A 922,746-nucleotide genomic window follows, 5' to 3' on the forward strand; every position below is an offset into this window, starting at 1 on the left:
GACATCATGACAGAATACGGCGGTCTTCTGCCTGAAAGCCAAAAGGGAAGCATCATCGACTTTATTAACGGTGAAAAAACGTTCTCACCGGAGGCATGGCTGAAGGCTTTATTTTCATACTTGTTTCATGAAGTGCTCGCAAACGGAAAGCTTCTGGGAACTTTGATTCTTCTCACCATTTTTTGTGTCATTCTGCAGCTCCTGCAAAATGCGTTCCAGCAGAGCACCGTCAGCAAAGTGGCTTATGCAATCGTCTACATGGTGCTGATTATTCTCGCTTTAAACAGCTTTCATGTTGCCGTCAATTATGCCAGTGAAGCGATCCAGACGATGACAAGCTTCATTCTCGCGCTCATCCCGCTTTTACTCGCGCTTTTGGCGTCTTCCGGGGGAGCCGTCTCCGCAGCTTTTTTTCACCCCGTTATTTTATTTCTGATGAATACGAGCGGCCTTCTCATTCAAAACATCGTCATGCCGCTTATCTTCCTGTCAGCGATTTTAAGCATCGTCAGCACGATGACGGATCAATATAAAGTCACGCAGCTTGCCAATCTGCTCAGAAATATCGCAATCGGCGCGCTTGCCGTATTTCTCACCGTGTTTCTCGGCGTCATCTCCGTACAGGGGGCTTCGGCTGCCGTGACGGACGGGATTACGCTCAGGACTGCAAAATTTATAACAGGCAATTTTATTCCCGTGCTCGGCCGGATGTTTACGGACGCGACGGATACGGTCATCAGCGCCTCACTCCTATTAAAAAACACCGTGGGAATCCTCGGAGTCGGAATTTTGATCTGCATCTCCGCGTTTCCGGCGATCAAAGTGCTCTCGCTCGCTTTTATTTATAAGCTCGCGGCCGCTATTCTGCAGCCGCTCGGAGGCGGGCCCGTCATTACGTGCCTCGGCGTCATCAGCAGAAGTGTACTGTATATTTTCGCGGCGCTCGCCATCGTCTCTCTCATGTTTTTCCTCAGCATCACAGTCATTATTACAGCAGGCAACCTCACCATGATGATGAAATAAAGGAGGCCCATTGGATATGAGCTTTTTAACAGAATGGCTGACAAGCATTATTTTATTTATCTTATTCGCCATCGTCATCGACATGCTGCTGCCCAGCTCCAGTATGCAAAAATACGCAAAGATGGTTGTCAGCCTGCTGTTAATCATTGTCATGCTCAACCCGATATTCAAACTTTTCAAAACAGACCCGGAAATCATCTTCGATTATTTGACAAAACAAGAGCAATCTCAATCCGCTGATATAAAAAATCAAATCAAATCAGAAAAAAAAGAAATACAAGCATCAAACCGCGCATATGTTTTAGAAGAAATGGCTGTCCAACTAAAAAAGAAAGCGGAGGAGATGTTCAGTCATGACGAATACAAAATAGACGACATCCGCCTTACAGCGGAAGAACAGGTTCATTCAGAAGAAGATGTAAAAACGATCAGCGTGTATTTGGCCCCATCTTCTGAAAAAACCGTGCAAACCGTCGCACCGATCGACATCCGCACAGACCGCAAATACGAACCGGAAGGCGCAGCCGACAAAAAAGAGGCCGCAGACATCAAAGAAAAACTTGCGGATATATGGGAAATCGGCAGTGAGAAAATTACGGTTTATATGGAAGGCGGGGAGAAAAACGGCCATGAATAAAAACGGACTATGGACCATACTCAAAAAACAGCTGATGATCGGACAGGCGAAAGACGGAGAAAAACCAAAACTGACAAAATATCATTACTTTCTGTTCGTGTTTGTGCTCGGGGTATCTTTTATGCTGGTCAGCCAGCTGTTCTCTTCACCGGAGAAAACCGGGAAGGACCAAACGGCGCAGACCGTCATGTCCGGCCGAACGGAAGACAAAAACGTGCAAAAAAGCGCACCTGTTTTTAAGGCATCGAAAGACAGCAGCGCCAAAACCACGATCGATGATTACGAAAGAGACTATGAAAACCAGCTGAAAGAAATCCTTGAAACGATTATCGGCGTGGAGGATGTCTCAATTGTCGTAAACGTAGACGCGACATCTTTGAAAGTGTTTGAGAAAAACAAAACGAAAAAAGACACCACCACTGAAGAAACCGATAAAGAAGGCGGCAAAAGAAGCGTAACCGATCAAACCTCTGAAGAACAAATTGTCATGATTCGAAACGGGGACCAGGAAACCCCGGTCGTCGTCCAGACGAAAAAGCCTGATATCCGCGGTGTACTCGTTGTCGCTCAGGGAGTGGACAACGTTCAAATAAAAAAAACCATCATTGATGCCGTCACAAGGGTGCTTGATGTTCCGAGCTACCGTGTAGCGGTTGCCCCTAAAAAAATCAAGGAGGATTCATAAATCATGCTGAAAAAACAAACGGTTTGGCTTTTAACAATGCTCAGTCTCGTCGTGGTATTAAGTGTTTATTATATTATGTCGCCGGAAAGCAAAAATGCCGTGCAGATGAAAAGCGAAAAAAGCAGCGGAGAAGTCGCCACTGAAAAAACGCCGGCTCCTGAAACGAAAGATAAGAGCGGAAGCGGTACGGAAAAAGAAGACGGCACAAAAGGAACGAAAGATTCTAAAGGCACAAAAGAGGATAAAGAAACATCAGCCGAAGCATCGGACAAAGACGGATCGGTCGCCACAGAAACAGCTGATGAAAACTTATTTACCGCATACCGTATGGAACTTGAAGACGCGAGAAGCAAAGAGAGGGAACAGTTAAACAGCATTGTTTCAAGCGATGATGCGACCGCAAAGGAAAAAAGCGAAGCCTACGATAAAATGACGGCGCTGAGCAATGCTGAGGGGACGGAAAAACAGCTGGAAACGCTGATTAAAACACAAGGCTACAAAGATGCGCTCGTGGATGCTGAAGGAGACAAAATCAACATTACCGTCATGTCTGACAAACATTCAAACGCAAAAGCTTCCGCTATCATTGACCTGGTGGAAAAAGAAATCAAGACGATGAAAGACGTCGCCGTCACGTTTGAACCGACAAAGTAAGAGACCTGAAAAGCCCGCACCCGCTGCGGGCTTTTCTGATGTCATTTTAGATCAGTGTTGAATTTACACAAGCGCTCCTGTAAGATAAACATAGTATGTACTTTTAGTAGCAACCCATAAATTTCTATTTTTTATACATAGGAGTGGAAACTGATGTTAAAAATCAACGAAATTCATGAACTGATAAAAAGAATCGATGAATCTTCCATCGACGAATTTGTTTACGAAATTGAAGGCGTAAGCCTCAAACTGAAAAAAAATGAAGCGCCGGCAGTGAATGTAACGGGACAAGCCCAAGCCGTTCCCGCCGCTTACGCACCTGCTCCGCAGGCTGCAAAACCGGAAGCGCGTGAAGCCGCTCCTGCTCAGGAAGCGCCGAAACAAGACGAAAACCTGCACAAAATTACGTCTCCGATGGTCGGAACGTTTTATGCTTCTTCATCGCCGGAAGCCGGCCCTTACGTAAACCAAGGTTCAAAAGTGAGCGAAAATACAGTTGTTTGTATCGTAGAAGCAATGAAACTCTTTAACGAGATTGAAGCCGAAGTAAAAGGAGAAATCGTTGAAGTGTTAGTTGAAAACGGCCAGCTGGTCGAATACGGACAACCTCTATTTCTTGTAAAAGCTGAGTAAGGAGACCTGCTATTATGATTAAAAAGCTATTGATCGCCAACCGAGGAGAAATCGCCGTCAGAATCATCCGGGCCTGCAAAGAGCTGGGCATTGAAACTGTAGCCGTTTATTCTGAGGCAGATAAAGACGCCCTGCATGTCCAAATGGCCGATGAGGCTTTTTGTATCGGGCCGAAAACATCAAAAGAAAGCTATTTAAATGTAACGAACATCGTCAGCGTCGCAAAGCTGACCGGCACGGATGCGATTCATCCGGGATACGGGTTTTTAGCTGAAAACGCCGACTTTGCCGAGCTGTGCGAGGAATTAAACGTAACGTTTGTAGGCCCTACGGCTGACGCCATTTCAAAAATGGGAACAAAAGATATCGCGCGCGACACGATGCAGCTGGCGGGCGTGCCGATTGTGCCCGGTTCAAAAGGAATCATAAAAAATACGGAAGAAGCGGTTTCGCTTGCAGGTGAAATTGGGTATCCTGTCATTATAAAAGCCACTGCGGGCGGAGGCGGAAAAGGCATCCGGGTCGCACGCACAGAAGAAGAACTGATCAAAGGCATTGAGATTACCCAGCAGGAAGCCGCTACGGCATTCGGAAATCCGGGTGTGTACATCGAGAAGTACATAGAAGATTTCCGCCATGTTGAAATTCAGGTGCTTGCGGATAATTACGGAAACACGATCCATCTCGGAGAGCGTGACTGTTCTATCCAAAGACGTCTGCAAAAACTTCTTGAAGAGTCACCGTCACCTGCGCTTGATTCTGAAATCAGGGAGCAGATGGGCGAAGCAGCGGTAAAAGCAGCGAAGGCCGTCGGTTACACGGGAGCCGGCACAGTAGAATTCATTTATGACTACAGAGAACAGCGCTACTACTTCATGGAGATGAACACGCGTATTCAAGTAGAGCACCCTGTCACAGAAATGGTGACGGGAACGGATCTGATCAAAGAACAGATCAAAGTGGCATCCGGACAGGAGCTCTCGCTCAGACAGGAAGACGTTGAATTTAACGGCTGGGCGATTGAATGCCGCATCAACGCTGAAAATCCTGCGAAAAACTTCATGCCTTCACCCGGTAAAATTAACATGTACCTGCCGCCGGGCGGACTCGGTGTACGCGTGGATTCAGCCGCATATCCCGGCTACTCGATCCCGCCGTACTATGACAGTATGATTGCCAAAGTGATCACATACGGAACAACGCGTGATGAGGCAGTCGCACGGATGAAACGCGCGCTGAGCGAATTCGTGATTGAAGGTATTGAAACGACGATTCCGTTCCATTTGAAACTGCTTGAACACGAAACATTTGTCAGCGGAGAGTTTAATACAAAGTTTTTAGAAACATATGATGTAATGGGCTCATAATTTTTGCGGGAGGTGAATTGAATGGAAGACAACAGTGTGCTTAAAATGGATCATGATGAGGCTCATTTAGGCAAGGTTGAAATTGCTCCTGAGGTCATTGAAGTCATTGCCGGCATCGCCGCTTCCGAAGTTGAAGGAGTTGCTGAAATGCGCGGCAATTTCGCCACGGGCGTCGTAGAACGCTTCGGCAAAATCAATCACGGCAAAGGCGTAAAGGTCGATTTAGCCGATGACGGGATTACCATCGACGTCTATTGCGTCGTTCAATTCGGGATCTCGATCCCGAAAGTGGCGGCAAGCGTTCAGGAGAATATCCGCCAAACCTTATTAAACATGACGTCTCTGACCATTAATGAAATCAATATTCATATCGTCGGCATTCAATTTGACACGAAAGCCCAAGAAGTCGAAATCGACGAAGAAATGTAATGAGCGTATAAAAACCAAGGGGATGGGCAGCCCTTTGGTTTTTTATACGTTTCCCGTCATTTCAGGCATGAAGAAAGCCGGCTTACAAACGGCAGCCGAGTTTCTTCATGCTGTGAAATCCGAATGAAATTAATACGGTTTGTGAAAATATTCGGTATTAGGGTGAAAAAACCTAAATTTCGACATGCGATTGAGAAAAAAATATGTTATGATCTCTTTAAGCTTAACGACAAGCGGATAAAGCGGATCTGAAGGAGAAAGAAAATGAAAAGAAGAACAGCTAGAGAAAAAGCTTTGCAGGCACTTTTTCAGATTGATGTCAGCGATATTGCACCGAACGATGCCATTGAGCACGCGCTTGATGGTGAAAAAACAGATGCTTTCTTTGAACAGCTGGTGTACGGAGTGATCGAACATCAGGTTCAGCTTGATGAAATGATTTCCGGCCATCTCGTCAATTGGAAGCTTGACCGGATTGCAAACGTAGACCGCGCGATCCTGCGTCTGGCGGTGTATGAAATGGTTTATTCTGACGACATTCCTGCTAACGTGTCATTAAACGAAGCGATCGAGCTGGCAAAACGGTTCGGGGATGATAAAGCTGCAAAATTCGTAAACGGGGTTCTTTCTAACATTAAAACTGATATCGAATCATAGGAGGAAAGAAAATGACTGCAACAATCATCGACGGAAAAGAAACGGCTAAAGAAAAACGCGAACAATTGGCAAAAGAAGTAGAAGAGCTGAAAGCACAAGGCGTAGTGCCTGGCTTGGCGGTCATTTTAATCGGAGACGATCCCGCTTCTGTTTCATATGTGACAGGCAAGAAAAAAGCCGCTGAAACAATGGGAATGAAATTTAAGCTTGACCGCTTTGACTCAAGCTTAACCGAGGCGGAGCTTTTAACAGTGATTGATCAGTATAATCAAAATCCGGAATTCCACGGCATTCTCGTCCAGCTGCCGCTCCCGGATCATATTTCTGAAAAAGCCGTAATCGAGCGGATCTCCCCTGATAAGGATGTTGACGGTTTCCACCCTCTCAACGTCGGGAAAATGCTGCTTGGCGAAGATACATTTCTTCCATGCACGCCGCACGGAATTGTCGAGTTATTAAAAAAGACGAACGTAGATCTTTCCGGCAAAGAAGTTGTTGTAGTCGGACGAAGCAATATTGTCGGTAAACCGGTCGGCCAGCTGCTGCTGAACGAAAACGCGACCGTCACATATTGCCATTCCCGCACGAAAAATATGTCTGAGCATACGAAAAAAGCAGATATTCTTGTGGTAGCGGTCGGTAAAGCGAACTTCATCAAAGCCGATCAAATCAAAGAGGGCGCCATTGTCATTGATGTCGGTGTCAACCGTCTCGAAAGCGGAAAACTCTGCGGAGACGTTCAGTTTGATGAAGCGAAAGAAAAAGCATCTTTCATTACGCCGGTGCCGGGCGGAGTAGGTCCGATGACCATCACAATGCTTGCGCATAATACTGTTAAATCTGCCAGACGTACGTTATCATAGATAACCGGAGACAGTCACAAAAAGTGTGACAATGAGCACGATACCCGCTTCTTAAGGCTCCTTTCAGCCAGAGCGGGTTTTCTTAGTTTAGGGCAAAAAGCCTTTATGAAAGGAGTGCAGGATGTGAGTGAAGCGGCATATGTCACGGTTTCCGCGCTGACCAAATACATTAAACGAAAATTCGATGTGGACCCTCATCTTGAAGACATTTGGATTAAGGGTGAGCTCTCCAATGTTAAAATTCATACGAGAGGCCACATTTATTTTACATTAAAAGATGAGCATGCCCGCATGCAGGCCGTCATGTTTCAGAGGCAAAGTTCGAGGCTTGCGTTTAAGCCCGAGGACGGAATGAAGGTCATCGTAAGAGGCGGCATCTCCGTCTATGAACCGAGCGGAAGCTATCAGCTGTACGCGAAAGAAATGCAGCCGGACGGTGTGGGGGCGCTCTACTTAGCATATGAAGAATTAAAGAAAAAACTTGCCGGCGAAGGGTTGTTCGATGACCGGCATAAGCAGGCCATCCCCGCTTTTCCGGCCACGATCGGGGTCGTCACGTCACCGACGGGAGCAGCCGTCAGAGACGTCATTACCACACTCAAAAGAAGATACCCCCTTGTGAAAGTCATTGTGCTTCCCGCGCTCGTTCAAGGTGAAAATGCCAGCAGATCGATTGTGAAGCGCATTGAAGAAGCCAATGCACAAAAAATGTGTGACGTCCTGATCGTCGGAAGGGGAGGGGGCTCGATCGAAGAATTGTGGGCATTTAACGAAGAAATCGTGGCCCGGGCGATTTTTGCTTCCGCCATTCCGATTATATCAGCCGTCGGACATGAAACAGATTTTACAATCAGTGATTTCGTCGCGGATATCCGGGCGGCAACGCCGACAGGAGCGGCAGAAATCGCCGTCCCCCACACGACGGACTTAATGGAACGGACAAAAACGGCGGAAGTCCGCCTGACAAGAGCGATACAGCAGCATATCAGCAAGAAAAAAGAACGGGTTCAATCGCTCCAGTCATCCTACGCGTTCCGTTTTCCGAAACGATTGTACACCCAAAAGGAACAGCAGTTTGACCTTTTGTATCAGCAGTTCCAATCACAGCTCACAGGGCTTACGGACATGAAACAAAGGCAGCTGGAGCGGAATACGTACAGATTAACGGCGCTCCACCCTGAAACCCAGCTGAAACAGGCGAAAAAACGGTACGAGGAGCGCTCAAATCAGCTCGCCCGAAGCATGAATGTCCAGCTGAAGCAGCTTCATTCGCAGTTTCAGACGGTTCTTGGTAAACTGAATGCATTAAGTCCCCTTCAGGTGATGGAGAGAGGATACAGTCTGGCCTATAAAGACAAAGAGCTGATCAAAAGCGTTGATCAAGTGGAACAAAATGATACGCTAGAAGTAAAGATGACAGACGGCGTTCTGACGTGTGAAGTATTGCAAAAGAGAGGCGAACGAAAATGACAGAAACCAAAAAAAGTGAAGAGCTGACATTTGAAGAGGCGATGAAAGGCCTTGAAGGCATTGTGGCAAAGCTTGAAGAAGGAGACGTGCCGCTGGAGCAGGCGATTAATTATTTTCAGGAAGGGATGGCCCTTTCAAAAATGTGCCATGAAAAGCTTCAGCATGTCGAAAAGCAAATGGACTTTATTTTAAAAGATAACGGAGAACTTGCACCTTTCAGCGTTCAGGAGGAAGACGAAGGTGACAAATAAACTGGACGCATTTTTAGCATCGCGCAAACAACTGATTGAACAACAGCTTTCTTTGTATACAGAACGGCTTGCGATGCCTGAAACCCTCAAAAAATCTATGCTGTATTCTTTGGAAGCGGGCGGAAAGAGGCTGCGCCCCCTCGTCGTCTTAGCCGTTCTGAATGCTTACGGAAAAGATGAAAAAGACGGGATTCCGGTCGGATGCGCTGTCGAAATGATTCATACGTATTCTTTAATACATGATGATCTGCCTTGCATGGACGATGATGATCTGCGCCGGGGAAAGCCCACAAACCATAAAGTCTTCGGAGAAGCGGCAGCCGTATTGGCCGGAGACGGGCTTCTGACAGAAAGCTTTAAATTGATCACATCTCATGTGTCTGAGGCGGTTTCAGCAGAAAAACGGCTCCGTCTCGTCGATGAGCTGATCAGCGCGGCGGGAACGGAAGGAATGGTCGGCGGACAGGCTGCCGACATGGAAGCGGAACAAAAGCGGATAACGCTTGAGGAGTTGGAATCCATCCACGAGCGGAAAACGGCCAAGCTCCTCGGTTTTTCCGTGACGGCGGGCGCCATTTTGGCAGATGCGCCGGAGGATGAAGTCGAAAAGCTCCGTTTGTTCAGCAGCCATATCGGCATCGGATTTCAAATCAGAGACGACATCCTTGATATTGAAGGGCATGAGGAGAGGATCGGCAAACCGGTCGGCTCAGACACGTCGAACGAAAAATCAACGTATCCGTCGCTTTTAACGCTTGAAGGCGCGAAAGAAAAGCTTGCGTATCATATCAGTGAGGCGAAACAGATCATCAGCGGCCTTTCTCTTCAGAAAGAATTGCTGCATGACCTCTGTGATTTAATCGCGGCGAGAGATCATTAAAAACGGTCCTGATTTGAAGGGGCTGCCGCTCCTATGGTAAAATGTAAGCAGTTTCGATGAAAATACAAAGGGAGTCTTTTTCTCTTTTCAAAAAGACACTGTTTAATTTGCAGAAATTCATGCTGAAAGTGAGTTGATCCGCTTTGGATCTTTTATCAATACAGGACCCGTCATTTCTTAAAAAGATGTCAATTGAACAGCTGGAAGAGCTGAGTGAGGAGATCCGCAATTTCCTCATCACATCGTTGTCTGCCTCTGGCGGCCATATCGGGCCGAACCTCGGGGTTGTCGAGCTGACAATTGCGCTTCACAAAGAATTTGACAGTCCGAAAGATAAATTTTTATGGGATGTCGGACATCAGTCCTATGTTCATAAACTGTTAACCGGACGCGGCAAGGAGTTTGAGACCTTGCGCCAATATAAAGGGCTTTGCGGTTTCCCGAAACGCAGCGAAAGCGAACATGACGTATGGGAAACAGGCCACAGCTCAACCTCGCTCTCAGGCGCGATGGGAATGGCTGCCGCCCGTGATATTAAAGGATCGAAAGAATATATCATCCCGATTATCGGAGACGGCGCTTTAACCGGAGGAATGGCGCTTGAAGCGCTGAACCATATCGGTGATGAGAAAAAAGACATGATCGTCATCCTGAATGATAATGAGATGAGCATTGCGCCAAATGTCGGGGCGATTCATTCTATGCTGGGACGGCTTCGCACGGCCGGCAAATATCAATGGGTAAAAGACGAGCTTGAATATTTATTTAAGCGCATCCCGGCCGTCGGCGGAAAATTGGCCGCCACAGCTGAACGGATAAAAGACAGCTTAAAATATATGCTTGTGTCAGGCATGTTTTTTGAAGAGCTGGGCTTTACGTATTTAGGCCCGGTTGACGGTCATTCCTACCACGAACTGTTTGAAAACCTGCAATACGCCAAAAAAACGAAAGGCCCTGTCCTTTTACACGTCATTACGAAAAAGGGCAAAGGCTATAAACCGGCTGAGACTGACACAATCGGCACATGGCACGGAACGGGGCCGTATAAAATCAATACGGGTGATTTCGTCAAGCCGAAAGCCGCGGCGCCTTCATGGAGCGGACTTGTCAGCGGCACCGTGCAGGAGCTGGCGCGTGAGGATGACAGAATTGTCGCCATTACACCGGCCATGCCGGTCGGCTCCAAACTGGAAGGGTTTGCGAAAGAATTCCCTGAACGCATGTTTGACGTCGGAATCGCAGAACAGCATGCGGCGACGATGGCGGCTGGAATGGCGCTCCAAGGCATGAAGCCGTTTCTTGCGATTTATTCGACCTTTTTGCAGCGGGCGTACGATCAGGTCGTCCATGACATCTGCCGTCAAAACGCGAATGTATTTATCGGCATTGACCGCGCCGGTTTGGTCGGCGCTGACGGGGAGACGCATCAAGGCGTTTTTGACATCGCCTTTTTGCGGCATATACCGAACCTCGTTTTAATGATGCCGAAGGATGAAAATGAAGGCCGCCATATGGTCAATACAGCCCTTTCCTACGAGGAAGGTCCGATTGCGATGCGCTTCCCGCGCGGAAACGGACTCGGCGTAAAGATGGATAAAGAGCTGAAAACCATTCCGATCGGAACATGGGAAGTGCTCCGTCCCGGAAAAGACGCGGTCATTTTAACATTCGGTACGACCATTGAAATGGCGCTGGAAGCGGCTGAAGAACTGCAAAAAGAAGGCCTGTCCGTGCGTGTCGTGAATGCGCGGTTCATAAAACCGATTGATCAACAAATGATGAAGGCCATTCTTAATGAAGGTCTGCCGATTTTAACGATAGAAGAAGCCGTGCTTGAAGGCGGATTCGGCAGCACGATTCTCGAATTCGCTCATGACCTCGGCATGTATCATACACCGATTGACAGAATGGGCATCCCAGACCGGTTTATTGAACACGGCAGCGTAACCGCCCTGCTTGAAGAAATCGGTCTCACGAAGGCTGAGGTTATGAACCGAATAAAACTGCTGATGCCGCCGAAGACACATAAAGGAATTGGATCATGACAGCAAAAAAAGAACGATTAGATGTACTTCTTGTAGAAAAAGGCCTTGCGGAAACGCGGGAAAAAGCGAAACGCGCCATTATGGCGGGCATCGTATACTCAAATGAAAACCGATTGGACAAACCGGGTGAAAAAATCGCCCGGGATCTTCCGTTAACGGTAAAAGGAAACCCTCTTAAATACGTCAGCAGAGGCGGATTAAAGCTTGAAAAAGCCTTGGAAGTGTTTCCTGTCTCGGTAAAAGGCAAAACGATGATTGACATCGGCTCGTCTACAGGGGGATTCACGGATTGCGCCCTCCAAAACGGAGCCGAGCGGTCCTACGCAGTGGATGTCGGCTATAATCAGCTTGCTTGGAAGCTCAGACAGGACGAGAGGGTCGTCGTCATGGAACGGACGAATTTCCGCTATTCCGAGCCTTCCGATTTCACAGAGGGTTTGCCGGAATTTGCGACAATCGATGTTTCTTTCATCTCACTCCGCCTCATTCTGCCGGTTTTAAAAACGCTGCTTGTACCGGGGAGCGATTGTATCGCACTGGTAAAGCCGCAATTTGAAGCCGGACGGGAATCCGTCGGAAAAAAAGGCATTGTCAGAGATCCCGGCGTTCATACTGACGTTCTCCGCCGCATGAATCAATTTGCCGCTTCTGAAGGATATACAGTAAAAGGACTGTCCTTCTCACCGATTACAGGGGGAGACGGCAATATTGAGTTTCTGCTTCATTTGGAATGGGGCGGAGAAGACGGAAACGGCGCTGAACTGCCGGAAGAAGACATTCTCCGTACCGTCCGCGAAGCACATGAAACATTAAAAGCCAAAAAGACAGATGTACCGGAATAATAGGGGGCTATTATTCCTTTTTTCTGCCATCATGTACTTTTTATCAAGAAGCGGTTAACATAATGACAAGAACAGCTTGAAAACAGAGGTGCTTACATGACAAAAGGCCAAAGGCATATAAAAATCAGAGAGCTTATTACAAGCCATGAGATTGAAACGCAGGATGACTTAGTTGACATGCTGAGAGAAGAAGGATATAAGGTAACCCAGGCGACTGTCTCCAGAGACATTAAAGAGCTGCATCTCGTAAAGGTGCCGACGAACAACGGCTCCTACAAATACAGCCTGCCGGCGGATCAGCGGTTCAATCCGCTGTCAAAACTGAAGCGTTCATTAATGGATGCGTTCGTAAAAATTGACTCAGCAAGCCATATGATCGTATTAAAAACGATGCCGGGGAATGCTCAGGCAATCGGCGCTCTGATGGATAATCTCGAATGGGAAGAAATCATGGGCACGATCTGCGGGGATGACACGATCTTAATCATCTGCAGGACGCCTGAAGATACGGAAGGCGTACAAAGCCGTCTTTTGGAGCTGCTGTAGCGTAATTATCAGATAAAAGGTGGAATGCTGTTTGTTAGCTGAACTATCAATAAAAAACTTTGCCATTATAGAGGAACTGACGATTTCGTTTGAACGGGGGCTCACCGTCCTGACGGGAGAAACAGGGGCCGGCAAGTCAATTATTATAGACGCCGTTTCCCTATTAGTCGGCGGCCGCGGCTCGTCTGAATTTGTCCGTTACGGTGAAACAAAGGCCGAGCTTGAAGGACTGTTTCTTTTGGACAGCGGTCATCCCGTTTTTGAAGTATGCCGTGAGCAGGGAATAGACGCATCTGACGACATGATTGTCATGAGAAGGGACATCAATGCCGGAGGAAAAAGCGTCTGCCGTGTCAACGGAAAATTAGTGACGATTGCGGCTTTAAGGGAAATCGGCAGACTTTTATTAGATATTCACGGACAGCATGATAACCAGCTGTTAATGGAAGATGACAAACACTTGGAGCTTTTGGACAGGTTTGCGGGCGCTGAGGCCGAATCCGCGCTTCAGGCTTACCATGAAGGCTATGAGCGTTATATGAAGCTGCTCAAAAAAGTGAAGAAGCTGTCAGAAAGCGAGCAGGAAATGGCGCATCGGTTAGACCTGATTCAATTTCAGCTTGAAGAAATCGAGTCGGCGAAGCTTGAATTGAATGAAGACGAACTTCTTCAGGAAGAGCGGAAGCAGATATCCAACTTTGAAAAAATTTATGAATCATTGCAAAACGCCTATAATGCGCTCCGCAGCGAGCAGGGGGGGCTTGACTGGGTCGGAATGGCCTCTGCCCAGCTTGAAGATATTTCGGATATCAATGAACCGCTGCAAAAGCTGTCTGAAAGTGTGTCAAGTTCCTATTATCTGCTGGAGGATGCAACCTTTCAGATGCGCAATCTGTTAGATGATCTGGAATATGACCCGGAACGGCTGAATTTTATTGAAACCCGTTTAAATGAGATCAAACAGCTGAAGCGCAAATACGGAGCGACGGTAGAAGACATTTTGGAATACGGCTCCAAAATAGAAGAGGAAATCGATCAGATCGAGAACCGCGACAGCCACCTTGAAGCGCTGAAGAAGGAATTGGAGTCGGTCGGCAAAGATGTGGCCGTAGAAGCCGCCAATTTATCAAAAATCAGAAAAGCTTGGGCTAAGAAACTGGCGGAAGCGATTCATCAGGAATTAAAAAGTCTGTATATGGGCAAATCAACGTTTGATACGGAATTTCTCGTGAAAACCGATCCGTCAGCCAGTGAAGCACCGGTTGTCAACGGGCAGCCCGTGCAGCTTACCCAAAAGGGGATTGACCTTGTGAAGTTTTTAATTTCAACAAACACCGGTGAGCCTTTAAAACCGCTGTCAAAGGTCGCTTCCGGAGGCGAGCTTTCACGGGTGATGCTGGCGATGAAGAGTATTTTTTCTTCCCAGCAGGATGTCACCTCCATCATCTTTGACGAAGTGGACACCGGTGTAAGCGGGCGGGTTGCCCAAGCCATCGCGGAAAAAATCCATAAAGTATCGACCGGTTCACAGGTGCTCTGCATTACACACCTGCCGCAGGTTGCCGCCATGGCGGATACGCACCTTCTGATCGCAAAAGAATTCAAAGACGGCCGGACGACAACGCATGTCACGCCGCTTTCCAAACAGGACAAGGTAGCGGAAATCGGCCGCATGATTGCGGGCGTTGAAGTGACCGATCTGACAAAACGGCATGCACAAGAGCTTCTAAAACAGGCTGGACAGGTAAAAACGACAGGATAAGCTGCTGACAGGCAGCTTATTTTTTTGTTCCATTTCTCTAACAGTGTATCCAATGTTTTTCTTCGTATGCCGGTTATAAATCAAGCGCAGGAAGGCAAAAGTATAGATGTAGCAGAAAAAGAAAGTGGTGTGGGATAGGAGCGAGGAGAGTGAAGGAATGAATGCACGATAACATGAGGAAAGCAATAGGTGTAATTCTCCTTGTTTCTTTACTAAGTGTAGGCTTTTTTAAGCCATTTAAAGAATATTTACTGATACCGTCAGAAATGAGCGTCTTTGAAAACCAGACACAGGCCGTTCCGGTCAATGCATCAATAAGCGCTGAAAAGGGCGAATTATCAGAAGCCTTTACGCTGAAAGAAGAGCACGGCCATGCAAACATAACAGGGCAAACACAAGGCCGGTCAGAAGTAGTATATGATCTTGCCGGGTTTCCCATTAAAAAAACAAAAGTGCGTGTCCTTCCAGAATTGAAGGTCATTCCGGGCGGACAGTCCATCGGTGTAAAACTCCATTCAGTCGGTGTTTTGGTCGTCGGTTTTCACCAGGTGATGACAAAGGATGGGAAAAAGTCTCCGGGAGAACAAGCGGGAATTGAATCTGGCGACATCATTATTAAAATGAACGGACATAAAATTGAAAAAATGAGCGACATCGCCCCGTTTATTCAAAAAGCGGGCAAAACTGGTGAATCTTTGGATTTATTGGTGAAACGCGATAAGCAAAAAATCAAAACAAAGCTGATTCCGACAAAGGACGAAGCCGAGGGGAAATATCGAATCGGCCTTTATATCCGCGATTCGGCAGCCGGCATCGGCACCATGACTTTTTTTGAACCGAAAACAAAAAAATACGGCGCATTGGGCCACGTCATCTCTGATATGGATACAAAAAAACCGATTGTTGTAGAAGACGGAGAAATCGTCCGTTCAACTGTAACATCGATTGAAAAAGGAAAAGGCGGCAATCCAGGCGAAAAACTGGCAAGGTTTTCGTCAGAACGGAAAACGATCGGCGATATTAACCGCAACAGCCCGTTCGGCATTTTCGGGACACTGCATCAGCCGATTAAAAACAACATTTCCGACAAAGCGCTTCCGATTGCTTTGTCAAATGAAGTAAAAAAAGGGCCTGCGCAAATGCTGACGGTTATCGAAAACGATAAAGTAGAGAAATTTGATATTGAAATCGTCAGCACCACGCCGCAAAAATTCCCGGCGACAAAGGGAATGGTGTTGAAAGTGACAGATCCGAAACTGCTGAAAAGAACCGGCGGAATCGTTCAGGGGATGAGCGGAAGCCCGATCATCCAGAACGGAAAGGTCGTCGGAGCCGTAACCCACGTATTTGTCAATGATCCGACAAGCGGCTACGGCGTTCATATCGAATGGATGCTGTCTGAAGCGGGTGTTGATGTTTACGGAAAAGACAAAGCAAGCTGACTGCCGGATGATCCGGCAGTTTTTTTATGTGATGCGTTCTTCACTTCTTTCCGGGATTCATGTAAAATAAGACATGAAGATTTTTCGACAAATTCACGTTTCCTGATTTGTCAAACTTAATTTTTAGTCGAAAAACCTAGAAAATGCTAGAAAAACAAAGATATACCACTATTATTGGTAAATATGGATTTTTTAAAAGGGGAAGTAGTGGTTTTGTCGAATGTAACATATAGCAGTCAAATGGGTTGCGTCCTGTTAATACATTGGGGGAGGAAGAAACGTGGAGAAAATTAAAGTTTGTGTTGCTGATGATAATCGAGAGCTTGTAAGCCTGTTGAGTGAATATATAGAGGGACAGGATGATATGGAAGTGATCGGCGTTGCTTATAACGGACAGGAATGTCTTTCTTTGTTTAAAGATAAGAATCCCGATGTGCTCGTTTTAGACATTATCATGCCGCATCTGGACGGACTTGCGGTTTTGGAGCGTCTGCGGGAATCAGAGCTCGAGAAGCAGCCGAACGTCATCATGCTGACGGCATTCGGTCAGGAAGACGTTACGAAAAAAGCCGTCGATTTAGGCGCGTCCTATTTCATCCTGAAGCCATTTGATATGGAAAACCTTGTCGGCCATATCCGCCAGGTAAGCGGAAATGTCAGCAGTGTCACACACCGTGCGCCGTCCGCGCAAAGCAGCATTATCCGCAGCCAGCCGGAGCCAAAGCGGAAAAATCTCGATGCCAGCATTACAAGCATTATCCATGAGATCGGTGTGCCTGCCCATATCAAAGGCTATCTTTATTTGCGTGAAGCCATTTCCATGGTGTATAACGATATTGAACTCCTCGGCAGCATCACAAAAGTCCTTTATCCCGACATCGCCAAAAAATTCAACACGACCGCAAGCCGTGTAGAACGGGCCATCCGCCACGCCATTGAAGTCGCATGGAGCAGGGGAAATATTGATTCCATTTCTTCACTGTTCGGATATACGGTAAGCATGACAAAAGCAAAACCAACCAATTCGGAATTCATCGCGATGGTTGCTGACAAGCTGAGATTGGAGCATAAAGCTTCGTAACGCAAGCTTTTGGCTAGATGTCTTTTTCGCGCCTTCTATTCCGTGCATGAACGCGGAAGAGAAGGCGTTTTGAAATTTTGCTGACGAAAACAATGGAAATCACTCACGCCGGTACTTGTTCTATACATAAATGCGGGATCTATGCCGTCTACACGTATAATACCGGAGCTGATATTTTAATGATTTTGCCGTCTCTGAAATAAAAGCGGGGGACGCGGCGGCTTAACACAGATAAGACTTCGTAGCTGATCGTACCGAGCATTTCCGCAATTTCATCAACGGAAATCTCGGCTCCTTGTTGTTTACCGTAGATGACGACTTCTTCTCCTTGTTTGCCCTCATTCTCACCTAAACTGACCATGATCATATCCATTGTCACTCTCCCCGCCACCGGCATCCGTCTGCCGCGGTGCAGAATAAACCCGCGGTTGGACAGGGCGCGGGAGTAACCGTCAGCATAGCCGATCGGAATCGTCGCGATGATTTCACCCGGTTCGGCGATATATGTGGCACCATAACTGACGGTCCGGGGATCTGTCACCATAGCTTTCACATAAGCGATACGCGCCTTTAAACTTAGTGCGGGTGTGAGATCCACGAGGTTCAGTTCCTTTATCGAGGCGGACGGATATAAACCATATAACCCAATGCCTAAACGGATCATGTCGGCGCTGAATTCCGGGAATGCGATAGCGGCGGCTGTATTGCACATATGCACGGTAGGCAGCGTAATGTCTTGATTTTTTAAAAAGCGGAGAAAGCTGATAAACTTTTCGTGCTGCAGCATCGTCAGCTCAGTGTCCGGTTCATCCGCTGTTGAAAAATGTGTAAAGATGCCATCCCATGACAGATATGTACTCGACTTGAGCGCTTTCACCACTGCTAAAAGATCTTCTTCCGTACGCACACCCAGCCGGCCCATTCCGGTATCCACATTGATATGAATGGACAGCCGTTTCGAATCTGCTTCTTTTTCTAATATCCGATTCGCTTTTTTGATCCAGCTGACCTGAAACGCTGATAATGTTATGTTCCAAACGGCAGATTTTTTCACACAGCTGAGAGCTGTGAAGCCGAGCACAAGAATAGGTGCCGTAATTCCCGCTCTCCGTAACACAATTCCCTCTTCGACACTTGCGACAGCGAGCTCGCTCGCCCCGCTTTCCAGTGCCTGCCGCGCTACTTCCACAGAGCCGTGGCCATAAGCGTTCGCTTTTACGACGGCCATAATTTTAGACGTATTCGGAATATGGCGGCGGATCGCCCGTACGTTCTTTTTTATCGCATCAAGGTCAACTTCAATCCAAACTTCCCGGCAAAGTTTTTTCATCACGATTCCTTCTTTCCTTAATGAGTTTCAGTACTCATGCTTTCAATCTGCATTCTATTCACCTTGAACTGAAATCATTCAAAACAAGGGAAGGTGATCGCTGATGTTTAAAGATCAAGGTTTCAGGAAATCAGTGCGCCTGCTTTATTTATGCTGAAAGGGCTGCATGGCAGCCCTTAAATTGACTTTACAATATTCTGATCTGAAAATTGATGTTCAAACATTTTGGCGTGGCTCACAGCATTGTTTTGAATGACAATGCCGATATTTCCCCCTCCGGCACCGAAAACGGTTTTTGATGCAGTCAGCGGACTGATGGATATGGCGCCGCCAACATTGACAACTCCGTTTCCTGATACGTTGTTTATCGTAATCGGGCAACCGCTCATTCTATTTTTTCTCCTTTCTCTCACAGTCTACTAACTATATGTACGCTGTAATATGGAATAAGATTAAACAAAACGGCAAAAAGAATCCGGCTACTGCCAGCCGGAAAGGGAGGGAAATACGGATGTCATAATGTTTTCGTTACATTTTGATCAGAGTATTGAGAGCTTGAAGATTGAGAGGTACTGGATTGATTCATTTGCAGGACCATCCCTGTATTTCCCCCACCTGAGCCGTAGACGGTTTTTGATACGGTTAAAGGACTTATCGAAAACGCACCGCCGACATTGACAACCCCGTTTCCGGAAAGACTGTTAATCGTAATAGGAAAACCAGCCATCATATACGGTCTCCTTTCTATTAATCTATTTACTATATGTACGCTGTGTGTTAGAAATAGGAGTAAACAAAGCGGTAAAAACTTGTGAATCAAAAAAACTGCCGGACATCCGGCAGTTTTTTTAGTCTACTTTTCAAACGGCACCCAGCCGCCTGTATTCTGAATCATTTCCCATAACGGTTCAGGAAGTCGGTATTTCTCAATTTCAGATGCTTGAATGGCTTTTTCGATTTCCTGTTCGCGGCCTTCTTTGACCAGCACCGCCCATTCGGGGTTAATCAAAATGACACGTCCCAGAGCCACCAGCGGAATTCCGCTTTCTAATACAGCAAGCGCTTCGTCCGCGGTATAGATGGAACCGACGGCCATCAGCGGCACTTTATGGCCGACGCGTTCGTTTAATAAATCCATCCGGGTCCGTGAAGTATCCGCTCCGCGGCGGGCTTTGGAATTGACATCCATCAGTGAAATATGCAGATAATCCAAGTTCTCTTCTGCAAGCGCGTCGGCGAGCATGAATGTTTCTTTCATTGTAAGCCCCGGTGTTTCCGGCTCTTCCGGTGACAGGCGGTAGCCGAGAACGAATGGATTTTCAGCGTGTGTATCAATTGCCCGTTTGACAGCGTCAACGACTGCAAGCGGGAACGCAAGGCGCTTTTCATCGCTTCCGCCCCAGCGGTCTGTGCGCCGGTTTGTTTTCGGTGAATAAAATTGGTGAATCAGGTACCCGTTTGCCCCGTGAATTTCAACACCGTCAAAGCCGGCTTCAATCGCTCTGCGTGTCGCTTCGCCGAATGCTTTCACGATGTGCTCAATTTCTTGTTCGGTGAGAGCCCGGGACGTTTGTCTCCTGTCTTCTTCTGAGCCGCTCGGACTGACGACGTCGTTGTTTGGCACGAGTTCAGGAGGGCATTCCAATCCTCCGTGGTGAATCTGCACAACGGCTTTCGCTCCTTGAGACTGGATCGCCTGAGCGAGTTTTTTCAAGCCGGGAATGTGAGAATCATCATAGATGCCGGGCTGGCCTGGAAACGCTTTGCCGTCCGGCGTTACGTTTGCACATGCCGTAATGACCATGCCCATTTCTTTTGAACGGGGAGTAATGTAGCTTAATTCACGGTCGGAAATCGTTCCGTCATCATTTGATGAATAGTGTGTCATCGGTGCGACTGAAATACGGTTTGGTATGGTGACGCCGCTTTCGAACGTAAAAGGTTCAAACAGCGGTTTATAAGTTTGCTTCATCATTTCGCCTTCTTCCTTAGGAGTTTAACTCGTCCGTATTCTAGCTTATGTTTTAATTGTGTGCAATTATTTTGCTTGTTCTTCTTCCTGAGGTTATGACCGGCTGAACCATTTAAACGAATGAAACGGTTTTCTCCGTTCCTTTTCAGGATCTTTATATCCTCCTGAAATTTGATGGCCGATCGAGCTGAATATGACAGCGGCGGCGAAGAGGAGAATGATTTTTTTCATATGCATATCTTCTTTCTTATCTTTCACAAGGTTATTTATAAGCATACGCTTGTGCGAAAAAACCGTCAATTTGTTTTTATTTATTCTTTTTTCCACTTTCCTGCGGCGAATATCGTTCCGATCTGAATCACAACACTTAACAGAGCGCACACTGCCACAACTGTGTTGCTGTCCATAGAAGACACCCTCCTTTTTGTTAGGTTGATGTATCATATGACAGCTGTCTCTGTTTTGACAAAACCGTAATGCGGTGTTTCATATTTTTCAACACAAAAAGGGCGCTTTTTTAAGCGCCTTTACTTTTTTTTCAGCCGGTTCAAAGCGATTTGAACGGCGATGGCGTCATCCAGGTAGCCGATCGGAAACATGTAATCCGGAATGACGTCGGTCGCTAAAATATAATACAGCAGCGCGCTCCCGAGAATCGCGCGGTCTTCAGCCGGTGTTGATTCATCCATATACTGATGATGCATGTTTTTCAAATGATCAATAAAAGGGCCGACGCTTTCTTCATTGTCCATTTTCTTTTGAAACTCATCGCAAATCAGGCGATGGCCCTGCTGGGTTTTGGCATATTGTTCATATCTGGTCAGTTCGCGCTCAATTTGCTCCCGGGAAAAAGGCTGATCAAACATCTCGGCCATATTCAGCATATCCTGAATCGCGTGCATCGGGTCTTGCGGCGCAGCTTCTTTTTCATGGCCGATGTCTATGCCTGACGCCTCAAGCAATTCCTCCAGCGGGGTGCGGAGATGTTTTGAAAATTCCTGAAGATGCTTTAAATTGGCCTTCTGTTTGCCGTTTATAATCCGGGAGATGGTGGCCGTATCAATGTTTGTTAAGGCGCCGAGTTTTCTCATGGAGAGCGAGTGCTTATCAAGCAGTGATTTTAAAAGGGGCCCCAGTGTTTTATTTTTATTTTCTGTCAAGGGTGTCACCTCGTTTCCGCCGGAATGATGATCATTAATCAATAATTTTTGCAGAAAAGGTACCTTTTCTGTGCTGCTGAATAGGATAGTGTAGATTCAACGGCACAACATGTTGAAAAGACATCAAAGAATGGAGAGAAACGAACATGGCTTGGTTATTGATTTTAGGTTTGGCAGTGTCCTCGAGCATTGATAATTTAGGAGTGGGGATGTCATACGGCATCAGAAAAATCAAAATATCGCATGCGTCGAATATGATGATCGCTTTTATCTGTTTTGTATTCAGTTATATCGGAATTTATTTCGGCAAATGGATTTCAGCCGTTTTACCGGGCTTTCTTCCTGTATTGCTGGCGGCGTTTATTTTATCTGTCATCGGTATCCGCATCATTCTGCTGGCTGTGCCGAGCAAAACAGCGCGTGTTGGCGCGTCAGGAAAAAAAGGCCGTTTTGCCGGTCTGCTGCAAAATCCGGAGGCAGCGGATGCCGACGGTTCGGGAGAAATCGGGATATTGGAATCCATGGTTCTCGGGGTGGCCGTATCCGCAAATGCGCTGACCAACGGATTAAGCGCGGGGTTGATCGGGCTTTCTCCCGCTGCCATTTCCATTACTGCGGCGGTCGGAAGCTTTTTGACCATATGGATCGGCTGCTCGCTTGGAAAAAAAGCCGCATCATTGCGCATCGGTTCTTTTCACGTCGGACAGTTCAGCACGGTGCTGAGCGGAGTGATTATTCTCATCATCGCCGCCAATACGCTGCTCTTTTAAGTTGTCCCGTTCATTTTATGAAAAGCTCAAAATAAATATGAATGTTTCTATTCGGGAGAGCGCATGACGCGGCTCTCTTTTTTTGCCGATCTGATATTTTTTCAAAATGAACAGAAAGTCGTCCGTTTCCGTTAAATTCTGCATATTCGGCCTTCAGACAGAACCTTTTTCATAGACTGATCAGCTTGTTTTCTTTCTAAGTTCAGGTAAACAGCAGGTCAGATAGCCTTCATTCCAAATATGGAAAAGCGCTGGAGGAATGAAGGCTCCCTTTACAAATCGGCCATTCTGTTCAAAGATAAAGCCGAATGAGAAAACGTGAGGTGATCTGTGTGAAGTCTGTCATACTTCTGATCTTCACCGCATGGCTGTTATCAGGCTGCGAGTATACCGCGGAGGCTGATGCGGCGCCGTCATTTACACAGGAAGGAACATTTATAAAAGCGGCCGGAAACGATACGATCGCGGTCGAAATTGACGGAGAAAGGCAAGAGGTGAAGGTGCCGTTCGCTAAGCGGTTTGAATGTCAGTCTCTGCCTGAACATACGGCGGTGCAAATCACCTATAAAAAAGAGAGCAACGGACAATTACGGCTTGAGGAACTGAAAAAAGAAACAGATATGTGAAAACGGGGAGGAAAAAACGTGGGTTTACTGACAAAAAGCGCTGCTGCCTTCGGTGCCGCTCTGCTTCTGCTTGCGCCGTCTGCTTATGCAGCTGAACCTTTGCAAGGGAAAACCATTTATATCGATGCCGGACATGGCGGAGAAGACAGCGGGGCCGGGGGAAATGGACTGCTTGAGAAAAACATCAATTTAGCGGTGTCAAACAAGGTGATTGCTAAATTGGAGACAGAAGGCGCAAAACTTGTAGCTTCAAGAACTGACGATACTTTTTTACGTTTGGACGAGCGGGTGGCGAAAGCAAGCGCCAGCCAATCTGATTTATTCGTCAGCCTCCATACGAATTCAGCCGTCTCAACGGCATCGGGCACGGAAACGTATTTTAATTCGACATATGAAGGAGCAGACAGCGAAAGGCTTGCTTCCGACATCCAGCAGCAGCTTGTCACGTCTTTAGGGATGAGGGACAGAGGCGTAAAAGAAGCTCCTTTTTATGTCATTACATATTCAAAGATGCCGAGTGTGCTTGCTGAATTAGGTTTTATCACAAATCCTCAAGATGCGGACAAGCTGAAAAGCGATAACGGCCAAGAGCACGCCGCAGACGCCGTTGTAAACGGAATCGAAACCTATTACAGCGGCCGGTAATGATAAAATATGTGTAAATAGCGCCCTCCTTATGTGCATAACGATTATAATAGAGAAAACCGATGACAAACACCTGAGGTGACACATATGACGAATATTTTTGCCCACCGGGGGGCGTCGGGCGACTGCCCTGAAAATACGATGCCCGCATTCAAAAAAGCGATTGAGGACGGGGCTGACGGAATCGAACTTGATGTACAGATGACAAAAGACGGCCGGATCGTGGTCATTCACGATGAAACCCTCGACCGCACGACGTCTTTGAAAGGATTTGTGAAAGATACGGCGTATGACAAAATCAGAACCGCCGATGCCGCCGGAAAATGGAAAGATTCTTTTAAAGGAGTCAGAATTCCGCTTTTGTCAGATGTGCTGCGTTTTGCGGAACGTGCTGATTTTCTGATAAACATTGAGCTGAAAAACAGTGTATTCCGTTACGAAGGAATGGAAGAAGAAGTGATTAAAAAAGTCAGATATTACGGACTGGAAAAGCGCGTTATTTTTTCTTCATTTAATCATGAGAGTCTCGCGGTTTGCCACGCCCTGGCACCTGAAATTGAACGGGCGGTGCTGACAATGGATGTACTGTACCGGCCTGAACGGTATCTTGCAGCCATTCCCGCTTCGGGTTATCATCCGAAGCTCGGTACGCCGGCGGTGAGCGCTGAAGTGATCAAACATCTTGCAAAACACCAAGCGGCGCTCCGTCCGTTCACCGTCAATCGTCCTGAGGATATGAAGCAGCTGATGAAAGCGGGAGCAGACGCAATTTTTACCGATTATCCAAAGCTGGCTGTTTCTATAAAAGAAGAATGCCGCAGCTGAGAAGACTGTTCAGACAGTCTTCTTTTTTTATGGGCGGGAAAAAGGCGGCGCACTCATAACTCGGTCAGCCGGTTCATATATTGTAACAGGGCGTTTTGTGTAAGCGTTATCTTTTATCTTATTGAAAGTGAGGCAAAATTGTGGGAAAAACGGTTATCGTCAGTGCGGCAAGAACGCCGTTCGGAAAATTTGGCGGCGCATTAAAAGAGGTAAAGGCAGCCGAGCTTGGCGGCATTGCCATAAAAGAAGCAATCAAGCGCGCCGCTATCAGTGAAAGCGAAGCGGAAGGAGCGGTGATGGGAATGGTCGTCCAGGCGGGTGCCGGGCAGATTCCGGCACGGCAGGCTGCAAGATATGCCGGGCTTCCGTGGTCCGTTCCGGCTGAAACCATTAATAAGGTCTGTGCATCAGGGCTCAGGGCCGTTACCATCTGTGATCAAATGATTCGGGCGAAAGATGCGGACGTGCTGATTGCAGGCGGAATGGAAAGCATGAGCAACATTCCGTACGCCATTCCGGCCGGTCGCTGGGGTGTGAGGATGGGGGACGGGGTTTTTCAGGATTTAATGGTTCATGACGGGCTGACCTGTGCGTTCGACCAGGTGCATATGGCTGTCCACGGAAGCACTGCGGCCAAAAAGTACGGCATTTCCCGGGATGAACAGGATCATTACGCTCTTTTGAGCCAGAAACGTGCGGCAGAGGCGGCTGAAGCGGGCAAATTGCGTGAAGAAATCGTTCCCGTCACCTGGACCGGCAAAAAAGGCAAACAGCATACTGTTGAAGCGGATGAGGGGCTGCGTCCTGATACGAGCCTTGAGCAGCTTGCAGCGCTCAAGCCAATTTTTACAGCCGACGGAACGGTTACAGCCGGAAACGCTCCCGGTGTAAATGACGGGGCCGGAGCATTTGTGCTGATGTCAGAGGAAAAAGCCGCAAAGCAGCATGTCAGGCCGCTCGCAGCGATACTTGGCTTTGCGTCCGTCGGACTGGAAGCGTCCGAGCTGGCAAGCGCGCCGGGAGAGACCATCAGCCGGCTTTTGACAAAAACCGGACTGTCCGTTGACGATATTGATTTGTTTGAAGTAAATGAAGCATTTGCGTCCGTCGTGCTGGTGAGTGAAAAAATAGCCGGGTTCAGCCGGGAAAAAGTGAATGTAAACGGAGGGGCAATCGCGTTCGGCCACCCGATCGGCGCAAGCGGAGCAAGAATCATCATGAGTTTAATATACGAATTAAAGCGTCGCGGAGGGGGGGTAGGCGTAGCTGCTATATGCAGCGGAGCGGCTCAAGGAGATGCCGTCCTGCTTGAGGTGTACTGATCAAAGGAGGGAGCGCCGGATGAAGATGAAAACAATCATGGTCGCAGGTGCGGGTCAGATGGGAGCAGGCATCGCGCAGACGGCTGCAGAAGCCGGGTTTGCCGTCAAGTTATACGATTGGGAGCCGGAAACGGTAACAAAAGGTCTTCACCGCATAAAGACAAACCTGGAGAAAGAGCAGGCAAAAGGACGGAAGTCACAGCAGGAGACAGATGCCGTTTTCAGCCGTATTTCCCCGGCAGAACTCACAGAAGCGGAAGATGCTGATTTTATAATTGAAGCCATTGCAGAAAACAAAAAAGCAAAAGCAGAATTGTTTGACACACTAGATAAAATCTGTCCCCCTCATGCCGTATTGGCAAGCAATACGTCTTCTCTTCCCATTACGGAGCTTGCCGCGGCCACAAAAAGGCCTGAAAAAGTAATCGGCATGCATTTTATGAATCCGGTTCCTGTCATGGAGCTTGTCGAAGTCATCAGAGGACTCGCCACATCGGAAGAAACGGCGGAAACAGTAAAGAAGCTTGCCGTCCGGATGAATAAAACCCCTGTCGAAGTCAATGACTTCCCGGGCTTTATATCCAATCGCATATTAATGCCGATGATTAACGAAGCCGTTTATTGCCTTTACGAAGGAGCAGCTTCAAAGGAAGCGATTGATGCGGTGATGAAGCTCGGCATGCGGCATCCGATGGGTCCTTTAACTTTAGCTGACTTCATCGGGCTGGATACGTGCCTTTCCATTATGGAGGTTCTCTATGCGGGGCTCGGAGATCCGAAATACCGCCCATGCCCTCTGCTCAGAAAATATGTCAGCGCCGGCTGGCTCGGCAAAAAAAGCGGGCGCGGTTTTTATGAGTACGGCAGATGACGTAAAGATCATGAGGGGAGACGGCAGCCATGCATTTTACAGAAGAGCACATCATGATGAGAAAAATGGTGCGTGATTTTGCCCGCAAGGAAATCGCGCCGGTGGTTGAGCTCATGGAATCAACAGATGAATTTCCGGAGCGGCTGATTAAAAAAATGGGCGAAGCGGGATTGATGGGTATTCCCGTCCCGGAAACTTACGGCGGGGCGGGTGCTGATACAACATCTTACATTTTAGCGATTCATGAAATATCAAAAGTCAGCGCGGCCGTCGGCGTCATTTTGTCCGTCCACACATCAGTAGGGACAATCCCGATTTTGCATTTCGGGACAGAAGCCCAAAAACAAACGTATATTCCGAAGCTGGCAGCGGGCGAATATATTGGGGCTTTTGCGCTTACTGAGCCTCAATCCGGATCTGATGCGGGAAGCCTGAAAACAAGAGCCGTGCGAAAAGGCGGTTCATATATTCTGAACGGTTCAAAAATCTTTATTACAAACGGCGGAGCGGCAGATCTGTATCTGACATTCGCCATAACCGATCCGGGTAAGGGGAGAAAGGGAATTTCAGCGTTTATCGTTGAAAAAAACACACCCGGTTTTTCTGTCGGAAAAAAAGAAAAAAAGCTCGGATTGTTAGGTTCCAATACTGTCGAATTGCAGTTTGACCAAGCGGAAATTCCGATTGAAAACCGGCTCGGCGAAGAGGGCGAAGGCTTTTCAATCGCCATGAAAAACCTTGAAGTCGGACGGATCGGCATAGCGGCTCAGGCGCTCGGGATTATCGAAGCGGCGCTCGGCTGCTCGGTGGAGTACGCCAAAACCCGCAGCCAGTTCGGCAGACCCATCGCTTCGAATCAGGCCGTTTCATTTAAATTATCTGACATGGCGACGAATGCGGAAGCTGCCAAATTATTGGTCTATCATGCTGCTGATCTGTATCAGCGAGGGCTTCCGTGCGGAAAAGAAGCATCTATGGCGAAGCAATTCGCGTCCGATGCGGCGATGAAAGCGGCGGTGGAGGCTGTGCAGATTCACGGCGGCTACGGCTATATGAAAGAGTATCCCGCGGAGCGTTTATTTCGGGATGCGAAAGTCACGCAAATCTATGAAGGAACCAATGAGATTCAAAGGCTGATTATTTCTAAGTATCTTCTTCAATAAAAAGTGCGCAAAGGAGCGAAACCATGGAATCTTATTCTCCCGGTTTAGATGGCGTCATTGCGGTGGAAACGGGGATTTCTTTCCTGGATACACAGCAGGGCAGTATTTTAATCAAAGGCCACGATCTGATTGAGCTTTCTAAAACGGCCGGCTATATGGACATTGTTCATCTCTTATTGGAAGACAGACTTCCTGATGCGAAAGAGAAGGCGGCGCTTGAAGAAGACGTTCGGCGCGGCGGACACCTTCCCGAGGAAATCTTGCACATATGCCGTCTGCTGCCCGAACATACTCACCCGATGGACGGACTGAGGACGGGTTTGTCCGCGCTTGGAGGCTTTGACAAGGACATCGATGACCGTTCATCTTCCGTAAATCAGCACCGCGTACGCGGACTGATAGGCAAAATGCCGAATCTGACGGTCAACAGCTATCGAGTCATCAACGGGCTGGAGCCTTTGGCGCCGGTCGGAACCTTATCATACAGCGCAAACTTTTTATATATGATTACCGGAAAAACGCCGTCATCTTTGGAAGAAGAAATCTTCGACCGGTCGCTTCTTTTATACAGTGAGCATGAATTGCCGAACTCAACGTTTACGGCCCGTGTCATCGCTTCGACGCAATCGGATATTTACGGCGCTCTGACCGGAGCCGTCGCCTCGCTTAAGGGAAATCTTCACGGCGGCGCGAACGAAGCGGTTATGTACATGCTTGAGGAAGCGAAGGATACAGACGGGTTTACACAATTATTAACTCAAAAACTCGCAAACAAAGAAAAAATCATGGGTTTCGGCCACCGTGTCTACATGAAAAAAATGGACCCGAGGGCGCTTATGATGAAAGAAGCGTTAAAAAAGCTGTCTGATCTTTCAGGTGATTTCCGTCTTTATCATATGTGTGAAGCCGGCGAAACCGTCATGAGGGAGAAAAAAGGCCTTTATCCGAACTTAGATTACTACGCAGCGCCGGTCTATTACATGCTCGGCATCCCGATACCGCTGTATACGCCTATATTCTTCAGCGCACGCACGGTCGGCCTGTGTGCCCACGTCATTGAACAGCACAGCCGAAACCGGCTTTTCCGCCCGCGTGTCCGCTATACCGGAGCGCGCCTGTAAACAGATGAGAAAGGAAGATGAAAACATGACAGAACCCCGCCGAATGGACGCTGTAATCGAAGAGATTTCTGACTACGTGCTCCATCAGGAGATTGACAGTTCAGAAGCTTTCGCTACGGCAGGACATGTGCTTCTTGATACGATAGGCTGCGGAATTTTGGCGCTCAGCTATCCCGAATGTACAAAGCTGCTCGGCCCGATTGTCCCGGGAACCTCCGTGCCAAACGGCAGCAGAGTCCCGGGCACGCCTTTTGTTTTAGATCCGGTCACGGCTGCTTTTAATATCGGCTGTATCAACAGGTGGCTCGATTATAATGATACGTGGCTTGCTGCGGAATGGGGTCATCCGTCTGACAATCTCGGAGGCATATTGGCTTGTGCGGATTATATATCAAGAGTGCGGATTTCAGAAGGGAAAGAACCGCTTATCGTGCGCGATGTGCTTTGCGCAATGATCAAAGCGCACGAAATTCAAGGAATTCTCGCTTTGGAAAACAGCTTAAACAGAGTGGGGCTTGACCATGTGCTGTTTGTGAAAGTGGCGACTGCGGCTGTTTGCGCGCAAATGCTGGGCGGCTCAAAAGAGGAAATCAATAACGCCGTATCTCATGCCTGGATTGATAATTCAAGCCTCAGAACGTACCGTCATGCGCCGAATACCGGATCACGCAAATCATGGGCGGCCGGCGACGCGACGAGCAGAGGGGTATATTTGGCCCTTATGGCGCACAAAGGTGAAATGGGGTACCCGACGGCTCTGACCGCATCTGGGTGGGGATTTCAAGACGTATTATTTAACCGGCAGGAAATAAAGCTTGCCCGCCCGCTTGGGTCCTATGTGATGGAGAATGTTTTGTTTAAAGTATCCTACCCGGCTGAATTTCACGCCCAGACAGCGGCGGAATGCGCGGTCCGGCTTCATCCGGAGGTGAAAGACCGCATCGAAGACATTGATAGGATCACGATTATGACCCATGAGTCGGCAATCCGGATTATCGATAAAAAAGGGCCGCTTCACAATCCGGCTGACCGGGATCACTGCCTCCAGTACATTACGGCAATCGGGCTGCTTTTCGGAGATATCACGGCCGATCATTATGAAGAGGAAACGGCGTCTGACCCGCGAATTGATACATTGCGGAGCAAAATGGAGGTGACGGAACACAAAGCGTACTCAAAAGATTACTTAGACCCGCATAAGCGATCCATATCAAATGCCGTACAGGTGCATTTTACAGACGGCACGGCTACGGGACGGATTGAATGTGAATACCCGCTCGGGCACCGGTTCCGCAGAAAAGAAGCCGTTCCGAAGATTCTTGCCAAGTTTTCAGCAAACATCAGCACTCATTTTTCATTGAAGCAGCAGCGAAAAATCGAAGAGGCCTGCGAACATAGCGGCCGAATGCAGAAGCTCAGCGTTAGTGAATTTATGGACTTATTTCTCGTATAAAATAGGAGGGTGACAAACATGACGTGGATCGTCAGCGAGCAGTCGTCTCAAGAGGAGCTTGCAGAGCGGTTCCGTGCGCTGATGGCAGCGCCGGATCTATTGCAGATCCCCGGCGCTCACGATGCGATGGCCGCTCTTATCGCCAAAAAAACGGGGTTTTCGGCGCTATATTTATCAGGCGCGGCTTACACGGCGAGCAGAGGGCTGCCCGATTTAGGCATCATCACGTCGTCGGAAATGGCTGAACGGGTTAAAGATCTGGTCCGCTCGTCTGATCTGCCCGTCCTTGTCGATATTGACACGGGTTTCGGAGGCGTGCTGAATGCCGCACGGACGGCGAAAGAAATGTATGAAGCGCGCGCGGCCGCCGTCCAAATGGAGGATCAGCGCCTGCCGAAAAAATGCGGACATCTGAATGGGAAGCAGCTTGTGCCGATTGAAGAAATGGCGCAAAAAATCCAAGCGGTCAAGCGGGCCGCGCCGACTCTTCTCGTTGTTGCGAGAACAGACGCCAGACAGCAGGAAGGGCTGGAGGGAGCATTAAAAAGGGTGTCCGCTTATATAAAAGCCGGTGCTGACGCTGTTTTTCCGGAAGCGCTCCAATCCGAAAGTGAATTCAGAGCGTTTTCCAAACAAACCAGTGTGCCGATTCTCGCAAATATGACTGAATTCGGAAAAACGCCGTATTACAGTGCTGATGAATTTTCCGATATGGGCTGTCAGATGGTCATTTACCCGGTCACGTCACTCAGAACGGCGGCCAAGGCTTTTGAACGTATTTTCCGCCTTCTGAAAGAAGAAGGCTCTCAAAAAGAGGGGCTTTCGGATATGCAGACGAGAAAAGAATTATATGAAACGATCGCTTACGATGACTATGAAGAACTGGATCAATCCATTGCCAAAACGATACTGCCGGACGACTGAAAAAGCCCTTTTTTTGCAAGGGCTTTTTTTACAGCTTTTTTTTCCTGAACCGCGGGCTGACTTGATTGCGTTTCCGATCTCTGTACAGAATAAACCCGGCCAAAACATAAAGGCCGAACAAAAAAAACGCCAATCCGGCCGCTCCCTGAAGAAAAAGGGACGGAAACGGGGAAAACGCATGCCCGAATAATGCATCTCTCATCAGCTTAATGCCGAGCGCCGCGACAGCGCCGGGGAGGACCAGAATCAAAAGCGCAACAAGCCGGCTCATATTCAGAAAACCCCTTTACGATATATTTTCCTTTATTGTCCAATCGAAAAAATATTTTGTCAAGAGATCAAAACGTGGTAACATAGGGGTTGTGCAAATTATTGCAACGGGAAATACAGGTGTGCAAATTTTTTCATATAAAGGGGTATCGGGATGCAGAAGGTGCTGATTATAGGTGCTGGTAAAGGAGGCACGGCGCTCCTACAGATTTTGATGAAAACAAAGCTGATCCGGATTATTGCGGTGGTTGATCAAGATCCGGAGGCGCAAGGGCTGCAAGAAGCCCGGAGATATGGAATTGCAACCTCATCAGATTGGAAACCCTACATAACTGAAGATATAGATATTATCATCCATACTACAGGCGATAAAGCGGTCATGGATGAGCTGCTCCATGAGAAAAAAGAACAAACCATCGTCATGCCGGGAAAATTGGCATACATGGTGTTTCAGCTGATGGAGGAAAAACAGCAGCTTATCCAAATGCTGAAGTCGCAGACGTATAAGCATGACCGGATTTTTAATTCAACGCACGACGGCATGATTTTTATAGACGTCAACGAAACGATCATTTTATTTAATCAGATGGCAGAAAAAATGGTCGGCCAAAAACGAGAGAATGTCATCGGCCGCCAAATTAAAGATGTAGTGCCGAACACAAAGCTGCCGCGGATTCTGGAAACGAGAGAGCCGGAATATAACCAGAAGCAGCTTCTCGGAAAGCACCTGCAGATTGTCACGACAAGACTGCCGATCATTGATGAAGGCGGAAAACTTCTCGGCGCGTTATGCGTGTTTAAAGACATCACCGACGCAGTTGAACTGGCGGAAGAGGTCACGAACTTAAAACAAATCCGCACCATGCTTGAAGCGATTATACAATCATCAGACGAGGCCATTTCTGTCGTTGATGAAAACGGCATCGGAATGTTAATCAACAAAGCGTATACAAAAATGACCGGGCTGTCAGAAAGCGAAGTCATCGGAAAACCCGCTTCCACCGATATCTCAGAAGGGGAAAGCATGCACCTGAAAGTATTGGGGACAAGGCGGCCCGTGCGGGGTGTGAGAATGAAGGTCGGTCCCAATAAAAAGGATGTTATCGTAAATGTTGCCCCCGTTATTGTGGACGGTATTTTAAAAGGCAGCGTCGGCGTCATTCACGATGTGTCAGAAATTAAAACGCTGACTGCTGAGCTGAATCGGGCGCGCCAGATCATCCGCACGCTTGAAGCGAAATACACGTTTGACGACATTATCGGCACGAGTGAACAAATGCTGGTCGCCCTTGAACAGGCGAAGCTCGGGGCGAAAACGCCGGCGACGATTCTGCTGCGGGGAGAATCCGGCACAGGAAAAGAACTTTTCGCCCACGCCATCCATAATGAAAGCGACCGAAAATACAATAAGTTCATTCGGGTCAATTGTGCGGCCCTGTCTGAATCCCTGCTAGAATCCGAGCTTTTCGGCTATGAGGAAGGCGCGTTTACGGGCGCGAGGCGCGGGGGCAAAAAAGGACTTTTTGAAGAAGCGAATAACGGCAGCATTTTCTTAGATGAAATCGGAGAGCTGACCCAAAGCACCCAGGCAAAGCTGCTCAGAGTTCTGCAAGAAAAAGAAATTATCAGAGTCGGCGGCGCTAAAGCGATTTCTGTCAATGTCAGAATTATCGCAGCGACAAACGTCAACATCGAAAAGGCCATGGCGGAAGGCGCGTTCCGTGAAGACCTGTATTACCGGATTAACCGCTATCCGATCTCAATCCCGCCGCTTCGGCAGCGCAAAGAAGATATTGAAGCGCTGAGCATTCGGCTCATTGAAAAAATCAATCAGGATTACGGCCGCAATGTAAAGGGGCTCACGCCGAACGCGCTGCGAGCTTTATCAGCCTACAGCTGGCCGGGAAACGTCCGGGAGCTTGAAAATGTTCTCGGACGGGCAATGATATTTTTAGAGCCGCACATGGAACGGATCGAACAGCAGCATCTGCCTGTTTTTGAATCAGAGCTGAATGAAAAAAACGGCACCCAAAGTGATTTTCCTGATGTGGAAGGGGAAAAGCTGTCTCAGGCTGTTGAAAAATTTGAAGCGCACGTCATTCAAAAAACGCTTGAAAAGCATAAATTCAACCGAACCAAAACGGCAAAAGCGCTTGGTGTCAGCATTCGGAATCTGTACTACAAAATGGACAAGTACGGCCTTGCAAATGACGGCATGCAATAAATTGCAGAGAAAGCGCAAACAGCTGCATGTTTTCTTGAAAAAAGCCGGAATAAACCCTCCCGCATATTTGGCACGGAACTTGCATTGTTAAAAGCGGATTCGCACAAGGAAGGTGGTACAAAATGAAGCTGAGAGACCTAGTTGAAAAAGCCGCGGCAAAAAACGCAAAAACCATTGCAGTGGCCCACGCAGCAGATAAAGAAGTGATCCAGGCCGTCAAAATGGCGGCAGAACACTTGTCGGCCCGAGTTTTACTGACGGGTGACAGCGGAAAGCTGAAAGAGCTACTGGCAAATGAGCCGAAGTTCAATGCTGAAATCATCCACGCCGATTCACCCGAAGAATCTGCGGCAAAAGCAGTGCGCGCAGTGCGTGAACAAGAGGCGGACGTTTTGATGAAAGGGAATCTCCCGAGCTCAACTCTTCTGAAATCGGTTTTAAACCGCCATGAAGGGCTTCGTTCAAAAAGGGTGTTGTCACATGTAGCCGTTTTTGAGGTGCCGGACTATGACCGGCTGATGTATGTGACTGATTCAGCGCTGAACATTGCCCCGTCTCTTGAAGAGCTCGGGCATATTCTGCAAAATGCGGTTCATGTCGCACATTCAGTAGGAAACCCTATGCCGAAAGCCGCAGTCCTTGCCGCTATTGAAACGGTTAATCCGAAAATGGAGGCGACCCTGAACGCGGCTGCGATCGTCCAGATGTGCAACAGAGGACAGATTACCGGCTGCATTGCGGACGGACCGCTTGCTTTGGATAATGCCGTATCCCAAGCGGCTGCGCTGCAAAAAGGGATTTCCGGAAGCGTAGCGGGCCAGGCGGATATTCTCTTGGTTCCTTCAATCGAGGCCGGAAATATGCTTTATAAGTCAATGATTTATTTTGCGAAAGCAAATGTTGCTGCCGTCATCGCCGGTGCAAAAGCGCCGATCACATTAACGAGCAGAGCGGATACCGCAGAAAATAAACTGTATTCAATTGCGCTTGCGATTTGCGCATCACAAGAACAGTAGGAGGAACGAACCTATGGAAATTTTTAAATATATGGAGACTTATGATTACGAACAATTGGTATTCTGCCAAGATGAACAATCCGGATTAAAAGCGATCATCGCGATTCATGATACGACGCTCGGCCCAGCACTCGGCGGAACAAGAATGTGGACATATGACAGTGAAGAAGCGGCGATTGAAGATGCACTAAGACTCGCAAAAGGCATGACTTATAAAAATGCGGCTGCCGGTTTAAACTTAGGCGGCGGGAAAACCGTTATTATCGGAGACCCGCGCAAAGATAAAAATGAAGAAATGTTCCGCGCGTTCGGGCGCTACATCCAAGGCTTAAACGGAAGGTATATTACGGCGGAAGACGTCGGCACAACCGTTGAAGATATGGACATCATTCATGATGAAACAGACTATGTAACCGGAATTTCTCCGGCATTCGGTTCATCAGGAAATCCGTCCCCGGTTACGGCATACGGCGTCTACAAAGGGATGAAAGCCGCAGCGAAAGCGGCGTTTGGCACTGATTCACTGGAAGGTAAAACAATTGCCGTGCAAGGCGTGGGAAATGTGGCTTACAATCTATGCCGCCACCTTCACGAAGAAGGCGCTTCTTTAATCGTAACGGATATCAATAAAGAATCTGTTAAACGTGCCGTTGAGGACTTCGGCGCCCGCGCAGTTGATCCCGGCGACATTTACTCACAGGCGTGCGATATTTATGCCCCATGTGCTCTCGGCGCCGTCATTAACGATGACACGATTAAACAGCTGAAGGCGAAAGTCATTGCGGGAGCGGCCAATAACCAGCTGAAAGAAACACGTCACGGCGATACCATTCATGAAATGGGAATCGTGTACGCTCCGGATTATGTCATCAATGCAGGCGGCGTCATCAATGTGGCCGATGAGCTTTACGGCTACAATGCTGAGCGGGCTTTGAAAAAGGTTGAAGGCATCTATGCAAACATTGAGCGGGTGCTCGATATTTCCGCGCGTGACGGCATTCCGACATACTTAGCGGCTGACCGTCTGGCCGAGGAACGAATTGAGCGCATGCGCCGTTCAAGAAGCCAGTTTCTGCAAAACGGCCAAAGTATATTAAGCAGACGATAGGAATTTGATCTGGAGGTATGAAAATGTTCGAAAAGGAAAAACGCATTCTCATTCTGAATCCAGGCTCAACATCAACGAAAATCGGTGTCTTTCACAATGAACGCTGTATCTTTGAAAAGACGCTGCGGCATCCCGAAGAAGAGCTGAAAACATTTAACACCATCATCGACCAATACGAATTTCGAAAAATAAGCATTCTTGAGTCTTTGCACGAACAGGGCATCAACATTTCAAAGTTCGATGCCGTTTGTGCCAGGGGCGGCCTGCTCAGACCGATTGAGGGCGGCACATATGAAGTGAATGACGCCATGATCATTGATTTGAAAAACGGCTACAACGGCCAGCATGCTTCTAATCTGGGCGGAATTATTGCCAGGGAAATAGCTGACGGATTAAATATCCCCGCGTATATCGTCGATCCAGTCGTGGTGGATGAGATGACTCCGCTCGCCAAAGTATCAGGAATGCCTGAAATCAAGCGGAAAAGCATTTTCCATGCTTTGAACCAAAAAGCTGTTGCCCGTCAGGCTGCGGCGTCCCTCGGCAAACGGTATGAACAGATGAAGATGATCGTCACTCATATGGGCGGCGGCACCACAGTCGGTGTCCATGATTGCGGACGGGTGACGGATGTCAACAACGGGCTTCACGGAGAAGGACCCTTCAGCCCGGAGCGCGCGGGAACCGTTCCGGCGGGTGATTTGGTGGAGATGTGTTTTTCCGGCAAATATTCAAAAGCCGATATGATGAAAAAACTTGTCGGCACGGGCGGACTCTCCGGCTACCTGGGGACAACGGACGCGGTGAAGGTGGAAAAACGCATTCAGGCCGGAGATGAAAACGCGCGTCTCATTTATGACGCCATGGCTTATCAAGTAGCAAAAGAAATCGGGGCGGCAAGCGCCGTTTTAAAAGGAAAAGTAGACATTATCGTCCTGACGGGCGGATTGGCGTACGGGAAAAGTTTCGTATCCGCCATCAGATCGTACATAGATTGGATTTCGGATGTACTGGTGTACCCGGGAGAAAATGAACTGCAATCTCTCGCGCAAGGCGCGCTTCGGGTTTTAGCCGGTGAGGAGCAGTCAAAGCAATATCAGATCGGCGAAGGAGTGAAAACAAATGGCGACTGAGTATGATGTGGTCATTCTGGGCGGCGGCACGGGCGGTTATGTAGCCGCCATCAGAGCGGCCCAGCTCGGCTTAAAAACGGCCGTTGTAGAAAAAGAAAAGCTCGGCGGAACATGCCTGCATAAAGGATGTATCCCGAGTAAAGCGCTGTTAAGAAGCGCGGAAGTGTACCGAACCGCAAAGGAAGCGGCAGCATTCGGCATTGAAACGGAAGGTGTCTCCCTCCGCTTTGACAGCGTGCAAAAACGAAAGCAGGGAATCGTTGACCGGCTGGCCGGCGGTGTCGCCCACTTGATGAAAAAGGGGAAGATTGATGTATTCAACGGGTACGGACGTATGCTCGGCCCTTCCATCTTCTCACCTCTTCCCGGTACGGTTTCCGTCGAATACGCAAATGGTGAAGAAAACGACATGCTGATACCGAAACAATTGATTATCGCAACCGGTTCAAGGCCGAAAATGCTGCCGGGTTTAGAAGCAGACGGTACATATATTCTGACATCAGATGAAGCGTTAGAGCTTGAACGTCTGCCCCAATCCATGATGATCGTCGGCGGCGGTGTCATCGGAATTGAATGGGCATCCATGCTGAACGATTTCGGCGTCAATATCACTGTGATTGAATATGCGGACCGCATTTTGCCGACGGAAGACCGTGATATTTCAAGCGAGATGGAAAAACTGTTAACGAAAAAAGGAATTAAGGTCGTGACGGGTGCGAAAGTGCTTCCGGATACATTGGAAAAAGCGGACGGCGTTTCAATTGCCGCTGAAAAGAATGGAAAAAAAGAAACGTATCACGCGGAACAAATGCTTGTTTCCATCGGCCGCCAGCCGAACATTGAAGGGATCGGGCTTGAAAACACGGATATTGAAGCGGAAAACGGTTCTATCACCGTGAACGAAGCCGGGCAGACGAAGGAATCGCACATTTATGCGATCGGTGATGTTGTCGGCGGGCTGCAGCTTGCGCATGTGGCCTCCCGTGAGGGCATCATTGCCGTTGAGCATATGGCGGGTCTTAATCCGGCTCCGCTTGATGCCGCTCTTGTGCCGAAATGTATTTATTCAAATCCGGAAGCGGCGAGCGTCGGTCTGACAGAAGAGGAAGCTCTTCGAAAAGGGCATGACCTGAAGATCGGGAAGTTTCCGTTCATGGCGATCGGAAAGGCTCTTGTATACGGAGAAAGCGACGGCTTTGTCAAAATCGTCGCCGATCGGAATACAGATGATATTCTCGGTGTTCATATGATCGGCCCGCACGTCACCGATATGATCTCTGAAGCGGGGCTTGCCAAGGTGCTCGACGCGACGCCTTGGGAAATCGGCCAGTCCATACATCCGCATCCGTCCCTTTCAGAGGCGATTGGAGAAGCTGCGTTAGCCGCAGACGGAAACGCGATTCATTTTTAAAAGGAAAGAAGGAGGGGTTTGAATGACTACAAACCGCCATCAAGCATTAGGGCTCTCTGACGAAGAAGCCGTTGAAATGTATAGAACCATGCTGTTAGCCAGAAAAATCGACGAAAGAATGTGGCTCTTAAACCGCTCGGGCAAAATTCCGTTCGTTGTTTCATGTCAAGGACAGGAAGCGGCGCAAGTAGGCGCGGCCTATGCCTTAAACCGTGATACCGACTATGTGCTTCCGTACTACAGAGATATAGGGGTTGTGCTTGCATTCGGTATGACTGCAAAGGATTTGATGATGTCGGGTTTTGCGAAAGCAGCTGACCCGAACTCAGGCGGAAGGCAGATGCCGGGCCACTTCGGGCAAAAGGAAAACAGAATCGTAACGGGCTCATCCCCTGTTACGACGCAGGTTCCTCACGCAGTCGGAATCGCGCTTGCGGGACGCATGGATAAAAAGGATATCGTCTCTTTCGTTACCTTTGGAGAAGGATCTTCCAACCAGGGGGATTTTCACGAAGGGGCAAACTTTGCCGCCGTGTATAAACTGCCTGTCATTTTCATGTGTGAAAACAATAAGTATGCCATTTCTGTCCCGTATGACAGACAGGTGGCGTGCGAGAAAATATCCGACCGGGCGGCAGGCTACGGCATGCCGGGAGTCACTGTTGACGGAAACGACCTGCTGGAAGTTTACCGGGCCGTAAAAGAAGCGCGCGAACGGGCATCTAAAGGCGAAGGCCCTACATTAATAGAAACGGTTTCCTACCGTTTGACGCCGCATTCCAGTGATGACGACGACAGCAGCTACAGAGAACGCGAAGAAGTAGAAGAAGCGAAGAAACAAGATCCGCTTCTTTTATACAAAGCATACTTGCAAGAAGCCGGGCTTCTAGGTGAAGAAGAAGAAAAGACCATGCTGGATGACATCATGGCTATCGTAAACGAAGCGACAGACGAAGCGGAGAAAGCGCCATACGCATCTCCTGAATCAACGCTTGATCACGTTTATGCGAAGTAGGGAGGAATACTTATGTCTGTAATGTCTTATATTGACAGTATTAATGCAGCAATGAAAGAAGAAATGGAAAGAGATCCGCGCGTGTTTGTTCTTGGGGAAGACGTCGGGAGAAAAGGCGGCGTGTTTAAAGCCACGGCGGGTCTCTATGAACAGTTCGGAGAAGAGCGGGTGATGGATACGCCGCTTGCTGAATCAGCGATTGCCGGTGTCGGGATCGGCGCCGCGATGTACGGCATGCGTCCGATTGCCGAGATGCAGTTTGCCGATTTCATTCTGCCTGCGGTCAACCAAATCATTTCAGAAGCGGCAAAAATACGCTACCGTTCAAACAATGATTGGAGCTGTCCGATGGTCATCAGAGCGCCTTACGGCGGCGGCGTGCACGGCGCGTTGTATCATTCCCAATCTGTGGAGGCCATTTTTGCCAACCAGCCGGGCCTTAAAATTGTCATGCCTTCAACTCCTTATGACGCAAAAGGGCTGTTGAAAGCTGCAGTCCGTGACGAAGATCCGGTGCTGTTTTTCGAACATAAGAGGGCGTACCGTCTGATTAAAGGCGAAGTCCCTGCGGATGATTACGTCCTTCCGATCGGAAAGGCGGATGTAAAACGCGAAGGCAGCGACATTACTGTTATTACGTACGGATTATGCGTCCATTTTGCTCTGCAGGCTGCCGAGCGTCTTGAAAAAGACGGAATTTCCGCGCACGTATTAGACTTGCGTACGGTTTATCCGTTAGATAAAGAAGCCATCATTGAAGCCGCGTCTAAAACGGGAAAAGTATTGCTGATCACAGAAGATACGAAAGAAGGCGGCATTATGAGCGAGGTCGCCGCCATTATTTCTGAAAACTGCTTATTTGATTTAGACGCGCCGATCAAGCGGCTTGCAGGTCCTGATGTTCCGGCAATGCCTTATGCACCGGCAATGGAAAAATACTTCATGATGAATCCTGACAAAGCAGAAGCCGCGATGAGAGAATTAGCGGAGTTTTAAAGACGTAAGGAGGTTTTTGACATGGCGATTGAACAAATGGCTATGCCTCAGCTCGGAGAGAGCGTGACGGAAGGGACGATCAGCAAGTGGCTGGTATCCCCCGGTGATCAAGTGAATAAATATGACCCCATCGCGGAGGTCATGACGGATAAAGTGAATGCGGAGGTGCCGTCTTCTTTTACCGGTACGATTACAGAACTTGTAGGAGAAGAAGGCCAGACTCTTGCAGTCGGCGAGATCATCTGCAAAATTGAAACAGAAGAAACGGAAACCGAAGCGGCGCTGAAGCGGGAAGAAGAGCAGAATACCCCTTCAGACACCGGTGCAAACCGTCAAGGTAAAGACCAGTCAAATAAAGCGCGTTATTCGCCGGCCGTGCTCAGATTAGCGGGAGAAAACGGCATTCAGCTTGAAGAACTTGAAGGAACGGGTGCAGGCGGAAGAATTACGCGAAAAGACATTCAAAAAATCATTGATTCGGGAATGCAGCAGAAGTCGGAAGCACCGGCGCCGGCTGCCGTTCAAACAACGCAACAAGCGCCGAAACAACAGCAAAAACAAGCGCCGGCACCAGCTCTGTCAGCCGGTGATATTGAAATTCCGGTTACAGGCGTCAGAAAAGCCATCGCCGCCAATATGCATAAAAGCAAAACAGAAATTCCGCATGCCTGGACGATGATGGAAGTCGACGTCACGAACATGACGGCGTACAGAAACAGCATTAAAGACTCATTTAAACAGAAAGAAGGCTTTAATTTAACATTTTTCGCTTTCTTTGTAAAAGCCGCGGCGCAGGCTCTCAAGGAGTTCCCGCAGATGAACAGCATGTGGGCGGGAGACAAAATCGTCCAAAAGAAAGACATCAACATCTCCATTGCCGTTGCCACGGAAGATTCGCTGTTTGTTCCGGTTATTAAGCATGCTGATGAAAAAACGATTAAAGGCATAGCCAGAGAAATAACGGATCTTGCGAAAAAAGTGAGAAACGGAAAACTTACTGCGGAAGATATGCAGGGCGGCACATTTACCGTCAATAACACGGGATCTTTCGGCTCAGTTCAATCTATGGGCATTATCAACCATCCGCAGGCAGCGATTCTTCAGGTAGAATCTATCGTCAAACGTCCGGTTGTCATGAATAACGGGATGATCGCCGTTCGTGATATGGTTAATCTTTGCCTGTCTTTAGATCACAGGGTGCTCGACGGGCTCGTGTGCGGCCGATTCCTCGGACGCGTCAAAGAGATCTTAGAAAACATTGATGAACATACTTCCGTCTATTAAAAAAAACTCCTTTTGTCCGGGCGGCAAAAGGAGCTTTTTTTATTTTTATTGTGAATCCTCGGGAACAAGCATAGTGAGATGATGTTTTTTCACTTCGATCGTACAAGGTGTTGTTCCGTATACCTCGCCATCTGTATCCGCGTCCATTTCACGTCCGGTTTCGATTTCAATTCTGGAGGCCTGAATATAGGACAGCTCCCCTTTGAAATCATCAAATGAACCCTGCTCCATCGTCATCAGCTCCCGCAGCGCGGCAAGGCTTGTGTTGCGGCAGATTAACACATCGGCTAAGCCGTCCTGGAGGCTGGCATCAGGCAGGGGAACTCTGTTTGTCCCGATATAATGCCCGTTCATGACAAGCACCATTACGGCTTCGTCTTCTTTCACCTCGCCGTCAATCGTCAATTTGACAGGAAACGGGTTCGCGCTTGTCATCGTCCGCAAGGCGCTCGTGAAGTAGCTGATTTTACCAAGCCATGCTTTTTCAGTTTCATTGATATGGCTTGATGCTTCGGTGATCAGTCCGATGCCCCAGAAGTTCAGAAAATAGCCGTCATCCGTTTTACAGACGTCAATCATCCGTTTATGTCCGGCCGCGAGCGCTTCAGCGGCCTTTTGGAGGTTTTGCGGGATGCCGAGCGCCCGGGAGAAATCGTTGCACGTTCCTCCCGGCAAAATGCCGACAGCGGGTCTGTGATCACGCTTGCTGATGCTGTTGATGCATTGATGCACAGTGCCGTCTCCGCCTAAAATATATAAATGGTCAACTGAACTGTCGAGATTTTCACAATACTGACGGGCGTCATCCTGATGTTTGGTCGGTTTAATCAGAAGTTCGTCAGCTGACTGGGCCAAAATGGGGATGACCGTGCCGAGCGTTTTATCAATCTGCTTTTGACCGGCGTTTCCGTTATAAATTAAAACTGCTTTCCGTTGGCTCATATGACTGCTCCTTTATTTCAGACAATCTCCTTACCAAGTTTCCCGTTTTTAAAGGGTCATAAACTTACATCGGGAACATAAAAGGGACAAAAAACAATTGGATATGAGCGGTGTCATTTGCCGATAGGGAGGTTCCTTGCTATCATAAGAAGAGATGATCAAAAAGGAGAGGTCCCAGTTGAATATGGATTTTAATTTATTTATGAATGATGTCGTGCGTCAAGCCCGCCAGGAAATCACGGCCGCCGGGTATACAGAGCTGAAAACCGCTGAGGAAGTGGACGAAGCGCTTTCGAAAAAAGGAACGACACTCGTCATGGTCAACTCTGTGTGCGGATGCGCAGGCGGTATTGCACGGCCTGCCGCGTACCATTCCGTACATTACGATAAACGCCCGGATCAGCTTGTGACGGTATTTGCCGGACAGGATAAAGAAGCGACAGCCAAAGCGAGAGAATACTTTGAAGGCTATCCGCCGTCCTCTCCGTCATTTGCCATTTTAAAAGACGGGAAAATCATGAAAATGGTGGAACGCCATGAAATTGAAGGCCATGAGCCGATGGCCGTCGTCACAAAACTGCAGGAAGCATTTGAAGAATATTGTGAAGAAGTATAAGTGAAAGAAAAACCCCGGAGCAAGTGCTTGCTCCGGGGTTTTTTATATGGAATCTGTATAAATATAAATATTTATACATCGGCGTTCAGCTGTCACTAATCTGAAAAACAATGACTATAATAAACACAGAAAGGAAAATATATTTTTCAAAAATAGTATTGCATCACACTTAAAAAGTGTTTAAAATACAAGTTAACGAATAAATATTCAATTTTAAGAGATCAGTAGATATGGGGGAAATGAATCATGAAGAAATGGCTGTTGGTATTAGCTGCCGCATGTATCACCTTTGCGCTGTCCGCCTGCGGATCAGGCAATTCAGGCTCAGAGGGCGGAAAGAACAAGCTGATTATGGGTACATCGGCTGACTATAAACCATTTGAATATAAAGACGGCGATCAGATCACCGGGTTTGACGTTGATCTGGCAAAAGCTCTGGGCAAAAAGACCGGCTATGATGTTGAGGTGCAGGACATGGACTTCAACAGCCTGATTACAGCCTTGAAGTCCAAGCAGGTAGATATGATTTTATCTGGAATGACACCTACGCCGGAACGGAAAAAGCAAGTTGATTTTTCTGATATTTATTATACTGCTAACAATATGATTGTTACGAAAAAGGGAAGCAGCATTAAATCCCTGAATGATCTGAAAGGCAAAACCGTCGGTGTTCAGCTCGGCTCCATTCAAGAGGAAAAAGGCAAGAAGCTCGCTTCGAAATACGGTTTTCAGCTCGAAGACCGCAACCGGATCTCAGACTTAACCGAAGAGATCAAATCCGGGCGTTTTGATGCCGCGATTATCGAAGACATCGTAGCACAAGGCTATTTCAGTTCAAATCAAGATCTGCAGGGCTTTGCGTCAGCAGATGCGAAATCAGACGAATCGGGCTCCGCGATTGCGTTCCGCAAAGACAGTGATCTGACAGCGAAGTTCAACAAAGCGCTGAAAGAAATGGAGAAAAACGGAGAAATCGAAAAACTGAAGAAAAAATGGTTCACCAACGAGAAATAAAAGAAAGCTCAACTTTTCGTTGAGCTTTTTATCTTGAATAAAGACAAAGGAGATCACACGTATGAATTTGGATTTCTCAGCGACAATCCCCCAAATTCCTTTTATATTGGAAGGCCTTGCGGTCACATTAAAAATTGTGCTCGTTTCAGCGGCCATCGGTCTTGTATTAGGCATCGTGCTCAGCTTATTTAAAATCAGCACGATCAGTCCGCTGAAATGGATTGCGGATTTTTATACTTCGATATTCCGCGGCACGCCGCTCGTGCTGCAGCTGATGATCATCTATTTCGGCATGCCGCAGCTCCTCGGCTTTCAGATCGATCAATTTTGGGCGGCGGTCACCGCATTATCGCTCAATTCAGCCGCTTACGTCTCTGAAATTATCAGAGCGGGAATCAACGCAATTGACAAAGGACAAAAAGAGGCTGCCGTCGCTCTCGGCGTGCCATACGGAAAAATGATGAAAGATCTGCTGCTGCCGCAGGCGTTTAAAAACATTTCTCCGGCTATTATTAACGAATTAATCACCTTAACGAAAGAATCGGCGATCGTCACAGTTATCGGTCTTGGCGACATTATGAGACGGGCCTACCAGTCCGGCGCCGCAACATACAACTATTTAGAACCTCTTATTGTGGCGGGCTTAATCTATTACGTGCTCGTTTTGATCTTAGCATTCATCGGAAAAGGCGTAGAAAGGAAGCTGAAAGCCAATGATTAAGGTCGACAACCTGTCAAAATCATTCGGGAAACACGAAGTACTGAAAAACATTTCAACACAGATCGAAGAAGGGGAAGTCGTCGCTGTCATCGGCCCTTCCGGTTCCGGCAAATCAACGTTTCTGCGCTGCTTAAATCTGCTGGAAACCCCGAGCGGCGGAACGATTGCCATTAAAGAAAACGAAATTACCGCAGCTAAAACGAATAAACTGAAAGTGCGGGAAAATATCGGCATGGTATTTCAGCATTTTCATTTGTTTCCTCATAAAACGGTGCTTGAAAATATCACATACGCGCCGGTCAGCGTGAAGAAAGAGTCTAAAAAGGAGGCGGAGGAAAAGGCGTGCGCTCTCCTTGAGAAAGTCGGACTGCTTGACAAACGGAACGACTATCCGAATCGTTTGTCAGGCGGACAGAAGCAGCGGGTCGCCATCGCGCGGGCGCTTGCCATGAATCCTGACATCATGCTGTTTGATGAACCGACCTCGGCTCTTGACCCGGAAATGGTCAAAGAAGTTCTTGAGGTAATGAAAGAGCTCGCGCAGACGGGCATGACGATGGTGATCGTAACGCACGAAATGGGATTTGCCAAAGAAGTCGCAGACCGCGTATTATTTATGGATGAAGGGACGATCGTGGAAGACGGGCAGCCGGAAGAATTTTTTCTTTCTCCGAAGTCAAAAAGAGCACAGGACTTTTTAGAAAAAATATTATAAAATATAACTGGAAGAAAAGAAGAAGAATGCTCTTCTTCTTTTTTTTGAGAAAGAAACAAACAGAATGGAGCAAGCAATGTTTAAAATCGGTTACCGCACACTAAAGACCGCACTTGGAACGGCGCTGGCCATTTATTTAGCCCAGCTGTTGCATCTGCAAAACTTCGCATCCGCAGGAATCATCACCATATTGTGCATCCAGATTACGCAAAAGCGGTCGCTTCAGGCCTCGTGGGCCCGATTTGCCGCCTGTTTATTGGCGATCGTCTTCTCATATGTCTTTTTCGGGCTGATTGGCTATTATCCGTTTGCGATCGGAATATTGCTGGTGCTGTTCATTCCGACTACAGTCGTTTTAAAAATAAACGAAGGGATTGTCACCAGCTCAGTAATCATTCTTCATTTATATATGTCCGGCGGCATTACGATGGCGTTTATCTGGAATGAGTTCCAGCTGATCACTGTAGGTATAGGCGTCGCGCTGTTAATGAATCTGTATATGCCGAGCCTCGACAGAAAACTCGCGGCGTACCGGAAAAAAATTGAGGACAACTTTTCCGTCATCTTCGCCGAAATCGAACGGTATTTGTTAACTGGGGAGCAAGATTGGTCGGGGAAGGAAATACCGGAGACGCATCAGATGATTCAAGAGGCGAAAAACCTCGCCTATCGGGACGTGCAGAATCATATTTTGCGCCATGAAAATCTTTACTATCATTATTTTAAGATGAGACAGAAACAATTTGAAATCATTGAACGGCTGCTGCCGAAGATTACCTCTATTTCAATAACGGTGGAGCAGGGCAAAATAATCGCCCATTTCATCCATGAATTAAGGGAAGCCATTCATCCCGGCAATACCGCTCATAAATTTTTAAAAAGACTTGCAGAAATGAGAACGGAATTTGAAGAAATGCCGCTCCCGGCAACGCGCGAGGAGTTTGAAGCGCGGGCGGCTTTGTTCCACCTCCTCGGTGAGATGGAACAATATCTCGTGATTAAAAGTTATTTCAAAGGCATCAAGCTGTAAAAAACATATGGATCAATCGCATGAGTCCTCCTTTCATTGGTCATTCTAATGAAAAAAGGAGGGGAGCCCATGCGATTTTTTTTATTGTCAGCCGCCCTGCTGCTGTCTCCGCTTTGGCCGCTTGGCGCGAACCCTTTGCCGGGTGACCCTTATATTATCGTCAATAAAGCCACAAATGCGCTTGCTGTTGTGAAGGATAACCGAATAGAAGGCATTTATCAGGTGGCGACGGGAAAAACGGATGATTTGACGCCTGAAGGAGAATTTACGGTAACGGTCAAAGCCGTCAATCCGTATTACCGAAAGAAAAATGTAGAGGGAGGCGCGCCGGAAAACCCGCTCGGCGTCCGCTGGATCGGCTTTGACGCGAAAGGAACCGACGGCAGGATATACGGCATTCACGGAACAAACAGAGAAGAGCTGATCGGGGGGTTTGTGTCAAACGGCTGCATCCGTATGAAAAACCGGGATGTCATCCGTATTTTCCGGATTATCCCTCCCGGAACGAAAGTATTGATTACAAAAGAAAACCGCTCATTCGAGGACATTGCAATAGAGCGGAAAGCCCTCATAAAAAAGCAGGAAACCCCCTTGCAATGAGGCGCCTGCTTTTTTACCGCAAATACATCATAATGCCTGAGAGGAGGGTTGAAAGTATAAATACGCCCAAAATGACGATGACGGCGCTTTTCATAAATTTTTGAGACATTGTTTCACTCCTTAAGATTACTGTCTATCATTTTAACGTGTTTCGCTTGTATGAACAAGCCATATCCTATGATGGAAAGCAGGTGGCCGCGCTATGAAAAAACTTGATCATGTCGGCATTGCCGTCAGCTCTATTGAAGCTGCGAGAGGATTTTACGAACGGATGCTCGGGCTTACGTATATGGGAGACGAGCTGGTAAGCGGGCAAAATGTGAGAGTTGCTTTTTTAGAGGCGGGAGGCACAAAGCTTGAGCTGATTGAGCCGCTGTCGGACGCGTCTCCCGTCAGCTCTTTTTTACAGAAAAGAGGCGAAGGGCTGCATCATTTGGCATTCCGCTGCGCCGATATGAAGGAAACGATCAAGGAGCTTGAAGCATGCCGCATGACTTTGATCCATCATGAACCGCAAAACGGAGCGGGCGGGAAGAAGATCGCATTTCTCTCTCCAAAAGAGGCGAACGGGGTCCTGATTGAGCTTTGTGAAACAATTGAAAAAGGAGAAACTCAAGATGAGCATGAGTGATCATATCAGACACTTAAACGAAAGACGTTCCTTTTTAACAAACGGCGGCGGAGCGGAAAAAAATGAAAAACAGCACAAAAAAGGCAAGCTGACGGCAAGAGAAAGAATTGATTATTTATTGGACGAAGACAGTTTTTCAGAGCTGCAGCCGTTTGCCAAAAGCCGCATGCCCGGGTGCCGGAATGCTCCGGGAGACGGCGTCGTTACCGGATACGGCACAATTGACGGACGGCCCGTGTATTTGTTTGCCCATGACTTTACCGTACTCGGCGGGACGCTCGGCGAGACACATGCGGAAAAAATCGCGGCGGTAATGGATCTGGCGGCGAAAAATAAAACTCCGATCATCGGGCTGAACGACTCAGGTGGTGCGAGAATTCAAGAGGGTGTGGTATCATTAAATGGATACGGTCATATCTTTAGGCGCAACGTCCTTTACTCGGGAGTGATTCCGCAAATTTCTGTCATCCTTGGACCGTGTGCCGGCGGTGCTGTTTATTCACCCGCATTGACGGATTTTGTGATTATGGCGGAACATACGTCGCACATGTTTATTACAGGCCCGAAAGTCATTGAACAGGTTACGGGTGAACAGATTGACGCGGAAAGTTTAGGCGGTGCGGGAATACATAATGTGATAAGCGGAAATGCCCACTATTCCGCACGAACGGAAAAAGAGGCTCTTTCCGCTGTGAAAACCCTGCTTTCTTATCTCCCGCACGGCGGACAGACGGCATTGCCTGTTAAAAAGGAAGACGCCAGACCGTTATTAAACACCCTCGTTCCCGCGGACAGTTCGAAACCTTACGATGTGTTACAGGTAATAAAAGAGCTGGCGGATGACGGAACGTTTTTTGACATTCAGCCGTATTTTTCCAAAAACATTGCTGTCGGTTTTCTGAAACTCGGACGGCGTACAGTCGGTGTTGTCGCAAACCAGCCGAAACACTTGGCGGGGAGCCTCACGATTGATGCCGCTGACAAAGCGTCGAGATTCATCCGTTTTTGCGACGCGTTTCATATTCCGCTATTGACGATCGCTGATGTTCCGGGATTTCTCCCGGGCCTTCAGCAGGAACATGCGGGAATCATCCGTCACGGAGCAAAATTGCTGTATGCTTTTGCCGAAGCGACGGTGCCGAAAGTGACGCTCATCATCAGAAAAGCTTACGGAGGCGCCTATGTCGCCATGAATTCGAAAGGGCTCGGGGCAGATCTTGTATTCGCCTGGCCCAATGCGGAAATCGCTGTGATGGGAGCGGAAGGCGCGGCGTCGATTTTATACAGCAGAGACATACAGGCTTCTGACGACCCGGAGAAAACGAAGCGCGAAAAAAAAGCCATTTACGAAAAGGAAAACGCCGGTCCGTATAAAGCGGCGGCCTGCGGAATGGTGGATGATATCATCCGGCCGGAAGACTCGAGGAAAAAATTGATTCAGGCATTTGACATGCTTGCGCATAAGGAAGAGGAAAGACCGAAAAAAAAGCACGGTAATATACCGATTTAAACGGAGGGAACTGAAAATGGTAAACGAAAAACGTCTGCTTGAAGAATTTCTTGAACTCGTTCAAATTGATTCAGAGACAAAACATGAAGCGGAAATCAGCAAGGTGCTCAAACAAAAATTCACTGATTTAGGATTGAGCGTAAAAGAAGATAGTACAAAAGAAGTGACGGGGCATGGAGCCGGCAACTTAATCTGTACGTTAAAGGGCACAAAAGATGCGGATACGATTTATTTCACATCGCACATGGACACGGTTGTCCCGGGCAAAGGCGTTAAGCCGATTGTGGAAGACGGCTATGTAAAATCCGACGGCACGACGATTCTCGGCGCTGATGATAAGACGGGTCTTGCCGCAATGTTTGAAGCCATTAAAGTGCTGAAAGAACAAAACATCGAGCACGGCACCATTGAATTCATTATCACGGCCGGAGAAGAATCGGGATTAGTCGGGGCAAAAGCAATGGATCGTTCAGACATTACCGCGAAATACGGTTTTGCGCTTGATTCAGACGGAAAAGTCGGCAACATTATTGTAGCCGCGCCGACACAAGCGAAAGTGAGAGCAACCATTTTCGGGAAAACGGCTCATGCGGGGGTAGAACCGGAAAAAGGCATCTCCGCGATTACAATCGCGTCAAAAGCGATCTCTAAAATGCCGCTCGGCCGTATTGATAAAGAAACAACGGCTAATATCGGACGTTTCGAAGGCGGCACGCAAACCAATATCGTCTGCGACCAGGTTGATATTCTGGCTGAAGCGCGTTCATTAGTGCCTGAAAAAATGGAAGCGCAAGTGCAGAAAATGAAAGAAGCTTTCGAATCTGCTGCAGCTGAGATGGGAGGCCGCGCGGAAGTGGACATCGCGGTCATGTATCCGGGTTTCAAATATCAGGACGGCGATCAGGTTGTGGAAGTCGCGAAAAAAGCGGCGGCAAAAATCGGCCGGCCGAGCGAACTTCAGACAAGCGGCGGCGGAAGTGACGCAAACGTCATTGCCGGCCACGGCATTCCGACAGTCAACCTGTCAGTAGGCTATGAACAAATCCATACGAAAAATGAAAAAATGCCGATTGAAGAGCTCGTCAAAACGGCGGAAATGGTCGTTGCCATTATCGAAACAGCGGCCAACTAAAAACGAAGCACCCAATTTGGGTGCTTTTTTCATTCTTCATGATAATTGGCTTAAAGCCTTGCAGATACAAGAAAAAAACCCTGCCGGATAGGTTTCGGGCAGGGTTTCAGTATTATGATTTGGCGGGCTCCGCCTGAGCCGCAGCTTGTTTCTTTTTATGATGCGTCTGCTGTAAAAGTACATTCTGCACTGTCAAAAACAGTCCGCTTGTAAACCAGTAAAGCGGCAGCGCAGCCGGTACGTTAAGTGAAAAAATGGTCATCATGACAGGGAAAATAAAGACCATGATTTTTGCTGACTGCATCGCGGCCGGATTTTGAGCAGCCGGTGAATATTTCTCGTTTAATTTTTGGGAAATATAAGCCTGTAAGAAATACATGGCCCCCGCGCACAGTGATACAAGAATATCAGAATGCCCTAAGCTGAACCACAGAAATGAGTGTGAAGCGATTTCCGGCGTTGAGCGGATGGCGTAATAAAAACCGATCAAAATCGGGAATTGCACCAGCATCGGAAGACATCCCATTGCCATCGGATTCAGATTGTGCTCACGGTAAAGCTTCATCATTTCCATTTGCAGTTCTTTTTGTTTTTCCGCATCTTTCGTTTGTTTTATTTTAGCCTGAATGCTGTCGACCTGCGGTTTGATCACAGCCATTTTTTCCTGAAACACCCGCTGTTTCTTAAATTGGTTCACAAACAAAGGCAATACAACGATCCGGACGATAATCGTCACCAGAATAATCGACAGTCCGTACTCACCGTGGAACAGGCCCGCCACACCTTTTAAAAGTGCCGAAAACGGCTCGATCAGGTAATCGTGGAAAAAACCGATATTCCCGAGGCCTCCCGTCTGAGTCTGAGATGTCGCCGCAAAAGCCGAGCGGCCTGTGCACAGTACGATAAAAAACAATCCGAATGCGATCCATTTTTGATATGTTTTAGACAATTATGTCTCCTCCTTTTTATCTTCACTTGCCGTTATAAAAGGAGGAAGCTGACATCTTCATCATCATTCGCCGGTGAATTCATGCGGATGACTTTACGTATCCAAGTTGTAATGCGATGATATATAATAATAAGAAAGTCTGTTCGGTTCAGCTGAACGACTGCTTGATGTTCATCTATTCGTTTCGTTCTCCAATGCTCGCCTGCGCGGCGCTCACGCAAAAGAAAAGCGATGCCGATCGCGGTCAGAGCGGGAAGAATAATTGTGAAAAAATCGACTAAAAATAAAAAGTCATTCATTGACTCAAGAATCATTTTATCACATCCATTCAGCTCTTATTTTACTACATATATATAAGGTTGTCTATGAAAGGAAAGGAGGCGCCGGGAGTGGCCGGAAAAGGGAGAATTATATTTCATATCGATATGAACAGTTTTTATGCCTCCGTAGAAATGGCGTATGATCCGTCTTTAAGAGGAAAACCTATCGCCGTTGCCGGAAACGTGAAGGAACGGAAAGGAATCATCGTCACCTGCAGCTACGAAGCGAGAGCGCGGGGCGTAAAGACCACCATGCCGGTGTGGCGGGCAAAACGCCTCTGTCCGGAACTCATCGTCGTGCCTCCGAATTTTGACCGCTACCGGAGTTCATCAAAAGAAATGTTCAGCATTCTGAGGGAGTATACGGATTTAGTCGAGCCTGTTTCTATTGATGAAGGATACATGGATATTACGGACACACCGCACAGACACAGGGCGTATGAGACAGCCGAAGACATTCAGGCGAGACTGCAAAAAGAGCTTTTGCTTCCGTCAAGCATCGGCATCGCCCCGAATAAATTTCTCGCCAAAATGGCGTCTGACATGAAAAAACCGCTCGGCATCACCATTTTAAGAAAAAGAGAGCTGCCGGACCTCTTATGGCCTCTACCGATTGAAGAGATGCACGGTATAGGAACGAAAACTGCGGAAAAAATAAAAACGCTCGGCATCAAAACGATCGGTGATTTGGCAAAAGGAGATGAACATGCGCTGAAAACGCTTCTCGGCATAAACGGCCCGAGGCTGAAGGATAAAGCGAACGGCATCCATCCTGCAGAAGTCAATCCCGAGCGGATTTATGAATTTAAAAGCGTCGGCAACTCATCCACCCTGTCGCATGATTCGGCTGACTGGGATGAATTAACGGGCGTGTTTGACCGGCTCGCGCTGTCTGTGAGCGAACGGCTCCAGCGTAAGGAGGTCATGGCCTGCCGGCTGTTCATCATGATTCGGTATGCGGATTGGAAAACAGTCACAAGAAGCATGACCCTCAGCAATCCAGCTGATCAGAAAAAAGACATCATGGAAGCGGCGATGGAACTGTTTGACAAGCACTGGAACCAAAACCCGGTAAGGCTTCTCGGCATCACCGGAACGGAACTGGTTGAAAAACAGCAGGCGTATAAACAGCTTGATCTGTTTTCATTCAAGGAGGACGCAAAGGATGAGCCGATTTTTCAGATGATGAACGAGCTGAATGAAAAGTACGGCCAAAACCTGATCAGAAAAGGCGCCGTTATAAAAAAAGAAGAAAGCAAAACAAGGGGAACGAGCTTTAACAGAGACTTTTTCCAGGATGAAAAGAAAAGGTGAATAACTTGAAAAAAGGGGTTATGTATGATAATTTCTTTAGTATAAATATCATTTTATTTTAATTTAAATTTTAAAATGGTTAAACGTTTGAAGAAGGGACGTTAGAATATGTCAAAACAACAAATCGGAGTTATCGGTCTTGCGGTAATGGGTAAAAATCTGGCTCTTAACATCGAAAGCCGGGGATTTTCTGTGTCTGTATACAACAGATCAAGCAGCAAAACGGAAGAGTTTTTAGAAGAGGCAAAAGGCAAAAATGTTGTCGGTACATACAGCATTGAGGAGTTTGTCCAGTCTCTTGAAACACCCCGTAAAATTTTATTAATGGTTAAAGCGGGAACTGCAACGGATGCGACGATTCAATCTCTTCTTCCTCATCTGGAAAAAGACGATATTTTGATTGACGGCGGAAATACATACTATAAAGATACGCAGCGCCGGAACAAAGAGCTTGCCGAAAGCGGCATTCACTTTATCGGAACGGGTGTATCAGGCGGTGAAGAGGGAGCGCTGAAAGGGCCTTCTATTATGCCGGGCGGCCAAAAGGAAGCGCACGAACTCGTGAAACCGATTCTAGAAGCCATTTCTGCTAAAGTGGATGGAGAAGCTTGTACGACATACATCGGCCCGGACGGAGCGGGGCACTATGTAAAAATGGTGCACAATGGTATCGAATACGGTGACATGCAGCTGATCTCTGAGTCATATTTCATTTTGAAACAGGTGCTCGGATTGTCTGCCGAAGAGCTTCACGAAGTATTCGCTGAGTGGAACAAAGGAGAGCTTGACAGCTATCTGATTGAAATCACGGCTGACATTTTCACTAAAAAAGATGAAGAAACGGGCAAACCGCTTGTTGACGTCATCCTTGATAAAGCAGGCCAAAAAGGAACGGGTAAATGGACAAGCCAAAGCGCTCTTGACTTAGGCGTGCCGCTTCCGATTATCACTGAATCTGTTTTTGCGCGTTTCATTTCCGCAATGAAAGAAGAGCGTGTGAAAGCAAGCAGCCTTCTGTCCGGGCCAGACGTTAAGCCGGTCACTGAAAATAAAGAAGAGCTGATTGAAGCGGTCAGAAAAGCGCTCTTCATGAGTAAAATCTGTTCTTACGCACAAGGCTTCGCCCAAATGAAAGCCGCGTCTGAAGAATATAACTGGGATCTGAAATACGGTGAAATCGCGATGATCTTCCGCGGCGGCTGTATCATCCGCGCGGCGTTCCTGCAAAAGATCAAAGACGCGTATGACCGTGAACCGGAGCTTGACAACCTGCTGTTAGACAGCTACTTCAAAAACATTGCAGAAAGCTACCAAGGCGCCCTTCGCCAAGTGATTTCACTTGCCGTAGCCCAAGGCGTGCCGGTACCTTCGTTCTCAAGCGCACTTGCGTATTACGACAGCTACCGTACGGCAGTGCTTCCTGCAAACTTGATTCAAGCGCAGCGTGATTACTTCGGCGCGCATACGTATGAACGCACAGATAAAGAAGGCATTTTCCATACTGAATGGATGAAGTAATGAAGAAGCCCCCGCATTGATTGCGGGGGCTTTTCTGATATTAAAAACCGCAGGCCGTCATGAACGGCGCCGCGGTTTTTAATGTTTTCTTATATATTCCACCAGTGGAGAGCGTCTTTTTCAAGAAGATCGTCCGAAGCTTTCGGTCCCATTGACCCGGCTTCATAATTCGGAGAAAGGGTTTTGTCGGCTGCCCACGTTTCGGAAATCGCATCGACGAAATTCCATGAAAGCGCTACTTCGTCCCAATGGGCAAAGTTTGTCGCATCACCGAGCAGACAGTCATGGATTAATTTTTCATAGGCTTCCGGTGTGTTCATTTCATCACTGCAGTTGCTGCAGTAATCCAGCTTAATCGGCTGAGCATGAGCGGCTCCGCCTAATTTTTTAGCGTTCAGATATAAAGTGATGCCTTCATCCGGCTGAATATGGATGACAAGCAGGTTCGGATTTACATTCGTTTCATTGCCGTAATAAAGGTTCATCGGAATGTCTTTAAATTGAACGACGATTTTCGTTGATTTTTCTTTCATCCGTTTCCCTGTGCGGATATAAAACGGAACGCCGGCCCAGCGGAAGTTATCGATTAACAGCTTTCCGGACACGAATGTTTCCGTATTGGAATCCGGTGCTACATTTTGCTCATCTGTATAGCTCGGTACAGCGTTTCCGTCAATCGTTCCCGCTTGGTATTGTCCGCGGACGAAGAAGTCACTTACTTCGTTTGGAGCGACAGGGCGGAGGGCTCTCAGCACCTTTACTTTTTCGCTGCGGATTTCTTCCGTGTTCAGTTTAATCGGCGGTTCCATCGCCAAGAGAGCGACCATTTGTAAAATATGGTTTTGAACCATGTCACGGAGTGCGCCTGATTTCTCGTAATATCTCGCGCGATCCTCAACGCCGAGATCCTCACTTGACGTAATCTGGATGTTTGAGATGTAGCGGTTATTCCACAGCGGCTCAAACAGCGCATTCGCAAACCGGATGACTTCGATATTTTGAACCATTTGTTTGCCTAAGTAATGGTCGATCCGGTAAATTTGATCTTCCGTGAAAGCTTCGCGTATTTCTTTGTTAAGCTCTTTCGCACTCGGCAGGTCATGGCCGAACGGTTTTTCAATGACGAGACGGGACCAGCCATTTGTCGCTGTGACACCTTCGTTTTTAAGTGATTTTGCGATAGTGCCGAAAAACTCAGGAGCCATCGCCAAGTAAAACATTCTGTTGTTCGGGATTTCATATGTATGTTCAAGCTGATCAAGCAGGACATTCAGCTCCTGATAGGAACCCGGATTCGTTACATCAAACGGATGGTAATAAAAATGAGATGTGAAGTCGTCTATGTCTTTTTGCCCGGCAGAAGAAACAGACGTTTTAACGGTTTCCCGGAGGTCCTCGTTTGACCAAGGTCTTCTTCCAACACCTACAACTGCAAACTCTTCACCAATTTGACCATTTTTATATAAACGGTGAATGGATGGGTAAAGTTTTCGTTTTGCCAAATCCCCTGTGGCACCAAATATTACAATTACTGCTTTTGGTTTGTCGTTTGTTTTCACTTAGAGTACCTCACTTTATCTGAAGCATGGTTTAAAACCCCGCATATTTCCTTCATTTTAAATCTAAAATTCGTTGAAAGCAAACATTTCAGCCTGTTTTTTGCGGTTTGCGGAAAAAAATTAATCAGGCCGGAGAAGGCCCGGGTGAATTCACATTTTCAGCCTGATCCTGTATCCTTAGTAGTACAAAGATCTAGGAGGAAGCATTGTGGAATTATTATTTTTAGGGACGGGGGCCGGCATGCCGGCAAAGACGAGAAACGTAACGTCCGTCGCGCTGAAGCTTCTTGAAGAAAGGCGTTCCGTATGGCTGTTTGATTGCGGAGAAGCCACTCAGCATCAGATATTACATACAACAATCAAACCGAGGAAAATTGAGAAGATTTTCATCACCCACCTTCACGGCGACCATGTTTACGGTCTTCCGGGTCTGTTGGGGAGCCGTTCATTTCAGGGCGGTGAAGAAGAGCTGACGATTTACGGGCCAAAAGGCATTAAAGCCTTTATTGAAACAAGCCTGAACGTGACGGCGACTCATCTGACGTATCCTCTTACCGTACATGAAATCGAAGAGGGGACGGTTTTTGAAGATGAGCAATTCATTGTTACCGCAGTATCCGTCATTCACGGCGTGGAAGCGTTCGGCTACCGGGTTCAGGAAAAGGATATTCCCGGCGCATTGCAGGCCGGCAGATTAAAAGAAAGGAATATCCCGCCCGGACCCGTCTATCAGAAAATCAAAAAAGGCGAAACGGTCACACTTGATGATGGCAGAATCATTAACGGTCGGGATTTTTTGGAACCCCCGAAAAAAGGGAGAGTCGTCGCTTTTTCCGGGGATACGAGGGCATCAGAGCGGGTAACGGAGCTGGCGCGCAATGCGGATGTGCTTGTTCATGAAGCGACGTTTGCCAAGGAAGATGCAAAGCTCGCACATAATTATTATCACGCGACGACAGAACAGGCTGCGCAAACGGCAAAAAAAGCAGGCGCCAAACAGCTGATCTTAACTCATATCAGCGCAAGGTATCAGGGGGAATCGCCGATAGAGCGTCTCGAACATGAGGCGAAAGCGGTATTTGAAAACAGTAAGATCGCATTTGACTTCATGGAGGTCACTGTGGAGCGGTCTTAAAAAATGGACGCTTGACATTTTTTTTGGTGAGATATAATAAAACGTAATAATTACGATTTATATAAGGGGTGAAAATGATGCGTGTAAATGTTACATTGGCCTGTACAGAGACAGGGGACAGAAATTATATTACGACGAAGAACAAACGGACGAATCCTGACCGGTTAGAAATGAAAAAGTATTCCCCCCGGTTGAAAAAGTATACGTTGCATCGTGAGACAAAATAGATCACGATAACAAAAGCCATTGTGCCGTTGCACAATGGCTTTTGTTTTATCAGTTTACCGCCTGATAGGCAGGAGCATTCATTTGCTGGCGCACCGCGCACCAAACATCATAAATGGCAAGGTGGACGATGTGCGGTTCATCGTGGTGAATGGCATGAGAACTGTTTTTGGCCTGAATCCATCCGCTTTGATAAGAGACATCAAGCATGCTTCTGTGCAGTTTCACCCATTGTTCATGAGCGTGCTTTAAGCGCTCATCCCGCTCTCCCGATGATAAAATCAACAGCGGCATATCGCCGAAATGAATCTGCTGATGCTTGATCTGACGAAGGCTCGTCAAAAATTCCGCGTGTGATCCTTCCAATATGAACTGTTTCAAATAGGCGGCTTTCATTTCTTCGGGAAGAAGCGGAAGCACTTTCGTCTCCTGATCCTCAGAAACCGGATCAAGCATCACCATCCCGAGAATATCCCGGCGGTTCCGGCTCGCCCAAAGTCTGCTGATAATCGCGCCGTATGAATGCGAGACGACAAGATAAGGAGGCTTGACGCCGGCCTTCAGAAGAAGAGTGTTTAATTCCTGTACCATGTGGTCCGCCGTTCTCTTGTTTCGGCTTTGTCCGCTTTTGCCGATTCCGGCTCTGTCATATGTGAAAACCCCAAATTCTTCATCTATGTCAGCGAGTAATGATGTCCATGTTTCAGAAGAAGTGCCGTAGCCGGCTTCAAAGACGATCGTCACTTCGCCGGCGCCTTTACGGTGTTTCGTATAAAACGGACACCCGTCAATCAGATATGTCCTTTCCATCCATGCTGCTTTCATTGGAGTCATCCCCTCTAATTGGTTCTATAGGGAAGACGGAGAAGCTTCGGCAATCGTTTCTCAAAAAATAAAAAAAGAGACAGCCGGATCGAAAAACTCCGGCTGTCACTTCATCACCATGCTCTGTCGTATTGAACCGGTGACGGTATTTCAGTATTCAGCTGCTTCGCTGCACTCCTTGCAAAGTGCGGATCGCGCAGAAGTTCTCTCGCGACAAAAATAAGGTCAGCGCGGTTGTTTTGCAGAATTTCTTCCGCCATTGTTCCCGTCGTTATCAAACCGACGGCGCCTGTTGCGATTTCGGCCTGTTCACGGATTTTCTCCGCGAAGCTCACTTGGTAGCCTGGGAAGACGTTAATATCAGCTTGAACGAGTGCGCCTGAGCTGCAATCAATGAGGTCGACTCCCTGTTCTTTCATCCACTTCGCAAAACCGATATGATCCGCAATGTCCAGCCCTTTGTCTGTATAATCCGATGCAGAAATACGGACAAATAACGGGCCGTCCCAGACTTCCTTGACGGCTTCAATGGTCTCGCCTAAGAAGCGGTAGCGATTTTCATGTGAGCCTCCGTATTCGTCTGTACGGTGATTGGACAGAGGGGACAAAAATTCGTGCATTAAGTAGCCGTGTGCCGCATGAAGTTCAATAATGTCAAAGCCGGCTTCTTTCGCGCGCGCCGCTGCCTGTTTGAATTCCTGAATGGTTTCTTTAATTTGTTCTGTCGTCATTTCAGCCGGTGTTTTGGACTGCTCATCGAACGGAATGGCTGACGGAGCGTAAATGTCTCCCTCAAGCTCAGCTTTACGTCCGGCGTGCGCAAGCTGAATGCCGATTTTAGATCCTTGCGCTTTCACTTGTTCCGTCAGTTTGGCAAAACCTTCGATATGATCATCGCTCCAAATGCCTAAATCCTGATCGGAAATGCGCCCCTGCGGATTAACGGCTGTCGCTTCAACGATAATCAGGCCGACCTGGCCGATTGCACGCGATATATAGTGCGCCATATGAAAAGGCTGCAGTTTTCCGTCCTTCTCATGTGAGGAATACATGCACATCGGTGCCATAACAATACGGTTTTTGATCGTTACATCTTTAACGGTCCATGGTGTGAATAATTTTCTGGCCATTTATTTCGCCTCCCGGAATGTTTTAGACATTGATTATAACAATTCATGATCATTCAGTCATATAAACTGCTCACGACTGAGCGCATTGTTATTATTGTTCTGGAAGGGCATTTTTTTATACACAGCGTGGCCGTATCTTCATAACAGGCATTTACAGCCGATCATATAGCAAATATAGATGAGAAACGCACCGATGACTGCGTGGCCTCCTTTGAACCAGTTTGTCAGGATGAAAATACTGCTGATGAAGATCACTGCGCCGAAGGCACCGAATATTCCGTTTTTTTGAGCGGCTCTGAAATCGTCGGGGCTCATATTTTTCAGCTGCAAGTGAATATTCAGTAACGTCATGATCGGCAGCAATGTGATAACGCCTGATAAAAATAAGTATTTCGATTTGCTTAAATACGAGGCGGTCACCATAACGGTGCCGCCGATAAAAAATTGAATGAGAAAACTCATGCTGAAACGCTCACCTTCTGTTTGTTATCAAGTATAATGATGGAGACATTGCCATTTTATTTTTGATTGATGTATAAGTAAACTAAATATAACTAATGCATTGGATAATAAAGAATGATATCTGGGAGATGAAGCCGGTTGGATTTAAAGAAGCATTTAGCCTTTATTAAAACGGTTGAAAGCGGCAGCCTGACCCAAGCCGCTGCCATATTGAATTACACACAGCCGAACATCAGCCAAATGATCAGTAAATTAGAGGAAGAGTACGGTTTTCCGCTTTTGATCAGACAGCGGCATGGAGTGCGGCCCACCGCAAATGGCTTGAAAGTGTTACATATTATGAAGGAAATTCAAAAAAACTATGAAAAACTGTCTGAAACCGTTGATAATATTAATGGGTTAGAAAGAGGGGAAGTCCGGCTCGGAACTGTTACGAGCGTGGCCGTAAAATGGCTGCCGAAAATTTTGAGGGAATTTAATGAGCTGTATCCTTCCATGAAGGTGCATTTGTTTGAAGGAAATTCTACTGAACTGGAAGAATGGCTGAAAGATGACCGGATTGATGCGGCGATCGGGACATCCCACAGCGAGAAGTGGTATTTTTACCCGTTGGCCGAAGACCCGATTGTAGCGGTGATGAGCCCGCAGCATGAATTGGCGCAATGTGAAACGGTTCCGTTACATGTCATGGAGTCCGTCAAATGTATCGTGCCTTATCCGGAGACACATTTTGATGTGCTGAAAGTGCTGAAGGAAGAAAAGATCACGCCGCGGGTCGCTTATCAAATCAGAGGGGATGAAGCGATTATTGCAATGGTGCGGAACAATCTGGGGATCAGCATCTTGCCGCAGCTTTTGGTGAATGATTGTGATGTGCTCATCAAACGGTTCGACCGGTATGTCTCCAGGCAGCTCGGCATTTTGACAGCTCATGCAAAGGAGACGCAGACACCTTCTGTCCAGAAACTGATTCAATGCATACAAGAATGGGTTGCGGTCCATCAGGCTTCTGTCTGAAGAAGCCTGATGTGCGTTTAAGCCGGTTCAGGATAATAGACCAGCATAAAATATGTCACCGATTCATCCGAGGAATTAAAATAACTGTGCGGCATCGCCCGAAGTCAGTACATGCTTTTCGTCATAAAGCTCAACCGTCAATTCACAGCTCTTGACTAAAATGTATTCTTTCCCTAAATGTGATTTTGCCTCATGGGCGCAGCCCGGCTTCAGGTCAACTATGCCTTGAAAACAAAAAGTCTGACCGTGACGGTGGTGAGCGGGGTTATTTTGGTGTCGGGCTTTCGTCTGTTTATATAAAAAGGGCATCAACGGCACATGCTGTTGATGCTTTTTTTGAAATGCTAGGATTTGGAGAGCACTTCAATTCCGACGTTGACCATTTTGTCCAGTCCCATAAAAGACAGGCAGATTTTGGCGCGTCTTTTTCTTTTATCGATCTTTTTAATAATGCCTTCCATTCCTTTAAGAGGCCCTGAGGCAACGGTTACTTTTGAATTTTCAATATAGACTTTTGAATAATCTACAGTGTCTCCTTCTCCGATCAGCCTGATAATAGGGAGGATTTCTTCATCCTTAATTGTCGTGAAATAGGTTTTACGCTCTTTGGAATAATATGCGCCGTTATTCACGATTCTGCATGAAATGGGGAGTTCTTTGATTTTATGAAATGTCCGCTCTGTCATCTTCGTTTTAAACAGAACATATCCCGGAAACATCTTTTTGAGTGCCTCGTATTTGATTCCGGCTTTTCGTTCTGTGACTTTTTTCTTGGGTATGATTGAGTAGAGAGCCTGCTCATCAAACTGCAGACGCAGAAATTTTTGCACTGCTTCTTCTTTTCCGGACTCTACAAAAAGTGCGTACCATTTCATGACTGGATCCTCCTTAGAATAATAAGAAATTATTATACAAAGAAAGTATTTAATGGATAGTATTTAAAGTGATTAAAAATTTTTCTAATTCGTCTTTTTTTTACATAATATATGAAAATGAAAAATAAGTATAGACCCAATTGACAGAGAAGCGATGAAATTTTCTTTGACATGAAAAGGGTTCAGGGAATTATCTGACATTTATCCCGAAACAATTATGCCGACTGTCCACCGAATATAAAACTGTGGAATAAATGTCAGAAAATAACGAAATAAAGCCTTGACATTATTATCTATAAATTGATATTATTCTCTTTAAATAGCAACTATTTGTTAAATTTATTAAATTGATGTAAAGCACCTATTAAATTTCAATCGCTGTTTCGGCACGTTGAAGAGGAAATAGGGATTATAAAAATGATTGCAGTGTATATATCTACATATACATGATAAGGGAGAAGTGTGCCGTCATGGCTGTTTTCGGGCATATTGGCACTGCAGCTTGTCATGCGAAACATTCAGTAAACAAGCAAGATGTCTTTATATAAATTATGTTAGAAAAGGAAAACACAATGCGTTTGCGATTTTTAAACCTGTGCTGAATCGCAAACGCGTTTGTGTTTTTATTTTTATGCCGGTGTTTACACCAGTCAATATATGAATATAAGAGACGTTTTTGTATGGAGAAACACATGTGATGTACAAAATTGGCGATGCGGAAAGGATGAGGATAAGATGCTTACGTTTGTGTTCCCGGGGCAGGGTTCTCAATTTAAAGGAATGGGAGCCGGACTGTTTGATGAATTTCAAGATCTGACACGTCAGGCTGATGACATATTAGGCTACTCTATAGAAGAATTGTGTCTGGAGGATCCGAATCACCAGCTGGGGAAAACGCAATTTACCCAGCCGGCGTTATATACGGTGAGTGCACTCAGTTATTTAAAGAAAATGAAAGAGTCCGGCAGAGAGCCTGATTACGCCGCAGGGCACAGTTTAGGAGAATATAATGCGTTATTTGCGGCCGGCTGCTTTGATTTTGAGACCGGTTTGCAGCTTGTAAAAAAAAGAGGGGAGCTCATGAGCAAGGCAGCTCCCGGAGGCATGGCGGCGGTTTTGGGGTTTACCGCTGAACAAGTAAAAGAGGTTCTATCCGATTATCATCTGACCGGCATTGATATCGCTAACCACAATTCACCTTCGCAAATTGTGATCGCCGGAACGAAACAAGACATTGAAAAAGCGGGCCCCGTCTTTGAAAAAGCCGGCGTGAGAATGTACCTTCCTTTAAATGTGAGCGGCGCCTTCCATTCCCGCTATATGAAAGATGCTGAAAAAGAGTTCGCGGATTATTTAGAAGAAACGGCGTTTTTGCCTCTTCGTTTTCCGGTGATCTCAAATCTTCATGCCGCACCTTATAAGAATGATGAAATCAAAACAAATCTGACTTTGCAAATGACCAATCAGGTAAAGTGGACGGACACGATACGCCGTCTGATGGGACTTGAAAATAATGAAATTGCAGAAGTCGGGCCCGGGGAAGTGCTGACAAAACTGACGCGTCAGATTAAAAAAGATGCCGTCCCATTACCTATGCCGAAAGAAGAGTCTGATACTGCTGATGTTAAAGCATCGGCAGCTGATCTGCAAAAAACGGCGGGAATGAGATTAGGGAACGAAGATTTTAAAAAAGATTATAACATCCAATATGCTTACATGACGGGCTCCATGTACAGGGGAATTGCTTCGGAACAGATGGTCATTAAAGCGGCAAAAGCGGGAATGCTGGGCTTTTTCGGAACGGGCGGATTGAGTATCGAACGGATCGGACAGGCCATCGGAACCATCCGGTCTGCACTGCGGCAAGGGGAAACATTCGGAATGAATCTTCTTCATCATATGATGTCACCTGACAAGGAAGTCAGAATGATAGATTTATATTTGAAAAACGGCATTCATCTAATTGAAGCATCGGCATTTATGGGCATAACCCCCGCTCTCGTTATATACAGGGCAAAGGGATTAAGCAGGAATCATGACGGATCGGTGTCAGTTCAAAACAGAATCATCGCGAAAGTATCCCGGCCTGAAGTCGCTGAGGCCTTTCTGAATCCGGCTCCGGCTCATGTGCTGGAAAGACTTGTGTCTGACAATCGGCTGACAGCCGGGGAAGCGGCGCTTGCAAAAGAAATTCCGATGGCTGATGACATTTGCGTTGAAGCGGATTCAGGAGGGCATACCGACCAAGGGATTCCGTATACATTAATGCCTGCCATGATCAGACTCAGAGACCGCATGATGGAGAAGCACGGTTATGCGAAAAAAGTAAGAATCGGCGCAGCGGGCGGCATCGGCACTCCGGAAGCGGCTGCTGCGGCGTTTCTGCTCGGCGCCGAATTTATCGGAACCGGTTCTATTAATCAATGCACGGTCGAAGCCGGGACAAGTGATTCAGTGAAAGATCTGCTTCAGGAAGCGAACGTGCAGGATACGTCATACGCTCCCGCGGGGGATATGTTTGAAGCGGGAGCAAGGGTGCAGGTGCTGAAAAAAGGACTGTTTTTCCCGGCAAGAGCCAATAAACTCTTTGACTTGTACAGACAATACAATTCTTTAGATGAAATAGATGAAAAAACGAAAACATTAATTGAAGAAAAGTATTTCCAGCGCGGTTTTGAAGAAGTGTATGAGCAGCTGAAACGTGATAAATCTCCTGAACAGATCGCCAAAGCCGAACAGAATCCGAAACACAAAATGGCGATGGTATTTAAATGGTATTTTTCTCATACGACAAGGCTCGCTCTGGAAGGGAAAAGCGAAAGTAAAATAGATTACCAAATCCATTGCGGCCCTGCGCTCGGCGCGTTTAATCAGTGGGTGAAAGGAACCCCGCTTGAAAATTGGAGAAACAGGCATGTCGATCTGATCGGCAAACAGCTCATGGAAGAAACAGCCGGCCTTCTTGCGCAAAGGCTGGTATCGATTACAGGCTGAGTATGACCAGCCATTACATTTTTTCTGCGGAGGACAGACCATGCTGATTGAAAATCATGAATTAACGATGAGCCATGTCGGGTTAGGGAATTTGAATGAGTACGCGCTGCTGCTGTTATTCGGCAACGCACACAGTCACCATTTAACGGACGGAACGGGATTCCGGCCTGATCAGATGGCCGATCACCAAGGGCTGATTTTGTATCCGGCTTATTTTATGACACATCTTAAAGTTCCTTCAGATCAGCCTCTTGATCAGTACCGATTATGGGACGAGGTTTCCGTCGGAGTCGATATCTCCCGGTTTGGAGAAACCATATTAGAATCTGATTATTTGTTCGGGCCGAAAGGAGCGGTCAGCTCTGATAAAAGCGAGTGGGACCGGGGACGGTTTCCTTCTATGAAAGCCAATAGTTTAATTGTCGTCGACGTCACACAAACAGAAGGTTCGACCCGCAAAGTCTCAGCGCCTAAGGCTGAGTGCATTACGGAACTTTCTAAGCTAGCCAAGCCGCCTTACGCGCTGATGCGGTCAAAGAAAATCAGAACGGACGCCTTCGGTATGAAGCCGGGCAACCTCAAAACAGCAGACCCCGTTTCATATCGGGTTCCTGTTGATCAGGATGCTGCGCCGGGGCATGCCATGGTGTTTGCGAAATTCAGCAAGATAATGGATGCGGCGGAATTTGAATGGATGACGCGCCGGTCGAAGCCGGGTTTTCCGGTTTCAATCGCGCGGCATTTATTTTTGCTCGAAAGAGAGACGTATTATTACGGAAATTGTTTTGCAGATGAAGAGCTTGATATTTATATGACGGGACACATTGAAGAATGCGATCCCGACTTTCACGGTGAGTCCCTCGGTATGATCTCAGTGGCGAAAATCAGCTATCAGATTGAAGTCTATATGAAAAGAAATCATACATTGCTGGCCATTTCCAAGGTGGATAAGCTGCTGGCGGTGCCGACCTCTTCACAAGATCATATTCCGGATTATAAACGGGTCATCAGAAGTTTATAAAATGAAGAATGGAGCTGAAAGCAAATGGAACAAACCAAGGAAATGAAGCAGATCATCGCTCAAATCATTCAGGACATTCAAGAACAGCAGTCATATCGGGCCGTCGAAGCGGGAGATGATGTGAGAGTCATAGAGGATCTGGGCTTCTCATCACTGGATATCGCTCAATTAGTCGCACAGATGGAGATGGAAACCGGAGTAGATCCTTTTTCCCAAGGAGAAACGATTTCCAGCATTACAACCGTCGGCAGCATTTGTGATATTTATCAAAAATATATGGACAGTGCTCAATCATGAAAACAGAAAGCAGGGGAGATATCAGCTGGGTGACTGATAAGCTTAGGGAAACGCAAGACAGTGAGTTTCTCATCTTTAAAGGGCAGACTTTTACGTATGATGATTTGCTGACACGAATCAGCTTTTTTCAGAAAGAACTTAAACAAAACGGAATACGTGAAGGAGAATGTGTGGCGCTTATCGGGGATTATTCCCCGAACGCCATTTTTTTGCTGATGGCGCTTTTGTTAAACCGAAATATCGTTGTCCCTCTCAGCAATGAATCAAGGGAAAAGCATCTCGATATGTTTGAAGACGCGAAAGTGAATCAAATCATTGAAATAAATGAAAATGACAGCTGGACGCTTCGTGAAGGTTCTGAAAGCGCCTCTCACCCTCTGCTTGATGACCTGCGTGAGAGAGGGGAATCAGGCATTATTATTTTCACATCGGGAACCTCCGGCAAAAGCAAAGCATCCGTGTTAAGCGCCGGCCGGCTGCTTGAAAAATATAAAACGGCGAAGAGAAAACCGCTGCGTACGCTCATTTTTCTGAAATTAGATCATATCGGCGGCATTAATACGCTGTTTGCGATTCTGTTTAACGGGGGAACGATCGTGACATCAGACAGCAGAACGCCGGAGTCCGTTTATCAGGCGGTCGACAAACATGCTGTCCAAGTGCTCCCCGCCACCCCGACCTTTTTAAACATGCTGCTGATGTCCAAGGCGGATGCCGGCTATAACCTCTCTTCACTCCGGCTGATCACTTACGGCACAGAGCCGATGCCGCAATCAACGCTGCGCGGCATCCACCGGATGTTTCCGGATGTACGGCTGAAACAAACATACGGATTAACTGAACTGGGGATTTTCTCAACGAAATCAAAAGACAGCCAATCCACTTGGATGAAAGTGGGCGGCGCCGGAACTGAGACCAAAATTACCGGAGGCACGCTTTGGATCCGTTCTGAGTCGGCGATGCTCGGCTATTTAAACGCACCGTCACCTTTCGATGAAGACGGCTGGTATGACACCGGTGACCAGGTGGAAACAGACGGCGAATATATAAGAATTCTCGGAAGAAAGAGTGAAATCATTAATGTGGGCGGAGAGAAAGTGTTTCCGGCAGAGGTGGAAAGCGTCTTTCTGGAGATACCGAATGTCCGGGATGTTCTCATAACAGGCAGAAAAAATCCGATTACAGGCGAGATTGTTGCGGCAGAGGCCGTGCTTGAAAAAGAGGAAGATATCAAATCTTTCAGAAAGCGGGCCGTAGCTCATTGCAAACAGAAGCTGCAGCCATATCAGATACCGCAGATCATCTCTGTTACAGATCGAAAACTGTCTAATGATCGATTTAAAAAAATAAGAAACGTGTAAAACAGGAGGCAAATATGAATAACGGAAAAGTAGCGGTCGTCAGCGGAGGAAGCCGGGGGCTGGGAAAAGCGATTGTACAGACGCTTTTGGATGAGGATTACAAAGTAGCCGCTTTCAGCCGCAGTGAATCTGATTTTATTAACACATTGAGAGAGAGTGAAAAGTACCGCGGCCGCTTTTATTGGGAAGCGGCGGATGCGGCGGATGATGCCGCCATGAAACAGTTTGTTCTTCAAGTATACCGCAAGTTTTCCAGAATAGACGGCTTGGTCAATAACGCCGGTTTGAACCTTGATCAGCTGCTGCCCCTGACCAATGATGAAGACATTGACCGCATCCTCAATCTGAATATCGGTTCAGTCATCAAGCTGACCCGAAACGTTTCCCGTGTCATGCTGAAACAAAATTCCGGATCAATCGTTAACATAAGCTCCATTATCGGCTCAAGAGGATTTAAAGGCACTTCAGTCTACAGCGCATCCAAAGCGGCTCTTGACGGCTTGACGCGAAGCCTGGCCAGGGAGCTCGGGTCTAAAGGAATCCGTGTCAATTCACTTGCGCCCGGTTTTGTGGACACCGATATGACGAAAAATATGCCGGAAAAACAAAAATCGCAGATTATCAGAAGGACGCCGATGGGACGTTTAGGCGAAACAGACGATATGACCGGACTCGTTCGTTTCCTGCTTTCTCCTGAATCGTCCTTTATGACCGGACAGACAATGGCCATAGACGGCGGATTAACTTGTTAAAGCACAGAAAAATTCTTTTGTACAAGGGATGGTATCCTCATGAAATGTATTAACGAATTTTTAAGAACGGTAATAGCGCAAAAGCTGGGTGCCGAGGTGACCGAAGCGGAAGATAAAACCGCTTTTTTTACTCTTGGCGTGACGTCTCTCATCAGTGAAGAAATCATGACCATATTGCATAAAGAATTTACCGGTCTTTCTGAAACGCTGCTTTTTGAATATCCGAACATTGAGAAATTGAGTGAGTTTTTAAGTGCGCAGAAACGAAATCCCGAAAGCGTTCTTGAATTCACAGAAACGGAGCCTGATACGGGAAGCCGGCAGGAAGAAGAATTGCTTCCTGTACAGGCGGCTGAAAAGGTGCCTGAACCGGCAACGGATGAGAGCTCTGATATTGCGATTATCGGAATGAGCGGGATGTTTCCGAAAGCGGAAAACCAGCATGATTTTTGGAACAATTTAATAGAAAATAAAGATTGTGTCTCCGAAATCCCAGAGGATAGATGGGACAGCTCTTATTACTCGGAAGAGAAAACGGCAGAATACGCGTCATACAGTAAATGGGGAGGTTTTATTGATCATCCGGATCAATTTGACCCGCTGTTTTTTTCTGTTTCCCCGTGGGAAGCTGATTTAATGGACCCTCAGCAAAAATTGTATGTCACGTGCTGCTGGGAAGCGATGGAGGATGCCGGTTACGGGAACCCGGCGGCGAGGCCGACGGATCAAATTGGTGTATTCGCCGGAGTGACCTGGAATGAATATTCATTAATTGCACACGAAGAAGGTTTCCTCAAAGATCAGTACAAAGGCCCCGGCTCCTTATATTGGGGCATTCCGAACCGGGTTTCTTATTTCCTTGATCTCCATGGCCCGAGCATTGCTGTTGATACGGCGTGTTCTTCATCGCTTGTCGCCGTCCATCAGGCTTGTCAGGCCATTATGTCGGGCGACTGTGAAATGGCGCTTGCCGGAGGCGTCAACCTCAGCTTACATCCGCAAAAATACATGTTTTTAAGCCAATCGCATTTTCTGTCTTCTGAAGGAAAATGCCGCAGTTTCGGTGAAGGCGGAGACGGTTACGTGCCCGGCGAAGGCGCGGGAGCCGTTTTGTTAAAACCATTGAAAAAAGCGATTGCGGACAAAGACCACATCTACGGTGTCATTAAGGGGTCCGCCACTAATCACGGCGGCAAAACGACCGGGTATACGGTGCCGAATCCGGAAGCGCACCGGGACCTGATTTTATCCGCTCTAAACAGAGCCGCGGTAAGTCCGGCGGATATCAGCTACATTGAAGCTCACGGAACCGGCACGGCGCTCGGCGATCCGATTGAGATACGCGGCCTTTCTATGGCATTTGATAAACAGACCGATGAGAAAAATGACTGCGGAATCGGCTCGGTGAAATCCAATATCGGACATTTGGAAGCGGCTGCAGGGATCGCCGGTTTAATCAAGGTGCTTTTAAGCATGAAACATGAAACGCTTCCCGCCAGTCTGCACTCCGAGGAACTGAACCGCAAGATTTCTTTTTCTGATTCGCCATTTTATGTCGTCCGAAACAATCGGCCGTGGCCGGCTGAAGGAGATAAACCGAGAATCGCCGCAATCAGTTCATTCGGCGCAGGAGGCTCTAATGCCCATCTGATCGTAGGTGCTTATCAGCCAAAACGGCAAGCGGACGGGAATACTGAGCAAAAACCTCATGCCGTCGTATTAAGCGCACATTCCGAACAGCAGCTGAGAGAATATGCCGGGAAATTGAGCTTCTTTCTTGCCCGATTGGAAAACTCGCCTTCTGCCGGCGGATACAGTCTGGAAAATATCGCTGCCACCTTATTGTCAGGCAGAGAGCCCTTCTCCTTCCGGCTTGCTGTCATTGCATCATCCCTTTCTGAGCTGAAACAGCGATTGGACGGATTTGTAAGCGGTCACAGCGACGGCAGGCATATGTACTTCGGAAAAGCGTCACCCGGGCGGCCGGACGTTTCAGGCCAGTCCGTATCAGATCCTGAGAAATTTGCCGCGCTGTGGGTGAAAGGCCTTCAAGGTTGCAAAAAGCCGAAAACGCCGTATCAGAAAGTTCCGCTTCCTACGTATCCGTTTTTAAAGGAAACGTCCTGGCTGACTGATCAAAAAAAGCGGTATACAAAAAAGCCCCAAAATACCAAAAGGCGTGAAGCGCTGCATCCTCTGCTTGATGAGAATGTTTCATCCGCCCGGAAAGGGACGTTTCAAAAGATATTTTCCAAGGATGAATATTTCTTTAAAGATCATTTAGTGAACGAAAAATATGTGCTTCCCGGAGTCTGTCATCTGGAAATGGCGGCATACGGCGCGGCATTGTGGGGAGAACGCCCGGTCGTCTCTCTTCAAAGTGTGTGGTACATGGAGCCGATTGTGACAGGGACAGACCCAAGATCCGTCATGATAGAGTTTGAAGCAGAAAAAGAGCGTATAAGCTATGTCATTAAAGAAAAAGGAGCGGACGGCACCCTCTTTTCGCAAGGAGAAGTGATTTGTAAAGAAAAAGGAGCGTCTTTTGAGGCCCCGGCCTTTCAGCTCCCGGCGCCATTTGCGCAGAGAACGGAGCCGAAAGACATCTATCACTCGTTCTCTGAGGCGGGAATCGTGCAAAAGCACAGTTTTCAGGTCATCCGCGAATTCTCTTATACAGAAAGGAAAGCACTGGCCAAATTAACGCTCCCGTCACACTTGGAAGCCGATTTTAAACAGTACATCCTACATCCGTCCTTAATGGATGGCGCTGTTCAAACCGCAATGGCGCATGTGCTGCAATTTCAAAAAGAGCCTGCGCTTATCGTACCGTTTTCCTTCGGAGAAATACAGCTGCTTGAACCGTTAGCGAAAACCGTATTTGTGCATGCGGAGGTAAAAGCGGCCTCCGTTCACCAATTTGATCTGCATATTTGTGATGAGCGCGGCGTGCTGTTGGCGGCAGTGAAAGATTTTATCATAAAAGAGGTGCAGGAAAGCGCCTGGTTTAACCAAAAAGCCGGCGTCACGCCGAAGAAAAGCCGTGAAACGGAATTGCTTATGACACCGGTTTGGAACACCGTCACCATTCCGGAAACCGGCATGTCTTTCATGCGTGAAGAAAAAATAATCGTCATCGGAGCCGGGCCGGATTTTCAGCAGGCTTTGAAAGAGATGTATTCCGATGTCCGTTTTCCGGACATCACTTCTTTGGACAGCGCGGAACAAATGGCTGAAACACTGAAAGCGCAAGGTTCTTTTCAACACATGATATGGGCGGCGCCGGATCATCCCGTTCCATCCGTTTATGATGCGGATACGGCAGACGGACAGGAGCACGGGGTCATGCAGCTTTTCCGGCTGATAAAAGCGCTTCTGCTTCTGAATTTTGACACGGAACAACTATCATTGACAATCTGCACGTTTCAAGCACAGCCGATTCATGAACATGATGAGGTCAATCCGAGTCATGCAAGCATACACGGATTAGCGGGGTCGCTCGCAAAAGAATACAGCAATTGGAGCATCCGGCTTCTTGATTTGGAATCTCAAAGGGGAGACCGGCATCTTCCCGATGTCTTCTCTTTACCGGCGGACCCCGAGGGAAACCCGTGGGTCTTTCGTGCAGGTCAGTGGCACCGCCAGCAATTGGCCGTCTGCCAGCCTCATACAGATGAGCCTTCATTATACCGGCACGGCGGGGTTTATGTGATTATCGGCGGGGCAGGCGGAATAGGAGAAGTATGGACTGAATATATGATTCAGACCTATCGGGCAAAAATTGTCTGGATCGGGAGAAGGAAAAAAGATACACAGATTGAAAGAAAGCTGAAAAGACTTGCGGCTTTAGGTCCCGCACCGCAATATTTCAGCGCGGATGCTGCGGATTATGACTCTCTCAAACGGGCGTATGACACCATTGTGAAGGAAAATGGAAAGGTCCGCGGAATCATTCATTCCGCCATCGTGTTATCAGACCGAAGTTTTGCCAATATGGAAGAGGATCAATTCCGCGCTTCACTTTCTGCAAAAACTGATGTCAGCTTGCAGATTGCCCGGGTAGCTGAAGGGGAACCCCTGGATTTCTTGCTGTTTTTCTCTTCGATGATGTCGTTTCAAAAAGCGCCGGGACAGAGCAATTATGCCGCCGGGTGCACGTTTAAAGACGCTTTTGCTAAGCGGATCTCACAGAAAGCGCCGTATGCTGTAAAAGTTGTCAATTGGGGCTTTTGGGGAAGTGTCGGCGTCGTGGCCTCAGAACAATACCGGAAACGGATGGAGCGGGACGGAATCGCTTCTATTGAGGCGCCCGAAGCGATGAAAACGCTGGAAACCCTGCTTTCCGGACCTCATGACCAGCTGGCGCTGATTAAAACGACAGATCCGGTTTTTATGAAAGACGATCTGAAAGAACAAGTAACGGTTTATCCGGAAAAGATTCCTTCCGCACTCGGACAATTAGCGGTTAACATCACGCACAATGACGAAGCTGAGCGGTTAAAAGCATCAAGTGTCATGAGCTGCATGAGAGAGATGGAATCCCTTATTGAAAAAATGCTTGTATCAACCCTTTATGAGATGGGAGCCGGGCTTGATCAGGCTTTGCCGTTATTTCAATCGGCTGCCGGCATAACGGAACAATACAGCAGATGGCTGAAAGAGAGCTTTGTCCTTCTGAATACATTAGCGCTTGCTCCGGAAAAAACGGATCTAGGGCAGGTGTGGGAGGAATGGGAGCGGAAAAAAGAGACTTGGCTGCGCCAGAAAGACATGAGGGCGCATGTCAGATTGGCAGAAGAGACATTGCGTGTGCTTCCAGACATTTTAACCGGTAAGCTTCCGGCAACGGAAGTGATGTTCCCTGACTCCTCCTTCCGTCTTGTGGAAGGCATTTACCGCAATAATATCATTTCTGATTTTTTCAATGACAAGCTTGCTGACACATTGATTGAAGTTTTGAAGGAACGTCTGGAAAAAGACCCGCAGGCGAAAATCCGCATTTTAGAAATCGGAGCCGGAACGGGCGGGACGAGCGCCGCGGTCATGAGAAAATTGAAACCGTATGAAGCGCATATTGCCGAATATTGTTTCACGGATATTTCTAAAGCATTTCTTTTACATGCAGAAGACATATTCGGTCCGGAATATCCTTATGTCACTTATAAAATATTCAACGCTGAGCAGCCGGTATCAACAGAAGCGCAGGACATCGGCACGTATGACGCAGTGATCGCGACCAATGTGCTTCATGCGACAAAAAATATCCGCTCTGCGCTGCGCCATGCGAAAGCAATGCTGCAAAAAAACGGCCAGCTGTTTATAAATGAGATCAATAGCCGCACCATATTCAACCATGTGACGTTCGGCCTTCTTGAAGGCTGGTGGCTGTATGAGGATCATGATTTACGGATTCCGGGCTGTCCGGGGGTTGAGCCGTCCGGCTGGGCGGAAGCGCTTTCGCTTGAAGGATTCGTCCATCCTCTGTTTCCGGCTGAAGCCGCACACGACTTAGGCCAGCAGATTATAGCGGCTGAAAGTGACGGAACGGTCAGGCTTGCCCTCCCGCAGGCGTCAGAAGAAAAGCTGGAGTGCCGTCCGTATGACGCAGATGGTCTTTCGGATGATACCTTGCATTTCAGCCTGAGAGAAAAAAGCGTTGAACTGATGAAGAAGGTAATCGGTGAAGCGCTTAAAGTGCCGGCGCATCGTCTTTTATCCCATGAACCTTTAACCGCATACGGATTGGATTCCATACTGGTCGTCAGACTGACCAACGCGTTAAAAGACGTCTTCGGTTCTGTCAGCAGCACTTTGTTTTTTGAATATCAAACCATTGATGAGCTTGCTGATTACTTTCTGTCTTCCCGTAAAGAAGCGCTCGAGCGGCAATTCGGGAATGGACGGGCTCATCCCGAAAACGCCGGACGGGTGCAGGCTCCCGCAGAAAGCGCCGCGCCGATTCCAAACGTAAGAGAACGGGGCATCACATATCTGACGGAATTAATAGGAAAAACGCTGAAGATTCCGAGCGGGAGAATGGATCCGTCGGTTTCCTTAACCGCATACGGTTTGGATTCTATTCTGGTCGTCAGGCTCACAAATGCTTTTCGTAACGTGTTTGACCAAATGACCAGCACCCTCTTTTTTGAATATCAGACGATAGAAGAAATCGCGGATTACCTGCTTCTTTCTCAGCGGGGAGCATTTATGAAAGCGATGGGTGTGCGTGAGGAGCAGCTGTCTGATCACACAGATAACCTGAATGTAAAACAAAACAAAATTCCTCAAAACGAGGAAGGCAGCAGGACGAACGGAGATCCCTCTATCCAGGATATCGCTGTCATCGGTCTGTCAGGCCGGTATCCGGGCGCCGATCACGTTGATGAGCTGTGGGAAAATGTAAAAGCCGGCAGGCATTCTATTACTGAAGTGCCGAAAGATCGCTGGGACTGGAAAACGTTTTATAACGAGGAACGCGGAAAATGGGGGTCCATTTATTCAAAATGGGGCGGTTTTCTCGATGACATTGATAAATTTGATCCGCTGTTTTTCCGTATATCTCCCGCGGAAGCTGAAAGGATGGATCCGCAGGAAAGAGTGTTTCTGCAGACTGCTTATTCAAGCATTGAAGATGCGGGGTACACCCCGGCCACGCTTTGTGACAGCCGGAAAATCGGAGTCTTTGTCGGTGTGATGAACAGCAATTACCCGACGGTTCCCAGCGACTGGTCTATTGCAAACAGAGTATCGTTTTTGTTCAATTTCCAAGGGCCGAGTATGGCTGTGGATACAGCATGCTCTTCTTCTTTAACAGCTGTCCATCTCGCCGCAGAAAGCCTGCGGAGCGGAATGAGTGAAACAGCGATTGCCGGCGGAGTCAATCTTATCGTTGATCCGGCCCACTATGAGCGGCTGTCCGCTTTTTCAATGCTGTCTCCCGGTGATAAATGCAAATCTTTCGGAGACAGTGCGGACGGTTTTGTTGACGGTGAAGGAGTAGGGGCGATTGTGTTAAAGCCGCTTGCTCAAGCGGAGAAAGACGGCGATCATATTTACGGCGTTATTAAAGGAAGCATGCTGAACGCAGCAGGCAGGACAAACGCTTATATGGTGCCGAATCCGAAAGCGCAGTTTGATCTGATCGCAGAGACGTTGAAACGGACAGACATTCACCCGAGAACTGTCAGTTACTTGGAAGCCCACGGAACGGGCACTGCGCTCGGAGATCCGATTGAAATCGACGGGTTAACGAAAGCTTTTCGCCTGACAACAGAAGACCGGCAGTTTTGTTCCATCGGTTCCATTAAATCAAATATCGGACATTTAGAAAGCGCTGCGGGAATTGCGGGGATCACCAAACTGCTTCTGCAATTGAAACATAAGAGGATTGCCCCTTCATTGCATGCGGCGGAATTGAATCCGAATATTGAGTTTGAGCACACTCCGTTTTTCGTACAGCAAAAAGAAACGGAATGGAAACGACCTGTCTTGAATATCACGGGTGAAATGAAGGAATATCCGAGAATTGCCGGCATTTCCTCGTTTGGAGCAGGAGGTTCAAACGCACATGTCATCATTCAGGAATATGTGCCGTCTGACAGCCTGAAACCAATGGAAAACGCGTCTGTTTCTCCGCAAAAACCGGCTGTTATCATTTTATCAGCGCGAAATGAGCAGCAATTGACAGAGCGCGCCCGCCAGCTTCTGGATGATGTCATAAGAAAAAAACGTTCTGACGGGGATTTGGCCAAGATCGCCTACACGCTTCAGACGGGAAGAGAACCGATGGCTGAGCGGCTTGCATTTACGGCCGAGTCGATAGAAGAACTGAAAATGAAGCTTATGAGTTTCTCAAACGATCATAATATCGACCATGCTCATATCTGGCGGGGCAGGACAGCCAAACATCATTCATTGGCGGCTTCGCTCACTTCTGATGAAGATATGGCGCTTACTATAAATGCCTGGCTGAAAAAAGGGAAATACGGAAAGCTGCTTGACCTTTGGGTTAAAGGACTTGACGTCGATTGGTCAGCTCTTTATCAGCGCAACCCGGGCCGCATCAGTCTCCCGGCCTACCCTTTTGCCAAAGACCGATATTGGGTCACAAAAGCTGATGTGTCACTTGACAAAACAGGCTCAGCGGAAAGTGAGAAAGCAGCCAGACTTCACCCGCTGCTCCACGCGAATACATCGACTTTTACCGCCCAGCGCTTTACTTCTGTTTTTTCAGGGCATGAACCGTTTTTTGCGGATCATATCGTCAATGGAAAACCGGTGCTTCCGGGCGCGGCTGCTTTAGAAATGGCCCGGGCCGCCGTTACACTTGCCGCTGAAGACTTGCCGGGCGGGAAAGCGGGTCTCCGGCTCAAACAGATCGTTTGGCTCCGGCCGGTGACGGCGCTTTCTGAAGGAGTGACGCTTCATGTAAAGCTTCAGCCGGAAGAAAACGGAGACATCGCTTTTGAAGCGTATGCCGAAGGAGAAGAGCCGCTTGTCTTTTTCCAGGGAAAGGCCGTGCTCGAAGAGACGGAGCGTGCTCCTGTACTCGATGTGGAAGCGGTTCAGGCGCGCTGCGGCGGTCGTCACTTGTCAAAGGCTGAGTGCTATGAAGCATTCGACAGCCTCGGCATCACCTACGGACCGTCTCATCAGGCGCTTGACACCGTCTATGCCGGAAGCGGAGAAGTGCTCGCAAAGCTCACTCTTCCGCCGTCCGCCCGCGAGGAAAAGGAGCCGTTCATCCTGCATCCAAGCATGCTGGACGCCGCTCTTCAGGCTTCTATCGGCCTCGTGCTCTCAGACGGTTCCGCGTCCGGACGGCCGTTTCTGCCGTTTGCCCTCCAGGATATGCAGGTGTTTTCTGCGTGCCGGGAGACGATGTGGGCGGTGCTTTCCTCAGCGGACGGCGCCTATCATATTGAGCTGTGTGATGAAAACGGTGCGGTATGTGTCCGATTGACGGGGCTCACCGCCCGTTTTCTGGAAGAGGAAACGGAGGAAAAACCGCTCTTGCTTCAGCCAAAGTGGCAGGAATCACCGCCGGGTGAAGGCGGCGGACAAGAAGAGTCTTTCAGATACGTGACGCTGTATGGCGGAATGAACGCTGAGGACATAAGCGGCGCCGTATGTGCGGCTGACGGCGAAGGACCGATTGAAGACCGTTATGACGCCTGCGCGGCGGAGCTGTCAGCGATCGTCAAGCGTCTTATCAAAGAAAAACAGAAGAAAAAAACGCTGATCCAGCTTCTTGTCCCCGACAGGGGGGAAGACAATGTATTGGCGGGGCTGGCCGCTTTTCTGAAAACGGCTCACCTTGAACATCCGAAGCTGTACGGCCAAGTCATCCAAGCCGATCCGGACGAGTCAGCATCATCGCTTCTTGCCAAGCTGAAAGAAAACCGGGCGCATCCTGAACAAGCGGAAATCCGTTATGAAGACGGCAAACGTCTCGTCAGAAACTGGCGTCATCTGCCGGCCTCTCAAAGCGGCGCCGTTCCGTGGAAAGACGAAGGGGTCTACCTCCTCACCGGGGGAGCGGGCGGCATCGGCCTGATTTTCGCTGAAGAAATAGCCTCCCGCGTCAAAAACGCCGTCCTCGTATTAACGGGAAGGGCAGAAGTGCTTGATGAAGAGCGCTCCGCCCGCTTACGGCGCTTGGAAGCGTCGGGTGCTCGAATATTGTATCAACCGGTTGACGTGACAGACAGGGCGGCGGTCAACGCCCTCGTCCGCGGCATACAGGAGGAGCACGGAACACTCGACGGGATCATTCACGGTGCCGGCGTAATTGCTGACAATTACATTCTGAACCAGACAGAAAACGAACGGAAGACCGTCATGGCGCCGAAAGTGAAAGGGCTTATCAATCTTGATGAAGCAGCGAAAGATGTGCGGCTGGACTTTTTTATTCTGTTTTCTTCCTTGGCGGGAGGCATGGGAAATCCGGGGCAGGCCGGTTATGCGGCAGCCAACGCATTTATGGACGTATATGCAGCCCGCCGGAACCGTCTCGTGCGGGACACCAAGCGGAGCGGGCAGACCCTGTCTGTCAACTGGCCGCTTTGGGAAGAAGGAGGTATGCGCGTGGACAAAGAGACCGAACGGCTGATGTACGAACAGACCGGAATGAAAGCCATGCGATCGGCGTCAGGCATCCAAGCGCTTTACGCCGCTTTTGCCTCCGGAGAACACCAGGTCATGGTGGCAGAGGGCGACGAAAAACGGATTCGAAAAAACCTGATGCCTGAAACGCCGGAACCGTCCAATAGCATTCATGTGTCAAGGAAGACGCCCGTCCATATGCCGAATAAAGTACAAGCGGAACTCAAACATATGATATCAGGCCTTCTGAAGGTGAAAGAAGACGAGATAGATGCTGAATCAGAGATGAGAGATTATGGCTTTGATTCGGTTTCATTCACGCAGTTTGCAAATGAACTAAATAAAACGTATGGGCTTGAACTGACACCGGCCGTATTTTTTGAATACCCGACAGTCTTTAGTTTTGCCCAATACTTGCTGACGGAACATCCGGATACATTCGGCTCACAGACAGAAACAGAAACGGAGAAACCGGTTGTGCGTAAAAAAATGAAGACGGAGCCATTCTCGATTCAGTCCCGCCTTCCTAAAACAAAAACCGCAGCTGTACCTGAGCCTGTGGCGATAATCGGAATCAGCTGTGCATTTCCAATGGCTGAAAATCCGGAAATGTTTTGGGAGAATTTAGCCGGAGAAAAGGACTGCATTTCTGAAATACCGCCGGAGCGCTGGGACTGGAGACAGTATTACGGAGATCCGCAGAAAGATAAAAATGCGAGCAATGTAAAGTGGGGCGGCTTCATTGATGAAACCGCTCAATTTGATCCTTTATTTTTCGGTATTTCTCCGCATGAAGCCGAAATGATGGATCCTCAGCAAAGGCTTTTAATGATGCATGTATGGAAAGCGATTGAAGATGCCGGCTGCTCTGCCAAAAGCCTGTCAGGTACAAATACAGGCATTTTTGCAGGCACGACAAACAGCGGTTACGCCCAGGAAGCTTCAAAGTTCCATATAGAGATTGAGGGTTCTTCCGCCGCCGGAACGGTTCCGTCAATCGGTCCGAACCGCATGAGCTATTTTCTGAATATACATGGGCCGAGCGAACCGATCGAAACCGCCTGTTCAAGCTCATTGGTCGCTGTTCACCGTGCGGTCAGGGCAATTCAGGCCGGAGACTGCGGCATCGCGATTGCAGGAGGCGTCAATGCTATTGTGTCGCCGGATATGCATATCAGCTTTAATAAAGCGGGAATGCTCAGTGAAGACGGGCGCTGCAAAACATTTTCCGATCAAGCGGACGGGTATGTCAGAGCTGAAGGTGCCGGCATGATTGTTTTGAAAACATTATCCGCTGCGGAACGTGATGGCGACCGTATTTATGCCGTTATTCGCGGAACGGCGGAAAATCATGGCGGAAGGGCGGCTTCCCTTACATCGCCGAATCCGAAAGCACAGACAGAAGTCATGATAAAAGCGTATCAGCAAGCGAACATCGACCCCCGTACAGTGAGTTATATTGAAGCCCACGGCACGGGAACGGCGCTCGGAGATCCGATAGAAATCAACGGACTCAAAGCCGCTTTTGCAGCGCTTTATCAGAAAGCCGGAGTAACGGCACCCGATCAGCCTCATTGCGGCCTCGGTTCCGTCAAAACGAATATCGGCCACACAGAGCTTGCCGCCGGCATGGCCGGGCTTTTAAAAATTATTTTGCAGATGCAGCACAAAACGCTCGTTAAAAGTCTGCATTGTGAAACCGTTAATCCGTATATCAGCCTCGACGGCAGCCCGTTTTATTTCGTCCGCGACACTCAGCCGTGGAAAGCGGCGACTGATGATAGCGGAAATGAACTGCCGCGGAGAGCGGGTGTCAGCTCGTTCGGATTTGGCGGTGTCAACGCTCATGTCGTGCTCGAAGAATATGTTTCTCCTGTTGAAGAGAAACAATGGACGGCCGGTGAACTTCAGCCGTCCTTATTCATTCTCTCGGCAAAGACGGCGGAACAGCTGAAGGAACGTGCGGAACAGCTGAGCAGATATTTGGAAAAGACACATTCAGCTGACGGAACTTTTGAGGGTATCGCTTATACGCTTCAGCTTGGCCGGGATGAAATGGAAGAGCGCCTTGCCGTCATTGCTGAAACAAAAGAAGAGCTTACGAACGCGCTGAATGATTTCCTCAGCGGCAAGGAGGCGGGGCAGAATTTCTTTACAGGCCGGAACAAAGCGATGAAACAGCTGTTTACAGAGATGACGGACAACGCAGAAATGAGCGGGACCGTAGATCAATGGATTGAAGCAGGAAAGTATGCGATGCTTGCAAAATTATGGGTGCAAGGCTTGCATGTCGACTGGAAAAAATTATATCCGGACGAAAGGCCAAAAAAAGTCAGCCTGCCCGTCTATCCTTTTGCGAAAACACATTGCTGGATACCGCACAGAGCGCAGCATATAAGGCACCGGGAGACTTATGAGACTGATATGTCCCCGCTTGAGACTTATGAAGACCTGCTTGATGAATTGGAGAGAAACGAAATAAGCATAGAAGCCGCTGTAAAAAGAACGATCGGTTTTTACAGGGATTAGCGTAATGGAGGAAACCATATGAAAGAGTTTCTGCACCGGGTTTTTTCTGACGTCAAAAATAAAAAAATGACAAAACAGGATGCGATTGGCATTTTGCGCGATTATGATATGCGGATGGGACTTCGCCAAGCGGTTTCCCTTCATCCGCTTGCTCAGCAGCATATTTCCGATGAAACGGGACTGGGATTCTCGGCAGCTTTCAGCGGCCGGGAATTTTTTCTCGCTGATGTTTCTTTACAGCGTAAAAAGCTTATGCCCGGAGAACTTCTTTTGGAAATGGCGAGAGCTGCGGCTGCTTTGACAGTAAAGGAGACTGAGGCTGTCCGGCTGACGCATATCGTGTGGTCAAAGCCCATTCTGACTGAGGCTGAACCGTTCCATATCGAAATCAGGCTGATGCCCGCAGAGGGTGAAGCCAAAAGGTTTGAGATTTATAATCCATTTTCTGCCGATTTCAGTCATCATGATGTGTACAGCCAAGGGACGATTCAGCCAGTTGATGCTGCGCCTGGCATGCTGGATATCAGCCGCTTGAAGGAAAACAGCGGTTCCCCGATGGATCAGCAGCAAATTGAAGCCATCACTCAGAACGATACCGTTCAATACAGTGAGCACATGAAAGGAATTGAGCGTATTTATGCCTCAGCAGGACGGATGCTGGCAGACATATCAATTCCATTGACAAACCAAAAAGAATCCGCCCGATTCGGCCTCCCTCCCTGTGTGATGCAAAGTGTGACAGAGGCATGCGCGCTGCTTGGCGGCAAAGAATATAAAACGCTCGCCCCGGTTTCATTGGACGAGCTTTTATTTTATGAACCTTGTCCTGACAAGGTATGGGCCGAGATACAAGAGAAGGCGGGGAGCTTTTATATTGATTTATGTGACGGAGAAGGAAAAATATGGGCTTCCCTGTCGGGGTTGAAGCTGCAGCCTGTCATCAAGACGGGCGCTCCCGGAAAAACCAAAGCCGAACACCGCAGTGAACGTTTGTATGAACAAACGCTTCTTCAGCTCAAAACGCTTTTTGGCCTGACTACAAAAATTGCTGTTTCCAACATAGACACTGAAGAGCCGCTGGAAACCTACGGAATCGACTCAGTCACTGTGACGAAATTGAACCGCGAATTGTCTCTGCTTTTCGGTGACCTTTCCAAAACGGTTTTTTACGAATATAAGACACTGGGCTCCCTGGCAGCTCACTTTGTCACGGATTATCCAAAAGAATGCCGAAAGTGGACAAATGATGATGAGCACCGTTCAGGCATATCAGAACAGGTTTTGGCAAATGAAGATTTTCCGGTGCTTCCGTCGTTTATCAAGCGAAAGAAACGGCCTTCTTTATCCAATGAGAACCAGACAAAAGAAGGGATTGCGATTATCGGAGTCAGCGGACGTTATCCGCAAGCTGAAACACTTGAAGCGTACTGGGATAACTTAGCTGCCGGAAAAGACTGTGTCACGGAAATTCCCGAAGAGCGCTGGGAAAAGGACAAGTACTACAACCCTGATCCCGAAACGGCCGTGAAAGAAGGGAAAAGTTACAGTAAGCGGGGCGGGTTTCTGAAAGATGCCTCTTTCTTTGATCCGCTGTTTTTTCAAATTTCACCCCGTGATGCTTTGAATATGGACCCGCAGGAGCGTCTCTTTATTGAAATGTGCTGGCAGGTGCTGGAGGATGCCGGTTATACGAAGGAACAGCTTGAGAATCTGTATAACGGCCGGGTCGGCGTTTTTGCGGGCATTACGAAAAACGGGTACGGAATGTACTGGAAAAACGGCGGCACCCTGCAGCCGAAAACGTCGTTCAGTTCAGCGGCGAACAGAGTTTCCTATTTTCTTAATCTGAAAGGGCCGAGCATGCCGGTCGACACGATGTGCTCATCTTCGCTGACTGCAATCCATGAAGCGTGTGAAAACATCCTTCGCGGCGAATGCGACATGGCGATTGCCGGCGGTGTGAATGTGTATACGCATCCTTCGGCTTATGCGGAGCTCAGCGCCTATCGAATGCTTTCAAAAGACGGAACATGCAAAAGTTTCGGTGAAGGCGGGGACGGATTTGTTCCCGGTGAAGGCGTCGGGGCCGTGCTGTTAAAGCCGCTGTCAAAAGCGATGGCTGATAAGGACCATATTTACGGTGTGATTCGCGGCACTCATATTAATCACGGAGGCAGAACAAACGGGTATACAGTGCCGAGTCCGAGCGCCCAGGCTGACGTGATTTCCGGCGCGCTTGATAAATCAGGAATACATCCGCGGATGATCAGCTGTATCGAAGCCCACGGCACGGGCACTGAACTCGGAGATCCGATCGAGATTGACGGTTTGACCCGCGCATTTCAAACGAAAACGTCAGATAAAGGTTTTTGCGCCATCAGCTCAGTTAAATCCAATATCGGGCATTTGGAAGCCGCGGCAGGCATTGCCGGTGTAACGAAACTGCTGCTCCAGTTTCAAAAACGCAAGCTGGCCCCCTCTTTACATTGCCGGAAATTGAATCCGAATATTGTATTCGACCGGACGCCGTTTGTGGTGCAGCGTGAATTGGCAGACTGGAAACGGCCGGTCATTGAGGAAAACGGAGCGCAGAAAGAGATTCCGAGAATCGCGGGCATCTCTTCTTTTGGTGCGGGCGGGGCAAATGCCCACATATTGATAGAAGAATATATTGAACCTGATAGGGAGATTTCTGAGCCATTCACAGATGAAGATCCCGCAGTCATTTTATTATCCGCCAAACAGGAGGCCAGCCTGAAGCAGCGGGCGCAGCAGCTTCTTCAAGCGATCAGAAAAAATGACGTCACAGACAGCAGTCTCCGGGATGCGGCTTACACCCTTCAAACCGGAAGAGAAGCGATGGAAGAACGTGTGGCGTTTATCGTGACGTCGACAGAGCAGTTAGCGGAAAAACTGCAGCGTTTTATTGATGGCGGGACAGACGGCTGTTTTATCGGAAAAAGCAAACAGTATAAAGACATTCTAGCCGTTTTTAAGGATGAAGATATGCAGGACGCCGTCCGTAAATGGATGAAACGAAAAAAATTCGCGAAGCTTCTGGAACTTTGGGTAAAAGGGCTGAAGATTGATTGGTCAGAACTTTATAACGACAGCCTGCCGCACCGCATCAGCCTTCCCGGTTATCCATTTATAAAGGACCGGTATTGGCCGGTCGATGCAGCGCCGGACAATGTTCGTGATGCTGAAACACATTCTGAAACATTGCGTGAAACCCGCTTTTTACAGAAAAGCTGGGCAGAAAGCAGCCGTGTTCCGGCTAAGGTAGTGCGGGGCGTCATCGGAATAGCCGCCGATCACCAGACAGGAAATTTGGCCGTTGAGCTGTCCCGTTATTTCCCCGTGTCTGAAATCATTGACGCTGCATCACCGGAAATATCCGGGGACGCGGCCCGGTTTGGCGGTCTGATTGATGTGACGGGATGCGGGACGGAAATCAATCATGATGACGGCTGGATTCATCGTCTGCAGTCTCTCATTGACAACAGAAACCGCGGTCGAAAGCTTCAGCTGCTTTGTGTGACAAAAGGGCTTGAACCTTTTGCAAATGAAACGATAAATCTCTCAGGTGCAAAAAAGGCCGGATTGTACCGGATGCTCCAAAGTGAGTATAAGGATATCCGCTCGCGGCATATGGATGCAGAACGGACTGCCGAAGATCCTGAGCTGGCAAACCAGATCGCAGAGGAGTTTTTTCGCGATTCTGAAGACATCGAAGTGTGTTACAGAAACGGTGTGCGCTATCACGCGCGGTTAAAGGAAACAAACAGCTTAGCTGAAAAAGAATTTTCATTTCCGAAAGACCATGTGCTCTGGATCACCGGAGGGACCCGGGGACTCGGATATTTATTCGCCCGGCATTTTGCCGAACGTTACGGAGTCACGAAACTCGTGCTTACCGGAAAAGAAACAATGCCGCCGAAAGCGGAGTGGGATGATCATGTCAAACGGAATTCCCCGTTTTCCGAAAAAGTGAGAAGAATCAGAGAGCTCGAGCAAAAAGGTGTCCGAACGGAAGTGCTGTCTGTATCTTCCGGCCCTGAATATGAGCAGGCCGTCAGCCGGGTGAAAGATAAAATGGGACCGATAGGAGGCGTGTTACACGCAGCGGGAGCCGTAGATCTCGATCATCCGGCCTTTATCCGCAAAACAAGAGAACAGATGATGCCCGTGGTTGAGCCTAAAACAGACGGACTGGACCTGTTGTATCAAGCGCTGCACAAGGAGCCTCTCCGGTTTTTTGCGCTGTTTTCTTCAGTGTCCGGCGTGATGCCGGAATTAGGAGCGGGACAAAGCGATTATGCCATGGCTAACGCCTATATGGATTATTTTGCGGCCGCAAAAGGTTTTCCGGTGCTGAGCATTCAATGGCCGAGCTGGAAAGAAACGGGTATGGGCGAATCAAAAAGCCGGGTCTATCTGAAAAGCGGTTTAAAGAGCATCACTGACAGAGAAGGGCTGAGCCTGTTTGATGCCATCATGGCAGGCGATTGCGGATCTGTTATTATGCCGGCCGTCATTCACCCGGAAAAATGGGAGCCTGACCGTCTGCTGCTTTCATCCGGCCTTACTGAAACAAAGCAGCAGGAACAGGCCGATACAGAAAGCGTTGAGGAGTGGCTGACGGGCATTTGCTGCCGGGAATTAAGACTGGAGCCGTCAAGATTTGAATCTGATACACCGTTTCAAGATTACGGAGCCGATTCCATCATGCTTGCCCAAGTGTCCAGAGCGATCGGAAAGAGGATCAAAGCTGACCTTGACCCGGCGGTGCTGTATGAATACCCTACGGTTGCTGCGCTGGCCGGATGGCTTGAAACAGCATATCCGGAAATCAAAGCTGCCGTTTCAAAACCGGTTCAGCCTGTAATCCCAGACGTTCCGAAACAAACAGCAGCCGCTGTTATTCAGCCTTCTCGTGCTAGAGCGGCGCAAGACATCGCTGTTGTCGGAATGTCCTGCCGTTTTCCGGGAGCTGAATCAATTGAAGCTTATTGGAAGCTGCTGTCTGAAGGAACGTCAGCCATTCAAAGGGTGCCGAAAGAGCGCTGGAAAACGGAGAAGGCGGATTATGCGGGCCTTTTAAAAAATGTAACGCATTTTGACCCGGAGTTTTTCCTTATTCCCGAAGAAGACATCAAGGCAATGGATATCCAGTCCTTTCTTATATTAGAAGAGGCGCTTCATCTGTTCAGAGACAGCGGTTACTCTTTACAAGAAATGAAAGGCAGGTCAGCCGGTGTCTATTTAGGAGGACGCGGCGGCAGTATGCCTGACGAAAACCGTCTGAAGCATGCAAAAAATCCGATAGTCGCCGCCGGTCCGAATTACTTAGCGGCCAATCTTTCTCAGTTCTTTGATTTGAAGGGGCCGAGTCTTGTTTTGGATACGGCCTGTTCTTCAGCGCTTGTCGGTATGAATATGGCGATACAGGCGCTTGCTTGCGGTGAAATCGACTCAGCGGTGGTCGGGGGAGTCAGTCTGCTGGAATCCGGTCAAACCCACCGGATGTTCGAACTTCGCAATCTGTTAAGCGAAGAGCCTGCGTTTCATATTTTTGACCGCCGCGCCGGCGGCATCGTATTGGGAGAAGGCGTCGGAATGGTGTATTTAAAAACAGCGGCCCAGGCTGTAAAAGACGGGGACCGGATTCATGCGGTCATTAAAGGCATTTCCGTAAACAATGACGGCAGAACCGCGGGGCCTGCCACACCGAATATACAGGCGCAGAAAGAAGTGATGGCCAAGGCGCTTGCCAAAAGCGGCAGAAAAGCGGAGGATATCAGCTACATTGAAGCAAACGGTTCAGGCTCTGAAGTAACAGACCTTTTGGAACTGAGGGCGATTGAAGCGGTGTACCGTATGCAAAACAGCGCGCCTTGCGAATTGGGGTCGATGAAGCCGAATATCGGACACCCGTTATGCGCTGAAGGGATTGCCGGATTTATTAAAACAGTGCTTATGCTCTCGCGCCGAATGCGTGTGCCTTTCCTTTCGGGCAAAGAGCCGATGACGCATTACAATCTGTCCGCCTCGCCGTTTTATTTTTCGCACGCGCTGCGTGAATGGACGGATTCACAGCGGATTGCCGCCGTCAGCAGTTTCGCTGACGGCGGGACGAATGCCCATGTCATAGTGGAAGCCTGGGAGCAAGAGGCGTATACCCCGGTTAGAAAGCCTTTGCCGAGACAGGAATTAAAGCGCCGGCCTATTCGTTCGGACAAAGCCGAAAGCCTGCATGAAAACGCACATAAGTCCCGCCCGAATACGTTTTGGAAACAAATGAAGACTTACTGATTGCGCTGAAAATTGAACGTCGATATGGAGGAAGTTCATATGCAAGAGCAGCTTCTTATTAACAATCAGCATCCCGTTCTGAAACATCATAAAGCCTATGGAAAGGAACTGCTGCCGGGTCTGGCTTATATTGACCTGATCTATCAGACTTTCAGAGAAAACGGTTTTTTTTATGCCGGCCTTGAACTCAGGCACTTATCGATTTTTCACCCTTTAGCTCCTGAACAGGGAGAATCAATCCTGCTTTCCGTTGATTGTACAGAGAACGGCGAAGGGCAGTGGAAGGTGGAGGTGAAAGGGCAAAAACAAGGTGACGAAGCAGCAGAGACAAAGGTATATGCCGCGGCGCAAATGCATTCCGTCAAGCCCGTCGGCTTCCAAGAGAGCGTCCGGATGAATGCGGTAAAACAAACGGCGGCAGAAATACCGCTTGAGGACATTTACGCGGAATGCAGGGATCAAGAACTGGTTCATTCAGGAATGATGAAAGGCTGCGGAAGCGTCTACCAAACTGAAAAAGAGATTTATATTGATCTGTCGGTGCAAAAGGATCAGCTGGAACATGCAGAAGAGACGATGTTTCATCCCGCATTGATAGATGCGAGCAGCATCGGCTCCAATGTATATCTCGCTCCTTTGACGAGGAAGGAGGGGCAATTATTTCTGCCGCTGTTTTATGAATCGTTTTATTGCGCCGAATTGCTGCAGACGACATGTATCACCAAGATAAAAAAAGAATCCGTAACCCGAAAGAAAGATCTCGTTTACGTGACAATGGAGTTTTTCAATGAGGAAGGCAGAAAAGTCGGCGAACTGAAAAACTTCACTAATAAACTGGTGAGGGACCCGGAACTGATCAATCAGAAACGGCAAAAGAAAGAACCTGACGGGCGGAATGCCGTCCCGGCTCCGCAAGCGGAACCGGCGCCTTCTGAGCCCCGCCATGCGGAGGCTTCCGCCGGCCTTATTGAACAGTGCATCCTTTATTTAAAAGAATTGCTTGCCGCCCGATTGAACAAACCTGTGAAAGAGATTGACCCGGATATCGGCTACTATGAAATGGGGCTGGATTCTCCGGGGCTGTTGGCCATGGTAAAGGAAATTGAACAAAAAATTGGAACGCAGCTTCTGCCGACACTGTTATTTGAATACACGACAATCGCGGAATTGGCGGGATATTTGTGCGAACATTACGGAGCCGGTTTCGGCCATGCTCAAAGCGGGCATTCAAGTGCTGAGCCTTTGCCCCGGGAAAAAAAGAGGACGACCCAAATCCGCGTGAAAAAATCGGCGTCAGCCGGAACGCAGAATGGAGATATTGCGATTGTCGGGATGGCGGGACGGTACCCCGGCGCCAAAAATCTTCGTGAATTTTGGACAAATTTAAAAAATGGAGAAAACAGCGTAACGGAAGTGCCTCGTTCCCGCTGGGATACGAGGAAGTATGAGCATTTGCGATCGCCGTCCGGCAAGCCGATTTCCAAATGGGGCGGTTTTATAGACGATCCGAATTGTTTTGACGCGAAATTTTTCCGGATTTCTCCGCGGGAGGCAGAAGCTAAAGATCCGCAAGAACGATTGTTTTTAGAAACATGTTGGGAAACGATTGAGGATGCGGGCTACACCCCGGAAACAATCGTTCAGCCGAAAGGGCCGAATAAGAGAATGAACGTCGGTGTGTTTGCCGGGGTGATGCATATGGATTATTCTCTCGCCGGCGCTGAAGCTGCGGCCAAAGGGCTGGTCTTTCCTTATCCCTTGAACTATGCGCCGATCGCAAACCGGGTTTCATATTTTTGCAATTTTCACGGGCCGAGCATGGCGGTTGACACGGTGTGTTCGTCATCTCTGACGGCCGTCCATATGGCGGCGGAAAGTCTGAGACGCGGTGAATGTGAAGCAGCTCTTGCCGGAGGCGTCAATTTATCATTGCACCCGACAAAATATATCACATACGGCTTAATGGATATGCATTCGAGTGACGGGCTGTGCCGCACGTTCGGCGAAGGCGGCACAGGCTATGTCTCAGCTGACGGCATCGGAGCCGTGCTGCTGAAGCCGCTCTACAAGGCTGAAGAAGATAAGGATCATATTTATGCGGTGATAAAAGGCAGCGCCGTCAATCACGTGGGGACCGTCAGCGGGATTACCGTGCCGAGCCCCGTGGCGCAGGGGGATATGATAGCTGAATGTCTTGAAAAGACGGGGATCGATCCCCGGACGATTTCTTATGTGGAAGCGCACGGAACCGGAACTTCTTTAGGAGATCCGATTGAAATACAAGGTCTTGTTAAAGCTTACCGCACGTTTACAGAGGATCGGCAATTTTGTGCGATCGGTTCCGTTAAATCGAATATCGGACATGCGGAATCAGCCGCCGGGATCAGCGGGCTTCATAAAACGGTTTTGCAGCTGTTTCACAAAACGCTTGTCCCTTCTTTGCACTCAGAGACGATTAATCCGTATCTCCGTTTAGAGGACTCGCCATTTTACGTGCAGCAAAAAACCGAGCCATGGAAAAGGCCGGCGTATACAGAGAACGGCCGTGAACATGCCTGTCCGAGACGCGCGGGCATCAGTTCATTTGGGGCGACGGGTTCAAACGTTCATCTCATTTTAGAAGAGTACAGGCCCAAAAACCCCGGCATTACGGAGAATCAAGAGAGACCGTATATCGTGCCTCTATCAGCGAAAAATCCGGAGCGGCTGAAGGAATACGCTGCCCGCCTGCTGATGTTTCTCAAAGATAAAGCGCTTGAAGGAAGCGGGCCGCTCCATGACAAAAGAGATACAATGCAAAATCAGCTGGAAAATGCGCTGCGCGGTGTTCTGGCGGAAGTTCTGCATGTAGAGGCCGGCTCGGTAGATGGTGAACAGGATTGGAAGGAATTCGGCTTGGATGTCATGCAGCTGACACAGTTTTCTGAGCTGATGACGGATCAATACGGGCTGGCAATAGACATGACTGATCTCATACAGCATACTTCCGTCCGGACTTTAGCAGAATGTCTGACAAACGATGAGAAACATAAGAATATTCTTTCCGGTCTTTTCGGTCAGTCCGGCTTAGATAAGCAGCCTGATGAACCTTTTTCCCTGCGGTCACTGGCGTATACGCTGCAAACGGGACGGCTGGCAATGGAAGAACGGCTTGTTTTTTTAGTGAACGATCAAGCAGACCTGATCAGGAAATTAACTGAATTTACAGAACGAAAACGGCAGATTGACGGCTGCTTTCAAGGGCGGTCTGATAGCGGAACGGAAATCAGGGGTTTCCTGAATGATGATCAGGATACGGAGGAGCTGATCCGAAAATGGATGGACAGCGGCACTTACAAAAAACTTGCGGAGCTGTGGTCAAAAGGATTTGAGATAGACTGGACGCGGCTGTATCAGGAGGAGAAACCGCGCAGGATGAGTCTGCCGACGTACCCGTTTGCAAAGGAACGATATTGGATACCGGAGCCCGATCATCCCGTCACTTCCGTAAATACAGAAAGCAGGCTTCACCCGCTGCTTCACCGCAATACATCAGATTTGCTAGAACAAAAATTCAGTACGATACTGAACGGAGATGAATTCTTCTTAGCCGATCATATCGTCCGAAACAAGCGTGTTCTCCCCGGGGCGGCTTATCTTGAAATGGCGAGAGCTGCGGCTGAACTGGCTGCCGCGCCGTTAGCCGCTGGATACACGGCTAAAACCGGCATTTCGCTGCGGTATATCAGCTGGATACGCCAGGCCGTTCATAAAAAAGAGCCGCTGCGTATGACGACAGGGCTTTCCTTGGAGGATAACGGCAATGTGTCATTTCAAGTGTACAGCAATGAAAACGATTCAGACATTTATTGTGAAGGCAGTGCTGTGATTGAGCCGCTGTCTGAGGCGCCGGTTTTGCATATTGAACAGCTGAAAGCGCGATGCCGCAAAAAAGTGCTGTCAAAAGAAGACTGCTATGCGGCGTTTGCAAAGGCGGAAATTGTATACGGACCTTCACATCAAGGAATTGATCACATTTATTGCGGGGAAAAAGAAGCCTTGGCTAAATTGGTGCTCCCTGCTTCCGTTTCTGATGAAGCCGAACAGTTTGTGCTCCATCCGAGTCTGATAGATTCCGCTTTTCAGGCGGCCATCGGCGTTATGAATGAAGATAAAGCGGGTTATCCGGAGCAGCCGTTAATGCCTTTTGAATTGCATGAACTGACCGTTTTTCATCCGTGCAGTCCAAACATGTGGGCGGCCGTGTTTGTGACGTATGAAACACCGGCCGTGCGAAGAATGGACATTGATATATGTGATGAACGCGGCAATGTGTGTGTAAGGATAAAAGGATTTTCTGCCCGGATGGCCGAAAGTGCGCCGGCCGTAACCGATAATAAGCAATACGATCTGATGGGTAACCTTACCGGAGCCGTCAAACTGATGCAGGTATGGGACGCGGAACCGATAGACAACCAAACCGGCTTCCCCATTTCTGAAGCAAAAGCTGTCATCATGGGCGGTACAGACGGGCAGGCGGACGCGGTTTTACGATTGTTTCCTAAAGCTGTGCGATTTGATAGCAGCCAAAGTGCTTCCGTTGAAGTGATATCTGATCGGCTCCGCCGTCTCGGTGAGATTCAGCATATGATCTGGTTTGCCCCTCAGCCGGCTGATTCTGACAGCCATGATCAAAAAAGCGGGGTGCTGCAAATTTTCAGAGCGGCCAAAGCTCTTATCGGTCTCGGGTATGGAAAAGAGCAGCTCGGGATGACGGTGATTACGCACCAAGCACAGCCTATCACCCAATATGATGAGGTGCGTCCCGCTCATTCCGGTGTGCACGGTTTCGTCGGGTCTCTCGCTAAAGAACATCCGAGCTGGCACATCCGTCTGGCCGATCTTGAAGACGGGGGGGATTTCCCCGCAGAAGACATATTCAGCCTGCCCCGCGACCGTACGGGTAAAGCATGGGTGCGCAGACATCAGGAATGGTACCGGCCTCAATTGCTTCCGGTCCAAAGCGGGCCGTCTGAAAGTGTTCCTTACCGCTATGGAGGCGTATATGTCATCATCGGCGGTGCGGGAGGCATCGGCGAGGTTTGGACAGATTATATGGTGACGACGTATAAAGCCCGAGTCGTCTGGATCGGGAGGCGGCCGCTGGACAGCCGGATACGCCACAAAATAGACCGGTACCGGTCATCAGGCCCGGCTCCCGAATATATAGCCGCAGATGCTTCTGATCTTTCATCGCTTCAGCGCGCCTATGAACAGATTAAAAACACATACGGCACCATCAGCGGCGTCGTTCATTCAGCGATGGTATTTGCGAATGAAAGCGTAAAAGATATGGAAGAATCACAGTTTCACGCCGGCCTTGCGGCGAAAGTGGATATTTCCGTCAACATTGCCGAAGTATTTGCGAAAGAGTCTTTGGACTTTATTCTCTTTTTCTCTTCGGTTATTTCATATATTAAGAATCCGAATCAAAGTCATTATGCGGCGGGGTGCGCATTTAAAGACGCATTTGCCCATGAGCTTTCCGGACGGCTGTCATGCCGGGTCAAAGTGATGAACTGGGGTTATTGGGAGCGGGCTGACAATCACATTTCTGAAGAGTTTGACAGACTGAGTGCAATCGGTCTCGGGCTGATCAGCCGGGCGGAAGGGATGCAGGCGCTGGAAACTCTGCTGACGCAGCCGATCTCCCGTATGGGACTGATGAAGCTGACCAAGCCGATTCCGATCGAGGGAATGAACCCTCATGAATTTGTGACTATCTGATTGCCTGTCAAAATGACGGAGCAAATTTAATTTTCTTAGGAGGATAAGGTTTTGGGTAAGGGAGACAAACAAAAAGACCGTACACAGTTATCCTTAAGAACAGAAATAAGCAATCAAATGAAAGAATTGAATCGGCTTTTGCTGCAAGTGCTGCGGGTGACGCTGCGTTCAATGGGTCTGACCGGCGAAGCGCCGGCGGCTTCCTGTCTGCCTTTATATGAGCGCTGGCTGGAAGAAAGCATCCGTCTTTTAGACAGCGATTTTAAAAGCGGTGAAACGGCCGCGGTTTGGGAAGAGTGGCATAAGAAGAAAAACGAATGGCTGAAAGATCCGGATATGAAAGCGCAGGCTCTGCTGGCGGATACCGTCATTCAAGCTTTGCCTGACATTTTAACAGGCAAAATAAAAGCCACTGACGTGATGTTTCCCGATTCTTCAATGGAGCTTGTTGAAGGAATCTATAAGCATAACATTCTCGCTGATTATTACAACGATGTGCTGGCAAATGAAGCGTGTATTTATGTGGAAAATGTAATTAAAAACAATCCTGAGGCAAACATCCGTCTGCTGGAGATCGGAGCGGGCACCGGCGGAACGAGCAGCACACTGTTCAAAAAGCTCCGCCCCTATCAAAACCATATTCAGGAATACTGTTATACCGACTTGTCAAAAGCTTTTTTAATGCATGCCGAAAAGGAATACGGCGCGGACAATCCGTATTTGACGTATCAGCTGTTTAATGTGGAGAAGCCTGCGGCGGGCCAGGGATTACATCTAAGAACCTACGATATCGCTATTGCCGCAAACGTGCTGCATGCCACCAAAAATATCCGGAAAACCTTACGGACGGCAAAAGCCGTATTGAAAAAGGACGGTTTGCTGCTCGTTAATGAACTGGGCGGGCATACGCCGTTTACACATGTTACATTCGGCTTATTAGAGGGCTGGTGGCTGTACGAAGACGAGGCGCTGCGGATTCCGGGGTGCCCCGGTCTTTATCCGGAAACATGGAAATCCGTTTTAATGGCTGAAGGTTTTCATTCCATTCAATTTCCGGCTGAAAACGAACGTTTGCACACCCAGCAGATTATCACGGCGAAAAGCAACGGAGTCATCAGGCAGAGCAGGGAAGCTTACACCGCGCAAAAGCGCCAATCAAACGTACCGCAAACATCCTCTGATCGTCAGCTCCCCATCAAACAAGCGGGAGAGGGGCTTTCGGAAAAGACAGCGGCTTTTCTGATAAGGGCTGCGGCAAAAGTATTAAAAATGCCGGCAGAAGAGATAAATCCGCTGGCTCCTCTGGATGAATACGGCATTGACTCTATTCTGATCGTTCAGCTGACGAATGAGCTGCGGGATCTCGTCCCTGATATCAGCAGCACGCTGTTTTTTGAATACCGGACGATAGAAGAGCTTGCCGCATTCTTGGCTGAAACGAAGGAGCGCGAACTGCATGCGCGATTTTCTGAAGAAGTCCGTCATACTGAAGCGGCATCATCCGGCTCTTTGCTTGAAAAAAGCACAGAGTACCTGAAACAGATCGTCAGCGCCATCTTAAAGATGCCGATTGAGGACGTTCAAGCCCATACGCCCCTTGAAGAATACGGAATCGATTCCATCTTAATCGTACAGCTGACCAACCGCGTGCGGGAAGACGTCCCTGATATCAGCAGCACATTGTTCTTCGAGTATCCGACAATCGGCGGATTAGCGGAATATCTCGTCAGCTCAAGACAGGATGATATGGCTGGGATTTTCAAGACAAATAAAGAAGCCGAAAAGGGGCCGCACATATTACAGAAAAAGCAAAGCCGCAAAAAAAGCGCCGGATTCACGAAGCGCCAAGCGGCATCTTTTTCTGAAACAGCGCCGCCCGCTTCTGAACCGCCGTCAAAACACTTTGAAGTGGCAATTGTCGGTCTTGCCGGACGGTACCCCGGAGCTGAAAATGTTAATGAGTTCTGGGAACGGTTAAAGACCGGTGAACACGGAATCACTGAAATTCCGAAAGACCGCTGGGATTGGCGGGACTACTATGATGAGACAAAAGGTAAGGAAGGCCGGATGTATACGAAGTGGGGCGGCTTTTTAACAGATATTGATAAATTTGATCCGCTGTTTTTTAAAATCTCCCCGAAAGAAGCGGAGCGCATGGACCCGCAGGAGAGACTGTTTCTGGAAACCGCTTATGCGGCCCTTGAGGATGCCGGATATACCCCTGATTCACTATGCGCCCGTAAAAAGGTTGGTGTCTTTGCGGGTGTCATGAACGGCAACTATCCGACAGGGGCCCACTACCACTTTATCCCGAACCGCGTATCCTATGTGTTTGATTTTCACGGTCCGAGCATCGCGGTCGATACCGCATGCTCCTCATCCTTAACCGCCATTCATCTCGCCGCAGAAAGCATCAGAACAGGTGCATCTGAATGCGCGATTGCCGGCGGCGTAAACCTGATTACAGATCCGGTTCATTATATCGGACTTTCTTCTATGAGAATGCTGTCACCGTCAAATGCGTGCAAAGCGTTCGGTGATAAGGCTGACGGGTTTGTTGACGGAGAGGGCGTCGGCTGTATCGTGTTAAAGCCGTTGAAGAAGGCTGTTGAAGATCATGATCATATATACGGTGTCATTAAAGGAAGCGCTCTGAATGCCGGCGGCAAAACGAACGGGTTCACCGTTCCGAATCCGAATGCACAAGGAGAAGTGATTGCAGAGGCGATGGAGCGGGCAGGGATTGATCCGAGAGCAATCAGCTATCTGGAAGCCCACGGCACCGGCACTTCCTTGGGAGATCCGATTGAAATCGCAGGGTTAACCAAGGCTTTCCGACGCTATACGGATGCAAAACAATTTTGTTCCATCGGTTCTGTTAAATCCAATATCGGACACCTGGAAAGTGCGGCGGGCATTGCTGCGGTCACCAAAATTCTTCTTCAGATGAAACACGGATATCTGGTGCCGTCGCTGCATTCAAAGCAGCTGAACCCGGAAATTAATTTTGAAACTTCTCCTTTTATCGTGCAGCAGGACACAGCGGAATGGAGACGGCCGGTCATAGAATCTGAAGGAGTAACACGGGAATATCCGAGAATCGCGGGTACATCTTCTTTCGGAGCGGGCGGTGCAAATGCCCACCTCTTGATAGAAGAGTATGAACCGGCTAAAATGACTTCGGCAGACTCCGGCCGTCCGGCGCTTTTTGTTTTATCGGCAAAAGATAAAGACCGCTTGCGCGAGCGGGCTCTGTTGCTGTCGGATGCCGCCGGAAACGGAACAATTACAGATGCGAATCTGCTTGACGCGGCATTTACCCTTCAAGTCGGCAGGATCCCGATGGAAGAACGGCTGGCGATGGCAGCGGACTCTGTTTCTGAATTGGAACAGAAGCTGACTGCTTTTCTGAATAATGCTGGTTCCGTAAGCGGGGTGTTTACAGGCCGGAGTGATAGTGCTGTCACGGAGACGGAAGGCACAGTCAGTGATTGGATGGAAAAACGTCAATTTGACAGTCTTTTGAATGCCTGGGTTCACGGGACGCCCGTCGATTGGGCATCTTTATATAAAGGCGCGCTGCCGCATCGTATCAGTCTGCCGTCTTATCCATTTGCAAAAGAAAGCTACTGGATGAAGCGGGAAGAACCAAAAACAGGAACAACTGAATATGTGCATCCTTTCCTGCATGAAAATACGTCAACCTTGGCGGAGCAAAGCTATCATACATCTTTTACAGGCCGGGAACACGTTTTCCAGAATGTGAGAGGGGAGCGGGTTCTGTCGGCAGCCGTTTATTTAGAAATGGCGCTTGCGGCTTATCATCATGCGGCAGACAGCTCTGAAGAAAAAGAGATATGGATCCGAACGGCGGCATGGACTGACCCGATTACCGGCGGACATCACGGTGCGGGCGTCAATCTCTCCCTTCTGTCTGAAGACGAGGAAGGCATCCATTATGAAATATACAGTGACGAAGAGAAGCTGCATCATTATGGAATCATCGGACAAGGGAACATACAGCCATCCCGCGTGCTGGATATTGCCTCCATACAAAAAGACTGCCGCCCGCTGTCATTCGATTATGAAACACCAGGCACGTCAGGTGTAACGATCAGTAAGGAGTTCCGCACCGTTGAAAAGCTTTATGCGGGAGAAAATGCGGTTTGGGCGAAGCTTGCTCTTATAGATGAAAGCGGCTGTAATCCGGGATATCATATACCGCCGGAATTTCTGGACGCAGCTTTTCATGTCCTGGCAAAAACGGAGCCGTCAGTCCATATCGTGCCTGAAGCGGTTGAAGAACTGCGCGTCATGCGTCCGTGCTCATCCGGCATGTGGATGTATATTAATAAAAAGAATCAAACCGGCTGTGACATTCAATTTTGTGACGAAACCGGCACTGTCTGCGCAGAAATCAAAGGGATAAGAATGAGACAGCGGTCTCAGCAGGATCACGGGCAAGAGGAACAATCCGAGATGATGATATTTGAAGAAATGTGGACGCAGCAGCCTCTGAAGAAATCCATTCATGAAGAGCTGAAAACGATCATCTGTTTTCTTACGGGAGAAGCTGCCAGAAAGCATGCTTATCAGTCTTTACAATCCCTTTATCCGGGAGCCGGTGTGTTTTTTATTTCACAGGGTGAGGAAACTCAAAAGCTTTCAAACACGCATTATCAAATTAAAATTACTGACGGACAAGCATATCAAGAAACGTTTCGGCATATTGAAACGGCTGCAGGCAAAGCGGATGCCATTTTGTATGGGTGGCCGCTTGAAGATGAAAAGGCCGTGAAAGACTATTCCATTCTGTATCATGTGATCCGCGCAGCTGCTTCTTTGCGTTTTAAACCGAGGCGAATCCTTCTTTCCGCTCAGTGCGGGATTGATACCGATATCAGTTACGCCGAGTCATGGATCGGGCTGGAACGGTCGCTGAAACTGATTTTGCCGGAGACGGATACGGCCGCGGTTTATTTTGGACAAAAAGGACCGTTAGAAAAACTGATCCATAACGTATGTGAAGAACTTCACAGCGAGTCGTTCCGCAGTGTCATGTACAGTGGGGAAATTCGTCACGTCATGGAAATGAAGCAGACGGATATTGCCCCTGTTGAGAAGCGTGTGATAAAAAGCGGGAAAACGTACTTGATTACCGGCGGATGCGGGGGATTAGGCTTTTTATTTGCCGGATATTTCGCTGGAAAAGGACCGGTGACGTTCATTTTGACGGGGAGATCAGCGGCAGGCGGCCCGGTGCTGAACAAGATGAAGAGATTGGAAGAATCAGGCGCCAAGGTGTTTTACGTGCAGGCGGATGCCGCAGATCAGGCTCAGATGGAGAAAGGTTTGCAAGAAGCGAAAGAGAAAGGATGCGGGCCGATTCACGGTGTCATTCACGCTGCAGGTCTTCAAGGCACTGAAAGCATTCTGGAGAAAGATCTGCAAACCTTTCAGCAAGTCTTATCGCCAAAAGCGGACGGCACCGCGGTGTTAGATCAGGTTCTGTCACGGGAGCCGCTTGACTTCTTCTGTTGTTTCTCTTCTTCTTCAGCGATTTTAGGAGACTTCGGTTCTTGTGACTACGCGATGGGGAACCGCTTCCAAATGGCTTTTGTCCGTCATCGGGAAAAACTTGTGAGCCTCGGACTCAGAAGCGGCAAGTCACTTGCAATCAATTGGCCTCTTTGGAAAGAAGGGGGGATGCATGTCGGCACGGCGAAAAGCACCGATATGTATTTAAAATCAAGCGGACAGCGTTATTTATACACAGAGGAAGGACTCGAAGCTTTTGAGACATTGTTAGTCCAGCCGTCCAGCCAGTATCTCGTCCTGGCCGGTTTTCCGTCGAGGGCCAAACGCTTCCTGCAGATAGACCAAGGCGAACGGCCGATTTCGGATTCTGTAAACAGGAACGTCCCGTTTTCAGGAAGGCGGAGTGAAATGAAAGGCTTTACACTGGAAGAATGCGTAAGCTGGGATGTGAAAGAACTGGCGGCGGGGCTTTTGAAAATAGACAAGAACAGACTGACGGACGCTGACAATCTGGCTGATTTCGGCTTTGATTCTATCAGTTTGGCGGAATTCGCCTCTTCTTTGTCCGCTCATTACGGAATTGAAGTGACACCGGCCCTGTTTTTCGGACATTCCACACTGGAGAAGGTCGTCCGCTATTTTCTGACGGAACACAAGTCCGTCATGGAGCATGCCTATGAAGAAAAGAAACCTGAATCCGCAGATCAATCTGTCTTTGAAAAGGCAGGAACGGAAAAGCGAAAGAAGCAGAGGGGAAGAAATAAGCTGAACGCCGGAGCCGAGGGCAGTCAGGCAGCTGATTCCATTGCCATTATCGGCATGAGCGGCCGATTTCCTCAGGCGCGCACAGCAGACGAGCTGTGGGACATTCTGTTTCAGGAAAAGGATGTTGTCGCACCGGTCGCAAAAAAAGGCTTCACAAGTTCAAAATGGAAACTCGGCGCTGTACCGGGGGCGGACGAATTCGACCCTTTATTTTTTGAAATATCGCCGAGGGAAGCTGAAACGATGGATCCGAAACAGCGGCTTCTTCTTCAGGAGGCGTGGAGGGCCCTTGAGGACGCCGGCTACGGCGCCAGTCACATCAAGCAGCAGACGATCGGTATGTTTGTGGGGGCGGAAGAAGGAGATTATCACCTTTTAACACGGGACAAAGGCAATGTCACGTCTCATCATAACGGTATTTTGGCGGCGCGGCTGGCTTATCACTTGAATTTATCCGGTCCTGTGATGGCGATAAATACAGCATGTTCTTCGGGACTCGTTTCTGTCCATCAGGCGGTATTAAGCCTGCAGAATAAAGAGTGCACAACAGCTGTTGCGGCCGGGGTGAATATCATGAATACCCCGGACTTTTTTGAAACGATAGATAAAGCCGGAATGCTGTCGGAAAACGGGAAATGCTTCGCGTTTGATAAAAGGGCTGACGGCATGGTTCCGGGGGAAGCGGCCGCGGCGGTTGTTCTGAAGCCGCTGAGAGAGGCGGAAGCGGATGGTGATCCGATTTATGGGGTGATTCGGGCGAGCGGCATCAATTATGATGGGAAAACAAACGGAATTACCGCTCCGAGCGGCGTCGCGCAGACCCGGCTGCTTACTTCCGTTTATGACCGGGGGCGTATCAACCCTGAAGATATCGAATATATCGTCACACACGGCACAGGTACAAAACTCGGTGATCCGGTGGAAATTAACGCGCTTTATGACGCATTTTCTGCCTATACAAACGAAGAAGCTTTTTGCGCGCTCACATCAATTAAAACCAATATCGGCCACACGTTTGCCGCATCAGGCATTGTCAGTTTGATCAGTCTTTTACAGGCGTTTTCCCGTGAAATGATTCCCGCCAGTCTGCATTGCAGCGGGGAAAACCGCTATATCAACTGGGAGAAGAGTCCTTTTTATGTGAATAAAACGGGTAAACCGTGGCCTTCTCTGCCGGGTAAAAACCGAATGGGGGCAGTCAGCGCATTCGGGATGAGCGGAACAAACGCCCATGTCGTTATGGAAAGCTATAAGCGCAATGCTTCACCTCATCGTGATGCCCCTGCATATTTACTTACTTTGTCTGCAAAAACAGAGGAGGCCCTTCAGGAAAAAATCGAAGATATGATCACTTGGGCGGAAAATGGCGGACTGAAAGAAAATGATCTGGCCCAGCTCAGCTATACGTTGTTAAAAGGACGGCATCACTTTAACCATCGCGCCGCCATCGTAGTGCAAGATGCTGATGACGCAGTGTATGTATGGAAGCAGGCAAAGCTTAATGAACATCATCCTTATGTGTTTTCGGGAAAAGTACCGCAGCACTTTGCAGGCCGTCAGCATATTCAGGAGCACATAATAGAAGTGCTCGGCAAGTGCAGCGCCTCATATTCTGACCATAGAAAGTATCAGGAGCTGTTATGCGTGCTGGCAGATTTTTATTGTCAAGGTTATGAAATCGAAGGGGACTTGCTTTATGGCGGACCTTTGCCGCGAATCGGCAATCTGCCGGGCTACCCGTTTGCCAGACAGACGTATTGGGCGTCCGATCGTCTTCAGAGAGAGCTTGAAAGCCGGAATTCAGCTGAACGTGAAAAGCTCCACCCGCTGCTCCATGCGAATACATCGACCTTTACCGCCCAGCGCTTTACTTCTGTTTTTTCAGGGCATGAACCGTTTTTTGCCGATCATATCGTCAATGGAAAACCGGTGCTTCCGGGCGCGGCTGCTTTAGAAATGGCCCGGGCCGCCGTTACACTTGCCGCTGAAGACTTGCCCGGCGGGAAAACGGGTGTCCGGCTCAAACAGATTGTTTGGCTCCGGCCGGTGACGGCGCTTTCTGAAGGAGTGACGCTTCATGTAAAGCTTCAGCCGGAAGAAAACGGAGACATCGCTTTTGAAGCGTATGCCGAAGGGGAAGAGCCGCTTGTCTTTTTCCAGGGAAAGGCCGTGCTCGAAGAGACGGAGCGTGCTCCGGTACTCGATGTGGAAGCGGTTCAGGCGCGCTGCGGCGGCCGGCGCATGTCAAAGGCTGAGTGTTATGAAGCATTCGACAGCCTCGGCCTCACCTACGGACCGTCTCATCAGGCGCTTGACGCCGTCTATGCCGGAAACGGAGAAGTGCTCGCGAAGCTCACTCTTCCGCCGTCCGCCCGCGAAGAAAAGGAGCCGTTCATCCTGCATCCGAGCATGCTGGACGCCGCCCTTCAGGCTTCTATCGGTCTCGTGCTCTCAGACGGTTCCGCGTCCGGACGGCCGTTTCTGCCGTTTGCCCTGCAGGATATGCAGGTGTTTTCTGCGTGCCGGGAGACGATGTGGGCGGTGCTTTCCTCAGCGGCCGGCGCCTATCATATTGAGCTGTGTGATGAAAACGGCGCGGTATGTGTCCGATTGACGGGGCTCACCGCCCGTTTTCTGGAAGAGGACACGGAGGAAAAACCGCTCTTGCTTCAGCCGGAGTGGCAGGAATCACCGCCGAGTGAAGGCGGCGGACAAGAAGAGTCTTTCAGATACGTGACGCTGTATGGCGGAATGAACGCTGAGGACATAAGCGGCGCCGTATGTGCGGCTGACGGCGAAGGACCGATTGAAGACCGTTATGACGCCTGCGCGGCGGAGCTGTCAGCGATCGTCAAGCGTCTTATCAAAGAAAAACAGAAGAAAAAAACGCTGATCCAGCTTCTTGTCCCCGACAGGGGGGAAGACAATGTATTGGCGGGGCTGGCCGCTTTTCTGAAAACGGCTCACCTTGAACATCCGAAGCTGTACGGCCAAGTCATCCAAGCCGATCCGGACGAGTCAGCATCATCGCTTCTTGCCAAGCTGAAAGAAAACCGGGCCCATCCTGAACAAGCGGAAATCCGTTATGAAGACGGCAAACGCCTCGTCAGAAACTGGCGTCATCTGCCGGCCCCTCAAAGCGGCGCCGTTCCGTGGAAAGACGAAGGGGTTTACCTCCTCACGGGGGGAGCGGGCGGCATCGGACTGATTTTCGCTGAAGAAATAGCCTCCCGCGTCAAAAACGCCGTCCTCGTATTAACGGGGAGGGCGGAAGCGCTTGATGAAGACCGCTCCGCCCGCTTACGGCGCTTGGAAGCGTCGGGTGCCCGCGTATTGTATAAACCGGTTGACGTGACAGACAGGGCGGCGGTCACCGCCCTCGTCCGCGGCATACAGGAGGAGCACGGAACACTCGACGGGATTATTCACGGCGCAGGCGTGATCGCTGACAACTACATTCTGAACCAGACAGAAAACGAACGGAAGACCGTCATGGCGCCGAAAGTGAAAGGGCTTATCAATCTTGATGAAGCAGCGAAGGATGTGCGGCTGGACTTTTTCATCCTGTTTTCTTCCTTGGCGGGAGGCATGGGAAATCCGGGGCAGGCCGGTTATGCGGCAGCCAACGCATTTATGGATGTTTATGCAGCCCGCCGGAACCGTCTCGTGCGGGACAACAAGCGGAGCGGGCAGACCCTGTCCGTCAACTGGCCGCTTTGGGAAGAGGGCGGTATGCGCGTGGACAAAGAGACCGAACGGCTGATGTATGAACAGACCGGAATGAGAGCCATGCGATCGGCCTCAGGCATCCAAGCGCTTTACGCCGCTTTTGCCTCCGGAGAACACCAGGTCATGGTGGCAGAAGGCGACGAAAAACGGATTCGCAGCCATATTTTCGATCTGGGCGCAGAACAAAGCGCCGCCGGAAAAGCTCCGGCAGTGGCAGATGCAAGAGATCTGAAAGATCAGGTTCAAGAGAAACTAAAGCGGCATGTATCAGATCTTTTAAAGGTAAGCATGAAAGATATTGAGGCTGACAGCGAACTGACGGAATACGGATTTGATTCGATCATTTTCACTGAATTTACAAATCTATTAAATCGGTCTTATCAGCTTGAGCTCAGCCCGACTATCTTCTTTGAATTTCCGACATTGCGTAAACTGAGCGGCCATTTGATATCTGAATGGAAAGAAGCATTCAGCGGCTTAGAAAGAGAGAGTTTAAAAACTGCTCCAAAAGCCGGGATAAGAAAAGCTGAAGCTCCGGCGGCCGTTCATGTCAAGCGGGAAACGCCCGTATCCGTAAAAGGAAAATCAGAAGAAAAAACCGAACCGATAGCCATTATCGGAATCAGCGGTATTTTTCCGCAGGCGAAAGACATAGATGAATTCTGGACACGTTTACAAAAAGGGGAGCATTGCATCACAGAAATTCCCCGAGATCGCTGGGATTGGCGCGAATATTACGGCGATCCGGCAGCGGATGCAAATAAAACGTCAATTAAATGGGGCGGTTTTATAGATGGAATCGCCGGGTTTGACCCGCTGTTTTTCGGGATATCTCCGAAAGAAGCTGAAATGATGGATCCTCAGCAGCGTCTATTAATGATGTATGTGTGGAAAGCCATTGAAGACGCGGGGTACTCGGCAAAACGGATTGCCGGAACAAAAACCGGTATTTTCACCGGCACATTGGGAAGCGGATATCAAACCTTAATCAATAAGGCGGGTCTTCCTGTCGAGGGGTACACGATGACCGGAATCGTGCCGTCCGTCGGGCCGAACCGGATGAGTTATTTTCTTGATATTCACGGGCCGAGCGAGCCGGTAGAAACCGCTTGTTCAAGCTCTTTAGTCGCCATTCACCGCGCGGTAAAAGCCATTGAAACGGGAGATTGTGATATGGCGGTCGCAGGGGGCGTCAACACGATCGTCACGCCTGAAGGGCATATCGGTTTTCAAAAAGCAGGCATGCTCAGTGAAGACGGGCGCTGCAAAACATTTTCCGATCAGGCTGACGGTTATGTCAGAGGAGAGGGTGCCGGCATGATTGTCTTGAAAAAGCTTTCAGAGGCTGAGCATGACAGGGATCACATTTACGGCCTCATCCGCGGTACAGCGGAAAATCATGGCGGACGCTCAGCGTCACTTACCGCGCCGAATCCGCAGGCTCAGACGGATGTGCTGAAAAGCGCTTATCAAAAAGCCGGTATTCACCCGTCAACGATCACTTATATAGAAGCGCACGGAACAGGGACGGCACTCGGAGATCCGATTGAGATCAATGCATTGAAAAAAGCTTTCCAAACAGACGGGGCTCCGGGCGGATATTGCGGGATAGGCTCAGTGAAGACAAATATCGGACATTTGGAGCTCGCAGCAGGTATTGCGGGCGTTATCAAAGTATTGATGCAGCTGAAACATCGGACGCTCGCCAAAAGTCTGCATTGCGAGAACATCAATCCCCATATCAAATTGAAGGACAGCCCGTTTTACATTGTGACAGAAACAAAGGAGTGGGAAGCGCTGCGTGATGAAAACGGCCGGGTCCTGCCCCGCCGGGCGGGTGTAAGCTCATTCGGTTTCGGAGGTGTCAATGCGCATATCGTTATTGAAGAATACATGGGCAAAAGTGAGACGGAACAGCAGGAAGCCCGTGAGAAAGCGTCATCTCTTTTTGTTTTGTCGGCTAAAAATGAAGAGCGGCTGAAAGAAAGAGCGCGTCTCCTTCGCGATTTTATCCAAAACGGATCATCCCGCCATATCGATCTTGCAGATGCCGCATACACACTGCAGACCGGACGGGATGCGATGGAAGCGAGGCTGGGAATCATTGCAGGCTCCGCAGAGGAACTGACTGAAAAATTGAACGCGTTTCTGATGGGAAAAAACAGCGAAGATATCATCAGCGGCCGTAAAAAACGCGAGAATAACACGATCTCCATGTTCTCAGACGATGAAGACGCTGCTGACCTTGTCGGCGCCTGGCTTGAGAAAAAGAAATACAGGAAAGTGCTGCGGCTCTGGGCAAACGGATTTGACACGGATTGGGAGCAGCTGTATACGGACAGTAAGCCGCGCCGCATCAGCCTGCCCTCCTATCCGTTCAGAGCCGACCGCTATTGGGTGCCGAAACGGGAGCAGCTGCCGCTTTCGAATCAAAAAACAGTAGTATTGCAAAAAACATGGGAACCGTGCGAGGCAGTGTCTTCATCCGAGTCGTTCAACAGCAAAATAGCGCTCATCGTCTCCGAGGATACAAAAGACCTTGCCGCCGAGGTGAAAAAACAGCTGAATGATGCTGACATTGTGCAGGAAAATCAGCTCATCTCTTTCTTACAGGGTCCGAATGCGGCCATCTATTCGGGGTTTATTGACTTCACCGGCTGCGGCCCCCGACAAAAGCGGCAGGACATCAGCTGGGTGGCATCGCTGCAGCAGCTGATTGAATACGGCCGCGGACAAGAAAACATAAAAATGCTTTATCTTACAAAAGGGCTTGAATCCTTCAAAAATAAGGCGGCCGCTATGCATGGTATTGAAAAAGCGGGGCTTTATCGCATGCTGCGGCATGAATACAGCCATATTCTCACCTGTCACGCCGATATTGATCCTGAAGAGCCGCTGGAGCAGACAGCTGCTTTTATTAAACAAGAAATTGAATCAGACTTAACGGAATCTGCTGTTTGCTGCAGGGACGGCATGCGCTTCAGCTATGTTCTTCGGCAGACTGATCAGATTGAACCAGAAGCCGTGCAAACAGACCGGACTGCGTTTCCAAAAGACGCCGTCCTGATGATAACCGGAGGAACGCACGGACTCGGCGCTTTATGCGCCAAGCATTTCGTTTCCGCATACGGTGTGAAGAAACTGCTTCTGACAGGCAGAAAGGAGCTGCCGCCGAAAACCGAGTGGGATCTTGAGCAGACAGACCCTGTCATTTCGGAAAAAATACAGCTTATCCGGCAGCTGGAATCACAAGGCGTAAAAGTGTGCGTCTCAGCAGTTGATCTGACGGATAAGCAGGCAGTCGGACGGCTTATAAAAGAGGTAACCTCAACACTCGGACCTGTCGGAGGCATTCTGCATTGCGCGGGAATTGCGGACCGTGAAAATCCTGCTTTTCTCCGCAAAACCAAAGACAGTATCGCGCGGGTGCTCGCGCCGAAAGCAGACGGCCTTCACAGTCTGTATGAAAGTGTAAAGGATGATGCGCCGGCATTTTTCGTCCTGTTTTCATCTGTCTCGGCAGCCGTCCCGATTCTTGCGGCGGGACAGAGCGATTATGCGATGGCTAATTCTTATATGGACTATTTTGCAGAAAACAATGAGAGCGGCATCATCAGCATACAATGGCCGGCATGGGATGAGACGGGCATGAGCAGGGATATAAAAAGCGGGATTTATGAGCAAACGGGATTGCTGCGGCACTCTGACGCGGAAGGTCTCAAGATGCTTGATTACATTTTAAGAGAAAGACCCGGAGCTGTCGTGCTGCCGGCACAAGTGAAACATGATTGGGACATCAAAGCGCTGGAAAACGCCAAGCCAGCCGCCCATAAAGAAATGAGAACAGCTTCCAAACCTCCTGAAACAAAAAAACGGGAACATAACCGGATTGATATTCAATCTTGGCTGAGGTCGCTTTTGGCAAAAGAGCTGAGTATCGATGAAACGCATATGGATATCGATGTGCCTTTTCAGGAATACGGAATGGATTCAATCTTTCTGGCGCAAGTACTGACAAAGATTGATCAAAAACTGCCGTCCGTTTCAATTGATCCGACTGTCCTTCTGGAACACCCTACCATAGTACAGCTCGCGGATTATTTAGCCGCACATTGTCCGGAAGCTTTTTCGGCAGATGCAGCAGTTCCCGCAGAGAAGTTCCCTTTGCAGAAGATGCCGAAACGGAGCAAAAAAACGGCAGATAAGCCCGGGAAACGGGGAAAGGTTGCGATCATCGGCATGGCCTGTCATTTTCCGAAAGCGGGGGATATAAAAGAATTTTGGAAGAATCTCCGCAGCGGAACGGATGCCGTCACTGAAGTTCCGCCGGACAGATGGGACACCGGGGAACACTATCAGCCGGGTGAATATCAAGAAGGAAAAAGCATCAGTAAATGGGGCGGTTTTATTCACGATATTGATCAATTTGACCCGGAGTATTTTAATATTTCAGAAACGCTGGCACCGATGATAGACCCGCTGCAAAGGCAGTGGCTCGAAGTGAGCGCGGAAGCTTTGGCCGATGCCGGTTATCAAAAAGAGGATCTCTGGGGCCGCCGTATCGGCGTTTTTGCCGGTGCAAGGGCAGGTGCGTTTCATCAGAAATTTCAATATTTGCAAAAAGACGCGATTATTGGCGCGGGGCAAAATTTTATTACCGCACATATGGCGCACATTTATAACTTTACAGGGCCCAACCTGGTCGTAGATACGGCCTGCTCCAGTTCGCTAACGGCAATTCATTTGGCCGTGCAGGCTATTCAAAATGGAGAAGCGGAAGCGGCCTTTGCGGGCGGGGTTGACATTTTGCTTGATGAAAAACCTTTTCTCACAATGAGCGCGGCGAGAATCTTATCGCCAAACGGCCGTTCAAAATCTTTCGATGCCGATGCGGACGGAACAGGAATCGGAGAGGGCTGCGGTGTGCTGATGCTGAAGCCGCTCGAAAAAGCGATAGAAGACGAAGATAAAATATACGGCGTTATTGACGGCTCTGCGATAAATAATGACGGCAGCACAATGGGCGTGACGACGCCGAATCCCCGAGCGCAGCAGGACTTGATTGAGCAGGCGGTTCAATCAGCGGAAATCGAGCCGGACACCATGACATACGTAGAGACGCACGGAACCGGTACATTGATCGGCGACCCGATTGAATTAAAGGGATTAACCAATGTCTTGTCTGCTTATTCCGATGAAAAACAATTTTGCGGTGTAGGAAGCGTCAAAAGCAATATCGGCCACTTGCTGAGTGCGGCGGGCGCGGCGGGAATCATCAAAGTTTTGCTGGCGATTGCCAATGAAGAACTGCCGCCGACTTTGCATTGCCATAAACCGAACCCCCGCTTTCAATTTAATGATTCGCCGCTTTATCCTGTGCTTGAGCTGAAGCGGTGGGACGGAAAAAAAGAGATACTCAGGGCCGGGGTCAGCGCGTTCGGTTTGGGCGGGAATAACGCCCATATCATTGTCAGCAACGAAGGAATTCCGAAAGAGCGAAAAGCGGCCATGGAACCGAAAGGCGGCCAGACAGTATACCGAAAACAGCGGTATTGGCCTGAAAAAGCACAGTTGCCCGAAGCGGAAGAAAATGAGGCGGGCACAGAAGCAATGTTTGAAATAAGCGAGGTGTGATAGATTGGCAGTTGCCACCGATCAAGTCAAAACGTTCCTGCAGAAAATCAGCCATACGAATTATATCGTCCGGGATCATCGCGTTCATCAAATCCGCGTCCTCCCGGGCGTGACTTTAATAGATATGCTGTATCGGCTCGCCGCCGGGTATCTCGGTGAAAGGCCTATAGAATTAAGACAGATTATTTTTAAGCAGCCTGTTGTAACATCTGAAGAGTTTGATAAACACCTGTATGTGACTTTTACGCCGGCGCGTGACAGCTGGAAAGTTGAGATTACTAGCGAAAAAGCAAAAAACGGCACACCGCTTGGCGGAAACCGGGATGAGAATATGGAATGCCAGCTTTATTTGCAAGAAGACACGCCGCGGGCAAAAGAACTGAATATTGAAGCATTCATGAAAAACGCAAGCCGAAAATGGGACATGCATGACATTTACGGAATTGCAAGAAGAAGCCATATTGAGCATGGCGAGTTTATGAAAAATGAAGGGGCCGTTTATCAGCTTCAGGATAAAGAAGAATTAATGGAGCTTACTCTGAGTGATTTGGCTGAAGGATTCCGGGAGAAATTTAAGGCGCATCCGGCTTTTTTAGATGCGTCCACCCTTGCCGGCTCTTCCTTTGCATTGTCGGCCCAAAAGCAAAATGACACACCTTATATTCCTTTTATGATCAATCGTTTTTGCATGTATCAGCCGTTTCCGAAAACGATTTACACTTATTCTGCGAAAAACAGCCGCACTGAAAGCGGCGCATCAGACAGCGAACCTGATGTTTATTCGGCCGACTTCACGATTTACGACAGGGCAGGGAACGTATTGGCCGAATGTGAGAAACTGACAGTAAAAAGGGTCAGACAAGCGAATATGATTACCCATCTGATAGACAAAGAGAAGCCGCCTCAGCAGAACAGAAGCGGCCGTGGAGAGCCCGAAAGTCCTGTGGCCGCAGAAGACGTGTCTGAACAGCAAACGCCGGAACAAAACATGGCGACTTACATAAAGACGGAAATCGCCAGGCTGATCAATCGTCCGGCACAGGATATTGATGTGCGGAAAGGCTTTTATGATATGGGGCTTGACTCGGCGCATTTGCTGAAGCTTGTAAAGATATTAGAGCAGACTTTTCAGCAGCAGTTTTATCCGACACTGCTTTTTGAATATTCATCTGTCCGCCGCCTTGCGGATTACCTTATCAATGAAGCGGGCTGTGTGCTGAAAGATTCGGCCGAAGAACGGCATACATCAGATGCTGACATCGCTGATGAGGTTCTGTTTTTTGAACCCGCCTGGAAAGATCATCCGCTGGAAACGGCGGTGCAGAACGGGCAAAAACACACCCGTCATCTCATTATCGCTGCCGATGCAGGACCCCGTCTCACCGGTGAACTCGGCGCACATTGCCCGGAAGCGGAAGTGATAGAACTGAAAAGGGAGCATGAGGTTGCAGATGAGCAGTTTGGAGCAGATGCCGAGCGCATATTTCGTATGCTCAAACGGGAACTGACAGACCATCCGAAAGAACATACATTGATTCAGCTTGTATGCGCCGTCGAGAATGGAGCGGCATTGTCTTCCGCTCTCGGGGCTATGCTGAAAACGGCACATCTGGAAAATCCGGCTCTTCGCACTCAGGTGATCACCTTCTGTGACAAGAATGAGAGATTGCCAAGTGAGACGGCCGCAATCATTAGAACAGAAGCATACTGCTCTTATGCAGGCTGCACAGACATTCGGTATAAAGACAATATGCGGCAGATCAGATTGTTCGAACGTATTGAGAAACTGGACGGGCAGACACAGTCTCCTTGGAAACAAAACGGCGTATATGTCATTACAGGAGGTCTCGGCGGTCTTGGATTTCTGCTTGCCCGTCACCTTGCAGAAAAAGAAAAGGTGAAGCTCGCACTCATCGGCCGTTCGGCGGAACAGTCTGAGAAGATCAGCAGACTGAAAGCATTGGGCGCAGAAGTTCTTTACGTTCAAGCGGACATCGGCAATAAAACCGAAACAGAGCGGGCATTTGCTCAGATTACAGAAACCTTCGGCCGGCTGACGGGTATTTTTCATTGCGCCGGTGTTTTAAAAGATCAATTTATCATCCAAAAAGACAGTTCTGACTTGAAGCAGGTGTTTCTGCCGAAAATCAGCGGCCTGATTCATACGGACGAAGCTTCACGGCATGAACCGCTTGAATTTTTCGCCGTATTTTCCTCATTCTCGGCGTTGGCCGGAAATGCGGGCCAGACAGATTATGCCGCAGCGAACGCTTTTATGGATGAATATATGAAATATCGCGATTGCAAAGCGGAAAAAGGCGAACGGACCGGGGCTTCTATGACGATCAACTGGCCGCTTTGGGAAGATGGCGGCATGCAGGTTGACAGCTTGATGAAAGAGATCATGAATGATGCAACTGGCACCAGCCCGCTTCCGGCCGGGGAAGGGATGGCTTCACTTGAATATATGCTGCGTCTCGGCAAGCTGCAATCCGTTATTTTATACGGGAAGGAGCCCGCTGTAACTGAAAGCATGGGCCGATTGGGTCCAAAGGGAGACAAGAACGGATCTTCATTATCCAACGCAGCTGTCAAGAGAAGGAGCCGAAAACAAGAGAGACATACAGAAGAGCACGATATTGCGGTAATCGGATTGGCGGGAAGATATCCCCAGGCGGGAAGCATCGATGAATTTTACCAAAATCTGCGCTCAGGTAAAGACTGCATCACAACAATGCCGAAAGACAGATGGAAAGGTTATCCTTTCTCATATGAAGCAGATCAGTTCTACCGTTACGGAGGATTTTTAGATCGCATAGACAGCTTTGATCCGCTGTTTTTCAATCTGACTCCGCGCCAGGCTGAAATGATGGACCCGCAGGCGCGGCTGTTTTTAGAGACGGCTTGGGAAGCTTGTGAAGATGCCGGTTTTTATCAGGACAGAACGGCGCGCGGGCCATCTTCACAAAAGAGAAAACGCGTCGGGGTATTCGCAGGTGTGTTTTGGAGCCATTATGAGCTGTTCGGCGCTGAAATCACACAGCGGGGCACACCGCTGTCTATGGGCGTGACGCCTGCCTCTGTTCCGAATATCGTGTCTCACTGCCTGAACTTTACAGGGCCGTCAATGGCTGTTGATACGATGTGCTCTTCTTCGCTCACATCCATACATTTGGCATGTGAAAGCATTAAAAGGGGGGAGTGCGAATTCGCCATTGCCGGCGGTGTGAATGCGGTCACACATCCGCATAAATATGCGTTTTTGGCGAATGCCGGATTTCTGTCTTCAGAAGGCGTCTGCAAAAGCTTCGCCGACGGCGGTGACGGCTATGTGCCGGGAGAAGGCGTCGGCGCGGTGTTACTGACAACCGTTCAAGAAGCGGAAAGAATGGGCTGTCCGATATATGGCGTCATAAAAGGCTCCGCTTTAAACCATGTCGGAAAAACATCCGGTTTGACCGTGCCTGATCCGGCATCACAGGCGGAAGTCATTACAGATTCCTTTCAGAGTGCCGGTATTGATCCGGAGACTTTGAGCTATATTGAAGCCCACGGAACAGGCACGTCTCTGGGTGATCCGATTGAAATTGAAGGGCTGAGCCGCGCATTCCGCAAATGGACAAACAAGAAGCGGTTTTGCGCCATCGGCTCTGCCAAATCAAATATCGGCCATTTAGAAGGAGCCGCCGGGATCGCCGGATTAACAAAGGTGCTTTTGCAGCTGAAGCATGGAGAAATCTTTCCGTCATTGCACACGGACACGCTGAATCCCCATATTCCGTTTCCGGACACGCCGTTCTATGTGGCGGACCGGCTGGTAGAATGGGAACGGCCGTCACATTCTGACCAGCCGAGAAGAGCGGGTTTAAGTTCTTTTGGCGCCAGCGGGAGCAATGCCCATTTTGTCATAGAAGAATATCTGCCGCTGCAGGCTGAAAAGAAATCGGTGAATATACGGGAAGACGAGCCGGTTCTGTTTCTGCTTTCGGCAAAAAATGAAGAACGCCTATTAGAATATGTCAAACGGTATGACCGCTTTTTACGGGAAAAAGAAGTCAACCTTAAAGACCTGGCCTACACGCTTCAAGCTGGCAGAGAAGCGATGCCTGAACGGCTGGCATTGATCGTTACATCCGTTTGCGGCCTGCAAGCGAAACTGAAGGATGTGCTTGAACGGAAAACAGAAATTGAAGGATGTTTCCGGGGACGTGCTCAAGATGATATATCATCAGCAGGAATGGCCGGGCTGCTGAAAAACAAGCAATATTCCAGATTGCTCACTGAGTGGGCAAAAGGAGCCGCCGTTGACTGGAGCCTGTTATACGAAGGAGAGAAGCCGAAACGGGTCAGCCTTCCTGTATATCCGTTCGCGAAGGAGCGGTATTGGGTGCCTGTGCCCGCGGATATCCGGAAACAGACAGACGAACCGGCGGAAAACCAAAAGATCATTCTTCAAAAAGACTGGAAGCAGCAAGATCCGGCGGAATCTGAAGCATTATCAGGAACAGTAATGATACTTGCAACTGATAAGACAAGCCGATTGGCCGATGCTCTTTTTAAAGGAAACGGCCATATTGAAACGATCTGCTTCATCCATCAGGCAAAAGACGGCGCCGATTATTACGCCGCCGCATCGGGGCGAAACCTTTACGGCAGAGTGCGGGAGTCTCTTCAAAACAAACACATACTCGGGGTCGTCGACATAACCGCATATGACGCGGAATATGAACGGCAGGAAGAGATAGAACACGGAAAGCTTGCCTTTTTACAGCAGGCTCTTGAATCATTCCGTCATAGCGTCGCTGTGTTCAGCCAAGTGACACACCGCCTCCAGCCTTTCAAGGAAAGTAAACCTCTGATGCAAGGGGCGAAAACGGCGGGGCTGTACCGGATGCTGGGCGCTGAGTATGCCAACATTCATTCTTTTACGATAGATAGCGATTGTGAGATTGAGCATACAGAAGAATTAAGCAGACAGATTGAGACTGAATTTTTACAGCCGCGGGCCAAAAGCGTCAGTGAATGCTGCTACAGGCTGAATCGCCGTTATGTGCCGTTTCTGAAGCAGGGTATGAATGTTTCGGCGGCGCCTGAGCTTTCCTATTCGTCTGATGATGTGCTGTTAATAACGGGCGGATCGCGCGGGATCGGCGCAATTGCGGCGGAGCATGCCGTTTCACGCGGATGCAGGAAACTGGTCATCATGGGGCGGGAGCCGCTTCCCGATTCCTCAAAGTGGGCAGACATGAAAAAAGACGGCATTCTCCCGGAAAAAGCCGAGCGGATGCAGAGGTTAGCCGAGCGGGGCGCGGAGATCCGCTATTACAGCGTTTCTCTTACGGATCAAAAGGGGCTCCGGAAAATGACGGACAGCATCCGCGGCACAATGGGATCGATTACCGGCGTTTTTCATTGCGCGGGTGCAATGGGAGAACACCCCGCTTTTTATAACAAAACCGAAACTGAAATCGAAAGCGTTTGCACGCCGAAAGTAACAGGGCTTCGCGGTCTCTATGAAGCTGTTCAGAATGAGCCGCTGTCGTTTTTTATTTTGTTCTCATCCGTTTCGGGCCTGATCCCTTCGCTTGCTGCGGGGCAAAGTGACTACGCGATGGCTAATTCGTTTATGGACTCTTTTGCAAATCATCAAGCAGGTAAAGGGAACGTGTTTGTTAAAGCCGTTCAATGGCCCGTCTGGAAAGAAACCGGCATGGCTGAAGGCCTGCCGGAAACACCTGCTTATCAAAAATCAGGACTTTCCAGGCTGTCTGCCAAAGACGGACTGAAGTTTTTAGATTACATCATTTTAAACGGACAAAGCTGCGGAATTCCTTGTGTTCCAGAAGACAGTGAGACTGATTTTGGTGATCTTCTGAAGGTGAAGAAATCTGAAGCTCCCGTGAAAAAAAGCACTGCCGGTGACCAAAAGGTGAAGGATACGATTCGTAAATGGGTGCGCACCGTCTTCAGCGAAGAACTGAAAATGACGGATGAGCAGATAAAAGATGATATGCCGTTTGATGAATACGGGATTGACTCAATACTCTTTGCGGAATTGGTTCAATCACTGCAAAAACGGATCAGCATAAAGTTAACACCGTCCTTAATGCTTCAATATCAAACGATTACAGAAATGGTTGACTATTTCGCAGCGCATCATGAAGCCGATTTTGTGACAAAAGAAAATGGTTTCGTTCAAGACAGGGACGTCCAGCCTGATTTAACCGCCGCCGCTGAAGAGAGAACATCCATGAAGCCGAAAGCGGATACCGAAGACGATATTGCCGTCGTCGGTATGTCCTGCCGTTTTCCGGGGGCGGGCGGAACGGATGCTTTTTGGGAGCTGCTGATGAAAGGAAACACCGCCATTCGGCCTGTCCCCGCATCGCGCTGGCATGCAACAGCAAATGCAAAAGATTATGCGGGGTGGATTGATGATATCGACATGTTTGATGCGGGCTTTTTCGGCATCTCTGAAAAAGACGCGGCAATTATGGACCCTCAGGCGCGGATCATATTAGAAGAAGCGGTTCATTCCGTTTATGATGCCGGGTACGGCCAAAAGGATTTATCGGGCCGGAAAGTCGGCGTGTACATCGGCGGCAGGGCGCAGCCTTCAGTCGGTATGGAACATATCCTGCAGGCGCCTAACCCGATTTTGGGGGCGGGGCAAAACTATTTGGCGGCCAACATTTCACGATTTTTGAATGTCACAGGGCCGAGCCTTGTCGTGGATACAGCCTGTTCCTCAGGGCTGATCGGGCTGTCCTTTGCAAAAGACGCCCTTTTGGCCAAAAGAATTGACGCGGCCTTAGTCGGTTCGGTGAGTCTGCTCTTATCTCCGTCCGCGCACCGGTTATTCGGAGCGCGCCATATTTTAAATGAGAACGGCGTGTTTCATATATTCGACCGTGAATCAGCGGGAGAAGTGCTCGGAGAAGGAGCGGGGGCGGTTTTTATCAAACGATTGAGCGATGCGGTGCGGGACGGAGACCGTATTTACGGCGTCATAAAAGCCGTCTCGGTAAACAATGACGGCCGGACGCTCGGTCCCGGTTCACCGAATATAAGAGCGCAGAGAGATGCGATTCAAACTGCGCTTGACATGGCGGAAAAGTCGCCCGAAGACATTGGATATATAGAAGTGAACGGAGGCGGTTCCCCAATCGTTGATTCGGTGGAAATCAAGGCGCTCTCAGATGTCTATCAGCTGAACCGGAAAACGCTTCTGCCCTGCCGGATCGGATCGGTGAAACCGAATGTAGGGCATTTGCTTCTGTCTTCAGGTCTTGCGGGCTTCATCCGATGTGTGCTGAGCGTCTATCATAGGCGGATTCCGCCTTTCTTATCAGCGCGTGAGCCATTTGAACATTATGACTTTGAAGCGTCGCGTATTCATTTTAATCGTGAACCCGTTGATTGGCATTCAGAGAAGAAACCCCGCGTCGCAGCTCAGAGTTCATTTCCTGACGGCGGGACAAATGCTCATATCCTCGTTGAGGAATACAGAGGTGAAAGGCAGCGGGAACATCACCGGGCGCCTCAGCCGCCGGAATTCAGAAAAAAACACTACCCGCTTTTGGGCGGCTGGAACAGCACGGAGAATGAAGCGGAAAAAACAAGTAATGAAAAAACAGACATTGCGGATCTTTTAAAGAAATATGAGAAAAAAGCAGAGACAAGCACTGCACCTGCAGACTCGTTTTGGCAGGTGACAATGTGACGTTTTTAAAAGGGGACTAACCATGAAAAAAACAGTGAATCTGCGCCTGACGGCAGAACATCCCATTATGAAAAACCATCTTGTTCACGGAGAATCTGTCATGCCCGGTCTGGCCTATATTGATATGCTGTATCAGCTGGCAAAGCAAAGCCTTGATCTTTCATTCCGTTCCATCTGTCTGAAACGGGTGACCATTTATCATCCTTTATCAGTGAAGCGGTCAGAGCGGCTTGATGTGAGTGTCATATTCAGTAAAGAAAAGGAGTTCTGGACTGCCTCGATTTGCGGGGCGGATTCCGGGACGGTTTTCTTATCAGCGGAGTTGCATGAAGGAGTCTTCTCATCAGATAGGCGCCTTGACGCAGGGGAGAAAAAACAACAAGCCGCACTTCCATCAGTCTCTTTGCATACGGTTTACGAAGACGCGAGAAGCCGCGGACTGTCGCATGACGGGCTGATGAAGCCGGAGGGAGAGATCTATGCAAATGAAGAGGAATGTTTCCTTGATATTCGGCAGTATGATTCATGCAAGGAAAATCTCCCCGGCGCTCTCTTTCACCCCGCGCTGATGGACGGTGCCGCCATGGCCTCCGGCGTATTGCAGACAGCTGCAGGCGCCGGTTTGTTTTTACCGATTTATTATGATTCGTTTATTGCCGCTGAGACGGTTACGGAGCGCTGTTACGCGGTGATTTCGAAAAAGTCCGGCACGCCGTCTGAAATGGTGAAAATGGATATTGACTTTTACAACATCAGCGGTGCACATATTGCTTCACTGCTCGGCCTGACAGCCAAAAAGGTGCGGACAGATCGGCAGCTGATACCAGGCGTTCAGCAGATGGAGGAAACCTTATACCGCATTTTCTCAACATACGTAGGCCGTCCTGTCACAAGAAATGATGCGCACACCGTGTTTTTTGAATTAGGTCTTGAATCGTCACAGCTTCTGGCCATTATTAAAGACATCGAAGAGGCGTTTGATATGCGGCTGAATCCGACTCTTTTATTTGAGTGCAGCAGTATATCCGAGCTGCTTGAAGACATAAAAACAAAAGGAACAGATGAATCTTCCGGCCTTGTCGCGAATGCAGCACCGGTCTCTGAAACGCAATCAGGCAGTCAGACATTTACTTTCTATGAACATGAAGCATTCCTTCAGGATCATCTGGTTTTCGGCAAACCGGCACTGATGGGTGTAGTGTATCCGTGTCTGGTGCTAGAAGCATCCGGAGCGTCTCATTCCGGCACGTATCCCGCCGAGCTGAAAGATATCCGTTTTACGGGCGGGCCCGTCACGCTGGAGCCGGGAGAGGCCGCACATGTTGACATTTCATTTGCGGCAGAAAAGAGTGCCGAACGCTTTACCGCAAGCTGCTCTGTCTCCGGTAAAGAAAGCCGGAAGACGTGTGCCGAAGGAGAAATAATCAGATATACAGAGGCACCCGTAAAAAAATCATATGACGTTGAACAAATGAAGTCGCATGCACAAAAGGTGGCGCCGGATGTCATTTCCCGTCTGTACGATTCGGTTGCCGGCTTCACGATAGGCCCGATGCTGAAAACGGTAACGGCGGGATACAAAATGAGTGAGAGCTCCTTTTTATTACAGCTGGACTTATCAGGAAAAAAAGAAAAAGGCGATCTGCGTCACTTTGCATTTGACCCGCTTATATTGAATTCTTGTTATATGTCACTCGGTGAAGAAGAGTTGCAGCTGAAAAAGCGGATTCACGTCCCGCTCATGATTGAGAGGCTGACGCTTTACGGACCAGTCATGTCTGATACCGTCTATGTGGTGAATACAATCAAACATAAAAAAGACGGATTTCTCTCATTTGATGCCGCAGTCCTCAGTCATACCGGGGAACAGCTGGCGGAATTGAAAAACGCGTCTGTGAAAGAAGTGCTTCAGCCAAATCGGCTTGAAAATGCGTCTTTTGCCCCGTCCGGGAATCAAAGCCGTCAGAAAATGAAAGGAAAACCGCTGGATATTGCCATTGTCGGAATTTCCGGCAAGTATCCGCAGGCCGATGATATCAATGCGTTTTGGGAAAATCTCAAACAAGGAAAGGATTGCATTACCGAAATTCCGAAAGACCGCTGGAAATGGGAACATTACTTTTCCGAGGACCGGACGGCGCCGGGAGCGATCTACAGCAAATGGGGCGGATTCATTGACGGGATCGCCGATTTTGATCCTGAGTTCTTTAAGATTTCCCCCCGTGAAGCGGAACACCTTGATCCTCAGGAACGGCTGTTTTTAATGCATGCGTGGATGGCGATGGAGGATGCGGGATATACGAGGACATCACCTGAACTGGGCCGTCAGGTAGGTGTGTATGCCGGTGTCATGTATCAGGAATACCCGCTATTCGCGGCTGAAGCGGGAGTGAAAGGACGGCATATCGGGCTCCCCGGCGGGATTTCATCAATTGCTAACCGTGTCTCCTATTTTTGTGATTTTCAAGGGCCGAGCATTTCGGTCGATACGATGTGTTCGGGTTCTCTGACTTCATTGTACATGGCGTGCCGGGATCTGCGGGATCATCGGATTCGCGCGGCGCTTGCCGGCGGAGTGAATCTCACCGTTCATCCTAACAAGTACTTCATGCTGAGCCAGGGGCAGTTCATCTCATCTAAAGGACACTGCGGGAGTTTCGGCGCCGGGGGTGACGGCTATATTCCGGCAGAAGGAGTCGGGGTGCTGCTTCTTAAACGTTTAGAAGACGCCGTACAAGACGGAGATCGGATTTACGGCGTCATTAAAGGAGCTGCCATTAATCACGGCGGAAGAGCGAGCGGTTACACCGTACCGAACCCCAAGGCGCAGAGCGAAGTCATTTCTCAAGCTTTACAGGAAGCGGGGGTATCTCCGGGCCAGATCAGCTATGTGGAAGCGCACGGGACAGGGACGAAATTAGGCGATCCGATTGAAATCCGGGCTTTAACCGATGCATTCGGTGATGTTCCTGAAACATGTCTCATCGGGTCTGTCAAATCAAATATCGGACATGGGGAATCGGCAGCAGGCATCGCCGCTGTCACAAAAGTGCTGCTGCAGATGAAGCACAAACAAATCGCCCCATCTTTGCATGCGGATGTTTTAAATCCGAATATCCAATTTGGTGAAGGACCGTTTTCCGTCTGCCGGGAATTAACAGATTGGAAACGGATTGCCGCAGACGGAGAAGAACAGCCGCTCAGAGCGGGGATCAGCAGCTTTGGTGCGGGCGGTTCTAACGCGCATATCATTATTGAAGAATATGAGGCTCCTGTCAAACAAGCAATCAGCAGCCAAGAGCCGGCTGTCATTCTGCTGTCTGCGAAAAATGGGGAGCGTCTGACAGAATATGCGGAGCGCCTTCTTGCTTTTCTTCAAAAGAAGCATACGGATAAGCCGGACTTATTTGATGTCGCGTACACTTTACAAGCGGGGCGGGAAGCGATGGATGAGCGGCTGGCTTTCATTGCGGACTCCCTTAAGGAGCTGGAGGACAAGCTCAGATCGTACTTGGAAAATGAAAACGCACCGCATCTTTACAGGGGGCGGGCGAAGCGAAATCATGAGACAGTGGCTGTGTTTGAATCTGATGAAGATTTGCAGGAAGCCATGGTCAAATGGCTGAAAAAGAGAAAGTACGGTCATTTGCTGAACATGTGGGTGCAGGGAGTCGATGTGGACTGGAACTTGTTATATTCGGGACAAAAACCCCGGAGAATCAGCCTTCCCGCCTATCCGTTTGCAAAGGTCAGATGCTGGATTCAAGATGAAGCCGAGGCGGTTTCAAAAAGGGATGACGGCAAAACGGTGATCCATCCTCTGCTTCATGAAAACACATCCGATCTGTGGGAGCTGAAATTCACATCCGTTTTTACCGGACGGGAATTCTTTTTCACTGATCACACAGTCAATGGAGAGAAAGTGCTCCCGGGAGCCGCCGTGATCGAAATGGCCAGGGCGGCCGTTGAGCGGGCGGCATACGCTTTGCCGGACGGACGTAAAGGACTGTATTTGAGAGATCTCATATGGATGAGGCCTGTCGTTCATGAGGGGACGGATGTAGAAGTCCATATCAGCCTTATCCTTAAGGAAAATGAAGACATTGAATTTACGATTTACAGCCTATCGGAAGAACCCGGGGGAGAACGGATTTTATACAGTAAAGGAACCGCGGTATCAGGAGAGATAGCAGCGGTTCCGTCTGTTCACTTAGAGGGCTGGCTGTCCGGCTGCAGCCAATCGGTTATGACGTCTGATGAGGTTTATCAGGCTTTCCGGCATGCGGGTATGATATACGGGCCGAGCCATCAAGGAATTGATCAGCTGATGATCGGAGAGAGGGGCGCTGCAGCCCGGCTGTCGCTGCCGGAATCGGCAGACAGTACCGCCGATCAGTTTGTCATCCACCCGAGTCTTCTAGATGCCGCGTTTCAGGCGTCACTGGGTGCCGGTTCAGATACTGCTGGAGACACTCAGATGCTGCCGTTTTCCCTGAGGCAGGCAGAAATATTTCAGCCGACTCAGAAAACGATGTGGGCGCTTGTCCGCAAACAGAGCGATCGGTCAGATAACGGAGCGCTGACGCTGGATATTGATTTATGTGATGAAAACGGCGCTGTTTGTATGAGATTGACAGGCTTCTCCTGCCGGGCGGTCCGGCAGACAAACCAAACCGAAAGCAAGCGGCAGGAAGTTCAGACAGCGATGCTTGCCCCTGTTTGGGACAAAACTTTCTTTTCCATAGAAGAAAATCAAGCGGTTGATCAGGAACAATTGCTGATCATCGGAAAGCCGGGAAATACCATAAAAGCCGCGGCAAAAATGTGGCCCCGCGCCCATCTGGCGGAGACGCCGGATCATTCAAGCGAGCAAACATTACGTGAATTGACAGCCGGGTATCAGGATATCCGCCATTTCTTATGGATTGCGCCGGATCGTTTCGCACCCGCATCCGTCAGTCAGGAAATGCTTGATGAGCAGGAGAATGGGGTGATTCAATGTTTCCGTTTCATCAAAGCGCTGCTGTCACTCGGGTATGGAAATCGAAACATCAGCTTTACGGCGGTCACCCGGCAGACACAGTCCGTGTATCCGGGTGATCTGCCGCAGCCTGAGCATGCAGGCGTGCACGGTTTGATCGGTTCATTGGCAAAAGAATATCCGAACTGGGACATCAGGCTGATTGATGCAGAAGAAGACAGTGATTCGTCTGAAATGAAAGACATCTGGCGCCTTCCTCCAGATCCGGACGGAAATGCTGCCGCGTACCGTAACGGAGCTTGGCACAAGCAAAAAACAGTCCGGGTGCTGACAAGTTCCGCTCCGCGTATGTCGTACAGAGAAGGCGGCGTTTATGCTGTCATCGGCGGAGCGGGCGGCATCGGAGAAGCATGGAGCAAATACATGATCACCCGTTACAAGGCACGGATGATATGGATCGGCAGGCGGCCGAAGGATCAGGAGATTCAGAGCAAAATAGACAGGCTGGCGCTATCAGGCCCCGCGCCGCATTATATACAGGCTGATGCTCAAGATGCCGCAGCGCTTAAAGCGGCCGTCCGTTCCGTAAGAGAGCAATACGGCAATATAACGGGAGTCATTCATTCCGCGATAACGCTTGCCGACAAAAGTATGGCGAATATGGATGAAGCTTCTTTCAGAAACGCTTATTCAGCTAAGGTGAATACGAGCGTCCGAATGATCGAAGCTTTTAAGGGAGAACCGCTTGATTTTGTGCTGTTTTTCTCATCCGTTAATTCTTTCACAAAAAATGCCGGGCAAAGCAACTATGCGGCAGGGTGTACATTTCAAGACGCCTTTGCCCGCCATATCGCTTCCTTGCTTGATTGTGAAGTGAAAGTCATGAATTGGGGATATTGGGGCAGTCTGGGCGTTGTATCAGACCCGTCTTACAGAAAACGGATGGAGGCGTCAGGGATCGGTTCTATTGAACCCGATGAAGCAATGGAGGCGCTGGAATTCTTACTATCAGAACCGTTCAGCCAAGCGGCATTCATCAAAGCTGCTCCGCACGGCTTAGCCGCACTGACGGATCAAGATGCAATATCGGTTGTATCCGGCCCGAAGCCTTCATTTATGGAAAGCGTCAAGCGGCAAAATCCGGATCGGAATGAACGGCTTGAGACTTTAAAACGAGAAATGGAGTTGCGCATATGAACAGCCTTCTTTGCAAACTGCTCTTTTACCAATTACAGTCAATCGGTTTTTTCAGCGAGCCTGTCACTACACCTGCAGCATCCATGCGGAGCGCCGGCGTGATCGGCACATACGGCAGATGGCTGGAAGAAAGCCTGAATCTATTAAAAGAAAACGGATATATCGCGTATGACGGATACACGATCACCCTCCTCACGGATCAGCGTCCGGACAGCCGCACAGTCTGGAATGAGTGGAATGCCCATAAACGCCTGCTTCCCAATGGGGAGCTTGCGCAAGCTGAATTGGCTGAGGCGACGATAAAAGCGATGCCTTCCATTTTAAAAGGGGAACGTCCGGCTACGGATATCGTATTTCCCGATTCATCAATGCGGCTCGTTGAAGGTGTTTATAAGCATAATCCTGTCGCGGATTATTTTAATGAAGTGTTAGCAGATTCCGCGGCCGCTTACCTGAAAGCCTATCTTACAGAACACCCCGATGCCCGTATCAGGCTGATAGAAGTAGGGGCCGGGACGGGCGGAACGAGCGCCATGCTGTTTACAAAACTGAAACCATTTGCAAAACAGATTGCGGAATATTGTTATACGGACGTTTCTAAAGCTTTTTTAATGCATGCCGAACAGGAATACGGACCTGATGTGCCGTATTTGACAACAGCCTTGTTTAATGCGGAGGAGCCTTGCGAATCACAAAATATCAAAACGGGTGTTTACGATATTGTCATCGCCGCCAATGTGCTTCACGCCACAAAAAATATCGGTTTGACACTGCGCCGTCTGAAAGCGCTCCTGAAATACAACGGGATGGTTTTGATAAACGAAATCAGCGATCGTTCTGTTTTTACCCATTTAACCTTCGGGCTGCTTGACGGCTGGTGGTCCTATGAGGATGCTGAGCTTCGGATTCCGGGAAGTCCCGGCTTATATCCAAAATCGTGGGAGCGTGTGCTGCATTCGGAAGGATACAGAGCGGTTTGTTTCCCTGCTGAAACGGCTCATGATTTAGGCCAGCAGATTATCGCAGCTGAGAGTGACGGACTCGTCCGGATGCAAGGGATCAGAGACGGCAGAAAGCCATACGCCGCCCCGGCCGAAGTTTTCCGAAAGCCCGCGCAGCCTGTTTCCCGCAGCCGCGCGCCAGAGGAGCATCAAGCTGTTAAGGCTGATGGGGAATCGGTCTCTTCCCATGTCCGCTCTGTCATCAAAACAAGTATTGCCGATGTATTAAAAATGAAAGAAGAGGATATTCAGGAAGAACTGAATTTCTCTGAATACGGCATTGATTCCATTCTGGCCGTCAATGTGATTAACCAGATTAATAAGCGATTGAATCTTACACTGCAGACAACGATTTTATTTGATTACTATCATGTGAAACTCCTGACCGGTTATATCTCGGAAGAATCCTCGTCTCTGAAGACCGATAGAGCGAAAATCCGCCCGGCGCTTCAGGAAGAACGGCCTGCTGAAAAACCTCTGCAGACGGAAAGAAAGGAAAACGGTTATCAGAAACCGAAACAAGAACGTATGCCGCCTTCTTTCGCAAAGTCCGATGACTCGGGAATGTTCCGGGTTGTGATTGACCGTCCGGGCGGCATTGAAGATCTGACGATTGCCCGCAGTGAGGTGCCCGAGACAAAAGATGACGAAGTTCAAATAGCCGTCCGCGCCTTTTCTTTAAACTTCGGAGACTTGCTTTGTGTCAGAGGGCTGTACCCGACGATGCCGCCTTATCCGTTCACTCCGGGATTTGAAGCAAGCGGCGTCGTGATCAAGACAGGGAGGCATGTAACATCCATCATTCCAGGTGATGAAGTGATTGTCGGCATGGGAGAGGAATTTGGATCTCAGGCGAATCTCATCACATGTAAAGAACATCAAGTCTATCATAAACCGGCCCGGCTGACCTTTGAAGAAGCATGCGCTCTTCCCACCGTGGCGGTGACCATGATAGACGCCTTCCGGAAAGCCGGACTTAAAAAAGGCGAAAAAATATTAATTCAGACCGCGACGGGAGGAACGGGGCTGATCGCGGTGCAAATGGCCCGGCATAGCGGCGCGGAAATATATGCCACGGCCGGATCACAGAAAAAAATTGAGTATTTGCATTCGCTCGGGGTCCGCAATACCATCTGCTATTTAGAAGAAGATTTTGAAACGGAAATCATGCGAATGACCGGCGGCCGTGGGGTGGATGTTGTCATTAATACCCTGGCCGGTGATGCCTTGCAAAAAGGAATGAATTGCCTGGCGCCGGGCGGAAGATATATCGAAATTGCCATGACTGCGCTGAAATCCGCTAAATCAGTCGACTTGTCCGTCCTTCATAACAATCAATCGTTTCACAGCGTGGATTTGCGGAAGCTGTCCCTTCAAAATCCGGACCAGGTCAAGGACTATCAATTGGAATTGCAGCGGCTGGCTGAAGAGGGAGTCATTCAGCCTGTCATCTCAAAAATCTTTTCCTTTGAAGACATAAAAGAAGCGTATCACTGTCTGGATGACCGCGGAAATATCGGGAAAATCGTCATCAGCGTTTCTGAGCCGTATCAAATGACGTACCGCCCCGAACAAAAGGATCCGGCCGATACAGTAAACTCAGCAGCTGTGTTACCTGAAAAAGAACCGATCGCGATTATCGGGATGAGCGGGCGGTTTGCTGAATCGGAGAATGTCCATGAGTTTTGGGAACACTTAGCCGCCGGACGGGATCTGATTAAAAAAGCAGACAGATGGGATGTCTCTGACAGCCAATGCCAGTATGGCAGTTTTATAGAGGACATTGAATGTTTTGACCCCGTTTTCTTTCATATATCGGGACGTGAAGCGACCTATATGGACCCTCAGCAGAGGCTGTTTTTGGAAGAATCATGGAAAGCGCTTGAAGATGCGGGATATGCGGGAGACTCGGTAAGAGGCCGGGAATGCGGCGTGTATGCCGGCTCCTGCGGCGGAGATTACCAGGCCATTTTTAAACAGCAGGGGCCCGCGCAGGCTTTTTGGGGCAATCATAATTCCGTCACTCCGGCAAGGATCGCCTATCACCTTAATTTACAAGGTCCGGCGATCACTGTTGATACGGCATGTTCCAGTTCGCTGACAGCCATTCATTTGGCATGTCAGGGGCTTTGGACGAAAGAAACGGAAATGGCGGTGGCGGGCGGGGTTTTCATTCAATCCACTCCCGCTTTTTATCAGTCGTCAAATAAGGCGAATATGCTGTCACCGACCGGACGCTGCCATACGTTTGATCAAAGCGCGGACGGGTTCGTTCCGGGGGAAGGCGTGGGAGCGGTGGTGCTGAAACGTCTTAGCGACGCCGTTAGTGACGGAGATCATGTGTACGGCGTCTTAAAAGGCTCTGCCATGAATCAGGACGGCGCTACAAACGGAATAACCGCCCCAAGCGCGCTTTCTCAAGAACGATTGGAACGGCATGTCTATGACACTTTTCACATTGATCCGGAAACCATTCAAATGGTGGAAGCTCACGGAACGGGCACTGCACTGGGCGACCCGATCGAATTCGGCGCATTAACGCGCGCTTTCCGCCGCTATACGGATAAAAAAGGATATTGCGCCATCGGCTCTGTGAAAACCAATCTCGGACATGCCGCTGCGGCCGCGGGGATGGCCGGACTGTTTAAAATCCTGCTGTCGCTGAAGCACCGGCAGATTCCGGCTTCCCTGCATTTCCACCAAGCCAATCAGCATATTCAATTTGCGGACAGCCCGTTTTTTGTGAATGAAAAGCTGATACCATGGGAACGGAATCCGGATGCACCGCGCAGAGCCGCCATCAGTTCATTCGGATTCAGCGGAACAAATGCCCATCTTGTGATTGAAGAGGCGCCGCAAACCGTGCGCCGGTCACCGGCAAAACCGGCCTGCCTCATTCCTTTATCTGCGCGGACGGAGCGTCAGCTGGAAATTCAGGCAGAACGCCTGCTGGATTCACTCAGCAAGAACAAAGACAGCGATCTGGGAAATATAAGTTATACGCTCCTGCTCGGCAGAAAGCATCTACATCACCGGTTTGCCTGTATCGTAAGCAGTGCGGACGAACTGAAGCGGGTATTATCGGAGTGGCTTGTAAAAAGAGAGCTTCCGGGTGTGTTTGTGTCCAATTTGAAGGATCAGAAGCCGGCAGAAGAAGCCGGAATGAAAACATTCGGAATGGAATGCATTGAACAGTGCCGCTCGGTGGCTTCGCCCGCACAGTACAGAGAAAGCCTGGCACATATCGCTGACCTTTTTTGCAGAGGGTATGATCTTCCTTTTACACGGCTTTTTGACGGAGGGCAATATTATAAAACGCCGCTTCCTGCCTACCCGTTTTTAAAAGAAAGGTATTGGGCGGCTGATGTAAACAGTTCTTTACCAGGTCAAGCCATGAAAAAGTCTGAAACGCAAACCGTTCTCCCGTCTTCGCCGCAGCCTGAACATGAAGGGCTGCTTTCTCTGACTCCTTTAACTGAGATCGAAATGAGAGCGTTTGAACCGGAGATATTGCAAAAACCGATCGTGTTACAGCCTTTGGATGGTACTGTTTCTGTCCAGCAGCCAGAAAAAGCCGTTTTCGAAGACAATAGAACATTGCTTGAAGAATTGAGGATAAGCCTGGCAGATATTTTATTTTTGTCACCGGAAGATATTGATGCTGATGAGCCTTTCATCGACATGGGGCTTGACTCCATTATCGGGGTTGAATGGATACAAACAGTAAATAAAACGCACCACACTGAGATTACTGCCAATAAGGTGTATGAACACCCGACGCTTAAGGAGCTTGCGGAATATATAGCGGGGCAAATAAAGAAACCTGAGTATGCTGAAGCGGAGGAAACAGCGGTACGTCCGCAAATCCCGGAAGCAGAAACTCCCCTTGCCGGCATCTCTGACGGCACTTTGCGCAAAGAGCTCAAAGAAAGCCTTGCGGACATCCTGTTTCTGAAGCCGGAAGATATTGATGAGCATGAGGCATTCATTGATATGGGGCTGGATTCTATTATCGGTGTGGAATGGGTTCAGTCCATTAATAAAGCCTATCAAGCGTCTATTACGGCAAATCTGGTCTATGAATATCCGACAATCGCAACATTAGCCGGGTATCTGACCGGTTCTGTCCAAAAAGACACTGAGGAAGTACATCGGGAACATACGAAACAAAACGATATATCAGAAGAGACAGATGATGAAGAACCGCCCGAGCTGATCTGTCTTAACCCGGGTGGAAAGGGAAGACCGATTTTCTGGTTTCATTCCGCGCTGGGGGCAGTGGAGCTGTACCAGCCTGTTGCCGAACGGACCGGGCGTCCTTTTTACGGAATTCAGGCAAGAGGGTGGATGACAGACCGGGAACCGATCCGCGGCATTAAAAACATGGCGGAATATTACGTTAAGCTCATACGTACCGTGCAACCCCGGGGTCCTTACGATGTAGGCGGCTATTCATTAGGGGGCATGCTCGCTTATGAAGTCACCCGGCAATTGCAGCTTGCTGGAGAAACCGTTGAGTCAATCGTCATGCTCGACTCCTTTGACTCGGCGGGTGCGCGGGAAATAAACATTCCTGATGAATTATTTGATAAAAATATGATGCTGCAGACGGTGAACATGGCTTTATTTGCACCGATCTATCAACATCCGGAACGCATTTCTGAAACGTTGATTCATCGTGATGAACTGAATGCCGATCTTCATGAAGACATATTTTTAGAGCAATTAATCGCAAAAGCCAAACAGCGGGGGTTAACGAAGACGGACGCGTTGGTGAAAAATCTGATCAGGCAGAATATAAATGTTCAGGACGCTTACGAAATCACTGATTACGAACTCCTGCCGCTTCCGGATCCGAACGGGGTGACATGCTATTATTTCCGAAATAAAAACGGTATTTTCTTGGGTGAGCTTGATCCGTATTTTACAATCAGGGCTGATATTTTATCCGCTGATTTTGTCAACTATTGGAGCCAGTGGGGAGAGCATATGACAAACATCGCCATCATGGATGTGGCAGTATCCAACCATATGACGTTATTGGCTGAAGACAGCGCAGCCGAAACGATTTCTGAATTTTGCGGCGTTTTATATTCGGCAGACGGAATGACAGAACACAGCTTCCTGCAGCTGCAGGAAAAGATACTGAATGTGCATGGTGAGATGCTGAAGCAGCCCGCCAAAACAAGACCGTAAATTCACATATCCGCCCGCCGGGTTTACTCGTAAGCTTCGGCGGGTCATTTCAAATCTTGATCACATCTTGGAGGAATGAAAATGACCAGTTTAACAAAAATCAGACAGCAGCAGCCGTACAAGTGGTACCAAACGATGAGAGAAACCTCTCCCGTTCATTACAATGAAAAGGAAGATTGCTGGGAAATCTTCACCTATGATGAAGTGAAGCGGGTGATTTCTGACTACAGTCATTTTTCTTCCGATCATAAATACTTAAGCGCGGACAAACAGGAAAAAATGATTCGGCATATTAACAAAGACAGCCTTTTGAAAATGGACCCGCCTGAACACACCGTCTTCAGAAAATTGGTCAATCAGCCGTTCATGCCGAAATCGGTTGAGTCTCTTGCACCGCGTATAGCCGCTATCGCTGATGACCTGCTTCAGGCCGTCCGTTCAAAAGGCAGGATGGACATTATTGAAGATTACGCATTTCCGCTTCCGATTATCGTGATCGCAGAGCTTTTAGGATTCCCTCCGAAAGACAGAGATATCTTTAAAAGCTGGGTCGACCAAAGCCAGAATGTCAAAGATGAAAAGAAAATGAATGAAGTGCAAAAGCAGATGATCGGATACTTCATGCAGTTTATTTTACAGCGGAGAAAACAGCCGCAAAATGATTTAATCAGCCATTTAATTTCAGCTGATTTAGACGGAGAGCCGCTGTCAGACAAGCAATTAATCGGTTTTTGCGGCTTGTTGATTGTCGCGGGGCACGTAACGACGGAAAATGTGATCGGAAATTCATTTCTCAGTCTCAAGGAGTTCCCGCACATTCTGCCCCGGCTGCTTGAAAATAAGGCGCTCCTTCCTGACTTTATTGAGGAAGTCATCCGCCTCAGACCTTCCATTCAGCGGGTAACCCGCTACACCGCGGTTGAGAGCGAGATTGGCGGAAAAACGATTCCGGCCGGAGAAAAAGTGTATGCGTGGATTGGATCGGCGAACAGAGATGAAAAGAAGTTTGAAAATGCCGATCAGATTGACTTGGGACGAAAGCCGAATCAGCATCTGTCATTCGGTCAGGGCAGCCATTATTGTTTAGGAGCGCCGCTGGCCCGGCTTGAAGCGAAAATCGCGCTTTCCCACTTTTTTGAACAGATGCCCGCATGGCGTTTTACTGAGGATCAAGAGCCGAATCTGGTTCCGAGCCCTGTATTTCACGGCGTTGACAGGCTGCTTGTTGAGTTTTGAACGGAAAAATAAAAGAGGCTTCCGCAGGAAGCCTCTTTACTCTGGGGGCTTGGAGAAATGAATGTAGGAATCGAAGCAATGAACGTGTTTGGCGGAACCGCGTATGTAGACGTCATGGAGCTTGCGGAACATCGGAACTTGGATAAAAAAAGGTTTGAGAACCTGCTGATGAAAGAAAAAGTGGTGGCGCTTCCGTTTGAAGATCCGATTACGTTCGCCGTAAATGCAGCAAAACCGATTATCGACTCTCTGTCAGAAGAGGAACGGAATCAGATTGAAATGGTCATCACCTGTACGGAATCCGGGATTGATTTTGGCAAATCCATCAGTACATACGTCCATGATTATTTGCAGCTGAAGCGGAATTGCCGATTATTTGAGGTGAAACAGGCTTGCTATTCTTTAACGGCCGGGTTTCAAATGGGCGTGAATTTCATCTTATCGCAAACATCGCCGGGAGCGAAAGCGCTCATCATCGGAACGGATATTTCCCGCTTTTTAGTGGCTGAAGGCGGTGACGCGTTGACGGAGGAATGGTCCTATGCCGAACCGAGTGCGGGGGCGGGAGCTGTGGCGCTTTTAGTCAGCAGCACCCCTCATGTCTTTTTGCTTGATCAAGGCGCAAGCGGGTATTACGGGTATGAAGTCATGGATACCTGCCGCCCGATTCCGGATAGTGAAGCGGGGGATGCTGATCTGTCGCTCATGTCTTATTTGGACTGTTGTGAAAAATCATTTCAGGAATACGGAAAGCGTGTGAGCGGGGCGGATTATAAGAATACATTTCAATACCTTTCTTTTCATACTCCGTTTGGCGGAATGGTAAAAGGAGCGCATCGGACGATGATGAGAAAATTGGCAAAGGCTAAGCCGCAAGACATTGAAGCGGATTTTCAGCAACGCGTGCTGCCTGGGATTCAATACTGTCAGCGCGTCGGCAACATCATGGGGGCCACCGTATTTTTATCTCTTGCCAGCACGATTGATAACGGCTCTTTTGAAACGCCGAAACGCGTCGGCTGTTTTTCATACGGTTCGGGCTGCTGCTCTGAATTTTACAGCGGTGTCGTTATGCCGCAAAGCCGTACGCGGCAGAATCAATTTCAGATCAGCCGGCATTTGGATGAACGCGTCCGTTTATCGATGGCTGATTATGACCGGCTGCTCCAAGACAGCGGCATCGTAAAATTCGGCACAAGAAATGCCGCGCCCGCAGCAGACATCCCGAATGCGCATCAAGGAAAAACACGATTGGTGCTGACTGAAATAAAAGAGTTTCACAGAAAGTATGAATGGACGACTTAATATCAGAAACACTCAGAGCCGGAAAGGCTTGAGTATTTTTAAAGAAACGGAGAATAAACATGAATCCAATGATTGATGTACAGGAAACAGAACCGGGCATTGTGCAGGTCACAATGCAGGATACGGCCGGGAAAAACGGGCTGTCAGAAGAGTTTGTCAGAGAGCTGCACCGGGTATTCCAAGACATCAATGCCCATCCGTCCTATAAAACCGTCCTTCTGACGGGTTACGGAAATTATTTCTGCACGGGAGGAACGCAGGAGGGGCTTTTGACCATTCAGAGCGGAAAGCTCCAATTTACAGATTTAAAGCTTCACAGTCTTTTATTGGATTGCAGGATTCCCGTGATTTCCGTCATGCAGGGGCATGCGATCGGAGCCGGCTTTACGATCGGTCTGAGCTCGGATTTCGTGATTTTAAGCAGAGAGAGTTTTTATTCTTGTAATTATATGAAGTACGGATTTACACCGGGAATGGGCGCGACGTATATTGTGCCTGAAAAACTGGGAATTGTCCTCGGGGAAGAAATGCTGTTTACGGCCGCGAATTTCAGCGGCGCCGCTCTGGAAAAACGGGGAGTTCCGTTTGAAGTGCTGCCGAAAAAAGACGCCCTTCAAAGAGGCCGCGAATTAGCCCGGCTGCTGGCGGATAAACCGAGAGCCTCACTGGTTGCGCTGAAAACCAATGTGACCGCGCGAATCAAAAGAGAGCTGACAAAAGCGGTTGAGGAAGAGGTGAACATGCACGAAGCCACATTCCATCTTCCTGAAGTAAAAGAGAGAATCAGCCGCTTATACGGCAGTTAAACAGAATGAAAAAAGCATGGGAAGCCCCATGCTTTATCACTGGTCCGTCTTTTGCAGAACGGAGCTTGCGAATTGTTCTTTAATTTCGGCGCTCCGGGCTGCGGTTTCTGCGATGCAGTGCATGATGGCTTCTTCAAAGCGGCGCTCTTCTAATGCGCGAAGGCCTGCTTCAGTCGTGCCGCCCGGGCTTGTGATTTCCTTGCGCAGGCGTTCAGGCCGTTTGCTGCTTGTTCTGAGCATTTCTGTCGCCCCGGCCATGGTTTGTAAAATCAGCTCTTTTGCCGTTTCTTCCGGCAGGCCGGCTTGAAGGGCTGCCTTTTCCATTGCTTCGACATACCGGTACACATAGGCGGGACCGCTTCCGGCAATGGCTGTGACGGCATCAAGGTGTTTTTCTTCAAAGCGCGTCGCTTCTCCGATTGTTTCCAGAAGCTCTTTTGCCGTCCGGATTTCAGCTTCACTCGCCTCGGAGCTTGCGGAAAAACCGGTCGCCGATTGCTGAATGGCCGCGGATGTATTCGGCATCGCCCGGATGATGGTGAGCTTTCTGCCGAAATATTGCTGAATCGTGTGAATCGTCAGCCCTGCGATGACAGAAATCACAAGCTGATCTTTCACGTATTCGCGAATATTCTCAATGCTTTCTGCCGCATCTTTCGGTTTAAAGGCGAGAACGATAATGTCGGTATTGCTGAAAAATTCTTCTTTATCCCGGCACGGTTTCACTCCGTACGTTTTTTGGAGCTCTTCAAGCCGGCTGTCATTTGACCGGTTTGTCATATATATATGTCCGGGGGCTGTCATTCCGCTTTGCAGCAGTCCGTTCACCATTGCTTCCGCCATTGATCCGGCCCCGATAAAACCGATTTTCTTCATATAAATCCTCCTTCTTCTAAAAACACAAAAAAACCTTCCCGTCAAAAAGGACGAAAAGGTTTCGCGGTACCACCTTACATTAGCACGAATCAGCCGTGCTCAGCTCAAATCCCGTAACGAGGGGATACGTTTAGGTTTTCCTAACCGCTCTGAGGGCAGGTTCTGTAAACAAGAGGGCCGCAATGTCTTTCAGCCGGGGACATTGCTCTCTGCTGCCGTTGTTTATATACTAGTTCCTCGTCATCGCGTTCCGTGTTTTCTAGTTTGTTGTTCATTATGCTATGCGCAAGAGCGGGATGTCAATCTTTTTTTCCGATATGCGGCAATAATGACACAGTGAAAAGAAAACGCTAAAATATGATTATTCAGGAATGAAAAGAACGAAGGAGCGTAAACATGGCAGCGAGAAAGATCATTCCGATACGTGTGCCGACTCCGTTTGCAGTCGGCGACGTTATCGTTTATTTAGTAAAAGATGAAGCCTTAACCCTTATTGATTGCGGCCCGAATACAAAGGAAGCGGCTGAATCGCTCTCATTGCAGCTTAAGGAACACGGGGTTTCTGCGGCGGATATAGAACAGGTGGTGCTCACTCATCATCACGCAGATCATTCAGGTCTGCTGCACCTTTTTTCTGAGGATACGGAAGTGATCGGGCATCCGCTGAATGACAGGTACATTACTCAGGATCAGTCGTATATCGCCCGGCAGGAGGACTTTTTTCTGTCGCTTATGACTGAAATGGACGTTCCCCTGACGCCTGAAGACATACATAAAACAGTTCAGCTGTCATACTTATTTTCTGCAAACCGTCCGTTAACGAAAACAGTGAGGGAAGGCGGAAAAATTGACGGGCTTAACGGCTGGACGGTGCTCGAAATCCCGGGTCATGCCGCTTCTCACATTGCGCTCTACCATGAAAAAAGCGGTGAAATGTTCAGCGGTGATCTGCTTTTGTCCAACAGCTCCACCAATCCGATTCTGGAAGCTCCGGAAAAGGGGGGCGTGCGCGCTGCCCCGATGCTCGACTACTTGAACTCAATGAAGCGGCTGTATGACGTAAACCCGTCCTTTTTATATCCGGGACACGGCGATCTGCTGACAGACGTAAAGCCTGCTTTTGACAGGCGGCTTGAAAAACAGAGAAACCGGTCGGAATATGTGCTGCGCCTGTTGTCAGAGGAAACGCTGACGGCTTTCCAGGTATGCCGGCGGCTGTTTCCGGCTGTTTATGAAAATGAATTGTTTTTAACGATGTCAGAAACGATCGGCCATCTTGACGTGCTGGCCGCCGAAGGGAAGGCTGTATCCTTTCAGTCGGGGAACACTCTGAAGTTTAAAGCTGTGAAGGGGTGAAGGAAATGGGCAGATTAACGGATAAGCGGATTTGGATCACCGGAGCATCCGGCGGACTCGGAGAACGGCTTGCATATTCCTGCGCGGCAGAAGGGGCTCATGTTTTTTTATCCGCCAGGCGGGAGGACCGCTTGCAGGAAGTGAAAAAGACGATTACCGCGCGCGGCGGACAGTGTGATGTCATCCCGTTTGACGTCCGGCATGCAGAAGAGGCTGAAAACGTAAGGCGTTTGATCGGTCATGTTGACGTATTAATCAACAACGCTGGCTTCGGCATTTTTGAAACGGCCGCTGATTCATCTTTGGATGATATGAAGGCAATGTTTGAAGTCAACGTCTTCGGATTAATCGCCTGTACGAAGGCCTGTCTTCCTGTGATGCTTCATGCGAAAAGCGGCCATATTATCAATATCGCCTCACAGGCCGGCAAATTGGCGACGCCGAAATCAAGCCTTTATTCCGCAACGAAACACGCCGTGTTAGGGTATTCCAACGCGCTGCGGCTTGAGCTGGCCGGTACGGGTGTAGCCGTGACAACGGTTAATCCCGGTCCGATCAAAACAGACTTCTTTACAATTGCAGATAAAGAGGGCGGTTATGTGAAAAGCGTCGGCAGATGGATGCTTGATGCCGACCATGTGGCAGAGCGCATTACATCCGTGATTCTGACGGATAAACGGGAAATGAATCTTCCGCGATGGATGAGCCTCGGGACGAAGCTGTATCAGCTTTTCCCATCGTTTACAGAAAAACTGGCCGGCCGCGCATTAAAGAAAAAGTAACAAGGGGGAAAAAGGAATGTCCGACCGGGATATACACAAAGTATTGAATGCAGAGCCTTTAGTCAGGCAAATGGCGGAGGCGCGTGAAGTATTTTGGATCAATCCGCATAAAACCGATGATCCAGTAAAGCATGGCGCTGAATGGAAAAAGGAGATTGCCGAAGCAGAAGAAAGGCTGCGCCGGTTTGCGCCTTATATCGCGTCGGCTTTTCCGGAGACGGGAGCGGAGGGGGGCCTCATTGAATCTCCGCTTGTCTTGATTAATGAAATGAAGAAGCATCTGGAACACAGCGCCGCTCAGGCTTTCCCCGGGCGTCTGCTTTTGAAATGCGACGACGAACTTCCGATTTCCGGTTCCATTAAAGCGCGCGGCGGAATTTACGAAGTGCTGAAGCATGCCGAAGATCTCGCGGTAAAAGCGGGTATGCTCTCAGCAGACGACGATTACAGCATATTGACTGAAGAACGGTTTACCGCTTTTTTCTCAAAATACTCTATAGCCGTCGGCTCTACGGGCAATTTAGGTCTGAGTATCGGCATAATCGGCGCGAAGCTCGGCTTTTGTGTGACCGTTCATATGTCCAGTGACGCAAAGCAGTGGAAAAAGGAGCTGCTCCGGGAAAAGGGGGTTCGCGTCATCGAATATGAAGCAGACTACAGTCTGGCTGTCAAAGAGGGGCGCATGCAGGCGAAGCAGGACCCTTATTGTTATTTTATTGATGATGAGCATTCCCGGGATCTGTTTTTGGGGTATGCCGTTGCGGGAAGCCGTGTGAAAAAGCAGCTCGATCAAATGAACATAAAGCCTGATGCAGATGAACCGCTTTTCGTTTATTTGCCGTGCGGGGTCGGAGGAGGCCCGGGCGGCGTCGCGCTTGCGCTAAAGCTGATCTATGGCGAGCATGTCCATATTTTTTTCGGTGAGCCGACGCATTCACCGTGTATGCTGTTAGGACTGTTTTCCGGCTTGCATGACGGAATCAGCGTGCAGGATATCGGTCTTGATAATCAAACGGCCGCCGACGGACTCGCGGTGGGAAGGCCGTCCGGACTGGCCGGCCCTCTGATGGAACCTATACTCAGCGGCTGTTATACCGCCGATGACGGCACGCTTTTTTCGCTGCTTTATCAATTAAGGGCGGCCGAGAATAAGAGCCTTGAACCCTCTGCACTCGCCGGACTGGCCGGAGCCGTCAAGGTCGTTCAGACCGAAGCCGGAAACCGTTATATAAAAGAGCGGGGGCTTGAGATGGAAAATGCCGTGCACCTTGTGTGGAGCACCGGCGGAAGCATGGTTCCGGAGGAGGAAATGGAAGAGTACAGCCGGATCGGTTCCTCATTTTTGAAAAAAATGGGCAGACAGTGAAGCGGTTTTCCGTTACAATCTTTGTAAGCGTTTGTTTTTTTATCGGAAAGCCATACAGAGAGATTGGTGTGAATTGTGAAAAGTAAAGAATTGAACTTACATACATTGTATACGCAGCACAGCCGCGAGTCGTGGGCCGGATTCGGCGGCCATCTTTCCATTGCCGTTTCAGAGGAAGAAGCCAAGGCCGTAGAAGGGCTGAATGACTACCTGTCGGTGGAAGAAGTAGAAACGATTTACATTCCGCTTGTGCGCCTGCTCCATCTTCATGTCACGTCTGCCGCAAGACGGAATCAGCATGTCAATGTGTTTCTGAAGCATCCGCATTCAGCGAAAATCCCGTTTATCATCGGAATCGCGGGCAGCGTCGCCGTCGGCAAAAGCACGACGGCGAGAATTTTGCAAAAGCTGCTTTCCCGTCTGCCGGACAGGCCGAAGGTGAGCCTGGTGACAACCGACGGTTTTTTGTATCCGACGGCGGAATTAAAAAGGAAAAACCTTCTGTCCAGAAAGGGATTCCCGGAAAGCTACGACGTGAAAGCGCTGCTTGAATTTCTGAACGATATAAAGTCAGGGAAAGAGAGAGTGGAGGCGCCCGTATACTCCCATCTTACCTATGACAGGGAAGAGGGCGCCGTCGAGGTTGTCGAAGGTGCGGATATCGTTATTATCGAAGGAATCAATGTCCTGCAGTCGCCGACCTTAGAGGACGACAGGGAAGATCCGCGGATTTTTGTATCCGATTTCTTTGATTTTTCGATCTATGTGGATGCCGAAGAAAGCCGGATTTTCACGTGGTATTTGGAGCGTTTCCGCCTCTTAAGAGAAACCGCCTTTCAGGATCCGGCTTCTTATTTTCATAAATTTAAGGATTTGTCTGATGCAGAAGCGGATACCATGGCCGCCTCCATTTGGGAGAGCGTCAACCGGCCGAATCTGTATGAAAATATCCTGCCGACAAAATTCAGATCGGATTTGATTTTGAGAAAAGGTGACGGTCATAAAGTTGAAGAGGTGCTGGTAAGGCGGGTGTGATGTGAGGAGGAAGCGAATATTATGATACATCATATTGAGTTGTATGTATCTGACTTGAAAGCCTCCGCCCGGTTTTGGGGATGGTTTTTAGGTGAGCTCGGTTATAGGGAATTTCAAAATTGGGACTCCGGCATCAGCTGGAAAAACGCAGGATTTTATGTTGTGCTTGTACAGACAGAGGAGCGTTTTTTAACACCGGAGTACCACAGATGCCGGGTCGGGCTGAACCATCTGGCTTTTCATGCTGTATCAAGAGAGCAGGTTGACGAGATGACAGAAAAGCTGCTTGCCAGAGGATGCCCCGTGCTTTACAGGGACCGCCATCCATATGCAGGCGGAAGCACGCATTACGCCGTATACACGGAGGACCCGGACCGGATAAAAGTGGAGCTCGTTGCTCCTGCTTCTGAATGAACTATTCGTTTTTTTCTTCGCGCAGCGCGTCGAGTTTCTTTTCGATTCTGTCCAATTGTATGCGGCGCTGTTTCAAGCTTCTGAATACGTATATCACGGCAAATAGGGAAAATGCGGCTGCAATAAATGAAATCAATTGAAAAATGACATCACCGATGTTCATCTTTTTTACCTCCGTGTGCGGCGGGCTTCTTCAGCCCGCCGTTTTTTCATTTTGACCGATGTGAAGACATGGAGGATGAATCATTTCTCATTTCTCATTTCTCTCTTAGCTTTGTTTTTTTCTGAGAAAGAATAGTTTCTGCATGTGGCTTATGACCACTTTTGCGGCCGCATATCCCGGAATGGCCAGCAGCATCCCGGCAATTCCTGAGAATTTGCCGGCGGCAAGCAGAAGAAAAATAATGGTCAGCGGGTGAATGTCCAGCTTCCGTCCCATAATTTGCGGGGAAATCAGCTGGCTTTCAAGCTGCTGGACAATGACGACGACCGTAATCACCAGCACCGCCTCGGTCGGTGAATCGAACAATCCGACAATGACTCCGGGAAATGTGCCGATCCAAGGCCCGATAAACGGAATCAGGTTTGTCACCATGGCAAACGCGCCCAGAACGAGCGGATAATCGAGCCCGATTATAAAATAGCCGATTGTGACGAGTACGCCGACACAAAAACTGACGAGCAGCTGTCCTTGTATGTATGAACTGAGAGCTTCATCCATGTCCTGAAGGATTTGTTTTCCTTCTTTTTGATGTTTTTCCGGAAGAAGCCGCAGCAGTCGCCGGGGGGCTTTGTTTCCTTCTTTTAACATGTAATACAGCGCAAACGGAATAATGGCGGCGGTGATGGCGGCATTGGCAGCCGTACCGGCCAGGCTGCTGAGAGAATCAGCGATTGAACCGGAATAATTTGCGGCTTTGTCCGCTAATTTTTTAAAGGAATCCCCATGCTGAAGCCGGGAAAACCATTTGCTGTCCTGAAGATGCCCGATCCAATTTTCAGCTTTTGCGGAAAGCTCCGGAATATGATCTGTGAAGGCTGTAAACTGTTTTTGAACGGCAGGGCCCGCCGTATAAAGGAAGAGGACAAAAAGGCCGGCTGTTCCCGCATAAATCGTTAAAATCGCGATTCCTTCGGGCAGCTTTAATTTCGCATGCAGCAGTCTGACGAGCGGGCGGCACAAATAGTAGAGGACGCCCGATAATACAATAGGCGGAAACAAGGTTTTAACCGTAATCACAACAGGCTGGAACAAAAAGTCTATTAATGTTCCGAGATAAATGATGAGAAATAACAGAAGAACGGCATAGCCGATCCTGAAATAAGGCCCGATAGGCATATCCTGCACCACGCAATCTTTAAGGGTTTACTCTCGGACGTTTCCCTTATCGCCCGGTGCATAAACGTCCGTGTCAGGAAAACTGCCCCTGATTGGTGACGTAATCGTAGATAATATCTTCTACATGGGCATGGAGATCCTCATCGGGTTCTTCATTCCTTCTTTCTTCTAAAGCTTTTTTTAAACTCTGTTTTTCATAGGGGCTCAGCGGATCTGTCGACACATTCCGTCCATACTGGCGGAGGGCTTGTCCCAGCATTTTTTCTATAAATTGATCCATCATATATTCTCCTATTCTTGTCATTCATCTTTATTCTACTAAATATCATGTGATCCTCCCACTCTTCTATCATATTTTCTGTCAGGCCGGGGTAGGATTTTTATTCCGATTCAGCTGAGAGAATACGATGAAACGGCAGCGTTAACACATCTTCATCGTTTATGATTTTTAAACGTTTTTCGTCATGCCTCACTTGTTTTACCCATCCCCAAAAGCGGCGGGGGCCGTGTGCTGAAGCATAGGTGACCGAGATGGCCCTGTCTTCTTCAATCGACGCCGCAATGATGCGGTTCATGTCGTTCAGTTGCTCTTCGCTCAGTTCCGGAGGCCGGAATTCCCGTTCTTTTCGTTTTTTTGCAAGCAGCTGCTCCCGATGTTCGGGCAGCATCATCCGGCTTGATTCCCACATGACATTATACCCGGGTGTTAATTTGTTCGGATTCATGTATATCACCTCAAATTATTTGTAGTGCCCGCCGATTTTTTCAGCCCGGTGAAAGGCTTGGCCGGCCTCTGTCAGTGAAGCGGCATGGAGGAGCGACGCAGGGCCGTACCGCTCATGAATATCATCCAATACTTTGCCGAGACTGATCTTTTTTTCCTGAGCATCGAACAGGCTCAGCTGAACATAATCACAGGGCTCCAGCTGGGAAAGGGAGACGCCGGCGCTGCGGACGGGCTCACCGTTCCAATGCTCTTTGAAGAGCTTGACCGCCGCTTTAAAAATATCCATTCCGAAATTAGTCGGAGAGATCAGCTTTCTCTGTCTGTGAAAACCTGAAGGGAATTCAAAATCAGCGCCTCTGATGCTGACCGAAACCGTATGGCCGATGTATTGTTTGAAACGGGCGCGGCGGGCCACTTCTTCGCTTAACTCCAGCAGCACGACTTTGATATCCTCAAAGCGGCTGTAGTCTCTCGGGAGGGTCATGTTATGGCCGATCGCTTTTTGCCGGCTGTGCGTGTTGACGGTGACCGGAGAGGGATCGATGCCGCGGGCTGTCCGCTGAAGCAATTCGCCGTTAATGCCCCAGCGTTTTTTCAGCAGTTCGGCTGGGTGCCCCGCAAGCCCGCCGATTGTGCTGATGCCCATCCGTCTTAAATGATGCTCCATCCGTTTTCCGATGCCGAATAATTTTCCGACCGGCAGCGGCCATAGATCCTGCCTGATATTTGACATATCCAATCTGTGGATGCCGGATGCGTTTTTTTTGGCAAAATGGTCGCAAGCCATTTTCGCGAGCGCCTTATTCGGCCCGATGCCGACACGGGCATAAATTCCGAATTCACGCATAATCGCTTGCTGAATGCTTTTGGCAATTGTAAAAGGATCACCGAACAGCCGCCTGCTTCCGGTCACGTCGAGAAACTGCTCATCGATGGAGTAGGGTTCTACAAGATCGGTATACCGTTCAAACAGTTCGGTAATCATGACGGATACATCAATATACCGCTGCATCTGCGGACGGACAATAACGGCATCGGGACATTTGGCCTGCGCTTCCCACAGCCGTTCGGCATTTTTTACGCCGTATCGTTTGGCGAGCGGACAAGCCGCAAGCACGACGCCGCTGCGTCTTTCGGGATCTCCCGAGACAATCACGGGCCGGCTTTTGAGATGAGGCGCTTCCGCTTTTTCCACAGACGCATAAAACGATTGCATATCAACAAGAAGAATATAAGCCATAAAAAAACCTCCGGGAACGTTTGTTCTGTTTTTCATTGTACCCGAACAATGATCACGTTTATACTGGTAAATCATTCCCCGGCTGGAAGACGTGCTGATTCGTTTGCTTGAAAAGAAATCATTTACAATTGCAAACAACCCACATATAATTTTTTATATTCCAATGAGAAGAGCTGACATTCATTTTGCCGGACGAAAAGGAGAGTCAATCGATAATGGATATTCGAACAATTACCTCTGAAGACTATGAAATGGTTACGTCTGTTTTGAATGAATGGTGGGGCGGCAGGCAGATGAAAGACAAACTGCCGCGCTTGTTTTTTGAACATTTTCAGGACACAAGCTTTATCACGTACGGGCCGGAGGGAATGACCGGTTTTTTAATCGGTTTTCAGTCACAATCAGACCCTGAGACAGCCTACATTCATTTTTCGGGTGTGCATCCGGATTTCAGAAAAATGCAAATTGGAAAACAGCTCTACGACCGATTTATGGAGACGGTGAAGAAAAGGGGCTGCACAAAAGTCAATTGCGTGACGGCGCCTGTCAATAAAGTATCAATCGCTTATCATACAAAATTAGGCTTTGAAGTTGAAAAAGGAACCAAAACCGTAAACGGAATCCCTGTTTTTGCGAATTATGACGGTCCGGGAGAAGACCGGATTCTGTTTGTGAAATACATATGAGGGGGATGAATATATGGGTTTTTTAGCTGACACGCCCAAACCGCCCTATTATGCGGTCATTTTTTCATCAATAAAGGGCAAATATGATGAGGAATATGAACATACGGCAGAGCGCATGATGAATTTGGCAGGCGGACAGCCGGGCTTTTTAGGCGCGGAAAGCGTTCGGGAGGAAAACGGCTGCGGCATCACGGTTTCCTACTGGGACAGCCTGGAGGCGATTAAAAGGTGGAAAGATCATACTGACCACCAGGCGGCAAAACAAAAAGGAAAAAGCGCCTGGTATGAAGCGTACGCGGTCCGCATTACGAAGACGGAGTCACAGCGGATGTTTGCGTCAAAAGGGGCGGAAGATTGATTACATTTTTACAGCATACACAAGAACAGACCGCGCGGGAAATTGCGGCGGTTCAGCGCTGCTCTTATCAAAAAGAAGCCGAGCTGATCGGCTTTTTCGGCATTCCCGCCCTGCATGAAACACCCGATGATATACAGCGGTCGCGGGAGACGTTTGCCGGTTTCAAGGAAAAAGATCAGCTTGCAGGCGTCATTTCGTATGAAAAAAAGGGATATGACCTTGTCATATGCAGGCTGACGGTGCATCCTTCAGGCTTTCGGAAAGGAATCGGACGGGCGCTTATTCAATTTGTGATAGACGAGAACCGGGACGCCCAAAAAATAGAGGCGGCTACCGCCAGCCAAAACGTTCCGGCAGTCTCTCTCTATTTAAAAACCGGGTTCACAGAAGCCGGACAGATAGAGACGCCGGAAGGGCTGACCCTCTCGTTTTTTCATCTTTATCCGAAGAGGAAAGCGGAAGTTGTTCCGTACAAGCCGGAATGGAAAGAAATGTTTGAAAGAGAGAAGACGGACTTGATCCGAATCTTCGGCCCAGCACTTCATTCTGTCAGCCACATCGGCAGCACCTCCATCCCGCAGATGGCCGGCAAACCCGTCATCGATATACTGGCGGAGGTCAAAGATATTTCGGACGCTGACCGATTCAGTCCGCAGCTGGAAGCACTCGGCTATGAGGCGAAAGGGGAAAACGGGATAGAGGGCCGGCGTTTCTTTCAAAAAGGCGGCAACAAGCGCACACACCACGTCCACATATACAAAACAGGCCATCCGGACGTGAAGCGTCATCTGCTGTTCCGGGATTACCTCACCGCAAAGCCTGAAAAAGCGGCTCGATACATGGAACTGAAACGGCACCTCGCTGAGACATACCCATACGATATGGCAAAGTATAGTGAAGGGAAAAATGACTGGATCAAGGCGGCTGAACAAGAGGCAAAGGACTGGGAGAGCGGGCTGCTGTAAAGAAAGCAGAAACAATGCATACAGCGGCTCGGTATGCTACAATGGCGAAAATGAAAAACGGAGGATCATCTATGCAAATACATGTGACGGATGCGGCGAAACAAACATTTCAGCAGGCGATGGACGCCAACCCGGGGAAAAAAGCGCAGCTCCGCTATGACGCAGAAGGCTGCGGGTGCGCGGTGAGCGGTGTGCCGGCCATCTGGCTGGCGGACGAATTAACGGGACAATGCGAAGCCATTGAAACCAACGGACTTCCGCTTTACATCCAGACCTCACAAAAAGTGTTTTTTGACGAGGAAATGACAATCGATTACAATGAAAAGGCAAAAACGCTCGTCTTAAAAAGCCCGGCAGAGATGCTGAGCCCGAGAATGAGCATATTAGTAAAGCAGGGAGAAACGGAAAGTGAATCAAAAGCTGAAAGCCATTAAACAGACGGCACAGCATAAAACGTGGGTATCCTTTCTGAACAACAACCACCCGTACAGTCTGCTGCACTGGTCTATCGGAGGCGCTGAATCCGTTCAGAAGGATGTCTGGCTGCTTCAGGATGAGATGACCTTCAAAGCGCAGGAGTTTACGACAATCGACCTCGCCATTGACTGGATCGGAGAAAATATGGACGGGATTACCGACGTTTTATGACGGGAAAGCGAAAGAACCAGCATACGTTCTTTCGCTTTTTTACGTTTGCGTCATGGTATCTAAAAAGGTTTGAACGGCTTTACGGTAGCTCTCCGGATTTTTGGTGTACGACATGGCATGCCCGCCCGATTCGGCCAGATAGAGCATCTTAGGGCCGCGTTTTCTGCGGTGCAGCAATTCGGAAGAAGCGGAAGGTATATAATCATCTTCCTTACTGTGAATAAACAGCACGGGCTGCCGGATGCGGCTGATAACCGATAGAGGCGATACATCACGGATACGGTATCCTTCTCTCATCCGCAAAAAGAAATCAGCCAAAGGCAGAAGCGGCCACGGAGGCAGCCGGAACTCCCGCTTCAGTCTGTAGGCGAGCTGATCGCGAAAGCTTGCGAACGGACAGTCCGCAATATAAAAATCAGCGCCGTTTTCATCCTGATGCCCGCCCGCGTATAATAAGGCCGTCACCGCTCCCATCGACTCCCCGTGTATGCCGATTTGACCGCCGTCTCCGGTTTTGTGTCTCACCCAATTCACGGCTTCTTCCAAATCATCTTTTTCAAAATAGCCGTAGCTCGTCGTTCTGCCGCCGCTTTTTCCGTGCCCGCGGTGGTCATATACGAGCACATTCCAGCCTAAATCTAAAAATAAATCCATGTATTTCAATGAATTGAACGAATTTACGGTAACGCCGTGACAAATAATCATGGTGTTTGCCGTATGATGCGGGGCGATGTAAAAGCCTTTGATCTCATACCCGTGGCGCGACAGGATGACGGCATCTTCTTTTTCCATGGCCTGAAAGGAATCAAATCTATCATGCCCGTCCGCCGTTTCTTTTTTCATGATTTCTTCATCCGTCTTTTTCTTCATAAACATAATCAGATTCGTAAAAGCGAATCCGGCAGCCAAAAAGACTGCGCAAGCCGAACCGAACACCGCCAGCCATTTTTTCACACAGGTGCCCTCCTTTAATATGAAAAATCCTTCCTCCGGCTTTTCAGACCGTGAACGTTGCCGGCCTCCGGCGCTCCGTGGTACACTTGCCTCACCATATTCAGATACGGGGGGCGTAATGATGAAAAAGCAGCTGCCTAAAGAAAAACACAGCTTAAAAGACGATCTGGAGGAAGATCTGAAGGCCAGGCTTTTGCAAATGAAAAGTGAGCTGAAGGAAGAAGACGAGAAAAAACAGGCGCAGCAAAAGGCGGAACAAATCAGAAAACGAAAAGAAAAAGAAAAACATAAAAGCTTTGAAGAGCTGCTGAATGAAAGCAGTCTCGATTGGCATAAATATAAATAAACCGGCATCTGAAAAGGTGCCGGTTTTATTGTTTAAGAACGATGGGCTTCGTATATGTCCCGTTTTGTATGGTATTGCAGGGCTTTGATTTCCTGGCTGCTTAAACGACGGGCCTCTGCAGCCGAACAGTTTTCTCTCAGCTGCTCAAGTGAGCTGGCTCCGGTGATGACAGAAGCGACGGCCGGCTGTGACAGCAAGTATTGAAGAGAAAGCTCCGTCATGCTCAAGTCAGGTGCGGCAGCGCTGATCGCTTTTTTGGTTTCTGCCAGTTCTGCAAAAGAATATGTTAAATAGCCGTTCTCTTTTACGTTTGCGGCCGCCTGATCAAGCGGTTTTTCCGTAAGAAGCCCTTTAGCGACAGGCCCTCTTGCGACTACGCTGATTCCGTTCTCTTCTAAAAGGGGAAGCCACTCCTCGGGACGCCGGTCCAGCAGGCTGTATTGCATCATCACGCTGGTGATATTTGATTTTTTTACATATTCTTTAATAACATTCGGACGAATCGAGGAAATGCCGTAATACCGGATGACACCTTCCTGTTTTAAGTCCTCAAATGCTTCGATCGTTTCGTCAATATGATCTTCCATCGTGCCGCCATGCAGCTGATAAAGATCGATATAGTCCGTTTTCAGCCGGCGCAGGCTGTTTTTGACCGCTTCTTTTATGTATCCTTTGGAAGCGTCCCAATGCCAGCCGTCTTTATCATCATTCCAGCGGTTTCCGGCTTTCGTGGCTAAAATGATGTCGTGCCTGCGGTTTTTGACGGCCTCCCCGACAATTTCCTCATTTCTGCCGAAATCATAAAGGTCAGCGGTATCTAAATAATTGATTCCAAGCTCGATCGCTTCATCCAAAACAGACAGCGCTTTAGCTTTATCCGTGCCCAGCGACATACAGCCGAGCCCGATTTCGCTTATTTCTAAATCAGAATGTCCCAGTGTGCGTTTTCTCATCGTTTCGCTCCTTTTTATAGTCTTTTATTGACCGTAATATAAAGGCGCGAAGTTTTCAACTGTTAAGGCCCGGTGATCCAATCTCCGACATAGCGGAATGTCCGTCCGTATTCTTTCAGTTTAGCCCGCACTTCCCACGCCTTTCCGACCAATACGATACTCTTATCCTTCCGGTACACCTTCAATCGAAAAGCACCTCCCTCTCATGCATGTATGATAAAATATATGAGGCATAATAGAGAGACAGAACGGGAGATGACATGATGAAACATTTAGAAGAAAAAACACTTGCGAAAAAAAAGCTGTATGACGGGAAAGTCATAGATCTTTACTTAGAGGATGTAGAGCTCCCGAACGGAAAAACAAGCAAGCGGGAAATCGTCAAACATCCGGGAGCGGTGGCCGTACTTGCGGTGACTGAGGAAGGAAAAATCATTTTGGTGAACCAGTTCAGAAAGCCGCTGGAACGGACAATCGTTGAAATTCCGGCCGGGAAGCTTGAAAAGGGGGAAGAGCCGGAACATACGGCGTTAAGAGAGCTCGAGGAAGAAACGGGATATACGGCGGAAACCTTGACGAAAATCACCGCTTTTTATACATCACCCGGGTTTGCTGATGAAATCGTGCATCTCTTTCTTGCGGAAGGGCTTTCGCCGCTGGAAGAAAAACGAGAGCTGGATGAGGATGAATTTGTCGAAGTCATGCAGGTCACGCTTGAAGAGGCCGTGAAGCTGATTGAATCCCGCAGGGTGTATGACGCAAAAACGGCGTACGCGATTCAGTATCTCCAGCTGAAAGAAGCGCTGAAGGAAAAATGATGAAAACCATCTATGCGGACCTGCATATTCATATCGGCCGCACCTATACGGGAAAACCGGTCAAAATCACCGGGGCCAAAACGTTGACGCTGCACCGGATTTTAGAAGAAGCCAGTGAGGGGAAGGGAATTGAACTATTGGGCATCATCGACTGCCATTCCCCGGAAGTCATAGAAGAAATCGAGCGCGGAATTGATGAAGGCAGATACCGTGAGCTGAAAGAAGGCGGCATCCGGTATCGGAATACGACGCTTCTGTTGGGCAGTGAGCTTGAAATCTATGATCACACATGCCGCGGGCCGATTCACGTTCTCGTCTTTATGCCGGATCTTGCCGAAATGAAGATGTTTTCTGAGTGGCTCGCAAAAAGGCTTAAAAATATCCATCTCAGTTCCCAGCGCATTTATGAAACCGGTTTGAATCTTCAAAGGAAAACAAAGGAATTGGGCGGGCTGTTTATTCCCGCCCATATGTTCACCCCGCATAAAAGCCTGTACGGAAAAGGGGTCAGATCTTCTTTGACAGAAGTTTTCGACCCGGCGCTCATTGATGCGGCGGAACTCGGGTTAAGCTGCGACACCGACATGGCTTCGCGGGTAACAGAACTTGATCCGTATACATTTTTAACAAATTCTGATGCGCATTCCTTAGGAAAAATCGGCAGAGAATATAATGAAATGCTTCTTAAAGAAGCGAATTTCACGGAATTTTCGCTGGCTTTAAAAGGGAAGGGCGGAAGAAAAATCACGGCGAATTACGGGCTGAACCCGAAGCTCGGGAAGTATTACCGGACGGCTTGCGACCGTTGCGGCAGCCCGGTTGAAAAAGGAGCTTCCGCCTGTCCGGAGTGCGGGGGGAAAACAATGACAAAAGGGGTCAGTGAACGGCTGGAGGAACTGAGCGGACCGAAAAAAAGCCGCATGCCGCGGCCGCCGTATATTCATCAAATCCCGCTGCAGTTCATTCCCGGGGTCGGGCCGAAAACGTTAGAAAAACTGAAGCGGGTTTTCGGAACGGAGATGGCGATTCTTCATCAGGCGCAAGAAGAGGAATTGGCGCGTGTCGTCCAGCCTAAAATAGCGGCTGTCATTCATAAAGCGCGCACCGGGCAGCTTGTCCTTGAGGCCGGGGGCGGAGGGACGTACGGCAGAATCAAGCCGTAAAAGCCGGTTTTAGCGGAGCTCCTCCTGCACCTTCTTTTTCGTGCGGACAAACGCAATCAATTCGATAATTTCATCCTGGTTAAGCGGCTGTCCGTCAACGGTCAGTGTGCCGAGGCCTTGTGCGGCGTTTGTTAATTCGATGGTCTGTGCAAACGGCTCCGCCTTTTTTTCAGTGCGCCCGAGTAAATCGTCGCACGTCGTGTCAAACAGATCGGCAAGCGTGCCCAGCGCCTCGAATGACGGACGCCGGTATCCAGATTCATACCCGGCGTACGTGCTTTTGGCGATGCCGAGACGGTCAGCCGTATATTGAAGAGACCAATTTTTCTTTTTTCTCAGTTCAGTTAAACGATCTAAATTCATATTCAAAACCGCTCCTTTTCACTTGAGCAAATTATATCATATCGATATGCAAAAGTGTACGCGAATTGAATAATAATCACTTGATTAATTTCATTCGTCTGTCTATAATTTGATTAAAAGTATGCGAAAAGCGAATGCTTAACACATCTTGAGAAATGGATGAAGAGGTGCAGGGTATGAAAAAATTATTGCTGTTAACAACCGGAGGAACAATCGCCTCAGTCGAAGGAGAAAACGGGCTTGCACCCGGGGTGAAAGCAGACGAATTGTTAACCTACGTATCAAAACTTGATAACGATTACACGATGGAAACCCATTCGTTAATGAACATCGACAGCACAAATATGCAGCCTGAATACTGGGCCGAAATCGCAAATGCTGTCAAAGAAAAATATGACGCATATGACGGGTTCGTCATTACGCACGGGACAGACACAATGGCTTATACATCAGCGGCACTGTCTTATATGCTTCAGCATGCTGATAAACCGATCGTCATTACGGGTTCGCAAATCCCGATTACATTTCAAAAAACCGATGCCAAAAAAAATATCACGGACGCGATCCGCTTCGCATGTGAAGGGGTGGGCGGCGTATACGTCGTATTTGACGGCAGAGTCATTCAAGGCACACGCGCCATTAAATTGAGAACGAAAAGCTATGATGCATTTGAGAGCATTAACTATCCGTATATCGCGTTTATTACCGAAAACGGAATTGAATACAACAAACAAGTGCACATGCCAAAAGACGATGCTTTTACGGTCAATACTTCACTTTGCACGGACGTGTGCCTTCTCAAGCTCCACCCGGGGCTGAAACCGGAAATGTTTGACGCATTAAAGGGCATGTACAAAGGAATCGTCATTGAAAGCTACGGCAGCGGCGGCGTGCCGTTTGAAGGAAGAGACATTCTCGCCAAAGTCAATGAAATGATTGAAAGCGGCATTGTCGTCGTCATTACGACACAATGTCTTGAAGAAGGAGAGGACATGAGCGTCTATGAAGTCGGCCGAAGAGTCAATCAAGATCTCATTATCCGCTCCAGAAATATGAACACGGAAGCCATCGTGCCGAAATTAATGTGGGCGCTCGGCCAGTCTCACAACTTGGCTGAAGTCAAAAACATTATGGAGACACCGATCGCAGACGACGTTGTACTGTAAAAACATGACTACCACAAAGAGAAAGTAGGGTTTTAGCATGACAAACGCGCAAAAAGAATATCGTCAGGAAAAAGATTTCCTCGGAGAAAAACAAATTGAAGCTGATGTGTATTACGGAATACAAACGCTGCGCGCGAAAGAAAACTTTCCGATTACCGGCTACCGCATCCACGAAGAAATGATTAATGCGCTCGCCATCGTCAAAAAAGCGGCGGCGCTTGCCAACATGGATGTAAAACGGCTGTATGAAGGAATCGGAAATGCGATTGTACAGGCCGCAGATGAAATTCTTGAGGGAAAATGGCATGACCAATTTATCGTCGATCCGATCCAAGGGGGAGCCGGAACGTCCATGAACATGAATGCCAACGAAGTAATCGGCAACAGGGCTCTTGAAATCATGGGCCATAAAAAAGGTGAATACATTCACCTCAGCCCGAACACACACGTCAACATGTCACAATCGACGAACGACGTGTTCCCGACGGCAATCCATATTTCAACCTTGAAACTTCTGGATAAGCTCCTTGATACGATGGCGCATATGCTCAGTGTCTTTAAAGATAAAGCGAAACAATTTGATTCTGTCATTAAAATGGGGCGCACACACCTTCAGGACGCTGTGCCGATCCGTCTCGGACAGGAATTTGAAGCATACAGCCGCGTGCTTGAGCGTGACATAAAGCGAATTAAACAATCCCGCCAGCATCTGTATGAAGTAAACATGGGGGCAACGGCCGTAGGTACGGGACTTAACGCCGATCCGCGCTACATAGAACAGGTTGTGAAGCACCTGGCTGACATCAGCGGACTGCCGCTTGTCGGCGCCGGCCATTTGGTTGACGCCACACAAAACACTGATGCGTATACGGAAGTTTCAGCCGCGTTGAAAGTATGCATGATGAACATGTCTAAAATCGCCAACGATCTGCGCTTAATGGCTTCAGGTCCGCGCGCGGGACTTGCGGAAATTTCACTGCCCGCCCGTCAGCCGGGATCATCCATTATGCCTGGGAAAGTCAACCCTGTAATGGCAGAGCTGATCAACCAAATCGCCTTCCAGGTCATCGGGAATGACAATACGATCTGCCTCGCTTCAGAAGCGGGCCAGCTGGAGCTTAACGTAATGGAGCCGGTACTCGTATTTAACCTGCTTCAATCCATCAGCATCATGAATAACGGGTTCCGTTCATTTACCGATCATTGTCTGGCGGGAATTGAAGCCAACGAAAAACGTCTGAAGCAATACGTGGAAAAAAGCGTCGGCGTCATTACAGCGGTCAATCCGCACCTCGGGTATGAAGCGGCTGCGCGAATTGCCCGTGAAGCAATCATGACGGGGCAATCTGTAAGAGATCTTTGCCTTCAAAATGATGTACTGACAGAAGAAGAATTGGATATCATTTTGAATCCGTATGAAATGACAAAACCGGGGATTGCCGGAAAAGATCTATTAGAAAAATAAATTTTAAAGCAACAACAGCCGCCTTTTCACGTTTTTTAGTGAATAGGCGGTTGCCATACAAAGGGATGAGGCAGTATAGTATAATTTGTTATATCATTTGATGAAAGCGTTTTAGCTTTTTTCTTCTAGGGGGATTTTCTTATGAAAGAGGTCAGATTGCCGAATTTATTGGAAATTATTATCTTATTATTCGGGTTTTTAGCGCTTGTCTTATCATTTACAGTATTTTTAGACCTGCCGATCCAGCTTGCTCTATTTATATCCTGGTTTATCGCTATTATTCTCGGAGTCAGACTGGGATATTCCTATAAAGACTTGCAGGCTTCGATTGTCACCGGGATATCAAACGGTCTTGAAGCGGTGTTGATTCTTGTTTCGGTCGGTGCGCTCGTCGGGACATGGATTGCCGGCGGTGTTGTGCCGACGTTAATTTATTATGGTTTAGAGTTTATTAATCCTCATGTTTTCCTGCTTGCTACACTGATTATTTGTTCCGTTATGTCCATTGCGACCGGAACGTCCTGGGGAACAGTGGGTACAGCGGGGATCGCCATGATTGCCATCGGAGAGGGAATGGGTATACCGCTCCCGATCGTAGCGGGAGCCGTTTTGTCCGGCGCTTACTTCGGAGACAAGCTTTCACCGCTGTCTGACAGTACGGTGCTTGCCTCCACGCTTTCTAAGGTGGACGTGCTGTCACACGTCAGAGCGATGATGTATCTGTCAATTCCGTCCTATATTATTACGGCCATTCTATTTACCGTAACGGGATTTATATACGGCGGAAAAAATATTGATCTCGACAAAGTGGAATTTTTAAAATCTTCATTACAGAAAACGTTTGACATTCATATATGGATGCTCATTCCGGCTGTTGTCGTCGTGGTCCTTCTGATTTTGAAAAAGCCGTCTATGCCCGTTATCGTCATCGGTGCTTTGCTTGGGGCAATCTGGGCTTCCGTCTTTCAGGGAATGAATTTTGCCAGTGCCATCGCGACTGCTTATAATGGTTTTTCCATAAAAACGGACGTCGAATTTTTAAATGGCCTGTTAAACCGCGGAGGCATTACCGGTATGCTGGATACGTTAGTCGTTATCCTGTTCGGTCTTGGTTTTGGAGGAATTCTTGAGAAGCTCGGTGTATTAAAAGTGATTGTCTCAACTTTTGAGAAAAAGCTGACCACACCGGGAAATGTAACGCTTTCGACATTGGTCGTCGCCCTTTTAGGGAACATTTTCGGCTGTGCGATGTACGTGTCATTGATTCTGACGCCGAAAATCATGGAGAACAGTTATGATAAACTGAAACTTGACAGAAGAGTTTTATCCCGGAACGCAGAGGTGGGCGGAACGCTTACTTCAGGGATGGTGCCGTGGTCTGATAACGGCATCTATATGGCCGGCATTCTCGGCGTATCCACATTTTCTTATCTGCCGTTCATGTGGCTCAGTTTTGTATCTATCGGACTGGCAATATTGTACGGATACACGGGGAAATTCATTTGGTACACGAAAGAAAAATCCTTACAATCTCAAAAATTGGGTTAGGAGGTTCATTTCATGATTACAAAGCATATGATTCGGACGTTAATGATTGAAACGCCGACTGTTCCCGGAAATCTCGGAAAAGTGGCAACCGCCATCGGAGTGATGGGCGGAGATATCGGGGAAGTTGAAACCGTTAAAGTCGGCCCGAACTACACAATGCGCAACATTACGGTGCAGGCTGAAAATGAAGAGCAGCTGCAGGAAATCATTCAAGCCATTGAAGCTCTCGGTGAAGGCATCCGTCTTCATACAGTCTCAGATGAAGTGCTCTCTGCTCATGAAGGCGGCAAAATTCAGATGAAAAGCAAAATGCCGATCCGGACATTGGCTGAGCTTGGCCGTGTTTATACGCCGGGTGTCGCCGATGTGTGCAGACTGATTGAAAACGAGCCTGAAAAAGCGTCCATCTATACGACAATCAGCAATTCTGTCGCCATTGTCACCGACGGCACGGCGATTCTCGGCCTCGGCAATATCGGCTCTGTCGCCGGAATGCCCGTAATGGAAGGGAAAGCCGCGCTTTTTGACCAGCTGGCGGGTATCAGCGGAATTCCGATTTTGCTCGATACCTCTGATCCGGAAGAAATCATTCGCACGGTAAAACATATTTCTCCGGGGTTCAGCGGAATTCTGCTTGAAGATATCGGTTCGCCTCACTGCTTTGACATTGAAGACCGCCTTAAAGAAGAACTGGACATTCCGGTTATGCACGATGACCAGCACGGCACGGCGGTCGTCACGCTCGCCGCCGCCATTTCCGCTTGTAAAAGCGCCGGTCTTGATTTAAAAGAAGCGAAGGTCGGTCAGATCGGTCTCGGCGCGGCAGGCGTCGCCATCTGCCGCATGTTTATGGCATACGGAGTCAAAGCGGTCTGCGGAACGGACAAGTCAGAAGACGCAATGAACCGCCTCGCTCAGTACGGAGGTCAGCCGCTTGGAAGCATCAAAGAATTAATGGACACGTGTGACATTGTGATCAGCACCACAGGAGTTCCGGGCCTCATTAAAAAAGAGGATGTCAGAAAAGGACACGTCATTCTGGCCTTATCTAATCCGAAGCCGGAGATTGAACCGGAAGAGGCATTACAAGCCGGAGCCGCTTATGCAGCTGACGGCCGTTCGGTCAATAATGTTCTCGGCTTCCCGGGGATTTTCCGCGGCGCGCTGAACGCCAAAAGCAAGAAAATCGACCATGAAATGCTTGTGGCGGCCGCAGAAGCCATCGCCTCTTGCACAAAACACGGCGATCTCGTGCCTCAGCCTTTGGATGCGGACGTGCATCAGGCCGTATCAGCAGCCGTAGAACGGGCCGCGGCAGGAAAATAAACAACTCTTACAGTACCGGACATGTGCCGGTGCTGTTTTTTTATCATGAATAGGAAGCGGAATTCTTAGGCAGGCTAACGATAGCAAAAGACGGAATAAAGAGGTGTCGATGTGGATTATTTTCCGCTGATCCATACAAATATTTGGGATGCTGTGATCGGCGTGCCGGTCGTCTTATGCGTCACACAGCTGATCAAAGTGTTCTGCCGGGTTCCGGGCATATTCGTTCCCACGATTGCCCTTGCTGCCGGAAATGTTGTGTCTATCGTTTTCGGTCACCATGAACACGTGTATGCGGGGATTTTTATGGGATTTTTTTACGGATACGCCGCAATGGGGAGCTATTCATCTGCGAAAACGTCTCTGCGCGCTTACCGGTCGAAACATGAGCCGTATTCATGAACACATCTGGATTTTTTTGTTATGATAAAGAAAAGGGAAAAGGAGCGATTGGCACATGGCGAAGAGCAAAACGAAAAAAATGCGGGAGCATCTCAAAAGAAACGGGATGCGTGACGCAGTCCTGTCAAGGGGGACGGCGCCGTCTTTCAGCACCCATGAAAGAGTGACGAAAACCAAAAAAGACAGGCTTGAAAGAATAAAGCATAAAAAAAGGAACCCCTATGATCACCGGAGTGAGGACGGGGGTTCTTTTTTTATGCCCGAATCTCGCGCCTTTCTATGATTTCTCTGTCATGTTTTCTCTTTTCTTTCATACAATCTACTAAATCAAGTCAATAGATTAGCGGGAGGAAAGCGGTATGAGAAAACAATCGTACAAAGAACTGTTTTTTCGCCATGTAAAGGATCATCTGTCACTTTATATATTTGTGTTCGTCTTGTTTTTGATGGGGGTCATTTTCGGGGCGATCATCGTCAACAGCATGACCATCACGCAGAAAGAAGATTTGTATTACTATTTAAGCAAGTTTTTCGGACAGCTGTCAGACGGAAAACATGCCGGCGCTTCAGAAATGTTTTGGCAGGCCGTCTTTCATGATGTGAAATATTTGGGGCTGATGTGGATTCTCGGTATTTCCGTGATCGGTCTTCCGGTTATTTTCATTATGGTGTTTTTGAAAGGAATCGTCGTCGGCTTCACGGTCGGTTTTTTAGTGAATCAAATGGGGATGAACGGGTTTTTCCTGTCATTTATTTCGGTTCTGCCGCAAAACATCGTTCTCATTCCGGCATATCTTATCATGGGGACATGCTCCATCGCTTTTTCACTGAAACTGATCCGGCAGCTGTTTGTCAAACGCAGCCTTCATGACGCGCCGATCCAATGGTTCGGACGCTACGCCTTCGTGCTGATTCTCATCGTTTTCTTCTCGGTCATCGCTTCGCTGCTCGAGGCGTACGTGTCTCCGCTGTTTATGGAAAAGCTGTCATCACGCATATTTTAGAATGATTATCACAAAATAATACTTTTATTTATCAGTTTATAATAATTATAGTTGGAACTCTGCGCGTATTTTGTTATAATGAGTCATGGAATGCGGCGTAGGAGGGAAAGACATGGAAAACCGTATTGATCGAATTAAAAAGCAGCTGCACTCGTCAAGCTACAAGCTTACGCCACAGCGGGAAGCAACGGTAAGAGTGCTGCTTGAAAACGAAGAAGACCATTTAAGCGCAGAAGATGTATACCTCCTCGTAAAAGAGAAATCTCCTGAAATTGGTCTCGCTACAGTATACCGTACATTAGAATTATTAACAGAATTAAAAGTCGTTGATAAAATTAACTTCGGGGACGGCGTATCCCGCTACGACCTTCGCAAAGAAGGCGCGGCTCACTTTCATCACCATTTGGTGTGCATGGAGTGCGGAGCCGTCGATGAAATTGAAGAAGATCTGCTTGAAGACGTTGAAGAAGTGATTGAACGTGATTGGAAATTTAAAATTAAAGATCATAGATTGACTTTTCACGGAATCTGCCACCGCTGCCGCGGGGATGAAACAGAGTAAAAGCCTACGAACCTTTTCTGCCAGGAAAGGGTTTTTTGCTGTTTTTATGTATAAAAGCCTTTGAAATTGGCATAAGGTGTACTAACAGCCGCCAAAAGAAAGGGTCGATCGAAAGATGGGCAGATTCCTAAAAACAGCCGCGGATACGATCAAAGTGTTTATTCTGTTCACAGGTTTTACCGCGCTGTTCTATTATGCTATGATATGGGTGAATTCAGAGTATGAAAACTATCATCGGTACGATAAACCGGAAGGCTCCGCCGTCAAAGTGGCCAAAACGGAACATGAGGAGAAAGACGGCTGGTTCGGCCGATTGATCTTTTTTTACCAAAACGGGGAGTAGATCAAGAGTGAAGGATCAAATTAAGGATTTCATCCATTATGTGAGGGTTGAAAGAGGGCTGTCCCAAAATACGATGATGTCCTATGAGCGTGATCTGAAAAGTTATTCTCTCTTCTTAACTGAAAGCCTTCAGATCACTTCATGGAATGATGTGACCCGTCTTCATATTATTCAATATTTAAAGCATATAAAGGACTCCGGGAAATCCGGCAAGACGTCTGCGAGGCATTTGGCGTCAATCCGGTCTTTTCATCAATTTCTGTTAAGGGAAAAAGCCGCGGATAAAGATCCTTCGGTACATATTGAAACACAAAAAACAGAGCGGACGCTTCCGAAAGTATTGGCGCTTCACGAAGTTGAGCGATTATTGGACACGCCTAAGCTTGACAGCCCGTTCGGTCTCAGGGATAAAGCCATGCTTGAACTGCTGTACGCGACCGGCATCAGGGTCAGCGAGATGATCGAGCTGAAATTAACCGACGTCCATTTGACGATGGGATTTGTCCGCTGCTTCGGAAAAGGGCGGAAAGAGCGGATTGTGCCGATTGGTGAAGCCGCTTCTCATGCGATAGAAGCATACATTGAAAAAGCCAGAGGGAAATTATTAAAGAAAAACGTAACCGAAGCGCTTTTTCTGAATCATCACGGCAGGCAGATCAGCCGTCAAGGTTTTTGGAAAAACCTGAAAAAAATCGCACTTGAAGCGGGGATTAAAAAAGAGCTGACACCGCACACGCTTCGGCACTCTTTTGCAACGCACCTGCTCGAAAACGGGGCGGATCTGCGCGCCGTGCAGGAGATGCTCGGACATGCCGATATTTCCACGACGCAAATTTATACGCATGTGACGAAAACAAGGCTGAAGGACGTGTACAAACAGTATCATCCGCGCGCTTAGGAGCCGCTGCCAGAGGGGCCGCGGCTTTTTTTGCCGGATTGGCGGAATACAGAGAAGGTTCTAATTATTTGAATCGGCATTGTCAACAAGAATGTAAACGGTTTATACTTGAGTTGTCTGACCTCTGTAAGCTACAATGGACAGATGGAAGAAAAGGAGGTTTTTATGATGTCTGAATACAAATATAACCGGGTATTTTTGATCGTAATGGATTCTGTCGGAATCGGTGAAGCGCCGGACGCCGCCGATTTTAATGATATAGGCGCAAATACGCTCGGACACATCGCAGAGCACATGAACGGCTTACATATGCCCCATATGGCGCAGCTCGGTCTCGGACTGATCGGAGACATTAAGGGCGTGGAAAAAACGGAGCACCCTCTTGCGTACTACGGAAAAATGCAGGAGGCGTCAAACGGGAAAGATACGATGACGGGACACTGGGAGATTATGGGCCTCTACATTGAAAAACCGTTTAAAGTGTTCCCGGAAGGATTTCCGGATGAACTTCTTCAGGAACTTGAGCGGCGTTCAGGGCGGAAAATCATCGGAAATAAGCCGGCTTCAGGCACGGCAATTCTGGACGAGCTCGGAAAAGAACATATGGAAACGGGTGCGCTGATCGTTTATACATCAGCAGATTCCGTCCTGCAGATTGCGGCTCACGAAGATGTCGTTCCGCTTGACGAACTGTACAGCATCTGTGAAACGGCCAGAGAACTGACGCTTGATCCGAAGTACATGGTCGGCCGGATTATCGCAAGACCGTTCGTCGGAGAACCGGGCAGCTTCAAACGCACGCCGAACCGTCATGATTATGCGCTCAAACCGTTCGGCCGCACGGTAATGAACGGAATGAAAGACAGCGGATTAGACGTCATTTCCATCGGCAAAATTTCTGATATTTATGACGGAGAAGGCATTACATCTTCCCGCCGCACGGTATCTAATATGGATGGCATGGACAAAGTGATTGAAACGCTCGGTGAAGAGTTCACGGGCCTGAGCTTTGCCAATCTCGTTGATTTTGACGCGCTGTACGGACACCGCCGCGATCCGGAAGGGTACGGAAAAGCGCTCGAGGAATTCGATGCGAGGCTTCCGGAAGTGTTTGAGAAAATGAAAGAAGACGATCTGCTTATCATCACTGCGGATCACGGCAATGATCCTGTCCATCACGGCACGGATCACACGAGGGAGTATGTGCCGCTTCTTGTGTACAGCAAAAAGCACAAACACACTGAACAGCTGCCGCTTGCGGATACATTTGCCGATATCGGGGCAACCATTGCGGATAATTTCAAAACGGAAAAGCCGGAATACGGAAAAAGCTTTTTATCAAGATTACAGTAGGGGGACTTTTTTTGAAACAAAAAATCGAACGTGCTGCTGCATTTATTAAAGAACACGTGAAAGAAACACCAAAGATCGGTCTGATTTTAGGGTCAGGGCTCGGCGTATTGGCCGATGAAATTGAAGGGGCTGTCAAGCTTACATATGAAACGATCCCTGATTTTCCGGTCTCAACGGTAGAAGGCCATGCCGGCCAGCTTGTGATGGGAACGCTTGAAGGTGTGCAGGTCATCGCGATGCAGGGCCGCTTTCATTACTATGAAGGCTACTCAATGGATCAGGTCACATTTCCCGTCCGCGTGATGAAGGCGCTCGGCGTTGAATCCCTTGTCGTGACGAACGCAGCCGGCGGTATCAACACTGAATTCCGCGCCGGCGATCTGATGATTATTACAGACCACATCAACTTTACGGGCACCAACCCGTTAATCGGGCCGAACGAAGCTGAATTCGGACCGAGATTCCCGGACATGTCAGAAGCCTATGACAAAGAGCTGTCAGGCTTGGCTGAAAAAACGGCCGATGAGCTGGGCATTCCTGTTCAAAAAGGGGTGTATACAGCTGTTACGGGGCCGTCTTACGAAACGCCTGCAGAAGTTCGGTTTTTAAGAACGATGGGTTCTGACGCTGTCGGCATGTCGACCGTGCCGGAAGTCATCGTCGCCAACCACGCGGGGATGCGCGTGCTCGGCATCTCATGCATTTCCAACGCGGCGGCAGGTATTCTTGACCAGCCGTTATCACATGAAGAAGTAATGGAAATGACGGAAAAAGTAAAAGGCGGCTTTTTGAAGCTTGTAAAAGCCGTAGTCGCACGTTCTCAAAAATAAGTCAGCATCAGTCAGCTGTTTCTTCGGAAGCAGCTGTTTTTTTGTGCCCTCAACACGAAACATTTTCCAGATGAGGCGTATAAAACCACCGGATTTGGAAAAAATAAAAAGGATTATGAAATGGAGGGCTTTGGAGATGAAACGTCTTATATCCACTTTGTTGATTGGCATTTTATTAACGGCATCAGCACCGTCCGCTTTTGCAAAGCCGGACGGAAAACATACATCGGAGCTCGCTCATGAAGCCAAAAGCGCCGTGCTGATTGAACGCGATACGGGAAGCATTCTTTATAACAAGAACAGCCGGGAGCGTCTGGCGCCGGCAAGCATGACAAAAATCATGACCATGCTTTTAATCATGGAAGCGCTTGACAAAGGGAAAATAAAGATGAGCGATAAAGTCAGGACGAGTGAACATGCCGCGTCCATGGGCGGATCACAGATTTTCCTTGAACCCGGAGAAGAAATGACGGTAAAAGAAATGCTCAAAGGAATTGCGATAGCTTCCGGAAATGACGCATCTGTCGCAATGGCGGAGTATATCGCCGGTTCAGAAGAGGATTTCGTTAGCCGGATGAACAAAAAAGCAAAAGAATTGGGATTGAAAGATACCTCCTTCAAAAACCCGACGGGACTGCCCGAAAAAGACCATTACAGCTCTGCTTATGACATGGCGAAAATGGCGAAGGAATTATTAAAGTATGATAAAATCACTCAATTTACGGGAACGTATGAGGATTATTTAAGAGAAAATACAGACAAAAAGTTCTGGCTCGTCAATACAAACCGGCTGATCAAATTTTATCCCGGTGTAGACGGCGTGAAGACGGGCTTTACAGGCGAAGCAAAGTATTGTTTAACCGCCACCGCTAAAAAAGGAAATATGAGGGTCATTGCTGTCGTTTTCGGAGCCAGCACTCCGAAAGAAAGAAATGCCCAAGTGACCAAAATGCTTGATTACGCCTTCAGCCAGTTCAAAACACACCCGCTGTACAAACGGGATCAAATCGTCGGAACGGTAAAAGTGAAAAAAGGAAAAAAGAAACTGATCAAGCTGACCACATCTGAGCCGATTTCTCTTCTGGCCAAAAAGGGAGAGAACATGGACAAAGTAAAAAAAGAAGTGAAAATCAAAGGCAATGTAACGGCTCCGGTTAAAAAAGGAGAGGTGCTCGGCAGCCTCGTTCTGAAAAAAGACGGAAAGGTGCTCGTTAAAAGCCCGGTCACGGCAAAAGACGACATGGAAAAAGCGGGTTTTCTCACTTTTCTGAAGCGGACGATGGGAGATTGGACAAAATTTAAATAATCGTGGCGAACGGGCACTAGTTTTGTCATAGTGAAGGAATTGCTTTCCCGAAAATCGAAACACTCATTATCCGATCATATCAAGGAGGAATGAGCATGAGCCTTGGAATTGACTTTCATGTCAAAGAATCCGTGCTTTGTATTCGATTAACAGGTGAACTCGACCATCATACGGCAGAATCATTAAAACAAAAGGTTACTGAATCGCTGGAGGCTGACGGCATCCGTCACATCGTGCTGAACCTTGAAGATCTTACCTTCATGGACAGCTCCGGCCTCGGCGTGATTTTAGGGCGTTATAAACAAATTAAACAGCTCGGCGGAGAAATGGTCGTGTGCGCGATTTCGCCCGCGGTGAGACGTCTGTTTGACATGTCCGGCCTGTTTAAAATCATCAGGTTCGAACAATCAGAACAAAAAGCGCTTTTAACGTTGGGGGTGGCATCATGAAAAACGAGATGCATCTTGAATTTTCAGCCCTCAGTCAGAACGAATCGTTTGCGCGCGTAACAGTTGCTTCTTTTATCGCACAGCTCGACCCGACGATGGATGAGCTGACGGAGATCAAGACCGTCGTATCAGAAGCGGTAACAAACGCAATCATCCACGGCTATGAAGAAAACTGCGACGGAAAGGTGTACATCTCCGTTACGCTGGAGGATCATGTCGTCTATCTGACCATACGTGATGAAGGCCTCGGGATCACGGATCTTGAGGAAGCGCGCCAGCCGCTCTTTACGACAAAACCCGAGCTTGAGCGCTCCGGAATGGGCTTTACCATTATGGAAAACTTCATGGATGATGTCACGATTGATTCCTCGCCGGAGATGGGAACGACGATACGCTTAACAAAACACCTATCAAAAAGCAAAGCGCTTTGTAATTAAGGAGATTTGTTATGGATGTGGAGGTTAAGAAAAACAGCAAAAACGCGCAGCTCAAGGACCATGAAGTCAAAGAATTAATCAAAAAGAGCCAAGAGGGCGACCAGCAGGCAAGAGACCTCCTCATAGAAAAAAACATGCGTCTTGTGTGGTCCGTCGTTCAAAGGTTCTTAAACAGAGGCTATGAGCCGGACGATCTGTTTCAGATCGGCTGTATCGGATTGTTAAAATCCGTTGATAAATTCGATTTGTCCTATGATGTCCGTTTTTCAACTTATGCCGTGCCGATGATTATCGGAGAAATCCAGCGCTTCATCCGCGATGACGGAACCGTCAAAGTATCAAGATCTTTAAAAGAGCTCGGCAATAAAATACGCCGGGCGAAAGATGAACTGTCAAAAACATACGGAAGAGTGCCGACCGTCCAGGAAATCGCGGACCATTTAGAAATTGATGCGGAGGATGTGGTGCTTGCGCAGGAAGCGGTGCGGGCGCCTTCATCCATTCATGAGACCGTGTATGAAAATGACGGAGACCCGATCACCCTGCTTGATCAGATCGCCGATCATTCAGAAGAGAAGTGGTTTGACAAAATCGCCCTCAAGGAAGCGATCAGTGATTTGGAAGAACGGGAAAAACTCATTGTCTATCTGAGATATTATAAAGATCAGACACAGTCGGAAGTAGCCGAACGGCTCGGGATTTCCCAAGTCCAGGTATCGAGGCTGGAGAAAAAAATATTAAAGCAGATTAAAGTGCAGATGGATCATACGGAAAGCTGACCTTTTACGGGCCGGCTTTTTTTATTTGTGTATCGGTGGTAATTTATGGTCTTTTGCCGCTGATGAATGAGAACAAAAGTGAACCACATACTACATATATAACCACCCGAAAGATGGTGATGCAAGATGGAAAGACGAATATTTCTCAGACTTCGCCACCGCGTGAAGGCTCATACCGGAGATATCATCACAATCGGCGACGCCGCGCAGATCGCGGGACAGCAAAAGCTGAAAAAAAAACTGTCGGCACTGCCGCTGTATAAGGTCACGAAAAAAGACAAAAATATCGTCGTGCTGGACATCATAAAAGTGCTGAAAACCATTCATACCGCTTTTCCCGCTCTTGATGTACAGACCGTCGGCGGCGCTGAAACGATAGTGGAAATCCATTACCAAAAAAAGCAGCTGTCAGCCGTTTTATTCGTCGGTGTCTGGCTCCTGCTTTTTATCGGTTCATGTCTTGCCATTATGAATTTTCATGAAGATGTCAGTATGAGAGAAGTTCATATCGCCTTATATGAAATCATAACGGGCGAACGGAATGAATATCCGTATCTGCTTCAGATTCCATACAGCATCGGCCTCGGTCTCGGTATGATCGTCTTTTTTAATCACATCTTCAAAAAACGCCTGAATGAAGAGCCAAGCCCGCTGGAAGTCGAGATGTTTAATTATCAGCTTGATCTCGATCACTATGTCGCAATGCACGAAAATGAAGAGACGATGAAAGATCTGCATGATCGTTAGCATTCTTTTCGTTATATTTGTCGGGCTTGGCGGAGGGCTGACCGTGGGTGCGGGCTTTGTGGCTTTTTTAACCGTTATGGGAATCGTCCCCCGCCTTATGCAGCTGACAAAAACAATGCGCTTTGTACAGGCCTACGAAGGAGCTGTTATTTCAGGAGCTGTGTTCGGCGGCTGGGAAACCTTAAATATGAATCATTTTTTTTTATCTGAATGGCTGGCCGTTCCGGTCGGGCTTTTGGCCGGCATGTTTGTCGGCATGCTGGCCGCCGCGCTTACAGAAGTGCTGAATGTGCTTCCCATTCTTGCCAAACGGATCGGCTTCGGCAGCAAAATCATCATATTGCTGATGGCCATTGTGTTCGGCAAAATAGCCGGCTCTTTATTTCATTGGCTGTATTTTATCCATCATTCATAAGGAGGAAACGACGTGACAAACTTAAAAGAAAATTACAAAACAAAAGTGAAAGACTATCAGCCGAAACCGCCATATGTTTGGAATTGCGTCAAAGCCTTTCTGATCGGCGGTTTGATCTGTCTGATCGGGCAGGCTCTTCAAGACTTTTACATCCACTTTTTTAATTTCAATGAAAAAACAGCGGGCAATCCGACGTCCGCCACTCTTATTTTAATTTCCGCCCTTTTGACCGGATTCGGTATTTATGACAGACTCGGGCAGTTTGCCGGAGCGGGTTCAGCCGTGCCGGTGACGGGTTTTGCAAACAGTATGACAAGCGCCGCTCTGGAACACAGAAGTGAAGGACTCGTGCTCGGGGTAGCGACAAACATGTTTAAATTGGCGGGAAACGTCATTGTATTCGGCGTCGTGGCAGCCTATATCGTAGGTCTGATACGGTTTGCTTGTGAAAAACTGTTTTCGTAGGAGGAGAAAAAATGAAATTGACCGGAAAGCAAACCTGGGTATTTGAAAACCCGTTATTTGTAAATTCGGCGGGGACGGCCGCCGGACCGAAAGAAAAAGACGGCCCGCTCGGTTCGCTGTTTGATAAGACATACGATGAAATGCACTGCAATCAGAAAAACTGGGAAATGGCGGAACGTCAGTTAATGGAAGATGCCATCAACTCCGCTTTGCAAAAACAGAATTTGAAAAAGAGCGATATTGATTTGTTACTCGCGGGGGACCTTTTAAATCAAAATGTGACCGCCAACTACGTCGCCAGACATCTGAAAATTCCGTTCCTCTGTCTGTTCGGCGCCTGTTCGACTTCAATGGAAACGATTGCCGTCGCATCCGCGCTCATTGACGGCGGTTTTGCGAACCGAGCGATCGCAGCCACGAGCAGCCATAACGCGACGGCAGAACGGCAATTCCGCAATCCGACGGAGTATGGCGGGCAAAAACCGGATACCGCCACTTCAACGGTCACGGGGGGCGGGGCGGTCATCATCAGCCAAAACCCTTCTGATATCAAGATTACAAGCGCAACAGTGGGAAAAGTAAGCGACCTCGGAATAACAGATCCGTTCGATATGGGATCCGCCATGGCGCCCGCTGCCGCCGACACAATCAAACAGCACCTGCAGGACTTAAACCGCACGGCGGATGATTATGATCTGATTTTAACGGGTGACCTTTCAGGTGTCGGCTCGCCGATCGTGAAAGATTTGCTCAAAGAAGAAGGCTATCCTGTGGGAACGAAACACGATGACTGCGGTCTTCTCATCTATACGCCGGACCAGCAGGTGTTTGCGGGCGGAAGCGGCTGCGCCTGCTCTGCGCTTGTTACGTACACACATATTTTTAATCAATTAAAAGCAGGGACCCTAAACAGGGTACTCGTTGTCGCGACAGGAGCGCTTTTAAGTCCGACAATGATCCAGCAGAAGGAAACCATTCCGACCATCGCGCACGGTGTGGTATTTGAGCGGGCGGGAGGTGCATCATAAATGGAATATCTGTTGGCTTTTGTTTGCGGGGGAATCATATGCATTATCGGTCAGCTGCTGCTTGACATTTTTAAACTGACACCCGCCCATGTGATGACAACTTTTGTCGTCATCGGCGCCTTGTTAGATGGGTTCGGAATATATGACAAATTTATCGAATTCGCGGGTGCGGGCGCGACGGTTCCCATCGTCAGCTTCGGTCACAGCTTATTGCACGGCGCCATGCATCAAGCTCACGAGCATGGATTTATCGGGATCGCCATGGGGATTTTTGAACTTACTTCCGCCGGTATATCTTCAGCGATTTTATTCGCATTTCTTGTAGCCGTTATTTTTAAACCGAAAGGATAATGCCTGATGACGAAACGGAAGGTCATTCTTGTGACAGACGGGGACGTATACGCCGCCAAAACAATTGAATATGCCGCGGAAAAAGCAGGCGGACGGTGTATTTCCCAATCAAAGGGCAATCCGTCAACGAGAAGCGGGCCCGAACTTGTTCAGCTGATTAAAGCCGCGCCGAATGACCCGGTGTTTGTCATGTTTGACGATTCAGGCCTGCAAGGGGAAGGGCCGGGCGAAACGGCGCTGAAATATGTTGCCTCACATCAGGACGTTGAAGTGATGGGGGTGATTGCGGTCGCTTCTAAGACCCATCAGGCTGAATGGACGAAAGTCGATGTCTCCATTGACCGTGATGGAGAAGTGACGGAGTTTGGCGTCGATAAAACCGGAATGAGAGAAATGGACGAGCACAGAATGAACGGAGATACGGTGTATTGTCTGGATAAATTGGACGTTCCCCTCATTGTGGGCATCGGCGACATAGGAAAGATGGGGAGAAAAGATGACATATCTAAAGGCTCGCCGATCACGATGAAGGCGGTCGAATTCATTTTAGAAAGGAGCGAAAGCCATGCCGGAAAAACCGGAAAACATGATCAAGGTGTACCGGGATCCTAGAAAAAATGAACAATTTTTTAAAGACCGCGTCGGTATGGGAACGAGCTATGATGTCGGCGTCCGCAAAGTTCGAGTATTAGACCGGGAAGTCCAGATTTACTTTGTCAACGGATTAACCGATACTTTGTTTATCATTCATTTAATGGAACAGCTCGTCGACATCAATAATTATGACGAGAATGCGGATGAAGCGATTGATGTTGTTGAAAACAGGCTTGTCAATCAGCAGGTCCAAAAAGTCAAAACGCTCGACGAAGTAACGGATCAGGTGCTTTCCGGACTTGTCGCCGTTATCGTTGAAGACGCAGGCTTCGCCTTTATCGTTGACGTCAGAAGTTACCCCGGACGCACACCAGAAGAACCGGATACGGAAAAGGTCGTCCGCGGAGCAAGAGACGGTTTTATCGAAAATATCGTCATTAATACAGCATTGATCAGAAGACGAATCAGGGACGAAAGGCTCCGCGTCAAAATTACGAAAGTCGGCGAGCGCTCTAAGACCGATCTTGCGATTGTGTATATAGAGGACATCGCGGACCCGGACCTTGTCAGCATCGTCGAAAACGAAGTGAATGCGATTGACATTGACGGATTGACGATGGCTGATAAAACGGTGGAAGAATTCATCGTCAAACAGGGCTACAACCCGTTTCCGATGGTCAGATACACGGAGCGGCCGGATGTGGCCGCCAATCACATTTTGGAAGGGCACGTCATCATCGTCGTTGATACGTCACCGAGCGTGATCATAACGCCGACAACGATTTTTCACCATGTTCAGCATGCGGAAGAATACAGGCAGGCGCCTTCAGTGGGAACATTTTTAAGATGGATCAGGTTCTTCGGTATTATCGCTTCAACGGTCCTGCTTCCGATCTGGTTCCTCTTTGTTCTTGAACCGTCTCTTCTGCCTGAAAGATTGGATTTTATCGGTTTAAATAAAAATACGCATATCCCGATCATTCTGCAAATCTTTTTGGCTGATTTGGGGATTGAGTTTCTCAGGATGGCCGCGATCCATACGCCGACCGCTTTATCCACCGCCATGGGTCTGATTGCGGCGGTGCTGATCGGTCAAATCGCCATAGCGGTGGGGCTGTTTTCAGCAGAAGTGATTCTGTACGTATCAATCGCTGCCATCGGATCATTTACCACGCCGAGCTATGAGCTCAGCCTCGCCAATAAAATGATACGCCTCATCTTAATGGTGCTCGTGGCCATTTTCCAAGTGAAAGGCTTTGTGATAGGCTTTACATTGCTGCTGATCATAATGGCGAATATCCGCTCGTTTCACACGCCGTATTTATGGCCGTTTTTACCGTTTAACGGCAAGGCGCTGTGGCAGGTGCTCGTCCGGACGACAGTGCCGGGAGCGAAAGTCAGACCGAGCATTGTTCACCCGAAAGACCGTCAAAGACAGCCAAGCGGTTCATAATCGCATTGAAACCGACAGAAGATTATGATATTGTATGTCTTAACTTATACGGGACTTGTATAAGGACAGCTCAAAAGAAGCTGTCCTTTTCACCCATATGCGGATCAGAAAGAGGGAATGAGCATTGTTCTTACATGGCACAAGCAGACAAAACAAACTAGGTCATTTGGAAATCGGAGGTGTGGACGCGCTGTATTTAGCGGAGCATTACGGCACGCCTCTTTATGTTTACGATGTGGCTTTAATACGTGAGCGCGCTAAAAGCTTTAAACGGGCATTCATTGACGCGGATTTAAAGGCGCAGGTCGCGTACGCGAGCAAGGCGTTTTCTTCTGTTGCGATGATACAGCTCGCTGAGCAGGAGGGGCTCTCATTGGACGTTGTATCCGGCGGAGAGCTGTTTACGGCGGTTGCGGCTGGTTTTCCGGCTGACAGGATTCATTTTCACGGCAATAACAAAAGCGAAGAAGAGTTGAAAATGGCACTCGATCATCAAATCGGCTGCATTGTCGTTGATAATTTTCATGAAATATCCTTACTCGCGGAACTGTGCCGCAAATCAGGGCGCACAATGGATGTGCTTCTGCGCATCACTCCGGGGGTAGAGGCGCATACGCATGATTATATTACGACGGGACAGGAAGATTCCAAATTCGGTTTTGATCTGCATAACGGGCAAATAGAAAAGGCGATTGAACAAGTATTACAGTCAGACCATATCCGCCTTCTCGGCGTTCACTGCCACATCGGATCACAAATTTTTGATACGGCGGGCTTTGTGCTGGCCGCAGAAAAAATCTTCGCAAAACTGAATGAATGGAGAGAATCATTCGGCTTTGTCTCTGAAGTGCTGAATTTAGGGGGCGGCTTCGGCATCCGCTACACGGAGGAAGATGAACCCCTTCATCCCGCCGTTTATGTGGAAAAAATTATCGAAGCGGTAAAAGAAAACGCAGCGCTGCACGCTTTTGACATTCCGGAGATCTGGATTGAACCGGGACGCTCGCTCGTCGGAGACGCCGGAACGACGCTTTATACCATCGGTTCGCAAAAAGAAGTGCCCGGCACCCGTAAATATGCAGCGGTTGACGGGGGCATGAGCGATAATATCCGTCCTGCGCTGTATCAGGCGAAATATGAAGCCGTATCGGCAAACAGAATCGGAGAACACCACGACAAAACGGTATCCATCGCGGGTAAGTGCTGTGAAAGCGGTGATATGCTCATTTGGGATATAGATCTTCCGGAAGTGAAAGAAGGCGATCTTCTCGCCGTTTTCTGCACGGGAGCGTACGGATACAGCATGGCTAACAACTACAACCGCATTCCGCGTCCCGCCGTCGTTTTTGTGGAAGACGGCGAAGCGCATCTTGTCATAAGAAGGGAGACTTATGAAGACATTGTAAAACTGGATCTGCCGTTTAAGGCGGGGGTCAAACAATAAATAAAAAAGAGACCGGAACAATGGCGTCCGGTCTCTTTTTGCATTCAGCTGTTAGAACTTGATCCGCTGTCTCCTGTAAATACAGACACGATCGCATTCCAAATCGAAGCGAAGAAATCAATGACTTTTTGAACAAAGCTTTTGCCTTCATCGGATTGAATGAACTTCGTGATTTTGTCTTTTGCCTTATCGAGCTGGCTGCCGACTTGGCCCCAATCAATCTTGGCATTTTTCATTTTATTAAACAATGAAACGAGCTGGTCTTTTTGAGCGTCAGTCAGTGTAATGTTAAGGTTTGAAGCCGCATCATCAACCTTTTTCTCGATTCCTTCTTTTGTATCGGGCACACCGTTTTTCGCGAAATCATCTTTAATGTTTGCGATGAGCGCGGAGGCGTTTTTATCCCCGATTTTATCCCCGAGATCTGATGTCGTAACAAGCTCTTGGTTGGCGACCTGTTTTACATCTTCTGAAATCGCTTTGTCTGATGAGACTTCATATGCCTTGATGATTCCCGTTAATGCTGCGGTGCCTGATACCTCAAACGGCGCCGTCACGTATACTTTCGCATCTTTCACTCCTGCTGTCATCAGGGCGTTTAAGTACATTTCATCCGTGATGGAATCGATATTATGGGTCTTAACGTCAAGACCGGACCCTTTCTTTGCCACCGTGATGGATGATGAAGAGATGGCTCTTGTGCCGATTTGGGCATTCGATATATATTTTCCCAGATATTCATGTTCTTCTTTATTCGTGACCGTCACTTTTGTCGCGTTATCAGGGACATTTAATTCGTCAAGCACTTTCTGACGGTTTTCGTTTGACAGATCCGCCCCCAGTGTGACGATGACATCTCCGACTGCGGCATCGGCCAGGCTGATTTTCGGTATTGTGCACAATACAACGGCCGCCGCCAGCAATCCAATCCACATTTTTTTCAAAGCGGTTAACCTCCTTCTTTTCACAAATGCCGTTTTGAAGCGGTTTGTGAGGGCCTGCGTGAAGCAGTTCCGATACATAGACGGCTGTGAAGCTGTTCTGGTTTCATTTTCTTTCTGCGGAAGCGGGGAGATTCGTTTTCCGGCTGAAGGTGTGGTATAATAGCCGCGAAAAGAAGAGCAGAGGCCTCTTCCTTCAAAAGAATATCAAAAAGAAAGCCGGCTTACAATTGAAATTCATATTGAAGAAGGCTTTGACAAAAAACAATACGGAAGTAGGAATGAGAATGAAAACTGGTTACATCGAAATGGAAAACGGCAGCAGAATCGAATTTGAACTTTATCCGAATGAAGCGCCTAATACAGTCGCTAACTTTGAAAACCTGGCGAATACGGGCTTTTATGACGGCGTTATTTTCCACCGCGTGATTCCGGGCTTTGTCAGCCAAGGCGGAGATCCGACTGGGACAGGCATGGGCGGAAGCGGAAAAACGATCAAATGTGAAACAGAAGGCAATCCGCATAAGCACGAAGCCGGTTCTTTATCAATGGCGCATGCCGGTAAAGACACGGGTTCAAGCCAATTCTTCATCGTACATGAGCCGCAGCCGCATTTAAACGGCGTTCATACTGTATTCGGAAAAGTGACAAGCGGTTTAGAGCATGCGAAAAACATGTCTAACGGAGACAAAATGAAGGAAATCCGTGTAGAAGGATAATGACGGAAAACCCGCCTTTTTCAGGCGGGTTTTTTTATGTATATGAAAATTCTCATGTGTAAATCATGAAAAATTACATATATGAACGATAGCAGTTCCTCTGGTATAGTGATAAAGACCGATTACAACAATGAAAAGAGGTAGAAACGTTGGTTCAATTGGCAACCGTTTTATTTGTCATTATTATTCTCGCACTTATTATTTGGTTCAGGGTGAAAAAGGGGAACAGGCCGATTAAAGGCGGCGGCTTCGGCATCATTCTCCCGCTTTTAATTATCGCCGTCATTTTTACATTCAGCATCAGCCAGCTCATGAATATCCCGGGAAAGCCGTTTCATTTTCCCGCTCTTTGGGAGCTCGCCATCGCCGGACTGTTAGGCGCGGTATTCGGCGTCATCATGCTGTCGCAAACCGCCTATGAAATCCGGGAAGACGGCTTTGTCTACTCCAAGCGGAATAAAAACTTTAAATATGTCATTATCGCGATTATTGCGATCCGTATCGTGCTCAGCCAATATTTCAAAAACATTGACGCTGCGGAATTCGCCGTTTTAACGATGGAACTTGCTTTTGTGTATTTGTGCATTTGGCGGATCGGAAGCTTTGTGAAATACCGTAAAATCAGCAGATCCGGCTTATAAAATGAAAAAAATGGGATGAGGTGCGGGGCTTATTTGCCCTCTGTGCAGGGATTCATGGTAAAATAAAAACGACCATGGCTAATGGGAGGAAATCACTTGAAATCAGAAAAAGAAAAAACTTCTAAAAAAAGCGCCGTACTTGATTGGGCGAAAGCCATTATCATCGCTGTCGTTCTGGCACTGCTCATCCGAAACTTTTTATTTGCCCCTTATCTCGTTGATGGAAGATCAATGGATCCGACGCTGCATGACCGCGAGAGAATCTTTGTCAATATGACGGTCAAATACATAAGCGACTTCAAACGCGGCCAGATCGTCGTTCTGAACGGAGAAAACGAGCACTATGTCAAACGGATTATCGGACTCCCAGGCGACACGGTGCAAATGAAAAACGATCAGCTGTACATCAACGGCAAAAAAGTGTCCGAACCGTATTTAGCGGCAAACAAGCACAAGGCGAAGCAAGACGGCTATGACCGTCTGACAGAAGACTTCGGCCCGGTGAAGGTGCCGGACGACAAATATTTCGTCATGGGTGATAACCGCAGAGAATCTATGGACAGCCGCAACGGCCTCGGTCTTTTTACGAAAAAACAAATAGCGGGTACTTCAAAATTCGTCTTCTTCCCGTTTAACGAAATTCGCAAGACGAAATAAACCGTACAGGCAGTTTTCTTATAAGAAAACTGCTTTTTTATATAAATTTATCTTTCCACCCTCAAAAACAGAACATAAATTCGTATATCTATTTAATAGATAGAAAGTTTTACAGATACATGAAACATCTTCCCTTTATGAAACGTTATATGAATAACTCACGCAGGGAAGAACGGTTTTCTATTCATGAAAAAAAGGAATATGACATAGTAATGAATAGATTGATACGGGCTGGAGGTAGAAAAAATGGGAAGAATTAAAACAAAAGCAGCCATTTTACTTGTACTGCTGCTGTTATTGGCGGGCGGTTATATGGTCATAAATGATATTGAACTGAAAGACGTGCCGACTGCAATCGGACAAACCCTGTCCCAGGAAAAAGAAGAATATACAGTCAAAACATATAAAATTACGAAAATCGAAGGAACTGAGTACCACGGTACGGCAGATAACGGCACAAAAATTATTTTTAACGGCGATAAGCTGAAGCAGGATCTCTCCGATGTGAAAAAGGGAGATAAGATTAAAGCGTATTTCAGCAAATCAAACCGGATTGACGGCTTATTGAAGGTCGTCAAAGTGAACGAATAAATAAAGGCGCCCTTTTATGAGAAAAGGGCGCTTTTTATTTTTCTGAATAATTAGGTGCAAATTCATTGCGCCTGCCGCAAAGGATGTTATAATAGCGGATAAGGACAAAAAAATATTGATTGTATCCTTCGGGGCTGGGTGAAAATCCCGACCGGCGGTAATAAGGCGTTTTGCGCTTTACAGCCCGTGACCCGTATGCATCTGTATACGGTGGATTCAGTGAAAAGCTGAAGCCGACAGTGAAAGTCTGGATGGGAGAAGGATGAGAGAAGCTATGCAAAAAATAAACTTACTGTATAGTCTTATTTCCTATGGATTAAAACTGGCAAAGCCCCGAATTGTGTAAACATTCGGGGCTTTTTTGACGCCAAATTGCGTGGAAGAAGGGAGGGATAACGATGGAAGAATATTATATGAATACGGCAATAGAACTTGCCAGACGCGGTGAAGGACAGACACAGTCCAATCCTCTTGTCGGCGCTGTCGTCGTCAAAAACGGACAGATCGTCGGAATGGGCGCCCATTTGCAATACGGAGAAGCGCATGCCGAGGTTCACGCGATTAATATGGCCGGCAGACACGCAAAAGGCGCCGATTTGTATGTGACGCTGGAGCCTTGCAGCCATTACGGAAAAACACCGCCATGCGCCGAACTGATAATAAAGTCGGGGATAAAAAGGGTGTTCATCGCGGTGAAAGATCCGAATCCGCTTGTAGCCGGAAAAGGCATCGGAATGCTGGAAGCAGCGGGCATCGAAGTGAAAACCGGACTTCTCAGGCAGCAGGCAGAAGAGCTGAATAAAATGTTTCTTCACTTCATGCGGACCGGACTTCCGTATGTCACCTTGAAAGCGGCCGCGAGCCTTGACGGGAAAACAGCGACTGAAACCGGTGACAGCAAATGGATTACATCAGAGGCGGCAAGGCTTGATGCCCAGCAATACAGGAAATCGCATCAAAGCATTCTTGTCGGAGCAGGCACAGTCAAAGCCGATAATCCGAGCCTGACCTGCAGGCTTCCTGATGCGGTGAAGCAGCCGGTCAGAGTGATTCTCGATACAAAGCTGACCATTCCTGAAACGGCAAATGTGCTCACTGACGGCGCTGCGCCGACATGGATATTTACGGCCAAAGGTGCAGACGTGCAAAAGAAAGACCGGCTGACCGCACTCGGAATAAAAGTTATTCCGCTGGAAACAGACCGCATTCACGTCCCTGAGGTGCTCAGTATTCTTGCTGAAAACGGCATAATGTCCGTTTATGTGGAAGGCGGAGCATCCGTACACGGAAGTTTTGTCAAGGAAGGCTGTTTCCAAGAGCTTCATTTCTATTTCGCCCCTAAATTAATCGGAGGAACGCTTGCTCCCAGCTTGATCTCCGGTGAAGGTTTTCAATCAGTGAAAGATGTCCCCCATTTACAATTCACACAAATCACCCAAATCGGGCCGGATATAAAACTGACGGCCATACCTAAAGATGGAAAGGATGGTGACGATGTTTACAGGAATCGTTGAAGAAACAGGCACGATCCAAGCAATCAAAAAGACAGGCCTTTCCATGGCATTAACCATCGCCGCTTCAAAAGTGACAAGTGATGTGAAACTTGGCGACAGCATTGCGGTAAACGGCATCTGCCTGACCGTAACCGGATTTTCTGACAATCAATTTACGGTTGATGTCATGCCGGAAACAGTGAAAGCCACTTCGCTGAACGGCTTGTCAAAAGGCAGTAAAGTAAACCTGGAAAGAGCGATGTCCGCCAACGGACGGTTCGGCGGCCACTTTGTATCAGGGCATGTGGACGGAACGGCGGAAATTACGCGGATCGAGAAAAAAAGCAACGCGGTCTATTACGATTTAAAACTTTCGCCGGAATTGACAAAAACGCTCGTATTGAAAGGTTCAATTACGGTAGACGGAGTGAGCCTGACGATTTTCGGTTTATCAGACGAAAGCGTAACGGTATCCATCATTCCGCATACCATCTCAGAAACGATTTTTCAGACGAAAACAGTCGGATCGACCGTAAATATTGAGTGTGACATGATCGGCAAATACTTATACCGCTTTTTTCACAAAACAGAACAAACGAAAAGCAATCAAACTATCACGGAAGCCTTTTTAAGCGAGAACGGCTTTTAGAAAGGAAGATCGATATGTTTCATCCGATAGAAGAGGCGTTAGAGGCGCTGAAAAAAGGTGAAGTCATCATTGTTGTCGATGATGAAGACAGAGAAAACGAAGGAGATTTCGTAGCGCTGGCTGAGCATGCCACGCCGGAAGTGGTTAATTTTATGGCGACCCATGGGAGAGGCCTGATCTGCACGCCGCTGTCTGAAGACATCGCCGGCCGGCTGGATCTTCACCCGATGGTCGATCATAATACGGACTCACATGAGACCGCGTTTACGGTCAGTATTGACCACAGGCTGACAAAAACGGGCATCAGCGCGCAGGAACGATCCTTTACCATTCAGGCGCTGTTGAACGAAGAATCTGTGTCTGACGATTTTCAGCGTCCGGGCCACATTTTCCCCTTAATCGCAAAAAAAGGAGGCGTCCTGAAGCGGGCCGGCCATACGGAAGCAGCCGTTGATCTTGCAAAAGCCTGCGGATTTCAGGGGGCGGGCGTCATTTGTGAAATTATGAATGAAGACGGCACAATGGCCAGAGTGCCGGAGTTAGCCGAAATCGCCGAACGCCACCAGCTGAAAATGATTACGATAAAAGACTTAATAGAGTACCGTTACAACATTACGACACTTGTGAACAGAGAAGTTGATATTACGCTGCCGACTGACTTCGGCACGTTTAGGGTTTACGGATATACAAACGAGGTTGACGGAAAAGAACATCTCGCCTTTGTCATGGGGGATGTCCCGTTTAACAGCGAACCCGTTCTTGTCAGAGTGCACTCAGAATGCCTGACGGGCGATGTGTTTGCATCCCTTCGCTGTGATTGCGGACCTCAGCTTCATGCCGCGCTTGCGCAAATTGCTGAAGAAGGCCGCGGCGTTCTATTGTATTTGCGCCAGGAAGGCAGAGGAATCGGTTTAATCAATAAGCTGAAGGCGTACCGATTGCAGGAACAAGGGTATGACACGGTTGAAGCGAACGAAGCGCTCGGCTTTCTGCCTGATCTGCGCAACTACGGCATCGGCGCCCAGATTCTCCGCGACTTAGGGGTTCAGCATATGAAACTTTTAACCAATAACCCCCGGAAAATCGCCGGCCTCGAAGGATACGGTCTCAGCATTTCAGAACGGGTGCCGCTTCAAATGGACGCGAGTGAGCATAACAAGCAATATTTACAGACCAAAATGAAAAAACTTGGACATCTGCTTCATTTCTAAAAACAAATCTCACAAAAAAGGATGGATAACATATGAATATCATACAAGGAAACCTAGTAGGAACAGGACTTAAAATCGGAATCGTCGTCGGCAGATTTAATGAATTTATAACGAGCAAGCTGTTAAGCGGAGCGGAAGACACGTTGCTTCGCCACGGTGTAGAATCAAACGACATTGACGTCGCTTGGGTGCCGGGAGCGTTTGAAATCCCGTTTGCGGCAAAGAAAATGGCGGAAACGAAAAAATACGATGCCGTCATTACGCTCGGCACGGTTATCAGAGGAGCGACAACGCATTATGACTATGTCTGCAATGAAGCGGCAAAAGGCATTGCCCAGGCGGGAACGGCGACAGGCGTCCCGGTTATCTTCGGCATCGTGACGACTGAAACCATTGAGCAGGCCATCGAACGAGCCGGAACAAAAGCCGGAAATAAGGGAGCGGATTGCGCAGTATCTGCCATTGAAATGGCAAACTTAAACCGTTCATTTGAATAATTTGTTGAAAAGCGTTTAAAACAGCGGCGAAAATGATATAATGTGAGGAAACGGATCGCCTTTATGTATCCGTTTGATAGGACATGAATGGACATTTTGGATATAGAGGGGTTTTTATGTTAATTCGTTATAAAAAATCGTTTGAAAAGATTGCGATGGGTCTTCTGTCATTTATGCCGAATGAAAAAGATCTCAAGCAGCTTCAGCAGACAATAAAGGACTATGAAACGGATACTGGCCGCCAGCTCTTTCTTTGGAAAGAGGATGAAGATATCGTCGGAGCGATCGGAGTCGAAAAAAAGGACTCAGAAGTTGAAATCCGGCATATCAGCGTGAATCCTTCTCACCGCCATCAAGGAATCGGAAAGCAAATGATGGACGCCTTAAAACGTCTGTTCAAAACGGAGGCACTCGTTCCGAATGAATTAACGCAAAGCTTTTTTGAACGCTGTCAACATCAAAAAGATCAGGATATCTCATATAATAACTGACAAATGCTCCCGGAATCTTCACGGTTTCGGGAGCTGTTTTGATATAGAAAAAGCAGGGCTGACCGTCAGCCTCTGCTTTTTTTTCTTCTCTCAATTTCCCGTTCGCGTTCCTTAATGACATCCGTCCTGTCCCGCAGGCGGTGTTTATGAATAAGAAAGGTATCTGATACGCCGTCTTGCCCCCATGTATAGCCCTTTCGGCGGCATTCGGCAAGACATGCTTCTTTCAGGGCTTCATCTGTAATCGGCAGCATAACACTTTTATAAGGCAGGCCCGCTTCTATATCGTCTGCCAGCGTTTCTATCAGCTCAATCAGCTTCGGATGGCTGAGACCGAGAGAACAGACCGCCTGCTTTTCAGACCGGAGAATACGTAAGCTGTTGGCAATCAGCCGTTTCGCCCCGGCTTCATTTCCCCTGCGCTGGTGATACAGAGCGACGGCAAGCTGAATCAGGCCGACCCAATGAATGCTCCGCTTTTCAGCCGTGCTTTCTTTCCAATATTCCTCTAACAGTTCATGACACTCAAAATAATCTCTTGATGCGTGAAATTCGGCCAAAAAGCCGATATAAGCTTTAGGATACAAGCCGCTTCCTCCTTTTATGCTAAAACCAGTGTACCACAGCGCTATGAAAAGGAAAAAAGAGCGGCTTGGTGCCTGAAGCCTGAGGAACTAGCAGATGTAAGATGCTCCTACGACAACGAGCAAAATAAACAGAACAACAATTAATGCAAAACCTCCGCCGAAACAAGCTCCGCTCATGTGAAATCAGCCTCCCTTTGTTTCAAGTTTACACGGCTATCATATGTGCATCCGCCTTTAAAGGTATAGGCGTATATCTTCTTTTTCAGTATTTTCTAAATAACGGAGGACGTGTATAAAAGTATTGGACGAGAGCATTTCGGTGGATTATACTAAAGGGTAGCCAGTTTTTCCGGCAATGAGAGTGATATTGAAAATGGTGAGATAATGGTAGAATATCAAGTGAAAATTGATACGTTTGAAGGCCCATTGGACCTGCTGCTTCATCTGATTAACCGTCTTGAAATCGACATATACGACATACCCGTGGCAACCATTACTGAACAATATTTATTATATGTACATACAATGCAAGAGCTTGAACTTGATGTCGCCAGTGAATATCTGGTCATGGCGGCGACGCTTCTCAGCATTAAAAGCAGAATGCTGCTTCCGAAACAAGAGGAAGAGCTGTTTGAAGACGAAATGCTTGAAGAAGAAGACCCTCGGGACGAGCTGATTGAAAAGCTGATTGAGTATAGAAAGTATAAAACCGCTGCGAAGGATTTAAAAGAGCGGGAAGAAGAAAGACAAAAGTCATTTACAAAGCCGCCGAGTGATTTAAGTGAGTATGCAAAAGAAATCAAACAGACCGAGCAGAAACTGTCGGTGACCGTTTATGACATGATCGGCGCGTTTCAAAAGGTGCTTCAGCGTAAAAAAATCACGCGGCCGAAAGAAACGACCATTACAAGACAGGAAATACCGATTGAAGACAGAATGAACGAAATCGTAAAAAGCTTAAAAACGGCGGGGAGAAGAATAAACTTCACAGAGCTTTTTCCTTCTCGGCAAAAGGACCATCTCGTCGTGACGTTTTTAGCAGTCCTGGAACTGATGAAAAATCAGCAGATTATCATTGAACAGGAAGAAAACTTTTCAGATATATACATTACGGGGAGTGAATCCATTCATGGCGCTTGATATCGTGAATTGGAAAGCGATTGTGGAAGCCTTGCTGTATGCGGCGGGTGATGAAGGGCTGACCAAAAAGCAATTGGTGACGGTGCTTGAAATAGAAGAAGCGGAACTGGCCGGAATCATGGAAGAAGTGGCCGCTCAGTACAAGGAAGACGACAGAGGCATCGAGCTTACCGAATATGCGGATACGTATATGCTTGGAACGAAAAAAGAATTCGTGCCTTATTTGAAAAAACTAATCGAAGTGCCGTCAAAAGGGCTGTCACAGGCTTCTTTGGAAGTGCTGGCGATCGTTTCGTACAAGCAGCCGATCACACGGGCGGAAATTGAAGATATCCGGGGCGTGAAGTCTGAACGGATTCTGCACAGCCTCGTGTCAAAAGCGCTGCTGTGTGAGGTGGGCCGCGCCGACGGTCCCGGCCGGGCGATTTTATACGGCACGACACCGGTATTTCTTGAACAATTCGGCTTAAAAACATTGGAGGAGCTCCCGCCGCTTCCTGAAAATGCGGAGGAAGACGTTCTCCAGGAGGAAGCCGATTTATTCTTTGAAAACTTCAACCAAACTTTTGAGGATATTAAATAATAATCGTTTTTCATCATACGATAGTAGGGAAAGGCCATTGATGAATGACGCAAATGACGACGTACAAGAGAGGAAGGAAACGGACGGAAATGGGAAATTCGATTGTGAGGGCCCATACTGAAGAAACTGGTGAATTTTTAGCCGAGGTTGTCACGATGGTCAGCAGCTATTTAAATCATATAACATTGCCGGAGATGCGGGCTCAAGGAGAGGCGGATGAGGCATACTGCCGCGACGTGCTCAGTGTGCTGAGGAGGATGACCGTCTTTTGCGAAGGCGCCCAGGAAGCCTGCAGGCGGCTTTTAATGCAGGAGCCGTTTCATGAGGTGAGAGCGGAAAAAACGCTGTATAAAGTGTATCATCAGTGCGTGGAAGAGTTTTTCATGCCGAAAAAGGATACATGGTACGAAAACAGCCGCGCCGCTTATACAGGCCAAAGCGCGATTGAATTCTACCAGCAAGTGCCGGACTCGCTGCGGAGCCTTCTGCTTTCGCTCAGCAGTGAATTTCTGCGCATGCGGGAAGAATTAGCGCAATATGAAGCATCAGGCTCAAATATGGCATCAGTCAGATAAAAACTCTTCCTTTTGGGAGAGTTTTTTTATGTGAAAGTGACGCAATTGGTATTCATAAGTCATGGACATGCGCATAAACTTGTACAAACCCACAACAAGGACGTGAGCATTCATGCGCTTTTTCAAAAAAGCTGCCGTATTTCTTTTGACTTTTGTTATTCTTTTTTCCATTACAGACGGCAATACGGCACATGCCCAAATACATGTCAGCGCAAAAAGCGCGATTATAATCGACGGAGCATCTGGCAGGGTGTTATTCGCCAAGGATGAACATCATAAGCGGCGGATTGCAAGCATTACGAAAATCATGACGGCGGTGCTGGCGATTGAATCAGGGAAGATGGAAGAGACCGTGACGGTTTCCCCGAATGCCGTAAAAACGGAAGGCTCAGCCATTTATCTTCAGCCGGGACAAAAAGTGAAGCTGAAAGATCTCGTATACGGGCTTATGCTGAGATCAGGAAATGACGCCGCTGCAGCAATAGCGGAATATGTCGGCGGAAGCCTTGACGGTTTTGTATTTATGATGAACAAAAAAGCCGAGCAAATCGGGATGGAAAATACAAAATTTCAAAATCCGCACGGACTGGACGACCATGAAAATTTATATTCAACGGCGTATGACATGGCGCTTTTGACTAAATACGCGATGAAAATCAAGGAATACCGGACCGTTTCAGGCACAAAAGTGTATAAGGCGGAAACGATGGACCGGGTATGGAAAAATAAAAACAAGCTTCTCACAGGGCTCTACCGTTACAGCACAGGCGGAAAAACGGGTTACACAAAAATCGCGAAACGGACGCTCGTCTCGACGGCCTCAAAAGACGGTACGGATCTCATCGCGGTCACCATAAATGATCCGGATGACTGGGATGACCATATGAATATGTTTAATTATGTCTTTGATCACTATAAAACCTATGTCGTCGCTAAAAAAGGCGGCATTCCGAAGCTGAAAAAGACGTTTTACGGAAAGCGCGTTTTTATTGCCCGGGATGTCAAATATTTGTTAAAAGAGGATGAAATCGACGATGTAAAAATCAGCACAACCTTAATAAAACCGAAAAAAGCCTGGAAAAAGGACGCCTCTCTCATTCCTGATGTCGTCGGCCGGATGACTGTTATGCATGATGGGAAAGTGATCGCCAAGATCCCCGTCTATTATGAAAATGAGCGCCATAAAAAACCGAAAAAGCATTTCATTGAGACGTTTACGAGCCTGTTTATGAGCGCGGCGGGCGGTTCGTCATGGTCAATTTAATCTGGGTATGTCTGACGGTAATCGGACTTGTCTTTGCGATGTTTAACGGTACCTTGCAGGATGTGAATGAAGCCGTTTTTAAAGGAGCGAAAGAAGCGGTTACGATCTCGTTCGGATTAATGAGCGTTCTCGTGTTCTGGCTCGGCCTGATGAAAATAGCCGAGCAGTCCGGCCTTTTGGATATATTCAGCAGAATGTGCCGCCCGTTTATTTCTAAGCTGTTTCCCGATATTCCCCCTGATCATCCGGCGATGGGATACATCTTATCAAATCTCATGGCAAACTTTTTCGGACTGGGAAATGCGGCGACACCGCTCGGCATTAAAGCCATGGAGCAGATGAAAAAGCTGAATGGAGGTAAGTCTGAGGCCAGCCGTTCCATGATTACCTTTTTGGCGGTAAATACTTCGAGTATTACATTGATACCGACAACCGTCATTGCCGTGCGCATGGCTTACTCGGCGAAATCACCGACCGATATCGTCGGGCCGACCATCTTAGCGACTTTAATTTCGGGAATCGGCGCGATTTTCATTGACCGCTACTTCTGGTACCGCCGCAAAAGAAAAGGGAGGTAAGCGAATGGAAATGGTGAATTGGCTGTCTTTAGCCATGATTCCGATTATTATCGCCGGTATATTGATATACGGCACGATCAAAAAAGTGCCGACGTATGAATCATTCGTTGAAGGCGGAAAAGAAGGAATTGAGATTGCGTTTTCCATCATTCCGTATTTGGTCGGGATGCTGGTGGCGATTACCGTATTCCGGGCCTCGGGCGCGCTGGATTTTGTCATGGGGCTGTGCAAGCCTTTCTTTACAGCGATCGGCATTCCCGCAGAAGTCGTGCCGCTTGCTCTGATCCGCCCGATTTCGGGGACGGCGGCGCTCGGCATGACGACAGATCTGATCGCCGTGTACGGGCCTGATTCATTTATCGGCAGGCTGGCTTCGGTCATGCAGGGATCGACTGACACGACGCTGTATGTCCTGACGGTGTATTTCGGGGCGGTCGGCATCAAAAAAATGGGGGATGCTTTAAAGGTTGGTCTTCTTGCTGATTTGATCGGGGTGGTTGCATCAATCATCATAGTTACGTTATTATTTGGAAGCGCCTGAAATCAGGCGCTTTTTATATATCAGAATAACTCTCCCTGAAAAAGCTTGTTTGTTCAAGGGGAAAAAAGTAAGATTATACTTGAGGTGAACGACATGGAAAGACTGCAAAAAGTTATTGCTCATGCCGGCGTGGCATCACGCAGAAAGGCGGAAGAGCTGATAAAAGAAGGAAAAGTAAAGGTGAATGGAAAAGTAATAACAGAGCTCGGCGTAAAAGTGACCGGTTCTGATCAGATTGAAGTAAACGGATTAAAGGTGGAGCGGGAAGAACCCGTATACTTTCTGCTTTATAAACCGAGAGGAGTGATCTCAGCAGCTGATGACGACAAAGGGCGGAAAGTGGTGACCGACTTTTTCAAAGAAGTGCCGCAGCGCATTTATCCGATCGGCAGGCTTGATTATGATACGAGCGGACTTTTATTGCTGACAAATGACGGCGAGTTTGCCAACAAACTCATGCATCCGAAATACGAAATTGATAAGACATACGTCGCCAAAGTGAAGGGGATTCCTTCCAAGGAACTTCTGAGAAAGCTTGAGCGCGGCATTCAGCTTGAAGAAGGCAAGACGGCGCCGGCCAGAGCGAAAATGCTTTCCCTGGACAAAAGAAAGCAGACGAGCATCATTCAGCTGACGATTCATGAAGGCCGGAACAGACAGGTCCGCCGCATGTTCGAGGCGATCGGTCATGACGTGCTGAAACTAAAACGTGAAGAATACGCATTTTTAGATTTAAGAGGCCTGCGCACAGGAGACGCAAGAGAATTGTCGCCGCATGAGGTGAAAAGGCTGCGGGCTTTAGCTGAACACGGTAAAAACGCTTTCTAATTTTCACATAACCTTCAAAAATTACAAAACGTGTTGATGATATAATTGAATGGATTTGCAGGCAGGGGAGGGGAGCAGTGTACAATGAACAAAAAACGGCGGCGTTTATTCATTCGGACCGGCATCCTTCTCATCTTACTCTGCGCGCTCGGATATACCATCTATAATGCCGTATACACAAACGGAGAGCGTATATCTGAGGGGTCCAAAGCCCCGAATTTCGCGCTGAAAGATACAGAGGGCAGACTCATAGAACTGAGTCAGTTAAAAGGAAAAGGTGTTTTTCTGAATTTCTGGGGAACGTGGTGCGAGCCGTGCAAGCAGGAATTTCCCTACATGGAGAATCAATACAAGCATTTTAAAGACCTCGGTGTCGAGGTGGTTGCGGTAAATGTCGGCGAATCAAAAATTGCAGTACATAATTTTATGAAAACATACGGCGTCAATTTCCCGGTTGCGCTCGATACTGACCGGCAAGTGCTGGACGCGTACGGCGTATCACCTATTCCGACGACATTTTTGATCAATCCCGACGGAAACGTCGTGAAAGTGGTGACCGGCACGATGACAGAACGCATGGTTCATGACTATATGAATTTAATTAAGCCGGAGGCGTCTTCATGAAAAAGGTCAAATGTGAATGCGGGCACGTGAATCCAGCCGGGACGGTTTTGTGCGAGTCGTGCGGGAAGCCGCTTGATGATCAAAAATCGCCGCTTGCCGATATGCGGTACGACGGCAGCGCAAGACGTTCGCAAACATATAACAAAACAATCGTAGATAAGGTATGGAACTTCTTTTCTTCCGTAAAAGTCGGAATATGGCTGATCGTCATTACTCTGGCGGCGTCTGCTTTCGGCACGGTTTTTCCGCAGGAAGCTTATCTGCCGCCGGGCGCCCAGCCGGATACATATTATGAACAGCAGTACGGCATAATCGGTCAACTGTATTATCTGCTGGGATTTCATCACCTGTACGGCTCATGGTGGTATATGCTCCTGATCGCATCCATTGGCATATCACTGGTCATCTGCAGCCTGGATCGGGTGATTCCTTTGTACAGGGCACTGAAAAATCAAGGAGTTCGGCGGAATCCGGTCTTTTTGAAGAGGCAGCGTCTATACAGCCGGACAGAAACCGAGCTGAGCGGGGATGCGGCTGATAGCCTCAGAACACGATTGAAAAAAAAGCATTATAGAGTGCGAGAACAAGAGGGAAGCATTCTGGCGGAAAAAGGCCGTTTTTCAAGGTGGGGGCCCTACGTCAATCATATCGGCCTGATCATTTTTCTGATCGGAGCCATGCTGAGATTTGTACCCGGTATGTATGTCGATGAAACGCTCTGGGTCCGTGAAGGCGAAACCGCCCAGATCCCCGGCACTGACGGCAAGTATTACTTAAAAAACAACCGGTTCACGATGCAGACATATAACAAAGACACTGAGAAAAAAGTATTCGCCGACGCCATTGACAGAGCCGGAAACGGCAAAGTCGCCAAATCCTTCACAACGGACGCGGTTTTGTACAAGAGGGAAGGCGACATTGTATTCGGTGAAAAGCCGAAGCTTAAAAGAGTCAAAGAAAACAATATCCGCGTCAATGAACCGCTGCGCTTTGACTCCTATTCTGTGTATCAGGTGGACTATAAAGAAAACCAGCTCGATCAGATGGTATTTCAGCTGATCGACCAAAAAACAAAACAGTCATTCGGCAAACTGAAGATCAATCTTCTTGATCCCGACACGGACTATGATCTTGGTAACGGTTACAAAGTGCAGATCGCCAGTTATCTTCCTGATTTTTATTTTAACAAGGACGGAGAACCGAGCACGAAAACGAAGGTTCCTAACAATCCGGCTTTTGTCTTTAAAATCACGGCTCCTGACAAGCCGAAAGGGGAGAAAAGTTTTGTTGCGATTCAGCAGACTGTTGAAGGTTCCGAAAGTAACAAGTACAAATTAAAATTCGACCATGTGGAAACGAAAAACATTACAGGACTCACCGTCAGAAAAGACTTAACCTTATGGGTGCTTGCCGTCGGCGGCGCGATCTTTATGATCGGCGTCATTCAAGGAATGTACTGGCAGCACAGAAGGATCTGGATCAAAACAGGTGATCATGAAGTGCTTGTGGCGGGACATACGAACAAAAACTGGTTCGGTCTGAAAAAAGATATCGAATTTGTTCTTAGCGGGACCGGGATTCAAGAGCCGGCCGATCAAAAAGAATTGGCCAAAAATCAGGCCTAGTGAAAAAGGAGTGGTGTCATGGCGGAGCTGAGCGCAAATTTTCTTTATGCTGCCTTTTTGATTTATTTAATTGCCGTCCCGGTTTTCGGCGGCGCCATCCGGGGAACAAAAGGTGCTAAGGACGGTAAGGGCCGCTGGTCGGCTATCGGAATCACGTTAACCATTTTCGGATTTCTTTGTCATCTCGGCTACTTCATTGCGAGATGGTCGGCAAGCGGACATGCGCCTGTCAGCAATATGTTTGAATTTACGACGTCATTCGGCATGATGCTTGTTCTCGCTTTTATTATTATTTACTTTATTTACAGACTGCCTTCATTAGGCATGTTCACATTGTCTATCGCGCTTTTGCTTATCGCATATGCAAGCATGTTTCCGACAGACATCACGCCGCTTATTCCGTCACTGCAGAGCAATTGGCTGTACATTCACGTCACGACGGCGGCGCTCGGGCAGGCGATTCTTGCGATCAGTTTTGTAGCCGGCGTCATTTTCCTGTTAAAGCATGTCGACCAATCCAGACCGGGCAAAAAAACGTTCTGGCTTGAAGTCATCATGTTTATACTCGTGACGACCGTGGCATTTATCGCCGTCACGTCGGCATTCCGGCTGGCGGACTACAAAGCTGAATTTAATTGGGTGGATAAAAAAGAAGCCAAAAGCGTCATGATATATGATATGCCTGCGCTTGTCGGCCCGCATGAGGGAGAACTGCTTACGGAAGGCGCAATGAAGCCGCTTATTGAGCTTCCGGCCATTTTTTCAGGCAGAAAGGTCAATACGGTGATCTGGTCGTTTGGCGCAGGTCTCGTTTTATACGGTGCGCTCAGGCTGATATTCAGAAAGAGAATCAGCGCTCTTATCAGCCCGCTCGTCAAAAATGTGAATCTGGACTTGGTCGATGAAGTCGGCTACCGCGCTGTTTCCATCGGTTTTCCGGTATTCACACTCGGCGCGCTTGTGTTTGCGATGATTTGGGCGCAGCTTGCATGGACGCGTTTTTGGGGCTGGGACCCGAAGGAAGTATGGGCGCTGATCACCTTTTTATTTTACGCAGCGTATTTGCACTTGCGGCTGTCAAGAGGCTGGCATGGCGAAAAGTCCGCGTGGCTTGCCGTCATCGGCTTCGCCATTATTATGTTTAACTTAATTTTTGTGAATCTCGTGCTTGCCGGACTTCATTCGTACGCATAGATGCAAAAAGCCGATACAGTTCTCAAGCTGCCGCACAGTTTGTTAAAATGAAAGTAACAGAAGGAAAGCAGGGGGAAAACGATGGATCAAACAAATGAAACTAAAATATTAGTAGTAGATGATGAAGCCAGAATTCGACGCCTTTTAAGAATGTACCTTGAACGGGAAAGCTATGTGATTGAAGAAGCGGAAAACGGCGACGAGGCCATTAAAATGGGGCTGGCATCAGATTATGATCTGGTGCTCTTGGATTTAATGATGCCGGGAACGGACGGAATCGAAGTATGCCGGCAGCTCAGAGAAAAAAAAGCGACGCCGATTATCATGCTGACGGCAAAAGGGGAAGAAGCCAACCGCGTCCAGGGGTTTGAAGCGGGTACGGACGATTATATCGTCAAGCCTTTCAGCCCGAGAGAAGTGGTGCTTCGGGTAAAGGCGCTTTTAAGAAGGGCTTCCCAAACATCTTATCTGACAGCCAATACCCCGACAAAAAATGTGCTCGTCTTTTCGCATCTATCCATTGATCACGATGCTCACAGGGTGACTGCGGACGGCACGGAGGTGAGCCTGACGCCGAAGGAATATGAACTGCTGTACTTCCTGGCGAAAACACCGGACAAAGTGTACGACAGGGAAAAGCTTTTAAAAGAAGTGTGGCAGTATGAATTTTTCGGAGACCTCAGAACGGTGGACACCCATGTCAAACGGCTCCGTGAAAAATTAAATAAAGTATCCCCGGGAGCGGCGAAAAAAATCGTCACCGTATGGGGAGTCGGATACAAATTTGAGGTAGGCGCTGAATGAAGTTTTGGAAAAGCGTAGTAGGAAAGCTTTGGTTTACCATTCTTTCACTCGTGTTAATTGTTCTATTTATTTTAACGGTGCTGCTTCTGGAATTTATAGAAAATTACCACGTTGAAGAAGCGGAAAAAGATTTAACGCAGCTTGCCGATAAAATTGCGGTCATAATAGAAAATCATGAAGACCAGCCGCTTGCCAGATCCATCACGTGGGAACTGGCGGACAATTTAACGAGCATCGCGATCATTCAGGATGATAAGCATGTCTGGTATTCGCCCAATGACGATAATCATTTATCCTCTATTACATTAGAGCAGATCAAACATGACCGGGATCTGCACAAGGCGCTGACAGACCGCAAAAAAGTAAGCAAACGTGCGGTCCCCAACAATGCCGGTTCGGATAACGAACGGCTGATCGTCGGAGTGCCGTATGAAAAAGACGGCAAAAAAGGCATGGTCTTTTTATCCCAATCGCTGCTTGCCGTCAAAGATACGACGAAACATACGACACGCTATATTTTTCTTGCGGCGGGCATTGCCATCGTCTTGACAACGTTTTTCGCGTTCTTTTTATCCAGCAGGGTGACATATCCCCTTCGGAAAATGCGGGAAGGCGCCCAAGACTTGGCGAAAGGAAAGTTTGATACAAAAATTCCGATTCTGACCCAAGATGAAATCGGGGAACTGGCCATTGCCTTTAATCAGATGGGACGGCAGCTCAATTTTCATATTAACGCGCTGAATCAGGAAAAAGAACAGCTGTCCAATATTTTAAGCAGTATGGCAGACGGAGTCATCACCATAAATATTGACGGCACCATTTTGGTGACCAACCCGCCGGCCGAACGTTTTCTGCAGGCATGGTATTATGAGCAGAACATGAACATTAAAGAAGGAGACAACCTTCCCCCTGAAGCAAAAGAGCTATTTCAAAATGCAGTGAACACAGAAAAAGAGCAAATGATTGAAATGACGCTTCAAGGAAGGTCATGGGTTTTATTGATGTCGCCTCTTTATGCGGAATCACACGTCCGCGGTGCCGTGGCCGTGCTCCGTGATATGACCGAAGAGCGCAGGCTCGATAAATTGCGTGAAGACTTCATTGCCAATGTCAGTCATGAGCTCAGAACTCCGATTTCTATGCTACAGGGATACAGTGAAGCAATAGTGGACGACATTGCAAGCACCGAAGAGGAGAAAAAAGAAATCGCGCAGATCATTTATGATGAATCTCTTCGCATGGGCCGGCTCGTCAATGATTTGCTGGATTTGGCCAGAATGGAATCCGGACATACGGGCCTGCACTATGAAACGGTAAACCTGCATGAATTTCTGGAGAAGATCTCCCGCAAATTTTCCGGGGTAGCGAAGGAAAAAGGCGTTTCGCTCACAGAAGACATCTCGGTGTCTCAGCCGGAGTGTGTCTTTGACGAAGATAAAATGGAACAGGTGTTTACCAACCTTATAGATAATGCGCTGCGCCACACGGAGTCAGGCGGAAGCGTTCATATCGCGGCTCAGACCGTAAAAGACGGACTGAAAATCGATATCAAAGATTCCGGCTCTGGAATACCGGAAGAAGACCTGCCTTTTATTTTTGAACGTTTTTATAAAGCGGACAAAGCAAGAACAAGAGGCAGGGCGGGGACCGGACTCGGACTCGCCATCGTAAAAAATATCGTGGAAGCCCACGGCGGCTCAATTGCGGTTCACAGCAGCATCGACAAAGGGACGACGTTTACATTTTATATTCCGACAAAAGTGCAGGATGACGTCTGAAATTGACGAACAATCTTGTTCCATACGAAACACCCGCATGTTCTGCGGGTGTTTTTTATTTGTTTCTCCTTTAAAAATTTAAGAATATGTTAATATAAATTCCCTTCCAAATTCCAGTTTCTCGTAATATAGTTGTAATGTAACTTTTCAACGCATTTTTACGACAAAAAAGTGAACGGAGGGGTTTCCCATGGAAGAAACCTTTCAGATATTATATGATGCATACCATCAAGATTTATATCAATTTTTATTTTATATGGTAAAAGATAAGTCGCAGGCTGAAGATTTGACGCAGGAAGTGTATATCCGCGTCTTGAATTCCTATCATACATTTGAAGGAAGAAGCAGTGAAAAAACATGGCTGTTATCCATCGCACGCCATGTGGCGATTGACTGGTTCCGCAAGCAGCAGACGATCAGACAGCGTATTATGGGTACGTTTGATTGGGATACACAAGATGTCAGAGATCAGCATTTGCTTCCGGACGAACTCGCCGTACAGCATGAAAACGTCCGGGAAATTTATACCGCGCTTGATCATTGCACCATTGATCAAAGAGCTGTTATTATCTTGAGATTTATTCAGGGATATTCCATTCAGGAAACAGCCGCCGCTCTCCGCTTCTCGGAAAGCAAAGTCAAAACGACCCAACACAGAGGGCTCAAAATACTTCGGAAACAGATGGAGCTTTTGAGGGAGGAGCTAATGGATGATGAAGTCATATTGGAACGAAGAAAGAGTAGAGGAGTTGTTAAGACAACTTCCGGCGGTTAGAGATCATCGTTCACCCGAGGCCATTTACCGGAATATTGAAACAGGTAAACCGTACAGGAAAAAACCGGCCCGAAGCTGGATCGGCCCCGCCGCAGCCGGCGTCTGCGCATTGTGCATCGCTCTGATTATATCTCCTCACCTGATGACAAACAAATCTTCCGGTGATCTTACCGCTGACAGCCGCCAGACTGAAAAAGCCAGTCAGTCAGCTTCTGTCAAGCCGCCGGATCAGAAGACGTTCGTCGTCTCAAACCAAAACAAAAACAATTACATTACTTTGGCATTTGCCGATTCAGAAACATCTGCCGTCATTCCGGTCAGTTTTGAAAAAAAGAAGCCGGATGAATCGGTTTCAGAGGCTTTATCCGAAGCGGAAAACCTAGAAGTGCCCGAATCCTTCCTGTCTGTGCCGAACCTTTTGGACGGTGTGCAGGTAACGGCGGATAAGAAGGACTTGCTTGTGCAGGTAAACGGACGGTTCTCTATCGAATCAGTTGCCGATGCTGACTTATTGAAAAAGATGCTGAAAGAGACTTTGACATGGAGTCCTTACGAGCGGATTAAATTGAAAAAGGTTCAAAACGGAGCCGGACAGGATTTTTATAAATCTTACGGCATTTCCGCTGAGATGTCCGTACATAAACAGACAAACCGGGCGTATTTTTCTTACAGCGACAGTCTGGGACAAGAGTATCTCATCCCGTCTGAACAAACCTATTATTCAGTATATCAGGCTATTGACGGGATGAAGACAACAGACGGAGGCTCACAGACCGCGAGCATTATAGAAGCAGATGCGATTGCATCGGTATCGGAAAGGGAAGACGGTGAGCAGCTGCGGATTCAATTGTCCGAAAAACATACGGTTGAAGATTCGCTGGAAGGGATTTTAATGATCGAAGGGCTTCTGTTAACTGCGAAGGAATTCGGTTATTCTGAGGTGCTGTTCACACATGCGCATACAAAGAAAATCGGTAATTATGATGTGACAAAACCTATCGCTGTGCCTGCCGCGCCTAATCCGCTTCCAAGCCATTAAACGTAAAAAACCCAAAACATATGAATGTTTTGGGTTTTTTGTTGGTTACGGAAGGTCAATCAGTTTAACGGAAACAATATCCTGAATTGAAGTCAGCTCATTGACGACTTTATCATCTAAATGTTTATCAAAAGAAAGCATCATAATGGCTTCTCCGCCTTTTTCTTTACGGCCTACCTGCATGGTAGCGATATTGATATCGTTATCGCCGAGGATGCGTCCTACGCGTCCGATTACACCAGTCGTATCCTGGTGCTGGATATAAACGAGGTGGCCGGCAGGATTTAAGTCAATATTAAAGCCGTTCAGTTCAACGATTCGTTCACCGAAGTGAGGGATATACGTAGCCGTTAACGTAAATGTGCTCCGGTCTCCGGTTACTTTTACGCTGATGCAGTTATCATATCCTGATTCATTGGAGGAAATCTTCTCGCTGAAGCTGATTCCGCGTTCTTTTGCTACACCGCCGGCGTTCACTTCATTGACCGTTGAGTCTACACGCGGTTTTAAGAAACCGGACAGCAGGCTTTTTGTAATAAATGATGTTTCAAGTTTGGCGATGGTGCCTTCATATTGAATCGCAACATCTTTGACGGGTTCCTTCATACATTGTGATACGAGACTTCCGATTTTATCAGCAATTTGGTGATAAGGCTGGATTTTTTTGAATTCATCTTTCGTCATCGCAGGCAGGTTGATCGCTGACATGACAGGCAGACCTTTTGCAAACTGCAGCACTTCTTCAGAAACCTGTGCCGCGACATTCAGCTGTGCTTCTTTCGTTGAAGCGCCTAAGTGAGGTGTGGCGATCACCAGCGGATGGTCGGGAAGCTTTGATTCAACTGGCGGTTCCACTTCAAACACGTCAAGGGCAGCGCCTGCGACATGGCCGCTTTCCAGCGCTTCCAAAAGCGCCGCTTCATCAATAATACCGCCTCTTGCGCAGTTGATAAGACGGACGCCTTTTTTCGTTTTGGCAATGGTTTCTCTGTTAAGCAGTCCTTTTGTTTCCTTTGTTAAAGGCGTGTGGACGGTAATGATATCCGCGCTTTCAAGCACTTCTTCGAATGTCCGGCTGTTTACGCCGATTTTGCCGGCTCTCTCTTCGGTTAAGAAAGGATCGAATACATGAACCGTCATACCGAACGCTCTGGCGCGCTGGGCAATCTCGCTTCCGATCCGGCCCAGACCGACAATGCCTAAAGTCTTTCCGTAGAGCTCCGCCCCGACAAAAGCCGTCCGGTTCCATTCTCTAGATTTTACTGAGATATTGGCTTGCGGAATGTGTCTCATTAATGAAGAAATCATCGCGAATGTATGCTCTGCCGTTGAAATGGTGTTTCCATTCGGCGCGTTTATCACGATAACCCCATGTTTTGTGGCCTCATCAATGTCGATGTTGTCTACGCCGACACCGGCTCTGCCGACGATTTTTAAAGAGGTCATTTTTTTAAACAATTCTTCGGTTACTTTCGTGGCACTGCGGACTAACAGGGCATCAAAGGTATGTAATTCATCTTCTGCATCCGCGACGTTTTTTTGAACAATTTCTATAAAGTCTGATTCCATCAGCGGCTTTAAGCCGTCATTGCTCATCTTATCTGAGACCAAAACTCGAAACATTGTTAGATTTCCTCCTAGTTTAGCTGACTAAATATCTGATAATTTATCATATTCTCAATAGAGTGTCAATGTGTATTGACGCAGTAAAGGAGAAAAGGAAACCGCTGAATCAGCTTAAATTGGGCTTCCAATATTTTATTTAAATTTGAGCAGTTCTCTATACAATTGCAATTTGATCATATATAATGTGAATAAATTCATAAGATCAATCTTCGGGGCAGGGTGAAATTCCCTACCGGCGGTGATGAGCATCATGCTCTAAGCCCGCGAGCTGCTTCGGCGGCAGGATCCGGTGAGATTCCGGAGCCGACAGTACAGTCTGGATGGGAGAAGATGGAGGTTCAGCAGACGTTTTGATGCTTATATCAAACGTTTCTTTGCCAAGCCTTAGTAAGCTCCCGCTTTTTAACAAAAGCGGTTTTTTTATTGGGGCGCAAAAGAACCTTTCCTCTTTTCGAGAGATTTGATCGAAAAGGAGAGAGCATTGTGAAAGTAAAAAAATTAGTTGTCATCAGTATGCTTAGCAGTATTGCTTTTGTGCTTATGCTGTTAAATTTCCCGTTTCCGGGTCTGCCGGATTATTTGAAAATTGATTTCAGTGACGTTCCTGCAATTATCGCCATTTTGGTTTACGGGCCTGCGGCGGGAATTGCGGTTGAAGCGATTAAAAATATTCTGCAGTATATCATTCAAGGAAGCATGGCCGGCGTGCCTGTCGGGCAGGCAGCCAATTTTATCGCGGGAACGCTGTTTATTCTGCCGACGGCGTTTATGTTTAAAAAGCTCAATTCTGCAAAAGGTCTTGCGGTGAGCCTGCTGGCCGGAACCGCGGCGATGACCGTGCTGATGAGTATTTTGAACTATATTCTTATCCTGCCCGCGTATACTTGGTTTTTACATTCACCGGCACTGTCAAACAGCCAGTTGAAAACGGCGGTTGTGGCAGGAATTCTGCCGTTTAACATTGTAAAAGGCATTATCATCACCATCGTCTTTACGTTCATCTTTACGAAGCTGAAACCTTGGATTGAACAAAAACGCAGCATCCAAACACAATAAGGATTGAAAGCGTCCGCTCTGTGAAAACAGCCGGACGCTTTTTTGTTTGTGCTGATCGGCAAAAAATAAGACTCCGGCCGATAACAGCCGGAGTCTTATTCAGGACGAAAAAGCTCCTCTCACGGGGAGGGCTTTTTTATTCGTATTTCAGCGGGTCGCCTTCGAACGGTTCATCCGCAACTTTGATTGAATCAGTAGGGCATCCTTCAAATGCGTCAATCATATCTTCTTCCAGAACTTCCGGAACTTCGACGACGCCTTTATTTTCGTCAAGCGTAACGAACGCAATGCCTTCATCATCATAATCATAAATGTCTGGTGCCGCAGCTCCGCAGGCGCCGCATGCAATACACGTATCTTTATCTACAATTGTGTACTTTGCCATGAATAAAACCTCCCAGATTGTTCGTGTTGGAACAAATGGTTTACCTTATATATTTTTAAATATAACACCTATTCCTCTTACTTATTGTAATGATGTTAGTGTCAAATTTCAACAGAAAAATGATTGAGAATGCTTATCACATAAGGGATTCTCTTTAGCACTTCCCCCTAAAAGATGACTTTAAACGTCAAATTTATATGAAAATCTGTTAAAATAAAAAGAACCAAAAAACGAAACTTGTCACAGAAGAAATGTAGGTGTGTTTAGATTGGCGATAAACTACTTTGATACCGTGGTTCTCGACTGTCTGGACAAAATAGACGGCGAACGGACTCCGAGTGCTGTGTTTCATTTATTAAAAGGAAAAAAGTCGTCTCAAACCATTCAGGATGCCGGCTTATTTCAGATCGCTAAATATTTCGGCATGGCTTCACAGTGTGAACGCGGTGATATTGCGGCTTCTTTGCATAAACTCACCGAGAACTCATACATCACAGCCGGAAAAGAAGAGGGAACGTGGAAAGTGACTGCGCGCGGCGTTCAAAGGCTTGAACGGGCGTTTGCCGAGCGGCCTTGGCCGAAGCACTGCCACGGCGCGAATTATCAAACGCCTGCCGTCACCCTGTGGAGGCGGCTTTCCCTGCTCATTCAAGTCCTGTCAAACAAAGAGCATCAATGCAGTCAATATATCCCGGTTACCAACGATGTACAGACGCTGAGATGGGTCAAACGGTTCATGCGGAAAAACAGAGATGCTAAAGAGCTATCCGTCCAAATGCATGACGCGCTGTTTCAGCTTCTGCAAGGCGTAAGTGAACGGCAGGCGCTTATTTTTGTCTATTCTTTAACTTCATTCAACAGAATCGGCAAAACGAATAAGCAGCTTGCTCTCCAGCTGAACGAAGATGAATGGTATGTGTCCGTCCAGTTTTGGGGAGCGGTACATTATGTTATTCAATCGCTTCCGCAATGTGCATATCCCGCTCTGCGCGAGCTGTTGTCCGATCTGCAGGCGGAAAGCGCGCTGACACAGTCTGCCAGAAAAACCTTTGAGCTGTTGGAAAAAGGGTTTCCGATTGAACGGATCGCCGCGGTCAGAAATTTAAAAACCGCCACAATCGAAGATCATATCGTAGAAATATCATTGCATCAGCCTGCATTTTTTATAGAACAGTATCTTTCTGAAGAGGAACAGCGTATGATAACGGCATTTGCAAAACAGCATCAAACGAATAAAATTAAACGGATTCGCGAAGGAATGCAGATGCGCTTCAGCTATTTTCAGATCAGGCTGGCGCTGGCAAAGACGGTGAATCAGCATGACTGAGCTGCATAAAGCTTTATCCAAGTATTTTGGTTTGCATTCCTTTAAAAAAGGGCAGGAAGAGATTATGACTAGCGTGCTCCAAAAAAAGGATACGATCGCCATGCTTCCGACCGGCGGGGGAAAATCATTATGCTATCAGCTCCCGGGTTACATGATGGACGGGCTGGTGCTGATTATTTCGCCGCTTCTATCATTAATGGAAGATCAGGTGCAGCAGCTGAAAGCGAAAGGAGAAAAGCGGGTTGCTGCATTAAACAGCATGCTGAATTCCGCAGAGCGGCATTTTATTCTCAGCAACATCAGCAGGTATAAATTTCTCTATATGTCTCCTGAAGCCCTTTCTTCACCTTATGTACTGAACCGTTTGAAAAACGTTCCGGTCAGTTTATTTGTTATTGATGAGGCTCATTGCATATCAGAATGGGGACATGATTTCAGGCCTGATTACTCGAAGCTCGGGCCTTTCAGGCAGGCACTCGGAAAGCCGCCTGTATTGGCGCTGACCGCAACAGCGACAAAAGAAACACTCAGAGACGTGACGGATGTGCTCGGACTTGAGCATGCGGTGCGTCATCTTTATTCAGTCAACCGGCCGAATATTCTCCTGGCGGCAGAACATTTGGCGGATAATGCCGAGAAAATAAGCAGGCTCACGGAGCTTGCCGAAAAGCTTGAAGGCCCGGGTATCATATATTGTCCGACCAGGAAATGGGCGGAAGAGCTTGCGGCTGAGCTGAATGAAAAAACGGGAAAGCGGACGGATTATTATCACGGCGGAATGGATACAGGGGACAGAATCTTGATCCAGCAGCAATTTATCCATAACCAGCTTGATTGCATCTGCTGTACCAATGCGTTCGGCATGGGTGTGGATAAGTCAGATATCCGCTTTGTCATTCACTTTTATCCTCCCCAAACGGCTGAGGCCTTTATGCAGGAAATCGGCAGAGCGGGACGCGACGGCAGCCCGAGTGTCAGTATTTTGCTGAGGACGCCCGGCGATACCGAGCTTCAGCAGCAGATTATTCAGACAGAAAGCCTGTCTGATTATGACCTGGAAGGCATTCTGGCCGTCATACGGGATGCCGGTACGGGTGATGAGCGAAAGCTTCGGGACGTTCTGATCAACAAGGGCGTCCAGGAAACACAGGCGAGAACGGCCGTCCATCTGTATCTGCAAGGAAAAACAACAAAAGAGCAGCTGCAGGAAGAACTGACATACCGCGTGGAAAAGAAGCTGCGTAAAATGAATCGTTTTTCGGCGTTATTAGAGCGGAAAGAATGTATAAGAGAAGCGCTGCTGTCTTATTTTGATGAATCGTATGAGCCTGAAGGTCAAACCGGACAATGCTGCAGCAGCTGCGGACTTGATCTGGCTCCGTACGAGCAAAAAGGAGAACGTAAAAACATGGAACGGTTTGAAGATTGGAAGCTGGAATTAGGCCGGATTTTCGGTTCAGAGTCTGCGGGTGAGTTCAGCTGAGACGGCAAAGCGAATTGATCCGGCAGCTCTCAGACCGGGAGATTGTGATGCAGCTGTATGCCACCCAATTGCTCATATTGGCGGTTTCAGCTGTTATCGGCTTTTTCTTTTTTACCGACATTCACGATTTTTTAAAGCTGTGGCATATACGTGACGATAATATCATATGGTACGGTGTAACTCTTGCTGTCCTTGTCATTATTGCCGATCTTGCGGTGATGAAATGGTGTCCTTCGCATTTATATGATGACGGCGGCATTAATGTATTGCTTTTTAAGAACAGGCCGGTTTTGCACATTTTGTTTTTGACGCTTCTCATTTCGTTCAGCGAAGAGATTTTGTTCAGAGGCGTTCTGCAGACACATATCGGCTTATGGGCCGCCAGCTTCATTTTTACCGTGCTTCATTTCAGATACTTGGCGAAGTGGCTTCTGTTTATGATGGTTGCGGGCATCAGTCTTTTGCTGGGGCTTATCTATGAATGGACCGGCAATTTATTCGTTCCGGTTACAGCGCATTTTATTATTGATGCGGTATTTGCCTGTCAGATCCGTTTTCAATATGTTAGGAGGGGTTTGCATGACGGAAATGTCAAGAGTTGAAAGAAGAAAAGCTCAGCTGCGTGCCGAGCAGCAGGTTGCCGCGGCCGCGGATGAACAAATTGAATATCTTGAAGACAGCCTCCCGACAAGACAATCTGTAAAAGAGGAGCGTAAAAAAAAGGAAGAGCAGGTGAAGGAAAAAACCAAAACAAAAACGCCGCTGTTCACTTTTCTGACCGTCCTGTTCATTATCGTAACAATCGGTGTCTTTTTCGGTCTTCTTTATATGACGAACAGCAGCAGATTTGACCCGAAGGACTATGAAGATGTCTTCATAGACCACAGTGAAAGCGCGCCTGCCGTTATTCCGAAAGGCGCTCAGAAAGAAACGTCAGAAACCGCTCTTTTAGAACAACCGAAAAAAAAGTCTGACGACAAAGATAAGAAAGAAGCGGCTGCACCTGAAAAAACGAAAGAAAAACCAAGTGAAAAAACACCTGAAAAAACGGAAACGCCCTCAGAAAAACAAGTAAAGCCGACAGACACCGAATACGCGGAGACAAAACAGCAGTCTCCGCCGGCTGTCCGTGAAAAAGCGGCTCCGGCTGCCGCGAGTGATCAAGCCGGGACTGTCCCGAAAAATGTGCGGACCGTACAGCATACTGTACAGCCGAAAGAAACACTTTACCGCATTTCAATGAAATATTATAAAAGCCGGGCGGGCGAAGAAAAAATCCGCAGCTACAACGGATTAAACGGAAACGACGTGTACACCGGCCAGGTTCTGAACATTCCGCTGTCTGATTAAAATAAATGCATGTTTTCACCGCGTTTTTCATATAGTGTACCAATGAAAACGGACAAGGTGTGAAGCGCATGGATTCTTTATGGAAGCAATTAGACCGATTTGCTGACGGACCGACGAAACAAATGCTTCAGGCGCTGGTGAAACGGAAATTAAAATACGAAAATTATGCCGCACAATGCCGAAGATGGCAGTGGGCGTCCCTCGTTTGTTTTTCCCTGATGTGCATACTGCTGATGTTTAAAAGCTTTAATGCCCCCCAAGCCTCTCCGCAGCTGATTCTGCAGGAAATATTAGGCCATACGGTTTACTTGTGCTGGATTATGGCTTCCGCTTTTGCGTATTGCACTTCTTATTATTTTAAAAAAAAGGAAGAAAAAGCTGAGGGTGAATTTCATAAACTGAGATGTGAAATTATCCAAAAAAGCACGGATTTATGGCCCCAGCCTGAAAAATGGAGGGCGAGAGAATCTGTTTTTCACTTGATGAAACATCGGTATGATATCAATCTTTATTTTGAAAGCAAATAAAATGAGGCGTTTTCCGGAAAGGATAGAAACGTCTTTTTTTGTTTGTCCGTCTAATGTAAGACAATGACAGAATGGAGAGTGCGTTTATGAAGCTTACAGCGGGAATTCTCGGTTCATTGGCGGGAGCGGCTGCGGTTATGGCGGCCGTTATGTACAAAACGGCAAACGGCAGCCATCTGAAAACACATACATTTACGCTTGATAAAATGAAGGGGATGAAGCCGCTCACCATCTTCTTTATATCTGACGTGCACCGCCGTTTAATTGATGAAAAGCTTCTCCGCGAAGCGGCAGGTTATAAGCCGGATGCCGTTTTGCTCGGCGGTGATTTGGCGGAGGGCGGAGTTCCTTACGCCAGAATTGAAGAAAACATCAAACGTCTGACGGCTCTCGCGCCTGTCATGTATGTGTGGGGGAATAACGATTACGAGGTCAGCCAGCAAAAACTGCTCTCTCTTTTACGGGCATATAAAGTGATCCCGCTGAGAAATGAATCGGTTCAGTTTGCTTATAAAGGGGAAACCGTTACGATCTGCGGCGTGGATGATATCAGGATGATGATGGATGATTACGATTCTGCAATCAGATATACGGATGCTGACAAAGTAAACCTCCTGCTTTGCCATAACCCCGACATCCATGAGCAGATGAGGGAGTCAGACGGGATTGACGCTGTGTTCAGCGGCCATACGCATGGCGGCCAAATCCGTTTCGGCCGGTTCGGGCCGTACGAATTGGGCGGGACGGGAACGGTAAAAAAAGCGCATTACCTGATCAGCAACGGCTACGGGACGACAAAAGTTCCGCTGAGGCTCGGGGCGAAACCGGAGACGCATATGATTACGCTGTGCGGACCGGATGAGCCGTCTTCCTGAAACAAACCCGGCCGCGGTGATAAAAAACGGCATTCTGCTTGTCTTCCCGCTGTACACGGTGTAAACTGATAACAAATTAAGAACCTATGACTCATTTATTCATATACTGTGTTATATGATTTGTGTGCAAGAAGAGGCAGGAGGGAACATTATGCGGCTTGAGCGTCTGAACTATAATAAGATTAAAATCTTTTTAACCCTCGACGATCTGACTGATCGGGGACTGACAAAAGAAGACCTCTGGAAGGACTCGTTTAAAGTCCACCAGTTATTTAAAGATATGATGAATGAAGCAAATACAGAGCTCGGCTTTGAAGCGAATGGTCCGATCGCGGTGGAAGTATATTCTCTTCAGGCACAAGGCATGGTTGTGATTGTAACGAAAAATCATGACGCGGACGCAGAAGATGACGAATATGACGATGATTATATCGAGATGCAGGTCAAACTTGACGAAAGCCCGGATATTATTTATCAGTTTCATTCGTTTGAAGATATCATTCAGCTTGCCGGAAGCCTTCACCGAATCGGGATTACCGGCGGCACCGTCTACCACTATGAGAACCAATACTATGTAAGCCTTGAAGACCTCGGCTCCCGTTCCGCCGAAGGCGTCATCGCGGTGCTGGCTGAATACGGACACCCGGCGACGATTACGATTTACAGGCTCCATGAGTACGGAAAACTCATCATGGACGGCAATGCTGTGGAGACCATCCAGAAACATTTTTCATAAAAAAGATTTGAAACGGCAGCTGTTTTCAGCGGCCGTCTTTTTTTAAGCGAAATAATGGAAAAATCATTGTCTTTCTTCTATGCACGGAGATATTGAAGGTGTATACTAGTCACTGAAAGGGAGCATGAGAGAAACAGAAGATTTTAGGAGGTTAACTCAAATGGCAGCCGATCGATTCACCGGTCATAATGAAGAAGACAAACATGATGTATTAAAATCAACCCAAACCGTAATACATAAAGCTCTGGAAAAATTGGGGTATCCAGAAGAAGTGTATGAACTGCTGAAAGAGCCGCTCAGATTATTAACGGTTAAAATTCCTGTTCGGATGGATGACGGGTCTGTGAAAATATTTACAGGCTATCGTGCGCAGCACAATGATTCCGTAGGTCCGACAAAAGGCGGTATTCGTTTTCACCCGAATGTAACTGAAAAAGAGGTGAAAGCACTTTCCATCTGGATGAGTTTAAAATGCGGAATTATTGATCTTCCTTATGGCGGTGGTAAAGGCGGAATTGTTTGTGATCCGAGAAATATGTCATTCAGAGAGCTTGAAAGGCTGAGCAGGGGATATGTCAGAGCAATCAGTCAGATTGTCGGACCGACTAAAGACGTCCCGGCACCTGACGTATTTACAAACTCACAGATTATGGCTTGGATGATGGATGAATATTCAAGAATTGATGAATTTAACTCACCCGGCTTTATTACGGGAAAACCGCTTGTACTCGGCGGGTCCCACGGCAGGGAATCAGCGACGGCAAAAGGCGTCACCATCTGCATAAAAGAAGCGGCCAAGAAAAAAGGTCTCGATATTCAGAACGCGCGCGTCGTCGTACAAGGTTTCGGAAATGCGGGCAGCTATCTGGCCAAGTTTATGCATGACGCCGGCGCGAAAGTTGTCGGAATTTCTGACGCGTACGGAGGCCTTTACGATCCGGACGGTCTTGATATTGATTATCTGCTTGACCGCAGAGACAGCTTTGGAACGGTGACGAAACTTTTCAATGACACCATTACGAATCAGGAGCTGCTTGAGCTGGACTGTGATATACTTGTCCCGGCGGCGATCGAAAACCAAATTACAGAAGAAAACGCTGACCGCATCAAAGCGAAAATCGTTGTAGAAGCGGCAAACGGACCGACGACACTGGAAGGAACGAAAATCCTGACAGACAAAGGAACGCTGCTGGTTCCCGATGTTCTGGCGAGCGCCGGCGGTGTAACGGTTTCTTATTTCGAATGGGTTCAAAACAACCAGGGCTTCTACTGGAGTGAAGAAGAAGTCGAGGAAAAACTGGAAAATATGATGATAAAATCGTTTAATAATATTTATGAAATGTCCCAAAACCGCCGGATTGACATGAGGCTTGCGGCTTACATGGTCGGCGTGCGGAAAATGGCTGAGGCTTCGCGTTTCAGAGGCTGGATATAAACCAATCGTTTGCATAAACAAAAAAAATCTCCTATGATAATATAGGAGATTTTTTATATGAGTGGAAACTTATGATGGAAATGCCAATCGCAGGAGTTGAAGGACATGACAGAAGAAAAAGCAATTATAATAGGCGGAGGTCCTTGCGGATTATCGGCGGCTATACATCTGAAGCAAATTGGCGTGAACGCGCTTGTGATCGAAAAAGGGAATGTCGTAAACAGCATTTATAACTATCCGACCCATCAAACTTTTTTCAGTTCAAGTGAAAAATTGGAGATCGGCGATGTCGCCTTTATTACGGAAAACAGAAAACCGGTCCGAATACAGGCTCTCTCTTACTACAGAGAGGTTGTCAGAAGAAAAGAGCTGCGCGTAAACGCCTTTGAAACAGTGGAGCGCGTAACGAAACAGGAAGACGGCCGTTTTCTTGTAGAAACATCAAAAGACCGCTACCTCACTCCGTTTTGTATCATTGCGACAGGATATTATGATCATCCGAATTATATGAACATACCGGGTGAAGGGCTTCCTAAGGTATTTCATTACTTTAAAGAAGGCCATCCTTATTTTGATAAAGATGTTGCTGTGATCGGCGGGAAAAACTCAAGTGTGGACGCGGCTTTGGAACTCGTGAAGTCCGGGGCGCGCGTCACGGTGCTCTACAGAGGACATGAGTACTCCCCGAGCATCAAGCCGTGGATTCTGCCTGAGTTTGAGGCCCTCGTCAGAAACGGCACAATCCGGATGGAATTCGGCGCTTGTCTTGAAGAAGTGACGGAAGATGAAATCATTTTCCGCTCCGGCCGAAATGAGACGGTCCGGCTGAAAAACGATTTCGTATTTGCCATGACGGGATACCATCCCGATCACGGTTTCCTCGAAAAAATCGGTGTGCGGATTGATGCGGAATCAGGCCGGCCGTTTTTCCGGGAAGAAACGATGGAAACAAATGTTGACGGTGTTTTTATCGCCGGAGTCATTGCGGCTGGAAATAACGCCAACGAAATTTTTATCGAGAACGGCCGTTTTCACGGCGGCTTGATTGCAAACGAAATATCAAAACGGCTGGGTAGAGAGAGCATATGATCATTCATATGCTCTTTTTTTAAAAAATTGAAAGATGTAAAAATATGAACAACATGGTACGATAGATATAGGAATATAAAGGAAAGAGGTTGCCTGATGTTTGCAATCATCTCTGCAGGAATTGCTCCCGGCATTGCGCTGTTAAGCTATTTTTATTTAAAAGATCAGTATGACAATGAACCCGTACATATGGTGCTGAGGTCTTTTTTTCTCGGGGTTGTCCTTGTGTTTCCGACCATGTTTATCCAATATGTTCTTGAAAAAGAGCATGTGGGGGGAGGAAGCTTTTTCGTTTCGTTTTTGTCTTCGGGATTTTTGGAAGAATCGGTGAAATGGTTCGTTCTGATGATCAGTGTGTATCCGCATGCTCATTTTGATGAGCATTATGATGGAATCGTTTACGGGGCCAGTGTGTCTTTAGGATTTGCCACGCTTGAAAATATTCTGTATCTATTCGGTCACGGCGTTGAGCATGCTTTCATAAGGGCGCTTCTGCCGGTCTCCTGCCACGCGCTGATCGGAGTGATTATGGGATTTTATCTCGGAAAAGCCCGCTTTTCGCAGAAAAAAGCCCGTGTCAAATGGCTTGTGATTTCGCTGGCTGTGCCTTCATGTCTGCACGGTTCTTACGATTTTATTCTTACCGCCCTCAATCATTGGGTATATTATATGCTGCCGTTTATGCTGTTTTTATGGTGGTTCGGGCTGCGAAAGGCAAAAAAAGCACGCTCCGTCAATATGATCCAAGTGTGAAGAAACCGCGCGTTGCGTGCGGTTTCTTTTTTATGCCTTGACAGGGGATAAGAAGGAAACGTGCATAAAAATAACCTCGTGACAGACAATACGGGTACACTTTAAATTTTGCAGTAGGAGGCTTGAAGAGATGAAGTGCAAAGGAGCCTTTATGGCATGTCTCATTCTATTTTCTTTCGCCGCCGCTTTATTCGATCATCATGAAACGGTTCATGCGTTTTCAAATCAAGTGATTCAAAGAGGCGCGACGGGTGATGATGTTATAGAATTGCAGGCCCGTCTTCAATATAACGGATTTTATAACGGGAAAATCGATGGTGTTTACGGCTGGACCACATACTGGGCCGTGAGGAATTTTCAGGAGAAATTCGGCATGAAGCCGGTTGACGGCCTCGTCGGCGCGAAAACCAAACAGGTGCTGATTTCTAAATCAAAATATTATCGTGAATATGTAATGGAGCAGATCCAAAAAGGGAATACGTTCACTCATTATGGCAACGTCCCATTGGAAAACCAAACAAAACCGAGAGCCGGAAAGCAGAAACCGGCGGGAACGAATAAGCCTGCTCAAAAGCCGCAAAACAATACAGGCGGTCAGTCAAATCAAAAGCAAAATACGACAGCGGCCAATATGCCTGGCGGTTTCTCAAACAACGACATCAATCTTTTGGCGCAGGCTGTGTACGGGGAAGCACGCGGTGAGCCGTTTGAAGGACAGGTTGCCATCGCCGCGGTTATTTTAAACCGTATTAAAAGCCCGTTATTTCCGAATACGGTGGCCGGCGTCATTTTCGAACCGCTCGCGTTTACCGCTGTTGCCGACGGCCAAATATACATGCAGCCGAATGAAAGAGCAAAAGAAGCGGTTCTTGATGCGATCAACGGCTGGGATCCTTCTGAAAACGCGATTTATTATTTCAACCCTGATACTGCGACAAGCAAATGGATTTGGGGACGTCCGCAGATAAAAAGAATCGGAAAACACATTTTCTGTGAGTAAAAGTACGCAAAATGAGGTGTTAACATGATTAGAGGAATCATTATCGCTGTTCTCGGTGTCGCGATCGCCGCAACCGGATACTGGGGATATAAAGAGCATCAGGAAAAAGATGCGGTCCTTCTGCACGCGGAAAATAATTATCAGAGGGCTTTTCATGAATTGACGTACCATGTAGATCAGCTTCACGACAAAATCGGGACGACGCTTGCGATGAACAGTAAAAAATCTCTGTCTCCGGCGCTCATTGATGTATGGAGAATAACATCTGAAGCTCATAACAATGTGAGCCAGCTGCCCCTGACTCTCATGCCTTTTAATAAGACGGAGGAGTTTTTATCCAACATAGGAGATTTCAGCTATAAAACATCCGTCCGGGATTTAGACCAAAAACCGCTTGATAAGAAAGAATATACAACACTGAACAGCCTGTACAAACAGGCGGAGAACATTCAAAACCAGCTCCGCAGCGTTCAGCATCTCGTCATGAGCAAAAATTTACGGTGGATGGATGTTGAGATGGCGCTCGCCTCTGACAAAAAACAAAGCGATAATACGATCGTCGACAGCTTTAAAACAGTCGAAAAAAATGTAGGCGCTTTTTCTGAAGACAGTACCAGCCCTACGTTTACAAGCGCAAATACAGAACGAAAAGGTTTTACGCATCTGAAAGGAAAACAAATTACGGAAAAAGAAGCGGTCAAAATCGCGCAACGGTTTGCGCCTGATCATAATTATTCAATTAAAGTGGTCAAAAGCGGCAGGAAGACGAATCGGGACGTATACAGCATCCGCATGAAAGACGCCGACAACAAGTCTTTTATCTATATGGATATTACCCAAAAAGGCGGACATCCGGTTTATTTGATTCAAAAACGGGCCGTGAAGAAACAAAAGATCAGCCTCAATGAAGCATCTAACCGGGCCGTCGCGTTTTTAAAGAAAAATGGATATGAAACAAAAGGCCTCGAAATTGATGAAAGCGCGCAATATAATAACATCGGCGTCTTTTCTTTTATCCCCGTGGAGAAAAATGTCCGCATTTATCCGGAAGCCATCCGAATGAAAGTGGCGCTGGATGATGGTGAAGTCGTCGGTTTTTCCGCGCGTGATTACCTGGCGGCGCACCGCACGAGAACGATTCCGGCTCCCGCTTTGTCAGCTGATGAAGCGAAAGCGAAGCTGAATAAAAATGTTGAAGTGCGGGAGACGCGGCAGGCGCTGATCACGAATGAGCTCGGTCAGGAAGTGCTTTGCTACGAAATGCTCGGGACGATCGGGAAAGACACGTATCAAATGTTCATTAATGCGGACGACGGAAAAGAGGAAAAAATAGAAAAGTTAAAAAGTGCAGAACCTATATATAAAGACCTATAAAAATAAAGGAGGAAAGGACTAAAAGTCTTTTCCTTTTTTTCGTTACATGCTTTAATAAAAGCATAAATAATGAAAGAGTGAAGGCCCATGATAGCTGTCGGAGATTATATTTGGATTGAATACATAGAGAACAATGAACCCAAAAAAGCGAGGAGCAAAGCAGTAAGCGTTGAAAACGGCGAACTGCACATCTCATATCCCGTCGATCTGGATTCGGGACGGACGGTCTTTTTGCATAAAGGATTGGAAATAACAGCGGAATTTATGGGGAATGGCCAAGTGCCGTATCAATTTAAAAGCATAATCAAAGGAAAGAAAAAAGACCCCATCCCGATGATCGGATTGGACATCCCCCCTCAGGAAGAAATGAAGCGGATTCAAAGACGCCGATACGTCCGTGCAGACGCAGTATTGGGTGTATCCGTCAAAATGGAAGCGAAAAAAACCGCTTTCCAAACGGTTTCCTCTAATATCAGCGCCGGCGGAATCGCTGTTGTGATGCCTGAGCATATTTCCGCGGAACCAGGTGAAAAGCTGTATGTCTCATTTTCTCTTCCCGGCAAGGAAAATACGGCGGATATTACTGCTGAGGCTCTTACCCAGCGGATTTTTTATGATGAAAAGGCGGATAAACAAAAAATGACGCTTGAATTTACAGAAATCGGCCCCGCAGCGCAGCAGCTTTTACTCCAATATTGCATGCGCGCGCAGCTGCAGCAGAGAAGAAACAGTCTGTCGGAATAAACAGCAGCGCACTTTTCCATACTAATCCTAATGGAGGTGCGCGTGTATGAAAACGTTTGAACGTCTGCTGGTCAAATTGGTCTGCATTCAGCTTATCATTTTGGGCGCGGTGCAATTTTTGCTTCATTATCAGCCTATTGAACCTTATATTTCGAAAGCTGTGAAATATGAGGGAGTTGATAAAATGGAGAAAAAAGAATGGATTGAAACGGTAAAGCGGTAAATCAGCTCAATTTTTTCGCCCCTTTTCCGGCAGTTCATGATACAATCCATAGAGGAGTAAAGAGCAAGGAGAGAGATTATGGACAAGAAATTATCAATTGCGATCGACGGGCCGGCCGCTGCCGGAAAAAGCACCGTTGCTAAAATAGTGGCTGAGAGAAAATCATATGTGTACATTGATACAGGAGCGATGTATCGTGCCATTACATATACGGCGCTCAAGCAGAATGCCGATTTAACTGATGAAGCCGCGCTTACAGAGCTGCTGAAGCGTACGGAAATTGAGCTTGTATCCGCTCCGGAAGGACAAATCGTTCTGGTAAACGGAGAAGATGTGACAGAAGAAATCCGAAAAGACGAAGTCAGCAACCAAGTATCAATCGCCGCCAAGCATAAAGGCGTCAGAGAAGAAATGGTCAAAAGACAGCAGCAGCTCGGACAAAAAGGCGGTGTCGTCATGGACGGCCGTGATATCGGTACTCACGTGCTGCCTGATGCCGAAGTGAAAATTTTTCTGCTCGCGTCCGTAGAGGAAAGAGCGAAGCGCCGATATGAAGAGAATAAGAAAAAAGGCTATGACGTGAATTACGAGACGCTCATTGAAGAAATTGCCAGACGCGACAAACTCGATTCAGAGAGGGAAGTTTCCCCGCTGCGCAAAGCGGAAGACGCGATTGAAATCGATACGACGTCACTCAGCATTGCCGAAGTCGCAGGAAAAATTCTGGAGATCGTCGAACAGAAATCACGTTAACTTCGGGCGGAGCGCTTTATAATTTTTTTCGAAAGACAAGATGTTATTGCTTGACAAACCAGTCCATTTATTAGAAGTTAATACTAATAAAACTTTTTATTGATCATTCAAAATCTTTTTTGGATGATTCTTTAATACATATTCGGCTGAAAAGCGGACATTCACATGTTCAGCTTTCAAACCGTATTAATTAAGCTGTGTAGGTTTGGACCAAGGAGGTTATTCAAATGACAGAGGAAATGAATCAAATTGATGTTCAAGTGCCAGAGGTTGGAGATGTAGTAAAAGGGATTGTGACAAAGGTAGAGGACAAGCATGTAGATGTCGAAATTGTCAATGTCAAACAGTCCGGAATCATTCCAATCAGTGAATTATCAAGTCTTCATGTAGAGAAAGCATCGGATGTCGTAAAAGTTGACGACGAGCTTGACCTGAAAGTAACAAAAGTGGAAGACGATGCTTTGATTTTATCTAAACGTGCCGTTGATGCTGACCGCGCTTGGGAAGACCTTGAAAAAAAATTCGACACAAAAGATGTGTTTGAAGCTGAAGTGAAAGATGTGGTGAAAGGCGGTCTCGTCGTTGATATCGGCGTTCGCGGCTTCATTCCCGCATCACTTGTCGAAGCTCATTTCGTCGAGGATTTCACTGACTATAAAGGGAAAAACCTCTCTCTTATCGTCGTTGAACTCGACCGTGATAAAAACCGGGTGATTCTGTCACACCGGGCTGTAGTGGAAAAAGAACAGACAGCCAAAAAGCATGATTTTCTCCAAACGCTTGAGGTTGGAAGCGTGCTTGAAGGAAAAGTGCAGCGTCTGACTGATTTCGGCGCATTTGTCGACATCGGCGGAATTGACGGGCTTGTTCATATTTCTCAGCTGTCTCATTCACACGTCGAAAAACCGTCTGACGTGGTGGAAGAAGGTCAGGACGTAAAAGTGAAAGTACTGTCCGTAGACCGCGATAACGAGCGTATTTCTTTATCTATTAAAGAAACGCTGCCGGGACCTTGGAGCCAGGTCGGCGAAAAGGTAAAGCAGGGAGATGTGCTTGAAGGAAAAGTGCAGCGCCTTGTAAGCTTCGGCGCCTTCGTTGAAATTCTTCCGGGCGTGGAAGGACTTGTGCACATTTCGCAAATTTCCAATAAACATATCGGAACGCCGCATGAAGTGCTTGAAGAAGGACAGACTGTTAAAGTGAAAGTGCTTGACGTGAACGAAAGCGAAGAGCGCATTTCCTTAAGCATGCGTGAGCTTGAAGAAGCGCCGAAAGCCGATCAGGAGGACTTCCGCCAATACCAGGCGAAAGAAGAGCCGAGCACTGGCTTCCAGCTTGGCGATTTAATCGGAGACAAGCTTAATAAATTAAAATAAATTGGTGATAAAACGTGACACGAGCAGAACGAAAAAGAGAACATATAAATCATGCGCTGTCTACCGGCCAAAACCGGGAAACGGGGCTTGATGATATTACGTTTGTTCATGTCAGCCTACCGAACCTAGCATTGGAAAAAGTGGATATATCAACGAAAATCGGCGGACTCACAAGCAGTTCGCCGATTTTTATCAATGCGATGACAGGCGGCGGCGGACAGCTTACATACGAAATTAACAGATCGCTGGCAAGAGCCGCGCGCAAAGCCGGCATGCCGCTGGCTGTCGGTTCGCAAATGTCAGCTTTAAAAGATCCCTCCGAACGGTGTTCTTACGAGATCGTCAGAAAAGAGAATCCGGACGGGCTGATATTTGCCAATTTAGGCAGCGAGGCGGATGCCGAGCAGGCGAAAAGGGCAGTTGATATGATTCAAGCAGATGCCCTCCAGATTCATTTAAATGTGATTCAGGAGATCGTCATGCCAGAGGGTGACAGAAGCTTTACTGGCGCTCTCGGCCGTATTGAGCGGATTGCGGCGGAAGCGGGAGTGCCCGTTTTTGTCAAAGAAGTCGGCTTCGGAATGAGCAGGGAATCGGCACGGCAGTTATTTGATGCTGGCGCAGCAGCAGTTGATGCCGGCGGATACGGCGGTACAAATTTCTCTAAGATCGAAAATATGCGCAGAGAGAAGGCGCTTCAATTTTTTAATACGTGGGGAATTTCCACTGCCGCAAGCTTAGCGGAAATCCACTCGCTCTCCGCTGATCAATCAATTATCGCATCCGGCGGGCTGCAAAGTGCCCTGGATGTCGCCAAATCGATTGCCCTCGGTGCTTCCAGCGCGGGAATGGCGGGCACTTTCCTGAAAGCTCTCACCTCTAAAGGAGAAGAGGGCCTGTTTGACGAGATGACGGCGCTTTTACAAGAGCTGAAAATGATTATGACCGCCCTCGGATGCCAATCGGTTGCCCAACTGCAAAAGGCGCCTTTGGTCATAAAAGGTGACACACATCACTGGCTTTCTGAACGGGGAATTGACACATCCCGTTTCAGCAGACGTTAAAAGGCATGCGGACCCGCATGCCTTTTTCTGTTTTTTACGATTTTCTTTTTCGGAATTCCCCGTTTTGCTCAAGGCTTGTCGCTCCTTTATGGTGAATCGAATCATCGCGATCAGATTCCACCCGGCGGGAGGCTTTCAGTTTTTTCTCCTGTCTGTCTTTTCCCATCCTTATCCGCTCCTTTCCAGGTATATTGGTTTAAAAAATGCGTTCCCGCTCCATACTGATCAGAGGAGGAGCGATTATGGAACCGTTTTATTATTACTGGTCAATGTGGTTTTTATGGATACTTGCGACTTTTATTTTTGCCAAAACAAAAAGCCGTTTTTACGTATCAGTCTTTATTTTGACTAATATGATGGCAAGCATACATGAGATTACGGCTTATTTTACGCTGAACGCGGCATATGTCATGTTTTTTGCTGCGGCATTTGTTTATGCGGGAAGCCTCGGCATGCATAAACGGCTCCGTAATATTGTGATTCATCTGACGGCGGCTGCGGCGTACGGCTTTATTTTTCTTTTTGCATTATATGATCCTGTTTGGTTTATCATAAAACCTGAATGGGCGGCGGTTATACTGCTTACCGTTATTACGCTTTCTGTTGAGGGGCGGTTCCCTGAGAGGCTTTGTCTTTTTGTTCTCGGCATGTGCCAGGGGGAGCTATTGTATGCTGCGGTCATCCGCAATATTGCGGGTGCGGCAGCCGTCGGGGATTATAAATGGCTTTCAGGCTGTTCGGCGGGAGTGATTCTTCTCGTCGGGCTGACTACATATGAACAGCTTGCGGCGCGCATCAGCCAAAAAAGCAAAAAGCAGGGCAAAGGAGCGACGAAAATGTCTTGAAAACAGACGGAGACTGTTACATGAATGCGAAACATTTTGAAGAATACATTGTGATCTCAGTGAAAACTGATATAATAAATGAGTTAAGCCCTTCTGTTTGAAGGGTTCTTTTCATAGCGAAGATGATTTTTAATAACCGGTTGAACAATTTTTTGTGAAAATGTAAGCGGCTGGATTGAAAGGAAGGGTACTATGGGTAAACCTGTCGTAGCCATTGTCGGAAGACCGAATGTGGGAAAATCCACAATCTTTAACCGGATTGCGGGTGAAAGAATTTCAATAGTAGAAGATACCCCCGGAGTGACGCGGGACCGGATATACAGTTCGGCGGAATGGCTGAATTATGATTTTAACCTGATTGATACGGGCGGAATTGATATCGGAGATGAACCGTTTCTGACACAGATCCGCCAGCAGGCTGAAATCGCCATGGACGAGGCTGATGTGATCATCTTTATGGTGAACGGCCGCGAAGGTGTGACGTCTGCGGATGAAGAAGTGGCAAAAATACTGTACCGGACGAAAAAACCGGTCGTATTAGCCGTTAATAAATTAGATAATACCGAAATGAGAGCGAACATCTATGACTTTTATGCGCTCGGCTTTGGAGAACCGTATCCGATTTCGGGCACACACGGTTTAGGATTGGGAGATTTGCTCGATGCTTGTGCCGAGCATTTTAAAAACATTCCGGAGACGAAGTACAGTGATGATGTCGTTCAATTCTGCCTGATCGGCCGCCCGAATGTCGGAAAATCATCCCTTGTCAATGCGATGCTCGGCGAAGAGCGGGTTATCGTGAGCAACGTAGCCGGAACGACTAGAGACGCAGTGGATACGGCGTTCACCTACAATCAGCAGGAATTTGTAATCGTTGACACGGCGGGGATGAGAAAAAAGGGTAAAGTATATGAAACAACAGAAAAATACAGTGTGCTTCGGGCGTTAAAAGCCATTGACCGCTCAGACGTCGTCGGCGTTGTGCTGAATGCAGAAGAAGGCATCCTTGAGCAGGACAAGCGGATCGCCGGATACGCCCATGAAGCCGGGAAAGCCGTCGTCATTATCGTAAACAAATGGGATGCCGTTGATAAAGACGAGCGCACGATGAAAGAATTTGAACAGAATATTCGGGAGCATTTCCAATTTCTCGATTACGCGCCGGTGCTGTTTATGTCGGCACTGACGACAAAGCGGATTCATACACTCATGCCTGCGATTATTAAAGCGAGTGAAAACCACTCTCTCCGCGTGCAGACAAATGTCTTAAATGATGTCATCATGGATGCGGTCGCCATGAATCCGACTCCGACGCACAACGGCTCCCGTCTGAAAATTTACTATGCGACTCAAGTCGCTGTTAAGCCGCCGAGCTTCGTTGTTTTTGTCAACGATCCGGAATTGATGCATTTTTCTTATGAACGCTTTTTAGAAAACCGAATCCGGGACGCTTTCGGATTTGAAGGTACGCCAATTAAAATATTTGCAAGAGCAAGAAAATAAAAAGGTGTGATACAGAGATGAAAAAAGTGGCAATGCTTGGAGCGGGAAGCTGGGGCACTGCACTTTCTTTAGTGCTGGCTGATAACGGACATCAAGTCATGATGTGGGGACACCGTGCCGAATTGATCGATCAAATCAACGAACTGCATGAAAACAAAGATTACCTGCCGGGGGTGGAGCTATCAAGTTCTATCATCGGTACAGCTGATTTAAGCGAGGCTTTAAAAGGAGCTGACTTCATCATTGTGGCAGTTCCGACAAAAGCCATTCGGGAAGTGCTGAAAAAGGCTCTGCCGTACATCCCGAAACAACCGATTTTTGTTCATGTCAGCAAGGGAATTGAGCCGGATTCGCTTCTCCGCATTTCAGAATTAATGGAAGAGGAGCTGCCTGAGGAGTACAGAAAAGACATCGTCGTGCTTTCAGGGCCGAGCCACGCTGAGGAAGTCGGATTAAGACACCCGACGACTGTTACATCATCTTCAAAAAATATCAAGGCTGCAGAAGCGGTTCAGGATTTATTCATGAACCAGCATTTCCGCGTCTATACCAATCCGGATATGATCGGTGTTGAAATAGGGGGAGCGTTAAAGAATATCATCGCTCTTGCAGCGGGGATTACAGACGGATTGGGATACGGAGATAACGCAAAAGCGGCCTTAATCACCCGAGGTCTTGCTGAAATCGCCAGACTCGGCACAAAGATGGGCGGAAATCCGCTCACCTTTTCCGGCCTGACCGGCGTAGGCGATTTAATCGTGACGTGTACAAGCGTTCATTCCCGAAACTGGCGCGCCGGCAACCTGCTCGGCAAAGGATATAAGCTGGAAGCTGTCCTGGATAAGATGGGGATGGTTGTTGAAGGCGTGCGGACGACGAAAGCTGCGTATCAGCTGTCTCAAAAATACCAAGTGAAAATGCCGATCACAGAGGCGCTTCACCAAGTATTATTTAACGGGCAGAAGGTAGAAACAGCCGTAGAATCCTTAATGGCCAGAGTGAAAACCCATGAGATGGAAGACTTGGTCAACACATTCGAAAACCGGGTGAAGTGACAATACCATGCCGTCAGCATATTCTGAAGTGACGAAAGTCCAAAACGCAGAACTCTCCGGCTGAAATCGCTTAAAACATTTGCTGATTTAGGCAGAAGAGGATGCAGACGTACGCATCTACGCATACTATAGCATCGAAGTCCAAGAGAGTGTATCTCAGACGTACAGGTGAATATAGTCAACTTGACTGAAGCAAAGTCCCCCTCTTTGCTTCAGTTTTTTGTTTTTTCAATAGATGGAAAACCTGTTGATCTTTTCAACATTTGTATATTAAAATGAAATATAACGCTTACAATGATGGGACGGGGGGCACGAACGTGAGTGTGGCATTGATGAAAATGTGGTTTGCGCTTGGTGCTATGGGATTAATGTTTGTTGCGGTGGCCTCTATTTATGTCAGCAGGTACAAAGTGAAAAACAAACTGATAAAAGCAGCGGTTTCTTCACTCGCTTATGCCTGCATGGTCATCTCGGGATTGATCGTGTTAATGGTCGTTTTCAGCGGGCCTGTCAATGAATAAAGCCGAAAGGGGGCGCGGAATGCATAAGTTAAAAATGGCCGTCATAACGGCAATGGCGGTGCTTCTGCTGTCCGGCTGTCTGTACCCTGAAGCAAAAAAAACTGAAAATAAAGTATCTTACAAACATCAGCTTCAGCAGGTGCAAGCGGCAGTGGATGAATTTAAAAAGGCGAACGGCGGACTTCTGCCGATTCAGACAAAAGATATGAAAACACCGCTCTATCAAAAATATCCGATAGATTTTAAGCGGCTCGCGCCCAGATACATAGAGGAGCCGCCGGCCTCAGCTTATGAAAGCGGGGGAATGTACCAATACGTGCTTGTCGATGTGGAACATAAGCCGACCGTCAAGCTGGTCGATCTCCAAATGGCGGAAGCAATCCGCGACATGAAGCTGCGTGTCAAAATGTATCAGGAAAAGCATACATATCCTCCCTATGAGGACGCCGTTTCAAAAGGGCTGTTCACTTTAAATAAAAAAAAGCTCGGCATGAAAGACTCTCCTTCAGTCAAAAGTCCGGTTTCAGGCACGTCTCTGCCGCTTTTAATCGGCGCTGACGGAGAAATCTATGCCGACTATCGCGTCGATCTCGCCCGCTGCCTGAAGGAAAACAAAAAGAAAATCAAACCGGGCGCGGAAATTCAGGATATTTTATGGAAAGAGACTCCTTTCGTCCCGGCCTTTTCAGTCACATACACCGTAAATGAAAAACAGGAACCTGTTTTTTTAGAAAGTCAAACGAAACAGGAATGAACCTTTTTCCCGCGCATACAAATAGGGAGAAAGGTTTTTTTGATTTTGATAGAAAAGACTGCCTGAAAATTTTCTAAAGATGTCATATTGAAATAGGACAACGTCATACACATATAGTGTCCTGTATTTGATTGGAGAATGGTGAATGAAAAATGATAAGGATAGGAAGTCCGGGAGGGGATCACTTGGAAAAGGTCGATATTTTCAAGGATATCGCTGAACGAACAGGGGGCGATATATACTTAGGAGTCGTTGGCGCTGTCCGTACAGGGAAATCTACATTCATTAAAAAATTTATGGAGCTCGTGGTGCTCCCGAATATCAGCAATGAGGCCGATCGAGCGCGGGCGCAGGATGAGCTTCCGCAAAGCGCAGCAGGAAAAACGATAATGACCACAGAACCAAAATTTGTCCCGAATCAAGCCATGTCCGTTCATGTCGCGGAAGGACTTGATGTCAACATCCGTCTTGTGGATTGTGTGGGATATACGGTTCCCGGGGCGAAGGGATATGAGGATGAAAACGGCCCGAGAATGATCAATACACCTTGGTACGAAGAACCGATTCCCTTTCATGAGGCAGCGGAAATCGGTACGAGAAAAGTCATCCAGGAACACTCCACAATCGGGGTCGTCATTACGACAGACGGCTCAATCGGCGATATTGCGCGGGGCGATTACGTGGAAGCGGAAGAAAGAGTCATCGACGAGCTGAAGGAAGTCGGCAAACCGTTTATTATGGTCATCAACTCGGTAAAACCGTACCACCCGGAAACAGAAGCGCTCAGAGCTGAATTAAGCGCGAAATATGATATTCCCGTCCTCGCCATGAGTGTTGAAAGCATGCGGGAAACAGATGTGTTAAGCGTCCTCAGAGAAGCGCTTTACGAGTTCCCTGTGCTGGAAGTCAATGTCAACCTTCCGAGCTGGGTCATGGTGCTGAAAGAAAATCACTGGCTCAGAGAGAGCTACCAGGAATCAGTGAAAGAAACCGTAAAAGATATTAAACGCCTGCGCGATGTCGACCGGGTTGTCGGCCACTTCAGTGAATTTGAGTTTATTGAAAGCGCCGGTCTGGCCGGAATCGAACTTGGCCAGGGTGTCGCAGAAATTGATTTGTATGCGCCGGATCATTTATATGACCAGATTTTAAAAGAAGTAGTCGGTGTTGAAATCCGCGGGAAAGACCACCTGCTTGAATTAATGCAGGACTTCGCCCACGCGAAAAAAGAATATGATCAGGTATCAGATGCGCTGAAAATGGTGAAACAGACCGGCTACGGCATTGCCGCCCCGGCCTTAGCCGATATGAGCCTTGATGAACCGGAAATCATCAGACAGGGATCAAGGTTCGGAGTAAGGCTCAAAGCGGTCGCTCCGTCCATTCATATGATCAAAGTGGATGTGGAAAGTGAATTCGCGCCGATCATCGGGACGGAAAAACAAAGTGAAGAGCTTGTCCGCTACTTAATGCAGGATTTTGAAGATGATCCGCTTTCTATCTGGAACTCCGATATTTTCGGCAGATCATTGAGCTCTATCGTAAGAGAAGGAATCTCCGCAAAACTGTCACTCATGCCGGAAAATGCGAGATATAAACTGAAAGAAACGCTGGAGAGAATTATTAACGAAGGCTCAGGCGGCCTGATCGCCATTATTTTGTAAGCTGAAGGACCTCTTCCTGAAACGGGGGGTCTTTTTTTATTCTTTTTAGATACTGGAAATCAATCAAGGATTAGGAGGAAAAAAGCAAAAAAAGGAATATTTGTTCGGTAAAACACGTGAAAACCTTGACGAGCAAGGGATTGAGGCTTTAAAATGCTTGATATGGCTTTTTATATGTGTTACTCTACATACAGAAAATCTTCACTTTGTTGGACAAACATTCCTCAAAGTGTCTGTTTTCTTTTGAAAAGCCGTTTACTTGTCTGTTCTTCCCTGCTTTGATTTTTTATCAGACAGGTTTAGAATCAGGCTGAACTGTGAAGAAATGATAATAAACTGCTGATTTGATACCCTTTTGGGAGGAGGTGAAAGGCATGAACAAGACAGAACTAATCAATGCGGTTGCTGAAGCAAGCGAATTGTCTAAAAAAGACGCTACAAAAGCAGTTGATTCTGTTTTTGATACGATTTTAGATGCACTTAAAAACGGTGATAAAATCCAACTGATCGGTTTCGGTAACTTTGAGGTGCGCGAGCGCTCTGCACGTAAAGGACGTAACCCGCAAACAGGTGAAGAAATCGAAATCCCTGCAAGCAAGGTACCTGCTTTCAAACCAGGTAAAGCTCTTAAAGACGCTGTTGCAGGAAAATAATTGTGAATATAGATCGTGTATGCATCTGATACATACACTTTGTTTCTTCACAGAAAAGCCCCTTGATAAAGGGGCTTTTCATATTTAAGCAGCCTCGGTCACCGGGCAGGACTTTCGTTTTGCTTTTGGCGCGGCAAATGTGCTAGAATCGAAATTAAATGTATTCAATGGTGGAGGACACAGACAATGAAAGAAGTTAATAAAGAACAGATTGAACAGGCGGTTCGCCAGATTTTAGAGGCGATTGGAGAAGACCCGGACCGGGAAGGGCTTTTAGATACGCCGAAACGCGTGGCAAAAATGTACGCGGAAGTATTCTCGGGATTAAATGAAGACCCGAAAGAACACTTTAAAACCGTTTTCGGAGAAGACCATGAGGAGCTTGTTCTTGTAAAAGATATCGCGTTTCATTCCATGTGTGAACATCACCTTGTTCCTTTTTACGGAAAAGCGCATATTGCCTACATTCCGCGCGGCGGCAAAGTGACGGGCCTGAGTAAATTGGCGCGGGCGGTGGAAGCCGTCTCAAAACGCCCGCAGCTGCAGGAGCGCATCACTTCAACGATTGCAGAAAGCATCGTAGAGACCTTAGATCCCCACGGCGTCATGGTTGTTGTCGAAGCTGAGCATATGTGCATGACGATGAGGGGCGTAAGAAAGCCGGGCGCAAAAACAGTGACTTCCGCTGTAAGAGGTATTTTTAAAGATGACGCAGCGGCGCGTTCCGAAGTGTTAGAACATATTAAACGTGCGGATTAATAATGATAGAGGGTGCAGATATGAATTCAAAGCATTCAAGTGATTTTGTCGTCATTAAAGCGGTCGAGGACGGCGTGAACGTCATCGGTTTAACGAGAGGAACGGATACGAAATTTCACCATTCCGAAAAACTGGACAAAGGCGAAGTGATTATCGCTCAGTTTACTGAGCATACCTCTGCCATCAAAGTGAGAGGCAACGCCCTCATCCAGACCGCTTACGGAGAAATGAACAGCGAAAAAAAATAAGCCGGCTGTTTCCCGCTTTTGCCAAATGCCCGCAAACGGCGGGAGAATACAGCCAATTTCTTTTTTTTATGCTATAATGATACCTGCGTATAATAATGACGAGTAAATCTCATACATATTAGAATAAATGTGAATTTGGGGACAAGGGTGATATTTTTGCAAGACATCTACGGAACTTTAGCGAATCTAAATACGAAATTAAAACAAAAGCTGTCTCATCCTTATTTAGCGAAACATATTTCTGCGCCTAAAATCGATGAGGATAAGCTTCTTCTTTTTCACGCTTTGTTTGAAGAGGCGGACATTAAGAACAACGACAGAGAAAATTACATAGTAACTGCGATGCTTGTCCAAAGCGCCCTTGATACCCACGATGAAGTGACAACAGCCAGAGCGTTAAAGCGAGACGAAAATAAAAACCGGCAGCTCACCGTGCTTGCCGGCGACTATTTCAGCGGACTGTATTATTCGCTTTTGTCTGAAATGAAGGATATCTATATGATTCGGACGCTCGCTACGGCAATTAAAGAAATCAATGAGCATAAAATCCGTCTGTACGATCGGTCTGTCAATGACTTGAATCAATTGATCGAAAGCATGGCGATTGTGGAAGCGGCCCTGTTTCACAGAGTGTCAGACCACTTTAATCTTCCGCGCTGGAAAGAGCTGGCGAGTGATTTTTTTGTATATAAGCGGCTGATGAACGGCAATGCTATATTTCTCGATGTCATCGGCAATATTGTAAAGTCAGGGAAATCAAAGGCTGACATAATGGAAGATAGCTTCCGAAAGGCAAAGCAAAGCATTGAAACGCTGCTGCCGCTCAATTCACCAATCCAAAACCTCATGCTGAACCGGCTTAAAGCGATCAGCCAGGACAAAACATATCATCAGAAAGTGGAAGAAGGGTAATCAACATGCAGGAGTCAAAAGAACAGCGCGTACACGGCGTGTTTGAAAAAATCTATAAAAATTATGACCAAATGAACTCTGTTATCAGTTTTCAGCAGCATAAAAAGTGGCGCGATAAAACGATGCAGATCATGAATGTAAAAGAAGGCACAAAAGCGCTTGATGTCTGCTGCGGAACGGCTGACTGGACGATTGCCCTCGCAGAAGCGGCCGGAAAAAGCGGCGAAATCAAAGGACTGGATTTCAGCAAAAATATGCTGAGCATCGGTGAGAAAAAAGTGAAAGAGGGCGGTTACAGCCAAATTGAGCTTTTGCACGGAAATGCGATGGAGCTTCCTTTCGCTGATGATTCTTTTGATTTTGTCACCATCGGCTTCGGGCTGCGAAACGTTCCCGACTATCTGACCGTGCTGAAAGAAATGCGGCGGGTCGTCAAACCGGGCGGGCAGGTCGTATGTCTGGAAACATCCCAGCCGGAAATGTTCGGATTCAGACAGGCATATTTTCTTTATTTTAAATACATCATGCCTTTCTTCGGAAAAATGTTTGCGAAGAGCTATAAAGAATATTCTTGGCTTCAAGAATCGGCAAGAGAATTTCCCGGTATGAAAGAACTTGCGCGTCTGTTTGAAGAAGCGGGCCTGACGAATGTCAAATACCATTCGTTTACCGGCGGAGTGGCCGCTACGCATATCGGTTGGAAATGATGAATATACAGATGTTTGGGTGAATGATATGAAATTTAAAATGGCCTATTCTTTTTTAAATGACGATATTGATGTGATCGAAAGGGAGCTTGAGCAAACGGTGCGGTCAGACTATCCCTTGCTGAGTGAAGCCGGGCTCCATCTGCTCCAGGCGGGCGGCAAGCGGATCCGCCCTGTTTTCGTATTGCTTTCCGGCATGTTCGGCGACTATGACATTAATAAAATAAAATATGTTGCGGTGACGCTGGAAATGATTCATATGGCGTCCCTCGTGCATGACGACGTCATTGATGACGCCGAGCTGCGGAGGGGAAAACCGACCATCAAAGCCAAGTGGGACAACCGCATCGCCATGTATACCGGTGATTATATGCTTGCGGGCTCACTTGAGATGATGACGAGATTGGATGAGCCGAAAGCCCACCGGATCCTGTCCAAAACCATCGTAGAAGTATGCCTCGGAGAAATTGAACAGATCAGAGATAAATACAATATGGAGCAAAACCTCAGAACCTATTTGCGCCGCATCAAACGGAAAACGGCTCTTCTCATTGCCGTCAGCTGCCAGCTCGGCGCCATCGCTTCGGGAGCTGATGAGAAGATTCACAAAGCATTATATTGGTTCGGTTATTACGTGGGCATGTCCTATCAGATTATTGACGACATTCTTGATTTCACTTCAACGGAAGAGGAACTGGGAAAACCGGTCGGAGGGGATCTGCTGCAAGGAAATGTCACTCTGCCCGTTTTGTATGCACTCCGTCAGCCTGAATTGAAAAATCAGCTGAAATTAATTAACAGTGAAACAACACAGGAGCAGCTCGCCCCCATTATTGAAAATATTAAACGCACAGACGCGATTGAAAAATCAATGGCCGTCAGTGACAGGTACTTAAAAAAAGCGTTTGAAAAACTGAATACACTGCCGAGAGGACGTGCGCGCTCATCATTGGCCGCCATCGCCAAATATATCGGCAAACGGAAATTTTAAATTCCTTTTACGAACAAGATGTGAACATTCTCCGCCCTGGATTGATTAATTGTCAGAAAGATGTTACGATTTCGGTGTGCAACTTGAAAGCCTATACATAATGATGGGGTGGAGAATCTTATGGAAAAAACTTTTATCATGGTAAAACCGGACGGCGTACAGCGCCAGCTGATCGGAGAGATTTTATCCAGATTTGAGCGTAAGGGCTTACAATTGGCAGGAGCCAAGCTAATGCAAGTTTCAGAACAGATGGCTGAAAACCATTATGCTGAACATAAAGGGAAGCCGTTTTTCGGCGAGCTTGTGGAATTCATTACATCAGGACCCGTTTTTGCAATGGTATGGGAAGGGGAAAATGTAGTAGAGATCACAAGACAGCTGATCGGAAAAACGAACCCGAAAGATGCACTGCCGGGCACAATCCGCGGTGACTACGGCATGTTTGTCGGCAAAAATATCATTCACGGTTCAGACTCCTTAGAAAGCGCTGAGAGGGAAATTCACATTTTCTTTAAACAGGAAGAGCTTGTACCGTATCAAAAATTAATGGCCGACTGGGTGTACTAAACCGTCAGCCTTTCTTTTTCTCGTATTATGAAAAGGTTTACATCATTTAAAAAAGACAGAGGCTGCGTTGCCCTGTCTTTTCGTTTCTCACAAATCAGCCCGCGGGCTGATTTTTTTATTGAAATCGTACAATTTCGACAGAAAACAGGCTATACTAGGACAAAAGACAGCGAGATTGGGAGAGAAGCAATGGAGCCTTACGAAATTTTTATCACCAAGTGGAAACAAATAACCGGCGTTGATTTATCTTTATACAAAGAAGCACAGATGAAAAGGCGGCTGACGTCCCTTTATGAAAAGAAGGGGTTCAGAGATTTTCAGGAATTTGCCGCCGCTTTGGAAAAGGACAAGCTTTTATTAAACGAAACATTGGACAGAATGACGATCAATGTTTCTGAATTTTACCGAAATTATAAACGGTGGGAAGTTCTTGAAACCTCAATTCTTCCGTTAATAAAGCATAACAAACCGTTAAAAATATGGAGTGCGGCCTGTTCAACGGGAGAGGAGCCCTATACTTTGGCTATGATTCTCAATCAGCAGACGGGACTGGCCGGATTTGATATATTGGCGACAGATATTGATGAAAAGGCGCTAAGCAAAGCCAAGCGGGGCATCTATCAGGAACGCTCGCTGCAAGAGGTGCCGGCTTCCGTGAAAAGCCGTTATTTCACCAAGCAGGCTGACAACAGTTATCAAGTAAAACAAGAGATTCAGAACAACATCCGGTTTAAGCGGCACAACCTGCTTGCCGACAGCTATGAACAGGATTTTGATCTGATCGTCTGCCGCAACGTCTTTATTTATTTTACTGAAAAAGCAAAAGAAGAGCTGTATGTGAAAATGGCGGGCAGTCTGAAAAAGAACGGAATTCTGTTTGTCGGCAGTACAGAACAAATTTTCAGCCCGGAAAAATTCGGCCTTGAGAGCACTGATACATTTTTTTATCAAAAAAGATAGAAGACATTTAATGAAAACTTGTGGTATAGTTTTACTTAAAAGCGTTAATGCGATGAAGGGAGAAGAAAGAAATGAGATACTTAACAGCCGGAGAATCACACGGTCCGCAGCTGACGACAATTATAGAAGGTGTGCCTGCGGGGCTTTATATAACTGAAGAAGACATTAATTTTGAGCTTGCCAGACGTCAAAAAGGGCACGGCCGCGGACGCCGCATGCAGATTGAAACGGACAGAGCGAAGATCACAAGCGGCGTGCGGCATGCCCGGACACTCGGTTCGCCCATCGCGCTCGTTGTAGAAAATAAAGATTGGACTCACTGGACAAAAATCATGGGCGCCGCACCGATTACAGAAGAAGAAGAAAGTGAAATGAAACGCCAGATTTCAAGACCGAGACCCGGACACGCAGATTTGAACGGTGCTATTAAGTATAATCACCGTGATATGAGAAATGTGTTAGAACGATCTTCCGCGCGTGAGACAACGGTTCGCGTGGCTGCCGGAGCCGTCGCTAAAAAGATTTTAGCGGAGCTTGGCATTAAAGTCGCCGGGCATGTCCTGCAAATCGGCAGCGTAAAAGCAGAGAAAACCGATTACACATCCATTGAGGATCTCAAACGGGTAACGGAAGAATCACCGGTCAGATGCTACGATGAAGAAGCAGGCCGTCAAATGATGGCAGCCATTGATGAAGCGAAGGCAAACGGCGACTCGATCGGCGGAATCGTTGAAGTGATCGTCGAAGGTATGCCGGTCGGTGTCGGAAGCTATGTCCACTATGACCGTAAGCTGGACAGCAAGCTCGCTGCTGCCGTTCTGTCGATTAACGCGTTTAAAGGCGTAGAGTTCGGCATCGGTTTTGAAGCGGCCGGCAAAAACGGCAGTGAAGTTCATGATGAAATCGTATGGGATGAAGAGAAAGGCTATACACGCGCCACAAACAGGCTCGGAGGATTAGAAGGCGGTATGACGACGGGAATGCCGATTGTCGTCCGCGGCGTTATGAAACCGATCCCTACTTTGTACAAGCCGCTGAAAAGCGTCGACATTGAAACGAAAGAACCGTTTACAGCGAGCATTGAACGTTCAGACAGCTGCGCGGTTCCGGCAGCAAGCGTAGTGGCTGAAGCAGCAGTGGCCTGGGAAATCGCAAATGCAGTCGTCGAACAATTCGGGCTTGACCAGATCGACCGCATTAAAGAAAATGTTGAAAACATGAAAAAATTATCGAGGGAATTCTGATGAAAGAGCTTGAGGTTCGGACAGCTTCCTCCGCATATCCCGTGTATATCGGTGAAGGCATAAGGAAACAGGCCGCTGCCCTTTTGTCTTCACTGAACAGGCCGCTGACAAAGATCCTTCTCATCATCGATGCTGAAGTTGACCGGCTTTACGGTGATGAGATGTTCCGACTTTTAAACGAAACATGGCCCGTGAAAAAAGTGATCGTTCCAAGCGGAGAAGAAGCGAAGTCTCTAAAAGAGTATGAACGGATTCAAACGGAAGCGATCGCTTTCCATATGGACCGCTCCTCATGTATGATCGCCTTCGGAGGCGGCGTGACGGGTGATTTGGCCGGCTTTTGCGCAGCAACTTTTATGCGCGGAATTGATTTCATTCAAATGCCGACGACACTGCTTGCCCATGACAGCGCGGTCGGCGGCAAGGTGGCCGTCAACCATAAACTCGGAAAGAACTTAATCGGCGCGTTTTATCAGCCGAAAGCGGTGATTTACGATACGGAGCTTCTGAAAACCCTGCCGGAACAAGAGCTGAGATCGGGCATGGCTGAAGTGATCAAACACGCGTTTATCGCCGATCATGCTTTTTTAGAAAAACTTCTCACGTTTGACACGTTGCAAGGACTGACAAGCGCTGAGCTGAATGAAATGATTTATAAAGGAATTTCAATCAAATCGGCCGTCGTGCGTGAGGACGAAAAGGAAGAGGGGATAAGAGCTTTTCTGAATTTCGGCCATACGCTCGGCCATGCCGTTGAGGCGGAATATGGCTACGGCCGGATTACACATGGAGATGCGGTCGCCCTCGGCATGCAGTTTGCCCTTTACGTGAGTGAACAGGTTGCGGGTTGCATGATGAACAGGAAAGAACTCACACAATGGCTGATTGGGCTCGGCTACCCGGGAAGCATCAGACAAGATATTGAAACGCCGGTTCTCTCCGCTCGGATGATGAATGATAAAAAAACGCGCGGAGGCATGACACAGTTCATCGTGTTAAAGGAATTAGGCGAAGCGCGGGACTGCATGCTTTCAAAAGATGAGCTCGAAAATTTGCTGAACAAATGGCGAATGGAGGAAACAGCATGATGATACGCGGCATTCGCGGAGCAACAACGGTGGAACAAGACACCGAACAAGAAATTTTAGAAAAAACACAGCAGCTGCTTGAAAAAATCATTGAACAAAATGGATGCAAGCCGGAAGACGTTGTACAGATCCTGTTATCCGCCACGCCTGATATCCATTCCGTATTTCCGGCAAAAGCGGTCCGCCGCCTTTCCGGGTGGCAGTACGTCCCGGTGACGTGCATGCAGGAAATGGATGTCACCGGCGCTCTGCAAAAGTGTATCCGTGTCCTGATGACGGTTCAGACGGATACGCCTCAGGATGAAATCAAGCATGTCTATTTAGAAAAAGCCGTTGTGTTAAGGCCGGATTTATCATTGACAAAAAATACTGACATGTAATACGATAAACAAAGCTTAGAAATACACAAGAGTGTGTATAGAGCTGGTAAGTAAGATATTGAACAGTTGAGTTTAGAATAGGGTAGCAGAGAATGAGTTTAGCTGAGCTGAGATAAACACGTTTTTATTCTGCCCAAAAGAAGCCTTTCTTTTGGGTTTATTTCTTATACGCAAGACTCCTCTCACTCTTCATCTCATTCTCCTTACCGTAAGGAGGAGAATCATGAATTTACAATCGGATGTTTCTTTATTTTTAAAGGACAGTCTGACACACCGCACCATTCCAATCGCAGAGACTTTTACGGTCGACACGATCACACCCATTCAGATGGTTGAAAAACTGGACAGAAACATTACGTATCTTTTAGAAAGCAAGGATGAGTCGTCAAGCTGGTCGAGATACTCTTTTATCGGCCTCGATCCTTTTATCACGATTAAAGAGAGTCATAACACATTCACTGCCGCTGATCCAAACGGGCATACGCTGTTTGAAGCCGGAGAATTAAAAGCCGTGCTTGACTGGATGAATGAGAGCTTCCGCATTAAAACACCAGAGCTTGATATCCCATTTGCGGGAGGAGCGGTCGGTTATCTGAGCTATGACATGATTCCTTTGATTGAGCCTTCCGTGCCAAGCCACGCGAAAGTAACAGATTTCGAAAAATGCATGCTGTTTGTCTGCCGGAAAATCATCGCGTACGACCACGAAACGAAACAAGTGCATTTCATTCAATATGCGGAGCTTAACGGCCGGGAGACGGAGGAAGAAAAGCGGGCCGTTTTCAAAGAGAATTGCGCGGAGCTTCGTAAGCTTATCGGTATTTTGACAGAATCGAAAGATATGAAAGAGCCGTTTTTTTCCAAAGAAACGTTTGACACGCCAAGTTTTGCCGATGTGACATCCAATTATACGAAAGAAGAGTTTATGGCCGGTGTTAATAAACTGAAAGAATATATAAAAGCGGGAGACATTTTTCAAGGGGTGCTTTCGCAAAAGTTTGACATTCCGGTATCCAGACATTCATTTGAGCTGTACAGGGTGCTCCGCATCGTCAATCCTTCACCCTATATGTACTATATCAAACTGCCTGACAGAGACATTGTCGGGAGTTCGCCTGAACGTCTGATCCGCGTGCATGACAGGCACCTGGAAATTCATCCGATTGCCGGAACGAGAAGAAGGGGCGCCGGAAAAGAAGAGGACGAACGCCTGAAAAAAGAGCTGATGAATGACGAAAAAGAAAAAGCTGAACATTACATGCTCGTCGATCTTGCGCGCAATGACATCGGCAGAGTTGCGGAGTACGGTTCCGTAGCCGTTCCGGAATTCACAAAGGTCGTTTCTTTTTCACATGTGATGCACATCATCTCTGTTGTAACCGGCCGTTTAAAGCAGGGCATCCATCCCGTTGATGCGCTGATGTCGGCATTCCCGGCAGGAACACTCACGGGCGCTCCGAAAATCCGCGCGATGCAGCTTTTAAATGAATTAGAACCGACTTCCAGAGAAACCTACGGCGGATGTATCGCTTATATCGGATTTGACGGGTCAATTGATTCGTGTATTACCATCCGCACCATGAGTGTCAAAAACGGTACGGCGTCGGTGCAGGCGGGCGCGGGAATAGTCGCCGATTCCGTCCCGGAAGCCGAATATGAAGAGAGCTGTAACAAAGCGGGGGCGCTTTTAAAAACGATTCAAATCGCAGAAGACATCTTTTCTGGCGGGGAGGAGAAGACGGATGAACAAATTTCTGCAATCGTGCGTTAATGGCCGTACGCTGAAAACCGGAGAAGCCGAAAAGCTGATGGAAATGATGATGAACGGGGACATGTCGCAGTCTGAGATCGGCGGGATTTTATCGGTATTAGCCCACCGAGGTGAAACGGCGGAGGAGCTTGCCGGATTTGTAAAAGTGATGCGGGCGCGGGCACAGACATCAGGTGGCTTGACGGATGTCGTTGATACGTGCGGAACAGGCGGAGACGGGATTTCTACGTTTAACATATCCACGGCAGCGGCAATTACAGCTTCTGCCGCCGGAGCTAAAGTTGCCAAGCACGGAAATCGCTCCGTTTCGTCTAAAAGCGGCAGTGCGGATGTGCTGGAAAAGCTGGGGGTTTCCATTCAAGCCACTCCAGACAGCGTCAAACGCAGCATTGAAATGAAACAAATGGGGTTTTTGTTTGCGCCGCTGTTTCATTCGTCAATGAAGCACGTCGCCGCCGCAAGAAAAGAGCTTGGCTTCCGAACCGTATTTAATCTGCTGGGCCCGCTCAGCAACCCGCTGCAGGTGAAGCGGCAGGTGATCGGCGTCTATTCATTTGATAAAGCGCGCCTGATGGCAAGCGCTCTGGAACAATTTGATGTCAGACACGTCATGCTTGTGTCGGCCCGTGACGGATTAGATGAACTGTCCATCTCAGCACCGACCGATATCGTTGAACTGAAAAACGGTGAACGTCTGGAATATTCCGTTTCACCTGAACAATTCGGTTTTACAGAAGGTTCACTAAAGGATATTCAAGTGAGTTCATCGGAAGAAAGCGCGCTCCTCATTCAGAATATTTTTGCAAATAGAGCTCCGTCATCCGCTCTGCATATTACCGCCTTAAATGCGGGCGCGGCCATTTATACGGCAGGCCTTGCAAGCGATCTGAAAGAAGGAACGAAAACCGCCTTAGAAGCGATTCAAAACGGAGATGCCAAAAGGCAGCTCGAACGTCTGAAACAGAAAGAGGAAGAAATGTATGCTTGATCAAATCATTCAGCAGAAAAAAGAAGAAATCAAATCCATCGTGCTGCCGGAAACCTGTCAAATTGAACGGAGATCTTTTAAAAAAGCGCTCCTGGACCCGAACCGTTTTATCGGGCTGATTGCCGAAGTGAAAAAAGCTTCGCCGTCTAAAGGATTGATTAAAGAGCATTTTGTTCCGGAAACGATTGCGGCGGATTATGAAGCGGCTAAAGCCGACGCCCTTTCGGTTCTCACGGATACCCGTTTTTTTCAGGGGAGAAATCAATTTCTGACAGATGTTAAACAAACCGTGTCTCTTCCCGTGCTGAGAAAAGATTTTATTATTGATTCCCTTCAGGTGGAGGAATCGTTCAGGATCGGCGCCGATGCCATTTTGCTGATCGGGGAAGCGCTGGAACCTTCAGAGCTTCATGAGCTTTATCTGGAAGCCCGCGAGAAGGGCATGGACGTTCTCGTTGAAATCCATGATAAAAATGTGCTTGAACGGATTTTACAAGTGTTTCAGCCGGACATTCTCGGCATAAACAACCGGGACTTAAAAACGTTCCGTACTTCTGTTTCGCAAACGGAAAAAATAGCGCAGCTTGTGCCGGACGGCTGCCTGCTGGTCAGTGAAAGCGGCATCGGTTCTTTGGCTGACCTGCAATTCGTCAACAAGCACGGGGCGCAGGCTGTATTGGTCGGAGAATCCTTAATGAGAGAGGATTCGCAGCAAAAGGCGATCTGCGGACTGTTCGGGGAGTGACGATATGGAAAAACCTGAGTTAAAGTACTGCGGAATACGATCGAAGCGTGATTATGAACTTGCGGCAGCTTCAGAAGCGAATTATCTGGGATTTATTTTTGCCGCAAGCAAACGGAGAGTAACGCCGGATGAGGTTCGGAAATGGAAAGAGCAGGTTCAGACAGACAAGAAACATGTCGGAGTATTTGTAAATGAAACGATAGAAAACATCGCGCAAATCGCCTCTGATCTGGCACTTGACGTCATCCAGCTTCACGGTGATGAATCGCCTGAGCATGCCCGCCGTCTCCGTCCGCTTGTGCGCTCGGAGATATGGAAAGCGCTCCATCACGGGGAAGGGACGCTTCGTCAGATGACTCAATTTGCACCTGCTGTCGACGGCTATGTCATTGATTCTTCAGTAAAAGGAATGAGAGGCGGCACGGGAATCGCGTTTTCATGGGCCCGTGTCCCCTTGTACCGAAAGCAGGCTAAAAATGCAAACAAGCGCTGTTTTATCGCGGGCGGCGTTAATCCTGGAACGATTACAGGCTTACTGAGATCGCGACCGTGCGGTATAGATCTTGCCAGCGGAATTGAAAAAAACGGACAAAAGGATCAAACACTGATCCGGCTTTTAGAAGAAAGGATGAACCACTATGTATCCATATCCAAATGAAATCGGAAGATACGGCGAATTCGGCGGCAAATTTGTCCCTGAAACATTGATGCGGCCCCTTGAGGAAATCGAAACGGCTTTCACAGAACTAAAGAATGATCCCGTTTTTCATGCCGAATATAAAAAACTATTGTTTGATTACTCCGGAAGACCGACCGCATTAACGTTCGCAGACAGGGTGTCAGAGTATTTGGGAGGGGCGAAAATCTATCTGAAAAGAGAAGATTTAAACCATACCGGCTCTCATAAAATTAACAACGCGTTAGGCCAGATTCTGCTTGCCAAAAAGATGGGCAAAACGAAAATCATCGCCGAAACCGGTGCGGGACAGCACGGTGTGGCTGCCGCGACAGCCGCCGCAAAATTCGGCTTTAAGTGTACGGTTTTTATGGGTGAAGAAGACGTTGCGCGCCAGTCGCTGAACGTATTCCGGATGAAACTGCTCGGCGCGGAAGTGGTGCCGGTCACAAGCGGAAACGGCACGCTGAAAGATGCGACGAATGAGGCAATCAGGTATTGGGTCCAGCATTGTGAAGATCATTTCTATCTTATCGGTTCTGTAGTGGGGCCGCACCCATATCCGTATATCGTTCGCGAATTTCAGAAAATCATCGGCGAGGAAGCGAAAGAACAGCTTCGCCGGGTTGAAGGAACGCTCCCGGATAAGGTTGTTGCATGTGTCGGCGGCGGAAGCAATGCGATGGGCATTTTTCAGGCCTTTTTAGACGAAGATACTGAGCTGATCGGCGCCGAGGCTGCCGGAAAAGGAATTGATACACCGCTGCATGCGGCAACGATCGCAAAAGGGACGCTCGGGGTGATTCACGGTTCAATGACCTATTTAATACAAGATGAATACGGGCAGATTATCGAACCGTATTCCATTTCAGCAGGCCTTGATTACCCGGGGATCGGCCCTGAGCACGCCTATCTGCATAAAAGCGGCCGTGTAACGTACGAAAGCGTGACAGACGATGAAGCGATTGCCGCGTTACGTCTGCTTTCTGAAACAGAAGGTATTCTTCCGGCTATTGAATCTGCCCACGCTCTGGCAAAAGCGTTTGAAATGGCAAAAGACATGGATAAAGACAAAATCATTCTCGTCAGTTTGTCGGGAAGAGGAGATAAAGATGTTCATACGCTGATGAATGTTTTGGAAAACGGGGTGGAGACACATGTTTAATCTGCGAGATTCTGAAAAATTATTTATCCCTTTTATTACAGCTGGCGATCCGCTTCCTGACATTTCTGTTGAGCTGGCAATATCATTGCAGAATGCAGGCGCTTCTGCCCTTGAAATCGGCGTTCCTTACACAGATCCGCTTGCGGACGGACCCGTCATACAACGGGCTTCAAAACGGGCTCTGGAAAACGGAATGAATATCGTAAAAGCAATTGAACTTGGCGGCAAAATGAAAAAAAACGGCGTTCATATTCCAATTATCCTCTTTACGTATTATAATCCTGTGTTACAATTAGAAAAAGAATACTTTTTCGCTTTACTGCGGGAAAACGACATAGACGGTCTGCTTGTACCCGACCTTCCATTAGAGGAAAGCGCCCTTTTGCAAATGACATGCAAAAAGGAGAACATCGCTTATATCTCACTGGTTGCGCCGACAAGTGAAGACCGTTTGAAAATAATTACTGAACAGGCCTGCGGCTTTGTGTATTGTGTATCCTCTTTAGGAGTGACGGGCGTACGCAGCGAATTCGATCCGTCTGTATACTCTTTCATACGTAAGGTGAAAGAATTCAGCTCTGTTCCGGTGGCGGTCGGTTTTGGCATTTCAAACCGCAAACAGGTTGACGGGATGAATGAAATATCTGACGGTGTCGTTGTCGGCAGCGCGCTTGTCAAAAAAGTTGAAGAGCTTAAAACAAAGCTTGTGAATCCCGGAACAAGAGCTGATGCGCTTCTTGAATTTGAAGAATACGCAAAGACGTTCGGACGACTGTACAGTGTAAAATGAGGTGACTGGATTTGCAGATTAATGAACAGCTGCGGCAGCTGAAACCGTATCAGCCGGGCAAACCAATAGAAGAAGTGAAAATGGAATACGGGCTTGAGAAAGTAGTAAAACTCGCTTCTAACGAAAATCCGTTCGGCTGTTCACAGGCCGCTAAAGATGCGCTGCATCAGGAGATTGAGCAGCTTGCGCTGTATCCCGACGGTTACAGTGCCGCTTTGAGAACGCGGCTCAGCGAGCATCTGCAGGTCAGTGAATCTTCTATCATTTTCGGCAACGGCTCTGATGAGCTTGTGCAGATTATCTGCCGTTCTTTATTAAATGATCAGGCAAACACGATTACCGCCGCCCCGACTTTCCCGCAATACAGACACAATGCGGTGATTGAAGGCGCTGAGGTGCGCGAGGTGCCGCTCCGCAGTGACGGCGCTCATGATTTGGACCGGATGCTGGAAGCAATTGACGGCAAGACGAAAGTCATATGGGTATGCAACCCCAATAATCCGACGGGAACATATACTTCTGAGCAAGAGCTAATCGCCTTTTTAAACAGAGTTCCCGAGCATATACTCGTTGTACTTGATGAAGCGTACTACGAGTATGTCACGGCGGAAGATTACCCAGAAAGCATTCCGCTTTTAAAGCAATATGCGAATGTCATGATCCTCCGCACCTTCTCTAAAGCGTACGGACTTGCCGCGCTGCGCGTCGGATACGGCATTGCGGACGAAGCGCTGATCCGCCAGATTGAACCGGCGAGAGAGCCGTTCAATACGAGCAGAATCGGTCAGGCTTCGGCACTGGCAGCGCTTGATGACCAGACATTTATTCAGGAATGTGTCGAGAAAAATCAAGCAGGCCTTAAGCAGTATTATGATTTTGCAGAAACTCACGGATTAACTTGTTATCCTTCACAAACCAACTTTGTGCTCATTGATTTTAACCGCCCGGCGGATGAACTGTTCCAAGCCCTGTTGGAAAAAGGATATATCGTCCGCTCAGGACAGGCGCTCGGATTTCCGACAGCGTTAAGGATTACGGTCGGTACGAAAGAGCAGAATGAGGAAATTCTCACAATTTTAGCTGAAATATTATAAGAGGTGATCAAGCATCACCTCTTTGCTTTATTAAAATAGTTGAAAAAGGAAATGAGTGAAATGAAGGATACTATATTGCTTGCGGGGATCGGGCTGATCGGCGGATCGATCGCATTGGCCATCAAAAAGGAGCATCCGCATAAACGGATTATCGGTGTGGATATTTCGGAAGAACAGCTCACTGCCGCGCTGAAGCTCGGAATTATTGACGAGCGGGCCGGTTCATTTACGGAAGGGGCGCAGCAAGCGTCTGTTGTCATTATCGCCACGCCTGTCGCCCAAACGCTGAAAATGCTCGATGTGCTGGCCGCATCAGACATCACCCATGAACTCCTGATTACGGATGTGGGCAGCACGAAACAGAAAGTCGTCAGCTACGCCGACAAAGTGCTTCCGGCTCACTATCAATTTGTCGGCGGCCATCCGATGGCGGGATCTCATAAATCCGGGGCCGCTGCCGCGAAAGAATTTTTATTCGAAAATGCGTTTTACATTTTAACACCCGGAAAATCAACTTCTAAAGAGTCAGTAATGCATCTGAAGGAACTCTTGAAAGCGGCAAACGCCCACTTTGTGGAGATGACCCCCGAGGAGCATGACGGCGTAACGAGCGTCATCAGCCATTTCCCTCATATCGTTGCTGCAAGCCTCGTACATCAGGCTCATCATGCTGAAGAAGATTATCCGTATTTGAAACGTTTCGCAGCCGGCGGTTTTCGGGACATCACCAGGATCGCCTCAAGCAGTCCGGCGATGTGGAGGGACATACTTCTTCATAACAAAGATAAACTGCTTGACCGCTTCAAAGAATGGAAACGGGAGATTGACACGATCGAATCTTATGTAGAAAATGAAGATGCGGACAGCCTGTTCGGATATTTTAAAAAAGCGAAAGATTATCGCGACGGTCTGCCGCTCCGTCAAAAAGGAGCGATCCCGTCCTTTTATGACCTTTATGTCGATGTTCCCGATCATCCGGGGGTCATTTCGGAAATTACGGCGATATTGGCAGAAGAAAAAATCAGTATCACCAACATCCGCATTATCGAAACAAGAGAAGATATTAACGGAATTCTCAGAATCAGTTTCCAGACTGATGATGACCGGAAGCGCGCGGAAACCTGCATTCAATCCCGCGCCAAATATGACACATTTTACGCTGACTGAGGTGGAAAACATTGAAAAGAGAAAAAGTGACGTCTTTAAACGGTGAAATTCATATTCCGGGGGATAAATCCATCTCCCACCGTTCTGTTATGTTCGGAGCGCTTGCGGAAGGAACGACAACGGTAAAAAACTTTTTGCCCGGAGCCGATTGTCTGAGCACCATTGCCTGCTTCAGAAAAATGGGTGTCTCCATTGAACAAAACGGAAGTGATGTAACGATATACGGGAAGGGCATTGACGCACTTTGTGAGCCTGACAGCCTTCTTGATGTCGGAAATTCCGGCACGACCATCCGCCTGATGCTCGGCATTTTAGCCGGACGCCCATTTCACAGTACGGTAGCGGGCGACGAAAGTATTGCAAAGCGCCCGATGAAGAGGGTGACGGAGCCTTTAAAACAGATGGGAGCCGTGATTGACGGAAGAGCGGACGGAGGATTTACGCCTTTATCCGTAAGAGGCGGACAATTGAAAGGCATTGATTACGTCTCCCCTGTTGCAAGCGCGCAGATCAAATCCGCCGTGCTGCTTGCCGGATTTCAGGCTGAAGGGACGACGACCGTCACTGAGCCTCATAAGTCAAGAGACCATACGGAACGGATGCTGAACGCTTTTGGCGCCGAGCTTGCGGAAACGGAGACGAGCGCTTCCGTAACGGGCGGTCAGAAGCTCCGGGGAGCTGATATTTTCGTGCCCGGCGATATTTCTTCAGCGGCCTTTTTCCTCGCGGCAGGCGCTGTCGTTCCCGAAAGCCGGATTGTGCTGAAAAATGTCGGCCTGAACCCGACACGCACGGGAATGATTGATGTCTTAAAGCAAATGGGGGCTTCACTTGAAGTGATTCCTTCAGAAGCGGACAGCGCGGAGTCTTACGGAGACCTGGTTATTGAAACTTCAGATCTGAAAGCGGCAGAAATCGGCGGAGAAATCATTCCCCGTTTAATTGACGAGATCCCGATTATCGCCCTTTTGGCAACGCAGGCTGAAGGCACAACTGTCATTAAAGACGCTGCGGAGCTGAAGGTGAAGGAAACGAACCGGATCGACACCGTCGTATCAGAGCTCCGGAAAATCGGCGCAGACATTGAACCGACTGAAGACGGCATGAAAATACACGGCAAAAAAACGCTTGCGGGCGGAGCCGATGTGTCAAGCCACGGCGACCACCGCATCGGCATGATGCTCGGTATCGCTTCATGCCTGACAGAAGAGCCGATTGACATCCGTGATACTGAGGCGATCCATGTCTCATATCCGTCATTTTTTGAGCATTTAGATCAATTAGCCAAAAAAGCCTGAAGACGATTCTTCGGGCTTTTTTCTTCATGTGTCATAAAATCTTGGGCTTTGACATAGCTTGTCTTAAACAGAAAAATAAAAGAAAGGGGGAATGCGTTTTCGTTACAGATACAGCCGGAACAAATTGTGCTGTCTGCGTATAAAGATGCCGTCCCCTTTTTTGCCGTTTTCCTCTTAACTATTTTCTGATAAACTATAATGCCGGGTGAAGCATCTTATTTGCGGGCAGGCTCTGTCTGAATTATGATAAGAATAACCTGAAAAAAACCCTTTTCATTGGTTGATGAGGTATAGGAAAAGAAAGGACCGGTCTGATTTGAATACATTGATTCAAGAAGCCATAAAATTAGTTGAAGCAGGTGAAACCGAAAAGGGACTCAAAGCGCTTTCAAAAGCTGAAACAGAGCTTCAAGACGAAGACAAAGCCATTGCAGCCCAGCTCTACTATGAATGGGGAAACGCCGAAAAAGCGTTAGCGCTGATCAGTGATCTGCATGACCTTTATCCGGATGAGTCTGAGCTGACGAATTTTTACGCCGAATTGTTAATAGATATTGATGAAGAAGAAAAAGCTCTTGAGGTGCTGGAGACGATTTCTCCGGAAGACCCGTCTTACGCGGAAAGCCTTCTTTTAATGGCTGATCTGTATCAGATGCAGGGCTTATTTGAAGTAAGTGAGCAAAAGCTGTTACAGGCGAAAGCGATGTTACAAGATGAACCTGTTATTGATTTCGCTCTGGGGGAATTATACTTCACTCAGGGGTCATACGCAAAAGCCGTTCCTTACTATGAAGAGACGGCAAAAGAACGGCACGAAATCGGCGGCGTAAATGTTCATCAGAGGCTGGCTGAGTCATTGAGCGCGGCGGGTGAATTTGAGGAAGCGATTTCATGGTATGAAAAAGCGGCGGCAGAACATACAGAACCGAATACGATTTTCGGGTACGGGTTCACAGCCTATCAGGCGGGAATGGTCAAAACAGCCATCAAGCAGCTGTCTGATTTAAAAGGGCTTGATCCTTCCTATTCATCGCTTTATATGCCGCTTGCAAAAAGCTACGAGGCAGAAGGCATGTATGAAGATGCATTAAAAACCGCTAAAGAAGGCATTACTTACGATGAATACAATAAAGAGCTCTTTCTCTATGCGGCGAAAATGGCGTTAAAGCTCGGCAACGCAGAAGAAGGCAAAAAGCTTCTTCAGGAAGCGCTGGCGCTCGATCCGGGTTACGTGGAAGCGCTCCATACGCTTTTAGCCGTCTATCATAAAGAAGAAAGCTTTGAAGAGATTATTGATCTGATTCAGGAAGTCCGCGGCTACGGAGAAGAAGATTCGAAATACAATTGGTATTTGGCGGGTGCCTATACAGGCCTTGAGCAATACGCTGAAGCGAAAAAAAGCTTCGAAGCTGCGTATCTCCATTATCAGGATGATCGGGATTTCTTATATGAATACGCTCACTTCTTATTGGAAGAGGGTCTCCAGAAAGAAGCGCTGCCGCTTTTAAAACAAGTGCTTTCAATGGATGGAACAAACGAAGAGCTTGAAGAAACAATCTTACGGATAGAGGATGAATTTTTAAGATAAGCAGGATTTTGGACCATGCTTGCTGAATGTATAAGTGATGTCAGATTATACGATCGATAGAGGAGGGAATTACATGCAGACCCCTGTTTCTGTCAATGAAAAAAAGGATTTTATCCGTTGGTTTTTAAATCATTATCAGCTTAAACGCCGGGAGTGCGTCTGGATTTTAAATTATTTAATGAGTCATGATTCATTAATGGAAAAAGTCCATTTTGTAGAACAAGCCGAATTTTGCCCGCGAGGCATTATCATGTCTACTCATTGCGTTGATGAGGTGCCGTTTAGGTTTTACAAAGAAAATGTCATGACTACGGACGCGGAAAAATCTTTTCACGACATCCGGTTAAATAAACAGCAGGATTTATTTATCCAGCTGAATTTCCGTTCGGCCTACAGCTCACCGGAATATGCCGCTGTTCTTGAATCAAATCCGCATCTGCCGAAAGACCTGTTTGAAAATAAACAGGATCAGGGGATGGCCGAAAAAATATTAGAACATGCCATTTCCACTTTCCAGCGGGAAAAGCTGCTTAAAGATATCGACGAGGCGCTGGACCGCCACGACAAAGAAACATTTGAAAAGCTTTCCCGCCAATTGAATCAGCTCACATAAATGACAGCCTTGCAGAATATGCAAGGCTTGTTGCGTAAAGAGGAGGAACGAGACATGAGATGGAGGGCCGCTGATGCCGATGCCTATTTACAATCTGCGGATTACATTGATACCGCTGTCATTCCGTTAATTTCCATAACATCTTCAGGAGGCTTAAAAGAGGCCGTTGAACAGGGGGAAAGCACCCAATTGCTTTCTGAAGAGCTTGAGCGCCAATTGAAGGGACGGGTATATTTATTCCCCTCTTATACATATGTTGATATAGATCAATCACAAATCGCCCTGCTTCAAAAACTCAAAGAAGAGGTGATGACCAACTTCCGGCACGCCTTGTTCCTGACGGCAGACGAAAAATGGAAGGATTCTGAAATAGGGTCTGATGTCATATACATTCCTGCCGTTCCGTTTGAACATATGAAAGACTCTTTAAAGAGAAAAATAGCGGATGACAAGTGCGGAGAAATTTTGAACGTTTTGTTACAGAAGTGGAACAATTCTTAAAAACTCCATACATCCCGCAAAACACCCGTTTTGCCTCTGTTGACCTTGCTGAAAGATTCATATATTATGAGGGTGTCAAATCTCTGAATTATTTTCTATTTTAGTTAATTTTTGGTCAATCTTTAGGGGGGGGAAGAGATGGGCGGAAAACAAGATATATCAAGAAGACAATTTTTAAACTATGCGCTCACCGGCGTGGGGGGATTTATGGCCGCCAGTGCGCTTATGCCCATGGTCCGTTTTGCGCTGGACCCGGTATTAAAACCGACGGGAGATCAAAAAATGGTGCAGGTTGTCAGTGTGGATGAGCTAACGAAGGAGCCGAAGCGGTTTGACTTTAAAATTCATCAAGTCGACGCCTGGTACGAATCGGAAGAATCCAGGTCAGCCTGGGTTTACAAGCATGGGGATGAAATTATAGCGCTTTCTCCGATCTGTAAACATTTGGGCTGCACCGTAAACTGGAACAATGATCCTAAAAATCCGAACAAATTCTTTTGTCCCTGCCATTACGGGCTGTATGAAAAAGACGGCACGAACGTTCCGGGCACGCCGCCGCTCGCGCCTCTTGACCGTTATGAGCAAAAAGTAAAGGACGGCTTTTTGTATCTTGGAAAAGCAAAGCCTAGGGGGGAAGGGTGACATGCTGAATAAAATTTATGACTGGGTGGATGAACGTCTCGATATTACGCCGATGTGGCGGGATATCGCCGACCATGAAGTGCCGGAACATGTAAATCCCGCTCACCATTTCTCGGCTTTTGTCTATTGTTTCGGCGGTTTGACGTTTTTTGTAACCGTTATCCAAGTACTGTCCGGGATGTTTTTAACGATGTATTATGTGCCGGATATAAAAAACGCGTGGGAATCTGTGTATTATTTGCAGAATGAAGTCGCTTTCGGGCAGATTGTAAGGGGTATGCACCATTGGGGCGCAAGTTTAGTCATTGTGATGATGTTTTTACATACGCTGCGGGTTTTCTTTCAGGGAGCTTATAAAAAGCCTCGGGAATTGAACTGGATCGTCGGTGTTCTGATCTTTTTTGTGATGCTCGGTCTCGGTTTTACAGGGTATCTGCTTCCATGGGATATGAAGGCGCTGTTTGCGACAAAGGTAGGTCTTCAGATTGCGGAGGCGACGCCATTGATCGGAGCGCAGGTGAAAACTCTTCTTGCCGGCCACCACGATATTGTCGGCGCCCAAACGCTGACGAGATTTTTTGCGATTCACGTATTTTTTCTCCCTGCCGCTTTGTTTGCGCTCATGGGCGCCCACTTTGTCATGATCCGCAAGCAGGGAATTTCAGGACCGCTTTAATACAAATCTGATATAAAAGGGAGGGGATGACATGCACCGGGGGAAAGGAATGAAGTTTGTAGGAGATTCAAGGATACCGGCTGAAAAAAAACCGAATATACCGAAAGACTATTCAGAGTATCCTGGAAAGACAGAGGCGTTTTGGCCGAACTTCCTGCTGAAAGAATGGATGGTCGGGGCCGTTTTCCTCGTCGGATTTCTCGTTTTAACGATTGTGCACGAGCCGCCTTTGGAACGGGTGGCGGACCCGACGGATACAGGGTATATTCCGCTGCCGGATTGGTATTTTCTATTTTTATACCAGCTATTAAAATATGAATATGCCGCAGGGAGCTACACCGTTATCGGCGCGATGATTATACCGGGTCTTGCCTTCGGGTCGCTGCTTTTGGCTCCGTTTCTCGACAGGGGGTCTGAAAGAAGGCCGTGGAAGCGTCCGGTCGCGGTCGGGATGATGCTTTTGGCGCTTTGCGCTACGGTCTTTTTAACGTGGCAGTCAGTCGCGACGCATGACTGGGCGAAGGCGGAGGAGCAAGGGAAAATCAAAAAAGAAGCCGCCATTGATACTGAATCAGACGGTTATAAGGTATTTAAAGAACAAGGCTGTATTTCCTGTCACGGGGATAATCTTCAAGGCGGAAGCGCCGGACCGTCCCTGGTCGATAACGGGCTGAGCCCGGAAGAAATTAAAAAAATTGCCGTCAAAGGGAAAGGGCAGATGCCAGCCGGTATTTTTAAAGGGAATGACAAACAGCTTGATCAGCTGGCGAAGTTCATTTCTGAAACGACAGCGAAATAACGTATTGTGAAGTAGACAATAGCAGGATATACTTTTATGAAAAGAGCTGACCGGATGTCAGCTTTTTTTTCATGATACATACTTTTTACGGACTGAGAGTTGATGGTATGAGGTGGATTTCTTATCTTTTGGGGTTGCGCGGCATGCTTCTGCTTGTTCTTGCCGTTAATTTTATCGGTACGGTGTACGGCTATTATTGGTATGTGCCGCAGCTTGCGGACACGCCGTTCCGATTTCTGATATTTGTGCCTGACAGCCCGACGGCGACGTTTTTTTTCCTGTTCGTGCTTCTGGCATTTCTCATGGGAAGAAACGCGCCGCTGTTTGAAGCGCTGGCTCTTGTAACCCTTGTAAAATACGGGCTGTGGGCGGTCGGAATGAATGTCTTTGTGCTGGTCAAAATGGGGCAGATGCCTTGGGAAGGGTACATGCTGATTGCTTCACATTTTGCCATGGCCGTTCAAGGCGTTTTATACAGCCCGTATTTTCGGTTCCGGTTATGGCATCTTGCCGTTGCCGCTGTTTGGACGCTTCATAATGATGTCATTGATTATCTTTTCGGCATGATGCCCCGCTACTCAATGCTCAATGACTATATGCAAGTAATCGGCTATGCTACATTCTGGCTGAGCATATTTTCACTCGGCCTTGCATACTATTTGGTGATTTCCAAAAGACGGATAAAGCTTGACTTACACTGATAGAATCTTGGTCTAACCTTGTCCCGCTCCTCATATTCTGTAAAGAGAAGGAGTGGGAGGGACCTCTATGAAACGAAAGCTGACGATCTGTCTTTTACTTGCTCTTATGTGTTTCATCACAACTGCCAAAGCTGAAGATGAGGGCGGTCTCAAGGAACTGAACGACCTTTCGGATACCGTTTTCCAAATGACGCGGCATTCGCAGTATGATGAGGCTCTGCAAGTGCTTGGCTACTTTAAGAAAAAAATGACACACGTAAACTCACTGAGCGGCGCCGAAGTCAGGCAGGTGACTCTGGGTTTCAATGATTTAGTGCGCGTTCTGAAACAGGCAGACGCCTCAGATACCGAAAAAATCCGGGCAGCCGCCCAGTTCAGGTTGGTAATGGATGCGATGGAAGACCACTCCGATCCGCTGTGGGGTTCGCTTGAAAGACCGATTATGGCGACATTCAGCGCCTTAAAAGAAGATGTCAGCGGAAACGGAAGTGAAAATTTCAATGAAAAGTGGAATGAATTTATATCATTATATGATTTAATTTATCCCAGCCTGACAATGGATGTGTCGGCCGGCCAGCTTGATACGGTGGCGAAACATATCGAGGTGATTGAGCAGGACGGGTTTCAGCAGATGACAAAAGGAACAAAGCTTGAGCGTCTGACGCTCCTGCAGCAGGATTTAAAGCGGGTTTTTGACAAGGTGGAGCGGGATGACGCTGACCCTTCGCTGCTCTGGGTCATTCTGACAACAGGCGGTATCATTATTACTGCGCTGACATATGTCGGCTACCGAAAATACAGAGCGGAAAAAAAGAAAGAGAAAAAGCGTGAGTATCCTAAGTCTAAATAAACACAAATTGCTGTAAAGGAGCTAAGTCAGTGAAAAAACTCATCCAGCAATTGGCTTCAAAACACCTCCCGCAGCCGATCAGAGGCAGAAAAGGGGCGACTGACGAAGGACCGCGAAACCTCGCGCGTGACTTCCAGAATCCTGACATGCTCGTTCCGCCCTCAACGGATGCAGGAACGGTTCAAAACTTGAAATTCTCATTTTCTGATACGCATATGAGGCTTGAAGACGGCGGATGGTCCAGAGAGGTGACGGTCAGGGAACTGCCGGTATCAAAAAACATCGCGGCGGTAAACATGAGACTGAAACCGGGAGCTGTGCGGGAGCTTCATTGGCATAAAGAAGCCGAATGGGGATATGTGATTAACGGAGAAGTCCGTTTAACTGCGGTTGATCAAAATGGGCGGAATTTTATTGATAACGTAAGTGAAGGGGATCTGTGGTATTTTCCTTCCGGCATTCCTCATTCCATTCAAGGGATGGAACGGGGCAGTGAGTTTTTGCTTGTCTTTGATGACGGCTCTTTTTCAGAAAACAGCACCTTTTCAGTAACGGACTGGTTTGCCCACACCCCGCGCAGCGTGCTGGAGGCGAACTTCGGTGTTCCCGGATATGACTTGGCCTACATTCACAAGAAAGAGCGTTACATGTTCCAACTGGAACCGCCTCCCCCGATTGAGCAGGCAGCAGTTTCTTCCCCGGAAGGCACCGTTTTGGAGCCGTTCAGCTACAAGCTTTCCCGGCAGGAGCCTCTTGTTACCAGCGGGGGAAGAGTAAAGATTGTCGATTCAAAAACGTTTAAGGCGTCAAAAACGATTGCCGCAGCTCTTGTGGAAGTCGAACCCGGAGGCATGAGAGAATTGCATTGGCATCCGAATACGGATGAGTGGCAGTATTATCTTTCAGGAGAAGCGAAAATGACGGTGTTTGCGGCGGAGGGAAGAGCGCGGACATTTAACTATCAAGCGGGTGACGTAGGATATGTTCCTTTTGCAATGGGACATTATGTTCAGAATACCGGTGACACCGTGCTTCGCTTTCTGGAAATCTTCAAAAGCGACCGTTTCGAAGACGTCTCTTTAAACCAATGGCTGGCACTGACGCCGCAGCGCTTCGTCGAGCAGACGCTCAATGTCAGTCCGGCATTCGTCCGCCGATTGAAAAAGAAAAAATCACCGGTTGTCAAATGGAAACACGAACAGTAAAGGCGGCAAAAGCCGCCTTTTTATTATCGTCTGATCGGATTTTTATTTTCATCAAGCGTAAATCCTTCGCCGAGCACATCATGGACGTCGCTTACTGCAACAAAGGCGTGCGGGTCAACGGAAGTGATGACGCTTTTCAAAAGCACAATTTCGTTTTTCGGAACGACGCAGTAAAGAACGTCCCTGTCTTCTTTTGTATATGATCCCTGTCCTTTTAAAACGGTGACACCGCGCTCCATCTCTTCAATGATTTTTTGCTGGATCAAATCGTTTTTCGAAGAAATAATCGTTGCCCCTTTTGCGGCATAGCCGCCTTCCTGTATAAAATCAATCAATCTCGCAGCGACAAAAACGGCTACAAGCGTGTACATCGCTTCCTTGTAAGAAAGATACGTAAACAAAGAAAGAAGAATGACACAGGCGTCAAAGGCAAACATCGTCCGGCCCATCGGGATTCCGAAAAATTTGTTGATCAGCCTGGCGATGATATCGACCCCGCCCGTCGTGCCGCCGTATTTAAAAATAATGCCGAGACCCGCGCCGATAAATACACCGGCGAATAAGGCGGCCAGCGCTAAATCATGGGACAGCGGCATATGAATTTCGTAGCGCTGAAAAACACTCAGAAAAACAGAAAGAGAAACGGTGCCGATCAGGGTATAGACAAACATCGTCCGGCCGAGCATGCGCCAGCCGATGAAAAAGATAGGAATGTTCAATACCAGGTTGGAAATAGAAGGGCTGATGTGGAATAACGCATATAAAAGCAGCGTAATGCCGGTAAATCCGCCTTCCGCCAAATTGTTCTGCATATTAAAGTGAACCAGTCCGAATGAAAAAACAGCGGCGCCGATTAAAATAAAGCAAATGTTTTTGATTCTGATTTCTCCAAGCATTGCATCAAACCCCTTTTCCTTCCATAAGATTGCGTAAATATTATAGTGGATACAAAAGAAAACAGCAAACTGCCGTTTTTAACATTTGTCAAATGTACTTGAATTAGCTAACATGGAAGAGATGACAGGAGGTATTCGCACAGTGAGTGACAAAACGATGAAAGACTTACAAGCTGAGGTCGATGAATATATCGGCCAATTCAAAGAAGGCTATTTCAGCCCGCTTGCCATGATGGCCCGTCTCACGGAAGAACTGGGCGAACTTGCAAGAGAAGTCAACCATTATTATGGGGAAAAGCCGAAGAAAACGACGGAAAATGAGAAAAGCATGGAAGAGGAAATGGGCGATGTGCTGTTCGTCCTGATCTGCCTCGCCAACTCCCTTGATATTTCATTGGAGGAAGCTCATAACCGCGTCATGCATAAATTTAATACACGTGATAAAGACCGCTGGACTAGAAAAGAAGAAGGAAAGTAGGAGAAACCATGTCAAATGAAACCATTAAAGTCGTCATTGCCGGACCGAGAGGCAGAATGGGCCAGGAGGCCGTAAAACTTGCCGTCCGCACGCCTCATTTTGAGCTTGTCGGCGCCATTGACCATACATACGATCAGCAAACATTGCGGGAAGTGATGTCAGCTGATTCAGACGCTCTTATTTATACGGATATCCGCGCATGTTTCCAACAAACAAAACCGGATGTGCTGATCGATTTGACAACGCCTGAAATCGGCAAAAAACATACGAAAGCCGCTCTTGAACACGGCGTCCGCCCCGTTGTGGGTACGACCGGATTTTCTGAAGCCGATTTAGAGGAACTTCAAGGCTTGACTGAAGAGAAAGGAATCGGCGCCATCATCGCTCCGAACTTTGCATTGGGCGCGGTGCTGATGATGAAGTTCTCACAAATGGCCGCCAACTATTTTGAAGATGTAGAAATCATTGAGCTTCATCATGATCAAAAGCTGGATGCCCCGAGCGGAACGGCGCTGAAAACAGCGGAAATGATCTCAAGCGTCCGTACAGAAAAGCAGCAGGGCCATCCTGATGAAAAAGAAATTCTGCCGGGCGCCCGCGGTGCTGAATTAAACGGCATCCGCCTTCACAGCGTGCGTCTGCCGGGCCTTATCGCCCACCAGGAAGTCATGTTCGGCATGGACGGCCAGACGCTGAAACTGCGCCATGACTCCTATAACCGGGCTTCCTTTATGTCAGGAGTGAAGCTGTCAGTGGAGCAAGTGATGAAAATCGACCAGCTTGTATACGGACTCGAAAATATTATCGACTGAATCGGCAAGGGGGAGAACATCAAATGAAAATCGCTTTGATTGCTCACGATAAAAAAAAGCAGGATATGGTTCAGTTTACGACCGCATATAAAGATATACTGAGCCATCATGAGTTATACGCGACAGGTACGACAGGCCTGAAAATCCAGGAAGCGACCGGATTGTCCGTTGAACGTTTTCAATCCGGCCCGCTCGGCGGAGATCAGCAAATCGGCGCATTGATTGCAGCAAATGCCCTGGATCTCGTCATTTTTCTGCGCGATCCATTAACTGCGCAGCCTCACGAACCGGATGTCTCGGCGCTGATCCGGCTGTGTGACGTATACGCGATCCCGCTTGCCACAAATATGGGAACAGCGGAAATCCTCGTCCGGACACTGGACGGCGGGGCATTTGATTTCCGCAATCTTGTGCGCGGAGGAGAGCCGAATGTCTGAACACGTTGATATTCTGGCGTTCGGCGCCCATAGTGATGATGTCGAGATCGGTATGGGCGGCACGATCGCAAAATTTACGGCTCAAGGAAAAACCGCGGTGATATGCGATTTGACCGAGGCCGAACTATCATCCAACGGAACGGTAGGGATAAGAAAAGAAGAAGCGGCAGAGGCGGCACGAATTCTCGGCGTAAAAGAGAGAATCCAGCTTACGCTTCCCGACCGCGGGCTTTTGAAAAGTGAGGACGGCATCCGCCGGATTGTCAGTGTCATCAGAGCCTGCCGGCCGAAAACCGTTTTCATGCCTTATCCGAAAGACCGCCATCCTGACCACGGCAATGCGGCGGCTTTGGTCGAAGAGGCGGTGTTCTCGGCGGGAATTCATAAATACAGAGATCATCAGGAACTGCCGGCTCATAAGGCTCAGCGCGTATACTATTATATGATCAACGGGTTTCACCGTCCGGACTTTGTAATCGACATAACGGAAACCATCGATCTGAAAAAAGAAAGCCTGCACGCCTATCAAAGCCAGTTTATTCCTACGGCGCAGTCAGTGAACACACCGCTGACCAACGGTTATATTGAAATGGTGGAAGCGCGGGAAAGACTGTATGGCAAAGAAGCCGGGACGGGGTATGCCGAGGGTTTCTTTTCAAAACAGCTTCCCGTTTTGAATGATGATGTTTTTGGGGGCGGACAATGAGACCATTAAAAATAGGGATTACATGCTACCCGAGTGTCGGAGGCTCGGGTATTATTGCGACGGAACTCGGCAAGCTGCTTGCAGAAAAAGGGCACCAGGTTCATTTCATCACATCAAGCATCCCGTTCAGATTAAATACATATCATCCGAATATTCATTTTCATGAGGTGGAAGTCAACCAATACGCGGTATTTAAATATCCGCCTTATGACCTTACGCTGGCGAGCAAAATCGCCGAGGTTGCCGCAAGGGAAAATCTTGATATCATCCACGCGCATTATGCGCTGCCGCATGCGGTATGCGCTTATCTTGCCAAGCAGATGCTCAAGCGCGACATCGGCATCGTGACGACGCTTCACGGTACGGACATCACCGTTTTAGGATATGATCCGTCATTAAAAGATTTAATCCGTTTTGCCATCGAAGCGTCCGACAGAGTGACGGCGGTATCAACCGCGCTTGCCGGAGAAACATATGACTTAATCAAGCCGGATAAAAAAATTGAGACCATCTACAACTTTATTGATGAACGTGTTTATCTTAAGAAAAATACAGAGAGTATAAAAGAGAAACATGGCATTTTGCCGGATGAAAAAGTCGTCATCCATGTTTCGAACTTCAGAAAAGTAAAACGTGTTAAAGATGTCATCCGCGTTTTCCGTAATATCGCAGCCAAAACAAAGGCGAAGCTCCTGCTTGTCGGCGACGGGCCGGAAAAGTGCGTCGCTTGGCAGCTTGTCGAAAAATACGGACTGCAGGATCAAGTGCTGCTCCTCGGAAATCAGGACAGGGTGGAAGAGCTGTATTCCATCAGCGACCTTAAGCTTCTTCTGTCTGAAAAAGAAAGTTTCGGACTCGTCCTCCTTGAGGCGATGGCCTGCGGCGTGCCGTGCATCGGAACAAATATCGGCGGAATCCCGGAAGTGATTAAAGATCAAGTAAGCGGTTTTCTGGTGGAAGTCGGCGATATTCAGGCGGCATCTGAAAAAGCGCTTGCCGTTTTAGAAGATAAACAGCTCAGCAAACGATTGACTGATCATGCGCTGAAAATGGCGGAGACCGCCTTTTCTTCGCAAAGAATCGTCAGTCAGTATGAACGGATTTATGACGAATTGGCAGGACCGGAGTGATCTTATGGAACAGGAATTTGTCAAAGCCCTCCCCATCCTTCATCATCTGATGAAGGCGGGCCATCAGGCGTACTTTGTCGGGGGAGCCGTCAGAGACAGCTATATGAAACGAAAAATAGGTGATGTGGACATCGCAACCAGCGCTTCGCCGAATGAGGTGGAGCGTCTCTTTAAGCGGACTGTCGATGTAGGAAAAGAGCACGGCACCGTCATCGTCCTGTGGGAAGATGAAACCTATGAAGTCACCACTTTTCGTGCCGAATCAGAATATAAGGATTACCGGCGCCCTGAAGCTGTGCGGTTCATTACTTCTTTATCAGAAGACTTAAAGCGGAGAGACTTAACGATTAATGCGATGGCGATGTCTGCCGAAGGAGAGCTGCTTGATTATTTCGGAGGCGCACATGATATCGGACAAAAGCTGATCCGTACGGTGGGTAACCCTGAAGACCGCTTTCGGGAAGACGCTCTGCGGATGATGAGAGCCGTCCGCTTTATGAGTCAGCTCGGCTTTCTGTTAGAAAAAGAAACAAGAGAGGCCATCATGAAAGACAGGGAGCTTTTGGCACATGTATCAGTAGAACGAAAGACCGTCGAGTTTGAAAAGCTGCTGCAGGGCGTTTCCTCACAAGAAGCGATTCAAACGATGGTGCAAACAGGTCTGATACAAGAGCTGCCCGGTCTTTCCGGTTATGAGCAGCAAATGCTTGAAGCAAGCGGATTTCCGTTTTCTTCTTTAGATGCACGCGAAGAACGCTGGGCAGCGCTGTTATTGCTTCTCGGTCTTTGCCCGAAAAGCGCCGAGGCGTTTTTAAAACAATGGAAACTGCCGGGAAAAGTCATAAAAAAAGCGGTGCAAATCATAAGCGTTTATCCGGTGCAGCTGGAAGCGGAAGCGATGTACCGGGCGGGAGAGGCGCTGTTTTCAGCCGTTAAAATCGGGATGCTGAAAAAGCATAAGACGATTGATGAACAAAAGCTGAAAGAGGTTCAGAGCCTGTATGAGCAGCTGCCGATCAAAAGCCTTCGAGACCTCGACATTTCAGGCGCTGATCTGATGGAGCTCAGAAACCGCCGCGCGGGTAAATGGGTGGCCGAAGAACTTCGCCGGATCGAAGAAGCGGTATTGGCAGGGAAGCTTCCTAACCGAAAACATGACATAAAGGAGTGGCTCGCATCATGGGATCAACATTAAGAACCCGATTAATTGATTTATTTTCTGAGGCGGGTGACGGCTTTATCTCCGGGCAGAAAATAAGTGACGCGCTCGGCTGCTCGAGAACCGCCGTTTGGAAACATATAGAGGAGCTCCGCAAAGAGGGCTATGAGGTTGAGGCGGTCAGAAGAAAAGGGTACAGGCTCATTAAAAAACCGGGGAAACTCAGTGAATCCGAAATCCGTTTCGGGCTGAAAACAGAGGTTTTGGGCAAACAGCTTCATTACCGGGACGTCCTGCCGTCCACCCAAAAAACCGCTCATGAACTTGCCAATGACGGCGCGCCGGAAGGAACGCTCGTAGTCGCCGATAAACAAACGGCTGGCAGAGGAAGAATGGCCAGAGTATGGCATTCACAGGAGGGAAACGGGATTTGGATGAGCCTCATTCTGAGACCCGACGTTCCTTTGCAAAAAACGCCGCAGCTCACCCTGTTATCCGCCGTTGCGGTCGTACAGGCCATCGAGGCTTTTACAGGCGTACAGCCCGCCATTAAATGGCCGAATGATTTAATGATTCACGGCAAAAAAGCCGTCGGGATTTTAACTGAGCTGCAGGCGGAAGAAGACCGTGTCCGTTCGGTTATTCTCGGGATCGGCATCAACGTGAACCAGCAGGAAACCGATTTTCCCGGCGAGCTTCAGGACATTGCGACGAGCCTGAGCATGGAAGCCGGCGAAAAAATTGACAGAGCGGGTCTGATACAAGAGATTCTGCTGACTTTTGAAAAACGCTATCAGGATTACTTGAACCACGGCTTTACACCGATCAAGCTGCTATGGGAAAGCTATGCGGTCGGACTGGGGAATGAGCTCAGAGCGAGAACGCTGCAAGGGACGTTTTACGGGAAATCGCTCGGCATTGATGATGAGGGAGTTCTTCTCTTGGAAACGAAAGACGGCATAAAGAAGATATATTCTGCCGATATTGAGCTCAATTAATCTTAGTTGGTACAAGCCTCGTGAATTTGGTATACTTCCTATGGGCAGTATCATAATGAACTGCACCTGATCAGCAGAACAGAGATTACGAAAAGTCTGCCTTGATCCAAAAAAGGACTGGGACAGAGGGATGACATTCGCCGAACGTTAAACAAGTGGGATCCTTCTTATTTTACAGAAGGCTTTTTTGCTTGCGAAGAATTGGCGGCTCATCTCCTCACCGTTTAGAGGAGGAGAAACAGAATGAAAACAAAACTGGATTTCATGAAAATGAAGGAAAACGGAGAGCCGATCGTGATGCTGACCGCTTACGATTATCCGCAGGCAAAGCTTGCGGAACAGGCGGGAGTCGACATGATTTTAGTCGGGGATTCGCTCGGAATGGTCGTGCTCGGACTCGATTCAACAGTCGGCGTAACGGTCAGTGACATGATTCACCATACAAAAGCGGTAAAACGCGGTGCGAAAAATACGTTTATCGTAACTGACATGCCGTTTATGTCTTACCACCTTTCAAAAGAAGATACAATGAAAAACGCCGCGGCCATTATTCAGGAAAGCGGCGCGGACGCGTTAAAGCTGGAAGGCGGAGACGGCGTTTTCGAATCCATCCGCGCGCTGACTCTCGGCGGAATTCCCGTCGTCAGCCATTTAGGCCTCACACCGCAGTCTGTCGGCGTATTAGGCGGATATAAAGTGCAGGGAAAAGATGAGCAAAGCGCGAAAAAGCTCATTGAAGACAGCATCAAATGCGAGCAGGCGGGAGCGATGATGCTCGTGCTTGAATGCGTGCCTGCTGAACTGACTGCTAAAATAAAAGAAGAAGTATCCATTCCTGTCATCGGAATCGGAGCCGGTTCAAAAGCGGACGGCCAAGTCCTTGTCTATCATGACGTCGTCGGCCACGGCGTGGACAGAACACCGAAGTTCGTGAAGCAATACGCCAAAATCGACGGCACGATTGAGTCGGCCCTCAGCGATTACGTCCGTGATGTGAAAGAACGGGTTTTCCCGGAAGAAAAGCATTCCTTTCAGATAAACCAAACTGTGCTGCAAGGCTTGTACGGAGGAAAGTAAGCGATGAAACAACTGACAGAAACTCAACAGCTGAAAGAATTGATTGCACAATACCGCTCAGAAGGCCGGACGATCGGATTCGTCCCGACAATGGGTTTTCTTCATGAAGGACATCTGACGCTGGTTGAAAAAGCAAGCAAAGAAAACGATATTGTCGTGATGAGCATCTTTGTCAATCCGACTCAATTCGGACCGGGCGAGGATTACGAGGCATATCCGCGGGATTTAAAGCGCGATGCCCGGCTTGCAGAACAGGCGGGGGCAGATGTTTTGTTTACGCCGTCTCCAAGTGATATGTATAAAGGCGAGCAAAATGTTGCCGTGCAAGTGAAAAGGAGAACTGACGTGTTGTGCGGCGCCTCCCGCGTCGGCCATTTTGACGGAGTGGCCACTGTGCTGACGAAGTTTTTCAATCTCGTTAAACCGACCCGCGCCTACTTCGGCCTGAAAGATGCCCAGCAGGCAGCGGTTGTGGACGGATTGATTGAGGATTTCTTTATGGATATCGAATTGGTTGCAGTGGACACGGTCAGAGAAGAAGACGGACTTGCCAAAAGCTCTCGCAACGTCTATCTGACAGAGCAGGAACGCAAAGAAGCGCCGATGATCTATAAAGCATTGCAGCAAGGTGCCGAACTGATCAGAGACGGTGAAAGAAATCCGGAAACCGTTATAAAAACCGTCACCGATATCATCGAAAACACAAGCGGCGTCATTGATTATGCCGAACTGTACGCTTATCCGGAGCTGACTCCGCTTAAAACATTAAACGGCAAGGTCATTCTGGCCTGCGCCGTCCAATTTTCTAAAGCCAGACTGATTGATAATATCATTATTGATATTGATGAATGGGAGAGATCATAATATGTACCGCACTATGATGGCCGGAAAACTGCACCGCGCTACCGTGACGGAAGCCAATTTAAACTATGTCGGCAGCATTACGATTGATGAAGATCTTTTAGATGCCGTCGGAATGCTCGCTAATGAAAAAGTTCAGATTGTGAATAATAACAACGGAGCGAGACTTGAAACGTATATTATTCCCGGTAAGCGGGGGAGCGGCGTCATCTGTTTAAACGGAGCAGCCGCCCGTCTCGTCCAAGAAGGAGATAAAGTCATTATTATTTCTTATCAAATGATGTCTGATCAGGAAGCAAAAAGCCATCAGCCGAAGGTGGCTGTTCTGGATGATCAGAATAAAATCGAGCAGATGCTGGGCCAGGAGCCGGCACACACGATTTTGTAAAAGAGCCCCCTTCATGGGGGTTTTCTTTTAAGATTTAGGGGCAAAAGCTGTTTTTTGGCTCCATTTCTCAACAAAACGTGTTACACTTTTCTCGTATGCAAGAATTGAGGTGTCCATTTTAATGAACAAACAACGGTTCGTTGTCATAGATGTCGAAACAACAGGAAATTCGCCGAAAAAGGGCGATAAAATCATTCAAATCGCAGCGGTTGTCATTGAAAATGGACAAATAACTGAGCGGTTTTCAAAATATATCAATCCGAATCAAGTCATTCCGCCGTTTATTGAACAGCTGACCGGAATTTCGTCCGGAATGGTTGAAAATGAACTGCCGTTTGAAGCGGTCGCAGAAGAGATTTTTCATCTGCTTGACGGCGCGTATTTTGTTGCCCACAATATTCATTTCGACCTCGGATTTGTCCGGCATGAACTGAGCGAAGCGGGCTATGAGCTGCCGGATTGTGAAGTGCTTGATACGGTTGAGCTTTCGCGTATTGTTTTCCCGGGGTTTGAAGGATATAAGCTCGGTGAGTTGTGCGCGGAGCTGAATATTGTTCATGACCGCCCTCACCGCGCAGACAGCGATGCGGAGGTTACGGGACTGGTCTTTTTAGACATTTTACATAAACTGAAACATTTGCCTTTACCGACATTAAAGCAGCTTAGAAGGCTTTCACAGCATTTTATCAGCGATTTGACGCTGCTTTTGGATTCTTTTATACATGAAAGCAGGCCGGCGGAAGAAAAGAGCTGCATTCCATACGCCTCTTTTTCAATTAAAGAGCCCGATCATATTCCGGTTTCCCGTCCGGTGAATGCGGCCATTGACCTTGAAAAGTGGAACGAAGAAAAAGAACAGATCTTATCCGATATCATCCCCCGCTATGAAAAGCGGAAAGGGCAGCTTTCGATGATGGATGAAGTGCTTGGCGCCTTCCGCAATCGGGAGCATGCGCTGATTGAAGCGGCGCCCGGCATCGGAAAAACGATCGGTTATCTCGTTCCGGCTGTTTTATTTGCCAAAGCGGAGCAGACTCCCGTGATTATCAGCACGTACTCTACTCTTTTGCAGCAGCAGATCATGTCTAAAGATCTCCCGCTTTTGGAGCGTATGTTTCCTTGGCCGGTCAAAGCTGCTATTTTAAAAGGGAAATCACATTATCTGTGCCTGCCTAAGTTTGAACATATTCTGCATGAGGAAGATGACAACTATGATGCGGTTTTGACGAAAGCGCAGCTTCTCGTCTGGCTGACGGAGACTGAAACGGGCGACGCCGCTGAGCTGAATCTTCCATCAGGCGGCAGATTGCTGTGGGAGCGCATGGCTTACGATGAGAATTCTTTTTTTAAAAAAGGGAAGGACTCGGCTGCCGGGTTTTATGAACGGGCTAAAGAAAAAGCGCAGGCCGCAGATCTGATTATCACAAACCATGCTTTGCTGTTTTCAGATCAAAGCAGTGAAACGAAAAAACTGCCTGCAAGCGGAACAATCATCATTGATGAAGCGCATCATTTCGAACGCGCTGCCAGCGAGCACCTGGGGAAGAGAGCTTCATACATCGGACTGCACACAAAGCTCAGCCGAATCGGCACCTTAAAGGAACACGGACTGTTAAAGCGGATGAGAAAACTGTTTTATACGTATGAACTGCCGGCGGAAAGTTTTTTTGACGCCGATGAGTGGATGAAGCATATTCAATCGGAAAGCGACGCATTTTTCAGTTCAGTGCATTCTTTTGTCAAACGAAGAAAACCTAAAGACGATCTGAACCGTCTCGTCTATAGTCTCAATCATAAAAGCCAGGATAAAGGGTTTCACATGATAACGGACGGAGCGGAGCGGCTTTGCGCGATGCTGGATCAGCTGCTTGACATGTTTTCAGTACAGGAGAAACTGTTACATCAAAAGCTTGAACAGATGAAAAGCGGAGCGGCTTTTTTAGCGGCCGAATATGTAAAGTGTATCAGGGGGCTGAAAGAATATCGTGATACGTTCAGCAGGCTGCTGTTTGAAAATGATGAGAAAGAAGCCGTTTGGGTTGAAATTGATGCGAAGGGCGCAAAAAATGCCGTCAGCATCTATGCGCAGCCTTTGGAGCCCGGTGAAATGCTGGCAGACCAGTTTTTCGCCCGCAAAAAAAGCGTTGTGCTCACATCAGCGACCTTAATGGTGGAGCAGTCTTTTCAATTTATGATTGAAAGGCTCGGACTTGCGGATTTTTATCCGCGCACCAAAAGCATCCCGTCTCCTTTTTCTTACGATGATCAGATGAACGTCATCATTCCGAAAGAGATGAAATCCGTTAAATATGACGGAGAGCGGGAAGTCATTGAGCATATTGCCAAGTATGCAGAAATCATGTCAAAGGGAAAACAGCCGAAGATCCTTGTCCTGTTTACGTCTCATGATATGCTGAAAAAAGTGTATCAGGAACTGAAACTCAGTATGGAGATATCAGGCATTCAGCTTCTCGCCCAAGGTATTTCGGGCGGGAGTCCCGGTAAATTAATGAAAACCTTTAAAACGGCAAGCCGGGCGATTTTGCTTGGGACGAATCATTTCTGGGAAGGCGTTGATTTTCCGGGGGATGAATTGTCAACCGTCATGATCGCAAGACTTCCTTTCAGGGCGCCTGACAATCCGCTTCATGCCGCAAAATGCGAATTTGCCAAGAAACAGGGGAAAAATCCGTTTCAGACGATTTCCCTGCCTGAGGCCGTGTTAACGTTCAGACAGGGGATCGGGCGCCTGCTCCGTACGGCGGGAGACAAGGGAACAATCGTTCTTTTAGATCAGCGTGTAAAAACGGCGGGATACGGACAGCTGTTTCTTGAAGCGCTCCCGACTTCATCTCTTTTGGAACTGACGGATGCCGAAATGGCGGCTTATGTCAGCCAAACGGAATAAAAGCCGCATAAACGCGGCTTTCGTGGTGTGGGATGAGGAATTGTTTTTATAGTAAAAGCGGGTTCATGCCGCCTTGTGATTTTATTATGCCGCGGGCGCATCCCGTTATGACTAACAAAATTTGTTCGACCGATGGAGGGTATAAAAATGGAAAGCAAAATTGAAATTCTGTCAACGATTAATGTGGAGCATTCAGATGATTTATATAAAATCGTCGATACATTAAACCGGACTTTGAAACGGGACAATCTGATGTTCGGCCTTGCGCTAGACGAAGAAAATCAAAATGAAGCGGTCTTCACCATTTATCGCACATAGGTGAAAAAGATGAGAAAAAAAGCATTAATATTTACAGCCGTATTTGGTATTATTTTTTTAGCAGTTCTTTTATTTTCGGCCAGCATTTTTAAATCTGCAATGGCTCAAAAAGAAGAAGGCCACGAAACAGCTGCCGCAGCCGCTAAAGAAAAAACGCAGCTGACAGATGCTGAGAAAGTGGAGACCTTTGTCGGCAAACAGAAATATTATGTTGTTACCGGAACGGATAAACATGGAAAAGATATGTATGTATGGGTTCCGGCCGACAAAAAAGCAAAAATTCTCTCAAAAAAAGCCAGTGACGGCATTTCAAGCGGCAAGGCTGCCAAGATCGTTCGGGACGAAGGGCTTGTTTCCAAGCTGAATGGCGTTCACCCGGCGAGAGAAAACAATGTTCCGTTATGGGAAGTGACCTATATCAACAAAAGCGGGCAATATAGCTTCAGCTATGTGGACTTTACAAGCGGCAAGATTCTCAAAAACATCACACCGTGAGACGTATTAGGGGGAGTTCAAGTTGAAATTGGCAAAAAGAGTATCCGCATTAACACCGTCTGCAACACTAGCAATTACTGCAAAAGCGAAAGAGCTGAAAGCAGAAGGCCATGATGTCATCGGCCTCGGAGCAGGAGAACCGGATTTTAATACGCCTCAGCACATTATAGATGCCGCGGTGCGTTCCATGAATGAAGGCCATACGAAATATACGCCTTCAGGCGGTCTGCCGGCGCTGAAAGACAGTATCGCAAAAAAATTCAAAAACGACCAGGGGATTGAATATAAGCCGTCAGAAATCATTGTCTGCACCGGAGCGAAACACGCTCTGTATACATTATTTCAGGTCATTCTCGATGAAGGGGACGAAGTGATTATACCGACTCCTTACTGGGTCAGCTACCCTGAGCAGGTGAAACTGGCAGGGGGGTGTCCCGTCTATGCAGAAGGGCTGGAATCCAATCAGTTTAAAATTTCACCGGAGCAGCTGAAGCAGGCTATCACCGAGAAAACAAAAGCGCTCATTATCAATTCACCGAGCAACCCGACAGGTGTTATGTATACGAAAGAAGAGCTTGCGGAACTCGGAAAAGTGTGTCTGGAGCACGGCATTCTGATCGTTTCTGACGAGATTTATGAGAAGCTTACATACGGAGGAAAAAAACACGTCTCAATCGCACAGCTTTCAGATGAATTGAAAGAGCAGACGATCATCATTAACGGCGTGTCGAAATCTCACAGCATGACGGGCTGGAGGATCGGCTATGCGGCGGGTTCGGAGACGATTATTAAAGCGATGACGAGCCTTGCGAGCCACAGCACATCAAATCCGACGTCTATCGCTCAATACGGCGCCATTGCGGCCTATAACGGTCCGGCTGAGCCGCTGGAAGAGATGAGACAGGCATTTGAGCACAGACTGAACACCATTTACGCTCAGCTCAGTGAGATTCCCGGATTCACCTGTGTCAAGCCTGAAGGGGCGTTTTACTTGTTCCCTAACGCCAAAGCGGCCGCAGAAAACTGCGGATTCAAAGATGTCGATGAATACGTCAAGGCGCTTCTGGAAGAAGAAAAAGTCGCCATCGTGCCGGGCTCGGGTTTCGGTTCACCGGACAACGTCCGCTTATCTTACGCAACGTCACTCGATCTTTTAGAAGAAGCGGTCGAAAGAATCCGCCGCTTCACGGAAAAACACAGCTGATTCTGAAAAAGCGGCTTTTAAAGCCGCTTTTCACTTGCATTGACCCCGTTAGAGTAGAACGGGTATAATAAAGTGATGAAAAAAGAGATTCAGGCAGATTCCTGAATGTCTTTCTTGTTCTGGAGGGAAAGAGTTTGAAAACAACAATCAACCAAGTGTATAAACACACAGGCGAGGTAGTAACGATTGGAGCTTGGGTCGCTAATAAACGCTCAAGCGGTAAAATCGCATTTTTACAGCTGAGAGACGGTACAGGCTTCATTCAGGGAGTTGTCGTTAAAGCTGAAGTAGAAGAAGACATCTTCCAAATCGCGAAATCAGTGACGCAGGAAACGTCACTTTATGTAAAAGGAATTGTGAAAGAGGACGAGCGTTCACCGCTCGGCTATGAGCTTGCTGTTACATCCATTGAAGTCATTCATGAAGCGACTGATTATCCGATTACGCCTAAAGAGCACGGTACGGAATTCTTAATGGATCACAGACATTTATGGCTCCGTTCGAAACGCCAGCACGCAATTATGAAAATCCGCAACGAAATCATTCGTGCGACTTATGAATTTTTCAACAAAGAAGGCTTCGTGAAAGTTGATCCGCCGATTTTGACGGGAAGCGCTCCCGAAGGCACGACTGAGCTGTTCGCGACGAAATATTTTGATGAAGACGCCTTCTTGTCTCAAAGCGGCCAGCTGTATATGGAAGCAGCTGCAATGGCGCTCGGAAAAGTATTCTCTTTCGGACCGACGTTCAGAGCGGAAAAATCGAAAACGAAACGCCATCTCATCGAATTCTGGATGATTGAGCCTGAAATGGCATTTGTTGAATTTGAAGAAAACCTTGAAGTTCAGGAGAATTATGTTGCATACATCGTACAAAGTGTGCTGGAACATTGTAAGATCGAGCTGAACACATTAGGAAGAGACACATCGAAGCTTGAACAAATCAAAGCGCCATTCCCGCGCATTACGTACGATAAAGCGATTGAATTCCTGAAAGAAAAAGGCTTTGACGATATTGAGTGGGGAGATGACTTCGGTGCGCCGCATGAAACAGCGATCGCAGAAAGCTATGACAAACCGGTGTTTATCACTCATTACCCGACGTCATTAAAACCGTTTTATATGCAGCCTGCCAAAGATCGTGACGATGTCGTGTTATGTGCCGACTTAATTGCTCCGGAAGGCTACGGGGAAATCATCGGCGGTTCAGAACGCGTTCATGATATGGATTTATTGGAAGAAAGATTAAAAGAACACGGTCTGGATTCAGATGCTTACAAATGGTATGCTGAACTCAGACAATACGGTTCTGTTCCGCACTCCGGCTTCGGCCTTGGACTTGAGCGGACAGTGGCTTGGATCAGCGGAGCGCCTCACGTGCGTGAAACGATTCCGTTCCCGAGACTTCTGAACCGTCTGTATCCGTAATAGTTTTAAAAAACGAAGTCTCCTGCAAGGGAGACTTTTTCTAAGTAAAGGGGAAAGCTCCCGGAGATAACCTTTTACAGTAAGAGGTGTAAGGATGAAAAAACAGCAATTTATAGATATGCAGGAACTCGGCATTTCAAGCATTCCCAACCTGCTGCTGACACATTACCGGCAGCTCGGGCTGAATGAAACCGAATTGATTCTGCTTTTGAAGATTAAAATGCATTTGGAAAAGGGCTCTTATTTTCCGACGCCGTTTGAACTTCAATCAGGCATGTCCATCTCTGCTGAAGAATGTACAAGCTGTCTGAGAATGTTTATTCAAAAAGGTTTTCTGTTTATTGAAGAATGTGAAGACCATAACGGCATAAAGTTTGAAAAATATTCTCTGCAGCCGTTATGGGCGAAGCTGTATGATTACATGCAGCATTCTCAAAATGAAACGCAGGAAAGAACGTCAGAAAGAGAACAAAAAAGCCTGTATACCATCTTTGAAGAAGAGTTCGGAAGACCGCTGTCGCCCCTTGAATGCGAGACGCTGGCCATATGGCAGGATCAGGATCAGCATGATGCGATTCTGATTAAACACGCCTTAAAAGAAGCTGTTTTATCGGGGAAACTCAGTTTTCGCTATATTGACCGGATTTTATTTGAATGGAAAAAGAACGGCTTCAAAACGGTTGAGCAGGCGAAGGCGCACAGCCAAAAATTCCGGCGTGTTCAAACGAAACAAAATGATCCGCAAAAAGAGTATACGAGGCAGGTGCCTTTTTACAATTGGCTGGAACAATAACATGAGAAGGGGAGAAACGTGTTAAATTTAAAGCAGATTGAATATTGTCTTGAAAAAATCGGCGATATGTTTCCGCACGCAGAATGTGAACTTGTCCATTCAAATCCTTTCGAATTGGTTGTGGCAGTCGCATTATCCGCGCAATGTACGGATGCTCTCGTCAACAGAGTGACAAAAACGCTATTTCAAAAATATAAACGGCCCGAAGATTATCTTGCCGTATCGCTGGAAGAACTCCAGCAGGATATTAAATCAATCGGCCTGTACCGTAATAAAGCCAAAAATATTCAAAAGCTGAGCAAAATGATCATCGAAGAGTACGGCGGAGAAGTGCCGAAAGACCGGGATGAGCTTGTGAATCTGCCGGGTGTCGGACGGAAAACGGCAAATGTAGTCGTGTCTGTTGCTTTCGGCGTACCTGCGATTGCAGTAGACACTCATGTGGAGCGGGTCTCTAAACGGCTCGGTATCTGCCGCTGGAAGGACTCTGTTTTGGAGGTAGAGAAAACATTAATGAAAAAAGTGCCGAAAGAGGATTGGTCTGTTACGCATCACAGATTAATATTTTTCGGCAGGTATCATTGTAAAGCGCAATCTCCCCGCTGTGCGGAATGTCCTTTGCTTCCGCTATGCAGAGAAGGGCAGAAGCGTGACAAAAAAGGGCTGGTGAAACGGTGACGGCGATTGACATTCTGGCAGGCTATGAAACATACCTGCGCAGCCTTACGGATTTGGAAAGCCTTGAGATCAAAACGGCGCTGCGCCGCCATCCGCTGTATATGGATTTCAGCGGTCAGCCAACCGTGCAGCCCTGGAGGGAAAGGGGCGAATATGTCCCGTTTCTATTTCAGATTTGGAACGAAACGAAAGAAACGCTGCTTCCCGTTTTTCAAACAAGAAAATCGAGATGTGATCAAAATGACATGCTGAAGGGAATTACCTGTCTGATTGCCGCTTTTCACTGGACGGCAGGGGAGCGGGTCACATCACTCGATTGGTCTGTGCTTGAAACAAAGCATTTTCCCGCCGAACCGATCAATTGGGCGGAGCGAATGGCGTTTATTTTAACAAAACCAACTCAATATCACTCGTTTATTCAGCTTGATGGATTGATGACGGAGATGAAGAAACAATATCATAAATATGAAGCCATGAACAAATGTTAAAAACCTCCTTTTCTCATAAGGAGGTTTTTTTGTATGAAAAAAATCCTTCACCTGTTTGAGGTGAAGGATTTCTTCCGCTAATGAGCGGGGTTTGACTGGATGGTTGACGAATTGGACTGCCCATTGATATTTGAAGATGAGTCTTTGTTTTTGTCCGTTTGACCGCTGTCAGGTTTATTTGAGCCTTCTGAACCGGAATCGGAATCATTATCAGAGCCGTTATCTTGCTGTCCGTTGTTATCCGTCCCGTTACCGGGCTGATTCTGATTGTTGTTATCTGTTTGATCCTTATCGGATTGATCCTGATTTTTATCCGGGTCATCAGTTGGTGTTTGATCCGATCCGTCAGGCGTATCTGTCTGATTGTCATCTGTGTTTGAATCATCAGTTTGCGTCTTGTCTTTGTCTTTATCTTCATCAGACTTCTGTTCATCGTCAGTCGCTTTATCTTTATCTGCATCGTCTTCTTCATCTTTCGGGACTTTGAAAGAAGCTGATGCCGTATCGCTTTTTCCGTCATCGTTTTCCGCTGTCACCTGGAAGCTGTATGTGGAGCCTGGTGTGACATCTGAGACGACGGCTTCTTTTGCCGAACTGTTTTGAATGTCACTGTAGCTTCCGCCGTCAACGGATTGTTTGACATTGAATGTTGCATCACCGTCATAATTCCAGCTTAAAGTTAATGATTTTTTATCTTTGTCGTATTTCATTTGCAATCCTGTCGGTTTATCGGCTTTTTCTTTCGTGTACGTTTTAGAAACGGCAGTTGGCTGCGTTCCTTTCACGAAGTACTCCGTCACTTTTTTATCATCCGGTGTATTTGGTCCAGCTAAAGCGGCAGGATTCGAGCCTTTCTCAACTGTTTCTTTTACGACGCTGTCAGGCTGCTTAAAGCTTCCTTTACCGTCATCAACGTATGAGATCAGCTTTTGAAAAATCCGTTTTGCGACTTGCTGGTCAGCAGAAGACAGTGATTTCTTACCTGCTTTGTTGCCAGACTCAACTCCGGTCCAAACCGCCGCTGTATATTGAGGGGTATAGCCGACAAACCATGAGTCTGGGACTCCGCCTTGAGCAATATTATATTTTTGAATATCCTCTTTAGTAAAGTTGGTCGTACCCGTTTTACCGGCCACTTCCACGTTCGGTACTTGGGCCAGTTTACCTGTTCCAGATTCGACAGCTGATTTGAGCATATCTGTAACCATGAACGCCGTGTAGTCGCTCATAGCACTTTTCGGTTTCGGTGTTAAATCAAGCTTAGTACCGTCATTAAATTCAATCGATGTGACCGCGTGCGGTTCGTTGTACGTTCCATTATTTCCGAAAGCACTGTAGGCGCCTGCCATGGTCATAGTAGATACACCGCGGTTACCCTCACCAAATCCCCCGATAGAATAGGGTTCATATACTTGATCTTTGTTTAATCCCAATCCTAAGTCGTTTGCGAAGTCGACGGCATTATCTTTTCCTGCTGCTTGGTATGCTTTTAAAGCAGGAATATTACGTGAGTCTGCGAGGGCCTCTCGCATAGATATCTGACCTCTGTATTTATTGTCCCAATCATGAATCGGTGTGCCGTCAGAGTACGTATAAGCCGAATCGTCAATCTGCTCGTAAGTCGACCATTTTTTATTTTCAATGACTGGCCCGTAATCAAGAATCGGTTTTATCGTTGAACCGGGCTGGGTTTTACCTTGCGTTGCATAATTGAATCCCCCGACAGTTCTGTTGCGTCCCGGTCCGATGGCGCGGATTTCCCCGTTTGTCGTATCAAGGAGGGTGACGCCGCCCTGCATGCCTTCCGAAAAGCCGACCGTGTCTCCGTTCATCAATTGATCAAGATAATCTTGTGCTTTCGTATCAAGAGTCGTATAAATTTTTAGACCGTCAGTTGAAATATCGACGTCTTTCTTTTCTTTTGTCTCGATTTCTTTCATAACTTCTTCGACAAAAGCGCTGTATTTATTTGTGTCCTTTTTATCGTATTCTTTTTGGCTGACGACGCCTTCATCTTTCATGGACACTTTCTTCGCTTTTTGGTATTCAGAATTTGAAATGAATCCTTGTTTTTCCATTAAGCTGAGAACAATGTTCCGGCGTTTTTCTGAAGCCTTCGGGTTTTTAACCGGGTTATATCCGGTCGGGCTTTGCGGCATTCCGGCAAGCGTCGCCGCCTGTTCAACCGTAAGCTTGCTCAAGTCTTTTACACCGAAGAATTCTTCAGCCGCTTTACCGACGCCATAGGCGCGCGGTGAGAAATAAATTCTGTTTAAATACATTTCTAAGATTTCATCTTTAGAATAATGGCGCTCCAGCTGCAGTGAAAGCCACACTTCCTGTGCTTTCCGTTTAATCGTTTTCTGATGGGTCAAAAGCGAGTTTTTCACAACCTGCTGGGTGATTGTGCTTCCTCCCTCTGAACCGAATCCATCCGTAAAGTTGGCGACCAAGGCGCCTCCGATCCGGATCGGGTCTATACCGTGGTGCTTATAAAAACGGGCGTCTTCAGTTGCGATAAATGCTTCTTTCACAACATCGGGTATATCCTTAATCGGGACGTAGGTTCGTTTTTCACCGCCCACTTCCGCGATTTCTTTGCCGTTTTTATCGTAAATCGTTGAAGAGTAAGGCGTTTTCAGCTTGGCTTCGTCCAAAGACGGCGCGCCGGAAACCAAAACGGCAAATGCCGCCGCTCCGCCGACTATGCCAAGGACAAACAGAATAACCAAGGACAGCACAATCTTTTTGAATAAACCGCCTTTACGCTGTTTCTTGCCTTTTTTCGGTGAAGAGGGCTTAGTGCTTTTCGTCTGCCTTGCCTTACGGCGTTCTTCACGACTCGTAAATTGATCTGACATAACATCTCAACCTTTCGTTTATCAACCTTTCGCTCAGTCTACTGTTCCTGCGAAAAATAAAGCTGTTCAATAATACTAATATAATCAATTCTCGGTGAGTATCCAAGGGAAATCGGAAAGGAAGCATCTTCTAATTCGTCTTTGCGAATTGATTTTCTGCCATTGTTCTCCTTTCTGTCCCAAAAGACAAACAGCTTGTCGGCTTCGAGGAAATAAACCTTTCCGAAAGCGGATATAATAACAAAACAAATGCCGTCTTGCCTGACCACCTGCTTCATATGCTCAATCTGATGATCATGAAAATTCTGCAGGGGAAATGCCGTTTTGTTTTTTGTTTCTTTTGCCTCAAAATCAATGTAGCGTCCTTTATAAATGCCGTTGTAGTCGGTTGTGGAAGACTGTTTAAAATAAGCTTCCTTAATGACTGCGGCGCTTCTTTTCGGATAGTGGACGTTTACAATCTGGACGGGTGTCGGCTTTTTGTGAATGACAGCAATTTGGTTAGCCAGATAATACTTATTCGTTTCATTCAGGTCGTCTTCGAGGGTCATGCCGCGATTACTGTATGAATGAGACCGTTTCTGGCTGTTTTGGGATGAAACCGTTTTGTTCGGCTGAAAAGTTTTTCCATTCGGGTACCGAATCACTTTTTCCATCCTCCTTATCAAACTAATAGTGACGGAAGTGAATGAACGTGCATAAACGACAGACCGTAACCGCCATTCTTCGCCTGATCGAAAAAGAGACGAAAATAAAAAATGCCGATAATATTTCCCGGACGAATGCCTATAAAGCATATTATGACCGCCATCCTGAGATCAAGTGGCCGCTTTTGGCATCCTTTGTGTCCCGTAATGCGGGCTGGTCGATGACTGATTTAAGAGGCGTCCTTTATCAGGAGGGCCTTGACAGCAGTCAGAAAAACTGGTTTTTCCTTTCGTATGAAAGGGCAAATTGGCTGATTTTTTCTGATGCCTATCCTCAGCTTCTGGTCTACCAGTGGTCAAAACAAATCGGCGAACCTCTATTCCGTCATCTTCCTTATTTCCGCGTCTCGGCTTTTATGCAGGAAGAATGGTTCCGCTTTTGGCGTGACGGAGATACGGAACGGCTCATGTATGCTCTTATTATAAATGAACAAAACACTATCCAAGCACCTATTATACAAAATCCTTCGTTTAAAAAGAATGTTTTTGGCACGATTCCTTTTTATTTAAGTGATTGGTTTCACTTTAATACGGTGATATTCCCTTCATTTGACGGACATTTATACGGAATTTCCGTCAAACGGTTTTCGAAAACCGAAGAGAGAATTACGCTCGGAAAACAGCTGGCCCGCCTTCTGTTCAGCCCTGACCTTCACGCTTCTTTTTACCGTTTTCTTGATACCGTTCCTCATACCGGTTCGCGCTTTGATATGGAGAAAATGATCGGCATCAAAAAAAGAACATCACCGATGCTGAGGACAACCTATCCCATTGTTGCCCACCCATTAGACGGCGAAAGGGAGGATTGGTTTCAAAAAAGGTTAAGAAAAGGGGCTTTCTTACAGGAGAAAATGCCGAAACAGCTTGAACTGACGGACTGGTACTTCCAGAAAAGACGGGAACTCCATGCGCTCTTCGCAGTTAAAGAGTGGCTGAAGAAATGAAAAAGCCCGAAACCGTTCGCTGGGGTTTCGGGCTGCTGATGTGTTACGTGGAAGGGCGGTTTGGGCCGCCTAATTTTTTATCAAGCGTATCAGTCGTTTTTGCTTCGTTTTTTTGCTGTTTACCTGCATTTTTCGGTCTCGTTTTCATACGGCACCTCCTCAACTGTATCGTTTGCATTAACGTGCCGGTTCATACAAAGTTTGCGGCACTTTTTTGTCGAAAGGCACGCCTTTTAGGATAATCTCTGTTTGTTTGCCGAACTGCTTCTAGTTTTGTCATGTGCAGAGGAGAGCGGTATGAAAACGAGAATTATATTCTAAAGAGACGCAAGTGATAAAAGGGAGGAACATGAATGTCTGTTTACACGAGCAAGGCTGATATTCTCCGTCTGCTTTCTGATATCGAAATCCGGATTTCTGCTGCTGAAAAAACGCTTACCCAAGCAGTCAGATCCTGTCAGGCGGAAGCTGAAGAAATCAGGCAGGAGAAACTTTCCCGCCTTGAGGAAGAGGCGCGGGAGCTTCATGTTTGTATTGATGACCTGTTTTTGGCTGACCGGCGTAAAAAGGATTTGCCGAGAGCCTGCCGGATCAGCTGATTTTATGCAAAAACTTTGGTACCATATGTACTGAGGTGAGTCCGTTTGCAGACACAGTCGTTATTGGAGCTGACAGAACAAATGATAGATGCGGTTCTGGAAGCCGAAAAAAGGTATCAGGATGGAAAAGAGTCAGGCCGTTCATATGATTTTTTTGAGATTATTAAACCCGATGTTGAAAAAAGAGACCGGCTTTGCGCGCTTTGGACAGAAGCAGCGCTTGCGTTTATTCAGGAAAACCGTCCGAAATACGTTCATCACGCACAAATTCAGGCCGTTACAGAAAATTTCGGAGAACTGATGCTCCAATCATATGTTCATCATATTCATAAAAAAAGATACAGGGATTTAACTGAATCTGTTTTATATACGCTTCGTATATTAAGGGATGAAATTGAAAAAGAAGGCAGCTGAAAACGGCTGCCTTCTTTTATATAAAGGGGTCGGGTATGTTATTCATACGCCGGGTTTTCTGCTCCACTTGCTTCGAGAACCTTCATACTGTTTCGAAATTCGGTTGCGGTGAGATGGCCTTGAATATAGAGGAATTTTGCAAAGTCCATCAGTTTATCTGCACAATCTGTTTCATATTTTTTCACTTCAGCAAAACGCTTTCTTAAGTATGATACGTTCATAATGGTGCATCCCCTCTCATGTATGTTGAGATTATGGTAACATAACGATTCGACTTTTTTCTGTTTTTAAAAAATTAAGACTTTCGACAGCATTTGACAAAGATCAGAATCTCCGAAAGCACATAACCAAGGCGGAATTCATACATATATAGCAGAAACTTAGTGAGAGACAAGGGGGAATGTCATATGCAATGGAGAGCGCAGCCATATCAAAATATGTACCAGCAGCCGGCGGGATATTTCTACCCGCAGCAGATACAGCCATTACAGCAGCCGAGTCCGCAGCAGATACAGCCATTACAGCAGCCGAGTCCGCAGCAGATACAGTCATTACAGCCGCCGCCATATCAACAGCAAGGGCAGTACCCGCAGCAATTTTATCCGAATCAGGAATACGGTCATATGCAGCAGCCGTTTGCTCCCCCTCCTCCTCAGGCAGGCATGCCCGGGGGACAGCCGGGGTTTGTGAATCCTTACCCCGTTCCCAGACCGAATCAGCAGCAGTCTTCCCAATTCTCAGGCATACTCTCCCAGTTTAAAAAAACGAACGGACAGTTTGACTTTAATAAAATGATGGATACAACGGGGCAGATGGTAAGCGCCGTAAATCAGGTCGGATCGCTGGTGAAAGGCCTCACCAGTATCTTCAAATAAAAAGCATGAATGATATCCATCATTCATGCTTATTTTTTAGGGAAAAAGAGGGTAAGCGTTTGTTCATTCCAGGATGTTTCCATATCTTCTTCACTCACCTTATACGGGAGGACAACGGTTCTTGTCATGCTTGAAGACACATGGGATGAATGAGCCTGTTTATGATCGTAGCGGATTGTAACGTGAAGGTAGCACCCTTTCGTTTCCACCAGCATATCCCCGTCACGGAACGTCTCGGGAACGCCGATATCAACCGCGAGGCCCGTCGGCTCTTCTCTGACGTCAATCGTCACTTGCGCTTCAGTAAAAGCCGAATTGACAAGGTGCTGAAAACCCTGCATCAATTCTGCGAAGGGACCTGAGTGAAAAAATTGGTCCATCGCATGGCTGATGATGTCCTCATTTCTTTGCGGATCAAGTTTATCGTTTTGTGATTGATCCATATGACCACCGCCTTTTTACAAACAGACTATGCGATGTTATGCCGTATGGTTAAGAATTGAAGGAAAAAAGAAAGTATGGTTAAATAGTGGAGAATAAACTGGTAACGGATTCACATTTAGGAAGGGGAGCACAACACATTGCTGAAAAAATTATTCGGATTGGGAGACAGCCGGAAAAAGCCGGCCGAGGAAGTGATTTTTTCTCCGGCTGACGGAGCGGTGATGGATTTGGCTTCAGTGCCGGATCCCGTATTTTCACAAAAAATGATGGGGGACGGGATCGCCGTCGAGCCTGCAAACGGAGACATTGTTTCACCGGTTGAGGGAGAAGTGATTCAGCTGTTCCATACAAAACATGCTGTCGGCATCCGCACCCTTTCCGGAGCGGAACTTTTGATACATGTCGGTTTGGATACCGTCAATATGAACGGTGAAGGCTTTGAAGCGCATGTAAAAGAAGGAGACAAAGTGAAAACAGGCGATCTGCTTTTAACGTGCCGGCTGGATTTAATAAAAGAAAAAGCAAGCAGCACCGTCATCCCTATGGTGATTATGAATGGCGATGCCGCAGAACCTTTGCAATTTGCAGGCGCAATTGAAGCGAAAAAAGGACAAACAGAGCTTTTTACGATAAAAATGAAGTAGGCAGGGGCTGATTCCCTGCTTTTTTTCTTGTGCAGGATTTTCATCTAGCCAGGCAAACAAATATTCGGTAAACTGTACCTCATAAAGAGGTGTGAACGATGAAGAAAAAATCACTGAGCGAACTGATTCAGGAATTAAAAAATCATGAAAATATTGTGCATTGGCATGAAGAGGAACCGCGGGAGGCGAAAACCATGCCGATGCCGGAGCAAGTAGATCCGAACATTCGGACGGCTCTCGAAAAAAGGGGGATCGAGCGGCTCTTTACACATCAATACTCCGCTTTTCAGACGGTTCAAAACGGAGAAAGCATTGTGGCCGTCACACCGACGGCCTCCGGAAAAACACTGTGCTATAATCTTCCGGTTCTTCAGTCTATCGCGGAAGATGCCTCAAGCCGCGCGCTTTATTTATTTCCGACAAAGGCGCTCGCGCAGGATCAAAAAAGCGAGCTGAACGAAATCATAGACGAGACGGGCATGGACATTAAAAGCTTCACCTATGACGGAGATACGTCTCCGGCCATCAGGCAGAAAGTCAGAAAGGCCGGGCATATTGTGATCACAAACCCTGATATGCTTCATTCAGCCATTCTTCCCCACCATACAAAATGGGTGAGTCTGTTTGAAAACCTGAAATATATCGTCATTGATGAATTACATACGTACCGGGGCGTATTCGGCAGCCATGTGGCGAACGTCATCCGCCGTTTAATGAGAATCTGCGCTTTTTACGGAAGCACGCCGTCATTTATCTGCACATCCGCCACAATCGCCAATCCGAGGGAGTTGGCGGAGCAGCTGACGGGAAAATCTGTGCGCCTGATTGACGACAACGGCGCCCCGGCCGGAAGAAAGCACTTTGCTTTTTACAATCCTCCGATTGTAAATAAACCGCTGCATATTCGAAAAAGCGCCACCGTGGAAGTGAACGAACTTGCCAAAACTTTTTTAAAAAATAAGATCCAGACGATTGTTTTTGCCAGAAGCCGTGTCCGGGTTGAAATTATTTTAAGCCACATTCAGGAGATCGTAAAAAAAGAAATCGGCTCGAAGTCTGTCAGAGGCTATCGCGGCGGATATCTTCCGAAAGAAAGAAGAGAAATAGAGCGGGGGTTAAGAGATGGCAGCATTCTCGGGGTTGTCAGCACAAACGCGCTGGAGCTCGGCGTTGATATCGGCCAGCTTCAGGTCTGCGTGATGACGGGGTACCCGGGCAGTGTCGCGAGCGCATGGCAGCAGGCGGGCCGGGCCGGACGGCGGCAGGGAGAGGCGCTTATCGTGATGGTGGCGAACTCTGATCCGATTGACCAATATATTGTGCGCCATCCTGATTATTTCTTTCAACGCTCGCCTGAATCTGCAAGGATTAATCCCGATAATCTCATTATACTGGTCGATCACCTGAAATGCGCCGCGTATGAGCTGCCTTTCAGAGCCGATGAAACATTCGGAGAAAATGATGCAAGAGACATTCTTGAGTATTTAGAGGAAGAAGGGGTGCTTCACGAAAACCGCGAACGCTACCACTGGGCGAGCGAATCTTTTCCCGCCTCCAACATCAGTCTCCGTTCGGCGTCACAGGAAAACGTGGTCATCGTTGACCGGTCAGAGACGGCTGATGTAAAAATCATCGGAGAAATGGACCGCTTCAGCGCGATGACGCTTCTTCATGATGAAGCGATTTATCTTCATGAAGGGGTGCAGTACCAGGTTGAAAAGCTTGATTGGGATCATAAAAAAGCGTACGTGCGAAAGGTCGATGTCGAATATTATACAGATGCCAATTTAGCGGTGCAGCTGAAAGTGCTGGACATTGACAGAACGGACAGCAGAAAGAAAACGGCCTTACATTTCGGCGATGTAACCGTGAACGCACTTCCGACAATATTTAAAAAAATTAAAATGACGACATTTGAAAATATAGGATCAGGGCCGATTCATCTTCCAGAAGAAGAACTGCATACCAGTGCTGCGTGGCTTGAATTGAAAGAGACGGATTCGGAGATCGGCGAAAAAACGCTTGAACAGCTGCTTTTAGGCATTGCCCACGTCCTGCAGCATATCGTGCCTGTATACGTCATGTGCGACCGAAATGACGTGCATGTCGTGCCGCAAATCAAAGCCGCACATACCGGACTTCCGACAATCTTTCTGTATGATCATTATCCGGGCGGAATCGGACTTGCTGATGAAGTATATAAGCGATTTGATGAAATCAATGAAGGGGCTGAGCGCCTGATCAGACAATGTCCATGTCAAGACGGATGTCCTTCCTGCATCGGTTCCGAAATAGAAGGAATAGATGCAAAGAAAGCGATACTCCGGCTCTTGAATTACGTGTAAAAGAAAAGGGGGACGAAAGATGTCCTTGAAAAATAAATTAAAGCGGATGAAAAACCACCTGAATGTGCCGGAAGCTGAAAAAAAGCCGGCAGCTTCACAACTTTCGGTCCCGGATATTCAAGTCCCATTTAGAGAAGAATGGGAGGCATTCGGAGTGAAGCCTTTCTTTTTTGAGGATGAATACTGTCTTATCCGCGAAACCGTCTATCCGCTTTCGCACCGTCACGGACGGTACAGCTTCAGTGAACTTGATGACGTCATGGCATTATGGAATAAAGGCGGTTTGACACATACTTTATCAGCAGAAGGATACGAAAAAAGCCAGCTGTTCTTCTTTGATACTGAAACGACCGGCCTCGGCGGCGGGGCCGGCAATATGATCTTTTTGCTCGGTCATGCAAGAGTGTATGAAGACCGTGTCGCGGTTAAACAGCATCTGCTTCCTAAACCGGGAAACGAGACGGCTCTTTACAAAAGCTTTTTAAGTGAGGTTGACATTACGTCGCTTGTTACGTATAACGGAAAAGCCTTTGACTGGCCGCAGGTAAAAACTAGGCATACATTGCTGCGGGACAGGCTTCCGAAACTTCCTGACTTCGGTCACTTTGATCTTCTGCATGGGGCGAGACGGCTTTGGAAACATAAATTAGAGCGTGTATCGCTTTCGGCGGTTGAAAATGAAGAGCTTGCTTTTAAAAGGGACGAAGACACCCCTGGTTATTTGGCGCCGATGCTGTATTTTCAATTTTTAAAGGCGGAGGACCCGGCTCTTTTAAAGGGAGTGCTCTCACATAATGAACAAGATGTGCTTTCCCTCATCGCTCTTTACATCCATATGTCAAAAAAGATTTTTGCATCTTCTGATCAAACGTCAGAACGTCAGGAAGCATACGCCATGGCGAAATGGTTTATCGCTCATAAAGAAACCGATCGGGCTGTTTCACAGCTGGAAGCGCTGCAAGGCAAAGCCTTTGAAGATTCGGATCGGGCCCTTTTTGACTTAGCAATGCTTTATAAAAAACAAAACCGCAGGCAAGACGCCGTGCCCCTTTGGGAGAAACTGACGGGCTCTGCTCTTCACATATGCAGACACCAATCAGCGGTAGAGCTGGCGATCTATTTTGAGCATCACGCAAAAGATTACAAAAAAGCTCTGCAGGTCGCGCAGCAGGCGGCAGAAGACGGGGAAATATCGGAAAAAGAAGCCGAGAAGCTCCATGTGAGAATTGCCCGGCTCAAGAGGAAATATTCCTCTTGAAATATTGCCCGGGAAAGCGCAAAAGCCGAGCTGTTTCGCCAAAAATATTTTTTTCTGAATCCGCATCGATTTTGTTGTAGAATGGTGCCGCATCTTGTAAAATAGCGTTAGTTATTTATAGGGGAGAGTTGGTATGTATAAAGGTGTTTTTTACTTGTTCTTTGTCGTGGTTTTTTTGATTGCGTTTGTATTTTCGAATTTTAAAGACAGTTTGCTGACGCACTTTTAAATTGGGTGATTGAATTAGAACATGTACCCTCTTTTCTTCATAACCTAACAGTGTAATAAAAGTTAATGGAGAGGGGATTTAGCATGTTTCATCATCATTGTTGCAGACCAAACGTGATGCCGCCGATTGTCCATCCGACTCATTGCTGTGAACACCATTGCTTTTCTAACACGGTTGTGCCGCATATTCATCCGCAACATACAACTAACGTAAATCACCACAACTTTGAGCACGTTCATTACTATCCGCACACTTTTTCAAATGTTGACCCGACAACTCACCAGCATTTTCAGTGCGGAAGCCCTTGCTGCGATCATTAGTATTGAACGCTTAAGCAAGATCGGTTAGGATATCAGCAAATCAAAATGGGGCCCGATGGGGAGCCCCATTTTTTAAGCAGGTGATCAATTGAAAGTATTAGCCGTAACAGGATACAAGCCGTTTGAACTTGGGATTTTTAAACAGGATGACCGGGCGCTTGTTTATATAAAAAAGGCGATAGAAACGAGACTCAGAAGCTTTATTGACGAAGGCTTGGAATGGATTCTCATATCCGGACAGCTGGGGACTGAGCTTTGGGCGGCAGAAACGGCGTACGATCTCAGAGAAGAGTATCCGGAATTAAAGGTTGCCGTTATCACGCCTTTCTACGGCCAGGAGGAAAAGTGGAAGGATCCGAATAAAGAAATGTATGAAGCGGTGCTTGCTCAGGCAGATTATGAGGAGAGCCTGACGCATCGGCCGTACGAAAGTCCGCTCCAATTCCGGCAGAAAAACGCGTTCTTTATTGAAAAGTCAGATGCGCTTTTGCTTTTATATGATCCTGAAATGGAAGGATCGCCGAAATATATGCTGCAGCAGGCAGAAAAACGCCGTGAAACAGACGGATATCCGATTTATTCGATTACGATGGATGATCTCCGTGCCGCCGTTGAAGAAGAAGATTTCTTTGCATAACACGTCAGAGAATATTTGACAACGGGACGTGTTTCTGAATAAAATATAACATGATGATTCACGATATGAGGTGAAAAAGATGCTTGCTGATAAAGTAAAGCTTTCTGCGAAAGACATTTTGGAAAAAGAATTTAAAACAGGCGTTAGAGGTTACAGACAAGAAGACGTTGACAAATTTTTAGATATGATTATTAAGGATTATGAAACCTTTCATCAAGAAATTGAAGAACTGCAGCAAGAAAATCTGCAACTGAAAAAACAGCTTGAAGAAGCAAGCAAAAAACAGCCGGTGCAGTCCAATACAACCAACTTTGACATTCTGAAAAGGCTGTCCAACCTTGAGAAACATGTATTCGGCAGCAAACTTTATGACGAATAAGGCAGAAGCACTTGTCAAATGAGACAAGTTGCTTTATAATGAACAAGTGTTCTTAACGTTCGGGTAATCGCTGCAGATCTTTGAATCTGTAGAGGAAAGTCCATGCTCGCACGGTGCTGAGATGCCCGTAGTGTTCGTGCCTAGCGAAGAAATAAGCTAGGGCAGCCTTGATAGGCTGACGGCAGGAAAAAAGCCTACGTCTCCGGATATGGCTGAGTATCCTTGAAAGTGCCACAGTGACGAAGTCTCATCAGAAATGGTGAGAGTGGAACGCGGTAAACCCCTCGAGCGAGAAACCCAAATTTTGGTAGGGGAACCTTCTTGAAGGAATTGAACAGATAGAAGGACAGAATGCTTTCTGTAGATAGATGATTGCCGCCTGAGTACGAGGTGATGAGCCGATTGCAGTACGACGGAACAAAACATGGCTTACAGAACGTTAAACTTTATTGATATGACAAATTAGAGCTCTCCTTTAAAGGGGAGCTTTTATCTTGGATGAAACGAAAGCTTAAAAAGAGACAGGGTGATACGATGAAGAAGTACACACTAATAGCGACGGCGCCGATGGGAATCGAAGCGATCGTCGCCAAAGAAGTGCGTGATTTAGGTTATGAATGCAAAGTAGACAACGGAAAAGTCATTTTTGAAGGAGATGCGCTTGCGATCTGCCGGGCTAACTTATGGCTGCGGACGGCTGACCGCATTAAAGTACAGGTCGCCGAGTTTCAGGCGAAAACGTTTGATGAGCTGTTTGAAAAAACAAAAGCGATTGACTGGGGCGCGTACATTCCGGAAAACGCAAAGTTCCCCGTTATCGGAAAGTCCGTGAAATCAGTGCTTGCCAGTGTGCCTGACTGCCAGCGGATCGTCAAAAAGGCGATAGCGGAAAAGCTGAAACTGCAATCAGGAAAACAAAATGAATGGATTGAAGAAACGGGCCCCGAGTATAAGGTGGAGATTTCCCTTTTAAAAGATAAAGCCGTGCTTACACTGGATTCATCAGGAACAGGCCTTCACAAACGGGGATACAGGGTTGATCAGGGAGGAGCTCCGATTAAAGAGACGCTCGCTGCTGCGTTAATTCAGTTAACCAACTGGACGCCCGACCGTCCGTTCGTCGATCCGTTCTGCGGTTCCGGCACGATCGCCATTGAAGCCGCTTTAATCGGGCAAAACATTGCTCCCGGTTTTAACCGTGATTTTGTTTCAGAAGACTGGGAATGGATCGGAAAAGAACTGTGGGACAAGGCGCGTCTTGAAGTGGAAGAAAAGGCGAACTATGATCAGCCGCTGCAGATCTTTGCCAGTGACGTGGATCACCGGATGGTAAACATCGCCAAAGAAAACGCAGAAGAAGCGGGACTTGGTGACCTGATCGAATGCAAACAAATGCGGGTGCAGGATTTTACGACGAAACTCGAATACGGCGTAATCGTCGGAAACCCTCCGTACGGCGAACGGCTCGGCGAAAAAAGGGAAGTCGAGCAGATGTATAAAGAAATGGGCCGGGCATTTGAATCTCTTGATACATGGTCTGTCTACATGTTAACGTCAAATGAACAATTTGAAGAGGTCTACGGAAGAAAAGCAACCAAAAAACGGAAGCTCTTTAACGGTTTTATCAAAACGGATTATTATCAGTACTGGGCTAAAGTGCGGCCGCAGGGGAAAAAGCCGCAACAAAGAGAAGACGCCTGAAACAGCGTCTTCTCCGGCATCTTTACGTTTTATTCTGCCATTACCAGCGGTGCGCTTTTGCGTTGCTCCGTAAAATAATGTTGGTCTGGGACATTTCGGTGTGGCCGTTCACTTGCGATTTAGAGCGTTTCGGCCGCGTCCAATTGTGATGAAACAATTCAGAATGCTGATCTAATCGATCTTTATAACTCATGTAACCATCACTCCCGGATAGAATAATTTTGTGAAGATGGATATTCGATCGAATATCTGTTGTAGTTTGTGCAGGTCAGGTGCGGATCATTCAGAATGGCATGTATAGAAAGTGAAGCATCGGCATAGAATGATGATTATTTCTATTTGAGAGGTGATCTATTTTATGCTGAACAGCGAGCACTTCAGTAAAATACAAAAGGCGTTAGACGCAACTGCTTTCCGGCTGGAGGAAGCCGGAGCGGAGTTCGGTCCTTCCGCCATGACACACGCACAGGAAGAACTTGAAAATGCGGTAAAACATACACATTCAACAGACCATCCGTTCCTATGTACACATATCATTAACCGGAAATGATAATGGCAAAAACTTGGCGAGGCCAAGTTTTTTTGTTGTATTGAAAAGGGTTAAATGATATTATAGATGGTCTGAATGCCGAATAGTTAGGGGTTGGAGTTGGGTGACAACATCACGTTTGCCGTTTGCTTTAACAAAAGAAAAGAATTTTTACGAAGAATTGAACAATTGGATTGGTGACGTGTTTTACGATATCCTTCCCGAGAAAGGCTTTGACCTTCGGGATGAGCAGGTATTTATGGCGTTTCAGCTTGAACGGGCATTTAAAGAAAAAAAGGTCATGTTCGCTGAGGCAGGAGTCGGTACGGGGAAAACGCTGGTGTATCTGCTGTTTGCCATCAGCTATGCCAGATATACGGGTAAACCGGCCATTATCGCATGCGCCGATGAAACGTTAATTGAACAGCTTGTCAAAAAAGAAGGCGACATTTCCAAGCTGACAGAACATTTGGATCTGCAGATTGATACACGGCTGTCCAAATCCCATGAGCAGTATCTGTGTCTGAAAAAGCTTGAGAAAACGATGCAGCGTTCTGATGATGAGAAGTGGCTGGATCTTTATGAGTCGCTGCCTTCATTCGTACACGAATCACAAGCGATGCAGCGCTTTTATCCGTACGGCGACCGCAAACAGTACGCTGATTTGACAAATGAAGAGTGGGCAGGCGTCAGCTATGATTCCTTCCAAGATTGTTTAACATGTGATATGAGACATAGATGCGGTTTAACACTTTCAAGAGATCATTACAGAAAATCAACGGATCTGATTGTTTGCTCCCATGATTTCTACATGGAACATGTATGGACGGAAGAATCACGCAAAAGGGAAGGACAGCTGCCGCTTTTGCCGGATCACAGCGCTGTCGTGTTTGATGAGGGACACCTGCTGGAATTCGCCGCGCAAAAAGCGTTAACCTATCGCGTGAAGCAGTCGACGCTTGAGCTGTTTTTAGAGCGTCTGCTTCAAAATGACATCAGAGAGGAATTCGCCGAACTGATTGAAGATGCCCTTGCCGCAAACGATGAGTTTTTCTATGTGCTGTCAGAGGAATCGAAGGAAATCGCCGGCTCTCACCGATTGGACATCCAAAACGATCAGCGTGTTAAGCTTGCGGCTGACGAATTGTGCCGTCTGCTCGATAAAATCGGCGAGGCGCTCGTATTTGAATCGGAAATGTATACGATCGATAAGTACGAGCTGTCAGTCGTAGAAGAATACGTCGAACAAATGGCATATTCGCTGTCGCTGTATCAAAAGGATGCCATCAGCTGGCTTGAAACGCGGGATACAGACTCAACGTTTGTCGTTATGCCGAGAACAGTAGCCGAAGTGCTGGGAGAAAAGGTCTTTTCTAAAAGGATCCCTTATATTTTCTCATCGGCCACTCTTTCTGAGGGCGGTTCATTTGATTATATCGCTGACAGCCTCGGAATCCGTGATCCTTTATCATTCACCGTTGAATCTCCGTACGATTACGAGGAGCAAATGTCTGTTGCGCTTCACGGTGACATGACGTCTGAGCAGAAAACAGCCGAAACGATTGAAACCATTAAGAAGAATGAAGGACGCACCCTCGTTCTTTTCCCTTCCTTTGAAGACATGAAGGAATTTAAAGAACAGGCTGCCGCGTGGGAGCTGCCGTATCCGATATACTACGAAGGTGATGAAGAGATCAGCAGTCTGGTCGAAAAATTCCAGCGGGATGAAGAATCCGTGCTTTGTTCCGTCCACTTATGGGAAGGTCTTGACATTCCCGGTGACTCACTCCGGAATGTGACCATTTGGGCGTTGCCGTATCCGCCTCATGATCCCGTGTTTACCGCAAAGCGGAACGGATCGAAAAAAGATCCGTTTGAGGAAGTTGATCTGCCGTACATGCTCTTGAGAGTCCGGCAGGGAATCGGCCGCCTCATCCGTTCTAATCAGGACAGCGGAACCATATCCATTTATGCGGGCGGAGAAAGTGAACGGGTATTGGCCGAAGTCAAAAAGATATTGCCTGTTACACCGAAAATCGTATAAAAACAAAAGCTGCAGGATTCTCTCCTGCGGCTTTTTTAAATCCGGGAAGTTGACTTTGTCACGGCGTTCCATTAGCCTGTAATTGATAGTGAAAAGGGAGGGGAATGGATATGGATTTACATACATATGAAAAAGAGTTTTTTGATCTGTTAAAAAGAGTGTCCCACTATGAAGAAGCCATTGCGCTTATGCACTGGGACTTAAGAACGGGAGCCCCGAAAAAAGGCTCTGATGACCGGGCGGAAAGCATCGGACAGCTGTCGGCTGACGTTTTTCAAATCCAGACATCCGACCGGATGAAAGAACTGATCGACATCCTTCTCGCGCATGCAGAAGAGCTCTCTGAAGATACAGTGAAAGCGGCGGAACTTGCGAAAAAAGATTATGATCATAATAAAAAAATTCCTGAAGATGAGTATAAAGAATATGTCATTTTAACATCGAAAGCGGAAACGGCTTGGGAGGATGCAAAGGCGGCCTCTGATTTCTCTATGTTTGCTCCGTACCTTGAGAAGCTGATTAATTTTAATAAGCGGTTTATTTCGTATTGGGGCTATGAAGATCATCCATACAATGCATTGCTCGATATTTTCGAACCGGGTGTTACGGTAAAGGTACTGGATCAGCTGTTTTCTGAATTGAAGGAAGCGATCATTCCGCTTATCAAAAAAGTGACGGCATCCGGCAATAAACCGGACACTTCCTTTATAACGAAAACGTTTCCGAAAGAACAGCAAAGAGACCTCTCCTTGTATTTCTTAAAAGAGTTCGGGTATGATTTTGACGGCGGCCGCCTGGACGAGACGGTGCATCCGTTTGCGACGACAATCAACCGGGGCGATGTACGGGTGACGACCAGATATGACGAAAACGATTTCCGCACGGCGATTTTCGGAACGATTCATGAATGCGGGCATGCGATCTACGAGCAGAATATTGACGAAGCGCTGAGCGGAACGAACTTATCTGACGGTGCATCCATGGGAATTCATGAATCCCAATCGTTATTTTATGAGAACTTTATCGCCAGAAATCAACATTTCTGGACCGCCTATTATGAAAAAATGGTTGAGGCTTCGCCTGATCAATTTCAAGATGTGAAAAGAGAAGATTTTGTACGCGCTGTCAACGAGGCGAAACCGACCTTTATCCGAATTGAAGCCGATGAGCTGACGTATCCGCTTCACATTATTATCCGTTATGAAATTGAAAAAGCGATTTTCAGCAATGAAGTGACAGTGGAAGAACTGCCTGCATTGTGGAATCAAAAATATCATGATTATTTAGGCATTACGCCGCCATCTGACGCAAAAGGCATTTTGCAGGACGTACATTGGGCGGGCGGCGATTTCGGCTATTTCCCTTCCTATGCGCTCGGATATATGTATGCGGCACAGCTGAAGCATACCATGCTTGACGATCTGCCTGAATTTGACCAATTAATAGAACGGGGCGATTTTGAGCCGATTAAACAATGGCTGACAGAAAAGGTTCATCAGCACGGAAGACGCAAAATGCCGCTTGACATCATAAAAGATGCAACGGGAGAAGAGCTGAACGTTCAATATCTCATTGAGTATCTCGTCGGCAAATATTCAAATTTATATTTATAAACGAAACGCCCGGCATACACCGGGCGTTTTTCTAAAAATTCCAAAAACACGAATAATCGAAACCGATTCTTTGTAAAAGTTCGGAAATATTCAAATTTCACTATGCAAAAGAAGTGTATCTTGTTATAATTTGATTAATATCATACGAACACTCATATAATCGCGTGGATATGGCACGCAAGTTTCTACCGGTCACCGTAAATGTCCGACTATGAGTGAGCAATGGAACGGCTTTATTCGGCCGTTACGTGTAGATCATTCGGCATTGCTTGCTCTTTTTTTGGAGAGCGGGCAATGCTTTTTTTTTATTTTTTATAAGCGGGGGTAATCATTGTGGAAGCATTAAAACGAAAAATAGCAGAAGACGGAATCGTTCTTTCTTATCAAGTGCTGAAAGTGGATTCTTTTTTAAACCATCAAATTGATCCGGTTCTCATGCAGCAGATCGGCCGGGAATTTGCGCGCCGTTTTGAAAAAGACGAGATAACCAAAATCGTCACAATTGAATCTTCGGGTATCGCCCCTGCGGTGATGGCTGGCCTTGAACTCGGCGTTCCCGTCATCTTTGCGAGAAAAAGGAAGTCTCTCACATTAACGGATGATCTGCTGACGGCATCCGTCTATTCTTTCACGAAAAAAACAGAAAGTCAGATTGCCGTCTCCGGAAATCATCTGTCGAAAGATGACCGCGTGTTAATCATTGACGACTTTTTAGCGAACGGACAGGCGGCAGAAGGACTTTTATCCATCGTAAAACAAGCAGGCGCAGCGGTTTGCGGGATCGGAATCGTCATTGAAAAGTCATTTCAGCCGGGAAGAGATGAGCTGGTGAAAAAAGGATGCCGGGTCGAATCACTGGCGAGAATTCAATCGCTTGAAGATGGAAAAGTGACATTTGTACAGGAGGTCCGTTCATGAAAAACGGCTATGCCAAAACACTTTCCCTCGGTATCCAGCACGTGCTTGCCATGTATGCCGGCGCCGTCGTTGTTCCTTTAATTGTAGGAGCGGCATTGGGACTGAACGCAGAACAGCTGACATATCTCGTATCAATTGATATTTTTATGTGCGGGGCGGCTACGCTGCTTCAAGTATGGAGGAATAAATTTTTCGGCATCGGCTTGCCCGTTGTGCTCGGCTGTACGTTCACCGCGGTAGCGCCGATTATTTCGATCGGTAAGGAGTATGGGATTTCAGCCATTTACGGAAGCATTTTGGCATCGGGTCTGCTTGTCATTCTGCTGTCGTTTTTCTTTGGTAAGCTCGTATCCTTTTTCCCGCCTGTCGTAACCGGATCTGTCGTGACGATTATCGGGATGACCTTAATGCCGGTCGCGATGAATCATATTGCCGGCGGGGAAGGCAGCGAGGATTTCGGTGATCCGGCTAACCTTGCCCTCGGATTTACGGTGCTCGTCATCATCGTGCTGCTTTATCGGTTTACAAAAGGATTTTTGAAATCCATTTCGATTTTAATCGGCATTGTCATCGGGACGGCCATCGCATATTTTATGGGAAAAGTGCAATTTGACAATGTGGCGAATGCTGATGCCATTCAAATGATTAAACCGTTTTACTTCGGGACGCCGACATTTCATGCGGCACCGATTATTACGATGTCCATCGTTGCCATTGTCAGCCTTGTTGAGTCAACCGGCGTCTATTTCGCTCTCGGTGACCTGACAAACCGGCGCCTGTCTGAACGTGATTTAGCAAAAGGCTACCGTGCGGAGGGCCTGGCGGTATTCATCAGCGGCATTTTCAATGCTTTTCCGTATACGGCCTATTCCCAAAACGTCGGCCTCGTGCAGCTGACAGGAATTAAGAAAAACGCGGTTATCGGTGTCACGGGCGCACTTTTAATGCTCTTCGGCCTTTTTCCGAAAATCGCAGCCTTCACGACCATCATCCCGTCTTCGGTACTGGGAGGCGCGATGGTGGCCATGTTCGGCATGGTCATTTCCTACGGCATTAAAATGCTCAGTCAAATTGACTTTAAAAAGCAGGAAAACCTTCTGATCGTCGCGTGTTCGGTCGGATTGGGACTCGGTGTAACCGTCGTTCCCGATATGTTTAAGCACCTGCCGTCTTACTTAAATCTGCTGACCACAAACGGAATCGTCGCCGGAAGCTTTACCGCCGTCCTTTTGAATATTATTTATAATATGATTCCTAAAACGAAAAAAACCCTTGATGTGACAAGGGTTCAACAGGGTTAGATATCTGTTTTCTTTAAAATAACATCTTATTTTATCCAGATCGAGGATGCTTCCGAAAGTTTGCTGAACTTTTTGCGAGGCATCTTCTTTTTTTATTAGTTTCATTGTTTGAAAAGAAACAAATTGAGTGATGCGGCATCCGTCTTATTTCGCCGAAAAACCGTCCCGAACTATATGTACGTGAACGAGTATCTTGTGCACGAATTCTTACAAAAGAGAGTAAAAGAAGGGAAAGCCCCTTCTTTTAATTAATCCATCCTTCAAAAGTTGCGCGATAGAACCCTTCGATTATCTCTACTTTCTTAAGGTAATATGTAACACCATTCTTAACAGTTGTATTTGGAATATCCCATCTATGAAGGTAATCCATTGTAAAAGAATCTTTGGTCGCTTGTGTCGAAATTTTTGTTTGAGTTGAGTCGATATTTGTATTACCAGGGCTAGATGCAAAAGCAGGGGCAGCGGAAACGAGTAAAGTGAGAGACAAGGCAGAACCAGTTAAAACTTTTTTTAATTTCATTTTTAACACCCCTTTATTTTTTTGATACAATTGTATTTTTACATAAAATACAAAAATAACCAAGGGTTTTTTTGTTAATATTTTGTGAGCGTGAATTTAGTTAGGGGCAATCCTTTCATTCACTGTTGCGGCTTATGTCAGGATATTGATAAGTATATAGAGAAAAAGAGTTGAATATTGCTGGCCTCTGGTGAACTTTAGATATTTCAATGCTTTTCCAACGGGAAAGATGTGATAGTAACTTAATCAATTGTACAAAAGTAAAAACTTTATTTAAAATGTTATAAATACGAATTTTCAATATAGGAGGTTATCTGATGGCAGAAAAGAAAAAAGCTTTAATCATTGTGGATGTACAAAAAGCCTTTGATGATAAAAAGTGGGGAGAACGAAATAACGTAAAGGCGGAAGAAAATATCAGCAAAATACTGAAATTATGGAGAGAAAAAGGATGGACAGTCATATACATACAACATACTTCTGATAAACCTGGTTCTTTATTTTATCCGAAAAATGAGGGGGTTGCTATAAAGGAAATCGTTAAACCTATGGATAAAGAAGTCATTATAACCAAGAAAGTAAACAGCAGCTTTATTGGGACTAATCTAGAAGAGCTTTTAAAAGCAAATGATATAACAACTGTCGTAATCACTGGCTTGACTACGCCGCACTGTGTTTCAACAACCACAAGGATGAGCGGTAATTTAGGATTTGATACATACCTGATTTCAGATGCAACAGCAGCCTTCGGAATGAGAGACCAAAATGATACATATTATGATGCAGAGACTATTCACACTATATCTCTGGCAACATTGCATGATGAATTTGCCACAATATTAACGACTGATCAATTAATCAATGATTTTATAAAAACAAACTGACTAACATTATGGCTAAGGGCGGCGGTGGATATAGGCGGCTGAAAAGCATATTTAGGCGCATACAAGGACCTCTCGAAAAATACGGGGATTACCGACTCTTTTCATCGTCGCAATATCGATTGAAAAAGGCATCTGCTTCAGATGCTTTTTTTGTTTCTTGTAAACCGGTTTCGGTAAAAAATGATCGACGGTTAACGGTCTGATTCGGCTTCGGTTTTGAATAACAAAAGGCTTTACTAATCAGCGAATTATTCAAGATTTTTTGGCTTGTGCTGAGTCTGGTGTTTTTTGATTTCCTCGAATATATTGGCTTGATCATCTTTTTGAGGCTGAGGCTCTTTGTTAAGACATTTTGGATCGATCACATTTTTAAGATCTTTGATGGTTAAAGGCTTACAATCATCTTTTAATTCGTAGCCTAATTGTCCATTAGCTTCTAAAGTGGCATATTTAATTGTGTTTATATTTGAAATGCCAAGAAGTCTTAAACGCATTTCGAGTTGATCTGCTGTCAGTCTCAGCTTCTTTAAGTTTCTATATTGAGTTGGCCGTCTTCTATAACGAATTTAGATTTTCCGGGTAAAAAAGATTCAATCCAGTTTACTTTTACTTGAAACCACTCCATCAAAATCAAAGCGCTAAAAAGGATAGACGCAGCGATTAATGTTTTCAATAAACTGGTTTCTAAAATGGGGTGAACGATAATCGTACCGATTGAAATCATCACCATTGTCTGTGCGATGGTCATTTGTGCAATGGATTTTCTCCCTGAAATTCTCAGTAAAATCATTCCGAATGCAATTATAATTAATTCTTCCCAAGCAAATCTCATGTTATCACCCTGGATTGTGTTTTATCAAAAATAAAAGAGCAAGTAAGAGGTTTTATGGGGTACTTGCTCACGAAGAATTATTGCCCTTACATTTAATTTTATTCATTTTAGGTGTTTTCCTAACTGGAGAAACTATTCTGCGAGAGTGAATTCATTTCGGAATCTCCAATACAAGAGGCGGCGGTGAATATTGGTGGCTGAAAAGCACACCAAGGAGTATAAGGAGTGCGTAAGGCATGAAATAGAAGAACCTTGCCCAGAAATACGAGTGAGTTGTCAATTAATACAATTAAGTCATAGGAAAAGCGGCATGGTTGGGAACAAAAAAGGATGCATACTGAGACACCCTGCTAAAATGCATTGAGGAACAACGGTCTGCTGCTGAGACAGAGCTTGAAATACGGTTGCTTGGGATCGCCGCACAACGCTCTTCGTTGATCATGGTTTTTAGGAGGTTAGTAGGGAAAACAACTATGAAAAAAGGGATGAGAGAAAAATCTCTTATCCCTTAGATAATCTTAAAACCAACCTTGGTATTCACCAGTCCATGTGCCATCACTGTTCTGCTTGGCATCTTTTAAATAGTATTTAACTCCAGCAAATACTGTTACATTAAGAAGTTCTCCACGTGTATTAGCATTGATGTATATAGTTTTTAACACTGCCTGAGGAGCTGCAGTTTTATGACTCCCGCCATCTGCAGTCGGGCTTGCTGCAAAAGCAGGAGCAGCAGAAACAAGTAAAGCAAGTGATAGAGCTGAACCGGTTAAAACTTTTTTAAATTTCATTTAAAACACTCCCTTTTTTTATTTGATACAACTGTATTATATAACTGTATGTAAAATTTGTCCATATAAACTTATGTTAACTTTTTGTGAATATAAGAAAGTATTTTCCCCCATGAGTTTTATTAACTCGTACCATCTTATTTTAAGCCTCCAGAGTAAGGCATCATCATATGACCTCAAAACTGTTGTATGATACTAGGGAAATCATTTTTAGTCGAAATGAGGAGTTGCATGACATTTACGGAACGGGCGGTAGCCATTATCAAACAGATTCCTGAAGGAAAAGTGATGACGTATGGTCAAATTGCCGATCTTGCGGGAAGTCCGCGGGGAGCGAGGCAGGTTGTGAGGATTCTTCACTCCATGAGTAAAAAGCATCGTCTTCCTTGGCACAGGGTCATCAATGCAAAGGGTGAAATCGGATTGAGAGATGAAGAGATGTTTTCTGTACAGAAGCTGTCTCTTGAAGCTGAGGGGGTAGCGGTCACGTCAGACGGACGGATCGATCTCAATTTATACGTCCATGATCCGAATATGTGAAAAAACCTGCCGTATATCGGCAGGTTTTTCAGTTATATGCTGCGAGCCGGCCAGAAAGGTTTTGCCGGATATAAGGCCATTCCTCCCGAAGGATGGAGTAGTAGGCGGTATCTCTGAGGCCGCCGTCGACAGCCGGAATGTGTGCGCGGCGGATTCCTTCAAATTGGGCTCCGATCCGCAAAATCGCAGTCCGTGAGCGCTGGTTGCGAACGTCGGTTTTCAGCGTCACTCTGACAGTTTGCCACACGTCAAACGCATGAGTCAGCATCAGAAGTTTACATTCCGTATTGACACCGGTCCGCTGCACGGCAGAGGCATACCATGTGCTGCCGATCTCACACACTTCCGGAGCTGCGTCTGTCGGCCGCGTAAACACTTCCGCCTCCATAAACCGCGTGCTTCCGACGATTCGGTCTGTTTCAAGACTCCGTACTGCAAATGGCAATGCAAGTCCTTTTTCATAATCGGAAAGCGCGCGCTCAATATAACGCTTTGTTTCTTCGATTCCGTCAGGAACATGGGTGTAAGCGTAAGTCGTCCTATTTTCTGAAGCAGCTTCACAAAGTGCCTGAGTGTGATCAATCGTCATCGGCTCTAACTGAACGAGTGACCCTTTAAGAAGGACGGGCTTCAGCATTCTTATCACAACCTTTTTTTATGAATGGATCAAGTATAGTCGAACGGTTTCTTATTCAAAAGAGCCAATTTCCTATTAAAATGGCATGTCAGTGAAATCCTCGATTCACACTTATGCATACATTCAGGAAAAAGCGGAAACCTTTATGTGAAGAGGTGATGGGCATGGCATATGTGTTATCGGTCGGAACCAGCATTCCGGAATATCATGTCTCGCAAGAAACGGCGGCAGATTTTGCGAGAGGGATGTTTGCCGATTCATTTAAGGATATTGACCGGCTGTTAAAAGCCTTTCAAAACGGCGAAATTGAATCAAGGCAGTTTGTCCGGCCGATTGAATGGTATAAAACGGCACGGGGTTTTTCAGAAAAAAACCGGCTGTATACGGAAGAAACCGTAAAGCATAGCGCGCATGCGGCACTTGATTGTTTAACAAACCCGGATTGTTTAACAAATCCCTTTCCATATGAAAAAGTGGATGCGATCTTTTTTATTTCCAGCACCGGGCTTTCGACACCCAGCATTGAAGCGAAAGTGATGAATCAGCTTCCGTTTTCTGCGAAAACAAAACGGATACCGATCTGGGGCTTAGGATGCGCGGGCGGAGCGGCCGGCCTGTCCAGGGCGTACGAATACTGCCGCGCGTATCCTGAAGCATACGTGCTTGTCATCGCGGCTGAACTCTGCAGTTTAACGTTTCAGCCGAACGACAAGTCAAAAAGCAACTTAATCGGAACTTCCCTGTTTGCGGACGGAATTGCCGCAGTACTAATCGGAGGAGAAAAGGCGAACCGAAACGACGTCAAACAGCCGCTTCTGCCGCGGATATTCGCCACTCAATCGGTGATGATGCCGGATGCGGAAGATGTGATGGGCTGGGAATTCACCGACAGCGGTTTTCAAGTCATTTTTTCAAGAGACATTCCCACCCTGGTTTCACAGTGGCTGAAGGACAATGTTGATGAATTTTTATTTGAATATGGCGTCAGTCCTCACGACATTAAAACCTTTCTTGCCCATCCCGGCGGGAAAAAGGTCATTGACGCCTATTTAACGAGTCTTTCAATGGGCACCGGGCAGCTTGCGGCATCTCGGAAGGTGCTGCAAAAACACGGGAACATGTCTTCCGCAACTATTTTTCATGTGATAAAAGAACAGTTGCTCCACGGACGGCAGAAAGAAAACGAAAAAGGACTGATCGGCGCTCTCGGGCCGGGATTTTCGTCTGAGCTTTTGCTGTTCAGCTGGGAAAAGGGGGCTTCTTAATGTTTTGGCTGTTTATCATGCTGCTTGCGGCCCAGCGGATTGCGGAGATGATTGTGGCCCGGCGCAATGAGCAAAAGGTGAAAAAGCAAGGCGCAGTCGAATACGGAGAAGGACATTATCCCTTTCTCGTCCTGATGCACGTGCTCTTTTTTGTCTCTCTTACAGCTGAGGTGGCGGCGTTTCAAAAAACGCCTTCTCCAAGGTGGGCCGCCATTATATGTATTATTTTATTTGTACAGGGGATCAGGTATTGGGCGCTATTATCATTAGGGCGGTATTGGAATACGAAAATCCTTGTCGTGCCTGATGCGGAGCTTGTCAGAAAGGGGCCGTACAAGTGGATGAAGCACCCGAACTACGCGGTCGTCATCTTAGAATTTATTTTTCTGCCGCTGGTATACGGAGCGTATTGGACACTGTTTCTCTTTTCGATTCTCAATGCCTGCATGCTCACTGTGAGGATTCGTGCCGAAGAGAAAGCGCTAGAAGAAAACACCGCAAAATAGAGATTGAAAATCATTCTCACTCATGATAAGATGTAAATATGAAAATGATTCTCATTCAAGGTGGTGCCGAAAATGACAATGTTATTTTTATTTGCAGCCGTTTGTACATACAGTGTTTTAATTGGTTTCGTATTGAAAAAAGTTTCGAATAAATCGATGTCTTCTTAAACATCTGCGGTTTTTCCTGCCGCGGGTGTTTTTTCTTTATCAGCTGCCGATATCGGCGGCTTTTTTGCGTTTCCTGAAGAAAAGTGAGCCATTCTTGTGTAAAATGGGGGAGAGGTTTTTTTCAGAGCTTTCTAAAAATGAAAAACGTCATTTGATGCGACAGACACAAAGGGGTAAAGACACATGACAGAAGAAGAACGCCATAACAGGGAGATTTTCAGCAGAACGGGTGCCTTATACGCACAATTTTTGGATCATCAGGATAAAAAACGGGCCGATCAGCTCGCGGCCATTATGAAAAAAGCGGCTGATGAAGAGGTTTATATCGCGTTTACCGGGCATTATTCGGCCGGAAAGTCCTCTTTATTAAACACATTGCTCGGTGAAGACATACTGCCGACAAGCCCGATTCCTACAAGCGCCAACCTCGTTGTCATCCGGCACGGTGAAGATAAAGTCGTGCTTCATACGACGGACGGGGCTTATGCAGAAATTAAAGGAAGTTACGATAAAGAACAAGTGCAGCAATTCTGTAAAGATGGTGAGCAAATTGAGACGGTGGAAGTCTATGCCGGCTTTAAGGAGTCAGAGCCTTATGCGGCCTACATCGACACACCGGGAATTGATTCGACGGACGAAGCGCATTTTTTATCTGCGGCTTCGGTTCTCCATCAGGCTGACGCTTTATTTTACGTCGTTCATTATAATCACGTTCATTCAGAAGAAAATATGCTGTTTCTCAGCTCCATCAAAGACCGTATTCCGAATTTGTTTCTGATCGTCAACCAAATTGACAGACATGATGAAACTGAAACGAAGTTTGAAGAGTACCGCAGGCAGGTGGAAGATATGCTTGAAGGCGCGGGAATACCGAAAGAATCGCTTTTCTTTACGTCTGTCACTGAGCCTGACCATCCTTTAAACGGCTTGGAACAGCTGAAAAAACATCTGCAGAAGCTGAAACAGCAGGCAAAAACAAATTTATGGTCCTTAACGGAGAGAAAAGTTGCACACTTAGTCAAAGAGCATACAGAGATGCTCGTAAAAGATGATAAAAACGGCAGCGGAGAGCAGTTTGACAAACAAGAAGCACTTGTCCGTTCTGTTGAAGATGAGCTTAAAAAAGCCGTTCAACAGGCTGAAACAGCAGAGAAAGACATCAGAAAAGACGTGCAGAACATATTGCAAAACGCTAATCTGACACCCTTTGAGATGAGGGAGCTTGCATCTGCTTATATTGAATCACAGCAGCCCTCATTTAAAACCGGATTATTCTTTTCAAAAGCGAAAACGGCTCAGGAGAAAGAAAGAAGGCATGCTGAATTTTTTGCCGATATTAAAAAAAGAACGGAAGGGGAAGCGGATTGGCATATTATCGACACATTTACGAAAGCGGCCAAGCGGTATGAAGCGGATTCGGACGAACTGATCAGGAAAATCCAGGCGTACCGCACACCGCTTTCTGATGATATCACCGCTCAGGCCCTTAAGCAGGGAGCGGCCTTTTCATCTGAATACGTATTAACTTATACGAAAGACCTCGCTGAAATGATCAGAAGGGAAGCCAAAAGACAGACAGCGGAACTCATTGAGGAGCTGACCGCTTATGTTCAGACAAAAAACGGACCGCTCATTGAGAACTTGAAAAACCGGCTCGAAAAAGAAAAGAAAATAAGGGATGAGCTCGCGCAATCGGCAAAAGAAGAACGCAATGCCTTGGAAAAAGCAGCCCGAGTCCGCGCTTTGTGGGAAGAAGAATTGACCTGTGATACGGGAAGCGGCGACTGGTATACGCGAAAAAAACGCCTTGCAAAAGCGCCCGTCCAAAAGAAACCAAAAGAGGCTGTACAGCATGAAGTAAGCAAGTCCGAAAAAAATGCGATGAAGGAACTTCCTATAAAAGAGCAGACTGATCGGTTCTATGAGCTTGCCGGGATTCTTGAATCCTCGAGCATATTAGGAAAACAGGCAGAAGCCTTTCGAAGCAGGATTGAGCGGCTTGAAAACCGCCAGTTTACCTTGGCGTTATTCGGCGGATTCAGTTCCGGTAAATCATCATTTGCAAATGCGCTTGTCGGTGAATACGTGCTTCCGTCATCGCCGACGCCCACAACGGCTACGATCAACAAAATAACGAAACCGCAAGACGGCAAACCGCATAAATCTGCGGAGATCGTTTTTAAAACGGAGGAGGAGCTGGACGCTGAAATGCTTCAGCTGACTGAGCTGAAAGATGCTGATGTAAAAGGGCGTTCACTGAAAGAGAGATGGAATTATGCCATTAAAAAGGGAAAAGTTCCGGATGAACTTATCCCGGTGATTCAAACGATGCTGCAGGCGTTTGATACGTACGAAGAACAGATCCGTCAAAGGCTGACACTGACGGTGCCGGTTGAAGATTTAAAACCGTACGCAGCCGAAGAAAAAACGGCCTGCTGCGTAAAAGAAGTCACCGTGTATTATGATTCGCCTCTCACGCAAAAAGGCATCACCATTGTTGATACGCCGGGAGCAAGCAGTATAAACAAGCGCCATACGGAGCTTGCCTTTCAATATATAAAAGATGCTGACGCGTTCTTTTATATGACGTACTATCAGTATTCTTTTTCAAAAGGAGACAGGTCTTTTCTGAAGAAACTCGGCCTCGTCAAAGAATCATTCGGCATGGATAAAATGTTTTTTGTCATTAACGCCGCCGATCTGGCCAAAACCGAAAGCGAGCTGGAAACCGTCAAAGACTATGTCCGCTCAGAACTCTCAAAAGAGGGAATTAACCAGCCGAAATTATATCATGTCTCAAGTAAAGAAGAGCTTGCGGGTAAAAAAGAAGCTTTTTATAACAGGTTCTCTGATGTAAGAACCGGGCTTGAGCACTTTATTGAGGAAGATGTAATGAGGGCCAGCTGCGCCCAGCTGAAAACAGAGGCGGACAAATTGTGCGATATGGTGGAACAGCTTCACGTATCTCTTCACCAGTCGGCAGAAGAAAAAGAGAAAAAGAAACAGCGTCTGGAGTCTTCCTATGAAAAAGCTCTCGCTGACATTTCAAAGCGCCGTACGTCTGAGGTCATCATTCGAAAAGTGATGAAAGATACGGAAGAACAGCTCTATCACATTAAACATCGCCTGACGTTTTATGCGAATGATATGCTGAAAACCGCCTTCCATCCAGGCCTTCAAAACGGCGATTGGAAACAAAATATATCAGCGGCGCTGAATGAAGCGCTCAAGGAATTCCGTTTTGAATATATTCAAGAGCTGAAAACGCTCGATATCCGGATGACCGGTTTTATTGAGCACCATATGACTGAGGAATGGATGGAAAACTGTCAGAAGAAGCTTATGGAAGACGGAGATTTCTCCATTTATGTCAGCGGTGAAAACGAATTTGCCGTTCAGCTGAAAGAGGTCGCTCCGGTCATTGACGTCTCGGCATTCTCACATCACGTAAAGGAAATTAAATCACCGAAGCAGTTTTTTGAACAGAACGGAAAAGCAGCGTTTGTAGAAGGGCTCAGGCTCAGCCTGCAAAAAGTGACAGAAAAGTGGCTTGAACAGGAGAAAGAAAGCCTTTCAGAGCGATATGCTGAGCAGGTGCGCCGTCTGCAAGAAGACATGGCGGATAAAAGCCTGTCCCAGATCCGCGAGCAGCGGGACACTTATTTACAAGGTCTTGCGGAAAATACGAGTGCAAGGGAAATTGAACACCTTTACGAAGCCGAAAAAGCATGGAAAAAGAAAGATGAAATGCTGAAAATTTAAAAATCCGGTTGGCGGGCAGATAACAGTCGTGGTAGACTAAAATGAAAAAAAGCGAGATGAAACCTTTTATGTCAGAAGTCCATAAAGCAATTTCAGCACATTCCGCAAAACAGCATCAGCATGTCAAAACATTTGTACAGCTTGATTATGAGCGTGAACAGGCCATTGAAGAAGCCATTGTAAAATGCAGACAGAATCAACCGTTCACGACAGATGCCATCAATGGCATCACCGCAAAAATGAACCAGCTGGCGAAAAAGGGCATCGTGCCGCAAAGACGATTCGTAAGTGAAGAGATGGTGAAAGAATTCGTCAGCAGACAGTAATGGATGAACCTGCCGCGTGTGTCATCAGCGCTTGCTGTACATACTATCCGTATCTTCTCTAAAGGGGGATATGACCATGGGCAGAACAAAACTGGGAAACAGAAATGCTCAGCAGAATAACAATGCCAAAAAGAAAAACGGCTTCGGACAGAAATTTGATTCTTATGCCGGCCGTGAAGCTGAAAAGCTGATGGCAAGCAATAAAAGACACGGTGAGTAAACGTGACGGCAGCATCTTCCAAATGGGGGGATGCTGTTTTTTTACCGCCTTCTTTGGTAAAATAGGAACATTGAATAAAAAGGAGTATCGATATATGAATAATAAATTACTGCTCGTTGACGGTATGGCGCTTTTGTTCCGCTCATTTTTCGCGACGGCCGTTCATCGCAATTTTATGATAAATGAAAACGGAATTCCCACAAACGGAGTCAACGGTTTTTTAAAGCATCTTATTACAGCGGTTGATACGTTTCAGCCCACACATGTCGTCTGCTGCTGGGATATGGGAAGCAAAACGTACCGTAATGATTTGTTTCAAGATTATAAAGCCAACAGAAGCGAACCGCCGCTAGAGCTGATTCCGCAATTTGATCTAGCGAAAGAAGCAGCGCGAGAGCTCGGTTTTTTAAACATCGGCATAAAAGGCTATGAGGCGGATGACTGTATCGGTACGCTTTCTGCTCTATTTTCCGGGGAAGCGGAAATTACGATTGTAACGGGTGATAAAGATCTGCTTCAATTGCTGAATCATCAAGTTCAAGTAGCGCTGCTGCAAAAGGGTATCGGCAATTATAAGGTATATACAGATGAGATATTCAGAGAAGAAACGGGAGTTCCGCCAAAAGCGCTGATTGACATTAAGGCGCTGATGGGAGACACGAGCGATAACTATCCCGGCGTTAAAGGGATCGGGGAAAAAACGGCGTACAAGCTGATCCGTGAATATCAAAACATAGACCGCTTATTAGAAAGCCTTGCTCTCTTGCCGAAGGGCCAGCAAACGAAAATTCAGCAAAGCTTGAAAGAATTGGAGCTGTCAAGGCAGCTTGCTGAAATACATTGCGAGGTGCCGTTAGTCTGTACGCTTGAAGAAGCGCTTTTTTCATTGAAGATGGAAGAGGCGGCATTCATGCTCAGACGTCATCAGATAAAAGGAATTGAAAGGATGCTCGAAAAGCTGAACGCCAGAGAGATCAGCTGATCCCTCTAGCGTTTTGTATTGCTTTTTTTTGCGTTGTTTTCAAGGGCTGATTTCGGGTCTTTATGCGCATTTCCTTCCATATTTCCCTGAGGATTCACGCCCCCGGTCAGCCTGCCTTTATTTTCTTTTCTCATAGCTGTTCACCTCATTTGTAGGATGAACAGAGAGACGCAATTTCATTCCGGTTATTTATTCAGCCGAATCGCTTTTTTTGCGAGCTGATCGGCTGTTTGGTTTTGTCTGCCGGGAATCCACTTAATGAAAAACAATGGAAACCCGGCCTTTAAGCGGGTGATTTCGTCAACAAACGGCTGGAAAGCCTTGTTTTTAACCGCTTCAAGATCTGCGGCCCGCTCCACGATATCCGAATCCGTCCGGAATGACACGGACTCAAATCCGCGGGCGGCACACAGCTTCATTCCTTCAATTAAAGCGAGAAATTCAGCTTCCTGATTTGAATGGTCGCCGATCGGAATTGAGAAAGATTCTGTTTTCCCGTCATGTTTAATAAAAATACCGATACCGGACGGGCCCGGGTTTCCGGCGCTTGCACCGTCTACATAAATTTCAGCGGGCATCATCCGTCACTCTCCATTCGGTGTCATTCGTTTTGCCGCATACGCATAAGGGACAGAAATGAGTGATACCGCAAATTTAATCAGGTAAGTTGAAATGAAGATGCTGAACCATACGCCCGCGGAATAAACGCCGATAAAGGCCACGGCAGTGAAGATAAATGTATCCAGCAGCTGGCTGAGCGCCGTGCTTCCGCTGTTTCTGAGCCAGAGAAGCCTGTCTGAAGGAAAGATTCTCCGAATGGCTGAATATACATAAACATCTATCGTTTGGCTGAAAATAAAAGCCAAGAGGCTTCCGAGCGCAACACGCGGCAGAAAACCGAAAATCGTCTCAAGGGCCGGCTGTGCGATATCTGACGCAGCCGGTTTATATAAAAGAGCCCCCTGCATGGCGCATGTCAAAGCGAGCAGAGTGGAAAACCCGAGCCAGACGGCTTTGCGCGCTTCCCTGGGACCGTATTTTTCATTCAGCACATCCGTTGCGAAGAAAACGGTGCCGTACATGATATTTCCCAGTGTCGCCGTAAGCCCGAACAGCTCGACTGTTTTGACAACCTGCAAGTTGGCGCACACCGTGGCGAAACCGATCCATACGAATAGGCCCGTTTTGCCAAATCCTTTATAAAACAGAAGAACAATGATAAAATGAATGACCGCAAATAAGATCCATAACACATCGTTAAACAAAACCTGCTGACTTCCTTTCAATTTGAGAATGGTTTGATTATAGCACACGCCCGTCAACTAATGAATGGTAAGGTGATTTCAATGAATCTTAAGCCGTATATCGAAATAGAAGCAAAAGGAACAGGCCCTGTCGCGTTTTTTTCCGAAGATTGGCTGACCGTTCCGAAAGCGCGCATGCTTGCAAGAGAAGTCAGCCGCTTTCCTTATATAAAAGACATTTATTTTGAGGATGAAAAAGGCGCGAGCTGGACGCTTAAAGAATTAGAAAAGCTTACTGAAGAGCTTGCGCACGAACCTGACGACATTACAGTGTATTTCGACGGCGGCTTTGACAAAACAAGCGGACGCGCCGGACTGGGAATTGTCGTGTATTATTCTCTCGGCGGCAAGCGGCACCGCATACGGAAAAACAAAAGCTTAACGCTTCAGACGAACAATGAGGCGGAATATGCCGCTTTGTACGAAGCCCTTAAGGAAGTGCAGGAACTTGGCGCAAGCAGAAATTCAATCACGATAAGAGGGGATTCCCTCGTCGTTTTGCATCAGCTTGACGGCAGCTGGCCGTGTTATGATGAAACGCAAAACGAATGGCTGGATAAAATTGAAGCGCTGCTCGAATCCTTAAAGCTGACACCGACATATGAAGCCGTAAACCGAAAGGAAAATCAAGAAGCGGATGACCTTGCCAGAAAAATTCTCTCGGACCGGCAGATTGAAAGCCGCATAACATTAGAAGGTAACGGAGATGACTGATATTGGATAAAAAAAGCATTTATAAAGAATTGACTGAGCTTCAGGATGAATATTGCAAAGACTGTTTCGTAAAAAAGCATTTCCGCAAAGAGTTTGGAAAAACGCACGCTCATTCTTTCTGCATCAACCAATGCACGGTGGGGGAGAAGCTGAAAGCCTACGGCAAGGTGCTGACAAATCAATAAAAAATAAAACCGCAGTTTCTGCGGTTTTATTTTTCGAATTCATCGAGCTGATGCTGGCAATCGTCGAGAAGCATTCGCTGCTTTTGCAGAAAATCCTGGTCGAGAGCTTGCAGTTCACTGGATTGTGACATCGTTCTGGCATCCTGAATCGCCTGGTAAGCAGATTCCACCAAAGTTGAATTTTGGCCCCGGGTAGCCGCTCCCGTTGTTTTCTGGGCCGTTTCTACCGCTAATTCAAGCTGGCGTTTATCCGTCAGTCCGTTTGGAAAAAATTCAGAGTCCATTAAAAAACACCTCCGCAAATAGTTTGGAGATTTTTTTTTAGAAATATGTACGGAAAATAGAAAAAATATATAAAATGAGCCGATATAACTATTGAACCTGATTAATTAGGGCTTAATTACTATTATTCAGGGTATCTTGGGAGAGAAGGGAAAAACCAGCCGTGAATGATAATGATTTAAAAACAATCCTTCAGCAGACATTTAAAGAAATATACGGTGATTTGGGAAGTTTAGCGGAAATGGCGAAAAAAGGAATGCCGTCAATGGAGAAACAAATTGAAGAAATCGAGCAGCGCTGCAAGCAGAATCTTGTCGCAATTGAGATTCAGACGGCAATCAAATAGGAGAGGCATACGCCTCTCCTCTATTTGTGTCATCTGATCAACATGTATTGAGTTTAGAGTTTTACAACATTAGAAGCTTGAGGTCCACGATTACCTTCGACAATTTCAAAAGAAACTTCTTGTCCTTCTTCTAATGATTTGTATCCGTCTCCTTCGATAGCAGTGAAGTGAACAAATACGTCGTCTCCGCCTTCAACTTCGATGAAGCCGAATCCTTTTTCGTTATTGAACCATTTTACTTTACCGTTTTGCATATTGCTTAATTCCTCCTAGTACTGTAGCACCTTCGTGCTAAAAAAAATTTTGTCATCATTCAACCGTACGTATGTTTACGTTGTTAAATGATGGTTCAACTATACACCATATGGGAGCGGGCGTCAAGCGGCCGCTCTCTATTTTTCATCTTTATTTTTCCAGTGACAAAGCTTATCCGGAAAAAAACAAAAAGCACACGAATCGTCCGTGTGCTTTTCTCTTACGATAATGCCATATCCGCCTTTTCGGCCATCAGTTCAGATTCTTTTATAATGTCCTGCAAAATGACTTCAGAGGAGTTAGGGAGGTGAAGGCTTTTAATATTGTCCTTCATCCGGTTCAGCTTCTCCTCATCCGCAAGAAGGGAGGTGACAGACTCTAAAATTTCTTCGTGGCGGTTGACCACGACAGCCGCACCGCGATCTTCAAAGAAAATGGCGTTTTCCTTTTCCTGTCCGGGAACCGGTTTGTACAAAATAACGGGTACTCCGATCGCCGTCGCTTCCGTCAGTGTGATGCCGCCCGGTTTCGTAATCATGCAGTCCGTAATACGGAACAGCTCGTCAATTCTTTCTACATAGCCCAGCACTTTCAGCCGGTCGGCATTGTCACCTTCCAAGCTGCTGAGGGATTCTTTCAGCGAGCTGTTTTTGCCGCATACCACCACAACCTGCACCTGATCGTCATGAACGAGATTTTCGCACAGTTCTTTTACGTTTTTCAGCACACCATGCGCTCCCGCCATAATAAGAAGAACTTTTTTGTCGGGAGAGAGATTGTATTTTTTATAAATCGGCTCTTTCGGCATCGATTCCTCGAATTGAGGCCTGATGGGAATGCCCGTGATCTTTACGTTGTTCGGGTGAGTGCCGATTTCAATCAGTTTTTCCTTCACGTAATCTGTGGCGACATAATATTTATCAACATTTTCATGAACCCAGATTTTGTGAAGGCAGAAATCGGTCATAACGTTGAACGTCGGGATCACTTTTCCGGTTCTCCGTCTGTATTCCGGTACGACAATCATCGGAAATGTATTGATAATAATGTCCGGCTTATGCTCTTCGACGAGCTGGCCTAAACGTTTATTTCCCATTTTAAAATAAATATTGAATTTGCGTTTATTATAGATTTTGTCAACTCCGTAATAAAACAAACGATAAAACTGTTTCCCGATTGAGAAGCTTTTTAAATAAAGGTATTGAGTAACCTCTGAAACAATCGGATTTGACTCTTGATACAAATTGGAAACCGTCACATCTAAGCCGAGACGCAGACACTGTTCGTAGAGCGTTTTGGCCACTTGAACATGCCCGTTTCCGTAATTTGCAGTCAAAATTAATACTTTTTTATTGGTATTCAAGTAAATTCACCTCAATGTAATCAACAACAAGCAAGCTTCATGCATCGTAAGGAGTTATTGTCTATAGATAAACATAACACAAGTGCATCATTTTATAATAAGCGCGGCAACATATTTAAACTAAATTTAATTGATATGTTCCATTATTTTAAAGTTTTGTTATACGCATACTGAATCAAGAGTATTTTATCATATTTTTGTCACCGTATCACTCAAAACAAAAATTAATCCCATTCATACGGGGTTTCCTGATATACGTAATAATTCAGCCAATTCATAAACAATAACGTTGCATGAGCTTTCCAGCGGTTAACAGGTTCTTTCCCGCCGGGTGCAAAATAGTGCCTAGGAGCTTCTACGTTTGAAAGATTTCTCTCTATGTCTCTCTCATACTCCTGAAGTAGCGTATCGGTATCATATTCCGGATGACCCGTTAAGAAAATCTGTTTTTCGTCTTTTGAAACGATTAAACAGACCCCCGCTTCCTCTGAAACGCTGAGCACATCCAGATCCGAAGCCGATTGCAGCTGCTCCGTATTAATATCTGTATGCCGTGAGTGGGGCACATAGTATAGCTCGTCAAATCCTCTTACCAATCTCTCATGTTTTTTAAGAACGGTATGCTCAAACACACCGAAGATTTTTTTCGGCAGCTCCACTTTCTCAATGCCGTAATGATAGTATAAACCGGCTTGAGCGCCCCAGCAGATATGGAGGGTTGAAGTGACATTCGTTTTGCTCCATTCCATGATTTCCTTCAATTCTTCCCAGTAAGAAACATCTTCAAACGGCAGGTGCTCAATCGGAGCTCCGGTAATAATCATTCCGTCAAACCGTTTGTGGCGGATGCTGGAAAAATCCGTATAAAATTCATCCAGATGCTGCCTTGCCGTATTTTTTGGAGTATGTGTGCTCGGAATTAAGAACGTAAAGTGAACTTGTAAAGGTGAATTCCCAAGCATCCTGAGGAGCTGGGTTTCCGTTTGGATTTTTTTCGGCATCAGATTTAAAATCACGATCTTCTGCGGCCGGATATCCTGATGAAAAGCCCGGCTTTCATCCATTACAAAGATGTGTTCACTTTCAAGCACCTGCTTAGCAGGCAGGTGATTTGGTATATTAATAGGCAACATGCCACCTCCGTTATTCCCCGTTAATTTTCTTCATTATAGAAATTTTTAAGCCATTTTTCAATCCATCCCGGCGTAATAAACCGCATTTAACGCATAATGACAGGGATAAAAGCGGCAAATGGGCATAAATTCGGAGCGGCTCTTTATTATGACGGGTAAAGAGCCGTTTGGTTCCTCGTAAAAAACGTTTTCCGTTAAATGGAAGGAAAAAGCGGTTTCCGTTTGTTTTGCAGTGTAAAACAGGTAAAATAAATGAAGAATGTAAAAAGGAGGGCCGCAGATGACAATTTACGATATAAACGTACGGACCATAACAGGCGAAGACATGACACTATCGGCTTACAGAGGTAAGGTGATGATCATTGTGAATACAGCAAGCAAATGCGGGTTCACATCCCAGCTCAAGCAGCTTCAGGAGCTCTATGATACATATCGGGAGGAAGGTCTTGAAATATTGGGATTTCCCTGCAACCAATTCATGAACCAAGAACCTGGAAACGAAGCGGAAATTCAAGAGTTCTGTGTGAAAAACTACGGAGTCACATTCCCGATGTTTGCGAAAGTTGATGTCAATGGAGCAGACGCTCATCCTCTCTTCACATATCTGACGGAAAAGGCGAAGGGGATGCTCGGCACAAAAGCGGTCAAATGGAATTTCACTAAGTTTATCGTGGACCGAAACGGTGAAGTCACCGGGCGTTTTTCACCGAACGTCAACCCAAAAGAGCTTGAAGATACGGTGCAGAGGCTTTTGGCCCAATAAGAGGTGATACGGTGAACGAAAAAGAGCAGCTGGAAAGCGTCAGGAATTGGGTCAGAGAAAAGCTTATCAATGAACGTACGGGCCATGACTGGCTTCATATTTCCCGGGTCGCAACACTTTCTGTTTATATGGCAAAAGAAGAAGGAGCCGACTTATTTATCACTGAGACGGCCGCGCTGGTTCATGATCTGATTGACGCCAAGCTCGAAAAAAGCGAAAGGCTGACGGCAGGCGAAGTGACAGAACGGTTGGCTGCTTTCAACATCGCGGATGGCTCCATTCAGGAGATCGCGGATATTATCACGAGAATGTCATTCAGACACAGGGAACTGCTGAAAAAGCGGCCGCTTTCATTGGAGGGGAAAGTTGTTCAGGATGCAGACATGCTTGATGCGATCGGCGCAGCGGGCATCGGCAGGGCTTTTATGTTTGCCGGCGCGAAGGGTCATCCGATGTACGGAACTCAAACAAGTGTGCTGGCCCATATAGAGGATAAATTAATCAAGCTTAAAGGCTTAATGAATACAAAAGCGGGGGCCGGTTTAGCAGAGGAGCGGCATCAATTTCTTTTGCAGTTCGCCGCCCGTATCCAAAAAGAGGCCGGCATTTGCAAAAGCTGAGCGGCGCAATAGAACGCTTGTGCCGACTATGTTAGAATAAGTGTCAGATTGCGCATAGGAGGACCAATATGAAGATTAAATCAATAGAACCGACGCCGAGTCCGAACACGATGAAAGTGATTTTGACTGAAGAGCTTCCGGCAGGGAAAAGCAACAATTACAAGCCCGATCAGGCAGATGATGCTCCGGCTGTCGTACGTGATATTTTAAACATTGAAGGAGTAAAGGGCGTTTATCACGTTGCCGATTTCCTGGCTGTGGAGAGAAACGCCCGTTTTGACTGGAAGGAAATTCTGCCTCAGGTCCGTTCCGCCTTCGGAATGGAACATACGGAGCAGTCTGAGAGCCGTTCTGAACAGGAATCGTTCGGTGAAGTGAAGGTTTTCGTACAAATGTTCAGCGGAATCCCGATGCAGGTCAAATTGACGGACGGCGAACGTGAAGAGCGCTTCGGCCTTCCGGAACGTTTCCAAGAAGCCATTTTAAAGCTGCGTTCCGAAGCTTCAAATGTTGTATTTGAGCGGGCTTGGAAAGAACAAGGCGTGCGCTTCGGGGATTTTACCGAAATCGGACACGATGTCACAGAAGAGCTTCAGGCCGCCTACAGTGATGAGCGGCTCAAACGTCTGACAGAAGCAGCCGCACAGCAAAAGGGTGAGGCCAAACCGGCAGTGCAGCGGAAAGCTTATAAAGTGACATTGGAGATGCTTGATGATGAAGACTGGAAACAGCGCTATGCCCATCTTGAGCAAATGGATCCGGATGAAGACGATTTACCAGTATTGGAAAAGGCGCTGCATGATCCGAAGACTTCGATCAGAAGACAAGCCGTCGTTTATTTGGGAATGATCGAAAAACCGTCTGTGCTTCCGCTGTTATACAAAGCGCTTGAAGACAAAACGGTGACGGTCAGAAGGACGGCGGGTGACTGTCTGTCGGATCTCGGCGATGCGAGCGCCATCCCGGCCATGATGAAATCGCTCAGTGACTCAAGTAAGCTTGTGCGCTGGCGCGCGGCCATGTTTTTATATGAAGTCGGCGATGAAAGCGCGCTGGAAGCATTAAAAGCGGCGGAAGACGATCCTGAATTCGAAGTAAGCCTGCAAGTCAAAATGGCGATTGAACGGATTGAGCACGGAGAAGAGGCGAAAGGTTCAGTCTGGAAACAGATGACTGAAAGCAGAAAAAAAGAACAGTTATAACAAAAAGGTGCGCCATGCACCTTTTTTATTTGAATTCACTTTTTATAAAAATTATTTAGAATATTGTTGAAAAATGATTCAAAACTCTATATAGTAAGTACAATATTAATTGTTGGAGGGTTTTTATCGAAATACAGAAAGAATAGAAAAGCGAGACAGGGCAAAGACACTGTAAAATTTGCAGAACACGCCCTAGAATAAACTGAAAATTTTAAAAATAATGTACAGTCTAAAAACAGTAGGGGGATCACCATGGCAGAATTACGCAGCAACATGATCACACAGGGAATTGACAGAGCGCCGCACCGCAGCCTTCTTCGCGCTGCCGGCGTAAAAGAAGAAGACTTCGGCAAACCGTTTATCGCGGTCTGTAATTCATACATCGATATCGTTCCCGGGCATGTTCACCTGCAGGAATTTGGAAAAATCGTAAAAGAAGCAATCAGGGAAGCGGGCGGTGTGCCTTTTGAATTTAACACGATCGGAGTAGATGACGGAATCGCGATGGGGCATATCGGCATGAGATATTCGCTGCCGAGCCGCGAAATCATTGCCGATTCAGTTGAAACGGTTGTCTCGGCTCACTGGTTTGACGGAATGGTCTGCATTCCGAACTGCGACAAAATTACGCCGGGAATGCTGATGGCGGCTATGCGGATTAATATTCCGACCATTTTTGTCAGCGGGGGGCCGATGGCAGCCGGCCGCACAAGCGACGGCCGCAAAATTTCGCTTTCTTCAGTATTTGAAGGCGTCGGCGCATATCAAGCCGGGAAAATCGGTGAAAGCGACCTGCAGGAGCTGGAACAGTTCGGCTGCCCGACGTGCGGATCTTGTTCGGGCATGTTTACGGCAAACTCCATGAACTGTCTGTCTGAAGCGCTCGGTCTGGCACTTCCGGGCAACGGAACAATTCTAGCAACTTCACCGGAGAGAAGAGAGTTTGTGAGAAAATCAGCGGCCCAATTGATGGAGACCATCAAAAAAGACATTAAGCCGCGCGATATTGTCACCGAAAAAGCGATTGACAACGCATTTGCGTTAGACATGGCTCTCGGCGGCTCAACCAACACAGTGCTTCATACGCTTGCGCTTGCCAATGAAGCTGAGGTTGAGTACTCTTTAGAACGCATTAACGAAGTGGCTGAACGAGTGCCTCACATATCGAAATTGGCGCCGGCCTCGGACGTCTTCATTGAGGATCTGCACGAAGCGGGCGGAGTCTCGGCGGCCCTTAATGAATTGGCGAAAAAAGAAGGAGCGCTTCATCTTGACGCGCTGACTGTAACAGGCCGCACACTCGGAGAAACAATTGCGGGTCATGAAGTAAAGGATTATGACGTGATTCATCCGATTGACAATCCGTTTACCGAAAAAGGCGGTTTGGCCGTCCTATTTGGGAATCTGGCTCCGGACGGCGCCATTATCAAAACAGGCGGCGTACAGGACGGGATTACAAGACATGAAGGGCCCGCTGTCGTCTTTGATTCCCAGGAAGCCGCGCTTGAAGGCATTATAAACCGCAAAGTAAAAGAAGGAGATGTTGTCATTATCCGTTATGAAGGGCCAAAGGGCGGCCCGGGCATGCCGGAGATGCTTGCTCCGACGTCTCAGATTGTCGGAATGGGGCTTGGACCGAAAGTGGCGCTTATTACAGACGGGCGTTTTTCAGGAGCGTCCCGGGGCCTTTCAATCGGGCACGTATCGCCTGAAGCGGCTGAAGGCGGCCCGCTCGCATTCGTAGAAAACGGCGACCATGTCATCGTTGACATAGAAAAACGGATTTTGGACATACAAGTGGCTGAAGAAGAATGGGAAAAACGCAAGGCCGAATGGAAAGGCTTCGAGCCGAAAGTAAAAACAGGATATCTAGCCCGGTATTCCAAACTCGTAACAAGCGCCAATACAGGCGGAATCATGAAAATATAAAACAGAGGCCTGAACAATTGAATTCCGGCCCCCTCTATAGTATCCTTGACTTCATATAAGGATTTTAGAGGGGGCTTTTTTATGTCAATGGCTTATGAAGAATATATGCGCCAGCTGGTCGTGCCGATGCGCCGTGAGCTGACGGGTGCGGGTTTTCAGGAATTAACGACTGCTGAAGAAGTAGAAAGCTTTATGGAACAGGCAGAGGGCACGACATTGGTCGTTGTCAACTCCGTGTGCGGCTGTGCAGCCGGTCTTGCCCGTCCGGCTGCGACTCAGGCTGTTTTACAGCATGAAAAAGCGCCTGATCATACGGTTACCGTATTTGCCGGTCAAGATAAAGACGCAACTGCAAAAATGCGTGAATATTTTACGGGGCAGGAACCTTCCTCGCCTTCAATGGCGCTGTTAAAAGGGAAAGAGGTCGTTCATTTTATTCCCCGCCACGAAATCGAAGGGCATGACATGGAGGAAATTATGAAAAATCTGACGGATGCCTTCGATGCGCACTGCTGAAATGCCCGAATTCCGGGCATTTTCTTTTTGGAGAAAAGATGATCACAACGAGTTACAGACCAAGCGAATATACGATACACACAGCGCAGTCGCTCAGTGTCAAGCTGGGTGACACTTACTGCAGCCGCAATAAACAGCCCATTGAAAAAATGCTGGAACGAGCGGCTGGCGATCTTTTAGTCATCGGAAAGGAACGGTTCGAACTTTACACGAAGCAAGGGGAGAAGTTCTTTTTTCACCCGAATACAGCGATGTTCCGCGCAAAGCGGTTTTTGAGAGGTGAAGCCGAGCCGTTGTTAAAAGCAGCCGGATTACGCGAAGGGGATTCCTTTTTAGATTGTACGCTCGGCCTGGCATCCGATGCGATTTTGGCAAGCCTGGCAGTCGGAAAAAGCGGACAAGTCATCGGCCTGGAGAAAAACAAGCTTGTCTCATTGCTTGTAGAAACAGGGCTTCAAACGTGGGAAACCGGAATGGAGCAGCTCCAAACCGCCATGAAACGCATTCAGGTCAAACATGCCGACTGCGCCGATTATTTGCGGGAGCTTCCTGATTCATCGGTAGATGTCATTTATTTTGACCCGATGTTTCACGAACCTGTTGAAACGTCAGACGGCATTGCACCGCTCCGCGCGTTGGCAGAAGAGGGTTTTAACGAAGAGTGCATCACGCAAGCCGTCCGGGCGGCGAAAAAATGCGTAGTGCTTAAAGACCATTGGAAAAGCCCGCGGTTTGAACGATACGGCTTCAAGGTGCTGAAAAGAAAGACGGCGCTTTTCCACTTTGGTGTCATCCATGTGAGCTCATGATATCATGGGCTTCTTTTTCGTTAATCAGTGATTTCCATAACGACAAAATAAAGCAGCGTGAGAAGTGATACAGTCGCAAATAAAGCGTTAATCATCTCATCCCCTCCTTTTTCTCCTTCTTATTGTAAGCGGTTTATCCGCTCGGTCACAGTTACCAATTTCCCATATTGCATGATAATACGCTGCCGGACATGACGCCGCGCTTTCATCTATGCTAAAATAAAGGAAAAGAGGACAATAAAACAGAGGGGAACAATCTGTCATGAAATTGTGGATGAAAAAGACCCTTGTGGTTCTGTTTACCATTGTAACGTTCGGACTCGTGTCTCCTCCGGCTGCTTTGATGACAGACAAGCCTTCAGGACAGTCGAGCAGTCTTGAGCAGAATGATTACACCGCTTTTTATGATGAACACGCCCTGCCGGGAGAAGAGAAGGCAGGGCGGGAGCCTGAATTACTGTTTCAATCGTATCAGCAGCAGCTTCTCGGTGATGCTGAAAATCAATCATTTTTAAAATTCGGCAGCAAAATCTCTCCGGTCATTGAAGATGATTACAGAAGTGAAATTCTGCCGAAAATCGAAGATGTGATCACAGGACATTTGGCCAAGTTTCAAGATGATGAAGCGTATCAGGATGTGGTTATTTCCAGCAAACCGTCGGCCGGAAAAACTGAAAAAATTTTTCATGTGTATAACAGGCTGACGGGTGAAGATCTTTTAAGGTTCCACGTCCGCCGGGATCATCCTCCGCAAGACGGCTACTGGTTTAATTTTCATTACCATACCGCTGAAGACGGATTTCAATCACATCATGAGCTCGGCAGCATTTACTGGGACCGCAATATGCCGCCTGACTGGATGAGCGTGTAATAGCGAGAAGAAATAAAAAAATCATTTCTGAGAAATTTTGCAGAAATGATTTTTTATTGTGTTACACTACTAAAAGACTACTTTAAAAGGATGAAAAAAATGAAACAATATAAAGATTTGTGCCGTCATGTGTTAGAAAACGGAGAAAAAAAAGGAGACCGTACGGGAACGGGTACGATCAGCACGTTCGGCTACCAAATGCGGTTTAACCTTCAGGAAGGTTTCCCGATGCTTACGACGAAAAAGCTCCATTTTAAGTCCATCGCGCATGAGCTGCTTTGGTTTTTAAAAGGAGATACGAATGTCCGCTACCTTCAGGAAAACGGAGTCCGCATCTGGAACGAATGGGCGGATGAAAACGGAGAACTCGGACCGGTTTACGGTTCTCAATGGCGTTCATGGCGCGGAGCGGACGGCGAGACCATTGATCAAATCTCCCGGCTGATTCACGACATCAAGACAAACCCGAATTCCAGACGTTTAATCGTCAGCGCCTGGAATGTCGGCGAAATTGATCATATGGCGCTTCCGCCTTGCCACTGCCTGTTTCAGTTTTATGTCGCGGACGGAAAACTGTCGTGCCAGCTTTATCAGCGCTCAGCGGATGTCTTTCTCGGCGTGCCGTTTAATATTGCGTCTTATGCGCTTTTAACAATGATGATCGCGCATGTGACGGGGCTTGAACCGGGTGAGTTTGTTCATACATTCGGAGACGTCCACATTTACCAAAACCATGTGGAGCAGGTGAATTTGCAGCTGACAAGGGATGTCCGTCCGCTGCCGAAACTGCGGTTTGCGCGAAATGTTGATTCTATTTTTGATTTTACGTTTGAAGACTTTATCATTGAGGATTATGACCCGCATCCGCACATAAAAGGAGCTGTCAGCGTATGATTTCGTTTATTTTTGCGATGGATGAAAACCGGCTGATCGGAAAAGATAACGATCTGCCTTGGCACCTTCCCGATGATCTCGCATATTTTAAAAAAGTGACGACGGGTCACACCATTGTAATGGGGCGGAAAACGTTTGAATCAATCGGACGCCCGCTTCCGAACCGGCGTAACATCGTTGTAACCTCACGGGACGAATCTTTATTCCCGGGCTGTATTACCGCCGACTCGGCTGAGGAAGTGCTCAAGCTGATCCCGGCGGATGAAGAATGCTTTGTGATCGGCGGCGCCCAGCTGTACAGTGCGCTCTTTCCTTATGCGGACAGACTCTACATGACAAAAATTCACCATGTCTTTGAAGGAGACCGTTTTTTTCCGGAATTTAATGAAGCTGAATGGGAATTGACATCCCGCAAACAGGGAGTAAAAGATGAAAAAAACCCTTACGATTATGAGTACCTTGTATACGAGAAAAAGAATTGATTTAAGCAGGGGGACAAGAATTGATTCGTTACGGCTGCCTTGTGATGTACGTTGTATTTATGTTCATGAAAAATATTCAGGAATATATCAATCAAAAAGAGCTTGACCCGCGGCTTTCTTTTCAAAAACAGATGAGGCTGGTATATGAGAGGCCGAAAGCCTTTATGAGAGGCTGCATTGACGTATCGGGATCAGCAATCGGCATTCATCATGATCAGCCGATCCCGGACGGCCCCGTATTGTATGTGCATCCCAGATTGCGCCCGGCTGATCTTCTGCTGCTTGCGGGACATCTTGAAGAGCCGGCTGGTTTTATCGCTGGCGAGAAAGCTTTCCGGATGCCGTTTCTCGGAAATTGGCTGAGGCTGATGGGTGTCATTTGTGACGGAGACAGCCGGGACGCCGTGTTTCAGGAGGCGGAAGTCCGTCTGCAAAAAGGACAAAGTCTGATTCTGTCTGAAGACGGCAAAATCAATCCGGAGGAACTGGCTCTTCGTTTCGATCTCCCGATTGTGCCCGTCAGCACTTCGGGAACAGACCGGCTGCTGCGGGGCAGATTACTGAAACGGCTGAAGCCGGCTGACATTGAATTACATATAAAGCCCGCTTATTATCCGGCCGGTCAGAAACGGCTCCGTGCATAAAAAAAGCACAGTCTCTATAGAGAGGCTGTGCTTTTTTATTTCAGATAAAGGGAACTTTGACGCAATAAAACAAAATACAGAAAAACATCGAGGCGCTGCCGCCTAAAACAAAACTGTGCCAAATGGCGTGATGATACGGAACCTTTCTCCAAATATAAAATATTGTGCCGGCGGAATACAATAAGCCGCCGAAAAGAAGAAGGCCGAAACCGGGGCCTGACAGCGAAGCGTACAGCGGTTTAATGGCGACGATGATCAGCCAGCCCATCAATAAATAGACAAGCGTTGAAAAAATGATAAACCGCTTCACGAAAAAGATTTTAAACACGATGCCTCCGATGGCAAGCGACCAAACAATAATTAAAAGGGTCAGACCGAGCGCCCCTTTAAGGGGTCCTAATAAAAATGGCGTATATGTTCCGGCTATTAATACGTATATCGCGGAATGATCCACAATTTCAAGAATGTCTTTCGTTTTTTTATGCTGAATGCTGTGCAAAAGAGTCGAGCTGAGATACAGCAGCAGCATTGAAGCGCCGAAGATTGAAAAGCTGACGATGTCTGTCGGCGAGCCGTATTTCACCGCGAAGATAATGAGAAAAATAAGCGCCGGAATCGACAGCAATACACCGATTCCGTGTGTGACGGCATTTGCGATTTCTTCTTTTATTGTGAACAATCAAATGTCCTCCTTTTTAAAGGATTTGTTTTTGCAGTGACTGCAAAAAGCTCAACCCTTCTAATGTAATTTTTGTTCCTGCGCGTCCTCGGCCTTTTGTCACATAGTTCATCTTTTCTAAGTAATCAAGCCTGTTTCTGACCTGCTGGGGCGATAATGTCATTGTGCTGTTTTCGCTTAATTCGGATATGCTCCGTCTGCTGGCGGGTTCGCCCTTTGTATTTAAGTCTTTAATTGATTCCAAAATAAACAAAAACTCTTCTTTCTCCATCAATGTCAGCCGTTTTTCTTTTTTCTTAGCTGTTTTCGCTTTCTGGCTGTTTTTGATATACAGCGGGACATCATCGGGATAAATCGTGCTGCCGGATGCTGCCGCGGCCATATAGTACGCCGCATTTTGAAGTTCTCTGATGTTGCCGTTAAAGGTGTGCCGCTCAAACAGCGGATAAACGGACGGATCGATATGAACATGCTGTCCCGTGGCTGTCAGCATATGCTGCAAAAGAAGCGGTATATCGCTTTTTCGTTCAGATAAAGCAGGGAGCGGAAGGCATAACACGTGAAGCCTGTAAAATAAATCTTGGCTGAACGTATTTTCTGCGCCGGTATCGCCAAGATCCGCCGTGCTGCTTGCAATGATGCGGGCGGAAATTCCGGCGTCCAGCTCGGAAAGAAGGCGGGTCTGTACCGAGAGCGGCATGTCTCCGATTTCATATAAGAATAATGTTCCGCGGCGGGCCCTGTTTAATGCACCTTCAGCGCTGAACAGTTCATATTCGAGCCGCTCTTCGTTTTGGCTGCAGTGAACGGTAATAAATAGTTCGCTGTTTCTGCAGGATTTATGATGGATCGCTCTGGCCATTTGTTTTTTTCCGGTTCCGACTTCACCTGTTATGAAGACCGGCAAATCAGATAAGGCAAATTGCGAGGCCAACCGTTTCGCTTCTAAAAAGGTTTGATGTTCGCCGGCCAGCTGATAAAAAGGATCAGTTTGTTCAATTACACTCATAAATTGGCTCCTTTTGGTTCTAATTGGTTTAAGTATAACACGTTTGTGCGATCGAAAATATCTTTTTCTCTTGTATCGGTTCATTTATTTTTATTTACAAAATTAAAATAATTATCTTATTATTTGAATATTCATGTTATAATGGCATATTAAATAGGGATTTAAATAAGAAAGGACTCTGTAAATGAAACCGTTGCTTAAAGAAGACTCTCTCATCCAGGTAAAAGACATTTTAAAAGCGCACCAAAATGTAAAGGACGTTGTGATACATACGCCTTTGCAGAGGAATGACAGACTTTCTGAGAGGTATGGCTGCAATATCTATTTGAAAAGGGAAGACCTGCAGGTGGTCAGATCATTTAAGCTCAGAGGGGCTTATAATAAAATGAGGCAGCTCTCAAAAGAGCAGACTGAAAACGGAATTGTATGCGCAAGTGCGGGAAACCATGCGCAGGGGGTTGCGTTTTCATGCAAACACCTCGGCATTCACGGCAAGATTTTTATGCCGTCAACCACACCGAGACAGAAAGTATCCCAAGTGGAACTGTTCGGAAAAGAATTTGTTGAAATCATATTGACGGGTGACACTTTCGATGATGCGTATAAGAGTTCTGCGGAATGCTGTGAAAAAGAAAACCGCACGTTTATTCATCCGTTTGACGATCCCGATGTCATGGCCGGACAGGGAACGGCTGCCATCGAAATTTTAAATGACATTGACGTTGAACCGCATTTTCTTTTTGCAAGCGTAGGGGGAGGAGGACTCCTGTCCGGGCTCGGCATGTACATGAAAAACATCTCGCCGGATACAAAAATCATAGCGGTAGAGCCGAAGGGCGCAGCCTCCTATTTTGAATCGAAAAAAGCCGGACAAGTGGTTGAACTTGAGAAAATTGATAAATTTGTCGATGGGGCTGCCGTAAAAAAAATCGGCGCCGAAACCTTTCAAACGCTCGAAACCGTCGTCGATGACGTTGTGCTTGTCCCGGAAGGAAAAGTGTGCAGCACGATTCTCGAATTATATAATCAATGCGCCATCGTAGCGGAGCCGGCGGGTGCATTGTCCGTGTCAGCACTTGATCTGTACAAGGAAGAGATTAAAGGGAAAAACGTCATCTGCATGGTCAGCGGAGGGAATAATGACATCGGCAGAATGCAGGAGATGAAGGAACGCTCCATGATTTACGAGGGGCTGCAGCATTATTTTATCGTTAATTTCCCGCAAAGGGCGGGAGCGCTTCGCGAATACCTTGATGAAGTGCTCGGGCCTGATGATGACATCACCCGGTTTGAATACACGAAAAAAAATAACAAAAGCAGCGGCCCCGCATTGGTCGGCATTGAGCTCAAGCATCGGGAAGATTACGGCGCACTCATTGCCCGGATGAATCAAAAAGGATTTCATTACGTAGAGGTGAATAAAGATCAGGATCTGTTCCACCTGTTAATCTGACTTTTTTTAGAACGGCCGCGCAAAATGACAGACACGCTTTCTCAGATTGTATATAATAAAAAGAAAACAATCGAAAAAGAAGGATTGATATCTTGTTACTCAAAAGCCTAGAGTTCAAACGACAGGACGGGATTCAGGTAAAAGTGACAGAAATACCGGTTGTCACGGAAGGTGAACATTATTTTTTTCAAATTCATCAGCACCTTGAGCTTTATTTGAGAGAGGTTTTTGCTTCACAAAGTGTGAGAACAGTGTATTCATTCCGACAATATGTCAAGCGCCGTATGAAGTGGAAAGATTACGAGGCCGTTTTCAACCAAGAGATTTTAAAACATAACGCATAACGGTGCATATTCCTTAGCGCCTTCCTTTTGATAAGGGAGGGTGCGGGAATTTTTTTATGATGAATGCTGTAAGCGTTTTATCCATGGGGGGAATGGAAATGAAAAAAATGAAAATCTTCGCTGCCGTCTTTTGTTTGCTGCTCTTGTGCGCCTGCGGGGGGAAAACGATAAAAGACCCGCTGAACTATCAGATTGAACCGTTTTCATATCAAAACCAAGACGGAAAAACAGTGTCACTGAAAAGCCTGAAGGGGCATGTCTGGATTGCCGACTTTATGTTTACAAATTGTAATACGGTCTGTCCGCCGATGACGGCTCACATGACCGAACTGCAAAAAAAACTGAAGGCTGAGAACCTGGACGTGCGGATTGTGTCGTTCAGTGTAGATCCTGAAAATGATAAGCCGAAACAGCTGAAAGCATTTGCTTCCAAATATCCGCTTTCGCTTCGCAACTGGGATTTTCTGACCGGTTACAGCCAAAAGGACATTGAAGATTTTGCGCTGAACAGCTTTAAAGCAATCGTCAAAAAGCCGGAGGGAGAGGACCAGGTCATACATCAAACTTCTTTTTATTTAGTCGGACCTGACGGCAAGGTGCTTAAAGATTATGACGGTGTGCAGAAGGTTCCGTATGATGATATCTTCTCAGATGTCAAAGCGGCTGAGGAGCTCAAGTAAACTGGCAGATTAGACATTTTCAAAACTGAAAAAACATGTTACACTTTCCACTAGTAGACGGGGAAGGAGCAACCAGATTGAAGCTGCGAATGTTCTCATTGATCGCCGGACTGGCTTTGCTTTTATCAGCATGTTCTGTCCAGCGCACCGGTTCTGACGCTGAAGAACCGAAAACGAAAGATCATATTGTCATAGCTGCGGTCGGTGATTCATTGACTGAAGGAGTAGGAGATCCTGACGGTTCAGGATACGTCGGCAGGGCAGCGGAGTCTCTTAAGAAAAAGGGACATGTGAAAACGGTAGATATTAAAAATTATGCGGTGCAGGGCGACAAAACGTCGGACCTGCTGGAAAAGCTTGATAATAAAAAAGTGCAGAAATCATTAAAGAGCGCCGACTATATCTTTTTTACCATCGGCGGCAATGACTTAATGAAGGTGCTCCGCCAGAATATGATGCAGCTGACGGTTCAGCCGTTCCAAAAGGAAGAGAAACCTTTTGAAAAACGATTCAAGGCGATCGTTTCAAAAATCCGCAAATATAATGAAAACGCAGAGCTGGTGTATGTCAGCATGTATAATCCATTCACGTTTACGCTGCCTGAATTAAAAGAAATTAATGGGGTTGTGACGGATTGGAACAAGATCGCCGCAAAAGAGCTGAAAAAAGATCCCCACGCCGCTGCGGTGAATGTTGAAGACTTGTTCAGTCAAAAAAGCGGCAGCAGACGGATTTCTAAGGATGATGATTTTCATCCGAACGCAAAAGGGTATGCACTCATCGCCGATCGATTATACGGCATCATTGAAAAACAAGGGTTACCAGCAGAATAGGGTGAAATGATGAAAAAGTGGAAATCGCTGTTTTTTGTTCTTCTCGCACTCAATGTGATTGCCGCCGCGGTAATTGTGACATTATTGGTTATGCCGGGAGAGCAGGCGAAAATACAAGATCAGACAAAAAGTGAGTACGGCTTTCATATCACAAGCTCTAAAGAATCTCTTGCCAGGTTTGTGAATGCGTACTTAAAAGAGAAGGCATCGAATCAGCTTGACTACAAAGTGGACATCAATAACGATGTGCACGTGGCAGGTAAAATCAAAGCATTCTCAACCTCCATTAACGCGGTCGTCACATTTGAACCGTCCGTACAGGAGAACGGAGATGTGATTTTGAAAGTGACGAAGTTTTCATTAGGCGAATTAAGCCTGCCGATCAGCTTTGTGCTGAATTATATGGACAGCTTTTATGAACTCCCGTCATTTGTGCACGTTCATTCCGGGGATAAAAGCATCGAGATTCGTCTGTCAGAAATGCCTTTAGACAACGGCATGTATGTAAAAGCGGATAAAATCAATCTTGACACGGATGAAATTGAATTTTCCTATTATCATCCGAAACAATAAGTTTTCATAAAAAAAAACACAGATCCTTTCAGGGATTTGTGTTTTTTCGCGTCAGCGTTTTTTGTCTAGCTTGCTGAACAGTTTGATTAACGTTGCAAGCTCTTCATCAGAGTAGCAGTCAAACCGTTTAAAAAAGTATTCTGTTTTTTTTTGGTTGAAATGATCGACAATTTTCTCCCCGGCTTCCGTAATATGGATTCTGATAATTCGCCTGTCCTCTTTAGAACGGATGCGGGTGATCCATTCCTTTTCTACTAAAGCGTCGGTCACTGCGGTAATGTGGCTTGCGGAGACCTCAAGAATAGGGGCGAATTCCGTTACTTTTTTAGGCCCTTGTTCACTGAGAATCCGCAAAATGGTGAATTCGTTCCTGGACAGCTCTTTATCTAGAATTTCATTAACTTCATTTCTGATTTGTTTAAACACTTTTCGAAGCAAAGCTTCCATATCATACATCATTTGTGTCCTTACTTTCAAATCATGAACCTCCAATATGTAGTCAGCGTGGCATTCGTTTAGCTTCCCCTGAAAGCAGAATTATTTTTATTCTGTTTATACATGCTATAATATAATAATACCACGTATGAACAAAGGAGGGCACCCGTATGTCAGAAAAAAAAGAAATCGCCACATTTGCAGGCGGCTGTTTTTGGTGCATGGTGAAGCCGTTTGACGAACAGCCCGGAATTGAAAAGGTGGTGTCCGGCTATACAGGAGGCCATACTGAGAATCCGACTTACGAAGAAGTGTGCAGTGAAACGACCGGACACAGAGAAGCCGTTCAAATCACATTTCAACCTGACATTTATCCGTATGAAAAGCTTGTCGAGGTGTTTTGGCAGCAGATCGACCCGACTGATGCAGGCGGCCAGTTTGCAGACCGCGGAAGTTCATATCGGGCGGCGATATATTACCATAATGATGAACAAAAACATATCGCTGAAGCCTCAAAAAAACAGCTTGAAGAAAGCGGCATATTTAAAAAGCCGATCGAGACAGACATTTTAAAGGCTGAGCCTTTTTATGAAGCGGAAGGCTATCATCAGCACTTTTATAAGAAAAATCCTGATCACTACGGGCGCTACCGTGTAGGTTCCGGACGTCAAGGCTTTCTGGATGAGCATTGGAGGGACAGATAAGATGGCTTTTAATAAAGAAGAAAAAATCAAATCATTAAACCGCATGCAATATGAAGTCACACAAAATAACGGAACGGAGCCGCCGTTTCAAAATGAATTCTGGGATCACAAAGAAGAGGGGCTGTATGTTGATATCGTATCGGGAAAGCCCTTGTTTACTTCTCTGGATAAATTCGATTCTCATTGCGGCTGGCCCAGTTTTACAAAACCGATTGAGGAAGAAGAGGTTGACGAAAAACTGGACACAAGCCACGGGATGATCCGGACGGAAGTGAGAAGCAAAACAGCGGATTCCCACTTAGGCCACGTATTTAATGACGGCCCGGGGCCAAGCGGTCTCCGTTATTGCATTAACTCTGCGGCACTCCGGTTTATTCCGAAAGACAAGCTGAAGGAAGAGGGCTATGAAGCCTGCCTGCATTTATTTGAAAAATAGAGCTCAGCAATGAGGCCTGCCTATCAGACAGGCCTTTTTTCTATGTTTTTTTTTCTTCATGTAATCGTTCAATAATCTTTACGATTGTGTCTTTTGTGATGAGCGGCGCCTGATCGGATTGATATCTGGGGAGATTGACCTTCCGAAATTCCGGATGTTTGGCGGGGTCGGGCAATATCGCGTAAAGATTGCCCCATTCATATAAAGATTCCGTCTCATGAGGAGAGGTCAGTTCTTCATGAAGCTTCTCACCGGGACGTTTTCCCACTTCAACAGCGGCTGGCCGTGGCAGTCCATGCCGGAACGCATATTCCTCAAACCCGTGAAGCAGTTCTTCAAGCCTTAGGGACTCCATTTTAAAAATAAACGTTTCTCCGCCCTTTGTAATCGCCGCAGATTGCAGGGTGAGCGTTGCGGCATCATCAATCGACATAAAAAACCTTGTCATGTTTTTATCCGTAATGGTGAGCGGACCGCCTGCCATCAATTGCTCAAATAAAATAGGAATAACGGAACCGCGTGAACCTAGCACATTGCCGAAGCGGACCGAACAAAATACCGTACCGCGGTTTTGAACATGATGATTCGCCTGATGAAACAGCTTCTCGGACAACAGCTTCGTAGCTCCCATTGTGTTTACCGGGGAAACGGCTTTATCGGTTTTTTAAGATATTTACTGCATTTTGAGGGACTATCAGTGACGGTGAGGTCGAAAACGAAAAATTAAACCTCAGGATAGGGGTGATTTCAAACTGAGCCGGAATTGGCCCTTTTCTTTTTTGTGTCATCGTAACGATAACTTCTTTGAAGACCATTCTTAATAGCGCGTTCTTTTTCTCTGTGCTTGTTTCAATGTGATATTGATCAATTATCTTATTTATGTTGTTTATGACTGTATTACTGTCTATTTCTGATTGCGCTTCTTGGGTTCCATTGAGCTCATGCTTGGCAATTTGGAGTTCTTTAAATGCTTCATCTAAAACAGCTTTTCTTTTCAAAAAAAGTTCATCAGTGTAAATGCCGCTCTCATATTTCTCAAAGATAAAATTCTCTTTGTTTTTTAACTCTTGTTCTTTTTGTGAAAGATGTTCAGACATTTGCTTTTTTGTTTTCACATTACTATTTACGTCTTCGTATTTAGAAATCATTGAAATGATATGTTTTGTTAAAGTCTTATTATCTAAGTTGCTTAAAGAAGAGAGGTAATCCAGAATGGCATTTTCAACATCGTTATATCTCACATAAGTGCATTTATTCTTTTTGCAAGTGAGTGATTTAACGTGATACACACTTTTCGTGCCGTTTTTGTTTTCTCGCGTTCGCCTAGTTTCGTATTTAGATAATGGTTCACCGCACTTAGAACAAGTGCATACGCCTGCCAATTCACTTAATTCCAATGCATTTTTATTAGGCAGCAGGGGGACTTTGTTTGCAATTTTCTCTTGTGATTGTTGAAATTGTTCTTGATCTATTATAGGGGCATGTGCATCCGATACTACAATTTGTTCCTTTTCAGGTCTAATTGTTCGTTTACCGTCTTTTGTTTTTTCTCTAACCTTATATTTAACAGTTCCGATATACGCTTCGTTTTGCAGAATTGCTTTAATTGTGTATTGATTCCAGCGCTTTTTTCCTGATGGAGTCGGTATTTGTAATTTTGTTAAGTGAGAAGCAATCGCTGTATAACTATAATCTTTTCCATTCAACCCATTTAAAAAGATGTTAAAGATGAATTGAACGACTTTTGCTTTTTCTTCGACTGGGACTAGTTTGGATGTTTTTTTGTTTAACCGGTATCCATAAGGCGCTAGCCCGGAAATCCATTTCCCTTGTGCCGCATATGTGTATTTAGCGCCTGTCATACGCTCTCTGGTCATTTCAAATTCTTCTCTGGCCATAAACAATTCAAAACGAATCTGACGCATGTCTGCAGGATTTCGAGGGTCATAAACTTTATATGGTGTAATGATAATCAATCGCTTGCTTTGAAGAAGTGTAACAATTTGTCCCGCATCACTGTAGCTCCCGCGGCTGAGTCTTGTTATTTCTTTAACAGCAATTGCCTGGTACTTGCCTTTCTCGAGGTCTTTAAGACATTCTTTAAAAACAGGGCGACCCTCAATGCTTTCTCCTGACCCGATTTCCATTTTTAATTCATAGGGGATTTCAATCGACTTCAGTATTTTATTCATGAGTTCATTTTGTTCTGTTAGCGTATCTTCGCCTGTTCTTTTTTCCCGCTCCATATCCTGACGAGAGCGTCTAAGATAACCCAAAATATTTGTAATGTTGTAAGAATGAACGATGTTTTTTAACTCCAAAAAATCAGCACCTCCTCTTTATTGTATTTACTGTAAAAAGAGAAGTATTCGTACAATATTCTGTCTGACATTGAATACGAAAACAACCTAATATATTGTAAGGATTGTATTGTTTGAATATTGATCTATTCTAATCGGATTCATTTTTTAATTAAACGCCGACTGTAATTAACAGGGTTTTTATTTTGTTCATTTAATCCTCATATGGCAGCGCTTATGAGCAACTATAACTTGAACACTAAATAAAATAATGGTTTTATCCATAAACAAAGAACTTAAAACGGTGGGGGAAATACCAAAGGAACTTAATATCCCAGACTGGGGTATTCTGAATCTATTTAAGGCAAAAAAAGTGGACAAGCTTTCTTACTCTGAATTGTCAAAGAGGAGGAGAGCAAAAGACTTTGATCTGCTATACGATCTGCATTTCAACAAAATAATGAGCCTAAAAGAAATTGGCCGGAAATATAATTATTCGCCTCCCTACATCCGTCAAGTTTTTAAGGATCAAGGAATTGAGCACTTGGCGTTTAAAAATCAGAATAAGAATTAAAGAAATTAACGGATACGTTAATTCTAAAAACATCTAAGACTGTTTTTGAGAACAGTCTTTTTTATGTAGTAAAAATATCTTAAATTGTGAATGAATATTTGATCACCGTAGCGATTTCTGAACAGTTTCAAATGTAGGACTGCCTTACCTTTTTTAAACTAATTTAATGAAAACAGGAAAAATATTAGTATTTTATGGTATTTTGGTCAATGTGTTGAACAATAAAATTAGGGATAAAGGAGAGTTCAAATTGAAAAGTCTATCTGCTAAAATTCTTTTGATGTTGCTTGCAGCCGTTATAGCCATCCCTACTGTTGGAGCTTCGGCCTCAGAAGTGCAAAAAGCAAGTGTTTCTAAACAGGACGTGCAATTTACTTATAATCCTACCGAGCTTCAAAAACTAGCTAAAGAATACTCAGTCCCACCAGTTAAAGAAAAAGGCATTTTAAATGCTGCTGAAGAATTAAAAGGTCTCGAAAATGGTAACTCACAAGATCAAATGAGTACTATGGGAGCTAAAAGCGCCGCAGCTAAAGAAGCGATTAAGGTTATTAGAGGACTAGCGAATAATGCTTGGGCAAAAGACATTTTAGGTACAATGTTTGGAAAGTCCACGGTAAACAAGATTATTAAAAACACAAACAAAATTTGTAAGGTTCTCGAAGATATAACCGGGGCTCCTAAAGAGGTTGCTGCTATGGCAAGAAAACAAATTCCACCAGCTATTAAAGGTGCAGTTGGCGCAGGAGTTGCTGAAACAATTGGCATGGCAGTAGAATATATCATCCTTGCTGCAGATTATCTTGTTCTTTAAATACTAAAATTAAAGGTGATAACATGACTGGAAATCGTTTTGTAGACTGGTGTAACGAAAATAACCTAAATTCTGAAGACGAAACTTTTCTCGTCCAGTTGTCAGGTGCATTTTGTAATTATGAAAATGATAAAGCGAAAGAAATGAATAAACAACTATTCATTAACCGATACGGTGAAGAGCTTGGAATTAGCTCCATTAAAGGAGATAATCGATCAGAATATGAAGAAATTATTCGTACTTATGAAAAGAATAATTACAAGCAGAACGAAATTAATATAGATGAACTGCTGCAGGCATTATTTGAGACAGAGATGATGTTATCTTTAAAAGAAAAGTTTTGATAAAATCCTAATTGATGTATCATAGGGGTTTAATCAGCCACTATAGGCCACAGAGTCCCTCACACGCTCTGTGGTTTTTTTGTTTAGATTGAATGTATCCAAATAAAAAAAGAAGCCCCAGAGGACTTCAAAATAATTAATTCTTCTCACATGCAAAGTTGTCATTATCCCGATCCATTTTAGATGTATAAGCAGGGTGAGTGCTTGGTACACCATGCGGATATTTCTTTCTCAGCTCTGTGCAGTTTGCAAAGTGTTCTGTTTCTCCAGCAGAAGGGGAGGCTTGTGCAGAGTTAGAAGAGCTGCTTGATGCTGAACTGCTTGAGTTCGATTTATGTGTCTCGGATTGGTGTGTTGTAACTGACTTTTGAGCCGGCTTAGATACACTTACTGATTTCTTCGGTTTCGTTACGCAGCCATTAAATCCTTTATCAGTCGCATATCCATTCTTACTCCAAATCTTCAAGTCTTTATCTTTCGCAGCTTGCTCATCTTTCTTATACGTGTCTAAATACTTCGTGTTTGGCTCATATACATAAGCTACTCGTGCTAATCCTTCTTTAAGCAGTGTTTCTTGTACTGATTTGCCATCTGCATAAACGTAAGCCAGCATTCTGCCATACTTGTCTGTACGATCTCCTTTATCAAACTCCAGTTGAAGTTTTCCCTTGTTAACCAGCTGTTTGTTTCTTGCTGAAGCATCCTCACCATATGGTTGTACGCAAGAGTTTGGGCTCTTAGTTTTAGGCGTGTCAACAAGTAAATAACGAACAGTTTTGACTTCGCCTTTATAGTTAACTTTAATCGTATTCCCATCAACTGTTCTGTTAAGTGTTACATCGACCAGCTTTTTCTTTTTGTCAGAAGCCTTTTTATCCGACGAATCCTTCTTTGAAGCATTTTCGGCTTTTTCATTTTTGTCATTTGATTGAGTGTCTGCCTTTGTCTCTTTTGCATCCTTTTCTTCTTGCTGCGTTGTTTTAGCTTTATCTGAATCTGTTTTATCTGTAGAAGCAGAATCAGATCCACACGCAGCCAAAGAAAAGCTTAGAGATAATGCGCCAATACCTAACAGCCATTTCTTCAATGTAATTCCCCCAATTTGTTTGTTCTGTCTCTATATCGGACAAACCTTCCTAATTATAAATATAAAACCAAAGATTGTAAATTCTGTTTTGGCATTTTAGGACACTCAAATATAGTTATGTGGTAAAATTTAGTGACCTAAACACCTTAGAGGAGGGAAATTTAAATGGAAGAAGGAAAGTTAATTCGCATGACTCTTGACGGGATAAAGGAAGCTGTTTCTAAATACGGAACTTTTCCTATGCTCCAACATGGAGGGCATGTCATGGAAGATGCTGCTTTTCAATTCAGAGACCCAGCAAGTCCTCAAGAAGTTAGCAGTTTAGAAAAAAAGCTTGGGATAACTTTGCCTAATGATTATAAAGAGTTCCTATTCAATCACAATGGTTTGGAAATGTTTAATGGTATTGAGCTTCTTAGTATAGAAGGGATAATTGAATTTAATGAAGTTCAAGACTTCCCTAAGGGATATGTCCTAATTGGGTACCATTATGATGGCAGGTATGTTATTGATGTAAACAAATCAAATAAAGGGTTGGGATATATGTTGCATCTGGATTCAATTGATAATATTGAAGATGCGGTATATTTAGACTCTAACTTTGAGATATGGTTTGACATGTTGGTGTCATCAAACGGAACTAAATACTGGGAAGTAAAGCCTAAAATTAAAGAATATTATAAATATGTTTCAGAATAAAAAGTTTAGATAAGATCAAGTGGAAAGGAGACGTAAATGAAAGTATTTGAAGCAGCCTCGTTCATTTCAGCCGCAGAAAAGCGGGCAAAACAATACGATCAGATTAGAGAACAATTTATCAATCTCAGAAAAGCGTTTCAGGGAATGGCTGACTTAGACGACAGTGAGTTTTCAGGCAAAGGCGCCGACAATATCAAAGCCTTTTTTCAAGACCACGCAGGCGTTACAGACAGCTGGCTTAATCTGATCGATATGAAGATTGCTTTTCTTAACAGTATTTCAGGAAAAGTAGCTGATGCCGGATTGGCCGATTCGTTTGTGGAAGAGTCATTTTTAGAACATGAGCTGATTCATGCGAATAATAAATCAAAAGCCATCATGCAGGAGCAACAGAATGAAATGAGGGATATTCTTAATGAGATAAGCGATATCATTCATCTTGATGTTTTCTCTACAGAGGATGTCGATCAAAAGCTGAATTCAGCAGACAAAAAACGGGATAAGACCATACATAAACTCGGAAAGCTTGATCACGATCTAACGAAAGAATACGCAGAAACCGAGACAAATGAACATTTCATTCAGGCAGATTTTCAACAGCTCCAAAACGCTACGGGCAAAGGAAAAAACGCCACTCCGCTTTACTATAACGCCAAGGCGTACAGAGAAAGTGACATACATAAGAAAAAAGGGGAGATTACAAGACACTCAGATGCTTATTTGACGATTAAGAAGGAAGAAGCGAAAGAGCGGGAAATCAAGGATCTGAAGAAAAAGCTCGCCGATGGAGGAGTAACTGATCCGGATGAATACTTAGAGATTGCGAAGAAGATCGGTTACGAGAACCTTGAACCTTCCCAGCAGCAATTTGTCATTCAGCTTGAACAAGCAAAACAGATGGAAGAAGCCGGAGAAGTGACTTGGGATATTTTAAAAGGAGCCGGCGTTGGTCTCTATGATGTCGGGAAAGACACGGTAACCGGTTTATGGGACTTCATAACCGATCCGGGAGAAACGCTGTCAGCGCTGGGTAACGCAGTACTTCATCCAGTTAAAACATATGATGCTGTTTCAGCAGCTATTGAGGAATCGTATCAAAAAGATATGGTGAACGGAGATGCTTACTCCAGATCAAGATGGGTGACATATGTGGTCGGTTCAGCAGCTGTGGCTGTCGTCGGAACGAAAGGTGCAGGAGCCGTTAACAAAGCTGATGCGGCGGGGAAGGTCATAAACAAGGCAGGACAGGCAGGTAAGAAAATGAAGGATGTTAAACTTCCAGATCTGCTTCCTTATAACTCTAAGTATGATCTTGCTCTGACAGGTGACGTGCCATACAATGTAGTAAATGGTGAAAACCTTAAGAAAGAACTTTTGACTAATGCAAAGAAATTGGATGAAAGCAGAAAGTCATTTACTGGTCAGAAAGTAAATGTCCCTTGGTTAAATAAAGAGAAGTATGAGGCCTATGAAATAGACGGCAAGGTAAAAGTTAAAGGAGAGCCTAGAGATGTAAGCCGTAGAGTATACACAATGAAAGATATTGACCTTAAACAAAAAAATCGTAAAGGCTTTACGAATCTTCAACTGATGAAAAATGGTAATGCTCCGTTTGCTAAAGATGGCACGCAAATAAATTTACATCACTTAATTCAAGAAGAACCTGGTAGTATGCTGGAGATACCTGAAAGCTGGCATAATAAGTACAGTGATGTTTTGCATGGATTAAAAGGGAATGGACAGAGTTTTAGAAATGACCCAGTACTTGATAAACAATATAAAAGTTTCAGAAGAAGGTATTGGAGATGGAGAGCTCAGCAATTTGAGAACCAAGAATAAGAGGTGAAAGTTCAATGGATTATTTGAAAATAAAAACTTTCTTTGATGAAAATAAAGAAAATTCTATTCTCACGGGAGGAGTCACTGAGGAGCGGATTAGAGAAATAGAAGAGGATCTCAATGTAACCCTTCCAGACAGCTATAAGTGGTTTTTAACTGAGTATGGTTCAGGGGGAGCATACGGGACTATGATACTCGGTTATGACTCTCACGGTGCTGAAGTTGTCGAACAGACCAATGAATATAAAAAGTATTATAACCTTTCTGATGGTCTCGTAGTTATCGAATATGTAGATGAATTTTCTTATTGTCTTGATACTAACAAGATGAAAAATGGTGAATGCCCCGTCATTCTTTGGGATAACCAAGAGGGATATGGTAAACAAGTTAGTAGCACATTTCTAGAGTTTTTAATAGAGGAACTAGAAGAAGCGAAAGACGACTGGATTGAGGATGAAGACTGGGACGCTTAAGCAAAAGTATTACACTTGTGTGATCTATAAAAAATGGTTTTATCCAATAAATAAATTTTTGTAAATAATTCAATGGTTTCATTTAATCTGTTATAATCAAACTGTAAAATATAAACTGGTTATAGTGTATTTCTTTAATAAGAAATGCATAAAATAAAAAGAGTATGGTGTTGATCACACCCCGTCAAAAGGCTTACTCGATGCGTTTTCTTAGTAGACCTATCCCTTCAGGTTTTGAGGCTTAAGGGAGGTCTATTTTTTATTTATATATGTCAACAGGGCGATTATAAACGACCCGAATGCAAGCATTAACATTAATGCCTGAAATGGTGACATAAGCATCACCCCCCTTTCTATAGGGAGTGAGCAAGACTCCCTTAAGTGAGCATACTTAATGTACAGGAATCATTTATATGTGGTTAAAAACCCATTCAGTTACTAAAATGAAAAGAACCATGTTAGAATCAGGTTCTTTTTTTGTATTTAAGTTAAATACCTCGCTGGAATTACCGATAAATAACATGTGAAATAATACCAAACAGAAGAAATTTGTTATACAAAGGTGAAGCAAACATATACAAATATGATGCTATACTTGGGCAAAACAGGATAGTGATAGGATGGGACAAATATATTGAAATTCCACTGAATGAACTTCCTTCAAATGAGATTCAAGTTGAAGGACTTGGGAAAAACATGAAAATCATTTACAGCAACGTTGTAAAATTTGAGAGAGGGTGAATGTTATGGAAGGCCTTAATAACTCTTACAACATTACGAAAGACCCTAAGTTTTTAGCATTTTGCAGTTTAGCGACAGAAGGCGCAGCAAGTAATTCGAATCAGCAATGTTCAATTAATTTTGATGAATTTAAAGATGCGCTCGAGAACGGAAAAGTGGTTGATAATCAAAACCTTAAAAGCACTTCAGAATTAAATCACCAGTTCGATTACTGGAAATCCAGAATAACGGGTGGACGAGCTGTAACTGAAACAGATAATCAAGTGCTGGATATCATCAAACAAGCATACAATCTTGGAATGGTGACGAAAGATAATATGCTTTTGAGAAATCAAGCCATTAACGCGTATAAAACATCTATTTAATTTAAAATTAAAGCCCCTTATTCAGGAAGGGGCTTTTGCTTTGCAACTTATTCTTTATGTTTAATCTAAAACCATAAAGTCCTGCACTTTTGTTTCTTCTTCAGGCAAATCAAATTCATTAAGTTTCTTTTTAGTACGGATATCAAAAATCCCCATATAGCCACCAATGCCTTTTTTGTTTTCCTCTTGTGAAATCACATAAAGTTTTTGATCTTTAAACTTTGCATTCATATACGGAAATTTTAAATCGAATTTTTCAAAAGAAAAATCTTTATCGTACTCAAGTAAGCAGGCGTATCCGGATTTATTAATATATGTAACGTAAAATTTACCGCTTTTTTTGTCGTAATACACAGCGTCCGCTTGTTCGAGATCATCAGGATATTTTATGAATTTTGATTTCCATGATCCTTTTTCGATTACAGTTAGTTCATGTTCTGAGCTAGCCACAACATATTTTTCAGAGTGATCAAATACATCTCCATAGGAAGCTAATCCAATCGTTTTAATAATCTCTTCTGTTTTTCTATCAATGACGTACAAAGACATTCCTTGAATGACTTAAATATACTTATCATCGCTTTCTCCCATGGTACTAGGGAGGGCAAAGTCAGGCTATATTTTTTATTGAACTTTTTATCATTTACTTTCAGTTCATTTCCATTGGTGTCGACATTATAGGCTTTTACAGAAATATCTTCTCCTTGATACCAAAAAGCAAATGGATTGGATAATTTATGTTCTTTAATGGTGTTGTTTTTTAATGTGTAATAATATGGTTCATGTTCAGCTAACAAGACGATATCGTCTGAAGAGGGGGTTTTTTTCTGGATATATGGTATATCCGGTACCTTAAAGTATCGTTTATTGAATTTTTCTCCTTGTGATGTGGATATGAGTACGCTTTTCTTGATGAGTGGATTTGAATAGATAAAAAAGATTTTATCCTCGGTTGGATTAATTTTAGAAGTACTTACAGAGTGTTCACCTTTATTTATAAAGAATGCATTGATCTACAATATAACTATTGCACCAATTAGAACTCCTGAAATCCCATATAAAACATAAGACTTTTTCATATAACGCTCCTTATCTTTTACATAAAATAAAAAGACACTTGCAGAATAAATCTGCAAAGCAAATGATTAGTAGCAGACAGTTTTTAATGAGCGGTCAATATCTGCAGGTGTGACCCATTACTGTCTAGGTCGGTTCCTATTGTATTTTTGTATGATTGCCACACAAGTTTAGAGCAATAATATTTTTTTGTATTTTTTTGGTTGCAGCTACTGAATAAGGCTTACCTGTTTTACTACTAGCATATCTCTGAGCCTTTACCTTATCATAGATATCTGCGCCCTTAACATACTGTTTCTTTTTGCTTTTGAATCGCTTACTCCAGTTGTTCTGATAATTCCTTACCCCTTTTCCGGCCCATGCTTCCAAAATTTTGTTATGGACGGGATAAGAAATAAATACGGCGGATCTAAAGCGATCTTACGAGCTGTTTCTTATACATCTGAGAGGCACAGCATTACATAGAGCAGGTTTGACGGGTGGTCACAAATCATAAAATAAAAAGCCCACTCATATGAGTAAGGCTAAATTAATTAATTTTTTAACCTCCGACTGGCCTTTCAGCTATCTGGATGTTAGATGGTGAATCTGTACTCAATTGCGTTAAAGCTACCCCACTTAAAATTACAGTTAAAATAGATACGCAAAGCACAATTTTTTTCATAAGATTCCCTCCACCTGATTCATTTTCTGTTCAGCCCAAATTTTTTCATTGAAAAAGCTTGTTGCTTCTTCAAAAGCACCTATTGATTCAAACCTTTTTGCAGCTATGTAGGACAATTCATCTACACTTTCAAGGTCATTTTGTTGTTTTAAAAACTCAATGTAACGGATGCAATTATTGAAGTTGTTTTTTAATTCACCACAATATAGGTTGTATAGGATGCTAATTTTGGCTTCGTATACCTTATTCTCCATTAATATGAGTCTTTCCTGTGCTTTATTGTAAAAATTAATGGCTTTCATTTTTTCGTCAATTTTAAATAGCTCCTTAATCATCATGAATAAAGAATTTATATAATAATTTGAATTCATCCAAGATTCATTTCCAATAGCTTTTTCGAGAGATTTAATGCACTTATCAGGTTTGTCCCAATCAGAATACACGATACTAAGGTTGTGATATAACTGAGCTTCCAAATATTCATCCTTTGTTTCTTGCGCAATGTCTATTGCTTCTAAATAATATGTTTCTGACTCTTCAAACCGTTTCATATCGGAATAGTTTGCAGCCGCAATCATTGTTGAAGTTGCCAGTTTGCATTTATAGTCAGGGTGTCGCTTATATATTGCAATTGCATTCTTGATATAGTGTTGTGCCACAATGCTTTGTTTAACAAGAGTGTATAAGTAGGAGACCTTGGAGTAGAATTCAGCTGCTTCAATTTCATCCGGAATTTCTGCAAGCTTTTTCTCAGCTAATCCATATAAGTTAATTGCTCGATCATAATTTTTGTTGTATGCCTCGTACATTGCTTCGAATAAATAAAAGTTATATTCCAATTTATCGTTCGTTCTTTTTATGAAATTTTCATTCTCTTCAGTGAAATAAGTGTGCTTTTGTAAAGGCTCTCCGCGTGAAGAGTGCAACAACATTTTGTGTCTTTCTTCTAATAAACTGTAATATGCAAGAACTTCTTGATCCTCTTCCATATCATCGAACAGGCTTTTAATCTCTGAGTAATATTTTATTGACTCATGTACCTTTTGTTTCTTTATAGCAATGTACCAATCATTCAGTGTAGTAGCAACAACTTCTGAAGCGATCTTGCTCATCCAAACCCCTCTTTCTGAAAATTTCAAAAATCCTTTGGGGATAATCATAACATAGTCATTGAAAAAATTGTAAAAGGATGTAGAGATTTTGGGATTTTCTAATTTGAAAAAACGAAAAAAATACCCTCCTCGTTAGAGAAGGATACGTGTTCAGTTTGCTGTTGCTTTTAGTAAGGCAAGCCATTCAAAAGTGATGAATATTCAAGGCGGGAGTAAGGGAAATTAACAAAAAAATGTGAGGGAATGTAGATGAAACGATTTATCTTGGTTATACCTTTATTGGCTGCTGTTATTGTCTCTCCAACTCAAATGAAAGCAAGTCCAATGCCTTGTAGTGCAGTACTCGAACCGGTAAATCAAAAACTGAAAAATGCGAAGGGTGCGGCACTAATCTATAAAGTGCAGTTATACCCGCCAAGTGCTGCGAGAACGAATATGAGTATTCTTGCTGTCCACCTTCCTCAACCATCTTCTTATGGAAGCTACGACGGTTATGAAGGATTTGCCTCCAAAACAGGGAAGATCAGTTGGCGATTTAAACTATATCCGACTCCCGAGGGAGAGAGTCCTAATTGGGCTGGAAGGATTGATTCTATATCAGCTGAAATGACAAATGTTAAAGTGCAAGTACGCCTTTCAAATTCTAAGACACAAAAGTTGGGGCCGAGTGTATTAACAAACAATATCCAATCTTGCTATTAGAAATGTAGAGCTCTTATCAAAGAGAGCAATGCGACTGGATCTTTTGTAAATTGTCAAAAAGGTAATTGATCGAGAAATTCTGGTAAAAAATGATGAAGAGTCCATTAAGGTGGAATGTCTTAAGTCAATTCATCATTTGACAGAAGAGAGCCGGGTAGCTAAAAAAAGGCAAAGAGTCAACGCTCTTTACCATCAGGTGTTTTCCTTAAGCGGTCTGCAATATGCTTAATTAAATTCAGCGCAGCAGTCACTAATCCAATAACTAAAACAATTTCAAGTAAGAGGATAAATCCAAAATTTAAACCGCGGCTTTCAAAGTAATCATCGGTAAAAAAGAGCAATTGATAAATCCCAAGCATTAGCACAATAAAGGAAGCGCCTATAATCGCCAGAGACTTTTTAGAGAACTCCTTAGTATGGTTAAAATTATAAACCAATAAGAACAAAAATAGACAAGCCATGGCGATCTTATGAGTCAATGAATCACTTGCTGAGAACCCTTGCACAAGTAAGGAGATAATTAATCCGGTCATTCCGATTATTTTATTCATGATTTCACCTTCATTAGATAAGTATGATCTGGTGTCAGCTTACCAATTAAAGGTGATATTCTCAACATAATGCAGTTTAAAGTTAACTTAAAATCGTAATTTTAAGAACAAATTTAGAGTGGATCATGACATGCTGTTTATTATGCTGTAAACAAACGCAACAATAAATAATGGATAAGAGATAACAGCAATTAGTTTTGAAGATTTGCTCTTTTTTTCAAATGTGTATATTAGTGCAAATCCTAAAAAGAATATTGTGACAAACCAAGAAGAATAGGATGGGTACAATGCAATAAGTAAGACAATAAGAGTGGATAACGCAAAAGAAGAGTCAAGTGTTATTTTCTGATCGTTTTTCAAATAAACCGCCTTCTTACACATATTCCCCCATATAAAAACACTTAAACATTATATTAAGTCAGCATGATTAAATGATAAACATTTTAAGTAAAGAACAAGATAAAGCAATCCGGCATTTCAAGGACAAGCTGAACATATCCTTAGTTAATTTAAACTGCTTAGAGATAAGCAAAATGATTAAGCGGAAAGGCTGTATAGACTTATAGAACCTTATATAAACATTAGATCGCTTAAAGAAGGTGATGTGGTTGATCAGCCAATTGAATATTTCATGATGCAATTATGCGGTTCTATAGTGGTGAAGACCTCGCCGTGTTCCATTTGTCTAGGGGGAATTTGTTTAAATTCATAAACATGAGGCGTTTTAGTCTGTCATTTCCTAAAATAGTGTTTTATTCTTGTTACAAATATGCAAGAAGGGCGGTTTGAACTTGTATAGAGTGTTTATAATGCTATTAATTTTGTTATGTATAACATTAGGGTGTCAAAACCAACATAGCAAACATTTTATGGAGGCTGAGCAAACTATGGTCGGCTATGTCATTTTAAAAAGAGAGAATCAAGCAATTCTCATACCTAATGAAAAAGCTGATGTTAAAGACTATGAAAATCTTAGTGAAAAAGAGATTATTGAAAAGTATAGATCGGATATAGTTTTACTGGGGCTTAGTCAACTTAACAATAAAGATGACTTGAGCAAAGGACAAAAAATTCGTATTTGGTATAAAAAATTAAATGAATCTTCACCTCCAAAAACAAACATCTCAAAGTTTGAAAGTATTTAGTACATCTCTTTAATTCCTAGGAATACCGCTGCAAATCTGAAGCGGCATATTAAACAGAAATAATGTCTTCAAACCTCATCTCATTCTTTATTCGCGGTGGCTTATTCCTGCCCCGAGATTTATTTGACGATTGTTGACTCAGGTGCAGAGAAGGCATATGTCAAGAACACATTTTGAATTACTGGGCACCTTGAATAAAGCCAGCATTCCCATATTTATATGCGAAGAGATCGGTACTGAATGCTGGACAAAGAAAAAAGTTAACCATACATATTATTTGAACAAGCTTTCCGAGGCTTTGATAAAGAAAGAACAGTCAAGAGACGAACCATTACATACATATAATACTCCTGTGAAAGCGGGGGTGTAGTTTTGGAACCTTACCAACGTTATGAGGAATTAAAGAAGAAAACAATAAAGGTTGTCCATAAAGATAATTACAGTATCCGCTATATAGATCAGGATGAAGCGAGTAATGACTTAGATGAATTTTATAAACAATTTGCTCAGCATTTATTGGATGCTGCTTTGGAAAGGAGTGCAGAGTAAGCTTCTTTTTTTGATTTATTTGTAGTAAGTATCTTAATAAACGGCTTTATCGGTACTGATATTAATCACATGTGTCACTTCTTGCAGCAAAGCGGCTTCTGCGACATTTTGTCCGCCGATAAGGTTGGTTTGAATGGCTTCAAAGGGATTATCCTCACATGTCGGAACCTGCTTCAGCGCAGCTGTGTGAAAGACAATATCAACACCTTTCATCACTTGGTTGACTCTTCTGTAGTCACGAACATCGCCGAGCACAAACGACAGTCTTTGTTCATCCGCGTATTTTTGTTTCATCACATATTGTTTGCTGTCATCTTTGCTGAACACAATAACTTCTTTAGGGGTTAAGAGCAAAAGGCGTTTTACTATTTGGCTTCCGATTGATCCTGTTCCGCCTGTGACGAGAACAGTTTTATCGTGAAAAAACGGTTGTAGCTCTACTGCTTGCTGTTTAGGCATGGCTTATCCTCCAACTCTCGTTTTTCTACCATGCATCATATGTTGAACAATTTCAGCGAGTTAATGAAAGAAACCAATAAATCAAAAATTAGAGAAAAACATTAATCTGATGCGCTTTCATATCGCTTTACCCGATTAATAGAATAGAAATCACAAATAAAACATTGTACTAAATATTCATCGAGAATATTTGTCCACGTCAATTTTTTCTCTCCATAAATCCTCACATACGGACAATCTTCACAAAAACTTAACACTGAACTTCCTGTATGTATTTTACAATTAGAGTGCACGTTCATAAAAGGAGGATGGAAAATGAATCATTCAAAAACACTTTTGTTAACCGCGGCAGCCGGATTGATGCTCACATGCGGTGCGGTTTCTTCCCAGGCCAAGCATAAGCTGTCTGATCCTTATCATTTTACAGTGAATGCGGCGGCGGAAACAGAGCCGGTTGATACAGCCGGTGATGCAGCTGATGATCCTGCGATTTGGCTGGACTCCAAGAATCCTCAGAACAGCAAATTGATCACAACCAATAAAAAATCAGGCTTAGTCGTGTACAGCCTAGAGGGAAAGATGCTTCATTCCTATCATACCGGGAAGCTGAACAATGTTGATATCCGCTATGATTTTCCGTTGAACGGAAAAAAAGTCGATATTGCGGCGGCATCCAATCGGTCTGAAGGAAAGAATACCATTGAGATTTACGCCATTGACGGGAAAAACGGCACATTACAAAGCATTACGGACCCAGACCGCCCGATTGCGTCAGCAATTGATGAAGTATACGGTTTCAGTTTGTACCACAGTCAAAAAACAGGAAAATATTACGCGATGGTGACAGGGAAAGAAGGCGAATTTGAACAATACGAATTAAATGCGGATAAAAATGGATACATATCCGGCAAAAAGGTAAGGGCGTTTAAAATGAATTCTCAGACAGAAGGGATGGCAGCAGACGATGAATACGGCAGTCTTTTTATCGCAGAAGAAGATGAGGCCATCTGGAAGTTCAGCGCTGAGCCGGACGGCGGCAGTAACGGAACGGTGATCGATCGTGCAGACGGCAGGCATTTAACCCCTGATATTGAAGGACTGACGATTTACTACGCTGCTGACGGGAAAGGTTATCTGCTTGCATCAAGCCAGGGTAACAGCAGCTACGCGATTTATGAAAGACAGGGACAGAACAAATATGTTGCGGACTTTCAGATAACAGACGGGCCTGAAACAGACGGCACAAGCGATACAGACGGAATTGACGTTCTGGGTTTCGGGCTGGGGTCTGAATATCCGTTCGGCCTTTTTGTCGCACAGGACGGAGAAAATATAGATCACGGCCAAAAGGCCAATCAAAATTTTAAAATGGTGCCATGGGAAAGAATCGCTGATAAAATCGGCTTTCACCCGCAGGTCAATAAACAGGTTGACCCGAGAAAACTGACTGACAGAAGCAGAAAATAAACATAAAAAAAGCAGCTTATCCAAGCTGCTTTTTGATGTGAAGAGCGTTTCATGAGAAAGTCTTGGAACGGATAGCCGTAAGCACAGCCGGCAGCCGGTCATACGTGTACGCCGGTACTGTCTCTTGATAATTAAGCGCCGCGATTTGTTTACGTTCACCCGGGTTTGTCATATAAAAATGGATCTTATCCGCAAAATCCGCAAGCCCGCTGTAAGAAACAAAGGATGAAAACGGGGGCGCGGGAGAAAGGTCTGTCAGCTGAAAGGCCTGACAAGCCGCAATGTCTAAGCTTCTCGTATTTAAACTGATATTTTCGATGCCGCGTCCGTTCTGATTGAGCGCAAACCGATAAGAACGGTGAGGGTTTAAGACCACGTCTGCGCTGTTGTAATATAATGCGGCACGTTCGGGTGCAATCCATTCATCCATTACGAGCACATTTTGCTGCCTGGCGATTTTTTTAGGCAGATGTCTGCGCCATCCCTTCCCGATAATACGAAGCGTATACGGAAGCTTCGCCGCTGCTTTCACCAGTTCAACGCGATTCGGATACGGGTATCCGATCAGAAGGAGATTTGTGTGAAGAGAAGCTTCAGCAGGTTGTTTCTTAAAAAGCCGCTGATTAACGGGGATCGGGACATAATATACGTGCTGTAAGCTCATTTGCCGGTAAGCATCAAGCGCGTTTTGTTCTATCGTCAAAACGGCATCGGCGAAAGGGGCGATTGTCATGCTCACATCGAAATAAAAAGGATCCTCCGTCATCCATAGATAAACGGGAATCTGTTCTGTCTTCAGCCATTGAAGCCATTCAGACGGAATTCGGTCTCCCGTCATCATCAGACTGATGTCTGGTTTGAATGCCCGTATACTGCGGATGGTATCTTCCTCAAACTCAGAAACAGAAAAAAAGCGGACGGAAGACTGTAAAAAGCCTTCCTCGATCCAGCGGTCAAAATACGTGTATATGCCTTTATATTCTGAACGGATATATAAAACGTTCATATGCTGTTACGAAGTGAACGTGACACTTTCAACTTTGTCGACGTCAAGCAATGTTGTAGCAGAGCCTGCCGGTGTAACGGAATTTTCCTGTGTAACAAAAACGATTCCGTGAATTTCGTCAAAGGCAACAAATTGAACCGGGCCGATCATGTCTCCTGAATCCATCACAATGCTGATGACAGTGCCGGGCTGGATTCTTGCAAAAATCCATCTCGCCGCTAATGAAATACCGCTCCCCAATACAGATTGTGCGCTGAGACTGTCTTTCGCCGCTGCTTCATCTACTTTTGCATCAATTGCCGATTCCAATAATTCTTTTACGCTGTTTTTCACGTTATCTCCTCCATCTGTACCGCCAGATAAAGCGCTGTTGTCAAATACAGGGGCTAAAAGAGTCTTCAATAAGTTCTTTTTAAGCTCCAAACGATCCTCGCTCATGCGGACATACACCTCCTTTAACAATTTCAACCTCACGTTTATTCATATTCCTGATTGAAGAGATTGGTATAAGTCGAATGCCGTTTTGCTTGTGTTTTTTTCAATATTTAATCAAACAGCTGAATTTTCGAATCAGGCTTTGTTTGCCTATGCGGATTGTAAGAGTATGACATACGTTGTATAGATTAAAAAATGAAGGAGAGGAATATTTTGGATTTAGGAGAAGCTGTAAAACATGGGGGTTTTGAGGAGGAATTTCAGCTCGTACTGCTTCTTCTTCTTTTGTTATCCCGTCAGCCGTCCGGAGATCATTCAGATTTGCGGCGTCAGCTTGTAATGGCAAAAGAGCTTGGGGTTCCTGTATCACGCGTCAATCTGATTAACGGCAGCACACTGCAAAACGTAATAGTCAAAGAAGTGCTGTCAGATTTGGCCGTTTTTCAAAATCCGCTCAATAATACGAGATCAAACGTCGCGATTTCAAGCATCGTCAGCTGGGGTGCTTTTTAATAACGGATATCAGGATCTGTCTCTTTCGGAGCCGTTTTTTACGTTTTACAGAAGGGGTGATGGGATGGAAAAGAAGATCTCAATTATCTTAACGAGTTACAACAAACCGGATCTTGTGAAACAGGCGATTGAAAGTGTTTTGCATCAGACCTACAGCAATTGGGAGCTGTTTGTGATGGATGATCATTCAAATGAAGAAACCTCGGCTGCCATCAGTACGTATATAAAAGATCCTCGCATATATTATGACAACAGTTTTATCAATCCTGCCGAACGGCTGAAGTCGACCCGGTATGCCGTTTTGATTAATGATGCGCTTTCACGGGCTAAAGGCGAATACATCACTTATTTGACAGACGACACCGTATTTCATCCTGATAGGCTCAGCCGCATGGCGGAAGCGCTTAATCAATGCAGCGAGTTTGATGCCGTCTATTCCAGCCAGAAGGTGATACATGTAAACGGGCGTGGAACAGAACAATTCCACTTCTATCGTTTTGCTGAAGAGGTGCTTGATCAGGCCGCTTTTCTCGTTGATCACTGTTCAGTGATGCACCGGAGATCATTGCTTGAGCGTGTGAAAGAGAAGTTCGGCAGCTTTTGGGACGAAGATGTTATGCATTGGAATCACGGAGACTCTGTTTTTTGGAGCAGGCTCAACACATTTACATCATTTCTGCCGATAAAAGAAGTGTTGGATACGACCTATAAAACACCTCACTCATTTCAGAACACGTATCAATCGCTTCCGTCTGTCCTGATCGATGGGTCTTTTGTAAAAGGGACGGACCAGAAAGTATATCAGCTTGACCGAAATAAAAGGAAGCCTGTAAACGAGCGCTGGCATACGTTATATGAAGGCCGAACCGTCGTCATTCCGGATCCGTTTTTATTTCAATATGAGGAAGAGAACTCCGGCAGTATTCCGAATTTTCAGCTCGTCAGGGATCAGTTTCATGTTTATTTTATAGAAGACGGGGAGAAAAGGCTGGTTGATCATAGCGCATTTCGCTTTTACCGATTTAAACGGCATGACATCCCGGCTTTAGAACGGGACGAAATACAAGCGCTTCCGGACGGTCCGCCGATCAGCCGGGGGACATCGGGCTGTATTCAACATCTGCCCGGGAGAATGCTGTTTCGCATTGAACGGGACTTTTATGTTTATTTGAGAGGGGTTCTCCATCCGATCAGTCATGACGTAGCGAAACGCTTTTTTGCGAATCAGAAGGCGATGCCCATTTCCTTTCAGCAAATTAAACAATTACCAATTGGAATGCCGTTCTATCCGGTGTACGATGAAATTATGAGAAATCTCAATATAACAAAAGGTTGAGAGATGCAGTTGGATGTGTAAGGAAAAGGAGAGCTTTTATGACCGATCAATTTGATAAAACCGAGAAGCAGTATATAGAGCTTACTTCCGGCATTCAGAGGTTCGAGCATTTCAGTGTATATACGGACCCTTTTTTGCCGCAGATTTTTTCGCATAACTTTGTTCAGCTGCACCGTACATTTCCGTTAGACAAACTGCTGCCGTTTTTTTCGTCCGTTCCGGGCATGCTTCAAGCCAATTATATTCATGTGAAAGCGGCTCCGGAGCACGCGTTTCCGCTTCTTCTGAAACAAACTCTGGTAAAGCAGGGCTGCGTAGTGGAAGATGAGCTGTTTTTTGCAAGGAAACTGGAAAATGGGGACCTGCAGCCCGGACACCCGCTCACTGCTTGGGGAACGGAAAAAAGCCTCGCCGACGGGTCGTCTATTATGAACATCTATGATGCCCTTTACATTGGCGAGGCGGCGGCCGAACAAAAGCTTGAGCGGAAATATCCTTTGTATAAGGACGGAACGGTTATGCTTGTCGTGTGCTACAGCGACGCCTCGCAAACGATTCCGATCGGCTGCGGAGAGCTTTTCATCAACAAAGCAGATAAAACCGCAAAAATAGAAGAAGTCGCAATTCTGGATCAATTCCAACGAAAAGGCTACGGATCGATATTGATGAATGAGCTGATGGCGGCGGCAAAGCTGAACGGCATGGAAACCGTATACCTTGTGACGTCCGGGATGGACGGTGTAAACCGCTTTTATGAAAAACTCGGCTTCAAAAGATTTCGGCGCGTGCATACAATTTTTCATTATTTTCTTACATAGTTGGGCATTCGCATAAACCAATTGGGAGTTGGCCCGCATACAATGCCGTATATCGTAAGAAGAAAGGATGATTTGCGTATGTACGGATACGGATATGGCTACGGTTGCGGAAGTTTTGGCTATGGTTACGGGCACGGCGGCTGCGGAGGCGGAACCAGCACTTTTGTGCTGATCGTGGTATTGTTTATTTTATTAATCATCGTCGGTGCGGCTTTTATTTGTTAGACTGAAAAAAATCCTATAATGAAAATCAGTCTGCAGAGAACATCACTTTCTGCAGGCTTTTTGTTATTTCCATGCTGAAAAATCAGCTTGAAAAACATTTTAATACATATTACCTTTCTGGAGAAGGGGGCGAAAATGTGAACATAACGATTGAAGAATTACCTGAATCAAGAATTGCTTATTTCCGAAACATCGGAGAGTATGGCGGAAAGCAAAACAAAGAACTGATGGAGTCATTTAAAAACTGGGCGCAATTGAATGGTCTGCTTGATCATTCTGTCATTTTAGGAATTCCGCAAGACCATCCGAATCGTACTCCTAAAGAGAAATGCCGTTATGATGTTTGTCTTGTTATCAATCAAGACCAAGTGCCTGAACCAGCCCGGATCGGTACATTTTCCGGAGGGAAGTACGCTGTCTTCTTGCTTGATCATACAAAAGAGGCAGTCAGTGGATTTTGGAATACTGTTTTTTCTGAGATCGAAAAAAATAATTTATCAATCAGAGAACAGCCCATTATCGAAAGGTATACTTTACAAAAGGTGAATCATCATTTGTGTGAAATATTGATTCCCATACAGTAAAGAAGACGGGAATTTTCCGCCTTCTGCTTATACTGATTCAGATCAAAAATGATGTGATGATGAACTGAGCAAAGAATAAAATCAACAATAGAAATAGAATTTCCAGAACGCTCTTCAGGCTGTCGGAACATTTCCGGCAGCCTGTTTCACAGAAAGGTATTTTCTGCAAAAAACTTTCTGAAGGATAAGAATGCGGTTATTCATCTGTTCATACAATGAAGCAAATGGGTTTTCGAGGTGGAAAGATATGGGGAGCTATTTAATCAAACCGGAGCTTGACGCAAATTATCCGTCAGTCAGTCATGGAAATGGATCATATGTGTATGATCAGGAGGGGAACAAGTATCTTGACGGAGCATCGGGGGCGGTCACTTGCAATATCGGCCACGGCACGGAGGATATTATACAAGCTTTAAAAGAGCAGCTTGACTCCGTTTCGTTTGTGTACCGCTCGCAATTCACCAGTACTCCGGCAGAAGAACTGGCTTTATTTCTGGCCGATCATCTGCCGGGCGGGCTGAATTGGTCATTTTTTGTAAACAGCGGCTCAGAGGCAGTCGAAACAGCGATGAAAATGGCCGTTCAATATTGGCAGGAAAAAGGGCAATACCAAAAATCCGTCTTCCTATCAAGATGGGGCAGTTACCACGGCATTACTTTGGGAGCGCTTTCATTATCGGGGTTCTACGAACGGAGATATCGCTTCACCCAGCTGCTCGAACGGTTTCCGGCCGTTTCAGCACCTAATATGTATCGTTCTGAGCTGCAGGGAGAGGAATTTGTGAAAGCTGCGGCGGCTGAACTGGAAACGGCTGTTCAGCGGATCGGTTCCTCATTTATCGCGGGATTTGTCGCAGAACCGATTGTCGGAGCAGCCGGAGCAGCCATCACTCCGCCGGCAGGTTATTATGAAGCGCTTGAGGAGGTCTGCCGCCGGCACGGTATTTTGTTTATCGCGGATGAAGTCATGACGGGGCTCGGGAGAACAGGGCGGATGCTTGCTTCTGAGCATTGGGGGATCGCACCTGATATCGCGGTGCTCGGAAAAGGGTTAGGCGCCGGTTACGCTCCGATAGCGGCAGCCGTTGCGTCTGATGACATCATTGAAACGATCAAGCGGGGCTCCGGGGTCATTATGAGCGGGCATACGTACAGTGCCAACCCATACTGTGCAAGAGCGGCGCTTGAAGTGCTTCGCTATGTTAAGAAACACGAGCTGCTTCGGCAGTCAGAGGAAAAAGGCGTAATGCTGAAGCGGAAATTAGAAGAAATCAAAGAGCGCAGCGGGGTGATCGGGGATGTCCGCGGTAAAGGCCTCCTGATCGGGGTTGAATTCGTTAAGGATAAAACGACGAAGGACGTTTTTTCGAAAAAACAGGCCTTCACCGAAAAAATCATTAAAGCGGCAAAAAAACGAGGCCTGCTTATCTATCCTGCAAAGCCCGGCATTGACAGCGGAGAAGGAGACGCCGTCATCATCGCCCCGCCGTTCACGATTTCATATGCCGAGCTGGATGAGCTGTCAGATCTATTTTCCCAGGCCGCAGAAGAAGTTGAAAAAATGATGAAGAAGGACTGAGCTGATATGTCTATTTTTCATAAAAAAATCGATATTCATGAAGCAATTGCCGGTGTCAAGGACGAATCTGTCATTATGTTCGGCGGTTTTGGGGGAGTGGGTTCACCTCCGTCATTAATCGAAGCGATTTTGGAGAGCGGCGTTAAAGAGCTGACCGTCATCTGCAATGATGCCGGATTTCCGGAAATCGGCATCGGCCCGCTTATCGTTCATAAGCGGGTAAAAAGGCTGATTGCTTCCCATATCGGCTCAAATCCTGTCGCGGGCAGACAAATGACTGACGGAGCGCTTGAGGTGGAATTTTCGCCGCAAGGGACGCTTGCTGAACGGATTCGCGCAGGCGGAGCGGGGCTAGGCGGTATTTTAACTGATATCGGCATTGATAACGCAACCGTTTGTGAAAACAAAGAAACCGTAACGATTGACAGGAAGTCCTATTTAGTTGAAAAAGCGCTGACGGCTGATTTCGCTTTTGTGTCCGCACATACTGCTGATGAATTCGGGAATCTGACGTTTGACAAAACGGCGCGCAACATGAACCCTCTGATGGCTGCGGCGGCCGAAAGAACATTTGCTGAGGCGGCAGAGATTGTGCCTGCCGGCGAACTTGACAGCGAGCATATTGTAACGCCGGGCGTTTTCGTGGAGGGTGTCGTGCAAAGTGAAGGAGTGAAGTGGAGATGGGCTTGGGAATAGCGGAAAGAGAGAGTATCGCGAGGCGGGCCGCCAGTGAAATTACCTCAGGTATGATTGTCAACCTGGGGATCGGCATTCCTTCTTTAGTGCCGAACTTTTTGCCGGCCGGCATGGAGGTAATGCTGCAGGCGGAAAACGGCGTCCTTGGGATCGGCGGCAGTCCGGAGCGCGGAGAGGAGGATGAGCTTTTATGCAATGCGGCCGGGTTTCCTGTCAGTACAGTTAAGGGTGCTTCCTATTTTGATTCAGCTCTGTCTTTTGCCATGATCAGAAAAGGGCTGATAGATATTACCATTTTAGGCGCGCTCCAAGTCAGCAGGACAGGTGATCTCGCCAATTGGCTCGTGCCGGGGAAAAAAGTGCCAGGAATGGGCGGGGCGATGGAGCTTGCCCAAGGCGCGAAAAAAGTGGTTGTCGTCATGAGCCACACCGATCAGAAAGGCCGGCCGAAGCTGGTCGAAAGCTGTTCATTGCCGCTTACAGCAGCGGGCTGTGCAGATCTCATCATTACAGAGAAAGCCGTCATTAGCATAGATGATGGGGCTTTTGTTCTTGAGGAACTGCTGAATGGCACGACCATAGACGATGTCATTCAAACAACGGATGCCGAAATCAGATTGGGAGAATGTTTTCTTAAAAGGGGGTCTGTCCATGGATCAATTAGAAAAGAAAGTCACTGAGTGGGCGGAAGAAAACACAGCAAAAGCGGTAAGCCTGCTGAAACGGCTGATCGGGGAAAAAAGCACATTCGGCCATGAATTTAACGCACAGGCAGTCGTTTTAGAAAAACTGAGACAGTTCGACATGGATATTGATGTATGGGAGCCGAGTGTCAAACATTTGAAAGAGCATGCTTATTTTGTATCGGAACGCGAAGACTTCCATGAAAGCCCGAATATCACAGCCGTAAAGAAAGGGGCCGGGGGCGGAAGATCACTGATACTGAACGGACATATTGATGTTGTCCCGGAAGGAAATCCCGCCGCATGGACGTATGAACCGTTTAACGCTGTTGAAAAGGACGGCAAAGTTTACGGCCGCGGTTCAACGGATATGAAAGGCGGCAATACAGCCCTCTTGTTTGCGTTAGAAGCGCTTGAAGCCTGCGGGATTACATTAAAAGGAGATGTTCTGTTTCAAAGTGTCGTAGATGAAGAGTGCGGCGGCGCGGGAACACTGGCGGCTGTTATGAGGGGCTACAAGGCTGACGGGGCGCTTATTCCCGAACCGACTAATTTAAAGCTGTTTGTTAAGCAGCAAGGGTCTATGTGGTTCCGCATTACGGTAAGGGGATTGTCCGCACACGGCGGCACCCGCTATGAAGGGGTGAGCGCCATTGAAAAAAGCCTGCATGTCATCACAGCCATTAAAGAGCTTGAACACGTCCGCAACGCCCGTATCACAGACCCGCTTTATCGGGACGTTCCGATTCCGGTTCCCATTAATATCGGCATCGTCCAAGGGGGAACGTGGCCATCATCGGTAGCTGACCGTGTGGTGATAGAAGGCAGGTGCGGAATAGCTCCGGATGAAACGCCCGAAGCAGTAAAAGAAGAGCTGGCAAGCTGGCTGAAAGATTTGGAGTACCGGGATGAATGGTTTAAACACCACCCGGCGGAAATAGAATGGTTTGGGGCTCAGTGGCTTCCGAATGATCTCCCGGATGAGCATCCGCTGATTTCCGCTCTGGAATCTTCTTTTGAGAAAATGAAAGGGGCAAAACCGGTTCGAGAAGCGTCCCCGTGGGGAACGGACGGAGGGCTTTTGCAGCACGCGGGACAGACGCCGGTCATCGTCTTCGGTCCTGGAGAAGTCAAGGCGGCGCATCAGGCGAATGAATACATTGAAATCCGGGCGTTAATCGATGCCGTCAAAATCATTTCTCTTTTTATCATGGAATGGTGCGGGGTGGCAGATGGGGGTGACGGAGCTGATAAAGGAACTGAGGGCTGAAAAGGGAGCGGCCGAGATTGATGCAGACCGTTTCAATGAGCGGCTCAGAGTCATTCGTTATGACGGGCAGATTACGGCGCTTATTCCGGCCGTTTTGGCAGAAGCAAAGCAAGAAGGAGCCCAAAAGGTAATTTTCTTTGCCAAGCGCGGCGATGAGCCGGAATTTGTCAAGCATCTTTTTATTGTTGAGGGTGTCATAGACGGGTATTACAACGGGCATGAGGCTGTTGTGATGGTGCGCTATTTAGCAGAGGAACGGAGACGGTCAGATTCATATGTATCAGAAGATTCGACTGTTGACCGTTTATATGAGACACCGCGGCGGGGACTGACTCAGACAGAGAGCACGCTGATGTTCAGAAAAGCGGACGAAGATGATGCAGACCGTTTAACGCACTTATATAAACATGTTTTTCTTACCTATCCGACTCCTGTCTTTAATACCCTTTATATTAAAAAAACAATGAGAGAAAACACCATCTATTATGCCGCATTCGATCAGGATCGTCTCATTGGGGCGGCAAGCGCAGATATCAATCCGGTATTGGGGCACGCTGAAATGACCGATTGCGCGGTTCTGTCAGATTACAGGGGGAACTCCGTAACGGCAAACCTGTTTAAAGCGTTGGAGCAGGAACTCGCGGGCCGGGGAATCATCCATCTTTTTTCCTTGGCCCGTGCAGCGTCTTACGGGATGAATGCCGTTTTGTACCATGCGGGATACGGCTACAGAGGCAGGCTTGTGAACAACTGCCGCATTTCAGAAGGGCTCGAAAATATGAATATATGGTGCAAGACTTTACGTTTGGCCATTCATAAGGAGGAATTCGTTTGACAAACAAATGGTTTCAGCCGAAGCGTCATTGGAAGGAGATTGAATTGTGGAAAGATGTGCCGGAAGAAAAGTGGAATGATTGGCTGTGGCAGCTCACCCATACTGTAAGAACCGTCGATGACCTGAAAAAAGTCATTCATTTGACCGAAGAGGAAGAAGAGGGCGTCAGGATGTCTGTAAAGACCATTCCCCTGAACATTACGCCTTATTATGCTTCTTTAATGGATCCCGATAACCCGAGATGCCCGATCCGCATGCAGTCCGTTCCGCTGTCAGAAGAAATGCACAAAACGAAATATGACCTTGAAGATCCGCTGTTTGAAGATGAAGATTCACCGGTTCCCGGTCTTACGCACCGCTATCCCGACCGCGTTCTTTTTCTGGTGACAAATCAATGCTCGATGTATTGCCGATATTGCACCAGAAGGCGTTTTTCCGGACAGATCGGAATGGGGGTGCCGAAAAAACAGCTTGATGCGGCCATCGCTTATATCCGGGAGACGCCGGAAATCCGTGACTGCCTGATTTCCGGCGGAGACGGGCTTTTAATCAACGATCAGATACTGGAATATATTTTGAAAAACCTGCGCGACATTCCCCACCTTGAAATTATCCGGATCGGAACGAGAGCGCCCGTCGTATTTCCGCAGCGGATAACGGATAACCTTTGTCATATTTTGGAAAAATATCATCCGGTCTGGCTGAACACTCATTTTAATACGAGCATCGAACTGACGGAAGAATCGGTTGCGGCGTGTGAAAAGCTCGTTAACGCAGGTGTTCCGGTCGGAAACCAAGCCGTTATTTTAGCAGGGATTAACGATTCGGTGCCGATTATGAAAAAACTCATGCATGATTTAGTGAAAATCCGCGTGCGTCCGTATTATATTTATCAATGTGATTTGTCAGAGGGAATCGGCCATTTCAGAGCGCCTGTGTCAAAAGGGCTGGAAATCATTGAAGGACTGAGGGGCCACACAACGGGCTTTGCCGTGCCGACCTTTGTCGTCGACGCCCCGGGCGGAGGCGGTAAAATCGCCCTGCAGCCGAACTACTTGCTCTCCCAAAGTCCGGAGAAAGTTGTGATCAGAAACTTCGAAGGGGTGATTACATCTTATCCCGAGCCGGAAAACTATATCCCGAATCAAGCCGACGACTATTTTGAATCTGTTTTTCCGGGAACGATGGCCAAACACGAGCCGGTCGGACTGAGCGCCATTTTCGCGGACAAAGAGGTTTCGTTCACACCGGAAAATGTATCGAGGATCGACAGGAGGAAAACGTTTACATCAAACCCTGATCATGAAACGCTGAAAGACCGCAGGGAAAAGAGAGATGAATTGAAAGAAAAGAAATTTATTGCACAGCAAAAGAAAGAGCAAAAAGCAGGATCGGAAGTCGGAGGTGAGTCGCCGTGAAGCCATGCGAGTGGTGCGGCAATCAGAAGGCGTCAGCTTGTCAGGCGGCTGTGTACTGGGAGCTTCCTGACGGTACGAGGGCCATAGAAATTACAGAAACACCTACATTCGCCTGTTCCTCCTGCGGCATGACTTATCAGGAGGAAGCGGTCATAGCGGAAATCGAAAATCAGCTTTTTTTAGTCGACGCAAAAAAATTACCGGAAACACTCACATATCAAGAGCTGATGGAGACAGAACGGATCTTGAAACGGAATTATTTTGACTTCTCCTAGTCTTCTTTTGTTGTAATTTCACACTTGAATTGTATAATAGTACAACAAAAGACAGTCATCAGGAGGGGAAACCCATGAAATCCTTTTATCACTATTTGATGAAATACAGGCATCCCAAGCCGCAGGACGCAATCAGCCGGTTTGCGAATCAGGCATACGAAGATCACGGCTTTCCGAAAACGTCAAGCGATTATCACGAGCTCAGTTCTTATTTAGAACTGAGCGCCGACTATTTAGAAACGATGGCGACATTTGATGAAGCTTGGGAAAAATATGAGACCGAGGTGCATCACGCCTGAAGAAAAACCGCACATTGTGTGGTTTTTTTCTGTTGAAATCACTCGCTTATGAGGTGCCGTATGATCAAATCCCGCAACGCGTCCGTTTTGATCAGCACGTAAACAAATCTTCCTGACGGCACGTATCATAAGGCAGTAGAATGTATAGCTGCAGAGTTCACCGGATCAGCCTGCTGCCGGCGGGTCCCGTGTAAGGAGCCTCTTTTCACGGAGAAATAATCAAACATTTAAATGAAGTGAGGGGAATCAAATGATCCATTAGGTAAGACTGATGAGGCACTGACGTTTGGACGGAAAAGGGGATTTTATGTGACAAGGTTGAAGCGGATTGAAGTTGTGGCTTCATTGAAAGCCGAGTGCCTTCGGGCCGGGTATTTACCTTTGCGTCATACAAAAACTCATAAAAAATAGAAGCTTTTTGTTTCAGCATTGTTACTGCTCAGTCGATCGAGAGCGGAATGTCATCAGACGCTTCTGTTACGGTAAGTGAAAAAACGCACAAGCATATTGCGGTTTTTGACATTTTGAACAGGTGCAGAAATAGATATTTCCTGTGGTTTTCATGCCCATGCGAAATTATGGCGGCCGGCATACGATAGCGTATGACAGTCCGCGGCAAGGGGGAGACAGCATGAAGCCAGATAAACCGAAATTTCAAGTGGGAGACATCGTGGTCGTCGTGATGTACGGAACCGTCGGCACCATTACGAAGGTTCATCAAATTGATAAACATTATCTTTACGAAGTCAATCATAATGAAGTGCTTTATTTTGAATCGTCCATCCAGCTTTATAAAGATTATGAGGGCGTGATCGTCGATATGGAGAAATTGGATATTGAATATGAATTTCTGATCGGCGACGTCGTATATGTAAAGGACTACGGAAAGGAATTATTCCGTGTCATCGGCCACAGAACTGAAATATGGAGATATTTAGAGGATGGCTGGGAGGATATTATTTATGAGCTGACTCGGCTGAAAGACGGAGAGTGGCTTGAAACGGAGGAAGAGGATCTCACGCTGGTTCTGAGAAAATATGAAATGGATCAGTTTGTGCATCAGCTGCTGTTTGTCCACTATGTTGGGGAAGCATCTCATGAGATCGGCGAGGATACCGTCGCGTCTGCTCTTCTTCAGTTTGAAGGCGATGCTGATGATCCCGATGCCCTGCATGTGCTGGCGGTATCGATTGTAGATGAGCTGCTTGATATTTATAACGATTATAAGATTCTTTATCATTTGTTCGGTGACGAAGAATATAAAGATATGATGAATTTTGTGCTGGAAAGCCTGCGGGAGCATTTCAGCTAGCCGGCAAAAAAACGGACGGTGACATATAAAAACCAGGGCAGACAGCCGGCAAAGATTACAAACGACATTCCTTTCAGCACTTTTTCCAATACGATATCAAATCCATCTCCGTCCAATAAAGCCATCATTTTCGTCATCATCTTTTCTCCCTCCGGGGCTTGTTTTTTAAAAGTATATGAGCGGACAAAACGTTTAGAACTTTCGGGTATAATTTGAACGGTTTTTTCATAAAACATAAAAAAGGAGGCGGTGTTTGCATGAAAGAAATAGATCTTGTGATTGACACAGAAGAAATAGCTGATTATTTTTACAGTCAGCTTGCTATGCGCGGGTACATACCGAGTGAAGAGGAAATCTTCGAAATAGCCGACATCACCTTTGATTATTTATTAGAAAAATGTATGATAGACGAAGAGCTTGATGAAGACTGAAACTGCGGAACCGAAGTGAAAAAGCTTCGGTTTTTTCAATCAGCTCGGGAGAATGAAACATGGGGGGAAAACGTTGTACAAGCCAGCAAGTCTTTTCGCATTGTTTATTCTGCTCGCAGCAGCGATCCGGATAGAAGCCGTCCGGGTTTTTGATGAGCGTGTGATAGAAGCGGCTGTCAGGATCAGGGCTGCCTGGCTGAATGAATTGATGTTATGGATAACGGAGCTCGGCACGACCGCGGTGCTTTTGCCGCTTCTTCTTTTGACAGGCGCGGCTCTGTATATGTACAAAAAAACGCCGGATGTTGTTTTTTTGCCGCTTCTCTTTCTCATTGAACGGATTGTAAACATAAAAATAAAAGAATTGATTGAAAGAGCCAGACCCGCTTTTGAACCGCTCGTCCATGAAACCTCATACAGTTTTCCGAGCGGCCACTCCATGAATTCGGCAGTGGTGTATCCCGTCATCGCTTACTTTTTGATCAAGCATGTTCCGTTTTTTACGAAAAGAAAGCGGGCTGTCACCGTCTTTACCGGAGTTCTCGTCATTCTGATCGGACTCAGCAGAATTTATTTGGGCGCGCATTTTCCGACGGATGTCCTTGCCGGATTCAGTCTCGGACTTTGCCTCGTTTCGATTTTTGCGCTCTTTGACGAAAAGTATCATCCGTTTCGACAAAAATAGAGACAGGAGAAATGAGAAAAAACGCTAATACTATTAAGAAATAAGAGGGAGGGATCTTGATGCTGTTATCGCTGCCCGTGTTTAAAAAAAAGACTTGTGCCTATGATGTGACGATTTTTCAAACACCCCGCTACGGCGAGAAAAAGGGATACAGGGTCGTCTATCGGACAGAGTTGGCCGCTGACAATCATCAAGACGCACTGGAAAGGGCATTTTCTGTTTTTAATGTGCCTGATACGGTCCCAAACGACTATCAAGCCAGATTCATAGCGACCGGAGATGTCATACTCATAGACGAAGGAAGAAAAGGAAAGACCTATTACAGGCTTAACCCTGCGGGATGGAGCAAAATTAACCGGCTGCTCGTCCAGCCGAGGTAAGACGGGGCCGGCTGAATCTTCAGCCGGCTTCCGTATTGTCTGGGAAAGACAGTGTTAAGGCTTCCGTTTAGCGGCGGAATGCTCTTTTCCATGCGCTTCATCAGCTGCAATGACGTCTGAAACGGGCACGTGATTGTTCTTTTTCTGGCCGGTCACCCGGTTGCGCTGTTTTTTGCCCATTATGTTCACTCCTTTTTCTTTAGGCTTGTCATCCCGCATATTCTGCCCAAGATCGCCCTGATCATGCTGATGATTGTCTCTTACCGTTATTCAGTGTACAATGGGTGGGAGTTTGAATAGGCAGGAGGAAAAGGAAATGAGTGTACATATAAACGCAGAAAAAGGCCAAATTGCGGATACAGTGCTTTTGCCGGGAGACCCGCTCCGAGCGAAATTTATTGCGGAAACTTATCTTGAAAATGTGGAATGCTATAATGAAGTCAGAGGAATGTACGGATTTACAGGTACATATAACGGCAAAAAAGTATCAGTCCAAGGCACCGGCATGGGTGTTCCGTCTATCTCTATTTATGTGAATGAACTGATTCAAAGCTATGATGTTCAAAACTTAATCAGAGTCGGCTCATGCGGAGCCATCCGTAATGACGTGAAGGTGCGTGACGTGATTTTGGCTATGACGTCTTCAACGGATTCACAGATGAACCGTGTCGCCTTCGGCAGTGTAGATTATGCTCCTTGCGCAGACTTCGAACTGCTTCATAAAGCGTACCAGGAAGCGCAAAAAAACAATCTTCCCGTAGCGGTCGGAAGCGTATTCACCGCCGATCAGTTTTACAATGAAGACTCCCAAATCGAAAAGCTTGCCAGATACGGCGTTCTCGGCGTAGAGATGGAAACGACTGCTTTATATACGCTTGCCGCTAAATACGGAAAAAAAGCGCTGTCTATCCTGACTGTAAGCGATCACGTATTAACGGGAGAAGAAACAACGGCAGAAGAGCGTCAAACGACTTTTCATGATATGATTAAACTGGCGCTGCATACTGTATCGTAAACTTGAGATGAGGGTTATGCTGATTAAAGCAGCCCTCTTCTTTATGCATCGCCCTGATTCAAAAAAAGAAAGGTAAGTGTAAAATGAAGAAATCCACTAAATGGTTTTCGCTCGCTGCCGCTCTCAGCGTAACCGCAATCGTGGGAACCGGCTGCAGCATTTCAGGCGGCGACAGCCACAAGGACACAAAAACAGCAGCTGAAACAAAACAATCAGATGACACATCAAGCAAAAAAACAACGAAGGCAGAAAACAGCGATTTTGTATTGGAGAGCAAATATTTTAATGATATTAAAGAAGTGAACGGGCTTGAGACCATTCAAAACCCGACAAATACACTTGCGCTCGTGAATAAGACATACACGCTGCCGGGAGATTATAAACCGAATGATCTCGTGATCCCGAAAGTCGAATTTTCTTTTACTGAGAAAATCGAGAAACGATATATCCGCAAACCTGCCGCCGATGCTTTGGCGGAACTATTCAGCGCCGGGAAAAAAGAAGGTTATGACCTGGTTGCCGTTTCAGGATACCGCTCTTATGACAGACAGAAAGTTATTTTCGATAATGAAGTCAGTCTGAAAGGTGAAAAAAAGGCGAAAGAAGCCGTCGCATATCCAGGACAAAGCGAACACCAGACGGGGCTGGCCATGGACATTTCCAGCAAAAGCAACGGATATGAGCTGAATGAAGCGTTCGGAAACACGGCAGACGGCAAATGGGTGAAAGACCATGCGTATGAATACGGCTTTATCATCCGCTATCCTAAAGGCAAAGAAAATGTCACAAAGTATGAGTATGAACCATGGCATTTACGCTATGTAGGCAAAAAAGCGGCAAAAGCCATCCATGACCATCAATTAACGCTTGAAGAATATTTTAATGAAGTAAAGAAAGTGTAATAAGAAGAAGCCCGCTTGAAAAATAGAAAGCGGGCTTTCTTTATTACCAGAAGAGTAAACCTCCAAGCGCAAATCCGGTAATGAAACCAAGGCCGATACCGTAGGCTGCTCCCCAGCCTCCCCAGCCTCCCCAATAGCCGAACCCGTATCCTCTGTGACGGCCGCCGACAGGGGCGATATACACTTTGCTGTTAGTCACCCGTACGATTCTTCCGACGTGGACTCTGCCGTTTCGTTCTGTAATTCTTGCTACTTTTCCCTGGTGCTGCCGGCAAAGATGATAATAGTTTTGCATCTTTTCTCCTCCTATCCAACCTATCTTTCTATGTCAGCTTATGATAGAGTGCGGTAAAAAGGTTGGACGAAAACAGGAGGACAATTGCCGTTTTACTTGTAAGCGACAAAAGCGCAGTGTCCCATATATTCACGGTACGTCTGCATAAGCTCGTAATGAGCCGTCAGCGTATCGTAGTGAACCGGCTGAATAACGGGCGATAAATCCATTTCTGTAGTCGGCTCCTGCGCATTGTTTTCATAGACAGCGGGAATGAAATCCGCTTTCTGAAAGCCTTGCTGAAGCAATCTCTGTTTCCATGCCGTTTCATCCTGCAATACGGTAAAACCGTAGAAGTCTTTTATTTGCGTGATGGCGTTTTCCGGCATGGGCTTTTGTAAAGCAGCTTCAATGCCGATCAGCATACCCCCGGGTTTAAGGACCCGCAGGATTTCAGACAGCGATGAATCAAGGTTTGAAAAGGTGAGAACTGATTCGGAAAGAACGGCGGAAAATTGATTTTCAGCAAACGGAAGCCGCTCAAGCTCCGCCAAATAGCCCGGAATGGTTAAGCCTTCAGCGGCAAATCGTTTTGCTGCTTTTTCAAGCATAAGGGGATCCTTATCAACACAGGTGACGGGGTACAGCAGGTGGCCGAGATAAGCGGCCGTCTGTCCCGTTCCGCAGCCGGCGTCAAGAATCGGTTCGCCAGGAGGAGGAGCCGCTTTTGTGAGAACGGCTTTGGAAAAAGCGAGCCCGCCGGGGTGAGCCCCTCCGACTCCGAATAAGGACAGCATTTCTAAATATTTGCTCAAAGGCCGAATCCTCCTTTTTTCCTCAGCATATGTTGAGAGAAAAGCATAGGTTTGGGTAAACGGGAAAGAAGGGCGCCTCACGTTTGAAGTTGACGAATGAGCGTTCGTCTATGATAATAATGTAAGAATAAAAAGGTGGTGTTTTCTTGAAGCGGCAATTTAAACTGTTTTTTATTATATTGATCACTGCGGTCGCAGCCTCGGCGCTTACGCTGTTTATCACGGGCAATACGACCATTTTCGGACAAGGCTCGGCTGCTTTGACGAACAGCAAATTTGAGAAATTCAATAAAGCCTACGAGCAGATTAAAAGTGATTACTATCAAAAAACAGATGACAGCAAATTAGTAGACGGAGCGATAAAAGGCATGATCAGTTCCCTGGATGATCCATATTCTTCTTATATGGACCCGCAGGAAGGAAAGTCTTTTGAAGAAACAATTTCCGCTTCGTTTGAAGGCATCGGCGCACAAGTGGAAGAAAAGGACGGAAGCATCCTGATCGTATCGCCGATTAAAGGGTCACCCGCGGAAAAAGCGGGGGTTAAACCGAATGACCAGATCTTGAAGGTCAACGGCAAAAGCGTTAAAGGCCTTAATGTAAACGAAGCCGTCGCATTAATCCGCGGCAAAAAGGGAACAAACGTCAAGCTTGTGCTGCACAGAGCGGGTGTCGGCGATCTGAACCTGTCGATCAAACGTGACACCATCCCGGTTGAAACGGTGTACTCTGAAATGAAAAAAGGAGACATCGGCGAAATTCAAATCACATCCTTCTCCGAATCGACGGCAAAAGAGCTGAATTCAGCCATTGACAGCCTCGAAAAACAAGGAGCGAAAGGATACATTCTCGATTTAAGGGGCAACCCGGGCGGACTGATGGATGAAGCCATCAAAATGAGCAACATGTTTATCGATAAAGGGAAAAATATCATGCAGGTCGAATACAAAGACGGCACGAAAGAGGTCATGAAAGCGACGAAAGAGCGCAAAGTGACAAAACCGACAGTCGTCCTTGTCAATGACGGCACCGCGAGCGCCGCGGAAATCATGTCGGCTGCGCTGCATGAATCATCGGGCATTCCGCTGATCGGCGAAAAAACGTTCGGAAAAGGAACCGTGCAGACGGCAAAAGATTACAGCGACGGTTCTACCGTTAAACTGACAATCGCTAAATGGCTCACAGCGGACGGAGAGTGGATTCATAAAAAAGGCATCAAACCGCAATATCAGGTTAAGCTTCCTGAATATGCGAACCTGCCGTATTTAGATGCGAAAAAAACATACAAATACGGGGATTCCGGAACCACCGTCACCAATGCGCAAAAAATGCTGAAAGCGCTGGGGTACAGCGTGAAAGTAAACGGCACGTATGATAAAGCATTTGAACAAGCCGTTAAACAATTCCAAGCAAAAGAGAAACTGAAACAAACAGGCATTGTAACGGGAGACACAACGGCAAAATTGATGACGGATCTGCAAAAACAGCTTGCGGACAACGATACACAAATGAAAAAAGCCGTTGAAACATTAAATAAGAATATGAAATAGTAAAAAACACCCGATGCGCCGCTCACGCATTGGGTGTTTTCTGTTTGCGAAAAGCCCGTCTTATGTCGTTTCCTGTTCAAAAAGGTGGCTGTTCGCCTGAATGAAAAACTGTGATTGCTCATAGTGATAGGTGACTTTAGAGTAGTCAAACGGCTGGCCGTTGGTTAAATGAAAAATCGTTTCAACGCAAAGCTTAGGCGCTCCTGTAAACAGACCTAAGTACTCCGCTTCTTCCTCATTTAACATCCCCGCGTACAGATATAAATCTGAAAAACCGCGCTTTAACCCGAGACCTTCTCGAATATAATCAAATATTGATTCTGCCACGATCTCTTTATTCAAATACGTAATAATCGATTTGTTATAAAATGACTCTTCGATACACAATGTCAGCCCGTCAATATATCGGATTCGCTTGACATAATACACGTCGCCGTCAGGCGGCATATTCAGATTTTGGGCAGCCTCAGGCGTGGGTTTTCTCACTTCCAGCGCTAATAATTTGGAAGTGACATTAAAATCTTCAAGTGATTCTTTAAATCCCTGATTAGAAAGCAGACTGATATACCCTTTTCTTTTATTCCGTCTGACAAAAATGCCGCTTCCCCTCACTTGAAACACAATCCCCTTTTTTTCTAATAAATCTAAGGACTTGGTGATCGTGCTTTTGCTCACGTTAAACCGGGTCATTAAGGTTTGCAGCACAGGCAGTTTATCCCCTTGCTGCAGCTGATGTTCTTCTATGTATTTTTCAATATCTATCGCGATTTGCTGGTATTTTAACATATACATTCCTCATTCATTTATTGTCCCGCTTCTTTCAGAATTATAGCATAATCGTTTTTAAAAGCCATTTCGTAAATTAACTATAATTGTTTATGTATTGATAAATTATACCGGTACAATTATAATATAAACGTATAATATGAAAATAAAGGCAGGATTTCTTCTACACTTGCGAAGCGGATGCTTGAAGCGGCTGCAGTGCATTTATTCGGCATGCAAGCGGCAATCAAATAAAGGAGGATATAAACGATGGGGACATTGCCAAAAGACTTTTTATGGGGAGGCGCTCTGGCCGCCCACCAATTTGAAGGGGGATGGAATAAAGGCGGCAAGGGGCCGAGTGTAGTGGACGTCATGACGGCAGGGGCGCATGGTGTGCCCCGGAAAATAACAGATACAATTGAAGAGCGGGAATTTTATCCGAATCATGAAGCGATCGATTTTTATCATCGTTATAAAGAAGACATCGCGTTATTCAGCGAACTGGGCCTGAAATGTTTAAGAACGTCCATCGGCTGGAGCAGAATTTTTCCTAAAGGTGATGAAGCCGAGCCCAATGAGGAAGGATTGGCTTTTTACGACCGGGTGTTTGATGAATTGCTGAAACATGGGATTGAACCGGTAATCACGCTGTCACATTTTGAGATGCCGCTGCATTTGGCGAGGGAATACGGCGGTTTCAGAAACAGAAAAACAGTCGGATTTTTTGTGAAATTCGCTGAAGTGTGTTTTGAACGCTATAAACATAAGGTGAAGTATTGGATGACGTTTAACGAAATTAATAATAAGATGGATGTGAAAAATCCGATCTTTTTATGGACGAACTCAGGCGTCGCCGTCAAAGAAAACGAAAACGCAAAAGAAGTCATGTATCAGGCCGGCCATCACGAACTGCTGGCAAGCGCATTGGCTGTTTCGAAGGGAAGGAAAATCAATCCCGAGTTCAGGATCGGCGCGATGGTATCACATGTTCCGATTTACCCGTACTCATCTCACCCCGATGATGTGATGCTGGCTGAAGAAACGATGAGACAGCGTTTTTTCTTCCCGGACGTGCAGGTTCGCGGATATTATCCAAGCTATGCGTTAAAAGAGTTTGAAAGAGAAGGCTATCAGATACACTTTGAAGACGGTGATGAAGAGATTTTGAAAAACGGCCGAGTGGACTACCTCGGATTCAGCTATTACATGTCTACAACCGTAAAAAGTGATGTATCAAACGATAATACCGGAGATGTCGTGAACGGAGGATTGCCAAACGGCGTGGACAATCCTTATATTACAGCGAGTGATTGGGGCTGGGCGATTGACCCGACCGGTTTACGGTACACATTAAACCGCTTATACGACCGCTATCAGATTCCATTATTTATCGTGGAAAACGGATTCGGCGCCATCGACACATTAGAAGAGGACGGTTCAATTCATGACACTTCAAGAATTGAATATTTATCGTCACATATAAAAGCTTTGAAAAAAGCAATCACATATGATGGTGTGGATGTAATGGGCTATACACCATGGGGAATTATTGATATCGTGTCATTTACAACCGGAGAAATGAAAAAACGCTACGGCATGATTTATGTTGATCGGGATAATGAAGGCAACGGTTCAATGAGGCGGCTTAAGAAAGACTCATTTGAATGGTATAAAAAAGTGATTGAAACAAACGGTTCATATGTATCCTAAAGGTGTAAAAAGGGAAGGCTTCACCGTCGTGTGAAGCCTGCTTTTTATCAGTAATTTTGAAAGCGTATTCATTCAAGCGGGAAGGAGGTGACTGTCCGGCTTTTCATTTAGAATCGCTTATAAAAATAAGGAAAGGGATGGTGGTTCATGTTTTTTAAAAAAGGTCTGCACATGACGCTGGTTTTTCTTATGTTTTTCTTTTTCATATCAAGCAGCATGGAAACCGAAGTGTATGCGGCTGATCGGAAGGCTTCAGACAAAAACAAAGTAAGGGTGTGGTTCAGTTCTGAAAAAGATCCGGCTTCCCGTACGTGGTATGACGGGCCGCTGGAAGTGAAATACGCCTTAGACGAACAAACACCGCTTACATTGACAAAAAAGAAGGCTTCTGACTCCGCCGCTGTGTATATTGATCCGTCGCGCCGCTATCAAAGTGTGTTAGGCGTAGGATCGTCTCTGGAAGAATCCACAATCCATAATTTATCAAAAATGACACCCGCAAAAAGAAAGGAAGTGCTGAAAAAACTGGTTGATCCCAAAGATGGTATCGGCATGGACGTTATGCGCATAACGATCGGGACATCTGATTTTACGGCACAGGAATTTTATACGTATGACGATATGCCTGAAGGCCAAACAGATCCTAAGCTCCGTCATTTCTCGATCCAAAAGGATATTGATTTACACATTACAGCAACCATCAAGGAAGCGCTGGCGATAAATCCGGAACTGAAAATCATTGCCTCGCCGTGGAGCCCGCCGGCTTGGATGAAAACGAATGAAAACCTCAAGCGGGGAAAGCTGAAAGATAAATATATCGGCGCACTGGCCGTTTACTTCCGCAAATTTATTGAGGCGTACGAAAAGCAAGGAATTCCGATTTATGCCATGACCCTTCAAAATGAACCTTTGCTGGAAATCGACTATCCGAGCATGTATATGCCGCCGTCTCAGCAGCGCAAACTGGCACTGGCCTTAAAAAAAGAAATGAAAAAACACGTAATTGACACGAAAATTTGGATTTATGATCACAATGCGAGCGGGGCGTGGAACTATATTCCGCCGATTTTAGATGATAAAAAAGGAAACCGGGCGGCAGACGGCATCGCTTTTCACGATTATGACGGTGACCTTTCCGTCATGTCGGAAATCGGAAAGAGATATCCTGATCAATCTATTCACTTAACGGAGCGGTCTGTCTGGGGGACGGCAGGGGCGGACCGGATCGCGCAGTATTTCCGCAACGGCGCGTCGAGCTACAATGCGTGGGTGACGATGCTCGACAGTCAAATCAAGACGCATCATTGGATAGGCACCCCAGACCCGACGCTGTTTATTCAGGATGCTAAAAACCCTGACCGCTATTGGAATATCCCGATCTTTCATATGACAGGCAACTTTTCAAAATTTATCGACCGGGGAGCAAAGCGGATAGAAAGTAATTACGGCTCCAAAAACACAGTCTCGAATGTATCGTTCCTTAATCCTGATCAATCCATTGTGACAGTCGTAATCAACCAGACATCCGCCGATCAAAAATTCCATGTCGTTTCAGAAAATCGGCAGTTTGAAGCTGTCACCCCGGCTAAAACTGTGGCTACCTACAAATGGAAGTGAAAAAAGTAAAAAACCGGCACATTTACGTGCCGGCTTCTTTCTGTTAAGCGCCTTTTTGGTTCAGTTGATCAGAAGGCGCTTTATTGAATAAACCGTCTTTGACGGCGTTTGAAGCCGCATTTTTTACAAAAAACGGGTTAAGGATAATAACGGCTGCCATGTTAGCGGTCAAACCCCAAAAGCCTTCATATATACCGTGGGCGGATTGGGTGATATTTACCGTGAATGTCACGATAAGACCGACGAGAAGACCGATAATTGTCGCTTCTTTCGTTTGATTCTTCCAAAACAGACTGACGGCGATAGCCGGAAAGATCTGAACCATGCCGGAAACACCGAGAAGCTGAAGGGTAACGAGCGCAGTCGGGAACAGCATGCCGAATAAAAGCGCGAGTCCGATGACGACAAATACCATTGAACGGGTGATCATCGTCAGCTTGCTTGGTGACACATTCGGGTGAATCAAATCCCGATATAAGTTATTCGCAAATAAGTTTGATGCCCCGATGGCCATGATAGAGCAGGGAATCAATGACGCAAGGGCAATCGTGGAGTAAGCAAAGCCCTGCGCGACTCCGCCGTAAGACGTTTGAATCAGCTTCAATAAAGCGAGCCGCGGATTGGTATCTTCCGGCAGGACAAGAAACGCGATAAAGCCGAGAAAAATAACAAGAATCAAAACAATATTATAAAGCGGCAGAAACATGCTGTTTTTGCGGACGGCATCTGCGCTTTTTGCCGTAAATACGCCGGTTGCCGCATGCGCCCACATAAAGAGCGCCAGCGCAGATACGATGGAAGCTGTGATAAACCAAGGAATTCCTTTCGGCCCCGAATCCGGGATCGTCAGCATTTGCGGCGCTTTTTCAGCCAGAGTGTGAATCATCGGCGTCCAGCCGTGAAAATGGATCAGCGGGAGTGAGACGACCATAAACAGCATAATCACCCACACCAGAATGTCTTTAATAATCGCCGTAAAGGTCGGCCCTTTAATTCCGCTGAAAAAAGTATACAGCGCTACAAGAATAAAAGAGATAATGACGACCATATTGACATTAATGACACCCGTTCCGGCCACCTGAAGCGTATCTTGAATTCCGCTCAGCTGGAGACAAATATAAGGAATGAGCATAAGAACGCCGACAATGGCGACAAGACTGGCCAAAAGTTTACTGTCAAAACGCTCACGGGCATAATCGGCAAGCGTCGTTAATTTGTGTATTTTTGCCACTTTCCACAGCTTCGGCAGAAAGAAATAAGCGATAAAATACGCCAAAACAGAATACGGGATTGCAAAAAAAGCAACGCTTCCCCCTGTGTAGGCTGTGCTTGTTAAGCCTAAAAACGTATAAGCCGTATAAAGATCCGCGCCGACTAAAAACCAGACGAGGAGCCCCCCGAACCGTCTGCCGCCGACAGACCATTCCTCAACAGAAGTGCGTGATGATTTGTCTCTCCCGGCTATAAAGCCGATGCAGACAACGGTTAAAACGATGATGGCTGTAATGATCAATGCTGTTATATTTGCGGGCATCAGTCCAGTCCTCCTTGTTTCTTCTGCAGCCTATAGATAAGAAACGAACATAATGGAGTGACTGCGATCCATAAAAGCAGCCAGAAATGAAAAAAAGGCAGCCCGATAATGATCGGATGAACCCGATTAGCGGCTGACAGCAGGGCCAGCTGGCTGAAAGGGATTAAGATGAGAACGAAAATTAGTGCTTTTCTGACCATTTACTTTCCTCCTGAAACTTGATAATGCTCCTTATCATAGCAGGTGTCAGATAAGATCACAAGATATTTTTCAGAAAAAAAAGAATTCTATTACTTTTTTAACTGAAACACTTTAGTTGCATCTTCATTCATATTAAATTAGAATAGTTAATATCTCGAAATCAAGATATTTAGGAGTGAATACATTGAATACACAAGGATTGCACCATGTTACCGCATTTGCAAAAGATCCTGCTGAAAATCTTCGGTTTTATACTGAAGTGCTGGGTTTGCGGCTCGTTAAAAAAACCGTTAATTTTGACGACCCGGCCACTTATCACTTTTATTTCGGCAACCAAAACGGAGAGCCGGGCACGATTATTACATTTTTTCCTTTTCAGGGAAGCCGCCCGGGAACCGTGGGAAAAGGGCAGGCCGGAAGAATTTATTTCTCCGTGCCGAAAGGAGCACTCGCGTTTTGGAAGCGCCGGCTTGAAGAAAACGGCTTGTCTGTAAAAGAACAGATCATGCTGTCTGAACAAGTGCTTCTCTTTAATGATACAGAAGACCTGCCGCTTGCCATAATGGAAGATGAAAGAAGCGGACAGAGTGAATGGACGTCTCCGGGCATTACCGAAAAAGAAGCGATCACAGGCATGAGAGGTGTTCTTCTGTACTCGTACCGTCCTGAAGCAACCATTCAATTTCTCATAGAACGCTTCGGTTATTCAAAGACAGGAGAAGAACATCAGATTGTCAGGCTGCAATCGGAGGCGCGGATCGGACATATTATAGATGTTGACCTTGCGCCGAAAGAAACAGGTATCGGCGGTTACGGGACAGTTCATCATGTCGCTTTCCGCACTAGCGAAAAAGAGCAGGCGAAATGGAAGGATATTCTTGCTGATTCTCATCTTGCTTCATCTGACATTCTTGACAGGTCTTACTTCACATCAATTTATTTCAGGGAAAGCGGCGGCATTTTATTTGAAATGGCAACCGATGAACCGGGCTTTATGACGGATGAATCCTTTGAAAATCTCGGAACAGAGCTGAAGCTTCCGGAATGGCTGGAAGAGCATCGCAGCCAGATTACAGCTGTTCTGCCCAAAGTGGAGAAAGGAGAATGATGATGAAACATGTGTTTGAACAGGGAACGTCAGAAAATGTTCTGCTGCTTTTGCACGGAACGGGAGGAAATGAACATGATCTTCTGTCGCTCGGACGTTTTATCGATCCGAACGCAAGTCTGCTCGGGGTCAGAGGATCAGTGTCGGAAAACGGCATGCCCCGTTTTTTTAAGCGGCTGAAAGAAGGCGTATTTGACGAGAAAGATTTAATTGAACGGACGGAAGAATTAAAGAATTTTATTGATGAAGCGGCGCAAATGTACGGATTCAGCAGAGAAAACGTGATTGCTGCCGGCTATTCAAACGGCGCCAATATTGCAGCAAGTCTTTTGTTTCATTATAAGGATGTACTGAAAGGAGCGGTTCTGCATCATCCGATGGTGCCGATACGCGGAGTGAAGCTGCCTGATATGGAAGGGCTGCCTGTGTTTATCGGTGCGGGAAAACGCGATCCCCTATGTACAAAAGAAGAATCGGAGGAGCTTTATCAGTATCTGACAGCTGCTCATGCATCCGTTGCTCTTGAATGGCAAGAGGGCGGTCATCAGCTCACACAGCAGGAAGCAGAGCAGGCACGAACCTGGTACAGTGAGCGATTCCTATAAAAAACCCTTAGTCTGCTTAAGCGGACTAAGGGTTTCTTTCATCTTACAGCCAAGTTGACACTTTAGATACAGGCAGCCGGTTGCTTTTATGTGCCGGCTTAACGGCTTTACCGATTGAAATCAGCATGACGGGCACGAAACGCTCGCTCACGTCGAATTCCTTAACGAATTGCTCTTTATTGAATCCGCCGATCGCGCAAGTGTCGTAGCCTTTTGCTTTAGCGGCAAGCATCAGCTGCATCGCTGCTAAAGAAGCGTTTAAAAATGCTGAATCACGGGCAAACTGATCATTTTGGTATGCACCGTTAATCTGGCCTAAAAGCGTTTGTTTAATCTCTTCTGTGATATTGCCTTGCTCAGCCAGTTCAGCATAAACGTCTTCACCATTTTCATTTGCTTTTAAGTCGCCTAATACGGCAATAACTGCTGATGAATCAATAATCTGTTTTTGATTAAAAGCAACCGGAAGCAGGGCAGCTTTTGCTTCATCACTGTGAAAGACTTGAAAATGCCAATGCTGAAGGTTCCAGGCGGAAGGCGCTTGCGTTGTGATTTCAAGGAGTTCTGTTAATTCCTCCTTTGTAATGACCGCGTCTTTATCGTATTCTTTAACAGATGCGCGTTCCTTTAAAACGTCTAATACGGATGTCATCATGTTTCCTCCTTCGGATAAACGTGTTATCATAATAGAAAAGTTAGAAGCTTACTAAATGTAACTCGGAAACTAATTTTAATGGATCACAAAAAACTTGTCAATTCATAGATGAAGGGATGAACTCACGTGGGATATACAATGTGTCCTAAAATGGAATCTGCTTTTTCCCTTTTGGGAAAGCGCTGGAACGGCCTCATTATCCATGTACTGATGGACGGGCCGAAACGATTTAAAGATATGACCGAAACGATACCGACAATCAGCCAAAAAATGCTCGCGGAGCGGCTCAAAGAGCTGGAACAAAATGAAATCGTCGAGCGTCAGGTGCTGCCTGAAACACCTGTCAAAGTCATTTATAAACTGACTGATAAAGGCTTGGCCCTGCAAGCCGTTTTTCAGGAAATGCAAAAATGGGCAGACAGTTTTTGCGAGCCCGGGGGATCTGCCAACGACACATGTGATGAATAACAAAGGCTGCCCAAGGCAGCCTTTTCTTAATGATAATGTTTACTCGTCATAAAAACCATTAATATCAAAATTGTTCAGATTGAGATTCAAGCCTTTTAATTGCTTTAATAAAGCATCAAATGTAAGGAAATAATCATTTTTACATTCCGCCGGGACATCATTTGGAGAAAATAGTTTCATTCCTCCCTCAATCCACTGTTTCCGGTATAACTGAAATGCTGCTTCAATTAAATGATCAGGCGTTACAATAAACCCTAGGCTTACGTCATGGTCTTCGCTGTAACCGAATTCAAACCCGCAGCAGGGGCAAATATCAAATGTTTTTTGATATTCGCCGTTATAAACGGGTCTTGTCTCTAATCCTTTAAATCCGCATATCAAACAAGGGTACAACTCACTAACCAACATACATCCCTCTTTTATTCAGTTTGCGATCATTCAGAACAAGCGGGGAGGCCTTTTACAGTTTCCCGGTTAAAAACTGAGCCTCACCAAGCCCGAAGCTCCAATCGGCGTTCCCGTTTTCCGTAATGGAAATCATGACGTCCTCGGGTGATATGCCGCATTCTGTTTTAAGCTGATCAGCCATCAGTTGATATAATGTTTCTTTTTGATGTTCGGTGCGCGCTTTGCTGACAATGCTGATGATGACAAGATCTTTGCTTCTTTTGAAACCGAGCCCGGTATCTTCAATGATAAGCTCATGAGGCCGATGCTGGTGAACGATCTGATAACGGTCCGTTACAGGGACATCAAAAGCTTTAACAATGGCGTAATGGGCGGTATCCAGTAATTTTTTTAATGCTGCGTCATCCCGGCCTTCAATAACGTCAAAACGAAGTAATGGCATATTTTATTCCCCCTGATGGTTTTATATAATGTCGCAACTTGTAAAAAAGTATAACAGTTAATCAAAATGTAATCAAATTATAACCAAAATATTTATACATTAATGCAATATCAGAGAGAGACACATGTTGTTACAATCGCCCAATCAATTTCCTCATTTTATGAATACGCTTAAGAATAGGCAGACATAAAGGAGGAAAAACATGTACCCTCGTCATGCATTGTATCGCGGGAATTTCGGTCCTGCCGGATTTCCGGCGAGAAGTCCTTTTTTGTTCGGCGCTCCTTTATTCGGCGGATTTTTAGGCGGTCTTCTCGGAGGCGTGATTGCCACAGGTTTTACAAGACCCCGCTATCCGTACGGGTTCGCCGGTTACGGATACGGAGGCGTCCCATACGGCGGTTTCGGGCCGGGAGCCGGCGGTTATCCGCCATTTTATTAAAGAAAAAACGGCCTGCATCGCGCGGGCCGTTTTTTTATCTTAAAATCTCCACTTCCGATAGATTGTAGTCTTCCTGTTTTGAAAACATAACTTCAATCATCCCGTCTTTATAGACTGCTTTTGTTCCTTTTCGTTTGACGAGGCTCGGAAGGACGATTTCTTTTTTTCCTTCTCCCAGACTGCTGTTCTCTACAACGAGGCTGTGTGACGTATGCTTAATCCTGATACGGTCGAGTTCTTCTTGTTCGGCGGGAATTTTCGCAAAAACATGATCGGATGTTTCAAAAAGGTCAATTTCCGGCTTGGGCGGTTCCGCTTCGACCGGCTCGGCATTTTTGGACATGGGATCGCGAAAAGGGAACTGTCCGGCATAACCGGCGCCGAATACGCTTTCCATCACTCGGTTGACATATGTCTCGACATCTTTCGGATCAGCATTTTTAAACGTTTCTTTAGAGAACTGATTTTGGAAGGGAAAATATTTGTTCCAATCAAACACGGCATCTCACCCTTTCTTAACGGACAACATAGTATATGCCCGCCGGAAGCTTCCCGTGATATAATATAATCTGTTTACAGAAAGGAAGGGGAAGGCCGTGCAAGGGAATAACGCAAGAAAAGGAATCATTTATACCGCTTGTTCTTTCGCCATGTGGGGGCTGTTTCCGGTCTATTGGAAACTTCTTGAACAAATACCCGCATTGGACATTTTAGCTCACCGGATTTTATGGTCATTTGTTTTCATGTGTGTGCTTTTAACTGTGCTTAAGAAGTGGAAAACCGGATGGCGTGAACTGCGTCTTTTGAAATCGGAAGGGGGCCTGCTGGCGCTTTTTTTCGCTTCCGTTTTAATTTCCGTTAATTGGTTTGTGTACATATGGGCCGTTAATCACGGCTTTTTGCTTGAAGCAAGTCTCGGGTATTACATTAATCCGCTCGTTTCCGTTCTTTTGGGCATCCTATTCTTAAAAGAAAAGCTTAACAAGGTGCAAACAGCAGCCGTTTCTATTGCCGGGGCGGCCGTGATCATATCTGCGTTTCAATATGGCGCGGTTCCTTATATCGCATTGCTGCTTGCATTCAGCTTCGGCCTGTACGGCTTATGCAAAAAAAGAACCCGCATGTCCAGCACGATGGGACTGACGCTGGAGACGCTTTTGATTACCCCGGCTGCACTTATTTATTTAGGATATACAGCTGACGGGAGCACTTCCGGGTCCTTGGGGGCAGGAACATGGGCGCTCCTATTTTTCGCAGGCGTATTTACGGCCCTGCCGCTGTTGCTGTTTGCAGAGGGGGCAAAGCGTCTGCCGCTGTATCAAGTCGGCATTTTGCAATATATAGCGCCGACTATTACCCTTATGCTCGGCGTATTTGTGTATCATGAACCGTTTTCCGGGCAAAAAGCGTTTACCTTCATTTGTATATGGGCAGCATTGCTTTTGTTTACCTTTTCACAGATAAAATGGAAGCGGCCGATAAAAAGCCGCTAAGCCTTTCGCTTTCCAGCGATAGCTTAAATTATGTATAATCATTACGAGTATGTAAAGGAGCTGTACAATGGGCACTGATAAAGACATAGCAAAAGCCTATCAGGCACTGTGGAATAACCGCACTCTCCCGGCTTCAACCCTTGAAGAAGCGGAGAAGGCAATTGATCTTGAACTGCTTGATCAAAGAACACATCCGAGGCTCCGGAAGACACCCGAGGAAAAGTTTGCTCTGGCGGTGCAGCGAATTGTAGATTCCCGGCTGCGGCCGATTGAGAAATATGAATTGGTTGAACTACATACGAAGCGTTTGCAATTTTTAAAAGAAGAAAGAGGGGAGCAGCTATGAAAGCGATCATAAAAGAAGATGTGCAAACTTCTTTAGAGCGATATGCCGATCGTCCTGTATATATCCATTTGGAAACAACGACCGGTTCTTATTCAGCGCATCTGAATGAGAAAAACATGACGGTTGTAGCCTATATACGCAATGCAAAAGTGACGTACCATCAGGCGAAAATCAAAGGAAACGGCCCGTACCGCGTCGGTTTGAAAACAGAAGAGGGCTGGATTTACGCAGAAGGTTTAACTGAGTATACAGTAGATGACGAAGACCGCTTGTTAATGGCAGGGCATCTGCCGGGCGGAAAATTGGCGATTTCGCTTCAAATCAGCGAAAAGCCGTTTACAGTTTAAAGAAAAGGGTGAAAATCATGAAAGAACATGTACTCGTCATCCTGCCTCACCCTGATGATGAATCATACGGAGTGGCAGGGCTGATTGCTTTACACAGACAAAAAGATATTCCCGTTACGTATGCATGCGCAACGCTTGGCGAAATGGGCCGGAACATGGGAGATCCTTTTTTCGCGAACCGTGAAACACTGCCGCTGTTAAGAAAACAAGAGCTGATCGACGCATGCAAAGCAATGGACGTTACTGACCTGAGAATGCTCGGGCTTCGTGATAAAACACTTGAATTTGAAGATGACGAGTGGCTCGCGGATATGATGGAAGAGATTATCGACGATGTAAAACCGAGTCTGATTGTTACATTCTATCCGGAGCACGGCGTCCATCCGGATCATGATGCATGCGGCGAAGCGGTTATCAGAGCGCTTTACAGAAAGAAAAAAGAGGACCGCCCGCGCACGCTTTGCATGGCAATCACCCGCAACAGGGAGGAAGCCGTCGGCAAGCCTGATGTCATTCTTGATATTAAAGAGGTTGCCGATATTAAAATGAATGCATTAAAAGCGCACCGCACCCAAACGGAAGGCATGCTGAGAGAGCTGGAAGAAAAAATAAAAAATAACGAGCCGGTTCTTCAGACATGGTTTGAAGAAGAAGTGTATTGGACATATCCGTGGAAAGACTGATAAAAAAAGGGATAAGGCTGAAATGCCTTATCCCTTTTTTTGTGTCAGATCGGAGGCGATCGCTTCCGCAAGCGAAGACCGTATTGATAAATTTGAAAAACTCAGTCCGAGCTGCACCGCGGTTTGGGCGATTTCAGGACGAATTCCGGATAATGTCGCTTTCACGCCGAGCATTCCGAGTGATTCAATTAAGGTGAAAAGCTGTTGGGCAACCATCGTATCAATCATGGCTACGCCCGATAAATCAATGTACAGCTGCGTGATGCGCTTCTCTGAACACTGATGCAGCGTATTCTCCAAAATCATTTTGGCTCTTGCCGTGTCAATATCCCCGATCAGCGGCAGCAGTCCGACATTATCAAAAAGCACAATTACCGGCGAGCTCAGCTCGGTGATCAATTCTTTTTGCGCTTCAAGCTGAATGTTTGTGTTTTTATACATTTCCTCTATGAAAATATGAATCACCACATCAAACGATTTAATCAGCGTATGGAATATATCTTCGGCATCTTCTTCTGTCAAGGTGTCTGAATGAAGTCTGGTAAACTGCTTGACATGGCCGACATACAAATCACGAACTCTGATAAACTCGCGAATAATATAATGGATGGGAGTTTTTAAATGTTCTTCATCCCGTGCGGCTTCAAACGCCCACTTTTCCAATGCCGCTGTATATACTTCCTTCTCTTCAGAAAAAATCCGATTGAGCTGATAATTAAACGCCAGATTTTGTTTTTTCAGATTCGTGAGTACAGCCGGGTCAGTAGAAGCATAAACAGAATCAGGATCCGTATCATGAAGGGTATCAAACCATGTCTGACTGATGTCCTCCGCCCGTTCAGTTAAATAATCGTACAGCAGTTTATGTTTTGGCATTGCTGCTCCTCCTTTATGAAATCATCATTTTTTTCACATAATGCTTTTGCAGTTTCATCAGTCTGAAGAATAAACCGACAGCTCCTGCAGCAAGTCCTGCAATTAACCCGATCCAATAGCCGTATGCCCCGAGGCCCGTATAAGTGCCGACTGCGTAACCGACCGGAAGCCCGATAATCCAATACGACACAAAAGCCGCGCCGAGTGTATAGTTGACATCCTTATATCCTCTCAGAGCGCCTTGTATCGGAGCTGCTACGGCATCAGAAAGCTGGAAAAACAGCGCATAGATTAAAAAGTGCTGCGTCAACATGAGCACCGCCGGATCTGATGTATACATTCCGGCGATTTGCGGTCTGAACAGTAAAATGAAAGCCGCCGTGCATAAAGAAAAACTAAGCGCCATCACGATCCCGATATAGCTGTATGAGCGGGCATCCCTGTAGCGATTTGCGCCTGCTTCAAAGCCGACCAAAATGGTCATGGCCATGGATACGCTGAGCGGCAGCATATACAAGAGGGAAGCAAAATTCATTGCCGCTTGGTGGGCTGCAATCGTCACCGTCTGAAAATGGCTCATAAGCAGTGTGACAGCCGCAAAAATGCTCGTTTCAAAAAATACCGCAAAACCGATAGGCAAACCGATTTTCAAAAGCTTTCTGCATTCAGACGGAGAAAAACGGTACAGTTTCCGAAATACAGAGTACCCGGCAAACGGCCCAAATCTGCAGACGATAAAAAAGCTGATGGCGCAAATACACTAATAAGACAGGGCGGAAGCGAGCCCCGCACCGACTCCGCCCAATGCCGGCATGTTGAATTTCCCGAAAATAAATACATAATTTAAAACAAAATTAATAGGCAATGAGCAAAGCGTAATAAGCATTGTGACTCGCGTTTTGCCGAGTGCATCAATAAACGAGCGCAAAACGGTGTACACAAACAAAGGAAAAATACCGAGGGATAAAAAGCCTAAAAAGTGTTTGGCGATCGTCCGGACACGAGGTTCCAGCCCCAAATGTCCCAAGATCATATCAACGGTGAAAAAGCCGATCAGGATAACCGCCGCACTGAGAACGGCCGCTACATAAACGGCCTGGATGACGGAAAACGGCACTTCCTTTTGTCTGCCGGCTCCAAACAGCTGCGAAACAACGGGCGTAACGGCCATTAATATTCCTGCAAGGCCCGTATAAACCGGCGTCCACAAGCTTGAACCGATTGCAACCCCGGCTAAATCGGCGGCGCTCACTTTCCCTGACATCACCGTATCCAAAAAGGTGATCAGGGAAAGGCCCGCCTGTGTGATTAAAATCGGAATGAAGATATGTAACAGCTGTCTGACCTTTTGGCCGATCGTGTTCGTTTCTCTCAAGTTAGGTTCCCCGTTTCTTTATTTTAACGAGAGAAATTATAACATTTTATGTATAAAAAGCAATGAAAGCCGGCCTACTCTTTTTTGTCCGGTTTCGGCTTTTTAAACATCTTGGCATAAATGAATGAAAGTGAAATGACCCCTAAAAAGGTGCAGATATATTGCATCAGCCGTGCGAATTCCATATGATGTGCGCCTCCTTTCATGATTATGGTGCACACAGCGGCGCATATCCATGCGCACGATGCAGAAAATAAGGGAAAGGAGCTGATGTGACATGCGCCACACTCAAATGACGGAAAGCGCGTTTACCGCTGCCGTTCAAACGTATTTGAAACAAATTACAGAGGATGCCGGAATGATACTGCGGACATTGGATGAAAAAGACCAATGCCTTCTTTGCGAATTAGATGAACTGGGACATACGTTTCAGGAAATGCAGGCTGTCGCTTCGTCGTTTTACCTGCAGTCATATATCGAACATTTTACGCCTTCCTATACAGAGCTGGCGAGGGCCGTGCAGCATCTGGCGGAAGAAAAACACGGAGCGCTGATTGTGATTGAACGTGCAGATCCGCTGGAGGGAATGATACAAAAAGGGACCAGCCTGCATGCCGAGATCAGTTCAGCTTTAATTGAGAGTATTTTTTATCCCGGCAATCCGCTTCACGACGGAGCCGTATTGGTCAGAGAAAACCGGGTTGTATCAGCAGCCAATGTGCTTCCGCTCACAACAAAACATGTCGATCTCAAATACGGGACGCGCCACAGGGCCGCGATGGGACTTTCGGCCGTGACTGATGCACTCGTGCTCGTTGTTTCAGAAGAAACGGGAAAAATGTCCTTTGCTAAAGACGGCGGACTGTATCCGCTTGTTTCGCCGCGGGCGCTTCATACGAAATAATAAGAAAATGGGAATATTGTACCCATTTAATATTAATAAGGTGAACATCTTTACCTTTTTCTGTATTGATGTTATCGTTTAAATATACATAAAATTTAAAAGAATAGGGAGTGGAAAGATGGCAAATGTATTGATGATCGGCTTTCCGGGAGAAGGCCATATCAATCCGTCTTTAGGCGTCGTAAAAGAACTGAAGGCAAAAGGGGAACATGTCGTATATTACGGCGTGAAGGAATATGAGAACAAAATCGCGTCAAGCGGAGCGGAATTCCGTGAATATGAAGATTTCCGAAAAGATGAATTCGGAAAAAACGCAACGGGTGATGAACAGCGGGACGCTACCGAGTTTTTGCTATTAATGATTGAGACTTCCAAAAAAGCCGCACTCCGTATTCTTGAGGAAGTAAAAGATGAATCCTACGACTACATCCTGTATGATCATCATTTTCTGGCAGGAAGGCTCGTGAGAAACCAGCTGAAACTGCCGGCATATTCACTTTGTACGACATTTGCAATGAATGAAGCATTTATTAAAGAAGTGTTTTCAAATACAAACCTTGTATCAGAGGAATCATCTCATTATCCGGCTTATACCGAAGCGGTCAGCCGGCTCAATGAAGAATTCAGCGCAGACATTAAAACGCCGTATGATATTTTCTCAAATGACGGCAGAAAAACCATCGTATTTACTTCAAGAGCGTTTCAGCCGAAAGAAGAAGAGTTTGGCGATTCTTATCTCTTTGTCGGTCCGTCCATAACTGAAAGGGCGGCGGCTCAAGATTTCCCGTTTGAACAGCTTGAAGGAGAAAACGTCCTGTTTATTTCCATGGGCACGATTTTTAACAATCAGAAGGAATTGTTTAATAAATGCTTAAAAGCGGTCAGAAACTTTAACGGAAAAGCCGTCATGTCAATCGGCAAACATCTTGATCCGGCGGAGCTTGATGAAATTCCTGAGAATGTCATTGTAAAGCCTTATGTTCCGCAGCTTGAGATCCTGAAGAGAGCGGACTTATTTATCACTCACGGCGGAATGAACAGTACGAGCGAAGGGCTTTACTACAAAACCCCGATGATCGTCATTCCGATGGGCGCAGATCAGTTCGCCGTCGGAAGCCAAGTGGAAAACACGGGCGCGGGCAAGATGTTTAAAAAAGAAGATGTAACAGCGGAACTGCTCACTGAAGCAATAAAAGAATTGAGCGAAAATCCTGAATATCAGACAAAAGCTTCTGAAATCGGAGAATCCCTGAAAGCGGCCGGCGGAGCACAGCGTGCAGCGGAATTGATAGCAGAAGACGTGAAAACAACCGAGACCCGGGTTCTGTAATCAGCCGTCACCCGCTTCCTAAAGGAAGCGGGCTTTTTTTGATTGTTTTTCGGGAGGATTTTTCACGCCGTAAAGAGAATTGTATGAAAAACAGACAAGAAAGGTGGAATGTCGCGGAAAAAAGCCATGTTATGAAAATGATTCCAAAGTCTTTTGTGAAATTTTCTCAATTTATGTAAAATGTGTGGCATTGGTGATGATCTAAGGCCAAATGAATCGGAATTAATGTCGACTTCTGAATGAATCCTGCATAACAGGCGGCGTCCAAAGAAAAGGAACGTCCCTTTCAGCAATGATAAATAGGAGGTTTTTCGTTATATGAAGAAAAAAATCGCAGCCGGTCTGGCTGTATCTGCAGTAATGACTTCAACCTTCGCCGTGCATCCCGCTGAAGCAAAAACCATTCAAGTAAAAAGCGGCGACTCTCTTTGGAAGCTTTCCCGGCAATATCATACAAGTATTTCAGCCCTGCAGGCGGAAAATAAACTCAAATCAACGATACTCCACCCAGGACAGCGGCTGCACATTCCTGACGGCAGCGGCAAAACCGGACAAAAAGGAAAACGAAGCACGGGTGCTTACACAGTTACATACGGAGACTCATTATGGGTGATCGCAAAAAAATACAAAATGAGCGTTTCTGAGCTGAGAAGCCTCAACCGTTTGAGTTCAGATGTCATCTACCCGGGCCAAAAACTGAAAATTAAAGGGTCTGCCGGCGGCACGGACGGAGGCGGCAGACAGACAAAGCCTGATAAAGGCGCATCAGGGACTTACACTGTGAAGCCGGGTGACTCGCTGTGGAAAATTGCCAATCAAACCGGCATCACCATCGCCGAACTGAAAAAGCTGAATCAATTAACATCAGACATGCTGTATCCGAATCAAGTATTAAAGATCAAAGGTTCTTCACATAACGGAAACAGCGGCACAACACCGCCATCTCATTCAAACCCTTCTGAGAAGCCATCCACTTACAAAGTAAAAGCAGGCGATTCCCTCTGGAAAATTGCTAATCGGTTCGGCATCACCGCTCAGCTCATCAGAGAAAAAAATAAATTGACAACTGATGTGCTTCAGATCGGACAAGTTCTGGTGATTAACGGAACGGGAAAAACAGAAGATCCTGTGCGGCAGCCGGATAACAAACCGGCAAAGCCAAACAAGCCGAATACTCCCGAACCTCCGGTGACAGGGTCAAAGATTGACAGAATGATAGGCGAGGCGAAAAAACATGTCGGCGTGCCTTACCGCTGGGGAGGCAATACGCCTGCGGGCTTCGATTGCAGCGGTTACATCTATTACCTTTTAAATAAGGTAAGCTCTGTTTCCCGTCTGAGCACGGCCGGATATTGGAATACGATGAAACATATCAGCCAGCCGTCAGCTGGCGACTTCGTCTTCTTTACGACATATAAAGCGGGCCCTTCTCATATGGGAATGTATTTGGGCGGAGGAGATTTTATTCACGCAAGCTCCTCCGGGGTTGAAATTTCAAACTTAAGCAATCCATATTGGAAAAAAGCGTATTTAGGAGCGCGCAGTTATTTTTAAAAAAAGCCTTTCGGGGCTTTTTTTGTTTACCATTTTCACGTTTTGACAAGACTGATGGGTAAAAAAATAAGGGGGAGGAAGCATGAATCGTCTCTTGCTTTTTCTCATGCTCGCATCAATTACGCTTTGCGGCTGCGGGGAGAGACCCGTTCCTGTTCCGCCCAAAAAACATGGGGAAAGCCGCGCATTGGAAGCATCTGCATACCGTGAGCATGCCGTACTCATCAATCAAAACGGAAAAACGATCGGATATATTGAAGTGAGGGAATCTGATGATGAAGGGTCAGACATTCATATATCAGCGGGGCATCTGCCGCCCGGCACTTCTCTCGGATTTCATATTTATGAAAAAGGGACTTGTCAGGCACCTGATTTCGAATCAGCCGGGGGACCGTTCAACCCTTTGAACAAAGAACACGGCTTCAACAATCCGATGGGTCATCACGCCGGGGATCTCCCCAATCTTGAAGTGGGGGCCGACGGTAAAGTGGATGTCATTATGAACGCGCCGCAAACTTCATTAAAAGAAGGGAGCAGACTCAGCCTGCTCGACCGGGACGGAAGCGCGTTCGTCATTCATGAACATACGGACGATTATTTAACAAACCCGAGCGGAAATTCCGGAGCCAGACTCGCCTGCGCTCCCCTGACAAAAAGCGCCCGCAGGGAATGAGCCCTTTTGTATTGAGTATACAAGGGCTTTTTTAGTATACTCGGTTATGGAATACAAATGGAAAGGAAACATCACCTATGACTTCAGAATTACAGCACCTATCACTTCCGGAAGATATACAAAACAAACTGCAGGCTTATCAAAATCATCCCGTTTCCCAAGAATTTCAGGATTTAATCGGATCATCAGGCTATGAAGCCGAAGATAAAGCGATTGTATTCGATGCCGTCATCGCTTTGACAATGGGAAAAAATATCTTATTAAAAGGACCGACGGGTTCAGGAAAAACAAAATTGGCGGAAACGCTTTCGAACTATTTTCATAAACCGATGCACAGCGTCAACTGCTCCGTAGACCTCGATGCAGAAGCGCTTGTCGGCTATAAAACGATTGAAAATGAACAGGGACAGGCGACAATTGAATTCGTTCCCGGACCTGTAACAACCGCAATGAACGAAGGACATTTTTTATACATTGACGAAATCAATATGGCAAAGCCTGAAACCCTTCCGATTCTAAACGGCGTGCTTGATTACAGAAAAATGATGACAAATCCCTTTACAGGAGAAGTGATTAAGGCAAGCGAAGGATTCGGTGTTATCGCCGCGATTAATGAAGGCTACGTCGGCACCGTTCCGCTGAACGAAGCCCTTAAAAACCGTTTTGTCATCATTGATGTTCCGTATATTAAAGGAAGCCTCCTGAAACAGGTGCTGACCTCTCAGTCTGTCTTAAAAGATGAGAAATTAATTGAACGCTTTATGACGCTGTCTTCTGATTTAATCGCACAAGCGCATAACGGACAAGTGTCAGAAGAAGCGGCGTCCATCAGGGCTCTCATTGATACGTGCGACTTGGCTGCGTACATCCCGCCGAAACGGGCGATTGAAAGAGGCATCGTGGAAAAACTTGACGACGACAGGGAAAAAGCCGCTGTCAGAAATATTGCAGAAACGCTGTTCGAATGAGGGACATACAATGAAGTTTATCAAATTTAATGACAGCACGATTGATTCGTTTTTGTTCATGATGCTGACTGACCTGGCCAAAACACTGACCAGAAGCAGTGAAGTTGAAGTGGAATATGGCGTGCAGTCTTACTACAATCCCTTTGAAAAGAAGATTTACATGAGCCACTTTTGGAAAGACCGATCAGCCGGGGATATGGAAGCCGGCCTGAAAAGCGATGTCTATTTGCGCGCTGTCGGAACACGCAGCAGCTCATTTCGGGAATTTGCGGGGTTTTTAAATGACGTTCACCGGCACTTCACCCGCCAAAGCTTTGCCAAGCAGCTGTTTATGCTGCTCGAGGATATCAGAATTGAAGAGCTGATCAAAAAAGAACGGCCGGGAACGAAACGTGTTTTTCAGAAGCGGAGGGAGATGTACAGGAAATATTTCACGACGCAGCTGACATTGAATTTAGAACGGAGCATTTTCACCGACGCTTTGTATTGCGCGATGTTTGTCAAGCTGACGGCTGAGTCTCCGCTTGAAGGCATTCCTTCCATGCATGAACATATTGACATGATGATACCGTATATTGAACGTCAGCTCATCCGGGTGTATGAGGCGGATTCTACGGAACAAATTGCAAGAATAACGGAAGACCTCATGGAAGGCCTTGATGAAGTGCTTGAGAAAGATATGCTGAACACGTACTTTTTTCTGCCGGAACTTGATTACGAAAAAGCGGCTGAAGAGCCTTTATTCGAAAGCGTAAAAAAAGCGCCTTCGTTAAGTGACGATCTCACGCTCTCTGAGTCTTCCGACGGAGATGAAGAAATCCTTGAAGAGAAAATGAATACGTGGCACCGGGAAACCGAAGCGCCGGCAAAAAGTTTCCTTCAATTTGATATTGAGCACGGCGCGAAATCAGATCTTGGGAAAGACGCGGCCAGAGAAGGCGATGACGGTGACCAGGCGCTCGGCTCCGTTCAAGGTTCCGCACGTCAGACGAAAAGAGAGGATTACTCCAAACTGGAAGCGCTTGAATCCATTCAGGATGAACATGAGGGCGCGGGGCTGGCTGACGGAAAAGAAAACAAATTTGCCTTCCCGGTTTATCAAACGCCTCATAAAGCGTCTCCTGAAGAGGAGCAGTCTTATAAAGAACAGGCAAAAACGATAGAATCATATCAAAAACGCCTGAAGCAGATGATACAAAAAACACTTGAGCACAAAAAAACGCTCCCGCGGACCGACCTTCACGCAGGCCGGCTGAATCGCAAACTGATCCGCTATTTTACGGAGCGGAACCCGCGCCTTTTCTATAAAAAGCAGGATCCGTCCTCAGACATTGACGCCGTTTTTACATTGCTTGTCGATTGTTCGGCCAGCATGTTCGACAAAATGGATGAAACAAAAAGAGGGATCGTTCTTTTTCATGAAGCCTTGAAATCAGTGTCCGTACCGCACCAGATCGTCGGGTTTTGGGAGGATACGAACGAAGCGACTGAAACGAGCCAGCCGAATTTCTTCAATACCGTCATTCCGTTTGAAGAGTCGCTGCTGCAGGCGGCGGGTCCGCTGATCATGCAGCTTGCGCCTGAAGAAGATAACAGAGACGGATACGCCATCAGACAAATGACGAAACAGCTGATGCGGCGGAGTGAGGCGCAAAAATTTTTAATCGTGTTTTCAGACGGAGAGCCGGCAGCATTCGGATACGAACAAAACGGCATCGTCGATACGAGCGAGGCTGTCATCGAAGCGAGAAAAAAAGGGATAGAAGTCATAAATGTTTTTCTGTCCAATACTGCGATAGAAGAATCACAGATGAAAACCATTCAGGATATGTACGGAAAGTACAGTATTTTTGTTCCGGATGTCGATCAGCTGCCCGATGTGCTGTATCCGCTCTTGAAAAAACTGCTTCATAAAAGCATAGGATAGGCTTTTTCCTATGCTTTTTCGCTTTTTATTTTAAAATGATTTAATTTTTTCGGTATTGATCTGTTTTTTTTACTATTTTGTGAACAATCAAGGTAGAATCCAAACGCAATCAGTGGTAAAATATCCTTGGAAGCGTTTTTATTACATAATTTTGGGCACAGCGTTCAAAAGTTATTTCAAGATAGTGAATTGATCACTTGATTATCTAGGTTGGGGGTAATATTCAAATGTTTCAAAATAATATGAAACAAAGAATGAATTGGGAAGATTTTTACGGACCGAACCTCGGCTATGCACTGGAGCTGTACGACCAATATGCTGAAGATCCAGACAGCATTGATCCGGATCTGAAAGACATGTTTGACGAACTCGGCGCTCCGCCAAGCCAAATAAAAGAGGCATCGGGAACAAAGGAACAGGGACGCGTCACCGCAGATCTGATTCAAAAGATCGCAGCAGCAGTTAAACTTGCAGAAGATATTCGAACCTATGGCCATCTGAACGCTTCCGTCAATCCGCTCAGAAAGGATCCGAAAAAGAGCGAGCTCTTTCCGTTATCCGAGTATGGGCTTACAGAAGAAGAAATGAAAGCAATACCCGCGTCTGTCATCTGTAAAGACGCACCTGCCAATATAACAAACGGCTTAGAAGCCATCCAGCATTTACGCAATACCTATAAAAGAACCATCTCCTTCGAGTTTGACCATGTGCATGATTTCGAAGAGCGCGCATGGATTACAAAAATGGTCGAATCCGGAGAACTGTTCCGGAAAAATTCACCGGAAAAACTGTCAGCCGTTTTAGAAAGACTGACGGAAGTAGAAGGATTTGAACAATTTTTACACCGGACATTCGTCGGTCAGAAGCGTTTCTCAATTGAGGGGTTAGACGCGCTTGTGCCGGTTCTTGACGACATTATCGCCCAGTCTGTGAAAGCGGGCACAACCAATGTCAATATCGGGATGGCGCACAGAGGCCGTTTAAATGTGCTTGCGCATGTGCTCGGCAAACCGTATGAGATTATTTTCTCAGAATTCCAGCACGCGCCGAATAAAGACCTTGTGCCGTCTGAAGGATCGACCGGCATCAGCTACGGCTGGACGGGCGATGTAAAATACCACCTCGGTGCAGACAGACAGCTTCAGGATGCTGAAACCAAAAGTGCGCGGATTACGCTTGCAAATAACCCGAGCCATTTGGAATTCATCAATCCGATTGTTGAAGGAAGCACGCGGGCGGCACAGGAAACAAGAACGCAAAAGGGGTACCCGGTTCAAGACGAAACAAAATCGCTCGCCATTTTAATTCACGGTGACGCAGCGTTTCCGGGAGAAGGCATTGTCGCCGAGACGCTGAACTTAAGCTCTCTGAAAGGCTATCAGGTCGGCGGGGCCATTCATATCATCGCCAATAATATGATCGGCTTTACAACTGAAAGCGATGAATCACGATCCACGAAATATGCCAGTGATTTGGCGAAGGGCTATGAAATTCCGATCGTTCACGTCAACGCGGATGATCCGGAAGCATGCCTGTCAGCCGTTAAATTTGCGGTTGAATACCGGAAGCGGTTCAATAAAGATTTCTTAATCGATTTAATCGGGTACAGACGGTACGGCCACAATGAAATGGATGAGCCGTCAACGACACAGCCGATGCTGTATGACGCCGTCAGAAAACACCCGACTGTCAAGCGGATCTTTGCGGAAAAACTCGTAAGTGAAGGTCTGATCAGCGAGGAAAAAGCGCAAAACATCGAAACGGCAGTGACAAAACGAATTGAAGACGCCTATAAAAAGGTGCCCGCCAAAAAAGAAGACGCTGTACGGGAAATTGAATTGCCGGAACCGGTGTCCAACGGTTTTCCAGACGTTGACACAGCCATCGACTTTGATGTTCTCCGCAAGCTGAACGGCGAACTTATCAACTGGCCGGAATCTTTTAACGTGTTCGGCAAGCTGAAAAGAATCCTGGAAAGACGTGCAAAAGCGTTTGATGATGATCGTAAAGTTGAATGGTCATTGGCTGAATCGCTTGCGTTTGCTTCCATTTTGAAAGACGGCACGCCGATCCGGCTGACCGGACAGGATTCAGAGCGCGGAACGTTCGCTCAAAGAAACCTTGTGCTGCATGACAGCGAAACAGGAGAAGAATTTGTTGCCCTCCATCACTTAGACGACTGCGCTGCTTCATTTACGGTGCATAACAGCCCGCTCTCTGAAGGATCGGTTCTCGGCTTTGAATATGGATACAACGTGTATTCGCCTGAAACGCTTGTGATGTGGGAGGCGCAGTACGGGGACTTTGCCAATGCGGCTCAAGTCTATTTTGATCAATTCATATCTGCAGGACGGGCAAAATGGGGACAAAAATCAGGACTGGTCATGCTGCTGCCTCACGGTTACGAAGGGCAGGGCCCTGAACACTCCAGCGGCCGCGTCGAGCGGTTCCTGCAGCTGGCGGCGGAAAACAACTGGACGGTGGCCAACCTGACAAGTGCGGCTCAGTATTTCCACATTTTAAGAAGACAAGCGAAAATGCTGCTTCGTGAGGAAATCCGCCCGCTTGTGATCATGACGCCGAAGAGCCTGCTGCGCAACCCGAATACGGTATCTGAAGTGCAGGAACTGAGCGAAAGCCGATTCAAGCCTGTCTATGAGCAGTCCGGTCTTTCCCATGCTTACGAAAAAGTGACTCGCGTCGTATTATCAAGCGGAAAAGTGTCAATTGATATCAGCGATCACTTCAACAAAATGGAAGGCGATAAGGATTGGCTTCATATTGCCAGAATCGAACAGCTGTATCCGTTCCCGGCAAAAGATACGAAGGAGCTTTTCGCCAAACTGCCGAACCTGCAAGAGATCGTTTGGGTTCAGGAAGAGCCGCAGAACATGGGGGCATGGAGTTATATCAGCCCGTATCTGACGGAAATCGCGCCAAAAGGAGTAAATGTCCAATACATCGGCCGAAGAAGACGATCCAGTCCTGCAGAAGGAGATCCGACAGTCCACAAAAAAGAACAGGAACGCATTGTATCTGATAGCTTGACTCGCAAAAACTAAGGGGGAAATGAAAAAATGGCGGAAATTAAGGTACCTGAATTAGCAGAATCAATCTCAGAAGGAACGATAGCCCAATGGTTAAAGCAGCCCGGTGATTATGTAGAACAGGGTGAGTACTTGCTTGAACTGGAGACGGACAAAGTAAATGTTGAATTGACAGCAGAAGAATCGGGTGTTCTAAAAGAGGTATTGAAAGATTCGGGTGATACCGTCCAAGTAGGAGAAATTATCGGTACCATTACAGAAGGCGCTGGCGAAAGTTCTGCACCCGCCCCTTCAGAAAGTGCTCCAGCCAATGAACAAACGAAAGAGGAAGCAAAAGCTGAACCTGCTGCACAAGAAGTCAGCCAGGAAGCACAATCAGAAGCGAAATCCAGAACGGTAGCGTCTCCGGCTGCACGCAAGCTGGCAAGGGAAAAAGGGATTGATCTATCACAAATTCCGACGGGAGACCCGCTCGGCCGCGTGCGCAAACAAGATGTGGAAGCTTATGAAAAACCGGCTTCAAAACCTGCGGCACAGCCGAAACAGCAGGCTCAAAAAACACAGCAAAGCTTTGACAAACCTGTCGAAGTGCAAAAAATGTCCCGCCGCAGACAGACGATCGCGAAACGATTGGTTGAAGTGCAGCAGACTTCTGCGATGCTGACTACATTTAACGAAGTTGACATGACGGCTGTTATGAATCTAAGAAAACGCCGCAAAGACCAATTCCTTGAGCAAAACGATGTAAAACTCGGTTTCATGTCGTTCTTTACAAAAGCCGTCGTGGCTGCATTGAAAAAATTCCCGCTCCTTAACGCTGAAATTCAAGGCGATGAGCTGATCGTGAAAAAATTCTATGACATCGGTATCGCTGTCGCGGCTGAAGAAGGGCTTGTCGTCCCAGTCGTGCGTGACGCTGACCGCCTGACGTTTGCCGGCATTGAAAGAGAGATCGGCGAACTTGCGAAAAAAGCGCGAAACAATAAATTAACCTTAGGTGAGCTGCAAGGAGGCTCCTTCACGATTACAAACGGAGGTACATTCGGATCGCTTATGTCAACACCGATCCTAAACAGCCCTCAGGTTGGGATCTTAGGTATGCACAAAATTCAGCTGCGCCCAGTAGCGATTGATGCGGAGCGCTCTGAAAACCGTCCGATGATGTACATCGCTTTATCATACGATCACAGAATCGTAGATGGTAAAGAAGCGGTCGGATTCCTTGTCACCATTAAAAACCTGCTTGAAGATCCGGAACAGCTGTTGCTGGAAGGATAATTTGAGACAGACAAAAAGTACACTGCCCTTACAAGCAGTGTACTTTTTTTATTGAGAGAAGGGGAGAATTTATATGAAAAGCTGTTATCCGCTTGAGATCGAATTTGAATATAATGAAGAATTGCATTCTATCACTCCGGTTCTTCTGCAAGACGAACATGACACGATATTAATAGACTGCGGATATCCCGGTTTTACAAACCATCTTCAACATGCTGCTGCCCGGCATGGAATGTCGCTTCATTCATTGACAAAAATCATTGTAACGCATCACGACATAGACCATATCGGCTCACTCGCTGCATTATACCGTTTGCATCCGGATGTCAGCGTGACAGTACATGAGCGTGAAGCGCCGTATATTGACGGCTCTAAAAAATCTTTACGGCTTGAGCAGGCTGAATCAACGTTTTGTTCATTGCCGGAGGATGCAAAGCCTTATGCAAAACAGTTCATCCGCTCGCTTCAATCAGTCGAATCGGCTCCAGTTCACCGGACAGTTACTGACGGCGAGCTGCTGCCTTGGTGCGGAGGCATTCGCGTTGTAGCCACGCCGGGTCATACACCCGGCCATATCAGTCTTTATCTGCCTGCTGAAAAAACAATGGTCACAGGTGATGCGGTCGTCATTGAAGACGGAAAGCTGAACCTTGCTAATCCCGGCTATACGTTACATATGGATGATGCGGTCCGTTCTGTGCAGCGGCTGCTCGATTACGATATCCGTCAATTGATTTGTTATCATGGAGGTTTATTTCAGGGGGATGTAAAAAAAGCGCTTTTGCGTCTGTTTCGTGATCTGCAGAATAAACAAGGATAGGAGCGGCAGCATCCTATCCTATCCTTGTTCAGTTATGAAAACGGAATCTTTGCCGTTTCTTCTTCTTTTTCGGCGCTGTTTTTCTCTTTTTTCTTAGACCAGTAGGTGGCAAGAACAGACCCCGACAGATTGTGCCATATGCTGAAAATTGCGCTCGGCACGGCTGACAAAGGGGAGAAATGCGCTGACGCAAGCGCTGCGCCCAGTCCGGAGTTTTGCATTCCGACTTCGATCGCAATCGCTTTTTGTGAAGCATAATCCATTTTGAACAGCTTTGCAGTCAGGAATCCTAACAAATATCCGATTCCGTTATGTAAGATGACGACAGACACAATCAGCAGTCCTGATTGAAGCAAATGCTCACGATTTACGCTGACGACAGAGGATACAATCGCTACGATGCCGATTACCGACACGAGAGGAAGCGCGTGCACGGCTTGTCCGACCTGTTTTTTGAAGAACAGCTTCACAATCACCCCGAGAACGATCGGCAAAAGCACGGCTTGCATTATGGAAACAAACAGTGAACCGAAAGAAACGGGGAGCCACTCTTTCGCAAACAGCATAATAAGTGCCGGCGTTACAATAGGAGCAAGCAATGTTGAGATCGTGGTGACCGCAACAGAAAGCGCCGTATTGCCTTTCGCCAAAAACGTCATGACGTTTGATGCTGTACCGCCCGGACAGCATCCGACCAGAATGACGCCCGCGGCGATTTCTGCGGGGAGGCGGAGCCCGATTGATAAACAGAAAGCCGTAAGCGGCATAATCGTAAACTGGCAAGCGACTCCGATCACGACATGCCAAGGCTTTCTGATTAATTCTTTAAAATCGTCTGCTTGAAGAGTTAGCCCCATCCCAAACATAATAATACCAAGGAAAATCGTCATATAAGAACTGATCCAAGAAAACAAATCAGGGTAGGCGAATCCTAAACCGGCAAAGACGATAACCCACAAGCCAAAGGTTTGGCCCGCAAACCCGCTTATTTTTTTCAGCCATTCCATAAACACAGCTCCTTTTACATTCAATCAATCAGTCAGAAAATATGACTGACTTTTCTGTATTCCATTATAAATAATTTTCTGAATAATTCAATATTAAATATAAGTTTTCAATAAAATTATTATGTAAACTAACATCTTCTTGACTATTCAGACATATATTCTTACAATTGATTTTTATACTGAAATGAATTGGGAGTGCTGAAGTGAAAGAAGCTAATCAATGGTCATCTAAGCTGGGATTTATTTTAGCTACGGCCGGCTCTGCAATCGGGCTCGGCGCAATATGGAAGTTCCCTTACGTAGCGGGAACCAGCGGAGGCGGCGCTTTTCTGCTTGTTTTTATTTTATTTACTGTTTTAATCGGACTGCCGCTTTTGCTTGCTGAATTTATTATCGGCAGAAAAACACAAAAAAACGCCGTTGAATCCTATAAGGCGCTCGCGCCGGGGAAAAAGTGGCACTGGATCGGATATCTCGGAATCATTACGTGTTTTATTCTATTATCCTTCTACAGCGTAGTGGGGGGATGGATATTAATCTACATTATAAAAGGCTTTACAGGCGGCTTATCGCTTTCTTCGGGATTTGATACGTTATTTATCGATACCATTTCAAATCCTTATGCAGCCGTTTTCGGCCAGCTGCTGTTTATCGTGCTGACGATTTTAGTTGTGGCAAAAGGGGTGAGCAGCGGAATCGAAAAGGTAAGCCAGGTGCTGATGCCGGCTCTGTTTATTCTGTTTATTCTTTTAATGATCCGCTCCGTTACGCTGCATGATGCAGCAAAAGGATTAAAATTCTTTTTTATGCCTGATTTTGGCGCGATGGATGCCAATACCATTTTATATGCGATGGGACAATCATTTTTCTCGTTAAGCGTCGGAGTGTCCGTAATGGTTACATACAGCGCATATTTAGAAAAAGAAGAAAATATTGTTCAATCCGCCGTATCGGTGACGGTATTAAATGTCCTTGTTGCTGTGATGGCGGGAGTGGCGATTTTTCCGGCGGTGTTTGCATTCGGCCTCAAGCCGGATCAAGGCCCGCAGCTGTTATTTAACGTGCTGCCGACCGTCTTTAACCAAATGCCGTTGGGCATCGTGTTTTTACTCGCCTTTTTGCTGCTGTTTTTATTTGCGACGCTGACATCGGCTTTTTCAATGCTTGAAATTTTAGTTGCTGTTTTGTCAAAAGGCGATTCAGCAAAACGGAAGCGGTATGCATGGATCGGGGGACTTGCTATATTTATTGTCGGGGTCCCTTCGGCGCTGTCGTACGGAATTTTGAGTGATGTTTCTATTTTTCACCGCAGTATTTTTGACGCTGCGGATTTTCTGGTCAGCAATGTCTTAATGCCGCTGGGCGCGCTTTTAATTGCCGTTTTCGTACCGCTGAAAATTCCGAAACAGATGCTGTTTGACGAACTGAAAAGCGGTTCCGGTATAAAACGAAAATGGTTTGCAGTCTGGCTCCTATTAATCCGTTATGTGGCTCCTGTAGCCATTATTATCGTTTTTCTGCACGTGCTTGGTATTTTTTAAACCAAAAGAAGCAGGCCCCCGTTCAAGACGGGGGCTTTTTTAATAAAGCGGCCATATCACGCGGTGCGCTTGTTCGAACCGTTTCTCCGCCTCCCGCCAATCAACGACATTCCACCATTGATCCACGTAAGCCGCGCGGTCGTTTTTATATTGTAAATAATAAGCGTGTTCCCACACATCCAGCGGAAGCAAAGGAATGACGTCCCACTGGCTGTAGAGCTGATGCTTCTCAGCGGCCAAAATCTCCAGCCGCCCGGCGCGCGGCGCCCAGACTAGGATAGCCCAGCCGACTCCTTCGACTTTTTTCGCCGCTTGAGAAAATTGCTCTTTAAAAGCGGAATAGCTTCCGAATGACACATCAATCATTTGAAAGAGCGCACCCGTCGGCCGTCTTTTTCCGTTTGGATTCATCGAAAACCAGAAAATACTGTGCAAATAATGGCCCGCGCCGTGAAACGCCAATTGCCGCTCCCAATGCGCCACTAAGTCGTACTGTTTCGTCTGTCTCGCTTTTTTGAGCTCCAGTTCTGCTTTATTCAGACCGTCAACATAGCTCTGATGGTGTTTGGTATGGTGGAGTTTCATAATCTCTCTTGAAATATACGGTTCCAGTGCGGAATAACTGTAAGGCAGTTTAGGGAGGACATGCTTGCCGATCGGCACATAAGCTCTGCGCTCATCCGGCTCTTCGGGTTCAGTAATGTCCCGGTAAAGTGCCGATGCCTGTTCATACCATTCCGCCTCCGTTAATCCATCATCCTGAAGGGTGTGAAAAATCCGGTCGATTTGTGCCGCGAAGCGATCGAACCGGCCTTGCTGAATGACTTGTTCCTTCAAGGTTTCACACCAATTCAGCATCTCGGTTTGATAAGCGTGCCGTTTCATTTTTCTTCCTCCTTTTCACTCACTTTCATAAAAGTGCTGAGCGCAAGCAAAGAAAACACATACGGGTAGCTGTGATACCTGATGTAAAACTGCTTCGGCAGGCCGATTCCGGTCGGATAGCTGAAAGCGGCGCCTTCGTAATGCCGGTTTTCAATAAGAAAAGATATGCCTTTTGTGACGGCTTGATGATGAGTTTTTTCGTATTGCAGCAAAGCTTCGGCCGCCCAAGCCGTCTGTACAAGCGTCCCGTAAGAAAGCGGAACATAAGTTTTGACTTCTGCGCTTTTACAGGATTCCCCCCAGCTTCCGTCCTCGTTTTGAATGGATTTCAGCCAGCGGATCGCTTTTTTCACGGCCGGGTGGTTTTGGCTCACCCCGCAAGCCTTCATCCCTGTCAGCGCCGCCCATGTGCCGTAAATATAGCAGACACCCCATCTGCCGTACCACGATCCGTCCTCTTCTTGATGGCGGATCAGCCATTGGACGGCTTTTTCAATCTGAGGGTGATCAGAAGAAAGCCCCGCTTCTCCTAAACAGTGCAGCACCCGTCCGGTTAAGTCGCTTGTTGAAGGGTCGATGGCAGCTTCCTCAGCCGATTCCAGCGGCAGCAGGCGGACCAGCGGATGATTGACATTTTTCTCAAAAGCAGAGAAGCCGCCGTCACTGTTTTGCATGGACAAAAGCCAGCTCAGTCCGCGTTCCCATGAGGCGGGATAAAGTTTTCGCGGAATGGCTTTGAGCACTGCGGCTGTGTCATCACAATCAGGATTATTCGTATTAATGTTTGAAAAACCCCATCCTCCCGGTTCAGCATGCGGGTTGTGAACGGCCCAATCAGCGACTTTCGTCTGCTGCCGTTCACGCAGAAACCGGGCGGCGCAGGTTATCATCTGATCGTTATCTGAGATGCCGCTTTTCATAAGCGCATAGTTGAGAAGCGCCGTATCCCAAACGGTCGACGTTGAATTTTCCAGATACGGTATATTGCTGCACGACGTGAGCAAAGCTTTCGTGCCGGCAAGCGCTTTTCTGATAACGGGGGAGTGGCGCGATACACCGAGAGCGAGCAGGCCGTACACCATAAAAATAGTGGCACTCGCATAGCTGTATAATGTGCCGTCTTCTTCAATCCGGTCAAGCATATACGTTTTGGCCGTACGCAGACCGAGCTGGTGAAAAGCGGCAGGAATCTGCAAAAGCCGCTTCCAGTGCGCGAAAAGAGAAGAGAGGTCTCTGTTCTCATCCTGATCGGAACGAAGCCATGTAAACGGATTTTTAGTCATATGCCGATCTAAATGCGCGAGAGACAGAACGTTGGGATTTTTCAGCGAAAATCTTTTGTTAAGCGTCACGGCCATCGGTACAAAATGAATACGGGCGTATGTACTGAACTGGTAAAAATGCAGCGGGAAGGATGGGGGAATGACTAAAAAAGATAATGGCAGATGCAGCGCGGGCCATGGATAAAGGCCGTTTGCCGCAAGCATCCACTTTGTCATAAAGTGTACGTTGCGCAAGCCGCCATTTGAGATGATAAAGCGTTCGGCCTGAATCATATGCGCCTCAGAACGGCTATATAAACCGGAAGCCAGCAAGCCGGCATAGCCCTGTACAGTAGCGGTCACATTTCCTTTCAGGTCATCAGGATAGTTGGCAAAAGTTCCGTCCGGGCGCTGTTTAGCGCGAATGCCTTCTGCAAGCTCAGCGATCAGTTCTTTATCATTGTCTCCAAGAGAAGTGAGAAGGAGGATCAGAAAGGCGTTTGTCAAAATCGGTCCTTCAAAACAAAATGACCATGAGCCGTCCGCATTTTGCGTTTCTCTTAATAGGGAGATGATTTTCTTTTGGCGGCTTCTGACGTTTTCCTGAATTGTGCTCACACTCGCTCAACTCCTTCAGAAGCATATATATTCATATGTAAAAGGCGGCATGACAAAAGAAAGAAACTGCTGACAGGCAGCAGTTTCTTGTTTGATTTAATCTTCCAGATTGATCCAGACGCTTTTCACTTCTGTATAATTATTCAGCGCGTAAGAGCCCATTTCCCGCCCGAGGCCGGATTGCTTATAGCCGCCGAAAGGAGATGCCGCATCGAAAACATTGTAGCAGTTGACCCAAATGGTGCCGGCTTGGAGACGGTCAGCAATGTAATGGGCGTTTTTCACATTCTCAGTCCAAAGTCCGGCTGCAAGGCCGTATTCCGAGCGGTTCGCCCGCTCAATGACTTCATCTACCGTATCATACGGAATGGCTGCTAAAACCGGGCCGAAAATTTCTTCTTTTGCGATGGTCATGCTGTCATCCACATCCGCAAATACAGTCGGGGAGACAAAATACCCTTCTTCAAACGGGCAGCTGCCGCCCGCGACAGCTTTGGCTCCTTCCGCTTTTCCTTTTTCAATATATGAAAGCACGCGCTCATGCTGTTCCTGACTAACGAGCGGGCCGATTTGTGTATCTTGGTGAAGGCCGGCGCCTTGCTGAAGCGATTTCGCATATGAAACCATTTCGCTGACGACCTCATCATATTTGTCTTTGTGAATGAAGACACGGGAGCCTGCGCAGCATACCTGCCCCTGATTAAACATGACCCCGTTTAAAGCGCCGGGAATCGCTTTCTTCAAATTGGCGTCAGGCAAAATGATGTTAGGTGACTTTCCGCCAAGTTCCAGTGTCACGCGTTTAATTTTTTTTGCGGCTTTTTCCATGATTTTTTTGCCGATTTCTGTAGAACCGGTAAAAGCGAGTTTATCGACATCGTCATGGTTGGTCAGCGCTTCTCCGGCCGTCTCGCCGAACCCTGGGACAATATTGATGACGCCGTCAGGGAAGCCCGCCTGATCTATTAATTCCGCTAAATAGAGGGCGGTCAGCGGTGTCTGTTCCGCCGGTTTCAAAACGATTGTGCAGCCTGTAGCAAGGGCGGCGCCCATTTTCCACATCGCCATAAGGAGCGGGAAGTTCCAAGGGATGATCTGCCCCACGACGCCGACAGGCTCATGGCGGGTGTAATTAAAATATGAGCCGGCGACCGGAATCGTTTGTCCGGTTATCTTTGTAGACCACCCGGCATAATAACGCATATGCTCAATTGCGAGCGGGATATCCCCATTTGTCGTTTCATTAATCGGTTTTCCGTTATCAAGTGTTTCAAGCTGCGCGAGTTCCGTTTTGTGCTCTTCCATTAAATCGGCAAGCTTATACATCAGCCTGCTTCTGGAAGCGGCCGGCATAGTGCGCCATTCGCCGTGATCAAAGGCTTTGCGTGCCGCTTTCACTGCACTGTCAATGTCTTCTGACTGTGCCTCGTAAAGCGTCATCAGCGTTTCCCCGGTTGCCGGATTCGGTGTGACAAATGTTGATCCTGAAGCGCTCGGAACAAATTTTCCGTCAATATAAAGTTTCTTCGTGCCCTGTAAAAATGTTTCCAGCCTTTTTGTGATCTGCATCGTTAAAGAACTCATTCGTAACAAACCTCCCGAAATTTTTTTATGGTCTGTTTTGAGCATCTTGATGTCCGCGCGAAGTAAGCGCATACAGTCATTTTATAATAATACCTCCGGTAAAATCAATCGATAACCGTTATTGCAATTCACAAGAAAAAACGGCTACAATAAGCTTATCGATTAAGAAAAGGAGTTTTATAAATGATTCATAATAATTGGCAGACAAAAGAAAGCGTCAAAAAGGTCAAATGCGTACATACAGATGCGAAAAAATACATTGTCAAAAATGTGCTGACGCCGGGTAAAGAGTATGAAGTCAAAAATGAAACAGAAGAATTCATTTTTGTTGTAGACAATACAAACAAAGTCGGAGGCTTCTACAAAGAGTATTTTGAAGAAGTTTAAAGCTGTATGAATTTATTTTGCCTGAGCCATACTAAAAAAGACTACATATAAAGGGTGGCTGCAAAATGAAAAAAACAGAGCAAGACAAACAAAATAAAACATCAGATCAGCTTCAGCAAGTGCAACCTGAAGAAGGCACCGACACGACGATGGAACAAATTTCAGATACCTATAAAGAAGGAACAATTGAAGATACGGATCGTTGATGTTTTTGTTAAAACCGCGGCATTGGAGAAGCCGCGGTTTTTTATGGCGAAAATAAAAAACTGACTTTTCGAAAAAAATACCGTTTTCTTGAAACCTTTTCTTTCGCTGAACCGTACTACTTCATAACAGCGGCACCTTTCGCGAAGGGCTTTTTTGATGAACGTTCTAAAAATGTAATCTGTTCGTAATGGTTTAAATGCCGTCTATGTCGTATTCTTATATAGGGATAAAGAACTTATTTTTTTATGATTGTAATAAAACAATAGTATAGAAGCAGAAAGTGGGGTTCTTCATTGGGAATTTTTTCTGTCAGCAGATCAACCGACACAAAAAAGCTGGAGGCTTTGCTCGTTGAGGGAGAACGGATCGAAACGATTTATAAACTGCGGGTTGACCAAATATGCTTTACGAATAAACGAGTGATTTTCTTTGATAATAAAATGTTCTCCAAAAAGAAAGTGCGCGTATTTCTTCCATATAAAACAATTGAAAGCTTCGCCATTCAAGAAGCGGGGATGTTTGATCCCGATACCGGGCTTGTATTAATGACAAGGGGAAAAACTTTCGAATTGGAATTTGCAAAAGAAACGGACTTGACTGAGGTTCAAGCCATCTTAACAAAATACTTATGCAGTTAAATATCACATAAAAGCCATCCGAATGCATGCGGATGGCCTTTTTATTATATAATGCTTGTTTTTCCGGAGTTCGAATCAATGAGATCCGGATCAGCAATAGAACTGATGGGGATATAAATCGGCGCCAAATCACCATTTTCTTCACCGAATCCGTAGTTGATCTTATTGGATAAAAAATAATCGATTTGCTGATACGGGCCGATCGTAATGGAAGAACCGCGGTCGACTGCATTTACTTTAAAGCCTCCTACATTTACCAAAACCGGCGAAAACATCATAATGGGCCTCCTTTTCCGGCAGGAATTTTATCGCATGCAGACTCAAAGGTAGATGGAGAATCAATTTGATCCCGGTCATCCACTTTGCCGTTCGTGCCGATGAAGCCGCTTGCATCTCCGAAGTTCTGTCCGTATCCCTGATTCTTTTTATCAGAATTCTGCCATTCCGCCAGTAAATTTTGTCCGACATTCACCGCTGAAGCATTTTCAAAGGAATTAATTTTCAACATGAAAATATTAATATTGATATATGGAGTTGGTTGAACCACAGGCAAACCTCCTTTAATACAGGTGTATGCCGGCTGTTATGACCGTATGCTTAGACAGGGGGCGATAAAAATGGATTTCGATAAGATGAAGCAGTGGATGGAAATGGCGCAAAACATGTCCGGCGGCGACTTTTGGAAAAACGTTTTTGATGATGAACAACTGAAATCATTTCAAAACGGCCATTCTCATTTTCCCTTTCAACAGGGAGATGGGCAAATGAGAAGAAATGAGGATGCTTTTCCTCTTATAGATATTGTGGAAACCCATGATGAGCTCCAATTTTTGCTGTATCTGCCCGGCTACCGGAAACAAGATGTTCAGCTGCTGTCCTACGGAGAATATATCGTCGTAAAAGGCACGAGAAAATCCTTTTTTAATGAACAGGATTTTAAACAGAAGACCGGAAAATACGGCGATTTTGAAAAAAAACTCGACCTTCCGCATTCCGCTCAGGGGACGAAGGGAATGCAGGCGGTATTCAAAGACGGGATTTTATATATATCGATTGCTAAACATCTGGGGGATGCAAGCCAGATCATTATCGAAGGCTGATCTTGTTTGCTGTGCCATCTATCAGATCTGAATCATCGATACTCATGATAGGGATGACGACAACGGTGCAATCACCGTTTTGTTCACCGTACCCTTCATTTCTTTTATTGGCTGCTGTGTTTCTCACCATAACGGAAGAGCCGGCGTTAAAAGCTGCTCCGCCGCTGATTCCGTTCATTTTTATATACTCAAAGTTGATAACGGATGGAAAAAACATCATGATTCGCCTCCTTTTTGTATATCATGTTTATATATTCGCAATGCGGGACGCATAGAACTTTCCAAGAGTGACGGGGAAAGAAGTGATTTTCTTTGAAAAAAATAATGAAAGAGATTTTCAAAAAAGTGTGTGAAGAAGAATTAGACCGGCTTAAGAAAGTGGAACAACAGCTTGATGAGCTTCAGGATAAGTGCCATTTTGAGCCGCAAACGGTTGAAGGGGAAAAAACATATGTCCATATTGAGCACGTCAAAGTGGACAAGGTTGAATACAATATTGATTTTGAAAAGCTGAGTATAGAAGAGCTGAGCGGTATGCTGAATATCGGCGCCACTTACCATACACCGGCGCACAGGCTCAAACAAGCCTGCGCTGAAGAATTTCGGGACAACCGGCAAAATGATGCTGCGAAAGAAAAAAGACAGACAAAGCAGCAGACACCCAATGTCACCATCAGGGGGAGAAAGCATTGACCTCCATTGTTTCATCCTCCTTTTTCGAGGGTATGTATTAACAGATGCAGCGAAGAATACAGACGAAAAAGGAGATGATGAATATGTCATTATCAAAAGAACAGCAGGACAGCCTTTATCATAAATTAATCGATTTAAAGGAAAGTCTTCAGGGAGAATCAAAAGAAAATCATTCAATGAGCGAAGACACAGGAGAACTGTCGAACGGAGTAGATAATCACTTAGCTGATCACGGAAGCATTTATTTGGACAGGGTCACGAATCAGACGCTGGACGGTGTCGATCAGAATCTTTTAGATGAGGTGAACGCCGCGCTTGAACGAATGGGAAAAGGAACATACGGGATTTGCGAGAAAACGGGAAAAGAAATTCCTTCTGAAAGACTTGAAGCCGTACCGTATGCAAGAATGACCGTCGAAGCGCAGCGAGAAACAGAAGGGGATGTGAAAACAGACGCTCCGTCATATGAAAGGGAATTTCACGAGCAGGTGAAAGACCTCTCAAATAAAGAAACCGTTGATCAAAAAAGCTCACAAACTTACGAAATCCTGGATCGCGAGCAGGATTCACAATAATAGCAGCAGGTACATTCATATGTACCTGTTTTTTTATTCCATAAAAAATCTCAGAATCGAAATAAAATCATTGACTTTATATAAAAAAGAAAGTAACATACTATTTGTAAGTAAATATTAAAAGATTACCGGGAGGAATTTAGAATGTCTCAAGTATTATTTGTAAAATCAAGTGACCGTACGGCTGAAGAAGGCGTGTCCGTAAAATTATACGAAGCGTTTCTGGCTGCTTATAAAGAAAACAATCCGAATGATGAAGTGATCGAACTTGATCTTCATAAAGAAAACCTTCCTTACCTCGGAAGAGATATGATTAACGGAACATTCAAAGCTTCAAAAGGAATTGAAATGACAGACGAAGAGAAAAAACAAGCGTCAACTGCTGACATTTACTTAAATCAATTTGTCAAAGCTGACAAAGTCGTGTTTGCATTCCCGCTTTGGAACTTCACAGTGCCTGCTGTGCTTCATACTTATGTTGATTACCTGTCTCGCGCAGGAGTTACTTTCACATACACGCCTGAAGGACCAAAAGGTCTGATGGGAGATAAAAAAGTAGCGCTCTTAAACGCACGCGGCGGCGTATATTCTGAAGGACCGATGGCATCTCTTGAAATGTCATTAAACTTCATGAAAACCGTTCTCGGTTTCTGGGGTGTCCAAGATCTTCACACTGTTGTCGTTGAAGGCCATAATGCTGCACCGGATAACGCTCAAGCGATCATTGAAAAAGGACTGCAAGAAGCGAAAGATCTGGCTGCAAAATTCTAATTTCCATTAACTCTTGCGCCCATACAGGGTGTGAGAGTTTTTTCTATTATAGAAGAAACTGGCGGCAGCTTTCGATCTGACCTTATATTGATATATTGATATTGTGTCGAAAAAACAATTTTCATGTAGAATAAAGCATTTTTCACAAAGAAAAAAGGTTTTCTGTAAAAGAATTAACCCTCTTGCCAAAATACGACTGATGGTGTAGGATATAAGAGAAGCTACATTGTTCGTATTGTTAATTAAGTTTTAACCTTTAAGCTGTAATAGGGAGTTTTATATCGAAGCCGGAATGTCATGCCTCCATTGCAGAGGACGACAGGAACGCTTCTGCAAACACCCACTTTGAGGAGTGGTGGTTTAAAACTTTCTTACTTGCGTACGGCATACGTAGCGAAAGCCATTTCCCTTGTGGAGATGGCTTTTTATTTTGCATTGCCCTTGAGCAGCGTACTTTATCAGTATGATAAAATAAAAGAATCAAAGACAAAGTGAGGTTTTACAACATATGCTGGATAAAGCCCAATCCCTTCTGGCGCATTATTTTGGCTACGACAGTCTTCGCGCGGGCCAAAAGCAGGCGATACAATCAGTTGCAGAGGAGAGAAAAAACACGGTCTGCATTATGCCGACGGGGGGCGGAAAATCAATCTGCTATCAGATTCCCGCACTGCTGTTTGAAGGAACCACAATCGTTATTTCCCCTCTTATTTCCTTAATGAAAGATCAAGTCGACGCGCTTGAAGAAGCGGGTATCGCGGCAGCTTATATTAACAGCACCCAGACAAGCCGTGACATTCATGAGCGCCTGACCGGTTTGAAACAAGGGGCTTACCGGCTCTTTTACATCACACCGGAGCGTTTGACTTCTTCTGAATTCATTCACATCCTGCAGAATATTACGGTTCCTCTTGTCGCCATTGACGAAGCTCACTGTATATCGCAATGGGGACATGATTTCAGGCCGAGTTACCGGAATATCGAAATCCTTTTTAATGAATTAAAAGAACCGCCCGTCATCATCGCATTAACGGCGACGGCTACGCCTGAGGTTCATGATGACATCTGCAAGCAGCTTCATATTAAGAAAGAACAAACTGTATATACCGGTTTTGCCAGAGAGAATTTAACGTTTAAAGTAGTAAAGGGCGAAAACAAAGACCGGTTTATCGAGCGGTATCTGGAAAAAAATAAACACGAAGCCGGCATTATATATACAGCGACAAGAAAAGAAACCGACCGTTTATATGAGAAATTAAAACGCAGCGGCATCAATGCCGGCCGTTATCACGGCGGATTGGCGGATGATGACAGAAAAGATCAGCAGGAGCGGTTTCTTAACGATCAGATACAAGTGATGGTAGCTACGTCCGCTTTCGGAATGGGAATCGATAAGAGCAACATCAGATTCGTTTTACACGCGCAGATTCCGAAAGATATGGAGAGCTATTACCAGGAAGCCGGACGGGCCGGGCGCGATGGTCTTAACAGCGAGTGTGTGCTCTTGTTTTCGCCGCAGGATATTATGGTGCAGCGTTTTTTAATAGACCAATCGGCCGCCGGAGAAGAAAAACAAAAGCAGGATCTCAAAAAACTGAGACAGATGGTGGATTACTGTCATACGGAAGATTGCCTGCAGCGGTTTATTCTGAAGTATTTCGGCGAGAATGAGGCGGCAGCTTGCGGAGCATGCGGCAATTGCACTGATACAAGGACCGCCCATGACGTCACAAAAGAAGCGCAGATGGTATTGTCATGCATTATCAGAATGAATGAGCGCTTCGGAAAAACGATGGTGGCGCAGGTGCTTAGCGGGTCTAAAAATAAAAAAGTGCTGGAAAACGGCTTCAGCAGCCTGTCCACTTACGGCATTATGAAGCATCAATCCGCAGCGGAAATCAGTGATTTTATCGAATTTCTTATTTCAGATGAATATATCAGAATGGCGGACGGCACATTTCCGACGCTTATGGTCACCCAAAAAGGCAGGGACGTTTTGCTTGGAAAAAGCGCAGTCGCGAGAAAAGAAGCCTTACAGGCCGCCGCCGTTACTGAAAATGATGAATTATTTGAGCTTCTCCGGCGTCTCCGCAAAGAGATTGCAGCTGAACAGGGTGTGCCTCCATTTGTCGTGTTCTCAGATCAGACGTTAAAAGAAATGTCGGCGAAACTTCCGAAAACGGATCAGGATCTTCTTTCCGTAAAAGGGGTCGGGGAACAAAAAAGATTGAAATACGGAGCGGTTTTTTTAGAAGAAATCCGAAATTATGTAAGAGAAACAGAGTGAAAAAAAGTTTTTTTAGAAATTTGCACATTGTGTTTTTCATTGGCGCCGGAAAAATCAGAAGCTTGAAAACCCTTGCTGTATCAAGGTTTCAGCAAGACTTACCAAGCGAGAGAAATGTTTCATGTAAAGGAACTGTAATCTAATTCAAATCGTTTTGTTATTGAACTGACATTTTCATATGTTACGATATCACCTGTTAGCCGCCAATAAAAAGCTAACAAGGGAGGATTTACTTATGAAGAAGACGATTATGTCCTTTGTCGCAGTTGCAGCAATTTCAACAACTGCATTTGGAGCTCACGCTTCTGCTAAAGAAATCACGGTGCAAAAGGGTGACACGCTCTGGGGGATCTCGCAAAAAAACGGAGTGAACCTAAAGGACTTAAAAGAATGGAATCAGTTATCTTCTGATTTAATCATTGAAGGAGAGAAACTGACTATTTCTTCAGTAGAAACAACCACATCTGGGCAGTACACAGTGAAGCAGGGCGACAGCCTCTGGAAAATTGCTCAGAAATTCGGAACATCAGTCGGCAATCTGAAAAGCTTGAATAACTTGCAATCAGATATAATTTACGCAGGCACAACGTTAAATGTGAAAGGTCAGGCTCAGGCTGCACAGTCGGCTCAAGAAGCCAGCCAGCCGCAAACTGAACAAAAACCAGCTGCCGAGACAGAACAGCCGAAACAAGAAGCTGTCAAAAACGAGCAGCCGAAACAAGAACCTGTTCAAGAACAACAACCTAAACAAGAAGCGAAGGCTGTCGAAGCAAAACAGCAGCCTGTTCAATCAAATACAAACCAACAAGAGCCTAAAAAGCAGCTGACAATGACTGCAACTGCTTACTCTGCTAACGACGGCGGCATTTCCGGTGTAACGGCAACCGGTGTTGACTTAAACAAAAACCCTGATGCAAAAGTCATCGCGGTAGACCCTAGTGTCATTCCGCTTGGCTCTAAGGTTTATGTTGAAGGTTACGGAGTGGCAACAGCAGCAGATACAGGCGGCGCAATTAAAGGAAATAAAATTGACGTATTTGTTGCAAAGAAAAGTGACGCTAACAACTGGGGCGTCAGAACAGTAAATGTTAAAGTATTAGACTAGTTTCATATAGAGATGAAGAACACAAGGCGAAATGCTTTGTGTTCTTTTTTTCTTCCCTTTTTTGACTGTATATAATCGTTATATGCGGAAAAAGAAAAAGCGTTTCTCTAATATAATAAGGAATGGATGTGAAAACGGAATCTGAAGGGGTGTATGAAACTGATGGAGCCGGAATTTATATGTTTATGGAATGCCTTCACAGAATCACCGGTGTTTCAAGCAGGTATATGCACCGCTTTCGCCATTGTGCTCGTTATCGGACTGTCTATGCCTGCTGTCAGGCTGTTTCAGGCGCTTGACAGAGGAAGAGGAAGGCCAGCCGTTATTGAAAAGGTGAGACGTACTGGCGTGATGAAGAATGGCAGGCACGAGCTTGTGCTTATTTTAAACGTAAAAAACCAAGACGGAACGCATGATAAACGTGAACTGACACACGCCGTATATAATGAAGAGATCAGCCGTTTTTATGAAGGAGCTTCCGTATGGGTGACGGCAGCGGCTGGCGGACGAATGATGATCGCTCCGCGCACGCCGCGGCATAAGGCGTCAAAATAAAAAGACGGGGCGGTTTTCCCGTCTTTATGTATTAATGCCGATCGATCCATATCCGTCCGCCTTCTGAGCCGGCTTCTATCCTGCATGTTCCTCCGATCGGGAATGTCATCAAAGGGGAGGTATGGCCGAAATCAGCATTTGCGATAACAGGCATGGATGACAGTTCTTCTTTTGTACGGATGACGGCACGCAGAGCCTCCTCAGACACATTTGAAGCATGCTGGAAACGTCCGATGACAATTCCCTTCACGGCTGAAAAAGCGGGTAGATGGATGAGTGACTGCAAATCCCGGTCAAACATATGAATGTCCGACATATGATCATCTTCTATAAACAGAATCACTTGTTCCATCTCCGGAAAGTATTCGGTGCCCTGCAGAAGATTCAGCGTGCATAGATTTCCTCCGATCAGTGTTCCTTCCGCATATCCGGGTTGAATAACGAGCGGTCCCGGATTCCGATAAAAACGTCTGTCCTCCTGGTTCAAATACCATTTATCATCACTCCACTCGGATGAAGGCTTTACCTCATACGGGTTGTCAGAAGCACAGCAGGCCAGGAAAGAGTTAATTGTATAGTCCAGCCCTTTTTTCATGGCAAATGAAGAAAAATGGGGACCGGAATATGTAATAAGGCCGGTTTTTTGATATATGGCATGGCCGAGAGCGGTAATATCTGAATAGCCGCAAAGGATTTTCGGATGCCGCTTGATGTTTTCATAATCAAGATAGCGGAGCAGCTGATTTGATTGGAACCCGCCGAGTGTCGTCAAAATCGCTTTGATGTCAGGATCAGCGAAAGCCTCGTGCAGATCCCGTACACGCGATTCAATGGATGATGAATCAAATTCATTTATTTCTTTCGCATTCTCTGAAAAAGAGACACAAAAGCCCAGCTCCTCCAATTTTGTCTTCGCGGCATTTATATTTTCATCTGACATAACGGACATGCTTGTGGCCGGAGACACAATACGAATGCCGTCACCTTTTTTCAATTTTTCCGGATACAAAAAAAACCCTCCTTAAATGGTTTAATCTATTACACCATATTAACGAGGGTTTATCTATCATTTTTTACAGGTCGACCCATTTAATGCCGCCTGATTGCGTATCATTGTCAATCCAGACATCAAAGTGATGCTTTTCATAAAAATGAATGAGTCTGTCGACATGATCCCAATCACGCTTAGCGATGTCGCCCGTCACTTTCGGGATATTCTGCTCTCTGGCGATATGTTTTAAAAATTTCATGCAGATCGAGCCGTAGCCGTGGTTCGGCGGGCCTTTAATGTCCCCGATATGAATGGCATTGTCATAATAAGAGGCGATCAGTGAAAAACAGCCTCTTCCCCGGTAGGCTGACTCACAGTCAGTCAGCATAATCTTACATGTTTGGCCATCATCAATCGAGGAAACAATGATCCAATCGTCATTGTTCGATTGATCAATACCAAGCACTCGCGCGTCTTTTGATACATCTATCAGATTTTCCCGCATTCTGAAAATCTGAAATTCAAGTTTATGAAGCTCTTTTTCCAGCTCTTTCTGATCTCTTTCTTCTGCAGTAAACAAAATCATACTCCTTTCACAGCGTAAAAGTCTTAGTCAAACACAAGTATCCATTGTAGTAAATGATGTCTTGGTTTGTAAATAGGTTTTGCAAAAACTTTTTTAGAAAAGTCTGCCGTTTATATGTGGATTAACGTTTTTAAGGCGGTGCGGATAGGGAAAGGAACAGTGAGCAGCGGAAAAAGGAGGAATCTATAATGGCAATTGACTCACTCATCGGCAAATTGAAGTATGTAATGACGGAATCTCCTGATAAAATGCTTTCCTTATATGTAAATACGGATATGAGAAATCCGGATCAGCAGGGGGGAGAGTGGAAAATCGCCTTGAAAACCGGTTTTCGGAGATTAAAAGAGTATCTGTCTGCCAGTGATCCGGAAGAAGAAAAATCTCTCGTCCGCATCATGGAACGTGTCTATCAATATATCGATGGGCTTGGTAAAGAGATGCCGCGCAGTCTCGTGTTTTTTGCATCGGGAGAAGGCGGTATCTGGGAGACGATTGAATTGCAGGTGCCTGTCGAAACACGATTTTATTGGGAAGAAACGGCTGTCCTTGATCAATTAGAACTTCTCCGTGAACAATTTCCGAGCACGGCTTTTATTCTCACCCAGCAGAATGAAGTGAAGATCATAGAAACCGTACTCGGAAAAATTGAAGGGGTGGAGCATTATCAATACGACGTCATCAATGAATCGTGGAAACCGCAGGATGTAAGCGGAAACTCCGCATCGATGGACGAAGACGCCGCCAAAGCCCACGTCGAAGAAAACCAAAACAGGCTGTATAAACGATTGGCTTCGAACCTTGATCAGAAGGCCGCTTCACACCAATGGGAGCGTCTCGTAATCGCAGGGGACAAAGAAACAGCCGATATTCTCGATCAGCACATGAATAAACCGATTGATCGGATCATTCCAAAAAATCTGTTGAATGAAAACGAACATAAGGTGATAGAAGAACTGTTGAAGGAAGCATAATATGACGAAAGGCCGGGTCTCAAACACCCGGTCTTTTTAGGGCTTAAGTTTGTCTAATTTCTGACGAAGCGGGCGAAACCGTTGACATCAAAGCTGAATTCTCATACCATTTGGATAGTCAGTAAAATTGAGAGAGGTCATAAGATGAATCAGACAGAAAACAAACCTAAAAGTTATACCGGTATCGTGCTGACATTGACCGTTCTGATCAACGGGTTAATAGCGGTGCTGTTTTTTATGCCGAAATCGGGACAGGTCAGCATTGCCAATATTCATATTCTGCCGATGTTAAATGCCATTTTTAACAGCTTTACTTTTATCTTTTTGCTGGCAGCGCTCTTTATGATTAAGCAAAAAAATATTCAAGCGCATAAACGCTTTATTTTGGCGGCGTTTACGACGACTTTGCTGTTTTTGATCTGCTATGTCGTGTACCACTCGATAGCTGAGAATACTTTATTCGGCGGCCACGGCATCATGCGCGGGATTTACTTCTTTATTTTAATTACGCATATTTGCCTTTCCTTCATCATCGTGCCGCTTGCGCTGTTTACGCTGATCAGAGGATTCAGTATGCAGGTGGAGCGCCACAAAAAAATCGCGAGATGGACGATGCCGCTCTGGCTGTATGTCAGTCTGACGGGTGTCATTGTATACTTAATGATCTCGCCGTATTATTAAAAAAAGCCGTGCTCCGCGCGGCTTTTTTCTATTGATTGAAAAAAGGCGCCTCATACAGGGCGCCTTTTACTCTTCAAGCGTTTCAAGTGTTGTTACATTTAAGGATTGTTCAACGGTTTTTGTTTTTGCTTTTACTTTTTCTGCGTACGTGTAATCACCATAGCAGTAGGGATAACGGAAATTGTCTTTGTTCCCTCCGCAAGTGTAAAGTTTCGGATTCTTTTTGACCTGCTGCTCGGAGTATTGTTTTGCCAGTTCCTCAGTATGTGATCCTCCATGTTCAGCCACAAAATCAATATAGCCGGCTCCCATGTTGTAGCTTTGTATAATCGTATCCAAGTCTACGCCTTTTTTCTTGCCTGTTTGGTACATGAGAGTGAATTGTTTGATTCCCTGTTTGATACTGGTTTGAGGGTTTTTAATCTCATTTCGCTTTAAACCCAGAGATTCTGAAGACTGCATGGGATCATTTCCTCTTCCTTTTGACTCCTGATATATCATGCCGAGTACAAGCGATGTATATTTGGTGAGTCCTTTTTCATCCAGCTCGTCTTCAACAAGCGGTTTGTAATCTGTCAGCCGTTCAAGCACGATCGGCTTGACATCAAACGGAAGACTTTTGAGCCATTCATTATTTGAAAATAACAGAATGAGGAAGAAGGAAACCATGGCAAAAACACATATCATCATAAGACCCGCGGCAGCGAAACAGCCTTTTTTCTTTTTCTCCACTGTGTTTCACCCTCAATTTCAGGAGCATTATGACTTTTTCATTATGACACAGATGAATGCGCGAAACCAAGCGGAAACCCGTATTTGAAACATAAATTTAAAATAACGGTTCTTTTGTCAGGCGCAGGATGTATCTGCATCAATTGACATTTGGTATAATTGGGCTACTTGAGAAAAGAAGGGTGAGGTATATGACTGAATTTCACGAATCCGGAAACACAAATGACCCCGCTGTCGATTTAGATGAGGAAACTTTATTTTTGGTTGCCCAGACTTTTAAGGCGCTGTCTGATCCGACCAGAATCAGAATTCTCCACTTGCTGTCACAGGGTGAGCACGCGGTAAATGATATCGCAGAAAAGCTGAATTTGCTGCAGTCTACTGTTTCTCATCAGCTGCGTTTTCTTAAAAATCTGCGCCTCGTCAAATCACGCAGAGAAGGAACATCCATCTATTATTCTCCTGAGGATGAACATGTGTTAGATGTGCTTCAGCAAATGATTCACCATACGCGGCACGATTAAAAAACATCCCTGCTTTTGAGACAGGGATGTCAGCCGTACTGACTGTTATTGGTTTGGTCTCTGCTCGTTTTTAAGACATAAAAAGAGAAGCCGCTGTAATAAACTGCGATGAAATAAAAGATACTGATGGTCAGCGGATCGGCCCCGACCGTTTGGCTGTATGCCTCCGGATGGGTAAAGTCCGCTGTGACCCGGTAAATTTCAATAACGCGATAAACAAATCTCGATAGGAATAACGTTAATAGAATAAGTTCAATCCACAGGTGAGTGCGAAAATACATTTTTCCGCGGCGTTCTTCAAAAGAAATGTTCCGTTTAGCAAACAGGACCAGAAGCCAGCCGCAAAAAGTGCCGAATATAAGATGGCCGTATAAAGCCGGGTGTGTGATGCTGAAAAACGCCAGAGCTGCGGCCAGCAATGAAAACAAAATCATTCTTGTATAAAGCCAGCGGGGTTTCAAAGGCTGAAAGCCGACGGACCGTTTCACCTTTTTATACAGAAAAAAGGCAATCATTAAGACAGGGCAGATGCTTTGAAGTGTGATATGCATGGTGTGGAACTCCCCCTCCGTTGAGTAGTGTATGCTTATCCGGCTGGTTTTAGTAGTGTGATTTATTCGCAGGCTGAAAGCATCTTTTATCACATTATGCACGTTTCTTTTTTTGGCATAAGAGAATCGCCCGCGCCTTTTTCAGGATTTAAACATAAAACTCTTGAAAAACTAACAGTATTAGTTATAATAAAACTAATGATATTAGTTTTAGGGGGATGTTGATGAGAATCTTACAATACGGAAGTGTTTGGCAGCTGACTTTTTTTCCAGCGCTTTTCCCGGTGAATTGTTATTTGGTTGAAGAAGAAGAAGGAGTAACCCTGATTGACGCCGGACTGCCTAACAGTCATAAAGGAATCAAACAAGCATTGCGGCAGCTTGATAAGCCGCTGAATGACATATTACTCACCCACGCGCACGGGGATCACATCGGTTCGCTTGACTCATTAGCTGCGGAATTTCCGGATGCTTCCGTCTGTATTTCTGAGCGGGATTCTTTCTTGCTGAAAGGTGACACTTCATTATTTGAGCATGAAGCACAAACGCCGATAAAGGGGGGAGTGCCGAAAAATGTTCAGACCGAACCTGATCGCCTGCTGAAAGGCGGCGAGCGGATCGGATCTTTACTTGTCATTCCCGCTCCCGGTCATACGCCGGGAAGCCTCGCTTTTAAAGATATGAGAAATGATATGCTGATCGTCGGAGATGCCTTTCAAGTACGGGGCGGCCTAGCTGTTTCAGGGAAGCTGAAATGGAAATTTCCGTTTCCGGCTTTTGCTACGTGGAATAAAGAAGAAGCTGTAAAAACAGCAAGAACGCTTATCGCTCATCAACCAAGCAGTCTGGCCGCCGGACATGGAAATGTTCTCTGCAATCCCGTTGAAATGATGGGTGAGGCTGCTGAGGAAGCCGAACGAAGCCTGCCGGGAGGCCGATCATAATGTCACCGAGAGTCGGAATGAGCCTTGACATGATATTGAGAGCCGCAGCAGGCATCGCTGACGAAAAAGGGCTGAATGAAGTGACGCTTGCGGCTGTTGCAAAGTCCTTAAACGTAAAACCGCCTTCCCTTTACAATTTTGTCAATGGCCTTCAAGGAATTAAAACAGAGCTGGCTGTCTCCGGTTTAACTATGTTATATGAAAGAATGGCGGCCTCTGCAGAAGGACTGACGGGCGAAACGGCTTTGCTCAGTCTTGCCGATGCCTATATCAATTTCGCCGAAGCCAATCCCGGATTATATGACGCAACATTTCAAAAGATAAAAGACGGCCGGATTGAGAATCTGTCAAGCCTGCTTGTAGAGCTTGTTGTCAGGCAGCTGACAGCTAACGGTTATGCACAGTCTGACACTGCGATTCATGCTGCGAGAGGACTGAGGAGCCTTCTTCACGGATTTGCCGTGTTGAGAAAACAGAGTGCATTTGAATTAACCGAATCAATTAAGGAAAGCCGGAAGTTTGCAGTTGTTGTTTTCCTAAGAGGTTTGCAGGAGAGGGAACAATAATATTATTATGTAAACTAAATAAAAGACGCATCATGTAAAAAGGAGGGACAAATGGATTCATTACAACATATCATTTGTGAGCGGCGCACCTATTCACATATTTTTGATTCTCATGCACACACATACTGCCAAATGCTCTTTCCGCTCGAAGGACAGCTGGACCTGGAGACAGAAAGACGTAAAATCAGATTAAAACCTGATCAGATGCTGTATATTCCGCCCGGGCATGAACATCGGTTCCGTTCTTTGGAGCGAAATGAATGTCTCGTTCTCGACATACCGGCATACTTTTTCAAAAGTTCCTTTGACTCCGGCATTCTGAATAAGCTTGATCCCTTTTGGACATCGATTCGGTTTCTGCTGACAGAAGAGACAAAGCAGCAGTCGGCTCATTCATTGAGTCTGCTTGCAGAATATATTGCTGAAAAGATACAAGAAAACCGTACGAATAATTCAATTGCGTATATCCGCCGAAATCTATCAAAGGCTTTTACAATTAAAGAGCTTGCCGCAATGGAACATTACCACCCGGCGTATTATTCCGACTGGTTTAAAAAGCAGACGGGGAAAAGCCCGCAAGCTTATATTGCTGAGCTCCGTATGAAGAAAGCGGAACAAATGCTTATTGAAACAAAATGCCGGCTGACAGACATCAGCCAGGAGGTCGGCTTTCAAAATTTGTCTTCCTTTACCAGATGGTTTGTCAGACATAAGGGAATAACGCCGCGCGTCTTCCGAAACACCTTTCAATCTGATAAATAATTCTGAAAATCGGTTAAATAAACTGCTTCTTTTTTTGGTATCATGATTGTAAAAAAGGAGTTTTTGATATGGCAGTCATCGAAGATTTTATTAAGCTTGATCTTAGAATAGGAACGGTCGTAAAAGCGGAAGTATTCCCGGAAGCAAAGGTGCCGGCCATTAAGATGACAATAGATTTCGGCGAAGAGATCGGCATGAAACAATCAAGCGCCCAGATTACAAAACGGTACGAACCGGGTGATCTGACGGGCAGACAGGTTACTGCTATTGTCAACTTTCCGCCGCGGCGGATCGCCGGATTTAAGTCAGAAGTTCTCGTTCTCGGCGGCATCCCGGAAAAAGGAGACGTTGTCCTGCTTACGCCAGAGCAGACAGTACCGAACGGAACGAAAATCGGATAATAAAAAAAGACGTTTGCAGAAGCAAACGTCTTTTGCGTATTGAGGCGATACACCACACGCCACATTCGTGTGTGCCGCAAGGGCATGTGCATCGGCTTACACAATTCAGCTCATCGCTATATCAATATAGCATGGCGGGTGCGGAAATGCAAGAGATTTTTTAATATATGTTATATCTGGCTTTGTTTTGCCGATCCCCGATCTTTCGTGTAAGGTTTTGTTTGAAATTTTATGATCTTGAATAGCAGTTCGACAAATGCAAAGAAAATCCCGGATGGAACGAGAAAGCCGTTTACTGGTCAAGAAATAAACCTTCCTTGGTTAAATAAAGAAAAGTATGGTGCCTTTGAGGTTAAGGGCAAGGTAAAAGCAAAGGGAAAAGTTAAAGACATAAGCCGCAGAGTGTATACTATGAAAGATATTGATATGAACCAAAAAACAGAATTTGGCGTAACAAATCTTCAGCTTATGAAAAACGGTAATGCTCCTTATGCAAAAGATGGCACACAGATTAATTTACATCACTTGATTCAAGAAGAACCTGGCCCAATGCTTGAAATCCCAAACAGTTTACATACAAAATATAGTGATGTTATTCATAAGCTTAAGACTGATGGTGAAAGTTTTAGAAATGATAAGGTTTTAAAAGCACAATATGAAAGCTTTCGAAAGAGATATTGGAAGTGGAGAGCGAAACAATTTGAGAATGAGAATTGAGGTGTTTAAATTAAATGATTTATTCAAAGGTTGAAAACTTTATTAATGAAAACAAGCAAAATGCTATATTCACAGAGGGTGCAAGCCATGAAAACATAACTCGCATTGAAGAAATCCTCCAATGCGAACTTCCTATTAGCTATAAATGGTTCTTAGAAAAATACGGTGCTGGTGGTTTATTCGGGGTTTTAGTTTTAGGCTATAACTTCGATCATGCGTCAGTTGCAGATAAAACCAAAGAATATAAACAACATTATGGACTTGCTGATGGTCTTGTTGTCATAGAAGATGTTGATTTCTTTGCTTACTGTCTAGATACGAATAAAATGAAAGACGGAGAATGCCCTGTAGTGGAATGGGATAGGATAATTGGCTATCAAGATATCGCTGCAGAAAGCTTTATCGAATTTTTTTATAATAAGATTCAGGAAGCGAAAGATGACTGGGAAGAAGATGAAGACTGGGACGATTAATAAAAGAAAGCTCTCTTTTAGAGAGCTTTTTTCAGATTTTCAATTTTTAACAGGCTTTATAATGAGCAAACAGGCATTACTCAAAATACTCGCCGCGCCTATCCAAAGCAGCCATTGTGTTGCGGTCAGCCATGAGGCAGTTATTATAAAGAGTCCAATGGCAATTGATATATAATTGCCGGCTCGGTCCAGTTTACGTTTGCGATAAATTTTATATTTGGCATGAGAAATAAATTGATCAATTTTATCTTTCAGCTCATAGCATTTTTCCTTCATCTTATCCTCTGTTTCTTTTACTTTTCGATAAAGCATATTATTCATCGTCTGCACTCTCATATCGCCGTTTTGAAAATTCAGCCATGATTTTTTCTTCATAGTCATCTGAGATGAATTGTGCCTGATCTTCAACTTTCAAATGTGCTTTTTCTTCAAAACCATCCTGTTCTTCACCATCAAAACGATAAAGTTTTTGCAATAGCCTCCAGAATGTTTCAATTTCATCAGTTGTGAAGTCATGAAACATATCCGCTAAAAAATAGGTGGATTTTTCTGAACAGGAAATTAACGCTTTTTTTCCTTCAGCGGTAATCTCAATATTGATTGCACGTTTATCCAGTTTGCTTGGCACGGTGTGAACATATCCTTTTTTCGCGAGGCTTGAAATTAATTTGTTAGCGGTTTGTTTTGTTGTGCCCAGCTTTTTAGCGATATTCATAAGTGTGGTATCTTCCGTCGGTAAATGGGCAATAGCAATAAGAGTCATGTGCTGTCGGGAAGTCAGCATTTCTAAGTATTCATCCCCCCGAGTCTGCACTTTATTGACAACCGAAAATAATGATGCGTAACTTTGCTGCATAACATGCAGTTCCTTCATTAATAATTTAATATCCATAAGTTATCTCCCATCTGAATTGTCACCATGTTGACAGTTACAATATACATCAGAAAGGGAAATAAGTCAACATGGTGACTAATAGGGACGGGTACAGGCAGTCGGAGTGTTTACAGAAGGGGAAATAAGTATAATAAATGCGAAAAGGGCGTTAATCTAAAGTGGGAAGGTGTTTGGCATGCAGAAAGTGAACTGGTCAGAACAGTATGAATGGTTCAATAAACAAGATGAAAAAGACGGGCGTTTAATGGCGCTCCTTCGTCATGAGCTTACATATGAGGAAGTCATACGGTTATATATGAAAGGGTTTTATTTGAAATCAAAAGAAGGGGATGTTTCGTTAAGTAAGAACGATATCCTTCGTATGTTTGGGATTGAAGAGAGGCAGGGCGGCAAATCTTAATGAACGGGAAGAGAAAAACTCTTCCCGCTTTTCATGGCAGCTGTTATTCTTTTTCCAGCATGGAAGTCAGCCATTCTCTTAATGTATTCTTCTGCACATACCGCTTTCCGTTTCTCGTGATATGCGGAATGTCAGAGGTGTCGGGCACGATTTGTTTTGCTTCTTCCTTCGTAACTCCTAAATAATAACCAATATAGAAGTGCAGATCTTTTTCTTTAATGAGAATGTGGTCAGTGTGTTCATGAGGATCAGGTGATTTAAAGTTTTTCAATCCGTCTCCGATGAAATATCCGGCTAAAGCGATTCCGATGCCGGTAATATATCCAAACCTCCAATAAACGTTATATTTTTTATATGGTGAAGCCGGCCGAAGGATTCAGCCTTCAGCAAAACCGCCGGGCGTTTATTGCGGACGGTTTTGATTGCTGAGCTTTTCCACCTGCACCTTTCCGGAGAAGAAAACAGCGCCTCCGCCCATATCCGCCAGCCGATCGGGCGTGAGCGAATTGACGAGCTGTTTTTTATCATCCATATCGGCCCAAAGACCTTGGCTGACTGCAACGCCGGGAAGCACCTGTTCGCCGACCGAAGCTGTTAATTCACACTCGCCGCGGTGATTCCAAACTCTAACGGTTTCCCCGTCTTCGATGTTCCGGCGTACAGCATCCTCTGTATGAATAAAAAGCTTTGGCGCTTTTTCCAGTTTTACGTGTTTTTCATTATTCGAAAATGTCGAATTTAAAAAATTATGATTCGGTCCCGGGACAAATAAAAGCGGAAAATCGTCATCGCTCTCAAGAGGGATATGTGTCGGCAGCGCGGGATACCCGTCCTGTTTCATCTTTTCCGAATATAATTCAATTCTTCCGCTCGGTGTCTTGAGCTTTCCCGGAAAAAGCGGTTTTTTCCGTTTGGCTTTCATGAAGGAATGGCGTGAGAGCGCTTCGTAATCAATATCCTCGATATACGGATTGTCGGGAAAGTCCAGCGCCTGTCTGATCAATTCTTCATCGGAATCCTGAAGCTCCTGCTCAGTAAATCCCATTGCTCCGGCAAGCAAACGGAACACTTCCGTATTCGATTTGCTGTCCCCGTAAGGTTCGATCACCGGTTTTTGCAGCTGAATAAAATGATGCCAGTAAGACGTGTAAAAATCCGTGTTTTCAAAAGCGGATGCAGCAGGGAGCACGATATCCGCATATTTGGAAGTTTCCGTTAAAAACAGATCGTGAACGACTGTAAATAAATCCTCCCGCAGCAGGCCTTTTCTGACTTTATTCGCTTCTGGCGCAACCACTGCGGGATTCGTACCGTAAATAAACAGGGAGCGCACGGGCGGTTTTGTTTCTAAAAGAACGCTTCCGAGCCTGTTCATATTAAATGATCGCGGCTTCCTGCCGTAAAGCAGATCAGGCCGCTGGAGCGCTTGTCTGTTATAGTTTAATACCGCGCTGTTGTGCTTGATTGCGCCTCCTCCGGTGTTGAGCCACTGTCCTGTAACAGCCGGGAGGCAGGCGACGGTGCGGACGATCATTCCGCCATTGTCATGGTGCTGAATGCCGTTTCCGATCCTGATAAGGGAAGGGGAGGTTTCTCCGTACATTCTCGCAAGGCGTCTGATATCGTCGGCTTTAACGCCTGTAATAGCAGAAACTGTTTCCGGATCATAGTGTTGAACATGCGCTTTTAATTCGTCACTGCCTTCGGTGTATTCTGTGAGAAATGCTTCATCGTGAAGGTTTTCGTCGAATAAGACATGCATGATACCGAGGGCGAGTGCGGCATCTGTGCCGGGCCGAATCGGAATAAACCAATCGGCAAGCCGGCCGGTTTGGTTCTTATGTACATCGATAACGACAATTTTAGCCCCTTTTTTCCGGGCTTTTTGGGCAATCATGACTTGGTGCATATTCGTGCTGACGGCATTGATCCCCCAAAAAATAAAGAGCTTAGCATGTATGGTCTCCTCCGGATCAGTACCCGCTCCTTCACCCATTGTATAGTTATAGCCTTCAGAACCGGCTTTGCTGCAGATCGTCCGTTCGAGATGACTCGCTCCGAGACGATGGAAAAAACGGCGGTCCATTCCCTCTGCCGCCAGTTTTCCCATATTGCCGTAAAAGCTGTACGGAAGAATGCTTTCCGCTCCTTCTTCGGCAATAAGCTCTTTCCAGCGCGAACTGATCGTATTGATTGCTTCCTCCCAGGAAATAGGCGCAAACGCGGCTTCACCTTTTTTACCGATCCTTTTTAACGGAACGGTTACGCGCTTCTCATCATAAATACGCTCAGCCATGTGTCTGACTTTGTTGCAAATATTCCCTGATGTGACCGGGTGATCGGGGTCTCCCTGAATGTTAACGATTTTTCCGTCTTTTTTTGTCACAAGCAAGCCGCATTGATCGGGACAGTCTAGTGAGCACACCGACTTAAAGACCCCGTTCGGCTGTGTTGCAGCAGAATTCATAGCCCATTTCTCCTCTTTGTTTATATTGTAAGTATTATAACATTTCAAAATCGAACGTCAATTCAGAAAAAAAGTGTTGACATCACGGAAAGACTTTTCTATGATGAGTTTATTCTTTTAAACAGCCTGACAATTTCATCATTTTATTTTCTATCCAGAGAGGTGGAGGGACTGGCCCTATGAAACCTCGGCAACATTTATTGTGCCAATTCCAGCAAGCGTATGCTTGAAAGATAGGAAAGAATGATCTATACATATTTGTGCGCTTCAAGCGCATAAAGACGGTATATGAATCTCTTTCCTTCTTTGGGGAAAGAGATTTTTTTATGAAAAAATTTATGTGAAAAGGATGTTTTGCACCATGACGGTTTTAATTACCGCGCCATATCACGACGAGGGGCTGAAGGAGCTGACTGAGCTGTTCGGCCGGACTGTGCACCGGCCGTGGAAGAAGCACGGCCGGGCCTATCGGGAAGATGAATTAATCCGAATGATTCAAGAGACAAACGCGTCGGGGCTTATTACTGAACTTGATGAGGTGTCTGAGCGTGTTATTGACATATTGCCCGATTCCGCTTTTATCGGTGTCTGCAGAGGAACGCCGTCTAATGTGAATATTGCGGCGGCGACTAAAAGAAAAATCCCCGTTTTCTTTACACCGGCCCGTAATGCCCAGGCTGTTGCTGAAATGTTTATAGGAAATGTGATTTCATTTTTGCGTCATACGTATTCTTCCCATCAGTGGTTGAAGGACGGGAAGTGGAATGGTGATTATTTGCAGGCTTACGTCAAATTCAGAGGAAATGAGCTGACGGGGAAAACAGTCGGCCTTATCGGTTTCGGAGCTGTCGGACAGAGAATCGCCCGGCTATTGGCCGCTTTTGACTGCAAGGTGCTTTACTATGACCCATTTGTCCGTCATGAAAACCGGGAGTATGAAAAAACGACGATTGAACGGGTATTTTCTGAAAGTGATATTGTTTCCGTTCACTTGCCGCGCACAGAAGAAACCATCGGCCTTATCGGCGCCCGGCACTTTCAATTGATGAAACAGGAAGCTGTTTTTGTCAATACGTCAAGAGCGGCGGTTACAGACAGGGAAGAGTTGCTGCGGGTGCTGAAAGAACGGCGGATTAAGGGAGCGATCCTTGACGTGTTTTATCACGAACCGCCTGAATCTTCTGATTATGAATTGATCTCTTTGCCGAATGTGTTAGCGACTCCCCATTTAGCTGGCGCAACATTTGAAGTGGAAGATCATCATGTGAAGATTTTAAATGAAGCGCTTTTCAAATGGAAACAAGATCAAACCTGCTCAATACGTGAACTTTATAAACAAAAGAGAACTTGAACCGGAAGGAGGAGGCTGTAATGGATGAACAAAAAGGCTACCTTGTATTTGACATCGGGACGGGGAATGCGCGAGTCGCGGTCGTGACTGCCGGCGGCGATGTGACCGCGCTTGAAAGGGAAGACATTGAATATGTGACGGATCCGCTTTATCCGGACGGACGATATTTCTCACCGGAAGAGTTATGGAAGCAAATCAGCGCTATGGCAAGGAAGGTTATTGGCAAAAGCCCTCATATTACATTAATCGGAATCACCTCAACAAGCCAGAGGCAGGGAATTGTTCTGATCAATAAAGATAAAAAGGCATTTCTCGGTCTGCCCAACATTGATAACAGAGGGCGTGAATGGGAAGACGGGATTGAGGCAAAAGAAGAAGTGCATCAGCAAACCGGACGTCTTCCGAGCGCTTTATTTTCCGCCATGAAACTTGTCGGATTAAAAGCTAGACAGCCGTCTTTATGGAAAGAAGTGAAGTACATCACAAGCATCAGTGACTGGGTGACATTTGAGCTGAGCGGTATTTTAAGCTATGAACCGTCACAGGCTGCTGAAACACTGCTGTTTGACGTAAGGAAAAAGGCGTGGTCAGAGACATTATGCAACATCTTCGGTGTGCCTTCTGCCATTCTTCCTTCACTCGTCCGATCTGGGACGGTTGTCGGAATGTTAACGTTTAAGAAAACGGCGGTTCTCGGTCTTTCTGAAAGAGTGCCTGTGATTGCAGGCGGGGGAGACACACAGCTTGCCATCAAAAGTGCAGATGCAAAGCCGGGAGATATCGTCATCGTATCCGGCACGACGACGCCGATTATAAAGATAACAGCTGAGACCGGAACCGAAAGTTTAAAGAATGCATGGCTGAATTGCCATACAGAAGAAGGTCAATGGCTCCTTGAAACGAATCCGGGTGTAACAGGACTCAATTATCAAAAATTAAAATCCATTTTTTATCCGAATGAATCCTACGGCGTCATGGAACGGGAAATCGCAAGTCTGCCGAAACATGATCATGCTTGTATTTCTGCGTTAGGCTCCTATTTATCGCCAGAGAAAAACGCACTGGCAAAAGGCGGATTTATTTTTGACGCCCCGCTGTCCCAAAACTTAAGCAGAGCCCATTTTGTCAAAGCCGCACTGCTGGAAATCGCTTTTTCAATCAAATGGAACTATGAGGCGTTAACAGAGGTGGCTTCCTTTTCACAAGATTATGTGAAGGTGTGCGGCGGCGGTTTCCAAAGTGATGCTTTGACGCAGTTTCTTGCTAACCTTCTCCAAAAGAAAATCTATAAGAGAGAGGGGTTCAGCCAGGCATCCGCAATGGGAGCGGCGATGATTTGCAACGAAGCTCTCGGTGTGAAAGCAGAGCTTTCGAGCCGCACAAAGGTAATTGAGCCGGAAGCGGATCAGACGGATCTCTTCCTATATGAAGAATGGAAATATACGCAAAAATTATTTACTCATTTTCAGCCGGCGGTGAAAGCCTGACTTGGGGATGAGATGACAACATGAAAGATTGCTGAGGAGGAACAAAAATGCTTAATAAGATAGGGATTCCGAAACAGCTCGCCTGGGGATTTTTAGGGGTCGTGCTGTTTATGATGGGGGACGGCCTTGAACAAGGCTGGCTCAGCCCGTTTTTAGTTGAAAACGGCTTGACGGTACAGCAATCAGCATCCCTGTTTACGGTTTACGGTATTTCTTCCGATGCATATGGCGCAGCACGGCATTTCTACAAATGTATGGCTTCAAATTTGGGGAACGATCTTTCTCGGAAATATCGTCTTTAACTTAATCTTCGGCGCAGTCGGTGATGCCTTCGGCTGGAAAAAGACTGTCATGTGGTTCGGAGGAGTAGGCTGCGGCATTTTTACTCTTTTATTATATTATGCTCCTGTTGTATCACATGGGAACTTGCTTTTCGTCAGCATTGTCGGTTTTATATGGGGAGGGCTCCTCGCCGGGTTCGTTCCGATCGGGGCTATCGTGCCGACGGCGGCCGGCAGCGATAAAGGTGCTGCCATGTCTGTGTTAAATCTGGCTGCGGGCCTGTCGGCATTTGTCGGCCCCGCGCTTGCCTGGGCGTTCATCGGGCTTGTCGGCGCACAAGGCGTTGTATGGATTTTCGCAGCGCTCTATTTCGTAAGTGCAATCTTGACAAATCAAATCAAAATGCCTGAAGAGAAAACGGCAAAACACAATAAAGCATTGCCTGAATACGCTTCTTAACAGCAGCGCCCCGAAAATTCGGGGCGTTTTTTTACAGCTGCTGAAGAAACCCGGCAAAGCGCTGAATTTGTTCACGTAACGATTGTTTGTTTTCGTGAAATTGTTTGAAACGATGTCCGTTTGCTCCGGACGGATGCGGGAAGCCTTCCAGAATGAACGCATGACCCATTCTGCCGTTCTTCTTCAGCATGCGGCAGGCTGATTCTGCTGCTTTGCCGAGAGGGATAAGCAGGATATCCTTTTCCATCATTTCTATTTCATCCGGAAAATATTTCAGCGCGTAACGGCTGAGAAGAGCTGACCTGCTGATTGCCGGCCGATGTCCCGTATAGTTTCTCTGTTTATAAAAAACAGGGTGTTTGATAACGGACGTTGTATGAAGAAGCTCTCGTTTTGAATCAAATAACCGGGATGAATCCTCAACGTGAAGCGCGGCCGGCAGACCGCATTCATTAAGCATTTCGATGATGTTCTGTCTCATTGAACCGGAAAGTCCGGCCGCTTTTTTTGTTTCATACGCTATCGTTTCAAGCGTTTCGCCATCTTTTAAAAGCTGTGCCGCTTTTTTGTAAGCCAGCTGCATTTGAAAAAAACCGGGTGTGATTCCGGAAATGGCAACGACTGCATAAGGGTTAATATATTCATTATGAGGTGAATAATACAAATCCAGATCTCCGTCCTTGGCTAAATGGAAAGCCGGAGTCAGCAAATCCGATTTTGTAAACCCTCCCGAATATGATAGTGCTTTAAGCTGCTGCAAAAAATGCGCAAGCCGCTCACGATCGCAAATCATGTTATGCCTCCTTGAATCCGCCAGTTTCTCTTAGTGTCATCAAAAACGTCGGATGACATGCAGGCTCATACATCACTTTTACCGGCGTTCCAGAGCATCTTCAGGACGTGAGGCGTTCCTTTAACTTCAGCCGCCGTCGTTTGCACGGCTGTTTTTTTAGTGAGAAAATCTTCCTGCAGTTCTTTTTGCTTTTGCGATAACAGAACGGTTTCTGTTTTGATTTCATCAACGGACGTCTGCATGGACGCTGTCGCGGCGTTAATCTTCTTTATATCAGGCGCTGTGTTTCTTTTAAAACGTACCGCGGATACGGCTGCATAAATTAATGCGGCAGCCGCAATGGCAGCACTGATATACAAAATGATGATCATCTGCTTTTCACTCCTTTTTTTCAGTTGATACCCTTTACGGATCGTGTTGAATCATTTTATTTGCTAATTGTTTTTTTTCTGCTTATAATGTGAAATCGTACATAAGGACATTCAGAAAGGGTGAAAGACGTGGAAAGCTTACAAAACAAAACGGCTCTTATCACGGGTGCGGGCAGAGGAATCGGCCGCGCCGCCGCTATCGCTTTAGCCAAAGAAGGAGTCAATATCGGTTTAATCGGGCGCACAGAAGCAAATGTCGAAAAGGTTGCGGAAGAAGTGAAAGCCCTTGGTGTAAAGGCATCATTCGCTGCTGCCGATGTAAAAAACCAAAAAGAGGTTGAACAAGCCGTCTCCTCTATTAAAGAAGAACTCGGTGAGATTGACATCTTGATTAACAATGCCGGAATCAGCAAATTCGGCGGATTTTTGGATCTTACGCCTGAAGAGTGGGAAGACATCATTCAAGTTAATGTAATGGGTGTATACCACGTGACACGCGCCGTTCTTCCTGAAATGATTGAGAGAAAATCAGGAGATATCATTAATATTTCTTCTACGGCGGGCCAAAGAGGCGCCGCGGCGACAAGTGCGTACAGCGCTTCTAAATTTGCCGTTCTCGGTCTGACTGAATCTCTCATGCAGGAAGTCAGAAAACACAACATCCGTGTCAGCGCAATGACTCCGAGCACGGTTGCCAGCGACATGTCTATTGAATTAAATCTGACAGACGGCAATCCGGAAAAAGTCATGCAGCCTGAGGATCTTGCAGAATATATGGTTGCTCAATTGAAATTACATCCGCGCATTTTCATCAAAACTGCCGGTTTGTGGTCAACGAATCCTTAAACAAGAGGGGACCTGTCTTCACGACGGGTCTTTTTTGTTTCCGCAAACCCGAATAAATAGGCATAAAAATCCGTTTTTACAGAAAAAAGAGTGAAAAAGAAACCGATATCAGCTATAATTAAACTAAATAAACTATGTACCAAATGTTCATTAAAATTATTTTTCCCCGCCTCCCAAAAAACAAATCTATACAAACCAAACTGTCCGAACGATAAAAGGGAAAACGGAATATAAAGAGAATATTTAGTGCATGGAATAATTTGTTAGAAGGAAGGGTGTGCACATAATGAAAGAAGAAAAAAGAAGTTCAACCGGTTTTTTAGTGAAACAAAGAGCTTTTTTAAAGCTTTACATGATTACAATGACAGAGCAGGAACGGCTTTACGGACTGAAGCTTCTCGAGGTGCTGCGTTCGGAATTTAAACCCATCGGTTTTAAGCCGAACCATACCGAGGTGTACCGTTCGCTTCACGAACTTTTGGATGACGGGATTTTAAAGCAAGTAAAAGTGAAAAAAGAGGGAGCCAAACTCCAGGAAGTCGTTCTCTATCAATTTAAAGACTATGAAGCTGCGAAGCTTTACAAAAAACAGCTGAAGACAGAGCTTGACCGCTGCAAAAAGCTGATTGAAAAAGCCATTTCAGATAATTTTTAAATCCGGCCGGAACGCACCCGGCCTCCCGGCCTCAAAAGGTTTGTAAGGTATGTTCTGTGATTCATTATACATAATAGCAGGCTCGGAACAATACATATCAATAGAACCTTCAAACTTGACATCGACTCTTGAAGTGGTAACATAAAAAACGTGTGAAAAATACGAACAAAATACGAACAAGGGAGATGTTACCGATCTTAGATCAAAAGAAAGTTGCTTTTATCGGAGCAGGATCAATGGCTGAAGGAATGATATCAGGCATGGTCCGCGCAAAAAAAATTCCCAACCAAAACATCTGCGTGACAAACCGCCGCAATACAGAGCGACTTGCTGAATTGGAACATCAATATGGAATTCAGGGCATTGCTTTTGACAGCATGAAAACCGAAGATATTGATGTCTTTATTTTAGCCATGAAGCCGAAGGATGCCGAAATCGCTCTGGCTACGCTGAAACGGCGTATTCAACCTCATCAAATTATCCTGTCTGTTCTGGCAGGCATAACAACCTCATTTATACAACAATCATTACATGATCGTCAGCCTGTTGTAAGAGTGATGCCGAACACATCCAGCATGATCGGCGAATCGGCAACAGCTGCGGCTTTCGGAGACCATGTCTCTTACGGTTCAGCAAAAACCGCGGTATCCCTTTTGGAATGCCTCGGGGAAGTGTACGTGATCAAAGAAGATCAGATGGACATTTTCACCGGCATCGCAGGCAGCGGACCGGCGTACTTTTATTATTTAATGGAGTTTATTGAAAAAGCAGGTGAAGAAGCCGGCTTAGACAAACGGCTGTCCCGCAAAATCGGCGCGCAAACGTTATTGGGCGCCGCTAAAATGCTGATGGAAACGGGTGAAAAACCGGATGTGCTCCGGGAAAACATCACCTCTCCAAACGGCACGACGGAAGCCGGCCTCGATGCGCTCAGGTCAGAAGGCGGCGGAGAAGCCATTGCCAAAGCCATTAAACACGCGACCGAACGTTCTATTGAGATCAGCAAAACAATTGAAAAAACGGCAGCACTATAATCGTTAAAAAACAGGAGTGATACAGTGACGTCTCGGACGAAGATCAAAAGAGTCGCGGTGAAAATCGGCAGCAGCTCACTGACGAGCCTGCACGGGGAAATCAGCAGAAGAAAGCTGGAAGCATTGGTGGATCAAATCGCACAGCTGAAAGACAGCGGCTATGAAGTGATTTTAGTATCTTCCGGCGCAGTGGCGGCAGGTTATCGGAAGCTCGGATTTATTCAGAAACCGGAAAGCCTCCCTGAAAAACAGGCTTCCGCTTCCATCGGGCAGGGATTATTAATGGAGGCTTATTCAAAGCTGTTTTTAGCGCACGGTTATGTCGCATCACAAATTTTAATTACAAGAAGCGACTTTTCCGATGAATACCGCTACCATAATGTGCGCAATACGATGAACGTCCTTTTGGAACGGGGCATTATTCCGATTATTAATGAAAATGACACGGTCACAGTCAATCGGCTGAAATTCGGAGATAATGATACACTCGCAGCGAAGGTGGCAGGTTTAATTGATGCCGACATGCTTGTGATTTTATCAGACATTGACGGTTTATATGATGATAATCCGCGCAGCAACCCGAAAGCGAAAAGAATCAGACATGTAAGTGACATCACTCCGGAAATAGAAGCAAGCGCGGGAGATGCCGGGAGTGAAATGGGAACCGGCGGAATGCGTTCGAAACTGGATGCTTTTAAAATTGTGATGGCCTCCGGTATTAAAGGCTTTCTCGGGCAGGCCAACATTCCGGACATTCTGCTTCAAGCGGTAGATGAGGCGGCTGAAGGAACTTATTTTGAAGCGGAAGGAACCCTGCCGTTAAACCACAAAGAACAATGGCTTGCATTTAATTCCGGCCCCGAAGGCGAAATTGTGATGGAAAAAGAAAGCAGCCGCGATGTCGCGAACGGAAATATGGAGCTGTCACCGCAGGACATCGAGCAGATTAAGGGCAGATTCAGCAGCGGAGCGGTTGTCAGGCTGCTTGATCAGCAGGGAGAAGAGCTCGGACTCGGCATCGTCAACTATTCCTCATCCCAGCTGAAGACTTTTAAAGAAACGCCGCATAAACAGACCGATCAATCAGTCATTGATCCGGAAGCGTTTGTCTGCCACGTTGAACTATCCATCCCGATCGGCTGAGAAAGATCTATAAAAATATGAAAAAGCCCGAGGCTTCGTTTTGAAGCTCGGGTTTGTTTTTTATTGATATTGTTCAAGTTTGGAGAAAAATTGAATGACAAAATGATAGAAATCATTTGCAGACGGAGCCAGTTCCCTTCCTTTTGGTTTAATAATGCCTACGGTACGCTTCACTTGAGGAAATTCAATCGGAATTTTGACCGTGAACCGGGGTGTGGTTTCTGCAAAGGTGCTTTCAGGTAATAAAGTAACTCCCATCCCCGCGGAGACTAATCCTTTAATGGCATCTAAATCCTCGCCTTCCGTCGATACAAGCGGCGCAAAGCCGGCCTGTCTGCAAGCGTCAATCGCCATGTTACGGAGAATAAACCCTTCAGGAAATAAAACAAATTGGTCGCTGCGAAGATCAATTAAATGAATATTTTTCTGTTTGGCAAGCGGATGGTGCAATGGAACAAGCGCGTAAATCTTTTCCGTGAATAAGATATTGCCTGTTATGTCGGGGAATTCCGTCGGGACGGGGCCGAGCAGCGCCGCATCTATATCCCTGTTTCTTACCGCTTCGATTAAAAACTTATAAGACCCCTGGCGGAGCAAAAACTCAACGTTCGGGTATTCCTCTTTAAATGCCGAAATCACCGTCGGCAAAAGCTGGCTTGCAAGGCTCGTCGGAAATCCTATTTTGACGGTTCCGCGATTCGGATCAAGATATTCATCAATTTGTTCTTTCGCGTAATCAATTGCTTTCATCGCCGTTTTAACATGTTCTAAAAATTGTTTGCCGATCGGCGTTAATTTAATATTTCTGCCTTCCCGTTCAAATAAAGTGACTTTCAGCTCTTCTTCAAGATTTGCAATCTGCCTGCTGATGGCGGATTGTGCGACATGCAGATGATCAGCCGCTTCTGACACATGTTCCCGTTCTGCTACCTCCATAAAATACCGAAGCTGGCGTAATTCCATTGCGTTCACACCTATCTATCTCATTTTGAGATGTATTTGATCTAAATTATATATTGTTTATATTGTTTTGAAAACTTACAATTAATTTAAAGTTGTCAGATTTTATGACCGATAATTAACGGAAACTGATCGGGGGAGAGGAATTATGACTTACAATCAAATGCCGAAAGCACAAGGTCTCTACCGTCCGGAATTTGAGCACGATGCATGCGGAATCGGCTTGTATGCCCATTTAAAAGGGAAACCTTCACATGACATTGTCAAAAAAGGACTGAAGATGCTTTGCCAGCTGGATCACAGAGGAGGACAGGGCAGTGATCCGAATACGGGTGACGGCGCCGGCCTGATGGTTCAGATCCCTGATGCTTTTTTTAAGAAAGAGTGCGGAGAAATGAGACTGCCGGAAAAAGGCCGTTACGGGGTAGGAATGGTCTTTTTCTCGCAAAATGAAGAGGAAAGAAAAAAGATCGAAAAACAGGTGAATGCATTCATTGAGCAGGAAGGACAGATCGTTCTCGGCTGGAGAACCGTCCCTGTAAATGTCGGAAAAATCGGAACAGTGGCGCAAAGCACTTGCCCGTATGTGCGTCAAGTATTCATCGGCGCCGCAAACGATTTGAAAGACAGCCTTGCTTTTGAACGCAAACTGTATGTCATCCGGAAGCAGGCGGAAAATTGGGGCGTTCAAGAACAGCTTGATTTTTACTTCGCAAGCTTGTCAAGCCAGACTATTGTTTATAAAGGGTTGTTAACGCCTGAGCAGGTTGACGCTTTTTATTTGGATTTGCAGGATGAAACCTTCGTATCTGCATTTTCACTCGTGCATTCAAGATTCAGCACAAATACCTTTCCTACTTGGGAACGTGCCCATCCGAACCGCTATCTGATTCATAACGGAGAAATCAATACGCTCCGGGGCAACATCAATTGGATGAGAGCGAGGGAGCAGCAGTTCGTTTCAGAGAGCTTCGGAGACGATCTTCACAAAGTGCTGCCGATTTTAAATGCTGAGGGCAGTGACTCATCCATTCTTGATAATGCGTTTGAATTTTTCGTGATGGCGGGGCGGAAACCGGCACATACGGCAATGATGCTGATTCCGGAACCATGGACGGAAAACACACACATGTCTAAAGCGAAACGGGCTTTTTATGAATATCACAGCTCTTTAATGGAGCCGTGGGACGGGCCGACCGCCATTTCGTTTACGGACGGAAAACAAATCGGCGCCATCCTTGACCGTAACGGCCTGCGTCCGGCACGTTATTATGTGACAAAAGATGAGCATATTATTTTCTCATCTGAGGTCGGCGTTATTGAAGTAGAGCAGGAGAACATTCTTCATAAAAAACGTCTGGAGCCCGGAAAAATGCTGCTCATTGACTTAGAGGAAGGCCGGATTATTTCAGATGAAGAAGTAAAAACAGAAATCGCCAATGAATTCCCGTATCAAAAATGGCTTGAAGAAGAATTGGTTCAAGTGAATCCTGACCCGGAAATCCGGGAAGAGGAACAATTCGATGATCTTCTCGTCCGTCAAAAAGCGTTTGGCTATACGTATGAAGATATCCAGAAGTATTTAATTCCTGTTATTAAAGAAGGCAAGGACCCGCTCGGCTCTATGGGAAATGATTCGCCGCTCGCCGTTTTATCCGATCGCGCCCAATCACTGTTTCATTACTTTAAACAGCTGTTTGCGCAAGTTACAAACCCGCCGATTGACGCGATCCGCGAGCAGCTTGTGACCTCCACGGTGACATGGCTCGGAGCTGAAGGCGATCTGCTGCATCCGAGTGAAAGAAATGCCCGCCGCATTAAACTGTATACTCCTGTATTATCAAACGAACAGTTTTATGCGCTGAAAACACTTGTGCACCCTGACATTAAGAGCCAGAACATCCGCGCGCTGTTTTCCGATGACCTAGAAAAAGGCCTGAAGGATTTGTTTCAGCAGGCGGAAAAAGCGATCAAGGAAGGCGTATCTCTGTTAATTTTATCTGACAGGGCAATGAGTAAGGAATTGACGCCGATTCCGCCGCTCTTGGCCGTCAGTGCGCTGCATCAGCATTTGATCCGCCAAGGCCTGCGAACAAAAGCAAGCATTATCGTTGAATCCGGGGAAGCGCGTGAAGTTCATCACTTTGCGGCTCTCATCGGGTATGGTGCCGATGCTGTCAATCCGTATTTGACTTACGCTACGTATAAGCAGGAAATCGATGAAGGCCGGCTTGATATTCCGTATGAAGAAGCTGTCAGCAAATACGGAAAGAGCGTAACAGAAGGCGTCGTGAAAGTGATGTCAAAAATGGGGATTTCAACTGTGCAAAGTTACAGAGGCGCCCAAATTTTTGAAGCGGTCGGCATCGGTGAAGACGTTATCGCCAAATACTTTACCGGTACTGCATCTCAGCTTGGCGGAATCGATATCGAAACGATTGCGCAAGAAGCGAAACAGCGCCATCAAGCGGCGTACAAGGATGATTACAGCCAAACTCTTGAGCCGGGTAGTGATTTCCAATGGCGAAACGGGGGAGAGCACCACGCTTTCAATCCGAAAACCATCCATACCCTGCAATGGGCGTGCCGCAAGAATGATTACAGCCTGTTTAAGCAGTATTCTCATGCAGCGGATGAAGAACGAATCGGATTTTTACGCAATCTGTTCGCCTTCAAAGAAGACCGCAAGCCTTTAAAATTAGAGGAAGTTGAATCAGCTGCGTCCATCGTGAAACGTTTTAAAACAGGAGCGATGTCATTCGGTTCATTAAGCAAGGAAGCCCATGAGGCTTTAGCGATAGCGATGAACAGGCTTGGCGGAAAAAGCAACAGCGGAGAAGGCGGCGAGGACCCGAAACGTTTCGTTCCGGATGAAAATGGCGACGACAGAAGAAGTGCGATTAAACAGATCGCTTCCGGCCGTTTCGGCGTAAAGAGCCATTATCTCGTCAATGCGGATGAATTGCAGATCAAAATGGCGCAAGGGGCGAAGCCGGGAGAAGGCGGTCAGCTTCCGGGCAACAAAGTATATCCTTGGGTCGCGGATGTCCGCGGTTCTACACCAGGTGTAGGGCTGATCTCACCGCCTCCTCACCATGATATTTATTCCATTGAAGACTTGGCGCAGCTGATTCATGATTTGAAAAATGCAAATCGAAGCGCGCGAATCAGCGTCAAGCTCGTGTCAAAAGCCGGTGTCGGCACGATTGCGGCCGGTGTGGCAAAAGGCACTGCAGATGTCATCGTCATCAGCGGCTACGATGGCGGAACGGGCGCGTCGCCGAAAACAAGTATTAAACATACGGGTCTTCCGTGGGAGCTTGGTCTTGCAGAAGCTCACCAAACGCTGATGCTGAACGGTTTACGGGATCGCGTGGTATTGGAAACGGACGGTAAGCTGATGACAGGCCGAGATGTCGTAATGGCCGCCTTGCTCGGTGCGGAGGAATTCGGCTTTGCTACAGCGCCGCTTGTCGTTCTCGGCTGCGTCATGATGCGCGCCTGCCATTTAGATACATGTCCTGTAGGTGTCGCGACGCAAAACCCGGAGCTCCGCAAAAAATTCATGGGCGACCCTGACCATATCGTAAATTACATGCTGTTTGTCGCAGAAGAAGTGCGTGAATATATGGCGCAGTTAGGCTTTAAGACGCTTGATGAAATGATCGGACGGACAGACGTTCTTCATGTCAGTGAACGTGCGAAAGCGCATTGGAAAGCGGGCCAGCTTGATTTATCCACACTGCTGTACCAGCCTGAAGGCGTACGCACTTTCCGTACGGCGCAAAACCATAAAATCGACGAGTCGCTTGATATGACGGTAATTCTTCCGGCGGTGCAGGCTGCAATTGAAGCCGGTCAGGAAGCGGAAGCTGAAATCAAGATCAATAATACAAATCGCGTAGCCGGAACCGTGACGGGAAGTGAAATTTCTAAACGCTACGGAGCGGAAGGCCTGCCGGATGATACGATCAGACTTCATTTTACCGGATCAGCCGGACAGAGTTTCGGAGCATTTGTTCCTAAGGGGATGACGCTTCATTTGAACGGGGATTCAAATGACTACGTAGGCAAAGGGCTTTCAGGCGGAAAAATCATCGTGAAAGCGCCTGATGACTTCAATTGTGAAACTCACGATAACGTTATTATCGGGAACGTCGCATTTTACGGAGCAACAAGCGGGGAAGCGTACATTAATGGGCGCGCCGGTGAACGTTTTGCAGTCCGTAACAGCGGAGTCAATGTCGTTGTAGAAGGTATCGGAGACCACGGCTGTGAATATATGACAGGAGGCCGGGTTGTCGTCCTCGGCGAAGTCGGCAAAAACTTCGGGGCGGGAATGTCAGGCGGTATCGCATACGTCCTGAGTGATGATGCTAAAGCATTTAAACGCAAATGCAACATGGAAATGATTTTATTTGAAAAGCTGACGGATGAGGCGGAGATCAAAGAAGTGCAAGAAATGGTCAAACGGCATGCGGCGCTGACAAACAGCAAAAAAGCCGCAGCTCTCCTGGACAATTGGGAAAAAGCCGCAGAAACCTTTATCAAAGTCATTCCGAAAAACTATAAACAAATGCTCCTCAGCATCGAAGAACAAAAAGCGGCGGGTTTATCAGAAGAAGACGCAATTATGTATGCTTTTGAAGCCAATACAAAGGTCCTCCAAACGCCTGCCAAAGATCAAAAACAAGCGGTAGTACAGTAAGAAAGGGGAGAGGAACATGGGGAAACCAACTGGATTCATGGAAGAAAAACGAGAAAAACCGGCTGAGCGGGACCCTCTCACTCGCTTAAAGGATTGGAAAGAGTATTCGGCTCCATTTTCAGATGAAGCGTCAAAGCGGCAGGGGGCGCGGTGTATGGATTGCGGCACACCGTTTTGCCAAATCGGCGCTGATATCAACGGTTTTACGTCCGGCTGCCCGATTTATAATCTGATACCGGAGTGGAATGACCTCGTCTATCGGGGGCGCTGGAAAGAAGCCTTGGAGCGTCTTCTGAAAACGAATAACTTTCCTGAATTCACAGGGCGGGTCTGTCCCGCTCCTTGTGAAGGGTCTTGTACGCTGGCCATTTCAGATCCGGCTGTTTCAATTAAAAACATCGAGCGGACGATCATTGATAAAGGGTTTGAAAACGGATGGATTCAGCCGAGAATTCCAGCGAAACGCACAGGTAAAAAAGTCGCTGTCGTCGGTTCAGGCCCGGCAGGTTTGGCAAGCGCTGATCAGCTGAATCAAGCCGGTCATTCCGTAACAGTCTATGAACGTGCCGACAGAGCCGGCGGCCTGCTGATGTACGGCATTCCGAGCATGAAGCTTGAGAAAAATGTCGTCGAACGCCGTATAAAGCTTTTGACGCAGGAAGGTATAGATTTTGTGACAAATACCGAAATCGGCGTTGACATAACAGCAGATGAGCTGAAAGAACAATTTGATGCCGTCATTTTGTGCACAGGCGCCCAAAAGCAGCGCAATCTGCTGATTGAAGGCCGGGAAGCAAAAGGCGTCCATTATGCGATGGACTATTTAACACTGGCGACGAAAAGCTATTTAGATTCCAACTTCAAAGACAAACAATTTATAGACGCTAAAGGGAAAGACGTCATCGTAATCGGCGGAGGAGACACAGGAGCTGATTGCGTGGCAACCGCGCTGCGTCAAAAAGCGCGCAGCGTGCATCAGTTCGGGAAACATCCTAAACTTCCTCAGACGCGCACGAACGACAATATGTGGCCTGAACAGCCGCACGTCTTTACCCTTGAATACGCCTATGAAGAAGCGCAGGCAAAGTTCGGCAAAGACCCGAGAGAATATTCAATTCAGACAACAAAAATGGTGGCCGATAAGCAGGGCCGCTTACAAGAGATTCACACCATTCAAATGGAAAAAGTCAGAAACGAATTCGGAAAGTATGAATTTCATGAACTGCCCGGTACAGAAAAAGTATGGCCTGCTCAGCTGGTGTTCATCGCCATCGGTTTTGAAGGGACAGAACAGCCATTATTGAAACAGTTCGGTGTCGATTCGGCAAATCATAAAATTCAGGCGGCATATGGGGATTATAAAACGAATGTTGACGGTGTTTTCGCCGCAGGGGATGCGAGAAGGGGCCAAAGCCTGATTGTATGGGCGATTAATGAAGGCCGGGAAGCAGCGCGCGAAGTCGACAGTTATTTAATGGGGAGCACTGTTTTACCGTAAATAAAGGGGTTTATTTATAAAACCGGCTGGGATCAGCCGGTTTTTCGTATTGAAATGAAACCTCCTTCTTCCTTTATTGGTCATATAAGGGTAACGTGGAGATAACATATGGATTTTTGTTTTACAGAGTGGAGAGATTGTTTTCTTCCGCAAACTGAGACGATTTGCAAGCCTTGAGCCGTTTATTAAGACGCCTTCAAAAACGTGACGGGCTCTGTGTGTCTGCAGTCGATTTGCGGGCAGATTTTAATTGATGAAGAAAAACATATTGAATTTCAAGCGGAAACGCTTATAAACAAATAAGGAAACGGACGGGTCCGCTCCTCCTTTTTTAGACATCTATACGAAAGCCGATATTGCCGAACTGCCGTCCTTCCCGCATTCTGTTAAAAGCGGCAGCTGCTTCACTGAGAGGGTACATGCGGTCGATAATGGGACGGATGCCGCAGCGGTTTATCAATTCCAGCATATCCGCGAATTCCTCATTGCTTCCCATTGATGTACCGAGAATATGAATCTGCGGAAAAAATAGCGAGCGAATAGGAAATCCGAGCTGATCGCCTGAACTGGCGCCAAATGTTACGATCCGGCCATTCGGTTTAATAATGTCAAGATAGTGTTGAAACAAGGCGGGGCCTACACCGTCAAGTATGATATCTGCTTTTTCGCCATTCAGCGCCTCATTCCAGTCACCGTAGCTGTCAATCGCCCGGTCTGCACCGTATGACAGTGCGGTTTGTTTTTTGTTTTCACTGCGGGAGGTGACGCTGACTGTCGCACCGATAGCTTTTGCCATTAATAAGGCGTATGTTGCCACGCCGCTTCCGATGCCCGGAAGGATGAGGTGTTCGCCTTTTTTTAATTGTCCTTTTGTAAATAAGGCGCGATAAGCGGTTAATGCTGATAACGGCAGCACGCCCGCTTCCTCCCAAGTCAGGTGTTCGGGTTTTAAAACGGCGTTTTCCGCAGGAACAATGACATAAGGTGAAAATGTTCCGTCGCTCGGACCGCCTAAAATATCAGGGACGGCTGGTACGTCCTCAACAGTCTTCCAATTCAGCACCGGGTTGATGATGACTTCTGCATGCAGTAAATGAGACCGGACGCCGTGTCCTATTTCGGTTACGATCCCCGCGCCGTCTGAACCGAGAGTAAATTCATGGTTTCCGGTTTCGTGTTTTTTCATTAAAAACAAATCACGATGGTTTAATCCGGCTGTTTTCAGCTTTATTTTTACTTCGCCGTTTCCCGGCCTTTTGTCAGGTGCCTGCCTGAAATCAAAGCCATTTTCGTGTATGATAAGGGCATTCATCATTCTTCTCTCCTTTATGATTGATGAGAAAGATTTTACAGGCTGTATCAGCTGCAGTAAATAAATGAAAATTGATAGCCGGCTATCAATAAAAATCATAGCAAGAAGGTGCCCTTACATGGAAAGTGGAGACTTAAAGATTTTTCAGGCTGTCGCCCGCAAAGGAAGTATTTCAAAGGCGGCAGAAAGCCTGCATTATGTTCAATCAAATGTGACAAACCGGATTCAGCAGCTGGAACGGCAATTGCAAACACAGCTTTTTTACCGCACAAATCGGGGGATGACGCTGACGCCCGCAGGTGAAAACTTATTGAAAGACGCAGACAGAATCCTTCAATTGCTGCATGAGGCGCAAAAAACGGCGCAAGAGGCAGGCGATCCGAACGGCCCGCTTCGAATCGGTTCTCTTGAAACGGCGGCAGCCGTCCATCTCCCTCAATTTTTCACGGAGTATTGCAGCCGCTACCCGAAAGTACAGCTGTCTCTGTCAACCGGTGATACACATACCTTAGTGCAGCACGTCTTACACTATGAGCTGGACGGCGCTTTTGTTTATGGTCCGGTCGAATACGAAGATCTTGAGCAAGTCGCTGTATTTCAAGAAGAATTGGTCTTGGTCTCAAATAAGCGGAAAGGCAGTTTGCAAGACTTGTTGCGAGATCCGATTCTGTATTTTGCCGCGGGCTGTTCGCACCGCCGCAAAATAAAAAACATACTGAAAGAAGAGGCAGTGCCCGCACATAAAATCATTGAATTCGGTACGTTGGAAGCCATTATTGGGGCGGTGCAGGCGGGGATGGGGGTTTCCTTTCTGCCTGCATCAGCCGTCCGTTATTTTCAAAACAGGAAAAATCTTTTTCTTCATGAGCTTCCTGAACAGTTTCGGGGTATGAATATATCATTCATCTACCGGAGTGATTTATTTTTGACATCGGCGTTTGAAGAACTGCTGAATGGATTAAAAGCATTACCGAACGGATGATGAGAAAACAGGACAGCTGTGTACGCCAATTTTTTTCGTTCTGGTTTTTCTTAAAAAAACTTTCTTTTTCGGAAAATTTATGTATAATAAAAGAAAGTTTTTCAGATAAAGTATCTGCAATGATAAGGACATGAGACATTTTAACCGGCCATACAGAGAGGGAAGGCACGGCTGAGACCTTCCCGGCACGAAGAATGAGCTTACCGCCTTTTGAGCTGTATTGGTGAACGAAAGCAGCCGATACCGTATAGCCGCGTTACGGCAAAAATGAGCCGTCACTTGAAGTGGCGGGAATTTGGGTGGAACCGCGGGTCTGACACACACTCGTCCCTTCTTTTGGGATGAGTGTGTTTTTATGTTTATATAAGAAAAATGGCAATGATAAGGACATGAGACATTTTAACCGGCCATACAGAGAGGGAGGGCGCGGCTGAGACCTTCCCGGCACGAAGAATGAGCTTACCGCCTTTTGAGCTGTATCGGTGAACGAAAGCAGCCGATACCGTATAGCCGCGTTACGGCAAAAATGAGCCGTCACTTGAAGTGGCGGGAATTTGGGTGGAACCGCGGGTCTGATACACACTCGTCCCTTGCTTTGGGATGAGTGTGTTTTTTATTTTATTAAAAATAAAGGAGAGATCAGACCGTGAAGAAGCCACACATTGTGATTACTTTTCCTGATGGAAAACAAAAAAAATACCGGAAAGGTAAACGGATCGTTATATGACCTTAGAAGAAGCATTCATAAGGATGCGGCGATTGAACTGTGCAGTTTTCAGTCTGAAGCGGGACTGGAAGTGATGAGACACACAGCAGCACACGTATTGGCGCAAGCGGTAAAACGTCTGTATCCGAAGGTTTGTTTAGGGATCGGACCCGTTATTGACAATGGCTTTTATTATGATTTTGATATGGATGAAACAATTACTGAAAAAGACCTGGCCGTCATTGAAAAAGAGATGAACCGAATCATTTCGGAAAATCCGGAAATTATCAGAGAAGAAATCTCCAGAGAAGAGGCAGAGCAGCTGTTTGCTCATGAACCGCTGAAGCTTGAGCTCTTAGCGGGTATTTCGCAGACTGATACAATCAGTATATACCGCCAGAGCGAATTCATTGATTTATGCCGGGGTCCGCACTTGGCGTCTGCCGGACAGATAAAAGCTTTTTCGCTCACTCATGTATCAGGGTCTTATTGGCGCGGCGACAGCAACCAAAAAATGCTCCAGCGCATCTATGGAAAAGCATTTTCCTCAGAAAAGGAGCTGAACAGACATTTTCAGGTGTTGAAAGAGGCGGAGATGAGAAATCATCGGAAATTGGGAGCGGAGTTACAACTTTTTATGTTTTCGGAAGAAGCGCCGGGTATGCCTTTTTATCTGCCGAACGGTCAGTTTATCCGAAACACGCTTGAATCATTTCTGCGTTCAAAGCAGGATGACTATCATTATCAGGAAGTGCGCACCCCTATGATGATGAACCAGCGTCTTTGGGAGCAATCCGGCCACTGGGATCATTATAAAGAGAATATGTATTTCTCAGAAGCTGATCATCAGCGCTTCGCGTTAAAGCCGATGAACTGCCCCGGCCACATGCTCATATTTAAAGAAAAGCTTCGTTCTTATCGTGATCTTCCGATTCGGATGGCTGAGTTCGGTCAGGTGCACCGTCACGAATTCAGCGGGGCGCTTAATGGCCTGCTCCGCGTCAGATCTTTTTGCCAGGATGACGCACACATTTTTGTAACGCAGGATCAGATCGAGAGTGAGATCGCTTCGGCGCTGCAGCTGATTCACGAGGTGTACACCGCATTTGGTTTTTCCTATGATATTGAGCTGTCAACAAGACCGGAAGATTACATGGGAAGCGAACACTTGTGGGACAGGGCTGAGAGCGCATTAGAAAAAGTATTAAAAGAACAGGGATATCGTTTTCGGTTTAATCGGGGAGATGGTGCATTTTATGGACCGAAAATTGATATTCATATAAAAGATGCGCTGAACCGGAGCCATCAATGCGCCACTGTCCAACTGGATTTTCAAATGCCGGAGAAATTTGATTTAACATATATTGATGAAAAAAACCAAAAAGTCCGTCCTGTTGTCATTCACCGGGCGGTATTCGGATCTCTCGATAGATTTCTCGGAATCATTACAGAACATTTCGGGGGAGCGTTCCCTTTATGGCTTGCACCGGTACAGGCAAAAATCATCCCAGTATCAAACACCGCACACCGGGACTGCGCAGAACAGGTGCACCTGCAAATGAAGAAAGCGGGTATCCGGGCTGAGCTCGATCAGCGCGATGAAAAACTCGGCTATAAAATCAGAGAAGCACAAATGAAAAAAATACCGTATATTGCGGTTGTGGGGGATCAAGAGTGCCGCCATCAATCTGTACATGTACGGCAATACGGGCGGGAAGACACATTTGAAGAGAATGTGAGTGATTTTATTTCCCGGATCATAAGAGAGGCAAAACAAAAAATAGAGATTTAATAAAAACAACATTGACATATCGTAAAATCACGATATAATAAAGCGTATGAAACCTATTGATGTTTTTAAAGCGTTGTCTAATGAGTCACGGCTTGAGATTTTACAATGGCTGAAAGAGCCGGACCGTCACTTCGCACCGCATGATGGCATTGATATGAATGAGATCGGAGTGTGTGTCAGCCAGATCACCGATAAGCTTCAGATGACACAGTCAACGGCGTCTCAATATCTTTCCATCCTTCAGCGGGCGGGCCTTATCCAAACAAAACGGATTGGCAAATACACCTATTATAAAAGAGATGAAGATGCGATAAAGGCGATGGCCGATTATTTTCAGCGCGAAATGTAGGGCTGAATCCTTTAGAAGAGGGATTCAGTTTCTTTTTCCGACTACACATCGACATATTGCGATTTGTTTCTGTTTTTTTAACTCTTTATATCGATATATCACAATATATCTTTATATAAATCATCAATGAAGGAGTGTGTCAGGTGCAAAATACCTGGAAGATTTACATTTTGGCAATTATCAGTTTTTTAGTGGGGACGTCTGAATATGTGATATCAGGGATGCTTGATAAAATTGCAGGTTCCTTGGGAGTTACTGTGGCAGCGGCAGGGCAGCTGATTACGATTTTTTCGCTTGTTTATGCAATCGGAACGCCTGTCATGATGGCCCTTACAGCAAAACTGGACAGAAGGAAGCTCATGATCTATGCTCTGGGGCTGTTTGTTATCGGGAATATCATTTCTTTCCTTGTGCAGGGATTCGGCTTATTTGCGGGAGCGCGGGTGATCATGGCGCTTGGAGCAGGAACCGTGGTGGTCACCGCGCTTACGATCGCAGCAAAAATCGCTCCCCCGGGAAAACAGGCAAGTTCTCTCGCAACCGTCATTATGGGGTTTACGGCGGCGCTCATTATCGGTGTTCCGATCGGAAGAACCGTGTCTGAAGCTTTCGGCTGGAAAGTGGTTTTCGCCGGAATTGCGGCAATTGGAATCATTGCTATGCTTATTATACGTTTCGCGTTGCCTGAGATAAAAGGAGATAAACCGGTGCCGCTCATTCAGCAATTTTCTCTTTTGAAGAAACGAAAGGTGGCTGTCGGGCTGGCCATTACGTTTTTTTGGCTCGGAGGCTATTCGGTTGCGTATACGTACCTTTCTCCGTATTTACTGAACGTCACTCATATCGGCAGCGGAATACTGAGTACATTGCTGCTTATTTTCGGTGTTGCAAGTCTTGCCGGTTCTAAAGCAGGCGGTTTCAGCGCAGACAAATGGGGGGCGCGTATGACATTAACCGGCGGAATGGCGCTTCATGCTATCATGCTCATGTTATTGCCGTTTGTGACGCATTCTGCTTTCGGAGCGGCGGCAGTGCTTATTTTTTGGTCCTTCGCCGCCTGGTCATCTGGGCCTGCTCAGCAGTATCATTTGGCAACGATGGAGCCTGAATCATCGGGTGTATTACTCGGCCTCAACCAGTCTGTGATGCAGCTGGCTATGGCGGCCGGGGCGGGCATCGGGGGCATTGTTGTCACTCATCTGTCTCTTGCGTCAGTGACATGGATCGGATCAGCGGGTGTTGTCATCGCAATGTGCGGCGTGCTTTCGCTTGCGTCATTAACGTCTGAAAAAACCTCAACTGAATACAGTGCAGAATAAACAAAAGCCTCATTTCTCAGCTTGAGAAACGAGGCTTTTTGTCTAGTTATTTTTTCAAGTTTACGCCGATTGCGGCTCCGTTTCGGCTTGAGTCGGCAACTCCGGTGAAGGTGCCGTTTTCACGGTCGATCAGGATGCTTTGCACATTACCGATATCAACCGGGCTGCTGCCGAATTTATGCCCCATTTCGTTCAGTTTTGTGCGGGCATCTTCCGGCACTCCTTTTTCATATCGATAGGATGTCATGCTGTTTGTGTAAATTCTCGGCTCTTCGACCGCCGCTTTCAGATCCATGCCGTACTCAACTTTGTTCAGGATCGTTTGCAGGACGGAAGAAATAATCGTTGCTCCGCCGGGGGAGCCGACAGTCAGGACGGGTTCGTTATTTTTGAATAAAATAGTCGGAGTCATGCTGCTGAGCGGACGTTTATTCGGCTGCACTTCATTTGCGCCGCCAGGCACCGCATCGAAGTCTGTTAACTCATTATTCAACACAACGCCGTATCCGGGAACCATAATGCCGGAACCGAACAGCTGTTCAATTGTTGTCGTATAAGATACGACATTGCCGAAGCGATCAGTTACCGTGAAGTGAGTCGTTTGGCCTTCTTGTTTGTCAGTCGGCTGCTCCACTTGTTTATAGTTTGCAGAACCTTCCTGATAGGCCCAAGGATCGCCGGCTTTCGGTTTTTTATTGACTTTATCAATATCTATCAGCTGTCTGCGGGCATTGATATAATCTGGATTCAAGAGACCTTTGAGAGGGACGTTGACGAATTCTGGGTCCCCGGCAAATGCGGCGCGGTCAGCATAAGCCAAATGCATCGTTTCTGCGAGAAGCTGATATTTTTGCCAAGAACGGATATCATATTGAGAAAGCTTAAAATCATCCAAGAGGTTCAGCATTTGCAACAGGAAAACACCGCCCGAGCTTGGAGGAGGAGCAGTTGCGATATGATAGCCCTGGTAATCTCCCCAGATCGGTTCGTCAATCGTCACATTGAAGTTTTTAATGTCTTTTTCTGTCATTGAGCCGCCGAATTCCTGCACTGTTTCCGCTAGCTTTTTGGAGAATGCACCGTCATAGAATGCTTTTGTGCCTTTGTACTTAATAGCTGTAAATGTTTTGGCTAAGTCTTTTTGGACGAGTGTGTCTCCTTCTTTCAGAGGTTCTCCGTCCGGAAGAAACACGTCTTTTGCAGCAGTGTGTGATAATTTGTCTTTATAATCTGAGATGGCATCAGCTAAAACCGAATCGATCGGAAAGCCTTTTGAGGCAAGTTTAATGGAAGGGGTGATGAGTTGTTTCATGGAGCGTGTGCCCCATTTGTCGAGCGCTTTTTCAAGTCCTTTTAATGTTCCCGGAACACCGACTGCAGTCCCTTTAGTAACACGTTCGGAGAAAGGGATGGCTTTGCCGTTTTCGTCAAGGAACATATCCGGTGTTGCGCCTGCCGGTGCGCGTTCCCGGCTGTCGATAATGGTGGTGTCTTTCGTCTTCGCGTCATAAACCATCATAAATCCGCCGCCGCCGATTCCCGACATCATAGGTTCAGTTACGTTTAATGCGAATTGAATGGCAACCGCGGCGTCAACTGCATTGCCGCCTTTTTTCAGCACGTCGGCACCGATTTGTGAAGCGAGAGGATGGGCGGTGGCAACCATGCCGTCTTTGCCGACATCTACCTGTTTGTAGTCGTCATAGGAAAACGGGTGTTTCTTAGCCTGAGCGTGATAAGGGATGCTTCCGGCCGCGAGCAAAGTACTGAGCAGAACGATAAAACAGAGATTCATAAACTTTTTCTTTTTCATAGTCTGCCTCCTTTGTTTTCCGCTTACAATTATAGAGTAAGTAAAATGTGCTGTTTTCACAAGTGACAAACGGAATAGTCCGGTGTGCAAAAAGTTGGGGTTTCTGTGTGAATGTAATCAGTCGCAAATAGGCTAAATGGGAAACCGGACTGAAAAAGCTGTGAAACAAGCATAAAGACAAAAAATAAGCTACAATAAACAAAACAGAATTCACTCACATGACATATGAAAGGAACGTGAGCCATGTATTTAACGATCAAAGAGACAGCTGAGTTTACCAGTCTTCCTGAAGAATATGTGCACAATCTTGTTTTGACGAATAAAATAAGGGCCGTCCATGACGGACAGCAATATTTAATCAACAAGGAACAATTTCAAACCCATCTCGAGCAGCTGGAAAAATATAAGGAAATGATTCAAGAATTTTTACATGAGCCGCTTCCTGAAGACATTGATGTAAAAGATGAAGACTAGGACACAATTTCATATTGTGTCTTTTTTTTCATTTTTTTCGGTTGCTCACAAAAAAACGGATGCTCAGATTTCATTTTAAGGCCGTTGTTTTCATTTTTTAATACCCTTAAGTATCAATTTTTTTAAAAGCTTGTCATCGGGCTGAAAATGATGTTTTTGAGGAATTTGTTGAAACTGCGTATCTGATTCACCTTATGTAACACTATGTATATTATGTTACATAAGACCCTTTACCCTTTATCATTCAACGGGTTTCGGCTATAATAGTAACATAACGCTCAATATGTTACTTTACCAATTATAAGGGGTTTTTTGATGCATATCGTACAGCCGATCCGAAGTTTGGAGAAGATCCAGGAAGTCAAACAGTATTTAATGAAAAAAAGTGATCGTGATTATTTTTTATTTATTTTCGGCATGAACAGCGCACTGCGGATTTCTGATGTTCTGCCGCTTCGCGTGAGGGATGTAAGAAACAAAGACCATGTGTGGGCAACCGAAAGCAAAACGAGAAAGAAAAGAAAAATTCTGATACTGGAGTCTTTAAAGGCCGACATATACGCTTATACAAAAGACATGAAAGAGGATGACTATTTGTTTAAATCGAAACGGACGAATAAGCCCATATCCCGGATTCAGGCATACAGAATATTAAAGGAAGCGGCTGCCGCTTGCGGGTTGGAGGAAATTGGGACGCATACGCTTAGAAAGACGTTCGGTTATCATTTTTATCAGAGGACAAAAGACATTGCTGAACTGCAGAGGATTTTGAATCATTCTTCTCCGTCTATTACAATGCGTTATATCGGAATAGATGAAGATACGACGAGAGCCGCCTATAAAGTGTTCGGAGGGCTGTAGACTTGAAAAAAACGGCCGCCAGCGTTACTATAATAGAAGCAGGCTCTAGTAGCACAGCGGATAGTGCAGCAGTTTCCTAAACTGCAGGTCGGGAGTTCGAATCTCTCCTAGAGCGTTTTTTGTATGAGATAGGCGCAGATTAATAATGTCGGCAAACAAAAAACCCCTTGTTATACAAGGGGTTTTTGAGTTGAATATTTTGTGAGAACCTGGTGGAAATGGTGTGAAAAAAGCCCGCTGTAAGCAAGCGGGCTTTTTCTTATATGACAGCATCAAATTGATTGACCTTCCAAATGTTGTTTTCTTTTACGAATGTTACATCACGTTTTGCTGACGGAGAACCGTCAAGAGTCGGTACAGTGAAGCGGTATGTTTGGATGCTTCCTTTTTTAGAAAGAAGAGTCATTTTTGCTTTTTTCCAATTCAGGAGGTTATCTCCGTCGCCGACCGGAACAGCCAATTTGCCGTCTTTTACAGTGAAGTGGTAATCTTTGAACCCTTTGTCAATCGCTTGCTTTGTAAAAGCGGGTGTCAGATATTTTACGGCTTTCGCTTTTGTTCCGAGGTCTTTGCACATAAATACATATTGCAGATTTTGATATTCAAACGGTTCAGATGTGCAATTTGCGTTTGATTTAAGCGCACCGCCGCTCATTGTGTTCCAGAAATGTTCTCTCGCTGACAGAGCCAGCTGAAGTGCTTGTTTTTGTGTAAGGTCATTAGGTGCATTTTTTGCGGTCGCCGCAGTGCCCAATGACAGAATCAATGTAATAGTAGTGAGGAATAATAGCCATTTTTTCATGATATAATCTCTCCTTCAATCAATCTCTTTCTCTTATGTTACAAATGTTACAATAATTACGGTAAGATTACAATACCTTTTCAGAAATATTTTCCGGACTTTTTATTTTTATGGTTTATTTCCATGTAAGACGTGAGAAAAAGATAAAGAGTTTCATTGAACAAAAGGTTTTTACAAGCTGTCTGCTGAATAATAAAATGGAAGAAAATCAAAAAAGGAGTCCTACATATGGAAGTACAAGATCATTTAGAAACAGCGGAAGGCCGCGGCCAGTCTGTCTGGCGATCGATGTCACTGTTTTTAGTGCCGCTGCTTTTAAGCAATGTATTGCAATCTGTCGGCCAATTGGTCGGAATGGTATTTGTCGGAAGGTGGCTCGGAGTCGATGCGCTTGCCGCCGTATCGTCTTTTTTTCCGCTGTTTTTTCTGCTGATCTCCTTTACGATCGGAATCGGTTCGGGAAGTTCCATTCTGATCGGGCAGGCTTACGGCGCGAAAAACGAAGAGAGGATGAAGGCGATTGTCGGCACTACACTGACTTTTACCTTTATGATCGGTGTTGTTCTGGCAGTTGTCGGCAGTGTGTTTACGCTTGATATTCTGCGGCTGATGGGAACGCCGGAAAACGTAATAGATGTCAGTGTCCGATATGCGCGCATTTTGTTTTGCGCAATGCCGCTGATGTTTTTATATTTTGCGTATACGACATTTTTACGTGGAACGGGAGATTCAAAGACTCCGTTTTATACGTTAATCGTCAGTACAGTCATAAACATCGGGCTTTTGCCCTTATTGATTCTCGGGCTTTTCGGACTTCCGAAGTTCGGCATTTACGGTTCGGCGTATGCAACCGTGATTTCAAACATCGTGACATTTATCGTACTCATGGTTTATTTGCGGAAAAGGAAACATCCATTGGCATTTGACCGGACTGCGCTCCGTTCTCTTAAAATGGACAAAAAGCTGCTTGCGCTTTTACTCCGTCTCGGTATTCCGTCGAGCATCAATATGATTCTCGTGTCACTTTCTGAAATTGCGGTCATTTCATTTGTCAATCATTACGGATCAAACGCGACGGCTGCTTACGGGGTCGTCAACCAAGTGGCGAGTTATGTGCAGATGCCGGCGGTAAGCCTCGGTATCGCCGTTTCAATTTTTGCCGCCCAATCCATTGGCGCCAATCAATTCGGCCGGCTGAAACAGGTCATCAAAGTCGGCATCGGCCTGAATTATTTGATCGGCGGGGTGTTGATCCTGCTGATTTACACCTTCTCCCGGCAGATACTTGCTTTGTTTTTAACAGATCAGGATACACTCCACATTGCCCGCAATCTGATTATGATTACCCTTTGGAGCTATCTGATTTTCGGTCACGCTCAGATTGTTTCAGCGACAATGCGGGCGAGCGGTACGGTGTTATGGCCGACGATTATCAGCATTTTTGCGATTTGGGGAATTGAAGTGCCTGTGGCCTTTATTCTTTCTCATTATACGAATCTCGGCATTCTCGGCATTTGGGTCGGTTATCCGGCGGCTTTTGTCGTCAGCCTGCTGCTGCAATACGGATATTACCGGTTTGTATGGAAGAAAAAACAGATTACCCGGCTGATTCAATAAGGTTTTACCGCACATCGCTCAGTTCATACGGGCGATGTTTTTTTTAGAGAAGGAAAATGAGTTTAGAAAATGGAATTCCTATACATGCTAGAAAACAAGGAAAGGGCAGGTGCTTATGACGATTGAACATACGACTTATTTAGGGGTTTCAGCCATTAAAGCGGAGACTGATCAGGCTGAATGCATCATTGTGCCGGAGTGGGGATCAAATGTCATATCGCTTCGGGATAAAAGAACCGGTATGCGGCTTCTTAGAGAACCGGAAACTGCGGAGCAATTCCGCAAAAAAACGATGCTGTACGGCATTCCCGTTTTATTCCCGCCGAACCGGATTACGGACGGGACGTTTCGTTTTGACGGCCGCGCGTATCAATTTGAGATAAACGAAGAGGATAAACATAATCATATTCACGGCTTTCTTCACAATCAGCATTGGAAAGCGGCGGCAGCGAAAGAAGAGGGGGATGGAATGACAGTCGAAACAGAAATTGATCTTTCAAAGATTCCCCGTGTTCATAAACAATTTCCGCACGATGTCATTGTCCGGATGACCTATACATTAAAAGACAATGTGTTTACGCAGCGGGCGCTGATTATCAACAAGGGAACGGAGGCTTTTCCTTGGGGGCTCGGCTATCATTCAACTTTTGTTTTCAATGAAGAGCGTTCCCGTCTATTTTTGACGGCTGACCGCATGTGGGAATTAAATGAACGTTTCGTGCCGACGGGCCGTTTATTGGATGTGCCTGATAAAGAAGCGTTCCGTCAGGGGATGTCTTTGAAAAATAAACAGTTTGACGATGTTTTTCTTTCTTCCGGACGGAATGGCGGCAATAACGAAGCTGTTATTTATCATCCGGATGAGAAATTATCCGTTTTGTATCAAGCAGACACGTCTTTCAAGCATTGGGTGGTGTATAACGGTGACGGAAAGCAGGGGTTTGTCAGTCTTGAGCCTTATACTTCCGTTACAGATGCATTTAATCTGAATCAGCCTGCATCACTGACAGGGCTTCAGATTCTGAAACCGGGCGAAGAAGCGGCTGCCTCATCCAGGATCACCATTTTGCATGACGAAGAATAGGAAAGAGGCGGGATAACATTGAAAACATATGTGAAACGCTTGAGCGCGGTGATTCTGCTTTTGATCATTGCCGCAGTTCCTTATATTGATGATGCGGCTAAGGCGGCTGAACAAAAAAATACTTTGCAAAAAGAGCTGGAACACATTCTGGATGAAGAACCTGCTTTAAAGGGAGCTTCAGCGAGCGTCAGTGTCCGGTCAGCAAAAACAGGGGAGGTGCTGTTCGGCAGCCGGGAAGATATGCGGCTGAGGCCTGCATCACTGATGAAGCTGCTGACGGCATCTACTGCGCTTTCCGTTCTCGGAGAAGATTACACCTTTAAGACAGAAGTACGGGCAGACGGCGCCGCAAAAGGAAAACAGCTGCGTGGAAACCTTTATCTTAGGGGAAAAGGCGATCCGACCCTATTGGCTTCTGATTTTGAGAAGATGGCTAAACAGGTCAAAGCCAGAGGCATCCATGTCATTAAAGGAGATCTGGTCGGGGACGACTCGTGGTATGACGCTACCAGGTATTCAGTTGATCTTCCGTGGAGCGATGAAGGCCAATATTATGGCGCGCAAGTATCAGCTCTTACCGCTTCACCAAATGAGGATTATGATACCGGAACGGTGATTGCGGAAATCAGCCCGGCGAAACAGCCCGGTAAAAAGCCGCGCATTTCGATTTCTCCCCATACGGACGTCGTTCGTGTGAAAAATGAAGTGAAAACCGTCGCTTCTGATGAAAAGAAAGAATTGACGGTTGAACGGGAGCACGGTGGCAATGTGATAACGATAAAGGGAACCATACCTGCCGGCTCGTCAAAGGCTAGAGAATGGGCGGCAGTATGGGATCCGTCGTCCTATGCTTTAGATTTATGGAAACAAGCGCTTACTAAACAGGGTATAACTGTAAAAGGGAAAATCAGAACAGGGCGAATGCCGCACCGCACCCAGCTTGTCACATCACGGACATCCATGCCTCTTTCAGAATTATTGATCCCGTTTATGAAACTGAGCAACAACGGGCACGCCGAAATTCTGATCAAGGAAATGGGAAAAGTGAAAAAAGGGGAGGGCAGCTGGGAAAAGGGCTTGGACGTGATGAAATCGGAGCTCAAATCGTTCGGGCTGAATCCGGATGAATTGATTGCAAGAGACGGATCCGGCGTTTCTCATATTAACGGCGTATCCGCCGGCCAAATCGGAGAGCTTTTGTATGCGGTTCAGAAAGAAAAGTGGTACCCGGCTTTCCTTCGTTCGCTCCCTGTCGCCGGCGCAAGCGACAGAATGACGGGAGGAACCCTTCGGAACCGGCTGAAGAATACTCCAGCAGAAGGCAAAATTAAAGCGAAAACCGGGTCACTAACATCAGTCAGTTCGATTGCCGGCTATGTAGACACAAAAACAGGAGATACGCTTATTTTTTCCGTACTTCAAAACGGGCTGCTTGACGAAGATGACGGAAAAGACATTGAAGACAAAATCGCAGTCGTTCTGGCAAATCAATAAGAAGAGCCGAATCCTTAGAGGATTCGGCTTTTTTTGATGTCTGTAAAACATTATATTGCGATTATGAATCAATCTTTTCAAAAAGTAATATCGGCAATATACTTCCTTTTTTTTACATTATACTTTCTTACTCGTTCACCAATTTTTCATTTTCTAACGTAAAACTTCTTTTCAGGAGGCAAAACCTTTTTAAAAGCGCAATTAATTATACATTTTATTCCTTATTATAGTGTTTAAGAACCAGTTTACAGTGTGCATACATACCGTTTTACATGGTATAAAGATTATAGAAATGAAGAAATGAAGTGAGGAATATATACTATATTCTAAAAAATGTTAGAGAAAATTTAATTTTTTATTGTGATTTCTAAAATATGTTTTAAAATAATGCTTATATGGATGATTTAGTCATATGCTGTCGAAATTTAATTGTAATTATTTCACTTTCTTATCCTCTTAAATTGAAATGGAGGGATTCCATTGAAGAAAACTGTTTATTCTTTAACTCACGCCCAAAGAAGAGTCTGGTTTACAGAGCTGCTCGAGCCGGGCACAAGTATCTGCAATCTCGCGGCGTGCGTCAAATTCAGGGGGAATATCGATTTTGACGTACTGCGCCATGCTTTAGATTTTTCTATCTCGCAAAATGATTCGCTCAGGTTTCAACTGACAGAAGGGGACGGATCAGAACCCCAGCTGTATCTGGCGGGGCATCGGCCGATTTCTTTAGAGACTGTTGATTTTACTCATATTGATCAATCAGAGCGGGATGCATGGATTGACAAACAGACGCGTGTTCCGTTCAAGCTGTTTCATTCACCTTTGTATCACTTTACTCTGCTTGTCATGTCAGACGAAGAAGTTTGGCTTTATTCAAAATTTCACCATATTATCATGGACGGCATCTCGCTCAACCTGCTCGGCAACCAGCTCATTGATATCTACCAAAAGATCATGCGGGGCGAGGATTTAACTGAACATCACAGACCTTCCTATCTCAGCTACATGGAAAAAGAACAGCAATACTTACAGTCTTCCCGTTTTCAAAAAGACCGTTCATTTTGGACTGAAACATACCGAACCGTTCCGGAACACCTTTCACTGGCGGAACGAACCTCTCATCTTAGACAAAGCACTGCGGCTTCCAGAGATACTATCACTCTTTCTCACTCCTTAGAACAATCTATCCGGCGTTTTTGCAAAGAAAATAATATCAGCATCATCTCTCTGTTTATGGCTTCGTTATACATATGCATCAGCCGTCTGACGGCTAAAAAGGATATTGCCATCGGTACTTATTACGGAAACCGCGGTTCCAAGCTCGAAAAGGATATGCTCGGCATGTTTGTCAGCACGCTGCCGATCAGAATGACGGCAGATCCGGATGCGGAGTTCCTTTCTTTTGTCCGCAGTGTAGGAAAACAGCAGCTGTCTGTTATGCGGCACCAGAAATATCCTTACAATCTTTTTGTCAATGAATTAAGGCAGATTCATCACGACCTGCAAAATATCATCGGGATTTCGATGCAATACCAGCCTCTCGCGTGGCGTCAGGCAGAAGGTTTCGATTATGAAACGGCGATGTTTTTCAGCGGGCATACGGCAAATGAGCTGTCCATTTTAATTAAGGAGCGGACAGATACGGGATTGATTGAGCTGAATTTTGATTATCAATCCGCTTTATTTACTAAAACATCGATTAAACGAATTCAAACTCATTTGCTGACGATCGTTGAAAATGCCGTTAGAAATCCAAACCAGCTGATTCGGCATATTGATATGGCGGATGAAAAAGAAAAGAAACGGGTGTTAACTGCGTTTAACCGCACAGAAACGGTTGAACTGCCGGCTCCGACGCTTCACGGACTGTTTGCCCGCCGCGCCGCGCTTTCGCCGCATCGTCCGGCGCTCCGTTTTCCGGGCGGTATGCTGACGTACGCCGAGCTTGATCAGTACACGGACAGGCTCGCCGTTCGGCTCCGCCAAAAAGGCATCCGCAAAGAAAGCATGGTCGGCGTACTCGCTGAACGCTCGCCGGAGATGGTGGTTTCTGTGCTTGCCGTGTTAAAAGCGGGCGGCGCCTATGTGCCGCTTGACCCTGACTATCCTGAGAACAGGCTGCGCTATATGCTCGACGACAGCGGCGCCTGTCTTCTGCTCGCACAGCCGGGATTATCCGTTTCCGGTTTTTCCGGCGAAACGCTAGAAGTGTCTCTTTCTTCTCTGACAGGCGAGACGGAGACAGGGGCTGTCTCTGAAGAAGCGGATGCTGATTCGCTCGCTTATATCATTTATACGTCCGGTTCGACGGGAACACCGAAGGGAGTGGCTGTTGAACACCGTCAGGCCGCCGCCTTTTTATCAGGGATGCAAGGGCAGTTTCCGTTAACGGAAGAGGATGTTATCGTGCTGAAATCATCCTTTTCATTCGACGCCTCTATCTGGCAATTGTTTTGGTGGACGATGTCAGGCGCCTCCGTGTATCTGCTTCCTGCCGGATGGGAGAAAGATCCTGTGCGGATGATTGAAGCGTTTGCCTCAGAAAAGGTGACGACCGCGCATTTTATTCCGGCAATGGTCAACAGCTTTTTAGACGCGCTGGAAACAGAGCCTGAGGAAACAAGAACACGCCTCGGCAGAACACTGACACGCGTGTTTGCCGGAGGCGAAGCTCTTTCCCCGCTTACGGCTGCCCGGTTTGCAGATCTGTTGCCGGAGACCATGCTTATTCACGGCTATGGACCGACAGAAGCGACGGTTGATGCGGCGTTTTACGTCTGTGACCGAAAACGGGACAGCGGACGGACAAGGCTTCCGATCGGAAAACCCGTTCCGGGTGCCCGTCTGTATGTATTAGATAGCGGAGGAACCATCCAGCCTGCGGGCGTGGCAGGAGAGCTGTACATCGCGGGGACCGGCGTGGCCCGGGGCTATCTGAACCGGCCTGAGCTGACGGAGGAGCGCTTTCTCAATGATCCGTTTTATCCGGGAGAACGCATGTATCAGACGGGCGATATCGCACGCTGGACAGAAGACGGCCTTGTCGAATGGCTCGGCCGTTCAGACGGACAGGTGAAAGTCCGCGGCTACCGGATTGAACCGGGAGAAATCGAAGCGGCGATCCGGCACATCGACGGCATTCGTGAGGCGGCGGTCACCGCCCGGACTGAACACGGCGAAACCGCGCTTTACGCCTATATCGAAGGACGGGAAAGCGATGACGTGCGGGCGGAGCTTGCGACACGCCTTCCGGCCTACATGATGCCGGCTCAGTTTATAGAGATGACCGAGTGGCCGGTCACGCCGAGCGGAAAGCTTGACCGCCGCGCGCTGCCGGCTCCTGACGGAGCGGCAGACAGACAGGCGTACACCGCTCCGCGGAACGTCACGGAAATGAAGCTTTGCGCCCTTTGGGAAGAGGTGCTGAAAAACGGCCCCGTCGGCATCCGGGATCACTTTTTTGAGCGGGGCGGCCATTCGTTAAAAGCGACAGCTCTCGTCTCCCGCATCGCCAAAGAGTTCGGTGTTCAGGTGCCGTTACAAGACATCTTCGCCCGGCCGACGGTGGAAGAGCTCGCTTCAGTTATTCAGGACTTGGAAGAGAGCCCGTATGAAGCGATTCAGCCTGCGAAAAAACAGGACACCTATCCGGTGTCTTCGGCGCAGAAACGGATGTATGTGCTCCAGCAGCTTGAAGACGGCGGTGTCGGCTACAATATGCCGGCTGTGCTGGAACTGACGGGCCCGCTTGACCGCGGCCGGCTGGAGGAGACGTTCCGGCAGCTTGTGGAGCGGCATGAGTCACTCAGAACGTCCTTTGAAACGGGGCCTGACGGCGAACCGGTGCAGCGCATCCATGACAGCGTGCCGTTTCAGCTGGATGAGGCCGAGTCAGCTGACGCATTCGTCCGGCCGTTTTGTCTGGAGGAAGCGCCGCTCTTCCGTGCGGCTCTCGTGAAAGAATCCGACGAACGTCATCTTTTATTAACGGATATGCATCATATTATTTCTGACGGTGTGTCCGTCAACACCTTGATAAAAGAATTCGGCGAGCTGTACGCAGGCCGTTCGCTTGCGCCGATGCGCCTTCAATATAAAGACTATGCCGTCTGGCAGCGGTCATTTCAGGAGAAAGAAGGATATCAGAAGCAGGAAGCGTATTGGCTGAAGCGGCTAGAAGGAGAGCTCCCGGTGCTTGAGCTCCCGGCTGACAAGCCCCGTCCGGCTGTCAGAAGCTTTGCGGGCGGCAGCGTATCGTGCACGCTTGACGCTGAAACGGCATCCGGCCTTCACCGCATCGCCCGGGATCACGGCTCCACTTTGTATATGGTGCTTCTCGCCGCGTACAATACGTTACTCGCGAGATTGAGCGGGCAGGAAGACATCATCGTCGGATCGCCGATTGCCGGGCGTCCGCACAAAGACCTTGAACCGATTCTCGGCATGTTCGTCAACACGCTGGCCATCAGAACGGAGCCGAAAGGAGACAAACGGTTTACCGATTACTTGGCGGAAGTCCGCCAGGCGGCGCTTGAGGCATATGAGCATCAAGACTATCCGTTTGAAGAGCTGGTGGAACGGCTCGGCGTGCAGCGGGACATGAGCCGCAATCCGCTGTTTGATGCGATGTTTATTCTTCAGAATATGGAGCGAGAAGAGATAAATCTGGCCGGTCTGAAGGCGTCACGATCAGAGCATACCGAACATGATGTATCAAGTTTTGACCTGACCTTATCAGCGGCTGAATCCGATGGAAACATCCGCTTTGAAATGGAATTCAGCACCGAGCTTTTTATGAAAGAAACGATTGAACGCTGGATGGGCCACTTACTGAATCTCTTGCGCCATGTTTCCGCCGAACCGGAAGTCACACTATCGAAAGCTGACATTTTGGATGAAGAAGAAAAACAAAAGTTACTGATTGAGTTTAATAACACACAAACCGAATTCATGGAAAAACACAAACTGTTTCACCAGCTGTTTGAAGAGAAAGCAGAAGAAACGCCCCATCAGACCGCTGTTATTGAAGGAACACAACAGATCAGCTATTCGCAGCTTAATGAGCGGGCAAATCGGCTTGCGCGAACATTACACAAAAATGGATTCGGTCCGGGAAAAAGAGCAGCTATATTGGCAAACCGTTCGATTGAAGCGATCGTCAGTGTTCTTGCGGTCATGAAATCGGGAGGGGCGTATATACCGGTTGACTCCCATTATCCTGAGGAACGGATTCGCTATTTATTAAAAGACAGCGCGGCATCCGTCTTGATGGTGCAGTCAGAATACAAAGAACTTGCTTCACAGCTGACGGATCACAATTTATTTCTCATTCAGCTCGATCATGAAGATCAATACGATATTTGTGCAAAGAATATTCAGCCGGCAGCGTCTCCGGATGATACTGCATATATCATATATACTTCGGGAACAACGGGAACGCCGAAGGGAGTCGAAGTCAGAAATCGCAGCTTTACGCATGCAGCACTTGCATGGCGAAAAATTTATGAGCTTGATCGTAAACCAGTCAGAGTGCTGCAGATGGCGAGTTTCTCATTTGATGTATTTTCAGGGGATCTTGCACGCGCCCTGCTAAACGGGGGAACGCTTGTCATTTGTCCGGATGACGTCCGGCTTGAGCCACAACAGCTTTATCGGCTCATTGATCAGCACCGTATCACGTTTATGGAGTCGACACCCGCGCTGATTGTTCCGTTTATGGAATATATATATCGCCGGAAGCTCGCGCTGCGAAGCGTAAAAATACTGGTACTGGGTTCAGATATGATCAAGTCGCAGGATTTTTATACGCTTCATGAACGCTTCGGAAAAGAAATGCGGATCATTAACAGCTACGGTGTAACAGAAGCGACAATTGATTCTTCGTATTATGAAGCCGAAATGAGCGAAAAGCCGCGGGAAGATGATGTGCCGATCGGTGTTCCGCTTCCGAATGTAAAAATGTACGTCTTAAACAAAGACAAACAGGTCCAGCCGATCGGCGTTTTCGGAGAGCTGTATATCGGGGGCGCCGGCGTCGCCAAAGGATATTGGGGACAGCCTGAGCTGACAGAGGGCGCATTCAGTGACCCGTTACAAACGGGAGAAACGCTTTACAGAACTGGAGATCAGGCTTGCTGGCTTCCGGATGGAACTCTTTGTTTTAAAGGGCGGATCGATAAGCAGGTGAAGATCAGAGGATACAGAATTGAGACGGGAGAAATAGAAAGTGTGCTTTTGAAACACGATCAAGTCAAAGAAGCGGCTGTTACCGTGATGAAAGATGCCGAAGGACAAGCCCGATTAGCGGCATACATCGTTCCTAATGAGGCCGATATCTCATCACTCCGCCAGTCTCTTATGCAGGAGCTTCCGGCTTATATGATGCCGTCTCATATTATCGGTTTAGACAGCATGCCCCTGACACTGAACGGCAAACTTGATAAATCGGCACTGCCGGCAGAAGAGATACATTCATCACAGGCATTTGTCGCGCCCGGCGATGACAAACAGGAGATGTTATGCCGGATTTGGGAAGATGTGCTTCATGTTCAGAAAGCGGGAATTCATCACTCTTTCTTTGAGCTTGGGGGAGATTCCATTAAGGCGCTTCAAGTGTCAGCCCGACTCGCCGGAGAAGGCTGGAACATGTCGATCCGCGATTTGTTTCAATTCCCGACGATTGCAGAACTCGCAAAGCACCTCACACCGGCTGTTGCAACGGCTGATCAGGGACCGATAGAAGGAAGCGCTCCGCTGACACCGATCCAGCAGAGATTTTTTGAGGAGCCGGGTGCGTTTGAGCTTCATTATAACCAAGCGGTCATGCTGTGCAGTGAAGACAGCCTCGAAATAGATGCGCTGTATCAGGCGGTTTGCGCGCTGACAGAACATCATGATGCGCTGCGAATGACCTTCACTGAAAATGAGCATGGGGAAACGGTTCAATATAATCGCGGAATCACAAAGCAGTATGAAGAAATCTTTACGCTTAACGTCATAGATATTTCAGAAGAAACGCAGCCCGAAAAACGGATAGCCGCTGAGGAAAAAGAAATACAGCAGGCTATGCGTCTTGATCAGGGGCCTCTGCTTCATCTCGGAGTGTTCCGGCAGAAGGAAGCCGACCATCTGCTTATAACGATTCATCACCTTATCGTGGACGGCGTGTCATGGAGGATATTGCTTGAAGATCTGCAGACAGCTTATCAGCAGGCATTGGACGGCAAACAAATCGAACTGCCGCCGAAAAGCGATTCTTATATAAAGTATGCCGAAGAACTTTTTGACATTTCCAAGAGCAAAGCATTGCTGGAGGAAGCCGCATACTGGGACAGCGTGATGTCTAGTAAAACAGCGCCGCTGCCGAAAATAACTGATGAAAACGCCGGACGATTGCAGGAAAACGCGCGCACTGCATCGTGGATATTAAGCAGCGAAGTCACGAAACAGCTGCTGTTGGAAACACAGCAGGCATACGGAACGGATGTTCATGAATTGCTTTTAACGGCGCTTGGAATGGCGCTTCATGAGTGGACGGGTTCTGAACAGATGCTTATCAGCACTGAGGGGCACGGTCGCCAGGGGCATATTCCTGACATTGATATGTCAAGAACGGCAGGATGGTTTACATCTGTTTACCCGGTGCTTTTGGATATGAGAGTGCCGGGCGGCTCAGGTGAAAAAACCGCTCACCGCATAAAGACGGTAAAAGACATGATGCGACGGGTTCCTCACCACGGAACCGGCTACGGGCTGCTGAGATATTCGCGAAACATTCTTTATAAAGACCCAGAAATAAGCTTTAACTATCTCGGTGCGTTTGACGGTCTTGAAGGAACGCTGAAGATGTCACCGTTCAAGCCGCAGCATGATATAGCGGCCGGGCGCATCCGCGAGTTTGATCTGGATATTAACGCGATGGTGGCGGCCGGGCAACTGGAGGTAAAAGCCGTTTATACAGATGTATTTGCACCGGGGGCAATCGAGTTCTTCATGAATCGTTTCCATACTCACCTCGAGGACATCATCGCCCACTGTTCCGGCAAGAAAGAGCGGGAAAAAACATTAACGGATTACAGCCATACAGAATTGACCGCTCAAGCACTATCAAGCATTGAAGATCTCGTAAAAGGACTTTAATTTCATAAAAAGGTGTGTGGCATTCGTGACACAAGCGACAGAAATTCAAGATATTTACCCTTTATCATATATGCAGGAAGGCATGCTGTTTCATTCGCTTCTGGATTCCGGATCAAACGCATATGTCGAGCAGATTTCGTTTACAGTCAGCGGGGATTTATGCATTGATACATTCCAAAAAAGTCTGGATACGCTTGTCAGCCGCTATGATATTTTCAGAACGATTTTCATAAAAGAAGTGCCTGACCTTGAAGGTCCGCAGCAGGTTGTCCTTTCACGCCGTGACACAGCCATACAGACTGAGAACATTTCAGACTATTCGGAAGAACGGCAGCAAAGCATCATTGAGGAATTCAAAGAAACCGACCGGTATAAGGGGTTTGATCTGCAAAAAGGCCCCTTAATGCGCCTGACTCTTTTTCAAACAGGAGAAAACCGCTATACGTGCGTTTGGACTCACCATCACATTATGATGGACGGCTGGAGCTTGGGCATTGTGCTGAAAGATTTCTTCAGCATGTATTATGCGATCCGGAACGGGCGGCCTGTAAACCTCGGCAGTCCGGCTCCGTACAGCTCTTATATCAAATGGCTCCGAAGCCGGAATAAAGAAGAAACGTCAGCGTTCTGGTCGCGCTGTTTGGAAGATTACGGAGAAGTCGTTTCCGTTCCGCAAACGAAGAATAAGCCGGCGCAAAACGGTTATGCATCTGAGCATTTTCAATTTTCCCTTGAGTCTGAAACCGTGCAAAAACTGACAGACATTGCCCGAAGCACCGGGGTCACGCTGAATACTTTATTTACGGGCATTTGGGGGCTGCTTCTCCATCGTTACAACGGCACTGAAGATGCGGTCTTCGGTTCGGTTGTTTCCGGCAGGCCGTCTGCTATCAGCGGCATTGAATCCATGGCCGGACTGTTTATCAATACCGTGCCGGTAAGGGTGCGCGCGGCTGGGAATATGACTTTTTCTTCTCTTCTCAAAAAGGTGCAAAAAGAGTCACTCGCTGCGGAAGAGCACAGCTATTATCCGCTTTATGACATTCAAAACGAGAGCGGTCTGCAAAAAGATCTCTTGAACCACATCCTGGTTTTTGAGAATTATCCGGTTCAGATGCAGGCTGCGGTAAACGGCTGGCAGCAAACGGAAAGCAGTGCGCTCTCACTTGAAAACTTTTCGATGGCGGAGGAAACCAATTACGATCTTAACGTCGTCATCGTTCCGGGAGAAGAGTTTTATGTGAAATTCAGCTACAATGCGGGCATCTACGATCGGGAAGACATGAAACGGATCAAAGGGCATATTCTGGAGGTCATCTCCTGTGTAACGGAAGATCCGGACAGGCTTTTATCAAGCATCAGTCTCGTGCCTCCGGAGGAAGAAGCCTTGATTCATTCGTTTAACGAAACGAACCGTCCGTACCATGAGACAACCGTTCATGGGCTGTTTGAAGAACAGGCGGCAAAAACGCCTGACCAAGAGGCGTTGAGATATAACGGGGTAAGCTGGAGCTACAAGAAATTAAATCAGCGGGCGAATCAGCTTGCACATGCGTTAAGGGAAAAAGGCGCACGCCCCGATCAGATCACCGCTGTTATGCTGCGCCGATCAATGAGTACGGTTGCCGCTCTGCTCGGAATTTGGAAGTCGGGCAGCGCCTATATGCCGATTGATGCGGAATTTCCGCCTGAACGGATTTCATTTTTACTGAGAGACAGTGAAGCCTCACTGCTCGTGACTGAAAAAGGCCTGCTCCCCCTCATTCCGCCGCATTTCAAGGGCAGCGTCGTCATCATGGAGGAAACGGTTTCCCAGCAGACCGCACCGCTTCCGCCGGTATCTGACAGCGGAAATTGGGCGTATGTCATTTACACCTCCGGAACGACAGGCCGGCCGAAAGGGGTGCTTGTACAACACAAAGCGATCAGCAATACATTGCAATGGCGGCGTGAAGAATACGGGATGACAGAAGGGGACATAGCGCTTCATCTTTTTTCATACGTATTTGACGGGTCATTAACGAGTCTTTTCACTCCGCTTCTGTCGGGCGCCTGTGTATTGTTAACTGATGAAGATGATGCGAAAGACGTCCTTTCAATAAAACAGAAAATCACCCGCCACGGAGTGAGCCATCTTCTGATCGTTCCGTCTCTGTATCGCGTTCTGCTTGATTCGCTGACGAAAAAGGATGCGCAGACGCTTCGGGCGGTGACATTTGCCGGGGAAGCGGCCACTCCTGATATCGTGGAAGCGAGCCGCAACATATGCCCGAATGCCGAGTTGCTGAATGAATACGGCCCGACGGAAAACAGTGTGGCCACGACGATCCTGCGCAACCTGCAAAAAAGCAGCCGGATTACGATCGGGCGCCCGATTGCCAACACTTCTGTCTATATGATGCACGGAGATCGGCTGCAGCCGGTCGGAGCCGTCGGTGAACTGTGTATTTCCGGAAAAGGTCTGGCGGACGGATATTTTCAGCAAAAAGAGCTGACGGACAAAGTCTTTACCCCTCATCCGTTTCGTGAAGGTGAACGGCTGTACAGAACGGGAGATGCAGCCCGATTTTTACCGGATGGAACGATTGAATATATGGGACGCTTTGACGATCAGGTCAAGGTAAGAGGTTACAGAATTGAATTAGGAGAAATCGAAACGGCACTCAGAAGTCTGTCCGGGGTAAGAGAGGCGGCAGTCACCGTGCGCAAAATGGCGGACGGGGAACAGGAGCTTGCAGCTTATGTCGTACTGCAAAACGCGGGTGTGACATTTGACCCTCATGCCGAATTGGCCGGGAGATTACCTGCTTATATGATACCGGGAAGCTTTACCAAATTAACGGAGATGCCGCTGTCTGTGAGCGGAAAACTTGATCGGGCCGCACTTCCTGAGCCGAAAGAAGCTGAGAGAACCGGTGATTATCAAGCTCCGCGCACAATGCTTGAGACCGAGCTGCTGTCTATTTGGCAAGAAGTGCTGAAACGGGAACACATCAGTATGAGAGATGATTTCTTCCAAATCGGCGGACAGTCGCTGAAAGCCGCATCGCTTGTTTCAAACATACATAAACGGCTCCAAATTGAACTTGCCGTCCGCCATGTTTTTGAACATCCGACCATCGAGAGCATGGCCCGCTTCCTTGAACAGAGGAAAAGAGGAGAATATGCAGAAATCACGCCTGCTGTGGCAAAGGACTTGTACCCGCTATCTTTTGCGCAAAAAAGGCTCTATGCCCTTCATCAGCTTGCGGCGGACAGTACGGGCTATCATATGCCCGCTTGTCTGGAACTGAGCGGCAGACTCAACCGGGATCGTCTGCACGAAGCCTTTTCAGCGCTGTTACAAAGGCATGAAGCGTTACGCACTTCATTTGTTTTACGAAACGGGGAGCCGATGCAGCACATACATTCACATGTCGATCTTGACCTCACAGAGATTCACATGCCATCCGGGAACCTTCTTCAAGAGGTGATGGAAACTTTCGTCAAACCATTTGACGTGGAAAAAGCGCCGCTTTTGAGAGTGACTTTAGCCAAAGTCACTGAAGAACGTCATTTTCTGCTGCTTGATATGCATCATCTTATCGCAGACGGTGTGTCAATGAGCGTTCTGATTCGAGAATTGACGGATTTATACAGAGGAAAGGAGTTGCGGCCGTTAAAACTCCAGTACAAAGATTTTTCCGTCTGGCAGCATGAGCGGTTTGCCGCTGAAGAATTCAAAAGACATGAGCGTTATTGGCTGGAGACGATCGGGGAAAACATTCCCGTACTTGATCTGCCGCTCGATAAAAAGCGCCCTCAGCTTCCTGATTTCAGCGGGTCCGTTGTTCGAACGCGCCTTCAAAAGGAATCGGCGGAGAATTTGCGCCGGCTCATGGATGAGACAGGTTCGACGCTGTATATGATTCTTTTGGCAAGCTACTCCTTGTTCCTTTCTAAATTGAGCGGGCAGGAAGACATTGTCGTCGGTTCACCTGCGGCCGGCAGAAGCCGCGCTGAGCTTGCCGGGGTCATCGGCATGTTTGTAAATACCGTGGCAATGAGAAGCAGGCCGAAAGGGGATAAGACATTCCGCGCTTATTTAGAAGAGGTGAAAATGCTCGCCCTCGGCGCGGCCGAACATCAGGACTTCCCGTTTGAAGAACTTGCCCAAAAGCTTGATACACACCGGGAAGTCAATCGCAATCCGCTGTTTGATGCCATGCTCGTTTTGCAAAACAGTGATGATTTCGAAGTAAACCTTCCGGGCTTAGTTGTTTCTTCACATTCAGTGAAGCATGACATTTCAAAATTCGACTTGACGCTTCATGCCGAGGAACGGCCGGATGGCTCACTGGATTTTCATTTTGAATACAGTACCGCGTTGTTTGAAAAAGATACGATCGAACGGTGGGCCGGTCATTTTAAAGAGCTTTTAGGACAAATCGCATCGGATGATGAGCGGAAGCTGTCTGACATTCATTTGCTGGACACAAACGAGCGGCAGATGCTTCTTCAAGCGGAAAATCAAACGGCGGGGTATCCGAGGCATGAAACGATCGTCAGTTTATTTGAAGCACAGGCGGAAAAAATGCCGGATCAAATTGCAGCCGTCATGTCTGATGAGCGTCTCACCTACCGCGAGCTCAATGAAAAGGCGGATCGAATCGCCGATATGCTGTCGGAAAACGGCATCCGCTCCGGACAGATTGTCGGAATTATGACCGAACGATCTCCGGATATGCTGATTGGGATTCTCGGTATTTTAAAAGCGGGAGGAGCTTATCTGCCGATTGATCCTGACTATCCTGACGAGCGGATTTCATTTATGCTGACTGACAGCGGCGCGCGTGTTCTGTTGACGCAATCGGGCCTTGGGATATCCGGAATGGACGGGCTGCCGGTTTTATACATCGATAAGCCTGAATCCGTTTCAGCAGACAGAACGAAAGAAATGATAACGCCTGAACAGCCGGCTTACGTGATTTACACATCGGGCACAACCGGAAAACCGAAAGGCGTTATGACGGAACACCGCAATGTCATCAGCCTTATCACACATAAAGGACTGCCGTTTGATTTCGGCTCTGGAGACGTCTGGACGCTGTTCCACTCCTATTGCTTTGATTTTTCTGTATGGGAAATATTCGGCGCGCTCTTATACGGCGCAAAGGTAGTTATCGTGCCGAAAGAAACTGCCCGTGATCCGCATTTGTACCGGCAGCTGCTGCAAAGTGAAGGCGTAACGGTGCTGAACCAAACACCGACGGCTTTTTCCGGACTCATTCATGAAGAGGCCGGGCATACGGACAGGCTACAGCTTCGATATGTCATTTTCGGCGGAGAGGCGCTTCAGCCCGGCATGCTGAAAAGCTGGAAAGAGAAGTACCCGGAGACGGAGCTTGTTAATATGTACGGTATTACGGAAACCACGGTTCACGTCACATGCAAAAAACTGAATATGGATGATATTGAGAGAAACAAAAGCAATATCGGCAGACCGCTGGAAACCCTCCATGCTTTTGTCATGGATATCTATATGAATCCGCAGCCGATCGGAATTCCCGGTGAGCTTTATATCGGCGGGGAAGGTGTCGCGAGGGGATATGTAAACAGGGATGATTTAACCGCCTCCCGTTTCATCACGAATCCGCATGTTTCCGGCATGCGGCTCTACCGGACGGGCGATATCGCCAAAAGGCTCTCAAATGGCGAGCTGGAATATGTCGGGCGTAAAGATGCGCAAGTAAAAGTCAGAGGCCACAGAATTGAGCTGGGAGAAATTAAATCAGCGCTGCAAGAGCTTTCCTCTGTGAAAGAGGCCGCCGTGATCACACGTGCTGATCAGCATGGTCAGCACTCCATTTACGCATACGCGGTCTTACACGGAAACGAAAAGATAAAAGAAGCAGAGATTCAGGCCTCTCTCAGAGCTTTTCTGCCGGAATATATGATTCCCGCCCGCTTGATAGAGCTTGATGAACTGCCTTTGACGGCGAATGGGAAGCTGGACGAGAAGGCGCTCCCGCAGCCTGAATTAAATGATAGCCTTGGAGATGATATCAGCCTGAGAAATGAAACTGAAGAAATGATGGCTGACATCTGGGAAGAACTCTTAGGTGTTGAAGGACTCGGCCCCAATGCTCATTTCTTCCATCTCGGCGGGGATTCGATTAAAGCGCTGCAAGTATGTGCGAGGCTGAAACAGCAGGGCTATGAAACGACCGTTCGCGAGCTGTTCGAGCATCAGACACTGGGAGAAGTATCGATGCGGCTCCGGAAAGTCCGCCGCGTGATTGATCAGGCTCCCGTCACGGGAGACGTGCCGCTGACGCCGATCCAGCATTGGTTCTTGTCGCAATCATTGCCGCATGATCATTTTAATCAGTCCGTAATGCTCCGCAGTGCGGACAGAATCAATGAATCTGCTATGAGAAAAGCGCTGGCACAGCTCGCGGTTCATCATGACGCATTACGGATCGTATGCGGCACGCAAAACGGATCGGTGACTCAATACAACAGAGCGGAAAACCTTCCTGAAGAAGAACTCTTTACGTTTGAAACGCATGACGTGAGAGGGAAAGGGTCATTACAAGAGGAGCACGCCGCAATTGAACAGGCGGCCGCCCGTATTCAAACTTCCATTCGGCTGGAGACGGGTCCGCTCGTAGCTGTCGGATTATTTCACGCTAATGATGGCGATCATCTGCTGCTTTCCATTCATCACCTTGTCATTGACGGGGTGTCATGGCGGATTTTATTTGAAGATCTCACCGCATGCTACAGGCAGGCGCTCGAAGGAAAAGAAACCGCGCTTCCGGCAAAAACCGATTCCTATCAGACTTACGCGAAGCAAATCTCTGATTATGCAAAAAGCCGCCGGCTGTTACAGGAAGCAGACTACTGGTCCGAAAGAGAGAAAGCGGCGGTCGAACCGCTTCCGAAAGATGCCCGCATCTCTTCCAATCTTCTGAAAGATACAGATGTGATGACCGTTACATTGACAAAACAGGAGACTGAGCAGCTGTTAACGGAAGCGAACAGAGCATACACAACAGAGACGGGTGAATTATTGCTTGCCGCGTTAAGCCTTGCGCTGAACAGATGGACTGGAAACGAGACATTCAAAATCAGCATGGAAGGCCATGGAAGGGAAGAGCACTTGGAGCATCTTGATATCAGCAGAACCATCGGCTGGTTTACATCAATTTATCCGGTATTGGTTGACGCAAGTTTTCAAGATCAGACTGATGACGGCGAGCGTCTCGGTTATCACATTAAGCGGACAAAAGACATGATGCGCCGCATTCCGCATAAAGGAGCGGGATACGGGGTGCTGAAGTATATAAGCAAACTCTGGGAAGAGACTGAATCCGATGCTCCTGAAATCAGTTTTAACTATCTGGGGCAGTTTGACCGGGAAATCCGTTCCAGCGGCTTCGGTGTTTCTCCCGTAAAAGCGGGAAATGAAGTCAGCCCGGACTGGGAACGCCCGTACACACTTGATATCAGCGGCTCCGTATCCTCGGAATGTCTCAGCATGCATGTCGTGTACAACCGTTTTCAGTATCAAAAAGAAACGATTGAAGTTTTGACGGGACATTTTCATGCCTTTCTCAAGCAGATCATCACGCATTGCACAGGCAAAGAGGAGCGTGAATGGAGCGCCGCTGATTTCAGTGACGAGGAGTTAACGCTGGAAGATCTGAGTGACATTATGGGAGCCGTCAACAAACTATAGAAAAGGAGTGGCGCAATGGGGCAGCAATCGGAAATACAAGATATATATCCTTTATCTTTTATGCAGGAGGGCATGCTTTTTCATTCTCTGTTGGATCATGACTCAAGAGCCTACTTCGAACAAGCGGTGTTTACGATCAGCGGACAGCTTGACCGGGAACGATTCCAAAAAAGTATAGATGCTGTTTTTGAACGATACGATATTTTCCGTACGACATTTATTCATAAGAATGTGGCGAAGCCCCGCCAAGTCGTGTTGAAAAACAGGCCGAGCCGCGTTCAGTTCCATGATATTTCTCATTTGGACGAGAAGGCACAAGACAAATATGCCGACCGGTTCAGAAAAGAAGATAAAGATAAAGGCTTTGATTTGCAGTCAGACCCTCTCATGAGAATCACTATTTTAAAAAAAGCGTCCGAACGCTATGTTTGTATATGGAGCCATCATCATATCGTCATGGACGGCTGGTGCTTCGGAATTGTCATGAAGGAATTTCTGATGATCTATCAATCTCTCGGAGACGGACGGCTCCCGTCTCTCGAGCCTGTTCAGCCATATGGAAAGTATATTAAATGGCTCATGAAGCAGGATCGTAAAGAAGCTGGGATTTTTTGGAAAACGAAACTTGCCGACCTTGAGCAATCGGCGTCTCTTCCGAAAAAATCTGCAGAACCAAATGGCGAACTTGAGCAGGCGGTTTTCACCATTTCGGAAGAGCAGACAAATGAGCTGAAAAACATTGCGGCAAGGGCGGGAGCAACGCTGAATACAGTGTTCCAGGCACTGTGGGGCATGTTGCTGCAGCGTGTCAGCCGCTGTGATGACGCCGTTTTCGGTTCTGTCGTTTCCGGCCGGCCGTCGGATCTCGCAGGCGTGGAAAAAATGGTGGGACTGTTTATCAATACGATTCCCGTGCGGGTGAAAAGCGGTTCATTTTCTTTTCTGGGGCTCGTCAGGCATTTGCAGCAGGAGACGCTGCAAGCAGAAGCGTACAGCTATTATCCGCTGTTTGACATTCAGGCGCAAAGCCCTCTGAAGCAAGCGCTGTTTGACCACATTATCGTGTTTGAAAATGTGCCGGCCCAGCGTGAAATTGAAAATGTGAGTCAGGCCGGTTCATTTGATTTTGCGGTAGAAGATTTCACGATGGAGGAAGTCACAAACTACGGATGCAGCATAAAGGTGATTCCGGGAAATTCTCTTTATATCCGCTTAAACTTTGATACCGGTATATACGATCGTGTTTTTATGAAGAATATTGAAACATTTTTACGGCATATGATGAAGTCAGTCATTTCCGACCCTGAAATGAGCGCCTCCGAGATCGCATTGCTGGATGCGTGTGAAGCCAGAAATATGCTGGATGCGTTTAACCGTACAGAAACGGTTGAACCGCCGGCTCCGACGCTTCACGGACTGTTTGCCCGCCGTGCCGCGCTTTCGCCGCATCGTCCGGCGCTCCGTTTTCCGGGCGGCATGCTGACGTACGCCGAGCTCGATCAGTACACGGACAGGCTCGCCTTTCGGCTCCGCCAAAAAGGCATCCGCAAAGAAAGCATGGTCGGCATACTCGCTGAACGCTCGCCGGAGATGGTGGTTTCTGTGCTTGCCGTGTTAAAAGCGGGCGGCGCCTACGTGCCGCTTGACCCAGACTATCCTGAGGACAGGCTGCGCTATATGCTCGATGACTGCGGCGCTTGTCTCCTGCTTGCACAGCCGGGGTTATCCGTTTCCGGTTTTTCCGGCGAGACGCTAGAAGTGTCTCTTTCTGCTCTGACAAGTGAGACGGAGACAGGGGCTGTCTCTGAAGAAGCGGATGCTGATTCGCTCGCTTATATCATTTATACGTCCGGTTCGACGGGAACACCGAAGGGAGTGGCTGTTGAACACCGTCAGGCCGCCGCCTTTTTATCAGGGATGCAAGGGCAGTTCCCGTTAACGGAAGAGGACATCATCGTGCTGAAATCATCCTTTTCATTCGATGCTTCCATCTGGCAATTGTTTTGGTGGACGATGTCCGGCGCTTCCGTGTATCTGCTTCCTGCCGGATGGGAGAAAGATCCTGTGCGGATGATTGAAGCGTTTGCCTCAGAAAAGGTGACGACCGCGCATTTTATTCCGGCGATGGTCAACAGCTTTTTAGACGCGCTGGAAACAGAGCCTGAGGAAACAAGAACACGCCTCGGCAGAACACTGACACGCGTGTTTGCCGGAGGGGAAGCTCTTTCCCCGCTTACGGCTGCCCGGTTTGCCGATCTGTTGCCGGAGACCGTGCTTATTCACGGCTACGGGCCGACGGAAGCGACGGTTGATGCGGCGTTTTACGTCTGTGACCGAAAACGGGACAGCGGACGGACAAGGCTTCCGATCGGAAAACCCGTTCCTGGTGCCCGTCTGTATGTATTAGATAGCGGAGGAACCATCCAGCCTGCGGGTGTGGCAGGAGAGCTGTACATCGCGGGGACAGGGGTGGCCCGGGGCTATCTGAACCGGCCTGAGCTGACGGGGGAGCGTTTTCTCGATGATCCGTTTTATCCGGGAGAACGCATGTATCAGACGGGAGATATCGCACGCTGGACAGAAGACGGCCTTGTCGAATGGCTCGGCCGTTCAGACGGACAGGTGAAAGTCCGCGGCTACCGGATTGAACCGGGAGAAATCGAAGCGGCGATCCGGCGCATCGACGGCATTCGTGAGGCGGCGGTCACCGCCCGGACCGAACACGGCGAAACCGCGCTTTACGCCTATATCGAAGGACGGGAAAGCGATGACGTGCGGGCGGAGCTTGCGACACGCCTTCCGGCCTACATGATGCCGGCTCAGTTTATAGAGATGAGCGAATGGCCGGTCATGCCGAGCGGAAAGCTTGACCGCCGCGCGCTGCCGGCTCCCGGCGGAGCGGCAGACAGACAGGCGTACACCGCCCCGCGGAACGTCACGGAAATGAAGCTTTGCGCCCTTTGGGAAGAGGTGCTGAAAAACGGCCCCGTCGGCATCCGGGATCACTTTTTTGAGCGGGGCGGCCATTCGTTAAAAGCGACGGCTCTCGTCTCTCGCATCGCCAAAGAGTTCGGTGTTCAGGTGCCGTTACAGGACATCTTCGCCCGGCCGACGGTGGAAGAGCTCGCTTCGGTTATTCAGGACTTGGAAGAGAGCCCGTATGAAGCGATTCAGCCTGCGCAAACACAGGACACCTACCCGGTGTCTTCGGCGCAGAAACGGATGTATGTGCTCCAGCAGCTTGAAGACGGCGGTGTCGGCTACAATATGCCGGCTGTGCTGGAACTGACGGGCCCGCTTGACCGCAGCCGGCTGGAGGAGACGTTCCGGCAGCTTGTGGAGCGGCATGAGTCGCTCAGAACGTCCTTTGAAACGGGGCCTGACGGCGAACCGGTGCAGCGCATCCATGACAGCGTGCCGTTTCAGCTCGATGAGGCCGAGTCACCTGACGCATTTGTCCGGCCGTTTTGTCTGGAGGAAGCGCCGCTCTTCCGTGCGGCCCTCGTGAAAGAATCGGATGAACGTCATCTTTTATTAACGGATATGCATCATATTATTTCTGACGGTGTGTCCGTCAACACCTTGATTAAAGAATTCGGCGAGCTGTACGCAGGCCGTTCGCTTGCGCCGATGCGCCTTCAATATAAAGACTATGCCGTCTGGCAGCGGTCGTTTCAGGAGAAAGAAGGATACCAGAAGCAGGAAGCGTATTGGCTGAAGCGGCTAGAAGGAGAGCTTCCGGTGCTTGAGCTTCCGGCTGACAAGCCCCGTCCGGCTGTCAGAAGCTTTGCGGGCGGCAGCGTATCGTGCACGCTTGACGCTGAAACGGCATCCGGCCTTCACCGCATCGCCCGGGATCACGGCTCCACTTTGTATATGGTGCTTCTCGCCGCGTACAATACGTTACTCGCGCGATTGAGCGGTCAGGAAGACATCATCGTCGGCTCGCCAATTGCCGGGCGTCCGCACAAAGACCTTGAACCGATTCTCGGCATGTTCGTCAACACGCTGGCCATCAGAACGGAGCCGAAAGGAGACAAACGGTTTACCGATTACTTGGCGGAAGTCCGCCAGGCGGCGCTTGAAGCGTATGAGCATCAGGATTACCCGTTTGAAGAGCTTGTGGAGCAGCTCGGCGTGCAGCGGGACATGAGCCGCAATCCGCTGTTTGACGTTATGTTTGTGCTCCAAAATATGGAGCGTGAATCCCTGGTGTTAAATAAGCTGCATTTGGCTCAAACTGCGGATACAAGTCATAAAACCGCAAAGTTTGATGCCACGCTTTACGCGTCAGAAGGGTCTGACGGTTCCATCAGCTTTGATTTTGAATTCAATACAGATATCTATCAAAAACAGACAATTGAAAAATGGCTTTCTTATTTTACCCGTATTCTTACAAAAGTAATTGAAAACCAAGCGATACCGCTTGGTGATATTCACGTACTGGATGATGCTGAAACAAATCGCGTCATTTATCAGTTTAATCAGACGAAAAGCGATTACCCAAGACACGAAACCATCAGCCGTTTATTTGAGCGGCAGGCAAAAGAAACTCCCGATGCCCGGGCAGTTGTATATGATGGACAAATCTTGACATACCGTGAGCTGAACGAACGGGCTAACAGAATAGCGGCGGCTCTCCGATCAAATGGCGTCGGTCCGGAAAGCGTTGTCGCCTTATTAACCGGCCGCACAACAGAGCTTGCTTCCGGAATCCTCGGAATATTAAAAGCGGGGGGCGCCTACTTGCCTATCGGTGACGATGTGCCGCGGGAACGGGCTGAATGGATGCTTAAAGATTGTAAAGCTGAGATTCTTCTCCAATCTGATAAACTTGACGGTCTGCCGCTTTCAGGAAAACGTTTATTCATAGAGGATATTCAAACAAAGGCCGGCTTGAGTTCGGAAAATCCCGAACCGCTCGGCGGACCTGAATCGTTGGCCTACATGATTTATACATCCGGGTCAACAGGTGCGCCAAAAGGCGTCATGATTGAACAGCGAAGCGTGATCCGCCTTGTGAAAAACAGCAATTATATTGATTTTACGCCGGAAGATAGACTGTTGTTTACTTCATCATTAGGATTTGACGTTACGACATTTGAAATATTCGGTCCGCTTTTAAACGGCGCTTCTTTATATGTAAGTGACCAGGAAACCTATCTCGATTCTGATGTTCTGGAAACATTTATACAGCAAAACGGCATTACGACACTGTGGCTGACATCGTCTCTGTTCAACCATTTATCAGAACAAAATGAACACGTGTTTTCCGGATTATCCCGATTGATTATCGGCGGGGAAGCACTGTCCCCGAGCCATGTAAACCGGGTTCGGAATGCGCTGCCGCATCTCTCAGTATGGAATGGATACGGACCGACTGAAAACACGACGTTCTCGACTTGCTTTTTGATTGAACAATCATACGATCATTCAATCCCGATCGGGCGCCCAGTCGGAAATTCAACCGCATATATCATAAACAGCAGGGGAACACCGCAGCCGATCGGCGTCATCGGCGAATTATGCACTGGAGGAGACGGTGTGGCAAGAGGATACTTCGGCCGCCCTGAGCTGACGGAAGAAAAATTTGTCCCTAATCCTTTTGTTCCCGGAGAACGGATGTACCGCACCGGAGATTTAGCCCGCTGGCTGCCGGACGGAACGATCGAATATGCCGGGCGGATGGATGATCAAGTGAAAATCCGCGGTTATCGGGTCGAGCTGGGAGAGATTGAAGCCGCACTGAGGAGCCTGGACGGCGTGAAAGAAGCTGCCGTGTCAGTCAGAACCGGGCAGTCCGGCAATAAAGAACTGATCGCATATATGAGTCTGCAGGCGGGCATGGATACAGAAAAAGTGCGTTCTTCACTGTCTAAGCAACTGCCGAATTACATGGTTCCGGCCTATATGATGGAACTTGAGAAGCTGCCGCTTACGCCGAACGGTAAATTGGATCGGAAAAATCTGCCCGAACCGGAGCTCGCGCTTCAAACCGCGTATACAGCTCCCCGCAATGAGCTTGAAGAACAGCTTTCCGTGATCTGGCAGGAAGTGCTCGGCGCAAAACAAGTCGGGATTGAGGACTCATTTTTTGAGTTGGGCGGCGATTCAATCAAAGCGCTGCAAGTTTCCGCACGGCTCGGACGCTATGGGTGGAAAATGACGGCAAGCGACTTATTCCGGCACCCGTCCATTAAGGAACTCGCGCCTCTTATCCGGAAAGCGGAAAGAGTCATCGATCAGCGGCCGGTGGAAGGAGACATACCTTGGACACCCGTTCAGCACTGGTTTTTATCACAGCGGATGAAAAACAGAAATCATTTCAATCAGTCCGTCATGATGTTCAGCTCTGACGCATTGCATAAACAGCCGCTCAAAGAAGCCTTGGAGCATCTTGTCATTCATCATGATGCACTCCGGATCACCGTCAGTGCAGAAAACGAAAGTTTCAGACAAATCAATCACGGTATTCAAAAAGCTGAACTGTACAGCTTGGACATTTGGGATCTGTCTGAGACAGATACTTGGGAAAGAGAAATAGAAACTGAAGTGGCTGCGCTCCAACAGCGGATGGATATTGAAAAAGGGCCGTTATTAAAAGCCGGCTGGTTCAAAACCCGGTCCGGGGATTATTTATTCATCACCGTACATCACCTGGCGGTTGACGGAGTGTCATGGCGTATTCTGCTGGAGGATTTATCTGCCGCTTACACTCAAGCCGTAAAAGGTCAGCCGGTCCAGCTTCCGCCAAAGACCGATTCGTTTAAGCAATACGCCGTAAGGCTTTCAGAATACGCAAAAAGCAGCAAGCTGATGCGTGAAGAAGAATATTGGCGTTTTATTGAAGAAGAAACAGCCGCCGAACTTCCTTATGAAAAACCGCAGCATCAGACGGGAGCCGACAGCATTCGGCGAACGGTAAGCTTTACGCTTACAAAAGAAGAAACGTCCGTTTTGCTTCAGCAGGTCAACCGGGCCTACCATACCGATACGCAAGATATTCTTCTGACTGCCGCAGCTTTGGCTTTACGGGACTGGACAGGGGGCGGCAGACTGCGCATCGCGATGGAAGGGCACGGGAGAGAGCACATCATGCCGGAGCTCGACATCAGCCGCACCGTAGGCTGGTTTACCTCCATGTACCCGGTGCTCATTGACTTGAACACAGCAGGCGCTGAGCTTGGAACGGCTGTAAAAACGGTCAAAGACACACTCGGAAGAATACCGGATAAAGGAATAGGCTACGGCATTTTAAAATACATGACACCGCCTGAACAAAAAACAATCCGCTTCAGACAAGCGCCTGAAATCAGCTTTAACTATTTAGGGCAATTCAATGATACAGAAGATCAGCACACGTTCAGTCTGTCCGGTCTTGCAAGCGGGCACGACATCACGCCGACATGGCAGCGGGAACAAGCGGTGGAAATGAGCGCGATGGCCGCACAAAACAAACTTCACTTCAGTTTGAGCTATCCGCCGAGCCGCTTCCGCAAAGAAACGATGGAACAGCTGCTGCAAACCTTACAGCAATATTTGCGTGATATTATGGCGCACTGCACAGGGAAAGAGGAAGCAGAAAAAACCGTTAGTGATTTTAGCAGCAAAACGTTAACATCTGATGATTTGGACAGCATAGCGAGTTTTGTCGAGGAACTGTAGAAAAAGGCGACGGGGAGATTATAACATGACAAAAAAGAATGCAATTCAGGATATTTATCCGCTGTCTTATATGCAGGAAGGAATGCTTTTTCATTCCCTCCTGCAAAAGGAATCACAGGCTTACGCCGAGCAGGCCTCCTTTTCAATAACGGGGAAGGTTGACACCCGCGTGTTTGAAGAGAGCGTTCATGCCCTTTTCGAAAGACATGATATTTTCAGAACGATCTTTATCAGCCAGAACGTGTCAGTGCCGCAGCAGGTCGTATTAAAAGAGCGGAACGTCAGCATCATTGAGGAAAATCTCACTAATTTAAACAAGGCTGATCAAATCAAGCATATTGAAGAAGCCAAACGAAGAGACCGTAAGAAAGGATTTCATCTGCAAAAAGACATGCTGATGCGGGTGACGCTGCTTCAAACCGGTGAATGTGATTATACGTGTATATGGAGTTTCCATCACATCATTATGGATGGCTGGTGTCTCGGAATCGTGCTGAAAGAGTTCTTCCAGATATACGCCTCGCGGCTCCGCCGGACACCGTTAACGCTTGAGCCCGCTGTGCCGTACGGGACCTACATCAAGTGGCTGATGGAGCAAGATAAAGAAAAAGCCGCTTCGTACTGGGAGCGATACCTTGAAGGCTTTGAGCAGCAGACTGTTCTGCCGAAGCAGAAAAAAGCCGGCGAAAGCAGACAAGAGGAAGTGACGTTTTCCTTTTCAAAAGAGGACACAGCTAAGCTGAAAGAGCTGGCCGTGAAAGAAGAGGTCACGCTGAGCACCATTTTCCACACGCTCTGGGGCATTTTGCTTCAGGCGTATAACCAGACAGAAGATGCGGTTTTTGGTTCTGTCATTTCCGGAAGGCCGTCTGAAATCGAAGGCATCGAGCGAATGATCGGCCTGTTCATTAATACCGTGCCTGTCCGGATCAACGGGGCGGACATCCCGTTTCAAAAGCTGATCAAAAACGTGCAAAAGGACGCTTTGAAAGGACAGGCTTACAGCTATCATCCGCTTTATGACATACAGGCGAATTCACAGGTAAAACAAGGCTTAATTGACCACATTCTCGTCTTTGAGAATTATCCGGTTGAACAGGAGCTTGATGTGCTGAACAGCAAGGGGGACACGAAAGACCTTTTTCACATCCATGATTTCAGCATGGAAGACGAAACCAACTACAGTTTTTACCTGATGGTGGCGCCGGGTGACGAGATTCATTTGAAAATGAGATACGATTCAAGCGTGTATGACCGCCAATTTATCGAAAATATCAAAGGCCATTTGGCACACATCGTCTCCCAGGTTCTCGACAAACCGGACATCACGCCGGACAAGCTTGAAATCATCACTCCAGGGGAAAAAGCGCAGCTGCTTGCGCCGATTTCTGAAGAGACCGAAAAGCCTGAATATGACACGGTTCATGCAATGTTTGAACGGCAGGCCGCAAAAACGCCGGATCAAATCGCGATTCGGTATGAAGGTGAGTCAGTGACGTACAAAGAGCTGAACGAATCGGCTAATAAGCTGGCCCGCCTGCTGAAAAAACGCGGTTTAAAGCGGGAGGAGCCGGTAGGCGTCATGCTCGGCCGTTCCCCTTCTTTAGCGGCGGCTGTTCTCGGTATTTTAAAAGCGGGCGGCGCCTTTGTCCCGATAGATCCGGGCAGTCCAAAGGAGCGTATCCGATATGTCATTGAAAACAGCGGCTGCGTCCATGTTGTAACAGAGCGGCATCAGTCCGTCCCCGCGGAACAAACGCTGCAAGTTACATACATAGAAGAGGCCGGGACGGAAGCGGACGGAAGCAATGTGCAATCCATTAATACGGCAGACGACCTCCTTTATATGATTTATACATCGGGAACGACAGGGAAACCGAAGGGTGTGCTGCTCGAACATAAAAATATGGCCAATCTGCTTTCTGACCAATTGACGAACACAGACATTGATTTTTGCACAAATGTGCTGCAGTACGCATCCTTGGCGTTTGACGTCTGCTATCAGGAGTTATTTTCAGTACTCTTGAGCGGCGGCACCCTCTGTATCGTGCCCGAATCAATCAAACGGGATGTTTCTCAGCTGTTTTCGTTTATTGATCAGCACAACACGGAAGTTGTGTTTTTCCCGACTGCGTTTGTCAAGATGCTTTTCAATGAAGAAGGTTATGCACAGTCTTTTCCCCGCTGTGTGAAGCATGTCATTACGGCCGGGGAGCAGCTGACCGTCTCGCGTTTGTTCAGGCAGACGCTCCGTTTACACGGTATGCATCTGCATAATCATTACGGCCCGTCAGAAACTCATGTGGTTTCAACGTATACGATTTCTGCGGGAGATGACATACCTGAACATCCGCCGATCGGGAAACCGATCCATCATAACAGGATGTATATTCTCAGCAAAAACCGGCAGCTTCAGCCTCTCGGAATTGCGGGAGAATTGTATATTTCCGGAGCGAATACAGGAAGAGGCTATGTGAACAATCCGGCGCTGACCAAAGAGAAATTTTTGCCGGATCCGTTCAGAACGGACGCCGTCATGTACCGGACCGGAGATTTGGCAAGACTGCGTGCGGACGGCCAAATTGAATACATCGGCCGGACAGATGATCAAGTGAAGATCAGAGGGTACCGGATTGAACCGAAAGAAATTGAAACCGTTCTGGCAAATCATCATGCCGTGAAAGAAGCTGCCGTTCTGATTCAAACGAATGAGTCGGGCGAAAATGAATTATGCGCTTACTGCAGCGTCTCACAAGCGACTGATCCTTCTCAGCTGCGGAGAGATTTGGCTAAAGAGCTGCCTGATTATATGATTCCGGTCAAATGGGCTTTTGTTGACTCAATTCCGCTCACTGCGAACGGAAAAGTCGATCAGCAGGCCCTTCCGGAAGCTTCGGCGTACGCAGCGGGCCGTCGATATACAGCTCCCCGGAATGTGACCGAGCTGAAGCTTACCCGCATATGGGAAGAAGTGCTTCAAACCGGCCCGATCGGCGTTCACGATCACTTTTTCGAGCTTGGCGGCCATTCATTAAAGGCGACGGCACTCGTTGCAAAAATAGCTAAAGAGTGCAGTGTGCAAATCCCGCTGAGCGATGTCTTCAGCCATCCGACTGTAGAAGAACTCGCCAAAATCATCAGTGAAGCAGAAGAGAACCCGTTCGCATCCATAGAAAAGACAGAAATGAAAGAAACATATCCTGTCTCATCCGCCCAAAAACGGATGTACGTCCTTCACCAGCTTGAAAATGGCGGTGTCAGCTATAACATTCCAGCCGTTTTAGAGGTGAGGGGGCCGTTTGACCGAGATAGGATGGAAGCCGTGTTCAAGGAACTGATCCAGCGGCATGAACCGCTCAGAACGTCCTTTGAAGAAAAAAACGGCCTGCCCGTGCAGAGGATTCATGACGACGTGCCGTTTGCATTTACAAAAGAACAATCAGCCGAAGCGTTTATCCGGCCGTTCGATCTCGGCAAAGCGCCCCTTTTCCGGGCGGGATTTGTCCAAATAGAAAAAGACCGGCATCTGCTTTTAGCTGACATGCATCATATTATTTCAGACGGCGTATCCGTCAATCTTTTGATACGTGAATTCAGTGAGCTGTATGCTGAGAGAAGTCTGCCGCCGTTACGGATTCAATACAAAGATTATGCCGTCTGGCAGCAATCATTTATGGCGGGCGCCGCATATCGGAAACAAGAGGAGTACTGGCTGAACCGGCTTGCCGGTGAGATTCCCGTGCTTGAATTGCCGGCTGATAAGCCGCGTCCCCCGGTGCGGAGCTTTTCCGGTGACCGGGTGTCATTTGTCATCAATGAAAAACATACAGCTCAGTTGAAAAAGCTGGCGAAAGAAAACAAAAGCACACTGTATATGACGCTGCTTGGTGTGTACACGGTTCTGTTAGCCCGTTTAAGCGGACAGGAAGATATGATTGTCGGGTCTCCGATTGCAGGAAGGCCTCATGCCGACCTTGACGCCGTTCTGGGCATGTTTGTCAATACGCTTGCTTTCAGGACGCGTCCCGACGGAAGCATGACATTCAAAGAATATTTAAAGGAAATTCGCCAAACAGCGCTTGAGGCTTACGAACATCAGGATCACCCGTTAGAAGAGCTCGTCGATAAGCTCGGTGTGCCGCGGGACATGTCCCGAAATCCGCTGTTTGACACAACATTTGCGCTGCAAAATATGGAACAGCAGAAGCTTAGAGCGGCCGGACTTGAACTGCAGCCGGCAGACGTCAGCCTGCCGATTTCTAAATTTGACTTATCGCTGTACATCTCTGAAAACGCCGGTGAATTGTACTGCCAGTTTGAATTCAGCACCGATTTGTTTAAGAGAGAAACGATTCAAAAATGGGCGGGATTTTTTACGACACTTGCCGAAAACGCCGCGGCTGATCCGGGCTTGGAATTAGACGATATTTCTGTTTTGACAGAAAAAGAAGAAGTGTCTCTGCTTCAAGATTTCAGCCCCTTTCAGAAAACAGCGTTTCCGCTTCATCAGTCTCTTCATGATCTGCTGGAACAGCAGGCGGAAAAAACGCCGGACCGTCCTGCGATTTTAACTGATGACATTTCGATTACGTATCAGGAACTGAACGAAAGGGCAAACGAGCTTGCGCATCAGCTGATCAAGCGGGGGATAAGGCTGGAGGATAAAACTGCCATTATGGGCCGGCGTTCTCCTGACATGCTGATCGGCATTTACGCTGTCTTAAAAGCAGGCGGTGCATATCTGCCGATTGATCCGGATTACCCGGAAGAGCGGATTCGCTTTTTACTGAAAGACAGCGGCGTGAAATTCTTACTGGCAGAACCAGAACTTTTCGCACCAGATCTTTTTGAGGGAGAAATGATCTCTCTGAAAAGCGGACAAACAGGAAACCCTGAAGCTGCGGCCAACCCTAACGTTCCGGTAAAACCTGATTCATTGGCTTATATCATCTATACATCCGGTTCTACGGGACGCCCAAAAGGCGTGCAGGTTGAACATCGGTCAGCCATAAACTTTTTATACTCACTGCAAACGCGTTATGGATTAAGTGATTCTGACATCATTTTGCATAAAACATCCTACTCTTTCGACGCTTCGATTTGGGAGCTGTTTTGGTGGCCGATCGCGGGAGCTTCTGTTTTCCTCCTTCCGCAAGGCGGCGAGAAAGACCCTGAAATGATACTGAACGCATTGGAGAATAACCGCATAACGGCGGCCCATTTTGTGCCATCCATGCTTCATGCTTTCTTGGAATATATAAATTCCAGAAAACAGCCGATCAAAAAGATCTGCTTAAAAAGGGTTTTTGCCGGCGGTGAACAATTGGGCCCGCACTTGGTTTCCCGTTTTTATGACCTTCTGCCTGGAACGGAATTGACAAATTCCTACGGTCCGACGGAAGCGACAGTAGAAGCGGCGTACTTTGATTTGCCGCAAGGAAAAGAATTTCACAATGTTCCGATCGGCATTTCCGGGCATAACATGCGGCTGTATATTTTAAATCAAAAGAAACAGCTTCTGCCGCCAGGCTGTATTGGAGAGCTGTACATCGCTGGGACAGGGGTGGCCCGGGGCTATCTGAACCGGCCTGAGCTGACGGAGGAGCGTTTTCTCGATGATCCGTTTTATCCGGGAGAGCGCATGTATCAGACGGGCGATATCGCAAGCTGGACAGAAGACGGCCTTGTCGAATGGCTCGGCCGTTCAGACGGACAGGTGAAAGTCCGCGGCTACCGGATTGAACCGGGAGAAATCGAAGCGGCGATCCGGCGCATCGACGGCATTCGTGAGGCGGCGGTCACCGCCCGGACCGAACACGGCGAAACCGCGCTTTACGCCTATATCGAAGGACGGGAAAGCGATGACGTGCGGGCGGAGCTTGCGACACGCCTTCCGGCCTACATGATGCCGGCTCAGTTTATAGAGATGAGCGAATGGCCGGTCACGCCGAGCGGAAAGCTTGACCGCCGCGCGCTGCCGGCTCCCTGCGGAGCGGCAGACAGACAGGCGTACACCGCCCCGCGGAACGTCACGGAAATGAAGCTTTGCGCCCTTTGGGAAGAGGTGCTGAAAAACGGCCCCGTCGGCATCCGGGATCACTTTTTTGAGCGGGGCGGCCATTCGTTAAAAGCGACGGCTCTCGTCTCCCGCATCGCCAAAGAGTTCGGTGTTCAGGTGCCGTTACAAGACATCTTCGCCCGGCCGACGGTGGAAGAGCTCGCTTCGGTTATTCAGGAATTGGAAGAGAGCCCGTATGAAGCGATTCAGCCTGCGAAAAAACAGGACACCTATCCGGTGTCTTCGGCGCAGAAACGGATGTATGTGCTCCAGCAGCTTGAAGACAGCGGTGTCGGCTACAATATGTCGGCTGTGCTGGAACTGACGGGCCCGCTTGACCGCAGCCGGCTGGAGGAGACGTTCCGGGAGCTTGTGGAGCGGCACGAGTCGCTCAGAACGTCCTTTGAAACGGGGCCTGACGGCGAACCGGTGCAGCGCATCCATGACAGCGTACCGTTTCAGCTGGATGAGGCCGAGTCAGCTGACGCATTCGTCCGGCCGTTTTGTCTGGAGGAAGCGCCGCTCTTCCGTGCGGCCCTCGTGAAAGAATCAGACGAACGCCATCTTTTATTAACGGATATGCATCATATTATTTCTGACGGTGTGTCCGTCAACACCTTGATAAAAGAATTCGGCGAGTTGTACGCAGGCCGTTCGCTTGCGCCGATGCGCCTTCAATATAAAGACTATGCCGTCTGGCAGCGGTCATTTCAGGAGAAAGAAGGGTACCAGAAGCAGGAAGCCTATTGGCTGAAGCGGCTAGAAGGAGAGCTTCCGGTGCTTGAGCTTCCGGCTGACAAGCCCCGTCCGGCTGTCAGAAGCTTTGCGGGCGGCAGCGTATCGTGCACGCTTGACGCTGAAACGGCATCCGGCCTTCACCGCGTCGCCCGGGATCACGGCTCCACTTTGTATATGGTGCTTCTCGCCGCGTACAATACGTTACTCGCGCGATTGAGCGGGCAGGAAGACATCATCGTCGGCTCACCGATTGCCGGGCGTCCGCACAAAGACCTTGAACCGATTCTCGGCATGTTCGTCAACACGCTCGCCATCAGAACGGAGCCGAAAGGAGACAAACGGTTCACCGATTACTTGACGGAAGTACGCCGGGCGGCGCTTGAGGCATATGAGCATCAAGACTACCCGTTTGAAGAGCTAGTGGAACGGCTCGGCGTACAGCGGGACACAAGCCGCAATCCGCTGTTTGACGCCATGCTTGTCGTCCAGAATATAGAGCATGAGGAACTGCTGTTGGACGGTTTGCATATTCAGCCTGCGGATGTGTCCCGTCCGGTTTCCAAATTTGATGTCACTTTACAGGCTTCTGAAGGCGGGGGACAGATTCATTTTCTGTTTGAATATGCGGCGTCTTTATTCCGGAGAGAAACAATGCAGCGCTGGGCTTCCCACTTTATGACGATGCTTGAACACATTGTCCGTGAACCGGAAACTTCTTTACAAGCGATCAGCATGCTGACTGCTCCGGAACGGAACCGGATTCTTTCGGACTTTAACGGCATGACGGATCAACAGCTGCCTGAAAAAACAGTTCATGAACTGTTCATCACCCAGGCGCGAAAAACACCTGATGCCGCGGCCCTTATCAGCGGGGAAACATTGATCACATACAAAGAATTAGATGACTGGTCGAATAAAATCGCCAGAGCTCTGCAAAAACGGCAGATCGCACCTGATGCAGCCGTCGGCATTGTGATACCAAGATCGCCGGAACAAGTAGCGGCAGTCTTCGGGGTTTGGAAAGCCGGAGGAGCCTACGTCCCGATAGATCCTGAATATCCGGAGGAACGCAAGCAATATATCATCTCAGACAGCGGCACAGCGCTTCTCCTTACCGCACACGGTGCGATAGAACAAGTGCCTGATCGTTTTAACGGTGAAGTGCTCGCACTGGAGGATATCCAAGAACAGGATGCTTCGCCGGTCCAGTCATTATCAGCACCGGAAAATTTGGCTTACATCATTTATACATCGGGAACGACAGGCAGGCCGAAAGGGGTTATGGTCGAACATCGATCCGTCAGCCAAACCCTTCAATGGCGGAGCGGATTTTATGATCTGAATGAGAAAGATACGATTCTTCAGCTCTTTTCATTTTCCTTTGACGGTTTTGTAACAAGCATGTTCACACCGCTGATTTCCGGTGCGAAAGCGGCCGTTTTAGCCGAAGATGAAGCAAGAGATATTCTTGCTATTAAACACTATCTTGCATCTTACCGCATCACTCACATGATCATTGTTCCCGTATTGTACCGTACACTGCTTGACGTACTGGAGACGGGGGATGCAGAGTCTCTCAGAATTGTCACATTAGCCGGAGAAGCTGTCGACCAAAACATTATCAGCCACAGTTTATCAGTTTGTCCTCACACTGAGCTTGCCAATGAGTACGGCCCGACGGAAAACAGCGTCGCCACTACAGCGGCAAGACATATAGAACAAAGTGAGAACATCACAATCGGCCGTCCGATTGAGCATTCACACGTTTATATTTTAAACGGGGATCACCCGCAGCCGATCGGTGTAACGGGAGAACTTTGCATCTCGGGTTCCGGCCTTGCAAGAGGGTACCGCAATCTTCCTCAGCAAACGGCCCAAGCCTTTGTCCAAGACCCGTTCCGGAAGAACCGGCGCATATACCGCACGGGCGACTTGGCAAAATGGCTGCCGGACGGCACGCTGCAATATATCGGCCGAATGGACGAGCAAGTCAAAATCAGAGGCTACCGGGTGGAACTGAAAGAAATTGAATCCGCCTTAACAGGCATAAAAGGTGTCAAAGAAGCAGCTGTCACCGCTCATACCGCATCAGCAGGCCAAACGGAACTATGCGCTTATATCGTGACAGAAGAAGGAACAGAAAGTGAAACCGTGCAGCAGGCACTCAGAAATGAAATGCCCGCTTATATGGTGCCGGCGTTCTTTGAAACACTTGAAGCCCTGCCTGTCACACCGAACGGGAAGCTTGACCGCCGCGCGCTTCCTGAGCCGCGGAAAAAAGCGCACACCGGACGGGCATTTACCGAGCCTGAAAGCGACATGGAAAAAGAGCTGTCCGCGATTTGGAGCGAAGTGCTCGGAACTGAAAACATTGCCGCGGATCAATCATTTTTTGAACTGGGCGGCGATTCCATCAAAGCCCTGCAAGTATCAGCCCGATTACATCAGGCAGGAAAACAGATCGCCGTAAAAGATATTTTCAGCCGGCCGACAATTAGGGAGCTGGCGCCTTATGTCCGTACAGAGCGGCAGCCGGTCAGCCAAGCTCCTGCAGAAGGAGAAGTGAAGTGGTCGCCGGTTCACAAATGGTTCTTCACACAAGACATGAAGGAAGCAAATCATTTTAACCAGTCCGTCATGCTGACGAGAACAAATTCAATAGATGAAGAGATCCTGAGGAAAACGTTAAAAGCCATTACCGTTCATCATGATGCCTTGCGCCTTGTCTGCAAAAAAGACGAAGAGAAAGGTCTTCTCCTCTTCAACAGACCGGCTGACCTCGCAGATGAGCAGCTTTACAGCCTGACCATTTTAGAAACGGAAGGCGATGAGCATGAGAAGGAACGTTTTGTAAAACGCCGCGTCGCAGATCTTCAGAGAAACATGGATTTAGAGAACGGGCCGCTGGTACAGGCGGGGCTGTTCCGCTCTGAAGCAGAAGATTACTTGTTTCTGACGGTCCATCATCTCGCTGTCGACGGGATATCATGGCGGATTTTATTGGAAGACTTGGCTTCTGCTTATGAGCAGGCCGTCTCTGGACAGGAAATCAAACTCCCTCCGAAAACCATGTCATTCAAAACATATACGGAGCAGCTGGCCGATTATGCCGAAAGCAGACAGCTGCTTCAGCAGGCTGAGTATTGGCGGGAGATTGAACACTATGAAACAGAAAGTCTTCCTTACGAGCAGGCAGATTTATCTCAAACTCCTGCAAAAAAACGGAACACGGTATCCTTCACTCTGACAGAAAGTGAAACGGACGCCCTGTTGAAAGATGTGCACAGCGCCTACAATACGGATACGCAAGATGTGCTTTTGGCTTCCGCCGTGCTTGCCATTCAAAAGTGGTCGCCGCGGCACGCTTTGAAAATCGCCCTTGAAGGACACGGACGCCAATCGGAGCAGGCAGGTGCGGACATCAGCAGGACGGTCGGGTGGTTCACTTCCATTTACCCGGTGCTTTTCCGGAGCGGAGTTTATGAACCTCATGAAGAATATGAAATTCGCACATTGAAAACCGTCAAAGACACATTGCGGCGCATTCCGGATAAAGGGAACGGATACGGCGTCCTCAAATATTTAACACCGCCGAAGCTTGCCGGGATGACTTTCGGGAAAGCACCGGAGATCAGCTTTAATTATCTCGGACAATTCGATGCGCCCGGCGGGAATCCGGCAGAAACGGAACAGCCAGACGCGTTTCAGTTTTCTCCTTTGGGAGGCGGAGATGATGTGACAGATACATGGAAACGGGAGCAGTCACTTGAAATCAGCGCGATTGCGGCAAAAGGCCGGATGACCGTCAGCATTTCCTATGAAACGGAGCGCTTCCGGCAAGATACGATCGAACGGCTGTCCGAAAGCTGCCGGTATTATCTCCTGAAACTGTCGGAACACTGCCTCAGCAAAACTGATACGGAGAAGACCGTCAGTGACTTTGATGATCGGGAGCTGACTGAGGAAGCATTGCAGGATATTGCCGACTTACTCAGCTTCCACTAAAATCGAGCGGGAGGAACACATGGACAAAACGAAAAATATCCAAAACATTTATCCCCTCAGCCGAATGCAGGAAGGAATGCTTTTTCATTCCTTTCTGCAAAAGGAGGGGGCTGCATATATCGAGCAATCCGTCTTCACCATAAAAGGCCGGCTTCGTCCGGAATTGTTTGAGCAAAGCGTACAGTCTGTCATCAGCCGCCACGATATTTTCAGAACGGTTTTTTTACCTCATATCGCTCAGCTGAACGGCCCCCGCCAAGTTGTGCTGCGTGAGCGGGAATTCCGGCTGCACCGCGAAGATCTTACACATTTGGACGAAGCGGAACAGAGCATCTATTTACAGCGATTTAAGGAACGTGACCGCTTAAAAGGCTTTGACTTGCAAAAGGATATGCTGATGCGTGTTTCTTTGTTTAAAACGGCTGACGAAAAATATGTATGCGTCTGGAGCCACCATCACATCCTTATGGACGGCTGGTGCCTCGGCATCGTCCTTCAGGAATTCATGCATATGTACCGGGCGATTGAATCAGGCTCACCCGTCACACTGGCGCCCGCAAAGCCTTACAGCACTTATATTACATGGCTGACTGATCAGGACAAAGACGCGGCTTCTGAATATTGGAAAGGATATTTAGCAGGCTGTGAGACACCCACAGGACTCCCGAAAATATCGGCCCGTCCTCAGGAAAAAGGCTACCGCAAGGAAGAGCTGCTGTTTTCTTTAGATCAAAACCTGACGGACAAGCTAAAAACCATCGCCAAAGAAGAGGGCGCTACGCTCGCGGTTCTTATGCAGACTGTATGGGGCTTGATGCTGCAGCGCTACAACCAGACGGACGATGCCGTATTCGGCGCCGTCGTATCAGGGCGGCCTTCCGTCATTGACGGCGTGGAAAGCATGATCGGTCTGTTTATCAATACCGTGCCGGTACGCATTAAAACGGGTGACGAAAGCTTTAGAGAACTGCTGGGCCGCTGCCAGAAAGAAATGCTTGATTCAGAGGCGTTCAGCTATCATCCGCTTGCTGACATCCAATCGCAGACTGAGCTGAAACAGGATTTAATCCACCATATCATCGTGTTTGAAAATTATCCGATTCAGCAGCAGATGAAAGACACGGAAAAGGAATCGGATGCACCGTTCCGGATCGGGAATGTCAACGTGTCGGAACAATCGGGCTACGATTTTAACCTCATCATAGCGCCTGGCGATGAGCTGCTCATCAAATTCAGCTACAATGCGAACGTTTATGACGAAGTATGGATAGAGAGCGTAAAAGGACATTTGGAAGAAGCTCTGCGCGGCGCCGCCTTCAATCCCGATGTTCCCGCTGATCGGCTTCCGATGCTCGGACAAAAGGAAAAATCAAGAATAATCGGCGAATTTAATGACACGAAAACAACTTATGAAAGAGACGAAAGCATCATCAGCCTGTTCAGCCGACAGGTGAAGAAAACCCCGGATCATCAGGCGCTTCACGCCGGCGGGCTGACGATGACGTACCGGGAGCTCGATGAACGGTCAACTGCATTCGCCCGCATCCTGTTGGAAAACGGTTTGGCGCCAAAGGGAATTGCCGGGATTCTGGCCGAACGCTCACCGGAATTTATCATCGCTGTTCTCGCTGTATTGAAAGCGGGAGGGACGTACCTTCCCCTTGATGCAGAACTGCCATCCGACAGGATCGCCGATATGCTCACTGAGAGCGGAGCACAGCTGTTAACAGTGCAAAAAGGGATTGAGACTGATATTGACTTTTCTTACATCATCTCTATCCCGGCTGCAGCTGAAAAACAAACAGCTGATGCGGGAAAACTGAATACCGATACAGCACCTGATGATCTTGCCTATATTATGTATACATCCGGTTCAACAGGAAAACCGAAGGGCGTGATGATTTCCAACCGAAACGTCGTATCGCTCGTGTCAAACAGCAATTACACGTCGGCTGGCATGTCGGACCGCCTCATTCTGACAGGGTCCATCGGTTTTGACGCAGTGACATTTGAAATCTTCGGAGCGCTTTTGAACGGAGCATGTCTTCATGTGGTTGACCGCTCGACAATGCTTGCCCCTGAGAGGTTCGGCAATTATCTTTCTTCCAACCGGATTACGATTCTGTTTTTGACGACGGCGCTCTTTAACCAGTTTGCCCAGGCAGATCCGGAGATGTTTTCTGGGTTGCACACCTTATATGTCGGCGGAGAAGCATTGTCCCCGGCGCTCATCAATAAGGTCAGACACCGCTGTCCGAATCTCAGCCTTTATAACATATACGGACCGACGGAAAATACGACATTTTCCACCTTTTACGAAATCAGGCATGACTTTTCTCAGCCGATCCCAATCGGAAAACCGATCAGCAATTCAACCGCGTATATCATTGATAAAAACGGCGGACTTGCGCCGATCGGCGTGCCCGGTGAGCTTTGTGTCGGCGGTGACGGGGTTGCCAAAGGCTATTTAAACAGGCCTGACTTAACAAGTGAAGCATTTGTCAGCCATCCGGTTCATCCTGAAGAAAAGATCTACAAAACAGGCGACTTGGCACACTGGCTGCCTGATGGAAGCATCGGATACATCAGCCGTATCGACCGCCAATTCAAGATTCGCGGGAAGCGGATTGAGCCGGCCGAAATTGAAGCACGCTTGACTGAAATAGATGGAATCAGGGAATCGGCAGTCATCGCAGCAAAAGAAGGACAAGAAGCAATCCTTTGTGCGTATTATACAGGCGCACATGCTGAAGAAAGAGCCATTCGATCCCTGTTGGCCAGGTCGCTTCCCGACTATATGATTCCGCAGTATGTGATTAAGCTTGACCGTATGCCGCTTACCGCAAACGGCAAAGTGGATCGCCGCGGGCTGCCTGCGCCGGAACGGAAAAAAACGTCATCAAAAGCCGTTCCGCCACGAAACTGGGTGGAGCATGAGCTGATCGACATTTGGACGCCGATCCTCGGCTGCGGGGAGCTGGGCATACAGGATGACTTCTTTGAGCTGGGCGGCCATTCTTTGAAAGCATTGCAAGTGATTCATCAGCTGAAGACCAGGCAGCAGATGGATGTGCCGATTGAAATGATATTTGAATATCCGACAATTGAACAATTGGCTGAAAAGCTGTATTCCAGCACACTGTCGGAAGCTGCCGAACAGCATATCAGCAGACTGAATCAGCCGAAAGGCCGCAACCTATTCTGTTTTCCGCCTATCTCAGGTTTCGGGATTTTCTTTAAAGATCTGGCGGCGGCATTAAACGGACGGGCTGCTGTGTACGGTTTTAACTTTATTGAAGAAGACAGCAGAATGGAACAATACATTGATAAAATGCTGGAAATCCAGCCGGAAGGCCCTTATATCCTCTTCGGATATTCAGCGGGCGGCAATACGGCATTCGAGGCGGCAAAAGCGATGGAAAAGCGCGGCTTAGAAATCAGCGACGTCATTATCGCAGACGCGTACAGAAAGCTTGACGCACTGCCGCCGCAGCCAACAAACGCAACAGCCGAAAATGTCCCGGAAGCCGTCAGGGAAGCGGTCATCAGAAAAACAGAGTGCTATCAAACGTACTGGGCGGAACTGATAAATGACGGCCAAATCGCGGCAAACCTCCATTTTATCGAAGCCGGCATAAAGGAAGAGCACAGTGATAAGACCGAGCCGATGAAGTGGGAAGGCGCCACAACGGGACTCTATCAGGAATATCAAGGCGGGGGCGCCCATAAAGATATGTTTGAACCCGCCTTTGCACAGCAAAATGCTGAGGTCATACTGGACATCATTGCAAACAGCGGAAGACGCTTGGCGCGGAATCTGTAACATCCGGCAGAATGGCTGAAGAAGACAAAGGGCAAGATAGGGGAATCAAACTCAGTTTTTTTGGAGGCTTTGACATGACGAACCTATCTTGGCTTACGTATGTAATGATCATTCTTGCCAGCTACCGGCTGACCCATTTGATCGTATTTGATAAGATTACGGAATTCATAAGAAAACCCTTTATAAAGCAAGAAAAAACCGTCGATCAAAACGGGCGCGCCGTCCAAAAAAAAGTCCCTTCCTCCGCATTCGGTTATATGCTGCAATGTTATTGGTGTGCGGGCGTCTGGTGCGCCATATTGATCGGTATCTGCTACTTGGTCTGGCCCCGCTATGCACATCCGGTTATTTTCATTTTATCCATCGCCGGAGCGCAGGCCATTCTTGAAACATGTGTCGGCGTCGGAACGAAGGTCATTGACGTGCTCGCCGCCATAAAACATAAAAAGTCCTAAAGCGTTTTATTCGCTTTAGGACTTTTTTCTTTCCCTTTTAGGCTGAGAGGAGCAAAGCAGGCTTTCTGATTCACCGCCCGGAATGCTTCGGAATACCGTAAAGCAGAGAGGGGGAAAAACATGAAAAGCTGCCGTTTTAGCATGATATGGTTTTTGGCCGTTGTACTGACAGCCGGTATCTTTACATTCTCAGCATCCGCACAAGCAAGCGGCACTCAGCCGGAGAGAGAAATGAGAGCCGTATGGATCGCGTCTGTCACCAATATCGACTGGCCCTCTAAAAAAGGGCTGTCACCGGAAGAGCAAAAAAGAGAATACAGCAAGCTGCTGGATGACGTTCAGGAGATGGGAATGAACGCCGTTATCGTCCAAATTAAGCCTGCGGCTGATGCTTTTTATCCATCAGATTACGGGCCTTGGTCAGAGTATCTGACAGGAACACAAGGCAAAAATCCGGGCTACGACCCGCTTGCTTTTTTAGTTGAAGAGACACATAAACGGAATCTTGAATTTCACGCTTGGTTCAACCCTTACCGGATCACGATGAATCACACAAATTTGAATGCGCTTTCAGATGATCATCCCGCGCGTTCCCATCCGGACTGGGTCGCTGCATACGGAAAACAGCTGTACTATAATCCGGGCATTCCGGAAGTAAGACAATTTATAACGGATGGAATCAAAGAAGTGGTCAGCCGTTATGACATTGATGCGGTTCATATGGATGATTATTTTTATCCTTATAAAATTGCCGGACAGGAGTTCCCCGATCAGGCGGAATACGAACGGTACGGAAAAGCTCACTTTGCATCAGTTGATGACTGGCGCAGGGATAACGTCAACCGGCTTGTAAAAGAAATCAACCAAACCATCAAACGAGAAAAACCTTATGTCAAATTCGGAATCAGCCCGTTCGGCGTATGGAGAAATGCCGCAGATGACCCGACAGGCTCCGAAACGGCCGCAGGGGTACGGAACTACGATGATTTATACGCTGATACGAGAGAATGGATCCAAAAAGGATACATTGATTACATCGCACCGCAAATTTACTGGAGCATCGGATTTAAAGCGGCGGCATATGACGTCTTAGCGGATTGGTGGGGAAAAGAAGTGAACAATCGGCCGGTGCATTTATATATCGGGCAGGCAGCTTATAAAATCAACAACAATGCTGACCCGGCCTGGGCCGACCCGGGGGAATACGGAAGACAGATTACTCTAAACAGGGGATCAGCTTGGATTAAAGGAAGCATGCATTTCAGTTTAAAGGATTTAAACCGTAATCCGCTCGATGTGAAAAACCGTTTGATCAAAGACATGTACAGCCGGCCCGCATTAATTCCCGAGATGCCTTGGCTCGGACATTCCGCTTTAAAAAAACCGGCTGTCAAACGGGCGGAGAAGAATGCTTCAGGCCATACACTCTATATTGAAGATGCGAAATCCAACGGTAAAAAAACGGCTTATTACGCCATTTACCGCGCAGAAAAGGGAAAGCAGCCTTATTTAGTGGATACAGTCAGAAAAACATCGTCACGGACGCAGACATTTTCAGATACTGATACTCGGGCGAAAGGAGTCTGCACCTATATCGTTACTTCCGTTGACAGGCTTCACCATGAGAGCCATCCCTCCGCAAAACGGACGGTTAAATAGCATTATTAATAAAACTGACAGTTGCGGCGCTGTCAGTTTTTTTGTAGCGGATGAGTCCGAATGTTCAGACTTCATTTGGATGGAATGAATAAAGACCCCCATTAATAAAATGTAGAAAGCAGCAGAAGGAGGAAGGTTAATGAATTTTCAACTGACAAAAGAACAGCAGATGGTGCGCGAAATGGTCAGAGATTTCGCCAAAAATGAAATTGCCCCGAAAGCCCATGAGGTTGATCAATCAGCCGTCTTCCCGATAGACACATTTAAAAAAATAGGCGAACTCGGGCTGCTCGGAATTCCGTTTCCGGAAGAATACGGCGGGGCGGGCGGTGACACCATTTCATATGCAGCAGCGGTCGAAGAAATCGGAAAAGCCTGCGGCAGCACTGGGCTGAGCTACGCGGCAGCCGTGTCACTCGGCGCAAGCCCATTATACTATTTCGGTACTGAACAGCAAAAGCAAGAACATCTTATTCCGCTTGCTTCGGGAAAAGCGCTCGGATCATTCGGACTGACAGAGCCGAATGCCGGTTCAGATGCCGGCGGAACCCAGACAAAAGCCGAGAAAAAAGGCGATGACTATGTGATAAACGGAGAGAAATGCTGGATCACAAACGCAAATTACGCCCGCACGGTCATTGTCACCGCCGTTACGGGAAAGAACTCCGACGGAAAACCGATCATTTCAGCTCTCATCGTCCCGACAGACACACCGGGATTTACGATCACAAATCCGTACGACAAGATGGGTGTGAGAGGGTCGGATACGGCCGAGCTTGTGCTGGAGGATGTCAGGGTGCCTGCCGATAACCTGCTCGGTGATCCTGAAAAAGGTTTTAAACAATTTTTATATACATTAGACGGCGGGCGGATCTCGATTGCGGCACTGGCTGTCGGTATCGCTCAAGGCGCACTGGAGGCGTCGCTGTCATATGCGAAGGAACGCAAGCAGTTCGGCAGTCCGATATCGTCATTTCAAGCCATTCAATTTAAGCTGGCCGATATGGCGATGGAAATTGACCTTGCCAGACAGATGGTGCTTAAAGCGGCATGGCTGAAGGATCAAAACCTGCCATTTACGAAAGAAGCGGCATTCGCCAAGCTTTATGCTTCAGAAATGGCCGTCAGAACATGCCTTCAGGCCATCCAAATTCATGGCGGTTCCGGTTATATGAAGGAATGCGGTGTCGAACGTATGCTTCGTGACGCAAAGCTGATGGAGATTGGCGAAGGAACGTCAGAGATTCAAAGAATGGTCATCGCAAGACAGCTTTTGAAGTGAAATGAAAACGTTTACTAAGACAGGGATGGAAAGGGGCAGGTCATATGGCTGAACTTATCCATTTAACAGCCGGAAAGCTGCTTGAGCGGACCGCGGAGCTTTTTCCGGATCGTGAAGCGGTTGTTTACCCTGAGCGCGGCCTTCGTTATACGTATGCCGAGTTTGACCGGTTATGCCGGCAAACCGCAAAAGGGCTGATGAAGCTGGGAGTTGAAAAAGGAGATCATGTGGCCATATGGGCATCCAACATTCCGGAATGGCTCGCGGCGCAATTTGCAACGGCGAAAATCGGCGCCGTTCTGGTCACCATTAATACCAATTTTCAAATCGCAGAGCTCGATTATCTGCTGGCACATTCAGACGTCTCGGCCCTGATAATCATGGATTCCTACCGGCAGACATCTTATGTTGAAATCGTGAATAAGCTGATTCCGGAGCTGAAAACGTGTGAGCGCGGCAGGCTGCGTTCGAAACGTTATCCCTTTTTACGGACGGTGTTATATATCGGTGATAAAAGCCCGCCCGGGATGCACCGTTGGGATTCTTTGCTGAAGGATGCTGAGTCTGTAACGGATGCAGAGCTTGACGGAAGGATGGACAGCCTGAAAAAGGATGATTGCATTCATATGCAATATACATCAGGTACGACCGGATTTCCGAAAGGCGTCATGCTCTCACATTTTAATATCGTAAATAACGCGGCCAATATCGCAGAATGCATGAAGCTTACTTCAAGTGACCGTTTATGTATTCCCGTGCCGTTTTTCCACTGCTTTGGGTGTGTGCTCGGCGTGCTGGCATGTGTTTCCGCGGGTGCGGCGATGATTCCGATCGAACAGTTTTCTCCGCCGGCCGTTCTGAAAACGGTGGAGCAAGAAGCCTGCACGGCTCTGCACGGTGTACCGACGATGTTTATCGCCCTCCTTCATGACAGCCGTTTTTCTGAATATGATCTTTCTCACGTCCGAACCGGTATTATGGCAGGCTCGCCATGCCCGGCGGAAGTCATGAGAGAAGTGATCGGCAAAATGGGGATGACTGACATTACAATTGCCTACGGACAGACCGAAGCATCACCTGTCATTACGCAGACAAGAACGGATGATTCATTTGAAAGAAGAGTGGAAACAGCGGGGCGCGCGCTTCCCCATATCGAAGTCAGAATCGTTCGGCCCGGAACATCCCAAGAAGCCGACCGGGGCGAACAAGGAGAGCTCTGCACCCGCGGATATCATGTCATGAAAGGCTATTATAAAAATCAAGAAGCGACCGAAGAAGCGATAGACAAAGACGGCTGGCTGCATACCGGTGATTTGGCGGTCATGGACGAGGACGGATACTGCAAAATCACGGGCCGTCTGAAAGACATGCTGATCAGGGGCGGCGAAAATATCTATCCGCGCGAGATTGAGGAAATGTTATATCGGCATCCCGCGGTAGCAGACGTTCAGGTCGTCGGCGTGCCTGATCCGAAATACGGAGAAGAGGCCGCGGCATGGGTCAGGCTCAAAGACGGACAAACCGCTTCCGCAGAAGACATCAGAACCTTTTGCAAAGAACATATCGCCCGCTATAAAGTCCCCAGGTATGTTTTGTTTACAGATGAATATCCAATGACAGCCTCAGGAAAAATTCAGAAATTCAAGCTGCGGGAAAAAACGATTGAAGAGCTCAAGTTAACTTAATGAAAAAGGAGTGCTTCACATTTGTTTAAAAAAGTCCTGATTGCCAACAGAGGAGAAATCGCCTTAAGAATTATCCGCACCTGCAAAAGTCTCGGCATCCCCTCGGCAGCTGTCTATTCAGAAGCCGACCGGGACGCGCTGCACGTAAAAGCGGCTGATGAGGCCTATCCGATCGGAAAATCGAGAGTAAATGAAAGCTATTTACATATCGACAGAATCATAGAAGCCGCCAAATCCGCCGGAGCGGACGCCATTCATCCGGGCTACGGGCTTCTGTCAGAAAACAGCCTGTTCGCCGAACGCTGCCGGAAGGAACAAATCACATTTATCGGTCCGCCCGGTGATATCATCGCCAAGATGGGCAGCAAGATAGAAGCCCGAAAAACGATGCAAAAAGCAAAGGTCCCGATCGTTCCCGGTGTTTCAGAGCCATTGCCCGATGTTCACTCCGCCTTAGCAGAAGCCCGTGCCATCGGCTTTCCGGTCATGCTGAAAGCGTCTGCAGGGGGAGGCGGAATCGGCATGCAGATCGTACATTCAGAAGAAGAGCTGGCCAAAGCGTTCGAAGGCAATCAAAAGCGGGCCGCCTCCTTTTTTGGAGACGGCGCAATGTACATGGAAAAGGTCATTGAAAATGCCCGTCATATTGAAATTCAGATACTCGCAGATTCTTTCGGCAACACCGTTCATCTGTTTGAACGTGACTGTTCAGTCCAAAGGCGCCACCAAAAAGTGATAGAAGAAGCGCCGTCGCCGTTTGTTGACGATGAATTAAGACAAAGACTCGGTGAAACCGCCGTTAAAGCCGCTAAATCGATCGGCTACCAAAATGCAGGCACAATAGAATTTCTCGTCGACCAAAAGAAACAAATCTATTTTTTAGAGATGAACACAAGACTGCAGGTGGAGCATCCGGTGACAGAAGAAATTACAGGACTGGATCTTGTGGAAGAACAGCTGAAAATTGCCGCTGGGCAGGCGCTGACTTTCTCGCAGAAAGATATCAACCACCGCGGTCATGCGATTGAAGTGCGGATCTATGCGGAAGATCCGGTCACCTTTTACCCGTCACCCGGTACCATCTCGTCTTTTTCCGTTTTACAACATCCGTCAGTGCGACACGAATGCGCCGTCGAAAAGGGAAGCGTCATTTCTCCGTTTTACGATCCGATGATTGCCAAAATGATCGTCACGGCGAATACGAGAAAACAAGCCATTGAACAACTGAAAACCGCCCTTGGCGAATATCATGTAGAAGGGATTAAAACCAACATTCCGCTGCTGACAAAAATTGCTCATTCAGAAGTGTTTGAAAAGGGCGAGGCAACAACCGGTTTTTTACAAACAATGAACGAGGGGGCGTCATAATGCGCGTCATAAAAATTCAGATGGCGGGAAACCTGTGGAAAATTCATGTGAAGCCGGGTGATGTCATTGAAGAAGGACAGGAAGTGGCCATCTTGGAATCTATGAAAATGGAAATTCCGATTATCGCTGATGCAGCGGGTACGGTGAAAGAAGTGAAAAAATCAGAAGGTGATTTCACTGATGAAGGAGAGGTCCTGATTGAACTTCAATAAAACGGGAGGTGCAGCATGAACTGTCCGAAACATGTCCGCATCAATGAAGTAGGACCGCGTGACGGCTTGCAGAATGAATCGGCGTGGGTGGATACAGAAGATAAGATTGAGTGGATCAATATGCTGTCAAAAACAGGCCTTCCCTATATCGAAGTGACATCATTCGTGCATCCGAGATGGATTCCGGCTCTTCGTGACAGCCTGGACGTCGCAAAAGGCATTGCCAGATCTGAACATACGGTCTACGCGGCTCTCGTTCCGAACCTCATCGGACTGGAGCATGCGGCAGAAGGCGGAATCGATCAGGCATGTGTATTTTTATCTGCAAGCGAAACCCATAACCAAAAAAACGTAAACAAACCGATTGACCGGACCGTTCAAGAGCTCAGGCGGGTTATTACTGAAGCAAAAGCTGAAAAAATGGCGACGAGAGCTTATCTGTCCACTGTGTTCGGCTGTCCGTACGAACAGAACGTGCCGGTCGAACAAGTCATCCGCCTGTCAGACACCCTGCTCGAAATGGGGGTTGATGAAATATCACTCGGCGACACGATCGGCGCGGCAAACCCCTTGCAGGTCATAGCCGTGCTTGAAGCCCTTTTGCCGAGAATTCCCGCCTCAAAAATCGCACTCCATTTCCATGATACAAGAGGAACGGCTCTAGCGAATATCATTCCAGCTCTTGATATGGGCATCACATCCTTTGATACTTCCTCAGGCGGGCTTGGCGGCTGCCCGTACGCCCCTGGATCAGCAGGCAACGCTGCCACAGAAGACGTCATTTATATGCTCGAACAAATGGGGATTGATACCGGGACGGACATGAATAAACTTCTTTATGCCGCCGGCTGGATCGCGGATAAAATAGGCAAAGACCTGCCAAGCAGAAACCTGCAGGCATTCAGAACGAAATGAGAAAGGAGAAGCCATGGAAGATTGCGTCTTGTATTCCGTCTGTCAAGAAACGATCGGTCTGATCACGCTGAACCGCCCGCATGCGGCCAACTCGCTGTCTTCAGAAATGATTGATCATTTACAGCGTGTGATTGAAGACATCAAAAACTCGCCCTCCATTCGTTGTGTCATTCTCACCGGCAACGGGAACACATTTTGCGCCGGTGCTGATTTAAAAGAAAGAGCGGGGATGAATCATGAACAGGTTAAGCAAAGCGTCAGGCGTATCGGTGAAACGGCCGCATCCATTGAAGCTCTCCCGCAGCCGGTCATTGCAGCGCTGAACGGAACCGCTGTCGGAGGAGGCCTTGAACTCGCTCTCGCCTGCGATATCAGAACAGCCGTCAGCCGGGCGGGCCTCGGCCTTCCTGAAACAGGGCTTGCGATCATTCCCGGGGCGGGCGGAACGCAGAGACTGCCCCGGCTTATCGGCCCTGGCGCGGCAAAAGAATTGATCTATACCGGCCGAAGACTTTCTGCAGAAGAGGGAAAAGACATGAAGCTGATCGAGCATGTTTATGAAGCCGATGAACTTATGGAAAAAGCAAAAGCACTGGCCGGCCGCATCGCCGCTAATGGGCCGATCGCCGTCAGACAAGCAAAATCCGCGATAAACAAGGGTCTGGAGACAGATCTCAATACAGGACTCGAAATCGAACGAAAAGCATATGAACAAGTCATCCCCACACTTGACAGAGAAGAGGGCCTGCGCGCTTTTAAAGAAAAAAGACCCCCTGAATACAAAGGAAAATAAAACATGGAGGGACTCGGATGGATTACGAAAAAGAACGGCAGACACGCAGCAAAATGATAGAAAAGGGAGGAGCCGCGAAATATCACGCAAGCAACGAAAAGAAGGGAAAACTTTTTGTAAGAGACAGGCTGAAGCTTTTATTCGATGACGGCATATCCGTTGAAGACGCTTTTTTCGCCGAGTGCATGTCAGACGGACTGCCGGCTGACGGGGTCGTTACCGGGATCGGAACCATCGGCGGCAGAACCGTTTGTGTGATGGCAAACGACTCAACCGTAAAGGCGGGCTCGTGGGGCGCGAAAACGGTGGAAAAAATCATCCGCATTCAGGAGACGGCGGAAAAGCTTCAGTGTCCGCTCTTGTACTTAGTCGATTCCGCAGGTGCGAGAATTACGGATCAGGTCGACATGTTCCCGGGAAGAAGGGGAGCCGGCCGCATCTTTTATAATCAAGTAAAGCTGTCGGGCCGCATTCCGCAAATCTGTTTATTGTTCGGCCCTTCCGCTGCGGGCGGCGCTTACATTCCGGCCTTTTGCGACATTGTCATTATGGTTGAGGGCAATGCATCCATGTACTTAGGTTCCCCGCGTATGGCAGAAATGGTGATTGGCGAGAAAGTATCGCTTGAAGAAATGGGCGGCGCCCGTATGCATTGTTCCGTATCAGGCTGCGGTGATCTCCTCGCCCCGACGGAACAGGAAGCAATCATGATGGCGCAGACATATCTCAGCTATTTTCCGTCAAATTATACTGAAAAAGCGCCCGTCAACAATTCTAAGAACCCGAAGGCTTTTGAAAAACCGCTCTCAGATGTCATCCCGGCACACCAAAACGCACCGTTCAACATGATGGATTTAATTGAACGTGTCATTGATGAAGACTCATTTTTTGAGATTAAACCGTTATTTGCGCAGGAATTAATAACGGGGCTTGCGCGGATTCACGGACAGCCGGTCGGCATTATCGCCAATCAGCCGCGTGTCAAAGGCGGGGTTTTATTTCTCGATTCGGCGGATAAAGCCGCAAAATTTATCGCTTTGTGCGACGCATTCCATATTCCGCTTCTGTTTTTAGCAGATATTCCCGGATTCATGATCGGAACGAAGGTTGAGCAGGCGGGCATCATCAGGCATGGCGCAAAAATGATCTCCGCAATGGCGGAAGCGACTGTTCCGAAGCTTTCCGTTATCGTCAGAAAAGCCTACGGTGCCGGATTATACGCGATGGCGGGGCCTGCTTTTGAACCGGACTGCTGTTTAGCGCTTCCGACTGCGCAAATTGCCGTAATGGGTCCTGAAGCAGCGGTGAATGCGGTCTACGCAAACAAGATCAGCGAGCTCACACCTGAAGAAAGGCCGGCTTTTATTCAAGAAAAGCGTGATGAATATAAGGAAGACATTAACCTTTACCGGCTTGCCTCTGAAATGGTGATTGACGGCGTTGTTCCTGCTGATTCCTTGCGGGAAGAACTCAATAAACGCCTCACTGCTTACATGTCCAAACAACTGACATTCACACACCGGAAACACCCCGTATACCCGGTTTAAATAAAAAAAAAAGACTGCATAGATCCGGCTCGCAGCCGTTCTTATGCAGTCTTTTTTCATAGTCTTGATCTCATTTTCTTCACAACGAAATAAACAACAATAAATACGAGAGCCAATATAATGATCGGAGTTGTATACATTCCGGCATAGCTGTCTACGTCTTTCCACTGTCCCCCGAGCTGATACCCGAGATAAACGAAAATGACAGACCACGGAATAATGGCGAGCGTCGTCAATATGACAAACTTGGAAAGAGGCATTTTCGCAAGGCCGGCCGGGATGGAGATCGCATGTCTGACGACCGGGATAAACCGCGCCGAGAACACAACGCCGGCGCCGTAACGGCGAAACCAGTTTTCCGCAACATCAACATGATGCTTTTTCAGAAGTAAGTACTTGCCGTACTTGTCCAAAAACGGCCGTCCCCCATAACGGGCGATCCAGTAAATAAAGCACTGCGCGATCGTTCCCCCGATCACACCGGCGACAATGGCGCCGATAAAGCTGATCGTGCCTTCTGACACCATATAGCCTCCGTAAGCCAGAACGATTTCACTCGGAATGATTTCGATCATTAATCCGAGCGCAATCCCTAAATAGCCCATACTTGTCAGCCAGGATAATATTTCACTAATAAAATTGCCCACACTGTTCACAACCTCTTTATCTTTTTACCCAATTATATGACTGATTGACAAGCAAAATGGTTACAAATTATTTTTTAACGCACGATTTCTTCAGATTCTCTTTTTAACACCTCTTCTAAATAAGCTAAAAGTTTCGGTCTCATTTCTTCCCGCAGAAGCCCTATCTCCGTGCCGGCCTTAAAACAGCCGAACTTATCTCCTATATCAAACCGGCTTCCTTCAAGCTCCCGCGCGTAAATGCTTCGGGTGCGGCACACTTCGCGCAGCGCGTCTGTCAATTGGATTTCGTTGCCCGCGCCTCTTCCGATCGTCTTCAGCGCTTTAAAAATGGCAGGGGTTAATATGTAGCGGCCCATCACGGCAATATGAGAGGGCGCCTTTTCAACAGCCGGTTTCTCAATCAGATCCTCAACCTGGTACACATGACCGCTCTGCCGCCCCGTCTGTATAATACCATATTTGCTGACATCAGCAGGATCGACGGGCTGTACGCCGATCGTTTCTGTGCCGTGTTGGTTATAGACGTCTATGAGCTGTGAAAGAGCAGGAGTATCAGATACCATAATATCATCACCTAATAGAACGGCAAAAGGCTCATCTCCGATAAAATGCTCCGCACACAGCACCGCATGTCCTAATCCGAGCGGTTCTTTCTGACGGATGTAATGAATATTGGCCAAATCGGCAATCCGCTGCATTTCCTTCAGCGCCTCCGTCTTGCCTTTTTCCTCAAGATTGAATTCCAATTCCGCCGACCGGTCAAAATGATCTTCAATCGAGCGTTTGTTTCTCCCTGTAATAATCAATATATCTTCAATTCCTGCCGCTGCGGCCTCTTCGACAATATATTGGATGGCCGGTTTGTCGACAATCGGCAGCATTTCTTTAGGCTGCGCCTTTGTCGCCGGCAGAAATCTCGTTCCTAAACCTGCTGCGGGAATGACCGCTTTTCTCACTTTTTTTCTCATTCATCTTCACTCCTGATCCTGTATGTTTTTCAGCGAATCTCCAAATACCCAGATTCGGTTTCCGATAAAATTCATCATCATTCCGCCGATAGTGGCGGCGAACTTACTCACCAATAGCGAACAGCCGCCTTTTTGAAACGCGTAAAGCAGCAAAAAGGTGATTCCCGACGCGGCAAGATTAATCATGACAAATCGCATGATCTCTTTCCCGTCAGCCTTGCGTTTTACACGAAACGTCCACTTCCGGTTCCATACATAGCTGTTGATGATCCCTGCCGAATAGGAGCAGATCTGCGCCGGAAGATAGGGGACATGACAAGCGGCGAGAAGAAAGAAGACACCAAAATCGATCAGCGTATTGCCGACGCCTACAGTGCAAAAACGGCCTGCTGTCTTTACTTTTTCTTTCAGCATAACGGTGACCTCCCCTCATAATAAGATGCGGTTCGCTGTCCTATTTGTTGATATGGATTACTTTAGCGGACAGTGTTGAATAAACAATTACTAAAATATGAACAAAACATGAAAACGTAATGAGGCTTTGCAAAACTCATTAAGTTAACAGTTTGATAGTTTAGGTTGACATATTCCGTGGAGAGCACTAATATTCTGTATAAGTGTTAACCTTTAATAATTTTGGTTAACATTAATTTTCAAAGTAAGAGAAAGGAGGGGAATATATGCGGGAAGAAACCTATTACAGCGTCAGAATGAGAGCTTCCCGAAACGCCCCCCATGAGCAGGGTGGAAAACACATTTCCGGCGGAGAACGGCTCATCATTTACGGCGGTTTACAGGAAGCGGTAGATGGCTTATTACATAAAGGCTTCTCGCACTCAAGAGGGATACCTGATTTTATGCAGATTCAGCTTGAAAGCGTTAATGAACCGATCGAAACGATCCGCCCTTTGCCGGTTGCTTTCCATCAAACAGACACGCCGGAAAAAGGACAAGCAATCGCCCGCAAGCTTCTGCAAAAGGCGGGGATTTCCCCGTACATGATAGAGAAAGCGTATGAAAACATTGCGGAATATGCAGAAGCAAGAGGAGCGGTCCTGTTTGATATCCGGGCAGGAGAACGCATTGACGGCAGAGGAAATAGAGGTGTGCGGGTATCCCGAGTGGATTGGCCGTCACATGATTTTCAAAAATGGGCTTTTACTCACAACATGCCGGAAAATTCACGAATAAAAGAAGCACATGCCATCGCGGCAAAAGTTTGCGCATATCCAAGGATTATTGCTGAATTGTGCTGGTCGGATGACCCTGATTACATAACAGGCTACGTTGCCGCAAAAAAGCTGGGATATCAGCGGATTGCCAAGATGAAAAATGCCGGAGATGAAAGCGGCTGCCGGATTTTCTTTACAGATGGCTCCATAGATACGGAGAGCTGTATCCATTTTTTAGAGAAGCAGCCTGTATTCATTCAGCGGGAGGAGAAATGATGAAACAATCAATGATTGAAAAAAGCAAAAAGCATCTTTGGCTGCCTTTCACACAAATGAAAGATTACGATGAAGATCCGTTAATCATTGAAAGCGGAAACGGGATCATGCTGAAAGACATCAGCGGCAAAGAATATTATGACGGCTTTTCTTCAGTATGGCTCAATGTACACGGCCACCGCAAAAAAGAAATGGATGAAGCGATTCAAAAACAGCTTGAAAAAATCGCTCATTCGACCTTGCTGGGTATGACGAACGTTCCCGCAACAGAACTTGCCGAGATGCTGACAGGCATCACACCGGAAAAACTGACACGCGTTTTTTACTCCGACAGCGGAGCGGAAGCAATGGAAATCGCTCTGAAAATGGCCTTTCAATACTGGAAAAACATAGGGAGACCCGAGAAACAGACATTTATTTCTATGCAGAACGGCTATCACGGCGATACGATCGGAGCCGTCAGCGTCGGCTCCATTGAACTCTTCCACCATGTGTACGGCCCGCTGATGTTTGAAAGCTACAAAGCCCCGATTCCGTATGTATACAGATCTGAAAGCGGCGCCCCCGTACAGTGCCGGGATGAATGCCTTCACGCGCTCGAACAGCTGCTTGCAAAGCACCACGAAGAGATTGCCGCACTTACGATTGAATCGATGGTGCAAGGCGCATCCGGGATGATCGTCATGCCTGAAGGCTTTCTGGCAGGCGTACGAAAGCTGTGTACGGCATATGATGTGTTAATGATCGTTGACGAAGTGGCGACGGGGTTCGGCCGCACCGGAAAAATGTTTGCCTGTGAGCATGAAAATGTCCAGCCGGACTTGATGGCGGCAGGGAAAGGCATTACAGGAGGCTATTTGCCGATCGCTGTGACGTTTGCCACAGAAGCCATTTATGAAGCCTTCTACGATGACTACGACAAAATGAAAACATTTTTCCACGGCCATTCCTATACAGGGAATCAGCTTGGCTGTGCCGCGGCAATTGAAAATCTGCGTTTATTCGAATCAGAGCGCATCGTTGAACAAGTCGCTGAAAAATCAAAAACGGCAGCGAAATTTCTTCATAATCTGAAGCAGCTTCCTCATGTCGGCGATGTCCGCCAGCTCGGTTTCATGTGCGGCATAGAGCTTGTGCAGGATAAGGGGACAAAACAGCCTTATCCGCCTGAAAAGCGGATGGGATACAAGGTGTCCTTGAAAATGAGAGAGCTTGGTATGCTGACACGGCCGCTCGGAGACGTCATCGCCTTTCTGCCGCCGCTTGCCAGCACAACCGATCAGTTACAAGCCATGATCTCCATTATAAAAGAAGCGATAGCCGAGGTGACCGGCCGTGGATTTTGACGGATGGCTCCTCGGAAGGCTCGATGCGGTGAAAAGAGACGGGCTGTATCGGACGCTGCGAACACAGGAAACCGCTCTCAAAACCAAAGGGCAAAAGCGGCAGACCTGGGCGTCCAATGACTATTTAGGCCTGTCAAAAGATGAGCGGCTGATCACAGCCGCGCAAACGGCGCTGAGCCGGTTCGGAGCGGGAAGCGGCGGCTCACGGTTAACGACAGGAAATACTGTGTGGCACGAAAAACTTGAACAAACAATCGCGGACTTTAAACAGACGGAAGCGGCTTTATTGTTTTCAAGCGGTTACTTGGCGAATATCGGCGTGCTTGCCTCACTGCCTCAAAAAGGCGATGTCATTTTAAGCGATCAACTGAACCATGCGAGCATTGTTGACGGCTGCCGTTTATCAAAAGCGGAAACCATCGTGTACCGCCATATTGATATGGCTGATCTTGAGAAAAAACTTGCTTCCGTCCAGGCTCGGAACCGCCGCTTCATCGTCACAGACGGCGTCTTCAGCATGGACGGCACCATCGCGCCTCTTGACCGCATAATGGCGCTTGCAAAGCAGTACCAGGCATTTGTGATAGCAGATGACGCGCATGCAACCGGTGTACTCGGGGAAAACGGCGGCGGAACCAGTGACTATTTCGGTGTTTGTCCGGATGTTGTCATCGGCACATTAAGCAAAGCTGTAGGAACGGAAGGCGGTTTTGCCGCGGGATCAAACATTTTCATTGATTTTTTGCTGAATCAGGCACGGACGTTTATTTTTCAGACGGCCCTCCCGCCGTCAATTTGTGCGGCTTCACATACGGCATTTGACATCATATCAGATATGCACGATACGCGCCGTGAGCTGCAATCATCTGTCAAAACGATAAAAACGCGGCTGACCGATATGGGCTTTACCGTAAGAGGCGGAGATACACCGATTATCCCCGTTATCATCGGTGATGCAAAAACAGCGGTTTCAGCCGCTGCGCTGCTGGAGAAAAAGGGAATCTGCGCCCCGGCCATCCGCCCGCCCGCCGTTCCGGAAGGCGAAAGCAGAATCAGGCTGACCGTTACGGCGGATCGCAGCTTACAGGACATAGACGAACTGACAGAAGCATTTGATTCCATCAGAAAAGAGCTGAATATAAACAAATGAGAAGTTTTTTTGTTACAGGAACAGATACCGGCGTCGGAAAAACCATCGTTTCTTGCGGACTTGCTGCGGCATTCCGGCAGAAACAGGCGGATATCGGAGTGTTTAAGCCGTTTTTAAGCGGTGTGCCGCGGACTCATCCGGAAAGTGACACCTCGCTCTTGAAAGACATGTCACAAACCGCACTGTCTCATGAAGAAATTACGCCATTTGAATGGAAAGAGCCGCTTGCGCCATACACGGCCGCCATGCTTGAGGGGAAATCCGTGAGCATGGCGGATGTCATGGCCCACTGGAGTAAGATCAAAAATCGTCATGAGTGTTTTATCGTCGAGGGGGCAGGCGGCATTTCCGTCCCGCTTGGTGAAAATTACTTAGTCAGTGATCTGATAAAAGCCATGGAATTGCCGGCAGTGATTGTCACCAGGCCTGATCTCGGAACCATCAACCACACATATTTAACCGTTGAATATGCGAAAAACATGGGGATAGAGGTTCTCGGCATTATTATCAACGGCGTAAAGAGCCGGCCGGGGCTGGACGAAAAGACAAACCCGAGCATGATTGAAACATTATGCAAAGTTCCGATTTTGGGAATCACACCGAAGCTGGATCACGTTTCACCGGAAAACATTCAACACATGATTGAGAAACATATAGATGTTACCTCTTTCATGAATCTGACACAAATGGGGAGATAAACATGAATCAATGGATGGATCTTGCAGAGAGAGTGCTGGACGGGGCGGATGTAACGAATCAAGAAGCGCTTGCCATTTTAAATTGTCCTGATGAGGATCTTTTATTGCTGATGCATGCCGCTTTTCATATCAGAAAACGATTTTACGGAAAAAAAGTAAAGCTGAATATGATTATGAATGCAAAATCAGGCCTGTGTCCGGAAAATTGCGGGTACTGTTCTCAATCTTCAATATCAAAAGCGCCGATCGAGTCTTATCGGATGGTGGATAAGCATATATTGCTAAAGGGGGCAAAACGCGCCCACGACCTGAATATAGGGACATACTGCATCGTCGCCAGCGGGCGGGGACCGTCAAACAGAGAAGTAGATCAAGTTGTTGATGCTGTCAAAGAAATTAAAGAAACGTACGGTTTAAAAATCTGCGCATGCCTCGGTCTGCTGAAGCCGGAACAGGCAGAGCGGCTGAAACAGGCAGGAGTAGACCGGTACAATCATAACATCAATACATCACAAAGGAATCACTCAAACATTACGACCTCCCACACGTATGACGACAGGGTCAATACAGTGGAAACGGCGAAACAATCGGGGATGTCACCTTGTTCTGGTGTCATCGTCGGCATGAAAGAGACGAAACAGGACGTCATTGATATGGCGAACAGCTTAAAAGCGCTTGACGCCGACAGCATCCCGGTTAATTTTCTGCATGCGATTGACGGAACCCCGTTAGAAGGGGTAAGCGAATTACATCCGGTGTATTGCCTGAAAGTGCTCGCCTTGTTCCGTTTTATCAATCCGTCAAAAGAAATCCGTATCTCAGGAGGCCGGGAAGTCAACCTTCGTTCGCTGCAGCCGCTGGGACTTTATGCCGCAAATTCGATTTTCGTCGGAGATTACTTAACGACAGCAGGGCAGCATGAAACAGAGGATCATCAAATGCTTCATGATTTAGGTTTTGAAGTCGAATCCGTTGAAGAAATGAAAGCCGGCCTGCAATACGGAGGTATGAGATGACGGCAGGCCTATCGATTGCACATCCGTCTCTCCATGCGGATTCGGATTTTTGGAATGACCCTTACCCGTTTTATGACAAACTGCGATCCATTGATCCTGTTTATAAAGGAACCGTATTAAAATATCCGGGCTGGTATGTCACCGGGTACAAAGAAGCGGCAGCGATTCTGAAAGACACCCGGTTTAAAAACCGCATTCCTCTTCCGGAAGCTTCAACGAAATATCAAAATCTATCGCATATCCAGCACGATATGCTGTTATTTAAAAATCAATCAGACCATAAACGGATGCGGATGCTTATCGGTAAAGAATTTACCGCAAAGACGGCGGAATCACTTCGCCCCTGTATAAAAGAAACGGTTCATGACTTGTTGGATCAAGTCCAAATCAAAAAAAACGCGGACCTTGTTTCAGAGTTTGCCTTTCCATTGGCAAGCCTTATCATTGCGGAAATACTCGGAGTGCCGAAAGAGGAGAGATATCAATTCAGACAATGGACGGCAGACGTCATTCAGGCCATTGATCTTACCCGATCAAGAAAGACGTTAGTCAGAGCAAGCGACACCGCAGGCAGGCTCACGTCATATTTCAGAGATTTGATTCACAAGCGGAAAGCTCACCCTCAGCAAGACTTGATCAGCAGGTTTATTATGGAGGAACAGCTTTCAAAAGAGGAAGTGCTCGCGACATGTATCTTACTTGTCATAGCCGGACACGAGACGACGGTAAACCTCATGAGCAACGGTGTGTTTACTTTATTGAAACACCCTGAACAGCTTAGCGCACTGAGAGAAAACCCCTCGCTTATTGAAACTGCAGTCGAGGAATGTCTGCGTTACGACAGCCCCGCGCAGCTGACGGCACGCACCGCCTCAGAAGACTGCGAAATAAATGGGAAGACCATAAAAAAAGGGGAGCAGGTATATATCCTATTAGGGGCAGCCAATCGCGATCCAAGCATATTCGATCAGCCTCACAAAATGGATATCCAAAGAAAACCGAATCCGCATCTTGCATTCGGAAAGAACGCCCATTTTTGCATAGGCTCCTCATTAGCGCGAATCGAAGCACAAATTGCAATTCTCACACTGTTTGAGCGGATGCCTAAACTTTGGCTGGCCGCACACCGCCTTGAATACCGCAAGCTCATTGGTTTTAGGTCGCTCAAAGAGCTTCCGGTTGTCATTGGCTGAATGACCATGCAGGAGGGCCGGATTTTATCGGTTCCTCTTGCAGGAAATAAATGAAAGAAAAAAGAATACATATTTATAAAGCAAAAATCCTCTCTGGTCCATCTCACTATCCCTAAAAAAACTCACTGCTCAGCCAATCAATATAATGCAACAAGGGTCTCCTTTTCTTTTGCCAAAACGGAGAATTCACCATGATGCACATTTTTTCAGCCTCAAAAACTGTGCAAAACCGGCATGTTTTTGCTTTATTTTCTCTATTTTTGTAAGCGCTTACCAACATTGAGCAGAAAAGAGGGGGATTTGTGGACATTGTTATTATTTTATTGGCATTAGGCATGCTGATGTTTGCGGCTTACCGGGGCTTTTCAGTCATTTTATTCGCCCCGATTTGTGCGCTGTTTGCCGTGCTCCTGACAGATCCAAGCTTCGTACTTCCTTTCTTCTCGAATATATTTATGGAGAAGATGGTAGGATTTATTAAGCTGTATTTTCCCGTATTTCTTTTAGGGGCCGTTTTTGGCAAGGTGGTTGAAATATCGGGGCTCGCTGAGTCGATTGCAAAAACAATCGTCAAGCTTGTGGGAGCAAAAAGAGCCATTCTCGCCATCGTCTTAATGGGTGCGATTTTAACGTACAGCGGCGTCAGTCTCTTCGTAGCGGTGTTTGCCATTTATCCGTTTGCTAAAAACCTATTTATGAAAGCTGATATTCCCAAGCGTCTGATACCCGGTACGATTGCATTGGGCGCCTTTACATTTACAATGGATGCGCTTCCCGGCACACCGCAAATCCAAAATGTCATTCCGACCGCTTTTTTTAAAACAAACATTTATGCCGCCCCCTGGCTCGGACTGATTGGTGCAGCATTTGTGCTTACGGCCGGAATGATTTATTTAGAATCCCGGCGCAAAAAAGCGGCCAATGCCGGAGAAGGCTATGCTGGATTTCAATCTGAAGTTTCCGCTGCAGAGGAATCCTCAGGTCTGGCTAATGAAAAACATACGCCTGTTTTACCGCAGGAGGCAGAACCCAGCCCCGCGCGGCAAGTGCTCGCCTTTGTTCCGCTTATCCTTGTGGGGGTCATGAACAAATGCTTCACGATGTGGCTCCCGCATTGGTACCCTGACGGATTTGATTTTGCGCCGCTCGGCTTAGAAGCGTTCGGGAAAATTGACCTTTCCTCCGTCACTGCGATCTGGTCAGTAGAACTCGCACTATTCATCGGAATCATGACAACGATTTTGTTCGATTGGAAAAAAGTCCTCTTCAATTTGAAAGAAGGACTGAATGAGGGCATCGGGGGCGCCTTGCTGGCGTCGATGAATACAGGAGCCGAATACGGATTTGGCGGCATCATTGCGGCGCTTCCCGGCTTTAAAATGGTCAGCAGCGGCATATCGCAGACGTTTACTGATCCGCTCGTCAACGGAGCGGTGACGACCACTGCGCTTGCAGGGATTACAGGCTCGGCATCAGGAGGAATGGGCATCGCTTTAAGTACGATGTCAGCAGCGTATACAGAAGCAATCAATACATTCCACATCCCGCCGGAGGTCATGCACCGGGTGATTTCGATGGCCTCCGGCGGGATGGACACTCTTCCGCATAATGGCGCCGTCATTACGCTGCTCGCGGTCACCGGGTTGACCCACCGCCAATCCTACAGGGATATCTTTGCCATTACCGTCATTAAAACAGCCGCTGTGTTTGTCATCATCGCCATTTATAGTCTGACGGGCCTTGTGTAGCCAAAACAGAAAGGGGAAACGAATATGGGAATAGGAAAAGTGATGGACTCTTATCAAGATGCTGCTGCACTGATCAAGGACGGAGACACCCTCATCGCAGGAGGCTTCGGCTTGTGCGGTATTCCGGAACAATTAATTCTCGCGATCAGGGACAGCGGTGTTAAAAATTTGACCGTTGTCAGTAATAACTGCGGTGTTGATGATTGGGGTTTAGGCCTCTTGCTTGCAAACCGGCAGATCAAAAAAATGGTCGCATCCTATGTGGGAGAAAACAAAACCTTTGAACGGCAGTTTTTAAGCGGGGAGCTGGAAGTCGAATTGGTGCCCCAAGGAACGCTCGCAGAAAGAATTCGCGCGGGAGGGGCGGGCATTCCGGCGTTTTATACACCTGCGGGCGTCGGAACATCAGTAGCCGAGGGCAAAGAACATAAGACATTTGACGGGCGCACCTACCTTCTGGAGAAAGGGATTACAGGGAACGCCGCCATCGTAAAGGCCTGGAAAGCTGATCCTCTGGGCAACCTGATGTTCAGAAAGACGGCAAGAAATTTCAATCCGCTCGCTGCAATGGCAGGCAAAGTGACGATTGCAGAGGCTGAAGAAATCGTCGATGCCGGAGAGCTTGATCCGAATCAAATTCATACGCCGGGTATTTTTGTGCAGCACGTGCTGCACGGCGGGATTCATGAAAAACGGATTGAACGCCGCACCGTCCGGCAAGCATGATAAAGGAGGCTGACAGAATGAGAGATAGCAGAAAACGAATGATCAAACGGGCTGTAAAGGAAATTAAGGACGGAATGAATGTGAACTTGGGGATAGGGATGCCGACGCTTGTAGCCAATGAGATACCGAATGATTATAACGTCCTGCTTCAGTCTGAAAACGGCTTGCTCGGGATCGGGCCTTATCCGGCGGCAGGAACGGAGGACCCCGATCTGATCAATGCAGGAAAAGAAACCATTACCGAGGTAAAGGGAGCCTCGTATTTTGACAGTGCCGAATCCTTTGCCATGATTCGCGGCGGCCACATTGATGTAGCGATCCTCGGCGGGATGGAAGTGTCCGAACGGGGAGATTTGGCGAACTGGATGATCCCCGGAAAAATGATCAAAGGAATGGGCGGCGCAATGGACCTAGTCCACGGAGCAAAACGGATTATTGTCATTATGGAGCATGTTAATAAATATGGGGAATCTAAAGTGAGAACGGAATGTACGCTGCCTTTAACCGGCAGGCAGGTGGTCGATCGGCTGATCACAGATTTGGCTGTATTCGATTTTCATGATGGCCGTATGACGCTCACCGAACTGCAGGAAGGTGTAACTATGGAGGAGGTCTTTGAGAAAACAGAAGGTCATTTTACTGTCAGCCAGTCGTTAAAAAATGGGGTCAGACCAAAATGAGGAGGTGCCGTCATGCATTCATTGCTTATTGAAAAAACAGCCGTTGTAACAGGAGCAGCCGGAGGAATCGGGCTTGAAATCGCAAAAGAATTCGCCCGTGAAGGAGCAGCCGTCATCATCTCTGATGTAAACGAACAAGCGGGGAAAGAAGCGGCGGCAAGACTGACAGATGAAGGCTGTGAAGCAGTCAGCATCACATGCGATGTAACAAATGAAAAGCAAGTGGCCGACATGCTGCAGACGGTCGAGAAACAATTCGGACGTCTCGATATCCTTGTGAATAATGCCGGCATTCAGCATGTCGCGCCCATCGAGGAATTTCCCACCGAACAGTTTGAACGGCTCATTCGTCTCATGCTGACCGCGCCATTTATCGCAATGAAGCATGCATTTCCCATTATGAAAAAACAGCAATTCGGTCGAATCATTAATATGGCGTCTGTCAACGGACTGATCGGTTTTCACGGGAAAGCGGCATATAACAGCGCCAAGCACGGCGTCATCGGTTTAACGAAAGTCGGCGCACTTGAAGGCGCGGCTGACGGTATTACCGTCAATGCGCTTTGTCCGGGATATGTGGACACTCAGCTTGTCCGCAATCAGTTAAAGGACATTTCCGCAACCAGGAATGTACCGTACGAGCGGGTGCTTGAGGACGTCATCTTTCCGCTCGTTCCCCAAAAACGGCTGCTGTCAGTGAAGGAAATCGCTGATTATGCCGTATTTTTGGCCAGCGACAAAGCAAAAGGGGTCACAGGTCAGGCCGTAGTCATGGATGGCGGGTATACCGCTCAATAGTTCTTATACTTTTTTAAAAAACAGCCGCTCTGAACGGCTGTTTTTTTATGCCTGAAAACCTTGTTCACTCAATAGGCCGATTACTGCGTCAATCGGTATCCAGTCTGGGTCATTCACATGTTCTGCGGCGTATTTCGCCCTTGCGGATTTTCCCCATCCAGATCCATCTCTTGCGCCGCATTTATAATCAAGCGCAATCAGTTTACAATCCTTCACAGATATACAAATGAATTTTTACAATAAACAGAAAATATGTAATTTCTGACACAATAATGCCAATAGCCCTAAAACATATGAAACATGAAGAGCGCGTTCTAAGTGAAGAAGAGCCGGTAACAGGCTCCACGCCGGCTTTCATCATCTCTCTTTAAGACTGATTTTCGGTGAAACTCCCATGTTTTATTTTATGAATAAATATATCTAATTCGTTTGTGAAAACGAACAATAACTCCTCCGAAAGTATTCTATACACATTTGTTATAATCATGCTAGGATGTTAGATAAAGGGATATTTTGTAGGATATTGTATCCCCTGTTCAATATGATCGGAGGAATCTCATGAACAATCTTGCCTTTTTATTTCCTGGACAAGGGTCTCAATTTGTAGGAATGGGCAAACAATTTTGGAATGATTTTGTGCTCGCAAAGAGATTGTTTGAAGAAGCGAGCGATGCGATCTCCTTGGATGTAAAAAAACTGTGTTTTAACGGAGATATGAATGAATTGACAAAGACAATGAACGCGCAGCCCGCTATTTTAACGGTCAGTGTTATTGCTTTTCAAGTGTATATGCAGGAAATAGGGGTGAAGCCCCGCTTCCTGGCAGGCCATAGCTTAGGCGAATATTCAGCGCTTGTCTGTGCCGGCGCCCTTTCTTTTCAGGATGCCGTTACACTTGTAAGGGAGCGGGGAATTCTTATGCAAAATGCGGATCCTCAGCAGCAGGGGGCGATGGCCGCCGTGACTCACCTCTCTCTTCAAACCTTGCAAGAAATATGTTCGAAAGTGTCGACGGAGGACTTTCCGGCAGGTGTAGCCTGCATGAATTCAGAACAGCAGCATGTGATTTCCGGACACCGGCAAGCTGTGGAACGTGTCATCAAGATGGCGGAGGAAAAGGGTGCGGCATACACTTATTTGAATGTCAGTGCGCCTTTTCACAGTTCGATGATACGATCAGCCTCCGAACAATTCCAGACTGTATTACACCAGTATTCCTTCAGGGATGCCGCGTGGCCGATCATTTCAAATGTCACCGCACGCCCTTACAGCAGCGGAAATTCGATCAGCGAACATCTCAAGCAGCACATGACGATGCCGGTTAGATGGACAGAATCGATGCATTACTTGCTTTTACATGGAGTCACAGAAGTCATCGAAATGGGTCCGAACAATGTCTTAGCCGGTCTGCTGAGAAAAACAACGAATCACATTGTACCTTATCCCTTAGGACAGACATCTGATGTTCCCCCGCTTTCCAATTCAGCGGAAAGAAAGAAACATATTGTCCATTTACACAAAAAACAACTGAATAAATTGATGATTCAATCCGTCATTGCGCGAAATTACAACAAGGATTCAGCGGCTTATTCCAATATGACGACGCCATTATTTACGCAAATCCAAGAGCTGAAAGAGAGAATGAAAAGGCATGAAGACGTGCTTTCAGAACAAGAACTCGAACATTCGATCCATTTATGCAAATTAATTTGTGAAGCTAAACAGCTTCCGGCTTGGGAAGAATTGCGGATTTTAAAATAAAGCGCCCAGGAGGGGACCTATGTATACCAGTCAATTCCAAACCTTAGTAGAAGTCATTCGGGAAAGAAGCAATATCTCTGATCGCGGGATCCGTTTTATCGAATCCGATAAAAACGAGACGGTTGTCTCTTATCGCCAATTGTTTGAAGAGGCGCAAGGGTATCTTGGCTATTTACAGCATCTCGGCATTAAGCCGAAGCAGGAAATTGTATTTCAAATCCAAGAAAACAAATCATTTGTCGTTGCTTTTTGGGCTTGTATATTAGGAGGAATGATCCCGGTGCCGGTCAGTATCGGAGAAGATGATGACCATAAGCTGAAGGTCTGGCGCATTTGGAATATATTAAATCATCCGTTTCTGATTGCCTCTGAAAAAGTATTGGACAAAATAAAGAAATACGCTGCAGAACACGATTTACAGGATTTTCATCATCAATTAAACGAAAAATCTGACATCATTCAAGATCAAACCTACGATTACCCCGCTTCATTTTATGAACCTGATGCGGCTGAACTCGCCTTTATCCAATTTTCTTCCGGATCGACAGGAGATCCAAAAGGAGTCATGTTAACGCATCACAACTTAATACATAACACGTGCGCCATTGGGACTGCCCTACACGTTCATTCGAAAGACTCTTTCTTATCATGGATGCCTTTAACGCATGATATGGGGCTCATCGCCTGCCACCTTGTTCCCTTCATAACCGGAATCAATCAAAATCTAATGCCTACAGAGTTATTTATTCGCAGACCTATTCTTTGGATGAAAAAAGCTCATGAACATAAAGCCAGTATTCTATCATCTCCTAATTTCGGGTACAACTACTTCCTTAAATTTCTGAAAAACGAACCAGACTGGGATTTATCCCACATCAAGGTCATCGCAAACGGTGCAGAACCGATATTGCCGGAGCTGTGTGACGAATTTTTGAAAAGATGCGCAGCATTCAATCTGAAAAGATCCGCTATTTTGAATGTTTACGGTTTAGCGGAAGCTTCGGTTGGCGCAGCGTTTTCTAAAATAGGTAAAGAATTCGTTCCTGTTTATTTGCATCGTGACTATTTAAATCTTGGTGAAAGAGCTGTAAAAGTCAGCAAAGAGGATCAAAATTGCGCTTCATTCGTCGAAGTGGGACAACCTATTGACTATTGTCAGCTTCGGATCTCCGATGAAACAAATGAAAGAGTAGAAGACGGAATCATCGGCCATATCCACATCAAAGGAGACAATGTGACGCAAGGTTATTATAACAACCCAGAGAGTACGGAAAAAGCGCTGACTTCTGACGGCTGGGTAAAAACGGGAGACCTCGGATTCATTAGTGAAAGTGGTAACTTAGTCGTAACCGGAAGAGAAAAGGACATCATTTTCGTGAACGGAAAAAATATCTATCCGCACGATATTGAACGGGTCGCGATTGAAATGGAAGAGGTTGACTTAGGTAGGGTTGCCGCCTGCGGTGTATATGATCAAAAGACACAAAGCGGAGAAATCGTGCTCTTTGTTGTTTACAAAAAATCACCTGAAAAATTTGCACCGCTTGTCAAAGAGATAAAAAAACATTTGTACAAGCGGGGCGGCTGGAGCATAAAAGAAGTCCTTCCGATCCGAAAACTCCCTAAAACAACCAGCGGAAAGGTTAAACGCTATGAACTTGCCAGACAGTATGAGGCAGGGAATTTTTCAACAGAGTCTGCCGCCATCAATGAATGTTTGGAGAGCAGCCCGGAAACATCCGGACAGACACCCATTCATGAGATAGAAACGGAATTGCTGTCTATCTTTTCCGAAGTGCTCGATGGAAAAAAGGTTCACCTCGCTGACAGTTATTTTGATATGGGAGCAAATTCATTACAGTTATCGCAGATTGCCGAGCGCATAGAACAGAATTTCGGACGCGAGCTTGCCGTTTCAGATCTCTTTACGTATCCTTCTATCACTGATTTAGCGGTATATCTGTCTGAAAGCCGGGCTGAGATCAAACAGGACGCGGCAGCGAAACCAAGCCATGTGACACCGAAAGATATCGCCATTATCGGGATGTCGCTCAATGTTCCGGGAGCGTCAACAAAAAGTGATTTTTGGAATCTGCTTAAAAAAGGTGAGCACAGCATTCGAGAATACCCCGAATCCCGGCTGAAAGATGCGGCGGATTATTTAAAGTCCATCCAAAGCGAGTTCAATGAGAGTCAGTTTGTGAAGGGCGGCTATTTAGATGAAATCGACCGCTTTGATTATTCGTTCTTCGGTTTAGCTCCTAAAGCGGCTCAGTTTATGGACCCTAACCAAAGACTGTTTTTGCAGTCTGCATGGCATGCGATTGAAGATGCGGGCTATGCCGGCGGCAGCATGAACGGGAGCCGTGTCGGGGTATATGCGGGGTACTCGAAGGTGGGCTACGATTATGAACGTCTTCTTTCTGCGAATTATCCGGAGGAACTTCATCAATATATCGTGGGCAATCTCCCTTCCGTACTAGCCAGCCGAATCGCTTATTTCTTAAATTTAAAAGGGCCGGCGGTCACAGTGGATACGGCATGCTCCTCATCGCTTGCCGCCGTTCATATGGCATGTAAATCTTTAATGTCCGGCGATTGTGAAATGGCTCTTGCCGGCGGTATCCGGACATCGCTCTTGCCGATCTGTATCGGACTTGATATGGAATCTTCGGACGGGTACACGAAAACGTTCAGCAAAGATTCAGACGGCACGGGCACAGGTGAAGGCGCGGCCGCAGTCCTGCTAAAACCTTTGCAGGATGCTGTTCGCGACGGAGACCATATTTACGGCGTAATCAAGGGAAGCGCGCTGAATCAAGACGGAACAACCGCCGGGATTACAGCACCGAATCCGACAGCTCAGACTGAGGTCATTGAGACGGCTTGGAAAGACGCGGGCATTGCTCCTGAAACACTGTCTTTCATCGAAGCGCATGGCACCGGAACGAAGCTCGGCGATCCGGTTGAATTTAACGGGCTTTGTAAAGCGTTTGAAAAGTATACGGCAAAAAAACAATTTTGTGCGATTGGTTCTGTTAAATCGAACATCGGCCATTTGTTTGAAGCGGCAGGCATCGTCGGGCTGATCAAATCTGTCCTCATGCTGAATCACAAGAAAAATCCGCCGTTAGTGCACTTTAATGAACCTAATCCGCTCATTCATTTTCACTCTTCACCATTTTATGTGAATCAGGAAGTTTCGGAGTTCACATCCGGTGATGAGCCGCTGCGAGGCGGAGTCAGCTCATTTGGCTTTAGCGGAACAAACGCTCATGTGGTATTGGAAGAATATATTTCTAAAAGTGAGTATGCGCCCGAGGATGAACATGGGCCGCACCTATTTGTTTTATCCGCTCATACTGAAAAATCACTCTATGAACTCGCACAGCAGTACCGGCAATATGTATCGGATGACAGCCAAGCTTCATTAAAGTCCATTTGCTATACAGCCAGTACGGGCAGGGCTCATTTGGATCATGGCATTGCCATGATTGTATCCGGTAAGCAAGAATTATCGGATAAGCTGACCCGCCTGATTCAGGGAGACAGAAACCTTCCCGGTGTATACATCGGTTACAAGAATATGAAGGAAATGCTGCCTGCTCATAAAGAAGAGCTGAATCAACAAGCAGCCGCTCTGATTAAGCAGCGTTTACGTACGCAAGATGAACGGATCACATGGCTGCATCGCGCAGCCGAATTATTTGTGCAAGGAGCCGTTATCGATTGGCACGCGCTTTATTCCGGTGAAACTGTACAAAAGACGCCATTGCCCCTGTATCCGTTTGAACGGAGCCGATGCTGGGCTGAAGCTGACCAATTGCGCTTAAACGAGGACGAAAAGAGAGGAGAAGCGGCATTGAATATCAATCAATCGAAGGCGCATATTGAATCCTTCCTGAAAACTGTAATCAGCAATGCTTCGGGGATCAGGGGAGAGGAACTCGATCTGAATGCTCATTTTATCGGGCTCGGAATGGATTCTATCATGCTGTCACAGGTCAAAAAAGCCATCGCGGACGAATTTGGGGTAGATATCCCGATGGATCGTTTTTTTGATACGTTGACCAACCTTCAAAGTGTCATAGATTACTTGGCTGATACCGTTCCATCGTCCTTTGCATCCGCTCCGCCTCAAGAGAATGTTCCGGCGCAGGAAAAACAGGTCATTTCAGAAGCGCAGCCTGAATCGGATCGCAGAGATGGTCATCAAGAGCATACGCTCGAAAAAATAATCGCATCTCAAAATCAATTAATTCAGGATGCCTTGCAAGCTCAATTAAATAGCTTTAATTTGCTGAGAAACAGCGGACATCATTCCGACGAGAAAGAATACGCTAAAGCGCAAGAGAAATCAATTCCTTCTGTCAAGCAGGGGCCTCCGACCGTCAATGCAGAACAGAAAGCGGCTCAAGAAGCGAAACCCTATGTTCCTTTCCAGCCTCAGAACCTGAATGATCAGGGACACTATACCGCACGGCAAAAACAATACTTAGAAGATTTCATCAAGAAATACGCAGATAAAACGAAAGGTTCCAAACAATATACGGACAATACCCGATTTGCTCATGCAAACAACCGCAATTTGTCCAGCTTCCGTTCGTATTGGAAGGAAATCGTATACCCGATTATCGCCGAACGTTCTGACGGTTCTAAAATGTGGGATATTGACGGAAATGAATATATCGATATCACCATGGGATTCGGGGTTAACCTTTTCGGGCATCATCCTTCCTTTATTACACAGGTTATCGATGATTCAACCCGTTCATCATTGCCTCCGCTCGGCCCGATGTCAGATGTCGCCGGTGAAGTTGCCGACCGGATCCGCACATGTACCGGAGTGGAAAGGGTCGCTTTCTATAATTCCGGAACAGAGGCCGTCATGGTTGCCCTGCGTTTGGCGCGGGCGGCAACAGGAAGAAAGAAAGTCGTGGCGTTCTCAGGATCTTATCACGGGACGTTTGACGGCGTATTAGGGGTTGCCGGAACAAAAGGCGGGGCTGCGTCTGCGAATCCGCTGGCTCCGGGCATACTGCAGAGCTTTATGGATGATTTGATTATTTTACATTACAACAATCCCGATTCGCTGGACGTGATCCGCAGTCTTGGTGATGAATTGGCAGCCGTACTGGTGGAACCGGTACAAAGCCGCAGACCGGATTTGCAGCCGCAGGCATTTTTGAAAGAATTACGGGCAATCACGCAGCAATCCGGAACAGCTCTGATTATGGATGAAATTATTACCGGATTTCGGATCGGTCTTGGCGGCGCACAGGAATGGTTCGGCATTCAGGCTGATTTAGTGACCTACGGAAAAATCATCGGCGGCGGACAGCCGTTAGGGGTAGTTGCCGGAAAAGCTGAGTTCATGAATGCGATCGACGGGGGTACCTGGCAGTATGGGGACGATTCCTACCCGCAAGACGAGGCGAAACGCACGTTTGTGGCCGGCACCTTCAATACTCACCCGCTTACCATGAGGATGTCATTAGCCGTCCTTCGCCATTTACAAACCGAGGGAGAACATCTGTATGAGCAGCTTAATCAAAAAACAGCCTACCTGGTCGATGAGCTGAATCGCTGCTTCGAACAAGCGCAAGTGCCTATCCGCATGGTTCGATTCGGTTCTTTATTCCGGTTTGTCTCATCGCTTGATAATGACTTGTTCTTTTACCATCTCAACTATAAAGGGGTCTATGTATGGGAGGGACGCAACTGCTTCTTGTCTGCGGCGCATACCGCGGATGATATCGAAAATATTATTCAAGCGGTGAAAGACACGGTGGAGGATCTTCGCCGAGGCGGATTTATTCCGGAAGGCCCGGATTCCCCTGATGGCGGAGGCCGTAAAAAGTCCGGGACGCGCGAGCTTTCACCTGAACAAAAGCAGTTGGTTATGGCATCCCATTACGGGAATGAAGCTTCCTCCGCTTTAAACCAGTCCATTATGCTGAAAGTGAAGGGCGAACTGCAACATACACCATTAAAACAAGCCGTACGGCATATCGTTGACCGTCATGAAGCTTTACGTACGGTGATTCATCCCGATGACGAGGTACAGCAAGTGCAGGAACGGATGAATATAGAAATACCTGTCATTGATTTTACCGGTCTCCCGCATGAACATCGGGAGCCGGAAATCCAAAAATGGCTGACAGAAGATGCCAAGCGGCCGTTTCATTTCCATGAACAAAAGCCTTTGTTTAGAATCCATGTACTTACATCGGCTCACAATGAACATCTGATTGTGCTCACGTTCCATCATATCATTGCCGATGGATGGTCAATCGCCGTTTTTGTTCAAGAACTGGAGAGCAACTACGCGGCTATAGTACAAGGAAAACCGATTTCACCGAAAGAGGCAGATGTTTCGTTTCGCCAATACTTAGACTGGCAGCAGGCACAGATTGACAGCGGCCATTATGAAGAAGGGGTCCGTTATTGGCGGCGTCATTTCTCTGAACCGATACAGCAGCCAATTCTGCCAAGCACAGCTTCTGTCCGTTATCCGAACGGGTATGAGGGAGACCGGTGTACCGTCAGGCTTGGACGGCCATTGAGCGAGGCTTTAAGGTCATTAAGCATTCAGATGAAAAATAGCGTATTTGTGACGATGCTGGGCGCACTTCATCTTTTTCTGCACCGGCTTACCAAACAGTCAGGCCTTGTGATCGGGATCCCCGCAGCAGGTCAATCGCATATGAAACAGCATGCTCTGATTGGAAATTGCGTCAATATGATTCCGGTGAAGAACACGTCTTCTTCAGAAAGCACTTTATCCGGTTATCTTGGCAGTATGAAAGAAAGCGTGAATCTTGCAATGCGGCACCAAGCCGTCCCGATGACATTGGTGGCCAGAGAGCTTCCGCACGATCAAGTGCCGGATATGCGTATTATCTTTAATTTAGACAGACCTTTTCGAAAGCTGCATTTCGGAAAGGCGGAAGCGGAGCCCGTTGCATACCCGGTAAAATGCACCCTGTACGATTTATTTCTGAACATAACAGACGCGCATCAAGAATATGTTCTTGATTTCGACTTTAATACGAACGTCATCAGTCCGGAAATCATGAAAAAGTGGGGAGCGGGTTTTACAAAATTGCTGCAAAAAATGGTTGAGGGAGATTCAATCCCTCTTGACGCCATGATGATGTTTTCCGATGAAGAACAGCAAGATTTACAAGCACTTTACGCCGAACACCAGAAGCGGGTCTCTTCAATAGCAAGCAATACGGCAAATTTTACTGAAGCCTACGAGGCGCCGGTAAATGAAACGGAGCGGCAGCTGGCACGGATTTGGGAGGAGCTTTTCGGCCTTGAACGGGTCGGCAGATCAGATCGCTTTCTGGCTCTGGGGGGAAACTCACTCCAGGCGACGCTTATGCTTTCCAAAGTTCAGAAGACATTTCATCAAAAGGTTTCCATCGGACAATTTTTCAATCACCAGACTGTTAAGGAATTAGCACATTTCATTCAGAACGAAACGAAAGTCGTGCACCTCCCGATGAAGGCTGCCAAGAAAAAAGCGTATTACCCGACATCGCCGGCGCAGCAAAGAGTGTATTTCCTGCACCAACTGGAACCGGATCAGCTGGCGCAAAATATGTTCGGCCACATATCAATAACAGGGAAGTACGATGAGCAATCCCTGATCTCATCTCTTCAACAAGTGATGCAGCGGCACGAAGCGTTTCGCACGTATTTCGACATTATAGATGGCGATATCGTTCAGAAACTTGAAAACGAAGTTGATTTTAACGTTCATGTCCGGACAATGAGCCGGGATGAATTTGATGCCTATTCAGACCGGTTTGTAAAACCGTTCCGCCTGGACCAAGCTCCGTTAGTTCGTGCGGAGCTGATCAAGATTGAAAACGAGCAGGCCGAACTGCTCATCGATATGCATCATATCATTTCGGACGGTTATTCCGTCAACATCCTTACAAATGAATTGCTGGCTTTATATCATCAGAAACCATTACCGGACATTGAATTTGAATATAAAGATTTCGCAGAATGGCAAAACCAACGGATGAATGACGATGCCATGAAGCGGCAGGAGACATATTGGCTGGAACAATTTCAAGACGAAATTCCCATCCTTGACCTGCCGACAGACGGTTCAAAAGCGGCAGAACGGTCTTCTGAGGGACAGCGTGTGACATGCTCCTTACAGCCGGATGTCATCCGTTCGCTTCAAGACTTGGCGCAAAAGGCGGAAACGACTCTCTATACGGTGCTTCTGGCCGCCTATAATGTGCTGCTTCATAAATATACGGGACAAGAAGACATTGTCGTTGGCACGCCTGCATCAGGAAGAAATCATCCGGATATCGAAAAGATCATCGGTATTTTCATACAAACCATTGGAATCCGGACGAAGCCGCACGCCAATAGAACGTTTACGGATTATCTGGAAGAAGTAAAGCGGCAGACGCTTGACGCTTTCGAAAACCAAGACTATCCATTCGACCGGCTTGTGGAGAAATTAAATGTACAGCGGGAAACAACCGGAAAGTCTCTGTTTAACACGATGTTTGTGTTTCAAAACATTGAATTTCATGAAATCCGGCACAATGAATGTACATTTAAAGTGAAAGAACGAAATCCAGGGGTCTCTTTATATGATTTGATGCTCACGATCGAAGATGCCGGTCAACAGATAGAGATGCATTTTGATTATAGACCGGGACGATTCACAAAAGACACCATTGAACAGATCACCAGACACTATACCGCCATTTTAAACAGCCTTGCTGAGCAGCCGGAGATGACATTGTCTTCTGTTCCTATGCTGTCTGAAACCGAACGTCATCAACTGCTGACGGAGTGTAATGGCACAAAGACGCCGTATCCGCATAAGGAAACGGTATATCGGTGGTTTGAAATGCAGGCGGAACAGAGTCCCGATCATGAAGCCGTTATTTTTGGCAATGAGCGTTATACGTACAGACAGCTCAATGAACGGGCGAACCGATTGGCGCGGACGTTACGGACAAAAGGCGTACTAGCGGATCAATTCGTTGCCATCATCAGCCCGCATCGGATCGAGCTGATTGTCGGAATTTTGGCTGTTCTGAAAGCCGGCGGCGCATACGTGCCCATTGATCCTGAATATCCGGAAGATCGGATCCAATATATGCTGAGAGATTCAAGAGCGGAGGTTGTGTTGACACAGCGCAGCCTGCTGGATCAATTACCGTATGATGGTGACATTGTGCTTTTGGATGAGGAAAACTCATACCATGAGGATCACTCGAATCTTGAATCGGAGAGCGATGCGCATGATTTGGCCTACATGATCTATACGTCAGGTTCCACGGGAAATCCAAAAGGTGTACTCATTGAGCATCAGGGGCTGGCCAATTATATTTGGTGGGCGAAAGAGGTTTATGTAAGAGGTGAGAAAACCAACTTCCCATTATACTCTTCCATCTCTTTCGATCTGACTGTGACCTCGATATTTACACCGCTGGTTACGGGAAATACCATCATTGTCTTTGCCGGCGAAGATAAAAGCGCTGTGCTTTCTGAGATTATGCGGGACTCAAGAATAGACATAATCAAATTGACCCCGGCACATCTGCACGTTATCAAGGAGATGAACATCGCTGGCGGCACCGCAATACGGAAAATGATTGTCGGCGGAGAAAATTTAAGCACCAGTCTGGCCAAAAGTGTCAGCGAGCAGTTTAAAGGCCGGCTGGACATTTTCAATGAATACGGACCGACGGAAGCTGTCGTCGGATGTATGATTTATCACTTCGACGCAGAACGGGACAAGCGGGAATTTGTACCGATCGGCACTCCGGCTGCCAACACGGATATTTATGTGGCCGATGCAAGCAGAAACCTGGTTCCGATCGGGGTAATCGGCGAAATATATATCAGCGGACCGGGTGTTGCCAGAGGGTATTGGAACCGCCCGGATTTAACGGCAGAGAAATTTGTTGAAAACCCGTATGTCCCGGGAGCGAAGATGTACAAATCAGGGGATTTGGCTAAGCGATTGAAGGACGGAAATCTTTTATATATTGGGCGCGTTGATGAACAAGTCAAAATCAGGGGACACCGAATCGAGCTTGGTGAAATTGAAGCAGCAATGCATAACGCGGAAGCGGTGCAAAAAGCCGCGGTTACAGTGAAAGAAGAAGAAGACGGCTTAAAACAATTATGTGCGTATTACGTAAGCGACAAGCCTATAGCGGCTGCTCAGCTTAGGGAACAATTGTCATCGGAGCTTCCGGACTACATGGTTCCGTCCTATTTTGTCCATCTGGAGCATATGCCGTTAACGTCCAACGGGAAAATAAACCGTAAGGCACTGCCTGCACCGGAAGCGAGTCTGCAGCAGACAGCTGAATATGTTCCGCCGGGTAATGAGACGGAGTCCAAACTGACAGATTTATGGAAGGAAGTGCTCGGAATAAGCCATGCGGGGATCAAACATAATTTCTTTGATCTCGGAGGCAACTCCATCCGAGCGGCTGCCTTAGCCGCCAGAATTCACAAAGAGCTGGATGTGAATCTGTCTCTCAAAGACATATTCAAGTTTCCTACCATTGAACAATTGGCTGACAAGGCGTTACACATGGACAAAAATCGATATGCACCGATTCCGGCTGCAAAGGAAATGCCATATTATCCGGTTTCTTCAGCTCAGAGGCGGATGTATTTGTTAAGTCACACAGAAGGCGGCGAGCTGACTTACAATATGACGGGTGCCATGAATGTGGAAGGGACGATCGATCCCGAACGGTTAAACACCGCTTTCCGAAAATTAATCGCGCGTCATGAAGCGTTGCGTACCAGCTTTGATTTATATGAAGGCGAGCCGGCACAGCGTATTCATCAGAACGTCGACTTTACGATAGAACGAATTCAAGCTAGCGAAGAAGAGGCGGAAGACCGTGTGCTTGATTTCATCAAAGCGTTTGACTTAGCCAAGCCGCCGCTGATGCGGGCCGGACTGATTGAAATTGAACCTGCGCGGCACGTGCTTGTGGTTGATATGCATCATATCATTTCTGACGGCGTGTCCGTCAATATTCTGATGAAAGATTTAAGCCGAATCTACGAGGGGAACGAACCGGACCCGCTCTCTATTCAATATAAAGACTTTGCAGTTTGGCAGCAATCGGACATTCAGAAACGGAACATCAAGAGCCAGGAAGCGTATTGGCTGGATCAGTTTCACGGTGATATTCCTGTACTGGATATGCCTGCGGATTATGAGCGGCTTGCCATACGCGATTACGAAGGCGAATCATTTGAATTTCTTATACCCGAACACTTGAAACAGCGTTTAAGCCAAATGGAAGAAGACACAGGAGCAACACTGTATATGATTTTATTGGCAGCCTATACGATTCTTTTATCCAAATACAGCGGACAAGAAGATATTATCGTAGGAACGCCATCTGCCGGGCGGACTCATTTGGATGTAGAGCCGGTCGTGGGAATGTTCGTCAATACGTTAGTCATTCGCAATCACCCGGCGGGCCGTAAAACATTTGATGCCTACTTAAACGAAGTAAAAGAAAACATGCTGAACGCCTATAAAAATCAAGACTATCCATTGGAAGAATTAATTCAGCATCTGCATCTTCCAAAAGATTCAAGCCGTAATCCTTTATTCGATACGATGTTTGTGCTGCAAAATCTTGATCATGCTGAATTGACTTTCGATTCCCTTCAAATCAAGCCGTATCCATTTCATCATCCGGTTGCCAAATTCGATTTGACCTTGTCGATTCAGGCGGACCGCGACAACTATCACGGACTGTTTGAATATTCGAAAAAACTGTTTAAGAAAAGCAGAATCGAGGTTTTATCAAACGACTACTTACACATCCTATCGGCGATTTTGGAACAGCCAAGCATTCTAATCGAACATATCGGATTGAGCGGCAGCAATGAGGAAGAAGAGAACGCGCTTGATTCTATTCAATTGAACTTTTAGGGAAAAGCATTATTTCTTTAAAATATATAAAATGAGGTGCTCCAATGTCGGTATTTAAAACTCAAGAAACGTACTGGGAAAACCTGTTTGATGAAGAAGACGGCCTAAGCGCATTCCCTTACTTTAAAGCAGCGGATAAAGCATCGTTGGCCCGTACCGGCTACCAGGAAAAATGCATCTGCCGTTCCTTATCTCCGGAAGTATCTCAAAGAATCATGACAATGGCGAATCATTCCGATATGGCCGCCTATCTGATTTTATTGGCGGGTATTGAATGCTTGTTGTATAAATATACGGATCAAACGAGCCTGATTCTTGGCATTCCGACGGTATCGAAGCAAAAAGCCGGCCAGTCAGCCGTTAACAACATTGTTCTCTTGAAAAATACGCTTTCAAACGAGAGCACATTTAAAACCGTATTCGGGCAGCTGAAAGAAGCCGTTAATGATTCTCTGAAAAATCAAAACCTGCCGTTTAGAAAAATGGTCCGGCATCTGAGCGTGCAATACAATGACGAGCATATGCCTCTGATTCATACTGTCGTTTCGCTTAACGAAATTCATTCCTTGCAATTTAAAGAAGATACTGCAACCGATACGCTGTTTCACTTTGACTTGGAGAACAACAGGATTCATTTGAAGCTTTTTTATAACGGCAATCTGTACGATGAGCGCTATATCAATCAAATTGTATCCCATTTGGATCAGCTGCTGTCTGTGATTCTGTTTCAGCCTCAAGCCGCGATCCATACGGCAGAGATCTTACCGGAAGCGGAAAAACAGAAGCTATTGTTTGATTTTAATGACACCGTCAGAGATTTCTCCGGGAGCAGAACAGTCTATCAATTATTTGAAGAGCAGGCAGAAAGAACGCCTGAGCATACGGCCGTCAAGTTTAAAAACGACCATTTGACGTACAGGGAACTGAATGAGAAGGCGAGCCGTTTGGCAAGAACATTGCGTAATAGCGGAGTTCAACCCGATACGTTAGTCGCCATTCTCGCTGATCGTTCTTTAGAGATGATCGTATCCATTATAGCTGTTTGGAAGGCAGGGGGCGCTTATGTGCCCCTGGATCCTGAATATCCAAAAGAGCGGCTTCAATATTTGCTTCATGATGCGGATGCAGACGTTCTCCTTGTTCAGCAACATTTAAAAAACAGTCTCGCCTTTGACGGCCCGGTGATTGATTTGAATGATGAAACATCATACCATGCCGATTGCTCATTGTTATCACCAGCAGCGGGACACAGCCATTTAGCCTATGTCATTTATACGTCGGGTACAACAGGAAAGCCGAAAGGAGTCATGGTTGAACACGGCGGCATTGTGAATTCGCTCCAATGGAAGAAGGCGTTTTTCAAGCATTCTCCGGCGGATCGCGTGCTTGTCTTGTACCCGTATGTTTTTGATGCGTTCATTTTAAACTTCTTCGGCCCGCTCATCTCAGGAGCAACTTTGCACCTTTTGCCTAATGAAGAGAATAAAGAAACTTTCGCCATTCAAAATGCCATAAAACAAGAGAGAATTACTCATTTTTCAACTTCTCCCCGTCTTCTGAAAACGATGATTGAACAGATGAACAGAGAGGACTTCATCCATGTTCAGCATGTTGTTGTAGGCGGTGAGCAGCTGGAAACAGATACAGTTGAGAAGCTGCATTCTCTGCAGCCTCGCATTCGGATCAATAATGAATACGGACCGACAGAAAACAGCGTGGTATCTACATTTCATCCTGTTCAGTCCGCTGATGAACAGATCACAATCGGCAGCCCGGTGGCCAACCATCAAGCTTATATTTTAGGAGCGCACCATCAAATCCAGCCGATCGGCGTACCGGGAGAACTGTATGTCGGAGGAGCGGGAGTGGCCCGCGGCTACCTCAATCGGCCTGAATTAACGGAGGAAAAATTTGTGGAGCATCTGCATGTCCCTGGTCAAAAGATGTATAAGACAGGGGATCTCGCCAGATGGCTGCCAGATGGACGGATTGAATATTTAGGGCGGATTGATCATCAAGTGAAAATTCGCGGCTACCGGATTGAGATCGGCGAGGTAGAGGCAGCCATGTTCAATCTGGAAAACGTTCGTGAAGCCGCAGTCGTCGCGCGGGAAGACGCAGACGGGGCCAAACAATTGTATGCCTATTATGTCGGCGAGCCTTCTTTGACCGCTGCGCAGTTCAGAGAAGACTTATCCCGGGAACTGCCGAATTATATGATTCCCTCCCGCTTTATCCCTTTGGAACGCATTCCGCTCACTTCCAATGGGAAGATTGATCTGAAAGCTTTGCCTGCTGCTGACGAAAATACGCGGGCGGAAAACGAATACATAGCCCCGCGGAATACAATAGAAGAACTGCTGGCGTCCATCTGGCAAGAAGTATTAGGAGCAGAACGTATAGGAATTCTGGATAATTTCTTTGATTTTGGCGGAGATTCGATTAAATCAATTCAGGTGTCATCCAGATTGTATCAAGCCGGATACAAGGTTGATATGAAGCATTTGTTTAAACACCCCTCGATTGCTGAACTTAGTCAGTTTGTAGCGCCGGTCAGCAGGGTGGCTGATCAAGGAGAAGTGAATGGCGGAACCAAGCTGACCCCGATACAGCATTGGTTTTTTGAGCAAAAAATGCCGCATGCACACCATTACAATCAGGCCGTCATGTTATATTCGGCGGAAGGCTTTAAAGAGGGCCCGCTTCGCCGGACGATGGAACGGATCGCGTCGCATCACGATGCCTTAAGGATGATTTTTGAAAAAACGCCGGATGGATACGCTCCGCGAATTACAGGAACAGATGAAAGTGAACTATACCATCTGGAAGTGATGAATTATAAAGGGGAAACCGATCCGGCTCAAGCGATTGCCAATAAAGCGAATGAGATTCAAAGCAGCATGGTATTAGACAAAGGGCCATTGATGAAGCTCGGTTTGTTCCAATGTCCGGACGGAGATCATTTGCTGATTGCAATTCATCATTTGCTGATTGACGGAGTATCCTGGCGTATTTTACTCGAAGATTTTGCAAGCGGATATGAGCAGGCAGAACGCGGACAAACGATCCAGCTCCCGCAAAAAACAGACTCGTTTCCATTCTGGGCCGATCAATTGTCCAAATATGCGGCGGAAACCGATATGGAAGAGGAGATTGCGTATTGGACTGAGCTTTCAAGTATAAAGCCTCAGCCATTGCCTAAGGACACTATCAGCGAAGGATCGTTATTAAGAGACAGCGAAGAAGTGACGATTCAATGGACAAAAGAGGAAACGGAGCAATTATTAAAACATGCGAACCGCACCTACAACACGGATATCAACGATCTGCTGCTGACTTCGTTAGGGCTGGCTGTTCACAAGTGGACAGGCACGGAAGACATTGTCGTGAATTTGGAAGGCCACGGGAGAGAACCGATTATTCCGGATGCTGACATTTCCCGCACGATAGGATGGTTCACAAGCCAGTACCCTGTCGTCCTGAGGATGGAAGCCGGAAAAAACCTGTCGCAGCGGATCAAGATCGTAAAAGAAGGGCTGCGCCGTATCCCTGACAAAGGAATGAATTACAGCATCATCAAATATATATCCGGGCATCCGGAAGCCGACAGCCTGCAGCTGAATCCGGAGATATCGTTTAACTATTTGGGACAATTTGACCAAGACCTGAAGCACCAGGCTTTACGCATCTCGCCTTTTTCCACAGGGTTATCAATGAACGAAAACCAAGAGAGAACGGCCGTGCTTGATTTGAACGGCATGATTGCCGAAGGGACATTATCACTGACACTGAGCTACAGCAGCAAACAATACGAAAGATCTACTATGGCGCAATTTGCCCGGGGGTTGAAAGAAAGTCTGCAAGAAGTCATTGCGCATTGCGTAAGCCGGCAGCAGACTTCCCTCACACCAAGTGACATCCTGTTAAAAGATATCTCAATCGACGAACTGGAACAGCTTTTGGAGCAGACGCGTGAATTAGGCGAAGCGGAAAATATTTATCCATTAACGCCGATGCAGAAGGGCATGCTGTTTCACAGCTTATTTGATCCGAATTCAGGTGCTTATTTTCAGCAAACGATGTTTGATCTGCATGGAGACCTGGAGATTGATTCATTTTCAAAAAGCTTGGACGGCTTATCGCAAAAATATGATATTTTCCGCACGAATTTTTACAGAGGCTGGAAGGATCAGCCGCTCCAAATCATATTCAAAACGAAAAAAATCGGTTTTCAATTCAATGACATACGAGAGATGAAGGAATCACAAAAAGAAGCGATGATTCAGGAATATGCCAGAGAAGATAAGATGCGGGGGTTCGACTTAGAAAAAGGCGCGTTAATGCGGTTATTCATCCTTCGTACGGATGAAAAGACATACCGTTTTATCTGGAGTTTCCACCATATTTTGATGGACGGCTGGTGCCTGCCGCTTATTACAAAAGAAATATTCGAGAATTACTTTGCCTTGCTTCAGCAAAAGCAGCCTGAACAATCATCAATTACTCCATACAGTCAATATATTGAATGGCTCGGCCGGCAAGATGCGAAAGAGGCCGCGGCTTATTGGGATCAGTACTTGGAGGGATATGAGGAGCAAACCGGCCTTCCTAAAGATCACCATGCAGCGGAAGACGGACGATACGTTCCTGAAAAAGTGACGTGTGACATAAGCTCCGATCTCACTTCGAAAATGAAGCGGACGGCAGGCAAGCATCATGTCACGCTGAACACGCTGCTGCAGACGGCATGGGCGGTTTTGCTGCAGAAATATAACCGTAGCCGGGACGTTGTGTTTGGAAGTGTTGTATCCGGAAGACCTGCTGGAATTCCAAACGTGGAAACCATGATCGGCTTATTCATTAACACCATTCCCGTCCGGTTCCGATGTGAAGCCGGGACAACGTTTGCTGAGCTTATGAAAGAGGCGCAGGAAAGGGCTGTAGCGTCTCAACAATTTGAGACGTACCCGCTGTACGATATTCAAGCGCGTACAACGCAAAAGCAAGATTTAATTACACATTTAATGATATTCGAAAATTATCCGGTTGATCAGTATATGGAAAGTATAGGCAGTCAGAACGGAACATCCATCAAAATTTCCAACGTACAAATGGAAGAACAGACCAACTACGATTTTAATTTGACCGTTATACCGGGCGACGAGATGAACATCTCTTTTGAATACAATGCAAATGTGTATGATCGGGCAAGCATAGAGCGGGTTCGGGAACATTTCATGCAAATCCTGCATCAAGTCGTGACAAATGCGGATATCCGGGTGGATCAAGCGGAATTGTTAACGGAAGGCGAAAGAAGAACCCTTCTGCAGACGCTGAATGACACGGCCGCGCCGTTCCCGCAGACGCCGGTTCATCAACTATTTGAAGAGCAATCGCAGCGTACGCCCGATCAAGCAGCCGTCATTGATAAGGACAGGCAGCTCACGTACGGAGAGCTCAATAAGCGGGCCAACCGACTGGCGCGAACGTTAAGAGCGAAAGGAGTGCAGACGGATCAGCCTGTAGCCATCATCACAAGAAACAGCATCGAATCGGTGGTCGGAATCCTTGCCGTTTTAAAATCAGGCGGAGCCTATGTCCCTATAGATACGGAATATCCGCAAGACCGCATCCGGTATATGCTGGATGACTCCCAAGCCGGAATCGTTTTAATGCAGCGGGACGTCAGGAAACAGCTTGCCTATGAAGGCGCCACGGTTTTACTTGATGATGAAAGTTCTTATCACCAAGATGACTCTGACCTTGCTCCGATAAATGATGCGAGCCATTTGGCATATATCATTTATACGTCAGGTTCCACAGGCCGGCCAAAAGGCGTACTAATCGAGCACCGAGGCTTGACCAATTATATTTGGTGGGCGAAAGAAGTTTATGTAAAAGGCGAGAAAGCCAACTTCCCATTGTATTCGTCCATTTCTTTTGATCTGACGGTGACTTCTATTTTCACGCCGCTTGTCACAGGCAATGCAATCATCGTCTATGACGGAGAGGATAAAACAGCTCTGCTTGAATCGATTGTGCGGGACCCGAGGGTGGATATCATTAAATTGACCCCGGCCCATTTGCAGGTTCTGAAAGAAATGAACATTGCCGATCAAACGGCTGTCAGAAGAATGATTTTGGGCGGGGAAAACTTAAGCACCCGGTTAGCCCGCAGCATTCATGAACAGTTCGAAGGCCGGATTGAAATATGCAATGAGTACGGACCGACGGAAACCGTTGTCGGCTGCATGATTTACCGTTACGATGCCGCAAAGGACAGACGGGAATCGGTACCGATCGGAACCGCTGCGGCAAACACGAGCATTTACGTTCTTGATGAAAATATGAAACCCGCACCGATCGGAGTGCCGGGAGAGATCTATATCAGCGGCGCCGGTGTGGCTAGAGGATATTTAAACCGTCCCGAATTAACGGCAGAGAAATTTGTCGATGACCCGTTTGAACCCGGAGCGAAGATGTATAAGACCGGAGATTTGGCGAAGTGGCTGGCGGACGGAAACATTGAATATGCGGGCAGAATAGATGAACAAGTGAAAATCAGAGGCTATCGTATCGAATTAGGCGAGATCGAGGCGGCACTGCTTCAAGAAGAAGCGATCAAGGAAGCTGTCGTTACAGCCAGAGAGGACGTCCACGGGTTTAAACAATTGTGTGCATATTACGTGAGCGGCGGGCAAACAACGGCAGCCCAGCTCAGGAAACAATTGTCTCAAACCCTTGCAAGTTATATGGTTCCGGCTTATTTTATCGAGCTTGATGAAATGCCTTTAACTTCTAACGGAAAAATAAACAGAAAAGGGCTGCCGGCTCCGGATTTCGAACTGCAGGACAGAGCAGAGTATAAAGCTCCCCGATCAAAAGCGGAAGAAATATTAGTTTCTGCCTGGGAATCGGTATTAGGCGCTGAAAACGTCAGTATTCTTGATAATTTCTTTGACCTTGGCGGAGATTCTATTAAATCCATTCAAGTATCCTCCAGATTAAATCAGCAAGGATACAAAATGGAAATCAAAGACTTGTTTCAATATGCAACAGTTGCTGAATTGAGTCCGCATATCAAGCAGAATCTGCGTATAGCCGATCAAGGTGAGGTCAAAGGAAAAGTCAGCCTGACTCCTATTCAGCATTGGTTTTTCGAACAAACAACAACAGATCAGCATTATTATAATCAAGCCGTCATGCTGCATGCGCCGGAAGGTTTTCAGGAAACGCAGCTTCGTCAAACCCTGCAAAAGCTTGCTGAACATCACGATGCGCTCCGCATGACGTTCCGGACTACGGAAAATGGCTGCGAGGCACAGAATGAAGAAATCGCCCAAAGCGGACTGTACCGCTTAGAAGTCCTGAATCTGAAAGAAGATCCCGATCCGGGGCGTACAATTGAAGCCAAGGCTGATGAGATACAAAGCAGTATGCGTTTAAGTGATGGGCCGTTAATGAAAGCCGGGTTGTTTCAATGCGCAAATGGAGATCATCTGCTCATTGCCATCCATCATTTGATTATAGACGGGATTTCATGGCGCATTTTACTGGAAGATATCGTTAGCGGCTACAAGCAAGCCGAGAACGGGCGAGTGATTCAACTGCCGCAAAAAACAGACTCTTTCCAATTATGGGCTAAGAGACTGTCAGAATACGCGCAAAGTGAAACCATAAAACAAGAACAGGAATATTGGACAAAGATCGAACAAACCGAAGTCAAACCGCTGCCTAAAGATTTTCATGAAACCCATACAACTGCAAAAGACAGTGAAACAGCAACTGTGGAATGGACGAAAGAGGAAACGGAGCTGCTATTAAAACAAGCGAATCGCGCTTATAACACGGAAATAAACGATTTGCTTTTAACTTCTCTCGGTCTTTCCATATCGCATTGGTCAGGACTGGAACAAATTCCGATTCATTTAGAGGGACACGGCCGAGAACAGATTATACAAGATGTAGATATCTCCCGCACGGTCGGGTGGTTTACAAGTCTGTATCCGGTTGTGCTGCACGCGCAGCCGGGCAAAGAAATCTCTGATTATATCAAGACGACCAAAGAAGGATTGCGCCAAATTCCGCATAAAGGGATCGGATATGGAATAGCAAGGTACTTAAGCGGCGGAATGCCATCGAAACTCAATCCTGAGATCAGCTTTAACTACCTTGGACAGTTTGATCAAGATTTACAGCAGCATGGGGTTCAATTATCTTCTTATTCTTGCGGTTCAGACTCAAGCGGAAATCAAGAAAGACTGTATGTATTGAATATAAACGGAATGATCACAGAGGGCCGGCTGAAGCTTACGATCAGCTACAGCAGCAAACAGTACGCAAAAGAAACGATCATGCGGTTATCGGAAACGATTCAAAGCCGCCTGCGGACCATCATTACGCATTGCGTTCATAAAGAACAATCGGAACTGACGCCAAGCGATATTTTGTTAAAGGGCATGTCCATTGACAAATTGGATCAGCTCCTCATTCAACTGCCGCATGCAGGTGAGGTTGAAAACGTGTATCCGCTCACTCCGATGCAGAAAGGAATGCTCTTCCACAGCCTGCTGGACGAGGCCTCAAGTTCTTATTTTGAACAAGCATCGTTTGATTTGCAGGGAGAGTTAAAGATTGATTGGTTTAAAGCAAGCCTTGAACGATTATTTGAAACATACGCCGTGCTCAGAACCCGTTTTTACAGCGGCTGGAACGATACTCCTTTACAAATTGTCTATAAAACGCAAACACCGCAAATTCATTTTGCAGATTTGCGTGATAGAGAGGAGCACCTACGCGAGGATGCAATCGCAGCCTATCAAAGAGAAGATAAGGCAAAAGGATTTGACTTGGCTCTGGATCCGCTGATGCGCATAGCGATTTTCCGGATGGAAGACCGCAAATATCATTTGATTTGGAGCTTCCATCATATTGTGATGGATGGCTGGTGCCTGTCTCTTATCACGAAGGAAGTGTTTGATCATTATAGCGCCTTACAGGAAGGCAGGGAACCAGAACCGTCATTGGCAGCTCCTTACAGCGACTATATCGAGTGGCTTGACCGCCAAGATCAGGGAGCGGCAAAGCGGTACTGGAGCGGGTATCTTGAAGGATATAAAGGTGAAACCACGCTTCTTCATAAAATAGCGCAGCATGAACAAAAAGAATACGCTTATGCCAATGTGATCTGCCAATTTAATCACGAACAGACAAAACAATTACAGCAGATCGCAAATCAGCATCAGGTTACATTAAATACGTTGATCCAAACGTTATGGGGAGTATTATTACAGAAATACAGCGGGTCCGCAGACGTTGTCTTCGGCAGTGTCGTGTCGGGAAGGCCGGCGGAAATTCCTGATGTGGAACAGATGATCGGCCTGTTCATCAATACGATTCCTGTCCGCATCCGCTGCGATGAGGACAGCACTTTTGCTGATACGATGCAAATGGTTCAACAAAACGCGCTTGCTTCCCAATCGTACGATACCTATCCTTTATACGAAATTCAGGCCCAAACGGAACAAAAGCAAAACTTAATTGATCATATCATGATCTTTGAAAATTATCCGATAGGGCAGCAAGTTGAAGAGGGCCATGATGCTGCGGATTTAAATATCGTGAATTTCCATATAGAAGAACACACCCATTACGATTTTAATGTAGTTGTCATCCCTGGCGAACAACTCACCGTTCATTTTAGTTTTAACCGAAATGAATATGAACAATCAGAGGCAGAGCGGATTCGCGGACATTTTGAACAGCTTATGCAGCAAGTATTGCAGCTGCCGTCTGTCAAAATAGAAGAAATGGAACTTCTGACGCAGCAAGAAAAAGAACAGCTGCACAGCCGTTTTCAGTCTAACGAAATGCATTACCCACGTGAACAAACGATTCATCAGCTGTTCGAGGAACAAGCACTCCGGACGCCGGACCATGAGGCGGTTATATTCGAGGAGCAGCGTATGACATACCTTGAGTTAAATGAACGGGCCAATCAACTAGCACGCACTTTACGAGCTGAAGGCCTACAGGCCGACCAGCTTGTTGCGATCATGGCTGAGCGTTCTCTAGAAATGATGGTCGGGATTTATGCAATTCTGAAAGCGGGAGGCGCTTATGTGCCTATCGACCCGGATTACCCGGAGGAACGCATCCGCTACATCCTTGAAGATTCAGGAGCGACCCTGCTGCTGTCACAGCGTCACGTGAAAGAACGGGTTGCTTTTGCAGGAACGGTCATCGATCTCGATGATACTTCCGTTTACGATGATGACGTTTCTAACTTGGAGCCGCTGTCCGGTGCGGGCGATAGGGCATATGTAATCTACACGTCCGGATCGACCGGCAAGCCCAAGGGGGTTATGGTTGAACATCGTCCGGTTATAAACCGGTTGATGTGGATGCAAAAGGCTTATCCGATCGACAGCGGCGATACGATTTTACAAAAGACAGCGATCACCTTCGACGTCTCGGTATGGGAGCTGTTCTGGTGGGCTTTGACCGGTGCGAAGGTGTGCCTGCTTCCGCTCGGCGGAGAGAAAGACCCTGAAGTGATTTGGAACACAATAGAAGAGCAAAGTATCACGACAATGCATTTCGTCCCGGCGATGCTGCACGCCTTCCTGAAGTTTGCGGAAACACAGACGGCGAGCGGACAGACAAGCAAGCTGCGTACGTTGCGGCAAGTGTTTGCAAGCGGCGAGGCATTAATGCCGGCACATACGTCAAGATTTCATCGCCTTATTACGCCTGTGAACGGCGCCCAACTGATCAACCTGTACGGCCCGACTGAAGCAACGGTCGATGTGTCGTACTTCAACTGCGAAGCGAACCAAGCGTATGCATCAGTACCGATCGGCAAGCCGATCTCGAATATACAGCTGTATATGATGGCACCGGGATCAATGCGTCTACAGCCAGTCGGAGTACCGGGAGAGCTTTGTATCGCAGGCGACGGACTGGCGAGAGGGTACCTGAACCGTCCGGAGCTGACTGCGGAGAAGTTCGCGGATCATCCGTTCGAACCCGGCAAACGGATGTACCGGACGGGCGATCTGGCGAGATGGCTGCCGGACGGTAACATCGAATATTTGGGCCGGATCGATCATCAGGTGAAAATTCGAGGATACAGGATCGAACTCGGCGAGGTGGAAGCTCAGCTCTTAAAGATAGAGTCGGTACAGGAAGCAGTAGTCACCGCTCTTGAAGACGGAGACGGAGAAAAACAGCTATGCGCATACTTTTCAGCGAACACCGAGCTGATGGTGAGCGAGCTGCGAATAGCGCTGTCGCAGGAACTGCCGGGGTATATGATCCCGTCGTACTTTATCCAACTGGAGCGTTTGCCGTTAACGGCAAACGGAAAAGTCGACCGCAAAGCATTGCCGGCACCAGAAGGAGGCGTGCAAACGGGGGGCGAATACGTTGCTCCCCGTACAGCGGCGGAAGCGCAGGTGGCGCATATCTGGCAAGAGGTGCTTGGACTTCCGCGTATCGGCGTGAAAGACAACTTCTTCGACATCGGCGGTCACTCGCTGCGGGCAACGACTCTGACGGCGAAGCTGCACAAAGAGATGGGGGTCAGCCTGCCGCTGCGGGAAGTGTTCCGATCGCCAACAATTGAAGAAATGGCAGAAACGATTACCGGAATGAAACACACGGCATATACATCTATCCCGGCCGTTGAAGCAAAAGAATACTATGCCGTCTCCTCGGCGCAGAAACGGCTGTACATTTTGAATCAGCTGAAAGGCGGAGAGCTGAGCTACAACATGCCGAGTGTCATGAGAGCCGATGGAGCTCTGGATCGGGAACTTGTCGAGAAGGCGATCCGCAAGCTGATTCAGCGCCATGAAACGCTGCGTACCGGCTTTGAACTAATAGATGGAGAACCGGTGCAGCGGATTTATGACGACGTCCAATTTGCAGTGGAATTCACTCAGGCGAAAGAAGAACAGGCGGAAGCCCTCGTTCATGGATTTGTGCGGGCATTTGACTTGGAGAAAGCGCCGCTGCTGCGGGTAGGACTGATCGAGCTTGCAAAAGACCGCCATTTGCTGCTGTTTGACATGCATCATATCATTTCAGACGGCGTATCTATCAAGAATTTGATTGAAGAGTTCGTTTCATTATATGAAGGAAAAGAATTGCCGCCATTAAGGGTTCAGTATAAAGATTATGCGGCGTGGCAGCTGTCGGATATGCAAAGCGAACGGATGAAGAAACAGGAAGCGTACTGGCTGGATGTGTTCAGCGGAGAGGTTCCGGTGCTTGATATGCCAACCGACTACGGAAGACCGGCTGCGCGGAGCTTTGAAGGAGGACAAATCGAGTTTGTTATCGGACCGGAGTTGACGGAACAGCTGAAAGGCTTGGCGGTGAAGAGCGAAAGCACGCTGTACATGGTGCTGCTGGCTGCTTATACGACCATGCTTGCCAAATACAGCGGGCAAGAAGACATCGTAGTAGGCAGCCCGATTGCCGGAAGAACCCATTCGGATTTGGAAAGCTTAATCGGCATGTTCGTGGGCACGCTGGCGATACGAACGAATCCGGTCGGAGAAAAAACATTCCGGGAATACGTGCAGGAAGTCAAAGAGCATACATTAAAAGCGTACGAAAACCAGGAGTATCCATTCGACGAACTGGTGGACAAGCTGAATGTGTCCCGGGATTTCAGCCGCCATCCGCTGTTTGACACGATGTTCATATGGCAAAACACAGAACGGGGAGAATTGAGCCTCGATGATGTGCGTTTTACCCCTTATCCGGACAACCATGCGATGGCGAAGTTCGACCTGACGTTCCAAGCGGCAGAAAATGAAGACGGAATTACAGGTATGATCAGTTACGCGTCAGCGCTGTACAAGCAGGAAACTGCGGAACGCATGGCAAAGCACTTCATCCAATTGATCGAGGAGATTGCGAATGACCCGCAGGCGCCGCTTTCATCGATGGAGATGATCACCGCGAAGGAGAAAGAGCAGATTGTGGAGAGATGGGGTCAACCGGCGATAGACTGCCCAAGGGACAAAACAATTCACCAATTGTTCGAGGAGCAGGCGGAGCGCACGCCGGAACATACAGCCGCAGTTTACGAGAAAAGCCGATTCACATACCGTGAGCTGAATGAGCGGACCAACCGCCTGGCGCGGATTTTAAGAAGCGAAGGCGTGCAGCCTGACCAGCCTGTGGGTATTCTGGCAGAACGTTCTCTGGAAATGATCGTGGGGATTATGGCGATCCTGAAAGCCGGGGGCGCGTATGTGCCGATGGATCCGGACAGCCCGCAGGAACGCATCCGCTATATTCTGGAGGATTCAGGAGCAAAGGTTCTGCTGGCACAGCCCCATTTACAAGATCGTGTATCGTTTGCCGGAGAGATTTTACTGCTGAATGACGAACGAATGAACAGCGGGGACGGCTCGAATCTGGTGACGGCAGCCGGACCGGATCACTTGGCGTATGTGATTTACACATCAGGCACAACCGGCAAGCCAAAAGGCACGCTGATTGAGCATCGCCAGGTCCTTCATTTGATGGAGGGGCTCCGCGGACAAGTGTACGGTGCTTATGATTTGGGATTGCGTGTGTCTCTGTTGGCACCGTACTATTTCGACGCATCGGTCAAGCAAATTTTCGCGGCACTGTTAGGGGGACATGCACTGTATATCGTCCCTAAAGCATCAGTATCAGACGGTTATGCCTTGTCAAACTATTATCGCACCCACCGCATTGACGTAACAGACGGAACACCTTCACATTTGCAATTGCTTATCGCTGCAGACAGCCTTCATGGGGTAACGATCCGGCACATGCTTATTGGAGGAGAGGCGCTCCCGCAGGCGACGGTGGCGCAATTGCTTGAATTGTTCGCATCGAACGGGTCATCAATGCCGCTCATAACCAATGTATACGGTCCGACGGAAACCTGTGTGGATGCATCGGTCTTTCATATCATACCGGGGACATTGGCATCCGCTGACGACGGCGGTTACGTGCCGATCGGCAAACCGCTGGGCAACAACCGTGTGTATATTGTTGATTCCCATGATCGGATGCTGCCTATAGGTGTAAAGGGTGAGCTGTGCATCGCCGGAGACGGAGTAGGACGAGGGTATCTGAACTTGCCTGAATTAACGGGTGAAAAGTTTGTGGCCGATCCGTTTGTAATCGGAGAGCGGATGTATAAAACAGGCGACCTTGCCCGTTACCTGCCGGATGGAAACATTGAATATGCCGGAAGAAAGGATCATCAGGTTAAAATTCGCGGTTACCGGATCGAACTTGGCGAGGTGGAAGCCGCTCTTCTCAACATCGATCATGTACAAGAAGCGGTGATCCTGGCCAGAGAAAATGCAGAGGGGCAAAGCGATTTGTATGCCTATTTTACAGGGGAGAAGTCACTGCCGATCAATCAGCTTAAAGAAAAACTCTCCGATCAAATACCAGGCTACATGGTTCCTCCATACCTGATGCAACTGGAGCAAATGCCGTTAACCTCCAATGGAAAAGTGAATCGCAGCGCGTTACCGCTGCCTGAAGCAGGTTTGCAGACCGGGATTGACTATGTTGCTCCAAGGACAAAGCCGGAAGAGCAGCTGGTTCACATCTGGAAAGAAGTATTGAAGGTAGAACAAGTCAGCGTCAAAGATAACTTTTTCGATCTCGGCGGGCATTCGTTACGGGGGATGACGCTCGTTACCAAGATCCATAAGCAATTCGACAAAAGCATTTCATTGAGAGAAGTGTTTCAATACCCGACGATTGAAGAAATGGCGAGGGTCATTGCAGGTGCGGAAACCAGCGGACCGGATGAAATCCCTGTTGCAGAAGCCAAAGATGTTTATCCTGTATCTTCTGTGCAAAAGATGGTTTACCTGTCTACACAAATTGAAGGCGGAGAACTAAGTTACAACATGCCGGGGATTTTGACATTGGAAGGCAGGATGGACATGAATCGTTTACAATCTGCGTTCCAAAGTCTGATCCAGCGCCATGAATCGCTACGAACCGGATTTGAAATGATCCGCGGAGAGCTGGTGCAGGTAATCAAGCCGCAGACGGATTTCTCTATAGAAAGGTACAAAGCAGCTGATGAAGAGGTCGAGGAGCTGTTCCGCAATTTCGTGCGGCCTTTCGATCTCAGTCAGGCTCCATTGCTTCGGGCCGGACTCATCGAATTAGAACAGGACAGATATGTTTTCATGTTTGACATGCATCATATCGTTTCAGACGGCGCTTCTATGAATATTTTTGTTGAAGAACTGATTCAATTGTATGACGGCAAAGAATTAACCCCGCTCCGGATTCAATACAAAGATTACACTGTATGGCAGCAGCAGGCGGAGCAGAGGGAACGCATCAAGAGGCAGGAGAACTATTGGCTGAACGTATTTCATGAGGAACTCCCGCCATTTGAGCTGCCGAAAGATTTTGCCAGACCGCGAATTCGAAGCTTTGAAGGCAAGCGATACAATTTCGCTCTCGATGAGAACGTGGTCCAGGGTATAAAACAGATGGAAGAATTGACCGGATCGACCGCTTACATGATCTTGCTGTCAGCCTATAACATACTGCTGGCCAAATACAGCGGTCAGGAAGATATCGTCGTCGGTACGCCTATTGCGGGAAGAATGCATGAAGATTTACAGCATATTATCGGGATGTTTGTGAATACGCTGGCCATCCGTACGGCCCCGGCTGGAGAAAAGACCTTTATGGACTATGTAACGGAAACAAAAGAAACGATGCTGAAAGCTTATGAAAATCAAGAATATCCTTTTGAAGAATTAGTTGAGAAATTGGGAGTGAAACGGGACTTAAGCCGTAATCCGTTATTCGATACGATGTTTGTTCTGCAAAATACGGAACAAACGGATATCGAATTGGACTCTCTCGCGGTCAGACCATATGAACAAACAAATACGGCGGCCAAATTTGATTTACAGCTGACCTTCGTGATGAATCCGTACGAGATACAAGGAAGCTTTGAGTACTGCACGAAGCTGTTCAAACAGAAAACCATCGCTACGCTGAGCAAGGATTACGCCATGATTCTGTCGGCGATCATAAAAGACCCATCGATTCCTTTAAAAGAAATTCAATTAAGTGAGAAAGTAAACAAAAGTGAACACTTTGCAAGCGAAATCGAATTGAATTTCTAAAAACGGCCGGTACCGGCTGTCCCCGGCATGGTGTTTTTACGGGGACAGCGGTCAGCCGGCTAAAACTTACTGGAGGGATATTAATGTCAGAATTTAAGCAACAGGAGTTGTTCTGGAGCAGCATGTTCGATGCGGAAGATCGTCCCAGTGCAATCCCTTCGTTTCAAATGTCGGACTCAGCAATAAAGCATGATGCGCCGAGTGCACCCAACCGTATTCACAGTTCATTGAGCTCCGATGTATCCCTGCGCATCATGAAGATGACGAATAAATCGCCAATGGCCGTTTATATGGTTCTCCTGGTTGGAATCGAGTGTCTTTTGTACAAATATACGGGGGAAGAGGGCGTTATTGTAGGTGTACCGACCTTTGAAGACGAAACCGATGAGGACCTTCGTTTAGACCAAGTCATGTTAATCAAACAAAACATAAATGCGGACAGCACGTTTAAATCCATATTTAATGAATTCAAACATAAGCTGAACGGAGCCATCTTACATCAGCACGTTCCTTTCGATAAAATGGCCGGTCCATTAAATCTGAACTACGATTCAAATCATTTGCCAATGATCCATACGATCGTATCACTAGATCAGCTGCACCCCATTCGTTTTATAGAAACGGCTGCTGCTGATACGTTATTTCAGTTTTCCATAGAAAATGATTCGATTCATTTAAAGTTAACTTATAATGAACAAGCTTATGATCGCCAGTATATGATGCAAGTGATCGAACATGTAAACCGGATTTTTTCGATTTTGTTATTCCAACCCGACCTTATAATCCGCCAGCTTAATATTCTGTCAGACTCAGAGACAAATCAACTCATCGCCTATAATCAAACGGCTGCAGAGTATCCAAGAGAAAAAACGATTCATCAATTTTTGGAGGAACAAGCGGAACGTACCCCTGATCAAACGGCTGTTGTCTACGAGGATAGCCGTCTGACGTACCGTGAATTGAATGAAAAGGCGAATCAACTCGCTCGGACACTGCAATCTGAAGGCGTGCAGCCGGATCAGCCGGTCGGGATTATGGCCGAACGCTCCCTGGATATGATTGTAGGGATCTTCGGGATCTTGAAAGCCGGCGGGGCGTATGTACCGATTGACCCGGGCTATCCCGAGGAACGGGTTCGATACATATTGGAGGATTCAGATACGAAGTTGTTACTCGTGCAGAATCAATCGCAAGAGAGAGTACCTTTTACGGGAAAAGTGCTGGATATGAAAGATCCGCAAAACTTTTGTGAAGACGGGTCGAATGTAGAGCCGGCTGCTGGTCCGGATCATCTGGCCTATGTTATTTATACATCGGGTTCAACGGGCAAGCCGAAAGGGGTTATGGTTGAGCACCGGTCGGTCATCAATCGGCTGGTGTGGATGCAGGAAAAATACCGTCTCGATGAGCGGGATGCGATTCTGCAAAAAACTGCGATCACCTTTGATGTATCAGTGTGGGAACTGTTCTGGTGGACGATATCAGGTTCCAGATTGGTTCTGCTGCCAAGCGGAGGAGAAAAGAATCCCGAGCTGATTTTAGATACAATTGCACAAAAAGGCGTCAGCACAATGCATTTTGTACCGGCGATGCTGCATGCCTTCCTGGAATCCATGGATCAGAAGCCAAGCGGGATGTTGAAACAAAAATTAGCGTCATTAAGACATGTGTTTGCAAGCGGGGAGGCTTTGAAGCCTGTACATGTCGCAGGCTTCAAACGCATCATAACGTCGGTGAGCCAGGCTCGAATCATTAACTTGTACGGACCGACTGAGGCAACAATTGATGTATCATACTTTGATTGCCAGACGGAAGAAACATATGCATCGATTCCGATAGGCAAACCGATTTCCAACATTCAATTGTATATATTACATGCTGATTTGGAACATATGCAGCCGACCGGTGTGGCGGGAGAACTGTGCATCGCGGGCGATGGGCTTGCAAGGGGCTACTTGAATCGTCCCGAACTGACGGCCGAGAAGTTTGTAAACCATCCGATTGCATCAGGAGAACGGATATACCGGACGGGAGACTTGGCAAGATGGCTGCCGGACGGCAATATCGAGTATTTGGGCCGGATTGATCACCAGGTGAAAATCCGCGGTTACCGCATTGAAATCGGCGAAGTCGAAGGCGCTTTTTTTCAGCTGCCGGGGATCAAAGAAGCCATCGTTATCGCCCGGGAAATCGATGGGGAAACATCTTTGTGCGCCTATTATACCGCACAACATGCTTTAACTGCAGGCGAGCTCCGTGAAGAGCTGTCCCGGCAGCTTCCATCCTATATGATACCTGCGTATTTCGTTCAGCTGGAAGAGATGCCGCTTACTTTCAACGGGAAAATAGACCGTAAATCCCTTCCTTCTCCAAGAGAGAATCTTACAGGCATGAACTATGAAGCTCCTCAAGCAGAACTGGAAAAAATACTGGCCGCGGTGTGGGAGTCGGTCTTAGGCTTAGAACGGGTCGGAATCTCAGATCATTTCTTCGAATTGGGGGGCGATTCCATTAAGTCGATTCAAGTGTCCTCAAGATTATACCAAGCCGGGTATAAGTTTGAAATCAAACACTTGTTTAAATACCCAACGATCTCCGAGCTTGTTCCATACGTAGAGCCGGTAACCCGAATCGCAGAACAAGGAGAAATTAAAGGCCGGGCGCTGCTGACCCCGATTCAGCATTGGTTTTTTGACCAGAAATACCCGGAATTACACCATTACAATCAAGCGGTTATGCTTTATTGGAAAGAGGGACTGGATGAATCAAAGCTTCGGGACGTCATGAAGAAGATCACAGAGCATCACGATGCTTTGCGCATGGTCTATGTTCCGACAGAAGATGGATATGAAGCCCGAAATCGGGGGATCGATGAAGGTGATCTGTTCAGCCTTGAAGTGATCTCATTACGCGAAGAAAAAAATGTGTCCCAGACGATAGAAACCATTTCCAATGAGATTCAGCAATCCATTCATTTAGCTGAAGGACCGCTCATGAAACTGGGATTGTTCCGGTGTCAAGAGGGAGATCATTTGCTGATTGCAGTTCATCATCTGGTCATCGACGGCGTATCGTGGAGGATTTTACTTGAGGATATAGCGGCAGCTTATGAGCAGCTTCAAAACGGCGAAGCGATCCGGCTTCCGATGAAAACGGACTCTTACCTGTTATGGGCTGAACAGTTGAATCGTTATGCAGAAAGTCAGGAATTCGAAGCGGAAAATCAATACTGGTTCAGACAGAAACATAATCCGCAGTATACATTGCCCAAGGACAATGAACAGGAAACCGGTCTGGCCAAAGACCGGGAAACGGTCATCGTTCAATGGACCGTTGAGGAAACCGAACGTTTATTAAAAAACGCTCACCGGGCTTATTCGACCGATATGAACGATTTATTACTGACCGGTCTGGGAATTGCTATTCATCGTTGGACCGGATATGAAGACATTCTCATTGATCTTGAAGGACACGGCAGAGAGTCTATCATTCCGGATCTCGATATTTCGCGTACGGTGGGATGGTTCACAAGCCTATATCCGGTTTCGCTTCAAATCAAAGCTGATCAGGATATCCCGCAGCGGATTAAAACAGTGAAAGAAAATTTGCGTCAGATCCCCCAAAAAGGAATAGGTTACGGCCTGATCAAATATTTGTCCGATCACCCGAAGGCACATGAATGGACCGGACATCCGGAAATACGTTTCAATTATTTGGGTCAATTTGATCAAGATGTCCGGAACGGCAAGATGGAGGTATCCCCTTACTCAAGCGGGAAAACAGCCAGTGACAATCGTCCCTTGACCTATACACTTGATATCAACGGCATGATTTCAGACGGCCGGTTGTCGCTGGCTATCAGCTATTGCGGTAAACAATATCAAAGAGAAACAATGGAAGCCTGCGCCGATCTCTTAAAAAGCAGCCTGCAGCAAGTCATCGCACATTGTGATGCTCAAGATCAAATTCACCTGACGCCAAGCGATATTTCGTTAAAAGGTATAACGATCGGTGAACTGGATCAATTTGTGCAGCAAACGAGTCATCTCGGTGACATTGAAAATATATACCCATTAACCCCGATGCAGAAAGGAATGTTGTTCCACAGCTTGATCGATTCGGCTTCCGAAGCTTACTTTGAACAAGCCGCTTTTGATCTGAAAGGTTTCTTGGATATCGATGCATTCAGGATGAGTTTGGCGCATCTGGCCGAAAAATATGACATTCTTCGGACTCTTTTTTATACAGAATGGAAAGATCAGCCTTTGCAGATTGTATTCCGGCAAAAGCCGATTGAAACGGCCGTTGAAGATATTCGCAGCATGAACAGTCATCAGCGCAGCGAGTTTATTGCCGATTTTGCAAGAAGAGATAAGGCGCGGGGATTCAATCTCACCCGGGATGCTTTAATGCGCGTATCGATCCTGCGGACAGAGGAAGACCAAGCGCGGTTGATATGGAGCTTTCATCATATTTTAATGGATGGCTGGTGTTTGCCTCTTGTTACGAAAGAAGTGTTTGAAACCTATTATGCGATACTTGAGCAAAGGCAGCCGAAGCGGGGAGCCGTCACCCCATACAGCCGATATATCGAATGGCTGGATCAACAAGATCACAAGCAGGCGTCAGCCTATTGGCGCAACTATTTAGAAGGTTATGAAGGGCAGACTGTTTTGTTACAAGAACAACCTTCCGGCCAGGCGAAAGGATACGAAAAAGGTGAGCATGAGTTTCGTTTAGGAAAGCGGCTCACAGACGAAATCAAACGGGCCGCAAGCCGCCAGCAAGTTACCGTCAATACATGGATACAAACCGCATGGGGCTTATTGCTGCAAAGATACAACGGGAGTCAGGATGTCGTCTTCGGCACGGTCGTATCCGGCAGACCGGCAGAAATTCCGGGAATTGAAACCATGGTCGGTTTATTTATCAATACCATTCCCGTACGTATTCATACGCAGCCTGAAATGACAGCTGCACAAGTATTGAAAATGAACCAGGAGCGGGCACTGGCTTCTCAAAAATATGATACATTTCCGTTGTATGACATTCAGGCTCAAACTGACCAAAAGCAGCAGTTGATCAATCATATTATGGTATTTGAGAATTACCCGGTTGAGAAACAAATAGAACATATGAAGCAGGATGACAACGCATTAGACATTCTCGATTTTCATATGGAAGAACATACTCATTACGATTTTACTTTTATCGTGATGCCGGATGGAGAAATTGACATTCGTTTTGTATACAATCGCGATGTTTATGACCAAGCAAGTGTCGAACGGATGCAGACGCATTTCATGCAAATCATGAAGCAAATGGCGGACGATCAGGAAATTCGCGTTCAAGACCTCGATATCGTAACAGCGGATGAGCGATCGCTCCTGATAGATAAGTTCAACGATACGGCGGCTGAGTATCCAAAGGAAAAGACGATTCATCAATTGTTTGAAGAACAAGCGGAGCAAACGCCGGAGCAAGCGGCGATTGTTTTTGAAGATAAGAAGCTGACGTATCGGTTATTAAATGAACGCGCCAATCAGTTGGCCCGAACCTTGGTTGCCAAAGGACTTCAGGCCGAGGAGCTTGTCGGCATTATGGCGGAACGTTCACCGGAGATGGTGATAGGCATCCTTGCTATTTTGAAAGCCGGGGGCGTTTACGTACCGATCGATCCGGATTATCCGAAAGAACGCATCCATTATATGCTTGAGGATTCTAACGTCTCTATCTTATTATTGCAGCATCATCTTCTGGAAGGTACCGATTATCAAAGTCATACTGTCTTCCTTGACGATCCGTCATCATACGGCGCCGAAGCATCTAATCTCAATCTGAACGTGATGCCAAATCATTTAGCCTACGTTATTTATACATCAGGAACAACGGGGAATCCGAAAGGCACGCTCATTGAACATAAAAACGTGGTTCGTCTGTTATTTAACAACAAAAATGTTTTTGATTTTAATGCATCGGACACTTGGACTTTGTTTCATTCCTTCTGCTTTGACTTTTCAGTATGGGAAATGTACGGAGCGCTGCTGTATGGGGGCAAATTAGTGATTGTTCCGAAACAAATAGCAAAAAACCCGGAAAGGTATTTGCAATTGTTAAAATCGGAAGCTGTGACTATTTTAAATCAAACGCCGAGTTATTTCTATCAACTGATGCAGGAGGAGAGAGCAGATCCCGAATCCAATTTAAACATCCGAAAGATCATATTTGGCGGAGAGGCGTTAAATCCATCCTTCTTGAAAGACTGGAAGCTTAAATATCCTTTAACCCAATTAATCAATATGTACGGCATCACCGAAACCACCGTTCATGTCACATATAAAGAAATCACGGAACGGGAAATCGACGAGGGCAGAAGCAACATCGGACAACCTATTCCTACCCTGCAAGCGTATATTTTGGACGAATATCAGCACATTCAGGTAATGGGCATACCGGGCGAACTCTATGTGGCAGGAGAGGGACTGGCCAGAGGATATTTGAACCGCCCGGAATTAACGGCTGAGAAATTTGTTGAACACCCGTTTGCCGCAGGCGAAAAAATGTACAAAACGGGAGATGTCGCCCGGTGGCTGCCTGACGGCAATATCGAGTATTTGGGAAGAATTGATCATCAGGTGAAAATCCGGGGCTACCGGATTGAAATTGGCGAGGTCGAAGCGGCTTTATTGCAATCGGAATCTGTCAAAGAAGCGGTCGTCATCGCAATTGAAGAAGAGGGCTCAAAGCAGCTGTGCGCCTACTTGTCAGGAGACGATTCATTAAATATGGCGAAGCTGAAGCGTCATTTACTGAACAAACTGCCCGCTTATATGATACCGGCTTACTTTGTCCAAATGGAGAAGATGCCGATAACCGCAAATGGAAAAATCGATCGAAAAGCTTTGCCGGCTCCTGAGGGAAATAGGCTTACTGGAACCGAATACGAAGCGCCCGGAACGTTAATTGAAAAGCAGCTGGCCGAGATATGGAAGAATATTTTAGCTATCAGTGACCCGGGAATTAAAGATAACTTCTTTGACGTTGGCGGCCATTCGCTCAAAGTATTGCAAGTTATTCATCAAATCAACGACCGTATGGGAATCAAAATGCATTATCAAGCCGTATACGATTTCCCTACCATTGAAACAATGGCACGCGCCATACAAGCGGCAGTTTTCGAGTCCAGAACGGATAACGTATTCGTCAAGATGAATCAGAACGGTTCAATCCCTGTGTTCTGTTTCCCGCCTTTAATCGGATACGGGCTGGTCTATAATGAAATGGCGAAAAGACTTGACGGCCGCTGCACCGTCTATGCCGCTGATTTCCTAGAAGAGCCGTCTTACGAGCAAGAGATCGTTGACCGGTATGCAGAAAGCATGATAGGCATTCAGGAACAAGGGCCCTTTGTTTTACTTGGTTACTCCTCGGGGTCGAATTTGGCTTTTGAGGTTGCCAAAGCCTTGGAGAAGCGCGGACGCATCGTATCGGACATTATGATGCTTGATTCTAAAAGAGCCGTTTCGGTGAATTATTTTTCGGAAGAGGAAACCGAAGAGATCATTCATCGGAATCTGGATATCATTCCGGATTATTATAGAGAATTATTAACCATTCCTTCCATTAAGGATAAAATCAGAAGCTATCTCACATATCACAATAAACTGATCAATTCCGGCGCGGTGAACGCCGACATTCATCATTTTCTATGCGGCGAGTTGACCGATAGAGGATGGAAGCAATCAACCGCACAGCATTACCTTGAGTACAAATTAAAAGGAGACCATGTGACGATCTTTGACCCTCACAATATTGAAGAAAATACGGATACAATTCGATCTATTATCAAAAGGATTGAAGAGCGGCATCATCACGGACTTGTTCTTGAAGAACAACTGTCAATGGGATCGTTTGCGGGAGACGCAAAGTTTGACAAAATGTAAATGATCAAGTGTAAAACGCCGCTGGCCTGGTACTCAGCGGCGTTTTTATTAAAAAGGCGAGAGTCATACTCCTGTGTTCGCAAGGCTTACTCCAGAGCCGTTCTCCATGCCCAGTTGTCATCAAATGGTAAAAAAAACATCATACATTTTAAGGAAAAAGGAGGATGTCAAGTTATTAGAAAAAAGTGTAGCGTATGTTTATAGGTACTAGCTCTATTATTGAGTTGCTTAACTGCGGAGTCTGCTTTTTACTGCCGGTACTGCAATTTGTTCTCAGATGGTAAAAGTTCCCTAAATTTAAAGAAAAAGGAGGATGTCAAGTTATGTGTAAAAAATGTTGGGTATGCCTATGGGTCCTTGCTTTATTATTGAGTTGCTTCACTGGGAAGTCTGCGTATGCTGCCAGCACTCCAATTGCAAAACATGTTGGGAATTCAAATCCGCTTATAGACCATCATTTGGGAGCAGATCCGTTTGCGCTGACCTATAACGGAAGAGTCTACATCTATATGTCAAGCGATGACTATGAATATAACAGCGACGGAACGATTAAGGATAATTCATTTGCCAATTTGAATAAAATATCCGTCATATCTTCAGCGGATATGGTGAACTGGACAGATCACGGAGCGATTCCCGCAGCGGGTGCCAATGGGGCGAATGGCGGCCGGGGGATTGCCAAATGGGCAGGAGCATCATGGGCCCCGTCAGCCGCGGTGAAAAAGATCAATGGTAAGGATAAATTTTTCCTTTATTTCGCAAACGGCGGCGGAGGTATCGGGGTTCTCACTGCAGACAGCCCGACCGGCCCATGGACAGATCCGATCGGAAAAGCGCTGGTAACGCCAAATACGCCAGGAATGTCCGGTGTTGTATGGCTTTTTGATCCGGCAGTATTCATAGATGATGACGGTACCGGTTACCTATATGCCGGCGGAGGCGTTCCGGGCGGTTCAAATCCAACGCAGGGGCAATGGGCCAATCCTAAAACAGCAAGAGTCATGAAATTAGGTCCTGATATGACCAGTGTTGCTGGAAGTGCATCGACCATTGATGCGCCATTTATGTTTGAAGACTCAGGGATGCATAAGTATAACGGAAAATATTACTATTCCTATTGTATCAATTTCGGGGGCGCGCACCCCGCCGATAAACCTCCAGGTGAGATTGGCTATATGACCAGCTCAAGTCCTATGGATTCTTTTTCGTATAGAGGGCACTTTCTGAAAAATCCGGGAGCATTTTTCGGAGGTGGCGGGAACAATCACCATGCTGTTTTCAATTTTAAAAACGAGTGGTATGTGGTGTATCATACTCAAACTGTCAGCTCCGCTCTTTACGGGGCCGGCAAAGGATACCGTTCTCCCCATATTAATAAGCTTGTGCATAATCCAGATGGCTCCCTGCAAGAGGTAGCGGCAAATTTTGCAGGTGTCAAACAGCTATCCAACTTGAATCCATATAACCGGGTAGAAGCGGAAACGTTTGCCTGGAACGGACGGATTTTGACAGAGGCATCCTCAGCACCCGGCGGGCCGGTCAATAATCAACATGTCACAAACATTCATAACGGAGACTGGATTGCTGTTGGAAATGCAGACTTCGGCTCAGGCGGCGCCAGGACGTTTAAAGCAAATGTAGCGTCCGCTAGAGGCGGAAAAATAGAAGTGCGGCTAGACAGTGCAAACGGTAAGCTTGTCGGAACCTTGAATGTCCCTTCGACAGGCGGAACGCAATCCTGGAGAGAAATAGAAACTGCGGTAAGCGGCGCATCCGGTGTTCACAACGTATTCTTTGTATTTACGGGAACTGGTACAGGAAACTTGTTTAATGTTGATTACTGGCAGTTTACACAAAGATAAGCAAAGGGTGACAAAGGTACGTTTTCTTTGTCCATAAACGACATATGAAGGAGAGGGAAAAATGATGTCGAGCGTAAAAAAAACAATTTGTGCATTATTGGTATGTTTCACAATGCTGTCCGTCATGCTCTTAGGACCGGGAGTTACTGAAGTTTCAGCAGCGAGTGATGCGACAGTTAATATATCTGCAGATAGACAAGTGATTCGCGGTTTTGGAGGAATGAACCACCCGGCTTGGATTGGAGATTTGACTGCGCCTCAACGGGAGACCGCTTTTGGCAATGGACAGAATCAGTTAGGTTTTTCGGTCTTAAGAATTCATGTAGATGAAAATAGAAACAATTGGTACAAGGAAGTGGAGACTGCAAAGAGTGCGATCAAACATGGAGCAATCGTTTTTGCTTCCCCTTGGAATCCGCCAAACGATATGGTTGAGACTTTCAATCATAATGGTGACACATCAGCTAAGCGGCTGAGATACGATAAGTACGCCGCATACGCGCAGCATCTTAACGATTTCGTTAATTTCATGAAGAGTAATGGTGTGAATCTGTATGCGATTTCTATGCAAAACGAGCCTGATTACGCTCACGAATGGACATGGTGGACGCCCCAAGAAATCCTGCGTTTCATGAGAGAGAATGCCGGTTCCATTAATGCCCGCGTGATTGCGCCGGAATCATTTCAATACCTGAAAAATATATCGGACCCCATTTTGAACGATCCGCAGGCGCTTAGGAATATGGATATCCTCGGAACCCACCTGTACGGCACTCAGGTCAGTCAGTTTCCTTATCCTCTTTTCAAACAAAAAGGAGGAGGGAAAGAGCTATGGATGACGGAGGTATACTATCCGAATAGTGACAACAATTCAGCGGATCGCTGGCCTGAGGCTTTAGGTGTTTCAGAGCATATTCACCATTCAATGGTAGAGGGAGATTTTCAAGCTTATGTGTGGTGGTACATCCGCAGATCATACGGCCCTATGAAAGAAGATGGAATGATCAGCAAACGCGGATACAATATGGCTCATTTCTCAAAATTTGTGCGCCCTGGCTATGTAAGGATTGATGCAACGAAAAATCCTGAACCGAATGTGTACGTGTCAGCCTATAAAGGAGACAATAAAGTCGTGATTGTTGCCATTAATAAAAATAACACAGGGGTCAACCAAAACTTTGTGTTGCAGAATGGAACTGCTTCGCAAGTATCCAGATGGGTCACGAGCAGCAGCAGCAATCTTCAGCCTGGAACGGATCTCAAAGTAACGGACAATCATTTTTGGGCCCATCTTCCGACTCAAAGCGTGACAACATTTGTTGTAAAGCGTTAAAGGCATCAGCATCGCAATAAGCCAATTTTCTTACTCAAAAAAGAAAATTGGCTTATTTTCTTTGGGAGAGAAGTGTTGATTTTTTTAACGATACATGGACATTGGGTATAATAATGACAATGACTTCAAGGAGTGATCAATATATGTCACGGCTTCACAGCAAAGTATTAATCATAGACGACGAAAAAGAAATTTTGGAACTGATCAAAACCGTATTAATAAGAGAAGGCATTGATCGCGTGATCACCGCTTCGACTGCCCGTGACGGATTGGCTCAATTTCATCAAGAAAATCCCGATCTTGTGATATTGGATATCATGCTGCCAGACGGTGAAGGCTATGATATCTGCAAGCAAATAAGAGACATTTCACACGTTCCTATTATCTTTTTGTCTGCAAAGGGGGAGGAAACGGATAAAATTGTAGGACTTGCCATCGGCGGGGACGACTACATTACAAAACCCTTCAGCCCTAAGGAAGTTGCATATCGAGTCAAAGCGCAGCTGAGACGGGTCTCTTACTTACAGCCTTCTCAAACCGGAACCGTGATAAAAAAAGGACCATTTGAATTAAACCAACAACAAGCCGAGCTCACCAAAAATGAAGCGGCTATTGAGTTAACACCTAAAGAACTTATGCTTATGACCTATTTTCTGCAGCATCCCAATCGGGTGATCAGTAAAGAAACACTCTATCAAGCTGTATGGGGAGAAGATTTCTTCGGTTCTGACAACACGGTGATGGTTCATATACGCAGGCTCCGTGAGAAAATAGAAAACACCCCATCAAAACCAGACTTTCTCGTCACTGTGAAAGGGTTAGGCTACAAATTTGCTGTAAAGGATGCGTAAGGATGAATTGGCGATTAACAGGCAGATATATGGTCTCTGTCATTATCGTGACCATCATTACAGTCTTCATTAATTTATTTATTTTTATGTTTTGGCTCGTTTTCCAGGCGAACAGCCAACATGACGAAGAAAGTACACCGGAAACTTTCACAAGATCATTCCGACAATATGTCACGTTATCGAACAATGGTATCACAGTAAACAAAGAGGGCCAAAAAGCTTTAAAAGAGCAGAATGCATGGATTCAAATATTAGATGAAAACGGACAGGATGTTTATCATGATAGAGAACCTAAAGGACTGAAGAAAAAATATACGCCTATTGAAATTGTAAATTTACATAAATATAAGGATGAACAATTATTATCAACCATTTACGCCGGCGGAAAAAAAGTAAACGGCAAGGAGTACAGTTACTTTATAGGGTTTAAAAATCCCTCTCTCGGAAAATATGTCCTCTCATATGATACCAAGGAATTTGTGACGAAGTTCAATGCAGGGACCATCATATTATTATCAATAGATGCATTGATCGCGTTACTCATTGGCTATCTATTCAGCCGGCAGCTCACAAAACCGCTCGGCCGTGTCATTCAAGGAATCCAGCGGTTAGCTAATGGAGATTATACGATCAAAATGAAATCCAAAGGCATTTATAAAGATGTCTTCTATAATGTCAATCATTTATCGGAACAACTATCTTCAAGCAAAAAAGAAAAAGATAAATTAGAGCAAATGCGTGAAGAGTGGATCAGTCATATTTCTCATGACATTAAAACACCATTAGCATCTATTCAGGGCTATGCAGAAATCATCCAAGATCCAAATTACCATCTCACAGTCGAACAGATCAGAGAGTACGCCCAGATCATTGAGAGTAAATCCCTCTATATGAAAGATGTGATGGAAGATTTAAATTTAACGACAAGGCTGAAAAACAACGATGTGATGTTACATACAGAGCAGGTAAACCTTGTATCGCTGCTGCGGGAAACGTTAATTGATATGTTAAACGATTCTAGATATGAGGATAAGTCCATTGAACTTCAAACGAACCTGGAAAAGCTGATGCTGAACCTTGATGCGATATTGATTCGGAGAGCGGTCACGAATCTCATTTTAAATGCCCTCGTTCACAATGATCCCGATGTGAAGATCGTTGTACAGCTTGAACAAAAAGAACGGACTCATGTGACAATTAAGGACAACGGCAAAGGGATAGAAGAAGAGGAGCTGGAAAAAGTGTTTGATCGCTATTACAGGGGCACAAATACAGGAACGACGCATGCAGGCTCTGGTCTTGGAATGGCCATAGCAAAGGATATTATCCAAAAGCACGGAGGGGACATCACCATTCAAAGCACCGCGGGAGAAGGGACAACGATAGATATACAATTATCATAATGGCTATACAAAAAAACGGTTCTGTTGATTAATTACAGAACCGTTTTTTCCTATTGTTCCGAAAACACTTTGATTCCTTTGACAATGTTCCAAATGAAAAAGTAGATCGCCACAAGGAATGTAACAGCATACGTCGCAAGCAGGAAAGGCCCGGCGTGCCTGATGTCATTCATACCAAGTAAACCTGAAGCGATGATGCCAATTACAAAAATCAAATAAGGAATCAGATGCGTCCATAAAGATTTTTTCGCATGATATTTCACATCGTCCTGACCTAAGAAATAGACGATAATCGGAAACAGAAACGGCGCAAAAAATATACTGAAGTAACATAATGAAGACAAAATTTTATTTTCTCTCAAACCTTTTCACCTCTATGATTTATTGAAGGGGGAATTCTTCTGGCTGAATCCCTCACTGAAGTACAATCTTATTGTACAACTCCAACCTTAACCCGTATTAATCCGAACCTTACATCAACCTTAAATTAACAAGGACGGGCAAGGGCTCGTCTTCTTACAGCAATCATAAGATTCAATGCCATATTGAGACTCATCACATTCAGCGTGTCTACGTTGGAAATAAATTTAATTTTTCGATTCGATTGAAAAATGACGTGTAAAGTCCCGATTCAGTCCGATTTTCTTTGTACTATATGTGTCAAGTGTGTCTTATTCAATAGAGATAGAGCAAATTGACAGGCTTTTACACCTCCTAAAAACAAGAAATTAGGTTGATAGACAATCATGAGAAAGATTTTTACAATGAGTTCGAGCTCATAAGAAAGAGCCAAAATGATGCGAAGGAGGAAAAGATCAGATATGAAACGGTCAATTTCTATTTTTATTACGTGTTTATTGATTACGGTATTGACAATGAGCGGCTTGCCAGCTTCACCGGCATCAGCAGCAGGGACAAAAACGCCAGTAGCCAAGAATGGTCAGCTTAGCATAAAAGGTACACAGCTCGTAAACCGAGACGGCAAAGCGGTACAGCTGAAAGGGATCAGCTCACACGGATTGCAATGGTATGGCGATTTCGTCAATAAAGACAGCTTAAAATGGCTGAGAGACGATTGGGGCATCACCGTTTTCCGCGCGGCAATGTATACGGCAGACGGCGGTTATATTGACAACCCGTCTGTGAAAAACAAAGTGAAAGAAGCAGTTGAAACAGCAAAAGAACTTGGGATATATGTCATCATTGACTGGCATATCTTAAATGACGGCAATCCAAACCAAAATAAAGAGAAGGCAAAAGAATTTTTCAAGGAGATGTCAAGTCTTTACGGAAACACGCCAAACGTCATTTATGAAATTGCAAATGAACCAAACGGTGACGTGAACTGGAAGCGTGATATTAAACCGTATGCGGAAGAAGTGATTTCCGTTATCCGCAAAAATGACCCCGACAATCCCATCATTGTCGGAACCGGTACATGGAGCCAGGATGTGAATGATGCTGCCGATGACCAGCTAAAAGATGCAAACGTCATGTACGCGCTTCATTTTTATGCCGGCACACACGGCCAATCTTTACGGGATAAAGCAAACTATGCACTCAGTAAAGGAGCGCCTATTTTCGTGACGGAATGGGGAACAAGCGACGCGTCTGGAAATGGCGGTGTATTCCTTGACCAGTCGCGGGAATGGCTGAATTATCTCGACAGCAAGAAAATCAGCTGGGTGAACTGGAATCTTTCTGATAAGCAGGAATCATCCTCAGCGTTAAAGCCTGGAGCATCTAAAACAGGCGGCTGGCCGCTGTCAGATTTAACTGCTTCAGGAACCTTCGTAAGAGAAAACATTCGCGGCAACAAAGATTCAACGAAGGACGGCCCTGAAACGCCAGCACAAGATAATCCCACACAGGAAAAAGGCGTTTCTGTACAATACAAAGCAGGGGATGGGAGTGTGAACAGCAATCAAATCCGCCCGCAGCTTCACATAAAAAATAACGGGAATACCAAGGTTGATTTAAAAGGTGTCACTGCCCGTTACTGGTATAACGCGAAAAACAAAGGCCAAAACTTTGACTGTGACTACGCGCAGATTGGATGCGGTAATCTGACCCACAAATTTGTGACGCTGCATAAACCTAAGCAAGGTGCAGATACCTATCTGGAACTGGGGTTTAAAACAGGAACACTGTCACCGGGAGCAAGCACAGGGAATATTCAGCTTCGTCTTCACAATGATGACTGGAGCAATTATGCACAAAGCGGCGATTATTCCTTTTTCCAATCAAATACATTTAAAACAACGAAAAAAATCACATTATATCATCAAGGAAAACTGATTTGGGGTACAGAACCCAATTAGTTAAGCTTTAGGCGGACATCAGCAACGATGTCCGCTTTTATCATCTGTTGTTAGCAATCTCAAGAAAGCCAAGGAGTAGATATGATTCACTGAACATATGATGTAATGAAAAGCGTTTGTAGCGCAATGTGTGTATTTCACATCTGCCACTTTTATTACTTAAGGGGGAACAAGAGAATGAAAAAGTATGACGCATTTCCAGAGCCAATTGGCGGCTATACTGTCGGCCGAACCCAGATGGATTTTGAGTACACGGCATCAGATCATGCAAAAAGAGAACTGACGGCGTTTGTGTACTATCCGTCCGACAGCAGCGAAGGGAAGACTACATCAGCGTACATGTTTCCTGAAGTCTGCGAAATGCTTGATGAGCAGACGCTTCTCACTGCGTTGAAGGATGCTTACTCTATAGATATCAAGACCCAATGTTACGACGGCCTTGCTCTCTCCGGGATGGAAAAACGCTATCCAGTGTTATTTTATGTTTGCGGCGGGGGCGGTTCTCCAGAATGGGGTACAGTGATCTGTACAGACTTGGCAAGCATGGGATATGTTGTGGTAAGCATCGGCCATCAGAATAGCACGATGTATAAGCGTAAAGATGGGCGCCTGTTTAATATATCAAAGGATTTTTCGGATGTTATTATGGCGTTTTCTGAAGATCCGGAGATGATGGCGTTGGCTGGTAAGATGGAGATGCGTCCTGACGACGAAACTGCCATTGAGATGTGCCAAAACGTGCTTACACTGCCGATACTTGACAAGTTAACAAAGTATAGTGAATTACAGGCAGAAGATGTAAGGTATGCAGCCGATTGTCTTGTCAAATTGGACTCTGGAGAGCTGAATTCCATCTTTAAGGGCAGATTGTTGCTTGACATCGGTATTGGCATAGTCGGACATTCTTATGGAGGGGCTACGACGGCGATTGTTTGCCGGGACGACGACCGGTTCGCCTGCGGGATTGGCTTGGACAGCGGTGCGTTCGGCCTTCAGGGCAGCGACATCAAGAAACCCTTCTTGCTGCTGTTTTCTGAACCGAACTATAACATGAATGCGATCATTGGCGCTAACAATAGCATGGATACCTATTATTTCTCTGTTGATCGTGCTGCGCATTTAGATTACTGCGACATCGTGTTTACCAGTGTGAATGAGGAACTTAGAGGCGAACGGGATGCCATGGAGATGCGAAATCTTGTTACAGACTATACGAAGAACTTTTTTGATCATTACATATATGACCAATTTATTAAGGACGTAGAGGTTTTTTAATATTACCTTACAAAAAGGGGATGCTCTTAGAATATGAATCCACTTTTATATTCTCTTCACAATTTCTAGTTTACATAATATATATTCTAGGAAGTTAAACAAAGAAATGAATTATACGTCTCGTAAATCAAGTATACTTTAGTTATTGAGACAGAAGAGAAATTTATAACGAAATAACCGTACATTGTGTTATTGCAGTCATTTCGTTACATGTATAAAAATGTTTCCAGCGTTAGGTTTAATTCAGCTTTGGCCTTTACCCGGAATGAGATCATTTTTAGGGACAGAAATAAAAAAACCATGTCTGGTAATACTTTGCCGCATCTTCCCTGCATTTTTCCGGCGATTTTTTCGCATCGGCTCCCCACATATGAGCAAGTATGACAGCCGCCAGCCCGAGCACCCCCGCAAAATAAAATCCGGCTCTGAGCCCCAGCCAATCATTAAAAAATCCTGCGACCAAAGGTCCTCCGAAAATACCGAGTGCATAAAGCACCTGGTATGCCCCGTCGATGTTGCTCTCATGTCTGCCGAAACAGACTCAATCGACTTTCCAAGCAGCAAAGGAAAAATAATGCCGAGTGAAAAACCTATTAAAACCTGAACGATATAAAGCGCCAGCGGGCTGACGGTAAAAGGAATGATAAAAATAAAAACGGCTACGAGTAAATAAAACAGCTTTAATGTTACCCGTTTCCGCACCTGCGAACTAATGTTCTTATCACTAGCAGAGCCAGTGCGTGCGTAGTCATAAACGAAAAGACAACAAGCTGATTTCTTTCTCGCCGTTGTGAAGCCAAACATTGCGGTCGTTTTCATTTCGCGAATCATGAAAGACAGGCAAAGACCGAGGCCGCTCCCGATCCAAAATGCCGCGTCCCATCCTCATTCACTGACAAATAACCGCTCATGCTCATCCCTTGAACAGACGGCTCTGCAGCTTGTTATTTGCTTCGGTTACCTGCGGAAGCATGAGTGATCCGATAATGCACAGTTAAAAATTTCAGTCCGAACAGCCACATATGATGAACGGCCTTCAGGCTGGTTTCGCTCTGGGCTGAAATAAGAAATGTCTCTGCCAGCGGAAGATGACACGCCCCCCATTTCGTCTGCAGATAAATCCCTTCATCACCCGCTCCGCTTTTTCGCCGTCTGCTTGTCAAAATAAGATTCTGCTTACGCGCATAAGGTTTTAAAATGCCCGTCATTTGGCCGTACGGCAGCGGAAGAGAGATATTCATGTATCCTTCCCCTTTTGACCTGTACGCTGAATACAGCGCAGTAAAAACGGTTTCCTGCTTTTCATTTGTTCTGATCCACGCACGGACATTTTTTCTGCCATCTTTGTCAGAGTCAACTCCTATAATATCACTGTGCATGATATACCAATCCGGATTCATGGACAGGTGAATCTGCCCCGCTCTTCTGCTGAACGGCTCGTACATGCGCGCGAACGGACGAAACCATCTGCTCCACGTCACTTTTGCCATGATGTCATAATCAATTGTCTCTTCATAAAAGGAAATAACGGCCGGCGCCAGTTTTTCAGTTGAAAAGTCTTCAGAATGCAGTTCTCTCAGCTGATCCAGAAGGCCGGTATAATGGATGTCATTTGCTGCATGAATATCAGTCAAAAATTCTTTGCCTATCGTTTTCTTCCCGTAAATACGGCTGAACGTTCTTTCACTGCCCTCATCAAACGGTCTCGGATTTTCCAACCTCCACCCCGCCAAAGCCGGCAGGATAACGCCGAATGCATTGACGGCCCCGTGAATCCAAATCATCTGGCTGATCGTGAGCGTTGCCTCCTCGCGGTAGACACCGTACGAATATATCAAAGAAAAAGCAATTGTGATCATTAAAACAGCCGAAGAACTCCTGATCAAGACCCTTCCTGTTTTCGTAACAAACGGCGCCGTAAAGACGAGATATGCATTTACATACAGACCCGCCAGATACAGAGCGACAGCAATCACATCAAGTGTCTTTGAAAATGTAATCCCCAAGGCAATAAGGATCGGCGAAATCAAAATAATGACCGTGCTCCACTGGTAAAGTTCGCGTTTCTCCCGTATGATCCTGCCAAGCAATCCGTTAAAGATCGGAATGAGGAAAGCGGAATAGTGAAAGTGCACCGCCGTCAGCAGAACGATAAGCGGGCCGAAATTCATGACGGGAATCTCAAGGACATATGCGAAGAACCAGAATCCGCCCCCGGCCAAATAAATGAAACCCGCCATAACAGACATCTCTTCTGTTCTGTGAATATTTGTTTTCATCAGCCGCCGGACAGCATACAGTGCCAGCCCAAGCGTATAAATGAGCCACACAAAGGCAAAAAAACTGAAGTCTGTGACAAGCGCAAGCACCGCACATAAAGCGGCAACAGGATAACTCCGTAATAACACATTCTCTAAGGTCTTTGACGGCCGAAAAGCAAAATCGAATACAGCGGGAACGAAAAAAAGTACAGAAAATAAAACAAACGTCTCAGCAGCTGATATATGCGGAGCTTCAGCCGCCGCAAATCCCAAAAAGCAAATCACGCTTACCATGAGATAACGCTTCAGCATGTTTCTCCCTCTGTTTCCCGGAAAGTCCCCCGGTAAGAGAAAAGCGTGCCGAGTATCCGGTTTTTCACATGAACCTTTATGCTGAAGCAATTCATTTCCTCATCATAAGCCTCATAAACGGTTGAACTGCCGCACAGCCATGCCGGAAGCGGGATTTTCTTTCCGCCTATCAGGAGCCACTGCCTTCCGGATGTAATAACAAGCCCTCCGTCTGAAGACGCTTCTAAATGCAGTTCAGACAGTAGGATGTGAGGTTTGCCGAAGTAATCAAGAATTCTGTTTTCCCGCTCATCATATTCCATGACCGCATCAAAAAAACGCGTTTTGCCTTTAAAGAAAAAGGTACGGTTCCATTCTACGCCATTTTGCCTGTTTTTGTTTTCGATAGTGAAAGGGATATCGTTTCCCCTCTCTGAGAAAAAACATCTGAAAAAAACACCTGTCTTTAAAAGCATTCTGACAAGAAAAGAACCTCCCTTTATTTCTGACATAACGCCTTCTCCGCAAAACGTGCGTGATCCGTCAAATCTGTACCGTTTCTGCAGCATCGGGTGCAGTGATTGATAATGAGTAATCGCTTTTTCATACATTGAATCCGTCATTTCACTTCTCTCTTTCGTTTTGTATGCCAGGCGCTCGGCAGCTTGAGCTTAAGAATCATGCCGGCTATTGTAAGTACTCCTAATGAGATCACGAATCCGCCGTCGGAATATAGCAGTGCCGTTACACAAAAGAAGACTGACTGCCCGGTGTGAATCAGCCACTTTCTCCGCATGGGAAGCAGCCATAATACCCCTAACCCTGTCTCCAGCGCTCCCCTCACGATCTCTGCATCGGCACAGCCATCATGAAAGCCTTGAAAAAACCAATACAGACTGAATACGAGACACATAAAGACATAGACAAATCCGAAACGGACTGATATCTTCGGATGTCTGTTTTGTTCTATCCAAAGCCGCAACGCATCAAAGCTCCATGCGGTAGCCCAGCTTAGCAGAGGACGAAATAAAAAACGGTCTATCCAACTTCCCGGCAGACCGCGGGCCGTTACATATTGATATTGAGTCAAAAATGCGGTTTGTCCGTTATCCCGCTCTATATACTTCCAGTAGCCCCTGCCTTCTTTTATAAGTGACAGCGGATGAGCAGAGGCAAAAGCGAGTGAAGACACTCTTTCTGACGAGCGAGACCTTATGTCACCTATTGATTCGCCCGTGCCGGATACCTTCAGCCCAAAACCGATTCGTGTTTCATATAGAAATCTCTGCGGTTCATCTGGCAGCCTATGAAGATATGTAATGTCAGAAAAACGCAGATCCCATTCCTTATGAAGATGCGGGTTTTGCGTATATTCCCAAAGCGTTTCTATATCAGATGCAATATTGATTTCGACATATATCGGCTTCTGTTTCATGCTCCCTCCTCTTCCCTTCTTTTGTAAACAATTCCTATATTATCATAGGAACAGATCAAGCGGCAGAACGAAAAGGCCATCCCGTTATCGGCAGGACAGCCTCAGTGGCTTTGATGACTTATGAATAAGGTATCGTGTCTTTTTTATCTTCAGAAGCGGGTTGAATGATAATCGGACGCACGAAACGGATTACCGCAGCCGAGGCCAAAACGGCTAATCCGCCTGCAAGCAAAAACGCCCCCGAGAATGATCCGCTTTTATCCGCGATAAAGCCGGTTAAAGCAGGCCCGATAATACCGGCCGTGTTTGCAAGAAAATGCATAAAGCCGCCGACTGACCCGACATTCCTTTGATCAACCACATCATGAATGACCGCCCAATAGATAGAGCCCGTTATATATAAAAAGAAGACTGATAAAGCAACGAGAATAACGGCACTTACGGTAGTGGTAACAAGTCCGGCAAATCCGATCAGTACAGCGGAAGCGAACAAACAAGTGACAAGAATGACTTTCCGTGAGAACAAAACCCCTTTTCCGGCGGTTTTTTTGAATACATAATCAGAAATCATTCCGCCTGCCGCCAAACCGATAAATCCAAGAATCCAGGGAATAACAGTCACCACGCTCATAAATTCAACACTTAAACCGCGTTCTTTCACCAGATAGCTCGGAAACCATGTTAAGAAGAAAAATAAAATGTAATTGTAGGCGAAAAAGGCAAACGCCGTGAAGAGAACCGTTTTTTGTTTCAAATAAAAGGTCATCGGGATATGCTGCTCATGTGACTGAATCTCCGTTTTCATTGCCGGGGCGTCTTCCGTCGGCGCCGGCCGTTCTTTGGCAAATTTAAACCAGATGACCGCCCAGACTAAACCGATGATCATGATCAGGACAAAGGAAACCTTCCAGCTGAACGCCACAGCAATCATCCCGACAATCGGGCCGGAAATCGCTCCGCCGAGCGGCGTGCCGCTGTTTGTCAGGCCGATGACCGTGGCGCGCTGAGACGGAGGAAACCAATTGTTGACCATTTTGCTTATGGCAGCCGACAGCGGCCCCTCCCCCATACCGAATAAAACACGGATAATCAAAAGACTTACAAATCCGAAAGCAAGCGAAACCGCTCCGCTGAAAAGAGACCAAACGATCATCGCCGTACACAATGTCAATTTAGCCCCGTACCGGTCAGATGCAACACCGCCTAGAAAGTTAAACACAGCGTATCCGACAGAAAAACTGCTGAAAATCAGCCCCATTTGGGTTGCCGACAATGTGAGATCCTGCTGTATGAACGGCGCTGCAATAGACAGCGCTGAGCGGTCTAAATAGTTAATCACCCCGGCTGAAAATAAAAGAAGAATAATAGGGAATCTATCCTTTGAGAACATAAAATCCCCCTCTCATCATTTCATAATATTCAGACATTTGAATTGCCGGAGTAAACCGGTTTATGCAATGAAACCGGTTATCCGGATTGTCTTGCGAGCAGCGCCGGTTTATAGCGGTGAATCCGTTTTTCACCGCCATCTTTTTCTTGTACCTGGCGAAGAAGAAGGCTTCCCGCTTTTCGCGCCATTTCTGCCGCAGGCTGAACGATCGTCGTAATCGGAGGAGTAAAAAAACCCGCAAAAGGAACTTCATCAATCCCGATGACGGCAGCCTTATCCGGAATTGTCATATCATGCTCCTTCATATACTTCAGCACCTCAACAAGAACGATATCGTTTGCCGCCAATATCGCTTTCGGAGGCTCCTCAAGTGAGAACAGCTCTGACAAAACATTGGAAATATCAGCCGCATCGGCTGTTTTGATATATTCGTTCCGCACCATCATTCCGTGGCGGTCAAGCGCCTTCTTATACCCTTCAATCCTTTCTACCCTCGGACTGATTTCCCGAATAATGGACGTCGTAATAATCGCGATTCTCTTAATGCCGCTTTCGATAAACCGGTCAACGGCAAGACCGGCTGCATGATGGTTATCAAGCATCACTGTCGGAATCCCGAGTTCTTCAATGGTTCTGTCCATAAACACGACCGGAAACGTATCGCGTTTCATCTTTTCATATAAAGAGAGATTTTCGCCCGTCGGAAAAATAATAATTCCGTCCACCTGCTTGGCCCTGAGCATTTCAATATATTTCTTTTCTTTTTCCGGTTCATCATCCGCATTGCAGACAATAATATGAAATCCTTGTTCATGAAAATAGTCTTCAACCGCCCTGATGACCTGAGTGGAAAAGGTGTGAAGAATATTAGCCACCACCACACCTACCGTAAATGTTGATTTCTGTTTTAAGCTGCGGGCGACGAAATTCGGCTGATAGTTCAGCTCTTGAATAGCCGCTTCTATTTTTTGTTTCGTTTTCTCGCTCATATAGTCATAGCGCTGATTTAAAAATTGAGATACGGTGCTTTTAGATACGTTTGCATATTTCGCCACATCAGAAATTGTAATGGTTTTCATAGACTCATCCCCGTCTGTCCTCATTTTTCACTAGTATAAGTCAGAAGTAAATGGTTTACAATCTGACAGGGACAGGGATTCTGTCACACTCCGGAATAAGCCATAAAACCTCCGTCGACGGGAACGGTGACCCCGGTGACAAAGCCTGAGCATGAATCATCCGAAAGCCACAGGAGCGTTCCCAGAAGGTCTTCCGGTTTCCCGAAACGTTTCATCGGTGTATGTGCCATAATCTTATTGGATCGGTCTGTCAGACTTCCATCTTCCTGTAATAACAACCCACGGTTTTGCGCAGTCAAAAAGAAACCCGGAGCGATGGCATTCACCCGCAGCCCTTTTTTTGCGAAATGAACAGCCATCCACATCGTAAAATTCTGAACCGCCGCCTTGGCCGCGCTGTAGGCGGGCACCTTTGTCATCGGTGTATACGCACTCATAGAAGAAATATTAATAATCGCGGGACATTCCGCCTTCAAAAGGTCTTTTCCAAACACTTGCGATGCCAGAAATGCACCGGTAAAGTTGGTTGAAAATACGCTGGAAAACCCCGTTTCGTCCATATCAAAAAAGGATGTGCCCTGCTCATCCTCTTCATACGTCTCACTGGCAGTGATTGCATCAGGGTGGTTTCCCCCGGCTCCGTTAATTAAAAGATTGACAGAACCGAACCGGCTGATAATCTCGTCTTTTGCCTTTTCGAGCGAATCACGGGCTGAAACATCAGCCGGTACAGAAACCGCGGTTCCTCCAGCGTCAGCAATCTCGCCCGCCGCACGCTCTGCTTTATCAGCATTCCGGCTGACGATCGCAATTTTCATCCCCTGCCGTGAAAGCTCCTTTGCCATTGCTGAACAGAGAACACCGCTCCCGCCTGTTATGACAGCGGTTCTTCCTGATAAACGTTCATGAATCGGTCTCATCTCTTCACCCCTTTCTCATGAAACGAGAACGCATCCCACAGTCCGTTCAAGTACATAATTCCTAAGGCACGATCATATAAACCATAACCCGGCCGGCATTGTTCGCCCCAGATATGACGGCCGTGATCAGGCCGTATATATCCTTTATAGCCTTGGCCGTGCAATTCTTTTACCACACCGGTAATATCAATGGACCCATCACTGGTAAGATGCGAAGTTTCCTTAAAATCACCGTTATCGCAGATTTTCACATTTCGTATATGGGCAAACGGCGCAGCTCCCGCATAGTGTTTGGCGATCTTAACCATATCATTGGCGGGATCCGCTCCCATCGAACCCGTGCATAACGTAATACAGTTGGCGGGTGAATCCGAAATCTCTCGCAGCTTTTCATAACTTTTCTCACCGGTGATAATACGGGGCAGGCCAAAAATTGACCAGGGCGGATCATCCGGATGAATGGCCATTTGAATGCCGTGTTCCTCTGCTACAGGAAGGATTTCATGTAAAAAGAACTCAAGATTGGCCCAAAGCTGTTTTTCACCGACCGTTTGATAGGCCTCAAACAGTTCCTTGATCCGGGCCATTTTCTCCGACTCCCACCCGGGAAGCGTCAAATCAGAAGATTCTTCAACCGTGCGGATCAGTTCCTCCGGAGGGAGACTTTCCACTTTCGATTTTTCAAAAAACAAAGCGGTTGACCCATCCTCCAGGGCGCGGAACATATCGGTACGCGTCCAGTCAAATATCGGCATGAAATTGTAACAGATGACTTTCACGCCGAATTCGGACAGATTGCGAATGGTCTGTTTATAGTGCTCAATATATTGTCCGCGTTCTTCATGACCGAGTTTAATGGCTTCATGAACATTCACGCTTTCCACGACCTCTGCATGAAACCCATAGGATTGAATGAATCTGACTTCCGCTTCAATGTCCTCCTTTTCCCATACATCGCCCGCGGGCTTCTGGTGAAGAGCCCAGACGATGCCTTTGACCCCGGGAATTTGTCTGACATGTTCAAGAGTCACCGTATCATTACCTTGGCCGTACCAGCGAAACGTGATATTCATGTTACACCCCTGTATATTCGTTTTTTCGGCAGACGTATTCTTTGCTGAGGGATACGGCAGCTTCATAGCCGCCCTTTTGATATGCTTTTGTCAAGTCGCTTCCCACACCGACCGCGACCGCTCCGGCAGAGAGCCAGTCATTCATGCTGTTTAATGAGATACCCCCGGTCGGCATAATGCGGACATTCGGCAGAGGGCCGTTGACCGACTTGATAAATGAAGGGTCAAACGAATTAGCGGGGAACAGCTTTACCACATCACATCCGGCTTCGAGCGCCAAAGCCATATCAGACACGCTCATGCATCCCGGAAGATACGGTACGCTGTACTGGTTGCATAGAGATGCTATCTCTTTTACAAAATGAGAGCTGACGATAAATGAGGCGCCTGATAAAATGGCGTGTCTCGCCGTTTCTGTATCCATTACAGAACCGGCTCCAAGAAGAATATCTTGATGCCGGAGTTCCTTAAAGACATCTTCCACTTCAGGAGTTGTGTATGTAAGCTCAATGGCGCTGATACCTCCTGAAATGGCCGCTTTTGAAACTTCAAGCGCCTCTTGACTGTTTTGTCCCCTTATGACAGCCACCACTTGTGCATGTAGAAGTTTTTCGTAAATGGCGTACTTAGGCAGCATTCTCGCTCCTCCTTTAATCAAACGTAATGATTGCTTTTCCCGCCTTGCCCGGGTGCTGTTCGATCAACTGAAATGCTTGATGGACGTCATCTGCTGAAAATGTATGTGTAATAAGACCGCCGTGCGTTAACAGGCCTTTATTCAGTAAGTCTGTAATGTACGGAAACTGATTCGTCTGCAATCTTGAACCGGTTATCGTGACTTCCTTTTTTGTGATCGGAAGCTGAGAAATGCCGGCAGTCCTCTCATCAAAACCAAGCACAACCACATGACCGGCCGGAGACACCGCGTCAATGGACGTTTCAAACGTTGAGGGGAGACAGACGGCATCAATGACAACATTGGCGCCTTCATTTTCTGTCCATTCGTTCACTCGCAAAACGGGATCTTCTTTTTGCGCGTTGACGGTAACGTCCGCACCGTTTTTTTCAGCGAATGCCAAGCGTTCATCATTCAAGTCGGTTATCATGACGGAAGCGCCTTTGAACTTTGCCATTTTTAATATGCAGATTCCGATCGGTCCCGCTCCCTGAATCAAAACGGTATCTTCCTTCTCGACACGGCCTCTCCAAACGGCCTGGGCGCCGATCGTATATGGTTCTGCCATGACCGCTTCCTCCCAGGGCAGATCGGGGGAAACGGCATGCAGCTGCTTTTCCGGAACCACGATATATTCCCGCATCCCGCCATCTTCATGAACGCCGAACACCGAAAGCGCTTTGCAGACGTTCGGACGTCCTTTCCGGCAGGCATAGCATGTTCCGCAATAAGATATCGGTTCAACTACTACGCGGTCACCCGGCTTGAAACGCCGGACATGAGAACCGGTCTTTGCGACAGCCCCTGTGACTTCATGTCCGATTACTCTCGGCAGGGACGCTAACGGATTTGTCCCATGATAAATATGCAAATCTGATCCGCAAATTCCGACCCGCTTCACCTTGACAAGAACATCATCCGCATGGACAACAGACGGTTTCTCACATTCCGTCACTACCAGATCAAATGCTTTCCGTACTAGAACCGCTTTCATTTTCTCACCCGCTTTTTAAGTTGTGCTTGCTACCGTTCAATCACAGTCTCTTTGTTTACAAATGACAGAACCTCTTCTAGATAGGGAAGCCCTTCATTGTCACCGGAAACTGTGGTGACGAGCGCACCGACCGCATTGGCAAACTCCAGACGTTTTTCCGGTTCAAAACCATGCAGATAACTGTACAGGTAGCCGGCATTAAAGCCGTCACCCGCTCCTACCGTGTCAACAGGCGCAACTGGGAAAGCCTCTTTGTGAACCCACTTATGATCATGATACAGCGCAGAACCTGCTTCACCGTCTTTTATGACGAGCTGACTGATTGAATAGGTCTCTGCAAACCGGGCTAATGCTTCATTTTCCCCTATACCTGTCAGCTGTTTCATTTCGTCCCGGCCCGCCAGAAGAATATCAGTATGCGGAAAGATTTGATGAAATGCCGCACGCGCCTCCTCAATCGTCCACAGCTTCAGCCTGATATTCGGATCAAAAGATACGGGAATCTTTCTTGCTTTGGCGATGGAAAGCACCCTTTCAGCAATTTCAAGATTTTTCTTATCAAGCGCGAGGAACACACCGGTAAGATGAACGATGTGAATGCCGTCAAACATATTCTCTGTTATATCTTCCGGTGCAAGAGTCAGAATTGGTGAATTGAAACGGTAATAAAACGTCTTGCCTGAACCGTCATTTCTGATCTCTTTGACATTTAAAGATGTAGGAAAGCCTTCAACATAGGAGACGTCAGTCACATCAATTCCTTCTCCTCTGGCAAACTGATAAATCACTCTGCCGAACTCATCCTTCCCCAGTCTGCTGACCCACTTTGAGTGCAGATTCAACCTGGCGCATGCAATCGCAAAATTCAGTTCAGCTCCTCCTGCTTTTCGTTCAAAATGGGTAACAAAACGCAAAGGCCCTGTGCTTGCGGGATTTAAGGTGATCATCGCATCACCGATCGTAAAAATGCCATAATCAGAAGCCACATCAATACTCCTTTCTTTTAAGACTAAATCGGTTTGGTAAACCGGTTTAGTAAAACTTTATATGAAAACCCTTACACGCGCAAGAGAAAAATTACAGTAAATTCAAAAAAATCTGTTTTCAGTAAAAAAACGGTTTTTCACATAAAAAAACCCCTCACAGCAAAATGTAAGGGGTTTTTGAAAATTGTATGCATGTTTCCTCAGTTAGCAGTCTTACGTTCGGGGCTTGTACCTTCTTCTTCCGCCCATGTTTCAATATGCTTGAGCTCCGGAGTATTCTCGGCTTTGAATACAGGATCAAGACCTTTTTTGCGCTGAGCGGCATAATCCTTATAGATCTTGTAGGCTACATTACTCAGCAGTAAGATTGCCACTAAGTTAATGAGAGCCAAGAGTCCCATAAACAAGTTTGCCATGTCCCAGACGATCTGGAAGTCAGCCAAACATCCGTATACCACCATTACGACAACGAATACGCGATAAATATTAAGCCATGTTTTGCTTGTTTTAATAAATTCAATATTCGTTTCACCATAGTAATAGTTGCCGACAACTGAACTGAATGCGAATAAAAACATCGCAATCGCAATAAATGTCGATGCCCAGCCGCCGAGGTGGTGCTGCAGTGCGGCTTGCGTCACTTGGATGCCGTCGCCTTTAGGCGTAAAGCTGTACAATAAAATGATAAAGGCAGTCGATGTACAAACGATAAATGTATCAAAAAACACGCCGAGCGTCTGAATTAATCCCTGCTTAGCCGGATGCGTCACATGTGCAGCCGCTGCGGCATTCGGCGCGCTCCCCATACCCGCTTCGTTTGAAAACAGGCCGCGCTGCGCTCCGATAATAATGATGCTTCCTAAGCTTCCGCCGACGATCTGCTCAAGACCGAACGCATTTTTCACAATCGCAGCAAACAGCTCAGGTACCGCCGTAATATTTACAATCACGACATACAGCGCAAGCAGAATATACAGTCCCGCCATAACCGGAACGATTAATTGCGAGACGGAAACAACACGTTTCAGACCGCCGAATATAATGAAAGCCGTTAATACAGCTAAAATGATTGCGATAACTGTTTTATTCACATGGAATGCTTCGTCAAACGCGACAGAAATCGTATTTGACTGCACAGCGTTAAAGATAAGTCCGAAAGAAACGGTAATCAATACGGCGAATAAAATACCGAGCCAGCGGGCGCCCAGTCCCTTTGCCATGTAATATGCCGGACCGCCGCGGAATTCGTCACCGGAACGCACTTTATACAGCTGCGCCAAGGTGCTTTCCACAAAGCTGGAAGCCATACCGACAATCGCTACGATCCACATCCAAAATACTGCGCCGGGACCGCCTGTTGCAATCGCCAGCGCGACGCCGGTCAAGTTTCCGGTTCCGACACGAGAAGCGGCCGAGATAAAGAATGCCTGCATTGAAGACACTCCTTTATTTCCTTGCGGCTTCTCCCCGACAATTCTGAACATTTCAATAAAGTATTGGAATTGAATAAAGCGAAAACGGAACGTAAAGTACAATCCGATCCCGACTAAAATATAAACAAGATACTTCCAAATAAAATCATTTGGAACATTTATGATTTCACTGATGAAAGCCTCCATGTTTAACCTCCCTTTTACATATCTTTTACTGTCATTTTTGCTGCATATGTTAGATCTTTTAACATAACGAGTATTATTATATCACAACAACAGTGGTTGAGAAGTTTTTTTAGGAAAATGTTTCGGTTTCTTCATCACGTCTTTTGCTGTCATGCCCCGTTTTTTATCTTACAGCCCGAAAAATGTTGTCACGTCTTAAGGAATGCGTGCATATCATAACAAATAGGTCTTTAAGAAAAAAGAGATGAAAAGATGGATGGAATGGTATATACTTAACCAGGATAATAATTTTTTAAATTTAATAAATAGGTTTACTTTACATTTAAATTAGGGTATTATAATAAAAATATTCAGACTTATGAAGGGGGGAGAACATTTGAAAAAAATCTTGTTTTTAAAAGCTTCTATTTTATTTTTAGCGATTGCAAGCTTTCATTTGCTCTCCATTCCCCATGCGTTTGATACTGCTCATCATTTTAAAGCGGTAGCCGACCAGCAGGAAATGCACGAAATGAAGGCCGGCCAAAATGCTGATGATGAGAAAAAATCGCTGACGGGCTCATATATCTTGACGGCGCTTTTTGCCGCTTCTGTCTCACTGATCGTGATATCAGACAGGAGACGCCCCGCTTCCCGGAGAAGACAGCGAAAGAAAAGCTTTTTAATCGCTAAATTTTATCAGTCCTCGTATTTCGATGAGCTTCATGTTCAACATCGCCTATCTATGTAACATAAAATGAGGAGGTTGTTAAACATGTTGTTTATCTTACGAATGGTGATTTTAGGGTTATTTTCATTCACCGCATTGAATTTATTTGTATGGCAGGGAATCGAAGTCATTCACGCTATCACTGACTTATTCGGCAACCATGAAAGCTAAATAGTAAAACCTCCGCTCAATGAGCGGAGGTTTTTTTTATTTTATTTTTACTCTTAAACATCAGACGCAGGGATACGCCATACATCTGTTACCGGCCCTGTCTCATCTTCATCGGTAAAGAAGGAACCGTTGCTGTATCGGTCATTCGCCCGCAAGGACTTCACGGCGATTTCGATTCTCTCGCCTTTTTCTGTTTCCGCAGCGATCATGTCGGCCAAAGCGCATGCGAATACGCCGACAACACGATGCGGGTTCTTTTTAAGCTCACGCAGCATGATGACACCGCGCTTCGCTCTGGATGTTTTTTCGAATTCAGATAGGTTCATCCGCTTGATTGCTCCCCGCTGTGTGACAAGGACAAGCGAATCTGTCTCATGCAGGATTTGTCCTGATACGACGGTATCACCGTCTTTTAAATTTATGCCCTTTACGCCGGCCGCACGGGCACCGACTACATTTACTTCATCTTCACCGAACCATAAACCGTACCCGAGGCGGGTGGCGATAAACAGCTGGCTGCCGCCGTCTGTGACATGAACATCAATGAGCTCGTCGTCCCCTTTAAGGTTAAGGGCAACAAGCGCTTTCGAGTAACGCTGCGCTTTGTAATGCGTCATTTCAGTTCTTTTCACCATGCCGTTTTTCGTCATAAACAATAAATATGAAGATGGATCAAATTCTTTTACCGGTATAGCTTTCACGATGGTTTCATCACGGTCAATCGTGATGATGTTCGTTACGTGCTGCCCCATGTCTTTCCACCTGATATCAGGAAGCTGGTGAACCGGACAATAAACATAGCTTCCCTTATTGGTAAAGAGCAGGAGAACATCCGTTGTATTCATTTCAAATTGGTGAATCAGCCTGTCAGTATCCTTCATACCGAAATCCTGGCCGTTAGAAGCGGCAAATGACCGCTGGCTTGTTCGTTTTACATAGCCGTCTTTTGTGACTGTCACATATACGTCCTCAGAGGCAACCATGACTTCAAGATTGATTTTAATTTCCTCAATCTTTTCTTCAATGACAGACCGTCTGCTGTCAGCATAGGTCTTTTTCAATTTTTTCAGGCTGCTTGTAATGACTTTTAACAGCTTTTTATCATGACTTAAAATGGCTTCGAGCTCCTGAATTTTCTTGCTGAGCTCTTCCGCTTCCTCTTTTAACGCCGTAATATCCGTGTTTGTCAGACGATACAGCTGCAAGGATACGATCGCTTCGGCCTGCGGCTCCGTAAATGCGAATTTAGACATTAAGTTTTGCTTCGCATCTTTCTTGTCGCTGCTTGCCCGGATGACGGCTATGACCTCATCTAACACAGACAGCGCCTTCATCAATCCTTCAACGATGTGGTGCCGCTCTTTTGCTTTTTGCAATTCAAAGACGGAGCGGTTTGTCACCACTTCCTTCTGATGGGAAATATACGCATCCAGGATGGCCGTAAGACTCATCAGCATCGGCCGGCGGTTATGTATGGCGACCATATTAAAGTTATATGTTGTCTGCAGATCAGTGTTTTTATATAAGAAATTCAGGATGCCTTTTGCATCGGCTTCTTTCTTTAACTCAACGACCACCCGAAGCCCCGTGCGGTCAGTTTCATCCCGGACTTCAGAAATACCTTCGACTTTTTTGTCTATGCGGTATTCGTCCATTTTCTTTACGAGATTGGCTTTGTTTACTTCAAACGGAATTTCTGTAATGACGATCTGCTCCCGTCCGCCTCTTACGGATTCCACTTCAGCCTTGCCGCGGATAATAATTTTGCCTTTACCGGTTTCATAAGCCTTCCGAATGCCGTCGACTCCTTGAATAATGCCTCCTGTCGGAAAGTCAGGACCTTTAATCACCTGCATCAAGTCATCGACGGTGCAATCCGGAGATTCAATCCGTTTAATGACGGCATCAATGACCTCACCCAGATGATGAGGGGGAATATCAGTCGCATAGCCTGCCGAAATCCCGGTTGATCCGTTGACAAGCAAGTTAGGGAACATGGCCGGCAAAACAACCGGCTCTTTACTTGTGTCATCAAAGTTCGGTACGAATTCAACCGTATTTTTATCAATATCACGCAAAAGCTCTGATGCGATAGAAGATAATCTCGCTTCCGTATAACGCATGGCAGCCGGCGGATCACCGTCAATGCTTCCATTGTTGCCGTGCATCTCAATCAGCACATTCCGCACTTTCCAATCCTGGCTCATCCGCACCATCGCTTCGTAAACGGAACTGTCACCGTGCGGATGATAATTACCGATAACGTTTCCGACCGTTTTCGCCGCTTTACGGAAATTTTTATCGAATGTATTTCCGTCTGCGTGCATGGCGTATAAAATTCTCCGCTGCACCGGCTTTAAACCGTCACGAGCGTCGGGCAGCGCCCTGTCTTGAATAATGTATTTACTGTAGCGTCCGAAACGGTCGCCGATTACTTCTTCTAACGGTAAATCATGAAATAATTCTGGCTGTGCCACTATTAAACCTCCTCAGCGACCGACAAGTTTTCATTTTCTAAAATATTGCTTTCCTCATCTAATCCGAAGGCAACATTCTTTTCAATCCATTTTCTTCTCGGTTCTACTTTGTCTCCCATTAATGTCGTTACGCGGCGCTCTACCCGTGCCGCATCGTCGATCTTGACTCTGACGAGCGTTCGCGATTCGGGATTCATCGTCGTTTCCCAGAGCTGGTCTGCGTTCATTTCTCCCAGACCTTTATAGCGCTGGATGGTATACCCTTTGCCGACTTTCTTTAAAACGCCGTCCATTTCTTCGTCGGACCAAGCATATTCAATAATCTCTTTCTTACCGCTTCCTTTGCTCACTTTGTAAAGAGGCGGAAGGGCGATGAAGACTTTTCCGTGCTCGATTAAAGGTTTCATATAGCGGTAGAAAAACGTTAACAGCAAGACTTGAATGTGCGCACCGTCGGTATCCGCGTCCGTCATGATGATGATCTTGTCATAGTTGATGTCGTCTATCTCAAAATCTGCGCCGACACCGCCTCCGATCGCATGAATAATCGTATTGATTTCTTCATTTTTGAAGATGTCTGCAAGCTTTGCTTTCTCTGTGTTGATGACCTTTCCGCGAAGGGGCAGCACGGCTTGGAATTTCCGGTCTCTTCCCTGTTTTGCAGAACCTCCCGCAGAGTCTCCTTCCACAAGATACAATTCATTCTTCGCCGGATTTCTGGAACCGGCCGGTGTGAGTTTTCCGCTCAGCGTCGCTTCTGATTTTTTTCGCTTTTTGCCGCTTCTCGCTTCTTCTCTCGCTTTACGGGCCGCTTCACGGGCCTGGCTGGCTTTAATCGCTTTTTTGACAAGCAGGGTCGCCGTATCGCGGTTTTCTTCCAGGAAATAAGCAAGATTCTCGGAAATGACGGCGTCCGCGGCGGATCTCGCCTCACTTGTGCCAAGCTTCCCTTTCGTCTGGCCTTCAAATTGCAGCAGTTCCTCCGGGATACGCACGGAAATAATTGCGGACAAACCTTCCCTGATATCGGCGCCTTCAAGGTTCTTGTCTTTCTCTTTTAAAAGAGCGACCTTTCGCGCATACTCGTTAAACGCTCTTGTCATTGCCGTTTTGGCTCCTGATTCGTGGGTGCCGCCGTCCTTTGTTCTGACGTTATTAACGAATGACAGCATATTTTCTGAATACCCGTCATTAAACTGAAACGCGAAATCGACTTCAATGTCATGATGCTCGCCTTCAAAGGAAACCACTTCGCATAAAGCGTCTTTTTCCTCGTTTAAATAAGCGACAAATGCTTCAATTCCGTTCTCATAATAAAATACTTCTTTTACGCCGTTCCGTTCATCAATTAATTCTATTTTCAAACCTTTTAACAAGAAAGCCGATTCGCGCAGACGTTCTGACAGCGTGTCAAAATTATAAACCGTTGCGCTGAACATTGACGGATCAGGTTTAAAATGGGTAAGCGTTCCCGTTTTTTTGGTCGTTCCGATTTTTTCAAGTGAAGTCACGGGCTTGCCGCCGTTTTCAAACCGCTGTTTATAAACATATCCGTCACGCTCAATAGTAACTGTCAGCCACTCCGATAATGCGTTTACGACAGATGCGCCGACACCATGCAGACCGCCGCTTGTTTTATAGCCGCCCTGTCCGAATTTCCCCCCGGCATGCAGCACGGTGAAAATAACTTCCGGCGTCGGCTTTCCGAGCTTATGCATCCCGGTCGGCATTCCGCGTCCTCTGTCCTGTACAGAGATGCTGTTGTCCTTATGTATCGTTACGATAATATGATCTCCGTAGCCGGCAAGAACTTCATCGACGGAATTGTCGACGATCTCATATACCAGATGGTGCAGGCCGCGTGCGTCCGTCGAACCGATGTACATTCCCGGTCGTTTTCTGACGGCTTCCAGGCCTTCAAGCACCTGTATGGCATCTTCGTTGTAATCAAATTGCTGTTTTCTAGCCAAACGTACAAACCCCTTTCAAAAAACCTGCTCTTAATCATTCTCTTTTTTAAATGTTTTCATGTCTTTGTTTTTCAGTATGCGCAAGCTTCGGTCCAATTCTCCTCGGACTCACAATTATAACCAATATGCTTGATTTCGCAACATATTTAAGCGAATGGCTCGTTTTTTAGGCCGCAAGACATACATTCGAACGGCTTTTCATCTTTTTGGTGCCCTTTTCGGCGGATAGGAACATGAGTTCGCTTTCTATTATATAGCTTTATGCGGGCCATCGCAAACAGACTGTAAACCCCTGTATAAAGGGGTTTCTAAAAAAGCTGTTCATGCTTTATTGTATCTGTTTCATCATCATACGCAAAGAGTATTCTTTCAATAAAAAAGCAAAAACCCCTGATTTGCCAAGGATTTTTGCCTTTTTTGTTCCTATTTTATAACAGCGCGGGCGACTTTTATACATAAATCCATAACAGCTGTCCGTCCTTTGTCTGTAATCATGCGATACGCTTCTTCATTTGCAAGACCCTGCTGCGCCCAAAAAACGGGAGCGTCCGTCTGTAAAAATTCTTCAGCGACGCCGGGAAGCTGCTCAGAGCGTCTGAACACATTCACGATATCAATCGGTCCTTCCACGTCTTTTAATGAAGCGACGGCTTTAACGCCAAGCGCCTCATCAATCGTTGGATTGACGGGAATAATTTCATACCCTTCATCCTGCATCGCTTTGGAAACCATGTAAGAAGTCCGGTCGGGACGGTCTGACAGCCCGACGACTGCGATCCGTTTGCTCCGGTCCAGAATTTCTTTAATCTCTGACTTTGAAGGATTTTGCATCTTTACCATCTCCTTTTGATATATTGTACATGACCGCTTCGCCGGAATCAAAAAAAGCGCTTTGTCAGCTTAATTCTCAAAAAACTTGTCATCAGACGGTAACAACTCGTGTTAAAATAGAGTGAAGGGACATTGAAAAGGAGAAATGTAGATGTTGATTGCTTTATTGATTATTTTGGCCTATGTAATAGGCAGCATCCCGTCAGGTTTAATCGTAGGCAAACTTGCGAAAGGGATCGATATTAGAGAACACGGAAGCGGCAATTTGGGCGCTACAAATGCTTTTCGCACGCTTGGCGTTAAAGCGGGATCTGTCGTCGTCGCAGCCGATATTTTAAAAGGCACCCTGGCCGCGGCGCTCCCATATTTACTGCACGTCCCCATTCATCCTCTTCTCGCAGGGGTGGCAGCAGTAATCGGCCATGTATTCCCCGTGTTCGCAAAGTTTAAGGGAGGCAAAGCCGTAGCCACATCAGGGGGCGTCCTGCTGTTTTATGCTCCGCTGTTATTCGTTACGATGGTTGCAGTATTTTTCGTATTTTTATTCCTTACGAAATTTGTTTCTCTGTCTTCAATGTTAACAGGGATTTATACGATTATTTACTGTCTGTTTGTAAAAGACCCTTATTTATTAATCGTAGTGACGCTTTTGACCGCGTTTGTTATCTACAGACACAGGGCAAACATCAAACGGATTATAAACAAAACAGAACCGAAGATCAAATGGTTTTGATGAAACTTCAATTTTGACATCAAAATGCCATATGCGTTTATAATAGAGATAATTTCTTTATATGAGAAACAAAAAGGGAGTGTTCCGGATGAACATGAAAGTAACGAAAGGCGCGCTGGATTGGTACAAAGAAGAGCTCGATCTGGAAACAGGCGACCATGTCCGTTTCTTTGTCCGTTACGGGGGATGCAGCAACGTTCAGAAAGGCTTTTCTCTCGGCATTTTAAAAGACCGGCCGATGAACATCGGCACCAGCACGGAAGTTGAAGGCATTACCTTTTTTATTGAAGAAAGCGACTTATGGTACTTTGATAATCACGATTTGTCAGTCACATATTCAGATCAGGCGGAAGAGCCGGTATTTGATTATGTGTAAAAAAAGAACGCAGCGGATGCGTTCTTTTTTTTACAGCCTGAACCTTTTGAGATGATCAGTCAGATGTTCTTTTTCTAATATGCTTCTTTGCGTATCACCGAGCAGGTCAAAGTGGGGAAATTCATTTTTATGGTGAATCCACTCCGGCTTCAGCCCGTACTCCGCTCCCCATCTGATCAGTTTATTGAGATCGCTTGAACCGGCCTTCGTCACGGTCTTAGCCTCCGGAAAGCGGTCGTCCAGCCAGTAATGCGTTAAAAAAGCGATTTTCCCTTCCGATACATCCCGCTTCCACCTTTCCAGTTCCTTACGCGTAATTCCAAATGCCATAACTGCAGCCGCTCCTTATTTTTTTGCCTTTTCGTAAGCGGCATGCCAATCAGGAAAAGCCTTGCGAAACTGAATCGGTTTGAAGCTCTCTTTATCAACGCATATATGAGAGGATGTCGCTTTGATGGCAAGTTCTTGATCCGGATTATAGATGTGGTAGCCGTAAACGGTTTTAAATCCGTTATATTCTTCAATCCAAGTATGTACGACAGCCGTTTCTCCGTAGCGGAGCGGCTTTTTATAAGAAATGCTGATATCCAATACAGGGGACAGCACTCCTCTATCTTCCATATCCTTGTAAAGGAATCCGAGTTCCTTAATCAGCGCCGTTCTGCCGACCTCCATCCAGACTAAGTAATTGGCATGATAGACGATGCCCATTTGATCTGTTTCCGCATAACGCACTTCTATTTCTTTTTTTGACACATGCAACGTTCTCTGCTCCCTTATTATCAGATTAGCCCCATTTTATCATAACGAGCCGGAAAGAGAAAAAAACCAGGTTTCCCTGGTTTTTATTATGATTGATAGCCGTTTTCTCTTGCAGCCGATTCATCCTGGATTTCACTGCGGAACGATTCAATGCTTTCATTGCGTCTGGCATTCTTCTCTTGAATGCGTTGTTTTTCCTCATCTGTCGCAAATTCCATTGATTCTTTGGCTTCTTCTATATTTTCAATTGTATTCTGCACCATATCCTGCAGCTTTTCAACGTTATCGGAGCGGTCATCCGGATTCGGTTTTTGATAATTGTTTGTCATAATGTCTGCTCTCCTTTGATGGTGTTATTCGCCTTTCGTCTGCATGACAATCGGATGTCCGTTTGACTTGTCATGAAACTTTTCCCCTTTGTTGCGTTTATATTTAACGGGTTTTGTCCCTAAGTGGCTCGGAGCGTATTGCGGCTGGCCGTCTTTCTTGTTTATGCCCATGTTCATCCCTCCTTAAGAGTATATTTTGCAAAAGGAGGTGCAAACATGACTGCAAATTAAAGGTTATTTTTGTTTGAACCGCTGCTCCAGCTTTTCTTCAAGCTGATTCAAATATTCCGTATTGGTCATCAGCTCACGTTTATTTTCCATAACCAATTCATGAAAAGAACGTTTTCGCATTTTTTTCAATCTTCTCACCTCCGTGTTTTCATTCATTTTTTCCAATTTTTCAAAACCTAAGCCCTTCACAATAAAAAAACTGAACCTCTATTTGAGAGCCAGTTTTTCTTTCATTTCTTTTTTTGTCATCGTGCCTACGCGAATGTGCTGAATGGTTCCTTTTTCGTCTAATATGTATGTTGTCGGATAAGAAAGCACGTTGAAATCTCCGTTAATTCCGCTTTTGTCAATCAGAATAGGAAAGGTCAGCTGATAATGATCAGCAAATGATTTCACAGCCTGTATATTTTTTTCAGAGGACGTAAAATTAACGGCTGCTACCGCAATATCAGGATATTCTTTCTGCAGCTCCTGCATATCGGGCATTTCCATTCGGCACGGCTTGCACCACGTCGCCCAGAAATTGAGGAGCACTTTTTTTCCTTTATAATCAGAAAGGGAGATACTTTTTCCTGACAATGTATCAAGTGTAAAGTCAGGGGCTTTCATCCCTTCTTCTGTCCCTTCTTTCGGACTTTTTTGTACAGAATAAATGTTCCAGCCCGCATACACTAACAACCCGATAAGTAACATTCCGCCCAGCCATTTCGCAAGCATCTCAAGGCCTCCCGCATAAAAAGAGAGAAAGCAGACTGCTTTCTCTCCTTTGTTCATTCTGCTACTGTTTCATTTTATCGCGAAGCACCATTTGTAAAATGCCGCCGTGGCGATAGTAATCAATTTCCACTTCACTGTCAAAACGGACAACAACTTCAAATGTTTTTACCGTACCGTCTTCACTGATTGCTCTGACAGTCAGCAAGTCACGCGGACGTACAGATTCATCAACATCCACCTCGATGACTTCCTTACCGGTTAAGCCGAGTGTATCCGCGTTTTCACCCTGTTTGAACTGGAGCGGCAGCACACCCATAAAGACGAGGTTGCTTCTGTGAATTCTTTCAAAGCTTTCGGCAATGACTGTTCTAATGCCGAGCAGGTTTGTTCCTTTTGCAGCCCAGTCACGTGAAGAGCCCATTCCGTAATCTTTTCCGGCCAGGACGACAAGGCCCGTTTTATCTTCTTTATACCGCATGCAGGCATCATAAATAGATGTCACTTTCCCGGTAGGCCAATGTGTTGTGTATCCGCCTTCTGTACCCGGTGCGATTTGGTTTTTAATGCGGATATTGGCGAATGTTCCTCTCATCATGACTTCATGGTTTCCGCGGCGTGAGCCGTAAGAGTTAAAGTCACGAGGAGAAACGCCTTTTTCCTGCAGGTATTTGCCCGCCGGTGTGTCTTTTCCGATCGCTCCGGCCGGAGAAATGTGGTCAGTCGTCACGGAATCGCCGAATTTGCCGACAACGCGAAGTCCTCTTAAAGGCTCAACTTTTCCCGGCTCTACAGACATTTCCTCAAAGAACGGCGGGTTTTGAATGTAAGTGGAATCCTGATCCCACTTGTACAGCGCTTCATCCGTCGTTTCGATTTCGTTCCAGCGTTGGTTGTCGTCAAATACCGTTTCATACTCTTTGCGGAATAATTCCGGCGTAACAGTCTGTTTGACGAGAGAATTGATTTCATCCATGGACGGCCAGATGTCATCGAAATAAACATTTTGTCCGTCATTTCCGACACCGATCGGATCCGTTTTCAGGTTGATATTCACAGTGCCTGCTAATGCGTATGCGACAACAAGCGGAGGTGACGCAAGGTAGTTTCCTTTGACAAGCGGATGGATCCGTCCTTCAAAGTTTCTGTTACCCGACAAGACAGAAGTGATCAAGAGATCATTTTTAGCAACCGCTTCTTCAATCTCTGGAGAAAGCGGGCCGGAGTTCCCGATACATGTCGTACAGCCATACCCTACGAGGTTAAAGCCGAGCTCCTTCATGTAAGGAAGCAGGCCTGAGTTGACTAAGTATCCAGTAACAACCTTAGACCCCGGTGCAAGTGACGTTTTAACATAATTCGGCACTTTCAAGCCTAATTCTACCGCTTTTTTGGCTACCAATCCGGCACCGATTAATACATAAGGGTTTGATGTATTCGTACAGCTTGTAATAGCGGCGATTGCAATCGCCCCTGTTTTCATAACCGCATCTTCACCGCTGTTAAGTTTAAATGAAATTTCTTTGTTCTCTTCAGCAGCATCCGCTCCGAATCCTTGGTTGCCGGCCGGGCTGACAAGATGTTTTTTAAACGTTTCCTGCATAACGGAAAGCGGGATTAAATCCTGCGGACGTTTCGGTCCTGAAAGGTTCGCTTCGATTTTTGACAGATCAATTTCCACAACGTCTGTAAAAATCGGCTCTTCCGCGTCAGGCGTATAGAATAAACCGTTGTTGCGGCAGTATGCTTCCACAATATCGATCTGCTCTTCTTCACGGCCGGTCAGACGCAGGTAAGAAAGTGCTTCCTCGTCAACCGGGAAGAATCCGCAAGTCGCTCCGTATTCCGGCGCCATATTGGCAATAGTCGCACGATCCGCAAGCGGAAGCTCAGCAACACCAGGACCGAAGAATTCAACAAATTTATTGACTACGCCTTTTTCGCGCAGCACTTGAGTGACTTTCAGCGCCAAGTCAGTCGCCGTCGTTCCGTTAGGCAATTTTCCGACAAGTTTCGCGCCGATGACCTCAGGAACAGGGAAATATGAAGGCTGGCCGAGCATTCCCGCTTCCGCCTCAATACCGCCGACACCCCAGCCGAGGACGCCGATTCCGTTAATCATTGTTGTATGGGAATCTGTTCCCACCAATGTATCAGGATATGTCACAAGTTCTCCGTCTTCCTCTTTCGTATGAACGACACTTGCCAAAAACTCAAGGTTTACCTGGTGAACGATACCTGTTGCAGGCGGAACCGCCTGATAATTGTTAAACGCTTTCTTTGCCCAGCTTAAAAATTTATAACGTTCTGCATTTCTTTCGAATTCTAAGTCCATATTAATGGCTAACGCGTCTTCCGTACCGGCTTTGTCGACTTGTACGGAGTGGTCAATGACCAGGTCAACCGGAATTTCAGGATTGATTTTATCAGGGTCTCCGCCGACAGAGGCCATGGCTTTTCTTAAAGATGCCAGGTCAACTACGGCCGGAACACCGGTAAAGTCCTGTAGAATAACCCGTGACGGTTTAAACGGCACATCGATATCTTTTAATTCAGCAGTACCCCATCTTGCTAAATTTTCAACATGTTCTTTTGTAATGACACGTCCGTCTACCTGACGCAAAACAGATTCCAAAAGAACCTTAATAGAATAAGGAAGTTTTGAAACATTGCCGACCCCTGCGTCTTCCAATGCTTTTAATGAATAGTAGTTGTATGTTTTCCCATTTGAAGAAAATGTTTTTCTTGCTTGGAAAACGTCTTGTGTTGCGACTTTTTGCTGATTTGTCATTCTCCAAAATCCCCCTTCAATGATCAAGATCGTTCTTTAGATGAATGTTCACATTCCATCACAATTTTCTCACAATTTCATCTTAGTATAAAATCATACATAAGTAAATAACAATGTTTTTATTAAATACAATAAGATCGTCTTATCAGCATGATTTTCGGTAAATTTTGTCCGATTTTCCGCCTCATACAACGGGCTGTAAAGAGCCATATTAATGTTGAGGTGATGATCATGGTAAAACGGAAAGCCAATCATGTAATTAACGGCATGAATGATGCGAAAAGCCAAGGCAAAGGCGCGGGTTATATAGAAAATGACCAGCTCGTCCTGACGGAAGAAGAACGGCAGAACAATAAAAAAAGAAAAACAAACCAATAGCCGGAACACCTTAAAAAGGAGGCTTTAACATGACAAATAAAAATACGAGTAAAGATATGCATAAAAATGCTCCGAAGGGCCATAACCCCGGCCAGCCGGAACCGCTGAGCGGAAGCAAAAAAGTGAAAAACCGCAACCATACAAGACAAAAACATAATACAAGCCACGATATGTAAAACAGACCCCGGTGTCTGTTTTTTTGTGCCATTCACCCATTCAAAGCTTCTGCATACGTTATAGCAAGGCTTTTTAATATGGAGGGATGCTTCCATGAATCACTCAAAAAACGCTGAAGAATTTGATGATACGGAAGAATGGCTGCGGCAGTTTTACGAGGACCCGTATGCTTGGTATGACGAGACGCTGCCGATCGATCTATATGAAACAAGCCGTCAATATATCATTGAAGCCGACCTGACGGCGCTGAAGCAGGTGCAAGCGATAACCGTCACTCTTTCGGGAAATGAGTTTATGCTCTCTGTTAAAACGCTTGAACGGACGTTAAACAAACAAATGATGCTTCCTTTTTATCTGAATGACAAACATATTTTCACTGATTTCACCAACCATATTCTGACCGTCTCCATGAACAAGGAACCAAATGAGACTCCTGCCTCTTTTTCCTTTCAATTTCCTCTATAACATAAAAAAGCCGCTTTCATCCCTCAATGGAAGCGGCTTTTTTGTCCGGTCATATCAGTCATATACCCTCAAAGTGAATCTCCCATGGCCAAATAGCAGAATCACTATACGATAGAATATGTTCTAGCAACCGGAATGACTGGACATCTATCATTTTTTCTATTCTTTTTTCATGTGTTCTTCTATTCTGTCTTCGTTTACAATATGGTTAAAGTAAGGAGGTGATAGAACAATGCTGGAAGGCTGGTTTATGTGGTTTATTTTATTTTGGGTCATCGTGATGATCGGATTGCTGTCTATCGGCGGGTTTTTTATGTTTCGAAAATTTTTAAAACGCTTACCGAAAGAAGACGGCCGGTCAGAACTGGATTGGCAGGACTATTATATTGAAAAAAGCAGGCACTTATGGAATGAGGGTGACAAGGCGTTTTTGGATGAATTGGTCGCCCCCGTGCCGGAGCTCTTTCGGGATGTAGCCAAAGCGAAAATCGCCGGAAAAATCGGTGAACTTTCCTTAGCGGAGGAAGCTGAACAAATAAACCGTGATTTAATCATCAGGGGTTACATACTGGCCACTCCTAAGCGTGATCATCAATTTTTAAAAAAGCATCTCCGTGAAAAACAGATTGATCTTACTCCTTATCAAGCCCTGCTCAAATAAAAAACCTTTCCGGCGGACGGAAAGGTTTTAATTCATCTGAATATCAGCGGTCTTCAGTTCATTCGAAAGTTTGCGGTAAGACAAAAACATCGCGATGCGCCACGGGACAATCATTCCGAAAGCAAGAATCCAAAACATTCCGCTTAAAGCTCCGTAATCAATCGTCGTGCTCAAAATGGATTTCATAGCGATTCTGATAACCAGCAAACCAATCAGGATAAACACAAACGCTTTTGACCGTTTTAAGTAGATTTCATTATTTTTAATCTCAAATTTAGATGTTTTAATCAGAAAAATAGAGAAGATCACGCCCAGCGTAATGGCCTCCAAAAATTCTTCGCCCGTCACTCTGAAAATCGGAAAAAGGAACATAAGCGCTCCCGTACTCATGAAAATCGGCGGGAGAATTATTTTTTTAGGTGAAGCGGGCTTGTCGGAGGATTTAATCCTGACGATCATCACGGAAATTGCCATGACCGCTGCAATAACGGATGAAATTATAATCATCATCTTTATCATTCCTTTGCTTGCACGGAGTTTGATACTATATACTATACTCCAAAAACATAAAAAAAACCAATTTGAAAAGAGAACACGTTTACGTTCCCGTTACCCGGCCTACGGCCTCCAGCACTTTAGATGCTTCAAACGGTTTAACGATAAAGTCTTTAGCGCCTAATTCAATCGCTTCCAGAACAATCCGCTGCTGCCGCATGGCGGTGCACATGATGATCCGGGCTTTCGGGTCAAAAGCTAAAATATCCTGCAGCGCCTGTATACCGTTTTTGACCGGCATGGTAATATCCATAGTCACCAGGTCGGGACGGATTTTTTGATATACTGCCAGAGCTTCCTCACCGTCAGCCGCTTCCCCGGCCACTGTGTAATTCGCCGATTCCAGAATCTCTCTGATTTTCACCCTCATGAACTTGGCGTCATCTACAACTAAAACTCGTGTCATATTCCCCTCCACATATTTAACATTAACTAGTCTTATTGTACCAAAAACAAAAGGGTATATAATAGTTCAAAAGTTATTAATCCGTTACAGACCCGTAAATCCTCCGAAAAGATTTGACAGAACGATCAGAATGTAGCTCATCCAGTTAAAAAACAGCATAACTCCGATCAGAATCATAAGAATGCCGCCGATTTTCATGATAAGCAGCTGATGCTTGCGAATCCAATTCATTCTGGTAATAAAAAATGAAAGAACAAGAAAAGGAATCGCAAATCCGAGAACATATAAAAACATATACGGCACTGCTGAAGAAGGATTTGTATTGGCCAGCGAAAACACGGCTCCTAAAATGGGCCCGCTGCACGGCGACCAGCCGGCTGCAAACGCAAGACCGATCAGAACCGAACCGATAAACCCCTCCGGACGGCGCTTAAAGTGAATGCGCCGCTCTTTCATCATGAATTTCGGCTGAAACACACCGGCAGTAATCAGCCCGAAAAGGATCAGCATGATAGCGCCAAACTGGCGAATCGCTTCATGATATTGGGTAAAAAAACTGCCGATAAACGAAGTTCCATATCCCAATGCGATAAAAATCACGGAGAAACCAAGCAAAAAACAAAGTGTATGCACGAGGCCGCGCTTTTGCAGCATCACCTTTTCTGTTTTCACCTCGTCCATACTGACACCAGTTATGTAAGACAAAAAAGCGGGATACAACGGCAGACAGCATGGAGAAATGAAAGACAGAAATCCGGCCCCAAACGTCAGAAAGTAATTAAAACTCACGATGACACACTCCCTTCGAGTTATGACAAAATCATTTCATTTTTTTAACACTTTCCCGAGAAGGATTACTTTTTATAGAAAAAGCTTATATAATTTAATTTGACATCGAGATATTATACTCCTTCTTATTTGAAAAACAGTATAAATGTGGATATAATAATAGCGACTCAGGTGAAAGATTTATGTATGAAAGGATATATCCCTGTGATTAGAGAGCATCTATTAAATGAAATTGAAAAAAAACGGGCAGAGCTGCTTAAAATCGTCATGACAAACGGAATGACATCAAACATTACGATAGAACTCAGCCAGGAGCTTGACCACCTTCTCATACAATACCAAAAAGAACTGCACACCGGCAGTTGGGGTGAAACATGACGCCAAAATAAAAAACCCTCTCCGGGTTTTTTATTTTTATAACCATGTATCTCTATATCATAATCTGTACGTATTATTTCGCTTGATTATTCATGGCTTTCATCATTTGATTAATTTTCTTTTGAGAAGGTTTCATTCCCATTTGCATCATCATCATGCGTAACATTTGTTCATTAATAGGCGGATTCTTTTTCAAATAGCTCATCATATATTTACGAGCAATAAAAAACCCGAGTGCAACACCTATGAGCAATGCGACAACGCCCACTAGGATGCCAACCCATAAAGTCATTTTATTTCCTCCTTCATGTTGTCTAGTTTAAAGTGTACTAAACCAAAGGCTATTATACAACATTTACATCTCTTTTTCCTCGTTTTTAGACAAAATTTCTTTCTCTGACCGGATTTAACCACCCGTAGCGCCGTGTCTTGAAATCCATTGCAAGAAAACAGGGGCTGATTTTACGCAGAATCTCAAAGAAAATCGTTTCCGCCTCATAATCTCCCGAAGCCGCAATCTCAATTAAACTGTCTTTCATCATGAAGGTGGCGCGGCCCTTTTCTCCGGGCAGTGTAAGCCGGTAAATGGAATCCAAACGGCTGTAACTCATTCGGTTTAAATGCAGCTGGAGACGCTGATGCATATGTATCACCGGAATCGGTTCCGTTATATATTGAACTTGCTTTTCTGTCATTTGATATTCCTGGGGTGTCAGGTCTGTCCAATGATAGTCTCGAAACAACTCAAACATAGCCGTTTCCCGCCCGAAGTAGTGGTTCGCAAACTCATCCTTTATCAGGTGCGTATAGTAATGACGTTCCATTTCCTCATCCCCTTTTACAGCGCTTCGTTATTGCTTTCTATTATACAAAAGGAGAAAAGAAAGAATTGTCTATTACTGTTACGCCGCCCCTTCTATTTTTGTCGCATAAACAGGAAAAAGAGGATGATTTGACTCATCCTCTTTTGTCTCGTTATTTGTTTAAAAGTTTTTTCACGCGGTCAACCACGTTTTCTGCAGTAAACCCGTATTCTTTCATAATTGTTTCTCCCGGAGCTGAAGCACCGAAACGGTCAATTGCGAGAACGTCTCCTTCAAGACCGGTAAATTTACCCCATCCGAAGCTTGAACCCATTTCGATCGCAAGACGTTTCGTCACATTCGGAGGAAGCACGCTGTTTTTGTACTCGGCCGATTGTTTTTCAAAGCGGTCCCAGCTCGGCATGCTGACTACAGATACGTGAATGTTTTCTTCAGCCAGTTTCGCTTGAGCTTCGATCGCAAGTCCGACTTCAGAACCTGTCGCTAAAAGAAGAGCGGCCGGTGATTCCGTTTGGGCTTTGGAAACGATATAAGCCCCTTTTTCCACGCCCGCATACGCTTCTTCAGCCTGCTGATCAATCGTCGGCAGGTTTTGGCGTGTCAATACAAGAGCTGTCGGATGATCTTGGCTTTGAACGGCAACCTTCCATGCAGCTGCGGTTTCATTTCCGTCAGCAGGTCTGATCACAGAAAGGTTAGGAAGTGCGCGTAAAGAAGCAAGCTGCTCAATCGGTTCGTGAGTCGGCCCGTCCTCTCCTACGGCAATACTGTCATGTGTGAATACATAAGTGACGGGAAGACCCATCAATGACGCCAGACGAATGGCAGGTCTTAAATAATCAGAGAACACAAAGAATGTGCCGCCGAATACGCGAAGGCCGCCGTGAAGCGCCATTCCGTTTAATGCAGCGCCCATCGCAAATTCACGGACACCGAACCAGAAGTTTTTCCCGGCGTAGTCTTTGGCCGTGAAGTCTCCTCCATTTTTGATTGTCGTTTTATTTGAACCCGCAAGGTCAGCAGATCCCCCGACAAAGAAAGGAATTTTCTTAGCGATCCCGTTCAGCACCTCACCTGAAGATGCGCGGGAAGCAAGGCTGCTGCCTTTTTCATAAACGGGAACTTCCTGATCCCAGTCTTTAGGAAGCTCGCCTTTCATGCCGAGTGACAGCTGTTCAGCAAGCTCAGGATATTTTTCTTTATAAGCCGCGAACAGTTCATTCCATTCCTGTTCTTTTTTCGAGCCGGCTTCTTTTACCGCTTTATTGAAATGCCCGTATACTTCTTCCGGAACATAAAAATCTTCTTCAAACGTCCAAGCATACGCTTCTTTTGTCAGCTTGCTCTCTTCTAGTCCTAACGGAGCGCCGTGAACGCCGGATGTGCCCGCACGGTTTGGAGAACCGAAACCGATCGTGGTTTTCACTTCAATCAAAGTCGGTTTTTTATCATTCTGGCGCGCTTTTTCAATTGCAGCCGTCAATTCAGCGATGTTGTTTCCGTCCTCAACATAAAGAACTTCCCAGTTCATTGCTTCAAAACGCTGCTTTACATTTTCAGAGAAAGAACGGTCTAAATCGCCGTCTAAAGAAATGTCATTAGAATCGTATAATACGATCAGGCGGCCTAAATCAAGATGGCCTGCAAGAGAAGCGGCTTCGGAAGAAATGCCTTCCATTAAATCGCCGTCTCCGCAAATACTGTATGTATAATGATCAACTACGTTGAAAGAATCACGGTTATATGTCTCAGCCAGATGGCGTTCTGCAATTGCCATTCCCACTGCCATTGCAATACCCTGTCCAAGCGGCCCGGTCGTTGCGTCTACTCCGGCTGTGTGCCCGAACTCCGGATGTCCCGGTGTTTTGCTTCCCCATTGACGGAACTGTTTCAAGTCTTCAATGCTGAGGTCATATCCGCTTAAATGCAGCATGCTGTATAAAAGCATTGAACCGTGGCCTGCTGATAAAACAAAGCGGTCGCGGTTAAACCAGCCCGGATTCTGCGGATTTACATTCATAAATTTCGTCCACAGCGTGTATGCCATCGGAGCAGCTCCCATCGGCATGCCCGGATGTCCGGAATTTGCTTTTTCAATTGCGTCTATAGATAGTGTACGAATGGTGGCAACTGATTTCTTTTCAATTGTATCCATTATAATCCCCTTCCATATTGTTGTACCTTTTCATCATAAAGCGATGCTGACTTTTTCTCAACTCTTTCAGCTTAAATTTGAGATAAACTTGTTGAAAATTGTCGTAAAGCACATCCTGATATTAGTATATACGAAAAAAGAATACGTATTGCCGTATTCTTTCTGTTTAATGAAGATTATTTTTCTGTTGTTCTCTTTTTAATTTTTCAGGGGTGACATCGTTGCCTTCCGGATCAATCACTTTTACGCTCTTTAACGTATTTTTCATTGAGGAGCGGAATCCTTTCAAATACTCCTGGCGAAGCTTTTGCTGTTCAGCTTTTTCCTCATCCGTTATCGTGTTTGATTTAGCTTTTTGAGCCAATTCGTTAATTCTTGCGATTTTTTCTTTAGAAATCATAATAAGCTCCTTTGGTGCGTGTTGATTATATACTACTAAAACGCAGTCTTTTTTACAACTGATGCGCGTCAGCTGCCTTCTGTGTCTGCGATATATTCCTGAAACCGCCGGTGAACCGTGGCTTTGGACACATCGTAGCCGAAGCCCCTTAAGGTCGCTGCGATTTCTGCAAAGGTAAGCTTGTTGGCTCTCAGCCTGATAATTTCCGAAACCGGAACCTCTTTTTTTTCTTTTCCGCTGTTTTCATGCCTGTTTTTCAGATTCCGTTCAGGTTTGTAGCCGTTTTTCACGGCTCTTTTCATTCCCCGCCGGATTTTCATATTGTGAATTTTCCTTTGATATTCCTCAACAATACTGACGATTTCGAGTACCATCGAATCAGCTTCAGAAAGCTCCAGTTCACCTTTATGAGCCGTCGTATATATTTTCACATTCTCCCTGTAAATACAATGCAAAAGCGCAATCTTGGCGTTTCCTCTTCCCAATCTCGTTTCGTCCTGCACCAATATCGCGTCAATATGTGATTTTTTAATTTCATCAAGCATTTCAAATACTCCGTCGCGGTCCATTTCGTAACCGCTGGCTTTCTCAGAAATGACTTTCACGACTTCCATGCCGTTTGCAGCAGCGATCTCACTGAGCTCCTCTTCCTGTCTTTTTAATGATGTTTGCTGCTGTTCTTTGTTTGTGCTTACGCGGGCATAAATGAGCGCCTTCATTTCTCTCTTTCCTCTCTAATTGACAATGGCCAGCTGATATACGGCCGGATGCTTTTTCTTAACCGGAAGAATAAGCTCGTCTCCGGGCTTTATATCAGCAGTTTGGAGATGATTATTCTCCGTCACCCACTCAATGAAATCTTCTTTATTAATGTGTTTCTTTTCTGCTACATGATCCGCAAGTGACCAGAGTGTATCGCCGTCCTGAACCTTTATTTTAACATATTGGCTGAGGGACTGATCATTTCCCGCACATGAGACAAGTAAAATAGCGGCACTTAAAATTGCAGTAAACAGCCCGACAAATATAATAGATTCTTTCGCCATGTAAACAACCTCCGATAAGAATGTTTGTTCGCTTTTTATACCTTTCAGTATATACGAACAAATGTTTCTGTCAATCGTTTTTTTCGAACCTATGTTTGTACTGTCAGGAAAATCATGCTATAATCTACTTAAAATCGACGTTTTGAGGTGCGAAATATGACGAAGCTATCAAAAAGGCAGCTTGATATCCTGCGTTTTATTAAAGAAGAGGTAAAAACGAAAGGATATCCGCCTTCTGTAAGAGAGATAGGAGAAGCAGTAGGACTGGCTTCCAGTTCAACCGTGCACGGCCATTTGGCGCGGCTGGAGACAAAAGGCCTGATCAGACGGGACCCTACTAAACCGAGGGCGATTGAGGTATTGGATGAAGAAGAAGTCCAAATTCCGAAAAGCCAGGTCGTAAACGTTCCGGTCATCGGGAAAGTGACGGCGGGTATTCCGATTACGGCTGTTGAAAATATCGACGAGTATTTTCCGCTTCCTGACCGGATGGTTCCTCCGGGCGAACATGTCTTTATGTTAGAAATCATGGGAGAAAGTATGATCGACGCCGGCATTTTTGACAAAGATTACGTCATTGTCAAACAGCAGAACACGGCCAATAACGGAGAAATCGTCGTAGCTATGACCGAAGATGATGAAGCGACGGTCAAGCGCTTCTATAAAGAAGACAATTATGTGCGGCTGCAGCCGGAAAATCCGACGATGGAGCCGATTATCCTGCAAAACGTAAGCATTTTGGGAAAAGTTATCGGCGTATTCAGAGCCGTACATTAATTCTATTAAACTTCATTTATCGTAAAAAACCCCTCTGTAAGGGGTTTTTTTGCATAAAAAAAGCAGATTCGCCCTGGCTTAAGAAACGAATCTGCTAAGGAGGAAAAACTTACATTCTTATTATCCGACATCACACTTTTGGAGTCAACTAATAATGTTTCCCTCAAGAAACTTTTCATCCATTTTTCAACTTTGTATATTTGTGCGTGATGAAATTGCTTTTGTTTATCTTTTCTTTGGGCGGGTGCATTAAAATTTACATATGAATATTTAGTACATAGTACGATAAGTTATATCTGGATATAAAAAAACCCGCTGCCTTTAGCGAGTATCTATTTTCAATCAAAATGATAATATTCTACACCGTATAACCCTTTAATATAGACGGGGCCACAGACGTTTGAAGAACTTTCAACCAGAATCCTGTATTTGTGATACGGATCAATTGATTTTTTATCCTGGGCACTGAGGTTTAACCAGCTGCCGCTGTAGGTTTTAGAACTTAATGTATAAAAATTTCCGTTCAGCGCCATCCGTTGGAGTTTCATGCTTAAACCGCACGAAGAGTTGTTCATTATGGTGAACTTATATCCTAAAAAGTAATCGTCGGCAGCTACAGCCCCCGGATTTTCAATATGAAACTCTTTTGCATTTCCCTCCAAAGTGAAGCTTGTTTTTGATCCGAATTCAGTGGTAGCCGCTTTAGCTGAGTGTATTCCGCTAAAACATAATAAAAAAACAGCAATACATATCCAGTATTTTTTCATTTGCATCCCCCTTTTTACATATTTTAACTTGTGAATCCTGTGATGTCTATTCACATTTTATTAAAACGTATAACCACTATATACCAGTTTAAAAATTTGCGGATTGCTTACAATGAAGACTAAACGAAATAACGAAGGTGGTTCAAATGAAACACGTAATTGCTTTCGCTTCTAAAACGGCGCTCACACTTGCTTTACTGTACATTGTTCTGGATCTTATGTACCAAGTAACCTTTTTAAACGTTCTGTTTATTACAGTGATCTTAAGTTTAATCACTTATTTTGCGGGTGATTGCATGATTCTGCCGAGAACAAGCAATTTCACAGCCGTTGCAGCTGATTTCGGAATTTCATTCATTATATTATGGATATTCCTTATGAACATTGGCGGATTTAATGTCTCGCCTGCCGCGGCATCGGTTATCTCTGCACTTTGCATTTCTGTTTTTGAGGCATTTTTTCACCGGTATTTGCAGCAATATGTACTTCCCGAAGATTATCAGGACACAACAGAGACGGATAGCACGCTATGGAGCTATCAAACCGAGGCGTCTGAAGAATTAGTGCCGGAAAAAGACCCACAGGAAAAAACATAAAAAGGAGGCAATCGCCTCCTTCTCTTTTTATTTTTGCTTCTGATCGTCCAGCGGCAGCTGCAGCAGTGAGTCTGTGCCTGTCGCTTTCGGCGTTTTTCCGTCCCATTTTTCAATCCATTTATATTTGATCATTTCATCTGACATTGATTTCTTTATGATTTGGTTGTAATCAGCGATCCCTTCCGCTTCAATTTTTTTCTTTTTCGCTTCGGCTTCGGCTATTTTAATTTCAGTTTGTGTCCGTTCAAGTTCCTGTGAAGACTTCACCCTTGCATCGATAGCTTCCTGTGTGGCTTTATCCGGCTTCGGTACGCCAAGCGTCAGATCATCAATTAAAAATCCAAGACTCTTCATATCATCAGCAAATCGCTTTTGAACATCGGCAGCGGCTTCTGCAGATTTTTGCCCGTATGTGTCAATAACCGAGTATTTGCTGATTGATTTTCGCGCCGCATCCCACAGCCTTGTTTTTAAATATGTATTTTCAATCGTTTCAACGTCTACCGCGCCGAATTTGTTAAACAGATCGACTACTTTATCAGGCTGCACGACATAGTTGTAAGCGATATCCATTTCTATATTTTTACCGTCTGAGGTTGCCACTTTTATATTTTCATTATTCACTGTCTGCATACGCACCGGATATTCCGTTACTTTATTAAATAATCCGACTAAGTGCCAGCCTTGGTCCAATGTGTCGGATTTTACCCCGCCATTCGGTGAGTATACAACCCCGACATAACCGTTCGGTATTTTTTCAATGAATAGTGACGCTGTAACGCCCGCAATTAAAAGGGCTGCACCTATAATCACACCGCCGATAATTTTTTTTGTGTTTCCGCGCTTATTTTCGCTCATGCTGATCTTCTTCCTCCCATGACTTTTTGAATTTTTTGGCTCCGCTTCCCACTTGTTTAAAGATTGGACTAAGCATCAGCCATAAACCGAATCCGATGATGACAAGAAGAACGATAGACCCGATCATCACTTTCATTTGCCCACCTCTTTTCTTTCATCCTGTCAATTATGTATACGATCTTAAGAACTTAAAGTTTCATAAATTTCAAAAGAAAAAGCCCCGCCGGCAAAATAGGCGTGCTTATTAATAATTGTCACTGATAAAATCAGAAATCGTTTTTGTAAATTGATAAAAGGTCCCATTTTGTGTGGATGCTCTGCTTTTCAGCGTAAAAGTGTCAAATAGTGATTTTCTGAAGCCGGTGCTCATTTCGATTTGAATACTCAATCCGGATGAAGATTGATTGGCAAGGTTGTTCGGACTGACGCCTGCATATTTATCATTTATGCCAAGAAGAACGGCAGGATACCCGTGTCGTTTCAGCACATCGGTCAAAAGTTCGGCCCGTTCTCTGTCTGTACCGCCGATTTTTATCTTTTTATCGTCACTGCCGTAACCGTGCAATGAAATGACATTAGAGTGCTCTTTCACCATTTGCATGGCCTTCGGTTCATCGAAATGCGAACTTGTCAAATGCAGAGCCGCATTACCGGCTGGTTTTAACCCTTCAAATAAATATAAACTCCGGTTTTCGGCAATTTCTCTAGATAACTCACTGGTCCCCGGCTCTATGCCTCCGCCGTGTATAGCTAATATGAGGACAGAAGGGTCATGCTCTCGCGTTGAAATGGAAAAATCAGAAGGATCTTCATTCAGCTTTAATTCCTCGAAACCGCCGTAAATATCTGAAGCGGCATTAGCCTGAAAGAACGGCAGGAGCAAAAACGGTAAAATTAAAACTGAAATTCCTTTTTTGGTTATTGATGGCATTTGTGTGTTTATGTTACAATACAAATGCTTCAGCCTTTGAAGCGAACGGCAGAACAGGGTGACTTTGGACGGTTTCTTCTGCTCTGCCTCTTTGCCAGCTGCTTTACGCTCTACTCTTCTAACCCTTTTTGCCATAACATCATCCTTTCTTTTGTTTACACTTTTGTCACAATATTATATACGTTGGACAAAACCTCCGTTCATCTTGGAGAATAAAAACATCAAAACAACCTCTATCCTTTAACTTAAAAAAGTCTTTCTGTCAAAGAGACGGAAAGCTTAAATGATAAAAATGAAACCCTTCTCCTTAGTTTTGGAGGAGAGTGAAGACTGCTGGGAAATCATTTTATCAATATGCTGAGCTGTGCTGGCGTCCGGCTCAAATATTTGCTCCCGGCATAAACGGTTACGGAGTGGCCGAATTTCGAAGTCAATTTTGAACATGACGTATGATTTCCCAATTCAAGAATCACCGAAACAAATTGAATGTAACTGCTGTTTCCATAAAAAAAAGACTGCTGTTAAGCAGTCTTTTTTCGTTTTATTTCGTGCCTGTTGATCCCAGTCCGCCGCGGTCATTGTTCCCGAGCTTGTCTACTTCGATCAGCTCCACTTCAGGCATTTTCTTCATGATTCTGAATTGGCAGATCCGCTCCCCCTTGGAAATGTCGGTATCCCGAAGCGCGAATGCAGGAAAAAACCAGAAGTCATTGTCGCCTTTATAAGATTCATCAATGACTCCCATTGAATTTGTCTGAATGATACCGAAATGCTTATATGTACTTGAACGCGGAACGACATGGGCCTCATATCCTTCCGGCAGTTCCATCGCAACTCCAAGCGGGATAAGTTTGAATTCACCTTTTTTGATTGTTATATCTTCAGCTGCCCGCAGATCAATCCAATCGCCCTGTTCAATTTTACTGATTCTCGTTTGCGTATCATCTGAATATTTAATTTTGATTTGTAAAGTCATTTTCGCTGCTCCTTTTGGTTCCCTATTTCAGTCGTATTGATGACCAATCCGTGCCCCATTATACCATTTAACTGATAAGAATGTTGATTTTGGTGTATATGCAGCCGAAGGAGAAGCACTGCGAAGTCAATGAGAATAAACCTAAAATGAGGACCCCTCCTATCAGTTTTTTCCTCCATTTTCACATGACAGCTTTAATTACAATAATGCAAAGCTTTATATCCGTTGTTTCAACAGAGCTTTTTTTAAATTTCACCTTGGTTTCAAAAGGAATTTCGTTCTGAATAAAGAATTTGAAGAATAAGCGCTTAAAGGGCACGCGACTCTTTTCTGTCCCCTGCCTCAGGCGCTTATATCAAAAGAAAGAGGTGTCTTTAGAATGGTTCAATTTAAAAACTTTCCTGATCCGTCTTTAAACGCCCCATTGCAGTCTCGCCCTGCACAGCCCTCTGAATTGGAGCATCTCAAAGCAAGGATGCAGAATTTTATTAAGCATTCCGCAACGGATGATAATCTTGAGATCGCAGATGCCCGGGTGACGGCGGAAGGAATGGTCACCTCACTTTTAAAAGAACGGCTTGATACAGAATACGAAATGCTTAAGAATAAAATCACCCGGGAAGTGAATGTGGAGGACTACGGAGCGATCCCTGACGGCCGGGACAATACGGAAGCCTTTCGGAGAGCGATCGGGAACGGCCGGGTCAAAGTAAATGTTCCCGCAGGAGAATTTTTGGTTCAAGGGATAAAACTCCCCTCATGGACTACCATTTCCGGTGAGGGACAAGGGATTACCGTGCTAAAGCTTCATGAGGACACTCCCGCATACGAATGGGTCATTACTAACGATGATTACGAAAATGGAAACCGTAATATTTTTGTCCAGAACATGACTTTAGACTGGAATCCTGATCGTCAATGCGGGGTCAGGAACCCCGGAGGACAGTTTTCCAGCTGTTTAACGTTTGCTAATGTGCAATACGGCTGGATTAAGAATGTTGAAACGGTTAACGCGGGTCTCCATGGTATTGATATTACATCTCCGACTTACGATCATTTGCCTGAAACAGAATGGACGAAAGACGGCTGCCGATATATATGGATTGATAACTGTGTGGCATACGGTGCCGGAGACGACGGCATTACCACCCATTACAGCGAGTATATTTTCATTTCCAACTGCCATTCCGGAAACCCCCGCGGCACAGAGCATGCTGAGGGCAGCGCAAACTCGAACGGCATTGAAATTGACGACGGCTCTAAACATGTATGGCTTTTAAATAACTATACGAGCGGAAATATCCGTGGGATTGAGGTAAAGGCGCACAGCCTGTGGCCGGCTTCTCAAAATGTTCATATTATCGGTCATGTTTCGTATCGTGATGTACGTTCATTTGATATTCGTCATATCGGCCATCATCAGGCCTCAGACCCCGAAAGCACGACGGCTTATGATGTTACTTTAACCGATTGCACCGCGATTGAACCGGTATTCAATGCTCTCTATGACGGTGTGACCCCGAGGGCGCTGGTCATCTCTGCCTATAAAAACGTTAATGTAAACGGATTCACAGCTATTGGTGATCCCTCATACGACTATGGCGGGAATCCAGTCGTGGCTCTTCAATACCGCAGTCAAAATATTACGATTAACGGCATTAAAATACGCGGCTTTACACAAGCCGGTGTTGACATCAATATATCCGGCGGATCAAATAAAACCGATTATGTTAAAATTTTAAATTTTGATATATACAAGTCTTCTCCTAAAGGCATCTCCATCGGCGGAGGCCAATATAACGTAAATATTATGAACGGTACGATGATCGGAGACGGCGGTTCCGTCGGAATTACGTCCCCTAACAGTCAGGCCGTCATTCTCGGGGTGCAAGCGGAAGGTTACAGCGCGGCTGCATCTATAAAAGGACAGACTTATGAGCAGATCCCCGTCAATTTAAAGGGAGGCGCACAGCTCGCGACCAGCTCCGGTTTTGCATTCAACCCGACAAGCGCTGTTATTGCGGGAACAGGCGATATTACGGCCAGAGGTGACAGAAATGCGATCATCAGCTCTTCCGGAGGTTCAAGTTCTGAAGGTTCAAGGGCATTTATCGCCGCTTCAAACAATGTCCATATTACGGGCAGCAAAGTCTCCAGAACGATTCTGTCATCAGAAAGCATTACATTGGAAGAACCATACACGGTTGCCGGAGGGCATCAGTCCATCAAATGGAAACTGGATTCAGCGGGCGGCCACGGTACGTTCGCCGGAGCTGTCACCTCTTCCCTGTCAGGGTACGGAGAATATTTTGAAAGTGTAACCGGCCAGACAATTCCCGCCGGGACGATCGTCACAGTGAAAGGCGAAAAAATTCAACCGGCTCACGTCGGTGATTACATGCTCGGCGTCATTTCAGAAACAGCCGCTTTTATCTCAGGAGCCGCAAGCTTCGGATGGCAAAGCCGCTTTTTGACAAATGAGTTCGGCGGTTTCATATACGAAAATGTGACTGACGAAGAAACAGGAGAAACGGTACGCGTGCCGAAACAAAATCCGGACTGCAGTCCGGCTCTTGAAGCTGACTATGAAGCACGCGCGGCCAGAGACGAATGGCACATTGTCGGACTCAACGGCCGGCATTACGTACGGGTCGACAGTACGGTCAGCCCGGGAGATTATATCACAGCCCATAACGGAATCGGGACTAAAGCCGCGGAAGGCTGGAAGGTATTGAAACTGACAGCCTTATACAGTTCTGAAAAAGGGTGCGGCATTGCAATTGCGGTTATCAAATAGGGTCTCAATATCAGGATCATCTTCTCTCTTTTCTATCGGGCGGGTATGATCCTGTTTTTTATACCGAATGAGATGCCTCTTTTTCAGCATACCGTTTCATTTGTCCAAGCCATCCATGCTTTCTGTCATAGAATACTACCGTCAGATGAAAAAAGGAGGAATATGAGTATGGATATGGGTATGGAAATGGATATGGACATGGACATGGATATGAACGGACATTATGATCACCACCCAAAGCAGCCTAAACAAAAAAAGAAGAAACAAGATAAAAAGCATCTTGATTATGATTACATCGTTGTTTATAAAAGAAAATGCAAAAAATGTAAAAAATGCTGCTAACTTGACATATCAACACTTTTTACACCCGGTAAACTCCGGGTGTTTTTCTTATTATGGCGTTTCTCCGGGCTATTTTCACCCAAAATCCGGTCATCCTATCACAATACATAAAAAGACTCTATTATTTTCTTCCCTTTTCGCCTAATTAAAAGTATTTCATTTACAGAAAACAACACAAATAGAATGACATGACTTTTGAGAAAATCTACTCTTTGCTTGGTCAATTTTTCTGCGATACCATGAATTTGCAACAATTTTTAAAAATTTCCTCAGGAGGTCATAGCCATGAAAATCGCCAGAACGGTAGTCGGATCATGCTTAGCTTTATCTCTAACAATTCCTTTCACAGCCAGTGCCTCAGCAGCCAGTCAGTCTGAACATGCAAACGCGCCTCACGTTTCACCCGTTGCAAATCCGTTAGAAAGTAAATTATCCCAAACAGCAGACCAAAAAGTAAAAGCAGCAGGTGTTGATGCCGGGCTGAACGTAAACGTAGATGTTCTCGGAATCTCAGATCGCATTGCTGAAGCGGTTAAGTCAGATCAAAACCGAACCGGCTGGGTAAAAAATGTTATGGAAACAACATTTTACGCATCAGGACAGAAGTACAACGTCATGGTGTTCAATTTAAATCAAGAATATGAAGACCGCTTTAACGGCGTTCAGTTTTACGGATCAGCCGTTTATGACGGTATTACTTACGGAATCTGGGTCTTCGAAGACGGGTCCTTCGATAACAAAGGAGACGGGGGCTGGATCAATTGGGCTTTCAGAGGGTGGTTCGATCGTGATAATCAGCATATTGAATTTCACAGACCTTAATACGGAGAAAACTTGCGGGAGCGCCCGCAAGTTTTTTTTAACTGGACTGCACATTTTTCACCGTTATAACGACTATACTTGAAGTGCGGGCTCCGAACGCAGCCCCGGTAAAGTCTTTCAAAGTGAGGGTATGCCATGTCAAAGTCTTTAAAAATAATGTTGTGGAGCATATTGGTGTTCATCATCTTGTTAGTGATTATCGGAATCGTTTCTTACAATCAAACTCCGTCTGCAGAAAGCGCAGCAAAAAAATGCTTTATGGCTTCTAATCAATTTTAAAGTTCTGCAATAAGTCTTCACCGGCTTTTTAAACCACAGAACACCTGACAAAACGACGAATTTTCAATTTATTCGTTAACGATCTCATTCAGTATAGAATATACACGTGTATCATGGAGCAGTCCGTTTTGATACATATATCTTCTCAAAATTCCTTCAGATTGAAACCCCGCCTTTATCAGTAATTGATGAGACGCTGCATTCTCAATGAAAACAACAGCGCCTATACGATGCAGCCCAAGCTTTTCAAACCCAAAAGAAAGAACATTCTCCAACGCTTCAAAAGCATAGCCATTCCTCCAATAATTCGGATGAATCTCATAACCGACCTCCGCCCGCTTATGCTTGGGCACCCAAGAGTTAAAACCAATAGTTCCGATTATTCCCTTCGCACCTTTCCTCTCGATTCCCCATCGCATTCCCTTTTTATCATGGTATTGATCTTTAAACCAGCCAATCATTTTTTCAGCCTGTTCCATTGAATCAAAAGGTTCCAAACCATAATAGCGTGTTACATTTGCATTTGAAAAACAAGCAAATATTTGCTTTGCATCTTTCTTTTCAACTTCTCTAAGAATAAGTCTGTCCGTTTCTATTACAGGAAGCATTTACGGTCCCCCTTTAAAAGAAATGCGAGAAGAAAATATATGCAGACTAAAAACCTTTTTTCAAAAAGTAAACTAGTATCCCTATCAAACTTTACATTTCGGCATAATATGTATTAATCCTCTTTAGGAGGTGAGATTATATGGGATTCTCAGGTGGTTATGGTAGCTCCTTTGCGTTAATCGTGGTGCTATTCATTTTATTAATCATCGTTGGGGCTTCTTTCCTCGGCGGTTATTAAGAATCCTCTTACCTCCGCATCCATGTCAGCAGCACCTCCATGATCGTACGGCGCCATAAATGAAATGTTTATGGCGCTCTGCTGTTTTTCCCCTTTTCATTCACACATTAAAACTAAAAAGATCGGCCGATGTATCAACATGCAGCCGATCAGTAATTCATAGATTATTGTGTAAGGTTTACATCGATGACGTTATAGAAGGCATTGGAAGTATCCGCAACGTCCCATACCCCTAAAATGACATGATACCCGCTTCGATCAGTCGGCACAAAAATCTTATGAGTCAGATTCGTATCTGCCTTGGAACCGTCGTGGTTTACCGTTCCGATTAATTCGAATTCATCTCTTGACAAAGGTTTATTCGGATTCCAGTTTTTCTTGGTGATATAATAGTGCCACTTTGATGTCGCATGAGGGGCCGTGTAGTACCAAGTAAAGGTGTTAAAACCGCCGCGGATGTTTTGTTTTACCCAATAATCTGCAGTCTGCTTGTCTAAACCGAAGTCAATTTGTCCCGATCCTCCATTTGCAGACGCAATTCTTCCATCCGGCGGACCTGCAGCCGGAAATCCTTTCGGCCCTTCTACAGACTGAGGATTATCAATGACGGAGCCATATTTCTGCGCAGCGGCCGTCCAGCCCAATGTTTGTTTCTCTAATGCTCCCATATACGCTCTGCTGACGGGCTCTTTTATATACCCGTGCGCAGATGCATCACTTGAATAGAAAGCGCCTCCAATACCAAGAGTAACAGTTAAAACTGCAGCTTTGACTAAACCCTTCATTACTGCATCATCCTCCCTCTTTTGTTAATAAAAACCTTTCAGTGTATACACTTCACGATGGAGGATGAAATGACCTTCCTTTTCTTGATAGGAAAAAGCAATGAGGTTCGCGCTTTTCCCTTTGTTTTTTATAATCATAAAGAAAAAGCCGGGCCGATTCTGTTGTCGAATCCGCGATTGACCGGCCCGCCCCTTTTGCTCAGAACTTCATTCGCTGGATTTGCCGGTTTCTTTTCGGATAACCGGTGCTACTTCCGCTGCTAATCGTTCGATGTTTTCCGCGGCTTTTTTAAACGGCATACCTCCTATATCGATTTGCGCGAGAAATCGCTGATGTCCGAATAACTCGTATTGATGCATGATTTTTTCAATGATCTGCTGTGAGCTTCCCACAAATAAAGCTGTTTCTTTTCCGGACGCCCGCTCAAAATCTTCCTTCGTTAAAGGCTCATCGATCCCGTGATATGAATGAACGTGAGACCAGTAATTTGAATGATACGGATAAAATTCTTGTATTGCCTGTTCATTTGTTTTTGAAATGAACATATGTCCGGTTACGGCAACCTTCACATGTTCCGGAGGATGACCGGCTTTAGAAGCCGCTTCCCGGTATTTGTCAACAAGCGGCTTAGATGACATCGGATCACCGCTCAGTACAGCTAATGCCAAACCCGCGCCTGCACGCCCGGCCCGTTCTGCGCTTTCCGGAGTCCCCGAAACACCTAACCATAGCGGAATGCTTCCGCGAAAAGGCCGAGGAGAAATTTCTGCCTCGCGCAGCGGCGGCCGGTAACGTCCTTTCCAGGTAACCGATTCTTCCCCGGAATTTAATTTTAAAAAGAGGTCAATGTGTTCTTCAAACAGTTCTTTATAATGGCCTACGTCATAACCGAAAAGAGGAAACGAGTCTAAAAACGCGCCCCGTCCCGCAATAATTTCCGCCCGGCCGTCTGAAATCAGATCAAGCGTTGCAAAATCCTCAAATAAACGGACGGGATCTGCGGTGGATAATACAGTCGTGGCACTGGTCAGCTTAATATTTTCAGTGATCTGTGAAATCGCTGATAAGATGGCCGGCGGCGAAGATACCGCATAATCAAGACGATGATGCTCGCCTACACCGAATACATCAAGCCCTGCGTCGTCAGCCAGTTTCGCCAGCTTCATCAATTCATCTATCCGCTGCTTTGCGCTGACTGTTTTCCCTGTCAGAGGATCGGGATATAATTCTGCAAATGAATAAATTCCAATTTCCATACAATCACGGTGTTCAGCCCTCACATTTCTCTCCTCCTGCACTGTGTAAAAAAGCTTTTATGTTATTCTATTCAGCCATTTTACAAATAGGAATTCGTTCAAAATAAATACAGAAGCTTAACATGCAGAAGGTCGGTATGAGAGGAAAAAAAGTTTCTGGCGCCCTTCAATTCTGCCCATTACACTCATGCAGCCCGACTAGGCAAGAACAAAGCCGGCACAAGCGGATTCGAAATCATGTGTTCATTTTCAGTCCAATTCAATCCAATCGTGATATTGATCATAAAGCTTTCGTATTCTTCCGGCATCAAGAGCAATGACTTCACACCCTCTGTCATCATACAGAAAGAAAATAATATCTTTTGTCATATTCACAAAGAAAACATCAGGATACCCAACGGAACAGCCCCCGAACCTTGGCTTCAGCGGAAAATCTTCGTGGACGGCTGCCTTAAGTAATTGGGGGATACGCAGATCTTTCCGTTTACATAATAAAGAAAACTGCTGCATTTCATATTCTTCTTCGACCGGGCATGGACAGGTCTTCACTTGAATCCGATATAAATCATCCTTACACTTCAGAAACGGCTGATAAACCTTTAATTTTCTCGCATGATTACCTTGAGTTTTGTGCTTATACACGTTGGCAACAAGAAACAAGTCATCGCTATGTTCAAACAGCTCATTGAAAAGTGCGGCGGTTTGATGATGAACAAGCTGAAAATACTCAAGATTCAAAGCACCGCTTTCATTAAATTGATACATATTGCCGCCGAGAGAAAAATGAATTCCCACGTCCCATTGATGATAAATGCCGGGCACTAATTTTAAAGTCGGAAACCTTTCCTTCAGATAATCATTTATTTTCATTCAAACATCTCACTTCCTTTTCCCGCTCCAGAAGCAGAAGAAGCCGAAAACATTCCGCTTATTTCTTTTTCACCCTTGTAATATTATTCCGATTGGAATACAATGAAATAGAACACTGTGAACCCCATTGATCAGGGTGGATGCTGGTCACATTCATCCTGATCCTTTCTTTTACACAAGATCGCCCCAACTTTGAACCCCCCCCGTTTCCAACCTTATTCATTGATATTACATATATTTCAATGGTATTATTTTTTTATACATAAGCATCAAGAGGTGTCAGCTTTGAACAAGATCAGAAGATTAAGAGAATATTTCCGCTCTCACCGAAAAATAAGTCTGGCTGCAGACTTGCTTACGGCTGTATTGCTTATCTCATTATCCATTCTTTTTTACGGACGCCAGCCGGGAGCTTTTTATGGTTTCTTTATGTATATTTTAGTAAGTAATTTTATCGGCTCCAATGTCTCTTTTATCGACTTCAGCAAATCGAGGAAAAACAGACAAAAATAAAGGCTCCGCGTCAAAAAGAGGGTTATACCGCCCTCTTTTTATTCTTTCAGTCATACCAATGCGTTCTTTTCAGGTTGAATTTTTCTGAATAGGACTCATGATCGGTTTTCCATGCTGCTTCAACAGTGATTTCATGACCGATCACTTCATTTTCCGGCATATATTCAAACGTCTCAATATGGTCTTCTCCCGTTCCGCCGCCTTCTAATTTCTCTCCGGTGTATTCTGAAAGATGATAGTCTGTATCTTCACCATATTTCCGGCCGTCAACAAATAATGTTAATCTCTTAATCACCGTGTTCTTTTCATTCACTTTATTACCTCTGTAATACAAATTCAAGAAATAGTTAGGGCCGATAGAGGTCTCGCCTGATTTTTCGATTGACGCTTCCCACGTCTTGCTTTGGCTATAGCCGATATATTTAACTTTTTCTCCTGAAATTAAAGAAAACAGTGCAAATCGGCTGCTATTATGAGAACAGTGATAATAACCAGCAATGTTTTAATGACTTTACGTTTTTTCATGACATTCCGCCTTTATCATTTAGAACGTATGAATATTAGAATTGTTACATTTAATTTGAAAGAATAATAAAAAGGGATTCTAATCCCAGGAATAAAAAAATACTAAGAAGATCATATTCCCCTTAGCTTCACATCCCAGATTGCCATGCAATAATGATAAAAGTCGTCCAAAAAGTTGTGACTAAAATAAGCATAACGGTTACAATCATTAAAATGAGACAACTTATTGTTAGAATTGAGTCTTTGTTTTTGTTAAGAATCAGAGTAACCATTGATCCTGCAGCAAATAGATACGCCAAAACCGCACCGACCCAATACCACAACATAGAGTCATTGCTCCAGTAAGCCATTGACTGCATATAAATACTGAATATAAATCCTGACAATGCTAATAGAAACGAAACTAAATTTGATTTCAAGTTAGAGTTCCTTTCTTCATAAGTTTTATTTTCAGGAACGGTCATACATCTGATAACACCTTTTATGCGATATGCTTCGCCGCTTTGTCTGCATATTTTAATTCCTATTTCGTTTTTAAATATGTTTACTAAAACAGAAATCATATAAAGTTCACCTGAAACGCCGATTTAAAATTAAATAGATGTTTTATAAGCGTTAATTGCTTGATTTCTCAAAAGCGCTAAAAACTTCGGACTTTCGTGATATTGTAAGAGTTATTTAGGATTTTCATCGCATTCACCCTCTCTCGAATTTTACAACGTTATAAATGATTTTCACTGCTTTGCCAAAGCTGAATCTCATTTGATCGTTACTAAACTAAGCATTTTTTCAATTCCACAATCCACTGGTAATATCGGTAATTTTATTGAAGAATTCAACTCAAATGCAAAAAACCCGCTCCCGGCCAGGTTTTTTCCGTGTTTAAGCAACTTTATATGGTTTTGAACGAAACATAAGAAGTGTGAAAACAGCCTCCTGGACAAAAGTTGCTGTCTCGTTATTCAGCTAAAGATTTTTTCATACTCTTAGGAGAAAACGAAAGATTATCTCCCCACAAATTCTATTAACTATGTTTTTGTTTTAACCATTCTTTCTTTAGCAATGCGTATTGGTAAGTGTTTTCATATTTAGGTGTTCCATCCTCGTGTGCAGTAAATGAAATAAATTCAAGAAAATAACCTTCTTTACGCATTCCTAATCTCTCACATAGTTTTTGTGACCTATAGTTATCATCTTCAACATATGCATAAAGCCTTCTTGCTTCTTTTTGCATAAAGAGATACTCAAAGAAAGCCTTCGCACTTTCACTTGCGTATCCCTTCCCTTCAAAACGGGCATTGAAATTCCAACAAACAGAATAGGTATCTGGCTCTTCTTTTAAATAAAATAGTTCTCCGACTAGATCATTACTGTCTTTTAAACAAACTGCAATATAAGAGTCATCTCGGCTTCTTTTTTGAACGTTTACGGCAGCTTCTTCTAACGTAGATATTCTGTCATCAAGAAAGCAATTCACTCTCGGATGTGCCGAATATTCCAACAGACCTTGCGCATCTCTTTCGGTAAAATTTCTTAAAATTAAGCGAAGGGTTTCAATTTTTTGCATTTGCAGTCTCCTGTTTCATTGTTATCGATCTTTGAAAAGAACTTCTACAACAGATCTTCTTCGTTTGTTGAAGAACTTGCCTCAATCTATTTTTACTATAATGATGGATGCTATCATCTTTGTCAAAAACAATAATTTTCATTTGCCGCCGCGATGTAAAGTACTGAACAATTTTCGTGAAAAACCCTCAGTATCGAATATAGAAACGAGCAATAGTAATTAAAACAAAGTTAAGCCATTAAAAGCTTATTGAGTATTTTTTCAAACTTATTCACGCTCATCATCTCATGAGTGAGAAATGTCCCATTATAAAACACGCTGAAAGTCGTCCAAACTGCCGGGGATTTTTGCGCCATATCTTTTGACGTTATTCGCCGGGCCTGAAAATGAAGTCCTTTCTTTTCAGTCAGTTCCTTTAAGTCCTTTAACAATCCGAATGTAAACGGGCATTGAGCTGTATAAAATATTGTGATTCCCTCATCATTAACTAAATTACTTTTCACCTGTTTTTTAAATACAGGAGGATATGCATGTTCATTCCACGTCAGTGACATCAACTGAAAATAGGGTTCTGCTTCATCTTGCACAGCAAATCCCATATGTTCAAAGAAATGCTTATCACTTAAATAAGGGAGTTTTTTCTTCCCCACTATATGAACTATCCCATCCATACCGCGGGATTTTGCATCTGACACACATTTTTCTAACAAGTGTTTCGCATGTCCGTTATTCTTATATTTACCTGAGACCCAAAGACAATTAATAAACATAAAATGAGGTGCGCTTACCGGAACCCACGCTTCTTCTGCAGGTAAATATTCAATAAAAACTTTTGCCCGTTCGTTTAGGCGATAGAACACCAAGCCATCAATCATTCGATCTTTGAGCCAGCTCTTCTTTTCATTTACCGCATCCTCATATTGTTTCGTACCTAATGCACAGCAAATATGATTGTCATCAATATTGTCCCTAGTCAACTCAATGTATTCCATTTTTCCCTCACCCGCTTTCTTTTGGAAACATCAGCTTTACTTGCAGTGAACATTGTAATTTCTCAGAAATATAGAGTCCCAGAACCAATATATGAACGCAGCAACAAAGCTCATTATGTAATAAATGAAACTTCTGAAAACTGTGAAATCAATTGACGGATTGCCTATGTGCCAGAACAAGAACACGGCTAAAAAAGCGACTGCTGTATAAATGAAAAGATGAACCAAACTAAACTTTTTAGGCTTCTTTCTTAGCCATAGTTGCACAGGAACAGCAAACAAAAAGTAAGTAATAAATGCATAAAAAGCAATGATAACCACAGTAACCAATGCAAATGGCACAAAACCCGAGTATACAAACATATATAGCCCGAAGATCAAACCATATGACAAACTTGAAAAAGCCAATGTGTAAGTATAGCTTTGACTTTTGCTCCAAGTCGCCGCTCCCATATATTTCACCTGCTTTTTATAAAAATATATTTCCTATTTTTTCCATTGTTTAAAATCAGTATATATCCATCACTTTAAAAGATCTATGTTTTTTTGGCAGAACATCAATTCACTATCTTAATATCCAGAAATTTTAATTGCCATTAAAAAAGGTCAAGGAAATACCTTGACTGTGTATGGCTCACCAATCTGCATCCGGCTCATCGTGTTCAAATCCGTAAAAGCCTTTAATCCACACATCTCCGCAGCCGGCTCCTTTTGTGATCAATAAGTAATGATTTCTGTTTGCATCACCTTATCAGCCGCGCTCAAGTTCAAATGATTACCCGTGAAATTCTTTTCACTAAGGGTAAAATTATCTCCTGCCAGTGTAATTCTCTGCAGTTTAAGCTCAAATATCGGCAGAATGATTACGACCACAAATTCAAAGCAAGAAACGACAGCCCCCATGCAGATAGGCCGAACATTACAAAGAACCTAAGCAAAGCTTCGAATTTTGTAAGTCTTCGCTCCCTTTTCGTTTTACCCAATTTCCAATAAACGGCGTAGCAGGAAAACACCAAAATGAGTTGTCCAAATCGCGACACAGATTCTAAGAATTCTATACCATTCATTGATTTTCACCTCGTTTATTTAAACAGAGAGTCTTTCTTACAGCGTTTATCCAAAGCACTAATTTCTTCGGTTATAAAAACCGCTTGAGGAATTTGTTTGTAAAATGGTTTGCGTGCCGCTTGATAAAAACAGCCCATCCTTACTCCCCCATGTATCAATCAAGATGAATTTTATTATCTCAGATGGAAAGACCATTTCCAACAGTTATGTAAAAATAAGTAACTTCACTATGCTAATTGTATAAGAAAAGTTGTCTTATCCAGCAGAACCATGAGCGCTGAACTTCTACGTTAAAGCGTTAAAGACGGATTATAAAAGAGCCGCTTTTAGGCTCATTCGCGAAGCATCATCATTTTATTTTTATGATTGTATCCTCCTGTCAATCCTATTGGGATAAAATTTGAGGGAAGGTCAGTTTTAATCCGCCGCCCTGCTCACCTTCGACCCTTCTTGCAGCTTCCCCACAAATATCCGATGAACAGCTTTTAACTCTTCCCTTTGCGAATCCCTGACCGAAATCTGACTCTCAAAACTTATCTGACCTTGCATCGTGGGGCGCCAATTCTCATGCATTAATTTAATTTAGGATATTCGCATTTTGCTTTTCGTTAGCTGAATAACGCTTTATAAGAAGGGGGAAATTCTTGATTTACGCGCTGCACTTCCCGTGCAAATTCACGTTCCTCTTCTGTCACTCTTCTGAGTCTGTCAGCTTTTTCTTGTGTGTCTATGTCGGCACCGGGAGGAACGAACCGATTTGGTGCAATTTGTACACCATTTGTGATAACAGCATTGTATGAAACAAATGATCCTTTTCCTATAATTGCATTGTACACGATTGCCTTAAAACCGATGAACGTGTGATTTCCAAGATAACAAGGGCCATGAATGAGAGCGTCATGCCCGACACTTACATTATTTCCGATATAAATGGAATATGCCTTATCTTTGACTGTGACAAATTGCTTTAACAAACCATGTAAAATGACTCCGTCTTGAAGATTTGTATTTGAACCAATATAAAAGGGTGTTCCTTCATCTGCACGAATAGCAGCATTTGGCGCTACATAAACATTGTCCTTTATTCTCACGTCTCCTATCACGCTGGAAAACGGACTTATGAACGACGTTTTATCGATTTTAGGATATCTTTGAACCGGATTAAATGATGTAACAGGGTTAGGGCTGATAAAGGGCGCAAACTTAGTGAGCCGATTATCGAATTTATCTTCCGTCAGCTTTCTATCGCTCAAAAAAAGACCTCCTTTGAAAACGTGTCTATTTATGTATACTATGTAAATTCTGTGCATTTGGAGACGACAATCCCCCATTTAAACACCATTCGGATGACAAATCATCCAAAGGATCTTTCCTGCATAGCTCCCTCAATTTTTGCAGAAACACTTGTCCGCAAGAAAATGTAAGGGTTTTCAAAATAAGATCAGTGTGCTAAATTGTAAGATAAGTAAAAATTTTCTGCTAATATCTGAAAGGGGTGTATGATTTGAAAGCAGTAGTAGCAACAAAAGACAAAAGTATAGCGATTGTACAAAAAGAATTACGTCCTTTGCGACATGGTGAAGCTAAAGTTAAGATGGAATTCTGCGGTGTATGTCATACTGACTTGCATGTTAAAAATGCTGATTTCGGGGATGTTACAGGCATCACATTAGGTCATGAGGGAATAGGCATTGTAACTGAGATTGGTGAAGGCGTAACAAGTCTGAAAAAGGGAGACCGCGTCTCTATTGCCTGGATGTTTGAAAGCTGCGGCTGCTGTGAATATTGCTTAACTGGCCGTGAAACCTTGTGCCGGGATGTAAAAAATGCCGGCTATACAGTTGACGGCGCAATGGCTGAAGAAGCAATCGTAGCGGTTGATTATGCAATAAAGGTGCCGGAAAATTTAGACCCTGCAGCAGCAAGCAGCATTACTTGTGCAGGTGTAACAACTTATAAAGCCGTTAAAGTCAGTGAAATTAAGCCAGGTCAATGGATCGGTGTATTTGGAGTCGGCGGTTTAGGCAACTTGGCTGTTCAATATGCAAAAAATGTCTTTAACGCTAAAGTAATTGCTTTCGACATTAGCGATGAAAAATTGAATTTTGCTAAGAGCTTAGGCGCTGATGCGGTTGTAAACAGTTTAAACGAAGACCCCGTCGCTAAAGCAAAAGAAGTGACTAACGATTTAGGGCTTGATGCTGTGGTCATCACGGCTGTCTCTAAAACCCCTTTCAATCAAGCGATTGATGTTGTAAAAGCAGGAGCTCGCGTAGTCGCCGTCGGTTTACCGGTGGACAAAATGGATTTAGATATTCCCCGTCTCGTGTTAGATGGAATTCAGGTAGTAGGTTCATTAGTAGGTACCAGAGAAGACCTGAAGGAAGCTTTTCAATTTGCTGCAGACGGTAAAGTTGTACCTAAAGTGACAAAACGCCCGATCGAAGATGTGGATGATATTTTTGAAGAAATGGAGCAAGGCAAAGTGACCGGCCGTATGGTTATCGATTTTACTTCCTAATCATTAAGGCTGCCGGGAATGATACGGCAGCCTTTGAGCTCTATTCTTGCTCAGCGCCCCACTCAGACTGAATGAGACTTTGTCATTTAGTTCAGAAAAGAAGCTCTACAAACCATTCAGCGGTTATTCATTTTGCAAGTACTCTCTGAACTAACCCTGATACCAATATAATGCAAGGTCATTCATTGCCGAAGCGTAGCCCTGCTGTCTTAACATAGTTGTTATGCTGCCCCGATGATAAGTTCCGTGATTGGCAACATGGAATAAAATTTCTGAGTAAGCAGTTTCTCTGTAACCTAACCAAGGATTATTTAAGTTCATTGTTTGTTCTAAATCTGTTTGGCTATTCATCCATTCTTCAAACTGTGAAGCCAGTTCATCATAAGACGCCGCAAATTCATCTGCAGAATATAAATGAGCCCTTTCTGCATAAGCCGCAGAACCTTCCACTGCTTCCTGCATGTCTATTCCTTTAAGTACTTGCAGCCACACAGCATCCACCGCGCAGATGTGACTGAACGTTTGAGCAATTGTAGGATATGAACTGCGAACCTCTTCATAAAGAACATTACTTGGTAATTCCTTTATTCTTTCTAATAATGCTTTATTCGCCCAAACATGATACTGATACATATTTTTTGCATGGTTCATATAACATCTTCTCCTTTAAAGTTGATACTTATGATTATAAAAAAAGATATATGACAGCACATCGTCATACATCTTGATAAACTTTCATTATTTTTTTGGCTTCAGCGATTAATTTTGATTGCAGCTGCACCGGTTTTATCATTTTAGCTCCGCTGCCAAAGCTTAAGAGAATTGATATAAGCCATCCGGCATGCAGAGGCTGATAAACAGAAATGGTAAACGTCATACTTCCATCACTGTTCATGACTTTAGACGCGTTCTGAAATTGATCTAAAGCTTTTGCCAGAGAATTGGGATCAACCCAAATGACAACATCCTCAAACCCTTCCGCATTGGAGTCTGAATAAGATGAATCATCTTTCACTTTGTGACTGCGCAAAAACTCTTCTTGAGTAAGCGTTATATTCATCATACGTGATACTCTAAATTCTCTATCATCTTGACGTTCTCTGCAGAAGCCATATACATACCAATTACGAAACTTATAATGAAGGTGGATAGGTTCTACTTCACGTGATGTAAATTCATTTTTATTACTGACATAATCAAAGCGTACTGCCTTTTTTTCCTGTATAGCTTTTCGCAGCCGGATTAATGAATTCGGTTCTGTTCTAAGGCTTTCCAAGTTAACATACAAAGTCCTGCTGTTTTCGCTTGTATTCAGAGATTTTAATCTATCTATTGTGTGTTCAACTTCCTTATCTTCAAAAACACTCGACAAACTGCTTAATACTGTAATTAAATTCAATACATCATGAGAACCGATTAAACTTTTATCAAATTTGTATCCTCTCATTATCCCAAAACCGCCGTTAGCCCCTTGGTATGAAACGACTGGTATTCCAGCTGCACAAATCGCTTCGATGTCTCTATAAATTGTCCGCGTTGATACTTGAAATTCATCAGCTAAACTGGAAGCAGATAAAATTTCATTATGTAAGAGCTTGAATATGATTGATAACAAACGTTCTAATTTCAATTCTCAATTCCTTTCCTTATTAGGGTTGGAAGTGCTCTTTTGGCTCTGACACATTTATGCCGCTCACCTCCTGTCACTTCAAGAAACCACGCAGAAAGCTTAATTTTTCCACCTAATCGCATAATACGCGAATTACCATATACTTTATACTTTGCGACCCCGATAAACCCTTCTATCGCTTCATTTGATATTCAATAAAACGCCTGTTGAACCTTTGCTTATGTATACAGCTTCATCTTCACTGAGTAATTTGAGGTCCAATTTAAGATAAAAATCTTCTTTTTATGGAGATGTTCGTTCTATCGACATTCTTGTGATAAATATGGTAAAATTCATAAAAACAAGGGAGTGTTGTTACATATGAGTCTTATCATTTTAGCATCCATGCTTTTATGGGGTGCAGTGATCCACGAGCTAAACAAACCTTCAAAAAAGCAAAGTAAACGAAAAATGATCCCTTTGGTATCCCTCAGTTCTTTATCTACTTTAATCATCACAATTTCGCTTTTTTCTAATTTAATTGGTTGATATTTGTTATGAGGAAACCCGCCAGAGGTTCCTCATAACACTAAAAACCTACTCACTGCACTTTTTACAGCAGACCTTATCAGAGTGTTTGCTTAACACTTTGTCCATTCTCCCCACAGGCATCTTCTTCTCACTCGGAAGTGTAAGATAAGCTGTTATCTCATCCCCTGATTTTAATGTTTTTCCGCAGATAGAGCATTTTAACTCAGTATTAAAGAAATTTTTTAATCCCATTCAGAAGCCTCCTTATTTACCTTTATAAAGTAATACGTTAATGCTTTATAAAAGTTTCACGTAAAAGAAATACTCTTGCCTGGGAATATACTTCGTTTCAGTTGATCCGCAGCCGCCCCGGTCATCGTTGTCTACAAATATACCCCACCCAATAGGCCGCTTTTTCATTTTAAGTGAAATCATCTTCATGCTTTGACCAGTTTACTGCAGTGTATAGATTGTAAATTTGTGACATTTATTTGTCCTCTTTTAATTTTTTCTCCTTCTCTCAATTTGAAAAAAGAAGGAATTATTTTATAAATATTGTAAATTTATAACTGTATCACATTCACTATTAAGAGGAGGAATACGAATGAAAAAGAAAATTATTGCCGGCGCTCTTGCTTTTGGGTTAATTCCACTAATGGGGACTGCAGATGTTTCTGCAAAACCTTTGCCAAATCCAGATAAAGTTATGAAACCTGCTGGTTGGTCATGTGACGCTCCGTATATCGCGTGTCAGCCTTTTTCTGGCGGTACCGGTAAGGTTTCATTCAACTATCAAGGCAGCTCTCCAGGAAAAATCAGAGTTTTTGTTGCGAATGACGGCAGCAAATCTTTCAAATTCACCATTAATTATCCTAATGGGAATACACTCTTATCCTCTACGACATTAAATGCGGGGAAAACGTTCATTCAAGAATTCAGCGTTAACCAAAAAGGAGAATACATCCTGAAATATGATAGCGGCACCGGTGATAGTGTCGATGGTTTCTTTAGATCTGTTGAGATTTAAATTCCGTTAGGAAAGTCGGCAGTTTTGCCGACTTTCTTTTACAAGCCTTCTGCAGGAATAAACGTAAAATTTCGAATAAACATATGACCTTTTTGAAACGGAAACTTTATCGGCATCACAAACCCGCAAGCAGCCTCCTTGTATCGTACCTTCCGTCCCTTTGTGATTTGTTTTGATTTGTCGTATACTGCGCTTGCCCGGGAAATGATGAATATTTTCGTTAACTATAATTTCCCTGTACCTCTTCGTATGTGGCTCTGCATGATGAAGTAACTTCATGGCTCACCACTTTCATACACAGTTTCATTGCATGTTTAGCCATATCCCTCCTCTTTAAACAGCAAACCGTCCAATCCATTTCTCTCTTTCAGTTAACTTCCCATTATTTTACATTATTAGAAGCTCTTCATTTTAGACATAACATCCATTTTTTCTTATTTAGACTTAAATCTATGTCGAAATTTATCGTCCGGCATATTATGTACTATCCTAACAACAGGAGGTGGCAATAATATGGGGAACTACGGTGGAAGCTCTTTCGTATTGATCGTTGTGCTGTTCATTTTGTTAATCATTGTAGGTGCTGCATTCCTTTTCTAGCACATTGACGATTTATATTCGTCTCCCAAACATTGCATCCCTTAGTTCGGACAGACGCCATAAGAAGTTTTATGGCGTTTTTACTTTTTAAAAAAATCCATCTAAGATAACCATTTTTTATTTTCACTCTGGTAAGCGGGAGCGTTTCCTCCCCTGCCTGCGCCAATATTGCCGCTATGAAGAATAAGGCGAACAATCCAATTCGGAATAAAAACTTGTTCATGAACAAAACTCCTAAATAGTTGTTAAAAAACTAAGGCGTTTTTAATTCATCAGGATTACAGATGTTGTGAACTTAAAAAGGATATTACTCACCCTTATAAAATTGTCATTCGTTAGATTTAGTCACTGAATCTTATTTGTTTGGTATCTTAGCGGCCTTCCACACTCATTTAAAAAGGGTCCGCCCACAAAATACGGTGTTCACACATTAAGTCATTTTCACATAAAAAAAACCGGATTCCTCCTTTATGAGGTTCCGGTCTTTTTTAGTTAAAATGCGGGAATTATCTGGTGACGTGCTGCACACCCCCGCTATTATAATATTTCAATAGAGCCTTCTGTTCCATGAACGCGTATTCGCTGCCCATCTTTTATCAATTGGGTTGCATTTTCAACTCCGACAACTGCAGGTAAGCCGTATTCACGCGCGATAACCGCTCCATGGGTCATCAGTCCGCCAACTTCAGTGACCAGGCCTTTTATGGATACAAACAATGGTGTCCAGCTGGGATCAGTATAAGGGGTAACTAATATATCCCCATCTTCCAAATCGGCATCTTCCATGTTTAAAATAACCCGTGCCCGCCCCTCTATGACTCCCGAGGAAACGGGGAGCCCTGCAATCGCTCGGGCCGGGAGATTTTCTCGTTTGTACTCGCCTGTAACGATTTCACCGTCAGATGTGATAACACGCGGCGGAGATAGTTTTTCATATACTTTATACTCGCCTTTTCGTGTGCTGATGATTTGGTAATCCAATTTATTTGTGCGTACGACTTCCTGAAGTTCTTCAAAAGTGAGATAGTATATGTCTTCTTTTTCATGAATAACGCCCGCTTCTGCGAGTTGTTCGGCTTCTTTCAGTAAAGCCTGCTTATAAACGAAGTAGCGGCTGATCATGCCGTATTTTGGATATTCTCTGAACCCGCTGAAGTTCCGGATGATGCGGATCATTCGTTTGGTTTCTTTGGCTTTTTGTTCACCATCCGGTAATTGCTTCAATCGGTCTAATAACTCTTGTTCTTTCTTCAACGCCTCCTGCCGCCCTTGCTCAAATTTCCGCTGGCTGGCATTTGGCTCAAAGTTTTTGAGATTATTAAGAATCATAGGGACAAGTGCAGTTGGTTTTTCGCTCCATCGAGTTCTTGTCATATCAATTTCTCCGGCACATCGCATTCCGTACTTGCTGAGATAAGCATAGATAGCGTCACGGGTTTCCCGCCCGCCTTCAAACGTCACCAGCCCATCCAAAAAGTGATCATCTTTTACATTCTCTAAATAGGCAATTACTTCTGGATAAGGGCGGATCACATCAGCGACGTCTAATAGCGCAAGCCCCATTTCTGAGGTAATATTATGGGATACAGATTGAGAAAGCGTGTCTGCTGCGTTTTTTTCACCTAACCACTCGTTCATTTTTTCGTTAATCCATGATGAAGCATCCATTGCAGTTCGAATCAACACCGAACTTTTTGGGTTAAATAAAATCTTCTTTAATTCGTGGATATCTTCCAAAATAAAACGAAATAAATCAGATCCTGATTTCGCCTGGATGTTTTGTTTTAACTCTTCTATCGATGCTTGACTGCTCTTAATCAAATCAGAAACAATTGCCGGATCGTTTTCAGCTTGTTCCGGCATATCTGCATTGCCTTTGCCGGGAATCGGTGCCGTTTTATCAGGTATCGGCTTAATGAAATCATCTCGCTCTATTATGGTCATAAGTGCGTCTTTTAAGAGCGGATCGTGCTGCCCCATGCCTTTTAAGAAAACTTCTCTGACATTAGGAGATGCCAGCTGATGTGTGACATCAACGAATAGCCTTCCGCCGGCTTTACGCATGGGTGCAGCAGTCGTCAACAGAAAAAAAGACAATCCAAGGGGTTTTATGGGATCCGTCATCATTTGCTGATGACCAACAGAGATATAGACGTGATTTTCTTGATCGTTCGCTTCAGGAACGGGGTATAACGTTGTGATCGGACGACTTTGGACAATATAAAAAGTATCGCGGTCCAAACACCATTCGATATCTTGCGGCTGGCCGAAATGAGCTTCGATCTGTCTCCCGATACGTGCCAGCTGTAAAATTTGTTCATCAGTCAGTGTTTGAATCTTTTGCTGATCAAGAGCGATCTCCTGTGTTTCTGTTCCGCCTTCTTTTCGTCCATAGATAGCCAATTTTTTAGTTTCTATTCTCTTATCGACGATTTGCCCGTCCTGTACTTTATAACAATCGGCAGAGACTAAGCCGGAGACAAGTGCTTCACCAAGTCCAAAACCGGCATCGATGGACAGCAGCTTTCGGTTTCCGGTCATCGGATCAGCGGTAAATAAAATTCCCGAAGCCTGAGGGAACACCATCCTTTGGATGATAACGGATAAATAAACTTGGCTGTGATCAAACCCATTTTGCATACGGTAAATGACCGCGCGATCCGTAAATAGGGACGCCCAACATTTACTGATATGCTGCAAGATCGCATCGACGCCGGTAATATTTAAATAGGTGTCTTGTTGACCGGCAAAAGAAGCATGCGGTAAATCCTCAGCTGTCGCACTGGAACGTACGGCATAGGCATGTTCTTCGCCGAACCGGGAGAGATGGCAAGCAACTGCTTTGACTACATCTGAAGGAATTTCTGCTTCCATAATGGTTTGCCGGATCTTTTTGCTGACTTCACCAATTTGATCGCGATTCTCCGCTTTCAGCATGGTCAGTTGATCCAACAGCGCTTGTAACGTTTCGTTTTGTTCAATGGCTTTTTGATATCCTGCGGTTGTGACACAAAATCCTTCCGGTACTTGTATTCCTTGAATTTTTGATAATTCCCCTAAATGTAACCCTTTTCCTCCAACGAGCAAAGGCTGTGTTTTTTCAATTTCGTGAATGCCGAGAACCAAAGAACTCATTCTATATCTCCCCTTCAAAAAAATTTGACAAGAGCTTTTCAGCATGATATAATCATAATATAAGATGGATAACTATGAATTTTCACACAGAAAGCGCGCGTGTTCTGATTATATCACCGTGTCTGTTTTTGTGCAATATAAAAAGAACCTCGCCAAATTGGCGAGGTTCTTTCTTCATTTTTGTCGAAAGCTCTTTAAAGCTGTATTGAGATCTTTTGTGTGAACGTAAATGTTCTTATACAACTCGAATAGTGTTTTATATTTTTGAACATTTTGTTCTTTTGGATAAAATGCAGCTGCTTCATGAATGAACTGCTCTGCGCATTCTTCAAGAGAGTCAAACCACCCGCTTCCGAAGGCAGCTAACATCGCAGCCCCCATGGCGGGACCTTGTTCATTTTCTAACTTAACCACCCTCGTATTGAAAATATCAGCCTGCATTTGAAGCCACGTTTCATTTTTAGCTCCCCCGCCAATAGAGACAACCGTATCAACTGATTTTCCCGCTTCACGGAATAGTTCAATTGATTCATATAAAGAGAATGTGATGCCTTCCATTATCGCCCTCAAAAAGTGCTCTCTTTTATGGGCTCCGTCCATTCCGATCAAGCTTCCCCGAATAGATGAATCAGCATGCGGCGTTCTTTCACCGACCAAGTAAGGAGTGTACAGCAGTCCATTTGCTCCTATCGGAACAGATTCCACCCCCCGTAATAATTGTTCAAACGATTCGTTTGGCGCAAACGTTCTTTTAAACCAGTCCAAGCTGTACCCTGCAGCGAGCGTGACCCCCATCGTATAAAAAGAATCCTTTTTTCCATGATTAAAAAAGTGCACTTTCCCTTTAAAATCTCTTTCTTTGTCTTCTTCACAGGAAAGTATGACTCCTGACGTCCCAATGCTGCATAACGTTTTTCCGGAAGAAAGAATACCGGCTCCGACAGCACCGCAAGCATTATCTGCTCCCCCGGCGTACACTTTTGTTTTTTCCAACAGCCCTGTCTTCGCCGCAACGCTCGGAAGCAGCGATCCTACACAGTCATGGGATTCAACAAGCGGAGGACAAATTTCCGCTGAAATACCAAATTGATTGCAAATCTCATCGCTCCACTCTTTGCGGGTCATATGTAAAAGTAACGTTCCCGCCGCATCGGAGTATTCCGTGTGAATGGCGCCAGTCATGCGGAATCTCACATAGTCTTTCGGAAGCAAAAAAACAGCGGTTTTGTTAAAAAGTTCAGGCTCATGTTCCTTCACCCATAACATTTTAGGTAATGTAAACCCTTCAAGAACACGGTTTTTTGTGATATCAAGCAGATGATCGCCAAATGTCTCGGTTATCCTGCTACATTGAGGCGTCGTTCTGGTATCATTCCAAAGAATCGCATGACGCAGCACCCGCCGATCTTGGTCAAGCAGTACTAACCCATGCATTTGTCCTGAATAGCTGATCCCGTCAATATCCCCGGCTTGAACGTTGGATATCGAAATCAATTCAGCCAATGCTTCAATTGTTTGCTGCACCCAGTCTTCAGGATTTTGCTCACTATATCCCGCCTTCTCTTGGATGAGCGGGTAACTTTTGGACGTTTCTGCACAAACCTTGCCGTTTTGATTGACTAAAATGGTTTTAACGGCACTCGTTCCAAGATCTATTCCAATGACATACTTCATTTTTTCACTCCTTCCTCTCTAAATAGATCCCCATTGAAATGACCCGCCATAACAGTAACTTCATGACGGGCCATTCCGGGAACTTGGCTGCCTGCATCTTTTTACAGCGGGATCTGGAGCTTCTTTTTTCATTATACCTGTAAAATGTATTGGTTTAATATCGCTTTTAACCGCTCCTGTCTCCCTGATTCGTTTTTAATTGGCTGATTGTTCAGCGCATATTGCTCAAGTGTCTTAAAATCAGCTCTTCCTTCTGCAATTTCAAGACCAATCCCTTCAGTAAAACTGCGGTAACGGTGTTGAATCACATCTTCAAACACACGATCTTCGATTAATTTGTGGGCGGCTTTCAACCCTCTTGCAAATGTATCCATCCCTGCAACATGGGCATATAGTAAATCATCAGGCTCAAAAGAAGATCTTCTGACCTTTGCGTCAAAGTTTAATCCGCCGCTTCCAAGACCGCCATTTTGCAGGATTTCGTACATTGCTAATGTCGCAGAATATAAATCTGTCGGAAATTCATCTGTGTCCCAGCCTAAAAGGGGATCACCCTGATTCGCGTCAACAGAGCCAAGCAGACCATGCACTCTCGCCATGCGTAATTCATGTTCGAATGTATGCCCGGCTAATGTGGCATGATTGGCTTCGAGATTTAATTTAAAATGATTGTCTAAGCCATATTGCTTTAAAAAGGCAATGGTTGTTGCTGCGTCCGTATCATATTGATGGGTGGTCGGCTCTTTTGGTTTTGGTTCAATCAAAAACTGCCCTGTATACCCGATTTCCTTCGCATAATCCACTGCCATATGCATAAATCTGGCCATATTATCAAGCTCAAATTTTAAATCGGTATTTAACAAAGTTTCGTACCCTTCACGTCCGCCCCAAAATACATAGTTCTCGGCGCCAAGCTCTTTTGCGGTTTCTAATCCTTTTTTTACTTGGGCTGCGGCATACGCAAATACATCTGCATTACAAGAAGTCGCCGCACCATGGACGAAACGGGGATTCGTAAACATGTTTGCAGTATTCCATAATAACTTAACGCCGCTGGTTCTCATGTAGTCTTTTATCATGTCCACGATTATATCCAGATTTTGATTTGTCTCTTTTAACGTACTTCCTTCCGGTGCAATATCCCGGTCATGAAAAGCAAAAAATGGCGCATCCAGTTTTTCAAACAGCTCAAACGCTGCATCTACCCTCGCTCTCGCCAGATCCATGCCTTTATAGTGATCCCACGGTCTCTGCATCGTAGCTGCGCCAAAAATGTCTGTGCCGTCAGCGGTAAATGTATGCCAATAGGCAATAGAAAATCGCAAATGCTCTTTCATCGTTTTTCCGCCAATTACTTCTTGAGAATTATAGTATTTAAATGCTAAAGGATTCGTGGATTCTTTCCCTTCGTAAATCACTTTGTTTGCGCTTTCAAAATAGTTGACTGAACCGGAATGAGAGTGAGCCATGTGTGATTTCCCCCTTAAAAATAAATTCTAAACATGATCATTCAAATACAAATGCTTTTATGTCATGTTGCACATTAGTTTGTTGCCCAAACAAACTAACTTATTTTCATCTTATATAACCTCATCAGTATTTTCAATATTTTTTTTAGTTTTTTACGAACACATTAGATATAATAAAGGTTGGATTCGCTATGTACTGCGTTTCGCACGATAACACAGAACGTTCAACTTAATTTAAAGATTATACAAATGGAGTGGATGAAGTGGATATCGCTGATCAAGCCTTTGTCAAAAAAGTTAACCAAAAGTTATTACTAAACGAAATACTTAAGAATTCTCCTATTTCAAGAGCAAAATTATCTGAAATGACCGGATTAAATAAATCAACTGTTTCGTCACAGGTAAACACATTAATGAAAGAAAACCTCGTATTTGAAATAGGTCAGGGACAATCCAGCGGCGGCAGAAGACCTGTCATGCTTGTTTTTAATAAAAAAGCAGGATACTCCGTAGGAATAGATGTTGGCGTGGATTATGTTAATGGCATTTTAACAGATCTTGAAGGGACGATCGTCCTTGATCAACACCATCATTTGGAATGCAATTCTCCAGAAATCACTAAAGATATTTTAATTGAGATGATTCATCACTTTATTGCAAATATGCCGCAATCTCCATACGGGCTTATTGGTATAGGTATTTGCGCGCCCGGGCTGATTGATAAAGATCAAAAAATTGTTTTCGCTCCGAACTCCAACTGGAGAGATATTGACTTAAAATCTTTCATCCAAAAGAAGTTCAATGTGCCCGTTTTTATTGAAAATGAGGCAAATGCCGGCGCATATGGAGAAAAAGTATTTGGTGCTGCAAAAAATCACGATAACATGATTTATGCAAGTATCGGCACAGGGATAGGGATCGGCGTTATAATCAACAATCATTTATATAGAGGGGTTGGCGGATTCTCTGGAGAAATGGGACATATGACAATAGACTTTAATGGTCCTAAATGCAGCTGCGGAAACCGAGGCTGCTGGGAATTGTATGCTTCAGAGAAGGCTTTATTAACATCTCTTCAGACGAAAGAGAAAAAAGTGTCCAGCCAAGATATCATAGACCTCGCCCATCTGAATGATGTTGGAACTTTACAGGCATTACAGAATTTTGGTTTCTATTTAGGAATAGGCCTGACCAATATTCTAAATACATTTAATCCGCAAGCCATCATTTTAAGAAACAGCATCATTGAATCGCATCCTATGGTTTTACATTCAATTAAAAGTGAAGTGTCATCCAGGGTTTATTCCCATTTAGACAATAGCTATGAATTATTACCATCTATCCTAGGAAAAAATGCACCCGCTTTAGGAATGTCCTCTATTGTGATTGATCATTTTCTCGACATGGTTCATAACTGAAATGTACATACTTCTATGTTTACGCTCATCTTTAAAGATGGGTTTTTTTATTCTATGAGTATTTCTGAATCAATACTGACATAGGCACCTTCTAATATGAAAAAGGAGTTCTAAAATAGAAATCTCCTTTTTCATGTGCTAATTATTTTTCTTTATAACGAAAATATCTGAAGTCGGCCGGAATATGATGACCGCTCGTATCTTGGCATTGCATCCCTACAAAAGCTCCTGTAAAGAATCCCCCTCCGCGGATGTAATCATCTGATAATTTTTTCGATTCCAATGCAATGTCAATTTTGTGCCAATCTTCTTTGTTAAATGAATACAAATAATAATATTTTTCGTTTTCAATATTCACTTTTAAATAGACATACTTGACTTCACGAGGAATCACAATTTTATTTTTTAATGGCTGTGAAAAAGAAAAGTTATCACATATCGTTAATTCAAGAATACGGCCAAGTTCTTCATCATACGTGACTTGAAGAGCCGTCCAATTCTCTGTATTGTAATAGTTCACCAAACCAGCGGCTTGCTGAAAATTTTCCGGATAAAACGCAACAGCCGTTTCCGCTTCAAAATGGAGACTTTGCCAGCGTCTGGCTGCAAATGCCTGAGTAAATGTCGAAGTTAAGGATTCATGGCCGTATAATCGTAAATGATTTGGCACTTGAGTTAATGATCCTAATTTCTCCGTAAACGGAATTCTTAACGTTTGAAAATTAATATTTAATGTTGCATCCTCAAATTCATCAACTTCCGGATACGTGTCTTCAAACATTGTTTCTGGTATAGAAGGCGCATCCACTTCCAAGCTCCCTTCTTTTCCGCCTGCTACATAAGGCCATTCATCTTTCCAATAGAGCTTTTGAATAGCTGTTTCTCTGCCTAGAGGACAATATCCTCTCTGTTGAAAAATTGAATCATCGTCCGGATGAATGGGACGTCCCGTTAAATGGGCTAAATACCACTCATCTGTATGTGTTTGTACAATGGATGCATGTCCGCATTTTTGCAGCGGATTTTCCGGCGCATGCCATGACGTTAAGATAGGATTATCAGGATGAACTTCATATGGACCCTCAATATTTGCAGAACGGGCAATTGTAGCAGCGTGTTCGAACCGCGTTCCTCCTTCTGCGGTTAATAAATAATAATAGTTCCCGATACGGTAAAGGTGCGGCGCTTCTGTCAGCTTTCTTTCAGTTCCTTTAAAAATCACTTTCGGTTTGCCGATTAGTTTTTGCTCCTTATCAGAATATTCCTGCATGACAATGCCTCCAAAGGAGTGCCGATCAATACGCTGATCCCATAACATATTTAATAAATATTTTTTCCCATCCATATCATGGAACAAAGAAGCATCAAATCCCGAGCTGTTTAATGTGATCGGCTCCCTCCAATCACCATTAATCGTGTCACAAGTCACTAAATAATTGTGACAATCTTTCCAGGCGCCATCTACGACCTTAACATCCGTATAGATCAGCCAAAACTTTCCGTCGCTGTAACTTAAACATGGCGCCCAGACCCCGCCTGAATTAGGATTTCCTTTCATGTCTAATTGCGAAACTCTCTGTAATGGATGTGCAACTAAGTGCCAATTGACTAAATCTTTTGAGTGGTATATCTGGACTCCCGGAAACCACTCAAATGTAGATACAGCGATATAATAATCCTCTCCAACCCTGCAAATACTCGGATCGGGGTTGAATCCTTTAAGTACTGGATTGATAATCTTCATTTTGAACTCCTCCTCAGCTATTTTCTGTTGACTCATCATGTTTTAAGCTTTGAAATCGTCAATATGATCCAAATAAACTTTGTCTCTATTCTCTAATTCTCGAACCATGCTTTTATATTTTTTCTCATCTAAGTTATAGAAATTAATATCAATCATGGCCAGAACCAGTAAGAACACGGGAATAATGGTTGTTGTAATTAAAATTCCCGTCAATGCCTCCGGCGTTTGCACCTGATTTGCCACATATCCAAACTGATCTAGAACCAAACCCGGTACAACCCCTCCCAAGGCCATGCCGAATTTAAAGAAAAATCCGATAATAGCGTATATGAGACCGCCCATTCTTTTCCCGGTCTTATACTCTCCATATTCTATTGTTTCAGGAATAAGCGCCCACATATATCCCCCGGCAGTGAGACTTCCTGCAGCGGCCAGCAATCGAAAGAAAAGTATGAGGAATACATTACTTGACGGAACGAACAGTAAAGCTAAGAGGCCGATCATATTTAGTAATAATGCATAGTTTAGTAATTTCTTCTTCCCTAATAATTGATGAAGCTTTGGAATAAACGGTAAAATGACTAAAGCAGGCAAACTTCCCAACAAACCGTACCACTTCACTAAATCTGCTCTTTCTAAATTATACGTTACGTAATAGATGCCAACCGAATTACTGATTGAATTCACTCCAAAAATAATAATAAAGAAAATACTTAATACAACTAGAGGCCGATTAACACGAAATTGCTCAAATATATCCGAAAATTTAATTTTTTCTTCAGATTTTTGAAGCGTGACACGCTCTTTTGTGCTTTTAAAACAAAAGATTAAAAGGCACCCGCCTATAACTCCCATAATACCCATGGTTAGCTGCCAGCCAAGAGATTCGCTGCCGGAATTATCGCTTAAATAAGCAGCCAGTAAGGGAACAAAAAATGCAACGACAAGTCCTCCAAGATTCGCAAATAACATACGGACAGACGTTATACTAACAACTTCTTGATTATTTCTGGTCATTGCAGATGTTAACGCGCCATATGGCACGTTTATCATGGTGTATGTAAGCGATAAGCCGACATAGGTGATATAGGCATATATTAATTTCCCCATATCCGAAAAATCCGGGGTTGTAAAACAGAGTATTGCCAATATGACAAAGGGAAAAGCTCCGAATAAAAGATACGGTCTGAAGCGGCCAAACCTGCTATTTGTTCTGTCAACTATTGTTCCGATAAAAGGATCAGCGAGAGCGTCGATGATTCTAACCACTAAAAACATCGTACCGGCTGTTGCTGCCGATAAACCAAAAACATCTGTATAGAAGAACAAAAGATACGTAGACACTGTTGCATAAATTAAATTACAAGCAAAATCTCCAGACGCATATCCAACTTTTTCAACCATGCTGATCTTCTTTACATTTTCACTGAGCATGATTTCTCCCCTTTTCGATCCTTTACATAAGGAACATGATGAATGGTATAACATTTCTTTAAAATTATCAGCCAGTGAGCGGTATATAAAAGCGCTTTCAAAAAACGACAGCGGTTCACTTTCACAGAGCATTTTCATCATCCAAATGGTGATCAGATAGCAGTGAACAGGATAAAAGCTTGGCTTTCGCTTTTTATACACCTCCAATTAAATCGAGCCTCTTATCCCCCTCCCATTTAAGACCTTTACATGATGGACAATTAAAGTGGTTTTATTAGTTTGTTGATCGAACAAACTAACTTGATTTCATATTATAAAATCTTTTCTGCTTTTTCAACTCTTTTTTCAGAGAATTTAAAACCGACCAAAGGACATACCATGTTGTAATTGCCGACTGCTTCGACAGACGTTAAGTAAAAACCCCCTGTGTCACCTGACTGACTTATTAAATGATAAGCACTTCCATCATCTTTTGTTTAGAAAAAACTTATTAAGAAACATGCACTAGAAAAAATGCGAATCATATATAAGTGATATCCCGTTTAATTGGTTGAGGAGGATATGATGAAACCTATGCTGCCTTTTGAAAAATATTTTGGGGATTTAGAACTGGTTTATACATTTTATGGAGCTATGCCTACCGGTGTTACTGTTTCAGAAACTGGTCGTATTTTCATTTGTTTTCCGAAATGGGGAGACGATGTTAAATTTACGGTGGCGGAGATAATTGGGGATAAATTGCAGCCTTATCCTGATTTACAAACTAATTTGGTTAACCCTAAGAATATCAAAATGACTTTCATCAGTGTCCAAAGTGTAGTTACTGATGGAAGAGGAACCCTTTGGGTACTAGATACGGCGGCACCCAATTTTTCTGAACCAATTAAAGGCGGGGCAAAATTAGTCGCTGTTGATTTAAAAACGAATACAATCAGAAGAGTTTATACCTTTACAGAAGATGTTGTCCTTCCAACAACATACCTGAATGATGTCCGATTTGATTTTCGTGTTGGAACTGCAGGTTATGCCTATATAACGGATTCTTCTTCCAAAGGACCAGGAGCTATTATCGTCGTTGATTTAGAAACCGGAAACGCATTTAGACGGTTAAATGGAGCAAATCCAACTTCACCGGATTCCTCTTTTATACCGAAAATAGAAGGCAAAATTTTGATGAATCGTAACAGAGATGGTTCAACTTCCCCGTTTAGGCTGGCATCCGACGGTATTGCGATTTCTCCTGACGGAAAGGTATTATTTTTTTGTCCACTGACCAGCCGTCATCTGTACTCGATCTCAACAGAACCCCTGAGAGATAGAGATATACCGGACATGGATTTACTTTATCATGTGGCGTATTGGGGAGAAAAAGGCGCGTCTGATGGAATGATTACAGATGCAAAAGGAGCCATTTATGCCGGAGATTACGAGAACAATAGTATTCGAAAAATACTGCCGAATGGCACAATGCAAACCATCGCACATGATCCGAGAATTTTATGGCCGGATACTTTTTCGATTGGTCCGGATGAATACTTATATGTCATCGTGAACCAATTACATCGGCAGGCTAGATTTCATTATGGAAAGGACTTACGACTGAAACCTTATAGTTTACTTCGTATCAAAATTGATGAATTTCCTGCTCCTGCTTTTTGAAAATAAAAATGGCCGGTTCAATTTTAGAGCATAATTGGCTTCATTTAGCCTTCATCCTAAAAGAAATCAAATTTCAAATAAAAATGAAGGAAATCATATAATATCCTCATTTAAATATAAAGGGTTTATTCGAGCCGTTTATAACGCACTGTTGACGTATATAAGAAAAAAACAGACCTCCCTTGAACCTCAGAACCTGAAGGAATAGGTCTATCATGAATATCAGATGAGCAAGCCCTTTGATGGGCAGCTTTTATTACAGAGCCAGGGTGATACCCCGGTCTTTTTATTAAGGGAAAAACACTGTAACCCGTCTGTATTTTACAGTTTGTCACGCTTTTCTTCTTTTTGAATCTGGGACAACAATGAAATTTACCCAGGGAATACTTGGACATAAAAAAATAACCATCACCTCCGACATGTACTCCCATATCTCAGAGAAACTTGAAAATTCGTCAGTTGATTGTTATGAAGAATATATAGTCCCCTGTTTTGTCGGGAATTTGTCGCTTATTTTTCGTTTTAACCCAAATAAAATAAACAAAAAAGAGCAGACCGAAGTCTGCTCCCTTCAAAAGTTTATGATTTGTCATTATCAGATAGCCTTAGAACCGTAATACTCAATAATATTAAGCCTATAAACGTGCCGTATTTTCCGGTATCTATATCTGTGAGTGGAGCTACAATATATTCAATCAGGAATATAATAATAGCTATTGAGACTAATATACGATTCATTTGACATTACCACCTTAATAATTAACCATTTCTCCAAGGTACAACAACAGGGGTACCAATTATCCAATTATAAGAAATTCCGTACTTTCCATTATCGGATACTTTTTTTATGGCATACTTACCAGCAAACATTGCCCCTGCAATTGCTCCAGCATATACTGAAATCCCAGGTATTTTTTTTATCAATGCTGCTATCCCGGCGATAGCCCCTGCTATACCGTCAGCATCCTCAACAATATCTAAGAATTTTTTAATTACACACGAATTCATGCTCACCTTGACTATAGGAATTGCTACCGAAACACCTTGTTTCCCTCTACATTTTGCTAGAGTTGACATCTCACTTGATTCATCAGAAATATTAACTGTAGCAGAATCGACTAGTGTTCGATGGCCATCAGTTAACAAATATTGATCAACTTTAATCGACTCTTTAGAGGTTCCTTTATCTAGAGTTTTTTGATCAATAAAATACTGTTTTCCGCCATATTCGATTGTATAAGATGCTTCACCTTCAGACTGACTTATAACATTCATTCCAGAAACATTGGTTTTTACCTTTTCATTCATCGATGTCTTAGCATAAGAAGGAAGTGCAAATCCGCAGACTAAACTCAATACTAGAAGCAAGCTTACTATTTTTGTTTTCAAATTATTATCCCTCCTTTAAGGAGACTAACATAGTCATAATGAAAAATACACCATATAACGTTAAAATAGGAAATCTCACCTACACAACTGCTTACTACAAAAAAGCACTCAGATTATTCCGAGTGCTGTAGCAATGCGTAAAATGGCACGCTGTTTCATAATAGGTGTCCTTCTTCATGCCGAGTTCCATATAAATATGAATGTCTTTCGTTTGGCTGGCTGCTAAGTATTTTTTCTCAAGGATCATGCGTTCTTCATCGTCCAGGCTGTTTTCTAACGCCCTTTCCATCTGCTTAACCTTCAGTTCATTTAATATGAAAGAATCTCTGATTGAAGGAAACGGGCTGATACCAGCGTCAACCGATTCCTTCAAAAATTTAAAGAAAAGTCTAAGCGTGGTTTTTCCACAAAAAAGAGGTTCAATTGGCTGTAGCTGAAAAAGAAAAACGAATGGATCATCAAAACAAATAAAAAACGAGAATACAATATGGAGTTTATCAATAGCGATGACATACCTTTTTTTACGTGTAGCATATGAATGAGGATTATATCTCCACAATTATGGAGTAATTTTTTATTGTTTTTTTGTGGGTGTTTTGTGGGTGATACTTGATTTATATTAAGTTATTAAACTTGTTAAGAAACCAAAAAATCCCCTGACACCAAGAGTGCCAAGGGATTGAGAGATTAATACTGAGACATGTATTGTTCGCGCTCCCACGGATGAACCTGTGTGCGGAACATATCCCATTCGATTTCTTTTGCTTCGATGAAGTGTTCGAACAGGTGCTCGCCGAGCGCTGCAACCATGACTTCGTTTGATTTGAATTCGTCGAGAGCTTCCGCCAGTGTCGCCGGAAGATCTACGATGCCGTTTTCCATGCGCTCTTCTTTGCTCATGACGTAGATGTTGCGGTCAATCGGAGCCGGTGCTTCAAGTTTGTTTTTGATTCCGTCAAGGCCTGCTGCAAGCAATACGCTTAACGCCAGGTACGGGTTTGCCGCCGGGTCTACGCTGCGGACTTCAACACGCGTGCTGATGCCGCGGGAAGCCGGGATACGGATCAGCGGGCTTCTGTTTTGCGCGCTCCATGCCACGTAGCAAGGTGCTTCATAGCCCGGAACAAGGCGTTTGTAAGAGTTCACTGTCGGGTTTGTGACAGCCGTAAAGCTTGTCGCGTGTTTTACGATACCGGCAATGAAATGTTTTGCTGTTTCACTCAGCTGAAGGTCAGCGTCTTTATCAAAGAATGCGTTAACGCTATCTTTAAAGAGTGATAGGTTGCAGTGCATACCGGAACCGTTTACGCCGAACAGCGGTTTTGGCATGAATGTCGCATGCAGACCGTGTTTGCGGGCGATCGTTTTGACAACCAATTTGAAAGTTTGGATGTCGTCACAAGAACGGATGGCACCGGCATATTTAAAATCGATTTCGTGCTGTCCCGGAGCAACTTCATGGTGAGATGCTTCGATTTCAAAGCCCATTTCTTCAAGCTCAAGCACGATATCGCGGCGGCAGTTTTCTCCCAAGTCAGTCGGAGCCAGGTCGAAGTATCCGCCTTTATCGTTCAATTCAAGCGTCGGTTCGCCTTTTTCATCTAATTTAAACAGGAAGAATTCAGGCTCAGGTCCAAGATTGAAATCGCTGAAACCGAGTTCTTTCATTTCTTTCAGAATCCGTTTGAGGTTGTTACGCGGGTCACCTTCGAACGGCGTGCCGTCCGGATTGTAAATGTCACAGATGAAGCGTGCTACTTTACCTTTTTCAGCAGTCCATGGGAAGATTACAAATGTGTTCAGATCAGGATATAAGTACATATCAGACTCTTCGATACGGACGAAACCTTCGATGGAAGAACCGTCGAACATGCATTTATTATCAAGTGCTTTTTCAAGCTGGCTCACAGGAATTTCCACGTTTTTAATCGTTCCGAGAATGTCTGTGAACTGAAGGCGGATATACTTTACGTTTTCCTCATTTACTAATTTTACGATGTCTTCTCTTGTGTACTTTGCCATTTCGTAAAACTCCTCCTCTAAAAGGTAAATGTATATAGCAAAACAGTTGCTAACGGATTAATGAAAGAATCGGGACATGTCACCTTGGCGGAAAGTATTTCCCCGTTGGAAACGGCCTGCCTGCATCAGTTCGTTTTTCAGAAGCTTTCTGAGTTCGTCATCAGACAGATCGTGCTTCATCGGTTTGGCGGTTTTTTCGGATTTTTCTTCCGGTTCGGCAGATGCCTTATCCAGAATTTGTTTGATCCCCGCCATATTGACGCCTTGTTCAATCAGATTTTTGATTTCTAACAGTTTATCTACATCATGGAATGAAAATAATCGTCTATTTCCTTCGCTTCTCGCTGGAAATATCAATCCATTTTCCTCATAATATCGAATTTGCCGGGCAGAAAGTTCTGTTAACTGCATGACAATCCCAATTGGAAATAAAGGCATTGAGCGGCGAATGTTATCACTCATCTCAATTTCCTCCTTTTCTTATCTTAGTCTCATTATAGGTGATGTTATATTTTGTGTCAACACAATGTAAGGAATCTTAACATCAAATTCTTTGAAAATTGCAAACGGCCTAGATCAGCTCTTTTTCCATTAAAGCATTTACGGCGCTGCAAATCGCATTTTTCACGTGCGCGTAGGTTAATCCTCCTTGGACATACGCCACATAAGGCGGTCTGATAGGTCCATCTGCTGATAATTCAATGCTTGCTCCCTGTACGAAAGTGCCCGCTGCCATAATGACATCGTCTTCATATCCCGGCATATAGCTCGGATAAGGCGTCACATGCGCATTAATCGGTGAAGCATATTGTATCGCCTGGCAAAAAGCGATCATCTTATCAGGGTCCTGAAACTCAACTGATTGAATCAGATCCGTTCTCGGCGCATTCCAAGCAGGGTTTGACGTAAAGCCGAGCTTTTCAAGAAAACGGGCGGTAAATACCGCTCCCTTCAAGCTTTGCGCCACTACATGCGGAGCGAGAAAGAAACCTTGATACATTTCCTGCAGCGAATAAAGCGAAGCCCCGGCTTCACTTCCGATTCCCGGGGAGGTCATCCGGTAAGAGCAGGCCTCAATCCACTTGGCTTTCCCTACAAGATAACCGCCCGTTTTAGCAAGGCCGCCGCCCGGGTTTTTAATCAGGGAGCCGGCCATAAGATCCGCTCCGACGTGGCAGGGTTCCCGCTCTTCTGCAAATTCTCCGTAGCAATTGTCCACAAAAACAATGACATCTTCTTTGATTTCCTTTACGAAACGAATCATCTCTTCAATTTCATTTATTCTGAAAGACGGACGATTCGCATATCCTTTTGAACGCTGGATGCCGATCACTTTTGTATTCGGCCGGATTGCAGCCCGGACCGCTTCAAAGTCCACTCTGCCTTCTGATGTTAAATCGACTGCATTGTATCCGATTTGAAATTCCTTTAGCGAGCCTGAATACTCCCCGCCTCTTACTCCGACGATTTCCTCGAGTGTATCGTAAGGCTTGCCTGTTATATAAAGCAATTCGTCCCCGGGTCTCAGCACACCGAAGAGCGCGATTGAAATCGCATGCGTTCCGGAAATGATTTGCGGCCGCACGAGTCCCGCCTCTCCTCCGAACACATCAGCATAGATCTTCTCCAGTGTATCTCGTCCGATATCATCATAACCGTATCCGGTTGAAGGCGTAAAATGCGTGTCGCTTACTTTATGTTTTCTGTAGCTTTGCAGGACTCTCCATTCATTCCGTTCACTGATTTCTTCTATTCTTTTATGAACGGCGGAGATTTCCGCTTCTGTTTCTTCGGCGGTTTTTTGTAAAAGAGCGCCGTGGGTCAGTGTGTCAAACATGTTGTGTATACCTTCCTTACATGAATTTCTTCAGTTCTCCGAGTATGCTTTGTTCTTCCTGTACATAACCTGAGACTTCGTAGCGTTCATTTTCTTCATTAAAATAAAGGCTGTCGATCATGGTCTCTGATTTGATGCGCGACATCAATTTGCCTTCGGCGGCAGGCACATGAACTTCATACGGCGTCATCAGCTCCCGGCGCAAATAAGCTTCGATTTCCGCTTTTAGTTTTGCTTCATCCCCGGCGATTCTGGCGCTGATCATGATGTGGCCTTCTCCCGCTGTCGGGATGAAGTCAGGAAGTGTCTCATCACGTTTGTTATAAGCGGTCAGCACCGGAATATCATCTGCCTCAAGCTCTTTTAACAGACCGAGGACCGTCTGTTCATGTCCGGCATAATCTTCATTGGATGAATCAATGACATGAATGATCAAGTCTGCTTCCTTCACTTCCTCAAGCGTTGAGCGGAAAGCGGCAATCAGCGTCGTCGGCAGATCCTGAATGAAGCCGACCGTATCAGACAAAAGGACACTGTAGCCGCTTGGGAGCGCCATCTTTCTCGTCATCGGATCAAGTGTTGCAAACAGCAGGTCTTCTTCATAGCTGTCTGAGCTCGTTAATTGATTGAACCATGTTGATTTTCCGGCATTGGTATACCCGACGAGTGCAGCCTGAAGCACGCCGTTCTTTTTTCGTCTCTCCCGATAACGGCTTCTGTGGCGGATAACCGTTGAAAGCTGCACGTTAATTTCGTGTATGCGGTTTCTAATGTGGCGCCGGTCTGTTTCAAGCTTTGTCTCACCGGGCCCTCTCGTCCCGATTCCGCCGCCTTGTCTTGAGAGATTGATTCCTTGTCCGCTCAGACGCGGCAGCGCGTATTGAAGCTGGGCCAATTCGATCTGAAGCTTTCCTTCTCTCGTCTTCGCCCTTTTTGCGAAAATATCCAAAATAAGCTGCGTGCGGTCGATGATCTTCGCTTCAATTGCAGTGGCGAGTGATTTAAGCTGGCTCGGTGACAGTTCATCATTAAAAATGACCAGATCCGCTTCAAGCTCTTCACACAGCGCCTTCAGCTCGTCTACTTTCCCCTTGCCTATATATGTAGCGGCATCCGCTCTGTTCCGTTTTTGCGTAATCCGGGTCAGCACCGTTCCGTCAGCCGTTTTTGTCAATGAAGCAAGCTCTTCCATGGAATGTTCAAAGTGCTCATCTGTCATGTGCGGAAGCTGGCAGCCGACCAAAATGACCGTTTCTTTTTTTCCTTCCTGTTCGTTCAAATGGATGTTCCTTTCTGTGTCGTATTGGGCAGTAGTACTATCATACCAAACCCGCAGGGCGTATACCACACATCCGGCGGGTTTTAAAGAGAGAAATAAAAAATAGACCCCTCAGACCGGCTGAGAGGTCTATTCGTGAGCTGCCGCCTCATCTTTTATAAGTAAATCCTGGCTCTTGATCGTCATTAAATCGTTTTTTAAGTATTGGTCTCCCATTAAAAGTCTCATAGCCTGAGCGCGGATCGATTTTTCAATCACGTTTCTGACAAAGCGCCCGTTGCTGAATTTAATGGGGCTTGTCGTGCTTTTCACTGTCATTAAATAATCTTTTAACTTCCACTCGGCTTCCTGGCTTAATTGATACTCCCGCTCTGCTATCATGCGCTTTGCGATGTCCATCAGCTGAGTGACAGAGTAATCCGGAAAGTCGATGCTGATAGGGAAACGCGATTGCAGACCGGGATTTAATGACAGGAAATGTGTCATTTCTCTGGAGTACCCTGCCAGGATCAGAATAAATTCATGCTGTTTGTCTTCCATATGCTTGACAAGCGTATCAATCGCCTCTTTACCGAAATCCTTTTCTCCGCCCCTTGCAAGTGAGTATGCTTCATCAATGAATAAAATGCCCCCGAGCGATTTTTTAATCAGATCTCTCGTTTTTTGCGCCGTGTGTCCGATGTATTCACCGACCAGATCGGCACGTTCCGCTTCGATCAGATGTCCTTTGGAAAGCACGTTCATTTCGAAGAAAAGTTTGCCGATCAGTCTCGCGACGGTGGTTTTCCCGGTGCCGGGGTTCCCTTTGAACATCATATGAAGAGCTTGTTTTCCGACTTTCAGCCCTTGTTCGGCCCGTTTTTGGTTGACGAATATCCACGCGTAAATTTCTTTAATATTGCGTTTCATTTCTTCCATACCCACTAATGTGTTCATTTCTTTTTCAATTTCTTTCAGAATGCTGTGTTTGGCTTCATTTTTTTGCAGGGCGGCCTGATATTCCGCCTCAGCTTCTGCATTTGTCAGCACTTGCTTTTGGCCATTAAGAATGATGTTAATTTGTCCGTTATTTTTATAGGTTACAGCGCGCTCCAACATGCTCACCTCTCTGTTCTCTCTTTATCTTACTCATGATGAAGCGGTTCCGTGACATCCGCCTATCATCATGAGACCCGTTTTCCTCTTTATCTGTCACTTTTTCCGTTCTCTTCGGGAATAATGTTGAATCCTGCGCTTTCCCAAGAAATATTTTTCATTTCTTATTGTATTCAACAGAAACGGGAGGACAAACCATTTATTTTTATTTTCCGGGAAATGTTGGGTGTATTTCTCATTTTTTTCATGAATGACAGCCGTACAAGCACCTTTTGAATATCATCATATGCTGTAATGAGGTGATGGAGAATGGTTAAAATTTTTATAGACCCCGGTCATGGCGGAACTGATTCTGGTGCAACCGGAAACGGACTTCAGGAAAAAGCGGTCACGCTGGAGATCGCGCTGGCTTTGCGCACGATTCTGACGAATGAGTATGAAGGAGTTTCTGTCACGATGAGCAGGACAAGCGATAAGACGGTCAGCCTGACGGAAAGAACGGATGCCGCCAACAGCTGGGGCGCAGATTATTTTTTATCCATTCATATTAACTCAGGAGGCGGAACCGGATTCGAAAGCTATATTTACCCCGGTGTCGGAGCGCCGACCTCGACTTACCAATCAGCCGTCCACACGCAAGTGATTCAAGCATCAGGTTTTAATGACCGAGGAAAAAAAACAGCCAACTTCCATGTGCTGCGGGAGACAAGTATGCCGGCGATTTTGACGGAGAATGGTTTTGTTGATACGTCAGCTGATGCAAACAAACTGAAAACAGCCAGTTTTATTAAAAGCCTTGCAAGAGGACATGCCAAGGGCTTGGAGCAAGCTTTCGGTCTAAAAAAAAAGGCTGACTTATATAAAGTGCAAATCGGTGCATTCAAAGTGAAAGCAAATGCTGATGCGCTTGCCGCCGATGCGGAGTCTAAAGGTTTTGACGCGATTGTGCTTCCAAAAGGCGGCTTATTTAAAGTGCAGATCGGTGCATTCTCTTCCAGAGATTATGCTGAAGCGTTGGCAGCGCGGGCCGAAAAAGCCGGATTTGATGCCTTCATTGTGCAAGACTAAATGAAAAAACCCCTGCTTTCCCTTTTTTGGGACGAACAGGGGTTTTTTGTTATTGAAGTATATCGGCGACAAACTTAGACCAAGCTTCAAGACGCTGATACACATTTTCCTCTTTCAGTTCGCTCAGTTTCATCCAGCGCCCGGCGATTTGATCTTTTTCTTTCACTTCGACTTGTGCCGCAGACGCTAACTGGAGCGCAGAAAGGATGCCGATATGCACCTTCCCTACATCGTTTTCATCATCATTGATCAGGCCGAGTGTGACAATGTTTTGTTTGTCCTCCTCGCGAATGTACAGTTCTTCCGCCAGCTCCCGGTCGGTATTCTGTTTCAGCACTTCCGAAAATGAAGCCGCCCCTTCCATAGGGTTCATGTGTCCGCCGAAGCCGAGAGAAAGCTTATTATGGAGGCGCGATTCCCCTCCGCCCGCAAGCCGTTCATACACAAACACCTCATCATCGCGGCGGATGACGACATACGGAATCGGCTGTTTAAATCGCGGGTCCTCTTCCGCGTCGCCTCTTCTGATTTCAAAAAAATGTGCCTCAATTTGAGCCATAATTTTTACGATATGTTCATCCTCGCTGTTGACTCCCTGAAATGTCAGCATTTCGTTTTGAAAAACGTCACTCCGCGGTGCAGCCAAGATGATTTCATCCATTTTATTCATGCCCGTTCCTCCTGTCTTGCCTCTCCACTCAAGCCAAAAGAGCAGATATTATATCTGCTCTTCTTCTTGGCCAAAGTAAAAATCTTCGTCCTTAATCGGTTCTACCGTCGCCTTTTTGTAGCCGTTCCCTTTCATGGAGAAGAAATCATGTGATTTTGTTTTGGTGTTTAATCCGTTTAATACGATCGGATTAATATCCTCTTCTTCAAAGTAAGGATCGAACCCTAAGTTCATCAAAGCTTTATTGGCGTTATAGCGGATGAATTTCTTTACATCGTGTGAGAGTCCGACTTGATCGTACAAGTCCTCTGTATATTCAAGCTCATTTTCATATAACTGATTCAGAAGGTCAATCGCAAATTCACGAAGCTCTGCTTTTTTCTCTTCTGTCTGTTTATTATAAATTTCCTGAGCAAGGAGACCAACATACACCCCGTGAATCGCTTCGTCACGAAGGATCAGGTTAATGATCTCACCGCTTTGCATCAGTTTTCCTTGTCCGTAGAAATATAACGGATAATAGAAACCGCTGTAGAAAAGGAAGCTTTCCAGATAGACGGAAGCAACCATCGCTTTGAACAGTGAAATTTCATCATCTTTTTGAATGGCTTTGTAAAGCCCGACAATCATTTGCGCTTTTTTCTGCAAATATTTATTTTGTTTAACCCATTCAAATACTTCATTAATCGTTTCAGTCGGAGCAAGCGTCATAAAAATATTTGAATATGATTTTGCGTGCACCGCGTTTTCCATCATCGCCATGAAATTAAGAACCGCTTTTCGCTGATGGCCTTCGACGTGCTCGGCCACAATCGGCATGCCCGTGTTCCCCTGCTCTGTATCAAGCAGTGTCAGGCCGGCGAGCACCTTCATGTACGTATCCTGCTCATTTTTACCCAAATACTTCCAAGTGAGAAGATCGCCGTTTAATGCGATCTCTTCCGGAAGCCAAAACTGCTTTACATTTTGGTTGTAAAACATTTGGGTGAAATCATCTTCATGCTTTGACCAGTTTGCTGCGTCATAAATTTTTGTCACTGTAAACTCTCCTTTAATCAAACGACACAAGAAAGACAGCTGTCCTGCCCGGTATCTTTCGTTCTTGCATAGTAAATGGTTTTGATGCCTCTATGGTGGGCATACAGATCAATACGGTTCAGATCACGAGTTGTCATCGTATCTTTCAAAAACAGGGTAAAGCTGATTCCCTGATCGATATGCTGCTGGATTGTCGCGATCATATCCACCACTTTGAACATGTCCATATCATAAGCTTCTTTGTAGAAGAACCAGTTATTAGACGCTAACCCCGGCATCGGGTAATACGTTTTTGAATTTCCGTATGTTCTTTCTTCGATCCGTTCCATGATCGGCATAACGGACGCCGTGCTGGATTGGACGTAGGAAATGGAGCCTGTCGGCGCGATGCACAGTCTGTAGCTGTGGTACATGCCGTTTTCAGCGACAAACGCCTTCAGCTCTTTCCAGTCTTCGATTGTCGGAATGTGCATGCCTTCAAAGAGCGCAGCGATTTTTTCGTATGCCGGCGAGAACTCTTTTTCGATGTATTTATTGAAATATTCTCCCGTTGCATAAGTGGAGCCTTCATAATGCTCAAACGTTTCGCCTTTTTCTTTCGCAAGCTCAGCTGAACGCTGAATGGAATAAAAGTTCACCATCATAAAGAACGTATTCGCGAAATCTCTTGCTTCCGGGCTTTCATACGCGATGCCGTTTTGGGCCAGGTAACCGTGAAGGTTCATAGCGCCTAAACCGATGGACTTCATCGCTTTGTTCGCGCGTCTGACTGCCGGCGCGTTGCGGATATCCGTCGTCTCAGATACATGAGTCAGGGAATCCGTCGCGAGTTTCACCGTGCGCTCAATCGATTTATGTTTCATGACATTCAGTATATTTAATGAACCAAGGTTGCAGGAAATGTCCAAGCCGATTTCGTCTTCCTCGTCATAATCTGTGTAAGCCGAAACCTGTGACGCCTGAAGCACTTCAGAGCAAAGGTTCGAGAATTTCACTTTTGATACGTGGTTATTCGCGTGCTCTTTGTTTACGTTATCCTGGAACATAATGTACGGATAACCTGACTCAGAACGGAGAACGGCAAGCTTTTCAAGCAGTTTGCGCGCATTCACTTTTTCTTTTTTGACACGCGGGTTGTCGACAAGCTCCTCATACATCGCCGTCATGTCCATTTCGTCCATATGCTGGCCGTATTCTTTATAAATCGTATGCGGATAGAATACATAAGCCGCTTTATCCTCACGTGCAAGCTCAACGAACTTATCCGGAATGACGACACCGATAGAAAGCGTTTTGACGCGCACATCTTCATCCGCAGAAATCTTTTTCGTATCGAGAAAATCATTGATATCGCGGTGGAAAATATTTAAATACGCCGCGCCTGAGCCTTGTCTTTGGCCCATTTGGTCAGCGTAACGGAACGCATTATCAAGAAGCTTCATGACGCCTACAACACCTTTTGTGGCGTTTTCAACATCTTTAATCGCTTCACCTTTCGCGCGAAGCTTGGACAGATTAAGAGAAACCCCGCCGCCCAATTTAGACAGCTGCATGGAAATATCGATCGCCCGTGAAATATCGTTTAAGGAATCGTTGACTTCGAGCAAGAAGCAGCTCACCAGTTCTCCGCGGCGTTTTCTGCCGGCATTCAAAAATGTCGGTGTACTCGGCTGATATTCCTGATTGATCATCAGGTTTACATATTCTTTTGCTTTCTCAGTGTCGCCGTTTGCGAAGAACAGCGCAACGATTGAGATTCGGTCCTCATAACGCTCGAGGATTCTTTTCTTGTCATTCGTTTTCAAAGCATAGTCATTATAAAATTTAAACGCACTCATGAAGGAAGGAAAACGAAACTTCTTTGCGTAAGCTGTCTTAAACACTTCTTTAATGTCTTCAAAAGAGTAAAGGCTTAAGAATTCCTCTTCGTAGTATTGGTTTTCAATCAAATAATCCAGCTTCTCTTTTAAATCGTGAAAGTAAACTGTGTTTTGATTGATATAGTCAACAAAATAGCTATGTACAGCCTCTTTATCTTTATCAAACTGGAATTTTCCATCTTGTTGGATCATGATTTCGTTATTTAACTGGATCCATTTTGGCACTTGATTTTGTGACAACTCTTTCTACCTCCTGAGTAAACAATTCAACGTCTTTAGATGTGCCGCTGAGTTCAAATTTGTGCAAGATCGGCACCTGATATTGTCTTGAAATGGTATCGGCGCTTTTTGCAAAGTTATCGCCCCATACTTTGTTGCCGCTCGCAGCGACTCCTAATAAGAGATGGGCGTATTTTTCGAGAAATGATTGTGTTGATGCCGGTACCTGACCGAAGTTTGTCGTGTAGGTGACCAAAACAAACGGAGTGTCCACGTGGTCCGTTTCGTCCACCTTGCGGATCAGCTGGAAGTCTGTTTTATTCACAAAACGCTGAACATTCCCTGTCTTTGAATCAAATATGATTTGAACCATCCTTATCACGACCTATCAAAAATAATGAATCTCTTAACACTATATATAGTATACTAACCTCTCAGAAAAACACAACATATTGAGATCGATTTATAAAAAATTCATATTTTTGAAAGAGCGGACTTTGGCTCTGGTCCGATTAACGCCCAAAAAAGAGAGCAGAACGAGAATCATCTCTCATCCTACTCAAGGTGTCATGTGTAAGCCGATGTCTATCATAACATGAAAAAAAACTGCTTAGTAGTCTAGACTTTTATTCTTATTTTTTGTAAGAATCACATTTTTTTTCGCTTTCAACGGTTTCTTCAATCTCCACATCAGCACCGATTTCTTTCAGTACGGCTTTCAGAGCGCTTGTGATGGAAGCCTCTCTGATCAGTTCTTTGCCGTCAACGATGATGCTGGTTCCATATTCATAGCAGGAATCATCTTCACAAGTTTCTTCCCAATGGTTGATTATCACCTTGTGTTTCAATCGTCTCACCCTCTGCATGATCAATGTCAGTACTTAGTGTAGCTTGTGCGGCCCGCTTTGTAAATTCGAACGCTTGTGAAATTTATTCAAGCTCATCCAGCGCCGTTTCTTTTTTCAGTTCGATTTTATTCGTTTTTTCATCATAGCGGTATATTTTTAAGTAACCGTCCTCAACGATGCCGAAACGATTATGTTCCAGCTGCACCATGCCTTCTGTCTGCGGTTCGGTATCCGTTGAACCGCCGTCATCATCCGTCACCACCGTCTCATGATTGCTGCAAGCTCCAAACAGCAAAAAAACAGCGATCCAAACGAGCGTAATCCTGATTCTTCTCAGTTCATTTTCACTTTCGAACACGATTTTCCGAACCCCCTTTTATGTTTCCGATATACAGCCTGCAATATACAGATGCGCATAGAAAAAGACCATTGTTCATGGTCTTTTTCAAAAAGTCTATTCAAGCTCAAGCTGGACGTTTTTTTGCGGGGCGAACGTGGAGATGGCATGTTTATAAATAAGCTGCTGCTTCCCCTCCGTTTCGAGCAAAACGGTAAAGTTGTCAAAGCCTTTTACCTGGCCGCGAAGCTGGAAGCCGTTGAGTAAAAACACCGTGACGAACGTATTGTCTTTTCGGATTTGATTCAAAAACTGATCTTGAATATTAATCGGTTTCATGTTTCGTCCTCCTTGGTTCTCAATACAATACTGTTTCGATTAAATTTCCAGTTTTCCTGCTATGCACTCGAAAATTTCCTTTTTTTTCTGCTCAATATCAACAGGCGGCGTCATATCTGTCCATGAAACGGGCATTTTATTGCGAAACCAGGTCAGCTGGCGTTTCGCATATCGCCTAGAATTTTGTTTTAATTGCTCCACAGCCTGAGGGAGCGGCACTTTTCCATCAAGATATTCATACAGCTCTTTATAACCGATCGCCTGAATCGATTGGCTGTCCCGGATATTCATATCATACAGCCGCTTTACTTCGTCAAGAAGGCCGGTTTCCAGCATCAGGTCAACGCGCTCATTAATCCGGCCGTACAGCACTTCTCTGTCCATTGTAAGACCGATAAGAACCGCATTGTAAAGCAGCTCCCGTTTTTGAGTTTTAAGATGCTCTGACATTGTTTTTCCCGATACATGCAGAATTTCGAGCGCGCGGATGACTCTTCGCGTATTGTTTTGATGAATGGCTGCCGCCGCTTCCGGGTCGGCTGCCGCAAGCTTGGCATGAAGCGCTTCCGCTCCTTCTTCAGCCGCCAGTTTCTCCATGCGCTCCCGGAATACAGGGTCGCCGGAGTTTTCCGTGAACGTATAGTCATACAGCACGGACTGAATGTACAGACCCGTCCCCCCGACAATCATCGGCAGCTTTCCTCTATCGGCAATCTCGGTGATTTTTCCCCTTACCATTTTCTGATAATCCGCCGTTGAAAAAGTGTCGGACGGCTCCAAAATATCAATCAGGTGATGCGGCACGCCTTCTGTCTCTTCTTCGGTGACTTTGGCCGTTCCGATGTCCATCCCTTTATATACCTGCATGGAATCTCCGCTGATGATTTCCGCATTCAGCATTTTCGCGAGTCCGATGCTTAGTTTTGTTTTTCCGACTGCCGTCGGTCCGACGAGTATGACGACAGGCTGTTTTTTATTTTTCAATATGTATCACTCTCTTTTATAAATCTCCCCCTAATTATAGCATTCATTTCTTCAGGCACCTATCCATTTTCCCCTTTTTCCTGAGCGCTAAACGTCCACTACCACCCGATCGGCTCGTTTCCGACAACCTCTCTCGTTTTTCCTTTGAGTGTATGGCGGTGCGTTTTCCGTCCTTCCTCCCGCGGATCGTAAACGACGCCTCCGTGCTGGATCTGAATCGGCTCATTGTAGGCGGCAAAGGTGGTCTCTGAAAGCTCATGGTAATGTGTTCCGTCAACCCTCGGGATGGCAGGGCCGGAAATGCCGTAATACCTATGAAAATGGCCGTTTTCAAACGAGGTGATGCCCGTATAGAAATGTGTATGCTCATCTGTATTGCTGCCATTCTCCGGCTGCGAAAAGCCTTCAATCAAATGGTAATGCCCCTGCACTACATCCGTAACCGCCCGGTATGCGTGTGTGTGCGGAGGTTTTTTTGACCAATCGGACTGATACAGGCCCACAAAAGCTCACTCCTTTATTTTTTTGATAAACGCCCAATCAAAAATTGGTGGGCTGAATACTCTGTTATCATCTCAAATTTATTCTTGGAGGTACCTTAATTATGAATGAAGAATACACATACGCAGTAGATAGTGAAATGAGACAGTTTGGGCGTCCTGGCTTTGGGTTCGGACGTCCCGGATTTGGGTTTGGACGGCCGGGATTCGGATTTGGATTCGGACGGCCGGGTTTTGGATTTGGCCGGCCTTGGTTTGGTTATGGATTCGGACGGCCGTTTGGTTTTTACGGCGGACCGTTTTTCGGAGGGCTTGTCGGGGGGCTTGTCGGAAGCGCTTTATTCAATCCGTACTTGTACGGAGGTTACGGTTACGGCTACGGCTATCCGTATTACTATTGACGAATCAAAAAGGCTCCTCCCCGGGGGCCTTTTTGTATAGGCCGAATGTCTTGACTTAGCGGGCAAAGTTCGGATATTATTTTATTTTACTGCCTTAAACAAAAGGCATAAGGATTATGATGAGAGGGGGATTTGATATGATTCTGGGTTATATCTTCCTCACAATTGCTATTTTATCAGAGTCAATCGGCGCGGCCATGCTGAAGGTCTCCCGCGGATTTACGCGGTTTTTGCCGAGCGCGCTTGTAGTGGCAGGCTATTCATTGGCCTTTTATATGCTTTCACTGACACTGAATCTCATTCCGCTCAGCTTATCCTATGCAACATGGAGCGGAGCCGGAACGGTGCTCGCATCCATTATCGGAGCGAAATGGTTTCATGAAAAACTGGACAAGCAGGCCGTCATCGGACTCTTTTTCTTATTGGCCGGTGTCATTTTGATGAATTGGTAGAAAGGAGAGGCATACTGATGAAAGGATTACTTTGCTTGGCATTAGCCATTGTATCAGAAGTGTTCGGGAGCACGATGCTGAAGCTGTCGGACGGTTTTACGCACCTGTGGCCCGCTCTCGGCGTCATTGCCGGAATCGGAGCCTCTTTTATGTTTTTGAGCTTCTCATTGAAAAGCCTTGATTTATCCGCCGCATACGCGACATGGTCAGGTGTCGGCACCGCTTTAACGGCAATTGTCGGCTTTTTTGTTTTTAAGGAGGCCATGACAGTCAAAATGATGATCGGGCTTGTTTTGGTCATCACGGGCGTCATCCTGCTGAACCGTTCCAAGTCTCAAAAAGCTAAAAAAAATCAAACGGCCCGGAGCTGACCGTTTGAACTCGTCAAGCGCGGACAGCTTTTACTTCAACCTCAAGCTCCATCTCCACGTTTCCTTGGACCGCTCGTGAAATCATACACGAGGACTCCGCTTTCTGCGCTAACTTCCTGGCGAGCGTAAAGTCCGTTTCGGCTGCATCCGGCTTTAATAATATAAACGGACGGTGAATGATTTTCTGGTACGTGAACACACCGTTCGTGACGTCTACAATTCCTTCAGATTCCATATGTAGATCTTCTTTATCCAGGCCGCTTCTTTCCATCATCGCCGCAAGCGTTATAATATAACAGGTCGCGGCCGCTCCAAGCAGCATTTCATCAGGATTTGTGCCTTCTCCGGGTCCGTCCATTTCCTTAGGAATGGACACAGCCGTTTCCAGCCGGCCGCTTTTAATATCGCCGACGTCATTGCGATTTCCGGGCCAATTTGCTTTTAAATAAAAGTGATGTTTTGCCAAGGGACAAACCTCCTTTTTTTCAGTTTACTCATCTTTCACTCGTTTGTCTTTTTTTAAGCTCACGAATACTCTTGATTGATCACTCTTTTTATCGTACGGACAAACCGGTAAAATTCCTCCGTTTTTGTGAATTCCCTTTCGCGATAATCAAAATTATCAAAAAACGCTTCCCGCTGTTCTCTGCTGATCTCAAGCTGTATGCTCAGCCCGGTTTGCGCCTGGTTATTGATATTTTCGGTGTTAACCCCGGCCAGACCGGTTTTTGAGGTTGCCAATTCTGCAGAAAATCCGTTTCGTTCGAGAGCTCTCACCAATTTTTTCGCCCGCTTCCGATCGCTTCCTCCGACAAGAGTATTTTTCTCGTCGCCTTTATAACCGTGCACTGCGATAACATAATGGTGCTGCTTAATGCTTTCGACTGCTGAAGGCTCATCGAACTTGGTGCTCGTAATATGAAGAGTCTGGTTATCATGCGGTTTTAATCCCTCAAACAGATAGGTTGAAAAATCATCGCTGAAAGAGCGGACGATCTCGCTCACCCCGCCCTCAATTCTCCCTCCGTGCGGCGACATGATCAATACGGGGCTCCCCTTTCGCTTATTGTACGATATATGATAATCATCGGGGTCTTCATGTTCAGCCAGATCTTTAAAATCTGTGTATGTATCAGAAGAATTCGAGGGGTCAGGATCTGACGCATAATGAGCACATCTTATTAGTAAGACCATTGCTACGATAATGATGACATTAAGTAAAATTCTTTTCATCAGCTCTCCTTCTTTGCTCCTTTCTGAAAAATGACATGTTCATTATATGGATTTTTGTCAATAGGTCTTATCTTAACATTCTATTAACATTATCATCAGTGAAAAACTTCCCGGTTTCGAAAAATCAATGGATTGTCACGGTTCAAGCGCTCAAATGCCGGGCATCAGTGAAAAAAGGTTGAGAGAGGGCAAAAAAAAAGGGAGGAACGCCCGAATTTTCAGGGGCGGGAGATTCACGGCCGGAAACGGACGGCATCAAGAATACGCTTTTAAAAATGAATATCCGCCTCCCGAAGCAAATGCACAGGACAGAATGGAGCCCGTCAAAAAAGTTCTCATCTGCTTTTTTGTACAGCAAAATGCCGTTACAGCCCGCTCATCCCCTTTTTTTATAATAATGGTCCGTTTTGAAATGGAGCCGTCTTTTTTCATATATATAATATCAATCGGAAGCTGTTTTTCCAAGGAATGTCTCAATATTATGTTCATGTATATACCTCCTTCCGCCGGCTTCATTATAAACGAACAAACGTTCCGTTTCAAATCGATTTCTTCTCCTGAAAAAGCCGCAAGTAACCAGCGCTCCTGAAGGACAAACAAACTGACCGAACATACGGCCTGTTCATATGGTATAGAGAGAATCGCCAGAATGGGAGGAAAAGTATATATGTTTGGTTACTCAATGGTACAAATGGTGCGGTCAAATGCTCATAAGCTGGACTGGCCGCTCAGAGAAAACGTCTTACAGTTATATAAACCTTTCAAATGGACACCTTGCTTTTTGCACAATTTTTTCGAAAAAAAGGTGAAAAACAGAAAGAAAATGTCAGTCATCATTGAATTTGAAGAGGGCTGCCATGAATCCGGTTTTCACAGCACAGGACAGGTCTTATCAAAAGAAAAACGCTGCACCATAAAAAAGCAGTTTCAAACAATCAATTGCTGCAGCGCCGAAGTCACTCCGTCCGCCCTTCACATGCTTCTTTCGCAATGCCGGGATATCCGTAAAATCTATTTAAACCGTGAAGTAAAAGCGCTCCTTGATACGGCAGCTGAATCGTCTCATGCAAAAGAAGTGACCCGTAACGGCACCGTATTAACAGGAAAAGGCGTAACCGTCGCCGTTATTGATACCGGAATCTATCAGCATCCCGATTTAGAAGGCAGAGTTATCGGATTTGCGGACTTCGTCAACCAAAAGACAGAACCGTATGACGACAACGGGCACGGCACCCATTGCGCCGGTGATATTGCAAGCAGCGGCGCTTCATCTTCCGGTAAATATCAGGGGCCGGCACCGGAAGCCGATCTGATCGGAGTCAAGGTTTTAAACAAATCAGGATCAGGAACCTTGGCTGATATCATTGAAGGTGTGGAATGGTGCATACAATATAATAAAGAACACACGAAGAATCCGATCAGAATCATCAGCATGTCACTGGGCGGAGATGCGCTCAGATATGATAAAGAAACGGACGACCCGCTCGTGAAGGCCGTTGAAGAGGCATGGAATGAAGGAATCGTCGTCTGCGTCGCCGCGGGCAACTCCGGTCCGGAAGCTCAAACGATTTCAAGCCCCGGTGTCAGCGAGAAGGTCATCACGGTAGGCGCCTATGATGACAATAATACAGCCGGCAATGAGGACGATACGGTCGCTTCATTCTCAAGCCGCGGCCCGACGGTGTACGGAAAAGAGAAGCCTGACATTCTTGCACCCGGGGTCGATATCGTATCTCTCCGTTCTCCGCGTTCATACCTTGACAAATTACAGAAATCAAATCGTGTAGGCTCCTTGTATTTCAGTCTGTCGGGCACGTCCATGGCCACTCCGATCTGTGCTGGCATTGCCGCCTTAATCCTTCAGCAAAACCCGCAGCTTTCGCCTGACGAAGTGAAAACATTGATCAAACAAAGTCCGGATCAATGGACAAATGAAAATCCGAACATTTACGGAGCGGGCGCAGTAAACGCTGAAAACGCCGTGCCGAAAGAGTAACCTTTTTATCATGAGAACGGGGTCGTCTGCACCTGCAGATGACTCCGTTTTTCAGGTGAACAGATGAAACATTTATAATGAAGGAACTCGGAATGCTTCAGAACCGGCTGTCAGAAAAAAAGATCAATGCAAGGCAGTGTATTTCTAAAAAAATAGGGAATAAGTATGGTGTAGATAAAAGGAGGAATCACAATGGCACTTACAAACACCGAATTGTCTGAATGGCTGCAAAAACAGATCGGACAAACGCTTGATATCAGAAAAGGAGAGCTGACAGACAGCCGAAACGAGATTTCTGATATGGACCAGATCATGCTTCACCTTGATGATGTTCTCGTCCGCCGGACAAACCATCCCGATGACTATGTAGCAGACGAAGAGCTCGTCTTAAAAGGGCACGGCACAATCTATACGGAGGAAGGAAATGTCCCGCTTCCTCAAGATGCGTATGAAATCCCTCTGCTCGGCGATATTACCATCCAAAAGGAGCAAGACGGATTAAAGGTACATACAGATCGGGCCGTTTATACAATCGGGACCCGGAAAGAGCAACAAAAAGAAAAAACGCCCTGAACCAGCGGCGTTTTTTTATTGGTTTTTTTCTTCAGAATATCCGTGGAACATCGTGAATGCGCAAAGCATAATGCCTAAAATAATGATAATCGGAAGCCAGATCACGGCAAACTTATAATCCGGTTCGGCAAAAGCGCCGATGACCGCCCCAAAGCAATACAGCACCAAGGCAAGCGCGCGCAAAACAGCATCTCTCGTAAACTGCTTCCGCTTGTCCGCTTTGTAAAACCTTGCGGTGAGATCTTCAAAAAAATTAGCGAGCGTTCCCGTTAATACGGTCGTGGAAATCCCCGCTACACCAAGTTTTCTCGCGGCTGTCGTCTGCATTCCCATTGCGAAGCTGAGCAGCATAATCAGCACATAAACAGAAATGGCATCTGCAAAAAAGCAGGAGAACAAAGCAAACAGCAGCAAAACAGCTCCTTCAATAGCAAAAGCGGCAGTTACCGCAGAGGGCCAGAATGATTTCTTTTTATTGCCCACAAGCAGGGCCGCGGCAATAACGCCGGCAATAAATCCGATTAACGAGGTTAACGATTTGAGTACGGCAAGGTGCCATGAGTTGCCGATCGCCAGGCCGAACAGAACGATGTTCCCCGTCATATTGGCGGTAAAGATATGTCCCAGGCTTAAATAACCGATCACATCCACAATTCCCGCTGTTAAACAAAGAAGTAAAAGTGCAATATTTCGGTATGTAGTCACTGTCAATGTGATCCAATCCTTTCTCATGCTGATTCCAACATATAAGTTTACTCTTTGCCATTTCATATGTCCAGCCGGCGTGCCGCTTTTTCAGAGCATAAAAAAACTCCGGCGAACCGGAGAAGCTACTGAACGATAAATAGTACTCTCGTGCCGTCGGAGTATCCGCTCATTTGATTTCCAACCCATGAACCGGCCCCGCGGTTATCCGACGGGGTTACATATCTGATATCAGCCCCCGCCCCGCCTTCTGTGCAGACTGCCATGGGCCATTCATCACGGTCAAACCCGGGCTTTGTCGGAATTCCTTTCAATGATTCTTTCCTTCTATTCTCCGCTCCGCCCCGATCAATTGTACAAATCTCAGAATGACCTGCCGAAATGGCGTCTTTTATATGATTTCCCGTCTCCGGATATTTTGACAGCGGGAAATACAGCACCTGATCGTATCGGGATGCGGCACGAGCAGCACTGTCCGAATGGATGCCGGCGCCCGTAAGACCGAACTGAAGAGAGATCACCAAAAGCAGACTTGCCGCCCATTTCATAAACGCATTCATTCACATCCTCCTTAAGAAGTTGATATGAAGCGTAAATATGTATATTAGCCGGATTTAACACACATGATGAAATGGAAAAAAAAGTTTGCTGTTTTGTTGATAATCAACGAAAATGGCGGCTTTACGATTTGTCTATTGAACCGGCTTCTGTTTCCTTATATATTTTAGACATACTTATGAGCCGTTGTGATCAGTGTCTTCGGCAGATAAAAGGAGGAATGCCGTCCGGTCGGCAGGCACCGGCTGTTTGTTATGTCTTTTCAAAAACATGAAGGCGGGGAAATCCAGATGGAAAAAACAATGTTTCACCCACACTCACCCGAGTTTCACGAAAACCCTTTTGCGGTTTTAAGCAGATTCAGAGAGCAGGACCCCATACATAAATTCGAACTGCAGCGTTTCGGAGGCACCTTTCCGGCTTGGCTCATCACGCGTTATGATGATTGTATGGCGTTTTTAAAAGACGGCAGAATTACGAGAGATGTAAAACGGGTCATGCCGAAGGAGCTGATCGCGAAGCTGAATGTCAGTGAAGATATCGATTTTGTCTCAGAGCATATGCTGGCAAAAGACCCCCCGGATCATTCACGTCTTCGATCTTTGGTGCATCAGGGGTTCACTCCCCGGATGATTGAGCAGCTTCGCACCGGGATAGAGCAGATCACAGAAGAGCTGCTGGATGAAATGGAAACAAAAGCAGACCCTGATATCATGAGAGATTTCGCCGCACCGCTTCCGTTTATCGTCATTTCCGAGCTGCTCGGAATTCCGAAAGAGGACCGCGCCAAATTTCAAGTGTGGACAAACGCAATGGTCGACACGTCAGAAAGCGGACAAGATGCGACCAACCAGGCTCTCAAAGAATTTAAACAATATATGAAAACACTGATCGAAGAAAAAAGAAAACATCCGGGTGAAGACTTGACGAGCAAGCTTATTTACGCTGAAGAGGACGGCCAAAAGCTGAGTGAATCAGAGCTGTATTCCATGCTGTTTTTGTTAGTCGTTGCCGGGCTTGAAACAACGGTTAACCTTCTTGGCTCCGGCACCCTGGCGCTTCTTCTGCACAAAGACCAGATGGAGAAGATAAAGCGGCAGCCCGAAGATATCCAGACGGCGGTCGAAGAGCTTTTGCGTTATACCTCTCCCGTCATCATGATGGCGAATCGATGGGCGATTGAAGATTTCACTTATAAAGATGTTTCTATTAAAAAAGGTGATATGATATTTATCGGCATCGGTTCAGCCAATCGGGACCCGGAATATTTTGATGATCCTGATACATTAAATATAGCGAGAACACCGAACCGTCATATTTCTTTTGGATTCGGCATTCATTTTTGTCTCGGGGCTCCGCTCGCCCGGATGGAAGCATCCATTGCCTTTACCGCGCTTTTAAAACGGTTTCCGAATATAGAGCTGAAAGGCGCGCCCGAGGATGTAACATGGAGAAAAAATGTGTTTTTGAGAGGGCTTGAAACATTGCCTGTCAGATTTTAATATCGCCCCCCCTTGTTTATCGGGGGTTTTTTTAATGTCTTATAAACGGAAATCAATATGACATTGAAGATTTAGTACATAGTTAATTTAGTTCTATATAGATAAAAAAGCGGCCGGATTGCTCCGGCCGTTCTCTATTACCGTTTTACCAACTCATTTGTTTCGTCCAGCTTTTTTCTGAAAGATTTAAGGAAATTTGCGCTTATCGTTCCTTTGTTTGCGTACAGTTTTTCGCAGAATGCTTTAATGGCGTTTTGCGGCTTTGGTTCCGACAGCATTGTGACATGATTGGAAGAGTGAACGTCCAGCAGGTGAAACTGTTTCATCTGGCGTTCCCATTCTTTCCAATACGCATCTTGGTCTAACGGAATTTGTTCTTCCTCTGCTGTCAGATAACGTTCAAGATCTCCGAGGAACAAACCGCTTTTATTACGGAAGTAGTAGCATTGCAGCGCTTCCGGATGAGGCAGCGGCTTCATGTCATACTCTTCCATTCCGTAAGCGAGCTGCGTCTTCATCATTTGCTCCAGCTGCATCCGGATCGCTTCTTCGGATTTTGGCAGACCGCGCTTTTTGGCAAGGCCGATCAATTCTTTCAATACCTCTTCTTCCTCAGCCTGGACGGTAATGTCTTCTCTGCTGATTAATGCCTCTTCAAGGTTTTCAGGCTTAAGATATGCTGTAAGCATCGTATTGATCGTTTGCAGCATGACTGACTTAACAGATGGTTTTCTTTCTTTCCATTTATCACTGTACGGGGTGTCGATCATGACGGCGCTTTTTACCGTATGACCTTCCTCCTGCAAGAGGCGCACGGTTTCGTATGCAAGCATTCCGCCCAAGGAATATCCGCCGAGGTCATAAGGGCCTTTCGGCTGTACCGCTTGGATGATTCTCATATAAGAAGCGGCCGTCTCTTCGATTCCTTGCAGCGGCTCTTTCCCTGTCAAACCTCTTGCCTGGATGCCGTAAAAAGGTCGCTGACTCTTTTTCGCGAATGGCTGGTATGCTTCAACGCCTCCCGTTCCGCCGTGAAACCAAAAAACAGGACGGCCTTTTTCTCTATCATTCAGCTTGACGAGTTCGGGAAAATTTCGGCCCGCCTCCTGCGATTGGTTCGTTTTTAACAGCATGCTAATCTCCTGAACAGTGCTGCATTTCTGAAAAGCCTCCAGACTGATGCGGCTGTCTCCGCCCTCAAGTTTTTTCAGCAGCTGAATAGAGGAGATTGAATCGAAGCCGTATTCAGTCAGCGGCTTATTTTGATCCATTTCCGCTGGCTCCATCCCCAAAATGTCTGCCACAATGTCAGCCACGCTCTCGCAGCGGATCTGAGGATTCTGGGAAACCGGTGCAAGGCTGATGTCTTCTGGCTGACCGCCGTTCCAATACTTATGGTTTTCAAAAGGATATGTCGGAAGCGGCACTCTTTGAACAGATTTGCCTTGGTGGAGTCTGTCCCACGGTATATCCGCACCTTTCACCCAGCAAAATGCAAGCTTTTCCAGATTGTTTTCAGCCAATAGCGTCTCTGTGACGACTGTACCGAGAGTCCCTTCCAGTAAAACGCCGATATCTCCTGATCCAGTCTGCTGACTGCCTGTAAAGAAGCTTTTCATTCCATTGCTTTCTTCGGAAAATGCTCTGTACTCTTTCAGTTTTTCCAGCAATTCATCTTGATTGCGGGCAACGAGTGCCAGGCGGCAGTTCATCGCCTCACGGCCGGTCTGAAGCGTATAAGCAATATCCCGCAATGACGGAGTATCTCCAGTTTGCACAAAATCAGCCAGCTGACCTGCGGCCGCCTTAAGACGCCCTTCGCTCTTAGCAGAAAGCACGATAAGCTGCGGTTCACACGCAGATTCTGTGTCTTTATGGCTCAGGCTGTACTGTTCCAAGACGACATGCGCATTCATGCCGCCGAAGCCATAGCTGTTAATTGCGGCCCGGCGCGGGATCGGTCTGCCCGTATGGTCGGTGAGCTGTGTCCATTCCTGATTGTCTTCGGTGAAACGGAAGCGGCTTTTCTGAATGGCCATTTGCTCATTTGCAGCTGTAAATCCGGGAATGCCCGGGATGGTATGATGCTTCATGGCCATCGCCACTTTTATAAGGGCGGCCAGTCCGGAAGCGAGTTCGCCGTGCCCGATGCAAGGTTTCACGGTGCTGATATAACAAGGCGCGCTTTCCTCTTGATTTGCAGACTCGCCGTAACCCGCTTTGATTGCATTAAACTCCAGCGCATCTGCCATTTCGGAAGCAATGCCGTGCGCTTCAATATAAGTGACGGTTTGCGGATCAACATCGGTGTCTTCGTACGCTTTTTTCATCGCGGCCTTCATTCCCGCCGGATTCGGCGCGTGAAGCGACATGCCTTTACCGCCGTGAGACACTCCTGTTCCTTTAATGACCATGTGAATATGATCGCCGTCATCAATTGCCGCCTCAAGCGGTTTGATGATGATCACGCCCGCCCCTTCGCTTCTGACAAAGCCATCGGCATCTTTTTGGAACGATTTCGCCCGGCCGTTTTTGCTTAAATATCCCATTGAGTCAAAACCGATAAAGCCCTTCGGCGACTGCAGAATATTGGCGGCTCCCACGACAGCCTGCTCACATTCGTTATGACGGATTGATTGAACCGCCCTGTGCAATGCCACCAGCGTTGACGTGCAGGCAGCCTCGTAATATTCACTCGGTCCTTGTAAATTCAAGGCATATGATATTCTGTTCGGAATGATGGACGGGATGGCTGTTCCATTGTTCGGATCGCTGTTGCCCGCGGCAACGAAAACGCCTGTCGGTCTGCTTGATAATTCCTTATTTGTCAGGCCCGCATCCTCCATTGCCTTCCATGTATGCATCAAAAGCAGAAATTGCTCCGGCCCCATTTGTGATGCCTCTTTAGGGGAAATTCCGAAAAAGAGCGGGTCAAATTCGCCGACACCGTCAATAAAACCGCCCCATCTGAGACTCGTGTCATTCTCATCACCGGCGTAACGGCGCCAGTCCCAGCGGTCCGCCGGAATTTCGGTAATACAGTGATCCCCGTTTACGATGTGCTCCCAAAAAGACTGGATATCCGGGGATTGCGGAAACTGAGCTGACATACCGATAATCGCGATTCCTTGCTTGATATCGGCGTTATCACAAGGCGGATGCTGTTTCTTCGGTAAAGTGCGCTCTTCTGTTTCCGTGACCCTGGCCTCTTCTGAATGCTTATGATCGGCAAGCAGTTGAGAAAACTTGCTCTTATATGCTGACGCGAAGTGGCGGGTCAGCTCCTCCGCGGTCGGATACTCGAAAAACAATGTTGGATTCACATCGATGTCCGCCTCTTGGCCGATCTCTTTTGTCAGCCCGATCAGGCTCGCTGAATCAAGTCCCAATTCCATGATATTTGCGTCAGAACGAAGAGATGGCGCGGGTTCATCCATCATCTTGGCGAGCTTGCCAAGGACGTAGCTGCGGATATCATCTGTCAGACTGCCGGCAAAAATCGGTGCTCCCGCATTCTTCACAGCCGTTCGGGCCGGCTGATTTATCTGTTCGGTTTTCGGGCGGAACCGTTTCAGGGCATAGCCTTCAAAACGCATCACCACTTCCGATCGCCTGCTGATGACATCTGCGTTAATCAGAATCATTTCCCCCGTTTGTTTGGCCAGCTTGATGTGCAGCCAGCAATCGGTAAGATCTTCCGGGCTGCTGAAGGTGACGGAATTAATGCCGAACGGCAGATAGCTTTCCGCCTCCGTTTGGTCCAATAAAGAAAGCGAGGCCAAGTAAGCAGTGTTGGCGATTAATGGATTTACGGCATAATGATGCGCTTGTTGTGAGTCGCTATTGTTCAGGTTCACTTTCGCTAAAACGGCATCAGAGCCTTTGTACAGGCGGGTGATCGTTTTAAATTCTTCTCCCCACACGACAGTTCCCGTTCCGTCTCCGTATAACTCATCTATCCGGCCCACTTCCCGGTAAGAGCGCTGAATGGCCGCCAGATCCGCGTGCTGCTTTTGAAACGGATACGGGCTGCACTCGGCATACGCCGCTATGCTCCAATCAGGGGACGTGCGGCTGCGGTGCATTATGCTCAGTTCAAATCCATCCCCGTTTTGTTTCGATTCTGTTTTCAGCTCGATGCGATCGCCTTTTTTTACGGTAATGGGGCTCGCGTAATTCAGTTTTTTAATTTGTCCTCCTTCCGCTTCAGGAAAAAGATCACAAAAATGATCGACTGCCAGACTGTTATATGTAGCGCCGACGAGTACCGGTTCTCCGCTGAATTGATGCCCTTTCACGTATGGGTCGTCATCACTGTATACCGCCTGAACGCCGGCAGCGTTTTCTGATTCACCGAATTGAAAAGAAGTCCCGTGGTCAAAAGCGTAGGCCGGCAGATGAACGGCGTGCTCTTGCTGCAACTGATCAAACGCGATATTCTCTCCTTTTTCCCATTGCCGCGCACGCCGGCCAATATCAGGATCGGAGAAATTGAGATTCCGCTGATCCATGCGGTAAGCGGCCAGCTTTTCCAACAGTTCCTGAACGGAAGCAGCCGTAAATGCCGCCCGATACTCCGAATGATGCGTTCTTTTTTGCAGCGCGGATGCGATGGCGGCCGGATGAAGAGATGGCGTCTTTTCTAAGAAGGCCGCCAGTCTCTCAAGATAGGCTTCAAAACTCCATTTTGTTTTCGCTGACACAGGGAAAATATATTCCTCATCGCCGTGACGGGCCTGATCGGAATTCGGGCTGATATATTCTTCTACGATGAGATTTGCATATGCCCCGCCTGCCCCGAAGGAATTGATCATGCTTCTCCGCGGTATGTTGTCCCCCGTTTCGGCATCCCTCATACGCTCCCAATACTCGGTTTTTTCCTGCAGGTAAAAAGCCGTTTGTTCAAGCGCGATATTCGGGTTTTGCGGTTTTGCATTAATGGTTGGAACTAATGTTTCCCGCTCCATTTGCAGCAGCACTTTCGCGAGCTGGGACATGCCGGAGGCCGCCTCTAAATGGCCGAGATTTGACTTGACGGATCCAAGCGCGCAAAATCGTTTTTTATCGGTATATTGCGCGAACGCATTTGTCAGGGCAATGACCTCAATCGGATCTCCCAATACAGAGCCGTTTGCCGCTGATTCAACATAACTGATTGTTTCCGGATTGATTCCCGCCTTGTCAATGGAAGCCGCCATGAGCTTCGCCTGCTGTTTCGGATCCGGAGCCGTGTACATCTGCCTTCCGCCGCTATGGCACAACGCGCTGCTTTTAATGACCCCGTAAATATGGTCTTTGTCAGCAACCGCTTTGGAGAGCGGCTTCAAGAGCACCGCCCCGACTCCTTCTCCCGGCATCAGGCCCGTGCCGGTTCCGAAGCTTTTGCTCTCACTTCCCTGTTCAAGCAAATTCGCCCGTTCGAGCGCATCATATTTAGACGGTTCAAGCGTGAGATTGACCCCTCCGGCAATCGCCATGGAACAGCTGTTAAGCTTCAGGCTTTCACAGGCGAGATGAATGGCGCTCAGTGAGCTGGAGCATGCGGTCGTAACGCCCATGCTCGGACCCGTTAAATTGAAAAAGTGGGAAATGCGGTTGGCGATATGCCAATCCCCTCCGTTAGAGCTGAGCGCGGCTTTTTCCAATGACGGGATATTCCAGAAATATTGATTGTACATACTGCCCATAAATACACCGATGCCGCTGTCTGATTCCTGCCATTCGTTTACTCTTTCTAACGAGTAACCGCCGTTTTCAAATGTTTCCCATACGGTTTCTAGGCTTAGACGGAGCTCAGGCGTCATCTCCATCACATGGTCTTCACGGATGTCAAACAAGTGATGGTCAAAAGCGTCAATATGCTGCAGAAATCCGCCGTACCGTGTTTTGCGTTCTTCTTTTCGTGTTTCTTTTGCCATTGTTTTCAGAAGACCGGACTTCCATCTGTTTTCCGGGACTTCCGTAATACAGCTGTCTCCGGCTTTTAAATGCTCCCACAGCTCATCGAGCGTTTCAGATTCGGGATAGCGGCCGCTGATGCCGATAATGGCAATGTCGTCACGATCAGAACGATTAACGGTGACGGTTTCTGTTTCCGGCTTTGGCGCTTTTGGCTCTTTTTGTTCAGTGATAAATCGCCGCGTTTCCGTGACAAGCGGCACCGGTTCATTCATTGCAGGTTCCGGATGCTCCGTTTCAGGAGGCGCTTGTTCGGCTCCGAATGCCTGCTGCAGCTTATCTGGGTAAGTTTCAAGCAAATATTCGGCAAGTTCTTTCGTATTCGTGTGTTCAAATAAGATCGTTTTCGGCAGCTCGCCCGTCAATGTTTCCAGTTCGCGGATAAAATTCACCTGCAAAATGGAGTCGACGCCGTATTTTTCAAAGCTGGTTTCCGGCTGAATGCGCTCGGGAGCAAGCTTTATGGATTTGGCTAACGTTTCTTTTATAAATTGCACGGTCCTGTCTGTGACTGAGAAAGCCGGTGCTGTGAAATCAGCCGGCTCTTTGGAAGCCGCAGTTTCTTCAACCGCCTGCGCGTCCGGCTGCTTTTGCCTGATGACGCCGTCGCTTTCTGCCGCCACGATCTGCTGGCCGAGGTGATGTGACGATTCCGCCATAAATGTAACGTATCGATATCCCTCGCTTTCCAGCGCAGACTGCCACGCTTCAGGATACAGCCCCGGGCATCCGGGAATGCGCAGTTTGGCGTCTTCATACAGCCACCAGCCTTCCAAAAGGCCGAATGTCAGGTGAGAATAAACCGAATGGCTGCTGATCTCATTTAATAGCAAAATCCCATTCTTTTTAAGCACCGCTTTGGCATTGCGAAGTGTCCGCCGAATATTTTTTGTCGCGTGAAGCACATTTGCCGCAATTACCGCGTCATATGCGCCCGCCTCTATACCCTGCAAAGCCGGGGGCTCTTCCACATTAAACCGCTTATAAGTCAAATACGGATTCTCGGGACCGTATTCTTTTTCAGCATGCATGAAAAAGGCCTTTGACAGATCGGTGTAGCAATATTCTTTCACATGATGTTTGTACTCTTTTAATCTTTTGAAAACGGCCGCGCTCGTCCCGCCCGTCCCCGCTCCGATCTCTAATATCCGGATTTCCGCGTTCGGGTCTTCTTTCAGGCGTTCTTCAATGAAAGCCGTCAATGTGTCAGCGAGCACCTCATTAAAGTAGTCTGCCGTTTCATTGTTTTTATAGATTCCTTCCACCAATTCCATTGAGGAATCAGGAAACAGAACATCAGTGGCAGAAACTCTGCCGGATAAAATATCCGGCAAAGCTCTGAGAGCGGTCTCCACTAAGGTGATCATCGCCTCTTTGCTGCTGTCCTTGAGTAAAGGAGCTTTCTTTTCATCCCATTCTTGCCACAGCACGTCCGCACGCTCTATCGGACCCGTTAACACATACGTACTGCCTGACTGTTTCAAAAAGCCTTTTTGCACCAAGATGGTGATGCTTTCTTCCAGCCACCTGCCGTAAAACCCCTGCATGACAGGCTGCGTTTCGTTTTCCGTAAAAAATCCGACAGATTTCAGCTGGCCTGCCAATAGTTTGTAAAGAAGATCTTCAGTGTTTTGCAAAGCCGTCCCCTCCTTAACTCAATTGTTGTACATGTCTTGTTACTTTAGGCTGATAGCTTCGCAGTTTTTGCATCGCCGAGCCGTGATGTTCAGGGTATACTTCTATCATTTCTTCCGGTTTTTCCTCCGGCTCTTCCGCCTGTTTCATCATGACGAACTGATTCAACGGGCCGCCGAGCAATCGTTCAAGCGCGGCCATTGCTTCCGGTGCTTCAATTGATCCGACTCCCGCCTGTTTCATCCGTTCTTGATAGTCAGCAGATGATACGATTCCGACACTGCCCCAGTAGCTCCAATTCATCACTGCCGCCGAATACGGCCGCGTTTTAGCCAAATGAGCGGCAAAGGCATCTTTGAAACTGCATCCGGCAGCATAATTGCTTTGTCCGGCCGCTCGTGCAAATGATTGAACAGATGAGAAGAACAAAGCAAAGTCCAGCGGCTCATTTCGGAACACGCGGGCCATATTCACGCTGACATTGACTTTCGCAGCGAGCACGCTTTTCAAACGGCTTTCCGGCATATTTGCCAGGCTCTGATCCTCTAAAACAATTGCGGAATGGATGATTCCGTTAATTTGCGGGTGCGTGCGTTTGATCGTTTCATACGCCCGTGTGAGCTCATTCGGATTTGCCGCGTCAGCTTCAATATAAATCGGCGCCGGGCCGAATTGGCTGAGCCTGTCGATTTTTTCCTGGATGGCGCTGTTATGTTTTCGTCTGCCGATCCAAACGACTCGCGCCTGATATGTTTTCACGGCATATTCGCTCCATGCCTCGCCGATGCCCCCCGCGCCGCCGATGACGACATAAACGCCGCCTTTTTGGTAAGCGGGCCGGCTTGACACCGGCTGCTGTACAGGAATAAGGCGCTGTTTGTACCAGTGATTGTTCCGGTACGCCCATGTATTGCCTTGCTCATCAAACGGCGCTGAGAACAGCTCCGCCTTTGAAACATCTTCCGGACATCCGGCATCAATCAGCCTTGTTTGCCAGTTCGGATACTCTTTTGCGAGCGAGCCGACCAAACCGTGAACGCCTGCATGAGCCGGATCAATAATGTCCGCCGGCTGTACGGACTGTGTTTTTATTGTGACTGCAGTCAAGCTGATTCGCTTGCCTCCATATCCTAAAGCAAGCATTGCCTTAATCACTCTGTACATCTGGATGACGCCCGCATCCTGAGCTTTCACCATGTCATCAGCGCTGTGAAAAGGAGCGATCCATACGATATGCCCGAAAGACCCTGTTGCTTTCAGTTCAGCCGCAACAGCCTCTATTTCATCCTCCGGGTTGATATGGAGCCGTTTCGCAGAAGGATGATGCAATTGAAAAGCCGCGCTTTCCTCATCCCCCGCGATAAAGACAACCTCTTCCGTCTTATATGCCGGGCTTTGATCACGGAAGTCCGCGAGATCCCACACCGGAGCCAGAAGGTTTGCTCCATTTAATGATGTTTCCGGCGCGGAGCCTTCCATCATTCTGGAAGAAATCCCTTTAATTCTGACACAGACCCGGCCGGTCTCATCGCATAAGTCAATGTCCATACGCTGTATTTTTTCATCCGTTCCCCGGGAGCTGACGTACGCCCACATGCTTGTCGTGCACGGACTGAAAATGTCCAGTTCTTCAAGGGCGAACGGCAGTGACAGCTGGTTATCATCTGCGTGAAGCTTCAGACCGATTGTCGCTTGCAAAGCTGAATCAAGCATACACGGGTGAAGAACGTATTGATCTGCCGTTTCTTCGAGGAAGGAAGGCAGCCGGAGCTCAGCTAATGCTTGATTGCTTCCGATATGAATCTGCTGAATTCCTTGTTGTCCTGGACCGTATTCAATGCCGATTTTGCTGAATAAGCCGTAACACTGTTCAGAAGTCAGTATACTGAGGCCGCATTGAGCTTTCAGTGCGCCTATATCACGGTGCGGAGCCTCCCCGGCGCTGAGAATGCCGGCAGCCCCCTGACAGTGTATCTGCCTGCCGCTTGCTTCTGTTTGTGAGTCCGTGTAAATGTCATACACGATTTCACCGTCTTCCCTCGGAATCAGGCTGATTTGCGCTTCAATCGGGCGGGTTCCCGCTTCGATCGGCCGAACCCAAACGATGTTTTTCAGGCGGGTGACAGACGGAACTTCCTTTTGCCCTTTGACTGCCTGAGCAACCGCCGCCCTAGCCATTTCCAAGTAGGCAACGCCCGGCATAACCGGCTTGCCTTTAATAAGATGATCGGTGAAAATCGTCTCTTGTCCCGTAAATTCGGATCGGTACCGCTGCTCTGTTAAATCTGATACATTTTCGTGAAGCAGCGGGTGCAGTACCCGCGACGTCGGCACAGCTTGCGGTTTCTCTGCTTTCGGCCGGTTGTCCGTGATCCAGTACCGCTCTTTCGCAAACGGGTAAGCAGGAAGACTCATCCGTTGGGGCTTGATATCAGAATATAAGCCGTCCCACTTGATATCCGCGCCCTGCACCCATAATTCCGCAAGCTTGTCATTCTCTCGGCGGCTTATCAGCTCTTCGATATCCGCTTCGCCGTTTGCGCCTGCCAGAATGGACTTCAGGGAGGTTTTACCCACTTTTCCTTTATAAATGCCCGCTATATCATAACGTCCTTTCGCACAGCTCTTTAGCTTGTCCCGAAGTTCTTCGGCCGAGGAAGCGATAATGGCCGCTCTTTCTTCCATCGCATCACGTCCCTGCTGAAGCGTGTAAGCAACATCGGCAAGATCCGCATCCGTAAAAGAAGCTTGCGCCAGCTGCTGCGCCTGTTCCTGCAGACGCTCTTCTTCTTTGGCCGACAGCACAAAGATTTGAGGGTGTGTGAAAACAGCTGTTTTTCTTTCTACCTTCGGGATATATTCTTCAATGACGACATGGGCGTTTACGCCGCCGATGCCGAAAGAACTGATTCCCGCACGGCGCGGCAGATGATTGCCGTTTTCGTCTTTCAATGCCGTCCATTCTCTTTTTTCCTGTAAGATGTAAAACGGACTGTCTTTCAGCTTGATATACGGGTTGATGACCTCGCTGTGGAGGCTTTTTGCAAGTGTTTTATGCTTCATCTGCATCAGCACTTTGATCACACCCGCGACACCGGCTGCCAGTGACAGGTGGCCGATATTGGTTTTGGCCGAACCCAGACCGCAGTGACTCGCATAAACGGCGGAATCGCCTGTTTTTTCGTACAGCTTTTGAAAGGCGGATTTCAGGCCGTTGATTTCGACCGGATCGCCAAGCTCCGTTCCGGTTCCGTGCGCTTCTATATAAGTGACGGTTCTCGGATCAATGCCGGCTTTGTCATAAGCCGTTCTGACGACTTCCGCCTGGGCTTTCGGGTTCGGTGTCGTCAAGGAGTTCGCGCGTCCGCCGTGGTTGACCGCGCTGCCTTTAATGACGCCGTAAATATGATCGCCCGCTTTTTCCGCTTCTGACAGATTTTTCAAAAACAGAATTCCGGCACCTTCACTGACGGCAAATCCGTCCGCCCTGTCGGAGAATGTTTTACATTTCCCTTCTTTGCTCAGCGCTCCCGCTTTGTCATAAGCGATGTGGCCTTGCGGAGTGACGACGGTATTCACGCCGCCGGCGATCGCCATATCGCAGTTCCCGTTTTCAATGGCGCATACGGCGTGATGAATCGCGACCAGCGAGCTGGAACAAGCCGTGTCGATCGGTTCACTCGGCCCGTGCAGATTAAGCATATAGCTGACGCGGTTCGGCCCCGCTGACGGACTCATATTTGCGGCTGACGCACCGCCGATATCCAGGTCGGAAAACAGTGAGCCGTATCCGGTATTCCCCGTGCCGATATACAGGCCTGTTTTCGTGCCGGAAAGGCTTTTAGCGGAATATCCCGCATCTTCTATCGCCTTCCACGCATACATCATTAACAAGCGCTGCTGGGGATCCATCTGTTCGGCTTCCAGCGGTGAAATTCCGAAGAACAGCGGATCAAAATCCGCAACTCCGTCAATAAATCCGCCCCACTTTACATTTGTTTTGTTGGCTTCATTAAGCGGGTCACCGTAATACTCCCGCCAGTCCCAGCGATCCGCCGGCACCTCTGTTATACAGTCTTTTCCCTCTTCTAAGTTGCGCCAATACTCATCAATATTTGCGGCCTTCGGAAACACCCCGCTCATGCCGACAATGGCGATCGGTTCCGGTTTATGTTCAGCCGCCGTCTGAACAGGCTGTACGGCAGTTTTTGCAAATCGTTTGTTCCCTGCCAGTCTGATGCCGCCATCATCAGTTACGCCGCTTTGTTTTTCTTCTTTCGGCTGTGTGCTGCCGGCAAATTGTGTTTGATAGTCTTCTGCTAAATGATGCGCCAAGGCTTGAATCGTCGCATATTCAAAAAATACGGTCGGTGTCAGATCAAGCTGATAAGTGTCATTCAGCTTGTTGGCGAATTCCGTCAGCGTAATGGAATCAAATCCGTATTGATTGAACTCCAATTCGATATCGATTTCTTCAATGTTGATTTTCAGAAGCCCGGAAACCTCTTTTGCCAGCAATTCCTGAAGTTTTGCCGTCAGGTCTTTCGGCGCAGGCGTTTCCTCCGTTTTCTTAACCGGTGCAAAAGCGGCTGCGGGAGTCTTTTGAAGCAGCTTTTCCCGCATTACGGCGCCGTTTCCTTCCATGACGAGCACGCTTGTTTTCCCCGTGCTCCATGCTTTGTAAAGAGCTTCTATTCCGGTTTCAGTGCGCATCGGCGTTACGCCGGTTCTTTTTTCGGTGTGCTTCGCCATTTCTTCATCGACTTGCATTCCGCCGTCTTTCCAAAGCGGCCAATTGACCGACAATGTATGTCCGTGGCGGTACATTGCCGTAACCAGTGCGTTGCGGTATGCCGCATAGCTGTCCATAAATGCGTTTGCCGCCGCATAATCCGCCTGTCCCGCATTCCCGGTGACGCCGGAAATGGATGAGAAAACGATGAAAAAGTCCAGCGCTAAATGCTCGGTTGCTTCATCAAGGTTGACAAATCCGTCCGTTTTAGGAGCCAATACACTGTAAAACTCTTCGGTTGTTTTCTTTGCGATATACTGATCTTTCATCACACCCGCGCTATGAATGATGCCGTGAAGGCCGCCATATTCCGTCTCAATTGTTTTGACCAGGTCTGCCGCAGTTTGAGCGTTTGTTACGTCAGCCTGCTTGTATTCCGCTTTTGCTCCGAGTGATTCAAGCGATTGCAGCTGCATCCGCTGATTCTCGCTTAAAGCGGAACGGCCTGTCAAAACCAGTGTCGGCTCTTTGACTTTGCGGGCGATTTCTTTCGCGAAAATAAAGCCTAAGCCCCCGGCTCCTCCGGTAATGAGATAAATGCCTCCGTCGTTCCACGGAATGCGTATTTTGCCGCCGGACACGGCCGTTTCTTTGACATCTGCGCTGTATCGGATGCCGTTTTCATATTTGATATGGCTGTCATCAGCCCGTGTTTTATTTTCTCTGATGATGTCTGTGATTTTTCCGTTTTCCGCCGGTTCTATTTCAATCAGCTGGGTTTTCAGTTTTTTATGTTCCAGGCCGGCTGTTTTTAACAGAGCTGAAATGCCTGAGAGCAGCTGATGCTTATCTGTTTTAGAGAGAACCGTCTGGATGAGGACGTCTCCATCCGTCTCTTCCTTCAGCAGTTTTTGCAGCGTCTCCAATATCCGTCCTGTATAATCACGGAAGCGCGCCGCCGCTTTCCCGTGCGGGGAGGTCATTTCAATACATTCAGCTCCCGCGGCTTCAACGGCTTGTTTCAATCCGGCGTCTGTGTCACAAAGCAACACGATATGCCGGGCAAAAACCGGTTCCGTTTGAACGGCGGTTTCATCGCTTCGGCTCCATACCGGCTCAAGCATGAGCGTTCCCGGAGCTTTTTCTTTTTTCTCAGGTTCTTTTTCAGCCGTTCTGAATGACAAACCTTTCAGCCTTACGCACACCTTGCCGTTTTCATCACAAATATCAAGATCGCGTTTTTCAATCTGGCCGGCTTTGTGGTCTTCAGAAAGTCTGGCGTAAACCCACATCTCGGCAGCGCAGGCGCTGAATACTTCAAGCTCCTGAACCGCAAACGGAAGCATCAGTTTTTCATCATTTGTTCCGGTTAATATGCTTGATGCCTGCAATGCAGAGTCCATTAAGCCCGGATGCATGACATACTCCTGTACCGTGTCCGCACAAGCCGCATCAAGAGACAGTCTGCCCAATACGAAATCATCACCTGTATAAATTGCTTTGACACCACGGAAAGCCGGGCCGTAATCAAAACCGATTTTGCGGTACATATCGTATACTTCATCTGCAGAAAACGGTGTCTCGGCGGATTGTGATCTCAGCTTTTGGAGATCAATGACCGGAGCCTCGGCGTCAGGGCGGACTGATACTGCCCCTTGGCTGTAAACGGACGGCTGATCTGTTTCCTGACCGCTGTAAATGTCGAATTGAACGTCATTTGCCGTTTCAGGAATGAGACGGATGTTGACATGAACCGGCTCGTCTTCAATGGTGATCGGCCGCACCCAAACCGTATTCTTAAGCTTGACGCTTCCTTGTCCGGCCGGAACTTCAGATGCCTGTTCCATTGCTGCGCGCGCCATTTCAAGATGTGCCACCCCCGGTAAAATCGGCACGCCTTTTACAACATGGTCCGCAAGGTAAAATTCTTCTCCTGTATAGATTGAGCTGAACCGCTGTTCTGCAAGGTTTGAGGTATTTCTGTGCAGAAGCGGATGAAGCGCGTCTTGTTTTCCGGCAGACACAGTGCTTGTTTTTTCGTGTTTTCCGGTGCTTTTTGCCGCCCAATAGCGGTCTTTTGCAAAAGGATACGACGGCAGGCTCATGCGTTTAGGCGGCCGGTCTCCATACAGCTTCGCCCAATCGACGTTCAGCCCTTTGACCCATAATTCAAGCAGCTTCGCGTATTTGCCGCGTGCCATCCATTTTTCAACGGCTTCTTGAATTTCTTCATCTTCCGTCAGCATTTGCAGGGTGCCTTTGTCTATTTTTCCTCTGTACAAATCCGCGTGCTTATCTCCAGTGATAAACTGTGACAGTTTTTCCTGCAGTTCTTCTGCGGATCCGGCAATAACCGCCAGGCGTTCTTCCATGGCGTCCCTTCCGATTTGGAGGGTATATGCCATAGAAACGAGGGAGGATTGATTGTACCGTTTTTCAGTAAGCGCACGTTTCAGCTGTTTTGCCTGCTCTTTCAGGCGTTTTTCATTTTTGGCGGACAGAACGAAAAGACATGGGTCGATATGAGAGTCATCTGCTTCCTCTCTGTCTTCTGGGATGTATTCTTCGATGACGACGTGGGCATTTACGCCTCCAATGCCGAATGAGCTGATGCCCGCGCGGCGCGGCTGTTCGTTTCCGCGTTCGTCCGTCTGCGTCTTCCATTCCATCGTCTCCCGCACTAGATAAAACGGGCTGTCTTCAAGCTGAATGTACGGATTTACCGTCTCACAGTGGAGACTTTTTACTAATGTCCGATGCTTCATCTGCAGCAAAATTTTAATAATGCCCGCTGCTCCCGCGGCAAGGGATAAATGGCCGATATTCGTTTTGACTGACCCTAAGCCGCAATAGCCGGCCGCTTTCTCTTTTCCGTCTGCAAACGAGCTGAACGCTTGTTTCAGGCCGTTAATTTCAACAGGATCTCCCAGTTCTGTTCCGGTGCCGTGCGCTTCGATATAAGAGACTGTTTTCGGATCAATGCCCGCTTTTTTGTATGCGGCTTTAATGACTTCCGCCTGTTGTTTCGGGTTAGGCGTTGTTAAAGATGCCGCGCGGCCGCCGTGATTCACCGCGCTTCCTTTAATAACGCCGTAAATATGGTCCCCATCCGCCTCAGCGGCTTTCAGCTTTTTGAGGAAAAAGAGCCCTGCTCCTTCACCATGGGCAAAACCGTCAGCCTGATCAGAGAACGTTTTGCATCTTCCTTCTTTACTCAGCGCGCCTGCTTTGTCAAAACTGATATACACATCCGGAAGAACAATCGTATTGATCCCTCCCGCCAGAGCCATGTCGCACGTCCCTTCTTCAATTGAAGAAACGGCATGGTGTATGGCAACGAGCGAGCTTGAGCAGGCGGTATCAATCGGCTCGCTCGGCCCGTGCAGATTGAGCGTATAGCTGACACGGTTCGGTCCGACAGACGGACTTGTATTCGCCGCGGATGACCCTTCAATCTCCGCATCGGCATTGGCTAAAAGAGAACCGTAGCCGGTATTTCCGGTCCCGATAAACACACCTGTTTTTGTGCCTGAGAGACTCTTTGACGCATATCCGGCATCTTCAATCGCTTTCCACGCGTGCGTCAGCAAGAGGCGCTGCTGAGGGTCCATTTGCTCCGCTTCCCGGGGTGAAATCCCGAAAAACAATGGATCAAATTCAGCAATTCCGTCAATAAACCCGCCTTGGTTGACGTTTGTTTTATTAGCTTCTTTTGCGGGATCCCCGTAATAGTCCCGCCAGTCCCAGCGGTCTTTCGGAATCTCGGTCATGCAGTCTTTGCCTTCTTTCAGGTTCTGCCAGAAAGCTTCAATGTCTTCTGCCATCGGGAAAATCCCGCTGATGCCTACGATTGCGATCGGTTCCGGCCCTTGGTCCCGCTGCACTGTCTGCGGAAGCGCCTCAGGCAGAGTGCGGCGTCGCTTAACGGCCGGGCGCGTGATTTGAGTCTCTTTTACCGGTCTTGCCGATTGAACCGTTTTTGTATTTACCGCAAACCGTCCGGCAAATCCCTCTTCGTATTCACTGATTAAATGAACGGCGAATTCATGGATTGTCGGATGATCAAAGAAAATCGTCGGCGTTAACGTAAGCCGGTACGTTTTGTTTAACTGGTTCGTAAACTCAGTCATCGAGATAGAATCCAGCCCGTATTTTGTCATTTCTTCATGAGGATCAATTTTGTCAATGTTTACTTTTAAAAGTGAGGCCGTCTGCTGTTTTAACAAATGCTTCACTTTTTCAAGCAGGCTGTCAGTATCAATGTCATGAACTACAGTGGTCTCTGCTTCCGGACGATGATCATTCTCTTTGCGGAACAGTTTTGCTTTCATGTGTTTCACATCTCCTTCAAGAACCGTCATCCGGGCTGTCCCGCTCATCAAGCCTTGATATAAAGCCTTGATGCCGGCATCTGTGCCGAGCGGTGCGATTCCCGCCTCCTGCATCAGCATATCTTCCGTCTGCTTTCCTGCCTGCATTCCGCCTTCTTTCCATAACGGCCAGCTGACAGAAAGCGTCTTTCCGTATCTTTGTCCTGCGGCTTGTAAAGAACGGCGGTACTCGGCATACATCTCCATAAAGACATTTGCAGACGCATAATCAGCCTGGCCGACGCTTCCAAGCACACCTGATAAGGATGAAAAGACAATAAAGACATCTAATTTCTCATGTTGTGACGCTTCATCAAGATACACAAGGCCCTTCACTTTCGGAGCGAGAACGTGTTGGTATTCCTCTGCCGTCTTCTTCACCATGTAGTTGTCTTTTATAATGCCGGCACTGTGAACAATCCCGTCCAGCCTGCCGTGCCGTTTGCGTATATTGCGGATCAATCGGTATACTTCTGCTTCGTCCGTGACATCGGTCTGCTCGTAGAAAACAGAAGCGCCGGCAGCACGTACTGTTTCCAGCATGTCTTTCTGCTTTTCTCTGAGAGCGGACCGGCCGGTTAGTAAGATGACGGCGTCTTTTGTACGGTTTGCGATCTCTTTTGCAAAGATCAGACCTAAACCTCCGGCACCTCCTGTAATGAGATAAACGCCTTCGTCTTTCCACGGAATGTCCGGCTCCGCTTGAGAAATATCCATCTCTTCCCAATCAGCGGCAAAGCGCTTGCCGTTTTCATATTTCACATGGACGCTTTTTGCATGCATACGGTTTTCGGACGCTTTTTCCGCTATGCCTTCAGCACTTTCTTTCTCCTCGGCTTCGATCATTTGACAGATCAGCTTGGATTGTTCAAGGCATGCGGTTTTGAAGAGGCCGGTAATGCCTGAGAACACCTGCTGTAAGCCTGCTGACCGCGTAACAGCTTGAAATAGAACGCGGCCCTTCGGCTTGCTTTTCATTATGGTTTTAATATGGTCAAACAGCTGGCCCGCATAAGAATGATACCGCTCTGCAATAGATGCGGGACGATCGTCCAAGATAATGACGCTTGCATGTTCAAGCTTTGCTTCGACAGCTTGTTTTACGGCTTCATCGTACTCACAAAGGAAAATGATATGCTCTTCATACGTTGGCTCGTGGTCCGCCGGTTCCGGCTGCTCTTTCCAGATCGGTTCAGCGAGCAATGTGTCCGTACGGCTGACGGAAACGCCGGCACCCGCGTTTTCTTCCATGATCCGCGTTGAGAAACCTCTCATCCGCACACAAAGCCCGCCGTTATTGTCATATAGATCAATATCGGCTTTTTGGATAGGATCGCCGGCTTTATTGTTCGCGCTGAATGTGACGTGCACCCACATATCATCAGCGCACGGATTCAGAACGTCCAGCTCCTCTAAAGCAAACGGCAATGCGGCTTTGAATGGTTCCCCGCTTTCTGCAAGCAGCGCTCTCGTCACGTTTTGCAAATATTCGGCGGCCTGAAGCGCACCGTCCATCATACTCGGATGAAGGATATAATCAGCTTTTGTATGAGAGACGGATTCAGGAAGCTTCAATTTAGCAAGCAGCCGGTCTTCGCCTTTGTATACAAGCTGCACCCCTTTGTATCCGGGCCCGTAATCAGCACCGATCATTCCTTTGTAAAACGCTTGAGATTCGATTGTTCCCTGTGTGCACCGGCGCTTCAGCTGCTCAATATCCGCCGCTTCCTCCGGTTCCTTCCGGATGATTTCAGCGATGCCCTGATTATAAAGAGGAGCTTCTTCACCGATAGAATCGTTACCCCCGTACATTCTGTATTGAATCTGTCCGTCCTCTTCTTCATAAAGTCCGATATGGACACGGACAGCCTCCTGATCGGCTACCACCGGGCGGACCCATACAATATTCTTTAAGCGCAGGCCCAGAGAATCCTCTGTTGCCCCGCCGATGCTTTTCTCCGCCGCGGCCCGTGCCATCTCAAGGGTAACGGCAGCCGGCACGATCGCCATTCCTTTAATGATATGCTCGGCAATAAAATACTCTTTTCCCGTGAATTCCGAACTGAACCGCTGCTCCTGCAAGACGGATGTATTCTGATGTACCAGCGGATGCAAAAGCTTGGTATCCGTTTGCTTCACGGTTTCTTCCGGCCAGAAGCGCTCCTCTGCGAACGGGTAGGTCGGCGCACTGATTCTTTGCGGCGCGGAATCCTGATACAATAAGCCCCAATCGACACGCGCTCCTTCAACCCAGAGTGCCGCCAGTGCTTTCAGCTTTTCATCCCTTGTCTGACATGCCGCAAGCTCTTCCATCTCCTGAGCTGACACTTCTCTGCTTCTCACTTTTTCGCCCCGTAAGATGTTTTGGTCATTGCTATTGATGAAATCCTGCAGCTGACGCTTCAAATCGTGACGATCATGACTGATAAAAACGGCTCTCTCTTCCATCGCTTCACGTCCGGTCTGATACGTAAATGCCAGATCATGCAAGGAAACATCGTTTTCGGCTTCATCCAGAAAGCCGGATAAACAGGATGCATAGGCAGTAAGACGCTGCTTATTTCTCGCTGACAGCGGAACGATATAAGGCGGCTGTCCGTCATTTGATCCGCTGATCGTTTTGTTTTCATACTGTTCAAAAATGGCGTGTGCGTTTGTTCCTCCGAGTCCGAATGAGCTTAACGCTGCGCGGTGCGGCGTCTCTCTCTCCGGAAGCGGTTTTCTCTTATCCGCCACATAAAACGGCGAACCGCTGAATTTGATATTCGGATTCGGTGACGTGTAATTAATGGTAGGCGCCAGCTCCCGATGATATAAACTCATGGCGACTTTGATGCACCCGGCCAGACCTGCTGCTGTATCCAAATGTCCGATATTCGTTTTTACGGAGCCGATCCCGCAATACTGCCCCCGGTCCGTGTAACGTTTATACACTTGCTGCAGCGCGGACATTTCAATCGGATCACCCAATGTCGTTCCTGTGCCGTGCGCTTCGATATAGGAAATCGTCTCCGGGTGAATATTCGTGCTGTCTAAAACATGCTGGATGACGTCAGTCTGACCTTTTACACTCGGTGCGTAAAAACCGACTTTATCCGCTCCATCATTGTTCAGACCGATGCCTCTGAGCATGGCGTATATGTGATCTCCGTCCTGAACGGCTTGTGACGCCTTTTTCAGCAGAATGACGGCCGCTCCTTCTCCGCCCGCCATACCGTCGGCTGAAGCATCAAATGCCTTGACATGCCCGTCGCTTGAAAAATTCAATCCGTTTTGGTGCACATAGCCGATGCCGGTCGCTGCATGCAGAGTTGCTCCGCCGACGAGCGCGTATTCCGATTCTCCGCTCGTTATGCTTTTGTAGGCTGAATAAAGACCGACTAATGATGATGAGCAATTGGAATGAACGAAATAGCTTGGCCCTTTTAATCCGAGCTTATGGGAAACCATCGTCGGAATCGTGCCGCTCTGCGCTAACACCCATGACACATAGCCGTCGGGAGATTCATGGCCTTCTGTCGTTTTTTCCGGCAAAAGCGACCGATACGAATTATTGCTTGCCGACATATATACGCTTGTCTTCGGAATCTCTTTCGATACATATCCCGCGTCCTCGACGGCTTTCCAAGAATGAAGCAGCAGAAGCCGAAGCTGAGGATCCATAAATTCTGCGTCTTTCGGAGAAATGTGAAAGAACTCAGGGTCAAAGAGATCTTTTCCTTCTATCGTCGATAATGCCGGCACATAGTCGGGATTTTCGATCAAATCTTCAGGCACGCCGGCTTCCCGAAGTTCTTCTTCCGAATAGAACCGGACGCTTTCCTTTCCTTCTCTTAACTGCTTCCAAAACTCATGATGATTTTTCGCGCCGGGGAACTGGCAGGAAATCCCCACTATCGCCACACTGTCTTCAAAGTAAGACGGCATCCCGTTTTGCGGTGTATGTTCTTTTTCTCTTTCATCTTGGCCGGACACCTCTGATTCAGCCGCCTGTTTTGTTTCAACAATAAATCGGCTGATCGCCTGAATGGTAGAGTGTTCGAATAAATCCGTGACGGTAAAATCGCATTCCAGCTCCTGTTTAATGCGTTCTGCCGCCGCAACAGCCAGAAGCGAGTCGCCTCCCACATCGAAAAAGCCGTCTTCGATTTTGATGCCCGCCGTATTCAGCAGGTCTTCCCATATTGCGGTCACTTTCGCTTCCGCTTCTGATAACGGCAGTCTGCCCGTCTTTTCAGACCGGTGAACGATTACCTTGCGCTGTTTTAGGTCTTTGCGGTTCACTTTTCCGCTCGGTGTTAACGGCAGCGCATCCAGGCGGATAAAATGGGCAGGCGCCATATAATCCGGCAGGCTTGATAAAAGATGGTTGCGGAGCGCTTTTTCGTCTGCCGTATGACCGGAGCGGGCCGTATAATAAGCAATCAGCTTTTTATGTCCGTTCTTTTCCTGAACCACAACCGCCTGGTCAAGGATATCCGGATGTTCGCTCAATTTCGTTTCAATCGCTCCCAATTCGATGCGGAAGCCGCGAATTTTCACCTGACTGTCAATCCGGCCGGCATATTCTATATTTCCATCAGGCAGCCATCTGGCCAAATCACCTGTCTTGTAAAGTTTTTCTCCTTCACTAAACGGATTATCAATAAATGATGCCGCCGTCAGCTCAGGCTGATTGTAATAGCCTCTGGCCAGGCCGGCGCCGGCCACGCAAAGCTCCCCGGCCACACCGTCAGGGACGGGGCTGAGCTTTTCATCGACGATATAAAGCCGCGTATTGTGAATCGGTTTCCCGATCGGCGTATTCCTGCTTGTGATTTCCTTTTGGCCGCAGCTGTAGTAAGCGGCATAAATGGATGTTTCCGTCGGGCCGTATATATTTTCAATTCTGGCATGTTTGAAGATGGAAACTGACTTTTTGACTAAATCTTTCGGAAACGCCTCACCGGCCACCATCACATACTTCACAGGGCCGGCTTCTGTAAATGCCGTATGCCGCTTTACCGTTTCCAGAAATACATTAAACACGGCGGGCGCAAAATTCAGATGCGTGACCTGGTGGGTTTGGATGTATTCCATGCAAAGCTGCGGATTTTTTTCTGCACCAGGCGGCAAAATGACAAGCCGTCCGTTTCCGATAAACCAGCCGAATAATTCAGAAATCGAAACGTCAAATACGTAATTCGTTTTTAACAGATAGGCATCCTCTTGAGCGACCGGATACTCAGCTTCCAAAAACTGCAGCGTATTCATGATGGCCCTGTGCTCAACCATGACGCCTTTCGGTTTTCCCGTGCTTCCGGACGTATATAGAATATAAGCGAGATGATGCGGTTTTGAACGCGGCGTCAGTTTTGCCCCGCTGACAGAACGTCCGCTGTTTTCAATTTCCACCGTGCTCACACCGCCGATGGCCAACTGTTCAATCATGCCGCGCGTCTTTTCCTGCGTTAATACGATTGACACGCCGCTGTCAGTCAACACGTGGGCCATCCGTTCGTTTGGAAAAGCCGGGTCCAGCGGCACATACGCGCCTCCCGCTTTTAAAATGGCGAGGATGCCGATGACCATCTCAAAAGAACGCTCCGTACAAATGCCGACCGGGCATTCCGGTGTGACGCCCTTTTCTTGCAGGTACACAGCGAGCGCCGTGCTTCGTTCATCTAATTCGCGATATGTAAGACTGTTTTCACCGAATGTGACGGCTTCTCTGTCAGGGTGGCGTCCGGCTTTTTCCGCAAACACTTCATGAATGCAGCGCTCATTCGGCTGATGGGATGAACGGCTTTCATCCCGTTTTTGATTGAGCAGGCCGGAACAGGCTTCAAAAGCGATCTCCGGATCAGAAAGCACCTTTTCCGCCAGTTTCATATAATGCTCCGCCAGCCGTTCGATGAAAGAAGGACTGTAGACATCCGGGTTGTACAGAAATTGCAGGACGGTTCCCGTTTCTTTTTTATAGACTTCAAGCGCAAGCTCAAATTCGCCTTCCTGATGAATGTCTTCTATCATTTCAATGCCGAGTGATTGATATAGTTCCGCCAGCTTTTCCGCTCCTTCCGTCCGGAAGAAGTTTTGATAGAAAAACGCGGTTTGAAAAACAGGCGACACCGCAGGCGAGCGTTCCGTCTTCAATTCTTTGACAAGCGCGGGAAACGGATATGCGGCATGGTCAAGCCCTTCTGCCAGTGTCAGCTGCAGCTCCTTCAAAAACGACGTAAAAGATTTGGCGCCCGTCTCCCTGCTTCTGACCGCGATCATATTAATAAAGTATCCGATGACAGACTCAAATTGAGCCTCAGAACGCCCCATCGTCGGCATGCCGACGATGACATCTTCCTGCTTCGTATATTGATAGAGCAGTCCTTTGAAAATAGCGAGATACACAACGGATTCATTGACATTATGTTTTTGGGCGCACACTTTAATCTGCCGGTTCAGTTCATCAGGAAGCAAGCGCTGATACGCCTGCCCTTTGCAAGTTTGAACCGATGATCTCGGATAATCCGACGGAAGCTCAAGCACCGGCAGCGGTCCTTCCAGCTGCTTTTTCCAATAAGAGAGATGCGTTTTTCCCGCTGCGCTTTCCAGCAGCTCTTTTTCCCATTTCACAAAGTCATGATAATCTGCGGCCTGCTGAAGCATGACAGGTTCTTTGCCTTCACTTGCTTTTACATAAGCGTCCAGCAGCGCCGACATAAACGTCATAAGAGAGACGCCGTCAAAAATGATATGGTGAATGGTGATTAACACAATCGGCTCCCGCTTCGCCCGCCGGAATACTTGAACACGCAGGAGCGGCCCGGTTTCAAGCGAGAACGGTTCTTTTGCTTTTTCTTTAATAAACGTAAGCGCATCACGCCCGCTTAAGTCAGAAAGAACCATTTCTTCAATCGGAAAATGCCGATCCGTATCTTCTATCTGATACGGAAGGCCGTTTTCCTCTTTTATCACACTGGTCAAAATAGGGTGCTGGCGCTGCACGGACAAAAGAGCGTTTTTGAATGTCTCGATATCCAGCTTTTGAAAACGAAAGCATAACGGAATGTTATATGCGCTCATCTCCGGAAACATTTTCTGAAGCATCCACAAACCTTTCTGGCCTTCAGAAAGCGGACGTTTTGCAGTTGTCCGCTTAGAAGCCTGAAGCTTTTGTTCTACCTCAGCGATGGTGAGCGTTCCTGATCTGTAGGCATCGAGAAGTTCTTTATGATTCATAGGTCTTACTCCCTTCTATGATGTCTTGCACTCTTTTAAAATCTAATGTCCCCTCAGAGACCTGTTTCATCATGGCGATGATCTCCTGATCCGTATACTCCTTGTTATCCGGAGCGGCGGCTTCTGTTTCGGTTTCTTCCGTTCGGTAAAACGTTTCGATCGTTTCTTTATGTTCTGTCAGGTAATAGCTCATGACGTCTCCGAGCGTGGCATAGCTGTAAAATAACGCCGGAGTGACTTCAATGCCGTAATGACTCGTCAAAAGAGCGGCAAATTTGGCTAAATAGATGGAATCAAATCCGAATTCCGCCCAGTTTTTATGCAGGACGAGTTTATCTTTGGATATTTTCAGCAGACTGTGTATCTGCTCTTTCAAATCCGCTTCGAGCCGTTTTTCCGCGCTTTCTTCCGGGATGCGGCGGCTCACGGTTTCCAAAAGCGCATCCGGTTTTGATGAATCGTCCCGCTGTATGCCTAAAAATCGTTCAGCACGGCTTCTTTCGCCGGCAATGACAAGGCACTGGGTGTTGTCTTGAGAAATGATGCGCTCAAAAAGCTCAATGCCTTCATCAGTTTCTAACAGGCGCTGGCCGCTTGATTTCAGGTACATGCCCGTCGTCTCTTCACCGCCGACGGCCATTCCGCCGTTTTTCCAGACCGGCCAGTTTATGACAAAAGCGTTTCCGCTTTCGGATTGTTCGTTTTTATAGTGGGCATACGCCATTTGGAACCTGTTCGCGACCGCGTAATCACAGCAGCCGAAATCTCCTAAAACAGCCGATGTGGATGAAAAGTAGCAGATGAAATCCGGCGTTTCGTTTTTCAGCCACTCGTCAAGAAGCAGGCTTCCGTTTATTTTCGGTTCAAGCGTACTGCGGAAATTCCCGATTTCATTTTCAAAGACGGATGTTCTGCTTTCGATGCCCGCCGCATGAATGACGCCGTGAATGGCTCCGAATCGTTCTTTCGCGCGCTTGATGCAGTCGCCCATTCCGATCGGATCACAAACATCGGCTTCGGCGTAAAGAACACCCGCGCCGAGATTTTCCAGGTCTTTCATTTTTTCTTTCTTTTCTTCATTGATCGGCGACCGCCCCGTGAGAATGACATTTGCCTGGTAGTTCCGGGCGAGATGGCGGGCAAATAAGTAGCCGAGCCCTCCTAATCCGCCTGTAATGAGATATGTTCCGCCGGTTCTGATCCTGCTGTTTTCTTTCGTTAGTCCGGTTGGTTCGGTGTGATAGACATATCGTTTTCCCTCTTCCAAGAAAACGGTTTGGTCTGTTTCAGCTTTCAGCTCGTCCCAAATCGTTCTCATCCAGTCCGTTATGGCCGCACCGGCTTTTCTGAAGTGGCCGGTAACACTTGTTTTCGGGAGAACAATGCCGAGCGAGCGCTCAAAGCCGATCCATGATTCCAAGTAGCACTTTTCCAGACCGGATGCATATTCCCCCGCCAATAACAGCCTTTCCGGCTGCAGACCGGTCTCAGCCATTGCTTTGAGAATATGAACGATACATGAATAATCTTCGATGCAGCTTTTATCTTCAAGCGCCCATAAATACAAAATGGCAGAAGCTTCACCGTACTCTGTTTGAATATCCGCAAAAGCGTTCACAAATGATTGCGGATCTTCCCGCACCACTTGACAGCGGCCGGCGGACAGAGCCTCATACCGGTCTCCCTGAGCGATAAAAATAACGTCAATGTCATTGTCATACGATTTGATCACAGAGATGGCTTCCTGCTGCTTCTTCTGATCAGATAAGAAAGAAATCACCGTTTTGATTTTCTTTTCTCCGGCTGCCGGCAGAGCCTGTTCTTTAAGGACTTCTCTAAAAGCCATCACTTCAAACTGTTCCGCCGGATCACTTTCATCAGCCGGCGCGTTAACGGGCGCTGCCTTGCTTTGTACAGGCTGCTGATGCCAGAAGCGTTCTTTCGCAAACGGATAAGCGGGCAGGCTGATGCGGGCCGGAGGACGGTTTCCGTATAATTTCGCCCAATCGATGTCCAATCCTTTTACCCAAAGCTCAAGCAGCTTAGAATATTTCCGTTTGCTGATCCAAGCGTCTATGATTGTTTCCATATCATCATCCGCCGAAAATACGGCAAGCATCCGTTTGTTCTCTTCCGTGCCATCACGGTGCAGTCCGGCGCTGTTTTGTCCGGCGATAAATCCATTCAGTTTTTCCTCAAGTTCATGAAGTGAATGGACGATAAAACCGAGACGCTCTTCCATCGGCACCCGGCCAGTCTGAAGAGTAAAGGCTATGCTCATAAGGTCGCTGCCGCTGTATCTTTTTTCACGGATAGCGTCTCTGAGCTGTTTTGCTTTTTCAGTGAGCCGTTCGCTGTTTTTCGCGGACAGGACGATGAGGGCGGGCTGATCTGCCGGCGTCTCATCAGGCTCTTTGTCTGCCGTATATTCTTCTATGACGAGGTGGGCGTTTGCTCCTCCCGCGCCGAAGCTGCTTAACCCCGCCCTTCTCGGAAGTTCTCTGCCGCCGATGACGGGACGTTTCCACTCACCGAGCTCCTGCTGAACGGCAAACGGCGTATATGCGAAATCAATATTCGGGTTCAGCTGTTCCGCGTGCAGGGACGGCGCAATTTGGCGGTCTTTGAGCTGGAATAATATTTTTGTCAGACCCGCAATGCCCGCGGCGCTTTCACAATGGCCGATATTTGATTTTGCGGAGCCGATGGCGCAAAACTGTTTGTCTGTTGTATCCTCTTCAAATGCTTTCGTTAATCCGGCGATTTCAATCGGATCTCCTAATGCGGTGCCCGTACCGTGGGCTTCAATATAACTGACGGTGCGCGCCGGGACGTTTGCCCTTTGGAAAGCTTCTTTTATTAAGGCGGCCTGCGCATTCGGATTCGGAACGGTGTATCCGTTCGTTTTGCCTCCGCTGTTAATGGTGCTTCCTTTAATCACACCGTAAATGTGATCGTTATCGGCAATCGCTCGGTCTAACGGCTTTAACACGACCGCGCCTACCCCTTCTCCGTCGACAAAACCATCCGCGCGGTCTCCGAACGATTTGCACGTGTCGCCTGCGGAAAGCATGTTCATGACTGACAGATTCATATAATGGATCGGGTCGGTCACTATGTTTACGCCCCCGGCAATCGCGCATTCGCTTGAACCGCTGTATATGCTTTCAAGCGCCAGATGAATGGCCGTCAAAGAAGAGGAACAGGCTGTATCAACGGCAATGCTCGGCCCTTGGAAATCAAAAAGGTAAGATACCCTGTTGGCAATGGACCAATAGCCGTAGCCTGTCGGGTAGTTTTTGTTCATCGCGCCGGCAAAAACACCGATTTTTCTGCTTTGGCACAGATTGTCAGGCGTATAGCCGGCATCCTCGATACTCGCATACGCCGTTTCTAAAAATAATCGCTCCTGCGGGTCCATTCGCTCCGCTTCCAAAGGAGAAATCTGAAAGAACAGCGGATCAAACTTGTCCATATCCTCAATGAAGCCGCCCCATTTCGTATAAATAGAGCCTTCTTTACCTTTCTCTTCATCGTAGTAATCCCGCCAGTTCCAGCGTTCCCGCGGGATTTCTTCTATGCAGTTTTTTCCTTTTTTAATATTTGCCCAAAGCTCAGCCGCTGTTTTTGCCTGCGGGTAGCGTCCTGAAACACCGATGATGGCCACGTCGCGAACCGAACTTTGCCGGACCGTCTCTTTGGCTGCCCGTTTTTCCCTCCGCCGCCAGTCAGTGCGAAGCGGCTTAGCCGGCTGTACAGCCTGCGGTTCTGGTGATGCCTTCCGTTCTTCCTGAACAGGCGTTTGTCCGGTCAGTTTGATCATCGCGTCTTTTTTCGTTTTGATTAAGTGAGCGACGAGCGCCTCGATCGTCTGATATTCAAAAAATAAAGTGCTGCTGACTTGGTCCAATACATTTCGTAACGCGTTTGTCAACTGTACGACGACGATAGAATCAATTCCGTATTTTTCAAGCGGCGCTTTCGGATCAATTTGAGCCGGCGGAATTTTTAATGTTTCTCCGATTAACGTTTTCAAGTACTCGGTGCTTTTTTCTGTTAAAGACGTGTCGCCTTTTTGCACCGTTGTTTGCGCCTGAAGTTCCGGCGCATGTACTGCTTTTGGCGGAGCGGTCCGTTTTCCGGCCTTTGCTTGAAGCGTTTTTTGGCGAACAATGCCGTTGCTTTTTGCCGCTATAATCTGATGGCTTAATTCATGTGCCGCTTCTGCCGGGAAGAAGACAGAATGCCAGCCTTCACTTTCTAACACGCGCTTCCAGCTTTCCGGATACAAGCCCGGGCACCCCGGAATACGAAGGGCGGAATCTTCATGCAGCCACCAGCCTTCAAGCAGTCCGAAAGTAATATGCGGGAACAGGCTGTTTCCCGCCATTTCATTTAAGAGCAGCAAACCGTTGTCTTTTAAAACGGCTTTTGCGTTTCTCAGCGTCTGGCGGATGTCTTTCGTCGCGTGGAGCACATTGGCCGCAACGACGATGTCGTATGCGCCCGGCTCTATGTCCTGGCCGGCAAGCGGCGCTTCTGCGTTAAAAAGCTTATACGTCAGATAAGGGTTCCGTTTGCCGTATTCCGTCTCCGCATGCACGAGAAAAGCTTTTGATACATCGGTGTAACAGTATTCTTTTATATGGTTTTGATACGGCCTGAGCTTTTCAAATATGCCTGCGCTTGTGCCGCCTGTGCCCGCTCCGATTTCCAGTATGCGGATCTCGGCTTTTGAATGTTTGCTGATGTTTTCTTTCACATATGCCGTTAATGTATCTGACAGGGCGCTGTTAAAGTAATCCGCGACTTGGTTGCGCTTATAAATTCCTTCAACAAGTTCCATTGAAGAATGCGGGAACATGATATCTGTCGCCGGCACGTCTTCGCGCAGAATGCCCGGCAGTGCTTTAAGCATCGTCTCGGCTAAAACAGTCATCGCTTTTGTATCGGCATTGTTGAGCCATTCCTCTTTTTCCCGCTCCCATTTTTGCCATAGCGCGGCGGTTGTGTTTTCGGCCCGCGCCGACAGTTTATATGAATCCGCATTCCCTTCCAGATAGCCATGTTCCAGAAGGAAGGCGATCGTTTGCTTGAGCCATTTTTTAAAGTATTTATGCTCGGGCTCATACACTTTAAGGCTTTGCGGCGTCAGCAAGTCCGCTTCTTTAAGCTGGGCGATCAACAGCTGATACAGAAAATCATCGAGCTCCTGATGTTCAGCCTCTCTTACAAGACGTGCGCCGGGCGGAGCGACCTTCGGCTGTTGTGAAAAGATAAGCGGCTGAGGCGGATAAACAGAAATTTTTTCTGTTTCACTCATTCCTTCGACTGCGACCGGTTTGGTCGTATGAATGAAGGCCGCCTGATCAATCGGCAGCGTCATAAGGGTTTCAAGCGCCTCCATCGCGGCGTCCGGTTCGATCAATCCCAATCCGATCTGATCCATCAGCTGAATAAAATCGCCGTCTTCAGCTGCTTCGCTGTTGCCCCAATAGCCCCAATTCATCACTTTGACCGGACAATTCCATGTCTGATCAAGTTCTTTCGCAAATGCGTCACTGAAAGCGCATCCTGCGGCATAATGGCTTTGTTTCACGTTATGAATAAATGCCACAAGCGAGGAGAAGAAGAGCGCAAAGTCAAGCGGCTCCCGTCCGAATACCTCCGCCATGGACACACTTACATCAGCTTTTGCCCGCAGCACCGATTTGAACTCTTCTGTCTTCATATTATTTAAGCTTTGCTCAGACAGATCCATTGCCGAGTGGATGATTCCGTTCATTTTTGTGTGGCGCTCTTTTATGAACTGATAAGCCCGCTCTAAGGAAGACCTGTCAGCGGCATCGGCGGAAACATATTCAGGGGCCGGGCCGAATGCGCTGAGCCGGTCGAGTTTCGCCTGTATGGAATCATTCAGTGTGCTTCTTCCGATCCAAATGATGCGTGCTTTGTAGCGGCGGATCATGTATTCACTCCATGCCTCGCCAAGATATCCGGCGCCTCCGATCACGACGTAAACCCCGCCTGTTTGGTACAGCGTGCCGTTTTTCGGCATATTGTCAAGCGGTATCAGCTGCCGCTCAAACAGCTGCTGGTTGCGGTACGCCCAAATTTTACCGTTTTTCCCGGCAGAAAGACTGAGCGCCTCTTCGATCGGCCAGCTGCCGTCCGTTTCTGTGTCAATCATGCGGATATGCCAATGCGGATATTCTTTCGCCATTGTTCCGGAAAGTCCGCTGACTGCGGCTTGTGACGGGTCGGCGCTGTCTTGATCCGAAAACGGCTGGGCATTTGCTGTGACGATGCACCAGTCCAAACGTTTTTCTCCGTACCCTAAGGCAAGTAATGCTTTCATCAGCTTGAACACATGAAGGACGTTCCTATCCTGTTCCTTGAGGCTGTCAGCACTCTCAGCCTGCGGAGCAAGCCAAATGATTTGCTCCAGTTCTTTTTGTCCTTCAAGCATGTGCGTAAGAGATGTGATATCATCCGTACCTCTGATCGGATAATAGGAAGCGTTCGGCAGATGTTCTTTTATGCGCGTATGTCTCGAATCCGTTCCGCCGAATACTGCCGTCTGCTTATCCACCGCTGCTTCCCCGGCTTTTTCAAGCGCAACAGGCTCCCAAGCCGGAATCAGCATCGTATGGCCGACAGGCGCCTCCGTGGTTTCTCCGCCCGCTGTTTGGCTTGTGTCAAGCGCCCGGACGGACGCGCCTTTCATCCTGACATAAACCGTACCGGCATCATCGCACATATCAATGTCAAATTTTCTTACGTTGTCATCTGCTTTGCTGCCTTCTGTGTACCGGATATATGACCAGATATGTTCAGGGCACGGCCCAAAGACTTCCACTTCCTGCATCGCAAACGGCAAAGAAAGCTCGTGGCTGTCTGCATCGTCATGTATCGAGCGGACAAGCAGCCCGACGGAGGCGTGAAAAGCGGCGTCCATCATACTCGGGTGAAGCGTATACTGTTCTTTTTTGTCATGTACGGCTGCTGGGAGTGAAATACGGGCCAATAATCGGTCTTCTCCGATCAGCAATTGCTGTACGCCCCTGTATGCCTCTCCGTAATCCAGACCGATCTTTTCAAAAGCTCCGTAACATTCTTCTGCAGTTACGGTTCCTAAATTGCAGGAAGCTTTGACAGACTCGATATCTATCTGGGCGCTTCCCGGTTCGGTAATGACCGCTTCACCCTGGCTGTGAATGACGGGATCTTCGCCGTTTTCTGCCTCACTGTATATTTCATAGGTAATCTCACCATCATCTTCCGGATAAAGGGCAATATGTATTTCCTTCGGTTTGTCTTCAATTATGACCGGCCGGACCCAAACGACCTGTCTGAGTGTGACGCTATGGTCTTTTTCCGTCACGGCAGCGGCCTTTTTGACCGCCTCTGCGGCCATTTCCAAATAGGCGACGCCCGGCAGAATTTTTTGTCCGTTAACGACATGGTCAGATAGGAAAAATTCATCTCCTGTAAAAAGAGACGTGAAGCGCTGCTGCGAAAAATCTGACGTATTTTCCTGTAAAAGCGGGTGCAGCACTGTGCCTGACGGGCTTTTCTCCTGTTTTTTCTGCTGCGGAATCCAATAGCGTTCTTTTGCAAACGGATACGTCGGAACGCTTGTTTTACGCGGTTTACCCGAAGCGTACAGCCTATTCCAATCTATTATTTTCCCTTCTGCCCATAACTCGGCAAGCCGTATCGGATCATCCGTCTCAGGAGCGGCTTCGCTCAGTTCCGGCAGCTCGGCTTGTCCGCGCCAAAGACCGGGGATGTTTTCGTTTCCTTTCACAAAATCATTCAGCTTTTCTTTCAAGTCGCGGGTGTCATTTACAAGGAAGACAGCTCTCTCCTCCATTGCTTCACGTCCTGTCTGAAGTGTATAAGCCAGTTCAGACAGCACCGTCTTTTCTGAAAGCGATCGGGCTAGTTTTTCCGCATAGGCCAGAAGCCTGTCTTTATTTCTTGCTGACAGCGGGATGAGTTTTGCTGCATCGCTCTCAGATGCAGGCGCTTTTTGTTCAGGCTGAATGTATTCTTCTAAAATGATATGGGCGTTCGAACCTGATGCACCGAAGGAACTGAGTCCGGCCCGGCGCGGATAATGTGTGACTTTTCCGTTTTCTTCAGCTGCCGGCTGCTTCCACGGAGCAGTCTGCTGCTGTACGTAAAAAGGAGATCCCTCAAATTTCAGGTAAGGATTTAATTCCGCAGAATGCAGTGATTTGACAAGCGTTTTGTGATGAAGCTGCAGCGCTGCTTTTGTTAACCCGCTGATCCCCGCCGCTGATTCTGCGTGGCCGATATTTGATTTGACCGAACCGATGGAACAAAATTGCTGATCCTGCGTCCCTTGGCTGAACGCTTTTGACAGACCTTCAATTTCAATCGGGTCTCCTAACGAAGTACCCGTGCCATGGGCTTCCACATAACTGACGGTCCGCGGGCTGATACCTGCTTTTTTCAGACAGGCCTTAATGACTTCTGCCTGTGCAGCAGGACTCGGGACGGTAATTCCGCTTACTTTCCCGACGTGGTTAACGGCGCTTCCTTTAATGACCGCGTAAATGCGGTCGCCGTCTTGTTCGGCTTTTTCCAGCGGCTTGAGCAAGACCGCACCGACTCCTTCTCCGGAAACGTAGCCGTCCCCGCCCTCGCCGAATGTACGGCAGCGGCCGTCACTTGAGTGCATGCCCACGCTCCCGTAGCTGAGATATTTCGCCGGGTGCAGCGACAAGTTCACCCCTCCCGCAAGCGCGGCTTCACATTCGCCGCGGCGGATGCTTTCAATGGCCAGATGAACGGCGGTCAATGATGAGGAACAAACGGTATCCACCGCGATGCTCGGCCCGTGGAAGTCACAATAATAGGACACTCTGTTGGCGATCTGCGCATAATTCAGTGAAACCGGAAAAGGATCAGTTTCAGATAATTGTTCTGCGCCGATTAAGGAATAATCTTTATGCATCACCCCTGCAAATACGCCGATCGGATGCTGTTTCTTCCCTTTATTCCCCAGTGTTTCAGGTGTATACCCCGCATCTTCAATCGTTTCCCAGCATGTTTCTAAAAACAGGCGCTCCTGCGGGTCCATCATTTCCGCCTCACGCGGTGAGATTCTGAAAAACTGCGGATCGAAACAGTCGGCATCGTCAATGAAACCGCCCCATTTTGATACTGTTTTTCCAGACGGGGACGTTACGTTTTGATATGTTTTCCAATCCCATCGGGACTTCGGAACTTCAGTGATGCAATCCGTGCCTGCCTTAAGGTTTTCCCAAAACTCCGCCACACTTTTCGCTTTCGGATAGCGGCCGGCCATTCCGATAATCGCGATGTCTCCGGTGTTTTTATGATGTTCTGGCGCGTCCGGTGCTTCAGCTTCAGACCGTGATGGTTCGGCTGCACGTTCCGCACATTGAAATGAACCAGTCTTTTTCAGAAAGGCTGCGAGTTCTTTTATATTTGTATATTCAAAGAGAAGAGTGGGCGCGAGGTCCGCACCCGTCTTTTTATTGATATCTTGTACAATCTCAAGCAAAGAAGATGAATCCAGCCCAAGCTCGTAGTAGCCTCCAAGAACGTCCAGCGTCTCCCAAGGCTGCCCAAGCTTATCAGCCAAAAGCTTCTTTAAAAACAGAATGATGTCTTTTTCATCTGCGCTTTCCGGCTCAGCTGCAGCCTGTTGATTCTGTTCGGCTGTATTCGCGTCTTCTTCAAGCCGAACCGCTTTTCCCGTAATGTTTTTAAGCTCCGCCACCTTCTGTCCGGATCGGCTGAAGTACTCGATCGTCATCGTTGTGAGTTCTTTTTCCTGACGGACGCCGGAAGCGGCGATACGCGCTGTGCACTCAGATTGCAGCCTGTCGGCGGCCGTGAACGATTCATAATATAAAGGCAGATGAAGCCGGTTTGTTTCAGAAAGCAAACCGCTCGCCCCGATTCCGCTCGCATCCAAAAGGGCCGGATGGAATAAAAAGAAATCCTTTCCTTCTTCGCAAGAAAGCTCAGCCAGCATGCCGCCTTCTGTTTCGTACAATCGTCCGTTCGATTTCATCATGCCGGAATGAACCAAGTCATGATCCAGGCAGCGGTTATACATGTCATCAAGATTCAGAGATCTGCCTGACTGCTTTACATCGCCGAAATCAATGGTTTCGTCAAATGTCACAGCGTCTCTTTTCACCATTTCAGCCGTCGCATATTGTATATTGTCTGACAGCTCATCACCTTGCTGTTTCTGCCCCGAAAGGGAGATGAGCCACTTTCCATCTCCGCTTTCAGAACATTGAATGGTCAGAATGATTGCAGCCGTTTCACTGACGGTTAAAGGCTGATAAATCGTAACGTGCTTCAATTCAAGCTCATTGTATACATAACCGTGTTCCTGAAAAACCTGATAAATCAAATCGATATAAGCAAGACCGGGCAATACCGCTTCACCAAAGACCATATGGCCCTTCATGATGGGATGATCCAGTGAGATATTGATTTTTTCCGATATCATTCCTTCCCACTCCTCTCTCATTTAAATGCTTTCCAGAACATTTTTTTCGCAGGAAGCTCTTGTTTCTCCGCCGGTGCGTCAGGCTCTTTTACCAGAGCCTTACGTCTTAATGACGGTACCGGCAGCGGCTTTCTTTTCATTCGGGTATCTTTTTCTTCCCAAGCTTCCAGAATGACGTGGGCGTTCGTTCCGCCGTCAGCAAAGCAGTTGATGGCTGCTGACGGTCTGGCTGCATCCCATTCGCCGGCTGTTTTATGAAAGTGAAAATCTGTCTTTGTTATATTAAAATGCGGCATCGGTTCGTCTCCTGAGAGAAACGGAACCGTTTGTTTATGCTTCAGCATTAATACGACTTTAATGAAGCTTGCGATGCCTTCTGCGCAAAGCGGATGCCCGATGTTCGGCTTGATTGACCCGATGCCGAGCGGAACATGCTGACCTGAGCGGTATACGGATTGAATCGCCTTCAACTCAAGCAAATCAGTCACCGCGGAACCCGATCCGTTTGCTTCGATATATGTGATGTCTTCCGGCTTTTTGCCGCTTTTGAAAAGCGCGCTTTGCATGACGTCTTTTTGCGCCTGCATATTAGGAGCTGACGGGCCTGCCGTTCTGCCGTCATTGTTCATGGCGGCGGCCTTAATGACCGCGTGTATCGTGTCGCCGTCTTTTTGCGCCTGGCTTACTGTTTTTAACAGCACCATGCCGACGCCTTCACCGAGGACAACTCCGCCTGAACGCTTGTCAAATACGTGAAATGCCGGTTTTTCGTTTAACAGCCCGCGCTCTTGGAACATCCGGTGCGCCGCATCCGTGTTCAGCAGGCTGACGCCGCCAACTACCGCCGCTTTGATATCGCCGCTTCTCAGTGCCTGAACGGCCATGTTCATTCCTGTCAAAGCCGATGAACAAGCCGTATCAAGCACGATGCTCGGCCCGCGCAGATCAAAAAATTGCGAAACGTTTGCCGCTAAATAATTCTGCCCGCCCGCAACGATCGGGTTGCGGGTATTCGCAAGACTTTCAGGCTCAGGCTGATGCTGGCTGCGGCCTCCGATATACACACCGGCTTCTATGCCCTTGATTTCTTCACGGGTATAGCCCGCATGGCACCAAAGTTTCAAGCTCTCTTCCAACACCGCCAACGCCTGAGGGTCCATCGCTTTCGCGTCGTTTTCCGGAATGAAAAAGAATTCGGAATCAAAGTGATCCATATTGTCAATCAATCCCGCAACGTATTGATTTGCATATCCGAAACGTTCCGCCGGGACGGAGCCGATTGCGGACCTGCCGCTTCTCAGCAAGTCCCAATATTGGTCTAACGATTCCGCTCCCGGAAAACGGCAGCTCATTCCGACGACAGCAATGTCTTCAGTTACGGCATCACGCTTTTGTTCAGTGTGAACCGTTTGTACGGCAGCCGGAACCAACATTTCTGTATCAGGTTCCTCCCTTTCTGCAAGCAGCGGCTGCCCATTGGATACAAGCCATTCGGCAAACGCGTCAATCGTCGGATGTTCATATAAAACAGACGGATCTAAGTCCTCTTTGAGCGCTTGATTCATTTGCTGTAAAAGCTGCGCTAAAATGATCGAATCAACCCCGTAATCCTGAAACGGTTCGTCTGTTTCCAGTTCTTCCGGAGCGATTTTCAGCTCATCGGAAAACAGTTTCACAAGCCACGCCTTCGTATCAAGAAGCAGGTCTCTGTCTGAATGTTTTTCCGCGGCTTTGCCGTTTATTACGGCTTTTTGTGTTTTCTCTTGACAGAGCAGCCTGTCAGGATGCCATTCGCTCCGATCAACGATAGCCGGCAGAACGGACGGGCGGATGTTTTCAGATAAAATGCGGTCCAGCAAGTCAAGTCCTTCCGCGTTGGACAGTCCCAGCAGCCCGGTCTGCTTCAGGCTTTCTGTGCGGACTTCACCTAATCCGGTTTCCTTCCAGTTCGGCCATTGAATGCTGACCAGCGGATATTGATGCTGATGAGCCGCCGCGAAATAATCCATGTACGCATTTGCCATCGCATAATCCGATTGTCCCGCCGCGAGCGCCGGAACGACTGCAGATACTGAAGAAAATAATACAAAAAATTGCAAAGGATCATTTGTGAAAAGGCTGCTTAATGTTTGAAGCCCGGCGACTTTCGGTTCAAGCACTTCTTGTATGTCGTCGGCAGTCTTTCTGATAAACGCCGGATTTACTGAATTAACCGATCCCGCACAGTGAATGACACCGCCGATCGGTCCCATCGTGCGCCGGATTGTTTCAATTTCCGCTGCCGCCGCATCATGATCAGACAATTTCAGACTGATCACCGCCACTTGCACTCCTTTTGCTTCGAGCTCTTCAATCGCCCGGATCTTCTCTTTCAGCCTCGTATTAACAGCTGACCGTTCATGACGGGGAGGAATCGGCTCCCTGCCTGTCAGCACTACTTTTTTCACGCCGTGTTTTTCTGTGAAATGGCGGGCGCATAAGAGACCCAGTCCCCTCGTGCCTCCGGTAATGAAAAGCACATGGTCTTCAGGAAACGGTGCGGGCTTATGTTCTGCTCGCTTCCCGCTTGGAATCTCCCTGAATAAAGCACGGTATCTCTGTCCGTTTCGGCGGCAGATTTCCGGTTCTGTGCTGTCCGCCGAAAATTCATCTGCAATCTGTTTGGCAAGCGTCTGCTGATCCGTATCTGTATCGGCATCCATGTGTCTGGACGTCACGTTTTGATACTCATTTTGAAGCATTCTGTACAGGCCGCTTTTTGCCGCTCCTGCAAGATGAATCGTTTTCTGCTGAAATGGCTCCAAGCCTTTTGTTACATATAGCAGCGTCAGCGGCCGCGCTTGCCGGCGGCTTGTATCAATCAGAGTCTGGAGCCGGCTGATCCCTTCCAGTGAAGGATCTTCGTCTCCGCATCCCGTCAGATCGATTGCGCCATCTATGTGATTCCAATCGCTAGCTGCAGTGTCAGCGGAATCGACCGGGAGAATGAACGAGTCAGCGAAATGCTTCGCAGTCTCTTCGGCTAGCTCCGCTGTCCTTGCATCAGCCAGAATCATGACCGTCCTGCGGCTTTTCTCACCGGCCGAATCGATCTCACACGGAACCCATTGCTTTTCTAAAAGCACAACCTCGCGCCGGTCTTCTGTTTCCTGCGGAACGGCTTTCGGCTCAGGCAGCCAGTACGGCTCCTTCGCAAATGGGTAAGCCGGCAGACTGATTCTGCGGGGTTTTTCGCCTTGATAGAGTCTGTCCCAGTCCATCTGAAGCCCTTTGGCCCACAATTCCGCTATTTTGGCGTATTTTTTCTTATCGAACCATGACCTCACAAGCTGCTTCAGGTCATCGTCCGTTTCAAATGATTTGATTTCTTTTTTAGCCGTTTTGATATGGGCTTCATATATCCCTTCACCCGTATTTCCGTTTACAAAATCGGTTAAACGGCTGATCAGTTCTTCTCTCGAACCGGCTGTAACCGCAAGACGGTAATCCATCGCATCACGCCCCGTTTGAAGCGTGTACGCCATATCTGAAAGATTGATATTCTGATTGGCTTTTGCAAATTCGATCACAGACTCGGCATAGGTTTTTACCTGGGGCGCTTTTTTCGCCGACAGCACAAAAATGTTTGTCTCATCAGGCTTACGGCTTCCCCGGTCTTTCGGCTGATACTCTTCGATAACGAGATGAGCGTTTGTGCCGCTGTAGCCGAATGAGCTGACACAGGCCCGCCGCGGTGCTCCGCCTGTTTCCCAAGGTTTGAGTTCGGTATTGACAAATAAAGGCGAGTCATCGAAATCAAAATGTTCATTCGGCGTGCTGAAATGAAGGGTCGGCACAAGCTGCTGATGCTTCATCGACAGCAGAACCTTCTGGACGCTTGCTACACCTGCCGCCGCCGACGTATGCCCAATATTCGATTTAACCGAACCGATGGCGCAAAATTGTTTGCGATCCGTTTTTTCCTTAAATACAGAAGACAGGGCTTCTAGTTCAATCGGATCCCCCTGCTTTGTGCCTGTGCCGTGCATTTCCGCATAGGTGATGCTCTCAGGGTCGATGTTGTGCGCTTCATACACTTGACGCTCTAAATCCATTTGGCTTTTCGCGCTTGGTGCGGTAATGCCGTTGGTTTTTCCGTCCTGGTTAATTCCAGATCCGATAATGACTCCGTAAATATGGTCTTGATCGGTTTCCGCATCTTTCAGCCTCTTCAAAACGAGCGCCCCCGCGCCTTCGCCAGGCACAAATCCGTTCGCACTGTTATCAAATGCTTTACATTGGCCGTCAGGAGACAGCATTCCGGCTTCACACATGCTGATGTATGATTCAGGCGTTAAATACAAAGTCACGCCGCCGACAAGCGCCATGTCAATTTCATGATTCAACAGCGCCTGACGCGCCAAATGAGTCCCGACGAGAGATGAAGAACATGCCGTATCAATCGGAATGGCCGGTCCTTTCAAATTGAGATAATAAGGCAGGCGGGCCGCCGCGATGCTGAAACTGTTGCCCGTCGCGCTTCCTCCTGTCTGATGTTTGTTTAACATCATGCCGTATTCATTGTTCATAATCCCCAAATAAACGCCGCAATTTTTCCCGTTCAATTCTTTTGAGCTGTAACCCGCATCTTCAAAGGCTTTAAAACCTTCCTGTAAAAATATCCGGTGCTGCGGGTCCATAAGTTCCGCTTCAGACGGAGATATATTAAAGAACAGCGGATCAAACTCTTCAATGCCGTCAAGCATACCGATTGATCTGCAGTATACTTTGCCCTTCTTGTTTAAGGCCGGATCATAGTATTTGTTTACATCCCAGCGGGAAAGCGGGATGTCGCGAATGGCGTTTCTCGCACGGGCTAAGTTGTCCCAATACGTCTTTAGGTCCGGCGCATCCGGGTACTTGCCCGACATGCCGACGATGGCTATCGCGTCCGCTATCTCATCTTTAGGCTCCCGTTTGGCCTGCACCGGTTCAGGTTCCTTTTGAACCGTTAATCTCTCAGGCTCGTCAGGTGTTTTCTCCTGCGGGGCATGTTGCTGCGTAAGCGGCTTTGGACGTACGGGAACCGACTGTTTTTTTCTGCCGCGGACGGACGGCTGCGTACGCAGAAAATCGGCAAATTGGCGGATTGTCGGATAATCATACACTTTCGTTACGTTACAGTCCGTGCCGTACCGTTTATTGACGGCCTTTATCCATTCAAGACCGGTAATCGAATCCATACCCAAGTCAATAAAGGCCTCATCAATATCTACTTCATGCCGCTCCATGTACAATACATCAGCCAGTGCTTTTGATAACTCGTCATGCACCGCTTCAATCGGTTCTTCCGGTTCGGCGGAAGCTGCCGTTTCAGACATCGCCTCCAGAATATCCGCTTCTGCTTGTATCACATGCTGCTTATGAGCGTTTAAAGGCTGCAGCTGTATGTTTGACGGTTTTTTCACGGCCTCTGTTTTCTGCGGTTCGGTTGCTTCCTCAAGGATCGGTTCTGTTCCGAGCTCTTTTTGCAAGAAGGCCGCAAACTGGCGGATTGTCGGATAATCATATACTTTCGTCACCGTAAGGGACGTGCCGTATACTTTATTAACAGACTTTATCCATTCAAGACCGGTAATTGAATCCATACCGATATCAATAAATGTGTCGTCTGCGTCGATATCGTCGGCATCCATATATAAAACGTCTGCCAAACTTTCGGTCAATACGGCACTTACTTTTTCAGCGGAAACCGCCGGACGGGAAACAGACTGTACGGTTCTTTTCGGTTTCGCGCCGCTCAAAGGCTGCAATGAAATGTTTGACGGTTTTTCTTTGGCAGTCTCCTCGTGAAGAGTTGTTACTTCAATGACCGGTTCCGGGACGGCCGCCGGTGCGATCGGCGCAGACTGTGTGTCGGCCGGTTTTTTGACAGCTGCATCTGCTGATATGTCGATCCAATAACGGTCTTTTGCAAACGGGTAGGCCGGGAGACTGATTTTTTGCGGTCTGCCCATTTGATACAGCTTATCCCAATTCAGCGGAAGACCCTTCACCCAAAGCTCTAATACCTTTGCGGCTTTGCCTTTTTCAAGCCATGCCTCAATGGTTTTTTCCATGTCCTCATCAGCCGCAAACAGCGCCATCGTGTCTTTATTCTGTTTGACTTGTCCGCGGTAGAGCTGGTCAATTGACTCCTTGCCGCCCGTAAATTCGTCAAGCTTCTCTTCAAGCTCGCGCAAATTGCTGACAATCATTCCGAGACGCTCTTCCATCGGTTCACGGCCGATTTGAAGCGTATATGCGATCCGGCTCAGATCCGCTTCCCGGTAACGCCCGCTCCGCAGCGCATCAAGAAGACGTTCCGCCCGTTTTTGAAGCCGTTGCTCATTTTTCGCGGAAAGGACGATCATCGACGGATGAGGCGCGGCAAAAGCCGTCTCCTTATCCTCATCAGCGGAATATTCTTCGATGACGATATGAGCGTTGACGCCGCCGGCTCCGAATGAGGAAAGTCCCGCGGTTCTCGGCAATTCCTTATCATTTATGACCGGTCTTTTCCACTCTTCAAGCGTCTGCTGCACTTTAAACGGCGTACTCGGAAAATCAATATTCGGGTTAAGCGTCCGGGAATGCAGTGACGGCGCAAGCTTCTTGTATTTCATTTGCAGCAGCACCTTCGTCAGCCCCGCGATGCCCGCCGCGCTTTCACAGTGCCCGATATTGGATTTCGCTGAGCCGATGGCACAAAACTGTTTATCTTGTGTTTGTTCTGAGAAGACTTTTGTCAGACCCGTGATTTCAATCGGATCGCCGAGTGAAGTCCCGGTGCCGTGGGCTTCGATGTAGCTGACCGCCCTCGGATCGGTTCCCGCGTCTTTTAACGCCTGTTTGATCACCGCGGCTTGGGCGTTCGGATTCGGTACGGAATACCCGTTTGTTTTTCCATCATGGTTCACGGCTGTTCCTTTGATCAGGCCGTAAATATGATCACCGTCCGCTTTCGCTTTAGAAAGCGGCTTAAGGAGTACGGCGCCCACTCCTTCACCGGGCACATAACCGTCCCCGCCTTCTCCAAAACTTTCACATCTGCCTTTGCTTGATAAAAATCTGTTCTGGCCGAGCATCAAATATTTATTCGGATGAACGGATACATTGACGCCCCCGGCAAATGCTGCTTCGCATTCCCCGTTCCGCAAGCTTTGGCATGCCAGATGAATGGCTGTTAAAGAAGAAGAGCACATCGTATCCAGAGCCATGCTCGGGCCGTTAAAACCGAATACATAGGAAGCCCTGTTCGCAATTGATGACGGATTTCCGGTCAGCGCAAGCGATTTTCCGCGCGCCTGTTCTTCTGCTCCGTAAAGCTGATATTCCTCATACATGACGCCGACGTAAACACCGACATTGGCGCCAAGCAAATCACCCGATTTTTCCGTGAGCTTTTTGCGCGTGTAACCGGCATCTTCCATCGTTTCGTAGACACATTGCAGGAATAACCGCTCCTGCGGGTCCATCAATTTTGCATCCCGGGGCGAAATAGAGAAGAATTGCGGATCAAATTTGTCCACGTCTTTCAAAAATCCTCCCCATTTTCCATACGTCTTGCCTTCTTTATCTTTATCAGCGTCGTAATAAAGACTGTGATCCCAGCGATCGTTTGGAATTTCGGTTATGCAGTCAGTGCCTTCACTCAAGTTCTTCCAAAATTCCTGAAGATTTTCGGCCTGCGGATATCGTCCTGACATACCGATAATCGCGATATCTTCACGCTCCGTCAGCTGCTGATTTTTCCGCGTGTCTGGACGGACTTGCGCAAAGCCTTTTTTGCCTTCATTCCGTTTGGAAACAGGCTTTACTTTCGCTTTCTCAGACAGCGCCGGTTTGGCTGCAGGGGTTTCTTCTGTTTTCATCCCGGTCACTTCCAACAGCGTGTCCCGGTGTGCTTTCATAAAATACTGCGACAGCGATTCGATATTCTGGTACTCGAAAAACAATGTTTTTGACAATGAACCGAAGCTCTTTTCCAGCCGGCCCGTCAAATGCATAATCATAATCGAATCAATACCGTAATCTTCCATAGGCGCCTTGGCGTCAATTTTGCCGACAGGAAGTTTGGTCACTTCCGAAAGCACTTGTTTCAAGAAATGCTTCGTTTTTTCTGCAAGCATGTTCTCTCCGCCTGCTGTAAGACCTGCCGTTTCTTCCGTTTCGCTGCCCTTATTCGGCTGATCATCCGCTGATTTTTTCAGAAACGCCCGGATTTTTGCGGCGTAGCCTTCCGTCACCATGACTTGGGATGTGTTTGCCGCCCACCCGCGGTACAAAGCATGAATGCCGTTTTCTGTTTGCATAGGGACCATGCCGCTTTCTTTTGTCAGCATGGCTTCCGTTTCAGCATCAACCGTCATGCCGCCGTCTTTCCAAAGCGGCCAGCAGATTGAAAGGGTGTGTCCATAGCGTTCATTTCGGGCTTTTTTACGGTTTCTTTTTTCACTGAAGGCGTTCATAAACGCATTGGCCATCGCATAATCAGCCTGGCCCGCGCTTCCGGCGCTTCCGGCTCCGGAAGAGAAAAGAATCAGAAAATCAAGCTCAATGTCCTTTGCCGCTTCATCAAGATGAACCAGTCCGGAGACTTTCGGCGCCAGTACATCACGGATTTCATCTTTGTGCTTTTTCAGAATATAGTTGTCTTTTATCGTTCCGGCGCTGTGTATGATACCGTTTAAGCCGCCGTACTGCCGGCAGATGTCCGCTGTGAGCGATTGAACTTCTTGTTTTTCCGTCATGTCCATTTGTTTGTACACGGCTTGCGCGCCGAGATCGGACAGTTCTTGAAGCTGGGCTTTTTTACGGTTATCCAACAGAGAACGCCCCGTTAAAATAAGAACGGCGTCTTTTGCATGCCGGGCGATTTCTTTGGCGAACAAAAATCCGAGACCGCCTGCACCGCCTGTGATCAGATAAACACCTTTATCCTTCCACGGCTTTTTGGCGCCGAACTGTTCAAGTCCTGTTTCCTGCCATTGTGCCGTATAGCGCCTACCGTTTTCATAGCGAATATGCTTGTCATCAGGATGAGCGCTGCATTCTTTTACATATCGTGACAGCGTGTCTGCCTTGACGTCCGGCTCCAATTCAATCAGCTGGCCGGTCAGGTTCGGGTTTTCAAGCGCCGCTGTTTTCAAAAGCCCCGTTAAGCCGCAAAGGAGCTGCGTATCCGCTTCTTGAGGCACGACAATCTGAATGAGCTCGCGCCCGCCGGAATTTGAAGCGAGGATTTTCTTCACTTCTTCGAACGCCTGAAGCGCACAAGCTTCAAACCGTTCGTCTTCACTCTTTTGCTGATCACGGAGCATATGACAGCTGAAGTCTGTCTGTATGCTGTTCATTTGATCCGTAAACCGGTCAGATATCATCACGTGACGGGCTTTGAAATGGATCGGCGCTTTTTCATGTACAGCGGCCTTCTCTTCCCATACGTGTTCAAAATATAGTGTATCTGTTTTATCCGTTTCAATTTCCCGTGCGGAATAACCAGTCATTTTCACACATACATTGCCTTGTTCGTCACATACATCAATATCCAGCTTCTGCACGGCATCTTCAGGCTTGCTTTCGCCGCTGTACGCAATGGAAACCCACATATTGCTTTTACAGCTTTTCAACACATCAATCTGTTCGAGAGCAAACGGCAGCATCGGCCGTATGTCAGTCCCGTCTCTGTCAAGCATTAACCCGATTGTCGCGTGGAAGGCCGCATCCAAAAGGCTCGGATTGAGGACAAACTGATCTTTTGTATGAGAAATAGATGACGGGAGTGAGAGCTTCGCGAGCACTTTGCTGTCTTTTGCATAGATTTCCGTGACCGCTTTGTGAGCATCCCCGTATTCAATCCCCATTTGTTTGTATGCCTGATAGCAAGCGTCAGGTGTGATCAGACGGCGTGACTCTCTTAATTTGTCAATCTCGATTTTGGCCGGTTCGCCCGCTCGGACAAACGCCGCGCTTCCTTGCGCATAGAGAACGGACTCTAGTTCCGAGGAAGCCGATTCACTGTAAACCGTAAATCCCATCTCTCCATTTTCTTCGTCATAAAGGCGGAGATACAGTTCTGCGGACTCATCCGCCGCTGTAAACGGACGTATCCATACGACATGTTTCAGACGGACTGTTCCTTCTTCCTTCGTTTCTGCCGCGTGTTCAACGGCCGCCCGAACCATTTCCAGATAAGCCGCGCCCGGTAACGTCCGCTCGTTTTTGACGACGTGATCTTTCAGGAAAAATTCTCCGCCGCTAAAAAAGGACCGAAAACGGACGCCTGACATGTTTGATACATTTTCATGCAGGAGCGGGTGCAGCATGCCTGCATTTTTTTGCGGTAACGAATCTTTTTTCTCCGCCTTCGGCACCCAATACCGTGTTTTTTCAAACGGATATGTCGGCAGGCTGACCCGATTCGGTTTGTTTTCACCGTATAAGAGATTCCAATCCATTGTTCCTCCGCCGGCCCACTTCTCAGCAATCATCTCCAGACTTCCGGAAGAAAGCCATTTATGTATCAAGTCCGGAGCAAGCTCTGCCTGTTTGCTTTTATCAGCTCGGTTCCGCCAGCACCCGCTGACCGTTTTACCCGCCAGAAAGCCTTCCAGCCGCTCTTTGAGCTGTGTCATATTCTGAGCGGTGAACGCAACCCGCTCCTCCATCTGTTCACGGCCGATCTGAAGTGTATACGCCGCATCCTCAAGCGGCAGGCCGGGATGAATAAATGCAGACAGCTTCGCAACGTACTCTTTTAGCCGTTCTTCATTTCGGGCCGAAACCGGGAAAATGAATGTCTGTCCTTCCGCCGGTTCAGCATTTGTTCCGAGTGATTCTTCCGGAATAAATTCCTCCAGAATGAGATGCACGTTTGAACCTGTCGCCCCGAAAGAACTGATCCCAGCACGCCGGGGATATACGGTTTCGTTTCCGTTTTCCTTCACTGAAGGCTGCTGCCACTCTTCGGTATGATGCTGGACGTAAAACGGTGATTGTTCAAAATCTAAATACGGATTCAGCTCCTCGGAATGAAGAGACGGCACCAAAGTTTTATGGTGAAGCTGCAGGGCAACTTTGCTTAAGCCGCTGATGCCCGCCGCCGATTCCGCATGGCCGATATTGGACTTCACTGATCCGATCGAACAGAACTGTTTGTCCTGTGTGTACTGGCGGAACGCCTTGACAAGGCCTTGAACCTCAATCGGATCGCCGAGAGAAGTTCCCGTTCCGTGCGCCTCAATATAACTGACTGTGCGCGGATCGATGCCCGCTTTGTCCAGGCATTCTTCAATCAAATCGGCTTGAGCGACAGGACTCGGCACGGAAATTCCGCTCACTGTCCCCACGTGGTTGACGGCACTGCCCTTTATCACCGCATAAATCCGGTCTCCGTCTTTTACCGCCTCTCGCAGCGGTTTTAATAAAACGGCACCGATTCCTTCAGCCGGTACATAGCCGTCTCCGTCTTTCCCGAATGTATGACAAACTCCGTCTGTTGAAAACATGTCCCATAAACCGTATGTCAGATATTTATTCGGATGCAGCGACAAGTTGACCCCTCCGGCAACCGCCGATTCACATTCCCCGCGCCGAATGCTTTCCGCAGCAAGGTGAACCGCAGTCAGCGAAGATGAACAGACCGTATCGACCGCCATGCTCGGCCCGTGAAAATTGCAAAAATATGAAACTCTGTTTGCGATTTGCGCATAATTAAGAGAAAGCGGGAATACATGATCTTCAGAAGAAGCTTCAGCCCCGACCAACGTATAATCCTTATGCATCACCCCTGCGAAGACGCCGACGCGCTGTCTCTTATTCCGTCCGCGCGCCTCTGCGAGCGACTTCGGCGTATATCCGGCATCCTCAATCGTTTCCCAGCATGTTTGTAAAAACAGCCGTTCCTGAGGGTCCATTGTTTCAGCTTCCCGCGGCGTAATCCGGAAAAATTGGGGATCAAAGCAATCCGGATCATCGATAAATCCGCCCCATTTTGAAATGCTCTTTCCGGAAGGCGACTTTACATTTTCAAACCGGCGCCAGTCCCAGCGAGACTCCGGAATTTCGGTGACACAGTTTTTTCCTTCTTTCAGGTTTTCCCAGAATTCATGAATATTTTCGGCCTGCGGATAGCGGCCGGCCATGCCGATAATGGCGATATCTTCATCTTGCGGAACACTGCTTTTCCGCCTTTTTTCTGTTTGCGTCTCAACCGGCTTCTCCATTTTTGCCGGAGACGCGCTGAAATGGCTCCCGTACTGCTCAGTCAGGAAAGCCGCCAGCTCTGCTGCCGTCGTATATTCAAACAGCAAAGTCGGAGAAAGGGTTTCGCCGATTTTTTCGCTGATCGTTTCGACGACGTCAAGCAGTCCGGACGATGTCAGCCCCATTTCATAGTAGCCGACTTGAGAATCAATCTGTTCAAGCGGCTTGCCGATTTTTTCCGCCATCAGATTCATGACATACCGTTCTGCTTCCTCATGCGGGTGTCCGCCTTCAAGCGATGCCGCAACTTCCGGTAAACCGGCTTTTTCAGGAGACTTCTCAGCAGTCTTTCGTTCTGTATTGATCAGCTCGGCATCCCGCACGAGCTTGCTTGTGAAATCTTTCAGCTCGGCTACTTTCCGGCCGGATGCGTTAAAAAACTCCAGTGTAATGTAAATGAGCTCCTTTTCCTGCCGAAGCGACGAACGTTTGATTCTCGTGATGCAGCCGGCCTGCAAAGGTTCAGAAGCTGTAAAAGATTCGTAGAAAAGAGGCAGAAACAGCCTCTTTTCCCCATTTAACAACGATGAGATCAATAGGTTTGCGCCGACGCCGCTTCCGTCAAGAAGAGTCGGATGGAACAAAAACCCTCCGGCCTGTCCCATCGCGTCTTTTCCGAGCGATACATCAAAGGTGACGCCGTCCCGCTCCTCAAAAACTTCTCCTTCTGCTTTCATATATCCGCTGTGAACCAATTCCTGTCTTCTGCATTGTGCATACAGCTCATTTAAATTGATGGTGCGTTCCGCCTCGCGTTTGACAGAGTCAAGATCAAGCGTGTCACTGAAAACTGCGGGTGCCGTCTCGTGCATTTCCGCTTTGACGTAAATGCGTTCTTCCGGCTGGACTCGTCCGCCGCTGACCTCAGCCCCTTTTGCGGTAAGTTTCCAGCGCCCTGCTTTTACCTTTGTACATTCAACCGTAAGCTTGACGGCGCTGTCTTCTTTCGCAATAAGCGGCTGATATATGGATAAATGGCGCAGCTGAAGCCCGTCGTATGAATAGCCGCGCTCTTTGAAAATCTGATAAAACATATCAATATAAGCCAATCCCGGAAGGACTTTTTGTCCGTAAACGTCATGATGTAAAATAAACGGATTTTTCAGCGATAAAGTGATTTGCTTATTGAAGTTCTTCACGTTAAACCTCCACTTCATAGGTATCCCAGATGTTTGCCGCAGCTTTTTCGTTCGTTTCTTCTTTGCTGTCCGGCGAAATCAGCCGCTTATTTAATGCAGGCGGTGTTAAAGGATGGCGCTTGATTCGGCGCCCTTCGTCTTCCTGCCACGCTTCCACAATGACGTGGGCGTTTGTTCCGCCGTCGGCAAAGCAGTTAATTCCTGCCGCCGGCATTGGTGACGGCCAGTCTGCCAGAGTGCGGCTGAACTGAATATTGGCCTTTTCTCTATCAAAATGTGTGTTTTCATGCTCGCCTGATAAAAACGGGATAAAGCTCTTTTCTTTCAGCATGAGAACAACTTTTATGAAACTTGCAATTCCTTCCGCGCAAAGCGGGTGCCCGATGTTCGGTTTCACAGATCCGATTCCGAGCGGGCCGGCGTCTTTTGAACGGTAGACGGATTGAATGGCCTTCAGTTCTAACAGATCCGTCACGACCGTGCCTGAACCGTTCGCTTCAATATGAGTGATGTCTTCCGGCTGTTTTCCGCTTTTTTCAAGAGCCGTCTTCATGACGGATTTTTGCGCTTCCAGACTCGGCGTAGCCGGGCCTGCCGTTCTTCCGTCATTATTGACGGATGCCGCCTTCACTACGGCATAAATAGAATCTCCGTCTTCAATCGCCTGCGACACGGTTTTTAAAAGAACCATTCCGACACCCTCGCCCAGCACGACTCCATCGGCGCGTTCGTCAAATACATGGAACGACTGCGCTTTACTTAATATGCCGCGCTGTTCAAATAATTTATGGGTTTCTTCTGATTCAAACAGGCTCACCCCGCCGACGACGGCCGCTTTTATTTCTCCTGTTACAAGAGCCTGCACGGCCATATTCATTCCGACTAAAGCAGAAGAACAAGCTGTATCGAGGACAACGCTCGGGCCGCGCATATCAAAATATTGAGAGAGATTTGCGGCCAAATAATTCTGACCCAGCGCGACGATCGGGTTTTTCGCATCCAGCAGTTTCTCTTCACCCGGTCTGTGACGGCTGCGTCCGCCGAGATACACACCTATTGCTTCTCCCTTTATCTCATCCGGCGTATAGCCAGCGTGATACCACAGGTTAAGGCATTCTTCCAGAGCGGCCAAAGCTTGAGGGTCCATTGCCTTTACATCTTCTTCTGCCAGTAAAAAGAAGTCCGGATCAAATTGATGAATTCCATTAAGCATTCCCGCGTAATAAGGCGTCTTCAACCCCCATCGCTCAGCCGGAACAGGACCGATAGCCGAACGGCCTTCAGCCAAAAGCGACCAGTACGCCTCTAAGGAAGCCGCCCCCGGAAACCGGCAGGACATGCCGACGACCGCGATATCTTCCCGGTGAATCTGTTTTCCGGCCGCCTCTTCTTGTAACTTAACGGCTTGTGTTTCAATCACCGGCTCAGCCGGCTTTTTCTTAACAGGCTCCGCCGCCAAATCAAACCGTTCTGACAAAACTTCTGTATATCCTTCGAGAAGCCAATTTGCGAAAGATTGAATCGTCGGATATTCATACAGAATTGACGGGTCAAGCGATGCCGAGAGATTCCGATTGATCCGCTGCAGAAGCTGAGCAAGAATAATGGAATCCACTCCGTAATCCTGGAATAATACGTCTGTCTCAAGCTGGTCCTGGTCAATCCGCAGCTCTTCAGAAAATAATTCTTTCAGCCATTCTTCTGTTTTCCTTGTTAATTGAGCGTTGTCTGCGGCAGCATAAGCGGTTTTTTCCGCCGGTTTTACCATAGCCGGACTCATTGGCTGATCCTGCCTGCTCCGCCGCAGGAATCGCTCCGGCTTCCACAGCTTAGGATTCAGAACGGCCGGCAGCACCGGGCCCCTTGCTGATTCAAGAAGTATGCCGTCAAGGAGCTGTAATCCTTCTGCATTCGTGATGCTGTATAGCCCGCTCTCTTTATAAGCTTTGTTCGTTACTTCGCCCATTCCGGTTTCTTTCCAGTTCGGCCACTGAATGCTTACGATCGGCAGCTGCTCTTTGTATGAGTTTGCAAAATAGTCCATATACGCATTAGCCATGGCATAGTCGGCCTGTCCTGCCGAAAGCGCCGGTATCGCAGCTGACACGGAAGAGAACAAGACGAAAAACTTCAGCGGCTCTTCGCTGAGCACACTGTATAACGCCTGAAGCCCGTCTACTTTCGGCTCGAGCACGCGCTGTATGTCTTCATCGGTTTTTCTGATGAATGCGAGCGTCTCTTTATCGGTCACACCCGCGCAGTGAATCACGCCGCCGATAGGTCCGAGCGTCTGTTTTATCTGACTCAGTTCCTGTCTCAGCCCGGCTTCATCAGCTAACGGGACTGACAAAACCTTCACTTGTACACCTTTGGATTCCAAGTCGAGAACAGCTTCAATTTTCGCTTTTACAGAAGCCGGCACCCCATTCAGTCCGCCCGTCCACTCACTTCGCGGCGGAAGGGTCTCACGGCCTGTAAGCACCAGTTTTTTCACTCCGTAATGTTCGGCAAAATGGCGTGCGCATAAAAGACCGATCCCCCTCGTCCCTCCGGTGATCAGAAGCACATGGTTGTCCGGAAAATCAATTCTCTCGCCTTGCATATTCATATTTTCTGATCCGCTCAATACGGCGCGGTAGCGCAAGCCGTCCCTCCGGCAAACTTCCGCGTCATCAGTGCGGGCATGAAACTCATCGGCAATCTGCTTCGCCAGTTTGTCATCCGAAAGCGCTCCTTCAAGGTCGAGATGCCTTGAAGACAGGTGACCGTACTCGCATGCCAGCATTCTGTACAGACCGGCCCGTTTTGCTCCTGTTGTTTGATTGGCCTCTTTATTTAATGACTCAAGGTCTTTCGTGACACAAAGCAGTGTCATCCCTTCTTTATGCCCATGCTCAATCAATTGCTGAAGCCATTTGATTCCGGCCATGTCTTGAGAATCTTCTTTCGCTGCGCCTAGGAGGTCGATGACTCCGCCAAACGCCTGCCAGTCATATTCACCGGTAAGGTCTGATGCTGTGATGATACGGTGATTCGGCATATGCGCTGCGATCTCTTCTGCGAGATTGATCGTGTCCCCGCCTGTCAAAATCGCAACGGAACGTGCGCACGGTTCACGCAGTTCGAGCGGGCTCGGTTCCCATTGTTTCGTCAAAATACGTTTCATCCGTTCCTCTGTATGGACCTTATTTTTGTCAGGATTCTCAGGCACCCAATACGTGTCTTTTGCGAACGGATAAGACGGAAGACTGAGTAAACGCGGCGTACCCTTTTCATACAGCCGGTTCCAATTCAATACGCCGCCTTTCACCCATACCTCTGCCAGCTTGGCGAATTTGCCTTTTTTAATCCAGGCGTCAATGACGATGTCCATATCTTCATCTGCCGTGAACAAGGCAAACGTATCTTTATTGCGGTGAGACTGGCCGGTATACAGCCCGGCGATGTTTTTCTCATTTTTCGTAAATGCTTCGAGCTTTGTTTCCAATTCCGCCATCGTCGCTGCAAGAATGGCCAAGCGCTCTTCCATTTCGTCCCTTCCGGTTTGCAGCGTATAAGCGACGCCCGCCAAGTCTTGATCTGTATACGGCGTTTGACGGATCGCTTTTTGCAGCTGCTGCGCCTGTTCAAACAGTTTTTCTTTTGATTTGGCGGACAAAAGGATGATTGCCGGATTTTCCGGGCTGTGCTCAGGCTGAGCGGCTGCTTTCGGGACATACTCTTCAATGATGATATGGGCGTTGACCCCGCCGATGCCAAATGAGCTGACCCCGGCCCGGCGCGGAATGGCATTTCCGTTTCTATCTTTTGCTGCCGTCCATTCCTGATTTTCCCGCACGATGTAGAAAGGACTGTCATCAAGCTGAATGTACGGATTGATCGTCTCGCAATGCAGGCTTTTCACCAGCGTTTTGTGTTTCATTTGCAAAAGCACTTTCATCACGCCTGATACTCCCGCGGCAAGCTCTAAATGGCCGATATTGCTTTTGACAGAACCGATGCCGCAGCGGTGATCGGAGACTTCGGGCTCTTGATTTGTTTTTGCCAGCTCGTGAAACGCCGCTTTCAAACCGTTTATTTCAATCGGGTCGCCCAATTCCGTTCCTGTACCGTGCGCTTCAATATACGTAACGGTGCTCGGGTCCACTCCCGCTTTCCGGTATGCTTTCACCAATAAATCAGCCTGCAGTTTCGGATTCGGCGAGGTTAACGTATTCGCCCGGCCGCCGTGGTTTTCAGCCGTACCGCGGATTACGCCGTAAATCGGATTGCCGTCACGTTCTGCATCTGTCAGTTTCTTCAGCATCAGAATTCCCGCGCCTTCTCCTCTGACATACCCGTTGGCATCTTTGGAGAAGGTTTTGCATTTTCCGTCTTTGCTGAGCATGCCTGCTTTGCTGTAGCTGATATGCGCTTCTTCCGTCAGAATCGTATTGATTCCCCCGGCAATCGCCATGTCGCATTCTCCGTTTTCTATAGCGGATACCGCCCGGTGAATCGCCACAAGCGAGCTTGAACATGCCGTTTCAATCGGCTCGCTCGGCCCGTGAAGATTTAACAAATAGCTCAAACGGTTCGGACCTATGGAAGGAATCATGCTGCCTGTCGCCGCATGTCCTTCCGGCGCAAGACCTGCCCTTGTGAACAAATCTTTATAACCAGTATTTCCGGTGCCGATAAAGACGCCCGTATTTGTGCCGGAAAGGCTTTCCGGCTTACAGCCCGCATCTTCTATCGCCCGCCATGCATAAGTCAATAACAGCCGCTGCTGCGGATCTAAATATTGGGCTTCCCGCGGTGAAATCCCAAAGAACAGCGGATCAAATTCAGCTATTCCGTCGATAAAGCCGCCCCACTTGATATTCGTTTTGTTCCCTTCAAGATTCGGGTCGCCATCAAACGCTTGCCAATCCCAGCGTTCTTTCGGAATGGTTGTGATCGAATCCTTTCCTTCTTTCAAATTGCGCCAAAATTCCTCTATATCCTTCGCGCCCGGGAATCGGCCGCTGATTCCGACAATGGCAACCGTATCCAAGCGGCGCGGCTCTTGTGTCACTGCCGCAGCGTTCATTACCGTTGCGAAGCGCTTTTTCCGCTGCATTTTTGGTTTTTGGGCTTTTGGCTGCTCTTTTTTCGGAGACTCTTTCTTCTTTTCGCCGAAACGGCCCGGATGCTCTTTTGCCAAATATCCGGCGAGATTGCTGATCGTTCCGTACTCAAAGAAAATCGTCGGCGCCAGCTCCAGCTGATACGCTTCATTTAATTGATTCGTAAAGACGGTAAACGATACGGAATCAAAACCGTATTCACTCAATTCCGTATCTGTCTCAATGTCCTCACGGTCAACTTTTAAAATGCCGCTTACCATGGCTGTCAAAGCGGTCTGAAGCGTTTGAAGAGATTCTTCTGCATCGTGTTTTTCTTCCGTCTGAGAAGGAAGGCCGGCTTCTGCCTCATCCGTCAAATACTCTGCTAAACTGCGGATCGTCCCGTGTTCGAAGAAGATCGTCGGCGCCAGCTCCAGCTGATGCGCTTCATTTAATTGATTCGTAAAGACGGTAAACGATACGGAATCAAAACCGTATTCACTCAGTTCCGTATCAATATCAATCTCGTTTTGGCCGACTTTTAAAATTGAACTGACCAATCGGATAAGCGCACCGTGCCATTTGTCTCCCGAAACGGCGGATACAGGCTCTATTTTCTCCATCTGCGGCTTTTCAGTTTCAGAAACGGATAGGAACGACTGTTTTAATTTTGCAGCGTGTCCTTCAGCTGCTAAAAGCTGCGGCTTTTCCTGAGCCATTCCTTCATAAAATGCAGCCAGGCCTGACGCCTTTTGAAGCGGAACCATGCCGAAAGCTTTTTTCATCATTCTCTCCGTCTCGTCTCCCGCCTGCATACCGCCATCTTTCCACAGCGTCCAGTTAAAGGCGACCGTTTTTCCGTGCCGAAGGCCATTCTCCGTAAGGGATTGCCTGTAAGCGGCGTATGCATCCATAAACGCGTTGCCGGCGGCATAATCAGCCTGTCCGACATTGCCGAGAACGCCGGAAACACTGGAGAACAATACGAAAAAGTCAAGATTGCAGTCTTTGCTGGCTTCATCTAAATAAGCGGTTCCGATGACTTTCGGATCAAGCACTTCCCTGAACTCTTCCTTCGTTTTTTGCAGCAGGAAGCGGTCTTGTATCACTCCCGCAGCGTGAATAATTCCGTTAAGCTTTCCGAATTCCGCCGTAATCTCTTTTATCAGCGCTTCATTTTCCCGCCGGTCTGCCGCATTCATCTTTTTGTAGACGACATTTGCGCCTGAGTGCTGAAGCATAGCAAGCTCACGCTGTTTGGCTTCTGCCAGATTTGAGCGGCCGGTCAGAATGATTTTCGGGTGTTTTACGCGACCTGCGATTTCTTTTGCGAACATCAACCCCAGGCTTCCTGCCCCTCCGGTAATCAGATATACGCCTTCGTCCTTCCAGACGATGCCGCCCCCTGCGGGATGCATTTCTTCCCAAGCCTTCACATACCGTTTTTCTCCTTTATAACGGATATGTTTATCATGCGGCCGATGACTGTCGTTTTTCAGTTTTTGAGCGACAGCCGGCATTTCGCCGATTGATTCCATTTCGATGAGCTGACAGTCAAGTTTTCCGTATTCCAGCTCGGCTGTTTTTAACAAACCTGTTAACCCCGCAAACAATTGCTGGCTGCCGTCTGCTGAAATAACAGTCTGAATCAGAATGCGGCCCTGCCTTTTTTCGCTGATGATCCGCCGGATGTGTTCAGCGATTGTCTGCACGTAGCTTTGGAAGCGTTCAGCGGCTGTTTCACCCTCACCTTCTGCAATCAGCAGTTCGGCGTCTTTCAGGCCGGATGCCGCTTCATCTTTTATACGGCAGGCATCTTCACAAAGTATGATCAAATGCTCATCAGCATGGACAGAGGCTTTCTCGGATGCGGCGGCTTCTTTCCAGACCGGTGCAAACAAGACCTTTTCCGAGCCTGATAGCCGCTGAGCCGATTCTGCATCGCCTTCTAGCACTCTCGTAGAGAATCCTCTTACCTTCACGCAAAGCGCTCCTGTTTCGTCGAACAGGTCAATGTCGGCTTTCTGCACGGAATCACCGGTTTGATATCCTTCACTGAAGCGTGCATGCGCCCGCATAGTCGGCGTGCATGCTTTGACGACTTCAAGATATTCCAGTGCAAACGGCAGAATCAGCTTTTGTCCGGAAAACTCCTGCATAATGCAGATCGTCGCCGTCTGAATAGCTGAATCAATGATGCTCGGATGAAGCGTAAATTGTCCGTTCGTGTGAGAAACAGAATCCGGAAGCTGTATGTCCGAAAGCACTTCTTTCTCGCCGATAAAGGCGGACTTAATGCCTTGGAAGGCTTTTCCGTGGAACATCCCCCTGCTCCGGCCTTCCCGATAAAAGGCCGCCGGATCAAGAATGTCCACTGTGCATCTGTTTTGTATGGCAGAAAGGTCTGTCTCAGGATCTTGTTCAGCCTTTATGATTTCCGCCCGTCCTTGGCTGTGCAACACTTCTTCATCGTCAGCGTTTACGCTGTAAATGTCATATGAGATGATGCCGTCCTCTTCAGGGAACAGCGCAATATGGACATGGCGCTCTTGTTCGTGAACGACGATCGGTTTCATCCAGATGGTATGATGGAGCGTTATTCTGTCTTGGACTTTTAATAAGCCGCCAAGCGCCCGTTTTACCGCTTCATAAGACATTTCCAAATATGCCGCTCCCGGCAGCACCGCTTTTTCCCTGACCACATGATCCTTCAGGAAAAATTCTGATCCTGTAAACAGTGAGCTGAACTTCTGAAGGGTTAAATCTGACGTATTTTGCTGCACGAGCGGGTGTAAAACTGAGACTCCGTTGTGTGCGGCAGATGTGTTCTTCTCTGCTTTTTTCGGCCAGTACGGCTCCTTTGCAAACGGGTAGACCGGCACGCTGATTCGTTTCGGATGCTTGTCTTTGTAAAGCTTGTGCCAATTGATGGCGACACCCTTACTCCACATTTCACAGAGCTTCGATCCTTTTCCTTTCGCAAGCCATTTCTCAATGAGTTCAGCACTGTCATCATCATCAGAAAGCCAGGCAATATCTTTCGCCTGCTGTTTTTCTCCTCTGAAGCAGCCTGGTACAGCCGGCTTATCATTGATAAAATCAGCAAGCTGCCGCTTCAGCTCCGCAGTGCTGCTTGTGATAAAGGCAGCGCGCTCTTCCATCGCTTCCCTTCCGACTTGGAACGTGTAGGCAAGATCAGCGAGGTCGGTGTCCGTTTTTCTTTCCAGAAAAGCCAGCAGCTGTTTTGCGTACTCCTTCAGACGATCTTTTTTTCTGGCAGACAACGGAATGATGAACGGACCGGCAGCGTCTGCTGCTTCGGATGCATCCGGATATTGTTCAAAAATCGCGTGTGTGTTTGTTCCGCCAAGACCGAAAGAGCTTAAAGCCATGCGGTGCGCTCTGTTCTCACGGGTTAACTCTTTCTTTTCTTCCGTTACGTAAAACGGAGAGTCTTCTAAATGAAGATTCGGGTTCGGCTCTTTGTAATTGATGCTCGGCGCGATTTCCTGATGATATAAGCTCATGACAACCTTGATGCAGCCCGCCATTCCGGCCGCTGTATCCAAATGCCCGAGATTTGTTTTGACTGAACCGATGCCGCAGTATTGTTTTTTATCTGTATATCGGCCGTACACCGATTGAAGTGCGGACAGTTCAATCGGATCGCCGAGTTTTGTTCCTGTGCCGTGAGCTTCGACGTACGCGATCGTTTCAGGATGGATGCCCGTCTGATCAATGACCTTCTGAATGACCTCAGCCTGTCCTTTGACGCTCGGCGCATAAAATCCGACCTTATCCGCTCCGTCGTTATTGACGCCGATTCCGCGCAGCAGCGCATAAATATGGTCGCCGTCCTTAACGGCATCAGACGCTTTTTTTAAGAGCACGGCGCCGGCTCCCTCACCGCCGATCATTCCGTCAGCATCCGCGTCAAACGCTTTAATATGCCCGTCGCTTGAAAAATTCAGCCCCGGCTGATGAACATACCCGGCGCTTGTTCCCGTATGAAGGGTCGCACCGCCGACAAGGGCGTACTTGGCTTCGCCGGACTGCAGGCTTTGAAAAGCCGAATGCAGGCCGATTAACGAAGATGAGCAGTTGGCATGGACAAAATAGCTCGGCCCTTTCAACCCGAGTTTATGAGAAATCATCGTCGGAATCGTACCGCTTTGGGCAAGCACCCATGACACGTAGCCATCCGGCGTTTCCAGCTGTGCTGTCGTCTCCTCCGGCAGCAGGCTGCGGTAAGAGTTCGTGCTGGCAGACATATACACGCTTGTTTCCGGAATTTCTTTGGAGATATATCCCGCATCCTCGATTGCCTTCCATGAATGGAGCAAAAGCATTCTCAGCTGAGGATCCATATATTCCGCATCTTTCGGTGAAAAGCCGAAGAAACCGGGATCAAACATTTCTTTCCCTTCTAAAACTGATTTAGCCGGAACGAAGCCGGGATGATCAGCCAGTTCTTCAGAAATACCGAATCGGCGGAGCTCCTCTTTTGAAAAGAAGGTGATGCTTTCTTTGCCTTCTTTGATGTTATTCCAAAATTCATAATGATCTTTCGCTCCCGGAAACTCACAGGATATACCGATAACCGCAAGGCTGTCCTCGTAATAATCGGGAAATTCTCCCGCCGGATGTTCCCGGTCTTCTGCATTCACTTTCTTTTGCGGTACAGGAGCCCAAACGGCTTCTTTCGGTTTTTGTTCAGCGATATACCGGCTGATGTCTTTTACCGTCGCGTATTCAAACAGCTCCGTTACACTGAATTCACAATCCAGTTCCTGCGTCATCCGGTCAGTGACAGTCACGGCAAGAAGCGAATCTCCCCCCGCATCAAAAAAGCGGTCATCAAGCTCTATATCTTTGCTTTTCAATACATCCTGCCAAATCGCCAGTACCGCCTGCTGGATATGAGATGATGAAAATGTTTGTGTGTCCGGCTGCTTTTTCGTCAGATCGCGCGCAGCAAGAAGCTTGCGGTCCACTTTTCCGTTCGGCGTGAGCGGCAGCTCTTCAAGACGGATAAACGAAGCTGGCGTCATATAGGCCGGCAGCGCTTGTTTCAAATGATTGCGCAATTCCTTTGCAGACGGAAGCGGCTCTCCGTTTTTCCGGATATAAAACGCGCAAAGCTTTTCATTTCCGGAGTGATTGTTCACAACAACTACACTTTCCTGTACGGCCGGATGGGCATTCAGCCTGCTCTCAATATCTCCGGGTTCAATCCGGTAGCCGCGGATTTTGACTTGGGTGTCCATCCGTCCCATGTATTCAATGCGGCCGCCGGGAAGAAAACGCGCCATATCGCCTGTTTTATAAAGCTTTGATCCCAGTTCGAGCCGGTGGCTGACGAAAGCTTTATCTGTCAGCTCAGGCTTGTTGAAATACCCTCTTGCCAATCCGTCTCCCGCAATACAAAGCTCTCCCGGCACCCCTTCTAAAACAGGGTTGAGACCGGAATCCATAATATACACGCGGGTATTGGCGATCGGGCGTCCGATCGTAAGCGCGCTCTCATTTTCCGTTATACGCTGCACCGCGGACCAGATTGTCGTCTCTGTCGGCCCGAACATATTCCAAGCCTCGCTTTTCGTATCGAGAAACTGCTGCTTCAATTGTTCGCTAAGCGCCTCTCCGCCGCAAAGGATTTTCACATGTTCTTCATTTGACCATCCGGAATGAAAGAGCATTTTCCATGTAAACGGCGTCGCCTGCATGATCGTCGGTTTGTACTCTTGAATCAGCTCTTTCAGCTTCCGTGCGTCTTTTGTGACTTCTGTCTTACAGATGTTGCACTCCGCTCCTTTGATTAAAGGAAGGTAAAGCTCCAGTGCCGCGATGTCAAAGCAATATGTCGTGACGGCAAGCAGTTTGTCTTCAGACGAAAGCCCCGGTTCATTCGCCATCGAGAGTAAGAAATTGGTCAGCGCCCGGTGCGGAATCATCACGCCTTTCGGTTTGCCCGTGCTGCCCGACGTGTAAATGACATACGCCAGATCGTCAGGTGTCACTAACCGCTTCAGCGACGGTCTTTCCGCGGCTGTACTTTCAATATGAGACCAATCGCGGTCAATGGCAGTGGTCTGCACGCCTCCCCAGTTCAAAGAGTGCTCTAAATCAGCTGTCGTCAGGCACATTGAAATCCTGCTGTCGGCGATCATATATTCCAATCTGTCAGCGGGATAAGAAGGATCAAGCGGCACATACGCTCCCCCGGCTTTTAAAATGCCGAGAAGGCCGACAGCCATATGCAATGATCGGTCTGTATAAATGCCGATGAGATCATCAGGGCCTGCACCGTGCGCCTGCAAATAGAGCGCCAGCTTCGTGCTTTTTTCATCAAGCTCACGGTACGTCAGCTGTTGCTGTTCATACACGACCGCACAAGCGTCCGGCGTTTCTGCCGCCTGACGTTCGAATAATTCATGGAAGCAGGCATCCGGATATTCACGGCTTGTTTCATTCCAAGTCTTAAGAATCATGTGCTCCTCTCTTTTTGTCATGAGAGAAACGTTCTCAAGCGGCATATCCGGATTCGCCGTCAAAGCTTCAGCAGCCTGTACAAATTGGCTGAAAAGTCTGGCCGCCCCTGCTTCGTCGAATAATTCGGTGCTGTATTTAATCGTAAGATCCATGCCCGATGCTTCTTCCCACATTTCAAATACAAGGTCATATTCCCCCTCCTGATGAATGTCTTTTACAAACTCACAGGAGAATCCCTTGTATTCATCAAGCATCGATTGATAGCTTGAATGCTGCAGAAAGTTCTGATAGAAAAAGGCATTGCTGAAAACAGGCGAACCGTTCTGCCGGGGGTTCGCATGCACATCACGCACCATTTTCGGAAACGGATAAAAGGAGTGATCCAGTCCGTCCAGAACGGCATCCTGCACCTTTTGAACAAAGTCAGCAAATGTTTCTTTTCGTCCGGCTCTGCTCCGTATGGGAAGCATGTTGAGGAAATGGCCGACCACTCCGTCAAAGCGTTCTTCGGGTCTGACCATTGCAGGCATGCCTGTCACAATATCTTCCTTATCCGTATATTTGCTTAAAAGCACCATGTAACAGCTCAGCATGACGGTAGACAAATGAATCGAACGGGATGCGGCAAACGCCGTTATATTATTCAGCAGCCGTTCGGGAAGACGGCGTGTCAGCGTATCTTCTGTAAACTCCGGAACACTGCTGTCCGTGCGCGTCGGCGGAAGCTGAAGGTCAGGCAGATCGCCCCCGAGCTGTTTCATCCAGTAAGCGCGGGCAGCTTTGCTTTCTTCACCCGCCAAATACCGCTTTTCCCAAGCCGCGAAATCGGGATGAATGCCGGGAGCGGCGGCCATAAACTCTTCTTTTCCCTCCAGCAGCGCCTGATAATGATCCAGCAGACTGTGAATAAATGTAATGGATGAAATGCCGTCAAACACGATGTGGTGAATGACCGTCAAAAGATAATGTTCCTCGGCGGATTTTGAAAGCAGCTGCACGCGCAGCAAAGGTCCGCCTTCTTTGACAAACGGCTCTTTCACTTTTTTCCGTATCAGAGCGGATATTTGTGATTCATTGACGTCAGAAATATCTTCTTCCGAGAATACAAAAGGATCTGCCGCTTCTATGAAATAAAACCCGCCGTCTGTTACATTCACGGCGCTTTTGAGCATCGGATGCTGCTTTAATACGAGCTGAAACGCCTGTTTCAGTTTCTCTTTGTCGATTCCGGATGTGAATCGGAAACAGAGCGGGACATGATATGCAGTCGTTACAGGCGACATTTTCTGCAATGTCCACAGCCCTTTTTGGACTTCTGAAAGCGCTGGCGCCGTTTGCCGTCTCTCCCGTTCTGCCGGCGGTTCGGCTTTTTGGGAATGATGCTCCGCTGACATGTTTGCCGCTTTTTCAGCAGTATAAGCCGCTAAAGCGCCAATCGTCGGGTTTTTGTGCAGCTCTCTTGCCGTCAGCCGGAGGTGATACGTTTTTTCAATTGATCTGGCGAGTTTCATCATCTTGATGGAATTGACGCCAAGACTTTGAAACGGCGTATTTGGATCAACGAGCTCATCCGCGATGGAAAGTTCCTCTTTCAGAAAACGGATAAAATCCCGTTCAATTTCTTTCTCTGCAGAAGCCGTGTCTGAATTGACGCCTTCTTGTCTGTTATTATGTAAAGAATCAAATTCCCCTTGTTCGAATGAATGTTTCAGCTGAGTGCGCTGGATTTTCCCGATCGCCGTCTTAGGAATGTCTTCTTTTGCGACCGGAAGCAGATAATCAGGGGTAACGCCGATTCTCTGTGTCACGTGCTGGTGAATGTGATGAAGAAGCTTCGTCATGCGGTTCTCATCCAACGGAACAGATGTCACAAAGAAAATCGCCAGCTCATCTGTCGTGCTTTGATTCGGCCGGACGGCGCATGCCGCTGTATAAGACGTTTCAATTTCCGGCAATTCCTCAACGGCTGATTCAATGGCATGGCTGTAATAATTCACACCGTTAATAATGATGGCATCTTTCGTGCGCCCCGTTATTGTCAGGCGGCCTTCACGCAAAAATCCGAGATCTCCCGTTTCAAACCAGCCGTCTTCTGTAAAGACACTCTCATTTAAGTCCGGGCGCTCATAATATCCGCTCGTTACAGTCAGACCCGACACTTGGAAGCGGCCGATTTCTCCTTCTTCCACCACTTGATTGCGGTCATCCGTAATTCTCATATTAAATCCCGGGATCGGCAGACCGATCTCGACGAAACGATCGTCGTCACTCGTGTTTTCCAGTGTAAACTCATCTGAGAAAATAACGCCCGAAGACGTTTCGGACATTCCCCATGCGGGACGGATGGCATTAGCCGGCAGACCGTGCGGCTCTAAAAGCTCCATAATTCTGCGTCCGACTTTCGCAACCGCGGCCTCCCCGCCGTTCAGCATGTAACGCATGGAAGATAAGTCCCATTTCCGCGTTTGAATCTCTTCTGCAAAATCGGCAAGCAGTCCAAAGGCAAAGTTGGGGGCCCACGTGACCGAAGCGCGGTAATGATCAATCAGGTCGAGCCATTTTAAAGGGTCCATCAAAATGGATTCGCTCGGTATGTTGATTTCCTCACATCCGAGATAAACATCACGCAGATGAAGCATTCCGATGCCGCCGACATGGTCAAAAGGCATCCAGTTAAACGTGACATCCTCACTTGTATAGCCCTGCATCTGAATATTTCCTTTGACCATGCAGACGATGTTTTCATGGCTGAGCATCACGGCTTTCGGCGTGCCCGTGCTTCCCGAGGTCAAAAGCAGCATCGCCAAATCTTCCGGACGGGGATGATGACAGTCCGTATCCATTTCGTGCGCACTGAGATCTTCTGCCGCCAAAGCGCAAAACCCGGAAAGCTCCTGCTCCTCCGCCCATTCAGTCATTTCCGGCAGCACGTCACGGCTTGTGATGACATACGGCTGATTCAACAGCATCCAGGCGTCTTTTAGTTTTTGCGTCCCGCTGTTCATTTCTGTATAAGCCGGAGCGGCCGCAAGCGGAACCGGGATCGCTCCTAAAAAAACACAGCCCCAAAAAGCAGGAATCAGCTGGGAATTGTCACTGAGCTGTAATATGACTTCATCCTGAGCCTTCACTCCTGATTGGCGGAGCCCTTTCACAATCGAAAGAGCGATCTTTTTCAGGCCGCTGTAAGTCTGGTACACTTTGGTGCCGTCAGGCTGTATATATGTGATGCCCTTTTGATCTCCCGCTGCCGCGGCGGTTTTGTGCAGGACTTCAGGAATCGTCATCGGCTGATCCGCTGAAAGCCGCAATGATTTTCCATAGCTGACAGATGGCTTGAGTAACCCGCTTGCCTTCATATCACTTTTCATAGAGCTGCCTCCATTTCATCTGTATGTAAGATGTATGTCTTATACTCCGTACATCGTCGTGATTCGTTTTTTCACTTCATCATCATGAAACGTCTCATCGTGCATGATTAACTCCTTCTCAATGACGGCCGGAAGCTGCTCGCGAAACGGCGTCACCAAGTGCCTTTTCAATGTAATTAAAGAGTTTCTCGGTTTTTCCGCAAGCTCACGGGCCAATTCCTGCGCATAGTCTAGTACTTCCTGCCGCGGAAGCACCGGAAAAGGCACCCCTCTTTTCTCCAGGTCACCGCCGCGGTAGTGGCCGCCGTTTAACAGCATTTCATGGCCGAGGCTTGCCCCAAGCTTCTCCGGAACGATAAAGGTAGCGCCCATTCCGGGGGTGAAACCGTATTTCATAAAGTTTGCGGTATACACGCTTTCTTTGCTTAATATGACAAAATCACTGAAAAGCCCCATGACAAACCCGCCTCCGATTCCGTGGCCCTGCATGGCGGAAATGACAGGGATATCACATTCCAGCGCCAAAGAGTACATGCGGTCTTCCGTAAACTTCGTGATGCCCTGCTGAATCCTGAGCAGGCCTTCCTGTGTGCCTCCGGAAGCAAAGTAATGGCCGTATCCTGTTAAAATCACAGCTTTATAGACTGACGATTTTTTTATACGGGTGAATGCTTCCATCAATCCATCCGTCAGTTCTTTGGAGAAGGCGTTTTTATGGGCTTTATCCTGCATTGTCACTTGGATAATATCCGGTTCAATTTCGAGCAGTTCAACTGCGGCGTTCGGCATGATATCCTCCTAACTGTTCTCCGTTTCCCAAGGAAGCCGCCCCGTTTCTGCATAACGGAAGATGGCTGATTGGTTATCCGGATCTGAAAACATCGCTTGATTTTCGGCTAAAGCAATGGATTTCGAACGATGAACAAGGTCGTTTAAGGAATCCATGTATTTTTTATAGCGGACGACTGCTTTTTTCGACAGCGGGCGGAGGCGCAGCAAATGCTTTCTCAGCTCTGTTGCTGAGTCCGGGACGCATACGTCACAAAGTCCCCATTCAAGCGCCTGGCGTGCCGGCACGGGCTTTGTCATGATCGTCATATAATGCGCCTTTTGAAATCCGATTCTTTGAATTAAAAACGGCAGAACGCAGGCTGGATAAAGTCCGAATAACAGTTCAGATAAACTGAACGAAGCACTCTCCTCTGCAATGACGATATCGCAGGCGGCGGCAAAACCGACACCTCCCGCATTTACTTTTCCGCGGACGCGGGCGATTGTGATGTACGGCCCGGATTTTAATGCCAGCCACAAACGGTAAAGCGGCTCCTGCGATTCCGCATGCTGTATACCCTGCCTCATTTTCCGGTACATCTCATCAAAATCCGCCCCGAAACAAAATACCTCCGGCTGCCCTTCAAGCACTACGGAGGTCACGGAGTCTTCACATTCAGAAAGAACGTGCAGGCATTCCTCCACTAAACGCTCATTAATCGTATTGTTGGCTTCAGGCCGATCAAAGGTGATGAAGCAGACATTTTGCTGAAAACGGACGTTTATCGTCTCATAGGTCACGGGATCCACCTGTATTTCCGATGAAATTCCGTGATTTCTTCCAAATACAAACGAGGGCTTCCGGTATGATGGTCTAAAATGTTCGGAATCATATTCACATCCAATTTGACATTCCGGGTTCCAAACTTCACCAAACCGCTGCCTTTAAACAGTTCTTCATATTCTTCCATGGACAGCCTGTACCTGTTGTTCAGGTGCTCTTCTATTTTGAAAGAATGCTGCCGCGTTTGTCCTTCAGGCGTCACAACGCCGCTGTAAAATTCTGAACAGCACCCGGAGCCGTACGAAAAACAGCCGATCCGCTTAGAAGTGTCGAATGCCCCTTGGTCAATCGTGCTTGCAAGAGCCAGTAAAGAGGCTGCTCCCATAATGTTTCCGACTCTTTGGCAGTAGCGGAGCCCCGGCTCTACTCTGGTTTGAAAATCCTGTTCGATTTCAGCGTTTTTCGCTTTTGCAAGCTTGCGCATCATCGTCCGGTGGGCCCCTTTGACCATGCCGCCAAACGGTGTATGGAAGGCTAGATAGTGAAACGTCTCTTTGTAGTCAGCGCCCGGCACACGGTTTTTGTACTCGCGAAATGTCTGTTCACAGCAATCGAGGTATGACATCAATGACAAGTCGGCGTCACCGGCTTCACTGTCCGGGATCGGACGGCATGTATCCATCACCTCATAGCCGTAATAGCCGTTGGCGCCCGCATCCGCCTGAAATACAATTGGATTTTCACCGATCAATAAGGCGACGGCACCCGCTCCGGCGCTCGGTTCTGCGTAAGACCAATCCTCGCTTAACGCATCACCGCCTTCGGCAATTAAAAACCGGGAAATATCCGTCGCGACGACAAGCGCCTTCGCTCCGGGGGATGTCTGCGACAAAATAAAATTAAGCGCCATCTGCAAACCCGCCGTTCCTGAATAACAGGCTTGCTTCAGTTCAAATAAACGGCAGTTCCGGTTGAGGCCTAAGTAATCATGAATATATGTACTGAGTGATTTTCCGAAGTCGATGCCGGACTCCGAGCAGGTAATCAGCAGCTCGATTCTGTCTTTTTCAGCCTCTGTCAATCGGTCGATAATCGGCTTTGCCGCGTTAACGCCGAATGTAACGGGGTCTTCGTACGGAAGCGCCACCGCTTTTTCTTTCATCAGTAAATTCTCAAATCTGGCAGGGTCTAAGTTTCTGTACTCCGCCAGCTGCATGACATCAAGGTATGCCGTCCCGCCAAACACATTTATCGCTTCTATTCCGGCAGCCGCCATGAACTTCGCCTCCAATATGAATTTTGAGTTTCCGATTGTTTCACCGCTTTATCAGACAGCCTGTACCTTTTCATAAAGCTTTGCCGCCAATTCGCCGATGTTTGACACTCCCGTCAGCTCAACACGCGGGATCTGCAGTGATAATTCTTCAAGCATCATCGTGATAATTTCAGCGCGGTCCACTGAGTCCGCCCCCAGATCAACTAACCGGTCTTCCTGCGAAAGCTGTTCGCCTTCTAAATCAGGCAAAACCTCGTAGATTGTGTTCTGCAGCAATTCAAAGATTCTTTCTTTACTCATTGTCAGTTCCTCCCTGTTTCATCTTTTATGAATATTCCATGTTTTCAATCTATCATTTCGTCTTGTCAACACGTTTGCAAAAATGAACCTAACTTCTGATTCAAAAGCGAGGCCGTCTCTTCCATAAGCCGCAGGCCGATACCATCGGCATGGCGGTTTTTCCAGGACTCCAGCTCCGTACCTTTCACCCATTGATTGAAGGCGCCTAATGCCGGGCCGCAATGAATCTGGAAGTCTACCTTGGCATCCGGGTCTCCTTTAATCGCCGAAGCAGAACTTTGCCTGAAATACCATTTGAATATGAGCGCCATTTTCTGTTTCGGATTCCGTTCGACTTTTGAAATGTCTTCATTCGAATAATGAGCCTTCACTTTGTCATAAATACTGCTTACACTTGCCTTAAAATACTTCTCTTCTATTTGTCTGAGTGTCTTTTCATCAATTTCTTCAATTGAGCGGTGACGCTGATACAGTTCATGCAGCTTAGAGGCGCGAGTCGGAAAGAACAGCCCTTTCTTTAATACCTGCACCTTGCTGCCTGATTCAAACATATCGCCGGCCGGCGCGTAGGCCGTGTCCTGTACATTCATCTGCTGCAGGAGGTCCTTTACGAGGCCGCTCGTCGCTGCTTCAACGGTGCATTGGTTAATAGATCCGGTCACAATAAAATCAGCGCCGAGCATAAATGCGGCCATGGCAGCCTCGGGCGTTCCGATTCCCCCTGCGGCTCCGATGCGGACGGTTTTGCCGTATCGGTATTTTTTCATCATGTCATCTCGTAAACGGATGATCGCCGGCATGAGACTGTAAGCAACTCCGCCGTCAGTGTGGCCGCCTGAGTCAGCCTCTACGCAGATGTCATGCGCAACGGGTATTTCTCTCATCAGACTTGCTTCTTCAGCGGTAATTTTGTTTTCGGCTGCAAGTTTCTGCAGAATGTGATCAGGCGCCGGGCTGAGAAACGCTTCCGCTACTTCCGGACGGGAAAGCTTGGCGATAATCCGCTGACGCGCTATTATTTGTCCGCCGGCACCGCGTTTTAACCCCTTAGCGCGAAACCTTACTAAAGCGGGAGTAACCGTTAAAAACGCTGATGCTTCCAAGTTCTGAATCCCATGCTTCAATAAAAGATCAATCATTTTTTCTTCTGAATCTGTATGCTTCATATTATGTACAACATTTATGCCGAAGGAACCGCCGTCACGAAGCTCATGCTGAATTGACAAAATGGCGTCCTCGACGTGCGCGATGTTCAAACCGCCCGTTCCGAAAAAGCCCATCATTCCTTTTTCGGCCAGTTTGACGACCATTTCCTTCGAAGAAATTCCGCGGTACATGCCGCCGGCCAAGTAGGCGTATTTCAATTGATAATCGCGCTTAAACTCTTCATTTCCTAAAGACGCCGCCGTAATTGAGCTTTTTCCAGCCTCGGCCGGGACTTTGATTTCATCTGTTATCGGCTCCGCTTCAGCCGTAATTCTTTGAATCAGCCCCGTCAGCACTTTTCCGGGACCGATTTCCTCAAAGCTCATGTTCTTTCTTCCCATTAAGAAACGGATGCTGTCTGTCCAGTTCACAGATCCCGTTATTTGTCCGGTGAGTGTCTCTTTCAGCTCTCTCTGCTCATAGGGTCTTGCCGTCACATTTGAAATGACCGGGATGGACAGCGGCTTAAAACGGAAAGATTCAATAAAGCGTGAAAACTCTTCCTTCGCTTCCAGCATGTATCTGGAATGAAAGGCGCCGCTGACATTTAAGCGGTGAACCATTTTTACGCCGTTTACGGCTTCAAAAACGGATGCGGCTTTTTCAATATCTTCTTTATATCCGGAAATGACAATTTGCTGCGGTGTGTTCATGTTGGCGATATCAATCATATCCAAGTGATTTTCTCTTAAAACATCCGTCACCTGCTCATGAGTCAGGCCGATCACCGCTGCCATGCCGCCTCCTTTTGCGCGGCTCATCAGTTCGCCCCTTTTTTTGACCAGCTGTAAGCCTTCTTCAAAATCAAAGGCGCCCGAAGCGTATAACGCGTTATATTCGCCCAAACTGTGTCCGGCGGTAAAATCCGGTTTCAAGCCGGTCTCTTCTGTTTTTTTCAAATAACTGAGGGCATTGACGACATAGAGCGCCGGCTGAGTGAATTGAGTCTGATTGAGACGTTCTCCGTCCCGGCACAGCTCCTGAATGGAATATCCGAGAATGTGATCGGCCTTTGCGGTTAATTCAGGATAGCGGCCGAACAGGTTCTCCCCCATCCCTACTTTTTGCGAGCCTTGGCCTGGAAAAACAAAGCTGATCATCTTACAGTCTCCTTCCGGGCGGTGATAAAATGCTGTCTTCTATTTGCTGCAAATGTGTTTGTTCTTTATGAAACGGCGTCATAATGGCACGGATGCGTTCAGCCGATCCTGCAGGAAGAATCTGTTTGGCAAATGCGGCCAATGTTCCGGAAGGCCCGGCATCAATATACAATCCTTTTTGGCGGCTGTCTGCGAATTGAAGCGCTTCGCGGAATCGAATCGGCTTTCTTACGATATCCCAGAAAAAGTCCGCTTGTATATCGGTCTCAACCTCTCCGGTCGCACTGGAGATGTACGGTATAAACGGAGTCCGGATTGATTTCTGAGCTAAAAAGCGCTTGTACGGCTGTTCCGCCTGATCAACCAGCGCTGAGTGAAACCCGTAAGATACCGGCAATAGCTGATGAGGAATCTGCTTTTCTCTCAGATCGTCCATGATCTTTTTGATATGTTCCCGCTCTCCCGAGATGACAAAGTGAGAATGATAGTTTACAGATGCCAATTCACTATGTTCGCCGAGCAGCGGATCATCTTGATATAAAGCCGGATCACCCAGTATCGCAAGCATGCTGCCGTTACGGCAAGTTTCCGTAACGATTCGGGCCTGTTCCAGCACGCAATCTAAAGCATCCTCGGCGCTCAGCACGCCCGACACAGCGGCCGCTGCATACTCTCCGAGGCTTGCTCCGATCACATAATCGGGACGTATGCCTCTTTGCTCCAAAGCATATGCAAGTGCGTACTCAGCCATAAAAATGGCAGGATGGCTGAAAAGAAGGCGGTCAAATGGATCAGACAGACGATTGCCTGTATGATACATCTCTTTTAGGACAGAGAAACCGAAACGGCTGACTGCAAAATCGTCCAAGTCAAGCATTTTCTGCCGAAAAGCGGAGTTATGTGCAAACAGCTCTTTCCCCATTTGATAGTATTGGGAACCCTGTCCAGAAAACATGAAAACAATTGGCTGGTTCATTTGTTCTCCTTTTTGCTGCTTATTTTTTTAAAATATTGATTTGTGAGTTTTTCGTGATGTCGTGTGCAGGTGAAGTGGTCGTGATGTTGTATGGCTGGCACTATTGTGTGAGATAAGAATTTTGACTTGCGTTCCGCTACATGGCGGGTGAAGCTTCAGTTTCTTTTTTGATGCGGTGAATAAGCCCTGTCAGCACATGGCCCGGGCCGACTTCTTCAAATTCCATCCGCCCTTTGTCCAGCAGATAGCGGATGCTGTCGTTCCATCGCACTGAATGGTCGATCTGATCGGCCAGAACGGAGTGGATTCCGTCTTGCTCGTAAGGTCTGGCATGCACATTAGAAATGACGGGAATTGATATAGCAGAAAAATGAAATGACTGTAAAAATTTTTCGAACTCTTGTTTTGCTTCGCTCATATATCTCGAGTGAAAAGCGCCGCTTACGTTTAACGGATGAAACATCGTAACGTCTTTTAATCCTTCGAATACGCTTTTGGCTCTTTCAATGTCTTCTTTGCGTCCGGATATGACAACTTGGTGAGGAGAATTCATATTGGCAATATCAATCGTATGTAATCCGTGCGTTTGAAGGGTGTCTGACACTTGAGCTGCAGTTAACCCCATAACAGCGGCCATTTTTCCGTCAGTGGCCATACTCATTAATTCGCCTCTTTTACGGACAAGCTGCAGGCCGGTAATAAAATCAAAAGCACCTGCTGCAAACAGCGCATTATATTCTCCCAAACTGTGCCCGGCCACATAATCCGGCTTTATGTCATTGTCTTGGATTTTTTTCAAATAGCTTAACGCGTTTACAACATATAAAGCAGGCTGGGTGAACTGCGTCTTATGAAGATTGGAATACGGATTCTCAAGACAAAGCCGTTTCATGGAATATCCGAGTGTTTCATCAGCCTGCTCCGTTAAGTCTTTAAATTCATCAAACAATGAGCTCCCCATTCCCTGCTTTTGAGAACCTTGTCCGGGGAATAAGTATGTGATCATTTTCTCAGCCATCCTTTCTCGGATTCAGATAAGAAGCATGTTCAAGTTGATAGTAACTGCACAAAAATACCATGTCAAGTTAATTTATCCTATGCGAACTCCTGAATAATGCCTATTTTTCCCTGCCGGAAGTCGGGCTCAGGGCTTTCGGAACAGGCGTAAGCAGAATGTCCCATCCGGCCTGCCCGGCGTTCTCTTCCGCAAACTCCCGTTACTCAGCCATTCATCACCAGAAATCTAGTAATAACTACCATTCCATTTCAGAAGTTCCTTGCTTCAAAAGAAAAGCTAGTTAGATAGAACTAAATTACACATTACTTAAAATGAAACAGCCCTTTTTGATTTTTTCTGTTGCGGAAATTCACGAAATGTTCTTTTTTTTCAATCTGAAAGTAAATATTGTTTTTCAAAAGACTCTCCATTTTTTGACCCGGCTTCTCCCCGAAGGAGTGCCCCGGATACACGCGCACATGCGGCGGAATGGAGGCTTTGATCCTCTGTATACTGTGAAACATGTCTTCAGCTGAGCTGCCCCTGTCCTCACATATCCCGCACCCTTCTGTAAACACGGTGTCACCGGTAAAAAGATGATCAGATAGCAAATAGCACATTCCCCCGGCCGTATGTCCCGGGGTCAGTATACTTCTGATGATAAACCCTCCGGCCGCAAAGGTTTGGCCGTCTTCAAGCGCTATTAAGTTTCTGCACCGGAATTGATAGAAATCGATTTCCGCCGACGACATGTATATATCAGAATGATAGATTTGCTGAAGCGGCTCCGCCAAGTTTACATGGTCATAATGCGAATGTGTTAATAAAATAGCTGATAAATCAACATCCAATTCATGCAGTTTATCGGTTATTTTATCGATTTCCCAGGACGGGTCCACCGCTATCGCAGATTTTTTTGAGCGGTCTGCGATAATATAACAATAGTTGGACCACATCTGGTGATAAGTTTTGATTTGATGCACTTCATATGTATGATCCATTGTCACCATTCCCATTTAAAAGATCCGGGCAGACTGCTGCCGCCGCCCAGCCGACTGTAACCACTTTACCAGATGACACCACGTTTTTCCATGGATTTTCCGGTAAAGTTAAAAAAACTTTCTGCTCCCGCCAAAAGCACCAGTCTGGACCTTTTTTACAAATTGCTATGCTGATATATAAGGAAATTAGAATATTAATTTAGATGAATTCTTTAGGGAATTTTATTCAGAAAATGAAGGATGAATATGAGTTTCGGATAAAAAGAAAACAAATTTAGCTTTTGTTTTGAAAAGCAATTGCCGAAGCGGCCGAAGGGGATAATCAGTTTTTAGAAATGATCCGCAATCAAGATTATTATTTTAATCCTTTTCTTCAAGATAATACCGAATTGCAACATTATGTTGACATTAACATAATTGAACTTAGAAAAGTACGGCGTAATTTACACTCTTTTCAAATCAGCCCTAGCTGCAACAATTCACGAAAGCGCCGCGCAGCTTTTTACTGTGCAAAAACAAAACTAACATAAAATCATTAAGTGTAAAAAGTAAATATTAAACATTAGACAAATAGACTATGTTATATGGGTCGGAGTTTACCTCTCAAGGTAAATTGCCCTGGGATGCAAAAGCACTAAGAGCAGATTGGGATGCAATACCTGCTAAAGTTAAAGCTGCTATGGGCGGAATTGGCGTTTTGAAATAATTCTTAATACGATCGACAATTTTACTGGTGCAGTTGAAGATACGTGCTATGCGGGTGCTCTAAAAGAACTGGCAACCCAACAGCCGCTTGGCGGATTACTAAAACTCTTAGGCTTTTCATTTAAACGGGGCTATTGTTGGTGTTTAACAAATTTATCCTGTGTTAAGCTTTAAAGTGATTATTTTCTAACGTGTTAAGATCGGAGGTAACTATGGAAGATAAAAGTAACGCTGAACCGAGCCCAAAAGCTATAAGAATTCTAACTTACATCATTCCTATAGTTTTAATAGGACTTATCCTTGTTCTTAAGAATATTAATACCGCAGCAGCAGAAATTTCATTTTATATCGTTGCTGTCGGTGTGGTTCTCTTAGTGGTTTTCAGTTTGATCAAAAATAGAAAAAACCTCAGGAAGAACTAAATGTAAGGGGGGCTAATTACTAGTCCCCCTTGACTAACTTGCGGATAGTATAACCCGCCAAATTCTAATTTTATTTGAATTCTTCACAAATAACATGAGATTTTTCAGGAACCGTTTTCTCCAATTATTTCACTATTAATGCAGTCAATGGACGATATAGACGGTTACACCAAACACAGGATACTACATCGCCAACCCCAAATACTCTCCAAAAACAATTTTTATATGACAGAAAAGCAGCTGGATGTTAAACAAATTATTTTCATGATTACGGCATACCGATGCAACAATTATGCCAGAAATTAAAAAACTCAAAAGTTATCTCTGAAAGGCTGGGTCATTCAAACTAGTAAGGCTGCTTGTGGGCAAATAACGGTTTAGTCTCACATAAACGTTGTTATTACATCACACGCTTAAACATCTTCTCCATCTCATACGTACTGTGGTGGATAATGATCGGCCGGCCGTGCGGGCATGTGAACGGGTCTGTCGTTCGGCGCAGGTCGTCCAAGAGCGCTTTGATTTCATCGTTGCGCAAATGCCGGTTCGCTTTGATTGAGCCTTTGCAGCTCATCATAATGGCCGCTTCCTCCCGCAGTTTTTTAATATCGATCTGTTTGGCGTCAAGCACCTGCTGAATGATTTCTTCAATCAGTTCAGCTTCTTCCCCTTTTGGAAACCAGGCAGGATGGCAGCGGACGATGTAGCTGTTCGTGCCGAATGCTTCTAAAAATACTCCGACGCTTTCAAGCTCATGCTGATGCTGGTCAATGATCAGCGCTTCATTTGCCGCGTAATGAAAGGTGAGCGGCACGATCATATCCTGCACTTCAGGCTCGACCTGCCCGACTTTCTCCCGGAAATATTCGTATTTAATCCGTTCTTGTGCCGCATGCTGGTCAATGATATACAAGCCGTTTTCGTTTTGGGCTAAAATATATGTCCCGTGCATTTGGCCGATCGGATACATCACCGGAACTCTTTCTTCCCGTATTTCTTCAGAGACAGCTTCCGGTTCCGGAATATCTGAAACAGGCGCTGCCGTTTCGGGCATACCGAGCTCCGGTGGCACTCCGTGATCCGCTTCATTCGGGAGGATCTCTTCTTCTATTATTACCGGCTCAGGCTCTTTTACGACCGAACTCAGCTTCATTGGTGAGTAAGACGGCTCCGGCGTTTTTTCAGGAAGTTTCCGCTCAGGCGCGCTTTCCTCAAATGTCATAAATTGCTGTTCGTTTTTGGCCGGTGCCGGCGCTGATTTTTTCGGGAGCTGGGCGCTCGGAATAAGCCGCTGCTTTTGAAACACTTCCTTTATCCCGTCACGGATCAGCTCATGCAGCTCCGTCTCTTTGCTGAGGCGGACTTCAAGCTTCGACGGATGGACATTGACATCAACCAAAATCGGGTCCATCGTAATTTCGATAAACGTAATCGGATGGCGGCCGATCGGCAGAAGTGTGTGATAGCCCTCATGGACCGCTTTTACAAGCGGGAAATTCTTAATGTATCTTCCGTTAATGACAGATGACATGTAGTTTCTGGATGCACGCGTGATTTCCGGAAGCGCAATGTAGCCCTTGACTTCAAAATCAAGCGAGCTGACATGGAGCGGTATCATTTTTTTCGCAACCGCCGTCCCGTAAATTGCGGCCAGCACATGGCGCACGTCCCCGTTACCGTTTGTCTGCAGCAGATTTTTCCCCTGATGGCGGAGACGGATGGATACTTCCGGATGCGCAAGAGCGATCCGGTTGACAACATCCGTAATATTGCCGAGCTCCGTATGCACGGTTTTCATATATTTCAATCTGGCGGGTGTATTGAAAAACAGGTTGGTAACGATAATCTCCGTTCCTTTTCTGCTGGAGGATTTCTGTTCAGAAATGATATTCCCGCCCTGAAGAATGAGATGGGTTCCCGCTCCCTCGCCGATGCTCGTTTTAATTTCCAGATGAGAAACAGACGCGATACTTGGCAAAGCTTCTCCGCGGAAACCGAGTGTTCTCACCCGGAACAGGTCGTTTTCATCTTTGATTTTACTGGTCGCGTGGCGGCGGAAAGCCCGCTTGCAATCATCGGTTTCCATCCCTTCGCCGTTATCGAGCACCCGAATCGACGAAAGCCCCGCTTCCTCTATGTCGATTTCAATGACTGTGCTGTTTGCGTCGATGGCGTTTTCCACCAATTCTTTAACGACTGAGGCAGGCCGTTCGACCACCTCGCCGGCCGCTATTTTATTTGAAAGTTCATCTGACAGCTGGATGACTTTTGCCAAGTCCGTCACCTCTTTCTATTTTAATTTTTTTTGCAGCTTGTACATTTCATTCATCGCTTCAAGCGGCGTCATATCGAGAATATTGATTGACTTAAAGGCTTCAAGCACTTGTTTTTCTTTATTAGAAACAGCCGGTGCCTTCTGTTCTTTTTCACCGTCAGCAAAAAAGGACAGCTGTGCCGGTTCTTCTCTGACGGCGGACTTTTTCTCAGATACCGCCGGAAGCTCCGGTTTATCTCCCGTCTGCTCAAGCTGTTTCAAAATCTCCTGCGCGCGGCTGATCAGATCGTCCGGGAGCTCGGCAAGCTGGGCGACATGAATGCCGTAACTTTTATCTGCGGCTCCTTCTTTGATTTGATGGAGAAACACGACCGTTCCGTTATATTCCTCTGCGCGCACATGAACATTTTTCAGCTGAGGAAGCTTATCTTCAAGCACCGTCAGCTCATGATAATGCGTGCTGAACAGTGTTTTAGCGCCGATATGATCATGGACATATTCAATAATCGCCTGTGCCAGCGCCATTCCGTCGTACGTTGATGTCCCGCGGCCGATTTCATCAAACAGGATCAGGCTGTCTTTTGTGGCGTTCACAATCGCGTTTTTCGCTTCCAGCATTTCCACCATAAAGGTGCTTTGTCCGGAAATCAAATCATCCGCTGCCCCGATTCTCGTGAAGATTTGATCAAAAATCGGCAGAACCGCTTCTTTTGCGGGCACAAAACAGCCGATCTGGGCCATGATCGATAGAAGTGCAATCTGTCTCATATACGTGCTTTTACCTGACATATTCGGACCCGTAATCAGGAGCATTTCCCGCGAATCGCCCATCAGGCAGTTGTTCGGCACGTATTCTTGACTGTCCATCACCTTTTCAACGACGGGGTGTCTCCCTTCAATGACTTTTACTTCATTATCAGAAAAGACGGGCTTTGTGTAATGCCTGTTTTCACTGATCGTAGCAAAACATTGCAGTGCGTCCAGCTCACTCATTTGTTTGGCAAGACGCTGCAAGCGCGGAATAAATTGTTTCACCTTTTCACGCAGTCCGGCAAAAAGCTCATATTCCAGCTCGCAGATGTTGTTTTCCGCTTCTAAAATAAGCGCTTCTTTTTCCTTCAATTCCGGCGTAATGTACCGTTCGGCGTTTGTGAGGGTCTGCTTCCGCTCATACCGTCCGTCCTCAAGAAGATGAAGGTTTGCTTTTGTGACTTCAATATAATAGCCGAACACTTTATTGAAACCGACCTTTAATGAACGGATGCCCGTATAAGCGCGTTCCTGCTGCTCCAGTCTGGCAATCCAGTCTTTACCGTTTTTGCTGGCGTCACGGTACTCATCGAGCTTCTGATGATAGCCGTCTTTAATTAAATTGCCTTCTTTTAACGATAACGGCGGGTTTTCATGAAGGGCTTCTTCTAACAGGTCAAGCAAATCTCCGCACGGATCAATCAAGCCGGCGCGTTCTTTTGCTTTTTTATGGTTAAGAGACCCTACAAGCTCTTTGATGCTCGGCACTTGTTTTAAAGATTCTTTCAGCTGGATTAAATCTCTTGCGTTGACGTTTCCGAATGCGACCCGGCCCGCCAGACGTTCTAAATCGTATACTTCCTTCAGGCGCTCTCGCAGATCTTCACGCTCAAACAGATGATTGATCAGCGTCTCGACCATTTCCTGGCGTTCTTCGATTTGGGATGCCCTGATCAGCGGGCGGTCAATCCATTGTTTGAGAAGCCGGCCGCCCATCGCTGTTTTCGTCTCGTCTAAAAGCCAAAGCAATGACCCTTTTTTGCTTTTCGAACGGATCGTTTCCGTCAGCTCAAGATTCCGTTTTGAATACAGGTCAATTTTCATCGCTTCTTCCAATTCATATACTTGAACCGGCTGCAGGTGATCCAGGCTCCGTTTTTGCGTTTTCTGCAAATACGTATATAAACGCATAAACGTCTCTGTCAGCTCTTCGCCCGGCAAGTGCTTTGCGATTTCAATGCGTTCTGTTATTTCCCCGTCTTCGATAGAAATCGTGGCGCCGCACCGTTCTTTCAGCTGAGCAGCTGTATGTTCGTTAAACTTGCTTGATACGACAATTTCCTTTGCGCCGACTGAGTAAATTTCTGACATGACATCTTCAATCCGCTCAATAAATACGGCCAGGTTTTCTCCGGTCGTTAAGTCTGATAAAGCGAGACCGTATCCGTCACGGAATTCGGAAACGGAAGCGATAAAGTTGTTTTCCGATTCATGAATGCCTTTTCCATCCATCACTGTTCCCGGTGTGATCAGCTGGACGACTTCTCTTTTCACAACGCCTTTAGCCGCCTTCGGATCTTCCGTCTGCTCACAGATCGCCACTTTATAGCCCTTTTTAATCAGCTGTTCAATATAAGCCGCCGCGGAATGATACGGCACGCCGCACATCGGAATTTTATCAGCCGAACCTCCGTCTCTGCTTGTCAGTGTAATTTCAAGCTCTTGTGACGCTTTTTTTGCATCTTCAAAAAACATTTCATAAAAGTCACCAAGCCGAAAAAATAAAAAGGCATCTTGGTGCTCTGCCTTTATCTTCAAGTATTGCTGTATCATAGGCGTGTAACTAGCCATCATTTAATCCCTCACTATGTATCTTCTCTTATCCGAATCCCATTATAACATAAACAAAAGAGTGATATCTTTATATATAAAAAAGAGACTTGGGGTGTTAAACTCCCCTAGCCTCAACTTATTCTTCAGGATCTCCGACTAAAAATTCAGGGTTAATGTCCTCTAATTCTTCATCAAGATCGTCTTCCCAATCATCATCATCGTCTTCTTCCCAGTCAGGATTTACTTCGACGACGACTTTCGTTTCACCGACCACTTCTGCTAAAAATTCTCTCTCTGCCTGAACCACGATTTTATTTCCGTTAGGAGAAATGGTGACTTCAAGACAATTCGGCTGCTGCAGCACTTTGGCAATGACTTCGTGTTCGTCATCTAAGTAATTTGTGTCTCTGTATCTGAGTTTAATCACATCGACATACTTTACTCTCTCGGTTACAACTTCCGTTTTTGTATTATCGGCGTAAGAGTACCAGACGTTTATATCATAATACCCTTCAATTTCTACAGTCTTCCCGATCTTTTCGGCATCGTACTTGTGGTTGATAATCCAGCCGCCCAATATACTTGACGGTTTTTCTCCAGGTGAGATCGTGTTGGTGCATTGGGTGAATTTTCTTCCTTTCGCAACTACCGCTTTCGTAATAATTTCCCTGTATTCAGACATTCCGGCAGGCCTCCTTGTTCTTCTTCGTGTTATCTTATGCTGGGCATTTGTCTCATGTGCATTTTTATAATAAAAATATAAAAATACAAAGTTTCTGTTTCATTGTATGCAGCCCTGCCCAGAAACTTTACTTTTAAGTATGATAAAACTTTCCAGTAAAATGGGACAAAACGGTGAATCGATGAAAATTTAGTACATATTACAATTAGTTCTAAAACAGCAAAAAAACACGGGCCGAAGAAGGCCCCGTGTTTAAATAGAACAGCTGTTATTCGAATGTTTTACTTTTGAACCGGTTTCTCCCGTCAGCAGGTTGCCTCCGGTAGATGTAATGATTTCGTTTGTCACCTGATTTGAGATCGTATGTGCGACAAGCTGAAGAAGGTCATTGACCTCAATCTGGGAATCTCTGAATTCCTGAATGATCGGAATCCCTTCAAGCTCTTCCTGCAGGGCGTCAATTTTACTTTCCACTTGTTTCAGCGCTTCAAGCTTTTCGTAGTGCTTCAGGTTAACGGCTTGCTTTTGCAGGGTTTTAATCTGATTAATAATCGCAGAGACTTTTTCATTTTCGTTAATCTGCGCCTCAGCGCGTTTGAAAAAATCGACTTCTTCTGTTTCAGAAATCATTTTCGCAAGGTTCCTAGCCTGCTGTACAATGTCTTTCTTAGAGTAAAGCGTCATTATTATTTCACCTCGATTGCCTCTCCTGCCATCACACCGTCAAGCGACCATGTTTTCGCCTGTTCGATTTTGACGCGTACAATCTTGCCGATGGCGTCTTTCGGCCCTTTGAAGTTGACGAGCTTGCTTTTTTCCGTATAGCCGGCAAGAATGTCAGGGTTATTTTTGCTTTCTCCCTCAACTAATACTTCGACAGTCCTGCCTTCATATTCCTTCATTTTTTTGGCTGAAATTTCTTTCACCAAATCATTGAGGCGCTGAAGACGTTCTTTCTTGACCCTCATCGGAACATTGTCTTTCATCTTCGCTGCCGGCGTGCCTTCACGAGGAGAGTAAATAAACGTATATGCGCTGTCAAATTCCACTTCGCGATATAACGAAAGCGTTTCTTCAAATTGTTCATCGGTTTCATTCGGAAAACCGACAATAATATCGGTCGTCAGTGAAGCGTTCGGCATCGCCGCTTTAATTTTTCCGACAAGCTCCAGATAGCGTTCTCTGTCATATTTGCGCGCCATCATTTTTAACATCGCTGAGCTTCCTGATTGAACCGGAAGATGGATATGGTCAAGAAGGTTGCCGCCTTTGGCGAGCACCTCGATCAGATGATCATCAAAGTCACGCGGATGACTCGTCGTGAATCGGATTCTCGGAATATCAATTTTACGCAGTTCGTCCATTAAATCACCGAGACCGTACGTCATATCCTCAAAATCTTTTCCGTACGCATTCACGTTTTGACCGAGCAGCGTGATTTCTTTATAGCCTTCGCTTGCAAGTCTTCTGACTTCCTGAATAATTTCCTCAGGACGGCGGCTTCGTTCTTTTCCGCGGGTATACGGTACGATGCAGTATGTGCAGAACTTGTCACAGCCGTACATAATGTTGACCCAGCCTTTAATTTTTCCGTTGCGGACTTTCGGAAGGTTTTCAATGACATCCCCTTCCTTCGACCACACTTCAATAACCATCTCTTTTGATAAATATGCCTCTGATAACAGTTCCGGCAGACGGTGAATGTTGTGCGTGCCGAAAATCATATCGACAAACGGGTGCTTCTTAAGGATGCGGTTTACGACTGATTCTTCCTGTGACATGCAGCCGCAGACGCCGAGAATCAGGTCCGGGTTATTTTTTTTGAGCGCCTTTAAATGGCCGAGCTCTCCGAACACTTTGTTTTCAGCATTTTCCCGGATAGCGCAAGTGTTTAATAAAATAACGTTCGCGTCATCAACCGAATTTGTCGCTTCATAACCGAGCGCCATAAAAATACCCGCCATGACTTCCGTATCATGCTCGTTCATTTGGCATCCGTACGTGCGGATATAAAATTTCCTGCCTTCACCGAGGCCTTTAAATTCTTCTGAGATTTTAAAATCGTTATGATATTGAACGGATTCTTTGCCCCGTTTTTTCGCATCTTTTAAAGAAGGCGGAATATATACGGCTTCAAAATACTTGCTGTAATCCTTTTCGGATTTTTTGTCCGCCGGATTCACTTGTCCGCTTTCCTGCTTTTGCTTTTCATTCATGTTCGAATGTCTCCTTTCAACCGAAACTTCCACCCTCAAGTATACTGGTTAAAAGCGTTTGGCACAACCGCCAGCCTATTATTGTACACCTTATTGAGAATAAGAATCAATAAGAAATAAAAAAGAGGGAATCATTTCCCCCTTACACAAGCTGCAGCTCTTTTGCGGCTGAATGGATTACTTCCAGCGCCCGGTCAAGCTCCTCTTTTGTATGCTCCGCCGTAATAATGGTGCGGATTCTCGCTTTTCCTTGGGCGACCGTCGGATACACGATGCTTTGTGCAAAGACGCCGCGGGTCAATAAAAGGTCTGATAATGCTTGGGCTTTTTCTTCCTCCCCTATTAATATCGGCACGATCGGTGTTTCGCTTTTTGTGAGGGTCAGCCCCATTTGAACCAGTTTGTCTTTGAAATACGCCGTGTTCTCCCATAGCTTTTCCATATGCTCAGGCTCTTCCAGCAGGACGTCAATGGCTTCTATGCATGCGGCCGTTACCGCAGGCGGATGAGAAGTGCTGAATAAGAAAGGACGCCCTTTATGGCGCAGGTAATCGATCAGAACCTGCGACCCCGCGGCGTAACCGCCAAGCACTCCGATGGCTTTGCTTAATGTGCCCACCTGTATGTGGACTCTTCCGTCAAGCCCGAAGTGATTAACCGTTCCCCTTCCGTTTTTTCCGAGTACGCCGGAAGCATGCGCGTCGTCGACCATCACAAAGGCATCGTACGCCTCTGCAAGTTTGACGATGTCAGGCAAAGGAGCGATGTTGCCGTCCATTGAGAATACGCCGTCAGTGACGATCAGGCGCATGCGGTAATTCATTGATTTTTTCAGCACCCTTTCCAAATCGTCCATATCAACATGGCGGTACACCTTTTTATCTGCTTTCGTCAGCCTGATCCCGTCAATGATGGAAGCATGGTTCAGTTCGTCAGAGATCACGATATCTTCTTTTGTAAGAATGCTTGATAAGACGCCCTGATTCGTTGTGAACCCCGATTGAAAAACAAGTGCCGCTTCTGTTTTTTTAAAGTTTGCCAATTTCTTCTCCAGCTCATTGTGCATTGTGAATGTTCCGGCAATTGTACGGACGGACCCCGTACCCGCTCCGAATTCTTCCGCGGCGCGTTTGGCCGCTTCGACAAGTCTTGGATGCGACGTCAAACCGAGATAATTGTTCGATGAAAGCTGTATCACGTTTTGCCCTTTGACTTCCACCGACGGACCCTGCTTCGTTTCAATTTGTTTCATTTGCTGCCACGTTTTATTTTCTTTCATTTTATCAAGCTCTGCTTTTAGAAATTCAAATTCTTTCATTATAGAACCCTCCCCTTATGGAATCAAAATGACTTTGCCGCACCGGCCCTTTCTCATCAGGTCAAACCCTTTTTCAAAGTCTTCAAGCGGAAACTGATGCGTGATCACCGGCGTCAGATCAACAAGGCCGGATTCAAGCAGGTGCGATACCTTCCGCCATGTTTCAAACATTTTTCTGCCTGTGATGCCTTGGACGGTAAGTCCTTTAAACACCACGTCATTTGTCAGGTCAACCGTCACCGGACGTTCCGGCAGACTCAGCATGTGGAACCTTCCCCCGTTGGCCGCCATCTTTAATCCTTGTGTTATGGCTGTCGGGTGGCCGGACATTTCACAGACAAGGTCGATTCCTTCTCCGCCTGTTAAGGTGTCGATCACCTCAAGCGGATCTTCCTCGTCAGCTGGAATGGTGATCGTGGCTCCCAATTTCTTCGCAAGAGCCAGCCTGTAATCATTTTTATCAATGGCCACAATACGGGACGCACCGGCCGCTTTAGCCACCGCCACCGCCATCAGTCCGATCGGTCCGCAGCCGATAATTGCAGCGGAACCGCCCGCAAGCTGGCTGCTTTCCAGCACCGTATGCACCGCGTTGCCAAGCGGCTCTTGAACAGAAGCGACGGCGGGGTCCATATCAGCGGGATTTTTCCAAACATTTCGAGCCGGCACTTTGACATATTCAGCGAAGGAACCGGCTGTATCTACGCCGAGGATCTTTGTATGGGTGCACACATGATGTTTTCCTGTTAAACAAGGGACACAAGTACCGCAGACGAAGTGGGTTTCAGCCGAAACATAGTCACCTATTTTGACATTTGTGACGTGCTTGCCCGTTTCCGCTACGATACCGCTGAATTCATGTCCGAATACTTGAGGTGTTTTGATTCGTTTCTGCGCCCATTGATCCCAATTATAAATATGCACATCTGTACCGCATATAGATGCGGCCTGTACTTTAATGAGAACTTCATTCTCATTAATGGAAGGTATGGGAATTTCTTTCAGAGTTGCTCCGAAAGCGTTTTCATTTTTGACGATAGCTTTCATCTTTCCTCCCAACATGTACACTCCTCCTCGAAAAAACACTGTAATAACTGGATTGTAACATGAGATAAAAAGGAGGTAAATACCAGTGTCCACTCCAAGAAAACAACTGCTTCCGTCCGGAAAAATGGGCGGGATTTTTTTTGAATATTATATGAATAAAGCCATTTATCATCTCTTCGTACTATCAATATAATATTGTGAGAAAATATGACAACAATAAAAACAACCCGCTCGCCTTACGCAAGCAGGTTGAGAATGTCATGTTTTTGTTTTTAACGGGGTTCGACGATTAACTTAATCGCCGTTCTTTCTTCTCCGTCAATCTGTATATCTGTAAAAGCCGGAATACAAATCAAATCTACGCCGCTTGGCGCGACAAAGCCTCTGGCAATCGCAACCGCTTTAACAGCCTGGTTTAAGGCACCCGCCCCAATTGCTTGAATTTCGGCGGCTCCGCGTTCCCTCAATACACCGGCAAGCGCGCCTGCTACTGAATTTGGACTTGATTTTGCTGAAACTTTTAAGATTTCCATTTCTGCTCCCCCTTAGTTTTACAATGGATAAGTGAGTGTTCATTAGAACAATCATTATTAGATGTTGCTATCCAAAAAGCCATCCCCACAATGCTTTTCAAAAATAGCGGGCTACCTTCCATTTCTACTATATTCACTAAGAAGTTGCTATATTCCTGCTTTTCCTTTTAATATTTTTATAAAATAAACACATGATCACCTATTCAAAGAACATATGGTCATCATTGATTAATATCCGTTCGATATTTACGGCCTTTTTCGTTTGATCGTCGATGTCAATGAGCACTCCGCTCAGCGTAGTTTTACCTTCCGCCACCGTAAACCGGACGGGAAGATTGGTTTTAAACCGCTTGATGACCGTTTCTCTGTCCATACCGAGAATTCCGTCGTACGGACCCGTCATGCCTACATCAGTAATATATGCCGTTCCTTTCGGTAAAATGCGGTTATCTGCCGTTTGCACGTGTGTATGGGTGCCTACCACGGCAGAGGCTCTTCCGTCTGTGTACCAGCCGATCGCAATTTTTTCGCTTGTCGCTTCGGCGTGAAAATCAATAAAAATGTACGGCGTGCGCTTTTTCGCTTCTTCTATTAATTCATCCGCTTTAGCAAACGGATCATCAAGCGGCGGAAGAAACGTCCGCCCCTGTAAGTTAATGACGGCAAGCTCTTTTCCGTTCGATTTAATATAGGTAATGCCTTTGCCCGGCGTACCTTCCGGGAAATTCGCCGGCCGGACAAGATGCGGCACATCATCAATAAAGTCGAAGATCTCTCTTTTATCCCACGTATGGTTTCCCATTGTAATGGCATCTGCTCCCGCTTCCATCAGGCTGTGGTAGATCTTTTCCGTCAGTCCTTTTCCGTGTGCTGCATTTTCTCCGTTAATAATTGTAAAATGCGGTTTATGTTTCGCTTTCAGTTTCGGGACATATTCTTTTACCATGTCGCGGCCCGGGGAACCGACAACATCTCCGATAAATAAAATTCTCATACATTCCATTCCTTCCTTTTCAGGGACTCAAAAAAATAAAGTGATGCGCTAAGCATCACTTTATTTTGCATACTCTACGGCTCGAGTTTCTCTGATTACGGTCACTTTAATGTGGCCCGGATAATCAAGCTCGTCCTCAATTCGTTTACGGATATCACGTGCCAAACGATGGGCTTCTAAATCATTAATGGAGTCCGGTTTTACCATGATGCGAACTTCACGGCCGGCCTGAATCGCAAATGATTTTTCAACACCTTCGTAAGACTCGGAGATTTCTTCAAGCTTTTCAAGTCTGCGGATATAGTTTTCGAGCGTTTCACTTCTCGCGCCCGGTCTTGCGGCTGACAATGCATCAGCGGCAGCGACCAGAACGGCGATAATGGAAGTCGGCTCTTCGTCTCCGTGGTGTGACGCAATACTGTTAATGACGACTGGATGCTCTTTATATTTGGTCGCAAGCTCCACTCCGATTTCCACGTGGCTTCCTTCCACTTCATGGTCAATTGCTTTTCCGATGTCATGCAGAAGACCGGCCCGCTTGGCAAGCTTTGCATCTTCTCCAAGCTCGGAAGCCATTAAACCGGCTAAAAATGCAACTTCCATAGAATGTTTCAGTACGTTCTGCCCGTAGCTTGTACGGAATTTCAACCGGCCGAGGATCTTGATCAGATCCGGGTGGAGTCCGTGAACGCCGACTTCAAACGTCGTCTGCTCACCCATTTCCCGGATATAGTCATCAACCTCACGGCGGGATTTTTCAACCATTTCTTCAATGCGCGCCGGGTGAATACGGCCATCCTGAACGAGTTTATCAAGAGCGATTCTTGCCGTCTCCCGTCTGATCGGATCAAATCCGGAAAGAATGACTGCTTCAGGTGTGTCATCAATAATCAGGTCAATACCTGTAAGCGTTTCAAGCGTACGAATGTTACGCCCTTCACGGCCGATGATACGTCCTTTCATCTCATCATTCGGAAGATTGACGACCGATACCGTCGTTTCGGCAACATGATCTGCTGCACAGCGCTGCAAAGCAAGCGACAGAATGTTTTTCGCCTTTTTATCTGCCTCTTCTTTCGCACGGTTTTCGGTTTCTTTTGTCATGATGGCGATGTCATGTGAAAGCTCATTTTCAACCCGGTCAAGAATGATTTGTTTCGCTTCATCCCGTGTCAGGCTCGAAATGCGTTCGAGTTCTGACTGCTGCATACGAATCATCTCATCCACTTTGCTTTCCATCTCTTCAATATGTTGTTGTCGTTCATTCAGAGAATGATCTTTCTTCTCCAACATCGCTTCCCGTTTATCAATTCCTTCATGTTTACGGTCAAGATTTTCTTCTTTTTGAAGTAAACGGTTTTCTTGTTTTTGAAGCTCATTTCGTCTTTCACGAACTTCCTGTTCAGCATCTATTCGAAGTGTATGGATTTCGTCCTTTGCTTCAAGCAGAGCTTCTTTTTTCAGTGCTTCAGCATCACGCTTTGCATCTTCAAGGATTTGCTCGGCAGCACCGCGTGCGCCCGCAATCTTTGCTTCGGCAATGGTTTTACGAACATAGTAGCCAACAACTAAACCGAGCAGAGTCAGCAAAATGGAGATGAGAACCGTCATTGGGGTCATACTTTCACCTCCTCTTGCTATGAACTTGGTTTTTGCTTAAATAAGTGCCGGCATGTACATTGTTTGATTTTCTCAACATACAGAACCTTCACAGGGAATGAGTCTCTCATGCCCTTGTCAAGTTTAAATGGTTTAACAATCATGTTAAAAAAACAAATGTTACAACTTCATTGTAATTGTGTCGGAAATACTTGTCAAGCTTGCCAGCTTAACGATTCGCCTTCAGCTCGGATCTTCGCCCATGTATATATCATACCATACCTTCATCCGCTTTTCGTGAATGACGGCTCTGTTATTCCGCCTGGTTAAGCAATTGGTAAATTCTATTGTTTACCTGTCCTAATTTGGCGTTATTCTGAATGTTTGACAGTAATATGACATATTTGCTTGCCGAATGGCTGAAGCTGTTCAAAATGTTGTAACCGGGCATAACACCGTGATTGGAATAGCTTCCCGGATCAATGTAAAACCCCATGCCGTAAGCGGCACTGCTTCCTGCTGTAAACATTTTTGTGAAGCTTTCTTTTGAAAGGAGCGTGCCGTTTACGATCGCTTTATCAAATTTATAGAGATCTTCAGCGCTCATATACATGTCGCCCGCCCCGTACAGCTGCGATAAGTCCAAAAGGTGCGGCGTTACAAGACTGCCGCTCTCATCGACTTTGTAGCCGACGGCAGGATATTTGGCTTTGGCAAATGTTTTGTAAAATCCGGCATGCTTCATTCCGGCCGGTTTGAACACGTGCTCTTTTATATATTGTTCATAAGACTCCCCGCTGACTTGAGATACGATATAAGCAAGCACTGAATAGTTGGAATCCCTGTAATCCCAAACCCCGGGCTGCCGTTTAATTCCGCGGTATTCTATATCCTTGATTAAATCAATTGGAGAAATCGGTCCCTGCCCCTCAATATGCCCGTTTATGCCGGACGTATGATTGAGCAGATTTTTCAATGTAATGCGCGTGCCGTTAGGAAAATTCGGCAAGTATGTACTGACGGGGTCACTCGTCTGCAGCAGCCCTTTTTCTTCAAGCTGCAGGACAGCCGTCGCGATTAACGCTTTTTGTGAAGAACCGATATAATATGATGTCTCCGGATTGTTTTTAATTTTTTGTTTTCGGTCCGCATAGCCAAAGCCTTTTTTCAGCACAACTTTTCCATCTTTTACGATCATTGCAGTGCCGCTGAACCCGATCTGTTGCAAGTAATTGCTGATCTGTTTATTGTGATCGATTGATTTAGGTGTTTTCTCTTTTTGCGTCTTTTCTTTTTTCTGTTGAGTCTGGTCTTTTGAAGTATCAGATTGAGCGGCGGGAGCGCTTTTAACGGATTCCTTCTCCCGGTGATGCGCTGTGACGGTCCAGATCATAATAAAAACAGTAACAAGCAGCAGAAAAAGAAACAGCCCTCCCGTTTTCATCAGCTTCTTCTTCCTTTTTTTATTTATTCTTGTGCGGCGGGGGCTCGTCATCTTTTTTCCTCCTCAGATATAATTTCAACTTTCGCCATGATGTTAGACGAGTGAAGTGTGAAAAAAGTTGTAACATTCCAGATAAAATTTTCCGAAACAGCCAGTGTTTTTTTGAAACACACAAAAAAAAGAGCGGAAATTGCTTATTCCGCTCTTTTGATCGTGTTTTATTCTTCTAATTCCATCTCTTCCTGAACTTCTTCCGCTTTGTCCGTTACACCGTTATTGTCTAAACCGTAATATTCACGGATTTGTTCCTGAATCATCAGCATGATGTCTTTATTTTCTTTTAAGAACTGCTTGGCGTTTTCACGGCCCTGACCGAGGCGTTCTTCTTCATAAGAATACCACGAACCGCTTTTTTGCACGATATCCAGTTCAGTTCCAAGGTCGATGATTTCCCCTTCTTTGGAGATTCCTTCACCGTACATAATGTCCACTTCAGCCGTACGGAACGGAGGAGCGACTTTGTTTTTTACGACTTTAATTCTCGTTTTATTCCCCATCACGTCGTTGCCCTGCTTTAATTGCTCGGCACGGCGCACTTCAAGGCGCACGGAAGAATAGAATTTCAGCGCGCGGCCGCCCGGTGTCGTCTCCGGATTTCCGAACATAACGCCGACTTTTTCACGAATCTGGTTAATAAAGATTGCGATTGTTTTAGATTTATTGATGGCGCCGGAAAGCTTACGGAGCGCCTGAGACATGAGACGCGCCTGTAAACCGACGTGTGAATCACCCATGTCACCTTCAATTTCAGCTTTTGGAACAAGCGCCGCAACAGAGTCAACGACTACGATATCAACAGCTCCGCTTCGCACCAGCGCTTCAGCAATCTCAAGCGCCTGCTCTCCCGTATCCGGCTGAGAAAGCAGAAGCTCTTCGATATTGACACCGAGCTTTTGCGCGTAAACAGGATCAAGAGCATGCTCAGCATCAATAAATGCTGCCTGTCCGCCTTTTTCCTGAACCTCAGCGATTGCGTGAAGCGCTACAGTCGTTTTACCTGAGCTTTCAGGTCCGTATACTTCAATAATCCGTCCGCGCGGGTATCCGCCTATTCCGAGAGCGGTATCAAGTGCAAGGGAACCGCTTGGCACCGTTGAAATTCTTGTATCTGTTTTTTCTCCGAGCTTCATGATGGAACCTTTGCCGAATTGTTTTTCTATTTGCTTAAGAGCCATATCTAAGGCTGCCTGACGATCACTCATTTATTTTTTCCTCCTTTATCTTGCCACTACATATACTATACCTTGTTTACTGGCATTTGCCAAGAAAAAAGCGAACGCATATTCGGATTTTTTCCGCGTTCGCTTTTCTGCAAAAGAGCATAATTTCCCTTGTAAAACTTAAAAATCAGAGAAAACGCCTCTTTAAAACTTTATTTTTGATCCAGCATTTTCAAAATGAGATGGCAGCCGTATTTAGCGGCGCGCTTTCTGATTCCGGTTCTTGAGCCGGCAAAGTTAAATTCGTGGACCTCTTCTTTTCCTTCCGCCGAAATGCCGATAAAGACGCGGCCCGGCGCATGCCCTTCCTGCGGGTCGGGACCCGCAACCCCGGTAAAGCTGATGCCGATATCGCTTCCGGTCAGCTTTCTCACACCGGCTGCAAGCTCTTTCGCACACTCTTTGCTGACCGCTCCGCTTTCTGCGAGCGTCTCAGCTTTCACGCCGAGCACATGCTGTTTCACGCTGTCGGAATAGCAGACAACGCCTCCTGCAAATAGTTGAGACGCACCGCTTAAATCAGTCACCCACTCTGAAAACAGGCCGCCTGTAAAGCTTTCGGCAGAGGAAATCGTGATTTTGTTTTGTCTGCATGCTTTTGAAAGCTCCTTCACCAGAGACGTATCGTCATATCCGTAGAAAAATTCACCGACACGTTCTAAAATGGCGGCTTCCGTTTCTTTTAAAAGCCGTTCTGTTTCTTTTTCGTCAGCATGTTTCGCCGTTAAACGCAGCGTGACCTCGCCGTCAGCAGCGAGCGGCGCAATCGTCGGGTTCGTCTGCGCATCAATGATATCTTCTAAATCAGCTTCAAGCTGGGATTCACCGATTCCGAAAAACCGTAGCACGGTTGAAACAATTCTCTCATTAGAACCGAGCTTTTTAAGAAGCAGCGGCTTCGCTTCATTTTCAAACATCGGACGCAGCTCGCTCGGCGGCCCGGGAAGCAGCATATAAAGCCTTGAGCCGTGCTCTGCAAGCATTCCCGGCGCCATGCCGAAATGATTCGCCAAAACGTCTGAGCCCTCAATGACGAGCGCCTGTTTGCGGTTATTCGGCGACATGGTCCGTTTTGTTTTCGCGAAATATTCTTCGATCGACCGGAACGCTTCGTCATTCAGAACGAGCGGGCGCCCCAGTGTGTTTGCAATGGTTTCTTTCGTCAAATCGTCCTTGGTCGGTCCGAGGCCGCCTGAAAAAATAATCAGGTCTGAGCGCTCTTCGGCAATGCGGATGACTTGCTTAAGCCGCTCCGGATTGTCACCGACAGCGGTATGATAAAACACGTTTACACCGATTTCCGCCAGCTCTTTACTGATAAACTGCGCGTTCGTATTGGCGATCTGGCCTAGCAGAAGCTCCGAGCCGACTGCAATGATTTCTGCTTTTTTTGCTATTTCCATCTTTAAGTCCTTCTTTCCTAGTTAGATGTTTTTAACGCATCCCAGTTCTTCGCAAAATAATCCCAGCCGGAAATGACTGTGAACAGCACGGCCACCCATAAAGCGATATCGCCGAACGGGAAAGAAACGAGCTCAAACGGAAGATTATGCAGCAAAAGCGCGGCAACAGCGATAATCTGAGCCCATGTTTTAATTTTCCCCAGCATATTGGCGGCTACAACTTCCCCCGTTCCCGCCAGCACAAGTCTTAATCCCGTTACGGCAAATTCGCGGCTGATGATGATGATGACCATCCACGCCGGCGCAAGGTCAAACTGCACAAGCGTAATTAATGCCGCGGATACCAGCAGTTTGTCAGCCAGCGGATCTAAAAATTTCCCGAAGTTTGTCACGAGGTTCAGTTTTCTGGCGTAGTAGCCATCCACCCAGTCAGTCGTTGATGCGATAATAAATAAAACAGCTCCCGTAAGATGCGCGACCGGAATCGATTCATCCCCTATATGAACGCTGCCCCACTGAAAAGGAACAAGCATGATAATCATAAATACAGGAATTAAAGCGATTCTTGCCAGTGTGATTTTATTCGGTAAGTTAAACATAAAGCCCCTCCAATAATATGTACTCGGACGTGAAGAAAAAGTCATCTTAATCGTTCAGATGACTTTTTCCCCTTTTATTTTTTCATCTTGATTGTGATGGTCTGCGCCATCACATCATGCGGATTGAGTTCATAGGACAGAACCTCTCCGTTGATTTTAATTTTCAGGTTAGGGGCATAGCCCGTGCGGATTTCAATCTGCTTTTGATCCGTGACGTCTTTTTTAAAAGTTTCGCCCTTTTGCAGCGTTCCTTCTTTTAAAGAACCGCCGCTGTCATCACGGACGCGGATCCATGCGCTGTCAGAAGCAACCAGTTCAAGCTTATACTTATCTGCCCCGGAGACGTTGTATGAAGAAGCCGAGCCTTCCGTTCCGGCCGCTTTGATCTCCGTCTTTTCACTGCTTTTTTCTTTCTTTTTCTGCTCTGACGCTTTTGTGTCCTTTTTGTCTTTTTTGCTGTCAGATTGCGCTTCGTCGTTTGTATTGCCGTCGTTTTTCAGCGCAGAATCCTTAGGAATCTCATACTTGCTCTCACTTTTGGTGACGGCCTTATCTCCGTCTGTCTGCCCGGATTTGCTCATTCCGAGCTGAATAATCGCATAAATGATCGCGATGACGATGATGACACCGATGACGACAAGGACGGTCGGAAGCCATTCCGCCGCCTTTGAAGCGGACTTAGGAAGCTCCCTTTGCATGGCGAGACCGGAGATTTTTTCCGACACATCGTCATGGTACGTGTTAGGGATGTCTTTTTTATATTCTTCAAATAACTGATCTGAATCAAGCCCGACAGCTTCAGCGTATTGCTTGATAAACGCCCGCACATAAAAATTGCCGGGAATGACGTCATAATTGCCTTCTTCCAGAGCGGTTAAGTATCTTTTCTGAATTTTCGTCGCCGCCTGGAGTTCATCCAACGACATCCCTTTTTCCTCTCTGGCTTCTTTAAGCCGGATTGCTAATTCTGTCACAACAAACACCTTCCAATATTAAAAATCAAAGCTTGAAAAACCGGTCTGATCAAACATTTGCGGTTCTTCTGCATGTTCATATGTAATGACTTCGTCAGGATCATTTCTGAGTTCGATAATATAATCGAAATCATCGAGCGTATACTCCGAATTTTGAACAAAAATATCGGGGTGCTCCACGACCTTTGTCGCCGGAAGCCGCATAATTTCACTGACGAGCTGAAGATGGCGCTCAGATCCCCGTCTTGTTGAAACGATGCCGTCGAGGATAAACACGTTTTCCGTGCTGTATTCATCGGCAACCAGCTGGCTCCGGATCGTTTGTTTTAGCAGCGTTGATGATACGAAAAGCCATCTTTTGCTGGCACAAACGCTTGACGCAACGATGGACTCCGTTTTTCCGACCCTCGGCATTCCCCGGATTCCGATCAGTTTGTGTCCTTCTTTTTTAAACAGCTCGGCCATAAAGTCAACCAGAAGACCGAGCTCGTCCCTTTCAAAACGGAAGGTTTTTTTGTCATCGGCATCACGCTGAATGTATCTTCCGTGGCGGACTGCGAGACGGTCGCGAAGCCTCGGTTCTCTCAGCTTCGTTACTTTAATGGTCTCCATTGTTTTTAAAATTGATTCCAATCGTTTAATTTGATCTATATGCCGGCATCTGAGCAGCATTCCCCTTCTGGAAAGGTCGACACCGTTAATTGTGACAATATTAATTGACAGCATCCCGAGAAGAGATGAAATATCCCCGAGCAGGCCGGGGCGGTTCACTTGAATTTCATATTCAAAATACCATTCGAGCTTTGCCAAATGATATACCCCCTCCATTGTGGCAAATTTTTACCTTCCTTTATCATAAAACATTTTTCTCTAATTAGAAAGAAGAATGTTGCTCTATAGAGGAAAACATAAAAAAAGAGAGGAGAAATCCCCCCTCTTAATGAGTGCTGTTATTTTCAACAAGCTTCACCATCATATTTGCGATGGCGCGCTGTTCATCTTCAGAAGCAACGCTCCAAAGATCAGCAAGCACTTTTTCCTGATGGTTTTTCGAGTCGACTTCGTTCGCAAGGTAACCGCCGATTTCTGTAGCGAGGTCAGTGATCGTTTCATCACTCATCCCTTTTTCCTGCGCATAGTTCAATCTGTCGCCAAGGAAATTCTTCCAATTATCCCAGTTTTCTAATACTGACATGTTGGGTTCCTCCATTTCATCTGTTGTTACAAAATTATTTTGTCCGTACAGATGCAAACTATACACACATTTTTTTCAGCAGTGCCAGCCGCCGTTTACGGATAATATATGCCCCGTAATATAGGAAGCCTTGTCCGATAATAAAAAGGCCGCCGCTTCGGCGATTTCCTCCGGCTTTGCCAGCCGGCCCGCGGGAATTTCCTCTGCCAACGCTTCTTTTTCATCAGACGTGAACTGATCAAGCATATTTGTATCAACGGCACCCGGCGAGACTGCATTCACCCGGACGCCGCTCGGAGCAAGCTCTTTGGCAAGCGCTTTGACGAACGAATGCTGCGCTCCCTTGACCATGCTGTATAATACCTCGCACGATGCGCCTGTTTCTCCCCAGACGGAACCGATCGCGACGATGCCCCCGCTTTTTTTCCGGATCATGCCGGGCACCAGATTACGCGCCAAAAGAAACGGACTCGTCACATGCAGCTGCACCATCTCCAGCGCCGTGTCATCCGTAACGTCCGTAATCAGGCCGAAATGACTTTTGCCGCTGTTTAATATCAGAGCGTCCACAGGCTGCTTAACGGAACGGCTGAGTGTCTCCGCGCCATCCGGTGAGGACAGATCCGCCTGAATAACGGAGGCTTTTATGCCGAATGATGCGCCCAGCCTTTCCGCAAGCCTGTGTGCGGCTTCCTTATTAGAATGATAATGCAAAAGGACGTCATACCCGTTTTTTGCGAGGACTTCACTTATACTTTGTCCGATTCCGCCGCTTGCTCCGGTTACGAGCGCTGTCTGTTTCATCAATCAATACTCCTTCTTTCCCCAGAAAAACATCCCTCAGGGCGTGAGGGATGTTTTTGTTATGATTTTGGCACGACTTTGCAGACTGTCAGCCTTTCTTCTGATATTTCTTCTTTAATAACCCGCTTTACGTCTTCCAGCGTAATCTGCTCCAGTACGGTTACGACATCAAACAGACTCATATCTAAAAAGGCGTAGCGTGTGAATTGGTTGGCGATATATTCAGGCGAATTGAGCGCTTTTAAGAATGACCCGATCTTCTTTTTTCTCGCAAGGTCAAGTTTTTCCGCAGTCACGGCTGATTCCGCATCAAGCAACATGTGTTTTAATTCGTCAGCGAGCTTATCCGGCTCCGGTGTATCTCCTCCGACAGAGGCAAAACCGAATCCGTATTCAGCCGTGTAATCAAAGCTGAAAGTTTCATCAATGTAGCCTTTGTCGTACAAGTCGCCGTAATGCGGTGAGCTTTTTCCGAAAAGACATTCAAGCATGAGGTTCATGCTGAGCTCGTGCTTCAACAGCTCCTGCCCCGTTTTATAAGGGTCTTTCGCCTTTAAGCCGACAAGACATTTTGAGCCTTGCACGTTCATTTTTAACTCCTGCTCCCGGCGGAAAACCGCTTCCTGCTCCTGAACTTCTTCACGTTTGATTTCAGGCTGGTCTGTAAACGGCTTTTTCTCCTGGTTTTTCCGCACCTGGCTGATGACCGCTTCAGGATCTACGGGGCCGACGATAAAGAGCAGCATATTGCTCGGGTGATAAAACGTTTCGTAGCACTCATACAGCAGATCTTTCGTAATATGTGAGATGCTCTCCACCGTTCCGGCAATGTCAATTTTCACGGGGTGGTCTTTATACATATTTTCGATAAGGCCGAAAAACAGCCGCCAATCCGGATTATCATCATACATATTGATTTCCTGGCCGATGATGCCTTTTTCTTTTTCAACTGATTTTTCCGTGAAATACGGGTCCTGAACAAAATCCACGAGTGTTTCCAAGTTTTTCTCCACATTAGAAGTGCTGGAGAACAGATAAGCGGTTCGTGTAAATGATGTAAAGGCATTTGCCGACGCCCCCTGCTTACTGAAGTCCTGAAACACGTCGCCGTCCGCTTTTTCAAACAGTTTATGCTCCAGAAAATGCGCGATTCCGTCAGGGACGTGTACCATTTCTTCCTTATTTAAAGGAACGAATTGATTGTCAATGGAACCGTACTTTGTCGTAAACACGGCGTATGTTTTATTAAAGCCCTGTTTCGGCAGCACATAGACATCAAGGCCGTTTGCCATTTTTTCATGATACAGCGTTTCCTGAAGCTGTTCGAAGTTTATCGGTTTAGTCAAGATGCTCCCCCCGTCCCTTTTAAGAAATAAGTCGTATCCAGCTTAATGTTCTTTCCGACATTGATAATGTCCTCTTTTGTCACTTTCTCGATATTGTCAAGGAATCTTTCGATCGGTATCTCTACTTGGGCTGAGGCCTGCTGATACAGAAATTCCGCTAAACCGTATGCCGTATCAATGGTTTCTAATACTTGATTTTTAATAACGGCTTTCGTTTGGGCGATATCATCTTCTGAAAAGTCACCGTTTTGCATAGCCTGAAACTGTTCTTCAATGATGGTGACGGCCTGCTTGTAATTTTTCACCTCAATGCCCGACATGACCATCAAAAGCCCTTTGAAGCTTTCCACCCTTGAGGCTGCATAATAGGCGAGGCTCGCTTTTTCACGGACATTTATAAACAGCTTTGAATGAGAGAAACCTCCGAACAGCCCGTTAAACACCTGCAATGCAGGATAATCCGGATCTGTATATGTCGTATTGGTCCGGAATCCGATATTCAGCTTGCCCTGCTTGACGTCCTCTTCATCAATGACTTCCTTCGGATCGGGCTGTTCATTCGCCGCGCTTCTTTCAAAAGGCTGCAGCTCCCGTTCTTCCGTTTTAAAATACGTATCAACGGCCGTTTTCACCTGATCTGTATCAACATCGCCGATGACGTACAGGTCCAGCTGATCTTCGCGTATGGCTTTTTGATAGGCTTCATACAAATCTTGCGGTGTAATGTGTTCAACATCATCGAACTCGCCGTTGACGTGAAGGGCATACGGTTCGCTTTTGCACATTTCCTGAACGAGACGCAGATTAGAATATCTCATCTTATCATCATATACGGCTTGAATCCGCTGTTTCAGCGTCCGTTTTTCCTGCGTGACATAAAGGGGCAGGAAGGCGCCGTTTTCCAAAGCGGGCGAAAAGACAAGCTCTGATAAAAGCTGAAGGCCTTTTTCCAATAACGGTGTGCGGTCCTTCAGATACTTTTCATTAGGAATCTCAAGCCTGAACGTAATGACATGACGTTCTCCCTTTTTTGTCAGATCAGCTGAAACGGATGTGCCGTACAGCTCATCAAAATAAGACCGCAGATCAGCGGTTTTCGGGCGGCTTTCTGTTCCGCGCAGAAGCACATGCGGAAACAGCGCTCTTTTTGTTACGAGCTCTTTCGTTAAAGGAGCCAGCATTTTAAACGTCAGCGAAACGGTTTTAAATTTCTCGGTCTTTACGATGTGGGCGGTGATCCCGCCGTGCTTTGACTTCATTTCATTTACGTAAGTCATGTGAAACCTCCTTCGTTCATTCTTTCATAGTATGTATTATGACCAAATTTCAGCATTCGCAAAAAAGAGTACGCAGATGTAATTATATCAACTGGAGGATTTATAAGGAAACAAAAAACCTCTGCCCGAAAACAGGCAGAGGTATTGAACGTTATTTTTTCAAATTGAAAGGCCACCAGTTGGCTCTTCCGAATATTTTCACCATGACAGGTACAAAAAACGGAAGGACGACAATTGCGTACATGAGAAGGCCTGTTAATACCACGGTTGCAATCTGTAATAAGGAAAGAACGCCTGACGGCAGCATGGCCGCAAAGGTTCCCGCTAAAATAATCGCCGCAGAAATGATGACGGAACCCATATTTTTCATACTGCGGATCATTGCGGGTTCCGTTCCTTCTTTTTTAAGCTCATTAAAACGGTCCATTAAAAAGATGGAATAATCCACGCCAAGAGCCATCAAAATGACAAAGCCGAAGAACGGCACGGCCCAGTTTACGCCCGGATACCCGAAGAAGTGTGTAAAGATGTATTCCGTCACGCCGATGGATGCGAAATACGTCAGTACGAGCGACGCCACTAAATAAACAGGCATAATGAGGGAGCGCAGCATCACGATGAGAATCAGAAAAATTCCCGCCAGCATAAACATTGCCGTCCGTTTGAAGTCTGAATCCGATACTTCCTTCAGATCGGCATTCATGCTGGAGACTCCCGAAACGCCGAAGGAAGCATTCTTCAGATCCGTGTTCGGAATGGCCCTTTTTACGCTCGCTTTGATCGCTTGAATATCTTGAATGGCCGTATTTGAGTAAGGATTGTTATCAAGAACGACGGTCAATTCTGTCGTTTTTCTGTCATCTGACATGTACGTATTAAACACGCTTGTAAAATCACTGTTTGTCAACGCGTCTTTCGGCACAAACCAGCCTGTCATTTCTTTGTCTGACGCCTTGTGAAGCTCACCCAGGTAATCATTCGCCCCCATCATGCCGCTTGATACTTTCTTAAGCCCTTTTACACTGTCGTTAAGGCCTGAAGAAAGATCGCTGAGCCGGGAAGAAAAATCACCGAGACCGCTCTTCATTTTTTTCTGGCCCTCCGCGAGCTGTCCTGCCGCCGATTCAAGGCGCGGCATTTGTCCTGCGAGAGCCCCCTGTCCGTCTGACACTTGCTGCAGACCGTTTTCAATACTGGTCAGACCGTTGATCATTGCGTTAATTTGAGTGTCAATCTTCTTCTGAGCGGCTGCCAGCCGGGCAAATTGTTTTTCCGCTTGCTGCAGATGAGCCTTTTGACTGTCGACCTGTTTAGAAAAAGCTTCTGCATCCGCGTTTGCCTTGGAAACGGCTGACTGTACACCTGTAAAGGCCGATTTGATTTCTTGGTAAGAGGGATCGGTTTTGACTGACGGTATTGACGCTTCCAATTTTGCAAACGGCAGCCGGGCAAGCTGCTTGTTCAAATCGGCAAGCTGTCTGCTGGCTTCATCTTTCATCGGCAGGACGGTTTTTACCAATTTTAAAGCGTTTTGCGTTTCTGAAGCGAGACCGCTGTTTTGTTTGAGCTGTGAAGTCAGCATTTGTTTTTGCTCTTCAATCTGCTTTCTCATCTGGGCGACGCCGGCTTTATTCTCGTTCACGCCAGCCTGCAGTTTATTCAGGTTTTCTCCTATATCAGAAAGCCCGGATTTCAGAGACAATGTTCCGTCAATAAGCTGATTGACGCTTTTCCCCGACTCTTCGATCTGCGGCTGTGAATCAGCTAACGACTTTGCGGCATGCCCTAATCCGTCCGTGATTTTTTCAAGTCCCGTATTGCCCTTATCAAGTCCTTCTTGAAGCTGCTTTGCCTGATTTGTGACAAATAATTGATTCAATCCGTTTCCAGCAGGGCGCGTGGCGCTTCTGACCGTTTTTACACCCTCTGTTTTTTCAAGTTCTCTGCTGATTTTTTCGATATCAATCAGGTGTTTTTCGGTATTTAATGTCTCATCATTTTTGATGACGACTGTGGCCGGAAGAAGTTCTCCCGGGCCGAATGCGTCTGAAATCGTATTAAACGCGTGGACGGATTCATATTTATCCCCGATTTCGTCAAGACTGTTGTAAGATAGCGACCCTTTGTAAAGAAGGATAGGCGGGACAGTGAATACCGCAACGATTGCAAGACTGATGAGCGGCCTTTTAAATGAAAACCGTCCTGACGTTTCCCATGCTTTGCTTTGAGGATGAGAAATATCGCCCTTCACAGGCCAAAACAGTCTTTTTCCTAAAACAGCCATAAAAAACGGCACGATCGTCATGAGCGCAAGCAGCAGCACCGCGACACCGACCGCAACGGCCGCTGCCGACTGATACAGCTTAAATGTCGCAAATCCGATGCAGGCAAATCCGATCAGCACCGCACCGCCGCTGTACAAAACCGTCTTCCCGGCCGTTTTGTAAGTCACGACGATCGCTTCTCTTATATCAGCACCATGCGACAGTTCTTCTTTAAATCTGCTGAGAAGCAGAATGCAGTAGTCTGTGCCGATCCCGAACATAATCGCAACCATAAAAATCTGCGTAAAAGTTGAGAGCGGAAAATTCAGCTGATCGACTAAAAATGCGACAATCGACTGGCTGACTAAATAAGATATCAATACTGATAAAAGCGGTACAAACGGAGCGACCACTGACCGAAATACAAGAATCAGCACGATCAGGATAAAGGCAACCGTTATATATTCAGTCTTTTTTAAGCCGTCCTGCGAGCTTTTCAGCACATCTTCGTCAATCAGCGACTGGCCTGTAATGCCGTATGATACGCCGTACGGTTTCAGCTCTTTATCAATTTTATTTTTTATGTCGAGGATATCGTTTTTGGATGTATCAAGCTGCAGCTGAACGAGCATCGTTTGTCTGTCTTTTGACAGCAGCTGTTTTTTGATGTCGTCATTTTTCTCCCCGAAGTATGAAGTCACCGTTTTAATCTGAAGCGCTTTTTTATGTTCAGACAAAGTGCTGACGGCTTCTTCCAGACGATCTTTTTTGTCTGTCATTAAGCCTTTTTCGTGAAATACGATGACGGCAGAAGAAGACGGTGCATCTGAATCAGACATTTCATCAAGCAATTCATGGGCGTAAGAAGAGGAAGAGGAATACCCGTCCGGTACGGAAATCTGCCCTTTCTCCCGTGTCAATTCAGCCATATCAGGCGCTGTAAGCATAAATATCACCGTTGCGGCGACCCATACCGCGGCGATGATCCAGCGAGCTCGGATAATGTTTTTCATTATGTCTGCTGATCCTCCTCTGTCATCATCAATCGATATAATTTTTCATATGTATTAACGAACATCTCCGCCTCGTCTTCATCAAAATACATAATATATGAACGGACGAGTTCCTCAATCCGCCGCTCCACACGGTGAAATACTTCCGTCCCCTTTTCCGTGACATTTAAAAGTATGCTCCGGCGGTCGCTTTGGCTGCGTTCTCTATTGATGTAGCCTTTTTCATACAGGCGGTTCGTCATAGATGTAATGGCGCTTTTATTGACGTGGCACACCGCGGCCAGTTCAATTGATTTGCAATCCGGATTGAGCATAATATAGCGGAGGATGTAATATTGATCCAATGTCAGTTCTTTGTTCACTTTTTCAGCGATAATGCTGTCAATTTTTTTTAAGACGTGCAGGTATACATCGGAATAACGCTGAATCAGCTGCTTTACTTTTTCTTCATGCACCTTTTCCCCCTCCTTCCGATAGTTAAAATGTTTAACTATTAAAAAGGATAACGACTTGACGGTATCATGTCAATCTTCAAAATAAAATAAAAAAAGACAGTGCAGATTACACCGTCTTTAATGATTCCTTTTTTTCTTTTGCTTGTGATGAGATATTTAACAGCGCTAAAAATACAGACACAATGCCGCAAAAAGCGGATAAAATAAAAATCAGCCAGCCTGCATTTGACATCAGCGCAGCAAAGATCGGCGGTCCCGCCGCTACTCCGATAAACCGCATGCTGTTATAAAATGAGGTGATGGTTCCCGATTCCTCATTGTCTACGCCTTCTGTGATGACAGCGTCTAAAGCCGGCAATGCCATTCCGATACCGATACCGCTGACACACAAAAAGATAAATAATAAATAAAAACTGTGATTCCACCATAGGCCGATAAACGACAGTGTCACGGCACTCATTCCGAAAACGATGCAAAACTTCATTTTGCCTTGGTCTTTTCCGATTTTTCGGCCTGATATATATGAACTGACGGATAGAAATAAAAGCGGGATTGCCAAAAGCGCTCCTTTAGCCACACCGTCAATGCCGTATTTCTTCTCCAGTGAGTCTGATAAATAAAAAAGAACCCCGAACAGCAAAAACATAATCACGCAGCCGATGATAAAAACCGTAAAGAGCCAGCGTCCGTCACGCTTAAATATGCGGCCGACATTTTTCACAAATTCGGAAATAGAAGGCGCTTCTTTTTGTTCCTCCGGCTTTGCCACCAAAAACAATACGAGAAAAAAACTGATGAGCGAAAAAAACGGAATGAACCAAAACGGCATAAACCAAAACCATGCAGCCAAGAGCGAACCGAGAATCGGGCTTATTACTTTCCCGGCAGTGTTAGACGTCTCAATATCGCCGAGCCCCGCGGTAATCCGCTCATCATCCCCTTTGAATAAATCACCGATAAACGGCATCACTACAGGAGCCGCCCCTGCCGAACCGATTCCCTGCAGCACCCGCCCCGCCAAGATAATGGGATAAGGATGCTTGAACGCGGTGGAAGCTATCGCGGCAAGCGCTCCGCCCGCACCGGCTATGAGAAGACAAGGCAGAAGAACCTTTTTTCTTCCGAATTTATCGGACAAATATCCGGCAATCGGAATACAAATAATCGCCACAATCGAATAGACCGTTATAATTAACGATACTTGAAAAGACGATATGGACAGCTTCTTTTCAATCATCGGAAGCACAGGAATCAGCATGGAATTCCCGAGTGTCATCACGAGCGGTACAGAAGCCAGAGCAATGATATTTTTCGTTCCATTTTTCTTCTTACTCAACTTATTCACCCATTCACTATACTTGGTTGTTTCCTGTTTTATTGTGCCTTGCAGAAAACAAAGTATGTACTGAAACGGCAAATAAAAAAACAGACACATGACGCGTCTGTCTTAAAAACGTTTTCTTACAACATGAAAACTGAACTTATCAGCCCGGAAATAATTTAATGAATACAGCACAGGTTCATCATTCTGATTATAGTGGGTTTGCTTCAGCAATAAAAGCGCCGTCTCCGGCTCGCATTCCAAAACCGGTGAAATCGTATCGTGATATCCGATCGGTTCGATATCAGCAACGGCATAGCTGATCACAGACCCGGAGTTTTTTTCCAAAAGATCAAAAATAGACTCCTGTTCATGACAGAAAGAATTCGGCAGAATGTGCATCGGAATCGTATCTAAACAGTAAACGACCGGAGTGCCGCTTGCCGTTCTCACGCGTTCCAAATAAAAAAGCTCCTGCTCAGGCTCAAGCCGGAATCTAGCGATATCTTCATCAGACGGCGTGATGACCTGAGACGACAAAAAAATCGTACCCGGCACCATGTTCGCCTGCTGAATCGTTTTCGTCACGCTGTTGAGCTGTTCAATACCTGAAAGAAACAGCGGTTTTGTATGGACGAAAGTGCCCACACCGTGCCTTCTGATAATCACATGCTCCTCTTCAAGGATACGCAAAGCTTCACGCAGAGTTGCCCGGCTGACACCCATTGATTTTGAAAGCTCAAATTCAGAAGGAAGCTTTTCCTTTTCGGTGTAAATTCCGTTTTGTATATCCTCTTTGATTCGCTCAATCACTTTTAGATACAAGTGACGATTGTCAGCTTTTGTAGACATGTTTCCCCTCCGTAAACCACTTTCATAAATTATTGAACAATTGGGACAACTATATCATGTTTTAATAAAAAAATAAATAGGAATGATTTTGGTGATATCATTTTCAGTGAAAACTCTCTCCTTTTTAAGAAGAGAGCTCATCATATTGTTCCTTAGATAATAGTACTTCCCTCGGTTTGCTTCCTTCATACGGCCCGACGACGCCCCGTTCCTCCATTGCGTCAATCAGACGGGCAGCTCTCGTATATCCGATTCTGAACCGCCTTTGAAGCATGGAGACTGATGCCGTCTGCATGCCGATAATCAAATCGACCGCTTCGTCATAGAGATCATCCGTTACTTCACTGTGTGTTTCCGAAACTTCTTCCGGAATCATCTCTTCTTGGTACTGCGCTTTTTGCTGCGTAATGACATGATCGACGACATGCTCAACCTCTTCATCGGATAAGAATGCCCCTTGCACACGCACCGGCTTATTTGCGCCTACAGGCAGAAACAGCATGTCTCCGCGCCCCAGAAGCTTTTCAGCGCCGCCCATGTCTAAAATCGTCCGTGAATCGGTCTGAGATGAGACACTGAAGGCGATTCTTGACGGGATGTTGGCTTTAATAACACCGGTAATAACGTCAACTGAAGGCCGCTGTGTCGCGATAATCAAATGAATTCCCGCCGCCCGCGCCATCTGTGAAAGTCTCGTAATTGAATCTTCCACGTCGGAAGAAGCGACCATCATCAGATCGGCAAGCTCGTCAACGATGACGACGATGTACGGCAGCTCAGGCTGCTTGACTTCTTCTTCGGCATTTGACCGCTTAATATGGTCGTTATAGCCTTCTATATTTCTCGTACCCGTATGGGAGAACAGCTCATAGCGGCGCTCCATCTCATTGACGACCTTTTTCAAAGCCTGCGAGGCCTTTTTCGGATCTGTCACGACCGGCGCAAGCAGATGAGGAATGCCGTTATACACATTCAGCTCAACCATTTTCGGGTCAATCATCATCATCTTCACTTCATGCGGTTTGGCCCTCATCAGAATGCTCGTAATAATACCGTTGACACAGACGCTTTTTCCGCTTCCCGTTGCCCCCGCTACGAGCAGGTGGGGCATTTTGTTCAGTTCGGCAAGCACGGCTTCCCCGGAAATATTTCGTCCCAAGCCGATCAGAAGCTTCGCGTCCGGCTTGTCATTGAGCTTGGATTCAAGCACTTCTTTTAACGAAACCATCGCAACTTCAGCATTGGGCACCTCGATGCCGATTGCCGATTTACCCGGAATCGGCGCTTCGATCCGGATATCCTTCGCGGCAAGCGCGAGCGCGAGGTCATCGCTCAGATTCACGATTTTACTGACTTTGACCCCGACGTCCGGATACACCTCATATTTTGTGACCGCCGGACCGAGATGAACTTGGGTCACTTTCGCCTTTACGCCGAAGCTTTGAAAAGTCCGTTCGAGTTTTCTTGCATTCTCGTAAATGTTTTTCTTATCGGTCTGCTGGCCGGTATGTTTCGGGTCAGCCAGTATGTCCAATGAAGGCATTTGATAATCTTTATTTTCAAGCTCTGTAAACGTCATCGGCGGAGCCGCAGCCGTTTCGCCACTGTCTTGAGCGCCGCCGGAAGGCTCATCTTTTACCGCTTGTGCAGCCTCCTGCGTTTTTTCCGGAATCAGCGGTTCGACGCGCTCTTCCTCACGGTCTGAAAAGCTTGAAATAATCGGCTCTGAATGGATGATCGGCGAAATGATTTCCTCATCCTCTTCCTCCGGTTCAGGCTCTTCTTTTTTCTTTTGAACCCGTTTTTGTTTTTTGCCCGATTTTGTTTTTGTTTTCGGCGAAGACATATTCGTTCTGACCGTCTTCATATCCTCAAGAAATGCCTGCCACTGGCCGCGGATAAACCGGCCGACGGGGCTCGTCCACTTTTTGAGCGTTTCCTGCAGTGAACGCCCTGTTACAAGAATCAGCCCCATTAAGATCAGCACGATCGCCATGATTTGTGAACCCGTTGATGCAAATAGAAAGTGGGAAGCGGCAAACAGTACCGCGCCGATCATGCCGCCGCCCAAATCAGGGGAAGCAGCCTGCTGTTTCATGTCAATCATAAACAGCTCCCACGTGTTGCCGATGACACTTGCCGACCGAATCGACCCGTGATGAGACAGATTTTTAAAGAGCTGCACGTGAGACAGCAGCAATATACTGGCGATAATACAGTACAACCCTGCCTTTCTTCTCGTTAAAAGGCTTGGACTCTTCTTTTTCCAAAACAGCGAAATTCCGAGAAGGAAGAGCGCAATTAAGCATAAAATAAACCACTCTCCGGCAAAAAAACGGAACAAGTACACAAATGTCTGTCCCACAACGCCGAGCTGCAAAACAGCAATAATTGAGATTGCAACACAGAGCAGTCCGCTTAGTTCGTATTTTAGATTGAGCTTACTCTCTTGTTTCTTTTTAGATTTCCGTTTTTTCTTTGCCACACTCATCACCTTACTGCGTTAAAAAATGTAAAATCATACATCATGAAGAAAAGCAGCCTTTTGCCGGCTGCATTTTTCTGTAGGATTCCCCTATTATAGCATATTTTGCCCCCGAGAAACGGACTGAATGCCGGTTAGATTTTCAGCTTGATTTTTTGTCCCGGAGCGATGTCCGGATTCAGAAAATCCATCGGGTTCGTACTTAAAATCTGTACGACTTCGGCTTCATTTCCCTTCATCTCAACTAGCAGCGGCACGCCGGCGTAATCTACCTGTTCATGCACGCTTTGCTCTATATCCTGACCGTAAACGACTTCTTGGGGCATGACGGTATAAAGGATCATTGAATCATCCTTCCTTCCTCGCCCTTTCGTTCCTCAATCAGCTGATTCAGCTTTTTTATCGCCTGTCCGACGCCGCCCACGGCATCAATTAATCCGTAATCAGCCGCATCTTTGCCGACTACGTTCGTTCCGATGTCCCTGGTTAAGTTTCCTTTTGAAAACATCAGCTCTTTGAATTTTTCTTCGGAAATATTTGAATGATGGGTCACAAAGTTGACGACCCGCTCCTGCATTTTATCCAGGTATTCAAATGTTTGCGGAACGCCGATAACCAGACCTGTAAGCCGAACGGGGTGTATGGTCATAGTCGCTGTTTCCGCGATAAAACTATGATCACATGACACGGCGATCGGCACACCTATCGAGTGTCCCCCGCCGAGTACGATTGAGACGGTCGGTTTTGATAAGGATGCGAGCATTTCCGCAATCGCAAGCCCCGCTTCCACATCGCCTCCGACGGTGTTTAAGATGATCAGAAGTCCTTCGATTTTCGGATTTTGCTCAATCGCGACGATTTGCGGAATGACGTGTTCATATTTGGTTGTTTTATTTTGCGGCGGGAGCTGGACGTGCCCCTCAATTTGGCCGATGATCGTCAGGCAGTGAATATTAGTATCTTGGGACATTTGCGGCAGAGATGTCTCTCCCAGCTGCTGAATTTTGCTCATAATGCTGTCTTTCGCATCTGATTTTTCGGGCTGCTGTTCTTCGGTGTTTTCCATACGATGATCCATTTTATCTTTCACCCTTTCCGAATGTCTCTTTGTATTATGAACAAAGATGATGATTTCCATCCGGGACATGAACAAAAACACAGCCGGAGCATCATGCGCTCCGGCTGTGTATACATTATACTTCCATAATGATCGGAATGATCATCGGCTTGCGTTTTGTTTTTTCATAAAGGAATTGATTCAGCGCATCACGCATTGCCTGTTTCAGCGTGGACCATTCTACGGCAGATGTTTCCGTCGCTTCAGTCACGATAGAGCGGACGAGCTCAGTAGCTTGTACAATTAAACCTTCTGATTCTCTGACATATACGAAACCGCGCGTAATGATCTCAGGACCTGATACGAGGTTCTTTTTCTGCTTATCGAGTGAAATTACGACGATGAGAATGCCGTCTTGTGATAATAAGCGGCGGTCTCTCAGCACGATGTTGCCGATGTCGCCGACACCGAGGCCGTCAATCAGAACGTTTCCGTACGTGACTTTATCCCCGATTTTTACATTCTGTCCGCGGAATTCAACGACGTCACCTTTTTCAATCAAGAAAATGTCGCTGCGTTTCATGCCGATCTCTTCTGCGATTTTGGAATGCGCTTTTTGCATTCTGAATTCACCGTTAACCGGAATTAAATATTTCGGTTTCAGCAAATTAAGCATGAGTTTCAATTCTTCCTGCGAACCGTGACCGGACACATGCACGCGTTTTTGGGCGAAAATGACTTGAGCGCCGGCGCGGGCAAGCAGGTTGACGGTTTTGGAATATATCAATTCATGCCCCGGAATCGGTGTTGATGCAATGACAACGGTGTCTCCTTCTTCAATGTTAAGCTGCTTGTGCGCCTGCTTGGCCATCCGCGTAAGAGCGGCCAGCGGCTCACCATGGCTTCCGGCTGTAACAATTGCCACTTCCCGCTTCGGATATTTTTTCACATCCTGCACAGGAATAAACATTTCATCTTCGGCTTCAATATAGCCGAGCTTGCGCCCCAGCTGAAGCACGTTTTGCAGATTTTTTCCGGCGATTGCAAGTTTGCGGCCGTTCTGGACGGCAGCCTGTATCACTTGCTGGATCCGATTGATATTAGACGCGAATACAGCAATGATGACCCGGTTTTCTGAATTGTTCATCGCATCGGCAATTTCACCGCTTACATATGCTTCTGACGGAGTATATCCCGGGCGCTCCGCATTGGCGCTGTCAGAAAGCAGGGCGAGCACGCCGCTGTTTCCGATTTTGGCAATTTCGCCAATATCACATGATTGGTGATAAGCAGGCGTCTGGTCAAATTTGAAGTCTCCCGTGCATACAATAGAGCCAAGTGATGTTTTGAAGCTGACTCCCACTGAATCCGGAATACTGTGAATCGTTTTAAAGAACGATACTTTCGTTGTTTCAAATGTAATGACTGATTTAGAGTGAACTTCACGCAAATCAGCTTTTCGATTATGCCCGTACTGCTTGAGTTTTTCTCTCAGTAATGCAAGCGTAAGCTTCGTTCCGTATACCGGCACCGACAGCTTGTTCAATAAATAAAAGACGCCCCCGATGTTTTCATCGTGCCCGTGTGTCAGAAAGATGGCCTTCACGCGGTCAGCCCGTTCTACTAAGTAGGAAATATCCGGAATGACGACATCAATACCGAGCATTTCATTTTCAGGGTGCATCAGCCCTGCATCCACTACAAATATGTCTGAGTCAATTTCAATGACATATAGGTTCTTCCCAATTTCTCCAACGCCGCCAAGGGCGATAATTCTGACGTTTTCTGTATTTTTCTTTTTCAAAATCTGTATCCTCCTAGTCTCATACCCGTCCATCATCACTTGTTCCTATTATAACTGATATCAATTTTAGAAAACAAGAAGAAGCGGAAGGTTTAGGGAAAACCAATATGTATACAAAACGGTCAAACTCACGATAAAAATGAGAATGACCGCGTATTTTAACTGTATAAATTTTTTCTTACAGTTCGCTGATGACGCTGCTCAGGCTCAGACGTTCATCTTCATTCAGCGGGATAAGAGGAAGACGCACAGATCCGACATCAAGGCCTTTCAGCTGTAGCGCCGTTTTGACCGGAGCCGGATTAGGCGCTTTAAAGAGCTCCTTCATGATCGGCAGAAGCTTCTGATGAATCAGCGCTGCGGTTGCCGTCTGCCCGTTTGTATAGTTTTTAATCATCTGCTGCATGTCAGAACCTACGATATGGCTGGCCACTGACACGACTCCTCTTCCGCCGACTGCGAGAATAGGAAGCGTTAACCCGTCATCACCTGAATAGACGTAAAAATCTTCCGGTGTTTCGGCAATGATTTTCGTAATGGCATCAAGATCGCCGCTCGCTTCTTTAATCGCAGAGATATTCGGAATCTCCGCAAGTCTGATGGCCGTTTCCGGCGCAAGCGAAGCGACCGTTCTGCCCGGCACGTTGTAAAGCATCACAGGAAGAGACGTTTCTTCCGCAATGGCTTTAAAATGACGGTACATACCCTCTTGGGAAGGCTTATTATAATACGGCGTGACAAGCATAACGCAATCGACACCGGCTTCTTCAGCTTTTTTTGTCAGTTTAATGGAGTCTTTCGTATTGTTGCTTCCCGTACCCGCAATAACAGGCACGCGTCCGTTCACTTCTTTGACTGTAAATTCAAAGAGTGCAATTTTTTCTTCCGTTGAAAGTGTCGGAGATTCGCCGGTCGTGCCTGCGACGACTAAAGAATCCGTACCGTTTTTCAACAAATAGTCGATTAATGTAGACAGTTTTTGAAAGTCTACATTCCCTTTACTGTCAAAGGGGGTAATCATCGCTGTAGATATATTTCCGACATTCATTTTTTTCACCTCATCATGATTCAATCACATTTACTTTGAAAGTTCAAACACTTCATGCAGCGCATTTACGGCCGTTACCATATCTTTTTCATGAACGAGCACCCAGATCGTCGTATGGCTGTCCGCAGATTGCAGAATCGGAATGCCTTTATCAGAAAGTGCGGAGACGATTTTTGACGTGACACCCGGAACACCCATTATCCCGGCGCCGACCGCTGACACTTTCGCACAGCTCTCCGTCACTGTCGGCTCATATCCTAATTCAGCCAAAATGCTGCGCGCGGCTTCCGTTTTACTGCCGGCCACGGTATATACGATTTCACTCGGCGTAATGTTAAAGAAATCTACGCTGATTCCGGCATTTGCCATTGCTTTAAAGACTTCAGTCTGAACGTTGTATTGCCCCATTTTGGCGGGAACCTTAAATTGCGTCACATCTTTCACATGGGCGATCCCTGTAATCAGCCGTTCGAATACATCGCTGCCGATGTTAGACGAATGATGGGACGTCACCAAAGTGCCTTTGTCTTTTGAATAAGTGGAGCGCACGCGAATGGGCACCTTTGCCTGCATGGCGATTTCCACCGCGCGCGGATGAATGACTTTCGCGCCTTGATAGGCAAGGTTGCAGATTTCCGTATATGTGACGTTCGGAAGCGGCTTAGCATTTTCCACGATTCTCGGATCGGCTGTCATAACGCCTTCCACGTCCGTAAAAATGTCGATAAACTCAGCATCTACCGCCGCGCCGAGCGCCGCTGCTGAAGTATCGCTTCCTCCTCTGCCGATCGTCGTCGTGTCGCCTTTTTCAGTCGCTCCCTGAAATCCTGCGACAACGACAGCGTCATGGCTGGCGAGTGCAGCGAAAAGCCGCTCTGTTCTCATTTCTATAATTTTGGCGTCAGTATGCTGGGCATTGGTTAAAAAGCCGGCCTGGGCTCCTGTTAAAGCTGCGGCTTTTATGCCGTTTTCCTTCAGCATGCTGGAAAAAACAACGGACGAAATCGTTTCTCCGCAAGACAGAAGCATATCCTGCTCTCTCGGAGAAATGTCGGACTGGCTGCCGTAAAGGAGCCCGATTAAAGAATCTGTCGCGTACGGGTCTCCTTTTCTTCCCATCGCCGATACGACAACGACAACTTTATAACCTTCACTGATGGCATCTTTAATGTGTGCTAGCGCAAGCTTGCGGCCTTTGTCATCTTTTACGGATGTTCCGCCGAATTTTTGAACAATGATCTTCACTATTTTCACTCCAAATTAGTCTGACGTAACAGAAGAGAGCAGGCAGAGCCTTACTCTCTTCTGTTCGCCTATAGAAAATACGTTTGTTTTATACGAGGTTCAGTTTTTGCAGGCTTTCCGCGATTTGGACTGAGTTCCAAGCGGCGCCTTTTAACAGGTTATCAGAAACAACCCACAAATGAAAACCGTTTGCTCTGTCCAAATCTTTACGGATTCTTCCTACAAATACATCGCGTTTGCCGACGCAATCAGCAGGCATCGGGTAAAGCTGCTCCGCCGGATCATCCTGAAGCGTAACACCCGGAGCTTCTTTTAAAAGCTGTTTAATATCTTCAACGGTTGCGTCATCACGGTCAAGCTCAATGTAAACAGATTCTGAGTGCCCTGTTTCAATCGGCAGTCTGACACATGTCGCAGCCACTTCCAGCTTCGGCATATGCATGATTTTTTTCGTTTCATTAATCATTTTCATTTCCTCAAACGTATAGCCGTTGTCTTGGAATTTATCAATTTGCGGAATGGCGTTAAATGCGATTTGATAATGCTTTTTGTCGCCTTTAACCGGCATAATGGACGGTTCTGCGGGTTCATTGTTTAAAATCGCCTTTGTCTGGCTGTACAATTCCTTCGCCGCTTCATTGCCGGCCCCGGACACAGCTTGGTAAGTAGATACAATGACTTTATTCAAACCGTACGCTTTGCGGATCGGTTCAAGCGCAGCCACCATCTGAATCGTTGAACAGTTAGGGTTGGCGATAATGCCGTTATGTTTGTGCAGATCACCTTCGTTCACCTCAGGCACCACGAGCGGTGTATTTTCGTCCATCCGGAATGCGCTGGTATTGTCAATCACGATGGCTCCCCGTTTTACAGCCTCAGGCGCCAAGCTTTGTGATACGCTTCCGCCGGCGCTGAATAACGCGATATGGACGCCTTCGAAGCTTTCAGGAACAGCTTCCTGCACTGTATATTCTTCGCCTTTAAACGTTACTTTCGTACCAGCAGAACGCTTTGAGGATAGTAGTGTGAGTGTTTCGATTTCAAAGTTTCTGTCTTCCAGTGTTTTCAGCATTTGCTGTCCTACGGCTCCCGTCGCTCCGACAACTGCTACGTGTAATCCTCTTCCCATCTGTAAAACTCCTTCCGCCAATTAAGCATCATTTGTTGAATTGACTTTGCATTTTACGTTTTATTTTACCATAGAATAGTCACGGATTGACCGAATTTTTTTATTCCGGAATGATTTTCTGTCATCATGATATTTTATTCATGATGGTGTACGAGCACCGGCTGAACCTGCTGGTGCAAAAGAGCTTTTTCTACCGTAATCGGAAGGAGATCCATTCTGGCGACGAGCGATGTCGGTTTTTTCACGTGGTCGTCCTGGCCGAACGGGATGAAATATATGTTTTTTGCGGACATCAGCCTCATTAAATTCGTTCCGTTTAAACCGAGTCCGTCGTTTGTCGAAATTCCGAGCACGACCGGGCGGCCGTTGCGGATCGTGGCTTTCGCAGCCATAAGGACGGGGCTATATGTTTTTTATCCTACCTACAAAGAAATTACATAAAAAAACTGCTATTCAATCCAATAGCAGTTTAACATATTCTTCATAAAATTCTTCATTGCTTCTTATGTTTTCTTGCTTAACAAAGCAAATAATGAAATTTTTCTTTTCAATCTCTGCAACAACGCTTCTTCCCTTTGCATCAATATGTAACGTCTCCATGTCATTCAAGTACAAGGTTGCACCCCCATCGCTGACTTAACACCAACATATGTAGAGGGACTCTTGTCCAATGCAAAACATAAAGCAAACAATCGAGTTTCTTCTATAATAAAGCCTCCCTGTGCATTTTCTTTATCAAATCATCGCAAAGCTTGTTTAAATAATATGTATAGTTAACTTTTTTCTTCATCGAACGGACTTCAGTGCCGATCTCCTCACATATGGAAATCGGAATGCTGGACTTGTTTACTTTGTTCTTATATGTATGTGGCAACTGATTTTCAGCTATGTTCTTATATGTAAGGAAATCATTAATATGTACGAAATAAACTTTGTTTTCTGGCTCTCTAAACTGAAACAAAAAACCAGGAATTATGTTTGGATACTGCGTTGCCTCTTTTAAGTGTTTAATCTGTTGTGCCTTTATAATCTTTTCACTAAAGGACACAGACTTGTTCTTTGTTGATTTAAGTTCAAAAGGAAATAAGTATCCTTTAAAGTGTAGGAAACAATCATATTTGTTTTTTGATACTGCAGCTCCCCTTTTTAAAAACACTGGATTTACATCTTTAATTCTGTAAAAGAACAGCTTTTGATCTGCTGCTGATTTTTCTATATTTGCTTCAAAGACTTTGCCTTGGTTTGTACCTCCCAATCAATCACTCTCCTAAAATATTGAAACCAAAATTGAAATTAGAATAAACCTTTGCTACACTGTTTTATGTTAATTAATATTGAAAGAAGTGTTCGAAATGAAGCAATGGACACCCCTGCGCCCTCGTTTAAATGAATTAATGTTTGAATATGACCTCACAGTTGATGACCTTTTCAAACGTACAGGATACCCCAGACAACGTATCCACGATTATATAAGTGGAGCTAAAGCTAATATGAACTTAGCTACAGGCATGACTTTTGCTGATGCCATTGGTTGCTCAATTGAAGAGCTGTACGAATGGAACCACGAAGAAAGAAGAAAAGTTAAATCTTAATCCCTTTTCGAGCCCATCTGATTTCCTGCATCAATTCTTCATTATTATCTGAAAGGTTGATTAGGTTACGGTGGGCTCTTTCGTATTCTTTGTTCTCGAGAGCTTCTTTTACCGTGCTCATTTGTCTTTCCATTTTGTTGAACAGTATTTGAATGTTCTTAATTTCTTCAGCTATTTCTACGCCCTCCAATTATCTTATTTTATTTTTATCCTGAAATTAATTCTGATATAACTTATAAATTGTCACTTCGTAGTCCTCGAAGATGGATTCGATCATTTTATATACTTCGCTCCAATTTCCGCCTGCCAAGCCGCACCCGATTCCGTAAGGCAGGGCAATGGATCTTTTATTTGTCATAGCTGAGGTTTTAATTAGCTCTAAGCCACACTTCAAAGCCTCATAGTCGGTGAATACTCTTCCTCTTCCATAAGAGAATTGTCCAAAGATATGGGCGATAATCTTTCCGTCATGCTCTTTTACTTCCCGAACCTTCCCTAACAGGTCAGGCTTGTATACTACGTTGTCGCACATGTATTTATAAACTCTGTATGCAGATGGATACTTTTCTTTGATTTGCTTCGCCAATCCAGCCTCCATAACTCCTTGACAATTTACTTGATGACAAATGATATCCTCAGATGCACTTAGAATATTGCCTTTAGTTTCTTTTATCAAAAAATCATTCCTTTCTTTTAAAAGACCGATTTTATTCAGTTTTTGAGTTAGATTGTAATTTAAAATTCAATAATCCAAATAACAACACGAAGACAAAGCTTATCGACAATTGGGCAATAGAATATCCTTTCGCTATATAATAGCCAATCAAAATCCCTTCAATGACACCTAAAAGATAACTCAAACCTTTAGCTAATTTGTTCAATAAATCGCCTCCTTCATAATTTTATATTTTCACTTCACTTTAATTGACTTAAAAGACAGGTGCACTCGTATCCAATAAAGTGCATCGCTCGCTTCATGAAAATCACCTTTAAAGAAATTCTTCACTACACTTTTTAATAAGAAAAAAATATGTCTCCAGTCGTCATACTTAAAACTCATAATCCTTTTTATCATTGAACTAATCCTCCCTAAACAATTCCACTGGTTCATAATTTGTCACTTCATAAAATTCTTCTTTTTGATTAAATTTGATCGGCTTATCTTTGGCAAACTTTTTACCTGCTTCATCTAAGAACTCACCTTCGTCTGTGACAGCACATGTCAGTCCGCAAAATTCAATACCATTAGATTCAATTAGCTTGATGAAATCTTCATAGGTGAATTTTGTGCCATTTTCATTAAACAACACTCCTTCAATATGTAAGCCCATTGCTTTAACGTTACTCATTGAAACAATCCTCCCCAAGTCACTCCTGCTGCAAAGGCAACAATGAAAACTGAAATAAATTTAATTACACCAATATACACTGTAAATTTAATATCCCCTTGGGAATCCATTCTTGCTAACAAAACAAGCCCAAATGCAACGAACAATATCCAAGCTGTCACAATCATCTACTTAGAACCTCTTCCCACTGTATATCCGCCGGTAATGTCATTTAAGATCGTAGTACTATAAGAAACCTTTTTACTCTCATTGTCTTTATTTTTAGTGTAATTAATGAAATCATCGAACTGGTTTAAATACACTCCGTAAGCTGTGTTATTCAATTTATAAACGGTATCGTCACTTGGTTTCAAAAACCAGCTATCAGTACCTTGTCCATACACTTCAAAAATTTGGACAATTTCGTCTTTATATTCAAAGTAAGCCAGCTTGTTTTCAAGTTCACATTCCTCATCAACTGGATTTCCTACGTGATTTGTGGCATACTCCATCATTGAAGTAAGCATGTAGCCTAATTCAATGTCCGAGAAACTTAACTGTGGTTTAGGTGTTCCATAATAAATATCTGCTTCATTTAGTGATCCTCTTTGGTTCACTTCTTTAATGATCTCTTCGATAGCTGTGTAGCCTTCATGAATGATGAATTCCCTACGTTCCTCATCTCTTCGTTTATACTCCTCTAATAAACTTGTTACCTTAAACTCTGTATTCTTCATCGAATTCCTCCCTGCTAATTCATTGTGAAGGTTGTTGCCCAACCTTCTTTATTTAAAATAAATCACATGGTCTTCCCAGTTATAGTCATCATTATATTGACCGTCTTTATAATAAAACGGAGGAACTAGCTTCATTAATATCCATCCCATAGTTTCGGCATCATTCCTTAAAGAAATGTCCACATAAACCCTTGTGTATCTGTATCCTCGACAATAATCACTGAATTTTCTTGCTTCAATTTTTTTCGTGGGTGTCTGAACGAATCCCGGCCTATTAATGAGGATTTCCTCATCCAATTCAGAAACAATGGATTCTAGCTTATTGATGGCTTTTTCTTCAGTATCTGAATAAATCATGATATTCCGATGCATTGCATTAAGACTCATTGGACAACCTCCAACTGTTTGGAAATATTAATATATTCTTGCAGACTATTGACTGTTGAAATAATACACCCCCGAATCTCTTCAGGATCTTCGAAATCCATTTCACATTTAAGACAGTATTCATCGAACTCAATCATTGCAAGAAATTGATCATTACTTGGTAAATTTTCAAAATCAATTTTCTTTAATCTTGGGATGCCCTTTCCCCTAATCCATTCAATGAAGGAATAATCAACATTGCTCTTTGTTGCAGCGATTTTTAAAAACTCATGAATATCAGAAGAGTTTTCAATATTGAAATAAATGTGGAGACTCTTCTTCATGAGATCAAATAATCGCAATAGAGCTTCATCAATTTTATTGTCTGTTTTAGTCTTGAAGTTTATATCAAACCACTTTGAAGAGTTTTTATTATTCATTTAATCCCTCCAAGAATCATGTTTTTCAATAACAGTCAGTCCATCCCTATTTCTCTTAGTGTTTTGTTTTGCTAATTTTAATAGTGCATTGCTAGACTTTTTGTCATTAAAGACCTCTTCAAGGTTTAATAAACGCGTCCTTTGCTCCTTTGTCATTGCTTGAGTATGTAAGTCAGTAACCTTCTTGTTGTTAGCTACTTTTCTAAATTCGTAGTATTTGGGTGGATTATAAGACTTAAACCATTTTTCAACTTTAAACGGTGACAATTGTCCAAAGCCAAACTTGATTAGTGCTACCTTTTTGCTTTCCGGATGATTCATTATTTGTTCATATATAGTCGAAGGTTCGGTTAGTTCACTAGACACTTTGAAACCCTCAATTAGAGAACCGTTATTAAAATGAATATTTACCTTTGTACCTGATCCATTATCCATGACTGGTTAACCCCCTTAAGCGTTCGACTTCAGCGACCAACCATTCTGCATAACTTATGTGAATTTTCATCACCTTGGTCGATCTAAATTGTCTAGACATTACTTCAACAAATTTCTTAACTTCATCAAATTCAATCTCTTTCATTGAGCTTATCCCTTCTAAATGAAATCAACATTTTAATCTGTTGTAATCGTAAATGAACCATCATCTTCATCTAGAGTAATAACAATTTCACGAATACCATTGCTACAGTCACTAAATTCTTGCATTTCCCTTCCTAGTTTCTGAATTGATTTGGCCAATTCCTCCGGTGTATTTGCCCCTCTTTGGGTACTCATTTTTAAATTCCCCCTTCCAATAAAATTAGAATTTCACTCGAATCGTATTAATGAACTAATTCCCACTCTCCAGGATTAAGTGAATCTAATGTGAAGAACATTGGCGTACCGTCGTTCATAAACTCAATAATCATCAATCGACCTCTTTCATTTCTTGGGCAGTTATCTGGGTTACTGTATGTTGATTCAGCTGTAACAGCTGTATATGTTCCACCATAAGCCCAAGAATCACCGATATATTTAATTGTGTCTCCTTCTTTAACACTTGAAAAATCCATGCAAACACCTCTTTTTAAATTAATGTGTATAATCTCAAAACATCTCCACAAAATACAATTGAACAAACTTGTTTACATACTACTTTAGGAGATGATCATATGACTCAACAAAACAGATCAAATAACAGCAATGAATTACTTGTTCCTCAAGCTGCTGGTGCACTTGAACAAATGAAGTATGAAATTGCTTCTGAGTTCGGCGTAAACTTAGGGCCTGAGACAACTAGCCGAGCAAACGGTTCAGTAGGTGGAGAAATTACAAAACGTTTGGTTCGCTTAGCTCAACAAAGCATGAATGGGCAATTTCATTAATGTATGAGGGGATTACTCCCCTCTCTTTTTATGCTCCTCTTCCAAATCCATAAAGTACTACTGGCATTGTATTCACCTCCTTTAGTGAACAAATGTACTTCGTCTAAACAGCTCGTCTAAAACAATTTGAAGTTTTCTTCTTTGGTCTTTTATGTATGCATTGTTATCGGTACGCAATCCATCATTAATTCTATTTTGTATGTCTGTTTTCAGTCTCTCTAAGCTTTCAATTGGTAATTTTTCTAGACTAACTTTATATAATTGATTCATTTTAATAGCCCCCAGCAAAAACAAGTGAAATTATCAATAACCAAAAGACTGCTCCAGAAACAGCAAGAAAGCTTTTTGCAATACTCATAAACTCTTGAAAATCATTCTTCAACGACTCTTTCACTGCATCACCTTCTCTTTAAAATACAGATTTCATAAAGAATTAAGTCCAGCACAGCAATTGCAAAACGGTACTCCGCTGTTAGTTGCCCAATCTTCCCCTAATTCATCACCACATTCAGCGCATCGGCAGCTCGATATTACTTCGTTTAGAAAAGTAATGTGATCAAGAAGCTTAGGAATATCTTGATGCGCGTTTGCGATGAAGTCCGCGTCCTCTTTGTTCTCCAATTTATGAATGAGGAATGTAACCTCGCTATATTCCGATTCGATATCTGAGAAAACACGATAATAAGTTCGGTGATCCATCAGTCCGTCGTTTACCTCTGCGACCCATTTACCGCCTGTCGCTTGTGCCGCACGCTGACGGATTTCTTCGAGTTTGGCTTTCGTTAGCTTCTCAATCATCATGCATTCACTCCTTCGATTTTGATTCCGAGAAGGTCAAGTGTATTGCGTATTCCGGTTAATACTCCGGCATTATGGCGTTTAGCTTCAATATCCCCTGCTACATACCTCCCATCCCTTGATCTTTTTATATCCTCATAATAGTCCCGCAGTTTTTCCTCAGGTGTCGGTTCAGATTCATAACCGTTAATTAATGCAGCAGCTAATGTCAGTAAATCAAGATTATATAAACAACCGCTTTTATTATCGCCAACTGTTAAGCTATCATTTGTATATGATAGTAATATTCCTTCATCACTCAATCTTAATCAGAGTTCTTCTATAGCCTCTGCCTGTTCCTTCGTGATTGTCGGCTTCATTATTCGTCCACCTCTAACGATTTTAATTCGCGAAGTTCCTCGATAAGCATTTCGTTTTCCAATTTCAGCCGCCACCTCTCCGCGCTCAAATCCATAAGCTCTTGTCTGATGCGGCATAATTCATTTGACATTGCGAATATATTCCGGGGCATGTCATTCTTCAAGCGTTCATTCTCTGCAATAGTCTCAGCTAATGCACAGCGCAAAGACTTGTTATCCTCGACAACCTTCTCAACCTCTGAATGAAAGGCTTTATACTCTGATGTCTTCTGCTTCACTAGTTCTTGTATCTCCTGTATTTTCTGTATCTCGTTATTACGATCGCATATAGGTCGGCCGTTTTTATCTCGCATCGCTCTAACAGCCTTTTCAATTTGATTTAAAAAGCTTGTGTTGTTATTCATACGATACACCTCTAAGTTAAATTAATTTGATTCTCAATTTCCTCAATAAACGCCTCTAAACCTTCTTCATCAATCATTACTTGTCCATCCCGAACTTTGATAATTTCTTTCATTCGATCATCCATATTTCTAAATTCTTCTGCTTGCTGCACAGTAAACATTGCTCTGTATTTCTTTATGTATAAAAGAAAATCTTTAAGTACACCGATCTCCCCAATTTTGTGGAGATTAAAATCTTCTTGTTCCACTTCTAGCCGGAGTAAAGCTGCTTCCTTTTCTAAAACATCAATTTCAAGCTGTTCTTTCTTTGACAACAATTCTCGCTCTTTTTGTTGCAATTAATCACCTCCTTATAAGGATTCAATATGTATTCACAAGGTGAATGTGGATCATGTCTTTAAACTGATTCATACTTTAAATGCTTGTTTTTCTTTTTGCTAATTTTATATTCGGCAATCTTCAGTGATTCAAGAGTCCATCCATTATTGTTTAAGCTTCCGAAAAGTGTGTTCAATAATTGTAGCTCTTGTTTTAAGCTTCTTCGCTTTCTCAATATCTTTTGACCTTTTAACGAAAGGTGATATCCCTCTGAAGCATTAAATTTGTCCTCTTCTAGCTTGTGATAAAATTCATTGAGCTCTTTGTCAATTTTCCCTAGCTCTTTATAAAGGTTATCAATTTCATTTTGAAGTCGTTGTTTAGTCTCCTCAATTGCTACAAGAGGTTTTGAAATGGAAACAAGATAATCTGTTGCAGTTTTCATATCGTCACTCCTATTTATTGTTTTATTTTTATTCTAAAAGTATGTAAAAAAAAGACAAGCTTTTAACTTGTCTTTATCTTATCATTCAACTTCTTAAAAGTCTATAACTATTTTATTTTTATTCTAATTTATTTTGAGTAAGTCACAAATGAATAATTAAATGTGATATTGTTGTCTGCTTTTCTGTGATCCTTTTCAATTACTCTCCAATCGTCATTTAACCTGGGAAAATATGAATCTGCCTTCTCAGCAACTGAATCAACAATCGTCAAATAAACCTTATCAGCATGTGGTAAGAATGCCTCGTATATAGCGCCTCCTCCAATTACCATTACTTCTTCATCTTTACCCAATTGTCCTCGTACAAGCTTTAATACATCGTTAACCGAATGATAAACAAATGAAGAGTGATCAGGTTTGAAATCCTTGTTTTTAGTCAATATGATGTTCCTTCGGTTTTGAAGTGGTTTTCCTGTAATGTTTACGATCGATTCGTATGTAAGCCTTCCCTGAATGCACAGCTTTCCTGTAGTGAGTTCTTTAAAACGTTTCAAGTCTTCAGGAATATGGTAAAGCAAGTTATTTTCATACCCAATAGCCATTGATTTATCGCAGCAAGCAATAAGAGGTAGCATTATACTGCTACCTCAAAGTAAAGCTTGTCTCCATGCTTATAATTAACCAATCTGAAATCATCAATTGTGAAATCATAAAAGTCTTTTACATCTGGATTAATCCATAACTCAGGTGCTTCATGCTGCTCTCTGTCCATTTGAATTTTCAAATTGTCTATATGACGAGTGTATACATGACAGTCTCCGATATTGAAGATGTACTCACCTAGCTCATAGCCAGTAACTTGAGCAATCATACGTTGCAATACATTGTACTGAAACACATTAAACGGATTTCCGAGCGCGAGATCACTACTGCGACAGAAAACTTCTAAATGCAACTTCCCGCCTTTTATAAGCCATTGAGTACCATAGACACAGGGAGTCAATGCCATCGAGTCTAATTCATCAGGATTCCAAAGTGTTGTAATATGTCTGCGTGATGATGGATTATTTTTCAACTGATGAATAAGATAGTCAACCTGGTCAACTTTCTCACCGTTTAGTATTCTGTTTTTCTTACCAAGCTGATAGCCATATGCTTTGCCGATTGTGCCGTCTGCTTGTTTCCATTGATCCCAGATGTGTACACCCATCTTGTTTAATTCGTTCACATTGTTTGATTTAAGCTGCCATATCCAAAGCAATTCCTTGATTGCTGTTTTCCAGGCGACTTTTTTAGTCGTTAAAATTGGTGCTTCGGAATTATCAAACCGCATTTGTTTACTGATTACACTTAATGTATGTGCTGGTGTTCCATCAGTGTCCCATTTGGTTCTGACATCGAATTCTTCGTCTGATGCCCCATTATTAATTATGTCATTTATGATTGTGTTGTACTGCAAATCAAACTGAGTCATAATTCTATTCTCCTTTATCTAAACCAGCTGATAATAAAGTTAACCACGAAGACAATATTACCGCAAACAAAAAGCATGTACACGAACTTGTTTTGTTTATTGTTTGAATCACCGTCCAAAACATCAAGAATTTTAAACATTGTTAAACCGGTATATATTAAAGCAAAAGCTGTCCAAGCTAACATTAGCAAGTTACCATGCGTAATCAGTCCAATAGTAGCCAAGGGGATAATGAACGAAATCCCCTTGAACAATGTCATGACATACACTAAGTTCTTATTCTTCTTCAGTTCTTTATACGGTGAGTTAGAAAGCAAACGTGTGACTTTAGCGTATACGTTCTGTTCCCCTCGAGTAATTAATCTAATTTCATTAATGTTTAGTGCAAATAAGTATGCTGCAAGTAATAACGTAAAGTATGTAATCCTAATACATCTCCTTATTTTATTTTTATCCTATAAATAATTATAACTAATCAAACAACTCTCCGGCTCTCTTCATGTCTTTGATTTCTTCACTTACACTTTCTTTGATTGTATGAGGTAGCTGGTCAATTCCTCGTTGTATTCTTTTCTGACCTGTATTTCTTATATGTAAAGTTAATTCTTTAAACCCTTCCATTGATTCATCTGAAATTAAATCAAACTGATGTTGAATCTTAGCTAATAAGCTTATGTATTCTTCTTCATCTTCACTGAATAATTTTAGGCCATTTTTAAGGTTGTCTATTTCTTTTAGATGGTTTTTTATTTTCTTTATGTGATTATTCATATTTCTTCACATACTCTTTGAAAACATCGGCAATTTTATGAGTATTGTGGAATACAGTTTGCCCTAATGAAGTGGCATGAGAATAAAGAGGGTGATTATCAATATTTTTAATTTCTTCTTGTAAACAATCAAGAAGGATTCTTTCTGTTTTCACTGACACTTGTTCTAACAGCCAACTGTTCCCGTTGTCCATAGAAAGCTGAATTCTTATTTCTGGCGGCAAGTTCTTAAATGCATTAATAAAGTCGTCAACCTTATATTGATCAGTCGGATTTAGCCTTGTTTTAATTGAAATTTTCATTTTCAAATCTCCTTTTTGTTTTAATTTGATTCTAATAAACTCAAAAAATTAACTGCTGCAACTCTATACCTTTGGTCTTCTTCATAAGCTGCAACTTGTTTCATATGCTCCAAAAACACATCTTCAAGCCCATGTTTTTGAATAAATCCTAAACACAGACCATTCCTGAAGAGCATGTCGTCATATTTTGCTTGCAAATCTTTATAATTGTTATTGTTTATCGTCTTTTTCCTCCTTATTGTTTAGATAAAAGTCTTCTTTTATAGAGATGTTCATTCCATCAACATCCCTGTATTGATGCCTTTTCCTAAAACAACTTCTTTGTAGGCATAATTGTTGAGTTTTTTGAGTATTTTAAGTTGTACCCTGGCTGAGACCCTCCACTGACAAACATCATGATCAAAGCCAGGGGTTTAAACTAATAAATAATATCAGCTACGTATTTAGACCAAGATTCTAAACGATTAAATACTGCTGGATTATCAAAATCTTGCTCATTTAACCAAAAGCCTTTTAATTGATCTGTTTCTCTTACTGATACCTCTGTATTTTCAGGCAGTTTAACAATAATCATTATGCCTAAATGAACTTTCCCCACTTCATTTAAGTCATCATTTATAAATCCCACAACTTCTAAATTTAAATTAGAAGTTGAGATAAACAATTCTTCTGAAAGCTCTCTCCTTAAGTTTTCATCAATGGCTTCCCAAAAATTTGTTGCTTCAGTTATATTCATGTGCCCGCCAACACCAATTGATAATTGATCATGAAGCCTCTTTTCCCCGCCTTTCCTTAAGCGCTCGTATGCAAATACTTGGTCTCCTTTTTGTAAAACGGCATAAGGAATTGGTTGTTTATAGTTCTGGTTCTCCTCAGCGTTTCCTCTCCTCATAGTGGTCATGCTTTCAGCGAGATTTTCGATTATTTGATCAATTGCATTCGGATCAGCTTCAATCCCTTGAAAGTCTAGCTTTCCATTATCAAATACTTTATCTCTAGGTGCTACAACAATTACTTCATCCATTTTCCCCATTTAATATTCTCCTTTTGTTTTTTAATTTATTTTGTCTAACAATATTTTAATTGTAGAGTTTAAGATTTCTCACCCATTCAGGAAGCTGTTCAGGTGTCTTAATGCCGTAGTTAATACAAGTCAGAGTATTAGGCTCAAGTTGTGTATAACCTTTATCTCTAATAACAGTATATCCTCCTGCATGTTCTAACTCTTCAAGTTTGTATTGGGGGCATTTTAAGATGATTTTCTTTTGTTCTTTCATATATTCATCTAGGCTTTTAATTTCTCTTCCTTCACTTAATGGCTTGACTGCTTTGTGATATACATAGCTCATTACTGCATGCCCAACCTGCCCAGCTAACTTCCCTTTGCTGATTTTGATATCCTCGTTAACTAAAATATACATTCTATAATCTCTCATATTTAACCTCATTTATTGATCCTTTCTGAACGATTTCCCACTGTTCCAAATTCAAACTCTTTACTGTATGAGGAGATACTTCATCACACCAGATGACTGGTGTACCAGTGTTGTCTGCATTATCTCCATAAACTGTGTAATTGCAATTGGTTTCAAAATGCCAATCACCTTTTAGGCACTTAAGTGTGTCACCAATCTTAATTAAAGACTTTTGCTCTTCTGTGATTTTAAACAACCTCCCTCACTAACTTATCAAGCTCATCAGGCTTAAAGCCAATGCTCCGCTTTACTTCTTCTCCTTGCTCATTAAGCAAGATAGTTACCGGTACACCCATTACCTCATATTGCGCTGCCACTTCTGGCTTCTGTGTTACATCAACTGTCTCATATTTGACTCCTGCATCATTTAAGTAATTGGACACCATTTTGCAGGGATTGCAATTTGGCTGCTCTAATTTAATTAATCTCATTGAATACATCCTTTCTCGGTAAAAATGAAATCTGAATCCTTTAATGGCTCCACCGTTGCTTTTTTGTACCCATTCCCTTTTTGGCTAAAGAAGTCATGCGACTTAGTTTTAGTACTCAATCCATTAATAACGATTGGGTTAACGTCTTCTTCCTCGAACAGATGATCAAAGCCCAAGTTGTCTAATGCTTTATTTGCGTTGTACCTGATAAATTTCTTTACATCTGGAGCTAAACCAACCTGATCATAAACATCTTCTGTATACTCCAATTCATTTTCATAAAGCTCCTGTAGAAAGCTTAAAGCCCATCCATACAATTCTTTTTGCTTCTGAAGAGTTTGTTTCTTATATATCTCCTGTGCTAACAATCCGACATAAACGCCATGTATCGCCTCGTCACGGATAATTAAATTTACAATTTCCCCGCTCTGCATGAGCTTCCCTTGTCCATAAAAGTAAAGCGGATAATAAAACCCTGAATAGAAAAGGAAACTCTCCAGAAACACAGACGCAACCATCGCTTTGAATAAGGAAATATCATCGTTTTTCTGAACTGCTTCATAAATCGAAACAATTGTTTTTGCTTTCTTTTGAAGAAATTTATTGTTTTTAACCCATTCGAAGACTTCATTGATCTTCTCGGTTGGAGCCAAAGTTAGAAAGATGTTGCTGTAAGATTTCGCATGGACAGCATTTTCCATCATGGCCATAAAGTTTAATACTGCTTTTCTTTGATGCCCTTCAACGTGCTCGGCTACAATCGGCATGCCTGTGTTCCCCTGCTCTGTGTCCAATAATGTAAGTCCAGCTAAAACTTTCATATAAGTGTCTTGTTCCTTTGTTCCAAGATACTTCCAAGTGAGAAGATCGCCGTTTAATGCGATCTCTTCCGGAAGCCAAAACTGCTTTACGTTTTGGTTGTAAAACATTTGGGTGAAATCATCTTCATGCTTTGACCAGTTTGCTGCGTCATAAATTTTTGTCAATTATTCGTCCTCCTTAACTTCTGGAACTCCAATAGCTACTGCAAGGTAATAACAATAAAAGAAGAAAACATTTCGATCTTTCTTAAAAAATATAGGAATCCGTCGTTTTCTTCCCTTCTCATACCAAACTGTTTCTCCTAACGCAAATACAAGTCGAAAGCATCCAAGGCTAATAAATAGATACCGAAAGACTTCACCGACTTCTGTGATGCGTTTGTCCGTATAGATATTTAAACAACGCATGACAAGCAACCCTCTTGAGTCGTATCCTTCGTTCGAGCATAATACAGCGTTTTAATACCTTTGTGATGCGCATATAAGTCAATCCGGTTTAAATCTCTTGTCGTCATCGTATCTTTCAGGAACAGCGTAAATGAAATCCCTTGATCGATGTGTTGCTGAATCGTTGCAATAAGATCAACTACCTTAAACATATCCATGTCGTATGCTTCCTTATAGAAGAACCAGTTCTGAGCCGATAAACCTGGCATTGGATAATATGTCTTACTGTTTCCGTATGTACGTTCCTCGATTCTCTCCATAATAGGCATTACACCGGCCGTAGATGATTGAACATATGAGATGCTACCGGTAGGTGCAACAGCTTGCCTATATGAGTGATACAGACCGTATTTCATAACATCCTCTTTAAGCTTCATCCAATCTTCAATGTTAGGAATATGTTGATCTCCAAACAGGTTTTTAACCTTTTGATATTTAGGGCTATAATCATTTGTCACGTACTTATCAAAATACTCACCTGATTTGTAGGTCGATCCATCAAACTTGTAGTACGTCTCCCCTGTTTCTTTTGCAATTTCCATTGAACGCTGCAGGGAGTAGAAGTTAACCATCATAAAGTATGTATTTGCAAAGTCTTTAGCTTCTTCACTTTCATAAGAGATTTTATTTTGAGCCAGAAAACCATGTAGGTTCATCTGCCCTAGACCAATTGATCGCATTAGTGTATTTGCTCTCGCAACAGCTGGGGCATTTACAATGTTTGTTTTCCTTGTAACAGTTGTCAGTGAGTCAATTGCTATTCTGACTGTTGAAGCAATTGATTGGTTACTCATTACGTTTACAATGTTCATGGATCCAAGATTGCATGAGATATCTAATCCAATTTCATCTTCCTTATCGTAATCTGCATAAACTGACACTTGTGATGCTTGGAGTACCTCTGACTTTAATATTCAACGAAAGGCGCAACACTCTCGTCCGTTCTCTTATGAACTGCTTACGATCACTCGTAAGAATAGACTATATCATCGACCCATAAGGCCGCCCGCCGTTTCCATCACCATATGCTTGTGATGTACTCTACTCCCTTACGCGTATGCGTGGTTTCGATAGTCGTTCGGCATTTCCGCAAGGTGCGGTTTAGCACGGTATTGTCTAATGAATAGAGTTTCACCGTTTAGACGGGTTTGCTACGATCATTGCTGATCGAAGGTGCTACAGTTAACACAAATTAGAAAACTTCACTTTTGAAATATGTTCATTTGGATGCACTTTATTTACATTGTCAGCAAACATGATATAAGGATAGCCAGATTCACTTCTTAGAATGGCCAATTGCTCCAACAGCTTTCGAGCATTCCCTTTTGCTTTTCTAACCCTAGGGTTTTCAACAAGCTCATCATACATTTTATTAATGTCCATTTCATCAAGATACTGCCCATATTCTTTGTAAACTGAATGAGGATAGAACATGTAAAAATCCTTATCTTCTCTTGCCAATTCAATGAATTTATCAGGAAGAACTACACCAATAGACAGTGTTTTAACTCGGACATCTTCATCTGCTGAAATTTTTTTGACATCTAAGAAATCGATAATATCTGGGTGAAAAACACTGAGATAAGCCGCTCCTGAACCTTGTCTTTGCAGACCATTCAGACGTGTTCGCTAAGCACGCCCCGCCATACGGCTGCTTCATGTTGCCATGAAGGTTAGACTATATCTTCATCCTTTTAGGATGCCTCCCGTTTCGACTGCCAATAGCTTGCAGCCTACGCCTTTCGGCTAGTCGTTGCACGTTCAAGACTTTAGTCTAGCTTCGCTCATGATTGTCCTTGTAGGAGTTCCCATGAATTAAAGAGGTTTTCGATCGCCATTTCTGACGAAAGGGGCCAAATCAACCCATCTGATCGGCATATCTAAAAGCATTGTCCAATAGCTTCATGACGCCTACAACACCTTTAGTTGCATTCTCTACGTCTTTAATCGCTTCACCCTTGGCTCGTAATTTGTTTAGATTAAGCGCTACGCCACCACCCACTTTAGACAATTGCATTGAAATATCAATCGCCCGTGAAATATCATTCAAACTGTCTCCCACTTCAAGTAGGAAGCAGCTCACCATTTCTCCTCTTCGCTTACGACCTGCATTAAGGAAAGTAGGTGTTGCTGGCTGATACTCTTGCTTCATCATCGCGTGTACTTCCTCAATAGCCTTTTCATAATCACCTTCAGCACAATACAGAGCTACAATTGAGACGCGATCCTCATATCTCTCCAGAATTTTTGTTTTGTCGTTTGTCTTCAATGCATAGTCATTGTAGAACTTAAAGGCACTCATGAAAGATGGGAATCTGAATTTGTAACTGTAAGCAATTTTAAAAATCGATTTAATCTGCTCAAATGTGTATTCGCTTAAGAATTCTTCTTCGTAATAATCATTTTTAATCAGATAATCCAGTTTCTCTTTTAAGTCATGGAAAAAGACTGTGTTTTGATTAATGTTATCAACAAAGTAACTGTGTACGGCCTCCTTATCCTTCTCAAATTGAAACTTACCGTCTTTCTGAATCATGATCTCATTATTGAGCTTGATCCACTTTGGTATTGTGTTTGTCAATAAGTTGTACCTCCCGATTAATCTTCTGCAAATCTAGTTTTGTTCCACTTAGTTCAAATTTTAATAACAATGGTACGTGGAACATTGCTGAAAGTTTGTCCCCAGCTAGACCATAGTTATCACCCCAAACCTTGTTACCACTCACAGCAACTCCTTTTATTTCATTTTTATTCTTAATAATAAAATTCAAAGTCCTTTCAGGTATTTCCCCAAAGCCTATCGTATATGTAATATGTATGAATTCTTCTTCCACAATTAAATCATCTGTAATTTCAATGATGTCGAAGTTTAACTCCCTTTGCAGTGCTTGAGCAAATCTTTTCACGTTTCCTGTCTTACTTTCATATGTAATAATCAATATTCTTTATATTCCCCATTAACCAAGCTGTTCGTTGTTGTTTCTGCTTCATTTTCAGCATGATGGAATGCTTCAGACATTTCTAAATTGATCTCAGCCATCTCAGCATAGCCTTTGGACATTTGAGCTTCATAGTCTGATAGCTCTGTCATCGGTACTGGAATGTAGTTATCCTTCTGCTCTTGCGTGATAACCATTTGATCTCCTTCAAGATTGGTCGCAATCAGTTCGCCTTTTAAAGCAGTGTATGAACCACCATTTTTCATATGTACTTGCGTATTTTCTTTTGCTTCATCCAAGGTTACAAAGTGACTGCGCTTAACGTATAACTGTTTAGCAGCTCCCATTCCACAACTCCCTTTTCTTTATTTTTTGTTTTTATCTTTTTCATGTCTTACATCTAACTCATTCATATCATTGAGAATATGGTCAATAACAACATCACTAAACTTACCGAATGCCTTATATCCAATTAATTTGCTTCTTAGATCTCTCCACTTTCTTGCTGCACTCATTTTGCATCCCCTTCCTATGAAACTGTGATTTTATAGAGTTATTCTCTTACAATAAATGTCCATCCATTACAACTATGCCTTCTTCTCTGCCTTTTAAATTGTTTGTAATCTCATCTTTAAAGAAGAATCCTTGTTCAAATCCAGTTCTATGAATGTAGGCTTTTACTGCATGATCTAATGAAACTTCATACATTTCTTTGCTAAGATTCTCTTCGTCATCATCAGCAACTTCTTCTGTATACAGCTTCATTGCATCTTCCTTTGTATTTGCCTTGATTAATGCGTAATATGGATCGCTTACCTCAAAGAATTTCATCATATTTCGTCAACTCCTAATCTATTTTTGTAAATCTCATAATCTCTTCGCCATCAATAACCACTTTCCCAAAGAACATGTCTTTAGGTCTTGCCCAAAGTAATCCGTCCTGGTCTTCATATGTAACCAGCTTTTCTTCTGTTTCAGTGTGAATGACCTCTCCAATAACCTTATAAAGACCGCCTTTATAATGTCTAAACCGACAACCGACTACATCGTATGTATCCTTCAAAGCATTCAACAACTTCTGTGCATCTTGAGCACTTTTTGAACTGCTGTCATATTTGCTGAGATGTAAAACCGCTTCCAAATTCATTTTGTTCATCCTTCCCGGTTCCTCGAAGTGTATTAATTCTATTCACCATTTCTCTAAGCTCTTCAAGCTTCACTTTTGCATTTTCATATTCCCACTCTGGATAATACAAAGATTCCAGCTCCAAAATTCTTCTCTTGAGTAGATTGAGAACTTCTGATAATGCTTTATCCATTCCAATTTCCTCAGCAGTTGTATTTGAATTTATCAGAGCTTCTCGAATACGTTGAGACTTCCTTTGACTTATACTAATGTCTAATCAACTCCTTAAAATCATCCTTTTATTTACTTACAGAAGCCTCTTTATAATAGTCTTCATAGTCAGTTAAAAATATTCTTAGCAAATCATCTGCAGTAACGTTAGTATCAGGTTGCCCCAGTTCTTCCCTGTAAGAAACAATAAACTCAGCAAAGTAATACAAGGCCATTTTTTTAGACTCCTCAGTGGGCTCCGAAATTGCGGCATGTTCTTTCCATTTAATAAACTTTCTGACTGTTTCATCTGGAGCATAAAGGAATACTTTAAAGTAAAGGTTGTTTAATTCTTGTTCTCGAGGCATTTTCTTTTCTTTCAGTATATCCAGAAAAATTTTCCAAAGTTTTTCGATCTGTTCAGACTTCTTTAGGGCAGACTGATTTTCATAAATTTTTAGTTTCTCTAAATTCGTATTGATTTCAGTTTGCATTTTTTGAAGTTTAGCATTAGATGCTCTATTAATTAACGCACCTGATACAGTACCAACAATTCCTCCAACAGCACTTAATTGTAGTAAATTGTAAAGCCAATCCATTTAAATTCCACCTTTTCAATTTATTGTTTTATTCTATTTTACACTCCCTTTATTTTCAGATAAAATAAAACTTTTATTTAGACTTCAATCAACTGATTCGTATCTAACCTTTGGATAGGTTGTTTTCATATAAACTTTTTTCATGCACAATGGGCATTGAAACGGATATTTCGGTGGGTTTGATGTGAGCATCATATTTGAAAACACAAGCTCTGGAGCTTCTTCGCATTCATCACAATGTAACGTCTCTCTAAAAACTTTAACTTGCTGCGATTTAATCATATTCAGATTCCTCCTTCGTTAAATAAACAATGTACTGACATACAGAACAATCAATGCAAAAGCTGAATGAAGTAAAGACTTACCGGCTTTCTTGAAAATGTTCTCATCTTTTTCCTGATCTGACCGTTTTACACCTTTGACAAATACGTTGAGTAAAACACCAATCACAAATGCATGAGGTAAAGTGATATGGACATTTTGAATGTTGTATGTATCAATAAGCAATGGGTTTAACACATGATTCAATCCATAATAGACAACTAGTGACATAGTCAATGCTTCAACAAAAATGAGTAACCCAACTACAATCAGAGAACCTGATCCGATAAAGAAACCGTTCCGAATATCTTTTGTATCCTTATTCAATAAATATCTCTCCTTTAGTCTTTTTTAGTCAGCCTCTTCCACCATGAAGTTTTACGTTTTTCTTCTTCCTCTTTAAAGCGTTTATATTCTTGTTTAAGTTGCTGATTAAATTCCTCTATTTTTTCTTGTTTTTGAATTGCTTTTTCAAGGCTCTCTTTATCTTCAATTGTTTTAATTACCTTGTCAGTCTGATATGTCCATTCATTTTTTGTGTTGCGCTGCCTGTCTGTCACAACTACGTATTCGTTAAACCCTGGGATATACACTTTCCCTTCGACTTCAATTGGGTCTAAGTCGATGACACCTTCAAAAAATGTCTGATATTCACATTGCTGCTCAATTGGGACAAGTGCATCACACAGACCTAATGTCCAACTTTTCTTAATTACCTTCCCTTCAAATGTTGCTTTATGTCGTCCCACTTATTCACCTCCTTAAATGTAACTTCCTAATGTGTAATCTGAGATAATTCCCTCTTCAATTAAGTAAGACATAATTTCTTGGACTTTATCATGTATGATATGTGGAAATTCAAGTTTTTCTCTTGTATGAACATTCATGTAATACTGATAATCATATGGTTGCAAACATCTTTCATTTAAAATGTCAATTTCACCTTTGAGACTGTTTTTATGTATTGTTAAATTAAAAGTAATGTTAGGCTGAATTGTCTTTACGAGGTACCATTTTGATTTCACATGATCAGTAAAACCCATATCCCTCATTTGTTTCTCTTCAAGTAAGTGAAATCTCATTTTTCTCCCTCATTGATGATTTTCTTTAAGGCCTTTAAAAGCATGTTTAGTGATTTTTTGTCACCCATTTCATCCCGATTGACCTCAATAAAGTGAACTGCTGAAGTTAATTTATCCTGCATTTTAGTTACCCCCTTCTCACATTTCATTAAATGCCGTTATTGCCACCAATAGTTGTTTGGCCTCAACTTCTGCCATTTGATCTCCAATTTGCACTTTTACCCATGTATCTGGATAATCAATACTCTTAGTTGCCAGGAGTTTCAGAGTTTTTCTGTTTACTCCTCTTAATGTGAATTCGGATGTAATGTCTCTCATGGTTTTCTCCTTTCTTTATAAAAATTGAATTTTAATCTAAATGCTCCATTACAATTTTCAGATAATCTTTGAAGTCGATAGGTGTAGCTTCTTCACCTTCTACACGTTTCTCATCTCTTACGCCAAAAAACCATCTATCACCCAGCCACTGACTTGCAGTTATATTATTTCTTCCTAATACATCATGGCCTTTGAAAGGATTTGCCCCTTCTATTTTCTCTATCATAGACCCTATCTCTGTGAAATACTTAGAACGTTTTTTAAAAGCATAGAAGCCGTCTTTTACTGGGTTTTTCACCACCTCATCTTTAAAGAGATCATATGCTTTTGTTCCAGCACGAACCCCGAAATACTCAGAATGATAAAACGAAAAACCTTCCTTAATTCCATATGTTTCTTCGAATTTATCAAAGAATTTGTTAATGTCTTCTCTTCGTTTCTTTTCAGCCTTATACCAATCGCTTTCTTGCTTAATCTCGTAAATTGGTGCATCTAATGTTTCCATGATTCAATTCTCCTTTACCTTATTCCCCTAAAGACTTTGTTCCAATTTGTCGTTTACTGCGCTTGCCCGGGAAATTATTAATATTCCCTTCTGACTATTTCCTCCAATAAGTATTCCTGCACGCATCCCATCGCTTACTACTTATCCAATCAATCGTTACGGGTTTGAAATCTGTATTCTCAACACTTATGCACACATGACTTAAATTTTCTAAGCCAGTTTTCTTGCTGTGCGTATGCCCATGTACATTGCAACAAAGTTGAAATTCCTTAATCAATCTGTTCATATTCACCTGAGAAATTGGTTCATGAGTAAGGATGTAATCCTCATAGAGATACATCCTATGTGGATCAAAACCAAGTCTTCTAAACTTTGTATCTGAAATTCCTTTGTCATGATTTCCTCTAATAAGTATGTTTCTGGTTTTCTTTAACCGACTCACTATGTACTCAATTCTTTTTGAATTACAGAAGAACATATCCCCTAGCCAAAATACTGTATCCCCTTCATTTACAGTGTTATTAAAGTTCTCAATGATAACACTGTCCATGTGTTCTGTATCTGTGAACGGTCGTTTATCGCCTTCATATTTAATGATGTTTTTATGTCCAAAGTGTGGATCACTGATAAACCAATTAGTTGCCATTAAATTGTCTCCTCTCTAAACACTTTTTCTTGACGTATATCTCGATAAAAGGAATATTTTATTTTTACTCTTAAAGTAGCTGCAAGTAATCCAATGTCTTTTCTAATTTCATGTCTTTACACTTCACAATGCATTCTTTCTTGATTGCTTCTCCGCATTCTTTGTGCACCGGGAATTCCCTGTATTCTTTGTTGTCGGATATCCTTATGTAATAAACGATGTCGCCAATGTGATCCTTGCATTTAACACACTCCAATGCATCACCTCGATTCTTATATTTCTAATATACTCGCATTCTCTCGAACAATCAACAACTATTTTATTTTTATTCTTAAAAAGTTTCTTTTAAATTTCTTAGTTTTACTGTTGCAGCCAAAATATCCGAATCACATCTTTTCCATATACGATTATCCTCTGACCTTAAATTGTTCTCTAAATAAACCCAAAGCTTATCCAATATTTCCTCAATCTCATCAACGTCATTATTAATGATATCCCTGGCAATATCCCTAATTACCCGAAACCTCCTCTACGAGAATATGATTATAGCTTTCCCGTTGTCATTCTTTATGTACGGCGAATGTTTTCTCTGAAGGTAATTTGTCCCCCTACCTTCCCCAATGCTCACGTTATAAACGATCTTTACTTTATGTATGTCTAATGCCTTTCGTTTAGCCTCTTCTACAGATGTTGCTTCAATTACTAAAGACGCGTTTTCGCCTTCATGATCTTTACATCTAACATAGTACCTTTTCAATAAACATCCCTTTATCCTTTCTTTTTATCCTGTTGTATTAATCCTCTGCTAGATAAGACTTGAAGAACTCATCTAGGTTTGCAGCAATCGCTCCAGCAACTTCTGCGCAATGAGCATGACTCTTTTCTTGAGATTTTAAAAACTCAACTGCAGACTTAGCAATGGCTTTTATTTTCCCCTCGTCTAATTTGCCGCTTCTTACTTCATCTTTAATTTTTTCGGCTTCCTCTTTTAAGCTTTCTGGATAGTTCACCAAAGACTTCACCTCTTATATTTTATTTTTACTCTTTAAAAGACAAATTTTATTTAAATTGCCGCTTCTGTTTGCACTCCCTTTGACGTTGAAAAATCAGCATAGCTTAAAATATGAGCTATTACATCAACTGTCCATCCGTCCCCAAGCATGTTGTATCTATGACTGTCTGCAACACCTTTTGTATAACCTTCAGGTACCGTTTGCAGTCTCTCGTATTCCAGAGGAGTAAGCTTTCTAACTCTATCATTATGTATAACTTTCTTTTGCTTATGACCACCTCTACAGGCTGTTAAGGTTGGTGCTTTAAAATGAGGACTGTATACCCTTTTTAAAATATCATAGTTGTATAAATCGAGCCTTGCAGCTACTCGCTTATGCAACCCATAAAAATCATAATTAAGATTGTAATAATATTTTTCATCAACGTTTTCCTCAAGAATATCTGCTAAGACCTGGTGCCTTTCATTGGGTTGTTTAACGTTTGGAATGTTAGTCCAGTAATATCTTTTTCTTTCCTGTGCAGAAAGTAGTCCACTGTCTATCATTATTGGTTCAACGCCTAAGTTCTTAGTAATCGTTTCTTTATCCTTCTCTTTCATACTCTCAACATTTTCATATAAAAAATACTTGGGCTCAACTGTCTTTAACGCCCTCACATACTCAAAGAACAATTTTGATTTATCTCCTGCCAATCCTGTAAAATGCTCTTCTCGATCAGCTACAGTTATAGTGAGGTTCTGACATGGACTTCCGCCTAGCAAAAGATCAATTTTATTTAATCTTTTTAATTTACGTTCATCTAATTCTAAAATATCACCTAGTTGAACTGTGGATGGATAGTTCCTTTGTGTTACTGCGATACTCGATTTTTCGATTTCACTCGCATAATATACATAATCAGTAATGCCAATTTTATTTAGGGCAATTTGTCCGCAGCTCATTCCGTCAAATAAACTTAGTACTTTCACTGAATCACTCCATATAATTTATTTTTATTCTAAATAAAATTGATCTTTTAATTAGTTGTTGATTCTTTTTCTAATATCTTGTAGAGATTGATCTCTCACTAGCTTACCGTCGATAAATACGTCCTCCATTTGATCTTGATTTTTAAATTCAGAGTTATAAGCTTGGATTGTTAACCCGTCAATGAGAGTAAGTTCATCGTTTTCATTGATAACTGCAACTCTCCCCCGCTGACTTCGTTTTGTCCCGTCATCAGTCTTTGGATTCTTAAACAACATTCTTTCTGCCCCGTCAACAATGGCATGAGTAGCCTTTACGGCAAAACCAAATGTATCTCTAGTGTTGTATTGGTACGTATAGCTGCCAATTCCAAACACAACATTTGTACTTGCAAAGCCCTTGGATTCCAACCCTTCCACAATTCGCTCACAACGATCTAACGTAATTGAGTCTCCGTATATTGCTCCAATGTGCGAATCTAAGAGTTTGTAACCTTTCCTGGTCACAGTCCCTCCAAATATATCCCATAGACATTCGATTAATCCCTTACGTTCAAGTTCTGTTTCTCCATTAGGATCACCAATCAAAATTAAAACTGGGTCTCCACTATCAGGGCGAATTACAACTTTCCCCTCTCGACTCATTACCTCTTTTTTTAGTTTAGGGAGATATTCTCCAATTACTTTCCAAAAATCCCAGGTGTCAGATACCACACTAAAGAATCCGCTTGGATATACGCTGGTCATAAGATGTTTGAATAAATCAAACTCATTTTTATCTCCATAGGAGCACATGACTGAATGCTCAGTTGCACTTATTGATGAGCCCACTAGCTCTTTCTCTACATTTGCATCATAATATTCTTCTAAATATGTAATAGCAGGAATAGTGTCTGTGCCATTAAAGCTTAGTAAATGACCTGCTCCACTTGTTTGGGAGGATTCTAAAGAAGACATTCCACGCATTGAAAAATCATGTCCCTGAAATCCTACAGCTTCCGTATCTCCCACTGTTTGCAAAGCATACTTCTCTAATATCTTTCTATACTGATATGCAATAGTTGCAGAAGTCATAGGTTGCCAAGTCTCTGTTGAGAGGATTGTCTCCAAATAATTTGTTAGCCAAAAGAACCTTTTATCTGTGTTTTCAATTGTTAAAACTGGAACTCTCATGGGTACCCGAGAACCTTCTTTAAGTGCTCTAATCTTAATTGGCAAGTAGCCTAAATCATGTAGTTCTTCAATATGATTTGTATCAGGACTTTCTTTCCCCAGTGCATTTTTAACAATTCTCATATACTCATTTACAATTTCCTGTTTAGACCTTCTGAAGAAATGGTTATTAAAGTACTCAATCAGATATTTTTTCACAAACCCCTGAACACCAAAAACAATAATTTTATCAGCTCTCGGAAAAAATTTATTACTACGTGGAGTTAGAGTTGAATACACACTTTCTGTTTTCTCAGGGTATTGTTCACGATGGCTCAATTTATAAAAGTCAGCTAATAATGTTGCAGGTGTTTTTTTCATCGAATCAATCCTCTCTATCGTGTTATTAGGTTTGGTTTTTATTTGTTCAAATATTGTATACTTTTAGCTTTGACTCATATTTTTTATTTTCCCAATTGTTTTGTTCGGTTAAGATGCTATCTGTAGTGAAGACAGTGTCAATGTGATTAAATAGTTCGCCTTTGAAGATCGTATTCTCTGCATGAGCTACTAATAAGTACACATTAGAAAAACCATGTTCACGTAATTTCTTTGAGCTATGGACAAAAGTACCGCCTTTGGATGAAAGGTCATCTACAATTATTACTTGGCGTCCAATCGCTCCTCTGATGTCCCCAACAAGCTCCAGCCCTTTTATTTCGCCTGTTTCAAAATCTCTATGCTTGTGTCCCACAAGGACATTTTTAGCTTTCATCCTACTGTATCTTTTACTTGCACCCGCATCAGGAAACATCAAATAATCTTTGTTCTCATTAAAGCCCACAATTCTTTTCACTAAATTAATCAAATTAAAATTAATGAAATTTGGTTGCACTCTATTTAAAAGTGCAGTCGTTACATCAGAATGTGGTTCGTATACTTCGATCTCTGAAAATCCTAATTCATTAATAAACTGGGCAACGTATTTCAGAGTAAATGGTGAACCGTTCTCACTCCTATCCATTCTGCTGTACGGCATATATGAAATACTCAAACTGGTAGTTTTAATTTTTAGTTGGTCTAAATATCTTTTAACAAACATCAGTTTTATCAAGTCAGTATTATTTTCAAATTTAAAACCTACATTAGTAGCTGAATCCGAATTCGCCAGGACATCAATGCTTTTGTGATTTAAGTTTAATTCTCCATTTGGGAACTCTGTAAATTCAACTTTCTTTCCATTCACTGCAATCATCTTCATTAATCCCCTTTCTAAGGCATTGTTTTATAGCCGTTTGTCTTGAGTTATCCAATCAAATGCATAATGCCTTCAGCAATTTTTTCACTAGACCACTGCTCTGTATCCCATGAATATGTATGTAACCCTATATCGCTCATTACTTCTCTGTATAACTCTAAAACCGGTTCAATATCCCAATCATTTATGTATTCATCACCACGTTTTTGTAAACGCAGCTTAATTACTTTCGGATCAGCATGTAAGTAGATCACCTTTGCTTTATCTCTAATCTTCTTCTCAATCGCTCTTTGCTGCTCTTCCGTTAAGATTGAGTAATCCTTGAACTTTCTCGCATAAACCAAATTTGAATATATGTATCGATCAATAATTACATTGTCCTCTTCGGCCAGCTTGTTGAAGTGTTCGAACAGCTTCTTATTTCCGCTCTTGGCCAATTCAAAGCTGGATCCTTTTATTACCGGGTATCCGAGTTCTTTGCTTAGCTTTTCTGCTACTGTTGATTTGTAGCAACAGTCAGTGCCTTCTAAAATTATCATCGTCATTTATCTTCCACCCTTCTTACATTGCTGAAGCCAAGCACTCTATATGAGCCGTCTGGATACTCAACTTCTAATTGCTCATGTCCTTTATCAACTTGTGCAACAACACCAATCTCTCCTGTGAAACCAGCAATCACCTTCTCTCCCTTTTTAAACATACAATTAACCTCCTTTAGCTGGATTTAATTCATGCTCCTTGAAGAATGTAATATCACCTGTTTCATCACTGACCGCGTAATCATATGTCGCAGAGTGAAGCAACTCAATAATTTTCCCCTCCCGTCCCACATGATGAGGACAAGCGTTCTTTGCATTCTCATTTATGATGACTCTTAACCCTTCTGGATAAGACCAAAACTTCGGCAATTTACCGCCTCCTAACTAATAATCGAGATTGTCCCACTTTGTTTACCAAAATTAATTGCGTCACGCTCGGTTGCTACGAGCAAGTCCACTTTATTTCCAACTATTGCGCCTCCAGTGTCAATTGCAATTGCTTTAAATGTATTTCCACCAATTCTTACTTCAACAATTGAATTCAAAGGAATAACACTTGGATCGGTTGCAATAACACGATACCCTTTGTAATAGATTGATTGAGTAACATCAACACCTGTTCTTGTGGTTCCTGTGCATCCTTCTTGGCAGTGGGCAATATAAGCACTCAGCTTAACCTGGATGGTTTTCTTTGCTGCCGGCGTCTTGTTTTCTTTTCTGTATTTATATATTTTATTTTTATTCTTAAAAAGTTTATGCTTTACCGTCTCACCTCCCTTCCTGTGCCTTTTCTTACTTTGCTTAGGTTTAATGAGTTTTGCTGAGATAATCTTCTCTGTATGCCTTTTTAATTGTTGTTCTTTGTTCGTTTGAGCTTTTTTAAATAGCCGTAAGACAATATTCTCACTTGATGGGATCCTAATCTGTCTAGGCTTCTTATAAAATGATTCTTTTATTGAGTTTTCATTTCCCTCTGTTTTATGTATATGCTGCTCATAACTTATGTAAGAAAAAGTGGTTAAGGGAATTAAAATCATCATACCATAAACAGACTTGAAAATGTGTGTTATAATTTTATTTTTACTCTTAATTGCGATGCATATCACTTCTCCTTCTTTGTTTTCTTTCTATTCGATATTCCTAAATAATCATTTATTCGTTTTTTGGCTATCTCTATGTAATATTCCTTATCAAGATAATCAGGAACTTTTAAATCAATAACGTTATCATTATTTATAAAGCAGCGCGGTGGAGTATTTCCGATTTTTTCAATTCGTTCTTCTGTTTTAACCTTGAAAACACCTTGAGCATCTTCATCATTAGAAGCAAAAACTCTTAAAACTTTTTCAGGTAGCCTTTCTTCTCCATAGAGAGCGTACATATATTTGTTTGAAACCTTTGATATCTTTTGAAATTCTCTTAACTGATCACATTCATTGATGGTTTTTTCAACTGGAATGTCTTTTGTAAAATACTCAATCATGGCTTTATTAACAATTGGTAAGTCATAATCCAGGTTGTTTAGTTTTTTAACATAAGCACCTTTAGATTTATACTTCTGGTCTTTATCAATGATTATATAGTTGTTTACATCCTTCTGATAAATCTTCTCATAAACATCCCACTCTAAATCTAATCGTGTTCTGGTTTCCCACTCCTTTGCCACTTCCTTAATTAAATCAATATCAGATTCCTTTTCAACTTTCATAAACAACCCATCAGTATTTGACTGAATCAGTTTACAATACGGTTCAATTTTCTCGATCAAATCTAATAACAGCAGCTGTCCGGCTAAACATACGTTATTGGCCATTAACGGGTCGTAAAGTGGATTATACTGATCTTTCATTGCTCCATACGTTGAGTTTAGGACGATCTTGTAGGGAGCCTGCTTAGGATCTTTTTTCCGTTTAAGTTCTAACCGTGTATCTCTGATTTCAGTATATTTTAAAGGGTTTTTCACGTTACGACTGATGTAATCATATTCAATCATGATTGAAGGATATAGAGATGCAACATCACAACATAAAATTATCCCTTCATCTTTATACTTTGGTAATGCGCCATGTAAGCCTCCCCAGGCAAAAATATGAGGTACACCTGCAACATCAACCTTTAAATTTTTTTTATAATCTAGATTTTCAGGATTTCTATACCAATCAACAATGTGTTTGTATTTTTCAATTTTTAATGTATTAGGAAATCTAAGTTCAAACTCATCTCCCCTGTTTCCTTGCTTTTCAGCCCCCAAGATAAATGCAGATAATTGGGCTTTTGTCTTTGTAAACATAGACATTTCTAAATCAAAGGCTTCAATTAGAGCCAATTGACTTTCGAATTCCTCTTTTTTATTATCAAACACTTCAATTGTTTGTTTCACATCGTGAATACAGTACTCAACAACTTCCTTAATTTCTTTTTCTGTCAAAGCCCTGGAGATATCAAATGGTACTGATGACTCCTTAATCCTTGAACCCATAAAGCCTTCTAGCTGCTTTAAGCTGTGGAAACCAGTTGTTATGTCAAAGTTATTCAGTGGGATCTTATAACCTTCTCTAACAACATTAAATCCCTTTACATTATCATTAATAATTCTTGAACTAATATAATAAGGATTCATTCCTAACAGGATTCCCTTTAAAATGTATTGGTCGTACATTCTAGAGTTGTAACCAATCCAAATATCATCTTTAAACATCTTATAGAATCGCTTCAGTTCATCAACATCATCTACAATAACCTTACCCTTTTTAGTATCATAATCGATCAGCACAACCATCCAGTTATTTTTAAAAACTTCAAAGTCATAGAATATCTTCCTCATCATTACCCCCTAAGAAAATAGGTTATCAAACAAATCGGTCTTATCCTTTTTCTTAAATTTATTTGATGATTTATTTAAAAAATCCTTATAAAACTTGCATGTTTTTCGGTGACCACATAAGACACTGCAATAAAAGGAATTGTATTTATCTATTTTCACTGGTTCCCATTGGGTTTCATCTTCACGGTCTTTATTTTCAATCTTTTTAACAGTACCAGTAATATAATCTTTCAGTTCATTAATTTTCTCTTCAGTAACTTCGTATTCAACTAAACAATCTTCAAGCCAATACTTATTTTTAATCTCGGCAGGTAAGCAGTCAATGCTATTTTCTTTTACTGCGTTATCTAACAATAGGTCAATTTCGAAATCATCATACTCCAAAGTGCGCATCTCTTTTTCTAGTTGCATTCGTATTTCCTTTACCCACTTACCTCTGTTACACATTTTCTTTTTCACTTTGGTTTTTCCTTGGGTACATACATAAACGTATTTCACCATGAACCATAGTATTTTATCTACTTTTAAGTCAGTTGTTTGCTCCAATGCAAGCTTGTACATCAATAGCTGTCTTCCTGCTTCATTTAATTTCTTGCCGGCAAACTTACTTGATGTCTTCCAGTCATAAATACTAACGTATGGTTTTCCTTTTTCACTGGGAAGGATTGCATCTACATATCCTTGAAGATAAATCCCATCTGATATTTCAAATACAAGCAGCTTCTCTAAAACCATTTTGCTGTCAATTTTATTAAAATTGTTTAGGAAATGACCAATGTCTGCTTTCCAGCTGTCTCCGATTGAGTCACTCGGAAAGTTGACTCCATTCAGCTCTAATTCAATTAATCTATTTTCAAATCCCTTTTTAAATTCTCCAATGTCTAATTCATTTTTATAAATCTGTTCAATTCCGTTATGTAATTCAGAACCCATAAGGGTGTAAATATTATCTATGCCTTTCTTTTTCAAAACGTATGTATTGTAGTATTCATATTCACAGTTATTAAAGGTTCCAAGCTTTGAAAAGGAATAAATGTTTTTCCCTTGTTGTCTCAATTCATTTAATTTTTCTTTCAATCAATCATCTCCTTTTCATATCCAAACTGTACAGTCTCTAATTAGACGGTGTAGAGTGCTTTTATCAAGGTCTGCTGGTGCCATTTTTGATCCCTTAGGCAGATACTTGTTTTCACGATCAAATATGTACCCAACTTCATTTTCAAAGAAATTTTCAAACTTTAGGCTGTTGGCAATTTCTACGCTATGTTCTTCACCTAATCCTTCATCCATCATGACTAAAGACTTTTTCGGAAACATTGATTTTATGTGATTTGCTTGAATTTCACTTAAAAAGCTACCTCCTAAAGAAACTCCAACATTCAATCCCTTACTTGCTAAGGCCATTGAATGTTTTTCGGATTCCCCGATCATAACAATGCTCTTTTCTCTAATTGAACTGTAATTTTCAACAAACCCGTATAGCGTTTTGGACTTAGGAAATGAAATAATAGGTAGCCATTTTGTTTCCTCATCATTAACTTCCTTCTTATTAAGACGCCCCATTACACCACACAATTCACCACTAAGAGATTTCCATGGAACCGTTATTCTTCCGGAAACACTATCGTAACCAACCTGGAACAAAGATTGAGTTAAAGGTAATATTCCATCCTCATAAAACAACTTATTTGGAACAGATACAAATTGATCTAAAATGTCTTCGGAATACGTTTCTAGATCCAAATCCATTGGATTACTTAGCTTTCTTATCTTCTTATAAAAACCTCCGAATGGTAACTCAGGTGGTTTATATTCTTCTTCACTTTTATAATCAACTATTTCAGATATCCTTTTGATTGTTTTGGGAAAAGATAAACCCAATTTATTTTGAACAAGTGTTATCAAGTCACCTTTTAAGTTGGTTGAAAAACAGGTTGCACCTAAAGTGGTTTTATTTACTTTTACTGATGTCGGATTTCTTCCTTTTTTTCTTGCACATCTGTACTCATTTCCGCGTTCATCAACGTTGTAAAACCCCGTCTTTTCTAAAATAAGTACTATGTATTCTGGCTTTTCAATAATGTGATTCTTAAGATCATATACGTCCATGATTTCACCGTCCCTTGGTAATCATGTCCGCTCTGTAGTTCTCTGATGTTTAGGAGTACAATAACCGAGCTCAATCCATTTATTCCATGCACCGTCAAATTGATATAGCAACACTGTATCGCCTTCGTCATTCCGTGTCTTATTCAAAAAGAATAATCTATACTTCTTATTTGGGTCTAGCTGAATTTCTTCTTTAATGTTTGTAAATTTTCCCGACGAGTCTTTTTTGAATCTATAGGGTTTAACATCGAATTTTCCTCCTGGGAATTCATCCTCCCATAAAGGTCTTGTTAGAACTAACTCGGAAACAATCTCCTTAACCGCTTTGGCATTTGATAAACATGATGCTGTTAGATATCTTGTATTCTCCATATAAATGGCTAATTGCATTGTAATGATGATACAAATATCCTCTTTTTCCGCAACTTGCAATAACTGTTTTGAGGCTTCAATTAGCTCACCTGTTACATTGGTTGAAGCAGCATCTTCAGCTTTAAATGTATCGTAAAGCATATAACCGAAGCCTTGTTTTGCCATTCTTCTCATTATTCTCTTTACATCATTAATGCTGTAATCATATATCTTGGCAAATTTGATACGCCCCTTGTAATGCTTCTCATAATATTCAATTGCCTTATGTAACATTTCCTTTTGCTCATGCTTTAGGTTGCCCATTTTTTGTTTCTTTCTTGGTAAACCATAATAACCAAGTTTATGACTTAAAATTGTTGCCATAAAAATATGTTGCCAAGCCCTTTTATTCATTTCATTGGCGATAATTGTTACCTTTTCACCCTGATCTAAAATTGACATGATATAAGAAGAAACACAAAAACTTGTTTTCCCTGTCCCACTAAATCCAGCAAAAATTTGAACATTAGATTTATGAAGTCCAAGCGTGTGATAATTCAATAATGGACATGCAGCTGAATAGCTTAATCCCATTTCTTCCCCGTTTTCAATTGATTCGACAAACTCTTCATTCAAATCAAGATCCTCAATTTTCACTCCTGAACCGCGACCTAGAAAAACATTATCTAATTGAAATTCAAAGTAACTGTACAATTGTTGACTCGTCATCTTCTTGAATTTATCAAGCTCGTTCGAAACATTGAATCCCTTATCATGAAGCTTTAGTATCATGTTAAATTTAATTAGTTCATCATAGTATGTCTCAACGTTTTCATCGTTTAGTACGTGCTTAAGTTCATCAATGGTTTTCATTCCACCTCGCCGAATAAAACCATTTTTTAATGTTTCTTTACCTTCTATGTAGCTGAAAACACTCGCATCATCAAAGCTCTTATAATTCATGTTGCTCAGTTCTAAACCTAGAGAGTAATAAAATTTCCCGTCTTCTGTTAGAAAATCTCTATCCGCTCTCACGTGGTCTTTATAATCCTCATACAAATCAGGGTTTTTCCATAAACAAAATATAAAGCTTCCTTCAATTTGTCCCCTGTTTTCAACTAATTCCTTTGGATAAGAATCTAAGTTGTTCAATACTCGTCCTCCCCATCCAGAAACTCTGTTATATTTTTTGGTGAATTGTTTTGTTTTAAAGATGTGGATTCAACGATATTAGTTTGATTTACAATTGCAATATCAAGATTATGATTTTTTTCAATCATTCTCTGATTTTGTTCATGCATCCATTCCTTATAAACATCATTGATGTTACTTTCAACAATCTTAAAAATATAGCTAATCATCCCATACTCGTTGTAAAACTCTTTATTAGTTAACCAATATTGAATTGTTTGTTGGTTCTTCTCAAAGCAAATTTGTATCACTTCATAATCATAAAATCTTTTTAGTTCAGCTATCTTTTTTAGAAAAATTGGAGGAATGACTTGACCCTCTCTATAATTCAAGACATCTTTCGCTATGTAGTTTAAGAGGTTTTTTCGTTTCACCTTATCATTGATATAGGTTTCATATTCATCCTTAGTACAGTAGTATTTATTTTTCCCCTTATCATCAGAAACCCTGAAAAAAGTATCAACAGTTCCATTAGCTTTACATATTTGACATACACATCTTCTGGCCAAGAATACCCTCTCCTATTGATAAGGGGGAGACTCTCCCCCTCTTTTCCTTAGTTAGATAATGCTTCGACTATCTTTTCGAATGCTGTAGTTGGTACAATGTCTACTCCTTTAAAATCTTTCATATTAAATTGATCCATAATTTTCTTCATTTCACCCTTAGCTTCGTCAGTTGCATTAGGGAATAGTGTCTTAATCTCTTCTGCCAACCTCTCATTCTCTTCTTTATCAATAAAAGATGCGTTGTTAACTTCGTTGTGAATTTGAATTTCTTTAATTTGCTCTTGTTCTTTTCTTTCTTCTTCAATGTTATTTGTGTTATTTTTTTGTTTATCAAAAGCCACATGGATAGCTTGTTCAATTGCTTTAATAAATTCATTCGGATCTAAAGGAATTGATGGTGTAATATCTGAGAATCTTGACTTTGAATCAATATTAAAGTTGTCATCTCTAAAAGTGATGATTCTTGATTCATCAACAACTGTTCCCACTGTTTTGTCAGGCCCAATTTTTTGTTTAACTGTTTTCTTTTCAATCGACCGATTAATAGATGCTACTCCTAAAACGTGCAACTTGGTTTTAATCGCATTGAAGTATTTATGTGTCATATTGGTTGTCAGCATGTCGTATTCCAAACCCGTAACTACGTCTGTCATTGTTCTTTTCTTCGTATGACCTAAAATAAACATGCTAATACCGACCTTTTTAAGTTTCCACATCTTTTCAAGAATTAACTCAATTACCTTGTCCTCTCCTGCCTGGAAACCACCGAATGCTGCTTTAATGGTATTCACTCTTTTTTCAGGATTTGCTTTATTGTGTAGTCTAATAACTTCTGGTTCTGTAATTTTAATCAGCTCATCAAATGTGTCATATACTAAAACCTTTAAATCATCATAATCTGTTGTTCTGTTTTTAATAATATCTTTAGTAATTTCATCAAAGGTTGTCCAATCAGGAACATCTTCATAAGAGGCATTGGGGATGGCATCAATACCATCCTCTTTACCAATATTCAAAATTATATACCCGTCTTCTCCGACTAATTTTTCACAAACTTCTTTAGCTAGAGTTGTTTTACCGATCCCCGATTCACCAATAATTCCAGTGTTATAATCGAGAGGATTAACTTTAATTTTATTCTTTTTACCAAATTTTCTTGCCATATGGATAAACATCTCCTTATTGTTTTTAAATAAATGTCAGTTAGGTCTTTTCAAATCAAGCAAATAAATCATCAAATGCATTATCTTTTTCTTCTTCAGTCACTTTAGGTTCTTCTTTTTCTACGGGTGGTGTAGAATTTTGTATCAGTTGTGGAATATATGTAAGATCTTCAATTTCATATGTAGAGGTTGCAGCACCTTCTGTAAAATCATTGGAATCATTAATCTTTTTTAAAATAGGTTTTAAAAGTCTATTTTCTTCACGATTTTCGCCCAATAGCCCTCCTTTAGGTTTAAAGTCATCCAGTGTGTTTAAACCTAATGCAATCATTTCCTTTTGACTTTCCGTGAGTTCCTCTTCGGTAAACTCAATCTCATCAGCACCCCTGAAAATATTCACAACCCATTGAAGGTGATATACTTCATCATTTTCAACTTTAAAGAAGTTTTTCAAGAGATTTAATCGTTTCATATGTAATTCATTTTCAAAGTCCAATTTTTGTGCATTAATGACTAATTGCTGAGGAAAAAATCGATCTTTTTTTGCCTGATTATCATAGCTAAGCACATATGCATCAACAAAGTACCTTTTTTCTTCTTCAAATGACGATTCATCTAAAGATTCACTTGTGAAAAATACATCCATTGTGGCTCTTAGTTGAGATGGTGTATCACTACTTACAATTTCAATGGTTTTGATTTTGAACTTTCTAAAATTCCGTCCATTCCATGAATTGTATTCAATATTACCTGTAATTTTAAATTTATTGTCTTTATGCTTTTCGAGGTTTTGGGACAAGTATTGAATAGCATCATATTCATGAATGAATTCTGCGCCGTTTACGTTTAATTGTTTATATTCTCCCTTGAGGGTAGATAAAGTTTTATTTTCTTCTTCAGTAAGAGAGCCTTTCATTTCCAACCCTCTAATTTTAAATTTCAATTCATTTAATTTGGCTTTTGTTGACTCATCGTTTAAGTTAATTAGGATCTTAGAAAAATCAGCAACCATGTTTACTGTTTCTTCTTTCAACCGATCTTCCCATGGAATTTCGAGTCTTGATCCTTTTTCATTTTCTGTACCCTTGCTGAATGAAAACACTTTATTTTGTTTACTTTTTGAGTAACCACCTTCAATCTCAACAAAAACACTATTTGTTTTTGACTCTTGAACTGCGAAGCTTAATCTTTCCTTAACCCATCCGCTGTCATATTCCTTAATTTCATGGAATTTCTCTTTATTGTTTGAAATAAATAGGTTACCGATAAATTCAAATGTATTATAAAGTTTGCTCAATATAACGCCTCCGTTAATGTTATATTTTATTTTTACTCTTAAAATACCTATAATGAGACTTGCTACTAAACTTACAATCCTTAATACCAAGTAGCTTATTTAATTCTATGTATCTCTTTTTTGGAAAGTCCCAAGGTTCAGGATCACCTTTTACATTTTCAATCCTTATTACTGTTCCATGCCGAATTGTGATCTTTAAGTTTCCGTATGAATATGTTTTAGAAAAAAGACCTCTTTTAATTCCTCTTGGTTTAAATTCCTTTACTAACATCACATTCCTAGTTAATTTTCTTCTTGCTTGGTCTTCGTCAATGTCGCAATTCCTTTTTACATCATTTTTGTAGGTATGTAAGGCTTCGGCAGATACTTTCAGTATCTTTAATTCCTTCTTCATCTCTTTCCTCCTTTCTCTCTTTGGGATAACTTAATCTTACATCATCAAAACGCAACGGTCAATAACTATTTTATTTTTATCCTAAAAAAACAGTTCTTTCTTGTGATGAGTGTCTTTATCAATTGCAGTGCCGGCTGCTTCTGCAGATTGATCTTCTTGTTTCCACACCCCAATAGCGCGTGTAATTTTATAAAATGATATTGAGAGTTAAGAAGCGCCCAAGCAAAGGCGCTTCTGTATAACAAACTATTCTATACCTGAAATTCAGCTACGTATCTCTTATCTGATCCTTCATTACCATAATCAGAAACTTTTGCGGAGTCTGTTGAGAAACTTTCATCTGGGTACTCACGGATCATTTTTCTACATAGGTTGGACAGAGCTTCTTGCTTCGTTTTGCCATATTCAAATACCAACACATTAAACACCTCCTTACATTATTATGAGTGATCCTTTTCCTGCTAATCCTTAATTGTACCCACTTTACGACATAACAAATCAAAACAAGTGAAAATTCATAAAATTAAACAACTTCACTCCACGACCACATGTTCATTGTTTGTAGCGTAAAACCGTCAGGAAGCTTTTTCATTTTTATATTCACGTTATATCTCTTCCCAGTGGTCTTATGAATTACAGCAAGTTCTTCACCATCATAGAACCGCACAATTGCTTCATTAAATTCAATTGACTGATCAACCACGTAACCTTCTTTGAGCGCTTTGATATACAAATAAGGGTCTGTCTTATAAAGCTCGTATAGTCTATTACCAAAGTCCTCATGTTTATCTCTTAGCAGTTCAAAATTAATTAAAGATATGTACAATTTTTCAGATATATTCAGCTTGTTCTTGAAATACCGGATTGCTTCATCTTGTTCTTTACTTAAAATATTGGACATTTACCCATCTCCCTTGTTCAGACTATACGCTAATTGTGTTTAAAATTTTTCCGTTTTTATCTATGACAATGCCATTTAATTGACCACCAAAAACAGCTCCACCATCAATTGCTATGTTCGTTCCACAATTACTGATCCAAACATTATTATTTGTTTGACTGTTATGCATAAATTGAGTGGGAGTATGTCCAAACACAATGTGTTTATTTGTTTCGTTTTTGTGATTCCAATGACCTCTTGTCCAAAGAAAATCTTTCACATCTCCTTGTTTCCAGTCGGATATGAAAGGATTGATACCGGCATGAACAAAAAGGACATTCCCGAATTCTTGAAACAATGGCAGGTCTCTAATAAATTCAATCTCATTTGTTTTAAGGGACATTTTATGTGCTTTAACTTCATAACTGTGAAAATATGTATCAGCTTCTTCAATAAAGCTCTCGTATGTTTTATTTCCACCATTATTGAAGTACCAGGAGCCTGTTCCATAATCCCTTTCCTGTAAAAACATCATTAGCATATCTTCATGGTTGCCTTTTAAAACCACTACTTGCTCGCCATAATCTTGTCTAAGCTGCATAGCTTTCTGAACAACTTTGAGTGAATCATTGCCCCTATCAATTAAATCGCCCATAATAATTAAATTCATTGAATCAGGATCCCAATGTTGTAGTAACTCAATAAACTTTTCATACTCTCCATGAATATCGCTTACAGCAAATGTTGTTTCATACTTCAATAAACCATCTCCTAATCTTGTTAAAACTACAGTTTTATTTAGACCACAATATCTCCTTCTGCAGTCTTTAGTGTTCCACTATTATATGTGTTCTGAACTAAGGTTGTGTTCTTTGCTTTTTCTGTGTAAAAAGGATGGGATAGCAGCCTTCCTCCAATTACATAAACATCGTTCCTGACGAGACGTACCTTGTCTGTATTCTCCAAATAAACGCCGTATCCTTGGTCTACTGAACGATTAAACATTATCTCATTATCCTTTAAAATGTGTTCTGAACCACCAGTCAGTTGAATAGCGATCAATGATTTACAGAAATAAATCTGATTCTCATTGATCTGGCAACTATACTTCTCAGGTGTACCTTTAATTGCAACATTCCTAGGCTCATGAATTTCATTTCGTTGTAGTGAGACAGAAGAGTCCTTGTCCCAAAAGATGCCGTATCCACTCCCACTTAACAACAAATCATTTCCCTTTAAACGAACTGACTGAGATCTTTCGCAATATATTCCACCATACACATTAGCAAATTCATTATTAACAAGACTGATTCGGCTAGAATCCATTATCTTTGCAGCATATGATGAGCTCGTTCCTTTTCCTTTGGTATTCACAACCTTAATATCATTTGAGTTTCTAACCTGGACTTGAACACAATCACTGTTTTCTATCCTGTTGTCCGTAATTAAAAAGTCCTCTGCTTGATGTGTTGCAATAGGACATGCTTTTATATTTTCAAAAGTATTATTTGATACTGTTCCACCCTTTCCTCTTACACAAATGCCCACTTCAAAGCCACTTATCGTATTGCCATCAATTTGAACTCTGTTTCCCGACTCCGTACTTGAAACGCCTACAGAGTCAATCCCATATGTCTTAATTTCATTTTCATTGATGATCTTGTTATTTTTGATACTGACATCCGTGCTATATCCATAGGAAATAACATGGTCACTGTAGTTTCCTTCAATAATTACCTTGCCGCTTGTGTGCGCTGTAACGGATCCACGTCCATTGTTTTTAAACCTGCAGTTTCGCACAGTTAATTTATACGGGTGATCATATTTAATTCCGTTTTCTCCAAAGCCCTCTAAATCAATGCCTAATTGTGGCCCAATTGTATCTCCCCCAGCTTCTTCTATATCACAGTCATCGACAAGAAGACCTTCACAACCATTGGTAGCCATATTATTTCTTCTCCCTCTTAAAAGCGTACACTTTCGAACAGTTACATTCTTTGAAGGTGTATATGTTCCTGAAGTGTTCATCATTCCTTCAGCTGCTATCCAAATGTTATCTCCAATACAATCAGAGACTTGCACATTTTCAATTAATACATTGCTGCTACCATGAACATGGATGCCATAGCCCCATTCATGAGTTCTTTGAATTGCATTGATTTTAGAGTAATCATGCTCATATCGATCCCCTATAATTTGACCGCCACGAATCGTAACATTGCTCACTTGGCCAATATAAAAACAGGAGTAGCCTTGTGAATCATTAGGTAACACTTTAAAAATTGCCTCTGGATGCAGTATCAACTCAATATTTGACGGTACATTAATACCTCCTCCAAATTCAGGCAACCGCTTTGACGTATTCACAGCATCGATCAAATAGATACCTTTTGGAATATGTACTTTATAAAATGATTTAGAGCTTGCGTACTCTAAAGCTCGGTTTAATCCTTCTGTTGTATCAATTGCATTTGACCCTTTATCATCAATTCCCCAATCCTGAGCATCAACAAAATAGTATAAGGGCTGTTGCATGTTCATGTTGTCAAACCCTTCCCTTCTACATTTTCATTGAGAAACCCTGATAGAGTGTCAATGAAGTTATAAAAGGTCTCATTTCTTGTGCCATAGCGTCCTTTTAAAGAAAAGGTGTTAAACATTGATTTACGCAATCCAGTGCTCAATTCTAGTTGAATGCTCTTTCCTGTTTTATTTTTATTAGCTACATTGTTCGGACTGCTACCGGATAACCTCGTCCCTTCATCAAGAAGCTCTGCAGAGTAACCGGCATTATTTAATGTGCTTGTTATCGCTTCAGCTTTGTCCCGATCTGTGCCACCAACTAGAACCTGTTGGTCATTACTTGCATAACCGTGAAGTGACAGAGTGAACTCATGTTCCTTCAACAATTCAAGTGCTTGTGGTTCATCAAAATTTGTACTGGTTAAATGTAAATCAAATGCTCCTGGTGTCTTTAAAGCTTCAAAAAGATATGTAGAGTATTTTTCGCTTAATTCCTTTGCAAGCTCGCTTGTTCCCCCTTCTATACCACCTCCATGGGGAGCAAGAATTAATACATCAGTGTCTTGCTCTTTTGAGAACACGCTAAAATTGAACGGTGATTCATTCGCTTTAAGCTCTTCAAAGTTCCGATACTTGTCCGCTGCTAAAATACTCACTGGATTCAGGAATGAAACCAGAGCAGTCACCAATACTGGAAAAGTCTTCTTACCTGTGATATACTTTAATAGCTTCGTAGTGATACGATGCATGCAGAGTTGGGGACGCGTCCCAATGCTAACCCTCTCTGCCTCTTCAATCTTTTTTAACAAATCCTCTATTCTGTTTTTAATCTTCAATTAAATAAACACTCCTTTTGTTTTTATTCTTAAACACTTTAGATTACTGAAATGAGTTACATCTCAATCACCTCCTTTAAGTTAAAAAATACTTTTAACGCACACTATCTTTAAAAATTGGTTTTAAATTTATTGCATGCCAATTCATAATATTTTAAATACTGCTGATGATTAGCTTTATTTAATAAGGATATGAACTCATCTCCATATTGTTTTCTAGCTGAGGAATGTCTAAGATCAGCAATGTTTATTTCTTGTGTTTTTACACTATGAATAAACTGTTTTACTTGATTAATCAATCTTTTGGGAACTGTTCCGTCTTCAATCATTAATTCAAGCTCTATCAAAGTACGATTTGTTCTATCTATATTGCTTCACTCCATTCCTCTATAAAATATCGTTTTTATTTAGACTCCAAAAGCTCTGGATTTTGATAGACTGTTCCGAGAAATTCAGAATCTGCCCCGCAATCGCCAAGAGACTCATAATGACCGTTAGTATATTCTCCGTAAAATGCGGCTAAATCATTGTCGTAAACAACCTTAAATATTCTCCCCAAAGCGTCTTTTCGAATGTCTCCCTCCCAAATCTCCTGCCCGGCCTCACTTTTGTCCTTTAATCCGGTGTATTGCCCGACTGTTTCTGATCTCACACTGTAAGCAAATGGAACCCCAGCTTTATTAGAGATATAAGAACCAGGATCAATACCCATGCTTTTGATTCTTTGCTTAATGATTGATAGGTTGCCGTAATACCATTCTCCATTAATGCTCATTCCTCGAAACTTAATTTCTCTCATTCTTCCGCCTCCATTTTTAATCTATTTTCATCCTTATAAATCTCTGTTTTATCAAATTTCTTTCTTAGAAATTCATATTTCTTGAGCGTACGTTCATTCTGATCTTCTTCCTTTAACTCTTCCATTGCCTTACGGATTAACGGTCTCCAAATGATCAAGTATTTTAGAATAAAAGAACATGGTATTCCAATACTTACAACAAACATTCCAATTCTTCGTGTTATCATCCTCTGATTGTCTATGGCTGTTAAACCACCGAATAGAAAATATACAAACAAATTCATACCTACTAACGCTAAAGCTCCAAGAAGAAGTTCTCTTCTTAATATCCGCGCATCTCTCAATAAATTCAGAAATATCACCCTAAACTTATTTTATTTTTATCAAATAAATCAATTATGTAGGCTTCATACAGCTCATCCCAATAAGGATCTGTTCTTGCTATGTATTTCTTGGCTTTCCCATTTTCCTCAATCTTAAATGTTTGTCCCTTTTGGATATCCGTGAACTTCTTCTTTGTCCATATACCTCTAATCAACACTTCAACTTCTTTTACCTCAACTGTTTGCAGGTGCATCACATTCCTCCTTTTTGATTTTCGTGTATCAAGCCGGTACAATATTCAAAAAAACCCTAAAGGATGATGAACATGTGTGGCAGGTTCACTTTATTTTCTGAGTTTGACGACATCATTGAACAGTTCAATATAGATCAATTTTTGTCTGAAGACGAATACCATCCAAGTTATAATGTAGCTCCTTCACAGAACATCCTGACAATCATTAATGATGGATCAAACAACCGTCTGGGTAAGCTAAGATGGGGTCTTATCCCTCCTTGGGCTAAAGATGAAAAGATCGGCTATAAAATGATCAATGCTCGAGCTGAAACATTGGCCGAGAAACCTAGCTTCAGAAAACCGCTTGTTAGCAAACGTTGCATCATCCCTGCGGACAGTTTTTATGAATGGAAACGACTCGATCCGAAGACTAAGATTCCTATGCGGATTAAGCTTAAATCATCCAATCTCTTTGCATTTGCCGGCTTATATGAAAAGTGGAAAACCCCAGAAGGCAATCCGTTGTATACTTGCACAATCATCACGACAAAGCCCAATGAGCTTATGGAAGACATTCATGATCGGATGCCGGTTATTCTTACTGATGAGAATGAAAAGGAATGGTTAAATCCCAAAAACACCGATCCTGATTATCTTCAAAGTCTTCTGCTACCGTATGACTCTGATGACATGGAAACTTATCAAGTTTCATCCTTGGTTAACTCTCCTAAAAACAACTCACGGGAACTGATTGAATCCCATTAAGTACCACAGTCATTTTGCTTTATATATCACCTTCGCTTAGCTATTATGTTCTAAGTAGGAGGTGATATTTTGTTTGTATCGCCAATGTTATTGCATTCAATCAAAGAACCATTTGATGACGATGGTTATATTACCGAGCTGAAGTTTGATGGAATTAGACTGATCCTCTCCAAGTTTAATGATCAGATAAAGCTTTACACTCGTCACAACAATGAGGTAACAAGCAAGTTCCCAGAACTGTTGGATCTTGATATACCTAATGGAACTGTTTTAGACGGTGAAATCATTGTAACTGCCCCAGGCGGCGCCCCTGATTTTGAAGCTGTAATGGAACGCTTTATGTCTAAGAAATCAGCTCATAAGGTGGTTTACTGTGTATTCGATGTAGTTTATATTGACGGACATTCAGTCGCTAATAAGCCACTCACTGAACGCAAGAGCATGCTTTCAGACTTAAACCTTGACCACGATAATGTCTTTGTGATCGAAGGCCTGCAAGGAAACGGATTAGCTTACTTCAATCTGGCCAAAGAAAAGCATCTTGAAGGAATCGTACTAAAGAAAGCTAACTCCCCCTATGAAATTAATAAACGTTCCCATAGCTGGCTGAAAGTGATTAATTATGATTACACAGATGTGCTTATCACTGGCTACACCAAAGAGGATATAAAATTTCTTCTGTCTTATCCTGATGGTACTGCAGCTGGATTTATGGAATTCATGCCGAATGCAGAACGAAGTAAGTTCCACTCTATGAAACATGTAAAGTCTGAAACTGACGAATATGTATTTGTAGAACCTGTCTTATGTAAGGTTAAGCACAGATTTAAGACTAGGCATGGTAAACTCCGCATACCTTCCTTTGAATCCTGGAGAGTCTAATCTCTCCGTTACATAATTCCTTAGCTCAAAGTTAATTAATCTCAATGAAAACTTAGTACAAGGATCAATTAGTTTGAAATTTATTTGCTGTTGAATAATATCTTTAGTGATTTAATTGTTCACATCTTTTATAAATTCAAATTGCCCTTTTTTATCTAATTTTAAAAACAAATCAATCCGATCCTGTGAACTGCTTTTCCCTCTAACTTCGCTCATTTTCGCTCGAAACATTTCTTCTGCAGATACTCCATGAGCATTAGCGATCCAATAAATATCGTTTAACAGTTTGTGTGCATTATTATTAGACCAACTTGTATATGGGAACCGGGTTGGAATTGCTGTAGTTTCATCATCTGGAGCTGCTACCGTGTATGGTAAAGACCTGTCAAAGATTTCAGTGTGATAGTCATACCACAACCAGAGCATGTCAGCAGTATTATTTATGCAATATCCTAAGTACTCTCGTTGAAAATTCATCTGTTCTCTCCTTTTAAATAAAATAACTATTTTATTTTGATCCCATAATAATCACCAAATATTTTAGCCTACAAAATCATTTAGAATATTCTCATTTATTCTCCTCCTCCCATCTCCATGTCCGCTATGAGAACTACTTCCGCATAACCCGAGGGAAACGACTAATGCTGTTATAAACGACGACAATATAAGGGGAAGCAAAAATACTGCCAAGCCGGTATAGTTACCCGACTCAAACGTTATAAGCTGTGTGATCGAATATGCGAAAAAGAAAACATATGCCCCGTACGTAATCCAAAACCGCAATTATTCACCCTCCAATCGTTTTAATGCTTCATTGTTTTCGTATATAGTTTCGTTAATCAATACTCTACGAGCTTTCTCCTTCGTAGTTATCCGGAATGTACAGTCGTCCCTCCCATACATCTCGCAATAAACAACGTAATCGCGGAATAGGTCGTTCATATACTCGATGTCGCCGCATCCGTACAACTTACCGTTCAGAAAGCACGCATATATTTGCCCCATATGCTCCACCTCAATTTTCTTCATGTTTTTTTCAATTCTTTTTGATTTTCATATTGCTTTTCACTCTTTTATTAATAGAGGCATGTCTTACGCATGTCATCTAAGAGAGATAGGACATTCTTGGGAGGTGAAAGGTAATGAAATTTCTAATGGATCTATTCACAAATTGGACTTTTGATAAAGTCATGGATTACATGCTAGCTGCTGTAATTTGGTTTGTATTCAAGTCCAAGACAAAGCAGAATGAGTATCCCGATGACTTTGAGGAAAGAAGGCGTTATAGAGATTGATATTCTCTCTATGATCGATATCTATATGGTTACTGCTTTAGATAGCGATCTTCTAGGAGTTTAATTTAAATTCAACACCCAAAAAGTCACATAGCTCTTCCTTAAAATCCGGTTCTCCAAATGTTCCATTCAACAACCTGTGTTCTAAAACATGAGAGTAACCTCTTCAGGTTCCCACTGATCTTCTAAACCGTGGCATGAACAGTGGGAACCATTAACCTCGAACAATTTCCCTTCCTCTTCAAATAGAACCGAAGCGTGCCCTTCACAAATGTCACCATCATAAGAGGCAAACAGAATGTTTACATCAGTTTCTTTTTCTTCAAAGTCTGACAAAACGTCAACCTTTTCTTTTCCTTCCCATTCGTTCAGGAGTACTGATTTTTGATTAATGATTTCTTCAAATTTTTTCATTGTTACTCCCCCCATTTTCACTTTGAAAACTATCTTTTAATTAGATATCGTTATTGAACTCCAATCAAACGTTTCGAGAATTTTAAGCAGCCGCTCTACTTTCGGTGGCCTCCATGCTGTCATTGCGTAAGTATGAGCTTCTGAAGTGTAGTGATGCCTATTTAATTTGATATGAGCCTTCGCTTCTGCTTTGGTCAAAAACATTGTATCCGGCCGTACAATATGAACCTTTCTTTCTGGAATTAATTCTGCTTCTTCATCAATGTATTTTTGAATCCACTCAATAGGATCATCAAAGTCATCCTTTTTCAACTCTGTTAAAGCTTCCTTAGAGAGCTCACTATCTTCTTTTAAATCTTCTAAATAATCATCTAAAACATATGCTTCTGCAATATATGGCAGGTATACAGAATACCGTTCTGCGTTTTCTTCTCGAACTTCGACCCATTCATAATCGCCAACTGTCCAGAAACGCGGTGCAGCTTGACAGTCGCTGTCTTGATTTTTCAACTCTTGCTGAAGTTCTTTTAAAAACTGAATATCTTGATTCATTCGCTTCCTCCTATCTGTTTAAAATCACGATTTTAATTTAACTTTAATGTTTATTGCCTTGAGAAAATCTCCTTTAATTGGTAAACTCATACCTAACTTACATACGAGTGGGTGATTCCTTGAATAAAACAATCGGTATTACTGGATTAATCATCAGTATAGTAGTGCAATCATTTTCGGCCGATGATTCGCTATCCCACAAGATTGCTACGGGTTTGTTATTTTTATCAATAATGATTTATAATTTTGAACATGCTAAAGATTATTCTAAAAAGTCACTTGTAATTTTAGGAGTTTCCTTTATTGTTTTTATGCTAGGGATTTATAAACTCCTCTCTTTTGCCAGCGATTACTTTGAAGAGCTTAATATGAATTTTGGATACATCCTCTTATTTGAAATAGCATTGATTATTGCATTAGTGTCGATTGCAGTAAACGTAATGAAGTATATTGCGAATCGGTTAAGGAAATCACCTAATGGTAAAGAGCTTTGACTCTTTGCCTTTTTTAAGCTAAATACTTCTTCTTATGTGGTCTTCTATGTACAAAATCAAATGCTATATCAACCTTTACCGGTTCCTTCTTCTCTGCTACTCGTTCCGTAACAACAATCAGTTGTCCATTTTCCTGGCGTTCAATGCTATGGACTGAATATCCTTTACCAGCGTAATATTCACCAATAATCTCATCAACGTGGTTGCTAAGCAGATTCCTCTTTATCACCCTTATAACCTCCATTTATTTTATTTTTACTCTTTAAATATTTATATGTATTCCATCCGCAGCCATCAAATATGCTTATATCCGCTCCAAGATGCCATTTAAACCAAACTAAGTTAAACCAGACTGTATCAATTATGTATTTGATGTATCCTATGCTAACGACACCCTTTCAACTAACTTATCTTTATCAATATCTTTCTTAAGCATATCCTCAATTTCCTCCAATTTATTAACCACTTCAAATGTAAATTCATCATCATTTGTATAGCGAATCTGATCACTTGCTTTCTTTACAAGCTCAAGTGCAACTTGTCTTGGGTCTTTATAATTTTCACTCAAACTCCCACCTCATTTCATTGAAATAATCCTTTTATTTAAATCTGACTTGAGTATTTTAGGGAGAACCATTCTCCCCTAATACTCAATTTTTAGTTCCTATTTCCTCTACGTTAATATAGTGAGTTGGATTAGAAAGTCTTCTAAAACCATATTTAATATTATTTTCAAAATTCCTTAGTAAATCTTTCATTTCTTCAATATCTTTAGCATTAAATAAATATTTGACTTTTTCAGCAAATCTTTGAGATTTCAACCTTTGTAAAAATCTAATGTTTTCATTTTCCTTGTAAATAAAAGTTATAGGAAACCAATCATAAATAGTATCCCTTAGCTCTAAGAAATAATATAGAAGTATGTCTGCATTAACTAGCTCCTGTCGATGTTTTCCTGCTCTTTCAATAAGGATTTCCGCTTGCAAATTTATTTTTTGCAACCCGAGTCTTGAATTTCTATTTTCAAGGGATTGCAAATGTTGTCTAAAAACAGTTAAATCAATATCTCTTCCTGAATAAGGTGGAACATCAATATTATAGTCAGCATCTAATAGTTCAGCTATAATAGCGTAGCAATCATATTTAATTAGATACAAAAATGTATATAAGACAATTTCATGAATTAAGAATTTTATATGGTCAAATTGGAGAGGATAAAAACTACCGGCTTTTAATGGTTTTGTATAAGTAAACATTTTTTCGAAAAAGTCTATTAAATATTCAGCTTTTAATTTATCTGCTTCTATTAGAATTTCTATATACTGAATAAAGTCATCTTTTAGAGGCATTGATTTGTCTATCCCTTTTCTAACTTCATCATCCAGATTTTCTGGATCCTCAATTGTAAAAAGCAATGATTCAACTGATTCTAAAAAGTCATCTTGAAACTTAATAGCCATTACTTTTAACCTCTCAGGATTTCTTTCTAAGGCATTACGCATTTGTTTAATAATATGGCTGGTTTTAAAATGATTTACTTCCTCTTTAAATAAATATAAAGGTAATTCACCTAGCGGTGGCTTTTTATACTTCGGTGCTTTCATTATATTTCTTAGTAATGTTTCATAGTTTTCTTCAAAAGTTTCTTCTTTAGATAGGTCAATATAAATTCTGTTCTTTACGTAAGCAGGAATGAAAGCATTTCCTTCTTTGTCTCGTTCTGCAACAATAGGGATGAATTTTTCCTGATTAGTATCCGAATAAACATTTGGGGTAATTATTTGCGTTTCATCCCCCACTCCACCTGTCCTTTTATCAGCTTTAATTTGATATCCAGAATCACATATGATTAATACTCTGTCTATTTCTTCAGAAGTAACCATACTCTCCATAAATGCATATTTATCTTGTCCTTCTTTTAAATCCCACTTATCAAGAACAACCTCAATACCATTCCCCTCAGATAATCGTATTGCTAAATCTAAAACCCATTCTTCATGTTCTGGAGAAGTCCAACAGTATGATATAAACACTTTAGGTCTTCTTATGGTTTTATTATTCATATATTTCTCTCCTTTGTATTTAATTGTCTTTCCTAAAGTTTATATCGTTTTAATTCTCTATACAAGAAGACTCTTTAAAATGCATCTTTTAATCACTTCTGTGCAGCATAGCGTTCAAAGAATTCTTCAACTGATCTCAGGTATCGGTATTTATTTGTATCTTCCGGATCCCTAAATCTTTTCGATAGCACCAATGACCAGTTGAACATCAATGGGGAGAACCGTGCCCATTTGCTGAAACTTAACTGAAGACCCTTCCATTCTCTCCCTGCTAATTCTGCTAATTCCAGAATTTGATCTTCTTTTAAATTCACTTCGTCTTCAAACATCACTTGAATTTCTTCGTATGGTTTATGCCCAAAACAACAGTGGCGTGTTTTTAATCCAATCTTGAAATTTAAAATATCAATTAAATTAATCAGTTGTGTATCAAGTTCATCATAGGGAATGTCATTTGTAATGGATTTTTCTCTTTGTCCTGCTTTCACATTATTCCTTAATAATAGGTTAGACCTCTTACTCACTCCGCACCCTCCAATACTTCACCCGGAATCATAGTCCCGCACTCCTGGCATTCGTAAATGTCCATATGCCATAGTTCTAATTCACTTTCGCCGCAGCTAGGGCAAATAATATCTTCCATCACTCCGCGCCCTCCTCGTTTTTCATAACGGATTTAACCTCCTCCATAATTTCTTTTATCTCCTCTTTTCTGAACCCGTGCATAGCCAGCAGGACATAAGCCCCTAATTTGTCATTAGCGTTCATCACTCCGCAGCCCCCTCCAATGCTTCAACTTTATCTTCCAATTCCTCTATCTTGTCCTCTAAATTGCTGTTTTCAAGTTCTAAATCTCTTATTTCTTCTTCCTGTCCCTCGACTTTTGATTTTAGTTCTTGGTTCTCCGCCTGCAGCAACTTAATATCTTCCTGCGCCTGCCGAAACTGATTGACCGCGATTTCCTGCTGGCGTTGGTGTTCCTCGATAGTAGCCTGCTGCTTTTTCATAAAGCCGATCATTATGTCTTTGACATAACTTTGTTCGATGATGTAGCAAGGCCCAGCGTTTAAATTAAATGGCTTTAGCTCTTCTTCAGACGCTAGATGCCATAATGACAAGTCACTTTTAATTTCTTGTAATTTGTCCATACTCTTCCCCCTTACCCCTCTCGATAAAACTTACATTTTATTTTTACTCTTAAAATATTCATGTTGACTTACAACATCTCGAAGTATGTATTGTATTTCCTCTAAATTGTCTTTAACAAAATCCAAGTCTCCAATTGCCATTCTTATTTCATCATTCTCTATGCTGCGTAAAGACTTTTCACATGATGCTAAGAGCTTTGCATATTTTCTTAAAACCATAGTTCTTATTTGATTGTTAGTTGGTTCATTAATCAATAATTAAAGCTATCTCCTTTCCTGATTCTAATTCGATTATATAACCTCAACCATAAGTTGTAAATAATTATTTTATTTTTACTCTAAATAATTTTTAAAAAAGCAGCTTTACTCATACTGTAAAGCTACTGTCTTCATAAACGTCTTCATGCCGTCCAGTTTCCAAAGAGTTTCATTTATTTTATCTCTAAATTCTAAAACTGAAGCATGATCCATTCTAATCCTCAAACAATCCCCATTGTTTTTAAAGATAATGTCTATGTAGTACTCTCCACTTTGTATGTTCTTAGAACCAACGCTCATGGAAACTGATCTCATAATGTCTTTCAGGTCAATTTCAAGATTAAAATCCATTGTATACTCCAGTCTGACTAAAAAGTCACCAATTTTTTATGTCTCATGATGACTGACAAGATGTGTATGTATTTTTACTTCGATGATAACAATTGTGAAGATTTATAATCCTCATTTTCAAACGAATCGTCTATTTCTTCGGCATAAGAGGTTGTTAATTCAGCATCCTCTGTACACATGATATCTACATCAAATAGTGCCTCATATTTTTCATGATCTTTTTGAAGAAACCCCATTTTTCCTGTTTTATTTCTCAATTTCTTTTTAATTGATTGATATGCGAACAAAAGTGCTTCCTCTTCATTCTTGGCTTTTATTCTGCCGAAAAAAGGTATGCACAGCTCCCCTTGAATGAAATAATCCTTTTCTGACATACGTTTCCCTCTCTCTGGTAGTAATTAACCGAACTTACGTTCCCTTTTTTGTTGACTTAATTATAACCTTTTACCTAGTTAGTGGCAAATCTTTTTTCTTTCATTTAAAAACTTGGAAAGAATTGATATAGTATGATAAGCAATACTATAACAGGAGGTTGTCCGATGCTTGAGGTTGAAATCGGACAATGTTTGATATCCATTCTCCTGGAACGTAGAGGAATGTCCCTAGGGCAACTTTCAAACCTAACAGGCATCAGCAAGCAAAGGTTAAGTGATTACGCTAATGGCGTTAGACCTTCTATGAATATAAAAACAGCGAAAATCATTGCACTTGCCCTTAACTGTTCGATTGAAGACCTCTATGAATGGAAGATCAAACATTGACTTAATCGCTAGGGAGTTTGACCTAGCGAACCTCCTCGTACCCTTTTTAGTGTATAGAACTATTTTACTGCATATGTACAAATTTGTCTCTGTCTAACTTTGTCGAATTCTGAAAAATATGAACAAAATCCTGATATTTTTCTAAAAATATCACGAGTTAATTCACATTGTTTTTATTTTTACTCTAAAAGTTATGTAAAGTTAATCCCTGTAACAGGGATTAAGAATTAGTCTCAATTACTTCAGACTTGATACAATATTTTTCTAAGTTCTCCATATTCACTACTTTCCGCAGTGATTGTGAATTAAACTCTGCGTCTTCATTCAGGAACCCGTATTGTCGAGTTATTTTTTTATAATCAGGTACTTTTAATTCACCCTTCTCTTTGTATATCTTATACGCCATGTTGAGCTTTCCTGAGTTGATAAGATTCTTAGGTGAAAAGAAGGGTTCTTCTAAAAATTTTTGAAACTGACTAAAAGAACGGTGAACTAAAAATTTGTCAGCTTTCATACTCTGATTAGAACTCTTATATTTTAGCCTGAAAATATTTTTGCTTTTAACTAATGCAGCAAATTTGTTTTTAAGTCCACTATCTGGCGAACCATTGCTAAGATGATATGTTGTTTGGTCATTAGCACGCTTAAGCAGCTCATAACATTTATCGCTTATAGTAATTATTCTTACACCATGTTTATCATCTACCAGCTTTACCTTGTTATCATCAAGTAAATCGTCACCTGTTAAATTCAGTAACTCTGAATGCTGATAACCATCTATGCCTTCATAAATAGCCTGTATCATGGCCTTATCCTGATAATTAACCATAAAATCAACATACTCTTCTACTTCTTTATTGGTGAATAGTGTTTTTTTGTTTTTGTCTATAAACTGCTTTAAGTCACCATCCTGTATCTGATACACTTTGTTAATGTTACTGTTTGCCAAGCCATTTTCCATTGCCCAGGTTGTGTATTGTCCGATTACAGCTCTTGCTCCTCTTAGTGAATCTATAGATTTGCTATCTAAATCTAAAAATAACGTACGCAGCTCTTCCAAAGAAAAATTAAATATGTCTTTTTGAAGTATTTTTTCTGTGGCTGAAAAATCTTTTAGCCTTAAGCGGTAAAGGTTTCTTGTTACTTCGCTTTCATATTTCTCTAAAAACTTTTCCTTCAATTCAGCATTATACATTTCACTCATAATAAATTCTCCTTTAGGCTTTAAACAACAGCAATTTCATCATAAAATATTCTCTTTAGTTTCTTCTTCATAGCAGTCTTCAGTTGATTTTCATTATTTCGTCTTCCTAATTCTTCAAACACTCTTCCACTCTTACTAAAGTCAATTGTATTAACGATACCCTTAAGCCTGTCTAGTTCTACATTATTTTCCTTCATCTTCTTTGCCAAATAAACATAACCGTAAAACATTACGTTATGATTAATGTATGATTGCTTTCTAATGAACGATAAATCATCTTCTAGAAATTCATCTGGGAAGGCATAAAAAAGGTTATCAAAAAAGTCAACGAGGTATTTTGAAATTTTTAATGCATCTTTTCGAGATTTCAATTCAAAAGCATCATCTATAGCTTCGGATAAAGTATAATATGTCACAAGGAAATTGCTATCGATACCAATTTCACTTTGTGGGCTTATTTTATTTTTTAGTTCACTTTTAAATTTCAGCTGCTCGACCACGGTTGAAGAATACCGTTTTTGTCCTAATTCTTCAATTCTGGATTTTTCAACTGGGTTTATTGTATTCATTTGAGCAAAGTGAACCTTAGCCTTTTCTTCATCGTAATTCAGCACATTTAAAATGAATGGCTGATCTAGTTCAGGGACTTCAGCAATGGCCTTAACAATACCTGAAATTCTATGATACCCATCTAGAGCATCTAATAAGGTTCCTCGTGTTACAGTGAGGGTTTGATCGCTTGGATCATATTCAACTTCTTCATCGCCATCAGATGTCCCAAGACGAGCGTTAAAAGTTAACATTGATACAATTAAATCGCCTTTGATAAACAATTCTTTTATCTCATCAACTGATTTAGGGTTTGTTTTAGGTACAGGAATAAGGCTGCCCTTAATGTACTTTCCTTCACGCTGAGTGTTGTAATTGTACTGCAGGATGGAGCTATTATATAACTCACTCAGTTCTTTGGCAGTAATGGAAGTGACATAGTTATCCTCTTTAATTTTAATCACATTTTTAAACTTGTATGGGAGCTTAACTACTTCTTCACCGGCGAATACTCTCCCACCTTCAAGCTCTTTTGCCAATCTGGTTGGAAAATAATTTGACGGATCTAAGGCTTGCGTCCCAAGAATTGAATACATCTCTTTTGAAACAATGTACACTTCTTTTTCGTTTAAACGCTGTACGTTGTTATCATTATTATTTAAAATTTCTTGGATATAACCAGGGAGTGCCTTGTATTTGTCCGCCATTGTGGCTTTTAATTCCTTCACCATATTGGGATCATTTTTAATATCAATAAGATTTTTCTCTATTTCAGTTTTTAACTTATAAAGTTTATCCGTTGTCAACAAAACTTCAGACACATTATCACCTCACATAATCATATTAAATTTATCATTATTTTCATAAGCAAGTAAAGCTTTTATATGATTATTTGTATCACTTGTTCAAAAACATTTTAAGTTTATTCTGTATATACATGTCTGATTTTAAAAAGAATTCTTTATATTGCTCTAAGGTAACATCTTCTAAAAAGGACATGTCTTCTTTTTGATCAACCAAAACCCCTGGATCTTGAGAATAATCCCTTTCATTGACTAAATAATGGTCATTTAAAGTATTGATATTACTGTGGCCAGAGAAAGCTGCCACTTTTTTAATATCACCATTAACGCAGTAAGAAAAGTTTGTTGCAGTATTGCGTAAACTATGTGGAGTTATCTTTCTTTCTTTGGGAATGCCCATAACTCTACATACGCGGTTCCACATATCCTGTATTGAATCAACTGTTAACTTATGAAATAACAGCTCATGTTCCCCATACTCTTGCTTTAACAGCAACAGCTCTTCATAAAAAGCAGTGGAAATTCCAACTGGCCTAGCCTTTTTTTGCTTAGTTTTTTTAAAGTTCACGAGATAGCATTGGTGCTTTTCTGAATAAGTAATATCATCCCACCCAACTCTAAGCACCTCTGATTTACGCCCACCAGTACGTGCACTAAACAAAATAAACATCTTTTTCATTAATCTGTTCTGACGCTCAGTAGCATACGCCGCCTCAGCAAATTCATCAGCTTCAGATATTCCTTCAAAAGAGCCTGCTGGGTTCTTTTCTGTTGGAAGAGGCCTAAAATTAAATACAGATGCATCACACTCATGTTCAGATTCAAGGTACTTAATCATACTTTTCAGTGCGGCAATCTTATTGTTAATTGTTGAATTGGAGTTGCTTTTATTTTTAGCCAAATGGGTTCGATAATCATACAGGTCACTCTTCTTAATCGCCAGGTCACTCTCAGTTAAATATTCAATATCCTTGGCAGCATAGTGGTTGAAAAACTCCCTTATATGTCTTTCATACGTGGCTCTAGTATTAGACTTTTCAATTTCTCCAGTTTCTTGATCCCTGTTTCTTAAATCTAATTCATCAAACCACCTATTTATGTTGTTGTATATTGAATAATCCCTTAGTGTTGACGCTTTCTTTTGAGCTTCCATAATGATACCTCATATCATTTTTTTCATTAAGTATTGATCAAATTCTTTCCACGCAACAATCCATTCATTCTCACCTTGAATATTACTCAGCAGCATTATATTGGCGTTACAGATTTCCATTTGCTTTAACATGTCGTATTCTTTAAGAGCGTTAATTAAGATGTCTGTATTCATTTTATCACACCTAATTTATTTTTATTCTATAATAAAATTCAGTTTAGGACATTTACCCTCTCGTCCTTACAGACGTTTATAATTGGCATCCCCGTCAATTCCTCATAAAGCTCCTCTTCGAACCCAACCCATTCATCACTTGTCGCTTCTCTTCGTAGGAACTCATTATAAGCTACTGCTATCTCAGGCTGCTCTAGAAACTTTAAAACGATCATATGCTTTTTCCAAACTTTAGCCTTGTTTTCTTCTGTATAATATTTATTATTCATTTTATTTTTACTCCTTAAATACATTTTATAGAATTTTTTTGTTCTTTAATGAGGTTGTATTCTTTATGGTTTTTTCTCATTGTAGTTACATTATTAGGTGTAAACACATCTGGATCCTCTAGGTGGAGATTGACTCGTGTGAAGTTCTTTAGTTGTTTTATGTATTGATATTGTCTTAATGATGTAATCTTCAACTCTTCTTTTTGAGTGGCACTGGCTGTTTCCATTGTTTCATCCCCCAACAACGTTCATCTTGTAACTTCATTATATATGTTGCCAGAATAATATGCAATAATTTATTTTATTTTTATTCACGACAAATAACACATCCCCTATGTATGTGTTAAAATGTCTGCTGATTTGTCTTTAATCCTCATTAGGATACCTTTGCTTTATATTTTGATCTAATCATTTCTGCTTCATTTTCAAGATGATTGTCTTCCTGGGAAATTACAAGATTAATAGCTGCCATTTCTTCGTAACCTTTGGCCATATCCTCATAAGAAAGTGATTGTCCGAAATGCTTTTTCATTTTAATTCCTCCATGTTCTCGTTTTTTGTATTATGAATTTCTGGAACATTCTCTTAAAATTAGAAAAGACGCCTGATCCACTGGATCAAACGTCTAACCATTGATTATGTAGTATCGTTGTTGTAGTATTAAGCTCCCCGAATTGCACTTGCTACAGAGATCTCATCAGAAGCTGATGCCGTATTAACTGAATGTTGACCTGCAATGAATGAAATTGCTAATGCTGCTAAAATGGCTGTACCGAAAATAAGTTTCTTCATTAAATTCACCTCCTTTCAAGTGCTAAATTCTAAATTAAATTTAGCAGCTCCGGATCACAGCCTAATTTTTCGAGTTCTATTATTGCCAATTGAATAAAATATTTATCATCTGAATTTTTGAAATACGTTATTGATTTATAAAAATCAGATTTTTGTTTTGATACCAAACCTTTATAATAAAAATAAAATCCTAATTCATTTTCATCTTGATTCCTATTTGATAAGCTATCCAATAATTCGTTAGCCTTGTCGAGATTATTATTTTTTATGTAATAAAAAGCCCTAAGCTGTTGATATTTGATATCGTTTGATTCATAGTTAACCCATAGATTTTCCTTGTTCCATACGTTAGCTAAGAAGCAAAGAGCACCATTTAGCATTTCTTTATGGGTATCATTAAGAGCATACTTCTTTGCCTCAATATACGCTAGCATAGATTCTTCATAATTTTCGAAAATTAGGGTGTTCCCTATTGTCAGATGCGCAAAGAAACATATTCGGTTCACATTGGACTGCATTATTGCAATATTTGAATGTTTCCTTGCTTCGATTAAATTGTTTTCATTTAAACTTATATTCGCTTGCAACATTGACACTCTACTTTTGTATGAATCTTTTATAAATCCTTCTGGCAAGCCTTTAAAATCTAAAAGTTTTAAGGTGCTTTTCATCAATCCAAACTCACCAATATTCAAGTATTTATACATCAGCATTGCATCTGAGAAAAATGACATTTCTGGAGCCTTACATCTCCCACATTCTCTTATTGCTTCTGGTAAGGAGATTTCGTTTTTATATAGCTTTCTATGTATGCTGTAGATGTTTCCCCATTCTTGACTTGTCGCATTTTTCGAATTGCATAAATTTAAAATTATCTTATCAGTTAGGGAATCCCATTGATTTATATCTGAGTATTCAACAGACTGTCTTGCGCTTTTTTTGTTTGGATCCAATGATAGGAAATAATCACTTAGAAGTTGCTCTTCATTATCAGGAAACAAACTTTTAACAATATTAATTAAACCGCCTAAGTTGTCCATTTCTTTCTCTGGGGTGTTGATGAATTTGTAGAAACCATTAACCTTTTCGTACCCTGCTATTTTTGAGAGTTTTGCTGCGAGTTGGTTGTCTTTTTCACATTCATTCTTAATCATCTGCTTAAGATTCATTGGTTACTACACCCCTTCCCAACTAATGTTCCCTTGTTTATAATATACATTAGAGTTGTCAGAATTACAAGTATTTATTTTATTTTTATTCTAATTATTTTTTAAGGAATCCTTATCTGTTTAAAATTCGTATTTTATAAAGACATGATCCTCTTAATAGAGGTCATGTCAGTTATTTGTATTGGTAATAAACACCCTTCTTGTTTAGCTTATCAATAACTTCGTCTTTGAATGGTATATCTCCGATTATTGCATATCTAACTGTATAGTTACCTGCTTTGATATCTTGAAAAGACAGATTGGTTTTTGTTTTCTTGGTTTCTGCTTCCGGTTGGCGTCTAAATAGTAAACTCCTTCTGTAATCTTTAAAGTCGTTTATTTCGCATTCATTGACTTTTGCAAAATGTTCAATTAATCGTTCCATTATTTCCTTACTCGAATACAATTGTGTGAAACCAAAGTGATGAAAAGCGTGACAGTTTGCACAAATTAAATTTAATCCACTTAAGGTAACCACAATATTTTCAAAGTCATAGTCCTCGATCTCGTGAAGATGAAGATTCCGCATTTCGTCTGGCTGAGGGGAAAATCCACAAATGCTACATACAGGTGTATCCTTTTGTAATATATGATCCCTGATTCTATACCAAAGTGATTGACCAACTGCTTTCCTTACAGTTCTTCCATGAAATAAAGAAGGTTTTGCAGCAATCTTTAGTTTGAAGTTTGAGTATTTATCCATATGTCTCCATTCAACAAAATTATTTTTTTATAAATTCATTAAAAAGAGTGATTCTATTCGCATTTTTCACTCCTGATGTAAACTTGTTCTGGAATTCTTGCCAAGTGCCATCATCTAATGACAATTCTTCTAGTTTTGTTTGTGTTAATGAATTAAATTTTTCTCTTGAAACCTCCGCGCTAAAATCGTTTCCACCAAACTTTAAATCGATAGCTATAACCTGAACAAATGGGTACTTCCTAAGCAATCTTGCAGTTTCTTCAACAATTAATTTTTCAATTTTTGACTGTGTAAAATAGTTTTCATAATCTGATTTACTTACATTGAAATCATATTCAAATGCTTCTTCAAAGGATTGATAATAATTAATGAGCAGTGTTTCCTGTGCTTCAATATATGCAGCAGATTTAATGAAATTTTTCCCTGTGATTACTTCCAAATAGCTCTGTAAATCCTCTAGGTTATTCATACTTAATTCCTCCAACAATTTTTTGATTTTATATTTAAATGTTTCCCAATACACTTAGTAAAAGACGACTCTTTCTTCAAAGCCGCTTCCATTCAACATACTCAAATCGTTGCTGATAAAGGTCTTCCAGGATTGTGACCCATTCCACCCAGCCCTCAGCAACAATACTTTTCTTCTCCCCATCCTCAATCCATTCAATCCAGTACACGTGTACACTCCTCACCTAGTAATAACTTCAATTTGTCTTATGGCAGAAGTGACTTTAAACTCTGTATGTAGCTCGTTTGCGATCACTAAAGCTTCTGACATTGTAGTAAATTTAGAAGCACCATGAAGCCCCTTAGACACTACATAACCACTGCCTTCTAATTTAAATGACTTGAAGTATTCATCATTTTCAAATTGAATAACAAAAAAGGTATCGATAACCGGCATAGCTAACTCCTCTTCAGCAGACCAGCAATTTTTATGGCCAGTGGCAGCAATCCAATCAGTATGTAAAACACCATGATATTTATTTTATTCTTAAAGAACAGTTCAATCATATTCTGCTCCATACCTGGTGAAAATGAATCAATCAGTTCCTGCTTAAACTCTTCATCATAAACCTGATCAACAAACAGGGCCTTAAATCCCGTTAGAAAGCCAACACCGAGCAGAGTATTAAGAAATAAGCTATTCCAATCAAATTAAAGCCCTCCTTATATACATCGTCTGGTATTATAGTAGTGTTAAATACTTTGTGTAGGTGAAATTTAATGGAAGAGAAAGATTTTGAGACTAATGGTTACGATGTAACAGTTGTGTATGATTATAAGGAGTATCCCGATGTTAAATATGGCCGCTGTGACAACTGTGATTATGCTTTGTTCAAGAGTTCAGTGAAAAGTGGTGTGTTTTTACGTGAGTGTCGTAGGTGTGGTATGAAGAAGAGCATTTAGTTTAATGCTCTTTTTTATTTCACTGGATCCATGTAGCTTACATATACTTCAATTCCGTCTTCAGTTTTATATTCTGCAATCCTGTCTGGCTCAGCTTCAATCTTCTCTATTAGTCGTTTCGCATCCTTATTCCTCTTTGCAGTATTGGCAACTACAATCCAAGACCAATAATTCCATTCAGAGATGCAAGACTTAATCTTTTCTGGTATCTTATGACCTCTTGTATAAACCTTGATCATTTGCATACTCCCTTTCCCTAAGCTCATCATTTAATCCAATAAGCTGGCGGAACGCTCAATACTCGATACTGTTCATCTAAGTAAGCATGTTTCCTTTCCCAATCACTTTTCTTCCACGCTTCTTGATTTGTGAATGACATATCTAATGGCTTTGGATATTCTCCGTTCACCCATCCATCTTCAATATGATTCAATTTGGCTTCGCTACCTTTATCATCATATTTGTACCAGGCAGTAATAATTTTGACTGTCATTTAATTTACTCCCTCCCTTAATCAATAGTTTGGAACTTAATAATCAACATCAAACAAAAGTCTAATTCTGTGTTGCAGCATTCGATCTAGGTGATTACTTGCCTCATTTTTAACAAAGGTTACATAGTTATTATAAAACCCATCAATTTCCCAATGCTTATCGATGTTTAGTATTAGCATTTTATTTAAAATACACCAATCCCAATGCTCTTGAGTTACTTTACCTTTAGGCAAAGGAAAAAAGAAATGATTGGTCTCTATCTTTTTCTTTAAGTTCTTTCTAATCTCTTCATTATTTATGGCAATAATTGATTCCATGAGATTTTTTATATAGTATTGACTAAACATTTCCCTTGTCAAACAATCAACTATTTTATCTGCTAATTTATTATAATATTCGCATACTATTGCATCGTTAATTGATTGGATTATATTTTTAACTTCTTGTTTTTGTAAGGCATATTGTGATAGAGATATATCATTTTCAAATAGGTTTTTATCTATGTCCACATGTTTCACAATATTTGGATGGATTTTTCGGAGTATTTCTTCTTTATCTATATCAAAATCAACAGACAATATCTCTGACCATGTCACTCCATTGTTTACTACTTGAATTACGTTCCCTATAGTTTCTTCACCGGTTAATTTTTCGAAAAACTTTTTTGATTCTTGAATTACATCGATAATTTCTGCTTCAGATGAAAGGTGATTTATATTCCTATAATTAAAATTGTTTATAAAATTTATTTCGTTTAGGATGTTTGCTGTATTATATTCTCCAGTTTCATACCAACGGTTAATGTGGAATAATATGCTCTTACTCATAATATTGTCCAATGAGTTTCTTAATATATAGGCACTCATGTAATCTACGATTCCACTTTCATTTTCTGCAAACCTTCTGACTTCCTCATCCAATAAAACCATTTCACTATTATGTTCAATGTTGTAAACTACTGTAGCAAAACACATTCTATAGACATCTTCCTTGGTGAATTTATCGGTAAATGTCTTTTCATCTAGAACATCCATTACTTCTACTATAAATTTCTTAGCTTTTTGAAACGTTCTTAAATTCTTGAAGGTTAAGAAGGAAACAATATTTTCAAGGGCATCCCATTCATTTATTCCAAGAATTTCACAAGGAGCATTGTCAGAATATTTTTCAACTACATACGTGCGATCAATTGCTTTTTCTCTATACTCAGAAAAACTTTGACTATTTTCATTACCAAAGTGCTTTGTAGAGGCAACGATAACAGTTTTGATACCCTTAATTTTAGAAAGGCTGTCAATTAAACCGAAAAATTCTTTAATCCCAAGATTCTCATGTTTCCTTTCCAAATCGTCAAATATTATTATGTGAGAATTATTTTGATTTAATTCCTTAAACATTTGAGAATAGATGTTTCCTAATAATGGGACAGTAAGAGAAAAACCTGAAAATGAAAGATTAACATTCTTTAGTTTTTCAGTAGACTTCCTTAAATATTTTTTGAATTTCCCTTTGAAATCATCTTGTATCAAACTATAATAAATCTCTTGAATTATGCTTTCGATCTCTCTTTTCCCAAACAGAGATATATAACAAGTATTGGGGTACTCTGCAATAAAATCATCCACATATTTTGTTTTCCCAATGCCCCATTCACCATCTATTAATATTTTTTCATAATTTGAACACTTAAATTGATTTAGCACTCTAATTATTTCATTAGCCTTCATCCCCGTACCACCCCTCACATTTAGCATTTTATATCACTTTAAAAGAATGATTTTATGTAGACCTAGAAAATTTGTAAGTATTTACTGTTCTTGTAACTTTAGTATACCATGATCACTTTAAGTGATCAATATCTTTTTAATCTTTTTTGTAAATCAACAGCTCATGCAGCTCAATGTCTAAATATGTACAGACTTTATCCAACAGATCCCTTGGGTACCGCTCCATTTCATCATGATACAGCTTCCTGACTGTGTTAAAACCATGATCAATATCATTGGACAGCTTTCGAATACTGATATTCCTTTCGTCTAATATTGGCTTTAAATTTGATTTAATCAATATTACTACCTCGCATTCATTATGTATGATCACTTTAAATCATCATTATATCCATAAAAAAGGTCAAGGATATACCTTGACTATGTATCAAGCTTACCAATCAAATGAATCTTCATGTTCAAATCCATAAATACCTTTAATCCACACATCTCCGCAACCTGGATTCTTTGTAATCTCTAACACATGATTACGATTAGCGTCCCCCTCTACTCGATCTGTAGCAGTATAGTCAGCATAGTTTCCAACAAACTGCTTCTCACTACGTGGAAATACCCAGCCAGCAAGAGTTATCCTACTGATTTTCATATTTAGAGTACACCCTTCTGCATTGCTAATTGTGAATTTGTAGAAGAGCCAAGTGCGATCATAGTTCCGATCAAAATAATCTGCCATTGAAAAACTCTCTGAATCCTCACTCATGTGAAAATTCACATTTTTGTAGTCTAATGTAAGCTTCGCCTCAGCACTCGGTACGTTAAAACTCAATATAAAACCAATGCAAATCACAACCAAAAAGATTAGCTTTTTCATTTCCTCTCCCCCTTTTCCAAAATTATACTATATTTGAAATAAAGGTGAAAGAACAGGCAGAAGCTTCTCGATTTTCCTATATTCTCTATGATATAGCTAGATATACACGTATCTATGAATATCTACATGTATTTATAAGTATCTATACCTCCCTGTACCACACAAATATACCTTATTGAGAACAAAATTATTTATTTTAGTTCATTTTTAAGAACAAATCTTCCATTTTTATGATATAATCATCACTGCTTATAGGCAACCTTACTGCTTATTCGCCATATGGTATAGGAAAGAGGTTCTTTTAATGAACGTAAAACATTCTAACTGTTTCTTTGTTATCAGGCTGTTTGCTGCTCTTTGTGTGTTGATTGGTCATGCTACAAGAGATCTAAATATTTCCGTCTTTGGTTATACCCCAGAGAGCAAAGCAATATTTCACACCGGCATATCAATCTTCTTTTTTCTAAGTGCATTTTTTCTTTTCACTTCCTATGAAAGATCCAAGCTTAAAGGGAATAATGCAACTGATTTTTATTGGAGCAGAATCATCAGAATCGCACCCGCTATATACACCTATGCTATCGTCTCCACCATCCTGTTAATTGTTCTAGGAGCTCTTTCATTAACAGTATTCACTACTAAAGAGTACTGGACATGGCTTCTTAGCAATTTTGTGTTATACCCTCAATACTTCCCTGACATATTCCATCACATTGGCACAGGTCGCCTTAACGATTCACTTTGGACAATTCCTGTTCAGATTAGCTTTTACCTGGTGTTACCCGCAATTTATTGGTTTTATAAACGTTTCGGATTCCAAAAAATGATTCTTTGCTCTTTTACTGTTGCCACTTTCAGTGTGTTAGTCTCTTTCATAATTTTAAAGTTCGCGCCTGGCAGTGTGTTCGGTAACCTGTACTTACATTCTTTCCTGCCGCAGATGTTTTATTTCACTTTGGGCATCTTCTGGGCTAAGGCATGGAGCAAGTTACCGCAGCATATCGTTTTATTTTTATGTTCTATTATTTTATTTTTATTCTTTAAATTTGACCTTCTACATCTCAGCTCAATAAACAGCACATTATGCAGCTTTTTATGGTTCATCCCTTTGAGCTATGCAATCATTTGGTTCGGGTACAATGGGCCAAAGATATTGTGGCAGCTGAACCGGTTAGATGATATCAGTATGGGAATTTTCATATGGCACATGGTGATCATCAACATCTTCTTGTACACTGGAATTAATAAAACACTGTCTGATTACCCGCTGATAATAGCCCTAATTGCTGTTACTGCTGCATCCGCATTTCTTTCGTACAGAATCGTGGAAAAACCCGCTCTTAAATTACGTAATATCAAGAAAAACAAACCAGTCAAAACGAAGATTGCGAGCTAATGGCCAAGGGCTGTTCATGTAGGCAGCCCGTGTCCCATTTAGCATGAAATGGTGTTTTTATTTAGACAGGCTTTCCTCTTAATAAAATATTTATCTTATTATCTTCTATTTTCAACTAAGGTTGCGATACTTACTTTGTAATCTACTGACGAAGCGTTCTTGTGATTTGCTACGTCGTCAATGTCCGCAAACATTCCTCCGCAACTCAAGTCATTAATCAACTCGATATTAACCAACGGTTCACGGAATGCCTTGATTCTATTTTTATACTTATAAACTTCGTTAACACCATTTTCTGCCCACATCACTAAGAGCAATAACTCTAATTCACGCATATAATTCCCCTTCCCTATTAAACTGCTGTTTGTTTTATTCAATCTTTTTTAAGTCAGAACACTTGTATGTATCCATCGGTGCCCCTGGATACACCTCACACCAATAGCAAATTTCCTTAACTTTTCTAGATTCTTCTTCATTGACTCCGATTACATATAAAAAGTTTTGCTTTATTTCCAACATCGAATAGTGAGTAGCACTATTATCAAAATCACGGTGTCCAGCAGTCTTGTTAATTGGCTTTACTTTGTCATCAACTTTAAAATTCATTGAGCTCTCTCACCTCTTCGCTTTAGTACCGGTTAACAAGTCTCTGTGAAATATTGTTTTATTCCGATTTCAATGCATTCATTAGCTTTTCTTTGCAGTCATCGCACACATTCACAATGCTTGTTGCATACGGCACGTATAAGCTATATACACCCTTTAATCTTCTGTGTCCGCATCCATCACAATAATCGGTTTCGTCTGATTTATATACATTGATTTTATCTCTATCCAAACCGCACCCATCCCTTAATCATTTGTATCCTGTTTAAGCCGCCGAATAGTCTCATTCTGTCTTTCTATAACATTTTCGTAATAGCAGAGCCTTTCTAAAGCGTGCGTGGGATTTTTCTTAATCCATCTCAATCTTTCAATGAGCAGTCTCAGACTTAATTTATCCATTGAAAACAATTGATCACCTCCTATATGTATAAAATTATTGTTCTATTCTTACTTGCTAATCTGAATGACATCGCCGTCAAAAAAGATTAATAACTCTACATGATTCCCTCTGAGGTATGTATCAAATTCAATAGTCCCATCTTCAATCATTTCTCGGATACTCTCTTTGACAACCTGTTTTACTTGTTCTTCAGTCAATTTCTCCACTCTCCTTAAAAGTCCACTCAGGCATCGTCCAAGCCATTTCAATCTCCCCATTCCGTTTAAAGTGTTGTTGTTTTATCCTACCTGTTCTATATCATTCAAGTTAAACCAAGAAATCATTATTGGGGTATCAGGGTTTGTCTCATAAATATTCAATTTGATCATTTGACCGCTTGCTCCTATTTTCTGGAACACCCCATAGTAACCCTTCCATTCCCCATTAATAATTTTATATAAATTTTCCAGCATTATTTAACCTCTCCATTCTGTTTAAAATTGTTGTTTTATTCTATAATACAAATGTTTTTGACTCTTCATTCGAAACTAACAAGACAAATCCTTGCTCTTCATCTTCCTTTTTATGTGTTTCACAGTAATCTGAAATTCCCCAAAATCTGTTTGGGTATGTAGTGTTTTTTGAAGGTGAATAAATTTTGTATCTGTTAACCTTTCCGTTACATTCTTTTGAACTACAAGTACAAATCATTTTAATCTCTCCATTCTGTTTTAATTACTGTTTTATTTTGATTCACTTATAACTATTTCAGTTGCTGTAACGTTTGTCTTGCTTTTTCTAAGTAAGCATCATCATTAAAGATTCTATACAAAGTCATATAATCATTATGTTCATCAAGAATTTGGTCTACTGTTCTTGTCTCTTTGAAAATACACTCCTTTTCAGTAGCTTTTTCTGTTTCTGCTTTTTTGGATACATCGTTACTCTCTTGTTCGATTTCTTCTGATTGCTCTAAAAGCTGAACAATGCCCATGCTAACTTTGTAATTTCTTTTGCCAAATTGAACGGTGGCCTCGCCCCAAAACATTTGATAATCAACCAGTACCCCTTGAGATCCTTTTTTCTTTAAAACTCTGTCCCCGGAAATCGTTGTGTGATTTTCTGTTAATATAACAGTACTTCCAATTAGATTATGAAGTTCTTTTTGAGACAATTTTTTAAGTGTTGTTTTCATTTTAAATATCCCCATTCTATTTAAAATATGCATTTTCAATTAATTTTCAAAAAGTAGTTCAGAATCATCATTAATAAGATTTTCAGAAAGTATTCTGTTTTTATATTCATCATATTCCAGTTCAGACAAGTAGACTTTAAAACCTTTTTTATTGCTTAACTTTATTGCTTCAATTGTTTTGTCTGCTTCTTTCAATGCGCTTTCTTTAATTAAGAAACTGTTCATATTCACGCCACCATTACTATGTTTTAAAACTACACCATAAAGAGTTGTTATTGTACTCATTTTACATTCTCCTTTTCTGTTTAAAATTAGCATTTTAATTTTGTTTAAGTTATTTTATTTTTATTCTTAAAGTATGTGTACTTCGCTGTTGTTTTAACTTGATTTAATTTTAACATGATCACTTTAAATATTCAATAGTTATTTTATTTTTATTCTAAAAAAAGAAAAACATATTATCGAGGTTCAGCTTGCTGAAACGAGACGGCCGTAAAGGCACTTTCTTTACGGACGAATTTATTATTTTTTATTTAATTATTACCCCTCTTCCCCTTTAAGGGGCACACCCCTCAAACCCTTGGGACAGTTGACTTTTTTTTATGATTTATTGCTTTATTTGCAATAAGGGTTATAAATCATTATTTAACCAATCAATAAACATTGACCTCATTCTTCTTGATGGTATGTAAATTGAAATCGAATCATTATTTCTAATGCTGCTTCTCCATATCCATTGAATCATTTCTGAAAGGGCAAAATAAGTCTCATCAACTTTAACACCCTTAGAGCTAAAATATTCAACTAATAATGGATTACAATAACGGTTAATAGCATAAACCAGTGTATTTTTATGACTATGTTCATTTGTAGACCGGATATTACATGGTATGAACCCCTTGGTATATCCCTTGCCTGAAAGCCTTGGTTTATAATCAATAAACGTTGTCCACATATTAAAGTTTGATTTAGACTTACATATGTTCTGAAAGTAATTCAGGATATTATTCTGCAGTCGTTTATGTAAAACCCTTTTATTCCTGTACCATCCTTTTGATAAAGAGTACTTTTCTTCACCGATTTTATTAAGATCACCATCATATACATTTACCTTTATTTTAATTTTATTCTTGATATGCTTGTCTGCTGCTGAATCATACGGCACACACTTATATTTTCCCTTATCTTTTTTAATCATATATTTCTCATAAGGAATATTGTTTAAATCATAATAATACTTCTGTAACTGTCCATCGAACAGATATGTTAAGTTGTATACCTCTTTAAACAATTTGAATATGTCAGCAGGAAAGTTCCAAAGTATAACTGATTCATTATGTAAAATTAGATTGTTATTCAGTGCAAGCTGTTTCAAGTGTTTAAACTCACCATCATATTCCCTTTGCATATTCTTTTCTTGTTCCATGTTCCAGATTATTCGGTCGTCTTTGTTAATTATCCAGTTATTTTTAAATAACATATCCAGGTCATCTGCAGATATGTTTAATTGCTTTACAACCTCTATTGCTTCATCCAAAATCAAAGTATAATTACCTGAATAGATGAGTTCTTTTGTTGTCTCATTTGCCATCTTAAAGAGTGCATGTGTAGTTGCTATATTCTTATTATCTGAAAGGTGCTTATGTAATGAGTCCAGCTTATAAAATGTTTCTCCGTTTACGCTGTGAATCTTAGGTTCAATAAACTTCTTTTCTGGACACGCTTCCTTTATCCTCTTTACCTCATCAAGATAAGGTGTAATAAAAATAAACTTATCCTCTTTCGGTGCTTCATTCATCTTTTGAATCATGTAACTTGTCTTACCTGACCCCATTATAGAATCAATTATTTTAATTTTATCCATAATATATACAGACTTCCCCCTTTAATATTAAAAATAAAGGAACGGATAAATGTTTTACCGCTCCTTCTCATGTATGAAATTCAATTGTTGATTCTTTCTTCAAGATCATGAATACGTCTTTCAAGTCCAGAGAATTTCTTATCATTGTATCGGTGGTCACTTTCAATATTCTTGTTAATAATCTTAAGCATGGATACAACCTCTTCAGGTTCATTTTCTTCAATCCGTTTAACCGTTTCTTTAATATCCTTAACGTCCTGCTTAATTGTGTTAATATCCTTAGAAAGTTGCTGTATCGCTTCAAAGATTTGATTTTCCATTCCGCTCACCTCTAATAAACTTAGTATAGCATGATGTTAGCTAGATTTGTTTACCTTCTTTTGGCGTATACAAAGTAACCGATCCATAACAAAATGATAATGATACACGTTACTATGAAGATAGCCATAATAAGCGACTGTATTCCGCTGCTGAAATAATCTTTGATGAACAGGAACAATAAGAATAAAACAACAAATGTAATGTTCGTAAACCACAATGAGAATCGCTTCATGTTTACAATGTGCTTGTCCATGTTATAATATGGGTAGTGACTAAAGGGGAATTAATCCCCTTTAGCGTGTTATCTGCGTATACGTTTGCGATGTCTCTTGCTACGGAGGCGCTTGCGTGTACGCTTTTTATTTTTGCTTTTCTTATTCTTCATCAGGTTTTGAATCTTCTCAGCTATCGTTAAACAGTTGATGATTAAAACCGTGATAGGAATAAGGAAAGCAATTGTTATACCCACTTTCTCAAGCACTATGTACACCTCCTTTCCTATAACTCTATTATAGCACATTTTTCCTACAAAGTCATTTTATTTTTACTCTTAATATGGATTTTTTTAAATTATTTTGGACTATTATTTATGGGTGTTTATAGGCTGTATAAGGCGTGTATGTGGATTGGATACCCAATATACTATGATCAAATTAAAATTGATTCTAGGTGCATTAGAATGATTCTGATGATGCCTGGTTAGTGTGTTAGGGGATGTATGATGGTGTGTGGTGAATGGAAATGTGTTTTAGGTAAGATGAGGATAGGAAATGGTGGATGTAATGAGATGAAGGATGAGAAGGAATATGATTAGAGTGAATATAAAATAGTTATTCGGATGAAAATGTATAAGTTAAAAAAATAAGACTTCGATTTGCTCCCTCTCGTTATACACACGATTATTTTTTATGAATGGTTATTCACTTTTAAATTGACCGCTTAATTATTTTTTCAAAAATAAATATTGTTTTTCATTTGAAATTGTGTTAGCTTTGCAAATTTATCAGCCAAATCATAAAAACCCTACATAACGTATCTTATATAGGGAATTCAATACCAATATATAGGGGGTATATTAACATCTAAAGGCTAAAAAACAAGAACAAATGTACCCCTAGCACTTCCATTTCCACACCCAACTTATTTTTTCACTTTCCCATTTTTCAGCCTATTTTCGCATCGTAATCGCTATCGTAAAAGCCTATAGTATCAATGTTTTTCCACCCCTTATTCTCCCCTTTTTCATCAGATTTTTAACTCAACGACCACTTTTCCTCTCTCCTGCCTACGTTTTACGATCACAAAACACCTATTATCCCCTTTGATATCTCTAAAACATTGCTATATCAACTAAATAACCCTTTCCGACCTTCATTTACGATAAGCACTTTTATAGCTCACGATCACCCAGTGGGTCATAAAAAATCAAAATAAAAAAGCCACCTTAATTGGCAGCTTCCCTTTAAAATTAGCGCTTTAGTCTCTTCAGCGCCTCCATATACGAGGTCTTTTTCGATTCCTTGTTCTCCAGTTTTTTCGGTTTAAATAAATCTTCTCTACGGCGATTCTTCGCTTTATAAACAGTTGTTTCTTTAACTTCAGTGTTTCCATTTTCAATTAGATCATCTAACTGCTTCATCCGTTCATTGATCCAGGTTAATCCACTAAGAATCGTTATCGCCCTATTACCTTTATCATAATGCCCTTTAAATAAGTCTAGGGGCATCTTGTTATCAAAAACATTAAACAGTTCATTATACGATATATGCTCCGTTAAGAACTCATGAACATCCAGGATAATTCCAGCTCTCATTACATTTTCAAACTCAACAGGAGTGAAAATCGAATTGTTCCACGACTTTTGTATATCTTCATGCAGCTTATCAAAATACTTACCCTCATTTGTAAATTCATTGAGGTCTGTTTGAGCAATAGTCATGATTCCTGGTGTATCAAAAAGCTGATTTAAATCCTTCCTGTCTAATGTACTGATCTTTGATCCTCTGTCCGAGTAATTGAGTAAGACTTCAATTAAATCCAGGAACATTTTGTTTGTTTCCTTGTAAAGCCTGCTCTCTGAAATCTTTCCTTCGTATTTACTCAAAACCATTTGATTATCCAAAGGTAAAACACATGTCTCTGGCATAGATAAGTCATCTAGTAACTCCAGTGAATTCATCTGGTTAACCAATACCTCATTGTTGTCAGGAAGGATTGGTACAGCAACTATTGTTTTATGAGTAAGACATTCGTTTAACAATTCTAATAATATAGGAGCTACCCCTGAACCGGTTCCACCAGCTGCAGAGAAAACAACAAAAATAACTTGTACTGAAGGTTTTTCCATTGTGTTCTTTATAAACTCAATAGAGGACTCCCAGTTATTTTTCATATGTTTCGCTGCTACGCTTCTGTCTTTACCCACTCCTTCTGTCCCAACCAAATGAAGCTTATCTTGAATATTGACCAATGAATTAAGGTCTGAAAGTGAATAATTTATTGCGACAGAATGAAATCCTCTCTTCATTGCTTCATCTGCTATACTTCCACCGGCCTGACCAACTCCAATAAATCCAAACATTAAACCCTCTCCCCTTCTAATTGATATCTCAAAGCTTCTTGACCATATTGAGTAATAAAAATTGTATGCTCTTTACTGTTTTTCACTATATTAATAAATTGCAAGGCCTCCAGACGATCGATGCTCTTTCTAAAGGTAGCATCAGTTAACTGAGTTTTTGCTTGAATGGTTTTCTTCCTAATTGATTTAAACTTTAAATCAGCCCCTTCATCGCTCAATAAGCCTAGAATATACAGATCATTTCGAGTTAAGTTGTCAATTACAGAATCAAAATAAGTATCCATGTGATCCCTCCTTAATATCTGATGATTTTGAAGTATCTAGGTTGATATACGATTATTATATTGCCTATTTGTATTTAAATGCAATTATTTTTGTATCTTAATGCAAATAATCATACTCTGCTTGTATGTAAACCAGTCATTTTATAAAATTTATTCAAACAGCAAAAGGATGATTTAAATGGAATATAGGGTTAAAAGTAAGTTGGATTCATTTTTAAGCAGCAAAGGTATCGAAAAAGGCTGGTTAGCAGAGCAAATAAAAGCTGAAAGAGCAAGTATATCTAGATGGTGTAAAAATGACAGCGAGGGATTTGCAACCGTCCTCCCTAGTACATACAATCTTTTATTGATGGCACATGTTCTAAATTGTAAAGTTGACGATCTTTTTGAATTAAGCGAAATTAAATCCAATTAACTTTGGATTTTTATGTTTACAAGAGTAAAAATAAAATATATAATAAAGACACAACCACGTGAAGTGGTCTTTATTTTAATCATTTTAAGAGTAAAAATAAAATAGTATGGAGGTGTAAGATGAAAAAGCAGTATTTATTTAGTCATTTAATGGGGTTTATTGAGGGAAAAGTAGTCGATGGGACAGCAACACCCGAAGAAGAATACCTTTATCAGGATTACAAATGGTACGGAAAGATTAATAAGCAAAGCTTTACATATCGAAGTTTAGTAAATCAATATCTTAATAGCGAATATTAAACACTTATAGAGTAAAAATAAAATAAATGGAGGGGATTGATTGAAAAGAAAAAAAGACGGATTGTCTAAGCAAGTTCACATTTACAGTGTGGATACATCAGCATTTTATAATGACAAAGAAAATTTATTACATAATAAGATTTTAAAGTCTTATAGATACAGAGATTATCTTAAGACATTAGACAATGTACATAATAAACATAAGAAATACATTTCACAAAGAATTACATACCTTAAAGAATGCCTCTATTCTGCATTCGAAGAACATAATGACATAAGAACACTTCGAACTGACAGCTTAAGGGACAATAAAGTGATTTCTTTATTTGATTCAGTGTTGACCCGAACATTAGGGATTAAAGAAAACACCCTTTCAGAGGAAATCATGGTTGTCCAGACTTACCATTTTGAAGTATTGAAGGACATTATTGATCAGGGATTTTTACATAACAATGAAAAATACGTTTATTTCACGAGCAGCGCCGGTCAAATTCGTACAAAGAAGTCATGTTTCATTAAAAAAAGCACCTACGATAAATATCAGGATGCTTTGACATGCGGCTTGAGTATTGAAAAGATTAACTCCCTTGGTGGTAGCAGCATCAACAAATGGAATAGCTATATGGCCTTATCTAACAGCGCCAGCAGTCCTTGGGAGATCGATATTGATAGAGCAATTGTTGTAAACGATTTAGAAACTGATGTGTCGAGTCTTGTTGACTACATTGATCGAGACACCTACGAGATCACACGAAAAACAATGAACATTCCCATTGAGCATACAGATGGTTGCGGAATGATACTCCCCACTCTAAGTCGTAAAAGCTTCATGGTAAGGCTCCCGTGGGTAAAGGGTTTATTAGTCCCTTTTGATTTTCGTAAATTTGCTGAGGAAAACAAAGCTTTTAAAGTAACTGATATATACGGCAAGGAATGGGACGTAGTGAAAGATGATGTTCAAATTATCTTCACTAAAAGTCAGTTTAAAATGTGGAAGTATTATTCATCGTGGGAAGAATATCAAGGCAATTACAAAAAATATGGATGCTTAGGGGCTAAACTCAACGAAGAAGACCCTTCTGTTGAAGGTAAGCTCACTTATCAAATGCTCCAGACACTTACAGATATCTCCGATGAAGAATTAATTCAAATGAGCTCAAAGACTGTAAAAGAGATTACCACATTGGGAACTGACAAAGAAACCATGTTAAGAGTTCTTGGAGCTACGGAGAAAAAGAAACATCGGACAGCTCTTCAGGACGCTTTACTTCTATATCCAGAACTTCTTAACGATGATCACACGAAAGAAATTATTAAAAATAAAAAGAAAAGCATGATTAAAGATGCCAAATCAGGAAAATTGCTTGTTGATGGTGCTCGTTATACATACTTATGCCCTGATCTATATGCTTTCTGCGAAAAATTATTTCTGAACATCCAGAATCCAAAAGGACTGCTTTCAGGAAGTGATGTCCATTGTTCTTTATATGATGAAGGGTATATCGACATCCTCCGCTCCCCTCACCTATTCAGAGAGCATGGTGTTAGGTGGAACAAAAAAGATGAGGAATATGAAAAGTGGTTCATTACCCCAGGTGTTTACACCAGTATTCATGATCCGATATCTAAACTGCTGCAGTTTGACAATGACGGGGATAAGGCCTTAATTATTTCTGATGAGTTAATCGTCAATATTGCCAAGCGTAATATGGAAAACATCGTTCCGTTGTATTATGAAATGTCTGTAGCCCAGAAACAAGAGATTAATAGCAGGAACATCTATGAAGCACTAACTCTTGCTTATGGGATCAATATCGGGGAGTACAGCAACAACATCACTAAGATATGGAACAGTGACAACATAAATCTGGATGTGATCAAATGGTTATGCATGGAAAATAACTTTACTATTGATTTTGCAAAAACCTTATTCATGCCCACCCGTCCTGATCATGTTGATGAAAAAATTAAAGATTACATAAAAAATAAAGTACCCCACTTCTTCATCAATGCAAAGGATAAAGAAGAACAAAGCGTTGAGTTAATTAATGAAAGCACAGTAAATAAGTTAGACTCCATTATCCCTTCTGACCGAATTAATTTCGCAGCAGTGGCAGGAAAATTTGATTATCGTTTCCTGCTCAAGAACAGGGATATTAAATTGGACGATGCAATTATTCGTGAATATAAACGATTAGACCAGAACAAGAAATGGCTCATGAATGATGAGGACATTAAGCCTGGACAAAAACTTTATGTTTATAAGGTTATCAAAGACAGATTGTTGAAAATCCATAATGACGAGCAATATGTTGCTGATGTTTTAGCAAAGTACCTATATAAAAAGAAAAGCAAATTTAAATCAACATTATGGGAGTGCTTTGGTGAGATTCTATTAAATAACTTAGCAATAAACTTAAAGAACAGGAAGGTATGTTTAAGCTGCTTGAAACCTATAAGCAATAAAGGAAACAAGAAAAAATACTGTACAAAATGTTTAAATGAACGAGAAAAGATAAGAAAAAGAGAATGGAAGAGAAAACAACTGGTAGCGAAATAGAAAGTGCCCTGAGCCTTACTCCCCCAAGGGGTACAGCGATTTTACCGGAAAAAGTTTAACGAAAAAAGCGCCTTGAACCCTTGATATGACTGGTCTGAAAGCCCCTTTTGAGATAATCGCCATAAGGGAGAAAGAAAGCTAATTTCCACATATAAGGGTGAGTACGTCTCCCGTTTTTCAAAAGAAGCATAAACGTTACCGTAATTATACTTTAACACAAAAATAAACAATATCACTAGGAGGAATTAAAACATGAACAAAACAGAATTTGTTGGAGAAGTTGCAGAAAAATTAGGAGTTACTAAGAAAGAAGCTGCACCTAAAGTGGAAGCAGTATTTAATGTGATCGTTGAAACACTTACAAAAGGTGAATCAATCAAGATTCCTGGAGTGGGAACATTTGAAGTTCGTGAACGAGCAGCTCGCAAAGGGAGAAATATTCAAACTGGCGAGGAAATCGAAATCCCTGCTTCAAAAGCAGTGAAATTTAAACCCGCAAAAGCTTTAAAAGATTCAGTCAAACAATAATAAAATAATGTGGTGAGTCAAGGAAGGGTAAGCTCCTTCCCCCACTCCATTCAAGGAGTGAACGAATGCTACTAATGCCATACGAAGAATACCTTAAAGTCAACTTGTATTCCCATAGGAAAATTCCGTTTTCTTGTGACTATTGCAACAAGCGATTCTTTAGGAGAAAAATCAACCACACAAAAATCTCAAACAAAAATGACTGTCTCATTGAAAAAGACTGTTGTAAAGAATGTATCAAGTATAAAAATACTGAGGCATTGTTTAAAAGTTTAAACTGCCAAAATACTGACTTGATGATTAAACATATGGTAAATAAAAAAATAAAGACTTTATCTGGTGTGTATTCAATTAGAGATAAACAAAACAACAAGAAATATATAGGTTCTTCAAAAGACCTAGTTCAAAGGTTTAAAGCTCATCTTTTAGACATGAAAAATAAAGATCATCATATAAGTGAATTTAATTCCTTAGATCCAAAACATCTTGAATTTAATATAATTGAATATGACACAGCTTTACCAGATTTGATAAACCGAGAATATCATTTTATTAACCTGTATAATTCTCATGATCCTCTTCATGGCTACAATACAATGCATACCAAAAGAAACACAGTAAGAAGTACTTTAAAACCTTCTAAAAAAAGTATTGAAGCCAGACTCAGTTCCTCAAAGTTTACACTTCAACAGATCAAATATATCAAAAAGGCACTTTATAATGGAGAACGAATTAAAGATATTGCACTTGAATTTAATTGTAAAGAATCCACAATACATAGTATAAAAAGTTGCTCTACTTGGGAAAATGTTTTACCTGAATTGAATGAAAAACTAAGGAAATTAACATACGTTGGCATTCACAAAGGAGAAAATAATGCATGTTCAAAACTAGATGAAACAATGGTTAAAGAAATAAAAACACTGATTATTTCAGGACTACCTCTGGTGACCATCGCTAAAAAATTTAACGTAAGCTCTACAACTATTGGACATATAAAAAGAGGTAAGCTATGGTCTCATGTAAGTTAAAGCAGTGAAAGCTTAATAAAGTGTCCTTCCTCCCTTTTCCCTAGAATGCGGTGGCGAAAAAGGTAAACGCGTAGATCGAGGTGGTATGACTGACCTTCGGGAATCTCGAGGCTAACCTTCAAGAGAAGACTAATAGTTGGCGAATTGTCATCCATGAGAGGTGCAAATCCTCTCCCGCATTCATCTCCAGGTTAATTATTTAGAGTTCTTTTATTGATGGCATGGGGGTGTCGTCAATAATAAGCTGTTTACTGATATGTGGGATATCAGTTCTCGGCTAATATTCATTTGTTTGAGGACTTGGAATGCCAGGGTTTCAGATAAATGGATATTAGCGGGGTATTGCCCCATCGTGGACTAAGCTTTTTCTAAACATGTTTATTCTCACTTTCATACGAACAAAAGCATTAAATTCGACTTTACAACTACAACTGGTCATTTATGAGGGTTCGAGGTTAACTCGGATGTCTGTATCTTAAAGAGACAAGAATGGCTATTATCGGGCTAAATATGCCGATAAGACTTGACGCATTAATGCAAATTGCGACTGAATCCCATCAGGGTCTTATTATGGGTGGCATATAACCTGAATATTAATTGCGGTGTATTGTTTCGGCTTGCACTTAGGTAAGGTAGATGCGTCTCCCTTCCCTTTAAATACTGCCCTTGTAAGCTTTGATGCTTATTATGGGTCATCAAAAATTTTTCCGGGTTAGCGAGGCTTTGTAATTACATACCCTCGTAAAATAAGTGGAATGGTTTTTGGGCGCTTGATCACCGCTCCCATTTCACAGAAAAGGATTATTTTCGGTCTTGCCTTTTCAATTTCACTTAGCAACATATTCGCTATTTATTCGCTACTTCTCCTTCAATGTTCTGAATGGAGACTTACCTTTCCCATGCACATACCTCCTTACACGGGTCAGAGAAAACTGTGCAAAATAAATGGCGAGCGTTTGAGACGCTTTGTTTCTCAATAAGGCGTGTAACCCGACAAGAGCATTAAAAATGCCATTGAGAAGGCTTATTAGGGTCTTTCCTTCTCAAATTATTTTTTCCTTGGCTCTCAGACTCTGCTGAGCAGTTGGCAAGCAACATAAAAACTTGATATATAAGATGTTGGCAATAGGAACTTTAAACACATTCCAGAAAGTGTGTATTATTTGTTGTCATAGCTCATCTGCCAGGTGTAGAAGGAGCCAGCTGGATTTCGCTCAGCGATAACCAGCCTTTTATGCTCATGTACCATGAAGTACAAGGAGTTTCTGAAGACGTTATTTGGCGTCTTTTGTTATTTTCGCCTTACTTATAGTTTGTCGACTACAAAGGTTTCAGTCGCTGAACCCGTAATCAGCGTATTCCCTGTCGATCCGAAGGCTTGCGTCCCAACGTGAGCTACTGACGTAGGTGAAACGGGGTTAGAATGTAATCAGAACAAGGCCATCTAGATCGTTAGAAGGTCTTTTTGTGCTTGCGTTTCACTTTACCGATCAGCCGGAATGCGCTTCCGAGCCTTCCGGTACGCAAGTTATCAATAATCTCCTTCGGGCGTTTCCCCAACGCCTATCCGACTTATCTTTCATCTCCTTTATATCCCCTTTTCGGATGTTACCGATGCTTCGGATCATCGGGCTTCCGAAGGAGCTTATTGAACGTAAATAAAACACATATTGGAGGAATTTAATTTGGCTAAGAAAGTTCATACAGTAAATTTAAAAGGTAACTATACTTACATTGATGGGATTATTGAAGAAGAAACAAAAACAGACATCGAGCGTTATGATCTGAATTCAATTTTAAAATCATTTGATGGTCGGAAAGTGAAAATTTCTATTACCGAAGAAGACGAACTTCCACAAATCAATGAATAGGTGGTGACTGAATGACAGCTATGTTAAACCCTGTGTTGCATCGTGAAAAAGACGAATCGTTCACTGATTATCATATTAGACTTTTCAAAAACAAAGACACTTATCATATTGACACAAAAACAATTGCTGCCCTTTTAAACAAGGATCAGGGAACCAACTATGATGAAAGCAAATGGCGTAAAGACTTTAAACAATTTGAACGCTGGCACGATTACTTTATCTCAAAGAATATGAACAAAGAAGTTCAACAAAAACATGAAGAAATTCGCATTGAATCTGAAAAACAAACAATTAAAGCACGAGATCAAAAAAGAGAATTCCGGAAATTCATTGCCAATCAAGCACGGTTTGAACAAATTAAAGATGATGTTGTTCAAGCTATTGCATCTCTAGAGTCAAAAAGACCCCTTCGCTTCACCTTCCCATCACCTGCTATTGCTGAAAAACACGGGCTTGCACTATTCAGTGATTGGCACTTCGGAATGGAAATCGACAACCGCATTAACAAATTCAATAAAGAAATTTTTAATGAGCGTGTAGAACATCTCACCAACAAAGTGATTGAGTATGGTAAGCAGAATCATGTCTCCACATTACATGTAGCAAACCTCGGTGATTTAATCGGAGGTCTTATTCATGTGTCTACAAGAGTTCAGGCCAATGAAGATGCTGTAGAACAAATTAAATATGTATCAGAAACGCTTGCCGAGGTTTTAGCGATGTTGGCAAGTGAGTTTCAAGAAGTTAAGTTCTACAACGTAGCAGGCAATCACGGTCGTCTCTCCCCTTCTAAAAATGATGTAGGGATTAAAGAAAACTTTGAATACCTCATTAATTGGTACCTCGAAGCCAGATTGAAGAACATAAAGAACATCTCCATTGAACCTGAGCAAGACGGATTCATCCCCGCTAAAATCAACAATCAGGAAGTCGTGTTTGTACACGGACACTACGATCGTGTTGATCAATGTGTAACACGACTGCCTCAATTACTTGGCTACATCCCTTCTTACATATTCGGCGGTCATATTCATCACAATTATGAAAAAGAGTATGGCAGCACAACAGTTGTAGTAAACGGAGCGCTTGTCGGTGCAGATGATTATGCTATGCAAGGTCGGTTTGGTACAAAACCTTCTCAAAAATTTATGATTTTTGATGATGCAGGTATTGAGGCTACATACATAATTCGCTTTTAAAATAAAAAGTTAAAGGAATGATCCTATGTCTGCCAATGAATTTATTGAAATATTAGTAGAACAGTGGGACAACCTGTCCCCTGAAAGCAAGAACACTCTAGTAAATTTGATTGTTAATTGATATAAAACTTTAATTTTATAAAGATGAGGATGAGGAAGATTGAAAGAAGAAACTAAAATTCTTTGGGAATATGTAAAGCTACTAAAAGAAATTAATGATAGTGGTTATCTATGTAACAGGGAATTAAAAGACGCCCTAACAAGTCTACATAAAAGCATGGGATTTGAGAAAAACACTAAAAGTGAACAATTGAACCAAGATGTCAAATTCTCTACTAAACCCTTAAACGGAAATAGCTACACATTGAGCTCGGGCTATAGTCCTGAAAGAATTGCTGTAATTAATCCTAGAAGAGAAGAAACAACCTTTTTAATTATTGATTTATACAATTCCCGTATTGAGGATATTTCAAAGAAAGTGGAATATGGAACGTTTAAACATCAGGCTAGTCAAATAAAAGCCATAATTATAGACAAACGACCGAGTAAATTAATAATTGATGCAAACGGTATTGGAAAAGGTTTGTTTGATGCTCTTGCTGATACCTTAAAAGGAACCAAGGTTGTTTTGTCCGAAAATGGTGCCTTAACTTATAAATAAAATACTTTTTTAGAACGTCCAGTGATGATTTGAGAAATCTCGACTCCCTCTCTATTGCTGGGCGTTTTATAAAACGTGTTTTTGAACCAAAATTTTGGAGGTGAACCAATGCCAAGAAAAGCTAAAGAAAAGGAAAAATTGATCTGTGCTGCTTGTCAAAAAGAAAAGGACAAAGAGTCGGGGTTCTATAATTCACGAAGTAGTCTGTATGAGAAAACAGGAAAAGTCCCTATTTGCAAGACTTGCTTGAAGAAAAACATTGATTACAGCAATATTGAGTCAATATATACAGTCTTACAACAGATCGATGTTAAATTTGATCCGTTGTATTGGGAACAAGCTGAAAAGAGAAAAACAGATACATTTAGCGCTTATATGACAATGGCTAATTCATTGAAGCAGTTTAACGGTACTGGTTATAAAGACAGTGTTTTTGAAAGACAACCAGAGAAGCCACTTATAGAGGAATCTACGCCTACAAACAATTCTGGTGTTAGCCAATCTGAAATTCCAGATGACCTGATTGATAAATGGGGTATTGGTTACACCCCCGATGAGTACCGTCAGTTTGAAAGAAAATACAATAAACTTATTCGAAATTACGGAGAAAAAACCACACTTCATACTGAAGGCTTGCTTTCATATATTCGTTTCCGTGTAAAAGAGGAATTAGCAACTGCTAAAGGTGATGTAAAAGAAGCTAAAGAATGGGGTTCATTAGCTTCAAAGGCAGCTACAGATGCAAAAATTAATGTATCTCAGTTAAGTAAGAGCGATATCAGTGGTGGAGTCGATGTACTTTCTCAATTATTTGAAGCCGTTGAAACAGAATTGGGCATTATCCCCCTTCTCCCCCGTTTAGCAGCCCAACCATATGATGACGCTGATCTAATCATTTGGGCGATTATAAATTATTACAGAAGGCTCGAAGATAAGGAAAAAGTCGATTACAAAGACATTTACCACTTTTATGATGAAATGCTTGAAGAAGACTTCAAATCAAAAGGATTGTTGCCTGAAGAAATTGATAAACTAAAGAGTGCTCGCAACAATGTTTTCAGAGACTTGGAGAATGTGTACAAAGAACCTCTTTATGACACAGGTGATGAAGATTAATGGCTAGTTATAAAAACTTCACCTCGAAAAACAAGAAGCACACAAAAGACAGAACAGATATTTACGACGCAGCTTTTGAAACCCCTCTGAATCCCGCTGACAATTCAAACCTCATTGGCAAGAATATCTCCAAGTGGGCTGAGTTCACCTCATTTATTCGTTTTTATCCAGACATTTTTTACGATATGTTGAAACCCGAAGTCGGCGGTATTGAGTTGGATTTATACCAAAGAGTTATGATGAGAACCCTCAGTCGCTTCCCTCAGAACTACTTCTGTATCCCACGTGGCGGATCAAAAACGCTTACCCAGATCATGGTTGCTTACCATACAGCTATTTGTTTCCCTAATGTAACGTTAGCCATTACCGCTTCTACAAAGGAATCAGCGGTGAAAATTTGGAAAGAAAAGCACGAGGAAATTTTAAGGTTTTACCCTTCTATTAAAGATGAAATCAAAAGTGAAAATTTTTCAAAAGACAGTGGTCGAGTTGAATTTCAAAACGGGGCGATCATCGACAACCTGGCAAACGCCCAATCCTCTAAGGGTTTACGTAGAAGACGTGGCTCCTTAGAAGAATCTGCCTTGATTGATAAAGATTTATACGATGATGCTATTGAGCCAATCTTTAACATCCCTCGCACAACCATGACCGGTGAAATAGATCCTGCTGAATTAAATGGGCAGATTAACCGGTTCTCCACATCAGGATATAAAAACTCAGATGAGTACGAAAAAATCCTTACGATGGTTAAGGAAACTGGTGATCTTAAAGGATCCTTTGTATTCGGATCAGATTGGCGCATTCCTATTCACTTTGGTCGTCAAAAAATGTCTGTTATTAATAAAGCGCGACAAGGGAATGTAACTCGCTTCCGTCAGAATTACCTTTGTGACTGGATTGGTGCAAGTGACGGCGCATTGATTAATATCAGTAAATTGATCAAAGCTCGGACAATTACCCACCCTGAACTTTTTTGTCCTAGAGATAAAAATAAGAACTTCTTGCTACATGAATATGTAATCGGGGTAGACGTAGCCCGCTCTGCGGCTGAATCAAACAATAAAACAGCTATCGTTGTTTTGAAGATAATCAGAAACAGCAATAACCTCATTAGGCAAGTTCAAGTGGTCAATATTATAGAGCCACCAAACGGATTGAGTTTTAAAGAACAATCAATCATGGTAAAAAGAGTTTTCAAAAACTATGGAGGAAATCAAGATACTTCTCTCTCAAGAGTTAAAGCTGTTATTGTCGATGGAAACGGAGTCGGTGGCGGTTTAATCGACCGGTTATTAGAGGATGTTACGGATCCGGAGACCAATGAAGAACTTGGATGCTGGGCCACAATAAACACTGATCAAAAGCCAGATGTCCCAAATTCGCCGGAAATCGTTTATAACCTAAAATCCCAAGGTATTAACCAAGACATTATTACTCAATTCCTGGATTATGTAGAGTCAGGAAAATTAAAGTTGCTTAAGTCCTATGATGACATCAAGAACCAGAAGAGCATATCTGATGATGTTATGATTGAGGCAGCATGTATTCAAACTCAATTGTTCATTGATGAAGTTGCAAACCTCAGAATTAAAAAGACACAGAATTCTTTCACTGTTGAGCAAGTTGTAAAAAGAATTGATAAGGATAGGTACAGTGCAATTGCTTATGCGCTGTATTACATAGCTTTATTTTTAGAAAAGGAAGAATCCGATGATGAGTATTCATTTGGATTCTTTTTTAATTAGAAATTGAGGAGGTGAATAATGACTACATCTGAACCACAGTCATCATATGAGTTTAATACAAATTTAGCGCCGCTTGATTCATTGTTCTTTAATGATTTATTTAACGGTATTTCTTACGACAAAGTTAAATCATGGCTGAAAGACCACAACGTCTACAATAAACAGATTAGGGATGCCTCTAAATTGCTTTATAACGCAAATGGTGTGTATAGAAACGTTATTGATTACATGGTAGCCCTCCCTACTTTAGACAGAGTTATTTTGGGATCAAGTAAAGTAGCTAATTTCAAATCGAACAAACAAAAGTTCAATCTGGCTTTAAGAAAAATCGGCGACAAAAGTGCTGTCAGGGATGCATTAGGAAAACTCAGCAAATATGGCACTGGCTTTTATTATTTTGATTCTGTAGTGGATGATTCTTTCCCCACCACTCTAAGTGACAATGAGATCGGATCAATAACTGAATCAAATGCTATTGACGACTTTAATTGTTCCGTCCTCCCTCTTCCTCTCGATTATTGCAAAATTATCGGAAGGAAAAATTCCTCTTATCAGTTAGCTTTTGACGTCTCCTATTTTGACAAGTTCACAAGTAACGGAAGATCACTAAAGCTTAGACGATGGCCAGAAGAAATCAGACAAGGCTATAGGGCTTATAAGAAAGATCAAAATCGAAAATGGCTAGTTCTTGATAACAATAAAACCATTGCTGTTAAGGGAAGTAGCGACATTGAAGATCAATGGGGACGCCCAATCGGTTTATCTGCATTTATTGATATGGTTTATGATGAATACTTTGTTGACACTAAACGAAACATTTTAGATGAGCTCAACAGCACTTTAATTTATCAGACTTTCCCTGAAGGTGACCAAAAAGGCAAATCAGCTTTATCTCAAAAGCAACAGGAACAGCAGCATGAGAATATAAAAAAAGCATTAGTCGCTAAAGGAAGCGTTAAAGGTGTTAAGTTCTTCTCTTTGGCTTCGGGAACAAAATTAGACAAGTTAGAAACTAATGTGGATTTCTTGAAAGTTAAAGGTGAAGATGAGCTCATTAAACGAATCACTACAAATCTCGGATTTGCAGGATCTGCACTCAATGGTCAAGACGGTAACTACTCTTCTCAACAAACCAATATCGAGATGGTTTCTTCCCAAATATTCTCCTGGTTAGAACAAATCCAAAGTGAATTTAACAAGGTGATAAATGCCAACATCATCAAAGATCCTCGCTCTTATATTGAGGTTTACTACCTCCCTCTTACCCATGTTAACAGGAAAGAAAAAGTCCAAAACATGAAAGACCTTTATACAAGTGGTCGAGGCAGCCTTATTGCTTGGATAGCCGCTACTGGATGGAATCCTGATGCTTACTTATCCCTAATGGAATATGAAAAAGATGAAGGTTTTGATGAAAAGTTCCCTGTTCATGCGACCTCTTTCACAATGAGTAAGAATAGCGATAAGTCAGCCGGTGCACCTGAAATCGACAATCCAAAAAACGAAAACACGATTAAATCGAAGACAAATAATAGTAATGGGACGCCTTCTGGCTCTTGAGAGGAGGTGATTAATATTTGAAAAGCACGATTTTAGAAATTAATAATCAGAAAAAAAACAGTGGTCAAACATACATCAAGTGGGTCGTTCTTGAAATTCATGAAAACAATACTCAGTTTAACAAGAACGGTATTACCTGGCTGGAGAAATACATAAACGCTAACCTTGAATCCATCAAGTTAATGCCAATTTGCGCAGAGTTCTTGGATGATGAAAACAGTGAGCCATTCGGACACGGTTTAACAGAAGTCAAGGACGGCACCCCTCTCTTTGAAAACAGCGCAGTGGTTGGTACTACTACTAATGCTTACATTGACACTATAGATGTTAACGGTGAGCCAAAAAGAGTATTAATAGCTGAAGGCTTCCTATATAACCAGCGCTATCCTAAATTTGTTCAATGGTTAAAATCAAAAATGTTTGATGGCGATTTCCCTGAGACCTCGGTTGAGATAGCAGCTGTAGAAGGTTCAGATGCAATTGAATATGAAGGTGGCTGGAAAGAACAAGGACGTATACCTATGAAATTTGACTTTACAGGTGATGCAATTTTAGGTATTGACCCTGCAGATGACGCTGCCATTTTACTTGAATTAAACAGTAACAAAAAGGAGGATAATTTAATGTCAAAATCTCAAGAAGAAGTAGTCCTTGAGTTAAACAACAAACTTGATAATAAGAATAAAGAAATTGGAGAGTTAAATCAAAAAGTTGAGAAACTTACTGAGGACTTAAAGCAAAAAACTGAAGAACTGAATGCTGCTGTTAAAGCTGCAAAGGATGAAAAAGCTAAGGCTGATGCAAAAGAAAAAGAAGCGCAAAAAGCTAAGGATGAAAAAGCTAAGGCAGATGAAGAGCTTAATTCCCTAAAGGAATTCAAAAACAAGGCGGTAGCCGAAAAGATGCAAGGAGAGCTTAACCAAGCTTTAAAGGAATATTCTCCTGAAGAAAAGGATGTCGCAAAAGAGAAAATTGAAATGTTCTCTAAGTCCCCTTCTGTCGAGCTTAAAAACGAAATTATTTCTGAAATCAACTCAGCAATCGCTCGATCCTTCATCGCTGCACGCTCAAAGAAGCAAGCCTCTGAGACTAATAGCACAAATTTCGATATTTATTCAGAAGTTCGTGATTCTGGGCAACAAAGTTCAGTGACTATTGATGAACTTTATTAAGATAAAATAACACTTTTATATAATTTAGGAGGAATACTCAATGTTCAAATTCGGAACAATTGGTGCTTATAAACAAGTACGAAATAATCCACGTTGCAAGGCTAGTGTCGATTTAGTCCCTGGTTTAGCCGTAATCCCTAACGATTCTTCTGGTAACGCATTCCCGCCAGGCGCATCTTCAACTGCAAAAGGTGATGTGTATGTTGTTGGAAACATTATTGATAAACCTGAAATTCGCAATAAAGAAGACTTCAAAGTTCTAAAAGGTGAATATGTCCTTGCTTTTAATTTAGCTGACTTAAAAGGACTGCCAATTGAACTTAGCTCAGACGTAGTAGTTGATTATGATGCGCTTGTTAAAGATGACGTATTGGTTCCTGCTGCGGACAAATCAGGTAAATGGGTTAAAGCTGGAGATGACGTTGCAGAGTTTAAAGTATCTCTAAAAGTCTTAGAGAAAAATACATTTGGCGGAAAAGGTTTGTACCTAACAGTACAGGCTTAATTAATATTCTGGAGGTAATTATTAATGTTTACAGTTGAATTAAACAATGTTCAAAAAGACTCAAACCATTATGCAAATGCTAAATTGAATGCTAAGTCCCCTATTGTAGAAATCTTTTCTGCAGCTGCAACGGGTCAAGATCTTTCCAAGTTTGGGGCAAAAGCCAATGCTGCTATGACCCATGTGAAGGAACTAGCTTCCAAAGCTCTTATGGGCAACCCTGTAGCTAAAGCCGAGATCAACACAATTGTGCGTTATGCTATTGAGCCTAAACTTGTTTCAGCAATTAAGCTATTTGATTTTATGGGCACGTTTAGAAATATTGGCTATGATCAGCAACCAATGATGACAACATATGCACATGAATCCATCCGAAGCCAATTCCAAGCATCCCGTGGTGACGTACCGTTCGCTACTACAACTTGGAGCGAATATCCAATTGGAACTCAAACCATTTCTTCTGGCTATGCTGTTAACTATCGTGAGATTCAAAGTGGAAACCTCGATAAAGTAGCTGAAGGCATGGAACAAGTTCAAACAGATATGATGAACAAAGCAATGTACTATGTAGTAAATGAAATGTTCAATGCAATTAAAAATGCAACAGGCGTTAAATACTTTGCTGAAACTGAAAATATCACCAAATCATCTGTAGACGATATAATCACAAAGATTCGCCGATTTGGACAACCTTCTATTGTTGGTGACTTTTCTGTTGTTTCTCAGTTAAATGACTTTGCAGGATTCCAGGCTGTAGCCGGAGATGCTTCAAGCACTAAGCTCCCTCAATCTGTAATGGATGAAATCCGAAGAACCGGATTGCTTAACACTTATAAAGGTTCTTCTGTTGTAGAATTGCCTAACTCTTATAATCTTACTGAATTAAACAAAGCCGGCGACAACTTCAAAACATATCTTCCTGAAGGTCTTCTCTTCTTCATTCCTCAAGGCAAAAAGTCTCCTCTTCAAGTATTCCAAAAAGGCGGACTTACTTCAATGAATGGTAACGACATCATCACTGGAACTGAGATCACTCGTTTTGATATGGAAATTGGAGCTGGTGTAGCCAAAGGGCAAGAGCATCAAATTGGTCTCATCAGAGACACCAAATATGAATTGCCACAAATTTAAACAATTTAAAATCTAGGAGGGCTGTGTCCCTCCTTTTATTTTTGGAGGGATTACATGTCTTTTAATTTAGATAAAAAAATCACAATTAAAAATTTATGTCCATGGGACTTATATTTCCGAAAGATTGACACTCACGGTGACTTCAGATTGCCGGCCAATGGAATCAGACAGATTACAGCTGGAGAAGTGCAATCCCAAGTTTATGACAATACCTCACTGTTTACTGGAACGGACGGTCAAGGTACCCATGCCAAAATCTATATCGATGACAAAGAAACCCGGGTACACTTAGGTTTCGAGACTGATGATAAAGACGACAAGCAAGAAGTTGTTACTGTAGAACGGATTAAGCAAATCTTGGGGTATAAAACACAAAAAGCCTTCGAAGAAAACGTTCAAAAGGAAATCTTACTTGAGTCTGAAAAAGCTCAACTGTTTGATGTAGCTAAAAAAGAAAAGATTAATGATTACGCCAAGATTAAGTTTATTGAAGACTACACTGGATTTAAATTTGATACTCAATCATAAGGGGGTTAAATCTTGACTCCTTATGAGAAAGTAATTAACGTTTTCCACTCAATGTTTCAATCAAATGAAGTTCTCCCCGATGGACTTGAGCAGCAATTTTTCACTAACGCCGTGGGTGAATATGAAACTGAACTAACGGAACTTGGCTTTGATGAAGAGTCCAATACATTTAAAGATCCCCTCACATCTCCTCAAATTCAGATTTTAGGAATGCTCATGTATAAAGGTTATCTTGGAAGATACCGGGACAGAGCCCTAAAATTAAATAACGTTGTGGGGCGAGATATTCAATTGACGGGGTTAGCAAATACAAAAGCTCAAGTTAACAGGGCATACGAAGACCTAATCGATGATATCGAAAAAAAGTTGAGTAAATTAAAAATGAATAACTTTGATTGAGGTGATTAGATGTCTATAGATTGGTATCTAACCTCTTCTTCAAATTATTTGAGTGGCTGGGAAAACGAAGAGTTTAATTCAAACAAGTATGAAATTTTCAAAGAAATCTTAGCAAATTCACCTGAAACTTACGATATTGAATTGAATGGCAAGCCTGAACAGGTAATAATTCAAACCACTCAGGATAGTGAAACAAAAAAAGTCCTTACAGTTTTAGGCTTATTAAATCGTGGAGACTTGATTTTATATGACGGTAGTTACTGGTTAGTTAATTCACGCCCTACCGATAACAAAATGAATGACAGTGCTACTATGCGGCTTTGTAATTCATCAATTAGTCTGACCTCTTCTGATAAACTAATTGATTCTGGAGAGATTGATGAAGTTACAGGAAGACCAATAAAGATTAAAGTCCCTGGTGATAAAGTTGACATCCCGTGTGTATTAGAACGAACAACCTCAACAATTGGATCAGAATTGGCTATAAACATTCCTGAGGGGCAAGCACATGTCACCATCCCCTTTTTAAAACATGAAAAATTAAAGAAGGGTCTTTTTCTTTCTTTTTATGGCGAGGAATTCCGTGTTGATGATATAGACTATTCCAAGGTCTATGGAGACACTGGAACAATTAGACTTATAGCCAAAAAGAAAGTTGGAGGTGATAGCGAATGAGTATGATGGTCGAACATATGACAACTGTATTCAGAACCATTATGAATGATACAGAATTGAATCGTCTTTTATATTATAAGGATGACCCTCTCTCCTCTTCACTCCCTGACGTTCAGACATTGGAAAATTATTATGATCCAGTTGATGATTCCCCATCAATATTAAGCTCAATAATTAAACGTGCTCCCAAAACCGATGATTTAACCGATCAACCAATTTGCAGGCTTTGTGTTTATCTTGGCAATGGAATCCCTAAACCCTCAACCCAAAGTGTGATGCTGCTAGATCAAGATTTGATGATTGATGTTTATACACACATTAACACCTATGAAGAGACTGAGTTCAGGAATCTGAAAATTACGGATCGTATTTGTGACATGCTTTTCAATCAAAATTTTGCTGGTATCGGTAAAAATGTTAAATACACAAGACTGCTCATATCGAACGCACCTGAAGGGTATTTGGGATACAAATTAATATTCACTTTCGGAGCTATGAAATGATTGATATGGAGTTTTTCATTACTGGAGAACCTATCTCTACAGATCTTGGTGAATGCAGATTCATCAAAGTTAAAGAGTACGGTCAGTTAGCCAATTATTTAAGGCTAATCAAAATGTCCAAAAAAGAGATCATTTATGTTTATAGCAAAGAAGATGTTAATCGTTTTGGGGAACTTGATGAGCTTATTGCTGAATTAAAAAAAATGACTCTTTATGAAATTTCGGGTACCCTTCCTAATTTTCAAGAAGCCTATAGCACAGTGTTTTCTAAAATGTTCAATGGAGAAGAAATACTGGATAAGCTTACTCCAGACAACTTCGATTCCATTAGAGAACTTGTATTAAAAATGTGTTGTTTGAAGGAAGAAAAAATAAGCTCCAATCCTGAGATTCAAAAAGCTAATGAGCGAAGCAAAAGAGTCAAGAGTCAAGATGTGGATCCAGTTAATATGGCAGATATCATTAGCACAGTGTCAACTTATGCAGGCTATCTTTATAAAGACATTAATGACATGACCCTGTTTCAACTTTATATGACTTATCACCGGATTGCTCAATTCAAGCAATATGACACTTCTATCCTCTTTGCTACAGTTTCACCAGAAGCAGGTAAAAATATTGTGAACTGGGATAAACACATTGACTTATTTGAGGAAGAGAAACATTACATAAGCCGGGATAAATTTATCAATGAGACCAAGGGTTTTTCTAAGGGCAGCTAATAGCTGTTCCTTTTTTATTTTAAGGAGGAAATCTATAGATGAAAACAGTTATTCAAGATACAGCTGACGTTTATTTCAGAAGAAAATCTGATGGTCAGCTTGTATTCACAGCAGAAGCACAAACAGCTTCATTCTCCCAAGCCATCTCCGAAGACAAGCTTCGTGGTGGTATCGGGAATAAACCACTTTATATCTTAAAGTCTGAAAAAGAAATCAATCTTACTGTCAAGAATGCATTTTTCGACCTTGAATGGTTGGCAATGACACAAGGTGAAACAATTGAGGAAGAAGCAAAAGTTCAGGTTTTTGACCGTGAACATGGTCTAATTGTTGATGACAAAAATACGGTTACTCTTAAAGGTAAACCGGTAAGTGATATAACCTTCTTCAACAAAAAAGGATTAACTTATAAGACGCCTGTGTCTACAGATGGCACGTATTTAATCCCTACTGGATTTGCTGGTACAAAAGAGAAATTAACAGCCGTATATCAGATTAACAAAATCGGCAGACGGCTCGCTATTAAAGCAAGTAAATTCTCCGAGCGATATGAAGTTGAGTACCGTACAATTGCGTATAACCCTGATACCGAAGAGGTCTATAGTGATATCTATATTCAATTCCCTAACGTATCCCCTTCAGGTGAGTTTGAAATGTCCCTCGAAAACGGTAATGCATTAGCTCCAGAAATTAAATTTGAAGCACTGGCCGACACTGACACAGACGAGATGGCAGTTGTTATTGAAGCGAGCAGAGATGATAATGTAGCCACTCCAGATCCTGACCCTGATACAGAAACTCAAACTAAATCCGTAGACGTTGGCAATTAATTTTACAGGAGTGATTTTTAATGGCAGCAAAACTTAATGATTTCGATGGCGTAAAATCTTCAGCTAGAGATGATGGAAACGGCGGTTTAGTAACTGACATTCATCTCAAATCACAAGAAAAGCCTCTACAAGTTGACTTCCCTCAAGCTGGTTTGGATGCTATCAAAGGGATCCAAGTACAATCCCCTTCCGTGACCTTGAATGAAAGAGATCCCGGTTTCTCCTCTTTTAAGACGGATAAATTCACTGTTACTTCAACAGCTCAAAAAGTTACCGCAGGTATCACTGACAGAACAGCACTTACTATTTATCCTCCTGCAGAAGGCACGATTTACATTGGAAACTCTACTGTAACTGCTGATACAGGTATCCCATTGACAGCCGGCGACAAACCTTTCTCGGTGCCTGTTGCTACCGGCAAAACACTTTTTGTATATGTGATTAATGACGGTACTGACAGAGACGTAAGAGTATTTGAAGCTAAATAAATTGAGGGGATCTTTCCCCTCTCCTTTTTAAATAAAAGTCAGTTTTTAAACAGACTTAGGAGGTGGAGTTGTTGACAGAAACCGATGAAAATATTTTAAAAACCATTCCAGATAAAGCAACCTTTACATTCCACGAAGCAACAACTGCCCCGTCTGAAGGTGAAGAATTTGTAGTATCACATTATCGGGATATTACTGTTAAGATCTCTGGTTCCTCAACTTCAAGAGAAATAAAATTCTTTGCCGTAGATGAAAATGGTGAAAAGACAGAAATTGCTGGAACAAACAAAACTGATTTTCAATTAGGTACGGGCACATTGAATACAAATGAAAACTGGGATTTCGATATTGCGGGGCTTTTCAAATTCATGGTTGAGGTCATTTCCGTAAATGGAGATGTTACGGTTAAAGGAATTGCGGTGAGTTAATGAGCAGCAGTAAATTTGTAGGTCAGCTCAAACAAAACAATATACAAATCAATAACCTTAAAGATCAATTTTTCAGAACTGAATCTCATATGTCTGATCATGAAAAACGTTTATCCGATAAGGTCGATGAGTTCATGGAAAAGCAAAATTCGGAATTAAAGTCGCATACTCAGAATACAGAAAACCCGCACAAAGTGACTAAAGAGCAAGTCGGATTATCAAATGTACTTAATGAAGAGCAAGCCACAAAAGTTGCTTTTGATGACCATCTTAATGATAAGAAAAATCCTCATGCAGTTACTAAAAGCCAAGTTGGTTTGTCTAAGGTTGATAATGTTCAACAAGCAGCAAAAATTGATTTTGACGCTCACGATGCAGACCTCGATCGACATATCACAAAGGATGAGCGCAGTTATTGGAACAGCTCTGATGAAAGGTCAAAGTCTTTCTTAGCTGAACATACTAACGATCAATCAAACCCACACAAGGTTACTGCTGAACAGGTTGGACTTGGGAATGTAGACAATGTAAAACAAGCTAATAAAAGTGACTTTGATAATCATCTGAATGACACTAATGTTCATATCAACAAATCTGATCGAGATAGATGGGACGCTGCTCAACTTTTCAAACTCACTGCCGATGATGGGAAAGTATTCTACAAAGGTAGCTCCGAAAAAACGGAGTACAATGATTTGATTAACACTGGATTTTATTTAATCGCAAACCAGGGGCTTCACTCCCCTGCCAACTTATCCAATGTCTATTTAGCTGTCATGAACTATGGAACTACAATTGCACAATTTGCATTAGAAGCGTATTACGGAACACATACTTATTTCCGTTTTAGAAAAAGTGATTCAACTTGGACTTCATGGCAAACACACGAAACGACTGACGGAGCACAAGCTAGAGCTACTACCGCACTCAACTCAGCGAAAGCCTACACCGATGCCCACGAAGCAAAAACTGATATTCACGTTACTTTAGATGACAAAGCTAGATGGAGTGGTACATCAGGTTCTTGGAACCCAGTTACACTTATTAATGGAGCTACACAATACTCCACTTACCCTTTCAAATTCTCAAGTGTAAACAATGTGTTATGGCTAAGAGGATCTTTCGGGACATTGCCGGCCATTGGAACTGCAGTTGCTAAATTCTCAACCAAGCCAACACAGCTGGTGGATTTTGTAGTACCCACAATTGGATCATATGGAACAGCGAGATTTGCCTTCACAACAGATGGAGATTTACGTTTTGATGGATTGTACGCTAATGACATTAACAGTGTTTCCAGAGTTTCATTTAATATAGGAATTCCTTTATGGTAGTAGGTGAAAATATTATGCATGTTCTTTATTACGATGAGAACTTTATGTACGCTGGAGAAGACTTCATTGAAGGCGATGCTCTTCCTCCAAATAGTACAACTGCTGTCCCAGACCCCACAATAATCTTGCCCAAATATGATCCCAAGAAAAATAAATGGATTGAATCAGCAACTGAAGAATACAAGGATAGTGTTAAACCAAGCATCCCTGAACCTAACGATTTTGAAATAATAGGACAGACCCTATCCCAACTCCGCTTAAGCTTGTTACAAGTCAACAAAACAATAAGCACAATGTTAAAAGATATTGCTGATCTAAAGGGAGGTTCATAAAATAACTACATACAATTATTGGGTTAATGCCCTGAGTCGAAAATGGGCAACCGTCGATCAAGTCAAAGAAGCTTACCAGGAATTCAACGATGTGACAAAAGAAGAGCTCCAATTAGGAGTAAAGAATGGTTTAGTCACTTTAGAAGAGTACAAAGAAATCACTGGCGAAGACTACGAAGAAGCAGACACAGAATAAAATACAAGTTTTATTTAGACACCTCTCCCCTTTTGAGGTGTCTTTTTATTGAGTTCAGAGGATATATAAGGAGGAAATGAGATGGCATCGAAAAAATTAAATCTTGGGTTGATCGAAGAAAGTGTAAGCAAATATGACAAGAAAGAACGAGTGCAACTTACCGATGACGTTCATGTTTTTATTTACCCTTACTTCTCCCCTACCCGCTTAACCAAAATGCTTACTGAATTAATTACGGATCAAGAAGAGGCAAAAGAAGCAGGAATTAAGTTTGAAGATATCAATCCTGTTCATTGGGGACACTTTTCACTAATAAAAGAATTTACAGACTTAGGCATTCCAAACGATATCAAAAATAAGGTTAAGTGGTTTGTTAAATTAATAGACTCCGAATATTTCCCAATGATTATTAAAAGCTTTCCTGAAGAAAGTATAGAGAAACTTGAAAAAGCAGCAAAAATGATGAAGATGAGTTTAGACAAATTTTCCAACATGTCTAAAAAAGAAATAAATGAACTCATCCTTAATAGGGTCGAAGAGATTGAAAATGAACAAGAGGCTGAATAATGGCCAAGAACATAAAGGAAATAGCAGCACTAATTGAATTTGCCGCGAAGCAAGCCGTTCAAAAACAGTCAAACACAAAAAATACGCTGATTAAAACAGGTCAAGAGCATGTGCAATCTGATGTGTACGACGCCTACGATCCCCTAGAATATGAACGTACATCTCTTTTGAAGGACTCCTTTGTCATTCAAAACGAATCTAACGGAATTTCATTAGACAATACCCGTGGAGACAACGGTAAGGATGTTGCCACGGTTGTTGAGACTGGTCAAGGGTACACGTATCCAGATAAATACGATTATGGATACGGAAAACCACGCCCATTTATGAAGAATACTGCTGAATCCTTAAAAGATGGACGATTAGTTGCTGCTATCAAGAAAGATTTAAATGCAAGTGGTATTAAAACAGAATAACGGTGGTGTATTAATGGCCAGAGAAATAAAACAAAACATGATGCGCTCTAGAGCCGAAAAGTTGCCCGAAGTCACGGATGAAATGTGGGGTCAGATTGATGACGAGCATAGAAGCTTAACACAAGAATTTCTTGATGCCCACTCATTCCGAGATAAAACCAGGAAGCAATACAACTCCTCTCTTCGTCAGTTCTTCTGGTGGGTGCATAATTCCTTGAATGGGAAGAAGCTTTACAAAATATCAAAAAGGGATTTCATCAGATATCAAAGCTTCCTTAAAAATAGAGGGATGTCTTCAAGTGGAATAGCTTTAAAAAAGGCTGGAGTATCTTCTTTAAATAACTACATTGAAAATGTTGTTGCTGAAGATGACGATAATTACAAATCATTCAGGAACTTCACAAGAGGTCTCCCTGCCATCCCTAAAACAACCACGTATGAAAAAGTAAAGGTTACTTACGATGAATACAGAACAATGATGAAAGTGCTTGAAGAAGATAAAAACTATTTGGGGATGGCTTGGTTAGCTACTGCCTTTAATGTAGGTGCCAGAAGAGCTGAAATCATTCAGTTTAAAACCGAAATCCTGAATTATGAGATACCTGAAGGTCAATCTTATGTCATGGCTCACAAAGTTCTTGGAAAAGGAAAAGGCGAAGGAAAACCCCTCGACTACATGATTAACACAGAAGCACTGGAATATTTGAAGCTTTGGCACGAACAACGGGGATATGACCATGAATATCTATTTACTACACAGTACGGTGGCCAACCAAGACAAATGTCAGAGGGTTGGGCTGACTATTTTTGTTCTGATGTTCTTTCTGATATCCTCGGTCGCCGCATTAACCCTCACCTCTTTAAGGCCTCCTGTATTACTTACCTTCTTGAAGTCAAGAAAATTAAGATTGAGCTCGTGAGTAAATATGTTGCACAGCATAATGACGTTTCTACAACAATTAAGCATTACGACCTTCGTGATTTTAAAGAAGAAAAGAATCAAATCTTCTCGTAAACATTATGAGTCTCTTCAACCCTCACCAAAGTTCAATTGAGAATATGCAACAGCAAATTAATGAATTGAACGAAGCTGTGGCTGAATTAACTAGGCTGCTTGATACTAAAGCAGATAAGAATCAATTCGGGTCTAAACAGATTGATGAATCCAAGATCAGTGACGGTAAAGTTCTTGTTTACAATGCAAACACCGGTAAACTTGAATACGGTAAGATTAAGAAAAGCTTGTTGGGAGACATATCAATTGATTTGCTTTAGGTAGCACTCTTTATGAAATCCCTCTTTTATGCAGAATCAAAATCCTTCAGCCGAAGGGTTTTGCTTATGGATAAAACCTTAAACTTATTTCCATATTTGACGATAATATGGAGAGGTGATTGTATGGAAGCAGTTAAGGCCTATAAGAATATTTATAAACATAAATTTGCTGAAAAATTAATATGCTCCAGTAATGAAGAGCTCCTTAAATTTATCGAAGAAGAATTCCCTAGAAAGCCTATCAGTTCTTATAAAACTTACAAACAAAAAATAGAGGCACTGAGCACCTTAGATGACACAGAATTAAATTTAGCAATAGCTAGAATGACCAATATTGAAAATATACACGATCACACCAAACTTTGGCCTGTTGGAAGTTTATTAGTAGCCACCTCTTTTATTGCTCTACAAATCATATTAAAAGTAAATATAACAAAAATAGATAAAGACAACTATCTTAACGCTTTGTACTATGTTTTGTTGGCTATGGCTGTGTGTTTATCATTCTTATTAAGTATGCAAAAAGAAAGAAAAAAAGTAGTAACGGCAAGCTTTTTCAAGGAATTGTTGATTCAAATTAAGTCAGATAAGGATTAATGTTGAGTTATTCTAACTTACTGGAAACCATGATATAATGTAGGAAAATAATACTGGTGGTGGTTGGATGGGTTATAAGATTATGGCTTATGGCGGCTATTTTTTATTCAGCCTTTTCTTCTGTTTAATGGATGGTTGGAAACCTCTGGGAGTTTGCTTGACAATCCTAGGCTTACTTATATTAGCTACTGAACCGTACAGGATAAAATCCGCAGCGCTTGCAGATAAGATTAAAAAAAATGCTGAAATGCTAAAGGTCTACGATAGCGAATTTAATCCTGATAATTTCTTTAGCACTTATAAAACCAAAATTGCTTACAATGAAGATAAAGCTATCCTTAAGGTATATCAGCTTAATGGCGAAGAAATAAACGAGTATGTTATCCCTTTTGACCAAATTATTCAATCTGAAATCTCACTGGATGACCAGGTGATTTCGAAGGTTGCCAAATCAGGGATTATTGCTGGAGGATTATTAGGTGGTGGAATCGGTGCAGCAATTGGCGGTTTGTCAGCCTCCTCTACTCAAACAGAAATGGTGAAGTCAATTACGCTTAAAATTACAGTCGAAAACCTCAAAAATCCTATACACTATATCCACTTCCTTCCTTCTCGAGAGGATGATGGATATGAACCTCAAGGTTATAAAAAAGACGGAAATATAATTCAACAGGCTTTGAAAAACGCCGAATATTGGCAAAGTGTTATGGATGTAATTATCAAGAAAACAAGTACAGTCGCTCAATAATTTGAGTGGCTTTTTTATTTGCTCTGATTAGCCCCACTTGAAAGGATGTGACTTATTTTTGAGTCAAGATTTAAAAATAATACTGACCCCAAAAGCTGATACCTCCTCAAAGACTGTCGAACAGTTAAATCAGCAAATTAAATCTCTAGAGAAAAAGCTTAATTCCCTTAATTTAAAGACCAATATTGATGCCTCTGCTTTAAAGACTCTCAACGACTTCTCCTCTGCGGTTGACACTTACCAAAAACATCTCAAATCCTTCAATCAAACAGTTAAAGAAACTACAACGATTACCAGAAATGCTGATGGCACTGTTGAAAAACTAACGCAGCAGTATAAGAAAAATGGCGAAATCATTCAGCGTGAAACAAAGACCATTGACAATCGCAATCAATCATTACGTGAACAAACGCAAGAAGTTAACAGGCTTGCTCAAGCGACTGAAAAACTAGGTCAGGCACAGAAAAGAACAGAACAGAAGAATTCTCAAGGACAAACAACGAGGGTTACTCAAAAGAACCGTAATGGCTTTGACGATATTACCTATACAACTGATCCAAAAACAAACGCTACTACGTCAAAAGTAACAACGAATTATGATCAACAACGAAAAGCTATTGAACAATTAAAGCTAGATTTAGAAAAACTTAGACAGCAAGGAATTGTAACTGACACCACCCTCTCTTCTCTTGGACGGAAATTAAACACCGCTCAAACAGCTCAACAAATTGAAGCATTACAAAACAGAATTAAAATGCTCGATGATAAGTCTGCTGCTGTGGCTAAAAATAATGAACTCCGAAAAACTATTGAGCTTTATCAACGGCAAGCGCAGGTAAACGTACAAAACCTTAATACGCGTTATGGCGATACGATGGGCGCTGGAAGTAGACAAGCTATCCAAGAATATCTGAATGCAGTTAATAGTCTTAACGTAAGTGCCGGCGGAAGCAATATCAGATCTCAAATGCAAAGCTTGAACATGCAATTCAGGGAATTGGCTTCAAATGCGCAATCAGCAGCTAGTCAAGCCTCTTCTTTCGGCGCGGAGCTAACACAAGCTTTCAAAAGCATGTCTACATATTTAATCTCCGGTTCATTGTTCTACGGTGCTATATCTGGACTCAAGGAAATGGTATCTCAGGCGGTTGAAATTGATACTCTAATGACAAACATTAGACGTGTAATGAATGAGCCTGATTACAAGTACAATGAGCTTCTTCAAGAATCAATCAACTTAGGTGACACGCTTTCAAATAAGATCACTGACATTCTGCAAATGACTGGCGATTTTGGACGTATGGGTTTTGATGAAAGTGAACTGTCAACTCTAACAAAAACCGCTCAGGTACTACAAAACGTCTCTGACTTGACTCCTGACGACACAGTTAACACTTTGACTGCCGCAATGCTGAATTTCAATATTGCCGCCAACGATTCTATCTCAATCGCAGATAAGCTTAATGAAGTCGATAACAACTATGCTGTAACTACTCTTGATCTGGCCAATTCAATTCGTAAAGCAGGTAGTACTGCTTCTACTTTTGGCGTTGAATTAAATGATCTGATTGGTTATACTACAGCAATTGCAAGTACCACTCGCGAATCAGGAAACATTGTTGGTAACTCACTTAAAACTATTTTTGCGAGAATTGGAAACAATGAAAGTTCAATTAAAGCTTTAGAACAAATTGGCGTTTCGGTAAAAACCGCTGGCGGAGAAGCTAAGTCAGCAAGTGAACTGATTAGCGAAGTTGCACAAAAATGGGACACACTTTCTGACGCACAAAAACAAAATACCTCAATCGGTGTAGCAGGCATTTACCAACTCTCAAGGTTTAATGCAATGATGAACAACTTTTCTATTGCCCAAAATGCCGCAACGACTGCTTCTAATTCTGCAGGTAGCGCTTGGAGCGAACAACAGAAATACGCAGATAGCTTACAAGCAAGATTAAATAAGCTTCAAAACAATTTCACCGAATTGGCTATAGCTTCATCAGATGCCTTTATTAGTGATGGATTGATTGAGTTCACTCAAGCTCTGGGTTCTTTGTTAAAAGCATCTACTGGAATAATTAACACTGTTGGTTTCCTCCCCCCTCTTTTTGTAACGATTAGCACTGCTACATTGTTACTAAGTAAAAACACGCGAACTTTAGCTACTACTCTTATATTTGGCTCAAAAGCAATGAGACAAGAAGCATTAGCTAGCATCGGATTAGAAGCAGGTATGACCCGCGCTGCTGTTGCATCAAGGGTTTTGAAAACTGCTCTTAGAGGGCTTCTGGTTTCCTCAGTGGTTGGTGTTGCATTTGTTGCACTGGGCTTTGCTTTAGAAAGCATAGTTTCATCTTTCGCAGATGCAAAAAAAGCTAAAGATGATTTTGAACAGAGTCAACAGACCAATGTTGAAGCAATTACAACCAACAAAGACTCCACAGACAAACTATTAAAACAATATAAAGAGCTTCAAAAAGCAAAAGAATCAAGAACCCTTTCATCAGACGAAGAACAAGAATACCTTCAAGTTACTCAGCAATTGGCGCAGACCTTCCCCGCTTTAGTTCAAGGTTATGATTCTCAAGGAAATGCTATTTTAAAAAGTAATAAAGCTTTAGAAGAGGCTATTTCAAATACCAAAGAATATCTTGAACTTAAAAAGACGGAAACTAAAGATAGTGCTAAGAAAACATTCGAAGACGCTGCTAAAGAAATCAAAAAGTCTAAGGATGAACTGAAGCAGTACAAACAAATTGCTGATTATAATGATAAAGGTAGACCAAAATGGGACTTCCTTGCTGATGATGACGATTATAAAATTGCAGCTGATAAAGCGAAACAAGGAATGCTTAAAGCGCAGTCCGATATAGCAAGTGGAAATGCAAAGGTTAGAGATAGTGTCCTCTCAATCGCCCAAGCATACAGTTCTATAGATATCAGCAACACTTTAAAGACGAGTATCAATGATATTGTAGGTAAACTCACTTTAAAAGATGATTTGAATCCTGATGATCTCGATAAATTCTCTTCTGCACTGGGTAAACTCCAAGAGAAAATGCAAACGGCGTTGAATTCAAACGATGAAAAAGCATTTGATAGTGCAAAAAAAGATCTACAAGCCCTTTTGGAGACCTATTCGAAATCCGGTTCTTCTATTGATGTCTTTAAGTTGAGTTTTGATAAGGCACAAAAGAACATTAAAGATGGAGATAAGGCCATTTCTTCTGTTAAATCTGAAGTTGGTGATTTAGGGGAAACTCTTGCTGAGGCAGGTAACCAAGCTGAAGATTTTGGTCAAAAGCTCAAAGAAGCACTTGACGCAAATGATATCAGTCAGATTAAAGATGTAATCAAAGGCATGTCAGAATCAATGCAGTTTGACTCTGTTCAAGGCATTCTTAACGGGGATATTTTTAATAACACCAAAGAACAAGTTGCTCCTTTAAATGAACTTTTAGAAAAGATGGCTGAAGGAAAGAGCATTTCCGCCAATGAAGCTAATGCTCTAATCCAAAAAGATAAAGAATTAGCCAAAGCAATAAGTTATGAAAATGGAGTTATAAAGGTTAACCGAGATGAAGTAATTCGTCAGCGAAAAGTTAAGCTCGATGCATATAATGACATGGTTCAATATAGCAATAAGCTAATGAAAACTGAAGTCAATAATGCCATTAAAACTTTAAACGCTGATTCTTTACGAATTGACAGCCTTAGAAAGCTTCGGAGAGAGCGTAAGCTCGATATATCTGAAGCAGAATTATCTCAGCTTGAAGTTAAATCAATTAACAATGTAGCTGATGCGAAGAAAGAATTACATAAGCTTGAAGAAAAAATGTTGCAACCTGGTGGATTTTCTAACAGCCAAATCTCTGCAATGGATAGCGTTAGGGCTGCTCTTAAATCCTACATCTCAGCATCAGAAGAAGCTACATCTACTCAGGAAACAAACAAACAAGCGTTAATAGAATCAGGTACTTCCCTTGAAAAATGGACAGACGAGCAAGAGAAAGCAAATGAAGAAACCAAAACGTCCATGTACGTGGCTGATAAATACAAGGAAGCTCTGGAGAAAGTTAATGCTGAAGTCGAAAAGTACAATAAGCAGGTAAACGACTATCCAAAGTATTCTCAAAGTTATCGAAATGCCCTGCAGAAAGAAATTAAAGCTCTTCAACAAAAGAAAAAACTTATGCAAGAGCAAGCCAAACTCCTCAAGGATCAAATTAAGTCAGGGAACATTTCACAATACGGTATAGTTACCTCTTCCCTTTCCTCTGGTTCATCTTCTGGTGGTTCTTATTCTTCTGGTGGCGGGTCTTACTCCGGTAAATACTCCAGCTACATTAATTCTGCCGCAAGCAAATACGGTGTTGATCCAGCTCTAATTGCAGCTGTAATCCAACAAGAATCAGGATTCAACGCAAGAGCTCGTTCTGGAGCAGGCGCAGCCGGATTAATGCAGTTGATGCCTTCCACTGCTAAAAGCTTAGGCGTAAACAATGTTTATGATCCTTATCAGAGCATTATGGGTGGCACGAAATATTTAGCCCAACAACTAAGCAAATTTGGTGGCAATGTTGAGAAAGCACTTGCTGCTTATAACGCAGGGCCTGGTAATGTAATTAAATACGGCGGCATCCCTCCTTTCAAAGAAACGCAGAATTATGTTCAGAAGATCATGTCTAATTACACTAAGTCTATGACTTCTGCTAATTCCTCCATTGCAAGCTACTACACGAAGAACAGTGCGTTTAGAATAAGTTCTAAGTATAATGCGCAAGATGGCGCTTACCGATCAACTCCACATAAAGGTATCGACTTCGCAGCAAAAGCTGGAACCGCAATTAAATCGGTTCAAAGTGGAAAAGTTCAAATTGCAGGTTATAGTAAGACTGCCGGTAACTGGGTTGTCATTCAGCAGGATGACGGAAAAGTTGCTAAGTATATGCATATGCTTGATACCCCTTCTGTTAAAGCCGGTCAAACTGTTAAAGCTGGACAGACCATTGGTAAAGTTGGCAGTACGGGTAATTCAACAGGAAATCACCTTCATCTTCAAATTGAGGAAAACGGAAAGACGGTTGACCCTGAGAAGTATTTAAAAGGTGTCGGTACATCTATTTCAGATGCATCCCAAGCTGAAGCAGAACGACAACAAGCAATAGCGCAAGCTAAATCCGACCTCCTCTCTCTCCAAGGTGACATTGATTCAGTAAACGATCAGATACAAGAGCTCAGATATGAGATCGTTCAATCGAAACTCGATGAATATGACAAGCGTATTGGCGATTTTGACGTAAGAATCGCTAAAGACAAAGCGCTCGCTAGTCATTACCTGAGCGACAGTAAAGAATTCCGCAAGTATACAAACGATCAGAAAAAAGCTTTAACTGAACAGCAAAAGATTCAGAGTCAGAAGGTTTCTTTTATTGAAAAAGAAATCAAAACAAACAAAACTCTGAATGCCGCTCAAAGAGCACAGCTTGCTGAGGAATTAAAACAAGCTAAGATTGATCTCATCAATTTCCAAGAAGAAGTAAGAGAACTTCAGGGACAGCTCATCCAATCCAAAGTTGATGAAACGCTTAACGGCATAGAGAAATCAACCAAGAAAACTGAATCCAAGCTTAAAGATGTTAGCAACAAAATATCCATGACCGAGGAAGATAAAGACAAGGTTAAATATTATAGCCAACAGATTAAGCTTATTCAGCAGCAACAGACTGAAGCGAAGAAGTATATCAAACAGTTGGAAGCACAAAAGAAAGCTGCTAAAGGGTTCCCGGACATTCAGAAACAAATTACTGAAGAGATCGAAAATTGGAAAGATAAGCAGAAAGATTATAATCTTGAGCTTTACAACACAAAGAAAGCAATCAAAGATGTGTACAAATCTCTTGCTGATGAAGTTGTCTCTATCTACAAAGAGATGTACGAAAAGATGCGTGATATCGAATTAAAAGCGCACCAAAAAGCTACACAAGACTTGATTGATGAGATTGATAAAACTGATGATGAAGCTAAATACCAAAAAGAGCTCAAAGAAAAGAATCAGGCTATTCAGGAAACCAAAGATAAGCTAAATAAACTGTCTCTCGATGACTCAGATGAAGCAAAATCACAGGTTAAAGACTTAGAAAAGCAACTTCAAGAACAGCAAGAAGCATTAGATGAGTTTCTTAAAGATCGTGAAAACAGTAAACGAAAAGAATCGTTACAAGATCAGCTTCAAAAAGATGAAGATTCAATTAACAAGAAATACGATGATCTCGTTAATGATGAGCGTGGGTTTAAGGAACTTGAGAAAAAGCTAATGGATGGGAAGATTACTGATATTGCTAAGCAACTGAATGAATTCTCTAAGTTCATTAACAGCAATATGGAGTCCATAGGGAAAAGCATCTCCAATAACCTGATCGATAAGCTTAAAGAAGCCTCCAATGCCCTGAATACTGTGACCAAAGGTAATAAAACTGGGAAAAAGGTATCCTCTTTTGGATCGGGTGGATATACAGGTACAGGACTAGGCGCAGGTAAACTCGCTTTCCTTCATGATAAAGAACTTATCCTTAATAAAACTGATACTGCAAACATCTTAGATACAGTAAAAGCTGTACGTGAGAACAATACTCCAAGTGAAGAGACACCTAAATGGGGGCAAGGTGGAAAATTAGCAGCCTTGATTAACAAAGGAATCACAACTATCCCATCAATAATTCCGAATATTAATCAATCGAGTCTTTCTAATAGTTTGATCCCGACTATTCAAAACCTCTCTTCCCCACCAGACGCAGCTAAGTCAGTAAATGGCACTGTAAACAACAATGATTTTAAAGTTGAATTCACCATTAACGAATCAGGGAATCCTCAGAAAACAGCTGATTTTGTATTCAATAAATTTGCAAATGGTCTTAAAAACAAAGGCATAAATTTCAACAACTCATGAGCCAGTTAATATGCTGGCTCTTCTTATTTTTGAGGTGATAAAAATTGATTAGAGAAAGCCTCTATTTTTTATTTAATGACGAAAAATCAAGTGACTATGGCGTCACAAATGTTAACACTGATTCAGGCTTGGTCGAAGAACCGTTTTTAGGCTCAAGAACAGTTAATGAGACTTATGTAAAGGGGCGGCCTGAGCCCTACACTGAAGGTGTTAAACAGGAACCTAAGCAATTCCCATTGAATTTTTATCTCGGTGATCACTTTGATGAAAAGAATGTACGAGCAATTAAACGTTGGTTAAGTGTAGATGATTACAAGCCTTTTGCGTTTAGCCAAAACCTTGATATCGTTTATTATGCAATGCCAGTAGATACAGCTGATTTAGTTCATAATGCCGCTCGTAATGGCTACGTCCGGTTAACTATGAAATGCAACTCCCCTTACGCTTACAGTCGAAATGCAATCACTCATGCATTTGATATATCCTCTGGTACTGAAATTGTTGAGTTGCATAATAAAGGCGATGTAAACATCTTCCCCTCTTTAGAAATATTGAAAATTGGTGATGGTGACATAAAAATCGAAAATCTCAGTGATTTCAGCGAACCGTTTTTATTCAGCAACTTGAAAGATAAGGAGCTCTTAAAAATAAACGGCGAAAAAGAAATTATTGAGTCTAATCTTTATGGCAATGAGCGCTATGACGATTTTAATGACCAGTACTTGAGGTTGGGCTTTGGAAGGAACAGATTAAAGGTTACAGGCAATTGTAAATTAAGATTTTCATTTAGATACAAGTATTTGTAGGAGGAGTTAGACATTTGATTACAATTCGTAAAGATACGGAAATTAAAGATATTCGTCTTTCCCTAGCCAAACCAAATAAAACAAAGATCGCAAATATTGATGAAGTAATCAATCCCATGGTAACGCTCAATCACGGCAGTAATGTACACGAATTAACATTCTCAATCCCTTTAACTGCTACTTACGATGGTGTAAATAAACGGAATCACGTTGTTGATCTATTGAGACCTTGGTACTTAATAAAAACAGAATTTTATGGACTTACAATCTGGTTTACAGTAGTCAAGAAAACCAAATCATACAGCAATGATATGGACACTATCCAGGTTGAATGCAAATCACTTCAATATGTACTTTCTAAGCAAGGTGTCATTAAGTATGAAGAAACTTCGAAAAATCTTAAAGAGGTCGCAACCGCCTGTCTAAAAAATACTGAATGGTCTATCGGTTTTATTGATCCCCTCTTCAATTTAAAATACAGACAGTTTGATATTTCTTCTTCAAACAAGCTTGATTTTATGTATTCGATTTGTGAGAAATTCGAAGCGATTCCTGTTTTTAATACAATTGACTGCACAGTTGATTTTTACAAAGAATCTGATGTGTCTAAATATAAGGGTCTCAAAATAACCCCTGCCCAATATATGATTTCTCTGGATGACATTGAGGATATGGATGATGTTGTTACAAGGATTTATGCTTCAGGTAAAGATGGTTTAAGCATCAACTCCGTAAATCCAACTGGACAATCATACATAGACGATTTTTCGTACTTCCTCTACCCTTTTCAGCGTGAACAGGAGCGAAATGTAATTCAAAGAAGCAACTACATGTCTGATGCTCTTTGTCATGCAATTTTAGATTACAACGACCTGGTTAATAATGAGGGTAGCTCTTTCTACAAACTTTTAGAAGAGAAAAAGAAAGCCGAGGAAAAAGAAACAGCATCGAATAATGACCTATATACGTTGCAGCTTGATTTCCAAAAGATATTGGACAGGATTACAGTTGCAAGTAAAGCCGGCGATGATACTACTGATCTAATAAAGCAAAGAGATGCTAAATCAAAAGAAGTTGAATCAAAAAAAGCAGAAATTAAAGCAATACAAGCCTCTATCACACAAATCTCAACACAGATTACCACCCTTAAAGATAAACTGTCTTTTGAAAAGAACTTCAGCACTGAACTCCAGAAAGAACTTTCAAAATACATTATTACAGCCGAATGGTCTAATGACAGCATCTTTGATGAGAATGAATTATATGACGCTGCAAACGAAGAACTTGAAAACCGAAATGCACCAGCTGTTAATCTGACATTAGGTTTAGTGAACTTTTTCAATTGCATTAGTGAAAAACATAACTGGGATAGGTTTTCTCTTGGCGACATCGTAAGGGTACAACAGAAAAGCTTCTATACCGATGTAAAAGCAACAATAACAGCTATTTCGATTGATTTTGAACAGTCTAACTTGAGCGTTACAGTTTCAAACGGTAAACGCGCTTCATCGGATTTTGAGAACATGCTGAAAACAGTTTATCGAACAAATAAAATTAGCACGGAGACAAACAAAAGAAAAATCAAGTACGATGAGGTTACTGAAAACTTCAACCGACGTAATGACAGGATTGCTGTTAAACCAGCCTCCCCTATTATTGCAAAGGACGGAACTGCCATTTCTCATACGACCAATGATGATGGTTCTGTTGATGTAACTTTCCAATGGGACTATGTTGAATCAGACGAAGATCAATACAATATTGATGGTTTTGAAATATATCTGCATGGAAGCAGCAAAAATGAAGAGTACGTTTTTGGCTCAAAAATGGCAAGTGAAGACCTGAAGAATGTAAAGTATGACAAACGAGCTACTACATTTACAGGACTCCCCTCCAATATGTACTACACAATTGGTATTCAAGCCTATCGAAGAGTTGATGCAGATATAGAGATAACTCAATTCATTGGATCTGACATCGTAAAATCCCTTCATCCAAACGAAAACCCCTACCTCCCTTCTTCTACTGTAGAAGTCAAAGGAAAGCTTAATGGCTCGAAATACACTGTCTCCTCAACTGAACCAGAAGAGCCTGAGGCAAACGATTTATGGACTAATACAGTTACCGGTGTTGTTTCATCTTACGACGGCGAAAAATGGGTTTCCAGTGATCAAAAAACTGCCGAATTAGTTGAAACCACAGCAGCACAAGTTGACACTAAGCTGTCCGACTATGATAGTCGTGTTCAAAACATTGAACTCAATAACCTTTTGGTCAACCCCTTGAAATGGAAAGGTGGAAATGTTTCAGCATTTGGCCGTAAATACTATGCCGATGTCAGTTATGATTCAACTGTTTTAAACTTAAATACAATCACTATTCCTATCCTTATTAATGCAGTGGATGCTTCAGACTCAAACCCAACTGTTGTGGATTACACTTATAACGAAGCGTGGGATATGATCCCTAAACTCAAAAATGACGGGTACAACATTATTTTAGAACCCTACCCCTTCATCGCAAATGGAACGATAGCTGAAACCGATTGGATCCCTTCTGATCTAAACCAATGGTTCGCAGCATGGAACAACATCCTGCAAGACTTCGCTAAAAAATGCGAACAATTTAATTTAGACGGCTTATACATTGCTTCAAACTTAGTTCATATGGAAGACTCAACAGAAAAGTGGAAATCAGTTATTACAAGCCTTAGGAGTTTGTTTTCTGGCAAGATACTCTACCGGACAAATTATTGGGTAACCGCTGATTGGGCTCCCGAAACGATTGCTGCGTATAATAAAAAGCTGAACAATCCTCTATTCGGACTAGTTGATATTATTGCAATAGCAGCTTACTTTGAATTAACTGATAATCGAAATCCATCTGTCGATCAGTTAATTGATGCTATTTATAGCGTACCGTTATATGGACGAGGACAGAATATATTCAAGGAAATCAAAGCATTTTACGATAAATGGAATAAGCCGATCTTCTTTGGTGAACTTGGCATCCCACCTTACAGTAACTCTCCTGAACAGCCCCATAACGCATTCGGTGACCTAGGGGAATACAATGAATCAATTCAAGCGAATTGGTTTGAAGCATGGGTTAGAGTTTTTCAAGCTCAAGATTGGTGGCAAGGATATTCTGTATATGCAATTTCAGATGAGAAGTCTGTTTACAACGTAATTGACAAAAAAGCTGAATCCATTATTAGAGGACAAACATTAGGTGGTACTAAGGGCAAACTGCAGAGTTTAGAAGAAAGAGTCGCGCACTTAGAAGAACTAATCAAATCAATTACACAATAAGAAAGGACGGTGAATTTAGTTTGGATTTTCCTCAGCTCTATAACGATCCCACCCTTTCTCAAAAAAGGAAGGGGTCAATCGATGACCCTTATTTAAGCTATAGTGAAACTTTAACTGTTTACAATGGTCGAGCCTTACTTACAGAAGTACCTAACCGTGAGTATAGAGTCGAGATTAGCGGTGACAGTAAAGAATGGCGAGAAATTGAAGATGGTGAATTAGAAGACAACTACTTTAAGGTTGATTACCTTATGGGAGTTGTCTTTTTCAATGGTTCAAATGAAGGTAAATCACTTACTTTTACATATCAAGGAGAAGGCGCATCCTTCTTCCCTGCCTCAAGAATATGGATTAAACGACAAGGAAATATGGTCATTGAAACACTTCAAGGCTTAATTGATGATGCAGAAGATGCCATTATTCGTATCAACGAACGTATTGCTGAATGTGAACGTGTCACCAAGCGATGTATTGAAATAACAAATTGGTGCAGACAAGCAACATCAGATTATGAGTATGTAGTTGAGAACACTAGAAAAATATACAAACCCTCTGTTTATACATTCGCAGATATACAAACAACTTACCCCAATCCACTTATCGGATGGACGGTTGCTGTAAAAGAAAACAAAACCGTGTACAGATGGGATGGTTTTGATTGGATTGATATTGGAACTTCGGAAGCTTACGAAGGTTTCAATATCTTATTAAGCGCTGTAGAACCTTTCAATACTAATTATGTATGGTATCAGGATGAAGGCTTAATTCCAGAAAAACAAAGAGTTGTTATATCAAATAGTGCTCCAGAATCAGGTGCAGTTTGGTATGAAATTGACTAAGGAGACTTCGATCGGGTCTCTTTTTTATGGAGGTAAATGAATGGGATTTAAATATTACGACAAGAAAACAGAGCAGTATGTACCCATGTCGATTGAATTACTCAAATCCGATGGGGTATCATTCACTGCTCCTGAAATCAAAAAAGCATTTGATACCGCTTCTCAAGACATTGCAAACGTAATAAGTACAGTCGATTCTAGTTTAACAGATATCAAAAACACTATTGGAGACATTTCAAAAATCCCTGCATCCGGTGCAACAATTGTTGATAAAGTCTTAAATGAATTTATCAGACGAAGTGTCAATGTTCAGGATTTTGGAGCTAAGGGTGATGGTGTTACTGATGACACTGAAGCTTTCAAAGCTGCCTTTGCAAGTGGTAAACGAGAGGTTTTTGTACCTGCAGGTATTTATATGGTTCAAGGATTACATATCCCTTCTTATGTCAGACTTTACGGTGTTGGATCAGGGTCTATTATCAAGCTTCACCCAACTGCCGCCGGAACATCTTGTGTGTTAACCAATAGCGACTACACAAACGGAAACGAATATATCTTAATTGAAGACTTAGACCTCGATTGGAATTTAGACAAAAAGGATAATACCATTACAAACGGCACAAATGCAAACTGTGTGGGCATTGTTAACTCTAAATTTGTTCGGGTTAGAAACGTCAATGCTCGAAATCCAGGTGTGCATGGTTTTGATGTAAGCTCCCCTGTTTGGAACTCTTCCTCTGATGGCGCAGATCATTATCAGCCAAATGGTAGCAAATATGTTTGGATTGAAAATTGTACTGCAACTAATTATGGTGATGACGGCTTCACAACTCACTATTCTGACTACATCTTCTTCACTAACTGTTACGCCTATGACGCTAACGGATCTGCACACAGCAAAGGAGCTTCAAATTCAAACGGTTTTGAAATTGATGATGGCTCTAAAAATGTGTGGCTTGTGAACTGTTACAGCCGAAAAAACTGCAGAGGTTTTGAAGTCAAAGCTCACAACAGAGCACCAGCAGCAAGAAACGTAAACTTAATAAACTGCTATTCCGAAAATGATATCCGCGCTTTCGACTTTAGACATATTGGCTTCCACCTAGCCTCCGAAAAAATCTCCACAAGTGCATTTGACATTAATGTTGTTAACTGCACTGCACAACATCCTATTTTCAGTGACCTTTATCAAGGTTTAAATCCTCGCGCACTTGTTATTTCCGCTTATAGAAATGTCAACGTATCAAACTTCAATGCAATCGGTGACCCGACATATGATTACAAGAATACTACAGTAATCTCTACTCAATATAAGAGCAGAAATATCAACCTAAGCAACATCACTGTTTCAGGGTTTACAACAGCTAGTAATGATATCTATGTAATCGGTGGAGCTCAAAAATCAGACAATGTAAACATCTCGAATGTAACTATTAACCAATCTGCACTAGTGGGTATTGCTGTGGGAAGTAAAGTTGGCTCAGTCAATATCAACAACGTTAACATGACGGGAACAAACAAAGCAGGTTCAATTGGCGTTTATTGTACTAACTCCCAGGCCAATATTAGCGCTGCAATGTGCGAACAATATGCTACTCCCAGTAAAATTGCCGGAAAAACCTACACTTTTATCCCGAATAATTTCAAAGGAGGCACACGGATTGCGACGACTTCTGGCTATGCTAAAACGAATACTAGCGTCGTAATGGCATCTTCAGGTGGCGGACAAGCAACTGGCGATGCTTCTGCTGTTATTGCAACAACTGGCGGTTCTAAAGCAGAGGGGCCACGTAATGCAGTCATTGCGTCCTCTGGAGGATCTAAAACAACAGCTGAAGGAAGTCGTTCATTGGTTGTTGCATCAAATAATTCTTCTATTGAAGGATCAGGATCTTCTAGGGTTGTTATTGGATCACAATCTGTAGTAAACAGAAAAGGGTATACCACTATATGGGGATATGGAACATCAGATACCCCTTCCACCTCGAACATTAAAATAGAACATGATGCGATGAGAGGAAATGTTGCCTTAGCCGGTCAGGTTAAAGGTGCTTCAACATTTGCTGATTATGCGGAGTATTTCGAATCTGCAGATGGAAGAGCAATTCCTACCGGATATATGGTCACACTTGATGGGGACAAAATTAAGAAAGCGAATCTCGGTGACAAGGTATTAGGGGTTATATCTGAAACAGCTGGTATTGTGCTCGGAGAGTCTTTGTTTAATTGGCAAGGAAGATACCTCAAAAATGAATTCGGCGGTCTTATGTATGAAGATACGGATGTAACATTTGTGGATTCGGAAGGTATACAAAGAACAGAAATAAGAAGGTTGCCAAAAGAAAACCCCAACTTCAACGCCAATGAAGAATATGTTCCACGATCTGAGCGTCCTGAATGGAATATTGTCGGTATGTTTGGACAGATATTCGTTCGCATTGATGAAACAGTTCAAAACGGCGACAGAATTGTACCTAAAGCCGGCAAAGGATCAAAATCCTCTGATGATTCAGGTTATCCGGTAATGAAAATAACAACACCTTACACAAAAGAAAGAGGATATGGTGTCGCTGTCTGCTTAATAACGCCGACAGTTTAATTTAGTTCCTCTTTAAAGGAGGTGGTTATGTTCTAGTTAAAATATAAATTTTATTCAATTTACAGCATTCAAAAACAGAGATAACAAGAGCATACGTGAGATAAAGAGAGATTGGGATTCCCCCTTCTCTCTTTTTGTGTTCTTAAAACTAAGATTATTGGAGGAATAATTTTTATGAATATCACTCAGAACCTTTTGACTCCGAATAGTTATTCAAGACCTCGCACTGGTTTGAATAAAGTTAAAGCTGTTGTAATTCACTGGGTTGCAAATCCTGGTTCTAGCGCTGAAGGAAACCGAAATTTCTTTGAAAGCCGAAAAAGTGGAACGAACGGATACGGATCAGCACACTACATTGTAAAAGAGAACACAGTTATTCAATGTATTCCAAACAATGAAATGGCTTATCATGTAGGCTCAAATGTGTATACTCAAAGTGCACTGCGAAATCTTAGCTCGTATCCAAATAACTGCACTATCGGGATTGAAATGTGCCATAACGATATGACAGGTAAGCCTACAGACGCAACTTATAAAACAACATTAGAGCTAGCTTGCTCCCTATTGAAAAAATATGGCCTGACTCACGAAAATCTTTGGACTCACCATCAGGTTGTTGGGTGGAAAGATTGTCATAGATATTACACTAACAATCCATCAGAATGGGTTCGATTTGTGCAAGACGCTTCTAAAATTCTAACTGGTAAATCTGTCACAATTCCTACCCCTACTCCTGCTAACAATAAAGACCTTGAAGCTCCTGATGTTAAAACGAGAGAGTCATATATTAAGAACACAGTTATCGCAGACAGTCTTAATGTGAGAACACAACGCAATGCAAACTCCTCTATTGTACTTACTCTTCCTAAAGGCTCTACTGTTCAATACCAAAAAGGATCAACTCAAAATGGTTGGGGTTATATCAAATATACAAACTCCAAAGGTGCTACATATAGTGGGTACGTCAATGTAAGTTATATTAAGAGTGATGCTGAGCTTGGGAAAGGTGGCTCAAAACCCAAGACAACTCCATCTAAATCAACCGGAGTGACAAAGAAACAGGTAGTTCTTCCCGCTTCAGCTTCTTCTTGGAGAATCTATCCTCTTGGCAAAGCCCCAGTTAAAGCAAACGCTCTTTCTACTCAATTGAATCCAAAAAAATTTGGTGGATTAACCTATGACATTTTAGATAACCCTCAAACAGACGTTTACACAATTAAGACTGATCAGTTTGGTAAAGTGAATATTTATGCCGCTGCTTCAACAGGAGCTAAGATTGTGGGTACGTCTTCCCCAAAGTCTAAATCCACTCCTAAGCCTAATAGTAGTGGGGTCAAATCTGCAGGCAAAATTAAAATTGTCGGTGTAAAAAGCGCTGCGGTCGTTATGGACAGACCCGATAAAAACAAAGCAAAGAATCTTGACACCGTAAAGTTAGGTGACACACTCAGCATTTCTGGTTCAGTGAAAGGTTCAAACAATGCTAAGGGTTACTGGGAAGTGATCTATAAAGGTAAACGCGGCTACATCTCAGGTCAGTTTGGGTCAAAAATCTAAATATATTTAAATATCTTTGAGGATGATTGTTGATCGAGGTATATCAATGATTATCCTCTTATTTTAGGAGGTGATGTAATGTCACCTTTCTATTTTATCAAAGGTTGGTGACAAATGGATAACTTTGAGCAAAGCACCATTTCAAGATTAAGTGCACTTGAAGAAAAAGCTAAGCACACTGATAACAAAATTGACTCTCTTGAAGAAAGAACAAATGTTATTGGTCGTATTGCTACGCTTGTTGAGCAGCAAGTCGAAATTAATAAGGATTCTCAAGCACAATCGAGAGAACAGTTCAGCACTCTGAACGAAATGAGCAACAGTTTAAAAAATCTGAGTAAATCATATGAAAAACTGGACAATCGAGTTGAAATATTGGAACGCTCTGATTCCACTCGCAAAATTGATCCCTCTCAGTTTACTAAAGACCTTGTGTTTAAGGTACTGCCCAGTGTAATTGCGACTATTGTCGCAGCCTGGTTACTCATACATTTTGGCCTTAAATAAAATGAACAGGAGCGAATTTCATGACTAAAATTAACTGGAAAGTAAGACTTAAAAAGAAAACATTCCTGGTTGCAATCTTCTCTGCAACTCTTTTGTTTGCACAAGCAATTGCATCAGCTTTTGGATACGATATTTCTGTGTTTAGTGATGATCTTACTGAGAAATTTAATGCTTTGCTTACATTTTTAACCGCAATGGGGGTTGTAGTGGATCCAACCACTACAGGTATCTCAGATAGTGATCAAGCAATGGAATACACAGAACCAAAATAGCTCGGGGAGTTTATCTCCCCTTTTTTCATTTTTAAAAAGAAAGGAATGATTTTTGATCATGCAAATAGGATCTGGATATATCGGGAGTCCAATGCTTGAGAAGTCAGAGTCTAACCATGAAGTAATCCCTTCCCCTCCTGAGACATGTACGATTAAATATTCTTTCTATAAGTTCAGCTTTTCGAATGATCAGGAATGCCACGTATCAATCAATGGTGGCGATTCTATCTATTTAAGAGCTGGACAAGGCTTTCAAACGGACGCTCATGATTCACCTGTCACAAGCTTCAAGATTTCTGAGTCAGGAATAACATATAACTTTTTGGGGGCGCATAAATGAGTTTCTTCAATCCAATGATTAATGTCTCAATTGTCACTGGGAAGTCTGCTTATGATATTGCAGTGGACAATGGTTTTTCAGGAACTGTAGAGGAATGGTTAGCTTCATTAAAAGGTGAAAAAGGCAGTACTGGAGCTAAAGGAGCTACTGGTGCTGCCGGTAAAGATGGAAAATCAGCATATGAATTAGCCGTTCAACAAGGTTTCTCAGGAACATTAGATGAATGGCTTGCCTCACTAAAAGCAATTTAACAGTTAAACGCTCCTACCTCTCAAAGGAGAAGGGGAGCGTTTTTTTTTAAATAACGACTTAATAATTTTTATATCATTTTGTACATCATGATAATTATTACAATTCAGATCCCTTTCTAGGATAACACCTTGCACTGGTGCTTTTTTAATTATATATTCAGCAAGTTTCCATACTTCAGAGTCAACAGGTTCAGAGTGTGAATCAATTAAAAATCCGTACTTATTGCTAATAAATCCAGCAACATGCAAATAATTTATTTTATCCTTGGGAAGTCTGTCAAAAAAAGCATACGGATCATATTTGTGATTGACGCTATTTATATATAGGTTTGATACATCTAATAGCATTCCTATTTCTGTTTCATTTAAAACCTTGCACCAAAAATCCAACTCTGTGTAATCATTGTTATGCCAATTGAAGGTGTATGTTATATTCTCCAAATATAAATTATTCAAACTATTTTCTTTTAATTGTTTGTGTTTATTTTTTAAGAACTCTAAAGTTTCATCCTTATACATAGCCGGAAAAAAATCAAGTAACTCAATATCCTTTACACTACTTAATGCTAAATGATCTGTATAACTATCTGTCTTTAATTCTGTTAACAAATTAGAAATCTGCTTTTCCTTCTTTTTAGGTAGCCTTTCATAAGTACCTATAGAAAGAGATAGTCCATGTGGAATTAATGGAAATTGTTTAGCAAGAACCTTAAGTTCTTCTATATTCTTTTCACTGAAGTATCTTTCTGATATTATCTCTAAGAAATCAACATCTTTTTTTATTGTATCCAATTCGTCAAAAAATGTTTGGCGAAAACTCAAGCCGACACCTTTACAAATAAGCAAGCATTATCCCCTCACTTCCATACTGCTCTCCACTTTATGAAGAGTAAAGAAGAATAAACATATTCTAAATACACTAGTTCCAATGACAAAGAACATAAAAGAAATCGCGCCAAATTTTTCAACAATAATCCATGAAATTGATAAAGCTAATACAGTACCTAGATCTGACGAAGAGGTTATAACAGATGTTATTTTACCTTTCATATCTTTTGGAGCGTGAATAAAAACCTTTGATCTTAGTAGGTTGTTTATAATAGGTGTGCCAAGTGTGAATAAAGAAAATCCGATTAAATAAACTAAGGGAACATTCGCTACTGTCATTAGCATTAACCCACCTATAATGAGACTAAAACTAATTACGAACAAATAAACGTATTTCAACTTAAACAGTTTTAATCTTGATAAAGCTATATTAGCTACAACAGCCCCTACGCCCCCAATAAACCAAAACGATGAAATAGTAATAGAAGATGCGTCTAAATTCTTTTGGAGGATATATATTGATAAACTTGTTAAAACCGGAAAGGTTAATCCATTCAATATTTCGATTATATTTAATCTTTTCAACAATTGATTCCTGTAAACTTCTTTAAAGGAATTAAAAATGTTATCTTTTTTCCTTGCTACACTTACATAACCTTTGTTTTTTATACTGGAAATTAAAGAGATGGCGAAAATTATAGTAACCAAATTGATTAATAAAGAATATGCATTAAGATAATTATAAATAAGAGGCCCTAGAGAAAATCCTGTAGTCTTGCTAACCAAAAACCAAGAATTTCTTCCACTAATTTCTGAAGCTAATGTCTCTTTGGAGCAAAGTGAATTAAACCATAGGTTTTGATTCATGTTTGAAATCGTACTTAAACCTTGTGATATCAACATTACCGGAAATATAATCCAGGTGAATTTAAAGAATAATCCCGAAAATAAAAATAAATAGCAAATCCAATTTATAGATAGACACCTTATCATTATTTTTTTGCTCGAGGATACGTCAGCCAAGTAACCTCCTAAAAAGGTTGCAATTATACGAGCTATAGCTGTAGTGAAGAATAATGACGAGGTATATAAAAAAGAACCAGTAATCGAATATGCATATAGTGGCAAACCAGTCCATACAATAGAAGCACCTAAGCTATCAATAGCACCCGCTATCACAATTCTATTTTTAATATTATTGGATTTAATCACTGGCATGCTCTCGCTTCCATACATCTAATAAACTTAAGTTTTTGAAACTTTTTATTGCAGAATTTAACTGTTCTTTTTCATCAGCGTTTAAATGTTTATGTATTAATTCCCATGATTTTTCGACACATTGAACTGCTTTGTATATTTTTACCCACTTAGACACGAAATGTTGAATTTTGAATACTCTAACATTCTTTTTTTCTTTCAAATATAAATAATCATATTTTTCAGATTTTGAATTATGCTGATCTTTTACCTCAGTAATCGGGTAGTTAAATTGATCTAAGACACCATTTTCATTTCCAGCAGCCACTTTATATATATTAAATTCATGTCTAGCTAGTTGAAAAACAAAGCTTCCATCTCCATGTTTCTCCGCAAGAAATTTCAAGAAACTTCTTATGTCTTTTTCAAGCCTTTGTCCCCTGTATATATTTTTTTCGCAGAAATCATTCACCAACAAATCCCAATTTTCTATTTCTTTTTTTGTTTGTGGAAAGACGTGGTTAAATCTAATTGTTCGCTTACTGTAATGTAACTTTCTAAAATAATCAAAATTCACCCAGTCAAATTCATTATGCTCTTTATACTTTTGGAAATATGTTTTATCTATTGCACACCTGAACATTTCATATTGTTTATTTAAAAGAGACAATCTCATCACCCCTTTTTAAATGAAGGGGTAACACTTAAGTTTGTTACCCCTCATATTTCCTAATTCATTTCCCAATCATAGCAAGTTTCTTCCAGTTCAACTTGTGAAACATTTTGAATTTCCTCCATTATTCCCCCTCCTTCATCAATATATTAAATAATCAGATTATTCAATAATATAATAGTCTAATATCCGATATTTGTAAAGTCATTTTGTGGAATTTTTTATTCCAACTCATTTTCCCTTAAAAATATTTTTAGTATACTATCGATTCAAGTAATTAAGACATCAACTTTTATGTCCACCTGTCAATCCTGCTCTATACAATGCTGTGCCTCCAGGTGTATAAGAAACAGCTCGTAAGATCGCTTTTGATCCGTATTTATCTCTTATCCCGTCCATAACAAATCCAAGCTTTCTTCTCTTCTCATTATCTTTTTCAAACAGACTTAATTGTTGATTTACATCATCCTCAATATTGGATAAGGTAACTGAAATGCTTCTTACTGTTTTTCCTGTATAGAACTTATCAAAAAGCATCAAGCAATATCGATAAATATCCATTGTGATATTTGTAGGTAAATCAATTGTTTTAGCTCTGTGAAAGCCACCGCCGAACTCATCTTTACTGTAACCAATGCCCAAGCTAATTGTGCGCCCTACTTTGTTATGTGTTCGTGCTCTTCGTGCAACTTCTTCACAAATCTCCAAAAGAACCGCCTTGATATCCTCTTTCTTCGTATAGTCTCTAAGTAATATCTGACTTTTCCCGTAGCTTATTTGCCCTTGCATCAAAGGAGCTCCAATTTCAGAAAGGTCGATTCCATGGGCATGATAATAAAGCTGATTGCCCATGATGCCGAAGCGTTTTTCAAGCAGCTCTAATGGATATTTAGCTAATTGGACCAACAGTTGAAATTCCCATCCGGTTTAAATTCCTCTCCATTCTCCCTCCTATTCCCCACATTTCAGATAACGGATGAACACTCCAAAGCTTATTTGGAACATCTTCGTACCTCCATCGTACTATCCCATTCTTTGTTTTCTTGCTCTCTAAATCAAGGGCTAATTTACTCAGCAGCATATTGTCACCAATACCAACAGTACAAACTAAGCCAAACTCTCTCTTCATACTGCTCTGAATTGCTTCTGCCATGACTTCAGGATTTTCTTTTCCTGCATCTAAAAAAGATTCATCAATTGAGTACGTGTGTACACATGTTTCAGGAACGAACCTGTAAAACAATTTAGTGATTTCAGTTGAAACTCTGATGAAAAGTTTCATTTGCGGATTTACTATGTGAATTCTTGGATCATCTGGAATCTCAAATAACCGGGAGCCAGTCTTGATTCCATAATCTTTTTTAAGTGCAGGAGACGCTGCTAAGACAACACTTCCCTGTCTATCCGTGTTTCCGACTACAGCGAGATAACATGTCATTGGATTCAACCCCATTGTTGCAGCTGAAACCGAAGCATAAAAGGATTTCATATCTACACAAAGTATATTTTTACGTGGAAACTGTGAGTAATCAATCATTGTAAGCAACTCCTATGATGTCATTCATGGTGATGTATACGGTTTGATCGTGATGATCTTTTACATGTAATTTGTGTTGTTCGTAATTTAGATATTGAACTGTACCGATTAAATCCTCGGCAACTCCTTCTTTAAAGAGTTTAAACTTCAGTTCTTTATTGAATGCCATTGCTTCAGAAACCAAGATATCAATCTCCTCAATTTGTTGTTCATCTAAAGATGACTTCTCCATTTTCGAAACATCTAACAAGTCCTGTTTTAATTGCGTTAAATGTTCTGGAAGCATCATGGAAGTCCATTTGATTGTTCCTCGATCTCTAAGCATTTTGAATCACTCCTTTGCTGATCTAATATTAACAGAACAAACGTTCTTTATTCAATATAAACAGGAACAATAGTTCGATGTAATTGTTGGAAATGACTATTCATCACCTATGCTATGGTCTGCTCTAGTCGAGACATTGAATTCTTTCCAAGAGCTAAAAGAAATCCGCAGGAAAAAGTAAACACACAGCTGCCAGAAAAGAATGCGGCTGTGTGTCTTTATTTGTCTTTATCGGCTCCGGATTTCTCTTGTTTTTCATTCGGTAGCTGAATGGAAGGCGTCACACCTGACCCGCCGCTTCCGTTATAAAACTGCGGCACCTCTCCTTGAATCGCTTTAATGGAAACCGGAATATTATTTGTCACGACTGACGTCTTACTGGCAAACGGAATAATGACCTTCACTTTTATTTCCACAAAAATACTGATATCGATCAGGGCATTGTTAATGCCGTACGGCTTTATTTTTGTTTTCACATCAGTTAACGCATCACCGATCAGGTTAAAGCGCACGGGGATTTTCGGCCCCAGATTTCCGAGAATGCTGTTTCCCGTGACCTGCCCTAAGGGAATATCGATCATAATTTCATCGGCCGTTTTCGCGCCTTTTGCTGTTTCATGCTGTTTATTGTTCGACTCCACTTCCTTCAGATGAGCCTGAAGCTGCTTTGTCACTTTCGCCTTCATACTGTTGACCATTTGTGTATTAAAATCCATCGTTGTGACTTTTCCGTTTTCATCCGTTTTCATATCGACCATATCTTTCACATTGTCGCTGTGAGACATGTATTCTTCTATGGATTCTGTAATGACCTCTGTCGCCACCCGTTTGGTTTCCATTTCTCCTATGTTCATCAGCACCGGTTTGATTGAGGAGTTGATCATCCAGAGGCTAATAACCGTCGATATGGTGAAAAAAGCAAACGACAGAAGAAGCACATACCGAAAAGGCAAAGGCCCTCTCTTGCGAAGAGCTCCCCGGTATCTAGGCAAGAAAAATCCCCCCTTACATATCACAATGTATGCTTGTAAGAGGGGACATAGTAATTTATTTTCACACTTAAAAACTCCGGCATAAAGCATTGTTTTTCTTTCGGATCACAGATGTCCATGTATCAGACCTATTCAGCTTGGCAATAAGGCTCCAATAATCACAGACATATATTTGGAATTAGTGTATAATGATTCCTGTACATTAAAGCATGCTCACTCAAGGGAGTCTTGCTCATCCCCTACGAAAGGGGGTGATGCTTATGTCAACATTTCAGGCATTAATGTTAATGCTTGCATTTGGGTCGTTTATAATCGCCTTGTTGACGTATATAAATAAAAAATAGACCTCCCTTGAGCCTGGAAACCTGAAGGGTTAGGTCTATCATGAACAACATCGAGCAAGCCCTTTGATGGGTAGCTTTTTGTACAGAGCCGGGGTGTTGGTAGCACCCTGGTCTTTTTATTTTATGCATTTCCCAAATCAAAATGCACAAATAATCATATAACTGTATTACCTACACTAATTATAACCACATAAAAATGGTATTTGCAATACTATTGCTTTATGGATTAAACCACTTCAACTTTGATTGAGAATCCCTGTTCCAGGCTACCTCATCACAATTGCAATACTTTTGCTTAACTGTTTAATAAATCATCATCTAGCTCAATAGATAAAATACCATCGTCTTCATCGTCCACATCTGTTGCCTCTTCTATAAACAGACTTTGAATGAAGTCAGAGAAAGAGTTTGCGACCAAAAATGTGTCTTTTACTCCATTTGTCAATTCATGATCCCAAAAATAAACTTTTCCTGCTGCTTCTCCTTTCACACCAAGACAAATTTGATCTCCTCCATCAGCATCAGCAATCGGGATAATCCAATCTGACATTTGTTCTCTATAAGTAACTGTCATTGATTTGACATCAAAGTCAGTATCGCCTATCCCAAACCAATAAAATAGCCCTAATCTTAAATAATTATTACTAGCCAATGGATTCTCTTCTAAGCTTGGAAATAAAACATTATCTGCTTGTATCGTGCTCCCGCCATATCTTACAACGAATTCTTTGTAAACCTCATCAAGATTTATGTTTAATTCGTTTTCAAATGCTTTGATTTTTCTTTTGCTTTCTTGTCCATCGCTTGATGCGTAATACTTTAAATTAAATTTGTTCATTTTTTCAGTGATATCGTGTATGCTCATTCCAAAATCTCCACTTAGATCGGGTTTTCAGGATAATCAGCTTTATATTTCTCAATTATCCCTTTTAGAGACGCATCAGACGGTTCCTCACCTAGATACTTATGTTTCCATATGATGTGTTGATCACTGAAGCTGTAATCAGTGCTAAACCAATCAGTGTAATCAAAACTGATATTTAATTTGCCTGTTCTTTCAAGGCTTAGCGTAAACGAATACCATAATTCTTGATCGTTCTCCTTGAATACTTCTCGTAGCTTCTCACTCAGACCAAACAACTTTCTCTTTTTCTCAGTAAAGTCATCTTCATCAATTGTAAAAATAAAAGGTACTTCTAAGCTATACTTGTAATTTTGTGGCTCGTCGGGAGTATTGTAATAAAAATAAGTTCCTCCTCCTGTTTCCGAAACTTGTGCATAAAACCAAAACTTTTCCCATTGCTCGGGGATCATTTCATTTATTGTTTCTGCAATCTCTTTATATAGATTGTTTAGTTTTGTCTCCAACGTGCTCAACCTCCAGGTTTATTTTTTATGATTTTTTCATAAAACCCTTTTCCTTCAATGTGGTACATTATCTCAAAAGAATCTGGTCTTAGTGAATCTCCTTTATAAACAGGTGAAATTTTCACTTTAACTTTTCTTGGAGGTTCCTCTTTTAGTGCATTTGCCCATTCAGTCTCCATTTTGTACCATTCCCCACCAGAACGGTTAACTTGACTGTTCTGGGCTATCAAATTATCAATTTCTCCTGATCCTTTAAATTGACTGCCAATCAAATGGCCTCCATCATCATCTGGTAGCCTATCTTGAGGCTTACCAACATTGGACTGAGCATATTGATTTCTTTTTCCCTCGCCTAATTGCAAATCAGCATCAACATTTGTAATTCTGCCATAGTTGTCGGTTTTATAGGAATAGCCTTCTTTTGTTTTATAAATAACATTAGGCTTTAGTGTCTTTCTTCTCGACCATTTCGCATAATGTTCACCGTATTTAACAGTTACAGGAGGTACTTTAGGTACCGGGAGCCTTCTACCAGTCGGGGAAGTGCCGAAGATACTGTTTTGTTTTTTGGCAAAGTTTAATATACTGTCTTTCAATCCTCCACTGTTAACTACATTATAAGGAACTCCTCCAGCCGGAACAACATCGTAACGTGGATTATAAGGCAATAAATCAGCAATTGAGACATCTTTCATCTTTTGGCTTGCTTTACTGACTCTAGAGCTGACTTTTCCAGCTACATCTGCTTTTGTAAGAGAACCGGCTCCCTTTGTGCCTACTACAGAGGTAACTACTGTACCTATCGCATATGTCACCCATCTTGATCGGGAATACGCATCTCCATTTACCATATCTTTTTGATACGATTCCTCAATAGCTGTTGAAATGGCATTATACGTGTTTATCGGATGAGCAACTGCCCCTATGATACCTTCAACAACTTCATCGGGTTTAGTGATTAGTTGCCATAACCCGCTAACCGTGTCTTTCCCGACATCATATGCCCCTATGCCTACACCTTTTAAAATATCCCAAGTCACTTCTCCGGCTTCTTCCAGCTGTTTTGCTTGTTCAAGCTGCATCACATATTGTTGTTGGGAAGGTTCAAGGTTCTCGTAACCGATCTTCTTGGCAATCTCCAAGTATTCATCAGGATCAGTTACTCCATCAGCGAGCTTTTTCTGCAGATCCTTGATTTCCCGCTATTTCGCTTCTTCCTTTTTAAACGTCAGATAAGCATCCGAATGTCTTGCAATCTCGCCTTTCTTCTTATGTATATCGCTTTCACGGTATGCTTTGGCGTTATAGTGAAGTGGTGTTGCGTTTTTCCCTTTACCCGTGGCATTTTGAAGCTGTTGAAAATCTGCCTGAATGAAATGTTCATTCGCCTCGGTTTCTGCGTACTCTTTCGTTAGATCGTGATCAAGCTTGCCGAGCTTGTGTATGGTATTGTCCCGTTTCTTGTCTGCTGACTCCAGCTTTTGTTCGACATCTTCTGTCGAGAAAACATCAATATGAACAATATCGCTTATCTCGTTAAGAATATCCCTCATTTCATTCCGCTGCTCTTGAATGATGGCTTTTGATTTATTATTCGCATGAATCAACTCATGTTCTAAAAATGACTCTTCCACAAACGAATCGGCCAGTCCCGCATCAGTTACTTTTCCTGAAATACTGTTAAGAAACGCAATTTTCATGTCGATCAGATCAAGCCAGCTGTCTGTGACGCCGGCGTGGTCTTGAAAGAATGCTTTGATGTTATCAGCACCTTTGCCCGAAAACTCACTGTCATCTAAATCAGCCATTCCTTGAAATGCTTTTCTGAGATTAATAAATTGTTCTCTAATCTGATCGTATTCTTTTGCTCGCTTTTCAGCTGCTGAAATCAACGAGGATGCTTCAAATACTTTCATATCCGTCTCCTTCCCACTCAATCTTATCTAAATTTTACCACATTAAATCACATGTAAGGAGAGCTTCTTCGTTTTGTTGAAGGTCTCTTTCTTAGGAGATTTGTACTTTAACAAAATCTTAAAATAGGCTTAATTCAGTTGATAAAAAATGGAAAAGGTGATACTATCCTCACGAAAGGAGGTATTAATTGTAAAATATATTATTTATTTACACCTCAGATACTCATAACAGGTTTAAACAGAAGAAAAAGGAGTGTAAAACCATTATGAAGTATGTGTCAAAAAGCATTTGGTTAGTTGTAATAGCTCTCTCTTTATTATTCTCTTGCTATCCCCTCTATGATGTAAAGGCAACGGCAAACAAAGAAATCACTGACAATAATGCAACTGGCATTGACCTTAACAAACGTATTTCAACAGTAAATGAAAAACCGCAAAACACCGATTCATCTAAAAGAGAATTAGCCGGATCAGAAAGTAAGCTGCAAAAAATCGCCAAGGAACAAGGAATGGATGTTGAAAGTTCATACCAAACTTATATAGCTTATGACAAAGATGGTAATCAGACATCATCTGGACAAGTCACCTCTGAAAACCAACGGAAAACTGTTGAGAAAAAAGCAAAAAGTATTATCTATTTCAGTCACACTTTTTTAGGTGGAAAAGTTAATAAAGTGATGCACGGAGTTGAAATTTCAAAAATAGTAGGAATTCCTCCTGCGTCAGCAGAAGTACATCAGGGTTTATGCAAGAGTGGCTATTATAACAAACAGTTTACTTGCCCCCATACTATTAGAAAGACCTTTGTAGGGACTCAAGTGAAAAAGGGATCGGAAGTTCATCAATTTATTAATGTAAACAAAACAACATTTTGGAAGTATACTGGCGGCGCAATTGCTACTTGGGCAGGGAAAAAACCAACTGTTAGAACGATATCCTGGACTGAAGGATTATACCTAACGAATATGAAGGGAATGTTTTTCCCCTCCAATTACACAGATAAGCAATCAGGATTAAATATATTAGCTCCATCTAATGCATTTATTAAATGGGTGCCTAGCGATAAAAGAGTAAAATGGGGAACTACAGAACGCAAAGCATATAGGAACTGGTATGATAAAAAATACGGCAAAAAAACTTGGGTAAAATTTGAGATTCATCATCAACTACCTAGAGAGTACGGTGGAGGAAATCAGACAAGCAATTTAATTCCTATCGATGTGAATTTTCACAGGAAAGAAGTAAATCCATGGTGGGCTTCTTATACAAAAAAGAAGTAAAATTGTAGATGAATGTAGATGAAGACTCCTATGCGGAGTCTTTTTATTCTGAAACCAGTTTATAATACTCTCGGATATTCGGATTCACTTCCCAATATTTCGTTCCATTAGAAGACACTAACATATCAAACCATATTTCAAAATTCGAATCTAAGTTAATCGCATCTTCAATATCATCAATTGAGTCTAGATATAGCATATAACCTAATCCATTTTTTGATTTGTTTGTGTCTATGACATATCTTCCATCAAAATGATATCCAATTAAAACGTATCCCTCTGGGAAATCTTGAACCTCATTATATTCAATGATTCCCTCTAAGCTAAGTATTTCAATCCCATCAAACATTTCCATCCCATTGTGCTGTAACAAAAACTCTTTATAGTCATTAGGGAAGGTAACACCTAGCTTCTGTTCTATATCGCTAATTTCTTGAGGACTAGCAGGATCTTTGAAATGAAAAGTAGCATCTTCCATGACATACCCTCCATGATGAAACATAGGGAATGTTCCGTATTTAGAAACAGCTTCCTTTATTCCATTAAGAGTCATTTGAATTAACTTCCCTTCTTCCATATAACTTTCCCTCCTCTAAGGTTTAGACCACTAAATTTTACCACACAACTTTATTTGAGTGTTTTAAAATGACAAAATCAAATTTACAATCTTTGGTTTTATATTTATAATTAGGAAGGTTTGTCCGATATAGAGACAGAACAAACAAATTTGGGGGAATTACAATGAAGAAATGGTTGTTAGGTATTGCCGCATTATCTCTAAGCTTTTCTTTGGCTGCGTGTGGGTCTGATTCTGCTTCTACAGATAAAACAGATTCAGATAAAGCTAAAACAACGCAGCAAGAAGAAAAGAATGCAAAAGAGACAAAGGCAGACACCCAAGCAAACGACAAAAGCAATAATGACAAGAATGAAAAAGCCGAAAATGCTTCAAAGAAGGATTCGTCGGATAAAAAGACATCTGAAAATAAGAAAAAGCTGGTCGATGTAACGCTTAACAGAACAGTTGACGGAGACACAATTAAAGTTAACTATAAAGGCGAAATCAAAACAGTTCGTTATTTGCTGGTTGACACTCCTGAAACTAAAAAGCCAAACTCTTGCGTACAACCATATGGTGAGGATGCTTCAGCAAGAAACAAACAGCTGGTTAACAAGGGAAAACTTAAACTTGAGTTTGATAAAGGAGATCGTACAGACAAGTATGGCAGAATGCTGGCTTACGTTTATGCAGATGGCAAATCAGTACAAGAAACACTGCTTAAAGAAGGATTAGCACGAGTAGCTTATGTATATGAGCCAAACACGAAGTATTTAGACACGTATAAGAAAGATGAGCAAGCTGCGAAAGATAAAGACTTGAAGATTTGGAGTAAGAATGGATATGCGACTGATAAAGGATTTAATGGCTGCGTAACGAAACCGAAGAAATCAGTAAGTGTATCTAAGCCGGCTCAAAAGTCAGTTACAACACACCAATCCGAGACACATAAATCGAACTCAAGCAGTTCAGCATCAAGCAGCTCTTCTAACTCTGCACAAGCCTCCCCTTCTGCTGGAGAAACAGAACACTTTGCAAACTGCACAGAGCTGAGAAAGAAATATCCGCATGGTGTACCAAGCACTCACCCTGCTTATACATCTAAAATGGATCGGGATAATGACAACTTTGCATGTGAGAAGAATTAATTATTTTGAAGTCCTCTGGGGCTTCTTTTTTTATTTGGATACATTCAATCTAAACAAAAAAACCACAGAGCGTGTGAGGGACTCTGTGGCCTATAGTGGCTGATTAAACCCCTATGATACATCAATTAGGATACTTTAAATTAGATTAATAAGCAAGTTGATCTAAAATGTTTCGTTAAAATGAGGATTTTATAAAGACTCCATCAAACCACAAAGCTGACATTTACCTAGAAACAGTCATTTATTTTTCCAATATGCTGAAATAAAGTCAATTACTAATTGCTTTCTTTGGCAATGTGAAATATAATTTGTTTGTATTTTTCAAATTTTTAGCATCTCCAAAGGACGTGATTAATTGAATCTTAAAAGTGCAATTGAACCTCATGGCGTCACCAATATTTTAGGGTATCTTAGAAAATCCAGGCAGGATATTGAACGTGAAAAACGAACTGGAGAGGATACTTTAGCAGAACAGACTGATCTAATGAATAGAGTGCTCATGTCCATTGAATTGCCTTATGAACTTAAAATGGAAATTGGATCAGGAGAAAGTATCGATGGTAGGCCTGTGTTCCAAGAATGTTTAAAAGACCTGGAAAACAAAAAGTATCAAGCTATTGCCGTAAAGGAACTCGCTCGACTCAGTCGGGGAAATTATAGCGATGCGGGTCGCATAATCGAAATAATCAATGAAAACAGATTGTTGATAATTACACCTTATAAAGTGTTTGATCCTAGAAATGTAATGGATATGAAGCAAATTCGTTTTGAGCTTTTCCTTGCGAGAGAAGAATATGAAATGATTAGGGAACGTATGACCGGAGCAAGGTACACATATGCTGCTCAAGGAAAATGGGTTGCCGGTAAAGCTCCGTATGGTTATCAGTATAATAAGAACACCAGAAGCCTCGAAATAAATGATGAACAGGCTGAAAACATCCGTCTAATATATGACTTGTTTTTAAATGGTTTGAATGGATTAGACATGAGCTATCAAGCTATTGCAACTCATTTGTCTAAGATAGGAATCCCTACCCCTAGAGGTAAGAAAACCTGGAGCTATTTTTACGTAAAAAGCGTTCTTCAGAATGAGCTCTATATAGGGACAATAAAATTTAGAACTTACGAACGGAATAAAAAAGGGAAAAGAATACCTCGCCCAGAAAGTGAACACATAATCTCTGAGAATGCTCACTCGCCAATTATCACCAAAGAGATGTTTGAAAAAGTTCAAGATAAAATTGGGAACAAACCTATAGACCCGCACAACCCACTGGATTTCTCCCCTAGTGAATTAGCAAGCGTATGCACATGCTCAGTCTGCGGAGGGAAACTTATCCGAAATTGTGGTAAGCAAACTTATAAAAAGAAAGATGGCACAGAAAGCGTTTATGTGAAAGAATTTTTGAAGTGTCAGAAAGATTATTGCATGAGTGTAAAATACCGTGATGTAGAAGAAGCTATCCTGGAGGTATTAAAACAATTTCAAACATTAGATAAAAAACAAATTGAAATTTATTTTGAAAAGGCAATGAAACAAAAAGAGCAAGGCAAAACCTCAGGCATCAACGAAAAGACCGTCCAACAAATTGAGCAGAAAATCAAAGAACTAAAAAACAGAATGAATTTCATATATGAAAAGTATGAGCAAGGAATATATACCGATGAAATGTTTTTGGAAAGAAAACGATTAATTGAAAATGAGCAAGAAGAGTTAATCAAAACAAAAAAAGAAATTCAGTCGATACCAGATCGGGAAGATGTGCCTTCAAAAGAAATAAAAGATTATATGCTCAATGTTTTGAATCAATACAACTTTGAAACAGATAAGAGCAAGAAAAATAAGTTGCTTAGATCTATTTTTGAAAAAGTTGAAGTTAAAGTTATTGAAAAAGGAAAAGGAACAAAACCAGCGAAGTTCATGATCATACCTTACTTTAGATTTAATACTCTGTTCAAGAAAACCCTTTGATTTAAAGGGTTTTATCTTTGTAGGTAAGATATAAATCCTACCTGTCAGTCATCGCATTTGCGAGTTTGCTCATTGAATTTCCGGTTAAGGGGGCGATGACCATGCAGTCGAGCGGAAGTTTCGGCCCGAGAGGCTCCGCTTTTACGATGGAATCAATCGCCTCAAAGCCTGTTGCTTCTTCAATTTTTCTGACCCAATCTCCCCCCTCCCCAAAGCGGGTATCGGTCGATTGAACGGTTGACGTCACGACCGGCCGGACTTCAGCTCCTTGACTGATAAGCGCCTCTATTTGCGGAAAAACTTCCTCATATGTGCAATGCGAGCCGGTTAATCCGAATCCGATTCTTTTCCCTTTCAGAGACATGGTTATTTCCCCTCTTTCTTTAAGTCTGCCAAAAGCTTGCTCAATACGTTCGCAATAATCTGTCCGGCTGTTTTCGGGGCCACAATTCCCGGAAGACCCGGAGCAAGCAGCGCTTTAATGCCTTGTTTTTCAGCATATTTGAAATCCGTTCCGCCCGGGCGGGATGCCAAATCCAAAATCAAGGTCTTCGGCGTCATGCGCGATAAAACACTTTGATTCAGAATCAAGCTCGGTACGGTGTTAATGCAGATATCAATATCATTTACATGTTCAGTAAGCTCTTCAAGCTGAAAAGGAGAAAGCCCCATTTCCATTATACGGGCCAAATGAGCCGAACTCCGCGCGCCCACTTTTACCTTCGCCCCTAACGCCGCAAACGTCCGGGCGATCGTCATACCGGTGCGCCCCATGCCGAGAACGGCGACATTTGATCCGTGAATGGTATAATCCGTATGCTGAATCGCCATCATGATTGTTCCTTCAACAGTGGGAATCGAGTTGAATATCGCGATGTCGTCCCGCTCAAATAATTTCACAAGCTTGCGGCCGGCTTCGCTGGCGATCCCCTCAAGATACGCGTTGGAGATGCCTGAATAAATGACGCAATGCTCCGGTGTCCGCTCAAGATAGCTCTGCTTTAATACCACTTCTTCATTTGAAAAAACCGTGGAAACAACGCCTTCTCCGGTCGTTGCCGATACGGGCAGGATGATACTGTCTATTTTTTGAAAGGGAATCTCATCGATTTTGCATTTGACGGTACCTGTAAAACCGTCATCCAATTGGTCAAACCCTGCAAGATAAATATCGGCATGCTGTTCTGTCAGCTTTCTTATAATCTCAAGCTGTCTTGCGTCACCGCCAATGATCGCAATTGTCAATCCGGTTAACATCTGAAACGTTCACCTTCTTTACAGTTACTGGATCTTTTAAGTGTCATCCTCATCTTCATCGTATGTGCAAAGAGAAAGGGCGGTGAATGTACAGCGTCTTTTTCATGAAAAAAGCACCGGCTGTATGAGCCGGTGCTTGCAAAAAATGAATAAGATCTACTCTTCGGGAGGCGTGATCTCCCCCGGAACGTCTAAAATGATCATGTCTGACCCGATTTTTTGGATATGGTTCCAGGGGACGCGGATGTCGTGGCCTTGTTTTCGCAATCCGAACCATTTTACCGTCGGAATCAACAGCGCGGTAATTTGTCCGTCCTGTTCATTAATTTCCAAATCGGTCTGGCCGAGCACGCCGAGCCGCTCTGCCCGTTTAATGTCCACAATTTCTTTACCTGACAGTTCACTGAGCCTCATGATAGCCACCCCCTTGTACTATATGACCCGGAGCAAAAAAAAATGCCTGCCCCGTATAGAGGCAGACTGCTTTGCCGATTAAGACGAGGCCGGCATATTGCCGGTCGGGCTGATGAGCGATAGTGCGTAATCATCCGTAAATAAGCGGCGGCTGAGGCCGTTGACGCTTTCCAGGCTGACCGCATTTAATTCAGTGATAATTTCATCCATGGTCTTATGCTTTCCGAGCAGGAGTTCGTTTTTTCCGTTCCGGCTCATTTTGCTGTTTGTGCTCTCTAAGCTGAGCATTAAGCTCCCCTTCATTTGCTCTTTGCTGTTTTCCAGCTCTTTCGGGGTGATACCGTCACGTTTTAGAACCGATAACGTTTCCTGAATGGTTTCAGACAGAAGTCCGAGCTGATTCGCGCCGGTGCCTCCGTAAATCGTCAGCATACCGCTGTCTTCATAGGAACTGTGATAGCTGTATACAGAATAGGCCAGTCCTTTATCTTCGCGCACATCCTGGAAAAGACGGCTGCTCATGCTTCCGCCCAGCACGTTGTTTAAGACGATCAAATCGTAAATGTCCGGATCTCCGACTTTCAGGCCTTTGAAACCGAGACAGAGATGCGCCTGTTCGGTGTCTTTTTTTCTGGTCAGCTTTTCATAATGAAACTCAGGCTCGCTGATGCCGCTTGCTTTGCCCTTCGCTTCGTATGTACCGAACCATTTCTCCACGTCTTTAATGAATTGTTCCGTTACATTTCCGGCGACAGAAATGACGACGCGGTCCGGCGTGTAAAAGTCATCCATATGCTGTCTGAGAGAATCGCCGTTAAAGGACGAAAGCGTTTCCTCCGTCCCGAGAATCGGGTAGCCGAGCGAATGATTGCCGTATGTCGCTTTGCTCAGCAGATCGTGGACAATGTCATCCGGCGCATCTTCATACATTTTGATTTCTTCATATACGACATTCTTTTCTTTTTTGAGCTCATCTTCGTCAAAAGCAGAATGAAAGAACATATCAGCCAGCACATCAAGTGCGTAGTTTGCATGCTCATCCAGCACTTTGGCGTAATAGCACGTATATTCTTTTGAAGTGAAGGCATTCACTTGGCCGCCTATCCGATCGAAGGATTCTGCGATTTCCCGTGCGGACCTGGTATTTGTTCCTTTAAAAAACATATGCTCAAGAAAGTGCGAAATACCGTTTGTCTCCGGCGTTTCATGGCGTGATCCCGTCCCGATCCAGACGCCGATTGCCACAGACCGCACCGTTGGATTATTCTCAAGCACAACTCTTACACCGTTTTGGCATGTATAGCGTTTTATCAAGTCTGTTCCTCCTATTCAAAGACAGGCAAACTGCCGCCTGCTACTTCATCAGCCTGTTTTCATCCATTAAGTCAGACACTGAGCCGAGCGCGTAGCCTTTTTCTTTGATTTTTGCAATCAGTGTATCCAGGCTTTTCGCAGTCGGATCAGTCGGATGCATTAAAATCATGGCTCCGTTATGTATTTTGCTCAACACCCTTGTTTGTAAAACAGCCGGAGACGGTTTTTGCCAGTCAATGGTGTCAACGGTCCACATGATGGTGCCCATTCCTTTTTCCGCCGCAAGGTCGACCACAGCTTTTCTGAAGCTGCCGCTTGGCGGCGCAAACCATTTTGGCTTTATGCCGAGCGTCTCGCTGATTTGTGCATTTGTTTTGTCAAGCTGTTCGGAAATGCTTCCTGAAGTCAGTTTGCTCATATCAGGGTGATTGTATGAATGATTTCCGATTTCATGTCCGTCTGCCGCTATTTTTTTCCCCAGCTCCTGATTGTTTTTCAGCCATTTCCCTTCAAGAAAGAAAGTTGCTTTGACCTGGTGCTGCTTCAGAATAGGCAGCATTTGCTCCACGTATTCATTTCCCCAGGCGACATTTATCAGGAAAGCGACCATCGGTTTGTCGGGATTTCCTTTATAAATGGGTTCGGGCGCGAGAGAATCAAGATGGACTTTCGGTTTTACCTGCTCATAGACAAGGCCGTCTTCGTGAAATTCTCCGTCCTTTTTCATTTGCTTATAGGATTTTTCCACATTGACTTTTAAACCGTTATATCCCGGTATACTCTTCCATATTTTATCAATCCGCGCGTCTTGCGGCTTCACTTCATACTCTGACGCTTTTTGCAGTAATTCTTCATAGAGCGGATCTTTTGATGCTGACACAGTTACCGCGTCTTTTTTCATTGCGTCTATGTAATCAACTGTATACGGGTTTTTTAACATTTCAAACGAAACAAAAAAAAGAAATAAAAAAACGGCAAACGGCACGAATTTTTTCAACATGTCCTTCCCCCCTCATCACACATTATGTATGAGGAGGACAAGGTAGAACCCGTCTGTTGTCTTTCTCAAAATAAAGAAGCCGGGTCTCCCAGGCTCCTTGTTAGGTTTTCATTTAAGATTGTTGTTGTTCCTGTTCTTTTTCTTTCTCTTCGCGCAGCACTGCTTTACGCGACAGATTCACTCGTCCCTGTTTGTCAATTTCAGTTACCTTCACAAGGATTTCGTCACCGATTTTCACAACATCCTCAACCTTGCCGACCCGTTCGAGCGCTAGTTCAGAGATGTGAACGAGACCGTCTTTTCCGCTGAAGATTTCAACGAAAGCACCGAATTTCTCAATCCGTTTGACTTTACCGAGGTAAAGCTGGCCGACTTCGACTTCTCTGACAAGATCTTCGATGATTTTTTTCGCTTTTTGGTTGCTGCTTTCATCAGTAGAAGAAATAAAGATGGTGCCGTCTTGTTCAATGTCAATTTTAACACCGGTATCTTCAATGATTTTGTTGATTTGTTTACCGCTCGGTCCGATAACGTCACGGATTTTATCCGGATTAATGTTCATCGTTAAAATTTTCGGCGCATATTGAGAAAGTTCTTTTCTTGATTCACCAAGCGTGCTGAGCATGCTGTTCAAGATTTCCATTCTTCCTTTTTTCGCCTGCTGAAGCGCTTCTTCAAGAATTTCTCTTGAAAGGCCTTCAATTTTAATGTCCATTTGCAGCGCTGTCACGCCTTTTTCCGTGCCGGCTACTTTAAAGTCCATGTCACCGAGGGCGTCTTCCATCCCTTGAATATCCGTTAATACCGTATAGTACTCGCCTGATTTCACAAGTCCCATCGCAATACCCGCAACAGGGGCTTTAATCGGAACACCTGCGTCCATCATGGCAAGCGTGCTCGCGCAAATGCTGGCCTGTGAAGTGGAACCGTTTGATTCAAGCACTTCGGATACGAGGCGGACCGTATACGGGAAGTCTTTTTCATTCGGAATGACCGGCTCAAGCGCACGCTCTCCAAGAGCACCGTGACCGATCTCACGGCGTCCCGGTCCGCGCATCGGGCCTGTCTCCCCTACGCTGAACTGCGGGAAGTTATAATGATGCATAAAGCGTTTTGATTCTTCCACGCCTAAACCGTCAAGAATCTGAACGTCCCCAAGGGCGCCTAATGTACATACGCTGAGCGCCTGCGTCTGTCCTCTCGTAAACAGCCCGGAGCCGTGTGTTCTCGGCAGAAGGCCGACTTCTGAAGAAAGCGGGCGGATCTGATCAACGCCGCGGCCGTCCGGACGGACTTTTTCTTCTGTGATCAAACGGCGCACTTCGTTTTTCACGAGTTTAGACAGTGTCTGTTTCACTTTTTTAATCGTATCTTCATCATGCTCTTCTTCTTCGAATTTCGCGACAACTGCATTTTTCACTTCATTGATCGCGGCTTCGCGAGCATGTTTTTCGTGAACCTGAATGGCGCTGAGAAGATCCGGCTCCGCAAGGCTTTTTACTTTTTCGCTGAGCTCTTCGTCAATTTCATACAGTTCGATTTCTGTTTTTTCTTTGCCGACTGCTGCGACGATTTCTTCTTGGAATGCGATCAGGCGCTTAATTTCTTCGTGACCGAACATAATCGCCTCAAGCATGATTTCTTCAGGAACTTCATCCGCTCCGGCTTCCACCATGTTGATGGCGTCTTTTGTGCCTGCAACGATGAGGTTGATATCACTTTTTTCAAGCTGGTCAACCGTCGGATTGATGACGAATTTTCCATCAATGCGGCCTACCGTCACACCCGCGATCGGGCCTTCAAACGGAATATCGGAAACGCAAAGAGCGAGTGATGAACCAAACATTGCAGCCATTTCAGATGAGCAGTCCTGATCAACACTCATGACAATGCTGATGACCTGTACTTCGTTACGGAATCCGTCTGCGAAAAGCGGGCGGATCGGACGGTCGATCAGACGGCTGGCTAAAACGGCCTTTTCACTTGGACGGCCTTCTCTTTTAATAAAACCGCCCGGAATTTTACCTACTGCGTATAATCTTTCTTCATAGTTAACGGTAAGCGGGAAAAAATCTAGCGGTTTCGGTTCTTTTGATGCGGTTGCTGTGCTGAGCACTGCAGTATCGCCGTAGCGGACCATGACAGCGCCGTTTGCCTGTTTGGCAAGCTGGCCGGCTTCTACTGTAAGCTGTCTGCCGGCCCAATCTATGGTAAAGACATGTTTCTCTTGTCCCATTCGATTACGAGCTCCTCTCTTAATGTGTGAAATAATCAATTACTCCTATTATGAACGAAATGAATTGAACATATCAATGTCAAAGTAGTATGTAAAAGGATTTCATTGTTTTTTTATCATTATTTTTTTCGCTTTAATACGATAAAAAAGCGGGAATCCTCCCGCTTTTTACGATTATCGACGTAAGCCTAGTTTGTTAATTAACTCACGGTAACGAGTTACGTCTTTATTACGCAGATACGTAAGAAGATTACGACGTTTACCTACCATTTTAAGAAGACCGCGACGTGAGTGGTGATCTTTCTTGTGAGTACGCAAATGCTCGTTCAAGTTGTTAATTGAGTCTGTTAGGATAGCGATCTGAACTTCTGGAGATCCAGTATCAGATTCGTGTGTTTTGAACTCGCTGATGAGTTGATTTTTACGCTCTTGAGTAATTGCCATCCTGTTTCACCTCCATATCATAATTAGCCCCAGTTACCTAGCAACCGTCGGTGACTTCGGATTGCCAAGCAATGGTTTTAAGACTACGAAACATATGATACTAAAAATCGCGCCCATATGCAAATCTTTTAGAAGAAAATTTGTGTACTTTTGATGTTTTTTCCGTTATTTGCTGAAAAAACGGATCGCTTCTTGTTTGTCTTTCCCGATCTGAGCCGTCAGTTCATCTATGCCGTTAAACTTCCGTTCGCTTCGGATTCGTTTGTACCACTCGATTTTAACGTCTTCTCCGTATACATCCTGTTGAAAATTAAACAAATGTACTTCAATTGACGGCTGATCGGGACGCTTTTCATAAAAGGTCGGTTTGTAGCCGATGTTGCAGACGCCTTCATACACCTCGCCTTTTATTTCGGCTTTCACTGCATACACGCCTGTCGGCGGCACGATATAACTGTTGTGCAGGCCGACATTCGCGGTCGGAAAACCGATGGTGCGGCCTCTTTTGTCTCCGTGAATCACAGTGCCCCGGATAAAATACGGCTGACCGAGAAGAGTGTGCGCAAGTTCAACGTCACCATCCTGCAGCGCTGACCGGATATAAGTAGAGCTGATCTTTCTGTCCTGCTCGGTCTGTTTCTCGACAGTCGTGCATCCGGCCTTGCCGTTTAAATCGTCCGGCAGCGTCTCCATCGTGCCTTTTCCGTATTTTCCGTACGTAAAATCGAAGCCTCCCACAGCGTGCCGCGCGTTTAATCCTATAATATACTCCTCGGCAAACTGTTTTGGAGACAGAGACGCAAACGCTTCATCAAACTTTACGACATACAGCACATCAGCGCCTAAACGCCCGATCTGGCTGATTTTATCTTCAAGCGGCGTAATCAGATCCTTTGGCTCTTTGTCCCTGCCCAACACATGGGAAGGGTGGGGATGAAATGTCATAACGGCCAGCGACAGGCCTTTTTCTTCGGCAATTTGTCTGGCTGTTCCGATTACTTTCCGGTGTCCCAAATGAACGCCGTCAAAGTAGCCGAGCGCCATGACAGACGCCGGCTGCTCTTCTTTTTGTAAATGATGCGGATGAGAAATATGTATCGTCTTCACAGAACGGTCACCTTTTTTCTTATTGTTCGCTTTTTTGCATGAGCACTTTAGCCGGTTTCAGCAGTCCTTTTTTTGAAGGATGCGGCATATAAATGGCCACACATTCTCCGTCTTCAGTACAGACCGCTATACGGGCGTCAGCTGTCATTGCAGAAAATTCCGCCGGGATGTCAAACACCGACCCGTTTTCAGCTTTCTTAGCTAATGTATCACTTATGACCCATTTCGGCAAATGATTGAGCGCTCTTTCAATCGGCACGGCATGCTCTGCAACCATGCCGTCTGAAACCTGCTGTTCAAGTTCCTCAAACGTGAAACACTCATCAAGGCTGAAATCGCCGGAAGCGGTGCGGATGAGATGCGACATATGCGCGGGATAGCCGAGTTTTTCACCGATTGTCACCGCCAATGTTCTCACGTAAGTGCCCTTTGAGCACGTGACTGTAAAGCGGAATGATGCTGTGTCTTCGTTATAAGTGACAGGGGAAGTGAGCGCGATATCTTCAATCGTAATATTCCGCTTCGGCCGCTCCACTTCAATACCCGCCCTGGCGTATTCATAGAGCTTTTTTCCGTTGACCTTTACAGCGGAATACATCGGCGGCACTTGCTCCTGCGGTCCCTTCAGTTCGTCTAAAACGGCTTTGATATCCGCTTCTTTCAGCGGCTCCTTGACAGGTTTTACGCTGACCGTTTCTCCAGTCTGGTCTTCGGTCGATGTGGAGAAGCCGAGAGTGATCTCAGCATCGTACGTTTTTGACTTGTCGGTGACGTACTCAACAATCTTTGTGGCCCGTCCGACACAGATCGGCAGTACGCCTGACACTTCCGGATCAAGCGTTCCCGTATGTCCGACTTTCTTTGTTTTTAACAGTTTTCTTATTTTCATTACACAGTCGTGAGAAGTCATGCCGACCGGCTTATGTAAAAGGAGAACTCCGTTAACCATCTGTCTTTCGCTCCTTTGTTATCAATTGTATCCCGTAAAACGCAGAAAAGAGGACAGACGACACTCGCCCATCCTCTTTCCTTGTTATTCAGACGGTTTATCTGAATGCAGTTCGTGAATCAATGTTTCAATACGGTTGCCGTACTCAATTGATTCATCAAATTCAAATTCAAGCTCAGGCGTTTTGCGGAGTCTGATTCGGCTGCCGATTTCGGAACGGATAAATCCTTTCGCTTTCTCAAGCCCTTTCAGCGCCTCCTCTTTCTTTTTCTCTCCGCCGAGAACGGAGATATACACCTTCGCTATTTGTAAATCACCTGAAACACGTACGTCTGTTACAGTGAGAAATCCGATTCTCGGGTCTTTCAGCTTTCGGCTGATAATATCCCCGAGCTCTTTTTTCATCTGCTCGCCGACACGGTTTGCTCTCATACTCAATTCAATCACCTCTAAGTTAAAACCACTCTGTTCTAGTGATCGTCCGTTCTATTTCGGGAAAGGAGTCAATAAACGCGAGTACACGCTGGATCTCCTTTTCCGCCTGAACGTGAGAGGAGGAGACGACGGCGATTCCGAAGCTGGTCCGCTGCCAAGTGTCCTGATAGCCGATTTCTGCGGCCGACACGTTGAACTTATTCTGAACCCTCGTTATAATCCGCTTCAGAACGGCTCGTTTCTCCTTTAATGATCCCGCATCATAAATGATGCATTCACATTCCGCAAATCCGATCACTTTCTTTCGATTTCCTGCATGACATACGCTTCAATGATGTCGCCTTCGCGAATGTCATTGTATTTCTTAATTGTAATACCACATTCATATCCTTGTGAAACTTCTTTCACATCATCTTTGAAGCGTTTCAGAACGTCTACTTCCCCTTCGAAGATGACCACGCCGTCACGGATCAGGCGGAGTCCGCTGTCACGTGTAATGTGGCCGTCTGTTACATATCCGCCGGCAATCGTGCCGATTTTCGACACTTTGAATGTTTGGCGCACTTCAACCTGACCGATGACTTTTTCTTCGTATTCAGGATCAAGCATTCCTTTCATCGCCGCTTCAATTTCTTCGATGACTTTGTAAATGATACGGTGAAGACGGATATCTACATTTTCAGCTTCAGCCGTGCTCTTAGCATTTCCGTCTGGGCGTACATTAAACCCGATAACGATTGCATTTGAAGCAGATGCGAGAATGATGTCTGATTCCGTAATCGCACCGACACCTGTGTGAATGATTTTCACTTTTACGCCTTCTACTTCAATTTTTTGAAGAGCGGCTGTTAACGCTTCGGCTGAACCTTGAACGTCAGCTTTTACGATTAAATTGATGTCTTTAACATCGCCTTGTTTAATTTGTTCAAACAGATCATCGAGGCTCAGCTTCGCTTTGTCGCTGCGCTGTTCTTCCAGTTGCTTGGAAGCGCGTGCTTCACCGACAGAACGGGCTGTTTTTTCGTCTTTAAAGACGAGGAATTGATCGCCAGCCTGCGGTACGTCGTTTAAGCCCGTAATTTCTACAGGTGTGGACGGTCCGGCTGTTTTCACGCGGCGGCCGAGATCATTAACCATGGCCCGCACGCGGCCGAATGTATTTCCGACAACGATCGGATCTCCGACATTCAATGTTCCCGTTTGAACGAGAAGTGTCGCGACAGATCCTCTTCCTTTATCGAGCTCAGCTTCAATAACCGTTCCTTTTGCCTGACGGTTCGGATTGGCTTTCAGCTCTTCCACTTCACTGACAAGCAGAATCATTTCGACAAGCTCGTCAATTCCCTTGCCTGTAAGAGCGGACAGAGGAACGAAAATCGTTTCTCCTCCCCATGCTTCAGGAACGAGTCCGTATTCAGTCAGCTCCTGCATGACACGGTCAGGGTTCGCGCTTTCTTTATCCACTTTATTCACGGCAACGATAATCGGAACCTCAGCCGCTTTCGCATGGTTGATGGCTTCGACTGTCTGCGGCATAACGCCGTCATCGGCCGCTACGACTAAAATGGTGATATCAGTTACTTCCGCACCGCGCGCCCGCATTGTTGTAAACGCCGCGTGTCCCGGAGTATCTAAGAACGTGATTTTTTTGCCGTTTTCTTCGATCTGGTAAGCCCCGATATGCTGGGTGATTCCGCCGGCTTCTCCTTCAACAACTTTTGTTTTTCTGATGCTGTCAAGGAGGGTCGTTTTCCCGTGGTCAACGTGGCCCATGATCGTCACGACAGGCGGACGGATTTGAAGATCTTCTTCTTTGTCAGCCTCTTCATATTTTTCAAGCTCAGTTTCTTCAAGCACAATCACTTCTTCTGTTTCCACACCGTATTCAGATGCGATCAGTTCGATTGTGTCTTTGTCAAGCTCCTGGTTAATGGTAGCCATTACGCCAAGAAGCATCAGTTTTTTAATGAGTTCAGACGGTTCTTTGCCAAGTTCTTCGGCTAAGGCCCCGACTGTTAAAGAGCCGGAAAACGTAATTTTCTCAGGAAGCTCTTTTTTCGGTTTCAGCGGTTTTTGCTGATACTGATTTTTGTTGTTATGATTGCGTTTGTTTTTGTTTTTGTTGTTGTTGTTATTCTTCTTGTTTTTGTTAAATTGATTATTCTGCACGTCATTCTTCTTTCCGTCTCGAATTTTGTTTGGTTGATTCCCAGCAGGCTGCTGATTAATCCCTTGCGGCTTGTTTTTGTTCGTTTCCGCAGGCTTCTGAGATGTAACGCCGGCGCCGCCTTTTTTAAATTTCGCATCAAGCTGCTTAATGGTCTTTTCTTCAAGCATTGCCATATGGTTATTTACTACTATATCCATGTTTTTCAGCGCAGTCAAAATTTCCTTGCTTGAAACATTGATGGCTTTTGCATATTCGTAAACTCTCATTTTAGCCATTCGTTCACCCCCAAAAATATTAATCGAGCAAGCTGATCAGCTTATTCGCAAAACCTTGGTCAGTGACGGCGACAACGACACGTGATTCCTTGCCGATAGAGCGGCCGAGATCCGCGCGGCTTTCGACTTTTTTATAAGGCACTTTATAATAATTGCATTTATCGGATACTTTTTTTGCAGTATTCGCAGATGCATCTTCTGTCAGCAGAACAAGTTTTGCACGCGCATTTCTAATTTCTTTTATAACCAAGTCCTCGCCCGACACGACCTTACGAGCTCGATTGGCCAGACCCAGCAAGGGAAACCATTCCATTCCAGACATGTTATTTTTTCACCTTTTCCGCCAGTTCCAGCAATTCTTCGAAAATCTGGTCATCGATTTGTGATTGAAATTGATTTTGCAATGTGTTTTTCTTTTTCGCAGCTAAGATGCATTCTTTCTCAAGGGTGATATAGGCACCCCGTCCGTTCTTCTTTCCGGTCGGATCGACTGAAATCTCTCCTTCTTTAGAACGGACAATTCGGATCAGTTCCTTTTTAGGCTTCATTTCCCCCGTTACCACGCATTTGCGCAGAGGAATTTTTTTTCGCTTATTCACCTAAAGTCACCTCTTATTCATCCGATTCGGCTGTTTCAGGCTCCATAAAGAGCGGCTCTAAATCGTCATCTTCTTCATGCTCTCTCGGATAGATGCCAAGGTCTCTTGCATCCGTTTCACTTTTGATATCGATTTTCCAGCCTGTCAGTTTCGCGGCTAAGCGGGCGTTTTGCCCTCTTTTTCCGATTGCCAGAGAAAGCTGGTAATCAGGAACGATGACAGTCGTGGCTTTTTCTTCTTCGCTGACGATGACATCCAGCACTTTAGACGGGCTGAGCGCATTGGCAACAAATTCAACCGGATCATCAGACCAGTTAACGATATCAATTTTTTCGCCTTTCAGTTCATTGACGATCGCCTGCACGCGCTGGCCTTTAGGACCGACGCATGAACCGACCGGATCAACGTCAGGGTCATCAGTGCGGACGGAGATTTTAGAGCGGTCGCCCGCTTCTCTGGCAACGGATTTCAGTTCGACCGTTCCGTCATAAATTTCCGGCACTTCGATTTCAAAAAGACGCTTCAACAGACCAGGATGCGTTCTTGATACATAGATCTGCGGCCCTTTTGTCGTTTTTTCGACTTTTGTGATAAATACTTTAATCCGATCGTGCGGTTTATAGCTCTCATTCGGCATTTGTTCATTGACGGGCAGCAGCGCTTCAATCTTGCCGAGAGACACGTAAATAAACTTGCTGTCTAAGCGCTGTACAATTCCCGTCATGATGTCTTCTTCACGATCGATAAATTCTGAGTAAATCACGCCGCGCTCAGCTTCACGGACACGCTGCGTCACCACTTGTTTCGCCGTCTGCGCAGCAATGCGGCCGAAGTCTTTCGGCGTTACTTCTATTTCAACGACATCTCCGACAAGGTAGTTCGGATGGATGTGCTGGGCGTCGTCAAGCGAGATTTCAAGTCTTGAATCGTATACCTCGTCTACGACATCCTTTCTTGCGAACACGCGGATCGTGCCCGTCTCACGGTTCAGATCGACCCGTACGTTTTGCGCCTGGTTAAAATTTCGCTTGTACGCGGAAATTAAGGCAGCTTCAATTGCTTCGATGATAATGTCTTTACTGATGCCTTTTTCTTTTTCAAGAATAGTGAGAGCATCTAATAGTTCACTGCTCATGTTAGCGGTCTCCCCCCTTAAACACTAATACTTCATTCATTAAAATGTTACAGCTAATCTTGCGTTAGCTATTTTTTCATACGGAATATTGACCCGTTTCTTTCTTGTTTTGACCGTCATCTCTATTGTAACAGTTTGTCCATCGAATTCAGCCAATTTGCCTTCAAACACTTTTAAACCGTCAATCGGTTCGTACGTTTTCATGTACACATTTTTGCCCAGTGATTTTTCGAAGTCGGCTTTTTTCTTTAATGGACGCTCGGCTCCAGGAGAAGATACTTCAAGAAAGTAGTTCTGGGTGATCGGATCGGCCTCATCCAGCTTTTCGCTTAACGCTTCGCTGACTTTGGCGCACTCCTCAATATCAACACCGTTCTCGGAATCAATAAACACGCGAAGGAACCAGTTTTGACCCTCTTTGACAAATTCAATGTCTACGAGTTCAAGCTGAAGGTCATCCAGTATGGGCTGAGCCATTACTTGAACGGTATCAGTCACTTTTTTGCTCATGTTTTTCCTCCTTGTGCTGTCGATATCATATCAGCCGTTCCTCTGCATAAAAACCCTGCTTCTAAAGAGCAGGGGCATGGAGAAAACGATGGACATGTCGAGGCAAAATTGCCTGTTCAATACAAAAGAGCGGGTTTCCCCACTCTTTGCCTCGGTAATCGTTAGCATTTCCAATAAAACTATACCATAACCATATATTTAATGCAAATCAAACTCCGCTCGGAGGCTGTGCACAAAGCTTAAAACAGAGACAGCTGATTTTGGTCCGGAAGCGACTCAAGACAGCCGTGACGGTCTAAATACTCTAAAATGGTTTTTGACACTTTTCCGCGTTTTTGAAGATCCTCTTTTGAAAGGAACTCCCCTTCTTTCCGCGCTTTCACAATATTGAGAGCGGCGTTGGTTCCGAGTCCCGGAATTGAGTTGAACGGCGGGATGAGACTGTTGCCGTCAATGATAAATTCCGAAGCGCTCGAACGGTATAGATCGACCTTCTGGAAGGAATAGCCGCGCTCACACATTTCAAGCGCAAGCTCTAACACGGTAAGAAGGTTTTTCTCCTTCGGCGAAGCATCAAGCCCTTTAGAGCTGATATCATCCATCACCGCTCTAATGGCGGTCGAGCCTTTAATCATTGTATCAATGTCAAAGTCATCTGCGCGGACGGTAAAATACGCAGCATAATATAAAAGCGCGTGATGCACTTTAAAATAGGCAATCCGCACCGCCATCAGCACGTATGCGGCGGCGTGGGCTTTCGGGAACATGTATTTGATTTTTTTGCATGAATCAATATACCAGTTCGGCACATTGTTCTTTTTCATTTCTTCTTCCCATTCCGGCGTCAGGCCTTTGCCTTTACGGACGAATTCCATGATTTTAAAGGCCAGTGAAGGCTCAAGGCCCTGATAGATCAAGTAAACCATAATGTCATCACGGCAGCCGATCACTTCGCTCAGTTCACACGTATTGTTGTGTATCAGTTCCTGCGCATTGCCGAGCCATACGTCCGTTCCGTGAGAAAGCCCGGAAATCTGGACAAGCTCGGAGAACGTCGTCGGCTTCGTATCCTCAAGCATCTGCCGCACAAATCGCGTCCCGAATTCAGGAATGCCGAGTGTCCCCGTTTTACAGCCGATCTGCTCTTCAGTAACGCCGAGCGATTCTGTGCCTTGGAAAATCTTCATAACTTCCGGATCATCTGTCGGAATCGTCTTCGGATCAATTCCGCTTAAATCCTGGAGCATCCGGATAACGGTCGGATCATCGTGCCCTAATATATCAAGCTTCAGCAGGTTGTCATGAATGGAGTGGAAGTCAAAATGAGTCGTTTTCCATTCAGACCCCGTCGCATCTGCCGGGAATTGTATCGGTGAAAAATCGTAAATATCCATGTAATCCGGGACAACGATAATCCCCCCCGGGTGCTGGCCGGTCGTTCTCTTAACGCCGGTGCAGCCTTGAACCAGACGGTCGATCTCCGCGCCGCGCATGTGTAGGTTGTGATCGCCCGCATAGCCTTTCACATATCCGTAAGCCGTCTTTTCCGCGACGGTGCCGATCGTTCCCGCGCGATACACGTTATCTTCACCGAACAATACTTTCGTGTAGTTATGGGCATGGGGCTGATACTCACCTGAGAAGTTCAAGTCGATATCGGGTACTTTGTCACCTTTAAAGCCCAAGAACGTTTCAAACGGGATATCATGTCCGTCCTTTTTCAAAGGGGTGCCGCAAGACGGGCAGCTTTTATCCGGAAGGTCAAAACCGGAACCGACTGATCCGTCATTAAAGAATTCGGAATATCGGCAGCTCGGGCACACGTAGTGCGGAGCGAGCGGGTTCACTTCAGTGATTTCCGTTAAGGTCGCCACAAGCGATGAACCGACGGACCCCCGGGAGCCGACGAGATAACCGTCATCCAGAGACCGTTTTACAAGCTTATGAGAGATGAGATAAATAACGGCGAATCCATGACCGATGATACTTTTTAATTCTTTTTCTATTCTCGCTTCCACAATTTCGGGAAGCTCTTCACCGTAAATGCTTCTGGCGCGCTGATAGCTCATTTCACGGATTTCTTCATCAGCCCCGTCAATTTTCGGCGTGTACAGATCGTCTTTGATCGGTTTGATCTCATCGATCATCGAAGCGACTTTCTGCGTATTGTCAATCACGATTTCTTTCGCTTTTTCCGCACCCAGGAAGGAGAAAGCCTCCAGCATTTCATCTGTCGTTCTGAAGTGCACTTTAGGCAGTTCGTGTCTGTTTAACGGGTTGGCACCGCCTTGGGAAGATATTAAGATCTTCCGGTAAATTTTATCCTCATCGTTTAAATAGTGGACATTTCCCGTAGCCACGACCGGCTTATTCAATTTTTCCCCGAGCTTCGTAATGTTGGCGATGATTTCTTTCAGCGCTTTTTCATCCCGGACGAGCTCAAGCTGCAGAAGGTGTCTGTATACTTCCGGCGGCTGCACTTCAAGATAATCATAGAAGGATGCGATATCTTCAACCTCTTCAGGAGATTTTTGCATCATGCCTTCAAAGACCTCTCCCCTGTCACAGGCAGAACCGATTAACAGACCTTCTCTGTATTTATTAAGCTGCGACCTCGGAATGCGCGGCACTCTGTAGAAATATTGAATATGAGAAATGGACACGAGCTTAAACAGATTTTTAAGGCCGGTCTCATTTACGGCAAGCAATGTAGCGTGATAAGGCCTTGATCTCTGATAAGCATTGGATTGTCCCATATTCTCATTCAGCTGATCATGATAAAAAATGTCTTTTTCAGCGGCATCTTTGAGCATTTTCAACAGCAGGTAGCCCGTTGCTTCAGCGTCAAAGACCGCTCGGTGATGCTGGGTTAATTCGATATCAAACTTCTTACATAACGTATTTAAGCGGTGATTTTTAAACTCAGGATACAGGAAACGCGCGAGTTCCAGTGTATCAATGACCGGATTTTTCGCTTTTTCCGTTTTCAAAAGACGCTTGTACGCCACATTTAAAAATCCCATATCAAAGCTGGCGTTATGAGCCACAAGCACGTCATCGCCGATCCATTCTTTAAAATCCCGTACGACGTCAACGACATCGGGAGCGTCGCGGACCATGTCATCCGTAATACCGGTAAGCTCGATCGTCGTTGCTGACAGCGGATGGTGCGGATTGGCGAACGCTTCGAATTTATCGATGATTTCTCCGCCTCTTATTTTGACTGCGGCAAGCTCAATGATGGTGTCATACACTGCGGACAGACCTGTCGTTTCAACGTCAAAGACGACGTATGTGTCTTCTTCCAGTAGACGGTGAGCTGGATTGTATGCGATCGGAACGCCGTCATCTACGATATTGGCTTCCATTCCGTAAATCATTTTAATGCCGTGTTTTTTCGCGGCGGAATAGGCATCCGGGAAAGACTGCACAACGGCATGATCAGTTAACGCAATCGCTTCATGTCCCCATTTTTTCGCCTGTTCGACAAGCTTTCCGATGCCCGTTACAGCATCCATTTGGCTCATCGGAGAATGCAGATGAAGCTCAACCCGTTTTTCGCCTTCAGGAGCGGTGTCTTCACGGGTTTTGGCTTTTATTTCATTCACGTCATTTGCAATCATGACGAGGTCTCTGACGAATGTATCGTTTTGAATGCTTCCCCGCGCCTTCACCCACATGCCTTTTTTCAGCGTTTTCATCAAAGCGGCGTCTTCTTTTTCTCTGGCGAACATTTTTACTAAAATGCTGTTTGTATAGTCCGTGATTTTGAAAATGCAGAGCGTGCGTCCGCTTTTCAGCTCGCGTGTTTCAGCATCAAACACAAACCCCTGCACCGTAATTCTTCTTTCTTCATCCATGATGCTGTCAAGCGTCCGGATTTCTTCGTTCTCTTTAATTTGATAGCCGATGACAAGCGGTCCGGACGGTGCCTGATCCTCATCGCCCTCTTTTTCCTTCTTCTCCATCTCGATAAGCGCCTGCATCGCCCGCTCCTGATCTTCAGCAAGCTTTTGCTCGCGGAATTTCTGGACTTCTTGGTCAGATACGAAAATTTCGGTATCCAGCTGCAGTTCCGGAAAGCCGAATTGGCGGTAGCTGTGCTGAATCAGCGCGCTGTATTTATTTTTGAGCGCAGATGCTTCTGTATCTGTTTTTGTTTTCACGATCAGTTTGTTTCCCTTGAGCTTCGGCTTCTGCTGATTCAAAAGAGCCACCATCGGCGGCGAGGTTCCTTCAAGCTCTTCAATACAGCGTGTCCAATAATCCTGTACAAGCTCCTCTGTCACAGCAGGGTCGATGACCTGAACAGACGATGTGACACGGGCGATGTGAGCAAACGATTGTGTTAACCTCATCATGAATGAATCATATATTTGATACGGCAAAAGAGCCTTAAAGCGAAATTGGAAATGCCAGGCTTTTTCTGCTTTATGGATTGTCAGTTTATCAATCTCTCCGTCTTCAAAGTATGTCATGAAGGTATCATCTGTCATATTAAGCTGCTGCAGAAGAATCTGAAACTGTCTTCTGTTTACTGATAACTGTTCCATTCAGACAGTATCCCTCCCTTAAAACATCATAAGTGAAGGTACCTCCGCAGGTGATGAGGTACCTTCTTTTTTCTCTATTTTAACATGATTTTGTATGATTCGTTATGGTGATTACTTCGTCTTGATAAATTCAGAAAGCTCATCCACTGAAACTTCGGCAGATTCACCGGTTTTGCGGATTTTCACTTCTACGATGCCTTCATCGGCACGTTTTCCGACAGTGATGCGGATCGGAAGGCCGATCAGATCAGAATCAGCAAACTTCACGCCTGCGCGTTCAGCGCGGTCATCGTATAATACCTCATAACCTTCCGCCTGGAATTTGCCGTAAAGCTGTTCAGCAAGCTCTTTTTGCGCTTCGTTTTTCATATTCAGCGCCAAAATATGAAGATCATACGGAGCAACGCTTTTCGGCCAGATCAAGCCTTTTTCGTCGTGATGCTGTTCAGCGATGGCTGAAAGCGTTCTGGACACGCCGATTCCGTAACATCCCATCAGCATCGGCTGCGCACGCCCGTTCTCATCAAGGTATGTCGCATTCATCGCTTCAGAGTAACGCGTGCCGAGTTTAAAGACTTGTCCGACCTCAATTCCTTCAGCGAAACGGATCGTGCCTTTTCCGTCAGGTGACGGATCGCCTTCCTGAATGATTCGAAGATCGGCATATGCTTTTACTGACGCGTCACGTTCGATGTTTACGTTTCGGTAATGACGGTCTTTTTCATTCGCACCGCTAACGGCGTTTACCATTACTTTTACGGCTTGGTCGGCATAAATCTCAATGTCGCCGGCAGCGCCGATCGGCCCCGCAAATCCCGGCTCCGTGCCAAGTTTCTCGGCTACTTCTTCATGAGACGCAAGTTCAACCACTTCCGCGTTCAGAAGGTTTTTCACTTTCACGTCATTGACCTCATGATCGCCTCTTACTAACACGAGAACAAATCGGTCATCCGCTTTAAACAGCATTGATTTGATGCAGGCGCTCGGCTCGATCTGCAAGAACGAAGCGAGCTCTTCAATGCTTTTGACATTCGGCGTATCAATTTTCTCCAATGCCTCGGGTGTTTCATCTGACGGCTCGCTGTTCATGACAACTTCCGCCATTTCCGTATTGGCTGCGTAAGAGGATCCATCGGAATAAGCGATGGTATCTTCCCCTATTTCAGAAAGAGCCATAAATTCATGCGTGTCTTTTCCGCCCATCGCGCCCGAGTCGGCAATAACGGGACGGACGTTTAATTCACAGCGTGCGAAAATGCTGCTGTATGCGCCGTACATGTTCTGGTATGTTTCCTCCAGACTTTCTTCAGAAGCATGGAAAGAATACGCATCTTTCATGATGAATTCGCGTCCGCGCAATAACCCGAAACGCGGGCGTTTTTCATCTCTGAATTTAGACTGGATCTGGTAAAGAGTGAGCGGCAGACGCTTATAAGATTTCACCTCATCGCGCACGAGAGAAGTAATGACTTCTTCATGTGTCGCGCCTAAAGCAAATTCACGGCCGTGGCGGTCTTTCAGACGCATTAATTCAGGCCCGTACGTATACCACCTGCCTGATTCCTGCCATGTTTCAGCCTGCTGAAGGGCCGGCATCAGCATTTCCACCGCGTTGATTTTTTCCATTTCTTCACGCACGATCTTCTGAATGTTTTGAATGACCCTGTAAGCCAGGGGCATGTAACTGTAAACCCCGCTCGTATTTTGTCTGATAAATCCCGCTCTCAGCAGAAGCTTATGGCTTTTTGCTTCAGCATCAGCCGGCACTTCTCTCAGGGTCGGAATAAGCGTCAAACTTTGTCTCATGTCTTCGCACCTCTGATTTTTTACTAGTCAATTATAAGAATAAACGCTGGATATCGTTCCATGTGACAACCAGCATAAGAAGCATTAAGAAAGCTACGCCGATAAATACGACAAATGCTTCCTTGTCACGGTTTATCGGCTTGCCGCGGATTGCTTCAATGAATAAAAACAGCAGCCGCCCGCCGTCAAGCGCCGGTATCGGCAGCAGGTTGACAATTCCCAGGTTGATGCTTAAAAACGCCGCAAACTGGAATAGGTTGATAATACCGGTTTTTGCAACTTGATCCGTCATATCATAAATGCCGACAGGACCCGAAAGCATATCAAGCTTAAACTGGCCTGTCACAAGTTTGCTCAGATTGGTCAGGATCGCTTTTGTGACATCAACGGTAGATGTCGCGCCGTAGGCAATCGCTGCAAGCGCGCCTTTTTCAGTCGGCGCATAAGAGCCGAAGCGGCCGATTGTTTTTTTATTTTCATCTTTTACAGCTTCAGGTGTAACCGAGATATGAAACGATTTGCCGTCCCGTTTGACGGCGACATCGATTTTTTTTCCAGGATTTTCTTTTACCGCTGTCACGATGTCGGTCCATGACCTCATTTTTTCACCGTTAATGCTCTGGATATAGTCGCCTTCTTTTAAACCGGCAGCCGCTGCGCGTCCATTGTCTGTCAGCTTCCCGAGCTCAGGCTGATTCGAAGGCACGCCTTGAATGAATCCAAGCATGACGAGAATGACATACGCTAAGATGAAGTTCATTATCGGACCGGCAGCAATCGCCTTAATCCGCTTCCATACGGGTTTAGACCCGAATTGTCGATTGTAAGGCGCAATCTGCACTTCTTCTCCGTCTACGATAAAAAAAGAGGTCTGACTGACAGTAAAGCCCGCCAGTTCATCTTCTTTCCCCTGCTCGTACCCGGTAATCTTCATTTCGTGCTCAAGATCAGCCGTCTCCACCTCGATAATTAAAGCGTCGGGATATTTTTCCTTTTGATTAATGATGACTTTTTCCACTTCGTCATCTTTATTAAAAAGAAGCCCGACGGTATAACCGGGTTTGACTTCGATCATCTCCGGGTCTTCACCGGCCATGCGGACGAACCCGCCGACCGGAAGGAGTCTGATCGTATACACGGTTTCATTCTTTTTAAATGAAAAGATTTTAGGGCCGAAGCCGATCGCAAATTCACGGCAAAGGATTCCCGCTCTTTGGGCGAGCAATAAATGCCCCAGCTCATGGAAAAAAACGAGCGTTCCGAAAATAATAATAAACGCGATAACTGTATTCACGAACATACCACCTTATGTGAGTATTGAATTAACGTATCCCCGGGTGTCTTTGTCCACTTCTTGGATATCCGCAAGACTCGGATCCTGAATTACGCTGTGGCGGTCCAATGCTTTTTCAATCAGGTCCTCAATCGATAAGAATGAAATCCGTCCGGCAAGAAAAGCGGCAACGGCTTCTTCGTTGGCCGCATTTAAAACCGTCGGCATTGTTCCCCCTATTTTACCTGATTCAAAGGCAAATTGTAAGCAGCGGAACCTTTCAAAGTCAGCTTTCGCAAAATGGAGGCTTCCGATCTCCCATAATTCAAGCCTTTTTGTTTCAGGCAGAGGCAGCCGGTCCGGATATGTCAGCGCATATTGAATCGGCACCCTCATGTCCGGATTTCCGAGCTGGGCGATGACGCTTCTGTCGTGAAATTCAACCATCGAATGAATGATGCTCTCCTTATGTAATACAACGTCAATCTGTTCATACGGAATGTCAAACAGCCAATGCGCCTCAATGACTTCAAGCCCTTTATTCATCATTGTAGCCGAGTCAATCGTAATTTTTGCGCCCATCGACCAGTTCGGGTGGTTAAGGGCGTCGGCAATCGTTACAGACTCAAGCTCCTGCCGCGTTTTATCTCTGAAACTGCCGCCGGATGCCGTAATGATCAGGCGCTCGATATTTTTGCTCTGTTCGCCTTGCAGCGCTTGAAAAATAGCGGAATGTTCGCTGTCGACCGGAAGAAGAGGAACGCCGTATCGTTTTGCGTGTCCTTTCACTATATGCCCGGCAGTGACGAGAGTTTCCTTATTTGCAAGCGCAATTGTTTTTTTCTGTTCAATCGCTTTCAAAGTCGGGATTAAACCGACGCTTCCAAGCAGCGCATTGACCACGATATCCACTTCGTCCATGACTGCCGCTTCAATCAGGCCTTCTTCTCCGATGCCGATTTGACATTCATGAGAAAAAGACGCTTCTTTCACTTTTTGGTATGTATCCATGTCGCCGACTGCTACATATTTCGGCTGAAACGTTCTGATCAACGGGATCGCTTTCTCGGCGTTTTTACCGAAAGTCATCGAGACGAGACGGAACTGATCTTGATGCATGCGCAATACGTCTAACGTCTGCTCCCCTATTGATCCTGTTGCTCCTAAAAGACAAATATTCTTCAAAATGCCACTCCCATTCTATGCGTCCAGATCGGTCTTATTTTCATATTAGCCTTTCTCATGAAAAAAGCGCAAGCAGAAAGTATAAGAACGGCATGACAAACAAAAAGCTGTCAAATCGATCTAAAATGCCGCCGTGCCCGGGAAGGATTTTTCCCGAATCCTTCACATCATAGTGCCGCTTAAGCGCTGATTCAACCAAATCCCCGATCTGTCCGAACACAGACAGAACAAGCGTGATGACCAAAAGAACCGGGTATGAAATCGGAAGGTGCGCAAACAGCTGAAAAACAGCCGTAAAAATAAGGGCGATGACAATACCGCCGAGAAACCCTTCGACTGTTTTGTTGGGACTGATTTCGGGCCACAGCTTCCGCTTCCCGAGCGACTTTCCGACGAAATATGCGCCTGAGTCCGTTGACCATATGACAACGCAGGCATAAAAGATATACAAAAGCCCGTTTGTTTCAATGTTTCTGATTTCAATAAAATAATGAAAACACAGTCCGATATATACCGTCGCGAGAACGATAAACCCGACTTCGTCAAACGTAAAGGTGTTTTTTACGAGCACCGTATAGCTGAGCAGAATCAATACGGCGAAAATCGTTACTTCCATTTTCGCATCGAAAAAATGATACTTGTCCGGCACCATATACAGCCATAACAACAAGAGGCTGATCAGACCCGGAAAAGAAAAAAATCTGAGCTTTTTCATCCGCAAAAGCTCAAAAAGCGCTATACTTCCCATCACGTAAACAAATACGGTGAACGGCAATCCTCCGAAAATAACCAAAAATAAAAATAGTGCCGCTGCCAGAACACCTGTTAACAATCTTTGTTTCATTTCCACCATCCTCTAAATTCCGCCAAACCTCCGGCCTCGCTGCTGAAATTCTCCCACTGCCTGCAGAAAGTGATCTTCTTTAAAATCGGGCCACAGGACATCTGTAAAAACAAATTCACTGTAAGCCACCTGCCAAAGCATAAAGTTGCTCAATCTGATTTCTCCGCTTGTTCTGATGAGCAGCTCCGGGTCCTGGAGTGATTCTGTCATTAAATGCCCGGAAAAGAGCGCTTCATCAATGTCTTCGATATTCAGCGTGCCGCTTTTCACCTGTTCAGCCAGGGCTTTTGCCGCATTGACGATTTCCGTGCGTCCGCCGTAGTTCAAAGCGAAATTGAGAATCAGCCCGTCATTTTGTTCTGTATCTTTTACGGCCTTCTCAATCGCCCTGTACGTATGAGAAGGGAGCGCGGATTCATCTCCGATAATTTTCACCTGTACATTTTCCTCTATTAATTCAGGAAGATACGTATTCAGGAACTCTTCCGGAAGCTTCATCAAAAAGTCGACTTCCATCTTCGGGCGCTTCCAGTTCTCCGTTGAAAACGCATAAAGAGTCAGAACTTTAACGCCGAGCTGACTTGCGAGCTTTGTCACCCTTTTTACCACTTTCATTCCTTCATGATGTCCTGCAATCCGAGGGAGTGAGCGCTTCTTCGCCCAGCGTCCGTTTCCGTCCATAATAATGGCAATGTGTGCGGGAATTTCACCCTTCAGTATGTCTTCTTTTGTATACCGTTCTAAGTTGGAAGCCGCATTCTGCTGATTCTTCCAATTTTTGAGTATGTTGAGCATGAGATTCCTCCGTCACCCAAAAAGGTTGCGTTGCTGATGATCAATGTAATCAACAGTATTAACAAAAAAACCCCCTGTAAACATGAGAGGGTCTTTTCACATTATCTATTGTACATAGTTTTTCATTAAACTTCCATGATTTCTTTTTCTTTGTCCTTCGTGACGCTGTCAATTTTTGACACATATTCATCTGTCAGCTTTTGAACGTCTTCACTGGAAGCACGAAGCTCGTCTTCTGTAATGTCTCCGTTTTTCTCAAGTTTTTTGAGGTCATCGTTGCTGTCACGGCGGACATTACGGACTGCTACTTTCGCTTCTTCCGCGTATTTTTTCACGACTTTGACAAGTTCTTTACGTCTTTCTTCCGTCAGAGCCGGGATCGCGATGCGGATAATTGTGCCGTCACTTGTCGGCGTTACGCCAAGATCAGCTTTCAGGATCGCTTTTTCAATATCGCCGATTGCCGTTTTGTCATACGGTGTGACAACAAGCATACGCGCTTCAGGCACATTGATGGAAGACAGCTGGTTTAAAGGTGTTTGGGCACCGTAGTATTCTACTGTCACTTTATCCAATAGAGATGGGTTGGCACGTCCTGCGCGGACTGACGCCAATTCGCGTGAATAAGCGGCAACCGCTTTTTCCATGCGTTCTTTTGTTTGTGTTAATACTTCGTTTGACAACGTTATTTCCCCCTTACGATCGTTCCGATTGATTCGCCGATTACGGCACGCTTAATATTTCCTTCTTCCATAATAGAAAAGACGATCAGCGGAATATCATTATCCATACATAGTGAAGAAGCCGTAGAATCCATGACTTCCAGCCCGTCTTTTAACACATCGAGATAAGATAATTTTTCGTATTTAACGGCTGACTCATCTTTTCTCGGATCAGCATTATACACACCGTCGACATTATTTTTCGCCATTAAGATCACGTCCGCTTCGATTTCAGCGGCACGCAGCGCTGCGGTTGTGTCCGTAGAGAAATAAGGGTTTCCTGTTCCCGCGGCAAAAATAACAACGCGTTTTTTCTCCAGGTGGCGGATGGCTTTTCTTCTGATGTAAGGCTCAGCGACCTGACGCATTTCAATTGATGTCTGCACTCTGGACTGAATTCCGAGCGTTTCCAGGCTGTCCTGCAGGGCAAGTGAGTTCATGACAGTAGCAAGCATGCCCATATAATCGGCCGTCGCACGGTCCATTCCTAAGTCACTGCCCGTTTTTCCGCGCCATAAGTTGCCGCCGCCTACGACTACGGCCACTTCGACGTCAAGCTCAGCGATTTCTTTTACCTGTTTAGCGATGGATTGGATGACAGTCGGATTAATGCCGTTTCCCTGCTCTCCTGCCAATGCTTCTCCGCTAAGCTTTAAAACGATACGATTGTATTTTGGTTTTTCCATAATAACCTCCAAGTGTAAACATTGCCGTTTCCTATTATGCAAGAGAAAAAAAGGTTTGTAAATATAGTTTTAAAAATAGGGAACACAAGTAGTGTCCCCTATACTGCCTGAAAAGCCGCGAAAGATTCGCCAAGGCTTTCCGCCATTATTTTTTCACTTGGTTCATAACTTCTTCAGCAAAGTTTTCTTGGCGTTTTTCAATACCTTCTCCAACTTCGTAGCGGACGTAAGTTTTAACAGATGCGTTTTTCGCAGCCACAACTTGTTTCACTTTTTCGTCTGGGTTTTTAACGAAAGCTTGGTCTAATAAGCAAATTTCTTCGAAGAATTTGTTCAGACGGCCTTCAACCATTTTCGCTACGATGTTTTCCGGTTTGCCTTCTTGAAGAGCTTGCTGAGTCAGGATCTGACGCTCATGGTTTGCTTCTTCTTCAGACACTTGGTCGCGGGAAATGTAACGAGGATTTACCGCTGCAACATGCATCGCGATGTCTTTTGCAAGATCTTCGTCAGTTGTTCCGCTAAGAACGGATAATACGCCGATGCGGCCTCCCATGTGAAGGTAAGCACCGAACGCTTCGCTGTCTTCTTTTGAAATAACAGCAAAACGGCGAAGAGTGATTTTCTCTCCGATTTTAGCAACGTTGCTTGTGATGTATTCTTCAACAGTAGAACCGTTTTCCATCTTTTGACCCATCGCTTCTTCAAGATCAGCAGGAGCGTTTGCAAGAAGGTGGTCAGCAAGCGTGTTCAGAAGCTCTTTGAAGCCTTCGTTTTTCGCAACGAAATCAGTTTCAGAGTTTACTTCTAAGATAACGCCTTTGTTGCCGTCAGTTTTAATAAGAGTAGAACCTTCAGCAGCGATACGGTCAGCTTTTTTAGCCGCTTTCGCAATTCCTTTTTCTCTCAGAAGGTCGATTGCTTTGTCCATATCTCCGTCAGTTTCAGTCAATGCTTTTTTACAGTCCATCATACCAGCGCCTGTTTTTTGACGCAGTTCTTTTACCTGCTGTGCAGTAATAGCCATTTGAATTCCTCCTTATATGTGTAAACAAGATATGTATAGATACATTTTTCTTGAAAAAAGGTGATAAAAGGCAGTCCCTCTTATCACCTTTTGATTAGGTTACGCAGTTGTCGTTTCTGTTTCAGGTGCAGTCTCTTCAGCAGCTTCCGCTTCTTCTTCGCCTTGCTTCGCTTCAAGAATAGCATCTGCCATTTTAGAAGTAAGAAGTTTGACAGCGCGGATTGCGTCATCGTTTGCAGGGATTACGACATCAATTTCATCAGGATCACAGTTTGTATCTACGATTCCGATGATAGGAATGTTCAATTTGTGAGCTTCCGCAACAGCGATGCGCTCTTTGCGAGGATCGATGATGAATAATGCATCAGGAAGATCCTTCATGTCTTTAATTCCGCCGAGGAATTTTTCAAGACGCTCTAATTCTTTTTTCAATTGAACAACTTCTTTTTTCGGAAGTACTTCAAATGTACCGTTTTCTTGCATTTTCTCGATGTCTTTCAGACGCTTAATGCGTTTTTGGATTGTTTCGAAGTTTGTCAGTGTACCGCCCAACCAGCGTTGGTTGACATAGTACATGCCAGAGCGTACAGCTTCTTCTTTAACAGAATCCTGAGCTTGTTTTTTTGTGCCGACGAAAAGGATTTTTCCGCCTTCAGCAGCAAGGTTTTTCGTGAAGTTGTAAGCTTCCTCTACTTTTTTCACTGTTTTTTGAAGGTCAATGATGTAGATTCCGTTACGCTCCGTGAAAATGTAACGCTTCATTTTTGGGTTCCAGCGGCGTGTTTGGTGGCCGAAGTGAACACCAGCTTCAAGCAATTGTTTCATAGAAATAACTGACATGTGATTTCCTCCTAATAAAATGGTTTTTTTCCTCCGCTTAGGTCATTTTTGTGCAGAACTGCCGTTTGCAGCACCCTCTGCATAAATCGTTAAGCGTGTGTATTTAACACCAAGACATAATATAACACAGCTTTATGCGACAATCAAGAATCCTTTACAGCTTTGCCGCGAAATTTTAAAAACAGCTCGATTTCTGTCTTTCCGCTCTGCATCCGTTTGGCGATTTCCGCGGGGGTGAGCCCTTGTTCATATAATTCTGAAACACGTTCTTCAAACGAATGCGCGCCCCTGTTTTCGTCACTTTCAGCCCGTTCCGTTGCACTGATAAGCTTTTCCATGTGGTCCGGAATATCAGGCTCTTCTTTCGGTTCCGGCCGGGGTTCGGCGTCTTCTGCCTCCGGCGCTTGACGGCTTTTTGCGTCTTCGAGTCTTTCATTTTCTTCTTTCAGCTCAAGCAGAAACGCTGCAAGGGTGTTTTCCGTCTCTTCAAGAATCTTCTTCTGCTGGCGCTCCGTCTCCTTGAGGGCTGAAAACCTCGTGTACAGAATAATGACGGCATAAAGCAGTACGCCGTGAAGCACAAAGCTTAAAAGCCATAATAGTGTTGACATGTTTTTCACTCGCTAACCATGAGTTCATTATTGAATTACTTTTTCAAGCAGGTGCTTTAATTTAAACAGCGCCTTTGAATGAATCTGTGAAATCCGCGACGTCGAAAGGTTCAGGACTTGTCCGATTTCGGTCAAAGTCAGTTCTTCTTTATAGAATAAACTGACGACAAGCTGCTCTTTTTCAGAGAGCTCGTGAATTTTGCCCGCAAGCTGAGCGATCAGCTCGTCCTTCATGATTTTTTCTTCCGGCGGGACATTTTTGTCATCTCTGATCATCACTTGAATATTCTCACCGTCATCCTGGTCGTGAAGCTTTTCATCAATGGATAAGAGATTGGCAAAAAACCCTTCATTCATCGTTGATACTACGTCCTGCTCCGTCATCCCCAGCTCTTCTGCGATCTCTGAAGGCGTCACATTCCGAAGGTAGCGCTGTTCAAGTTTTTCGATCGCCGCTTCGACTTTTTTTGTCTTCTCCCGTGAAGTTCTGGGCAGCCAATCTTCTTTACGCAGCCCGTCGATGATTGCACCGCGAATTCTAAACGAGGCATAGGTATCAAATTTTAAATCCCGGCCGGGGTCAAATTTTTCCAGGGCATCATATAAACCAAGCATACCAAGGCTCATTAGATCGTCTTTATGCACCGATTTCGGCAGTCCGACGGAAATTCTGCCGACATGATATGTGACCAGCGGCATGTAACGGCGCATTAAATCATCACCGGCTTTAGGATCTTTCCACTCTTTCCAGCGCGACCAAAGCACCTGATCTTCATAATTCAAGGATTGCATTGTTATCCCCCTACCTCATACCTTTATTAAATCGTTGTTTCACCTTGTTTAACAGTTCGAATGTGCAGCATGCAGGACTTTGGCTCAAATTCAATCGTCCGGCCGCTTGAGCCGCCCGTATCTTCACTGATGACCGGAATGTTATACAATGAAAGCTGCTCTTTGATGGCCGCTACATTCCTCGGACCGATTTTCATCAGGTCGTTCGTCATTTTAAACTTAAACATCTCCGCTCCCCCGGCGAGTTTTGCCTTCAGGGCAAACTTGCGGCAGCCGGCTTTCAAAAGCATATCAATCGTCGTCTTTACGGCGGTGTCCGCGTATTTTGCGCGGTTCAGTTCCGCTGTTTTCGATAAACCGGAATCCGGCAGCATGACGTGAACGAGTCCCGCCGTTTGTTTGTCTTTATCGTATAAAACCAGTCCCACGCATGAACCGAGTCCCGAAGTCCGGATTTTATCCGGATAACGCGCGATTTGAACATCAGCAATCCCCACTTTAACAACTGCGGCTTCCGCACGGCTCATAAAGCCGCACCCAATGAGACGAAGAGCTTTTCAAAAGAATCATAGTCCGGGAGCATAAACATATGGGCTTTGAGCTCCTGCCTGCTGCCTTGGTCAAAAATAGAAGTATCCACGACAATGGCATGCTCTCCGACTTGGCTGAGCTCCATCAGCCCTTCACTGATAACCGCGCCGAACATATCAAGCGAGATTTCCGGCACGCTCGGGTAAATCTCAAGCTTTGTCAAATCAGCCAATGCCGTTAAATAGGAACCTGCTAAAATATTGCCGAACTCATGTAAAGCAGAAGAACTCAAATGATCTTCGCCCAACTGGTCAATATCAAAATCCGGATTTCCGATCAGCTCTCTGATAAACTGTTCCGCCTGATCAAAAGGCATGATGAGAAAGATAGAGCCGGTCATGTCGCCTTCCATTCTTAAAAAGATACTGGCGACCGGCGTTTCAGCCCCGCCGAAAAAATCAGCGAGCTCATCAAATGTCAATAAAGTCGCAAACGGCACTTCCATGTCTATCTTTCTGTTCAGCAGCTGAGCCATTGCAGAAGCCGAGTGACCCGCCCCGATATTTCCGACTTCCCGCAAAATATCCATCTGCTCTTCTTTGATCGCTTCAAACTTACTCATGTTGTCTTTTCCCCTTTAAGCATTAGGCTCTCCGGACGCAGATGCCGAAGCACCTTTATCCAGCACCGCATGCGCATCGATAATATTGAGGAGCCTGTTATCTTGCTTGACGATCTGTTTAATCCACACATCCGTTTCCTTTGTCTGGCTTTCAGGCGCGGATTCGATTTCATTTTCATGCACGGTGATGACGTCATTGGCCTCATCCACGACCCATCCGACATCAGCGTCACGGTAAGAAATGATGATAATCCGAGTCTCTTCTGTGATGTCCTGTTCAGGCTGATTCAGACGTTTTCTTAAATCAAGAACCGGGGTAATCACTCCGCGCAGATTGATAACGCCGCGGATATAAGATTCCACACCCGGGACCCTCGTCGGTTTTTGCCACTTTTCAATTGATTTCACCTGGGAAACTGAGATAGCGTATTCTTTCCCGTTTATCATAAACACAATCATTTTTTCACCTGTTTTGATTTCAGCAGTCATGCGGGCACCTCCTCGTGTCGTTTTAGTAGATCAGCGCATTGCAATCAATAATCAGCGCCACTTCTCCGTTTCCGAGAATCGTAGCGCCGGAAATCGCAAAGACGTTCGTCAAATAGTCGCCGAGTGATTTCAGTACGACTTCCTGCTGTCCGATAAAAGAGTCCACGACAAAAGCAGTGGATTTATCGCCCTTTTTCACAACGATTACATGGAACTGATCGGCATCCTGTTTTGAATCCGTAATGCCGAATTCTTTTTTCAGATAGACGATCGGAACGATTTGGCCTCTGAAATCAATCACTTCTCTGTCATGCGTCTGCAGGATATCTTTCTTATCAATAACAGCCGTCTCTATAATAGAAGAAATCGGTATCGCAAACGTCTCTTCTTCCAGTTTAATGAGAAGAACGGATATAATTGAAAGTGTCAGCGGAAGCTGGATACTGAAAAGAGAACCTTGGCCTTCCGCGGATTTGACACTGACAGAGCCGCCGAGTGATTCGAGTTTATTTTTTACGACATCCAGGCCGACGCCCCGCCCTGAAATGTCAGAAATTTGATCGGCAGTCGAGAAGCCCGGAGCAAAAATAAGCTCGTGAATCTCATTATCTTCAAGCGTTTCAGCATCACGTTCGGTGATTACACTCCGCTCGAGCGCTTTTTCAAGAATTTTCTTTCTGTTCAGGCCGGCCCCGTCATCTTCAACCTCAATAAAGACGTGGTTGCCGCTGTGATATGCCTTAAGCACGACATGGCCAGATTCCGGTTTTCCTTTATTCACCCGCACTTCAGGCGATTCAATGCCGTGATCGATGCTGTTTCTGATTAAATGGACAAGCGGATCGCCGATTTCATCAATCACCGTGCGGTCCAGCTCCGTTTCAGCTCCGATGATGGACAATTCGATCTTCTTGTTTAATTCCTTTTGAAGCTGGCGGATCATTCTCGGGAAACGATTAAAGACGGTTTCTACCGGCACCATCCGCATATTAAGAATAATAGACTGAAGGTCGCCCGAGATTCTGGTCAGGCGTTCAACGGTTTCAGTCAGCTCATTGTGGTCAAGCTCCTTGGCGATCTGCTCAAGACGTCCGCGGTCAATGACAAGTTCTTCAAAAAGGTTCATTGAAGAATCCAGTCTTTCAATGTTGACGCGAATCGTTTTCGAGCCGCTGTGATGCTTCGGCTGTTCTTCCGTTTTCGCTTGCTGCTTAGGCTGTTTTTCAGCCTTTTTAACCGGATCTTCCTTCACCGGTTCAGCAGCTTGCGGTTTTTCGGCCGTTTTTAACGGCGCACCGGCAGAAATTTCGACATTCTCCACTTCTGAAATGCCGCTGATGAGTTCTTTAATTTCTTCAGCAGGCTGCTTTGTCAAGAAACACACCTGAAAATCCGTTCCGAAATCTTCCGTCTCAAGCACTTCCGCGGCGGGTATCGTTTTTGCGACTTCCCCGGCTTCATTCAGCTTTTCAAATATCATGTACACGCGCACGGCTTTGAGCATACAGCTTTCATTCAGGGAAACCGTTATTTCATAGCGGCTGAATCCTTGCTCTTCCGCCTCTTCAATAACAGTTCGTTCGAACTCATCATAATTCCATTCAGTTGAAGCCTGTTGTTTTGAAGCCGGCGGTTCTGCTGTTTCGGCTGAAGCCGCAGTCTCATGCACCGCATTTACGTCGAGCTTCGCACTCACTTCAGAAATATCACGTTTGCCGTCTCCACCGTCAATAATGGACTGCACCATCTCTTCAAGATGATCAAGCGCTTCAAACAGCACGTCCAGCCAATCCGATGTAACGGGCATTTCTCCATTGCGGATAGCGTCCAGCACATTTTCCATCAGGTGGGTTAAATGCGCCAGATCTGTATATCCCATCGTTGCGCTCATGCCTTTCAGCGTATGGGCAGCTCTGAAGATGTCATGCACAAGCTGAAGGTCTGCCGGATCTTTTTCCAACAGCAGCAGCTTTTCGTTACATGTCTGTAAGTGCTCTTTACTTTCATCAATAAAGACATCTAAATATTGATTCATATCCAATTGATTCACACCCTCTCTTTTTTCACACATCCGGTGATGGATGCCGCGATATCTTCCACATGTTTAATCTCATGAATGAGGCCCGCCTTTATCGCTGACTTCGGCATTCCGAACACAACACAGGATTCGTCCGATTCCGCAATCGTTTTAACGCCGCCTGTTCTGAGCATTTCTTTTACGCCCTCGGTTCCGTCGCTGCCCATGCCTGTCATAATGACGGCTACCTTTTCGTAATCGGATAAGCGGCTTGCCGACCGAAACAAATAATCGGCTGACGGTTTATGCCGGCTTTCCGTATCATGAACGTCAAGAATGATGCGGAGCCTTCCGCCTTCCTCTGCAACCGTCATATTTTTTCCGCCGGGCGCGATGTACACCCATCCGTCTTTCGCTTCTTCACCGTTTTCCGCTTCTTTGACCTGAATATCTGACAAATGGTTGAGTCTGTCTGCAAGTGAAGCGGTGAAGCCTTCAGGCATGTGCTGAACGACAAATACAGGCGCCTTTAAATCCTTCGGCAGTTTCGGAATCACCTTTTGCAGAGCCCGCGGTCCGCCTGTAGAGGTCGCGATGAATACGGCCTGCTTAGCGGATTTTGCTTTCGGTCTTTCAAATCCCGCCAAAGCCGGACGTTCCGGGATAGAAGACTCTTTCACTGCCGCCTCAGGTTTTTGTGCGCGGGACAGCCCGGCTGCAATCACCCTCTCAATCAGCTGCTCTTTAATTTTATAAAGATCAAGTGAAATCGCTCCGGAAGGCTTGGTGATAAAATCAAAAGCGCCCATTTCCAGACAGTTGATCGTTCGGTCCTTCCCTTGCTGTGTCTGGCTCGATACCATGATTACGGGAAGTTTATATATGCTGATGATCTTCCGCAATGTATCCGTTCCGTTCATGACCGGCATTTCAATATCAAGCGTGACAACATCCGGTTTAAGAAGCTCTATTTTCTTCAGCGCCTCTTCCCCGTTTCTGGCTGTCCCGATGACTTCTATCTGCACTTCCGCAGCCAGAAAATCGGTAATCATTTTTCTCATAAAAGCTGAGTCATCAACGACAAGCACACGAATCACTGTAAAGTCCTCCTCAATAAAAAAGAAGATAATCTCTCAATAAATGCCGGTTTCTCTTCTCTTGGTTTGTTTTCTTCCGTTTGAAACAAGACATCCGTCAGAAGACGGACGGACCTGCTGGCTTTTGCTTGAGGACTTTTTATTAAAAAAGGCACCTGGTCAATGACGGCTTGACTTACTAACGGGTCATCGGGTATGGAGCCGGCGAAACGCACCCCTGCGCCTAAAAACGTGTGAATCGCATGAGAAAGGCGGTTGTACGTGTCCAGCGCCTGTTTTTGGGCGCGGGAGCGATTGACGGCAATGTTTACGGTCAGCCGTTCATCCGCGAGCAAAAGATGTTTGATCGCGCTGTAGGCATCCATAATGGCCGTCGGCTCAGGCGTTGTCACGGCGAGAATGTCTTCCGCCGATAAAATAAACGGCAGCTGTTCTTTTGAAAGTCCCGCTCCCATATCAAACAGAACGTAATCAAAATCGCTTAATACAGCGGAAAGACCATTCATAAAAGCCGTCCACTTCTCTCCGTCTGCTTGATAGATCGCCTCAAGCCCCGTTCCGCCGGATATGTAGCGAAGGCCTTTCGGACCGGAGGAAAGTGATTGAGCCAACGCGTGCCGATTCTCCATCACATCAATAATGGTGCGGGAAGAAGCAGCGCCGATCAGCACATCAATGTTGCCCATTCCGATGTCAAGATCAATGATGAGTGCTTTTTTTCCTTTTTCCTGCAGGGCAACTGCCATGTTTAATGTTAAATTAGATTTTCCGACGCCGCCTTTACCGCTGATGACGGCTAATGTCTTCGCTTTTTTCTCATAAAGCTCCGGCTTGATCATTTGCCGCTCTCTCATTTTCTTTCTTAATGACTCTGCCTGATCGGGTTTCATGTCAAAAGCATCCTTACAAACTCTTTTGGTGAAGCCGATAGGATGTCTTCAGGCACATCCTGTCCATTTGTCAAATAGGCGGCGCCGATTCTTGATTCCGACAGCACTTGAAACACGGAGCCGAGTGAGGCGGTTTCATCCGTTTTCGTGAAAATGAATTGATTGACCGGCACACCTGAAAACTGTTTCAGCACCTGTTTCATATCTTCATATTTTGCAGATGCCGATAATACGAGAAAGGATTGTAAGCCTGATTCAAATGGAATCATCTCTTGTAATTCCGTAATATACTGCTCTTCTTTAAAGTTTCTACCGGCTGTATCAATGAAAACATGGTGATATTCAGCGAATTTTTCCAGTGCCTTCAGACATTCTTCCTTTGAATAGCATACTTCAAGAGGAGCCTGAAGCAGCTCCGCATATGTCTTCAGCTGCTCGACCGCGGCAATCCGGTAAGTATCCGTCGTCATAAAGGCAATTTTTTTATGCTCTGTCAGCATTGATGAGGCCGCGAGTTTCGCAAGTGTAGTCGTTTTGCCGGCCCCGGTTGAACCGAAAAGCACGACGTATTTTGATTGAATCCCTTCCTGCCACCTGTCTGCCGAAGGGAGTTTTTTCACTAACAAATCCTGCAGTTTTGAGCTGACATTATCTTCAGTTAAATCTCCGGAAACAATTGAAGAACGGAGCAATTCACTGAGTACGGCGTTTTGCGTATGATCAGGAAGCCCGGCTTGCTTCAATAGTCTCTCGGCTTTTTTTAATGGTTCAGGGAGCACTTCTTTAAAATGCGCCAGTTCGCCGGAAATGCTTTGATCCGGAAGACGCGGCGGCTGAACAGGCTCAGCTTTCTCCGCCGTTTCCGTCTTTTTCATTTCTTCAGCGGCAGCCGGCGGCGTTTTTCTCGCTTTCCTGACGTCACGATCTAAAACCGCTATCACTTCGACGGCCTGCTGCGACCGCAGCCCCAGCCATTTTCGTTTCTTTACTTGTTTGGAATGTAAAATAACGGCATCATTGCCGAGTTCCTTTTTGATTTGCTTCGCGGCATCCTGCATTGAAGCGGCTGTAAATTTTTTTATTTTCATTAAATATCCACCACTCCAATGCTCTGTACTTCAACATTTGCTTCCAGCTCATTATAAGAAAGAACCGGAAGATCAGGGAAATACCGTTCTAACAGCTGTTTTACATACATTCTGACAGCAGGCGAGCAAAGAAGAATCGCCGACTCCTGTCGGATGGAAAGCTGCTCGGCTTCTTTAGCGACAGAACGGATGATACTGTCTGAAACCTCAGGGTCGAGTGACAGGTAATTGCCCTGTTCAGTCTGCTGAACCCCGTCTGCAATCGCTTTTTCCACCCGGCCTGAGCATGTGATGACCTTCAGCGTTTCATGCTCTCTCGCATATTGTGCCGTGATTTGTTTGGCAAGCGACTGTCTCGCGTATTCTGTCAAAAGATCTGAATCTGTCGTTAATCTTCCGTAATCGGCAAGAGTTTCAAAAATGGTCACCAAGTTTCTGATTGAAACTTTTTCTCTCAGCAATTTGGCAAGCACTTTTTGAATATCGCCGACAGAAAGAGGGTTTGGCGTGACTTCCTCAACAAGCACAGGATAATTTTCCTTCAGATGATCGATCAGCTGCTTTGTTTCCTGTCTGCCGACCAGTTCATGGGCATGCTGCTTAATTTTTTCTGTAATATGCGTAGATACGACTGACGCCGGATCAACAACTGTATACCCCAGCATGTCCGCTTCATCTTTTGCAGCTTCGCTGATCCATTTTGCGGGAAGTCCGAACGACGGCTCTATCGTTTCAATTCCTTCAATGACGTCATCTTCAGGCGTCGGTGACATCGCTAAGTAATGATCCAGCAGGAGCTCTCCTTTAGCGACTTCATTGCCTTTAATTTTCAATCTGTATTCATTCGGCTGGAGCGCGATGTTATCCCTGATGCGCACAACCGGAATGACAAGTCCCAATTCAAGCGCAAGCTGACGTCTGATCATGACGATGCGGTCAAGAAGATCACCGCCCTGCCCCGCGTCTGCAAGCGGCACGAGTCCGTATCCGAACTCAAATTCAATCGGATCAATATGTAAAAGCTGCACGACGCTTTCCGGGCTTTTCAGTTCATCCGCCTGAGCCTCTTCTTCAAGAATTTCTTCCTCTTCTTCGCTCGGCTTATCCGCTTTGGACAGCATGTAAGCGCCGAATGCAAGCAGACCGGCGATCGGCCCCGTCAGCAGAATGCCGATCGGTGTAAGAAGACCGAGCAAAAGTACAGTCCCCGCGGCTACATACAAGAGCTTCGGATAAGCAAACAGCTGGCCTGTAATATCATGACCGAGGTTTCCTTCAGATGCCGCTCTCGTCACGACAATCCCCGTAGCCGTTGAGATGAGCAAGGCCGGCATTTGAGAAACGATACCGTCACCGACCGTCAGCATTGTAAAGTGAGACGCAGCTTCTTGTATGCTCATCCCCTGCTGCAGCATGCCGATTACGATTCCGAAAATAACATTGATCATCACGATGATGATCCCCGCGATGGCATCCCCTTTGACGAATTTGCTCGCACCGTCCATGGCGCCGTAAAAATCGGCTTCCCGGGCGACTTTTTCACGTCTGTGCTTTGCATCCTGCTCCGTAATCATGCCGGCATTTAAATCCGCGTCAATACTCATTTGCTTTCCGGGCATCGCATCGAGCGTAAATCTCGCCGCCACTTCCGATACCCGCTCGGCGCCTTTTGTAATGACAATAAACTGAATAATAATCAAGATAATGAAGACAACAAGCCCTACCAGCACATTTCCGCCGACAACGAAATTCCCGAATGTCTCAACAACCTTGCCCCCTTCTCCGTGAGAAAGAATCGAACGTGTCGTCGACACATTGAGCGAAAGCCGAAACAGCGTCAATAACAGCAGCAATGACGGGAATATCGAGAATTGCAGCGGTTCTTGCATATTCATTGTGGTGAGAAGCACGATCAACGCAAGAGAGATATTAATGATGATCAAAATACTTAACAACCATGGAGGAAATGGAATCACCAGCATTGCCACAATGAGGACAACACTTATTAAAACCGATAAATCTCTTGTTGACATGCTGTTTTTCTCTCCTTTTGAATCTGAAATTCACTATACTTTTTGTTTCGTTTTATATACATAAGCCAAAATTTCCGCAATGACTTTGAAAAACTCTTCCGGCACGGCCTGGTCAATGTCAACCTGATCATATAACGCACGCGCGAGCGGCCTGTTTTCAATCCTCATGACATCGTGTTCTTTGGCGATCTGCCTGATTTTTAATGCGAGATGGTCGACCCCTTTGGCAACAATGTAAGGGGCGTCCATTTTCTTTTCATCATATTTTAAAGCTATCGCATAATGGGTCGGGTTGGTAATGATGACATCCGCTTTCGGCACTTCCTGCATCATCCGCCTCATCGCCATTTCCCGCTGCTTCTGCTTAATTTTGGACTTGATAATCGGATCACCCTCCGATTTTTTGTATTCATCTTTTATATCCTGCTTTGACATTCTGATATTTTTCTCATAGTCAAAACGCTGATATAAATAATCAAGCCCGGCCAGCAGCATTAAAGCCCCTGATCCCGCAAGCCCCATCCAAAGCGTGAGCTTAGAAACGAAAGTGAGCACTTCCGCAGGCGTTAAAAGCGGAAGGCGGAGAATATCGCCATAATGAAGCCAGAGCACCATAAAGGCGGCAAAACCGACCACAGTAATCTTCAAAATAGATTTGACCAGTTCAACAATCGCCCTCATGCTGTAAATCCGCTTAAAACCTTTCAGCGGGCTGAGCTTATTCAAGTCAGGCTTGAGGACTTCCGCAGAAAACAGAAAACCCACCTGCATGTAATTGCTCACGACACCTGCCACAAGCGCGACCAGCATAATCGGCGCGAGGATGAGGCTGATATCTTTCACCGTATCTACGAACAGTTCATGCACGGCAGATGCTGACAGATGTAATGTTATCGATTTCGTATAAAACGTTTTAATAAAGGACAGCAGCCTGTCCCGCATATAAGGACCGAGCGCGATCAGCGAAAGAAAGATAATCAGTAAAGAAACGGCTGTATTCACATCCGTACTTTTCGCGACCTGTCCTTTCTTTCTTGTATCCTTCCGTTTTTTCGGAGTGGCTTTCTCCGTTTTTTCACCGGCAAAGAATTGCAGATTCAGTCTGAGTCTCATCATGTCACACCGACCAATGCCAATAGATTCCGCATGGTTTCAACGGTAAAGCTGAAGATGTTGCGGACGACGACAAACATCACCGACATACAAACGATCAGCATAATAAAGCTCACGGCTATTTTCAGAGGAAGCCCGACAACGAAAACATTCAGCTGCGGCACCGTTCTCGCCACAATGCCGAGCGCCAAATCAACTAAAAACAGACTGGCCACAACCGGCGCAGACATTTGAAAAGCGATAATAAACATGGCATTGAAGCTTTTTGCGATAAAAAGTCCAAAGTGATCATTTCCAAACGACGGAAATGCCTGATCGAGCGGGATATACTGAAAGCTGTAATAAATCCCGTCCAATAAAAGATAATGGGCGTTTACGCTGAGCATAAATAACAGCGCCAGCGTATAAACGAATTGTCCGATCAGCGGGCTTTGCGTTCCTGATTGCGGATCAATGACATTGGCGATGGAAAAGCCCATCTGAAAATCAATAAAGGAACCCGCTATCTGAATGGCTGTCATCATCATGAAAGCAATCAGCCCGAGGCTCAAGCCCACAACGGCCTCTTTTATGACAAGCAGCATATACTGTTCCCCTATTTCTATTTCCGGCGCATGTTTCAGCGTGCTGAAGCAGATCACCGAAAGAAAAAAAGCAAAGCCGATTCGGTGAACCGCCGGCAGATTCCGATGCCCGAACACCGGCACCGTTACAAAAAAAGCAGAGATTCTGATAAAGACCAATAAAAAAGCGGGAAATAAATCAATGATGGAATTCATTTGATTCTACCCTGCAAATCGGTTCAGATGAGAGAACAGATCAGTTGTGAACGAAAGAATCGTCGACAGCATCCAAGGACCGAAAAAGATCAGTCCAAGCATCACCGCCACGATTTTCGGAATGAACGCAAGCGTCTGTTCCTGGATTTGAGTTGTCGCTTGAAAGATACTGACGAGCAAACCGACGATCAGCGCGATCGCAAGCAGCGGCCCGCTGATCATTAGTGTTACATATACGGCTTTTTCCGCCATGGAAATTACAAATTCTGAACTCACAATTAGCACCTACCCTAAAAGCTGTCAAGCAAAGATTTCACGATTAAATACCATCCATCGACCAAAACGAAAAGCAATATTTTAAAGGGCAGAGAGATCATAACCGGCGGTAGCATCATCATTCCCATTGACATTAAGACGCTCGCCACGACCATATCGATAATTAAAAACGGAATAAAAATCATAAAGCCCATTTGAAAAGCGGTTTTGAGTTCTGATATCGCATAAGCGGGCACCATTGTCGTCAAAGGAATATCCTGAATCGATTCAGGTTTTTTCATTTTGGCATAGTTCATAAACAGCGCCAGATCCTTCTGCCTTGTATGCTTGCTCATATACTCTTTAATCGGCTTCTCGGCTTTTGTATATGCTTCATCGAGACTGATTTTATTGTCCATCAGCGGCGTTAAGGCTTCCTTATTAATCTCTGAAAAAGTCGGCGCCATAATAAAAAACGTTAAGAACAGCGCAAGGCCGATTAAAACCTGGTTGGGAGGCATGTTCTGCGTCGCCAATGAGGTTCTTACAAAAGACAGGACGATGACGATTCTCGTAAAGCAGGTCATCAAAATCAGAATCCCCGGCGCCACTGAAAAGACAGTCAAAAGCAGCAGTAATTTAACAGTGGAGCTGACTTCGGTCGGACTGTTTGAATTAAAAAGATTAATAAATTCATTCATGATGATAAGGGCCTTTCTTCTTTCCTTCAGAACGGCTTTGTTTCAGCTCGTTCAGCTGTTCTTTCAGCGCTTTCGAAAACGACGGAAGCATCGTTTGCGGCTTTTTTTCTCCATCCTTACGCGGATTTACGAGTTTGGTCCATTCCACTTTTGAAGACATCGACTCTTCGTATTGGCTCAGAATCGCCTCGCGCTCTTTTTCATCTTCAATTTCTTTTAAAAGCTGTATTGTTTCGCCCACACCGACTACGAGAACGCTGTTTCCCACTTTAATCAGCTGCACGGAACGGTTTTGGCCGACTGACGTTCCGCCGATATTTTCTACATATTGAAACGGCTTCAGCAGACGGTTTCTTCTATTCATCAGTTTGACAAATCCATAGATCAGCAGAATGACGAATAATAACGCCCCAATCATCTTTACAAAATCAAAAGCGGAGACAGAAGATGCAGAAGCATCCCCTATCTCTTGATCAGCCGTTTGTTTCGATGTATCGCTTTTTTTCTCTGTTTTGTTTGTTGATTGTTTGTCAAACCATTCGTTGACGGTGGAATTGTCAGACTCCGCCGCAAAAGCAGGGAACGGATGTACATTGAGTAAAACGAAACAACAAATCAAAGCTAGTAAACCATGACTCTTTTTCAACAGTCGTACACCCTTTAGCTTAATGTTTTATTAATGGCTTCAAGCACGCGGTCCGCTTGGAACGGTTTCACGATAAAGTCTTTTGCGCCGGCTTGAATCGCGTCAATAACCATTGACTGCTGGCCCATAGCCGAACACATGATGATTTTCGCCTGCGGATCGATTTGTTTAATTTCCTTTAAAGCTGTAATCCCGTCCATTTCAGGCATTGTAATATCCATTGTCACTAGGTCGGGGGAATGCTCTTTGAATTTTTCGACTGCCTGCGCTCCGTCTGAAGCTTCAGCTACAACGTCAAAACCGTTCTTCACTAAAATATCTTTGATCATCATTCTCATAAATGCTGCATCGTCTACAATTAAAATTCTGTGTGCCATAATCTGTTTCTCTCCTCTATGTTCGCTTATTTTAAATTGTTAAGGCGGTCTGCCTGACTTAAAATATCAGTGACTCTCACGCCGAAGTTTTCTTCTATGACAACGACCTCGCCCTTTGCCACGATCCGCTGGTTGACCAGGATGTCAACAGGTTCACCAGCCAGCTTGTCAAGCTCAATAATGCTTCCCGCAGAAAGTTCAAGGATTTCTTTGACGCTTCTCTTCGTTCTGCCGAGCTCAACCGTAACGGAAAGCGGAATATCCATCAGCATATCAAGGTTATTCCTTGATCCTTGCGCCGCTTCGTTATGATCAAACGCCTGGAATTCTACCGGAGCAACTTGAACAGGAGCAGCTTTTTTTGCGGTTCCCTGTCTCTTCGGAAGCTCAGGTTTTGCCTGCGGCTCCGGCTGCATGGCAGGTTCCAGCTGCGGCGTTTCGTATGTTTGCTGAGGTTCTGATACGGTTTCTGCGGCCTCTGACTCATGCTGGTCTGCAGTCATCAGGTCTGCGATCAGATCTTTCGCAAACGTAATCGGATAAAGCTGCATGATGCTCGAATCGATTAATTCGCCGACTTTCAGACGGAATGACACTTTTACGAGCAGGTCATCCTCAGGTATTCTGTCGGTCCCTTTTTCTTCCGTCACATCCAGAAGTTCAACCCTTGGCGGAGAAATGTCAATCTTTTTACTGAATACGGTCGACATTGACGTAGCAGCCGAGCCCATCATTTGATTCATTGCTTCCTGCACGGCGCTCAGGTGGATTTCACCGAGTGACGGATCGGCGCCCCGGCCGTCCCCGCCGATCATCAAATCCGCGATGATGGCCGCGTCGCTTTGTTCGACGACGAGCAAATTGCTGCCGTCAAAGCCTTCTGTGTAGTTCACTTCAATGGCAACATACGGATGAGGAAATTCATCACTGATTTTGCTTTTTGAAATGACGGTCACACTCGGCGTCGTAATGTCCACTTTTTGATTTAAAAGAGTGGACAGCGCCGTAGCCGAGCTGCCGAACGAAATATTCCCGATTTCTCCGATCGCATCGCGCTCAAGTTCAGACAAGTTCGCCCCTTGAGGCTGTTCTGTATCCTCTGATTGACTGTTTGTGCCGTTAAGAAGAGCATCGATTTCATCTTGAGATAATCTATTGTTCATCTTGTTCACCTCTTATGTCGTGATCTAAAATTTGCACTGCCTGTCTTCGATTCACCCGGCCGGCCTGCCCTAAAAACTTCGGTTTGTTTCCGACCAATACAGTAAGAGGATCAGTCACTGATTTGTCCAGAGTTATACAGTCCCCGACTTCCAAACTTAAAAATTCTTCTATTGTCAGTTCAGAAGCGCCCAAGAGAGCCACAACGGGAATTTGAGCCGTCATGATGCGCTTTTCAAGCAACTTCGTTTCTTCGGGCTTCGCTTCATTCCGGTCTGATTGCATCCAATAATGTACGGAAAGCTTAGGGATAATCGGCTCAAGTACGACATGGGGAATACAAAGATTAATGACACCGCTGATTTCACCTATCTGTGTATTGAGAGAAATGACAACGACTGTTTCATTTGGGGAAACCATCTGTACAAACTGAGGATTCACTTCAAATTCAGTCATTTCAGGGTCAATATCAGCAATCGATTGCCAAGCTTCTTTGTAGTTGCCCAGTGCATTTTCAAATAAGTTAGAAATAATATTCGTTTCAATTTCCGTAAGGCTGTCAGCTTTGTTATGAGTGATGCCGATGCCTCCCATGACGCGGTCAAGCATTGCGTATGCGATGGTGGGATTAACCTCCATCATGATTCTGCCTTCCATCGGATGAACATCGAATAAATTTAAAATCGTCATGTTCGGTATGGAACGGATAAATTCTTCATACGGCACCTGGTCAACTGAGCTGACGGATATATGAATATACGTTCTGAGCTTGGCGGAAAAGTGTGTTGTGAGAAGCCTCGCAAAGTTATCATGTATCCGGGTTAAACTGCGTATCTGATCTTTCGAGAATCTGAGAGCCCGTTTAAAATCATATACCTTTACTTTTTTCTCTTTAACTTCCTTTTTCAGCTCTTCCGCATCCGCCTCACCCGTGGAAATGGCGGAAAGCAGTGCGTCTATTTCATTTTGGGAGAGAACTTCTCCTGACATTTTCTTCACCTCCGTATTCTGTCAAATTTGTTTTTATTGCAGATTAAAGGAGGTAATGTACACTTTCTGAACTTTTCCTTCTTGGAGATAGCTGTTTACTTTCTCTTTTAATGATTGTTTAAACGCTTCTCTTCCTTTATCTCCCTCAATCTCTCCGGCGCTTGTGTCAGCTAAAATGGAAATGATGTTGTCTTTCACCTGAAAATCGCGTTTTTCAAGTTCTTCCTTCGCTTTAGCCGAGTCGGTTTCAAGCTTGATGCCGATACGGATGATGCTGTCAGACTTTAAGTTTGTCGTGATATCGTCGACAGACACAGTGGCTGCAACGACTTCGTCAATTGTCGGCTTTTTATCTTTGCCGGAATTTCCGCTGACGACAAAATATGCTGCCGTTCCGAGGCCGGCGATGACAATTAAAATAATCAGCAAAATGATGACTAATTTTTTCTTCATTCTTCTTCCTCTATTCCCTGATCCAGTGAAAATATTTGTATGCTATGGTAAAACGATATGACTTTTTTGAGAACTGCTTCTTCCGGTTCTTTCACTACGAACTTTTTGCCGTTGGACAGTGTAATCGTCGTGTCGGGGAAGCACTCAATCTGTTCGATAAACAGCGCGTTCAGCGTAAAAGGCTGGCCGTTTAAACGGGTGACTTGAATCATGCAATCCGGAGAAGCGGCCTAACCGCCTCTCCTCCCTCCTTACCGTTTCAGATTAACCAGCTCCTGAAGGATTTCATCTGAAGTCGTAATGATTTTTGAGTTTGATTGGAAACCGCGCTGAGCAACGATCATTTCGGTAAATTCATCTGTCAGATCTACGTTTGACATTTCAAGATAGCCTGCCAAAAGCTTACCCGTTCCGTTTTCGCCCGGAGTGGTGACTGCGCTTGCAGCTCCTGAACTTAATGATTCTCTGTAAAGGTTGCCTCCGATTTTTTCCAGACCGGCGCTGTTAGGGAACGTGACCAGACCGATTTGTCCGGCATCATGAACCTCATCCCCTGCATCAGTGTATGTAACCGTTCCGTCTGCACCGATGCTGTAATCTTTCGCATCAGTCGGAATATTGATTTTGCCGCCGCCGATTTTTTCAAGGTAGTACCCGTCAGTCGTAACAAGGTTCCCTTGATTGTCCTTTCCGAAATTCCCCGCACGTGTGTAAACAATTCCCGCGCCTGTATTAATCTGAAAGTATCCGTCTCCGTCAATGGCTAGGTCGGTTTTATTCTGTGTAGCCTGCGGGGCGCCGGTTGAATGAACGACATCAATGGAAGAAGTCGCGGCACCTAAGCCGATTTGTTTTGAATTGGTCACGTTTGAACCGCCGGCGACTGTCTGGCTGATCATATCTTTAAATGTAACGCGGCTTTTCTTAAATCCCACTGTGTTGACGTTGGCGATGTTATTGCCGATTACATCTAGTTTTGTCTGAAAGTTTTTCATGCCGCTGATACCGGAATATAATGAACGTAACATGTTAAATTCCCCCTGGGTTTCTTTTTATTTAGATGTTTCGCTGACGGCCGTGACATTCCACGGACTGACCTCTTTGCCATTTTCAAGCACGAGCACGTAATTGCCGTTTGAATGCTTGACTGAATTGACTGGGCTTGTCTGGTCCTTCCCGTCGCTGTCGCTGAATGTGACATTTTTGCCGATCCAGTTCACATACATCGTAAACGGATCTTGATTTTCTACAAATTTAGTCATCGTCGTATTCATATTCATCATTTGCTCCAATGAAGAAAATGTCGCCATCTGGCTGATGAATTCTTTGTCATCAACCGGATTGAGCGGGTCCTGGTTTTGAACCTGTGTCATTAAGATCTTAAGAAATTCGTCTTTTCCTAAATTCGTGCTGCTGTTTACTGCGGAGGTGCTCTTCGCGCTTGAAGTGGTTGAAGCGCCCGCCGCGGCATAATCCGAGTTTACTGATGTCAACTATTCTTCCTCCATTTCATTGAGAGAAAGCTCCTCCAGCATATCTCCGAAATCGCCTGACTGCTGCTGGTTCTTCTGCTCTCTCTGTCCCTGATGCTGCTGTTTATTGTGATCGGCCGTCTGCCCGTAAACAGGCTGCTGATCCCCGCTTTGAAGCGGGACTGTAAAACGGTCGACCTGGACCGACATATTCGGAAGCGACTGTTTCAGCTGAGGAAGATGCTGTTCCAGCAGCTCTTTCGCGGACTGGCTGGATGCGATTATTTTGCTTTGAAACATCCCGTTTTCGTTTGTCACCTTAATTGTGACAAATCCGAGGTTCTCGGGATTAAGACGAATCGTAAAGCTTCCGGTTGTTTTCCCGAAAGGCGTGTATTTCATCTGTTTCCAGCCGCTGATGACCTGATCCGTTAACGGTTTATTTTCTGCCGGCTGCTGTTCAGCTCCTGCGGACGTTTGCTGAATGCCGGCAAGGCTTCTCGTTCCCGAAAACAGGATATGTGCAGACAATTTGCTGTCAGGCGCCTTTGCGTGAGAAACCGTGCCGCCGTTTTGCTGTTCTGTTTTTCCGGCTGACTCTTGGGATGATTCAGATGATTGAGATAACACAAAAGCTTTCAGCTCAGTTTCAGCCATATCCCATTCCTTTGTTCCCTTTTGAGAAAGGCCCGCAAGCTGCTCCGCGACGCTTTGAAAGCTCTTCAGCTCAGCGGCTGTCATGGAGTAAAGTTTAGATGCAGATTCGTTTTTCGGAAAAAATGTCTGCCGCAGGTCTTGAATCACGCGGTCCGGAACGCCTTGTTTTTTCAATGCCTCTAATAAACGGGCGCCTTCCTGGTAAACCGCCTTTGCCTGCGCGCTGTCAGGCAGTTCCTGCTGAGATGTGAAGAGCTGGGATACGGCTTCATGAATGAAAAGCAGACCCTTCTCAAGCGCATCCTTGACGGAATCCCCGTCTTTTGCGGAAGAATCCGGCTCATCCGTTTCGGGCTTCGCCCCATGCTGTTTTCCCGCTAACATGTCTTCAACAGATTCGGCAAGCTGTTTCAATAAAGGAAGAGCTGTTTCAGCCGTCTGCTTTCCTTCAAGAGCTTTTACCGCCTCAAGCAGCTGTTTTAGCTGCAATTCTTTATCTTCCGGGCCGGCTTTCAGCCAATCACCGATTTTCGATAGAGCATCATTCAGCTCTGCGTCACTTGTTTTTGTTTCATCTCCGGGCTGCCGGGGAGAAGTGATTTCCGACAGGAGCCAGTTATGAAATAGACCTAAGCTGTTTACATTCATCTTCACATTGCTGTTTTGCGCAGCCTGCGTACGATTACCCGTTAATTCAAGCAGCCTCAACTTACATCACTCCTTATTTCCGTCAGCGGATAGTTTTTCTGTATATTTAGCCGCTTGTTCAGGAGTCATTTTCGTCAAGATTTCAGCAAGCTGCTTTTTACTTAATCCGTTTAAAATATCGAGGGCTTCTTTTTCTTTCAGCTTTACGATAATGCTTGCCGCTTTACCGCTGTCCATACTTTTATAGATGTTGATCATCTTATCTTTTCCGGCTGAATCCGAAGCGTCTTTTTTCGTTTCATCCGTCTTCGTTTTCTGCTGCTGTTCAGCTTCCTGTTTCAGTGAACGGATTTTCTGATTCAGATTATCGATTTCGGATTTGCTTGTGTCTAAATCTTTATTCAAAATGTTAATTTCACTTTTTTGTTCCTTTATGGTCTTTTCAAGAGAAGCCGTTCTGTCTTCCTTCTGCTTTTCCGCCGCGCTTTTCATTTCTTTCGTTTCGGGAACCAATTCTTTTAAAACAGGCGTTTTAGCGGCTGTTTCCTGAATCGGCTTCATCACATCAACGCCGGCAGCCCAAAGGATGATGCTTGCGACGATGATCAGAAAAATCAGCGGGATCATGATAAAAAGCAGGATTGAACCGAACTTTCCAGATCTCTTTTCTTTATCGGCCATTTCATTCGCTCCTAATGCCCCTGAATCATAAACTGCTTGATTGAAATGTCGTCCATTTCCCTCATCTCTGCAGCTTTGTCTTCAAGTGCGAACATATTAAATTGTTTTTCCCGCATTTTTTCAAATTTCTTTACTTCAATGTTTTTTTCGGTGAGCTGTTCCTGCTTCTCATTCATTTCATTTCGTTTCATGATGACAAGCTTTTGATAATGATAGATGGTGTTCTCAAGATTGGAAACGAAGTGCTGATAATGTCTCATTTCCTGAACGCTCATCCCGCATTTCAGCTTTGATTCTTTGTCTTTTTCGAGCAATTCTTTTTTGCTCATATTTTCATATAGTTTTTCAGCCACTGTCTCAAATTCAGAAACCGATTGTCTGTATTCAGTCAATGTTTGGTCTTTTTCATTTTCTTTTAATTCCAGCAGCTTTTGAAATCTGAATTGGTATGCCACGATGTTTATTCCTCTTTTCCTGTCAGACTCGTCAATGCCGCAATGCTGTCTTCCAATTGAGCGGGTTCTTCCGTTCCTTGTTTTAAAAATTGAATAAGCTGCGGATAAAACTGAATCGCTTCATCAATTTCTCTTGATGATCCTCTTTTGTAAGCTCCGATATTAATGAGATCTTCAGAGTTTTGATAAGTTGACAGAAGATCGCGGAATTTGTTGGCCGCCTCTATATGCGATGTGTCTGAAATATTAGACATGACCCTGCTGATGCTTTTCAGGATGTTCACGGCCGGGAACTGCCCTTTGTTGGCAAGCGCCCGATCGAGAACGATATGCCCGTCTAATATTCCGCGCACCGTATCGGCAATCGGTTCGTTCATGTCATCTCCGTCAACGAGAACCGTATAAAAAGCGGTTATCGTTCCTTGTTCATTCGCGCCCGTTCT

At 45.0% G+C, this 922,746-nt stretch carries 830 protein-coding genes, 1 tRNA gene, 2 other RNA genes, 23 pseudogenes and 4 riboswitches (2 of these 860 cut by a window edge); of the genes and pseudogenes, 452 read left to right on the plus strand and 404 right to left on the minus strand.

The genetic code is table 11. The features are described from left to right. The 18 genes from spoIIIAE to spo0A all read left to right on the plus strand — a co-directional run. On the plus strand, window positions 1-1,023 hold the 3' portion of the coding sequence (gene spoIIIAE / locus OQ477_RS02845; RefSeq protein ID WP_003153145.1) for a stage III sporulation protein AE. 186 nt of this gene lie to the left of the window's left edge; the window shows 1,023 of its 1,209 coding nt (coding positions 187-1,209); its start codon lies beyond the left edge, outside the window; its stop codon occupies window positions 1,021-1,023. Window positions 1,024-1,039: 16 nt separating this feature from the next. Beyond that, entirely contained in the window at window positions 1,040-1,660 is a 621-nt protein-coding gene (gene spoIIIAF, locus OQ477_RS02850; RefSeq protein WP_265971298.1) for a stage III sporulation protein AF, read from the plus strand. Further along, on the plus strand, window positions 1,653-2,345 hold the full coding sequence (spoIIIAG, locus tag OQ477_RS02855; RefSeq protein ID WP_265971300.1) for a stage III sporulation protein AG: 693 nt from the start codon (window positions 1,653-1,655) through the stop codon (window positions 2,343-2,345). The genes spoIIIAF and spoIIIAG overlap by 8 nt, the downstream gene beginning before the upstream one ends. A 3-nt stretch (window positions 2,346-2,348) precedes the next feature. Beyond that, the gene (locus OQ477_RS02860) at window positions 2,349-2,999 is read left to right on the plus strand and encodes a SpoIIIAH-like family protein (protein ID WP_007408346.1); all 651 of its coding nucleotides are present in this window, start codon (window positions 2,349-2,351) and stop codon (window positions 2,997-2,999) included. 153 nt (window positions 3,000-3,152) lie between these two features. Further along, window positions 3,153-3,632, plus strand: a complete 480-nt coding sequence (gene accB, locus OQ477_RS02865) for an acetyl-CoA carboxylase biotin carboxyl carrier protein (RefSeq protein ID WP_007612510.1) — start codon at window positions 3,153-3,155, stop codon at window positions 3,630-3,632. Window positions 3,633-3,646: 14 nt separating this feature from the next. Next, window positions 3,647-4,999 carry an acetyl-CoA carboxylase biotin carboxylase subunit gene (gene accC, locus OQ477_RS02870; protein ID WP_007408348.1) on the plus strand — a complete coding sequence of 451 codons (1,353 nt, stop codon included), beginning with the start codon at window positions 3,647-3,649 and terminating at the stop codon, window positions 4,997-4,999. Window positions 5,000-5,020: 21 nt separating this feature from the next. Beyond that, a complete protein-coding gene (locus OQ477_RS02875; RefSeq protein ID WP_003153156.1) occupies window positions 5,021-5,428 on the plus strand; it encodes an Asp23/Gls24 family envelope stress response protein in 408 nt (135 codons plus the stop codon). A gap of 264 nt (window positions 5,429-5,692) precedes the next feature. Beyond that, window positions 5,693-6,085 carry a transcription antitermination factor NusB gene (gene nusB / locus OQ477_RS02880; RefSeq protein WP_007408349.1) on the plus strand — a complete coding sequence of 131 codons (393 nt, stop codon included), beginning with the start codon at window positions 5,693-5,695 and terminating at the stop codon, window positions 6,083-6,085. Between the two features lie 11 nt (window positions 6,086-6,096). After that, window positions 6,097-6,948: a bifunctional methylenetetrahydrofolate dehydrogenase/methenyltetrahydrofolate cyclohydrolase FolD gene (gene folD / locus OQ477_RS02885; protein WP_007408350.1), complete on the plus strand. Its 852-nt coding sequence runs from the start codon at window positions 6,097-6,099 to the stop codon at window positions 6,946-6,948. Between the two features lie 123 nt (window positions 6,949-7,071). After that, window positions 7,072-8,418, plus strand: coding sequence for an exodeoxyribonuclease VII large subunit (gene xseA / locus OQ477_RS02890; protein WP_265971304.1), 1,347 nt, complete (start codon window positions 7,072-7,074; stop codon window positions 8,416-8,418). Continuing rightward, window positions 8,415-8,669, plus strand: a complete 255-nt coding sequence (locus tag OQ477_RS02895; protein WP_007408352.1) for an exodeoxyribonuclease VII small subunit — start codon at window positions 8,415-8,417, stop codon at window positions 8,667-8,669. The genes xseA and OQ477_RS02895 overlap by 4 nt, the downstream gene beginning before the upstream one ends. Further along, window positions 8,659-9,549, plus strand: a complete 891-nt coding sequence (locus OQ477_RS02900) for a polyprenyl synthetase family protein (RefSeq protein WP_007408353.1) — start codon at window positions 8,659-8,661, stop codon at window positions 9,547-9,549. Before OQ477_RS02895 ends, OQ477_RS02900 begins: the two co-directional genes overlap by 11 nt. Before the next feature lie 143 nt (window positions 9,550-9,692). Beyond that, window positions 9,693-11,594: a 1-deoxy-D-xylulose-5-phosphate synthase gene (gene dxs / locus OQ477_RS02905; RefSeq protein ID WP_007612504.1), complete on the plus strand. Its 1,902-nt coding sequence runs from the start codon at window positions 9,693-9,695 to the stop codon at window positions 11,592-11,594. After that, on the plus strand, window positions 11,591-12,436 hold the full coding sequence (locus OQ477_RS02910; protein WP_007612503.1) for a TlyA family RNA methyltransferase: 846 nt from the start codon (window positions 11,591-11,593) through the stop codon (window positions 12,434-12,436). The genes dxs and OQ477_RS02910 overlap by 4 nt, the downstream gene beginning before the upstream one ends. 96 nt (window positions 12,437-12,532) lie before the next feature. Then, on the plus strand, window positions 12,533-12,982 hold the full coding sequence (gene ahrC / locus OQ477_RS02915; RefSeq protein ID WP_003153173.1) for a transcriptional regulator AhrC/ArgR: 450 nt from the start codon (window positions 12,533-12,535) through the stop codon (window positions 12,980-12,982). Between the two features lie 31 nt (window positions 12,983-13,013). Beyond that, a complete protein-coding gene (gene recN / locus OQ477_RS02920) occupies window positions 13,014-14,744 on the plus strand; it encodes a DNA repair protein RecN (RefSeq protein ID WP_007408359.1) in 1,731 nt (576 codons plus the stop codon). Between the two features lie 161 nt (window positions 14,745-14,905). Further along, window positions 14,906-16,186 (plus strand): SpoIVB peptidase, encoded by a 1,281-nt coding sequence (gene spoIVB, locus OQ477_RS02925; RefSeq protein ID WP_007408360.1) that lies wholly within the window; start codon window positions 14,906-14,908, stop codon window positions 16,184-16,186. Window positions 16,187-16,466: 280 nt separating this feature from the next. Beyond that, window positions 16,467-17,267 carry a sporulation transcription factor Spo0A gene (gene spo0A / locus OQ477_RS02930; protein WP_003153177.1) on the plus strand — a complete coding sequence of 267 codons (801 nt, stop codon included), beginning with the start codon at window positions 16,467-16,469 and terminating at the stop codon, window positions 17,265-17,267. A 148-nt stretch (window positions 17,268-17,415) separates the two neighbouring features. Here the strand turns inward: spo0A and alr are convergent, their stop codons facing one another. The 6 genes from alr to OQ477_RS02960 all read right to left on the minus strand — a co-directional run bounded on the left by alr (window position 17,416) and on the right by OQ477_RS02960 (window position 21,729). After that, window positions 17,416-18,597 (minus strand): alanine racemase, encoded by a 1,182-nt coding sequence (alr, locus tag OQ477_RS02935; protein WP_265971307.1) that lies wholly within the window; start codon window positions 18,595-18,597, stop codon window positions 17,416-17,418. Between the two features lie 176 nt (window positions 18,598-18,773). Then, window positions 18,774-18,986, minus strand: coding sequence for a spore germination protein (locus OQ477_RS02940; protein ID WP_007612499.1), 213 nt, complete (start codon window positions 18,984-18,986; stop codon window positions 18,774-18,776). A 125-nt stretch (window positions 18,987-19,111) separates the two neighbouring features. Continuing rightward, entirely contained in the window at window positions 19,112-19,324 is a 213-nt protein-coding gene (locus OQ477_RS02945) for a spore germination protein (RefSeq protein ID WP_007408362.1), read from the minus strand. A gap of 126 nt (window positions 19,325-19,450) precedes the next feature. Continuing rightward, the gene (locus tag OQ477_RS02950; RefSeq protein WP_265971308.1) at window positions 19,451-20,569 is read right to left on the minus strand and encodes an NADH-dependent flavin oxidoreductase; all 1,119 of its coding nucleotides are present in this window, start codon (window positions 20,567-20,569) and stop codon (window positions 19,451-19,453) included. A gap of 93 nt (window positions 20,570-20,662) precedes the next feature. Beyond that, the gene (locus OQ477_RS02955; protein WP_014470646.1) at window positions 20,663-20,800 is read right to left on the minus strand and encodes a hypothetical protein; all 138 of its coding nucleotides are present in this window, start codon (window positions 20,798-20,800) and stop codon (window positions 20,663-20,665) included. Window positions 20,801-21,096: 296 nt separating this feature from the next. Continuing rightward, window positions 21,097-21,729, minus strand: coding sequence for a helix-turn-helix domain-containing protein (locus tag OQ477_RS02960; RefSeq protein ID WP_014418348.1), 633 nt, complete (start codon window positions 21,727-21,729; stop codon window positions 21,097-21,099). Between the two features lie 146 nt (window positions 21,730-21,875). Here OQ477_RS02960 and ytaF point away from each other — a divergent pair, with 146 nt between their 5' ends. The 10 genes from ytaF to prpB all read left to right on the plus strand — a co-directional run bounded on the left by ytaF (window position 21,876) and on the right by prpB (window position 31,449). After that, a complete protein-coding gene (gene ytaF / locus OQ477_RS02965; RefSeq protein WP_265971310.1) occupies window positions 21,876-22,499 on the plus strand; it encodes a sporulation membrane protein YtaF in 624 nt (207 codons plus the stop codon). Window positions 22,500-22,807: 308 nt separating this feature from the next. Next, a complete protein-coding gene (locus tag OQ477_RS02970; RefSeq protein WP_014721488.1) occupies window positions 22,808-23,125 on the plus strand; it encodes a hypothetical protein in 318 nt (105 codons plus the stop codon). Between the two features lie 18 nt (window positions 23,126-23,143). Next, window positions 23,144-23,770, plus strand: coding sequence for an N-acetylmuramoyl-L-alanine amidase family protein (locus OQ477_RS02975; RefSeq protein WP_265971311.1), 627 nt, complete (start codon window positions 23,144-23,146; stop codon window positions 23,768-23,770). 87 nt (window positions 23,771-23,857) lie between these two features. Beyond that, complete coding sequence (locus OQ477_RS02980) at window positions 23,858-24,595, plus strand: glycerophosphodiester phosphodiesterase (RefSeq protein ID WP_032874064.1); 738 nt, start codon at window positions 23,858-23,860, stop codon at window positions 24,593-24,595. 140 nt (window positions 24,596-24,735) lie between these two features. After that, window positions 24,736-25,917 (plus strand): acetyl-CoA C-acetyltransferase, encoded by a 1,182-nt coding sequence (locus OQ477_RS02985; RefSeq protein WP_265971314.1) that lies wholly within the window; start codon window positions 24,736-24,738, stop codon window positions 25,915-25,917. 19 nt (window positions 25,918-25,936) lie between these two features. Continuing rightward, a complete protein-coding gene (locus OQ477_RS02990) occupies window positions 25,937-26,788 on the plus strand; it encodes a 3-hydroxybutyryl-CoA dehydrogenase (RefSeq protein ID WP_038459139.1) in 852 nt (283 codons plus the stop codon). 29 nt (window positions 26,789-26,817) lie between these two features. Further along, entirely contained in the window at window positions 26,818-27,951 is a 1,134-nt protein-coding gene (locus OQ477_RS02995) for an acyl-CoA dehydrogenase (RefSeq protein WP_265971317.1), read from the plus strand. A gap of 23 nt (window positions 27,952-27,974) precedes the next feature. Continuing rightward, on the plus strand, window positions 27,975-29,072 hold the full coding sequence (gene mmgD / locus OQ477_RS03000) for a citrate synthase (protein WP_007408375.1): 1,098 nt from the start codon (window positions 27,975-27,977) through the stop codon (window positions 29,070-29,072). A gap of 25 nt (window positions 29,073-29,097) precedes the next feature. Next, window positions 29,098-30,525 (plus strand): bifunctional 2-methylcitrate dehydratase/aconitate hydratase, encoded by a 1,428-nt coding sequence (locus tag OQ477_RS03005; RefSeq protein WP_265971320.1) that lies wholly within the window; start codon window positions 29,098-29,100, stop codon window positions 30,523-30,525. 18 nt (window positions 30,526-30,543) lie between these two features. Next, window positions 30,544-31,449, plus strand: a complete 906-nt coding sequence (gene prpB / locus OQ477_RS03010; protein ID WP_265971322.1) for a methylisocitrate lyase — start codon at window positions 30,544-30,546, stop codon at window positions 31,447-31,449. 28 nt (window positions 31,450-31,477) lie between these two features. Here the strand turns inward: prpB and OQ477_RS03015 are convergent, their stop codons facing one another. Then, the gene (locus OQ477_RS03015; protein WP_007408378.1) at window positions 31,478-31,720 is read right to left on the minus strand and encodes a DUF2627 domain-containing protein; all 243 of its coding nucleotides are present in this window, start codon (window positions 31,718-31,720) and stop codon (window positions 31,478-31,480) included. A gap of 153 nt (window positions 31,721-31,873) precedes the next feature. Here OQ477_RS03015 and OQ477_RS03020 point away from each other — a divergent pair, with 153 nt between their 5' ends. From OQ477_RS03020 to OQ477_RS03055, 8 genes are all read left to right on the plus strand, one after another. Continuing rightward, window positions 31,874-33,943, plus strand: coding sequence for a sigma 54-interacting transcriptional regulator (locus OQ477_RS03020; protein ID WP_265971324.1), 2,070 nt, complete (start codon window positions 31,874-31,876; stop codon window positions 33,941-33,943). 122 nt (window positions 33,944-34,065) lie between these two features. Next, a complete protein-coding gene (gene yqiS, locus OQ477_RS03025) occupies window positions 34,066-34,959 on the plus strand; it encodes a phosphate butyryltransferase (protein ID WP_265971326.1) in 894 nt (297 codons plus the stop codon). 13 nt (window positions 34,960-34,972) lie between these two features. Then, window positions 34,973-36,067: a branched-chain amino acid dehydrogenase gene (gene bcd, locus OQ477_RS03030; protein WP_003153209.1), complete on the plus strand. Its 1,095-nt coding sequence runs from the start codon at window positions 34,973-34,975 to the stop codon at window positions 36,065-36,067. 17 nt (window positions 36,068-36,084) lie between these two features. Beyond that, window positions 36,085-37,200: a butyrate kinase gene (gene buk / locus OQ477_RS03035; RefSeq protein ID WP_265971329.1), complete on the plus strand. Its 1,116-nt coding sequence runs from the start codon at window positions 36,085-36,087 to the stop codon at window positions 37,198-37,200. Beyond that, window positions 37,190-38,611, plus strand: a complete 1,422-nt coding sequence (lpdA, locus tag OQ477_RS03040) for a dihydrolipoyl dehydrogenase (RefSeq protein ID WP_265971331.1) — start codon at window positions 37,190-37,192, stop codon at window positions 38,609-38,611. The genes buk and lpdA overlap by 11 nt, the downstream gene beginning before the upstream one ends. A 22-nt stretch (window positions 38,612-38,633) precedes the next feature. After that, a complete protein-coding gene (locus OQ477_RS03045) occupies window positions 38,634-39,626 on the plus strand; it encodes a thiamine pyrophosphate-dependent dehydrogenase E1 component subunit alpha (RefSeq protein WP_007408383.1) in 993 nt (330 codons plus the stop codon). A 12-nt stretch (window positions 39,627-39,638) separates the two neighbouring features. Further along, window positions 39,639-40,622: a 3-methyl-2-oxobutanoate dehydrogenase subunit beta gene (gene bfmBAB, locus OQ477_RS03050; RefSeq protein ID WP_032874088.1), complete on the plus strand. Its 984-nt coding sequence runs from the start codon at window positions 39,639-39,641 to the stop codon at window positions 40,620-40,622. Window positions 40,623-40,643: 21 nt separating this feature from the next. Beyond that, window positions 40,644-41,906 carry a dihydrolipoamide acetyltransferase family protein gene (locus OQ477_RS03055; protein WP_265971334.1) on the plus strand — a complete coding sequence of 421 codons (1,263 nt, stop codon included), beginning with the start codon at window positions 40,644-40,646 and terminating at the stop codon, window positions 41,904-41,906. Window positions 41,907-41,951: 45 nt separating this feature from the next. Here OQ477_RS03055 and OQ477_RS03060 read toward each other — a convergent pair whose 3' ends face one another. Continuing rightward, on the minus strand, window positions 41,952-42,848 hold the full coding sequence (locus tag OQ477_RS03060) for a YegS/Rv2252/BmrU family lipid kinase (RefSeq protein WP_265971336.1): 897 nt from the start codon (window positions 42,846-42,848) through the stop codon (window positions 41,952-41,954). 178 nt (window positions 42,849-43,026) lie between these two features. Here OQ477_RS03060 and brxB point away from each other — a divergent pair, with 178 nt between their 5' ends. The 6 genes from brxB (at window position 43,027) to OQ477_RS03090 (ending at window position 47,544) form a co-directional block, all read left to right on the plus strand. Then, on the plus strand, window positions 43,027-43,464 hold the full coding sequence (brxB, locus tag OQ477_RS03065; protein ID WP_003153223.1) for a bacilliredoxin BrxB: 438 nt from the start codon (window positions 43,027-43,029) through the stop codon (window positions 43,462-43,464). Between the two features lie 246 nt (window positions 43,465-43,710). After that, window positions 43,711-44,478 carry a transporter substrate-binding domain-containing protein gene (locus OQ477_RS03070; RefSeq protein ID WP_015240174.1) on the plus strand — a complete coding sequence of 256 codons (768 nt, stop codon included), beginning with the start codon at window positions 43,711-43,713 and terminating at the stop codon, window positions 44,476-44,478. A 61-nt stretch (window positions 44,479-44,539) separates the two neighbouring features. Further along, a complete protein-coding gene (locus OQ477_RS03075) occupies window positions 44,540-45,199 on the plus strand; it encodes an amino acid ABC transporter permease (RefSeq protein WP_265971338.1) in 660 nt (219 codons plus the stop codon). After that, window positions 45,192-45,914: an amino acid ABC transporter ATP-binding protein gene (locus tag OQ477_RS03080; RefSeq protein ID WP_003153229.1), complete on the plus strand. Its 723-nt coding sequence runs from the start codon at window positions 45,192-45,194 to the stop codon at window positions 45,912-45,914. The genes OQ477_RS03075 and OQ477_RS03080 overlap by 8 nt, the downstream gene beginning before the upstream one ends. 76 nt (window positions 45,915-45,990) lie before the next feature. After that, window positions 45,991-46,944 carry an aromatic acid exporter family protein gene (locus OQ477_RS03085; protein ID WP_007408388.1) on the plus strand — a complete coding sequence of 318 codons (954 nt, stop codon included), beginning with the start codon at window positions 45,991-45,993 and terminating at the stop codon, window positions 46,942-46,944. Between the two features lie 69 nt (window positions 46,945-47,013). Further along, window positions 47,014-47,544 (plus strand): L,D-transpeptidase, encoded by a 531-nt coding sequence (locus OQ477_RS03090; RefSeq protein WP_003153233.1) that lies wholly within the window; start codon window positions 47,014-47,016, stop codon window positions 47,542-47,544. A 13-nt stretch (window positions 47,545-47,557) separates the two neighbouring features. Here OQ477_RS03090 and prli42 read toward each other — a convergent pair whose 3' ends face one another. Then, complete coding sequence (gene prli42, locus OQ477_RS03095) at window positions 47,558-47,653, minus strand: stressosome-associated protein Prli42 (RefSeq protein ID WP_007408390.1); 96 nt, start codon at window positions 47,651-47,653, stop codon at window positions 47,558-47,560. Between the two features lie 93 nt (window positions 47,654-47,746). Between prli42 and mce the strand changes: the two genes are divergently transcribed. From mce to OQ477_RS03110, 3 genes are read left to right on the plus strand one after another with little or no spacing between them, the layout of a single operon-like run. After that, window positions 47,747-48,175 (plus strand): methylmalonyl-CoA epimerase, encoded by a 429-nt coding sequence (gene mce, locus OQ477_RS03100; protein ID WP_015240172.1) that lies wholly within the window; start codon window positions 47,747-47,749, stop codon window positions 48,173-48,175. Beyond that, window positions 48,162-49,685: an acyl-CoA carboxylase subunit beta gene (locus tag OQ477_RS03105; RefSeq protein WP_416346510.1), complete on the plus strand. Its 1,524-nt coding sequence runs from the start codon at window positions 48,162-48,164 to the stop codon at window positions 49,683-49,685. Before mce ends, OQ477_RS03105 begins: the two co-directional genes overlap by 14 nt. 16 nt (window positions 49,686-49,701) lie before the next feature. Next, window positions 49,702-50,817, plus strand: a complete 1,116-nt coding sequence (locus OQ477_RS03110; RefSeq protein ID WP_265971341.1) for a M20/M25/M40 family metallo-hydrolase — start codon at window positions 49,702-49,704, stop codon at window positions 50,815-50,817. Window positions 50,818-50,929: 112 nt separating this feature from the next. On the opposite strand, the gene OQ477_RS03115 is transcribed toward OQ477_RS03110, so the two are convergent. Together OQ477_RS03115 and OQ477_RS03120 are read right to left on the minus strand one after the other, a co-directional pair. Then, window positions 50,930-51,766 (minus strand): membrane protein insertase YidC, encoded by an 837-nt coding sequence (locus OQ477_RS03115; RefSeq protein ID WP_038459107.1) that lies wholly within the window; start codon window positions 51,764-51,766, stop codon window positions 50,930-50,932. A 32-nt stretch (window positions 51,767-51,798) separates the two neighbouring features. Next, a complete protein-coding gene (locus OQ477_RS03120; RefSeq protein WP_003153239.1) occupies window positions 51,799-52,080 on the minus strand; it encodes a hypothetical protein in 282 nt (93 codons plus the stop codon). 75 nt (window positions 52,081-52,155) lie between these two features. Here OQ477_RS03120 and OQ477_RS03125 point away from each other — a divergent pair, with 75 nt between their 5' ends. Both OQ477_RS03125 and gndA read left to right on the plus strand, forming a co-directional pair. Further along, window positions 52,156-53,400, plus strand: a complete 1,245-nt coding sequence (locus OQ477_RS03125) for a DNA polymerase IV (protein WP_265971344.1) — start codon at window positions 52,156-52,158, stop codon at window positions 53,398-53,400. Window positions 53,401-53,508: 108 nt separating this feature from the next. Then, entirely contained in the window at window positions 53,509-54,918 is a 1,410-nt protein-coding gene (gndA, locus tag OQ477_RS03130) for an NADP-dependent phosphogluconate dehydrogenase (protein WP_007408395.1), read from the plus strand. Between the two features lie 89 nt (window positions 54,919-55,007). On the opposite strand, the gene zwf is transcribed toward gndA, so the two are convergent. After that, the gene (gene zwf, locus OQ477_RS03135) at window positions 55,008-56,477 is read right to left on the minus strand and encodes a glucose-6-phosphate dehydrogenase (protein WP_265971345.1); all 1,470 of its coding nucleotides are present in this window, start codon (window positions 56,475-56,477) and stop codon (window positions 55,008-55,010) included. Between the two features lie 208 nt (window positions 56,478-56,685). On the opposite strand from zwf, the gene rnz reads away from it, so the two are divergent. Together rnz and rpmG are read left to right on the plus strand one after the other, a co-directional pair. Then, window positions 56,686-57,612, plus strand: coding sequence for a ribonuclease Z (rnz, locus tag OQ477_RS03140; protein WP_265971346.1), 927 nt, complete (start codon window positions 56,686-56,688; stop codon window positions 57,610-57,612). A gap of 77 nt (window positions 57,613-57,689) precedes the next feature. Continuing rightward, a complete protein-coding gene (gene rpmG / locus OQ477_RS03145; RefSeq protein ID WP_003153246.1) occupies window positions 57,690-57,839 on the plus strand; it encodes a 50S ribosomal protein L33 in 150 nt (49 codons plus the stop codon). A gap of 49 nt (window positions 57,840-57,888) precedes the next feature. Here rpmG and OQ477_RS03150 read toward each other — a convergent pair whose 3' ends face one another. From OQ477_RS03150 to OQ477_RS03160, 3 genes are all read right to left on the minus strand, one after another. Further along, window positions 57,889-58,662 carry an alpha/beta fold hydrolase gene (locus tag OQ477_RS03150; protein WP_038459097.1) on the minus strand — a complete coding sequence of 258 codons (774 nt, stop codon included), beginning with the start codon at window positions 58,660-58,662 and terminating at the stop codon, window positions 57,889-57,891. Between the two features lie 113 nt (window positions 58,663-58,775). Beyond that, window positions 58,776-59,792 (minus strand): NADPH dehydrogenase NamA, encoded by a 1,017-nt coding sequence (gene namA / locus OQ477_RS03155; RefSeq protein ID WP_003153250.1) that lies wholly within the window; start codon window positions 59,790-59,792, stop codon window positions 58,776-58,778. A gap of 138 nt (window positions 59,793-59,930) precedes the next feature. Next, window positions 59,931-60,254 (minus strand): GlpM family protein, encoded by a 324-nt coding sequence (locus tag OQ477_RS03160; protein WP_265971347.1) that lies wholly within the window; start codon window positions 60,252-60,254, stop codon window positions 59,931-59,933. 138 nt (window positions 60,255-60,392) lie between these two features. Here OQ477_RS03160 and OQ477_RS03165 point away from each other — a divergent pair, with 138 nt between their 5' ends. After that, on the plus strand, window positions 60,393-61,271 hold the full coding sequence (locus OQ477_RS03165; protein ID WP_265971348.1) for a LysR family transcriptional regulator: 879 nt from the start codon (window positions 60,393-60,395) through the stop codon (window positions 61,269-61,271). 344 nt (window positions 61,272-61,615) lie between these two features. Here OQ477_RS03165 and loaP read toward each other — a convergent pair whose 3' ends face one another. Beyond that, window positions 61,616-62,146 (minus strand): antiterminator LoaP, encoded by a 531-nt coding sequence (gene loaP / locus OQ477_RS03170; protein WP_265971350.1) that lies wholly within the window; start codon window positions 62,144-62,146, stop codon window positions 61,616-61,618. Between the two features lie 735 nt (window positions 62,147-62,881). Here loaP and fabD (OQ477_RS03175) point away from each other — a divergent pair. The 15 genes from fabD (OQ477_RS03175) to OQ477_RS03245 all read left to right on the plus strand — a co-directional run bounded on the left by fabD (OQ477_RS03175) (window position 62,882) and on the right by OQ477_RS03245 (window position 132,396). Continuing rightward, on the plus strand, window positions 62,882-65,140 hold the full coding sequence (gene fabD / locus OQ477_RS03175) for an ACP S-malonyltransferase (RefSeq protein WP_265971352.1): 2,259 nt from the start codon (window positions 62,882-62,884) through the stop codon (window positions 65,138-65,140). A 40-nt stretch (window positions 65,141-65,180) separates the two neighbouring features. After that, window positions 65,181-66,161: an LnmK family bifunctional acyltransferase/decarboxylase gene (locus OQ477_RS03180; RefSeq protein ID WP_265971354.1), complete on the plus strand. Its 981-nt coding sequence runs from the start codon at window positions 65,181-65,183 to the stop codon at window positions 66,159-66,161. 24 nt (window positions 66,162-66,185) lie between these two features. Next, a complete protein-coding gene (locus OQ477_RS03185) occupies window positions 66,186-66,458 on the plus strand; it encodes an acyl carrier protein (protein WP_003153264.1) in 273 nt (90 codons plus the stop codon). Further along, a complete protein-coding gene (locus OQ477_RS03190; RefSeq protein WP_323054494.1) occupies window positions 66,455-67,819 on the plus strand; it encodes a long-chain fatty acid--CoA ligase in 1,365 nt (454 codons plus the stop codon). The genes OQ477_RS03185 and OQ477_RS03190 overlap by 4 nt, the downstream gene beginning before the upstream one ends. Window positions 67,820-67,833: 14 nt before the next feature. Further along, window positions 67,834-68,571, plus strand: a complete 738-nt coding sequence (locus OQ477_RS03195) for an SDR family oxidoreductase (RefSeq protein WP_007408405.1) — start codon at window positions 67,834-67,836, stop codon at window positions 68,569-68,571. A 39-nt stretch (window positions 68,572-68,610) separates the two neighbouring features. Next, window positions 68,611-81,204: a type I polyketide synthase gene (locus tag OQ477_RS03200; RefSeq protein ID WP_265971356.1), complete on the plus strand. Its 12,594-nt coding sequence runs from the start codon at window positions 68,611-68,613 to the stop codon at window positions 81,202-81,204. Window positions 81,205-81,222: 18 nt separating this feature from the next. Continuing rightward, the gene (locus OQ477_RS03205; RefSeq protein WP_265971358.1) at window positions 81,223-87,519 is read left to right on the plus strand and encodes a type I polyketide synthase; all 6,297 of its coding nucleotides are present in this window, start codon (window positions 81,223-81,225) and stop codon (window positions 87,517-87,519) included. A 39-nt stretch (window positions 87,520-87,558) separates the two neighbouring features. After that, entirely contained in the window at window positions 87,559-93,285 is a 5,727-nt protein-coding gene (locus OQ477_RS03210; RefSeq protein WP_265971359.1) for a type I polyketide synthase, read from the plus strand. Between the two features lie 51 nt (window positions 93,286-93,336). Continuing rightward, the gene (locus OQ477_RS03215) at window positions 93,337-108,951 is read left to right on the plus strand and encodes an SDR family NAD(P)-dependent oxidoreductase (RefSeq protein WP_265971360.1); all 15,615 of its coding nucleotides are present in this window, start codon (window positions 93,337-93,339) and stop codon (window positions 108,949-108,951) included. A 4-nt stretch (window positions 108,952-108,955) separates the two neighbouring features. After that, complete coding sequence (locus OQ477_RS03220; RefSeq protein ID WP_265971361.1) at window positions 108,956-116,674, plus strand: type I polyketide synthase; 7,719 nt, start codon at window positions 108,956-108,958, stop codon at window positions 116,672-116,674. Between the two features lie 22 nt (window positions 116,675-116,696). Then, window positions 116,697-122,852 (plus strand): type I polyketide synthase, encoded by a 6,156-nt coding sequence (locus OQ477_RS03225; protein ID WP_265971362.1) that lies wholly within the window; start codon window positions 116,697-116,699, stop codon window positions 122,850-122,852. Further along, a complete protein-coding gene (locus OQ477_RS03230) occupies window positions 122,849-129,049 on the plus strand; it encodes a beta-ketoacyl synthase N-terminal-like domain-containing protein (RefSeq protein WP_265971363.1) in 6,201 nt (2,066 codons plus the stop codon). The genes OQ477_RS03225 and OQ477_RS03230 overlap by 4 nt, the downstream gene beginning before the upstream one ends. A gap of 81 nt (window positions 129,050-129,130) precedes the next feature. After that, complete coding sequence (locus OQ477_RS03235; RefSeq protein WP_003153276.1) at window positions 129,131-130,285, plus strand: cytochrome P450; 1,155 nt, start codon at window positions 129,131-129,133, stop codon at window positions 130,283-130,285. A 57-nt stretch (window positions 130,286-130,342) separates the two neighbouring features. After that, the gene (locus tag OQ477_RS03240; RefSeq protein WP_044802111.1) at window positions 130,343-131,590 is read left to right on the plus strand and encodes a hydroxymethylglutaryl-CoA synthase family protein; all 1,248 of its coding nucleotides are present in this window, start codon (window positions 130,343-130,345) and stop codon (window positions 131,588-131,590) included. A gap of 59 nt (window positions 131,591-131,649) precedes the next feature. Beyond that, entirely contained in the window at window positions 131,650-132,396 is a 747-nt protein-coding gene (locus OQ477_RS03245; protein ID WP_014305356.1) for a polyketide synthase, read from the plus strand. A 36-nt stretch (window positions 132,397-132,432) separates the two neighbouring features. Here the strand turns inward: OQ477_RS03245 and proC (OQ477_RS03250) are convergent, their stop codons facing one another. Beyond that, complete coding sequence (gene proC, locus OQ477_RS03250) at window positions 132,433-133,272, minus strand: pyrroline-5-carboxylate reductase (RefSeq protein ID WP_088461086.1); 840 nt, start codon at window positions 133,270-133,272, stop codon at window positions 132,433-132,435. Window positions 133,273-133,668: 396 nt separating this feature from the next. Here proC (OQ477_RS03250) and OQ477_RS03255 point away from each other — a divergent pair, with 396 nt between their 5' ends. The 5 genes from OQ477_RS03255 to OQ477_RS03275 all read left to right on the plus strand — a co-directional run bounded on the left by OQ477_RS03255 (window position 133,669) and on the right by OQ477_RS03275 (window position 138,225). Next, entirely contained in the window at window positions 133,669-134,628 is a 960-nt protein-coding gene (locus OQ477_RS03255) for an MBL fold metallo-hydrolase (RefSeq protein ID WP_265971367.1), read from the plus strand. Window positions 134,629-134,633: 5 nt separating this feature from the next. Then, on the plus strand, window positions 134,634-135,410 hold the full coding sequence (locus OQ477_RS03260; protein ID WP_017418085.1) for an SDR family NAD(P)-dependent oxidoreductase: 777 nt from the start codon (window positions 134,634-134,636) through the stop codon (window positions 135,408-135,410). A gap of 16 nt (window positions 135,411-135,426) precedes the next feature. Next, window positions 135,427-136,776: a D-serine ammonia-lyase gene (gene dsdA / locus OQ477_RS03265; RefSeq protein WP_265971368.1), complete on the plus strand. Its 1,350-nt coding sequence runs from the start codon at window positions 135,427-135,429 to the stop codon at window positions 136,774-136,776. A gap of 75 nt (window positions 136,777-136,851) precedes the next feature. Further along, window positions 136,852-137,811, plus strand: coding sequence for a type I pantothenate kinase (gene coaA / locus OQ477_RS03270; RefSeq protein ID WP_003153290.1), 960 nt, complete (start codon window positions 136,852-136,854; stop codon window positions 137,809-137,811). 24 nt (window positions 137,812-137,835) lie between these two features. Next, on the plus strand, window positions 137,836-138,225 hold the full coding sequence (locus tag OQ477_RS03275; protein WP_265972411.1) for a VOC family protein: 390 nt from the start codon (window positions 137,836-137,838) through the stop codon (window positions 138,223-138,225). Window position 138,226: 1 nt separating this feature from the next. Here OQ477_RS03275 and OQ477_RS03280 read toward each other — a convergent pair whose 3' ends face one another. From OQ477_RS03280 to OQ477_RS03300, 5 genes are all read right to left on the minus strand, one after another. Next, window positions 138,227-138,388, minus strand: coding sequence for a DUF4083 domain-containing protein (locus OQ477_RS03280; protein WP_265971369.1), 162 nt, complete (start codon window positions 138,386-138,388; stop codon window positions 138,227-138,229). A gap of 105 nt (window positions 138,389-138,493) precedes the next feature. Continuing rightward, entirely contained in the window at window positions 138,494-139,564 is a 1,071-nt protein-coding gene (locus OQ477_RS03285) for an AI-2E family transporter (protein ID WP_265971370.1), read from the minus strand. Between the two features lie 73 nt (window positions 139,565-139,637). Then, complete coding sequence (locus OQ477_RS03290; protein ID WP_003153294.1) at window positions 139,638-139,844, minus strand: YqzH family protein; 207 nt, start codon at window positions 139,842-139,844, stop codon at window positions 139,638-139,640. A 100-nt stretch (window positions 139,845-139,944) separates the two neighbouring features. Next, window positions 139,945-140,289 (minus strand): YolD-like family protein, encoded by a 345-nt coding sequence (locus tag OQ477_RS03295; protein ID WP_101669875.1) that lies wholly within the window; start codon window positions 140,287-140,289, stop codon window positions 139,945-139,947. Window positions 140,290-140,304: 15 nt separating this feature from the next. Further along, window positions 140,305-141,531: a DNA polymerase IV gene (locus OQ477_RS03300; RefSeq protein ID WP_265971371.1), complete on the minus strand. Its 1,227-nt coding sequence runs from the start codon at window positions 141,529-141,531 to the stop codon at window positions 140,305-140,307. 215 nt (window positions 141,532-141,746) lie between these two features. Between OQ477_RS03300 and OQ477_RS03305 the strand changes: the two genes are divergently transcribed. From OQ477_RS03305 to OQ477_RS03325, 5 genes are all read left to right on the plus strand, one after another. Beyond that, a complete protein-coding gene (locus OQ477_RS03305) occupies window positions 141,747-142,217 on the plus strand; it encodes a GNAT family N-acetyltransferase (protein ID WP_007612374.1) in 471 nt (156 codons plus the stop codon). A gap of 13 nt (window positions 142,218-142,230) precedes the next feature. Then, the gene (locus OQ477_RS03310; RefSeq protein ID WP_007409393.1) at window positions 142,231-142,575 is read left to right on the plus strand and encodes an antibiotic biosynthesis monooxygenase family protein; all 345 of its coding nucleotides are present in this window, start codon (window positions 142,231-142,233) and stop codon (window positions 142,573-142,575) included. Continuing rightward, on the plus strand, window positions 142,572-143,540 hold the full coding sequence (locus OQ477_RS03315) for a GNAT family N-acetyltransferase (protein ID WP_265971372.1): 969 nt from the start codon (window positions 142,572-142,574) through the stop codon (window positions 143,538-143,540). The genes OQ477_RS03310 and OQ477_RS03315 overlap by 4 nt, the downstream gene beginning before the upstream one ends. Window positions 143,541-143,611: 71 nt before the next feature. Beyond that, window positions 143,612-143,974: an iron-sulfur cluster biosynthesis family protein gene (locus OQ477_RS03320; RefSeq protein ID WP_265971374.1), complete on the plus strand. Its 363-nt coding sequence runs from the start codon at window positions 143,612-143,614 to the stop codon at window positions 143,972-143,974. Then, complete coding sequence (locus OQ477_RS03325) at window positions 143,949-144,188, plus strand: DUF2552 family protein (protein ID WP_003153307.1); 240 nt, start codon at window positions 143,949-143,951, stop codon at window positions 144,186-144,188. Before OQ477_RS03320 ends, OQ477_RS03325 begins: the two co-directional genes overlap by 26 nt. Before the next feature lie 39 nt (window positions 144,189-144,227). Here OQ477_RS03325 and OQ477_RS03330 read toward each other — a convergent pair whose 3' ends face one another. Then, the gene (locus OQ477_RS03330; protein ID WP_265971376.1) at window positions 144,228-145,142 is read right to left on the minus strand and encodes an alpha/beta hydrolase; all 915 of its coding nucleotides are present in this window, start codon (window positions 145,140-145,142) and stop codon (window positions 144,228-144,230) included. 121 nt (window positions 145,143-145,263) lie between these two features. On the opposite strand from OQ477_RS03330, the gene OQ477_RS03335 reads away from it, so the two are divergent. Continuing rightward, window positions 145,264-145,488, plus strand: a complete 225-nt coding sequence (locus OQ477_RS03335; protein WP_007409396.1) for a YqkE family protein — start codon at window positions 145,264-145,266, stop codon at window positions 145,486-145,488. Window positions 145,489-145,520: 32 nt separating this feature from the next. Here OQ477_RS03335 and OQ477_RS03340 read toward each other — a convergent pair whose 3' ends face one another. After that, window positions 145,521-146,441 (minus strand): aldo/keto reductase, encoded by a 921-nt coding sequence (locus tag OQ477_RS03340; protein WP_265971378.1) that lies wholly within the window; start codon window positions 146,439-146,441, stop codon window positions 145,521-145,523. A 62-nt stretch (window positions 146,442-146,503) separates the two neighbouring features. Then, window positions 146,504-146,626: a Z-ring formation inhibitor MciZ gene (gene mciZ, locus OQ477_RS03345; RefSeq protein ID WP_003153315.1), complete on the minus strand. Its 123-nt coding sequence runs from the start codon at window positions 146,624-146,626 to the stop codon at window positions 146,504-146,506. A 78-nt stretch (window positions 146,627-146,704) separates the two neighbouring features. Here mciZ and OQ477_RS03350 point away from each other — a divergent pair, with 78 nt between their 5' ends. Both OQ477_RS03350 and OQ477_RS03355 read left to right on the plus strand, forming a co-directional pair. Then, window positions 146,705-147,259 (plus strand): NUDIX hydrolase, encoded by a 555-nt coding sequence (locus tag OQ477_RS03350; protein ID WP_003153317.1) that lies wholly within the window; start codon window positions 146,705-146,707, stop codon window positions 147,257-147,259. Further along, a complete protein-coding gene (locus OQ477_RS03355; protein ID WP_265971379.1) occupies window positions 147,259-148,422 on the plus strand; it encodes a TIGR00375 family protein in 1,164 nt (387 codons plus the stop codon). The genes OQ477_RS03350 and OQ477_RS03355 overlap by 1 nt, the downstream gene beginning before the upstream one ends. Before the next feature lie 9 nt (window positions 148,423-148,431). Here OQ477_RS03355 and OQ477_RS03360 read toward each other — a convergent pair whose 3' ends face one another. Then, a complete protein-coding gene (locus tag OQ477_RS03360) occupies window positions 148,432-148,785 on the minus strand; it encodes a helix-turn-helix domain-containing protein (protein ID WP_032873211.1) in 354 nt (117 codons plus the stop codon). Window positions 148,786-148,961: 176 nt separating this feature from the next. Between OQ477_RS03360 and OQ477_RS03365 the strand changes: the two genes are divergently transcribed. The 24 genes from OQ477_RS03365 to lysA all read left to right on the plus strand — a co-directional run bounded on the left by OQ477_RS03365 (window position 148,962) and on the right by lysA (window position 169,150). Further along, the gene (locus tag OQ477_RS03365; protein WP_003153321.1) at window positions 148,962-149,951 is read left to right on the plus strand and encodes a type I asparaginase; all 990 of its coding nucleotides are present in this window, start codon (window positions 148,962-148,964) and stop codon (window positions 149,949-149,951) included. A 37-nt stretch (window positions 149,952-149,988) separates the two neighbouring features. Continuing rightward, window positions 149,989-151,416, plus strand: a complete 1,428-nt coding sequence (aspA, locus tag OQ477_RS03370) for an aspartate ammonia-lyase (protein ID WP_003153322.1) — start codon at window positions 149,989-149,991, stop codon at window positions 151,414-151,416. A gap of 141 nt (window positions 151,417-151,557) precedes the next feature. After that, window positions 151,558-152,964 carry a Na+/H+ antiporter NhaC gene (gene nhaC, locus OQ477_RS03375; RefSeq protein ID WP_265971381.1) on the plus strand — a complete coding sequence of 469 codons (1,407 nt, stop codon included), beginning with the start codon at window positions 151,558-151,560 and terminating at the stop codon, window positions 152,962-152,964. 12 nt (window positions 152,965-152,976) lie between these two features. Beyond that, window positions 152,977-154,290, plus strand: coding sequence for an NAD-dependent malic enzyme (locus tag OQ477_RS03380; protein ID WP_007409402.1), 1,314 nt, complete (start codon window positions 152,977-152,979; stop codon window positions 154,288-154,290). Window positions 154,291-154,401: 111 nt separating this feature from the next. Beyond that, entirely contained in the window at window positions 154,402-154,692 is a 291-nt protein-coding gene (locus tag OQ477_RS03385; protein WP_003153325.1) for a hypothetical protein, read from the plus strand. Window positions 154,693-154,747: 55 nt separating this feature from the next. Then, window positions 154,748-154,975, plus strand: coding sequence for a hypothetical protein (locus OQ477_RS03390; protein ID WP_265971383.1), 228 nt, complete (start codon window positions 154,748-154,750; stop codon window positions 154,973-154,975). Window positions 154,976-155,051: 76 nt separating this feature from the next. Next, window positions 155,052-155,696, plus strand: coding sequence for a stage II sporulation protein M (spoIIM, locus tag OQ477_RS03395; protein WP_007409404.1), 645 nt, complete (start codon window positions 155,052-155,054; stop codon window positions 155,694-155,696). A 112-nt stretch (window positions 155,697-155,808) separates the two neighbouring features. Then, window positions 155,809-156,258: a ferric iron uptake transcriptional regulator gene (fur, locus tag OQ477_RS03400; RefSeq protein ID WP_003153330.1), complete on the plus strand. Its 450-nt coding sequence runs from the start codon at window positions 155,809-155,811 to the stop codon at window positions 156,256-156,258. A gap of 115 nt (window positions 156,259-156,373) precedes the next feature. Further along, window positions 156,374-156,601, plus strand: a complete 228-nt coding sequence (locus tag OQ477_RS03405; protein ID WP_003153331.1) for a YqzK family protein — start codon at window positions 156,374-156,376, stop codon at window positions 156,599-156,601. 7 nt (window positions 156,602-156,608) lie between these two features. Beyond that, window positions 156,609-157,499, plus strand: a complete 891-nt coding sequence (xerD, locus tag OQ477_RS03410; RefSeq protein ID WP_265971384.1) for a site-specific tyrosine recombinase XerD — start codon at window positions 156,609-156,611, stop codon at window positions 157,497-157,499. A gap of 168 nt (window positions 157,500-157,667) precedes the next feature. After that, window positions 157,668-158,852 carry a phosphopentomutase gene (gene deoB / locus OQ477_RS03415; RefSeq protein ID WP_015417748.1) on the plus strand — a complete coding sequence of 395 codons (1,185 nt, stop codon included), beginning with the start codon at window positions 157,668-157,670 and terminating at the stop codon, window positions 158,850-158,852. A gap of 11 nt (window positions 158,853-158,863) precedes the next feature. Further along, window positions 158,864-159,682 (plus strand): purine-nucleoside phosphorylase, encoded by an 819-nt coding sequence (locus OQ477_RS03420; RefSeq protein WP_007409407.1) that lies wholly within the window; start codon window positions 158,864-158,866, stop codon window positions 159,680-159,682. A gap of 136 nt (window positions 159,683-159,818) precedes the next feature. Then, window positions 159,819-160,988, plus strand: a complete 1,170-nt coding sequence (locus OQ477_RS03425) for a D-alanyl-D-alanine carboxypeptidase family protein (protein ID WP_265971386.1) — start codon at window positions 159,819-159,821, stop codon at window positions 160,986-160,988. A gap of 95 nt (window positions 160,989-161,083) precedes the next feature. Further along, window positions 161,084-161,437, plus strand: a complete 354-nt coding sequence (spoIIAA, locus tag OQ477_RS03430) for an anti-sigma F factor antagonist (protein WP_007409411.1) — start codon at window positions 161,084-161,086, stop codon at window positions 161,435-161,437. Next, a complete protein-coding gene (spoIIAB, locus tag OQ477_RS03435; RefSeq protein WP_003153347.1) occupies window positions 161,434-161,874 on the plus strand; it encodes an anti-sigma F factor in 441 nt (146 codons plus the stop codon). Before spoIIAA ends, spoIIAB begins: the two co-directional genes overlap by 4 nt. A gap of 11 nt (window positions 161,875-161,885) precedes the next feature. Next, a complete protein-coding gene (gene sigF, locus OQ477_RS03440; RefSeq protein ID WP_003153348.1) occupies window positions 161,886-162,653 on the plus strand; it encodes an RNA polymerase sporulation sigma factor SigF in 768 nt (255 codons plus the stop codon). A 126-nt stretch (window positions 162,654-162,779) separates the two neighbouring features. Then, window positions 162,780-163,400 carry a stage V sporulation protein AA gene (locus OQ477_RS03445; protein ID WP_007409412.1) on the plus strand — a complete coding sequence of 207 codons (621 nt, stop codon included), beginning with the start codon at window positions 162,780-162,782 and terminating at the stop codon, window positions 163,398-163,400. Next, a complete protein-coding gene (locus tag OQ477_RS03450) occupies window positions 163,390-163,815 on the plus strand; it encodes a stage V sporulation protein AB (RefSeq protein ID WP_029326122.1) in 426 nt (141 codons plus the stop codon). The genes OQ477_RS03445 and OQ477_RS03450 overlap by 11 nt, the downstream gene beginning before the upstream one ends. A 12-nt stretch (window positions 163,816-163,827) precedes the next feature. Further along, window positions 163,828-164,280: a stage V sporulation protein AC gene (gene spoVAC / locus OQ477_RS03455; protein ID WP_007612334.1), complete on the plus strand. Its 453-nt coding sequence runs from the start codon at window positions 163,828-163,830 to the stop codon at window positions 164,278-164,280. Window positions 164,281-164,291: 11 nt separating this feature from the next. Then, window positions 164,292-165,308, plus strand: a complete 1,017-nt coding sequence (gene spoVAD, locus OQ477_RS03460; RefSeq protein ID WP_044802121.1) for a stage V sporulation protein AD — start codon at window positions 164,292-164,294, stop codon at window positions 165,306-165,308. Further along, window positions 165,309-165,659 carry a stage V sporulation protein AE gene (gene spoVAE / locus OQ477_RS03465; RefSeq protein ID WP_007409415.1) on the plus strand — a complete coding sequence of 117 codons (351 nt, stop codon included), beginning with the start codon at window positions 165,309-165,311 and terminating at the stop codon, window positions 165,657-165,659. 3 nt (window positions 165,660-165,662) lie between these two features. Next, window positions 165,663-166,271, plus strand: a complete 609-nt coding sequence (locus OQ477_RS03470; RefSeq protein ID WP_265972413.1) for a stage V sporulation protein AE — start codon at window positions 165,663-165,665, stop codon at window positions 166,269-166,271. Continuing rightward, window positions 166,225-167,706 carry a spore germination protein gene (locus OQ477_RS03475; RefSeq protein WP_038459025.1) on the plus strand — a complete coding sequence of 494 codons (1,482 nt, stop codon included), beginning with the start codon at window positions 166,225-166,227 and terminating at the stop codon, window positions 167,704-167,706. The genes OQ477_RS03470 and OQ477_RS03475 overlap by 47 nt, the downstream gene beginning before the upstream one ends. A 124-nt stretch (window positions 167,707-167,830) precedes the next feature. After that, window positions 167,831-169,150: a diaminopimelate decarboxylase gene (lysA, locus tag OQ477_RS03480; protein WP_265971394.1), complete on the plus strand. Its 1,320-nt coding sequence runs from the start codon at window positions 167,831-167,833 to the stop codon at window positions 169,148-169,150. Window positions 169,151-169,194: 44 nt separating this feature from the next. Here lysA and OQ477_RS03485 read toward each other — a convergent pair whose 3' ends face one another. Next, entirely contained in the window at window positions 169,195-170,094 is a 900-nt protein-coding gene (locus tag OQ477_RS03485) for a DUF1002 domain-containing protein (RefSeq protein ID WP_022553018.1), read from the minus strand. 284 nt (window positions 170,095-170,378) lie between these two features. On the opposite strand from OQ477_RS03485, the gene OQ477_RS03490 reads away from it, so the two are divergent. The 9 genes from OQ477_RS03490 (at window position 170,379) to ribT (ending at window position 177,040) form a co-directional block, all read left to right on the plus strand. Then, a complete protein-coding gene (locus OQ477_RS03490; RefSeq protein ID WP_003153363.1) occupies window positions 170,379-170,810 on the plus strand; it encodes a peptidylprolyl isomerase in 432 nt (143 codons plus the stop codon). Window positions 170,811-170,959: 149 nt separating this feature from the next. After that, complete coding sequence (locus OQ477_RS03495) at window positions 170,960-171,451, plus strand: CcdC protein domain-containing protein (RefSeq protein WP_015240128.1); 492 nt, start codon at window positions 170,960-170,962, stop codon at window positions 171,449-171,451. 81 nt (window positions 171,452-171,532) lie between these two features. Further along, the gene (lepB, locus tag OQ477_RS03500; RefSeq protein ID WP_032861567.1) at window positions 171,533-172,108 is read left to right on the plus strand and encodes a signal peptidase I; all 576 of its coding nucleotides are present in this window, start codon (window positions 171,533-171,535) and stop codon (window positions 172,106-172,108) included. Between the two features lie 246 nt (window positions 172,109-172,354). Further along, complete coding sequence (locus OQ477_RS03505) at window positions 172,355-172,699, plus strand: hypothetical protein (protein ID WP_265971400.1); 345 nt, start codon at window positions 172,355-172,357, stop codon at window positions 172,697-172,699. A 120-nt stretch (window positions 172,700-172,819) separates the two neighbouring features. Continuing rightward, window positions 172,820-172,966, plus strand: a riboswitch (FMN riboswitch). Window positions 172,967-173,097: 131 nt separating this feature from the next. Further along, window positions 173,098-174,213, plus strand: a complete 1,116-nt coding sequence (ribD, locus tag OQ477_RS03510) for a bifunctional diaminohydroxyphosphoribosylaminopyrimidine deaminase/5-amino-6-(5-phosphoribosylamino)uracil reductase RibD (protein WP_265971402.1) — start codon at window positions 173,098-173,100, stop codon at window positions 174,211-174,213. Continuing rightward, complete coding sequence (ribE, locus tag OQ477_RS03515) at window positions 174,194-174,841, plus strand: riboflavin synthase (protein WP_265971403.1); 648 nt, start codon at window positions 174,194-174,196, stop codon at window positions 174,839-174,841. Before ribD ends, ribE (OQ477_RS03515) begins: the two co-directional genes overlap by 20 nt. 14 nt (window positions 174,842-174,855) lie before the next feature. After that, window positions 174,856-176,052, plus strand: coding sequence for a bifunctional 3,4-dihydroxy-2-butanone-4-phosphate synthase/GTP cyclohydrolase II (locus OQ477_RS03520; RefSeq protein ID WP_265971404.1), 1,197 nt, complete (start codon window positions 174,856-174,858; stop codon window positions 176,050-176,052). Window positions 176,053-176,084: 32 nt separating this feature from the next. Continuing rightward, window positions 176,085-176,549, plus strand: a complete 465-nt coding sequence (ribE, locus tag OQ477_RS03525) for a 6,7-dimethyl-8-ribityllumazine synthase (protein ID WP_003153372.1) — start codon at window positions 176,085-176,087, stop codon at window positions 176,547-176,549. Window positions 176,550-176,665: 116 nt separating this feature from the next. Next, complete coding sequence (gene ribT / locus OQ477_RS03530; RefSeq protein WP_003153373.1) at window positions 176,666-177,040, plus strand: GNAT family N-acetyltransferase RibT; 375 nt, start codon at window positions 176,666-176,668, stop codon at window positions 177,038-177,040. Window positions 177,041-177,105: 65 nt separating this feature from the next. On the opposite strand, the gene OQ477_RS03535 is transcribed toward ribT, so the two are convergent. Continuing rightward, the gene (locus tag OQ477_RS03535; protein ID WP_265971405.1) at window positions 177,106-177,627 is read right to left on the minus strand and encodes a DUF309 domain-containing protein; all 522 of its coding nucleotides are present in this window, start codon (window positions 177,625-177,627) and stop codon (window positions 177,106-177,108) included. Window positions 177,628-177,714: 87 nt separating this feature from the next. Then, window positions 177,715-177,804, minus strand: a complete 90-nt coding sequence (locus tag OQ477_RS03540; RefSeq protein WP_003153376.1) for a YjcZ family sporulation protein — start codon at window positions 177,802-177,804, stop codon at window positions 177,715-177,717. Between the two features lie 207 nt (window positions 177,805-178,011). On the opposite strand from OQ477_RS03540, the gene OQ477_RS03545 reads away from it, so the two are divergent. From OQ477_RS03545 to OQ477_RS03610, 14 genes are all read left to right on the plus strand, one after another. Then, window positions 178,012-178,767 carry a segregation/condensation protein A gene (locus OQ477_RS03545; protein ID WP_007409427.1) on the plus strand — a complete coding sequence of 252 codons (756 nt, stop codon included), beginning with the start codon at window positions 178,012-178,014 and terminating at the stop codon, window positions 178,765-178,767. Beyond that, window positions 178,757-179,350 (plus strand): SMC-Scp complex subunit ScpB, encoded by a 594-nt coding sequence (gene scpB / locus OQ477_RS03550; RefSeq protein ID WP_007409428.1) that lies wholly within the window; start codon window positions 178,757-178,759, stop codon window positions 179,348-179,350. Before OQ477_RS03545 ends, scpB begins: the two co-directional genes overlap by 11 nt. 89 nt (window positions 179,351-179,439) lie before the next feature. Next, on the plus strand, window positions 179,440-179,925 hold the full coding sequence (locus OQ477_RS03555; protein WP_061582100.1) for a DUF3907 family protein: 486 nt from the start codon (window positions 179,440-179,442) through the stop codon (window positions 179,923-179,925). Window positions 179,926-180,037: 112 nt separating this feature from the next. Continuing rightward, window positions 180,038-181,189, plus strand: a complete 1,152-nt coding sequence (locus OQ477_RS03560) for a D-alanyl-D-alanine carboxypeptidase family protein (RefSeq protein WP_265971406.1) — start codon at window positions 180,038-180,040, stop codon at window positions 181,187-181,189. Continuing rightward, window positions 181,177-181,767, plus strand: a complete 591-nt coding sequence (locus tag OQ477_RS03565; protein ID WP_003153385.1) for a nucleoside recognition domain-containing protein — start codon at window positions 181,177-181,179, stop codon at window positions 181,765-181,767. Before OQ477_RS03560 ends, OQ477_RS03565 begins: the two co-directional genes overlap by 13 nt. A gap of 4 nt (window positions 181,768-181,771) precedes the next feature. After that, entirely contained in the window at window positions 181,772-182,308 is a 537-nt protein-coding gene (gene spmB, locus OQ477_RS03570; protein ID WP_015240119.1) for a spore maturation protein SpmB, read from the plus strand. Between the two features lie 93 nt (window positions 182,309-182,401). Then, complete coding sequence (rluB, locus tag OQ477_RS03575; RefSeq protein WP_007612296.1) at window positions 182,402-183,136, plus strand: 23S rRNA pseudouridine(2605) synthase RluB; 735 nt, start codon at window positions 182,402-182,404, stop codon at window positions 183,134-183,136. 84 nt (window positions 183,137-183,220) lie between these two features. Then, window positions 183,221-183,760 carry a thiol-disulfide oxidoreductase ResA gene (gene resA / locus OQ477_RS03580; protein ID WP_014418277.1) on the plus strand — a complete coding sequence of 180 codons (540 nt, stop codon included), beginning with the start codon at window positions 183,221-183,223 and terminating at the stop codon, window positions 183,758-183,760. Beyond that, window positions 183,757-185,385, plus strand: coding sequence for a cytochrome c biogenesis protein ResB (gene resB, locus OQ477_RS03585; protein ID WP_003153393.1), 1,629 nt, complete (start codon window positions 183,757-183,759; stop codon window positions 185,383-185,385). The genes resA and resB overlap by 4 nt, the downstream gene beginning before the upstream one ends. Window positions 185,386-185,403: 18 nt before the next feature. Further along, entirely contained in the window at window positions 185,404-186,579 is a 1,176-nt protein-coding gene (gene ccsB / locus OQ477_RS03590) for a c-type cytochrome biogenesis protein CcsB (protein ID WP_007409434.1), read from the plus strand. Between the two features lie 81 nt (window positions 186,580-186,660). Then, window positions 186,661-187,383, plus strand: coding sequence for a DNA-binding response regulator ResD (gene resD, locus OQ477_RS03595; RefSeq protein WP_265971410.1), 723 nt, complete (start codon window positions 186,661-186,663; stop codon window positions 187,381-187,383). Then, window positions 187,380-189,161: an ATP-binding protein gene (locus tag OQ477_RS03600; RefSeq protein ID WP_007409435.1), complete on the plus strand. Its 1,782-nt coding sequence runs from the start codon at window positions 187,380-187,382 to the stop codon at window positions 189,159-189,161. The genes resD and OQ477_RS03600 overlap by 4 nt, the downstream gene beginning before the upstream one ends. 190 nt (window positions 189,162-189,351) lie before the next feature. Then, window positions 189,352-189,936, plus strand: coding sequence for an RNA polymerase sigma factor SigX (sigX, locus tag OQ477_RS03605; protein ID WP_003153399.1), 585 nt, complete (start codon window positions 189,352-189,354; stop codon window positions 189,934-189,936). Further along, window positions 189,911-190,975 (plus strand): hypothetical protein, encoded by a 1,065-nt coding sequence (locus OQ477_RS03610; RefSeq protein WP_032873235.1) that lies wholly within the window; start codon window positions 189,911-189,913, stop codon window positions 190,973-190,975. Before sigX ends, OQ477_RS03610 begins: the two co-directional genes overlap by 26 nt. A 45-nt stretch (window positions 190,976-191,020) precedes the next feature. Here OQ477_RS03610 and serA read toward each other — a convergent pair whose 3' ends face one another. Further along, a complete protein-coding gene (serA, locus tag OQ477_RS03615; protein WP_007409437.1) occupies window positions 191,021-192,598 on the minus strand; it encodes a phosphoglycerate dehydrogenase in 1,578 nt (525 codons plus the stop codon). Between the two features lie 204 nt (window positions 192,599-192,802). Further along, window positions 192,803-192,937: riboswitch (FMN riboswitch) on the plus strand. 147 nt (window positions 192,938-193,084) lie between these two features. On the opposite strand from serA, the gene OQ477_RS03620 reads away from it, so the two are divergent. Next, window positions 193,085-193,657, plus strand: a complete 573-nt coding sequence (locus tag OQ477_RS03620) for an ECF transporter S component (protein WP_003153402.1) — start codon at window positions 193,085-193,087, stop codon at window positions 193,655-193,657. A 136-nt stretch (window positions 193,658-193,793) separates the two neighbouring features. On the opposite strand, the gene OQ477_RS03625 is transcribed toward OQ477_RS03620, so the two are convergent. Beyond that, window positions 193,794-194,042 (minus strand): ferredoxin, encoded by a 249-nt coding sequence (locus tag OQ477_RS03625; RefSeq protein ID WP_003153403.1) that lies wholly within the window; start codon window positions 194,040-194,042, stop codon window positions 193,794-193,796. A 268-nt stretch (window positions 194,043-194,310) separates the two neighbouring features. Here OQ477_RS03625 and OQ477_RS03630 point away from each other — a divergent pair, with 268 nt between their 5' ends. From OQ477_RS03630 to fni, 17 genes are all read left to right on the plus strand, one after another. After that, window positions 194,311-195,369 carry a helix-turn-helix domain-containing protein gene (locus tag OQ477_RS03630; RefSeq protein WP_165409621.1) on the plus strand — a complete coding sequence of 353 codons (1,059 nt, stop codon included), beginning with the start codon at window positions 194,311-194,313 and terminating at the stop codon, window positions 195,367-195,369. Beyond that, window positions 195,362-196,852 (plus strand): RecQ family ATP-dependent DNA helicase, encoded by a 1,491-nt coding sequence (locus tag OQ477_RS03635; RefSeq protein WP_265971411.1) that lies wholly within the window; start codon window positions 195,362-195,364, stop codon window positions 196,850-196,852. The genes OQ477_RS03630 and OQ477_RS03635 overlap by 8 nt, the downstream gene beginning before the upstream one ends. A 14-nt stretch (window positions 196,853-196,866) precedes the next feature. Then, window positions 196,867-197,454 (plus strand): CPBP family intramembrane glutamic endopeptidase, encoded by a 588-nt coding sequence (locus OQ477_RS03640; protein ID WP_079891835.1) that lies wholly within the window; start codon window positions 196,867-196,869, stop codon window positions 197,452-197,454. Next, window positions 197,432-198,202, plus strand: a complete 771-nt coding sequence (locus OQ477_RS03645; protein WP_265971413.1) for a LysM peptidoglycan-binding domain-containing protein — start codon at window positions 197,432-197,434, stop codon at window positions 198,200-198,202. Before OQ477_RS03640 ends, OQ477_RS03645 begins: the two co-directional genes overlap by 23 nt. Window positions 198,203-198,270: 68 nt before the next feature. Next, window positions 198,271-198,729, plus strand: coding sequence for a YpbF family protein (locus OQ477_RS03650; protein ID WP_007409443.1), 459 nt, complete (start codon window positions 198,271-198,273; stop codon window positions 198,727-198,729). An 86-nt stretch (window positions 198,730-198,815) separates the two neighbouring features. Next, complete coding sequence (locus OQ477_RS03655) at window positions 198,816-199,604, plus strand: metallophosphoesterase (RefSeq protein WP_032873245.1); 789 nt, start codon at window positions 198,816-198,818, stop codon at window positions 199,602-199,604. Window positions 199,605-199,755: 151 nt separating this feature from the next. Next, the gene (locus OQ477_RS03660) at window positions 199,756-200,340 is read left to right on the plus strand and encodes a genetic competence negative regulator (RefSeq protein ID WP_003153412.1); all 585 of its coding nucleotides are present in this window, start codon (window positions 199,756-199,758) and stop codon (window positions 200,338-200,340) included. 160 nt (window positions 200,341-200,500) lie between these two features. Next, window positions 200,501-201,775, plus strand: a complete 1,275-nt coding sequence (gene gudB, locus OQ477_RS03665) for an NAD-specific glutamate dehydrogenase (RefSeq protein WP_003153413.1) — start codon at window positions 200,501-200,503, stop codon at window positions 201,773-201,775. 105 nt (window positions 201,776-201,880) lie between these two features. Continuing rightward, window positions 201,881-202,864 carry a YpdA family putative bacillithiol disulfide reductase gene (locus OQ477_RS03670; protein ID WP_014418270.1) on the plus strand — a complete coding sequence of 328 codons (984 nt, stop codon included), beginning with the start codon at window positions 201,881-201,883 and terminating at the stop codon, window positions 202,862-202,864. Between the two features lie 96 nt (window positions 202,865-202,960). Beyond that, window positions 202,961-203,617, plus strand: a complete 657-nt coding sequence (prsW, locus tag OQ477_RS03675; RefSeq protein ID WP_003153415.1) for a glutamic-type intramembrane protease PrsW — start codon at window positions 202,961-202,963, stop codon at window positions 203,615-203,617. Between the two features lie 130 nt (window positions 203,618-203,747). Next, complete coding sequence (sleB, locus tag OQ477_RS03680; protein WP_265971417.1) at window positions 203,748-204,617, plus strand: spore cortex-lytic enzyme; 870 nt, start codon at window positions 203,748-203,750, stop codon at window positions 204,615-204,617. A 24-nt stretch (window positions 204,618-204,641) separates the two neighbouring features. After that, the gene (gene ypeB / locus OQ477_RS03685; protein ID WP_265971418.1) at window positions 204,642-205,991 is read left to right on the plus strand and encodes a germination protein YpeB; all 1,350 of its coding nucleotides are present in this window, start codon (window positions 204,642-204,644) and stop codon (window positions 205,989-205,991) included. An 87-nt stretch (window positions 205,992-206,078) separates the two neighbouring features. Then, entirely contained in the window at window positions 206,079-206,735 is a 657-nt protein-coding gene (locus OQ477_RS03690) for a flagellar brake protein (RefSeq protein WP_265971419.1), read from the plus strand. Window positions 206,736-206,781: 46 nt separating this feature from the next. Then, entirely contained in the window at window positions 206,782-206,958 is a 177-nt protein-coding gene (locus tag OQ477_RS03695) for a YpfB family protein (RefSeq protein WP_003153420.1), read from the plus strand. A 78-nt stretch (window positions 206,959-207,036) separates the two neighbouring features. Beyond that, the gene (gene cmk, locus OQ477_RS03700; protein ID WP_038458993.1) at window positions 207,037-207,711 is read left to right on the plus strand and encodes a (d)CMP kinase; all 675 of its coding nucleotides are present in this window, start codon (window positions 207,037-207,039) and stop codon (window positions 207,709-207,711) included. Between the two features lie 227 nt (window positions 207,712-207,938). After that, entirely contained in the window at window positions 207,939-209,087 is a 1,149-nt protein-coding gene (gene rpsA, locus OQ477_RS03705) for a 30S ribosomal protein S1 (RefSeq protein WP_265971423.1), read from the plus strand. A gap of 14 nt (window positions 209,088-209,101) precedes the next feature. Next, window positions 209,102-210,151, plus strand: a complete 1,050-nt coding sequence (fni, locus tag OQ477_RS03710; protein ID WP_061862336.1) for a type 2 isopentenyl-diphosphate Delta-isomerase — start codon at window positions 209,102-209,104, stop codon at window positions 210,149-210,151. Window positions 210,152-210,185: 34 nt separating this feature from the next. On the opposite strand, the gene OQ477_RS03715 is transcribed toward fni, so the two are convergent. Further along, a complete protein-coding gene (locus OQ477_RS03715; protein ID WP_003153429.1) occupies window positions 210,186-210,317 on the minus strand; it encodes a YpzI family protein in 132 nt (43 codons plus the stop codon). 76 nt (window positions 210,318-210,393) lie between these two features. Here OQ477_RS03715 and OQ477_RS03720 point away from each other — a divergent pair, with 76 nt between their 5' ends. The 35 genes from OQ477_RS03720 (at window position 210,394) to OQ477_RS03890 (ending at window position 242,271) form a co-directional block, all read left to right on the plus strand. Next, window positions 210,394-210,996 (plus strand): hypothetical protein, encoded by a 603-nt coding sequence (locus OQ477_RS03720; RefSeq protein ID WP_265971426.1) that lies wholly within the window; start codon window positions 210,394-210,396, stop codon window positions 210,994-210,996. Between the two features lie 192 nt (window positions 210,997-211,188). Continuing rightward, the gene (gene der, locus OQ477_RS03725; RefSeq protein WP_003153433.1) at window positions 211,189-212,499 is read left to right on the plus strand and encodes a ribosome biogenesis GTPase Der; all 1,311 of its coding nucleotides are present in this window, start codon (window positions 211,189-211,191) and stop codon (window positions 212,497-212,499) included. 17 nt (window positions 212,500-212,516) lie between these two features. After that, on the plus strand, window positions 212,517-213,554 hold the full coding sequence (locus OQ477_RS03730) for an NAD(P)H-dependent glycerol-3-phosphate dehydrogenase (RefSeq protein ID WP_095315672.1): 1,038 nt from the start codon (window positions 212,517-212,519) through the stop codon (window positions 213,552-213,554). 317 nt (window positions 213,555-213,871) lie between these two features. Further along, on the plus strand, window positions 213,872-214,075 hold the full coding sequence (locus OQ477_RS03735) for a DUF2768 domain-containing protein (protein ID WP_003153435.1): 204 nt from the start codon (window positions 213,872-213,874) through the stop codon (window positions 214,073-214,075). A gap of 19 nt (window positions 214,076-214,094) precedes the next feature. Next, window positions 214,095-214,829, plus strand: a complete 735-nt coding sequence (locus OQ477_RS03740) for a hypothetical protein (RefSeq protein WP_007612249.1) — start codon at window positions 214,095-214,097, stop codon at window positions 214,827-214,829. A gap of 185 nt (window positions 214,830-215,014) precedes the next feature. Then, complete coding sequence (spoIVA, locus tag OQ477_RS03745) at window positions 215,015-216,493, plus strand: stage IV sporulation protein A (RefSeq protein WP_007409454.1); 1,479 nt, start codon at window positions 215,015-215,017, stop codon at window positions 216,491-216,493. Between the two features lie 374 nt (window positions 216,494-216,867). Next, on the plus strand, window positions 216,868-217,146 hold the full coding sequence (hbs, locus tag OQ477_RS03750) for a non-specific DNA-binding protein Hbs (RefSeq protein WP_003153447.1): 279 nt from the start codon (window positions 216,868-216,870) through the stop codon (window positions 217,144-217,146). Between the two features lie 186 nt (window positions 217,147-217,332). Further along, a complete protein-coding gene (gene folE, locus OQ477_RS03755; RefSeq protein WP_003153448.1) occupies window positions 217,333-217,905 on the plus strand; it encodes a GTP cyclohydrolase I FolE in 573 nt (190 codons plus the stop codon). Window positions 217,906-217,925: 20 nt separating this feature from the next. Further along, window positions 217,926-218,153, plus strand: coding sequence for a trp RNA-binding attenuation protein MtrB (gene mtrB, locus OQ477_RS03760; protein ID WP_003153449.1), 228 nt, complete (start codon window positions 217,926-217,928; stop codon window positions 218,151-218,153). A 156-nt stretch (window positions 218,154-218,309) separates the two neighbouring features. Continuing rightward, window positions 218,310-219,065: a heptaprenyl diphosphate synthase component 1 gene (gene hepS / locus OQ477_RS03765; protein WP_007409455.1), complete on the plus strand. Its 756-nt coding sequence runs from the start codon at window positions 218,310-218,312 to the stop codon at window positions 219,063-219,065. A gap of 5 nt (window positions 219,066-219,070) precedes the next feature. Then, complete coding sequence (menG, locus tag OQ477_RS03770; protein ID WP_265971428.1) at window positions 219,071-219,772, plus strand: demethylmenaquinone methyltransferase; 702 nt, start codon at window positions 219,071-219,073, stop codon at window positions 219,770-219,772. A 28-nt stretch (window positions 219,773-219,800) separates the two neighbouring features. Then, on the plus strand, window positions 219,801-220,763 hold the full coding sequence (gene hepT / locus OQ477_RS03775) for a heptaprenyl diphosphate synthase component II (protein WP_003153454.1): 963 nt from the start codon (window positions 219,801-219,803) through the stop codon (window positions 220,761-220,763). Window positions 220,764-220,883: 120 nt separating this feature from the next. Then, window positions 220,884-221,330: a nucleoside-diphosphate kinase gene (ndk, locus tag OQ477_RS03780; protein ID WP_007409456.1), complete on the plus strand. Its 447-nt coding sequence runs from the start codon at window positions 220,884-220,886 to the stop codon at window positions 221,328-221,330. A gap of 189 nt (window positions 221,331-221,519) precedes the next feature. Next, complete coding sequence (locus tag OQ477_RS03785; RefSeq protein ID WP_105937573.1) at window positions 221,520-222,290, plus strand: protein-glutamate O-methyltransferase; 771 nt, start codon at window positions 221,520-221,522, stop codon at window positions 222,288-222,290. 71 nt (window positions 222,291-222,361) lie between these two features. Further along, entirely contained in the window at window positions 222,362-223,534 is a 1,173-nt protein-coding gene (gene aroC, locus OQ477_RS03790) for a chorismate synthase (RefSeq protein ID WP_003153459.1), read from the plus strand. Further along, a complete protein-coding gene (aroB, locus tag OQ477_RS03795; protein ID WP_265971432.1) occupies window positions 223,534-224,622 on the plus strand; it encodes a 3-dehydroquinate synthase in 1,089 nt (362 codons plus the stop codon). Before aroC ends, aroB begins: the two co-directional genes overlap by 1 nt. Further along, window positions 224,619-225,002: a chorismate mutase gene (gene aroH, locus OQ477_RS03800; protein ID WP_003153463.1), complete on the plus strand. Its 384-nt coding sequence runs from the start codon at window positions 224,619-224,621 to the stop codon at window positions 225,000-225,002. The genes aroB and aroH overlap by 4 nt, the downstream gene beginning before the upstream one ends. A gap of 223 nt (window positions 225,003-225,225) precedes the next feature. Next, a complete protein-coding gene (gene trpE, locus OQ477_RS03805; RefSeq protein WP_105937574.1) occupies window positions 225,226-226,773 on the plus strand; it encodes an anthranilate synthase component I in 1,548 nt (515 codons plus the stop codon). Further along, window positions 226,745-227,761: an anthranilate phosphoribosyltransferase gene (trpD, locus tag OQ477_RS03810; protein WP_265971437.1), complete on the plus strand. Its 1,017-nt coding sequence runs from the start codon at window positions 226,745-226,747 to the stop codon at window positions 227,759-227,761. The genes trpE and trpD overlap by 29 nt, the downstream gene beginning before the upstream one ends. Beyond that, window positions 227,754-228,506 (plus strand): indole-3-glycerol phosphate synthase TrpC, encoded by a 753-nt coding sequence (gene trpC, locus OQ477_RS03815; RefSeq protein WP_265971439.1) that lies wholly within the window; start codon window positions 227,754-227,756, stop codon window positions 228,504-228,506. Before trpD ends, trpC begins: the two co-directional genes overlap by 8 nt. A gap of 4 nt (window positions 228,507-228,510) precedes the next feature. Then, complete coding sequence (locus tag OQ477_RS03820; protein WP_265971441.1) at window positions 228,511-229,164, plus strand: phosphoribosylanthranilate isomerase; 654 nt, start codon at window positions 228,511-228,513, stop codon at window positions 229,162-229,164. Next, the gene (gene trpB / locus OQ477_RS03825; protein ID WP_014418255.1) at window positions 229,145-230,347 is read left to right on the plus strand and encodes a tryptophan synthase subunit beta; all 1,203 of its coding nucleotides are present in this window, start codon (window positions 229,145-229,147) and stop codon (window positions 230,345-230,347) included. Before OQ477_RS03820 ends, trpB begins: the two co-directional genes overlap by 20 nt. Further along, complete coding sequence (gene trpA, locus OQ477_RS03830; RefSeq protein ID WP_007612229.1) at window positions 230,340-231,137, plus strand: tryptophan synthase subunit alpha; 798 nt, start codon at window positions 230,340-230,342, stop codon at window positions 231,135-231,137. Before trpB ends, trpA begins: the two co-directional genes overlap by 8 nt. Window positions 231,138-231,148: 11 nt before the next feature. Then, a complete protein-coding gene (gene hisC / locus OQ477_RS03835; RefSeq protein ID WP_265971443.1) occupies window positions 231,149-232,231 on the plus strand; it encodes a histidinol-phosphate transaminase in 1,083 nt (360 codons plus the stop codon). Between the two features lie 51 nt (window positions 232,232-232,282). Beyond that, on the plus strand, window positions 232,283-233,398 hold the full coding sequence (locus OQ477_RS03840; protein ID WP_007612226.1) for a prephenate dehydrogenase: 1,116 nt from the start codon (window positions 232,283-232,285) through the stop codon (window positions 233,396-233,398). Window positions 233,399-233,409: 11 nt separating this feature from the next. After that, window positions 233,410-234,696 carry a 3-phosphoshikimate 1-carboxyvinyltransferase gene (gene aroA, locus OQ477_RS03845; RefSeq protein WP_265971444.1) on the plus strand — a complete coding sequence of 429 codons (1,287 nt, stop codon included), beginning with the start codon at window positions 233,410-233,412 and terminating at the stop codon, window positions 234,694-234,696. Window positions 234,697-235,012: 316 nt separating this feature from the next. Continuing rightward, the gene (locus tag OQ477_RS03850; RefSeq protein WP_265971445.1) at window positions 235,013-236,284 is read left to right on the plus strand and encodes a tetratricopeptide repeat protein; all 1,272 of its coding nucleotides are present in this window, start codon (window positions 235,013-235,015) and stop codon (window positions 236,282-236,284) included. A gap of 73 nt (window positions 236,285-236,357) precedes the next feature. Further along, the gene (locus OQ477_RS03855) at window positions 236,358-236,897 is read left to right on the plus strand and encodes a ReoY family proteolytic degradation factor (protein ID WP_003153482.1); all 540 of its coding nucleotides are present in this window, start codon (window positions 236,358-236,360) and stop codon (window positions 236,895-236,897) included. Between the two features lie 54 nt (window positions 236,898-236,951). Next, a complete protein-coding gene (locus tag OQ477_RS03860) occupies window positions 236,952-237,398 on the plus strand; it encodes a YpiF family protein (protein ID WP_003153483.1) in 447 nt (148 codons plus the stop codon). A gap of 138 nt (window positions 237,399-237,536) precedes the next feature. Further along, complete coding sequence (locus OQ477_RS03865) at window positions 237,537-238,040, plus strand: ubiquinol-cytochrome c reductase iron-sulfur subunit (RefSeq protein ID WP_003153484.1); 504 nt, start codon at window positions 237,537-237,539, stop codon at window positions 238,038-238,040. A 1-nt stretch (window position 238,041) separates the two neighbouring features. Beyond that, window positions 238,042-238,716 (plus strand): menaquinol-cytochrome c reductase cytochrome b subunit, encoded by a 675-nt coding sequence (qcrB, locus tag OQ477_RS03870; protein ID WP_003153485.1) that lies wholly within the window; start codon window positions 238,042-238,044, stop codon window positions 238,714-238,716. A 31-nt stretch (window positions 238,717-238,747) separates the two neighbouring features. After that, window positions 238,748-239,515 carry a menaquinol-cytochrome c reductase cytochrome b/c subunit gene (locus OQ477_RS03875; protein WP_007409471.1) on the plus strand — a complete coding sequence of 256 codons (768 nt, stop codon included), beginning with the start codon at window positions 238,748-238,750 and terminating at the stop codon, window positions 239,513-239,515. Between the two features lie 107 nt (window positions 239,516-239,622). Next, complete coding sequence (locus OQ477_RS03880; RefSeq protein WP_007612218.1) at window positions 239,623-240,216, plus strand: DUF1405 domain-containing protein; 594 nt, start codon at window positions 239,623-239,625, stop codon at window positions 240,214-240,216. 67 nt (window positions 240,217-240,283) lie between these two features. Further along, window positions 240,284-241,066 (plus strand): sporulation protein YpjB, encoded by a 783-nt coding sequence (gene ypjB, locus OQ477_RS03885; RefSeq protein ID WP_007612217.1) that lies wholly within the window; start codon window positions 240,284-240,286, stop codon window positions 241,064-241,066. Window positions 241,067-241,095: 29 nt separating this feature from the next. Beyond that, window positions 241,096-242,271, plus strand: coding sequence for an oxalate decarboxylase family bicupin (locus tag OQ477_RS03890; RefSeq protein WP_265971449.1), 1,176 nt, complete (start codon window positions 241,096-241,098; stop codon window positions 242,269-242,271). Between the two features lie 23 nt (window positions 242,272-242,294). Here OQ477_RS03890 and OQ477_RS03895 read toward each other — a convergent pair whose 3' ends face one another. Then, entirely contained in the window at window positions 242,295-243,167 is an 873-nt protein-coding gene (locus tag OQ477_RS03895) for a YitT family protein (RefSeq protein ID WP_003153493.1), read from the minus strand. A 142-nt stretch (window positions 243,168-243,309) separates the two neighbouring features. Between OQ477_RS03895 and OQ477_RS03900 the strand changes: the two genes are divergently transcribed. The 18 genes from OQ477_RS03900 (at window position 243,310) to OQ477_RS03985 (ending at window position 259,524) form a co-directional block, all read left to right on the plus strand. Then, the gene (locus tag OQ477_RS03900) at window positions 243,310-243,645 is read left to right on the plus strand and encodes a nucleotide pyrophosphohydrolase (protein WP_003153495.1); all 336 of its coding nucleotides are present in this window, start codon (window positions 243,310-243,312) and stop codon (window positions 243,643-243,645) included. Window positions 243,646-243,653: 8 nt separating this feature from the next. Next, window positions 243,654-244,457: a 4-hydroxy-tetrahydrodipicolinate reductase gene (gene dapB / locus OQ477_RS03905; protein WP_101669898.1), complete on the plus strand. Its 804-nt coding sequence runs from the start codon at window positions 243,654-243,656 to the stop codon at window positions 244,455-244,457. A gap of 23 nt (window positions 244,458-244,480) precedes the next feature. Then, window positions 244,481-244,894, plus strand: a complete 414-nt coding sequence (mgsA, locus tag OQ477_RS03910) for a methylglyoxal synthase (protein WP_003153499.1) — start codon at window positions 244,481-244,483, stop codon at window positions 244,892-244,894. Beyond that, complete coding sequence (gene bshB1, locus OQ477_RS03915) at window positions 244,887-245,600, plus strand: bacillithiol biosynthesis deacetylase BshB1 (RefSeq protein WP_003153501.1); 714 nt, start codon at window positions 244,887-244,889, stop codon at window positions 245,598-245,600. Before mgsA ends, bshB1 begins: the two co-directional genes overlap by 8 nt. After that, window positions 245,597-246,730 (plus strand): N-acetyl-alpha-D-glucosaminyl L-malate synthase BshA, encoded by a 1,134-nt coding sequence (gene bshA, locus OQ477_RS03920; protein WP_007612214.1) that lies wholly within the window; start codon window positions 245,597-245,599, stop codon window positions 246,728-246,730. The genes bshB1 and bshA overlap by 4 nt, the downstream gene beginning before the upstream one ends. 4 nt (window positions 246,731-246,734) lie before the next feature. Then, window positions 246,735-247,925, plus strand: coding sequence for a CCA tRNA nucleotidyltransferase (locus OQ477_RS03925; protein ID WP_265971450.1), 1,191 nt, complete (start codon window positions 246,735-246,737; stop codon window positions 247,923-247,925). Beyond that, the gene (locus OQ477_RS03930; RefSeq protein ID WP_044802159.1) at window positions 247,910-248,887 is read left to right on the plus strand and encodes a bifunctional biotin--[acetyl-CoA-carboxylase] synthetase/biotin operon repressor; all 978 of its coding nucleotides are present in this window, start codon (window positions 247,910-247,912) and stop codon (window positions 248,885-248,887) included. The genes OQ477_RS03925 and OQ477_RS03930 overlap by 16 nt, the downstream gene beginning before the upstream one ends. 243 nt (window positions 248,888-249,130) lie before the next feature. Then, entirely contained in the window at window positions 249,131-249,964 is an 834-nt protein-coding gene (gene panB / locus OQ477_RS03935; protein ID WP_007612211.1) for a 3-methyl-2-oxobutanoate hydroxymethyltransferase, read from the plus strand. Between the two features lie 3 nt (window positions 249,965-249,967). Next, a complete protein-coding gene (gene panC, locus OQ477_RS03940) occupies window positions 249,968-250,828 on the plus strand; it encodes a pantoate--beta-alanine ligase (RefSeq protein ID WP_012117844.1) in 861 nt (286 codons plus the stop codon). Between the two features lies 1 nt (window position 250,829). Further along, window positions 250,830-251,213 carry an aspartate 1-decarboxylase gene (gene panD, locus OQ477_RS03945; RefSeq protein WP_003153510.1) on the plus strand — a complete coding sequence of 128 codons (384 nt, stop codon included), beginning with the start codon at window positions 250,830-250,832 and terminating at the stop codon, window positions 251,211-251,213. A 121-nt stretch (window positions 251,214-251,334) separates the two neighbouring features. Continuing rightward, complete coding sequence (dinG, locus tag OQ477_RS03950; RefSeq protein ID WP_265971455.1) at window positions 251,335-254,121, plus strand: ATP-dependent DNA helicase DinG; 2,787 nt, start codon at window positions 251,335-251,337, stop codon at window positions 254,119-254,121. A gap of 147 nt (window positions 254,122-254,268) precedes the next feature. After that, window positions 254,269-254,439, plus strand: a complete 171-nt coding sequence (locus OQ477_RS03955; RefSeq protein ID WP_003153512.1) for a YpmA family protein — start codon at window positions 254,269-254,271, stop codon at window positions 254,437-254,439. Window positions 254,440-254,448: 9 nt separating this feature from the next. Further along, window positions 254,449-254,934 carry a cell wall elongation/penicillin-binding protein regulator TseB gene (tseB, locus tag OQ477_RS03960; protein WP_007612191.1) on the plus strand — a complete coding sequence of 162 codons (486 nt, stop codon included), beginning with the start codon at window positions 254,449-254,451 and terminating at the stop codon, window positions 254,932-254,934. A 22-nt stretch (window positions 254,935-254,956) separates the two neighbouring features. Continuing rightward, on the plus strand, window positions 254,957-256,138 hold the full coding sequence (locus OQ477_RS03965) for a pyridoxal phosphate-dependent aminotransferase (RefSeq protein ID WP_265971457.1): 1,182 nt from the start codon (window positions 254,957-254,959) through the stop codon (window positions 256,136-256,138). 134 nt (window positions 256,139-256,272) lie between these two features. Then, window positions 256,273-257,565, plus strand: coding sequence for an asparagine--tRNA ligase (gene asnS / locus OQ477_RS03970; protein WP_265971458.1), 1,293 nt, complete (start codon window positions 256,273-256,275; stop codon window positions 257,563-257,565). A 94-nt stretch (window positions 257,566-257,659) separates the two neighbouring features. Next, the gene (dnaD, locus tag OQ477_RS03975) at window positions 257,660-258,358 is read left to right on the plus strand and encodes a DNA replication protein DnaD (RefSeq protein ID WP_003153516.1); all 699 of its coding nucleotides are present in this window, start codon (window positions 257,660-257,662) and stop codon (window positions 258,356-258,358) included. Window positions 258,359-258,376: 18 nt separating this feature from the next. After that, complete coding sequence (gene nth, locus OQ477_RS03980) at window positions 258,377-259,036, plus strand: endonuclease III (RefSeq protein WP_007612187.1); 660 nt, start codon at window positions 258,377-258,379, stop codon at window positions 259,034-259,036. Beyond that, complete coding sequence (locus OQ477_RS03985; RefSeq protein ID WP_265971461.1) at window positions 259,033-259,524, plus strand: YpoC family protein; 492 nt, start codon at window positions 259,033-259,035, stop codon at window positions 259,522-259,524. Before nth ends, OQ477_RS03985 begins: the two co-directional genes overlap by 4 nt. A 77-nt stretch (window positions 259,525-259,601) precedes the next feature. Here the strand turns inward: OQ477_RS03985 and OQ477_RS03990 are convergent, their stop codons facing one another. Then, a complete protein-coding gene (locus OQ477_RS03990; RefSeq protein WP_265971463.1) occupies window positions 259,602-262,385 on the minus strand; it encodes a PBP1A family penicillin-binding protein in 2,784 nt (927 codons plus the stop codon). A gap of 38 nt (window positions 262,386-262,423) precedes the next feature. Continuing rightward, on the minus strand, window positions 262,424-263,032 hold the full coding sequence (recU, locus tag OQ477_RS03995; protein ID WP_031304205.1) for a Holliday junction resolvase RecU: 609 nt from the start codon (window positions 263,030-263,032) through the stop codon (window positions 262,424-262,426). Between the two features lie 41 nt (window positions 263,033-263,073). Here recU and OQ477_RS04000 point away from each other — a divergent pair, with 41 nt between their 5' ends. After that, window positions 263,074-264,036 (plus strand): DUF2515 domain-containing protein, encoded by a 963-nt coding sequence (locus tag OQ477_RS04000; RefSeq protein WP_265971464.1) that lies wholly within the window; start codon window positions 263,074-263,076, stop codon window positions 264,034-264,036. Window positions 264,037-264,079: 43 nt separating this feature from the next. Here the strand turns inward: OQ477_RS04000 and sspM are convergent, their stop codons facing one another. Beyond that, on the minus strand, window positions 264,080-264,184 hold the full coding sequence (sspM, locus tag OQ477_RS04005; protein WP_013352643.1) for an acid-soluble spore protein SspM: 105 nt from the start codon (window positions 264,182-264,184) through the stop codon (window positions 264,080-264,082). Between the two features lie 205 nt (window positions 264,185-264,389). Between sspM and OQ477_RS04010 the strand changes: the two genes are divergently transcribed. Together OQ477_RS04010 and OQ477_RS04015 are read left to right on the plus strand one after the other, a co-directional pair. After that, window positions 264,390-264,635, plus strand: coding sequence for a DUF5446 family protein (locus OQ477_RS04010; RefSeq protein ID WP_014418233.1), 246 nt, complete (start codon window positions 264,390-264,392; stop codon window positions 264,633-264,635). Between the two features lie 45 nt (window positions 264,636-264,680). Further along, complete coding sequence (locus tag OQ477_RS04015; RefSeq protein ID WP_265971467.1) at window positions 264,681-265,049, plus strand: YppE family protein; 369 nt, start codon at window positions 264,681-264,683, stop codon at window positions 265,047-265,049. A gap of 38 nt (window positions 265,050-265,087) precedes the next feature. On the opposite strand, the gene OQ477_RS04020 is transcribed toward OQ477_RS04015, so the two are convergent. Beyond that, window positions 265,088-265,270: a YppF family protein gene (locus OQ477_RS04020; protein WP_003153532.1), complete on the minus strand. Its 183-nt coding sequence runs from the start codon at window positions 265,268-265,270 to the stop codon at window positions 265,088-265,090. Between the two features lie 186 nt (window positions 265,271-265,456). On the opposite strand from OQ477_RS04020, the gene OQ477_RS04025 reads away from it, so the two are divergent. Further along, on the plus strand, window positions 265,457-265,924 hold the full coding sequence (locus tag OQ477_RS04025) for a YppG family protein (RefSeq protein WP_265971469.1): 468 nt from the start codon (window positions 265,457-265,459) through the stop codon (window positions 265,922-265,924). Window positions 265,925-265,953: 29 nt separating this feature from the next. Here the strand turns inward: OQ477_RS04025 and OQ477_RS04030 are convergent, their stop codons facing one another. Beyond that, complete coding sequence (locus OQ477_RS04030; RefSeq protein ID WP_007612169.1) at window positions 265,954-266,367, minus strand: Hsp20/alpha crystallin family protein; 414 nt, start codon at window positions 266,365-266,367, stop codon at window positions 265,954-265,956. 138 nt (window positions 266,368-266,505) lie between these two features. Here OQ477_RS04030 and OQ477_RS04035 point away from each other — a divergent pair, with 138 nt between their 5' ends. The 9 genes and pseudogenes from OQ477_RS04035 to OQ477_RS04075 all read left to right on the plus strand — a co-directional run bounded on the left by OQ477_RS04035 (window position 266,506) and on the right by OQ477_RS04075 (window position 273,881). Further along, the gene (locus OQ477_RS04035; RefSeq protein ID WP_007612167.1) at window positions 266,506-267,012 is read left to right on the plus strand and encodes a PTS sugar transporter subunit IIA; all 507 of its coding nucleotides are present in this window, start codon (window positions 266,506-266,508) and stop codon (window positions 267,010-267,012) included. 98 nt (window positions 267,013-267,110) lie between these two features. Then, entirely contained in the window at window positions 267,111-269,357 is a 2,247-nt protein-coding gene (locus tag OQ477_RS04040) for a DEAD/DEAH box helicase (protein WP_265971472.1), read from the plus strand. A gap of 19 nt (window positions 269,358-269,376) precedes the next feature. Beyond that, window positions 269,377-270,615 carry a ribonuclease H-like domain-containing protein gene (locus tag OQ477_RS04045; RefSeq protein WP_038458947.1) on the plus strand — a complete coding sequence of 413 codons (1,239 nt, stop codon included), beginning with the start codon at window positions 269,377-269,379 and terminating at the stop codon, window positions 270,613-270,615. Window positions 270,616-270,736: 121 nt separating this feature from the next. Continuing rightward, a pseudogene (locus OQ477_RS04050) lies at window positions 270,737-270,844 on the plus strand (hypothetical protein); the annotation flags it as partial. Window positions 270,845-270,927: 83 nt separating this feature from the next. Continuing rightward, on the plus strand, window positions 270,928-271,164 hold the full coding sequence (gene cotD, locus OQ477_RS04055) for a spore coat protein CotD (protein ID WP_003153539.1): 237 nt from the start codon (window positions 270,928-270,930) through the stop codon (window positions 271,162-271,164). Between the two features lie 88 nt (window positions 271,165-271,252). Next, window positions 271,253-271,801 carry a DUF1273 domain-containing protein gene (locus OQ477_RS04060; protein ID WP_265971475.1) on the plus strand — a complete coding sequence of 183 codons (549 nt, stop codon included), beginning with the start codon at window positions 271,253-271,255 and terminating at the stop codon, window positions 271,799-271,801. Between the two features lie 79 nt (window positions 271,802-271,880). Then, window positions 271,881-272,180: a cell division regulator GpsB gene (gene gpsB / locus OQ477_RS04065; RefSeq protein ID WP_003153541.1), complete on the plus strand. Its 300-nt coding sequence runs from the start codon at window positions 271,881-271,883 to the stop codon at window positions 272,178-272,180. Window positions 272,181-272,235: 55 nt separating this feature from the next. Continuing rightward, window positions 272,236-272,617: RNase P RNA component class B (gene rnpB / locus OQ477_RS04070), an RNA gene on the plus strand. 97 nt (window positions 272,618-272,714) lie between these two features. Next, window positions 272,715-273,881 (plus strand): THUMP domain-containing class I SAM-dependent RNA methyltransferase, encoded by a 1,167-nt coding sequence (locus OQ477_RS04075; protein WP_265972415.1) that lies wholly within the window; start codon window positions 272,715-272,717, stop codon window positions 273,879-273,881. Window positions 273,882-273,921: 40 nt separating this feature from the next. Here OQ477_RS04075 and OQ477_RS04080 read toward each other — a convergent pair whose 3' ends face one another. Next, complete coding sequence (locus OQ477_RS04080; protein WP_003153548.1) at window positions 273,922-274,074, minus strand: YpzG family protein; 153 nt, start codon at window positions 274,072-274,074, stop codon at window positions 273,922-273,924. A 165-nt stretch (window positions 274,075-274,239) separates the two neighbouring features. Here OQ477_RS04080 and OQ477_RS04085 point away from each other — a divergent pair, with 165 nt between their 5' ends. From OQ477_RS04085 to pbuX, 5 genes are all read left to right on the plus strand, one after another. Continuing rightward, window positions 274,240-274,431, plus strand: coding sequence for a hypothetical protein (locus OQ477_RS04085; RefSeq protein ID WP_003153550.1), 192 nt, complete (start codon window positions 274,240-274,242; stop codon window positions 274,429-274,431). A 103-nt stretch (window positions 274,432-274,534) separates the two neighbouring features. Further along, the gene (locus tag OQ477_RS04090) at window positions 274,535-276,454 is read left to right on the plus strand and encodes an ATP-dependent DNA helicase (protein WP_265971477.1); all 1,920 of its coding nucleotides are present in this window, start codon (window positions 274,535-274,537) and stop codon (window positions 276,452-276,454) included. 110 nt (window positions 276,455-276,564) lie between these two features. Beyond that, on the plus strand, window positions 276,565-278,067 hold the full coding sequence (locus OQ477_RS04095; RefSeq protein ID WP_265971479.1) for a carboxypeptidase M32: 1,503 nt from the start codon (window positions 276,565-276,567) through the stop codon (window positions 278,065-278,067). 132 nt (window positions 278,068-278,199) lie between these two features. Next, window positions 278,200-278,299: riboswitch (purine riboswitch) on the plus strand. Window positions 278,300-278,400: 101 nt separating this feature from the next. Continuing rightward, window positions 278,401-278,985: a xanthine phosphoribosyltransferase gene (xpt, locus tag OQ477_RS04100; protein ID WP_265971481.1), complete on the plus strand. Its 585-nt coding sequence runs from the start codon at window positions 278,401-278,403 to the stop codon at window positions 278,983-278,985. Next, window positions 278,982-280,286 carry a xanthine permease PbuX gene (gene pbuX, locus OQ477_RS04105; RefSeq protein ID WP_265971483.1) on the plus strand — a complete coding sequence of 435 codons (1,305 nt, stop codon included), beginning with the start codon at window positions 278,982-278,984 and terminating at the stop codon, window positions 280,284-280,286. The genes xpt and pbuX overlap by 4 nt, the downstream gene beginning before the upstream one ends. A gap of 244 nt (window positions 280,287-280,530) precedes the next feature. Here the strand turns inward: pbuX and OQ477_RS04110 are convergent, their stop codons facing one another. Next, on the minus strand, window positions 280,531-280,806 hold the full coding sequence (locus OQ477_RS04110) for a hypothetical protein (protein ID WP_044802172.1): 276 nt from the start codon (window positions 280,804-280,806) through the stop codon (window positions 280,531-280,533). Window positions 280,807-281,123: 317 nt separating this feature from the next. Between OQ477_RS04110 and OQ477_RS04115 the strand changes: the two genes are divergently transcribed. Continuing rightward, window positions 281,124-281,690, plus strand: a complete 567-nt coding sequence (locus OQ477_RS04115; protein ID WP_265971485.1) for a cysteine hydrolase family protein — start codon at window positions 281,124-281,126, stop codon at window positions 281,688-281,690. A 248-nt stretch (window positions 281,691-281,938) separates the two neighbouring features. Here the strand turns inward: OQ477_RS04115 and OQ477_RS04120 are convergent. After that, window positions 281,939-282,522 (minus strand): annotated as a pseudogene (locus OQ477_RS04120) (DUF421 domain-containing protein). Between the two features lie 518 nt (window positions 282,523-283,040). Then, entirely contained in the window at window positions 283,041-283,310 is a 270-nt protein-coding gene (locus OQ477_RS04125; protein WP_007409508.1) for a hypothetical protein, read from the minus strand. Between the two features lie 231 nt (window positions 283,311-283,541). Between OQ477_RS04125 and OQ477_RS04130 the strand changes: the two genes are divergently transcribed. Next, complete coding sequence (locus OQ477_RS04130; RefSeq protein WP_007612133.1) at window positions 283,542-283,850, plus strand: MGMT family protein; 309 nt, start codon at window positions 283,542-283,544, stop codon at window positions 283,848-283,850. A gap of 28 nt (window positions 283,851-283,878) precedes the next feature. Here the strand turns inward: OQ477_RS04130 and OQ477_RS04135 are convergent, their stop codons facing one another. Beyond that, window positions 283,879-284,487 (minus strand): GNAT family N-acetyltransferase, encoded by a 609-nt coding sequence (locus tag OQ477_RS04135; RefSeq protein WP_265971486.1) that lies wholly within the window; start codon window positions 284,485-284,487, stop codon window positions 283,879-283,881. A gap of 164 nt (window positions 284,488-284,651) precedes the next feature. On the opposite strand from OQ477_RS04135, the gene OQ477_RS04140 reads away from it, so the two are divergent. The 7 genes from OQ477_RS04140 to OQ477_RS04170 all read left to right on the plus strand — a co-directional run bounded on the left by OQ477_RS04140 (window position 284,652) and on the right by OQ477_RS04170 (window position 291,716). Further along, complete coding sequence (locus tag OQ477_RS04140; protein WP_265971487.1) at window positions 284,652-285,752, plus strand: type III polyketide synthase; 1,101 nt, start codon at window positions 284,652-284,654, stop codon at window positions 285,750-285,752. After that, window positions 285,752-286,258 (plus strand): isoprenylcysteine carboxyl methyltransferase family protein, encoded by a 507-nt coding sequence (locus OQ477_RS04145; protein ID WP_265971488.1) that lies wholly within the window; start codon window positions 285,752-285,754, stop codon window positions 286,256-286,258. Before OQ477_RS04140 ends, OQ477_RS04145 begins: the two co-directional genes overlap by 1 nt. A 72-nt stretch (window positions 286,259-286,330) precedes the next feature. Continuing rightward, window positions 286,331-286,426, plus strand: coding sequence for a Fur-regulated basic protein FbpC (gene fbpC / locus OQ477_RS04150; protein ID WP_025284905.1), 96 nt, complete (start codon window positions 286,331-286,333; stop codon window positions 286,424-286,426). A gap of 183 nt (window positions 286,427-286,609) precedes the next feature. Then, window positions 286,610-290,188 (plus strand): dynamin family protein, encoded by a 3,579-nt coding sequence (locus OQ477_RS04155; protein WP_265971489.1) that lies wholly within the window; start codon window positions 286,610-286,612, stop codon window positions 290,186-290,188. A gap of 68 nt (window positions 290,189-290,256) precedes the next feature. Further along, window positions 290,257-290,514 (plus strand): YpbS family protein, encoded by a 258-nt coding sequence (locus OQ477_RS04160; RefSeq protein WP_044802257.1) that lies wholly within the window; start codon window positions 290,257-290,259, stop codon window positions 290,512-290,514. A gap of 76 nt (window positions 290,515-290,590) precedes the next feature. After that, entirely contained in the window at window positions 290,591-290,734 is a 144-nt protein-coding gene (locus tag OQ477_RS04165) for a hypothetical protein (protein WP_003153570.1), read from the plus strand. Window positions 290,735-290,828: 94 nt separating this feature from the next. After that, the gene (locus OQ477_RS04170) at window positions 290,829-291,716 is read left to right on the plus strand and encodes a 5'-3' exonuclease (RefSeq protein ID WP_029326135.1); all 888 of its coding nucleotides are present in this window, start codon (window positions 290,829-290,831) and stop codon (window positions 291,714-291,716) included. Window positions 291,717-291,721: 5 nt separating this feature from the next. On the opposite strand, the gene sspL is transcribed toward OQ477_RS04170, so the two are convergent. Genes sspL through OQ477_RS04185 form a run of 3 tightly spaced genes read right to left on the minus strand, consistent with a single transcriptional unit; the run spans window position 291,722 to window position 292,981 of the window. Next, on the minus strand, window positions 291,722-291,850 hold the full coding sequence (gene sspL, locus OQ477_RS04175) for a small, acid-soluble spore protein L (protein WP_003153575.1): 129 nt from the start codon (window positions 291,848-291,850) through the stop codon (window positions 291,722-291,724). A gap of 51 nt (window positions 291,851-291,901) precedes the next feature. Next, window positions 291,902-292,294, minus strand: coding sequence for a reverse transcriptase-like protein (locus OQ477_RS04180; RefSeq protein ID WP_174737814.1), 393 nt, complete (start codon window positions 292,292-292,294; stop codon window positions 291,902-291,904). Window positions 292,295-292,300: 6 nt separating this feature from the next. Beyond that, entirely contained in the window at window positions 292,301-292,981 is a 681-nt protein-coding gene (locus tag OQ477_RS04185) for a queuosine precursor transporter (RefSeq protein ID WP_012117815.1), read from the minus strand. 81 nt (window positions 292,982-293,062) lie between these two features. Between OQ477_RS04185 and OQ477_RS04190 the strand changes: the two genes are divergently transcribed. Both OQ477_RS04190 and OQ477_RS04195 read left to right on the plus strand, forming a co-directional pair. Continuing rightward, window positions 293,063-293,734 carry a ribonuclease H family protein gene (locus tag OQ477_RS04190; RefSeq protein ID WP_014418166.1) on the plus strand — a complete coding sequence of 224 codons (672 nt, stop codon included), beginning with the start codon at window positions 293,063-293,065 and terminating at the stop codon, window positions 293,732-293,734. Window positions 293,735-293,736: 2 nt separating this feature from the next. Next, the gene (locus tag OQ477_RS04195) at window positions 293,737-293,919 is read left to right on the plus strand and encodes a zinc-finger domain-containing protein (RefSeq protein WP_003153581.1); all 183 of its coding nucleotides are present in this window, start codon (window positions 293,737-293,739) and stop codon (window positions 293,917-293,919) included. Between the two features lie 26 nt (window positions 293,920-293,945). Here the strand turns inward: OQ477_RS04195 and OQ477_RS04200 are convergent, their stop codons facing one another. Then, window positions 293,946-294,203, minus strand: a complete 258-nt coding sequence (locus tag OQ477_RS04200) for a DUF2564 family protein (protein WP_007409519.1) — start codon at window positions 294,201-294,203, stop codon at window positions 293,946-293,948. A 161-nt stretch (window positions 294,204-294,364) separates the two neighbouring features. On the opposite strand from OQ477_RS04200, the gene OQ477_RS04205 reads away from it, so the two are divergent. Continuing rightward, window positions 294,365-294,547: a hypothetical protein gene (locus OQ477_RS04205; RefSeq protein ID WP_003153585.1), complete on the plus strand. Its 183-nt coding sequence runs from the start codon at window positions 294,365-294,367 to the stop codon at window positions 294,545-294,547. A gap of 53 nt (window positions 294,548-294,600) precedes the next feature. Here OQ477_RS04205 and cspD read toward each other — a convergent pair whose 3' ends face one another. The 4 genes and pseudogenes from cspD to metA form a co-directional block, all read right to left on the minus strand. Beyond that, entirely contained in the window at window positions 294,601-294,801 is a 201-nt protein-coding gene (gene cspD / locus OQ477_RS04210) for a cold-shock protein CspD (RefSeq protein ID WP_003230776.1), read from the minus strand. Window positions 294,802-294,816: 15 nt separating this feature from the next. Next, window positions 294,817-294,928, minus strand: a pseudogene (locus OQ477_RS04215) (hypothetical protein); the annotation flags it as partial. Between the two features lie 94 nt (window positions 294,929-295,022). Further along, window positions 295,023-296,165 carry a diglucosyl diacylglycerol synthase gene (locus tag OQ477_RS04220; protein WP_032873307.1) on the minus strand — a complete coding sequence of 381 codons (1,143 nt, stop codon included), beginning with the start codon at window positions 296,163-296,165 and terminating at the stop codon, window positions 295,023-295,025. A 224-nt stretch (window positions 296,166-296,389) separates the two neighbouring features. Further along, window positions 296,390-297,295, minus strand: a complete 906-nt coding sequence (metA, locus tag OQ477_RS04225) for a homoserine O-acetyltransferase MetA (protein WP_265971516.1) — start codon at window positions 297,293-297,295, stop codon at window positions 296,390-296,392. A gap of 283 nt (window positions 297,296-297,578) precedes the next feature. Between metA and OQ477_RS04230 the strand changes: the two genes are divergently transcribed. The 10 genes from OQ477_RS04230 (at window position 297,579) to OQ477_RS04275 (ending at window position 306,028) form a co-directional block, all read left to right on the plus strand. Then, entirely contained in the window at window positions 297,579-298,061 is a 483-nt protein-coding gene (locus tag OQ477_RS04230) for a glutathione peroxidase (RefSeq protein ID WP_265971517.1), read from the plus strand. An 11-nt stretch (window positions 298,062-298,072) separates the two neighbouring features. Then, on the plus strand, window positions 298,073-298,681 hold the full coding sequence (locus OQ477_RS04235; RefSeq protein ID WP_265971518.1) for an HD domain-containing protein: 609 nt from the start codon (window positions 298,073-298,075) through the stop codon (window positions 298,679-298,681). Window positions 298,682-298,749: 68 nt separating this feature from the next. Continuing rightward, a complete protein-coding gene (locus OQ477_RS04240; protein WP_032873313.1) occupies window positions 298,750-299,883 on the plus strand; it encodes a conserved virulence factor C family protein in 1,134 nt (377 codons plus the stop codon). Window positions 299,884-300,135: 252 nt separating this feature from the next. Beyond that, window positions 300,136-301,812 (plus strand): dihydroxy-acid dehydratase, encoded by a 1,677-nt coding sequence (gene ilvD, locus OQ477_RS04245; protein ID WP_265971519.1) that lies wholly within the window; start codon window positions 300,136-300,138, stop codon window positions 301,810-301,812. Window positions 301,813-301,893: 81 nt separating this feature from the next. Further along, window positions 301,894-302,328 (plus strand): BrxA/BrxB family bacilliredoxin, encoded by a 435-nt coding sequence (locus tag OQ477_RS04250; protein WP_003153619.1) that lies wholly within the window; start codon window positions 301,894-301,896, stop codon window positions 302,326-302,328. Window positions 302,329-302,366: 38 nt separating this feature from the next. After that, on the plus strand, window positions 302,367-303,137 hold the full coding sequence (locus OQ477_RS04255; protein WP_007612096.1) for a class I SAM-dependent methyltransferase: 771 nt from the start codon (window positions 302,367-302,369) through the stop codon (window positions 303,135-303,137). Between the two features lie 262 nt (window positions 303,138-303,399). After that, window positions 303,400-304,008, plus strand: a complete 609-nt coding sequence (locus tag OQ477_RS04260) for a YpjP family protein (RefSeq protein ID WP_265971520.1) — start codon at window positions 303,400-303,402, stop codon at window positions 304,006-304,008. Between the two features lie 99 nt (window positions 304,009-304,107). Then, complete coding sequence (locus OQ477_RS04265; RefSeq protein ID WP_003153622.1) at window positions 304,108-304,902, plus strand: thymidylate synthase; 795 nt, start codon at window positions 304,108-304,110, stop codon at window positions 304,900-304,902. Further along, window positions 304,899-305,384 (plus strand): dihydrofolate reductase, encoded by a 486-nt coding sequence (locus OQ477_RS04270; protein WP_007409527.1) that lies wholly within the window; start codon window positions 304,899-304,901, stop codon window positions 305,382-305,384. Before OQ477_RS04265 ends, OQ477_RS04270 begins: the two co-directional genes overlap by 4 nt. 20 nt (window positions 305,385-305,404) lie before the next feature. After that, the gene (locus OQ477_RS04275; protein ID WP_021494209.1) at window positions 305,405-306,028 is read left to right on the plus strand and encodes a lysophospholipid acyltransferase family protein; all 624 of its coding nucleotides are present in this window, start codon (window positions 305,405-305,407) and stop codon (window positions 306,026-306,028) included. 40 nt (window positions 306,029-306,068) lie between these two features. Here the strand turns inward: OQ477_RS04275 and trhA are convergent, their stop codons facing one another. Together trhA and OQ477_RS04285 are read right to left on the minus strand one after the other, a co-directional pair. Further along, the gene (gene trhA / locus OQ477_RS04280) at window positions 306,069-306,707 is read right to left on the minus strand and encodes a PAQR family membrane homeostasis protein TrhA (protein ID WP_007612091.1); all 639 of its coding nucleotides are present in this window, start codon (window positions 306,705-306,707) and stop codon (window positions 306,069-306,071) included. A 16-nt stretch (window positions 306,708-306,723) separates the two neighbouring features. Beyond that, complete coding sequence (locus OQ477_RS04285) at window positions 306,724-307,716, minus strand: sigma-54-dependent transcriptional regulator (RefSeq protein WP_265971522.1); 993 nt, start codon at window positions 307,714-307,716, stop codon at window positions 306,724-306,726. Between the two features lie 184 nt (window positions 307,717-307,900). Between OQ477_RS04285 and ilvA the strand changes: the two genes are divergently transcribed. The 5 genes from ilvA (at window position 307,901) to OQ477_RS04310 (ending at window position 311,599) form a co-directional block, all read left to right on the plus strand. Beyond that, window positions 307,901-309,169: a threonine ammonia-lyase IlvA gene (gene ilvA, locus OQ477_RS04290; RefSeq protein WP_265971524.1), complete on the plus strand. Its 1,269-nt coding sequence runs from the start codon at window positions 307,901-307,903 to the stop codon at window positions 309,167-309,169. A gap of 92 nt (window positions 309,170-309,261) precedes the next feature. After that, window positions 309,262-309,513, plus strand: coding sequence for a DUF2535 family protein (locus OQ477_RS04295; RefSeq protein ID WP_007409532.1), 252 nt, complete (start codon window positions 309,262-309,264; stop codon window positions 309,511-309,513). A 98-nt stretch (window positions 309,514-309,611) separates the two neighbouring features. After that, complete coding sequence (locus OQ477_RS04300; RefSeq protein ID WP_265971527.1) at window positions 309,612-310,193, plus strand: SCO family protein; 582 nt, start codon at window positions 309,612-309,614, stop codon at window positions 310,191-310,193. Window positions 310,194-310,270: 77 nt separating this feature from the next. Then, the gene (locus tag OQ477_RS04305; RefSeq protein ID WP_265971529.1) at window positions 310,271-311,026 is read left to right on the plus strand and encodes an SGNH/GDSL hydrolase family protein; all 756 of its coding nucleotides are present in this window, start codon (window positions 310,271-310,273) and stop codon (window positions 311,024-311,026) included. 9 nt (window positions 311,027-311,035) lie between these two features. Next, window positions 311,036-311,599, plus strand: coding sequence for a YpmS family protein (locus OQ477_RS04310; protein ID WP_017417998.1), 564 nt, complete (start codon window positions 311,036-311,038; stop codon window positions 311,597-311,599). Between the two features lie 51 nt (window positions 311,600-311,650). Here OQ477_RS04310 and OQ477_RS04315 read toward each other — a convergent pair whose 3' ends face one another. Further along, window positions 311,651-312,076, minus strand: coding sequence for a MarR family transcriptional regulator (locus OQ477_RS04315; RefSeq protein WP_003153639.1), 426 nt, complete (start codon window positions 312,074-312,076; stop codon window positions 311,651-311,653). A gap of 128 nt (window positions 312,077-312,204) precedes the next feature. Here OQ477_RS04315 and msrA point away from each other — a divergent pair, with 128 nt between their 5' ends. Both msrA and msrB read left to right on the plus strand, forming a co-directional pair. Then, window positions 312,205-312,738: a peptide-methionine (S)-S-oxide reductase MsrA gene (msrA, locus tag OQ477_RS04320; RefSeq protein ID WP_265971532.1), complete on the plus strand. Its 534-nt coding sequence runs from the start codon at window positions 312,205-312,207 to the stop codon at window positions 312,736-312,738. 1 nt (window position 312,739) lies between these two features. After that, window positions 312,740-313,174 (plus strand): peptide-methionine (R)-S-oxide reductase MsrB, encoded by a 435-nt coding sequence (gene msrB / locus OQ477_RS04325; RefSeq protein WP_007409536.1) that lies wholly within the window; start codon window positions 312,740-312,742, stop codon window positions 313,172-313,174. A 40-nt stretch (window positions 313,175-313,214) separates the two neighbouring features. On the opposite strand, the pseudogene OQ477_RS04330 reads toward msrB, so the two are convergent. Together OQ477_RS04330 and OQ477_RS04335 are read right to left on the minus strand one after the other, a co-directional pair. Further along, window positions 313,215-313,835: pseudogene (locus OQ477_RS04330) on the minus strand (polysaccharide biosynthesis protein); the annotation flags it as partial. Further along, window positions 313,811-315,495 (minus strand): annotated as a pseudogene (locus OQ477_RS04335) (recombinase family protein). The pseudogenes OQ477_RS04330 and OQ477_RS04335, both read right to left, overlap by 25 nt. An 803-nt stretch (window positions 315,496-316,298) precedes the next feature. Here OQ477_RS04335 and OQ477_RS04340 point away from each other — a divergent pair. Together OQ477_RS04340 and OQ477_RS04345 are read left to right on the plus strand one after the other, a co-directional pair. Beyond that, the gene (locus OQ477_RS04340) at window positions 316,299-316,862 is read left to right on the plus strand and encodes a hypothetical protein (RefSeq protein ID WP_265971533.1); all 564 of its coding nucleotides are present in this window, start codon (window positions 316,299-316,301) and stop codon (window positions 316,860-316,862) included. Window positions 316,863-316,885: 23 nt separating this feature from the next. Continuing rightward, window positions 316,886-317,206, plus strand: coding sequence for a hypothetical protein (locus OQ477_RS04345; protein WP_021493967.1), 321 nt, complete (start codon window positions 316,886-316,888; stop codon window positions 317,204-317,206). A gap of 136 nt (window positions 317,207-317,342) precedes the next feature. On the opposite strand, the gene OQ477_RS04350 is transcribed toward OQ477_RS04345, so the two are convergent. After that, window positions 317,343-318,293: a thermonuclease family protein gene (locus OQ477_RS04350; RefSeq protein ID WP_265971536.1), complete on the minus strand. Its 951-nt coding sequence runs from the start codon at window positions 318,291-318,293 to the stop codon at window positions 317,343-317,345. A gap of 264 nt (window positions 318,294-318,557) precedes the next feature. Here OQ477_RS04350 and OQ477_RS04355 point away from each other — a divergent pair, with 264 nt between their 5' ends. Genes OQ477_RS04355 through OQ477_RS04365 form a run of 3 tightly spaced genes read left to right on the plus strand, consistent with a single transcriptional unit; the run spans window position 318,558 to window position 321,304 of the window. Further along, window positions 318,558-318,992, plus strand: a complete 435-nt coding sequence (locus OQ477_RS04355) for an SMI1/KNR4 family protein (RefSeq protein WP_265972417.1) — start codon at window positions 318,558-318,560, stop codon at window positions 318,990-318,992. A 36-nt stretch (window positions 318,993-319,028) separates the two neighbouring features. Next, window positions 319,029-320,831: a T7SS effector LXG polymorphic toxin gene (locus tag OQ477_RS04360; protein WP_265971537.1), complete on the plus strand. Its 1,803-nt coding sequence runs from the start codon at window positions 319,029-319,031 to the stop codon at window positions 320,829-320,831. 14 nt (window positions 320,832-320,845) lie between these two features. Next, window positions 320,846-321,304 (plus strand): SMI1/KNR4 family protein, encoded by a 459-nt coding sequence (locus OQ477_RS04365; protein WP_265971538.1) that lies wholly within the window; start codon window positions 320,846-320,848, stop codon window positions 321,302-321,304. Between the two features lie 252 nt (window positions 321,305-321,556). On the opposite strand, the gene OQ477_RS04370 is transcribed toward OQ477_RS04365, so the two are convergent. After that, a complete protein-coding gene (locus tag OQ477_RS04370) occupies window positions 321,557-321,646 on the minus strand; it encodes a putative holin-like toxin (RefSeq protein ID WP_265972418.1) in 90 nt (29 codons plus the stop codon). A 404-nt stretch (window positions 321,647-322,050) separates the two neighbouring features. Here OQ477_RS04370 and OQ477_RS04375 point away from each other — a divergent pair, with 404 nt between their 5' ends. Continuing rightward, window positions 322,051-322,410, plus strand: coding sequence for a hypothetical protein (locus OQ477_RS04375; protein ID WP_265971540.1), 360 nt, complete (start codon window positions 322,051-322,053; stop codon window positions 322,408-322,410). A 60-nt stretch (window positions 322,411-322,470) separates the two neighbouring features. Here OQ477_RS04375 and OQ477_RS04380 read toward each other — a convergent pair. After that, a pseudogene (locus OQ477_RS04380) lies at window positions 322,471-323,489 on the minus strand (hypothetical protein). A 370-nt stretch (window positions 323,490-323,859) separates the two neighbouring features. Here OQ477_RS04380 and OQ477_RS04385 point away from each other — a divergent pair. Further along, window positions 323,860-323,983, plus strand: a pseudogene (locus OQ477_RS04385) (DNA polymerase); the annotation flags it as partial. Between the two features lie 45 nt (window positions 323,984-324,028). On the opposite strand, the gene OQ477_RS04390 reads toward OQ477_RS04385, so the two are convergent. Then, a complete protein-coding gene (locus OQ477_RS04390) occupies window positions 324,029-324,151 on the minus strand; it encodes a PhrK family phosphatase-inhibitory pheromone (protein WP_021493942.1) in 123 nt (40 codons plus the stop codon). Beyond that, window positions 324,148-325,263 (minus strand): Rap family tetratricopeptide repeat protein, encoded by a 1,116-nt coding sequence (locus tag OQ477_RS04395; RefSeq protein ID WP_265971541.1) that lies wholly within the window; start codon window positions 325,261-325,263, stop codon window positions 324,148-324,150. Before OQ477_RS04395 ends, OQ477_RS04390 begins: the two co-directional genes overlap by 4 nt. Window positions 325,264-325,512: 249 nt before the next feature. On the opposite strand from OQ477_RS04395, the gene OQ477_RS04400 reads away from it, so the two are divergent. Beyond that, window positions 325,513-325,965: a hypothetical protein gene (locus tag OQ477_RS04400; RefSeq protein ID WP_265971542.1), complete on the plus strand. Its 453-nt coding sequence runs from the start codon at window positions 325,513-325,515 to the stop codon at window positions 325,963-325,965. A gap of 176 nt (window positions 325,966-326,141) precedes the next feature. Here the strand turns inward: OQ477_RS04400 and OQ477_RS04405 are convergent, their stop codons facing one another. Together OQ477_RS04405 and OQ477_RS04410 are read right to left on the minus strand one after the other, a co-directional pair. Then, window positions 326,142-326,516, minus strand: coding sequence for a YoqO family protein (locus OQ477_RS04405; RefSeq protein WP_007407921.1), 375 nt, complete (start codon window positions 326,514-326,516; stop codon window positions 326,142-326,144). 123 nt (window positions 326,517-326,639) lie between these two features. Then, entirely contained in the window at window positions 326,640-326,876 is a 237-nt protein-coding gene (locus OQ477_RS04410; RefSeq protein WP_007407922.1) for a hypothetical protein, read from the minus strand. Window positions 326,877-327,316: 440 nt separating this feature from the next. On the opposite strand from OQ477_RS04410, the gene OQ477_RS04415 reads away from it, so the two are divergent. The 3 genes and pseudogenes from OQ477_RS04415 to sprB all read left to right on the plus strand — a co-directional run bounded on the left by OQ477_RS04415 (window position 327,317) and on the right by sprB (window position 328,210). Beyond that, window positions 327,317-327,661: a DUF3221 domain-containing protein gene (locus tag OQ477_RS04415; protein WP_265972419.1), complete on the plus strand. Its 345-nt coding sequence runs from the start codon at window positions 327,317-327,319 to the stop codon at window positions 327,659-327,661. A gap of 190 nt (window positions 327,662-327,851) precedes the next feature. Next, a pseudogene (locus OQ477_RS04420) lies at window positions 327,852-328,031 on the plus strand (hypothetical protein); the annotation flags it as partial. 2 nt (window positions 328,032-328,033) lie between these two features. Then, window positions 328,034-328,210 carry a recombination directionality factor SprB gene (gene sprB / locus OQ477_RS04425; protein ID WP_265971543.1) on the plus strand — a complete coding sequence of 59 codons (177 nt, stop codon included), beginning with the start codon at window positions 328,034-328,036 and terminating at the stop codon, window positions 328,208-328,210. A gap of 33 nt (window positions 328,211-328,243) precedes the next feature. On the opposite strand, the gene OQ477_RS04430 is transcribed toward sprB, so the two are convergent. Beyond that, entirely contained in the window at window positions 328,244-328,669 is a 426-nt protein-coding gene (locus OQ477_RS04430; RefSeq protein WP_003153663.1) for an SDR family NAD(P)-dependent oxidoreductase, read from the minus strand. 315 nt (window positions 328,670-328,984) lie between these two features. Between OQ477_RS04430 and phyC the strand changes: the two genes are divergently transcribed. Further along, window positions 328,985-330,136 (plus strand): 3-phytase, encoded by a 1,152-nt coding sequence (phyC, locus tag OQ477_RS04435; protein WP_265971544.1) that lies wholly within the window; start codon window positions 328,985-328,987, stop codon window positions 330,134-330,136. Window positions 330,137-330,185: 49 nt separating this feature from the next. Here phyC and OQ477_RS04440 read toward each other — a convergent pair whose 3' ends face one another. After that, the gene (locus OQ477_RS04440; protein ID WP_265971545.1) at window positions 330,186-331,142 is read right to left on the minus strand and encodes a CgeB family protein; all 957 of its coding nucleotides are present in this window, start codon (window positions 331,140-331,142) and stop codon (window positions 330,186-330,188) included. 6 nt (window positions 331,143-331,148) lie between these two features. Next, window positions 331,149-331,580 carry a hypothetical protein gene (locus tag OQ477_RS04445; protein ID WP_029326144.1) on the minus strand — a complete coding sequence of 144 codons (432 nt, stop codon included), beginning with the start codon at window positions 331,578-331,580 and terminating at the stop codon, window positions 331,149-331,151. A gap of 210 nt (window positions 331,581-331,790) precedes the next feature. Between OQ477_RS04445 and cgeC the strand changes: the two genes are divergently transcribed. From cgeC to OQ477_RS04515, 14 genes are all read left to right on the plus strand, one after another. Continuing rightward, window positions 331,791-332,090: a spore maturation protein CgeC gene (cgeC, locus tag OQ477_RS04450; RefSeq protein ID WP_323054496.1), complete on the plus strand. Its 300-nt coding sequence runs from the start codon at window positions 331,791-331,793 to the stop codon at window positions 332,088-332,090. A gap of 64 nt (window positions 332,091-332,154) precedes the next feature. Then, the gene (locus OQ477_RS04455; RefSeq protein WP_265971548.1) at window positions 332,155-333,426 is read left to right on the plus strand and encodes a glycosyltransferase family 2 protein; all 1,272 of its coding nucleotides are present in this window, start codon (window positions 332,155-332,157) and stop codon (window positions 333,424-333,426) included. 38 nt (window positions 333,427-333,464) lie between these two features. Next, window positions 333,465-334,244 carry a GNAT family N-acetyltransferase gene (locus OQ477_RS04460; protein ID WP_110124204.1) on the plus strand — a complete coding sequence of 260 codons (780 nt, stop codon included), beginning with the start codon at window positions 333,465-333,467 and terminating at the stop codon, window positions 334,242-334,244. Window positions 334,245-334,322: 78 nt separating this feature from the next. Then, the gene (locus tag OQ477_RS04465) at window positions 334,323-334,469 is read left to right on the plus strand and encodes a YjcZ family sporulation protein (protein WP_014418145.1); all 147 of its coding nucleotides are present in this window, start codon (window positions 334,323-334,325) and stop codon (window positions 334,467-334,469) included. A 137-nt stretch (window positions 334,470-334,606) separates the two neighbouring features. Then, window positions 334,607-335,053, plus strand: a complete 447-nt coding sequence (locus OQ477_RS04470; protein WP_265971551.1) for an AraC family transcriptional regulator — start codon at window positions 334,607-334,609, stop codon at window positions 335,051-335,053. Window positions 335,054-335,300: 247 nt separating this feature from the next. Further along, entirely contained in the window at window positions 335,301-336,632 is a 1,332-nt protein-coding gene (locus OQ477_RS04475) for an aspartate aminotransferase family protein (protein ID WP_082998641.1), read from the plus strand. 6 nt (window positions 336,633-336,638) lie between these two features. Continuing rightward, window positions 336,639-337,328, plus strand: coding sequence for a CoA transferase subunit A (locus OQ477_RS04480; RefSeq protein ID WP_265971552.1), 690 nt, complete (start codon window positions 336,639-336,641; stop codon window positions 337,326-337,328). Then, on the plus strand, window positions 337,313-338,008 hold the full coding sequence (locus tag OQ477_RS04485) for a 3-oxoacid CoA-transferase subunit B (protein ID WP_007612023.1): 696 nt from the start codon (window positions 337,313-337,315) through the stop codon (window positions 338,006-338,008). Before OQ477_RS04480 ends, OQ477_RS04485 begins: the two co-directional genes overlap by 16 nt. Then, a complete protein-coding gene (locus OQ477_RS04490) occupies window positions 337,974-339,281 on the plus strand; it encodes a peptidase (protein WP_265972421.1) in 1,308 nt (435 codons plus the stop codon). Before OQ477_RS04485 ends, OQ477_RS04490 begins: the two co-directional genes overlap by 35 nt. Then, on the plus strand, window positions 339,244-340,116 hold the full coding sequence (gene ablB / locus OQ477_RS04495; protein WP_265971554.1) for a putative beta-lysine N-acetyltransferase: 873 nt from the start codon (window positions 339,244-339,246) through the stop codon (window positions 340,114-340,116). Before OQ477_RS04490 ends, ablB begins: the two co-directional genes overlap by 38 nt. After that, window positions 340,113-341,534, plus strand: a complete 1,422-nt coding sequence (gene ablA, locus OQ477_RS04500) for a lysine 2,3-aminomutase (RefSeq protein WP_265971555.1) — start codon at window positions 340,113-340,115, stop codon at window positions 341,532-341,534. Before ablB ends, ablA begins: the two co-directional genes overlap by 4 nt. Beyond that, window positions 341,531-341,809, plus strand: a complete 279-nt coding sequence (locus OQ477_RS04505; protein ID WP_044802198.1) for a YokU family protein — start codon at window positions 341,531-341,533, stop codon at window positions 341,807-341,809. Before ablA ends, OQ477_RS04505 begins: the two co-directional genes overlap by 4 nt. A gap of 74 nt (window positions 341,810-341,883) precedes the next feature. Next, entirely contained in the window at window positions 341,884-342,108 is a 225-nt protein-coding gene (locus OQ477_RS04510; protein ID WP_003153684.1) for a YozE family protein, read from the plus strand. Window positions 342,109-342,739: 631 nt separating this feature from the next. Further along, window positions 342,740-343,420 carry a hypothetical protein gene (locus OQ477_RS04515; protein ID WP_003153690.1) on the plus strand — a complete coding sequence of 227 codons (681 nt, stop codon included), beginning with the start codon at window positions 342,740-342,742 and terminating at the stop codon, window positions 343,418-343,420. Here the strand turns inward: OQ477_RS04515 and OQ477_RS04520 are convergent. Beyond that, window positions 343,417-343,560, minus strand: a complete 144-nt coding sequence (locus OQ477_RS04520; protein WP_012117771.1) for a hypothetical protein — start codon at window positions 343,558-343,560, stop codon at window positions 343,417-343,419. The two genes, OQ477_RS04515 and OQ477_RS04520, sit on opposite strands and share 4 nt — an antisense overlap. Before the next feature lie 117 nt (window positions 343,561-343,677). Between OQ477_RS04520 and OQ477_RS04525 the strand changes: the two genes are divergently transcribed. The 3 genes from OQ477_RS04525 to OQ477_RS04535 all read left to right on the plus strand — a co-directional run bounded on the left by OQ477_RS04525 (window position 343,678) and on the right by OQ477_RS04535 (window position 344,916). Next, complete coding sequence (locus OQ477_RS04525) at window positions 343,678-343,851, plus strand: YozD family protein (protein ID WP_003153696.1); 174 nt, start codon at window positions 343,678-343,680, stop codon at window positions 343,849-343,851. Window positions 343,852-343,924: 73 nt separating this feature from the next. Beyond that, window positions 343,925-344,536, plus strand: a complete 612-nt coding sequence (locus OQ477_RS04530; RefSeq protein ID WP_265971556.1) for a phosphatase PAP2 family protein — start codon at window positions 343,925-343,927, stop codon at window positions 344,534-344,536. 59 nt (window positions 344,537-344,595) lie between these two features. Continuing rightward, window positions 344,596-344,916: a YodL domain-containing protein gene (locus OQ477_RS04535; RefSeq protein ID WP_003153700.1), complete on the plus strand. Its 321-nt coding sequence runs from the start codon at window positions 344,596-344,598 to the stop codon at window positions 344,914-344,916. A 54-nt stretch (window positions 344,917-344,970) separates the two neighbouring features. Here OQ477_RS04535 and OQ477_RS04540 read toward each other — a convergent pair whose 3' ends face one another. Next, complete coding sequence (locus OQ477_RS04540) at window positions 344,971-345,096, minus strand: hypothetical protein (protein ID WP_003153701.1); 126 nt, start codon at window positions 345,094-345,096, stop codon at window positions 344,971-344,973. A gap of 136 nt (window positions 345,097-345,232) precedes the next feature. On the opposite strand from OQ477_RS04540, the gene deoD reads away from it, so the two are divergent. Further along, entirely contained in the window at window positions 345,233-345,931 is a 699-nt protein-coding gene (deoD, locus tag OQ477_RS04545; protein WP_003153702.1) for a purine-nucleoside phosphorylase, read from the plus strand. A gap of 83 nt (window positions 345,932-346,014) precedes the next feature. After that, entirely contained in the window at window positions 346,015-346,833 is an 819-nt protein-coding gene (locus OQ477_RS04550; protein ID WP_007407945.1) for a M15 family metallopeptidase, read from the plus strand. A gap of 43 nt (window positions 346,834-346,876) precedes the next feature. Here the strand turns inward: OQ477_RS04550 and OQ477_RS04555 are convergent, their stop codons facing one another. Next, the gene (locus OQ477_RS04555) at window positions 346,877-347,128 is read right to left on the minus strand and encodes a hypothetical protein (protein ID WP_007407946.1); all 252 of its coding nucleotides are present in this window, start codon (window positions 347,126-347,128) and stop codon (window positions 346,877-346,879) included. Window positions 347,129-347,220: 92 nt separating this feature from the next. Then, on the minus strand, window positions 347,221-347,922 hold the full coding sequence (locus OQ477_RS04560) for a class I SAM-dependent methyltransferase (protein WP_007407947.1): 702 nt from the start codon (window positions 347,920-347,922) through the stop codon (window positions 347,221-347,223). A 146-nt stretch (window positions 347,923-348,068) separates the two neighbouring features. On the opposite strand from OQ477_RS04560, the gene OQ477_RS04565 reads away from it, so the two are divergent. Then, window positions 348,069-349,472 (plus strand): S41 family peptidase, encoded by a 1,404-nt coding sequence (locus tag OQ477_RS04565; RefSeq protein WP_007612009.1) that lies wholly within the window; start codon window positions 348,069-348,071, stop codon window positions 349,470-349,472. A gap of 60 nt (window positions 349,473-349,532) precedes the next feature. On the opposite strand, the gene OQ477_RS04570 is transcribed toward OQ477_RS04565, so the two are convergent. Further along, on the minus strand, window positions 349,533-350,258 hold the full coding sequence (locus OQ477_RS04570; RefSeq protein WP_014418133.1) for a GntR family transcriptional regulator: 726 nt from the start codon (window positions 350,256-350,258) through the stop codon (window positions 349,533-349,535). A gap of 249 nt (window positions 350,259-350,507) precedes the next feature. Here OQ477_RS04570 and bglA point away from each other — a divergent pair, with 249 nt between their 5' ends. Together bglA and OQ477_RS04580 are read left to right on the plus strand one after the other, a co-directional pair. After that, entirely contained in the window at window positions 350,508-351,950 is a 1,443-nt protein-coding gene (gene bglA / locus OQ477_RS04575; RefSeq protein WP_265971557.1) for a 6-phospho-beta-glucosidase BglA, read from the plus strand. Window positions 351,951-352,097: 147 nt separating this feature from the next. Beyond that, entirely contained in the window at window positions 352,098-353,567 is a 1,470-nt protein-coding gene (locus OQ477_RS04580) for a glycoside hydrolase family 30 protein (RefSeq protein WP_265971558.1), read from the plus strand. A gap of 43 nt (window positions 353,568-353,610) precedes the next feature. Here the strand turns inward: OQ477_RS04580 and OQ477_RS04585 are convergent, their stop codons facing one another. Further along, window positions 353,611-355,101: a sodium:solute symporter family protein gene (locus OQ477_RS04585; protein WP_044802205.1), complete on the minus strand. Its 1,491-nt coding sequence runs from the start codon at window positions 355,099-355,101 to the stop codon at window positions 353,611-353,613. After that, window positions 355,101-355,301, minus strand: coding sequence for a DUF3311 domain-containing protein (locus tag OQ477_RS04590; protein ID WP_007612000.1), 201 nt, complete (start codon window positions 355,299-355,301; stop codon window positions 355,101-355,103). The genes OQ477_RS04585 and OQ477_RS04590 overlap by 1 nt, the downstream gene beginning before the upstream one ends. A gap of 185 nt (window positions 355,302-355,486) precedes the next feature. Here OQ477_RS04590 and OQ477_RS04595 point away from each other — a divergent pair, with 185 nt between their 5' ends. Beyond that, entirely contained in the window at window positions 355,487-356,410 is a 924-nt protein-coding gene (locus OQ477_RS04595) for a ring-cleaving dioxygenase (protein ID WP_265971559.1), read from the plus strand. Window positions 356,411-356,412: 2 nt separating this feature from the next. Further along, window positions 356,413-357,015: an alpha/beta hydrolase gene (locus OQ477_RS04600; protein WP_163113992.1), complete on the plus strand. Its 603-nt coding sequence runs from the start codon at window positions 356,413-356,415 to the stop codon at window positions 357,013-357,015. A gap of 43 nt (window positions 357,016-357,058) precedes the next feature. Here the strand turns inward: OQ477_RS04600 and OQ477_RS04605 are convergent, their stop codons facing one another. After that, a complete protein-coding gene (locus OQ477_RS04605; RefSeq protein WP_003153727.1) occupies window positions 357,059-357,667 on the minus strand; it encodes a nitroreductase family protein in 609 nt (202 codons plus the stop codon). A 129-nt stretch (window positions 357,668-357,796) separates the two neighbouring features. Between OQ477_RS04605 and OQ477_RS04610 the strand changes: the two genes are divergently transcribed. Continuing rightward, entirely contained in the window at window positions 357,797-358,138 is a 342-nt protein-coding gene (locus OQ477_RS04610; protein ID WP_012117759.1) for a winged helix-turn-helix transcriptional regulator, read from the plus strand. Between the two features lie 39 nt (window positions 358,139-358,177). On the opposite strand, the gene OQ477_RS04615 is transcribed toward OQ477_RS04610, so the two are convergent. Together OQ477_RS04615 and OQ477_RS04620 are read right to left on the minus strand one after the other, a co-directional pair. After that, a complete protein-coding gene (locus OQ477_RS04615) occupies window positions 358,178-358,546 on the minus strand; it encodes a hypothetical protein (RefSeq protein ID WP_265971560.1) in 369 nt (122 codons plus the stop codon). A 52-nt stretch (window positions 358,547-358,598) separates the two neighbouring features. Next, window positions 358,599-358,988 (minus strand): tautomerase family protein, encoded by a 390-nt coding sequence (locus tag OQ477_RS04620; RefSeq protein ID WP_265971562.1) that lies wholly within the window; start codon window positions 358,986-358,988, stop codon window positions 358,599-358,601. Between the two features lie 202 nt (window positions 358,989-359,190). Here OQ477_RS04620 and OQ477_RS04625 point away from each other — a divergent pair, with 202 nt between their 5' ends. Next, a complete protein-coding gene (locus OQ477_RS04625) occupies window positions 359,191-359,430 on the plus strand; it encodes a hypothetical protein (RefSeq protein WP_003153736.1) in 240 nt (79 codons plus the stop codon). A 34-nt stretch (window positions 359,431-359,464) separates the two neighbouring features. Here OQ477_RS04625 and OQ477_RS04630 read toward each other — a convergent pair whose 3' ends face one another. Next, window positions 359,465-359,929, minus strand: coding sequence for a hypothetical protein (locus OQ477_RS04630; RefSeq protein WP_012117757.1), 465 nt, complete (start codon window positions 359,927-359,929; stop codon window positions 359,465-359,467). A 97-nt stretch (window positions 359,930-360,026) separates the two neighbouring features. Between OQ477_RS04630 and rarD the strand changes: the two genes are divergently transcribed. The 4 genes from rarD (at window position 360,027) to bshB2 (ending at window position 362,299) form a co-directional block, all read left to right on the plus strand. Next, window positions 360,027-360,923: an EamA family transporter RarD gene (gene rarD, locus OQ477_RS04635; protein WP_265971563.1), complete on the plus strand. Its 897-nt coding sequence runs from the start codon at window positions 360,027-360,029 to the stop codon at window positions 360,921-360,923. Between the two features lie 67 nt (window positions 360,924-360,990). Further along, window positions 360,991-361,269 carry a hypothetical protein gene (locus OQ477_RS04640; protein WP_007611981.1) on the plus strand — a complete coding sequence of 93 codons (279 nt, stop codon included), beginning with the start codon at window positions 360,991-360,993 and terminating at the stop codon, window positions 361,267-361,269. Then, the gene (locus OQ477_RS04645) at window positions 361,266-361,616 is read left to right on the plus strand and encodes a YojF family protein (protein WP_007611980.1); all 351 of its coding nucleotides are present in this window, start codon (window positions 361,266-361,268) and stop codon (window positions 361,614-361,616) included. Before OQ477_RS04640 ends, OQ477_RS04645 begins: the two co-directional genes overlap by 4 nt. A gap of 17 nt (window positions 361,617-361,633) precedes the next feature. Beyond that, complete coding sequence (gene bshB2 / locus OQ477_RS04650; protein ID WP_007407961.1) at window positions 361,634-362,299, plus strand: bacillithiol biosynthesis deacetylase BshB2; 666 nt, start codon at window positions 361,634-361,636, stop codon at window positions 362,297-362,299. A 27-nt stretch (window positions 362,300-362,326) separates the two neighbouring features. On the opposite strand, the gene OQ477_RS04655 is transcribed toward bshB2, so the two are convergent. Next, window positions 362,327-363,175 carry an STAS domain-containing protein gene (locus OQ477_RS04655; RefSeq protein ID WP_007611979.1) on the minus strand — a complete coding sequence of 283 codons (849 nt, stop codon included), beginning with the start codon at window positions 363,173-363,175 and terminating at the stop codon, window positions 362,327-362,329. 13 nt (window positions 363,176-363,188) lie between these two features. Further along, a pseudogene (locus OQ477_RS04660) lies at window positions 363,189-364,550 on the minus strand (MATE family efflux transporter). A 277-nt stretch (window positions 364,551-364,827) separates the two neighbouring features. On the opposite strand from OQ477_RS04660, the gene cdaS reads away from it, so the two are divergent. The 9 genes from cdaS (at window position 364,828) to OQ477_RS04705 (ending at window position 377,051) form a co-directional block, all read left to right on the plus strand. Then, the gene (gene cdaS, locus OQ477_RS04665) at window positions 364,828-365,454 is read left to right on the plus strand and encodes a sporulation-specific diadenylate cyclase CdaS (RefSeq protein ID WP_100261843.1); all 627 of its coding nucleotides are present in this window, start codon (window positions 364,828-364,830) and stop codon (window positions 365,452-365,454) included. Between the two features lie 118 nt (window positions 365,455-365,572). Continuing rightward, window positions 365,573-366,784 (plus strand): macrolide family glycosyltransferase, encoded by a 1,212-nt coding sequence (locus OQ477_RS04670; protein ID WP_265971566.1) that lies wholly within the window; start codon window positions 365,573-365,575, stop codon window positions 366,782-366,784. Between the two features lie 318 nt (window positions 366,785-367,102). Next, a complete protein-coding gene (locus tag OQ477_RS04675) occupies window positions 367,103-368,338 on the plus strand; it encodes a LysM peptidoglycan-binding domain-containing protein (RefSeq protein WP_265971568.1) in 1,236 nt (411 codons plus the stop codon). Window positions 368,339-368,420: 82 nt separating this feature from the next. After that, window positions 368,421-369,011: a superoxide dismutase family protein gene (locus tag OQ477_RS04680; protein ID WP_265971570.1), complete on the plus strand. Its 591-nt coding sequence runs from the start codon at window positions 368,421-368,423 to the stop codon at window positions 369,009-369,011. Between the two features lie 77 nt (window positions 369,012-369,088). Next, entirely contained in the window at window positions 369,089-369,979 is an 891-nt protein-coding gene (locus OQ477_RS04685) for an AAA family ATPase (protein WP_044802213.1), read from the plus strand. A 10-nt stretch (window positions 369,980-369,989) separates the two neighbouring features. Next, window positions 369,990-371,906 carry a vWA domain-containing protein gene (locus OQ477_RS04690; protein WP_265971571.1) on the plus strand — a complete coding sequence of 639 codons (1,917 nt, stop codon included), beginning with the start codon at window positions 369,990-369,992 and terminating at the stop codon, window positions 371,904-371,906. Between the two features lie 227 nt (window positions 371,907-372,133). Next, a complete protein-coding gene (sucA, locus tag OQ477_RS04695) occupies window positions 372,134-374,968 on the plus strand; it encodes a 2-oxoglutarate dehydrogenase E1 component (protein WP_022553224.1) in 2,835 nt (944 codons plus the stop codon). 15 nt (window positions 374,969-374,983) lie between these two features. Then, entirely contained in the window at window positions 374,984-376,231 is a 1,248-nt protein-coding gene (gene odhB, locus OQ477_RS04700) for a 2-oxoglutarate dehydrogenase complex dihydrolipoyllysine-residue succinyltransferase (protein ID WP_003153764.1), read from the plus strand. A gap of 73 nt (window positions 376,232-376,304) precedes the next feature. Continuing rightward, a complete protein-coding gene (locus OQ477_RS04705) occupies window positions 376,305-377,051 on the plus strand; it encodes an MBL fold metallo-hydrolase (protein ID WP_007407973.1) in 747 nt (248 codons plus the stop codon). Window positions 377,052-377,083: 32 nt separating this feature from the next. Here the strand turns inward: OQ477_RS04705 and OQ477_RS04710 are convergent, their stop codons facing one another. Next, entirely contained in the window at window positions 377,084-378,058 is a 975-nt protein-coding gene (locus tag OQ477_RS04710; protein WP_265971572.1) for a bile acid:sodium symporter family transporter, read from the minus strand. A 203-nt stretch (window positions 378,059-378,261) separates the two neighbouring features. On the opposite strand from OQ477_RS04710, the gene OQ477_RS04715 reads away from it, so the two are divergent. Continuing rightward, a complete protein-coding gene (locus OQ477_RS04715; RefSeq protein WP_007407975.1) occupies window positions 378,262-379,599 on the plus strand; it encodes a sodium-dependent transporter in 1,338 nt (445 codons plus the stop codon). Between the two features lie 39 nt (window positions 379,600-379,638). Here OQ477_RS04715 and OQ477_RS04720 read toward each other — a convergent pair whose 3' ends face one another. From OQ477_RS04720 to OQ477_RS04730, 3 genes are all read right to left on the minus strand, one after another. Further along, the gene (locus OQ477_RS04720) at window positions 379,639-380,484 is read right to left on the minus strand and encodes a superoxide dismutase (RefSeq protein WP_007611962.1); all 846 of its coding nucleotides are present in this window, start codon (window positions 380,482-380,484) and stop codon (window positions 379,639-379,641) included. Further along, entirely contained in the window at window positions 380,481-382,364 is a 1,884-nt protein-coding gene (locus OQ477_RS04725; RefSeq protein WP_265971574.1) for a prenyltransferase/squalene oxidase repeat-containing protein, read from the minus strand. Before OQ477_RS04725 ends, OQ477_RS04720 begins: the two co-directional genes overlap by 4 nt. A 96-nt stretch (window positions 382,365-382,460) precedes the next feature. After that, window positions 382,461-383,948 (minus strand): aldehyde dehydrogenase family protein, encoded by a 1,488-nt coding sequence (locus tag OQ477_RS04730; protein WP_007611960.1) that lies wholly within the window; start codon window positions 383,946-383,948, stop codon window positions 382,461-382,463. A 183-nt stretch (window positions 383,949-384,131) separates the two neighbouring features. On the opposite strand from OQ477_RS04730, the gene OQ477_RS04735 reads away from it, so the two are divergent. From OQ477_RS04735 to OQ477_RS04745, 3 genes are all read left to right on the plus strand, one after another. Continuing rightward, entirely contained in the window at window positions 384,132-384,335 is a 204-nt protein-coding gene (locus OQ477_RS04735; protein ID WP_007407979.1) for a DUF6501 family protein, read from the plus strand. Window positions 384,336-384,400: 65 nt separating this feature from the next. Continuing rightward, the gene (locus OQ477_RS04740; RefSeq protein WP_003153781.1) at window positions 384,401-384,541 is read left to right on the plus strand and encodes a DUF4025 domain-containing protein; all 141 of its coding nucleotides are present in this window, start codon (window positions 384,401-384,403) and stop codon (window positions 384,539-384,541) included. Window positions 384,542-384,835: 294 nt separating this feature from the next. Next, complete coding sequence (locus OQ477_RS04745; protein WP_003153783.1) at window positions 384,836-385,180, plus strand: PH domain-containing protein; 345 nt, start codon at window positions 384,836-384,838, stop codon at window positions 385,178-385,180. 44 nt (window positions 385,181-385,224) lie between these two features. On the opposite strand, the gene OQ477_RS04750 is transcribed toward OQ477_RS04745, so the two are convergent. Further along, a complete protein-coding gene (locus tag OQ477_RS04750; protein ID WP_003153785.1) occupies window positions 385,225-385,458 on the minus strand; it encodes a hypothetical protein in 234 nt (77 codons plus the stop codon). After that, a complete protein-coding gene (locus OQ477_RS04755; protein ID WP_003153786.1) occupies window positions 385,455-385,727 on the minus strand; it encodes a hypothetical protein in 273 nt (90 codons plus the stop codon). Before OQ477_RS04755 ends, OQ477_RS04750 begins: the two co-directional genes overlap by 4 nt. Window positions 385,728-385,797: 70 nt before the next feature. Between OQ477_RS04755 and OQ477_RS04760 the strand changes: the two genes are divergently transcribed. Beyond that, a complete protein-coding gene (locus OQ477_RS04760; protein ID WP_003153787.1) occupies window positions 385,798-386,280 on the plus strand; it encodes an Hsp20/alpha crystallin family protein in 483 nt (160 codons plus the stop codon). Here OQ477_RS04760 and OQ477_RS04765 read toward each other — a convergent pair. Further along, a complete protein-coding gene (locus tag OQ477_RS04765; protein ID WP_174737570.1) occupies window positions 386,267-386,500 on the minus strand; it encodes a hypothetical protein in 234 nt (77 codons plus the stop codon). The two genes, OQ477_RS04760 and OQ477_RS04765, sit on opposite strands and share 14 nt — an antisense overlap. A gap of 92 nt (window positions 386,501-386,592) precedes the next feature. Between OQ477_RS04765 and gerPC the strand changes: the two genes are divergently transcribed. The 7 genes from gerPC to OQ477_RS04800 all read left to right on the plus strand — a co-directional run bounded on the left by gerPC (window position 386,593) and on the right by OQ477_RS04800 (window position 392,266). Next, window positions 386,593-386,973, plus strand: coding sequence for a spore germination protein GerPC (gene gerPC, locus OQ477_RS04770; protein WP_007611958.1), 381 nt, complete (start codon window positions 386,593-386,595; stop codon window positions 386,971-386,973). A gap of 83 nt (window positions 386,974-387,056) precedes the next feature. After that, entirely contained in the window at window positions 387,057-387,548 is a 492-nt protein-coding gene (locus OQ477_RS04775; RefSeq protein ID WP_265971575.1) for a TraR/DksA family transcriptional regulator, read from the plus strand. A 144-nt stretch (window positions 387,549-387,692) separates the two neighbouring features. Next, entirely contained in the window at window positions 387,693-388,319 is a 627-nt protein-coding gene (locus OQ477_RS04780) for an FMN-dependent NADH-azoreductase (RefSeq protein WP_003153791.1), read from the plus strand. A 215-nt stretch (window positions 388,320-388,534) separates the two neighbouring features. Further along, window positions 388,535-388,720, plus strand: a non-coding RNA gene (gene ssrS / locus OQ477_RS04785) — 6S RNA. A 107-nt stretch (window positions 388,721-388,827) separates the two neighbouring features. Next, window positions 388,828-390,606, plus strand: coding sequence for a DNA helicase RecQ (gene recQ / locus OQ477_RS04790; RefSeq protein WP_101670586.1), 1,779 nt, complete (start codon window positions 388,828-388,830; stop codon window positions 390,604-390,606). A gap of 235 nt (window positions 390,607-390,841) precedes the next feature. Next, window positions 390,842-391,711: a LysM peptidoglycan-binding domain-containing protein gene (locus OQ477_RS04795; RefSeq protein ID WP_265971578.1), complete on the plus strand. Its 870-nt coding sequence runs from the start codon at window positions 390,842-390,844 to the stop codon at window positions 391,709-391,711. A 162-nt stretch (window positions 391,712-391,873) separates the two neighbouring features. After that, complete coding sequence (locus tag OQ477_RS04800; RefSeq protein ID WP_053573311.1) at window positions 391,874-392,266, plus strand: hypothetical protein; 393 nt, start codon at window positions 391,874-391,876, stop codon at window positions 392,264-392,266. A gap of 31 nt (window positions 392,267-392,297) precedes the next feature. On the opposite strand, the gene OQ477_RS04805 is transcribed toward OQ477_RS04800, so the two are convergent. Beyond that, window positions 392,298-393,275, minus strand: a complete 978-nt coding sequence (locus OQ477_RS04805; protein WP_044802229.1) for a S66 family peptidase — start codon at window positions 393,273-393,275, stop codon at window positions 392,298-392,300. Window positions 393,276-393,339: 64 nt separating this feature from the next. Beyond that, window positions 393,340-393,843: an N-acetyltransferase gene (locus tag OQ477_RS04810; protein ID WP_007611949.1), complete on the minus strand. Its 504-nt coding sequence runs from the start codon at window positions 393,841-393,843 to the stop codon at window positions 393,340-393,342. A gap of 188 nt (window positions 393,844-394,031) precedes the next feature. Here OQ477_RS04810 and OQ477_RS04815 point away from each other — a divergent pair, with 188 nt between their 5' ends. Both OQ477_RS04815 and OQ477_RS04820 read left to right on the plus strand, forming a co-directional pair. After that, window positions 394,032-394,814: a VLRF1 family aeRF1-type release factor gene (locus OQ477_RS04815; RefSeq protein WP_224182307.1), complete on the plus strand. Its 783-nt coding sequence runs from the start codon at window positions 394,032-394,034 to the stop codon at window positions 394,812-394,814. A 144-nt stretch (window positions 394,815-394,958) separates the two neighbouring features. Further along, window positions 394,959-395,495 carry a DUF420 domain-containing protein gene (locus tag OQ477_RS04820; protein ID WP_007611945.1) on the plus strand — a complete coding sequence of 179 codons (537 nt, stop codon included), beginning with the start codon at window positions 394,959-394,961 and terminating at the stop codon, window positions 395,493-395,495. 66 nt (window positions 395,496-395,561) lie between these two features. Here OQ477_RS04820 and OQ477_RS04825 read toward each other — a convergent pair whose 3' ends face one another. Beyond that, window positions 395,562-396,227 carry a lysozyme family protein gene (locus tag OQ477_RS04825; protein WP_265971584.1) on the minus strand — a complete coding sequence of 222 codons (666 nt, stop codon included), beginning with the start codon at window positions 396,225-396,227 and terminating at the stop codon, window positions 395,562-395,564. A gap of 191 nt (window positions 396,228-396,418) precedes the next feature. Here OQ477_RS04825 and czrA point away from each other — a divergent pair, with 191 nt between their 5' ends. Then, complete coding sequence (gene czrA, locus OQ477_RS04830) at window positions 396,419-396,751, plus strand: Zn(II)-responsive metalloregulatory transcriptional repressor CzrA (protein WP_007407993.1); 333 nt, start codon at window positions 396,419-396,421, stop codon at window positions 396,749-396,751. Window positions 396,752-396,780: 29 nt separating this feature from the next. Here czrA and OQ477_RS04835 read toward each other — a convergent pair whose 3' ends face one another. After that, window positions 396,781-397,302, minus strand: a complete 522-nt coding sequence (locus OQ477_RS04835; RefSeq protein ID WP_007407994.1) for a hypothetical protein — start codon at window positions 397,300-397,302, stop codon at window positions 396,781-396,783. Window positions 397,303-397,526: 224 nt separating this feature from the next. Between OQ477_RS04835 and OQ477_RS04840 the strand changes: the two genes are divergently transcribed. The 6 genes and pseudogenes from OQ477_RS04840 to OQ477_RS04865 all read left to right on the plus strand — a co-directional run bounded on the left by OQ477_RS04840 (window position 397,527) and on the right by OQ477_RS04865 (window position 401,165). After that, window positions 397,527-398,246: an MBL fold metallo-hydrolase gene (locus OQ477_RS04840; protein ID WP_265971585.1), complete on the plus strand. Its 720-nt coding sequence runs from the start codon at window positions 397,527-397,529 to the stop codon at window positions 398,244-398,246. Beyond that, window positions 398,246-398,812, plus strand: coding sequence for a TetR/AcrR family transcriptional regulator (locus tag OQ477_RS04845; RefSeq protein ID WP_265971586.1), 567 nt, complete (start codon window positions 398,246-398,248; stop codon window positions 398,810-398,812). The genes OQ477_RS04840 and OQ477_RS04845 overlap by 1 nt, the downstream gene beginning before the upstream one ends. A gap of 51 nt (window positions 398,813-398,863) precedes the next feature. Beyond that, window positions 398,864-399,574, plus strand: a complete 711-nt coding sequence (locus OQ477_RS04850; RefSeq protein WP_032873446.1) for an AraC family transcriptional regulator — start codon at window positions 398,864-398,866, stop codon at window positions 399,572-399,574. A 68-nt stretch (window positions 399,575-399,642) separates the two neighbouring features. Continuing rightward, on the plus strand, window positions 399,643-399,975 hold the full coding sequence (gene csaA / locus OQ477_RS04855) for a chaperone CsaA (RefSeq protein WP_007611940.1): 333 nt from the start codon (window positions 399,643-399,645) through the stop codon (window positions 399,973-399,975). A 240-nt stretch (window positions 399,976-400,215) separates the two neighbouring features. After that, window positions 400,216-400,692: pseudogene (locus OQ477_RS04860) on the plus strand (HNH/ENDO VII family nuclease); the annotation flags it as partial. Between the two features lie 14 nt (window positions 400,693-400,706). Further along, on the plus strand, window positions 400,707-401,165 hold the full coding sequence (locus OQ477_RS04865) for an SMI1/KNR4 family protein (protein WP_014418100.1): 459 nt from the start codon (window positions 400,707-400,709) through the stop codon (window positions 401,163-401,165). Window positions 401,166-401,204: 39 nt separating this feature from the next. On the opposite strand, the gene OQ477_RS04870 is transcribed toward OQ477_RS04865, so the two are convergent. Together OQ477_RS04870 and OQ477_RS04875 are read right to left on the minus strand one after the other, a co-directional pair. After that, complete coding sequence (locus OQ477_RS04870; protein WP_265971591.1) at window positions 401,205-401,486, minus strand: hypothetical protein; 282 nt, start codon at window positions 401,484-401,486, stop codon at window positions 401,205-401,207. Next, on the minus strand, window positions 401,479-402,057 hold the full coding sequence (locus tag OQ477_RS04875; protein WP_265971592.1) for a MarR family winged helix-turn-helix transcriptional regulator: 579 nt from the start codon (window positions 402,055-402,057) through the stop codon (window positions 401,479-401,481). The genes OQ477_RS04870 and OQ477_RS04875 overlap by 8 nt, the downstream gene beginning before the upstream one ends. 178 nt (window positions 402,058-402,235) lie before the next feature. On the opposite strand from OQ477_RS04875, the gene OQ477_RS04880 reads away from it, so the two are divergent. After that, a complete protein-coding gene (locus OQ477_RS04880; RefSeq protein WP_265971593.1) occupies window positions 402,236-402,460 on the plus strand; it encodes a hypothetical protein in 225 nt (74 codons plus the stop codon). A gap of 43 nt (window positions 402,461-402,503) precedes the next feature. On the opposite strand, the gene OQ477_RS04885 is transcribed toward OQ477_RS04880, so the two are convergent. Further along, a complete protein-coding gene (locus OQ477_RS04885) occupies window positions 402,504-402,731 on the minus strand; it encodes a hypothetical protein (RefSeq protein ID WP_045555079.1) in 228 nt (75 codons plus the stop codon). A gap of 132 nt (window positions 402,732-402,863) precedes the next feature. Continuing rightward, window positions 402,864-404,927 (minus strand): molybdopterin oxidoreductase family protein, encoded by a 2,064-nt coding sequence (locus tag OQ477_RS04890; protein WP_265971594.1) that lies wholly within the window; start codon window positions 404,925-404,927, stop codon window positions 402,864-402,866. Window positions 404,928-405,074: 147 nt separating this feature from the next. Further along, a riboswitch (SAM riboswitch) is annotated at window positions 405,075-405,167 on the plus strand. 121 nt (window positions 405,168-405,288) lie between these two features. Here OQ477_RS04890 and OQ477_RS04895 point away from each other — a divergent pair. The 3 genes and pseudogenes from OQ477_RS04895 (at window position 405,289) to OQ477_RS04905 (ending at window position 408,506) form a co-directional block, all read left to right on the plus strand. Continuing rightward, a complete protein-coding gene (locus OQ477_RS04895; RefSeq protein ID WP_265971595.1) occupies window positions 405,289-406,278 on the plus strand; it encodes a 2-hydroxyacid dehydrogenase in 990 nt (329 codons plus the stop codon). Window positions 406,279-406,298: 20 nt separating this feature from the next. Next, the gene (locus OQ477_RS04900) at window positions 406,299-407,765 is read left to right on the plus strand and encodes an FGGY-family carbohydrate kinase (protein ID WP_265971596.1); all 1,467 of its coding nucleotides are present in this window, start codon (window positions 406,299-406,301) and stop codon (window positions 407,763-407,765) included. A 47-nt stretch (window positions 407,766-407,812) separates the two neighbouring features. Next, window positions 407,813-408,506 (plus strand): annotated as a pseudogene (locus OQ477_RS04905) (MFS transporter). A 31-nt stretch (window positions 408,507-408,537) separates the two neighbouring features. On the opposite strand, the gene OQ477_RS04910 reads toward OQ477_RS04905, so the two are convergent. Continuing rightward, window positions 408,538-409,299: a hypothetical protein gene (locus OQ477_RS04910; RefSeq protein WP_265971597.1), complete on the minus strand. Its 762-nt coding sequence runs from the start codon at window positions 409,297-409,299 to the stop codon at window positions 408,538-408,540. A gap of 65 nt (window positions 409,300-409,364) precedes the next feature. After that, window positions 409,365-409,670, minus strand: a complete 306-nt coding sequence (locus OQ477_RS04915; RefSeq protein WP_265971598.1) for a DUF948 domain-containing protein — start codon at window positions 409,668-409,670, stop codon at window positions 409,365-409,367. Window positions 409,671-409,799: 129 nt separating this feature from the next. Here OQ477_RS04915 and OQ477_RS04920 point away from each other — a divergent pair, with 129 nt between their 5' ends. From OQ477_RS04920 to proB, 4 genes are all read left to right on the plus strand, one after another. Next, window positions 409,800-410,516, plus strand: a complete 717-nt coding sequence (locus OQ477_RS04920) for a 3-ketoacyl-ACP reductase (protein ID WP_007407344.1) — start codon at window positions 409,800-409,802, stop codon at window positions 410,514-410,516. Between the two features lie 286 nt (window positions 410,517-410,802). After that, a complete protein-coding gene (rtp, locus tag OQ477_RS04925) occupies window positions 410,803-411,171 on the plus strand; it encodes a replication termination protein (protein ID WP_003153833.1) in 369 nt (122 codons plus the stop codon). 185 nt (window positions 411,172-411,356) lie between these two features. Next, window positions 411,357-412,205, plus strand: a complete 849-nt coding sequence (gene proC, locus OQ477_RS04930; protein ID WP_014418088.1) for a pyrroline-5-carboxylate reductase — start codon at window positions 411,357-411,359, stop codon at window positions 412,203-412,205. Window positions 412,206-412,229: 24 nt separating this feature from the next. Beyond that, the gene (gene proB, locus OQ477_RS04935) at window positions 412,230-413,348 is read left to right on the plus strand and encodes a glutamate 5-kinase (protein WP_265971599.1); all 1,119 of its coding nucleotides are present in this window, start codon (window positions 412,230-412,232) and stop codon (window positions 413,346-413,348) included. Between the two features lie 60 nt (window positions 413,349-413,408). Here the strand turns inward: proB and OQ477_RS04940 are convergent, their stop codons facing one another. After that, window positions 413,409-414,311 (minus strand): LysR family transcriptional regulator, encoded by a 903-nt coding sequence (locus OQ477_RS04940; protein ID WP_265971600.1) that lies wholly within the window; start codon window positions 414,309-414,311, stop codon window positions 413,409-413,411. A 145-nt stretch (window positions 414,312-414,456) separates the two neighbouring features. On the opposite strand from OQ477_RS04940, the gene gltB reads away from it, so the two are divergent. Continuing rightward, window positions 414,457-419,016 carry a glutamate synthase large subunit gene (gene gltB, locus OQ477_RS04945; protein ID WP_265971601.1) on the plus strand — a complete coding sequence of 1,520 codons (4,560 nt, stop codon included), beginning with the start codon at window positions 414,457-414,459 and terminating at the stop codon, window positions 419,014-419,016. A gap of 16 nt (window positions 419,017-419,032) precedes the next feature. Then, window positions 419,033-420,514 (plus strand): glutamate synthase small subunit, encoded by a 1,482-nt coding sequence (gene gltD / locus OQ477_RS04950; protein ID WP_003153838.1) that lies wholly within the window; start codon window positions 419,033-419,035, stop codon window positions 420,512-420,514. 331 nt (window positions 420,515-420,845) lie between these two features. Here gltD and OQ477_RS04955 read toward each other — a convergent pair whose 3' ends face one another. Next, window positions 420,846-421,826, minus strand: coding sequence for a zinc-binding dehydrogenase (locus OQ477_RS04955; protein ID WP_265971602.1), 981 nt, complete (start codon window positions 421,824-421,826; stop codon window positions 420,846-420,848). Between the two features lie 118 nt (window positions 421,827-421,944). On the opposite strand from OQ477_RS04955, the gene OQ477_RS04960 reads away from it, so the two are divergent. From OQ477_RS04960 to OQ477_RS04975, 4 genes are all read left to right on the plus strand, one after another. Next, the gene (locus tag OQ477_RS04960) at window positions 421,945-422,808 is read left to right on the plus strand and encodes a LysR family transcriptional regulator (RefSeq protein ID WP_265971603.1); all 864 of its coding nucleotides are present in this window, start codon (window positions 421,945-421,947) and stop codon (window positions 422,806-422,808) included. Between the two features lie 680 nt (window positions 422,809-423,488). Next, the gene (gene thrS / locus OQ477_RS04965) at window positions 423,489-425,306 is read left to right on the plus strand and encodes a threonine--tRNA ligase (RefSeq protein ID WP_416346511.1); all 1,818 of its coding nucleotides are present in this window, start codon (window positions 423,489-423,491) and stop codon (window positions 425,304-425,306) included. Between the two features lie 46 nt (window positions 425,307-425,352). Next, on the plus strand, window positions 425,353-425,655 hold the full coding sequence (locus OQ477_RS04970; RefSeq protein WP_003153841.1) for an ArsR/SmtB family transcription factor: 303 nt from the start codon (window positions 425,353-425,355) through the stop codon (window positions 425,653-425,655). 143 nt (window positions 425,656-425,798) lie between these two features. After that, window positions 425,799-426,974: an MFS transporter gene (locus tag OQ477_RS04975; protein ID WP_044802248.1), complete on the plus strand. Its 1,176-nt coding sequence runs from the start codon at window positions 425,799-425,801 to the stop codon at window positions 426,972-426,974. Window positions 426,975-427,020: 46 nt separating this feature from the next. Here the strand turns inward: OQ477_RS04975 and ggt are convergent, their stop codons facing one another. Beyond that, entirely contained in the window at window positions 427,021-428,787 is a 1,767-nt protein-coding gene (gene ggt, locus OQ477_RS04980) for a gamma-glutamyltransferase (RefSeq protein WP_088460972.1), read from the minus strand. A 243-nt stretch (window positions 428,788-429,030) separates the two neighbouring features. Here ggt and OQ477_RS04985 point away from each other — a divergent pair, with 243 nt between their 5' ends. From OQ477_RS04985 to OQ477_RS04995, 3 genes are all read left to right on the plus strand, one after another. Then, window positions 429,031-429,261: an excisionase family DNA-binding protein gene (locus tag OQ477_RS04985; RefSeq protein ID WP_082998574.1), complete on the plus strand. Its 231-nt coding sequence runs from the start codon at window positions 429,031-429,033 to the stop codon at window positions 429,259-429,261. Window positions 429,262-429,576: 315 nt separating this feature from the next. Further along, a complete protein-coding gene (locus OQ477_RS04990) occupies window positions 429,577-430,122 on the plus strand; it encodes a site-specific integrase (RefSeq protein ID WP_003153850.1) in 546 nt (181 codons plus the stop codon). Between the two features lie 42 nt (window positions 430,123-430,164). Continuing rightward, window positions 430,165-430,237, plus strand: a tRNA-Arg gene (locus OQ477_RS04995). 144 nt (window positions 430,238-430,381) lie between these two features. Here OQ477_RS04995 and OQ477_RS05000 read toward each other — a convergent pair. Continuing rightward, on the minus strand, window positions 430,382-430,924 hold the full coding sequence (locus OQ477_RS05000; protein ID WP_265971604.1) for an IseA DL-endopeptidase inhibitor family protein: 543 nt from the start codon (window positions 430,922-430,924) through the stop codon (window positions 430,382-430,384). 228 nt (window positions 430,925-431,152) lie between these two features. On the opposite strand from OQ477_RS05000, the gene OQ477_RS05005 reads away from it, so the two are divergent. The 17 genes from OQ477_RS05005 to OQ477_RS05085 all read left to right on the plus strand — a co-directional run bounded on the left by OQ477_RS05005 (window position 431,153) and on the right by OQ477_RS05085 (window position 483,186). Beyond that, window positions 431,153-432,541 carry an MATE family efflux transporter gene (locus OQ477_RS05005; protein ID WP_265971605.1) on the plus strand — a complete coding sequence of 463 codons (1,389 nt, stop codon included), beginning with the start codon at window positions 431,153-431,155 and terminating at the stop codon, window positions 432,539-432,541. Window positions 432,542-432,656: 115 nt separating this feature from the next. Beyond that, complete coding sequence (locus OQ477_RS05010; RefSeq protein ID WP_323054497.1) at window positions 432,657-433,625, plus strand: aldose 1-epimerase; 969 nt, start codon at window positions 432,657-432,659, stop codon at window positions 433,623-433,625. 18 nt (window positions 433,626-433,643) lie between these two features. Beyond that, window positions 433,644-435,119, plus strand: a complete 1,476-nt coding sequence (gene dacB / locus OQ477_RS05015; protein WP_265971607.1) for a D-alanyl-D-alanine carboxypeptidase/D-alanyl-D-alanine-endopeptidase — start codon at window positions 433,644-433,646, stop codon at window positions 435,117-435,119. Between the two features lie 480 nt (window positions 435,120-435,599). Next, a complete protein-coding gene (locus tag OQ477_RS05020; RefSeq protein WP_265971608.1) occupies window positions 435,600-443,258 on the plus strand; it encodes a non-ribosomal peptide synthetase in 7,659 nt (2,552 codons plus the stop codon). 25 nt (window positions 443,259-443,283) lie between these two features. Further along, window positions 443,284-450,981, plus strand: coding sequence for a non-ribosomal peptide synthetase (locus OQ477_RS05025; protein WP_265971609.1), 7,698 nt, complete (start codon window positions 443,284-443,286; stop codon window positions 450,979-450,981). A 15-nt stretch (window positions 450,982-450,996) separates the two neighbouring features. Next, the gene (locus tag OQ477_RS05030) at window positions 450,997-458,646 is read left to right on the plus strand and encodes a non-ribosomal peptide synthetase (RefSeq protein WP_265971610.1); all 7,650 of its coding nucleotides are present in this window, start codon (window positions 450,997-450,999) and stop codon (window positions 458,644-458,646) included. A gap of 25 nt (window positions 458,647-458,671) precedes the next feature. Next, a complete protein-coding gene (locus OQ477_RS05035; RefSeq protein WP_265971611.1) occupies window positions 458,672-469,447 on the plus strand; it encodes a non-ribosomal peptide synthetase in 10,776 nt (3,591 codons plus the stop codon). Between the two features lie 19 nt (window positions 469,448-469,466). Next, window positions 469,467-473,270 (plus strand): non-ribosomal peptide synthetase, encoded by a 3,804-nt coding sequence (locus OQ477_RS05040; protein WP_265971612.1) that lies wholly within the window; start codon window positions 469,467-469,469, stop codon window positions 473,268-473,270. 74 nt (window positions 473,271-473,344) lie between these two features. Then, window positions 473,345-473,725 carry a DUF1360 domain-containing protein gene (locus OQ477_RS05045; RefSeq protein ID WP_003153891.1) on the plus strand — a complete coding sequence of 127 codons (381 nt, stop codon included), beginning with the start codon at window positions 473,345-473,347 and terminating at the stop codon, window positions 473,723-473,725. Window positions 473,726-473,845: 120 nt separating this feature from the next. After that, window positions 473,846-475,384 (plus strand): glycoside hydrolase family 10 protein, encoded by a 1,539-nt coding sequence (locus tag OQ477_RS05050; protein ID WP_265971613.1) that lies wholly within the window; start codon window positions 473,846-473,848, stop codon window positions 475,382-475,384. 139 nt (window positions 475,385-475,523) lie between these two features. Continuing rightward, complete coding sequence (locus tag OQ477_RS05055) at window positions 475,524-476,666, plus strand: acyl-CoA dehydrogenase family protein (protein ID WP_044802950.1); 1,143 nt, start codon at window positions 475,524-475,526, stop codon at window positions 476,664-476,666. A 44-nt stretch (window positions 476,667-476,710) separates the two neighbouring features. Beyond that, window positions 476,711-478,351, plus strand: coding sequence for an AMP-binding protein (locus OQ477_RS05060; protein WP_265971614.1), 1,641 nt, complete (start codon window positions 476,711-476,713; stop codon window positions 478,349-478,351). Between the two features lie 21 nt (window positions 478,352-478,372). Beyond that, window positions 478,373-479,719: an acetyl-CoA carboxylase biotin carboxylase subunit gene (locus OQ477_RS05065; protein ID WP_265971615.1), complete on the plus strand. Its 1,347-nt coding sequence runs from the start codon at window positions 478,373-478,375 to the stop codon at window positions 479,717-479,719. Further along, window positions 479,719-479,931, plus strand: coding sequence for an acetyl-CoA carboxylase biotin carboxyl carrier protein subunit (locus OQ477_RS05070; protein WP_265971616.1), 213 nt, complete (start codon window positions 479,719-479,721; stop codon window positions 479,929-479,931). Before OQ477_RS05065 ends, OQ477_RS05070 begins: the two co-directional genes overlap by 1 nt. A 15-nt stretch (window positions 479,932-479,946) precedes the next feature. Next, window positions 479,947-480,846: a hydroxymethylglutaryl-CoA lyase gene (locus OQ477_RS05075; protein ID WP_007410122.1), complete on the plus strand. Its 900-nt coding sequence runs from the start codon at window positions 479,947-479,949 to the stop codon at window positions 480,844-480,846. A 13-nt stretch (window positions 480,847-480,859) separates the two neighbouring features. Then, the gene (locus OQ477_RS05080) at window positions 480,860-481,639 is read left to right on the plus strand and encodes an enoyl-CoA hydratase (protein ID WP_265971617.1); all 780 of its coding nucleotides are present in this window, start codon (window positions 480,860-480,862) and stop codon (window positions 481,637-481,639) included. Between the two features lie 17 nt (window positions 481,640-481,656). After that, on the plus strand, window positions 481,657-483,186 hold the full coding sequence (locus tag OQ477_RS05085; RefSeq protein ID WP_265971618.1) for an acyl-CoA carboxylase subunit beta: 1,530 nt from the start codon (window positions 481,657-481,659) through the stop codon (window positions 483,184-483,186). A gap of 56 nt (window positions 483,187-483,242) precedes the next feature. On the opposite strand, the gene OQ477_RS05090 is transcribed toward OQ477_RS05085, so the two are convergent. From OQ477_RS05090 to OQ477_RS05100, 3 genes and pseudogenes are all read right to left on the minus strand, one after another. Further along, complete coding sequence (locus OQ477_RS05090; protein ID WP_007410125.1) at window positions 483,243-483,833, minus strand: DedA family protein; 591 nt, start codon at window positions 483,831-483,833, stop codon at window positions 483,243-483,245. A gap of 74 nt (window positions 483,834-483,907) precedes the next feature. After that, window positions 483,908-484,801 carry a UTP--glucose-1-phosphate uridylyltransferase GalU gene (gene galU, locus OQ477_RS05095; RefSeq protein ID WP_265971619.1) on the minus strand — a complete coding sequence of 298 codons (894 nt, stop codon included), beginning with the start codon at window positions 484,799-484,801 and terminating at the stop codon, window positions 483,908-483,910. Between the two features lie 6 nt (window positions 484,802-484,807). Further along, window positions 484,808-485,259 (minus strand): annotated as a pseudogene (locus OQ477_RS05100) (GtrA family protein). A 222-nt stretch (window positions 485,260-485,481) separates the two neighbouring features. Here OQ477_RS05100 and OQ477_RS05105 point away from each other — a divergent pair. From OQ477_RS05105 to OQ477_RS05190, 18 genes are all read left to right on the plus strand, one after another. Continuing rightward, window positions 485,482-486,249 (plus strand): 6-carboxyhexanoate--CoA ligase, encoded by a 768-nt coding sequence (locus OQ477_RS05105; protein ID WP_265971620.1) that lies wholly within the window; start codon window positions 485,482-485,484, stop codon window positions 486,247-486,249. Beyond that, entirely contained in the window at window positions 486,249-487,595 is a 1,347-nt protein-coding gene (bioA, locus tag OQ477_RS05110; RefSeq protein WP_265971621.1) for an adenosylmethionine--8-amino-7-oxononanoate transaminase, read from the plus strand. Before OQ477_RS05105 ends, bioA begins: the two co-directional genes overlap by 1 nt. Next, window positions 487,585-488,745, plus strand: a complete 1,161-nt coding sequence (gene bioF, locus OQ477_RS05115; RefSeq protein WP_416346513.1) for an 8-amino-7-oxononanoate synthase — start codon at window positions 487,585-487,587, stop codon at window positions 488,743-488,745. Before bioA ends, bioF begins: the two co-directional genes overlap by 11 nt. Further along, window positions 488,742-489,443 carry a dethiobiotin synthase gene (gene bioD, locus OQ477_RS05120; protein ID WP_265971623.1) on the plus strand — a complete coding sequence of 234 codons (702 nt, stop codon included), beginning with the start codon at window positions 488,742-488,744 and terminating at the stop codon, window positions 489,441-489,443. The genes bioF and bioD overlap by 4 nt, the downstream gene beginning before the upstream one ends. A gap of 2 nt (window positions 489,444-489,445) precedes the next feature. Further along, complete coding sequence (bioB, locus tag OQ477_RS05125) at window positions 489,446-490,459, plus strand: biotin synthase BioB (protein ID WP_265971625.1); 1,014 nt, start codon at window positions 489,446-489,448, stop codon at window positions 490,457-490,459. Continuing rightward, on the plus strand, window positions 490,456-491,652 hold the full coding sequence (locus tag OQ477_RS05130; RefSeq protein ID WP_265971627.1) for a cytochrome P450: 1,197 nt from the start codon (window positions 490,456-490,458) through the stop codon (window positions 491,650-491,652). The genes bioB and OQ477_RS05130 overlap by 4 nt, the downstream gene beginning before the upstream one ends. Before the next feature lie 302 nt (window positions 491,653-491,954). Then, window positions 491,955-493,400 carry a GntP family permease gene (locus tag OQ477_RS05135; RefSeq protein WP_029973831.1) on the plus strand — a complete coding sequence of 482 codons (1,446 nt, stop codon included), beginning with the start codon at window positions 491,955-491,957 and terminating at the stop codon, window positions 493,398-493,400. 30 nt (window positions 493,401-493,430) lie between these two features. Next, entirely contained in the window at window positions 493,431-494,126 is a 696-nt protein-coding gene (locus OQ477_RS05140) for a CoA transferase subunit A (RefSeq protein ID WP_265972423.1), read from the plus strand. A gap of 17 nt (window positions 494,127-494,143) precedes the next feature. Continuing rightward, window positions 494,144-494,806, plus strand: coding sequence for a CoA transferase subunit B (locus OQ477_RS05145; RefSeq protein WP_265971630.1), 663 nt, complete (start codon window positions 494,144-494,146; stop codon window positions 494,804-494,806). Between the two features lie 12 nt (window positions 494,807-494,818). Next, a complete protein-coding gene (locus OQ477_RS05150) occupies window positions 494,819-495,604 on the plus strand; it encodes a 3-hydroxybutyrate dehydrogenase (protein ID WP_007410137.1) in 786 nt (261 codons plus the stop codon). A gap of 558 nt (window positions 495,605-496,162) precedes the next feature. Further along, window positions 496,163-497,365, plus strand: a complete 1,203-nt coding sequence (bamD, locus tag OQ477_RS05155; protein WP_265971632.1) for a bacillomycin D biosynthesis malonyl-CoA transacylase BamD — start codon at window positions 496,163-496,165, stop codon at window positions 497,363-497,365. Between the two features lie 19 nt (window positions 497,366-497,384). Further along, complete coding sequence (gene bamA / locus OQ477_RS05160) at window positions 497,385-509,333, plus strand: bacillomycin D hybrid PKS/NRPS BamA (RefSeq protein WP_265971634.1); 11,949 nt, start codon at window positions 497,385-497,387, stop codon at window positions 509,331-509,333. A 44-nt stretch (window positions 509,334-509,377) separates the two neighbouring features. Then, entirely contained in the window at window positions 509,378-525,502 is a 16,125-nt protein-coding gene (locus tag OQ477_RS05165) for a non-ribosomal peptide synthase/polyketide synthase (RefSeq protein WP_265971636.1), read from the plus strand. Window positions 525,503-525,585: 83 nt separating this feature from the next. After that, window positions 525,586-533,445 carry a bacillomycin D non-ribosomal peptide synthetase BamC gene (gene bamC, locus OQ477_RS05170; protein ID WP_265971638.1) on the plus strand — a complete coding sequence of 2,620 codons (7,860 nt, stop codon included), beginning with the start codon at window positions 525,586-525,588 and terminating at the stop codon, window positions 533,443-533,445. 323 nt (window positions 533,446-533,768) lie between these two features. After that, window positions 533,769-535,307 carry a glycoside hydrolase family 43 protein gene (locus OQ477_RS05175; RefSeq protein ID WP_265971639.1) on the plus strand — a complete coding sequence of 513 codons (1,539 nt, stop codon included), beginning with the start codon at window positions 533,769-533,771 and terminating at the stop codon, window positions 535,305-535,307. A gap of 61 nt (window positions 535,308-535,368) precedes the next feature. Continuing rightward, window positions 535,369-536,640, plus strand: coding sequence for a glucuronoxylanase (locus OQ477_RS05180; RefSeq protein ID WP_265971640.1), 1,272 nt, complete (start codon window positions 535,369-535,371; stop codon window positions 536,638-536,640). Window positions 536,641-536,783: 143 nt separating this feature from the next. Further along, the gene (locus OQ477_RS05185; RefSeq protein WP_044802970.1) at window positions 536,784-537,491 is read left to right on the plus strand and encodes a response regulator transcription factor; all 708 of its coding nucleotides are present in this window, start codon (window positions 536,784-536,786) and stop codon (window positions 537,489-537,491) included. A gap of 2 nt (window positions 537,492-537,493) precedes the next feature. Further along, window positions 537,494-538,894 (plus strand): sensor histidine kinase, encoded by a 1,401-nt coding sequence (locus tag OQ477_RS05190; RefSeq protein WP_265971642.1) that lies wholly within the window; start codon window positions 537,494-537,496, stop codon window positions 538,892-538,894. 50 nt (window positions 538,895-538,944) lie between these two features. On the opposite strand, the gene OQ477_RS05195 is transcribed toward OQ477_RS05190, so the two are convergent. Then, the gene (locus OQ477_RS05195; RefSeq protein WP_014418041.1) at window positions 538,945-539,256 is read right to left on the minus strand and encodes a DUF4870 domain-containing protein; all 312 of its coding nucleotides are present in this window, start codon (window positions 539,254-539,256) and stop codon (window positions 538,945-538,947) included. A gap of 459 nt (window positions 539,257-539,715) precedes the next feature. On the opposite strand from OQ477_RS05195, the gene OQ477_RS05200 reads away from it, so the two are divergent. Both OQ477_RS05200 and OQ477_RS05205 read left to right on the plus strand, forming a co-directional pair. Continuing rightward, on the plus strand, window positions 539,716-541,215 hold the full coding sequence (locus OQ477_RS05200; protein ID WP_265971644.1) for a cellulase family glycosylhydrolase: 1,500 nt from the start codon (window positions 539,716-539,718) through the stop codon (window positions 541,213-541,215). Between the two features lie 177 nt (window positions 541,216-541,392). Continuing rightward, complete coding sequence (locus tag OQ477_RS05205; protein ID WP_323054498.1) at window positions 541,393-542,490, plus strand: choline esterase; 1,098 nt, start codon at window positions 541,393-541,395, stop codon at window positions 542,488-542,490. A 243-nt stretch (window positions 542,491-542,733) separates the two neighbouring features. On the opposite strand, the gene OQ477_RS05210 is transcribed toward OQ477_RS05205, so the two are convergent. The 12 genes from OQ477_RS05210 to OQ477_RS05265 all read right to left on the minus strand — a co-directional run bounded on the left by OQ477_RS05210 (window position 542,734) and on the right by OQ477_RS05265 (window position 555,214). Further along, window positions 542,734-543,309, minus strand: a complete 576-nt coding sequence (locus OQ477_RS05210; protein WP_265971645.1) for a hypothetical protein — start codon at window positions 543,307-543,309, stop codon at window positions 542,734-542,736. Between the two features lie 125 nt (window positions 543,310-543,434). Continuing rightward, window positions 543,435-545,063, minus strand: a complete 1,629-nt coding sequence (locus OQ477_RS05215) for a YndJ family protein (RefSeq protein WP_265971646.1) — start codon at window positions 545,061-545,063, stop codon at window positions 543,435-543,437. Then, complete coding sequence (locus OQ477_RS05220; protein ID WP_043867165.1) at window positions 545,057-545,665, minus strand: DUF4166 domain-containing protein; 609 nt, start codon at window positions 545,663-545,665, stop codon at window positions 545,057-545,059. Before OQ477_RS05220 ends, OQ477_RS05215 begins: the two co-directional genes overlap by 7 nt. Beyond that, a complete protein-coding gene (locus OQ477_RS05225; protein WP_265971647.1) occupies window positions 545,662-546,477 on the minus strand; it encodes a hypothetical protein in 816 nt (271 codons plus the stop codon). Before OQ477_RS05225 ends, OQ477_RS05220 begins: the two co-directional genes overlap by 4 nt. A 118-nt stretch (window positions 546,478-546,595) precedes the next feature. Next, window positions 546,596-547,867 (minus strand): MFS transporter, encoded by a 1,272-nt coding sequence (locus tag OQ477_RS05230; protein ID WP_265971649.1) that lies wholly within the window; start codon window positions 547,865-547,867, stop codon window positions 546,596-546,598. 77 nt (window positions 547,868-547,944) lie between these two features. Further along, window positions 547,945-548,946 (minus strand): substrate-binding domain-containing protein, encoded by a 1,002-nt coding sequence (locus OQ477_RS05235; protein WP_265971650.1) that lies wholly within the window; start codon window positions 548,944-548,946, stop codon window positions 547,945-547,947. An 83-nt stretch (window positions 548,947-549,029) separates the two neighbouring features. After that, window positions 549,030-549,866, minus strand: a complete 837-nt coding sequence (locus OQ477_RS05240; RefSeq protein WP_082998072.1) for an SDR family oxidoreductase — start codon at window positions 549,864-549,866, stop codon at window positions 549,030-549,032. Continuing rightward, window positions 549,863-550,939 (minus strand): mannonate dehydratase, encoded by a 1,077-nt coding sequence (gene uxuA, locus OQ477_RS05245; RefSeq protein WP_265971653.1) that lies wholly within the window; start codon window positions 550,937-550,939, stop codon window positions 549,863-549,865. Before uxuA ends, OQ477_RS05240 begins: the two co-directional genes overlap by 4 nt. A gap of 1 nt (window position 550,940) precedes the next feature. Next, window positions 550,941-551,576 carry a bifunctional 2-keto-4-hydroxyglutarate aldolase/2-keto-3-deoxy-6-phosphogluconate aldolase gene (locus OQ477_RS05250; RefSeq protein WP_012117658.1) on the minus strand — a complete coding sequence of 212 codons (636 nt, stop codon included), beginning with the start codon at window positions 551,574-551,576 and terminating at the stop codon, window positions 550,941-550,943. 13 nt (window positions 551,577-551,589) lie between these two features. Beyond that, window positions 551,590-552,609 carry a zinc-binding alcohol dehydrogenase family protein gene (locus OQ477_RS05255; protein WP_265971655.1) on the minus strand — a complete coding sequence of 340 codons (1,020 nt, stop codon included), beginning with the start codon at window positions 552,607-552,609 and terminating at the stop codon, window positions 551,590-551,592. A 29-nt stretch (window positions 552,610-552,638) separates the two neighbouring features. Further along, the gene (locus OQ477_RS05260) at window positions 552,639-553,595 is read right to left on the minus strand and encodes a sugar kinase (protein ID WP_032875057.1); all 957 of its coding nucleotides are present in this window, start codon (window positions 553,593-553,595) and stop codon (window positions 552,639-552,641) included. 200 nt (window positions 553,596-553,795) lie between these two features. Continuing rightward, entirely contained in the window at window positions 553,796-555,214 is a 1,419-nt protein-coding gene (locus tag OQ477_RS05265; RefSeq protein ID WP_224181760.1) for an alanine/glycine:cation symporter family protein, read from the minus strand. Between the two features lie 376 nt (window positions 555,215-555,590). Between OQ477_RS05265 and OQ477_RS05270 the strand changes: the two genes are divergently transcribed. Together OQ477_RS05270 and OQ477_RS05275 are read left to right on the plus strand one after the other, a co-directional pair. Continuing rightward, window positions 555,591-555,944: a hypothetical protein gene (locus tag OQ477_RS05270; RefSeq protein WP_003153956.1), complete on the plus strand. Its 354-nt coding sequence runs from the start codon at window positions 555,591-555,593 to the stop codon at window positions 555,942-555,944. A gap of 24 nt (window positions 555,945-555,968) precedes the next feature. Then, window positions 555,969-556,094 (plus strand): hypothetical protein, encoded by a 126-nt coding sequence (locus OQ477_RS05275; protein WP_007410313.1) that lies wholly within the window; start codon window positions 555,969-555,971, stop codon window positions 556,092-556,094. A gap of 53 nt (window positions 556,095-556,147) precedes the next feature. Here the strand turns inward: OQ477_RS05275 and parC are convergent, their stop codons facing one another. From parC to OQ477_RS05290, 3 genes are all read right to left on the minus strand, one after another. Then, window positions 556,148-558,571, minus strand: coding sequence for a DNA topoisomerase IV subunit A (gene parC / locus OQ477_RS05280; protein ID WP_038458139.1), 2,424 nt, complete (start codon window positions 558,569-558,571; stop codon window positions 556,148-556,150). A gap of 2 nt (window positions 558,572-558,573) precedes the next feature. After that, window positions 558,574-560,541, minus strand: a complete 1,968-nt coding sequence (gene parE, locus OQ477_RS05285) for a DNA topoisomerase IV subunit B (RefSeq protein ID WP_007611767.1) — start codon at window positions 560,539-560,541, stop codon at window positions 558,574-558,576. 423 nt (window positions 560,542-560,964) lie between these two features. After that, entirely contained in the window at window positions 560,965-561,372 is a 408-nt protein-coding gene (locus OQ477_RS05290) for a CoA-binding protein (protein WP_007410316.1), read from the minus strand. Window positions 561,373-561,523: 151 nt separating this feature from the next. Here OQ477_RS05290 and plsY point away from each other — a divergent pair, with 151 nt between their 5' ends. Beyond that, window positions 561,524-562,105: a glycerol-3-phosphate 1-O-acyltransferase PlsY gene (gene plsY / locus OQ477_RS05295; protein ID WP_007611761.1), complete on the plus strand. Its 582-nt coding sequence runs from the start codon at window positions 561,524-561,526 to the stop codon at window positions 562,103-562,105. Between the two features lie 88 nt (window positions 562,106-562,193). Beyond that, window positions 562,194-562,481 (plus strand): HesB/YadR/YfhF family protein, encoded by a 288-nt coding sequence (locus OQ477_RS05300; protein ID WP_007410318.1) that lies wholly within the window; start codon window positions 562,194-562,196, stop codon window positions 562,479-562,481. Between the two features lie 30 nt (window positions 562,482-562,511). Here the strand turns inward: OQ477_RS05300 and OQ477_RS05305 are convergent, their stop codons facing one another. The 7 genes from OQ477_RS05305 to acnA form a co-directional block, all read right to left on the minus strand. Next, entirely contained in the window at window positions 562,512-562,811 is a 300-nt protein-coding gene (locus OQ477_RS05305) for a hypothetical protein (protein ID WP_007410319.1), read from the minus strand. A gap of 15 nt (window positions 562,812-562,826) precedes the next feature. Next, window positions 562,827-563,243, minus strand: coding sequence for a YbgC/FadM family acyl-CoA thioesterase (locus tag OQ477_RS05310; protein ID WP_003153973.1), 417 nt, complete (start codon window positions 563,241-563,243; stop codon window positions 562,827-562,829). Between the two features lie 86 nt (window positions 563,244-563,329). Then, the gene (tlp, locus tag OQ477_RS05315; RefSeq protein ID WP_007410320.1) at window positions 563,330-563,572 is read right to left on the minus strand and encodes a small acid-soluble spore protein Tlp; all 243 of its coding nucleotides are present in this window, start codon (window positions 563,570-563,572) and stop codon (window positions 563,330-563,332) included. 24 nt (window positions 563,573-563,596) lie between these two features. Beyond that, a complete protein-coding gene (locus OQ477_RS05320; RefSeq protein ID WP_003153977.1) occupies window positions 563,597-563,743 on the minus strand; it encodes an acid-soluble spore protein N in 147 nt (48 codons plus the stop codon). Between the two features lie 63 nt (window positions 563,744-563,806). After that, window positions 563,807-563,932 carry an FbpB family small basic protein gene (locus OQ477_RS05325; RefSeq protein ID WP_012117651.1) on the minus strand — a complete coding sequence of 42 codons (126 nt, stop codon included), beginning with the start codon at window positions 563,930-563,932 and terminating at the stop codon, window positions 563,807-563,809. A gap of 78 nt (window positions 563,933-564,010) precedes the next feature. Further along, complete coding sequence (locus OQ477_RS05330) at window positions 564,011-564,520, minus strand: TlpA family protein disulfide reductase (protein WP_265971657.1); 510 nt, start codon at window positions 564,518-564,520, stop codon at window positions 564,011-564,013. Between the two features lie 61 nt (window positions 564,521-564,581). Next, entirely contained in the window at window positions 564,582-567,308 is a 2,727-nt protein-coding gene (gene acnA, locus OQ477_RS05335; RefSeq protein WP_017417878.1) for an aconitate hydratase AcnA, read from the minus strand. A 231-nt stretch (window positions 567,309-567,539) separates the two neighbouring features. On the opposite strand from acnA, the gene sspO reads away from it, so the two are divergent. The 4 genes from sspO (at window position 567,540) to OQ477_RS05355 (ending at window position 568,989) form a co-directional block, all read left to right on the plus strand. Then, window positions 567,540-567,686 (plus strand): acid-soluble spore protein SspO, encoded by a 147-nt coding sequence (gene sspO, locus OQ477_RS05340; protein WP_003153982.1) that lies wholly within the window; start codon window positions 567,540-567,542, stop codon window positions 567,684-567,686. A gap of 29 nt (window positions 567,687-567,715) precedes the next feature. Then, entirely contained in the window at window positions 567,716-567,862 is a 147-nt protein-coding gene (locus OQ477_RS05345) for a small acid-soluble spore protein P (RefSeq protein ID WP_003153984.1), read from the plus strand. A gap of 94 nt (window positions 567,863-567,956) precedes the next feature. Beyond that, window positions 567,957-568,328 carry an Hsp20/alpha crystallin family protein gene (locus OQ477_RS05350; protein ID WP_007410324.1) on the plus strand — a complete coding sequence of 124 codons (372 nt, stop codon included), beginning with the start codon at window positions 567,957-567,959 and terminating at the stop codon, window positions 568,326-568,328. Between the two features lie 232 nt (window positions 568,329-568,560). Next, the gene (locus tag OQ477_RS05355) at window positions 568,561-568,989 is read left to right on the plus strand and encodes a DUF2621 domain-containing protein (protein ID WP_007410325.1); all 429 of its coding nucleotides are present in this window, start codon (window positions 568,561-568,563) and stop codon (window positions 568,987-568,989) included. A gap of 27 nt (window positions 568,990-569,016) precedes the next feature. On the opposite strand, the gene OQ477_RS05360 is transcribed toward OQ477_RS05355, so the two are convergent. From OQ477_RS05360 to OQ477_RS05370, 3 genes are all read right to left on the minus strand, one after another. Beyond that, window positions 569,017-569,508 (minus strand): CcdC family protein, encoded by a 492-nt coding sequence (locus tag OQ477_RS05360; protein WP_094031738.1) that lies wholly within the window; start codon window positions 569,506-569,508, stop codon window positions 569,017-569,019. Window positions 569,509-569,587: 79 nt separating this feature from the next. Further along, complete coding sequence (locus OQ477_RS05365) at window positions 569,588-569,950, minus strand: response regulator (protein WP_007410327.1); 363 nt, start codon at window positions 569,948-569,950, stop codon at window positions 569,588-569,590. A gap of 84 nt (window positions 569,951-570,034) precedes the next feature. Beyond that, the gene (locus OQ477_RS05370) at window positions 570,035-570,742 is read right to left on the minus strand and encodes a cytochrome c biogenesis protein CcdA (RefSeq protein ID WP_088056486.1); all 708 of its coding nucleotides are present in this window, start codon (window positions 570,740-570,742) and stop codon (window positions 570,035-570,037) included. A gap of 201 nt (window positions 570,743-570,943) precedes the next feature. Here OQ477_RS05370 and OQ477_RS05375 point away from each other — a divergent pair, with 201 nt between their 5' ends. Beyond that, window positions 570,944-571,117: an aspartyl-phosphate phosphatase Spo0E family protein gene (locus tag OQ477_RS05375; protein ID WP_012117647.1), complete on the plus strand. Its 174-nt coding sequence runs from the start codon at window positions 570,944-570,946 to the stop codon at window positions 571,115-571,117. 73 nt (window positions 571,118-571,190) lie between these two features. Here OQ477_RS05375 and OQ477_RS05380 read toward each other — a convergent pair whose 3' ends face one another. The 6 genes from OQ477_RS05380 to yneA all read right to left on the minus strand — a co-directional run bounded on the left by OQ477_RS05380 (window position 571,191) and on the right by yneA (window position 575,542). Then, complete coding sequence (locus OQ477_RS05380) at window positions 571,191-571,409, minus strand: YneF family protein (protein WP_003153994.1); 219 nt, start codon at window positions 571,407-571,409, stop codon at window positions 571,191-571,193. Window positions 571,410-571,494: 85 nt separating this feature from the next. Further along, window positions 571,495-571,941, minus strand: a complete 447-nt coding sequence (gene sirA, locus OQ477_RS05385; RefSeq protein WP_003153995.1) for a sporulation inhibitor of replication protein SirA — start codon at window positions 571,939-571,941, stop codon at window positions 571,495-571,497. Window positions 571,942-572,092: 151 nt separating this feature from the next. Beyond that, the gene (gene tkt / locus OQ477_RS05390) at window positions 572,093-574,096 is read right to left on the minus strand and encodes a transketolase (protein ID WP_265971658.1); all 2,004 of its coding nucleotides are present in this window, start codon (window positions 574,094-574,096) and stop codon (window positions 572,093-572,095) included. 166 nt (window positions 574,097-574,262) lie between these two features. Continuing rightward, window positions 574,263-574,496: a DUF896 domain-containing protein gene (locus OQ477_RS05395; RefSeq protein WP_003153997.1), complete on the minus strand. Its 234-nt coding sequence runs from the start codon at window positions 574,494-574,496 to the stop codon at window positions 574,263-574,265. A gap of 68 nt (window positions 574,497-574,564) precedes the next feature. Further along, window positions 574,565-575,215: a recombinase family protein gene (locus OQ477_RS05400; RefSeq protein WP_007611724.1), complete on the minus strand. Its 651-nt coding sequence runs from the start codon at window positions 575,213-575,215 to the stop codon at window positions 574,565-574,567. Window positions 575,216-575,230: 15 nt separating this feature from the next. Next, window positions 575,231-575,542 (minus strand): cell division suppressor protein YneA, encoded by a 312-nt coding sequence (gene yneA, locus OQ477_RS05405; RefSeq protein ID WP_003154001.1) that lies wholly within the window; start codon window positions 575,540-575,542, stop codon window positions 575,231-575,233. A gap of 156 nt (window positions 575,543-575,698) precedes the next feature. On the opposite strand from yneA, the gene lexA reads away from it, so the two are divergent. Continuing rightward, entirely contained in the window at window positions 575,699-576,319 is a 621-nt protein-coding gene (gene lexA, locus OQ477_RS05410; protein WP_007611720.1) for a transcriptional repressor LexA, read from the plus strand. A 338-nt stretch (window positions 576,320-576,657) separates the two neighbouring features. Here lexA and OQ477_RS05415 read toward each other — a convergent pair whose 3' ends face one another. Next, window positions 576,658-577,086 (minus strand): hypothetical protein, encoded by a 429-nt coding sequence (locus OQ477_RS05415; RefSeq protein WP_032875041.1) that lies wholly within the window; start codon window positions 577,084-577,086, stop codon window positions 576,658-576,660. 146 nt (window positions 577,087-577,232) lie between these two features. Between OQ477_RS05415 and OQ477_RS05420 the strand changes: the two genes are divergently transcribed. Next, window positions 577,233-577,682, plus strand: a complete 450-nt coding sequence (locus OQ477_RS05420) for a YndM family protein (protein WP_003154009.1) — start codon at window positions 577,233-577,235, stop codon at window positions 577,680-577,682. Between the two features lie 27 nt (window positions 577,683-577,709). Here OQ477_RS05420 and OQ477_RS05425 read toward each other — a convergent pair whose 3' ends face one another. The 4 genes from OQ477_RS05425 to OQ477_RS05440 all read right to left on the minus strand — a co-directional run bounded on the left by OQ477_RS05425 (window position 577,710) and on the right by OQ477_RS05440 (window position 580,447). Continuing rightward, the gene (locus OQ477_RS05425; RefSeq protein ID WP_069007440.1) at window positions 577,710-578,540 is read right to left on the minus strand and encodes a prohibitin family protein; all 831 of its coding nucleotides are present in this window, start codon (window positions 578,538-578,540) and stop codon (window positions 577,710-577,712) included. After that, a complete protein-coding gene (locus OQ477_RS05430; protein ID WP_265971664.1) occupies window positions 578,527-578,676 on the minus strand; it encodes a hypothetical protein in 150 nt (49 codons plus the stop codon). The genes OQ477_RS05425 and OQ477_RS05430 overlap by 14 nt, the downstream gene beginning before the upstream one ends. A 108-nt stretch (window positions 578,677-578,784) precedes the next feature. Next, window positions 578,785-579,606: a poly-gamma-glutamate hydrolase family protein gene (locus OQ477_RS05435; RefSeq protein ID WP_265971666.1), complete on the minus strand. Its 822-nt coding sequence runs from the start codon at window positions 579,604-579,606 to the stop codon at window positions 578,785-578,787. A gap of 406 nt (window positions 579,607-580,012) precedes the next feature. Next, a complete protein-coding gene (locus tag OQ477_RS05440) occupies window positions 580,013-580,447 on the minus strand; it encodes a dUTP diphosphatase (RefSeq protein WP_003154017.1) in 435 nt (144 codons plus the stop codon). Between the two features lie 379 nt (window positions 580,448-580,826). Here OQ477_RS05440 and OQ477_RS05445 point away from each other — a divergent pair, with 379 nt between their 5' ends. The 3 genes from OQ477_RS05445 (at window position 580,827) to OQ477_RS05455 (ending at window position 584,408) form a co-directional block, all read left to right on the plus strand. Beyond that, window positions 580,827-583,244, plus strand: a complete 2,418-nt coding sequence (locus OQ477_RS05445; protein ID WP_265971667.1) for a peptidase G2 autoproteolytic cleavage domain-containing protein — start codon at window positions 580,827-580,829, stop codon at window positions 583,242-583,244. Between the two features lie 162 nt (window positions 583,245-583,406). Beyond that, window positions 583,407-583,586: a hypothetical protein gene (locus tag OQ477_RS05450; protein WP_265971669.1), complete on the plus strand. Its 180-nt coding sequence runs from the start codon at window positions 583,407-583,409 to the stop codon at window positions 583,584-583,586. A 285-nt stretch (window positions 583,587-583,871) separates the two neighbouring features. Continuing rightward, window positions 583,872-584,408, plus strand: coding sequence for a stress protein (locus tag OQ477_RS05455; RefSeq protein WP_265971671.1), 537 nt, complete (start codon window positions 583,872-583,874; stop codon window positions 584,406-584,408). Window positions 584,409-584,755: 347 nt separating this feature from the next. Here the strand turns inward: OQ477_RS05455 and OQ477_RS05460 are convergent, their stop codons facing one another. Beyond that, entirely contained in the window at window positions 584,756-585,295 is a 540-nt protein-coding gene (locus OQ477_RS05460) for a GNAT family N-acetyltransferase (protein WP_265971673.1), read from the minus strand. Window positions 585,296-585,435: 140 nt separating this feature from the next. Between OQ477_RS05460 and OQ477_RS05465 the strand changes: the two genes are divergently transcribed. Further along, window positions 585,436-585,534: a YjcZ family sporulation protein gene (locus tag OQ477_RS05465; protein ID WP_003154022.1), complete on the plus strand. Its 99-nt coding sequence runs from the start codon at window positions 585,436-585,438 to the stop codon at window positions 585,532-585,534. A gap of 164 nt (window positions 585,535-585,698) precedes the next feature. On the opposite strand, the gene OQ477_RS05470 is transcribed toward OQ477_RS05465, so the two are convergent. From OQ477_RS05470 to OQ477_RS05480, 3 genes are all read right to left on the minus strand, one after another. Beyond that, window positions 585,699-586,319: a lytic polysaccharide monooxygenase auxiliary activity family 9 protein gene (locus OQ477_RS05470; RefSeq protein ID WP_003154023.1), complete on the minus strand. Its 621-nt coding sequence runs from the start codon at window positions 586,317-586,319 to the stop codon at window positions 585,699-585,701. Between the two features lie 207 nt (window positions 586,320-586,526). Then, entirely contained in the window at window positions 586,527-587,600 is a 1,074-nt protein-coding gene (locus OQ477_RS05475; RefSeq protein ID WP_044801476.1) for an LLM class flavin-dependent oxidoreductase, read from the minus strand. 225 nt (window positions 587,601-587,825) lie between these two features. Then, entirely contained in the window at window positions 587,826-588,446 is a 621-nt protein-coding gene (locus OQ477_RS05480; RefSeq protein ID WP_052827476.1) for a DUF3885 domain-containing protein, read from the minus strand. Window positions 588,447-588,722: 276 nt separating this feature from the next. Between OQ477_RS05480 and OQ477_RS05485 the strand changes: the two genes are divergently transcribed. Further along, a complete protein-coding gene (locus OQ477_RS05485) occupies window positions 588,723-588,959 on the plus strand; it encodes a hypothetical protein (RefSeq protein WP_265971676.1) in 237 nt (78 codons plus the stop codon). 46 nt (window positions 588,960-589,005) lie between these two features. Here OQ477_RS05485 and OQ477_RS05490 read toward each other — a convergent pair. The 8 genes and pseudogenes from OQ477_RS05490 to OQ477_RS05525 all read right to left on the minus strand — a co-directional run bounded on the left by OQ477_RS05490 (window position 589,006) and on the right by OQ477_RS05525 (window position 594,364). Beyond that, window positions 589,006-589,484, minus strand: a pseudogene (locus tag OQ477_RS05490) (DUF4944 domain-containing protein). Between the two features lie 128 nt (window positions 589,485-589,612). Beyond that, window positions 589,613-590,047 carry a DUF3902 family protein gene (locus tag OQ477_RS05495; RefSeq protein WP_265971677.1) on the minus strand — a complete coding sequence of 145 codons (435 nt, stop codon included), beginning with the start codon at window positions 590,045-590,047 and terminating at the stop codon, window positions 589,613-589,615. 461 nt (window positions 590,048-590,508) lie between these two features. After that, the gene (locus OQ477_RS05500) at window positions 590,509-591,051 is read right to left on the minus strand and encodes a GNAT family N-acetyltransferase (protein WP_265971678.1); all 543 of its coding nucleotides are present in this window, start codon (window positions 591,049-591,051) and stop codon (window positions 590,509-590,511) included. Between the two features lie 230 nt (window positions 591,052-591,281). Next, the gene (locus OQ477_RS05505) at window positions 591,282-592,043 is read right to left on the minus strand and encodes an N-acetyltransferase (protein ID WP_265971679.1); all 762 of its coding nucleotides are present in this window, start codon (window positions 592,041-592,043) and stop codon (window positions 591,282-591,284) included. Between the two features lie 36 nt (window positions 592,044-592,079). Continuing rightward, the gene (locus tag OQ477_RS05510; RefSeq protein ID WP_061581383.1) at window positions 592,080-592,496 is read right to left on the minus strand and encodes a UPF0715 family protein; all 417 of its coding nucleotides are present in this window, start codon (window positions 592,494-592,496) and stop codon (window positions 592,080-592,082) included. A 410-nt stretch (window positions 592,497-592,906) separates the two neighbouring features. After that, window positions 592,907-593,110 (minus strand): hypothetical protein, encoded by a 204-nt coding sequence (locus OQ477_RS05515; RefSeq protein ID WP_061581341.1) that lies wholly within the window; start codon window positions 593,108-593,110, stop codon window positions 592,907-592,909. A gap of 15 nt (window positions 593,111-593,125) precedes the next feature. Beyond that, window positions 593,126-593,248 carry a hypothetical protein gene (locus tag OQ477_RS05520; RefSeq protein WP_007410351.1) on the minus strand — a complete coding sequence of 41 codons (123 nt, stop codon included), beginning with the start codon at window positions 593,246-593,248 and terminating at the stop codon, window positions 593,126-593,128. Between the two features lie 471 nt (window positions 593,249-593,719). Further along, window positions 593,720-594,364, minus strand: coding sequence for a carbonate dehydratase (locus OQ477_RS05525; RefSeq protein ID WP_265971680.1), 645 nt, complete (start codon window positions 594,362-594,364; stop codon window positions 593,720-593,722). 251 nt (window positions 594,365-594,615) lie between these two features. Between OQ477_RS05525 and adhP the strand changes: the two genes are divergently transcribed. Continuing rightward, window positions 594,616-595,632, plus strand: a complete 1,017-nt coding sequence (gene adhP / locus OQ477_RS05530) for an alcohol dehydrogenase AdhP (RefSeq protein WP_265971681.1) — start codon at window positions 594,616-594,618, stop codon at window positions 595,630-595,632. A 150-nt stretch (window positions 595,633-595,782) separates the two neighbouring features. On the opposite strand, the gene OQ477_RS05535 is transcribed toward adhP, so the two are convergent. The 3 genes from OQ477_RS05535 to OQ477_RS05545 form a co-directional block, all read right to left on the minus strand. Then, window positions 595,783-596,283, minus strand: a complete 501-nt coding sequence (locus OQ477_RS05535) for a DinB family protein (RefSeq protein WP_265971682.1) — start codon at window positions 596,281-596,283, stop codon at window positions 595,783-595,785. Window positions 596,284-596,347: 64 nt separating this feature from the next. After that, on the minus strand, window positions 596,348-597,262 hold the full coding sequence (locus OQ477_RS05540; RefSeq protein WP_265971683.1) for a helix-turn-helix transcriptional regulator: 915 nt from the start codon (window positions 597,260-597,262) through the stop codon (window positions 596,348-596,350). 576 nt (window positions 597,263-597,838) lie between these two features. Next, a complete protein-coding gene (locus OQ477_RS05545) occupies window positions 597,839-598,024 on the minus strand; it encodes a hypothetical protein (RefSeq protein ID WP_003154035.1) in 186 nt (61 codons plus the stop codon). 352 nt (window positions 598,025-598,376) lie between these two features. Between OQ477_RS05545 and OQ477_RS05550 the strand changes: the two genes are divergently transcribed. Then, on the plus strand, window positions 598,377-598,799 hold the full coding sequence (locus OQ477_RS05550; protein ID WP_088462084.1) for a hypothetical protein: 423 nt from the start codon (window positions 598,377-598,379) through the stop codon (window positions 598,797-598,799). 513 nt (window positions 598,800-599,312) lie between these two features. Next, window positions 599,313-599,399, plus strand: coding sequence for a YjcZ family sporulation protein (locus OQ477_RS05555; protein WP_076983440.1), 87 nt, complete (start codon window positions 599,313-599,315; stop codon window positions 599,397-599,399). Here the strand turns inward: OQ477_RS05555 and OQ477_RS05560 are convergent. The 4 genes from OQ477_RS05560 to xylA all read right to left on the minus strand — a co-directional run bounded on the left by OQ477_RS05560 (window position 599,371) and on the right by xylA (window position 605,677). After that, entirely contained in the window at window positions 599,371-599,622 is a 252-nt protein-coding gene (locus tag OQ477_RS05560; protein ID WP_265971684.1) for a hypothetical protein, read from the minus strand. The genes OQ477_RS05555 and OQ477_RS05560 overlap by 29 nt on opposite strands. A 314-nt stretch (window positions 599,623-599,936) precedes the next feature. After that, on the minus strand, window positions 599,937-602,534 hold the full coding sequence (ppsA, locus tag OQ477_RS05565) for a phosphoenolpyruvate synthase (protein ID WP_265971685.1): 2,598 nt from the start codon (window positions 602,532-602,534) through the stop codon (window positions 599,937-599,939). A gap of 174 nt (window positions 602,535-602,708) precedes the next feature. Continuing rightward, window positions 602,709-604,208, minus strand: a complete 1,500-nt coding sequence (gene xylB / locus OQ477_RS05570; protein ID WP_095272113.1) for a xylulokinase — start codon at window positions 604,206-604,208, stop codon at window positions 602,709-602,711. Window positions 604,209-604,339: 131 nt separating this feature from the next. Continuing rightward, window positions 604,340-605,677: a xylose isomerase gene (gene xylA, locus OQ477_RS05575; RefSeq protein WP_021493439.1), complete on the minus strand. Its 1,338-nt coding sequence runs from the start codon at window positions 605,675-605,677 to the stop codon at window positions 604,340-604,342. Between the two features lie 263 nt (window positions 605,678-605,940). Here xylA and OQ477_RS05580 point away from each other — a divergent pair, with 263 nt between their 5' ends. Continuing rightward, window positions 605,941-607,095 carry a xylose repressor gene (locus OQ477_RS05580; protein ID WP_265971686.1) on the plus strand — a complete coding sequence of 385 codons (1,155 nt, stop codon included), beginning with the start codon at window positions 605,941-605,943 and terminating at the stop codon, window positions 607,093-607,095. Window positions 607,096-607,237: 142 nt separating this feature from the next. Here OQ477_RS05580 and xynB read toward each other — a convergent pair whose 3' ends face one another. Both xynB and OQ477_RS05590 read right to left on the minus strand, forming a co-directional pair. After that, a complete protein-coding gene (gene xynB, locus OQ477_RS05585) occupies window positions 607,238-608,839 on the minus strand; it encodes a xylan 1,4-beta-xylosidase (RefSeq protein WP_265971687.1) in 1,602 nt (533 codons plus the stop codon). Window positions 608,840-608,881: 42 nt separating this feature from the next. Beyond that, on the minus strand, window positions 608,882-610,273 hold the full coding sequence (locus tag OQ477_RS05590) for an MFS transporter (protein ID WP_061581348.1): 1,392 nt from the start codon (window positions 610,271-610,273) through the stop codon (window positions 608,882-608,884). Between the two features lie 564 nt (window positions 610,274-610,837). Between OQ477_RS05590 and OQ477_RS05595 the strand changes: the two genes are divergently transcribed. Continuing rightward, window positions 610,838-611,932, plus strand: coding sequence for an L-dopachrome tautomerase-related protein (locus tag OQ477_RS05595; RefSeq protein ID WP_265971688.1), 1,095 nt, complete (start codon window positions 610,838-610,840; stop codon window positions 611,930-611,932). A gap of 759 nt (window positions 611,933-612,691) precedes the next feature. On the opposite strand, the gene OQ477_RS05600 is transcribed toward OQ477_RS05595, so the two are convergent. The 7 genes from OQ477_RS05600 to spoVK form a co-directional block, all read right to left on the minus strand. Beyond that, window positions 612,692-613,321 (minus strand): hypothetical protein, encoded by a 630-nt coding sequence (locus OQ477_RS05600; protein ID WP_224181736.1) that lies wholly within the window; start codon window positions 613,319-613,321, stop codon window positions 612,692-612,694. 94 nt (window positions 613,322-613,415) lie between these two features. Further along, window positions 613,416-613,880 (minus strand): ArpU family phage packaging/lysis transcriptional regulator, encoded by a 465-nt coding sequence (locus tag OQ477_RS21020; RefSeq protein WP_412459245.1) that lies wholly within the window; start codon window positions 613,878-613,880, stop codon window positions 613,416-613,418. A gap of 128 nt (window positions 613,881-614,008) precedes the next feature. After that, window positions 614,009-615,343 (minus strand): type I glutamate--ammonia ligase, encoded by a 1,335-nt coding sequence (gene glnA / locus OQ477_RS05610; protein WP_007410365.1) that lies wholly within the window; start codon window positions 615,341-615,343, stop codon window positions 614,009-614,011. 57 nt (window positions 615,344-615,400) lie between these two features. Next, on the minus strand, window positions 615,401-615,805 hold the full coding sequence (glnR, locus tag OQ477_RS05615; RefSeq protein WP_007611631.1) for a transcriptional repressor GlnR: 405 nt from the start codon (window positions 615,803-615,805) through the stop codon (window positions 615,401-615,403). Between the two features lie 109 nt (window positions 615,806-615,914). Then, the gene (locus OQ477_RS05620; RefSeq protein ID WP_007410367.1) at window positions 615,915-617,180 is read right to left on the minus strand and encodes an aminotransferase class I/II-fold pyridoxal phosphate-dependent enzyme; all 1,266 of its coding nucleotides are present in this window, start codon (window positions 617,178-617,180) and stop codon (window positions 615,915-615,917) included. Window positions 617,181-617,196: 16 nt separating this feature from the next. Beyond that, on the minus strand, window positions 617,197-618,459 hold the full coding sequence (hflX, locus tag OQ477_RS05625; protein ID WP_015239904.1) for a GTPase HflX: 1,263 nt from the start codon (window positions 618,457-618,459) through the stop codon (window positions 617,197-617,199). A gap of 129 nt (window positions 618,460-618,588) precedes the next feature. After that, complete coding sequence (gene spoVK / locus OQ477_RS05630) at window positions 618,589-619,557, minus strand: stage V sporulation protein K (RefSeq protein ID WP_015417523.1); 969 nt, start codon at window positions 619,555-619,557, stop codon at window positions 618,589-618,591. A gap of 306 nt (window positions 619,558-619,863) precedes the next feature. Here spoVK and OQ477_RS05635 point away from each other — a divergent pair, with 306 nt between their 5' ends. Next, on the plus strand, window positions 619,864-620,622 hold the full coding sequence (locus OQ477_RS05635) for an N-acetylmuramoyl-L-alanine amidase (protein WP_265971689.1): 759 nt from the start codon (window positions 619,864-619,866) through the stop codon (window positions 620,620-620,622). Window positions 620,623-620,671: 49 nt separating this feature from the next. Here OQ477_RS05635 and OQ477_RS05640 read toward each other — a convergent pair whose 3' ends face one another. From OQ477_RS05640 to OQ477_RS05680, 9 genes are all read right to left on the minus strand, one after another. Next, window positions 620,672-621,292 (minus strand): hypothetical protein, encoded by a 621-nt coding sequence (locus OQ477_RS05640; protein ID WP_265971691.1) that lies wholly within the window; start codon window positions 621,290-621,292, stop codon window positions 620,672-620,674. 48 nt (window positions 621,293-621,340) lie between these two features. Further along, on the minus strand, window positions 621,341-622,330 hold the full coding sequence (gene nrdF / locus OQ477_RS05645; RefSeq protein ID WP_130570972.1) for a class 1b ribonucleoside-diphosphate reductase subunit beta: 990 nt from the start codon (window positions 622,328-622,330) through the stop codon (window positions 621,341-621,343). Between the two features lie 17 nt (window positions 622,331-622,347). Then, complete coding sequence (gene nrdE / locus OQ477_RS05650; RefSeq protein ID WP_007611605.1) at window positions 622,348-624,450, minus strand: class 1b ribonucleoside-diphosphate reductase subunit alpha; 2,103 nt, start codon at window positions 624,448-624,450, stop codon at window positions 622,348-622,350. Further along, window positions 624,410-624,802 carry a class Ib ribonucleoside-diphosphate reductase assembly flavoprotein NrdI gene (gene nrdI / locus OQ477_RS05655; RefSeq protein ID WP_003154061.1) on the minus strand — a complete coding sequence of 131 codons (393 nt, stop codon included), beginning with the start codon at window positions 624,800-624,802 and terminating at the stop codon, window positions 624,410-624,412. Before nrdI (OQ477_RS05655) ends, nrdE begins: the two co-directional genes overlap by 41 nt. A 259-nt stretch (window positions 624,803-625,061) precedes the next feature. After that, window positions 625,062-625,277 carry a hypothetical protein gene (locus OQ477_RS05660; protein WP_003154062.1) on the minus strand — a complete coding sequence of 72 codons (216 nt, stop codon included), beginning with the start codon at window positions 625,275-625,277 and terminating at the stop codon, window positions 625,062-625,064. 82 nt (window positions 625,278-625,359) lie between these two features. After that, a complete protein-coding gene (locus OQ477_RS05665) occupies window positions 625,360-625,635 on the minus strand; it encodes a YmzC family protein (protein ID WP_007611597.1) in 276 nt (91 codons plus the stop codon). A 96-nt stretch (window positions 625,636-625,731) separates the two neighbouring features. Further along, window positions 625,732-625,953, minus strand: coding sequence for an RNA chaperone Hfq (hfq, locus tag OQ477_RS05670; RefSeq protein ID WP_003154064.1), 222 nt, complete (start codon window positions 625,951-625,953; stop codon window positions 625,732-625,734). A 39-nt stretch (window positions 625,954-625,992) separates the two neighbouring features. Beyond that, window positions 625,993-626,937: a tRNA (adenosine(37)-N6)-dimethylallyltransferase MiaA gene (gene miaA / locus OQ477_RS05675; RefSeq protein ID WP_007410375.1), complete on the minus strand. Its 945-nt coding sequence runs from the start codon at window positions 626,935-626,937 to the stop codon at window positions 625,993-625,995. A gap of 98 nt (window positions 626,938-627,035) precedes the next feature. Beyond that, a complete protein-coding gene (locus tag OQ477_RS05680; RefSeq protein ID WP_014417831.1) occupies window positions 627,036-627,440 on the minus strand; it encodes a YmaF family protein in 405 nt (134 codons plus the stop codon). Window positions 627,441-627,541: 101 nt separating this feature from the next. On the opposite strand from OQ477_RS05680, the gene OQ477_RS05685 reads away from it, so the two are divergent. From OQ477_RS05685 to OQ477_RS05695, 3 genes are all read left to right on the plus strand, one after another. Continuing rightward, on the plus strand, window positions 627,542-627,838 hold the full coding sequence (locus tag OQ477_RS05685) for a hypothetical protein (RefSeq protein ID WP_265971698.1): 297 nt from the start codon (window positions 627,542-627,544) through the stop codon (window positions 627,836-627,838). A 137-nt stretch (window positions 627,839-627,975) separates the two neighbouring features. Beyond that, the gene (locus tag OQ477_RS05690) at window positions 627,976-628,290 is read left to right on the plus strand and encodes a DMT family transporter (RefSeq protein WP_007410378.1); all 315 of its coding nucleotides are present in this window, start codon (window positions 627,976-627,978) and stop codon (window positions 628,288-628,290) included. 17 nt (window positions 628,291-628,307) lie between these two features. Beyond that, window positions 628,308-628,661 carry a DMT family transporter gene (locus OQ477_RS05695; protein ID WP_007410379.1) on the plus strand — a complete coding sequence of 118 codons (354 nt, stop codon included), beginning with the start codon at window positions 628,308-628,310 and terminating at the stop codon, window positions 628,659-628,661. A gap of 13 nt (window positions 628,662-628,674) precedes the next feature. Here OQ477_RS05695 and OQ477_RS05700 read toward each other — a convergent pair whose 3' ends face one another. From OQ477_RS05700 to OQ477_RS05710, 3 genes are all read right to left on the minus strand, one after another. After that, on the minus strand, window positions 628,675-629,127 hold the full coding sequence (locus OQ477_RS05700) for an OsmC family protein (RefSeq protein WP_061581357.1): 453 nt from the start codon (window positions 629,125-629,127) through the stop codon (window positions 628,675-628,677). Window positions 629,128-629,186: 59 nt separating this feature from the next. Continuing rightward, entirely contained in the window at window positions 629,187-629,894 is a 708-nt protein-coding gene (locus tag OQ477_RS05705; protein WP_007611586.1) for a poly-gamma-glutamate hydrolase family protein, read from the minus strand. A 255-nt stretch (window positions 629,895-630,149) separates the two neighbouring features. Continuing rightward, on the minus strand, window positions 630,150-630,383 hold the full coding sequence (locus OQ477_RS05710) for a hypothetical protein (RefSeq protein WP_061581358.1): 234 nt from the start codon (window positions 630,381-630,383) through the stop codon (window positions 630,150-630,152). Between the two features lie 178 nt (window positions 630,384-630,561). Here OQ477_RS05710 and OQ477_RS05715 point away from each other — a divergent pair, with 178 nt between their 5' ends. Beyond that, entirely contained in the window at window positions 630,562-631,890 is a 1,329-nt protein-coding gene (locus OQ477_RS05715) for a S8 family peptidase (RefSeq protein WP_265971700.1), read from the plus strand. 192 nt (window positions 631,891-632,082) lie between these two features. After that, the gene (locus OQ477_RS05720; protein ID WP_265971701.1) at window positions 632,083-632,463 is read left to right on the plus strand and encodes a hypothetical protein; all 381 of its coding nucleotides are present in this window, start codon (window positions 632,083-632,085) and stop codon (window positions 632,461-632,463) included. A gap of 15 nt (window positions 632,464-632,478) precedes the next feature. On the opposite strand, the gene OQ477_RS05725 is transcribed toward OQ477_RS05720, so the two are convergent. Next, window positions 632,479-633,234, minus strand: a complete 756-nt coding sequence (locus OQ477_RS05725; protein WP_265971703.1) for a YoaK family protein — start codon at window positions 633,232-633,234, stop codon at window positions 632,479-632,481. A gap of 59 nt (window positions 633,235-633,293) precedes the next feature. Next, window positions 633,294-633,728, minus strand: coding sequence for a NucA/NucB deoxyribonuclease domain-containing protein (locus OQ477_RS05730; RefSeq protein ID WP_007611576.1), 435 nt, complete (start codon window positions 633,726-633,728; stop codon window positions 633,294-633,296). Between the two features lie 288 nt (window positions 633,729-634,016). On the opposite strand from OQ477_RS05730, the gene OQ477_RS05735 reads away from it, so the two are divergent. Further along, the gene (locus OQ477_RS05735) at window positions 634,017-635,228 is read left to right on the plus strand and encodes a cytochrome P450 family protein (protein ID WP_038460738.1); all 1,212 of its coding nucleotides are present in this window, start codon (window positions 634,017-634,019) and stop codon (window positions 635,226-635,228) included. Window positions 635,229-635,365: 137 nt separating this feature from the next. Here the strand turns inward: OQ477_RS05735 and OQ477_RS05740 are convergent, their stop codons facing one another. From OQ477_RS05740 to OQ477_RS05800, 13 genes are all read right to left on the minus strand, one after another. Beyond that, on the minus strand, window positions 635,366-642,823 hold the full coding sequence (locus tag OQ477_RS05740) for a beta-ketoacyl synthase N-terminal-like domain-containing protein (RefSeq protein WP_265971706.1): 7,458 nt from the start codon (window positions 642,821-642,823) through the stop codon (window positions 635,366-635,368). Window positions 642,824-642,836: 13 nt separating this feature from the next. After that, entirely contained in the window at window positions 642,837-659,141 is a 16,305-nt protein-coding gene (locus OQ477_RS05745) for a non-ribosomal peptide synthetase (RefSeq protein WP_265971707.1), read from the minus strand. Continuing rightward, window positions 659,131-669,666: an SDR family NAD(P)-dependent oxidoreductase gene (locus OQ477_RS05750; RefSeq protein WP_265971708.1), complete on the minus strand. Its 10,536-nt coding sequence runs from the start codon at window positions 669,664-669,666 to the stop codon at window positions 659,131-659,133. The genes OQ477_RS05745 and OQ477_RS05750 overlap by 11 nt, the downstream gene beginning before the upstream one ends. A gap of 17 nt (window positions 669,667-669,683) precedes the next feature. Then, on the minus strand, window positions 669,684-683,090 hold the full coding sequence (locus OQ477_RS05755; protein ID WP_323054499.1) for an SDR family NAD(P)-dependent oxidoreductase: 13,407 nt from the start codon (window positions 683,088-683,090) through the stop codon (window positions 669,684-669,686). 1 nt (window position 683,091) lies between these two features. After that, a complete protein-coding gene (locus OQ477_RS05760) occupies window positions 683,092-698,040 on the minus strand; it encodes a non-ribosomal peptide synthetase (RefSeq protein ID WP_265971710.1) in 14,949 nt (4,982 codons plus the stop codon). A gap of 39 nt (window positions 698,041-698,079) precedes the next feature. Further along, window positions 698,080-698,829, minus strand: a complete 750-nt coding sequence (locus OQ477_RS05765; protein ID WP_003154094.1) for a polyketide synthase — start codon at window positions 698,827-698,829, stop codon at window positions 698,080-698,082. Window positions 698,830-698,838: 9 nt separating this feature from the next. Then, window positions 698,839-699,612: an enoyl-CoA hydratase/isomerase gene (locus OQ477_RS05770; protein WP_265971711.1), complete on the minus strand. Its 774-nt coding sequence runs from the start codon at window positions 699,610-699,612 to the stop codon at window positions 698,839-698,841. Continuing rightward, window positions 699,609-700,871, minus strand: coding sequence for a hydroxymethylglutaryl-CoA synthase family protein (locus OQ477_RS05775; protein WP_265971712.1), 1,263 nt, complete (start codon window positions 700,869-700,871; stop codon window positions 699,609-699,611). The genes OQ477_RS05770 and OQ477_RS05775 overlap by 4 nt, the downstream gene beginning before the upstream one ends. A gap of 51 nt (window positions 700,872-700,922) precedes the next feature. Further along, on the minus strand, window positions 700,923-701,171 hold the full coding sequence (locus OQ477_RS05780; RefSeq protein WP_007409841.1) for an acyl carrier protein: 249 nt from the start codon (window positions 701,169-701,171) through the stop codon (window positions 700,923-700,925). Between the two features lie 65 nt (window positions 701,172-701,236). Beyond that, window positions 701,237-703,477: an ACP S-malonyltransferase gene (fabD, locus tag OQ477_RS05785; RefSeq protein ID WP_265971713.1), complete on the minus strand. Its 2,241-nt coding sequence runs from the start codon at window positions 703,475-703,477 to the stop codon at window positions 701,237-701,239. A gap of 1 nt (window position 703,478) precedes the next feature. After that, window positions 703,479-704,453, minus strand: a complete 975-nt coding sequence (locus OQ477_RS05790; RefSeq protein WP_265971714.1) for an acyltransferase domain-containing protein — start codon at window positions 704,451-704,453, stop codon at window positions 703,479-703,481. Between the two features lie 136 nt (window positions 704,454-704,589). Continuing rightward, complete coding sequence (gene fabD, locus OQ477_RS05795; RefSeq protein WP_007409838.1) at window positions 704,590-705,459, minus strand: ACP S-malonyltransferase; 870 nt, start codon at window positions 705,457-705,459, stop codon at window positions 704,590-704,592. 314 nt (window positions 705,460-705,773) lie between these two features. After that, window positions 705,774-706,451, minus strand: a complete 678-nt coding sequence (locus OQ477_RS05800; protein ID WP_003154103.1) for an MBL fold metallo-hydrolase — start codon at window positions 706,449-706,451, stop codon at window positions 705,774-705,776. A 917-nt stretch (window positions 706,452-707,368) separates the two neighbouring features. On the opposite strand from OQ477_RS05800, the gene OQ477_RS05805 reads away from it, so the two are divergent. Further along, window positions 707,369-707,578 (plus strand): hypothetical protein, encoded by a 210-nt coding sequence (locus OQ477_RS05805; RefSeq protein ID WP_265971716.1) that lies wholly within the window; start codon window positions 707,369-707,371, stop codon window positions 707,576-707,578. A 400-nt stretch (window positions 707,579-707,978) separates the two neighbouring features. On the opposite strand, the gene mutL is transcribed toward OQ477_RS05805, so the two are convergent. The 34 genes and pseudogenes from mutL to OQ477_RS05975 form a co-directional block, all read right to left on the minus strand. After that, on the minus strand, window positions 707,979-709,853 hold the full coding sequence (gene mutL, locus OQ477_RS05810) for a DNA mismatch repair endonuclease MutL (protein ID WP_082998028.1): 1,875 nt from the start codon (window positions 709,851-709,853) through the stop codon (window positions 707,979-707,981). A gap of 15 nt (window positions 709,854-709,868) precedes the next feature. Then, on the minus strand, window positions 709,869-712,454 hold the full coding sequence (gene mutS, locus OQ477_RS05815) for a DNA mismatch repair protein MutS (RefSeq protein ID WP_007409829.1): 2,586 nt from the start codon (window positions 712,452-712,454) through the stop codon (window positions 709,869-709,871). 118 nt (window positions 712,455-712,572) lie between these two features. After that, a complete protein-coding gene (gene cotE, locus OQ477_RS05820; protein ID WP_003154111.1) occupies window positions 712,573-713,118 on the minus strand; it encodes an outer spore coat protein CotE in 546 nt (181 codons plus the stop codon). Window positions 713,119-713,370: 252 nt separating this feature from the next. Continuing rightward, on the minus strand, window positions 713,371-713,802 hold the full coding sequence (locus OQ477_RS05825) for a RicAFT regulatory complex protein RicA family protein (RefSeq protein ID WP_003154113.1): 432 nt from the start codon (window positions 713,800-713,802) through the stop codon (window positions 713,371-713,373). Window positions 713,803-713,804: 2 nt separating this feature from the next. Continuing rightward, window positions 713,805-715,334, minus strand: coding sequence for a tRNA (N6-isopentenyl adenosine(37)-C2)-methylthiotransferase MiaB (gene miaB, locus OQ477_RS05830; RefSeq protein WP_003154116.1), 1,530 nt, complete (start codon window positions 715,332-715,334; stop codon window positions 713,805-713,807). A gap of 142 nt (window positions 715,335-715,476) precedes the next feature. Further along, window positions 715,477-716,655, minus strand: coding sequence for a glycine C-acetyltransferase (locus OQ477_RS05835; protein ID WP_265972424.1), 1,179 nt, complete (start codon window positions 716,653-716,655; stop codon window positions 715,477-715,479). Window positions 716,656-716,667: 12 nt separating this feature from the next. Continuing rightward, window positions 716,668-717,714 (minus strand): L-threonine 3-dehydrogenase, encoded by a 1,047-nt coding sequence (tdh, locus tag OQ477_RS05840; RefSeq protein WP_094295759.1) that lies wholly within the window; start codon window positions 717,712-717,714, stop codon window positions 716,668-716,670. Window positions 717,715-717,971: 257 nt separating this feature from the next. Beyond that, window positions 717,972-718,232: a stage V sporulation protein SpoVS gene (gene spoVS, locus OQ477_RS05845; protein WP_003154135.1), complete on the minus strand. Its 261-nt coding sequence runs from the start codon at window positions 718,230-718,232 to the stop codon at window positions 717,972-717,974. Between the two features lie 199 nt (window positions 718,233-718,431). After that, the gene (locus OQ477_RS05850) at window positions 718,432-719,226 is read right to left on the minus strand and encodes a TIGR00282 family metallophosphoesterase (protein WP_003154137.1); all 795 of its coding nucleotides are present in this window, start codon (window positions 719,224-719,226) and stop codon (window positions 718,432-718,434) included. A 60-nt stretch (window positions 719,227-719,286) separates the two neighbouring features. Further along, window positions 719,287-720,846, minus strand: coding sequence for a ribonuclease Y (gene rny, locus OQ477_RS05855; RefSeq protein ID WP_003154140.1), 1,560 nt, complete (start codon window positions 720,844-720,846; stop codon window positions 719,287-719,289). 292 nt (window positions 720,847-721,138) lie between these two features. Further along, complete coding sequence (locus tag OQ477_RS05860; RefSeq protein WP_265971721.1) at window positions 721,139-722,320, minus strand: serine hydrolase domain-containing protein; 1,182 nt, start codon at window positions 722,318-722,320, stop codon at window positions 721,139-721,141. Between the two features lie 167 nt (window positions 722,321-722,487). Then, the gene (gene recA / locus OQ477_RS05865; protein WP_003154145.1) at window positions 722,488-723,531 is read right to left on the minus strand and encodes a recombinase RecA; all 1,044 of its coding nucleotides are present in this window, start codon (window positions 723,529-723,531) and stop codon (window positions 722,488-722,490) included. Window positions 723,532-723,701: 170 nt separating this feature from the next. Then, window positions 723,702-724,952, minus strand: a complete 1,251-nt coding sequence (locus OQ477_RS05870) for a competence/damage-inducible protein A (protein ID WP_265971723.1) — start codon at window positions 724,950-724,952, stop codon at window positions 723,702-723,704. A 17-nt stretch (window positions 724,953-724,969) separates the two neighbouring features. Beyond that, window positions 724,970-725,551 (minus strand): CDP-diacylglycerol--glycerol-3-phosphate 3-phosphatidyltransferase, encoded by a 582-nt coding sequence (gene pgsA, locus OQ477_RS05875; protein ID WP_007409821.1) that lies wholly within the window; start codon window positions 725,549-725,551, stop codon window positions 724,970-724,972. A gap of 74 nt (window positions 725,552-725,625) precedes the next feature. Then, window positions 725,626-726,525: a helix-turn-helix domain-containing protein gene (locus tag OQ477_RS05880; protein WP_265971726.1), complete on the minus strand. Its 900-nt coding sequence runs from the start codon at window positions 726,523-726,525 to the stop codon at window positions 725,626-725,628. A gap of 18 nt (window positions 726,526-726,543) precedes the next feature. After that, window positions 726,544-727,335 (minus strand): DUF3388 domain-containing protein, encoded by a 792-nt coding sequence (locus OQ477_RS05885; protein ID WP_003154149.1) that lies wholly within the window; start codon window positions 727,333-727,335, stop codon window positions 726,544-726,546. A 127-nt stretch (window positions 727,336-727,462) separates the two neighbouring features. After that, complete coding sequence (locus OQ477_RS05890; RefSeq protein ID WP_003154150.1) at window positions 727,463-727,720, minus strand: DUF3243 domain-containing protein; 258 nt, start codon at window positions 727,718-727,720, stop codon at window positions 727,463-727,465. 75 nt (window positions 727,721-727,795) lie between these two features. Further along, the gene (gene ymfI / locus OQ477_RS05895) at window positions 727,796-728,524 is read right to left on the minus strand and encodes an elongation factor P 5-aminopentanone reductase (protein WP_265971728.1); all 729 of its coding nucleotides are present in this window, start codon (window positions 728,522-728,524) and stop codon (window positions 727,796-727,798) included. Between the two features lie 59 nt (window positions 728,525-728,583). Beyond that, the gene (gene yfmH / locus OQ477_RS05900; protein ID WP_032874941.1) at window positions 728,584-729,870 is read right to left on the minus strand and encodes an EF-P 5-aminopentanol modification-associated protein YfmH; all 1,287 of its coding nucleotides are present in this window, start codon (window positions 729,868-729,870) and stop codon (window positions 728,584-728,586) included. Further along, on the minus strand, window positions 729,867-731,147 hold the full coding sequence (yfmF, locus tag OQ477_RS05905; RefSeq protein WP_012117578.1) for an EF-P 5-aminopentanol modification-associated protein YfmF: 1,281 nt from the start codon (window positions 731,145-731,147) through the stop codon (window positions 729,867-729,869). Before yfmF ends, yfmH begins: the two co-directional genes overlap by 4 nt. Window positions 731,148-731,298: 151 nt before the next feature. After that, a complete protein-coding gene (locus OQ477_RS05910; RefSeq protein WP_265971733.1) occupies window positions 731,299-734,424 on the minus strand; it encodes an MMPL family transporter in 3,126 nt (1,041 codons plus the stop codon). Next, on the minus strand, window positions 734,424-734,879 hold the full coding sequence (locus OQ477_RS05915) for a MarR family winged helix-turn-helix transcriptional regulator (RefSeq protein WP_003154157.1): 456 nt from the start codon (window positions 734,877-734,879) through the stop codon (window positions 734,424-734,426). The genes OQ477_RS05910 and OQ477_RS05915 overlap by 1 nt, the downstream gene beginning before the upstream one ends. A gap of 106 nt (window positions 734,880-734,985) precedes the next feature. After that, window positions 734,986-736,215, minus strand: coding sequence for an MFS transporter (locus tag OQ477_RS05920; RefSeq protein WP_017417794.1), 1,230 nt, complete (start codon window positions 736,213-736,215; stop codon window positions 734,986-734,988). A 111-nt stretch (window positions 736,216-736,326) separates the two neighbouring features. Then, the gene (locus OQ477_RS05925) at window positions 736,327-737,052 is read right to left on the minus strand and encodes a GntR family transcriptional regulator (protein ID WP_007409813.1); all 726 of its coding nucleotides are present in this window, start codon (window positions 737,050-737,052) and stop codon (window positions 736,327-736,329) included. Window positions 737,053-737,176: 124 nt separating this feature from the next. Beyond that, entirely contained in the window at window positions 737,177-739,537 is a 2,361-nt protein-coding gene (locus OQ477_RS05930; protein ID WP_265971736.1) for an FtsK/SpoIIIE family DNA translocase, read from the minus strand. 134 nt (window positions 739,538-739,671) lie between these two features. Further along, window positions 739,672-739,881 (minus strand): YlzJ-like family protein, encoded by a 210-nt coding sequence (locus OQ477_RS05935; RefSeq protein ID WP_003154161.1) that lies wholly within the window; start codon window positions 739,879-739,881, stop codon window positions 739,672-739,674. Then, window positions 739,878-740,615, minus strand: a complete 738-nt coding sequence (locus tag OQ477_RS05940) for a ClpP family protease (RefSeq protein ID WP_003154162.1) — start codon at window positions 740,613-740,615, stop codon at window positions 739,878-739,880. Before OQ477_RS05940 ends, OQ477_RS05935 begins: the two co-directional genes overlap by 4 nt. 115 nt (window positions 740,616-740,730) lie before the next feature. Further along, on the minus strand, window positions 740,731-742,398 hold the full coding sequence (gene rnjB, locus OQ477_RS05945) for a ribonuclease J2 (protein ID WP_032874933.1): 1,668 nt from the start codon (window positions 742,396-742,398) through the stop codon (window positions 740,731-740,733). Window positions 742,399-742,576: 178 nt separating this feature from the next. Then, window positions 742,577-743,446, minus strand: a complete 870-nt coding sequence (dapA, locus tag OQ477_RS05950; RefSeq protein ID WP_003154166.1) for a 4-hydroxy-tetrahydrodipicolinate synthase — start codon at window positions 743,444-743,446, stop codon at window positions 742,577-742,579. Window positions 743,447-743,476: 30 nt separating this feature from the next. Beyond that, window positions 743,477-744,691, minus strand: coding sequence for an aspartate kinase (dapG, locus tag OQ477_RS05955; protein ID WP_044801436.1), 1,215 nt, complete (start codon window positions 744,689-744,691; stop codon window positions 743,477-743,479). An 88-nt stretch (window positions 744,692-744,779) separates the two neighbouring features. Continuing rightward, window positions 744,780-745,820, minus strand: a complete 1,041-nt coding sequence (gene asd, locus OQ477_RS05960) for an aspartate-semialdehyde dehydrogenase (RefSeq protein ID WP_038458044.1) — start codon at window positions 745,818-745,820, stop codon at window positions 744,780-744,782. A gap of 134 nt (window positions 745,821-745,954) precedes the next feature. Beyond that, window positions 745,955-746,230: pseudogene (locus OQ477_RS05965) on the minus strand (flavoprotein); the annotation flags it as partial. Window positions 746,231-746,273: 43 nt separating this feature from the next. Then, window positions 746,274-746,435, minus strand: a complete 162-nt coding sequence (locus OQ477_RS05970; RefSeq protein ID WP_265971737.1) for a hypothetical protein — start codon at window positions 746,433-746,435, stop codon at window positions 746,274-746,276. An 88-nt stretch (window positions 746,436-746,523) separates the two neighbouring features. After that, a complete protein-coding gene (locus tag OQ477_RS05975; protein WP_265971738.1) occupies window positions 746,524-747,075 on the minus strand; it encodes a hypothetical protein in 552 nt (183 codons plus the stop codon). A 97-nt stretch (window positions 747,076-747,172) separates the two neighbouring features. Here OQ477_RS05975 and OQ477_RS05980 point away from each other — a divergent pair, with 97 nt between their 5' ends. Next, on the plus strand, window positions 747,173-747,412 hold the full coding sequence (locus OQ477_RS05980) for a helix-turn-helix domain-containing protein (RefSeq protein ID WP_014470254.1): 240 nt from the start codon (window positions 747,173-747,175) through the stop codon (window positions 747,410-747,412). Between the two features lie 217 nt (window positions 747,413-747,629). Here OQ477_RS05980 and OQ477_RS05985 read toward each other — a convergent pair whose 3' ends face one another. The 11 genes from OQ477_RS05985 to OQ477_RS06035 form a co-directional block, all read right to left on the minus strand. After that, complete coding sequence (locus OQ477_RS05985; RefSeq protein ID WP_265971742.1) at window positions 747,630-748,088, minus strand: macro domain-containing protein; 459 nt, start codon at window positions 748,086-748,088, stop codon at window positions 747,630-747,632. Between the two features lie 31 nt (window positions 748,089-748,119). Further along, window positions 748,120-748,293, minus strand: a complete 174-nt coding sequence (locus OQ477_RS05990; protein ID WP_265971744.1) for a hypothetical protein — start codon at window positions 748,291-748,293, stop codon at window positions 748,120-748,122. 198 nt (window positions 748,294-748,491) lie between these two features. Next, window positions 748,492-748,761 (minus strand): hypothetical protein, encoded by a 270-nt coding sequence (locus OQ477_RS05995; RefSeq protein WP_265971746.1) that lies wholly within the window; start codon window positions 748,759-748,761, stop codon window positions 748,492-748,494. Continuing rightward, window positions 748,758-748,928 (minus strand): hypothetical protein, encoded by a 171-nt coding sequence (locus OQ477_RS06000; protein WP_265971748.1) that lies wholly within the window; start codon window positions 748,926-748,928, stop codon window positions 748,758-748,760. Before OQ477_RS06000 ends, OQ477_RS05995 begins: the two co-directional genes overlap by 4 nt. Next, complete coding sequence (locus tag OQ477_RS06005; protein WP_265971749.1) at window positions 748,929-749,477, minus strand: hypothetical protein; 549 nt, start codon at window positions 749,475-749,477, stop codon at window positions 748,929-748,931. 48 nt (window positions 749,478-749,525) lie between these two features. Further along, window positions 749,526-749,864, minus strand: coding sequence for a hypothetical protein (locus OQ477_RS06010; protein WP_265971750.1), 339 nt, complete (start codon window positions 749,862-749,864; stop codon window positions 749,526-749,528). After that, window positions 749,861-750,187: a hypothetical protein gene (locus OQ477_RS06015; RefSeq protein ID WP_265972426.1), complete on the minus strand. Its 327-nt coding sequence runs from the start codon at window positions 750,185-750,187 to the stop codon at window positions 749,861-749,863. The genes OQ477_RS06010 and OQ477_RS06015 overlap by 4 nt, the downstream gene beginning before the upstream one ends. A gap of 96 nt (window positions 750,188-750,283) precedes the next feature. Continuing rightward, a complete protein-coding gene (locus tag OQ477_RS06020) occupies window positions 750,284-750,718 on the minus strand; it encodes a hypothetical protein (protein ID WP_265971751.1) in 435 nt (144 codons plus the stop codon). Continuing rightward, a complete protein-coding gene (locus tag OQ477_RS06025; RefSeq protein ID WP_265971753.1) occupies window positions 750,711-750,863 on the minus strand; it encodes a hypothetical protein in 153 nt (50 codons plus the stop codon). The genes OQ477_RS06020 and OQ477_RS06025 overlap by 8 nt, the downstream gene beginning before the upstream one ends. Window positions 750,864-750,895: 32 nt before the next feature. After that, the gene (locus tag OQ477_RS06030; protein WP_192852137.1) at window positions 750,896-751,057 is read right to left on the minus strand and encodes a hypothetical protein; all 162 of its coding nucleotides are present in this window, start codon (window positions 751,055-751,057) and stop codon (window positions 750,896-750,898) included. A 47-nt stretch (window positions 751,058-751,104) separates the two neighbouring features. Further along, complete coding sequence (locus OQ477_RS06035; RefSeq protein WP_265971756.1) at window positions 751,105-751,335, minus strand: hypothetical protein; 231 nt, start codon at window positions 751,333-751,335, stop codon at window positions 751,105-751,107. Window positions 751,336-751,434: 99 nt separating this feature from the next. Here OQ477_RS06035 and OQ477_RS06040 point away from each other — a divergent pair, with 99 nt between their 5' ends. Further along, window positions 751,435-751,647, plus strand: coding sequence for an alpha/beta-type small acid-soluble spore protein (locus OQ477_RS06040; RefSeq protein WP_265971757.1), 213 nt, complete (start codon window positions 751,435-751,437; stop codon window positions 751,645-751,647). A gap of 81 nt (window positions 751,648-751,728) precedes the next feature. On the opposite strand, the gene OQ477_RS06045 is transcribed toward OQ477_RS06040, so the two are convergent. From OQ477_RS06045 to OQ477_RS06340, 60 genes and pseudogenes are all read right to left on the minus strand, one after another. Continuing rightward, on the minus strand, window positions 751,729-751,917 hold the full coding sequence (locus OQ477_RS06045; protein WP_265971759.1) for a hypothetical protein: 189 nt from the start codon (window positions 751,915-751,917) through the stop codon (window positions 751,729-751,731). A 1-nt stretch (window position 751,918) separates the two neighbouring features. Continuing rightward, window positions 751,919-752,041, minus strand: a complete 123-nt coding sequence (locus OQ477_RS06050; protein WP_257784844.1) for a hypothetical protein — start codon at window positions 752,039-752,041, stop codon at window positions 751,919-751,921. A gap of 29 nt (window positions 752,042-752,070) precedes the next feature. Next, complete coding sequence (locus OQ477_RS06055) at window positions 752,071-752,445, minus strand: hypothetical protein (RefSeq protein WP_265971762.1); 375 nt, start codon at window positions 752,443-752,445, stop codon at window positions 752,071-752,073. Then, window positions 752,445-752,747 carry a hypothetical protein gene (locus OQ477_RS06060; protein ID WP_265971763.1) on the minus strand — a complete coding sequence of 101 codons (303 nt, stop codon included), beginning with the start codon at window positions 752,745-752,747 and terminating at the stop codon, window positions 752,445-752,447. The genes OQ477_RS06055 and OQ477_RS06060 overlap by 1 nt, the downstream gene beginning before the upstream one ends. A 56-nt stretch (window positions 752,748-752,803) precedes the next feature. Continuing rightward, entirely contained in the window at window positions 752,804-753,208 is a 405-nt protein-coding gene (locus tag OQ477_RS06065; protein WP_265971764.1) for a hypothetical protein, read from the minus strand. Between the two features lie 11 nt (window positions 753,209-753,219). Continuing rightward, window positions 753,220-753,546, minus strand: a complete 327-nt coding sequence (locus tag OQ477_RS06070) for a hypothetical protein (protein WP_265971765.1) — start codon at window positions 753,544-753,546, stop codon at window positions 753,220-753,222. A 59-nt stretch (window positions 753,547-753,605) separates the two neighbouring features. Further along, window positions 753,606-753,971, minus strand: a complete 366-nt coding sequence (locus OQ477_RS06075; protein WP_265971767.1) for a hypothetical protein — start codon at window positions 753,969-753,971, stop codon at window positions 753,606-753,608. Between the two features lie 128 nt (window positions 753,972-754,099). Beyond that, window positions 754,100-754,606 carry a dihydrofolate reductase gene (locus OQ477_RS06080; RefSeq protein WP_265971769.1) on the minus strand — a complete coding sequence of 169 codons (507 nt, stop codon included), beginning with the start codon at window positions 754,604-754,606 and terminating at the stop codon, window positions 754,100-754,102. After that, window positions 754,606-755,445 (minus strand): thymidylate synthase, encoded by an 840-nt coding sequence (locus OQ477_RS06085; protein WP_215601664.1) that lies wholly within the window; start codon window positions 755,443-755,445, stop codon window positions 754,606-754,608. Before OQ477_RS06085 ends, OQ477_RS06080 begins: the two co-directional genes overlap by 1 nt. Window positions 755,446-755,459: 14 nt before the next feature. Continuing rightward, on the minus strand, window positions 755,460-755,762 hold the full coding sequence (locus tag OQ477_RS06090) for a hypothetical protein (RefSeq protein WP_307772231.1): 303 nt from the start codon (window positions 755,760-755,762) through the stop codon (window positions 755,460-755,462). 154 nt (window positions 755,763-755,916) lie between these two features. Beyond that, window positions 755,917-756,216: a hypothetical protein gene (locus OQ477_RS06095; protein WP_110124162.1), complete on the minus strand. Its 300-nt coding sequence runs from the start codon at window positions 756,214-756,216 to the stop codon at window positions 755,917-755,919. Then, entirely contained in the window at window positions 756,209-756,517 is a 309-nt protein-coding gene (locus OQ477_RS06100) for a hypothetical protein (RefSeq protein WP_041482552.1), read from the minus strand. Before OQ477_RS06100 ends, OQ477_RS06095 begins: the two co-directional genes overlap by 8 nt. 418 nt (window positions 756,518-756,935) lie before the next feature. Then, the gene (locus tag OQ477_RS06105) at window positions 756,936-757,550 is read right to left on the minus strand and encodes a hypothetical protein (RefSeq protein WP_094295858.1); all 615 of its coding nucleotides are present in this window, start codon (window positions 757,548-757,550) and stop codon (window positions 756,936-756,938) included. A gap of 46 nt (window positions 757,551-757,596) precedes the next feature. Then, a complete protein-coding gene (locus OQ477_RS06110) occupies window positions 757,597-757,953 on the minus strand; it encodes an aminoacyl-tRNA hydrolase (protein WP_014470241.1) in 357 nt (118 codons plus the stop codon). Then, on the minus strand, window positions 757,940-758,188 hold the full coding sequence (locus OQ477_RS06115) for a hypothetical protein (protein ID WP_095353299.1): 249 nt from the start codon (window positions 758,186-758,188) through the stop codon (window positions 757,940-757,942). Before OQ477_RS06115 ends, OQ477_RS06110 begins: the two co-directional genes overlap by 14 nt. Continuing rightward, entirely contained in the window at window positions 758,181-758,423 is a 243-nt protein-coding gene (locus OQ477_RS06120; RefSeq protein ID WP_265971775.1) for a thioredoxin domain-containing protein, read from the minus strand. Before OQ477_RS06120 ends, OQ477_RS06115 begins: the two co-directional genes overlap by 8 nt. Continuing rightward, on the minus strand, window positions 758,420-759,409 hold the full coding sequence (nrdF, locus tag OQ477_RS06125; RefSeq protein WP_265971776.1) for a class 1b ribonucleoside-diphosphate reductase subunit beta: 990 nt from the start codon (window positions 759,407-759,409) through the stop codon (window positions 758,420-758,422). The genes OQ477_RS06120 and nrdF (OQ477_RS06125) overlap by 4 nt, the downstream gene beginning before the upstream one ends. A gap of 230 nt (window positions 759,410-759,639) precedes the next feature. Next, window positions 759,640-760,596: pseudogene (locus tag OQ477_RS06130) on the minus strand (ribonucleotide-diphosphate reductase subunit alpha); the annotation flags it as partial. Window positions 760,597-760,876: 280 nt separating this feature from the next. Further along, a pseudogene (locus tag OQ477_RS06135) lies at window positions 760,877-761,299 on the minus strand (ribonucleotide-diphosphate reductase subunit alpha); the annotation flags it as partial. Window positions 761,300-761,552: 253 nt separating this feature from the next. Further along, a pseudogene (locus OQ477_RS06140) lies at window positions 761,553-762,272 on the minus strand (ribonucleotide reductase N-terminal alpha domain-containing protein); the annotation flags it as partial. Further along, entirely contained in the window at window positions 762,235-762,630 is a 396-nt protein-coding gene (nrdI, locus tag OQ477_RS06145) for a class Ib ribonucleoside-diphosphate reductase assembly flavoprotein NrdI (RefSeq protein WP_265971777.1), read from the minus strand. The pseudogene OQ477_RS06140 and the gene nrdI (OQ477_RS06145), both read right to left, overlap by 38 nt. Then, the gene (locus tag OQ477_RS06150; RefSeq protein WP_265971778.1) at window positions 762,627-762,977 is read right to left on the minus strand and encodes a hypothetical protein; all 351 of its coding nucleotides are present in this window, start codon (window positions 762,975-762,977) and stop codon (window positions 762,627-762,629) included. The genes nrdI (OQ477_RS06145) and OQ477_RS06150 overlap by 4 nt, the downstream gene beginning before the upstream one ends. Window positions 762,978-762,995: 18 nt before the next feature. Continuing rightward, complete coding sequence (locus OQ477_RS06155) at window positions 762,996-763,145, minus strand: hypothetical protein (RefSeq protein WP_154019767.1); 150 nt, start codon at window positions 763,143-763,145, stop codon at window positions 762,996-762,998. Between the two features lie 46 nt (window positions 763,146-763,191). Further along, window positions 763,192-763,464 (minus strand): hypothetical protein, encoded by a 273-nt coding sequence (locus OQ477_RS06160; protein WP_142295831.1) that lies wholly within the window; start codon window positions 763,462-763,464, stop codon window positions 763,192-763,194. Between the two features lie 13 nt (window positions 763,465-763,477). Beyond that, window positions 763,478-763,777: a DUF1653 domain-containing protein gene (locus OQ477_RS06165; protein WP_094295852.1), complete on the minus strand. Its 300-nt coding sequence runs from the start codon at window positions 763,775-763,777 to the stop codon at window positions 763,478-763,480. Next, a complete protein-coding gene (locus OQ477_RS06170; protein ID WP_094295851.1) occupies window positions 763,740-763,949 on the minus strand; it encodes a hypothetical protein in 210 nt (69 codons plus the stop codon). Before OQ477_RS06170 ends, OQ477_RS06165 begins: the two co-directional genes overlap by 38 nt. Before the next feature lie 106 nt (window positions 763,950-764,055). Beyond that, window positions 764,056-764,565, minus strand: a complete 510-nt coding sequence (locus OQ477_RS06175) for a hypothetical protein (protein WP_265971783.1) — start codon at window positions 764,563-764,565, stop codon at window positions 764,056-764,058. Between the two features lie 84 nt (window positions 764,566-764,649). Further along, window positions 764,650-764,847, minus strand: coding sequence for a hypothetical protein (locus tag OQ477_RS06180; protein ID WP_182077814.1), 198 nt, complete (start codon window positions 764,845-764,847; stop codon window positions 764,650-764,652). 18 nt (window positions 764,848-764,865) lie between these two features. Beyond that, window positions 764,866-765,213: a hypothetical protein gene (locus OQ477_RS06185; RefSeq protein ID WP_265971785.1), complete on the minus strand. Its 348-nt coding sequence runs from the start codon at window positions 765,211-765,213 to the stop codon at window positions 764,866-764,868. A 14-nt stretch (window positions 765,214-765,227) separates the two neighbouring features. Continuing rightward, window positions 765,228-765,575: a hypothetical protein gene (locus OQ477_RS06190; RefSeq protein ID WP_416346526.1), complete on the minus strand. Its 348-nt coding sequence runs from the start codon at window positions 765,573-765,575 to the stop codon at window positions 765,228-765,230. Window positions 765,576-765,647: 72 nt separating this feature from the next. Beyond that, window positions 765,648-765,968 carry a hypothetical protein gene (locus OQ477_RS06195; protein ID WP_265971789.1) on the minus strand — a complete coding sequence of 107 codons (321 nt, stop codon included), beginning with the start codon at window positions 765,966-765,968 and terminating at the stop codon, window positions 765,648-765,650. Beyond that, on the minus strand, window positions 765,965-766,090 hold the full coding sequence (locus tag OQ477_RS06200; RefSeq protein WP_265971791.1) for a hypothetical protein: 126 nt from the start codon (window positions 766,088-766,090) through the stop codon (window positions 765,965-765,967). Before OQ477_RS06200 ends, OQ477_RS06195 begins: the two co-directional genes overlap by 4 nt. Before the next feature lie 16 nt (window positions 766,091-766,106). Next, window positions 766,107-766,286: a hypothetical protein gene (locus tag OQ477_RS06205; protein WP_020954083.1), complete on the minus strand. Its 180-nt coding sequence runs from the start codon at window positions 766,284-766,286 to the stop codon at window positions 766,107-766,109. A 31-nt stretch (window positions 766,287-766,317) separates the two neighbouring features. Further along, window positions 766,318-766,791 carry a hypothetical protein gene (locus tag OQ477_RS06210; RefSeq protein ID WP_122504002.1) on the minus strand — a complete coding sequence of 158 codons (474 nt, stop codon included), beginning with the start codon at window positions 766,789-766,791 and terminating at the stop codon, window positions 766,318-766,320. A 94-nt stretch (window positions 766,792-766,885) separates the two neighbouring features. Beyond that, window positions 766,886-767,437 (minus strand): metallophosphoesterase, encoded by a 552-nt coding sequence (locus OQ477_RS06215; RefSeq protein WP_265971794.1) that lies wholly within the window; start codon window positions 767,435-767,437, stop codon window positions 766,886-766,888. Between the two features lie 794 nt (window positions 767,438-768,231). Beyond that, window positions 768,232-768,450 carry a hypothetical protein gene (locus tag OQ477_RS06220; protein WP_323054500.1) on the minus strand — a complete coding sequence of 73 codons (219 nt, stop codon included), beginning with the start codon at window positions 768,448-768,450 and terminating at the stop codon, window positions 768,232-768,234. A gap of 50 nt (window positions 768,451-768,500) precedes the next feature. Continuing rightward, window positions 768,501-769,418, minus strand: coding sequence for a DNA (cytosine-5-)-methyltransferase (gene dcm, locus OQ477_RS06225; RefSeq protein ID WP_265971796.1), 918 nt, complete (start codon window positions 769,416-769,418; stop codon window positions 768,501-768,503). 51 nt (window positions 769,419-769,469) lie between these two features. Continuing rightward, the gene (locus OQ477_RS06230) at window positions 769,470-770,948 is read right to left on the minus strand and encodes a nicotinate phosphoribosyltransferase (protein ID WP_265971798.1); all 1,479 of its coding nucleotides are present in this window, start codon (window positions 770,946-770,948) and stop codon (window positions 769,470-769,472) included. A gap of 46 nt (window positions 770,949-770,994) precedes the next feature. After that, window positions 770,995-771,834 (minus strand): annotated as a pseudogene (locus OQ477_RS06235) (ribose-phosphate pyrophosphokinase); the annotation flags it as partial. 38 nt (window positions 771,835-771,872) lie between these two features. After that, on the minus strand, window positions 771,873-772,370 hold the full coding sequence (locus OQ477_RS06240; protein WP_265971799.1) for an AAA family ATPase: 498 nt from the start codon (window positions 772,368-772,370) through the stop codon (window positions 771,873-771,875). After that, complete coding sequence (locus tag OQ477_RS06245) at window positions 772,367-772,525, minus strand: hypothetical protein (protein WP_165882056.1); 159 nt, start codon at window positions 772,523-772,525, stop codon at window positions 772,367-772,369. The genes OQ477_RS06240 and OQ477_RS06245 overlap by 4 nt, the downstream gene beginning before the upstream one ends. 4 nt (window positions 772,526-772,529) lie before the next feature. Beyond that, window positions 772,530-772,733, minus strand: coding sequence for a YorP family protein (locus OQ477_RS06250; RefSeq protein WP_045207838.1), 204 nt, complete (start codon window positions 772,731-772,733; stop codon window positions 772,530-772,532). An 11-nt stretch (window positions 772,734-772,744) separates the two neighbouring features. After that, window positions 772,745-773,470 (minus strand): 3D domain-containing protein, encoded by a 726-nt coding sequence (locus OQ477_RS06255; RefSeq protein ID WP_265971800.1) that lies wholly within the window; start codon window positions 773,468-773,470, stop codon window positions 772,745-772,747. Continuing rightward, complete coding sequence (locus OQ477_RS06260) at window positions 773,467-775,191, minus strand: DNA polymerase domain-containing protein (protein ID WP_172406368.1); 1,725 nt, start codon at window positions 775,189-775,191, stop codon at window positions 773,467-773,469. The genes OQ477_RS06255 and OQ477_RS06260 overlap by 4 nt, the downstream gene beginning before the upstream one ends. A 6-nt stretch (window positions 775,192-775,197) precedes the next feature. Beyond that, window positions 775,198-776,265, minus strand: coding sequence for a PD-(D/E)XK nuclease family protein (locus OQ477_RS06265; protein WP_094246807.1), 1,068 nt, complete (start codon window positions 776,263-776,265; stop codon window positions 775,198-775,200). 15 nt (window positions 776,266-776,280) lie between these two features. Continuing rightward, complete coding sequence (locus tag OQ477_RS06270) at window positions 776,281-777,297, minus strand: hypothetical protein (protein ID WP_259429501.1); 1,017 nt, start codon at window positions 777,295-777,297, stop codon at window positions 776,281-776,283. A 21-nt stretch (window positions 777,298-777,318) separates the two neighbouring features. Further along, window positions 777,319-778,800, minus strand: coding sequence for a DnaB-like helicase C-terminal domain-containing protein (locus OQ477_RS06275; RefSeq protein WP_265971801.1), 1,482 nt, complete (start codon window positions 778,798-778,800; stop codon window positions 777,319-777,321). Continuing rightward, a complete protein-coding gene (locus OQ477_RS06280; RefSeq protein ID WP_265971802.1) occupies window positions 778,797-779,348 on the minus strand; it encodes a hypothetical protein in 552 nt (183 codons plus the stop codon). The genes OQ477_RS06275 and OQ477_RS06280 overlap by 4 nt, the downstream gene beginning before the upstream one ends. 47 nt (window positions 779,349-779,395) lie before the next feature. Then, window positions 779,396-780,511, minus strand: a complete 1,116-nt coding sequence (locus tag OQ477_RS06285; RefSeq protein WP_265971803.1) for an AAA family ATPase — start codon at window positions 780,509-780,511, stop codon at window positions 779,396-779,398. Between the two features lie 55 nt (window positions 780,512-780,566). Continuing rightward, on the minus strand, window positions 780,567-781,808 hold the full coding sequence (locus OQ477_RS06290) for a hypothetical protein (RefSeq protein ID WP_265971804.1): 1,242 nt from the start codon (window positions 781,806-781,808) through the stop codon (window positions 780,567-780,569). Window positions 781,809-781,827: 19 nt separating this feature from the next. Then, on the minus strand, window positions 781,828-782,202 hold the full coding sequence (locus OQ477_RS06295; protein ID WP_265971805.1) for a hypothetical protein: 375 nt from the start codon (window positions 782,200-782,202) through the stop codon (window positions 781,828-781,830). Between the two features lie 251 nt (window positions 782,203-782,453). Further along, the gene (locus OQ477_RS06300; protein ID WP_021493519.1) at window positions 782,454-782,621 is read right to left on the minus strand and encodes a hypothetical protein; all 168 of its coding nucleotides are present in this window, start codon (window positions 782,619-782,621) and stop codon (window positions 782,454-782,456) included. A gap of 104 nt (window positions 782,622-782,725) precedes the next feature. Next, the gene (locus tag OQ477_RS06305; RefSeq protein WP_265971806.1) at window positions 782,726-783,103 is read right to left on the minus strand and encodes a hypothetical protein; all 378 of its coding nucleotides are present in this window, start codon (window positions 783,101-783,103) and stop codon (window positions 782,726-782,728) included. Window positions 783,104-783,125: 22 nt separating this feature from the next. Then, a complete protein-coding gene (locus OQ477_RS06310; RefSeq protein ID WP_265971807.1) occupies window positions 783,126-783,842 on the minus strand; it encodes a metallophosphoesterase family protein in 717 nt (238 codons plus the stop codon). A gap of 38 nt (window positions 783,843-783,880) precedes the next feature. Then, the gene (locus OQ477_RS06315) at window positions 783,881-785,623 is read right to left on the minus strand and encodes a right-handed parallel beta-helix repeat-containing protein (protein ID WP_265971808.1); all 1,743 of its coding nucleotides are present in this window, start codon (window positions 785,621-785,623) and stop codon (window positions 783,881-783,883) included. Continuing rightward, on the minus strand, window positions 785,620-786,441 hold the full coding sequence (locus tag OQ477_RS06320) for a poly-gamma-glutamate hydrolase family protein (RefSeq protein ID WP_265971809.1): 822 nt from the start codon (window positions 786,439-786,441) through the stop codon (window positions 785,620-785,622). Before OQ477_RS06320 ends, OQ477_RS06315 begins: the two co-directional genes overlap by 4 nt. A gap of 110 nt (window positions 786,442-786,551) precedes the next feature. Next, window positions 786,552-786,770, minus strand: coding sequence for a hypothetical protein (locus tag OQ477_RS06325; RefSeq protein WP_265971810.1), 219 nt, complete (start codon window positions 786,768-786,770; stop codon window positions 786,552-786,554). A 74-nt stretch (window positions 786,771-786,844) separates the two neighbouring features. Beyond that, window positions 786,845-787,240: a YopX family protein gene (locus OQ477_RS06330; RefSeq protein ID WP_220007225.1), complete on the minus strand. Its 396-nt coding sequence runs from the start codon at window positions 787,238-787,240 to the stop codon at window positions 786,845-786,847. Continuing rightward, window positions 787,237-787,584: a hypothetical protein gene (locus OQ477_RS06335; protein WP_174747193.1), complete on the minus strand. Its 348-nt coding sequence runs from the start codon at window positions 787,582-787,584 to the stop codon at window positions 787,237-787,239. The genes OQ477_RS06330 and OQ477_RS06335 overlap by 4 nt, the downstream gene beginning before the upstream one ends. A gap of 14 nt (window positions 787,585-787,598) precedes the next feature. Beyond that, a complete protein-coding gene (locus OQ477_RS06340; protein WP_174747194.1) occupies window positions 787,599-787,817 on the minus strand; it encodes a hypothetical protein in 219 nt (72 codons plus the stop codon). Window positions 787,818-787,889: 72 nt separating this feature from the next. Here OQ477_RS06340 and OQ477_RS06345 point away from each other — a divergent pair, with 72 nt between their 5' ends. Both OQ477_RS06345 and OQ477_RS06350 read left to right on the plus strand, forming a co-directional pair. After that, complete coding sequence (locus OQ477_RS06345) at window positions 787,890-788,564, plus strand: SOS response-associated peptidase (protein ID WP_265971811.1); 675 nt, start codon at window positions 787,890-787,892, stop codon at window positions 788,562-788,564. A gap of 69 nt (window positions 788,565-788,633) precedes the next feature. Beyond that, window positions 788,634-789,446, plus strand: a complete 813-nt coding sequence (locus OQ477_RS06350) for an RNA ligase family protein (RefSeq protein ID WP_265971812.1) — start codon at window positions 788,634-788,636, stop codon at window positions 789,444-789,446. A gap of 111 nt (window positions 789,447-789,557) precedes the next feature. Here the strand turns inward: OQ477_RS06350 and OQ477_RS06355 are convergent, their stop codons facing one another. Then, window positions 789,558-789,923, minus strand: a complete 366-nt coding sequence (locus tag OQ477_RS06355; protein WP_265971813.1) for a hypothetical protein — start codon at window positions 789,921-789,923, stop codon at window positions 789,558-789,560. Window positions 789,924-790,588: 665 nt separating this feature from the next. Here OQ477_RS06355 and OQ477_RS21025 point away from each other — a divergent pair. Next, complete coding sequence (locus OQ477_RS21025) at window positions 790,589-790,741, plus strand: hypothetical protein (RefSeq protein ID WP_372712310.1); 153 nt, start codon at window positions 790,589-790,591, stop codon at window positions 790,739-790,741. Between the two features lie 144 nt (window positions 790,742-790,885). On the opposite strand, the gene OQ477_RS06360 is transcribed toward OQ477_RS21025, so the two are convergent. Both OQ477_RS06360 and OQ477_RS06365 read right to left on the minus strand, forming a co-directional pair. After that, window positions 790,886-791,155 (minus strand): hypothetical protein, encoded by a 270-nt coding sequence (locus tag OQ477_RS06360; protein ID WP_265971814.1) that lies wholly within the window; start codon window positions 791,153-791,155, stop codon window positions 790,886-790,888. A 36-nt stretch (window positions 791,156-791,191) separates the two neighbouring features. Then, a complete protein-coding gene (locus OQ477_RS06365) occupies window positions 791,192-791,707 on the minus strand; it encodes a hypothetical protein (RefSeq protein ID WP_265971815.1) in 516 nt (171 codons plus the stop codon). 119 nt (window positions 791,708-791,826) lie between these two features. Between OQ477_RS06365 and OQ477_RS06370 the strand changes: the two genes are divergently transcribed. Then, entirely contained in the window at window positions 791,827-792,201 is a 375-nt protein-coding gene (locus tag OQ477_RS06370) for a YoqO family protein (RefSeq protein WP_265971816.1), read from the plus strand. Window positions 792,202-792,214: 13 nt separating this feature from the next. On the opposite strand, the gene OQ477_RS06375 is transcribed toward OQ477_RS06370, so the two are convergent. The 9 genes from OQ477_RS06375 to OQ477_RS06415 all read right to left on the minus strand — a co-directional run bounded on the left by OQ477_RS06375 (window position 792,215) and on the right by OQ477_RS06415 (window position 796,395). Then, window positions 792,215-792,430 (minus strand): hypothetical protein, encoded by a 216-nt coding sequence (locus OQ477_RS06375; protein WP_041915563.1) that lies wholly within the window; start codon window positions 792,428-792,430, stop codon window positions 792,215-792,217. 150 nt (window positions 792,431-792,580) lie between these two features. Beyond that, window positions 792,581-792,769 carry a hypothetical protein gene (locus OQ477_RS06380; protein ID WP_014471981.1) on the minus strand — a complete coding sequence of 63 codons (189 nt, stop codon included), beginning with the start codon at window positions 792,767-792,769 and terminating at the stop codon, window positions 792,581-792,583. A gap of 82 nt (window positions 792,770-792,851) precedes the next feature. Further along, window positions 792,852-794,264 (minus strand): SEFIR domain-containing protein, encoded by a 1,413-nt coding sequence (locus tag OQ477_RS06385; protein WP_265971817.1) that lies wholly within the window; start codon window positions 794,262-794,264, stop codon window positions 792,852-792,854. 92 nt (window positions 794,265-794,356) lie between these two features. Continuing rightward, the gene (locus tag OQ477_RS06390; protein WP_265971818.1) at window positions 794,357-794,788 is read right to left on the minus strand and encodes a hypothetical protein; all 432 of its coding nucleotides are present in this window, start codon (window positions 794,786-794,788) and stop codon (window positions 794,357-794,359) included. Window positions 794,789-794,906: 118 nt separating this feature from the next. Next, window positions 794,907-795,035: a hypothetical protein gene (locus OQ477_RS06395; protein ID WP_265971819.1), complete on the minus strand. Its 129-nt coding sequence runs from the start codon at window positions 795,033-795,035 to the stop codon at window positions 794,907-794,909. Continuing rightward, window positions 795,032-795,412, minus strand: coding sequence for a hypothetical protein (locus OQ477_RS06400; RefSeq protein WP_265971820.1), 381 nt, complete (start codon window positions 795,410-795,412; stop codon window positions 795,032-795,034). Before OQ477_RS06400 ends, OQ477_RS06395 begins: the two co-directional genes overlap by 4 nt. 30 nt (window positions 795,413-795,442) lie before the next feature. Further along, a complete protein-coding gene (locus OQ477_RS06405) occupies window positions 795,443-795,667 on the minus strand; it encodes a hypothetical protein (RefSeq protein ID WP_265971821.1) in 225 nt (74 codons plus the stop codon). Window positions 795,668-795,775: 108 nt separating this feature from the next. Further along, window positions 795,776-796,021, minus strand: a complete 246-nt coding sequence (locus tag OQ477_RS06410; RefSeq protein ID WP_265971822.1) for a hypothetical protein — start codon at window positions 796,019-796,021, stop codon at window positions 795,776-795,778. A gap of 74 nt (window positions 796,022-796,095) precedes the next feature. Continuing rightward, window positions 796,096-796,395: a hypothetical protein gene (locus OQ477_RS06415; RefSeq protein ID WP_020954129.1), complete on the minus strand. Its 300-nt coding sequence runs from the start codon at window positions 796,393-796,395 to the stop codon at window positions 796,096-796,098. Window positions 796,396-796,560: 165 nt separating this feature from the next. On the opposite strand from OQ477_RS06415, the gene OQ477_RS06420 reads away from it, so the two are divergent. Continuing rightward, window positions 796,561-796,782, plus strand: a complete 222-nt coding sequence (locus OQ477_RS06420; RefSeq protein WP_265971823.1) for a helix-turn-helix domain-containing protein — start codon at window positions 796,561-796,563, stop codon at window positions 796,780-796,782. 220 nt (window positions 796,783-797,002) lie between these two features. Here OQ477_RS06420 and OQ477_RS06425 read toward each other — a convergent pair whose 3' ends face one another. The 14 genes and pseudogenes from OQ477_RS06425 to OQ477_RS20920 form a co-directional block, all read right to left on the minus strand. Further along, on the minus strand, window positions 797,003-797,986 hold the full coding sequence (locus OQ477_RS06425) for an integrase (protein WP_265971824.1): 984 nt from the start codon (window positions 797,984-797,986) through the stop codon (window positions 797,003-797,005). 20 nt (window positions 797,987-798,006) lie between these two features. Beyond that, a complete protein-coding gene (locus OQ477_RS06430; RefSeq protein ID WP_265971825.1) occupies window positions 798,007-799,356 on the minus strand; it encodes a DNA sulfur modification protein DndB in 1,350 nt (449 codons plus the stop codon). 76 nt (window positions 799,357-799,432) lie between these two features. Next, window positions 799,433-800,491, minus strand: coding sequence for a tyrosine-type recombinase/integrase (locus OQ477_RS06435; protein WP_265971827.1), 1,059 nt, complete (start codon window positions 800,489-800,491; stop codon window positions 799,433-799,435). Between the two features lie 9 nt (window positions 800,492-800,500). Further along, a complete protein-coding gene (locus tag OQ477_RS06440) occupies window positions 800,501-800,665 on the minus strand; it encodes a hypothetical protein (protein WP_021493556.1) in 165 nt (54 codons plus the stop codon). Window positions 800,666-800,703: 38 nt separating this feature from the next. After that, window positions 800,704-800,934, minus strand: coding sequence for a hypothetical protein (locus OQ477_RS06445; RefSeq protein WP_014471999.1), 231 nt, complete (start codon window positions 800,932-800,934; stop codon window positions 800,704-800,706). Window positions 800,935-800,948: 14 nt separating this feature from the next. After that, window positions 800,949-801,161, minus strand: coding sequence for a hypothetical protein (locus tag OQ477_RS06450; protein WP_169061542.1), 213 nt, complete (start codon window positions 801,159-801,161; stop codon window positions 800,949-800,951). A 149-nt stretch (window positions 801,162-801,310) separates the two neighbouring features. Next, entirely contained in the window at window positions 801,311-801,466 is a 156-nt protein-coding gene (locus OQ477_RS06455; RefSeq protein ID WP_014472001.1) for a hypothetical protein, read from the minus strand. A 128-nt stretch (window positions 801,467-801,594) separates the two neighbouring features. After that, window positions 801,595-801,726 (minus strand): lysogeny pheromone AimP family peptide, encoded by a 132-nt coding sequence (locus OQ477_RS06460; protein WP_265971831.1) that lies wholly within the window; start codon window positions 801,724-801,726, stop codon window positions 801,595-801,597. Window positions 801,727-801,755: 29 nt separating this feature from the next. Then, a complete protein-coding gene (locus OQ477_RS06465) occupies window positions 801,756-802,895 on the minus strand; it encodes an AimR family lysis-lysogeny pheromone receptor (protein ID WP_265971833.1) in 1,140 nt (379 codons plus the stop codon). A gap of 172 nt (window positions 802,896-803,067) precedes the next feature. Continuing rightward, the gene (locus tag OQ477_RS06470) at window positions 803,068-803,637 is read right to left on the minus strand and encodes a hypothetical protein (RefSeq protein WP_265971835.1); all 570 of its coding nucleotides are present in this window, start codon (window positions 803,635-803,637) and stop codon (window positions 803,068-803,070) included. A 19-nt stretch (window positions 803,638-803,656) separates the two neighbouring features. Further along, window positions 803,657-804,106, minus strand: coding sequence for a hypothetical protein (locus OQ477_RS06475; protein ID WP_014417906.1), 450 nt, complete (start codon window positions 804,104-804,106; stop codon window positions 803,657-803,659). 76 nt (window positions 804,107-804,182) lie between these two features. Continuing rightward, entirely contained in the window at window positions 804,183-804,314 is a 132-nt protein-coding gene (locus OQ477_RS06480; RefSeq protein ID WP_154018349.1) for a hypothetical protein, read from the minus strand. An 11-nt stretch (window positions 804,315-804,325) separates the two neighbouring features. Continuing rightward, window positions 804,326-804,541 (minus strand): hypothetical protein, encoded by a 216-nt coding sequence (locus tag OQ477_RS06485; RefSeq protein ID WP_047474268.1) that lies wholly within the window; start codon window positions 804,539-804,541, stop codon window positions 804,326-804,328. Between the two features lie 2 nt (window positions 804,542-804,543). After that, window positions 804,544-804,794 (minus strand): annotated as a pseudogene (locus tag OQ477_RS20920) (hypothetical protein). Between the two features lie 70 nt (window positions 804,795-804,864). Here OQ477_RS20920 and OQ477_RS06490 point away from each other — a divergent pair. Next, window positions 804,865-805,047: a hypothetical protein gene (locus OQ477_RS06490; RefSeq protein ID WP_014417903.1), complete on the plus strand. Its 183-nt coding sequence runs from the start codon at window positions 804,865-804,867 to the stop codon at window positions 805,045-805,047. A gap of 14 nt (window positions 805,048-805,061) precedes the next feature. On the opposite strand, the gene OQ477_RS06495 is transcribed toward OQ477_RS06490, so the two are convergent. From OQ477_RS06495 to OQ477_RS06515, 5 genes are all read right to left on the minus strand, one after another. Continuing rightward, window positions 805,062-805,286 (minus strand): hypothetical protein, encoded by a 225-nt coding sequence (locus OQ477_RS06495; protein ID WP_041481766.1) that lies wholly within the window; start codon window positions 805,284-805,286, stop codon window positions 805,062-805,064. Window positions 805,287-805,312: 26 nt separating this feature from the next. Continuing rightward, complete coding sequence (locus tag OQ477_RS06500) at window positions 805,313-805,540, minus strand: hypothetical protein (RefSeq protein WP_265971841.1); 228 nt, start codon at window positions 805,538-805,540, stop codon at window positions 805,313-805,315. 36 nt (window positions 805,541-805,576) lie between these two features. Further along, on the minus strand, window positions 805,577-807,268 hold the full coding sequence (locus OQ477_RS06505) for a P-loop NTPase fold protein (RefSeq protein ID WP_265971842.1): 1,692 nt from the start codon (window positions 807,266-807,268) through the stop codon (window positions 805,577-805,579). A 136-nt stretch (window positions 807,269-807,404) separates the two neighbouring features. Next, a complete protein-coding gene (locus OQ477_RS06510) occupies window positions 807,405-807,608 on the minus strand; it encodes a helix-turn-helix domain-containing protein (RefSeq protein ID WP_014470137.1) in 204 nt (67 codons plus the stop codon). Window positions 807,609-807,701: 93 nt separating this feature from the next. After that, window positions 807,702-808,139 carry a hypothetical protein gene (locus OQ477_RS06515; RefSeq protein WP_265971844.1) on the minus strand — a complete coding sequence of 146 codons (438 nt, stop codon included), beginning with the start codon at window positions 808,137-808,139 and terminating at the stop codon, window positions 807,702-807,704. Between the two features lie 304 nt (window positions 808,140-808,443). Between OQ477_RS06515 and OQ477_RS06520 the strand changes: the two genes are divergently transcribed. Further along, window positions 808,444-809,535, plus strand: a complete 1,092-nt coding sequence (locus OQ477_RS06520) for an acyltransferase family protein (protein WP_265971846.1) — start codon at window positions 808,444-808,446, stop codon at window positions 809,533-809,535. A 98-nt stretch (window positions 809,536-809,633) separates the two neighbouring features. On the opposite strand, the gene OQ477_RS06525 is transcribed toward OQ477_RS06520, so the two are convergent. From OQ477_RS06525 to OQ477_RS06570, 11 genes are all read right to left on the minus strand, one after another. Continuing rightward, complete coding sequence (locus OQ477_RS06525) at window positions 809,634-809,870, minus strand: hypothetical protein (RefSeq protein WP_205164309.1); 237 nt, start codon at window positions 809,868-809,870, stop codon at window positions 809,634-809,636. 34 nt (window positions 809,871-809,904) lie between these two features. Beyond that, window positions 809,905-810,141 carry a hypothetical protein gene (locus OQ477_RS06530; RefSeq protein WP_265971847.1) on the minus strand — a complete coding sequence of 79 codons (237 nt, stop codon included), beginning with the start codon at window positions 810,139-810,141 and terminating at the stop codon, window positions 809,905-809,907. A 447-nt stretch (window positions 810,142-810,588) separates the two neighbouring features. Next, window positions 810,589-810,738, minus strand: coding sequence for a hypothetical protein (locus OQ477_RS06535; RefSeq protein WP_253600099.1), 150 nt, complete (start codon window positions 810,736-810,738; stop codon window positions 810,589-810,591). A gap of 81 nt (window positions 810,739-810,819) precedes the next feature. Then, window positions 810,820-810,993, minus strand: coding sequence for a hypothetical protein (locus tag OQ477_RS06540; protein ID WP_265971848.1), 174 nt, complete (start codon window positions 810,991-810,993; stop codon window positions 810,820-810,822). Between the two features lie 290 nt (window positions 810,994-811,283). Continuing rightward, window positions 811,284-811,715: a hypothetical protein gene (locus OQ477_RS06545; protein ID WP_265971849.1), complete on the minus strand. Its 432-nt coding sequence runs from the start codon at window positions 811,713-811,715 to the stop codon at window positions 811,284-811,286. 39 nt (window positions 811,716-811,754) lie between these two features. Beyond that, window positions 811,755-812,000 carry a hypothetical protein gene (locus OQ477_RS06550; protein WP_265971850.1) on the minus strand — a complete coding sequence of 82 codons (246 nt, stop codon included), beginning with the start codon at window positions 811,998-812,000 and terminating at the stop codon, window positions 811,755-811,757. 346 nt (window positions 812,001-812,346) lie between these two features. Further along, window positions 812,347-813,579, minus strand: a complete 1,233-nt coding sequence (locus OQ477_RS06555) for a hypothetical protein (protein ID WP_265971852.1) — start codon at window positions 813,577-813,579, stop codon at window positions 812,347-812,349. 80 nt (window positions 813,580-813,659) lie between these two features. Next, on the minus strand, window positions 813,660-813,899 hold the full coding sequence (locus tag OQ477_RS06560; protein WP_021493589.1) for a hypothetical protein: 240 nt from the start codon (window positions 813,897-813,899) through the stop codon (window positions 813,660-813,662). Between the two features lie 302 nt (window positions 813,900-814,201). Then, the gene (gene yonT, locus OQ477_RS21030; protein ID WP_416346517.1) at window positions 814,202-814,420 is read right to left on the minus strand and encodes a type I TA system toxin YonT; all 219 of its coding nucleotides are present in this window, start codon (window positions 814,418-814,420) and stop codon (window positions 814,202-814,204) included. 948 nt (window positions 814,421-815,368) lie between these two features. After that, a complete protein-coding gene (locus OQ477_RS06565) occupies window positions 815,369-816,481 on the minus strand; it encodes a cell division protein FtsZ (protein ID WP_265971855.1) in 1,113 nt (370 codons plus the stop codon). Next, on the minus strand, window positions 816,481-816,765 hold the full coding sequence (locus OQ477_RS06570) for a hypothetical protein (RefSeq protein WP_046559798.1): 285 nt from the start codon (window positions 816,763-816,765) through the stop codon (window positions 816,481-816,483). The genes OQ477_RS06565 and OQ477_RS06570 overlap by 1 nt, the downstream gene beginning before the upstream one ends. Before the next feature lie 178 nt (window positions 816,766-816,943). Between OQ477_RS06570 and OQ477_RS06575 the strand changes: the two genes are divergently transcribed. The 41 genes and pseudogenes from OQ477_RS06575 (at window position 816,944) to OQ477_RS06775 (ending at window position 860,030) form a co-directional block, all read left to right on the plus strand. Further along, on the plus strand, window positions 816,944-817,180 hold the full coding sequence (locus OQ477_RS06575) for a helix-turn-helix domain-containing protein (RefSeq protein WP_038458718.1): 237 nt from the start codon (window positions 816,944-816,946) through the stop codon (window positions 817,178-817,180). Between the two features lie 119 nt (window positions 817,181-817,299). Continuing rightward, window positions 817,300-817,479 (plus strand): hypothetical protein, encoded by a 180-nt coding sequence (locus OQ477_RS06580; RefSeq protein WP_014417885.1) that lies wholly within the window; start codon window positions 817,300-817,302, stop codon window positions 817,477-817,479. Between the two features lie 40 nt (window positions 817,480-817,519). Further along, window positions 817,520-820,039, plus strand: a complete 2,520-nt coding sequence (locus OQ477_RS06585; protein WP_265971860.1) for a hypothetical protein — start codon at window positions 817,520-817,522, stop codon at window positions 820,037-820,039. 252 nt (window positions 820,040-820,291) lie between these two features. Next, window positions 820,292-820,567 (plus strand): HU family DNA-binding protein, encoded by a 276-nt coding sequence (locus tag OQ477_RS06590; RefSeq protein WP_265971861.1) that lies wholly within the window; start codon window positions 820,292-820,294, stop codon window positions 820,565-820,567. 65 nt (window positions 820,568-820,632) lie between these two features. Beyond that, window positions 820,633-821,598 carry a GIY-YIG nuclease family protein gene (locus tag OQ477_RS06595; RefSeq protein ID WP_265971862.1) on the plus strand — a complete coding sequence of 322 codons (966 nt, stop codon included), beginning with the start codon at window positions 820,633-820,635 and terminating at the stop codon, window positions 821,596-821,598. Window positions 821,599-822,200: 602 nt separating this feature from the next. Continuing rightward, a pseudogene (locus OQ477_RS06600) lies at window positions 822,201-822,311 on the plus strand (hypothetical protein); the annotation flags it as partial. A gap of 972 nt (window positions 822,312-823,283) precedes the next feature. Next, window positions 823,284-823,469: a YonK family protein gene (locus tag OQ477_RS06605; protein WP_019712268.1), complete on the plus strand. Its 186-nt coding sequence runs from the start codon at window positions 823,284-823,286 to the stop codon at window positions 823,467-823,469. 11 nt (window positions 823,470-823,480) lie between these two features. Next, complete coding sequence (locus tag OQ477_RS06610) at window positions 823,481-824,668, plus strand: metallophosphoesterase family protein (RefSeq protein ID WP_265971866.1); 1,188 nt, start codon at window positions 823,481-823,483, stop codon at window positions 824,666-824,668. Between the two features lie 160 nt (window positions 824,669-824,828). Continuing rightward, complete coding sequence (locus OQ477_RS06615) at window positions 824,829-825,329, plus strand: capsid protein (protein WP_265971868.1); 501 nt, start codon at window positions 824,829-824,831, stop codon at window positions 825,327-825,329. Window positions 825,330-825,437: 108 nt separating this feature from the next. Beyond that, the gene (locus OQ477_RS06620; RefSeq protein ID WP_265971870.1) at window positions 825,438-826,445 is read left to right on the plus strand and encodes a hypothetical protein; all 1,008 of its coding nucleotides are present in this window, start codon (window positions 825,438-825,440) and stop codon (window positions 826,443-826,445) included. Continuing rightward, complete coding sequence (locus OQ477_RS06625) at window positions 826,445-828,193, plus strand: hypothetical protein (RefSeq protein WP_265971872.1); 1,749 nt, start codon at window positions 826,445-826,447, stop codon at window positions 828,191-828,193. The genes OQ477_RS06620 and OQ477_RS06625 overlap by 1 nt, the downstream gene beginning before the upstream one ends. 18 nt (window positions 828,194-828,211) lie before the next feature. Next, a complete protein-coding gene (locus OQ477_RS06630) occupies window positions 828,212-829,753 on the plus strand; it encodes a hypothetical protein (RefSeq protein WP_265971873.1) in 1,542 nt (513 codons plus the stop codon). Between the two features lie 17 nt (window positions 829,754-829,770). Further along, window positions 829,771-830,925 (plus strand): hypothetical protein, encoded by a 1,155-nt coding sequence (locus tag OQ477_RS06635; protein ID WP_265971874.1) that lies wholly within the window; start codon window positions 829,771-829,773, stop codon window positions 830,923-830,925. 40 nt (window positions 830,926-830,965) lie between these two features. Further along, entirely contained in the window at window positions 830,966-831,430 is a 465-nt protein-coding gene (locus tag OQ477_RS06640) for a hypothetical protein (protein WP_265971876.1), read from the plus strand. 24 nt (window positions 831,431-831,454) lie between these two features. Beyond that, complete coding sequence (locus OQ477_RS06645; protein ID WP_265971878.1) at window positions 831,455-832,561, plus strand: hypothetical protein; 1,107 nt, start codon at window positions 831,455-831,457, stop codon at window positions 832,559-832,561. 54 nt (window positions 832,562-832,615) lie between these two features. After that, window positions 832,616-833,089: a hypothetical protein gene (locus OQ477_RS06650; protein ID WP_174747236.1), complete on the plus strand. Its 474-nt coding sequence runs from the start codon at window positions 832,616-832,618 to the stop codon at window positions 833,087-833,089. A 12-nt stretch (window positions 833,090-833,101) separates the two neighbouring features. Further along, on the plus strand, window positions 833,102-833,488 hold the full coding sequence (locus tag OQ477_RS06655; RefSeq protein WP_014470104.1) for a hypothetical protein: 387 nt from the start codon (window positions 833,102-833,104) through the stop codon (window positions 833,486-833,488). A 9-nt stretch (window positions 833,489-833,497) separates the two neighbouring features. Next, window positions 833,498-834,163, plus strand: coding sequence for a hypothetical protein (locus OQ477_RS06660; RefSeq protein ID WP_265971880.1), 666 nt, complete (start codon window positions 833,498-833,500; stop codon window positions 834,161-834,163). Further along, a complete protein-coding gene (locus tag OQ477_RS06665) occupies window positions 834,160-834,666 on the plus strand; it encodes a hypothetical protein (RefSeq protein WP_014417869.1) in 507 nt (168 codons plus the stop codon). Before OQ477_RS06660 ends, OQ477_RS06665 begins: the two co-directional genes overlap by 4 nt. Continuing rightward, window positions 834,663-835,388: a hypothetical protein gene (locus OQ477_RS06670; RefSeq protein ID WP_265971881.1), complete on the plus strand. Its 726-nt coding sequence runs from the start codon at window positions 834,663-834,665 to the stop codon at window positions 835,386-835,388. The genes OQ477_RS06665 and OQ477_RS06670 overlap by 4 nt, the downstream gene beginning before the upstream one ends. 38 nt (window positions 835,389-835,426) lie before the next feature. Next, complete coding sequence (locus tag OQ477_RS06675) at window positions 835,427-836,218, plus strand: hypothetical protein (protein WP_265971882.1); 792 nt, start codon at window positions 835,427-835,429, stop codon at window positions 836,216-836,218. Window positions 836,219-836,238: 20 nt separating this feature from the next. Continuing rightward, window positions 836,239-836,706, plus strand: a complete 468-nt coding sequence (locus OQ477_RS06680) for a hypothetical protein (RefSeq protein ID WP_265971883.1) — start codon at window positions 836,239-836,241, stop codon at window positions 836,704-836,706. 71 nt (window positions 836,707-836,777) lie between these two features. After that, complete coding sequence (locus OQ477_RS06685) at window positions 836,778-837,134, plus strand: hypothetical protein (protein WP_022553073.1); 357 nt, start codon at window positions 836,778-836,780, stop codon at window positions 837,132-837,134. Next, window positions 837,134-838,468 carry a pyocin knob domain-containing protein gene (locus OQ477_RS06690; RefSeq protein ID WP_265971885.1) on the plus strand — a complete coding sequence of 445 codons (1,335 nt, stop codon included), beginning with the start codon at window positions 837,134-837,136 and terminating at the stop codon, window positions 838,466-838,468. The genes OQ477_RS06685 and OQ477_RS06690 overlap by 1 nt, the downstream gene beginning before the upstream one ends. Continuing rightward, a complete protein-coding gene (locus OQ477_RS06695) occupies window positions 838,462-838,800 on the plus strand; it encodes a hypothetical protein (protein ID WP_265971887.1) in 339 nt (112 codons plus the stop codon). The genes OQ477_RS06690 and OQ477_RS06695 overlap by 7 nt, the downstream gene beginning before the upstream one ends. 31 nt (window positions 838,801-838,831) lie before the next feature. After that, the gene (locus OQ477_RS06700) at window positions 838,832-838,996 is read left to right on the plus strand and encodes an XkdX family protein (protein WP_202109960.1); all 165 of its coding nucleotides are present in this window, start codon (window positions 838,832-838,834) and stop codon (window positions 838,994-838,996) included. Between the two features lie 81 nt (window positions 838,997-839,077). Further along, window positions 839,078-839,563 (plus strand): hypothetical protein, encoded by a 486-nt coding sequence (locus tag OQ477_RS06705; protein WP_219984617.1) that lies wholly within the window; start codon window positions 839,078-839,080, stop codon window positions 839,561-839,563. Further along, a complete protein-coding gene (locus OQ477_RS06710; RefSeq protein WP_265971891.1) occupies window positions 839,563-839,979 on the plus strand; it encodes a hypothetical protein in 417 nt (138 codons plus the stop codon). Before OQ477_RS06705 ends, OQ477_RS06710 begins: the two co-directional genes overlap by 1 nt. A 13-nt stretch (window positions 839,980-839,992) precedes the next feature. After that, window positions 839,993-840,994: a tyrosine-type recombinase/integrase gene (locus tag OQ477_RS06715; RefSeq protein WP_215601726.1), complete on the plus strand. Its 1,002-nt coding sequence runs from the start codon at window positions 839,993-839,995 to the stop codon at window positions 840,992-840,994. A gap of 44 nt (window positions 840,995-841,038) precedes the next feature. Beyond that, window positions 841,039-841,254 carry a hypothetical protein gene (locus tag OQ477_RS06720; protein WP_218791657.1) on the plus strand — a complete coding sequence of 72 codons (216 nt, stop codon included), beginning with the start codon at window positions 841,039-841,041 and terminating at the stop codon, window positions 841,252-841,254. A 123-nt stretch (window positions 841,255-841,377) separates the two neighbouring features. Then, window positions 841,378-841,851 (plus strand): hypothetical protein, encoded by a 474-nt coding sequence (locus OQ477_RS06725; protein WP_265971895.1) that lies wholly within the window; start codon window positions 841,378-841,380, stop codon window positions 841,849-841,851. 67 nt (window positions 841,852-841,918) lie between these two features. After that, window positions 841,919-842,599: an immunity protein gene (locus tag OQ477_RS06730; protein WP_206583821.1), complete on the plus strand. Its 681-nt coding sequence runs from the start codon at window positions 841,919-841,921 to the stop codon at window positions 842,597-842,599. A 58-nt stretch (window positions 842,600-842,657) separates the two neighbouring features. Continuing rightward, window positions 842,658-849,548, plus strand: a complete 6,891-nt coding sequence (locus OQ477_RS06735; RefSeq protein WP_265971898.1) for a phage tail tape measure protein — start codon at window positions 842,658-842,660, stop codon at window positions 849,546-849,548. A 44-nt stretch (window positions 849,549-849,592) separates the two neighbouring features. Continuing rightward, window positions 849,593-850,354 carry a phage tail domain-containing protein gene (locus tag OQ477_RS06740; RefSeq protein WP_265971900.1) on the plus strand — a complete coding sequence of 254 codons (762 nt, stop codon included), beginning with the start codon at window positions 849,593-849,595 and terminating at the stop codon, window positions 850,352-850,354. A 14-nt stretch (window positions 850,355-850,368) separates the two neighbouring features. After that, window positions 850,369-853,665: a glycoside hydrolase family 113 gene (locus OQ477_RS06745; RefSeq protein ID WP_265971901.1), complete on the plus strand. Its 3,297-nt coding sequence runs from the start codon at window positions 850,369-850,371 to the stop codon at window positions 853,663-853,665. Window positions 853,666-853,685: 20 nt separating this feature from the next. Then, a complete protein-coding gene (locus tag OQ477_RS06750; RefSeq protein ID WP_265971903.1) occupies window positions 853,686-854,504 on the plus strand; it encodes a hypothetical protein in 819 nt (272 codons plus the stop codon). Window positions 854,505-854,544: 40 nt separating this feature from the next. Continuing rightward, the gene (locus OQ477_RS06755) at window positions 854,545-857,103 is read left to right on the plus strand and encodes a peptidase G2 autoproteolytic cleavage domain-containing protein (RefSeq protein WP_265971905.1); all 2,559 of its coding nucleotides are present in this window, start codon (window positions 854,545-854,547) and stop codon (window positions 857,101-857,103) included. Between the two features lie 174 nt (window positions 857,104-857,277). Then, on the plus strand, window positions 857,278-858,660 hold the full coding sequence (locus tag OQ477_RS06760; protein ID WP_265971907.1) for an N-acetylmuramoyl-L-alanine amidase: 1,383 nt from the start codon (window positions 857,278-857,280) through the stop codon (window positions 858,658-858,660). A 114-nt stretch (window positions 858,661-858,774) separates the two neighbouring features. Next, window positions 858,775-859,167, plus strand: a complete 393-nt coding sequence (locus OQ477_RS06765; protein WP_014417852.1) for a hypothetical protein — start codon at window positions 858,775-858,777, stop codon at window positions 859,165-859,167. A gap of 20 nt (window positions 859,168-859,187) precedes the next feature. After that, on the plus strand, window positions 859,188-859,439 hold the full coding sequence (locus OQ477_RS06770; protein ID WP_014470077.1) for a phage holin: 252 nt from the start codon (window positions 859,188-859,190) through the stop codon (window positions 859,437-859,439). Window positions 859,440-859,775: 336 nt separating this feature from the next. Next, window positions 859,776-860,030, plus strand: coding sequence for a hypothetical protein (locus OQ477_RS06775; protein ID WP_265971908.1), 255 nt, complete (start codon window positions 859,776-859,778; stop codon window positions 860,028-860,030). Window positions 860,031-860,033: 3 nt separating this feature from the next. Here the strand turns inward: OQ477_RS06775 and OQ477_RS06780 are convergent, their stop codons facing one another. The 6 genes and pseudogenes from OQ477_RS06780 to yunB all read right to left on the minus strand — a co-directional run bounded on the left by OQ477_RS06780 (window position 860,034) and on the right by yunB (window position 865,582). Further along, on the minus strand, window positions 860,034-860,876 hold the full coding sequence (locus OQ477_RS06780) for a DUF692 domain-containing protein (RefSeq protein WP_265971909.1): 843 nt from the start codon (window positions 860,874-860,876) through the stop codon (window positions 860,034-860,036). Between the two features lie 3 nt (window positions 860,877-860,879). After that, on the minus strand, window positions 860,880-862,076 hold the full coding sequence (locus tag OQ477_RS06785; protein ID WP_265971910.1) for an MFS transporter: 1,197 nt from the start codon (window positions 862,074-862,076) through the stop codon (window positions 860,880-860,882). Then, entirely contained in the window at window positions 862,063-862,731 is a 669-nt protein-coding gene (locus tag OQ477_RS06790; RefSeq protein WP_265971911.1) for a hypothetical protein, read from the minus strand. The genes OQ477_RS06785 and OQ477_RS06790 overlap by 14 nt, the downstream gene beginning before the upstream one ends. Before the next feature lie 282 nt (window positions 862,732-863,013). Continuing rightward, window positions 863,014-864,265, minus strand: a pseudogene (locus OQ477_RS06795) (DNA polymerase thumb domain-containing protein). Beyond that, window positions 864,258-864,590, minus strand: a complete 333-nt coding sequence (locus OQ477_RS06800) for a YolD-like family protein (protein ID WP_265971912.1) — start codon at window positions 864,588-864,590, stop codon at window positions 864,258-864,260. The pseudogene OQ477_RS06795 and the gene OQ477_RS06800 overlap by 8 nt, the downstream one beginning before the upstream one ends. A 218-nt stretch (window positions 864,591-864,808) precedes the next feature. Further along, on the minus strand, window positions 864,809-865,582 hold the full coding sequence (gene yunB / locus OQ477_RS06805) for a sporulation protein YunB (protein WP_265971913.1): 774 nt from the start codon (window positions 865,580-865,582) through the stop codon (window positions 864,809-864,811). Window positions 865,583-865,836: 254 nt separating this feature from the next. Between yunB and OQ477_RS06810 the strand changes: the two genes are divergently transcribed. Further along, the gene (locus tag OQ477_RS06810; RefSeq protein ID WP_076982784.1) at window positions 865,837-865,926 is read left to right on the plus strand and encodes a putative holin-like toxin; all 90 of its coding nucleotides are present in this window, start codon (window positions 865,837-865,839) and stop codon (window positions 865,924-865,926) included. A gap of 295 nt (window positions 865,927-866,221) precedes the next feature. Here the strand turns inward: OQ477_RS06810 and OQ477_RS06815 are convergent, their stop codons facing one another. The 3 genes and pseudogenes from OQ477_RS06815 to OQ477_RS06825 form a co-directional block, all read right to left on the minus strand. Beyond that, a complete protein-coding gene (locus OQ477_RS06815; RefSeq protein ID WP_265971917.1) occupies window positions 866,222-866,791 on the minus strand; it encodes an SMI1/KNR4 family protein in 570 nt (189 codons plus the stop codon). A gap of 14 nt (window positions 866,792-866,805) precedes the next feature. Continuing rightward, the gene (locus OQ477_RS06820) at window positions 866,806-867,294 is read right to left on the minus strand and encodes an antitoxin YezG family protein (RefSeq protein WP_265971919.1); all 489 of its coding nucleotides are present in this window, start codon (window positions 867,292-867,294) and stop codon (window positions 866,806-866,808) included. Between the two features lie 5 nt (window positions 867,295-867,299). After that, window positions 867,300-869,210 (minus strand): annotated as a pseudogene (locus tag OQ477_RS06825) (T7SS effector LXG polymorphic toxin). A 266-nt stretch (window positions 869,211-869,476) separates the two neighbouring features. On the opposite strand from OQ477_RS06825, the gene OQ477_RS06830 reads away from it, so the two are divergent. Then, a complete protein-coding gene (locus OQ477_RS06830; RefSeq protein ID WP_233162025.1) occupies window positions 869,477-870,490 on the plus strand; it encodes a hypothetical protein in 1,014 nt (337 codons plus the stop codon). 43 nt (window positions 870,491-870,533) lie between these two features. On the opposite strand, the gene OQ477_RS06835 is transcribed toward OQ477_RS06830, so the two are convergent. Further along, the gene (locus OQ477_RS06835) at window positions 870,534-870,968 is read right to left on the minus strand and encodes an SMI1/KNR4 family protein (protein ID WP_076982859.1); all 435 of its coding nucleotides are present in this window, start codon (window positions 870,966-870,968) and stop codon (window positions 870,534-870,536) included. Between the two features lie 263 nt (window positions 870,969-871,231). Between OQ477_RS06835 and OQ477_RS06840 the strand changes: the two genes are divergently transcribed. Further along, on the plus strand, window positions 871,232-872,197 hold the full coding sequence (locus OQ477_RS06840; protein WP_265971923.1) for a thermonuclease family protein: 966 nt from the start codon (window positions 871,232-871,234) through the stop codon (window positions 872,195-872,197). Window positions 872,198-872,552: 355 nt separating this feature from the next. Further along, the gene (locus OQ477_RS06845) at window positions 872,553-874,169 is read left to right on the plus strand and encodes a recombinase family protein (RefSeq protein ID WP_265971925.1); all 1,617 of its coding nucleotides are present in this window, start codon (window positions 872,553-872,555) and stop codon (window positions 874,167-874,169) included. Window positions 874,170-874,212: 43 nt separating this feature from the next. On the opposite strand, the pseudogene OQ477_RS06850 reads toward OQ477_RS06845, so the two are convergent. The 52 genes and pseudogenes from OQ477_RS06850 to fliI all read right to left on the minus strand — a co-directional run. Beyond that, window positions 874,213-874,533 (minus strand): annotated as a pseudogene (locus OQ477_RS06850) (dipicolinate synthase subunit B); the annotation flags it as partial. A 2-nt stretch (window positions 874,534-874,535) separates the two neighbouring features. Then, entirely contained in the window at window positions 874,536-875,426 is an 891-nt protein-coding gene (gene dpaA / locus OQ477_RS06855; RefSeq protein ID WP_044801435.1) for a dipicolinic acid synthetase subunit A, read from the minus strand. 156 nt (window positions 875,427-875,582) lie between these two features. Further along, on the minus strand, window positions 875,583-875,840 hold the full coding sequence (locus tag OQ477_RS06860; protein WP_003154176.1) for a YlmC/YmxH family sporulation protein: 258 nt from the start codon (window positions 875,838-875,840) through the stop codon (window positions 875,583-875,585). A 78-nt stretch (window positions 875,841-875,918) separates the two neighbouring features. Continuing rightward, window positions 875,919-877,154: a M16 family metallopeptidase gene (locus tag OQ477_RS06865; RefSeq protein WP_021493675.1), complete on the minus strand. Its 1,236-nt coding sequence runs from the start codon at window positions 877,152-877,154 to the stop codon at window positions 875,919-875,921. Window positions 877,155-877,194: 40 nt separating this feature from the next. Continuing rightward, on the minus strand, window positions 877,195-878,154 hold the full coding sequence (locus OQ477_RS06870) for a polysaccharide deacetylase family protein (RefSeq protein ID WP_012117569.1): 960 nt from the start codon (window positions 878,152-878,154) through the stop codon (window positions 877,195-877,197). Window positions 878,155-878,266: 112 nt separating this feature from the next. Next, window positions 878,267-880,390, minus strand: coding sequence for a polyribonucleotide nucleotidyltransferase (gene pnp, locus OQ477_RS06875; protein WP_044801433.1), 2,124 nt, complete (start codon window positions 880,388-880,390; stop codon window positions 878,267-878,269). A gap of 174 nt (window positions 880,391-880,564) precedes the next feature. Then, complete coding sequence (rpsO, locus tag OQ477_RS06880; RefSeq protein WP_003154182.1) at window positions 880,565-880,834, minus strand: 30S ribosomal protein S15; 270 nt, start codon at window positions 880,832-880,834, stop codon at window positions 880,565-880,567. Window positions 880,835-880,999: 165 nt separating this feature from the next. Continuing rightward, window positions 881,000-881,941, minus strand: a complete 942-nt coding sequence (gene ribF / locus OQ477_RS06885; protein ID WP_265971929.1) for a bifunctional riboflavin kinase/FAD synthetase — start codon at window positions 881,939-881,941, stop codon at window positions 881,000-881,002. A 19-nt stretch (window positions 881,942-881,960) separates the two neighbouring features. After that, complete coding sequence (gene truB / locus OQ477_RS06890) at window positions 881,961-882,890, minus strand: tRNA pseudouridine(55) synthase TruB (protein ID WP_038458038.1); 930 nt, start codon at window positions 882,888-882,890, stop codon at window positions 881,961-881,963. Window positions 882,891-882,974: 84 nt separating this feature from the next. Then, window positions 882,975-883,328, minus strand: a complete 354-nt coding sequence (gene rbfA / locus OQ477_RS06895) for a 30S ribosome-binding factor RbfA (RefSeq protein WP_003154185.1) — start codon at window positions 883,326-883,328, stop codon at window positions 882,975-882,977. 16 nt (window positions 883,329-883,344) lie between these two features. Then, window positions 883,345-883,623: a DUF503 domain-containing protein gene (locus OQ477_RS06900; protein WP_003154188.1), complete on the minus strand. Its 279-nt coding sequence runs from the start codon at window positions 883,621-883,623 to the stop codon at window positions 883,345-883,347. Continuing rightward, window positions 883,620-885,770, minus strand: a complete 2,151-nt coding sequence (gene infB, locus OQ477_RS06905) for a translation initiation factor IF-2 (RefSeq protein WP_007611462.1) — start codon at window positions 885,768-885,770, stop codon at window positions 883,620-883,622. Before infB ends, OQ477_RS06900 begins: the two co-directional genes overlap by 4 nt. 19 nt (window positions 885,771-885,789) lie before the next feature. After that, a complete protein-coding gene (locus tag OQ477_RS06910; RefSeq protein WP_003154192.1) occupies window positions 885,790-886,092 on the minus strand; it encodes a YlxQ family RNA-binding protein in 303 nt (100 codons plus the stop codon). Window position 886,093: 1 nt separating this feature from the next. After that, the gene (gene rulR / locus OQ477_RS06915) at window positions 886,094-886,369 is read right to left on the minus strand and encodes a glucose-induced regulator RulR (protein WP_003154193.1); all 276 of its coding nucleotides are present in this window, start codon (window positions 886,367-886,369) and stop codon (window positions 886,094-886,096) included. Between the two features lie 13 nt (window positions 886,370-886,382). Further along, window positions 886,383-887,504: a transcription termination factor NusA gene (nusA, locus tag OQ477_RS06920; protein ID WP_003154195.1), complete on the minus strand. Its 1,122-nt coding sequence runs from the start codon at window positions 887,502-887,504 to the stop codon at window positions 886,383-886,385. Window positions 887,505-887,543: 39 nt separating this feature from the next. Beyond that, window positions 887,544-888,014: a ribosome maturation factor RimP gene (gene rimP, locus OQ477_RS06925; protein WP_032874923.1), complete on the minus strand. Its 471-nt coding sequence runs from the start codon at window positions 888,012-888,014 to the stop codon at window positions 887,544-887,546. A 239-nt stretch (window positions 888,015-888,253) separates the two neighbouring features. Further along, window positions 888,254-892,567: a PolC-type DNA polymerase III gene (locus OQ477_RS06930; protein WP_323054501.1), complete on the minus strand. Its 4,314-nt coding sequence runs from the start codon at window positions 892,565-892,567 to the stop codon at window positions 888,254-888,256. 111 nt (window positions 892,568-892,678) lie between these two features. After that, the gene (proS, locus tag OQ477_RS06935) at window positions 892,679-894,373 is read right to left on the minus strand and encodes a proline--tRNA ligase (RefSeq protein ID WP_007611460.1); all 1,695 of its coding nucleotides are present in this window, start codon (window positions 894,371-894,373) and stop codon (window positions 892,679-892,681) included. A 31-nt stretch (window positions 894,374-894,404) separates the two neighbouring features. Then, entirely contained in the window at window positions 894,405-895,673 is a 1,269-nt protein-coding gene (gene rseP / locus OQ477_RS06940) for an RIP metalloprotease RseP (RefSeq protein ID WP_007611459.1), read from the minus strand. A 6-nt stretch (window positions 895,674-895,679) separates the two neighbouring features. Beyond that, complete coding sequence (gene dxr, locus OQ477_RS06945; protein WP_003154208.1) at window positions 895,680-896,831, minus strand: 1-deoxy-D-xylulose-5-phosphate reductoisomerase; 1,152 nt, start codon at window positions 896,829-896,831, stop codon at window positions 895,680-895,682. Between the two features lie 55 nt (window positions 896,832-896,886). Further along, complete coding sequence (locus tag OQ477_RS06950) at window positions 896,887-897,684, minus strand: phosphatidate cytidylyltransferase (protein ID WP_265971933.1); 798 nt, start codon at window positions 897,682-897,684, stop codon at window positions 896,887-896,889. Between the two features lie 3 nt (window positions 897,685-897,687). Then, window positions 897,688-898,470 (minus strand): isoprenyl transferase, encoded by a 783-nt coding sequence (locus tag OQ477_RS06955; protein WP_007409795.1) that lies wholly within the window; start codon window positions 898,468-898,470, stop codon window positions 897,688-897,690. A gap of 125 nt (window positions 898,471-898,595) precedes the next feature. Then, a complete protein-coding gene (gene frr, locus OQ477_RS06960; RefSeq protein WP_003154212.1) occupies window positions 898,596-899,153 on the minus strand; it encodes a ribosome recycling factor in 558 nt (185 codons plus the stop codon). 2 nt (window positions 899,154-899,155) lie between these two features. Then, on the minus strand, window positions 899,156-899,878 hold the full coding sequence (gene pyrH / locus OQ477_RS06965; protein WP_003154213.1) for a UMP kinase: 723 nt from the start codon (window positions 899,876-899,878) through the stop codon (window positions 899,156-899,158). A gap of 145 nt (window positions 899,879-900,023) precedes the next feature. Then, window positions 900,024-900,905 carry a translation elongation factor Ts gene (gene tsf / locus OQ477_RS06970; RefSeq protein WP_007611455.1) on the minus strand — a complete coding sequence of 294 codons (882 nt, stop codon included), beginning with the start codon at window positions 900,903-900,905 and terminating at the stop codon, window positions 900,024-900,026. Between the two features lie 99 nt (window positions 900,906-901,004). Beyond that, window positions 901,005-901,745 (minus strand): 30S ribosomal protein S2, encoded by a 741-nt coding sequence (rpsB, locus tag OQ477_RS06975; RefSeq protein ID WP_007611453.1) that lies wholly within the window; start codon window positions 901,743-901,745, stop codon window positions 901,005-901,007. A 143-nt stretch (window positions 901,746-901,888) separates the two neighbouring features. Continuing rightward, a complete protein-coding gene (locus OQ477_RS06980) occupies window positions 901,889-902,356 on the minus strand; it encodes a DUF6115 domain-containing protein (protein WP_265971937.1) in 468 nt (155 codons plus the stop codon). A 27-nt stretch (window positions 902,357-902,383) separates the two neighbouring features. Next, window positions 902,384-903,148, minus strand: coding sequence for an RNA polymerase sigma-28 factor SigD (sigD, locus tag OQ477_RS06985; RefSeq protein WP_003154217.1), 765 nt, complete (start codon window positions 903,146-903,148; stop codon window positions 902,384-902,386). Between the two features lie 26 nt (window positions 903,149-903,174). Next, window positions 903,175-903,675, minus strand: a complete 501-nt coding sequence (cheD, locus tag OQ477_RS06990; protein ID WP_016936101.1) for a chemoreceptor glutamine deamidase CheD — start codon at window positions 903,673-903,675, stop codon at window positions 903,175-903,177. After that, window positions 903,672-904,301 carry a CheY-P phosphatase CheC gene (gene cheC, locus OQ477_RS06995; protein ID WP_014417781.1) on the minus strand — a complete coding sequence of 210 codons (630 nt, stop codon included), beginning with the start codon at window positions 904,299-904,301 and terminating at the stop codon, window positions 903,672-903,674. Before cheC ends, cheD begins: the two co-directional genes overlap by 4 nt. A gap of 15 nt (window positions 904,302-904,316) precedes the next feature. Further along, window positions 904,317-904,790 (minus strand): chemotaxis protein CheW, encoded by a 474-nt coding sequence (gene cheW / locus OQ477_RS07000; RefSeq protein ID WP_003154225.1) that lies wholly within the window; start codon window positions 904,788-904,790, stop codon window positions 904,317-904,319. A 22-nt stretch (window positions 904,791-904,812) separates the two neighbouring features. Beyond that, window positions 904,813-906,831, minus strand: coding sequence for a chemotaxis protein CheA (gene cheA / locus OQ477_RS07005; RefSeq protein ID WP_265971940.1), 2,019 nt, complete (start codon window positions 906,829-906,831; stop codon window positions 904,813-904,815). 5 nt (window positions 906,832-906,836) lie between these two features. Continuing rightward, entirely contained in the window at window positions 906,837-907,904 is a 1,068-nt protein-coding gene (locus OQ477_RS07010) for a protein-glutamate methylesterase/protein-glutamine glutaminase (protein ID WP_007409791.1), read from the minus strand. Beyond that, the gene (locus OQ477_RS07015) at window positions 907,901-908,794 is read right to left on the minus strand and encodes a MinD/ParA family protein (protein WP_265971942.1); all 894 of its coding nucleotides are present in this window, start codon (window positions 908,792-908,794) and stop codon (window positions 907,901-907,903) included. Before OQ477_RS07015 ends, OQ477_RS07010 begins: the two co-directional genes overlap by 4 nt. Continuing rightward, the gene (flhF, locus tag OQ477_RS07020) at window positions 908,791-909,882 is read right to left on the minus strand and encodes a flagellar biosynthesis protein FlhF (protein WP_265971944.1); all 1,092 of its coding nucleotides are present in this window, start codon (window positions 909,880-909,882) and stop codon (window positions 908,791-908,793) included. Before flhF ends, OQ477_RS07015 begins: the two co-directional genes overlap by 4 nt. Beyond that, window positions 909,882-911,915, minus strand: a complete 2,034-nt coding sequence (flhA, locus tag OQ477_RS07025; RefSeq protein ID WP_265971945.1) for a flagellar biosynthesis protein FlhA — start codon at window positions 911,913-911,915, stop codon at window positions 909,882-909,884. The genes flhF and flhA overlap by 1 nt, the downstream gene beginning before the upstream one ends. 33 nt (window positions 911,916-911,948) lie before the next feature. Next, complete coding sequence (gene flhB / locus OQ477_RS07030) at window positions 911,949-913,028, minus strand: flagellar biosynthesis protein FlhB (RefSeq protein WP_265971946.1); 1,080 nt, start codon at window positions 913,026-913,028, stop codon at window positions 911,949-911,951. After that, window positions 913,028-913,807, minus strand: a complete 780-nt coding sequence (fliR, locus tag OQ477_RS07035) for a flagellar biosynthetic protein FliR (RefSeq protein ID WP_265971948.1) — start codon at window positions 913,805-913,807, stop codon at window positions 913,028-913,030. The genes flhB and fliR overlap by 1 nt, the downstream gene beginning before the upstream one ends. A 6-nt stretch (window positions 913,808-913,813) precedes the next feature. Next, window positions 913,814-914,083 carry a flagellar biosynthesis protein FliQ gene (gene fliQ, locus OQ477_RS07040; protein ID WP_003154234.1) on the minus strand — a complete coding sequence of 90 codons (270 nt, stop codon included), beginning with the start codon at window positions 914,081-914,083 and terminating at the stop codon, window positions 913,814-913,816. A gap of 14 nt (window positions 914,084-914,097) precedes the next feature. Then, a complete protein-coding gene (gene fliP / locus OQ477_RS07045) occupies window positions 914,098-914,763 on the minus strand; it encodes a flagellar type III secretion system pore protein FliP (protein WP_012117556.1) in 666 nt (221 codons plus the stop codon). Further along, window positions 914,756-915,409 carry a flagella biosynthesis regulatory protein FliZ gene (fliZ, locus tag OQ477_RS07050; RefSeq protein WP_003154237.1) on the minus strand — a complete coding sequence of 218 codons (654 nt, stop codon included), beginning with the start codon at window positions 915,407-915,409 and terminating at the stop codon, window positions 914,756-914,758. The genes fliP and fliZ overlap by 8 nt, the downstream gene beginning before the upstream one ends. Before the next feature lie 14 nt (window positions 915,410-915,423). Then, window positions 915,424-915,786, minus strand: coding sequence for a chemotaxis protein CheY (gene cheY / locus OQ477_RS07055; protein ID WP_003154238.1), 363 nt, complete (start codon window positions 915,784-915,786; stop codon window positions 915,424-915,426). A 26-nt stretch (window positions 915,787-915,812) separates the two neighbouring features. Beyond that, window positions 915,813-916,949, minus strand: a complete 1,137-nt coding sequence (gene fliY / locus OQ477_RS07060; protein ID WP_265971949.1) for a flagellar motor switch phosphatase FliY — start codon at window positions 916,947-916,949, stop codon at window positions 915,813-915,815. After that, window positions 916,939-917,937, minus strand: coding sequence for a flagellar motor switch protein FliM (gene fliM, locus OQ477_RS07065; RefSeq protein WP_003154240.1), 999 nt, complete (start codon window positions 917,935-917,937; stop codon window positions 916,939-916,941). The genes fliY and fliM overlap by 11 nt, the downstream gene beginning before the upstream one ends. A 33-nt stretch (window positions 917,938-917,970) precedes the next feature. Then, entirely contained in the window at window positions 917,971-918,390 is a 420-nt protein-coding gene (fliL, locus tag OQ477_RS07070; RefSeq protein WP_014417773.1) for a flagellar basal body-associated protein FliL, read from the minus strand. Further along, entirely contained in the window at window positions 918,387-918,602 is a 216-nt protein-coding gene (locus OQ477_RS07075; RefSeq protein ID WP_003154243.1) for a flagellar FlbD family protein, read from the minus strand. The genes fliL and OQ477_RS07075 overlap by 4 nt, the downstream gene beginning before the upstream one ends. A 39-nt stretch (window positions 918,603-918,641) precedes the next feature. Next, window positions 918,642-919,418, minus strand: a complete 777-nt coding sequence (gene flgG / locus OQ477_RS07080) for a flagellar basal body rod protein FlgG (protein ID WP_007409783.1) — start codon at window positions 919,416-919,418, stop codon at window positions 918,642-918,644. A 24-nt stretch (window positions 919,419-919,442) separates the two neighbouring features. Next, on the minus strand, window positions 919,443-919,883 hold the full coding sequence (gene flgD / locus OQ477_RS07085; protein ID WP_007409782.1) for a flagellar hook assembly protein FlgD: 441 nt from the start codon (window positions 919,881-919,883) through the stop codon (window positions 919,443-919,445). Next, window positions 919,884-921,227: a flagellar hook-length control protein FliK gene (locus OQ477_RS07090; protein WP_265971951.1), complete on the minus strand. Its 1,344-nt coding sequence runs from the start codon at window positions 921,225-921,227 to the stop codon at window positions 919,884-919,886. It abuts the gene before it with no gap. Between the two features lie 6 nt (window positions 921,228-921,233). Then, complete coding sequence (locus OQ477_RS07095; protein WP_015388236.1) at window positions 921,234-921,848, minus strand: MotE family protein; 615 nt, start codon at window positions 921,846-921,848, stop codon at window positions 921,234-921,236. An 11-nt stretch (window positions 921,849-921,859) separates the two neighbouring features. Then, on the minus strand, window positions 921,860-922,303 hold the full coding sequence (gene fliJ, locus OQ477_RS07100; RefSeq protein ID WP_032874893.1) for a flagellar export protein FliJ: 444 nt from the start codon (window positions 922,301-922,303) through the stop codon (window positions 921,860-921,862). Between the two features lie 5 nt (window positions 922,304-922,308). Beyond that, a protein-coding gene (fliI, locus tag OQ477_RS07105) for a flagellar protein export ATPase FliI (protein ID WP_101669538.1) crosses the window boundary here: on the minus strand, window positions 922,309-922,746 show its end. It continues 879 nt past the right edge of the window; 438 of the gene's 1,317 nt are visible here — the last part of the coding sequence; the start codon falls outside the window, past its right edge; it ends in the stop codon at window positions 922,309-922,311.

Source organism: Bacillus sp. ChL18 (assembly GCF_026241425.1).
Lineage (GTDB): Bacteria > Bacillota > Bacilli > Bacillales > Bacillaceae > Bacillus > Bacillus velezensis.

Bases quoted from the DNA above. Each gene is read 5' to 3' on its own strand.
- spoIIIAF (WP_265971298.1), top strand. From the start codon at position 1,040: ATGAGCTTTTTAACAGAATGGCTGACAAGCATTATTTTATTTATCTTA.
- spoIIIAG (WP_265971300.1), top strand. From the start codon at position 1,653: ATGAATAAAAACGGACTATGGACCATACTCAAAAAACAGCTGATGATC.
- OQ477_RS02860 (WP_007408346.1), top strand. From the start codon at position 2,349: ATGCTGAAAAAACAAACGGTTTGGCTTTTAACAATGCTCAGTCTCGTC.
- accB (WP_007612510.1), top strand. From the start codon at position 3,153: ATGTTAAAAATCAACGAAATTCATGAACTGATAAAAAGAATCGATGAA.
- accC (WP_007408348.1), top strand. From the start codon at position 3,647: ATGATTAAAAAGCTATTGATCGCCAACCGAGGAGAAATCGCCGTCAGA.
- OQ477_RS02875 (WP_003153156.1), top strand. From the start codon at position 5,021: ATGGAAGACAACAGTGTGCTTAAAATGGATCATGATGAGGCTCATTTA.
- nusB (WP_007408349.1), top strand. From the start codon at position 5,693: ATGAAAAGAAGAACAGCTAGAGAAAAAGCTTTGCAGGCACTTTTTCAG.
- folD (WP_007408350.1), top strand. From the start codon at position 6,097: ATGACTGCAACAATCATCGACGGAAAAGAAACGGCTAAAGAAAAACGC.
- OQ477_RS02895 (WP_007408352.1), top strand. From the start codon at position 8,415: ATGACAGAAACCAAAAAAAGTGAAGAGCTGACATTTGAAGAGGCGATG.
- OQ477_RS02910 (WP_007612503.1), top strand. From the start codon at position 11,591: ATGACAGCAAAAAAAGAACGATTAGATGTACTTCTTGTAGAAAAAGGC.
- ahrC (WP_003153173.1), top strand. From the start codon at position 12,533: ATGACAAAAGGCCAAAGGCATATAAAAATCAGAGAGCTTATTACAAGC.
- spoIVB (WP_007408360.1), top strand. From the start codon at position 14,906: ATGCACGATAACATGAGGAAAGCAATAGGTGTAATTCTCCTTGTTTCT.
- alr (WP_265971307.1), bottom strand. From the start codon at position 18,597: ATGAAAAAACTTTGCCGGGAAGTTTGGATTGAAGTTGACCTTGATGCG.
- OQ477_RS02940 (WP_007612499.1), bottom strand. From the start codon at position 18,986: ATGAGCGGTTGCCCGATTACGATAAACAACGTATCAGGAAACGGAGTT.
- OQ477_RS02945 (WP_007408362.1), bottom strand. From the start codon at position 19,324: ATGGCTGGTTTTCCTATTACGATTAACAGTCTTTCCGGAAACGGGGTT.
- OQ477_RS02950 (WP_265971308.1), bottom strand. From the start codon at position 20,569: ATGAAGCAAACTTATAAACCGCTGTTTGAACCTTTTACGTTCGAAAGC.
- OQ477_RS02955 (WP_014470646.1), bottom strand. From the start codon at position 20,800: ATGAAAAAAATCATTCTCCTCTTCGCCGCCGCTGTCATATTCAGCTCG.
- ytaF (WP_265971310.1), top strand. From the start codon at position 21,876: ATGGCTTGGTTATTGATTTTAGGTTTGGCAGTGTCCTCGAGCATTGAT.
- OQ477_RS02970 (WP_014721488.1), top strand. From the start codon at position 22,808: ATGAGAAAACGTGAGGTGATCTGTGTGAAGTCTGTCATACTTCTGATC.
- OQ477_RS02980 (WP_032874064.1), top strand. From the start codon at position 23,858: ATGACGAATATTTTTGCCCACCGGGGGGCGTCGGGCGACTGCCCTGAA.
- OQ477_RS02990 (WP_038459139.1), top strand. From the start codon at position 25,937: ATGAAGATGAAAACAATCATGGTCGCAGGTGCGGGTCAGATGGGAGCA.
- OQ477_RS02995 (WP_265971317.1), top strand. From the start codon at position 26,818: ATGCATTTTACAGAAGAGCACATCATGATGAGAAAAATGGTGCGTGAT.
- mmgD (WP_007408375.1), top strand. From the start codon at position 27,975: ATGGAATCTTATTCTCCCGGTTTAGATGGCGTCATTGCGGTGGAAACG.
- OQ477_RS03005 (WP_265971320.1), top strand. From the start codon at position 29,098: ATGACAGAACCCCGCCGAATGGACGCTGTAATCGAAGAGATTTCTGAC.
- prpB (WP_265971322.1), top strand. From the start codon at position 30,544: ATGACGTGGATCGTCAGCGAGCAGTCGTCTCAAGAGGAGCTTGCAGAG.
- OQ477_RS03015 (WP_007408378.1), bottom strand. From the start codon at position 31,720: ATGAGCCGGCTTGTTGCGCTTTTGATTCTGGTCCTCCCCGGCGCTGTC.
- OQ477_RS03020 (WP_265971324.1), top strand. From the start codon at position 31,874: ATGCAGAAGGTGCTGATTATAGGTGCTGGTAAAGGAGGCACGGCGCTC.
- yqiS (WP_265971326.1), top strand. From the start codon at position 34,066: ATGAAGCTGAGAGACCTAGTTGAAAAAGCCGCGGCAAAAAACGCAAAA.
- bcd (WP_003153209.1), top strand. From the start codon at position 34,973: ATGGAAATTTTTAAATATATGGAGACTTATGATTACGAACAATTGGTA.
- buk (WP_265971329.1), top strand. From the start codon at position 36,085: ATGAAAATGTTCGAAAAGGAAAAACGCATTCTCATTCTGAATCCAGGC.
- lpdA (WP_265971331.1), top strand. From the start codon at position 37,190: ATGGCGACTGAGTATGATGTGGTCATTCTGGGCGGCGGCACGGGCGGT.
- OQ477_RS03045 (WP_007408383.1), top strand. From the start codon at position 38,634: ATGACTACAAACCGCCATCAAGCATTAGGGCTCTCTGACGAAGAAGCC.
- bfmBAB (WP_032874088.1), top strand. From the start codon at position 39,639: ATGTCTGTAATGTCTTATATTGACAGTATTAATGCAGCAATGAAAGAA.
- OQ477_RS03055 (WP_265971334.1), top strand. From the start codon at position 40,644: ATGGCGATTGAACAAATGGCTATGCCTCAGCTCGGAGAGAGCGTGACG.
- OQ477_RS03060 (WP_265971336.1), bottom strand. From the start codon at position 42,848: ATGAGCCAACGGAAAGCAGTTTTAATTTATAACGGAAACGCCGGTCAA.
- OQ477_RS03070 (WP_015240174.1), top strand. From the start codon at position 43,711: ATGAAGAAATGGCTGTTGGTATTAGCTGCCGCATGTATCACCTTTGCG.
- OQ477_RS03075 (WP_265971338.1), top strand. From the start codon at position 44,540: ATGAATTTGGATTTCTCAGCGACAATCCCCCAAATTCCTTTTATATTG.
- OQ477_RS03080 (WP_003153229.1), top strand. From the start codon at position 45,192: ATGATTAAGGTCGACAACCTGTCAAAATCATTCGGGAAACACGAAGTA.
- OQ477_RS03085 (WP_007408388.1), top strand. From the start codon at position 45,991: ATGTTTAAAATCGGTTACCGCACACTAAAGACCGCACTTGGAACGGCG.
- OQ477_RS03090 (WP_003153233.1), top strand. From the start codon at position 47,014: ATGCGATTTTTTTTATTGTCAGCCGCCCTGCTGCTGTCTCCGCTTTGG.
- prli42 (WP_007408390.1), bottom strand. From the start codon at position 47,653: ATGTCTCAAAAATTTATGAAAAGCGCCGTCATCGTCATTTTGGGCGTA.
- mce (WP_015240172.1), top strand. From the start codon at position 47,747: ATGAAAAAACTTGATCATGTCGGCATTGCCGTCAGCTCTATTGAAGCT.
- OQ477_RS03105 (WP_416346510.1), top strand. From the start codon at position 48,162: ATGAGCATGAGTGATCATATCAGACACTTAAACGAAAGACGTTCCTTT.
- OQ477_RS03110 (WP_265971341.1), top strand. From the start codon at position 49,702: ATGGTAAACGAAAAACGTCTGCTTGAAGAATTTCTTGAACTCGTTCAA.
- OQ477_RS03120 (WP_003153239.1), bottom strand. From the start codon at position 52,080: ATGATTCTTGAGTCAATGAATGACTTTTTATTTTTAGTCGATTTTTTC.
- gndA (WP_007408395.1), top strand. From the start codon at position 53,509: ATGTCAAAACAACAAATCGGAGTTATCGGTCTTGCGGTAATGGGTAAA.
- rpmG (WP_003153246.1), top strand. From the start codon at position 57,690: ATGCGTGTAAATGTTACATTGGCCTGTACAGAGACAGGGGACAGAAAT.
- OQ477_RS03150 (WP_038459097.1), bottom strand. From the start codon at position 58,662: ATGAAAGCAGCATGGATGGAAAGGACATATCTGATTGACGGGTGTCCG.
- namA (WP_003153250.1), bottom strand. From the start codon at position 59,792: ATGGCCAGAAAATTATTCACACCATGGACCGTTAAAGATGTAACGATC.
- OQ477_RS03160 (WP_265971347.1), bottom strand. From the start codon at position 60,254: ATGAGTTTTCTCATTCAATTTTTTATCGGCGGCACCGTTATGGTGACC.
- loaP (WP_265971350.1), bottom strand. From the start codon at position 62,146: ATGAAATGGTACGCACTTTTTGTAGAGTCCGGAAAAGAAGAAGCAGTG.
- fabD (WP_265971352.1), top strand. From the start codon at position 62,882: ATGCTTACGTTTGTGTTCCCGGGGCAGGGTTCTCAATTTAAAGGAATG.
- OQ477_RS03180 (WP_265971354.1), top strand. From the start codon at position 65,181: ATGCTGATTGAAAATCATGAATTAACGATGAGCCATGTCGGGTTAGGG.
- OQ477_RS03185 (WP_003153264.1), top strand. From the start codon at position 66,186: ATGGAACAAACCAAGGAAATGAAGCAGATCATCGCTCAAATCATTCAG.
- OQ477_RS03190 (WP_323054494.1), top strand. From the start codon at position 66,455: ATGAAAACAGAAAGCAGGGGAGATATCAGCTGGGTGACTGATAAGCTT.
- OQ477_RS03195 (WP_007408405.1), top strand. From the start codon at position 67,834: ATGAATAACGGAAAAGTAGCGGTCGTCAGCGGAGGAAGCCGGGGGCTG.
- OQ477_RS03200 (WP_265971356.1), top strand. From the start codon at position 68,611: ATGAAATGTATTAACGAATTTTTAAGAACGGTAATAGCGCAAAAGCTG.
- OQ477_RS03205 (WP_265971358.1), top strand. From the start codon at position 81,223: ATGAAAGAGTTTCTGCACCGGGTTTTTTCTGACGTCAAAAATAAAAAA.
- OQ477_RS03210 (WP_265971359.1), top strand. From the start codon at position 87,559: ATGCAAGAGCAGCTTCTTATTAACAATCAGCATCCCGTTCTGAAACAT.
- OQ477_RS03225 (WP_265971362.1), top strand. From the start codon at position 116,697: ATGAAAAAAACAGTGAATCTGCGCCTGACGGCAGAACATCCCATTATG.
- OQ477_RS03230 (WP_265971363.1), top strand. From the start codon at position 122,849: ATGAACAGCCTTCTTTGCAAACTGCTCTTTTACCAATTACAGTCAATC.
- OQ477_RS03235 (WP_003153276.1), top strand. From the start codon at position 129,131: ATGACCAGTTTAACAAAAATCAGACAGCAGCAGCCGTACAAGTGGTAC.
- OQ477_RS03240 (WP_044802111.1), top strand. From the start codon at position 130,343: ATGAATGTAGGAATCGAAGCAATGAACGTGTTTGGCGGAACCGCGTAT.
- OQ477_RS03245 (WP_014305356.1), top strand. From the start codon at position 131,650: ATGAATCCAATGATTGATGTACAGGAAACAGAACCGGGCATTGTGCAG.
- proC (WP_088461086.1), bottom strand. From the start codon at position 133,272: ATGAAGAAAATCGGTTTTATCGGGGCCGGATCAATGGCGGAAGCAATG.
- OQ477_RS03255 (WP_265971367.1), top strand. From the start codon at position 133,669: ATGGCAGCGAGAAAGATCATTCCGATACGTGTGCCGACTCCGTTTGCA.
- OQ477_RS03260 (WP_017418085.1), top strand. From the start codon at position 134,634: ATGGGCAGATTAACGGATAAGCGGATTTGGATCACCGGAGCATCCGGC.
- dsdA (WP_265971368.1), top strand. From the start codon at position 135,427: ATGTCCGACCGGGATATACACAAAGTATTGAATGCAGAGCCTTTAGTC.
- OQ477_RS03280 (WP_265971369.1), bottom strand. From the start codon at position 138,388: ATGAACATCGGTGATGTCATTTTTCAATTGATTTCATTTATTGCAGCC.
- OQ477_RS03285 (WP_265971370.1), bottom strand. From the start codon at position 139,564: ATGCCTATCGGGCCTTATTTCAGGATCGGCTATGCCGTTCTTCTGTTA.
- OQ477_RS03290 (WP_003153294.1), bottom strand. From the start codon at position 139,844: ATGGATCAATTTATAGAAAAAATGCTGGGACAAGCCCTCCGCCAGTAT.
- OQ477_RS03295 (WP_101669875.1), bottom strand. From the start codon at position 140,289: ATGAATCCGAACAAATTAACACCCGGGTATAATGTCATGTGGGAATCA.
- OQ477_RS03300 (WP_265971371.1), bottom strand. From the start codon at position 141,531: ATGGCTTATATTCTTCTTGTTGATATGCAATCGTTTTATGCGTCTGTG.
- OQ477_RS03305 (WP_007612374.1), top strand. From the start codon at position 141,747: ATGGATATTCGAACAATTACCTCTGAAGACTATGAAATGGTTACGTCT.
- OQ477_RS03310 (WP_007409393.1), top strand. From the start codon at position 142,231: ATGGGTTTTTTAGCTGACACGCCCAAACCGCCCTATTATGCGGTCATT.
- OQ477_RS03320 (WP_265971374.1), top strand. From the start codon at position 143,612: ATGCAAATACATGTGACGGATGCGGCGAAACAAACATTTCAGCAGGCG.
- OQ477_RS03335 (WP_007409396.1), top strand. From the start codon at position 145,264: ATGAAAAAGCAGCTGCCTAAAGAAAAACACAGCTTAAAAGACGATCTG.
- OQ477_RS03340 (WP_265971378.1), bottom strand. From the start codon at position 146,441: ATGAGAAAACGCACACTGGGACATTCTGATTTAGAAATAAGCGAAATC.
- OQ477_RS03350 (WP_003153317.1), top strand. From the start codon at position 146,705: ATGAAACATTTAGAAGAAAAAACACTTGCGAAAAAAAAGCTGTATGAC.
- OQ477_RS03355 (WP_265971379.1), top strand. From the start codon at position 147,259: ATGAAAACCATCTATGCGGACCTGCATATTCATATCGGCCGCACCTAT.
- OQ477_RS03360 (WP_032873211.1), bottom strand. From the start codon at position 148,785: ATGAATTTAGATCGTTTAACTGAACTGAGAAAAAAGAAAAATTGGTCT.
- OQ477_RS03365 (WP_003153321.1), top strand. From the start codon at position 148,962: ATGAAAAAATTATTGCTGTTAACAACCGGAGGAACAATCGCCTCAGTC.
- aspA (WP_003153322.1), top strand. From the start codon at position 149,989: ATGACAAACGCGCAAAAAGAATATCGTCAGGAAAAAGATTTCCTCGGA.
- nhaC (WP_265971381.1), top strand. From the start codon at position 151,558: ATGAAAGAGGTCAGATTGCCGAATTTATTGGAAATTATTATCTTATTA.
- OQ477_RS03380 (WP_007409402.1), top strand. From the start codon at position 152,977: ATGATTACAAAGCATATGATTCGGACGTTAATGATTGAAACGCCGACT.
- OQ477_RS03390 (WP_265971383.1), top strand. From the start codon at position 154,748: ATGGCGAAGAGCAAAACGAAAAAAATGCGGGAGCATCTCAAAAGAAAC.
- spoIIM (WP_007409404.1), top strand. From the start codon at position 155,052: ATGAGAAAACAATCGTACAAAGAACTGTTTTTTCGCCATGTAAAGGAT.
- fur (WP_003153330.1), top strand. From the start codon at position 155,809: ATGGAAAACCGTATTGATCGAATTAAAAAGCAGCTGCACTCGTCAAGC.
- OQ477_RS03405 (WP_003153331.1), top strand. From the start codon at position 156,374: ATGGGCAGATTCCTAAAAACAGCCGCGGATACGATCAAAGTGTTTATT.
- deoB (WP_015417748.1), top strand. From the start codon at position 157,668: ATGTCTGAATACAAATATAACCGGGTATTTTTGATCGTAATGGATTCT.
- OQ477_RS03425 (WP_265971386.1), top strand. From the start codon at position 159,819: ATGAAACGTCTTATATCCACTTTGTTGATTGGCATTTTATTAACGGCA.
- spoIIAA (WP_007409411.1), top strand. From the start codon at position 161,084: ATGAGCCTTGGAATTGACTTTCATGTCAAAGAATCCGTGCTTTGTATT.
- spoIIAB (WP_003153347.1), top strand. From the start codon at position 161,434: ATGAAAAACGAGATGCATCTTGAATTTTCAGCCCTCAGTCAGAACGAA.
- sigF (WP_003153348.1), top strand. From the start codon at position 161,886: ATGGATGTGGAGGTTAAGAAAAACAGCAAAAACGCGCAGCTCAAGGAC.
- OQ477_RS03445 (WP_007409412.1), top strand. From the start codon at position 162,780: ATGGAAAGACGAATATTTCTCAGACTTCGCCACCGCGTGAAGGCTCAT.
- OQ477_RS03450 (WP_029326122.1), top strand. From the start codon at position 163,390: ATGATCGTTAGCATTCTTTTCGTTATATTTGTCGGGCTTGGCGGAGGG.
- spoVAD (WP_044802121.1), top strand. From the start codon at position 164,292: ATGAAATTGACCGGAAAGCAAACCTGGGTATTTGAAAACCCGTTATTT.
- spoVAE (WP_007409415.1), top strand. From the start codon at position 165,309: ATGGAATATCTGTTGGCTTTTGTTTGCGGGGGAATCATATGCATTATC.
- OQ477_RS03475 (WP_038459025.1), top strand. From the start codon at position 166,225: ATGCCGGAAAAACCGGAAAACATGATCAAGGTGTACCGGGATCCTAGA.
- OQ477_RS03490 (WP_003153363.1), top strand. From the start codon at position 170,379: ATGAAAACTGGTTACATCGAAATGGAAAACGGCAGCAGAATCGAATTT.
- lepB (WP_032861567.1), top strand. From the start codon at position 171,533: ATGGGAGGAAATCACTTGAAATCAGAAAAAGAAAAAACTTCTAAAAAA.
- OQ477_RS03505 (WP_265971400.1), top strand. From the start codon at position 172,355: ATGGGAAGAATTAAAACAAAAGCAGCCATTTTACTTGTACTGCTGCTG.
- ribD (WP_265971402.1), top strand. From the start codon at position 173,098: ATGGAAGAATATTATATGAATACGGCAATAGAACTTGCCAGACGCGGT.
- ribE (WP_265971403.1), top strand. From the start codon at position 174,194: ATGTTTACAGGAATCGTTGAAGAAACAGGCACGATCCAAGCAATCAAA.
- OQ477_RS03520 (WP_265971404.1), top strand. From the start codon at position 174,856: ATGTTTCATCCGATAGAAGAGGCGTTAGAGGCGCTGAAAAAAGGTGAA.
- ribE (WP_003153372.1), top strand. From the start codon at position 176,085: ATGAATATCATACAAGGAAACCTAGTAGGAACAGGACTTAAAATCGGA.
- ribT (WP_003153373.1), top strand. From the start codon at position 176,666: ATGTTAATTCGTTATAAAAAATCGTTTGAAAAGATTGCGATGGGTCTT.
- OQ477_RS03540 (WP_003153376.1), bottom strand. From the start codon at position 177,804: ATGAGCGGAGCTTGTTTCGGCGGAGGTTTTGCATTAATTGTTGTTCTG.
- OQ477_RS03545 (WP_007409427.1), top strand. From the start codon at position 178,012: ATGGTAGAATATCAAGTGAAAATTGATACGTTTGAAGGCCCATTGGAC.
- scpB (WP_007409428.1), top strand. From the start codon at position 178,757: ATGGCGCTTGATATCGTGAATTGGAAAGCGATTGTGGAAGCCTTGCTG.
- OQ477_RS03555 (WP_061582100.1), top strand. From the start codon at position 179,440: ATGGGAAATTCGATTGTGAGGGCCCATACTGAAGAAACTGGTGAATTT.
- OQ477_RS03560 (WP_265971406.1), top strand. From the start codon at position 180,038: ATGCGCTTTTTCAAAAAAGCTGCCGTATTTCTTTTGACTTTTGTTATT.
- OQ477_RS03565 (WP_003153385.1), top strand. From the start codon at position 181,177: ATGGTCAATTTAATCTGGGTATGTCTGACGGTAATCGGACTTGTCTTT.
- spmB (WP_015240119.1), top strand. From the start codon at position 181,772: ATGGAAATGGTGAATTGGCTGTCTTTAGCCATGATTCCGATTATTATC.
- rluB (WP_007612296.1), top strand. From the start codon at position 182,402: ATGGAAAGACTGCAAAAAGTTATTGCTCATGCCGGCGTGGCATCACGC.
- resA (WP_014418277.1), top strand. From the start codon at position 183,221: ATGAACAAAAAACGGCGGCGTTTATTCATTCGGACCGGCATCCTTCTC.
- resB (WP_003153393.1), top strand. From the start codon at position 183,757: ATGAAAAAGGTCAAATGTGAATGCGGGCACGTGAATCCAGCCGGGACG.
- ccsB (WP_007409434.1), top strand. From the start codon at position 185,404: ATGGCGGAGCTGAGCGCAAATTTTCTTTATGCTGCCTTTTTGATTTAT.
- resD (WP_265971410.1), top strand. From the start codon at position 186,661: ATGGATCAAACAAATGAAACTAAAATATTAGTAGTAGATGATGAAGCC.
- OQ477_RS03600 (WP_007409435.1), top strand. From the start codon at position 187,380: ATGAAGTTTTGGAAAAGCGTAGTAGGAAAGCTTTGGTTTACCATTCTT.
- sigX (WP_003153399.1), top strand. From the start codon at position 189,352: ATGGAAGAAACCTTTCAGATATTATATGATGCATACCATCAAGATTTA.
- serA (WP_007409437.1), bottom strand. From the start codon at position 192,598: ATGTTTCGAGTTTTGGTCTCAGATAAGATGAGCAATGACGGCTTAAAG.
- OQ477_RS03625 (WP_003153403.1), bottom strand. From the start codon at position 194,042: ATGGCAAAGTACACAATTGTAGATAAAGATACGTGTATTGCATGCGGC.
- OQ477_RS03635 (WP_265971411.1), top strand. From the start codon at position 195,362: ATGACTGAGCTGCATAAAGCTTTATCCAAGTATTTTGGTTTGCATTCC.
- OQ477_RS03645 (WP_265971413.1), top strand. From the start codon at position 197,432: ATGACGGAAATGTCAAGAGTTGAAAGAAGAAAAGCTCAGCTGCGTGCC.
- OQ477_RS03650 (WP_007409443.1), top strand. From the start codon at position 198,271: ATGGATTCTTTATGGAAGCAATTAGACCGATTTGCTGACGGACCGACG.
- OQ477_RS03655 (WP_032873245.1), top strand. From the start codon at position 198,816: ATGAAGCTTACAGCGGGAATTCTCGGTTCATTGGCGGGAGCGGCTGCG.
- OQ477_RS03660 (WP_003153412.1), top strand. From the start codon at position 199,756: ATGCGGCTTGAGCGTCTGAACTATAATAAGATTAAAATCTTTTTAACC.
- gudB (WP_003153413.1), top strand. From the start codon at position 200,501: ATGGCAGCCGATCGATTCACCGGTCATAATGAAGAAGACAAACATGAT.
- OQ477_RS03670 (WP_014418270.1), top strand. From the start codon at position 201,881: ATGACAGAAGAAAAAGCAATTATAATAGGCGGAGGTCCTTGCGGATTA.
- prsW (WP_003153415.1), top strand. From the start codon at position 202,961: ATGTTTGCAATCATCTCTGCAGGAATTGCTCCCGGCATTGCGCTGTTA.
- sleB (WP_265971417.1), top strand. From the start codon at position 203,748: ATGAAGTGCAAAGGAGCCTTTATGGCATGTCTCATTCTATTTTCTTTC.
- ypeB (WP_265971418.1), top strand. From the start codon at position 204,642: ATGATTAGAGGAATCATTATCGCTGTTCTCGGTGTCGCGATCGCCGCA.
- OQ477_RS03690 (WP_265971419.1), top strand. From the start codon at position 206,079: ATGATAGCTGTCGGAGATTATATTTGGATTGAATACATAGAGAACAAT.
- OQ477_RS03695 (WP_003153420.1), top strand. From the start codon at position 206,782: ATGAAAACGTTTGAACGTCTGCTGGTCAAATTGGTCTGCATTCAGCTT.
- cmk (WP_038458993.1), top strand. From the start codon at position 207,037: ATGGACAAGAAATTATCAATTGCGATCGACGGGCCGGCCGCTGCCGGA.
- rpsA (WP_265971423.1), top strand. From the start codon at position 207,939: ATGACAGAGGAAATGAATCAAATTGATGTTCAAGTGCCAGAGGTTGGA.
- OQ477_RS03715 (WP_003153429.1), bottom strand. From the start codon at position 210,317: ATGGGAAAAGACAGACAGGAGAAAAAACTGAAAGCCTCCCGCCGGGTG.
- OQ477_RS03720 (WP_265971426.1), top strand. From the start codon at position 210,394: ATGGAACCGTTTTATTATTACTGGTCAATGTGGTTTTTATGGATACTT.
- der (WP_003153433.1), top strand. From the start codon at position 211,189: ATGGGTAAACCTGTCGTAGCCATTGTCGGAAGACCGAATGTGGGAAAA.
- OQ477_RS03730 (WP_095315672.1), top strand. From the start codon at position 212,517: ATGAAAAAAGTGGCAATGCTTGGAGCGGGAAGCTGGGGCACTGCACTT.
- OQ477_RS03740 (WP_007612249.1), top strand. From the start codon at position 214,095: ATGCATAAGTTAAAAATGGCCGTCATAACGGCAATGGCGGTGCTTCTG.
- hbs (WP_003153447.1), top strand. From the start codon at position 216,868: ATGAACAAGACAGAACTAATCAATGCGGTTGCTGAAGCAAGCGAATTG.
- folE (WP_003153448.1), top strand. From the start codon at position 217,333: ATGAAAGAAGTTAATAAAGAACAGATTGAACAGGCGGTTCGCCAGATT.
- mtrB (WP_003153449.1), top strand. From the start codon at position 217,926: ATGAATTCAAAGCATTCAAGTGATTTTGTCGTCATTAAAGCGGTCGAG.
- menG (WP_265971428.1), top strand. From the start codon at position 219,071: ATGCAGGAGTCAAAAGAACAGCGCGTACACGGCGTGTTTGAAAAAATC.
- hepT (WP_003153454.1), top strand. From the start codon at position 219,801: ATGAAATTTAAAATGGCCTATTCTTTTTTAAATGACGATATTGATGTG.
- ndk (WP_007409456.1), top strand. From the start codon at position 220,884: ATGGAAAAAACTTTTATCATGGTAAAACCGGACGGCGTACAGCGCCAG.
- OQ477_RS03785 (WP_105937573.1), top strand. From the start codon at position 221,520: ATGGAGCCTTACGAAATTTTTATCACCAAGTGGAAACAAATAACCGGC.
- aroC (WP_003153459.1), top strand. From the start codon at position 222,362: ATGAGATACTTAACAGCCGGAGAATCACACGGTCCGCAGCTGACGACA.
- aroB (WP_265971432.1), top strand. From the start codon at position 223,534: ATGAAAGAGCTTGAGGTTCGGACAGCTTCCTCCGCATATCCCGTGTAT.
- aroH (WP_003153463.1), top strand. From the start codon at position 224,619: ATGATGATACGCGGCATTCGCGGAGCAACAACGGTGGAACAAGACACC.
- trpE (WP_105937574.1), top strand. From the start codon at position 225,226: ATGAATTTACAATCGGATGTTTCTTTATTTTTAAAGGACAGTCTGACA.
- trpD (WP_265971437.1), top strand. From the start codon at position 226,745: ATGAACAAATTTCTGCAATCGTGCGTTAATGGCCGTACGCTGAAAACC.
- trpC (WP_265971439.1), top strand. From the start codon at position 227,754: ATGCTTGATCAAATCATTCAGCAGAAAAAAGAAGAAATCAAATCCATC.
- OQ477_RS03820 (WP_265971441.1), top strand. From the start codon at position 228,511: ATGGAAAAACCTGAGTTAAAGTACTGCGGAATACGATCGAAGCGTGAT.
- trpB (WP_014418255.1), top strand. From the start codon at position 229,145: ATGTATCCATATCCAAATGAAATCGGAAGATACGGCGAATTCGGCGGC.
- trpA (WP_007612229.1), top strand. From the start codon at position 230,340: ATGTTTAATCTGCGAGATTCTGAAAAATTATTTATCCCTTTTATTACA.
- OQ477_RS03840 (WP_007612226.1), top strand. From the start codon at position 232,283: ATGAGTGAAATGAAGGATACTATATTGCTTGCGGGGATCGGGCTGATC.
- OQ477_RS03855 (WP_003153482.1), top strand. From the start codon at position 236,358: ATGCAGACCCCTGTTTCTGTCAATGAAAAAAAGGATTTTATCCGTTGG.
- OQ477_RS03860 (WP_003153483.1), top strand. From the start codon at position 236,952: ATGAGATGGAGGGCCGCTGATGCCGATGCCTATTTACAATCTGCGGAT.
- OQ477_RS03865 (WP_003153484.1), top strand. From the start codon at position 237,537: ATGGGCGGAAAACAAGATATATCAAGAAGACAATTTTTAAACTATGCG.
- qcrB (WP_003153485.1), top strand. From the start codon at position 238,042: ATGCTGAATAAAATTTATGACTGGGTGGATGAACGTCTCGATATTACG.
- OQ477_RS03875 (WP_007409471.1), top strand. From the start codon at position 238,748: ATGCACCGGGGGAAAGGAATGAAGTTTGTAGGAGATTCAAGGATACCG.
- OQ477_RS03880 (WP_007612218.1), top strand. From the start codon at position 239,623: ATGAGGTGGATTTCTTATCTTTTGGGGTTGCGCGGCATGCTTCTGCTT.
- ypjB (WP_007612217.1), top strand. From the start codon at position 240,284: ATGAAACGAAAGCTGACGATCTGTCTTTTACTTGCTCTTATGTGTTTC.
- OQ477_RS03895 (WP_003153493.1), bottom strand. From the start codon at position 243,167: ATGCTTGGAGAAATCAGAATCAAAAACATTTGCTTTATTTTAATCGGC.
- dapB (WP_101669898.1), top strand. From the start codon at position 243,654: ATGTCAAATGAAACCATTAAAGTCGTCATTGCCGGACCGAGAGGCAGA.
- mgsA (WP_003153499.1), top strand. From the start codon at position 244,481: ATGAAAATCGCTTTGATTGCTCACGATAAAAAAAAGCAGGATATGGTT.
- bshB1 (WP_003153501.1), top strand. From the start codon at position 244,887: ATGTCTGAACACGTTGATATTCTGGCGTTCGGCGCCCATAGTGATGAT.
- bshA (WP_007612214.1), top strand. From the start codon at position 245,597: ATGAGACCATTAAAAATAGGGATTACATGCTACCCGAGTGTCGGAGGC.
- OQ477_RS03925 (WP_265971450.1), top strand. From the start codon at position 246,735: ATGGAACAGGAATTTGTCAAAGCCCTCCCCATCCTTCATCATCTGATG.
- OQ477_RS03930 (WP_044802159.1), top strand. From the start codon at position 247,910: ATGGGATCAACATTAAGAACCCGATTAATTGATTTATTTTCTGAGGCG.
- panB (WP_007612211.1), top strand. From the start codon at position 249,131: ATGAAAACAAAACTGGATTTCATGAAAATGAAGGAAAACGGAGAGCCG.
- panC (WP_012117844.1), top strand. From the start codon at position 249,968: ATGAAACAACTGACAGAAACTCAACAGCTGAAAGAATTGATTGCACAA.
- panD (WP_003153510.1), top strand. From the start codon at position 250,830: ATGTACCGCACTATGATGGCCGGAAAACTGCACCGCGCTACCGTGACG.
- dinG (WP_265971455.1), top strand. From the start codon at position 251,335: ATGAACAAACAACGGTTCGTTGTCATAGATGTCGAAACAACAGGAAAT.
- OQ477_RS03955 (WP_003153512.1), top strand. From the start codon at position 254,269: ATGGAAAGCAAAATTGAAATTCTGTCAACGATTAATGTGGAGCATTCA.
- tseB (WP_007612191.1), top strand. From the start codon at position 254,449: ATGAGAAAAAAAGCATTAATATTTACAGCCGTATTTGGTATTATTTTT.
- dnaD (WP_003153516.1), top strand. From the start codon at position 257,660: ATGAAAAAACAGCAATTTATAGATATGCAGGAACTCGGCATTTCAAGC.
- OQ477_RS03990 (WP_265971463.1), bottom strand. From the start codon at position 262,385: ATGTCAGATCAATTTACGAGTCGTGAAGAACGCCGTAAGGCAAGGCAG.
- OQ477_RS04000 (WP_265971464.1), top strand. From the start codon at position 263,074: ATGAACGTGCATAAACGACAGACCGTAACCGCCATTCTTCGCCTGATC.
- sspM (WP_013352643.1), bottom strand. From the start codon at position 264,184: ATGAAAACGAGACCGAAAAATGCAGGTAAACAGCAAAAAAACGAAGCA.
- OQ477_RS04010 (WP_014418233.1), top strand. From the start codon at position 264,390: ATGTCTGTTTACACGAGCAAGGCTGATATTCTCCGTCTGCTTTCTGAT.
- OQ477_RS04020 (WP_003153532.1), bottom strand. From the start codon at position 265,270: ATGAACGTATCATACTTAAGAAAGCGTTTTGCTGAAGTGAAAAAATAT.
- OQ477_RS04025 (WP_265971469.1), top strand. From the start codon at position 265,457: ATGCAATGGAGAGCGCAGCCATATCAAAATATGTACCAGCAGCCGGCG.
- OQ477_RS04030 (WP_007612169.1), bottom strand. From the start codon at position 266,367: ATGGATCAATCACAAAACGATAAACTTGATCCGCAAAGAAATGAGGAC.
- OQ477_RS04040 (WP_265971472.1), top strand. From the start codon at position 267,111: ATGAAGAAAAAATCACTGAGCGAACTGATTCAGGAATTAAAAAATCAT.
- OQ477_RS04045 (WP_038458947.1), top strand. From the start codon at position 269,377: ATGTCCTTGAAAAATAAATTAAAGCGGATGAAAAACCACCTGAATGTG.
- cotD (WP_003153539.1), top strand. From the start codon at position 270,928: ATGTTTCATCATCATTGTTGCAGACCAAACGTGATGCCGCCGATTGTC.
- gpsB (WP_003153541.1), top strand. From the start codon at position 271,881: ATGCTTGCTGATAAAGTAAAGCTTTCTGCGAAAGACATTTTGGAAAAA.
- OQ477_RS04075 (WP_265972415.1), top strand. From the start codon at position 272,715: ATGAAGAAGTACACACTAATAGCGACGGCGCCGATGGGAATCGAAGCG.
- OQ477_RS04080 (WP_003153548.1), bottom strand. From the start codon at position 274,074: ATGAGTTATAAAGATCGATTAGATCAGCATTCTGAATTGTTTCATCAC.
- OQ477_RS04085 (WP_003153550.1), top strand. From the start codon at position 274,240: ATGCTGAACAGCGAGCACTTCAGTAAAATACAAAAGGCGTTAGACGCA.
- OQ477_RS04095 (WP_265971479.1), top strand. From the start codon at position 276,565: ATGGATTTACATACATATGAAAAAGAGTTTTTTGATCTGTTAAAAAGA.
- pbuX (WP_265971483.1), top strand. From the start codon at position 278,982: ATGAAAAACGGCTATGCCAAAACACTTTCCCTCGGTATCCAGCACGTG.
- OQ477_RS04110 (WP_044802172.1), bottom strand. From the start codon at position 280,806: ATGAAATTAAAAAAAGTTTTAACTGGTTCTGCCTTGTCTCTCACTTTA.
- OQ477_RS04115 (WP_265971485.1), top strand. From the start codon at position 281,124: ATGGCAGAAAAGAAAAAAGCTTTAATCATTGTGGATGTACAAAAAGCC.
- OQ477_RS04125 (WP_007409508.1), bottom strand. From the start codon at position 283,310: ATGAAATTTAAAAAAGTTTTAACCGGTTCAGCTCTATCACTTGCTTTA.
- OQ477_RS04130 (WP_007612133.1), top strand. From the start codon at position 283,542: ATGACATTTACGGAACGGGCGGTAGCCATTATCAAACAGATTCCTGAA.
- OQ477_RS04135 (WP_265971486.1), bottom strand. From the start codon at position 284,487: ATGCTGAAGCCCGTCCTTCTTAAAGGGTCACTCGTTCAGTTAGAGCCG.
- OQ477_RS04140 (WP_265971487.1), top strand. From the start codon at position 284,652: ATGGCATATGTGTTATCGGTCGGAACCAGCATTCCGGAATATCATGTC.
- OQ477_RS04145 (WP_265971488.1), top strand. From the start codon at position 285,752: ATGTTTTGGCTGTTTATCATGCTGCTTGCGGCCCAGCGGATTGCGGAG.
- fbpC (WP_025284905.1), top strand. From the start codon at position 286,331: ATGACAATGTTATTTTTATTTGCAGCCGTTTGTACATACAGTGTTTTA.
- OQ477_RS04155 (WP_265971489.1), top strand. From the start codon at position 286,610: ATGACAGAAGAAGAACGCCATAACAGGGAGATTTTCAGCAGAACGGGT.
- OQ477_RS04160 (WP_044802257.1), top strand. From the start codon at position 290,257: ATGTCAGAAGTCCATAAAGCAATTTCAGCACATTCCGCAAAACAGCAT.
- OQ477_RS04165 (WP_003153570.1), top strand. From the start codon at position 290,591: ATGGGCAGAACAAAACTGGGAAACAGAAATGCTCAGCAGAATAACAAT.
- OQ477_RS04170 (WP_029326135.1), top strand. From the start codon at position 290,829: ATGAATAATAAATTACTGCTCGTTGACGGTATGGCGCTTTTGTTCCGC.
- sspL (WP_003153575.1), bottom strand. From the start codon at position 291,850: ATGAGAAAAGAAAATAAAGGCAGGCTGACCGGGGGCGTGAATCCTCAG.
- OQ477_RS04180 (WP_174737814.1), bottom strand. From the start codon at position 292,294: ATGCCCGCTGAAATTTATGTAGACGGTGCAAGCGCCGGAAACCCGGGC.
- OQ477_RS04190 (WP_014418166.1), top strand. From the start codon at position 293,063: ATGAATCTTAAGCCGTATATCGAAATAGAAGCAAAAGGAACAGGCCCT.
- OQ477_RS04200 (WP_007409519.1), bottom strand. From the start codon at position 294,203: ATGGACTCTGAATTTTTTCCAAACGGACTGACGGATAAACGCCAGCTT.
- cspD (WP_003230776.1), bottom strand. From the start codon at position 294,801: ATGCAAAACGGTAAAGTAAAATGGTTCAATAACGAAAAAGGATTCGGC.
- OQ477_RS04230 (WP_265971517.1), top strand. From the start codon at position 297,579: ATGACAATTTACGATATAAACGTACGGACCATAACAGGCGAAGACATG.
- OQ477_RS04240 (WP_032873313.1), top strand. From the start codon at position 298,750: ATGAAGATTAAATCAATAGAACCGACGCCGAGTCCGAACACGATGAAA.
- ilvD (WP_265971519.1), top strand. From the start codon at position 300,136: ATGGCAGAATTACGCAGCAACATGATCACACAGGGAATTGACAGAGCG.
- OQ477_RS04250 (WP_003153619.1), top strand. From the start codon at position 301,894: ATGTCAATGGCTTATGAAGAATATATGCGCCAGCTGGTCGTGCCGATG.
- OQ477_RS04255 (WP_007612096.1), top strand. From the start codon at position 302,367: ATGATCACAACGAGTTACAGACCAAGCGAATATACGATACACACAGCG.
- OQ477_RS04260 (WP_265971520.1), top strand. From the start codon at position 303,400: ATGAAATTGTGGATGAAAAAGACCCTTGTGGTTCTGTTTACCATTGTA.
- OQ477_RS04265 (WP_003153622.1), top strand. From the start codon at position 304,108: ATGAAACAATATAAAGATTTGTGCCGTCATGTGTTAGAAAACGGAGAA.
- OQ477_RS04270 (WP_007409527.1), top strand. From the start codon at position 304,899: ATGATTTCGTTTATTTTTGCGATGGATGAAAACCGGCTGATCGGAAAA.
- OQ477_RS04285 (WP_265971522.1), bottom strand. From the start codon at position 307,716: ATGAGTGTAATTGAACAAACTGATCCTTTTTATCAGCTGGCCGGCGAA.
- ilvA (WP_265971524.1), top strand. From the start codon at position 307,901: ATGAAACCGTTGCTTAAAGAAGACTCTCTCATCCAGGTAAAAGACATT.
- OQ477_RS04300 (WP_265971527.1), top strand. From the start codon at position 309,612: ATGAAAAAAATGAAAATCTTCGCTGCCGTCTTTTGTTTGCTGCTCTTG.
- OQ477_RS04310 (WP_017417998.1), top strand. From the start codon at position 311,036: ATGAAAAAGTGGAAATCGCTGTTTTTTGTTCTTCTCGCACTCAATGTG.
- msrA (WP_265971532.1), top strand. From the start codon at position 312,205: ATGTCAGAAAAAAAAGAAATCGCCACATTTGCAGGCGGCTGTTTTTGG.
- msrB (WP_007409536.1), top strand. From the start codon at position 312,740: ATGGCTTTTAATAAAGAAGAAAAAATCAAATCATTAAACCGCATGCAA.
- OQ477_RS04345 (WP_021493967.1), top strand. From the start codon at position 316,886: ATGACTGGAAATCGTTTTGTAGACTGGTGTAACGAAAATAACCTAAAT.
- OQ477_RS04355 (WP_265972417.1), top strand. From the start codon at position 318,558: ATGGAAGATGCTGCTTTTCAATTCAGAGACCCAGCAAGTCCTCAAGAA.
- OQ477_RS04360 (WP_265971537.1), top strand. From the start codon at position 319,029: ATGAAAGTATTTGAAGCAGCCTCGTTCATTTCAGCCGCAGAAAAGCGG.
- OQ477_RS04365 (WP_265971538.1), top strand. From the start codon at position 320,846: ATGGATTATTTGAAAATAAAAACTTTCTTTGATGAAAATAAAGAAAAT.
- OQ477_RS04370 (WP_265972418.1), bottom strand. From the start codon at position 321,646: ATGCTTATGTCACCATTTCAGGCATTAATGTTAATGCTTGCATTCGGG.
- OQ477_RS04375 (WP_265971540.1), top strand. From the start codon at position 322,051: ATGGAAGGCCTTAATAACTCTTACAACATTACGAAAGACCCTAAGTTT.
- OQ477_RS04390 (WP_021493942.1), bottom strand. From the start codon at position 324,151: ATGAAAAAAATTGTGCTTTGCGTATCTATTTTAACTGTAATTTTAAGT.
- OQ477_RS04395 (WP_265971541.1), bottom strand. From the start codon at position 325,263: ATGAGCAAGATCGCTTCAGAAGTTGTTGCTACTACACTGAATGATTGG.
- OQ477_RS04400 (WP_265971542.1), top strand. From the start codon at position 325,513: ATGAAACGATTTATCTTGGTTATACCTTTATTGGCTGCTGTTATTGTC.
- OQ477_RS04405 (WP_007407921.1), bottom strand. From the start codon at position 326,516: ATGAATAAAATAATCGGAATGACCGGATTAATTATCTCCTTACTTGTG.
- OQ477_RS04430 (WP_003153663.1), bottom strand. From the start codon at position 328,669: ATGCCTAAACAGCAAGCAGTAGAGCTACAACCGTTTTTTCACGATAAA.
- phyC (WP_265971544.1), top strand. From the start codon at position 328,985: ATGAATCATTCAAAAACACTTTTGTTAACCGCGGCAGCCGGATTGATG.
- OQ477_RS04440 (WP_265971545.1), bottom strand. From the start codon at position 331,142: ATGAACGTTTTATATATCCGTTCAGAATATAAAGGCATATACACGTAT.
- OQ477_RS04445 (WP_029326144.1), bottom strand. From the start codon at position 331,580: ATGAGCGAGGATCGTTTGGAGCTTAAAAAGAACTTATTGAAGACTCTT.
- OQ477_RS04455 (WP_265971548.1), top strand. From the start codon at position 332,155: ATGGAAAAGAAGATCTCAATTATCTTAACGAGTTACAACAAACCGGAT.
- OQ477_RS04460 (WP_110124204.1), top strand. From the start codon at position 333,465: ATGACCGATCAATTTGATAAAACCGAGAAGCAGTATATAGAGCTTACT.
- OQ477_RS04465 (WP_014418145.1), top strand. From the start codon at position 334,323: ATGTACGGATACGGATATGGCTACGGTTGCGGAAGTTTTGGCTATGGT.
- OQ477_RS04475 (WP_082998641.1), top strand. From the start codon at position 335,301: ATGGGGAGCTATTTAATCAAACCGGAGCTTGACGCAAATTATCCGTCA.
- OQ477_RS04480 (WP_265971552.1), top strand. From the start codon at position 336,639: ATGTCTATTTTTCATAAAAAAATCGATATTCATGAAGCAATTGCCGGT.
- OQ477_RS04485 (WP_007612023.1), top strand. From the start codon at position 337,313: ATGGGCTTGGGAATAGCGGAAAGAGAGAGTATCGCGAGGCGGGCCGCC.
- ablB (WP_265971554.1), top strand. From the start codon at position 339,244: ATGGGGGTGACGGAGCTGATAAAGGAACTGAGGGCTGAAAAGGGAGCG.
- OQ477_RS04510 (WP_003153684.1), top strand. From the start codon at position 341,884: ATGAAATCCTTTTATCACTATTTGATGAAATACAGGCATCCCAAGCCG.
- OQ477_RS04515 (WP_003153690.1), top strand. From the start codon at position 342,740: ATGAAGCCAGATAAACCGAAATTTCAAGTGGGAGACATCGTGGTCGTC.
- OQ477_RS04520 (WP_012117771.1), bottom strand. From the start codon at position 343,560: ATGATGACGAAAATGATGGCTTTATTGGACGGAGATGGATTTGATATC.
- OQ477_RS04525 (WP_003153696.1), top strand. From the start codon at position 343,678: ATGAAAGAAATAGATCTTGTGATTGACACAGAAGAAATAGCTGATTAT.
- OQ477_RS04535 (WP_003153700.1), top strand. From the start codon at position 344,596: ATGCTGTTATCGCTGCCCGTGTTTAAAAAAAAGACTTGTGCCTATGAT.
- OQ477_RS04540 (WP_003153701.1), bottom strand. From the start codon at position 345,096: ATGGGCAAAAAACAGCGCAACCGGGTGACCGGCCAGAAAAAGAACAAT.
- deoD (WP_003153702.1), top strand. From the start codon at position 345,233: ATGAGTGTACATATAAACGCAGAAAAAGGCCAAATTGCGGATACAGTG.
- OQ477_RS04550 (WP_007407945.1), top strand. From the start codon at position 346,015: ATGAAGAAATCCACTAAATGGTTTTCGCTCGCTGCCGCTCTCAGCGTA.
- OQ477_RS04555 (WP_007407946.1), bottom strand. From the start codon at position 347,128: ATGCAAAACTATTATCATCTTTGCCGGCAGCACCAGGGAAAAGTAGCA.
- OQ477_RS04570 (WP_014418133.1), bottom strand. From the start codon at position 350,258: ATGTTAAAATACCAGCAAATCGCGATAGATATTGAAAAATACATAGAA.
- bglA (WP_265971557.1), top strand. From the start codon at position 350,508: ATGGGGACATTGCCAAAAGACTTTTTATGGGGAGGCGCTCTGGCCGCC.
- OQ477_RS04580 (WP_265971558.1), top strand. From the start codon at position 352,098: ATGTTTTTTAAAAAAGGTCTGCACATGACGCTGGTTTTTCTTATGTTT.
- OQ477_RS04585 (WP_044802205.1), bottom strand. From the start codon at position 355,101: ATGCCCGCAAATATAACAGCATTGATCATTACAGCCATCATCGTTTTA.
- OQ477_RS04590 (WP_007612000.1), bottom strand. From the start codon at position 355,301: ATGGTCAGAAAAGCACTAATTTTCGTTCTCATCTTAATCCCTTTCAGC.
- OQ477_RS04600 (WP_163113992.1), top strand. From the start codon at position 356,413: ATGAAACATGTGTTTGAACAGGGAACGTCAGAAAATGTTCTGCTGCTT.
- OQ477_RS04605 (WP_003153727.1), bottom strand. From the start codon at position 357,667: ATGACATCCGTATTAGACGTTTTAAAGGAACGCGCATCTGTTAAAGAA.
- OQ477_RS04615 (WP_265971560.1), bottom strand. From the start codon at position 358,546: ATGTTGGTTAGTGAGTTGTACCCTTGTTTGATATGCGGATTTAAAGGA.
- OQ477_RS04620 (WP_265971562.1), bottom strand. From the start codon at position 358,988: ATGCCATTACTTCGTTTTGACGTTATTGAAGGCCGGGATGACGCAGCA.
- OQ477_RS04625 (WP_003153736.1), top strand. From the start codon at position 359,191: ATGTACCCTCGTCATGCATTGTATCGCGGGAATTTCGGTCCTGCCGGA.
- OQ477_RS04640 (WP_007611981.1), top strand. From the start codon at position 360,991: ATGGGCACTGATAAAGACATAGCAAAAGCCTATCAGGCACTGTGGAAT.
- OQ477_RS04645 (WP_007611980.1), top strand. From the start codon at position 361,266: ATGAAAGCGATCATAAAAGAAGATGTGCAAACTTCTTTAGAGCGATAT.
- bshB2 (WP_007407961.1), top strand. From the start codon at position 361,634: ATGAAAGAACATGTACTCGTCATCCTGCCTCACCCTGATGATGAATCA.
- OQ477_RS04655 (WP_007611979.1), bottom strand. From the start codon at position 363,175: ATGCCAAAACATAAACTGCTGTACGATTATTTAACTGAACGGGCGGAG.
- cdaS (WP_100261843.1), top strand. From the start codon at position 364,828: ATGCGCCACACTCAAATGACGGAAAGCGCGTTTACCGCTGCCGTTCAA.
- OQ477_RS04670 (WP_265971566.1), top strand. From the start codon at position 365,573: ATGGCAAATGTATTGATGATCGGCTTTCCGGGAGAAGGCCATATCAAT.
- OQ477_RS04675 (WP_265971568.1), top strand. From the start codon at position 367,103: ATGAAGAAAAAAATCGCAGCCGGTCTGGCTGTATCTGCAGTAATGACT.
- OQ477_RS04680 (WP_265971570.1), top strand. From the start codon at position 368,421: ATGAATCGTCTCTTGCTTTTTCTCATGCTCGCATCAATTACGCTTTGC.
- OQ477_RS04685 (WP_044802213.1), top strand. From the start codon at position 369,089: ATGACTTCAGAATTACAGCACCTATCACTTCCGGAAGATATACAAAAC.
- OQ477_RS04690 (WP_265971571.1), top strand. From the start codon at position 369,990: ATGAAGTTTATCAAATTTAATGACAGCACGATTGATTCGTTTTTGTTC.
- sucA (WP_022553224.1), top strand. From the start codon at position 372,134: ATGTTTCAAAATAATATGAAACAAAGAATGAATTGGGAAGATTTTTAC.
- odhB (WP_003153764.1), top strand. From the start codon at position 374,984: ATGGCGGAAATTAAGGTACCTGAATTAGCAGAATCAATCTCAGAAGGA.
- OQ477_RS04705 (WP_007407973.1), top strand. From the start codon at position 376,305: ATGAAAAGCTGTTATCCGCTTGAGATCGAATTTGAATATAATGAAGAA.
- OQ477_RS04710 (WP_265971572.1), bottom strand. From the start codon at position 378,058: ATGGAATGGCTGAAAAAAATAAGCGGGTTTGCGGGCCAAACCTTTGGC.
- OQ477_RS04720 (WP_007611962.1), bottom strand. From the start codon at position 380,484: ATGAAACGGCACGCTTATCAAACCGAGATGCTGAATTGGTGTGAAACC.
- OQ477_RS04730 (WP_007611960.1), bottom strand. From the start codon at position 383,948: ATGAGTTCTTTAACGATGCAGATCACAAAAAGGCTGGAAACATTTTTA.
- OQ477_RS04735 (WP_007407979.1), top strand. From the start codon at position 384,132: ATGATTCATAATAATTGGCAGACAAAAGAAAGCGTCAAAAAGGTCAAA.
- OQ477_RS04740 (WP_003153781.1), top strand. From the start codon at position 384,401: ATGAAAAAAACAGAGCAAGACAAACAAAATAAAACATCAGATCAGCTT.
- OQ477_RS04750 (WP_003153785.1), bottom strand. From the start codon at position 385,458: ATGATGTTTTCGCCGGTTTTGGTAAATGTAGGAGGCTTTAAAGTAAAT.
- OQ477_RS04760 (WP_003153787.1), top strand. From the start codon at position 385,798: ATGGATTTCGATAAGATGAAGCAGTGGATGGAAATGGCGCAAAACATG.
- OQ477_RS04765 (WP_174737570.1), bottom strand. From the start codon at position 386,500: ATGATGTTTTTTCCATCCGTTATCAACTTTGAGTATATAAAAATGAAC.
- OQ477_RS04775 (WP_265971575.1), top strand. From the start codon at position 387,057: ATGTCATTATCAAAAGAACAGCAGGACAGCCTTTATCATAAATTAATC.
- OQ477_RS04780 (WP_003153791.1), top strand. From the start codon at position 387,693: ATGTCTCAAGTATTATTTGTAAAATCAAGTGACCGTACGGCTGAAGAA.
- recQ (WP_101670586.1), top strand. From the start codon at position 388,828: ATGCTGGATAAAGCCCAATCCCTTCTGGCGCATTATTTTGGCTACGAC.
- OQ477_RS04795 (WP_265971578.1), top strand. From the start codon at position 390,842: ATGAAGAAGACGATTATGTCCTTTGTCGCAGTTGCAGCAATTTCAACA.
- OQ477_RS04800 (WP_053573311.1), top strand. From the start codon at position 391,874: ATGGAGCCGGAATTTATATGTTTATGGAATGCCTTCACAGAATCACCG.
- OQ477_RS04810 (WP_007611949.1), bottom strand. From the start codon at position 393,843: ATGATTTTGTTTACTGCAGAAGAAAGAGATCAGAAAGAGCTGGAAAAA.
- OQ477_RS04815 (WP_224182307.1), top strand. From the start codon at position 394,032: ATGGCAATTGACTCACTCATCGGCAAATTGAAGTATGTAATGACGGAA.
- OQ477_RS04820 (WP_007611945.1), top strand. From the start codon at position 394,959: ATGAATCAGACAGAAAACAAACCTAAAAGTTATACCGGTATCGTGCTG.
- czrA (WP_007407993.1), top strand. From the start codon at position 396,419: ATGACTGAATTTCACGAATCCGGAAACACAAATGACCCCGCTGTCGAT.
- OQ477_RS04835 (WP_007407994.1), bottom strand. From the start codon at position 397,302: ATGCATATCACACTTCAAAGCATCTGCCCTGTCTTAATGATTGCCTTT.
- OQ477_RS04840 (WP_265971585.1), top strand. From the start codon at position 397,527: ATGAGAATCTTACAATACGGAAGTGTTTGGCAGCTGACTTTTTTTCCA.
- OQ477_RS04845 (WP_265971586.1), top strand. From the start codon at position 398,246: ATGTCACCGAGAGTCGGAATGAGCCTTGACATGATATTGAGAGCCGCA.
- OQ477_RS04850 (WP_032873446.1), top strand. From the start codon at position 398,864: ATGGATTCATTACAACATATCATTTGTGAGCGGCGCACCTATTCACAT.
- csaA (WP_007611940.1), top strand. From the start codon at position 399,643: ATGGCAGTCATCGAAGATTTTATTAAGCTTGATCTTAGAATAGGAACG.
- OQ477_RS04865 (WP_014418100.1), top strand. From the start codon at position 400,707: ATGATTTATTCAAAGGTTGAAAACTTTATTAATGAAAACAAGCAAAAT.
- OQ477_RS04870 (WP_265971591.1), bottom strand. From the start codon at position 401,486: ATGAATAATATGCTTTATCGAAAAGTAAAAGAAACAGAGGATAAGATG.
- OQ477_RS04875 (WP_265971592.1), bottom strand. From the start codon at position 402,057: ATGGATATTAAATTATTAATGAAGGAACTGCATGTTATGCAGCAAAGT.
- OQ477_RS04880 (WP_265971593.1), top strand. From the start codon at position 402,236: ATGCAGAAAGTGAACTGGTCAGAACAGTATGAATGGTTCAATAAACAA.
- OQ477_RS04890 (WP_265971594.1), bottom strand. From the start codon at position 404,927: ATGAATTCTGCTGCAACACAGCCGAACGGGGTCTTTAAGTCGGTGTGC.
- OQ477_RS04895 (WP_265971595.1), top strand. From the start codon at position 405,289: ATGACGGTTTTAATTACCGCGCCATATCACGACGAGGGGCTGAAGGAG.
- OQ477_RS04900 (WP_265971596.1), top strand. From the start codon at position 406,299: ATGGATGAACAAAAAGGCTACCTTGTATTTGACATCGGGACGGGGAAT.
- OQ477_RS04910 (WP_265971597.1), bottom strand. From the start codon at position 409,299: ATGATTTGCGATCGTGAGCGGCTTGCGCATTTTTTGCAGCAGCTTAAA.
- OQ477_RS04915 (WP_265971598.1), bottom strand. From the start codon at position 409,670: ATGATCATCATTTTGTATATCAGTGCTGCCATTGCGGCTGCCGCATTA.
- rtp (WP_003153833.1), top strand. From the start codon at position 410,803: ATGAAAGAAGAAAAAAGAAGTTCAACCGGTTTTTTAGTGAAACAAAGA.
- proC (WP_014418088.1), top strand. From the start codon at position 411,357: ATGTTACCGATCTTAGATCAAAAGAAAGTTGCTTTTATCGGAGCAGGA.
- OQ477_RS04940 (WP_265971600.1), bottom strand. From the start codon at position 414,311: ATGGAATTACGCCAGCTTCGGTATTTTATGGAGGTAGCAGAACGGGAA.
- gltB (WP_265971601.1), top strand. From the start codon at position 414,457: ATGACTTACAATCAAATGCCGAAAGCACAAGGTCTCTACCGTCCGGAA.
- gltD (WP_003153838.1), top strand. From the start codon at position 419,033: ATGGGGAAACCAACTGGATTCATGGAAGAAAAACGAGAAAAACCGGCT.
- OQ477_RS04955 (WP_265971602.1), bottom strand. From the start codon at position 421,826: ATGAATGCCCTTATCATACACGAAAATGGCTTTGATTTCAGGCAGGCA.
- OQ477_RS04960 (WP_265971603.1), top strand. From the start codon at position 421,945: ATGGAAAGTGGAGACTTAAAGATTTTTCAGGCTGTCGCCCGCAAAGGA.
- thrS (WP_416346511.1), top strand. From the start codon at position 423,489: ATGGAAAACAAAAAAAATACCGGAAAGGTAAACGGATCGTTATATGAC.
- OQ477_RS04970 (WP_003153841.1), top strand. From the start codon at position 425,353: ATGAAACCTATTGATGTTTTTAAAGCGTTGTCTAATGAGTCACGGCTT.
- ggt (WP_088460972.1), bottom strand. From the start codon at position 428,787: ATGAAAAAGAAAAAGTTTATGAATCTCTGTTTTATCGTTCTGCTCAGT.
- OQ477_RS04985 (WP_082998574.1), top strand. From the start codon at position 429,031: ATGTATTTAACGATCAAAGAGACAGCTGAGTTTACCAGTCTTCCTGAA.
- OQ477_RS04990 (WP_003153850.1), top strand. From the start codon at position 429,577: ATGCATATCGTACAGCCGATCCGAAGTTTGGAGAAGATCCAGGAAGTC.
- OQ477_RS05000 (WP_265971604.1), bottom strand. From the start codon at position 430,924: ATGAAAAAATGGCTATTATTCCTCACTACTATTACATTGATTCTGTCA.
- OQ477_RS05005 (WP_265971605.1), top strand. From the start codon at position 431,153: ATGGAAGTACAAGATCATTTAGAAACAGCGGAAGGCCGCGGCCAGTCT.
- OQ477_RS05010 (WP_323054497.1), top strand. From the start codon at position 432,657: ATGACGATTGAACATACGACTTATTTAGGGGTTTCAGCCATTAAAGCG.
- OQ477_RS05030 (WP_265971610.1), top strand. From the start codon at position 450,997: ATGGGGCAGCAATCGGAAATACAAGATATATATCCTTTATCTTTTATG.
- OQ477_RS05035 (WP_265971611.1), top strand. From the start codon at position 458,672: ATGACAAAAAAGAATGCAATTCAGGATATTTATCCGCTGTCTTATATG.
- OQ477_RS05040 (WP_265971612.1), top strand. From the start codon at position 469,467: ATGGACAAAACGAAAAATATCCAAAACATTTATCCCCTCAGCCGAATG.
- OQ477_RS05045 (WP_003153891.1), top strand. From the start codon at position 473,345: ATGACGAACCTATCTTGGCTTACGTATGTAATGATCATTCTTGCCAGC.
- OQ477_RS05050 (WP_265971613.1), top strand. From the start codon at position 473,846: ATGAAAAGCTGCCGTTTTAGCATGATATGGTTTTTGGCCGTTGTACTG.
- OQ477_RS05055 (WP_044802950.1), top strand. From the start codon at position 475,524: ATGAATTTTCAACTGACAAAAGAACAGCAGATGGTGCGCGAAATGGTC.
- OQ477_RS05060 (WP_265971614.1), top strand. From the start codon at position 476,711: ATGGCTGAACTTATCCATTTAACAGCCGGAAAGCTGCTTGAGCGGACC.
- OQ477_RS05070 (WP_265971616.1), top strand. From the start codon at position 479,719: ATGCGCGTCATAAAAATTCAGATGGCGGGAAACCTGTGGAAAATTCAT.
- OQ477_RS05075 (WP_007410122.1), top strand. From the start codon at position 479,947: ATGAACTGTCCGAAACATGTCCGCATCAATGAAGTAGGACCGCGTGAC.
- OQ477_RS05080 (WP_265971617.1), top strand. From the start codon at position 480,860: ATGGAAGATTGCGTCTTGTATTCCGTCTGTCAAGAAACGATCGGTCTG.
- OQ477_RS05085 (WP_265971618.1), top strand. From the start codon at position 481,657: ATGGATTACGAAAAAGAACGGCAGACACGCAGCAAAATGATAGAAAAG.
- galU (WP_265971619.1), bottom strand. From the start codon at position 484,801: ATGAGAAAAAAAGTGAGAAAAGCGGTCATTCCCGCAGCAGGTTTAGGA.
- OQ477_RS05105 (WP_265971620.1), top strand. From the start codon at position 485,482: ATGCGGGAAGAAACCTATTACAGCGTCAGAATGAGAGCTTCCCGAAAC.
- bioA (WP_265971621.1), top strand. From the start codon at position 486,249: ATGAAACAATCAATGATTGAAAAAAGCAAAAAGCATCTTTGGCTGCCT.
- bioD (WP_265971623.1), top strand. From the start codon at position 488,742: ATGAGAAGTTTTTTTGTTACAGGAACAGATACCGGCGTCGGAAAAACC.
- bioB (WP_265971625.1), top strand. From the start codon at position 489,446: ATGAATCAATGGATGGATCTTGCAGAGAGAGTGCTGGACGGGGCGGAT.
- OQ477_RS05130 (WP_265971627.1), top strand. From the start codon at position 490,456: ATGACGGCAGGCCTATCGATTGCACATCCGTCTCTCCATGCGGATTCG.
- OQ477_RS05145 (WP_265971630.1), top strand. From the start codon at position 494,144: ATGAGAGATAGCAGAAAACGAATGATCAAACGGGCTGTAAAGGAAATT.
- OQ477_RS05150 (WP_007410137.1), top strand. From the start codon at position 494,819: ATGCATTCATTGCTTATTGAAAAAACAGCCGTTGTAACAGGAGCAGCC.
- bamD (WP_265971632.1), top strand. From the start codon at position 496,163: ATGAACAATCTTGCCTTTTTATTTCCTGGACAAGGGTCTCAATTTGTA.
- bamA (WP_265971634.1), top strand. From the start codon at position 497,385: ATGTATACCAGTCAATTCCAAACCTTAGTAGAAGTCATTCGGGAAAGA.
- OQ477_RS05165 (WP_265971636.1), top strand. From the start codon at position 509,378: ATGTCGGTATTTAAAACTCAAGAAACGTACTGGGAAAACCTGTTTGAT.
- bamC (WP_265971638.1), top strand. From the start codon at position 525,586: ATGTCAGAATTTAAGCAACAGGAGTTGTTCTGGAGCAGCATGTTCGAT.
- OQ477_RS05175 (WP_265971639.1), top strand. From the start codon at position 533,769: ATGTGTAAAAAATGTTGGGTATGCCTATGGGTCCTTGCTTTATTATTG.
- OQ477_RS05180 (WP_265971640.1), top strand. From the start codon at position 535,369: ATGATGTCGAGCGTAAAAAAAACAATTTGTGCATTATTGGTATGTTTC.
- OQ477_RS05185 (WP_044802970.1), top strand. From the start codon at position 536,784: ATGTCACGGCTTCACAGCAAAGTATTAATCATAGACGACGAAAAAGAA.
- OQ477_RS05190 (WP_265971642.1), top strand. From the start codon at position 537,494: ATGAATTGGCGATTAACAGGCAGATATATGGTCTCTGTCATTATCGTG.
- OQ477_RS05200 (WP_265971644.1), top strand. From the start codon at position 539,716: ATGAAACGGTCAATTTCTATTTTTATTACGTGTTTATTGATTACGGTA.
- OQ477_RS05205 (WP_323054498.1), top strand. From the start codon at position 541,393: ATGAAAAAGTATGACGCATTTCCAGAGCCAATTGGCGGCTATACTGTC.
- OQ477_RS05210 (WP_265971645.1), bottom strand. From the start codon at position 543,309: ATGAAAACGACCGCAATGTTTGGCTTCACAACGGCGAGAAAGAAATCA.
- OQ477_RS05215 (WP_265971646.1), bottom strand. From the start codon at position 545,063: ATGCTGAAGCGTTATCTCATGGTAAGCGTGATTTGCTTTTTGGGATTT.
- OQ477_RS05220 (WP_043867165.1), bottom strand. From the start codon at position 545,665: ATGACGGATTCAATGTATGAAAAAGCGATTACTCATTATCAATCACTG.
- OQ477_RS05225 (WP_265971647.1), bottom strand. From the start codon at position 546,477: ATGAAACAGAAGCCGATATATGTCGAAATCAATATTGCATCTGATATA.
- OQ477_RS05230 (WP_265971649.1), bottom strand. From the start codon at position 547,867: ATGTTCTCAAAGGATAGATTCCCTATTATTCTTCTTTTATTTTCAGCC.
- OQ477_RS05235 (WP_265971650.1), bottom strand. From the start codon at position 548,946: ATGAAAACCATTACAATTTCTGATGTGGCGAAATATGCAAACGTATCT.
- OQ477_RS05240 (WP_082998072.1), bottom strand. From the start codon at position 549,866: ATGAGACCGATTCATGAACGTTTATCAGGAAGAACCGCTGTCATAACA.
- uxuA (WP_265971653.1), bottom strand. From the start codon at position 550,939: ATGAATATCACGTTTCGCTGGTACGGCCAAGGTAATGATACGGTGACT.
- OQ477_RS05250 (WP_012117658.1), bottom strand. From the start codon at position 551,576: ATGCTGCCTAAGTACGCCATTTACGAAAAACTTCTACATGCACAAGTG.
- OQ477_RS05255 (WP_265971655.1), bottom strand. From the start codon at position 552,609: ATGAAAGCGGTTCTAGTACGGAAAGCATTTGATCTGGTAGTGACGGAA.
- OQ477_RS05265 (WP_224181760.1), bottom strand. From the start codon at position 555,214: ATGGAGGCTTTCATCAGTGAAATCATAAATGTTCCAAATGATTTTATT.
- OQ477_RS05275 (WP_007410313.1), top strand. From the start codon at position 555,969: ATGTTGTTTATCTTACGAATGGTGATTTTAGGGTTATTTTCATTCACC.
- OQ477_RS05290 (WP_007410316.1), bottom strand. From the start codon at position 561,372: ATGCAAAATCCTTCAAAGTCAGAGATTAAAGAAATTCTGGACCGGAGC.
- plsY (WP_007611761.1), top strand. From the start codon at position 561,524: ATGTTGATTGCTTTATTGATTATTTTGGCCTATGTAATAGGCAGCATC.
- OQ477_RS05300 (WP_007410318.1), top strand. From the start codon at position 562,194: ATGAACATGAAAGTAACGAAAGGCGCGCTGGATTGGTACAAAGAAGAG.
- OQ477_RS05305 (WP_007410319.1), bottom strand. From the start codon at position 562,811: ATGGCATTTGGAATTACGCGTAAGGAACTGGAAAGGTGGAAGCGGGAT.
- tlp (WP_007410320.1), bottom strand. From the start codon at position 563,572: ATGACAAACAATTATCAAAAACCGAATCCGGATGACCGCTCCGATAAC.
- OQ477_RS05320 (WP_003153977.1), bottom strand. From the start codon at position 563,743: ATGGGCATAAACAAGAAAGACGGCCAGCCGCAATACGCTCCGAGCCAC.
- OQ477_RS05330 (WP_265971657.1), bottom strand. From the start codon at position 564,520: ATGCTTGCGAAATGGCTGGGCGGAATGTTACTTATCGGGTTGTTAGTG.
- acnA (WP_017417878.1), bottom strand. From the start codon at position 567,308: ATGACAAATCAGCAAAAAGTCGCAACACAAGACGTTTTCCAAGCAAGA.
- sspO (WP_003153982.1), top strand. From the start codon at position 567,540: ATGGTAAAACGGAAAGCCAATCATGTAATTAACGGCATGAATGATGCG.
- OQ477_RS05345 (WP_003153984.1), top strand. From the start codon at position 567,716: ATGACAAATAAAAATACGAGTAAAGATATGCATAAAAATGCTCCGAAG.
- OQ477_RS05350 (WP_007410324.1), top strand. From the start codon at position 567,957: ATGAATCACTCAAAAAACGCTGAAGAATTTGATGATACGGAAGAATGG.
- OQ477_RS05355 (WP_007410325.1), top strand. From the start codon at position 568,561: ATGCTGGAAGGCTGGTTTATGTGGTTTATTTTATTTTGGGTCATCGTG.
- OQ477_RS05360 (WP_094031738.1), bottom strand. From the start codon at position 569,508: ATGATAAAGATGATGATTATAATTTCATCCGTTATTGCAGCGGTCATG.
- OQ477_RS05365 (WP_007410327.1), bottom strand. From the start codon at position 569,950: ATGACACGAGTTTTAGTTGTAGATGACGCCAAGTTCATGAGGGTGAAA.
- OQ477_RS05380 (WP_003153994.1), bottom strand. From the start codon at position 571,409: ATGACTTTATGGGTTGGCATCCTAGTGGGCGTTGTCGCATTGCTCATA.
- sirA (WP_003153995.1), bottom strand. From the start codon at position 571,941: ATGGAACGTCATTACTATACGCACCTGATAAAGGATGAGTTTGCGAAC.
- tkt (WP_265971658.1), bottom strand. From the start codon at position 574,096: ATGGATACAATTGAAAAGAAATCAGTTGCCACCATTCGTACACTATCT.
- OQ477_RS05395 (WP_003153997.1), bottom strand. From the start codon at position 574,496: ATGATTTCTAAAGAAAAAATCGCAAGAATTAACGAATTGGCTCAAAAA.
- OQ477_RS05400 (WP_007611724.1), bottom strand. From the start codon at position 575,215: ATGAAGGCGCTCATTTATGCCCGCGTAAGCACAAACAAAGAACAGCAG.
- yneA (WP_003154001.1), bottom strand. From the start codon at position 575,542: ATGGCGAAAGAATCTATTATATTTGTCGGGCTGTTTACTGCAATTTTA.
- lexA (WP_007611720.1), top strand. From the start codon at position 575,699: ATGACGAAGCTATCAAAAAGGCAGCTTGATATCCTGCGTTTTATTAAA.
- OQ477_RS05415 (WP_032875041.1), bottom strand. From the start codon at position 577,086: ATGAAAAAATACTGGATATGTATTGCTGTTTTTTTATTATGTTTTAGC.
- OQ477_RS05420 (WP_003154009.1), top strand. From the start codon at position 577,233: ATGAAACACGTAATTGCTTTCGCTTCTAAAACGGCGCTCACACTTGCT.
- OQ477_RS05425 (WP_069007440.1), bottom strand. From the start codon at position 578,540: ATGAGCGAAAATAAGCGCGGAAACACAAAAAAAATTATCGGCGGTGTG.
- OQ477_RS05430 (WP_265971664.1), bottom strand. From the start codon at position 578,676: ATGAAAGTGATGATCGGGTCTATCGTTCTTCTTGTCATCATCGGATTC.
- OQ477_RS05435 (WP_265971666.1), bottom strand. From the start codon at position 579,606: ATGGCAAAAAGGGTTAGAAGAGTAGAGCGTAAAGCAGCTGGCAAAGAG.
- OQ477_RS05440 (WP_003154017.1), bottom strand. From the start codon at position 580,447: ATGACTTTACAAATCAAAATTAAATATTCAGATGATACGCAAACGAGA.
- OQ477_RS05445 (WP_265971667.1), top strand. From the start codon at position 580,827: ATGGTTCAATTTAAAAACTTTCCTGATCCGTCTTTAAACGCCCCATTG.
- OQ477_RS05450 (WP_265971669.1), top strand. From the start codon at position 583,407: ATGAGTATGGATATGGGTATGGAAATGGATATGGACATGGACATGGAT.
- OQ477_RS05455 (WP_265971671.1), top strand. From the start codon at position 583,872: ATGAAAATCGCCAGAACGGTAGTCGGATCATGCTTAGCTTTATCTCTA.
- OQ477_RS05460 (WP_265971673.1), bottom strand. From the start codon at position 585,295: ATGCTTCCTGTAATAGAAACGGACAGACTTATTCTTAGAGAAGTTGAA.
- OQ477_RS05465 (WP_003154022.1), top strand. From the start codon at position 585,436: ATGGGATTCTCAGGTGGTTATGGTAGCTCCTTTGCGTTAATCGTGGTG.
- OQ477_RS05470 (WP_003154023.1), bottom strand. From the start codon at position 586,319: ATGAAGGGTTTAGTCAAAGCTGCAGTTTTAACTGTTACTCTTGGTATT.
- OQ477_RS05480 (WP_052827476.1), bottom strand. From the start codon at position 588,446: ATGAAAATAAATGATTATCTGAAGGAAAGGTTTCCGACTTTAAAATTA.
- OQ477_RS05495 (WP_265971677.1), bottom strand. From the start codon at position 590,047: ATGATTTCTGTTTTAGTAAACATATTTAAAAACGAAATAGGAATTAAA.
- OQ477_RS05500 (WP_265971678.1), bottom strand. From the start codon at position 591,051: ATGCAAAAAATTGAAACCCTTCGCTTAATTTTAAGAAATTTTACCGAA.
- OQ477_RS05505 (WP_265971679.1), bottom strand. From the start codon at position 592,043: ATGGAATACATTGAGTTGACTAGGGACAATATTGATGACAATCATATT.
- OQ477_RS05510 (WP_061581383.1), bottom strand. From the start codon at position 592,496: ATGGGAGCGGCGACTTGGAGCAAAAGTCAAAGCTATACTTACACATTG.
- OQ477_RS05515 (WP_061581341.1), bottom strand. From the start codon at position 593,110: ATGAATGGTATAGAATTCTTAGAATCTGTGTCGCGATTTGGACAACTC.
- OQ477_RS05520 (WP_007410351.1), bottom strand. From the start codon at position 593,248: ATGGGCTGTTTTTATCAAGCGGCACGCAAACCATTTTACAAACAAATT.
- OQ477_RS05535 (WP_265971682.1), bottom strand. From the start codon at position 596,283: ATGAACCATGCAAAAAATATGTATCAGTATCATGTTTGGGCGAATAAA.
- OQ477_RS05545 (WP_003154035.1), bottom strand. From the start codon at position 598,024: ATGGGATTAAAAAATTTCTTTAATACTGAGTTAAAATGCTCTATCTGC.
- OQ477_RS05550 (WP_088462084.1), top strand. From the start codon at position 598,377: ATGAAAAAGAAAATTATTGCCGGCGCTCTTGCTTTTGGGTTAATTCCA.
- OQ477_RS05555 (WP_076983440.1), top strand. From the start codon at position 599,313: ATGGGGAACTACGGTGGAAGCTCTTTCGTATTGATCGTTGTGCTGTTC.
- OQ477_RS05560 (WP_265971684.1), bottom strand. From the start codon at position 599,622: ATGAACAAGTTTTTATTCCGAATTGGATTGTTCGCCTTATTCTTCATA.
- ppsA (WP_265971685.1), bottom strand. From the start codon at position 602,534: ATGAGTTCTTTGGTTCTCGGCATTCACGAAATTGAAAAAACACAGCCT.
- xylB (WP_095272113.1), bottom strand. From the start codon at position 604,208: ATGAAGTATGTCATTGGAATAGATCTTGGAACGAGTGCCGTTAAAACC.
- xylA (WP_021493439.1), bottom strand. From the start codon at position 605,677: ATGGCTCACTCTCATTCCGGTTCAGTCAACTATTTTGAAAGCGCAAAC.
- xynB (WP_265971687.1), bottom strand. From the start codon at position 608,839: ATGAAGATTATCAATCCAGTACTTAAAGGATTCAACCCCGATCCGAGT.
- OQ477_RS05590 (WP_061581348.1), bottom strand. From the start codon at position 610,273: ATGCTCAGTGAAAATGTAAAGAAGATCAGCATGGTTGAAAAAGTTGGA.
- OQ477_RS05595 (WP_265971688.1), top strand. From the start codon at position 610,838: ATGAAACCTATGCTGCCTTTTGAAAAATATTTTGGGGATTTAGAACTG.
- glnA (WP_007410365.1), bottom strand. From the start codon at position 615,343: ATGGCAAAGTACACAAGAGAAGACATCGTAAAATTAGTAAATGAGGAA.
- glnR (WP_007611631.1), bottom strand. From the start codon at position 615,805: ATGAGTGATAACATTCGCCGCTCAATGCCTTTATTTCCAATTGGGATT.
- OQ477_RS05620 (WP_007410367.1), bottom strand. From the start codon at position 617,180: ATGTTTGACACACTGACCCACGGCGCTCTTTTACAAAAAACCGCCGAA.
- spoVK (WP_015417523.1), bottom strand. From the start codon at position 619,557: ATGTTGGAGCGCGCTGTAACCTATAAAAATAACGGACAAATTAACATC.
- OQ477_RS05635 (WP_265971689.1), top strand. From the start codon at position 619,864: ATGGTTAAAATTTTTATAGACCCCGGTCATGGCGGAACTGATTCTGGT.
- OQ477_RS05640 (WP_265971691.1), bottom strand. From the start codon at position 621,292: ATGAATAAAATGGATGAAATCATCTTGGCTGCACCGCGGAGTGACGTT.
- nrdI (WP_003154061.1), bottom strand. From the start codon at position 624,802: ATGGTTCAAATCATATTTGATTCAAAGACAGGGAATGTTCAGCGTTTT.
- hfq (WP_003154064.1), bottom strand. From the start codon at position 625,953: ATGAAACCGATTAATATTCAAGATCAGTTTTTGAATCAAATCCGAAAA.
- OQ477_RS05685 (WP_265971698.1), top strand. From the start codon at position 627,542: ATGAATGAAGAATACACATACGCAGTAGATAGTGAAATGAGACAGTTT.
- OQ477_RS05690 (WP_007410378.1), top strand. From the start codon at position 627,976: ATGATTCTGGGTTATATCTTCCTCACAATTGCTATTTTATCAGAGTCA.
- OQ477_RS05695 (WP_007410379.1), top strand. From the start codon at position 628,308: ATGAAAGGATTACTTTGCTTGGCATTAGCCATTGTATCAGAAGTGTTC.
- OQ477_RS05705 (WP_007611586.1), bottom strand. From the start codon at position 629,894: ATGAAAAGAATTTTACTTAATGTCATCATTATCGTAGCAATGGTCTTA.
- OQ477_RS05710 (WP_061581358.1), bottom strand. From the start codon at position 630,383: ATGAACATAATATTGAGACATTCCTTGGAAAAACAGCTTCCGATTGAT.
- OQ477_RS05715 (WP_265971700.1), top strand. From the start codon at position 630,562: ATGTTTGGTTACTCAATGGTACAAATGGTGCGGTCAAATGCTCATAAG.
- OQ477_RS05720 (WP_265971701.1), top strand. From the start codon at position 632,083: ATGGCACTTACAAACACCGAATTGTCTGAATGGCTGCAAAAACAGATC.
- OQ477_RS05725 (WP_265971703.1), bottom strand. From the start codon at position 633,234: ATGAAATGGCAAAGAGTAAACTTATATGTTGGAATCAGCATGAGAAAG.
- OQ477_RS05730 (WP_007611576.1), bottom strand. From the start codon at position 633,728: ATGAATGCGTTTATGAAATGGGCGGCAAGTCTGCTTTTGGTGATCTCT.
- OQ477_RS05735 (WP_038460738.1), top strand. From the start codon at position 634,017: ATGGAAAAAACAATGTTTCACCCACACTCACCCGAGTTTCACGAAAAC.
- OQ477_RS05745 (WP_265971707.1), bottom strand. From the start codon at position 659,141: ATGAATCATAAAGAACTTCTCGATGCCTACAGATCAGGAACGCTCACC.
- OQ477_RS05750 (WP_265971708.1), bottom strand. From the start codon at position 669,666: ATGATATCGGAAAAAATCAATATCTCACTGGATCATCCCATCATGAAG.
- OQ477_RS05760 (WP_265971710.1), bottom strand. From the start codon at position 698,040: ATGAAAAGTGATATGAAGGCAAGCGGGTTACTCAAGCCATCTGTCAGC.
- OQ477_RS05765 (WP_003154094.1), bottom strand. From the start codon at position 698,829: ATGCCGAACGCCGCAGTTGAACTGCTCGAAATTGAACCGGATATTATC.
- OQ477_RS05775 (WP_265971712.1), bottom strand. From the start codon at position 700,871: ATGGCGGCTGCCGGAATAGAAGCGATAAATGTGTTTGGCGGGACGGCA.
- OQ477_RS05780 (WP_007409841.1), bottom strand. From the start codon at position 701,171: ATGAGTAAAGAAAGAATCTTTGAATTGCTGCAGAACACAATCTACGAG.
- fabD (WP_265971713.1), bottom strand. From the start codon at position 703,477: ATGATCAGCTTTGTTTTTCCAGGCCAAGGCTCGCAAAAAGTAGGGATG.
- OQ477_RS05790 (WP_265971714.1), bottom strand. From the start codon at position 704,453: ATGAACCAGCCAATTGTTTTCATGTTTTCTGGACAGGGTTCCCAATAC.
- fabD (WP_007409838.1), bottom strand. From the start codon at position 705,459: ATGATCACATACTTATTCCCCGGACAAGGTTCTCAAAAGCAGGGAATG.
- OQ477_RS05800 (WP_003154103.1), bottom strand. From the start codon at position 706,451: ATGGATCATACATATGAAGTGCATCAAATCAAAACTTATCACCAGATG.
- OQ477_RS05805 (WP_265971716.1), top strand. From the start codon at position 707,369: ATGGAAGATAAAAGTAACGCTGAACCGAGCCCAAAAGCTATAAGAATT.
- mutS (WP_007409829.1), bottom strand. From the start codon at position 712,454: ATGGCTAGTTACACGCCTATGATACAGCAATACTTGAAGATAAAGGCA.
- cotE (WP_003154111.1), bottom strand. From the start codon at position 713,118: ATGTCTGAATACAGGGAAATTATTACGAAAGCGGTAGTTGCGAAAGGA.
- OQ477_RS05825 (WP_003154113.1), bottom strand. From the start codon at position 713,802: ATGACGCTTTACTCTAAGAAAGACATTGTACAGCAGGCTAGGAACCTT.
- miaB (WP_003154116.1), bottom strand. From the start codon at position 715,334: ATGAATGAAAAGCAAAAGCAGGAAAGCGGACAAGTGAATCCGGCGGAC.
- tdh (WP_094295759.1), bottom strand. From the start codon at position 717,714: ATGTTGGGAGGAAAGATGAAAGCTATCGTCAAAAATGAAAACGCTTTC.
- spoVS (WP_003154135.1), bottom strand. From the start codon at position 718,232: ATGGAAATCTTAAAAGTTTCAGCAAAATCAAGTCCAAATTCAGTAGCA.
- OQ477_RS05850 (WP_003154137.1), bottom strand. From the start codon at position 719,226: ATGAGAATTTTATTTATCGGAGATGTTGTCGGTTCCCCGGGCCGCGAC.
- rny (WP_003154140.1), bottom strand. From the start codon at position 720,846: ATGACCCCAATGACGGTTCTCATCTCCATTTTGCTGACTCTGCTCGGT.
- OQ477_RS05860 (WP_265971721.1), bottom strand. From the start codon at position 722,320: ATGACGAGCCCCCGCCGCACAAGAATAAATAAAAAAAGGAAGAAGAAG.
- recA (WP_003154145.1), bottom strand. From the start codon at position 723,531: ATGAGTGATCGTCAGGCAGCCTTAGATATGGCTCTTAAGCAAATAGAA.
- OQ477_RS05870 (WP_265971723.1), bottom strand. From the start codon at position 724,952: ATGGAAATAGCAAAAAAAGCAGAAATCATTGCAGTCGGCTCGGAGCTT.
- pgsA (WP_007409821.1), bottom strand. From the start codon at position 725,551: ATGTTTAACTTACCGAATAAAATCACACTGGCAAGAATCGCTTTAATT.
- OQ477_RS05890 (WP_003154150.1), bottom strand. From the start codon at position 727,720: ATGTCAGTATTAGAAAACTGGGATAATTGGAAGAATTTCCTTGGCGAC.
- ymfI (WP_265971728.1), bottom strand. From the start codon at position 728,524: ATGAAACAGACAGCGCTCGTAACCGGAGCAAGCGGCGGAATCGGACAA.
- yfmF (WP_012117578.1), bottom strand. From the start codon at position 731,147: ATGACTTACGTAAATGAAATGAAGTCAAAGCACGGCGGGATCACCGCC.
- OQ477_RS05910 (WP_265971733.1), bottom strand. From the start codon at position 734,424: ATGAAAAACATTATCCGAGCTCGCTGGATCATCGCCGCGGTATGGGTC.
- OQ477_RS05925 (WP_007409813.1), bottom strand. From the start codon at position 737,052: ATGTCTACAAAAGCTGACAATCGTCACTTGTATCTAAAAGTGATTGAG.
- OQ477_RS05935 (WP_003154161.1), bottom strand. From the start codon at position 739,881: ATGATCCTTTATACCGTCATGCCCCAAGAAGTCGTTTACGGTCAGGAT.
- OQ477_RS05940 (WP_003154162.1), bottom strand. From the start codon at position 740,615: ATGGATCATCGTATGGAAAACACCGAAGAACAGCAGCCCGAAAAATCA.
- dapA (WP_003154166.1), bottom strand. From the start codon at position 743,446: ATGAATGTCGGAAATATATCTACAGCGATGATTACCCCCTTTGACAGT.
- asd (WP_038458044.1), bottom strand. From the start codon at position 745,820: ATGGGAAGAGGATTACACGTAGCAGTTGTCGGAGCGACGGGAGCCGTA.
- OQ477_RS05980 (WP_014470254.1), top strand. From the start codon at position 747,173: ATGAAGCAATGGACACCCCTGCGCCCTCGTTTAAATGAATTAATGTTT.
- OQ477_RS05995 (WP_265971746.1), bottom strand. From the start codon at position 748,761: ATGAGTAACGTTAAAGCAATGGGCTTACATATTGAAGGAGTGTTGTTT.
- OQ477_RS06000 (WP_265971748.1), bottom strand. From the start codon at position 748,928: ATGATTGTGACAGCTTGGATATTGTTCGTTGCATTTGGGCTTGTTTTG.
- OQ477_RS06005 (WP_265971749.1), bottom strand. From the start codon at position 749,477: ATGAAGAATACAGAGTTTAAGGTAACAAGTTTATTAGAGGAGTATAAA.
- OQ477_RS06010 (WP_265971750.1), bottom strand. From the start codon at position 749,864: ATGAGTCTTAATGCAATGCATCGGAATATCATGATTTATTCAGATACT.
- OQ477_RS06015 (WP_265972426.1), bottom strand. From the start codon at position 750,187: ATGAAGAAGAGTCTCCACATTTATTTCAATATTGAAAACTCTTCTGAT.
- OQ477_RS06020 (WP_265971751.1), bottom strand. From the start codon at position 750,718: ATGGATAATGGATCAGGTACAAAGGTAAATATTCATTTTAATAACGGT.
- OQ477_RS06025 (WP_265971753.1), bottom strand. From the start codon at position 750,863: ATGAAAGAGATTGAATTTGATGAAGTTAAGAAATTTGTTGAAGTAATG.
- OQ477_RS06030 (WP_192852137.1), bottom strand. From the start codon at position 751,057: ATGAGTACCCAAAGAGGGGCAAATACACCGGAGGAATTGGCCAAATCA.
- OQ477_RS06035 (WP_265971756.1), bottom strand. From the start codon at position 751,335: ATGGATTTTTCAAGTGTTAAAGAAGGAGACACAATTAAATATATCGGT.
- OQ477_RS06040 (WP_265971757.1), top strand. From the start codon at position 751,435: ATGACTCAACAAAACAGATCAAATAACAGCAATGAATTACTTGTTCCT.
- OQ477_RS06045 (WP_265971759.1), bottom strand. From the start codon at position 751,917: ATGAATCAATTATATAAAGTTAGTCTAGAAAAATTACCAATTGAAAGC.
- OQ477_RS06055 (WP_265971762.1), bottom strand. From the start codon at position 752,445: ATGATTGAGAAGCTAACGAAAGCCAAACTCGAAGAAATCCGTCAGCGT.
- OQ477_RS06065 (WP_265971764.1), bottom strand. From the start codon at position 753,208: ATGAATAACAACACAAGCTTTTTAAATCAAATTGAAAAGGCTGTTAGA.
- OQ477_RS06075 (WP_265971767.1), bottom strand. From the start codon at position 753,971: ATGAAAACTGCAACAGATTATCTTGTTTCCATTTCAAAACCTCTTGTA.
- OQ477_RS06080 (WP_265971769.1), bottom strand. From the start codon at position 754,606: ATGCTACCTCTTATTGCTTGCTGCGATAAATCAATGGCTATTGGGTAT.
- OQ477_RS06085 (WP_215601664.1), bottom strand. From the start codon at position 755,445: ATGACTCAGTTTGATTTGCAGTACAACACAATCATAAATGACATAATT.
- OQ477_RS06095 (WP_110124162.1), bottom strand. From the start codon at position 756,216: ATGAATAATCACATAAAGAAAATAAAAAACCATCTAAAAGAAATAGAC.
- OQ477_RS06100 (WP_041482552.1), bottom strand. From the start codon at position 756,517: ATGAAAATTTCAATTAAAACAAGGCTAAATCCGACTGATCAATATAAG.
- OQ477_RS06105 (WP_094295858.1), bottom strand. From the start codon at position 757,550: ATGGGGAAAATGGATGAAGTAATTGTTGTAGCACCTAGAGATAAAGTA.
- OQ477_RS06110 (WP_014470241.1), bottom strand. From the start codon at position 757,953: ATGAGAGATTATAGAATGTATATTTTAGTTAACGAGGATATCAAAATC.
- OQ477_RS06120 (WP_265971775.1), bottom strand. From the start codon at position 758,423: ATGAGATTAATTAAATTAGAGCAGCCAAATTGCAATCCCTGCAAAATG.
- OQ477_RS06150 (WP_265971778.1), bottom strand. From the start codon at position 762,977: ATGGGAGCTGCTAAACAGTTATACGTTAAGCGCAGTCACTTTGTAACC.
- OQ477_RS06155 (WP_154019767.1), bottom strand. From the start codon at position 763,145: ATGAGTGCAGCAAGAAAGTGGAGAGATCTAAGAAGCAAATTAATTGGA.
- OQ477_RS06160 (WP_142295831.1), bottom strand. From the start codon at position 763,464: ATGATGAAATTCTTTGAGGTAAGCGATCCATATTACGCATTAATCAAG.
- OQ477_RS06165 (WP_094295852.1), bottom strand. From the start codon at position 763,777: ATGAATTTGGAAGCGGTTTTACATCTCAGCAAATATGACAGCAGTTCA.
- OQ477_RS06170 (WP_094295851.1), bottom strand. From the start codon at position 763,949: ATGGATAAAGCATTATCAGAAGTTCTCAATCTACTCAAGAGAAGAATT.
- OQ477_RS06175 (WP_265971783.1), bottom strand. From the start codon at position 764,565: ATGGATTGGCTTTACAATTTACTACAATTAAGTGCTGTTGGAGGAATT.
- OQ477_RS06180 (WP_182077814.1), bottom strand. From the start codon at position 764,847: ATGATTAAATCGCAGCAAGTTAAAGTTTTTAGAGAGACGTTACATTGT.
- OQ477_RS06195 (WP_265971789.1), bottom strand. From the start codon at position 765,968: ATGAGATTTCACTTACTTGAAGAGAAACAAATGAGGGATATGGGTTTT.
- OQ477_RS06200 (WP_265971791.1), bottom strand. From the start codon at position 766,090: ATGCAGGATAAATTAACTTCAGCAGTTCACTTTATTGAGGTCAATCGG.
- OQ477_RS06205 (WP_020954083.1), bottom strand. From the start codon at position 766,286: ATGAGAGACATTACATCCGAATTCACATTAAGAGGAGTAAACAGAAAA.
- OQ477_RS06210 (WP_122504002.1), bottom strand. From the start codon at position 766,791: ATGGAAACATTAGATGCACCAATTTACGAGATTAAGCAAGAAAGCGAT.
- OQ477_RS06215 (WP_265971794.1), bottom strand. From the start codon at position 767,437: ATGGCAACTAATTGGTTTATCAGTGATCCACACTTTGGACATAAAAAC.
- OQ477_RS06230 (WP_265971798.1), bottom strand. From the start codon at position 770,948: ATGAAAAAAACACCTGCAACATTATTAGCTGACTTTTATAAATTGAGC.
- OQ477_RS06240 (WP_265971799.1), bottom strand. From the start codon at position 772,370: ATGACGATGATAATTTTAGAAGGCACTGACTGTTGCTACAAATCAACA.
- OQ477_RS06245 (WP_165882056.1), bottom strand. From the start codon at position 772,525: ATGTTTAAAAAGGGAGAGAAGGTGATTGCTGGTTTCACAGGAGAGATT.
- OQ477_RS06260 (WP_172406368.1), bottom strand. From the start codon at position 775,191: ATGATGAGGAAGATATTCTATGACTTTGAAGTTTTTAAAAATAACTGG.
- OQ477_RS06270 (WP_259429501.1), bottom strand. From the start codon at position 777,297: ATGGACGTATATGATCTTAAGAATCACATTATTGAAAAGCCAGAATAC.
- OQ477_RS06285 (WP_265971803.1), bottom strand. From the start codon at position 780,511: ATGGCAAGAAAATTTGGTAAAAAGAATAAAATTAAAGTTAATCCTCTC.
- OQ477_RS06295 (WP_265971805.1), bottom strand. From the start codon at position 782,202: ATGAAGAAGGAATTAAAGATACTGAAAGTATCTGCCGAAGCCTTACAT.
- OQ477_RS06305 (WP_265971806.1), bottom strand. From the start codon at position 783,103: ATGTCCAATATTTTAAGTAAAGAACAAGATGAAGCAATCCGGTATTTC.
- OQ477_RS06315 (WP_265971808.1), bottom strand. From the start codon at position 785,623: ATGAACATGCAACAGCCCTTATACTATTTTGTTGATGCTCAGGATTGG.
- OQ477_RS06325 (WP_265971810.1), bottom strand. From the start codon at position 786,770: ATGATTGAAGACGGAACAGTTCCCAAAAGATTGATTAATCAAGTAAAA.
- OQ477_RS06330 (WP_220007225.1), bottom strand. From the start codon at position 787,240: ATGAGAGAAATTAAGTTTCGAGGAATGAGCATTAATGGAGAATGGTAT.
- OQ477_RS06340 (WP_174747194.1), bottom strand. From the start codon at position 787,817: ATGCACCTGCAAACAGTTGAGGTAAAAGAAGTTGAAGTGTTGATTAGA.
- OQ477_RS06345 (WP_265971811.1), top strand. From the start codon at position 787,890: ATGTGTGGCAGGTTCACTTTATTTTCTGAGTTTGACGACATCATTGAA.
- OQ477_RS06355 (WP_265971813.1), bottom strand. From the start codon at position 789,923: ATGAATTTTCAACGAGAGTACTTAGGATATTGCATAAATAATACTGCT.
- OQ477_RS21025 (WP_372712310.1), top strand. From the start codon at position 790,589: ATGAAATTTCTAATGGATCTATTCACAAATTGGACTTTTGATAAAGTC.
- OQ477_RS06360 (WP_265971814.1), bottom strand. From the start codon at position 791,155: ATGAAAAAATTTGAAGAAATCATTAATCAAAAATCAGTACTCCTGAAC.
- OQ477_RS06365 (WP_265971815.1), bottom strand. From the start codon at position 791,707: ATGAATCAAGATATTCAGTTTTTAAAAGAACTTCAGCAAGAGTTGAAA.
- OQ477_RS06385 (WP_265971817.1), bottom strand. From the start codon at position 794,264: ATGAATAATAAAACCATAAGAAGACCTAAAGTGTTTATATCATACTGT.
- OQ477_RS06400 (WP_265971820.1), bottom strand. From the start codon at position 795,412: ATGGACAAATTACAAGAAATTAAAAGTGACTTGTCATTATGGCATCTA.
- OQ477_RS06410 (WP_265971822.1), bottom strand. From the start codon at position 796,021: ATGGATTTTAATCTTGAAATTGACCTGAAAGACATTATGAGATCAGTT.
- OQ477_RS06415 (WP_020954129.1), bottom strand. From the start codon at position 796,395: ATGTCAGAAAAGGATTATTTCATTCAAGGGGAGCTGTGCATACCTTTT.
- OQ477_RS06420 (WP_265971823.1), top strand. From the start codon at position 796,561: ATGCTTGAGGTTGAAATCGGACAATGTTTGATATCCATTCTCCTGGAA.
- OQ477_RS06425 (WP_265971824.1), bottom strand. From the start codon at position 797,986: ATGAGTGAAATGTATAATGCTGAATTGAAGGAAAAGTTTTTAGAGAAA.
- OQ477_RS06435 (WP_265971827.1), bottom strand. From the start codon at position 800,491: ATGGAAGCTCAAAAGAAAGCGTCAACACTAAGGGATTATTCAATATAC.
- OQ477_RS06440 (WP_021493556.1), bottom strand. From the start codon at position 800,665: ATGAATACAGACATCTTAATTAACGCTCTTAAAGAATACGACATGTTA.
- OQ477_RS06445 (WP_014471999.1), bottom strand. From the start codon at position 800,934: ATGAATAATAAATATTATACAGAAGAAAACAAGGCTAAAGTTTGGAAA.
- OQ477_RS06450 (WP_169061542.1), bottom strand. From the start codon at position 801,161: ATGGAAACAGCCAGTGCCACTCAAAAAGAAGAGTTGAAGATTACATCA.
- OQ477_RS06455 (WP_014472001.1), bottom strand. From the start codon at position 801,466: ATGAAAAAGCATTTCGGACAATCACTTTCTTATGAGGATATGGCCAAA.
- OQ477_RS06460 (WP_265971831.1), bottom strand. From the start codon at position 801,726: ATGAAGAAACTTATTTTCGGTACAGCCATTTTAGCAGCATTAGCAATT.
- OQ477_RS06465 (WP_265971833.1), bottom strand. From the start codon at position 802,895: ATGAATCTTAAGCAGATGATTAAGAATGAATGTGAAAAAGACAACCAA.
- OQ477_RS06470 (WP_265971835.1), bottom strand. From the start codon at position 803,637: ATGGATAAATACTCAAACTTCAAACTAAAGATTGCTGCAAAACCTTCT.
- OQ477_RS06475 (WP_014417906.1), bottom strand. From the start codon at position 804,106: ATGAATAACCTAGAGGATTTACAGAGCTATTTGGAAGTAATCACAGGG.
- OQ477_RS06485 (WP_047474268.1), bottom strand. From the start codon at position 804,541: ATGCCGGTTATCGATACCTTTTTTGTTATTCAATTTGAAAATGATGAA.
- OQ477_RS06490 (WP_014417903.1), top strand. From the start codon at position 804,865: ATGGAAGAGAAAGATTTTGAGACTAATGGTTACGATGTAACAGTTGTG.
- OQ477_RS06495 (WP_041481766.1), bottom strand. From the start codon at position 805,286: ATGATCAAGGTTTATACAAGAGGTCATAAGATACCAGAAAAGATTAAG.
- OQ477_RS06500 (WP_265971841.1), bottom strand. From the start codon at position 805,540: ATGACAGTCAAAATTATTACTGCCTGGTACAAATATGATGATAAAGGT.
- OQ477_RS06505 (WP_265971842.1), bottom strand. From the start codon at position 807,268: ATGAAGGCTAATGAAATAATTAGAGTGCTAAATCAATTTAAGTGTTCA.
- OQ477_RS06515 (WP_265971844.1), bottom strand. From the start codon at position 808,139: ATGAAAAAGCTAATCTTTTTGGTTGTGATTTGCATTGGTTTTATATTG.
- OQ477_RS06520 (WP_265971846.1), top strand. From the start codon at position 808,444: ATGAACGTAAAACATTCTAACTGTTTCTTTGTTATCAGGCTGTTTGCT.
- OQ477_RS06525 (WP_205164309.1), bottom strand. From the start codon at position 809,870: ATGCGTGAATTAGAGTTATTGCTCTTAGTGATGTGGGCAGAAAATGGT.
- OQ477_RS06530 (WP_265971847.1), bottom strand. From the start codon at position 810,141: ATGAATTTTAAAGTTGATGACAAAGTAAAGCCAATTAACAAGACTGCT.
- OQ477_RS06540 (WP_265971848.1), bottom strand. From the start codon at position 810,993: ATGCTGGAAAATTTATATAAAATTATTAATGGGGAATGGAAGGGTTAC.
- OQ477_RS06545 (WP_265971849.1), bottom strand. From the start codon at position 811,715: ATGAAAACAACACTTAAAAAATTGTCTCAAAAAGAACTTCATAATCTA.
- OQ477_RS06550 (WP_265971850.1), bottom strand. From the start codon at position 812,000: ATGAGTACAATAACAACTCTTTATGGTGTAGTTTTAAAACATAGTAAT.
- OQ477_RS06555 (WP_265971852.1), bottom strand. From the start codon at position 813,579: ATGGATAAAATTAAAATAATTGATTCTATAATGGGGTCAGGTAAGACA.
- OQ477_RS06560 (WP_021493589.1), bottom strand. From the start codon at position 813,899: ATGGAAAATCAAATCTTTGAAGCGATACAGCAACTTTCTAAGGATATT.
- yonT (WP_416346517.1), bottom strand. From the start codon at position 814,420: ATGTGCTATAATAGAGTTATAGGAAAGGAGGTGTACATAGTGCTTGAG.
- OQ477_RS06565 (WP_265971855.1), bottom strand. From the start codon at position 816,481: ATGTTTGGATTTATTGGAGTTGGTCAGGCCGGTGGAAGTATAGCAGAT.
- OQ477_RS06570 (WP_046559798.1), bottom strand. From the start codon at position 816,765: ATGGATACTTATTTTGATTCTGTAATTGACAACTTAACTCGAAATGAT.
- OQ477_RS06575 (WP_038458718.1), top strand. From the start codon at position 816,944: ATGGAATATAGGGTTAAAAGTAAGTTGGATTCATTTTTAAGCAGCAAA.
- OQ477_RS06580 (WP_014417885.1), top strand. From the start codon at position 817,300: ATGAAAAAGCAGTATTTATTTAGTCATTTAATGGGGTTTATTGAGGGA.
- OQ477_RS06590 (WP_265971861.1), top strand. From the start codon at position 820,292: ATGAACAAAACAGAATTTGTTGGAGAAGTTGCAGAAAAATTAGGAGTT.
- OQ477_RS06595 (WP_265971862.1), top strand. From the start codon at position 820,633: ATGCTACTAATGCCATACGAAGAATACCTTAAAGTCAACTTGTATTCC.
- OQ477_RS06610 (WP_265971866.1), top strand. From the start codon at position 823,481: ATGACAGCTATGTTAAACCCTGTGTTGCATCGTGAAAAAGACGAATCG.
- OQ477_RS06620 (WP_265971870.1), top strand. From the start codon at position 825,438: ATGCCAAGAAAAGCTAAAGAAAAGGAAAAATTGATCTGTGCTGCTTGT.
- OQ477_RS06625 (WP_265971872.1), top strand. From the start codon at position 826,445: ATGGCTAGTTATAAAAACTTCACCTCGAAAAACAAGAAGCACACAAAA.
- OQ477_RS06630 (WP_265971873.1), top strand. From the start codon at position 828,212: ATGACTACATCTGAACCACAGTCATCATATGAGTTTAATACAAATTTA.
- OQ477_RS06640 (WP_265971876.1), top strand. From the start codon at position 830,966: ATGTTCAAATTCGGAACAATTGGTGCTTATAAACAAGTACGAAATAAT.
- OQ477_RS06645 (WP_265971878.1), top strand. From the start codon at position 831,455: ATGTTTACAGTTGAATTAAACAATGTTCAAAAAGACTCAAACCATTAT.
- OQ477_RS06650 (WP_174747236.1), top strand. From the start codon at position 832,616: ATGTCTTTTAATTTAGATAAAAAAATCACAATTAAAAATTTATGTCCA.
- OQ477_RS06660 (WP_265971880.1), top strand. From the start codon at position 833,498: ATGTCTATAGATTGGTATCTAACCTCTTCTTCAAATTATTTGAGTGGC.
- OQ477_RS06665 (WP_014417869.1), top strand. From the start codon at position 834,160: ATGAGTATGATGGTCGAACATATGACAACTGTATTCAGAACCATTATG.
- OQ477_RS06670 (WP_265971881.1), top strand. From the start codon at position 834,663: ATGATTGATATGGAGTTTTTCATTACTGGAGAACCTATCTCTACAGAT.
- OQ477_RS06675 (WP_265971882.1), top strand. From the start codon at position 835,427: ATGAAAACAGTTATTCAAGATACAGCTGACGTTTATTTCAGAAGAAAA.
- OQ477_RS06680 (WP_265971883.1), top strand. From the start codon at position 836,239: ATGGCAGCAAAACTTAATGATTTCGATGGCGTAAAATCTTCAGCTAGA.
- OQ477_RS06690 (WP_265971885.1), top strand. From the start codon at position 837,134: ATGAGCAGCAGTAAATTTGTAGGTCAGCTCAAACAAAACAATATACAA.
- OQ477_RS06695 (WP_265971887.1), top strand. From the start codon at position 838,462: ATGGTAGTAGGTGAAAATATTATGCATGTTCTTTATTACGATGAGAAC.
- OQ477_RS06705 (WP_219984617.1), top strand. From the start codon at position 839,078: ATGGCATCGAAAAAATTAAATCTTGGGTTGATCGAAGAAAGTGTAAGC.
- OQ477_RS06710 (WP_265971891.1), top strand. From the start codon at position 839,563: ATGGCCAAGAACATAAAGGAAATAGCAGCACTAATTGAATTTGCCGCG.
- OQ477_RS06715 (WP_215601726.1), top strand. From the start codon at position 839,993: ATGGCCAGAGAAATAAAACAAAACATGATGCGCTCTAGAGCCGAAAAG.
- OQ477_RS06720 (WP_218791657.1), top strand. From the start codon at position 841,039: ATGCAACAGCAAATTAATGAATTGAACGAAGCTGTGGCTGAATTAACT.
- OQ477_RS06725 (WP_265971895.1), top strand. From the start codon at position 841,378: ATGGAAGCAGTTAAGGCCTATAAGAATATTTATAAACATAAATTTGCT.
- OQ477_RS06730 (WP_206583821.1), top strand. From the start codon at position 841,919: ATGGGTTATAAGATTATGGCTTATGGCGGCTATTTTTTATTCAGCCTT.
- OQ477_RS06755 (WP_265971905.1), top strand. From the start codon at position 854,545: ATGGGATTTAAATATTACGACAAGAAAACAGAGCAGTATGTACCCATG.
- OQ477_RS06760 (WP_265971907.1), top strand. From the start codon at position 857,278: ATGAATATCACTCAGAACCTTTTGACTCCGAATAGTTATTCAAGACCT.
- OQ477_RS06765 (WP_014417852.1), top strand. From the start codon at position 858,775: ATGGATAACTTTGAGCAAAGCACCATTTCAAGATTAAGTGCACTTGAA.
- OQ477_RS06770 (WP_014470077.1), top strand. From the start codon at position 859,188: ATGACTAAAATTAACTGGAAAGTAAGACTTAAAAAGAAAACATTCCTG.
- OQ477_RS06775 (WP_265971908.1), top strand. From the start codon at position 859,776: ATGAGTTTCTTCAATCCAATGATTAATGTCTCAATTGTCACTGGGAAG.
- OQ477_RS06785 (WP_265971910.1), bottom strand. From the start codon at position 862,076: ATGCCAGTGATTAAATCCAATAATATTAAAAATAGAATTGTGATAGCG.
- OQ477_RS06790 (WP_265971911.1), bottom strand. From the start codon at position 862,731: ATGAGATTGTCTCTTTTAAATAAACAATATGAAATGTTCAGGTGTGCA.
- OQ477_RS06800 (WP_265971912.1), bottom strand. From the start codon at position 864,590: ATGCTTAGAGATCGAGGAACAATCAAATGGACTTCCATGATGCTTCCA.
- OQ477_RS06810 (WP_076982784.1), top strand. From the start codon at position 865,837: ATGCTTATGTCAACATTTCAGGCATTAATGTTAATGCTTGCATTTGGG.
- OQ477_RS06815 (WP_265971917.1), bottom strand. From the start codon at position 866,791: ATGAGCATACACGATATCACTGAAAAAATGAACAAATTTAATTTAAAG.
- OQ477_RS06830 (WP_233162025.1), top strand. From the start codon at position 869,477: ATGAAGTATGTGTCAAAAAGCATTTGGTTAGTTGTAATAGCTCTCTCT.
- OQ477_RS06835 (WP_076982859.1), bottom strand. From the start codon at position 870,968: ATGGAAGATGCTACTTTTCATTTCAAAGATCCTGCTAGTCCTCAAGAA.
- OQ477_RS06840 (WP_265971923.1), top strand. From the start codon at position 871,232: ATGAAGAAATGGTTGTTAGGTATTGCCGCATTATCTCTAAGCTTTTCT.
- dpaA (WP_044801435.1), bottom strand. From the start codon at position 875,426: ATGTTAACCGGATTGACAATTGCGATCATTGGCGGTGACGCAAGACAG.
- OQ477_RS06860 (WP_003154176.1), bottom strand. From the start codon at position 875,840: ATGAGGCTCAGTGAACTGTCAGGTAAAGAAATTGTGGACATTAAACGG.
- OQ477_RS06870 (WP_012117569.1), bottom strand. From the start codon at position 878,154: ATGTTGAAAAAATTCGTGCCGTTTGCCGTTTTTTTATTTCTTTTTTTT.
- pnp (WP_044801433.1), bottom strand. From the start codon at position 880,390: ATGGGACAAGAGAAACATGTCTTTACCATAGATTGGGCCGGCAGACAG.
- rpsO (WP_003154182.1), bottom strand. From the start codon at position 880,834: ATGGCAATTACTCAAGAGCGTAAAAATCAACTCATCAGCGAGTTCAAA.
- truB (WP_038458038.1), bottom strand. From the start codon at position 882,890: ATGGTTAACGGAGTTCTCCTTTTACATAAGCCGGTCGGCATGACTTCT.
- infB (WP_007611462.1), bottom strand. From the start codon at position 885,770: ATGGCTAAAATGAGAGTTTACGAATATGCAAAAGCCATCAATGTTTCA.
- OQ477_RS06910 (WP_003154192.1), bottom strand. From the start codon at position 886,092: ATGTCTGGAATGGAATGGTTTCCCTTGCTGGGTCTGGCCAATCGAGCT.
- nusA (WP_003154195.1), bottom strand. From the start codon at position 887,504: ATGAGCAGTGAACTATTAGATGCTCTCACTATTCTTGAAAAAGAAAAA.
- rimP (WP_032874923.1), bottom strand. From the start codon at position 888,014: ATGAGCAAAAAAGTGACTGATACCGTTCAAGTAATGGCTCAGCCCATA.
- OQ477_RS06930 (WP_323054501.1), bottom strand. From the start codon at position 892,567: ATGGAACAGTTATCAGTAAACAGAAGACAGTTTCAGATTCTTCTGCAG.
- proS (WP_007611460.1), bottom strand. From the start codon at position 894,373: ATGAGACAAAGTTTGACGCTTATTCCGACCCTGAGAGAAGTGCCGGCT.
- rseP (WP_007611459.1), bottom strand. From the start codon at position 895,673: ATGTTCGTGAATACAGTTATCGCGTTTATTATTATTTTCGGAACGCTC.
- OQ477_RS06950 (WP_265971933.1), bottom strand. From the start codon at position 897,684: ATGGTGGAAATGAAACAAAGATTGTTAACAGGTGTTCTGGCAGCGGCA.
- OQ477_RS06955 (WP_007409795.1), bottom strand. From the start codon at position 898,470: ATGCTCAACATACTCAAAAATTGGAAGAATCAGCAGAATGCGGCTTCC.
- pyrH (WP_003154213.1), bottom strand. From the start codon at position 899,878: ATGGAAAAACCAAAATACAATCGTATCGTTTTAAAGCTTAGCGGAGAA.
- tsf (WP_007611455.1), bottom strand. From the start codon at position 900,905: ATGGCTATTACTGCACAGCAGGTAAAAGAACTGCGTCAAAAAACAGGC.
- rpsB (WP_007611453.1), bottom strand. From the start codon at position 901,745: ATGTCAGTTATTTCTATGAAACAATTGCTTGAAGCTGGTGTTCACTTC.
- OQ477_RS06980 (WP_265971937.1), bottom strand. From the start codon at position 902,356: ATGTCAACACTATTATGGCTTTTAAGCTTTGTGCTTCACGGCGTACTG.
- sigD (WP_003154217.1), bottom strand. From the start codon at position 903,148: ATGCAATCCTTGAATTATGAAGATCAGGTGCTTTGGTCGCGCTGGAAA.
- cheD (WP_016936101.1), bottom strand. From the start codon at position 903,675: ATGAGCCGTGCGGAAGCCGCAGTTGTTAAAGTGGGGATTGCTGATGTT.
- cheC (WP_014417781.1), bottom strand. From the start codon at position 904,301: ATGAGTAAGTTTGAAGCGATCAAAGAAGAGCAGATGGATATTTTGCGG.
- cheW (WP_003154225.1), bottom strand. From the start codon at position 904,790: ATGACTGCTGAAATCAAAACAGGTGAAAAAATGATTGTGTTTATGATA.
- OQ477_RS07015 (WP_265971942.1), bottom strand. From the start codon at position 908,794: ATGAAACCCGATCAGGCAGAGTCATTAAGAAAGAAAATGAGAGAGCGG.
- flhF (WP_265971944.1), bottom strand. From the start codon at position 909,882: ATGAAAATAAAAAAATTTACAGCCGCTTCAATGCAGGATGCCGCGAAG.
- flhA (WP_265971945.1), bottom strand. From the start codon at position 911,915: ATGTCAACAAGAGATTTATCGGTTTTAATAAGTGTTGTCCTCATTGTG.
- flhB (WP_265971946.1), bottom strand. From the start codon at position 913,028: ATGAGACTCAGACTGAATCTGCAATTCTTTGCCGGTGAAAAAACGGAG.
- fliR (WP_265971948.1), bottom strand. From the start codon at position 913,807: ATGAATTCCATCATTGATTTATTTCCCGCTTTTTTATTGGTCTTTATC.
- fliP (WP_012117556.1), bottom strand. From the start codon at position 914,763: ATGAATGAATTTATTAATCTTTTTAATTCAAACAGTCCGACCGAAGTC.
- cheY (WP_003154238.1), bottom strand. From the start codon at position 915,786: ATGGCACACAGAATTTTAATTGTAGACGATGCAGCATTTATGAGAATG.
- fliY (WP_265971949.1), bottom strand. From the start codon at position 916,949: ATGAACAATAGATTATCTCAAGATGAAATCGATGCTCTTCTTAACGGC.
- fliM (WP_003154240.1), bottom strand. From the start codon at position 917,937: ATGTCAGGAGAAGTTCTCTCCCAAAATGAAATAGACGCACTGCTTTCC.
- fliL (WP_014417773.1), bottom strand. From the start codon at position 918,390: ATGAAGAAAAAATTAGTCATCATTTTGCTGATTATTTTAATTGTCATC.
- OQ477_RS07075 (WP_003154243.1), bottom strand. From the start codon at position 918,602: ATGATTCAAGTCACCCGTTTAAACGGCCAGCCTTTTACGCTGAACGCG.
- flgG (WP_007409783.1), bottom strand. From the start codon at position 919,418: ATGTTACGTTCATTATATTCCGGTATCAGCGGCATGAAAAACTTTCAG.
- OQ477_RS07095 (WP_015388236.1), bottom strand. From the start codon at position 921,848: ATGGCCGATAAAGAAAAGAGATCTGGAAAGTTCGGTTCAATCCTGCTT.